This is a genomic window from Enterococcus sp. AZ020, assembly GCF_050499205.1.
In the GTDB taxonomy this organism is placed as follows: domain Bacteria; phylum Bacillota; class Bacilli; order Lactobacillales; family Enterococcaceae; genus Enterococcus_L; species Enterococcus_L dunnyi.
Window position 1 is genome coordinate 1,672,475 of sequence record NZ_JBIPAT010000001.1, and the last position, 815,026, is coordinate 2,487,500.

Annotated in this window: 735 protein-coding genes, 1 tRNA gene, 2 rRNA genes, 8 pseudogenes, 1 CRISPR repeat array and 1 other annotated feature (2 of these 748 cut by a window edge); of the genes and pseudogenes, 570 read left to right on the forward strand and 176 right to left on the reverse strand. The window is 36.8% G+C overall.

Going from position 1 to position 815,026, the window contains the following annotated elements; all coding sequences use genetic code 11:
* A protein-coding gene (locus IGI58_RS08130; RefSeq protein WP_429953860.1) for a prepilin peptidase crosses the window boundary here: on the reverse strand, positions 1-646 show its 5' portion. The gene continues 41 nt to the left of window position 1, outside the view; the window shows 646 of its 687 coding nt (coding positions 1-646); the start codon lies at positions 644-646; its stop codon lies off the left edge, out of view.
* A gap of 102 nt (positions 647-748) precedes the next feature.
* Here IGI58_RS08130 and IGI58_RS08135 point away from each other — a divergent pair, with 102 nt between their 5' ends.
* From IGI58_RS08135 to IGI58_RS08145, 3 genes are all read left to right on the forward strand, one after another.
* Positions 749-2,287 (forward strand): gluconokinase, encoded by a 1,539-nt coding sequence (locus IGI58_RS08135; RefSeq protein WP_429953859.1) that lies wholly within the window; start codon positions 749-751, stop codon positions 2,285-2,287.
* Positions 2,288-2,339: 52 nt separating this feature from the next.
* Complete coding sequence (locus tag IGI58_RS08140) at positions 2,340-3,077, forward strand: DUF5105 domain-containing protein (protein ID WP_087640473.1); 738 nt, start codon at positions 2,340-2,342, stop codon at positions 3,075-3,077.
* Between the two features lie 123 nt (positions 3,078-3,200).
* Positions 3,201-3,689, forward strand: coding sequence for a Dps family protein (locus IGI58_RS08145; RefSeq protein WP_087640474.1), 489 nt, complete (start codon positions 3,201-3,203; stop codon positions 3,687-3,689).
* Between the two features lie 32 nt (positions 3,690-3,721).
* Here the strand turns inward: IGI58_RS08145 and argH are convergent, their stop codons facing one another.
* On the reverse strand, positions 3,722-5,122 hold the full coding sequence (gene argH / locus IGI58_RS08150) for an argininosuccinate lyase (RefSeq protein ID WP_429953858.1): 1,401 nt from the start codon (positions 5,120-5,122) through the stop codon (positions 3,722-3,724).
* 220 nt (positions 5,123-5,342) lie between these two features.
* Positions 5,343-6,551: an argininosuccinate synthase gene (locus tag IGI58_RS08155; protein WP_429953857.1), complete on the reverse strand. Its 1,209-nt coding sequence runs from the start codon at positions 6,549-6,551 to the stop codon at positions 5,343-5,345.
* Positions 6,552-6,934: 383 nt separating this feature from the next.
* Here IGI58_RS08155 and rplM point away from each other — a divergent pair, with 383 nt between their 5' ends.
* On the forward strand, positions 6,935-7,363 hold the full coding sequence (gene rplM, locus IGI58_RS08160; RefSeq protein WP_303393937.1) for a 50S ribosomal protein L13: 429 nt from the start codon (positions 6,935-6,937) through the stop codon (positions 7,361-7,363).
* Between the two features lie 13 nt (positions 7,364-7,376).
* Positions 7,377-7,769 carry a 30S ribosomal protein S9 gene (rpsI, locus tag IGI58_RS08165; RefSeq protein WP_069662643.1) on the forward strand — a complete coding sequence of 131 codons (393 nt, stop codon included), beginning with the start codon at positions 7,377-7,379 and terminating at the stop codon, positions 7,767-7,769.
* Positions 7,770-7,863: 94 nt separating this feature from the next.
* Here rpsI and IGI58_RS08170 read toward each other — a convergent pair whose 3' ends face one another.
* The 11 genes from IGI58_RS08170 to IGI58_RS08220 all read right to left on the reverse strand — a co-directional run bounded on the left by IGI58_RS08170 (position 7,864) and on the right by IGI58_RS08220 (position 17,548).
* Entirely contained in the window at positions 7,864-9,099 is a 1,236-nt protein-coding gene (locus tag IGI58_RS08170; protein ID WP_429953856.1) for a tyrosine-type recombinase/integrase, read from the reverse strand.
* 1 nt (position 9,100) lies between these two features.
* Positions 9,101-9,394 carry a helix-turn-helix domain-containing protein gene (locus IGI58_RS08175; protein ID WP_429953855.1) on the reverse strand — a complete coding sequence of 98 codons (294 nt, stop codon included), beginning with the start codon at positions 9,392-9,394 and terminating at the stop codon, positions 9,101-9,103.
* A 46-nt stretch (positions 9,395-9,440) separates the two neighbouring features.
* The gene (locus IGI58_RS08180; RefSeq protein ID WP_429953854.1) at positions 9,441-10,823 is read right to left on the reverse strand and encodes a Rep family protein; all 1,383 of its coding nucleotides are present in this window, start codon (positions 10,821-10,823) and stop codon (positions 9,441-9,443) included.
* A 224-nt stretch (positions 10,824-11,047) separates the two neighbouring features.
* A complete protein-coding gene (locus IGI58_RS08185; protein ID WP_429953853.1) occupies positions 11,048-12,394 on the reverse strand; it encodes a cell division protein FtsK in 1,347 nt (448 codons plus the stop codon).
* A complete protein-coding gene (locus IGI58_RS08190) occupies positions 12,387-12,731 on the reverse strand; it encodes a hypothetical protein (RefSeq protein WP_429953852.1) in 345 nt (114 codons plus the stop codon). Before IGI58_RS08190 ends, IGI58_RS08185 begins: the two co-directional genes overlap by 8 nt.
* A gap of 101 nt (positions 12,732-12,832) precedes the next feature.
* Positions 12,833-13,273: a hypothetical protein gene (locus IGI58_RS08195; protein ID WP_429953851.1), complete on the reverse strand. Its 441-nt coding sequence runs from the start codon at positions 13,271-13,273 to the stop codon at positions 12,833-12,835.
* 819 nt (positions 13,274-14,092) lie between these two features.
* On the reverse strand, positions 14,093-14,257 hold the full coding sequence (locus tag IGI58_RS08200; RefSeq protein WP_429953850.1) for a hypothetical protein: 165 nt from the start codon (positions 14,255-14,257) through the stop codon (positions 14,093-14,095).
* Between the two features lie 95 nt (positions 14,258-14,352).
* On the reverse strand, positions 14,353-15,339 hold the full coding sequence (locus tag IGI58_RS08205; RefSeq protein ID WP_429953849.1) for a hypothetical protein: 987 nt from the start codon (positions 15,337-15,339) through the stop codon (positions 14,353-14,355).
* Between the two features lie 40 nt (positions 15,340-15,379).
* Positions 15,380-16,324, reverse strand: a complete 945-nt coding sequence (locus tag IGI58_RS08210) for a hypothetical protein (RefSeq protein WP_429953848.1) — start codon at positions 16,322-16,324, stop codon at positions 15,380-15,382.
* 19 nt (positions 16,325-16,343) lie between these two features.
* Positions 16,344-17,084: a hypothetical protein gene (locus tag IGI58_RS08215; protein WP_429953847.1), complete on the reverse strand. Its 741-nt coding sequence runs from the start codon at positions 17,082-17,084 to the stop codon at positions 16,344-16,346.
* 101 nt (positions 17,085-17,185) lie between these two features.
* Positions 17,186-17,548: a hypothetical protein gene (locus tag IGI58_RS08220; RefSeq protein ID WP_429953846.1), complete on the reverse strand. Its 363-nt coding sequence runs from the start codon at positions 17,546-17,548 to the stop codon at positions 17,186-17,188.
* Positions 17,549-17,719: 171 nt separating this feature from the next.
* Between IGI58_RS08220 and IGI58_RS08225 the strand changes: the two genes are divergently transcribed.
* The 49 genes and pseudogenes from IGI58_RS08225 (at position 17,720) to IGI58_RS08465 (ending at position 63,905) form a co-directional block, all read left to right on the forward strand.
* Entirely contained in the window at positions 17,720-18,028 is a 309-nt protein-coding gene (locus tag IGI58_RS08225) for a helix-turn-helix domain-containing protein (protein ID WP_429953845.1), read from the forward strand.
* A 393-nt stretch (positions 18,029-18,421) separates the two neighbouring features.
* A complete protein-coding gene (locus IGI58_RS08230; RefSeq protein WP_429953844.1) occupies positions 18,422-18,991 on the forward strand; it encodes an antirestriction protein ArdA in 570 nt (189 codons plus the stop codon).
* Between the two features lie 158 nt (positions 18,992-19,149).
* Positions 19,150-19,884 carry a DUF5986 family protein gene (locus tag IGI58_RS08235; protein ID WP_429953843.1) on the forward strand — a complete coding sequence of 245 codons (735 nt, stop codon included), beginning with the start codon at positions 19,150-19,152 and terminating at the stop codon, positions 19,882-19,884.
* Positions 19,885-19,910: 26 nt separating this feature from the next.
* Positions 19,911-21,068 (forward strand): helix-turn-helix domain-containing protein, encoded by a 1,158-nt coding sequence (locus tag IGI58_RS08240; RefSeq protein WP_429953842.1) that lies wholly within the window; start codon positions 19,911-19,913, stop codon positions 21,066-21,068.
* Positions 21,069-22,204: 1,136 nt separating this feature from the next.
* Positions 22,205-22,541, forward strand: a pseudogene (tnpA, locus tag IGI58_RS08245) (IS200/IS605 family transposase).
* 311 nt (positions 22,542-22,852) lie between these two features.
* On the forward strand, positions 22,853-23,890 hold the full coding sequence (locus tag IGI58_RS08250; protein ID WP_429953841.1) for a hypothetical protein: 1,038 nt from the start codon (positions 22,853-22,855) through the stop codon (positions 23,888-23,890).
* A gap of 134 nt (positions 23,891-24,024) precedes the next feature.
* The gene (locus IGI58_RS08255; RefSeq protein ID WP_429956343.1) at positions 24,025-25,464 is read left to right on the forward strand and encodes an ANL family adenylate-forming protein; all 1,440 of its coding nucleotides are present in this window, start codon (positions 24,025-24,027) and stop codon (positions 25,462-25,464) included.
* On the forward strand, positions 25,461-25,988 hold the full coding sequence (locus IGI58_RS08260) for a hypothetical protein (RefSeq protein ID WP_429953840.1): 528 nt from the start codon (positions 25,461-25,463) through the stop codon (positions 25,986-25,988). The genes IGI58_RS08255 and IGI58_RS08260 overlap by 4 nt, the downstream gene beginning before the upstream one ends.
* Positions 25,989-26,007: 19 nt before the next feature.
* Positions 26,008-26,940 (forward strand): hypothetical protein, encoded by a 933-nt coding sequence (locus tag IGI58_RS08265; RefSeq protein WP_429953839.1) that lies wholly within the window; start codon positions 26,008-26,010, stop codon positions 26,938-26,940.
* Positions 26,930-28,138, forward strand: coding sequence for a hypothetical protein (locus IGI58_RS08270; protein ID WP_429953838.1), 1,209 nt, complete (start codon positions 26,930-26,932; stop codon positions 28,136-28,138). The genes IGI58_RS08265 and IGI58_RS08270 overlap by 11 nt, the downstream gene beginning before the upstream one ends.
* 583 nt (positions 28,139-28,721) lie before the next feature.
* On the forward strand, positions 28,722-29,042 hold the full coding sequence (locus tag IGI58_RS08275; RefSeq protein WP_429953837.1) for a phosphopantetheine-binding protein: 321 nt from the start codon (positions 28,722-28,724) through the stop codon (positions 29,040-29,042).
* Positions 29,043-29,069: 27 nt separating this feature from the next.
* Positions 29,070-29,900: an HAD hydrolase family protein gene (locus IGI58_RS08280; protein ID WP_429953836.1), complete on the forward strand. Its 831-nt coding sequence runs from the start codon at positions 29,070-29,072 to the stop codon at positions 29,898-29,900.
* Positions 29,897-31,015 carry a nucleotidyltransferase family protein gene (locus IGI58_RS08285; protein ID WP_429953835.1) on the forward strand — a complete coding sequence of 373 codons (1,119 nt, stop codon included), beginning with the start codon at positions 29,897-29,899 and terminating at the stop codon, positions 31,013-31,015. The genes IGI58_RS08280 and IGI58_RS08285 overlap by 4 nt, the downstream gene beginning before the upstream one ends.
* 21 nt (positions 31,016-31,036) lie before the next feature.
* Positions 31,037-32,188, forward strand: a complete 1,152-nt coding sequence (locus IGI58_RS08290) for an iron-containing alcohol dehydrogenase family protein (protein ID WP_429953834.1) — start codon at positions 31,037-31,039, stop codon at positions 32,186-32,188.
* 25 nt (positions 32,189-32,213) lie between these two features.
* Positions 32,214-33,833 (forward strand): carbamoyltransferase family protein, encoded by a 1,620-nt coding sequence (locus IGI58_RS08295; RefSeq protein ID WP_429953833.1) that lies wholly within the window; start codon positions 32,214-32,216, stop codon positions 33,831-33,833.
* A complete protein-coding gene (locus IGI58_RS08300; protein ID WP_429953832.1) occupies positions 33,821-34,789 on the forward strand; it encodes a radical SAM/SPASM domain-containing protein in 969 nt (322 codons plus the stop codon). Before IGI58_RS08295 ends, IGI58_RS08300 begins: the two co-directional genes overlap by 13 nt.
* A complete protein-coding gene (locus IGI58_RS08305; protein ID WP_429953831.1) occupies positions 34,786-35,400 on the forward strand; it encodes a hypothetical protein in 615 nt (204 codons plus the stop codon). Before IGI58_RS08300 ends, IGI58_RS08305 begins: the two co-directional genes overlap by 4 nt.
* Before the next feature lie 4 nt (positions 35,401-35,404).
* Positions 35,405-35,995 (forward strand): ATP-binding protein, encoded by a 591-nt coding sequence (locus IGI58_RS08310; RefSeq protein ID WP_429953830.1) that lies wholly within the window; start codon positions 35,405-35,407, stop codon positions 35,993-35,995.
* Positions 35,996-36,041: 46 nt separating this feature from the next.
* A complete protein-coding gene (locus tag IGI58_RS08315) occupies positions 36,042-37,199 on the forward strand; it encodes a hypothetical protein (protein WP_429953829.1) in 1,158 nt (385 codons plus the stop codon).
* Positions 37,199-38,224, forward strand: a complete 1,026-nt coding sequence (locus IGI58_RS08320; protein WP_429956320.1) for a nucleotidyltransferase family protein — start codon at positions 37,199-37,201, stop codon at positions 38,222-38,224. The genes IGI58_RS08315 and IGI58_RS08320 overlap by 1 nt, the downstream gene beginning before the upstream one ends.
* Positions 38,215-39,699, forward strand: coding sequence for a hypothetical protein (locus IGI58_RS08325; RefSeq protein WP_429953827.1), 1,485 nt, complete (start codon positions 38,215-38,217; stop codon positions 39,697-39,699). The genes IGI58_RS08320 and IGI58_RS08325 overlap by 10 nt, the downstream gene beginning before the upstream one ends.
* A gap of 31 nt (positions 39,700-39,730) precedes the next feature.
* Positions 39,731-40,747, forward strand: a complete 1,017-nt coding sequence (locus IGI58_RS08330) for an aminotransferase class III-fold pyridoxal phosphate-dependent enzyme (RefSeq protein ID WP_429953826.1) — start codon at positions 39,731-39,733, stop codon at positions 40,745-40,747.
* Between the two features lie 224 nt (positions 40,748-40,971).
* Positions 40,972-41,934 carry a phosphotransferase gene (locus tag IGI58_RS08335; protein ID WP_429953825.1) on the forward strand — a complete coding sequence of 321 codons (963 nt, stop codon included), beginning with the start codon at positions 40,972-40,974 and terminating at the stop codon, positions 41,932-41,934.
* 58 nt (positions 41,935-41,992) lie between these two features.
* The gene (locus IGI58_RS08340) at positions 41,993-42,382 is read left to right on the forward strand and encodes a hypothetical protein (RefSeq protein WP_429953824.1); all 390 of its coding nucleotides are present in this window, start codon (positions 41,993-41,995) and stop codon (positions 42,380-42,382) included.
* Positions 42,375-44,117, forward strand: coding sequence for an ABC transporter ATP-binding protein (locus IGI58_RS08345; protein WP_429953823.1), 1,743 nt, complete (start codon positions 42,375-42,377; stop codon positions 44,115-44,117). Before IGI58_RS08340 ends, IGI58_RS08345 begins: the two co-directional genes overlap by 8 nt.
* Positions 44,110-45,831 carry an ABC transporter ATP-binding protein gene (locus tag IGI58_RS08350; protein WP_429953822.1) on the forward strand — a complete coding sequence of 574 codons (1,722 nt, stop codon included), beginning with the start codon at positions 44,110-44,112 and terminating at the stop codon, positions 45,829-45,831. Before IGI58_RS08345 ends, IGI58_RS08350 begins: the two co-directional genes overlap by 8 nt.
* A complete protein-coding gene (locus tag IGI58_RS08355; RefSeq protein ID WP_429953821.1) occupies positions 45,824-46,510 on the forward strand; it encodes an HD domain-containing protein in 687 nt (228 codons plus the stop codon). The genes IGI58_RS08350 and IGI58_RS08355 overlap by 8 nt, the downstream gene beginning before the upstream one ends.
* Positions 46,511-46,926: 416 nt before the next feature.
* Positions 46,927-47,454 (forward strand): hypothetical protein, encoded by a 528-nt coding sequence (locus IGI58_RS08360; RefSeq protein WP_429953820.1) that lies wholly within the window; start codon positions 46,927-46,929, stop codon positions 47,452-47,454.
* 26 nt (positions 47,455-47,480) lie between these two features.
* Positions 47,481-48,407, forward strand: coding sequence for a hypothetical protein (locus IGI58_RS08365; protein WP_429953819.1), 927 nt, complete (start codon positions 47,481-47,483; stop codon positions 48,405-48,407).
* Between the two features lie 680 nt (positions 48,408-49,087).
* Positions 49,088-50,020, forward strand: a complete 933-nt coding sequence (locus tag IGI58_RS08370) for a hypothetical protein (protein ID WP_429953818.1) — start codon at positions 49,088-49,090, stop codon at positions 50,018-50,020.
* A 409-nt stretch (positions 50,021-50,429) separates the two neighbouring features.
* Positions 50,430-50,852: a hypothetical protein gene (locus IGI58_RS08375; protein ID WP_429953817.1), complete on the forward strand. Its 423-nt coding sequence runs from the start codon at positions 50,430-50,432 to the stop codon at positions 50,850-50,852.
* A gap of 23 nt (positions 50,853-50,875) precedes the next feature.
* Positions 50,876-51,178 (forward strand): hypothetical protein, encoded by a 303-nt coding sequence (locus IGI58_RS08380; protein WP_087640484.1) that lies wholly within the window; start codon positions 50,876-50,878, stop codon positions 51,176-51,178.
* Between the two features lie 9 nt (positions 51,179-51,187).
* Complete coding sequence (locus IGI58_RS08385) at positions 51,188-51,862, forward strand: DUF5081 family protein (RefSeq protein WP_429953816.1); 675 nt, start codon at positions 51,188-51,190, stop codon at positions 51,860-51,862.
* A complete protein-coding gene (locus IGI58_RS08390; protein WP_429953815.1) occupies positions 51,852-52,148 on the forward strand; it encodes a hypothetical protein in 297 nt (98 codons plus the stop codon). The genes IGI58_RS08385 and IGI58_RS08390 overlap by 11 nt, the downstream gene beginning before the upstream one ends.
* A gap of 35 nt (positions 52,149-52,183) precedes the next feature.
* Positions 52,184-53,389, forward strand: coding sequence for a pre-toxin TG domain-containing protein (locus IGI58_RS08395; protein WP_225535195.1), 1,206 nt, complete (start codon positions 52,184-52,186; stop codon positions 53,387-53,389).
* A gap of 29 nt (positions 53,390-53,418) precedes the next feature.
* The gene (locus tag IGI58_RS08400; protein ID WP_225535197.1) at positions 53,419-53,826 is read left to right on the forward strand and encodes a hypothetical protein; all 408 of its coding nucleotides are present in this window, start codon (positions 53,419-53,421) and stop codon (positions 53,824-53,826) included.
* A 210-nt stretch (positions 53,827-54,036) separates the two neighbouring features.
* A pseudogene (locus IGI58_RS08405) lies at positions 54,037-54,123 on the forward strand (pre-toxin TG domain-containing protein); the annotation flags it as partial.
* A 27-nt stretch (positions 54,124-54,150) separates the two neighbouring features.
* A complete protein-coding gene (locus tag IGI58_RS08410) occupies positions 54,151-54,651 on the forward strand; it encodes a deaminase domain-containing protein (protein WP_429956344.1) in 501 nt (166 codons plus the stop codon).
* Between the two features lie 15 nt (positions 54,652-54,666).
* Positions 54,667-55,008, forward strand: coding sequence for a hypothetical protein (locus tag IGI58_RS08415; RefSeq protein ID WP_225535213.1), 342 nt, complete (start codon positions 54,667-54,669; stop codon positions 55,006-55,008).
* A 104-nt stretch (positions 55,009-55,112) separates the two neighbouring features.
* On the forward strand, positions 55,113-55,322 hold the full coding sequence (locus IGI58_RS08420) for a hypothetical protein (RefSeq protein WP_429953814.1): 210 nt from the start codon (positions 55,113-55,115) through the stop codon (positions 55,320-55,322).
* A 486-nt stretch (positions 55,323-55,808) separates the two neighbouring features.
* Positions 55,809-57,650, forward strand: coding sequence for a beta-glucoside-specific PTS transporter subunit IIABC (locus tag IGI58_RS08425; RefSeq protein ID WP_429953813.1), 1,842 nt, complete (start codon positions 55,809-55,811; stop codon positions 57,648-57,650).
* Entirely contained in the window at positions 57,637-59,091 is a 1,455-nt protein-coding gene (locus tag IGI58_RS08430) for a glycoside hydrolase family 1 protein (RefSeq protein WP_429953812.1), read from the forward strand. The genes IGI58_RS08425 and IGI58_RS08430 overlap by 14 nt, the downstream gene beginning before the upstream one ends.
* Before the next feature lie 11 nt (positions 59,092-59,102).
* Positions 59,103-59,954 (forward strand): PRD domain-containing protein, encoded by an 852-nt coding sequence (locus tag IGI58_RS08435; protein ID WP_429953811.1) that lies wholly within the window; start codon positions 59,103-59,105, stop codon positions 59,952-59,954.
* 230 nt (positions 59,955-60,184) lie between these two features.
* Positions 60,185-60,958, forward strand: a complete 774-nt coding sequence (locus tag IGI58_RS08440; protein ID WP_429953810.1) for an SDR family NAD(P)-dependent oxidoreductase — start codon at positions 60,185-60,187, stop codon at positions 60,956-60,958.
* 5 nt (positions 60,959-60,963) lie between these two features.
* Positions 60,964-61,425: a MarR family winged helix-turn-helix transcriptional regulator gene (locus IGI58_RS08445; protein ID WP_429953809.1), complete on the forward strand. Its 462-nt coding sequence runs from the start codon at positions 60,964-60,966 to the stop codon at positions 61,423-61,425.
* Between the two features lie 324 nt (positions 61,426-61,749).
* Positions 61,750-62,166, forward strand: a complete 417-nt coding sequence (locus IGI58_RS08450; RefSeq protein ID WP_429953808.1) for a hypothetical protein — start codon at positions 61,750-61,752, stop codon at positions 62,164-62,166.
* Between the two features lie 3 nt (positions 62,167-62,169).
* Positions 62,170-62,388 carry a helix-turn-helix transcriptional regulator gene (locus IGI58_RS08455; RefSeq protein WP_087640508.1) on the forward strand — a complete coding sequence of 73 codons (219 nt, stop codon included), beginning with the start codon at positions 62,170-62,172 and terminating at the stop codon, positions 62,386-62,388.
* Between the two features lie 4 nt (positions 62,389-62,392).
* On the forward strand, positions 62,393-63,286 hold the full coding sequence (locus IGI58_RS08460) for an NAD(P)-dependent alcohol dehydrogenase (RefSeq protein WP_429953807.1): 894 nt from the start codon (positions 62,393-62,395) through the stop codon (positions 63,284-63,286).
* 97 nt (positions 63,287-63,383) lie between these two features.
* Positions 63,384-63,905 carry a hypothetical protein gene (locus IGI58_RS08465; protein ID WP_429953806.1) on the forward strand — a complete coding sequence of 174 codons (522 nt, stop codon included), beginning with the start codon at positions 63,384-63,386 and terminating at the stop codon, positions 63,903-63,905.
* 45 nt (positions 63,906-63,950) lie between these two features.
* On the opposite strand, the gene IGI58_RS08470 is transcribed toward IGI58_RS08465, so the two are convergent.
* Positions 63,951-64,589, reverse strand: a complete 639-nt coding sequence (locus IGI58_RS08470; protein ID WP_429953805.1) for a Crp/Fnr family transcriptional regulator — start codon at positions 64,587-64,589, stop codon at positions 63,951-63,953.
* A 150-nt stretch (positions 64,590-64,739) separates the two neighbouring features.
* Positions 64,740-65,714 (reverse strand): tRNA dihydrouridine synthase, encoded by a 975-nt coding sequence (locus IGI58_RS08475; RefSeq protein ID WP_429953804.1) that lies wholly within the window; start codon positions 65,712-65,714, stop codon positions 64,740-64,742.
* Positions 65,715-65,941: 227 nt separating this feature from the next.
* On the opposite strand from IGI58_RS08475, the gene IGI58_RS08480 reads away from it, so the two are divergent.
* From IGI58_RS08480 to IGI58_RS08495, 4 genes are all read left to right on the forward strand, one after another.
* On the forward strand, positions 65,942-66,226 hold the full coding sequence (locus IGI58_RS08480) for an ArsR/SmtB family transcription factor (protein ID WP_429953803.1): 285 nt from the start codon (positions 65,942-65,944) through the stop codon (positions 66,224-66,226).
* A gap of 48 nt (positions 66,227-66,274) precedes the next feature.
* A complete protein-coding gene (locus IGI58_RS08485; RefSeq protein ID WP_225535241.1) occupies positions 66,275-67,210 on the forward strand; it encodes an ABC transporter ATP-binding protein in 936 nt (311 codons plus the stop codon).
* Positions 67,203-67,973, forward strand: a complete 771-nt coding sequence (locus tag IGI58_RS08490; protein WP_087640515.1) for an ABC transporter permease — start codon at positions 67,203-67,205, stop codon at positions 67,971-67,973. Before IGI58_RS08485 ends, IGI58_RS08490 begins: the two co-directional genes overlap by 8 nt.
* 542 nt (positions 67,974-68,515) lie before the next feature.
* Positions 68,516-68,737: a hypothetical protein gene (locus tag IGI58_RS08495; RefSeq protein WP_429953802.1), complete on the forward strand. Its 222-nt coding sequence runs from the start codon at positions 68,516-68,518 to the stop codon at positions 68,735-68,737.
* 73 nt (positions 68,738-68,810) lie between these two features.
* Here the strand turns inward: IGI58_RS08495 and IGI58_RS08500 are convergent, their stop codons facing one another.
* The 5 genes from IGI58_RS08500 to IGI58_RS08520 all read right to left on the reverse strand — a co-directional run bounded on the left by IGI58_RS08500 (position 68,811) and on the right by IGI58_RS08520 (position 72,279).
* Entirely contained in the window at positions 68,811-70,004 is a 1,194-nt protein-coding gene (locus IGI58_RS08500; protein WP_429953801.1) for an MFS transporter, read from the reverse strand.
* 98 nt (positions 70,005-70,102) lie between these two features.
* Positions 70,103-70,549 carry a MarR family transcriptional regulator gene (locus tag IGI58_RS08505; protein ID WP_087640518.1) on the reverse strand — a complete coding sequence of 149 codons (447 nt, stop codon included), beginning with the start codon at positions 70,547-70,549 and terminating at the stop codon, positions 70,103-70,105.
* A gap of 68 nt (positions 70,550-70,617) precedes the next feature.
* Positions 70,618-70,950 (reverse strand): YbjQ family protein, encoded by a 333-nt coding sequence (locus IGI58_RS08510; protein WP_429953800.1) that lies wholly within the window; start codon positions 70,948-70,950, stop codon positions 70,618-70,620.
* A complete protein-coding gene (locus IGI58_RS08515; RefSeq protein ID WP_429953799.1) occupies positions 70,919-71,554 on the reverse strand; it encodes a GNAT family N-acetyltransferase in 636 nt (211 codons plus the stop codon). Before IGI58_RS08515 ends, IGI58_RS08510 begins: the two co-directional genes overlap by 32 nt.
* Positions 71,551-72,279 (reverse strand): MerR family transcriptional regulator, encoded by a 729-nt coding sequence (locus tag IGI58_RS08520; RefSeq protein WP_429953798.1) that lies wholly within the window; start codon positions 72,277-72,279, stop codon positions 71,551-71,553. Before IGI58_RS08520 ends, IGI58_RS08515 begins: the two co-directional genes overlap by 4 nt.
* 185 nt (positions 72,280-72,464) lie before the next feature.
* Between IGI58_RS08520 and IGI58_RS08525 the strand changes: the two genes are divergently transcribed.
* The 3 genes from IGI58_RS08525 (at position 72,465) to IGI58_RS08535 (ending at position 77,978) form a co-directional block, all read left to right on the forward strand.
* Positions 72,465-73,916 (forward strand): sensor histidine kinase, encoded by a 1,452-nt coding sequence (locus IGI58_RS08525; RefSeq protein WP_429953797.1) that lies wholly within the window; start codon positions 72,465-72,467, stop codon positions 73,914-73,916.
* Position 73,917: 1 nt separating this feature from the next.
* Entirely contained in the window at positions 73,918-74,655 is a 738-nt protein-coding gene (locus IGI58_RS08530) for a LytR/AlgR family response regulator transcription factor (protein ID WP_429953796.1), read from the forward strand.
* 296 nt (positions 74,656-74,951) lie between these two features.
* Positions 74,952-77,978 (forward strand): GDSL-type esterase/lipase family protein, encoded by a 3,027-nt coding sequence (locus IGI58_RS08535; protein WP_429953795.1) that lies wholly within the window; start codon positions 74,952-74,954, stop codon positions 77,976-77,978.
* Positions 77,979-78,036: 58 nt separating this feature from the next.
* Here IGI58_RS08535 and IGI58_RS08540 read toward each other — a convergent pair whose 3' ends face one another.
* Positions 78,037-78,846 carry a hypothetical protein gene (locus IGI58_RS08540; RefSeq protein WP_429953794.1) on the reverse strand — a complete coding sequence of 270 codons (810 nt, stop codon included), beginning with the start codon at positions 78,844-78,846 and terminating at the stop codon, positions 78,037-78,039.
* 387 nt (positions 78,847-79,233) lie between these two features.
* Between IGI58_RS08540 and IGI58_RS08545 the strand changes: the two genes are divergently transcribed.
* The 7 genes from IGI58_RS08545 (at position 79,234) to IGI58_RS08575 (ending at position 87,769) form a co-directional block, all read left to right on the forward strand.
* The gene (locus IGI58_RS08545) at positions 79,234-80,985 is read left to right on the forward strand and encodes a DUF2264 domain-containing protein (RefSeq protein WP_429953793.1); all 1,752 of its coding nucleotides are present in this window, start codon (positions 79,234-79,236) and stop codon (positions 80,983-80,985) included.
* Positions 80,972-81,802: a hypothetical protein gene (locus tag IGI58_RS08550; protein WP_429953792.1), complete on the forward strand. Its 831-nt coding sequence runs from the start codon at positions 80,972-80,974 to the stop codon at positions 81,800-81,802. Before IGI58_RS08545 ends, IGI58_RS08550 begins: the two co-directional genes overlap by 14 nt.
* Before the next feature lie 388 nt (positions 81,803-82,190).
* Positions 82,191-83,354, forward strand: coding sequence for a glycoside hydrolase family 88 protein (locus tag IGI58_RS08555; protein ID WP_429953791.1), 1,164 nt, complete (start codon positions 82,191-82,193; stop codon positions 83,352-83,354).
* A 12-nt stretch (positions 83,355-83,366) separates the two neighbouring features.
* Positions 83,367-85,145, forward strand: coding sequence for a glycoside hydrolase family 35 protein (locus IGI58_RS08560; RefSeq protein WP_429953790.1), 1,779 nt, complete (start codon positions 83,367-83,369; stop codon positions 85,143-85,145).
* 424 nt (positions 85,146-85,569) lie between these two features.
* On the forward strand, positions 85,570-86,052 hold the full coding sequence (locus tag IGI58_RS08565; RefSeq protein ID WP_429953789.1) for a hypothetical protein: 483 nt from the start codon (positions 85,570-85,572) through the stop codon (positions 86,050-86,052).
* Between the two features lie 34 nt (positions 86,053-86,086).
* Positions 86,087-86,740: a hypothetical protein gene (locus IGI58_RS08570; RefSeq protein WP_429953788.1), complete on the forward strand. Its 654-nt coding sequence runs from the start codon at positions 86,087-86,089 to the stop codon at positions 86,738-86,740.
* A gap of 564 nt (positions 86,741-87,304) precedes the next feature.
* Positions 87,305-87,769, forward strand: coding sequence for a hypothetical protein (locus tag IGI58_RS08575; RefSeq protein ID WP_429956321.1), 465 nt, complete (start codon positions 87,305-87,307; stop codon positions 87,767-87,769).
* Positions 87,770-88,023: 254 nt separating this feature from the next.
* On the opposite strand, the gene IGI58_RS08580 is transcribed toward IGI58_RS08575, so the two are convergent.
* Positions 88,024-88,701: a hypothetical protein gene (locus tag IGI58_RS08580; protein WP_429953786.1), complete on the reverse strand. Its 678-nt coding sequence runs from the start codon at positions 88,699-88,701 to the stop codon at positions 88,024-88,026.
* A gap of 445 nt (positions 88,702-89,146) precedes the next feature.
* Here IGI58_RS08580 and IGI58_RS08585 point away from each other — a divergent pair, with 445 nt between their 5' ends.
* Together IGI58_RS08585 and IGI58_RS08590 are read left to right on the forward strand one after the other, a co-directional pair.
* Entirely contained in the window at positions 89,147-91,384 is a 2,238-nt protein-coding gene (locus IGI58_RS08585) for a glycoside hydrolase domain-containing protein (protein WP_429953785.1), read from the forward strand.
* A gap of 142 nt (positions 91,385-91,526) precedes the next feature.
* Positions 91,527-92,135 carry a hypothetical protein gene (locus IGI58_RS08590; RefSeq protein ID WP_429953784.1) on the forward strand — a complete coding sequence of 203 codons (609 nt, stop codon included), beginning with the start codon at positions 91,527-91,529 and terminating at the stop codon, positions 92,133-92,135.
* A 404-nt stretch (positions 92,136-92,539) separates the two neighbouring features.
* Here IGI58_RS08590 and IGI58_RS08595 read toward each other — a convergent pair whose 3' ends face one another.
* On the reverse strand, positions 92,540-93,247 hold the full coding sequence (locus tag IGI58_RS08595) for a GntR family transcriptional regulator (protein ID WP_429953783.1): 708 nt from the start codon (positions 93,245-93,247) through the stop codon (positions 92,540-92,542).
* A 266-nt stretch (positions 93,248-93,513) separates the two neighbouring features.
* Here IGI58_RS08595 and IGI58_RS08600 point away from each other — a divergent pair, with 266 nt between their 5' ends.
* The 8 genes from IGI58_RS08600 (at position 93,514) to IGI58_RS08635 (ending at position 102,981) form a co-directional block, all read left to right on the forward strand.
* Positions 93,514-94,407 (forward strand): PTS mannose/fructose/sorbose transporter subunit IIAB, encoded by an 894-nt coding sequence (locus IGI58_RS08600; protein WP_429955334.1) that lies wholly within the window; start codon positions 93,514-93,516, stop codon positions 94,405-94,407.
* A gap of 451 nt (positions 94,408-94,858) precedes the next feature.
* Entirely contained in the window at positions 94,859-95,647 is a 789-nt protein-coding gene (locus tag IGI58_RS08605) for a PTS mannose/fructose/sorbose/N-acetylgalactosamine transporter subunit IIC (RefSeq protein WP_087640526.1), read from the forward strand.
* Positions 95,631-96,440 (forward strand): PTS system mannose/fructose/sorbose family transporter subunit IID, encoded by an 810-nt coding sequence (locus tag IGI58_RS08610; protein WP_225535296.1) that lies wholly within the window; start codon positions 95,631-95,633, stop codon positions 96,438-96,440. Before IGI58_RS08605 ends, IGI58_RS08610 begins: the two co-directional genes overlap by 17 nt.
* Before the next feature lie 25 nt (positions 96,441-96,465).
* On the forward strand, positions 96,466-97,110 hold the full coding sequence (locus IGI58_RS08615) for a bifunctional 4-hydroxy-2-oxoglutarate aldolase/2-dehydro-3-deoxy-phosphogluconate aldolase (protein ID WP_429953782.1): 645 nt from the start codon (positions 96,466-96,468) through the stop codon (positions 97,108-97,110).
* A gap of 4 nt (positions 97,111-97,114) precedes the next feature.
* The gene (locus IGI58_RS08620; RefSeq protein ID WP_429953781.1) at positions 97,115-98,122 is read left to right on the forward strand and encodes a PfkB family carbohydrate kinase; all 1,008 of its coding nucleotides are present in this window, start codon (positions 97,115-97,117) and stop codon (positions 98,120-98,122) included.
* Between the two features lie 13 nt (positions 98,123-98,135).
* Positions 98,136-98,978 carry a 5-dehydro-4-deoxy-D-glucuronate isomerase gene (kduI, locus tag IGI58_RS08625; protein WP_087640530.1) on the forward strand — a complete coding sequence of 281 codons (843 nt, stop codon included), beginning with the start codon at positions 98,136-98,138 and terminating at the stop codon, positions 98,976-98,978.
* Positions 98,979-98,993: 15 nt separating this feature from the next.
* Positions 98,994-99,797 carry a gluconate 5-dehydrogenase gene (locus IGI58_RS08630; protein WP_087640531.1) on the forward strand — a complete coding sequence of 268 codons (804 nt, stop codon included), beginning with the start codon at positions 98,994-98,996 and terminating at the stop codon, positions 99,795-99,797.
* A gap of 166 nt (positions 99,798-99,963) precedes the next feature.
* Positions 99,964-102,981, forward strand: coding sequence for a polysaccharide lyase 8 family protein (locus IGI58_RS08635; protein WP_429953780.1), 3,018 nt, complete (start codon positions 99,964-99,966; stop codon positions 102,979-102,981).
* Between the two features lie 69 nt (positions 102,982-103,050).
* Here the strand turns inward: IGI58_RS08635 and IGI58_RS08640 are convergent, their stop codons facing one another.
* Positions 103,051-104,229: an MFS transporter gene (locus IGI58_RS08640; protein ID WP_429953779.1), complete on the reverse strand. Its 1,179-nt coding sequence runs from the start codon at positions 104,227-104,229 to the stop codon at positions 103,051-103,053.
* A gap of 89 nt (positions 104,230-104,318) precedes the next feature.
* Here IGI58_RS08640 and IGI58_RS08645 point away from each other — a divergent pair, with 89 nt between their 5' ends.
* The 3 genes from IGI58_RS08645 (at position 104,319) to IGI58_RS08655 (ending at position 106,362) form a co-directional block, all read left to right on the forward strand.
* Positions 104,319-105,158, forward strand: a complete 840-nt coding sequence (locus tag IGI58_RS08645) for a helix-turn-helix domain-containing protein (RefSeq protein WP_429953778.1) — start codon at positions 104,319-104,321, stop codon at positions 105,156-105,158.
* A 90-nt stretch (positions 105,159-105,248) separates the two neighbouring features.
* Positions 105,249-105,662, forward strand: coding sequence for an Rrf2 family transcriptional regulator (locus IGI58_RS08650; protein ID WP_429953776.1), 414 nt, complete (start codon positions 105,249-105,251; stop codon positions 105,660-105,662).
* 76 nt (positions 105,663-105,738) lie between these two features.
* Positions 105,739-106,362: an NAD(P)-dependent oxidoreductase gene (locus IGI58_RS08655; RefSeq protein ID WP_225535313.1), complete on the forward strand. Its 624-nt coding sequence runs from the start codon at positions 105,739-105,741 to the stop codon at positions 106,360-106,362.
* A 273-nt stretch (positions 106,363-106,635) separates the two neighbouring features.
* Here IGI58_RS08655 and IGI58_RS08660 read toward each other — a convergent pair whose 3' ends face one another.
* A complete protein-coding gene (locus IGI58_RS08660; RefSeq protein WP_429953775.1) occupies positions 106,636-107,793 on the reverse strand; it encodes a hypothetical protein in 1,158 nt (385 codons plus the stop codon).
* Between the two features lie 175 nt (positions 107,794-107,968).
* Here IGI58_RS08660 and IGI58_RS08665 point away from each other — a divergent pair, with 175 nt between their 5' ends.
* From IGI58_RS08665 to IGI58_RS08680, 4 genes are all read left to right on the forward strand, one after another.
* The gene (locus IGI58_RS08665) at positions 107,969-109,210 is read left to right on the forward strand and encodes a competence/damage-inducible protein A (protein WP_429953774.1); all 1,242 of its coding nucleotides are present in this window, start codon (positions 107,969-107,971) and stop codon (positions 109,208-109,210) included.
* 114 nt (positions 109,211-109,324) lie between these two features.
* Entirely contained in the window at positions 109,325-110,374 is a 1,050-nt protein-coding gene (gene recA / locus IGI58_RS08670) for a recombinase RecA (RefSeq protein ID WP_087640540.1), read from the forward strand.
* Positions 110,375-110,634: 260 nt separating this feature from the next.
* Positions 110,635-112,191, forward strand: coding sequence for a ribonuclease Y (rny, locus tag IGI58_RS08675; RefSeq protein WP_087640541.1), 1,557 nt, complete (start codon positions 110,635-110,637; stop codon positions 112,189-112,191).
* Positions 112,192-112,428: 237 nt separating this feature from the next.
* Positions 112,429-114,081, forward strand: coding sequence for a peptide ABC transporter substrate-binding protein (locus IGI58_RS08680; protein WP_225535320.1), 1,653 nt, complete (start codon positions 112,429-112,431; stop codon positions 114,079-114,081).
* A gap of 116 nt (positions 114,082-114,197) precedes the next feature.
* Here IGI58_RS08680 and IGI58_RS08685 read toward each other — a convergent pair.
* Positions 114,198-114,317: pseudogene (locus tag IGI58_RS08685) on the reverse strand (DUF3788 family protein); the annotation flags it as partial.
* A gap of 242 nt (positions 114,318-114,559) precedes the next feature.
* On the opposite strand from IGI58_RS08685, the gene IGI58_RS08690 reads away from it, so the two are divergent.
* Positions 114,560-116,023, forward strand: coding sequence for a MucBP domain-containing protein (locus tag IGI58_RS08690; protein ID WP_429953773.1), 1,464 nt, complete (start codon positions 114,560-114,562; stop codon positions 116,021-116,023).
* 1,019 nt (positions 116,024-117,042) lie between these two features.
* On the opposite strand, the gene IGI58_RS08695 is transcribed toward IGI58_RS08690, so the two are convergent.
* Positions 117,043-117,936 (reverse strand): helix-turn-helix domain-containing protein, encoded by an 894-nt coding sequence (locus tag IGI58_RS08695; protein ID WP_429953772.1) that lies wholly within the window; start codon positions 117,934-117,936, stop codon positions 117,043-117,045.
* 90 nt (positions 117,937-118,026) lie between these two features.
* Between IGI58_RS08695 and IGI58_RS08700 the strand changes: the two genes are divergently transcribed.
* Complete coding sequence (locus IGI58_RS08700; RefSeq protein WP_429953771.1) at positions 118,027-118,254, forward strand: hypothetical protein; 228 nt, start codon at positions 118,027-118,029, stop codon at positions 118,252-118,254.
* Positions 118,255-118,630: 376 nt separating this feature from the next.
* Here the strand turns inward: IGI58_RS08700 and IGI58_RS08705 are convergent, their stop codons facing one another.
* Together IGI58_RS08705 and IGI58_RS08710 are read right to left on the reverse strand one after the other, a co-directional pair.
* Positions 118,631-119,026: a hypothetical protein gene (locus tag IGI58_RS08705; protein WP_429953770.1), complete on the reverse strand. Its 396-nt coding sequence runs from the start codon at positions 119,024-119,026 to the stop codon at positions 118,631-118,633.
* Between the two features lie 48 nt (positions 119,027-119,074).
* Positions 119,075-119,353: a DUF3892 domain-containing protein gene (locus IGI58_RS08710; protein ID WP_429953769.1), complete on the reverse strand. Its 279-nt coding sequence runs from the start codon at positions 119,351-119,353 to the stop codon at positions 119,075-119,077.
* 194 nt (positions 119,354-119,547) lie between these two features.
* On the opposite strand from IGI58_RS08710, the gene IGI58_RS08715 reads away from it, so the two are divergent.
* The gene (locus IGI58_RS08715) at positions 119,548-119,643 is read left to right on the forward strand and encodes a type I toxin-antitoxin system Fst family toxin (protein ID WP_429953768.1); all 96 of its coding nucleotides are present in this window, start codon (positions 119,548-119,550) and stop codon (positions 119,641-119,643) included.
* 441 nt (positions 119,644-120,084) lie between these two features.
* On the opposite strand, the gene IGI58_RS08720 is transcribed toward IGI58_RS08715, so the two are convergent.
* From IGI58_RS08720 to IGI58_RS08755, 8 genes are all read right to left on the reverse strand, one after another.
* Positions 120,085-120,612: a DUF2247 family protein gene (locus IGI58_RS08720; RefSeq protein WP_429953767.1), complete on the reverse strand. Its 528-nt coding sequence runs from the start codon at positions 120,610-120,612 to the stop codon at positions 120,085-120,087.
* A complete protein-coding gene (locus tag IGI58_RS08725) occupies positions 120,612-122,105 on the reverse strand; it encodes a hypothetical protein (protein ID WP_429953766.1) in 1,494 nt (497 codons plus the stop codon). Before IGI58_RS08725 ends, IGI58_RS08720 begins: the two co-directional genes overlap by 1 nt.
* The gene (locus IGI58_RS08730; protein WP_429953765.1) at positions 122,098-122,448 is read right to left on the reverse strand and encodes a hypothetical protein; all 351 of its coding nucleotides are present in this window, start codon (positions 122,446-122,448) and stop codon (positions 122,098-122,100) included. The genes IGI58_RS08725 and IGI58_RS08730 overlap by 8 nt, the downstream gene beginning before the upstream one ends.
* A gap of 12 nt (positions 122,449-122,460) precedes the next feature.
* Entirely contained in the window at positions 122,461-122,733 is a 273-nt protein-coding gene (locus IGI58_RS08735) for a TIGR04197 family type VII secretion effector (protein ID WP_429953764.1), read from the reverse strand.
* Between the two features lie 63 nt (positions 122,734-122,796).
* Positions 122,797-123,099, reverse strand: a complete 303-nt coding sequence (locus tag IGI58_RS08740; RefSeq protein ID WP_088271859.1) for a WXG100 family type VII secretion target — start codon at positions 123,097-123,099, stop codon at positions 122,797-122,799.
* 468 nt (positions 123,100-123,567) lie between these two features.
* Complete coding sequence (locus IGI58_RS08745) at positions 123,568-124,047, reverse strand: DUF536 domain-containing protein (RefSeq protein ID WP_429953763.1); 480 nt, start codon at positions 124,045-124,047, stop codon at positions 123,568-123,570.
* Positions 124,040-124,231 (reverse strand): hypothetical protein, encoded by a 192-nt coding sequence (locus tag IGI58_RS08750; protein WP_429953762.1) that lies wholly within the window; start codon positions 124,229-124,231, stop codon positions 124,040-124,042. The genes IGI58_RS08745 and IGI58_RS08750 overlap by 8 nt, the downstream gene beginning before the upstream one ends.
* Positions 124,228-125,052 carry a replication initiation protein gene (locus IGI58_RS08755; protein WP_429953761.1) on the reverse strand — a complete coding sequence of 275 codons (825 nt, stop codon included), beginning with the start codon at positions 125,050-125,052 and terminating at the stop codon, positions 124,228-124,230. Before IGI58_RS08755 ends, IGI58_RS08750 begins: the two co-directional genes overlap by 4 nt.
* A gap of 398 nt (positions 125,053-125,450) precedes the next feature.
* Here IGI58_RS08755 and IGI58_RS08760 point away from each other — a divergent pair, with 398 nt between their 5' ends.
* On the forward strand, positions 125,451-126,665 hold the full coding sequence (locus IGI58_RS08760; protein WP_429953760.1) for an IS110 family transposase: 1,215 nt from the start codon (positions 125,451-125,453) through the stop codon (positions 126,663-126,665).
* A 303-nt stretch (positions 126,666-126,968) separates the two neighbouring features.
* Here the strand turns inward: IGI58_RS08760 and IGI58_RS08765 are convergent, their stop codons facing one another.
* Genes IGI58_RS08765 through IGI58_RS08775 form a run of 3 tightly spaced genes read right to left on the reverse strand, consistent with a single transcriptional unit; the run spans position 126,969 to position 130,715 of the window.
* Positions 126,969-127,310 carry a hypothetical protein gene (locus IGI58_RS08765; RefSeq protein WP_087640544.1) on the reverse strand — a complete coding sequence of 114 codons (342 nt, stop codon included), beginning with the start codon at positions 127,308-127,310 and terminating at the stop codon, positions 126,969-126,971.
* Positions 127,288-128,733 carry a helix-turn-helix domain-containing protein gene (locus IGI58_RS08770; protein ID WP_429953759.1) on the reverse strand — a complete coding sequence of 482 codons (1,446 nt, stop codon included), beginning with the start codon at positions 128,731-128,733 and terminating at the stop codon, positions 127,288-127,290. Before IGI58_RS08770 ends, IGI58_RS08765 begins: the two co-directional genes overlap by 23 nt.
* A 56-nt stretch (positions 128,734-128,789) precedes the next feature.
* A complete protein-coding gene (locus IGI58_RS08775) occupies positions 128,790-130,715 on the reverse strand; it encodes a MucBP domain-containing protein (RefSeq protein WP_429953757.1) in 1,926 nt (641 codons plus the stop codon).
* A 410-nt stretch (positions 130,716-131,125) separates the two neighbouring features.
* Here IGI58_RS08775 and IGI58_RS08780 point away from each other — a divergent pair, with 410 nt between their 5' ends.
* The 7 genes from IGI58_RS08780 to IGI58_RS08810 all read left to right on the forward strand — a co-directional run bounded on the left by IGI58_RS08780 (position 131,126) and on the right by IGI58_RS08810 (position 139,754).
* The gene (locus IGI58_RS08780) at positions 131,126-131,815 is read left to right on the forward strand and encodes a response regulator transcription factor (protein WP_429953756.1); all 690 of its coding nucleotides are present in this window, start codon (positions 131,126-131,128) and stop codon (positions 131,813-131,815) included.
* Between the two features lie 191 nt (positions 131,816-132,006).
* Entirely contained in the window at positions 132,007-132,291 is a 285-nt protein-coding gene (locus IGI58_RS08785; RefSeq protein WP_429953755.1) for an LPXTG cell wall anchor domain-containing protein, read from the forward strand.
* A complete protein-coding gene (locus IGI58_RS08790) occupies positions 132,288-133,130 on the forward strand; it encodes a WxL domain-containing protein (protein WP_429953754.1) in 843 nt (280 codons plus the stop codon). The genes IGI58_RS08785 and IGI58_RS08790 overlap by 4 nt, the downstream gene beginning before the upstream one ends.
* A gap of 47 nt (positions 133,131-133,177) precedes the next feature.
* Positions 133,178-133,987, forward strand: coding sequence for a WxL domain-containing protein (locus tag IGI58_RS08795; protein ID WP_087640550.1), 810 nt, complete (start codon positions 133,178-133,180; stop codon positions 133,985-133,987).
* A 132-nt stretch (positions 133,988-134,119) separates the two neighbouring features.
* The gene (locus tag IGI58_RS08800; RefSeq protein WP_429953752.1) at positions 134,120-135,301 is read left to right on the forward strand and encodes a DUF916 and DUF3324 domain-containing protein; all 1,182 of its coding nucleotides are present in this window, start codon (positions 134,120-134,122) and stop codon (positions 135,299-135,301) included.
* Positions 135,213-135,845 (forward strand): hypothetical protein, encoded by a 633-nt coding sequence (locus IGI58_RS08805; protein WP_429953751.1) that lies wholly within the window; start codon positions 135,213-135,215, stop codon positions 135,843-135,845. Before IGI58_RS08800 ends, IGI58_RS08805 begins: the two co-directional genes overlap by 89 nt.
* Positions 135,846-135,980: 135 nt before the next feature.
* A complete protein-coding gene (locus IGI58_RS08810) occupies positions 135,981-139,754 on the forward strand; it encodes a prealbumin-like fold domain-containing protein (RefSeq protein WP_429953750.1) in 3,774 nt (1,257 codons plus the stop codon).
* Positions 139,755-139,844: 90 nt separating this feature from the next.
* Here IGI58_RS08810 and IGI58_RS08815 read toward each other — a convergent pair whose 3' ends face one another.
* Positions 139,845-140,009: a beta-class phenol-soluble modulin gene (locus tag IGI58_RS08815; RefSeq protein ID WP_176372814.1), complete on the reverse strand. Its 165-nt coding sequence runs from the start codon at positions 140,007-140,009 to the stop codon at positions 139,845-139,847.
* A 148-nt stretch (positions 140,010-140,157) separates the two neighbouring features.
* Positions 140,158-140,373 (reverse strand): helix-turn-helix transcriptional regulator, encoded by a 216-nt coding sequence (locus IGI58_RS08820; RefSeq protein ID WP_429953749.1) that lies wholly within the window; start codon positions 140,371-140,373, stop codon positions 140,158-140,160.
* 396 nt (positions 140,374-140,769) lie between these two features.
* Between IGI58_RS08820 and IGI58_RS08825 the strand changes: the two genes are divergently transcribed.
* From IGI58_RS08825 to IGI58_RS08850, 6 genes are all read left to right on the forward strand, one after another.
* On the forward strand, positions 140,770-141,567 hold the full coding sequence (locus IGI58_RS08825) for a TIGR00282 family metallophosphoesterase (RefSeq protein ID WP_225535339.1): 798 nt from the start codon (positions 140,770-140,772) through the stop codon (positions 141,565-141,567).
* Positions 141,568-141,733: 166 nt separating this feature from the next.
* Complete coding sequence (locus tag IGI58_RS08830) at positions 141,734-143,242, forward strand: helix-turn-helix domain-containing protein (protein ID WP_429953748.1); 1,509 nt, start codon at positions 141,734-141,736, stop codon at positions 143,240-143,242.
* 196 nt (positions 143,243-143,438) lie between these two features.
* Entirely contained in the window at positions 143,439-145,844 is a 2,406-nt protein-coding gene (locus IGI58_RS08835; protein WP_429953747.1) for a MucBP domain-containing protein, read from the forward strand.
* Between the two features lie 13 nt (positions 145,845-145,857).
* Positions 145,858-146,127 carry a hypothetical protein gene (locus IGI58_RS08840; protein WP_429953745.1) on the forward strand — a complete coding sequence of 90 codons (270 nt, stop codon included), beginning with the start codon at positions 145,858-145,860 and terminating at the stop codon, positions 146,125-146,127.
* Positions 146,128-146,712 (forward strand): WxL domain-containing protein, encoded by a 585-nt coding sequence (locus IGI58_RS08845; protein WP_429953744.1) that lies wholly within the window; start codon positions 146,128-146,130, stop codon positions 146,710-146,712.
* A 113-nt stretch (positions 146,713-146,825) separates the two neighbouring features.
* Positions 146,826-147,878 carry a DUF916 and DUF3324 domain-containing protein gene (locus IGI58_RS08850; protein ID WP_429953743.1) on the forward strand — a complete coding sequence of 351 codons (1,053 nt, stop codon included), beginning with the start codon at positions 146,826-146,828 and terminating at the stop codon, positions 147,876-147,878.
* Between the two features lie 85 nt (positions 147,879-147,963).
* On the opposite strand, the gene IGI58_RS08855 is transcribed toward IGI58_RS08850, so the two are convergent.
* On the reverse strand, positions 147,964-148,755 hold the full coding sequence (locus IGI58_RS08855; protein WP_429953742.1) for a sulfite exporter TauE/SafE family protein: 792 nt from the start codon (positions 148,753-148,755) through the stop codon (positions 147,964-147,966).
* Between the two features lie 152 nt (positions 148,756-148,907).
* On the opposite strand from IGI58_RS08855, the gene IGI58_RS08860 reads away from it, so the two are divergent.
* From IGI58_RS08860 to ruvB, 19 genes are all read left to right on the forward strand, one after another.
* Entirely contained in the window at positions 148,908-149,711 is an 804-nt protein-coding gene (locus tag IGI58_RS08860) for a PTS mannose/fructose/sorbose/N-acetylgalactosamine transporter subunit IIC (RefSeq protein WP_087640563.1), read from the forward strand.
* A complete protein-coding gene (locus IGI58_RS08865; RefSeq protein ID WP_412523585.1) occupies positions 149,704-150,522 on the forward strand; it encodes a PTS system mannose/fructose/sorbose family transporter subunit IID in 819 nt (272 codons plus the stop codon). Before IGI58_RS08860 ends, IGI58_RS08865 begins: the two co-directional genes overlap by 8 nt.
* Positions 150,523-150,552: 30 nt before the next feature.
* The gene (locus IGI58_RS08870) at positions 150,553-151,029 is read left to right on the forward strand and encodes a PTS system mannose/fructose/N-acetylgalactosamine-transporter subunit IIB (RefSeq protein ID WP_429953741.1); all 477 of its coding nucleotides are present in this window, start codon (positions 150,553-150,555) and stop codon (positions 151,027-151,029) included.
* A 16-nt stretch (positions 151,030-151,045) separates the two neighbouring features.
* On the forward strand, positions 151,046-151,897 hold the full coding sequence (locus IGI58_RS08875; RefSeq protein WP_429953740.1) for a MurR/RpiR family transcriptional regulator: 852 nt from the start codon (positions 151,046-151,048) through the stop codon (positions 151,895-151,897).
* An 11-nt stretch (positions 151,898-151,908) separates the two neighbouring features.
* A complete protein-coding gene (murQ, locus tag IGI58_RS08880; RefSeq protein ID WP_429953739.1) occupies positions 151,909-152,799 on the forward strand; it encodes an N-acetylmuramic acid 6-phosphate etherase in 891 nt (296 codons plus the stop codon).
* A 21-nt stretch (positions 152,800-152,820) separates the two neighbouring features.
* Positions 152,821-153,240: a PTS sugar transporter subunit IIA gene (locus tag IGI58_RS08885; protein ID WP_429953738.1), complete on the forward strand. Its 420-nt coding sequence runs from the start codon at positions 152,821-152,823 to the stop codon at positions 153,238-153,240.
* Between the two features lie 319 nt (positions 153,241-153,559).
* On the forward strand, positions 153,560-153,838 hold the full coding sequence (locus tag IGI58_RS08890; protein ID WP_429953737.1) for a TIGR04197 family type VII secretion effector: 279 nt from the start codon (positions 153,560-153,562) through the stop codon (positions 153,836-153,838).
* Positions 153,839-153,842: 4 nt separating this feature from the next.
* On the forward strand, positions 153,843-154,205 hold the full coding sequence (locus IGI58_RS08895) for a DUF3958 family protein (RefSeq protein ID WP_429953736.1): 363 nt from the start codon (positions 153,843-153,845) through the stop codon (positions 154,203-154,205).
* Positions 154,195-155,478: a hypothetical protein gene (locus IGI58_RS08900; protein ID WP_429953734.1), complete on the forward strand. Its 1,284-nt coding sequence runs from the start codon at positions 154,195-154,197 to the stop codon at positions 155,476-155,478. The genes IGI58_RS08895 and IGI58_RS08900 overlap by 11 nt, the downstream gene beginning before the upstream one ends.
* Before the next feature lies 1 nt (position 155,479).
* Positions 155,480-156,079: a hypothetical protein gene (locus tag IGI58_RS08905; protein WP_429953733.1), complete on the forward strand. Its 600-nt coding sequence runs from the start codon at positions 155,480-155,482 to the stop codon at positions 156,077-156,079.
* A gap of 387 nt (positions 156,080-156,466) precedes the next feature.
* The gene (locus tag IGI58_RS08910) at positions 156,467-156,835 is read left to right on the forward strand and encodes a RicAFT regulatory complex protein RicA family protein (RefSeq protein WP_225533233.1); all 369 of its coding nucleotides are present in this window, start codon (positions 156,467-156,469) and stop codon (positions 156,833-156,835) included.
* Positions 156,836-156,837: 2 nt separating this feature from the next.
* A complete protein-coding gene (gene mutS, locus IGI58_RS08915) occupies positions 156,838-159,405 on the forward strand; it encodes a DNA mismatch repair protein MutS (RefSeq protein ID WP_087640570.1) in 2,568 nt (855 codons plus the stop codon).
* A 30-nt stretch (positions 159,406-159,435) separates the two neighbouring features.
* Entirely contained in the window at positions 159,436-161,493 is a 2,058-nt protein-coding gene (gene mutL, locus IGI58_RS08920) for a DNA mismatch repair endonuclease MutL (protein WP_429953732.1), read from the forward strand.
* 21 nt (positions 161,494-161,514) lie between these two features.
* On the forward strand, positions 161,515-162,069 hold the full coding sequence (locus tag IGI58_RS08925; RefSeq protein WP_429953731.1) for a Maf family protein: 555 nt from the start codon (positions 161,515-161,517) through the stop codon (positions 162,067-162,069).
* 24 nt (positions 162,070-162,093) lie between these two features.
* Positions 162,094-162,588 (forward strand): acyl-CoA thioesterase, encoded by a 495-nt coding sequence (locus IGI58_RS08930; protein ID WP_429953730.1) that lies wholly within the window; start codon positions 162,094-162,096, stop codon positions 162,586-162,588.
* A 98-nt stretch (positions 162,589-162,686) separates the two neighbouring features.
* Positions 162,687-163,124, forward strand: a complete 438-nt coding sequence (gene msrB / locus IGI58_RS08935; RefSeq protein ID WP_087640574.1) for a peptide-methionine (R)-S-oxide reductase MsrB — start codon at positions 162,687-162,689, stop codon at positions 163,122-163,124.
* A 173-nt stretch (positions 163,125-163,297) separates the two neighbouring features.
* Positions 163,298-164,971 carry a peptide ABC transporter substrate-binding protein gene (locus IGI58_RS08940; RefSeq protein ID WP_429953729.1) on the forward strand — a complete coding sequence of 558 codons (1,674 nt, stop codon included), beginning with the start codon at positions 163,298-163,300 and terminating at the stop codon, positions 164,969-164,971.
* A gap of 183 nt (positions 164,972-165,154) precedes the next feature.
* A complete protein-coding gene (ruvA, locus tag IGI58_RS08945; RefSeq protein ID WP_429953728.1) occupies positions 165,155-165,766 on the forward strand; it encodes a Holliday junction branch migration protein RuvA in 612 nt (203 codons plus the stop codon).
* Between the two features lie 12 nt (positions 165,767-165,778).
* Positions 165,779-166,789, forward strand: a complete 1,011-nt coding sequence (gene ruvB / locus IGI58_RS08950) for a Holliday junction branch migration DNA helicase RuvB (protein WP_429953727.1) — start codon at positions 165,779-165,781, stop codon at positions 166,787-166,789.
* A gap of 70 nt (positions 166,790-166,859) precedes the next feature.
* Here ruvB and IGI58_RS08955 read toward each other — a convergent pair whose 3' ends face one another.
* The gene (locus IGI58_RS08955; RefSeq protein ID WP_429953726.1) at positions 166,860-168,164 is read right to left on the reverse strand and encodes a hypothetical protein; all 1,305 of its coding nucleotides are present in this window, start codon (positions 168,162-168,164) and stop codon (positions 166,860-166,862) included.
* Positions 168,165-168,451: 287 nt separating this feature from the next.
* Here IGI58_RS08955 and IGI58_RS08960 point away from each other — a divergent pair, with 287 nt between their 5' ends.
* From IGI58_RS08960 to IGI58_RS08975, 4 genes are all read left to right on the forward strand, one after another.
* Positions 168,452-169,027, forward strand: a complete 576-nt coding sequence (locus IGI58_RS08960; RefSeq protein WP_429953725.1) for a TetR/AcrR family transcriptional regulator — start codon at positions 168,452-168,454, stop codon at positions 169,025-169,027.
* A 108-nt stretch (positions 169,028-169,135) separates the two neighbouring features.
* On the forward strand, positions 169,136-170,830 hold the full coding sequence (locus tag IGI58_RS08965) for an oleate hydratase (protein ID WP_429953724.1): 1,695 nt from the start codon (positions 169,136-169,138) through the stop codon (positions 170,828-170,830).
* A 98-nt stretch (positions 170,831-170,928) separates the two neighbouring features.
* The gene (locus IGI58_RS08970; RefSeq protein ID WP_429953723.1) at positions 170,929-171,390 is read left to right on the forward strand and encodes a low molecular weight protein-tyrosine-phosphatase; all 462 of its coding nucleotides are present in this window, start codon (positions 170,929-170,931) and stop codon (positions 171,388-171,390) included.
* Between the two features lie 122 nt (positions 171,391-171,512).
* Positions 171,513-171,734, forward strand: a complete 222-nt coding sequence (locus tag IGI58_RS08975; RefSeq protein WP_225533243.1) for a hypothetical protein — start codon at positions 171,513-171,515, stop codon at positions 171,732-171,734.
* Between the two features lie 49 nt (positions 171,735-171,783).
* Here the strand turns inward: IGI58_RS08975 and IGI58_RS08980 are convergent, their stop codons facing one another.
* Positions 171,784-172,521, reverse strand: coding sequence for a class A sortase (locus IGI58_RS08980; protein WP_087640583.1), 738 nt, complete (start codon positions 172,519-172,521; stop codon positions 171,784-171,786).
* Between the two features lie 267 nt (positions 172,522-172,788).
* Between IGI58_RS08980 and IGI58_RS08985 the strand changes: the two genes are divergently transcribed.
* The gene (locus tag IGI58_RS08985; RefSeq protein WP_087640584.1) at positions 172,789-173,571 is read left to right on the forward strand and encodes a hypothetical protein; all 783 of its coding nucleotides are present in this window, start codon (positions 172,789-172,791) and stop codon (positions 173,569-173,571) included.
* 50 nt (positions 173,572-173,621) lie between these two features.
* On the opposite strand, the gene IGI58_RS08990 is transcribed toward IGI58_RS08985, so the two are convergent.
* On the reverse strand, positions 173,622-174,389 hold the full coding sequence (locus IGI58_RS08990) for a MurR/RpiR family transcriptional regulator (RefSeq protein WP_429953722.1): 768 nt from the start codon (positions 174,387-174,389) through the stop codon (positions 173,622-173,624).
* A gap of 198 nt (positions 174,390-174,587) precedes the next feature.
* Here IGI58_RS08990 and IGI58_RS08995 point away from each other — a divergent pair, with 198 nt between their 5' ends.
* From IGI58_RS08995 to IGI58_RS09005, 3 genes are read left to right on the forward strand one after another with little or no spacing between them, the layout of a single operon-like run.
* On the forward strand, positions 174,588-175,970 hold the full coding sequence (locus tag IGI58_RS08995) for a glycoside hydrolase family 1 protein (protein ID WP_429953721.1): 1,383 nt from the start codon (positions 174,588-174,590) through the stop codon (positions 175,968-175,970).
* 23 nt (positions 175,971-175,993) lie between these two features.
* On the forward strand, positions 175,994-177,307 hold the full coding sequence (locus IGI58_RS09000) for a PTS sugar transporter subunit IIC (protein WP_429955332.1): 1,314 nt from the start codon (positions 175,994-175,996) through the stop codon (positions 177,305-177,307).
* Between the two features lie 21 nt (positions 177,308-177,328).
* Positions 177,329-177,574 (forward strand): hypothetical protein, encoded by a 246-nt coding sequence (locus IGI58_RS09005; RefSeq protein ID WP_429953720.1) that lies wholly within the window; start codon positions 177,329-177,331, stop codon positions 177,572-177,574.
* A 52-nt stretch (positions 177,575-177,626) separates the two neighbouring features.
* Here the strand turns inward: IGI58_RS09005 and IGI58_RS09010 are convergent, their stop codons facing one another.
* The 5 genes from IGI58_RS09010 to IGI58_RS09030 form a co-directional block, all read right to left on the reverse strand.
* Positions 177,627-178,022, reverse strand: a complete 396-nt coding sequence (locus IGI58_RS09010; RefSeq protein ID WP_087640588.1) for a DUF1622 domain-containing protein — start codon at positions 178,020-178,022, stop codon at positions 177,627-177,629.
* 19 nt (positions 178,023-178,041) lie between these two features.
* Complete coding sequence (locus IGI58_RS09015; RefSeq protein WP_429953718.1) at positions 178,042-178,776, reverse strand: class I SAM-dependent methyltransferase; 735 nt, start codon at positions 178,774-178,776, stop codon at positions 178,042-178,044.
* 80 nt (positions 178,777-178,856) lie between these two features.
* The gene (locus IGI58_RS09020; RefSeq protein WP_429953717.1) at positions 178,857-179,240 is read right to left on the reverse strand and encodes an ACT domain-containing protein; all 384 of its coding nucleotides are present in this window, start codon (positions 179,238-179,240) and stop codon (positions 178,857-178,859) included.
* Between the two features lie 17 nt (positions 179,241-179,257).
* Complete coding sequence (locus IGI58_RS09025; RefSeq protein WP_087640591.1) at positions 179,258-179,704, reverse strand: GNAT family N-acetyltransferase; 447 nt, start codon at positions 179,702-179,704, stop codon at positions 179,258-179,260.
* Positions 179,705-179,864: 160 nt separating this feature from the next.
* Positions 179,865-180,230 (reverse strand): hypothetical protein, encoded by a 366-nt coding sequence (locus tag IGI58_RS09030; protein WP_087640592.1) that lies wholly within the window; start codon positions 180,228-180,230, stop codon positions 179,865-179,867.
* A gap of 244 nt (positions 180,231-180,474) precedes the next feature.
* Between IGI58_RS09030 and IGI58_RS09035 the strand changes: the two genes are divergently transcribed.
* The 6 genes from IGI58_RS09035 to IGI58_RS09060 all read left to right on the forward strand — a co-directional run bounded on the left by IGI58_RS09035 (position 180,475) and on the right by IGI58_RS09060 (position 185,832).
* Positions 180,475-181,233 carry a C39 family peptidase gene (locus IGI58_RS09035; protein ID WP_429953716.1) on the forward strand — a complete coding sequence of 253 codons (759 nt, stop codon included), beginning with the start codon at positions 180,475-180,477 and terminating at the stop codon, positions 181,231-181,233.
* A gap of 153 nt (positions 181,234-181,386) precedes the next feature.
* A complete protein-coding gene (locus tag IGI58_RS09040) occupies positions 181,387-182,085 on the forward strand; it encodes a glucosamine-6-phosphate deaminase (RefSeq protein WP_429953715.1) in 699 nt (232 codons plus the stop codon).
* A 248-nt stretch (positions 182,086-182,333) separates the two neighbouring features.
* Positions 182,334-182,897, forward strand: coding sequence for a DNA-3-methyladenine glycosylase I (locus IGI58_RS09045; RefSeq protein ID WP_429953714.1), 564 nt, complete (start codon positions 182,334-182,336; stop codon positions 182,895-182,897).
* Between the two features lie 210 nt (positions 182,898-183,107).
* Entirely contained in the window at positions 183,108-183,866 is a 759-nt protein-coding gene (locus IGI58_RS09050; protein ID WP_429953713.1) for a MurR/RpiR family transcriptional regulator, read from the forward strand.
* Positions 183,867-184,248: 382 nt separating this feature from the next.
* Positions 184,249-185,097 (forward strand): HipA domain-containing protein, encoded by an 849-nt coding sequence (locus IGI58_RS09055; protein ID WP_429953712.1) that lies wholly within the window; start codon positions 184,249-184,251, stop codon positions 185,095-185,097.
* A gap of 6 nt (positions 185,098-185,103) precedes the next feature.
* Positions 185,104-185,832 carry an HIRAN domain-containing protein gene (locus IGI58_RS09060; protein ID WP_429953711.1) on the forward strand — a complete coding sequence of 243 codons (729 nt, stop codon included), beginning with the start codon at positions 185,104-185,106 and terminating at the stop codon, positions 185,830-185,832.
* A 63-nt stretch (positions 185,833-185,895) separates the two neighbouring features.
* On the opposite strand, the gene IGI58_RS09065 is transcribed toward IGI58_RS09060, so the two are convergent.
* Together IGI58_RS09065 and IGI58_RS09070 are read right to left on the reverse strand one after the other, a co-directional pair.
* Complete coding sequence (locus tag IGI58_RS09065) at positions 185,896-188,889, reverse strand: sulfatase-like hydrolase/transferase (RefSeq protein ID WP_429953710.1); 2,994 nt, start codon at positions 188,887-188,889, stop codon at positions 185,896-185,898.
* 146 nt (positions 188,890-189,035) lie between these two features.
* The gene (locus IGI58_RS09070; RefSeq protein WP_429953709.1) at positions 189,036-190,499 is read right to left on the reverse strand and encodes a helix-turn-helix domain-containing protein; all 1,464 of its coding nucleotides are present in this window, start codon (positions 190,497-190,499) and stop codon (positions 189,036-189,038) included.
* A 375-nt stretch (positions 190,500-190,874) separates the two neighbouring features.
* Between IGI58_RS09070 and IGI58_RS09075 the strand changes: the two genes are divergently transcribed.
* Positions 190,875-192,347 (forward strand): lytic polysaccharide monooxygenase, encoded by a 1,473-nt coding sequence (locus IGI58_RS09075; RefSeq protein WP_429953708.1) that lies wholly within the window; start codon positions 190,875-190,877, stop codon positions 192,345-192,347.
* Between the two features lie 207 nt (positions 192,348-192,554).
* Here IGI58_RS09075 and IGI58_RS09080 read toward each other — a convergent pair whose 3' ends face one another.
* Positions 192,555-193,439: an AraC family transcriptional regulator gene (locus IGI58_RS09080; protein ID WP_429953707.1), complete on the reverse strand. Its 885-nt coding sequence runs from the start codon at positions 193,437-193,439 to the stop codon at positions 192,555-192,557.
* A gap of 153 nt (positions 193,440-193,592) precedes the next feature.
* Here IGI58_RS09080 and IGI58_RS09085 point away from each other — a divergent pair, with 153 nt between their 5' ends.
* Together IGI58_RS09085 and IGI58_RS09090 are read left to right on the forward strand one after the other, a co-directional pair.
* Positions 193,593-194,216: a GyrI-like domain-containing protein gene (locus IGI58_RS09085; RefSeq protein WP_429953706.1), complete on the forward strand. Its 624-nt coding sequence runs from the start codon at positions 193,593-193,595 to the stop codon at positions 194,214-194,216.
* Between the two features lie 112 nt (positions 194,217-194,328).
* A complete protein-coding gene (locus tag IGI58_RS09090; protein ID WP_429953705.1) occupies positions 194,329-194,868 on the forward strand; it encodes a hypothetical protein in 540 nt (179 codons plus the stop codon).
* Between the two features lie 93 nt (positions 194,869-194,961).
* Here the strand turns inward: IGI58_RS09090 and IGI58_RS09095 are convergent, their stop codons facing one another.
* Genes IGI58_RS09095 through IGI58_RS09105 form a run of 3 tightly spaced genes read right to left on the reverse strand, consistent with a single transcriptional unit; the run spans position 194,962 to position 200,060 of the window.
* Entirely contained in the window at positions 194,962-196,629 is a 1,668-nt protein-coding gene (locus IGI58_RS09095) for an alpha-glucosidase (protein ID WP_429953704.1), read from the reverse strand.
* Positions 196,622-198,274: a glycoside hydrolase family 13 protein gene (locus IGI58_RS09100; protein WP_429953703.1), complete on the reverse strand. Its 1,653-nt coding sequence runs from the start codon at positions 198,272-198,274 to the stop codon at positions 196,622-196,624. The genes IGI58_RS09095 and IGI58_RS09100 overlap by 8 nt, the downstream gene beginning before the upstream one ends.
* Positions 198,195-200,060 carry a glycoside hydrolase family 13 protein gene (locus IGI58_RS09105; RefSeq protein ID WP_225533264.1) on the reverse strand — a complete coding sequence of 622 codons (1,866 nt, stop codon included), beginning with the start codon at positions 200,058-200,060 and terminating at the stop codon, positions 198,195-198,197. The genes IGI58_RS09100 and IGI58_RS09105 overlap by 80 nt, the downstream gene beginning before the upstream one ends.
* 330 nt (positions 200,061-200,390) lie before the next feature.
* On the opposite strand from IGI58_RS09105, the gene IGI58_RS09110 reads away from it, so the two are divergent.
* From IGI58_RS09110 to IGI58_RS09120, 3 genes are all read left to right on the forward strand, one after another.
* Positions 200,391-201,626 carry an extracellular solute-binding protein gene (locus tag IGI58_RS09110; protein ID WP_429953702.1) on the forward strand — a complete coding sequence of 412 codons (1,236 nt, stop codon included), beginning with the start codon at positions 200,391-200,393 and terminating at the stop codon, positions 201,624-201,626.
* A 107-nt stretch (positions 201,627-201,733) separates the two neighbouring features.
* A complete protein-coding gene (locus IGI58_RS09115) occupies positions 201,734-203,089 on the forward strand; it encodes a carbohydrate ABC transporter permease (RefSeq protein WP_429953701.1) in 1,356 nt (451 codons plus the stop codon).
* Between the two features lie 5 nt (positions 203,090-203,094).
* The gene (locus IGI58_RS09120) at positions 203,095-203,934 is read left to right on the forward strand and encodes a sugar ABC transporter permease (RefSeq protein ID WP_087640611.1); all 840 of its coding nucleotides are present in this window, start codon (positions 203,095-203,097) and stop codon (positions 203,932-203,934) included.
* 217 nt (positions 203,935-204,151) lie between these two features.
* Here IGI58_RS09120 and IGI58_RS09125 read toward each other — a convergent pair whose 3' ends face one another.
* The 3 genes from IGI58_RS09125 to IGI58_RS09135 form a co-directional block, all read right to left on the reverse strand.
* Positions 204,152-204,784: an SDR family oxidoreductase gene (locus IGI58_RS09125; protein ID WP_429955330.1), complete on the reverse strand. Its 633-nt coding sequence runs from the start codon at positions 204,782-204,784 to the stop codon at positions 204,152-204,154.
* A gap of 125 nt (positions 204,785-204,909) precedes the next feature.
* Positions 204,910-205,740 (reverse strand): endonuclease/exonuclease/phosphatase family protein, encoded by an 831-nt coding sequence (locus tag IGI58_RS09130; RefSeq protein WP_429953700.1) that lies wholly within the window; start codon positions 205,738-205,740, stop codon positions 204,910-204,912.
* A gap of 146 nt (positions 205,741-205,886) precedes the next feature.
* Positions 205,887-208,073, reverse strand: a complete 2,187-nt coding sequence (locus tag IGI58_RS09135) for a PTS transporter subunit IIBC (RefSeq protein WP_429953699.1) — start codon at positions 208,071-208,073, stop codon at positions 205,887-205,889.
* Positions 208,074-208,318: 245 nt separating this feature from the next.
* Between IGI58_RS09135 and IGI58_RS09140 the strand changes: the two genes are divergently transcribed.
* The 7 genes from IGI58_RS09140 (at position 208,319) to IGI58_RS09170 (ending at position 218,429) form a co-directional block, all read left to right on the forward strand.
* On the forward strand, positions 208,319-210,598 hold the full coding sequence (locus tag IGI58_RS09140; RefSeq protein ID WP_429953698.1) for a glycoside hydrolase family 65 protein: 2,280 nt from the start codon (positions 208,319-208,321) through the stop codon (positions 210,596-210,598).
* A complete protein-coding gene (gene pgmB, locus IGI58_RS09145; protein WP_429953697.1) occupies positions 210,591-211,265 on the forward strand; it encodes a beta-phosphoglucomutase in 675 nt (224 codons plus the stop codon). The genes IGI58_RS09140 and pgmB overlap by 8 nt, the downstream gene beginning before the upstream one ends.
* A gap of 127 nt (positions 211,266-211,392) precedes the next feature.
* Positions 211,393-212,409: a LacI family DNA-binding transcriptional regulator gene (locus IGI58_RS09150; RefSeq protein WP_429953696.1), complete on the forward strand. Its 1,017-nt coding sequence runs from the start codon at positions 211,393-211,395 to the stop codon at positions 212,407-212,409.
* A gap of 234 nt (positions 212,410-212,643) precedes the next feature.
* Positions 212,644-213,441 (forward strand): ParB N-terminal domain-containing protein, encoded by a 798-nt coding sequence (locus tag IGI58_RS09155; RefSeq protein WP_429953695.1) that lies wholly within the window; start codon positions 212,644-212,646, stop codon positions 213,439-213,441.
* Between the two features lie 19 nt (positions 213,442-213,460).
* Entirely contained in the window at positions 213,461-214,255 is a 795-nt protein-coding gene (locus tag IGI58_RS09160) for a ParB N-terminal domain-containing protein (protein ID WP_429953694.1), read from the forward strand.
* Positions 214,256-214,445: 190 nt separating this feature from the next.
* Entirely contained in the window at positions 214,446-216,911 is a 2,466-nt protein-coding gene (locus IGI58_RS09165) for a heavy metal translocating P-type ATPase (protein ID WP_429953693.1), read from the forward strand.
* 318 nt (positions 216,912-217,229) lie between these two features.
* Positions 217,230-218,429: a multidrug effflux MFS transporter gene (locus IGI58_RS09170; protein WP_429953692.1), complete on the forward strand. Its 1,200-nt coding sequence runs from the start codon at positions 217,230-217,232 to the stop codon at positions 218,427-218,429.
* 56 nt (positions 218,430-218,485) lie between these two features.
* Here the strand turns inward: IGI58_RS09170 and IGI58_RS09175 are convergent, their stop codons facing one another.
* A complete protein-coding gene (locus IGI58_RS09175) occupies positions 218,486-218,902 on the reverse strand; it encodes a hypothetical protein (RefSeq protein ID WP_429953691.1) in 417 nt (138 codons plus the stop codon).
* Between the two features lie 138 nt (positions 218,903-219,040).
* On the opposite strand from IGI58_RS09175, the gene IGI58_RS09180 reads away from it, so the two are divergent.
* From IGI58_RS09180 to IGI58_RS09190, 3 genes are all read left to right on the forward strand, one after another.
* Positions 219,041-219,949 carry an AEC family transporter gene (locus IGI58_RS09180; protein WP_429953690.1) on the forward strand — a complete coding sequence of 303 codons (909 nt, stop codon included), beginning with the start codon at positions 219,041-219,043 and terminating at the stop codon, positions 219,947-219,949.
* Positions 219,950-220,025: 76 nt separating this feature from the next.
* The gene (locus IGI58_RS09185) at positions 220,026-220,556 is read left to right on the forward strand and encodes a GyrI-like domain-containing protein (protein WP_429953689.1); all 531 of its coding nucleotides are present in this window, start codon (positions 220,026-220,028) and stop codon (positions 220,554-220,556) included.
* 1 nt (position 220,557) lies between these two features.
* The gene (locus IGI58_RS09190; RefSeq protein WP_429953688.1) at positions 220,558-220,956 is read left to right on the forward strand and encodes a DUF1801 domain-containing protein; all 399 of its coding nucleotides are present in this window, start codon (positions 220,558-220,560) and stop codon (positions 220,954-220,956) included.
* A 130-nt stretch (positions 220,957-221,086) separates the two neighbouring features.
* Here the strand turns inward: IGI58_RS09190 and IGI58_RS09195 are convergent, their stop codons facing one another.
* On the reverse strand, positions 221,087-222,601 hold the full coding sequence (locus IGI58_RS09195; RefSeq protein WP_429953687.1) for a UDP-N-acetylmuramoyl-L-alanyl-D-glutamate--L-lysine ligase: 1,515 nt from the start codon (positions 222,599-222,601) through the stop codon (positions 221,087-221,089).
* Between the two features lie 445 nt (positions 222,602-223,046).
* Here IGI58_RS09195 and IGI58_RS09200 point away from each other — a divergent pair, with 445 nt between their 5' ends.
* From IGI58_RS09200 to IGI58_RS09220, 5 genes are all read left to right on the forward strand, one after another.
* Complete coding sequence (locus IGI58_RS09200; protein ID WP_087640623.1) at positions 223,047-224,696, forward strand: putative polysaccharide biosynthesis protein; 1,650 nt, start codon at positions 223,047-223,049, stop codon at positions 224,694-224,696.
* Positions 224,697-224,793: 97 nt separating this feature from the next.
* Positions 224,794-225,513, forward strand: a complete 720-nt coding sequence (locus IGI58_RS09205; RefSeq protein ID WP_429953686.1) for a pseudouridine synthase — start codon at positions 224,794-224,796, stop codon at positions 225,511-225,513.
* Between the two features lie 126 nt (positions 225,514-225,639).
* On the forward strand, positions 225,640-226,527 hold the full coding sequence (locus IGI58_RS09210) for an ABC transporter ATP-binding protein (protein ID WP_429953685.1): 888 nt from the start codon (positions 225,640-225,642) through the stop codon (positions 226,525-226,527).
* Positions 226,524-227,345, forward strand: coding sequence for an ABC transporter permease subunit (locus IGI58_RS09215; RefSeq protein WP_429953684.1), 822 nt, complete (start codon positions 226,524-226,526; stop codon positions 227,343-227,345). The genes IGI58_RS09210 and IGI58_RS09215 overlap by 4 nt, the downstream gene beginning before the upstream one ends.
* Positions 227,345-227,980, forward strand: a complete 636-nt coding sequence (locus IGI58_RS09220; protein ID WP_429953683.1) for a TetR/AcrR family transcriptional regulator — start codon at positions 227,345-227,347, stop codon at positions 227,978-227,980. The genes IGI58_RS09215 and IGI58_RS09220 overlap by 1 nt, the downstream gene beginning before the upstream one ends.
* Before the next feature lie 195 nt (positions 227,981-228,175).
* On the opposite strand, the gene IGI58_RS09225 is transcribed toward IGI58_RS09220, so the two are convergent.
* Positions 228,176-229,003 (reverse strand): NAD(P)H-hydrate dehydratase, encoded by an 828-nt coding sequence (locus tag IGI58_RS09225; protein ID WP_429953682.1) that lies wholly within the window; start codon positions 229,001-229,003, stop codon positions 228,176-228,178.
* 150 nt (positions 229,004-229,153) lie between these two features.
* On the opposite strand from IGI58_RS09225, the gene pepV reads away from it, so the two are divergent.
* From pepV to IGI58_RS09270, 9 genes are all read left to right on the forward strand, one after another.
* A complete protein-coding gene (gene pepV, locus IGI58_RS09230) occupies positions 229,154-230,575 on the forward strand; it encodes a dipeptidase PepV (RefSeq protein WP_429953681.1) in 1,422 nt (473 codons plus the stop codon).
* Between the two features lie 361 nt (positions 230,576-230,936).
* Positions 230,937-232,625: a hypothetical protein gene (locus IGI58_RS09235; RefSeq protein ID WP_429953680.1), complete on the forward strand. Its 1,689-nt coding sequence runs from the start codon at positions 230,937-230,939 to the stop codon at positions 232,623-232,625.
* Between the two features lie 356 nt (positions 232,626-232,981).
* Positions 232,982-233,257, forward strand: coding sequence for a TIGR04197 family type VII secretion effector (locus IGI58_RS09240; RefSeq protein ID WP_429953679.1), 276 nt, complete (start codon positions 232,982-232,984; stop codon positions 233,255-233,257).
* Positions 233,258-233,260: 3 nt separating this feature from the next.
* Positions 233,261-233,626: a DUF3958 family protein gene (locus IGI58_RS09245; RefSeq protein WP_429953678.1), complete on the forward strand. Its 366-nt coding sequence runs from the start codon at positions 233,261-233,263 to the stop codon at positions 233,624-233,626.
* A 15-nt stretch (positions 233,627-233,641) separates the two neighbouring features.
* Positions 233,642-233,944, forward strand: coding sequence for a T7SS effector LXG polymorphic toxin (locus IGI58_RS09250; protein ID WP_429953677.1), 303 nt, complete (start codon positions 233,642-233,644; stop codon positions 233,942-233,944).
* Positions 233,945-233,998: 54 nt separating this feature from the next.
* Complete coding sequence (locus IGI58_RS09255) at positions 233,999-234,940, forward strand: polymorphic toxin type 44 domain-containing protein (RefSeq protein WP_429953676.1); 942 nt, start codon at positions 233,999-234,001, stop codon at positions 234,938-234,940.
* Positions 234,915-235,316 (forward strand): hypothetical protein, encoded by a 402-nt coding sequence (locus IGI58_RS09260; RefSeq protein WP_429953675.1) that lies wholly within the window; start codon positions 234,915-234,917, stop codon positions 235,314-235,316. The genes IGI58_RS09255 and IGI58_RS09260 overlap by 26 nt, the downstream gene beginning before the upstream one ends.
* A 302-nt stretch (positions 235,317-235,618) precedes the next feature.
* Entirely contained in the window at positions 235,619-236,572 is a 954-nt protein-coding gene (locus IGI58_RS09265) for an ABC transporter ATP-binding protein (protein WP_429953674.1), read from the forward strand.
* Position 236,573: 1 nt separating this feature from the next.
* Positions 236,574-238,091, forward strand: coding sequence for an ABC transporter permease/substrate-binding protein (locus IGI58_RS09270; protein WP_429953673.1), 1,518 nt, complete (start codon positions 236,574-236,576; stop codon positions 238,089-238,091).
* 90 nt (positions 238,092-238,181) lie between these two features.
* On the opposite strand, the gene IGI58_RS09275 is transcribed toward IGI58_RS09270, so the two are convergent.
* A complete protein-coding gene (locus tag IGI58_RS09275; protein WP_429953672.1) occupies positions 238,182-238,601 on the reverse strand; it encodes a hypothetical protein in 420 nt (139 codons plus the stop codon).
* Positions 238,602-238,761: 160 nt separating this feature from the next.
* A complete protein-coding gene (locus IGI58_RS09280; protein WP_429953671.1) occupies positions 238,762-239,238 on the reverse strand; it encodes a helix-turn-helix domain-containing protein in 477 nt (158 codons plus the stop codon).
* Between the two features lie 267 nt (positions 239,239-239,505).
* Between IGI58_RS09280 and IGI58_RS09285 the strand changes: the two genes are divergently transcribed.
* The 3 genes from IGI58_RS09285 (at position 239,506) to IGI58_RS09295 (ending at position 242,821) form a co-directional block, all read left to right on the forward strand.
* Positions 239,506-239,865: a lactococcin 972 family bacteriocin gene (locus IGI58_RS09285; protein WP_429953670.1), complete on the forward strand. Its 360-nt coding sequence runs from the start codon at positions 239,506-239,508 to the stop codon at positions 239,863-239,865.
* Positions 239,866-240,039: 174 nt separating this feature from the next.
* A complete protein-coding gene (locus IGI58_RS09290) occupies positions 240,040-242,181 on the forward strand; it encodes a hypothetical protein (RefSeq protein ID WP_429953669.1) in 2,142 nt (713 codons plus the stop codon).
* Positions 242,171-242,821 carry an ATP-binding cassette domain-containing protein gene (locus IGI58_RS09295; RefSeq protein WP_429953666.1) on the forward strand — a complete coding sequence of 217 codons (651 nt, stop codon included), beginning with the start codon at positions 242,171-242,173 and terminating at the stop codon, positions 242,819-242,821. The genes IGI58_RS09290 and IGI58_RS09295 overlap by 11 nt, the downstream gene beginning before the upstream one ends.
* 324 nt (positions 242,822-243,145) lie before the next feature.
* On the opposite strand, the gene IGI58_RS09300 is transcribed toward IGI58_RS09295, so the two are convergent.
* The 8 genes from IGI58_RS09300 to IGI58_RS09335 form a co-directional block, all read right to left on the reverse strand.
* On the reverse strand, positions 243,146-244,477 hold the full coding sequence (locus IGI58_RS09300; protein WP_429952958.1) for an IS1182 family transposase: 1,332 nt from the start codon (positions 244,475-244,477) through the stop codon (positions 243,146-243,148).
* 98 nt (positions 244,478-244,575) lie between these two features.
* Positions 244,576-245,142 carry a DUF6434 domain-containing protein gene (locus IGI58_RS09305; protein ID WP_429953665.1) on the reverse strand — a complete coding sequence of 189 codons (567 nt, stop codon included), beginning with the start codon at positions 245,140-245,142 and terminating at the stop codon, positions 244,576-244,578.
* A gap of 54 nt (positions 245,143-245,196) precedes the next feature.
* A complete protein-coding gene (locus IGI58_RS09310) occupies positions 245,197-245,643 on the reverse strand; it encodes a hypothetical protein (protein WP_429953664.1) in 447 nt (148 codons plus the stop codon).
* A 559-nt stretch (positions 245,644-246,202) separates the two neighbouring features.
* Positions 246,203-247,927: an ATP-dependent nuclease gene (locus IGI58_RS09315; RefSeq protein WP_429953663.1), complete on the reverse strand. Its 1,725-nt coding sequence runs from the start codon at positions 247,925-247,927 to the stop codon at positions 246,203-246,205.
* Between the two features lie 189 nt (positions 247,928-248,116).
* Positions 248,117-248,509 carry a hypothetical protein gene (locus IGI58_RS09320; protein WP_429953662.1) on the reverse strand — a complete coding sequence of 131 codons (393 nt, stop codon included), beginning with the start codon at positions 248,507-248,509 and terminating at the stop codon, positions 248,117-248,119.
* On the reverse strand, positions 248,478-249,824 hold the full coding sequence (locus IGI58_RS09325) for a T7SS effector LXG polymorphic toxin (protein WP_429953660.1): 1,347 nt from the start codon (positions 249,822-249,824) through the stop codon (positions 248,478-248,480). The genes IGI58_RS09320 and IGI58_RS09325 overlap by 32 nt, the downstream gene beginning before the upstream one ends.
* A 15-nt stretch (positions 249,825-249,839) precedes the next feature.
* The gene (locus IGI58_RS09330) at positions 249,840-250,205 is read right to left on the reverse strand and encodes a DUF3958 family protein (RefSeq protein ID WP_429953659.1); all 366 of its coding nucleotides are present in this window, start codon (positions 250,203-250,205) and stop codon (positions 249,840-249,842) included.
* Between the two features lie 3 nt (positions 250,206-250,208).
* On the reverse strand, positions 250,209-250,484 hold the full coding sequence (locus IGI58_RS09335; RefSeq protein ID WP_429953658.1) for a TIGR04197 family type VII secretion effector: 276 nt from the start codon (positions 250,482-250,484) through the stop codon (positions 250,209-250,211).
* Positions 250,485-250,711: 227 nt separating this feature from the next.
* On the opposite strand from IGI58_RS09335, the gene IGI58_RS09340 reads away from it, so the two are divergent.
* The 7 genes from IGI58_RS09340 (at position 250,712) to IGI58_RS09370 (ending at position 255,576) form a co-directional block, all read left to right on the forward strand.
* Positions 250,712-251,770 (forward strand): hypothetical protein, encoded by a 1,059-nt coding sequence (locus IGI58_RS09340; protein WP_429953657.1) that lies wholly within the window; start codon positions 250,712-250,714, stop codon positions 251,768-251,770.
* A gap of 10 nt (positions 251,771-251,780) precedes the next feature.
* Positions 251,781-251,945 carry a hypothetical protein gene (locus tag IGI58_RS09345; RefSeq protein WP_429953656.1) on the forward strand — a complete coding sequence of 55 codons (165 nt, stop codon included), beginning with the start codon at positions 251,781-251,783 and terminating at the stop codon, positions 251,943-251,945.
* Positions 251,946-252,076: 131 nt separating this feature from the next.
* Positions 252,077-252,718 (forward strand): recombinase family protein, encoded by a 642-nt coding sequence (locus IGI58_RS09350; protein ID WP_429953655.1) that lies wholly within the window; start codon positions 252,077-252,079, stop codon positions 252,716-252,718.
* Between the two features lie 229 nt (positions 252,719-252,947).
* Positions 252,948-254,084: a hypothetical protein gene (locus tag IGI58_RS09355; protein WP_429953653.1), complete on the forward strand. Its 1,137-nt coding sequence runs from the start codon at positions 252,948-252,950 to the stop codon at positions 254,082-254,084.
* A 36-nt stretch (positions 254,085-254,120) separates the two neighbouring features.
* Positions 254,121-254,489: a hypothetical protein gene (locus tag IGI58_RS09360; protein WP_429953651.1), complete on the forward strand. Its 369-nt coding sequence runs from the start codon at positions 254,121-254,123 to the stop codon at positions 254,487-254,489.
* 213 nt (positions 254,490-254,702) lie between these two features.
* Complete coding sequence (locus IGI58_RS09365; RefSeq protein ID WP_429953650.1) at positions 254,703-255,083, forward strand: hypothetical protein; 381 nt, start codon at positions 254,703-254,705, stop codon at positions 255,081-255,083.
* Positions 255,084-255,114: 31 nt separating this feature from the next.
* Entirely contained in the window at positions 255,115-255,576 is a 462-nt protein-coding gene (locus tag IGI58_RS09370) for a hypothetical protein (RefSeq protein WP_429953649.1), read from the forward strand.
* A gap of 244 nt (positions 255,577-255,820) precedes the next feature.
* On the opposite strand, the gene IGI58_RS09375 is transcribed toward IGI58_RS09370, so the two are convergent.
* Positions 255,821-256,156 carry a hypothetical protein gene (locus IGI58_RS09375; protein ID WP_429953647.1) on the reverse strand — a complete coding sequence of 112 codons (336 nt, stop codon included), beginning with the start codon at positions 256,154-256,156 and terminating at the stop codon, positions 255,821-255,823.
* Between the two features lie 142 nt (positions 256,157-256,298).
* Entirely contained in the window at positions 256,299-256,838 is a 540-nt protein-coding gene (locus IGI58_RS09380; RefSeq protein WP_429953646.1) for a hypothetical protein, read from the reverse strand.
* Positions 256,839-257,055: 217 nt separating this feature from the next.
* Here IGI58_RS09380 and IGI58_RS09385 point away from each other — a divergent pair, with 217 nt between their 5' ends.
* The 9 genes from IGI58_RS09385 (at position 257,056) to IGI58_RS09425 (ending at position 268,013) form a co-directional block, all read left to right on the forward strand.
* Positions 257,056-258,606, forward strand: a complete 1,551-nt coding sequence (locus IGI58_RS09385) for a hypothetical protein (protein WP_429953645.1) — start codon at positions 257,056-257,058, stop codon at positions 258,604-258,606.
* Positions 258,607-258,786: 180 nt separating this feature from the next.
* On the forward strand, positions 258,787-259,095 hold the full coding sequence (locus IGI58_RS09390; RefSeq protein WP_429953644.1) for a hypothetical protein: 309 nt from the start codon (positions 258,787-258,789) through the stop codon (positions 259,093-259,095).
* A 1-nt stretch (position 259,096) separates the two neighbouring features.
* Complete coding sequence (locus IGI58_RS09395) at positions 259,097-259,342, forward strand: hypothetical protein (RefSeq protein ID WP_429953643.1); 246 nt, start codon at positions 259,097-259,099, stop codon at positions 259,340-259,342.
* 443 nt (positions 259,343-259,785) lie between these two features.
* Positions 259,786-262,014 (forward strand): type IV secretory system conjugative DNA transfer family protein, encoded by a 2,229-nt coding sequence (locus IGI58_RS09400; RefSeq protein WP_429953642.1) that lies wholly within the window; start codon positions 259,786-259,788, stop codon positions 262,012-262,014.
* A gap of 170 nt (positions 262,015-262,184) precedes the next feature.
* Positions 262,185-263,033, forward strand: a complete 849-nt coding sequence (locus IGI58_RS09405; RefSeq protein WP_429953641.1) for a replication-relaxation family protein — start codon at positions 262,185-262,187, stop codon at positions 263,031-263,033.
* A 1-nt stretch (position 263,034) separates the two neighbouring features.
* A complete protein-coding gene (locus IGI58_RS09410; protein WP_429953640.1) occupies positions 263,035-263,985 on the forward strand; it encodes a DNA-methyltransferase in 951 nt (316 codons plus the stop codon).
* Between the two features lie 262 nt (positions 263,986-264,247).
* Complete coding sequence (locus IGI58_RS09415; RefSeq protein ID WP_429953639.1) at positions 264,248-265,885, forward strand: recombinase family protein; 1,638 nt, start codon at positions 264,248-264,250, stop codon at positions 265,883-265,885.
* A 115-nt stretch (positions 265,886-266,000) separates the two neighbouring features.
* Complete coding sequence (gene argR, locus IGI58_RS09420; protein WP_429953638.1) at positions 266,001-266,456, forward strand: arginine repressor; 456 nt, start codon at positions 266,001-266,003, stop codon at positions 266,454-266,456.
* A 36-nt stretch (positions 266,457-266,492) separates the two neighbouring features.
* Positions 266,493-268,013 (forward strand): phosphomannomutase/phosphoglucomutase, encoded by a 1,521-nt coding sequence (locus IGI58_RS09425; protein ID WP_429953637.1) that lies wholly within the window; start codon positions 266,493-266,495, stop codon positions 268,011-268,013.
* Between the two features lie 227 nt (positions 268,014-268,240).
* Here the strand turns inward: IGI58_RS09425 and IGI58_RS09430 are convergent, their stop codons facing one another.
* Both IGI58_RS09430 and IGI58_RS09435 read right to left on the reverse strand, forming a co-directional pair.
* The gene (locus IGI58_RS09430; RefSeq protein WP_429953636.1) at positions 268,241-269,104 is read right to left on the reverse strand and encodes an RluA family pseudouridine synthase; all 864 of its coding nucleotides are present in this window, start codon (positions 269,102-269,104) and stop codon (positions 268,241-268,243) included.
* Positions 269,105-269,436: 332 nt separating this feature from the next.
* On the reverse strand, positions 269,437-270,384 hold the full coding sequence (locus IGI58_RS09435; protein WP_429953635.1) for an endo-beta-N-acetylglucosaminidase family protein: 948 nt from the start codon (positions 270,382-270,384) through the stop codon (positions 269,437-269,439).
* Positions 270,385-270,898: 514 nt separating this feature from the next.
* Here IGI58_RS09435 and IGI58_RS09440 point away from each other — a divergent pair.
* The 3 genes from IGI58_RS09440 to IGI58_RS09450 all read left to right on the forward strand — a co-directional run bounded on the left by IGI58_RS09440 (position 270,899) and on the right by IGI58_RS09450 (position 275,245).
* Positions 270,899-273,052, forward strand: coding sequence for a PBP1A family penicillin-binding protein (locus IGI58_RS09440; protein ID WP_429953634.1), 2,154 nt, complete (start codon positions 270,899-270,901; stop codon positions 273,050-273,052).
* 69 nt (positions 273,053-273,121) lie between these two features.
* Complete coding sequence (locus tag IGI58_RS09445) at positions 273,122-273,463, forward strand: YlbF family regulator (RefSeq protein ID WP_087640640.1); 342 nt, start codon at positions 273,122-273,124, stop codon at positions 273,461-273,463.
* Between the two features lie 288 nt (positions 273,464-273,751).
* A complete protein-coding gene (locus IGI58_RS09450; RefSeq protein WP_429953633.1) occupies positions 273,752-275,245 on the forward strand; it encodes a helix-turn-helix domain-containing protein in 1,494 nt (497 codons plus the stop codon).
* A 19-nt stretch (positions 275,246-275,264) separates the two neighbouring features.
* On the opposite strand, the gene IGI58_RS09455 is transcribed toward IGI58_RS09450, so the two are convergent.
* Positions 275,265-275,675 (reverse strand): hypothetical protein, encoded by a 411-nt coding sequence (locus IGI58_RS09455; protein ID WP_429953632.1) that lies wholly within the window; start codon positions 275,673-275,675, stop codon positions 275,265-275,267.
* Between the two features lie 136 nt (positions 275,676-275,811).
* Positions 275,812-276,765, reverse strand: coding sequence for a helix-turn-helix domain-containing protein (locus IGI58_RS09460; protein WP_429953631.1), 954 nt, complete (start codon positions 276,763-276,765; stop codon positions 275,812-275,814).
* Between the two features lie 136 nt (positions 276,766-276,901).
* Here IGI58_RS09460 and IGI58_RS09465 point away from each other — a divergent pair, with 136 nt between their 5' ends.
* The 6 genes from IGI58_RS09465 (at position 276,902) to IGI58_RS09490 (ending at position 284,106) form a co-directional block, all read left to right on the forward strand.
* Positions 276,902-277,621: a winged helix-turn-helix domain-containing protein gene (locus tag IGI58_RS09465; protein ID WP_429953630.1), complete on the forward strand. Its 720-nt coding sequence runs from the start codon at positions 276,902-276,904 to the stop codon at positions 277,619-277,621.
* A 223-nt stretch (positions 277,622-277,844) separates the two neighbouring features.
* Positions 277,845-279,077: a metallophosphoesterase family protein gene (locus IGI58_RS09470; protein WP_429953629.1), complete on the forward strand. Its 1,233-nt coding sequence runs from the start codon at positions 277,845-277,847 to the stop codon at positions 279,075-279,077.
* On the forward strand, positions 279,074-281,770 hold the full coding sequence (locus IGI58_RS09475) for an AAA family ATPase (protein WP_429953628.1): 2,697 nt from the start codon (positions 279,074-279,076) through the stop codon (positions 281,768-281,770). The genes IGI58_RS09470 and IGI58_RS09475 overlap by 4 nt, the downstream gene beginning before the upstream one ends.
* 2 nt (positions 281,771-281,772) lie before the next feature.
* Positions 281,773-282,717, forward strand: coding sequence for a 3'-5' exoribonuclease YhaM family protein (locus tag IGI58_RS09480; protein WP_087640643.1), 945 nt, complete (start codon positions 281,773-281,775; stop codon positions 282,715-282,717).
* Between the two features lie 18 nt (positions 282,718-282,735).
* Complete coding sequence (locus IGI58_RS09485; RefSeq protein WP_429953627.1) at positions 282,736-283,197, forward strand: ASCH domain-containing protein; 462 nt, start codon at positions 282,736-282,738, stop codon at positions 283,195-283,197.
* Between the two features lie 54 nt (positions 283,198-283,251).
* Positions 283,252-284,106 (forward strand): PhzF family phenazine biosynthesis protein, encoded by an 855-nt coding sequence (locus IGI58_RS09490; protein ID WP_429953626.1) that lies wholly within the window; start codon positions 283,252-283,254, stop codon positions 284,104-284,106.
* 44 nt (positions 284,107-284,150) lie between these two features.
* Here the strand turns inward: IGI58_RS09490 and IGI58_RS09495 are convergent, their stop codons facing one another.
* The 3 genes from IGI58_RS09495 to IGI58_RS09505 form a co-directional block, all read right to left on the reverse strand.
* Positions 284,151-285,188, reverse strand: a complete 1,038-nt coding sequence (locus IGI58_RS09495; RefSeq protein WP_087640646.1) for a peptidylprolyl isomerase — start codon at positions 285,186-285,188, stop codon at positions 284,151-284,153.
* A 323-nt stretch (positions 285,189-285,511) separates the two neighbouring features.
* Positions 285,512-285,847, reverse strand: coding sequence for a YtxH domain-containing protein (locus IGI58_RS09500; RefSeq protein ID WP_087640647.1), 336 nt, complete (start codon positions 285,845-285,847; stop codon positions 285,512-285,514).
* Positions 285,848-286,276 carry an HIT family protein gene (locus IGI58_RS09505; protein ID WP_429953625.1) on the reverse strand — a complete coding sequence of 143 codons (429 nt, stop codon included), beginning with the start codon at positions 286,274-286,276 and terminating at the stop codon, positions 285,848-285,850.
* 135 nt (positions 286,277-286,411) lie between these two features.
* Here IGI58_RS09505 and IGI58_RS09510 point away from each other — a divergent pair, with 135 nt between their 5' ends.
* The 14 genes from IGI58_RS09510 (at position 286,412) to IGI58_RS09575 (ending at position 302,690) form a co-directional block, all read left to right on the forward strand.
* Positions 286,412-287,149, forward strand: coding sequence for an ABC transporter ATP-binding protein (locus tag IGI58_RS09510; protein ID WP_429953623.1), 738 nt, complete (start codon positions 286,412-286,414; stop codon positions 287,147-287,149).
* A gap of 1 nt (position 287,150) precedes the next feature.
* Positions 287,151-288,368, forward strand: coding sequence for an ABC transporter permease (locus IGI58_RS09515; RefSeq protein ID WP_429953622.1), 1,218 nt, complete (start codon positions 287,151-287,153; stop codon positions 288,366-288,368).
* Between the two features lie 2 nt (positions 288,369-288,370).
* A complete protein-coding gene (gene dat, locus IGI58_RS09520; protein ID WP_429953621.1) occupies positions 288,371-289,231 on the forward strand; it encodes a D-amino-acid transaminase in 861 nt (286 codons plus the stop codon).
* Between the two features lie 693 nt (positions 289,232-289,924).
* On the forward strand, positions 289,925-290,704 hold the full coding sequence (locus IGI58_RS09525; RefSeq protein ID WP_429953620.1) for a phosphotransferase family protein: 780 nt from the start codon (positions 289,925-289,927) through the stop codon (positions 290,702-290,704).
* 126 nt (positions 290,705-290,830) lie between these two features.
* On the forward strand, positions 290,831-291,478 hold the full coding sequence (gene trmB, locus IGI58_RS09530; RefSeq protein ID WP_087640653.1) for a tRNA (guanosine(46)-N7)-methyltransferase TrmB: 648 nt from the start codon (positions 290,831-290,833) through the stop codon (positions 291,476-291,478).
* 262 nt (positions 291,479-291,740) lie between these two features.
* The gene (locus tag IGI58_RS09535) at positions 291,741-292,562 is read left to right on the forward strand and encodes a PRD domain-containing protein (protein WP_429955328.1); all 822 of its coding nucleotides are present in this window, start codon (positions 291,741-291,743) and stop codon (positions 292,560-292,562) included.
* Positions 292,563-292,682: 120 nt separating this feature from the next.
* Positions 292,683-293,453 carry a chitin disaccharide deacetylase gene (chbG, locus tag IGI58_RS09540; RefSeq protein ID WP_087640654.1) on the forward strand — a complete coding sequence of 257 codons (771 nt, stop codon included), beginning with the start codon at positions 292,683-292,685 and terminating at the stop codon, positions 293,451-293,453.
* Positions 293,454-293,982: 529 nt separating this feature from the next.
* Positions 293,983-295,407 (forward strand): PTS transporter subunit EIIC, encoded by a 1,425-nt coding sequence (locus IGI58_RS09545; RefSeq protein WP_087640655.1) that lies wholly within the window; start codon positions 293,983-293,985, stop codon positions 295,405-295,407.
* A gap of 9 nt (positions 295,408-295,416) precedes the next feature.
* The gene (locus IGI58_RS09550) at positions 295,417-296,745 is read left to right on the forward strand and encodes a maltose-6'-phosphate glucosidase (protein WP_429953619.1); all 1,329 of its coding nucleotides are present in this window, start codon (positions 295,417-295,419) and stop codon (positions 296,743-296,745) included.
* A 14-nt stretch (positions 296,746-296,759) separates the two neighbouring features.
* A complete protein-coding gene (locus tag IGI58_RS09555; RefSeq protein ID WP_429953618.1) occupies positions 296,760-297,218 on the forward strand; it encodes a PTS sugar transporter subunit IIA in 459 nt (152 codons plus the stop codon).
* 74 nt (positions 297,219-297,292) lie between these two features.
* Positions 297,293-298,150 (forward strand): GRP family sugar transporter, encoded by an 858-nt coding sequence (locus IGI58_RS09560; protein ID WP_429953617.1) that lies wholly within the window; start codon positions 297,293-297,295, stop codon positions 298,148-298,150.
* Positions 298,151-298,498: 348 nt separating this feature from the next.
* Positions 298,499-300,217: an ABC transporter ATP-binding protein gene (locus IGI58_RS09565; protein WP_429953616.1), complete on the forward strand. Its 1,719-nt coding sequence runs from the start codon at positions 298,499-298,501 to the stop codon at positions 300,215-300,217.
* A complete protein-coding gene (locus IGI58_RS09570) occupies positions 300,217-302,016 on the forward strand; it encodes an ABC transporter ATP-binding protein (protein WP_429953615.1) in 1,800 nt (599 codons plus the stop codon). The genes IGI58_RS09565 and IGI58_RS09570 overlap by 1 nt, the downstream gene beginning before the upstream one ends.
* Positions 302,017-302,042: 26 nt before the next feature.
* Entirely contained in the window at positions 302,043-302,690 is a 648-nt protein-coding gene (locus tag IGI58_RS09575) for a TMEM175 family protein (protein WP_429953614.1), read from the forward strand.
* Positions 302,691-302,707: 17 nt separating this feature from the next.
* Here IGI58_RS09575 and IGI58_RS09580 read toward each other — a convergent pair whose 3' ends face one another.
* Positions 302,708-303,049, reverse strand: a complete 342-nt coding sequence (locus tag IGI58_RS09580) for a peptidase (protein ID WP_087640663.1) — start codon at positions 303,047-303,049, stop codon at positions 302,708-302,710.
* A 243-nt stretch (positions 303,050-303,292) separates the two neighbouring features.
* Between IGI58_RS09580 and pepA the strand changes: the two genes are divergently transcribed.
* The 5 genes from pepA (at position 303,293) to IGI58_RS09605 (ending at position 307,281) form a co-directional block, all read left to right on the forward strand.
* Positions 303,293-304,369: a glutamyl aminopeptidase gene (gene pepA, locus IGI58_RS09585; RefSeq protein ID WP_225533705.1), complete on the forward strand. Its 1,077-nt coding sequence runs from the start codon at positions 303,293-303,295 to the stop codon at positions 304,367-304,369.
* Positions 304,370-304,378: 9 nt separating this feature from the next.
* Complete coding sequence (locus tag IGI58_RS09590; protein WP_429953612.1) at positions 304,379-304,693, forward strand: thioredoxin family protein; 315 nt, start codon at positions 304,379-304,381, stop codon at positions 304,691-304,693.
* A 60-nt stretch (positions 304,694-304,753) separates the two neighbouring features.
* Positions 304,754-305,215 (forward strand): universal stress protein, encoded by a 462-nt coding sequence (locus IGI58_RS09595; protein WP_225533354.1) that lies wholly within the window; start codon positions 304,754-304,756, stop codon positions 305,213-305,215.
* A 354-nt stretch (positions 305,216-305,569) separates the two neighbouring features.
* Positions 305,570-306,181, forward strand: a complete 612-nt coding sequence (gene ytpR / locus IGI58_RS09600) for a YtpR family tRNA-binding protein (RefSeq protein ID WP_225533355.1) — start codon at positions 305,570-305,572, stop codon at positions 306,179-306,181.
* Positions 306,182-306,474: 293 nt separating this feature from the next.
* Positions 306,475-307,281 carry a MurR/RpiR family transcriptional regulator gene (locus tag IGI58_RS09605; protein ID WP_429953611.1) on the forward strand — a complete coding sequence of 269 codons (807 nt, stop codon included), beginning with the start codon at positions 306,475-306,477 and terminating at the stop codon, positions 307,279-307,281.
* A 66-nt stretch (positions 307,282-307,347) separates the two neighbouring features.
* Here the strand turns inward: IGI58_RS09605 and IGI58_RS09610 are convergent, their stop codons facing one another.
* From IGI58_RS09610 to IGI58_RS09620, 3 genes are all read right to left on the reverse strand, one after another.
* Positions 307,348-308,766, reverse strand: a complete 1,419-nt coding sequence (locus IGI58_RS09610; RefSeq protein WP_429955326.1) for a 6-phospho-beta-glucosidase — start codon at positions 308,764-308,766, stop codon at positions 307,348-307,350.
* Positions 308,744-310,096: a PTS sugar transporter subunit IIC gene (locus IGI58_RS09615; protein ID WP_429953610.1), complete on the reverse strand. Its 1,353-nt coding sequence runs from the start codon at positions 310,094-310,096 to the stop codon at positions 308,744-308,746. The genes IGI58_RS09610 and IGI58_RS09615 overlap by 23 nt, the downstream gene beginning before the upstream one ends.
* A gap of 210 nt (positions 310,097-310,306) precedes the next feature.
* Positions 310,307-311,602, reverse strand: a complete 1,296-nt coding sequence (locus IGI58_RS09620) for a S1C family serine protease (protein WP_225533362.1) — start codon at positions 311,600-311,602, stop codon at positions 310,307-310,309.
* 425 nt (positions 311,603-312,027) lie between these two features.
* On the opposite strand from IGI58_RS09620, the gene rlmH reads away from it, so the two are divergent.
* The 65 genes from rlmH to IGI58_RS09945 all read left to right on the forward strand — a co-directional run bounded on the left by rlmH (position 312,028) and on the right by IGI58_RS09945 (position 376,814).
* Positions 312,028-312,507: a 23S rRNA (pseudouridine(1915)-N(3))-methyltransferase RlmH gene (gene rlmH / locus IGI58_RS09625; protein ID WP_429955324.1), complete on the forward strand. Its 480-nt coding sequence runs from the start codon at positions 312,028-312,030 to the stop codon at positions 312,505-312,507.
* A gap of 239 nt (positions 312,508-312,746) precedes the next feature.
* Entirely contained in the window at positions 312,747-313,115 is a 369-nt protein-coding gene (locus tag IGI58_RS09630) for a hypothetical protein (protein WP_429953609.1), read from the forward strand.
* A gap of 70 nt (positions 313,116-313,185) precedes the next feature.
* Positions 313,186-314,274, forward strand: coding sequence for a hypothetical protein (locus IGI58_RS09635; protein WP_429953608.1), 1,089 nt, complete (start codon positions 313,186-313,188; stop codon positions 314,272-314,274).
* Between the two features lie 419 nt (positions 314,275-314,693).
* A complete protein-coding gene (locus IGI58_RS09640) occupies positions 314,694-315,584 on the forward strand; it encodes a helix-turn-helix domain-containing protein (protein WP_429953607.1) in 891 nt (296 codons plus the stop codon).
* Between the two features lie 221 nt (positions 315,585-315,805).
* The gene (locus IGI58_RS09645) at positions 315,806-316,078 is read left to right on the forward strand and encodes a hypothetical protein (protein ID WP_429953606.1); all 273 of its coding nucleotides are present in this window, start codon (positions 315,806-315,808) and stop codon (positions 316,076-316,078) included.
* Positions 316,071-316,439, forward strand: coding sequence for a hypothetical protein (locus IGI58_RS09650; RefSeq protein ID WP_429953605.1), 369 nt, complete (start codon positions 316,071-316,073; stop codon positions 316,437-316,439). Before IGI58_RS09645 ends, IGI58_RS09650 begins: the two co-directional genes overlap by 8 nt.
* The gene (locus IGI58_RS09655) at positions 316,426-317,904 is read left to right on the forward strand and encodes a pre-toxin TG domain-containing protein (protein ID WP_429953604.1); all 1,479 of its coding nucleotides are present in this window, start codon (positions 316,426-316,428) and stop codon (positions 317,902-317,904) included. Before IGI58_RS09650 ends, IGI58_RS09655 begins: the two co-directional genes overlap by 14 nt.
* Positions 317,905-317,916: 12 nt before the next feature.
* Positions 317,917-318,285, forward strand: coding sequence for a hypothetical protein (locus IGI58_RS09660; RefSeq protein ID WP_429953603.1), 369 nt, complete (start codon positions 317,917-317,919; stop codon positions 318,283-318,285).
* 123 nt (positions 318,286-318,408) lie between these two features.
* Positions 318,409-319,620, forward strand: a complete 1,212-nt coding sequence (locus IGI58_RS09665) for a deaminase domain-containing protein (RefSeq protein ID WP_429953602.1) — start codon at positions 318,409-318,411, stop codon at positions 319,618-319,620.
* 9 nt (positions 319,621-319,629) lie between these two features.
* Positions 319,630-320,007 (forward strand): hypothetical protein, encoded by a 378-nt coding sequence (locus IGI58_RS09670; RefSeq protein ID WP_429953601.1) that lies wholly within the window; start codon positions 319,630-319,632, stop codon positions 320,005-320,007.
* A 298-nt stretch (positions 320,008-320,305) separates the two neighbouring features.
* Entirely contained in the window at positions 320,306-320,626 is a 321-nt protein-coding gene (locus tag IGI58_RS09675; RefSeq protein WP_429953600.1) for a DUF960 family protein, read from the forward strand.
* A gap of 47 nt (positions 320,627-320,673) precedes the next feature.
* Entirely contained in the window at positions 320,674-321,144 is a 471-nt protein-coding gene (locus IGI58_RS09680) for a JAB domain-containing protein (RefSeq protein WP_429953599.1), read from the forward strand.
* 59 nt (positions 321,145-321,203) lie between these two features.
* The gene (locus tag IGI58_RS09685) at positions 321,204-321,515 is read left to right on the forward strand and encodes a 4'-phosphopantetheinyl transferase (RefSeq protein ID WP_429953598.1); all 312 of its coding nucleotides are present in this window, start codon (positions 321,204-321,206) and stop codon (positions 321,513-321,515) included.
* Between the two features lie 170 nt (positions 321,516-321,685).
* Positions 321,686-322,249 carry a DUF1643 domain-containing protein gene (locus IGI58_RS09690; RefSeq protein ID WP_429953597.1) on the forward strand — a complete coding sequence of 188 codons (564 nt, stop codon included), beginning with the start codon at positions 321,686-321,688 and terminating at the stop codon, positions 322,247-322,249.
* 142 nt (positions 322,250-322,391) lie between these two features.
* The gene (locus IGI58_RS09695) at positions 322,392-322,715 is read left to right on the forward strand and encodes a Mor transcription activator family protein (RefSeq protein ID WP_429953596.1); all 324 of its coding nucleotides are present in this window, start codon (positions 322,392-322,394) and stop codon (positions 322,713-322,715) included.
* Positions 322,716-322,775: 60 nt separating this feature from the next.
* A complete protein-coding gene (locus IGI58_RS09700; protein WP_429953595.1) occupies positions 322,776-323,240 on the forward strand; it encodes a zinc ribbon domain-containing protein in 465 nt (154 codons plus the stop codon).
* Positions 323,241-323,306: 66 nt separating this feature from the next.
* Positions 323,307-324,215 (forward strand): hypothetical protein, encoded by a 909-nt coding sequence (locus IGI58_RS09705; RefSeq protein ID WP_429953594.1) that lies wholly within the window; start codon positions 323,307-323,309, stop codon positions 324,213-324,215.
* Positions 324,216-324,458: 243 nt separating this feature from the next.
* On the forward strand, positions 324,459-326,102 hold the full coding sequence (locus IGI58_RS09710) for a hypothetical protein (RefSeq protein ID WP_429953593.1): 1,644 nt from the start codon (positions 324,459-324,461) through the stop codon (positions 326,100-326,102).
* Between the two features lie 222 nt (positions 326,103-326,324).
* Positions 326,325-326,798: a hypothetical protein gene (locus tag IGI58_RS09715; protein WP_429953592.1), complete on the forward strand. Its 474-nt coding sequence runs from the start codon at positions 326,325-326,327 to the stop codon at positions 326,796-326,798.
* Positions 326,791-328,392, forward strand: a complete 1,602-nt coding sequence (locus IGI58_RS09720; RefSeq protein ID WP_429953591.1) for a DNA primase family protein — start codon at positions 326,791-326,793, stop codon at positions 328,390-328,392. The genes IGI58_RS09715 and IGI58_RS09720 overlap by 8 nt, the downstream gene beginning before the upstream one ends.
* Positions 328,393-328,425: 33 nt before the next feature.
* On the forward strand, positions 328,426-328,551 hold the full coding sequence (locus tag IGI58_RS09725) for a hypothetical protein (RefSeq protein ID WP_429953590.1): 126 nt from the start codon (positions 328,426-328,428) through the stop codon (positions 328,549-328,551).
* Positions 328,552-328,633: 82 nt separating this feature from the next.
* Positions 328,634-329,173 (forward strand): hypothetical protein, encoded by a 540-nt coding sequence (locus tag IGI58_RS09730; protein ID WP_429953589.1) that lies wholly within the window; start codon positions 328,634-328,636, stop codon positions 329,171-329,173.
* Positions 329,174-329,386: 213 nt separating this feature from the next.
* On the forward strand, positions 329,387-330,796 hold the full coding sequence (locus tag IGI58_RS09735; RefSeq protein WP_429953588.1) for a recombinase family protein: 1,410 nt from the start codon (positions 329,387-329,389) through the stop codon (positions 330,794-330,796).
* Entirely contained in the window at positions 330,780-332,420 is a 1,641-nt protein-coding gene (locus IGI58_RS09740; RefSeq protein WP_429953587.1) for a recombinase family protein, read from the forward strand. The genes IGI58_RS09735 and IGI58_RS09740 overlap by 17 nt, the downstream gene beginning before the upstream one ends.
* A 190-nt stretch (positions 332,421-332,610) precedes the next feature.
* The gene (locus IGI58_RS09745) at positions 332,611-334,782 is read left to right on the forward strand and encodes an HsdM family class I SAM-dependent methyltransferase (RefSeq protein WP_429953586.1); all 2,172 of its coding nucleotides are present in this window, start codon (positions 332,611-332,613) and stop codon (positions 334,780-334,782) included.
* A 4-nt stretch (positions 334,783-334,786) separates the two neighbouring features.
* Complete coding sequence (locus tag IGI58_RS09750; RefSeq protein ID WP_429953585.1) at positions 334,787-336,247, forward strand: restriction endonuclease subunit S; 1,461 nt, start codon at positions 334,787-334,789, stop codon at positions 336,245-336,247.
* A 103-nt stretch (positions 336,248-336,350) separates the two neighbouring features.
* The gene (locus IGI58_RS09755; RefSeq protein ID WP_429953584.1) at positions 336,351-336,617 is read left to right on the forward strand and encodes a hypothetical protein; all 267 of its coding nucleotides are present in this window, start codon (positions 336,351-336,353) and stop codon (positions 336,615-336,617) included.
* A 586-nt stretch (positions 336,618-337,203) separates the two neighbouring features.
* Positions 337,204-337,455, forward strand: a complete 252-nt coding sequence (locus IGI58_RS09760) for a hypothetical protein (RefSeq protein ID WP_429953557.1) — start codon at positions 337,204-337,206, stop codon at positions 337,453-337,455.
* Between the two features lie 11 nt (positions 337,456-337,466).
* Complete coding sequence (locus IGI58_RS09765; protein WP_429953556.1) at positions 337,467-337,826, forward strand: hypothetical protein; 360 nt, start codon at positions 337,467-337,469, stop codon at positions 337,824-337,826.
* Positions 337,817-339,364, forward strand: a complete 1,548-nt coding sequence (locus IGI58_RS09770; protein WP_429953583.1) for a GH-E family nuclease — start codon at positions 337,817-337,819, stop codon at positions 339,362-339,364. Before IGI58_RS09765 ends, IGI58_RS09770 begins: the two co-directional genes overlap by 10 nt.
* 15 nt (positions 339,365-339,379) lie before the next feature.
* Positions 339,380-339,922, forward strand: coding sequence for an ankyrin repeat domain-containing protein (locus tag IGI58_RS09775; protein ID WP_429953582.1), 543 nt, complete (start codon positions 339,380-339,382; stop codon positions 339,920-339,922).
* Positions 339,909-340,253, forward strand: coding sequence for an immunity protein Imm33 domain-containing protein (locus IGI58_RS09780; RefSeq protein WP_429953581.1), 345 nt, complete (start codon positions 339,909-339,911; stop codon positions 340,251-340,253). The genes IGI58_RS09775 and IGI58_RS09780 overlap by 14 nt, the downstream gene beginning before the upstream one ends.
* Before the next feature lie 270 nt (positions 340,254-340,523).
* Complete coding sequence (locus IGI58_RS09785; RefSeq protein WP_429953580.1) at positions 340,524-340,658, forward strand: DUF960 family protein; 135 nt, start codon at positions 340,524-340,526, stop codon at positions 340,656-340,658.
* Between the two features lie 233 nt (positions 340,659-340,891).
* Positions 340,892-341,017, forward strand: a complete 126-nt coding sequence (locus tag IGI58_RS09790) for a hypothetical protein (protein ID WP_429955419.1) — start codon at positions 340,892-340,894, stop codon at positions 341,015-341,017.
* Positions 340,965-341,126: an HAD hydrolase-like protein gene (locus tag IGI58_RS09795; protein ID WP_429953579.1), complete on the forward strand. Its 162-nt coding sequence runs from the start codon at positions 340,965-340,967 to the stop codon at positions 341,124-341,126. The genes IGI58_RS09790 and IGI58_RS09795 overlap by 53 nt, the downstream gene beginning before the upstream one ends.
* A 587-nt stretch (positions 341,127-341,713) precedes the next feature.
* A complete protein-coding gene (locus IGI58_RS09800) occupies positions 341,714-342,607 on the forward strand; it encodes a helix-turn-helix domain-containing protein (RefSeq protein ID WP_429953578.1) in 894 nt (297 codons plus the stop codon).
* Positions 342,608-342,703: 96 nt separating this feature from the next.
* The gene (locus tag IGI58_RS09805) at positions 342,704-343,024 is read left to right on the forward strand and encodes a DUF960 family protein (RefSeq protein WP_429953577.1); all 321 of its coding nucleotides are present in this window, start codon (positions 342,704-342,706) and stop codon (positions 343,022-343,024) included.
* A gap of 48 nt (positions 343,025-343,072) precedes the next feature.
* The gene (locus tag IGI58_RS09810; protein ID WP_429953576.1) at positions 343,073-343,543 is read left to right on the forward strand and encodes a JAB domain-containing protein; all 471 of its coding nucleotides are present in this window, start codon (positions 343,073-343,075) and stop codon (positions 343,541-343,543) included.
* 59 nt (positions 343,544-343,602) lie between these two features.
* Positions 343,603-343,914: a 4'-phosphopantetheinyl transferase gene (locus tag IGI58_RS09815; RefSeq protein WP_429953575.1), complete on the forward strand. Its 312-nt coding sequence runs from the start codon at positions 343,603-343,605 to the stop codon at positions 343,912-343,914.
* A 167-nt stretch (positions 343,915-344,081) separates the two neighbouring features.
* Positions 344,082-344,636, forward strand: coding sequence for a DUF1643 domain-containing protein (locus IGI58_RS09820; RefSeq protein ID WP_429953574.1), 555 nt, complete (start codon positions 344,082-344,084; stop codon positions 344,634-344,636).
* Between the two features lie 102 nt (positions 344,637-344,738).
* Positions 344,739-345,095: a hypothetical protein gene (locus IGI58_RS09825; RefSeq protein WP_429953573.1), complete on the forward strand. Its 357-nt coding sequence runs from the start codon at positions 344,739-344,741 to the stop codon at positions 345,093-345,095.
* On the forward strand, positions 345,085-345,552 hold the full coding sequence (locus IGI58_RS09830; protein ID WP_429953572.1) for a double zinc ribbon domain-containing protein: 468 nt from the start codon (positions 345,085-345,087) through the stop codon (positions 345,550-345,552). The genes IGI58_RS09825 and IGI58_RS09830 overlap by 11 nt, the downstream gene beginning before the upstream one ends.
* A gap of 66 nt (positions 345,553-345,618) precedes the next feature.
* The gene (locus IGI58_RS09835; protein ID WP_429953571.1) at positions 345,619-346,524 is read left to right on the forward strand and encodes a hypothetical protein; all 906 of its coding nucleotides are present in this window, start codon (positions 345,619-345,621) and stop codon (positions 346,522-346,524) included.
* 255 nt (positions 346,525-346,779) lie between these two features.
* Positions 346,780-347,925 (forward strand): hypothetical protein, encoded by a 1,146-nt coding sequence (locus IGI58_RS09840; RefSeq protein ID WP_429953570.1) that lies wholly within the window; start codon positions 346,780-346,782, stop codon positions 347,923-347,925.
* Between the two features lie 250 nt (positions 347,926-348,175).
* Positions 348,176-351,043, forward strand: a complete 2,868-nt coding sequence (locus tag IGI58_RS09845) for a DUF927 domain-containing protein (protein WP_429953569.1) — start codon at positions 348,176-348,178, stop codon at positions 351,041-351,043.
* A 333-nt stretch (positions 351,044-351,376) separates the two neighbouring features.
* Complete coding sequence (locus tag IGI58_RS09850) at positions 351,377-351,916, forward strand: hypothetical protein (protein ID WP_429953568.1); 540 nt, start codon at positions 351,377-351,379, stop codon at positions 351,914-351,916.
* Positions 351,917-352,129: 213 nt separating this feature from the next.
* The gene (locus tag IGI58_RS09855) at positions 352,130-353,539 is read left to right on the forward strand and encodes a recombinase family protein (protein ID WP_429953567.1); all 1,410 of its coding nucleotides are present in this window, start codon (positions 352,130-352,132) and stop codon (positions 353,537-353,539) included.
* Complete coding sequence (locus tag IGI58_RS09860; protein ID WP_429953566.1) at positions 353,523-355,163, forward strand: recombinase family protein; 1,641 nt, start codon at positions 353,523-353,525, stop codon at positions 355,161-355,163. Before IGI58_RS09855 ends, IGI58_RS09860 begins: the two co-directional genes overlap by 17 nt.
* 237 nt (positions 355,164-355,400) lie before the next feature.
* Positions 355,401-356,648, forward strand: a complete 1,248-nt coding sequence (locus IGI58_RS09865) for a hypothetical protein (protein ID WP_429953565.1) — start codon at positions 355,401-355,403, stop codon at positions 356,646-356,648.
* Positions 356,632-357,093 (forward strand): three component ABC system middle component, encoded by a 462-nt coding sequence (locus IGI58_RS09870; protein ID WP_429953564.1) that lies wholly within the window; start codon positions 356,632-356,634, stop codon positions 357,091-357,093. The genes IGI58_RS09865 and IGI58_RS09870 overlap by 17 nt, the downstream gene beginning before the upstream one ends.
* Positions 357,090-358,961 (forward strand): DUF3732 domain-containing protein, encoded by a 1,872-nt coding sequence (locus IGI58_RS09875; RefSeq protein WP_429953563.1) that lies wholly within the window; start codon positions 357,090-357,092, stop codon positions 358,959-358,961. The genes IGI58_RS09870 and IGI58_RS09875 overlap by 4 nt, the downstream gene beginning before the upstream one ends.
* A gap of 44 nt (positions 358,962-359,005) precedes the next feature.
* Positions 359,006-362,170 (forward strand): sacsin N-terminal ATP-binding-like domain-containing protein, encoded by a 3,165-nt coding sequence (locus tag IGI58_RS09880; protein WP_429953562.1) that lies wholly within the window; start codon positions 359,006-359,008, stop codon positions 362,168-362,170.
* 9 nt (positions 362,171-362,179) lie between these two features.
* Positions 362,180-363,019 carry a TIR domain-containing protein gene (locus IGI58_RS09885; protein ID WP_429953561.1) on the forward strand — a complete coding sequence of 280 codons (840 nt, stop codon included), beginning with the start codon at positions 362,180-362,182 and terminating at the stop codon, positions 363,017-363,019.
* Between the two features lie 474 nt (positions 363,020-363,493).
* Positions 363,494-363,727: a hypothetical protein gene (locus IGI58_RS09890; protein WP_429953560.1), complete on the forward strand. Its 234-nt coding sequence runs from the start codon at positions 363,494-363,496 to the stop codon at positions 363,725-363,727.
* Positions 363,728-363,963: 236 nt separating this feature from the next.
* The gene (locus tag IGI58_RS09895; protein ID WP_429953559.1) at positions 363,964-365,004 is read left to right on the forward strand and encodes a DGQHR domain-containing protein; all 1,041 of its coding nucleotides are present in this window, start codon (positions 363,964-363,966) and stop codon (positions 365,002-365,004) included.
* Complete coding sequence (locus tag IGI58_RS09900; RefSeq protein ID WP_429953558.1) at positions 364,994-365,773, forward strand: hypothetical protein; 780 nt, start codon at positions 364,994-364,996, stop codon at positions 365,771-365,773. The genes IGI58_RS09895 and IGI58_RS09900 overlap by 11 nt, the downstream gene beginning before the upstream one ends.
* 583 nt (positions 365,774-366,356) lie before the next feature.
* Positions 366,357-366,608, forward strand: coding sequence for a hypothetical protein (locus IGI58_RS09905; protein WP_429953557.1), 252 nt, complete (start codon positions 366,357-366,359; stop codon positions 366,606-366,608).
* Positions 366,609-366,619: 11 nt separating this feature from the next.
* On the forward strand, positions 366,620-366,979 hold the full coding sequence (locus IGI58_RS09910) for a hypothetical protein (protein WP_429953556.1): 360 nt from the start codon (positions 366,620-366,622) through the stop codon (positions 366,977-366,979).
* Complete coding sequence (locus IGI58_RS09915) at positions 366,970-368,442, forward strand: T7SS effector LXG polymorphic toxin (RefSeq protein ID WP_429953555.1); 1,473 nt, start codon at positions 366,970-366,972, stop codon at positions 368,440-368,442. Before IGI58_RS09910 ends, IGI58_RS09915 begins: the two co-directional genes overlap by 10 nt.
* Before the next feature lie 12 nt (positions 368,443-368,454).
* Positions 368,455-368,919, forward strand: coding sequence for a hypothetical protein (locus IGI58_RS09920; protein WP_429953554.1), 465 nt, complete (start codon positions 368,455-368,457; stop codon positions 368,917-368,919).
* A gap of 353 nt (positions 368,920-369,272) precedes the next feature.
* A complete protein-coding gene (locus tag IGI58_RS09925) occupies positions 369,273-370,064 on the forward strand; it encodes a hypothetical protein (protein ID WP_429953553.1) in 792 nt (263 codons plus the stop codon).
* Positions 370,065-370,369: 305 nt separating this feature from the next.
* The gene (locus IGI58_RS09930) at positions 370,370-370,873 is read left to right on the forward strand and encodes a hypothetical protein (RefSeq protein WP_429953552.1); all 504 of its coding nucleotides are present in this window, start codon (positions 370,370-370,372) and stop codon (positions 370,871-370,873) included.
* Positions 370,874-371,308: 435 nt separating this feature from the next.
* On the forward strand, positions 371,309-373,063 hold the full coding sequence (locus tag IGI58_RS09935; RefSeq protein ID WP_429953551.1) for a hypothetical protein: 1,755 nt from the start codon (positions 371,309-371,311) through the stop codon (positions 373,061-373,063).
* A gap of 348 nt (positions 373,064-373,411) precedes the next feature.
* Positions 373,412-374,965 (forward strand): hypothetical protein, encoded by a 1,554-nt coding sequence (locus IGI58_RS09940; RefSeq protein ID WP_429953550.1) that lies wholly within the window; start codon positions 373,412-373,414, stop codon positions 374,963-374,965.
* 661 nt (positions 374,966-375,626) lie between these two features.
* Complete coding sequence (locus IGI58_RS09945) at positions 375,627-376,814, forward strand: lytic polysaccharide monooxygenase (RefSeq protein WP_429953549.1); 1,188 nt, start codon at positions 375,627-375,629, stop codon at positions 376,812-376,814.
* A 110-nt stretch (positions 376,815-376,924) separates the two neighbouring features.
* Here the strand turns inward: IGI58_RS09945 and IGI58_RS09950 are convergent, their stop codons facing one another.
* Positions 376,925-377,785 (reverse strand): LysR family transcriptional regulator, encoded by an 861-nt coding sequence (locus IGI58_RS09950; protein ID WP_429953548.1) that lies wholly within the window; start codon positions 377,783-377,785, stop codon positions 376,925-376,927.
* 107 nt (positions 377,786-377,892) lie between these two features.
* On the opposite strand from IGI58_RS09950, the gene IGI58_RS09955 reads away from it, so the two are divergent.
* The 3 genes from IGI58_RS09955 (at position 377,893) to IGI58_RS09965 (ending at position 379,901) form a co-directional block, all read left to right on the forward strand.
* The gene (locus tag IGI58_RS09955; protein ID WP_429953547.1) at positions 377,893-378,324 is read left to right on the forward strand and encodes a rhodanese-like domain-containing protein; all 432 of its coding nucleotides are present in this window, start codon (positions 377,893-377,895) and stop codon (positions 378,322-378,324) included.
* Positions 378,325-378,507: 183 nt separating this feature from the next.
* Complete coding sequence (locus IGI58_RS09960; RefSeq protein ID WP_429953546.1) at positions 378,508-378,984, forward strand: RNA polymerase sigma factor; 477 nt, start codon at positions 378,508-378,510, stop codon at positions 378,982-378,984.
* Positions 378,975-379,901 (forward strand): anti sigma factor C-terminal domain-containing protein, encoded by a 927-nt coding sequence (locus IGI58_RS09965; RefSeq protein WP_429953545.1) that lies wholly within the window; start codon positions 378,975-378,977, stop codon positions 379,899-379,901. Before IGI58_RS09960 ends, IGI58_RS09965 begins: the two co-directional genes overlap by 10 nt.
* A gap of 84 nt (positions 379,902-379,985) precedes the next feature.
* On the opposite strand, the gene IGI58_RS09970 is transcribed toward IGI58_RS09965, so the two are convergent.
* Positions 379,986-380,807, reverse strand: a complete 822-nt coding sequence (locus IGI58_RS09970) for a hypothetical protein (RefSeq protein ID WP_429953544.1) — start codon at positions 380,805-380,807, stop codon at positions 379,986-379,988.
* Between the two features lie 250 nt (positions 380,808-381,057).
* Between IGI58_RS09970 and IGI58_RS09975 the strand changes: the two genes are divergently transcribed.
* The 4 genes from IGI58_RS09975 (at position 381,058) to IGI58_RS09990 (ending at position 385,826) form a co-directional block, all read left to right on the forward strand.
* Positions 381,058-381,987 carry an ROK family protein gene (locus IGI58_RS09975; RefSeq protein WP_429953543.1) on the forward strand — a complete coding sequence of 310 codons (930 nt, stop codon included), beginning with the start codon at positions 381,058-381,060 and terminating at the stop codon, positions 381,985-381,987.
* Between the two features lie 44 nt (positions 381,988-382,031).
* Positions 382,032-382,790, forward strand: a complete 759-nt coding sequence (locus IGI58_RS09980; RefSeq protein WP_429953542.1) for a MurR/RpiR family transcriptional regulator — start codon at positions 382,032-382,034, stop codon at positions 382,788-382,790.
* 257 nt (positions 382,791-383,047) lie between these two features.
* Positions 383,048-384,358, forward strand: a complete 1,311-nt coding sequence (locus IGI58_RS09985; protein ID WP_429953541.1) for a PTS sugar transporter subunit IIC — start codon at positions 383,048-383,050, stop codon at positions 384,356-384,358.
* A 28-nt stretch (positions 384,359-384,386) separates the two neighbouring features.
* A complete protein-coding gene (locus IGI58_RS09990) occupies positions 384,387-385,826 on the forward strand; it encodes a 6-phospho-beta-glucosidase (RefSeq protein WP_429953540.1) in 1,440 nt (479 codons plus the stop codon).
* A 336-nt stretch (positions 385,827-386,162) separates the two neighbouring features.
* On the opposite strand, the gene IGI58_RS09995 is transcribed toward IGI58_RS09990, so the two are convergent.
* Positions 386,163-387,698 (reverse strand): helix-turn-helix domain-containing protein, encoded by a 1,536-nt coding sequence (locus tag IGI58_RS09995; RefSeq protein ID WP_429953539.1) that lies wholly within the window; start codon positions 387,696-387,698, stop codon positions 386,163-386,165.
* A 435-nt stretch (positions 387,699-388,133) separates the two neighbouring features.
* Between IGI58_RS09995 and IGI58_RS10000 the strand changes: the two genes are divergently transcribed.
* The 6 genes from IGI58_RS10000 to IGI58_RS10025 all read left to right on the forward strand — a co-directional run bounded on the left by IGI58_RS10000 (position 388,134) and on the right by IGI58_RS10025 (position 394,748).
* On the forward strand, positions 388,134-388,919 hold the full coding sequence (locus tag IGI58_RS10000; RefSeq protein ID WP_225533388.1) for a WxL domain-containing protein: 786 nt from the start codon (positions 388,134-388,136) through the stop codon (positions 388,917-388,919).
* Between the two features lie 47 nt (positions 388,920-388,966).
* Positions 388,967-389,722 carry a WxL domain-containing protein gene (locus IGI58_RS10005; RefSeq protein WP_429955322.1) on the forward strand — a complete coding sequence of 252 codons (756 nt, stop codon included), beginning with the start codon at positions 388,967-388,969 and terminating at the stop codon, positions 389,720-389,722.
* A gap of 259 nt (positions 389,723-389,981) precedes the next feature.
* Complete coding sequence (locus IGI58_RS10010; RefSeq protein ID WP_429953538.1) at positions 389,982-391,151, forward strand: DUF916 and DUF3324 domain-containing protein; 1,170 nt, start codon at positions 389,982-389,984, stop codon at positions 391,149-391,151.
* Between the two features lie 55 nt (positions 391,152-391,206).
* Positions 391,207-393,663, forward strand: a complete 2,457-nt coding sequence (locus tag IGI58_RS10015; protein ID WP_429953537.1) for a hypothetical protein — start codon at positions 391,207-391,209, stop codon at positions 393,661-393,663.
* A gap of 13 nt (positions 393,664-393,676) precedes the next feature.
* Positions 393,677-394,048 (forward strand): LPXTG cell wall anchor domain-containing protein, encoded by a 372-nt coding sequence (locus IGI58_RS10020; protein WP_429953536.1) that lies wholly within the window; start codon positions 393,677-393,679, stop codon positions 394,046-394,048.
* Positions 394,038-394,748, forward strand: coding sequence for a WxL domain-containing protein (locus IGI58_RS10025; protein ID WP_225533396.1), 711 nt, complete (start codon positions 394,038-394,040; stop codon positions 394,746-394,748). The genes IGI58_RS10020 and IGI58_RS10025 overlap by 11 nt, the downstream gene beginning before the upstream one ends.
* Before the next feature lie 345 nt (positions 394,749-395,093).
* On the opposite strand, the gene IGI58_RS10030 is transcribed toward IGI58_RS10025, so the two are convergent.
* Positions 395,094-395,936 (reverse strand): ABC transporter permease, encoded by an 843-nt coding sequence (locus IGI58_RS10030; protein ID WP_429953535.1) that lies wholly within the window; start codon positions 395,934-395,936, stop codon positions 395,094-395,096.
* Complete coding sequence (locus IGI58_RS10035) at positions 395,917-396,672, reverse strand: ABC transporter ATP-binding protein (protein ID WP_429953534.1); 756 nt, start codon at positions 396,670-396,672, stop codon at positions 395,917-395,919. Before IGI58_RS10035 ends, IGI58_RS10030 begins: the two co-directional genes overlap by 20 nt.
* Positions 396,673-396,770: 98 nt before the next feature.
* Between IGI58_RS10035 and IGI58_RS10040 the strand changes: the two are divergent.
* Positions 396,771-396,884 (forward strand): annotated as a pseudogene (locus IGI58_RS10040) (DUF3788 family protein); the annotation flags it as partial.
* Between the two features lie 12 nt (positions 396,885-396,896).
* Here IGI58_RS10040 and IGI58_RS10045 read toward each other — a convergent pair.
* Both IGI58_RS10045 and IGI58_RS10050 read right to left on the reverse strand, forming a co-directional pair.
* Positions 396,897-397,307, reverse strand: coding sequence for a DUF3021 family protein (locus IGI58_RS10045; RefSeq protein WP_429953533.1), 411 nt, complete (start codon positions 397,305-397,307; stop codon positions 396,897-396,899).
* Position 397,308: 1 nt separating this feature from the next.
* Positions 397,309-397,752 (reverse strand): LytTR family DNA-binding domain-containing protein, encoded by a 444-nt coding sequence (locus IGI58_RS10050; protein ID WP_225533402.1) that lies wholly within the window; start codon positions 397,750-397,752, stop codon positions 397,309-397,311.
* Positions 397,753-397,885: 133 nt separating this feature from the next.
* Between IGI58_RS10050 and IGI58_RS10055 the strand changes: the two genes are divergently transcribed.
* The 10 genes from IGI58_RS10055 to IGI58_RS10100 all read left to right on the forward strand — a co-directional run bounded on the left by IGI58_RS10055 (position 397,886) and on the right by IGI58_RS10100 (position 412,285).
* On the forward strand, positions 397,886-398,395 hold the full coding sequence (locus IGI58_RS10055) for a DinB family protein (RefSeq protein ID WP_429953532.1): 510 nt from the start codon (positions 397,886-397,888) through the stop codon (positions 398,393-398,395).
* Between the two features lie 360 nt (positions 398,396-398,755).
* Positions 398,756-399,214: a MarR family winged helix-turn-helix transcriptional regulator gene (locus IGI58_RS10060; protein ID WP_429953531.1), complete on the forward strand. Its 459-nt coding sequence runs from the start codon at positions 398,756-398,758 to the stop codon at positions 399,212-399,214.
* Positions 399,215-399,218: 4 nt separating this feature from the next.
* Positions 399,219-400,955 (forward strand): ABC transporter ATP-binding protein, encoded by a 1,737-nt coding sequence (locus IGI58_RS10065; protein ID WP_429953530.1) that lies wholly within the window; start codon positions 399,219-399,221, stop codon positions 400,953-400,955.
* The gene (locus IGI58_RS10070; RefSeq protein ID WP_429953528.1) at positions 400,948-402,837 is read left to right on the forward strand and encodes an ABC transporter ATP-binding protein; all 1,890 of its coding nucleotides are present in this window, start codon (positions 400,948-400,950) and stop codon (positions 402,835-402,837) included. Before IGI58_RS10065 ends, IGI58_RS10070 begins: the two co-directional genes overlap by 8 nt.
* A gap of 263 nt (positions 402,838-403,100) precedes the next feature.
* The gene (locus IGI58_RS10075; protein WP_429953527.1) at positions 403,101-405,038 is read left to right on the forward strand and encodes a bifunctional metallophosphatase/5'-nucleotidase; all 1,938 of its coding nucleotides are present in this window, start codon (positions 403,101-403,103) and stop codon (positions 405,036-405,038) included.
* 232 nt (positions 405,039-405,270) lie between these two features.
* Complete coding sequence (truA, locus tag IGI58_RS10080) at positions 405,271-406,008, forward strand: tRNA pseudouridine(38-40) synthase TruA (RefSeq protein ID WP_429953526.1); 738 nt, start codon at positions 405,271-405,273, stop codon at positions 406,006-406,008.
* 718 nt (positions 406,009-406,726) lie between these two features.
* Positions 406,727-407,242, forward strand: a complete 516-nt coding sequence (locus IGI58_RS10085) for an RNA polymerase sigma factor (RefSeq protein ID WP_429953525.1) — start codon at positions 406,727-406,729, stop codon at positions 407,240-407,242.
* Positions 407,235-408,326 carry a hypothetical protein gene (locus IGI58_RS10090; protein WP_429953524.1) on the forward strand — a complete coding sequence of 364 codons (1,092 nt, stop codon included), beginning with the start codon at positions 407,235-407,237 and terminating at the stop codon, positions 408,324-408,326. Before IGI58_RS10085 ends, IGI58_RS10090 begins: the two co-directional genes overlap by 8 nt.
* 111 nt (positions 408,327-408,437) lie before the next feature.
* The gene (locus IGI58_RS10095) at positions 408,438-409,073 is read left to right on the forward strand and encodes a hypothetical protein (RefSeq protein WP_429953523.1); all 636 of its coding nucleotides are present in this window, start codon (positions 408,438-408,440) and stop codon (positions 409,071-409,073) included.
* A 659-nt stretch (positions 409,074-409,732) separates the two neighbouring features.
* On the forward strand, positions 409,733-412,285 hold the full coding sequence (locus IGI58_RS10100; RefSeq protein WP_429953522.1) for an HAD-IC family P-type ATPase: 2,553 nt from the start codon (positions 409,733-409,735) through the stop codon (positions 412,283-412,285).
* 8 nt (positions 412,286-412,293) lie between these two features.
* On the opposite strand, the gene IGI58_RS10105 is transcribed toward IGI58_RS10100, so the two are convergent.
* The 3 genes from IGI58_RS10105 to IGI58_RS10115 form a co-directional block, all read right to left on the reverse strand.
* Positions 412,294-413,733 carry a helix-turn-helix domain-containing protein gene (locus tag IGI58_RS10105; protein ID WP_429955320.1) on the reverse strand — a complete coding sequence of 480 codons (1,440 nt, stop codon included), beginning with the start codon at positions 413,731-413,733 and terminating at the stop codon, positions 412,294-412,296.
* Between the two features lie 76 nt (positions 413,734-413,809).
* Complete coding sequence (locus IGI58_RS10110; protein ID WP_429953521.1) at positions 413,810-414,619, reverse strand: alpha/beta hydrolase; 810 nt, start codon at positions 414,617-414,619, stop codon at positions 413,810-413,812.
* Positions 414,594-416,186: a PucR family transcriptional regulator gene (locus IGI58_RS10115; RefSeq protein ID WP_087640706.1), complete on the reverse strand. Its 1,593-nt coding sequence runs from the start codon at positions 416,184-416,186 to the stop codon at positions 414,594-414,596. The genes IGI58_RS10110 and IGI58_RS10115 overlap by 26 nt, the downstream gene beginning before the upstream one ends.
* A 122-nt stretch (positions 416,187-416,308) precedes the next feature.
* Here IGI58_RS10115 and fdrA (IGI58_RS10120) point away from each other — a divergent pair, with 122 nt between their 5' ends.
* The 5 genes from fdrA (IGI58_RS10120) (at position 416,309) to IGI58_RS10140 (ending at position 423,950) form a co-directional block, all read left to right on the forward strand.
* Positions 416,309-419,317 carry an acyl-CoA synthetase FdrA gene (gene fdrA, locus IGI58_RS10120; RefSeq protein ID WP_429953520.1) on the forward strand — a complete coding sequence of 1,003 codons (3,009 nt, stop codon included), beginning with the start codon at positions 416,309-416,311 and terminating at the stop codon, positions 419,315-419,317.
* A 15-nt stretch (positions 419,318-419,332) separates the two neighbouring features.
* Positions 419,333-420,265, forward strand: coding sequence for a carbamate kinase (gene arcC / locus IGI58_RS10125; RefSeq protein ID WP_429953519.1), 933 nt, complete (start codon positions 419,333-419,335; stop codon positions 420,263-420,265).
* A gap of 48 nt (positions 420,266-420,313) precedes the next feature.
* Positions 420,314-421,651 (forward strand): citrate transporter, encoded by a 1,338-nt coding sequence (locus tag IGI58_RS10130; RefSeq protein ID WP_422389715.1) that lies wholly within the window; start codon positions 420,314-420,316, stop codon positions 421,649-421,651.
* A gap of 21 nt (positions 421,652-421,672) precedes the next feature.
* On the forward strand, positions 421,673-422,896 hold the full coding sequence (locus IGI58_RS10135; protein ID WP_176372821.1) for an amidohydrolase family protein: 1,224 nt from the start codon (positions 421,673-421,675) through the stop codon (positions 422,894-422,896).
* A gap of 226 nt (positions 422,897-423,122) precedes the next feature.
* The gene (locus IGI58_RS10140) at positions 423,123-423,950 is read left to right on the forward strand and encodes a DUF2877 domain-containing protein (RefSeq protein ID WP_429953518.1); all 828 of its coding nucleotides are present in this window, start codon (positions 423,123-423,125) and stop codon (positions 423,948-423,950) included.
* 317 nt (positions 423,951-424,267) lie between these two features.
* Here the strand turns inward: IGI58_RS10140 and IGI58_RS10145 are convergent, their stop codons facing one another.
* Complete coding sequence (locus IGI58_RS10145; protein WP_225533415.1) at positions 424,268-425,158, reverse strand: MurR/RpiR family transcriptional regulator; 891 nt, start codon at positions 425,156-425,158, stop codon at positions 424,268-424,270.
* Between the two features lie 622 nt (positions 425,159-425,780).
* Here IGI58_RS10145 and IGI58_RS10150 point away from each other — a divergent pair.
* From IGI58_RS10150 to IGI58_RS10230, 17 genes are all read left to right on the forward strand, one after another.
* Positions 425,781-426,779, forward strand: coding sequence for a D-isomer specific 2-hydroxyacid dehydrogenase family protein (locus tag IGI58_RS10150; protein WP_429953517.1), 999 nt, complete (start codon positions 425,781-425,783; stop codon positions 426,777-426,779).
* Between the two features lie 18 nt (positions 426,780-426,797).
* Positions 426,798-427,904 (forward strand): iron-containing alcohol dehydrogenase family protein, encoded by a 1,107-nt coding sequence (locus tag IGI58_RS10155; RefSeq protein WP_429953516.1) that lies wholly within the window; start codon positions 426,798-426,800, stop codon positions 427,902-427,904.
* Between the two features lie 11 nt (positions 427,905-427,915).
* Positions 427,916-428,758 carry a PTS mannose/fructose/sorbose/N-acetylgalactosamine transporter subunit IIC gene (locus IGI58_RS10160; RefSeq protein WP_429953515.1) on the forward strand — a complete coding sequence of 281 codons (843 nt, stop codon included), beginning with the start codon at positions 427,916-427,918 and terminating at the stop codon, positions 428,756-428,758.
* A 20-nt stretch (positions 428,759-428,778) separates the two neighbouring features.
* Positions 428,779-429,636 carry a PTS system mannose/fructose/sorbose family transporter subunit IID gene (locus IGI58_RS10165; protein WP_087640722.1) on the forward strand — a complete coding sequence of 286 codons (858 nt, stop codon included), beginning with the start codon at positions 428,779-428,781 and terminating at the stop codon, positions 429,634-429,636.
* Positions 429,637-429,660: 24 nt separating this feature from the next.
* Positions 429,661-430,167 (forward strand): PTS system mannose/fructose/N-acetylgalactosamine-transporter subunit IIB, encoded by a 507-nt coding sequence (locus tag IGI58_RS10170; protein WP_429953514.1) that lies wholly within the window; start codon positions 429,661-429,663, stop codon positions 430,165-430,167.
* A 32-nt stretch (positions 430,168-430,199) separates the two neighbouring features.
* A complete protein-coding gene (locus IGI58_RS10175) occupies positions 430,200-431,093 on the forward strand; it encodes a hypothetical protein (RefSeq protein ID WP_429953513.1) in 894 nt (297 codons plus the stop codon).
* A gap of 33 nt (positions 431,094-431,126) precedes the next feature.
* Entirely contained in the window at positions 431,127-431,576 is a 450-nt protein-coding gene (locus IGI58_RS10180) for a PTS sugar transporter subunit IIA (RefSeq protein ID WP_429953512.1), read from the forward strand.
* A 37-nt stretch (positions 431,577-431,613) separates the two neighbouring features.
* On the forward strand, positions 431,614-432,684 hold the full coding sequence (uxuA, locus tag IGI58_RS10185; protein ID WP_225533421.1) for a mannonate dehydratase: 1,071 nt from the start codon (positions 431,614-431,616) through the stop codon (positions 432,682-432,684).
* A gap of 21 nt (positions 432,685-432,705) precedes the next feature.
* Positions 432,706-433,356: a bifunctional 4-hydroxy-2-oxoglutarate aldolase/2-dehydro-3-deoxy-phosphogluconate aldolase gene (locus tag IGI58_RS10190; RefSeq protein WP_429953511.1), complete on the forward strand. Its 651-nt coding sequence runs from the start codon at positions 432,706-432,708 to the stop codon at positions 433,354-433,356.
* Between the two features lie 225 nt (positions 433,357-433,581).
* Positions 433,582-434,508, forward strand: a complete 927-nt coding sequence (locus IGI58_RS10195) for a DUF4767 domain-containing protein (RefSeq protein ID WP_429953510.1) — start codon at positions 433,582-433,584, stop codon at positions 434,506-434,508.
* Between the two features lie 45 nt (positions 434,509-434,553).
* A complete protein-coding gene (locus IGI58_RS10200; protein WP_429953509.1) occupies positions 434,554-435,207 on the forward strand; it encodes a DUF998 domain-containing protein in 654 nt (217 codons plus the stop codon).
* 6 nt (positions 435,208-435,213) lie between these two features.
* Positions 435,214-435,846: a hypothetical protein gene (locus IGI58_RS10205; RefSeq protein WP_429953508.1), complete on the forward strand. Its 633-nt coding sequence runs from the start codon at positions 435,214-435,216 to the stop codon at positions 435,844-435,846.
* A gap of 115 nt (positions 435,847-435,961) precedes the next feature.
* A complete protein-coding gene (locus IGI58_RS10210; protein ID WP_429953507.1) occupies positions 435,962-436,351 on the forward strand; it encodes a hypothetical protein in 390 nt (129 codons plus the stop codon).
* A gap of 241 nt (positions 436,352-436,592) precedes the next feature.
* On the forward strand, positions 436,593-437,906 hold the full coding sequence (locus IGI58_RS10215; RefSeq protein WP_429953506.1) for an NCS2 family permease: 1,314 nt from the start codon (positions 436,593-436,595) through the stop codon (positions 437,904-437,906).
* Between the two features lie 148 nt (positions 437,907-438,054).
* On the forward strand, positions 438,055-438,423 hold the full coding sequence (locus IGI58_RS10220; RefSeq protein WP_087640733.1) for a MarR family winged helix-turn-helix transcriptional regulator: 369 nt from the start codon (positions 438,055-438,057) through the stop codon (positions 438,421-438,423).
* A gap of 86 nt (positions 438,424-438,509) precedes the next feature.
* Entirely contained in the window at positions 438,510-439,613 is a 1,104-nt protein-coding gene (locus IGI58_RS10225; protein WP_429953504.1) for an NADH-dependent flavin oxidoreductase, read from the forward strand.
* 267 nt (positions 439,614-439,880) lie between these two features.
* Complete coding sequence (locus IGI58_RS10230; protein ID WP_087640735.1) at positions 439,881-440,156, forward strand: hypothetical protein; 276 nt, start codon at positions 439,881-439,883, stop codon at positions 440,154-440,156.
* An 86-nt stretch (positions 440,157-440,242) separates the two neighbouring features.
* Here IGI58_RS10230 and IGI58_RS10235 read toward each other — a convergent pair whose 3' ends face one another.
* Positions 440,243-441,736: a helix-turn-helix domain-containing protein gene (locus IGI58_RS10235; protein WP_429953503.1), complete on the reverse strand. Its 1,494-nt coding sequence runs from the start codon at positions 441,734-441,736 to the stop codon at positions 440,243-440,245.
* Between the two features lie 185 nt (positions 441,737-441,921).
* Here IGI58_RS10235 and IGI58_RS10240 point away from each other — a divergent pair, with 185 nt between their 5' ends.
* The 5 genes from IGI58_RS10240 to IGI58_RS10260 all read left to right on the forward strand — a co-directional run bounded on the left by IGI58_RS10240 (position 441,922) and on the right by IGI58_RS10260 (position 450,146).
* Positions 441,922-445,005: a hypothetical protein gene (locus IGI58_RS10240; protein ID WP_429953502.1), complete on the forward strand. Its 3,084-nt coding sequence runs from the start codon at positions 441,922-441,924 to the stop codon at positions 445,003-445,005.
* A 188-nt stretch (positions 445,006-445,193) separates the two neighbouring features.
* Entirely contained in the window at positions 445,194-446,510 is a 1,317-nt protein-coding gene (locus IGI58_RS10245) for a glycosyltransferase family 2 protein (protein ID WP_225533431.1), read from the forward strand.
* 774 nt (positions 446,511-447,284) lie between these two features.
* The gene (locus tag IGI58_RS10250; protein WP_429953501.1) at positions 447,285-447,644 is read left to right on the forward strand and encodes a hypothetical protein; all 360 of its coding nucleotides are present in this window, start codon (positions 447,285-447,287) and stop codon (positions 447,642-447,644) included.
* Positions 447,645-447,700: 56 nt separating this feature from the next.
* Positions 447,701-448,813, forward strand: coding sequence for a non-hydrolyzing UDP-N-acetylglucosamine 2-epimerase (gene wecB, locus IGI58_RS10255; protein WP_429953500.1), 1,113 nt, complete (start codon positions 447,701-447,703; stop codon positions 448,811-448,813).
* Between the two features lie 130 nt (positions 448,814-448,943).
* Positions 448,944-450,146, forward strand: a complete 1,203-nt coding sequence (locus IGI58_RS10260) for an AbrB/MazE/SpoVT family DNA-binding domain-containing protein (RefSeq protein ID WP_429953499.1) — start codon at positions 448,944-448,946, stop codon at positions 450,144-450,146.
* A 179-nt stretch (positions 450,147-450,325) separates the two neighbouring features.
* On the opposite strand, the gene IGI58_RS10265 is transcribed toward IGI58_RS10260, so the two are convergent.
* The 3 genes from IGI58_RS10265 to IGI58_RS10275 all read right to left on the reverse strand — a co-directional run bounded on the left by IGI58_RS10265 (position 450,326) and on the right by IGI58_RS10275 (position 453,346).
* Positions 450,326-451,657: an IS1182 family transposase gene (locus IGI58_RS10265; RefSeq protein ID WP_429952958.1), complete on the reverse strand. Its 1,332-nt coding sequence runs from the start codon at positions 451,655-451,657 to the stop codon at positions 450,326-450,328.
* 157 nt (positions 451,658-451,814) lie between these two features.
* On the reverse strand, positions 451,815-452,675 hold the full coding sequence (locus IGI58_RS10270) for a sce7725 family protein (RefSeq protein ID WP_429953498.1): 861 nt from the start codon (positions 452,673-452,675) through the stop codon (positions 451,815-451,817).
* Positions 452,675-453,346, reverse strand: coding sequence for a hypothetical protein (locus IGI58_RS10275; RefSeq protein ID WP_429953497.1), 672 nt, complete (start codon positions 453,344-453,346; stop codon positions 452,675-452,677). Before IGI58_RS10275 ends, IGI58_RS10270 begins: the two co-directional genes overlap by 1 nt.
* Positions 453,347-453,652: 306 nt before the next feature.
* Between IGI58_RS10275 and IGI58_RS10280 the strand changes: the two genes are divergently transcribed.
* From IGI58_RS10280 to IGI58_RS10290, 3 genes are all read left to right on the forward strand, one after another.
* Positions 453,653-458,116, forward strand: coding sequence for a bacterial Ig-like domain-containing protein (locus IGI58_RS10280; protein WP_429953496.1), 4,464 nt, complete (start codon positions 453,653-453,655; stop codon positions 458,114-458,116).
* 89 nt (positions 458,117-458,205) lie between these two features.
* Entirely contained in the window at positions 458,206-458,805 is a 600-nt protein-coding gene (locus tag IGI58_RS10285; RefSeq protein ID WP_429953495.1) for a bacterial Ig-like domain-containing protein, read from the forward strand.
* Positions 458,806-460,236, forward strand: coding sequence for a helix-turn-helix domain-containing protein (locus IGI58_RS10290; RefSeq protein ID WP_429953494.1), 1,431 nt, complete (start codon positions 458,806-458,808; stop codon positions 460,234-460,236).
* Positions 460,237-460,804: 568 nt separating this feature from the next.
* On the opposite strand, the gene IGI58_RS10295 is transcribed toward IGI58_RS10290, so the two are convergent.
* Positions 460,805-461,389, reverse strand: a complete 585-nt coding sequence (locus IGI58_RS10295; protein ID WP_429953493.1) for a DNA-binding protein — start codon at positions 461,387-461,389, stop codon at positions 460,805-460,807.
* A gap of 424 nt (positions 461,390-461,813) precedes the next feature.
* On the opposite strand from IGI58_RS10295, the gene IGI58_RS10300 reads away from it, so the two are divergent.
* The 4 genes from IGI58_RS10300 (at position 461,814) to IGI58_RS10315 (ending at position 466,175) form a co-directional block, all read left to right on the forward strand.
* A complete protein-coding gene (locus IGI58_RS10300) occupies positions 461,814-463,361 on the forward strand; it encodes an ABC-F family ATP-binding cassette domain-containing protein (RefSeq protein WP_429953492.1) in 1,548 nt (515 codons plus the stop codon).
* 149 nt (positions 463,362-463,510) lie between these two features.
* Positions 463,511-464,323 carry a helix-turn-helix transcriptional regulator gene (locus IGI58_RS10305; protein WP_429953491.1) on the forward strand — a complete coding sequence of 271 codons (813 nt, stop codon included), beginning with the start codon at positions 463,511-463,513 and terminating at the stop codon, positions 464,321-464,323.
* A 14-nt stretch (positions 464,324-464,337) separates the two neighbouring features.
* Positions 464,338-464,931, forward strand: coding sequence for a GNAT family N-acetyltransferase (locus tag IGI58_RS10310; protein ID WP_429953490.1), 594 nt, complete (start codon positions 464,338-464,340; stop codon positions 464,929-464,931).
* Positions 464,932-465,092: 161 nt separating this feature from the next.
* On the forward strand, positions 465,093-466,175 hold the full coding sequence (locus IGI58_RS10315; RefSeq protein ID WP_429953489.1) for an acyltransferase family protein: 1,083 nt from the start codon (positions 465,093-465,095) through the stop codon (positions 466,173-466,175).
* An 82-nt stretch (positions 466,176-466,257) separates the two neighbouring features.
* On the opposite strand, the gene fabI is transcribed toward IGI58_RS10315, so the two are convergent.
* Positions 466,258-467,010 carry an enoyl-ACP reductase FabI gene (fabI, locus tag IGI58_RS10320; RefSeq protein WP_087640752.1) on the reverse strand — a complete coding sequence of 251 codons (753 nt, stop codon included), beginning with the start codon at positions 467,008-467,010 and terminating at the stop codon, positions 466,258-466,260.
* A gap of 300 nt (positions 467,011-467,310) precedes the next feature.
* Between fabI and fabF the strand changes: the two genes are divergently transcribed.
* The gene (gene fabF, locus IGI58_RS10325) at positions 467,311-468,555 is read left to right on the forward strand and encodes a beta-ketoacyl-ACP synthase II (protein ID WP_429953488.1); all 1,245 of its coding nucleotides are present in this window, start codon (positions 467,311-467,313) and stop codon (positions 468,553-468,555) included.
* Positions 468,552-468,986: a 3-hydroxyacyl-ACP dehydratase FabZ gene (gene fabZ, locus IGI58_RS10330; RefSeq protein ID WP_087640754.1), complete on the forward strand. Its 435-nt coding sequence runs from the start codon at positions 468,552-468,554 to the stop codon at positions 468,984-468,986. The genes fabF and fabZ overlap by 4 nt, the downstream gene beginning before the upstream one ends.
* Positions 468,987-469,065: 79 nt before the next feature.
* Here fabZ and IGI58_RS10335 read toward each other — a convergent pair whose 3' ends face one another.
* A complete protein-coding gene (locus tag IGI58_RS10335) occupies positions 469,066-470,742 on the reverse strand; it encodes a PucR family transcriptional regulator (protein WP_429953487.1) in 1,677 nt (558 codons plus the stop codon).
* Between the two features lie 168 nt (positions 470,743-470,910).
* Here IGI58_RS10335 and IGI58_RS10340 point away from each other — a divergent pair, with 168 nt between their 5' ends.
* A complete protein-coding gene (locus tag IGI58_RS10340; protein WP_429953486.1) occupies positions 470,911-471,801 on the forward strand; it encodes a DUF2877 domain-containing protein in 891 nt (296 codons plus the stop codon).
* A gap of 630 nt (positions 471,802-472,431) precedes the next feature.
* Here the strand turns inward: IGI58_RS10340 and IGI58_RS10345 are convergent.
* Entirely contained in the window at positions 472,432-473,637 is a 1,206-nt protein-coding gene (locus IGI58_RS10345; RefSeq protein WP_429952432.1) for an IS110 family transposase, read from the reverse strand.
* Between the two features lie 271 nt (positions 473,638-473,908).
* On the opposite strand from IGI58_RS10345, the gene fdrA (IGI58_RS10350) reads away from it, so the two are divergent.
* The 12 genes from fdrA (IGI58_RS10350) to IGI58_RS10405 all read left to right on the forward strand — a co-directional run bounded on the left by fdrA (IGI58_RS10350) (position 473,909) and on the right by IGI58_RS10405 (position 485,234).
* Positions 473,909-475,456 carry an acyl-CoA synthetase FdrA gene (gene fdrA, locus IGI58_RS10350; RefSeq protein WP_429953485.1) on the forward strand — a complete coding sequence of 516 codons (1,548 nt, stop codon included), beginning with the start codon at positions 473,909-473,911 and terminating at the stop codon, positions 475,454-475,456.
* A gap of 2 nt (positions 475,457-475,458) precedes the next feature.
* Entirely contained in the window at positions 475,459-476,883 is a 1,425-nt protein-coding gene (locus tag IGI58_RS10355) for a DUF1116 domain-containing protein (protein ID WP_429953484.1), read from the forward strand.
* Between the two features lie 20 nt (positions 476,884-476,903).
* Positions 476,904-478,043: an ankyrin repeat domain-containing protein gene (locus IGI58_RS10360; protein WP_429953483.1), complete on the forward strand. Its 1,140-nt coding sequence runs from the start codon at positions 476,904-476,906 to the stop codon at positions 478,041-478,043.
* Between the two features lie 24 nt (positions 478,044-478,067).
* Positions 478,068-479,507, forward strand: coding sequence for a cytosine permease (locus IGI58_RS10365; RefSeq protein ID WP_429953482.1), 1,440 nt, complete (start codon positions 478,068-478,070; stop codon positions 479,505-479,507).
* Positions 479,508-479,521: 14 nt separating this feature from the next.
* A complete protein-coding gene (locus tag IGI58_RS10370) occupies positions 479,522-479,983 on the forward strand; it encodes a nucleoside deaminase (protein ID WP_429953481.1) in 462 nt (153 codons plus the stop codon).
* Positions 479,984-480,150: 167 nt separating this feature from the next.
* A complete protein-coding gene (locus IGI58_RS10375; RefSeq protein ID WP_429953480.1) occupies positions 480,151-480,447 on the forward strand; it encodes a TIGR04197 family type VII secretion effector in 297 nt (98 codons plus the stop codon).
* Positions 480,444-480,812 carry a DUF3958 family protein gene (locus tag IGI58_RS10380; protein ID WP_429953479.1) on the forward strand — a complete coding sequence of 123 codons (369 nt, stop codon included), beginning with the start codon at positions 480,444-480,446 and terminating at the stop codon, positions 480,810-480,812. Before IGI58_RS10375 ends, IGI58_RS10380 begins: the two co-directional genes overlap by 4 nt.
* The gene (locus tag IGI58_RS10385; RefSeq protein ID WP_429953478.1) at positions 480,803-482,269 is read left to right on the forward strand and encodes a T7SS effector LXG polymorphic toxin; all 1,467 of its coding nucleotides are present in this window, start codon (positions 480,803-480,805) and stop codon (positions 482,267-482,269) included. Before IGI58_RS10380 ends, IGI58_RS10385 begins: the two co-directional genes overlap by 10 nt.
* A 16-nt stretch (positions 482,270-482,285) precedes the next feature.
* Positions 482,286-482,837, forward strand: coding sequence for a hypothetical protein (locus tag IGI58_RS10390; RefSeq protein WP_429953477.1), 552 nt, complete (start codon positions 482,286-482,288; stop codon positions 482,835-482,837).
* A gap of 81 nt (positions 482,838-482,918) precedes the next feature.
* The gene (locus IGI58_RS10395) at positions 482,919-483,092 is read left to right on the forward strand and encodes a hypothetical protein (protein ID WP_429953476.1); all 174 of its coding nucleotides are present in this window, start codon (positions 482,919-482,921) and stop codon (positions 483,090-483,092) included.
* Positions 483,093-483,327: 235 nt separating this feature from the next.
* The gene (gene efp, locus IGI58_RS10400) at positions 483,328-483,891 is read left to right on the forward strand and encodes an elongation factor P (protein ID WP_225533452.1); all 564 of its coding nucleotides are present in this window, start codon (positions 483,328-483,330) and stop codon (positions 483,889-483,891) included.
* 179 nt (positions 483,892-484,070) lie between these two features.
* Positions 484,071-485,234, forward strand: coding sequence for a cation:proton antiporter (locus tag IGI58_RS10405; RefSeq protein ID WP_429953475.1), 1,164 nt, complete (start codon positions 484,071-484,073; stop codon positions 485,232-485,234).
* A 172-nt stretch (positions 485,235-485,406) separates the two neighbouring features.
* Here the strand turns inward: IGI58_RS10405 and IGI58_RS10410 are convergent, their stop codons facing one another.
* On the reverse strand, positions 485,407-486,876 hold the full coding sequence (locus tag IGI58_RS10410) for a peptide MFS transporter (RefSeq protein WP_429953474.1): 1,470 nt from the start codon (positions 486,874-486,876) through the stop codon (positions 485,407-485,409).
* 196 nt (positions 486,877-487,072) lie between these two features.
* Between IGI58_RS10410 and IGI58_RS10415 the strand changes: the two genes are divergently transcribed.
* Entirely contained in the window at positions 487,073-487,471 is a 399-nt protein-coding gene (locus IGI58_RS10415) for a YbgA family protein (RefSeq protein WP_225533455.1), read from the forward strand.
* 206 nt (positions 487,472-487,677) lie between these two features.
* Here the strand turns inward: IGI58_RS10415 and IGI58_RS10420 are convergent, their stop codons facing one another.
* The 4 genes from IGI58_RS10420 to IGI58_RS10435 all read right to left on the reverse strand — a co-directional run bounded on the left by IGI58_RS10420 (position 487,678) and on the right by IGI58_RS10435 (position 493,035).
* A complete protein-coding gene (locus IGI58_RS10420) occupies positions 487,678-488,784 on the reverse strand; it encodes an NAD(P)/FAD-dependent oxidoreductase (RefSeq protein ID WP_429953473.1) in 1,107 nt (368 codons plus the stop codon).
* 81 nt (positions 488,785-488,865) lie between these two features.
* On the reverse strand, positions 488,866-491,025 hold the full coding sequence (locus tag IGI58_RS10425) for a DUF4129 domain-containing transglutaminase family protein (protein WP_429953472.1): 2,160 nt from the start codon (positions 491,023-491,025) through the stop codon (positions 488,866-488,868).
* Positions 491,015-492,091 carry a DUF58 domain-containing protein gene (locus tag IGI58_RS10430; RefSeq protein WP_429953471.1) on the reverse strand — a complete coding sequence of 359 codons (1,077 nt, stop codon included), beginning with the start codon at positions 492,089-492,091 and terminating at the stop codon, positions 491,015-491,017. The genes IGI58_RS10425 and IGI58_RS10430 overlap by 11 nt, the downstream gene beginning before the upstream one ends.
* Positions 492,091-493,035 carry an AAA family ATPase gene (locus tag IGI58_RS10435; RefSeq protein ID WP_429953470.1) on the reverse strand — a complete coding sequence of 315 codons (945 nt, stop codon included), beginning with the start codon at positions 493,033-493,035 and terminating at the stop codon, positions 492,091-492,093. The genes IGI58_RS10430 and IGI58_RS10435 overlap by 1 nt, the downstream gene beginning before the upstream one ends.
* A gap of 227 nt (positions 493,036-493,262) precedes the next feature.
* On the opposite strand from IGI58_RS10435, the gene IGI58_RS10440 reads away from it, so the two are divergent.
* Both IGI58_RS10440 and IGI58_RS10445 read left to right on the forward strand, forming a co-directional pair.
* A complete protein-coding gene (locus IGI58_RS10440; protein ID WP_429953469.1) occupies positions 493,263-494,303 on the forward strand; it encodes a zinc-binding alcohol dehydrogenase family protein in 1,041 nt (346 codons plus the stop codon).
* A gap of 42 nt (positions 494,304-494,345) precedes the next feature.
* Complete coding sequence (locus IGI58_RS10445) at positions 494,346-494,837, forward strand: LURP-one-related/scramblase family protein (protein WP_429953468.1); 492 nt, start codon at positions 494,346-494,348, stop codon at positions 494,835-494,837.
* 65 nt (positions 494,838-494,902) lie between these two features.
* On the opposite strand, the gene IGI58_RS10450 is transcribed toward IGI58_RS10445, so the two are convergent.
* Positions 494,903-496,864, reverse strand: a complete 1,962-nt coding sequence (locus IGI58_RS10450) for a MucBP domain-containing protein (protein ID WP_429953467.1) — start codon at positions 496,862-496,864, stop codon at positions 494,903-494,905.
* Between the two features lie 277 nt (positions 496,865-497,141).
* Here IGI58_RS10450 and queG point away from each other — a divergent pair, with 277 nt between their 5' ends.
* Positions 497,142-498,287: a tRNA epoxyqueuosine(34) reductase QueG gene (gene queG, locus IGI58_RS10455; RefSeq protein WP_429953466.1), complete on the forward strand. Its 1,146-nt coding sequence runs from the start codon at positions 497,142-497,144 to the stop codon at positions 498,285-498,287.
* A 25-nt stretch (positions 498,288-498,312) separates the two neighbouring features.
* Entirely contained in the window at positions 498,313-498,951 is a 639-nt protein-coding gene (locus tag IGI58_RS10460; protein WP_429953465.1) for a lactate utilization protein, read from the forward strand.
* Between the two features lie 75 nt (positions 498,952-499,026).
* On the opposite strand, the gene IGI58_RS10465 is transcribed toward IGI58_RS10460, so the two are convergent.
* Together IGI58_RS10465 and IGI58_RS10470 are read right to left on the reverse strand one after the other, a co-directional pair.
* A complete protein-coding gene (locus IGI58_RS10465) occupies positions 499,027-500,802 on the reverse strand; it encodes an ABC transporter ATP-binding protein (RefSeq protein WP_429955317.1) in 1,776 nt (591 codons plus the stop codon).
* A gap of 27 nt (positions 500,803-500,829) precedes the next feature.
* Positions 500,830-502,554: an ABC transporter ATP-binding protein gene (locus IGI58_RS10470; RefSeq protein WP_429953464.1), complete on the reverse strand. Its 1,725-nt coding sequence runs from the start codon at positions 502,552-502,554 to the stop codon at positions 500,830-500,832.
* 101 nt (positions 502,555-502,655) lie between these two features.
* Between IGI58_RS10470 and IGI58_RS10475 the strand changes: the two genes are divergently transcribed.
* The 26 genes from IGI58_RS10475 to IGI58_RS10600 all read left to right on the forward strand — a co-directional run bounded on the left by IGI58_RS10475 (position 502,656) and on the right by IGI58_RS10600 (position 535,606).
* Positions 502,656-503,420 carry a MerR family transcriptional regulator gene (locus IGI58_RS10475; protein WP_429953463.1) on the forward strand — a complete coding sequence of 255 codons (765 nt, stop codon included), beginning with the start codon at positions 502,656-502,658 and terminating at the stop codon, positions 503,418-503,420.
* 78 nt (positions 503,421-503,498) lie between these two features.
* Positions 503,499-503,831, forward strand: a complete 333-nt coding sequence (locus IGI58_RS10480) for a thioredoxin family protein (RefSeq protein ID WP_429953462.1) — start codon at positions 503,499-503,501, stop codon at positions 503,829-503,831.
* Between the two features lie 125 nt (positions 503,832-503,956).
* Positions 503,957-505,297: a metallophosphoesterase gene (locus tag IGI58_RS10485; protein ID WP_429953461.1), complete on the forward strand. Its 1,341-nt coding sequence runs from the start codon at positions 503,957-503,959 to the stop codon at positions 505,295-505,297.
* Positions 505,298-505,556: 259 nt separating this feature from the next.
* Positions 505,557-505,934, forward strand: coding sequence for an OsmC family protein (locus IGI58_RS10490; RefSeq protein WP_429953460.1), 378 nt, complete (start codon positions 505,557-505,559; stop codon positions 505,932-505,934).
* Positions 505,935-505,973: 39 nt separating this feature from the next.
* On the forward strand, positions 505,974-507,614 hold the full coding sequence (locus IGI58_RS10495) for a peptide ABC transporter substrate-binding protein (RefSeq protein WP_429953459.1): 1,641 nt from the start codon (positions 505,974-505,976) through the stop codon (positions 507,612-507,614).
* A 179-nt stretch (positions 507,615-507,793) separates the two neighbouring features.
* Positions 507,794-509,725: a heavy metal translocating P-type ATPase gene (locus IGI58_RS10500; protein WP_429953458.1), complete on the forward strand. Its 1,932-nt coding sequence runs from the start codon at positions 507,794-507,796 to the stop codon at positions 509,723-509,725.
* Between the two features lie 199 nt (positions 509,726-509,924).
* Complete coding sequence (locus tag IGI58_RS10505) at positions 509,925-511,415, forward strand: helix-turn-helix domain-containing protein (protein ID WP_429953457.1); 1,491 nt, start codon at positions 509,925-509,927, stop codon at positions 511,413-511,415.
* A 501-nt stretch (positions 511,416-511,916) separates the two neighbouring features.
* Positions 511,917-513,017, forward strand: coding sequence for a tyrosine-type recombinase/integrase (locus IGI58_RS10510; protein WP_429953456.1), 1,101 nt, complete (start codon positions 511,917-511,919; stop codon positions 513,015-513,017).
* Between the two features lie 297 nt (positions 513,018-513,314).
* Entirely contained in the window at positions 513,315-514,016 is a 702-nt protein-coding gene (locus IGI58_RS10515) for a DNA-binding response regulator (protein ID WP_429953455.1), read from the forward strand.
* A gap of 125 nt (positions 514,017-514,141) precedes the next feature.
* The gene (locus tag IGI58_RS10520; RefSeq protein ID WP_429953454.1) at positions 514,142-518,476 is read left to right on the forward strand and encodes a pectate lyase-like adhesive domain-containing protein; all 4,335 of its coding nucleotides are present in this window, start codon (positions 514,142-514,144) and stop codon (positions 518,474-518,476) included.
* 20 nt (positions 518,477-518,496) lie between these two features.
* Complete coding sequence (locus IGI58_RS10525) at positions 518,497-518,844, forward strand: LPXTG cell wall anchor domain-containing protein (RefSeq protein WP_429953453.1); 348 nt, start codon at positions 518,497-518,499, stop codon at positions 518,842-518,844.
* A gap of 3 nt (positions 518,845-518,847) precedes the next feature.
* Entirely contained in the window at positions 518,848-519,651 is an 804-nt protein-coding gene (locus IGI58_RS10530) for a WxL domain-containing protein (RefSeq protein WP_429953452.1), read from the forward strand.
* A gap of 34 nt (positions 519,652-519,685) precedes the next feature.
* Positions 519,686-520,456: a WxL domain-containing protein gene (locus IGI58_RS10535; RefSeq protein ID WP_429953451.1), complete on the forward strand. Its 771-nt coding sequence runs from the start codon at positions 519,686-519,688 to the stop codon at positions 520,454-520,456.
* Positions 520,457-520,555: 99 nt separating this feature from the next.
* Entirely contained in the window at positions 520,556-521,653 is a 1,098-nt protein-coding gene (locus IGI58_RS10540) for a DUF916 and DUF3324 domain-containing protein (RefSeq protein WP_429953450.1), read from the forward strand.
* A gap of 23 nt (positions 521,654-521,676) precedes the next feature.
* The gene (locus IGI58_RS10545) at positions 521,677-522,342 is read left to right on the forward strand and encodes a hypothetical protein (protein ID WP_429953449.1); all 666 of its coding nucleotides are present in this window, start codon (positions 521,677-521,679) and stop codon (positions 522,340-522,342) included.
* Positions 522,343-522,360: 18 nt separating this feature from the next.
* On the forward strand, positions 522,361-523,176 hold the full coding sequence (gene lepB, locus IGI58_RS10550; protein WP_429953448.1) for a signal peptidase I: 816 nt from the start codon (positions 522,361-522,363) through the stop codon (positions 523,174-523,176).
* 47 nt (positions 523,177-523,223) lie between these two features.
* Positions 523,224-523,865 (forward strand): signal peptidase I, encoded by a 642-nt coding sequence (gene lepB / locus IGI58_RS10555; protein WP_429953447.1) that lies wholly within the window; start codon positions 523,224-523,226, stop codon positions 523,863-523,865.
* Between the two features lie 23 nt (positions 523,866-523,888).
* On the forward strand, positions 523,889-526,498 hold the full coding sequence (locus IGI58_RS10560) for a YfhO family protein (protein WP_429953446.1): 2,610 nt from the start codon (positions 523,889-523,891) through the stop codon (positions 526,496-526,498).
* On the forward strand, positions 526,495-527,469 hold the full coding sequence (locus tag IGI58_RS10565; RefSeq protein ID WP_429953445.1) for a DUF5067 domain-containing protein: 975 nt from the start codon (positions 526,495-526,497) through the stop codon (positions 527,467-527,469). Before IGI58_RS10560 ends, IGI58_RS10565 begins: the two co-directional genes overlap by 4 nt.
* A gap of 30 nt (positions 527,470-527,499) precedes the next feature.
* Complete coding sequence (locus tag IGI58_RS10570) at positions 527,500-528,234, forward strand: hypothetical protein (protein WP_429953444.1); 735 nt, start codon at positions 527,500-527,502, stop codon at positions 528,232-528,234.
* A gap of 784 nt (positions 528,235-529,018) precedes the next feature.
* Complete coding sequence (locus IGI58_RS10575; RefSeq protein WP_429953443.1) at positions 529,019-530,203, forward strand: hypothetical protein; 1,185 nt, start codon at positions 529,019-529,021, stop codon at positions 530,201-530,203.
* Positions 530,204-530,221: 18 nt separating this feature from the next.
* A complete protein-coding gene (locus IGI58_RS10580; RefSeq protein ID WP_429953442.1) occupies positions 530,222-532,045 on the forward strand; it encodes a glucosaminidase domain-containing protein in 1,824 nt (607 codons plus the stop codon).
* A gap of 24 nt (positions 532,046-532,069) precedes the next feature.
* Positions 532,070-533,311, forward strand: a complete 1,242-nt coding sequence (locus tag IGI58_RS10585) for a hypothetical protein (protein ID WP_429953441.1) — start codon at positions 532,070-532,072, stop codon at positions 533,309-533,311.
* A 429-nt stretch (positions 533,312-533,740) separates the two neighbouring features.
* Positions 533,741-534,316 (forward strand): LysM peptidoglycan-binding domain-containing protein, encoded by a 576-nt coding sequence (locus IGI58_RS10590; RefSeq protein ID WP_429953440.1) that lies wholly within the window; start codon positions 533,741-533,743, stop codon positions 534,314-534,316.
* A gap of 259 nt (positions 534,317-534,575) precedes the next feature.
* A complete protein-coding gene (locus IGI58_RS10595; protein WP_429953439.1) occupies positions 534,576-534,788 on the forward strand; it encodes a hypothetical protein in 213 nt (70 codons plus the stop codon).
* 29 nt (positions 534,789-534,817) lie between these two features.
* The gene (locus IGI58_RS10600; RefSeq protein WP_429953438.1) at positions 534,818-535,606 is read left to right on the forward strand and encodes an LssY C-terminal domain-containing protein; all 789 of its coding nucleotides are present in this window, start codon (positions 534,818-534,820) and stop codon (positions 535,604-535,606) included.
* A gap of 53 nt (positions 535,607-535,659) precedes the next feature.
* Here IGI58_RS10600 and IGI58_RS10605 read toward each other — a convergent pair whose 3' ends face one another.
* The gene (locus IGI58_RS10605; RefSeq protein WP_429953437.1) at positions 535,660-536,286 is read right to left on the reverse strand and encodes a YczE/YyaS/YitT family protein; all 627 of its coding nucleotides are present in this window, start codon (positions 536,284-536,286) and stop codon (positions 535,660-535,662) included.
* A gap of 94 nt (positions 536,287-536,380) precedes the next feature.
* On the opposite strand from IGI58_RS10605, the gene yeiL reads away from it, so the two are divergent.
* Positions 536,381-537,052, forward strand: coding sequence for a transcriptional regulator YeiL (gene yeiL, locus IGI58_RS10610; protein WP_429953436.1), 672 nt, complete (start codon positions 536,381-536,383; stop codon positions 537,050-537,052).
* A 194-nt stretch (positions 537,053-537,246) separates the two neighbouring features.
* Positions 537,247-539,532 carry a glycosyl hydrolase family 18 protein gene (locus tag IGI58_RS10615; RefSeq protein ID WP_429953435.1) on the forward strand — a complete coding sequence of 762 codons (2,286 nt, stop codon included), beginning with the start codon at positions 537,247-537,249 and terminating at the stop codon, positions 539,530-539,532.
* 58 nt (positions 539,533-539,590) lie between these two features.
* On the opposite strand, the gene IGI58_RS10620 is transcribed toward IGI58_RS10615, so the two are convergent.
* Positions 539,591-540,193 carry a hypothetical protein gene (locus IGI58_RS10620; protein WP_429953434.1) on the reverse strand — a complete coding sequence of 201 codons (603 nt, stop codon included), beginning with the start codon at positions 540,191-540,193 and terminating at the stop codon, positions 539,591-539,593.
* A gap of 268 nt (positions 540,194-540,461) precedes the next feature.
* On the opposite strand from IGI58_RS10620, the gene IGI58_RS10625 reads away from it, so the two are divergent.
* Positions 540,462-541,667: an IS110 family transposase gene (locus tag IGI58_RS10625; protein WP_429952432.1), complete on the forward strand. Its 1,206-nt coding sequence runs from the start codon at positions 540,462-540,464 to the stop codon at positions 541,665-541,667.
* 477 nt (positions 541,668-542,144) lie between these two features.
* Here IGI58_RS10625 and IGI58_RS10630 read toward each other — a convergent pair whose 3' ends face one another.
* A complete protein-coding gene (locus tag IGI58_RS10630) occupies positions 542,145-542,936 on the reverse strand; it encodes a MurR/RpiR family transcriptional regulator (RefSeq protein WP_429953433.1) in 792 nt (263 codons plus the stop codon).
* A 164-nt stretch (positions 542,937-543,100) separates the two neighbouring features.
* Between IGI58_RS10630 and IGI58_RS10635 the strand changes: the two genes are divergently transcribed.
* From IGI58_RS10635 to IGI58_RS10680, 10 genes are all read left to right on the forward strand, one after another.
* The gene (locus IGI58_RS10635; RefSeq protein ID WP_429953432.1) at positions 543,101-544,549 is read left to right on the forward strand and encodes a glycoside hydrolase family 1 protein; all 1,449 of its coding nucleotides are present in this window, start codon (positions 543,101-543,103) and stop codon (positions 544,547-544,549) included.
* Between the two features lie 202 nt (positions 544,550-544,751).
* A complete protein-coding gene (locus IGI58_RS10640) occupies positions 544,752-545,603 on the forward strand; it encodes a PRD domain-containing protein (protein ID WP_087640809.1) in 852 nt (283 codons plus the stop codon).
* 1 nt (position 545,604) lies between these two features.
* Positions 545,605-547,461 carry a beta-glucoside-specific PTS transporter subunit IIABC gene (locus IGI58_RS10645; RefSeq protein ID WP_429953431.1) on the forward strand — a complete coding sequence of 619 codons (1,857 nt, stop codon included), beginning with the start codon at positions 545,605-545,607 and terminating at the stop codon, positions 547,459-547,461.
* A gap of 43 nt (positions 547,462-547,504) precedes the next feature.
* The gene (locus IGI58_RS10650; RefSeq protein ID WP_429953430.1) at positions 547,505-548,926 is read left to right on the forward strand and encodes a family 1 glycosylhydrolase; all 1,422 of its coding nucleotides are present in this window, start codon (positions 547,505-547,507) and stop codon (positions 548,924-548,926) included.
* 714 nt (positions 548,927-549,640) lie between these two features.
* Positions 549,641-550,732, forward strand: coding sequence for a tyrosine-type recombinase/integrase (locus tag IGI58_RS10655; RefSeq protein ID WP_429953429.1), 1,092 nt, complete (start codon positions 549,641-549,643; stop codon positions 550,730-550,732).
* A 303-nt stretch (positions 550,733-551,035) separates the two neighbouring features.
* On the forward strand, positions 551,036-554,332 hold the full coding sequence (locus tag IGI58_RS10660) for a KxYKxGKxW signal peptide domain-containing protein (protein ID WP_429953428.1): 3,297 nt from the start codon (positions 551,036-551,038) through the stop codon (positions 554,330-554,332).
* Between the two features lie 289 nt (positions 554,333-554,621).
* Positions 554,622-555,635, forward strand: coding sequence for a lipoate--protein ligase (locus IGI58_RS10665; RefSeq protein WP_429953427.1), 1,014 nt, complete (start codon positions 554,622-554,624; stop codon positions 555,633-555,635).
* Between the two features lie 15 nt (positions 555,636-555,650).
* Positions 555,651-556,382 (forward strand): methionine ABC transporter ATP-binding protein, encoded by a 732-nt coding sequence (locus IGI58_RS10670; protein ID WP_429953426.1) that lies wholly within the window; start codon positions 555,651-555,653, stop codon positions 556,380-556,382.
* Positions 556,379-557,053, forward strand: a complete 675-nt coding sequence (locus IGI58_RS10675) for a methionine ABC transporter permease (protein ID WP_429953425.1) — start codon at positions 556,379-556,381, stop codon at positions 557,051-557,053. The genes IGI58_RS10670 and IGI58_RS10675 overlap by 4 nt, the downstream gene beginning before the upstream one ends.
* Positions 557,054-557,069: 16 nt before the next feature.
* Positions 557,070-557,891, forward strand: coding sequence for a MetQ/NlpA family ABC transporter substrate-binding protein (locus tag IGI58_RS10680; protein ID WP_429953424.1), 822 nt, complete (start codon positions 557,070-557,072; stop codon positions 557,889-557,891).
* A 50-nt stretch (positions 557,892-557,941) separates the two neighbouring features.
* Here IGI58_RS10680 and IGI58_RS10685 read toward each other — a convergent pair whose 3' ends face one another.
* Together IGI58_RS10685 and IGI58_RS10690 are read right to left on the reverse strand one after the other, a co-directional pair.
* The gene (locus IGI58_RS10685; protein WP_087640818.1) at positions 557,942-558,124 is read right to left on the reverse strand and encodes a hypothetical protein; all 183 of its coding nucleotides are present in this window, start codon (positions 558,122-558,124) and stop codon (positions 557,942-557,944) included.
* 18 nt (positions 558,125-558,142) lie between these two features.
* Positions 558,143-559,363, reverse strand: coding sequence for an MFS transporter (locus IGI58_RS10690; protein ID WP_429953423.1), 1,221 nt, complete (start codon positions 559,361-559,363; stop codon positions 558,143-558,145).
* 235 nt (positions 559,364-559,598) lie between these two features.
* Here IGI58_RS10690 and IGI58_RS10695 point away from each other — a divergent pair, with 235 nt between their 5' ends.
* Positions 559,599-560,255, forward strand: coding sequence for a Crp/Fnr family transcriptional regulator (locus IGI58_RS10695; protein ID WP_429953422.1), 657 nt, complete (start codon positions 559,599-559,601; stop codon positions 560,253-560,255).
* 194 nt (positions 560,256-560,449) lie between these two features.
* Positions 560,450-561,526: an ATP-grasp domain-containing protein gene (locus IGI58_RS10700; protein WP_429953420.1), complete on the forward strand. Its 1,077-nt coding sequence runs from the start codon at positions 560,450-560,452 to the stop codon at positions 561,524-561,526.
* Between the two features lie 15 nt (positions 561,527-561,541).
* On the opposite strand, the gene IGI58_RS10705 is transcribed toward IGI58_RS10700, so the two are convergent.
* Positions 561,542-563,932, reverse strand: a complete 2,391-nt coding sequence (locus IGI58_RS10705; protein WP_429953421.1) for a hypothetical protein — start codon at positions 563,930-563,932, stop codon at positions 561,542-561,544.
* 25 nt (positions 563,933-563,957) lie between these two features.
* Complete coding sequence (locus IGI58_RS10710) at positions 563,958-564,887, reverse strand: tyrosine-type recombinase/integrase (protein ID WP_429953419.1); 930 nt, start codon at positions 564,885-564,887, stop codon at positions 563,958-563,960.
* 180 nt (positions 564,888-565,067) lie between these two features.
* Between IGI58_RS10710 and IGI58_RS10715 the strand changes: the two genes are divergently transcribed.
* The 26 genes from IGI58_RS10715 (at position 565,068) to IGI58_RS10840 (ending at position 595,529) form a co-directional block, all read left to right on the forward strand.
* Positions 565,068-565,658: a type 1 glutamine amidotransferase family protein gene (locus IGI58_RS10715; protein ID WP_429953417.1), complete on the forward strand. Its 591-nt coding sequence runs from the start codon at positions 565,068-565,070 to the stop codon at positions 565,656-565,658.
* Between the two features lie 81 nt (positions 565,659-565,739).
* A complete protein-coding gene (locus tag IGI58_RS10720; protein ID WP_429953416.1) occupies positions 565,740-566,216 on the forward strand; it encodes a hypothetical protein in 477 nt (158 codons plus the stop codon).
* Between the two features lie 372 nt (positions 566,217-566,588).
* Complete coding sequence (gene cas3 / locus IGI58_RS10725) at positions 566,589-569,006, forward strand: CRISPR-associated helicase Cas3' (protein ID WP_429953414.1); 2,418 nt, start codon at positions 566,589-566,591, stop codon at positions 569,004-569,006.
* Between the two features lie 14 nt (positions 569,007-569,020).
* On the forward strand, positions 569,021-569,740 hold the full coding sequence (gene cas5c, locus IGI58_RS10730) for a type I-C CRISPR-associated protein Cas5c (protein ID WP_429953413.1): 720 nt from the start codon (positions 569,021-569,023) through the stop codon (positions 569,738-569,740).
* Positions 569,741-569,744: 4 nt separating this feature from the next.
* Positions 569,745-571,559: a type I-C CRISPR-associated protein Cas8c/Csd1 gene (gene cas8c / locus IGI58_RS10735; protein ID WP_429953411.1), complete on the forward strand. Its 1,815-nt coding sequence runs from the start codon at positions 569,745-569,747 to the stop codon at positions 571,557-571,559.
* 15 nt (positions 571,560-571,574) lie between these two features.
* Positions 571,575-572,447 (forward strand): type I-C CRISPR-associated protein Cas7/Csd2, encoded by an 873-nt coding sequence (gene cas7c, locus IGI58_RS10740; protein WP_429953410.1) that lies wholly within the window; start codon positions 571,575-571,577, stop codon positions 572,445-572,447.
* A 1-nt stretch (position 572,448) separates the two neighbouring features.
* A complete protein-coding gene (gene cas4, locus IGI58_RS10745; protein WP_429953409.1) occupies positions 572,449-573,102 on the forward strand; it encodes a CRISPR-associated protein Cas4 in 654 nt (217 codons plus the stop codon).
* Positions 573,099-574,127 (forward strand): type I-C CRISPR-associated endonuclease Cas1c, encoded by a 1,029-nt coding sequence (cas1c, locus tag IGI58_RS10750; RefSeq protein ID WP_429953408.1) that lies wholly within the window; start codon positions 573,099-573,101, stop codon positions 574,125-574,127. Before cas4 ends, cas1c begins: the two co-directional genes overlap by 4 nt.
* 9 nt (positions 574,128-574,136) lie before the next feature.
* Complete coding sequence (gene cas2, locus IGI58_RS10755; RefSeq protein WP_429953407.1) at positions 574,137-574,427, forward strand: CRISPR-associated endonuclease Cas2; 291 nt, start codon at positions 574,137-574,139, stop codon at positions 574,425-574,427.
* Between the two features lie 181 nt (positions 574,428-574,608).
* Positions 574,609-576,600: a CRISPR direct-repeat array (repeat unit 33 nt; unit sequence GTCTAGCTCTGTTTAGAGCTAGTGGATTGAAAT).
* Between the two features lie 245 nt (positions 576,601-576,845).
* On the forward strand, positions 576,846-577,538 hold the full coding sequence (locus IGI58_RS10760; protein WP_429953406.1) for a response regulator transcription factor: 693 nt from the start codon (positions 576,846-576,848) through the stop codon (positions 577,536-577,538).
* Complete coding sequence (locus IGI58_RS10765; RefSeq protein ID WP_429953405.1) at positions 577,535-578,908, forward strand: sensor histidine kinase; 1,374 nt, start codon at positions 577,535-577,537, stop codon at positions 578,906-578,908. The genes IGI58_RS10760 and IGI58_RS10765 overlap by 4 nt, the downstream gene beginning before the upstream one ends.
* Before the next feature lie 111 nt (positions 578,909-579,019).
* Positions 579,020-579,679, forward strand: coding sequence for a PepSY domain-containing protein (locus tag IGI58_RS10770; RefSeq protein ID WP_429953404.1), 660 nt, complete (start codon positions 579,020-579,022; stop codon positions 579,677-579,679).
* A 233-nt stretch (positions 579,680-579,912) separates the two neighbouring features.
* On the forward strand, positions 579,913-580,452 hold the full coding sequence (locus tag IGI58_RS10775) for an HdeD family acid-resistance protein (RefSeq protein WP_087642121.1): 540 nt from the start codon (positions 579,913-579,915) through the stop codon (positions 580,450-580,452).
* A gap of 165 nt (positions 580,453-580,617) precedes the next feature.
* On the forward strand, positions 580,618-581,445 hold the full coding sequence (locus IGI58_RS10780; protein WP_429953403.1) for an AraC family transcriptional regulator: 828 nt from the start codon (positions 580,618-580,620) through the stop codon (positions 581,443-581,445).
* A 114-nt stretch (positions 581,446-581,559) separates the two neighbouring features.
* A complete protein-coding gene (locus IGI58_RS10785) occupies positions 581,560-582,828 on the forward strand; it encodes a PTS sugar transporter subunit IIC (protein ID WP_429953401.1) in 1,269 nt (422 codons plus the stop codon).
* Between the two features lie 2 nt (positions 582,829-582,830).
* Positions 582,831-585,047: a beta-glucosidase BglX gene (gene bglX, locus IGI58_RS10790; protein WP_429953400.1), complete on the forward strand. Its 2,217-nt coding sequence runs from the start codon at positions 582,831-582,833 to the stop codon at positions 585,045-585,047.
* A 178-nt stretch (positions 585,048-585,225) separates the two neighbouring features.
* Entirely contained in the window at positions 585,226-585,840 is a 615-nt protein-coding gene (locus IGI58_RS10795) for a nitroreductase family protein (protein ID WP_429953399.1), read from the forward strand.
* A gap of 36 nt (positions 585,841-585,876) precedes the next feature.
* Positions 585,877-586,968, forward strand: a complete 1,092-nt coding sequence (locus IGI58_RS10800) for a FecCD family ABC transporter permease (protein WP_429953398.1) — start codon at positions 585,877-585,879, stop codon at positions 586,966-586,968.
* Between the two features lie 3 nt (positions 586,969-586,971).
* Entirely contained in the window at positions 586,972-587,736 is a 765-nt protein-coding gene (locus IGI58_RS10805) for an ABC transporter ATP-binding protein (protein ID WP_429953397.1), read from the forward strand.
* 41 nt (positions 587,737-587,777) lie between these two features.
* On the forward strand, positions 587,778-588,785 hold the full coding sequence (locus tag IGI58_RS10810; RefSeq protein ID WP_429953396.1) for an ABC transporter substrate-binding protein: 1,008 nt from the start codon (positions 587,778-587,780) through the stop codon (positions 588,783-588,785).
* 517 nt (positions 588,786-589,302) lie between these two features.
* A complete protein-coding gene (locus IGI58_RS10815) occupies positions 589,303-590,232 on the forward strand; it encodes a phosphate/phosphite/phosphonate ABC transporter substrate-binding protein (RefSeq protein WP_429953395.1) in 930 nt (309 codons plus the stop codon).
* A gap of 200 nt (positions 590,233-590,432) precedes the next feature.
* Positions 590,433-591,200 carry a phosphonate ABC transporter ATP-binding protein gene (phnC, locus tag IGI58_RS10820; RefSeq protein WP_429953394.1) on the forward strand — a complete coding sequence of 256 codons (768 nt, stop codon included), beginning with the start codon at positions 590,433-590,435 and terminating at the stop codon, positions 591,198-591,200.
* Complete coding sequence (gene phnE, locus IGI58_RS10825) at positions 591,197-591,976, forward strand: phosphonate ABC transporter, permease protein PhnE (protein WP_087642130.1); 780 nt, start codon at positions 591,197-591,199, stop codon at positions 591,974-591,976. Before phnC ends, phnE (IGI58_RS10825) begins: the two co-directional genes overlap by 4 nt.
* A complete protein-coding gene (gene phnE / locus IGI58_RS10830; RefSeq protein WP_088271106.1) occupies positions 591,976-592,755 on the forward strand; it encodes a phosphonate ABC transporter, permease protein PhnE in 780 nt (259 codons plus the stop codon). The genes phnE (IGI58_RS10825) and phnE (IGI58_RS10830) overlap by 1 nt, the downstream gene beginning before the upstream one ends.
* Positions 592,756-592,771: 16 nt before the next feature.
* Positions 592,772-593,962, forward strand: a complete 1,191-nt coding sequence (locus tag IGI58_RS10835) for a bifunctional metallophosphatase/5'-nucleotidase (RefSeq protein ID WP_429953393.1) — start codon at positions 592,772-592,774, stop codon at positions 593,960-593,962.
* A 37-nt stretch (positions 593,963-593,999) separates the two neighbouring features.
* Positions 594,000-595,529 (forward strand): bifunctional metallophosphatase/5'-nucleotidase, encoded by a 1,530-nt coding sequence (locus IGI58_RS10840; protein ID WP_429953392.1) that lies wholly within the window; start codon positions 594,000-594,002, stop codon positions 595,527-595,529.
* A gap of 92 nt (positions 595,530-595,621) precedes the next feature.
* Here the strand turns inward: IGI58_RS10840 and IGI58_RS10845 are convergent, their stop codons facing one another.
* Both IGI58_RS10845 and IGI58_RS10850 read right to left on the reverse strand, forming a co-directional pair.
* A complete protein-coding gene (locus IGI58_RS10845) occupies positions 595,622-596,134 on the reverse strand; it encodes a LysM peptidoglycan-binding domain-containing protein (protein ID WP_429953391.1) in 513 nt (170 codons plus the stop codon).
* A 238-nt stretch (positions 596,135-596,372) separates the two neighbouring features.
* Positions 596,373-597,530, reverse strand: a complete 1,158-nt coding sequence (locus IGI58_RS10850) for an ROK family transcriptional regulator (protein WP_087642135.1) — start codon at positions 597,528-597,530, stop codon at positions 596,373-596,375.
* Positions 597,531-597,667: 137 nt separating this feature from the next.
* On the opposite strand from IGI58_RS10850, the gene xylA reads away from it, so the two are divergent.
* The 10 genes from xylA (at position 597,668) to cls (ending at position 611,670) form a co-directional block, all read left to right on the forward strand.
* Positions 597,668-598,975 carry a xylose isomerase gene (xylA, locus tag IGI58_RS10855; protein ID WP_429953390.1) on the forward strand — a complete coding sequence of 436 codons (1,308 nt, stop codon included), beginning with the start codon at positions 597,668-597,670 and terminating at the stop codon, positions 598,973-598,975.
* 20 nt (positions 598,976-598,995) lie between these two features.
* Positions 598,996-600,282: an ABC transporter substrate-binding protein gene (locus IGI58_RS10860; protein ID WP_429953389.1), complete on the forward strand. Its 1,287-nt coding sequence runs from the start codon at positions 598,996-598,998 to the stop codon at positions 600,280-600,282.
* A 79-nt stretch (positions 600,283-600,361) separates the two neighbouring features.
* The gene (locus IGI58_RS10865; RefSeq protein ID WP_087642138.1) at positions 600,362-601,225 is read left to right on the forward strand and encodes a carbohydrate ABC transporter permease; all 864 of its coding nucleotides are present in this window, start codon (positions 600,362-600,364) and stop codon (positions 601,223-601,225) included.
* The gene (locus IGI58_RS10870; RefSeq protein ID WP_429953387.1) at positions 601,222-602,046 is read left to right on the forward strand and encodes a carbohydrate ABC transporter permease; all 825 of its coding nucleotides are present in this window, start codon (positions 601,222-601,224) and stop codon (positions 602,044-602,046) included. The genes IGI58_RS10865 and IGI58_RS10870 overlap by 4 nt, the downstream gene beginning before the upstream one ends.
* 248 nt (positions 602,047-602,294) lie before the next feature.
* Entirely contained in the window at positions 602,295-604,580 is a 2,286-nt protein-coding gene (yicI, locus tag IGI58_RS10875) for an alpha-xylosidase (protein WP_429953386.1), read from the forward strand.
* A gap of 16 nt (positions 604,581-604,596) precedes the next feature.
* A complete protein-coding gene (locus tag IGI58_RS10880; protein WP_429953384.1) occupies positions 604,597-606,033 on the forward strand; it encodes a glycoside hydrolase family 1 protein in 1,437 nt (478 codons plus the stop codon).
* Positions 606,034-606,126: 93 nt separating this feature from the next.
* Positions 606,127-607,614 (forward strand): xylulokinase, encoded by a 1,488-nt coding sequence (xylB, locus tag IGI58_RS10885; RefSeq protein WP_429953383.1) that lies wholly within the window; start codon positions 606,127-606,129, stop codon positions 607,612-607,614.
* Positions 607,615-607,634: 20 nt separating this feature from the next.
* Positions 607,635-608,501 (forward strand): ROK family protein, encoded by an 867-nt coding sequence (locus IGI58_RS10890; RefSeq protein WP_429953380.1) that lies wholly within the window; start codon positions 607,635-607,637, stop codon positions 608,499-608,501.
* 142 nt (positions 608,502-608,643) lie between these two features.
* Positions 608,644-609,975: a dihydrolipoyl dehydrogenase family protein gene (locus IGI58_RS10895; RefSeq protein WP_429953379.1), complete on the forward strand. Its 1,332-nt coding sequence runs from the start codon at positions 608,644-608,646 to the stop codon at positions 609,973-609,975.
* A 198-nt stretch (positions 609,976-610,173) separates the two neighbouring features.
* Positions 610,174-611,670, forward strand: a complete 1,497-nt coding sequence (gene cls / locus IGI58_RS10900) for a cardiolipin synthase (RefSeq protein WP_429953378.1) — start codon at positions 610,174-610,176, stop codon at positions 611,668-611,670.
* A 100-nt stretch (positions 611,671-611,770) separates the two neighbouring features.
* Here the strand turns inward: cls and IGI58_RS10905 are convergent, their stop codons facing one another.
* The 3 genes from IGI58_RS10905 to IGI58_RS10915 are packed head-to-tail and all read right to left on the reverse strand — an operon-like array spanning position 611,771 to position 615,544.
* A complete protein-coding gene (locus IGI58_RS10905) occupies positions 611,771-612,916 on the reverse strand; it encodes an ArgE/DapE family deacylase (protein WP_429953376.1) in 1,146 nt (381 codons plus the stop codon).
* Between the two features lie 34 nt (positions 612,917-612,950).
* Entirely contained in the window at positions 612,951-614,348 is a 1,398-nt protein-coding gene (locus tag IGI58_RS10910; protein WP_429953375.1) for an MFS transporter, read from the reverse strand.
* A 2-nt stretch (positions 614,349-614,350) separates the two neighbouring features.
* Positions 614,351-615,544 carry a M20 family metallopeptidase gene (locus IGI58_RS10915; RefSeq protein ID WP_225534808.1) on the reverse strand — a complete coding sequence of 398 codons (1,194 nt, stop codon included), beginning with the start codon at positions 615,542-615,544 and terminating at the stop codon, positions 614,351-614,353.
* A 189-nt stretch (positions 615,545-615,733) separates the two neighbouring features.
* Between IGI58_RS10915 and IGI58_RS10920 the strand changes: the two genes are divergently transcribed.
* Positions 615,734-618,073, forward strand: a complete 2,340-nt coding sequence (locus IGI58_RS10920; protein ID WP_429953374.1) for a helix-turn-helix domain-containing protein — start codon at positions 615,734-615,736, stop codon at positions 618,071-618,073.
* A 71-nt stretch (positions 618,074-618,144) separates the two neighbouring features.
* Positions 618,145-618,618, forward strand: a complete 474-nt coding sequence (locus IGI58_RS10925) for a glutathione peroxidase (RefSeq protein ID WP_429953373.1) — start codon at positions 618,145-618,147, stop codon at positions 618,616-618,618.
* 125 nt (positions 618,619-618,743) lie between these two features.
* Here IGI58_RS10925 and IGI58_RS10930 read toward each other — a convergent pair whose 3' ends face one another.
* Positions 618,744-618,830 carry a type I toxin-antitoxin system Fst family toxin gene (locus IGI58_RS10930; RefSeq protein ID WP_140405355.1) on the reverse strand — a complete coding sequence of 29 codons (87 nt, stop codon included), beginning with the start codon at positions 618,828-618,830 and terminating at the stop codon, positions 618,744-618,746.
* A gap of 184 nt (positions 618,831-619,014) precedes the next feature.
* Here IGI58_RS10930 and kdpF point away from each other — a divergent pair, with 184 nt between their 5' ends.
* The 9 genes from kdpF (at position 619,015) to IGI58_RS10975 (ending at position 630,144) form a co-directional block, all read left to right on the forward strand.
* The gene (gene kdpF / locus IGI58_RS10935) at positions 619,015-619,095 is read left to right on the forward strand and encodes a K(+)-transporting ATPase subunit F (RefSeq protein ID WP_087642151.1); all 81 of its coding nucleotides are present in this window, start codon (positions 619,015-619,017) and stop codon (positions 619,093-619,095) included.
* Positions 619,092-620,774: a potassium-transporting ATPase subunit KdpA gene (gene kdpA, locus IGI58_RS10940; RefSeq protein WP_429953371.1), complete on the forward strand. Its 1,683-nt coding sequence runs from the start codon at positions 619,092-619,094 to the stop codon at positions 620,772-620,774. The genes kdpF and kdpA overlap by 4 nt, the downstream gene beginning before the upstream one ends.
* Before the next feature lie 19 nt (positions 620,775-620,793).
* A complete protein-coding gene (kdpB, locus tag IGI58_RS10945) occupies positions 620,794-622,854 on the forward strand; it encodes a potassium-transporting ATPase subunit KdpB (RefSeq protein ID WP_429953369.1) in 2,061 nt (686 codons plus the stop codon).
* Positions 622,855-622,887: 33 nt separating this feature from the next.
* Positions 622,888-623,418: a potassium-transporting ATPase subunit C gene (locus tag IGI58_RS10950; RefSeq protein WP_429953368.1), complete on the forward strand. Its 531-nt coding sequence runs from the start codon at positions 622,888-622,890 to the stop codon at positions 623,416-623,418.
* A 14-nt stretch (positions 623,419-623,432) separates the two neighbouring features.
* Positions 623,433-626,093, forward strand: a complete 2,661-nt coding sequence (locus tag IGI58_RS10955; RefSeq protein ID WP_429953367.1) for a DUF4118 domain-containing protein — start codon at positions 623,433-623,435, stop codon at positions 626,091-626,093.
* Positions 626,094-626,792, forward strand: coding sequence for a response regulator (locus tag IGI58_RS10960; protein WP_225534814.1), 699 nt, complete (start codon positions 626,094-626,096; stop codon positions 626,790-626,792). It begins immediately after the preceding gene.
* A gap of 294 nt (positions 626,793-627,086) precedes the next feature.
* Positions 627,087-627,767, forward strand: a complete 681-nt coding sequence (locus tag IGI58_RS10965) for an ABC transporter ATP-binding protein (RefSeq protein ID WP_225534815.1) — start codon at positions 627,087-627,089, stop codon at positions 627,765-627,767.
* The gene (locus IGI58_RS10970; RefSeq protein ID WP_087642158.1) at positions 627,768-629,051 is read left to right on the forward strand and encodes an ABC transporter permease; all 1,284 of its coding nucleotides are present in this window, start codon (positions 627,768-627,770) and stop codon (positions 629,049-629,051) included.
* Positions 629,052-629,202: 151 nt separating this feature from the next.
* Positions 629,203-630,144: an NADP-dependent oxidoreductase gene (locus IGI58_RS10975; protein WP_429953364.1), complete on the forward strand. Its 942-nt coding sequence runs from the start codon at positions 629,203-629,205 to the stop codon at positions 630,142-630,144.
* An 87-nt stretch (positions 630,145-630,231) separates the two neighbouring features.
* Here the strand turns inward: IGI58_RS10975 and IGI58_RS10980 are convergent, their stop codons facing one another.
* Positions 630,232-631,128 (reverse strand): LysR family transcriptional regulator, encoded by an 897-nt coding sequence (locus IGI58_RS10980; RefSeq protein ID WP_087642160.1) that lies wholly within the window; start codon positions 631,126-631,128, stop codon positions 630,232-630,234.
* Between the two features lie 167 nt (positions 631,129-631,295).
* Between IGI58_RS10980 and IGI58_RS10985 the strand changes: the two genes are divergently transcribed.
* Genes IGI58_RS10985 through IGI58_RS11010 form a run of 6 tightly spaced genes read left to right on the forward strand, consistent with a single transcriptional unit; the run spans position 631,296 to position 636,771 of the window.
* Positions 631,296-631,979, forward strand: a complete 684-nt coding sequence (locus IGI58_RS10985) for a CoA transferase subunit A (protein WP_087642161.1) — start codon at positions 631,296-631,298, stop codon at positions 631,977-631,979.
* Positions 631,963-632,604 (forward strand): 3-oxoacid CoA-transferase subunit B, encoded by a 642-nt coding sequence (locus IGI58_RS10990; RefSeq protein WP_225534820.1) that lies wholly within the window; start codon positions 631,963-631,965, stop codon positions 632,602-632,604. The genes IGI58_RS10985 and IGI58_RS10990 overlap by 17 nt, the downstream gene beginning before the upstream one ends.
* A gap of 13 nt (positions 632,605-632,617) precedes the next feature.
* Complete coding sequence (locus tag IGI58_RS10995) at positions 632,618-633,808, forward strand: acetyl-CoA C-acetyltransferase (RefSeq protein ID WP_429953362.1); 1,191 nt, start codon at positions 632,618-632,620, stop codon at positions 633,806-633,808.
* Positions 633,808-635,124: a GntP family permease gene (locus IGI58_RS11000; RefSeq protein ID WP_429953360.1), complete on the forward strand. Its 1,317-nt coding sequence runs from the start codon at positions 633,808-633,810 to the stop codon at positions 635,122-635,124. Before IGI58_RS10995 ends, IGI58_RS11000 begins: the two co-directional genes overlap by 1 nt.
* Positions 635,125-635,154: 30 nt before the next feature.
* Positions 635,155-635,925: a cyclase family protein gene (locus IGI58_RS11005; protein WP_429953359.1), complete on the forward strand. Its 771-nt coding sequence runs from the start codon at positions 635,155-635,157 to the stop codon at positions 635,923-635,925.
* A gap of 15 nt (positions 635,926-635,940) precedes the next feature.
* The gene (locus IGI58_RS11010; protein WP_429953357.1) at positions 635,941-636,771 is read left to right on the forward strand and encodes a 3-keto-5-aminohexanoate cleavage protein; all 831 of its coding nucleotides are present in this window, start codon (positions 635,941-635,943) and stop codon (positions 636,769-636,771) included.
* A gap of 386 nt (positions 636,772-637,157) precedes the next feature.
* On the opposite strand, the gene IGI58_RS11015 is transcribed toward IGI58_RS11010, so the two are convergent.
* Positions 637,158-637,469, reverse strand: a complete 312-nt coding sequence (locus IGI58_RS11015) for an ArsR/SmtB family transcription factor (RefSeq protein ID WP_429953356.1) — start codon at positions 637,467-637,469, stop codon at positions 637,158-637,160.
* Positions 637,470-637,572: 103 nt separating this feature from the next.
* Between IGI58_RS11015 and IGI58_RS11020 the strand changes: the two genes are divergently transcribed.
* The 6 genes from IGI58_RS11020 to IGI58_RS11045 all read left to right on the forward strand — a co-directional run bounded on the left by IGI58_RS11020 (position 637,573) and on the right by IGI58_RS11045 (position 641,815).
* A complete protein-coding gene (locus IGI58_RS11020; RefSeq protein WP_087642168.1) occupies positions 637,573-638,211 on the forward strand; it encodes a nitroreductase family protein in 639 nt (212 codons plus the stop codon).
* 12 nt (positions 638,212-638,223) lie between these two features.
* Positions 638,224-638,589: a DUF1304 domain-containing protein gene (locus tag IGI58_RS11025; protein ID WP_087642169.1), complete on the forward strand. Its 366-nt coding sequence runs from the start codon at positions 638,224-638,226 to the stop codon at positions 638,587-638,589.
* 165 nt (positions 638,590-638,754) lie between these two features.
* Positions 638,755-639,351 carry a nitroreductase family protein gene (locus IGI58_RS11030; protein WP_087642170.1) on the forward strand — a complete coding sequence of 199 codons (597 nt, stop codon included), beginning with the start codon at positions 638,755-638,757 and terminating at the stop codon, positions 639,349-639,351.
* Between the two features lie 34 nt (positions 639,352-639,385).
* The gene (locus tag IGI58_RS11035; protein ID WP_429953354.1) at positions 639,386-640,234 is read left to right on the forward strand and encodes a VOC family protein; all 849 of its coding nucleotides are present in this window, start codon (positions 639,386-639,388) and stop codon (positions 640,232-640,234) included.
* 179 nt (positions 640,235-640,413) lie between these two features.
* On the forward strand, positions 640,414-641,076 hold the full coding sequence (locus tag IGI58_RS11040) for an ABC transporter ATP-binding protein (RefSeq protein WP_429953353.1): 663 nt from the start codon (positions 640,414-640,416) through the stop codon (positions 641,074-641,076).
* On the forward strand, positions 641,057-641,815 hold the full coding sequence (locus tag IGI58_RS11045; RefSeq protein ID WP_225534828.1) for an ABC transporter permease: 759 nt from the start codon (positions 641,057-641,059) through the stop codon (positions 641,813-641,815). Before IGI58_RS11040 ends, IGI58_RS11045 begins: the two co-directional genes overlap by 20 nt.
* Before the next feature lie 54 nt (positions 641,816-641,869).
* Here the strand turns inward: IGI58_RS11045 and IGI58_RS11050 are convergent, their stop codons facing one another.
* Positions 641,870-642,559, reverse strand: a complete 690-nt coding sequence (locus IGI58_RS11050) for an HAD family hydrolase (protein ID WP_429953351.1) — start codon at positions 642,557-642,559, stop codon at positions 641,870-641,872.
* 17 nt (positions 642,560-642,576) lie between these two features.
* The gene (locus IGI58_RS11055; RefSeq protein WP_429953350.1) at positions 642,577-643,344 is read right to left on the reverse strand and encodes a DeoR/GlpR family DNA-binding transcription regulator; all 768 of its coding nucleotides are present in this window, start codon (positions 643,342-643,344) and stop codon (positions 642,577-642,579) included.
* A 239-nt stretch (positions 643,345-643,583) separates the two neighbouring features.
* Between IGI58_RS11055 and lacG the strand changes: the two genes are divergently transcribed.
* The 7 genes and pseudogenes from lacG to IGI58_RS11090 all read left to right on the forward strand — a co-directional run bounded on the left by lacG (position 643,584) and on the right by IGI58_RS11090 (position 651,829).
* Positions 643,584-644,987: a 6-phospho-beta-galactosidase gene (gene lacG / locus IGI58_RS11060; protein WP_429953349.1), complete on the forward strand. Its 1,404-nt coding sequence runs from the start codon at positions 643,584-643,586 to the stop codon at positions 644,985-644,987.
* A 34-nt stretch (positions 644,988-645,021) separates the two neighbouring features.
* On the forward strand, positions 645,022-645,339 hold the full coding sequence (locus tag IGI58_RS11065) for a PTS lactose/cellobiose transporter subunit IIA (protein ID WP_225534832.1): 318 nt from the start codon (positions 645,022-645,024) through the stop codon (positions 645,337-645,339).
* Between the two features lie 21 nt (positions 645,340-645,360).
* A pseudogene (locus IGI58_RS11070) lies at positions 645,361-646,630 on the forward strand (PTS transporter subunit EIIC); the annotation flags it as partial.
* On the forward strand, positions 646,621-647,073 hold the full coding sequence (locus IGI58_RS11075) for a lactose/cellobiose PTS transporter subunit IIB (RefSeq protein ID WP_412523580.1): 453 nt from the start codon (positions 646,621-646,623) through the stop codon (positions 647,071-647,073). The pseudogene IGI58_RS11070 and the gene IGI58_RS11075, both read left to right, overlap by 10 nt.
* An 86-nt stretch (positions 647,074-647,159) precedes the next feature.
* Positions 647,160-648,719, forward strand: a complete 1,560-nt coding sequence (locus IGI58_RS11080; RefSeq protein ID WP_429955313.1) for a glycoside hydrolase family 53 protein — start codon at positions 647,160-647,162, stop codon at positions 648,717-648,719.
* Between the two features lie 140 nt (positions 648,720-648,859).
* On the forward strand, positions 648,860-650,275 hold the full coding sequence (locus IGI58_RS11085; RefSeq protein ID WP_429953348.1) for a glycoside hydrolase family 1 protein: 1,416 nt from the start codon (positions 648,860-648,862) through the stop codon (positions 650,273-650,275).
* Positions 650,276-650,426: 151 nt separating this feature from the next.
* A pseudogene (locus IGI58_RS11090) lies at positions 650,427-651,829 on the forward strand (IS3 family transposase).
* Between the two features lie 82 nt (positions 651,830-651,911).
* On the opposite strand, the gene IGI58_RS11095 reads toward IGI58_RS11090, so the two are convergent.
* Positions 651,912-652,634 (reverse strand): GntR family transcriptional regulator, encoded by a 723-nt coding sequence (locus IGI58_RS11095; protein ID WP_429953346.1) that lies wholly within the window; start codon positions 652,632-652,634, stop codon positions 651,912-651,914.
* Between the two features lie 242 nt (positions 652,635-652,876).
* Here IGI58_RS11095 and IGI58_RS11100 point away from each other — a divergent pair, with 242 nt between their 5' ends.
* A complete protein-coding gene (locus tag IGI58_RS11100) occupies positions 652,877-654,394 on the forward strand; it encodes a zinc ABC transporter substrate-binding protein AdcA (RefSeq protein WP_429953345.1) in 1,518 nt (505 codons plus the stop codon).
* Positions 654,395-654,716: 322 nt separating this feature from the next.
* Here IGI58_RS11100 and celB read toward each other — a convergent pair whose 3' ends face one another.
* The 3 genes from celB to IGI58_RS11115 form a co-directional block, all read right to left on the reverse strand.
* Entirely contained in the window at positions 654,717-655,979 is a 1,263-nt protein-coding gene (celB, locus tag IGI58_RS11105) for a PTS cellobiose transporter subunit IIC (protein ID WP_429953343.1), read from the reverse strand.
* A gap of 176 nt (positions 655,980-656,155) precedes the next feature.
* Positions 656,156-656,974, reverse strand: a complete 819-nt coding sequence (locus tag IGI58_RS11110; RefSeq protein WP_429953342.1) for a TPM domain-containing protein — start codon at positions 656,972-656,974, stop codon at positions 656,156-656,158.
* A 6-nt stretch (positions 656,975-656,980) separates the two neighbouring features.
* Positions 656,981-657,580, reverse strand: coding sequence for a LemA family protein (locus IGI58_RS11115; protein WP_087642177.1), 600 nt, complete (start codon positions 657,578-657,580; stop codon positions 656,981-656,983).
* 333 nt (positions 657,581-657,913) lie between these two features.
* Here IGI58_RS11115 and IGI58_RS11120 point away from each other — a divergent pair, with 333 nt between their 5' ends.
* The 9 genes from IGI58_RS11120 to IGI58_RS11160 all read left to right on the forward strand — a co-directional run bounded on the left by IGI58_RS11120 (position 657,914) and on the right by IGI58_RS11160 (position 666,184).
* Positions 657,914-658,801 (forward strand): SDR family oxidoreductase, encoded by an 888-nt coding sequence (locus tag IGI58_RS11120; protein WP_429953341.1) that lies wholly within the window; start codon positions 657,914-657,916, stop codon positions 658,799-658,801.
* A 17-nt stretch (positions 658,802-658,818) separates the two neighbouring features.
* The gene (locus IGI58_RS11125) at positions 658,819-659,250 is read left to right on the forward strand and encodes a DUF2188 domain-containing protein (RefSeq protein ID WP_429953340.1); all 432 of its coding nucleotides are present in this window, start codon (positions 658,819-658,821) and stop codon (positions 659,248-659,250) included.
* 48 nt (positions 659,251-659,298) lie between these two features.
* Positions 659,299-659,742, forward strand: coding sequence for a hypothetical protein (locus tag IGI58_RS11130; protein WP_429953338.1), 444 nt, complete (start codon positions 659,299-659,301; stop codon positions 659,740-659,742).
* 293 nt (positions 659,743-660,035) lie between these two features.
* Positions 660,036-662,087: a BglG family transcription antiterminator gene (locus IGI58_RS11135; protein ID WP_429953337.1), complete on the forward strand. Its 2,052-nt coding sequence runs from the start codon at positions 660,036-660,038 to the stop codon at positions 662,085-662,087.
* Positions 662,084-662,365, forward strand: coding sequence for a PTS sugar transporter subunit IIB (locus IGI58_RS11140; RefSeq protein ID WP_429953335.1), 282 nt, complete (start codon positions 662,084-662,086; stop codon positions 662,363-662,365). Before IGI58_RS11135 ends, IGI58_RS11140 begins: the two co-directional genes overlap by 4 nt.
* Positions 662,366-662,419: 54 nt before the next feature.
* Positions 662,420-663,787, forward strand: coding sequence for a PTS ascorbate transporter subunit IIC (locus IGI58_RS11145; protein ID WP_429953333.1), 1,368 nt, complete (start codon positions 662,420-662,422; stop codon positions 663,785-663,787).
* Complete coding sequence (locus IGI58_RS11150; protein WP_429953332.1) at positions 663,787-664,617, forward strand: transketolase; 831 nt, start codon at positions 663,787-663,789, stop codon at positions 664,615-664,617. The genes IGI58_RS11145 and IGI58_RS11150 overlap by 1 nt, the downstream gene beginning before the upstream one ends.
* On the forward strand, positions 664,617-665,540 hold the full coding sequence (locus IGI58_RS11155) for a transketolase family protein (RefSeq protein WP_429953330.1): 924 nt from the start codon (positions 664,617-664,619) through the stop codon (positions 665,538-665,540). The genes IGI58_RS11150 and IGI58_RS11155 overlap by 1 nt, the downstream gene beginning before the upstream one ends.
* Before the next feature lie 116 nt (positions 665,541-665,656).
* On the forward strand, positions 665,657-666,184 hold the full coding sequence (locus IGI58_RS11160) for a DNA-3-methyladenine glycosylase I (protein WP_429953329.1): 528 nt from the start codon (positions 665,657-665,659) through the stop codon (positions 666,182-666,184).
* Between the two features lie 123 nt (positions 666,185-666,307).
* Here the strand turns inward: IGI58_RS11160 and IGI58_RS11165 are convergent, their stop codons facing one another.
* Both IGI58_RS11165 and IGI58_RS11170 read right to left on the reverse strand, forming a co-directional pair.
* The gene (locus IGI58_RS11165; protein WP_429953328.1) at positions 666,308-667,039 is read right to left on the reverse strand and encodes a MerR family transcriptional regulator; all 732 of its coding nucleotides are present in this window, start codon (positions 667,037-667,039) and stop codon (positions 666,308-666,310) included.
* Positions 667,040-667,692: 653 nt separating this feature from the next.
* A complete protein-coding gene (locus IGI58_RS11170) occupies positions 667,693-668,898 on the reverse strand; it encodes an IS110 family transposase (protein WP_429952432.1) in 1,206 nt (401 codons plus the stop codon).
* Positions 668,899-669,168: 270 nt separating this feature from the next.
* Here IGI58_RS11170 and IGI58_RS11175 point away from each other — a divergent pair, with 270 nt between their 5' ends.
* Complete coding sequence (locus tag IGI58_RS11175) at positions 669,169-671,394, forward strand: ATP-binding cassette domain-containing protein (RefSeq protein ID WP_429953327.1); 2,226 nt, start codon at positions 669,169-669,171, stop codon at positions 671,392-671,394.
* Between the two features lie 42 nt (positions 671,395-671,436).
* On the opposite strand, the gene IGI58_RS11180 is transcribed toward IGI58_RS11175, so the two are convergent.
* The 4 genes from IGI58_RS11180 to IGI58_RS11195 all read right to left on the reverse strand — a co-directional run bounded on the left by IGI58_RS11180 (position 671,437) and on the right by IGI58_RS11195 (position 677,066).
* Positions 671,437-672,867: a 6-phospho-beta-glucosidase gene (locus IGI58_RS11180; RefSeq protein WP_429953326.1), complete on the reverse strand. Its 1,431-nt coding sequence runs from the start codon at positions 672,865-672,867 to the stop codon at positions 671,437-671,439.
* A 120-nt stretch (positions 672,868-672,987) separates the two neighbouring features.
* A complete protein-coding gene (locus IGI58_RS11185) occupies positions 672,988-674,319 on the reverse strand; it encodes a PTS sugar transporter subunit IIC (protein ID WP_088271163.1) in 1,332 nt (443 codons plus the stop codon).
* Positions 674,320-674,595: 276 nt separating this feature from the next.
* Positions 674,596-675,366: a MurR/RpiR family transcriptional regulator gene (locus tag IGI58_RS11190; RefSeq protein WP_429953324.1), complete on the reverse strand. Its 771-nt coding sequence runs from the start codon at positions 675,364-675,366 to the stop codon at positions 674,596-674,598.
* 194 nt (positions 675,367-675,560) lie between these two features.
* Complete coding sequence (locus IGI58_RS11195) at positions 675,561-677,066, reverse strand: amino acid permease (protein WP_429953323.1); 1,506 nt, start codon at positions 677,064-677,066, stop codon at positions 675,561-675,563.
* Positions 677,067-677,168: 102 nt separating this feature from the next.
* Between IGI58_RS11195 and IGI58_RS11200 the strand changes: the two genes are divergently transcribed.
* Genes IGI58_RS11200 through IGI58_RS11220 form a run of 5 tightly spaced genes read left to right on the forward strand, consistent with a single transcriptional unit; the run spans position 677,169 to position 680,451 of the window.
* The gene (locus tag IGI58_RS11200; RefSeq protein WP_429953322.1) at positions 677,169-677,597 is read left to right on the forward strand and encodes a GAF domain-containing protein; all 429 of its coding nucleotides are present in this window, start codon (positions 677,169-677,171) and stop codon (positions 677,595-677,597) included.
* 9 nt (positions 677,598-677,606) lie between these two features.
* On the forward strand, positions 677,607-678,626 hold the full coding sequence (locus IGI58_RS11205; protein WP_429953321.1) for a sensor histidine kinase: 1,020 nt from the start codon (positions 677,607-677,609) through the stop codon (positions 678,624-678,626).
* Positions 678,623-679,270 carry a response regulator gene (locus IGI58_RS11210; protein WP_429953320.1) on the forward strand — a complete coding sequence of 216 codons (648 nt, stop codon included), beginning with the start codon at positions 678,623-678,625 and terminating at the stop codon, positions 679,268-679,270. The genes IGI58_RS11205 and IGI58_RS11210 overlap by 4 nt, the downstream gene beginning before the upstream one ends.
* 9 nt (positions 679,271-679,279) lie before the next feature.
* Positions 679,280-680,017, forward strand: a complete 738-nt coding sequence (locus IGI58_RS11215; protein ID WP_429953319.1) for a CbiX/SirB N-terminal domain-containing protein — start codon at positions 679,280-679,282, stop codon at positions 680,015-680,017.
* Positions 680,005-680,451 carry a precorrin-2 dehydrogenase/sirohydrochlorin ferrochelatase family protein gene (locus IGI58_RS11220; RefSeq protein ID WP_087642197.1) on the forward strand — a complete coding sequence of 149 codons (447 nt, stop codon included), beginning with the start codon at positions 680,005-680,007 and terminating at the stop codon, positions 680,449-680,451. The genes IGI58_RS11215 and IGI58_RS11220 overlap by 13 nt, the downstream gene beginning before the upstream one ends.
* 46 nt (positions 680,452-680,497) lie before the next feature.
* On the opposite strand, the gene IGI58_RS11225 is transcribed toward IGI58_RS11220, so the two are convergent.
* A complete protein-coding gene (locus tag IGI58_RS11225; RefSeq protein WP_429953318.1) occupies positions 680,498-680,917 on the reverse strand; it encodes a hypothetical protein in 420 nt (139 codons plus the stop codon).
* Positions 680,918-681,092: 175 nt separating this feature from the next.
* On the opposite strand from IGI58_RS11225, the gene nirB reads away from it, so the two are divergent.
* From nirB to IGI58_RS11260, 7 genes are all read left to right on the forward strand, one after another.
* Positions 681,093-683,495, forward strand: a complete 2,403-nt coding sequence (gene nirB, locus IGI58_RS11230) for a nitrite reductase large subunit NirB (RefSeq protein ID WP_225534960.1) — start codon at positions 681,093-681,095, stop codon at positions 683,493-683,495.
* A 1-nt stretch (position 683,496) separates the two neighbouring features.
* Entirely contained in the window at positions 683,497-683,802 is a 306-nt protein-coding gene (gene nirD / locus IGI58_RS11235; RefSeq protein ID WP_429953317.1) for a nitrite reductase small subunit NirD, read from the forward strand.
* Between the two features lie 2 nt (positions 683,803-683,804).
* Positions 683,805-684,788: a uroporphyrinogen-III C-methyltransferase gene (cobA, locus tag IGI58_RS11240; protein ID WP_429953316.1), complete on the forward strand. Its 984-nt coding sequence runs from the start codon at positions 683,805-683,807 to the stop codon at positions 684,786-684,788.
* Between the two features lie 182 nt (positions 684,789-684,970).
* Complete coding sequence (locus IGI58_RS11245; RefSeq protein ID WP_429953315.1) at positions 684,971-685,756, forward strand: formate/nitrite transporter family protein; 786 nt, start codon at positions 684,971-684,973, stop codon at positions 685,754-685,756.
* Positions 685,757-685,804: 48 nt separating this feature from the next.
* Entirely contained in the window at positions 685,805-686,713 is a 909-nt protein-coding gene (hemC, locus tag IGI58_RS11250; RefSeq protein WP_225534866.1) for a hydroxymethylbilane synthase, read from the forward strand.
* Entirely contained in the window at positions 686,710-687,390 is a 681-nt protein-coding gene (locus IGI58_RS11255; protein WP_429953313.1) for a uroporphyrinogen-III synthase, read from the forward strand. Before hemC ends, IGI58_RS11255 begins: the two co-directional genes overlap by 4 nt.
* Positions 687,391-687,491: 101 nt before the next feature.
* Positions 687,492-688,025, forward strand: coding sequence for a dihydrofolate reductase family protein (locus IGI58_RS11260; protein ID WP_429953312.1), 534 nt, complete (start codon positions 687,492-687,494; stop codon positions 688,023-688,025).
* A 62-nt stretch (positions 688,026-688,087) separates the two neighbouring features.
* Here the strand turns inward: IGI58_RS11260 and IGI58_RS11265 are convergent, their stop codons facing one another.
* Positions 688,088-688,702 (reverse strand): CPBP family glutamic-type intramembrane protease, encoded by a 615-nt coding sequence (locus IGI58_RS11265; RefSeq protein WP_429953311.1) that lies wholly within the window; start codon positions 688,700-688,702, stop codon positions 688,088-688,090.
* 332 nt (positions 688,703-689,034) lie between these two features.
* Here IGI58_RS11265 and IGI58_RS11270 point away from each other — a divergent pair, with 332 nt between their 5' ends.
* Positions 689,035-689,481, forward strand: a complete 447-nt coding sequence (locus tag IGI58_RS11270; protein ID WP_225534870.1) for a CopY/TcrY family copper transport repressor — start codon at positions 689,035-689,037, stop codon at positions 689,479-689,481.
* A 36-nt stretch (positions 689,482-689,517) separates the two neighbouring features.
* Positions 689,518-689,718, forward strand: a complete 201-nt coding sequence (locus IGI58_RS11275) for a heavy-metal-associated domain-containing protein (RefSeq protein WP_429953309.1) — start codon at positions 689,518-689,520, stop codon at positions 689,716-689,718.
* A 122-nt stretch (positions 689,719-689,840) separates the two neighbouring features.
* Here IGI58_RS11275 and IGI58_RS11280 read toward each other — a convergent pair whose 3' ends face one another.
* The 3 genes from IGI58_RS11280 to IGI58_RS11290 all read right to left on the reverse strand — a co-directional run bounded on the left by IGI58_RS11280 (position 689,841) and on the right by IGI58_RS11290 (position 692,627).
* A complete protein-coding gene (locus tag IGI58_RS11280) occupies positions 689,841-690,347 on the reverse strand; it encodes a GNAT family N-acetyltransferase (protein ID WP_225534872.1) in 507 nt (168 codons plus the stop codon).
* 509 nt (positions 690,348-690,856) lie between these two features.
* Entirely contained in the window at positions 690,857-692,239 is a 1,383-nt protein-coding gene (locus IGI58_RS11285; protein ID WP_429953308.1) for a PH domain-containing protein, read from the reverse strand.
* 13 nt (positions 692,240-692,252) lie between these two features.
* Positions 692,253-692,627 carry a GntR family transcriptional regulator gene (locus IGI58_RS11290; RefSeq protein WP_429953307.1) on the reverse strand — a complete coding sequence of 125 codons (375 nt, stop codon included), beginning with the start codon at positions 692,625-692,627 and terminating at the stop codon, positions 692,253-692,255.
* 145 nt (positions 692,628-692,772) lie between these two features.
* Between IGI58_RS11290 and IGI58_RS11295 the strand changes: the two genes are divergently transcribed.
* From IGI58_RS11295 to IGI58_RS11305, 3 genes are all read left to right on the forward strand, one after another.
* The gene (locus IGI58_RS11295) at positions 692,773-694,101 is read left to right on the forward strand and encodes an aminopeptidase C (protein WP_429955311.1); all 1,329 of its coding nucleotides are present in this window, start codon (positions 692,773-692,775) and stop codon (positions 694,099-694,101) included.
* A 634-nt stretch (positions 694,102-694,735) separates the two neighbouring features.
* Complete coding sequence (locus IGI58_RS11300) at positions 694,736-695,065, forward strand: DMT family transporter (RefSeq protein ID WP_087642213.1); 330 nt, start codon at positions 694,736-694,738, stop codon at positions 695,063-695,065.
* Position 695,066: 1 nt separating this feature from the next.
* Positions 695,067-695,381 carry a DMT family transporter gene (locus IGI58_RS11305; protein ID WP_087642214.1) on the forward strand — a complete coding sequence of 105 codons (315 nt, stop codon included), beginning with the start codon at positions 695,067-695,069 and terminating at the stop codon, positions 695,379-695,381.
* Between the two features lie 70 nt (positions 695,382-695,451).
* On the opposite strand, the gene IGI58_RS11310 is transcribed toward IGI58_RS11305, so the two are convergent.
* On the reverse strand, positions 695,452-696,021 hold the full coding sequence (locus IGI58_RS11310; protein ID WP_087642215.1) for a recombinase family protein: 570 nt from the start codon (positions 696,019-696,021) through the stop codon (positions 695,452-695,454).
* Between the two features lie 583 nt (positions 696,022-696,604).
* Here IGI58_RS11310 and IGI58_RS11315 point away from each other — a divergent pair.
* From IGI58_RS11315 to IGI58_RS11340, 6 genes are all read left to right on the forward strand, one after another.
* Positions 696,605-697,348: a signal peptidase I gene (locus tag IGI58_RS11315; protein WP_429953305.1), complete on the forward strand. Its 744-nt coding sequence runs from the start codon at positions 696,605-696,607 to the stop codon at positions 697,346-697,348.
* A gap of 96 nt (positions 697,349-697,444) precedes the next feature.
* Entirely contained in the window at positions 697,445-698,491 is a 1,047-nt protein-coding gene (locus IGI58_RS11320; protein WP_225534876.1) for a BsaA family SipW-dependent biofilm matrix protein, read from the forward strand.
* Between the two features lie 38 nt (positions 698,492-698,529).
* Positions 698,530-699,288, forward strand: coding sequence for a hypothetical protein (locus tag IGI58_RS11325; RefSeq protein WP_429953304.1), 759 nt, complete (start codon positions 698,530-698,532; stop codon positions 699,286-699,288).
* Positions 699,289-699,317: 29 nt separating this feature from the next.
* On the forward strand, positions 699,318-700,175 hold the full coding sequence (locus tag IGI58_RS11330) for a BsaA family SipW-dependent biofilm matrix protein (RefSeq protein WP_429953303.1): 858 nt from the start codon (positions 699,318-699,320) through the stop codon (positions 700,173-700,175).
* A gap of 17 nt (positions 700,176-700,192) precedes the next feature.
* Positions 700,193-700,852: a hypothetical protein gene (locus IGI58_RS11335; protein WP_176372907.1), complete on the forward strand. Its 660-nt coding sequence runs from the start codon at positions 700,193-700,195 to the stop codon at positions 700,850-700,852.
* Positions 700,853-700,883: 31 nt separating this feature from the next.
* Positions 700,884-703,130: a vWA domain-containing protein gene (locus IGI58_RS11340; RefSeq protein ID WP_429953302.1), complete on the forward strand. Its 2,247-nt coding sequence runs from the start codon at positions 700,884-700,886 to the stop codon at positions 703,128-703,130.
* Between the two features lie 22 nt (positions 703,131-703,152).
* Here IGI58_RS11340 and IGI58_RS11345 read toward each other — a convergent pair whose 3' ends face one another.
* On the reverse strand, positions 703,153-704,025 hold the full coding sequence (locus IGI58_RS11345; protein ID WP_087642222.1) for a helix-turn-helix domain-containing protein: 873 nt from the start codon (positions 704,023-704,025) through the stop codon (positions 703,153-703,155).
* Between the two features lie 231 nt (positions 704,026-704,256).
* Between IGI58_RS11345 and IGI58_RS11350 the strand changes: the two genes are divergently transcribed.
* The 5 genes from IGI58_RS11350 to IGI58_RS11370 all read left to right on the forward strand — a co-directional run bounded on the left by IGI58_RS11350 (position 704,257) and on the right by IGI58_RS11370 (position 713,107).
* A complete protein-coding gene (locus tag IGI58_RS11350) occupies positions 704,257-706,707 on the forward strand; it encodes a SpaA isopeptide-forming pilin-related protein (protein ID WP_429953301.1) in 2,451 nt (816 codons plus the stop codon).
* Between the two features lie 134 nt (positions 706,708-706,841).
* Entirely contained in the window at positions 706,842-707,030 is a 189-nt protein-coding gene (locus IGI58_RS11355) for a serine-rich class II lanthipeptide (protein ID WP_140405352.1), read from the forward strand.
* A 123-nt stretch (positions 707,031-707,153) separates the two neighbouring features.
* Positions 707,154-710,267 (forward strand): type 2 lanthipeptide synthetase LanM, encoded by a 3,114-nt coding sequence (gene lanM / locus IGI58_RS11360; RefSeq protein ID WP_429953299.1) that lies wholly within the window; start codon positions 707,154-707,156, stop codon positions 710,265-710,267.
* Positions 710,268-710,286: 19 nt separating this feature from the next.
* Positions 710,287-712,425: a peptidase domain-containing ABC transporter gene (locus IGI58_RS11365; RefSeq protein WP_429955309.1), complete on the forward strand. Its 2,139-nt coding sequence runs from the start codon at positions 710,287-710,289 to the stop codon at positions 712,423-712,425.
* A gap of 61 nt (positions 712,426-712,486) precedes the next feature.
* Complete coding sequence (locus tag IGI58_RS11370; protein WP_087642226.1) at positions 712,487-713,107, forward strand: recombinase family protein; 621 nt, start codon at positions 712,487-712,489, stop codon at positions 713,105-713,107.
* A gap of 139 nt (positions 713,108-713,246) precedes the next feature.
* Here the strand turns inward: IGI58_RS11370 and IGI58_RS11375 are convergent, their stop codons facing one another.
* The 3 genes from IGI58_RS11375 to IGI58_RS11385 form a co-directional block, all read right to left on the reverse strand.
* Positions 713,247-714,296, reverse strand: coding sequence for a glycosyl hydrolase family 18 protein (locus tag IGI58_RS11375; RefSeq protein WP_429953298.1), 1,050 nt, complete (start codon positions 714,294-714,296; stop codon positions 713,247-713,249).
* A gap of 31 nt (positions 714,297-714,327) precedes the next feature.
* Positions 714,328-714,912 (reverse strand): lytic polysaccharide monooxygenase, encoded by a 585-nt coding sequence (locus IGI58_RS11380; RefSeq protein WP_429953297.1) that lies wholly within the window; start codon positions 714,910-714,912, stop codon positions 714,328-714,330.
* A gap of 196 nt (positions 714,913-715,108) precedes the next feature.
* Positions 715,109-715,954 carry a helix-turn-helix domain-containing protein gene (locus tag IGI58_RS11385; RefSeq protein WP_225534886.1) on the reverse strand — a complete coding sequence of 282 codons (846 nt, stop codon included), beginning with the start codon at positions 715,952-715,954 and terminating at the stop codon, positions 715,109-715,111.
* Positions 715,955-716,353: 399 nt separating this feature from the next.
* On the opposite strand from IGI58_RS11385, the gene IGI58_RS11390 reads away from it, so the two are divergent.
* The 4 genes from IGI58_RS11390 to IGI58_RS11405 all read left to right on the forward strand — a co-directional run bounded on the left by IGI58_RS11390 (position 716,354) and on the right by IGI58_RS11405 (position 719,904).
* Positions 716,354-717,094: an acyl-ACP thioesterase domain-containing protein gene (locus IGI58_RS11390; protein ID WP_225534887.1), complete on the forward strand. Its 741-nt coding sequence runs from the start codon at positions 716,354-716,356 to the stop codon at positions 717,092-717,094.
* 134 nt (positions 717,095-717,228) lie between these two features.
* Positions 717,229-718,062, forward strand: coding sequence for a DUF72 domain-containing protein (locus IGI58_RS11395; protein ID WP_429953296.1), 834 nt, complete (start codon positions 717,229-717,231; stop codon positions 718,060-718,062).
* A 34-nt stretch (positions 718,063-718,096) separates the two neighbouring features.
* Positions 718,097-718,948: a Cof-type HAD-IIB family hydrolase gene (locus tag IGI58_RS11400; RefSeq protein ID WP_429953295.1), complete on the forward strand. Its 852-nt coding sequence runs from the start codon at positions 718,097-718,099 to the stop codon at positions 718,946-718,948.
* A gap of 437 nt (positions 718,949-719,385) precedes the next feature.
* Positions 719,386-719,904, forward strand: coding sequence for an HAD family hydrolase (locus IGI58_RS11405; protein WP_087642233.1), 519 nt, complete (start codon positions 719,386-719,388; stop codon positions 719,902-719,904).
* A gap of 174 nt (positions 719,905-720,078) precedes the next feature.
* Here the strand turns inward: IGI58_RS11405 and IGI58_RS11410 are convergent, their stop codons facing one another.
* From IGI58_RS11410 to IGI58_RS11420, 3 genes are all read right to left on the reverse strand, one after another.
* Positions 720,079-721,662, reverse strand: a complete 1,584-nt coding sequence (locus IGI58_RS11410) for an ABC transporter (protein WP_429953294.1) — start codon at positions 721,660-721,662, stop codon at positions 720,079-720,081.
* Positions 721,655-722,419 carry an ABC transporter ATP-binding protein gene (locus IGI58_RS11415; protein WP_429953293.1) on the reverse strand — a complete coding sequence of 255 codons (765 nt, stop codon included), beginning with the start codon at positions 722,417-722,419 and terminating at the stop codon, positions 721,655-721,657. Before IGI58_RS11415 ends, IGI58_RS11410 begins: the two co-directional genes overlap by 8 nt.
* Positions 722,420-722,562: 143 nt before the next feature.
* Complete coding sequence (locus IGI58_RS11420; RefSeq protein ID WP_087642237.1) at positions 722,563-723,924, reverse strand: aspartate kinase; 1,362 nt, start codon at positions 723,922-723,924, stop codon at positions 722,563-722,565.
* Between the two features lie 192 nt (positions 723,925-724,116).
* On the opposite strand from IGI58_RS11420, the gene IGI58_RS11425 reads away from it, so the two are divergent.
* The 8 genes and pseudogenes from IGI58_RS11425 to IGI58_RS11460 all read left to right on the forward strand — a co-directional run bounded on the left by IGI58_RS11425 (position 724,117) and on the right by IGI58_RS11460 (position 735,297).
* Positions 724,117-724,791 carry an HAD family hydrolase gene (locus IGI58_RS11425; protein WP_429953292.1) on the forward strand — a complete coding sequence of 225 codons (675 nt, stop codon included), beginning with the start codon at positions 724,117-724,119 and terminating at the stop codon, positions 724,789-724,791.
* Between the two features lie 224 nt (positions 724,792-725,015).
* Positions 725,016-726,737, forward strand: coding sequence for a septation ring formation regulator EzrA (gene ezrA / locus IGI58_RS11430; RefSeq protein ID WP_087642239.1), 1,722 nt, complete (start codon positions 725,016-725,018; stop codon positions 726,735-726,737).
* Positions 726,738-726,850: 113 nt separating this feature from the next.
* Positions 726,851-727,996 carry a cysteine desulfurase family protein gene (locus IGI58_RS11435; protein ID WP_429953291.1) on the forward strand — a complete coding sequence of 382 codons (1,146 nt, stop codon included), beginning with the start codon at positions 726,851-726,853 and terminating at the stop codon, positions 727,994-727,996.
* Between the two features lie 187 nt (positions 727,997-728,183).
* Positions 728,184-728,732, forward strand: a pseudogene (locus tag IGI58_RS11440) (hypothetical protein).
* A 314-nt stretch (positions 728,733-729,046) separates the two neighbouring features.
* Positions 729,047-730,252, forward strand: a complete 1,206-nt coding sequence (gene thiI, locus IGI58_RS11445) for a tRNA uracil 4-sulfurtransferase ThiI (protein ID WP_429953289.1) — start codon at positions 729,047-729,049, stop codon at positions 730,250-730,252.
* Between the two features lie 154 nt (positions 730,253-730,406).
* The gene (locus IGI58_RS11450) at positions 730,407-731,060 is read left to right on the forward strand and encodes a redox-sensing transcriptional repressor Rex (protein WP_225534911.1); all 654 of its coding nucleotides are present in this window, start codon (positions 730,407-730,409) and stop codon (positions 731,058-731,060) included.
* Positions 731,061-731,802: 742 nt separating this feature from the next.
* Entirely contained in the window at positions 731,803-732,294 is a 492-nt protein-coding gene (tpx, locus tag IGI58_RS11455; RefSeq protein WP_225534912.1) for a thiol peroxidase, read from the forward strand.
* Between the two features lie 44 nt (positions 732,295-732,338).
* Positions 732,339-732,561 (forward strand) — a binding site (T-box leader).
* 90 nt (positions 732,562-732,651) lie between these two features.
* Positions 732,652-735,297 carry a valine--tRNA ligase gene (locus IGI58_RS11460; protein ID WP_429953288.1) on the forward strand — a complete coding sequence of 882 codons (2,646 nt, stop codon included), beginning with the start codon at positions 732,652-732,654 and terminating at the stop codon, positions 735,295-735,297.
* Positions 735,298-735,333: 36 nt separating this feature from the next.
* Here the strand turns inward: IGI58_RS11460 and IGI58_RS11465 are convergent, their stop codons facing one another.
* Together IGI58_RS11465 and IGI58_RS11470 are read right to left on the reverse strand one after the other, a co-directional pair.
* Entirely contained in the window at positions 735,334-735,927 is a 594-nt protein-coding gene (locus tag IGI58_RS11465; RefSeq protein ID WP_088271220.1) for a TVP38/TMEM64 family protein, read from the reverse strand.
* A gap of 20 nt (positions 735,928-735,947) precedes the next feature.
* Positions 735,948-738,515, reverse strand: a complete 2,568-nt coding sequence (locus IGI58_RS11470; protein ID WP_429953287.1) for a YfhO family protein — start codon at positions 738,513-738,515, stop codon at positions 735,948-735,950.
* Positions 738,516-738,880: 365 nt separating this feature from the next.
* On the opposite strand from IGI58_RS11470, the gene IGI58_RS11475 reads away from it, so the two are divergent.
* From IGI58_RS11475 to IGI58_RS11490, 4 genes are all read left to right on the forward strand, one after another.
* Positions 738,881-740,182 carry a bifunctional folylpolyglutamate synthase/dihydrofolate synthase gene (locus IGI58_RS11475; RefSeq protein ID WP_429953286.1) on the forward strand — a complete coding sequence of 434 codons (1,302 nt, stop codon included), beginning with the start codon at positions 738,881-738,883 and terminating at the stop codon, positions 740,180-740,182.
* 55 nt (positions 740,183-740,237) lie between these two features.
* On the forward strand, positions 740,238-740,900 hold the full coding sequence (locus IGI58_RS11480; protein ID WP_176372908.1) for an HAD family hydrolase: 663 nt from the start codon (positions 740,238-740,240) through the stop codon (positions 740,898-740,900).
* Between the two features lie 87 nt (positions 740,901-740,987).
* Entirely contained in the window at positions 740,988-741,656 is a 669-nt protein-coding gene (gene radC / locus IGI58_RS11485) for a RadC family protein (protein ID WP_429955307.1), read from the forward strand.
* 146 nt (positions 741,657-741,802) lie between these two features.
* A complete protein-coding gene (locus IGI58_RS11490) occupies positions 741,803-742,003 on the forward strand; it encodes a cold-shock protein (protein ID WP_069636133.1) in 201 nt (66 codons plus the stop codon).
* A gap of 423 nt (positions 742,004-742,426) precedes the next feature.
* Here the strand turns inward: IGI58_RS11490 and IGI58_RS11495 are convergent, their stop codons facing one another.
* The gene (locus IGI58_RS11495) at positions 742,427-742,576 is read right to left on the reverse strand and encodes a hypothetical protein (protein ID WP_429953285.1); all 150 of its coding nucleotides are present in this window, start codon (positions 742,574-742,576) and stop codon (positions 742,427-742,429) included.
* A 168-nt stretch (positions 742,577-742,744) separates the two neighbouring features.
* Between IGI58_RS11495 and IGI58_RS11500 the strand changes: the two genes are divergently transcribed.
* Complete coding sequence (locus tag IGI58_RS11500) at positions 742,745-743,194, forward strand: universal stress protein (protein WP_087642252.1); 450 nt, start codon at positions 742,745-742,747, stop codon at positions 743,192-743,194.
* A 146-nt stretch (positions 743,195-743,340) separates the two neighbouring features.
* Here IGI58_RS11500 and rnjA read toward each other — a convergent pair whose 3' ends face one another.
* From rnjA to IGI58_RS11515, 3 genes are all read right to left on the reverse strand, one after another.
* Positions 743,341-745,011, reverse strand: coding sequence for a ribonuclease J1 (gene rnjA / locus IGI58_RS11505; protein ID WP_087642253.1), 1,671 nt, complete (start codon positions 745,009-745,011; stop codon positions 743,341-743,343).
* A 1-nt stretch (position 745,012) separates the two neighbouring features.
* Complete coding sequence (locus IGI58_RS11510) at positions 745,013-745,225, reverse strand: DNA-directed RNA polymerase subunit epsilon (RefSeq protein ID WP_010770914.1); 213 nt, start codon at positions 745,223-745,225, stop codon at positions 745,013-745,015.
* A 287-nt stretch (positions 745,226-745,512) separates the two neighbouring features.
* Positions 745,513-745,905, reverse strand: coding sequence for a YbaN family protein (locus tag IGI58_RS11515; RefSeq protein WP_429955305.1), 393 nt, complete (start codon positions 745,903-745,905; stop codon positions 745,513-745,515).
* Between the two features lie 190 nt (positions 745,906-746,095).
* Between IGI58_RS11515 and IGI58_RS11520 the strand changes: the two genes are divergently transcribed.
* From IGI58_RS11520 to IGI58_RS11545, 6 genes and pseudogenes are all read left to right on the forward strand, one after another.
* Entirely contained in the window at positions 746,096-747,826 is a 1,731-nt protein-coding gene (locus tag IGI58_RS11520) for an ABC transporter ATP-binding protein (protein WP_429953284.1), read from the forward strand.
* Entirely contained in the window at positions 747,823-749,589 is a 1,767-nt protein-coding gene (efrB, locus tag IGI58_RS11525) for a multidrug efflux ABC transporter subunit EfrB (protein WP_429953283.1), read from the forward strand. The genes IGI58_RS11520 and efrB overlap by 4 nt, the downstream gene beginning before the upstream one ends.
* Positions 749,590-749,705: 116 nt before the next feature.
* Entirely contained in the window at positions 749,706-750,197 is a 492-nt protein-coding gene (locus tag IGI58_RS11530) for a gamma carbonic anhydrase family protein (RefSeq protein ID WP_429953282.1), read from the forward strand.
* Between the two features lie 15 nt (positions 750,198-750,212).
* Positions 750,213-751,358, forward strand: a complete 1,146-nt coding sequence (gene wecB / locus IGI58_RS11535; RefSeq protein WP_429953281.1) for a non-hydrolyzing UDP-N-acetylglucosamine 2-epimerase — start codon at positions 750,213-750,215, stop codon at positions 751,356-751,358.
* 35 nt (positions 751,359-751,393) lie between these two features.
* Positions 751,394-751,747, forward strand: a complete 354-nt coding sequence (locus IGI58_RS11540) for an iron-sulfur cluster biosynthesis family protein (RefSeq protein ID WP_429953280.1) — start codon at positions 751,394-751,396, stop codon at positions 751,745-751,747.
* Positions 751,744-751,884: pseudogene (locus IGI58_RS11545) on the forward strand (DUF3788 family protein); the annotation flags it as partial. The gene IGI58_RS11540 and the pseudogene IGI58_RS11545, both read left to right, overlap by 4 nt.
* 121 nt (positions 751,885-752,005) lie before the next feature.
* Here the strand turns inward: IGI58_RS11545 and IGI58_RS11550 are convergent.
* Both IGI58_RS11550 and IGI58_RS11555 read right to left on the reverse strand, forming a co-directional pair.
* Positions 752,006-752,626 (reverse strand): flavin reductase family protein, encoded by a 621-nt coding sequence (locus IGI58_RS11550; protein ID WP_429953279.1) that lies wholly within the window; start codon positions 752,624-752,626, stop codon positions 752,006-752,008.
* A gap of 21 nt (positions 752,627-752,647) precedes the next feature.
* Positions 752,648-753,619 carry a ring-cleaving dioxygenase gene (locus IGI58_RS11555; protein ID WP_429953278.1) on the reverse strand — a complete coding sequence of 324 codons (972 nt, stop codon included), beginning with the start codon at positions 753,617-753,619 and terminating at the stop codon, positions 752,648-752,650.
* A 162-nt stretch (positions 753,620-753,781) separates the two neighbouring features.
* On the opposite strand from IGI58_RS11555, the gene IGI58_RS11560 reads away from it, so the two are divergent.
* Together IGI58_RS11560 and IGI58_RS11565 are read left to right on the forward strand one after the other, a co-directional pair.
* On the forward strand, positions 753,782-754,651 hold the full coding sequence (locus IGI58_RS11560) for an SPFH domain-containing protein (protein ID WP_225534922.1): 870 nt from the start codon (positions 753,782-753,784) through the stop codon (positions 754,649-754,651).
* Between the two features lie 17 nt (positions 754,652-754,668).
* The gene (locus IGI58_RS11565) at positions 754,669-755,322 is read left to right on the forward strand and encodes an HAD family hydrolase (RefSeq protein WP_429953277.1); all 654 of its coding nucleotides are present in this window, start codon (positions 754,669-754,671) and stop codon (positions 755,320-755,322) included.
* A 105-nt stretch (positions 755,323-755,427) separates the two neighbouring features.
* Here IGI58_RS11565 and IGI58_RS11570 read toward each other — a convergent pair whose 3' ends face one another.
* Positions 755,428-755,931 (reverse strand): cupin domain-containing protein, encoded by a 504-nt coding sequence (locus IGI58_RS11570; RefSeq protein WP_429953276.1) that lies wholly within the window; start codon positions 755,929-755,931, stop codon positions 755,428-755,430.
* A gap of 360 nt (positions 755,932-756,291) precedes the next feature.
* Between IGI58_RS11570 and nox the strand changes: the two genes are divergently transcribed.
* The 6 genes from nox to IGI58_RS11600 all read left to right on the forward strand — a co-directional run bounded on the left by nox (position 756,292) and on the right by IGI58_RS11600 (position 762,537).
* Positions 756,292-757,629 (forward strand): H2O-forming NADH oxidase, encoded by a 1,338-nt coding sequence (gene nox, locus IGI58_RS11575; RefSeq protein ID WP_429953275.1) that lies wholly within the window; start codon positions 756,292-756,294, stop codon positions 757,627-757,629.
* A 473-nt stretch (positions 757,630-758,102) separates the two neighbouring features.
* Positions 758,103-759,269: an endolytic transglycosylase MltG gene (gene mltG / locus IGI58_RS11580; RefSeq protein WP_422389718.1), complete on the forward strand. Its 1,167-nt coding sequence runs from the start codon at positions 758,103-758,105 to the stop codon at positions 759,267-759,269.
* 234 nt (positions 759,270-759,503) lie between these two features.
* Positions 759,504-759,977, forward strand: a complete 474-nt coding sequence (gene greA / locus IGI58_RS11585) for a transcription elongation factor GreA (RefSeq protein ID WP_087642267.1) — start codon at positions 759,504-759,506, stop codon at positions 759,975-759,977.
* A 296-nt stretch (positions 759,978-760,273) separates the two neighbouring features.
* Positions 760,274-761,005, forward strand: coding sequence for a cell wall-active antibiotics response protein LiaF (gene liaF / locus IGI58_RS11590; RefSeq protein ID WP_087642268.1), 732 nt, complete (start codon positions 760,274-760,276; stop codon positions 761,003-761,005).
* Positions 761,002-762,066, forward strand: a complete 1,065-nt coding sequence (locus tag IGI58_RS11595) for a sensor histidine kinase (protein ID WP_429953274.1) — start codon at positions 761,002-761,004, stop codon at positions 762,064-762,066. The genes liaF and IGI58_RS11595 overlap by 4 nt, the downstream gene beginning before the upstream one ends.
* Positions 762,067-762,207: 141 nt before the next feature.
* Positions 762,208-762,537 (forward strand): hypothetical protein, encoded by a 330-nt coding sequence (locus tag IGI58_RS11600; protein WP_429953273.1) that lies wholly within the window; start codon positions 762,208-762,210, stop codon positions 762,535-762,537.
* Positions 762,538-762,639: 102 nt separating this feature from the next.
* On the opposite strand, the gene IGI58_RS11605 is transcribed toward IGI58_RS11600, so the two are convergent.
* The gene (locus IGI58_RS11605; RefSeq protein ID WP_429952432.1) at positions 762,640-763,845 is read right to left on the reverse strand and encodes an IS110 family transposase; all 1,206 of its coding nucleotides are present in this window, start codon (positions 763,843-763,845) and stop codon (positions 762,640-762,642) included.
* 273 nt (positions 763,846-764,118) lie between these two features.
* Between IGI58_RS11605 and IGI58_RS11610 the strand changes: the two genes are divergently transcribed.
* The 3 genes from IGI58_RS11610 to IGI58_RS11620 all read left to right on the forward strand — a co-directional run bounded on the left by IGI58_RS11610 (position 764,119) and on the right by IGI58_RS11620 (position 765,957).
* Positions 764,119-764,751 carry a response regulator gene (locus IGI58_RS11610; RefSeq protein ID WP_429953272.1) on the forward strand — a complete coding sequence of 211 codons (633 nt, stop codon included), beginning with the start codon at positions 764,119-764,121 and terminating at the stop codon, positions 764,749-764,751.
* Between the two features lie 153 nt (positions 764,752-764,904).
* Positions 764,905-765,570: a potassium channel family protein gene (locus IGI58_RS11615; RefSeq protein WP_088271290.1), complete on the forward strand. Its 666-nt coding sequence runs from the start codon at positions 764,905-764,907 to the stop codon at positions 765,568-765,570.
* A gap of 75 nt (positions 765,571-765,645) precedes the next feature.
* Positions 765,646-765,957 (forward strand): HesB/YadR/YfhF family protein, encoded by a 312-nt coding sequence (locus IGI58_RS11620; protein ID WP_087642272.1) that lies wholly within the window; start codon positions 765,646-765,648, stop codon positions 765,955-765,957.
* A 57-nt stretch (positions 765,958-766,014) separates the two neighbouring features.
* On the opposite strand, the gene IGI58_RS11625 is transcribed toward IGI58_RS11620, so the two are convergent.
* The gene (locus IGI58_RS11625) at positions 766,015-767,502 is read right to left on the reverse strand and encodes a helix-turn-helix domain-containing protein (protein WP_429953271.1); all 1,488 of its coding nucleotides are present in this window, start codon (positions 767,500-767,502) and stop codon (positions 766,015-766,017) included.
* Positions 767,503-767,911: 409 nt separating this feature from the next.
* Here IGI58_RS11625 and IGI58_RS11630 point away from each other — a divergent pair, with 409 nt between their 5' ends.
* Complete coding sequence (locus tag IGI58_RS11630; RefSeq protein WP_225534928.1) at positions 767,912-768,850, forward strand: glycosyltransferase family 2 protein; 939 nt, start codon at positions 767,912-767,914, stop codon at positions 768,848-768,850.
* 73 nt (positions 768,851-768,923) lie between these two features.
* On the opposite strand, the gene IGI58_RS11635 is transcribed toward IGI58_RS11630, so the two are convergent.
* From IGI58_RS11635 to IGI58_RS11645, 3 genes are all read right to left on the reverse strand, one after another.
* Positions 768,924-769,886 carry a phosphoglycerate dehydrogenase gene (locus IGI58_RS11635; RefSeq protein WP_429953270.1) on the reverse strand — a complete coding sequence of 321 codons (963 nt, stop codon included), beginning with the start codon at positions 769,884-769,886 and terminating at the stop codon, positions 768,924-768,926.
* Between the two features lie 102 nt (positions 769,887-769,988).
* Complete coding sequence (ispG, locus tag IGI58_RS11640) at positions 769,989-771,080, reverse strand: flavodoxin-dependent (E)-4-hydroxy-3-methylbut-2-enyl-diphosphate synthase (RefSeq protein ID WP_087642276.1); 1,092 nt, start codon at positions 771,078-771,080, stop codon at positions 769,989-769,991.
* A 144-nt stretch (positions 771,081-771,224) separates the two neighbouring features.
* On the reverse strand, positions 771,225-772,037 hold the full coding sequence (locus tag IGI58_RS11645) for a DUF1189 domain-containing protein (protein WP_429953269.1): 813 nt from the start codon (positions 772,035-772,037) through the stop codon (positions 771,225-771,227).
* Between the two features lie 169 nt (positions 772,038-772,206).
* Between IGI58_RS11645 and IGI58_RS11650 the strand changes: the two genes are divergently transcribed.
* The 21 genes from IGI58_RS11650 (at position 772,207) to IGI58_RS11750 (ending at position 794,744) form a co-directional block, all read left to right on the forward strand.
* A complete protein-coding gene (locus tag IGI58_RS11650; RefSeq protein ID WP_429953268.1) occupies positions 772,207-772,815 on the forward strand; it encodes a superoxide dismutase in 609 nt (202 codons plus the stop codon).
* Positions 772,816-772,933: 118 nt separating this feature from the next.
* The gene (gene dapF, locus IGI58_RS11655) at positions 772,934-773,914 is read left to right on the forward strand and encodes a diaminopimelate epimerase (RefSeq protein ID WP_429953267.1); all 981 of its coding nucleotides are present in this window, start codon (positions 772,934-772,936) and stop codon (positions 773,912-773,914) included.
* A 65-nt stretch (positions 773,915-773,979) separates the two neighbouring features.
* Positions 773,980-774,798 (forward strand): hypothetical protein, encoded by an 819-nt coding sequence (locus IGI58_RS11660; protein WP_429953266.1) that lies wholly within the window; start codon positions 773,980-773,982, stop codon positions 774,796-774,798.
* 163 nt (positions 774,799-774,961) lie between these two features.
* Entirely contained in the window at positions 774,962-775,789 is an 828-nt protein-coding gene (locus IGI58_RS11665) for a YveK family protein (RefSeq protein WP_429953265.1), read from the forward strand.
* 11 nt (positions 775,790-775,800) lie between these two features.
* Positions 775,801-776,502, forward strand: coding sequence for a CpsD/CapB family tyrosine-protein kinase (locus IGI58_RS11670; protein WP_429953264.1), 702 nt, complete (start codon positions 775,801-775,803; stop codon positions 776,500-776,502).
* Between the two features lie 25 nt (positions 776,503-776,527).
* Positions 776,528-777,292: a tyrosine-protein phosphatase gene (locus tag IGI58_RS11675; RefSeq protein ID WP_429953263.1), complete on the forward strand. Its 765-nt coding sequence runs from the start codon at positions 776,528-776,530 to the stop codon at positions 777,290-777,292.
* A 288-nt stretch (positions 777,293-777,580) separates the two neighbouring features.
* Positions 777,581-778,216, forward strand: a complete 636-nt coding sequence (locus tag IGI58_RS11680) for a sugar transferase (RefSeq protein ID WP_225534964.1) — start codon at positions 777,581-777,583, stop codon at positions 778,214-778,216.
* Positions 778,216-779,409 (forward strand): beta 1-4 rhamnosyltransferase Cps2T, encoded by a 1,194-nt coding sequence (cps2T, locus tag IGI58_RS11685; protein WP_429953262.1) that lies wholly within the window; start codon positions 778,216-778,218, stop codon positions 779,407-779,409. Before IGI58_RS11680 ends, cps2T begins: the two co-directional genes overlap by 1 nt.
* Entirely contained in the window at positions 779,406-780,521 is a 1,116-nt protein-coding gene (locus tag IGI58_RS11690; protein WP_429953261.1) for a glycosyltransferase family 4 protein, read from the forward strand. Before cps2T ends, IGI58_RS11690 begins: the two co-directional genes overlap by 4 nt.
* Before the next feature lie 52 nt (positions 780,522-780,573).
* Positions 780,574-781,524, forward strand: a complete 951-nt coding sequence (locus IGI58_RS11695) for a glycosyltransferase family A protein (protein WP_429953260.1) — start codon at positions 780,574-780,576, stop codon at positions 781,522-781,524.
* Positions 781,525-781,579: 55 nt separating this feature from the next.
* Complete coding sequence (locus IGI58_RS11700; RefSeq protein WP_429953258.1) at positions 781,580-782,965, forward strand: O-antigen ligase family protein; 1,386 nt, start codon at positions 781,580-781,582, stop codon at positions 782,963-782,965.
* A 5-nt stretch (positions 782,966-782,970) separates the two neighbouring features.
* The gene (locus IGI58_RS11705; protein ID WP_429953256.1) at positions 782,971-783,987 is read left to right on the forward strand and encodes a glycosyltransferase; all 1,017 of its coding nucleotides are present in this window, start codon (positions 782,971-782,973) and stop codon (positions 783,985-783,987) included.
* A 43-nt stretch (positions 783,988-784,030) separates the two neighbouring features.
* Positions 784,031-785,125 carry a polysaccharide pyruvyl transferase family protein gene (locus tag IGI58_RS11710; protein ID WP_429953255.1) on the forward strand — a complete coding sequence of 365 codons (1,095 nt, stop codon included), beginning with the start codon at positions 784,031-784,033 and terminating at the stop codon, positions 785,123-785,125.
* 20 nt (positions 785,126-785,145) lie between these two features.
* Entirely contained in the window at positions 785,146-786,159 is a 1,014-nt protein-coding gene (locus tag IGI58_RS11715; protein ID WP_429953254.1) for a nitroreductase family protein, read from the forward strand.
* Positions 786,156-787,571, forward strand: a complete 1,416-nt coding sequence (locus IGI58_RS11720) for a lipopolysaccharide biosynthesis protein (RefSeq protein ID WP_429953253.1) — start codon at positions 786,156-786,158, stop codon at positions 787,569-787,571. Before IGI58_RS11715 ends, IGI58_RS11720 begins: the two co-directional genes overlap by 4 nt.
* 31 nt (positions 787,572-787,602) lie before the next feature.
* Complete coding sequence (locus IGI58_RS11725; RefSeq protein WP_429953252.1) at positions 787,603-788,862, forward strand: sugar phosphate nucleotidyltransferase; 1,260 nt, start codon at positions 787,603-787,605, stop codon at positions 788,860-788,862.
* Positions 788,863-788,888: 26 nt separating this feature from the next.
* Positions 788,889-790,568 (forward strand): phospho-sugar mutase, encoded by a 1,680-nt coding sequence (locus IGI58_RS11730; RefSeq protein ID WP_429953251.1) that lies wholly within the window; start codon positions 788,889-788,891, stop codon positions 790,566-790,568.
* A 2-nt stretch (positions 790,569-790,570) separates the two neighbouring features.
* Positions 790,571-791,737, forward strand: coding sequence for a nucleotide sugar dehydrogenase (locus tag IGI58_RS11735; protein ID WP_429953250.1), 1,167 nt, complete (start codon positions 790,571-790,573; stop codon positions 791,735-791,737).
* Between the two features lie 138 nt (positions 791,738-791,875).
* Positions 791,876-792,994: an LCP family protein gene (locus tag IGI58_RS11740; RefSeq protein WP_242585586.1), complete on the forward strand. Its 1,119-nt coding sequence runs from the start codon at positions 791,876-791,878 to the stop codon at positions 792,992-792,994.
* 128 nt (positions 792,995-793,122) lie between these two features.
* The gene (locus IGI58_RS11745; protein ID WP_429953249.1) at positions 793,123-793,824 is read left to right on the forward strand and encodes a glucosamine-6-phosphate deaminase; all 702 of its coding nucleotides are present in this window, start codon (positions 793,123-793,125) and stop codon (positions 793,822-793,824) included.
* Between the two features lie 215 nt (positions 793,825-794,039).
* The gene (locus IGI58_RS11750) at positions 794,040-794,744 is read left to right on the forward strand and encodes an MgtC/SapB family protein (protein WP_429953247.1); all 705 of its coding nucleotides are present in this window, start codon (positions 794,040-794,042) and stop codon (positions 794,742-794,744) included.
* Between the two features lie 94 nt (positions 794,745-794,838).
* Here the strand turns inward: IGI58_RS11750 and IGI58_RS11755 are convergent, their stop codons facing one another.
* A complete protein-coding gene (locus IGI58_RS11755; protein WP_429953246.1) occupies positions 794,839-795,648 on the reverse strand; it encodes a DUF92 domain-containing protein in 810 nt (269 codons plus the stop codon).
* Between the two features lie 161 nt (positions 795,649-795,809).
* Between IGI58_RS11755 and IGI58_RS11760 the strand changes: the two genes are divergently transcribed.
* The gene (locus IGI58_RS11760; protein WP_429953245.1) at positions 795,810-796,919 is read left to right on the forward strand and encodes an AI-2E family transporter; all 1,110 of its coding nucleotides are present in this window, start codon (positions 795,810-795,812) and stop codon (positions 796,917-796,919) included.
* Between the two features lie 53 nt (positions 796,920-796,972).
* On the opposite strand, the gene nrdF is transcribed toward IGI58_RS11760, so the two are convergent.
* From nrdF to nrdH, 4 genes are all read right to left on the reverse strand, one after another.
* A complete protein-coding gene (gene nrdF / locus IGI58_RS11765) occupies positions 796,973-797,935 on the reverse strand; it encodes a class 1b ribonucleoside-diphosphate reductase subunit beta (RefSeq protein WP_088271316.1) in 963 nt (320 codons plus the stop codon).
* A 243-nt stretch (positions 797,936-798,178) separates the two neighbouring features.
* The gene (gene nrdE, locus IGI58_RS11770; protein ID WP_422389702.1) at positions 798,179-800,344 is read right to left on the reverse strand and encodes a class 1b ribonucleoside-diphosphate reductase subunit alpha; all 2,166 of its coding nucleotides are present in this window, start codon (positions 800,342-800,344) and stop codon (positions 798,179-798,181) included.
* Positions 800,310-800,696 (reverse strand): class Ib ribonucleoside-diphosphate reductase assembly flavoprotein NrdI, encoded by a 387-nt coding sequence (gene nrdI, locus IGI58_RS11775; protein WP_087642294.1) that lies wholly within the window; start codon positions 800,694-800,696, stop codon positions 800,310-800,312. The genes nrdE and nrdI overlap by 35 nt, the downstream gene beginning before the upstream one ends.
* A gap of 1 nt (position 800,697) precedes the next feature.
* On the reverse strand, positions 800,698-800,922 hold the full coding sequence (nrdH, locus tag IGI58_RS11780) for a glutaredoxin-like protein NrdH (protein WP_069664941.1): 225 nt from the start codon (positions 800,920-800,922) through the stop codon (positions 800,698-800,700).
* Between the two features lie 578 nt (positions 800,923-801,500).
* On the opposite strand from nrdH, the gene IGI58_RS11785 reads away from it, so the two are divergent.
* The 5 genes from IGI58_RS11785 (at position 801,501) to IGI58_RS11805 (ending at position 805,514) form a co-directional block, all read left to right on the forward strand.
* Positions 801,501-801,968, forward strand: coding sequence for a FeoA family protein (locus tag IGI58_RS11785; RefSeq protein ID WP_225534949.1), 468 nt, complete (start codon positions 801,501-801,503; stop codon positions 801,966-801,968).
* 4 nt (positions 801,969-801,972) lie between these two features.
* Positions 801,973-804,126, forward strand: coding sequence for a ferrous iron transport protein B (feoB, locus tag IGI58_RS11790; protein ID WP_429953244.1), 2,154 nt, complete (start codon positions 801,973-801,975; stop codon positions 804,124-804,126).
* Between the two features lie 4 nt (positions 804,127-804,130).
* Positions 804,131-804,262: a FeoB-associated Cys-rich membrane protein gene (locus IGI58_RS11795; protein ID WP_087642297.1), complete on the forward strand. Its 132-nt coding sequence runs from the start codon at positions 804,131-804,133 to the stop codon at positions 804,260-804,262.
* A gap of 109 nt (positions 804,263-804,371) precedes the next feature.
* Positions 804,372-804,444: transfer RNA gene (locus tag IGI58_RS11800), tRNA-Lys, on the forward strand.
* Positions 804,445-804,635: 191 nt separating this feature from the next.
* Positions 804,636-805,514: a hypothetical protein gene (locus tag IGI58_RS11805; protein WP_429953243.1), complete on the forward strand. Its 879-nt coding sequence runs from the start codon at positions 804,636-804,638 to the stop codon at positions 805,512-805,514.
* Positions 805,515-806,204: 690 nt separating this feature from the next.
* Here the strand turns inward: IGI58_RS11805 and IGI58_RS11810 are convergent.
* The gene (locus IGI58_RS11810) at positions 806,205-806,711 is read right to left on the reverse strand and encodes a phosphatidylglycerophosphatase A family protein (RefSeq protein WP_087642299.1); all 507 of its coding nucleotides are present in this window, start codon (positions 806,709-806,711) and stop codon (positions 806,205-806,207) included.
* An 85-nt stretch (positions 806,712-806,796) separates the two neighbouring features.
* Between IGI58_RS11810 and IGI58_RS11815 the strand changes: the two genes are divergently transcribed.
* The gene (locus IGI58_RS11815) at positions 806,797-807,039 is read left to right on the forward strand and encodes a DUF1450 domain-containing protein (protein WP_429953242.1); all 243 of its coding nucleotides are present in this window, start codon (positions 806,797-806,799) and stop codon (positions 807,037-807,039) included.
* Between the two features lie 50 nt (positions 807,040-807,089).
* Here the strand turns inward: IGI58_RS11815 and IGI58_RS11820 are convergent, their stop codons facing one another.
* Positions 807,090-808,103 (reverse strand): NAD(P)/FAD-dependent oxidoreductase, encoded by a 1,014-nt coding sequence (locus tag IGI58_RS11820; protein ID WP_225534953.1) that lies wholly within the window; start codon positions 808,101-808,103, stop codon positions 807,090-807,092.
* A gap of 229 nt (positions 808,104-808,332) precedes the next feature.
* On the opposite strand from IGI58_RS11820, the gene IGI58_RS11825 reads away from it, so the two are divergent.
* A complete protein-coding gene (locus IGI58_RS11825) occupies positions 808,333-808,920 on the forward strand; it encodes a peptidylprolyl isomerase (RefSeq protein WP_088271325.1) in 588 nt (195 codons plus the stop codon).
* Positions 808,921-809,042: 122 nt separating this feature from the next.
* Here IGI58_RS11825 and IGI58_RS11830 read toward each other — a convergent pair whose 3' ends face one another.
* Positions 809,043-810,209, reverse strand: coding sequence for a MalY/PatB family protein (locus IGI58_RS11830; protein ID WP_429953241.1), 1,167 nt, complete (start codon positions 810,207-810,209; stop codon positions 809,043-809,045).
* A 201-nt stretch (positions 810,210-810,410) separates the two neighbouring features.
* Between IGI58_RS11830 and IGI58_RS11835 the strand changes: the two genes are divergently transcribed.
* The 5 genes from IGI58_RS11835 to IGI58_RS11855 all read left to right on the forward strand — a co-directional run.
* The gene (locus IGI58_RS11835) at positions 810,411-810,779 is read left to right on the forward strand and encodes a CvfD/Ygs/GSP13 family RNA-binding post-transcriptional regulator (RefSeq protein WP_225534955.1); all 369 of its coding nucleotides are present in this window, start codon (positions 810,411-810,413) and stop codon (positions 810,777-810,779) included.
* Between the two features lie 64 nt (positions 810,780-810,843).
* Positions 810,844-811,215, forward strand: a complete 372-nt coding sequence (locus IGI58_RS11840) for a hypothetical protein (RefSeq protein ID WP_176372910.1) — start codon at positions 810,844-810,846, stop codon at positions 811,213-811,215.
* 143 nt (positions 811,216-811,358) lie between these two features.
* Positions 811,359-811,871, forward strand: a complete 513-nt coding sequence (locus tag IGI58_RS11845) for a GNAT family N-acetyltransferase (RefSeq protein ID WP_429953240.1) — start codon at positions 811,359-811,361, stop codon at positions 811,869-811,871.
* 550 nt (positions 811,872-812,421) lie between these two features.
* A 16S ribosomal RNA gene (locus IGI58_RS11850) occupies positions 812,422-813,981 on the forward strand.
* A 230-nt stretch (positions 813,982-814,211) separates the two neighbouring features.
* A 23S ribosomal RNA gene (locus tag IGI58_RS11855) occupies positions 814,212-815,026 on the forward strand (it continues 2,097 nt past the right edge of the window).
* The 16S and 23S rRNA genes sit together here, the layout of an rRNA operon.

An 815,026-nucleotide genomic window follows, 5' to 3' on the forward strand; every position in this document is an offset into this window, starting at 1 on the left:
ATGGAACAAATGGAAGCTGTTCTATTTTTTGATTTAAAATGAGACGGCAAAATAATGAAACGAGTAATGCACAGCCACTGGCAATAAATAATAGTAAAATCAATGATTTATTGCCGAGCAACACTCCCCAAGAGGTGATCAAAAGGATATCTCCACCTCCAATAGCCTCTGTGAATACATAATTGAAGCTAGTCAGAATAATGAATAGGAAAGCACCGGTAGTTACATGAAAGGGTAATTCTAAAAAATAGTGAAAACCACATAGCAGCAATAAGAAGGGATAAAAAAGCTTAGGCTCCACAATCAAATAAAAAATATCCGTTAAAGTCAAAGTAAAAGCGGTAAGTGAAAAGAAGAAAATATACATGGAATAATTGTTACCAAAATCGGTCAATAGAAATAGAAAACCAACAATAAACTCACTAAACAAATAACTGACTGGCAATTTATGGTGACAGTAACGACAACGGAATTTTAATAAAATAATGGAGACAATTGGAATCAACTCAAAAAATCGTAACTTAGTCTGACAATCCGGACACTGTGATGCAGGAACCACAATAGACTTCCCGAGCGGTACCCGTTCAGCGACTAAACAAATAAATGAACCGACGACACTGCCAATAATAAACTGAAACAAGCACATAAAATCCCTCCTCTAAATAAAAATACGCAAATATTTCCTTTTTTAACTAGACAAATATTTTTTTATTAGGAATAATTGGAGTAAGAGAAAAGGAGCGAGGAAATGGAAAAAGTAGCGATCGGTGTAGATATCGGAACGACACAAACAAAAGCAGTTGGCTTTAACGAAGATGGAACTGTTCGAACATCAGCGTATGTTCGCTATCCGCTGATCCAGGAAACAGAGGGGATGGCAGAGCAGGATGTAGAGCAGATTTTTCAAGCGGTTGTCTCGTGCATTGGGCAAGTAGTGTCAGCCGTTCAGCCCTTAGAAATTTCTGTGATCTCATTTTCAACAGCGATGCATGGGCTGATTGCCGTAGGTGAAAACGGGCAGCCACTGACAAGAGTAATTACCTGGGCGGATAATCGCGCAGAAAAATATGCTGAAGCATTCAAAAATACGTTATTGGGACAAACGATTTATCAGAATACAGGGATGCCGATGCATCCGATGACACCTTTTCACAAAATACGTTGGTTGAAGGAGCAGCATGCAGAAATTTTTGACCGCGCAAAAAAATTTATTGGAATGAAAGAGTATATTTTTTATCGTTTTTTCAATCGATACATCACTGATTTTAGTACAGCTTCGGGTACGGGTTTTTTTAATATTCATACTCTTGACTGGGATCAGCAAGCACTGGAAGAAATGCAGATTACTCAAGAGCAATTACCACTATTAGCTTCACCTACCTATCAAATGTCTGGACTTGATAAGGAGTTGGCTGAACAAGTAGGATTGACTGAACAAACGATTTTTGTTTTGGGCGGAGCAGACGGTCCTTTGTCTAATTTAGGTCTTGGCGCGATAGCAAAAGGTACAGCAACATTAACTGTGGGAACTAGTGGCGCTTTGCGCTATATCGTTGATCAGCCTTATGTACATCCGCAAGCGGAAACCTTCTGTTGTGTGCTGGACGAAACACATTGGGTCATTGGCGGTGCAACAAGTAATGGCGCAGGCATTTTTGATTGGGCCTGCGAAAATCTACTTAAAGAAGTGCAGTCGGACGCACGAACTGCTGGGAAGAATTCCTATGATGCAGTGATGGAACAGGTGAAAGAAGTACCGGCGGGTGCGAAAGGGCTACTGTTTCATCCTTATTTACTAGGAGAGCGGGCACCATTATGGGATGCTGAAGCTGCAGGAAGTTTTGTTGGCTTAAAGCGAAATCATGATGATAAAGTAATGATGCGGGCAGTGATAGAAGGGATCTGCTTGAACTTTAAAAGAATCCTGATGGAGCTGGAAGAATTGGGCGGTCCTGTACAGGAAATACGTGCAACCGGTGGATTTGCAGATTCTGAGGTGTTTAAAGAAATCATGGCAGATGTTTTAGGCTATGGGTTATCATTGACAGAAAGCATTGAAGCATCAGCTTTAGGTGCTGTTTTGCTTGGTTGGCAGAGCGTAGGAAAAATCAATGATCTAGAACAGGCTTGTAAACATGTGCAGATTTATGAAACTGTGACCCCGACAACGGCTAGAAATCAGATCTATCAGCAACTATATCCGATATACTTGGCTACGCAGCAACAATTGTCGGCAAGTTATCATCAGTTGGCAAAACTGAGAGCTGATTTAGACGGACTTTTTTGATCGATAACAATAGACTTATTTTACTAATACATGAGAGAATGGAGGAAAGAGGATGAAGAAATTATGGTTTGTCCCGTTGATAGTCGTTGGATTTCTTCTGACAAGTTGCGGGACGAAGGGGATTTCGGCAGAAGATGCTGGTGAGCTGCTGATCGATCGTCTGATTTATCAAAAAGAAGGTAATAAATTTAAAAAAGAATTTCGAGATGGTGAACAAGCTAGCAAAGAATTGGATGAAAATAGTAAGAAATTTGAAGAAAATTTTGCTAACGGTCTATCTTCTGCTGGTGCAAAAGTGAAAGAAGAACAATCGAGCCAGTTAACAAAAGAACTATTACAGCAAGCGAGAGAGAAGACATCATATAAAGTTGTTCAAATCGATGAAAATAAAAAAGGCGCCACGATTTCTTATTATATTACAGGTTTAGATTTAGTCAGTGCCATGCAGGAAATGACACGAGAATTGGTCAAGAAAACAATGGAGAGCCCTGAGCTTGCTAATAATGATCAAAAAACGTTAGACGCAACTTTTTCAATTCTAGAAGAGCGTGTTCAAACGATCAAGATCAAAACAGATCCGGTCGAACTTAAGATTCGGCTAGAAAAAGAAAAAGGGAAATGGTTTGTTCCGGAAGATCAAAAAGATGCAGTCTTTAATCTTTTTCTGGCATTTATTGCTGGAGCTGAAAGTGTAGATGCGATGAATGAAGAGTTGGAAGTAGCCATGAATGAGGTCGCCAAAGAAATTATTGATTCGTTAGACTCGCAACCGATCGTAAATAATGATTAAGCATTAGATTATAATTATTATCAAATGATAAATAATATAAAAATGAAAGATTTTAGTGTACTTTTTTTCCGTTTCGTACTACAATGATACATGTAGATAAAATATTTAGGAGGATGATGTATAATGAAATTTGAACAAACAAAAGAAGTCTTGAACCAACTAGTTGCAGATTTAAGCCAGTTTTCAGTAGTGATCCACCAAACACATTGGTATATGCGTGGACCAGAATTCTTGACGCTACACCCAAAAATGGATGAGCTTATGGACGAAATCAATGACCAGTTAGACGTTATTTCTGAACGTTTGATCACATTAGACGGCGCTCCATATTCAACATTACAAGAATTTGCTGACCATACTGGAATTGAAGATGAAATTGGTACGTATGAACGTACGATTCCTGAACGTATGGAAAAATTAGTAGAAGGCTATCGTTACTTAGCTGATCTATATCAAAAAGGAATTGACGTTTCTGGCGATGAAGGCGACGATTCTACACAAGATATCTTTATTGCAAACAAAACAGATATTGAAAAAAATATTTGGATGTTGCAAGCAAAATTAGGTAAAGCACCTGGTATCGATGCAGATTCACGTACAAAAACTCGTTAATTAGATGATCAAAAACACTACAAAACAAATTTTTATTTTGTAGTGTTTTTTTTGTCTTCTTTTTTTAATGCTTCTTTTCCGCGTTCGACAGCCGCTCTTACTTGGTCGAAGCCAGTACCACCATAGGAATGACGGCGCTCAATGGCTGTTTTTGAAGCTAACGTTTGATAGATATCCGCTTCAATAAGTGGTGTTACTGCTTGATATTCCTCTAAAGGAATATCCTGTAAGTAGATCCCTTTTTTCGTACAATCGAGCACTAATTTCCCAACGATTTCATGCGCTTGGCGGAAAGGTAAGCCTTTATTAGCAAGGTAATCAGCAAGCTCAGTGGCGTTCGAAAAATCTTTTTCAGTCGATTTTTCCATGGTTTCTTTATTCAAGGACATTGTTTCGACCATGCCAGCCATGATCTCTAAGCTAATTAGAATCGTCTGTGCTGTGTCAAACATACCTTCTTTGTCTTCTTGAAGATCCTTGTTATAAGCTAAAGGCAACCCTTTTAAAACCGTTAAAAGGCTGAATAAATTGCCATATACGCGACCTGACTTTCCGCGTATCAATTCCGCCATGTCCGGATTCTTTTTCTGCGGCATGATCGAACTTCCTGTAGAGAAGGTATCTGTCAGTTCAATGAACTGAAATTCATGACTGCACCACAAAATGATTTCTTCGCAAAAACGAGAAAGATGCATCATCATGATCGAACTGTTACTAAGAAATTCTAAGATAAAATCTCGATCACTAACGCCATCCAGACTATTATCGTAAATAGAAGAGAACCCTAATAACTCAGCTGAATACGCTCGGTCGATCGGAAAAGTCGTGCCAGCTAAAGCAGCACAGCCTAAAGGTGAAATGTCGATTCGTTTTAGACTTTCAGAAAAACGCTCCTGATCGCGTGTCAGCATGCCGTAATAAGCCATCATATGATGCCCGAATGAAATAGGCTGAGCATGCTGCAAATGAGTATATCCTGGCATGATCGTCTCAATGTTTTCCTCAGCTTTTTGAACTAATACTTGGCGGAAAAGCTGAATTTTTTCAATAACCTCTTGAACCGTTTCTTTCAGATACAGGTGCATATCTGTTGCTACTTGATCATTTCGGCTACGTCCAGTGTGGAGTTTTCCCGCTACAGGACCGATTTCATCATGTAAATGCGTTTCGATATTAAGATGGATATCTTCATTTTCTATACTGAATTCCAGCTCGCCTGCAGCTAGTTTAACTTGAAGAGTCTTTAAACCATTCGTGATTTGTTCTGCTTCATCTTGGGTTAAAATCCCCGTTTTCGCCAACATTTTGACATGGGCCAAACTGCCAGTAATATCTTGTTGCGCTAATTGTTGATCGAAAGTGATCGAAGCACCAAATGCATCGATCCATGCCTCACTTTTACCTTCAAAACGACCGCCCCATAATTTCTTCATCGTACTCACCTCATTTATGTATGAATATGCATTATTAAAACGTCTATAAAATAGTTTAAATAAATGACTGTAGACGTATCGATTTCCTTATTTTGATCCGCAGATCAAAAGGAAATTCTCTTGAGATATGTCGTTAGTCTGGATAGATCAGGATACATTTATTTGCGTTGCCCGCAAATGGTACCTCACTATTTGATCTAACATATGAAAAGCAAAAATGCTAATCGCTGTTTTTATGCAAAGATGCTTGGACTTCAGCGTTGACTTTTGTTGGAAGCCCCCAAAGCTTGATGAAACCAACAGCAGCATCTTGGTCGAAGGTGTCAGCAGAAGTATAGGTCGCCAAATTTTCATTGTATAAGCTGTTAGCTGACTTACGTCCTTCAACGATTGCGTGGCCTTTGAAAAGCCTCACACGAACTACACCGTTGACGTATTTTTGTGTAGACTTCAAGAAAGCGATCAAGGCATCGGTCAGCGGGTTGAACCATAAACCATTATAAATGATTTGTGATAGCTGATTTTCAATGATCGGCTTAAAATGAGCGACTTCACGGACAAACGTTAAATCTTCCAGCTCTTTATGAGCAGCCATCAATGTGATTGCAGCAGGACATTCATAAACCTCACGGGATTTGATCCCAACTAAACGGTTTTCAACGTGGTCGATCCGACCGATACCGTGTTTTCCTGCTAGTTCATTCAATTCTAAAATCAAATCAGATAATAGCATTTCCTTGTCATTGATCGCTGTTGGCACACCTTCAACAAAAGTCAGCTCGATAATATCAGGCGTATTCGGAGCATCTTCCAAGCTGACAGTCAGTTCGTAAGCACCTTCTGGCGGAGTTGCCCAAGGATCTTCTAGGATACCGCATTCATTGGCACGTCCCCATAAGTTTTGATCGACAGAGTAAGGATTGTCTAAATCAGCAGGAACCGGCACACCTTTTTCTTTAGCATAGTTGATCTCTTCTTCCCGTGACCACTTCCATTCACGAACAGGTGCAATAACTTTCAGCTCAGGTGCAAGAGCATTGATCGCCACTTCAAAACGAACTTGATCATTCCCTTTTCCTGTACAGCCGTGAGCGATCGTTGTCGCACCAGTCTCGTGAGCAAGCTCGACTAATTTTTTAGCGATCAAAGGACGTGAAAGAGCAGAAACCAATGGGTAAGATTGTTCATAAAAGGTATGTCCCTGCAATGCGATCAATGCAAAATCTTGCGCGAATTCTTCTTTAGCATCGATTGTATAAGAAGCAGAAGCACCAACTTCCAATGCTTTTTTCTTGATGAAGTCTAAATCTTTCTTCTCGCCAACATCTAAACAATAAGCGATCACATCATAGCCTTCATCGACCAACCATTTAACAGCAACAGAGGTATCTAAACCTCCGGAATAAGCTAAAACAACTTTTTCTTTCATTCTGGAACACTCCTTCATTTTTGTTATCTTTTTTTGATTGTTCTCATCATAGCACCCAAAAATACAAAAATCAACACTTTTTATAAATAAATATACATAAAATTGTTTTAAAGAGGAAAAATATGCATAAAATGGCTAGGGAAGTGCGTAATAGATAATACGCTTATTTTTGAGTATTCTATTTCAAATCAGGAAATAATTATTTTTAGACGGAAAAAAATAGAAGAAAAATAGCGAGAAACCGCAGAAATCCATTGACTTTACTGGTGATAGAGGGTATTATGTTAAATGGTATTGTTTGCCCCACAATGAGCCCCGGAAACTCAAGTGTATGTCAAACATCGAATAGAAAATTGGAGGAAAAAAACGTGCGTACAACATATATGGCCAAAACTGGCGAAGTAGAACGTAAATGGTACGTAGTAGACGCAACTGATGTTCCTTTGGGACGCCTTTCAGCTGTGGTTGCTTCTATCCTACGTGGAAAAAATAAACCAACATTCACACCTCATGTGGATACTGGAGATTTCGTAATTGTAATCAATGCGGATCAAGTGAAATTAACTGGAAACAAAGCAACTGACAAAATTTACTACCGTCATAGCCAATACCCAGGTGGATTGAAATCTGTTACTGCTGGTGAATTGCGTGATAAAAATTCTCGTCGTTTGATCGAAAACTCAATCAAAGGCATGCTACCTAAAAACACTTTAGGCCGCAAACAATTGACTAAATTAAACGTGTACGGTGGCGCTGAGCATCCACATGCTGCACAACAACCAGAAGTATTAGATATCACTAACCTAATTTAAGGAGGGAAATTCATTGGCACAAGTACAATATAGCGGCACTGGCCGTCGTAAAAAATCTGTTGCCCGCGTACGTTTAGTACCAGGTACTGGTAAAATTACTGTAAACAAAAAAGACGTTGAAGAATATATTCCACACGCTGACTTGCGTGAAGTTATCAACCAACCATTTGGCGTAACTGAAACTAAAGGCGCTTATGATGTTATCGTAAACGTAAACGGTGGAGGCTACTCTGGTCAATCAGGTGCGATCCGTCACGGTATCGCTCGTGCATTGTTAGAAGTAGATCCTGACTTCCGCGGAGCTTTAAAACGCGCTGGACTTCTTACTCGTGATGCCCGTATGGTAGAACGTAAAAAACCAGGTCTTAAGAAAGCCCGTAAAGCTTCACAATTCTCTAAGCGTTAATATTGCTTATATATCAACGTTTCAAGACACTTTCCATTTTATTGGAAGGTGTCTTTTTTTGCTGATTTTTGAAAATCCCCACCAAAATCCCCACCTATTCCCCACCAATGCTTTTTGTGAGTTGGCTATAAATAAAGTCAGCAGGTGTCAATTCAATAATATTATTACCGTTAATATACGTTTTTGTTGTCTCTACTTCGGAATGCGTTAAGGCTTCTGAAATCTTTTCGAGTGACATACCGCCCTTTTTAGCAAGCGTTGCAGTTGTATGACGTAACTTATGAGGTGTACAGTGAGCTAAGTTAGGGTGACGTCGCTTAATGGATTTTATTCGATAATTAAGGTAATCGGTATGGACACGCTGATTAATATTTCCTTGTCGGTCAATGAAGGTAAATAAAAATTGGTCTCGATTTTGTTTAATCTTGACTTTGGCTAACTCTTTTTTTTGTGCTTCTTTCCAATTTACTAATATTTGTTTGAGTTGAACGGGTAGATTTAGTTCACTAGACTTATTTCCTTTTGTACTTTTCACATTACCGAATTTATCCAATGCTTGATTGAGATAAATCTTATTGTTGGTAAAGTCTATGTGTTTCCACTGTAAAGCATAGGTCTCAGATTTTCTATCAGATAGAAAGAAAGTTGTCCAAAATAAAACATAATCTTGTTGGGCTAGGTCTTCATTGTCATAATCTTCTTGAACAGCTTTAAACCAATCGAGTAATTGAGTTTCAGATAAGTATTTATCTTCCGCTCTCTTAGCTTCTTTGATATGATGTTTCTTTATGGCTTTGATTTTCTTCAAGCTTTTGTTTAATCGGTTAAGCTCAATGTATTCATATTCTTCTGCTAAATCAAACACTTGATTGACATAGCTTCGAATAACCTTGAAATTTGCATATTCTTTTGCTTTAGCACTCATTTTTTGAACGACAAGCTTTTTATGATGATTTAAGTAGTTCAGCGTGTAATCACCAAACATGGGAAGAATATGCAGCCGAAAAACATCTATTGTGTTACTGATAGTGACTTTGCTAGGCGGGGTAGGATAAGAGCTAGTAAATCCGTTTTTATAATCCTCTAACCATGTATCTTTGTAGAAATCTTTAAAGAGAACCTCGCCTCCTAGCTCGAAAGAGCTGATATTTTGTGTTTCAATTAGCTGTTGATTACTAATGTCAAAATCTAAATCAGCTTGTTTAGCTTCTTTACGTGTTTTGAAGATTCTATCATAGAACTCATTATCCAATCCCAACAGTTGAACAACTTCTACGGGGTATTTTTTACGTACCCTGTAGGTATTATTATTTGTTTTCTTGATACTCATATTAAAAACTCCTTTGTTTGCGAGTCAAAGGTGTGACTCGATTATACTTGGTTGATAACCAATTATCAATCTCTAAACTATCAAAACGCATAACACCGTTAATTCTTATGACAGGAAGCCCCTTTTTTATCCAATAATCAAGGGTATTATTTGATATTTGAAGGTAGCTACAAGTTTGTTTTTTATTCATGTAACGTGGTTTATTGTTATCTATTTTTGAAACTTCATTTAGAATTAGTTGGCTAATTTGCTGTTGAAGCATTTCGATTTGTTTTTCATCAAATTTTATTTCCATAGTTGGTATTTCCTTTCATTGAACGTATAATGAAAGTAGCAAGTTGTTAAAGCTTGCTACTCTTTTCAGATAGCTTGTCACCTTTGCTTTGCGGGCTTTGTGACGAGCTATTTTGTTGTACCCATTTCATATTCGTTTGCATGGTTTTAATAAATTTAACCATCATTTCACCACCGTCAAAGTCGCCTATCTTTTCGAACTTATATGAGTATAGGCAGTTTGTCGCTTTTCCATTCTGTGATGATGAAGAATCTTCATTTGGTGTGGGCTCGTATAAGAAGAAATTATTCTCAGTTTCTTTATCAATCTCAATCAGCAAATCAATTCTTCGAATAAATTGTCCGACATCTTCTGAATAATTAGCTTTCGCAGTCTCAAAAAAATCAGCAGGCTTCATTGTGCTAGTGATGATGATTACTTTTGCTGAACCTAATTTGTTGTGATACCTCGCAGAAATTGGACTGATTGAGTAAGGGTCAAGAAGTTTTAGCCAATCCGAAACGCTTAAACTATATCCACGAATATCATCCAAAAATAATATATCTTGTCCATTATATTCATCAAAAGCATTCGTTGAGGCAGTCATACAAAAATCCCAAATTTTGTTTTCGATATGTAATGCAAACTGCTTCAATGTTTCAATGATTTCTTTACTAATTCGAGTTTTTCCAGTACCACTTTTTCCATGAATGAAAATAATAGTTTTTTTGAATTTTCCTGCTTCTAAATCAGCGACGGTTTGATAGCTTTTATTTTCCCCAGCGGTTTCAAAGGCTTCATTAATTTTTCGTTTATGCTGCGCATAAACTTTGTATAACTCATCTGTCAAGATTACTTGCTCCTTTGATAAGTTACCTTTAACGATTTCAGAAACGACATAATCAACACTCTGATTAGTTTCTTTTGCTTCTTTAATTGCTCGACCTTTGACCCAAGTTTCCATTCTTCGACCATGAACACTTTCGTATTTTTCACCTTTTACAGTGACAACTTCTTCAGGTGAATATTGGAACTTTTCGGGGTCTTTGGCATGAACAAGATAAGCAGTCATATTGTCATAGCCATATCTTCCTGATTTGGCTTTTTCAAGGTACTGTGGTTCAATACTTGTCGCCATAGCCAAACAGTTAAGGGTATCTCCCTTATCAAATTTAATCAGCATATGAACATGTTTCGCTTTATTTTCTGTTACGTTTTCCATCTTTTCTTCATTCCAAATGGTGCGCTCATCTTTATCATGGATAATTCCGTAAGCTTCGCTGACCGTATAATCATTAGTTTCAAGTCGCCTCACTGTTTCTTCCAAAAGAGGGCGAACATTACCATTGTTGGCTTCATTTATGGGTTGTTTGTCTTCCCAATGTTCCCAATACTTTTCATCTAGTTGTTGTACAATCATCACGCAGCTTAATTTTGCATCTTTCTTCATAATAATTAGAATCCTTTCTGTTTTAACTATTCCTCTAACTATTCCATGGTTAGTGAGGGTGATAAAGTTAGCTGGGGTAAGGGTTTGTTACCGTTAAATCAACGTTTCGGGAATGTTTACGACACATCGACAAGCCCTGTGTCGTAGGCGTTAGAATAGTTAATAGTTAGTATTTAGAGCAGTGCAGTACAAGCACTGCACTGCCCGATATATTTAGCCACTAGTTATTCGAACCACGGCGCTTCATAGAAATGCGGTGTTTCCCATTGTTCCCCACTAGATAGAATTCTTGCGATACCTTCCCCTACACGATATGTACGTTTTGGCATGTCGGCAAATCCAGCCATCAAGTATTTACGTTCATCCGCAGAATCAGCAGCACCACCAAGCATAATGACTGCCTCGGAGCAATTGGTACGAGCTAGTGAGGGAAGGAAGCCTTCCTTAGTAGCGAATTGACTAATAGCGATAACATGGATACCAGTACTAGCACCAGTTGCAGTAAGCTGATTGATGGCAGACTCCCACCGCTTTTTGAGTGGCTTATCGAGCTCTAATGCAGCGTTCAGATTTCCGATTTCATCAAAGAAGATGGCAATATCATCCATGTTTTCCATTTCAAGATATTTTTCTTTCTCCGCATCATTGATTTCTTGGAGTCTAGCTTTCATTACCTCTATCCAGTATTCTGCACGTTCTACTATTTCAGTAGCTGTGCTTTTCCCGTTGAATTCTTTAACATATCGGTCATATTTAGCAGAATTATATTCCACTTTCCAACCTTGTAGTTGCATTAATCGAGCCATATATCGACCAGCTAGCACAGATTTTCCTGCCCTGGTACGAGCTATTATTGACAGGTGAGGGTTCACATCAGAGTACCAAATTAAATTTTTTGATAATTGAATGGCGTGTACATCTTTGCATACAAAATCTTGTAATGAATCCTTTGAGTCAGTCACATTAAAACGCTGGCTAGTTAGTGTATCTTCAAAATTGAAAATCACATAGCTGTCAGTTTTGGATAGCTTAGAAGAAACAACAGAATAGTGTTTATATTGATTGCTTAGTAATCCCGACACACGTTGTTCGTATTTGTCTTTTGCCATACGCTCATAATTGGCTATGTTTTCAATGGCTAAGTAACCATGAGAATAATCCTCTGAAATCCATACATAGACTAAGGGCATTTCTTCTCCGTAGCGAGTCATATTTGATAATTTTAAGACATCGGTAATTTGTTTATCATTGAATAATTGTGCTACTTTATTCGCTATTTTATGTGACTCACTAGACATGGGGTGAAGTTCGTCAAAGGTTGTCACTCGTTCCTGCTTTTTAAATAGTAGAATGACGCCAATCAAAGCTATAATGGTACAAAACAATGATAGCAGGGTGGCTAATTTGAAAAATTCTACAGCGAAAGCAAGTGGCTTAGTTCCTATACTAATGTAGTAGCAATATCCACTTAGACCGGCAGATAGTAAGGCAACTACCAAGGCTATCGAAAAATACTGATAGCCTTGACGTTTACTTTTTTCGTTACGGATAATACGTCTGTACTTAGCCATTACGTTTTAGCACTTCTACTGAATCTGCTGAATACCAACTACGCCCATTGTCGAGCGAACCACCAACCACATTTTTAAAGCTTAATGGAGTTCCGAGTTGTACATCAATTTTATTCTTGACTTTAATTTCATATTCCAACTGTTTTTGAATATCAACAACGGAATAACGGAAGTAACCATCATCTAATGGGCTAACAATCCCTGTTGATGAGATATTTAGGGTAGGAATAGCATCCGTTGTGTATTCGTTCCCAGTCCTAGGACTAACTTTTGTAATTTCTTGAGTCTGATAACCTAATACTTCTGATAGTTTCTTGTTCCATGATGGTGTTGCCATAATAATGTACTCCTTACGACCCAGCATACATTGCTTTTTAAGGTCTAGTTATTTTTGATAAACAAGTTTAACGACGTTATTACCATAGGTCAGGATTTATGTTAAAGGTCATTTAAGTTTGCTTTGAATGACTCGTATTTTAATTGACCTAGCTTATCTATAAGTTCCTTGTTGGTTGAATGAACAGCATTGAGAATCTGTCCGTATACCCTTGCGTGAAAGCTGATAGATTTTTTTAGTGAGGGGTTATTCTGAATCTTCATTACTAGTTCAGTGATAATCATCTCCACTTTTTCGGTCTTACTTCTCGTTGGTGCTTGGTTCACGTCTTTATCGCTGGTTGCTTCACTAATAAACGTGTTTTTAGTTCTGCTCAATTCGTCAATGAGTTCTCTAACATACTCATTGGTTGAGCTGAATACGTCTAAGATTTGAGTGTAAGTATCTAGATGTAACTGAATTGCTCCGTTTAATGCTGGATACATTTGTATTACAAGTAGTTGTTCGTGGATAATGAATTCGGTTAATTCTTTTTTATACATGGTTTTACCTCTTTTACTTTCCAACAGCATTCTATGCTGTTAATCTTTAGTGACATTTCAACAAGAAGAGTAGGTCTAGCACTGCTATCAAAACGGTTTAATATGAATTGTGGGAAATAAAAAAACCGCACCGCATCTATGATTTATAGATGCGGTGCGGTTGTCCGTTTTTACGGCTCTTGTGCTAAATTGTGCTCTTCTATAGGGCTATTCTATTGTTTTGACTAGATTACTTGTGCTCTTCTATACTATAAATATACCAAGTTATATGAAAAAGAGCTATTGTTTTGCTTCGTTTTTCCAATTAATTTCTGCTGTTTTTAAACAGTTAAATGAATTGTCCATTTGTTATTGAGATATGTGATTTTATAACCTAATTTCAATAGCCCTAGAAGATTATCAAATGTTAAACAATCGAACGTCACATTCTTATCTCCATTTTTAATATGATTATTAATCTCAATTTTAATTACAGTGAGATAAAGAGCTTCTGACTGCCTAGTTAATTCTTTGTACAGAGTAGTATTAGTTTCCATAGTTATCTCCCTATTTTTTAATGTAATGATAGTAAGCTGTTGTCGAAATTAAATTATATTTCAATTAGAGATAGGTATTTAACATTGACAGTTTCCATTTTTTTTACTAAGCTAATAATTGTAGCGAGAGCGAGCCAATAATGAGTTATTATTTATAATTACATGTACAAAAAGGGGATTGAAGCATAGCTTCAAATGGGGCGTAGCCCTAATTGAAAAGTCTGCGTATGCAGACACGTGTTTTTGATTTTCAATTTTAATTAAAATTATCAGAAAATTCTGACTATTTAGTGAATAGTACAACTGTATTACCGTACCGAACCACTGGGGCATAATTACCTAATGTGATGTCGTTTATAGAGGAGTCATGTTTCGCTTTATCAGTATCCTGTTGTTTAGCCTGAGCCTCAGGTGTTTTAACAAGAGTAACAGTTGCATCAAATTTCATACGATGTTGCTCCTTTTCGCTTATTTAATTCCATTGTACGCTATTTTGACATAAAAATAAAGCCGGTCCATGACCGACTCTATCTGTTACTGATATTAGAAGCTGTCACCAAGCTCCCAACCATTTGGACCATCATTACCAGTAGTATCTTGACCTTGACTAGCTCCCGGTGGTGCTGGTGGCACTGGTGTATTGCTAGCAGCATCTTGCGCTGCGTTGTTACTAGATGCGCCTCCACCACCATTATTAGCAGGAGGAGTAGATGCCCCTCCACCACTATTGTTAGCTGGAGGGGTATACCCACCATTATCGGCTGGCGGAGTATATCCACCACCATTATCGGTTGGAGGAGTGTAACCACCACCATTAGTTGCTTGTTCAGCTTGTGCAGCAGCTTGTCGTTCAGCCTCTGCTACTCTTGCAGACTCTGCAGCATCCGCAGCCGCTTTTGCTTCATCTGCTACTTTTTTATCAACTTCTGCTTTAGCTTTGTCAGCCGCTTCTTTATCAGCTTTCGCCTTAGCGTCTTCTTTAGCTTTTAATTGTTGAGGTGTTAGTGGTTTACTTTGCTTATCCACATCAGCTTTATTGATTGATTTCTCTCTAGACACAATTTCAATTAATTTATCTTCATATTCATCAAGCATGTGTTCAGATAATTCAGCATCTTCCATATTAGCCATTGCTGAGCGAGCCTTTTGAAGATTATCAATTGTTGGAGTCTTAGCCACATTAATCACATCTGTATATGAATCGTGAATTGATTTCAAGTCAGCATCTTTAACATCAATAATGGCAAGTGCCGCTTCGGCATCCTTAAGACCATCTAATGGTTTCGCATTAAGTTTCTCAGCGACAACTTTTGAAACAGCACCATCCAATCGCTCCACATTTTCAGCTTTGGCTTTAGATAAGTTTTTGTATGGGTCTTCTTGATTTTCTTGAACAGTATTCTTAACTTCTTTGTCCGTTTCTTGTTTAATTCGTTCAGCTTTTACATTTTGCTGATGTATGGTGCTAACTGAAATACCACCTACAAGAATAAGCCCAATTATAGATAGCATTATTTTCTTCTTTTTCAAATTTGATTCCGTCCTTTCATTTACTTAAGTTATTCCCAAATTACCAGCCACCTGGTTCCAATTCATTACCATTAATATCATTAGTACCAGTTGTATCAAGATCTTTAGATGGTGGTGCAGGCGTAGGTGTATTACTAGCAGCATCTTGAGCAGCATCATTACTGGATGCGCCCCCACCATTATTAGCCGGAGGCGTATAATCACCGCCACCACTATTATCAGCAACCGGAGGTGTGTAATTTCCGCCCCCACCATTATTGATTGCTTGAGATTGTTCTGCGCCATCTTGTGTTGCCGCTTGTCGTTCAGCCTCTGCTACTCTTGCGGCTTCTGCCTTGTCCGCAGCCGCTTTTGCTTCATCTGCTACTTTTTTATCAGCCTCAGCTTTAGCTTTGTCAGCCGCTTCTTTATCAGCTTTCGCCTTAGCGTCTTCTTTAGCTTTTAATTGTTGAGGTGTTAGTGGTTTACTTTGCTTATCCACATCAGCTTTATTGATTGATTTCTCTCTAGACACAATTTCAATTAATTTGTCTTCATATTCATCAAGCATATGGTCTGAGATATCCGCTTCTTCCATATTAGCCATTGCTGAACGAGCCTTTTGAAGTGTATCAATTGTTGGAGTCTTAACCACATTGACAACACCAGCATATGAGTCATGAATTGATTTTAAGTCAGCATCTTTAACATCTAATGTTTTAAGAGCTTCTTCGGTATCTTTCAAGCCATCAAGTGGTTTTGTGTTGAGTTTCTCAGTAATAATTTTAGAAACTGTTTTGTCTAATTTCGCAACATTTTCAGCTTTAGCTTTAGATAAGTTCTTGTATGGGTCTTCTTGATTTTCTTGGACAGTATTCTTAAGTTCATTTTTTTCTTCTTGTTTAACTCGTTCAGCTTTTACATTTTGCTGGTGTATGGCACCAACTGAAATGCCACCTACAAGAATAAGTCCGATGATAGACAGTGTTATTTTTTTATTTTTCAATTTTGATACCTTCCTCTCCCTATGGTTTTAAAATAGCATATGCTTTTCCTATAAAGTCTTCGACATTCGGTGTATCGTTAAGGACTAATGATACTTTTGGGTAAGTAATAAAATCAGTCATTACATCAAAATGCCATTCATAAATATTTTGAGTGTTTGAATGGGAGCTAGTTTGCGCACCGCCTATAGTAACTCCAGTATCTTTGAACGTATAGCCAATACCAGTTGTTCCAGAATTACCTGTTGTATTTGCTCCAACATGTAATCGTTCACGACTTACTTCTTTGATATTTTTTTTATCGTATGCAACAAGTAACCCTGTATCAGCTTCGTAATAGATAAATGTGTTGTTACTATATAAAATCCCTTTTTTTCCAGTTCGGAAACTATTCCATTGTTCATTATTCATTAGTTTGTCTGCCAAAGAGTGAATAAATATATCGGTATGGTTCCACCAAACATTCATGAAATCATCATGCGCTTGGTTAACTTTCTGATTTAGTTTGATAGCTTGTTTTCCATTTTTTCTTAAAATATAAGCAATAATAAAAAGAATTATGGCTAAAATGAATGAGGGTACCAGCATAAAAATACCTGCTACAATACAACCCCTCTTAATCCACTTAAATAATGTTTGTGACTCTGCTGTTTCTTTTTTCACACTTTCATAGCTATTAAAAGCTTCAATTCCTTGTTCCCAGTTTTCGAAAATAGGTTGTTCTGTAAAATCAAATAAATTCCATTTTTTTGGCAGTTCCATTGTATAAATCCTCCAACTTAATTTTTTATAGATATATGAGGTTCAAATTTCCCTTAATTGATGAATAGATGGTTTCAAAATAAATATCATTTGCCTTCATGCTATTTTTCCTCTTTGATAAATTTAATATTTTTAAGTAAAGACCCTCCGTTACTAGTTGAAGACTTAATAGTAAATGATTTTTTGTCTTCTGAAAGTTCGGCTAATGTAGTTGTTTCATCAGAATGAGTTATTTCTAATTCATTATCACTAATTTTATATGTCGCTTCATTCGTTTCATTTCCCTTATCATCAACCTCAGTTACTTTGTTTCCATTAAACCTTAAAGTTGCAGTTGATTCTGTAAAAAAAAGATTAATTTTCCCAGTATAATCTCCATTTAATTTATTTGTGCCACAAGCTGATAATACGATTGTTAAACTGAATAGTAATAAAATTATTGCTCCACTCTTTTTCATTTTCATTTCTTTCTTCCTCCCAATTTATTTCTGTTTGTGCAATACCCACTATTTATAATTATAACGTTTTAGGACTTTCGTGTCCATAATTCGTTTTGAAAAAGGATGTATAAATTCTAACTGGATGAAGCAAATACCTTTAAACTTGAGTAAGAGAATAAAGGAGTGTGATAATGAGTGAAGTTAGAACTGGAGATAGCTAATCGTATTAGAGAGCTTCGTATTGCTAAAAATATGACACAAGAACAATTAGCAGACAAAATAGGAGTTGATGTTTCCTTTTTAGGTAGAATTGAGAGAGGCAAATCAGCAAATATTCAAATAAACACGTTAGAGAAAATTATTCATGCTCTAGATGAAGGATACCTTAGCTTTTTTTCTTTTGATGATACAGCGAATAGGGAAATGGTTCTTCTTCGTGAATTATCATTGTCAAAAAACAAAGATGAGTTGCTAGATATTATTGAAAAAATGATTAAATTATAAAGGAAGCAACCGTATGAAGCCGTCAATTTTGACGGTTTTTTATTTGGGCAAACAACAGGCAAAGAGCATTATTTTTCCAAACTTAACTTCATTTAGTGAAAGGTTCATTTTGCTTTTTCGCTGGGTCTAAGCAATCTAGCAATAACCTTTTTTCACTGCAAGGGTCGGGCAAGCCACTCAAATTTAAAAATTTGCCCCTTTCCGTTACAAAAGAACATTGCTTTGTCAATTGCACCGACGCGAAAAAGCAAAATGAACCACCATTTCAAAATTGAAACGAGATTTTTGAAAACTAAATCAAAAAGCAAGTTCGTAAAGAATGCTTCTTTACAATCTGCACCTCGGCTCTAAACAAAATGGAATGGTTCAAAAAATAATAAGGAGTGGTCAAATATGACTCAACTAGTAACGGAACAAATGATGATGGCGCATGATGGAAAAAGAATGGGAGGTAAAAGTGATTATTGGATATATCTAACTAATTTAAAAGCGTATAATGAAGGGTATTTAGTCGGTGTATATCTTCACTTCCCATTTTCTGATGAAGATTTAGAACAGGCATATAAACAAATTTTAGTTGGAAACGAATTTATAGATGAGTTTGGTTGTTCATATGAAGAATATTTTATCAGTGATTATGATACGCCATTTCAAGTGAGTGAATATAGTTTCCCGCAAAAATTAGCAGAAAAGTATGAGGGCTTGGGAACTTATGAGGACTATCCAAGAAGTGTTATTGAGGTAATAGCAGAACATGAAGGGTGTAGACCTAGTATTTTTGAATTAGATGATAATGTAATGATGTCAAATGATGAGAAACTAGGCTATGTTTTAGTAGAGGAAGCCTTGATTACTGTTCCAGAACATCTAAGGAATTATCTTGATTATGAAGCCATGGGACGAGATTATCAGTTAAATACGGTAAGTACATTTATTGATAATTATTTCATTGAATTTTTATAAAGTTGAAAGACTGGCTCATGCGTGAGTCAGTTTTTTTGTTGTAATATAATAGGAAACGAATAATAAAATACTGTTTTAATAGTGAAATGACGTATAAGGTTGACTTTTTTGAGTATATATGCGAATATGGTTGATAGAAACAGGAAAGGTGGTTTAAAATGAATTTTTCAGAACAAGAGTTAGAATTTTTGGTTAAAGGGTTTACACAAAATAATAAAGATGAATTAGATAATAATGCAATTGAGAACTCATTCGTAACAAGAAATGGAGAATCAGCATATAGTTGGAATTATACATTTGGTGAAATATCAAATGCGGCACTTAAGCATGGGTTGCGATATATTATAGTTGAACGAACTAAAATATGGCAATTTGTAGCTGTAATTTCAAAAGATGGTTCTGAACTAGTTCTATTCTTTAGGGAAAAAAATTTGAATAAAATATTGTCTGAATTTCAAGATAAACCATTTCATTACCTAAATTGTTTGTTAGTAATTAATAAACATTTAGATGGGCAAGAAATTAATCATCAAATGAGTATGTTTGATATTGATGAAACTATTGATGAAACTAGACTATTTGAATCCAAAAAAATGTTACAAGAGGATTTTGAAAAAATAAAAACAGTTTATGTATGTTCTAAGGAAGAAATTTATGGTAATGTTGTTTCTGTATCTCTCAATTTATTAAATAGTATTGGCGAATTAGTTGAAAAAACTGATTTAACAGATTATGGAACCTTCGATTATGTAACTACAGCAGGAATTAATGAGGATAATAAGCCTTCATCTACAATTCCACAATTAAAACAAGGTATTATTGATGACCATAAGAAAGATATAGCAACGGATAAAGACAAAGATGATATTGCAGAAAATGACGAAAGCGATTGATACACATAAATATTGGAGGAAAAAAAATGTTACATTCAGAATTTAATGGTGAACGATTGAAGGAAGCGAGGCTATTTAATCAAAGGACTATTTCTGAAATTGCTGATTTATTAGGTGTAACTAAGCAAATGGTATCAAAGTATGAGAATGGACAATCTAGTCCTAGTCTCGATTCAATATTTCAATTGGTTCAAGAATTAAAATTTCCAAGAGAGTTTTATTTTACTAAAGATAAATATTCTTTGGATTCCAATGGAACATTCTTTAGAAGTAGGTATACTTCGACACAAAAAGAAAAAATACCATCAGAGTATAGTAAAAAATATACGGCAGTAATTAGAGATTATTTAAGTGAATTTTTAGATTTTCCAGAATTAGATTGGACATTGTCTAATAAAGACCTATCACCTACTGGGTATGCTGAATTCATTAGGAGAGAATGGGGGTTAGGGGAGAATCCTATTATAGATGTGATGAATTTGCTAGAAGAAAAGGGCTTCGTTGTTACAACTGTTTCGAATCAGAGTGATAAAGTAGATGCATTTAGTAGTTCGGTAATTATTGAAAATAATAAATATTTTGTTATTTTACTAGAAGGAAATAACTATTCGTTTTATAGACAGCAATTTAGTTTAGCTCACGAACTTGGACACTGGTTAATGCATGAAGGAGTGTACAATCCTCAAGAATTAGATAAGGAGTCATACAAAGAAATGGAAAATGAGGCTAATGAATTTGCGTCAGCATTTTTATTGCCAGAAAAATCATTTAGTAATAATTTGAAGAAAAATTTAAATCAAATTGAGCAATATTTAAATTTAAAAAGATATTGGAATGTTTCAATTTCTATGATGATAATGCGAGCAAAAAATATTGGTTTGATTTCAACAGAAGATTATGTAAAACTACAAAGACAGCTTAATTATAGAGGTTGGAGAAAAGAAGAACCGTTAGATAATATCAAGGCAAGCAAACCAATAGCATTGAAACAAGCAATTCAGCTATTAGTGGAGAATAATATAGTTGAAGGTTATGAAATTCCGCGAGAAATAATGAAAAAATATGGACTAGCATTACCAACTCGAATGATTGAGCAACTAACTGATGTTAAAAGAGGCTATTTAGAATACTCAGCTCCACAAATTGTTAGTTTGGCAGCATTGAAAGAAAAGAAAGCAAAATAACACCTATGACTCGCAGATTTTTAGTGTAAATCCCCACCTTTGGGGTGAAACTTATTCAAATTGTCTGAAATTCAGTGAACAGTGGAAGCAAGAAAAGCCCACGTATTACAGTGTTTTGAAACGTCATGAAACCAAGTATGACCAAACCAGGTCTTAAGAAAGCTCGTAAAGCTTCACAGTTCTCTAAACGTTAATCCTCACTATATCAAGGATTTAAGACACTTTCCATTTTTTTTGGAAGGTGTCTTTTTTTGATTTGGTTACGACTTTTTTGTACTTCGTAACTAATTACTCTTGATTAGCTTATCTATATTCTTCCAAACGTTTAATTGTTTCAATTTTAGTTTGATCATTTGTATGTCCGTAAACGTATCGAATCATATTAGAAGTTTCTGCATGACCGATAAGAGATTTAATAATTAAACCGTCTATTCCTTAATTGAGTAGATCTGAAATAAATTATGATGGATGATCGAAACTCATGTTTTTTCTCTAGCTGATTTAACTTATTATTGAACCAATCTGTATGAAGTGGTTGATTTCTACCGCTTTTTTGATTCACTTAGGTAAATAAACATGATTTGGAAAAGTATGTATCCAGGTCTAGGTATAGAAAATAAAAATTGTTAATAGCTTTCTAAAAAAATGTTTAAGTTTTAAATACTGATCCTTCATAATATATAATTCTATCTCCATTTGATATTTTAATTGTAATATCAAATTGTTAAAACAAAATGAATATTTTTAAAAGTGAGATAGTTCATAATAAAAGGAGTTTTTTTGAATCATATAGCTTGTATAGTTTATGCAAAATGAGCATGGTAAAATCTTTAGTGATACTGATTCATATCAAAATTAAAACAAAAGGAGGTAAACGTCATGAATTGTAAAGCACAATCATAAAAGACTACTTGATAAAAGTAGCATAGAAGTTTTAAGTTATTTTGTGAATTTAGAATAGAGGAGTGAGGCATAAGTGCCTTGCTCTTTTTGTTATATCTATTGAAAACCACCTGCTATACGGCTGGTTCCGAAGAACTTCTAGTGTGGTATTTAATATGAAGTTAGCTTCTCGGAAACAGTATCAACAAGTTTAGGAGATGCTTTTATGAAAAAGAACATAGAAAGTTTATCATATACAAAACCGTCGTCAAATTATCTATGGAAAGTATAAAGTGAGCATTGGTGAGATTATTCGAAAGTTGTGCGAAAGAGTATCGAAATTATAGAGGCGAATACTTATACCAATCATATCTACATGTTGCTAGACTAATTCCTCCAAGGTTAAGTGCTTCTCAGTTATTGGTTATTTGAAAGGAATGAGGAGCTCAATGATATTTGATAGATGTGCGGAAATAAAATATCGTTATGGGAATAAAAAATTTTGGTGTCAAGGCTATAATAGAACGAAGCATGAAACAGATAGAAGAATATATTTGCGATCTGCCTTGAGAAGATCACTTGGCTGACTAATTAACAGTATTTGAAGAAGTATATCCGTTTATTGGACAATAAATAGTAAGAAATAGGAGAAAAATTCTTAAAGTGGCAGTTCCGGCACCCGCTTTTTAAGTGGATAATTACTTGTATTTAACGAATCAGTTAAAATGGATCGAAAACAGTCGTATCTTTGGAGCAAAGATTTGTGGGATTGATTAGTGAAAAAAAGTATTTCTAGAATTTCTTAATAAACTATTAATAAAAAAAAAAATTTTGTGCTTAGCTTAAAGCATTAAAAAAAAGCTGATTTTTTATTAGAATTAGGTTAAAAAGGTGGGGGTAAAATGGACGAAAGGATAAGAATTTTTATTGTATTGTTTTTATGTAAGAAAAAAAAATTTTCTCAAAAAAGCTTATGTGAAGGGATTGTGAGTGAAAGCCATTTTTCAAATATGATATCAGGTAAATATCATCTTGATCAGCAAACATATTTTTTAATATTGGACAGAATGCAAGTATCTAATCATTTTAAAAATTTGAAAATAACTAATGAACTATTTAAATTTTTATTTATTGATAATATTTATGAGGCAATTGAATTATTCTTTAATTGTCAATTTGAGTCAGCAATGGCTAAATTAGAATGCATCAATTTTGATATTTTCTATTTTTTGATTAACAAAATACCTGAATTAATTTCTTCAGAAGATTCTAATGTTATAGAATTAGTTTTTTGTTTAAAAAATTTTTATGAGGGAACATTTACTTATAATGAATTGCTTATAAGAAAAAAAAAATGTGTAGATAGCTTGAAGGAGGAAATGAATCGGTATGTTGAACAAACTATAAGTATTATGGCAATTTTAAACAAAGGTGACAATGAAGTTGGAGATAGAGTATATGAACTAGGTGATAACCAAGAGCAAATTGTGTCATTTATCATGGATTCTATGTTAAAAGAAAATTTTGCTCATAGCATAGAACTGATTGATAAGAATGAGGAGAAATTGCCCAAAGACAATTTCTTAAAAATTATTAAGAGTTTTTGTTTGTTGGAGACTCAAGAAAAAGAACTTGCAAAAAAGGAATTAGATAAAATTAATGGAATCATCTACAATAAAACGTTAGAGCACATCTATATGTATTGTAATGTTAATTTAGAAAAAAATATTAATTTTTTACACTACGAAGAAACAATGCTTCTGTGTGGTAGTGTTTTTTGTAATAATCATGCATATGTGTATCAAAAAGCTGTTATTAGAAAATTAGCATATTTCTATTTTGAACATCGAAGATACAAAAAAGCAGCTGAATGCTTAATAAAATCAGAAAAGCTGACCACATATACAATTTATGACGAAAAATTATTCAGTGGTAAGTAAAATTTCTTGAAGTAAATAGGGCTATAAATTTTAATTCACTTGGAGCGGAAGGGCTAAAATAGATCCTATTTATTGATAAATAAAGTATTAAAGTAATTTAGAGAGGAGAAAACGATATTCTTTATAAAAGTGTAATTGAAAATGCAAAAAATGATCCTGAGAAAATTATTTTTCAGTCGGAGAAAAAGAAACTAACAAATAGAGATTTATATGAAAAAGTTCAAAGTTGTATGGATTATTTGAATGCTTGCAAGGTATTTAATCAAAAGATTCTAATTGAATTTTTTGATGAGATCGAAATAATTCCTATGTTGATAGCTACAATTACTTTAGGAATCAATATCTGTTTAGTAGATTTGAAAAGAGAAAACAAGTCGAAAAATCAACGTATAGCTATTTTTCGGCCAGATATAATTATCACAGACAGAGGAAAAGTATCAGTTCATAACGAGTTTCCAATTGAGTGGATTTATTCTTCAAAATATGTGACAAATAAAGCTGGAAGTAAATCCTGCACTGAAGATAGGCTAGTACTGACCATTTTTACTTCAGGTTCTACAGGAGTCCCCAAAGGGATTAAAATAATGAAGTCTAATATCTATTTTTGTATTGAATCTATTTTAAAGATACTGAAGCTAAGTTCAGAGGATAAGATTGGTCTATTTCTTCCGATTACATTTGATTATGGGTTGTATCATATTTTTTTTGCAGTAATTAAAAATTGCAGACTGGAATTTTTTTCCGAAGAGTATTCAGAGTTTGCTTTGCTGTCTTTTATTTTAGAGAGAAAAATAACTTTTCTGCCATCATTACCTAAAACGACAACCAATTTGATTTGGCTGGCAAAAAGAAATAAATGGTTAAATTTATTATCATTAAAAACGATAACGAACACAGGGGAATATTTATCTCCTTCAATACAGGAACTAATTTGGAAACAAAATCCAAATTTAAATATTTATTTTATGTACGGTATTACAGAGTGTAAGAGAGTTTCTATTTTAACTCCGGAAGAATTCAAATTCAAACCAAATTCTGTAGGAAAACCTTTGCCAGGAACAAAAGCTTATGTGTTAAATCATGAATCAAATAAATTAAGTGAACATGGGTATGGCGAATTAGTGATAGAAGGACCAAGTGTTACATCTGGGTATTTATCAGATGTAACAAAGGAAGAAACTACCCACTATTTTGAGGTTGAGAATACGCGATATTTTAGGACTGGAGACCAATTTTATATTGATCAGCAAGGTTACTTATTCTTTAAAGGCCGCAATTCGGGGTTTATCAAATATAACGGTTATCGTATTGATCCACTTGAAATAGAATCAATAGCAATGAAAACCCCTAAAGTGGTTTTCGCAAAAGTATTTACACTTGATGACCACTTTTTTTTGGTCTATCAAGGAGAATGTTCAGAAGAAATCCTAAGAGATGGATTAAAACTTAAGCTTGATAAGTACAAAATCCCTAAAGTGTTAAAAATAAAAAAAATGCCACTGACTTCTAACCGGAAAATAGATTTCTTAAAGCTTAAAAAATATTGTGCTGAATTGGAGAACCTTACTGAATGAAGAGTATAAATATATCAAAACATTTTAATAATAAAGCCTATCAGAAAAATGATCTTGATAATGAGGCTATGTTAACTTTATTGGGAACTGCTTTTCCTTATCCTAAAAATAGATTTAGCAATAGATCAGATTATAAAATTTGCTATGATGAAGAATTAGATAATTTTGAAGCGGTAAATAATATTATTAAAATTGAAGTAAAAGAAAAATTTAATTGCATGGGAATCATAGCTTTGGGTTTGTATGGTGATTATGTAGAAAAAGTCGTTGTTGGATCAGACAGGGGAGAGTATGAAGTAGAAGTGAATTTTCCGAATTTTAGCAGAACATCTGTCCAGTTTGAAAATACTTCTATTTTTTACACAACAAAATATGTTATTTCCCAATATCCAGAAGCAAGAAAAATCGATCAACAGGCTTCTGTTTTTGAGATGAAAGTACCTTTAGATTCAGAATGTAAAATAAACTATATAAAGTTACCAGATAATTTATGTGTTCGAATTTTTGCAATCACATTATTTTAAAAAAAGAGGGGTAGATTAAATGTTACAAGAGCCGCAGTTTAATTGTTTCGAAATGCTTTTAGCAGAAAAATTAAAGGCTATGAATTATGAATTTAAAAACTTTTTTTGGAGAGCTGGTTTGGAATACGGAAAACAAAGTCACTCTAGTTTATTCACAATTGCTACCCAAGATCATTATTATGATTACTATTTCTTGAACTATTTTGGCATACTTCTTGAAGAAAAAATTAATCCTACTATTGAAACGGAAATTGAGCAGAATGGGAGTTATATAATTAAACTGGATTATTTTTTTCTAAATTACTGTAATATGTATCAAAAAGAGCATCATATTCATGCATTCATAATAGATATCAATGAAGATCTAGTTTCTATTCAGGATAATTACTTTGGCTGTGAGAAAATCATTGAAAAGGAAACCTTGCGATCATGGTGGAATTATTCCCAAGAATTTGTCAAATGTAAATTCGTTCGAATGGAAGTAATAGATGAGACAGCACGAAAAGAGATTAGCACGTTAGAGGCATTACAACATAATATAAAATTGATGACGGACCAGAATATATATCAGTCCTATGGAGATTATCAGTTTAGTTATGGATTCGAGGCTTTAGAAAAAATTATAACAGATATTTTAAAAGCGATAGAGAACAAAGATTTTCACAGACTAGATAGCTTCTCAGAAGGAGTTGATACGATTCGAAGAAGTAGAAAACAGGCAGCAGATTTTTTTGAACTTAGAGGTGAAGCAAAAATTCGCTCTCTCTATCTTAAGATTTATACTAAATGGTCAAATGTATTTATGTCTATTTTAAAAATAATCGTATCAACTCATATTCAAGAAGAGATTTATGACACAATGGAGCGACTATTGAAAGAAATAACAGCAATGGAACACGACGCAGTGGATTTTTTTAAAGAAAGGGTCAAAGAGCTAACAAATGAATTTTGAAAAAGTGATCGAAAACTATGGTAGCCCTGTGTATATCTATAATTTGAATGCGATTTCAAAAGCATATACACAGTTGAAAAGAATTTTGCCAAAAGATAGTACTATTTTATATTCAGTGAAATGCAATAACAATCCCGGGGTAATTAGGCATTTAAATAAGTTAGGCAGTCACTTCGAAGTTGCAAATAAAGAAGAATTTATGCTGTTAATAAAAAATAGTGTAGAGCCTAGCAAAATTCTGTTTACTTCTCCGTCAAAAACTTATAAAGAAGTACATTATATGATTTGTCATGGACTTAGTCTGATTTCGTGCGAGTCTATTCTAGAATTTGAAATGCTCAATCATCTTTGTGTGTCATTAAATAAAAAGATTGGTATTTTTATTAGATTAAACATTTCTTCAAAAAATAGTCATTCATCGTTAAAAATGGGCGGCAGTTCGAGTCAATTTGGCATAGATCTCGAGTTTTTTTTAGAAAATATAGATAGGTTTAAATCGGAAAACGTTACGGTGAATGGTATACACAGTTTTTTTGGTAGTAATATTATAGATTTGAATGAAATAGTCTCAAATGTAGAAGCGATAGTGGAGACAGGAAATAAAATTGAGCGTATGGGGATTTCTTTACAGATGCTAGATTTAGGTGGTGGATTTCCAGCTCCGTATGCTAGTAATGATCATGCTTTTGAACTCACTCCTCTAAAAGAAAAGCTTGAAAAATGTTTTATGAAGATTGATAATCGAAAAAGTAAGAAATGTTTCTTTGAGTCTGGTAGATATTTAACTGCTGAATCCGGGACTATTTTAGGCAGCATTTTGTATAAAAAAGTGAGCAAAGGTATACCGTATTTGATTTCAGACATTGGAATACATTGTTTGAACGGTTTTTCTGGAAGTAGGAGAACACTTCCGCCTAAAAATGATATCAATTTTAGGAATAGTAGCTGGGGGGAACATTGTTATAGATTAGTCGGGCCGTCATGCTCTCCTTTGGATATCGTTAATTCTCGCGTTGAAACGTCAAGAGAAATTTACTCGGGAGACTTATTTTATATAAAAAATGTTGGAGCATACGGCTTATCTTCCAGTTTACTCAATTTTTTAAGTAGAGAAGTACCTAAAGAGATTTGCTTTTACAATAATCAAGTTGTTTCTGTTTCTCAGACTATCATTGAAAAAAGTGAGATTGAATTTTAATTAGGTATTTTATATTGTTTGGATGCTAATGATCTAAAGTATAGGTTGTTTCATGCTATCTTTAAAAGACAAAAGAGTTTAGTTAACAGCTCAAAAAATGTAATTATGTTAAATAAATTTTTGAAAACAAAGATAATCTAGTTTCCTTTTTTTTAATACTTTATAATAGAAGATGATATTAATCAGTATCAGTTTTTGAACAAGGAGGACGAAATTATGAGATTTAATTCAAAAAAAGAAATGAAACTTTGTATGTAAGAAGCTGAGTACAAGTATGTTATGTGATGAAATAGAAAACTGAAATATTTTTATGAACTATAGTAGCAAACGGTCATTAAATTATGATGGTTTGCTGCTATAGTTTTTTTACGAACAGAATATAAGATATTTTATGAAAAGTGTAAAACAAAATAGGTGTTTAAAATACGTTTTTATATGTATGATAAAAATAATCTTTTGACCTTTATCTAAACTATTAACTTCAGTATCTGTTTTTACTATAATCGTTAGTAATCAAATTCTTTCTTGGGTGGGAAAGGCTTTGGTAAAAAAATTAAATAATTAGTATAGTGAAATACCAAAAATGATATGGATACTTAAGGGAGATGATGCCAGACAAAAGATAAATATTATAGGTTTTGAAGCCAAAAATGTAGATTGGAGTTATAAAGTGGAAAAAAAATTGGAACATATCATAAATAATTATTTATATGAAGACATTAAAGAAATTCAAAAGAGTGAAAGTTTAAGAAGACTCGGGTTAGATTCCATGGCTTCAATTGAGCTTTTAATTTCAATTGAAACTGAATTTGATATTCAAATTCCTGATAGTTATTTAGTTCCTGGAACATTTGAAAATTTTGAGAAGCTTAAAGAGACGATTGAGAGCATACTACTGTCTTGACCAAAAGTTTTGAAAAGAGGAGAAGAGTTGAAGGAAATTGAAAAAATAAAATACTGTTTTTTTGATATTGATGGAACGATGATTACAAAAGCAAATAATAATGTACAGCCAGTTTTAAGAAGGATAGATCAGTTAAAAAAATTAGGGATTATCTCTATTATTATCAGTGGACGAGAATACGATAGTCTAGAAGAATTTGTCAAAAAGAATCAAACAGGTCAATATTTTTATGAGAAATCTTTGGGACAGTTTGGAAATATTATCTATTCAGAAAGTGGAAAAAATCAATTTATTCGCAGAATCAATTCGGAAAGTGTAGAAAAAATAATTACGTTTGTTACTAAAAAAGGATATGATTATGCAATTGTCTGTTCAGAACACATCTATATTGTAAATAAAAAAAGTAGAATAAAATATCAAATGGTTTTTCAAGTGGCTTCAAGTAGACTAGTCGAGGTATCAAGTGATTTACTTGAAAAAAAGCTAAGAGGAGAAGCTGTATTAAGTATTTATATATTTCCCAACACACCGCTTAATTTGGAATGTTTAGAGGTAGCAGGTGTGGGTATGAGACAGTATAGAAAACTTAACACTGTAAGGATTTTTCCTGAAATAACAAAAAAAGAAGGGGCATCAAAGTTTCTTTTTTCAGAATTTAAGGAATCTACATTTCAGAATACGATGTTCTTTGGGAATGATAAAGATGACGTTGAATTGTTAGAAGCAGCTAGTGTTGGAGTTAGTGTTAGAGAGTCAGAAGTTGAGGCAGTAGCAGCTTCTAATATTTCCTTAACAGGAGAATTAGTTTGTTTTTTAGATTCATTTATTGAAAAATTAATCAATTGGAGAAAAATATGAAAATCAATGAAATGAGAAAAGAATATAGATTAGTTACTTTGTTGGCTAAATATTATTTAGATGAGGAAGAAGAGTTTGAACTAATTCATTTGATGGAGAATGGATTGGATTGGTCTGTTGTTTTAGGCCAGTTAGCAATGCATCGAATTTTCGGTATTTCTTGGGCAACTGTAAAGAAATACTGTTTTAAAAAAGAAAACTTTTTGTGTTCATATGATCGATTTATAACGATTTTAGATCAGGAAAACAAATTATTGCAAAGTATCAACAGTGCACAAGAAGAACAAACGCTTAGGATTACCCAAAAAATGACTGAAGAAGCGATTGAATATGTTTTAGTCAAAGGTATTGCCCTAGCTGAATATGGGTATCCGGAAGATATATATAGAAGTTTTAATGATAATGATATTCTTGTTAAACAAAAAGATCTAGATGCTATTGTCAGAATTGCTAAAGATGAAGGATATGTTTTTGGGAAAAAGGACTATATTCATAATGGTATTAAGGAAGCTTCTAGAAAAGCAGTATTAATGAGGCCTCTGTCTTCTCATGAAATCTATCCCTTGATTAAGCAAGTGGATAATGAGTATCTGAATTATCATATTCTGGACTTTCAATTTTCGTTGGACTTATTTTCAACCAACAGAACAGATGAATATGTAAACAAGATGCATGACAGTCGATTTTTATATGTTGAAAAAAAAGATATGAAGTCTTTTTTTTCATTGAGTTTAATCGATTTACTTCTTTTCGTCTGTATCCATTTTTATAAAGAAGCTGTATCACTGGAAAAAGTTAAGACATACAAAGATTTGGCGTTGTATAAGCTTTGTGATGTTCACATTTTGATTCATAAAGTATTGAAAGAAAAAAAACTAGATTCTTTTCTCGCCAGAGTGAAAGAATTTCAAGTATCTGATGAAGTACTCTATGCCTTTTCAATTTGTAATGACTTCTTTGGTTTAAAGGACCCTTCAATTTTAGAGCTAATAAAAGAATATCCATCCGATAAGACACATGAATTGTATTCTTTTGATGGAAAAACAAAAATAATTGATTCCTTGCATATTGGAGAACGTATTTTTGACTTTAATCGTATGGAAAGATATCAATAATTCAGAAAGGAATGAGGCACTATGATACATGATTTTAAGTACCATTTACCTGTGGAGGTGCACTTTAAAAAAGGGATTTTGAAAGAGATTTTAGAATATACAAACAGGCTGGATATGTCTACTATTTTAATTCTGACAAATGAAGAAGTTAGCAAAAAAAAATGGTTTGAAGAGATGAGAGAAAAATTGTGTAAGTATAGCATCCGCGTAGATGTTTGTCCTAATGTAGTATGTGAACCTACAGATCAATCTATTAACGCAATTGCAGAATTATTTATGGATTGCTCTTATGATGGAATCATTGGCATAGGCGGTGGCAGTTGTTTGGATTCAGCAAAAGCAGTCAATATATTGTTGAGTGCTAAAGCCAATAATATTGAAGACTATCTCGTCCCCAACTCAACTTTGGCCGAGAAAAAAATTCCTATGATTTTGATTCCGACGACTGCAGGTACTGGCGCTGAAATTACCAGAGGAACTGTACTATATAATGAACAACATAAAATTAAGCGAGGATTTAGTAACGGAGGATGCTTTGCAGATATCGCATTAATTGATCCACTAGTAGCAAAAACGTTGAAGAAAGAACAGATCGCTGCCTCTGGAGTAGATGCTTTGTCTCATGCACTAGAATCTTATCTTGTTAATGATAAGCATGAAATTTGTCGTCTATTCTCAATCTCTGCACTAAAGCTTATTACTATGAATCTTGAAAAACTATATCAAAATAATCAGAATGAAGAAGCTGCAGAAAATATGTTTTTGGCAGGATTGCTAGCAACGATGTCTTTCGCAACTGGTGTGGGTTTGACCTTTTCACATCATATAAGTGATGTCTTGGGACCGACATATAAAATACCGCATGGTTTTGCGAGTGTATTCACTTTAGTAGAAACGATAAAGCAACTTCGTTCTAAGGATAAGCAGATCGATGAAAAAATGAAGAATCTTGAGATTGCAATCGGTAATAGTTGTATTGAACAGACTTTGATAGAAATGTTTGGGAATTTGCAGATTCCACATTTTACTGAGTATGCTAGTTCTATCAATCAAATAGAACTAGATAGTTTATATAACAAAATAAATTCAAGTGATTACAGAGGTGTAGCTTTGGAAAACAAAGAATTAAAGCTTGTCCTGAGAAAGTGTTTGCAGAAAGAAAAAGTCCAATAACGGTAAATTAAAAAAGGAGGGAACTATGAAAATAATTGGTTTTGGAGGATCAACTCATGATTTTTCAGTTTGTTTAGTTGAAAATGGAGAAGTTAAAATTGCGATTGAGGAAGAGCGATTGACGAAAAAAAAATATGGATATGGCTGTGATTTACGAGAGAATCTGGCTTATAAATATGTTCTTGAAAAAACGAATACTAAAGAAGACGAAATTGACTATTTTGTCAGTAATGATTTATTGAATAAGGACTATTTTGATTGTGTAAAAGGGAAGATAGATCAACTTTATAATCATCACTATACCCATGCAGCAAGTGCATTTTATGAATCTGAATTTGAAGATGCAGCTATTTTGGTGATTGATCACAGTGGCAGTCTCATAAAGGACCCAAAAGGGCTGTCAACTGAGACTATCTCATATTATAGAGGGACAAAAAATGGAATTACACTTATGGATAGAGTGAGTGGTGATGGTGAGATAAAAAATGGGGTTGTAAAAAAACCGAATAATTCAATAGGTTATTTTTATTCCATGATAGCAAAAATGCTCGGATGTCAAAGCATGGGTGGAGATAATAAGATTCACAGTGAATCAGGAAAATTGATGGGCCTATCTTCTTATGGGAAACCGGTATATAAAAAGGATTTTGAGCATTTTATTCATTTTGAACAAGGACAGGTAGAGATTGAAATTGAGAATATCAGGCAGTACGTAGCGAAAGTTTTAGCTGAAACTAAAAGTGAGCAGGAAACTAAAACGAACTTGGCTGCTACTGCTCAGAAGATCTTGGAAGATTTAGTAGTTAAATGTGCAGATTATTTATATGAAATTACTAAAAGTAAAAACATATGTATTGCTGGAGGTGTTGGGTTAAACGGATTAGCTAATCAGAAAATCTTAACGGACACAAAATTCGAAAATATCTTTATTTCCCCCGCAGCAAACGATGCTGGAACCTCAATAGGAGCCGCATTATCAATGTTTTACGAAAAAAATAATAGCTCAAAAAAAGGGCTGAAAAATAATTTTTATGGTTTCTCGTACAATCATGAAGAAATAGAGCAAAGCTTGGAAGAACAGCAAGATAAAATTTTTTACAGTAAATTAGCTAACTGTGAAAAACTTGCAGCAAAACTCATAAAGGAAAATAGGATTATTGCTTGGTATCAAGGAGGCTCTGAATTTGGACCCAGAAGTTTAGGCAATAGAAGTATATTGGCAAATCCTTGTAACCCAAAAATGAAGGATATTTTAAATAATAGAGTAAAGTTTAGAGAAAGCTATCGGCCATTTGCTCCAGCAGTGATGGCAGAACACGAAAAAGAATATTTTGGAATGATAAAAAACAATGAGTATATGCTACTAATTCCGGAGACAAACGAAGAAGTGATTTCTCGAATACCTTCTGTGGTTCATATTGACGGAACAGCGAGAGTACAATCTGTAACGAAAACGTTCAATCCACAATTTTATTCAATTATACAGGAATTTTATAAACTTTCTGGGATTCCTATTGTGTTAAATACATCATTTAACATTAAAGGGCGTCCTATTTGTGAAAGTCCGCAGGATGCAGTTGATTGTTTTTTAGAGTCAGATATTGATTATTTATTTATGGGGAATTATTTAGTATGGAAAATTTAAAGAAGCAAGAAAAAGCTATGTTGAGAAATGATGGAAAGCTTGAAAATAATAAAAAATTTACAGAATTTTCTGACTTTCCAGAATATATAGAGATTCAATTTTCTGGAAAGTGTAATGCTTTTTGTAAGGTATGTCCACATCCGCAAGTTAGAAAAGAAATACCTCTCGGGAAAATGGAAGTTCAACTGATTGATCAAATTTTAGAAGAATGTCAGCATTATCGACATAAAATTATCAATATTGAACCTTATTTGAATAATGAACCTTTTTTGGATAGAGATTTTTTAAAAACACTAAGAAAAATAAAAAAAATAGGTTGTAATGTAGAAGTTTCAAGTAATCTTTCGATTCTTACCTACGAAACAATCGATGCTATTGTAGAAGAAGAACTTATCAGCGAACTAAGGTGTAGTATTTTTGGCTTTTTTTATGAGACATATCAGTCAATTATGGGACTGGACTACATCAATACATGGAATAATTTCTTTTATCTTCTGAAAAAAGTAAAGCAGAAAAAATCACTAATGACTATTCAATTCACCATGATAGATAAAGCTGGCTTAATAAGCCAAGAAGAAATTACAGTTGCAAGAAAATACTTTAAAGAGTTGGGAGTAAAATTTAAAGTTTATCCATATTTAGATCGCGCTGAAAATAACGGTAGTAAAAATGAAAAGGTGTTTTTAGAAAATAAATATAAAGTTGTCGGTTGTAAATCGGATTATTTGAAAAATCGATTGGCAATTAATTACGATGGTACAGTATCGTTATGTTGTCAGGATTGGAGAAGGCAAGTGATTATTGGTGATTTGAAAACCCAAACTATAAAAGAAATATGGGATTCAAAAAAAGTTAATAGTATAAGAGAGCAAATGTATGGAGAAACAGATCCAGCGAAAGCCTTTTTTTGTCAAAAGTGTGAATTAGCTTTATTGGAACAGGTGAAGGTAAGATGAGAATTATTTTAGAAGGAGTAACAGGATCTGGAAAATCAAGTGTTTTCAAAGAATTAAAGTTGAAACTAATAAAACCAAATATACTGTTGCTATCAGAGTATTATACACTTAGAACATTTGAAACAATGGCCGATAAATCTGAGTATGTATTTGATCAGCTTTTAAGTTTCATAGAGCACCAAGATCAGCTTTTTTTTGAAGCGCAACTAGATAAAACATCGAATGGACAGCAACAGAAAATTAGTGTCTGTTTTGAAGGATTTCATCTAAATGCTTATTCACGAGGTTTAATTTCGGAAGAAGAATTTATAAGAATCGATCAACGAGTAAAGAAACTTGGATTTAAAACAGTGTTTTTTGAACTACCCGAAACATCGCTGGAAAAACGATGTATTGAGGAAACCTTAATGTATAGGAAGAGCGGATGGAAAAATTACATTGAAGCTTTAGGTGGAAATGAAAAGGCCCTAAAAATTTTTACAGAAAGACAGCTATTGATGCAGGAAAAACTACAAGGAAATGTGGGTGAAGGTTTGAGAATCGACACCAGTGGGAAAGATTGGAAAAACTATACAGAGATAATTCTTTCAATGTGTGACACAAGGAAGTGACTAAATGAAAATAATGATGTTATCAGGTATAACTGGTTCGGGAAAATCTACTTTATTTAAAAAAATGATGACAGAATGTAAAAAATTAAATTTTTCATCTGTATTTTTTTTATCCGCTTATCACTCTCAAAATGCATATAAGGACTTAGAAAAAAGTTTGCAGGAGTTTTATGAAACTATAGAGGAATTTCTTGCAATACTTGAACGGATGGAAGGAAAAAAAGAGATAGGTCTGCTTTTGGAAAATTCCATGAGTAACAGTTTTATAGAAAATGAGGTAACGAAAGAATTAGAAGAGCGGGTACTAGATAGTTTAAGAAAGCATGATACAAAACAAGTATTATTGCAGATGGACGAAGATTATATAGAAGAGAGATCTGTATTGTTAACAAAGAAGTACCGGGCCCCAGCATGGCATGCTTATCTAGATTCGTTACATCTTAATACCCAAGAATTAACTCAGATGTTTAAAGAAAAACAGAGTAAGTTAAAACAGGTGCATGCAGAAAATAACTTAGAGGGTTTTATACTGAACACTACCGCTATGGAATGGCAAGACTATGTAGATAAAATAATAGATTTTTGGCAGTCTTGATTTTACTATAGACAATGACTGTAAATCTAGAAGGAGTAGAGAAAGAATGAATGAGATAATATATGAGCTTTTTAATAGAAAAAAAGAGTTGAATAAGAGTAAAGGATATATATTTTATGATTCTCAATTTCATTTCTATTCACTGAACAGTAGAGATTTAGATAAAATTGATGAATTGATTGAAGAATATTCACATACAGGAGCTGACAAAAAAAATCATACAAGACAGTTTGAAATTGTTATGATCACTTCTCCTACTCTATTTGAAAACATGCTTAATAAATTAGAGCACATAAAATATAACTTGATAAAAACATTTAAAGACGGCATTTTCCATAAAGAATATGAAATTGGAGAAGAAAGAGCAGTCTATATCGAAGAAACGGAAACCCCGCACTATCTGATATTAAAAGTAGATTTATGTTACTTTATTATTCTAAAAAATGAGGCCGATTTTAATTTGGCATTTAGGGTGGTGAGAGAAGTTATTTTTAGAACGTCTGAAGATGATGGTTTCATAATGTTTCACGCTGGAGCAGTTGTCTTCAAAGAAAGTGGCATTATGGTTTGTGGAGATAAGGCTTCTGGAAAAACAACTATGCTACTTTCACTGATTTTAAATGGAGCAGATTATATTTCTAATGATAGATTGCTGGTTAAAGAAACAAAACAAGGATTTCTAATAAAGTATTTTCCTATTTCTATGAGAATTGGCCGTGGAACGATAGCTGCTATTCCACAACTAGCAAAGAAAGTGAATAACGATGGTCAAAAATGGAGTAGGCCACAAGTTGAAGAAATTAAAAATCAAGTGGCTCTAGATGAACATGCAGATTTTGGTTCAGCTGTGAAACTCGAAATTACTTCAAAAGAATTAAAAGAGCTGTTCGCCGTAAACTTGAAAGAACAGGCCTATCTGAAAACGGTTATTTTTCCGAAAATAAATCTGAATATATCCGATATACATGTTTCAGAAATGGACAGCAAGAAGGCGGCGATATTATTGCAGGAACAATGTATGAGTCCTTTGGATGAAAACTGGATTGAACCATGGCTAAAAAAAAGAAGAGAGACCGATCAATTCATTATAGAGTACTCTGAAAAATTGGTTGACCATATGATTGAACAAACAAAGGTTTATCAAATTGAATTTGGGAAAAATATTTTTAATGATAGTCAACAGTTATTAAATGATTTTGAATAATGAAAGGAATGCAGATGCAAAAGAATAGTCAGAAATTTATTGAGATCCTTACTGGACTGGCTACTGAAGGAAACCAGTTTTCTTTAGACAGAGGAACTAAGGAAATATCGACTTTTTTATACCAGCATAAATTAACACCGTTCTTTTTAAGTTATCCTAATGTATTGGTTGAAACCGATTTTAATGAGGAAGAAAAAAATAAAGTATGTTTAAAGCAATATGAAAAAAAATTACTTGGAAAGAGTGAGAAGCACTTAAAGTTGCTAGTTGAGCTGGCTAGTATATTTAAACAAGCCGAAATCAGTTGGCTTCCTTTAAAGGGAACTTTACTATCAAAACGTCTATACAATCATTACCATATGAGAATAGTTGGAGACATTGATCTGTTGATCAGAAAAAAAGATATCTATACTGTGGCAGATAGTCTAGAAAAAAATGGATTTTTTATTAACAGAGAAGAAATGGAAGATAGTTTAATCAATCACTATCACTATACTGCTTTTAAACAGAATGTTCCGATTGAGATACATTGGAATATTGATTATGGGGACTTGGATTATCCTGATATCTTTTTTAAGGAAGCCCAAACAAATTATCTGCTAAACGAAGAGATAGAAATAGTAAGTGATGAAAATCAAATTATTTTGGCACTTGTCAATATTAGTAAAGACTGGTATACCAGAACTTGTTTATCTAAATATTTGGATTTGATTTTTTTATTAAAAATCGGGAAGTATGATTACACTAGTTTGGTGAATAAGATTGAGCATTTTAAACTTGAAAATAGAATTTATCCAATAAAAATAATTCTTCAGCAATTATTTTCTTACTGGGGGATGGCGGAGATCACCTGTAAGCCTTCACAGCTTACAAAAATAGTTACAAAGTGTTTTGTTAGATGTGAAGATGTGCTGCAATTAAAACCACCTATGATTTTAATACGGAAATTAGGGGAACGAATTATGTGGAATACCGCAAGTTATTATTATAGTTCAAGAGGAGGCCCTATAAAAAAATGTTTTTAGTGCTATTTTTATTTATATTTTTTAGATATATAAGAATTAACTATAATATTTTACGGACATTGAACAAATTAAAAACCCCAGCATTGGTCGAGGAATCTGATAATGGTCTCTTTACATTGAATATTTGTATTCCTTGTTTAAGAGAACAGAATATTATCGAAAAAACAATAACAGACTTATTATCTTGCTTTAAGACTGTGAATGTTAGAATCTATATAGTAACCACTTCAAAAGAAAATAGTGAAAAAAAAGAAAATTATCGTTATTTAGAAGAATTGGCTTGGAGTATATGTGAGGGGGAAAAGAGTTTTTCAATCTGTGAAAAATATAATCATTTATTTGATAGGGAAGAACTTATACAGATTTGTGAAAAGCATCAGTCTGAAGAATTTAAAGAAGTTTTGACGTCCATTCAAGCAACCTACTTAGATAAAAAAACAACCTACGAATCAGTATTAGAACTAATAAAAATAAACAATTGGAAAAATGTTATTTTACTGGAAGAAAAAAATGATACCGGCTGTATGGCTTCTCAGGTTAATTATTGCTGGAAGTCTATCAATAATGAAAGAATAGAGAAATCTCCAAATGACTACTTTATGGTTTATAATGCTGATTGTAAACCATCAGCTGATTTAGAAGCTTCACTTGTCAAAGAGATAAAAGAAAATGAATTTCCTGATGTGTTACAGCTGATAAGGGTTTATACTTTAAATTATTCACAATATTCTGGAATGATTGGCTACTACTTAAAAGGAAGTGCACTGTATCAGTCTAGGTGGAGTCTGGGCTATGAATATCCTATGTTGAAAAGAACTTCCGATAGTTGGAAAAAAAAATCTTTTATGTTTAAGTTAAGAAGTAGGTACATGATTGGGCATGGAATGACTTTCCGAATGGATTTTTATGGGAAAATGGGAAAATTAAATGAAAAAACTAATTTGGAGGACTTATATACAGGTTACTTGTTGAGTTGTCTGAACATTCCGATAATACCTGTTTTAGCCATTGATAATACGTTGAATCCAAGTACTATCTATTCATTATTTAATCAAAAAATGACATGGTTTTCAGGTATGTTTGATGTATTCAATTATAAGAACTATTACAAAAAAAATCACAAGAAAAATTATTATCGTTTACGTTCATATTACTTTACTATCTGTTTTCTGATCAGAGATACCTTGTCATGGCTATTTGGGCCATCGATCTTGATGATCTGTTTGTTACTTTCATTTACTAAACTCCCCTATTTTTTGCTATTGAGTACTTTAATAGCAACAAATGTCTGTTTTTGTCTATTGCTCCAGCATCAGCTAATGAAAAGAAACTTAATCGATGAAAAAAGATACAATTGGCTGTTCACAGCAATAGGGGTTATATTATATTCTTTTACAAGAAATTTGCCTGCGCTAACATTTATTTTGAATAAAATAAAAATAAAAAATTACAAGAAATATAAAACAGACAGATAATGATTTTATATAAAGGAAGTGAAATCACTAAATGGAATTTACTAAATCAATAAAAGAGTATTATGTTGCACAATCATTGATTGTTGGTGGTGTAAAAAAAATGAATAAATTAGGACCAATAGAAAAATTTCCTATTTATTTTTCACGAGCAAAAGGTTCTGTTGTTTGGGATATCGATGGGAATGAATATGTAGATTTTATTTCTGGAAAAGGTGCGATAATTTTAGGATATGCAAATGATGAAGTGAACAGGCAGGTTGTCAATCAGATAAATATGTCTAATTTTATGCCATTGAGTAATCCTATACAAAATGAACTGGCAAAAATAATCAATGAAAAAATTCCATGCGCTGAAAGGGTCAGATTTTTTAGAACAGGATCTTGTGCGGCCTCTGCGTTAATAAGATTAGCCAGAGCATATACTAAAAAAGAGATCATTCTAACATCAGGTTACCATGGATGGCACGATACTTTTACTGGGGGACGAAATGGAGTTCTAACAGAAAACAGCAACTATACATTGGATTTTCAATATAACGTTGATCGTTTAGAAAAATTTTTAGTTAAATATTCGGGTTCTGTAGCAGCCATATTTATTACACCAGAGCCCTGTTTCTTTGGCAAAGAATTTTATGAAGAATGTTTTTACCTATCGAGAAAGTATCACACCTTGTTCCTATTTGATGAAATAAAAACAGGTTTTAGAACGAGTCTAGAAGGATTTCAGAGTAAAATCGGGATAATTCCAGATGCAGCTACTTTTAGTAAGGCTATGGGAAATGGATATGCGATTTCTGCAGTAGCAGGTTTTGAGAAGTTGATGTTTGCGGAAGAAGAAACTCATTTATCAGGGACATTCGATACAGAAGCCTCTTCCATAAGTGCATCTATAAGGACAATTGAACTGCTTGAAAAATATAATGTTGCTTCATATATAGAAAATTTAGGACGGTACTTTGCTGAGGAATTAGACAAATTATTTCTTAAAAAAAAAATTCCCGGCAAAATGTTTTTACAGAGATGCTTCGGCTTTTCATATCATATTTGAGACTGAAGATTTAGGGAATGAATTTTATGGTGCATCGATAAATAAGGGAATATTGTTTTATTGTTTTAATAATGTTAACATTAATTATTCACACAAAAAAGATCAAATTGATAACGTTTTGAACAGTATTAACAAGATTGTTGACGGCTTGACATTTGACAAGGGGCTTTTGTCAGATTCTGCTTATAAGAAGTATCTGATTAAAAATAGGCTTGTATCTGATTATGAATAATGAGTTGATTAAAGAATATTTATCTGCAACCTATGATAGTATGCCAGAAAAAATTGAACGAATTCAATCAAAATTTGGAACGAATAATCTATATTTTCTAAAGAATGGCAAACAGAGAAGAGTCTTAAAATTCTATAGATCTAAGCATTCATTTGTAACAGATACAAGCTGCTTAAAGTTGATTTATGGTGATTCATTTATTTTAAATAGGTTTATAGATAATGAAACATCAACAACCAACATTTATTCGGTGATAATGGAATATGTATCTGGGGAAATTGTACAATTTAGTGAAGAGCAGCCCTCGGATAAAGAATTCAAACTGGCCAGAAAAATTGGTGAAGCATTATGTTGTTTCCATAAAAATTCCAGACAACTGGTCAATCAGCAGACAAATATATTCTCGCCTGTAAACTGGAAGGTGTATGTCAATGATAGAGTTAAGCAGTTTGAATCAAAAATGAAAGACCAGCAACTTGTTCTTGCAATAAATTATTTGAAAGAAAAAAATATTTTTAACCAGACCCAACAAGAAATTACCTCCCAAATTCTCCATAACGATCTTCTTCCAGATAATATCATCTACAATCATGAAAAAGATCAAGTTTACTTAATTGATTTCGAACGAGCGATTGTTGGGCACTATGAGTATGATTTTGCTAAGTTATTTTGGCGAACCTTTCATTTTGATACTTCAACAATAAATCATTTTTTATACGGATATGGAATAGGTAGAATTGATGAGACGTTTAAAAAAAATCAAATTTTCTATCTTGTTTTCCACATACTCGAAATGATTAGTTATCTAAAGAATCAAAAAGAAACGATAGAAAATAAGAAAACCTACGAATCAGGATACAGTATTTTAACGTTTCTTATTCAAGCTGATTTTAATATTTATCCATCATCTGATTATTTATTGGATGATGGACGGCATAGTATGTTTCACAAATAATATTTTCTGAACAATGATTCAGCAACGGCTATCAAAATACAAATGAGGATAGAAATAGATGAAAAAAGCATATGGTATTATCCAATATTTTTTGATCGTTACGTTTTTCTGCACAATATCAACAGTTATTGCAATTAAGATACCTGTTGATATTAGAGCGGTAGAAACTGTTACGCTAGTAAAAAAAAGTGAATCAAAAAGTTATTGTTTTACAGGAAGTGACAATGTAATTGCAAATCGAGTATATATTTATAAAGAACGAAATCAAACTGTTCAGGTAGGGAATGTGGTTGATCAAGAGGGAACGTACCTTTATATTGATTTTCTCGCTAAAGAACCCACAGAGTTACACTTACGTTTAAAAGAAAAATATATTCTGGAATATACGACGAAACAACTCTCACTTTTAGAAGTATTATTTTGCAGAGGAGGGAAGACTTTTGAATAGAAAAGAAAATTTTTTCAGTACCTATAAATTTATTGATATTTTTTTGAAGGGGTATAAGGGAAATCTGCTACTTTTTTTTATTAGCTGTTTCTTTGATTATTTTTTATATATCATTACACCGATTATTTTTGGTTTAATGCTGGATCAAATTGTCTACTATAAAAATATCAGTTTATTTTTGTCAATAAGTAGTCTTATTGTCGTGTTTTTATTTTTCTATATTTTTCTCTATGTACATATGTATAAACAACACGATATTTTAACTACTGGTTTCATTATGAATGTCAAAAAGAAGGCCTACGAGCATTTGTTGGAGAGCAAATCAATCTATTTTATTAATAAAAAAGCAGGTGAAATTGTTACAATTGTTAATCAGTATAGTAATGATTGTTTGGCATTTTTGATAAAAGACATTATTTTTAATCTCAATAATCTTTTTAATGTCGTTTTTTGTCTAGCCTATATTTATATAATGAATGTTCAACTCGGAATACTTATTTCACTGCTGGTACCTATATCGGTATTTTTTTCTACGTTACTAAATAAGAAAATAAATAGCTTATTTAATAACAATAGAGTATTTAAAGAAAGATATGATGGTAGAATTTTTGACTTGTTGGCTAATTTTACTGAAATAAAATTATTAAGTGGTGAGAAAAATGCTATAAAAATATTTAGCTCTGAAAATAACAAACTTCTAGATAACAAGTTAAAAGTAGATACTTCGATAAATAATTTGAAAATTCTTTATGAAGGGATCAACCTTATTATACAGTTGATCATTTACAGCCTTTTAGCGATGTTTTCTTATAGAAATCAATTGACAATAGGAATGATTTCAGTTATTCTCATCTATTTTTTTGATATAGGAAAATGTCTATCTGCTATTGTTCATTCTAATTTGGTTGCACAAGAAAGAATAAACAATATCCATGAGCTGAAGCTGTTTCTTCATTCAGAAAGTGAAAAAGAATATGCGGATTATGATGATATCCAAATAACTGCTGGGCAGATTGACTTTTGTAAAGTCAATTTCAGTTATAAAAAGAAAGCAGCTATTTTAGAGGATGTGTCACTCTCAATTTCTCCAGGGGAAAGAGTTGCAATCATTGGTGAAAGTGGTAGTGGAAAGTCTACGCTAGCATTATTACTTTTAAGATTTATGGAGATACAGTCAGGTGGAATATATATCGATAATCAGGATATAACAAAATTTTCTGTAAAAAGTTTGAGAAGAAATATTGGGATTGTGCAGCAGCAGATATTGGTGTTTCCAGGAACATTAAGAGAAAACATCACTATGGGCAAAAAGGGTATTAGTGATGAAAAAATTCTTGAAGCCTGTGATCGAGCAGGTCTAAGTGATTTCCTTCAAACACAGCCAGAAAAATTGAATACTTTGATAAGTGATACAGAGAATGTTTTTTCTGGAGGACAACTGCAAATGTTAGGAATTGCCAGAATTTGCCTTGAGGATCCAGCTATTCTTATTTTTGATGAGGCAACGAGGGGATTAGATAAAATATCTGAGGCAAAAGTTTTAGCTTCGTGGGAGAATTTGACTCAGAATAAAACAGCTATTATGATAACCCACAAATTGAGTAATACCAATTATTGTGACAAAGTGATCATGCTAAAGAATGGTAAAATCATTGAAGCAGGCACACCGAATGAAGTGTTTACACGATCAATCGAGCTAAAGAAACTATTTAATACAGGAGGGGGATATGATTAAAGCGAATGGGTCAATTAAAACTAGGATCAGTTTATTTAAGACATTTAATTATAAGGGACTGATAAAAAGAAAACTTTTGTTATTCAGTGGATTCCTGTGTTTATTGCTGTCTGCTTCTCAGTTTTTATTTCCACTGCTATATAGAAGTTTCATTAATGAAGTAATTCTAGGAAAGAGAATAACGATATTGCCGCAGTTACTGTTACTTTACGTGGTTGCTTATATTGTTAAAAGTGCGATTAATATGATTTATTTTAAAGTGAGTAACAAAAATGCATTTGCTCTAGTTAGAGGAGTGAAGGAGCTGTTATGGAAAAAAGAGATTTCTAAAAGTTTATCTGCATTAAGTAAGCTGGATGTCGAGGATAAGTTTATAAATATCGAAACAGATACAAGGTCAGTATATACTTTTTTATCTGAGCAAATTGAAGGATACATTGTTCAGTTCTTTACAGCGATCACAGCAATCCTGCTATTGTTTTGGGTTAATCTGAAACTTGGCTTTTTAGCGTTCATAGTTTCAATGGTTTCAATTGTAGTAGACGGAATGATTTCAAAAGCGCAAGGTAAGATGAATTTAGAGAATCGGGAAAATGATCGGACGATTTCAAATTGGATTAAAAATTCTGTTTATGGTTGGAAAGACATTAAGGCTTTTGGAATGCAGAATTTTCAGATGGAAAAGTTTAGTCAGTTAGCACAAAATTATGCATCATATCACCGGAAATGGACGAATCTTTGGGTGATTAGTAACAGAATTATTCCAAGAGTAAAAAATGAATTTATTGCAAAATTTAGTTTATATTTTTTTGGTGGCTTACTAATTATACAAAATGAAATGACAGTAGGATCTCTATTGGTTTTTATATCCTACTTCAATTTTTTTCTCCAATCTATTAATCAATTGACGGCTATAAACAACCACCTGAACAACGACAAGCCATACTACGCTAACATCTCTGAAGAGTTGATTAATGTTCAAACAATACCAGAAACTCTTCAAAATGAAAGGATACTGGGAAATATAGATTCTATAAAATTTGAGAATATTTATTTTTCATACAATCATAAACCTGTGTTGAATAACTGTTCATTTGTTATTAATAGAGGTGATAAAGTAGCGATTATTGGAAACAGTGGTTCAGGAAAATCAACATTGATGAAATTGCTTGCAGGAATTATATCCCCTGATCAAGGTAGAATTCTTTTATCAGGAAATGCTATCAAAGAGATTGAAGAAAGTGCTATATTGAAGAGAATTGGTTTTGTTTTTCAAGATGCAAATCTTTTTTCAGGAACGATCGAGGAAAATCTTTTTTTTGGTCTAAATAAAAAGAACAGCCTACAATATCAAATGAACATGGAGAAAAACAGTTTACTGGATTTTGTGCAGAAATTTTCGGCAGGTTACAAGCACGATATTGGTGATAAGGGGATGAAGCTTTCGGGTGGGCAGAAGCAGAGAATAATGATTGCACGACAAGTGCTTAGAGAAATAGAAGTTCTTGTTCTTGACGAGGCTACTAATTCTTTGGATATAAGTAATGAAAGAAATATTTTATCTGAGTTTGATTTTCTTTGGACACATATAAACATCCTTATTATTATCTCTCATCGCAGATCTACCATAGAGAAGTGTAACCGATTCTTAAAAGTAGTAGATGGAAAAGTTATAGAACTTGATAAAGAGGAGGCATTGTTAAGTGTTGAGTAGTGTAAAATCAAAAATGCTTGCGAAAAATCATGACTCAAATTGTTCCAGTATGGATGACTATTTAAAGACCCATATTTTACCGATTTATTCAGAATTTGACCAAGGACACAATGCAGAACACATCATGGAGGTTTTGGAAAGATCCTTGAGTATAGCCAAGTTGTTCAAGTTTGTAGATTTTCAAATAGTGAAAATAGTAGCGTATTTTCATGATATTGGGCTAAGTAAAGGGAGGAGAAGTCATCATTATTATTCTGCACAGTTACTAGCGCAAGATCCAATTATTTCTCGTAAATATTCTGAAAAAGAAGTCATGTTAATGATGGAGGCTATTGAGGACCACCGTGCTTCTAATTCTGAGAAACCACGTAATTTATATGGCACTATATTATCACAGGCCGATAATATTACGGATGCCTCGAAAATAATTAGACGAACATTAGGCTACGGGAAAGATGTATACAGTCATTATGATGAAGAAAGCCAGATCATGCGCGCCTATTTCTATCTAGTAAATAAGTATTCTGAAGGTGGATATTATGAAATGCAACTCGATATCAAAGAGGATCGGGAACGTCTTTCGAATTTGAGAAAAATCTTAGAAACTTATACTGGGTTTAGGGTATATTGCGTAAAATTAATGAAAGAGGAAACTGAGATCACAAGTTTAAGAGGATGATTAGGATTACTATATTTAATTGTCTAGATAAAATAAAAAATGGTAATGAAGGCTGAATGATTTATCAGAGGAAACTTTGATCAATCGTTCAGTTTTTTAGTGAATTATATCCTTCGATGAGTAGTATTTAGCAATAAAATATTCGAAATATTATTGTCAAAACTTTATTATTAAAATGAACTTTACTACTAAAATCGAGCCTGTATTTTGAAAAATATCTTATATAAAGACAATGGAGTATTCATATGATTAACTATACTCAAGGTTAGCATAAAATAATCAAAACAAGGAGATGACTGAGGGAAAAAATTAAATTTACTGCTGACATCTAAGAAAAAAATCTTTAAATATTTTAAATACTCTACAAGCAAATGGGAATACGTTTCAATATATTCTCTAATAGGGGGAATGACAGAATGATCAAAGTAAATATTATAAATCAGTTTAACAATAAAGCTTTTCAGTGCGGTGAAGCCAGCAAAAAAGTAACTCTAACTCCATTAGGTTCAGGGTTTCCTGTACCACCAGCAAACACTTTTGAAAAAAGCAATTATGACATTCACTATGCGGATGATTTAGATAATTTTGAATGTACAGGAAATATTGTTGATATTCACTGCAGTGATTCTGTTTCAGTAGTGAAAATAATAGCATTAGGTCTTTACGGAGATTATCACGAATCGATTATTATAGGAGAAAATGATAAAACGACTGAATATAAAGTGATTTTCCCGTTTATGCATCGAACTTCTTTGTCGGAAAAGAAAGCAAAATTATTTTATACTTCTGAATATGTTGTATCACAAAGCTCTCTTTCTGGTATTGTGAAACAAGGAATATCACTTTTTGAAATTGAAATTAACTTGCATCAGCAAACTAATGTTAGTTTCGTAAAGTTTCCAAGGCACTTAGGGATACATGTTTTTGCGATAACATTATTCTAAAATAATGAAAAGGAGGGATTGGATAAATGTTACAGGAACCTCAACTAAACTGTTTTGAAGTACTCATTGCAGAAAAACTTATAGAATTAAATATTGATTACAAAAATTTTTTTTGGCGAGCAGGATTAAACTACTACAAAAGCCAGAATAATGAAAAGAACATAGTCAATGTTCAACCGCATTACTACGATTATTATCTTAATAAGTATTTTGGCATTCAATTTATTGAAACCATTAATCCACCTATAGAGGAGGTAATAAGAGAGCAGGGAGAATATTTAATAAAACTAGACTATTTCTATTTGAATTATTGTCATATGTTTCAGAAAAACCATCATGTCCATGCATTGATTATTAAAGTGAAAAAAAATAAGATCTTCGTTCAAGATAACTATTTTAACTATCAAGATGAAGTTGAACCTGAACTACTTATTTCATGGTGGAATCAATCTCAAAAACACTTAAATTGCAAACTGATTGATCTGCAAAAAGCAAGATATACCTCAAAAACAATCAGTACAGTTGATGCCATAGCAGACAATTTGAAAATAATGACAGAAGCAGTACAATATGAGGATTATGAGAATTATCGATCTTATTGTGGGTTATCTGGATTGAAAGAGATGGCTACGGATATCGTATGTGCACTCAGAGAAAAACACTTCATTACCGTTGATTTCCTGCTAGAAGAGATAAATAAGATTTGTAGAAGTAGAAAACAGGCAGCAGATTTCTTTAAATTAAGAAAAAGAGCCAATTTGGAAAATAAATATTTAAATTCGTATAGTAAATGGTCAAATTTATTTTTAATGTTAATGAAGGCAGTGATAGCTAAAAAAACCAATTTGAACTATATTGATAAGCAATTTAAGGAGATAGTTAATCTGGAAAGTGAGATTATTGACATGTTACAAAAGGAATTTGATCTGTTAAATAGTCAGGCAAGGAATTAATTTCAATATATGAAAACAAATTGTTATTATTTAAAGAAAATCGTGTGACTTATGTTGGCGTCAATCCAAATTTGAGAAAACGATTCAAAGTAAATACAGAATATGATCTAGATTGAAGTAGAAACATAGATTAATAGAACTATCTAAAGGTCTATTTCATTTCTTTAATATAGCTTGTTATATAGTTATTATAGTCGTGATCTGGTTCACGTATTTGTGGGAACATCATTAAGTACGAGAACGTTGAACTATATTGAAATTTGTGAAAACCGTATCTATCAGAATATTAATCAACTCATTGATATTTTTGAAAAACTCATAAAGCTAGTCAATTCTCAAAACGTTAATTGTTGGAGTCGTTGCGAATTTATTCGCTTACGAATACAATATGGGGCAGAGATTTCTACGGAAATCGAGTACCATTCAACTGCAACATTTCAAGACACTTTCCAAATTTTGGAGAGTGTCTTTTTCTGATTTAATTGCGATTTTGGTTACAAACCCATTTGAATATAAGAACTCGATCACTGAAACTAAAGATTCGTTAAATCTGATTATATAAGAGTGACAAAAAGGCATGTCATACCCAAATCGAATAAATGTAAAAATTCTTACAAGCAGTTTCAAAAAAATATAATTACTGATATAATGTTTTTTGAACATAACTCAAGGGTATAGATTTGTCTAAATATATTATATGTTTTGTTGTAGTTGTCAGCCTAGGATTGTCATTTTACGCCTATAGTAGAATAAAAAAAGGAGAAAAAGATAAAAAAGAAAAATGGGCATTACTTATTGGTCAACTAATACCTTTGTTTGCTTTGCTATTACCAATTATTCTTCCACAAGAAGGGACTAAAGTATTTTTCCCTGAAATGGAGAAAAAGATAATAGAGACGGAACAATTACAAGAGGAAATAAAGGAAAAAGATAAATTGATATCAGAGGCTAGTATGGCACAAAAAAAAGCCAATGAAAAAATTGATAACTTAAATAGTAAAAATTATGCTGATTTGAAGAAGGTCAATCTTGTAGAAGATGGGTTAAAAGTCGAAGATCAGATCTCTATTGCTTTGGTAAATGATTCTGTCTATATAAACGATCAAGCCTTACAAAAAATATTATCTCAAGATATTAACTATGATGAAGATAATAGCACTATCTATATCGGTAGCCAAGGAAATAAAGTATCTAAAGAACAACTATCCGATGACTATTCTTTATTATACAGTGGACAATCATATAAGAGCTTTGGTAACAAAGACCATGAAATTCCCGATGATTATACTGTAGCTGGAAAAGAGTTGGCCGATGGTTTTATTTTAGAATCTTCAAGTTGGCAAGATTCATTTGTGCTTATTAGACTAGATAATAAATATTCATCAATAGAATTCGATGTAAGTAAATCTGATATTTCAGAGGGTAGTAATATCAGAGATGGTAAATTGACAATAGATTTAGATGGTAAAGAAAAATATAAGGAAACTATTAATGCTCAAATAGCTTCTCAACATTATCAATTTGATACGACGGGTACAAAAACTTTAAAGATTAATATATCTGATAGTCCTTCTGAATTTTCTTTCTATAATGTTATCTTTAATAAAGCATAGTTCTTAATACTAAATAAATGCTATATTATTTGTGAATATTTAGGTGTTCCTATAAATGAATTTTTTAATGAAACAAAGACGAAAGATTATTATCTGAAAGAAATCAACAAAATGTTAGTGGGTTTTGAAAGTAGGCAGCTGGAAAGTATTTTAGCTATGTTGAAATCAATCAACTAGTAAAAAATTGAAATATTGGTTTTCGTATAGAATATTGAATCATTTTATGTAGAAAATACCTTAAGACACTTTCCAAAATCGGAAAGTGTCTTTTTCATTTGTGACAATTTCAACACAATGTTTTTAAAAATATTCATAAGGAATTTTATTATTACACAAGTGTTATTGTTATGAATCTCCATGTTTGGTAAATTTTTATATAGAACCAAACTTTATGTAAAGGAGTAAAGACATGTTTTTAACTAGCGAATATTTAGAAAAGAAGCAAAAGTATACTACCTTAAAAACTGAGCTATCCACTGCGTTAACAGAGCATTCATCTTATTTAGAACAATTGGAAACAGCGATCACATCTGCTGAAGGTAAGTTTAGTGGTGTTTCTACCAGCAATGGAATTCCTAATCAAGATACACTAGATAAAATAAGTGAGTTGGTAGAGAAATTGCAGTCACTAAGTAAAAAAATAAAAAGTCGCAACGATAGTATTTCAGATGGAGTTACAACAGCGGGGAACAAAGCGCAGCATTATGGCGATCTTTATACCGCAGAGAAACAGCGTGAAGAGGATCATTACAAAGAAGTTGCTAGACAAGCATTAGAAAAAATCAATCGACAGCAAGAAGCTCTTAAGAACCATGAGATCATTCCAAGATAACTAGAGAGAAAGGAGAGAATAGTATGGGAAATGTTGATATAAAATCAGGTGGACTTTCAGAAGTTATCAGCAGCGCAGCAGAAGCAGAAAGTGCGATGAGTGCTTCTTTAAATGTGGCTAAAAAACTTGTATCCAGCAGCAATGGGTATGATCAGACATGGACAGGAGAATCCAAAAACAGTTACCTGATGTATTTAGGCATTGTTAGTCAATATCATGAAGATTTGGCGAAGTGTGTCAAAAGTTATAAAAAAGCAGTCACGGAATTACAAAAGGATATTGATTCGTTTGATTCGTCTGAAATGGGCGAGATACGAGGAATTTAGGAGGAGCATATGGCGATTTTTTCTGAAGAGGAATTGTTGGTATTGACGGATATGGTCGGACAGGTGGAATTATTCGGTGTACCGCAATTAACAGCACATCGAATGAATCAGATAACGACTATTCCAAAAGGGATCGAAAGGTTAGAAGAAAAAGGATTGCTGGCAGCGGGAAAGCTTACCAAAAAAGGCTTTTTAGTCGCTTCTTTGATCGAACGATATGTTCAATCGGAAATGTATATCTGTTTAGATAAAACCTATTACGTAGCGACTGGCGAGCAGGCAATCGTGTTAAAAAGGGAAGAAGCAGGCTATCAGTTGACGATCGAAGAACCGGAAACACTTTTGGGACAAATCCTTGTGGAGTACAGTATTTTGCGTAGAGAAGGTACAGAAGAGGAAAAAGAATTTCGCTCAAGACGGGCGCGTTTGACTTTAGAAGAGTTGCAGAAACAAGGAATAGAGGCAGCGATTGTACTTGGAAGTGTTCATAAACGAGAGCAAGAATTGATGAAAAGTGAGTATGCTCTATTGCTGTCGCAAGGCGTTTTATATCGATTAGACAGTGAAGGATTAAAGCGAATCAGTCAATTCTGGGTCAATAAATGGCTCGTCGATCAGCTGCAGATTTCGTATGAGGTGCCAGAAGATAAAAGGAAAGAGCGGGTGAGTTGGTTTGACAGATAAAATCACGGTCGATCCTGGTGAATTATCAGGGATCACAGGTCAGCTTCAAACAGTGATCGATGAACTAGAGTCATCCTATAATGCATTACAAAATATCACAGGAAGTGAGTATTATGTGGAAGGCTTAGCGCAAGGCCAGGTCGGGCTTTTTAGGATCGTGACTGTACGTATGGAGGAATTGATTTCTCATTATTCACGATTGCAGGAGTATGTGACTTATGCAGGAGAAACCTTTGTGGAGTTAGATCGATCCGTCAGTAGTGATATAAAATCAAAAGGAAAATAGATATGAGCTATTCAGTATAGGAAAAGAGGGTAGGTATGAAAGATGTAAAGTTTAAAACTGGAGAATGGAGTTCAATAGTCAATGGCGTAAGTGAGCTAAAGGACGTTGATATCATCACTTTGGTTCAAGAGCTTGGAACGATCACGAATGACGCTAAGGATGCCTGTGATCGATATGACGTAGATAATGCGATCGATATCGAATCCATGGACAATGTGTTGATGGATGATCTAGATGAGCGGATCGCCAAATTGGCACAAAAAACTTTTAAGATACAAGACACACTTCCAGCGGACATCGATCAGCCATTTTATGATTCAATGGACTCACTGATAGAAAAGCTAAGCAACATGAACATCATGGGCTATGAAACGATGGCAAGAGGATCCTTTTCTAATGGAGTAAATAGTGCGGGTGTAGCAATGCCCAAAATGAAAGTAACGTTAGAAGATCTTTTAGGAAGCAGTTCTCCACTTACTGATTATCTTCGTGTAGAATATGATAAAATGAAACAAGAAATCGGTGATGTCAGCTTCGAAGATTATCAGAAAATGGCATTTGCAGATACGTCGTTTGACTATTATTCAAGAAATGAAAAAGTGAAGGATCTGGCTGTTACTGTAGTGATCAATGGTGCAGTGCTTGTCATTGGAGGCATGCTGCCGTGGCAGTTGATGGTGGCTTTGGGTTTGACCTCTGGGGCGAAAAATGTCAGTGATGCTTGGCGTGGAAAAGATTTGTTTACCGGGAAAGAATTGTCTACAGGCGATCGAATCTTACGGGGCTTGTCTGGGATAGCAGATTTAGCATTGGCAGGGTATGGAACGTATAAAGGACTTAAACCTTTGAAAGGGACGAACAAGGTTGTTGTTTCGGAGAAAAGCAGTACTACTAATAAACTATTAAAGCCTGATTTATTAGACGAACTTTCAAAAAGTGGTGTAAAGTACAATCCGGATGATGTGGTTATGGTAACAAAGAATATTGAAAAAGATTTATTGTGGTTAGAATATGGAAATAGTAAAGCTGGATTAAACCATGTTGAAATTCGTCATGCAGCTGATTTTTCTAAACGAGGTATTAAGAATATTCCAGAGTTTATCTATGATATGCTAAAAAATAAACCTGTGAGCATTGTAGAATCTTCAAGGGGGATGAATGCTACTTACTTAGTGAATGGGAAAAAATATCTAATTGCCTATGGAAAGAATGGATTTATTGTTTCTGTATATCCAATTTAATTTTATTTAGAAAGAGAAGTGAATAGATTATGTTTGAAGTAACCGCTATAGATGAACGGATAATGGACAGAGATGTTTATTTAAGAAATGTTGTGACTGAAAAAAAGGAAGAATGTTTTGATAACTCAATAGGTTATAGTGATGATAACAATTTCTTGTTTATGGAAATTGGATCAAAGTACGAGTGTAAAATTTTATTAATCGGTGATCAGAAAAAAGAAGAAAATGATGAAACATATAAATTGTTTTTTGCAGAAGATAGATTAACAAAGATTGGTAATTACAAATTTTTAAAAGTTTATTTAGATAAAGAAGAATATTATATTTTGGCGGATGAACTATTTTTAAGTGATGAAGATGAATATATTTTGTTTGATTTCTTTCGAAAAGATCTATTAGAAGTTGATGGACATATTTCTCCAATGTTTGTTAATTAGCAAAAACATAGTCTCAAGTCTTTTAATAAAAGCATTAATTTGCTCTAAACAAAACGGCACTTTATTATCTGATAACAATCAGATAATAAAGCTTTGAAGATAATACTAAAGCTAACTAATTAAGCGAATAATAGCTATAGCGGTATCAGTTTTTCGTCACTGATACTGCATTTTCGTATATGAAATAAAAACAGTGATGCTTGGCGTGGAAAAGATTTGTTTACAGGGAAAGAACTGTCTACAGGCGATCGAATCTTACGTGGCTTGTCTGGGATAGCAGATTTAGCATTGGCAGGATATGGAACGTATAAAGGACTTAAACCTTTGAAAGGGACGAATAAGGTTGTCGTTTCGGAGAAAACTAGTGGGCTTACTAAAACACAAAAAGTTGAGAGTTTCCAAAATAGAATTAATGATATTAGAAATAGAATGCCTAATAATCCGTTGAAAAAAAGAGGTAATATGGCAGCTGCTGATGTAAATATAAAAGGATTGCCAGAAGAGTTTGTAGCTCATAGTAAAATTAATTCGAAACTTGATAAAGGTGCCGATGTTGGAAATTTTTCTACATTAAAACTTGAAGGAGAAAGAATTTTTAAAAATTATGAACCTTCTGCATCAAGTATAGATGGAACTAAATTTGATAGGTTTCATGATACAGAAGCTAAAATTCTAGAAGACATTGCCTCTAAAATTAAAGACTCAAATGCTTCTGGGTCAATTGATTTATATACAGAGCTACCAGCTTGTCAAAGTTGTTCTAATATAATTTTAGAATTTCGTAAGAAATTCCCTAACATTGAATTAAACGTATTTACTAAATAGAAGGGGCGAAAATTTATGGAATTGAAGTATGAAGAAATAAAAGAAGATTCTGCTGATATTTATGAAAGTTTGCATATGAATGCTAAATATTCTCTAAAAGATACTTTCTATGCATTTCTAAATGATTATGAATTAAATGAAAATTATGATATAACGGAAGAAACTTCGCTATATGTAGCATTTTGTACATTATTGATTGATAAAGAACAAAATTTTGATTTTTTAAGAAATAAATTAGCTGAACTAATTTCTAATAAAAATTTAGAGAAAGTTACTGATGATTTGAAATCAGATGAACTCGTTCAATTTTGTAGCGATGTTGACATCATAAAAAAAGCAATTAACATTGAAAACTAACTAGTTAAGAATGGCTAGAAAAAATGCAAAGCTATTTGTAAAATGGTTATTTTGAGAATATTTTAGATAACTTATTAGATTGTGATGTAAAACAGGAGGGGGTTGTGAAAGAATACTTTAATCATGAGGGCTGGTATGATGACTCACCGTGGTTGATAAAGGATAACTCTCTCATCATTAGTCAATTAAAATGTTTTGATATTAACAAAATCCATCAGACTTCAATGAAAGATGATTTGGAAGAGGTAGTTAAAACAATTATTTCATTTTTGGAAAATAATCGTTTGAGCAAAATCTATATTGAATATGAATAATCAAAAAGTAAAAGTCAATTTGTTATCTGATTGGTGTTAGGGAGTAAAGTCTTGAATTATAATGCTAAAACTAACTAATCAAGTTGCTAAGAGCTACAACGATATCATTTTTTTCATCACTGATACCTTTTCGTACGTGAAATAAAAGCTATTTTCGAATATCACCAGAAAATAACATCTACAGATACATCCTTTAACTATTATCCAAAAAATAAAAAACTAAAGAAACTGGCTGCTATCATGGTAGTTAATCGCAGGCTTCGACTTAACTGCTGCTATGAAAAAGTCACCACTAACATAAATTTTCTTGTTTAGCAAAATGAATTTCTAAAAAAAATGTTGACGCTTTCTTTAAAGTGAGATATAATCGAACCAACTTAATACAAGGCGTGTTACTACGTAATAGTAGGCATAACCGAATTGAATCAGCTCTTTTTTGGGTTGGTTCAGTTCGGTTTTTTTTGTTAAAAAATGGAGGCGAAAAAAATGGATGAAAAAAATGTAGCAAAAGAAATTTTGGAAAATGTTGGGGGAGCGAACAATGTTTCACATTTAGAACATTGCTCTACAAGATTGAGATTTACGTTAGTTGATGATAGTAAAGTGGACGCAGAAGCGATCAAAAAAATCTCTGGTGTGCTAGGAATTACGCAAACAGCTCAAACACAAGTCATTATTGGTGGTGCAGTGGTGGAAGTTTATCGCGAGGTCGAAAAACTCCTTTCAGGAATTCAAGTAGATACAGAAAAGGGGTCTAAGAAAAAACAAAAATGGCAAGATGTCATTTTAGACTTCGTTATTAGTATTTTTCAACCCTTGATTCCAGCGATCGCTGGCGGAGGTATTTTAAAATCACTATTGATGCTACTAAATCTAATTGGGGTGTTAGATAAAACAACATCGACTTATCAGATTTTGACATTTGTAGGAGATGCACCTTTATACTTCCTGCCTTTATTGGTAGCGATCACAACAGCGAACAAGCTGAAGGTAAATAGTTTAGTCGCTGTCTCAGCTGTAGGTGGTTTGTTGATCCCTGGATTGACTGCATTGATCACTGAAGGAACGACTTTGGCTGGTTTGCCAATTCAAAACATCAATTATGCGTATCAAGTTTTTCCTGCAATTCTTTGTGTGATCAGTTATTCGTTTTTGGAAAAATTTTTTACCAAGATCAGTCCTAAGGTGATTAGAAGTTTCTTTGTTCCGATGATGTCATTATTGATTGTCGTGCCATTGACATTATTGGTGCTCGGTCCTATTGGATTTACGTTCGGTCAAGGGTTTGCAAGTGTGATCATGACAGTTTTTGCTCGGTTTGGCTGGATCGCAGTAGCTTTGCTGGCAGCTTTCTTACCTTTCATGGTAGTAACAGGGATGCATAAAGCAATGATTCCATATGTTATCACTTCTTTAGGTGAGACAGGAAAAGAACTAATTTATAATGCGGCCTCATTAGCTCATAATATCGCAGAAGCTGGAGCATGTTTTGCGGTAACGATTCGTTCGAAAGATAAAGGTTTGAAAGCAACAGCTGTTTCTGCTGGTATTTCTGCTCTTTTTGGAATCACTGAACCGGCTTTGTATGGTGTGACTATTTTGCATAAAAGAGTATTATACGGTGTGATGTTTGGTAGTTTGATCGGTGGAGCGACATTAGGCCTTCTAAGTGTGGAAGCATATGTTGCCGTTGGGCCTGGGATTGCTAGTTTATCAATGTTCATTTCTGAAACTCTGCCTAACAATCTGATGTACGCAGTGATCGGTTTAGTCGTATCTTTCGTAGCTTCATTTGCCGCAGTTTTTGTTTTATGGAAGGAACCAGCTACAGCTGGAGCACAAGAAAATGAAACAAATGAAATAGACTTTAATGCGCCGGTTGAAGGGCAAATGATCCCTCTATCAGAAGTGAAGGATGACGTCTTTGCTAGTAAAATGTTAGGAGATGGTGTTGCGATCATACCTACGAAAGGTGAATTATATGCACCAGCTAATGGAACGATCAAAATGATTTATAACACGAAACATGCACTAGGTATGCAGACAGACGAGGGCATTGAGATATTATTTCATATTGGTATAGATACAGTGAACCTGGGCGGAAAGTATTTTGAAAGCTTTGTTTCAGAAGGTCAGAAGGTTACGCAAGGGGATATGTTGATCAAATTTAATCTTTTAAAAATCAAAGAGGCTGGATTTGATCCAACAACGATCATCGTGATTACAGAGCCTAAGAATGTCAAGTTCAATCTAGTTTCTGAGGAACAAGTGACTAAAGAAGAAAAAATATTCGTTATTGAAGGGAAAGAAGAAAATGCCATTGCGTAAAGATTTTTTATGGGGCGGTGCGATTGCCGCAAATCAAGTGGAAGGTGCTTGGAATGTAGATCAAAAGGGGATGTCTGTAGCAGATGTAGCAACGTTTAAACCTACTATTGACGTAAAAGACTATAAAGCACATAATACTGTAACGAGTGATATGATCCAACAAGCGCGAAAGGATTTAGAGGTTGAATGGTATCCTAAACGTAGAGGTATCGATTTTTATCATCGGTATAAAGAAGATATTCAGCTTTTTGCAGAGATGGGCTTCAAAGCATTGAGAATCTCTATTGCCTGGACTCGTTTATTCCCTACGGGGGAGGAAACAGAGCCTAATGTTGCTGGAATTGACTTTTATAAGAATGTTTTCAAGGAATTGAAGAAGTATGGAATTGAACCGATCGTTACATTATCTCATTACGAAATGCCCTTAGCTTTATCGGAAAAGTACAACGGTTGGGTAGATCGTAAGTTGATCGATTTTTTTGTTCATTATGCGGAAGTTTGTTTTAAAGCGTTTGGTGAATATGTGACTTACTGGTTGACCTTTAACGAGATCGATAGTGTGGGACGACATCCATTTACAACGGCTGGGATCGTTGAAGACAAGTGTATCGGATATTCTTTAGAAGAGGCAGTCTATCAAGCGCTTCATCACCAATATGTTGCAGCAGCTATTGCCACTAAATTATGTCACGAGTTGATTCCTGGAAGCCAAATGGGATGTATGCTGACGAAATTGACGACGTATCCTAATACGTGTAAACCAGAAGATGTCTTGCTTTCTTTAGAGAGTAACTTAAACAATTATGCTCATGCAGATATTCAAATTTTTGGTGAATATCCAACATTGTACAAGAAGCAACTGGAAAACAAAGGAATCATCATTACAAAAGCGGCGGAGGATGATAAACTATTAAGAGAACACACCGCAGATTACTTAGCTTTTAGTTACTATATGTCACGAACTGAATCATCTGATCCATCTTTGGAGCAAACATCAGGGAACACGATCATGGGAGTAAAAAATCCATATCTTCCTTCGACGGAATGGGGATGGCAGATCGATCCAGTCGGGCTGAAAATATCGCTTCTTGAGTTGCAGGATCGTTATAATGTACCGTTGATCATTGTTGAAAATGGAATGGGAGCTAAAGATGAAGTTACTTCTGATGGGAAAATACACGATAGCTACCGTATCAGCTACTTAAGACAACATATCAATGAGATTCTTGAAGCAGTGGAAGCTGGGGTGGATCTGTTTGGCTATACTAGCTGGGCACCGATCGATTTGATTAGTGTTTCAACCTCTCAAATGAGTAAGCGTTATGGGTATATCTATGTTGATCAGGATGACTTAGGAGAAGGAACGTTGGAAAGGATAAAGAAAGATTCGTTTTTCTGGTATAAAAAAGTAATTGAAAGCAATGGCAGTATCTTAGATTAGGAGAGTGTCGGATGATCATCAAAAAAATACTAAATCCCAATACGATCTTAGCGGTGGACAGTGAACAGCAGGAGTATGTTTTCTTTGGCAAAGGCATCGGCTATAGTCGGAAAAGCGGGCAAACGGTCGATGATGAGGATGTAAACCGAGTATTCATACCTGTCGATAACCAGCAAATCCAAGAATATTTACGCTTATTCGATTCAATTCCAGCTGTTTATTTTGATATTACGCAACAAATCATCAAGAGAGCAGAAGAACTCCTAGGTACAAAATTAAATACAAGTATTTTCTTCACTTTAAGCGACCACTTAAATTTTTCGATCGAAAGACATAAAAAAGGATTGAATATCCTCAATCGTGTATATTGGGAAATCAAAAACTACTATCCGACAGAATTTTCGATAGGAGAATATGCCCTAAAGCTACTAAAAAAAGAATTAGGTCAAATACTACCGCAAGAGGAAGCGGCGAATATCGCTTTTCATATCATCAATGCACAAACTGTAGATTCTTCAACAAGTAAAGGGATGGAGTACGCAAAGCTGGTCGGTGGAATATCAGATATTGTCAAGTATGAGTTGAAAATTGATTTTGATCGAGAAGATGTTCATTATCAACGTTTCATTACTCATTTGAAATTTTTTGTTGAACGTTATTTTGAAGGGAAAATGATCACAGAGGATGATTCCGGATTATTTGAGCAGATAGCACAGCTATATCCAAAAGCGTTGACAGTTGCTTTCAATGTCAAAGATTATGTAGAAATATTGAACACAGATAAGGTCACGAAAGAAGAGATAGCTTATTTAACTGTTCATATCAATCGATTGATGAGTAATAAAAAGATAGATGAAGTATAAAGAATAGTAGGTATAAAGGAGATTTTCATTGATTAAGACTTCTGAGCCTGCCGTTTATTCGTTCTAAAAGGGATTGGATCGTAACTCTTAGAGTTATGTTCCAATCCTTTTTTCCATTCATTTATTGTAGTTTTAGGATTATTTACCCATAACTACTTGATTCTTTTGCAAGATATGCTATTATGTGTTCAGACATATGTGTCTGAACATGGAAAATGAGGAGAGAAATTATGGATAAATACACGTTGGTTACAGGTGCATCTTCAGGAATAGGAAAGGCTTTTGCGGAGTATTATGCAAAAGAGAAAAAGAATTTGATTTTGATCGCTAGGTCAGAAGAAAAATTATCTGATTTGAAGCAACAATTAGAAAAACAGTTTAAGGTAAAGGTACATACATTTTCTTTCGATTTATCTGAACAAAAAAGTCCACAAGAAATTTATCGTTTGGTTCAAAAACCGGATGTATTTGTTGAGACACTGATAAACTGCGCAGGATATGGGTTAAGTGGTGCTGTAAACGAGTTGAGTTATGAGAATCAACATAATCAAATAAATTTGAATGTCCTTTCGTTATTTGATTTGACAAAACTCTTTCTAGAGCCTATGTTAAAAAGGAATACGGGAACCATCATCAATGTCGCATCGACTTCCGGGTATCATCCTATACCGAATATGGCAGTATATGCTGCAAGTAAAGCTTTTGTCTTATCGTTCACTGAAGCCTTGGCGATCGAATGCTCTAAAACAAATGTAAAGATTCTCGCCATAAGTCCTGGGGCGACAGACACTAACTTCTTTTCATCTGGCGGCGGCGTGTCATACGGCAACTTACGCACACCGGAACATGTGGTACAAGTAACGATCGATGCGTTGAACAAAGGGAAGATTTCAAAAATCGATGGGTTCAACAATTATTTTACAAGCACCTTTTTGCCAAGATTGCTGCCTAGAAAAAAAATGGTAAAAGTAGTGTATAATATAATGCAAAAACAAATGGAGTGATTTTTTTGTACTATATCGAAGAATTGCGGTATCTCATTAAAGCCGTTGATAGAGAAGGTGAGCTAAACTACGCCCGTAGATTAAAAGCGATAAATATCACGCCCAGTCAATATGAAATACTAAAAATATTATCTTTAAAAAATGGCCTATCTATCTCTGAAATTGGTGAATTACTCATTTGTGGATCAGAGAATCCAAGTAGATTGATCGATCGGTTGGTCTTAAAAAATTTAGTAGAAAAAAAGAATAGTAAACAAGATAGTAGGATAGTCAATATTTGTATCACCTCAGAAGGCATGGCAGTCGTAAAGGAAGCAGCAATGATCGAAGAAGAATTTAATGAAGATATAAAGTCTGGCTTTAATAATGAGGTTACTGTAGAACAATTGATAGAGGTGCTAAAAAAACAGGTGGAAGGGACCAAAACGCTTGGTAAAATTGAAAAAAGGAAAAATATAGAACAATAAAGATCTTCTTTTAGAACTAGTTCTAAAAAAATGTCAAAAAGTGATATAAAGTATCGTATAGATAAAACTAAAAAACGGTATCGATGATGAAAAGATCGATACCGTTTTTCGTGTGTCAAGCTGGGTTACATAATAAGGATAGATGATTTGAATGAATCATCAAACGCTAAAAGTTTTGAGCAGGCTTCAATTTTAGTCACTATATTGTAAAAATCTTGAATTTAGAGAAAGGTAAATCAAAAAAAGACAATAACACTTGACATTGCTTTTTCTTATGATATGATGATTTTGTAAATAACACTTGACAAAATAGGAGAGAAGAATATGTCAAAAAAAGTTTATATAATCATAGAGGTCATCAAAATCTTTGTATTAAGCTGGTTTGTCGGATTGGTTTATCAAGCATCTGTTGCTAGCGATCATTTTGGTTCTGAACTAAAGGTGATTGGGTATACATTTTTAATTATGTTGGGAACATTAGTTATTAGTTCGATCGTTCTTGATATTGTTATTTCGTTTTTTACACCAAAAGAGAAACACTTTTTCGGTGAATGGGAGAAAATGATCAATAAAAATATCCTACAGAATTTTGCGTATGCACTATCGATTTTCTTTGTAGCAGTTATGGCTGCCTTTGCGTTAGAGCTGGCTTTTACTCAAATCATCCTGCTGTTTCATATGGGCTTTTTTGTACTGATCGCTACGAACAATATCACAAAAGCATACTATTATGAGGGCTGATCTATGAAAAAAGAGAAAGTGATCATCAAGCTGAAGTATTATCGAACAGAAGTAGAAAAGCTGACACAACAAGAACTGGCAGATCGAGTCGGTGTTTCTAGACAATCGATCAATGCGATAGAAAAAGAAAAATTTTTACCGAGTATTGAATTATCATTGAAGTTGGCTCGTTATTTTGGCGTAGCAGTAGAAGAATTATTTTATTTGGGAACGGAGGAATAATGAAGTGAAAGCTATCTTGTGTACACGATATGATTCCTTTGACGGGCTAAGGATCGAGGAAGTCAAGAAACCATCTATTAAGGAAAATGAACTGCTCATTCGAATAATGGCGAGTACCGTCGCAAGTGGTGATAGTGTTGTTCGAAGAGCATCCAATCCTTTTGTAAAGTTGGTGTTTGGTCTAAGCAAGCCTCGAAACCCTATACTAGGAACGGATTTAGCTGGCATTGTGGAAGCAGTCGGGGGAAAAGTTACGACATTCAAAGTTGGTGATCGAGTAGTTGCATCAACAGGTATGAAATTTGGCGGACACGCTGAATATATCGCTTTGGATCAAACAGTAGCTATTGCTAAAATACCAGAAGAGCAAGCATTTAAGGATGTGGTCACTCTCCCTTTTGGCGGGAATGCTGGACTTCATTATTTAAATAAAATGCAAAAAGGGAGTGGAAAAAAGCTGCTGCTCTATGGTGCATCTGGCGCAGTGGGCTCGTCCACTGTTCAATTAGCTAAAATTTACGGCTTTCATGTTACAGCAGTATGTGGTACCGGAAATATGGATTTAGTACGTTCTTTAGGTGCGGATATAGTGAGGGACTATACAGCTGTAAATTGGAAAGAAGAATTAGGTTGTTTTGATCATATCTTTGATGCAGTTGGTAAGACAAAAAAGAAACAGTGGCTGAATCATCTGAATACCAATGGTTCTTTTTATACAATTGCGAAAGGGTTTGTGAAAGAAAGCCCAGAAAATCTAAGATTACTGCTGTCATTGGCTCAAGAAAATGAATTAAAGCCAGTCATTGACAAGATTTATCCTATGGATCAAATCGTTGATGCCTATAAGCTTGTCGAATCAGGTCGTAAAAGAGGGAATGTCGTGCTAGATTTTCAATAATGGAAGGTAAAACCGAGGTCATTTATACCTGTGATATAAATGATACAACAAATTTTCTCTATACTGATAAAAAAGTTTCAGTATAGGAGGAATTGATATGTTGAAGAAAAAAAGCGTTCGAATCATTTTGCTGATTATTGTACTAGCAATCATTGGTGGAGGAGGATTTCTAGGCTACTATCGGCTGAGTAGAATTCAAGGAACAAAGCAAGAAGAGATCATAAATAAAGAGTTAAAAAATACTACAGCTGCGACAAAGGTCATTGTGTATACTCAAGATCGTGCCTTCAAAAATGACATAATGAACGAAGTAAAAAAAGAAGTAGCATCCCAAAAGATCTATATGGAAATACAACCGATAGAAGAAATGGACTCAGATTTTAGTAAGTGGGACAAAGTAGTGATTTTTGGGACGGTTCAATCAAGCGAGCCGCCTGGAAATTCCCGCGCTGTGATCGAGGAACATCTTGGCGATAAAAAAATGGGTATATTTTTAACTGCAGATTCAGGTGTGTGGTCTCATCAGCCTGAGAATGTTGATGTATTTGCAAGTGCTTCTAAAAACGAAAATAGTAAAGTGTTTAAAGAGAAGATCCTCGCGTTTATTGACAATAAATAAGCAAATGTTAGACAAATCTGTCCGTCAGTTTTGTCTAACATTTTTTTATTGTGCTAGTATAAATGGGCTTTTCTTTCTAATCAAGAATCCTTCACGATGCAGTTCTTTAAGACAAACTGAAATACGTGACTGAGAAGTCCGACAAAATTTAGCTAGAATCTCTTGTGTGAAAACAGCCGGTATTTCGAGTTGCTCCAAGTCGTTCAATTCTCCAACAAAATCGGCAAGATAGCTCAATAATGTTTGAACTCTGTCTTTTGGCGACAAAGAAAGCAAATCGAAAAAACGATAATGCCTTTGAAAAATATCAGCAAAATTTGTCAGAAGAAGCTCGTAGTAGGCAGGATGTGCATTAAGCGTCGCAAGTAAATAGTCTTTTTTGATTTTGATCACCGTTGCTTTTGCGCTGAGAACGCTGATCGCATGCCCTTTCGTTTGATAGCTTGAAAAGGTGTCTAAACCAAAAAAGTCATTGCTAAAAATAAACGAAGAAATAAAACTGTTTGCTTCAGTTATGACTTCTACTGAAAGAATGCCGTCTACCAAAAAAAATAAATGGTCGGATTTGTCAAATTCTGTTACGATCGAATGCCCTTTTTCAAGCGTTCGTTCTGTAATGCTGTGCATCGAATCTGTTGTCTTTAAATAATCGATCAGCTGTTGGTTGTTTTTAAATAATTCCATAGTATGCTCTTTTCTTTTTTCTGACTTTATTATAACTGTTTTTTTAGTGTAGTTGTATATAAAAAAGAGACAGGAACAAAAGGGTTTCTTCTGTTCCTGCCGTTTATTCGTTATAAAGAGCGATGTCTTACGTTCGAAAAATGAGTTTACTTAAGTTTCAGGTGTATCTTGTTTAGTAAATGAAGCTAAGATTTGTCTTACTTCATCGGTTGATTTTGTATTCATCAATTGAACTCGTAAGTCGCTTGCGCCTGGAAAGCCTTTGACATAGATTTTAAAGAAACGGTGCAATCCAACGATCGAGCGTGGTGCTAGCTCGGCGTAGTGATCTTGTAGATCAAGCTGCAGCTGCAATAAGCCCAGCAGTTCTTGCGTAGAATGTTTCTTTGGTTCTTTTTCAAAAGCGTAAGGATTTTTGAAAATTCCGCGGCCAATCATAATACCATCTACACCATATTGTTCAGCAAGTTCCAATCCTTTTTGACGATCGGGGATATCCCCGTTGATCGTGATCAATGTTTGCGGCGCGATACGATCGCGAATTGCCATGATTTGCGGGATGATTTCCCAATGAGCATCGACTTTACTCATTTCTTCCCGTGTCCGTAAATGGATGGAGAGGTTTGCGATATCTTGTTTCAGTAAATGAGTGATCCAAGCCTCCATCTCGTCGATTTTTTTATAGCCGATGCGTGTTTTGACACTCACAGGTAAATTGCCGGCTTTAGCTGCTTCGATCAATTCCGCGGCTACTTCCGGGCGCAAAATCAACCCACTGCCTTTGCCGCGTCCAGCGACATTTGGTACAGGACAGCCCATATTGATGTCGACACCTTTAAAGCCCATCTCAGCTAAACCAATACTCATTTCGCGAAAGAATGCTGGATTATCGCCCCAAATATGTGCAACCATCGGCTGTTCATCTTCTGTGAAAACTAAGCGTCCTTGCACACTTTCTTTGCCGTCAGGATGACAGTAGCTGTCTGAATTGGTGAATTCAGTAAAAAAGACGTCAGGTGCGCCGGCTTTTTGAACGACATGACGAAAAACGACATCCGTCACATCTTCCATGGGTGCTAAAATAAAAAAAGGTTTCGGTAATTCCGACCAAAAATTTGTTGTCATCTATATTCTCCGCTCTATTGCTTCATTATGATTTAGAAAAACAGTTTTATTATACAAGGAATCAAAGAAAGAAGCAAAAAACAGAAATCATTTTCTGTGTAGATTATTTCTTTAAGCAGCATGATTTTAGTACGAATCAGCTATCTTATAGTAGTCTTTCTTGACAATAAAAGAACATTAATTTATATTTAACATAGACAACCATCTATGTAAGGGAGTGACTGAAAATGAACTATGACAAAACGTCATCTGCACTCAAAGCCATGGCTGATCCGAAACGATTGAAAATCATCGATCTTCTTTCAAATGGTACGATGTGTGCATGTGATGTATTGGAGCATTTTGATTTCACGCAGCCGACGCTCTCCCATCATATGAAAGTATTAGAGAAAGCTGGAATTGTTTCTGTTAGTAAGCAAAGCCAGTGGCATCACTACACATTAAAAGAAGAATTTGTCAAAGAGTTTATGTTTTCTATGACACAATTACTTTCTACTAACGATCAGCAGTGAAAAATCAGATAGATCAAGAAGTATATGACAGAAGGAGATTTTTACTAAATGAGTTACGCATTAGAGATAAAAGACTTGAAAAAAGTGTATGCAACAGGAGTTGAAGCACTGCGTGGGATTGACCTAGCGGTAGAAGAAGGAGATTTTTATGCGTTATTAGGGCCAAATGGTGCTGGAAAATCAACAACGATCGGTATCATCACTTCCTTAGTGAACAAAACATCAGGAAAAGTGAAAGTGTTTGATTATGATCTTGATACGGATTTAGTTCGTGCAAAGCAGCAAATTGGTTTAGTGCCACAAGAATTCAACTTTAACCCGTTTGAAACAGTACAGCAAATCGTGGTCAATCAAGCGGGCTACTACGGAGTATCGCGTAAAGAAGCGTTGGAACGCAGTGAAAAATACCTAAAGCAGTCTGACTTATGGGAGAAACGGAATGTTCGTGCGCGGATGTTATCTGGCGGAATGAAGCGTCGATTGATGATTGCTCGTGCGCTGATGCATGAGCCGCGTTTATTGATTTTAGATGAGCCAACGGCCGGAGTGGATATTGAACTGCGCCGTGAAATGTGGGATTTTTTAAGAGAGTTGAATGAGAGCGGCACAACGATCATTTTGACTACGCATTATTTGGAAGAAGCCGAAATGCTTTGTCGAAATATTGGTATCATTCAGTCCGGAGAATTGATCGAAAACACAAGTATGAAAGCTCTATTGGCTAAATTACAGTTTGAAACATTTATCTTTGACTTAGCTCCGTCTGATAAGAAACCGGAAATTGTCGGCTATAAGAGCGCTCTTGTGGACGAACAGACGCTTGAGGTGGAAGTTGAACGTGATCAAGGGATCAATGAAGTATTCAAACAATTGAGTGATCAAGGAATCAAAGTTCTTTCAATGCGAAACAAATCGAATCGATTAGAAGAACTATTTTTAAAAATCACCGAAGAAGAACATCATGTGGAGGAAAAAAATGTCTAATCTTTATTTTACAGCTTTAAAAAGCTTAGCAGTGAAAGAAACGAATCGCTATATGCGGATCTGGGTTCAAACATTAGTACCACCTGTCATTACGACATCTTTGTATTTTATTATTTTCGGGAAAATGATCGGGGGACGAATCGGTGATATGGGCGGTTTTTCTTATATGGAATTTATCGTACCAGGATTGATCATGATGTCAGCGATCACGAGCTCTTATTCAAATGTATCTTCATCTTTCTTTTCGCAAAAATTCCAGAAAAATATTGAAGAATTATTAGTAGCGCCAGTACCGACGCATGTGATCATCTGGGGGTTTGTTTTTGGCGGACTAGGTAGAAGTATTCTTGTAGGAACACTGGTTACGATGATTTCGTTATTTTTTGTTCCGCTGCATGTGTATTCATGGTTTATGGTGATCGTGACACTTCTGATGACCGCAACTTTATTTTCTTTGGCAGGTTTATTAAATGGGATTTTCGCACAATCATTTGATGATGTTTCGATCGTGCCGACATTTGTTTTACAGCCATTGACGTATCTTGGCGGAGTTTTTTACGCAATTTCAATGCTGCCGCCATTTTGGCAAGCCGTATCAAAAATCAATCCGATCGTTTACATGATTTCAGGCTTTCGTTTCGGTTTCTTGGGAACAGAAGATGTACCAGTTGCCGTATCGTTGGCGATTTTGATTCTCTTTATCGTGGTGCTGTATTCGGTTTGTTGGTACTTGATCGATAAAGGTCGGGGATTGAGAAGTTAAAACAGTTCTTTTAGCTAAAAATGTTAAAGAGGCTGGTACAGAAGTCACTTTGGTGTGAGTAAATGGAGTGGAAAATAAGCAATGCGAAAAGCGTATGATTCGTTTTCATGAAGTTGCTGAATAAGCTGACTTTTGGGCACCGTTTCTTAAAAAGTAGAGTCCGAGGCAAAACTGTTTTTTTAGTTTTGTTTCGGACTCTTTTTGTCTTCATCTTTAAATGTGGTTGATTGATTATCCTGCGCACAAGAAAAGCTTAGTATAAAAAAGGTATTCATAATAGATAAAGAGATAGAAGTGTTTTTAAGAAATGAAAATCATCAAATCATGTATATAGCAGATGATGTACCAAAGTAAGTGGAACATTTACTATTTCGAAGTATGTTAAAACAAATTTTATTTTACTGGGAAGTATAGTCAAAATTGGGAATATCTCGTTAAATAATTTGATGAAAATATTTTTAAATAATTGTTTAAAATAGCAATAGAGTCGTTTAGATATCAAAGCTATATTAAATATTTTTATAAAGAAAAGAGGAATACCCTTGGAAGAAACAGCTATTATCGACTTGCTTCAGCAAGTTCCAACACATACATTGCCGATGGACCAAGTGATCAGCAGTGTTTGCGGAAAATCGGAAATTGAAATTACAAATAAGGAGCGTATTATTTTCTCATCCCGCTTAAAATACATGGACTCCGTTCAAAAAAAATATGAATCAGATTTAGGAAAAACAACAACGATCATCCAATTAAAAAAGAAATAGACAAGTGAAAAATATGGATAGATGAATGGAAATTCAGTGCTGGTTTTGTTTCCGCATCATAGAAAGCGCTTCATTAGATTGCAGATGCTTTCAGAACAAAAGCGGCGATTCCAATCAATAAAATACCCATAAAGGCTGGCATTGCATGACTGAATACAGCATACAACTGTCCGCCTAGCAATGGTCCAATCACGCGAGCTAGTGCCTGCATACTTTGCGCGCTGCCTTGGATTTGACCTTGCGCGCTTGCACTGACCGATTTTGACAACATCCCATTGAAAGAAGGACCAAAAACAGAATCACCTAAACCAAAGAAAATCATCCCTAAAATGAAGCACCAAGAGTACGCAGTAAACGCTGATAAGAGAATAAAAAAGTACCCAATGAGCTCACTGATCATTCCTACTAGAGCAATAGATTTATCCAGCATGATTTTCAATAGACGAGGCATAATGAATGCCTGAGAAAAGATATCAAGTATGCCGATGATCGAAAAAGTTAGTCCGATAAGAATGGGCTGCCAAGTGAATGTATCGATTGAAAATTGAGAAAAAATAGCTTGTAGTGAACCGTTTGGCAGCCAAACAAGAAAGCCTGTGAGCAATAACCATTTAACTGGCAGAAGAGAGAATGCACTGGACAATTGACCAAATGGGTGAAGCTGTTTTACCTTCAATTTAGGTGTACGTTTTGCTTGTACGAGACTTTCCGGCATGAAAAAATACCCGTAAGCTGCGTTTAATAAGGTAATAACAGCTCCAGCATATATCGGAACTTGATGGCCGAATGTAGCCAGAGAACCGCCGATGATCGGACCTAATGTAGTTCCGACGCCGACGAGCGCACTGATCCAGCCAAAGTATTTTGTTCGTTCCTTTTCAGAGGTGATATCTGCAAAATAAGCAAAAATCGCAGAGATTTCTCCGCCAGTCACGCCTTCGATGATTCGGCCTAGGAAAAGGACCCAAAGAGCACCGCCTATGCCAAAAATAATGTAACCCAATGCTGAACCTAACAAACTGAGGATCAGTACAGGTCGACGCCCGTAGCGATCGCTTAAAGAGCCTAAAATAGGTGCAGCTATAAAAACGGCTAAAGCATAAACCGACATTAGTGAGGTGACGATCGTTGCCTGTTTGCTAGGATCTTTTGTATAATCAGAAACTAAAAATGGCAATACTGGACTAACGATAGTCAAACCCAATCCAGTCAAAAAGACCGTAGTAAAGCCAAAAATCAACGCATGTTTATTGATAGAATGATTCATTAAATTTCTCCTTTAGTAATATTGTTTCTTGGGAAATAATATTACTTTAACCTTATTTTGTTTCCTTGTCAACAAAAAACGAAAATAAAAAATACCACTTATTTAGTGATATTTTTTAGATGATGTCTATATCGACCGATGAATCTGAAAATCGTATCAAATTCTTCTTTCGTCATATGTGCGAAAACATCCTGATCACGTATCAAAAATGCTTCATGCAATTGCTGATGAATCGTATTGATCTCTTGCCCCTTTTTTGTTAGTTCAAAATAGATTTCCTTTTTATTATCTTCGTTTTGATAGCGTTGAATGATATTTTTAGCGAGCAATTTTTTGGTCAATTTACTGATAGCACCACGAGTCATGTAGCTCGCCGCCGCAAGTTTTGTGACATTCGCTTCAGGAATAAGAGCAATATGTTCGATCAATTCGATTTCATTTAAGGTATAGCCAGCTAAAGCAGACTCTAATTCTGGCTTATTGAGCCAGATGATTTCATTACAGAGATCCATCAGTTCACTCATCAATTGTTGTCTATTATCCATGCGAACTCCTTTATACTTTTTCTTTAGTATAGGAGCTTTTTGTTTCTTTTGCAACAAAAATCAGGAGGTTAGTATATTGACTCGATCGTTACAGCTGTACCGTAAGCTGTAACAATGATCAATAAAATATCGGAGTTGATAAATTGTTCATAATTGACCTTCAAAGAAAGAATTGCATTGGCATCCAATGAGGAGCTTTTATTTTTTAATTCTGTTAGCGCAGTCTTACGAGCTTCAGCATATTCATTTGAATATGCTGAAGATTTTCCACCGAACAGACCTCTAATGCCGCTTAATGCATCTTTTACAATATTTACTGAGATAACCTGTTCGCTAAATACTGTTCCTTTTACATCAAGGATAGTTGTATTAGTAATTGTTTCGGTCGTGACGATTTTCATGATGATTCCTCCATTCCATAAAATACCATTGTTTATTTTTGACAATGAGCTGACTAAGTATACTAGTTGTTTTTTTGATAGAAAAGAACCCCTTGTTTTGGTAAAGCACAAGGGCCGGTGTATTGTTTTTTGCAACGTATAAACTTAAATACTTTTGTTGATGTTTAGCTATTTTTTGACAATGTGATAGTAGCAGGTGACCAACTTTTTGATTTCTATAACGGGGCAAAATAGAAATAAAATCGATATATAATTCTCCTTTTTTAGGTTTATAGGAGAGAAGTGTAAGCAGTAAAGAAATTTTTAATCGGTCTAGTAAAGTAAATTTCCCCTTCATCAAGTGTTTTAAATAGTAATAGGTATCTTCTTGTTCTGTTAAAAAGAGACAGCCGCATATTTCCTGATTTGATTCAGCGATCAGCAACTTATTTTCTTTTGTTGTGCAAAGAAAATAACTTAAGAGAGCAGTAATTTTTTTTGCTTGTTCTTTGGAGAACAATGTTGCAGTAAATTTTGTTTCAAATCCTTGGTAGATCAGTTCAGTGACTTTTTCAATCAGTCGTTCTAAAGGATAGTCTTTCGCTTTCTTTATCACGATGTTCATAATTTCACCTCAAGAGTATAAACAGTCACATCATTATAAGCTAAGGCACATAGGACATTCTCGTAAATCAGCAATTCAGAGGGGGTAGCTGTGATGTTTAAAAGTGGATCAGCTAAAAAGCGATCGATTTCTCTTTCAAGCGTTGATTCATCATGGACAATAAAACTTTTACATCCGTACGTACCCTTAGAAAATAAGTAATCATGTTCTGCTTTTGTCCCTTCGAAACTAGGAATCATGGATTGGCCGGAAGAAATATAAGACACATTATCCAATGAAGTGAAGCCTGCCTTAGTTGCTTTAAGTAAGTCGATTTCATTTCCAGTCAGGATTTCAACGGGCGCTTTCTTAAAGTAACGTGTTGTTTTTTTCAGAAAGATAAGCTCATCTAACTTATAAGTAATCTGGGCTTGAATAATATCTTGTACGGTTTTTTTGATAGCAGTTAGCTCATCGATTTGTTGTTGTAGCTGTAACTCAGCATTCTTGAGAGAATCCAAAATAGATGAACCGGCGAAAACTTGTTTTATTGAAGATAGTGAATAACCAATATTTCTAAGTACGATAATTTGATACAATTTGTAAATATCGGCTTCGTCAAAAAGATAATAGCCATTTTCTTGATTTCGTTCAGGTGTCAGTAACTGCTTATCAATATAATGTCTGATTTTATATTTCGAGATAGTAAATAGTTCGGCAAGTTCTCCAGTTGTTAATTTCTTCATAGCTAGCCTCCTCCTCGGTTGTTTCCATTATATATCGTGTGGTAACAACGCGGTCAAGGAAAGAGATAAAAATCTTTTAGTAAAAAAAACCGTACATTTATTTTCTTTTATGTGTATAATTAATGCAAGTCTTCTTTATTGAATCAGGGTAAAATCATATTAATTTGTTTTTGGAGGATATGTACGTGTTTTATACACATATTGAAAATGTATTTGGTTGGACATCACTTCTTTTTTATATTGAAAAAATAATTTTATTGTTGCTCATTTACTTGATACCAGTGAAGCTATTTATGAAAGATAGAATGACATCAAGGCTCTTATTTTTTATAAGTGGAGCCGTTGGGATCCTTTTTTTTCTTTTTTCTTTATTCACAAAACAGTATTATAACAGCCAAATTGTGATCGGATATGCTGTTTTTTTATGCTTATTTCTATTTTTTTCTATTTATAATTTTAGTGTTCTAGAAAGAGATATGGGCGTTCAGTTTTTTTTAATCGTTCTGACATTATTTTTGCACATTTGGCTATACGTGATACAGTTTCTGTTCCTTGTTGTGATTGCACATTTTGGTTCAAAGTTTGTAGCTGTTTTAGATATCGGACTGCTAAGTTCCCTGCTATTTTCTACTGCCCTAAGCAAAATAAAAGTCGATCTGGAACTGCAGCCTCTAATCAAAAAAGTGCTACTGCTGTTGGCTCTTTATTTTTTAGTATTTACTGCTACTATAGGAATCTTTATCATGATTTCCGGTTTAATTGATGGTCAACTGCGAATTGTTCTATATGACCATTTCCCGATGAAAGCTTTAATGGTAAAAATAATGCCGGAAGCAGTCTTTATATACGAGGATGTTTTTGGATTCGCTTATTTAGCGATTGTTTATCTCGTTATTATTTTATTGCCATTGTTATTTCTCCTTAGATTATTGATCAATGAAGAAAAATCAAAAAAGAAGCTTTTAGAACAAGAGATTATTAGAAAAGATCTATATTTTTATATTGATTATGTTGAAACATTCAATATGGACTTACGGAAAATCCAGCATGATTATTCGAATATTTTGCTCGGGTTTGGTGGTTTTATTTACAATGAACCAATGAAAATTGAAGCACTAAAATCCTATTATCAAAAAGTGATGAGCGAATTTGAAAACGTAACACCAAGTCTTATTCAAGTTTCTAATCTGAAAAATATTAAAAATGTTGAGATTGCTGGACTTTTGATCAGTAAGTTGATGCGGGCGCATGAAAGAAAAATAAAAATCAGTATTGAAATCAAAGAAACGATTGTAGTTGATCAGGTGAATACGCTTGATTTAGCAAGAATCTTCGGCATCATGATCGATAATGCGCTAGAAGGTGCGTTTGAATGTGAGGAGCCATACGTTCAGATCGCGTTGATCAATATGACACAGGGAACAGTTGTTTTTCATGTGACTAACAACACCATCGGGGAAGATCTTGTTCTCAAAATGAAGGAACGAAGCTTTTCTTCTAAAGGAGAAGGGCGCGGCTTGGGATTAGAGATCGTTCGGGAAATCGTTGAAAAAGATGCAGGATTATCTTTTGATTTTTCACAAGAGGGATCGTGTGTTTCTCAAGTATTGACAGTTATTCAGGATAGGAGAGATTGAAATGGTACGAGTCTATATTTGTGATGATCATGAGGGACAATTGAAACAAATCACACGTTACGTTGATTATTTTTGTTCATTTTCTAAATGGAATATGCATATTAGTGCAACGAGTACTTCTCCTGAGAAGCTATTTCAAGAAATCCAGATAGATGATGAAATCAATATCTATTTACTCGATTTAAATTTTGCGAAAGTTAGTGAGATGAATGGCTTGGATCTAGGGTTAAAAATCAGGCAAATTGATCCGTTAGGTTTTCTAATTTACATTACATCACATATAGAAATGTCTTTTTTGACGTTTCAATATAAAGTCAATGCGTTCGATTTTATTATCAAAAGTGGTGTCGATCAACTTCAAACTAAAATAAATGATAGCTTGAAAGCAGTAGAGCAGCGTTTAGCGACAATCAATGCAATAAAGATCAAGGAGACATTAGAAGTTGATTTAGGATACGGTATGGGCACCTTTTTTCTTGAAGAGATCATTGCGTTTGAAGCGGCTGGACATAAAATTTATTTGTATACTGAAAAACAGATGAAAATGCTGAAAAAAACAACTTTGGCAGAGCTTGAAATGAAGCTTCCCAAAACCTTTATTCGTTGTCATAGAGGATATATTATCAATTCGGATAAAATCTCAGTGACAGCTAAGGATGGTTCATTTGTCCAAATGGTCAATCAAATGGAGTTTCCCGTTTCTTCCCGTAAAAGAAAATTAGTACGTTCTTTTCTCTAAAAAAGTAAGCTGAAAAATGAAGCTGAGATGATATTGACTTAGCTTTGAGTGAGCGGCTGCTTTTTTTCTTCATTTGTTTTGAGACGTTCAATAAACGTAAGCGTCATATTTTCCTCTTTTGTGAAGCATTCACGTTTATACGCAGATTGTTTGTGTCAAAAAAGCATTTTGTTCATTTCTACTAAGTTAAACTGAATAAAAAGCTGGACTCATCGCTCGTATCTTGTGTATCGAAAAAGTAATGCAGTAGGATCGATGTGTCAGTTTTTAACTAAAGTAAGGAGGGATAAGAACAAATGGGGAAGAAACAAGTAAAAATGACTGTAAAGAGAGTCGTTTGGGGAGTGTTGTTGTGTATAGTCAGTGTGTTTTTTGCTGACATAGCTGTACATGCAGATTCAGGTAAGTATATTCCTACGACAAATTTAATTACGGTGGAAGGAATACCGATTACGTTACCTGGGGAAGTATTTTTCTCTAGTAATGACGATAGAGACTATGGCGAAATCGCTGTTACATGGGACGCTCTTCCAAATGGGCTGTTTAGCTCAGCAGGAAAGTATGAAGTGACGGGAAGAACGGCTGAAAATCAACCAGTCAAAGGAATCATCCATGTTTATAGCAAAAGCAGTAAGGTAAAAATTTCAGCGATCGGTGATAGTTTAACGGAAGGTGCTGGCTTAAATCGTGCACAAGCCTATCCAGCGCAGCTAAACAACCGTTTAGGAGAACGGTATGAGGTGTCTAATTTTGGACATTCTGGTGCGACACTTTCAAGTGGAGATGTTATGTCGTACAAAAACAAAAAAGAGTATACAGATAGTCGGGCAACTGCATTTGACGTGGCAGTGATTCAACTCGGCAGTAATGACAGCTGGGATAAATATTGGTGGAATCAAGGCATGCATGCGCGGTTTAAGGACGAGTATGTTTCTTTTATCAAAGAATATAAAGCCTTGAATCAAGATGCTGTTCTCTATGTTTGTTTACCATCGTATATGGGAACAGGTTTAAAGAATAATTTTCAATATATGCTGCCGGATGTTATTCGGGCAGCCAGAGAAGCGGATCTGGATGTAAGTATCATCGATAACTATACGATCTCTGAAGGATTACCGGACACAGGCTACTATTTAAATGATCGTTTACATCCAACTGCAAAAGGAATATCGGTTTCAACAAATAATATCTACAAGAGAATTCACGGAGAAGAGCAAAAAATTTTGGCAGGAGTTGTTTCTGCTCAAAGCTTCGATGAATCAAACAAAATCGTCAATGAAAAAGAAGCTGGAAGCGGTCAGTTTTACTTAGACGGCATCAGTAATGGAGACTGGGTATCATTTAAAAATGTTGATTTTGATCAAAATCTTGGTGAGATCCACTTCAACACACAGAGCTATGACCCGAATATTTCTGGAAATGTTCAAGTAGAGGTTCGATTAGATGCATTAGACGGTAAAATCATCGGTAAAGGTGCGATCAGAAAAGAAAATTCATGGACTGACAGTAAACTATACAATGAAGCTGCATCTGGTGTCCATGATGTATTTATCAAAGTGATCCATCCTAATAAAAATAGTTTTGATTATCTTTTCAAATTGAAAACCATCGACTTTTCTACTCAAACCTCTGCTCAAAATAGCTTAAGAAATGGTGATTTTGAAGAGGGAATGAATTATTGGAGCGGTGATAATACAACAGATTATGGTGTAGACGGCAATCAGCCATATGCTGGAAGAGGAAAACTTTGGTTATATAATAACAACAAGCTAGAAAGAACCGTAACACAAAAAGTTACAGGTCTTGCAGACGGAATTTATACGATTAATGCAATGGCTAAAAGAACTACACCAGCAGGAACAGCAAGAATGGTACTGACAACAGCTGGAAAATCAGTAGTTGAACCGATCGCAGTTAGTAATGAGTACAAAAAGATCAGTCGAGTAGTTGAAGTGAAAAATGGTGAGCTCTCTATTAGTTTCGGCTATAAGTCTTCAAGCGGTGAAAGTGGCTTAGTGATCGATAATGTTGAACTTGTTCAAGGTGGAACAAAGCCTGCTGAAAATTATCTTGAAGATGGTGATTTTGAAGCAGATGAAACAAAGTGGAAAGCAACAGGAAGCGGTAATTCCGGTGTTGACACGTATGAAGCGTATAGCGGTCAAAAACTATGGTTATATAGTGATAATGCCTTTGATCGAACGGTCTATCAAGAGCTGTCAGGTCTTGATGATGGCATCTACACGATCAAAGCGATGGTTAAAAGAACTACACCAGCAGGAACAGCAAGACTTGAAACAACAACTTCTGGAGAAGAAACAATCGTGAAACCAATTGGTGTAAGCCAAGAGTATAAAGAATTAACACAAATGGTTGAAGTAAAAAATGGTCAATTAAAAATTGCTTTCCGCTACAAGCTTTCTGAAAAGGCGGCAGGTGGTTTAGTTGTCGACAACGTCCAATTGTTGAAAGGCGGCACATTGCCTCCTAAAAATTATGTGAAGGATGGCGGCTTTGAAGCAGACGATAGCCCTTGGCGAGGAATGGGTACAGGAAATTATGGTGTTGATACGTATGAAGCATATAGTGGTCAAAAACTATGGATCTATCAGAGTGGTACCTTTGATCGCACGGTTTATCAAGATGTAAAAGATTTAGACAATGGGATATATACTGTTAAAGCAATGGTGAAAAGAACTACAGCAGTAGGTACTACTCAAATGGAAGTAACAGCGGATGAGACAGTCATAAAATCAATTCCTGTTAATCAAGATTACGAAAAAATCACGCAGGTCATTGAAGTGAAAAATCATCAAGTGAGAATTGCTTTCCGCTATCAATCTTCTGATCGAGGCGCCGGCGGACTAGTCGTTGATGATGTGGAATTAACGAAGGGCGGCGTTTTACCAGCTAAAAATTATTTGAAAAACAGTTCTTTTGAGTTAGATTTGCAGGACTGGAAGACAGAGGGAACGCCAAACAGCTTTGGTGTGGATACGTATGATGCATTGAGTGGTAAAAAGCTTTGGTTTTATAGTAACTCAACATATGAAAGTCGTGTTTATCAAGATATTACCGGCTTGGAGAATGGTTACTATACAGTGACGGCTATGGTCAAATTGTCTCAGGCGATGACCAAGAGCATGATGGAAGTCGAAACAAGTCAAAAAAATAGTATCACGATTCCGGCTACCAATAAATATGAAAAAATCAATTACACGGTTAAAGTGACAGATGGTAAATTACGGGTCGGTTTTTATGGAAAGGATACTGGCAGAAGAGGCTTCCAAGTTGACGATGTACGTGTTGAAAAAGAACCATAAAAATAGAGGTCAAAAAGCTGAGCGTTCTTGCGCTCAGTTTTTTTGACCTCTATTTTACTTAATCAATAACAGTCCATTCATTGATCGTTTTTCCATCTTTATCAGTCAACTCCAGCCAGCTGTTAGTGCCGCCGAAATAAAGAAATAGCCCAACTTCATTAACGCTTTTTAAGACGATATCTTCGGTAGTCACATTATTTTTGATCTTATCAACGTGATCTTCACGAATGCGTTGCCCCATTTTTGCAGAAAATCCTAGGGAACCATCCTTGTTTAAAGGGGCTGTGGCCATCAGTGTAGCCCCAGCTTTTAGCAACATTTCATTCCGTTTTTGCCAGAAAACGGTCGCTGTGCTCTCTCGGGTATCGACAGTAAATTCGATTTGGCTGACTTCTTTCGTCCACTTATGACGCGCTTTAGCAGGTTTTGGCTTGTCATTTTTGGTTTCTGGAGCTGGGCTGAAAGAATAGCCGAATGTTTTTAGAACAGCTAAAAGCTCTTCTTTGAATGCGGTCGTCGTTTTTTGAGCATTCTTAGGAATCATAATTTCCGTTTGTTGAGTTTGGATCAAGTCATGTCCACATTTTTTTGCCTCATTGATGAGTGATTGTTCTAAGTAATCTAGCTCAACATCCCATGGGACAGAGAGATGCATAATTTTATTAAATGCAGTTTTTTCGATTGTATCAGGAACTTCGGATTGGCCGATCGAAATAATCGTATGATCGTTTAGTAACATATAAAGCTCTGATAGAGCGAGTTTCATATTCGCTTTTGTTACAGGCAAAATAGTAAGGGTGCTTTGAGTAGGCTTTATTTTTATCGTTGTCTTTTTTGGGGTGATCGCCACATCTAGTTTGATTTCCATGGGAGGCTCCTTTGTTTTTTGATAGCTAAATTTTACCATAAAAATTGCTGGAAGTCTTTCACTCCTTTCATGTGAATGTCTATAACGTTTGAAGAAAAGCGTTATTTTAAACCCTAAAGGTAAAATAACTCCTAAAATTTAATTATGAAAATCGGATACTGCTTTTGCTAGAAAAACTCATTTTTTTCTCATGAATGTGAAGGTAACTAAATTTATGAAAGAGCTGTTTGAAAGGGTTAGTAAACTTGAGGGTTTAACATAATAGGTTAAGTGAAAGACTAGTGAAATAAATTTCTCATTTTTGAGTCTGCTAGTAAGAAAATAAGGCTTGAAAAATCTGAACTTGCTTGATATTCTGTTCAATAAATTGATGAAGGAGGAGCCACCGTGGGAATTTTGAGTGAAAATCCTTTTTTGACTCGGCAGGATTATCAGGAAGCTTTAGAAAAAATCATGCAGCCGTTAAGAGCGATCATACTAGAGAATGATCAGCCAGGAGTGAACTTAGGGAGCAGTGGTGCTGTCTATGATCGAAAACGAACGGAAATGGAAGCGCTTGTGCGTCCTTTGTGGGGAGTCGCCCCGTACTGGACTACTTGTCAGGATGATGAACTAAGAGACGCTTATGTCGCTAAATTGATAAAAGGAACTGATCCGAAGAACGCAGACTATTGGGAAGACATAGAAGATTATGATCAATACATCGTTGAAGCAGCAGCCTTAGCTTTGACGTTATTACTGCATAAAGAATATTTCTGGGAGCAACTACCTGAACAAAATCAACAATCTGTGGTGGAATGGCTGTCACAGGCTTTGACACGTAAGATCCCGAAAAACAACTGGACTTTTTTCAAGGTGTTGATCCGCCTTGCGCTTTATCATTGTGGAGAAGTACTAGAAAAAGAACAGTTAGAGCAGGAACTGGAATTGATCGATTCTATGTACATTGGTGAAGGCTGGTATGTAGATGGAAAAGCAACACAGCGGGATTATTATGTAGCATTTGCTTTTCATTATTATGGCTTGATTTATGCTACGTTTATGAAATCAGAAGATCCGAAGTGGTCAGAACGTTTTATTGAACGAGCAATGTTATTTGCACAGGATTTTATTTATTATTTCGATGAAGAGGGCGAAGCATTGCCTTATGGCAGAAGTCAGACGTACCGTTTCGCACAAGGTGCTTTTTTCTCTGCGTTAGTTTTCGCAGATGTAGAGGCGATTGCTTGGGGAAAAGTGAAAACGCTGTTGTCTACGCATTTAAAACGCTGGATGAATCATGACATATTTACCTTTGATGGACGATTGTCGATCGGCTATCATTATGAAAGTTTGGTGATGGCAGAAGGCTACAATGCACCTGGTTCTCCATACTGGGCACTCAAGACCTTTTTGTTATTGGCAGTGAAAGAAGAGCATCCATTTTGGTCGGCAGATCCTCTGCCTATTCAGAGAACAGAAAAAAGAGTGATCGAAAAAGGCAATATGCTATTCGTTCGTGAGGCATCAGGAAATCATTTGTTAGGTTATCCTGCTGGGATGATGATCGAGAATCAGGCACATGCACAGGCAAAGTATAGTAAGTTTGTTTATTCAACCAAATTCGGCTTTAGTGTACCTAAAGCTGGCGTTTCTTATGAGGAAGGTGCGTTTGATAATACCTTGGCTCTTTCGCGTGATGGTTTGTATTTTCGAACGAAAGGGAAGGTTACAGCGTACCAATTGACGGAAGACTGCGTTTCCTATGAGTGGATGCCATTTGAAGAAGTTCAGATCCAGACAGAAATCTACCCATTTGGACAATGGCATCTGCGTGTCCATGACATAGAAACAACGATTCCTTTGAAGATTCGAGAAGGCGGTTTTAGTGCTCCCTTGTCTGGACGTAAACCCAATGGAACTATCGACTCAACGTGGTGCAGTGTTTCAGAAGGGGAGTTGACATCACGGATGATCGCTATTTCAGGATACGATGAGGCGACCATTATTCAACCGGAAGTCAATACCTCATTGTTTTTCCAGAGAACTAGTTTGCCATGCTTACTAAAAGAGCTGCCAGCAGGCAATCATCGTTTGATTTGTTTAGTTGGCGGGATCGTTGCTGAGAAAGAAAGGACAGAAAAAGATGATAAAAATTGAATTGAAAAATAAACAGAATCAAACGATCGTTGGTCGTATCGATCATGAGAAGGAGGAGCACCCATTCGTTGCAGAAGGGAAAGAGCTTGCCGTATTGGCTATCAAAAATTATTCTTATGAAGCTGGGGATAAAATCACTGTAACAGTGGTCGGAGATCATCCTTATTTTGTAGCACAATTAGATGAAACACTAGCACCTTCGATCCTTTATTTACCACAAAAAACGTGGGAATATATCATTCCGCTAGAAGAATCTGCAAGGAAAGCATCTGTAGAAACTGCTTTTCGCTCAACACGTCATCATATCATGGTACGACAAGCGCATGCCTTTGAGATAGAAGCCTACCAAAATTTGACGTTCAATTCTCATGATCAAAAAGAATTTTCAGGTGCTTATCCACATGCACATGCCAATGTAGAAACCAGAGACGATGCCGTATTTTTTGCTAAAAATGCGATCGATGGCAAATTTGGAAACTTGTCTCATGGGTCATATCCGTTTGCTTCTTGGGGCATCAATCAACAGACTGATGCTGCACTGACCATCGATTTTGGACGAATGGTAGAAATTGATTGGGTTCGTTTGTTGTTTCGGGCCGATTACCCTCATGATAGCTATTGGACAGAAGTCACACTAGCATTTTCTGATGGTGAAGAGAGGATCGTAAAAACAACGAATGCAGTTGAATTTCAAGAGATTCATTTTCCAGTGAAGGAAACTAGCAGGCTGGTATTTAAACAATTGAAAAAAGCAGAAGATGCTTCTCCATTTCCTGCGTTGACACAAATCGAAGTTTTCGGGAGAAATAAGGGATAAAAGTGTTCAGCTCCGAAAAATAAGAAGGAGTTGCTTTTTTCTCGCTGCCTATTCAGATTTAGGGTCTGGGACAAAACTCTGTGAGTCAAATCCCAGACACCTGGAATCCGGATAAACGGTGAGAGCAGAAGCAATCCCACTACGTTGCACTCCGATCTCATCAAATGCTAAGGGCTAAAGCCCTAAGCTTTGAAGGTCGGAAATAAGCTAGAATTCACAAAAATTTGAAAAACAATTTTCGTGGATTCTTTCTTATTTCTCGGGATTAGACACTTCTGTCTCAACCTCATTCTTTTTCGATTATTTCAGGAAGAAAGGTCGCATTTTATTTTCTTTTACGTTATAATGATTTTAGTTAATATGTTAACAAGTTAAGGAGAGTTGTATAATGAGTCTTCAGGAAAATAAAAAAAGACTGGTCGAATTAGGGGGAAATGTAACAGAAACGTGGCTAAACGAGCAAATCGACTGGTGTGTCTCGCAAATCGAAAAGAATATGCAGCGCTTCGGTACACAGTTTCCATCAGCATGTGCGACAAATGGTCAGTATCGAATCAAAGCAAATGACGACTGGACGAATGGCTTTTGGACAGGCATGCTGTGGTTAGCATATGAATGGACGAAGAAAGATAAATTTTTAGCGTTGGCAATGGAAAATATCCAGAGTTTTCAAAAGCGCTTGGATGATCATTTCGTATTGGATCATCATGATATCGGTTTTTTGTATAGTCTATCCGCCGGAGCAGGATTTAAGATCACGGGAAACGATCAGTGTAAACAGGAAGTGTTGCAAGCGGCAGAAGTTCTGCTGGCAAGGTTTCAAGAGCAGGGTGAATTTATTCAGGCATGGGGACAATATGGTGATCCTAAAGAATACCGCTTGATCATCGATTCTTTGATCAACTTACCTCTTTTATTTGAAGCGACAGAAATTTCAGGTGATACACATTATTCTGAGGTGGCTGAAAAACATTATCAGACATTGATGAAAACAGTGATCAAAGCGGATGCAACGACCTTCCATACGTATTATTTTGATCCTGAAACAGGACAGCCAAGCCATGGTGCGACGCATCAGGGACATAGCGATTCTTCGATTTGGGCGCGTGGACAGAGCTGGGCGGTATTAGGGATTCCTTTGAATGAGAGTTATCTTCATTCGGTGCCTTTTCCAGAAAACTATGCACAAATCGTTGATGTATTTTTGGCCCATTTACCAGAAGATTTAATTCCTTATTGGGACTTTGATTTTACCGATCAGCATCCATCTGATAGAGATAGCTCGTCACTGGCAATTGCAGCCTGCGGACTTATGGAAGCAGAGAAATTGGCAGCTTTTCCAGAAGCTGAAATGCTCGCTAAAGGAATGGTCTATCAGTTAGGAGAGCATTACTCAGCGAAACATCTTCCTGAGAATGAAGGGCTGTTATTACATGGTGTATATGCACATGCGGAAGGGAAAGGAATCGACGAACCCAATTTATGGGGAGACTATTTTTACTTGGAAGCCTTGATCCGATTAGCAAATCCGCAATGGCAAAGATACTGGTAAAGGGGAATGGACATGCAGACGTTTGAAATAAAAGAAGATTTTTTACTAGATGGAAAACCTATAAAACTGATCAGTGGTGCGATCCACTATTTTCGAATGACACCAGAGCAGTGGGAAGATAGCTTATATAATTTAAAAGCCTTAGGGGCCAATACGGTCGAAACATATATCCCTTGGAATCTACATGAGCCGACAGAAGGGGTCTATGATTTTGAAGGACTGAAAAATATTGAGCGCTTTGTAATGTTGGCGCAAAAAATCGGGTTATTCGTGATTTTGCGTCCCTCGGCGTATATCTGTGCTGAATGGGAGTTTGGCGGTTTACCTGCGTGGCTGTTAAAAGAGAAAGGACTGCGTTTACGGTCAACAGATCCACGTTTTATGAACAAAGTCCACAATTATTTTAGTGTATTGATTCCTAAACTAGTGCCGCTGCAGATCACTCATGGCGGTCCAGTGATCATGATGCAGGTGGAAAACGAATATGGCTCTTACGGCATGGAAAAGGAGTATTTGCGGCAAACAAAACAACTGATGGAAAAGTTTGGTGTAGATGTTCCATTATTCACTTCGGATGGTGCCTGGGATGAGGTGCTGGATGCGGGAACGTTGATTGAAGAGGATGTTTTTGTAGCTGGAAATTTTGGCAGCCATTCTAAAGAAAATGCAGAAGTGATGCGTAAGTTTATGGCGCGTCATGGAAAAAAATGGCCGATCATGTGTATGGAATATTGGGATGGCTGGTTCAACCGCTGGGGGGAGCCGATCATCAAGCGGGATGGTAAGGATCTAGCCAAAGAAGTCAAAGATATGCTTGAGGTTGGATCACTGAATTTATATATGTTCCATGGCGGAACCAACTTTGGTTTTTATAATGGCTGTTCAGCCCGTGGAACGCTTGATCTGCCGCAAGTCACTAGCTATGATTATGATGCATTGCTGACAGAGGCCGGAGAGCCTACCGAAAAATATTATCATGTTCAAAAAGCGATCAAAGAAGTTTGTCCAGATGTTTGGCAAGCAGAACCACGCACAAAAAAAATGATCGACTTAGGACAGTATCCAGTAACGAATAGTGTGTCTTTGTTTTCGGTAAAAGATCAAATCATGAAACCACAGGAAACGGTGTATCCACTAAGTATGGAAGAAGCTGGAGAAGGTTATGGGTATCTTCTTTATTCCGTGGAGCTGAAAAATTACCACCGCGAAAACAAGTTGAAGATCATCGAAGCAAGTGATCGGGTTCAAGTTTATGTAGACGGAGAGTTTGAGGCGGTACAATATCAAGAAGATATCGGGGAAGAATTGGTGGTAAATGGAACTTCTGATAAAGAGACGATCGAGCTGGATGTTTTAGTAGAAAACTTAGGTCGAGTGAATTATGGCTTCAAATTGAATGGACCGACACAATCGAAAGGGATTCGTGGCGGTATCATGCAGGATATTCATTTTCATCAAGGATATAAGCAATATGCGTTGGCTTTATCTGAAGAACAGCTGCATGCGATCGATTATAACGCTGAGAAAAATCCGTCACAGCCTTCATTTTATCAAATCGAGTTTGAATTAGCTGATATAGCAGATACCTTTATTGATTGTAGTCAGTATGGAAAAGGAGTCGTGCTGGTAAATGGTGTCAATTTAGGTCGTTATTGGTCTATCGGGCCGATTCGTTCACTTTATTGTCCAAAAGCCTTCTTGAAAAAAGGGAAAAATGAAGTTGTGATTTTTGAAACAGAAGGTCGGGAAATCAAAGAGTTGGTGTTTTCTGAGCAGGCAATAATAGATTAAAAAGAGATAAGCATTGTCTGAATATGTAGTTTTGATATTTACGATAGCTTTTGCAAGGTAAACATTGAAAATCAGTAGCGCTAAATAACACTGTCATAATCCTTAGTAAGCTATACGGAGTTATTTAGCGCTATCGATAAAGTTTCTTCTTTAAATGGGCTACTTAAGAGGGATATGTTGACGCATATATCTGTTGTCGTTTAGCCTATGTAAAAAAACTAGAGCGTAGGAGTAAAAGTGATCATGTGCAGCTGCGCAGTGATCGCTTTTTTGTGTAAAATATTTGAGATATGACACAATTTCTTATTGTCGATTCGGTTATCACCAAAATGTATATTTTGATATACTTTTTGTATTTTAAAATAGCATATGGTATTATTTGTTATAATAAAAGTATCACAAACTATGTGAGGAGATGTTGAATATGAAACGCAAATCAATAGGTATTTTAGCAGTTTCTGTATCGATTGTCTTATTGGGATTAACTTTTGTATTTAGTAAAAATATTTCACAATCTAAAGGTATGGATAAAGTTTTGACTAGTGAGGAGAAATTAAACATAAATTCGGAAGTTGATTCTAGCACAATAAGTAGTACCGTGGAAGAAGAATCAATTGTTGATTTTAAAGGGATGAATGGTGAACAGATTTATAATATCTTCAAAGGTCATACAGCTAAAGAAACTGTAGATTTATTAGATGAATTTAATGAAGATTCGGATCGAATTGTTGTTACTTCGCTAGGAGAAGTCTTAAAGGGGGTAATTGATTTTAAAACTGAAAATTCTAATATTAGAAAAATTGATACGACTACTGATCCCCACGGGATAACAGTTCACGAGCTTAAAGCGTTGATTGAGGCTCATAAAGAGGAAATAAATGCATTGGCTAATAAACAGAGTCAATAAGTTTATGTATATATATTAAAAAGGGGAGTGTAAAATGAAAAAAATAATGTTTACTATTTTATTGGGTGGAGCAGTTTTAGGTTTCAATAAGCAAGTATGGGCTGCAGAGTATAAAGCCCCAGAAAAAGTAGCTGATGTACCAGTAGAAGATGTTGCTTTTATAGGATTAGAGGATACGGATAAGGTTGTGAAATTATCAGACGGTACTTTTTTACATGGAGAAGCTACTATAGGAAAGTTTGGACTAGGTGAGAATGATCTGACTGTTATTAATAGTGAGACAGCACCAAATGCTGTCACAGTCGAAGTTGCAAAAGAGATTTTAGAGAAAGATAAGGAATCTAATGCTACGAAACCTACACCGCGAGGTATTGTGTCGTCGTTTAATTATAAGGGCCTTGGGCATGGGGCTTCTGTATCAGGTCATTTTGCGAGAAATAAAGGTTGGAATTCTTTGAACACAGTTTATCAATCTACCGCGAATGGTCCATACTTGAGATATTATTCGGGCTATGATTCTGCAATGGTAGGTACTGCTCAACAAGCAACACAAACATTTTCAGGAAGACTGTCAGGAACATTGTTGCCAGCAAATTCATATAACTATTATCTTGGAACAAATACCATGTACACATATTATGGAAGTGCACCAAGTCAATGGCAAGCATATCAAATCATCAATATTTAATTTAAATAGTTTGACTATTTTAAAAGCTCTTTATATGGAGCTTCAGACTGTAGACAAAAAGGAGTGGCTTGATTGCCAACTTCTTTTTTTTACGTTACAAATTTTATAATAGGGTATAGCTAAAAGTGATCAGGGGTAGCTGCATAGTAATCTCTTTCTTTGAGTAAGTATACATGCGAAACATTTGAAATCTGACACAACCTTGTTTAGTCATATTTAATAAAAAAACACATTTGGAATGTTGGATGCTCCAGGCATTTCCTGACTGGACATTTTTTGCGGCTAAGTTTAAATAGTAGAGAAATTGCATTAGATATCTTAAAAAGAGGTCTAAATCATTATGATTGCGAATATGATCAAAAACAATGAAATAGTCAACTGTACAAATAGGCTGGAAATAGTGTAACAGTATTAGTTGTTTATGAAACTGCAATAAGAGTATAAAATGACCTATTGCTAATATTTTCTAAATAGATTGTATTTGCCAAAAGAAAATAATATGTTACAATTGAAATGAAAAATATGGGTTTTGAAATCAAAAAACACGAAGGAGGTTATACAATTATGAGAATAAATAAGAGAACCAAAATATTTTTTGGAAGTGCTGGGATATTGTTGACTTTAGCTACTTTATTTTTTAATGGTCTTATTATACAAGCTACAGTTAGTGGTAAAGAGACTGTGCATGTCGACAATCAATTATATAAACAAACTGAAAAGAGAGAACCGGTTATGATAGAGAAAATTTCGTCAATGGAGAACCCGACTGTCGTAGCAGCATTAGAAGATGCTGAAAAATTTGGAGTTGATATTTGGTTTAGTGGTGAATATTCTTATGGAAACTACGATGATACACACTCTCTACTTTCTATGTCAGGATCTTACTTACATGGTGAGATATACATAGACGACACTGGTGAGAAGTTAAATACTGATACGGATCCTGATGCAGCTAAGTTAGGAGATATTCGTGAAGCTGTTAGAAAATATGCTGAACAGAGAGGTATCAAAATTAAGCTTGATCAATAGATTAAAATATTACTATTTAAGGGATAAATGGAACTCTTGTGTATATTTAGACTATGATGAGTAGCTAGTAGTTTTGGAGTAAAGATATTTCATAATCAACTCTCTTCTTTAAAAAATTAAATAAATAGAAATTGTAAAACCAACAAGGGTAATTCCTTGTTGGTTTTACAATTTCTATTTATATTAGTTTTTATTAAAACAATTTGAAAAAATAAAATAATTGAGTGATATCTTATTTTAAATCTAAACAGTTACTATTTATTTATAACTTTCAAGAATTGCTTTCCAACTCCGTGAACATTGCTCATCACTCGATCAAAGTAAGTATATATTGTATTAGTGCCGGCAAAATATCGAGAGGTATCTTTTGCCAGAATAGTTCCAGCCATTCTACCATTGAAAGATGATGTAGCTTGCTGTGCTGAACCAACTAGTGCTGAATCATTCCCAGTTGAAAATAATAAATATGGCCCACCTGTATTTGGTGCAGCGTAATAAACAGCAGGTAGTGAATGCCAACCAGGAACCATGTCAACCCAACGTTGAGCATAGGCATTGGTGCCAAGTTTGATTACTTTGAATTCTGGTGTAACTCCTCTTGCTAATCGTGGATTCAGATTTTCAGTATAGCCTTCTTCTATAAGCTCTCTAGCCTCCTCAACGGTTATTGAATTTGGATTCGTTTCGCTATTTAGTTCAACTCCTGAGTCTAAATCATTTTCGTTATAATAGGCAGTGGCTTCGCCGTTAAGAAACGTGCCGTCAGGCAATTGAAGGACCTTATCATCAGAATTTAATTCGGCAAAAGGCTCATCGGATACCAAGGCTTCCTGTTCCTCAGAAGAAATAGCTCTATAAGCAGCAGCTTCTGCTTTCTGGCTGAATAAAAATAGTGTGGTTACTGACATGGCAAAAATTAATGATTTTTTCATTTTTAAAACTCCCCTTTTTCATTTTTTATTACTACATTGTTAATTGTATCATTAGTAAATAATAAACACAATAGCTTGTATTTTTAAAAAAATGTTAAATATAAGTATTTATTTGTCTTTTAAATATCTGAGATATTCAGTACTGCTTGGCAAGGAAAATAAATAATTTCAGTAAAATTGCTTTCGATAAATTTATGTAGTTATCATTATATTATAAATAGCACGTACCTTTATTATGGAGGTGGTCCAAGCTAATGGCAAGCTTATCAAATTATCAATATTTAAATTAAACAGTTTGACTGTTTTAAAAGCTCTTTATATGGAGCTTTTTTTTATGGGAGTCTTTTGAAAGGAATATGAAAATTTAAGACTGAATATCCTTGTTATACTAATTTCATATTATTACGTAATGATATAAAATTTAAAAAGGAAAGTAGGAATTCAGATGGATCAAATGGTTTTAGAAACACAAAAATGGTTGAACAAAACATATTCTTTTGAAACTGGTATGGTACCTCAAGATGGAAAGACTGGTTGGCGAACTATTTATGCTTTAAGAAGAGCGTTACAACAAGAAATGGGGATCACAGCTACTTCGGATAACTTTGGACCTACTACAGAAAGATATTTTAAAGAGAAGGTGGAACCAACATTTAAAGATGGGGGCACACCAAAAGTAAATATCGTAAAAATTTTACAAGGTGGATTTTGGTGTAAAGGAATTAATCCAGGGGTAAGCGGTGTTGACCCTTTAGATGGCAAATATACAAAATATACTAAAGAGGCAGTCTCAGAATTTCAAGAGATGGCAGGATTAAAACCTGACGGGTATTTAACCGCGATGTTGATGAAGGCTTTACTTGATATGAGTGCGTTTGCACTATTAGGTGATCCGAAGATCAGATTGATGCAACAAGAATTAAATAGAAACTACAATGAATATTTTGGCTTACTTCCATGTGATGGAATTTATCAAAGAGATACCAACCGAGCGATTATTTACGGTTTACAATGTGAAATGGGCATGTTTGTTGGTTATGCAAATGGTTATTTTGGCCCTGGCACAACAGTGAGTTGTCCTACGATTAACATTGGACATCCAAATAAAGCGAATATCAAGTTGTTACAGTATGCATTATACGTGAATGATGAATACAAAGGCCCTTTTGATGGAGTATTTACTCATCAGGTTGGAGATGCAGTTCGTAGCTTTAGAAAATTTATGAAGATTGGAGATGTGGAACGAGGAAGTGCAGATATGCCAGTTATTAAAGCATTATTAGCAACTACTGGAGATACTGAACGACCAACAAATGCATGTGATACTTCTATGCAAATTTTAAAACAGTCACATGTAGATATCCTAAAAAATGCGGGATATAACACGATTGGTAGATACTTAACAGGAACTGTTGGAGTTGGTGCGCAAGAGCGACCGAAAAATCTAACCGTGAATGAAATAAATCTATTAAAGAAAAATAATTTTAAAATTTTTCCAATTTATCAGGATGGCGGCTGGTATTTAGAGTACTTTAAAACAGCAGGTCAAGGCTGGACAGACGCTCGTTTAGCAGGGGCTGCAGCAAAATCATTAGGATTCAAAGACCATACAACTATTTATTTTGCCTGCGATTTTGATGTCTTAGGCGATGAAATTCCGTACATTATTGCTTATCTAAGGGATGTTGTTGATTCTATGCGTCAACACTATCCAGAATATAAGGTTTCTTTATACGCACCAAGAAATGTATGCGCACAAGCGACAGACCAGATCGTTCAAATCACTAATTGTTTTGTTTCGGATATGTCTTCGGGTTTTAGTGCAAATTTAGGTTATAAAATGCCAAGAAATTGGTCTTTTGATCAATATCATGAGTACGAGTTACAAGGAATTCCTGTAGATAAAGTTGCGATGTCAGGTCTATTTGATGTTGGACAGAGTACATTTAACGTCCCACAAAATGTCGATGAAAATAATGTATCACTAGAAATAAAAGCAGCGAAAGAAGCAGAAATTGCAAATGAAATTGCTAATCGACTAAAAGCTTTTCGTGAGGTTGTAGGGCTTGATTTTAAATCAGAGATTGAACATACTGTTTATTTTGGACAAATCAAAATGGTTTTAAAATTAGAAAATGAAATTTCAAGTAGTGGGGATGCAGATGCAAAATTTGTTATTAAAAATGGGAAACCAGATATTAAATTTGCTAAAGACTTAGAAGAACTTCAAAATGCATTGGATATTGTAGGTGCTGATGATTCATTAGTAGAAACAATTAATCAGTTGGCTGATATTGCAAACGAAGGAGAAATCAAAGTACGATTCAAAGCTGATTCGTTTACTGAAGTAGGAATGGAAATTTATTTCACAGGAACTTATGTAGTAGGAAATATTGATGGTCAAGACATACCATATGATTTCCAAGTTACTTTAGGAATCTTTGTCGATCCTGGGAAATTGCCACCTGGTATGAATGCAGATGTTGATCGGATTCAAGAGTCTATGAAACGAGTAGATGCACAATTAAGAGTTGCAGGTTTCGTTGGTTTAACAGGGTTAGCATTATGTGGTGGTTTTATTGTTGCGTCAGGTGTTAGCTTTGGAACAGCTGTAGCAACGACAGGTACGTCTATTATTCAATCAGTCGCTAGCTTTTTTGCCACACTGAAAGTAATAGGATGAAGTAAAGGAATATAGGAAAACAGTTGTAGTGTCCACAAAAAGCTATTTTTTGTGGACACTATGTTTTTATTTAGTCGCATTTTTCCTTACAAATTGATATTATTAAAAGAACAACTGTGCAATAGATGGAGGAATGGACAAATTGAAAACGCAAAAATATATTTTTGTAGTATGTAGCATACTTTTTTTTGTGATAACAGGTTGTAGTGATCAGAGGCAATTAGAAGAATATAGAACGAAGCTTTCCAGTGTAGAGAAAGAAATAAAAGAAAATCAACGGTTAGAAAACCACGATTTAGCTACTGAAAAAAAAGAGTATGGGATTAATGAGCGAGTTGTCATAACAAAATCAAATCAGCCATTAGTTGCATTTACAATTACAAAAGCAAGTAGCCGTTTGGATACACTTAGAAACGATGTTATATATTCTGATGAAGTTAAACATGTCATAACAATTAGCGTAACATATGAGAATATAAATTATCCAGACCCGTATGATATGAGATGGACTCTTGTAAGTAACTCGACAATAACAGACAATGAAAACGATATAGTAAATTTGGGTAGTAGACAAAACGATAAAGATATAAATAAAGGTGAAACGAATACTATGACTTTTTCAATCAAAACCAAACAGTTAGCAAGCAAAGTTGATTATCTTACATTTAAGTATTATTATCCTCAAAGTTTACTAAGAGGAACCTATTCGGAAAAGGATTTTTTGATAATCAAGGTGCCAGTTGAACATTGATTGAAAGATAGTTAGTTGGATTAAAAGTTTTTCTTTGTAATATTAGTTTTGGCAAATATAAATGGTTAATTGAATAAGTAAAATGCTCAATTAAGTATAATTTATAGATAAAATTCCGGATGCTTATAGGGTGGAGAATTTGGCTGTCCAATAAAGTGGCTCAAAATAGTTTAAGATAGAAAAAGTTTCTATCCTATTCGTTTCTAATATGCTGATAGCATTTGCTATTAATATATATCTATGTAAATTAAATTATGGATATATCAAAGTGTCTAGAACACTTACTAATAAAAAGATATTTTTATGATTGGAAAAATTTAAAGCTTCTATCATAATGTATCTTTTATTGGCGGTGTCGTATATTTAAAACCCGACTAATAAAAAAAGAAGTAGAGTTCCGAAGATCATTCGGCCTCTACTTCTATTTTTGTTTTGAAATATTTCCAGTGCTTGTAACTCACGATATATTCGGCCACACTGCCATCTGCTAAGTAAGAATGTTTGACCTGTTTGACAGCCGGTTCACGGAAACTCAAATGCAATAAATTCAGCAGCTCCGCATCATCTGGAAAGACGATTTCGTTTGTTTCTACCGAAGCAAGTGAAAATAGATCTACAGCGAAGTCCTTCCTCACCCGTTCATAGACACTGGCATAAGCACTCAAATCTTTAGCGATCGGTTCTTTCATTAATTTTTTAGGTAAATGAGTAATGTGTACTAAAAAAGGATCATCGCCGAAATAGCGGACACGTTTGATCTTATAGTATGAAGCATTTGCTGCTAAACCTAACTCTTTCAAGATTTCGGGTTGATTTTCTTCTTCTACTGAAATGACGTTGACTTTTTCAGAATCTAAAGAATGTAGTTCGATATCTGAAAATTTAACATTCTGAGAGACTTTAGCTTTCGAAACGAAAGTCCCTTTTCCTTGGATGCGGTATAGATAGCCGGCACTAGTCAATTCATTCAGGGCTTTGACCGCAGTGATCGAGCTGACAGAATAGATTCGTTTGATATCCGCTTCAGAATAAAATTTATCACCGGGAATAAATGTATGATTTTTGATTTCATGTAAAAGATCTTGCTTAATCTGTTCATATTTTGGGAGCATGCTTGCTGACCTCCGTTCATATCGTCTAATGTATCAAGCATAACATGTTAATTCATTTTTAGCAATTGCTTCAAAGGTGCATATGTTAACAAAAAACAACAATAAGTTGCTTTAAAAATAAAATTCAATATATTAAGATATTAGGTTTACGGATGACTTGCCATGTGTTATAGTATGTTTATAAGAGACATAACATGTTAAGTAGGGCGACCTGCATTTTAGGAGGGAAATGAGTGGAAAATATTGTATTGATCAGTCATGGCGGCATGGCAGAAGGGGTCAAAGTCAGTCTGGAAATGATCGTCGGGAAGCAAGAGAACGTGCATACCGTTTCATTAAGACCAGATGGGGATAATCTCCAATTTGAAAAAGAGTTAAATGATAAAATGAAAGCCCTTAACGGATCGACGTTGATCATTGCAGACCTATTGGGGGGAACACCGTGTAATGTTGCAGTAAAAAATTATTTGAATGTCGAAGGTGTTGAGATCATTGCTGGCATGACTCTTTCAATCGTGATCGAAGCAGCTGTCAATCAAAAAGCAACGATCAAAGAGTTAGTATGTTTGTCTAGAGAAAATATTGTTGATGTGAAAGCCGGTATGAATCAGGCTGAAAAAGAAATCACCGAAGATAGTAAGGAAAAAGAATTGAGCAACTTTAGTCAATATGCTGGAAAGGAAAATATCGTCAATACACGTATCGATGAACGATTGATCCATGGTCAAGTTGCAGGGATCTGGTCAACAAGCTTAAGCACTCAACGTATCATTGTCGCAAATGATGAAGCAGCTTCCGATCCACTACAAAAATCTTCTTTAAGAATGGCAGCACCAACATCGATGCGTCTATCGGTTCTTCCAGTTGAAGCTGCAGCTGAAAATATTCGTGCAGGGAAATATGGAAAGCAGCGTCTATTCCTATTATTTAAAAATCCGAAAGATGTTTTACGCTTTATTGAAGCAGATGGCCCGATCAAAACTGTCAATGTTGGGAACATGAGTTATAAAGAAGGCGCACGTGAAGTGACGAAGAGCATTCAAGTTTTACCAGAAGAAGAAACGATTTTTGAAACTATTGCTTCAAAAGGAGTAAATGTGACCGCTCAACTCGTGCCGAATGATCCATCGATCGATTTTATGAAGAAATTACGAGGGTAAATCTTAAGGAAGAATTAAGCGATGTGTTTCACTTTTGCTGAGAAACACAGTGAATAGAATGAACTGATGTTGATCATTTATTTATCTAGCTGCACAGGCTAACTTTTCGGAAAAAAGACAAAAATAGAGTGAGCCAAAAAGCGTCTCAATCGATTTTTTCTGTCAAAGCTAAACGAGCCTGTTCCGCTTTTAGAGTTATCTAGCTATACAAATCAATCCTTAGGAAAATAGATAAATTGCCAGTGAAACAAAAAGCGTTTCAATGCCAATTTCCTAATTTTCTACAGGATTAAGCGATTTGTTCCGCTTTTAGAGTTATCTAGTTTCGCGAAACAGTTCCCTCAACAATTAGATAAATCCTCTGAAAGACTAAAAGCGTCTTTAAGATGATTTCCTAAATTGTTCAGGAACTTATCGTTTCGCTACACTTTTAAAATTAGGAGGAATTTTCATGCATTTAGCAGCGTATCAAATTATTCTTATTACCGTTTATGCTTTTATTGCAATCAATGATTCACTTATTTCAAATACGTTGACACAGCCGGCGATTGCCGGAATGATTTCCGGGATGATCATGGGCGATCTAAAAACTGGTTTGATGGTCGGAGGAACGCTTCAATTGATGCGTTTAGGAATCGCCGCATTTGGCGGTGCTTCTGTTCCGGATTATTTTACAGGCGCCGTGTTAGGGACAGCTTTTGCAGTGATTTCCGGTAAAGGTGCTGAATATGGTATCGGTTTAGCGGTGCCAGTATCACTATTGATGCTTCAATTAGACGTTGTCGCTCGTTTCTGTAATGTGTTTCTTTTACATCGAGTGGACAAAGCTATCGACAATATGCAGGTCAAACGGATTCCGCGTTTAGTGTTATCTGGTTCATTTTTATGGGGATTATCTCGTGCGATTCCAATTTTACTGATGTTATTAGCCGGCGATGCAGTTGTGACAACGATCACTGAAAATATGCCGGAATGGTTGATGACAGGTTTGAAAACAGCTGGAGGTGTTCTTCCAGTCGTCGGTGTCGGTATCTTACTGCGTTATCTGCCAACCAAGCAATATATTCCTTATTTACTACTAGGCTTCTTTTTAGCTGCATATCTGCAAGTGCCAATGTTAGGTGTATCTATCGTAGGGATGGTCGCTGCGATGTTAGTCTTTAAACGTGATGGTGAAAAAGGAACAGCAGTAGCTTCTGGTACGAGTGATTTTGAAGGAGGATATGATGGCGATGAGTAATCAAAAACTGACAAAAAAAGAATTGAATGCAATCAGCTGGCGTTATATTTTAGCGAGTCAATTAAACTGGAACTATGAGCGGATGATGAGCTCAGGGTACCTATACGGGATCTTACCTGTATTGAAAAAATTCTACGGACACGATGAAACGCAATTACAAGATATGATGCGCACCCACAACCAATTTTTTAATACGAATGCTATTTTTGGGAATTTGATCATGGGGATCGATGTGGCGATCGAAGAACAAGATGGACATAAAGCCAAAGAAACGATCGTAGCGCTAAAAACAGCCTTGATGGGCTCGCTTGCCGGCGTGGGGGATTCATTATTCCATGTTATTTGGGGAACGATTTTTGGTTCGGTAGCAGGAACACTCGCTCAAAATGGTTCGGTGGTCGGCTGTGTGATCTGGATCATCGCAAACATTGCTCTTTTATTCGGTCGTGCGGCATTATTGCCGCTTGGTTATAAACAAGGGGTCAAATTAGTCACAACATTGAAAGATAAATTATCCGCTTTTACCAATGCTGCAACAGTTTTAGGGGTAACGGTGATTGGTGCCTTGATCCCATCTGTGATCAAAGCGACCGTTCCATTCGTCTATAAAAAAGATGGTGTGGAATTAGTGATCCAAGATACACTGGATGCAATTTTACCTTCGTTGGTGCCGATTTTGCTAGTGCTTTTGACGTACTGGATGTTAGGACAAAAGAAATTAAATTCTACTCGAGTGATCTGGATCATTTTGATCTTATCGATCGCATTGAGCGCACTAGGGATCTTAGGCTAAGAAATTGAGTGAAACAGGTGAGAAAATGAAACGCGTAGAGATTCTATCACGTTTAGAAAAAACAGGAGTTGTCGCAGTGGTCCGCGGAGCGACAAAAGAAGAAGCTATCAAAGCAAGTCATGCCATCGTAGCAGGTGGTCTGACCGGTATTGAATTGACTTTTACAGTTCCTCAGGCGGATGAAGCGCTCAAAGAATTAACGAGCTATTATCAGAATCGTTCTGAAATCGTGATCGGTGCGGGAACCGTCTTAGATGTAGTTACCGCCCGTTTAGCGATCATGGCAGGAGCGGAGTATATCGTCAGTCCAAGCTTCGATCGGGAAACGGCAGAATTATGTAATTTATACCAAGTTCCTTATTTACCTGGATGTATGACGATCACAGAAGTACAGGAAGCATTGAAAAGTGGCGCAGATATCGTCAAATTATTTCCTGGAAGTGCATATGGTCCAAGTATCATTTCTGCATTCAAAGCACCGATGCCTCAAGTCAGTCTTATGCCGACAGGCGGTGTGAGCTTGGCAAATATGGCTGATTGGTTTAAAGCTGGAGCCGTTACAGTTGGTGTGGGCGGCGACTTGCTTGCACCAGCAAGCTCAGGTGATTTTGACCAAGTGACAGCAATGGCGAAGCAATATGCTGCAAAATTAAAAGAAATTAAGGGATGATTAGATGGGAAAAGTCGTTACCTTAGGAGAGATCATGCTGCGTTTTTCGACGCAATCAGGGCACCGCTTGACTCAAAGTGAACAGCTGCAGGCACACTATGGCGGAGCGGAAGCGAATGTTGGGATCTCTTTGGCAAATTTTGGCCATGAGGTCGTATTTGCCAGTAAAGTACCTGACAACGTTTTAGGAGAGGCCGTCCGCAAACACCTGCAGCGTTACCGTGTAAATACAGATTTCTTACTGACTGGCGGTCATCGGCTTGGTACGTACTATCTGGAAACGGGAATCGGTGAGCGGGCAGCCGCGGTCATTTATGATCGGGCTGGTTCAAGCTTTGCTGAAATGGACACACTTGAGTGGGACATGTCTGAATTGTTTCATGAGGTAGATATTTTCCATCTTTCAGGGATCACTCCGGCATTGTCTCCCAAATGGCAGACACTTACGTTGGATTTGGTGAAGCAGGCAAGAAAAGCTGGGTGTAAAATCAGTTTTGATGTGAACTATCGCGGGAAATTATGGAGTCAAGCACAGGCTGGGCATTTTCTGAGACAGGTTTTACCTTATGTCGATTATTGTTCAGCTGGAATATTAGATGCCGTTCATTTACTGGGAATCAACGAAACTCCAACAGCGGATGAAAACAGTACTGCCTTTTATTATCAATGTATGAAACAAGCATTTCCAAACATCGAGGTGTTTTATTCTACAAAACGGACAGTACATTCAGCAAGCGTGAATGATCTGACGGGGACCTTATGGATAGATGGTCAGTATTATGAATCTGAGCTCCATGAACTCGATCCGATCATCGATCGGGTTGGCGGAGGAGATGCTTTTTCCGGCGGTGTCTTACATGGCCTGCTGAAAAAGATGAAGCCACAGGCGATCATTGATTTCGCCACAGCGGCAGCTGCCTTAAAGCATACGGTTCATGGGGACTGCAATCAATTTACTCAAGCAGAAGTCGAGCAGTTTTTAGCTGCCGGTTCAGGAAAAATAAATCGTTAAAGGGAGTCATGACATGCAACAAATGGAAAATAGATATACACATAGTCCGGAGGACATCCGTCACTATTCAACAGAAGAATTACGTAGAGAATTTTTAGTAGAGAAGGTCTTTGCGCCAGGAGAAATCAGCTTGACTTATACACACAATGACCGCATGATCTTTGGCGGAGTGACACCGACAGAAGAGCCTTTGGAAATTGTTTTAACAAAAGAATTAGGTGTAGATTATTTCTTAGAACGTAGAGAATTAGGTGTGATCAATATCGGCGGTCCTGGATCGATCACGATCGACGGACAGACAGAGCCGATGAAAAAACAAGATGGTTATTATATTGGGAAAGAAACGAAAGAAGTGATTTTCCGATCAGATGATCCGAAAAATCCAGCGAAGTTTTACGTAAATAGTGTTCCGGCGCATCATAAATACCCAAATGTAAAAATCAGTATCGATCAAATCAAACCGATGGAAACAGGTGAGTCGCTGTCGTTGAATAAACGCAGAATTTATCAATATATTCATCCAAACGTATGTGAAAGCTGTCAATTACAAATGGGCTATACGGTCTTAGAACCAGGCAGCTCTTGGAATACGATGCCTTGTCATACCCATGAACGCCGGATGGAAGCATATCTGTATTTTGACTATGCAACTGAAGATACACGCGTCTTCCATATGATGGGCAAACCAGATGAAACCAAGCATTTAGTCGTAGACAATGAACAAGCGATCATTTCACCAAGCTGGTCGATCCATTCAGGCGTCGGCACAGGAGATTATACATTTATTTGGTCGATGTGCGGTGAGAATATTACTTATACAGACATGGACATGGTTCCAATGGATCAATTAAAATAGAAAAGAGGCAATCAGATGACATTCACGATGGAACAATTTCAACTAAATGGAAAAGTTGCTCTAGTGACAGGTGCAGTGCATGGCATCGGCTTTGAAATCGCTAAATCATTAGCTACAGCCGGAGCAACCATTGTGTTCAATAATTTATCGCAAGAGTCTGTGGATCAGGCGATGAAACTTTATCAAGAAGCTGGGATCGAAGCGAAAGGGTATGCTTGTGATGTGACCGATGAAGCAGCTGTTCAAAAAACAGTGCAGAAAATCAAAGAAGAAGTTGGTTCGATCGATATATTGGTCAATAACGCCGGGATCATCAAACGGATTCCGATGATCGATATGTCTGCAGAAGAATTCAGACAAGTCGTTGATGTCGATTTGAATGCACCGTTTATTATGGCCAAAGCAGTTATTCCTGATATGATCGAAAAAGGTGGCGGTAAGATCATCAATATTTGTTCAATGATGAGTGAGCTTGGCCGTGAAACGGTTAGTGCCTATGCTGCGGCTAAGGGCGGATTGAAAATGCTGACGAAAAATATTGCGTCCGAATACGGGCAATACAACATCCAATGTAACGGGATCGGTCCGGGCTATATTGCAACACCACAAACGGCACCGCTGAGAGAAACACAGGAAAATGGGGAACGTCATCCTTTTGATCAGTTTATCGTTGGCCGAACTCCAGCAGCGCGTTGGGGTACGCCGGAAGACCTTGCTGGCCCAGCTGTATTCCTAGCATCTAGTGCTTCTGATTTTGTAAATGGCCATATTTTATACGTGGATGGCGGTATTTTAGCCTATATCGGAAAGCAACCATAAATAAAAATGAGTATTAGAGTGTAGAGACAGTTTGTTCTTCACTCTTTTTCTCCTGAAAAAATGAAAACGCTTGCTTTTTATCAATAAATTATTTTATTGTAAGGAATAACGGGTTGTTTGGTTATAATAAAGCAGACGTAATGTTTGCTAAGGAGGGTATAAAGTAATGAAAACAGGTAAGAAAGTTTTGTTTGCAGTTGGGTGCTCATTTGCTATTTTTAGTGGGCTCTATGGTTTTTCTAAGATTGGTTTGGCAGAGGAAGGAGCAAATGTAATTCAGGCGGAACCGCCGGCATACACATCAGATTTTCCTAATCAATTAGGAACATGGCAGGATATGGTAGGTAAAGCGGACAAAAGTAACAACAGCAGTGGATTAATGATTTCAAATACAAAGCAAGGCACCAGCTTAGAGTCCGTTTCACTAAACTTGAGTGCTGGTAAGCAAACGTCTGGGGATCTTGAGTATACCTTTTTATATGAAGGGCAGGCGAACTTCGGACTCGTATTTCGCGGAGATACACAGAATTCAAGTAAATGGCAGTCATTTGCCTATAATCGTGATGGACAATGGCAGCTAGGTCAACCAGGCGGAAAATGGATCGCTAATATTCCCGGACCTAAACTGAGTGCTGGTCAACAATATAAGCTGATTCTTCGTTATGAAGGGAAAAGTATAAAAGCTTTTTTAAATGATCAGCTCTTCTATGAGAATAATGACATCGTTTATCCAAATGGGTCTGCTATTGACGGTGACTGGGAAGGATATCCGGGGATTCGGATGTTCGGGAATTTATCAAAATTGACGGTTCTATCTATGCGAAGCGGCAAAGTAGGTAGTATTCCCGTAGTCGATCGTTCTGCCGAATATGCGCAGCTGAAAGAAAAATGGAGAAATCAGCTTGTCTCTGACCAGTATGATGAAACCAATCCGACGCTAGTCAAGTACGTTCAAACATTGTCTGAAGAGGCTGCTGAATTATATCAAACGATGAACAAATCAGCAGACCGCACGTATCTTTGGCCGTTGGAACAAGGAAATACAGCGTCAGCAGATCTAAGTACACAATTCATCAAACTGCAAAAGCTAGCGTTGGCATATGGTACAAAAGGCAGTCCGATGTACCAAGATAAGACAGTTGAAGCCGTGATCATCGATGGCTTGGATTTTATGGTCACTAAAAAGGGCTACGATGGGAAAAAATATCATGGCAATTGGTGGGATTGGCAAGTTGGTATCCCGCAAAAGTTTATCAGTACGTTGATGATTTTAGGGGATAATGTGCCAGAAGAAAAATTACAGCAATATACCGCTGCGATAAGCGGTTATGTACCAGATCCGTTCAAACAGCTGTACACTAAAACACAAGGAACATTTGTCGATCTGGCCTTTATTCCAAACTTCGTGACTTCTGGAGCGAATCGGACCGATCTGGCTCTAACTGTTTTAGGATTAGGGATCTTACAGAAAAATGAAGGCAAGATCACGCAAGCCTCCAGTAGCATCATCGATGTCTTTAAATTAGTTACAAAAGGGGACGGCTTTTATAAGGACGGCTCATTTATTCAGCATAGTAATATTCCATATACAGGCTCATATGGGAATGTTTTGATAAAAGGTGTCGGACAAATCTTAGCGATCACAAAAGAGTCCAGCTTTGAAATGGCACCAGAAATCGTAAACGAGTTTGTTGAAAACGTCGACAGAGCATTTCTTCCATTGATCTATAAAGGCGAGATGCTGCCAACTGTCAATGGCCGCTCAATCTCAAGAGCACCAGCAAAAACTAAAGTCGGCTATGGCTCCACTACGATTTACAATTTATTGATCGTCTCTAAATTTGCCCCAACAGAGTATCAGAAGAAATTTCAGGAAGCGGCTAAATACTGGATCAAGGAAAATCCGGACTATTATTTAACAAATGCGAGAGATTTTAATGACCTGCAAATGACGATGACATTGTTGGATAATTCTGGGATTATTGGAGATACATTACCATTTATTGGAACAAAAATGTATGCTTCGATGGATCGTTTTGTTCAAAGAACACCAGACTACATGATGGGCTTAGGATTATACTCTAGTCGAATCTCTTCTTTTGAAGCTGGAAATAAAGAAAATAAACGCGGCTGGCATACGGCTGACGGGATGATGTATTTATATAACGATGATGAGGTTCAATTTAATTCTGCCTACTGGCCGACAGTCGACCCTTATCGTTTACCGGGAACAACAGTAGATACAGTAGCACTGGCAGATGAAGTCTCTGCTTTTACAACTGTGACATCGAAAGAAAAATGGGTCGGCGGTGTGGATTTTGAAGGTCTAGCAACAGTTGGAATGGCACTGAACAAGACTGGTACCAAAAATAATGGCACCCTCCTACCGATGAACCTTCAAGCTAAAAAATCTTGGTTTATCGTTGACGGACAAATCGTTGCATTAGGTGCAGGAATCAAAGGCGATACCACTGCATCTATTGAAACGATCGTAGATAATCGTCTGTTGAATGATAATTACACGTACAAAGTAATTTCCAATAATAGCGCAATCGAACAAGCCAGCGAAGTAAGTAGTAAACAATGGCTCTTACTACAGTCGGACCATCAAAACGCCAGCATAGGCTATTATTTCCCGAAAGAAACAGCAGTCAATGTCATCAGTGAAACACGTACAGGTAGTTATGCACAAATCAATGAAGCATTTCCTAATAACGAGCAGTACACAGGGGATTATCGTAAATTTGTGATCGATCATGGGAAAAATCCCGTAGATGAAAGCTATGCCTACGTGACGTTGCCGGGAATAGATGAAGCAGGTCTAAAAGCTTATGCAGCAGAAAAACCAGTAAATATTTTAGCAAATACTGCAGAAGTCCAAGCAGTAGAATTACCACAGGAAAATTATTTGGGTGTCAATATCTGGCAAGAAACAGGCAGCAGCATTGCCGGGATCACTTCAGATAAAGCAGTCTCACTGTTGAAAAAAACGTCTGGCAATCAACAAACCTATGTATTCTCAGATCCGACTCAAACAACCAAAACAATGACCTTGAAACTGCCTAAAAATTACAGCAAAATCGTAAGTCAAAGTGAAGGAATCATTTATGATGCAGCAACTGATACCTTTACCGTAACCTTTGAACAGATGGATGGCAGCAAGAAGCAAATCGTGGTTGAATAAATCATCGAAAATAAGTGAGAACGTTCTGTCTCAACTCTTTAAACGCAGAGTGGACAGAGTGTTTTCACTTTATTTGGCCTTTCGTGCACTCATTTTAATAAAGAAACTACCACCTAAAGTAATCAATGCAAGAGTAAAAAATACTTTGTGCGGTTCAGTCATAGAGAAAGCTTGTATCAAATAAGCGCCAATGATTGGACCGAATGTATTTCCAAGCTTCGGTATTTCAGCTAATCCAAAATAGAATCCCTTTTTTCCTTTTGGAGCAAGCTGATCAACTAGATAATCAAATCTGACACCTAAAAATAATTCTCCTAAACTATAGGATAAGGCAACCATAAAAAATACTAGAAGATCAGTTGCCCTAGGGAGTAAAAAAAGACTGCAGGCAAACATCATATTGCTAATGATTATTGTAGCAAAAGAAGAAATACGTTTAGTACATCTAATGATCGGCACTTGCAATAATAAGATCAAAGCGGCATTGATCATTAGCATAGCGCTATATAAGGAAGCTCCTGATGGAAACAAAGAACGCGTATTGAAAAATTGAGGAACAGTCGAATTGAATTGTGCATAGCCAAAATAAGAAAATGTCACTCCTAGCAACAGGAAAATATAGGCATAAATAGAAAAGGGATCGTTCTTTTGAGTCCTTTTACAATCGCTGATTTTCCGTTTAAAAGCTGGCGGTTCTTTACGCATCGTAATGAATAGAAGAAGTCCATAAACAATGTAGCTTCCGCCAAGAACCAAATAAGAAAAAAGTGAAGAATCATCAGTGAATAGTGAATGCAATAAAGGACCTAAAAAAGCACCGATATTAATTGAAGCATATCTGAAATTGTAGATAGATAAGCGCTCTTCAGGCAGGGAAAAAAGAGATAATGTTCGCTTAGCTGTTGGTTCGAAAATAACATAGCAAAAGCCATTTAAAGCATTGAGAAATAAAAATTGAGGAACCGTTGAAGCAAAGAAAAATCCAATAAAAATAGTCCCCCAGAAAATCGCCGTATAAATCAGGAGCGTCTGAAAATTGACTTTATCCGATAAATAACCTCCGATCGGGCTGCACAAAACACTTATCAAGGGGCTGATGCTAAGGATATAGCCGATTTCAACAGCTGAAAATTGACAGTTATTAGACAAATAGATTGCTAAAAAAGGGGTGCTCATAAAAAAAGTGATACGAGTGAATAATGTTCCCAAAAGAATCGTTCGCACCTGAATCGTCATTTTTTTGATCATAAAGACCTCCGTATGATTTTTAAGTATGGTATCATAAGAAAAAATGAACCAGATTTTTTGTTGCGTATACGCACAAAAAGGAGGATATGATGATTCAATATGGCAAAACACTCAAAATGATAAGAAAATCGCGCGGTTTTAGTCAGGCTGCTTTGTGTAAAGGGATCATGAGCCGTTCAAATTTATCGAGGTTTGAAAATCAGCTGTATGTCCCTAGCTTTGATAAGGTCTTGCAATTGCTTGAGCGATTGACCGTGACGTTAGATGAGTTTGTCTATATTGATCGCGGATTTTTACCTAGCAAATATGACTATTTTTATAAAAAATTGATCCAAGCTGAAAATTATAGACAGAAAGAAGAATTAACCGAAGTTGCGAAACAAATCGCTGAACACAAGGAAGAAAGCATCCAATTTTATGAATTGTTTTTACTCTCTCAGTTCGCATTGCTCGAAAATGATCTACCGGCAATCCTGACAAAAGAAGATATTTCCAACTATATGCGGCCGGTGCTATTTGAAATAGAAAATTGGCTGTTTTATGATTTTAGACGACTGAACAATTTTATTCAGCTTTTTGAACTAGACGAAGCCATTTTCTTGTATGACCGAGCAATTACCGAGTTTGGTAAGTATGAAGGATTTCCCAAAGAAAACAATATCAAGGTCCATCTATCATTGAATCTGGGACAATTACTACTCGAGCAACAACAATTAGTAAAAGCAGAAACCTACTTCAATCGCGCCAAACAATATGCCCGTCAGCAAAACAAATTGTATCAAGAGTTGCTTAGTGATTTATTTATTGAGAAAATCATCCACCAAAAGAAGCAATTACCTCCAAAAGATCCACTTCCAACCATGCTGGCATATATGGAACAAATAGGCTATGATGCTGTTGTTCATTCACTGATGACATATACCGAATAAAAAATCGAATTTTATTATTGACTTTCAATGATAAACGCAGTAAACTTTAAATGTAACATAAATAGTTACTTTTAAATTGGAGTGATAGACATGGCCATGTCGACAAAATTAAGTGTTGCGATCCATATCCTAAGCCTGATCGAAATTGGACCACCAGATCAAGTGAACTCTGAACTGATCGCATCAAGCGTAAATACAAATCCGGTAGTTGTCAGACGCTTGATGAGTAAGCTGAAAAAAGCTGGGCTGATCCACACAAGCAGAGGCGCAACACAAACCTATTTATTGAAGAAACCGGAAGATATTTCTCTTTATGACATTTATGAAGCGGTGGAATTAGAGCATGAAGTATTCAATATCCATCAAAATCCAAACCCGAATTGTCTGGTAGGAGCGAATATTCAAGGAGCATTAGAAGAACAATACAGTAAAGTACAAGAATGTATGGAAAAAGAATTAAAAGAGATTCCTTTATCTGATGTCATCCATCAAATAAAGCAGTAAGAGACAAAAGGGTCTCTTCTCTTTTTACTATTAAATGTAACAAAAAAAGTTTCATTAAAAGAAAGGAAGAACAAACATGAAAGTAGCAATTTTAGGAGCAAACGGAAAAGCAGGTTCAGCCATTTTAGCAGAAGCGAAAAAAAGAGGGATAGAAGTAACTGCAATTGTTCGTGCTAAAGAAAAAATCACAGATGGAACGCCTGTGATCGAAAAAGACGTTTACCAATTAACAGCATCAGACATCAAGGAGTTTGATGTATTAGTCAGTGCATTAGGCTTTTGGGGCGATGTGAGTGAATTTACTGGCTCTACACAGCACTTGATCGACATTTTGAACGGTCTAAATACTCGTTTATTAGTCGTTGGCGGAGCTGGAAGCTTATACGTTGATCAAGCACATACGATGCGTCTAAGTGAAACACCAGACTTCCCAGAAGCATTTAAACCATTAGCTACAGCTATGGGCAAAGGGCTGGATCTGCTAAAAGAAGCTAAAAATATTCATTGGACTTATATCAGCCCAGCTGCTGAATTTGATGCAGAAGGACCGAAAACAGGAAAATATGTCGCTGCAGGTGAAGAACTAGAAACAGATGCCGCTGGTAAAAGCTATATTTCTTATGCAGATTATGCGATTGCGATGGTCGATGAAATTCAAAATAATGCGCATCCTGAACAACGATTTAGCGTGCATCAATAAAATAGATCGAACGAGGATGAGACAAAAGTGCTTAATTCCAAAGCACCTAACTTTTTACCGCCGTTTATTAAGAACTAAAGGGACTGGGACATAACTCTGCGAGTTACGACCCAGTCCCTTTAAAAAACGAATAAATGGTGAAAACAGAAGTAATCCCTTCGGAAAGAAGCTGATGTTGCACAGAACCTACTGGGTCACAAAAATTTGAAGATCGATTTCCGTGAATTCTTTCTTATTTCTCAGAGTTGAACACTTCTGTTTCAACCTCTCTTTTTAATAACATTTAGAGCAAGGGGTTAAACCACGTGCTGTGGCATTTTCTAATGTATCAGGAGTGTATGTGCCATTCCCGCATTTTCGTGCATGGTATTTTTCTCCAGTTGGTGTAACTAAAACCATTTGTTGAATACCTTGAGTGTCTGGTGCAGGTGCTTCTGGTGTTTGCGCTGCTGCAGCTGCTTGTTGTGCTTCAGCAGCGGCTTGCTCCTCTGCTTTTTTCTGCGCTTCAGCAACTTTTTTTGCTTCTTCTTTTTGTGCATCCAGTGTTCGTTTAACACCGCTAGCTCGATTACTTAGATCCTTATTCCCGCTAGGCAACTCGTTGATCCTAGCGATAGCCTGCTCATAATGTGCATCGGTCGGCTCTTGCTCAGCTTTTTCAACAGCAGTTCGTGCTGCCGCAATTAAGCTTTCAGTGCGCTCTTTTTCAGTGATTTTTTGTTGAACAGTATCTAAACGTTTTAATAAAGAATCCTTATTTAATGTAGCTTTGTCTACTAAAGCTGTGGCAGAATCAAGCTGTTCTTTGGTTTGTTTGGTTTCGGCAAGCTCAACAGCTGCATAAATAGGGACGTTTTCTTTAACGATCGCTAAGCGCTTTGTGAGATCCTCTCGTGTTAGAGAAGTGACTAATGTTGCTGCTTCATCATAGTTTTTTTGCGTTGGATTTTTCTCTGCTAAAACGAGAGCCGCTTCGGCTTGCTCTATCGTATCCTGTGCTTCTTTTTCTTTATTCAAAAATGCAACGAACTCTTTTGACGGCGTGACAGTGACAGCTTCTTCTGTTTCTTTATCTCCAAGCGTGGCTGTAAAGGTGATCTTTTGAGCTTCATCGCTCGTTAAGTTGACTTTGTAACTGAAAGAACCGTCTTTGGTAGCAATTTCTTCTCCATCTACACTAAGCTCGCTGTTTTTATTTGTTTTCCCTGTGACTGTAGCGATTCCTTTGTCATTTGTTTTAAGTGATGCTTCGTCAAATTCCAGAGTAGGTGAAGAGGGTGATAGAATGATTCCTACAATAAATAAAAGTAGACTAATACCAGTTAAAAGCAATGGTTTTTGCTTTTGTTTTCGCTGAATGACTGCTTTGATCGATAAAACGCTTCCTATAATAATCCCCAAAATACCTACTAAAACAATAATTGCACTCATAGTTTCATTATTCCTCCTTTTTATGTATAAACAAATTGTATCATATTTTAAAATATAAGACAGGAATCATATCACTATAAATAAAAAACAAAGACATTTAACGGCAATAAAAAAAATTCTTATGCTAAAATGAAAACAGAATGAATTGCGTATTTTAACAGAGAAGGGGAAAAAAATGAAAGCAGAGATCATTGCAGTTGGTACAGAGCTACTACTAGGACAAGTCGTGAATACGAATGCAACATTTTTATCAGAAGAATTAGCAGATTTAGGGATCGAAGTTTATTATCATACTGTCGTAGGTGATAATCCGGTACGATTAGATGAGTTGTTGACACAGGCACAAGATCGGAGTGATTTAATTGTTTTATGCGGTGGATTAGGACCGACCGATGATGACTTGACGAAGGATACTGTTGCAGCTCACATCCACCACTCGTTGATGCAAGACGAGCAAGCATTGGAGCAGTTGAACGACTATTTTAGTTTTTCGAAAAATAAGATGACAGAGAATAATCTACGGCAAACCTTAATGATCGAAGGTGGTAGAGCGATTCAAAATCCCGCTGGATTAGCTGTAGGAACGCTAGTAACAGAAAATGATACGACATATTTACTTTTACCGGGACCTCCGAATGAATTGAAGCCGATGTTTAAGAAAAACGCCCGTCCTCTATTAGAAGAACTTTTTCCGCAGAAGGAAGAGTTACTATCAAGGGTTCTTAGATTCTATGGTATCGGTGAATCTCAGCTAGTCACAGAATTGAAAGAGTTGATCGATCATCAAAGTAACCCGACTATTGCTCCATATGCTAAGCCGAATGAAGTGACTTTACGTTTGACAGCAAAAGTGGCGGATCATGGAGAAGGAGAACTGCTGCTGGATCAGCTTGAAGCTAAGATTCTATCGCAAGTAGGGGACTACTTTTACGGTTATGGGGATGAGAATAGCTTGGTAGAAGCAACAGTCGAACAGCTAAAAAAAGCTGGGAAAACTGTCTCCGCAGCTGAAAGTTTAACGGCTGGACTTTTTCAAAGTACGCTAGGAGATGTTCCGGGAGTCTCCGAAGTTTTTAAAGGAGGATTTGTGACCTATTCTGAGCAGACGAAAGAGGCTTTCTTAGGGATCGATCCGATTTTATTAGAGAAGGAAGGGGTAGTGAGTGAATTCTGTGCCATTGCGATGGCTGAGCAAGCACGAATATTAAGTGGAGCTGACTTTGCTGTTTCATTTACTGGAGTCGCAGGACCTGACGAATTGGAAGGACATCCAGCTGGAACCGTTTGGATTGGATTGGCGGAAAAGGGCAAACCAACGATTGCAGAGCTTCAGCATTTTACCAGAGACAGACGGTACATCCGTCGAAGTGCTGTAATGAAAGGTTTGGATATGATTCGTAGGGCTGTTGATAAGTAAAAATAAAAAAGGTGAACGTTTGTTCGTTTTTCTCTTGCTTTTTCTAAATAAACCAGTTATGATATATTTATTGAAAAGGAACTTAAATCGTTTATATATAAGGAGGATTATCGATTGGCAGATGATCGTAAAGTGGCCTTAGATGCCGCACTAAAAAAAATCGAAAAGAACTTTGGTAAAGGTTCAGTAATGAAATTAGGGGAGAAAGTAGACCAGCAGGTTTCTACGATTCCCAGCGGTTCATTAGCGTTAGACGTTGCATTAGGTGTCGGTGGCTATCCTCGCGGCCGGATCGTTGAAGTCTATGGACCAGAGAGCTCAGGTAAGACGACTGTAGCACTGCATGCGATTGCTTCTGTACAAAAACAAGGCGGCACAGCTGCTTTTATCGATGCTGAACATGCTTTAGATCCGCAATATGCACAAAAATTAGGCGTAAATATCGATGAATTATTACTTTCACAACCAGATACTGGAGAGCAGGGATTGGAAATCGCGGATGCTTTAGTTTCCAGTGGCGCGATCGATATTGTTGTTATCGACTCAGTAGCGGCTCTTGTTCCTCGTGCGGAAATCGACGGGGAAATGGGTGCAAGTCACGTTGGTTTGCAGGCACGTTTGATGTCACAAGCATTGCGTAAGCTTTCAGGCTCTATCAACAAGACGAAGACGATTGCTATTTTCATCAACCAAATCCGTGAAAAAGTCGGAGTGATGTTTGGTAATCCTGAAACGACTCCTGGCGGCCGTGCGTTGAAATTCTATGCGACTGTTCGTCTGGAAGTAAGACGTGCGGAACAATTGAAGCAAGGAACAGATATCGTTGGTAACCGTACGAAAATAAAAGTAGTCAAGAATAAAGTTGCACCACCATTCAAGGTGGCTGAAGTTGATATCATGTATGGTCAAGGGATTTCTCAAGAAGGTGAACTTCTTGATATGGCTGTTGAAAAAGATATCATAGACAAGAGCGGCGCATGGTACAGCTACAAAGAAGAACGTATCGGACAAGGCCGTGAGAATGTGAAAGTCTATATGCTTGAGCATCCAGAAATGGTTGAAGAAGTCTCTAAGCGTGTACGTGATGCTTATGGTATCGGCGACGGTACAGCCGTTGTTGAAGTAGAAGAAGGTCAAGAAGAATTACCGCTTGATGAAGAATAGAAACTAGAAAAAAACAAACTGTAAAAGAGCTGTGATTGCTTTTTTACAGTTTGTTTTTTCCCCTTAGCTAATTTCTTGATTGGAACAAAGCTCTTTCGATTAGGAAAGGGCTTTTTTAAGTTGACACACTGGTGCACAAACATTAGAATAAAGTTGTGTATAACTACACGTATGCAAGTAGGCATATTGATAATTGATTATAGTTTATCAGAAAACTACATGAATATTGAAAATTTGAAGATAGTACGGAGGTGGAAACAATGGGTTTACAAATTCTCCTCGCTATCGTCGGTTTAATTGTCGGTCTGGGTTTAGGGTTAGTCGTTGCAAAATCGCGTCATGAAAAGGCTATAGATGGTGCAAAGTCTTCTGCTGCAGGCATTATTGAAAGTGCCAATAAAGAAGCGGAAACTCTGAAAAAGGAAGCTTTATTAGAAGCTAAAGAAGAAAACCAGAAGTATCGGTCAGAAATTGAAAGTGAGTTGAAAGAAAGCAAATTAGAACTGAAATCTCAAGAAAATCGTTTATTACAAAGAGAGCAAAACTTAGATAGAAAAGATGACTCTCTTGAAAAACGTGAAAACTCACTGGAAGAAAAAGAAGAGAAACTTGGTGCTAGACAGCAATTAATTGATGAGCGAGAAAAAGATGTAGAAGAACTAGTTGAAAAGCAACACCAAGAAATAGAACGTATTGCTTCACTATCGAAAGATGAAGCAAAAGATATCATCATGAAATCTACCGAAGAAGAGCTAAGTCATGAATTAACTGTTATGGTTAAGGAATCAGAACAACGTGCGAAAGAAGAGTCTGATCGTAAAGCTAAAAATTTACTTTCATTAGCGATTCAACGTTGTGCAGCTGACTCGGTTTCTGAAACTACAGTTTCTGTGGTTAGTTTACCAAATGATGAGATGAAAGGTAGGATCATTGGTCGTGAAGGCCGTAATATTCGTACCTTAGAAACGTTGACAGGAATTGATTTGATTATCGATGATACGCCAGAAGCAGTGGTGCTGTCAGGGTTTGATCCAATCAGAAGAGAGATTGCTCGGATGACCTTGGAGAAATTGATTCAAGATGGACGAATTCACCCAGCTCGTATTGAAGAAATGGTTGAAAAGTCACGTAAAGAAATGGATGAACGAATTCGTGAATACGGAGAGCAGGCTGCCTTTGAAGTTGGGGCGCATACACTTCATCCGGACTTGATCAAAATTTTAGGTCGTTTACGTTTCCGTACAAGTTACGGACAAAACGTATTGAATCACTCGATCGAAGTGGCTAAATTAACTGGTGTATTGGCGGCAGAGATCGGCGAAGATGTCCAATTAGCGAAACGTGCAGGTTTGCTGCATGATATCGGTAAAGCGTTGGATCACGAAATCGAAGGATCTCACGTAGAGATCGGTGCAGAGTTAGCTGCTAAGTATAAAGAAAATGCGACGGTTATCAATGCGATTGCATCCCATCATGGTGATGTGGAAGCGACGTCAGTCATTTCTGTTTTAGTAGCGGCTGCAGATGCATTGTCAGCTGCTAGACCAGGAGCTCGTAGCGAATCTATGGAAAACTATATCCGACGCTTAGAAAACTTAGAAAATATTTCTAATGGATTTGAAGGTGTTGAATCTAGTTTTGCTGTACAAGCTGGTCGTGAAGTGCGAGTAATGGTCAAACCAGATGAAATCAACGATTTAGAAGCTGTGCGCTTAGTGCGGGATATTCGTAAGAAAATCGAAGATGATCTAGATTATCCGGGTCATATCAAAGTGACGGTCATCCGTGAAACGCGTGCAGTAGATTACGCAAAATAAAAAAAGAACAGAAACAGCCAGCGCTGATAAGCAGGCTGTTTCTTTTTGTGTCTTCCCCTAATTTTTTTCAAGTACATAAAATGGCTTTTTGGCTATATTTTTACCCTGTTTTTGTAAAATAAATGAGAAAAAATTCAGGATATTTTTACTAAACTAGCCGCAGTGTTTTAATTGCTATAAGCCTATTACTTTGCTATATTCTTTATAGAATTTTATTAAAACTGGGGGTTTTTTACTATGCAATTAAAGAAAAGCGCTTTTCTAGGTTTAGTTGCTTTATCAAGTATTACATTAGCTGCTTGCGGCGGAGGCTCAAAAAATGCCGATGGTGGTGCAAGCGGAGAAGAAAAGGTATTTCGCTTAGTTGAGAGACAAGAAATGCCTAGTGCAGATCCTTCATTAGCAACGGACGAAGTAAGTTTTGTCGCATTGAATAATGTGTATGAAGGGATTTACCGCTTAGATAAAGACAGCAAGCCACAACCAGCTGGGGCTGCTGAAAAAGCAGAAGTTAGTGAAGATGGACTAACATATAAGATCAAATTAAGAGAAGATGCGAAATGGACAGATGACAAACCTGTAAAAGCTGAAGACTATGTATATGGCTGGCAAAGAACGGTTGATCCAGCAACTGGTTCAGAATATGCTTACATGTTTAACTCTGTAAAAAATGCTGAAAAAATCTCCAAAGGCGAAATGAAAAAAGAAGAACTTGGAATCAAAGCAGTTGGTGATTATGAACTGGAAATCACATTAGAACAAGCTACTCCATTTTTTGACTATCTATTAGCATTCCCATCATTTTTACCGCAAAGACAAGATATCGTTGAAAAATATGGTAAAGATTATACAACTGATAGCGATAAAGCAGTGTATAACGGACCATTTACTTTGACTGATTTTGACGGGCCTGGAACAGATACAAATTGGTCTTATACAAAAAATGACAAATACTGGGATAAAGACACAGTCAAGTTAGACAAAGTAACGATCGATGTCGTAAAAGAAGCACCGACATCATTGAACTTATTCCAAGACGGTCAAGCAGATGATGTACCATTGTCAGGTGAATTAGCGCAACAAATGAAGAGTGATCCAAACTTCATTACCTTAAAAGCCGCATCGACATTCTATCTTGAACCGAACCAAATTGAAGAAAATTCACCATATCGCAATGCAAATCTGCGTAAGGCTTTATCTTATGCAATTGATCGTAAAGCATTAGTGGATCAAATTTTAGCAAACGGTTCTACTGTCCCAGAAGGTCTAGTACCTGCAGGCTTAGCTGCTGATCCAAAAACAGATGAAGACTTTGCCAAAGAATCTGGAAATGATATTGTCTACGATGTTGACAAAGCAAAAGAATCATGGAAAAAAGCCAAAGATGAATTAGGTATTTCTACATTATCTGTTGATTTATTGATCGATGATACTGATAATGCGAAGAAAATGGCTGAATATCTACAAGGTTCATTATCTGAAACCTTAGATGGCCTAAAAGTGTCTGTCAGCCCTGTACCATTTTCTGTACGATTAGATCGCTCAAACAAAGGAGACTTTGAAATTGCAGTGAGTGCTTGGGGAGCGGATTATGCAGATCCAAGCAGCTTCTTAGATTTATTTGTTACAGGAAATGCCTATAATAGAGGACATTATTCAAATCCTGAATATGATAAATTAGTGAATAGCGCTGCGACAACAAATGCAAACAATCCAGAAGCACGTTGGCAAGATCTGTTAAACGCTGAAAAAACGATCATGGATGATAAGGGCGTTATCCCATTGTATCAAAAAGCAGAAGCACGCTTACGTTCTGAAAAAATCAAAGATGTTGTGTACCATTCAACTGGAGCAAAATATGATTTCAAATGGGCATATATTGAAGAGTAATCACTTGAATTGAATGTTTGAGACAAGAGAATAAAACAAAAGTCGCTTAAGTTCGAGTGACTGGAGTAATGGGACTGGGACATGACTCTACGAGTCACGCCCCAGTCCTTTTTAAAACGAATAAACGGTGGAAGCAGAAGTAACTCCTTCGGAAATAAGCTGAAATTCACAAAAATTTGAAAAATAATTTTCGTGAATTCCCTCTTATTTCTTGGAGTTGGACACTTCTGTTTCATCCTCGTTGTAAAATTGACGAAAAATCTGACTTTTGGCTAGCATCTATTAAGAATTGGTGTTCTAGATTTTAGCTGCTGCATATCAATGAAGTCATGTGAAAGGATTTAGTTGTATTAGAGTCAGAAAATTAAAAAACGAATGATATTCATTAAATATTTATAAAAAAGATAAAAAAATAATATTTTTATGTTTGAATTATCTTATTATGAAAAAAGTGAAATTTATAATAGGGAGATCGATCATGAAAAAGACAATGCTTAGTTTATTTATTCTAATTTCAGCAATTTTTTTGTTACCTTCACACAGTGAGGCTGCACAACTCAATTTTTATGACATTGTGACGCTTGATCTGCAGGAACAGGCAAAGATTATCAAGGAAAAGCCAACTGTAAGCGATGGATACGCACAATACAATCTGATTTATGAAAAGAATGTCGATACGACTAATGTCAGTTCCAATGCTACAGGTACATCAAATAAAGCGAATGATCAAGGAACGACGACTAAAACAACAAAGCAAGCAAATTTGCCTAAAGCTGGGGAAAACAGACAATTTCAACTAGTGCTATTTGGGACGGGCTTCATTTTGATTAGCTTTTTTATTTTATATAAACATAGAAAATATTCAAAGTTATTATTGATTGTTATCATTCCGATGGCATTTGGTCCATCTCCTATGAAAGCTTTGGCTGCAGAAGCTTCGCTCATTCCATCTGAGAAGCTGGAATTGTCTGAGGGAGAAACTAAAATGATTGAGCCTAAGGCTATTGAAGGATATACATATGTCGGCTATTATCCATCAGAAAAAGTGGTTCTGCCAGCTGGGGAATCTAAAATAACTGTATTGTATGTGGATGAGAATAGTCAGGAGATCCATTCACCCCAAGTGCTTTTTGGGAAAATAGGAGAAAGCTATGATGTTTCAACAGAACAATACAAATTAGCGATACCTGGGTATGTACTGAATCAAATGAAATTGCCGCCGAATGCAGTTGGGACTATCAAGGAACAGGAACAAACGGTCGTTTATGAATATCAAAAGGAATTAGCTCAAAAAGGTCAAGTCACAGTTCACTACTTAGACATGAATGGTCAGGAGATTCAGCCGAAAGAGCATTTAAGTGGTGAAATAGGGCAGACATTTCAGATAGAAACGAAAGAGATTTCGGGATTTTTATTCGATCATGCTGTGGGTGATTTAGAAGGAACCTTTGGAGAAACTGAAAAGGACATCCAACTGTATTACACGGATGAAGTAACGGTCAATATACATTATATCGATAAATGGACGAAGCAGCCGTTGAAGCTGAATTCGATCACACCCTATGTAGATTATTTAAGACCGGATATTTCTGATATCGATGGCTACTATTATACTAACTCATATAATGGCAAAACATATGCACAAGGAGAAACAGCATCTGAAGACCAGCTGACAGTCAAAGTAGGGGCAAGTTATACTTTGCCGAAAGAAATCAGATTTTTGATAACTAAACCAACTGGGGAAACGATGAACACACTTAATTTTCCTAAGCCTATTGAGGATTTAGGCTGGGCCGTTGCCATCGATAGTTACTCGAACTTCTTGTATTTCCAAGAAAAACCAGAATATATACCTGCTAATTACACAGGAATAGCGGATCAAGCAACAATTGATGTTACGTATGAAGTAACATTTATTCCAACGGTAATTCCAGCACCTTGATCATGATAAAAGGAGTGGGAGAAAATCACTCCCACATTTTACTTGCAGCGGTCGCCCCAGACTCCCTTGCTAAAATCAAAAGAGAATTTAAAGAGGTTAGGGCGGCCCTCTGAGCGCTCGTTTAAGCTGTTCTGACTCTTGATCGTTTTTCTTGTTACGACGCCTTACAGGCGGTCAAGGCAAGCCCTAACAACCCTTTAGATTGAATCCTTCAAATTTTTGATTGAACTGTCTTTTTCCAAAATGAAAAGGGAGTCTTGCAATAGAATGCGTTGAAAACCTCTTAAATCGAGTTTTAAGAGGTTTTTCTTAGTGAAATGCATTTCTCTCTTAGGGTGGACACTAAAACTGCTTAAATCGAATATTAGAGCCGTTTTAAACAGTGTTGTTATTTATATAGCAAACTTGATGCTACAAAAGAAAATTAAATAACGATTTTTTATCCATTTTGCCTCTTGTATTACCTCTTGCGTTAGGTCATGCACTAGTCTTTTTTACTACAGGTACTAATGCATAAGGTAATGCAGGACTTAATGCAAGAGAGGGTAAAAGTTTAAAATGCTTGTGAGAGTAGATGTTACTTAATTGTTTGAAAATTCTGTAAATAACTTTTCGTTTTTATCGATACTTACCCTTGTGATACAAAATAATCCACCTTCTTTTTTGGTGGGTGTTTTATAACAGCTTGAGTACGTTCTCTTTCAGAGGATTCTCTAGGAGCGGGCGGAGACACAAAAAAGGACACTCACGAGAGCGTCCCAGGATGTCTTATGACCGAATCACCAGAAAAAAGACAATAGACTAACAAAAAAGCTTTCTTCAAGTGAACTATGGTAAAATAGCGTTGTAGTGAAAACTACAAAAAGGATATGCAAATCTCTTTTAAAGAAGCCCACTAACTCACTATCTTCCCCAAAGCGCACATAGTTAGTGGGCTTTTTTATTAATAGACTCATTGTACGTAATTGGAATAGGTTTGATAAGTTTTCAGTGGTCCATTTGCGAATATAGCAAGTTTCTTATAGATCAGCTTGAATAAAAATAGGCACAGTATCGTTATTTAAGAGAATTGATTCAACTTCAGTTTGAATGCTTACAGCTAAATTATGTTCGCCGACTTTAGTTAGATAGTCAATACTTTCAAAAATAGCTGATTTGTATTGTTTCTCACCTGTAGAGAGGTATTGTGTTAGATTTTTAAGGTAATCAAGGACAACCTTATAGCTAAGATCATGTATCTCATCAAGTTGTGACGTTGCTATCGTTAGGTAATATGAGCTAAGTTCATACTCTTTTTTTCTTAGCAACATAGTGATTAAATTGTTGACCATATTTTTTATAAATTCTTTGGTAGCTGTATTTCTTAAATTCATATTTTTTACAGGTAACGCTTTTTTAGCCAAATGATCTATTTTTGGTTGTTCAAATAGAAAAATGGTATGGGATAAAAGCGCATAATCATATTGGAAAAAATACTTTTTTGCATGCAACAAATGAAAAATAATGTCTAATTCACTCTGTTTCAAAGGGGAAATTTCTGCCCAACGTGAAGACAGCAGCGTTTTAATCACGACGTAATTAGACATACGTTCTATTGGCATGGCTTCAGAAAAGTTCAACGTGTGGTAATAGGCTAATAGCTCTTTTTTCATCTGTGGATCACGATCATTGACTTTATATTTTTGTAAAAGACTTCGGAAGTACTTTTGTTCTAGGTCGTCGTCTAAATACTCTGAAAATTCAACTAAGGGGACAGAAAAACGTTCGAGAATGTCTCGTAACTCTGAAAATCTTAACAGTTTTTTCCCATTTTCAATTCGAGAATAAACTGATGTATCAGTATATGTTAGGATCTCTTTTTGTTTTAAGTTCTTATTTTTCCTGAAAAAATACAACGCTTCTTCGACTTTCATAAAATCCCCCCTTGCTTTTCTCCTTCTGATTGTAGCATAATGTATTCAGAAAGTATAAAATATTCGTTTGGATATCGTGGAAGGTGGGAATTGAATGATTACAACAGCCGTTTTAGCAGCTATTTCTCTATTTGTTTGGGTGAATGGGTAAATAATTCTTGGAAAAGGAATACCAGAAATCGGAATTACCTTTCGATTCCTGGTATTTCTATTTTAAGTGGGTATCCGATTTTAAAAAAAGGCAAGCATCGGTTTTGGGCGCCTGAAGCTGTTCAACCAAATATTATTTTGGTCGCTGCACTCGATATAAAAGGTTAGTACATAGCCTCTATTTTTTGAAAAGTTCACTATGATTTATAGTACCCAATTACTCTTACATTTTGAAAAGGTGAGTTTTTTTCTTTTGCGAGCATAGTAACATGGGCCTGTGTTACGAAAGTTAAAAAGGAGTCTGGCAAAAAAATAAAAATGGATCAGCTGTAAAAAACTTATTTATAAAAATGAGGTTTGGGGAATTTCTCAAAAAACGAAAAAATGAACAAAGCCAAAAATGAAAATCAACAATTTTTATGTGAGCACTTCTTTCATTTTTTACGTAAGGTGTACCCACCTTGCTATGCTTGCAAGATACCTGAAAGAGCAAAGAAGTCAGCTGTTGTGAGCAGCTGACTTCTTGTGAATATTTTAGTTGATTCTAACGTTTTACATCACTAACATTTATCCAAACCTCTCTCCTTAATGGAAACTTGACCATTCCTTTTCGTACCCATTTTTCTTTTGGATAGTACATGTGATCGAAGGTCATACTGGCTAATATATAACATAATTTTTTTCGTTTTTTTCGTTGCCATACCCAATATCTTAAAAAATATTCTTGACCACCACCAATAGATTTGCTCCCAGATCTTTTCGTTATTTTCATTTTTAATTTTTCAGAATCATAATTTCTAAAGTAATCAATAATAATTAAGGTTATGAAAAGAAATAACAGAATAGCTAGGAAAAAAATTAAAATAAAGAGATACTCTTGTATATTTAATTTGCTGAAATCAAAAGTAGTGATTTTATTAAACCAATCAGTTGAAGACATAATTTTAACCCCATTCATATTTTTTACAAAGTAACTTATTAAAAAAAACTAAATTCTGGGTAATTTTAGTAAGTTATCATTAGGTGTATCATTTGGTTCAGAACGAACATATTTTTGAATTCCATTTGTTGCGGGAATTAGTTTTGGATAAGGAGAAATAGCGACTTCTATATGTGAGTTTGGATTCTTTTTAAGAAAGTCATATATAGATTCTTTTGAAAAAAAACCTTCTTCCTTTACTCCGATTAAATAAATTGATTTGATCTCTGTGACAGAATTTGAATTACTCATTCCATCGTACATTTGAATTTTTGTTGCTTGAATCATACAATCACTCCTTTTAATTTGAAAAAATAAATTGCCATTTAGTTTATTATAACAGATAAAATGGTTTTTCGGAAACTTGATTTTATAAGGTAAATTAAAAGTAAATAGAGCGAATGATCATATTGTATAAAAAATAATTATCAACTAATATGTTATACTCAAAAAGGCAGCTGCCCCCAAAGGGAGTGCTTGTTTTGGAAAACCTTCTTACATTAATCGTCGCACCACTTTTTGTGGCTCTAGTGACAATATTAGTCGATCACTGGTTATCTGGTCGAGATGACGATTGAAGCAGTTGCTGATAGCCGTGCGTTGGTAGTCGCAACTAACGAAAAAAAAGCCTCACTCCTGACCGAGTGAGGCTTTCGTGCTTGTTTTTGTCGAACTTCTTACATTTCGTAATTTCATTATAGCACAATATTATGATATTGTACTATAATGAAATTGCGAAATGTTGTTAATACTTATAAATATTAGATTATAAGTTATTTAATTACTTAGTTGACATAATAATTTATTATACCAAGTACCAGGCATACCAACCCTTTCAGCAACCCAAAACACTAAAATCAATTGGTCTACCTCTAAATTGAAACAGAAACCCTTATTTATCAAGGTTTCTGTTTTTTTATTTTTGTGGATCTCACTTCTCTTTATTTGGGAAGTTTGTTATTAAAACTTATCTAAACTATCACTTTATTTTTTTAATGTCTTTTTTATTTTGATACTTATTACTTCAAATTCTCTTTTTCATCTTCTAACCATTTTTTATGGTCTGAAATAACTTTGCATAAGTGTTCCTCCGTGTAAAATTCTTGAGGGGTTAACTTATTTTCTACACCTTGATATTGATAAGGCATATCTACTGGAGACTTTAAATCAAGCCAGAATTCACTAATTTCTAACAAAGCATTTACATAATCTTTATCTAAAATTTTCTTCAATAGATTATTAACTAAAATCCATCTCCATCTATAATAAGCCATCAAATCTTTTTCATTAGAATTATCAATTAAATCTAGCAGCGTATATATTTCGTTCTCATCATATGGCGAAAATAGACTTCCAAGATCCCAAACATATGAATTTTCCGCGTTTTCATTTTTAGATAGATAATCTAAAGTGTATTTCATTACAAACTCATCATCAAGTATACCTTGTAAATAAAATTTGTTGTCTGAATAACCAAATCTACCTACCTTAATCTCGTTCCAAGAAAATGGAATATTATTATTTTTAAATTCATCTATATAATTCATTATTTTATAGGCACTCCATTCAATTCTGGATTTCTGACAAACATTCTATGCGTAACCTTTCCGTCTTGAATTATCCACTCAAAACGTCCCATAACACCATTTTGTTTCCCCTGAATTTGATATAATTTAGCATTACCTAAATCTGTGACTTCTGCTAAACCAGCATAATTATCAATAATATCAGAAAAACCATGTGCTTTTGGAACATTAGGAAATTCATCTACAACAATTTGAGTTTGCTTTGTAGGAGGTTTTCCTGTTAAAGGGTCGATATCATAAATAGAACCTTTCCCTTTAACTGGTTTAATATCATCAACTTTCAATCCACTTCCAGATCTAGGAGCTTCTAAAACGGGATTAGTAATCTCCTCTAGCACTTTTTGATTAGCTCCACTGGATTTCTTAGGATAAGTTTGAGCATTTCTCACTGCAGCCACTGTCAACCCAGCTGCCCACGCCGCATCCCAAAATCCAGAATCTTTCAGATCGTTTACAATACCTTGCGCTCCAGCTAAGTAGTTAAACCCTGGCATATTGACAGTTGCACCACTGAAATAATCTTTTCCGCTTTTTTGAAATTCAGTTACTCGGCGATCCATTTCTGTTGGACTTAATTCTACCACGTCTAACCCATATTTTTTAACTAGTTTCCTTAAATTATCGGATAAATCTTGCTCACTTACCGGATAACGACGGCCATTTTTTTCAAACATGTACATATCCACACCACGATCACTATCGATGATATGAATAATCGTGCAGCCATCGAGTATTTTCTTGTCTTTGACTTCGATTGCTTTCGCACGTTCCGTCCAGTTTTGGTTTACATTGTTGATCCAGGTTCGATCTGATAGAGAAAAGCCTTTTCCGTTCCAAGCTCCAGGGCCAACATGTCCTTTTTCACTAACTCCTAACGCTTGCATACCTTTAGCTACCAATGATCCAGTATCATTTATCCCGGTAAAATAGCTAGTAGACTGGCCGCAAAAATCAAGGAACTTATCTAGTTTTTCTTGTATCTTTGCCTTTTTAGCCTGATTTCGTGCGATCCCGGCATCCATACTAGTGATCGCTGCTTGAAAGACAGCCCCTAATACTTTCTCTTTTTCTTCAGACAAGCTTCTTTTCTGTTGCGCATAGCTATCTTTTGAATGCTGAAAGCCTTGAATGAGCGCGTCAGCTTCATCGATCTGTGCTTGAAGCTCATCAGAATCGAGATCCTCGCTTCCACATTTTGAGAGATACCCTTGTACATACTGTTCATTTGCTTGTACAACTGCTTCACTGTGCATGATTGCGGCTTTACAAAGTGCCGGATAAACAGTGGAAAGGTAGCCTTTTATCGAATCCATTCCCGATCCATTCAATCCTACAGCTAATTGAATGCCTTGAGTCGCACTAGAAACTGCATCGAGTGCTTGGCTGTAGGCTTGACCGAATGCTTTTATTTCTTCAGTCTGTGTTTGGACTTCCCCAATTACCATTTTAACCATCCGCTTCAGCCTCCTCTTTTAACAGCTGCAGCTGTGCTTCGTAGAGAAGATCATTTTCTTTAGTTAGCCGGCGATTATCATTATTCAGCTGTTCTTGGCCGTCTGCCATATCATCAAAGAATCGTTGTTCGGATCTGCGAGCGTCTTCTATGATCTCATCAAAATAGTGCCCTTCTTCCTGGCGATGAAAATAAGAGATCACCCGTTCATTGTGCCGACGTTCCCATGCAAACAGCTGCTCTGTTTCGGCTATATTTCGTTCGAGTACAATCTTTAGTTCCTGATTTTCGTCTTGTTGCTCTTCATTTATTCGCTGTTGCTTCAGTAGTTCTGTGTGGTTCATGTCTCGTCTCCTTTAAGGCAAGTTTGTAAATAGCTGCTTGGCCTGTTGATCTGCTCGCTTGAACGCTGCCACGGCAGTTTGGATAGAAGCTACATCTCGGTTGAGTAGCTGTTGAATCGTTGCCGGTGTTTTCTTCAGCTGTTCAAACGTACTTTTGGCAACTGCATTTCCAGGAACCGTTGTGCCGGAAGAAAATGTCACTGATTTTGAAAGACTCAATCGATCATTTGCACTGCTGATTTGAGTGGCCTGTCTTTGCGCTTCAGCTTCATTTAGTTCAATCATGAAAATACCTCCATTCTATGAAAAAAGACCTGGAGACAATCGCTCCAGGTCTCTCTAAATTTTTTATAGTCCGCGACCGATCGCAGAAGAAATGTTTTGGTCTGTTTCTTCCATGATTTGAGCCACTTCGTTTAATTGCTTATTAATCTGTTCTAATAGTTCCGCAAACTCGCTCACTTTTGGTTTTAACGCAGCAAATTGATCATTAAAGCTGTCAAACCCTGAACCTTCCCAATTTCCTTGGATGGTGTCTTGTTCTGATTGAAGCTTTTGCAAAATGTCATTTACTTGATTAGATCCGTCTGTGTATTTTGTCGCAGACGTGCGTAGTTCTTGTGGTGATAATTTAATGCGATCTCCCGCCATAGTATTCTCTCCCTTACTTTTTGATTGAAACCATTTCTTTATTAGTCTACCACAATAAGCCCTCTATTTTTATCAAAATATTTAAAAAAGACCTATATTTCTGATAGAAAATAAGTCTTTTGGATTTATCTATTAATCATGTAAAAAACTAAAATAAATGCTGCAGAGGGCGTTCAACTTTAGATTACCTGGAACAGCAAGCAAAAGTTAAGAAGAGCATAAGGGAAATCTGTACCCAAAAAAGCGGGTATCTTAGCAGTGCTAGACGATTGGTGTGGGTACATAAAAAGTAAGCTAGGAACATAGTTGCGACCGTATATAGTCCATAGTTGGAACATAGGAAGTGCATCAAAAGAGCGTACTTTTTTCTACAACATGGCCACTAAAATTTATAGTGCCCATTTATACCCACCTTCTGAAAAGTTGGGATTTTGCGTGCAGCGGCTTCCCATCGATCAAACGCAAAAATCACGAATCTCTCCGGAGAAAATGCCACCACTTTTTGTCCGGCACTGGATCAGGATCTGTTTTTTCTTCAGCCGAAGGTTGTTTTTCTTCAGGGGTTTCAGATCCAATTTGTAATTGAGCTTCCAGCTGCTCGATTCTCTTGTTCGACTGAAGGGTGAGTTGTTGTTGTTGATCGAGTAATTTTTGCATGTTGGCTAACTGTTGATCCTTTTCAGTAATTTGAAGGTCTTTTGCTTTGAGATAATCTTCTTTTTTTTGTAATTCAGACAGTAGGTAATCGTTGGGTAAAAACTGGGTAATGTCTCCCGTTTTTTTCATGTCTAAATTATCATAAATTGCTGATATAGCAACGTTTTTAAGGTAGGTAATATTTCCCTTTTTATAGGTAAAATTACTAGGTAATTTTCTTACTTGGTATTTTATTTTATCTTTGCTGACACCTAGTTCATCAGCAAGTTCTTTTATAGTTTTATCAGCCAATATTCTCACCTTCAGACATCGAGTCGTTAAGAACTTGATTCCAATATTTTTCTAAATCAAAATTCATAAGAGTAGCTAAGGTATCTAAAAATTGTGTAGCATTAGGCATTCTGTAGGTATCAATTTCTCTAGCTTCAGAGAATAGTTCAGCTTGGGTATCAAAAGAAAGATCACGGAATTTCATTGCTTTCTGAAAAAACTCTTCTTGAAGTTTTTTCTTTCTTCATCTTCTTTTTCAGCGGCAAGTATATTTTTAGGAACTGATTCTGTACGAACGGTTTTCTTTTTAGTGCTGTTCTCTAATTTATCAAAGTCTCTCCATTCACTGGTTTTCTCTGCCTTCCATGAAAACTCATAGCCAGTTATAGGAGTTCCACGTGAAGAACTCTTTACTGGAGTAACCTTAAAGTCTTCAAAATAGGCTGGCAACTCTTGTTTAACATGCTTTAAGACTTTATTAGCAAAATTATTAGGACGCTGCATACTTTTAGGAACATCTAGTAGTTTGAATAGTTCATTTTTAGGGAACATTTTACGTCCAAGTGTTCGCCATTGCTTTAACAAGCGGTACATTGTTTTAGAATAAGTGGATTTCAGCTGAGCAAATTGAGCTAGTTCAAAGCTTGTAAACTGCCAATTTTCAAGTACTTCATTGATAATGTATTCAAATTTTTGAGACACTAAAATTCTTAGATATGTTCCTTTATTATCTATTTCAAACTCTTGAAAAATGGACATAATTTTCAATGTCTCTTCGTTCTGTTCGATATAGGCTAAGGAGTTCAATTTTAAAGCTAATGATTTCATGATATCTAAAAAACGTTTATTATTACGTTCTTCATAAGCTACAAGATCCTTGAGTTCTGATAAATCAAATACGATTTCAGAAGTTCCCTTCCCTCTTACTTTGGCAATTATTGCAAAGAAAAAGTTCATTTCCTCTTTTGTCCATCTGCGCATTACTGCAGTATTAAGATCATTATGATACTTAACTACCTCATTCATTTAAGAACCTCCATCATCGCTATCTATGGTGTTCATTTTACTAAAAGAAACAATTAAAAGTAACTCTTAATAAAAGGTAGCTTATAAACTCTTGAAAGCTTTGGGAGAGTAAGGGCTAAAAATTCCTAAATATATCTTTAAATATTTAGTAAACAGCTCAAGGGCAAAATCTCCCGCCCAAATACCCTCTCTATTTTCCTTTTTTAGGTTTATAGTAAGAAGTGAAAGGAAGATCGATCATGACCTCATGGACTTTGAGTCCCTATCAAAAAACGGTCTCCTTCACTGTCATTTTAAAATCTGGTTTAAGTATGTTGGGGCTTCGAGCTCGTGTTTAGGAAATTAGAAACGAAATGAAACAGTGAAGAACCTTTCAAAAAAAGAAAGAAGATGAACCTATGGCTTATGTACTTGCGTTGGATGTTTCAATGGGGAAAAGTTATCACGTGCTTTACGAAGATGAGCGTTGTCTCTCCGAGGGAGAGATTACTCATACCAAATTTGGCTTTGATTATTTGCTTCAAGAAATTCAACAGTTACCCGAACTGCCTAGTATCGTATTTGAATCGACCGGTATTTACTCAAGAGTGATTGAAACCTTTTGTCAAAATAATCACTTACTTTATTGTCTATTGAATCCTTTGGAAGCAAAAAAACAGCTGGATAGCGGTCTTCGTGTGCTTAAAACGGATAAACAAGACGCACATCGACTAGCACAAACTCACTGCCAGTATGAGCGGAAAATTAAGAAACTCCAACCTGATATTTATGAAGAATCCCATGATTTAGCTCGCTTTTATCAAGAGATAGAAGCAGAAATCAAGCGACTAAGAATGTACTTACACACGGCTCTTCAACTTAGTTTTCCGGAATTGGAACGCCTTTTTTCGAATCGATTGTCAAAATTATCATTGAATCTTATCGAGCTGTTCCCTCATCCAGAATGCTTAGCGGGATTTAGTCAAACTCAAATAAAAAATATTTTGAAAAAGAGCACAGACAAACGTCTTTCGGATAAAAAAGCCTTAGAAAAAGCGCAACAGCTCCTTTCATTGGCTTCTACTTCCTATCCAGCGACGACGAAAACGAGCATTCAAGTACAGAAAGTTCGTTATTACGCCCGCCAATTAAAAGAACTTCTTCACTCAAAAGAAACGGTGTCTAAGCAACTGATCGAACAAACAAGACCCTTACCAGAATTTGATCTTTACCGAAGTGTTCCGGGGATTGGTGAAGTATCTGCCGCATTAATTATTGGTGAAATTGGCGATATTCGCCGATTTGAAAATCATAAGAAAGTGAATGCGTTTGTTGGGATAGATACCCGTAGGTATCAATCTGGTAAATACCTAGCCCAAGACCATATCAATAAACGTGGCAACCCCAAGGCTCGAAAGCTCCTTTATTTTACCGTGAAAAATATGATTCGCCAGCAAGCTGCCGCGCCTAATCATATCGTGGATTACTATTATAAATTAAAAACGCAACCTTTATCCAAAAAGGATAAGGTTGCGACCGTAGCCTGCATGAACAAACTACTAAAGTGTCTCTATTCCATGATCAAGAATGAGACAAGGTACGACTATGCGCACACGGTCTCTATGGACCAATAAGACCAAGTCTTATATATTAATTATAGCACCCTGCTGGAAAAAAAACATACTCATCAGGGTTATTTATCGTGAACTTTTTTCTAAAATATTCCCTTCGTCTACAAACGATTAAAATATCTTTGATTATTTCTTTATTTTTCTCTTGACTAATCGTAGGAAAGAGAGCGGGAATAAATGGTGAGAAAAAACAGCTCCTTCGGAAAGAAACACGTTTATCTCAGTCTCTTTTGAACAAAGAAATGGAACGATTTTGCGTTACCTTGTCGAATAAGTCAAATATATAAAATAGTCATTCTTTCATTTTTATCGAGATCGAGCAGAACCAAATAGGAAAATACCCGAAAAACTTCGCAAAAGTTCGCCGTAGTGCGATTCTTGTTTATGCCCAGGCGAGATATTTGGCAATTTTGGCGGTACGTTGATAAGTTGTGAGGGAACGCCATTCTTCTTTTTTCGGTAAACGAATACGACTTCCTGCGGTTCATCTTTAAACTCACCTTCCTGTGAATGAGCAGGAGTTACTAGTTCCCAAAGTTGACGATCTGCGCCCTTGGCATAATAGACGATAGTTGTCGGCTGAATGACCAATAAAGAAATCAATAAGATAATTAGAAAGTAGATCCTAAAAGAGCGTATTTTTTTCATTTTCTTTCTCCCTCAATTCAATGACGATATCAGCAAATTGAGCCCAGTCAGATGGTGTCGGCGGCTGTTTCCAGACGATTTGCTGACAAGTTGCTTTTCTTAGGCGGTAGTCGGATAAAACGATCTGCGTATCATTATTAAACCTTGTTTGCACAGCAATATTTAAATCGCGGAAGCGTTGTAGGCTCTGACAAATATATTCTGTGTAAGCTGCGCCGTGAGAAAAATCAATATAAATATTGATCGGTTTTCCAAGCTGAACAGGTTCTAGTACAGAAAGCACAGTAAACATTATGTCGTAATAAAGCTTTGCTTGATCATTTTTAGATAGTTCTAGAGATGAAAGAAAATGCTCTTTACGAATAAATCGCAAAATCAATCTATGTAAGGAAGAATATACTTCAGCAAAATAGCGATAAGCTGCTGTATCAACAAAAGTCGTATAGCTTTGTCTAAAAATAGACAAACAAAGTAATTTTTTTAAGAACGAATCATACAATTCCTTTTTTTGAAGCTCTCTAACTGGAAAGTGTAACGTTAGGCTAGTCAACAGCTCTTGAGCTGCGCTTTGTGTCTGACTAAACAGTTCTTTATTGAATTGTAGATCGAGCTCAAGCATTTCTGAAACAAATAAGAAGGTCAACAAGTAATGACTTTCCTTGAAAACTTCGGATGCAAGATCGGCTGCAGGTGCTAAAGCTTGCTCGATCGTCCTCAGTTGACGATGATACATTTGTTGAGTCGTCTCACTAACTGCACAAAGATTTTCATTTATGATATGTCTATTTTTGATTCTAAGCTGTATGATGTGAATAAATAATGATAGCTTCTGTTTTTGAAAGAAAGTTAAGTCTAAGCTGAAATAAGAAATTAAAAGATTCAGTAATTGCTTTGCGTCACTTCTGCTTTCGGTGGAAAAAGGGTATCTTTCGCCAAAATAAAAATAAGAAATAATATCGAAAATGATCGATCGGACATGCATCTCTGGTCCGATCATTTTATTTTTTTTGATCACTATTTTTTCTTGCTTTAAACAATTCAATACTTTGGTTCGTATTTGATAAAGCGTTGTTTTGGCAATATGCTGTTCTTCCTGAAACTTGTTTAATGTTTTTTCTTCGATCAATACTTCAATAAAAAAACGGAATTTCAGTGAACGTTGGGCATAGATATGTTGTGTTTTTTGAATCGTATCATTTGAGATAGGATGATAAGTCAATTCATCGTAAAGCTCATCAGAAAGCTCTAATTCTGGACAATCCTGATTCAATTCCTTCAAATATTTTTCCAATAAAAATTTGGATAATCCTGTTAATTCTATCAATCGTTTCTGTGTCAGGTATTGGTCATTGTAAGACTGTAACGTCATAAGAACCTTGAGCCTGTCATGGTCTTCGTCCTCTAAAAAGTCTAAGTACTCCATATGTTTTCTCCTAGCGTATTATAACGATTATTCTGTTAGTGCAGCTAACGGCCATTCTATTTTGAATGGTGTATTTTTTTTGCAGTGACTTTATAGGTTTCTCCGATTTTTCCAGTCAGAGTGTTTGGTTTAGCTATTTCATTGCCATTCTCATCGACAAATTTGACGGTTACAGAACCTACACCGTCTCTAGACTTGTTCGTTTTACGTTCACTTTTTTTAGAAGGTACCGATTTTGGCTCTCTAAAACTTGCTAAAGTGTCTGGTAGGGAAGAGAGATTCTGAGAATCCATGGTCCGTTCATTTGTATTTTCTATGTGAGGAGAAGTGCTCCTTGAAACAACAACAGGAGAAGTAATCAAATCGATCAGTTCATTAGCTATAGAAGTTTGTGTCGGTGCTGCAGCAGTAGGTACATCGGCGTTATTGCTGTCTGGCAGATTGGACAACTCATTTTTTTTATAGATATATCGGATCGTTTGAGCATGTTTAGTGAATGTTCCTTCAGTAGGTCCAATTTGTTGTATCAATTGATAATGGTCTATTTGCTTAGGCTGCGTCTGATAGGAAGCTCCTATTTTTCCACTTAAGGTTTCAGAAGGTGCAATGGGTTGTTCATCTTCATCTGTGTATAAAACTGTGACGTCTGCACCAGATGCTTTTTCATAAACAAAGGTCATTTCCTGAGCGGCTTGGGTAAATGTTCCTTCTGTTGTTTCTGGGCTCGAAAATAAAATCCAGTCAGTCAATTCCTTAGGCTGTGCAGTGAAGGTTTCACCGACGTTTCCAGATAAAACGACCGGCTCAGCAAGTTCCACCCCTTTTTGGTCATGAAAATTGATCGTGACCAAGCCTCTAAGAATTGGATCGTCAATGATCGAAAAGGTCTGTAGATAGGTCCCAGAAGAAATCGAATAAAAATTAAAGTTCGCCGGTGTAGCATAGCTTCCAACGGGATTGTTGATCCGTGCATTATAGTACATGGTCGCTAGATTGTTGTACTCATCTTTTTGAACATTTAAAACAGTAATGCCATTTTCTGTAACCTGTAGGCGATTTGAAGGTAGTTGGATATCGTTCAATTTTAGGATCATTTCACTAGCGGAAGTTGAAAGTGAAAATGGCGGTAAATACCCATCAAAATTTTTTAGGCGGCTTGGCATCAAAGAAAAGGGAATAAAAATAGTTTCCTCTTCAGGTGTATAAACCAGTTCTGAACGTGTAAGAGTCATAACGGGATCCATTCTTCCGATATTTTGACCAAAGGCTGCCAAATCATTTAATGCAGGAAAATCATTGATGACGGTAAAATCTGTCACACCGCAAAATTGAATCGAGATCGATCGTAATTTAGGTAAGACTTTTAACGGTTCGATCGTCGTGATCCCCATATTTGAATCTAGATAAAGGCGTTCCAATTGTGCGAACTGTGTCAACTTAGGGAAAACATCATTGGTCAGTTGAGCAGAACTTGCAGATATGCGAATGATGCCGCTGCTTTTTTTTAGGTCTGGAAAATTAGCAGAAGTCAGGTTTTTACCACTTAAATCAACGAACTTAAGCGAAGATAGCTGCTCTAACGGACTAAAATCTACGACGTTACTTGATCCTAAGAAGAAGTCTGCTAAATTCACTGCATACTCTAACCCTGACAAGCTATTGATTTGAGCTGAGATATCTGCAGGAATGTATAAAGAGACCAGAGTCGCTAATTCCTGCTGTGTCAACGTACTTCCGGCAGGCTTGCCCAACGTGGCTAGAATGAATTCTTTTAAAGTCGGATCTGGAATAAGCTCTTGTGTCAAAGGAGCAGACTGAGTGATCGTTTGTAATAAGCTATCTGCTTTAGGAGAGTTATCAGTTGCTTGTTCTCTATTTTCAATAGCTGAATCAACTGCAATGACTTCAGTAGCACTATTGTTTAAAAGGTAGAGACTTAAGCATAATGCTGAAGGCAAAATTGCACGTTTAAAAGTATTCAATAGTAAAGCACCTCGATATAAATAATAAAATAATATGTTATGAAAAATAAAAAAATATGTAATTGAAAGAATTTCGAACATTAGAAAAGAAATATTCGTTTGAAATATCTTTTTAAACTGATAGAAGTATCTTTTATAAAAGAAATCCATTAATATAATACACTTTTTAATAAAAAGCATCTAGATGAATTCCTACTTTTTTTCTTTATTTTTTCAAAAGTTCAAAAAAATCGCGGAAAGTTCGGAAAAAAGAGGAAAAAAGCGAATGAGCTGTCATTGTTTTTTACTTGGATTTGAAAGAATATTAGTAAAGTGAAAGATAAATAAATATCATTTTTATTTGAAATCGAATAGAGATGAACAGATATATTTTTAATTTCACTAGAAAAAAATAAATAGGAGAAGAAATGATGAAGGTAGGAATATTGGATACTGAAAAAATAATCAGTAGAGAATTTATTACTGGTCTAACCTCTACACACCTCCTTGAAGGAAAAGAGATAGTAGAGGAAAAAGATTTGAAAGGGATCGATGCATTACTGATCTGTAAAAATCAACAGTTTGGCATCCGTGAAATCTGTGAATGGGTCATTAAAATCAAAACACATGAGAGTGTACCTATTTGGGTAGCGACTACCGAAAAACAATTAGGGGAGAAAAGCATCTATTTACAGCTAGGTGTCTGCGGCATATTTGAAAAAGATTATACAGTTGAAGAAATCGATCTGTCGATCGGTAATAGTTTACAGGCAATGAAGCAAAATAAAAATACGCAAGATGAAACATACTCAGGAAAGTCCTTTATATTAGACCCTTTAAGACTGAGCTTATCTATTGGGAAAAATAACGTCCCTTTAACTAGACTGGAATATTGTTTATTAGAGGTTCTTTATGAAAACAAAGGAGAAGTTTGTACATATAAAATGCTTGCGGAAGCTTTGTTAGGTAAAGAAATGATTGCTGATTTTGATTTGGCGCAGAGCAGGATAGCCAATATCGTGTGTAAAGTCCGAGCAAAAATTGCTCAGACGAATCGAGGAGAACAGGATTTGATCAAAACGATTCGATCAAGAGGGTATATGTTGACTCTATCCGCATAAAGAAAAAGGGTTCAACCATGGAGAGGGGGTGATACATGTAGTTTGGGGACCGATCATAAAAGATGAATTCCTACTCAAAGTAAACAGCAGTCGAATGGAAAAAGAATGTCAGTCAAAACAGTCGTTAAAAGTAGAGCATGCTCACTTCATATATGGAAGGTGTGCTCAGGAAATGTGGAGGGGAGGCAACGATGAAAAAATTGATTTGGTCTAGTATGTGTATGCTGTTCTTATTTATTCCATTTTTTGGAACGATTGCGCAAGCCTCTGGAAAGACACAAGCTGACGTTACTTTTACACAAGGAGAACAGTCTAAAAAACCGATCATTGATAAAATCATCAATTCGGATGACAAAGGAATACTGCCACACACTGGAGAACAACTAAGTTTATATTTATTAGTCATTGGGATTTGTCTTTTAAGTTGTATTATCTACTTAAAAATGAAAAACACACGAAAGAAGGAACAAGAATGAAAAACAAAGTAATCGCAAGCTTATTATTGAGCGGGCTCGTTTTGAGCTGTTCAGCCAAAGGCGTTTATGCAGAAGAAAGTACAGCAAAAACAAAAGCTGAAACAGAATTTACTGCAGGAGATCGTCCTGATCCATCAAAACCAGAGGAAGGGCCTAAAGACCCAAGTCCGCTGGATCCAGATCCGGATCCGGAAGATCCATCAAAGCCTAAACCACTGCCTGAAGTAAGCAATGTTTATGTGACTCATTTACCAGATATTTCATTTGGTTCAAATAAAACGAATTTAAAAACAACAGAATATGAAGCATTGACTGAAAAACGTACTAGAAACCAGGGAGCTGAAGCTTTTTATATGCCCCACTCAGTACAAGTTGCGGACTTATCTGGAAATAGCGCTACAAAATGGAAACTAAGTGTACACCAAGATGACATATTCAAAACAAAAGACAGTACACCTCAAAAATTAACGAATACCCGCATTCGTATCTATGGAAATACACTAACAAGTACTGCTTATGCAGCAAGTGATCTGACAGATAAAGTTGCAGGAGTAGCACTGGATACAACAGACGAATTTGGTTCATTCTCAACGATTCCTGTTGTAGGTGACACTCAAGGTGAATTGGTTGTTTTAGAAAATAAAACAGAAGGATTTACGTTGAATTCCTATACATCTTCTGTATTTGCTGACAGCTACGCAGAAGAAAATTACGATCCGGCAAAAACACCTTCTGCTGAACGTTATGAAGGGATCAAACTAAATGTACCAGCGAGTGATCAGTCACAGGCTAAAGCTTATTCAACAAACTTGACCTGGACATTGACAGTAGAACCATAAAAAAGCAACAAAGATCACTTATCATCAGAAGAAAAGGAGCAGAAAAAATGAAAACAACTAAAATTTTAGGTCTAAGTTTAATTGCGGTGGGAGTGTTGGGCTTTTCAGTATCAGCTTCTGCAGAAACTGGCGCAGTAAAAACAGATGGGAAAGCATCATTTGTTCCCCAATCAGGAGATATCAATACGATCAAACCGGGAACTGACGAAAAAATCGATATGGTTGATGGGAATAATGAACGTGTAACGGTAGAGAATGTTCAACTAATGCACGTACCAGATTTTGATTTTGGAAACAATGAAACAAGCGTCGATACAAAAAATTATGATGCGATTTATGAGCATTACCAAAAATCAGGAGATACTACTAAATATTCCATCCCGCATTTTGTTCAAGTCGGTGACGTTTCAGGGGTTCAAGGAACAGCATGGACAGTCACAGTAGAACAAGATTCATTGTTTAAAGAAACTGGAGGCCATTCCTTGAAAGCTTCTAGAATCAATGTTTATAACCAAACATTGACAAATAATGTCCAAACAAGTGTAGCGGATGTTGTGACAGGGTTGACGATTCCAAGTGATTCTGCAGTTCAAATTCCTGTAAAAGGGTCAGATACAACTGGAGCAATCGCGGTATTGACATCAAAAGCTGGTAAAACTGACCAAACCACAACAAATGGAACGATCAGTTCTGTCGTTTTCCAAAAAGAGTATGACGAGTCAAATTACGGCAAGACAGATTCGCCAGCGCTAACGGATAAAAATGCGGATGTCAAACTGAATGTTCCGCAAAGCGATGGGGTACAAGCGAAGTCTTACAGCGCTAAACTAAACTGGACATTAACAGTAGAACCATAAATGTAGTGTGTGATTGGGGTCGGATAGTTACCATCGGGTCTAAATGAATTGAAGCGAAATGAAACGGTGGGAAAAATCATTTAGAAACAATCGTATTTTACCGACCTCGATTTTGTTAGAAAGGATAAAATTATGAGAGTAAAAAACCAATCAGCGTACTTGTTTTTTCAAGTCATGTTTTTTTTAAGCTTGACTTTTCTAGTGTCGTTTTCTCCAGTATATGGAGCAGAAGTGCCGATTTCCGTTAAAGCGATTTTACCGGACAACCAGATCGCCAAAGATGCAGGTTACTATGATTTGAAAGTCAAACCAGGAGAAAAGCAAGAACTTTCTTTTCAACTGTATAACCAAGGAGAAAAAGATGCAACAGTCAACATAGAGATCAATCCTGCTTACACTGGAGATGGGGGTTCATTTGTTTACACAGAGGATGATACAAACAAAGATTCTTCCCTAAAATTTCCTCTATCCAGTATTGCTGCATCAGAGCAGACGGTCAGTATTCCGGCAAAGGGCACGACTGTGACAAAAGTGAAGCTGGAAATTCCTGAGGAGCCTTTTGAAGGGTTGATTCTTGGAGCGATTCGTGTCACCAGCGCAGATACGAAAGAACAGGAAACAGGCGAGTCAAAACAGGGGTTTAATATCTCGAATAATTTTGCCTATTCAGTCGCAATTCAGTTAAGGGAATCAGATGATCTGCCCAAATCAGAGCTGAAGATCAAGAAAGTATTTGCCTCTCAAGTTGCTGGACGTAATACAGTCAAAATCAATTTACAAAATCCAACAGCGACGATCATCGATAACGTATCTTATGAAGCCTCTGTCAGTAAAAAAGGCGACAGCACGCCACTTCATGAAACAAAAGTGAAAGGCTATCGTGTTGCGCCGAACACCAATTATAATATCCCGATAAGTTGGGAAAATCAGCCGTTTGCGGCTGGCACATATACCGCTAAGGTAAAAGCGAAATCAGAAGATACAGGACAAGAGTGGACATTTGATCAAGAATTTGTGATCAGTGCTAAAGAAGCAAGAGAGTTAAATGAGCAAGCAGTTGATTTAGAAAAAGACTATTTACTATATGTGATCATCGGTGCTGCAGCATTTGTTTTATTAGTGATCATTTTGATCATTGTCTTGGTCATCTTATCTAAGAAAAAGAAAAAACGTAAGGCAGCAGCAAAACGGGCACGACAAAAAAAGCGTAAAAAAGGAAAAGAACATGACAAACGACCAACCAATGACAAACGAAAACAACGACCAACAAATGGAGCCGCTTCTGGAAAATCAGGAAGAGCTAAACGAAAATAAGCACTATCCATTGGCTTTTTATGTGACGCTTTGTTTGCTTATTCTTGTAGTGATTGCTGGAGGTTTCGCAGGCTATCTCTGTTACCCGTTTACTGCAAAGATCGAGGGCCATTGGGTATCAACTGATGAAACACTGAAGTTGAGAAGTACAGGTCGGTCCTGGGAGCTGACGATTCCAAATTATCAGCAAAACAAATGCTTGTCTTTGCTATACGCAGGTACTTGGAAGGCTGCTGGTATCAACACGTATGAGGGTGACCAAGTGAAATTATTGATGAAAATAGACAAGGCTGATTTTTCTAAAGAGGAACTTGATGAGCTGGGAAAAAAATCAGATCTATATATAGTTTCTAAACAAACAGATAAAGAGCTCATATTACAATATACACAAAAGGGGATTCAAAAAATTCAATCACAGGCTGATTTAAATAAAGTTGTGCATGTGACATTGGAAAATATTCACTGGGATAAAAAACAAGAAAAACTATTTTTAAACAGTAGCTATTTTTCAAATGAACGGATTGAATTTGCATATGTAAAATGAAAATAAACAAGGGTTGTTGTTATTTATCGAACGAAATGAGAGGAGTGAACCATTGAAATAGCTATTATTTCAATACTTAACATGAAAAACAAAAAGTATATTCTCTCTTTGATGGTTTTAGGGGTTAGTTTAATAATGAGCTTTATTTTAATGACCTCCTTAAGTGCAAAAAATAAGCTTCAAGCACAAGAAATAAAAGCAACAAGAGCAATCACAGACAATATTTTTCAAAGTGTCAAAATCATCGTTCCAGCAGAAAAAAACCGAGTGATGAAACAAGAAGACTACCTGAAAAATAATTCAGAAGTAAAAGTAACAATGAATTTCAAGTTCACCAATAAGGATTATAAAGTCGGTGATACATTTGAAACCACATTACCGCAAGGTTTTACTTATTCAGCGGTAATTGAAGGTGAATTAAGTGATACGGCGGTATACAAGATCGATCCAACGACCAGAAAACTGACATTGACTATGGTCAAAGACGTACAGTCAGCTGAATATAATTTAGATTTAGTGACACGGATCAATTTTGATACCTCGCTAAATTCAAAACAAGAGATGCCATTTGCAACACAAACACCAACCAACTATATCTTTCATCTTTATGTGAAAGATACCAGCAACTACGTATATGGTAAGACATTCGATAAAGAAGACAACGAGGTCAGCCTGATGCCTGATTGGGGCGGTAAATTTCCTGAAATGAATGTCAATTATATGCACGTTGATCTATCTCAAAACATGCTTCAGGTAGACTGGGGTCAAAAATTGCTCCCAAGTTACTGGACAGATGGTTATGTCAACGCGACGCATGATCTTAATTCATATAAATTTTATACGTATGAAACAACGATCAATGGGGATCGAATCGGCGAAAAAAAGGAACTAAAGATCGGTGAAGACTTTACTGTTGTTCCTAAAACAGCTGGTTCTGCTCAGTTGAAGTTCAACGAACGCTTCCATGAAGCATTAGAAGTATCTGAAGGCGAAGTAACGTTTGACTATACTGGCTTCAACCCGATCTCAAACGGGAAAACAGGCTCTATTTCAACAGCGATCTCCTTTTGGGTCTATCAAGGGGCAACAACAGAAAGTTTTCTTTCGCTTAGTAGATTCTATTTGAATTTTAGAGTCGTTGAATTAGGCTATTTAGGCTTAGGAACGATCATCTATGACGCAAATGTCAAAGACAATGAACGAATCGTTAAGACACCGATCTATATCAATGGAACCAATCAATCGTTGAAAAAAGGGGACAGCTTTACCTTGACGAATGAAGGTGATCCGGCATTAGTGGCAATTGACACCAAGTTAGCTCAAGAGTATAAGGTAACATTCAATGCGAATGGGTCGATCGTTGAAGGGACTAAAAAAGGGATCAGTAACTGGGAAATCACTAGTGATGTCTTTGGGCAAATCACATTGACGTATTTGGGTGAAGATACAACAGACACATTTGGATTAGATATTTATGCGGGGATGGACGAAACAGTAAAGAATCCTTACAATAGTCGCTTTGTTCTTTCAGGAAATGGTTATCAAACTAGTGGAGGAACAACATTTAAAGGCCAAGACAATAATGTAAAAACAGGAACCTTCAATACAGATAAAAGTGTGATCAATTGGACTGCAACAGTCAATTCTCTGTATCAAGAAGTCACTAAAATCACAGATACTTTTGGAAATGGTGTTAAAGCTGGAACACTAAACAATCTGAAGATCACCTCTGTTCCCTTTGGAAAAAGTCTGATACAAAAAGAGCTAGTCGAAGGAACTGATTATGAGTTAGTAACTAAACCAGATTCTTTTGAGATCAAATTTTTGAAAACGGTCAAAGAGAAATTGACGATTACTTACAGTACGGAAGTCGATTTACTGACAGTGGATAAATTGTATTCACGTGCAATGAACACGATCACTCCAAAGCTTAAATTTGCTTCTTCAGATGAAAAAGAATTTCCTACAGTAGGTTATGCGTATGTACCAAGCTATCTTATTACAAATGCACCATTTTTGCTTAGTAAAAATAGCTCAAATTCAATAACAGAACTTTTAAAAGAACAACCAGTCAATCAAGTGAAACTATTGATCAATCCTGGTGGAGCTACAATGTCCAACAATGAGATAGTAGCCAATTTTAAAAGCTTAGATGTAAGTATTTTAGATGGGAAATTCTCGGTCAATACGGTGAAGCAATTTTCTACTACTGAATATAACAATTTGTTGCCGGGTGACGAGATTACTTCTGACAATGAAGAGTATCCTGAGCTAAAAATAGAGAACGGTCAACTAGTTATAAAAAATAAGAAATTGACGAAACCGATCATTGTTAGTTTTACTTTCGCCAAAAATAACTATTATAATGTTGCTAGTGACAATGTAAAACTTACCCAAACGAATGAAAATACGGATCCTGTCAATCAAACATCACGGCTGTATTTCAATAACCGACTGCCGGCTAGCTTCACATTCGCTACGAGTCAAACCTATGCAAATATTTCAGAGGCTACATTGACGATCAAAAAAAATAATGGCTTTGCTTTGATAAAAGGAACACAAGTCACGATCGCCTCGATGGTACCAGCAAACGAAATGAGGGAATTGCCAAGTCTAAGAGAGGTCACTGATGGAGATGGAAATCCTCTACCGACATCGGCAGTTTCTATCGGTATCAGTTATTCTACTTGGTATGTAAACATCAACGACGACCAACTCAAAAATGGCTTGATCGTAAAAACGACATGGAGTTTCAATACGAGTGGAACCAAAAACTATTCTGGTGGTGGGGCTACACATCCATTTACGAACTATAATAATAATGTTACGACACAAAGTTATATGTCAAACTACTGGTCAGGAAAATTCGATATCGATAACTCTGGTGCTGGCGGCGGTGGAAATCTGATTTTGAAGGATATGACGATCAATACAGTCGACTCTGTCACGAACAAGCCGGTCGCAGGTGCGACTTATGAAGTCATCGATAAGAATGGCAAGCTTGTAGATACGGTCACGACGAACGCTAATGGTCAAATCGTTTTAAAAGACTACGTCGTAACGAATTATACATTGAAAGAAATCAAAGCACCGGACGGTTATTTATCAAATGAAGAATACAGCGAGCCTGGAAAAGAGATCGTCCTGTCACCGACACAGGAAAACAAATTGACGATTCCCTACGTCAAAGAAGGTAAAATCGTGGTTCATTTTACGTATCAGGATGGGACGGATATCGAAACGGTCACGCCGATAACGATTACAGGCGGTAATGGTTCAACGATCGATCTAAAAGAACAAAAAGAAGTGAAAGAGCAGCTGGCAAAAATGAATACAGAAAGTGCAGATTATCGTTTCTTGAATTTTGATCAAGGAAAAGTCACAGGAACAGAAGAAGCAGCTGTATTTCCTTATGACAGTGAAGCGGTCTACTATAAATATGAAGGACTGCTGACTTTGACAGTTCCTGATTTATTGACCTTTGAAACAGGATTCGTTTCGCCGTTTGAACAGGTACTTGCCTATGATAGTACAGATGATTTTGAAGTAGCGTTAAGAGATAATCGTCAAATCACAAGTAGCGGGGCGACCAGTGCAGCTAAGACTAGAGGGAATATTCGGTTGAACGCGTTCTTATCAAAAGAATTTACGACAGCTGGAAATAAAGTGTTGAAAGATGCACGACTGATTTATCAAAACGGTACAAACAATATCACCTTGAACGGTACCGGTGGTGAACTGGTGAATAATAAGCAAGACACTAACGATAAAGCGAAAAAAGAATTCAATTTTATCTTAGATAAAGCTGAAAACAAGAATCAAGGATTTAAATTGGAGGTTCCGGCGAAAGGAACATTAGCTGAAGAATATACAGGTGAAGTGACCTGGGAAATCATCCAAGAACCATAACCTTGTTCTTAGATTGGACAGTATACAAAAATAGAGACGAAGCATCGGTAGATAACTTCGCCTCTATTTTTAGTATCTTACATGAAATGCTTAAGCCAATCCTAACATTCGTAGCAAGGTATAGGCTAATTCAAATGTAATACCAAGTGCATTTTGAACGATATCAACAATACTTAATCCCAAATGCATCCAATCTCCATACATCGCACTTTGAACAACTGCACGAATCGAGTCGAATAATCCCTGTAATGCCATTCTCTCTCCTCCCTTCATAAAACAGTATATAGATAGTACTTTTTGTTATACATCTGTTTTTTGTAAGAAGAGGGCTAAAAAGAGATAAAAAGTTGGCAAAACAGGGTCATAATCGGATAAATTCAGTAAACTGAAAAAATCATCTTTATTATCCTTGAGATTGCATAAAAATATCACTGACCTCTTTATTTAGAAAACTGGCGATACTAAACGCTAAAGAGTCAGAAGGTTTATATCTGCCCTTTTCAATACTTTGAATCGTTTGGATCGAAACATTGACTTGATCTGCAAGTTCTTCTTGTGTGATATCACAGGTACTGCGGACTTCTTGTAGCTTGTTTGGGTTTTTACTGTTTTTTCTCATGGACTCTCCCTCTTTTTAAAGTATAAAATAAGAAATGCATTACTTATGATCGTAATAGAAGAAGACATAACATTAAGAATTTTGATCAAAGTGATCCCTTGCTCCAAAAGATGATCGTTTCTTCATATACATATCAAAGTATACCAAATATCTTCCCTTTAGTAATAATATCAAATATCCAAAATATTATAAATAGTTTATCAATAGTTTTTATAGAAAAACAAAAAGTTTGTTTAGATTTAGTTTTAGTGTCTAGCTTCCATTGAAGAATTCTAATTTTTATAAAGAAAGTTGTCTGTGATACTGCTTAGATAGAAAATAGTGAATAAGTCCTTTTATTCCAATTTAAAAACCTCTATAATGAGACATAGAAATCAAAAGAGAAGAGGAAATTTTTTGCGTATATTATTTATAGGCGACGTTGTTGGTTCAATGGGGCGTGAGACGATCAGTACTTATTTACCTAAACTAAAGAAAAAATACCGTCCGCAAGTAACGATTGCGAACGGAGAAAATGCTGCATCTGGTCGAGGGATCACTGGGAAAATCTATAAAAAATTTTTACAAGATGGTGTAGATGTGGTGACTTTAGGCAATCATACGTGGGATAATAAGGATATTTTCGAGTTTATCGATGAGGCAAAAAAGATGATCCGTCCAGCCAATTTTCCAGAAGGTACCCCAGGACAAGGGATGGTTTTCGTGAAGGTCAATCAGCTTGAGTTAGCAGTGATCAATATGCAGGCTCGAGTGTTTATGGCAGATATCGATGATCCGTTCCGTAAAGCAGAAGAATTAGTCGCAGCAGCACGCAAAAGAACACCGTTGATCTTTGTTGATTTTCATGGAGAAACAACCAGTGAAAAACAAGCTATGAGCTGGTTTTTAGATGGAAAAGTCAGTGCTGTTATAGGCACACATACACATGTACAAACGAATGATGCACGTATTCTGCCGGCAGGAACCGCTTTTTTAAGTGATGTTGGTATGACAGGTCCCTATGATGGCATTTTAGGCATGAAGCGTGGACCGGTCATTGAAAAATTCTTAACAGCATTACCAAAACGATTTGAAGTTGTTGAAGAAGGACGCAGTATTTTATCAGCATGTATCATTGATATTGATGATCAAACAGGGCAAGCAAAAAAAATTGAGCCGATACAAATCAGCGAAGATCGTCCATTTGAAGAGTAATTGAATAAGTTGGAGTTGAGCGGCTGTTACTTGTACGTGACGAGGAGAGTCGTTCTTTTTTGTCTGTTTTTCCTTGAGCATTTTTACACAAGAGTAACGCAAAGTATTCTATAATAATAGAGAAATATTTGAACGGAAAAAAATAGCTGATCATAAGGAGACCACGATGCGAAATTCTTTCATGGGAAAAAAAGAGCGGATGAAGTTCGAGTTATTCAAGGCAATTGTTTTCGCAAAGAATGGACTAAGCTTCAATGAATTGCTGGAAACCTATCATCTGACCAAGAGTACCCTTAGCCGATATATACACGATTTAGCGACAGAAGTAGAGGAAGCTTTTGAGGATAATGTTCATTTGATCCAAAATAGTCATACGGGTACCTATCAGATTCAGACTGAAAAAACGTTTAGTATCGGTTATTTGATCGATTATATCCATCTATTTTACGTTCAAAAAAGCGGAATATTTTTCTTGTTGGATACCTTACTGAAAAAAAATTATCCATCGATCGATGCAATGGCACTGGATATGCATATGAGCAGCTCATCAGTGTATAAACAATTGCGGGTGTTAAAGGAAATGCTGATTCCCTTTGGCGGAAAAATTTCGTTTGAAGAGATATCCAGTCCGTTAATAGGAAATGAAATCGGTGTGCGACTATTTTGTTTTTATTCCTATTGGTCTGTTTTTAAATCTACATCGTTTGATAATAAAAATTATCCTGAAGCGTGGTTGGAGATCAAAGACTTTGAACACTATTTTGACCATGCAGATTCTTTATCAGATTCTCAGCAGGCAAAATTACGATTTATCCAACTGATCACCCTTAGAAGAGCACTTTGGCAAAAGAATTATGTCGCTCTTTCGGAAGATTTTTTAGCAGATATTGCTTACTTTGATAATAAAGAACTGGAGATATTGCCCATATTGAAACAGCATGTCTCAACAGAACAATACCAAAAAGAACGGGCATTATTGCTGTTTGCAACTAGAGGCTTGATCTACAATTTAGATTCGCCTGAGACAAGAAAGAAAATCGTGGAAGCCTACCAATGCTCATCACTTGAAATTGCTAAACATACCACGAAGTTGATTGAGGAAATAAGAATAGAATTTGACTTAAACTATTCAGAGGAAGGCTACACGATATTTTATTTTTATTTGCTTATATTGCTTATTTATATCAAGCATATCACGATTGATATTTCTGGTTATTATCGAAATGATCTTTCATTTCATTCTATGATCGACTATGATGAGAAAAATGTGGAGACATTTCAGAAAATCACCACGATCATTCAGCGTCAAGAGTTTTATCCAAAGATCAAAAAGCAAGCGCTCAGTGGTGTATTGTCTATTCTGACCTTGACGCTTTATTCAGGGATCTACCTAAACAAAAAGGCTGGCAGTTTATTGATCTGTGTGATTTTTAATAATAATTTGATTTTGGCTGAAGGAATCAAGAAGATTATTTTAGATGTTTATAATCACGAGCGGATCATATTTACCAGCGATGTACTAGCAGCAGATTTGGTCATTTCAGATTCTTATGAAAACATTGATCCAAAAACAGAGCACTTTTACTTTGACGAACAGCTAAACCCTGAGCAATGGGGAAAAATGATCGATATGATCAACCAAATTTTTTACAGGGAATTATTTCTAAGCCTATGATATACAAAAAACATACTAGAATCAGATGATCAGGCAGATAAAATTGCTTTTTCATCATGGTTCTAGTATTTTTTTTGAAATTGAAACAAACTGTTTCAAAAATATACAGCCACTTTCTGAAAAAGAATGTATTATTTCATATGTGAATAAATGCTTGTGTTTTTATGCACATTATTAGAGATAGTAGAGGTGTATGATGAAGAAAATTAGAGTACATATTTTCTTTTTGGCCTTCCTTATACTAGGTCATTTGATTTGGGCGGATCATGTTTTCGCTACAGCAGCGACACCGTCTGCGGGCTATCCTTTAGGTATCTCGACTAAGACGAATTTAACTGCTGGCGGAACATTGTATTTCAATACGGATCAACTTCAGGACAAGCAGATAGTGGGGCAGTTTTTAGCTAGAAATATCACTTCAACAGGTACATCAGGTCTAGCTAAGAGTGCTTTTGAAAACTATCAGAGCGCACAAAATGACTGGGCGTTAGATCAATTGGATCCATCAGTTGTTTCTGAGAAAATCAGCGGTGAGGATATGATTCGTTGGTATGCCAATGACAGCAGCTTTCGGTATACCAATAAAGAGCAATTACATTATTACATAGAGAATGCGCCAACAGAAAATGAATTGACGGAAGCATTAAACTATTATCCTGATCTGAAGCAAAACTTTTCTGAACGACTTTATCAAGATTCGGTGCAATCTTTTCCTTCCTTTGCGGATAATAATATATCCGACTTTTCTCAAATATCAGAAAATATCCAATCGATCAGTGACTATTATGCAGGACTGACAGACTCGAACCAAAAAATCATATTCAATTCAGCTGTTCAGACAGCAGAAATCAATACAGAGCAAAAAGTCGTCAATCCAAATGATTGGGGCGGCCAGTCTGCGATTCAAATCAACGTAGCTTTGAAAAAAGGGGCAACAAATCAAGCAGTGATCATTGTAGATGTAGATGGTCAAATCGATCATTTTGAACGTGCACAGGATATTTCGATCAACTATACGAATTATGATCCAGAAACGATGCCTACTCCATACTTGATTCTTAATTATAAACATTTTCCAACCTTCAATTTTAGCGGCAGTACCTTTTTTCATACGGCTGCTTACCCAAGCTTGCCTGGAGATGAAGAGTATAAATTTGAAGGAAACAAGGGCGTCTTTTTTGAAGGGAAATATGCAGATAAAGAAATACCATTAGTCAAATCAGACAGTCATACGATTCCATCAGAGTTAAAAGAAAGAACGTATAAAGTAGCAACGCATCTTGTTCATAATTTCAATGATGAAGAGCAGGAAATTCAATTTAGAAGCAACGCTTCTTTATTTATTGGCACTGTTTTCGCTCCAAAAGCTTCTGTCTTTCTTGACGATACGCAAGGGAAAGTTCTTGGGAGCGTGATTTCGGGACATGATATTCATACGAACATGTCGATCAGTGCGGAGGAGAGTGATGCTACGTTTGATTACAATGACTTTCCAGATTTGGGAGATATTGTTGGCGGAGAGGAGCTGGAAGCGCCGATCAAAACAGGTAGTCGTTTTGATTATATTGGCTCTGAGAAAACGCTATTGTACCGTATTTCGCAAAAACTTCCTGCCTATTCTCAACAAAAACCGATCCATAGTGTAGAAATCACAGATCAATTAGCACCAGAATTGGCAGTATCTGCCCAAGATATTGTGATGAAAGACGAGCTGGGGACTGAGGTGACCGATCGATTTACGATAACTAAAAGTGAGACGAATGAACTGAGGATTTCGGCCAATGCTGAGAGCTTAGAAGATAGTGGTTTTTACGGGAAGACATATACCATTGATCTAGTTGGCAGTATACAAGTTGCTCAAGAAATTTTAGCAGATGCTACTATCGATAAGCTTCTGATTCCGAATACGGCGGCTGTAGCTTTAAATGAAGAGGAAAAAACGAGTAACGAAGCGTTGCTGGAGGCAGATTTTATTGAAGGAAAACCGGTGACAGTAAAATATGTAAATGAGGACGGGCAGGAGATAGCACCCCAAAAAAATATAACAGGTCGAATCGGAATGAACTACCAGACAAAGGCAGAGACCATCTCGGGTTATACACTGATCAAGCAGCCGGAAAATGCTGCAGGAACTATTTCTAGTACAGGCCAAACAGTTATTTACCGTTACCAGGGACATCTTGCCTTTTTGTCTGTTCCAGAACAGCTTAGCTTTGGGACTCATGAGTTGTCTGTAGAAAATAAAGAATACGCGGTTGAATCGATGGATCAGGATATCGTCGTAAAGGATACACGAACGCTGGGTTCTAATTGGCAGTTACGTGCGACGTTAAATAAACCGTTGACAGGTGAGCATACTCAAGCCGTTTTACCAGATGCATTAGTTTACACGAATGGTAGCCAAACTCAGACATTGCAGTCAAATACGTCCACAGTTATCCATTCAGCGGTGACAACAACGCATGATGATTGTAATGTCAGTCAAGGATGGGAAACTTCTGAACAGGGCTTGAAGGTCAAGGTGAAGTCAGGCGAAGCACGAGCTGATCGATATTCAGGAGAAATTCGTTGGGAACTGTACGATGTTGTTGCAAATGAATGATAGGAGTACGGATGTGAACAGTAGAAAAAAAGGACTTGGCTATTTGCTTCTAATTGGTATTTGTCTTAGTCAAACAGTAACTACAGCTGATGTATATGCTGCAAATGGAAAAGCAACAGTGGGTTTTTATGAAGTAGAAAAAGAAGAACAAAAATGTCAGAACTTACCTCTTACAGGAGAAAAGCAATCGACAGGATCGGCAGTAAAAACAGGCATATCCATTCTAATGATAACAATTGGAATGTTTGCATATAGAAATTTAACATACGAGGAGCGAATTTAGATGAAAGCAAACAAAATTTTAGTAGGAATAGTAGCAGTTATGATGGTGTTAAGTACTAGTGTACTTGCTAATGCCGAAGAAGTTGACAATAAAGACTCAAAAAGCGATGTAGGCTTCACAACACCGACAGAGGGCGCATTGACTTTAGTCAATGTTGCGGATTTTGACTTTGGTTCTAACCCTATTTCAGCAAAAGACGAAGTCTATAGAAACAAAGCAGAAACAATAACTACGGTCCAAGATATTCGCGGAACAGAAGCTGGCTGGACTGTCCAAGTTGCACAAAACGGGCAGTTTAAAGCGGATGAAAAGGAATTGACGAATGCCCAAGTGACATTGAAAACACCGACGATTTCAGCAGATTCATCAAGCTCAGCAACTGTCAAAACAGATGTTGTATTGAATACAGATGGTTCAGGAACGACGATTTTAGCAGCAGCTGCGGAACAGGGAAATGGTGTGACGATCGAAAGTTTTGCTAAAGATGCGGTAACTTTGGAGGTTCCAGGTAAAACAACAAAAGTAGCGAAACAATATGAAACAACGCTGACTTGGACACTTTTAGATCAACCAGAAAATAGTTAATCATCGTTTATTCAGGTAAGATCGGCTGGGCTGTAACTCTGAGCGTTATGCCCGGCTATCTTTTTTTATGGAAGATAAATTTATACATAGGAACAAAAAATGGAGGAATCGATATGTTGAAAAAAGTACTTAGTATGGTGATGCTGGTAATGGGATTTATTTGCATCAGTTTTATAGGAACAATGTCGGGCTGGGCGCAAGAAGCAGAATATGAAGTCAAAGCTGTACCTTCTTCTGCACAAGTGGATACAACGAAAACATACTTTGATCTACGTTTGAAACCAGAGGAACAGCATACGGTCAAAGTTGCAGTGACGAATCGATCAAATGAAGCTTTGACGATCGATACAGCAGTCAAAACGGCAACAACGAATACAAATGGGGTTGTAGAATATATCAATAGTGAACAAAATAAGTCTGTGAAACTACCTTATGATTTAAGCCAGCTTGTTCAGACAACAACTAAAAAAATCACCTTAGCTCCACATGAGACACAAAATGTAGATTATACGATCACGATGCCAAAACAAGCGTTTTCTGGTATATTATCCGGCGGTTTGGTTTTTACAAGTGAAGATAATGAACATCCAAAAGACTCGAACGCAGATGTGACGATCAACAATCGATTCGGTTATGTTATTGCGTTGGTTTTACACGGTGAAAAGGAAGTTCCTTCTGATCTACAATTAGCAGATATTCGCTTAGGACAAGTCAATGATCGCAATGTTGTATTTGCCCAGTTAGAAAATCCTGAAGCTGCATATTTGAATCGTTTGAACTTAAGCGCAAAAATCAAAAAGAAACATACGAACACGGTTCTTTATGAAACAAGTCAAAACGATACACAGATGGCGCCAAATTCACAGTTCGATTATCCGATAAGTTTAGAAGAAACAGCCTTTAAGCCTGGTAAATATAGTTTAACTATCCACGCAGAATCTAAAGGCAGAACCTGGGATTTTGAGAAAGACTTTGAGATCAAGGCTGAAGAAGCAAAACAATTGAATGATCAAGCATATATCCATAAAAATAAAACAAATGATTGGTGGTACCTTCTTCTAGTGATTGCTCTGTTACTGCTTCTTTTCATTAGTTACATTTATAGAAAGAGACAACAAAAAATCAACGCACTCAAAGCGCAAGTAGAAGAATTGAAGAGAAAATAACGAATGCCTCACTTGTAGAACATATTTTTTATTCTGCAAGTAGAGGCTATCTTTGTTTTTTGAGGAAATAATCTCTGTTCCATTATCATAAGTATCCTTTTACGATCATCCACAAATTATAGGAATTCAGAAGAATGACTAAAAAAATAACGAAACTATACAACTGTGCAACACGTTGTTCAGACATTTTTTTACTGAATACTCCACCAACATATCCTCCTAATAGAGCCGCTGGGATTATTGCCCACAACATCGTCAAATCAAATCCTGCAAATCCTGTTGAAAAAGCAATCGTTCCTAATTTTGCTAGCTGTGAGAAGAAAATCGTGATGATGGAATAAACCGTAGCAGATTTAATTTCCATACCGAAAAAGAAAACCAAGCAGGCTACATTGATCGGTCCACCGCCAATACCTAAAAAAGTAGACAATATACCCAAAAAGAGCCCCACAAAAACAAAGACGCTGCTTCGTTTGAATTGAAAGTGCCAATCAAAGAACTGGTTATATAACAGTACGAGAATTAAAGTAACCAACATGATACTATACTGGATCATTTGAACTTGTTCTTGATTCGAAGTTGCTATCAACGCTCGATTAAGCAACAAATCACCGATCATTCCACCAATCAACGACCCCATAGAAACGCCTGCAGCTTTGTTCCATTGAATATGGATCCCATTTTGATACTGTTTGTAAGTAGATGAAATCGACATTGTAAAAACGGCTACGCTTGAATAAAAAGCAATGGTATTTAAAGAATGATATCCGAGAAAATCCAAAGCGGGTTTGATGATCACGCCACCACCCATGCCAGATAAAGCGCCAACTGTGTTAGACAGAAAAACAGTCACAAAATAAATCAGTAAAATCTTCATAAAACCACCGCCAAATCATTTTCTTATAGTGTATCATTAAAGAAATTTAGTTTCATTAAAAATATAAAATAAATTAATATTGAAATGTAATTTCTTTTGTGTTATTCTACAGATGCCAAAAGAAAGCGTATTCAAGAAAGGGGCAAAAAGCAATGACAGTATCGATCGGTATTATTTTAATTTTATGCTTGTACACAGTTGTCGGTGTTCTTGATCAAATTTCCATTCAAATTGGTCCATATACACCATTATTCGCTGCAACATTTACAGGGTTAGTTTTAGGGGATGTTCAAACAGGATTGATGATAGGAGCGACATTGCAATTAATGACTTTAGGAGTTGCAACTTATGGTGGAGCAACTGTGCCTGATTTTCTATCAGGAGCGATTATGGGAACAGCTTACGCAATTATTTCCGGTAAAGGTGCTGAATACGGAATTGGTGTTGCTGTACCGATCGGATTATTATTGACACAACTAGATATTGTAGGAAGAATGGCTAATACTTTCTTCCAGCATAAAGCAGACCGTTATGCTGAAGAGGGCAATTATAAAGGAGTAGAACGTTGTAACGTATTAGGTATTTTTCCATGGACGCTTTCTCGCGTGATTCCAGTTTTTATTGGGCTAGCTTTTGGAGAACACGTTGTAAATGCTATCAACAATTGGATTCCAGTGTGGGTGATGAGTGGATTGAAAGCTGCTGGAGCTATTTTACCAGCGATGGGGATCGCTATTTTGATGCGCTACTTGCCGATAAAAACCTATTGGCCGTACTTCATTATTGGTTTTGTCTTACTAGCTTATGGCGCACAATTCTTCTCTGTGTTAGGTGTTGCATTGGTTGGATTAGCGTTAGCAGCAATTTATGTGATGAATCAAAATAAAGGCGGTGCTGCTACAACGAGCGGAACAGTCATTTATGAGGACGATGAGGAGGTTGAAATCGATGACTAGCAAATTAACAAAGAATGATATCAACAAAGTATATGTCCGCAACCTTTTTGGCTATCAATGGGGCTGGAACTATGAAAAAATGCAAGGATTAGGTTATTCATGGGTGATGATGCCTGCCTTGAAGCGTTTGTATAGTGAAGATCCAGAAGCGATGAAAAAAGCATTGAAAACACATTTAGGGTTTATGAATACGACACCTGCGATGTCTCATTTGATCGTAGGCGCAGACCTGGCGTTGGAAGAAGAAATAGGAATGAAAGATGAAACAGCAATCACCGGATTGAAAACAGGTCTGATGGGTCCTTTTGCGGGTGTAGGAGATACGATTTTCATTGCGATTTATCGGGCGATCGTCTTTTCGATTGCAGCTTATATGGCGCAAGGAGGCCAGATCGTAGGTTTGCTGATTCCACTGATTGCAGGAGCTGTAGTGCTATGGGTACGTTATAAATTTACTTGGATCGGGTACCATCAAGGGAAGAAAATAGCGACAGAATTTGCTGACAAAATGAAACTATTTACCCAGGGAGCTGCTATTTTAGGGTTAACGGTCGTCGGTGGGCTGATTCCATCAGTTATTACCTATAAGCTAGATTTGACTTATAAAATGGGGGACGTTACTTTGTCTGTTCAAGAGATGCTGGATAAAGTGTTACCAGCATTGATTCCATTGGGGATCGTTCTTTTATCCTATTGGCTATTGGGGAAGAAGAAAATGAATTCTACACGTTTGATTTTTGTCTTGATTTTTATCGGTATGATTTTAGGTAATTTACAACCAATGTTAGCTTGGATCGGCAGTTTATTTTAAAAAAATAGTATATAATAGGAGAGATTTAGTATGACAATTGTACATGCAAGAGTGGACGAGCGTTTAATTCATGGACAAGTAGCTACAGTTTGGACCAACACTGTAGGGGCGCAAAGAATCATGGTCGTGAATGATTTAGCGGTCAAGGATCAATTACAGATTGGTGCTTTAAAAATGGCTAAACCAGCGGGGGTCAAGCTATCTATTTTATCAAAACGTAAAGCGATTGAAAAAATTTTAGCAGGAAATTATGAAGATGAGAAAGTATTCTTGATTACGAAAGATATTGCTGATATGGCGGCTTTGATCGATGGCGGCGTACTATTGAATACCTTTAATATCGGCAATATATCACAAAAAGAGGGTAGTAAAGCCATTAAAAAATCTGTTGCATTGACAGAAGAAGAGATACAAACGATTCATCGATTGATTAGTCAAGGCGTAACGATCACCGCACAGATGATCCCGTCTGAGCCGGATGAATCGGTTGTAACATTTATAAAATAGAAATGGAGATGAGAAGATGGACCCGATCCGTTTAATCAGACAAAAGTATAAGGATTTTTCCAAAGTAAATAAAAGAATAGCAGATTATATATTGAAGGATCCGACCCGTCTTCTCTCGCTAACGGCTAACGAAATTGCCAGCAATAGTGAAACCTCCCCAGCTTCTGTGACACGTTTTTCGAAACAGCTTGGTTTTGATAGTTGGGAAGAGTTGAAATTATCCATTGCGGCAAAACAGGCAGTCGGTAATGGTAAAAAAGATATCGATCCGATCATCGCAGCAGATGACTCGGTAGATACGATTTGTATGAAGGTAGAGTCGTTATTAAATGCAACGATCGAAGATTTATTTTATACCGTAGATAAACAAGCCTTGCAACGGGCTATTGCTCATGTGAAAAAAGCGGAAAAAATCCATTTGGTAGGAATCGGTGCGTCATCCTTGACGACGTATAATCTTTATCACAAGTTTAATCGAGCAGGCCGGCAAGCAATTTTTAATTATGATAGTCATATGATGTTAGAGTTTTTAAACTATGCGACTGACCGGGATATTTTGATCGCTGTCTCATATAGCGGATTGACAAAAGAAGCCTTACTTGCGTGTGAAATCGCAAAAAAAAGAGGCGCAATAGTCATTTTTATTACCAGTAATGATGGTGATAGCGTTCAATCATTAAGTGATGAAGTCTTGCTCGTTCCAAATAACGAACATCTGATTCGAGTGGGGGCGATCTCTTCGATTGCTTCGTCTATGGCAATAGGAGATGTCCTGTATCTAGGATCGATCCAAGATGATTTAGACACTGAAATTGAACGAAATATGATCGAAACGAGCAAACTTGTCAGCCGCCTGAAAGAAAAGTAGGGGTGTGCAGGATGAAATTAGAAGAATTGACGACAGAAGCTAGAAATGAAGCAACAAAAAAAATAGACCAAGTCTCGACGTTAGAAATGGTCACCTTGATCAATCAAGAAGATCAAAAGGTTGCTGAAGCGGTTCAAAAAGTTTTACCAAAAATCGCCGAAGCGATCGATAAAGCTGCAGAGCGATTCAAAAAGGGGGGGCGCTTGATCTATTGCGGCGCAGGAACTTCCGGTCGTTTAGGGGCTTTGGATGCAATTGAATTGACACCAACATACAGTGTTTCGCCTGAGCGTGCCTTTGGTCTTCTAGCTGGCGGGGAAAAAGCAATGTTTCAAGCGGTAGAAGGGGCAGAGGATTCAAAAGAGTTGGCGATTGAAGATTTGAGAAATCATCAGTTAACAGCACAGGATGTGGTGATTGCAATAGCTGCTAGCGGCCGAACCCCATATGCTATTTCTGCCATTGAATACGGGCAAGAAGTTGGCGCATTGACTATTTCTGTGACGTGTAATGATGTAAGTCCGATGAATCAAATAGCAGAGATCGGGATTGCACCGATCGTAGGTCCAGAAGTCGTTACAGGCTCAACTAGAATGAAGGCAGGCTCTGCCCAAAAGATGGTTTTAAACATGTTTTCAACAGGTATTATGATCAAAGTCGGCAATATTTATCAAAATTTGATGGTGAATGTACAACCAACCAATGAAAAATTGATGCAGCGTGCAGCTAATATTATCAAAGAAGCAGCAGAAATTGACGAAGGACAAGCGAAAGAATATTTAGAGAATGCTCACTTTGAAGTGGCACCAGCGATCGTTATGGCAAAAGCAAAGGTGGATTACTCTAAAGCTAAAGAATTATTAGCAGAGCATGGCGGCCGTATTTCAGAAGTTTTAGCATAAATGTGATGAAAAGAGGAAGTTATGAAACCAAAATTAATTTTAATGAGTCATGGAAATATGGCTAAGGAAACATTTGCTTCTACTCAAATGATTGTTGGCGATCTAGCGAATGCTGAAATCGTCTCAATGGAAGCAGAAGATGGTTTAAGCGGTACTCAAGCTAAACTACAAGCGATTTTACAAAAAAATGGAGATGTTCCTATGATTGTTATAGCAGATTTAAAAGGTGGAACACCCTGCAATGTTGCTATGATGGCGATGGGAACCTATCCTCAATTACGAGTTGTATCCGGACTTAATTTAGCAATGGTGATTGAAGCGGCCATTTCCTCATTAGAAAATGTAGATGAATTAGCTGCTTATCTAACAACTATTGGACAACAAGCGGTTGAAATGATTGAACTACCAGAATTAGATGAGGAAGAAGGATTTGAAGAATAGTTGTTTAAATAATGGTGTGCTGATAAGCTTGAAATCGAGAAAGCTAATAATTAAAAAGCTGAGTAATTTCTGATTCAGAACATTACTCAGTTTTTTTTGTTATATATGCAGTTGGTCGATAATATGGCGAAGAGAGTCAAAGTAATCAAGAAACAAATTAGAGATAGGAACACTATTAGGTATGATAAAAGTGAGTGTAAGAACGAAATGATTATCAAAAATAATCATCTATCGAGAAATTTCTGAAAAAATCCAAATAATTCTTATGGTAATCTATACTTATCATAATGACAATTTATTGAGAAAGAAGGTTGATTTGATGGAACCAATTAGTAGCAATAGTGCAGTTGCAGGAGAACTCGCAAGAGGGATTTTTTCTGCGATAGATGACCTGAACAGCCAGCAATCCATCGTTACAGATGAGCAATCAACGATTTCAGGAAATACGGCAGCAAAAAATGCGATAAAAGAGTTGCAGTCTATGGTACAGACGATCAGCGCAGCCATTGCAACAGATGCCAATAATATAAAGAGCGTAGCAGCGGAATTTGATGAAGCGGATGCAACGATTCGTAAAATGATGCGTGGGTTGAGGTGAATGTATGAATGAACACCAGTCAAGATGGGATGATTTATTAGTAGAGGAACGGAAAATCGAACATGAGCTAGACGAAATGATCCAAGTCCAACGGGATACACAAAGGATCGAAGAGAATTACCAAGAACTTTTCTTTCAAGGAAATCAGCTGATGGATCGTTTGGGTCATTTTGTTGTAGAAGATAGGGATGAAATAGAGGAGCTGCAGTGGCAAAGTAAGCAGAAGCAGCAAGGGATTTTTTATCATTTAGAGGATCAAAAAGAGCAATTACATAAAGAACAGAGAAAAATAGAAGATCGTCAAGATGAGCTATTTTATGAAAAAAAGAGAGTTTTAGCAGACAAGGAGGACAGCGATGAGTATTGATATGTACTTAGGTTCTTCTAAAGCACAAGGAAGTAGTGCCAGCGCGTTAAGCGAAAGCTATCAGGCCGGATTTCAGGCATTACAAGCGGCTGTTGGTCAGTTTACTCAAGATACCCTGTTGAGAAGCCAAGCCTACGATTCAGGCAAATCTTATTTTCAAGGTGTCTATATTCCACTGATCCAAGGAGCGATCCTTGTAGCAGAAGCAACGGGAAAAGCAGTCGAAAAACTACCCAATGACTATGTGTCACAAGTAGATAGCTGTGATTTGAAATCCTCTGAACTGGAAGCCGAGATCCAGCGATATGAAACACAGATCCAAGGAATGCAAAATCAAATGGATCAAATAAAACAGTTACTGCCTGTCTCTAGTGAACGAGTGCAGCATCTTAGAGAAGCAAGGGGACTGATCTCAGATTATACAAGTGCAAAACGCAAACTGGAAAAACAGTTACAAACACTCCTCGCTTTCCATGCCTTTTCTTCTACACTTTTTACAGAAGTCACAAGCTTACAAGCTGCCGTCAATCAAGGGTTAGCCCAAGTGTCAGGAGGCAAAGGCTTCGATCCAAAGACTGGTACGTTTTCTCCAAAGAACTTGAAAGATACTCGCTGGATGATTACAATAGGAAATGCATGGGATAAACGCCAGAGAGAAATCGCTGAGATCAATCGAAAAGCGAGAGTAGAAAGAGAAATGGCTGCATTGCAAGAAGCAGCGAAAATAGCTGGTGCTGATATAGCCATGAATTCTTTCATGATGAATGTTGGTCTAATGAACATGGGGCCATCTATTTATGGAAATTTGAAAGATTACGGCTCGCAGAAGGCGTTGACAGCGTCTTTGAGACCAACTGGAACGATTAGTAGGAGCAATACGAAAGTTAGTGGAGTTGGTATTCCCAAGAGTTCAAAAAGTAGTTTACATTATCAAAACTATAAAAATGATCTAATGAAAGAGGACATAATTGAAAAATCAAAACCTATCATATCTGGTTCTGATTTGAAAGATCCTAAAGTAATTTCTGAACTCACCAAAAATGGGAGCTCTATATTAGATTGGGCAAAAATGGAGTCGACATATAGTTATGAAACTTCAATGGGAAAAGGTAAGGTTCACTATTATAGAAATTTGAAAACTGGTGAAATTAGCTTTTATGATCTCAAAATGAAGGTTCCAATTCCTAAAGATTTGAAAGTTAGGGAGGGACTTACTGATGACTTTTGGATCATAGATTTAGATAATAATTTTAAACCAAAGGGGATTAGATAAAATGATTGTAAAAGCAATTTCTAATAAAGAAGATAGAGATATTACTATTAGTAAGCTATATCCAGTCCTTATAAAAAAAGAGAATGAAATTAGAATAGTTGATGATTTTGGAGGACTATCAATATACGAACTTAAAGATTTTCAAATTTTTACAGAAAATGTTAGTTCGTATATTAAAGATACAGATTCTTTAGTATATAAGCTAGTAGACTATTCAACTTTTTTAGAAGAATATTATAATGATGAAAAAAAAGCGAGGGAAAATGTAGTTAATAGCAAAAAAAACATATTTGATGAGGATTTAACTGCAGATGAATTGGTTGAATTGATTACATCAGAAAATTATTCAATTGATGAAAAGATTTCATTTATTGACGTTATAGGCAATGAAATGAGTGACAAGTTAGCTAGAGTGTTAAGTAAGTATTTTATGAATAGTTGCAATAGAGAATTAGAATTATTGTTACCCACATTTAAACTTTTGTCTAAATATCACAACCAAGAAGTTGATGATTTATTTTTGAAGTGGATTAGTGACGATACAATTGATAATACTTCTATGCAAAATATAATTATTGAGTATTTCAACGATTTTAATTAGAAGAAAAAGGAATGAAGCCAATTTTTGGTTTGAAAATTGTATTGTATTTAGTAAGCAGTATTTCAAAAGATTTGACCATTCTTTTGTGAAAAAAACAGTCGAATATAATACGAAATGATGAAACGGTATCAGTGAGTGAATAATCACTGATACTGTTTTTGTGTATAAAATATTGAACGGTTGAAGAAAATACTTCAGACAAAAAATAACTGATCAAAGAAATCAATCATTAAGACATTTACCATATCAAAGAGAAGTTGAGTGGTATTCTGAATCAGGATATACAGCTTTTTTCTCTACACAAACTGTTGATTCTGCTCGAATTATGTTAAAATAAATAGACTTGTTTTAGAATAAAATCCTACTCAAGAATAAAGGTGTGAAATCATGGAGCCATCCATTACAGATAAAAAAATCAACGAAGAATTAATGAAACTACTCGCCTTGATCGGTGAAGATGAATTGATTCAACGCTACAAAAAAATAGAAGAAAAAGTTCAAAATAACGAAAAACTGACAGAGCTGGTCGAACAAATCAAAGCTGCTCAAAAAGATGCTGTCCAGTTTGCACATTATGACAAACCTGAGGCAGAAAAAGCAGCTATCCAAAGAGCAGATGAGCTGACGAAAGAATTTGATGAGCACCCATTAGTAGTGGCATATCGTGAACAACTGATGGAAGCGAATGACTTATTACAGCATGTGACGGATATGATCCAATATAGAATCAATGAAGAACTAGAGAAAGAAGGGTAACAATGCCGCAAAAGACCAAAAATACGCCAATGATGGAACAATACTTAGCAATCAAAGACCAGTATCAGGATGCATTTCTTTTTTATCGCTTAGGTGATTTTTACGAAATGTTTTATGAAGATGCGATCAATGCGTCGCAATTATTAGAGCTAACATTGACGAGCCGTAACCGTAATGCAGATGAGCCGATCCCAATGTGCGGTATTCCTCATCATGCAGCGCAAGGTTATATCGATACGCTGATCGAAAAGGGATATAAAGTAGCTATTTGTGAGCAAGTAGAAGATCCAAAGACGACCAAAGGAATGGTCAAACGTGAAGTTGTTCAACTGATCACACCAGGAACAGTCATGAACAGCAAAGGCTTAGAAGCAAAAGATAACAACTACTTGACCGCCGTAGTCGAAGCAGCTGGACAATTTGGATTAGCCTATGTTGATTTAAGTACAGGAGAACTAAAAACAGCAATCTTAAGTGATGAGGATGGATTGATCAATGAAGCATCTGCCCTGCAAACGAAAGAAATGGTTTTGGGCAGCCCTTTATCAGAAACACTTCAGGAAACTCTTAAAAGTCGGCTGAATATCATTTTTTCAGAGCAAAAAGAAGCAGAAGAAAATGCTGAATTTAATTTCCTAACAAGTGAATTGACGGAACCCTTAGAAGTAGAAGTCACAGGAAAATTGCTGACTTATTTGACTACGACACAAAAACGCAGCCTAGCTCATATCCAAAAAGCAGTGGACTATCAACCAGATCATTTCTTAAAAATGGATCATTATTCAAAATTCAATTTGGAGCTGACGCAATCGATTCGAACCGGCTTGAAAAAAGGCACGTTGTTGTGGCTGCTGGATGAAACAAAAACGGCGATGGGCGGCCGTTTATTAAAACAATGGCTGGATCGTCCATTGATCCAAGAAAAACAAATTCGGACAAGGCAGGAAATGGTTCAGTCATTATTGAATGCTTATTTTGAACGTGTCGATTTACAAGCGACCTTGACCAAGGTCTATGATCTTGAACGTTTAGCTGGACGTGTCGCGTTTGGGAATGTGAATGGACGTGATTTGATTCAGCTGAAGACATCACTAGAGCAGGTACCGTTAGTCCGTGAATTGATCGTCGGCATCAATCAGGGAGAATGGAACGAATTACTTTTAGACTTGAATCCAGCAGAAGATATCGTTGAATTGATCAACAATGCGATCAATGAAGAGGCGCCATTAGCGATCACTGAAGGAAATGTCATCAAAGATCATTACAATGAAAAATTAGACGAATATCGTGATGCGATGCGACATGGAAAACAATGGCTGGCAGAATTGGAAGCAAAAGAACGTCAGGAAACAGGGATCAAAACCCTGAAAGTTGGCTTTAATCGTGTATTTGGCTACTACATTGAAGTAACCAAGTCGAACTTAGCTAATCTAGCAGAAGGCAAATACGAGCGCAAGCAAACATTGGCAAACGCTGAGCGTTTCATTACGCCGGAACTCAAAGAAATGGAGACTTTGATTTTAGAAGCAGAAGAAAAATCAGTCGATCTTGAATATCAGCTATTCTTAGAAGTTCGTGAAAAAGTCAAAGCAAATATCGAACGTCTACAAAAACTAGCCAAAACGATCAGTGCCGTGGATGTGTTGCAAGCTTTTGCCACAGTCAGTGAACGTTATCAATACGTCCGTCCAACACTCAAAAGCAATAGTAAAGAACTTCATATCGTTGAAGGGCGTCACCCCGTTGTTGAAAAGGTCTTAGGTCATCAAGAATATATCCCAAACAGTGTGCATATGGATAAAGAAAATATTATTCTTTTGATCACTGGTCCAAATATGTCCGGTAAAAGTACCTATATGCGTCAGCTTGCACTTACAGTAGTGATGGCGCAAATCGGCTGTTTTGTTCCTGCTGAATCAGCAGAATTACCGATATTCGATCAGATTTTTACTAGGATCGGTGCATCAGATGACTTGATTGCAGGACAAAGTACCTTCATGGTAGAAATGATGGAAGCCAATCAAGCACTTCGTCATGCGACACCGAATAGCTTGATTTTGTTTGATGAGCTTGGTCGTGGTACAGCTACATATGACGGTATGGCTTTGGCTCAGGCGATCATTGAGTATATCCACAGAGAGGTTAAAGCGAAAACCTTATTCTCTACCCACTATCATGAACTAACAGTGTTAGATGAAAATCTGAAGGGATTAAAAAATATTCATGTTGGCGCCGTGGAAAAAAATGGCGAAGTCGTTTTCCTTCATAAAATGATGGACGGTCCAGCTGATAAGAGCTACGGGATCCACGTAGCAAAAATTGCCGGTTTACCAAGTGATCTTTTGGAACGGGCAGCGACGATTCTATCTGCTCTGGAATCAGAAGAACAACCGGTGAAGACAGTCGAATATCAAGACGAAATCAATGAAGATACAGAACAGTTATCTTTATTTAAAGAAGTGTCGACAGATGAATTGAGCGTGATCGATACATTGAAAAAAATGAACCTATTAGAAATGACACCAATGGATGCATTAAATAAATTACATGAACTGCAAAAAAGAATCTAACGAACGTGAAGCAAGGAAAGGATGGGACAGATGGGGAAAATCCAAGAATTATCAGAACAACTTGCCAATCAGATCGCTGCTGGTGAAGTCGTCGAACGTCCTGCATCCGTTGTAAAAGAACTTGTCGAAAATGCAATTGATGCTGGCAGTTCTCAAATCGATATTTTCATCGAAGAGGCAGGGCTAAAAACGATCCAAGTGATCGATAATGGTGATGGAATCGCAAAAGATGATATCTTGAATGCCTTTAAGCGCCATGCAACAAGCAAAATCCATACGAGAGACGATTTATTCCGCATTCGTAGTTTAGGATTTCGTGGAGAAGCTCTTCCAAGTATTGCTTCTGTTTCGGAAATCATCGTAGAAACAGCTGTCTCAGAAGAAGGTGAAGGCAGTTTTATTCAAATGAAGGGCGGTAAAGTCGAAGAACATCGTCCAGCAGCCTTGAGAAAAGGTACGAAAATCACTGTTTCTAACCTGTTCTTCAATACGCCGGCACGCTTGAAATATGTCAAGACGATCCAGACTGAGCTAGCGAATATTGGGGATATCGTCAATCGTTTAGCCTTGAGCCACCCAAACATCGCTTTTCGTTTAGTCCATGATGGAAATAAAATGATGAATACGACAGGAAATGGTGATCTAAAACAGACGATCGCAGGCATTTACGGCATCAGTACCGCTAAAAAAATGTTGAAAATAGAAGCGGAAGATTTAGATTTCAAATTGACTGGGTATGTCTCTTTACCAGAAGTGACGAGAGCGAGCCGCAATTATTTATCTACGATCATCAATGGGCGTTATATCAAAAACTTTTCTTTGAATAAAGCAGTGGTTGAGGGGTATGGCTCAAAACTGATGGTCGGCCGTTTTCCGATCGCTGTTTTAGAAATCGAGATGGATCCTTTGTTGGTGGATGTCAATGTTCATCCAACGAAGCAGGAAGTTCGTTTGAGTAAGGAAAAAGAATTGATGGCACTCATCAGTGAAGCAATCCGTGAAGTCTTGAGTCAGGAACAGCTGATTCCAAATGCTGCAGATAATCTGCGTTTCAAAAAGAAGGTCGAGCAGCAGCCGAAAGTAGAGCAAATGGAAATCCCTTTGACAGAACAAGAGGAAACAGCAAAACCGATTCGAAAGCCGGGAAGTTTAGGTTACGATCCTACTAGCGGTAATTTCTTTGTCAAAGAAACAAAGGCAGACTTTTCAACACAACCATTACCTGAAAAGTCAAAAGTAGAAAGTTCTCCAACTGAACAAGAGAAAGAAGCATTGATGGCCCATGCATTTAGTTCGCCCTATGAAGAACGACCGATTGAAGAACTTACTGTTGAATCGACTGAGGTATCTATAGATTCAGAAAATGCAACAACAGTAGATGAACAAGTGTATGAAGAAGAATTGAGTCATCATCCAGAGTTTGATTTTTCAGCAAAGAATAATGAACGACAATTAGAGCAGGCACTTAATAAGTTATCATCTGAACGTCCGAAAGAACGTTTTCCAGAATTAGAATATTTTGGTCAAATGCATGGCACCTATCTTTTTGCCCAAAGTAAAGATGGACTATATATCATCGATCAACATGCTGCGCAAGAACGAATCAAATATGAATATTTTAGAGAAAAAATCGGTGAAGTTTCTGATGATCTTCAAGAGCTTTTAGTACCAATCGTGATCGACTATCCGAACAATGATGCGTTGAAAATCAAAGAAGCGAAAGATACTCTGGCTGAAGTGGGCATCCATCTAGAAGACTTTGGTCAAAACAGCTTTATTGTGCGTGCTCATCCTACTTGGTATCCAGCAGGTGAAGAAGAGAGTATCATTCGAGAAATGATCGATATGTTTTTAACAACTGGAAAAGTCAGTGTGAAAAAATTCCGTGAAGCAACAGCGATCATGATGAGCTGTAAACGCTCGATCAAAGCAAATCATTATTTAAATGAACAACAGGCTAGAGTGTTGTTAAAAGATCTTGAAACATGCGAGAATCCGTTTAACTGTCCTCATGGCCGCCCAGTATTGATCCATTTTACAAATTCCGATATGGAGAAAATGTTTAAACGAATTCAAGACCCACACTAAAAATTGAAAAAGGTGACAGAAATGGCAGTAATTCTAGCTTCACAATCTCCGCGCAGACGGGAGTTGCTTGGACGAATCGTCTCGGATTTTGAGATCGTCCCGGCAGATATCAACGAAGAGGTGAAAAGCTATTTTACCCCAATGGACTATGTCTTAGAGATGGCTAAACAAAAGGCAAAACACATTGCTAAGAAATACCCGAATGATTTAGTGATCGGTTGTGATACCATCGTTACGATCGATAATGAGATTTTAGGAAAACCGACATCACGAGAAGATGGTTTCCGCATGCTGAAGCAGCTTAGCGGTCGGACACATAAGGTTTATACAAGTGTGGTTTTGATGAAAGACGATCAAGAATCCTCAGCGACTGTTCCAGCAACTGTGGAATTCTATGAATTGAGTGATGAAGAAATCAATCGCTATTTAGATACTGATGAATATAAAGACAAAGCAGGAGCATATGGGATCCAAGAACAAGGAGCTTTGTTCATAAAAAATATTCAAGGTGATTACTATTCGATCATGGGACTTCCCATAGCCACGCTGTATCGCATGCTGCCGGCGTTTGATTAAGAATAATAGAAAGAAGGACTATCGATGAAATGCTCAGAAACAAGAGCGATTCAAACTCATATTATTACGTATCCTTATCTAAATTTTCATAAGACATTATTTGGCGGTCAGTTGATGGCTTGGCTGGATGAAACCGCTGGGATCGCAGCTGTGCGTGTGTCAAGATCAGCCATTGTGACGGCTTCTGTGGATCATCTAGATTTTTTAGCGCCATTAAAAGCTAATCATTCTGTTTGTATCGATGCGTATGTATCTGGTGTTGGTACACGCTCAATGGAAATTTTTGCTAAAGTGATCGGTGAAGACTTATTTACAGGTGAACGTTATCTGGCGGGAACGTGTTTCATGACATTTGTTGTGCCTAAAGGTGCGGAGTTGCCGGAAATGATCGAACCTCAAACAGAAGAAGAACGCTTTATCTGCCAAGGGTATGAAACAAGAAAAGCAGCTCGACAAGCCAAGCGTCAAGAAAGTATCGATCTTGCAAAAAATGTCGATTTGGATATTCCTTGGAATTAATAAACGCTTAAACACTTATTTTCTAAACAGGAAATAAGTGTTTTTTTCTGAATAATGCTATTATTAGGATAATAAAACTAGTAAGGATGTGATTTGTCGTGGAAAAACCTTCAAAAGAAGAGCTGAAACAAAAATTGACCGATATTGAATATGCAGTAACCCAAGAAAACGCAACAGAGCGTCCATTCTCAGGAAAGTATGATGATTTTTATCAAGATGGGATATACGTCGATATTGTCAGCGGTGAGCCACTCTTTAGTTCGACTGACAAATATGATGCGGGCTGCGGTTGGCCTTCATTTACTCACCCTATAGAAAAACGTGGTGTCAAAGAAAAAGCCGATTTTTCATTGGGAATGCATCGGGTCGAAGTGCGGAGTAAAGAAGCTGATTCGCATTTAGGTCACGTGTTCACAGACGGCCCCCAAGATCAAGGCGGTCTCCGCTATTGTATCAATGCAGCTGCTCTAAGATTTGTTCCAGTAGAAAAGTTAGAAGAAGAAGGATATGGAGAGTATAAATCCTTATTTGAATGATCAATAAAGCGTCTAGTGTTTTCTCACACTAGATGTTTTTTTTATTTTTTTATATCACTTGTTATTTTATGTGTGACTAAAACAGTTGCTATTCTGGATTCTTTTTAGTATTATAAGAATATTCAAAATATTAAAATTTGAAAAGAAAATTATTATTTATTAAGGAGAATAAAATGAAAAAATCGAAGATGACTAAATTGATCAGTGTTATGTTGTTGTCGACACTTGCTTTAGTAGCATGTGGAGGCGGAGGAAAAACCGATTCGACAGGTAGCAGTACTGGAGGAAAAAAAGCTAGTGGGGAACAGCTTTTTAGAGTAGTTGTGCAACAAGAAATGCCAAGTGCTGATTTATCAGTCGCAACGAATACAATTAGCTTTTCGGCGTTAAACAACGTTTATGAAGGGTTATATCGTCTAGATGAGAACAGCAAACCTCAGCCGGCTGGTGCTATTGAAATGGCTGAAAAAAGTGAGGACGGACTGACATATAAATTCAAACTTAGAGAAGATGCTAAATGGTCTAATGGAGATCCTGTCGTTGCTGCAGACTATGTATATGGCTGGCAACGTACAGCAGACCCTAAAACTGCAGCAGAATATGCCTACATGTTTGAATTAGTGAAGAACGGGGCAGATGTCTCAGCAGGCAAAAAAGGGCTTGATGAGCTTGGGATCAAAGCGAATGGCGATCATGAATTAGAAGTAACATTGGAGCAGACAACACCTTATTTCGATTACTTATTAGCATTTCCATCGTTCTTCCCGCAAAATAAAAAAGTAGTGGAAGAACAAGGGAAAGACTATGCAACGAAGAGTGAAGCATCTGTTTACAATGGTCCATTCACATTGACTGATTTTGATGGTCCGGGAACAGATACAGAATGGTCATATACAAAAAATGATCAATATTGGGATAAAGACACTGTACAATTAGATAAAATCGAAGTGAAAGTGGTCAAAGAAGCACCAACTTCTCTAAACTTATTCCAAGATGGTCAGACAGATGACGTTATTTTAAGTGGTGAACTGGCTCAGCAAATGGCAGATGATCCACAATTAGTCATCCAAAAAGAAGCCCGTACTTCTTACTTGGAATTTAACCAAAGAGATGCAGATTCTCCTTACCATAATGAGAACTTAAGAAAAGCAATTTCTTACTCTATCGATCGTGATGCTGTTGTTGACCGAATTTTAGGTGATGGGTCTATCGCTTCAACAGGATTAGTGCCGGAAGGAATGTCATTCTCGCCAAAAGACAATAAAGATTTCGCAGAAGAAAATAAAGGAATCTTGAAATCCGACAAAGAACAAGCGAAAAAATACTGGGAAGCAGCGAAAAAAGAACTGGGCATCGATTCATTCAAATTCGATATTGTCGGAGATGATACAGACTCGACGAAGAAAATCTTAGAATATATTCAGGGTGCTGTGAAAGAAAACCTTGACGGTGTAGATGTAACCGTGACCAATGTACCATTTACCGTTCGTTTAGATCGTGGTAAAAACGGTGATTTCGAAGTGATCATGGGCGGTTGGGGTGCTGATTATGCAGACCCAAGCAGTTTCACTGATTTATTTGTAACTGGTGGCGCGTATAATAGAGGCCGTTACTCAAATAAAGAATATGATACTTTAGTACAGGATTCTGGTAAAAAGAATGCCGCAGATCCTGAAAAACGTTGGGATGACATGGTTCAGGCTGAAAAGCTGATCCTTGATGAAATGGGTGTTGCTCCAGTTTATCAAAAAGCGGAAGCTCACCTACGGAACTCAAAAGTCAAAGGTGTCGTTGCACATGGTGCTGGCGCAACTTACGATTATAAATGGACGTATATTTCTGAATAATCATAGAAAAAATAGGCTAGCCTTAAGGTCAATCTTAAGGCTAGCCTATTTTGCTCAGAATAAGCCTGTTTTTGATGCTACTTCTTTTCTCTAAATTGTGTTAAAATGGAAACGTATGTGCGTGTTAGCACAAAAATATGCTGAATAAAATGTTGGAACAGCATCGCTTAGAAAGGTGAAATTATGTACGAATATATCCTTGGTAAAGTGACCTTTATCAGTCCTTATTATATTGTTGTAGAAACAAACGGTATCGGCTATCAAATCTCAGTAGGCAATCCTTACCGCTATTCAGGAAAGACAGAACAGGAGATCAAGATCTACGTTCATCAGGTCATTCGTGAAGATGCACATACATTATATGGCTTTAGTGATCTAGATGAGAAACAGCTCTTTTTGAAGTTGATCAGTGTTTCAGGGATCGGTCCTAAAAGTGCGTTGGCTATCATGGCTTCTGAAGACCATGGCGGCTTGATCAATGCGATCGAAAGTGAAGATGCGAAGTATTTGACGAAATTCCCGGGAGTAGGGAAAAAGACTGCTCAGCAAATGGTGCTGGATCTAAAAGGCAAACTCGGTGAATTAGAGACATCGGATGCAGCGGTTGAAGCAATGGCGCAGACATCACAAGCATCTTCGAATAATCAGGCATTGACAGAAGCATTAGAAGCGCTTAGTGCTTTAGGTTACAGTGAAAAAGAAATCAAACGAATCACACCAAGTTTAGAAGGTTTAGGCGTTCAGCCAACAGATGAATATTTACGTAATGCATTGAAATTGATGATGAAGCGTTAAGGAGGAAGAGCTATGACTGAAGATGAGAGACTACTTTCAGCGCAAAGCAGCGAAGGTGAAGAGTCACTGGAAAAATCACTACGTCCGCAGTTTCTCGAACAATATATCGGTCAGGATAAAGTAAAACAAGAGTTGACGATTTATATCGAAGCCGCTCGAACGCGTGAGGAAGCTTTGGATCATACCCTTTTATATGGCCCTCCTGGTTTGGGAAAGACAACAATGGCAATGGTCATCGCCAATGAAATGAATGTCAATATTCGTACGACTAGTGGGCCTGCGATCGAACGAGCAGGGGATTTAGTGGCTATCTTGAACGAGCTGGAGCCGGGAGATGTGTTATTTATTGATGAAATCCATCGACTGCCTCGTTTAGTAGAGGAAATGCTATATTCAGCGATGGAAGATTTTTATGTGGATATCATGGTTGGACAGGGAACGACTGCTCATCCCGTTCATTTTCCTTTACCACCGTTTACATTGATCGGCGCGACAACTCGACCAGGAATGCTCTCGGCACCACTTAGAGACCGTTTTGGGATCATTTCACATATGGAGTATTACGAGACGAAAGATTTGAAAGAAATCGTTCAACGTTCAGCCGACATTTTTCAGACAGAAATCGTTGAAGAAGGCGCCTTTGAAATTGCTCGACGTTCTCGCGGTACGCCTAGAATTGCTAACCGCTTGTTGAAACGTGTTCGTGATTTTGCTCAGGTGCAGTCTAATGGTGTGATCGATCGAATGATTGCCGATCAAGCGCTGACCCTTTTGCAGGTGGATCATGAAGGGTTGGATTATGTCGATCAAAAGTTGCTGAAAACAATGATTGAATTGTATGGCGGCGGACCAGTGGGATTAAGTACGATCGCAGTCAATATCAGTGAAGAAACTGAAACAGTCGAAGATATGTACGAACCCTATCTGATACAAAAAGGATTTATCAAAAGAACGCCAAGAGGGAGAATTGCCACACCACTGGCGTATGAACATTTTGGCTATGATTCTTATTACTCAGAATGATGAAGTAACAAAGAAACCCAGTAACTACCTTACGGCGATGCCGTTGACAGTTACTGGGCTTTTCAGTTAATTAAAACTCTGCAAAATATTTATAATTAATTTCTAAAGGAGTACCATCTTTTACTGCTATAAAATCTTCTTTATCGGCACCTTCGTAGGTACTTTCAGTCCAAGAAAAATCAAGTTGGAAATCATCAACTTTTACTAAAGAGCCAACCTCTACGTAATGTACAACTTCTTCATAAAAAGTAAACTCATCAGTACTATAATCATTTACGTAATGTCTAGTAACAACAGGAACGATATAATGTGAAGATGTCCCTGAGAATACGACTTCATGTGTACCATTTTTCTTCAATTGTGTTACTTCGTTTTTACCTACAGCAGTTGCAGCGTTTGTACGAGTCCCAATAACAGTACCGTCTTTAAATGGTTTTGTTACGTCACCTAATAGTCCGCCATTAGCTAAATAAACGCTTTCTGGTGTTGAAGACCAGTTGTAGTTAGCCATATTTGTCATGTTACGAGCCACTGTTGTATAGTTTTGAGTTAAATTCAGTGGATCTTCATCAGAAATTTTGAAATCTGGTTTTACGTATTCTTCACGAACTACAGCTCCATTATATGCGCGCAGCATTTGTTTGTCTGCATGTAAAGCAGATAAAGAACTATTGATATCGTGAGAAATACCTGTGATTGAGCTTCCTGCATCTTCTGCTTGAATATGTGCAATGATTGAACGAGCTCCGGCAACTTTCCCTTCACCGATAACTGTAGCACCTTTCCATGCATAGATATCACGGTACGCGTAAATTCCTGTACCATTGCTACTTACACCTTTAAGAACAGCATCATAGTAAGGTTTGATATCATTGTTACTGTAAACACCGTACTCTGAACCAGAGGCTTCAACAGAACCGCCTTCCATTTGGATTTCATTTTCTACTTTCAATCCAATTTTTGAAGCAGAGGCAGTAACTTTCCCTTTACCATATTTAGTTGTTTTGAAAGCTCTGAAATGCGTTCCTACATTGATAGCGACATCATCTGTCGTATCTACGTTCATTTCACCATTTCCGCGTAATTCTAATGTGTGTTTTGCATTGATTGAATTAACGTTTACGGGCTTTGTATTGTTTAAAGTAATGATGATTGATGATGAACTGTAAATTTTCGCATTTTCATTTAACACGTATTCCCCTTTTTTTGTCGTTAATACGTTTGTTCCATCATTTTGTGTAGTGATCGTTGCAGCGTATCCTTTTAAATCTGTACTTTCAGTCAAAATCGAAGCGGCATCAGCAGATTGACCAGCAAAAAGACCCAAACCTAAAGCGACAAGTGACCCACCTAATATTTTTTTGTAACTAATCATTTTACCCATCCTTATTATTTTTTTCTGCTAATTATATAAATAACACTAGCAGTACATTGAATATAACATGACGGAAGAGGTTATTTCTTCCTCTTATTTTCCAGTGGATAAAACTTTTTGATAAAAAAATGTCTTTTTGTTCTTTTAAAAATCATATATATTTTATAAATGGAATATATGTAGTGCTAAAGAACCATTAACAATTGTTAAAAGGGTACTGCAACTTTATATTTTTCTGTCATTCTTTGGTATGATGAGTATATCTAAAAAAAAGTGAGGACAAAACGATGAGCGAAGCACAGATTACCAAAAAAGCGATTTCGTCTGCATTGATCGACTTATGCGGTAGAAAATTATTTAGCAAGATCAGTGTACAGGACATTACGAAAGAAGTCGGCTTAAACCGCCAAACATTTTATTATCATTTTACAGATAAAAATGACCTACTACGCTGGATTTACACCCATGATGCGTTGATCTATTTGGATTCACCAGACACTAGTATCGACAATTGGGAAGAGCAAGCCTTAAAAATGCTTAAAGCGATCCAAGAAAAAAATGATTTTTACTATAATACAGTCAATTCTGATTCTGATATTTTAAGAACTTGTTTTTCTGAGATCACAAACAAATTATTTATTCATTTATTTGAACAGATGGATAAAGAAAAGCAGTTGCTTCCAGAAGATAAAGTCTTTTATGCCCGTTTCTTTTCATATGGCTGTAGCGGAGTACTGATCGACTGGATCTTAGGTGGTTATAAAGAGTCCCCGTTAGAGATTGCAACACAGCTCTTTCGATTAGCAAAAGATACAGAATTTTTCTCTTACCGTCTTTATGCACAAGAAAACGAACTATTATGACAAATCGACTAGAGTGTCTAAAAAGCTGACGGAATGGAAAGGCTATCACAAGACTTTTCTAATGAATCATTGTACGCTAGGTTCATAAAATGAATCGGAGGGATTTTCATGAAGAAAAGACATATTGGATTAGTTACTGCGGGTGTGTTAGGTGCAGCCGTTCTTGCCAAAAAAGCATCCGTCGATAAAAAAACAGCAAAGCTTTCAGAAGTGGAAGAAGAAATCAATAGCCGTTATTATGGTGATAAACAAGTCTATCTCATCGGTGGCGGTATTGCGACGATGGCAGCAGCAGCTTACTTACTTCGTGATGCAAATTTTAACGGTAAAAATATCCATGTGATCGAAGGAATGAAAATTCTTGGTGGTAGCAATGATGGTATAGGTACAAATGAAAAAGGGTTTGTTGCTCGTGGCGGTCGCATGCTGAATGAAGAAACCTATGAAAATTTCTGGGAGCTATTTAGCACTATTCCTTCATTGGATTGGCCTAACCACAGTGTGACAGAAGAAATATTGAATTTTGACCACTTACACCCAACACATGCACAAGCACGTTTGGTTACAAAAGAGCAAGAAATTCTTGATGCCCATACTATGGGCTTTGACAATGAAGACCGTTTGGCTATGTCTAAATTATTGGCAACTCCTGAAGAAAAGTTGGATGGTGTGACGATCGAAGAATGGTTTGGCCCTCATTTCTTTGAAACGAATTTCTGGTATATGTGGCAAACAACCTTTGCATTCCAAAAATGGAGCAGTGTCTTTGAGTTGCGCCGCTATATGAATCGAATGATCTTAGAATTTTCTCGAATCGATACGTTGGAAGGTGTTACTCGTACACCGCTCAACCAATATGATAGCGTGATCCTACCTTTGAAAGCTTATCTAGAAAAACATGGGGTTGACTTTACACTAAATGAGGATGTTGTGGATCTAGAATTTAAACCAGGTTCCGATATTACCGTGACTGCATTAAAACTGGGCAATGGTGAAACGATCGAATTAAATGAAGAAGATGTGGTCATCATGACCAACGGTACAATGACAGACAGCTCTACCGAAGGAGACTGGAGTCATCCGGCGCCGGAAGTGACAGAAGAGTCACGTTCAGCAAGACTTTGGCGTAATATTGCGAAGAAAAAAGCTGGATTAGGAAATCCTGAACCGTTTTTCGGTAATGAAAAAGAAACCAATTGGGAAAGCTTTACCGTGACGTGTAAAGGTGACCAGTTATTAAAACGTATTGAAGAATTTTCCGGTAATATTCCAGGTTCGGGTGCATTGATGACCTTAAAAGATTCAAGCTGGTTGTTAAGTACTGTTGTGGCAGCTCAGCCGCACTTCAAAAATCAAAATCCGGATACCACGATTTTCTGGGGCTACGGCATCTATACGGATAAGATCGGTGATTATGTGAAAAAACCAATGCGTGACTGTACAGGAGAAGAAATCTTGTGTGAATGGATCTGTCAAATGGGCTGGCAGTCAGATTGGGAAGAAATCAAAAAAGACATCGTCAATGTGATTCCAGCATATATGCCTTATATTGACGCCCAATTCCAACCACGAAAAATGAGTGATCGTCCAGCTGTCGTACCTGAAAACAGCACAAATTTTGCGATGGTCAGTCAATTTGTTGAGATACCAAAAGATATGGTCTTTACAGAAGAATACTCTGTTCGAGCAGCGCGAATTGCGGTATACACGCTGTTTGATATTGATAAAGAGATCGTACCAGTGACACCTTATAACCGTGATCCTAAGGTTTTGGCAAAAGCGGCACAAACAATGTTTAGATAGTAATGAAAGTGACTGGGATATAACGCGTAAAGTTATATCCCAGTTATTTTAATATAGAAGGCTAGCTATGTTACTATAATAAAATGAGGAGGGATAGAATGAAAAAAGTACTATTTGTCTGCTTAGGAAATATTTGCCGATCACCTATGGCAGAAGCTGTATTTAGAGAGAAAGTCAAAAAGCACAGGTTGGAAAATCAGGTGCAGGTTTCTTCAGCTGCGACTAGTCGCTGGGAAGTAGGCAACCTACCACATCAAGGTACACAAGAAATCTTAAAAAGGCAGGGGATTTCTTTTAGTGGAATAAAAGCAACACAAATCAAAGAACTGGATTTTTTTGAGTTTGACCTTCTTATTGGAATGGATGCAGAAAATGTAGCGGATTTAAAACGGGTCGCACCTTATGGAACAGAAGAGAAGATTCATTTATTTATGGAAGTTGTAGCTGGTAAAGAGAGGATGGATGTTCCAGATCCTTATTATACTGGTGATTTTGATCAAACCTATACATTAGTCGATCAAGGAACAGATGCTTGGTTAACTTATCTGGCTAAAGAATAAAAATAGAAAAGAAATCAAAATCTCAGACTAAAGGTGGATGTATCTTTTTTAAGAATATTTTACAATAGAAAAGTAGAGCAACAACGTAAAATGATCATTAAAAAGATTGGAGGAAATAGAAGATGAAAGGCTCATATAAAACAGTTGTATTTGAGACGAGCTTGTATTATATTTTATTGGCGATTGTACTGCCCTTGATTTACGCTGTTACGTATCATGTCGCTTTTTTATCTGTGTTTACTACAGAATGGCTGGCAGTGACACTATTTCTATATCCAATCGTTTTAGTTTTATCGACCATCCGCTATGGCTATATTCGAATCAGAAAGACAAGTCATTCATAAAAAAGACTGAAACAAAAAAGAAATCTCTTTGTTTCAGTCTTTTGCTATTTTATAGGGTCAGTTGTTCCATTTGGAAAGCATCCGTCATTTCTTTCGTCGCTTTATCGATCGGGGTAACTGATTCTAGTTCACCTTGAACTGCGATTCGAGTTGTCGCATACATGTCACCGCAAGTAATCAGCGTGATCATTTTCTTGCCGGGAACATCATCGATCAACTCCACGCGTGAAGGATCGATCTTTTCTACATAATTGATTTTATACGTATATACGTTATTCAAGTCCGTTGTGTAGATCAGCTCACCGGGTTTAGAATACTCTAATGGTGAAAATAGCGAAACCATATCTTGCACACGATGACTGGCAAGCGCATAGTTGCCTTTACCCATCTCCTGATCCGGTTTCATTGTACCAGCACCGGTCAATAGCACAACATTGTCCAGTCCTCTGAAAATCGGTAAGTTGATTTTCACATCAGGAAGCGCTACTGCTCCGATCACAGGTAAATTTCGGTTTCCAAACTGAGCTTTGATGACAGCTTCTGTACTAAGCGATTCAACAGCTTCAAAGTCAAAGGAAACATCTTTTTTATTATTTTTTTCGATATCTTCAGGCGTTAGTTTTTCTACAGCATACGCTTTTCCATTTTGCTGGATCAGCAGATTTCTAATTTGTGTGTTGAAGACTAAAGCTAAACCAACGATCAGCAATAGGAATAAAAATATATTGAGCAGCCAATTTCGTTTTCTGGATTTTTTCTTTTTAGGTACTTTTTTTCTTGAGGCCATAAGCTCCCTCCTTTTTTTATAAGTGTATCATAAGTTGATTTGAAACCCTAGCTTAAAAACTTTATTTTTTTCTAAAAGCTCATTTTTAAAAAGGGTCGTTAAAAAAACGAACGACTTTTAAGCAATGAGAAAAATAGCTTATATAGACTGCGCTAGATGGAACTTTTTTAACTCTTTGTAACTGAAACTTAAAATAAAAGACACAAGCTTTTATTACAGAAATATTGTAGAATGGAAGTAACGAAAAATGATAGGGGGATCGAACGAATGGTAGAATTGATTTATGTACATATCGACATGACCAGTAATGCAGTTTTATCAAAAGGAATCACGCATGCAGATTTTACGCATTCGATCGTTCATCACCCGAAAAATCTTCTTTTGCTGAATCCATCTGCAGAAGAAGGAGAGTATGATATGCATAGTGGTTTGAAGATCATTCGCGGTGAAGAGAATGTAAATCAGTATTTTTCAACCACTCACCGCAGAAAAATGAACGAGGAAATCAAGTGGATCGATTTTTCAGATGTCACGATGCTGAAAGAGCTAACACCATTAGAAATCTCAGAACTGCTCTATTTTGGTCATATGAAGACAAGTCTTCATTCACCATTTTTTTATAAATTACAAAATAATTTTGTGTTTTTTGAATTTGTTGATCATATGACACGTATTTATTATCGCTATATCGATGAGTTTTATCGAATCTTAGCGGATAAAATCACTCGAGTGATTTTAGAAAAAGTCAATGATCGTAAAACATTCTTTAAGAGAGGGATTCCAGTTGAGAAATTGGATGTCGATATCCTAAAAGAAATGAAGACGATTCTACAAGAAGGTGTGGTCTTTTGCTTCGATCAAATGGACATCAAAGGTAAGGAGTATCACATTCCCATCCATGTTGTAGAAGATTCATTGTGGAAAACGAAAAACTTTGCTTACCGCAATGAACCTGTGATCGCTATTTTGATTTATAATACAGCCAAACGCTCGTGGCGTTTGATTCATGAAGATGATTTTGAATTTTCTGGATTCCCAAAACAAGCATAATTTAGAAACACTGATAAGAAAGCCGTAGTTGCTCTCTTATCAGTGTTTTTTTAGATGTTTTTTTGTAATCTCAAGCGTTTAGCAATTTTTTCGATCAAGAAAAGGGCAGGTAATTGAGAAGTCAGCTCGATCGTTTTGTCATGGTTATCACTTGTTTTGTAGATCGTCTCCCGATTGATCGTATAAGGAATGTTCAAATCGGACATTCTACTGATCGTTGAGCTGTCGCTGTTGGTGATGGAAATGATCGGGCATTTTTTTGTATTCAGACGTTTGATGTAGTGGATGATTTCTTTCGTTTCACCTGTGACAGATAGGGCGATCACACATGTTCGTTCAAGGATATCATCAGGAAACCATTCAATTGGGGAGTTAGAAGGATCCTCGATTCGTAAGGCTGTTTGAGACAAATTAGTGAAATAAAGAGAACCATAAGCGGCAATCGGTTCAGATGAACCGGAACCGAGAAAAAGGACTAACCCTTTATCTGCTAAAAGTGTGACAGCTTGCTCAATTTTATGATCAAGGAAAGGCTCATTGACACGTTCTAAGAAGTGGATATGCTGAGTTTCATCGACATCAGCAATTTGAGCCTGATTGATCGATTCATAATATAAATGTAGCTTGACTTTGAATTCAGAGAAACCATTACACTCAAATTTATGACAAAAGCGTAAAATACTTGCAGTGCTGGTATGTGTTTCAGTAGCTAAATCTCTGATGCGCATGTAAGTGACAGTCTTTAAATTGTTGGCGATATAGTGGTAAATTTCATATTCTAAAGGATTCAAATCAGGGATGTAATCTAAAAAAAGCATAGTGTCCTCCTTGTAGTTACAGGCTGTGACAAAATTGTGAGAAGTGACAAAAGCCGTCAATTATCACAAAGGAATGAAAGCGTATAACAAACATTATAATCAATGCTATACTCCAATTATAGATTGTGAAAGCGCAATCTGCAAGCAGAATAAAAAGCGTTTTAGCTAACAAAAAATCAATATTGGAGGATAAGGTGGATGAACATAGAATTTCCAAAAAGCTTCTTTTGGGGAGCTGCATCGAGTGCAACACAAGCGGAAGGCAGACAAGCAGGAGATGGAAAAGGAGAAAATATTTGGGATTATGCTTCTAAAAAGTATAATCATCGATTTTATGAAGGTGTAACGACAGAAAATACCTCGTATTTTTATCGGGATTATCGAGAAGACATTCAAAGAATGCAGGATATTTCTTTTAACTCTTTCCGGACCTCGATTTCCTGGTCACGTTTGATCCCAGATGGCATTGGAGATGTGAATCCTAAAGCAGTGTCATTTTACAATGACATGATCGATACACTGATTGAAAAAGGCGTTGAACCATTTATCAATTTGTACCACTTTGATATGCCGATGGAATTACAGAAAATCGGCGGATTTGAAAATAGAGAAGTGATAACCGCATATAAAAACTATGCGAAAACTTGTTTTGAATTATTTGGGGATCGAGTGAAATACTGGTTTACGTTTAATGAGCCAATGATTCCGGCTGAAGCAGGGTATCTTCATGATCGACATTATCCGTATGTTGTTGATTTTAAACGTGCAGCAACGGTTTTACACCATATCATCGTGGCTCATTGTGAAGCAGTTAGCGCCTATCGTGAATCAAAACAGGAGGGAAAAATCGGTATCATCATGGATGTGATCCCAGTGTATCCAAGAAGCCAAAATCCGGCAGATCTGTATGCAGCAGAGATGGCAGACCTTTTCTATACGAAAAGTGTGAATGATGCGATTTTAAAAGGAAAGTACCCAGAGAAACTGAAAGAAGTGTTAGTAGAATATGATCAATTACCGGAAGTTACGGAGGAAGACATAGCGCTGATCAGTGAAACGAAAATCGACTTATTAGGCATCAATTACTATCGACCTCGTAGAGTCAAAGCCAAAGAATATTTACCGAATCCACAGGTTTTTTTTTCACCTGAATGGTTCTTTGACGAATATGTGATGCCGGGCAGACGGATGAATGCGTCACGAGGGATCGAGATTTATCCAAAAGGAATTTATGATATTGCTAAAAAAATTCAAACAGAATATGACAACATCGATTGGTTTGTTTCTGAAAATGGGATCGGGATCGAAGGAGAAGAAGCTTTCATCTCAGAAGGGATCGTTCAAGATCAATACCGTATCGATTTTTTGAAGGAACATTTGAGGTATTTGAACAAAGCAATGGAAGAAGGAAGCAACTGTCTTGGTTATCATATGTGGACGTTTGTGGATTGCTGGTCATGGGGCAATGCCTATAAAAATCGATATGGTTTTTATCGCTTGGATTTAGCGACAGGAGAAAAGACGGTGAAGAAATCTGGGTTGTGGTTTAAAGAAATGGTGAAGGAAAATGGGTTTGATTAAAGAAAGGAAGACAGATTCTTATGATGAAGACGTTTGATAGTTTAGCAATGAAGTTACTGCCGATCGCGAATGCGATCGGTAACCAGCGGCATCTACAGGCGATTCGAAATGGATTGATTTCGATTTTACCATTAACGATCGTTGGATCATTTTTTACAATACTGCTGAATTTACCGATTCCAGGCTATTCAGAATTGATCGCTCCGTATTTGGCAGCGCTGGATGTTCCATTTCGATTTACGGTTGGGTTGATGTCTTTGTATGCAGCGTTCACGATCGGCTCTTTTTTGGGCAATACGTACAATTTAGACAAGATCACTAGTGGATTTCTTTCCATGCTGGCTACATTACTGATGGTTGTGCCGATCAATCTTCAAGAAGGAGTAGATATTGCCGGCAATGCGGTTGCTGGCGGCCGTTATATTCCAATTACACCATTAGGTTCGCAGGGACTGTTTGGAGCGATCGTTGCCGCACTGATCTCTGTGGAGATTTATCGCTTTACTAAAGAAAAGAACTTGGAAATAAAAATGCCGGAGGGAGTTCCACCAGTCGTTGGAGAGTCTTTTGCAGCCTTATTGCCTACACTATTAGTGATTCTGATTTTTTGGATCCCTAGACATTTCTTTGATTTTAATTTGAATGATCTGCTCAGTCTAGCAATTTCACCCCTAAAGGTTTTCTTGACTGGAAATAATTTGTTTGGCGGGATCATCACTCAATTTATGATTTGTCTATTTTGGGTCTTAGGTATCCACGGGCATGCCGTTTTAGGACCAATTATCCGCCCATTTTGGGATCAGGCAATTTTAGAAAATGCTGAATTGTTTCAAAATGGGACCAGCGCCTTTCATCTACCTAATATTTTCACAGAGCAATTTTATCAATGGTACGCTCAAATGGGTGGAACAGGTGCAACACTAGCATTAGTATGTTTATTTCTATTTTCTAAATCAACCTATTTGAAGCAATTAGGCAAATTGTCGATTCTACCTGGAATCTTTAATATCAATGAACCAGTGATCTTCGGAACACCGATCGTGATGAATCCTTTGTTAGCGATCCCATTTATTTTAGTGCCGATCGTGAATACGATTTTAGTCTATATAGTGACCGCTTTAGGGTGGATGCCAAAAATGATGGTCAAGCCGCCATTTTCAATACCGGCCCCACTAGGAGCACTAATCACCTCTAACTGGAATTGGGTAGCTTGTGTAATGGTATTCGTTTGTTTTGCAGTATCGTTAGCGATTTACTATCCTTTCTTTAAAATGTTCGAAAAGATTCAAGTAGAACAAGAGTCGCAGGAAGCGGCAGCTGAAAGCGCTGATGCGTAAGCTAAAAAAGGAGTGGACAAGATGCTTTATATAATCTATGGTGGAATTATTTTTGCTACACATTATTGGCTAAAAGAAAATCAGTGGGTACTGCAAAAAAGATTACGCCATGTGATTTTTGTGACTCTTTTGACTATAGGTGCAGCGATAATAATCAGTACGTGGTTAGGTAGCTTGATTCCAGTTATTGTGATGACCTTAGTGGCAGCAACGATTTTACAAAGTAAGTACCTGAGTCAATTGGCTGTTCGAAAAATCAAAAAATAGTAAAAAAGTGAGTCGATCTTTTCGAACGATACTAGTCGTTCTACTCATTGACTCACTTTTTTGCTGATTCTATTTCTACTTCTTTATCTTTCAAGGCATCTTCGATTTCTTTATGCAGGAAGTAAGAAATCACTGTTCGAATCACGACTAAAATCGCCAATTTTAAAATATCTTGAAAGGTGGGCTTAATGATCGATTCGATGATATCTGCAGCAATCAGTATCTCCAAGCTTAATAAGATATAGCTGCCTAAAAAACTTTTGATGAAATTATTTTGGCGTGTCATGACGATTCGGTTTCTATTTGTGCGTTCACTTTTAACGAAGTCGATGCCGGCAACGATAACTCCCCACACTAAAATAGCGATCGAGAAGACATTCAACGCTAAAATAAACAGATCAAAAAAAGGGATCAAATCATTCATGATTGTTTGTGCTAAATCGTGCATTCAACGATCCTCCTTATTCTCACGTTATTTTTTGTGCAGAGACTAATAACATCATCGGTCTGCGTAGTTCATTTCTCATATCTGCACTGGCTTTCAGCATTTCAGGTGCCGGCATTGGCTCAACGACTCGAGTGATTCGAAAGCCATTTGTCAGTAAACCATCTAAATAGGTGGTCAATGTTTTATGGTATTTCATGACCGTTTCGCCTAAAAAAGTTGTTTCACGAATACTTTCATCAAAGTAACGGTCTACCGGCCAATAAATTGGCTGCCCATTTTGGTCATAGATCCAGTCCTCTGCTCCTTGAGCAGTAAATATTGGGTGTTCAGCAGAAAAAATAAAGTTTCCATCTGGATTTAAACACTGATTCACTTTTTTTGCGATGTCATCAAAAGATCGAACATAATGGAGTGCTAATGAACTAATGATAATATCAAAGTGTTCATTCAATCCTTCGATTTCTTCCATCCCCATCAGCTGATAAGTGATTTTTGGAGAAGTTGTCATTTCTTTCGCTTTATTGATCATTTTTTCAGAAAGGTCGATCCCAATGACTTTTTCTGCCCCTTGGTCAACAGCATAACGGCAGTGCCAACCATACCCGCAGCCCAGATCTAAAACGGTTTTTCCAGAAAAATCAGGCAATAATTTTTTTAGTTCGTGCCATTCTCCTGCACCTTCCAGACCTTTCCTCGATCGATCCATTTGACTGTAAGCTTCAAAAAAAGCCGGATTATCGTACTCATTTTTCATCATGAAGCCTCCTTTAGACCTGTGTTTTTACTATACATTTTATTCTATCAGATTTTTAGGTGAATACCCATTAAAGAGTGTTAGCTAAAAGTATGACCACAAGTGCTTAAGACTTTGATCGCTTGCTCTTTATCTTTATTTTTGATCAATAGATAATCTGTATTATAGGTTGATAAGGCGAAAATAGAGATGTTATTTTCTGCTAAAGGGTTGGCTAATTGTGTGAGAATACCCACTAAAGAAAAATCTAAAACGCCAGTGATTTGGATAATGAACCATCCGGGATCGACAGCTAATGCATTGGTTGTATCGATCAAATCCGTTGGTGCGATGATCGAGCATTCATCATCTGTATACGTGACGCTTTTAAAGGTTTTTAGCTCATGGAGAGATTTTGGGATATTATAAGTTACTGGAAATTGAATGATCGAAAAATCGACTGAGTCTATTAGTGTAAGGCGCATGTATTTTCTCCTTTGAACTAAATTGATGTTTGGAAAGAAACCTGGCCATCACCGATTGGTATTGAGGGGTTTCCTGTATCTTCAAAGCCCGCATATTTACATAGGGAGCGTGTAAAATTTTTATCTTCAGTTATTAGCAGTATTAAGTGAGTAACTTCTGGGAAATGCTCTTTAACAAATTCAGGAAGTAATTGAAGCGCTCTGGTTGCGTGTCCTTTTCGCAGATGGCGATAATCTGTTGAGATATCTTCTACGACCAAACAATTTGTATCGTATGGCTCATCAGAACAGCGGTGCAAAGTGAAAAAATTTACCAAAAGTCCATCTTCAAAGGCTAAAACAGAGAAGCGCTGCGAATCATTGACTGCTATTTGAGGTTCTCGGACATAGCGAAGTTTTCGTTCAGACAAACAGTAATTAGCAATGAGTGATTTGTGTGACTCATTATACAGGGTAAGGTACATGACTATTCCTCCTACTTCGTTAAGCGATAAGCGACAACTGATGAAAATGTATTCTATCTATAGTATAGCCTGTTTACTATTTTTTTGTAGTGATTTTCTGACGATTGTTTGAAAAAAATAAAACTGCTGGCAACGACTAGTGCTTTGCCAGCAGTTTACTTTATTTTATTTGGCGATTGTCATTTTTTGACAAGGTACTTACTTTTTTTATGTGGGCAACAGTGATCATCCGTATTTGCTGATTATCTTCTTGTAATCGTAACATGATTGAGTCTCCAATCGTTTTAGAGACGATCCATCCGGCAACTGTTTCGAATTTTTGAGAAGTCGGCACTTCTTTTAATTGTAAAACAACTAAGCTCTTTTGAGCAGAAGCAATTTGTAATTTCTTAAGAATTTCTTCACGCTCTTTGTTTTTATGTTGTTTATCTTTAGCGTCGTCTAAAAATGCCGAAAAGAAACTTTGGGAAGATTGGCTGATCAATTTTGAAATGCTTTTCATTGTTGATTTGTGGTCATTATCCATTCTTCTTCCTCCTTTACGAATTTACTGCGTTTATCAGACACTGATCGTTCAGATAGTACTATTCTACCTAATAAATGTAAAAATTTCAAGAAAATATGTTCGCTTTCATTTTTCTAAAAAGGATTGCTACTTGATTTTTTCGTTAGATTCAGTAATATAAGGAGTACAGATTACTCTTTCGTGATCTGCTTTTGAAAGTACTTAGAAATGAGAAAGACTTTCAGCTTAAAAGAGGGAGATATCCATGAAACCAACTAAGAAGTCAAACACCTATATAATAGCATTACTTACTGTGACCGCTTTTGCGGGAGCACTTTTAGCAAAGGTAGCACCGATGGAAGAAGGACATGGCTTTTCAGCGGTGTTTAATGAGAAGCCGAAAGAAGAAGTGAAACCGACCGAAACAAGTGAAAGTAAAAAAGAGCCAAAAAAAGAAAAAAAATTGACTTATGTAGAACAAGTCAATGAAAATCTAACCCAAGGGAAATATGCTAACCGTATGCCGATCAAGCTGTTACTGCAAACCGATGATCGCTGGAAAGCGACAACCTATGGAATAGGTAATCCAGATGGCGATACGTTAGAAATCAATGGCTGTGCAATCTTATCTTTAGCAATGGTGGCTACTTATCTAGATCAAAAGGACCAGACACCGCAAGACATCCTGAACTGGTCAAAAAATGATTATTATTTAGAAGGTGAAGGAACGGCTTGGGCAGCTTTTTCTGATTTTGCTATGGTCAAAGGCTACCAGTTTCAAGATTTGGAAACGGATATAACAGCCGTCGAAGAACATCTAAAACAAAACCATCCAGTGATCATTTCAGTCAAACCCGGCCTATTTACAGAAACAGGCCATATCATGGTGCTTAGCGGAACGAATAATGGTAAGTTTTGGGTCAATGATCCTAACGATACAGAGGAAAAAGGACACTCTACAAAAGAATTCACTGCAGATGAGCTATTGAATGAGGCGTTGAATTTTTGGGTGATTTACAAATAATTTATAGCAGAACAAGGAATGTGATTGAAGTAATTCCCTGTTCTGCTTATTTTCAATGAAAAGAAAGCGTTTTTTTATTTGTGGAAAATCATTGACATGGGATGGTTCCCACAAAGTACAATAAAGATATAAAAAGGAAACGGAGTGAACCGAATGAAAATTATTATCGAAAAAGACTTTGAAGCAATGAGTGAAACCACGAAAAATATTTTACTTGGTCATATGAGCCAGGATAAACGTGTCAATTTATCAATTACAGCAGGGAATACACCTGTTGGCGTATATAAAAGAATGGTGGAGATCGTGAAAGATTCACCAGATTATGCGAATGTTCATTACTATAATTTTGATGAAATTCCTGTACCTGATCAGGCGGAAGGAATCACTATTTCAGATTTGAGAAAATTATATTTCACGCCTGCAAATACCAGTGAAGAAAACATTCATCCTTTAACAGTAGAAAATTATGCAGAACAAGACAAGCGTTTAGCGTTAGCTGGCGGTTTAGATGCGATGATGATCGGTTTAGGCGCAGATGGGCATTTCTGTGGCAATATGCCTACGACTACAAGCTTTGAGAATTTAACCTACAAAGTAAAAGTGACAGGGGATGAGCCGTGGTTTGTTCCAGGTGAAATGATCAAAGGCATGGAATTTGTCACAATGGGTCCTGTCAGTGTATTAAAAGTGAAGCATTTGATTTTGATCGTCAATGGCACGAAAAAAGCAGAAATGGTCAAAAAAGTTCTTCAAGGGCCAGTAACAGAAGAATATCCGGCATCTGTATTACAGCTACATCCGAACTTGACAGTGATTCTTGATGAGGAAGCAGCAAGTCAATTAGATAAATAAATCCTAGAAAGAGAGCGAAAAGAACTAAGAACCAGTTTTATTTCGCTTTCTACACTTGAATAACTGGCGCGAAAAAAAGCAGTTACTACGCTACCATCCGATTACGTCGAATTCTAAGTGCTAAAGCACTAAGATTTGAGGGTTTTGGAAATAGGCTGAACACTTTTTTCACGCCTCTTTTTTTACGTCGTTTACAAACGTACGTTCCCGTGTTATTCTAGTATAAACGAAAAAAGGTGGGAAAGTCTATGGAAAAAAAGCGTTGTGACTGGGCAAATGGTAGTGAACTGGAAGAAAAATATCATGATGAAGAGTGGGGAACAGCAGAACATGACGATCGTAAGCTTTTTGAGATGTTAGTTTTAGAAAGTATGCAGGCAGGTTTGAGTTGGTCGACGATTTTGAAAAAGAGAGCGACGATGGCGCAAGCTTTCGATCAATTTGATTATGAAAAAATCGCTGAATACCAACAAGAGAAAATCGACTCCCTATTGCAGGATCCTGGGATCATCAGAAATAAGCTTAAAATTGCTGCGGCGATCAATAATGCACAAGCATTTATGCGCATTCAAAAAGACTATGGCAGCTTTGATCGATTTATTTGGTCATATGTGGAAAATCAACCGATTCGAAATAACTGGAAAGATATCAAGGATGTTCCGGCTACGACTGAATTGTCAGATAGAATCAGCAAAGATTTAAAGAAATTAGGATTCAAATTTTTAGGGACGACAACGGTCTATGCTTTTTTACAGGCTACAGGAATTGTAGATGATCATTTGCAGGGCTGTTTTAAGAATGTTAAACATTGATTTTATTTTCTGAAAATCGATTGGCGAGTTTCGATCCCATGTTTATAAAAACAATGCAAAAAATAGAAACGACCTCTTGTACTTTTTTTAAAATAAGATAAGCTTAAATGGATGGATTGTAGATAGTTATTATGTTAGGTCGCCTTTTTTGGTGTTGGTTGGTAGCATCACTTAAAGAGCATTGTTTGAATAAGGAGGGATTTGGACAAGGTGACAGACATATACAAAGAGATTAATGCCAACTATGAAAAACTATCAGAGGCTGAACAAGAGGTTATTGACTTTATCCTAAAATTTGAAGACATCGGAAATCTGAAGTTGAAAGATATTAAAGATAAACTGTATGTATCAAATGCAACAGTCATTCGGGCGTGTAAAAAGCTGAATTATGCGACTTTTAATGAATTAAAGTATGCATTTGTGCGTTCAATGAAGGAAGAAAAAGATAAGCTTCCTATAGAGGCTGATTTTCTTCAAATTTTGGAAGGAATAAAGAAAGATATGCTAACAACATTAGAACTTGTCGATGAAAAAGAACTAGATTTGATTTGTGATTGCCTGCTTCAATCACGTAGAATCTTTTGTGTCGGAACAGGTTCCAGTTCGCAAGTGGCTTCTGAGTTTAATCGTAAGTTAAAATTGATTGATTTGTGGACGAATGATTATTCAGATAAATTTTCAATTGAACGCATACCGCAAATTAGTACAGATCAGGATGTTGTTGTTGTTTTCTCACTGAGTGGAGAAGTAAGTGAGATCAATGAGATCATGATGCGAGCGGAAAGTAACGGAACTAAGGTTATTGCTGTGACCAATATATCCGCTAACCAGTTGAAATCATTAAGTACGTATTCAGTACCGATGTATAGCAGCCCTAACAACCGCAAGAAACTTCGATCTCGGTTGATGCTGTATGTAATGAGCACATTGATTTATGAAAAATTAGTCATAAAAATACCTATTGAATAAAAAATATTCAATAGGTATTTTTATTCGAGATGTTTTATTTAACAAGATTTTTCATCTTATAAGGCATATTATGGCCTTGATGATAGTAAAATCGGAAACGAGAGATGAAATTAAAAGTGGAATAGTTTAGGAGAAATTTGTTATTACATATATCGATTTTACTGAGTGTGAGACCATTTAGAGAATCGGTGTTACTTTTATGAACGTTACGATTCTGGAAATGTGTTCATCTTTACAAAGTTAATTTTGCTTCAATCTTTTATTTTTATTAGGTAACCATTTAATTCTTTCTGTTTTTTTTATCATTCTTAGAGTAGAAATATTAATTTTTTATTGATATGATTGTTAATAGAGTTGTAAAGTGATTAGGGGGAGAAAACCATTGGAGATAGTAGATGTTTCAAATTGGTTAGAGGATGACACCGATGCTTCTGGGTCTAGAAAGAAGCAGTGGCTTAAGAGTGAGAATCACCTATATCTATTTAAAGAACCAAAAGATCGTGGAGAACTTTATGCTGAACATTTAGCTTACAAAATAGGAATTGAACTTTTTGATCTAAACATACCGGAAACTAATGTAGCAATTCGTAATGGAGTGGAAGGAATCTTGTCTAAAAATTTTGTTGATAGCGACAAAGTTCAATTTTCTGAGATAAGTGATTATTTTGAAAAGAGGAATCCGGAGTTTGATCCAGAAAATCTTTTTCATTATCAATTAGATTCTTGTATTGAGATTGTAGAGGAATTGAATTTGATGGAAGATTTTTTTAATATGTGCTTGTTTGATAGTATCATTGCTAACCAAGATAGACATTGTGAAAATTGGGGAATATTACAAAGTAGTAGTCCTTTAGCGCCAGTTACTTTATTTGCACCTTTGTATGATAATAGTCCCTCTTTAGGTTGTTTACTACGGTACGATGAATTAGAAGAATATTTGAAGTTAGAAGAAAAATTTAAAAAATATACAACAAAAGCAAGAACGTTATTCTCCATTGGAACTAATAAAAAAGTGAAAATCAACGAGTTGATTTGTTATCTAAAGAAAATAGATGATTCTTTATTGAAGAAGAATTTTGACAGGTTTTCTGTAAAAAGTTATGATAAGATATATAATATAGTTGACTCTGTTGACGAAAACTATCTTTGCTCGAAGAGAAAAGAATTGGTTACACAATTAATTTTGCATAGAATAATTACTTTAGAAACCTGGATTTTAGAAAAGAGGTAGAAAAATATGAATAAAAAGTTATGTTTACTGTGGCAAAATACTTCTACTAGACAATGGTATCATGTGGGGAATTTAGAATTTACCGCAAATGATTATTTATTTTACTATGAAATAAGACAGCAAAGAAGAGGTGTGCAAGAGGCTTTAGATAATGGATATCAACTACACCCTGCTTTTCCTGATTTGAAAGAAAAATATCGAGCGAATCGTTTGTTTAATACATTTTCTAGAAGATTGCCTAATTTCAAAAGATCTGATATTAAAGAGAAATATAGTCGTTTAGGATTCGAAAATTCAGATGACGCTTATGAACTTTTTGTACTAACAGGTGGAAAGCTAGCTGGAGATAATTATGAGTTTGTCAAACCGGTCGAACGAAGCAAGGATGGCAAACATCTGGCATTTGATTTTTATGTTCGTGGGCTGAGACATTATACTAATACAGACTTTGAGTTGCCGAAAGGAGCACGATTAAATTTTAGGGTAGATAAAAAAAACGAGTATGACGGTTGTGCTGTGGAAGTTATTTGTAACGACAAGCGAATTGGTTATGTTCCAGCATTTTACTCGCCATTTATTAAACAAGCACTAGAAAATAACGAAGAAATTGTGCTTGGAAAAGTTACTTTTGATAGTCAAGAGGCTTCTAGATTTAGAATGCTAATGGAAGTAACAATTGAGTTGAGTGAAAGCAATCATAAAGTAAATGTAGAACATTGTTTTACATGTCTATAAAAACGATATCAATAAAAGTTAATAGGTCTAAGAGAAAACCAAAAGTTATCTCTTAGACCTATTTTATTTTTTGATTTTTTGTTGCGCCCATGTCGCTGAATATTGTTCACCAGCAGTTAGGTCATATTGGATATAATTATAATCAGCTAAAATCTCTTTCTGTGCTTTGGTCAATTCATTTTCAGAAATCATCTTATTTTTATCAGTGACAAAAATTTGTTTGCCGTTATAGCGATTTGAAACACTTGATACAGGATCGATCGTTGCTGCGGGAAGATCGTTTGCAACTTGTGTTAGTAACGCATAAAACGGTGTGACTTTGATATTTGCTTGTTCGAATGCTAAAGCAGAGAAGTTATTTGGAGAAACAACTTTTTTATTTAGCTTCTGCATCTGTTCACGACTATAAGCATTACTGTAGATAAAATAATCTGTTTCATGATGCTCCAAACCATATTTTTTCATATCATTTCCACTGTATAGAGGAGGTAAATGATCGCCATAAAAGACAAATGTGATTGGTTTTTGAATTTTATCTAGTTCCTCTATAAATTCTTTGACAGCTTTATCTGTGTAATTCAGACCCTGCATGAATGTTACTAATTCGTGTTTTTTACTGTCAATTACAGCAGTTCCCTCAAAGCTGAAGTCATTTTGATCGTAAAAATCACCATAAGGCATATGATTTTGCATTGTTGAAAGCTGAATAAACTGAGTGGTTTCAGTATTACTTTGTAATGCTTTGAGTGTTTCTTTATAAGCAGACTCATCTGAAATATATCTATTTCTAGCGATTTTATCTGTATAAGTCAATTTGTCAGGACTGTCAACGTAGTAAAATTGTTCAAAACCAAATTTTTCAAATACTTCTTTTCGTTTATATAAAGAAGCGGTAAAAGGGTGAATCGCGATTTTTTCATCGAATAGATTTGTGATATTTGGACTGATCTGTTGGCTATCGACAAGCTGAGTATAAGGTGTAACTAATGTTGGCGATAAACTGCTTATGTCCAAACCGGTCAAGCCTTGCCATTCGATATTTGCTGTACCGCCGCCGTAGCCAGACGACAGCATCAGGCCACTCGTAGTGTCCTTTTTGATCTGTGAAATTTCAGGAATCGGATTACCTGAAACAGTGACATTAGGTAATCGTGAAGGATCACTGAAGCTCTCGCTCAAATTCAAAATCAGTGTTTGGTTGTTCAACCAGTCATGCCTTGTTTTGTTGATATTTTCTGCTTCTGCATCATATTTCTTCATGATCTCTTCGATTTTTTCTTTAGAATACCCTTCTGGCTCTGGCATGATCTCAATATCTATATTGTTCAAAAACTGAATGATCGGTCCGTTTTCTCTTACAGCATCTCCTTGGTTAAAGAATGTCTTATTCACTCTAAACAGGTTGAAAAGAAGATAAGAAGGTGAATTTTTGTGATTAATAAAAAAGACACCAGAAAGTAAAACAAGCAACGTCAGAATTCCAACGACTCTTTTCTTCCAATTAAATTTAAGGGCATAGCGATGTTGTAATTTCCGTTGGATAATAATGCTGGAAATGGTTAAGAAAATCACGATAATAATTCCAGCTACTATCAATATTGGACTGACCATCGCCAATAATTCAGAAATACTATTCAGCATTTTTAAGTCAGAAGGAAAAACAGGTTCTTCTCTGAGTGTGACTTTTAGTACGCTGGAAACGGTGAGTAGTAAATCGATAACCAATGTAATCGAAAAAACATACCAAAAACGGTTTGTAAGTAATAACAATAATAAAAAGAAAGCCATAATAATAAATGTAGTCAAAACTAAAATAGACTGACGCTGAGCAAATACCTTAAGCGCAACTTGGATGGTTTGCTTCCAGCCCTCTTTTTTTTCTAGTAAGAAGATTTGTATGAAGGTAAAGAAGTAAAAGAAAATACCGACATAGAAAATTGCTCTTTTTTTATAGATCCATTCTTTTACAGCACGGAGCTTTTGAGATAGTTCAGACAAGGAATTAAAGGCTAAATAATTATTTATTTTTTTGAAAGGCCATGTTTTTTGCAGCAAGAGACATACTAAAGTAAATAGAATAGCTGCGAGTATATAGATTCCTGCAAACTCAAAAATATTCAAAAGCCAAGCTTTGCCGGAAGTTGGGAATGATTTCTTTTCGTAAGTGGTTACTCGATAGCTGATCAATGGCCAATAGGCAAGAACGATCGTAGTAATCAAACTTGTGGAAAGAATAGGTCCTTTTACTCGTAAAGCCATTTTTTGTGACAGCCATTGCAAGAAGATGAACAGGCTAAGCGTATAGTACATAGAAAATAAAGAATAGGGTACAGAAAAACGATTAGCAGTAGAGGCATCACCTCTGACGATCAAGGAAATTTGAGTCATCAGCAGAATCAACCCACCAAGGATTACTACACTAAAAGCAAGATGCAAAAAGCTGAATTTCAATTTATTGATCCAGTTGAACTGTTTGATTATATAACCTAAAAAGAATAGATAGAAAATCCATATAATGTTTTGCCCCTCTTGAAATCCCCATAAATCTTTACTGAATAAGGTTGGTAAGATGACAAACATCAGTGTCAAAGCAAAAAACAGTTTCTTCAACAATTTAGGTGAAGCTTGTTCCAGCCATTTGCTCAGCTGTGGGGTACTACAAAATAATAGTACACAGGAAACAGCATAAATAAAGTAATTTTGGCTGATCGGAAAGAATCCTAACCAATAATCGCGCGGATTCAATACAGAATAACGAACATAAAAAAAGACATTGCTGCATAATCCGATAAAGAGATAGAGTAGAAAGAATCGGCTTAAATAACTAAACACATTCTTTCTATAAATTTTTTGGTAATGATACCCCATATACAAAGGGATCAGATTTAAGCCTGCTCCTGCAATGACTTTCATAAATGAATAAATATAAAAACGTCCAGGATTTGTTGCATATTGAGGTATCTCAACTGCAGAGAGCAACACTCGCTGTAAGATAATCAAAAGACAAGCCGCTAAAATAGGTAAGACATCATAATTTCTAGATTTTGTTTCTGTCAAAATACACACCTGCCATATACATGTTTAATGATACAAGTTCCAAACGAAGAACTTGTATCATCGATCTCAATCTATAGTACCGTAGAATATGTGCTTTTACAATAAAATACACATATAAAAAGCATTGAAAAGATAGATAAAAGAGATTAGCTTTCTTTGAAATGTTCCTCATAAACCAGCATTAGTTTGTCAAAACTTTGGGCGTCAGGAATCAAAGGAATCATCACTATCGGTATGGTATCAGTTTGAATTTCAGGAATGTTTGTAATGACACAATCATAGTCGGATAAAGATTTTTCAACATCCGCAAGTGTCGTCACACGAATTGGTGTGCAGGAGAAACGGCCTCTTAAATAATAGGTGATTCGCTCGGACAGCATCTGCATATACTCCATACTGATATCAAATAAAAGGCAGGCATTTAATGTTGGTGTCGAGGCTTCTAGTCGATCTAACAAATTTGGCCAATAAGTAAATAGCATCGAAATAGATTCATAAACCATGTATTCTTTATAAGGATTTGAATAGAAGATCGCTTGCAGTGAATGGATAATTTCTGTCGGTAAATGTCCATATAGATTTTTAACGCCTAGAAAGAACTCTTTATTACGATCGTATAGGATATATGTCCGTCCATGAGTCATGCAATCCAAATTATAAAGTTGTAAAAAAATAGCTTCGAAATTATGACACTCACAGTCCATCCTGCGTTCGATTTCACGAATTAAATGGATGATTTTTTGATATTTAAGCCGTTCTTGATGATCGCTTTTGATCAACTTCTTTGCAGATTCAAGAGAATCCACATAGTCATTACTAAAGAACAAGAAGAAAAATGTGTTCAGAGTTTTAGGGGTCAGGGATAATTGAAACTGGGCAAAAAATTCATTACAGGCATGTGTATCCTCAAGGATCGAAAACACCTTTTTAGGAACATCATAGAACTGATTTTCGTTATTGTATTTTAAAAGATTGATTACTGTATATGTATAAAGCCGCAAACGATTCAACAAAGAGAAATACATCCTGTAAGATTTACGGCCGGGAAGAGCTTGTTTAACGATTTGTAAACCAACTTGGTCTAAAGAAGCAAGCTGAGCAGCTGTCAAAAGTTTTTCTGCTACACCGTATCGTTCTTGAAAGTAACAGTGCATAAAGTTACAAATACTATGTGGGTCGCCAATTAACTGCATTTTCTTCAAATTGATCGTAAAGCCTTCTAATTGAAGCTGCTGGTTGACTCGTTGAACAATTCGTTTGATCGTCGAAATACTGATGTACAGGTCGTCAGCCAAATCGATAATAGTAGAAAAATTATGTAAAAAGATTTTTTCGATCAGTTGAAATTCAATACTGTTTTTTAAGAATTTCTGATAAATGCTTGATATACAGAAGTCAAGATTTGTCGCTAGACGTAATCCGTATTTTTTTGAGGTTTCAATGGTTGTTGGTGTTAAGAGCGCTTCTAGTTCAATAATATCTGATTTGAGTGTTTTTACAGGAACATTCAAGATTTCGGAGGCTCTTGGAAAGGTGACCCAATCCGCATCTGCTAGGAGTTCTAATAGTTCTAATTGGCGTCTGGTTCGAGAGGAGAAAATAGCCTTCATGATATCATCACTTTCTTATTCTTTGTTTTTTTATAATTGTTCATCATGCTTTGAACTAAATTTCATTATAATATTATTTTAACTCTAAATATACCAATTTGTCTAGATAGTATTTGGGTTTAAACAACTTATTATTGAAATGGTTGTTAAAATATCGGTTCAATTTTTTATTTTGAAGAGAAAAATATGATCCTTTTTTTAAATAAAAAACGTTATTTAATTTCCAATCTGTGTGGAAAGCCTTACTTGGATATAAAAAACTAAAAAAAGGTCAAATCTGTCGTTTTTTTTCCCTTAAATGACCTTTTTGTTTGGCTCAGAGTCTTTACACTAGGAATGAGCCAATTGATGGCAAAAAATGAATGGAGGAAAATTATGAACAAGTTAACAGGATGGACAATGATAGCAACGGTTGCTTTAGGTGGGGCGAGTGTGTTGTTTGCTGCTGAGGCAGATGCACATGGATATGTTGAAAGCCCGGTAAGTCGAGGTTATCAGGGGGTATTAGATCGTAATACATTGGGATGGACTGAAGCGTTTAATAAGTACGGGAACGTGATCACTAATCCACAATCATTAGAAGCGCTTAAAGGATTTCCGCAACAAGGACCTGCTGATGGACGTATAGCATCAGCGGATGGAGGACTTGGTCAGATAGGAGATTATGTGCTAGATAGTACTGGTGTCGATCGTTGGAAAAAACAAGAAGCAAAAACAGGTGTAAATACATTTACTTGGAAATATACAGCACCACATTCTACATCAAAGTGGCATTACTATATCACTAAAAACGGTTGGAACCCAGAAAAACCATTAGCGAGAGAAAATATGGAGTTGATTGGTGAAATCAAGCATGACGGATCGACTGCAACCAATAACAGATCTCATCAAGTGACGATTCCAAGCGATCATACAGGATACCACGTTGTATTAGCTGTTTGGGATGTAGCGGATACTCCTAATGCATTTTATAATGTGATCGATTTAAACTTGAGCTCAGAGGGAACGACGCCGCCTATAGAAGAAGCACCTGCGAAGCCAACGAATATAAAAACATCAGAAGTGACAGTTTCCACTGTGAAGCTAACGTGGGATGCTGTATCCAATGTAAAAGAGTACAATGTTTACCGTGATGGTAAAAAAGTTGGTACAGTCGGCGGCACACAATTTAATGATTCAAATTTAGCGGAGAATACAACGTACTCGTATCAAGTGGAAGCTGTAGGCACAAATGGAAAAGTCTCTGAGAAAAGTGCAGCAGTGAAAGTAACTACGCAATCATCAGCAGTAGAAGATAAGGAAAAACCAACGGTACCGACAAATCTTCATTCAATGGGAACAACGGCAAATTCAGTCGATTTGATGTGGACAAAATCTGCACACTTTTTGGGTGTTAAAGAATATGATGTATATCGTGATGGCAAAAAAGTAGCGACAACAACAGCAACTCGTTTCAAAGATACAGGGTTGAAAGCTGAAACAACATACACATATACAGTTAAAGCAATCAGTCTTGGCGGGAATGTGTCAGAAGAAAGTGCAGCATTTTCTGTAACAACTAAAGAGGCTAGTGGTCAAATCACGACATGGGAAGTAGATAAAACCTATGATACTGGAGATCGCGTGTTTTATGAAGGCTTAGAATATGAAGCAAAATGGTGGACGAAAGGAAATCAGCCAGATCAATCAGATGTGTGGAAACTCCTTCCGAACCAAGTTGCAGAATGGAATGTAAATAAAGCTTATGATGGCGGTTTAAAAGTAACCTTCCAAGGGAAAACGTATCAAGCAAAACATTGGACAAAAGGTGACCAACCAGGAGCGTCTTCTGTGTGGGAACTTGTATAATCTAAATCATTGAGCATAATTAACTTAAAAGAGTCCAGAACAAAACTATTTTCTAGTTTTGTTCTGGACTCTATTTCTTAATAAACGGTGGCCAAAAGTCAGTTTCTTCGGCGATTTCGCAAAAGCCGAGTAGTACAAAAGCGTATTGTTTGGTTTTTGTATTCCCCGAATCTAAACGACTTTTGTCTCATCCTTATTTTCGTGCGGCTACTCTTTTTTCGTCACTGGAAGCCAGACCTCAAACGTTGCATTATTTGGATTTGCATCCAGATAAAGCTCGATATCAGGACCATTTGCATACTCATATCCAGAGCTTGGCAGCCAGTCAGTCACGATCCGTTTCTCCAACTCCTGAATGGCATGTGGCATAGCTCCTTGTCCAGTAAAAATCGCCCAAGTAAATGATGGGACAATGTATTCAACGAGCTTGCCGGAAATTGCCTGATCGCTCGCAACAGCAATGTAGTATGACATTCCTTTACTTCCTTTTAGATCACTGTCTACACTCATATCTCCATCAAAACCTGCACTGATTCCTAAAACCCCCTCAGGTTCTTGGTTCATCATAGGCAGCATTGAATTGAGTGTGCCATCCATACTGATTTGCTGCCAAAACTTCGGTACTTCAGCAAAATTTTCCTCTATGTTTGCAGATAATTCTTTTTGTGCGCCGATCACACGAAAGGCCTCTTTTGTTTCGATCCGATATTCCATCTCTACATCTCCTTTGATCGTAATCTGGAATTTGATTCTAGGAAAAGAAGTCAAGCGACTGCCTTCTTGCTGTGCCTCAGAAGGTGTGATGCCATGCTGTTTTTTGAAAGCTCGGGTAAATGAATTCGGTGACTCATAGCCATATTTAATGGCCACATCGATCACTTTTGCTCCTTGCTGCAATTCTACACCAGCCAATGATAATTTTCGCCGCCGAATATAGACTGCTAAAGGTACGCCTACCATGTAAGAAAATACGCGCTGGTAATGATAAGAAGAGCAATACGCGATTTTTCCTAACTCAGCCACATCTATTTCCTCTGTCAAATGATCTTCAATATACGTCAATGTTTGTTCCAGTCGAGTAACCCATTCCATATCTAATCAACTCCTACCTTTAGTCTAACGATTCTAGCTTTAGTTTACCTCACTTTCTCTGCCCAAAAAAGAGGGACTTCCTTTTTTACGATTGATTGGTTTATATAAGTCAAAACGTTTATACTATAATCAAAAGAACAAAGGAGAGAACCGATGAAATATGAATGGCGTAAACAAGAAAAAGAACTTTATTTACCAAAAGCAAAACCAACAGAAATCACAGTGCCAAAACAAAATTTTTATACGATCACAGGCAAAGGTGACCCAAACAGCGAGCAATTCAGTGAAGAAACAGCAGCGCTTTATGCAATGTCCTACGGTATCCGTATGATGCCGAAAAGAGGAGTCACACCGGAAGGTTATTTTGAATATACGGTGTACCCGTTGGAAGGGATTTGGACGATGTCGGATGAAGCGATCATGGAAGGTAGAGACTTTGACAAAGCGGATCTAGTCTATAAGATCATGATCCGTCAACCGGAATTTGTTACAGAAGAACTGGCATTAAAAAACCTTGCGGAAATCTCTGAGAAGAAACCGAATCCGAATAATCGACACGTGAAATTTGAAACGATCGAAGATGGCAGAGCCTTGCAAATGCTGCATGTCGGGCCTTACGATGATGAAGCAAAGACCTTTGAGATCATGACGAAGTATTGCGAGGAGCATCAGCTGAAAAAAAGAAGACTGGATCATCGGGAAATCTATTTATCTGATCCAAGAAAATCAGCACCAGAAAAAATGAAAACTGTTTTGCGGTATTTTTTAGAGGAATAAACGAATAGATATAATTGCAAATATAGGATCTTATAAGAAACTTAAGAAAATATCGTTACATAAATATTTCTTTTGTGTTACAATTTGGTTACAGAAAAAAGGAGTGTTTAGTATGAAAAAAACATGGATCGTTGGTTTATCAGTATTATTTTTAGTAGGTTGTTCTGAAGAAAAGCAAAAGGAAACAGAAGCTAGCTCTTCTAGCGTACAAAGTTCGCAAACTACACAACAAAAAAAGATAGAGGAAAAATCATCGAAATCATCGAGTATATCGTCACAAATGAATGAGGCCCTGCCTTTAGATCAGCATTCTGATTCAGCTGTGGCCAATGATTCAAGTGAAAGTGTTACTATTGATAGTTCTGAGGTAAATGAAAATGCGGATGTGAATGCGGTAACACCTGCACTGCTAAGAGGAACATGGGTGGGGAACAATGATGAAGTAGATATTGAATTCACGATAACAGAGAACACGATTATTTCAAATGGTCAAACGTATGCTGTCACTGATTTCTCTCAGAGTGGAAATACATATACCATTTATTGGGATATTGATAGTGTGGCAAACCCAGGTAATCCACAGCCCTTTATTTATACTTATTCACCAGAGACTGATGAATTAAGTAATAGCATCATTTTTCATCGTAAATAAACCTGATGTTCTTTGCTTGATAGACGATAAATTACAAGAATAAAAATAAACAGCTTGAGAGCTTCATTAGCTCTCAAGCTGTTTATTTTTATTTTATACTTTCCGGTAAACATGAGCTTCATAATCCGACAGAATCATCTTATGAGCGAGTGGTTTATACTCTGTATTCGTCAATACTTCCTCCCAACCAGCAGTTTCCCAAGAATCAGGAAATGCGACTGTTGTTTGGCCTCGGTCCAGTTGAACTAAAATCAACCAGTTTTCCGTTTCTGTCGTACGAGTATAGCTAAAAACAGTTGGGTGTTCAGGCAACAGTAAAGTAAATACGCCATAGATAAGTGCTTCTGTACTTTTCCGTAAACGGATCAATTGTTGATAATAATGGAACACACTGTTTGTTTCTACATCTTTTTGCGCTGCGTTGATTAGTTGGTGGTTTTGGTTTACCTTCAGCCAAGGTGTCACCGTAGAAAAGCCGCCAAATAGTGACTCATCCCACTGGAAAGGTGTGCGGCTATGATCTCTTGACCAATTGATTGCGATATTCAGTGCTTCTTTTGTAGTCTTTCCTTCCGCCAGCAACGTTTGATAAAAATGGATCGTATCAGCTGCATCGATTTCTTCGATAGAGCTGAAAGGGAAATTCGTCATTCCTAGTTCCTGTCCTTGGTAGATGAACGGTGTTCCCTTTAGCAGCAGTAAAACAGTCGCCAGTGCCTTCGCAGCTTCTGGTGAATCATCTCCATAAACGGAAACACTGCGCGGTGTGTCATGATTTTCTAAATACAAGGCATTCCAACCGTCATCTTCTAAACTTGTTTGCCATTGATCCAGCGAATGCTTCAAATGAAAAATCGAACCTTTTTGACTGCCCAATTCACCTACACGCTGACAGTGCTCCAATTCAAAAATCATATTGAAATAGCCGTGATCTCCTGTCCATTCTGAAGCTTCAGAATGGGGCACTCCGCTAGCTTCACCAACAGTCATCACGTTGTACTCATTGAAAATCGCTTTAAGCTCAGCTAAATAGTTTTCGATACCAGCAACATTCATAAATGGCGCCCACTGGTTATCGGTAATCTCAAAGTCCCAAGGTTCTTTTTGGATGTGGCTGATGGCATCGATTCTAAAGCCATCGATCCCAAGCTCCAACCACCAGCGAATCATTTGGTAGATTTCGTGACGAACTTTAGGATTTGTCCAGTTGAGATCAGGCTGTTCTTTCGCGAATACATGAAAGTATGCTTGTTTAGTTGTCTCATCATATGTCCAAGTCGAACCGCCAAAAAAGGATTGCCAGTCATTCGGCAGCTGTTCCGGCGTTGCATCGACCCAGTGGTAGTAATCGCGATACGGATTATCCAGTGATTTTTTTGATTCAAGAAACCATGGATGCTGATCACTCGTATGGTTGACAACGAGATCCATGATGATTTTTATGTCTAACCCATGTGCTTCTTTTACTAACGATTGAAAATCTTCCATAGTACCGAAATCTTTATGAATAGCTTGATAATCTGAAATATCATAGCCATTATCTGCATTTGGGGAAGCGTAGATTGGATTGATCCAGATAAAATCGATCCCAAGCTCTTTTAAATAAGGTAATTTTTGGCGAATACCGTTCAAATCACCGATCCCATCGTGATTACTGTCTTTGAAACTACGGGGATAAATTTGATAGCCGACGGCGTTTTTCCACCAAGTGCTTTTCTCAGTCAGTAGTTGACGCTGAATATCGATCGCTGTGTTAGGCATCTAGGTTTCCTCCGAGCGTGACGACAAATGCTTCATAAGGATCAAGCGTTCTGTTTAAAAGACTGCGATACTCTTTGTCTGTATTTGCGATAATGGTTTGTTCTGCATTTATATCCAGTGAAAATGGTTGCTCTTGATCAGAAAAATTGCAGACGATCAGCCAACTTTCTCCTTTGTAATGACGATAATAAGCAAAAATCTCTTCCGTTGTATCTGTGAGCAATTCAAATGTTCCCCACACGATCAACGGATATTTTTTTCTCAAAGTGATCAATTGCTGATAGGTATAAAAAAGAGAGTTCGCATCTTCTAAAGCCTGTGCTACATTGATTTCAGGATAATTTTGGTTGACTGCAAGCCAAGGAGTTCCAGTAGTGAAACCGGCATGTTTACTTGAATCCCACTGCATCGGAGTACGAGCATTATCTCGTCCCTTAGCATTGATGGATGATAGAATGTCTTCTTTTGCGTAGCCCTTTTCCAATCGATCCGCATACATATTTTTACTTTCGATATCTGCTGCTTCTGAAATGTCCGTGATCACACGATTGGTCATGCCGATTTCTTCTCCCTGATAAATATAAGGTGTCCCTTTCAGCATATGGAGTAGAATCGCCAGCATTTTGCCGCTTTGAACGCGATAGTCTCGATCATTGCCCCATCTGGAAACGATACGAGGTAGATCGTGGTTATTCCAAAACAAAGAGTTCCATCCCTGGTTGCCGAGCTCGGTTTGCCATTTGCTGAACACATTTTTTAATTCTGAGATGACAAGCGGACGTAAATCCCATTTGCTTTTGCCGGGCTGTTCATCTAAAGCGACATGCTCAAACTGGAAAACCATCGAGAGTTCATGTCGTTTAGGATCAGAATAAAGCTTAGCGATTTCGGGTGTTGCCCCCCAAGTTTCTCCGACAGTCAGCAAGTCTTTTCCGCCGAAGGTTGCGGCATTCATTTCTTGGAGGTAGTCATGTAGTTTAGGCCCATTTCCTGTGATTTTTTGATCAGGGATTTTTCCGACCAAATCGATGACATCCATGCGGAAACCACCGATTCCTTTGTCGATCCAAAAATTCATCATATCATAAACTGCTTTGCGGACAGCGGCGTTTTCCCAGTTTAGATCCGGCTGTTTTTTGCTGAAAAGGTGTAGATAATAGTCGCCAGTGTGTGTATCTAATTGCCAAGCGGAGCCTAAAAAAGTCGACTCCAGATCATTTGGCGCCTGTCCATCGATCCCTTCTCGCCAGATGTAAAAATCGCGGTAAGGATTGTCCTTAGAGGAACGAGATTCGATAAACCATGGATGTTCATCGCTCGTGTGGTTGACAACGAGATCCATAATGATTTTTATTCCTCGTTTGTCTGCTTCCTCGATCAGTTGCTCCATATCTGCCATTGTTCCAAACTCTGCCATGATTTGCTCATAATCACTGATGTCGTAGCCATTATCATCGTTTGGTGATTGGTATACTGGGCTAAGCCAGATAGCGCCGATCCCAAGCTTTTCTAAATAATCTAAACGTTGGATCAATCCTTGTAGATCACCGATTCCGTCACCGTTACTATCTTGGAAGCTGCGAGGATAAACCTGATAAACCACTGTTTCCTGCCACCAAGGAGCGTTTGTTTTGATGTATCCCATTTTTTTCATTCCTTTCTACTATTTCAAGTGATGAGGCAAAACCGAATGGTGCAAGTTCGATAGTATCTTGGTCTAGCCGTTGTGTTCGGTTGTAAAATAAAATATCTGATTTTTTTACATAAACAGGTTGTTCACCAGTATTGAAAATGCTGCGTAAACGTGTTCCTTCATATTCGTAAGCGAAGTCGATCGTTCCTGTTTGTTCGTCGACCTCAAACCAGCGAAGCTTGCCTTCGGATAGTAAAGTTTGGTGTTCCTTTCTAAATGCAATCAAATGTTTTACGAAGCTGTACATCTCCTGATCTTGTTGCTCTGGTTCCCACACCATGCATTTTCGACAATCGGGATCGGCTCCACCGTCCATTGCATATTCGTCTCCGTAATATAAACAAGGGACGCCTTTTTGTAGATAAGTGAATGCCATGACTTGTTTCATCAAGTTCTTATTGTGTTGAGCGATCGTCAATAAGCGGGGAGTGTCGTGTGAGTCTAATACGTTGAACATGATTTGATTTGTCTGTTCTCTGTATAGCATCAATTGATGATTCAACTCTGACACAAGTTTGCTTAGAGGGATCGTTTGGTAAACAAAATAAGAGAGAATAGCATCAGTAAAGGCATAATTCATCACAGCGTGGAATTCATCTCCTTGTAGCCAGCGCTGAGAGGAATGCCAAATTTCTCCTAAAATATAAATATCTTCCTTCGCTTCAGTACAAACATCGTGGAATTTTCTCCAGAAACGATGATCTACTTCGTTGGCGACATCTAAACGCCAGGCATCGATATCGAATTCTTCGATCCAGTAACGAGCGATTTTCAATAAATAGTCTTGTACATCTTTGTTTGCTGTATTTAATTTTGGCATATGTGGTGTGAAGGCGAATGTGTCGTAAGTGATATCATCCGAAAATTCAAAATCAGCAGTCGGTGTATATGTCACAGGGAACTTATGGATATGGAACCATTGTGCATAAGGTGAATCCTCGCCGTTTTTGATCACATCTTGCCATTGCGGTGAAAAATCGCCCATATGATTGAACACTGCATCCAGCATCACACGAATGCCTCTTTTATGGCATTCTTCTACTAGTGTTTTGAATAATTTTTTGTCACCAAAAGCGGAATCGATTTCAAAATAATCGATCGTATCGTATTTATGATTGCTGCTTGCTTGAAAAATCGGGCAAAAATAAAGTCCGTTGATCCCAAGATCAACAAAATGGTCTAAATGATCTAAAACACCTTGCAGATCTCCGCCAAAAAAATCATCTCTACTAGGAGAAATAGAACTATCCCATGGCAGTGTCCCCTGAGGATCATTGCTGAGATCGCCGTTAGCAAAACGCTCTGGAAAAATTTGATACCAAATGGTTTCCTTGACCCATTGAGGTGCTTTGAAACGATCGGCTTCATGAAAATAAGGTAGTTTAAAATAGTTATTTGCTGTTTTTAATGTTGCTTCTTGATAAGGGAAAAAACCATGATCGCCGTAAAATAGAATGCTTCCATCCATTCCCTCGATTTTAAATGCGTAGCTAAGTCTACGGTGTAAAGCAGATGTTTCGACGATCCAATAATCGTGTGTTGTTGTTGATAAGTATTTTTCCATCGGGATCGTTTGGTTGAACCACTCATGATGGTCCAACTGATAAGGATCTCCGTTGATCAAGGAGACGTGTTTAACATCTTCACGACCAGTTTTTAAACGGATGTGCATTTTATCTAAGGTATATAGATAGGCAAATTCACTTTCGGGTTGATGATGGATTGCGGCAGTATTCATTTTAGTTGTTCCCTCCTACAGTTAACAAAATACATTTTTCAAAAATCACCCATATTATGCCATATAAGAAAAACGTTTTCAATATATTTTTCGCAAACGATTGCATTTTATTCTTTTAAATTAGACTATCCAAAGAGAAGAGCCTGATTTCGGTGATTTTAGTTAGAAAAAGCATTTTAAACTGATTTTAAGCTAGCTTATGAAAAAGCATTTCGTATCTTATAAATTGTTTTTTCGAATTTTTGCACATTTATACTTGACTTTTTACGCAAACGATTGCATAATGCGGATAGATCAATCATTTAAATAATTCCTGGGAGGAACAAAAAGATGAAAAGAAATACGAAAAAGCTTTTAGCATTAGGTGTGACAATGGCAGCGGCTGCGGTGATGTTGGCAGCGTGTGGCGGAGGTTCGTCTGATAAAAAAACTTCTGCAGAAAATGAAAACGCTTCTATAAAGTTGTGGGTGGATGTAGCGTTTGTTGATACGTATAAACCTTTAGTTGAAGAATTTGAAAAAGAACATAAAGACTGGAAAGTGACGATCAAACCAAGCGAATCTGCATCGGCGCAAGAAAACTTGAAAAAAGATCCTAGTGCTGCAGCTGACGTATTTATGATGCCTCATGACCAACTCGGACAAATGGTAGACGCTGGAATTATTTATGCGAATACAAAATATGAGGATAGCGTGAAAGAAAATAGTACTGAAAGTGCAGTAGAAGCTGCAACCTATGATGGTAAATTATACGGTTATCCATATGGTGTAGAATCACAAATTTTATATTATAACAAAGCGAAATTGACTGAAGATGATGTGAAAAGCTGGGAAACGCTGACTTCTAAAGGGAAGTTAGGAACCAACTTTGGTGAAGCTGGAGCGAACTATATTTTCACACCGCTGTTTATGTCAAACGGAGATGAATTGTACGGTGCGAACGGTGAAGACATCAATGGAACGAATTTCAACAATGATAAAGGTGTGCAGGTCTTAAAATGGATTCGGGCACAAAAAGATAATCCGGGAGTTATTCAATCAAATGCGGATGCATTATCAAATATCGGTAATGGAAAAACAGATGCATTTTTGTCAGGTCCATGGTCTAAAAATGATGTAGAAAAAGCTTTAGGCGATAATTTTGCTGTTGCGCCTTACCCAACTGTTGATTTAGGGAATGGCGATGTGCAACAAAAAGCCTTCTTAGGTGTTAAATTATTCGGTGTGAATGCGTCAACTAAGAGCCCCGTTGCAGCAATGGCTTTAGCTGATTTCTTAACAAGTAAAGAAAATCAATTAACAGTATTTGAAAAAAATGGAACTGTGCCGGCGAATAAAGATGCACAGGAAGATGAAAAAGTAAAAGCAGATGATGTAGCAAACGCAGTTATGACGATGAGTGACGCTGATCATTCGGTTGTGATGCCTAAACTGCCTGCGATGGTTTCGTTCTGGGGACCAGTTGAAGCGGTCATCAATGATACGTATAATGACAAAATTTCTGAAGACCAATATTTACCTAAGTTAGACAAGCTTGTGAAAGATACAAGTAAATCAGATAAATAAAAACGATAATTGAGGTTTAGAGTATGGACCGAATATGCAAATGTTCGCTTCATACTCCTCCTCTTTTTAGCTCAAGTTTAGTGAAAAAGAACAGGATGTGAATCACGATGAAGTTAAAACCGAAAGCGGATGATCAGATTAGTTTTAGACAGTTGTTCAAAAAAGGAGATAAATCGATCAAACTCTCTTTTATTTTCATGGGAATGGCCAACTTGCTGAATGGTCAAATAGTCAAAGGGCTCCTTTTTTTAGCGTTACAGCTTGGTTTTATCGCTTGGTTGGTGCTGAATGGATTTCATGCGCTCTCAATGCTTCAAACCTTGGGGACAAAATCTCAAGGCTGGGTCATGGATGAGACGTTGGGGATCGAAGTGCAGCAACCAGGTGATAACTCGATGCTGCTTCTGTTATTTGGGATTGCAGCTATTATTCTTATTGTCCTTTTTATTTTTCTTTATTTTGTCAATCTTAGAAGTGCCCGTAAAATATTTGTGCTAAAAGAAGCAAATAGACCGTTGCCGACGTTAAAAGAAGATTTAAGTAGTTTGCTGAATGAAAAATTTTATGTGACATTGATGAGTATTCCATTGTTAGGTGTGTTGGCATTCACGATTTTACCCTTGCTTTATATGATTTCGATCGCATTTACAAGCTATGATCATAATCATTTGCCACCGAAAAACCTTTTTAGCTGGGTCGGCTTTGCGAACTTCGGAAATGTGATCACAGGAGATATTGCGAGTACCTTCTTCCCAGTTCTGAGCTGGACGTTGATTTGGGCGGTACTGGCTACAGCTACGACTTTTTTCTTTGGGATTTTGTTAGCTCTTTTGATCAATGCTAAAGGAGTTAAAGGGAAAAAAGTTTGGCGTACGATTTTTGTGATCACGATGGCTGTGCCTCAGTTTGTGAGTTTGTTACTGATGGCTAATCTATTCAACGGATCAGGACCGGTCAATGCGCTGTTGCAAAACTGGGGGTTGATCGATCAGCCGATTCCGTTTCTAACAGACGGGCTGTTAGCGAAAGTCACTGTCATTTTTGTAAATATGTGGGTTGGGATTCCAGTGACGATGCTAGTTGCGACAGGGATCATCACTAATTTGCCTGATGACCAAATCGAAGCTGCTGAAATTGATGGAGCTAATAAATTTCAGATTTTTAAAAACATTACGTTTCCTCAAATTTTATTTGTGATGGCACCAAGCTTGATCCAGCAGTTTATCGGAAATATCAATAATTTCAACGTGATTTTCCTGCTGACTGGCGGACAACCTGCTAATAGCAATTATCATTCAGCGGGGGAAACAGATTTGCTGGTTACGTGGTTGTATAAACTGACAGTCACTGCAGCGGATTACAATTTAGCTTCGGTTATTGGGATCATCATCTTCGTTCTATCAGCGGTCTTCTCCTTGATTGCTTATACACGAAGCAGCTCATTTAAAACAGAAGGGGCGTAACGCATATGAAATCGAAAAAAAGAAAAACGTTGATCGTTCACTACACATTGTTGACGATACTATCGATCGTCTGGATTTTTCCAATCGTTTGGATCGTGTTGACAAGCTTTCGTAGCGAAGGCGGGGCATTTGTAACGTACTTTATTCCAAAGCAATTTACCTTTGAAAATTATAAGATGCTTCTGACGAGCTCGACGTATCCATTTGTGCAATGGTTTTTAAATACATTGTTTGTTGCAGTTTGCAGTTGTATTTTGTCTACGCTGATCACGATTGCGATGGCTTATTCGCTTAGCCGTCTGAGATTTAAAGCGAGAAAACCGTTTTTGAAGCTAGCGCTTGTTTTGAATATGTTTCCAGGATTTATGAGTATGATCGCTGTCTACTATATTTTAAAAGCGATGAATTTGACTGGAAGTTTATTGGCGTTGATTTTAGTCTATTCCTCTGGTGCGGCATTGAGCTTTTATATAGCGAAAGGGTTCTTTGATACGATTCCAATGGCGTTGGATGAATCGGCGATGATCGATGGGGCGAGTAAGTTTGAGATTTTTACTAAGATCACACTTCCGTTAAGCAAACCGATCATTGTTTATACAGCGTTGATGGCGTTTATGGCACCGTGGATGGATTTCATTTTTGCAAAAATCATTTTGGGCGATAATGTTAATAAGTATACTGTTGCGATCGGCTTGTTTACGATGCAAACGAGAGACAAGATCGATCAGTACTTTATGACTTTTACTGCCGGCTGTGTGTTGATCGCTGTACCGATCACGTTACTGTTTATCTTTATGCAAAAATACTATGTAGAGGGAATAACAAGTGGTTCTGTCAAAGGGTAGTGAAAAAGAGGCTGGGACAGAAGTGTTCAACTCCGAGAACCAAGTAGGTACTATGCAACACTGTTTATCTACGACGAGTCTTTGACGAGAAAGAATCAACGCATTCTTCGTTGTGTTTTACAGCAATGAGAAGGAGTTACTACTGCTTCTACCATTTATTCATTTTAAAGAGGACTGGGTCGTAACTCGTAGAGTTATGTCCCGGTCCCTTTTTTTGCTAGCGTCGTTCTGTTAAAAAAGATCGTTTGCCTTCGACTAGATTGGTGATTTCCATCGCTAATTGTTCTCTAGTGATGGGATCATAGTCTCTTACGAAGTGCTTAAAGATAGGCAACTTCTTGAAGCATAAGATGGCTTTACCGCCAATGACAGAAGTTGGGCGTTGTTTATCCATGATCAGGCTAGGATAAACAATCGTATATGGAAAATGCTGCTCGTGAATCACCTGTTCTGCCTTACGTTTTGCTGACATATATTTTTTTAGTGGAAATGGTGCAGCATTGGCAGATAGGAATAAAAATTTCGCTGGTTGCAGTTGCGCAGTTAAAAAAGTTGACATTCGCTGAACGGGTTCAACGATAAAGCGCTCGTAAGTAATACCTTTATTTGGTTTTTCCGTAAGTATGCCGATAGCGTCGATCACCCAGTCTGCATTGATGATCGCTGATTGCCACGCAGTGTCGTTTAAAATATCGGAATGTACCCAATGTACATAATTCGCCCATTCCTCTGTAAGGGTATCGGGACGTCCGTGACGTGAAATGCTCGTTACAGTATGCTTGCGCTGGAGGAGTTCTTTGCATAAGGCAGTTCCGATGAAGCCGCTGCCGCCGAAAATAACGATATTCATTAAAATCACCGCTTTCTTCTTTTTACAAGTGTAACGTATGAACGCATTTTTATACAAAAAAAGAGATCAGCATAAAACGATATTTTTGTTTTATGCTAACCTCAAAATGCTGGATACAGATGTTTTTAATTCTTTTGATCGACTGTAACAGCTACGCCAAAGTGATCGCTGATGATCGGCGTTCGTTTACCATCGAATAAAATGTGATAATGGTCGATCGACAATTCTGGTGAAGTGAAAATGTAGTCGATCCTAAGTTTTTCTTGGTTTTCGCCCCAACCGTCGATTGCTTTTTCTACGGTAAATTCACCTGTTCTTTTTTTTGCGGATAAAAAACTATCCTGTAAGTGTAAACTACTATTGCAAACAAGTTCGTAACCAGTTTCTACTGCAGAAGCAGGATTGTTGAAGTCGCCCATGATTATCAATGGTGAAGGACAGTGCTTTAAAATGGCTTCTGTTTGCTGCCATTCATAAGCGAAGCCGTCTGTTTCTGTCCACCAAGAATAGTGGCAGCTTGCTGCGGTGATCGGCAGTTCGCCAACGAATGTCTGACCGAGCAGCACAACTCTTCTACGATAATCAGCTGGATTTTGTTCTTTTGAGACAAGTGCTGCTTCCGGTTTAATCGGCTGCTTTGATAATAGTGCAACACCTTCATGGTAGAGATCGTAACCGATATGGTTGTAAGCCCAGCTCCAATGATAAATGGCGTGTTGTTCTGCTAATTGTTGAACCAATAGATAAGCAAAATTATCTTCGTGGACAGCAAATTGATCATTCGTGGGGTGAAAATTAGGGGAATCGATAACCGGTTGGCTGTCGATCCGTTGGTTGACTTCTTGCAAAGCGATCAAATCATAGTCGTCTTCTAAAATTTGCTTTACGAGTTGTTGTAATTTTTCTAGAGGGTGTTCTTCCATCCAGCTGTGTGTGTTTAACGTCAATACTTTCATTGTCTACCTCTTTCTATAGAAAGAGACTGAGACATAACTCTACGAGTTACGATCCAGTCCCTTTAAAAACGAATAAACGGTGGAAACAGAAGTAACTCCTTCTTATTTCTCGGAGTTACTTCTGGTCCAACCTCTTGGTGATGTCATTAGATCTCTAATTTTCCAATGGTTGTTCCAGGTGCTTGTTTTCCTTTTTTATCTAATGTGAACTGTTTGACTTTTTCTCCGTTCGTGAAGACAACGATCATCGTCGTTTGTTTGCCGGCTGCTTCGATTTTGGCTAAATCAGCAGTAGCGATAACATCTCCTGCAGTTACTTTTTGTCCTTCTGTGACAGAAATCGTAAAGGCAGAATCCTTCATTTCCACTGTATCTAATCCCATGTGGACTAGAACTTCGATCCCTTCGTTTGTTTGGATCCCTAAAGCATGTTTTGATGGGAAAATACTGCTGATCACACCATCTATCGGTGCATAGATCGTGCTATTTTCCGGGATGACAGCAAAGCCGTCGCCCATCATTTTTTGTGAGAAAACAGGATCATCTACTTCGTCAATTGCGATCACCGTTCCGTCAGCGACTGGAACCAGTGTTTTAGTGATACCAAGATAATTTGTAGTATCTGCAGCATCCGTTGTTGTTTCGGTTTGTGTTTGTTGAATTGAAGGAATCACAGCACCAGAATCCAGTAAGTCTTGGATATCTGATTTTAGCACATCCGCTTTAGGTCCGTAAACTGCCTGTACGCCGTTATCTTTGACGATCAATCCCATAGCTCCCGCTTTTTTCCATGACTCTTCATTTCCGACCTTGTCTTTATCGTGTACGCTGACTCGTAAGCGAGTCATACAAGCATCGACATCGACGATGTTTTCTTTTCCGCCGAGTAGATGGATCACCTCGATGATTTGAGGGTCGATTCCATCGATCGTTGTTGCTCCGCTTGTAGCTGCTGAATCGCTTGAAGCATCGTTGCTATCATAGTTTCCGTTTCTACCAGGAGTAGCAAAATTGAATTTTTTGATCATAAAGTTTGCGATGAAATAGGTCAATACACCAAATCCGATCGTGCAAAGAACGAAATTAAGTAAATCCATTCCGAGGCCAGCTTTGAGTGCAAGTGGTGTTCGTGTCAATAGTTCGATATTTCCAAAAGAGTGAACACGTAGCGAAACAATATCTGCCATCGCGAAAGCAGCCCCTTGGATAACTGCGTATACAACATAAAGTGGTACGGCAGCGAACATAAACATAAATTCTAATGGCTCAGTTACGCCTGTTAAAAAGACAGCCAATGCTGCAGAAAGGTACATTGATTTGTAATTTGAGCGCTTGTCAGGATCGACATTACGATACATTGCGACAGTCATGCCCATTAAGATACCTGAAGCACCTATCATTTGTCCGACTTTGAAGCGGGCAGGAGTCCAGTTGTTTAGAACGAAATCATATTGAGACATATCGCCGGCGCCTTTCAAGTTGACCAAATCAGTTGCCCAAGCTAGCCATAATGGATCTTGTCCAAACACTTGCGTTCCTGCTTGTGCACCGGAAAGGATTTCATATGTTCCGCCTAATTGTGTATAGTTGATCGGGATCGTCAACATGTGATGAAGTCCAAATGGTAAAAGAAGACGCTCTAGTGTTCCGTATAAGAACGGTGCTAGGATCGGAGCGGTATCTTGTGATTGTGCGATCCATAAACCAAAGTTATTGATTCCAGCCTGGATAGATGGCCAAATAATTGCTAAAAGGATAGAAACGATCGTTGACCATAGGATAACAACGAATGGGACAAAGCGTTTTCCGTTGAAAAATGACAAAGCATCAGGTAATTTCCGGAAGTTGTAGTATTTATTAAAGGCCATAGCACCAACAAAACCAGCAATGATCCCGACGAACACTCCCATATTCAAAGCAGGAGCTTCTAAGACACTGGTGAAGAACCCTTTGACCATGATCTTAGTACCAAATAAAGTATGAGTGAATGCTTTATCGTCCGTTAGCATCTCACTTGTGACACCGAAAATCGAACCAGTGATCCGATTGATCAAGATGAACGAAAGCCCGGCAGCAAATGCTCCACCAGCCCGTTCTTTTGCCCAACTTCCGCCGATCGCTAATGCGAACAGTAAATGAAGATTGCCGATAACAGCCCAACCGATATTTTCGATCACGCCTCCTGTTGTTGCTAAAGCAGTCCAGTCAGGATTGATCAGCGGGATCGTTTTACCGATACTGATCATCAAACCGGCGGCAGGCATCACAGCAATAACGACCATCAACGCTTTCCCGAATTTTTGCCAAAACTCAAAACTTAGTAACTTTTTCATTCTTTTTCTCCCCTTTGCAATTTTTACGCAATCGTTTTCGTTGATATTAGTATAAAATAGTTTTTTAATTTTGTAAACCCCGAAGTGAAATCTAAATTTTATGAACAAGTTACAATCAGTATAAATCAATAAAATTGGTGTAGTAAGGAGAAAAGTAGATAAGTTTATGAATAAATAATTGACAATGCAATCGGTTGCGTTTATTATGGTGTTAAGAAATGAAACGAGTTTAGGAGGAAATCAAAATGAATCATCTATTTGAAATAGATCCATGGAAAATTTCAACACACCAATTAGAACGTGACGAACGCCGTTTGCAGGAGTCTCTTACATCTATAGGAAACGGTTATATGGGGATGCGTGGAAATTTTGAAGAGCGCTATACGGGTGATCATCATCAAGGAACCTATCTAGCTGGTGTTTGGTATCCAGATAAAACGAGAGTGGGCTGGTGGAAAAATGGCTATCCAGATTACTTTGGTAAAGTGATCAATGCAATGAATTTTATTGCACTGGATATTTTTGTAAATGGGGAAGCTATAGATTTAGGTGTACAAGAACCTAAGGATTTTTACCTAGAATTAGATATGCATAATGGTTTATTGACAAGAATATTTATTTTAGAGAGTGACAAGGCAACAGTGAAATTCCGTTTTGAGCGCTTTTTAAGTATCGTTCAACAAGAATTAGCAGTTATTCGAGTAACGGCTGAGGTTCTTAAAGGAAGTGCAGATATTCAAATCCTTTCAAAAATCGATGGTGATGTTCGTAATGAAGACAGCAACTATGATGAAATGTTTTGGGAAGCTCGTGGCACTGGATTCACTGATGAAGTCGGTTTTTTGACAACGCGCACGATTCCTAATGCTTTTGGCATTGAACAGTTTGCTGTGACAGGTGCTATGAAGCATAACACAACGATGAATACTGAGGGTTCAGAAGCAGAAGCGTTGAAAATACAACAAATTTTCCAAAAGCAGCTATCAGAAAGCGAATCACTTGTGCTGGAAAAACAAGTCATTGTCCTGACAAGTCGTGATATTCCAGAAGAACAACAACAAGAAAAAGCAGTTCAGTTATTACAAGAAAGTTCAAAACGATTTGAGGAGCTTCTTCAAGAACAAAATGAAGCGTGGCAAGAGCGTTGGGCTTTAGCGGATGTGACGATCGAAGGAGACGAGGCTGCACAACAAGGCATTCGGTTTAATTTATTCCAGTTATTTACGACATATTATGGTGAAGATGAACGCTTGAATATTGGACCAAAAGGCTTTACGGGAGAAAAATATGGCGGTGCTACTTATTGGGATACGGAAGCTTATGCTGTACCATTATACCTTGCATTGGCAAAACCAGAAGTAACAAAAAATCTGTTGAAATACCGCTATAATCAATTAGAACAAGCGAAGCATAATGCTCGCCAACAAGGATTGGCAGGTGCCTTATATCCAATGGTGACCTTTACCGGAGTAGAGTGTCATAACGAGTGGGAAATCACATTTGAAGAGATCCACAGAAATGGTGCGATCGCCTATGCTATTTACAATTATGTGAACTATACAGGTGATAGTGACTATCTAAAAAATGAAGGCTTACAAGTTTTAACAGAAATCGCACGTTTCTGGGCAGATCGTGTACATTACTCAAAACGTAAAGGGAAATACATGATTCATGGTGTCACAGGACCAAATGAATATGAAAATAACGTCAACAATAATTGGTATACAAATACTATCGCAACTTGGGTATTGCAGTATACTTTAGAAAATTATCTTAACTATCAAACAGAAACAACCGTAGAAATATCAGCTGAAGAACAAGCTTCGTGGCAGGATATCATTGAGCATATGTATTATCCGTTTGATGAAGAGTTGGGTGTTTTTGTCCAGCATGATACATTTTTAGATAAGGATTTGATGCCAAGCAGCGATCTTTCACCAGAAAATCTGCCGTTAAATCAAAAATGGTCTTGGGATCGAATTTTACGTTCTTGCTTCATTAAGCAAGCAGATGTATTGCAAGGCATCTATTTCTTTGGCGAACGCTTTACCCAAGCTGAGAAGGAACGTAATTTCTTATTCTATGAGCCGATGACTGTGCATGAATCATCATTGTCACCAAGTATTCATGCTGTTTTGGCAGCAGAGCTTGGGATGGAAGAAAAAGCGGTGGAAATGTATCAGCGAACAGCTCGCTTAGATTTAGATAATTATAATAATGATACAGAAGATGGTTTGCATATTACATCTATGACAGGCAGCTGGTTGGCGATCGTTCAAGGGTTTGCTCAAATGAAAACAGCGAATGAGGCATTGAGTTTCGCGCCGTTTTTACCACAGAGTTGGACAAGCTATGCGTTTCATGTAAATTATCGCGGACGCTTGTTATATGTAGCAGTTGATCAAAATGAGGTTCGTTTAACATTAGTTTCCGGAGATAAATTATCACTTAAACTATACGGAAACCAAGTAAGTTTAGAAGATGAAGTAGTTGTTAAGGTGGAAAAGGTGGCAGAACATGTTTAAAGGTGTGTTGTTTGATTTAGATGGAGTGTTGACGGATACAGCGGAGTATCATTATCAAGCTTGGAAACAGTTGGGCAAAGAGATCGGTATTACTATTGACCGCGCGTTCAATGAGGAGTTAAAAGGTGTCAGTCGAGAAGATTCTTTAACATTGATGCTGGCTCACGGCGGACAGAGTGATGGGTATACTCCAGAGCAGTTTGCTGAACTGGCGCAGCGGAAAAATGAATACTATGTAGAAATGATTCAAAATGTGAGTCCGACAGATGTTTATCCAGGCATTTTAGAGTTATTGAAACAATTGAAGGAGCAAAATTTTAAAATTTCTTTGGCTTCTGCTAGTAAAAATGGTCCCTTCTTGCTAGAAAAAATGGCATTACTTCCTTATTTTGATGGGATCGCTGATCCGGCTAAAGTTAAAAAAGGAAAGCCGGATCCCGAGATTTTTCAACTGGCTGCAAGTGAAGTTGGCTTAACTACACAAGAATGCCTTGGGATCGAAGATGCCAAAGCAGGGATCCAAGCGATTTTGGCAAGCGGTGCGGTACCTGTTGGGGTTGGTCGTAAAGAAGATTTAGGACAGGATATTGCATTAGTTTCTTCAACGGAAGGGTTGACGCTGGCGTATTTGACTAGTGTTTGGCAGACAGAAAGAAAAGAGAAGTAAGTCCTCAGGTCAAGGAATTTGTACAGTCGTAAAATGACGATAGCAACGAGCTGCTGATATGTGGTATTATTTTCTACGATGGCATGATTTGTTCTTAAAAACATGAACCTGGAAAGGAGTGAAGCCGATGACGATTACTGTGAAAGATGTTGCGAAGAAAGCTGGAGTAGCAACTTCCACTGTATCAAGGGTAATCAATGATCACCCCAGTATTTCTGACGCGACCAAGAAAAAGGTCTTTAAAGTGATGGAAGAAATGGGGTACGTTCCGAATATTGCTGCACGTAATCTTGGTAAAAGATCTTCAGGTGCAGTAGGTGTGATTTTGCCGCCCTTAGATTCGCGTGAACGGATGGGCAATCCATTTTATCTAGAAATCATTGAATCGATCAACGCTGAAGCCCGTAAACATGATATGACGACGGCGATTGCAACGGCTCAGTCTTTTGATACCTTGTTAGAAAATGTTCAGCTGATGCATCGTCAAAAGCAGGTAGACGGATTTATCTTGCTCTATTCAGATAAGGATGATCCAGTGATCGATTACTTAGTTGAAAATCACGTGCCATTCTCTTTGATCGGACAACCGTACACAAACGAGGAGAAAGTCATTTATGTAGATAATGATAATCAGCTTTTAGGAAAACATGCAACGGATTTTTTGATCGAAAATGGACATGAGAATATTCTGTTTATCACTAATACAACGCACGAAAATATTTATTATGAACGTTACTTTGGTTATCAAAAAGCAATGATGGTTGCAGGTTTGACAATGTTTCCTTCGGTGGATATGGAAAGTCCGGAAGCGTATGTTGCATTTGAGGACTTGCTAAAAGAAACGAAAGCAACAGCTGCAGTTGTGATCGATGATATTTTTGCAATGCGGATGATCCAGTTGGCTCAGATGTATGGATATCGCGTCCCGGATGACTTTTCCGTGATCAGTTTCAATAACTCGATTTATTCGACATTGGTCCATCCCTATCTGACGAGTATCGATATCGATATTGCTGAGCTAGGCAAAATGGGTATGCAAAAGCTGATCGATACACTACAGCAAAAAGAACCGACAGGAGTACGATTAGTGATCCCTCATCAGTTGATCAAGCGGGAGACGGTGCTTGATTTGAATGGGAGATAAATTAATTAAATAATTTTAAGGAAACATATACTTTTATCGATTATAAAGTGTATGTTTTCTTTTTTAATTTATATGTAAATAAATTGTAACATTTTAGAAATTAAATTCATCTAAGCTAAGCTTGAAAGAATAGAAATGGAGGGAAGATAATTGAATAGTAGTTAAACTAGGAAATGAAAGCGGTATATACTATGTATGCGGATGGAGATCTAATTAATAGAGAGGAGAGCTACAATGGGAAGAAATATAGGCAAAATTTATGAAACAGAGGAATATGATAAGTTTAACTATTTGAAAGGGAATCGGAAGGTAAAAAAGAATTCTAGTTTAGAAAGGTCCATTTTAAAAAATGGTATGTTAATACCTATCGCTGTGAACGAAAATTTTGAAATTTTAGATGGACAAAGTCGTTTTGAGATCGCAAAAAAATATGGGAAGAAAGTTTTTTATAGGATTAATAACGGCTTTGGAATGGATGAAGTTATTGATTTAAACAATACCAAAAAAGCTTGGAAGCTTGAAGACTACATAAATAAATATGTAGTGGACCAAAATCCGGAATATGAAAAATTACAAAAAGTCTTTCAAAAATATCCTAATATACCTTTATCCGCATTGACGGTTGCAGCTCAAGGGCTATTGGATTTGACATCTCAAGCCAGTGCTAATGTAAGAGAAGGAATGTTTGAGTTTTATAATTATCCGAATTTTTGTGTATTTTTAGAAGACTATTATGAATTTATTAAACATATCAATATTAAGGGAACTCTGTACACATTTTTAGCGTATTTCAATCTTTATACAATAAAAAAATTTGATAAAGAACGTTTAATGAAAAATATGATGGGAAAACAAGAGTTAGTGAATGAGATCATGAGTTTAGATATAGTCATTGAAGTTTTTTTAAAAGCACATAATTATCGTTTAAGAGGACAAGTTTATAGAGGTAATGCAATTAAATATGAATTATCTAAAAAAGAAAAACCAATAATAATGGAAGAAAGGAATTTTTTATTATATAGAATGGATTGAAGGAGATGTTAGATAAAAGATGGATAAGGTAATCAGTGATATTTATATAACTAATGAATATAACCAATTTAAATTGGTAAGTGGTAATAGGAAGATTAGGACAAATAGGAAGTTAGAAAAATCTATTTTAGAAAAAGGTATATTAACCCCTATAGCTGTCAACAGCACTCTTGAAATTTTAGATGGGCAACATCGTTTCTATATTGCTCGGAAAAATGGAATAGAGTTACCGTACTATGTAACTGTCTCTAAAAATATAGATGATATTATCGAGTTAAACAATACAGCTCATAACTGGGCTGTACAAGATTTTATTAACAAGTATGTTGATGAAGAAATAAGTGATTATATTGAATTGAATAACGTTATAAACAGATTTAAATCAATACCTTTAGGTGACATTATTTCAGCAGCATTAGGGAACTTAAATAAAAGTACGAAAGATATCGATATAGTGAAAGAAGGGAGCTTTGCTTTTGTGAATAAAGAAGGCTTTGAGTCGATATTAATAAATTTTACGGAATTTATATATAAAACTGGGATAAAACCTGTTTCAGGTTTATTTATTGCTTTTTTTAACATAAGCACTATAAGGAAATTTGAGTTGGGATCATTTATAGAAAAAATTAATGATCAAGATTTAAAAAATAAAATCCTTGGAATTAGAAGTGGTGAGAAACTTTTTAAAATGTTCATTCGAGCTTATAATTATGGCTTGCAGGAGACATCTCATAAATATATTGAGTACAAAGTTAGAAAAAATCGGACAATTATTATTCTAGAAGAACGAATTCCTAGTTTAATAAATCTATAATTTATACTGTATAATAACTGGAAACAACGAAAGTTGCATAAATAATAAAAAATGGCTTAATTTTTTAAGCTATTTTTTTATTGACATAGCGGTTTCTATGGATTACTATAAAGAAGAAATAACTTGACTACATTTATAGTCGTTTTTAAAAAATATAAAAAAGTACATACAGAAAGAAGGAGTGGGAAAAGTGGAAGCTAAAACATTTGATATAGAAGGGATGACGTGTGCGTCTTGTGCACAGACTGTTGAAAAGGCAACGGCCAAACTAGCGGGTGTATCAAAAGCGACGGTCAACTTGGCAACAGAAAAACTAAATGTGGAATATGACGAAACAGCATTATCGGAAAAAGATATTCAACAAGCAGTTGCTGATGCAGGCTATGAAGCATTGAGCAATACTCAGCAACGCACATTTGATATAGAAGGAATGACGTGTGCATCTTGTGCACAAGTGATCGAAAAGGCGGTCAATAAACTAAATGGTGTGCAGACCGCTGCCGTAAATCTAGCGACAGAAAAAATGACAGTCGATTTTGATCCAGCTGTTCTGAATGTGTCAGAGATCACGAAAACAGTTGTTGATGCAGGCTATGGAGCTGTTGAACAAATCGATTCAGCGGATACGGTAGATAAAGACCGTGAGAAAAAACAGAAACACATCAAAGAGATGTGGCAACGCTTTTGGTTGTCTGCTGTTTTCACGGTACCTCTATTTTACATTGCAATGGGACACATGGTTGGTTTGCCATTACCAGGATTCTTAGATCCGATGATGCATGCGACAACTTTTGCGACGGTCCAGCTGCTTTTGACGATTCCTGTGCTGTATTTTGGACGAAGCTTTTTCATCATTGGATTCAAAGCATTGTTCAAAGGTCATCCTAATATGGATTCTCTTGTAGCATTGGGAACGAGTGCGGCTGTCGCTTACAGCTTATATGGCACGATCATGATTTATACGGGTGACACTCATTTTGCAATGGCGCTTTACTATGAATCTGCTGGCGTGATTTTGACCTTGATCACACTAGGAAAATATTTTGAAGCTGTTTCAAAAGGAAAAACCTCAGAAGCGATCAAAAAATTGATGGGTTTAGCACCAAAAAATGCACGTGTTTTACGTAATGATGAGGAAATGGAAATTCCAGTAGATGCAGTACAATTGGATGATATCATTGTCGTTCGACCAGGAGAAAAAATTCCTGTTGACGGACTTGTTGTTGAAGGGTCAAGTGCAGTCGATGAATCGATGCTGACGGGTGAAAGTATACCAGTTGAGAAAAAAGCTGGTGATAATGTGATTGGTGCAAGTATCAACAAAAACGGAAGCTTCCGATTTAAAGCGACAAAGGTAGGAAAAGATACTGCTCTTTCACAAATCATTAAATTAGTCGAAGATGCGCAAGGATCAAAAGCACCGATCGCTAAAATGGCAGACAAAATTTCAGGTGTATTTGTACCGATCGTCATTGTTTTAGCAGTGTTATCTGGTTTGGCTTGGTATTTCTTAGGACAGGAATCTTGGATTTTTGCCTTGACGATCACGATCTCTGTTTTAGTGATTGCTTGTCCATGTGCTTTAGGGTTGGCGACACCTACTGCAATCATGGTCGGTACAGGAAAAGGTGCTGAAAATGGTGTGCTGATCAAAAGCGGTGACGCACTGGAAACAACGCATAAAATCCAAACGATCGTTTTTGATAAAACGGGTACGATAACAGAGGGAAAACCTAAAGTGACAGATATCGTTACAGCAAATGATTTAGCTGAAAATGACCTACTGCGTTTAGCAGCATCAGCTGAGAAAGGTTCTGAACACCCTCTAGGTGAAGCGATCGTCAATGATGCAGTGGAGAAGAATCTTACTTTTGCCCAAACAGAAAACTTTACAGCCATTCCTGGACATGGGATCGAAGTGACGATCGAAGGCAGCCGCTTTTTATTAGGAAACAAAAAATTGATGGATGATCGTCATATTTCTTTAGAGAATTTAGGTACGATCTCTGATCAATTAGCAGAACAAGGGAAAACACCGATGTATATTGCGAAAGATGATTTGATTGCAGGAATCATCGCTGTAGCAGACACGATCAAAGAAACCAGTATTCCGGCAATCAAAAAGCTGCATCAAATGGGCATCGAAGTAGCCATGATCACAGGGGATAACAAACGAACGGCACAAGCGATCGCGAAACAAGTTGGGATCGACCGTGTATTAAGTGAAGTTTTACCAGAAGATAAAGCGAATGAAGTCCAAAAGCTTCAAAAAGAAGGTAAGAAAGTTGCTATGGTCGGTGACGGAATCAATGATGCTCCTGCCTTAGCTCAAGCAGATATCGGCATTGCGATCGGTTCTGGTACAGACGTTGCGATGGAATCAGCAGATATCGTTTTGATGAGAAGTGATCTGATGGATGTACCAACAGCAGTAGAATTAAGCAAGGCAACGATCAAGAACATCAAAGAAAATCTATTTTGGGCGTTTGCCTATAATACGTTAGGGATTCCAGTGGCGATGGGTGTCTTGTATCTATTTGGCGGACCGTTATTGAATCCGATGATCGCAGGAGCTGCGATGAGTTTTAGCTCGGTTTCAGTGTTGCTGAATGCTTTACGTTTGAAAGGATTTAAACCATCGGCTTTGAAAAAATAGAAAATATAATAAGGGTGGAGGGGAAAATCATCGCTGAATGAGTTTCCCCTTTATTTTCCTTTTTCTGGGTTCGTAGTGTACATTGGAAAAAACAAGGATCTATGCTACTATGGTTGTGCAATCATTAAGTTGAATGAAAGATAGTAAAGGATGTGAGCGAGTAGATGGATACCTATAAATTAATATTGATCATGCTCCCGCCGCTTCCCGGAGAAAGATGTTTTTTTTCATCCCTTTAAACTAATTTTCTAGCTGAACAGGTCATTCTTGTAACAAGCTGGATCGACCTGTTCTGTTATAGATTCAGGAGGAATTTTTTTGAAAAAAAGCATCAAAACTCAAACACCATCTTTATTATTATTGATCGTTTTGGTAGGATTTCCGCAAATCAGTGAAACGATTTTCACCCCATCATTACCAGATATTGCGACGGACTTGCAAACGTCGATGGCGACAGTTCAGCTAACATTGAGCATCTATTTTCTGTCATTTGCGCTCGGAGTCTTTTTTTGGGGCTGGCTGTCAGATCTAAGTGGTCGTCGAAAAGCAATGCTTTACGGCTTGTTTGTCTATGGTATCGGCAGTTTTCTATGTTTCAGGGCTTACTCGATCAATGGTCTGCTCTTTGCCCGTTTTATTCAAGCGTTCGGTGCTAGTACAGGTTCTGTTGTGACACAAACGATTTTAAGAGAAAGTTATGCAGGCAATCATCGGCATGCGCTGTTTGCTCAAATTTCAGCAGCTTTGGCATTTACGCCGGCGATAGGACCTTTGATCGGCGGGCTTGTTGATCAGTATTTAGGCTTTAGAGCCGTTTTTCTTGTATTAGTTTGTATGAGTACCGTCATTTTCTGCTATGCATTTTTATGTCTACCTGAAACGTATCAAGTGGAAAAACGAGTGCAAGTAAAGCTGTTACCTTTGATCAAGCGATTATTGACTGATCCCAAGGTGATGACCTATGGCTTCTTGATCGGTGCGATCAATGGGATACTATTCAGTTATTATGCGGAAGCTCCGTTTATCTTTATCGAACATTTTCATTTGTCTACAGCAGTTTATGGTTTTTTAGGCATTGGAGTAGCAGGTGCTTCGATTTTAGGCTCGTTGTTGTCTAAACGCTTATTACCGATTTATTGCCCGGAAAAAATCATTTATATGGGTATTTGCTGTTTGCTGCTGGGTAGTTCCTGTCTTCTGTTGACAGTATTGTCTGTATTTTTGCCGAATACACTTCAGATGTGGCTTATTTTGCTCGGTGTTTTTGTTGTCTTGACGGGGACAGGAATGGCGCTGCCTAACTGCTTAAGTTTAGCTTTAGTTGAGTATCAAGAGGTGATAGGATCAGCAGGAGCGCTTTTTAGCCTAGGGTATTACTTATTGGTCAGCTTGTTTACCTATGGTATGAGCGTGATTCATAATGGGACACTGGTAGTGATGCCGATATATTTTCTTGTGATCGGACTGTCTATGTTGGTTTTTGTGCGTAGATTTTTGTATCAGAAGAATTTGCGTTAGAAGAGTATAAAAAAGGAATGCACACTGCTTATTTGAAGCAGTGTGCGATCCTTTTTTTAATGTTGAGTTGCTGAGAAAGGAAAAGGCAGCTGTCTTTGCTTGATGATGAGATATCCACCTAGAAATTGGAGTAATCCTAGGAGAAAGAAAATGAGATGAAGTGCAACGATAGACCATAGCATCAGACATTGGATCATGATCCAGATACATAGAACAAGACCAATCAAACACTCCAAGTAAGGAAATGTGTGTGTTTGTCTTAAGTTAGCCCAGCCGATAGCAAGGTTCCCGCAACCGATCATTACTAACAAAAATAATCCAGGAATCAAAAAAGTTGTAAACGGTGAGTATCGCAACATGTCTTCTGATAGCCCAAGACTGGAATGTGCATTGCTGGATAAAGCCATCACGCCACCTGCTATACCACCGAAACCGATAAATAAGTTACTGACCAACAAGAGTTTTTTTGTCATAAAGAAGAACCTTCCTCGTGATTTTCCCTAATTGTAGCACATATAAACAGGCAGACAATTGATTTAAGTGAGTTGCTCCTCCTTTTTTTTGTTATACTTTGTTTAAGATAGTCAAGCAAAGAGACGAGGGTGAAATGGTTGAAAGAGATTTTGTTACAGGCGGCTAGTTTTTGTTTTGTCATCATTTTGGGGTATTTGATGAAACGCTTTGGTTTATTGAGTAAAGCAGATGGCGGGACTTTATCTGTGATCATAGTCAATATTACATTACCAGCAACAGTTATTGTTAGTTTGGCAAATGTGGTTGTTTCAAGCACATTGTTCTTTTTATTAGCAATGGGGATTTTATTAAATTTGATCGTGATTTTAGCAGGAGGATTGTTGTCCAAAGAGCGTTCGACGTTGGAACGGACATTTCAAATGTATTCGATGTCAGGCTATAATATTGGCAACTTTACATTGCCGTTTATTCAAGGATTTTATCCGTTGGCGATTCCGTTTTTACTGATGTTTGATATAGGGAATAGTGTCATGCTGACAGGCGGCAGTACGCTGTTGATCGATAAAATAGTTGGTTCTAAAGAAGAAACGACGTTAAAAAAAATTCTATCGACATTGTTTAAGTCTGTTCCTTTTACGGCCTATATGATCATGCTGCTGTTGTGTGCAGTTCAAGTTGGACTGCCAGTGGAATTGATTCAAATACTAGAGCTAGTTGCAAAAGCAAATGGCTTTTTATCGATGTTCATGATTGGATTATATCTTGAATTACGTTTACCTAAACAAGCACTGAAGCTAGTGAGAGAAGTGCTGTTTTGGCGATACGTGTGCGGGCTAGTTTTTGCATTGATATTTGCCTTCATTATTCCGTTGGAGCCATTATTGAGAATCGTATTAGTGGTGTTGAGTTTAGCACCGATGCCGACATTTTCTGTGATCAATAGTGTGAAGGCTGGAGTAAAGGAAGAGACGGTTGGTTTTACTTCCTCTATGAGTATTTTGATCAGTTTATTACTGATGACGCTGGTGATGGTCTGGATGGTGTGATTTTTGGTAAAATATGACAAACTGTTGTCATCTATTGGATGCTAAAGTAATAGCAGACGATAGAGGAGATGATACGATGGATTTTCACATTCAAAAAAAGCCGAAATTTAATCTGGTCGGCTATCAAAAAACACTAGGTATGATTGATCACTTTGAGGATTATCAAGGAATATCAGCATTTTGGGCTGATTTAACAGAGGCCAAGATCGATCAGCTATTATCTGAAACTAAAGAAAAGACAGGAGGGTTCTATGGCGTTTCTGACAGCAATCGACAGGTGGCAGAAACGTTTGATTACATGATCAGCGTAAGTGCTCAGGGAGAAAAAGAAATCGCTGAAGAATTGACGAGTATCCAAGTGGTCGAAACGTCTTGGGCAGTCTTCACTTGTCAAGGAGCGATCGCAAATGCTGTTTCTACTTTTGACGCAAACAAACCGAATCATTTGATGCAATTAAAAAATCAATTGACTGCTCCATGGATAGCTGAGTCATTAGAAGAAAATCAGCAGTTGCCGCGGATAGAATATTATCCTATAGGGGACATGATGTCTGATGAGTATCGTTGTGAGCTGTGGATCCCGCTCAAAAAAAATGAGGTGAGTTAAAATGAAAGAAATCAAAAATAAACAGGTTGCCGCTGTTTTTGAACAATATCCCAAGGTTATTCGCTTATCATTGCTGGAGCTTAGGGCGTTGATCTTTGAGGTTGGCGAAGCAACTTCTGGAGTTGGTGAAATCGAAGAAAGCTTAAAATGGCATCAACCAACTTATTCTACTATTCAAACAAAATCTGGGACACCTATTCGACTTGATCGCTTTGGCGAAACCAAGATTGCCCTTTTTTTCCATTGTCAAACGACCGTGATCGAAGAATTTCGGGCGTTGTTTTCCAAGGAACTGGAATTCTCTAAGAATCGCGCCATTGTTCTTGATCCTGCAAAGGAATTACCTCTAGACGAATTAGCTTTTTGTATCCAACGAGCACTGACCTATCATCAAAAGTAAATATAGGCTGGGCTAGAAGTGTTTGATCCCAAGAAATAAGAGGACATTTGATCACCGTTTATTAAGAAGTAGAGTCCAGAACAAAACTGTTTTCTAGTTTTGTTCTGGACTCTTGTTTTAGTTGTATATTCTAACGGTCGATCAAACGCTCTGCAATAGCAAAGTCACCTTCATAGGGGGTATCTATCCCATGGATCTTTTGATATAAATCTGCTCCTTTACCTGCCAAAATAACAGCATCTTTTGGATTGCTCAAGGAGAGTGCTTTTTCTATAGCAGCACTGCGATCGATAATCGTTTCGACTTGGATCGGTGCAGTTATATATTCTGCGATCTCTTTACAAATGGCAGCAGGATCTTCATCAGCAGGGTCATCTGTGGTTAAAATCGCGATATCTGCAAGTTCAGTTAACACCCTGCCGAAATCTTTACGTCGGGAAATCGCTTTGTTGCCCGTGCTGCCGATCACTACAATCAAACGGCCTTCTGGGTGTTCTTCTTTTATAAAAGTCAGAAGGTTTTTCAAGCTATCATAATTATGAGCATAATCAACATAAACTTTTGCTCCATTTGTGTTTGTTAAAAGCTCCATTCGTCCAGGAACTGTTGCTTCTTGAATTCCTTGGACACATGAATCGTGAGTAGCACCGACCAAAGAAGCAGCAATCATTGCACTGAGTGCATTTCCTTTATTAAAGTCGCCGCCTAAGCGTAAATGATAGTCACCAGCAAGTCCAAGTGTGTCCTTTTTGGCTGTAACAGAAAAGGCTAAGGAATCTTCTGGATCGGTTTGGTAAGCATAATCTGTATCTGTCTGCTGACTGCCATAAATGATGTATGGTGTGTGATGAAGCTCTGCTGTTTCCTTCAATAATTGGAAATAGTCAGAGTCGTGGTTTAAAATAACTGTCTTAGAATGTGAGATCAATTGTCTTTTACAATAAAAATAATCATCGAATGTCGGATGCTCGATCGGACTGATGTGGTCAGGTGTGATATTTAGAAAAATCCCTACATCAAAGAATAAACCATATACTCGATTCGTCTTATAAGCTTGTGAAGAGACCTCCATGATAAAATGGGTCATCTGGTTATCGACTGCTTCTGCCATCATACGATAAAGATCTAATGATTCAGGTGTTGTCAGCTGTGATTTGAAAAAAGTTTGCCCATCCAATGTCGAGTTCATAGTAGACAACATCGCCGTTTTATTGTTTGTAGCATGATCTAAAATGAATTTTGTGAAATAAGCGGCAGTTGTCTTTCCTTTTGTACCTGTAAAGCCGACTAATTTCAGTTTATTCTGTGGATAATCATAGAACGCCATGCTCAAAACAGCCATCGCTTTTTTGATATCTGTGACGATGATTCCTAGAGCCGCTTCAACCTCATAAGGCTGTTCTGCCACATAAACTTCAAGTCCAGCTGTAATGGCCGTTGTTAAATAGTCTTCTTTGAAATTCAAGCCTTTACAGAAAAAAAGTGTGTCGCTTTTTACGGTGCGGGAATCATAAGAAAGAGCATCGAATTGTTTATTTTCTAATGAAATTGGTGATGTTAAGCTCCAGCCTTCAGCTGAAGTAAATTCTTTTAAAAGGTGTTCTTTAAGTAAACATTCCCGGATTTTTTCTAAAGAAATAGTCATTATTCGGCCTCCAAGCACCGGTTAAAATCTGAATGTCAGGTTTTATCGGTATAGCTATACTAGTTTAGGATTTCATCATACAATTTAAACAGTAAAACTTCAAGATGTGTGCTATTTTATTATATAAGCGGAATAAATAGTCGTGTGAATTTTTTTATAAATAGTATTAGGAAATTTGGTTGCAGGTAAGAAGAATAATTAATTAATTTTGGATAAAAAAACGATGTTTTTCTACTCTTTATTTCAGTTATTTTAGATTAATTTATATAAAAGTTGAAGAAGTGATAATTTGATCGATGATTATGAAAATAGCTTTTTAAGTGTTTTTCAATGATTTATGTAGGGAAACGATAAATAAGTGAAATTATTCGAGAAATTCGTTGCATATACTTGATTTAACAATTAAAATAAAGAAAGCATGTTTGAAGAAAGTTGGAGGAGTTAAATGATCAATCAATCAAATCCTGCTGATCAACCAGTCTTGACGAACCAGGAAAAAATGGTCAAAGGTTCGGCCTGGATGACAGCTAGTAATATAATTTCTCGGTTGTTGGGTGCAGTATATATCATTCCTTGGTATGCATGGATGGGTGAACACGCCAATGAAGCGAATAGTTTGTCTTCAATGGGTTATACTGTTTACGCACTTTTTTTATTAATCTCTACAGCAGGGATTCCTGCAGCGATCGCTAAACAAACCTCGTATTATAATTCTCTTAATGAGTATAAAGTGAGCAGACAGCTCTTTTATAAAGCTCTTCAGTTGATGGCTATTTTAGGGGCGATTTTTGCCATCGTCATGTATCTGGCTTCGCCTTTATTGGCTGAGTGGTCAGGCGGCGGTGAAGATTTGATCCCAACGATGCGGTCACTGAGCTTGGCAGTCTTGATCTTCCCTTGTATGAGTGTGGTTCGTGGCTACTTCCAAGGAAATCAGGATATGATGCCGTATGCCTTATCACAGATCGTTGAACAAGTTGCCCGTGTCTTCTATATGTTACTGACAGCGTTCATTATCATGAAAGTTTTCGATGGAAATTATGTAGATGCAGTGACACAATCTACCTTGGCAGCAGCGATCGGAATGTTAGCTAGCTTTGTTGTACTATTTTTCTATATTCGTAAACAAAAGCCGATGTTCGATTACTTGGAAGCACATAGTGCGAACGAGCACGAAGCGTCTACTCGTGATTTACTGACAGAAACGTTAAAAGAAGCAATTCCATTTATCATTGTAGGTTCAGGTGTTACTGTATTCAAATTGGTCGATCAATTTACATTCTCAAATTTCATGAATACTTTTACCACATATTCAGGTAGTCAGTTGCGCACATTTTTCGCTATTTTTAATGCGAATCCTGATAAATTGACGATGGTCGTCATTGCTTTAGCAACATCGATTTCTGCAACAGGGTTGCCATTGATTACAGAAGCGATCACCTTGAAAAATTACCGTGATCTTTCAAAGCTGATCAGCAATAACCTGCAGTTATTTATGTTTGTGATGCTGCCGGCCACATTCGGGATGATCGTATTAGCGAAGCCACTTTATACAATGTTTTATTCGCCGGATCATTTAGGTGTATCGGTTTTAGTTCAAGCGTGCTTTGCCGGGCTGTTCATGGGCCTATACATGTTGTCATCGACGATGTTGATGGGGATGTATGAAAATAAAGCAGCCATCAAGTACTTTGGTTTAGGACTTGCGCTGAAGCTGATCGTTCAATATCCAGCTATTCGATTATTTGAAGTCTATGGGCCAGCGATTGCTACGATGATCGGTTTTGCTTTTGCATGTACCTTGATTTTGAGAAAAATCAAAAAAGTCAGCCGTTTTAACTTTAGCTTGACCTTGCGTCGCGGATTATTGATCTTTTTGATCACGTTAGTGATGGTCGTTGCGACTGTTATCATGCGTCAGTTCTTATATTTATTCTTAGACCCAACACGTAAGTTCCAGTCATTTATCATCATTATGCTTGTTGCAGCTTTTGGCGGAGCCGTATATGGTTATATTACGTTGAAATTGAGACTGGCAGATAAATTATTAGGGAGTAGCGTGAATAAAATTCGCCGCAAATTAAAAATAAGATAAGAGCATTCGCTCATGATGGATTTAAATTTAGAGTGTGCAGCAGGAGTAGGGATACTTTTGCTCACACTTATTTTCTTATAAAAGGAGATTCGATTGAATGCGTTTAGATAAATTTCTTTCCGAAGCAGGTGTTGGCAGTAGAAAAGAAGTCAAACTGTTGCTGAAAAAAAATCTCGTAACGGTAAATGAACAGCCTGTAAAAGATGGTAAGCTGCATATCGATGAATATCAGGACATCGTTTTATTTGCAGGAGAACGAGTGATCTATCAAAAATTTTATTATTATCTATTACATAAACCGCAAGGAGTTGTATCCGCAACGGAAGATGCAAGGGATCAAACGGTGATCGATTTACTGAAAGAGGAAGATTATCGTACTGATTTGTTTCCTGTTGGTCGTTTGGACAAGGATACAGAAGGATTATTACTCTTAACGAATGATGGTCAATTGGCACATCGATTATTGTCACCTAAAAAGCATGTGGATAAAGAATACTTTGCTGAAATCGAAGGGCTAGTCACAGAAGAAGATGTGCAGATCTTCGCTTCTGGCTTTGCTCTAACGAACGGTGAACAGGTAAAGCAGAGCAAGCTGTTGATCGACGAGATAAATGAAGCCAATCAGACATCAAAGATCCGGTTAGTCATTCAAGAGGGAAAGTTTCATCAAGTGAAACGAATGTTTGAAGCGGTCGATAAAAGAGTTGTTTATCTAAAACGTTTACGCATGGGCAGTTTAGTATTGGATGAGCAGCTGCCTTTGGGAGCATACCGCCCGTTGACAGAGACGGAGCTTCAAGAGCTGCAAGATAGCTAGGATTACTATGTAGAGGATAAAACAACTATGCTTTGATCATAGCTGTTCTATTCTCTTTTTTTGACGAACTTTTGCCTTAGGTATATACTTCAATTGACTGATGAGTCAATAAGGAGGAATGGTGAAATGAAGGCCATTGAGCTAGAGGGATTAACCAAGCTGTATAAAAAGAAACCTGCGATCAATCAAGTAGATCTAACTGTAGAAAAAGGAGAGATTTATGGCTTTATTGGGCCAAATGGTTCTGGAAAATCAACGACGATCAAATCAATGCTGAATTTTATTTATCCAGATCACGGGACTGCGACGATTCTTGGCTTGGACAGTGTCAAAAATGCTAAGGAGATTCGTAAACGTACAGGGTATGTCTCAAGTGATGTGCGTTTTTATCCAGCCATGACAACATTAGATATTCTAAAATATGTAGCAGAGTTTCACCAACTTAAAAACAGTAAAGAACAAATCGATTATTTTATGGAGCGATTCGATATTGACGGAAAGAAAAAAATGTCTGAACTGTCGTTGGGAAATAAAAAGAAAATTGCGATCATCGCTGGAATTTTGCCAAATCCAGAATTGTTGATTTTAGATGAGCCTACGAATGGTTTAGACCCACTGATGCAGCATCGCTTATTTGAAGAACTGGAAAAATATAATAAAAATGGCATGACTATTTTTTTATCTAGCCATGATCTAAATGAAATCCAACAGCATGCACATCGAGCGGCATTTATTCGTCAAGGTGAGATTATTACGGTGCAGGATATTTCTAAAGAAAAATCATTAGGGAAAGTCATTACCTTGATCGGGGATCATATTCCGCTATCTTTATTTGAAAAAATCGGTGCAGCGATCTTAAAACATCAAGGAAATGAAACGCGTTTATTCTATGAAGGAAATTTGCAAGAAGTATTGCCATTATTGAGCGATCCATCGATCCAGGATTTTACCATCACAAATCCAGAACTTGAAGATCAATTTATGGCATTGTACGAAGGAGGGGAAACAAAATGATCACAGCAAAAATCGAAACGCGTTCATTGGTCAAAGGGATGCTGATCTGGATCATCTTATTTTCGGTCATCATTTTTGGATTCAGTGCTGTTTATCCGCAAATGCATAGCTCTGCAATGAAAGATCTGCTGGATGCCAAGTTGACAGGGCTTTCGCCTTCCCTACTCAAAACGTTCAATATCAGTGTAGAAGGACAAGCCAGCTTCTTAGTAGCAACAGGTTTTTTTGCTTACTATTTTCAGTATATGTTTTTAGCTTCCTCTATTTATGCGATGATGCTAGGCAGTCAGTCCTTGATCAAGGAAGAGACAGATGGGACAATAGAATTTCTTTATGCGCAACCAGTGACCCGCAAAGGAATCGTGACGAGTAAATTCGTAAGTAATATGCTTGTTTTGGGTATCTTTTGGTTGATTTCCTATGGTGTTTCTTTAGGATCGACAATGCTTTATCGTCAATCAACAGATTCAACAGTGACGATCGTAAAGGAAATCAGTAAGATTTTTATTCAAGAAAGTTTGATTCTTTTATTTTTCCTAATGCTGGGATTTTTGATCTCAACCTTTTTAAAATCAAGTAAACAAAGCACCAGTATATCTTTAGGTGTCGTATTTGCTTTCTATTTGATCGGTATTTTTGCTGATTTAAATGACTCGTTTAGTTGGGCAAAAAATATATCGCCGACTCATATGGGCATTCCAAGCAATTTATTAGATAAAGGATTATCAGCTAGTCACACAGGATTTCTAGTAGTGTTGATCATATTGTTTTTAGCTGGGACTTATGTGCTTTACCAACGAAAGGATCTGAAGATTTAGTGGCAGAAATCAACATCGATCCAAAAAAATATGAACGGATAATACAAGCTGCCTTGAAGCAATTTGCTAAACAGGGCTATCAACGCGCAAACACAGAAGATATTGCTATAGCAGCGGGTGTTTCAAAAGGATTGGTTTTTCATTATTTTGGAAATAAGCAAAAGTTGTATGAACGCACGATCAGCTATGTGATCGACTGTTTAAATGAACAGTCAAAAGAATTGTTTGAAAAAGAGTATGCTGATCTAGTTGAAGTAGTAGTTGCTTCGACACAGCATAAGTTAAATTTAGAGCGGACTTTTCCTGATCATATCCATTTGCTGATTGCCTCGTATGCACAGAAAAAAATGCTTCCTGATAAAGTACAAGTAAAATTGGATCACTATATGGCTGAAAATATGGTTATTGCACAGAAGCTTCTAACGAGGATCATCAACAAGCTTCCGCTCAAAAAAAACATCTCTAGAGAAGATGTGGTTCGTTTAGTACTAGGTGTTTTCAATCAGATTTATTTAGAGAGTTTGACTTTTTTAGAAGAAAACCAACAGGTAACAGAGATTCATCAAATGCAATTTTTAGTTGAACGTTCACAAAGCTATATGAACATTCTGCAGGCTGGTTTTTTAGAACAATGAATGAGGTTGGGACAGAAGTGCTTATTTCTGAAGGGATCACTTCTGCTCTCGCCGTTTATCCGGATTCCAGGTGTCAGGGATTTGACTCGTCTCGCTCTCATTTTAAAATGTAGTAAGCGATGGTCGAAAGTCAGATTTTTAAAAGGGGGAAAGACAAAAGCATTCGTTCGGGATTTTAAGTCTGAACCATCTCCCTCATTGTTCAAAACGTTTCATATAATAAGGAATTTGCTTGCTGATTTCTGTTGGTAAGACGATATAATGATCTTGTCCGAGAACATCGCCAATCAAGCTATGAAGGTAAACAGCAGCGCACAGGGCATCTTTTTTAGCATCAAATTGAGCTAAAAAACCAGTGATCATTCCAGCAAGTGTGTCTCCCATTCCGCCAGTTGCCATGGCTGGGTTTCCAAGGGGATTGACAAAATAGTCGTTCAAAGTATAAATAGTCGTACGATGGCTTTTCAACACTAAATTACTGCCTAATATCTTTTGAGCAGTTTGATTATTTTTTATTGTTTGGTTTGGGATGGTCAAACCGCTTAAACGCTGCCATTCCATTTGATGCGGGGTAAAAACAACTTGTTGAGGATAAGCTAGCTGATAGTGATGTTGAGCAAACAAAGTAATGCCTGAACCGTCAATAACTAGCCAGTGTTTTGCCTGCTGCTCCTGGATCACTAATTGTAATAACGTATGACTGTGTTCGCTCAAGCCAAGTCCGGGACCGATCAAAATAACATCAGCCTCTGCTAAAACAGCTTGAATATCTTGTATTTGAAGCCAGTCGATGACCATTACCTCAGGCAAGCGAGCATGCAGTGGGGCATGATTTTTTTCTGCTGTAACGACAGTGACTAACCCAGCGCCAGAGTTGACAGCAGCTTCAGCACTCATGATGATCGCTCCGCCGTATCTTTCATTGCCGCCAATCAATACGACTCGCCCGAAAGTTCCTTTGTGGGAAAGCTCAGGGCGTTTTTTGATCACGCTATGTAGTAGTTCTTCGGACAATTGGTTCATTTGAAGGAACTCCTTTCACTTCTACTATCAGTATAATGCTATTTAAGACGAAGGGCAAAATAGTACAGAAAAAACTTGTCCCGCCTTTTTCTTTTAGCCGAGTTAGTGGTATGATGAGAAGGTAGAATAATGAATTGGAGTGACTAAAAAATGACAATTGATTGGCAAAAAGAAGTAGATGCCCGCAAAGAGGCACTATTAGAAGATTTACAGAATTTATTACGCATCAATAGTGAGCGTGATGATGCAAAAGCAACACCAGAAGCGCCTTTTGGCCCAGGACCTGTGGCTGGTTTGAAACATATGCTTTCTTACGGTGAACGTGATGGCTTTGTCGTAAAGAATGTGGATAACTATGCAGGACATATCGAATATGGTGAAGGTGATGAAACATTAGGTATCTTCGGCCATATGGACGTAGTTCCTGCAGGTGATGGCTGGGACACTGATCCATATGAACCAGTGATCAAAGACGGGAAAATTTTCGCCCGCGGCTCAAGCGATGATAAAGGCCCAAGTATGGCCGCTTATTATGCATTGAAAATCATCAAAGATCTAGGTGTACCATTATCTAAGAAAGTTCGTTTTGTAGTCGGCAGTGACGAAGAAAGCGGCTGGGGCGATATGGAGTATTACTTCAAACATGAAGAAACACCTGATTTTGGTTTTTCTCCAGATGCTGAATTCCCGATCATCAATGGGGAGAAGGGGAATGTTTCATTATATGCACGCTTCCGCGGCTCAAGTGAAGGTGAATATGGCTTAGAGAGCTTCAATGCTGGTTTACGTGAAAATATGGTTCCCGGTACAGCAACAGCGGTGGTCACTGTCCCTTCTGAAGAAGCTGCTGAAAAAATGCAAGGTGCATTCAGTGTGTTTGTCGGTGAAGAACCAATTTCTGGTACTTTGGAGGCAAATGGAACAACTGTTACGATCAAAGTTGTCGGAAAAGGGGCTCACGGTGCTAGCCCGCAATCAGGGATTAATGCAGCGACATTCTTGGCTGTTTTCCTAAATAGCTATAGCTTTGGCGGCGCGGCAAAAGAATTTATCGAAGTGGCTGCAACATTAGTGCATGAAGATTTCTACGGCGAAAAATTAGGCGTAGCTTTTGAAGATGCTAAAATGGGCAAACTAACAATGAATGCGGGTCTGTTTGTATTCGAGAAAGGGCAAGAAGAAGGCAATTTTATGAGCTTGAACTTCCGCTACCCTAAAGGAACATCGGCAGAACAATTAGAAGCAGGTGTTAAAGCAACTGCTGGTAAGATCGGTGCAGAGATCGTTCAAGGCGGCCGCAATCAAGAACCGCATTATGTACCAGCAGATGATCCATTGGTAGAAACATTACTGCAAGTGTATGAAGATCACACCGGACAAAAAGGTCACGAACAAATCATCGGTGGCGGAACTTACGGACGTTTATTAAAACGCGGCGTAGCGTATGGCGCAATGTTCCCAGGCTATACAGATACAATGCATCAAGCAAACGAATTTATGGCATTGGATGATTTATTCCGTGCAACAGCTATTTATGCGGATGCGATTTATCGTTTGGCCGTCAAAGCATAGATGGCATTGTAAAAGGGCTTGCAAAAATAGGAGTGAGATATAAAAAAATGTAACTACTTGATTCAGTTGTTTTACTGATGTAGTAGTTGCATTTTTAGCTTATATATTTCATTAACCTTTTATTTATTTAGTTTGAAACAAAAGTCAGAGAACTTTATGTCTAGATTATTAACAATCAGTTGAACGTAAGTCTTTGAAAAATTCCGAAGGAGTATTTCAAGTAGATATAGAAATAGGGACAAACTTAATTAAATAATTGTATATTGATAAAAAATAAATTATAATTTAGCGGTGAAGTACATAACGTTTATTTTATGTTACAATATATTAAATAAGGTGTTTTGTACGGAGGATGATAATTATGATTAATGATACCGAATATGTCAATTTTTTTGAATTCATGAACTCTCTAAGAGGTTCAATTGATGAGGAGTATAGTAATAACATAGTTTTTCAGCTTAATCATAAAATTCCAATGATATTTGAAAAAAATAGAACAAATTTGACTTTGATGTCTCCAGAATTTGTTAAAGAAAATCTTAGCGAACATTATATATTTTGTGAATTAATAAAAAAAAATGATATTGAAGTGAAAGAATATAATGATAAAAGTGAAATATATGACTTGCTTAATTTTTTTTACAGTATACTAAAAGAAAAGTTAGATTGTTTGATTGAGCAGTCTATGCACGTATATCTATTTTCATTACAGCAAATGTTAGATTATAACATACATATGACTTTGAATTTGTCAAAATTATTTTCAGGAAAAGATATAGAATATGAAGAAATAGAGGAACAGGTATCAAGAGATATTTGTTACACGTTTTGGTATCATAAGCAGTATTTTAGACATAACGAAAAATATACCGATGAGGCTGTTTTATATTTAAGCAATTTATTAGCAAGAGATAAACAGGCAATACAAAAGTCAATAGGTTATATATTATCAAAAGAACAGTTTGTTGATGTTGATAGAATAAGTGATAGTGATTCTTTTGATTTTATAGAACTCTTAAATACTTCTAGAGCTATCATTTTAATTTTAGAATTATTGGATATTTTGAAAACTAATAAGAAAATAAAAATAAAAGTAACTGATGACTATTTATATCTAAAAAATGGGAATAGTAGAATTAGACCTAATCGTTTAGAAGAACATATAAAAAAAGTGAGTATTGGGAATAGTATAACTGATTATGAGGCATTTCAAGATGGTATTTCTCCAGCTTGCAAAAAATATTTAGGATTGGAAATTTCAGAACTAGATATATTGATATCTAGTTTACGAGAAAAAATGAATATATTCGGATATGTAATGGGTACTTCTAAAGATATAAGCAAACTACTTTCAGACATATCTAAGCTGGAATTAAGCAATGTTGAATTGTTAATTAGCCAACTATTGCATAGCCATGAATACATGGATAATTCAGGGTTTTCCAATTATCAGAGATATTTAAGAAAACCATTGATTCCTTATGGAAATAACCATTATTGCGTGCAAATTTATATTCTCATATTTGCTCTAATTGGATTGATTGAAGATATAAAATATGGTTATGTAGAAGATCCTAGATTTAAGAGGGAATTAGAAAGTCATGTTCAGAATATGCAAAATATATTTGAATCTGATGTAGCAAAAGTAATAGAAAATGAATTGCCAAAAAGTAAAATTATATGTGATGTACACCAAAATGACATAGCAGGTATACATTTATATGGTCAAATAGATGTTTTAGTATTTTATAAAAGGAATGTCTTTGTTATAGAATGCAAAGCACTGCCGATGAAATATGATTTGAAGTCACAGGTAAATGCTTCTGGTAAAATAAATAGAGAATTTCAAGATAAAATAAATAAAAAAGTTTTAGATTTAAGGGAAAGAAAAAATTATGTGGAAACTTTTTTTGAAAGTGAAAAAATCAACAAAATTAAAGGGTTAATAGTTTTAAAATATCCCGTAAATTCAATAAATAATATGGATAATCTAAAATTTCCTGTCATACATGTATCAGAGTTAATTGGATATTTAAAAGAAAATAGTTAAATTAAAAAAAGCCCGCCCGAGCTTTAAAAATGTGGTGGGATATTGGCGGGATATGTTTGAAATATCCCTGTCAAACCTTGATAAATAAAGGTTTATAAAATAGTACCATTTATCGTTTGGCCGTCAAAGCATAAATCGCATTAAAAAAATGCGTATAAAATTATATTGAAATAAAAAATGCAACTACTGGATTCTGTTATTTTAGGGATGTAGTAGTTGTATTTTTTTACTGAAATTTTTCCTCTTTTAGTTAAAATGAGAATATAAAATAAGAAAACATTTTAAAAGCTCAAGTTGTGACAATAAGTAAATAATGGTAAGATTATTGATAGAATAAATAATCTGAGGTGAACCAAATGTCAAATGGAACAATAAGTTCAGATGTAGGCGTAGCATCTAATTATATAAACCCAATTTCAAGCGCAAAAGATTCAGCACTTGAAACCAGTGTTAACTCATCTTCAATCAGTTTCTCTAATCTTTCGGTATGTGGAAAAGTAAAAAGTACAAATGGCAAATCACTAACAAATACTAGCCAATACGGTAGCGCGCTATCTAAAGATTTAGCGAACTTTACTTTAATTGCTACTACTTTTGCTGAAAAAGATGCACAAATTGCAAATGGAGGTTAGGAAATGCCAGAAGAAAATAAAGATAATTTAGATGAGATTATTGCGATTAATCGAGAATTGCAAAATCTGACAGATGATTTAGACGAAAATAAAAAGCAAACTGAAAAACTTACAGAAGCTGATGACATTACCCATCAAATCTATAAAGAAAATACCGATATTTTAGACGAATTAGCTTATTATTGGAAAGGCGACAAAGCAAATCGCTTTTTACATATGGCTCATGAAGACAATGAATATGAATACAAACAATCAATGAGAACTTTAGATGATGTCCATTCAAATTTAGAGAACGAACAAAAAGAATTAGTTAATAAAGAAGAAGCGTTACTTAATAAACAATTGAAACTAAAACAAGAAAGTCGCTAAAAGGAGGTTCTATTATTGGGGTTGAAAATTAGAGTAAGTGAGATAACTGGCTATTTAGATCAGATAAATACCTCTTTATCTACTAAAAATGATGGGTTAAATCAAATTATGCAAGGTATGCAAAGCTTTATTGGAGCGCCAGAGTTAACTGGTGATGCTTGGTCTGCTGCCAAAAGCTACGCCGAAACTGCCCACATTCCACTTTTAAGGGGGCAAATTCGAGCAAATGATGAAATTACAAATGATAATCTAACGTTTGCTAGTCGAATAGCTGAAAAGATTGAGAATGAAGAAATTGATGAAGACGCATTAAACTGAATTATTGAACGTTTAGAACAACAAAGACGATCAATATTATATAGAAATAGCTTAATGACTAATAGCCCGTCATTTGGTACAAGAAACGTTAATGCCGATGATGGTTCTAATTCAATCACTATTCAAATTCATCAACTTAGAGAAGAAATTCAGTCAATGTATGATTTAGAGAGTTCTTGTTCTGATTTATATACAACGGCAGATTCGTTGCTAGATAATGTCAGCCAAGGTTTATCTGCACTTTCTAGTACAAATTGCTTTGATGGTTCTAACGGTATGTACAGCACCTCTAAGCTAAAACTTGACTGGGCAAAGAGCATTAATAAGGAATGGAAAGATAATTTTGTTTTGCCGCTAGACTATGCAAAACTTGTTCAGGAGATTAAAGATGACAAGTCTCTTTCTCCAACTGAAAAAGCCAATAAAATCGCTCGTGTATATGAAGACTACCTTTATTCGTTGGCAAAACCTGCTTTTGATGAGTATGATAAAGTTAGGCTTAATCCTAGCTCTACTGAACAACAAATAAAAGACGCGGAAGATAGACTTGCTAAAATATTGCGTGGACTAGATATTGATATTAAGGCAGTAGTTAGAAGTCTGGGTGATGATGCAATAGCAATTTCTGATAAACATGTCCTTGAATTTGTTGATATGGTAAATACAGGTAAACCATTAGACTTAAAATTACGCATTTTTCATGAATCAGCTAATGATGAATCACTTAATTATTCAATTTGGTCAAGGGGTTGGAATAATGAAAAGCCTGATTATCTGGGTAATTATCTATTTGGCTATTATGGGCAAGGCGCGTTCATGTTAAAAAATGATGCATTAAAATATGGGGCTGGAATAGCTCAAGGGTTTATTTCAGATAAAGATATTCCAAAGTGGATTGAAAATATTAAAAATGGTAACTATGGGGACAATGATGGTGATGCTAAGATGATACAGGAAGGAATAGCAGACTTTGAAAAATACCATAAAAAGAATTAGTAAAGTTATTGTGTTTATTGTTTCAGTAATTTTGGCTATTTACCTTATTTTCAACGGCAGATTAGTATATAGATCACTATACTTCCCGAATCAACAGAAAGAACTTAGAGTTAAGATTGATGAAAGTAATATTGAACCACAAATCTCGATATATGTAAAAAAAGATAAAAAATCAATCTTTAGAATCGAGGTAATTGATTCTAAAGGAAAAATAGTAGAGCCAGATTTTATTGGAGAAGATCGTTTTACATCAAAAGATAAATTTTATTATAGCTACCGTTTGTATACAGGGAAAGGTAAGGAATACACTGTAAAAATAAAAAACAAAACAGATTCATTTGTTTATAGCTATGTTAGCGTAGAAAATAATAATTAATAAAAACCTAGACTATGAAGATATTAGATAAAAAGCCCGCCCGAGCTTTAAAAATGTGGTGGGATTTTGGTGGGATATTTTCAAAACACCCCTTTGAAATATTGATAAATCAAGGTTTGTAAAGTGATGCGATTTATCATTTGGCGAAATAAACATAAAAATAAATATCATCTCAATAAACCTGACAGACAGTTGTCAGGTTTTTTTCTGTATAATAAAAACAAGTCGTTAGAAACAAATGACAATTTCCAGTATACTTAATAACGTATCTTCCAAGCTTTAAATAAAAATGAGGTGAATACATGATTCGGTTTCAACAGGTTTCCAAAAAATATAATGATCAGGCAGTTTTAGAAGATTTTGATATAGCGATCGAAGATGGTGAGTTTTTTGTATTGGTCGGCCCCAGCGGCAGTGGAAAAACGACAACACTGAAAATGATCAATCGATTGATCGAGCCGACAGATGGAGATATCTATTTTAATGATCAACGCTTGATTGAATATGACTTAAAAGAACTTCGACTAACGATCGGTTATGTTCTACAACAAATTGCTCTCTTTCCTAATCTGACGGTGGCTGAAAATATCGAATTGATTCCAGAAATGAAACGCTGGAACAAAACGCAGCGAAGAGAAAGAACAGAAGAACTATTACGAAAAGTCAATTTACCGCCAGAGGAATACTTGCATCGTAAACCAGCAGAATTATCAGGTGGTGAACAGCAACGTATCGGTATTTTAAGAGCAATCGCAGCAAAACCAGATATCATTTTGATGGATGAGCCGTTTAGCGCACTGGATCCGATTTCGAGAGGACAGCTACAATTATTGATCAAAGAGTTGCATAAAGAAATGGCAAGTACAGTCGTTTTCGTCACTCATGATATGAACGAAGCATTACTTTTAGGTGATCGGATTTGTGTGATGAAAGAAGGAAAAATCGTACAAACAGATACTCCAGAAGAAATCCGAAGCCATCCAGCTAATGAGTTTGTAGCACAGTTTTTCCAACAAGATCATTCGAACTTGGAAAATTATTGTGCAGAAGATTTACTGAAAATAGACTCATTAACTCCTGCTAAAATAACAGGAGAAGTGAACGTAGCGCTGGATACGACATTACCAGTGATCATTCGTGCCCTTATAGAAGGAAAGCGTGTCACATTGGTCGAAGAAGAAATAGTTCATGGAGAAATCACAGATCGGGCAATCCTAAGATTCTTAGAGACGAAGATGGAAAAAGGTGATCATTAATATGGGAAAACTAATCGAAACACTAGCTGCACGAAAAGAAGAGTTTATTCAGGCAGTGGTTGAGCATATCCAATTATCATTGTTATCTTTGCTGATTGCGATTCTTTTGGCGATTCCACTGGCGATTTTACTTACAAATTATAAAAAAGCAGCAGAAGCAGTATTGCAAATCACAGGGATTTTTCAAACGATCCCTTCATTAGCTTTATTAGGTTTACTGATACCGATCATCGGAATCGGGACACCACCGGCAGTTGTAGCGTTAGTGATTTATGCGTTATTTCCGATCTTGCAAAATACGTATACTGGACTGACGGAAATCGACCCCTCATTAGAAGAGGCAGCTGAAGCTTTTGGAATGTCCAAAAGAGAAAAGCTGATCAAATTTGAGTTACAATTAGCGTTGCCATATATTATTTCTGGTATTCGTACGGCAACGGTAATGATCATCGGTACTGCAACCTTAGCTGCTTTGATCGGTGCAGGCGGATTGGGTTCATTTATCCTGCTTGGGATCGATCGAAATAATGTCTATTTGATTTTGATCGGTGCAATTTCCTCCGCTGTACTGGCTGTGCTGTTTAATTACGGTATTCATCTCTTGGAAAAAGCGACAGTCAAACGAATTGTTACAGCTTTTATGGTATTACTAGCATTATTGATTGGGTCATTTGTTTATACACATCAAGAAGCTGAGCAAAAAGAAATCACGATTGCGGGAAAATTAGGTGCTGAACCAGATATCATTATCAATATGTATAAGGAATTGATTGAAAACAACAGTGACATCCATGTAAATTTAAAAACAAATTTTGGGAAAACCAGCTTCTTATTTAATGCTTTAAAATCAGGTGAGATCGATGTTTATCCAGAATTTACAGGGACAGTTCTTGAAACATTCCTAAAAGATAATAAGAACACATCTAACGATCCGCGGGAAGTTTACGAATATGCGCGTGACCAAATCAAGCAACAGGAAAATATGGATTATTTAGAGCCGATGCGTTATCAAAATACCTATGCAGTAGCAGTCAAACGTTCCTTTGCAGAAGAAAATGGACTGAAAACCATCGAAGATTTGAAAGAAGTCGAAGGTCAGCTAAAAGCTGGATTCACACTTGAATTTATCGATCGTGATGATGGCTATAGAGGCTTACAAAAATTATATGGACTCAATGTAGAGGTCAAATCAATGGAACCGTCTTTACGCTACCAAGCAATCAATAACGGTGATGTGAATGTTGTAGATGCTTATTCTACAGATAGTGAGCTTAAGCAATATGATCTTGTTATTCTGAAAGACAATAAGCAACTATTCCCACCATATCAGGGTGCACCATTATTGAAAGCAGAAACACTGAAAAAATATCCGGAACTGAAAGACTTATTAGACCCTCTAGTAGGAAAAATCACTGAAGAAGAAATGAGTGATATGAATTATCAGGTCAATGTGGAACAAAAAGATCCGGCGACGGTGGCTCATGATTATTTAGTGAAGCATAAGCTGTTGGAAGAATAATAGTTTATAAGAAAAAGACACTCTATGAATGATATTTTATTATCATTCATAGAGTGTTTAATTTTTTGATAAGTTGTTATCTATACACATTCATTTAAGGTTATTCAAGACTTGTCTAATACTTTCTGTATATTCTTTTTTATTAAGTGGATAAACAGAATAATTAGTGCCATTATATGTTTGGTAAAGGAGGTAGTCCTTCATATTTATATTAACAAATATAGCGAAATCTCCATCAAATGATTCAATACCTACTGGTAATATAGAATTTTCAGGGAATGAAAAAAAGTTCTTTTTCATTAAATTCTCTATATTGTTGTATGTACAAATTATAGTGGGAGTCTTTTTTAGTTTCAATAATAATTCATCCAGGCTAAGCTTAAGAGTACCAGCTAAAATAAATTGTTCATAATCTCCAATAGATTCATTTCCTAAACTTAAATTAATCTGACAAAAGTCGTATTCACTGGCATTGTTTATCTTAAAATTAAATATTGTTATTCCCTCCATTATAAAGCTAAAATTGTTTTCAACAAGAAATGAAACCTAGGTGATTTTCTAAAAATGAGCTAAAAACCAATATACTAGAAAAGCCAAATCAATAACTCAAAATACAGAAACAAAACTTCGAGATCTTTCCTCGCAAAGAACTTGAAGTTTTTTGTCGCTCTCATACAATAACGTGAACAATAATGAGTATCAATACAGGGATAACAACATTAAATATATACATTTTATGATTAGTTGAAATAAAGAGGATGACCATATTAGATAATAGAATAATGCCCATCAAAAATAAAATAAACCATGTAAAAGTGCTATGTGTGTGCAGAAAAAAAGCACTTTGTACCAAATTAAACAAAAGAATCAATACAATAACTATGTTTATAGAAAGAGCCAAATACTTTATCAGCTTTTCATTGTGAAAGCTGTCTTTTTTTTCAGGATGATCTTCAGATAATAAAAGTGATAACTGAATATTATAGAAATCACAAATTCTATTCAATGTTTGAATATCTGGGGTAGTTTTCCCATTTTCCCATTTTGAAATAGTTTGTCTGGTTACAAATAGTTGTTTTGCCAATTCTTCTTGTGTGTAGTTGTTATTAGTTCTTAATGTTTTCAGTTTATAACCTAAAGAATCCATAGTTCCTCCTAACGTATATATAGATATGCATAATTTATTTTAGCATAGTTCACATTGAAGATTAAGAATAGTTTGCTTGAAGTATTGAAACTAAAGTGCTGAAAAAAGCGATATTTCGACATGGAACTAGAAGTTTACGTGAAGGAAACAGAAGCGTACATGCTTTTTTAGTCATGTAAATCGATAAGTTCTTTATAAAAACCTCCAGTTAATAGTAAGCTGAAGTTGTACCAGAGATGGTAACGAAAATATAACGGAGGAAAGAGTATGAAGAAGACAATTTTATTTTTAGGGATCTTAGCAACGACGGTTGTGGGTGGTTTATCTGTACAAGCAAGTGAAGATCCCGAGGCTTTATTTGGAGGCGGTATGGAAGCACATAATGGTGTAGCTCCAGATGATACTGCTCCTAAGACAAGATACGCAGCTGGTGGCGGAGACTTTACCTGTGGTGTTAATGGATTTAAAGTCTGGGCAAGATATGACCATTCAACTCGAACACATAGTGCAACAGCTAAAAATGGTTGGGGTGGTTCTGTCCGTGATAAGCAAGGTGCTGGTAGACGTGCTTATGCAACTGCAAATGCCACATTATCTGGCAATACAGGCTGGTGGAATGTTTACTAGGCAGTCGAATAAAAGAGTGTCGGGATAGAGGTATTCAACTCTTAGCATTCTAATTGTATCAAAGCGTAGAAGTTACTTTTGATTTCACCAGTTACTCATTGTTAAAAGGAACAGGTCATATTTCATAGAGCTATGTGTCCTGTCCCTTTATCCTTTTAGAAAGGTTGCAGATATATGATAAAAAAAATAAATTTTTGTCTATCCTCAATCATTTTTCTATTGTTGCTATTTTCTGCTACTAGTCTATTGAAAGGGTTAGATATAAAAAAAGCACTTTATGATGATACTGAGGAAGTGCATATTATTTATGAGCCAAAAACCAATTATCAACAGTTTATTCATGATATTTACAAGAATTCCATTGAGCAGGATGCAACAATATCTCAGTACAATTTTACAGCCAAAGATACCTTGAGCATTCTTTCAACAAATCCTCAAGCAAATCCACTTTTCCGTTTGAAATCAGGCGTGTTTCCTATTCATTCAGAAGATTTCTATGTAACAAATTATTCTGATCGAAATCAAAAAAATAGTGGTCTTATTGATTTGCCCAGTGATTTCTTAAAAATAAAAATATATTCATTTGAACAAGCAAAAAATATAGGATTAGGAAATGTTTTCTACATACAAGGAAAAAAAGGCCATAACAAACTTATTGATATATTCAAAAAATATGGAACTGTGAAGATAGTAAAACCAGTTATATCAGATACTTTTACGGTCAATATTTATCAAAATCTAATTACGTTGTATTTGATCGTCTTTTTCTTCATCTGCATCATTTCATTGTCATTTTCGCAAAGGAAAATTATTTCCTTGAAAAAAGTCTTAGGTTATTCTGTTCAGCAAATTGCATTTCAATCCATCAAGTCAACTTTTTCTATACTATATGGACTGTTATTAGCTTTGACTATATATATCATTTTAACTAAGAATATAACGCTGAATCTCGTATGGTCGTGTTTACTTTGTTTGTTTATTTATCTGTTGGCATTGATCGTCTATATTTCGATTGTAGTCTTTCTATATAAGGTTATAAACATAAAAAATAATGTAAAAGGAGCTGCGCCAAGTAAAATATTAATAATTAGCCTTGCTGGAGCACTATGCCTTTCACTGTTCTTATTTCTTGGTAAGTCACAAGAAATAAAACAGGAGTTCAAAATGTATGATCAGATAAAGCAATCAATACAATTATGGACAAAAACAGAAAATTTATATAAGACAAATATATCAAATCAGTTAGATCGAGATGACCCTTTAGAAGAAACAACCTATTTAAAAAATGCACAGTTATTTTATGAAAAGCTTTCTAAAAAATACCAAACATTTATTATAGCACCCTATAATTATACGATTTTAAACGATTCACATGATCAGTCCATACTTATTGGACAAGACCGAATACCAGATAAAGAAGAATACATTACTTCGCCGGGAGGAGCAGATATCACAATCGATACGAATTATTTAAAGGTAAATCCTATAGAATTTGTTATCCCTACTGAAAAAGAACAAATCAATGTGGATTCAAACACGCTTTCATTACTAGTACCTCAAAAATATAAAAAATACGAAGCAGAAATCAAGCAAAATTATTTGTCAGATTTAAAATTCAAACTAACGGAAGATCCTCCAATTGGAAATATTTCGTTGGATAAAGTAAACATTCAAGTGTTGTATGTCAAGAATCAACAAAAATATTTCACCTATAATACATTTTATGGAAAACTGACAGATGAAAATATGGTAGAAGACCCTATCGTAGTAGTCGTAAATCCTCAATTAATGGATGGACTCTTTTGGGGAAATATATTGACGATGAATGGAGGTCTATTCATTGATTTTGATAAGGAAGCGAAAGGAGAACCTTTTGATCTTATTAAACAGGATGTGAAAGACTCTGGTCTCAATGGCACTCTAAATTTTACGCTCTCTGTTTTTAAAGAACGAGGAGAAGAGACTGCTAGAAATGAAGCAAATATCCTTCACTTAATTGTTCAGTACAGTATTTTGACTCTCTTATTTATCACATTGAATGTTCAAATTATGTATATTTTATTCAAAGTGAATGCGAAAAAACGACTTATAAAAGAAATCTTGGGGTATTCGTCATTTGATCAAATGATGGATATTGTAATGATTCCTATATTTATAGAACTGATTACGATAGTACTGTTCAAATTTTTATATCCAAAATCCTCTTTTTTAGTAGTGTCACTAGTCCTTATAGTACTATTGAATAGCTTTATTTACAGTTCGATCCATTTAAATAATAGATCTATTACTTTGAAAGGAGATTTTTATGATATTTGAAGCAAATAATCTATCTATCGAAATCAATCAAAAAAAGATCATCACCGACTTTACATTATCAGTAAAAGCAGGTGATTTTGTTGGAATAACAGGCAAGAGTGGTACCGGGAAGACGACATTGATCAACAATTTAAGCTTATTAGAGAAGACGTATATAGGTAGATTAAACTATGAAAGGTTTGAAAATACGAAAAAAAATAGACAAATGATTAGGAAAAATGTGATCAGCTATATGTTTCAAAATTATGGACTGCTAGAAAATATGACTGTCTTAGAAAATCTCAAGTTGGCAATTAAATACAATAAATCGTTTAAAACAAGTGATCTTACAATTCTTCTCGAAAAGTTTTCATTAGCAGAATCTATTTTAACTAAAAAAGTATTTCTATTAAGCGGTGGAGAACAACAAAGAATTGCTTTGATTCGTTCATTGTTGAAGCCGTTTGAGGTGATTTTTGCCGATGAACCAACAGGGAATCTAGATGAGGAAAATGCAGCATTTATAATCGAATATTTTCATCATTTAGTAACAGAAAAACAGAAAGCAGTTGTAATGGTCACACATGACAACCAATTATTGAAATATGCTTCTGTAGTTGTCGATTTAGATTGCGAAAAAGTTTTTGAAAATACAATTTGACTTTTAAAGAGTATGGACTGCACGTAAATCTTCTGAAGAGCGTAGTTCATACTTTTTTCTTTTCTCATAATAAAGTACTTTCTACCAAAAAGAAATGCATTTTTTCCAGACTTTCGCTATAATAAGCATCTTTCGTAAAACAACTTTTATTAAAATAATAAATTCAAGTTCAGTGAAAAGATGACTTTTATAAATTAAAAGAAGACTTACAAAGTCCCAGACTGTAGACAAATACGTTTAGGTTTCTAGAAATAGAAATTCTGAACGTATTTTTTATTTATTTCTGAAAAAAGAGCAAAAAAAGAAAGGTTCTCGCCCTTTTCTTTAGCCCCATAGGGCTAACTTTTTCAAATTCATGGCAGCAAAAATCAGCCGCGTATGGACAGCGACTTTTTCTAAGGTTCGATACTTTGTCCAGCGCATTCCGTGTTTTTCTTTGGCATCCGCAAAAACTCGCTCAATTGTTTCTTTTCGTTTGCCATAAGTTTCTCGATTAAACGCGGTATGTCGAAGATGTTCCGCTTCTTCTAAGCCCTTTTTCCAAACATGACGTGTGATGACCTTTTGGTGGCTTTCACTCCGTGTGCATTGCGTTAATTGAGGACAGTTTTGGCAAATATAACTTTTGGATTTATACTCACGATATCCTTCTCGAGTAATGGTGGAAAAAGACAATACTCTATTTTCTGGGCATAAGTAACAGTCGTAGTATTCATCATAAACAAATTGTTTTTTAGGGAGTAGCGTTCGATCGCCACGAGGTCTTGTATAAGGGAGAACAGGGCGAAGATTTCTCCGTCGGAGAAATTCTACAAAAGTAGCTGTTTTATACCCAGCATCTGCCGCAACAGCACGTACTTTGGGAAATTTGTGACAAACGGTTTTCACTAAATTCGGAGCCACTTGACTGTCATGAAGGTTTCCGGGGGTAACAATAACATCTAGAATAAAGCCGTGTTCATCACAAGCTGTATGAGCAGAATAAGCAAATTGTTTCTCTCGTTCCCCTTTTACATAATAACCACTTTCAGGATCAACTTTACTTATTTTCCGTTCTTTCAACTCACTTTCTGTTGGGAAAATAAAAGGACGCTTTCCTGCCTTGATGCGTTCCTCGTTAATTTCTTTCTCTAATTCTGATTGATAGGCCTTAGCTTCAATATGGGTCATTTCTCTAGTAAAATGGTGCTTGTTTGCATTGGCTTTGATATGAGTAGAATCCATATAGAGAACATCTTCCGTAACCATCCGAGCTTTGACAGCTTGTTCCAGTATGTAGGCAAAGATATCTTCAAAGAGTGTGGTCTCTCGAAAGCGGCGAACATAGTTTTTTCCAAAGGTAGAGAAATGTGGAATGGTTTCATTGAAATCGTAGCCTAAAAACCAACGATAAGCGACATTCGTGTCTATTTCTTTTATGGTTTGACGCATGGAACGGATACCAAAGAGATATTGAATGAAGACGATTTTGACTAAAACCACAGGATCAATACTTGGTCGACCTAAGGTCGAATAAGTTGATTCAACAATTGGATAAATGAAGGTAAAATCGATTGCTTTATCTACTTTTCGAATCAAGTGATCTGTTGGGACAAGTTCTTCCAAGGAAATCATCATGTACTGATCTCTGCCATTCATTGGGTGTTTTGTCATCATTTTTCCCACTCTCCTTTAAAACGTTTTCATACGTTAAGTATAAAAGAAAAAACTGTAGACGTCATCCCTTTTTTAGGACTTTGTCTACAGTCTGAGACTTACAAAGTCCGTAAGTCTTCTTTTTCGTATCTATTGTGACCAGCTAAAGATTTTTTATATTTCCAGCATTTTATCGCATCCTTTAAAGATGCACCTTTATTGTCGTCAAAGAAATCTCGAATATACGTATTATACTCAAACTGTTTATCGATTGTGGTTTTATTTTGCTTTTTATCTTCAATAATTTTATAGTAAGCGTCAATAGCGTCTTTGTATGTTTTTCCTGAATTTTGCTTTAACCATTGCTGAAATTTCACGTTAAAAGAAAATGTATTTCCGATATTTTCTTTAAAGAAAGCTCTATGAACTTCTGAACAGACAAAATTTTCTTCAATTTTACCATCAAGAGATAGTGAGCTAATCTCGTTTTTTATTTTCCGTTTTCTATTTGCTTTTAATTTCTTACCAGTTTTTAAAAAATGTGCGATTCTGTTAGCTAGCTCTTCTTTGCTGCCAGTTGCCTGTATGCCTTCGTGTTTGCAGAATGCAACTAATTCTTCTTTGAGGTAATAAAAATCACGAAATATATCTTCGTCCAGATTTTTATCGAGTTGTGGTCTGTTCATTTATGTCTCCTTCTTTTGTTTCTGAGCTGTACTTTATTATACTACACTCAGAAGCTACATGAAATTTACGATTCCATGAATTAAATGTAATATAGTAAATAGAATTGCAGGAATTATAGCAAGCCGATTTTGTTTACCAATTTGATATGATACAAAAGCAAAGCTTGGAAATAGTGTAAGAGCCATAATAACGACAGGATTAGTAAAATTCATATAATAAAATATCCAACCAATGTAATAAGCTATGCAGCACGCTACTGCAGAGTAGTTCATAGCTTTAGTAAGTTTCGTACGCTCAATCTCTTTGCGTCTAAAAGAACACATCAGGATTACCATAATAACCTGAAATATCGAAGCTAGTATATCAATTTGTGGTGTTTTAGATTGAATACGCAGAATGTCATTTGCGGACGGCACAATTCCCCAAAAAAAAGTAGGGAGCATAAGTACAAAAAATAAAAATAGTCCTAATTTGTCTAATTTTAAATAATATTTTTTCATTGTATAGCTCTCCTTAAATTTATATATCTTAGCTAGAATGATAAGTTTTATTTATTAATTATAGCAGAAAACACTACATTTAATTATTGCCTTACTAAATATGTTATAATAAACAACTTTCATAAGACAACTTTTAAATAATGAAAATTTAAACTCAGTGAAGATGAGCTTTTACAAACTAAGATTAATTGAGCAATTATCTGATATGATTGGAAAAGAAAGAGTAATATTCATGTGCTTATATATTATATTGATAATAATCAAAGTGGGGTTAATTTAGACTGACTAGTTCTCAAAAAAATTATGCAAAACATAGAAACAAAAAATTAGTGGTGACTACTATAACTAGATTGAGTCGAAATTTCTTTGAGAAAGTTCGATTACGGCATCATAGTGAATTAAATCAAGCTAAACTAATCATTTAAAACAAGCCCAAATTAGATTTTCGACAGGCATAGATATTAAGATATAGAGATAAATAAAAAAAGTTTGCAACTATTCAAAGCGCAAACTTTTCTTGTAAGATTTTTTAAGAATAGTATTTTATAGTGTATTGATTTTAGGTTCTGCTTTGAACTAGAAATAAGTTCTCAATTGTATCATTATTATCGATTATATGAACTTTATCGCACAAATTATTATCTTCAAGATCATTAATACCTAGTTCAAATATATTATTAAATGTTGCGAGAATAGTTTGCCTTAAACTATAATCTTCTGAGTCCTCTGATGAATGCAGTATTTCATATATTCTTTTTGTTTTAGATGCAGAAGGCTCAGTATGACCATAGAAAGCATCTTCGAAATTGGCTTCACAAGCATAGATTTTTATATTGTCTTCTTTTAGATCAAGAATTTTTTGGCAATTTGTCCTTTGCGTTCTCAGTTTAGCATCAGTATCTTTGTCATTATCAATATCATGGAGTACATGATAATCGGTTTGGAATTGATTTAGTATCTTCATAAGAGTACATATTGTTGACTTTCCTCGAGCTTCGATTATATGAAAGGATACGTTATATGTCTTTTGTATGTACTTCAATACAATTTTTTCAGTGTTTCCCTCAACGATAACATTTTTGTTAGAAAAGAAAAACTCATTAACATATGAATCAACATAATTCAGTATCTTCATATTTGCAATGTCGTCGCAATCAAAGCTGTGTAAATTTGAGTTGAATAACGTAATTGCATCTGGCTTATCTTTGTCTATCTTAAATACATCAATTACCGTATGGCTATTTTCAAGGTTTATTAAAACTGGTGAGTGGGTCGTGATAATTATTGGCATAGAATCTCCAATTTTATACAGAGAAGCGCTAAGTCCTCGGACGGCTTCAGGATGTAGAAAAGCCTCAGGCTCATCTACTAACAACATTCTTCCTCCTAAATCTCCTAGGCCTTTTTCAATAATCTTTTGAATTGTATATATTAAACTCATTCGTTGCACTCCAGTACCTTGTTCCGAAAGCAACATTGCTTCTTTACGTGAATCGGATTTTACAGTAATCTTAGTGTCAGAATTTTTGATGAAATCTCTTATAGAAAAGCCTGTCACCTCACCTCCAGAAATCTTAAGCTCTAATCCTTGTTCTGTAAAAAGAGAATTAAGTACAACTGAAACCTCACTACTAATAGAGTCCAATAGGCTATCAGTTTGTTGTTTAAGTTCATTCATGGCAGTTTGAATATCTGTATTGATCTGTTTTAATTGTTCCTTTTTATTTTCACTGCTTTTGGCGATTGCGTCACTATATATGTCGCTAACTGTCTTATCTATTTCTTCTGTAGTCATATTTGGACGAATGTAGTATGGTTGTTGACTAGTAATGCTATTGGTAAAAGCTTTGAGTAGAGACTTGTTACTTTCAACCTCACCACCAATAAAGATTGAAAATACTCCATTTTTTCCGCTATCATATTTTTTAAGAACAGTAACTTCAAAATTACCCGATGTTTCATCTGTAACTTTCCCTGAATCTAGCAAAGCCTGCCAAATCTCTTGATCTGATGAATCAACAATTATCTTAGCTGTAAAAACAATAGGTAGTGAAGGATTATTGAAACAATCTTCGTCTATCTTATGAGCAGCCTTTAACTCTTTATAAAACTCATTAATGGCTTCTAAAAAAGTTGATTTCCCCATATTATTTTTGCCTGTGAGAATAGTGAAGAATGTGTCGCTTTTTAACGTGTCATCTTGCGGTTTGTCTTTGATCAATTCAACACCAAAAGGCTTCCCAAATACTTTGTAGTTTTGTACGGTAAATTTTTTTAGCTTCATAATGCCCTCCTAAGAAATGATATTTTCCACTAAGTTAATTATAACATATCAATAGTTTTTTTATACAGACTCCTAAGATGAAATATATTATTGTGCGTATTATGTAAAAAAATGATTTTACATAATCCATTTTTAAGTAATTAAATTAAACTTAGTAAAGAGATAGATATTTACAAGCTCTGTTTGTGTTTAATCATTATCCTCAACTCTAATATTAGAAATTATTACTGAATCAGTTTTATTTTTTATTATAGCAGTGTAGGCTCCACCTTTTTCTACAATATATACATAGTGAAGTTTTCCTTTAGGAGTGAATTTATCTTTACCTACACTATATGGAGCCAAGTTTTCTTTTAGTTGATTATCATATAACGTTATTTCAAAATCTTCTTTGTGCTTTTCGTCTAAATAAATATAAATTCGGGCTTCTATGTTATGATCTGCAATTTTCACTTTAATCTCTTTTTGCTGATTAGGGAAAAATATTGGTAATTGATCTTTTGAAATAAAAAATAGAAATGTTAATACAGCGATAATAGCAATTACAACACTACTTATTTTTATAATATTTCTTGAAATCATTTATACCCTCCTGAACCATATTACCATCTTCTGTATTATCTCCATACCCTGTTAGTACCCAGATACCAGTGCCTACTAATGGACTAACAGAGAAACCGAATAAATAGCTTAATAGTTTTTTGAAATCTCCTTTATTTGCATCACTTAGAATTTGAGCAACGCCAGCACCTATTTTCAGGGTTTCTCCATCTATAAGCAATGAACCTTGACCATAATAACCAAATAAATAATTCCCTAAATAGTCTGGATGCTCTTTGATGTAGTCTGACCATCCTCTTGCCCAAATTGAATAGTCTGAATCTCCAAAAGTTCTACTCTTCAAATCAAGTGGTTTTGCTGTGTTGACCATATCAATAAATTGTTTGTAATTTAACGTGTTTTTACCAGAGACATCAATAGCGTTATCGCCTAAATTTCTGGCTACTGCTTTAATATCAATATCAAGCCCTTGTAATATTCCCGCAAGTTTTTTCTCGGCTTCGATCGCTTCGGGGGAGTTAGCGCCAAATTTTGCTCGTATTTTATCATACTCATCAAAAGCAGGTTTAGCCAATGAATAAAGATAATCTTCATATACACGAGCGATTTTCTCGGCTTTTTCGGTAGGAGATAAACTTTTATCATCTTTAATCTCCTGAACGAGTTTCGCATAATCTAATGGCAAAACAAAGTTATCTTTCCATTCCTTATTAATACTCTTTGCCCAGTCAAGTTTTAGCTTAGAGGTGCTATACATGCCGTTAGAACCATCAAAGCAGTTCGTACTAGAGAGTGCAGATAGACCTTGGCTGACATTATCTAGTAACGAATCAGCCGTAGTATATAAATCAGAACAAGAACTCTCTAAATCATGTAAAGATTGTATTTCTTCTCTAAGTTGATGAATTTGAATAGTAATTGAATTAGAACCATCATCGGCATTAACGTTTCTTGTGCCAAATGAGGGACTATTAGTCATTAAGCTATTTCTGTATAAGATTGATCGTCTTTGTTGTTCTAGACGTTCAATAATTCGGTTTAATGCGTCTTCATCAATTTCCTCATTCTCAATCTTTTCAGCTATTCGACTAGCAAACGTTAGATTATCATTTGTAATTTCATCATTTGCCCGAACTTGACCTCGCAAAAGTGGAATGTGGGCAGTTTCGGCGTAGCTTTTGGCAGCCGACCACGCATCACCAGTTAACTCTGGCGCTCTAATAAAGCTTTGCATACCTTGCATGATTTGATTTAAGCCGTCATTTTTAGTAGATAAAGAGGTATTTATCTGATCTAAATAACTAGTTATTTCACTTACTCTAATTTTTAACCCCAATAATAGAACCTCCTTTTAGCGACTCTCTTGTTTTAGTTTCAACTGTTTATTTAGTAAATCTTCTTCTTTATTAACTAATGCTTTTTGCTCATTCTCTAAATTTGAATGGACACCATCTAAAGTTCTCACGGATTGCTTGTATTCATGTTCGTTGTCTTCATGAGCCATATGTAAAAAACGATTTGCTTTGTCGCCTTTCCAATAATAAGCGAGTTCGTCCAAGATATCGGTATTTTCTTTATAGATTTTATGGGTAATGTCGTCAGCTTCTGTAAGTTTTTCAATTTGCTTTTTATTTTCATCTAAATCATCTGTCAGGTTTTGCAATTCTCGATTAACCGCAATAATCTCATCTAAATTATCTTTCTTTTCTTCTGGCATTTTCTAACCCCCATTCGCAATTTGTGCATCTTTTTCAGCAAAAGTAGTAGCAATCAATGTAAAGTTCGATAAGTCTTTAGATAGCGCACTACCGTATTGGCTAGTACTTATTAATGATTTGCCGTTTGTACTTTTTACTTTTTCACATACCGAAAGATTAGAAAAGCTAATTGATGAAGAATTAACACTGGTTTCAAGTGCTGAATCTTTTGCACTTGAGATAGGGGTTATATAATTAGATGCTACGCCTACATCTGAACTTATTGTTCCATTTGACATTTGGTTCACCTCTGTTTATTTATTCTATATTAAGTTTACCATTGGTCGTATAGCGCGACAATATTTTTTTCATTAAGAAAAGTATTAATTATCTTTATGAACAATATTTTACATTTTTTTTAATAAAAACATTGCTTTATGATCGTGCGGGATGCTAAAATATGAGAAGTAACCATTTTTAATCATATATTATTTCCGCTATCTAATAGCAAAAGGGTGATGTTTAGTTGGATAAACTTATAGATTTACTAGAAGATATTAAAACCTATTCCAGTAGTATTAATTCGAAATCATTTTTCTTGAAGAATCGTAAAAAGGGCAGATATTTGGTATTATTATCTATTTTGGTAGGTATAACAGAGATATTATCGAATATGAATTCTATGATACCAGAGTCTTTCAAAAACTGGATAAAAGGTCTATGGGACTCCGTAATTTGGACGACCATAGTTAATAATATTCCGTATATTCTTTTATTAATTGTCCCATCAACACTTTTATTACAATCACTTCGATTCAGAAAGACTACAGATAATTTTATAGAAAATTTGTTAATATATCAAAAAGACTTGATGAAGCACAATATTATACATTTAGCCCATCTTGATAAAGTTTATGCTGAATTTTTTATGAAAATAAATTACATCAATCAAACGTTTGATTCATTAAATGAATTGAGTATTAAACTTTTAGATGTTGGAGAAAAGTTTGAGCCAAATGTGACAGAAACGGTAGAAGAAAATATAGTTGCACTCACAAATAGTACGGTGAACAACTTTCAGAAAAATCTTTGTAGAAGTTTTAAAGCTTTTCTTAAGGATATTTTTATAGACTTACAAGAATTAATCGAAGAAACTGTTACGTCAAGTAATGTTCATCAAACAGAGTTTTCAATTGTTCTTTTTAGTAATACTAATAAAATATTGAGAGTTTATGACGCATTCGTAGATGAAAAAACTTTTCTCATGGCTTGCTATGATAAAAATTATACTGATGACTCATATATTTATGATACAAAGGTAACCGAAAAAGGAATTAAAATTCCCTTAAGCAATAAAAGCATTAAAAATAGCTCTAATTGTGTCTATGGATTCCTTGAATATACCTATAAAGGAAAAAATGAGTATGAGTTAAATGATTTATTACAACACTTACTCATTGAAAATTCTGAAATAATAAGTTATTATATAAACCAGTTGTGTAAATATATAGAGGATTCTAACACAGCAAAAAATTCAAATGAAATTGACCCTATGGAGATAATCCATAAGCACTTTACGGAATGAGGTGAGTGGAATGACTGTAAAAGTTATTGAAAAAAGAAATATGGGACGAAGAATAGTGGAAACACCACTAGGCCCTCGTGTAGGTTCACCATTTACTCCACATATCGATGCTGCTTACGCTAAAGTAAAAAAAGCAAAAAAAGAAGCTTTTGACCTTTCTAAGAAGTACCTTTAAATTAATATTAGTACATTTAAATATTGATTTTGAGACTCGCTATTGTGAGTCTCTTTTTTGTTATTATTATTTTTTTTGTAAAAAATATACCATATAGTAGTAACACAAACTAATATATGGAGGTTTTTCAAATGGAAAAACAGCAAGAAAATAAGCAAATCAACTTAGAGAAAATGGATAAAGTAAAGATTGGATATGCAAGAGTTTCTAGTCAAGAAGACAAACAACGTCTTGGGATGGAGGTTCAGAAGGCTGCGTTAAGCGACTGTGATGTTCTATTTACAGAAAAAGAAAGTGGTGGGAAAGATAATCGGCTGGAACTCATGAGCGCTATTACATTAGCTAAGGAACTAGCAAGTAAAAAAGTAGATGTTTCAATATGTGTTTATCGACTAGACCGATTAACTAGAAGAATGTTTACTCTAATCTCTTTAATAGAAGAATTTAACGAACATAATATTCGGCTTATTAGCTTACAAGAAAACTTAGAAACGGATACTCTTGTTGGTAAAATGCTCTGTATCTCACTTGGTTTCGTCGCTGAAATGGAGCTAGACAATATTAGGTCAAGAACAAGAGATGGATTGCAACGAGCCAAACTAGAAGGAAAGAAATTAGGTAATAAAGGGTTACCTAAAAAAACAGAGGAAAAAATAATTGATCTATATATTCTTAATTCTATACCAATTAGAGATATTGCGAAAAGATGTAACGTGGCGGAATCTACGATATACAACGTAGCCCGTCGCAATAACCTTTCAAGAAGAAAATAGACAAAAATACCTTTAAATGTCTAACAAAATGTGTTAAGCTAACCCTACCAATACTCTACCTAACCAACGTTTCGTAGAGGTCTAAAAATACATAATTCATTAAATTTCAAACGCTGATTCTATAAGGTTACTGCCTTTTGGGATTGGCGTTTTTGCGCTTTCTTTTAGATATCTATTTATCCTTGGTTCGGTGGAGCTATTGGAAACAAAATAAAGGAGGTTCTTATCTTTGAAAAAGTTAAGAAAAATCGTTGCCGTTTTAGGGGTTGTTGCATGCATAACATTACTGGTAGCTTGCTCTACTAACAAGCAGACTGCCAATAGTAGTTACGAGGATTCGACCACGCCTACGCAAAATTCAACAACAGACATAGAGGAAAAAACTATTGAAAGTAGTATAGAGGAAGCTAAATATGATTATTCTGGAAAGATTATTACTTTTAAGCCTATCTCTAGGACACCAAAAAATGGTTCGGATTCAATATTAGAGTACAAATTTCTTTTGGAAGAAATAAACGCAAATTCTGGTGTATCTACGACGATTAAAGAGTTTGTAACTTATGAAGACCTAAGCCAAAGCTTAAATAAAAAGGGAGGAACCATCAGACCATATTTTGATGAAAACACTATAAGTAATCGAACATATTTTGATGCTGATTTTGACAGATTGGTTTATACAGAGTCATTTGCGGACGGTTCTGTTCACGTTGGATGGTATGATACCAATGGAAATAAAACAGACATAACAAACCAAATCAGCAATCAGGGCGGATTTTCTGATTCTGTACCTAAACACTATAACCCACGATTCGTAGGTGAAAACTTTTATTTCCTTAATGGGCTCGACACTGATAGTAAAGTAATGTATGTGCCTATAAACAATGTTTCTCTAGAAACCTTAGCCGAATTTGTAGCCCCTGAAATAGAATTTAAAGAAAAGGCCTATAGTGTTTACCCATCAATTAATGGTGGTTATACCAACTACGAAGTTTCCATTAATTCTCTAACAAATACAATAACCATTGAAGTACAATCAGAGAAGCTACTAAGCGGAGCTGAGGCAACTGGTGATTTTGTTTCTTGGCTTGATGAAACTCATTATTTAACTATTGGAGCCGAATCAAAAAATAGCGAAACTCAAGAAACAACAAGTCTATTACCAGATAACTCAAGGAAGAACGAGAGTTTAATAGCTTCCTCTGATGGTAAGGAAATCCTATTTAACTCTCGACTTGGTACAGATAAACCCGAAGCTTATATTGCTTCCATAAATGGTGGAGAGCCTCGTAGACTTGGTAGCTATCAAGATTCAAAATATGGAGATATTTCTGAAAAAAGACACTTCATTCAATGGACTGTCGAATAGCTTTAGTAGACTATGAGATAACAGGAGGAGATATTTTTGAAGAAAATGCAAAAAAGGCTGTTAGTAACAGTCTTGTTATTAGTTGGTGTTGTTTTAACTGTAGGGTGTACAAAATCATTTAGTATTGATAGTATGTGGAAAAGTTCAAACGGCACAGTGGTTTCATTCAATGAGGGCTCTGTCAGTGCTTCATTATTCGGCTTCAACGGTGGACCAGAAGGTACTTATTCTCTTTCAGAAAAAGCGGATAGTGATGGGAAATATACTTTGCATGGTTCACATATTACAGGTGGCGAAGTTGACTATCTAGTTGAAGTAAAAAGTAATAATGAAATTCTATTAACCTCAACCCCAGATTCAAGTGCTACTTTTGCTCCGAAGTCATTGTCATTAAAAAGACAATAATTTGGAGGTAAACCCTGATGGAGACTATAAAATTCATAAAAAAGACGTTTCTTATATTGATATGTGTTTATATTTTCTAACTATCTTTTTGCTAATTTTGACAACCCATACACAATGATATTAGCGATTCTGCTTTCATTTATTGGCTTAGGATATAAAGTCAAATAGACGCTTCAATTAGAAATTGAAAACTTTAAGAAATGGAGGTAACCGATGGAACAAACAACAAAATTCAGCAGACTAAAAACTAAAACCAAAATATACGTAATTATTGCTGTAACTTCTTGTCTGATTACCTTGTTTTCAGGGTTTAAGAATGCAGGGAGTATAAATTATCGGGGACACACCTATGAAGCTGGCAGTGTTTTTAGTCATGAAGAATATTCAATTTCAGGATTTGGTTCTGGGTTTGATAATAGGAATTATGGCGAAGTTGGAAAAGCTGTTTGGGGTGATCCTGAAATGCTGAATAAACAATTAAAAGATTTACGCCAACCTAATTTTATCTTTGTGGTTGTTTTCGGAGTAAGCACAGTACTATTTATGTATCTACTATGGAAAGATGAGGAAGTCTTTGATCTTTTTGTTAAATAGTTTTCAAAACAATTAAAGGAGGAATTTTTCAATGATAATTAAAATACTAATAATCTGTGTTGTTGGTGGAATTGCTATAGCTATAAATAATGCAAAGAAGAAAAAACTTACTGAATCTGGAGAAATAAAAGAACGCTCTAATCATTTTATGCGTCAGGAACACGTTTTTAATACTAATATTAAATCGTTTAAAGAACTTTATGACGTCTTAGATTTATCACCTGTCCATGCTAGAAATATAAAAATGGTTCTTCTAGAAGGTAAAGGAATCCAATTTAAATATGAGAAATTTAAAAGTGAGTTTACCGCCTATCTGATTTATGAGGATACGGGAGAGATAACTTTTTTCATTGATGAAACAAGAAATGAAATCAATCCACTTGACCCTAATGTCATATTAACGGCCGTAGAGAAAGCTGTTTTTGAACTAGATGAAAATGCGAGCATCAAGCGTGAATTAATTGATTACAAACACAAAACTAGTCTTTTTTAATTAACTAATAGAGGGTGATAATATGAAGGAAGTTTTAGTGATAGCTTTAATAATACTAATGGCACTTCTTCCAAGGATATTCGGTGTAATATCTAACAAAGGATATAACGCAGTACAAAAGAAAATGGACAAACGAGCGCAGCGGAAGGAAGATAAGAAAGGTTAAAATTTACGATTCCATTTTTTGTAAGAAGGAAAAACCCTCATTGAGCAAAAAGTTCAATGAGGGTAAAAGGTACTGGTTTCAAAATACACTATTTTTTTGACAAATGAATAATTTAACTTGCTCTACCGTTAATCCAAGAGAATAGGCTAATGATTCCTCACGGTCTAGTTTTTTCCACAAAGAATCATCTGATAGGACTTCTATACATAGCTCTTGAATCATCTCAAATTTTTCAGAGATGTCAATGACTAATTGCTCAACTTCTTCTTCGGTAAAGTTAAACAATTTTCCAATAACACCATAATCAAACCCTGAAAATGCCAATCTGCATGCGATATGTTCATTCGAGAACGGATCACTTCCAAAAGTTTCAAGTTCAACAAATTTTTTTAACGTACCGTCATTTTCAACCATTTAAATCATTCCTTCATTTTAAATTAGCCTACCCGTTGCGGAGTAGACTTCTATCCAGTCTACCTCACAACAGGTTTTAACTAACTATTAAACGTCTATGATTTACTTTTAGTAATATACCACAAAATACCATGGATGTCAACTATTCATTACATTTAGAGCTGCCATATTTTTCAATAAAAATTTTTGTTAGCTCTTTTACCCCGATATTTTCTATAGTTAGTAGACAGTCGTGACTTATGCTCAATTCTGAACAAACCTTTTTCCGTCGATCTGTTAATCGGGAGGTATCTTCATACCCTTCTCTTAAAGCATAAACAGACAACAGAACAGTTATTGTTTCATCATCTCCTAGAGCACTAATGCACTCTTTAAATAATAATTTTATTTTTGGAAATGAAGTTTCTTCACCGACTAGATTATAGAAGACATTTATCTCTTCTTTCATTCGACGCAATTTTATACCACCATCTTTTTTCAAATACTTTAAATCAGCTTCTAAATCCCAGTGAATATCTTGATACATATTCTTTCTTCTCCTTCTATCTTCTTTTTTATCATGTATTGCTATGGCACATAACTGGATTACTGAAAGAGCTGCTCCTTCAATCTCATAGCCAATTAACGGAATGATTATACATATGAAACTTATCAAAAAACTGATTATTTTAGCTTTGCTCACTTTAAACCAACCCCAAAGAATTTATTTCAATTCGGCGCCGAAGTTGATATACTTAATTTATATTATTCTTTATGTAAAATCTTTACCAAAATGGTTTTAAAAGTGTTTTGATATTTCAACGAAAGTAACAATAGAGTTTTAAATGACTTTAAGATTACTTTAATAATGATTATCAATAATGTTAATTCTAATTATGTAAAAAAGGAGAATGAAAAATATGGAAAAAAGGTTATGTTTAGGAACATTTGCAAATACAATGGAAGTGCATAGAGATAAGGAGAATCCCTGGGGCGGAAAGAAAAAGGTATACGAAATGTTAGGTAGGATGTGCGGACTAGGAGAAGATTTTGAAGTAGCTCAAACAGACGCAACACTTTACAGCCAACAGAAAAAAGAAAGAGATATTTATTTAGACGCCATCAATAGACTTTTAAGAGAAAAACAGCTAAATATTGAAAAAGAGAATGAAAAAAACGGCGTCTCAAAATTTGATAAAATACTAATAGAACAAGAAGCTAGAAAAAAAGTAATAGATGAGTTCAGTGAAATCTTTTCTGCTTCAAATAAAAATAAAGAGATTATTGTTACCTCCAAAGCCAAAAAAATATATGAAACATATATTGAAGAAAAAAAGGATTACTTAGAAATGTGTTTAGCAGATGAAGAAGTTGCTCTTCTAACTAATTACTATTCGAAAGAGGATCTCTTTGACGATACAGAAAAAGCAAGTACTTTTTTGGCAACTGTCCTTTTTGCCGTTATAAAATTTATCCCAAACCACTTAACAACCTTTAAAGGGAAGTATACGGAATACTCTTCAAAAAAAGAGAATAATAGTGAAAAAAAAGAGAGTCAAAACCAGTTTATGAATGATATGCGAGGTGAAAGAGAGCCGCAGGCCATTAGTAAAACGGGTGTCGCATTCTTAAAAAAAAATAAATTGTTAATTTTATCAACTACTTTAATTTTATGTATATTTTTACTCATCTTGATAATTTTAGTAAATATAAAAGTTCAAAATAACGCATTAGCGGATTCTATAACTTATGTCCAAAAAAAATATCAAGAAAATGAAAAAAAACAACAAGAATTAACTAAACGAAGTGAAAACAGAAATATATTGAGTGCTAGCTATTCCGTTGGTTCAGCTTATTTCATGTTAGAAAATAAAAACGCTCTTTTTTATAACGGATATTTATTCACTAAAGAAGATAAAAAAGAAAGTTTTTCTAAGTTTGGTTTCAAGCAAAACTTAGATTATTATCAAATTTTCGTTCATAAGAATAGCTCCAATGAAAACCAAGTAATACTTCTTCCTAATATATTGCAAAAAGATGCTAATGGTAATATATTAACTCCTCAACAAGGGTACTATTATTATGTGCAGAAAACGGAAGAAAAAATATACTTAACGAGCTATCGTTCTATTTATATTTTTAAGCAAACTGTCCCCGAAGCTTTTCAGACTGCATATTATACTGAAAATAATGACATTCGATTCTCAGGAATTACTTATACCAAATTTGATAATAGTAATAAAGATAACCCTTTTCGCTTTGGAAATATAGACGACTATAATGTTTATATTGAAAAAGATAGCACTTATGAAAAGCTGTGGACTAGCACTTCAGCAATTCCAGTTATTCTCACAATGAAAGGCGATTCTAGCCAAGGATGGAGATACTCCATGACTAAAAACGAAAAAGGAATATATGTAATTTCTGACCAGTCATTTTTTGAAAAGGTAGTTTTTAAAATAGCAAATTAATTACTTCTGTTATTTTTTAGTAGACACAATTGATAGATAATCGATTGTGTCTATTTTTGTATTATTCCCTAACTTTATCCATAGTTTCTCCTATATTTACATTTTCTCTTTTTTCTGTTTTATGATGATCTCAAGCAATTCGCGAATGCTTAAAATAAAAATTGAAATGAGGCTATAAAAATGAACAACCAAGAGCAAAATGATTTCTCAACTGCATTGTCACCAAGTAATTTTTCAACTGACCATATGCCAACCGCTGCGAAACGTCAAATTCACAAAGATTCATGTGAGGTGGTACGTGCCGTTGTCAGAAAGAATATGATTGAGAATGGCATGTCGCTTATCACGAATACAGCAATGAACAATATCGCTAATTTATCCATGTTAGAACAACAACTGTCTGATATAGCGCCAAATGCTGAACCGCGTCTCAAAATGATTGTAGATGAATACACGATTCGAGCCAATAATAGATTAGGAGGAAATTAACATGCACTTCGATATTATCAATGCCTTAATGTTTTTCTTTTTGACGGCTGGTGTGATTAGTACTGGAATAATTGGCTATTTGTTTATTTCCGATTTGTTCAAGAAAAATAAGCCAGTAGATGATGAACCCGAGTATACCGAAGAAGAACAATTCTATGCTTCACTACTGCAACAAAAATCTGACTTAGATGCAGACGCTTTTGCCACCCGAAGAGCTATGATGGATGAATTTTTACGTCATAAATAAAAAATGAAATATAAGCGCAACGCTCAAAGTTGCGCCTATATCCTTAAAAAGATAATTTCTACAACATGGTGTTTTAGATACCCTTAAATGGACTTTTCTCTTTAGTAGCCCTTGTCTTGTCGGTCGAAAAGTAGTCAAATTTTGCTATAGGAAAATCATTCACTCTATGGAAAAATAGGAAAGTTATTCACTAAAAAGAAAGGATTTGAAATGAATAATGACATACAAAAATCAAGGCCAAGAAAAGAAAGATGGAAAGGTCGAAAGCTTTATGAAGAAATTTTTTTCATATATTGTAATGTTCGCTGTTGGTTGTGCTTTAATCAATTACGGTATACGGCTACTGTCTGCCGTTTGGCTACCACTACTATTTTTAGGAATTTTCGTGGTTCTACTAACAGTTATCTGGCGAATCAGAAAAGCCCAGAAATGGAGAGAATAAGATGAAGCATAAGATTGATACGCTTGTTTGGCATGAGCTATTCTGGCGTCGTCCTTTTGAATTTGACGATGTTTTAGGTCTAGTCAATCATCTCGCGACAACTAAAAATCGCAAATCACTCATTTTTGAAGTTCGTGCTACTAGCGATAAAATAAGCTTTCTTTTAGGAACTGAAGCAACAGAATTTCCTAAAATTGCCAAGCTATTTCAAACACATGGAAAAATTGATTTTGGACAAGAATTAAAAGCGGGTACTTGTAAAAGAAAGCCTGTTACTGTCGCTAAGCGTCTTACTATGACTCGGCCGATACTTTCTCTCAAAACAGATAATGCCGAAGCTCTAGCGCGCACCACGCTTGCTACAATGGCACAAGTAGCTAGTGGAGATGAGATTGTTTTGCAGATTGTACTTGCTTCAAGTATTGTGCCAGAAAATCTACCGAAAAATCTGCCTGACCCTTCTGCTTCTTGGTGGCAAATCGTAGCTGGAAATGTACCCACTGCCACCAGTGAGATAAGAAGCTCCGTTAAAAATAAAGTTGGAAGTCATCGGATTAAAACAGTTATTCGACTAGGCGCATATTCTAAGGACACTACCAAAGCCCAAAGCTACATTTTAAGCTTGTTGTCTGCCCTTAAAATGCTGGAGTCTAGCGGGATAAATATGAGCATTCAACCAGAAGAACTACAAGCCATTAACCAAGCAAAAACACTTTGGCGTTACCTATTAAAGCTATCCGTTGCCGAACTTGCCAACCTTATGTTACTGCCAACTGGTGAAAGTGATTTTCAGGGAATCGAGCCACTTCATCCGAAAACTCTATTACCGCCGAAAAACTACCACAACCCGACAAAGAATATTCGAGCTTTTGGTGAAACTTTAAACGAGAATCCAGAAGACAAACGACTACTGAATATGTCTGTAGATAAGAGTTTACGCAATCTGCATACACTCATTACGGGACCTAGTGGCTCAGGCAAATCCGTAGTTTTAGAAAATTTGATTTTACAGGATTGCTCTTTGGGTGGGAGTAACGAAAAAAATAAAAAAGACAAACGTGGCGTAATCGTGATTGATCCAAAATTTAGCCTGATTGAATCAATCGTGCAGAAAATACCAGAAGACCGACTTAAAGATGTAGTTATTTGGGATATTAGTTCTAATCAACCACTAGGAATTAACGTTCTATCTTATATTGACGGAAAAAGTCCTGAACTAGTAGCGGAAACAGTATTGAGTAGCTTACGAGGAATTTTCCCTGACTTTGGCATCTTTACGGAAGAACTACTTACTTGTGGCTTGCTCACACTAGCCCGAAATAAGAATATGACATTGCTTCATTTGCCACTGATTTTTACAAATTCCGATTTTCGCCACAAATTAACTGCAAAATTAGATGATATATATTTAAAAAGCTTCTGGGCGAACTTTGAAGCACAATCCGAAAAAGACCGTAACCAACAGCTTGCCCCACTTTTAAGACGTTTAAACGTACTATTAATGCGTTCCGCGTTTCGTGGTGCTTTAGGGCAAGCGCAGCCAAAATTTAATTTAGAAGATGTATTCAAGGGGAAAATCTTACTCGTTCCACTCAACTCAGGAATGGTCGGAGATACAGTTGCAAAGCTTTGTGCTAGTTTGCTAATAAATTCAATTTGGAATATTGCTTTGCGTCGGGCCGAACTTCCAGAGGACAAGCGAGCCACTTCTCAAGTAATGCTCTATATTGACGAATTTCAACAATACATTGCGAAAAGTGGTTCAGATTTTGAAAATATGCTGGAAATGGCGAGGTCTTTAGGCTTAAACTTCATTTTCGCCCATCAGCACCTCGGACAATTAAACAAAGAATTAAGAGAATCCGTATTAAGTAATACGAAATCAAAAATAATCTTCTCACCAAGCAAAACGGACGCGAAAGTTTTTGCCGACCTCGCGCCCGAATTAACTGAGATAGATTTTATGAGCCTACCTCAATATCAAGTGTATACCACTTTAAATGAAAAGAAAATTGCTAATGTTTGGTTGAGTGGAAAAACTTTTCCACCAAAGCCAAGCATACGACTACCAGCCGAAGTTTTTGCCAGAAGTGCGGAAACTTATGGGCGAGATATTGATGAAATTGAAAAAGAATATGTGGACTTAATGAATTCAACAGAGTCACAAACTAATGAATTAAATAACGAAGAAATAGAGATGAATTTAGGTAAGAAAAAACGAAAAACTTAAGAATTACTAAGCTTTTTCGCTGACGATTCGCCCGACGACTCCCGTTAAGGAACGAGGGCTTATTAAAAGCGGAAAAACAACCAAAATACTAATTTAAGGGAGATGCCTCTATTATCTTGAATTTTCTTTAAAAATGTCAAAATAATATCTCTCCCGAGGGGGAAACCATTATGAATGAGGAAAATAAAAAAAGACGTTCTAAAAATGAACTGAAACTTATTGCAAAAAAACTGGACGAACGAGAAATGGAAATCTTAGAACATTTGCATAAAGTAAAATTTGCCACCAGTGACCAACTGCGTCGAGTGTTCTTTACTGAAAATAAAAATGAAACAGCTGGTTTACGAGCGTGTAACCGAACAACTAAACGAATGAAAGAATTAGGAATCATCGATCACCTAGCCCAACAAATCGGCGGAAAACGTGGTGGGTCATCTGGAAAAATTTGGACATTCTCTGCGAGTGGGTATAATCTGCTGAAATTAGGAAACACAAAACTAAAAGCCGGTCGTAAAAGACTGTATGAGCCTACCAGTATTTTATTTTTAGAACATATGTTGGCAATCAATGAAAGTTATACAAAATTACTAGAACTTGATCGTCAAAAGAAAATCGAATTGTTGGAAGTGCAACACGAACCGAGGTGTTGGCGAACATTCTCAGAAAGAGGTATTTCTTTTTACCTCAAACCTGATTTATTTGCCTCTCTAGTACCAGCTCATGAACGAGAATTTGAGACTGTCTATTTTCTGGAAATTGACCGAGCTACCGAAGCACCAATCAAAGTAATAAAGAAATGCAAACAATATATAAATTACTTCAATTCTGGAATTGAGCAACGACAAAATGGTGTCTTTCCGTTTGTGGTATGGATAACGCCAAACGAGAAACGATGTGAACAATTAACTCGCTATATTCATGAAAACTTACCAAAAGCAGAAATGTTATTTCGTGTAATACCAATAAAAGAATTTGACACGCTTATTCGCGGTATGAAAAAACAACAGGAGGACGAATAAAATGACCTATAAAATCATTCACAAAAATTGCTTGGATGCAATGAAAGACATGGAAAGTAAAAGCATTGATCTAATGGTAACATCGCCACCTTATTTTAACGCACGAGAATATAGTCAGTGGGAAAATTTAGAAGCGTATCTATTTGACATGAAACAGATTTTCTCAGAAGTGTTCCGAATAATAAAAGCAGATAAAAGCATTGTAGTGAATATCGGAGATGTTTTGGGAAGAACCAATAAAACTCCTGCTAGTCGGCGTCGAATCCCTCTTGGAGCGTATTTTATTACTATGTTAGAACAAATCGGCTTCACGCTTCAGGAAGATTTCATTTGGTATAAAGGCGAAGTTCATTCTAAACGACATTTAGCGGGCAAACCTTATCCATACCAAAAACACCCAATTAATTGCTATGAACATATTTTAGTATTTTCTAAACAACCGACAGAAGAAAAACAACGATTAGAATGTCCAAAATGCAAGAATCCCAAATCCTATCGAAAAGGTAAATCAAGTGGCGTTCAACTATATGAATGTCGCAATAAATCGTGTAAAAAGCCTAGCAATAAAGGGTACTATACATTTTCAAGAAAAAGCCAACTAAGAGAACGATACGAAAAACCAGAAAACAAAATTGATAAAGATACCTTAGCTCTATGGCGTAAAGATGTTGCACGTTTTCCAGCGACCATGGATTATCGTAAAAGCAAACACAATCAAAATGGACATACTGCTCCTTTTCCTGAAAAAATTCCAGAAATGGCGATTAAATTTTACTCTGGTGTTGGCGATATAGTTTTAGACATCTTTTCAGGTTCGGCAACAACAGGCGTTGTTGCTTTGAAACTGGACCGAAAATATATTGGTATGGAAATTCATAAAGAGTATGTGGAGCTATCCGAGGCGCGGTTAGAGGCAACTAAAAAGCAATTAATAGAAAGTGAAGGTGTTTAAAAACGAAAACCAAGAAAAGCAATATACGCCAGAAAGAACCTTAAAAATTGGTAATACTGTTTTCATCTTATCAACTAACTTTACTCCATCTGAAAGGAATAAACAAAATCTATTAAAAGCCATAAAACGCCTAATAGAAAACTATGAAATAAGACAGTAAAACCTTGAAATAATGGGCTTTTCTCCTCTGTTATTTCCTCATCCTCTGATATAATAGAAGATGTAAAAGCTCATCATTTCACTGAAGTTAGGAGTGATAGAGATGAAAACAGCAAATAGACCTTTGACATCAATAAATAGTTCTGAACTTTCAAGTAATTTAACGGATATTACAGTGCTTTATGCCAGACTTTCGCAAGATGATGGCAGTTTAGGCGATTCTAACAGTATTATCAATCAGAAAAATATGTTAGAAACATTCGCTCAAGATAGTGGCATGAAAAACCTTGTTTTCTTCGTGGATGATGGTATTTCTGGAACGACTTTCAAACGACCAGCTTTTGAACAAGCGATTGAGCTAGTCAATAAAGGACGAGTTAAAAACTTTATCGTGAAAGACTTATCCCGTTTTGGGCGTGATTATCTAAAAGTTGGTATGTTTACAGAGATGATGTTTCCTGAAAAAGACGTCCGTTTTATCGCCATCAATGATAATGTAGACAGCAATAATGAAGATGATAACACCCTCGCCCCGTTTCGCAATATGTTCAATGAGTGGTATGCTCGTGACTGTAGCAAGAAGATAAAAGCCGTCAAACATGCCAAAGGCAATGCAGGCGAAAAGATGTGCGCCAATCCTCCGTATGGATACTTCAAAGACCCAGAAAATAAGAAAAAATGGATTGTAGATGACACGGCCTCTAAAATTGTGAAGCGAATTTTTAGTGACTACAAAAAAGGTTTTAGTCTAACGCAAATAGCTAAACAATTGAGACAAGAGCAAATTTTAACACCGAGTTGTTACAAGAACAGCCTAGGGATTAAAGCTAGAAAAATTAGGCATGCTGATCCTTATTTTTGGAATGTAGACATAGTAGGAAAAATCTTAGCACGACAAGAATATTGCGGACATACAGTTAACTTCAAGACTTACAAGAAATCGTATAAAACCAAGAAACTGTTATTCAATTCAGATGAAAAACGGAAAGTTTTTTATGATACTCATGAGGCAATTATTGACCAAGAAACATTTGACCTTGTGCAAACAATGCGTAAAGCTGGACGAAGACGGCGAACAAAACATAATAAAGTCGGTTTGTTTTCTGGGATAGCTTATTGTGTAGATTGTGGCTCTCGTCATCTATTTAGCGCTGGTCAAGATTATTATGCCTGTGCAGGTTCAAAATCTAGACTCATTGATTGTAATAATGCTCATGGAATTAGCGAGAAGAAACTAACCCAGCTTGTCTTAAATGACTTTAATCACATTTCACAATTTGTGGTGAATCATGAGAAAAAGTTTGTGGAAAATATGAAAAAGCAATTTGAACTAAGTAATGCTAAAGCTATGCTGCAAGACAAACAAGCGCTAGAAAAAGCTAAAGTCCGTTTTTCTGAATTGGACAACATTATCCAGAAGCTTTACGAGGATAATTTAAACGGGAAAATTTCAGACGACCGCTTTATGAAGTTAAGTGAAAATTATGAGAAAGAACAAACAGAACTAAAATTGCTTATCGAAAAAGCTAACCAGCGACTCGATGAACAGACAAAACAAAGTAAAGATATTTCACAGTTTGTGGGTATCGTCAAGAAATATTTTGAACCAAAAGAACTCACACCAGAGATGATGCGAGAGCTGATTGGAAAAATCGAACTTGGACAACCTGAAAAGATTGACGGTGTGCGCAAACAAACTGTGAAAATTCGTTACAGATTTGTGGATGAACTAACAATTTAGATAAATGAAACAGCAACAAACCCTTTGTACATAGCGGGTCCAAGCTTGTAAGGGGTTTTGTTGCTTTACGGAAGATGCTATAATAAAGAAAACAATAAAAACAGGAAGTGTAAACATGAAAAAAGCAAATCGTCAACGCTTGATCAAACAATTGATCACTGAAAAAGAAATAGAAACTCAGGATGAGTTGATCGCACTTCTTGAACAATCAGGAGTTAAAGCAACTCAGGCGACCGTTTCAAGAGATGTTCGTGAAATGAGTATCGTAAAAACGCATGGCTCAGATGGTCGTGTGAAATATGCGATTTTTTCTCAAAGCCAACCATCCAGTAGCGAAGAAAAACTAAAGGAATCAGTCAAAGACTCTGTGATCCGTATGGAGCGTGTACAGTTTATGGTCATTGTTCACACGGACATGGGCGCGGCGGATGTTGTCACTAATTTTCTTGACGAAGTAAAGTATGATGAGATTGCAGGAACAGTCGCAGGTGTAGATACGATTATTATTATTGCACGTTCAGAAGCAGATGCTAAAGCAGTAGTTGAACGTTTTGAAAGCATGATGAATTAATATTGACCAATGAAAAATGAAGGGAGATTTGGTTACATGGGATTGAAAGCGTTACAAAATGGTTCGGACATTAGAGGGATTGCTGTCGATCATGAGGATAAGAAAGCGAATTTGACACCTGAACAGGTTGGGGAAATCGCTGTTGGAATCGTTCGATGGCTATGTGAAGAGAAGCAATTAGCTGAAAAGCATCAAGCAGGAGATTTAAAAATCGGGATCGGCCATGATAGTCGAATTTCAGCAGATAGCTTGAAGCAGGCACTGATCGATAGTTTTGTAAACCAGCAGGTGGATGTTTTGGACTTTGGTTTAGCGACGACACCAGCAATGTTTATGACGACACAATTTCCTCAGTATGATTGCGATGCTTCTATCATGATTACAGCAAGCCATCTACCTTATTATTTCAATGGATTAAAGTTGTTCACAAAATCAGGTGGAGCCGAAAAAACGGATATAGCGTATATCCTTTCACACACTGACCCTTTAGAGACGACCGGAAAAGGAAATGTGATGAGCGCGGACATCATCGATGATTATTCTGCAGATTTAACTGAGAAGATTCGTAAGGGAATGAAAACAGAGGCTGAGAAACCATTGACTGGTTTTCGTATCATTGTAGATGCTGGAAATGGAGCAGGAGGTTTCTTTGCGGAAAAAGTACTTCAAGTGCTGGGAGCGGATACGACAGGTTCACAATTTCTAGAACCGGATGGCATGTTTCCAAATCACATCCCAAATCCTGACAATAAAGAAGCAATGGCAAGTATTCAGCAAGCAGTACTTCAAAATAAAGCTGATCTAGGCGTGATTTTTGATACAGATGTCGATCGTTCAGCGCTAGTAGATGCCTCTGGTGAGGTGATCAATCGAAATAATTTGATTGCTGTTTTGGCAACCATTGTATTGGATGAATACCAAGGAAGCAGTATTGTCACTAATTCACCTACTTCTAGTCATTTAAAAGATTTTATTGAAGCAAAGGGCGGCAAGCAAGTTCGTTATATTTCAGGCTATCGAAATGTGATCAATAAAATGATTGAACTGAATAATAAAGGGATTGAAACACCATTGGCGATAGAGACGAGTGGTCATGCGGCGTTCAAGGAAAATTATTTTCTTGATGATGGAGCCTATGTCATTGCCAAAATCTTGATGCTTTTGCCGAAATTAAAAGCTCAAAATGAAACATTGGGTGAGTTGATCGAATCATTAAAACAGCCTCTTGAAACACAAGAGCTGCGTTTTGAAATAATGGCAAACGATGTAAAAGGATACGGGAATCAAGTGATTCAAGAGTTGGAGGCTTTTGTGACTAGTCATGAGGGAATGACCATAGACCCAGAAAATGAAGAAGGCATCCGTGTCAATGTATTTGATGATTATGGCTCAGGCTGGTTATTATTGCGAATGAGTCTACACGAGCCTTTATTAGTGCTTCAAGTCGAAAATGACGAAAAAGAAAAGAATCAAAAAGTACTAGAGACACTAAATGAATTCTTTAGAAAATATACTGAATTGGATTTAACAAAGCTTACTCAGTTTTTGGGAGAATAATAAATAGTCGGGAAAAGAGCAGCCTCTTTTTCCGACTATTTTTAAATAAACGTAGTTAAAAAAATTATTTTGTGTTCTCTTTTTTCTTCCTGTAAACATAACCTAAGCCAAGACCAACGACCGCTGCCAAAATAAATAAAAGATCGCTCATATTTCTACCCCTCTCCTTTTGCAACCTTTAGTGTAACACAAAGAAGAGAAGGGGGCAGGTAAAGCTTAAGTAAAGATTACTCGATACCAGGTTCAGCTGTAGCAACTATTGTTTCACCACTAAACGGATGGACAAGATGAAGCTCATAAGCATGAAGCATCAAGCGGCCTTTCGGTTTGGGATGATAGAGTGGATCGCCAATGATAGGATGCCCGATACTCTGTAAATGAACTCTGATTTGATGTGTTCGACCGGTTTCTAATACGCAATAAATCAACGTTTGATTTTTTTCTTTTGAGTAGGAAACAGCTTCTACATGAGTGATCGCTACATCTCCTTTATGTTCATCAATCACTCGTTTGCGTCGATCGTGTCGATTTCGCCCAATTTTTTTACGAATAGTGAAGGATGTTTCTTTAAGAGCACCAGAAACGATTGCTTGATAGCGACGGTAAATCTCTTTTTTTTCCAGTAGCCTTCCTAAGATAGGCAGTACAAATGGGTTTTTTGCAAAAAGAATTGCCCCGCTGGTTTCTTTATCTAAACGATGAACAACATATGGCACTTGATTTTTGGGCGCTAGATAAGCTGCTAAATGATTTAAAAGTGTCTCTTGTTCATTTGGCTGATTAGGATGAGTTTTCATACCGGCGGGCTTATTTAAAATAATCAGGTGCTCATCTTCAAAAAGGACATGTACGTTAGCCGGATTGCCGAGTCGTAATTTTGGCATGGGATAGTCATCTGCTTCGAAGTTCAGCGTGATTTTGTCACCTGCTTTGGCTGTAAAATGAAATAATGCCGGCTTGTCATTGATCGACACATTTTTTCTGATACGTAGAAAATGGCGCACCTTGCGAGGAACTAGCCATTCTTGTTCAAGTAGTTCTCTGATGGTCTGTTCTTTGAATGTTTCAGGTAATAGGATGGATAATTCCATAATTTTTCCGCCTTTTCACTAGAGTCAATCCTAGTTTAACAAATGCCGGCAGAAGTTCAAGCGATTCTTTTATTTTTGGGTGAATGGGCAAAGTTAACTTAACCCAGTAGGTAGCGAAAATTGGGACAGAATCGATCGGTAAGGAAATTTTAAGGAAAAAAAGAACCCGCCCTTTGGGGAAGGACGGGAAAGGAGTTAAAAATGAAAAAGTGTTTTGTTAGGGTTGTTTGTTGGTATGTGTATATAATACAAAGCAAATATGAATTTTTTGTGTGCTAAATTATTTAAAACTGTAAACTTTTTCTAAAGTAGTCTTTAAATGTTGAACAGAATTAGTTTTTCATCGTATTGATCAAACGTTTGGTCCAGCTAAAATCAGTTTTTGTGATAGTATCATCGCCGAATAGTTTGCCATCACGGTCGATAGCATACACAAACATTCCGCCTTTTTGACCATCCTTAGGGTTCCAAACAGCATAAGAATAAGCACGGCTCGTTTCATAAGGATCGATCGTATCATTCCAGCGGTTTCGGTCTTGTTCCTCTGGGAAAGAAACGCCAGGCAGAAATTGTTTTGTGTTGATGGATGTCTTATATGTATCCCAAGTACGGTCTAAAGAAGTAGTTGAACGACCATAGGCTTGAAGAAAGAGATAATCACAATAAGGAGCTACTTTTTTAAATAAAGAATGGTTATCTTTATTCGTATCATAAATCAATAGTTTTCCAGTGTTTGATAAGGGTCCTAATTTGTTTGAAAGAGCTTTGAATGTCCCAGCTGCCATTTCTTCTTGCACAGCGGTCAAAGTCGATTCCATATCAACATCCAATCCATCCAAATCCCAAGGCGTTAGATAGGTATCGATCAATTGCTGTGCATAAGAATCATATTCAGCGAGCGTTGGTTTGGTTCCTGTATGAGGAACATTCCATAACTCTCGAATATCGATCGTGCGTATGACGCGCGTCCCTCTAGCATGAAGTGTAGGGACATATGTGTCCTTTAGTGTGTCCCAAAATTTTTGCTGATCTGTTCCAGGATTGACATAATGAAAAATGGAAACAATATCGACACCTTCAGGAATGTCCGTCATGGCAGTGACATTTTCATCGGGTAAATTAGAATTTGCATCATGCGGCATAGTTACGTCTCGCCATGTGCGGTAATAAGCCATCATGATAGGATCAGGTTGTGCCTGTGCATTAGCTGAATTGGGAAGTAAATTAGACCATAATAAGAGCAACGTAGCAACAAATAAAACCTTGAATGATTTAGACATAAAGACATCTCCTCTTTTTTTCATTAGTAAGCGCTTTCTTTTTTGGCACTTTAATACAAAAAAATTGTAGCATAAACAGTAAAGATACCATAGCAGGATGGTTTAAAATAAGTGAACTAGTAAGTATTTTCATTTAGGATAGGACTTTTTTGAAAAAAATACAAAAAAGACCTGCCTTTGGGGAAGGCAGGAAAAGGAGTTAAAAATGAAAAAAGTGTTTGTTAGGGTTGTTTGTTGGTATACTTATATAATAGACAGGAAATATGAATTTTTATTGCCTCAAGTGTTCAAAAAGTGAGAACTTTTCATGATAAACGATAGAAAAATGCGTAAATGAAGCAAAATAGGGATTTCTTGAGGTATTCTTAAGCTTTTCTACATAAATTCAAAAGAAAAGCATGTTAAAATAGGCAGAACGAAATTTGTATGCCTTTATTCATGCTAAAGCCGTATGAATAAGTGTATCTTTCTATGTTAAAATGGCTTAGAAACTTTTATATAAAGAGGGAGTACTATGGATTTTAAAACAATTATGGCAAAAATTGCGGCAGGGTTCAAACGTTTCTGGATATGGATCAAACCGTACCTCAGTCGTTTTCATCATTGGCGTAAACGAATTTGGAAAAAATACCAGATCAATAAAATTATTTTATTGTTAGGTTTGGTCGTTGTATTAGTGACCAGTATTTATTTGTTTACTCTAGCCAAATCAGCGAATGTCGGAGCCTTAAAAAAGGGGTTAGAAGAGTCCACCGTTATTTATGATAAGAATAATGACGAAGCCGGTAAGCTTTTCGGTCAAAAAGGAACCTTTGTCACGATCGATCAAATTTCTCCTTACGTCAAAGACGCCTTGATCTCAACAGAGGACCGTAATTTTGAAACGCACCATGGCTATGACATCAAAGGACTTTTGCGGGCGGTCGTAGGAAAATTAAGCTTTGGGAAAATCGGCGGAGGTGGCGGAGGAAGTACCATCACCCAGCAATTAGCCAAAAATGCTTACCTGACCCAAGAGCAAACGATGACTCGTAAAGCAAGAGAACTATTCTTAGCGATCGAAATCGAGAAAAAATATGATAAACAGCAAATTTTAGAAATGTATCTGAACAATTCTTACTTCGGAAACGGGGTATGGGGGATCGAAGATGCTTCTCATCGATATTTTGGTGTCAGCGCCAGTGAATTGAGTGTTGGTCAAGCAGCAACACTTGTTGGGATGTTGAAAGGACCAGGGATCTACAATCCGATCGACTATATGGAAAATGCTGTCAATCGTCGTAACACTGTTTTACAATTGATGGTCGATAACGGCAAATTGTCCCAAGGTGAAGCAGATGCACAGGAAAATACAGAAATTGCATTGGCTGATAATTATTCTGATGTAAATTCAGACTATCGTTATCCGTACTATTTTGATGCGGTCATTGACGAAGCTGTTAATAAGTATGGACTAAAAGAAGAAGATCTGTTGAATAGGGGCTACCAAATCTACACAGCGTTGGATCAAAACTATCAAAAAGCGATGCAGCAAACGTATGAAAATGATGCATTATTTCCGCCAAATGCAGAGGATGGCGCAATGGTTCAAAGCGGATCAGTGGCATTAGATCCAAAAACAGGCGGCGTACAGGGTGTTGTTGGTGGACGCGGTGAGCATGTCTATCGCGGATTCAACTTTGCCACTCAAACAAAACGTTCACCAGGCTCTTCATTGAAACCTATTTCAGTGTATACACCAGCATTAGAGTCTGGAATGAAGCCGAATGCGATTTTAGAGGATAAGCCGCAAGATTATTATCCAGCAGAAAACTACAGCCGGACATTTAGCGGTGAAGTACCGATGTATCAGGCTTTAGGTGAGAGTTTGAACTTACCTGCTGTTTGGACACTGCATAAAATCGGGTTAGATAAAGGATATGAAAAAACAGAAAAATTTGGGATTCCTTTAGCTAAAGAAGATAAGTATTACGGATTAGCATTAGGTGGATTGAAAACAGGAGTATCACCACTGACGATGGCTAATGCGTATAGTGCTTTTGCAAGTGAAGGCGTTCAGCATGAAGCCCACTTGATTACAAAAATCATTGATTCTACGGGTGCAGTGATCGTAGACAACACAAGTACGAAATCAAAACAAATCATCACAAAAGATATCGCGAATCAAATGACGAGTATGCTTTTAGGTGTATTTAGCTCTGGAACAGGGATCAATGCCGATCCCGCAGGCTACGTAATGGCAGGAAAAACAGGAACGACTGAAACAAACTTCGATACGAATAAAACCAATGACCAATGGGTTGTCGGCTACACACCGGATGTTGTTCTTGCAACATGGCTAGGCTTTGAGCAAACGAGTGAAAATCACTATCTAGAAGGCAGCAGTGCCACTCACGCTTCGACAGTATTTAGTAGTCAGGCACAGGGCATCTTGCCTTATACAGCACAAACGCCGTTTACTATCGCGGATGCATATGCAACTGGCGGAGTCATGCAAGCAGCTGGAGAAGTCCCAGCTGTAAATCAAGACGATTGGCAGGATAGCATGAAAGAAATCGGCGGTCAGGTCAAAGAAGGAGCCAAAGATGTCGGCGGGAAAATCAAAGAAGGCTGGGAGAAAGCGAAGACTGGCTTAAAAGATTTATTTGGCGGTTTGACAGGAGAATAATCGGTTTCAAAACGAATCAAACAATGGTACAATCAAAGGGAAGAATTTTGTAGAAATGAGGGAACGTACATGAGCAATATTTATGATACAGCCAATCAAGTAGAACGCGAAATCCGTGAATTAGCAGAATTTAAAGCATTAGAAGGAGCCTATGATGCAGTAAAAGCAGATGAGGAAGCCTACAAGCTATTCAAAGAATTCCAAACTTTCCAACAAGGATTACAAGAAAAACAAATGCGTGGAGAAGAATTCACAGACGAAGATGCAGAAAAAGCACAAGCATTAGCAACAGAAGTACAAAAAGCTGAAGTGATCAATGAATTGATGCAAAAAGAACAAGCTTTCAGCTTGATCGTCAATGATTTGAACCGCATCATCATGACACCGATTCGCGATTTATATAACGATTAATAGAGAATAAAATGAAACTTCAAAGAAGTAGTTTGTTACTTTCTTTGAAGTTTTTTTGTTTGTAATGAAAATAGTTGTCAGAAAGAATCCTTTTAGTGAAAGGGATTCTTTTTTTTTGCAAAAATTAAGATAAATAAAAAATATTTGAAACAAATATAAAATATTATAATTAGTGAAGTTTTTCAATAATATCTTTTTGGAGTGAAAAACGAGAAATAAAAAAGAAACATAAAAGTATATCATTAGACTATAAATAAAAAGAAATGAGGTGAGGAAGTGAGATTGTTCTTGGACGAAATATATGATCGAAGATTAAAAGTGCTGAACGTCATCAATAACAGCGGAGAAATAAAAAGTATAAAAGAGATAGCAAAGGCTACGAATTTAGCAAATCGAACAGTCTCAATGATCATTAAGCAATTTGAACAAGAATTGGATGTTCCCGATACAGTATTTAAAGTCGAGTATGTAAATAAAACAATCAAAAGTGTCTCTGCAAACAATCTTGATTTAAGCAGCATTGGGAGGAGTTACTTGCTGCAATCAACGATGTATAAGGTGATCAAGCATATTTTTCTCTATGACAAACTGGATGTAAATAAATTTTGTGAAGCTGAATTTATTAGCGCCCCCACTTTTTCGAGACATAGGCAACGATTGAAAAAAATCTTACAAGAATGTGGATTAGATTTATCAAGAGAAAATCGGATCATTGGAGATGAATTTAGGATCAGAAACTTTTTTTTTCTCTTCTTTTCAAATGCGTCTAATGTTTGGGAGTTTGCAGCTCAAGATTACTTAGAAATCGAACATTATTTCTCCACACGTCTTCCTCAATGGAAAGACATGAATAGTTTAAAACGATTGAAGTTTATTTTGATCATCTACATAAGTGTCACCCGATCAAGAAAAAAGAATTTTGCTAAAAACAAAGTCTTGATCGATTCCTTAGTAAAACATGAACATCTAGAAAGTACATCTCTCATGCTGAATTATTTTTCATCTGGAAAAAGTAAGACAGCTGAGCAGGTGAAAGGAGAAGTTAGTGCAACGTTGTTCTTTTTATATAAGGAACAAATGATTCTTGAGAACATGGAGTTGAAAAGTTATGAAGATTATTTTTTAGAAGAGCATTTTCTTTTTGTATCAGAAAGCAATAAGTTGACAACGAAGCTTTTAGATGAGTTTTTTGAAGGAAATAAATGTGATGACTTATTTTTAAGTGTAAGAAGGGAGATAGATCTATTTTTTTTAGTGCTAGAGATTTGTTTTATCGATTATAAGATTTTCTATTATGTATATGATGCAAAAAGGTTTTATTATGCAGATTCTGTTGAACAGAAGATGAAGGAGAAGCTTACAATCATATTTAATGAAATGGCTCTTTTTTCGAATAAGAGATTAAAAGGGTTCAAACAAGAAGATCTATTAGATTATATGTATTTAGCGATTTATTCATTGCAAGCGCAATTCAAAGTGACCTCCTACGAACCAGTTACAGTATTTATTCAAAATACCAAGAACTTTGTTCGGGAGATCATTCAGGAAAAAATAAGTCCGCTTTTTGGAGATCGAATCAAGTGTGTAGATTTATTGACACCACAAGTAGATATCGTTGTAACGGATGTCAAACTGACGAATGAAGAGCATAAAGCGCATCAAGTCTATGTTATGACATTTTCAGATCATGATGATATTTCATTTTTGATTGAGCAAATCCAAAACAAAGTGCTGGAAAAATACAATAAAAGAAAAATGCATTTACAAAAATTAGAAGTCTAATGTTGCAAATGCATCAAATTCAAGACAGTTTAGAACAGATTTGTTGGTTGATGAATTTCGTTAAACTTTGCCAGACAGCTTCATCATAAGGATATTCAAAATAAAAAATCATGGGCCCATTTGATTCTATGAGTTCTAGTGATTCATAAGAATCAGAAATAATGATATCTGCTTTGTCGATATCAAATGTAAATTCAAGAACAGTTGAATTGAAAATAGTAGAAAGCTTATTTTTTATCAAATCATAGCCGTAAGTTGTTTTGGAGTATTGAATAAATAAGTTCAATTTTGTTTGATTTCTAGCACTGCTCAAGGCCAAATAGAGAATCCTTGCAAGGTACTCAACGAGACTAGATTCCTTTTTTAATGTTGGAAAGAGATGTTTACTAAGGTTGTCGTATACATAATCTGTCAGATCTTTTTTCTGCACATCAAACAGATCCGGAGTATCTTCTTTATAAGGAAAAACTTCATCAGTTACTTGTGTAAAAGGAACGTCCGTTCCAAAAAATTGCGTGTAAAGCAAATTGAAAATAATTTGATAATAGAGTAAATCGTAATTCTTTTCAGATAAATTGATCTAAAAATAGCATAGCAAAATCTGTGAGTGGCAATTTGGATCGTTTCAATTTTGCTACGATCAGTTGTTTATCTTCAGAAGAATCGATATTAGCAATGTAAAAGCGTGCAAGAAAGCCAAAATATCTTTCTTCATCGCGAATAACACTCTCTGGGACTTGATTTTTATAAAGTAAGTCTTGAATCGTCTCTGGAAAATGAACAGGAGAAACTTCCTCGAAAAAATCTAAATAGGCTGTAAATTCTGGTTGTAAAATGACGTAAGATTTTTTATAAATTATCTGCCAGTATGTAAATGTTTGAAAATAGATCAGTCTTTTTTTCTGAGAGGGAGAAAGTTGAGTGATCTTGATCGGTGCAGGTAATTCTGAAAAGTATTTAGGTGAGCGAAAAAAGGGCCATTCCAACCCTTTGTAGATCGCCCAATAGATATAAAACATCGTGATACGAATGCTTTTTTCATCACCCACCATGTTTTTATTGATGTCACCTTCTGAAAAAACAATGGAGATATTAAAAGGCTCAAAGGACTTGTTCATTCTTTTTAAAATTTTGTATGTATGAGAAAGACTAAGATTGACTTCTTGAGCTAGCGCTTCAGCACTTGGAAAATTTTTGTGTAAGAGAGCTCGTGAAAGGCCAAATTGCTGTGAAATTTGTATGTAGTATAACCCCATTGTGTCTATGACATAACTGATACTAAGTGATCTATCTATAAAAATTTTATAAATGTTATTTTCTTTGAATAATAAAACTTTATTTTCAGGAAAAGTTTGAGATAATCCGTCGGATAATTGTTTTTCATAACGATAAGCAGCATGCAGAGAAATATGTAAGTAATCAGTAATTTTCAATGCGGTCATACCTTCTGGCTTACGTATCAATTGTTTCAATAATTCAAATTGTTGGCGCTCTGTTTTCTTCATTAAAAATGTTTGCATGTCATGCTCCTAAGGATAATTAATGGATAAGATCGATGAAATAGTATTTCAATAATCTTATTATACGGAGAGTTTTTCGAAAATCAAATAAATGGCTTTGTGTATATAATAAAATTGTAATTGTGAGGAGAAAAAAATGTTTAATATTGGAATTTTTCAATTTAACGAGAATGAACTATCTAGAAAATATGTAAATGAACTGAGAGAAAACTACAAGCTTTCTCTACTGAATGAAGAAATGATCAAACAACAAACGATGAATGAATTACACGCAATTATTGCTTTTGAAAATGATTTAAAAGATATAACAAAATTGTGTGAATTGATTTTAGTAACGAAAGAATATCAAAACTGTTACTTGTTTGTCATTTCAATGAGTTCTTCCGATACAGGAAATATGGTTTATTTACGCTTAGGATGTGATTATGTTTTCAATTTAAAAGAACAAACATCAGAAGAAATTCATTTAGTGATTCAAAATGCATTGATGCGGTCAAAAAATGGACAGGGGAATGCTTCGAAAGATGAAAAAATAACCGATGTCCCTCTATACCTGATTCATAATAATTTTAGTGTATTGGTCAATGGAGAAAAAGAAGTTTCTTTAACAAAATTGGAATATAAAGCACTAGACCTTCTTGCGAAAAAACCAAATGTAGCTTTTTCGTATGAAGAAATCTATGAAGAACTATACAAAAATGGAGAAACAGAAGAAGGAAAGGTCAAAAATTATAGAGTGGCCAACATTATTTTCCATCTAAGAAAAAAAATAGAAGAGATCACGTCAAATCCTAAATATATCAAAACAGTACGCACTAAAGGGTATATGTTGGATATACAGGAAAGGACGCAGTAAGCAAAGTGATAAAAAGGAGTTGAAAGGTTCCAATGATGAAAAAAACATACTAAGATTAGAGGGTAAAGTCATCGACGGATGATTTTACCCTCTAATCTTAGTATGTTTTTGTTTATTGAAATGAAAAGTGAAAAACGAACAAATTTTCGTATGTTTTTACTGACCGAACCTTAATAAAATGATATGATGGAAGAAATGATTCTAGATGAAGGAGGAGGAACAAATGAAAGTCTTACATGCTGCAGATTTGCATCTGGATCGATCCTTTGAAGGTTTAAGAAATATCCCTAGAGTACTCGCAGAAAGCTTACAGCAGGCAAATCAGAAGGCTGTGACAGCGATCATCGATATAGCAATCAAAAATCAAGTCGATTTAGTGATTTTTGCTGGAGATACATTTCATCAAAGTCGGACATCGATTCGGACACAGGCTTTTTTTATAGACGAAATGAAGCGGTTGGAGCAGGCACAGATTCCTGTAGTTCTGTCATTCGGCAATCATGATCATTACGTTCCTGAACGCTACTGGTTTGATTTTCCAGAGAATATGTTTCTTTTTCAGAAAGAGCAAGTAGAGACTCATTATGTAATGACGAAACATCAAGAGAAAGTTGCGATTTCTGGTTTTAGTTATGAACACTCATGGATCAATGACCCAAAATTACCTGAATTTCCTATGAAAGATATAAATGCTGATCTTCATATCGGTATCTATCATGGCGATATACAAAGCAACGGACAACAGAATTATGCTCCCTTTTCATTTAGTGAAATGAAAGCCAAAGGGTATGATTACTGGGCATTAGGCCATATCCATCAACCGCAGGTAGTCAGTGCCGATCCGTTGATCGTCTACCCTGGAACACCACAAGGACATACGAAAAAAGAGCGGAACTTACAAGGAGTTGCGATCGTTTCGATTGCTTCAGGGCATGCGACCGTCCGTTTTGAACCTGTTGCACAAGTGATTTGGCAAGTAGAACCTTATTCCTTAAAGCAGGTATCAAGTCTACAGGAGGCGTTGAGTGTTCTCACCAATCACCTTATAAGCAGTAAAAAGGAACAAGGACAGCTACTTTTGAAGGAGCTTCGATTGACAGATATAGAGCATTTAGGAGATGAATTTCAGCGTTCTTACGAAACGGGTGAATTGCTCTCTTATCTTCAAACGACAGTAATGAGCCAAACCGATCAGGAAATATTTCTATTTCAAATCACGCTCGGTGCAAGTATTGGAGAGCAAAAAACATTGATCACAGCGGCTCCAGAGCTGTTGGAGCAACTTGAAAAAACATATTTCCAAGCGGATATATTTTCAAATACCCTACAAGAACTACTTCAAAATCCAGCCTTCACATCGGTTGTTGCAATTGATAGTGAATGGCGTGAACGTAGCGTTGAACAGGCCGATCAGCGGATTAAAGAAGACTTTGTCATTCAGGAGGATCAGTCATGAAACTCATTGCAATAGAAATAGTCGGCTTTGGCAAATGGCAGCAGCAAAAAATTGAGTTTTTACCCAATAATCAGTTGCTATTTGGTGCAAATGAAGCAGGCAAGTCAACGATCTATCAATTTATTCAAGCGATGCTGTTTGGTTTTCCGCCTAAAGGCAAGCGCAAAAAGGATTATCAGCCTAAAAATGGTGCAGCATATGGGGGTCGCTTATGGCTGTCTCATCCTGTTCATGGAGAAGTACAGGTTGAACGTTTTAAAGGGCAAAATAAAGGACAGGCGAAGGTCTACTTCAATGATCAAATCGGAGACGAAGCAACCTTAAAAAACATGCTCCACCCGCTGACGAAAGAATTATTCCAATCTGTTTTTTCTATTCAGCAAGAGCAGTTAGGTCAATTGGATAAACTGACAGAAGAAGAGCTGCAGACGTCATTGCTGTCTTTAGGCTTATCAGGTAGCCAGCAACTTCTCGTTCGCCGAGAAGAATATTTTAAAGCAGCTCAAACGATCTATAAAGGAAAAGGCAGCCAACCACCATTGAATCAAAAGCTTGCACAATATCAAGAGCTGCAGCAAAAAATCAATGATAAAGAACAGCAGGAACGACCGTTTCAAGAAATAGGCATATCATTAGCCAATACAGAAAAGCAAATTTCAGAACAGTATGCACTGATCCAGCAAATAAAAAATCAGCTGTCCCTAGTGGAAAAACAGGTCATGAACTTACCACTGTATGAAGAATTACAATCGATCGATCAGCTAAGTGAAGCGCCTGTTATTAAGAAAGAAGATCAAGACAAGCTGTTGTCACTTTATCAGCAACATCGTTTTTTTAATGAAGAATTGATTCGTTTAAATCAAAGCCTAGCAGTTCAAAGTGAACATGGGGATCGGCAGGAAGAGTATCAGTTTTATCTTGAAGAAGAAGAAAATATCAAGCAGTTATTGAATCAACGTTATGCCATTGATAAACTGCTTTCTGAAATCCAGTGGATGAGTCAAAATCTGGACCAAAACCAGAAAGAAATGCAGCCGTTAGAAAAGCAATGGGGCTGGTCTAAACAAAATCCCCCTCAGTTTGCGATGGATGAACAGGAAGTCAATGAATTGCGTGAATCCATCGTTGAGAGAACAGTCAAGCTGCAGACCGCTCAAACTGATCTACACTTATTAGAAGAAGAAATTGCTACGCGGGAAGAAAATCTAAGTACGTTTGAAGCAATCAATAAAGATATGTTCCGTAAAGGCGGGCAAAATAAAGAAAAAAGCGTTAATCTTGTTTTTTGTATTCTTGCGGCAGTCATTCTGATTCTCAGTTTCTTTTTCTCTGCACCAATTAGATATATAGGTGTAGGAATTAGCATCATAGCTGTACTTATTGGCGTATCACCTCTTTTTTATCAGGCGAAAGAGCCTTATGCGAATGAAAAGCGCCAATGGCAAGAGAAGCTTTCTCAACTAGATTATTTAAATGATCAGCTTTTAAAAATCAAAGCTGATATTAAAAAAATACATGATGAAGAACGAGAAGTAGCTCGTTTTGTCGCAGAAAAAGTTCAGGAAAACTATTTAGGCCGAATGGATCAGGTAGAATTTTGGCTGAATCATCGGGGAGATATTACTAGGTACTTGATTTTGATCAATACAAATCAAGAACTGGAACAACAATTATTGGATGATCAAAAGCGTATGGCAGAGATCAGCCAACAAACGGAACGATTTACGGCAAGGCTGCCGATTTCAGGTTTACCTTTAGCAGAGCGTATCCAAATCATCAGTCAATTTGTTGATCAAATGGAAAAAATCCGCTTTGAACAAGAGTATCAAGCAGATGCATATACAAGGCAGACCATCCGTGAGGTCAAAGAAAAACAGCATCAAGTTGATGAGCAGCTTTCACCACTAGTACATCGTTTTCAAATTGATTCGATCAATGAAATACCAAATAAGTTAAAGAGTTACCAACATACAACAGCAAGCAAAAAAAGAAAACAAGAGCTGCAATCAATGTTGGCAGGGATATACAATGACACAACGATGATAGAAGAACTTCCGGCAAAAAGACAACATTTAGCTGAAAAGTTAAAAGAAGCAGAAGAGCAACTTTTGCACTCACAAAAAACAGAACAAAAATTACTTTATCAACAAAAACAAATGCTGTCAGATGGTACGTTAGACGAATTGTATCAAGAACAAGCTGCTTTGAAAGCAGAAGTTGAAGAACTAGCATTAGAATGGTCAGGCTATCAATTAGCTGGTCAATTGTTGATGGATCTGCTCACGGAATTATCAGAGAAACAATTACCGAATTTACTGAAAAAAGCTACAGAGTATTTTCAGCTTTTGACGGAGCAGTCATACCAGTCGATTCAGTTAGAAGCTGAGCAGTTGATTGTGATTCGCCAAGATCATCAACGGTTTTTGCTCCATGAATTGTCGACAGGAACAAAGGATCAGGTGATCATGGCTGTTCGCTTTGCTTTCTTATACTTACAAAAGCATCGGAATTTGTGCCCGATCATGATCGATGACGGCTGGCTGCATTATGACAGTCAACGGAAAAAACAGTTGGCGGAACTTTTTGCACTTTTTTCTGAACAGCAGCAGGTCATCTGTTTTTCTTCCGATAAAGAAATGGTAAGCTATTACCAAGAGCTAAAACAACCGATTATTGAATTAAAAGGAGTGTAAGTATGAAAAAAATTCGCGAATTAACTGTAGATGAAACATTTGAATTATTTCTGCTGATCAAAAATGCAGATGTCCGTGTGGCTAAGAATGGTAAAAAATTTATTGCGTTTACCTTCCAAGATACCTCAGGTACGATCGATGGAAAATATTGGGATGCTTCTGAGGAAGAAATCAGTCGCTATACTGCTGGTCATGTTGTTCTTTTGAACGGTAAAAGAGAGGTTTATCAAGGCAATCCTCAAGTCAAAATTATTCATATGCGCTTAGCGCGTCCGGAAGAGCCAAATGAGCCGACTTTATATATGGAAAGAGCTCCTTTAAAACGTGAAGATATGGTAGAGGAGATCAATCAGACGATCTTTGAAATTACTAATGCCCATTGGCAGCGAATCGTTCGTTATTTGTTAACACAATATCAAAAAGAATTTTTTGATTTTCCAGCTGCCAAACGAAACCATCATGCATTTGCCAATGGTTTGGCTTATCACACAGTCTCTATGCTGCGATTAGGAAAAGCGATTTGTAAGGAGTATAACGAATTGAATGCCGCTTTACTTTATTCTGGGATCATCTTACATGATCTTGGTAAAGTAAAAGAATTATCTGGTGCGATGACGACTGAATACACGATTGCCGGCAATTTGATCGGGCATTTGGTTTTGGTTGATGAAGAAATCACAAAGGCATGTATTGCACTGAAGATCGATGAAAATGATGAAGATGTGATCGTGTTACGTCATATGGTTTTAGCACATCATGGCTTATTAGAGTATGGTTCACCAGTTAGACCGCGAATCATGGAAGCGGAAGTCCTGCATCAAATCGACAATATTGATGCATCGATTCAAATGATGTTAGGATCGATTCGTCAAACAGAACCTGGGGAATATACAGATCGTATTTTTGGTTTAGATAACCGTAGTTTCTATGTACCAAAAAATATATAGATAAAGTGAGTGAGAGGAATGAATCAATCGGTACTTGAGTTGTGGACACAATTTAAGCAAGATCAAGGGATTTCGCATGATCATTACGATGTTTGGGCATTTGGCAATTCTCCTCAGATGGCAGATGAATTGTTGGCACTTGTCGTTCAAGGAAAAAAGACCGGAACGTCTTCTTTGAAGTTATTATATGAATTGGAGCCAGAAGGAGAACAAATGCCGGAAATTGGTCATTACAGCGTGTTGCTTGATGGGAACGATCAAGCACAAGCGATCATTTGTACAAGAGTCGTTGATGTGCTTCCTTTTTCACAGATCACCGAGGTTCATGGGTATCTGGAAGGAGAAGGCGAACGAAACCTGAGCTATTGGCGCAAGGTTCATAGACCCTTTTTTGAGCAGGAACTAAATGAGCGTAATTTACCGTTTTCAGAAGACTTGTTGATTGTTTATGAGCTTTTTGAAGTTGTGTATAAGAGATAAAAATGAATAGTTTACCGCTGCTCTTGGATTATAGATTAGGAAGGTAGGTATCTCATGGAAATAACGGTTTATGTTGTAAATGGGTTTAGTAAGGATCATAAAGGCGGGAACAAGGCTGGAGTAGTCTTGATGGAAAAGCCGTTGACTACTTATCAAAAAATGGCTATAGCCAAACAGCTGGGATATGCGGAAACTGCCTTTATATCCAGCTCTGATCAGGCTGATTATAAATTTGAATATTTTACACCAAAAGAAGAAGTTGATTTATGCGGGCATGCCACGATCGGTTCTTTTGCGCTATTGAAACATCTAAATAAAATTTTCAAAAATCGTTATACGATTGAGACGAATAGTGGCGTTCTTACCGTAACTATAGAGGATGATACCATATTTATGGAGCAAACCAATCCGGTATTTTATGAGACTCTATCATCTGATGAACTCGCTGAGTGTTTTGATATCGAAAAAATAGATCAGGAGTATCCAATTCAAATTGTGTCTACGGGATTAAAAGATATTTTGATTCCTATCAGAAGTGAATCAGAATTGCATGCACTACAACCAAACTTTGAAAAAATCAAGGAACTTAGTGAGTCGTACCATGTTGTTGGGATGCATCTATATGCATTCAATGATGATCGAATAATATGTAGAAATTTTGCGCCATTATACGACATCAACGAAGAAGCTGCGACAGGAACTTCAAATGGAGCCTTGGCGTGCTATCTATACAAGCAACATGGTTTACGAAAAGAAGTTTATATATTTGAACAAGGTTATTCTTTACGTTTACCTTCTGAAATACTAGTTAAGTTAAAAACGAATAGTAACAATGAAATAGAAAAGGTGTATGTTGGCGGTAAAGGGGATTACTGCGAGACAAAGGTTTTAAGTATAGAAAATGACTAATGAAAAAAGGAGCGGGATGTTTATCCGCTCCTTTTCTATTTTGATTATTTAGAAGAGTCTTCAGTTTTGCTTGATGATTCTTCTGTTTTTGAAGAATCACTTGATTTAGAATCTTTTTCTTTAGAAGAAGATTCTTTTGCTTTAGACTCTTTTGTAGAAGATTCGCTTGATTTAGAAGAATCTTCAGTTTGGATCAAACCAGCTAAAATATCTTTGAATGCGTCATCTTTGATTTTAACGTTAGCTTCAGTTAAAACATCAGAAGTCACTTTTTGCACGAATTCTTGGTCGTTTTGTTTGTTTGTTTCAGCAATTTTCTTCAACTCTTTTTTGTAAGGAGCCATGTCGTTGCCTTTTTCTTTGTTTTTCACCATTTTAACAACATAATAAGTTGATTGGTAAGTTGTTGCATCTGTCGCTTGGATCGGTTCAGATACGGTACCATCTTTTAATTTGAAGGCAGCTTCTTTTACTTGTTCTGGAACAGTTGCTGATTGTGAATCAAATTTCACTTTTCCGCCGTCTTCTTTAGTTGTTGTATCTGTTGATTTTTCTTTAGCGATTTTAGCAAAGTCGCCGCCGTCATCTAATTGTTTTTTGATATCTTTTGCTTCATCTTCAGTAGCAACTTGGATCAATTGTGCTTCTACTTCTGGGTGGAAAGTTTCCCAAGCCGCTTTTAAATCTTCATCAGTGATTTTGATGTGTGCTTTGATCCCAGCTTGATAAGCTAAGTTTTGTTTGATTAATTGTTTATAGCTTTTTTCTGTGTAGCCAGCTTGTTTTAATTGATCTTCTAAGCTTGCGCCTTGATCTTTAGCGTTTTTCTTAGCTTCATCATATTTAGCTTGTACTTCTTTGTCAGAAACGTCTTTACCATATTTTTCTTCAAAGACTTTGAAAATGATCATGTTACGAACGTCTTGTTGACTTTGTTGGCTTGTTTTCACTTGGTTGTAGAAATCGTCAACAGTGATTGTAGCACCTTTCATTGTAGCGATTTCTTTTGATCCGCTTGAGCATGCTGCTAGTGCAAAAACACTGAATAAGCCCGCTGCGGCTAAAATTAATTTTTTCTTCATTCTTCTAGCACTCCTAAGTTTATTTTATTTTTTATTATGTAGAAATTAATTCTCACGCTTATTACTATACCACACTATGTTTCAGAAAAGAAATATTGAATTAGTAGTTTCAAGAAATTTTCGAATTTAAGACACATTTTCCTCTATAAATAGGTTTATTTCGGACATTTTAGTGATTTAAATACACGAAAAGAGTGATTGTAAAAAAGTGTTGAATTATATAAATAGAAAATGAATTTAATTTAAACGATGATTAAATCAAAAAAATAGAGGATGAAAAAACATGAATCTGACGTTTTTTCATCCCCGTATAAACATGTGATCTATTTAGCTATTTCAGGTAATTCATCCTGAATTTTTTCCACTTGCTCTTGAATTTGCTCGATTCGTGGTTCTGTTTGAAATTTAAAATTCTCGATGTCTTGATTGATGCCTTCAATGAACGGCTCGATATAAATTTCTGCTGTTGCCTGTAAGGCTTGCGCAGATTCTTTAAACTGATCAAGTTTGTCAGAAAAGTCTTCTCTTAGATCTGACCATTCATCTAATTCATCGACAAATTTTTGACGGGTCGCTTTTCCGCTTCGTGGCGCAAAAAGTAAACCGCTGGCAGCACCGACGATGGCGCCAAAGAACAATCCTTTAGAAAATTTACTCATTTATGCTTCCTCCTGTTGTCTGATCTTATCAGCGATTTCCTGCATTTCTTCGGCTGTATACTTTCCTTGATTATTACCAAAGTGGATCGAAAAGTCATCTGTTTCTTCATAACGTGGAATCAAGTGGATATGGGAATGGAAAACAGATTGATAGGCTAGTTCTTTATTATTATTGATGATGTTTAATCCCTGCATTTCAGGAAAAGCTTTTTCAAGCGCACGAGCAACTAGCGGCACTCGAGCAAAAACTTCTCCAGCAAGCGTGGGCTCATACTCGAAGATATCTGTCACATGCTCTTTAGGAACAAGTAAGGTATGTCCTTTAGTTACTTGGGTAATATCTAAAAAGGCATAGACTTTGTCATCCTCATATACTTTATAGCTAGGAATTTCCTGATCGATGATCTTGCAAAAAATACACTCTGTCATGATGTCCCTTCTTTCTTTAAACTCTTTCTTTTACTTTACCACATCTTGAATTTCAATTGGGAGTAAAAGTTCATGAAACCTTCAAAAAGTTCGTGGTATAATAGATTCACGATAAAATTTAGTTGGAGGTACCTCATGAGTTTAGTAATTGAACACTTAACAGGTGGATATGGACATATCCCTGTTTTAAAAGATATTAATTTTGAAGTAAAGTCTGGTGAGATGGTAGGTCTGATCGGTTTGAATGGTGCTGGTAAAAGTACAACGATCAAAAATGTGATCGGCTTACTAACGCCGCAGAAGGGAAAAATTTCGATCGATGGCGAAACGTTGAAACAACAGCCTGAAAGCTATCGTAAAAAAATTGGTTATATTCCAGAGACCCCTTCTTTATATGAAGAATTGACTTTAAGAGAACATATTGAAGTCACTGCGATGGCCTATGATATCCCAATCGAAGAAGCGTTTGAACGGGCAGATGGATTATTGAAAACTTTCCGACTTGAGAATAAGTTAGATTGGTTTCCAGCGAACTTTTCAAAAGGAATGAAGCAAAAAGTCATGGTATTATGTGCATTTTTGATTCAGCCCAGTCTATATATCATCGACGAACCATTTTTAGGACTTGACCCATTAGCCATTCATGCGTTGTTGGAGTTGATGGATAATATGCGTAAGCAAGGAGCAGGGATTTTGATGTCCACTCATATCCTTGCGACAGCTGAACGCTATTGTGATCGTTTTGTTGTGCTGCACGATGGTGAAGTCCGAGCAGTCGGCTCAATGGAAGAGTTACGAAAAGAGTTCGATTTACCTGATTCATCTTTGGATGATATTTATATTGCATTGACAAAAGAAGAAAAGGTGGGGTAGTATGTCTGGATTTTTTGGCATCCGTTTAGCGCGCCACTTGAAAAAAATGATGAAGTATATGCGTTATGTTTTTAATGATCACTTTATCTTGGTTTGTGTATTTTTGTTAGGCGGATTAGGCTTTTATTACTCTCAGGTGCTGAAAACTTTGCCGGTAAATTTTGTTTGGGGCAGACCGATCATCTTGATTCTTTGGCTGTCATTACTACAGATTGGTAGAATTGCTACGTTGGCTGAGGAGGCAGACAAAGTTTTTATATTACCTAAAGAGCCTGAAATGAACAGTTATTTGAATCGTGCGATGCGTTATTCTTTTTGGCTGCCGTTAGTCGTTTTAGGCTTGATGAGCGGTATGTCGATGCCGTTAGTCGTGGTATCAACAGGCTGGGCGTTTTCTACCTTCATCTATTTTTTTGTTATGTTAGGAATATTGAAGGCCAGTCACTTACGATTACAAAAATATGAATTGTATCAAATCTCTTCAAGTCAACACAACCAATGGTCTATGTTATGGTTGGCTACTTGTTTATTAGCCATTGGGCTTAGTCTTTATATAATGCCTTTGGTAGGGATACTTATCGCGCTTGTTCAATTTTTAAGTTTCTATTATATATTAGGTAAAAAAGAACAACAGGTATCATTAGACTGGGAGAAAATGATCAAATTAGAAAAAAATCGGATGCATCGGATTTATCAATTCATTCATCTGTTTACTGATGTACCGGAGATCTCCAGCAGCGTCAAACGTCGGAAATTCTTAGATCCACTTTTAGCTAAAATCAAGAAGACAACTCAAAATACCTATCTCTATTTATATGCTCGTAGTTTTTTAAGAGGCTCTGAGTATAGTGGTTTATTTATCCGACTGGTTTTAGTTTGTGGTGTGATTCTATTTTTCCTTAAAGAATTTTGGATTTCTATGGGTGTTTCTGTACTATTCATCTACTTGATCGGTTTTCAGCTGATTCCGATTTATACGCAATTCGATTATATGGTGATGACGCAGTTATACCCTGTGCCAAATGAACAGAAAAAACAAGCAGTCAGTCGTCTAGTGTCACTATTACTTTTTACTGCTGCGGTACTATTTAGCTTGTTTGTATTGATCGCACTGCCAGATGTGAAAGAAGGCTTAATGATTATTGCTGCCTTGGTATTGGAAGTTGTATTATTTGCTAAGTTCTATGTTCCGTATCGTCTGAAGAAAATGGAGGCTTAACCATGCATATTTTGTGGAATGATCAAATTGTTGAACGTGATGAAGTAAAAATCGATATCGAAGACCGTGGCTATCAATATGGTGATGGACTTTATGAAGTTGTTCGAGTGTACAACGGGCATTTATTTATGTTAGAAGAGCATTTAAACCGTTTGTGGGATGGAGCAGAAAAGATTCGTATGACTTTGCCATTTACGAAGGATGAACTGGCAGCAAACTTACAAAGGCTGGTGGCTCTTGAAGGAATTCCAGAAGGAAAGCTTTATTTTCAAGTGACTCGTGGAATTGATTCACCTAGAAACCATGCTTTGCCAGACCCTAAAAAGGTCACAGGTGTGTTGACAGCGAATATTACTGCTTGTGAACGTCCAGTGAAAAAAATGCAAGAAGGAATTACGGTAGCGGTCGTTCCGGATACACGCTGGCTGCACTGTGATATCAAATCATTAAGTTTGATGGGCAATATTTTATCCCTGGATGAAGCAAGACGACAAGGCTTTGACGATGCGGTGCTTGTTCGTGATGATAAAGTCACAGAAGCGTCAGCAGCGAATTTTTGGGCGGTCAAAGATGGAACAGTTTATACTCATCCAGATGGAAATTTGATTTTACCAGGAATCACTAAAAGGAAAATTTTGGAATTGGCCCGAGAGTTGAATATCCCTGTCAAAGAAGAGGCCATTTTCGAAGAAGAACTGTTCACGGCAGATGAATGCTTTGTTTCCGGATCAGTGACAGAAATCGTTCCAGTCGTAAAAATCAATGAGCATATCGTTGGTTCTGGAAAACCAGGGAAAATCACGCAACAACTGATAAACGCCTATATTGCTAGCGTAGACCAAGTTTGTGCTGTAGCAGAATAGAGAAAGAAGCTGAAAGAACAAGAGAGATGCTTGACGTGAGGTGCTATGGAAGCTAAAATGATAAGTACTGTAAACAATGAACGATAGATATAGGGCTTTCATATGAGTGTGGATCATTTTTCTAGTCGAGACTAAGTTGGCTCATTCTGCTTTTGCTGAGAAACACAGTGAATGAAGTGAGCTGATGTAGAACAGTACAAGACTTTCGAAGAAAGTGTTGATCATTTGTATTATCTAGCTGCACAAATCAATCCTTAGGAAAATAGATAAATTGCCAGTGAAACAAAAAGCATTTCAATGTCAATTTCCTAATTTTCTACAGGATTAAGCGATTTGTTCTGCTTTTATTGTTATCCAGCTACATGAGCCAGTCTCTCGAGAAAAAGATAAAACCTGAATGAGGCAAAAAGCACCTCAGTCATGTTCTCCTATTTTCTAGTCGAGACTAAGTTGGCTCATTCTGCTTTTGCTGAGAAACACAGTGAATGAAGTGAGCTGATGTAGAACAGTACAAGACTTTCGAAGAAAGTGTTGATCATTTGTATTATCTAGCTGCACAAATCAATCCTTAGGAAAATAGATAAATTGCCAGTGAAACAAAAAGCGTTTCAATGTCAATTTCCTAATTTTCTACAGGATTAAGCGATTTGTTCCGCTTTTATTTAAATCGTGTTAAGATAGGAGATAATTTCCATGGCATTTCAGTTGGATAAGGAGTGGCGCTTGCAGCCAATAAAAGGCGCAACCGGTCAAACTTTCATGGGCATACGTGCGGCTGAACGAGTATTCATCAAACGAAATACGTCTCCTCTTTTGGCCGCTTTATCTAAAGAAGGAATCGCACCGAAGCTAGTTTGGACTAAGCGGACAGTCACAGGAGATATTTTGACTGCACAAGAATGGTTAGATGGACAAGTGCTGCGTGCACAGGAGATCGGGCAAAGAAATGATGTGGTCGATGTGCTGTATCATTTGCATCATTCGCATATGCTGAAGAAAATGTTGGAAAAGATCGGCGGGAAAGTACAGACTCCAGCAATGCTGCTTCAAGCATATGAGGAAAAACTGCCGGCAGAACTTCGAAACAATTCGTATCTCGAACGTGTTTATAGCTATTTATTGCGTACGGTTCCTACTTACTCAGTTCATAACTATATGGTCGTTCATGGGGATGTGAATCATCGAAACTGGATCGTTTCTAAAAATTACTTATACTTAGTTGATTGGGATTCTGTGATGATTGCCGATCCAGCCTTAGATTTAGGTATGCTGCTGGGGCACTATGTGCATCAAGGAAGCTGGAATAAATGGCTTCTGTCATATGGTATGCATCCAACAGAAGAAAATTTGACCAGAATCAAGTGGTATGCACTGTTCAATTTCCTTCAAGAAATCCTGCGGCATTATCAGTCAGGGGAAAAGCGGGAAATGAATGCAGAGATTTTAAAATTGAAACAAGCTTTTGGCTATTAAGAAATTGAGGTTCCAGTCGTTGCTTCATGTAAACGAGTGACTTAAAAATAACAGAGGGCGGTACAAAATCGGCAGGTTTTGTCCTACCTTCTTAAAATTTGTGATAAAGAAAGGGAAACTAAAATTATGCGCATGAGAAAAAGAGCAGGGGCTGCTGAGTTGTTAGCAAGTCATCCTGAATTAGTTGTAGAAGGGCCAGAAAAATGGCAAGGACGCTGGCAGGAACGTTTTGGCAATGATCATCCAATCCATATCGAGATCGGTTCAGGCAAGGGCCAATTTATCGTAGGAATGGCAAAAGCTCATCCAGAAATCAATTATATCGGGATCGATATGCAGTTAAGTGTGTTGTCGATTGCTTTAGATAAGGCGTTGGAAGAAGCTCTCCCTAATCTCCAATTGCTACATGTCGATGGAAGTGCACTGACTGAGTATTTTGCTGAAAATGAAATCGATCAAATTTATTTGAATTTTTCTGATCCGTGGCCAAAAACGCGTCATGAAAAGCGTCGATTAACGTTTAAAACCTTTTTAGAAACAGATGAAACGATTTTGAAACCAAACGGAGAAATCCACTTTAAAACAGATAATCGGGGATTATTTGAATATTCTCTAAGCAGCTTCTCAAAATATGGCATGATTTTAGAACAAGTTTGGCTTGATTTGCATGCAAGCAATTACGAAGGAAACATCATGACCGAGTATGAGGAAAAATTCTCTGCTAAAGGACAGCCTATTTATCGTGTAGAAGCGAGATTTCAGTCTAATCAATAAAAAACGTAAAAATAGCGTTTGACACCGGTTTCACACTGTGGTATATTTTAACCATAAAACACAGGGTGTAACTATTAAATTAGGCACGACCTAAGAAAAGTCATTTTTCTTAGGTCGTTTTTGCGTAAAAAAAGTTACGTTATTTTGTCTGTTTTTAACTCGAGTTTGTTAGAAATAAACGAAAAGGAGTGATTGGAAAAGTCAACAAAAGTACGTAGTAAAAAGTCACTTAGCCTTTTTGGAGAAGGGATTGTTAATGAAAATGCTTATCGTGAAAAAGATCAATCACAATGTTGTTTTGGTGGATGATCATGGGGTAGAAAAAATTGCTATGGGGAAGGGCATTGGTTTTTCAGCGGTCGCAAACGAGGTATTTGATGAGTCGTCAGCTGATAAAATTTTTGTTTTAGATTCGAAGGAAAAAACGAAGATGTTCAGTGAGATGGCAGCACAAATTCCATTGGAATTTATTGAGTTTTCAGAAGAAATCATTCACTTTATTCAATCAAAGATCCAAGTGCCCTTAGATTCAAATATTTATATCGCTTTAACAGATCACATTTATTTTGCGATTCAGCGAAAAAGAGAAGACAGTCAGGTGACAGCGATCATGCTGCCGGAAATGAAGCTGCTTTATCCTGAAGAATATTCAACGGCTGTTGAAGTGGTAAAGCTGATCAATCAACGCTATGAGACAGAGTTAGGCGCAAATGAAGTTGGATTTATCACGATGCATATTATCAATGCGGAATTAGGGGAGCGAAATAGTTTAAACAGCTTAAAGATTTTAGAAATGACAGCAGCTATTTTGCAGATGCTGGAAAAAGAGTATTTTGGTGTATTAGATAAAGAGTCGCTTACGTATCATCGGCTGATGATCCATATAAAATTTTTAGTAAAACGTTTGATTTATCAAGAAAAGGTGTCTGATGAAGATTATTCATTCTTTAATCCGTCTTTTCAAGAAAGTCAGCCTTATAAAGTGGCGAAATTCATTACAACTAAGATCGAAGAAACATACCAAATGACTATTCAAGAAAATGAAACAGTGTATTTAGCAGTGCATTTGGCAAGAATTAAATAAAACAATGATTAGGGTGTTACTATTCGGTAGGCGTAACCTAATGAGAGAGTATTCAGTTTTATACTGGAGTTCTTTTATTAGGGTGCGCCTTTTTTTACTGTTTAGAAAGGAAGAGGAAAAATGGGAAAAGTAATTATCAACTCAGACGATTTTGGATACAGCCGCGGGGTGAATTATGGGATCATCGATGCTTATCGTGAAGGGATTTTGACTTCAACCACGCTAATGGCGAATATGCCGGGATTTGAACAGGCAGTCCAGTTGAAAAAAGAAAATCCAGATTTAGGTGTTGGCGTTCATTTGACATTGACTTGTGGACAACCACTTTTAAAAAATGTTGATACATTGATGGATGGAAAGGGTTCTTTTAAGAAATTAGCTTATTATGAACAACCTTTTGAAATCGATTTGGATGAGCTATACCAAGAATGGAATAGTCAAATTCAAAAGGTTTATCGTTCAGGGATCGTACCTACTCATTTAGACAGTCATCATCATGCACACACTTTTGGACAAAATCAGGAAGTAGTTGTTGCTCTAGCAAAGAAATATGATTTGCCGGTTCGCGGGAATTTTGAAGAAAAAGAGCAAGTGCGTCATGTTGATTACTTTGAGCGTTTCTTTGATGATGTAGGCGTAGATGAGCCGAAGGAACGTCAAATAGACAAAGGAATCGATGAATATTTAGCGGATCTACTGGAAAAATTAAGATCGGTAAAAACAACGGAGATCATGTGTCATACAGCTTATATCGATCAAGAGTTATACCAGGGATCAGGGTTTGTTTTTCCACGAATCAATCAGGTCGAATTTTTGATTCATTCAGAGTTTGCGAAAACAGTGAAACAGGATAAGGAGATCGAACTGGTCACGTATCGGGAGATTTGCTGAGAATTATAACGAAAGTATTGACCCTTTGTATTGTCCAGCTACACAGGCTAGCCTTTCGGGGAAAAGATAAAAATAGAGTGAGGCAGAAAGCACCTCAATCGATTTTTCCTATTTTTCTGTCAGAGCTGAACAAGCCTATTCCGCTTTTATCGTTATCCAGCTGCACAAATCAATCCTTAGGAAAATAGATAAATTGCCAGTGAGACAAAAAGCGTCTCAAAGTCAATTTCCTAATTTTCTACAGGATTAGACGATTTGTTCCGCTTTTATCGTTATCCAGCTGCACAGGCTAGCTCTTCGGAAAAAAGATAAATATGGAGTGAGACAAAGAGCGTCTCAATCAATATTTCCTATTTTTCTGTCAGAGCTGAATGAGCCTGTTCCGCTTTTATCGTTATCCAGCTGCACAAATCAATCCTTAGGAAAATAGATAAATTGCCAGTGAGACAAAAAGCGTCTCAAAGTCAATTTCCTAATTTTCTACAGGATTAGACGATTTGTTCCGCTTTTAATTTAAGGAGGAGTTATCATGTCGAGTTTTAAAGCGAATATTCAAAAATTGGGAAGAGCAATGTTGCTTCCTGTTGCTGCAATGCCGTTGGCGGGTTTGATCATGCGTTTATCTGCGGATGATATGCTGAATATTCCGGTGATCGGTGCTGCCGGGAATGCTGTTTTTGGGAATTTAGATATTCTGTTTGCGATTGGTGTAACGATCGGTTTTGCTAAGACGAAGGATAAAGGGATTCCAGCTTTGACTGGGTTTCTAGCAATTGCAACGTTGAAAAAAGGGTTGGAGATCATGAATCCGGCTGTAAGTATGGGGATTTTTGGCGGGATCATTTCTGGGTTGGTTGCTGCTTGGACCTATAATCGTTTCAAAAATCAAAAATTACCAATGGTATTTTCTTATTTTGCAGGCGAAAAATTTCCTCTGACGATGGTCATGATTTTACAAACGATCACAGCAGTTGTTTTTGGGGTTATTTGGCCGATCATCCAAACGGGGATCGATAGTTTCGCAAAATTATTAGTAGATATGGGTGCATTTGGAGTCGGTATTTTTATGTTCTTGAATCGATTGTTGATTCCATTTGGGCTGCATCATGTCTTGAATACCTATGTTTACTATGATCTAGGAAGCTATACTTCGCCAAGCGGAGAAGTTTTCCGTGGTGAGATGACTCGCTTTATCAATGGAGATCCACAAGCAGGATTATTCTTATCTGGATTTTTCGTGGTAATGATGTTTGGTATACCAGCGATTTGTTTAGCGATTTATCGTGCAGCGTTCAAAGAAAATAAAGAAATGGTCAAAGGGATCATGGGGAGTGGTGCGGCAACGTCATTTATCGCAAATATCACAGAACCTGTTGAATTTAGCTTTATGTTCATTTCGCCAATGCTTTATGTCGTTCATGCATTCTTCGCAGGTTTGGCAGGATTTGTCTGCTATCTATTCAATATTCGAATCGGGTTTACCTTCGGTGCTTGTATCGTAGATTATCTAATCAACTTTAGGATCGCAACGAATGCTATCTTGATTCTGCCGATCGGCTTAGTGTTCTTTGCTCTTTATTATTTCACATTCTATTATCTGATCAAAAAACGTAATATTCCAACTTTAGGAAGAGAAGTAGCAACAGAATTTGGAACAGAAACAATAGAAGAAGAGGAAAAAGAATTAACATTAGCAAGTAAAAACTATGAATATATGGCGAAAAAATTATTGGATGCTTTCGGCGGTGCAAAAAATATTGCGGACGCTTATAGCTGTAATACACGATTGAGAGTAGAGGTTTTGGACAGTTCTGTAGTGAATGAGCAACGAATCAAACAGTTAGGTGTTAGCGGAATCATCAAACCGACAGAGAAAAATTATCAAGTGATCGTTGGTTTGGAAGTAACGTATATCATGGCTGAATTTGATAAATTATTAGAAAATCAAGGATAGGTGAAAAAAATGACAAAAAAACAAATCATTACAATCGCAGGCGGCGGAAGCACATATACGCCAGGAATCATTCAAGCTGTTTTAAATAATGCGGATCGTTTACCAGTTGCGGAAATTCGTTTATACGATATCGATAAAAAAAGAAATGATGATATGTATCTAATCATTGATTTTATGCTGAAAAAAGATGGCTACGATGAGGTGAAACTATCATCAACAGAAGATCCTAAAACAGCATTTACGGGCTGTGATTTCATTTTCTCACAAATTCGTGTAGGCGGAATGAAAATGCGGGAGCAAGATGAAAAGATCGCTTTGAAGTATGATTTAGTTGGTCAAGAAACCTGTGGCTTAGGTGGCTTTGCTTATGGGATGCGTTCAATGGGCGGTTTGCTTGAAATCGTTGGGTATGTTCAAGAATTTGCTCCAGATGCTTGGATTTTGAATTATACGAATCCTGAATCGATCGTTTCAGAAGCCGTTCGCCGGACGTATCCGACAGCGAAAATGATCAATGCATGCGATATGACGATCTCAATTGAAGAAACGATCGCTATCAACTATGGCTATGATCGAAAGAACTGGATCCCTAGCTACTATGGGTTGAATCATTTTGGCTGGTATACTTCTATCTATGATAAATCTCTAGGTCGCGATGTGATGCCTGAAATCATCGAAAAACTGACGACTCAGGAAATGGCAGTAGCTGATTTCAACGCTGGAGATAAGACTTGGCAAGAGGCATTCAGTATGATGTCTGTGATCACTAAGAATTTCCCAACACACATTCCAAATAACTATTTAGAATATTACTTATATCCAGATATGGTCGTTGAGCATGCGGATAAGAATTATACACGAGCAAATATGGTCATGGATGGGCGAGAAAGAAATACACGGGAAATGGCGCAAAAAATTCGTGATGGTTTGACAGAAGACGTCTTAAATTTCAATTTTGGCGAGCACGGTCAATACATCGTTGATATGGCAACTTCATTGTTGAATGACGAACGTCGTCGTTTCATGCTGATCGTACCAAATCAAGGGGCGATCCCGAATCTTAGAGCAGATGCAGTAGTAGAAGTACCAGCTTATGTGGGTGCTACAGGTGTTGAACCGATTTCCTTGAGACAACCGATCAATGATTTCCATAAAGGCTTGATGGAAGCACAAGTTGCCGCAGAAAAATTATTAGTGGATGCATACTTTGAAGGATCTTATCAAAAAGCACTACAAGCCTTCACGTTAAATCAAACAGTACCAAATGCCAGAGTTGCGAAATTAGTCTTAGACGATATGATCGAGGCAAATAAAGAGTACTGGCCAACATTGGCATAAAGGTTAGGTGAAAAATGAGATTCTTTAAAAAGAAAAAGTCATTAAAAGCTGTAGCAGAAGGCCGATTGATCCCTTTAGAAGACGTGGATGACGCTGTTTTTTCCAAGAAAATGATGGGACCTGGCTTTGCGATCACCGAACATACAGGGCAAGTGTATGCACCAGTCTCTGGAAAAATCTTAAACATTTTTCCAACACTTCATGCGATCACGTTAGAAAGTCGATCGGGAGAAACGATCTTGATCCATATGGGATTAGATACAGTAGATCTAAAAGGAGCCCCTTTTTCATTACTTGTAGCAGAAAATGAAACAATTAGCTGTGGGCAAAAGCTAGCGGAAATGAATCTTGCACTGCTGAAGAACGAAGCAAAAGATCCGGTGATAATCGTTGTATTACCAGAGACTGACAAAGGGGAGTTCATCAAAGGAAAAGAGCATGTTTCTATCGAAGATGATGTGTTTAAACTTTGAGCAAATAAAATTCAGTAGAGAAAACAGCGGAACGCTCTGCTGTTTTCTCTCTTTGTAATTAGAAGGAGATATCGATGTATTTACTTTATTTTTTACCTGCGCTTGGCTGGGGCTTGATGCCAGTGATCGCTTCTTTAACAAAGGCCAAACCGATCAATCAGTTGATAGGAACTACGATGGTTGCTTTACTGTGCGGAATCGCTGTCTTATTTTGTTTGAAGCCGCAGTTGACTGTCTCGCTGTTTATTGTCACCTTTTTGTCAGGTTGTCTGTGGGCGATAGGACAGTATTTACAGTTTCACTCATTTCAGTTGATGCCCGTTTCTGAGGCAATGCCGATTTCTAACGGGACCCAATTGATAGGAACAACGTTAGTTGCGGTATTCTTTTTTCGAGAGTGGCAAGGTATCCAAGCGTTTATCATTGGAGGGACAGGTATTTTGTTGGTCATTTTTGGAATCGTTTGTACGTCATTTTCTAAAGAGCAGGAGCAACAGAAGCTTACAGCAGATTTTAAGCAGGGACTTCTTTTTTTACTGTTTTCTTCAAGTGCCTTAGTATTATATGTGACATTGCCGCAATTTTTTTCGATCTCTGGAACAGCTGTTATTTTTCCTCAATCAGTAGGGATGTTCATGAGTTCATTATTACTTGCTTGGGCTGAAAAATCAAAAGTCGATCCTGTAGCAATCATGAAAAATTGGACGACGGGTTTGGCATGGAGTGTTGCTAATCTAAGCTTATTTTTAATTATTCCATTGATCGGTGTTGCGAAAAGCTTTACCTTTTCACAGCTAGCAGTACTAGTTTCAATTTTTGGTGGACTTTGCTTTTTAAGAGTTCAAAAAACAAAGAAAGAATTAAGGCAAATTATTTTAGGAGCCTTTTTGATCACAGCGGGAATTTTACTCGTTGGACTAATCAAGCAATAAGAAGAGAGAAAATGGGATAAAAGTGTTTATTCCCGAAGCTTCCACCGTTTATTGGTTTTAAAGAGGACTAGGTCGTAACTCGTAGAGTTATGTCCCGGTTCCTCTTTTTTTGTAGGTACCTACATATTTTTGTTGACATTTAAAACAGGTACCTTTATAATTCTTTTTTGTAAGGTGCCTGTTTTAAATTTGTATAATCGATTAAATGAATAAAAGCATAGGAGATGATGAGATGATTGCTTGTTTATTTTTATTTTATGATTTTTGTAAGACACATCGATTGAGAATCGAAAGAGATATGCCTGTATATGCATAAATAATAAGTAATAGATGAAAGAAGGGAAATACATGAAAAAAATAATCAAACGTCTTCCAAAGGCGACAACAGCAATTGCAGTTTTATTTTTATTAGTACAAACATTTAGTGATTTGTATTTACCCACGTTGACAGCTCAATTGATCAATCAAGGAGTTGTTCCAAATGATCAAACGATTATTTGGCAAAAAGGATTTTTAATGTTAGGGTTTGCGATTATTAGTTTTGGTGGAGCATTGATCAACATTTATTTTGCGGCTAAGGTATCGTATGGCTTAGGCGGTGAATTAAGAGAAGCATTGTTCAAAAAAGTTACTTCATTTTCGCAAAAAGAAATGGACCGATTTGGCTCCTCTTCATTGATCACCAGAAATACAAACGATGTGACTCAAGTACAAAATCTAGTTGAAATGGGCTTGAAATTTTTGATTTTAGCACCTCTTTATCTAGTCGGCGGGATCTATTTTGCCTATCGGTTAAGTCCATCATTAACAATGGCATTTGTTTCTGTAACACCGATTATTTTGATCGTCTGCTTGTTGATTTTCCGTTATACCAATCCTTTATTTGATAAAATGCAGCGAAAGATCGATCAGCTGAACCTAATTTTTAAAGAAGGATTGACAGGGATAAAAGTGATCCATGCGTTCAATAAAGAACAGGAAGAGTATCAACGTTATCAAAAAGAAAATGAATCGTATACCAAATTAGCGATTCGCTCAAATACAGCCTTTAGTTTCTTGATGCCGTTTATTACGTTGATGATGAGCTTAGCAACGATCGCAATCACTTGGTTAGGTGCAGGACTGATCGATACAGGGCAGATGGAGATTGGAACGATGATGGGTGTTGTGTCTTATGCAGCACAAATTTTAATGGGTGTCGCTATTTTAACAATGGTTCTTTCTTCGATTCCGCGTGGACAAATTTCTGCGAAACGAATCAATAATGTGTTGGAGACAGAAAATGTGATTCAAGATGGTTCAAATGTTTTTGCTGAGCATGAATCTAAAACCAATAGTTTGATCCTAGACCAAGTTTCGTTCAGCTATGATGGTGCGGAGGAAGACGCCTTAGAAAGAATCTCTCTTTCTGTTCGATCAGGAGAAACCTTGGCAATTATCGGAAGTACAGGTTCAGGGAAAACGACGTTAGTCAATTTACTAGACCGCTTGTATGATCCACGTAAAGGGTCGATTTGTTTTAATGAACAGGAAATCAGTCAGATATCTCAAAGCAATTGGCATGAACAAGTTAGTTTAGTACCTCAAGTAAATCAGTTATTTTTTGGAACGATCCGTGAAAATTTATTGGTTGGAAATCAACGGGCGACAGATGATGAGCTTTGGGATGCTCTAGCATTAGCACAGGCCGCAGATTTCGTCCAGGCACAAGGTGGTTTAGATGGCGCAGTAGAAAAAAATGGCGGCAATTTTTCCGGCGGTCAAAAACAACGACTCTGTTTGGCGAGAGCATTTGTAAAAAATGCTGCGATCTATCTTTTTGATGATTCATTTTCGGCACTTGATTTCAAAACAGATGCAACGATCCAAAAAAAGATGAAGGCTCATTTAAATCAAGCAATCAAAATTATTGTGGCACAAAGAATCACCACTGTGAAAAATGCTACAAAAATTCTTGTATTGAATGAAGGTCAAATGGTTGGTTGGGGAACACACGAGGAATTGGCCGAAACAAACGCGGTCTATCAAGAAATCATTCTTTCACAAGAAGACAAGGAGGCAGCCTGATGAGTAAAGGAACACCGATGAATAGAGGCGTCAAAGCGACACCAAAAGATTTAAGCGGAACACTTAAACGATTGATGAGCTACATGAAAGAAAGTCTTTGGCTGATCGTGTTAGTCGCAGTCATTGCAATCATAGGTACACTGCTTCAAGTGCTAAGTCCTAAATTATTAGGATCAGCAACGACATTGATTTTTGCAGGAGTCAAAGCAAAAACAGGAATTGATTTCACAAAGCTGGCCATGATATTGGGGATCGTCGGAGCAATGTATGTTGGTAAAGCAATCGCGGACTTTGTACAACAGTGGTTGATGACAGTTGTTTCACAAAATACAACCAAAACCTTACGAAACGAGTTAAAGGCAAAGATCAATGAATTACCAAGTGATTACTTTGACAAGCATTCAAATGGAAACCTGATGTCGATCGCGATCAATGATATGGACAATATCGCAACGATGCTGCAGCAAAGTTTGACTCAATTACTTTCTAGCGTGATTTTAGTCATCGGTGTGATCTGGTTGATGCTGACGATCAGTTGGAAATTGACTTTGGTCGCTGCATTGATTTTACCCTGCAGTTTTTTGATAACGAAACTGTTTACACCAAAAGCACAGGGAAATTTCAAGAAATATTTACACGTGCAAGGCAGCTTAAATGGTCAGATCGAAGAGGCTTTCAATGGTCATACGGTAATCAAAAGCTTTAATTATGAAGAAAAATCTGAGCAGCAATTTGAAGCGTTCAATAAAGAAATGTATGAAGCTGGTTGGAAATCAAAATTTTTCGGCGGTTCAATGATGCCGGCGATGATTTTATTGAAAAATCTAGTTTATGTCGTGATTTGTACTGTCGGTGCTGTTGAAGTGGCTGCAGGCGCGATCTTGATCGGAAATTTACAGGCATTCCTTCAATATTCTACACAATTTTCTCAACCAATTAGTCAATTCTCTCAAATATGGAGCGGGATTTTATCGATTGTTGCTTCTGCGGAACGGGTCTTTGAAGTATTGGATGAAGAAGAAAGAAAACATTATGAACAGACATTTCCTAATCAGTTGGATGACTCGGCTAAAGTTCGTTTCGATCATGTTCAATTTGGCTACGGAGAAGAATTATTGATGAAGGACTTTTCTTTAGCGGTTGCACCCAAAGAAACGATTGCGATTGTCGGACACACAGGTGCAGGTAAGACAACCTTAGTTCATTTATTACAACGGTTTTATGAAATTTCTGGCGGTAGTATTAAAATCGATGGAATCGATAGCCGAAACTTTACACATGAACAGCTACATCAAAAGATCGGTATGGTCTTACAGGATACTTGGCTTTTTTCAGGAACGATTTACGACAATATCAAGTACGGCAATCCTGATGCAACGAAAGAGCAGGTCTATGCTGCAGCTAAAGCGGCTTTTGTGGATGAGTTTGTTCGAAAATTACCGGAAGGTTATGAAACGGTTTTGAATGAAGAAACAAATAATATCTCACAAGGACAAAGACAGCTGATTACGATCGCCCGAGCCTTTTTAGCGAATCCGGAAATCTTGATTTTAGACGAAGCAACATCGAATGTCGATACCAGGACAGAGATGCTGATCCAAAAAGCAATGAAACAATTGTTGGTTGGTCGTACAAGTTTTGTTGTAGCTCATCGTTTGTCTACGATTTATGATGCCGATAAAATCATCGTGATGGACCAAGGAGATGTTGTAGAATCAGGGAATCATCAAGAATTATTAGAAGCTGAAGGTGTTTATTCGGATATCTATAATAGTCAATTCTTAAGTGATGTTGCCTGAGTGCAGTGACAACAGGAGGAATGATGATGGAAATAGCGGAAAAAAAATTAAGGATCGAGCTATTCAGTGATGCAGTGATCGCTATTGTGATCACGATTGCAGCACTTGAAATACCAATTCCCAACAGTGGTGACTATACTGGATTTCTTGAAAGCTTGCTGACATTTGCAATCAGTTTTTTCATCGTAGCGGGCTATTGGAATGATCATCGGAAATTGTTTGAGCAGATCAAAAAAATCAATGAACCATTCGTTATTAGAAATACATGTTTTCTTTTCTCTTTAGTTTTGATTCCATTTTTTACGAGCTGGTCTATGGAAGCTGCGGATAAACAGCTGCCTACACTTGCTCATGGTTTATTACTGATTGCTGTCAATGGAACATTTAGTAGTTTGTTTAAAGCAGGGATTCCGTTGGCAGTGGAAGAAGAGAGCAGACAAAAACAGTTGAAACAATTATATGCAGCAAGAGATCGTTTATACTATGGAGCCATCTTATCAGTCATGCTCATTGGCTGGTATGTGCCTTCATTAGCGCTGGTATTGTTTATTGGTGTTCCGATCGTTAGTTATTTTTTGAAAACAAATGTGGAAGAATCTTTTGGGCGTAATGGGAAACGCACGCGAGGAAGATTTGACCAAAATAGAAAGAATCAGAGAAAAACGAGTCATTAGTTTTTCTCTGATTCTTTCTATTCTTTGATTCTCTTGACATCGATCACTGTACCAGTGAGCGCATCTGCTGTGAATTCATATTGGACCATAACGCCGTCTTCTAAACGAGAAATACCGCCATTATAGGTTTTTGAATGAATCGCAAATTTCCGAAGTGGCTTTTTCTCAAATTCGATCCATGATCCTTCTATCGGGCCTTCTTTTAAAAATGCTTCTTTGACATTTTCTAAAACTAGGTCAGCATCTACGGTTCGTTGTTTTTGATACCATAATGTAGAAGCAATCCCACTTATGATACCCAGACTCACACCGATCGCTAAGCCGCCTTTGAAATAGCTTAATTCATTTTCTTCATTCATGGGAATAACCTCCGAGTATAGTCAATGTTTGCCGAAAAAATCGACCTTTCTTTTATTTTACCATACATGAAGGAAATATCGAAAAACAAAAAACGTGGGCAATTAAAAAAATTTGCGTTATAATAAATGATGAAATTAGATGAAAGGAGTATCTGCCGTTTCTGTTTGAATGACGTGTTATTTTTACAGAAAAGAAAGGTTCATCCTTGAAACTTAAAAGGGTAGCTGGCAGATAATATAATGATGGAAGAAAAAACATTTCAACGCATCAAAGAATTGACTGAATTACAAGGAACCAGCGGATTTGAAGACGATATTCGTGCGTATATGAAAAAACATATGACGCCATTAGTGGATGAGATCCAATATGATGGTTTAGGCGGTATCTTTGGTCTTAAAAGAGCAAAAGAACAAGATGCACCACGTGTGATGGTTGCGGCTCACATGGATGAGGTCGGTTTTATGTTGACTCAAATCAAAGATAATGGTCTATTTCAAGTCGTACCTTTAGGTGGCTGGAATCCATATGTTGTTTCAGCACAACGCTTTACTTTAAAAACAAGCAAAGGAAATTATCCTTGTATTTCTTCTTCCGTTCCTCCGCATTTATTGCGTGGAACAAGTGGCCAAAAGCAGCTTGAAGTAACCGATGTGTTATTTGATGCAGGCTTTGAATCAAAAGAAGAAGCGGAAAGCTACGGCGTACGTCCAGGAGATTCGATCGTACCTCAAACTGAAACGATCAAAACGGCGAATGGTAAAAATATCATCAGTAAAGCTTGGGATAACCGTTACGGCTGTACTTTAGTTTTAGAAGCATTGGAAGAATTGCAAAATGAACAATTAGGTCATACGTTGATCGCTGGTGCGAATGTTCAGGAAGAAGTTGGTTTACGTGGTTCTAAACCATCTGTTCACAAGTTTAAACCAGATTTATTCTTTGCAGTAGACTGTTCAGCTGCCGATGATCTACAAACGAAAAAAGGGACATATGGACATTTAGGTGAAGGAACACTATTACGTATTTATGATCCTGGTTTGATCACGTTACCTCGTGTTCGTGAATATTTACTGGATACTGCAGCGACGCACAATATTCCATATCAATACTTTGTTTCTAAAGGTGGTACAGATGCAGGTGCGGCTCATACAACGAATAACGGGGTCCCAAGTACAGTGATCGGTGTTTGCGGACGTTACATTCATACGCATCAAACGATGTTCAATATCAAAGACTATGAAGCAGCTCGCGAAATGCTGATCCAAGTCTTAAAAGGCTTAGACAAGACAACAGTCAATACGATCATTTACGGAAAGTAGAGGGGCAATATGATTATTCCAACATCTTATGAAGAATTAGCGGATTATGTAGGAAAAGATAAGAGTGTCTTTTTCTTCACTGCAGATTGGTGCGGCGATTGCCGATATATCAAGCCGGTCATGCCTGAGATCGAAGCCGAATTCTCAGATTTTCAGTTTATTGAAGTTGATCGGGATAAATTTATCGATCTGGCCTCTGAGTGGAATATTTTCGGGATCCCAAGTTTTGTCGTAACAGATAATGGCAAAGAGCTGGGCCGTTTAGTCAATAAAGATCGTAAGACCAAAGAAGAAATCACCACCTTTTTAAACGGTCTTCGTTAGTAGTAGTCAGTAAAAGATCCAGTGTCAGAATCAAATGAATTTGATTGGGAGATGGGTATCATGTTAACACAAACGTATAAAAATATTTTAGTCGGTGTCGATGGCAGTGAGCAAGGGAATTTAGCTTTTGAACAGGCAGTTGAGGTGGCTAGAAGAAATAATGGTCGTGTGATCGTCGTTCATGTCATAGAAAATCAGGTGTACACTATGATGGGCTATTCATCCTTGAATGATAATCTGTTGGATCAAGAAACAGAAACAGCAAAAGAATTACTGGCAGATTGTGAAACGTATGCTAAGAGTGTTGATTTTACTCAAGTAGAAACCGTTGTAACCTATGGGTCTGCTAAAGATGTGATGTGTAATGATCTACCGAAAAAATACGAGATCGATTTGATCATGGTGGGACAATCGGGTCTAAATGCAGTCGAACGTTTTATGATCGGCAGCGTCAGCAGTTACATTATTCGAAATGCGCCTTGTGATGTGCTGATTGTTCGTCCAGATAAAAAGAAGAAATAAATGTCGGTATAGATAAAAAACGGGTGAAGCAAAGCGCAATCGTTTTGTTTCACTTATTTTTGTTTTGCCGATCAAAAGTGGCATCATTCGTCATTTTTTGTTAAGATAGGACGGTAGTAAAAGAGCACACTTCTCAGAAAAAAACTCGTGATAAGTAGCATCACGCTCAATTTTCTCTATTTTTCATTCGAGACAAATCAGCTCTTTCAGCTTTTAAAACTATCTAGCTATACAGACTAGCCTTTCGTGAAAAAGATAAAATAGGATTGAGTCAAAAAGCAACTCATTCATATTTTCCTATTTTCAAGATAAGGCTGACCAGTCCGATCAGCTTTTAATATTAGGAGGAAAAAAATGATTTTTGCATATAATAAAGAACATGTTGGTGACGTATTGTTCGTTATCGCAGCGGATGATAAAGGACAAGAAAATCACGTTGAACGTAAAGGAAATATTGCCCGTGTTAGCGCCGATGAGCAAGTCGTTGCGTGGAATATTTTCGAAGCATCGACGATTTTGGGGACGATCGATGGCTCAGGTCAAGTTGAATTGACTGATGAACAATTGGCTAAACTAAATCAGGAACTGACAGCAGCTGGTTTTTCAGAAACGCTAGCTGTAGATCATGAACCAAAAATCGTTGTTGGTTTTGTCAAATCATGCAAGAAACATCCTGATTCAGATCATTTATCGATCACACAAACAGAAGTAGATAATGGAGAAGTTCTTCAAATCGTTTGTGGAGCACCAAATATCAAAGCTGGTCAAAAAGTCGTTGTTGCTAAACCTGGTGCAATGATGCCGGATGGTTTGATGATTTGGCCAGGTGTGTTACGTGGTGTGGAAAGCTTTGGTATGATCTGTTCAGCAAGTGAACTGCGTTTACCAGATGCACCGGCGAAAAAAGGAATTTTAGAATTACCATTTGATGCAGTAGTTGGCGAAAAATTTGCTGTAGGAAAATAAGTAGCATTTTGAATCGTAAACTGACATAGAATTTTTAAAGTTAAAACGAGTGAGCAAGATTTCTTTGTGACTTGTTTTAACTTTATTTGTTCCTTACATATAAATAAATTTAGGCGCTAAATACTAAAAGTTGAAGGCTGAAAAAATCAGAAGGAGGCGTTCTCACTAAAGACACGTTAGAGATAAACAATAATGCATACTGTATGTCTGGTTCCCAGCGTTCAGCCCTTCTGTCCCAACCTTGATTCTGTTATACTAAGACTAAATATATATTTATTTTGGAGGGCGATAGCGTGGAGAAAGCGAGTATTGTAGGCAGACTTCAGGATCTTGTGATCTCAACAACAGAAGGAAATATCAACACAACGATTGCACGTACCTTGTTGAAAAAAGTTGGGCATGATGCTGCTGATATTTCGATCGAATCTTTAGCAGAAGAATGTTATACCTCTACAGCCAGTATCAGCCGTTTCTCTAAAAAGCTAGGGTATTCAAAATTCTCTGATATGCAGCAAGCCTTCATTGAATACCAATCTGATACAAAAAGATTTATCAATAAAAACAATTTTGAATTAACAATCAATCAACTCAACAGCAGTCATTCTTTAAACGAATACATCAAACAAATAACACAATCATTTCAATCATTAGAAAAGAATCTCGATTTAGAGCAAGTGGATCTTTTATGTGAGCGTATACATAGTACCGAAGATGTGTATTTTTTTGGCACGCACAGTTCGGGCTTATTATTAGAGCAGTTGCAGTATTTACTTTTTTCATGTGGGAAATACGTTACTTATTTTAAGGGACGAATGAGTCAGCGAAAAGCATTTCAGCAAATTTCTAAGAATAGCTTAGTCATTGTCCTGTCTACTGAGGGCAATTATTTTTTAAAATTCAGTGATCTATTATTTGATATGTCTTCTAATGATAATTACACTGTATTGATCACTCAAAATGATCAAATGAAAATTGCAAATATTTTTGATGAAGTCTTTTTTTTAGGAAATAGTGCAATCAAAAAAGCCGCACCTTATCAGGCACAGCTTTTTATCGATATTTTGTATTCTCGTTATTATCAATTGTACTCACAAGACTAAAAAAGCTATTGATGGACTAAACGATGCTACAATGACATTCTTTGTTTCTAAGTATAGCTGATTCGTTTATAAGCTTTCGCCATTTGTTTCGATGACTTTTTGGTACCAACTAAAGCTATACTTTTTATACCGTTTTCTTGTCCCTTTTCCTTCGTCGTCTAAGTCTACGTATATAAATCCATATCGTTTACTCATTTCACCAGTTCCTGCACTGATCAGATCGATGCAGCCCCATGTCGTATAGCCAATTAAGTCTACTCCGTCTTTTACAGCTTCTGACATTTGTTCGATATGACTACGAAAATAATCGATCCGGTATTTATCATGGATATGTTCACCAGTTCGCTCATCTTTTGCACCTAAGCCATTTTCTACAACGAATAAGGGACGCTGATAGCGCTGATAGATCTCGTTGATGGTGATCCTAAACCCTAAGGGATCGATTTGTCTGCCCCAGCCTGCATCTTTCAAATAGGGATTTCGAACGCTGGCCATTGCATTTCCTTCAATAATATTCTTTCTTAACTCTTCATTGACGGTTTCTAAACGACTTGTATAATAACTAAAAGCAATAAAATCAACAGTATATTCTGCCAGCAGCGCCAGTTCATCCTTTGAACGATTCAGTTTTATGCTATGATCTTCAAAATATCGTTGGGCAAAATAAGGATAAGTACCATTTACTTGAACATCGATAAAGAAATATTGGTCGCGGCTGCGTTCTACAGCTGCCTGAATATCTTTTGGATTACAGGTATATGGATAGACACTTCCAGCTGCTAGCATACAGCCGATTTGGATCGTAGGATCAATATGTTTTGCCAGTTTTGTCACTTCTGCTGAAGCAACGAGCTGATGGTGGGCCGCCTGGAAAACCACGCTTTTTTCATTGGTGACGAGTCCGCCAGCTAAAAAGGGATTTCTTAAAATCATATTGATTTCATTAAAGGTGATCCAATAGGTTACTTTTTTATGGTACCGTTTAAATAAAGTTTTACAATATCTTTTATAAAAGGTGATCAACTGTTGATTTTCCCAGCCTCTATATTTTTGTGAAAGGTAGAGTGGGGTATCAAAATGATTGATGGTCACGATCGGTTCAATATTGTATTTTAGCAACTCATCAAACAAGGCATCGTAAAATTTGAGCCCTGCTTCATTAGGTTCAAGCTCGTCTCCTTTTGGAAATATTCTAGACCAGCTGATGGAGGTTCGTAAACATTTTATTCCTAACTCAGCTAGTAACTTGATATCTTCTTTATACCGATGATAAAAATCGATTGATTGATGGCTTGGATAGTAATCAAAGGTCTGTTCAAAGGCATAGTTTGGATCTTTTAAGCTGTGTTTGCGTTTTTCTCCCACAGGTAAAATATCGATGATCGACTGACCTTTTCCGTCTTCTAGATAAGCACCTTCAGACTGATTAGCTGCCAGGGCTCCTCCCCATAAAAAACCTTCTTTAAATGTGCTCAACGGATTCACCTGCTTCATTCTTTTCTTTACGAATCTCTTCAGCTAGCTGTGCTTCTTCTAAAATGGCTTGCCGATCTGCTGCTTTAAAAAATGGCAACCAGATAACAACTTGGATCACGATCAAGACCGCTTGAACGATCAGCACAGGAGTTCCACCTTCTAACCAACCATAAACTAAGGCAGGTGTCCCTAAAGGTAGTTGAATGCCTCTTAGGGTCTCAATGATATGAAATACTTGTAGCAAATAAGGGATGACAAACATTAAAATCGGACCGATTAGAAAAGGAATAAAGAATATTGTATTTAAAACCATTGGGACTCCAAAAATAACCGGTTCATTGATTCCAAAGAAAGTAGCTGGCAGGGCCATTCTCCCCAATTTTTTATAACGATCACTTTTAGCTGTAAAAGACATTAAAAGTGCCAACCCCAACAAAGCACCAGAACCACCTAAATTGGCATATGTTCCGTAATGTTGGTACGTAATGGCATTCGGTAATTGCTCTCCAGCTTCAAAAGCCGCTAAGTTCATCAAGCTTAATGGAATGAAAACAGTCTGTAGAATTGGACGAATAATCATATAGCCGTGTATTCCGAAGAACCAAAGCAGCTGAGCAAAAACAATCAAAATGATAAATGAAATTGGGCTATTCCCTAAGTTTTGTAGCGGGCCGCCTAAAATAGTATAAATGAAATTATTGGCATCTCCGTAAGAAGTCATTTCAAAACCAAACCGAATAAGAGAAAAGATACCGGTTAAAATAAACGCAGGTGCAATAGCTGCAAATGATTTTGCAATAGTTGGAGGAACACTTGCCGGCATTTTGATCACGATTCCTCGTTTAATAATTGCACAATAGATGATGGGGATGATCATTCCTAAAATAATTCCCATAAACATGCCTTTTGCACCTAGATACTCTGTTGATAACGCATTTGGAATCGTAATGACTTCACCTGATTCCAATTGATGCTCCATCCCGCTAGGCAACAACATAAAGAACAGTACTAAGGAGAGCAGTGCAGAAAAAAAAGCATCCTTTTCAAATCCTAATTTTATCGTTAAATTATAGGCAATGGCGCAAACGACATATAAAGCGATCATATCGGTCGTTACTTTAGAGGCATAGCTTAAAATAGTAGCTAAATGAGTGATTTTTAAAAAATTCTGATAAAGTTCAAATTGCATACTGGATAACAATGTAAAAATTGCCCCCAACATTGTGATAGGCAAAATCATGGAAAAACCATCTGAAATGGCACTCATATATTTATTGTTCTGAAATTTTATAGCGATAGGCATCAACTGAGTATTGATTATTTCCTCAATTTTATTCATTCATTTTTTCTCCTAATTTTATTGTAATCGATTACAATAAAATCATATCACAAGGCGTTTAGAGAAAGGATGCCAAGATTTGTAAGACTTACAAAATCTGTATTTTTTACAAATTTTGTAAATGTTGAAGATTCTTCTGGCGAAAAATTTGCTTTAGGAAAATAAAAAATAGCGGGATATCATCAAAAATGATGTCCCGCTATTTTTATGCTATTCATTTGTTTGAGCGTTTGTTTTTAAAGCAGATTGATCGATCGTCAATTCTACATCGACACTTTGTTCTTTCCCATCGCGGTAGAATGTAACTTTCATTTTATCTCCGACTTTTTTCTTGTACAGTGCACTTTGTAATTCGGTCACTGAGCTGATATCTTCATCATCGATTTTTGTGATAACATCGTATCGTTCAAGCCCAGCTTTATCTGCTGGAGTGGCAGTTTGGACAGTACGGACAAGGACACCTGTTTGAACATCTTCAGGTAAGTTCAGAATTTCTTTTCTTTGTTGTGTTGAGACATTCGTCAATTCTTCCATTGAGATCCCTAATGCTGGACGAGTCACTTTGCCATCTTTTTCTAGTTGATTGATGATATTGACTACATCGTTACTAGGAATCGCAAAGCCCATACCTTCAACACTTACTTGGCTTTCAGATTGAACGATCTTAACGGAGTTGATTCCGATGACTTGACCTTCGATGTTGACTAAAGGACCGCCGGAATTCCCTGGATTGATCGCTGCATCTGTTTGGATCGCATTGATGTTGATTGCTTGTCCATTGTTTTCATTTTGAATATTTCTATTAACAGAAGAGATGATCCCTTGTGTTACAGAGTTAGCATAAGCAGAACCTAATGGAGAACCGATCGCTAAGGCTGGTTCACCGATTTTTAATTTATCTGAATTTCCGAATTCTGCAATTGAATCAACTTTATCAGAAGAAATCTTGATCACTGCAAGGTCAGTATATGAATCTGTACCGACTAATTCACCTTGTACTTTTGTCCCGTCATGCATGACAACTTCAAGCCCTTTTGCTTGGTCTACTACGTGATTATTCGTAACGACATATGCTGTTTTGCCATCTTTTTTATAGATGACGCCGCTCCCTTCGCTTGCTGCTTCAAGGTCACTGCCATTTGATTCATCACCGTTTGCTTCATTCCCATTTTGACCGCCAAATAGGCTGCCAAAGTCAGAATTTTGACTAGTACTTTGTAAATTGATTACAGAGACAACAGAGTTTTGGACCTTTTCTACAGCCTTAGTGACATCACTGTTGACATCCAAGCTGACATTAGTGACTTTGGTATCTCCTTTTGTATCTTTTACAGTTGTGTTTGTCGTTGTATTATTATTTGAAGAATTATTTTGCCCCGTAATTGCGTATGCACCACCAAAAGCCAAAGCCCCACCAAGTAATCCTCCGACTAAACCGATCCCAAATTTTTTGAATACGCCATTTTGTTTTTTATCTGAATCAGGTGTAACATCTTTTCTTTGCATATAAGCAACCTCCTAATTATCTATCATTATTTATTATATTTAGTATAGTCTTTCAAGACAACTTTAGTCTACCGAACAGCTTTGAATTTTTTATGAACAAGTTAGGGAGAAAAACAGATATAAACAATGAAAAAAAGTTTGCGGTGCCACACTTATACACATGAATTTGTGAAAAACTATTAAAAAAGTGAGGAAAAATCCAGTGCAAAAGTTATCCACAAAATGTGGATAATGTGGAAAAGTAAACGGGAATATGTGTTTGTATCTAAAAATACCATGAAATAAAGGATAAATGACCTTGGTTCTGTGGATAAGTCTGTGCATATGTGCATAACTTTGTGGGAAAGTATGTGGAAGAGAAAAATCATTCATGATAAAATTGTTAACAACTGAAAGAATCAAACATAGGAAGAGACGTGAATCTGTTGAAAATAAAAATCATTACCGTAGGAAAGCTAAAAGAGAAATATTTGGTTCAAGGTATCAATGAATATTTAAAACGACTGAAAAGCTATGCGAAGGTTGAAATCATCGAAGTCGCAGACGAGAAAGCACCAGAGAATCTAAGTGAAGCAGAAATGCTGCAGGTCAAAGGCAAAGAAGGCGAACGGATCTTGGCGAAAATTTCTGATCAGGATCATGTATTTGTTTTAGCGATCAATGGCAAGCAGTATAGCAGTGAGGACTTTTCAAAAGAAATTGAACAGTTAGGGATCGATGGAAAAAGTCAATTAGCCTTTGTGATCGGCGGATCACTTGGCTTGAGTGATGAGGTGATGAAGAGAAGCCAAAAGCAGATGTCGTTTGGCAAGCTGACTTATCCACATCAGCTGATGCGGTTGGTATTGGTGGAGCAGATTTATCGCGGGTTCCGGATTATGCGGGGGGAACCGTATCATAAGTAGGGATATTTTTTGAAAAATGTTAATTAACGGGATTTTGATTTTATATAGAGAAATACAGCATTAATTAGACAGGGGTTGGTGGTAATGTGGAATTATAAAAGTAATTCAAAAAGCACTAAAAAAGTTGAAATAATTAGCATTAATCTTTGAATTTTGAAATATAAATTATGTTAATAACAAGAGCTGGTTTAACACAGAATCAATTAAATTAGAAAAATATGAAAAATGGAGGATTAATTATGGGAAATTTGGGATGGTATCAAGGGTTTACAACAGTTGCTAAAAAGGTTGGAGGGCCCAAAAATTTACTAAGCCTAGTTGCGGTAGGTGGATACGTTGTTATACGTATTGTTGGTGAAGGGGGAGTAAAAAAAGCATATAAGCTAGTCAAAAAAAGATCTAAAAAACCGAACGCTAAAGTAAAACAATTCTTGTTTTTGATTGATGGCGAAAATGAAGGTGGGTTAAAGTTCACTAAGGAAGATACTTTTATTGTTGCTGCAAAACATGGAAATGTTATGTTGATTGAGAAAAATGGAGATATGAATAATCCATATTTTGTTGATCTATCGTGGCTTAAATCTGTAAGTAATTATGAAACTAATTAAACGAACCATATCATTTATAGCTTGAAAAAACAGAAATTTGATAAGATTTAGGAAGGCGGTAAATAAGTCTATGACTAAGGAAATATCTTTAAATGCAGATGATATTCTTATTCTTAACAAAATAGTAGAGAGGCATCCATTAAAAAATAATGTTGATAGGGTAGTTACAGGTGGTCAATTTTTTACTTTACTTTCTTCGCAAGATATTAATTTTCGAAAAAGTATACCCAAACTATTAAGTTTAAGTTTGATAAGAGAGAACACTCCACAGGAATATATACCATATTTATATGTGGACGATTTAAAATTATTGCTGAAAAATTATGATATTAAAGGTGCTGTACGAAAAGATAGACTTGTGGAAGAAGCAAATATTCATCTTTCAAATGAAGAAATACTTTCATATTCCTCCTATAAAACTTTTTATGTTGTCTCTGAGGAAGGACAAGAATCACTTGAAAAATACAAAAATGTGATTTGGTTTTCAGAGCATGAGAGAGATATTTTTGGATATGGTGATCATAATGCAGTTTTTAATTCCCAATATTTTTTTAAGAATTACAATAAAGATCCATTAACCGAAATGATTCAATATTTTAAAGGGAAAAATCCAGAAATAACAGGAAAACTCTATGCATTCAATGAGGACTATAATGTAGCAATTGTATATGCGATTCAATTATATACAAATAAACTATCAGAAGTAATCAATTCAGCTATTGATAATATTTACCGTCGTAATAATCTTTCATTTGCTCAAATTGCACGCTTTAATGATTGGGTAGTGAATAGTTATATTCATGTTTGTGATAGTGAAAATCAGAAAATATTATCGGATATTGAAATAAACTATAACGATAATTTCAAATATAAAGAAATCGTACCAAGCAGTTTATTTCAAGAGACTTTGATTGCCCTATTACGAAATGAAGCAGAAATGTTCGATATGTTAATTAACCAGTTTGTTACTATTATTGAAGAAAATTATCCAGAGGAAGAGGAAGATTTAGATCGTTATCAAAAATATATGGAACAAAAGATTGATAATGAAGTTGCTCTTTTAGATTTGCTAATTAAACATTTAGACTTAGAAATACTAGAAGAACTTAAAGAGAGAATTGAATTAAGGATATCCGAATATAAAAAAATAAACCACTAGTTGATGAATAAAGGAGAACAAAGATTTACTGGTTAAGCAATTAAGAGACTATATAGTATCTTAGTATGGATTAAATGCAAATTTTGGAATTTAATTGAGATGTTGGGTGTTAAAAAATTATCATGACGAGCCAATCAAAAAAAATTACTTGGATTCCATACTGAAAAGCTATCTTAACATTAATCACTTAAACACCCCTTGTATCAAAAGAGATACAAGGGGTGTTTAGTAAAATAACTAAACAGCTATCTCAGATAATTGCGGTTTAATCAAATTAAACATTAACCCAAATAAAAACTGAAATAGCAACCGCAGTAGCAACTGTAATCATGGCAATCCCTCCTTTCAATAATAGAATATTTCAAACATTTTATATGTAATAATGTGCTATACTTAGACAAAAAGGGAGTGGAATTATAATGAATGTAGAAGAAGCACTTTATTTTTTTAGAAAAAATAAAAATTTAAAGCAAAAAGATATTCTTACCTATACTGATACCTCCGTCTATTCCAAAATCGAGACAGGAAAAAAAGTGTTAAGATTTTCTGAACTAAGAGATATTTTAGAACGCTTCTCTGTTCCACTAGAAGAATTTTCAGAATATTTAGAAGATAGTATGGAACAAAAAAAGTTTCGTAAATTGTTTAGACAATGTGCGAATAGTCCTATAGATGAATCCAATAAAAAGAAGCTACTTAACTACTACAACCAATTAACCTTTTCTAAGGATATGCATCTTAGAGAAATGGCAAATTTTATCGGGATAAAAACATTGTTCTCCAATTTTTGGAAAGAGATTTCTCCAGTAAGCCAAGAAGAGTTAAATCAAATCTATGAACTTCTCATGGAAAAAGAATATTTTTTTCAGTATGATTACGCCGTATTATCCAATACAATTTTTCTATTTAATGACAATCAAATCAAGCACCTAGCTAAAAAAGCGTTGCCTGTTAAAGATATTGAAGTCAGAAATGTGGAGACAACAGAATTTATAAAAAACATGATTAACAATTTAATCACAACGTTACTACGCAAAAAAGAATATGAGGCAAGTCGTTATTATTTAAGATTAGCCGCTACAAAAGAAGGCAATCTTACGTTTGATTACAAATTAGTTATTCAGTACTTGGATAATTTAACAAGCTATTTAATTACTGGTGACGATTGTTATAAAGAAAATATTTACGACTATATCCACTTATTAACGAAGCTCGGAGAGCAGAATTTTGCGAAAAGTATTGAGCGAGAAGTTCACTCGATTCTTTCAGAAAGCAAAGATATTCCGATCTTTATTCAAGCGGATATGTAACCTACGTACTGCTATAGTAACTATAAACTACTATTAGCATACCACATTATTTGCAGTTGTTTTACTCAAATTGTAAATAATACTAATTTTATAATCATACGCTGTTTTATTTCTCACGAGAGATTACTTTTTACTAAATGGTCTGTATTCTTACTCTTTATTTTGTTAAACTATACTTATTGGAAATAATAAGAGAGTAAACTAATAGGAGGAGTTCTTCAATGTCAGAAACAAAAAATGATCCGCAACAAGCTAGTATATTTGCTAGTGGGCTTGTGATGCCATTCATGAATGCTTATTCTGGTAGCAGTGAAGCATTATCTATATCGGATGGTGCTGCATCAAAAGATATTAATACTATTCTTACACAAACAAAAGCAATCATGAGTACGTTCGAGAGTAGTTTAAAAGCCGATGCAGACAATCTTTTATCTATTAGTAACACATATGAGGCTGCCAATCAGGCGATGGTGGATGTGGTGACGCATGGATAAGAAGAAAAGTGTGATAGAAGTATCTAATCAGTTATCTGCATTAGAAGATGAAAAACTTTCCATTCATAAAAAGAAAAATCTGTGGGAAGAATACCAAGAACATTGGGCCTACTTACAAAAAGAAGAACAATCTATATTAGAGGAAGTGGCCTATCTCAGTCAGGGAACAGAATCGCTGAACCATGCCACGCAACAATTAATCTATTTTGAAGAAGAACAACGAGCTGTTGCCCAAGCATTTGATTCAATTGAAGAAGGATTTGAACAAAAAGAAAAAGAATTTTACAACAGAGAAGATCATCTTAACACTGCTTATTATGAAGCAAAGAAGCAGGAGGAATTAAGCGATGACGAAATTTAATTATTCCGAAGTTCAAGGTGTTTTTACTAGTTCTCAATCCGATCGGGTCGCGTGTTTATCTAGTTTTTCTACAGTTGAAACAAACATTGCGCAATTTACAGCGTCAAGTGCATTAACAGGTCCTGGTTGGGATTCTGCTAAGCAAGCATTATCGCCCTATTCCGTTGTCACAAAAGCCTTATATAACTACCATTGTGATTTCGGTGAAACCTACACAGCCTTTTTAGCGAGTTTTGAAGGAGAAGTAGGGGAAACAGGTAAAACACTAGACACAGAAGAATTACGAGAACTTCAAGAGAAGTTAAATCGAATTCAACGAGAAAAACAAGATCTTCTAAACAAAATAGCTGGAAATATCGCCTTAGAAATTATCGGTGGTTATGGTGTGATGGCAAAGGATTTTCAGCTTGGTGAGACGCAAAAGAAAATTGATTTACTAGAGAAATATGAAACATTTGAAAATGGTCATGCAGGTGATTTTTCAGCGATTGTTTCAACTGGCGGTGATTTGACCTTGGCGTTGAGCGATCTTGGGAAAAGTAAATCCTTTGACGCAAAAACAGGAACCTATGCGTATTCAGATTTAAAAGCCAAAAACTGGTATACTAATTTAAAGAAGTACAATGATACTTGCCCAACGCAACGAATTGAAATCGTAAAAACCGACAAATATGGCTATGGTTTGAAAGTATATATTAATGGAAAGTATAGCGAAGTAGCTTCAAACAATTTGATGTATGCCCAATCGAAAGAAGGCATGAAAGAATTAGGGCTTACAATGAGAGATATGGCTGGAGAGATGACCGGGCTATACAGTTTGTATCGTCTGTTTAATGGAAAAGATCCAGTGACAGGGGAACAATCCAGCCGATTAGAAGCTGGTCTTTGGACAGCATTGTTATTGTTACCACAGGCGAAAATGGTCAGTGCGGCAAGAGAGCTACGAGCAGGGAATCGTTTATTAACAGGTGTTAATTTGACCGCAAGGGACCTACAAATTTTAAATAAAGCTGGATATTTTGATGATGTTGGTAAAATAAATAGACTTGAACAAGCCAGTAGAGCTGGGAAATTGAAAGTTCCGCAAGGATTAACTGATAAGCAGTTTGCTGAAATGAGTGATTTATTGAAAAGTAGACTAGGTCAGATTGGTGATGATATTTTTGTTCAAGGAAGTAGGGCTGGTGGAACTGCAAAGGCCACTTCGGATATTGATATTGGTGTGAGGGTAACTAAAAAACAATTTGATGAATTGATTAAAAAAAGTTTTGGAACACCCAACCCTGGCTCAGCTAGAGAGAGAACTATGCTCCATGCTATTGAAACTGGGAAAATTCAAGCTGGAGAAGCCAAATTAAGAGGATTACGAAAAGAGCTAGAGAATCTTTTAGGTATTGAAGCAGATGTATCGATTATTTTAGAAGGTGGTAAATTTGATAACCCACCGTACTTGCCAATTAAATAATGAGGAGGTGAAATGAAAATGGGAGACTTGTATTGTAAACTATTCATTAACAGTTCCATGTCTATTGGGGAGTTAGCGAAGGACATAAGTGAGTTTTTTGACTTGAGTTTGGATAAATTTTTATCAATAGAGAGTGAATATTTTACTGTTGACATCTTGAAAAACAAAGAATTTGATGAAGAAAAATCGAAAGACATTCCAAATGGCTTTCTCTATTTTCCATACTTTTTAGATATAGATAGTACTGAGAAAACTGAAAAAGAAAAATATATAAAAATGATTGGAGATTTAATGCTTCATTTGTGGGATAACAAATGTCAATTAGTTGCATCTAGTGATTTTGAAGAGTTATTACCCAATAAAGGTGGATATATTCAATAAATTATTAACATGATAAATTTTTAGAAAGTAAGTTATGAATATCAATGATGGTCTATGAATAGAATTTAAAAAAAAAACCTCAATTTAATATGAGGTTTTTTTGGTAGGCAATATAAAGAAGAATTGCGAGCGCTTCAAGAGAAGTTAAATCGAATTCAACGAGAAAAACAAGATCTTTTAAACAAAATTGCTGGAAATATTGCTCTAGAAATTATCGGCGGTTATGGCGTGATGGCAAAAGATTTTCAACTTGGTGAGACACAAAAGAAAATTGATTTACTAGAGAAATACGAAACATTTGAAAATGGTCATGCAGGTGATTTTTCAACGATTGTTTCAACTGGAGGTGATTTGACCTCTGCATTGAGCGATCTAGGGAAAAGTAAATCCTTTAACGCCGCAACAGGAACCTATACGTATTCAGATTTAAAAACAAAAAACTGGTATACTAATTTAAAGACTTATAATGACTCTTGTCCATCGCAACGAATAGAAATTGTGAAAACCGATAAATATGGGTATGGTTTGAAAGTATACATTAATGGAAAGTATAGTGAAGTAGCGTCAACTAATTTGATGTATGCCCAATCGAAAGAAGGCATGAAAGAATTAGGAATTACAATGAAAGATATGGCTGGGGAAATGACAGGGCTATATAGTTTGTATCGTCTGTTTAATGGGAAAGACCCAGTGACAGGGGAACAAGCCAGCCGATTAGAAGCAGGTCTTTGGGCAGCATTGTTATTATTGCCACAGGCAAAAATGATCAGTGCGGCAAGAGAACTGCGAGCAGGGAATCGTTTATTAACAGGTGCTAATTTGACCGCAAAGGACTTACAAATTTTAAATAAAGCTGGGTATTTTGATGATGTTGGCAAGATAGGTAAACTTGAGAAAACTGGTGGACTTACTAAAGCGCAAAAAGTTGAGAACTTCCAAAATAGAATTGATAATATTAGGAATAGAATGCCAAATTCGAAGCTGAAAAATCAAGGAAATATGGCTGTCGCTGATGTTAAAATAAAAGGTTTGCCAGACGAGTTTATGGCACATAGTAAAATTCACGGACCAAGTAGCAAAGGTGCAGATTTAGGCAATTTCTCACCTGCATCAGAAAATAGGATTTTCGAATCATATACAATAGATAAGTTCCCAAGGTATAATGATACTGAGGTTAAAATTCTGGAGGATATAGCATCTAAAATTAAAGATCCAAAACTTTCTGGTAAGATAGATTTATATACAGAACTACCAGCTTGCCAAAGCTGTACAAATGTTATACTAGAGTTTAGAAAAAAATTTCCAAATATAGAACTTAATATATTTACGAAGTAGGTGGAAAAAATGAGTGAAATTAGTTATTTAGAAGCAAAAGAATTAACTTTAGAAGACTATGAAGATTTTATTGAAGATGAAGGGTTTAGCCCCAATCAAGCAGTAGCCGCAACTTTTGAAGATTCTGTATTAATGATGAAAAAAAGTCATAAAGTTTATGTATCAGTTATGGTAAATCTCTCGATTTTGAGTTTAAAACAAGATTTTTTACCAGATTATCTATTAGAGAAGCAAGAAAGTTTGAAAATGGTTAATGGTTTAAATGAAGAAGAACAGTCTGTTTATGATTCAGATATAAGTACTTTGAATCAGTTGTTAAGCAATCAAAAATTTGAGATAGATAAAGATGAAGAATATAAGCTAAGAGTTAACATGTTATTAGAGTAGTACTGATTATAGAATAATAAAAAGGTGCACTATTCTATAATGGTAACCGGATAGTAAAAATTTGATTAGTAAGCTAAACTTACTATTTAAGTTGCCAATGAGGCTAGTGTAGTCTGAGGTAAGTCATGTTTTAATTGCATAAAAAAAAGGGACCAATTATTTCATCCATTAGATATTTTATCTAGAATACACGCTATTAAGACGTACTAGGAGAAAAAATAATTATATATTATATCTATGAAGATCAATCATCTCAATCGATGATTGGTCTATTTTTGTGTTTCAAGGAGGGAATAAAATGTTTGATAGCAAAGAAAATCGTTACATCACGAAGGGAGTGAACGAACAAGTACCAAAAGAAATCCAACTCTATTGCTGGAATTTGATTGACAAAAAAAGAAGTAAAGCTGAAACAGAATTAGACTATTTACAAATCTTTGAATTTAATCCAGATAATCAACGCCAAGCAATTGAGGTGATTCATCGACAAGAAGAACCATTTTTCATTGATTATCATACCTACACAGTAAATGAAGTAATGCCAGATGTCCAAATTGAAAAATTATGGGTGATTGACGATCGTAGTCATCAAACCATGTTATTACCAGAAGATTATTAACTGCATTTTTCTAAGAATCAACCACAACAATTATAAAGGAGAAAAACATGAAAACAAACCAACCAAGAAAACGTGTAGCTATTGTCAGTCTTGAATTAGTCAAAGAAGCCTCCACTTTTTATGCCGCTAGAACTTGTACTAGCCCTCAAGCTGTTTACGAGTTATTCGCCCCGTTTATTGAAACGAAAGATCGAGAACATTTGGTGGTCGCTGGTTTAAACGTAAAAAATGAACCAACGGCTATTCAAGTTGTTCATATAGGAACCATCAATCAATCACTCGCTTTTCCTAGAGATATCTTAAAGATGGCGCTCTTATCAAATAGTGTGTCTATTTGTGTTGGGCATAATCATCCTTCAGGTAGCGTGACCGCTTCATTAGCGGATATCGAATTTACTGCGAAGTTAGAAAAAGCCTGTCGATTGCTTCAAATTAATTTACAGGATCATTTGATAATTGGTAGTGGTGGAAAATATCTGTCTATGAAAGCAGAAGGTTATATAACCGATAGTAAGTAAAGAAGCCTTATGAGGGAAGCTCATAAGGTTATTTTTATTCCATAGAAAGGAAAAAAGCCATGTTAAATGAAGCAAAGAACATTTTACAAAAACAAACTCAACTTGTAACAGTAAAAGAGGAATGGAGCTATGAATCTGTCACATTGGAAAGGGAAGAACTAGACGAAGCTACTCTTCCTGAAGGAGCCAAAAAACAATTACCAAAACTAGTAATGACCCACTTGTATTTATATGTAGATAATCAAGACAATGAATATGTTGTGTATTTTCTTACTGATGTTACGAGCCAAACCACGTATATCAAAGGTTTATTAAAGAATAATACACGACTCTATTCCAAACTTTTACCAATGAAGGATGGAGCTGAATGACCAAAGAGGTATTTTTAGAATTGATTTGTCACTGTATGATGCAAATAGTAGAAGCAATAAGAGAGGGGCGAGAGTAAATGGGTTTATGGATTCGTTTAATTTGTTTAGTTGCTACCACAATCATTACGGAATGTTTTAAATGGTCAGCAGCATAGAAAGGGAGAAAAGGAATGATAAACAAACAATTGATAACCATAAAGAGTGAGGCTTGGACAAACGAGAGAAATACGCACCGCTATGTGCTAAGAAGAGAATGGTTAGAAGGTATCGAAGATAAAAAGGGAGATTTAGCGGCAGTTATTACGATTCGTCCTAGTAGTACAAGTCCCTACACAGAAGATTTGACCATGATGTTAATTGAGAAGCATGTCCGTCAGTTAGGTTTTTCTGGTTTTATTGCAGTAAATCTTTTCTCTTCTATTGAGGCAAAAGATAGAGCTTCTTTTTTAAAAGGTGTTGATGATCAAACATTAGAAGTATTTACTACTGTTTTGGCAGAGAAGCGAATTAGTCAAATTGTATTTGCCGTAGGTTCGATTGTGACGACTAGCTCAGTAGCTATGGATCAAGCAGAAAAATGTTATGACTTATTGACCCCTAAACAAAAGAAAATGACACAAGTGTTGGTTAATTCAAAAGGAGCTATTGCCCACCCCTTAAGTGTGCAGGTAAGAAAAGTGTGGAAATTGGAGAATGCAAAACTGCTATTTTCAAAAAAGAAGATGGAAAAATGAAAAAATAAATGTTTCTCAGATCGTTAGTTATTTCTAAAATTGCTAGTAGCGACAAAAAAATAACTTTGTCGATGAAAATGACGCAAGATAAGTCTAAAGGGAATCGTTATTATTGTAGTAGAAATTGAAAGGAGGAGAAAGAGTGAATGAACCAGAGGTGCAAGGGTGGAATAAAGTGTATCGTGATTTGGAACGAGTAGTAGGCAAACAAAGCACTCTGGCTATCTATCAGGAGTTTCGAGGACTGCAGGTGAATTTTCCTATTCGATTAATCAGTCGTGCTTACATGAAAGATTTATTAAGAACGGAGTACACGGGAAAAAATAAACAAAAGATAGCGACCCACTATGGGTATAGTCAACGTTCAATTGAAAGAATGTTGAAGGAATTAGAAAGGGAAAATCCAAACCAAGTGAAAGAAGCGACATACCCTTATATTGCACAATGGAAGAATCGAGCACATTGAAGAACAAACATGTCCTTATATATCCAAATAGCTATAGGTACAGAAAATGGAGGGAAAAAGATGGAGAATAGTTGTTATTGTACGAATTGCGGGAAAGAGATAAATAAAGAAGCAGAGATATGTACATCCTGTGGCGTGCGTCAAGGGAAAGTGATTCATTATTGTTATAACTGTGGAGATGAGATTCAACCCAATCAAGAATTATGTCTGGGATGTGGCGTTAATCCTCGAAAAATAAAGCGACCATCCGTAGGAAAAAGCCTAGGTAGTACAGGGACAGGTTCAGTGAATGTCGTATTAGCAACTATTTTAGGATTCTTTATTCCAGGATTGCCGTCCTTGTTATGGTATAACCAGAAAACAAAAGGTATTGTGATGATTGTGGCTGCGATACTAGTGACCATACTTCTTCCTTTACTTGGGTTGATTGTTGTAATTGTTGGTGCCGTAGATGCCTATCAACTAGGACAACGTGTAAATAATGGGGAAACACTAGATGAATGGACATTTTTCTGGTCTAAGTAAACAAAATAAAAGGACGAGCAGACATTCAAATGTTTCTCGTCTTTCACTTTATTAGGAGGGATACATATGAAAAATTGGGTTAAGGGATTCATCATTTTAGGCTGTATGGTTAGCTTAGCCGCTTGTTCTACACAATCAAAAGAAGAAAAAAAAGTAAATGAAACGCAAGCTTCTTCTTCAATATCGAGTCAAGAAAAACAACGAAAGGAAGATGCTCCAGAAGTAAATCAATCAAAAGATGCTTCTTATTTTGAGGTGGATAGTAGTCGCCAATCCGCATTAGAAGATCGAATAGAGCGGAAATATAAAAAAGCATACGGACTTGGTTATGAAGGAAATCCCACAACAAAGCAAGTAACAGAGCTGAAAACGTTAGAAGATATTCAACAATTTTTACAAGAAAAGTACGAAATGACCTTTCCGAATGATCAAACAAAAACAGGGGAGTACTATTTTGCGTTTAATCTAGATTATTTATATGGGTTAGTTATGGACGATGATTATTTTAGTTTGTATACAGAGGTCTATGAAAAAGGGGAAGTAGAAGGCTACCAAGAACAAGTCATTGCGTTAAATCAGGCAGCGTTTCGTTTATTGAACGAGTTAGACATAGATCATTATTTCCGTTTAGTGGTAGAAGCAGGTGAGCAAAGCGAGTCATTTACTGAACAACAGATAACAGATACCTTAAAAACAATAAAACAAAAACTGGTGGATAGAGAGGAGGTTGTAAAAGAGGACGCTCGTTATTTAGGTATTGCGTATGATACAAGTAGTCTTCCTTATAAAGAACAAAATCCAGCTCAATCTATTTATGACCGAGAGAAAATGGGAAGTGATCCGTATTCACAAGTGTTTAGTGATTTAGGTGGTTGGTATCAAATTATGTATGTACTAACTGATGACGAGATTACTGAAAAAGGAACAAAGTTAGGTCAAGGTAAAAATCTGTATGAGGGATTCTTGAAAAATTGAATCATCTGAATAAATCTAAATAATGGTAGGTTGACTATATGAGGGATGCTCGTCTTGGATTTTAACTACCATTGTTTCTCATTAGAATAAAAAGTTACATTAGTTCCAGTAGTTCCAAAGAAATAAAATAGTAAGAATAAATGATGAGAGAGTTATATTAAAGTGTCTTGCTTGGAACTGCTGGAACTATTGCCATTTGTTTGTTAGAATTAATGCTAATAAACGAATGGGGAGCGAATATTATTGAGTGAAAAATATTATAATCAAAAAGATTTGTTCAACAAAATTCCAACTATGAAAAGAACAGCATTAATGAATAAATTTGAAAATATTTTGAGGAGCTATTCGTTAAAATATGATGAAGACGAGTATGATGAAGCAAAAAAGAATGATAAAAATACTAGCTACATTTATATAAAAGATGTTGATCAAAAAGAATTTGAATTTACCAAAGAGGAACTAGAACTATTCGCTATATTATTAAAAGTATCGAATGATTTCCCCTTTAAAATCACAAAATCTTGGGAAAATGAAGCAGATTTTAGCAAAAAGACATTGAAAGAGTATCTTGATTATTATTCTGGATTGATAACGGAGATTGAGTTAGTAGATGATCTTGAGTTAAAGTACCTTATAATGAGCTCGCTTCCATACAGTGTGACAAAATTAGAAGTAGAAAATTTAACCCTTTTTAATGAGAGCATCAGCAATTATTTAAATAAGGTGTCAACATTAACAAGTGAGTCAAGAAATAGAATGTACACAATTCAGCGCAGGCTGTTTCAGTATTTAGATGCGGAAATGTTTTTAGAAAAAGAAAAAGTACAATTACGCGTAGCTAATGACAAAAAGAAGTATGAAGAAGAACTAACGGGTTTTAATAATCAATCTGAAAATTATGCACAAGAAAAAATAGAACAACTTTCTTTGGATTATTTTAGTAGTTATGAAAATACACAAGTGGACCAATACATAATTGAGTTAATTTCTTATTTTAATTATAGAAAAAGAATCAAGGAGTTAGATACCTTAAGAAAGTCTGGAGTACCAATAACAAAACTTAGTAAACGTTTAGAAATGTATCCCAATAAAAAAAATGAGCCACTTGCAAAGTATTTAAAGCATTTTCAACAAACCAAAAAAAATATGAGAGAGGATACCCCGATAGTTCAACATATGTCAACAATGTTTGCGAACGGAGAAGATTTGTATACACATTCTCTTAAGGAACGATTGATATTACTGGAAAATAGATTTGAACACTACAAGTTGAAGGAAGTACCATTAATACCAACAGATATAGACGATGTTCTTTACCAGCTCGAATCGTTGCAAATGGCTTTACATTTTTTAATTCGCTTGGTTAAGAAAAAAATCTTTCCTTCGATAGCAGACAATAACGAAAAGGAAGTACAATGGGTTCCGTATTTAAGAGATAAAATGGAAGAGCTTAATCATTATGTGTATGAAATAGCTAATTGGGGGGATCGATACTTTGAGTTAAGGCATGGTTATTCAATAGAAATCCAGTATATAATAACAGATATTCGTTATTTTACTAGTTCGTCATCTGGTTATTTAAACTATATGATGTTTAAAATAGATGAATTGGCTATTCTATTAAATAAATCAATGCCTACTGAAGTTGAAGAAGTTGAACAAGTATTAAACGGCGGTAATGATTTGTTAAACGAATCAGTGTTAGTTAAAGCTGAAGAAGCATTAAAAGAAATAGATAATAATTTGAGGAATATTAATTTTAGTGCTAGAGCAATTATAATAAATATATGGGGACAAGAGTTCCCAAGTCAAAAAAATGAAAACCACGTCAATGATTTATCTGGTGAATTTTTGATTCAGCCAATTAATAAGCAAAGAAAAAAATAATTTTTTATTTAGAGACAGTTCATTATGAACTGTCTTTTTGTTATTTTTTAATTGCTAAATACTACTAAAAAAGCGTCATTTATGATTTTTTGTCCTTTTGTTCGTTATTATGTCTAAACTTAAAAACATTTTAGACACAAAATGCAGTCCCAAAACTAATGGTTTAAACTAAGGTTATCGATAAATAAATTTATGCAGCGCTGCGTAAGAAAGAGGAATACAATGGAATTTGACTTAAACTTTAAAGATTTTTATGAAGAAGGTTTTGCTACAAAGTGGATAATAGCTACGCTAACTAATTTTTCAACTCGTGAAGTTAATTTCGGACCAGAGCCGATAGGAACTGATTTTCTGCTAACGTTTAACGTTGAAAAATATATTGGTTTTAAAAAATCAGAATTTTTTGAGGATCATCAATACATTCATGGTTTTCAACTGAAATATGGTACACAGGTTAATCGTAGTTATTTTGCAAAAATCATGAGAAACACAGGATTTTATTTCCAAAAAGGGCGTCAATCTATGAACACGAAAGAGATGGAAGGAAAAATATTTATCATTGGATTACAAGACAATCAGTCAGAAAAGACACAGAGGGTATTTCGTAATATAGATACAATGTTCCCCATCTCTGAAGACTTTTTACAAACATTACAAGAATTTGAAGTGACAAATGAAGAGATGCATGATGAATAAGTTACTTCAAAAAATGAAACCTCATCAGTTTTTAGATCAATATGTATTCACATTAAATCAAGAAAACAGTTTATTAAAATTAACAAGGAGACAGATCGATAGCTTTCAGGAGCTATCGATCGGAGAAGTTAAAGCAATCGCTTTGTCTGAAACATGGATAGCTACTGAGGAGTTTATCACTTTTGTACTTGAAGAAACGAACATTTCAAAAAGTCGAACACGTATTAAGCGAAGGATTCCTGAACACTTAAAACAACTGGTTTTTGAAACGTATTCTGTGTTTATATTAGCACTGTTTGAATTTGATAATAGGAACTATAAGCAACCTGAATTGATCTCTAAGGTAGCAGTATTCTTCCATAAAGCTTCAAAATTAGTAATAGTGAAAGAGATTAACGAGATGCGTATCTATAACAAAGTAACAGGCGTTTATGAATCTGCGGAAAAAGTGTTACCACAAATAATTGCTATTTTCTTGGAAAATTTTTTAACTGTTTCTTGGAATAGCAATACAATTAATGAGATAATCCTACGAATTAAAGCGAAAACAGCTATAGTGAATTGGAATGAATTTGATGTACAAGGCTTTGCGTTTGCAAATAAAACGCTGCTATTGAATACTATGGAACCATACTTCGTTAATCACTCGCCAAATTTTTATCTAACAAAAAAATCAACTGTTCATGTGGATGAAACAGCCAACTGTCCAATGTTTTATCATTTTTTAGAAGAAATCATTCCAGATGAGATTAAATTTATTCAAGAGTATGGCGGTTATATGTTGGATCAAACAAATCGAGCGCAAAAACTATTGATTGCTTTCGGTGGTGGACGAAATGGAAAAAGCGTGTTGTTTGATGTGTTTACCCAAATTATAGGGGTTGAAAATTCAGCTTCAGCAAGTATGGACGAGTTATCTTCACGCTTCGGGAAGGAAGTAATGTTGAATAAAAAAGTGAATATCTCCAATGAGGGAGCAACTTTTTCATATAATCCAGATACGTTAAAAGCTCTTGTATCAGGTGACCCGTTGAATGTAGACAGAAAAAATAAACCAGCTATAACCACCTCTTTGTACGCAAAACATGTATTCATCACAAATAAACTACCTCCAATTTACGACCAATCATTTGGGTATAAACGGCGACTGTTGTTACTGGAATTTTTGAAACAAGTGTCTGAAACAAAGGTGGACCCTTTTTTAACAGAAAAATTGTTACAAGAGTCTTCAGGCATACTAAATTTTTTATTAAAAGGATTAACACGTTTGCGTCAGAACGAGTATCATTTTTCTGAATCAGAAGGAATGCTTCAAGCAAAGCGAAACTATTTTAATTCAGCCAATCCATTGTCAAGCTTTATATCAAATGAAATAGAGATCCGTGTTGGCAAACGATTATACAGAAATGACGTGATTAACAGTTATCAAGAATGGTTAGTTAGCAATGGCTTTTATGACAGCGTTGCAACAAATACCCAATTGTTTTGGAAGAAATTTGAAGCTGACTATTACGATCAATTTGACCATTTACCGATTATAAAAAAGAATAAACAGGGACGTTTTATAGAAAATATAATGTTCAAAACTAGCTAAGAAAAAGTGGAAAATCACGAAGGAGATTCGCAAATGATGAATGATAATTTTATTGATGATACGGAAGAGTACTGGAGATCTTTGTTTGAACATGAACCATTTGATCACTTTTCAAAAATTGGAAAATTGATTGTTAAACCTGAAAATATTGATTTTTAAATAAGGGTCAAATCCTGTACGACTTCACAAAAAAGTATGGAATAAAAATAACAAATAAACGAATAGAAAGCAGGAATTTTAAATGAAGAATAGAAATGAAGAAGCAGTATTTTATAATCGAGATATATTTATTGATATACAAGGAACTAGTGGAATCAATCATTTCGCATATTACAGTGAAATCAAAAATGTCGAGCTTGTTAAAGGTAGAAATAGAATTGGGCAAATCGTGTCCTTGATCGTTCTTACATTAGAAGTAACAGACCCTTCAGGTGCTCCGGGTGAGTATCAGATTGATCATGTGATTGAAGTCAATCACAAAGAAGATGGAGCATTTTGGGGCTTGATAGAGGCATTAAATGTATCATATGTTCCTGCGCTGAATCGTTTAGGGGAATTGTTACCTGAGAAGATATACCAAACTTGGCAACAGTATGTGAGCTCTTCAGAAAATGGTTTTGACTACTTTGAAGATGAGCAGTTAAGGCCATTATTCAACCAGCTAAAGAAAGTTTTATTGCATAAACAAGCGTTAATTAGTGCTCGATCAGTCTATGACAGCATTTCACATCAACAAGTATTTTTCGTAGAAGAACTGAAATTTCACAAGTGGTACAGTTAAAAAAAGCTGACCATTAAATCAGAAGAAAAACAAGGAGGCAAGAAGCATGAATGATAATCTGACCATTTTTTCCAAGCAATTAGCTTGTTCTTTACTACCCTATATTTTTCACCATGAGCCCACATTAGATGAAACAGATACGAACCAATAAATTTTTAACTATGAGAAAGCATACCTGCAAAATACGGTATGTTTTCTTATTAAGGAGTGATTATGGTGAACGTTTATTCGTATGCTCGAACTTCTGTAGATGATGGAAGGAAAGTAAGCATTGATGCGCAATTAACAAAAATTGAAACGTATGCATCTAAACAGGAAGATAGTATCCCCTTTGTCTACGTCGATAAAGGATTTTCAGGTGGGACAGAAAACAGACCTGATTTCCAGCGATTAAAAGAAACGATTGTACAAAATAATTCAGTAGGAATTCTTTATGTTTGGCGGTATGATCGAATCGCAAGAAATACAAAAAATCTTTTAGAGTTTCTTGAATTTTGTGAGCATCATCATGTTCAAGTTCATTCAGTTACAGAACCTTTGCCAAATGGCGTAGGAACGAGTATTGCCACACAAAAAATGTTTGTACAAGTCTTAGGGATTTTAGGGGAAATGCAGCGGAACGTGACCATTGAGAATATAAATGCAACGTTAGCTTATAAAAAAACAAAGAAGCAATACTTAGGTTCGTCTGTTCCAATAGGTTACTTATTAGAAAATGGAAACGTCAGTAAAAATCCAGAAACAGCGCCAATGATCAAGCGGATATTTGAGTTATACGCGACTGAAAAATATGGCTATAAGAGTCTTGTGAAACAGTTAAGCAAAGAAGGCTATCTGTACAAAGGGAAGCCGTTAGCTATCCATCGTATTCCTATAATTTTAGGGAACACACTTTATTATGGATGGATAAAAGGAGGAGAATTAGGCGGTTACTATGGAAATTTCCAACCGATTATTTCTGAATCATTGTTTCATAAAGTACAAGAAATACGAGAACAACGACATTGTAAGAAAAAGAATGGACGAGTGTATCCTTTACGACAGAAAATTAGTTGTCCATATTGTGGTTGGTTTCTTAGTCCAAAAAGGATAAGCCATAAACAAACAGGTAAAGAACACCATTATTATCATTGTGCGAATCGGCAATGTGAAGGAGTAACTGTTTCTGCGTCTAAGATAGAATCTCAAGTCATGAAGCATATAAAAGTGTTTTTAAGCAAGAAAGAATTGTTAGATGGGCTAACAACAGCGGTTCAAGAAGAGTTAATGAGCATTCAACGCAACAACCAACAATACAAGAAAAAAATTGACCAACAGCGAACGAACTTATTCGAAGCTTTTGAGAAAGATCAACTATCTACCAATGAGTTTAAAAAGCAACTAGAACAATTGAATAAGAATAACGCACGAAATCCACATCCAAAGCTATCAGAAGCTGTTTGCCAACAGAAGCTAACTGCTTTATTACAGCTAACTCAACAGCCAATAAAAGACGTGTTATGGGCTCAACTGAAAGAAATTCGACTAACAAAGAAGAGAGACATCACTGAAATTTACTTAAAAAATATCAATCAAAATATTTTACAGTGGGAAGGAAGAAATCAGAATGGAAAAACCAATTAAGAAAAACCGTCTGGCTTTGTATTTGCGTGTCAGCACGAACGAACAAGCGCAAGAGGGGTATAGTATTCAAGCACAGGAACAAAATGGACGGGATTATGCTAAACGAATAGGCTATGAGGTAACAGAGGTTTATGCGGATGAAGGGGAAAGTGGTAAAAGCACAAAGAACCGTTTGGCGTATCAACGAATGATGGCGGATGTACAAGCAGAAAAATTTGATCTGTTAGTCATTTGGAAACTAAGCCGACTTGGACGAAATATGTTGGATATTTTAAAAACAGTAGACGTGCTTTTAGAACACAATGCCGGTTTGTACTCTATCTCAGAACAATTTGACGTAACGACCTCTAGTGGGAAGTTGATGTTGCAGCTTCTTGGCAGCTTTAGTGAATTTGAACGAAATCAAATTTCAGAAAATGTTCAAATGGCCATGACCTCATTGGTACGAGATCAAAAGCGCTATGCAGGGGGACGAAGGCTTGGTTATGTTAGTGGTGTTGATAATGATGGAAAAAAACAATTACTCATTGAACCCAAAGAAGCGGAACTAGTTCAGTTGATTTATTCAAAATACTTGAGTGGGCAAGGGTATCGTTCAATTGCGAATGAATTAAATAAAAGAGGCTATCAAACAGTGAAAGGCAATTCTTTTTCAACCACTGCCATTAAAGATATTTTGCATAATAAAATCTATGCTGGGTACTTAGAATATGCCCGTTACGTTGATTGGGATACGAAACGAAGAAAGGGGAAAAATCTCCACCCGATTATTGTAAAAGGAGACCATGAACCAATTATTGATGAACATACCTATCAGGCGGTTCAGGAGCGTTTAGACTTGGAGAGCAGACACCCCAATTGGAATCATGCAGGTGAAAATGTATTGACAGGATTGCTTCGATGTCCAGAATGTGGAGCACCAATGGCAGCAAGTAATGTGACCAATACACTAAAGGATGGGACCAAAAAACGTATTCGGTATTATTCCTGTTCTCAATTTCGAAATAAAGGAGCAAGTGTATGTCATGCGAACTCAATCCGAGCAGACCAAGCGGAACAGTTTGTGGCTGCAAGGCTGAAGGAAATCGTTCAACATCCACAAATCATAAAAGAAGTCATTCAAGCACTTAATCAGGAAATGGAGGAGCAGCGCCTCCCATTGTCGCAAGAACTAAAGGTTATACAGACCGAAAAAAAAGAAATAACTGCCAAAATTGAGAAATTGACGTTATTGTTAGAAGAAGACCCAGAATTGTTAGACTCATTAAAAGAACGTTTAGAAAAAAAGCATACATTACGACGAGAAAAACAGATTCGAGAAAATGAACTCTTAAGCATTTTAAGTTATCAAGGCAAGAAAATAGAGGTAGGTAACGTGACTGACATTGTTATTGGCATTGATAAACTAGTAAGCAATCAAGAAAAACAGCAGATAAAACAGCTATACAGAACGTTTATTCAAAAGATTACCTTTACGCCAGATACTAAAGACCACTTACAATTGACGATGTATTTTGACCAATCCATCATTGATCAACTTAACAAGCACTATAGAGAAACCGTATCCCATTCAGAGGATACGGTTCTTTTTGTCTTAACAACACCGTTCCGATTCACTGTATAGGAGCAATGAAGAATCGCATCAAATGTGATCGTCCACGTAACAATTCCCTAGCGGTTAATGATCGCTAGGGGAACTGTTATGGAGGTGCGTAACAACTATGATGGATGTTTAATAGGCTGTATTATTAATTGTTGACAGAACTGTAGAAAATGATGTATTGTATAGGCAGAATAGTAGAGAAGGTGGATTCGTGATAATAACAAATTTATTTAACGTATTTGATGAAAAGTTTAGAGAGATTACTTTAATTGATAGTGAGTGGTATAGAAATAATTGCGGAGTTTTTGCAAACATTACGAAAAAGAAAGTTTTCAATAAAGAAGGGTTACGATCAGAAGAATGGTACAGGGCTAGGATGGTCTGGGCAATGGTAGAGTTTGGATACCCTTCTGAAAATATATGTGTGGAGTTCACTATTCCAAAAGGCAGTGAAGGTGCTAGGTCACTTAAACCAGATATTATAGTTTTTAAGACAAAAAAGTGGCGAGTTATCTATGATAACTGGGATAAGAAAACATCTCTCCCCGATGAATTAAGAGAAAATATGCTTTTAGTCATGGAAGCAAAGGATAATTCTCAAAAAGTTGAAAATGCTGTTTTCAAGCAAATAGCAGAAGCAATGTCTAGCTACATTGGAGAAGAAGTTTATGGTATATATTTTGATAATGAAGATGATGTGTTAGTTTTTTCTAAAGAAGGAACTCACCCAATTAATCGATATTATTTGGATAAAACTATAATGGGTGAGGGACGGGAGAAACTAAATTTAACTAATCGAGATGACCTAAGTAGATTTCCAACATTCAGCAATCTTGTCGGTCGAATTAAATCAACCGAGGATGTAAAAAAATTAAATTTTAAATCAAATCAACCGATTACTGAAGATAACTTTGCTGATATTCTAAAAGAAGTGAACCGTATGCAAGATAGTCTAAATATCTCTCATGCACAAGATCTTATAGTTGAATTTCTTATGTTAAAGGTTGCTGATGAAAAAGCTGTCCAGAGCGGAAAAAAAGATTTCTTTGAATTCTATATCACAGAATCTGAAAAACAGATGAGTGGTGAATCTGTACAGAGCTTTCGAAAAAGGATAAAAGGATTATACGAAGAAGCTAGATTACATTTCTCTGTGCTAAGTGATACAGAATTTTTTTACAAAGAGAGGAAGTTTAAAAACAAAAGCATTTCTCTACAACCTTCCAAAAAAGATGATGAAAAATTTCTCATAGGCATCATTGAAAGGATACAGAAAAAGATTATTTTATCTGATAATCGAGGTAGTTATAATCAAATTATTTTCAATAACTTTGGTAATGATTTAAACAAAGCTAAAGAAAAACAATTCTTTACACCTTTGGATGTAGTTGAAATGATAGTGAAAATAATTAATCCATCAAATGACGAAACTATTTGCGATCCTTGTTCAGGTATATGTGATTTCTTAACAGTTACACATAATTTTTTAAATAAGAAATATGAGAAACATTTTAATAAACTATTTGCGTTTGATAAGGATGAAAAGATATTAAAATTAGCTCAACTAAATTTAATCTTAAATGGAGAAGGAAACACAACTATTAGAAATGTAAATTCGATTAATCAAAAAATGTTAACCGATGGCTCAATTTGCTTTGACGATTTTGATAAATCTAACTATGATATTTATGATTGGGAACATCTGGATGATGAATCAAAGGATATTCTGAAATATGATGTAATTTTAACTAACCCTCCTTTCGGAAAAGGGAGAGATTTGCAAACAGGTAAAAAGTCAAGGTGGGATATTAAAGAAAGCACAATGGAACTTTATGAAACATGGTTGGTTTCAAGAAAGCCACAGGCGATAGATATGGGTATAGTCTTCTTAGAGAATGCATATAAGAGTCTAAAACCTGGTGGAAGAATGGGTATAATACTATCTAATTCCATTGCTGGTATTGCCCAATGGAGTGAGGTACGAGCGTGGTTAATGAAAAGACTTCGAATCGTAGGAATCATTGATTTACCACAAGATACGTTTGGAGAGACTGGGGTGTCTACCACTGTAATAATAGGTTACAAACCAACTGATGATGAACAATTTCTTTTAAGTGATGACTATGAAGTATATGTTAACACCGTTAAAAATGTAGGATATACGGTAAAGACAACTGACCGGATTGTTGTTATGAAACCAGTTTTTGAGGTAGATCCGATAACATTGGAAAGACTTAAAGACTCTAAGGGAAATGAAAAACGTCTTACAGATATTCCTAATGTTGTCAATGATTTTGCAGAATGGTTAGTTGATAATAAGCATAGGTATAAAGAAATTTACTCTTCTTTCGATGGAGATAACATCCAGAGATGGGAGGTATAATAAAGTGAGTAATCAAAGTTTAACCATATCTATTAAAGAGATTATTAAAAACCATTATTCCTTAAGTGCATTAGACTATAGAGCAATGTCAAATAGTAGTGAATCTGAAGGTATTGCTATGATTGATTTGATCACTACCATGGAAAAAGGTTTTGAACCTGGAAGTGAGAATTATGTAGAAGAATCATCATATAAATTTCTCCGAATCTCTGACTTGGATGATGATTCAGCAGTGATATTTCTAACAAATGAAGTTAAAAATATTAAGAGTGTCAATTTGGATAAGCAAGTAAGAAAAGGTGATATACTATACCAGACTGCTAGCAATGTAGGGAATGTATGCTTCTATTATGATGAAAAGCCTGCCTTTTATAATAGTCATCTATTGAAACTAGATTTAAAAATGGAAGATAAGTTTTATGTATTTGCTTTTTTGAAATCATCTTTTTCAAAAACTGCGTTAAACGTTTCAGGTTCAATTAAGGGTGTTGATAATTTCAGAAAAGATATCATTGAGAATCAAAAAATAGTATTTCCAAATAAAGAGAATTATAAAGATCCAAATTTAATAAAGCAATATGTTGAGCTACTCATGGAAAGTATTATTCAAAAGGAAATTGAGATTAAGGAAAAAAATGAACAAATTGATGCTTTTTTTAGTGAAGAGCTTAATAAGGATTCTGATCAATTCAAACTGAATTACTCATATCCGACTAAAACACAATTTCTAATTGATAATCGTTTAGACTCACATGTCTTTTCAAGAGACTATAAGTTGATTGAACATAACATTAAACAATATTCAGATGGATTTTTCTATCTTGATTCTGAAAATATATCTCCTGGAAGGACACCAAAGGATAGGATTTTCAGTGAAGAAAGTCTACCAGGAAATTATTTATGGCTAACTCCTAAAAATATGAAAGGAAGATTGTTGCATTATCAAACTTATATTCATACAAACGACGGTGTTTCTTTAAAAAAAGATGATGTTGTTATTTCAGGGATTAGATATGTGGATAATGGTGTGTTCATTAGTGATGCGGGGAAAAAAGTTTATACCAATCAGAATACTTTGATAATTAGACATTCTGAAGATAGGGAGACTCAAATATTTATATTGCTTTTTTTAACTAGCTCTGTTGCAAAAGAATTGGTATATTCAAGAAGAATAATGGGGACTGTGCCAATTCTGTATGCTAGTCAGCTCTGTAAAATTCCAATACCTAATTTCTCTAAAGTCAAGAGAGAAAAAGTTGTAGAACTCTTTTTTAATGAGATGCCTCTATTAAAGGATACAGATAATTTTAAAGAGTACTTGAATGAAGCAAATAAGAGAAATAAAGCGATGGGAATATATCAGTTAAATGAGGAGCTTCTTTACCTCAGAGATATATTGAATGAGACAATCGGTAATATTGTTAATAGAAAGAAAATAGTGGTTTCATTACCATTTACCTGTTAAACACAAAAATTAGAAAACAAGAAGACCATACCAGATTTTGGTAGGGTCTTTTTTGATGTGAAACTCAAATATTGATTGTTAAAATGAAGGGGAGGTCGGTACTATGAAAAAGGTTTTTACTATAATAATAGGGAAAAACAAGATAGAAATAAAAAGATTTAATACTGTAAGCAAAAAGATTGAAAATACTGAACAAACAGAAAAAGACCTAAAAGAAATCATCCAAATATATCAATCTGAACTGCAAATAATTCAAAAAAGAGATGATATGATTTACAAATTAGTGAGAAAAGAATATAAAACATGGTTAGTAAAAATGTATATACCTCTTATTGAAGGATTACAGGGTTATATTAAACTCTTTAAATGAGTTTAATGATGGAATAATCTTAATGTGAGAAAAATATTGTGGAGTGCAATTTTAATGTGGCTTGAAAAGTAACTATGTTATAGTAAGTTGAAAAAAGTGATATATTATCATTGTCTATATTCGTAGAGCTCTTTGTTATCCTAAAGTTCACCAAATATCATTCACTTCCGATACGCAGAACCGTATCATAAATGATGGTATTTTTATTGTAATAAAGAAGTATCTAAGGGTGATACTATATGAACGATAAACTCATTGCTAAAGCAAAAGAGCCATTTTCTACGAGTAGAACATTTCTATTATCTATAAATGATGCCAACTGAATAAAGTGAATTGAGATTTTGGCTGACACCATTGTTATTGTAAGTAAAAACAAAGCACTTAAATAAAAAAATCAAACGTATTATCAGTTAAAACAAGATAATACGTTTGATTTTTTTACGTAACAGGCACTTAACATTACCTATACACAGCCGACTTTTAAAAATAATCAAGGGGAAATCATTTATTTTTACTAAATGACCTGTAATGTTTATCTTTATTTTGTTAAACTATACTTATTGGAAAAGAAGGGGTTGATTCTTTTATGAGTCATATAGCTTCAGATATAGGTGCTGCTACAGGTGCAGTATCTGGTATTAAATCCGTATCTGTCAATAAAGGTACACAAGTAACACTAGGGAAAAGTAACGTTTCCAGTATGAAACAGGGAACGGAAGTCAATAATCAATTATTGTCAGATTTAGCTCAGTTAATCGATTGCGTGAAAGAACAAAGTCAAAAGTTCCCTAAAATTGCTGAGATTATGGCAATTGAAGACAGCAAAATTAAATTTTAAGGAGCTAATTCATGGAGAATAAAAATGATGTAGAACGAGCCAAGTATGGACGTTTCATTACAGAAAAAGAAACAAGCATGGATGAGTTGAAACAAGATCAGAAGAAGATCGAAATGAGCCTCTTAGATTTACAAGAAGAATTACATCGTGGTTATCGTACGTTAGCTATGTTAAATGAAGAGGTTGTTCATGAAGGGAATATTGAAGGAATTCGTATTCAACGAAGAAATGAAGAACAAGAAGTTTTTTTCGCCCGTCAATTGCGTGAAGCAGAAGAAAATTTGACTAATTGTTATTCTGAACAACGAAAAATACTTGATAAAGAAACCGAAGAATTGTATAAAAAGAGAGGTGAAATTCCTTGGGATTAATTTATTCTAGCTCAGATTCTTCACAATTAATTTCTGCCTTACAGAAAAACCTTCAAAGTGGGAAGGAAGCTTCCGAACAATTAAAATCCGGGAGTCAAAAGGTGATAGCTGCCGTAGACGGTAAAACATTATCTGGTGCAGCTTACACGGCTGGTAAAGGTTTATTTAGCGATTTAATTGTACCCACCATTAGTAAAGTAACTTCTGCAATAGATAGTATTGAAAGTGAATTACAGACTTACAGCTCCGCCGATGCGTTGGTTTCAGGTGAAGGGACATTGGACGAAGACAAATTAATGCAACAAATAGCTACGAAAAAAGCGATGAAAGCGTCTGCTGATGCGTCGGCAGCATTAGCTAGAGCACTGTCCCGAAATAATCCTGTAGCAAAAGTATTGGATGCTTTATTAAACGTTCAATCCAATTTGGCTCGTATGTCGAATGATTTTGAAGATGATATACGAGAACTCGAAAAGAAATTAGAGAAACTGCATACCTTTTCTTCCCAAACAAACGGCTTGTTCAGTAATAGTTTGAATGACATGAAAGTGGCCATGCAAAATTGTTTGATTTTAGAGAATACAATTGTGAATAGTGACGGATCATACTCTTTGCCAGAAGGAGTCGATAAAAGTTGGTTCAATCAATTGAAAAAAGCAAGTGATTTAAATGGGATCGCTGGAGAGAAGCAACCCGATGTAGGAAATCGAGAATATAAATTAATTGATTTAGGGTATGGAAAAATATGGCTATGGGTAGAAAAAGGGAAAACAACAGCCACGGCAGAAGACATCACTGTAAGTTTGGCGTATAATGAATGGTTAAGTCGAATGATTGCAAAACATGGTCTAGGATTTGTTCAAGGGGATCGTGGAAAAGGAATGGACGAGTTATTCTATGAACAAAATGCGACATTGATAAAAGAACTTTCAACAGGGATTGATAGTGTGACGGGGAAAAAATTAACAACAGCCGAAAAATTAAGGAAAGCTTCGTTATTAGCAAATGGGTTAATCACAATGGGTGTGATGGTCAAAGGGGTTGTGAAGATATCTACTCCCAAAAATAACCTACCTAATAAGAATACAGTTATTCAAGGAAGTAAGAACGGAAAGAATTATACGCTAGATAAAAATAAGAGTAATGGAAATAAATCTTATCAGAAAGCCAGTGGGGCTGAAAAGATTAAACAGCCTATTGAGAACGGTCCATACATCAAAAATGGAAAACCAAACGGACGCCCACAACTTTCAGGGGAGAAAAAAATACAATTCGAAAAAGATGTATATAATAATCAAGTAGATCCAGATGGTATTTTAAGAGATCCTAATACAGGTGAAACTATTGATTGGAAACCAGGGGATACTAGAAAAAATAAAGTAGATTTTGGACATACAGAAGGAAATTCTTATAAAAATATGTTTGAAAAATACAAAAATGGAGAAATTACTTTAGACGAATTGAAAGAATTTCAATTTAATTCAGATAATTTTAGGTTAGAGACGCCCTCTGCAAATAGAAGCCATCAGTATGAATAAAAAGGAGCCGATAAGATGAAAATGACAACAATATTTGATGCTGTCAGAGATGGTAGTTTAGATGATGTAAAAAAAATGTACAAGGGAGATATTAACGAAGTCAACAATGAGTTAGATTTGAATTTACTGTGTATGGCAATGACTAACATGAATAATGAATCAGAAAAAATTAAGATAATTCAGTTCTTAATTGATGAAGGCATAAATATTAATTATACAACAAGTAAATATCAACGAAACGCATTGCACATGCTTTATTTTTGCAATTTGAGACCAAGTATTGATTATATGGTTGAAATTAGTAAGGTACTAATAGATAATGGAATTGATATTAATGGATTAGACAAATACAAAGCAATACCATTAAAATATTCAATTACGATTAATAAATTGTCAACAGATGAAAATAAACCTCTATACTGGATGTTGTTAGAGGCAGGCTCTAATTTTGAGTTAAAGGATAGCTTTGGGAAATCTTGTTTGGATTATGCTCAAGAGTATTCATGGAGAAATGATTTTGTAAAAATTGTGGAGGAATTTGAAAGTGAAAATAAATAATTCTGATTTCGGTGGGTTTGTGGTATCCAATAATATCTGTAAGGGAAATCCAATAAAATATTCTTTTAGAGAAAAATCCGAAATTAATAGTTTAAATGGTTGGACACTATATTCAACTATGGATGACGAGGCTTATGTTAATGAATCTCATAATTTTACGATTTTAAATGCAGATTCTATATTTAAGATATCCTCAGCAATGCTAGAAATTTTTAGTGCCCCGTATGGTACTGATTTGTGTTGGTTATATGAGAATGATGTTCATATTGGATTTTATGATTTAAAAACCGATCAAGAAGTAACTATTGACGAGATAATAACAACAAAATAAAAAAAGGCACTCTACCACTCGACGGGAATCGAGAAAATAGAGCCTTGACTAGTAAGAAATAAGCTCACTAATCAGGTTGCCAATAACGAATAAAGAGTAGCCTGTGCTAGTTATACAAAGTACTAAATCTGAATTTATCTATTAAATAAGCTAGTAATAATGCAAGTAGTTACTGGGTAGTAAAGAGATAGATAACTATATATTATATTTATGAAGATCAATCATCTTAATCGGTGGTTGGTCTATTTTGTGTTCCAAGGAGGAAAGGAAATGTTTGATAACAAAGAAAATCGATACATCACGAAGGGAGTGAACGATCACGTACCAAAAGAAATCCAACTCTATTGCTGGAATTTGATCGATAAAAAAAGAAGTAAAGCTGAAACAGAATTAGACTACTCATAAATCTTTGAGTTCAATCCAGATAAGCAACGCCAAGCAATTGAAGTGATTCATCGACAAGAGCAACCATTTTTCATTGATTATCATACTTACACCATAAAGGGAAAGATAGTTGATTTCCAAATTAAAAATTATGGGTGATCGATGATCGTAGTCATCAAATTATGTTATTACCAGAATACTATTAATTGGCATTTTTCTAAGAACCAACTACAACAATCAAAAAGGAGAAAAACATGAAAACAAATCAACCGAGAAAACGTGTAGCTATCGTCAGTCTTGAACTGGTGAAAGAAGTCTCCCCTTTTTATGCCGCTAGAACCTGTACTAGCCCTCAAGCTGTTTACGAGTTATTCGCCTAAAAAAGAAATTTTAAACTCTTTAGATGCAATTGGGATTATTCAGTATTTTGATGTGGTAGTTAGCGGAGAAGAAGTCGCCCATTCAAAACCTGCGCCAGATGTTTTTTAGAAGCAGCTAGACAATTAAAAGTTCCTTCACAAAGATGTTTGGCTTTTGAAGATACCAAAAATGGTGCTTTATCAGCAAGTAGGGCAGAGATGACAGTTATCGGTTTTCAAAATCCTGATTATCCGCCTCAAGATTTATCTGTGACAGATAAGGTGATAACCTCTTTTGGAGATTTAAGTGTAAAATAGTTGATCTTTTATTGAGTAGTTGTTTCTGTTTTAATAATTTGTGATGGCTCCTATAATGGAAATGTGGACAAATTGTAATAGAAGAAAACTTACAGAAAGTTGATTTTATTTAGGTGAATAGTATCCTATTGTAAAGTACAAAACGTGAAGTAATCCTATGTAGCAATATAGGTGTTTCTTCACGTTTCTATTGTTTTAATCATCTATCTATGGTGCTACGATGATAACAAATGGAACTACTACAGCCAATAATAAAATAGACATACTGATCTCTCCTATCTTAAATTCTGTTACTACCTTTATCATAACAGAATTTAATTTGATTATAAACGGTATTTAAACTTTAAGTATAAAATAGATTGATATGTGGTATAATTTTACAAAAAAGGAGTATATCTTATGAATGTAAATGAAACATTGCTCTTTTTTAGACAAAATATGAAGTTTACACAAAAAGAAGTATTACCTTATCATGATACTTCCGCTTATTCTAGAATTGAAAGCGGTAAACGAGAAATAAAGATGTCTGAACTAACAGCAATTCTTAATAAGCTTTCTATTTCACCAGAAGAGTTTATCTGTCATTCTTCATTGGACGATGATCAAAAAAAGTTTAGACAATTATTTGAATATTGCGCTACTCATCTTACGAATCAAAGTAAAAAGAAAGAATTACTTCACTACTATAATCAATTGAAAAATATAGAAAATCAATCATTAAAGGAACGTTCCAATTTTATTGCGATTAAGGTGTTCTTTTCAAATCACTGGTCAGAAGTTGAGCAAGTGACAAAAGAAGGATTAAATGATAGTTTTACTTATTTAAGCAAAAAATCATACTATGTTCAATATGATTATACATTGATGTCAAATATTATTTTTCTTTTAGAAGAGCAACAAGCTGAACTATTAATAAGAAGAGCGATTCCAATAAAAGATGAAGAAAATCGAAATACAGTAACGAAACAATTTGCATATAATTTAATTACTAATCTGATTACCTCCAAACTATATAGTAAGGAATATGGGAAAGTGCAAGACTATTTAGTGCTTGCTAAAAAGCAAAACCCAAAAAATAAGAATTATAAGTATCACATGACCATTAGTTATTTAGAAAATTTATATTTATATCTAACTAAAGGAGATTATACGTACATCAAGAGTGTCTATGATTACATTCATATCCTTCATACTATTGGAGAAGAACAACTTTCTATAATGACTGAGAAAGAAGTTGAGCAGTTGACACTTGCTAGGACAGATTCACCTATTAATACGATGAAGGTGAATTAGTGTATCTAGCTCAAAAATAATTATATATTATATCTATGAAGATCAATCATCTTAAATGGTGGTTGGTCTATTTTTGTGTTTTAAGGAGGGAATAAAATGTTTGATAACAAAGAAAATCGTTACATCACGAAGGGAGTGAACGAACAAGTACCAAAAGAAATCCAACTCTATTGCTGGAATTTGATCGATAAAAAAAGAAGTGAAACTGAAACAGAATTAGACTACTTACAAATTTTTGAGTTCAATTCAGATGATCAACGCCAAGCAATTGAGGTGATTCATCGACAAGAAGAACCATTTTTCATTGATTATCATACCTACACCATAAAGGGAAAGATGCCTGATTTCCAAATTAAAAAGTTATGGGTGATCGATGATCGTAGTCATCAAACCATGTTATTACCAGAAGACTATTAGTTGGCATTTCTCTATGAACCAACCACAATAATCAAAAAGGAGAAAGACATGAAAACAAACCAACCGAGAAAACGTGTAGCTATTGTCAGTCTTGAACTGGTAAAAGAAGCCTCAACTTTTTACGCCGCTAGAACCTGTACTAGTCCTCAAGCTGTTTATGAGTTATTCGCTCCGTTTATTGAAACAAAAGATCGAGAACATTTGGTGGTCGCTGGTTTAAACGTAAAAAATGAGCCAACGGCTATTCAAGTTGTTCATATAGGAACCATCAATCAATCACTTGCTTTTCCTAGAGATATCTTAAAGATGGCGCTCCTATCAAATAGTGTGTCTATTTGTGTCGGGCATAATCATCCTTCAGGTAGTGTGACCGCTTCATTATCGGATATTGAATTTACTGCGAAGTTAGAAAAAGCCTGTCGATTACTTCAAATCAATTTACAGGATCATCTGATAATTGGTAGTGGAGGAAAATATCTGTCTATGAAAGCAGAAGGCTATATAACCGATAGTAAGTAATGAAGCCTTATGAGGGAAGCTCGTAAGGTTATTTTTATACCATAGAAAGGAAAAAAGCCATGTTAAATGAAGCAATGAACATTTTACAAAAACAAACGCATCTTGTAACAGTAAAAGAGGAATGGAGCTATGAATCTGTCACATTGGAAAGGGAAGAACTAGACGAAGTTACTCTTCCAGAAGGAGCCAAAAAACAATTACCAAAACTAGTTATGACCCATTTGTATTTATATGTAGATAATCAAGACAATGAATATGTTGTGTATTTTCTTACTGATGTTACGAGCCAAACCATGTATATCAAAGGTTTGTTAAAGAATAATACACGACTCTATTCCAAACTTTTACCAATGAAGGATGGAGCTGAATGACCAAAGAGGAATTTTTAGAATTGATTTGTCACTGTATGATGCAAATAGTAGAAGCAATAAGAGAGGGGCGAGAGTAAATGGGTTTATGGATTCGTTTAGCGTGTGTAGTCATTACGACAGTTATCACTGAATTAATTAACTATCATGGATAGAAAAAGGAGAAGGAAATGATTCAAAAACGAAAGATAACGATTCAATCTGAATCATGGTCGAATACAGAAGGGGATCATCGCTACTTATTAAAAAAAGTGTGGGGTGATGGATCACTTGCAATGATCGTGACGATTCATCCGACGATGATTGACCCACTTGCATTAGATATGACCACGATGTTGATCCAAGAACAACTACGTAAGCATGAATTTTCAGGATTTTTAGCGGTTAATTTATTTTCCTCCACAAAAATTAAAGGAACAGCACAATCTTTAACTGGAGGTAGTGACGATCAAACCTTTGCGGTGATTGAAACGTGTCTAGCAGAGAAGCAATTAACGGAGATTATTATTGGCGTGGGTTCACTATTACGTACCAATGAGTTAGCTAAGAAGCAATTAGATATATTCTATGGTCTACTTTCAACGAAGCAGAAAAAACAAGTAAAGGTGTTAGTTGACGCTGAAGAACACCCAGCACATCCATTAGCGCCAAAAATTCGGCATGAATGGCGTTATATTAGCTATGCCCAGTATCGGAAGAAAAATTTAATGACAAAAGAAGTGTAAATGTCATTGTCAAAGATAGTGACAGGTGTACAGGCAATGTCAAAAAAGAATCGGTACACTAAGAATAGATTAAGTTATGAAGAAAGGGTGGAAGTGTGACATGTGGAAAAAGAGATTGAAGGCCTAAATGGGATTTATAAAACCATTGCGCAACTGACTTCTTTAGAGGATTGCTTGGTATTGTATCAACATTTGAAGGGATTAACCATCAATTTTCCCACAAAGCTAATTGATGGTGCTTATGTGAAGCGATACGTAGAAAAAGAAGTACACAAAGGAAAAGTATTTTCAAAAGAAGAAATCCAGCAATTAGCGATTTCTTTTGATTATTCAGAACGTCAAATCAGACGGTTTCTGAGTGAAGCAGTTAATGAAAATAAATTAGAGGACGAATCATTGCCTTATATAGCGCAGTGGTTACACTCACAAACAAATGGAGGAAATGAACATGGAAAGTAAGCAGATGCATTGTACGAATTGTGGGAAGGAAATGAGCCAAGAAGCGGAAATCTGTACGTCTTGTGGTGTGCGTCAAGGGAAAGTGATTCATTATTGTTATAACTGTGGAAATGAGATCCAACCCAATCAGGAATTATGTCTGGGATGTGGTGTTAATCCTCGAAAAATAAAGCGACAATCCGTAGGAAAAAGTTTAGAGAGTACAGGGACAGGTTCAGTGAATGTTATATTAGCAGCTATTTTAGGATTCTTTATTCCAGGATTGCCGTCCCTATTATGGTATAACCAGAAAACAAAAGGCATTGTGATGATTGTGGCTGCGATACTAGTGACCATACTTCTTCCTTTACTTGGGTTGATTGTTATAATTGTTGGTGCCGTAGATGCCTATCAACTAGGACAACGTGTAAATAATGGTGAAACACTAGATGAATGGACGTTTTTCTGGTCTAAGTAAACAAAATAAAAGGACGAGCAGACATTCAAATGTTTCTCGTCTTTCACTTTATTAGGAGGGATACATATGAAAAATTGGGTTAAGGGATTCATCATTTTAGGCTGTATGGTTAGCTTAGCCGCTTGTTCTACACAATCAAAAGAAGAAAAAAAAGTAAATGAAACGCAAGCTTCTTCTTCAATATCGAGTCAAGAAAAACAACGAAAGGAAGATGCTCCAGAAGTAAATCAATCAAAAGATGCTTCTTATTTTGAGGTGGATAGTAGTCGCCAATCCGCATTAGAAGATCGAATAGAGCGGAAATATAAAAAAGCATACGGACTTGGTTATGAAGGAAATCCCACAACAAAGCAAGTAACAGAGCTGAAAACGTTAGAAGATATTCAACAATTTTTACAAGAAAAGTACGAAATGAGCTTTCCGAATAATCAAACAAAAACAGGGGAGTATTATTTTGCGTTTAACCTAGATTATTTATATGGGTTAGTAATGGATGATGATTATTTTAGTTTGTACACAGAGGTATATGAAAAAGGGGAAGTAGAAGGCTACCAAGAACAAGTCATTGCGTTAAATCAGGCAGCGTTTCGTTTATTGAACCAGCTAGACATAGACCATTATTTCCGTTTAGTGATAGAAGCAGATGAGCAATGCGAGTCATTTACGGAACAACAAATTACAGATACCTTAAAAACAATAAAACAAAAACTGGTGGATAGAGAAGAGGTTGTAAAAGAGGACGCTCGTTATTTAGGTATTGCGTATGATACAAGCAGTCTTCCCTATAAAGAACAAAATCCAGCTCAATCTATTTATGACCGAGAGAAAATGGGAAGTGATCCGTATTCACAAGTGTTTAGTGATTTAGGTGGTTGGTATCAAATTATGTGTGTCTTAACGGATAAAGAGATTACTCAAAGAGGAACAAAGGTAGGGCAAGGTAAAAATCTGTATGAGGGCTTCTTAAAGTAACAGTGTAGTGTTGTTCGAAAAACTTGGGATTTTTGGGAATAGAACTAAAGCATTGAATAGACAAGAAAAATGAACAGCTTCTAAATCCCATATTCCCAAAAATAAATTGGGAATGTGGGATTCTTTTTGTCGTAAAATTACTTGAAAAAACTACATAGCAAAAGGATATTTTGGGTATTCCCAAATTTCCCAACAAATAAAATTAACTACTAAAGACAATTGAAATATATTATTATAGTAGTGAGGTGATAAAAAATGAACATCTATGATTATGAAAACAGAACATTAAACCCATTGTTTTTAGAAGGAACATACGAGCAAAAAATTAAACAAAAAAAACCAAAAGAAACGTATGTACAAAGCATTAATTTACTGTTACTTAGTATAAACAGACTGAAAGAAGACTATGGAAAAGCAATTAACAGCCTGTTACCAAATTTCCAAAAAATCACTGAGAATGTTGAATGTGATGAAGAATTGGGATATCAAAAATGGATAAAAAAGAAACTGGCGGTAAAAACGAAATTTGATAGTGAGGGGATCTCTATAGCCCACAAAGAAAATGACCTAAATCCGCTAGAGAACTTACTAATCATTTTCATTTTTCAAAACTTTCCAAAAGGTCCGAAGCGTTATAAAAAGCAATTGAAAAAATTTTCTCTCTCATCTATGGAGAGTGCCAAAGAATTGGTTTCAGGCATAAGAACGAAAACCAAACAAATTAATTCAGAATATACATCACTTGTTACACAATACGGAGTGAACTACATATACTGCTATATGGGCATGCAGGTACTTTTCCTCAGTGCATATAATGAAGAATTTTATAAGTTAATGGTAGAACTATTTCAAAATAATCTTAACGAACGACTTGAGTTATACAAAAAACAAGAGAAACTAGACAAGTGTACGGATGAAGAGGTATTGAAAAAATTTATGAAGGATACTTATACAAATGGTTCTTCTTTCTATGAATTTGAGGTGTACAAGCCTTTTATTGATGCAATAAGAAGTACTGATGCTGAAAAGTTTACCCCGAGGAATCCATATTTTACGGATGAAACAGGTAAAGCAGTCCCTGAAACCTATACTGTTTTATTTAATAGAGATACAAAGTGGTGGCTACGTGACTATCTAATTATAAAAGAGTTCATTACAGACGAAAAAATAAGTCTTCAATCAATTGACCAGTATGAGTTATTTGTTCTGTTGGATACTATAGTTGCAGAAGTATTTTTCCCTGGGATGGAAATATTGTCTGAGCGCTACTTTACTGAACAACATGAATTTAGACAAACTATTTATGGCGTAAATCACTATTTAACATCTGGTTATGGGCGACTCTCGCTTTTATTAACTTGTTCGGATAATAGTAAATATGGAGAGGACTATTGGTTTTAAAAATTATTAAATAGAGAAGAGACAGAATTTTACTGTCTCTTTTTTTGTTGCCTTTATCATAAAATTCAGAGAATGAATACTCATAGTACAGTTTTTTTAGTAGAAAAGGGGTAATTTTTAGCGAAAGTTGCTGCTTTTTTACCACGTTTTTTCTTTCTCGAAATCATCGTAAGATAAGAATGTAATTACAACAAACAAAACAAAAGGATTTACCGGTGAATCCAATATTAACTTATTGGAGGAAAAAACAATGCTAAAAAAAGAAAAAATTGTATTAACAAACGCAAACGAAGAAGTTACAAAAGAAGTATTTGACGAAAGACTTTGGCCAGAGATGAAAAAGACTGCGAACTACTTTCGTGAGAAGGGCGTTACACATTTGAATTTGCGCTGTTTTAGTGTGAAACCAACGAAAACAATCGTTCTACCTATTGAAGAAAGTGATCAGCAAAAAATGTATGACTGGATAGTAAGCAATAAACTTTGGAATCAAACGATTCACACAACAATGAATCCAATCAAAGAGGAGTCTGTTATAAAGTCATCGGTTGGTGCAAACGATATCGAAATTTTTCAACATCTGCTTATAGACGTTGACACCGAGCGTCCAAAGGGGACGAGCGCAGACAAGCAAATGCTAGTTGCTGCCGATGAGGTAATGAAGAACATTGTTAAACTTTTACAGAGCTTCGGTATTAAAAACTACCTCCGTGCATATTCTGGTAATGGCAAGCATTTGGTTCTTGAAGGAGATTTCGACAGCTATCCTAAAGAATTTCCTAAACAGCTACTAGAAGTTTTTGGATTTACCTACAATACCAAACTAGCTAAAGTGGACCAAGTCACTTTTGACCCTCCAAGGGTAACAAAGGTGTATGGCTGTATGGCGACAAAAGGAGAAGCTTCTGAAGTGACGCCTCACCGTCAAAGTTACATTGAGGAAATTTGCGAAAGCGAGCAACCAAATGATCTTTCACAATTGTATAAATGGGTAACTTCTGTTTTAGCAAAGAAAGACACTATTTCCACAAAAAAGGAATCCAAAAACATAGCGGAAACAAAAGGTGGATGGATAAAAGGAGATGGCAAACTTTGGGCGGATTCTCATCATCTTTCCTACAAAGTAAAGGCGGGTGATACACCTAATACAGAATTGTTGATTTTCGATAAATGTCCAATGAAAGACCATACTAATAATTCAAACGGCTTTTCTATTATCCAATCCGGTGACTTCTTTAGACAAAATTGTCTTCATGAAAGCCATGCTGAACTGACTAAGGAGGAACTTTTAAGTAAATATCCTTTACCAGAAACAGCAAAAATTACCCCTAAAGCCGTGGATCATAATGCATTAATAAAAGGCCGACAATATGACTTTTTTCCATTTCTATTAAGCAATAATGGACTGACTTGGAAGCAAGATGGTAAAAAAATAGAGATCGCTTCAGCTATTTATATTAGTGGTATCTATAAATCGTTAGAGACAGGATTGGTTCGATACGTACTCAAGTTCAAGAGCAATGGGTACTGGGAAGAACAGGAAGTGGAAGGCGATTTTCTTCAAGTTGGCATGCTGAAGAAATTGGCTCGATTTGGCTTAGAAGCAAAATCAAATTTTGAGCCACAGGTCATAGATTTTCTTATAGCACAAAAACAAACAGTTCTAGTCAACTATTTGCATAGTACAATGGGCTGGAAGTTTCGCTCGGACTCTGAACCCGTGTTTTATTTATATGAGGCATACGGCAATGATGAAAAAAAGAGTCTCCTGTCAGAAGATGCAGATGTTCCCTTTAAACTAAAACCAGTGGGTTCTTATGATGCATGGCTGAAGATGGTGGAAACAGCAGTGTTAGGTACCTATATGGAAATGATGATAGCTGTAGGGTTCGCTAGTGTGATATTTGCCTATTTAAAAGGCACTAAATACCCGGATTTGACAGCTCCAATCATTAACCTTTCAAATAAAACGTCTACTGGAAAATCTACAGCTCAACTTTTTGGAGTATCGATGTTCGCTTCACCATCAAGTGCAATGGATTCAATGAACGCAACCTTGAATAGTATTATTGCAACGCTATCGGACAATCATGGAGTCCCTTATGCACTAGATGAATTAGCTGCCAATACTACTATGGATATTACTCAGCTTGTTTATATTGTTAGTACAGGAAAGGATAGAAAACGCATGACTCAGAAGGGAAAGTTACGTGCTCAAAAAACATTTTCAACGATAGTGATCCTAAGTTCGGAAAACCCGCTTTCGGTTTTTATGAAAAATGAAACAGGCATTCGGCCTAGACTAATAGACTTTCATGGAAAAATTTGGACCAAAAACGCCACATCAGCCGAACGGATCAAAGAAGTATCAACGTACAATCATGGTCAAGCCGCCAATAAATTTATTGAACAGCTATTTAGAGAAGGGCATGAGCTTATTATTGATGTATTTGAACAAGAGAAAGCGCTGATATTACAAGAACTACCCGAAAGTGCAGTCAAAGGGAGAGTAGCCAATAACTATGCCTTAATTACCACAGCAGCTCAGATGGTTATTAAGTTGCTCGACATCCCATTACGTTATGATTTTATCAAAGATGAATTAATAGCTATCGAAAAAAGTGCTATCGAGAACCAAGAACTTGAAGAGCAAAGTATTGAAGAAAAAGTGTTGGAATGGGCTGTATCTAATGGACATCATTTTGTACAATTTTCGAATACAAAAAAGACAACCCTAAACCCATATGGCTATACCCAACTGAAGTCAGAATTTGTCCAAGTAAATATCTTGAAAAATAAATTTGAAGAAATTGTAAAAGTGTTGGCAAAAGTCGAAAACCCAAAACGGGTGATTAAAGAGTTGATTGAAAAAAAAGTCGTTTTTAAAGAAGGGGATAGAAGTCAAAAAAGGATTAGCGTGAAAAATAAACGGCTTTCAACCTATGAATTACACTTAGATTTAGAGTATAGTCCTTATTTTAGCTATTCTTTACCGAGAGGAGCGACACAAGCACCAGAGACTCATTGTGAGGAGGAGCAAGTAGAAACGCCTAATCAGACTGTTGAACAACCGATGACTGACCGACTGGAAGTTGATGACGTTGATTTAGAATTTTAGTAAGACTAAAGCCATAAAAAAGAATCTGGAGCTACTCGTTTTACTAGTAAGCTCCAGTCTAAGAAAAGGAGATAACTGACCAATGAAAAAACTATAAAAAACGCAACAACTATACAATTTTTGTGTATGGAATTATGGCACGCAAATTTTTACTACAAGAGACCTACTCAAAGCAGTAGAATTACCGCTAACAGATGATGAATTGAATTTTTAAGAATACAAACGGTTTCGAAAAGAAATCAGAGTTAGAAATAAGGGGCAAATTCTGTACGACCTCACAAATTAGCATGGAATAAAAATAACAATTAAAAGAAGAGAAAGAAGGAATTTTAGATGAAGAATAGAAATGAAGAAGCAGTATTTTATAATCGAGATATATTTATTGATATACAAGGAACTAGTGGAATCAATCATTTCGCATATTACAGTGAAATTACAAATGTAGATTTTGTTAAAGGGAGAAATAGAATTGGGCAAATCGTGTCCTTGATCGTTCTTACATTAGCAGTAACAGACCCTTCAGGTGCTCCAGGTGATTATCTTATTGATCATGTAATTGAAGTTAATCACAAAGAAGACGGAGTATTTGGGTGTTTCAAAGAGGCCTTGAATGCCTCAAAGGTTCCTGCGCTGAATCGTTTAGGGGAATTGTTACCAAAGAAAATCTACCAAACGTGGCAACAGTATGCGAGTTCTTCAGAAAATGGTTTTGACTACTTTGAAGATGAGAAGTTAAGGCAATTGTTTAACCAGCTAAAGAAAGTTTTATTGCATAAACAAGCGTTAATTAGTGCTCGATCAGTCTACGACAGCATTTCACATCAACAAGTATTTTTCGTAGAAGAACTGAAATTTCACAAGTGGTACAGTTAAAAAAAGCTGACCATTAAATCAGAAGAAAAACAAGGAGGCAAGAAGCATGAATGATAATCTGACCATTTTTTCCAAGCAATTAGCTTGTTCTTTATTACCCTATATTTATCACCATGAGCCCACATTAGACGAAACAGATACGAACCAATAAATTTTTAACTATGAGAAGGCATGCCTTCAAAATCCGGTATGCTTTCTTATTAAGGAGTGATTATGGTGAACGTTTATTCGTATGCTCGAACTTCTGTTGATGATGGAAAAAAGATCAGTGTTGATGCGCAATTAACAAAAATTGAAACGTATGCGTCTAAACAGGAAGATAGTATCCCCTTTGCCTACGTCGATAAAGGATTTTCAGGTGGGACAGAAAACAGACCAGATTTTCTGCGATTAAAAGAAACGATTGTACAAAATAATTCAGTAGGAATTCTCTATGTTTGGCGGTACGATCGAATCGCAAGAAATACAAAAAATCTTTTAGAGTTTCTTGAATTTTGTGAGCATCATCATGTTCAAGTTCATTCAGTTACAGAACCTTTGCCAAATGGCGTAGGAACGAGTATTGCCACACAAAAAATGTTTGTACAAGTATTAGGGATTTTAGGGGAAATGCAGCGGAACGTGACCATTGAGAATGTAAATGCAACATTAGCTTATAAAAAGACAAAGAAGCAATATTTAGGTTCGTCTGTTCCAATAGGTTACGTATTAGAAAATGGAGACGTCAGTAAAAATCCAGAGACAGCGCCAATGATCAAACGGATATTTGAGTTATACGCGACTGAAAAATATGGCTATAAGAGTCTTGTGAAACAGTTAAGCAAAGAAGGCTATCTGTACAAAGGGAAGCCGTTAGCTATCCATCGTATTCCTGTTATTTTAGGGAATTCTCTTTATTATGGGTGGATCAAAGGCGGTAATTTAGGCGGTTATTATGGAAATTTCCAACCGATTATTTCTGAATCATTGTTTCATAAAGTACAAGAAATACGGGAACAACGACATTGTAAGAAAAAGAATGGACGAGTGTATCCTTTACGACAGAAAATTAGTTGTCCTTATTGTGGTTGGTTTCTTAGTCCGAAAAAGGTAAGCAATAAACAAACAGGCAAAGAACACCATTATTATCATTGTGCGAATCGGCAATGTGAAGGAGTAACTGTTTCTGCGTCTAAGATAGAATCTCAAGTCATGAAGCATATAAAAGTGTTTTTAAGCAAGAAAGAATTGTTAGATGGGCTAACAACAGCGGTTCAAGAAGAGTTAATGAGCATTCAACGTAACAACCAACAATACAAGAAAAAAATTGACCAACAACGAACGAACTTATTCGAAGCTTTTGAGAAAGATCAACTATCTACCAATGAGTTTAAAAAGCAACTGAAACAATTGAATAAGAATAACGCACAAGATCCACATCCAAAGCTATCCGAAGTCATTTGCCAACAGAGATTGGCAGTATTACTACAGCTAACGCAACAGCCCATAAAAGACGTATTATGGGTTCAACTAAAAGAAATTCGATTAACAAAGAAGAAAAACATCACTGAAATTTACTTAAAAAATATCAATCAAAATATTTTACAGTGGGAAGGAAGAAATCAGAATGGAAAAACCAATTAAGAAAAACCGTCTGGCCTTGTATTTGCGTGTCAGTACGACCGAACAAGCGCAAGAGGGGTATAGTATTCAAGCACAGGAACAAAATGGACGGGATTATGCTAAACGAATAGGCTATGAGGTAACAGAGGTTTATGCGGATGAAGGGGAAAGTGGTAAAAGCACAAAGAACCGTTTGGCGTATCAACGAATGATGGCGGATGTACAAGCAGAAAAATTTGATCTGTTAGTCATTTGGAAACTAAGCCGACTTGGACGAAATATGTTGGATATTTTAAAAACAGTAGACGTGCTTTTAGAACACAATGCCGGTTTGTACTCTATCTCAGAACAATTTGACGTAACGACCTCTAGTGGGAAGTTGATGTTGCAGCTTCTTGGCAGCTTTAGTGAATTTGAACGAAATCAGATTTCAGAAAATGTTCAAATGGCCATGACCTCATTGGTACGAGATCAAAAGCGCTATGCAGGGGGACGAAGGCTTGGTTATGTTAGTGGTGTTGATAATGATGGAAAAAAACAATTACTCATTGAACCCAAAGAAGCGGAACTAGTTCAGTTGATTTATTCAAAATACTTGAGTGGGCAAGGGTATCGTTCAATTGCGAATGAATTAAATAAAAGAGGCTATCAAACAGTGAAAGGCAATTCTTTTTCAACCACTGCCATTAAAGATATTTTGCATAATAAAATCTATGCTGGGTACTTAGAATATGCCCGTTACGTTGATTGGGATACGAAACGAAGAAAGGGGAAAAATCTCCACCCGATTATTGTAAAAGGAGACCATGAACCAATTATTGATGAACATACCTATCAGGCGGTTCAGGAGCGTTTAGACTTGGAGAGCAGACACCCCAATTGGAATCATGCAGGTGAAAATGTATTGACAGGATTGCTTCGATGTCCAGAATGTGGAGCACCAATGGCAGCAAGTAATGTGACCAATACACTAAAGGATGGGACCAAAAAACGTATTCGGTATTATTCCTGTTCTCAATTTCGAAATAAAGGAGCAAGTGTATGTCATGCGAACTCAATCCGAGCAGACCAAGCGGAACAGTTTGTGGCTGCAAGGCTGAAGGAAATCGTTCAACATCCACAAATCATAAAAGAAGTCATTCAAGCACTTAATCAGGAAATGGAGGAGCAGCGCCTCCCATTGTCGCAAGAGCTAAAGGTTATACAGACCGAAAAAAAAGAAATAACTGCCAAAATTGAGAAATTGACGTTATTGTTAGAAGAAGACCCGGAATTGTTAGACTCATTAAAAGAACGTTTAGAAAAAAAGCATACATTACGACGAGAAAAACAGATTCGAGAAAATGAACTCTTAAGCATTTTAAGTTATCAAGGCAAGAAAATAGAGGTAGGTAACGTGACTGACATTGTTATTGGCATTGATAAACTAGTAAGCAATCAAGAAAAACAGCAGATAAAACAGCTATACAGAACGTTTATTCAAAAGATTACCTTTACGCCAGATACTAAAGACCACTTACAATTGACGATGTATTTTGACCAATCCATCATTGATCAACTTAACAAGCACTATAGAGAAACCGTATCCCATTCAGAGGATACGGTTCTTTTTGTCTTAACAACACCGTTCCGATTCACTGTATAGGAGCAATGAAGAATCGCATCAAATGTGATCGTCCACGTAACAATTCCCTAGCGGTTAATGATCGCTAGGAGAACTGTTATGGAGGTGCGTAACGATAGTGCACATTCAATAAATAATTCTAATTTTATTAATAATTATCTGTTAGAGTGATATTTAATAGTGAATATAGATAAAATGGCATCAAATAGTAAAAAATGTTATAATTTTAGTAAACATATATTATTTGGAGATGAATAGATGCCTAATAAGTCTAAGCAAGCAAGACAAGAAAAAATGTCTGCTGATGATAAAATTGTAGCATTTGATTTTCAGTTTGAATATTTTTTACTACAACTATTTTGTATGAAAATTGGTGAAAAAGTTGGATTTGAATATGAAGAAGATGTCCATATTGAACATGCAAATGGAAAAATCAGTTACATACAAGTGAAGCATACTGTTGAAAAAGATAAAAATATAACGCAAAAAGATTCGGATATGTGGAAAACTTTATGGTCTTGGATAAAAATTATTACAGATGAAGAGCTGAGAGTAAATCAGACAGAACAGTGTGAGTTCGTTAAGAATACTTTATTCATTCTTTTGACAAATAAAGTTGAGAAAAATGAAAATAAAATAATCAAAGCATTTGATGATTTTAGAAGAGAAAAAATAAATTTAGATTCACTTAGAGCAATCTTAAGTGGTGTTATAACTAAAAGAAAAGTAAAATCCGTAACTGATATAAGAATTCAAGAGATACTTGATGTTAACATAGAGATACTTAATATTTTTTTTAAAAATATTAAGTTTGAAACGGATTTTCTAGATATTGAAGATAAGCTAACTGATAAACTGACGGAACTTCATATTCCAATGAAAAAGCATGAAATGATATTAGGTTTAATTTATAAAGCTGTTAAGAATGATTTAAAAAGAGTTGTACTAAATAAAGGGCATCTTTCGTATACTCAAGAGCAATTTTCGCTAATTTTTCAAAAATATACTTATGGGTATAACAAAAAGATAAATCTATATAAAAACTTTGATTTAGATTTGGAGGAGAGACCTTCAAGAAAGATGACTTTTCTTAAACAATTAGATGATATAGATATCATTAACTTTGATGGTTCCAATTTGAGTAGTCAAAAGTATCTATTAATGAAGTATGAGAATAAACTCCTATATGAAAAGAGCAAACTAAAATGGATACAAGATTCTGAATTACCAGAGGTAGAGATTGAACAAATCGAAGAGAATGCCAAAAGAGATTGGTTAAGGAAATATCATAGGCATTACAGAATGCCACCAAATGATGAGCTGGAGGGAAATGAAAAAGCTAGGAAGTTATATTATGAGATAGAAGATGCATATTTGGAGTTTGCAATTGATGTTGAATCTCCTAAGGACCTAGGAGAAGGTGTGTATCTCTATTTATCTGATATACCACAAATTGGTTGGATTTATGAATGGGAGGAAAAATATTCTTATGCAGATTTACAATAATGAGTTCTTTTCAGCAACCGCGATATACTCTATTTTGAAAAATAATAGTACGTGGTCATTAGGTGAAATTATGTTAATATTACCAATAGTGACTCATGCGGATTTAGTAAAAACAATCAAGAATAAGAAATCATATATATCTTTTTTAGATATCGTTATAGATAAGCCAAATTTATTTTACAATTTTAATCAAATGTTTCATTCTTATAAAACAACAACAATAAATAGTTTAACTCTTTTATTGTCAATTAATGCTATTCTGGTAGACAAAGCTTCTGGAATAATTGAGTTAAATGAAAGGTTTTCTATTTCAAAGTTGGAAGCGGTCATAAATGAGAATAAGCGCTTACGAGATATCGATATTATCTCGGAAAAAATGACAACGATGTTAACTAAAAAAACTGAATTATCAGAAATATATTCTCAGTTAGGAGTTAAATTATGAGATTTTGTATCAACAATTTATTTTTGTGGCAAAAAGATGGTTACTTAAGAAAATTAGATTTTTTGGAAAATAAAATAAATGTCATCACAGGAGGTAGTGGAACTGGTAAGTCTGAAATAATTTCAATTATTGAATACTGTTTTTTATCTTCGGATATAGATATTACTGAAGTAAAAATAAATGAGAATGTAAATTGGTATGGAATAAATTTTGATATAAATGAAAAAAATTATACTATTGCTAGGTATCGTATTGAAAATTCAGAGAACTCAGATAGATACTATTTTTCTTCAATGGGGAAAATCCCCTCCATAGATGAAATTGAATCTAATATAACCGAAGAGGCATTGAGACAGATTGTTGAAACTGAGTTTGGGATATCTGAAAAAACAGTTTTTCCCTTTGGGGGGAAAAAAATCAAATTGGGAAGTAAAATTTCTTTCAGATACTTCTTTATGTTCAATATTGTTTCTGACGATATTATAGCAAATAAAAACCAATTTTTTGATACGAGGAATAATTCTAAATATATAGAAGCTTTAGAACGTATTTTTGATCTAGTCACAGGAATTATTAACGAAGATGACTTGCTTTTAAGAGAAGAAGTACAAAGACTTCAGCAAAAATTAAATTCATTTAAAAGAAAAAAGGAACGTATAGAAAATGTCATTTCTGATGCTCAAAAAGATATCCGATTGCTTGCAAGGAAAGCTTCAAATCTAGGTTTGTTAAATATTTCTGATGATTCTGATATTTTTTTGAAAAAAGAATTACAACGGGTAAGTTCTAATTCAGGAAAATTAGTACAGCCGGATAATTCGATATCTATTGAGATAAATAAGTTAACAAAGAAAAGAAACAGTCGAATAAGACACTCTAGAAAACTTAAAATTTTTATTAAGGAGTACGATAATTATTTAAGATTAGTACAAAACGAAAAAGAAAGCATTATTACTGCGAATAATTTTGCAATTGCAAATGAGGAGATTTTTGATTTACCAGATGCTCATTTTCTATTAAAAGTGATGGCTAACGAATTAGAAAATATTAAGCAAAATATTGGGGAAGGACCAAAAGTAAAGAGAGAAATAAATAGAAAAATTAAGAGTATTGATAAAGAAGTAATTGATTTGGATATGCGAATAAAGCTATTAAATGAGGACTTAAGTGCAAGTGATAATATACTGAAGGAACAATGGATATTTGTTGGTGAGTTGCAAGCAAAACTGTCTCTTATGAAACCACCTAAGGAGATTGTTGAGTATAGTGACGAAATAGAGGCTCTTGAACAAGAACTTGATAAATACAATCAAAAGTTGAATGGATATCCTGAAGACAGAATTCGAGTTATATCTGCATTGAATGAAATGATCCAAGAATACTTGAGTATGGCGAAAGAGTCGTTGGCTGATTATGCTGAATATTTAGCTGATTTTAATTACAAAGATAAAACTTTACAATTGAGAAAACCTAAGTCAGATTATTCAGTTAAAGTCGGAAGTAGTTCCAATCACATGTTTTTGCATCTATGTCTTTTCTTAGGTTTTCAAGAATATTTTATCACTAGAGTAAATAAATATATCCCTTCTTGGTTAATTTTTGACCAACCTAGTAGACCATATTTTGGTGATGATGATAAAGATGCTATAAAAGATCCCAAAACAGATTCAGCTAGAATAAAGAATATGTTAGAGATTTTTTCTAATTTTGCAAAACGAATTGTTAATATAGAAAATAAAAACTTTCAGATAATTATGTTAGAGCATATTCCAAAGGAGATGTGGTTGGAAGATGAATCTTTGAAAGATGTATTTCACCTAGTTGAAGAATTTAGGAATGGAAATGCCCTGATAAAAATTCAAGAGTAGCCATGTAAGCAGTACTATATTTATATAAACATAAAGGTTTTTGTATGAACAAAGAAGGTGTGATACAACGAATGGCATATCTAAATAATTTTCAAAATGTTAGGCAAGAAGCTTATGAACGACAGGTGGCTACAAAAATTCTCGATATGATAGAAAAACTTACACTCAGTAATAGTGAAAGTAATAAAAGTCGCTGGGTGTGGGAACTTCTACAAAATGCGAAAGATGTATCGTATTTTGATAAACCAGTAGATATTCAAATAAATTTTGATTTTGAAAATAAAAAAATTGAATTCAGCCATAATGGGCGTCCTTTTAGATCGAAAGATATTACATTCTTGATTGAGCAAGTTTCTACTAAAGAAAGAAATCAAAATGGAGATGAATTAGTCAGAACTACAGGTAAATTTGGTACAGGCTTTTTAACTACACATCTTTTGTCGAAGGTTGTTCAAGTTGAAGGCATTGTAAAAGACAGCAATGAACCTCATAAAAAATTTAATGTTACAATTGACCGCTCAGGTAAAACGATTGAAGAAATCTGTGCCAGTGTTAATCAGTCAATGCGTGAATTAGAATTAATTGACTACGAACCAGATTACAACTTTTTTAGTGAAAGTGATTTTAATACGAAGTTTACTTATCAATTAAATGACGAAGGTTTAACAATTGCTAAAAAAGGTTTAGAGGATTTAGAGAGGTCATTACCATATACAATGGTTTTTGTACCCGAAATTAACTCTGTTTCAATTATTTCCTCAAATGTAAAATATTATAGAAAATATGGACAAAAGACTGAAAATATTTGTTTAGAAACCATTATATGTATGAACAATAATCAAGAAATAGAAAAAAACATTTTAGTATCAAAAAGAGGAGATATAACATTTGCTTGTCCTGTGGAAATTGAGAATAAACTAATTTCAATTAAAGAGATTGATACCTCAATACCTAAACTATTTTGTGATTTTCCATTGGGGGATACAAAAGACTTCGTATTTCCAGGAGTCGTTAATAATCCATTCTTTTATCCAGATGAACCTAGAGAAAAAATATATTTAACAAATAAAGATAATGAGAATGTGTTGGCAAACAAGAATTCTATCATTACGGCTCTACATTTATTTATTCAATTCTTAAATTATGCTTCCGACAACAATTTTAAAAGACTTGTTTTACTTGCAGAACATAATGCTATGACTAAAAGTGATTGGATTGATCAAGAGTGGCTAAAAAATGAAGTGGTTATACCGCTGAGGAAGGAACTCAGCAAAGTTAAACTTGTTCATACTTATACTGGAGAAAAAATGTCTATATTAAATGATAAGGATGAACTTAATGTGCAATTTCCCTCGAATAGAGATAAATCTATAAGGAACGAAATATGGAAGTTGAGTATATGGATTTCGGGGATTAAGCTGCCGAAAGAAGAAGAGATAGATTTATGGGCCAAGATAATTTGGTTTGATAAACCCAAATTAACGTTGGCTACATTAGCAAGTAAAATTATTTTATGTACAAATATTCAAAATTTTACTTCAATTTTGATTCAAAGCCCTGATACCATGGATCCTATGGTATGGTTAAATTGGTATTATCGTATTGCATTGAGAAATGAAGATTTTGTAGCCCAGTTTTCCAAAGAAAAACTTACTATTTTCCCAAACCAGAATAGCATTTTCACCTCTCTTTCTTGTCTAAAAAAAGATGTAAATATTAGTGAAGAGATAAAAGACATTGCGGATATAGTAAATGTCGATTGTCGAAATGAACTGTTACATAAATCGGTAATATTAGAAGATACAATGAACCTTGAAGTACAGTATCAAGAAAATATTGTTCTTCAAATTAATCAAATTTTATCTAGTGAGTTTTTTATTGCTATTGAAATAGAAGATGTGGAAAAAGTATGTTTTGATCTAATTTCACTTTTCCCAATGAATGACGAGAATTTTTATAATAAAGATATGATTTTATTACATTCATTCTGTAAGACGATATTTCCTCATTTAAACTTAGATATTCGATATTTGGAAAATTGGACAGGACAATTATGGGAAATATCTGAAAAAAGAGTTTTGAGTATGATTCTTACTAAAATTGGTGAATGTAAAAACATTGTTGAATTGAAACAGGCTATAGCATTTAACTCTGATGAAGATGTAATCTCTTTTATTGATTCATTGGTATCTTTCTTTTTAAAGCGTGAAGATAAAGAAGCATATCTAAACAATAGTAAGTTCCCAATTTTTCCTAATCAAAATGGTCATTTTCTTACAAAAGATGAACTATATCTTGATAGTGGGAATATTGATGGGAAATTAAAAGATATATCAAGAGAATTAGGCACTGATTTTAGAGAAACTTTATTAGAAATAAATATTTTTTTAGACTTACCAGAAAGTAGATGCAAGACAAAACAAGATGTTGCTAGCGAAATATATAGACTTGTTATGGAGAAGTTTGAAGAATCAGGACCTTTAGACGAACAAACCAAAGAAAGCTTTAGAAGTCTTGTAGTCTGGTTTAAAGACAACAAAGAAGAAGCGAAACATCTTTTTACTGATCTATATAAGAATAAGCATAGATTGTATGATGAGGATGTAATTGTTGAGAATCTTGATAAAGCTGAGAAATTCGATGCTTTTCTAAATAAGTATGGTGTAACCATTAAAGATCTTGAAATTTTATTATCGGAATCAAAATCAGTAGGAACTTATTCAGATTCATTTGTAATGAGTAATAATGAAATAGAAATAACTACTGAAAATTTAATACAATCAGGTATCTCTTCTCAAGACGAATTAGATATTGTATTAGGGAATAGTCTGTTTGGAAAACAGTTTATTCATTCATCAAATAGCGATCAGCTTAAATTTGATTATGTACAAAAACTATTAAATCGTTCTAAAGAAAACGTTCTTAATTTTTTGAAGAAAAAAGGTGAGTATGATTTCAGTAATTACATGGAGATCAGTAACACTATTATTTTGGCTAGGAAAAATGAAGAAGATATTTTTGTCATTATTCGTCCATCTGATTATGATCAAGTTATAATATATTATGATACAGAAAAAGACATCCTTGATTTTGAAAAAGACTGGGAACTATGGGTAGAGAACGGTAAAACTGAACCACAGAAAATTTCTTTTGGGAAAATATTAAAAATGACTGGAATTAATAGAATACCTTTATACCAAATTGAGTAGGTGAAACTAGTGTTTTCTAAAGTGCTTGAACAAATGATACTAGGAAAAATAGATAGACCAGTTATATGTCAGAAGTTTCAAATGACGCCATCTTTTTATTCTAAAGCTATTTGTGCGTTAACTAATAGTGGGGGAGGCTATATTATAATAGGAATTGAGAAGGAAGTGATTGGGTTTACAACTATTGGATTTAGTAAAAATTTTAATTATGACTCCGTTATTAATAAATCATTAGAAGAACTTTCATCTAGACCAAATATATATTCAGAAATTGTTCATTTTAAATCTAAGAATATCTTAATTATAGAAGTATCTAAAACAAAAAGGACAACATTTTTTCGTGATGTTAAATATATAGTTAGTAACTCAGAGATTGTTAAGTGTGAAGGAGAAATAAGAATGGATATGAATAAAGTATTTATTGTACATGGGCATGATAATGAGGCTAAGGTTACTGTAGCAAGATTTATAGAGAGAGTGGGACTAGAATCTGTAATATTACATGAGCAAGCAAGCCAAGGTAAAACTATCATTGAAAAAATAGAGGCAAATTCAAATGTGGGATTTGCTATAGTCTTGTATACACCTTGTGATGAGGGGAAATCAAAAGGGCAAGAACTTTTTCAATATAGAGCAAGGCAAAATGTTGTATTTGAACACGGATATCTAATTGGTAAATTGGGTAGAACAAGAGTTTGTGCACTTGTCAAAGGAGAAGTTGAGAAACCTAATGATATATCAGGAGTTGTTTATATTCCTTTTGATGAAGCAGGGGCTTGGAAAATTGATTTAATAAAGGAAATGCAGAGCTTAGGATATGAATTAGATATGCAAAAAGTATTTTTGTGATTGTAATTAAATATTTTATAAAAGAAAAATGTGAATTTTGATATCAGTTCTAAAATTTATTCAAAATCTGATATTGATACTACGAGTGAACAGTTCAATTTATATACACAATAGGATGTACTGATGGACATTAAATAATATTTCTGTTGTTCTAATATTTCAATAAAAAATGGGTAATGAGTTCTAAGTAGTAGGAGCTGAGCCTAATTTTGATAAATCAGTTCCAATTTTTCAAATTTCATAGAAAAAATCACCTTGTTGGTATAGATGATGCAATCACTTTTGAATTTTATTGACTATCGATTTATAAAGGTTCAAAGAATGTTAGGACGTAAAATATAAATATTATAATATGGAAAATATTATTTGAAAGGTAGATGAATGCATATTTTTTTGTAAAAAAGCATGCAAGAAAACAACTAGCGCTAAGTACCAAGCATAACTTTTCAGCTATGACTAGAAATTACCCTAGTATTGATGCTTAGGCATCATGTTTCTTGTATGTTGATTAGTCAAAAAGAAATCAATGTAGCTGTTAAACCTCTTGCAGAGAAGATACCGTTAGATGTTATTATTTCTAGAGTAAATGAACAATTCTCAGATGATTTTACTGATACTGACAAAGTCTTATTAGAAGAGTTATATTATTCATTCATAAACGATCCAGATCAAAAGCTTGTAAATATGGCTAAGAATAATGACATGTAAATGTTTGAGAAAAAGCTTATTCAAGGATGTTTTCTAAGATAGAACTATGAAAAAATATATGTCTGATCAAAGTGAATATGAGAAGTTATTTAGCAAAGAACATGATAAGTGTTTTAATTTGGTATATACATTGGTTGCTAAGAATTTGTATAAGATACTGAGGGCAGATTAAAATTTAGTTTAACTCAAGTTTAAGAATATTGCTATAATAAAAAAGAAAAGGGAGATGACAAGAGATGATACAACTTGAAAAGAACTTTATTAAATTTGAGGTAAAAAATGTAGAATTCTATAATTGTGTTTTCAAAGTGAATGAAATAATTGATATATTTTATGTTGCAGTTAGAGGTGTTGATGAAGAAGCGGGTGCTGTTCAAAGAGTTCTGAATAAAAGTAGAATTAAAGAAATTAAGAAATTCATATTGAATGGTAATATGTTTTTAAATTCTTTTATACTAAATTGGACAGATATTGATAATCCTCCACGAATTATTGGTGACAAAATAGTTTTAAATACTTCATCTGGAGCAGCCCAGGTTATTGACGGCCAACATAGGCTAGAAGGTTTAAAGGAGGCTGTTCAAGAAAATCAAGATATCGGAAATAAAGAAATATTAGTTTCTTTAGGGGTAAATATGTCAACTGAAGAAGCTGCATATTTTTTCCTTAATATAAATAGCGAGCAAAAACCTGTTCCAAAATCATTAATTTATGATTTGTATGGCATAGGTTATAGAGATACAAAAGAATTCGCTATTGAGAGATCTAGTGAAATTGCGAGATTACTGAATAAAAATGAAGACTCTCCTTACTACAGTTTAATAAAATTTCCGGGAACTCCGAGAGGTAAAGGTGTAATTGACCTATCAACAGTAGTTTCAAGTTTAAAAAAATATGTTGAACCTGACAGAGGGTTTTATACACTCAACCTTGATACTTTAGAGCTTCAAACAATGGCAATTTTAAACTTCTATAAAGTTCTTGAAAAGGCATATGGGGAAGAATGGTATAAAAAAACGAAAAATCCATTTATGAAAAGTGCAGGTTTTTATTCTGCTACTGACTTTTTTTGCAGTAAAGTAATGGAGAAATGCGCTGAGAAAAGATCTTTTAAAGTTGAAACTATCGAAAGCTTGCTGAAACTTGATTCTGAAGAGCTACTTTATCAAAAAGATATTAGTAAATTAGATGGTAAAACTGCAAGAATAAAAATTAAGGAATTTTTAGAAACCAATATGCTAGATATTGCTCAAACAGGAGAGGAATATGAATTTTAACAAAAAAGAAACGCAAGAATTCTTTAAGGATTTATTTTCACCATTAGACTGGAGCAAGACGGATAAAAAATTCTATAATGAGCATATACACGATAAAATATTATTATCAGATTCGGAAAAAGTCACTTTCCATAATATTATGATTGAAGAAAGTCAAGAATATTATTTTAAAGGCTTATTAAGTTACTTGGAAGCTATAACTGGAATAAAGAATAAACTGTATTCATGGTCAGTAGTAAAATTATATTATTCATTATTTTATTTAGCACGTGCAGAAATGGCAAACAATAAAAAAGTTTTTGTGAGACATATGAGGCAGCTTTATTTTTACGATGAAGGGAAATTTGAAAAATGTAAAAATAGTAATGACCATGAAATGACATTTGAAGAGATACCTAATAATGATTATTTGAGAAGTAATGCTATAGTTGTGGATGGAGATGAAGTATCTGTATTTAATTTAATAAAGAATTTACGAGAATGTGCTAACTATCAATCAAAGAGCTTTTTTGAACCAGAAATACCAGCAGATATTAGTAATTATTTTTGTGATGTTACAGATATCAGAGGAGAATTAAATTTTGTTGTTAATAACTTTGAAGAAACAGTTTTTCAACAAGAATATACTGCTATAGCGGTTCCGTTATATAAAATACACTTGTTAAAAAATGAGGGATGTAGTAATTTACCAAGTGAAAAGAGAAAATTTTTAGAAGATAATTTTGATTTGTTTGAATATGTTATATGTGATTCCTCATTTTTATATTAACTATTTTTAATCAGTTGTCTTATATACTAATAATTAAAAACACTGCATTATTTATGATAGGGGCATGCATATCACAAATGATGCGGTTTTTTGAGTGGTGGGAGTTCAGGAAAGAAATCGAAGAAATGATGGCTACTATGGGTTTCCGCAAATATCATTCACTTACGATACGCAGAACCGTATCATAAATGATGGTATTTTTATTGTAATAAAGAAGTATCTAAGGGTGATACTATATGAACGATAAACTCATTGCTAAAGCAAAAGAGCCATTTTCTACGAGTAGAACATTTCTATTATCTATAAATGATGCCAACTGAATAAAGTGAATTGAGATTTTGGCTGACACCATTGTTATTGTAAGTAAAAACAAAGCACTTAAATAAAAAAATCAAACGTATTATCAGTTAAAACAAGATAATACGTTTGATTTTTTTACGTAACAGGCACTTAACATTACCTATACACAGCCGACTTTTAAAAATAATCAAGGGGAAATCATTTATTTTTACTAAATGACCTGTAATGTTTATCTTTATTTTGTTAAACTATACTTATTGGAAAAGAAGGGGTTGATTCTTTTATGAGTCATATAGCTTCAGATATAGGTGCTGCTACAGGTGCAGTATCTGGTATTAAATCCGTATCTGTCAATAAAGGTACACAAGTAACACTAGGGAAAAGTAACGTTTCCAGTATGAAACAGGGAACGGAAGTCAATAATCAATTATTGTCAGATTTAGCTCAGTTAATCGATTGCGTGAAAGAACAAAGTCAAAAGTTCCCTAAAATTGCTGAGATTATGGCAATTGAAGACAGCAAAATTAAATTTTAAGGAGCTAATTCATGGAGAATAAAAATGATGTAGAACGAGCCAAGTATGGACGTTTCATTACAGAAAAAGAAACAAGCATGGATGAGTTGAAACAAGATCAGAAGAAGATCGAAATGAGCCTCTTAGATTTACAAGAAGAATTACATCGTGGTTATCGTACGTTAGCTATGTTAAATGAAGAGGTTGTTCATGAAGGGAATATTGAAGGAATTCGTATTCAACGAAGAAATGAAGAACAAGAAGTTTTTTTCGCCCGTCAATTGCGTGAAGCAGAAGAAAATTTGACTAATTGTTATTCTGAACAACGAAAAATACTTGATAAAGAAACCGAAGAATTGTATAAAAAGAGAGGTGAAATTCCTTGGGATTAATTTATTCTAGCTCAGATTCTTCACAATTAATTTCTGCCTTACAGAAAAACCTTCAAAGTGGGAAGGAAGCTTCCGAACAATTAAAATCCGGGAGTCAAAAGGTGATAGCTGCCGTAGACGGTAAAACATTATCTGGTGCAGCTTACACGGCTGGTAAAGGTTTATTTAGCGATTTAATTGTACCCACCATTAGTAAAGTAACTTCTGCAATAGATAGTATTGAAAGTGAATTACAGACTTACAGCTCCGCCGATGCGTTGGTTTCAGGTGAAGGGACATTGGACGAAGACAAATTAATGCAACAAATAGCTACGAAAAAAGCGATGAAAGCGTCTGCTGATGCGTCGGCAGCATTAGCTAGAGCACTGTCCCGAAATAATCCTGTAGCAAAAGTATTGGATGCTTTATTAAACGTTCAATCCAATTTGGCTCGTATGTCGAATGATTTTGAAGATGATATACGAGAACTCGAAAAGAAATTAGAGAAACTGCATACCTTTTCTTCCCAAACAAACGGCTTGTTCAGTAATAGTTTGAATGACATGAAAGTGGCCATGCAAAATTGTTTGATTTTAGAGAATACAATTGTGAATAGTGACGGATCATACTCTTTGCCAGAAGGAGTCGATAAAAGTTGGTTCAATCAATTGAAAAAAGCAAGTGATTTAAATGGGATCGCTGGAGAGAAGCAACCCGATGTAGGAAATCGAGAATATAAATTAATTGATTTAGGGTATGGAAAAATATGGCTATGGGTAGAAAAAGGGAAAACAACAGCCACGGCAGAAGACATCACTGTAAGTTTGGCGTATAATGAATGGTTAAGTCGAATGATTGCAAAACATGGTCTAGGATTTGTTCAAGGGGATCGTGGAAAAGGAATGGACGAGTTATTCTATGAACAAAATGCGACATTGATAAAAGAACTTTCAACAGGGATTGATAGTGTGACGGGGAAAAAATTAACAACAGCCGAAAAATTAAGGAAAGCTTCGTTATTAGCAAATGGGTTAATCACAATGGGTGTGATGGTCAAAGGGGTTGTGAACATATCAACGCCCAAAAATAACCTACCTAATAAGAAACCAGTTCTTCAAGGAAGTAAGAACGGAAATAAGCCATATAAGAAAGCCAGTGGAGCTAATGTTCCTAAGGTAGATGTTTCAAAATTAAAAGAGAGTGCAAGTTTACCAAAAAAAGGTGGAGAAACTGTAGTTGGGCATGCTTTACAGAAGCATGCAGGCAGAAATCCAGATATATGGGGGAAAATAAAAGGGAATGCACAAGAAATAAATAAAACTGCTATGAGACATGTAGAAGAAATTTTGAATGCATCTGGAGATTTTAAAGTTGTCAAAACTAAAAATGGTGTATCATTTTTAGAAAAACAATTACCAGATGGACGTGGAATTCGTTTGAATATGGACGGATCTTTTAAAGGATTTATTGATCAAATAAGGTAGGTGAAATTTTATATGGAATATTTAGAATTAATTTTTGAAAATATAAAAGTGAATGATATAGAGAAAATACTTAATGAATTTAAGTTTAAGCCAGAAAATATAGAAAGTTCACATTTTTTTATAGATAATGAAGATAAAGAATACAGAGATATAACTAGTTTTTCTCAGTATTTCAAGAATAAAGGTACATGTAATTTATTGGTTAGAGATATTGACTTAGGAACTGTAATAAAAAAATCTATTATAATAATATCTTTTGATGAAACATATGGTGATATAACATTTACTTTTTCAGAAAATGATTGGGAGAAAGATAATATATCCGATGATGAAAAAGCGAATATACTATTTCAAAAATTATCTATGATAAAGAATAATATTAACTATAGTTCGATATTATTTGGTTATGATCCTGTAGATGAGGAAGACATGCAATTGTTTCGCATAGATAATAATAGTAATGAGAAATTAGAATAAAAAAAGGCACTCTATCATGAGACTGGTAATCAAATGATAGAGTCTTGATAGTAAGGACTAAACTCACTAATCAAGTTGCCAATAGCTAACACAAGCTAGCTGTATTTATTGTACAAAAATCCAAGGGACTTTTCTAGTCTTTTCGAATGTTTCTTAAGTGTACAATCATTTCAGTTAGAAAATGTAAAAGTTATTGAAACGGTATTAGTGAGAAAACAATCACTGATACCGTTTTTTCGTGTATCAAAAAATTAAAGGAGTGAAGAGATTCAAATAGAAAATAAGCAACAAATCGCCAGAAAATACCATGTCTGCTCTCAAATATTTACGTTGTTTTATGTAGATTTCAACCAATGTCAAATGATTTTGAAGACGATATTCGAGAACTCGAAAAGAAATTAGAGAAACTGCATACCTTTTCTTCCCAAACAAACGGCTTGTTCAGTAATAGTTTGAATGACATGAAAGTGGCCATGCAAAATTGTTTGATTTTAGAGAATACAATTGTGAATAGTGACGGATCATACTCTTTGCCAGAAGGAGTCGATAAAAGTTGGTTCAATCAATTGAAAAAAGCAAGTGATTTAAATGGGATCGCTGGAGAGAAGCAACCCGATGTAGGAAATCGAGAATATAAATTAATTGATTTAGGGTATGGAAAAATATGGCTATGGGTAGAAAAAGGGAAAACAACAGCCACGGCAGAAGACATCACTGTAAGTTTGGCGTATAATGAATGGTTAAGTCGAATGATTGCAAAACATGGTCTAGGATTTGTTCAAGGGGATCGTGGAAAAGGAATGGACGAGTTATTCTATGAACAAAATGCGACGTTGATAAAAGAACTTTCAACAGGGATCGATAGTGTGACAGGAAAAAAATTAACAACAGCCGAAAAATTAAGGAAAGCTTCGTTATTGGCCAATGGGTTAATCACAATGGGTGTGATGGTCAAAGGAGTTGTGAACGTATCAACGCCCAAAAATAACCTACCTAATAAGAAACCAGTTATTCAAGGAAGTAAGAATGGAAAGAATTATACGCTAGATAAAAATAAGAGTAATGGAAATAAATCGTATAAGAATGGCAATGGAGCTAAAGTTGCAATCAAAAATCCATTAAGCAAAAAAATCAATCACATATAAATAAACATAATATAGATTCCCTTAAGAATCAATCACAGTATCTATCTGAAAGTCAATTAGCTGAGAAGTTAGATGGAAATAGCTTTTTTAATCCTAATTGGACTAAGGATCAGATAAATAAATATACTGAAATTGCTTATAATGATTTGCTATCTCAAGGAAAGAAAGGAGATACTTTCCTTTACAAGATAAATGGGGAAGAGATTAGTGTCTATATACAACCTGATGGAGAGTTTGGAACAGCTTATGGTAAGTATCAATATACTTTAGACCAATTTAAAAAATTTATGAAATAAGGTGAAAAAATGTTTGAAATAAAGTTTAAGATATTTGAAAATGATGAATCAGAGAAGTTTACTGGAGAATATGGATATTTTAGCTTTAATATTGATAATGAAAGCTATGGAATTATTCTTGAAGAAGAAATAGATAATTTTTCAGTATCCGTGTATGATTGGTTCACTAGTTTTCTAAAATGCTTAGAGATTTTAGAAACAGAAAGCTATGTTTTAATCAATGATATTGAATCTTTTAATACATGGATTGAAATATGTAAAGATAAAGATACTGTATCTATTAGTAAAATTTCGGGAGATAAAATTGGACAAGGTGGGTTGGTACGTACAGAAAAGCTTCCTGATGCAGATTATAAATTTTGGAAAGACAAAAAAGTCTCGTTTTCGGATTTTAAAACAGAAATTTTAGGAAAATCAGAAGAATATCTGGCGGACCTAATCAAATTAAATCATTTACAGAATAATTATGTTCACGAATTAGATGATTTCATCAAGCAAGTGAAATCACGTTAAATATTTAAAGTACTTTACTATTTGATTGTCATCGGATAGCGAAGCTTTTAACAAGCATTACAGAGAAATCGTATCCTATTCAGAGGATACGGTTCTTTTTGTCTTAATACCACCGTTTCTATTGACTGTATAGAAGCAATGGCACATCGCATTAAGTGTGATCGACCTCGTAACAATCCCCTAGCGGTTCATAATCGCTAGGGGAACTGTTCGGGAGGTACGTATCATTAGAGTGTGCAACTTGTTAATAAAATAATTGCTTTTTACCTGTAATACAGAGTGATTTTAATGATATAATTGAAAAGACTAATTTGGTTTATACATTGGTTGTGAAGAATTAGTATAATGAGTTGAGAAATGACTAAAAAAATAAAACAATATAGTAATAAATAAAAATTTACAATCCGTAAAGCAAATTGAAGAAGGGGTGCTGAAGTGGAAAAGAGACTTAATTATTTAATAAAAGAGGATAATTTTAAATCTAAAATGAATGAAGCGTTTGTAATGACTAACAGTGATACTGATGTTATTGATATAGGGACAATGGGAAATCTAGAAAAATTAGATGAATTATATGTTGATATAGATGGTCATTTAGAAAGTTTAGAAAAAAAAAGTATGAGTTCTAGTGGAGTGGTATCTGGGTTACGTGGAACCGGAAAAACCCATCTACTTTTATTAGCAAGGGAGAGAATAAATCGTAATAACGAAAAAAATTTTTGTTTTTATATTAACTTAAAGCAACTAAATTTTCCTGAACAATCAGATTTAGATGCAACTAATAAAATTTTTAGTATGAAGATTTATGAAGAGATTTCCAAACAATTACTTCATACCTTTAATGAAACAGAATATCCTTTTTTTTCTTTTATTAAAAAAAATAAAGGGAAACTTAAAATACAAGAGGCTATAATTTTTTTAGCAAAATGTCGATTTATAGCGTCAATTGGCAATATAACCATCAACTCTGATGAAAAAATGGAGGTAGAAAAAGAACAAACACTTGAATATATTACCGAATCAATGAAAAAAATAAATATGAAATTATCAATGACTGGTAACGGAACTATTAACACTGAATTAAATGAAACAGAAGTTTTAAAAGACTTAGATAGAATTATGACGAAATCCAATATGACAAGGTATTTTGATGTATCAACATTTAATGAAAATATGAAAGAGTTATTAATTATTTTAGAAAAAGATACATTTACATTTTATTTTGACGATTGGGAAAAATTAAAAAATAAGAATGGGAATTTGCAAGAAAAATTATCAAAATTCATAGATATAATTAATATTAATCCGATTTTTATTTGGATAGGAGTAGTTCCTGGTAGAGGTGATTTACATAGTTTAATACACGGCTCAGATCTTCCTCATAGAATTGATTTGGATGATAATTTGATTTTTGAAAAATCAGTAGAAGAAGGTAAAAAATGTAAAAAGTACTTTATGGAATTAATTGAAAAGCGTTTAAATTATTATGTGCCAAGTAATCACCTTAAAGCAACAGATTTATTAACTACTTCAAATTTATTGTTATTAATACATGCATCTATGGGAAACTCAAGAGACTTTTTAAATATGCTATCTAATTCTTGGGATTCGTACTTTTCTATCAATAAAGCATCTAAAGGGCGGACTTATCAAAAAATAAGTAATTCTATGGTTATTTCTTCTATTGAAAAAATTGGAAAACAAAAGAATGAAAACATTACTACAAAGCCTGAGGTAATGGATATTTGGAATGATATAAAGGAATTTTGTTTAGAAAAAGAATATAGTCATTTTGCTATTGAAACAAATTATACAAATAATAATTTAGTAAGACATGAATGGTTTGAAGAATTGATTTATCAAAGAATTATTCATAAAAGAAGAGCCGGTCTGTCACAAAAAGTTACATCTTCCCATGATATTGATATATATGCAATTAACTACAGTATGATATACGATAGGGTTACTGGAAGAAATAAAAAGATTGATTTTGTATTTGATTCAGAAATTATACATAATAAAATTAGAAGATATATTTATTCACCAGAAATTATTTTTTCTACAATAGAGTCTAGACTTAACCAAATTACCAAATGTAAAAATTGCGGTAAAGAAGTTAATAAGAATGATAATGAGTATATGTGGAAACAAAAAGTATGTCCTAGTTGTGGTAGTGAATTGGATATTTAATATATTTGTTTCTGAAATATTCATTCAAAAAAACTTGAAATATAAATATTAACTAAAGCTCATCAGTTGATGATAAGGACACCCTAAAATGATTCCCAAAAATCTCATTCATGATATGGAGAACTATGCGCATCATCTATGATATGCTAATCGTATCATAGATGACTGCGTTTTTTATCTAGAATAATCTCATCAACTCATGATACGCAGAGCCGTATCATAAGTAAGGGGATTTTTAAGACATATAATAGCAGGAGCCAAACGAAAGAATGTCCTGCAAAGGGGAGCAAACTTTTGTTAAAATAAATGTATTGCATATTTTATTAATGATGTAAATGGAGGAGAAAGATGAAGAAAAAAGGTTTGGTTATAGGTATAGTTCTTTTTTTAAGTATTTTTGTTAGTGGTTGTACGAATGAGGAAGAAGCAGAACAGCCTACAAATAAAGAAAAACTGATCAAAAAAGCGGAAAAATCAATAGCTGAGCGTCCAATTATTTATATGTCCAACAATTTTATGGGATTAATGGATGCTGATGGAGCTATTTTAATGGATGGAGAAAAAGAACGAATAAAAGAAATTGATGCATTTTCTAATAGTACATTATTACAATATACTACAACTATGCACGATGTGTTTTATTTTAATACAGAGAGTTATCAAATTTTTCCTGAAAATCCAGAACTTAGAATTCACAATCGGACATTTGAAAATAGTAAGTATGGTAGGTATGAAGATCCGAACCTGAAAAAATATGGTCTTATTTTGAGTGATGGAACACTTGTAAAAGAAGCTAAAGATATGCCAGATGATATATCAGAGTTTATTTTTAGAAATGATAATTTCGCTCATGTTCATTTCAAAGATGATACCGAGGGGTTGATGAATAATGAAGGTAAGGTGCTATTAAAAGGTATTGAAAGCTTTGATTATCTGGAAGAAGAAGGAATAGACACGGCATTAGCTGTTGTTAAAATCGATGGAGATTATGGCGTTGTTCATGATAAAAAAGGATTGATTTTTTCGCCAGAAGAAGCAAAGAAAATGGAAATAACGGAGATTTTTCCTTATGAACAACGTTCAGCAGCTATTTATAAAACAGAAGAAGGTAAGTATGGTTTAATCAATCAAGAGGGTAAAGTAATCTATGAGGATGAGGAACCGTTATTGTTTAAACATATTTCATCTTTTTCTGAAAAAGGTCTTGCTCTAGCTACATCATATGGGGATGATCTTGTCATTAATGAAACTGGTGAAGTTGTGACCGAAGTTGCTGATGAAGCAGAAGAGGGAATTTCTGTTGTTGACGGCTTTTTGAAAGATGATACTATTTTAGTTAGAATTGGTAAACTACATGATGAAAAATACGGATTGATGAATGAGAAATTCGAAGTGATCAAAAAGTTTCCAGATAGTTACGAAAGAGCTCCTTTTTATCTTGGTAAGGGGTTGTTTTCTATTCAAAGACTGGGAGAAGATGCTTTCCCAGCCATTATAAATAGCTCTGGAAAGAAAGTTTTTTCTGAAACAGAAAGTCAGGCAAAAGAGATTTATACGTTTAGTAAATTTACAGATTCTGGATTGTCTATTTTCAACACAAAGAATCACGATCAAGGTTTAGTGAATCAAAAGGGGAAGATTCTTATTGAAGCAAACAACGGTTCTGAAATTGAAATAGAGAAGATGCAAAATGTCTATCAAGTATCTAAAAGTTTACCCAGTAAAATGCCCACGAAGTATTACTATGATAAAGATGGAGAGTTATTTTACCAATTAAAAGAAAACGAGCAGTTATTTTTATCCAAAGGGTTAATTATGATTGTAAAACCAGATGGAAAGACTAGTGTCTATGATGAAAATGGCTATTTAATTGAAACAATCGAGGTCAAAAAAGAAAAATGATAGGAAATTCAAAGTAAATTGTTAATTGAGTGTACTATACGCAAAAAGTGGTTGATTCCTGGGATAGGAAGTACGAGAATACGCCCGAAAAAAGAAGAACGGAATTTCATGTCATTAAGGAAACCGATGTAAATCAGTTGTAAGGAATGTATCTAGCTCAAAAATAATTACATATTACATCTATAAAGATCAATTATCTTAAATGGTGGTTGGTCTATTTTTGTGTTTTAAGGGGGAATAAAATATTTAATAACAAAGAAAATCGTAACATCACGAGAGGAGTGAACGAAAAAGTACCAAAAGAAATACAACTCTATTGCTGGCAATTTGATCTCTTTACACTAAAAAACCATTTTTTTCTTTTTCCGAGAAAAAAATGGTTTTTCTTTGCCTATAATTCTATTCTGAAAGTTATAATCAAAAACATCCTCAATGATTATAATGTTTCAGCTTGTGAAAAAAGAATTCAAAAACCAAATGCGTCCTAGACGATTCCTTTTTTGACTCATTTCTATCATTTAAAAAATATAAAATAAACACATAGAAAATTGTTTGTCTGCTAGTTGAAAAACAGCTATTTGTTTTTGCACGAACATCAGCTGATTGTCAGAAAAAAGATAAGCAATTTCTATGAATAAAATATAGAAGGGAAAGAAAGTAAATGAAAAAAAGTTTTAGTCGTTTAGCCGTAGGATCAGCAGTATTATTTGTAGGCGCAGGATTGTTAGGAAGTCAAAAAGTTGATGCACATGGGTATATCAAGGAACCGATCAGTCGTGCCTATCAAGGCTCCCTTGAGGCTAGCCAAAACCACAGCCAAGCGTTAAGTAAGTACGGTCCAATCATTTATGAACCACAATCATTGGAAGCACCAAAAGGCTTCCCAGCTAGAGGTCCGCAAGATGGGAAATTAGCATCAGCTAATGGTGTCAGAGGTTTCCAGTTGGATGCGACAGGAGCGGATACGTGGAAAAAGCAGCCAATTGAAACTGGTGTGAATAATTTTGAATGGTATTACACACAGAATCACAGAACAACGAAATGGCATTATTACATGACAAAACAAGGCTGGAATCCTGATGAGCCGCTAAAAAGAGCCAACCTTGAGCTGATCACAGAGATCCCTCATGATGGTTCGCAATCAAAAAATGGTGTGATCCACAAAGTAAATATCCCAGCAAATCGTTCAGGCTATCATGTGATCTATGCTGCATGGGATGTGGCAGATACAGGAAATGCTTTTTACCAAGCAGTCGATGTAGATGTGTCTGGCGGATCGATCGTTAATCCGCCGATCGAAGTAGCTCCATCTGCTCCAACTGAAGTAAAAGCAACCGAAGTAACAAATTCTTCGGCTAAGTTAAGCTGGAAAACAGACAGTAGAGTAAAAGAATACAACGTTTATCGAAACAATCAAAAAATAGCAACAGTAGACGGCAGCCAATTTGTGGATACAAAATTAGCAGAAAACACAACATACTCGTATCAAATCGAAGCAGTTGGAACGAATGGAAAAGTCTCTGAAAAGAGTCAGGTGATTCGTGTCACAACGCAAAAGACAGATGATGCCAACAATCAATTGCCGACAGCACCTAAATACTTGCATACAATGGGCGTAACTTCTACAACTGCGAGTTTGATGTGGGCAGATTCTACACATGCTTCTGGTATCAGAGGTTATGAGATCTATCGTAACGATCGTCGGATTGGGGTTTCTTTAAATAATGAATTTGAAGATATCTTCATTCAACCAGGGACGACCTATACGTATAAAGTAAAAGCATTGGCTAATAACAATACTTTATCTGAGTTTAGTCAACCATTAAATGTAACAACTCCAAATAAATAAACATAAAAATAACCTCTATTTTATCTTCTAATATAATAAGGTGCAGAATATAGCTTTATAGCTGAATTCTGCACCTTTTTTAGCCACCTTCTCATCTATGAATGGACGATTTATCTTTTTATTTTTACTTCATAATGAGGATCTTCAAGAAGGAGTGAGATGAGTTTATCGAGTTGGCTGTTCTTCTTTTCATCTGCGAATAGCCATTGTAAATAGAAAGGTCTATTTAAAGGTAAGGGAGAATGTATAAAATCTTGTGAACTCAGATCTTTCGTGGCATATTTCGGAAGAAAGGCAGTCTCGTTTCCAGAGGATAGTAACTTTTTTATATCCTCAGGATTCGCTAATTCCAACGCAATCGAAATGTTCATAGCAGAACGATATTGTTCAAGAAAGGCTTTGCGATAGCTGCATTTGTTATCGGTCAAAATCATTTCGTAAGATTCTGGATGATCGACCATATTCTTTTTATGTGTGACCAATTCAAAGGTTTCTTCAGCATATAAATGAACGTAATTCATCGTATTCGTTGTCATCTCATCAAATATAAAAATCAAGTCCAGTTCATCTTTTGCTAGCAAGTCAAAAAGTGTTTGCTCGTCTTCTACACTCACTCGAAATTTCATTTCAGGATAAAGTTTCCGAAGTTTTGACAAATAGGTGAGCATCAGGCTGGAAGAAAGACTTTCGATCGTTCCGATTCTAAGAACTTCGTTTTCTTGTTCTAGTTGGTTGAGAAGTTTATGGTGTTCTTTCATCAATGATTGAGCAAATGTGAAGACTAATTCGCCAGCTTTCGTCAGAACAATTTTTTCTTTTCTCTTGAATAATAATTCCCGTCCATATTGCTCTTCTAGTTTATGGATATGATAGCTGATATTACTTTGAGAATAGCCCAGCTGATTGGCGGTTTTTGAGTAGGAATTCGTTGATACGACATGGTAAAAAGATTGAAGATAGATGAAATTCATAAGCTCCTCCTATCAATAATTTTGATCAAAAGTATCTATTTTTTAAGCAACTATTTTAGCTTTTTATCGATTATACTAAATCTTAACAGAAAGGGAAGGTGAAGAAAATGAAAAAGTATATTTCTCAAGTATTTAATGATAATGTAAAATCGATCGAAGGGAATCATTTTTCTGAAAAATTGATGTATGAAACAGATATTGCCGATTTGGCGTTTGATTTTTACCACCAGCTGGTTGATTACACGATTTTAGATGTTCGCAGCCAAAAAGATTTTCAGGAGTGTCATATACCAGGGGCTATTTCCTGTCCAGGAGGAAATTTGCCTCAGGATACGCTGGAAGTAGGCGCTAAAATCGTTGTCTATTGCTGGGGCCCTTCCTGTAATGGTGCAACTAAAGCCGCTATGAAGTTAATGACGAGAGGGTATCAGGTGAAAGAATTATTGGGAGGAATCGAATACTGGGCAAAAGAAAACTGTCCGTTAGAGGGGAAAGATACGTCTGGAACACTTTTTTGGGATTATGCTTCATTGGGCTAGACGTTTATTTTTATGCTGATGCACAATCTATCTATCATTTATAATAGAAGCTAAAGTGAAGAATGATTCGCTTTAGCTTCTATTTACTTTAAAATCAAAAATATAAAAATTTAGATAATACAATTATTCTTGTCCACTTTTTTAGGAGTTCAAACGTTGTATAAATGAAAGGAGAAACTAAAAATGAAGAAGGATGTGACAGTTGAAGAAGCGCTACTTTCATTAGGACAAGAAGTGATCCAAGTACTAATAAAAAAGGGGAGTACATTAGAAGATGCAGAGGACGCAGTTTCTAAAACCTATGATACGCTATTTTCTACGTTTATTACTCTCAAACAGGAAAATTTGCGGCCCTGGTTTTTTAGAGTCTCGTTCAATAATTATATTGATCTGTTTAGAAAAAGGAAACGTGAGATGGAGTATACCGCTCAATATAGTGAGTTTCGATCGAATCTGATACATGAGCCACAAGATTTTTGGTTGATTGTTGATTCTTTAAAAAATGAAGAACAAGAACTATTATGGCTTAAATATTACTATCAGCTCTCTTATGAGGAGATTGCGGTTATCTTGGATACGAAAGTAGAAACGGTAAAAAAACGCTTATATAGAACTCGAAAAAAATTAAAAGCAGATTGGGAGGAAGAAGGATGGATTTAAATAAAAGTATCAAAAAAGCAAAACGAAAGCAGCTAGTGATGTTTAGTTGTATCTCAATGATCATTTTTTTGATTATGTCGATTTTGTTGGTCATTACTGTAGATAAAGTCTCAACAAGGAATTATCATAAATTAGATAAAGCACTGTTTGCCTATCAAACGATCGCTTCTCCGAATACACAAATAGATTCACAAGTGATTTCCAACAGCTCGATTTTTGGCGGAGAGGTCGTTACGAATCAATCGAAAAATATAGATGGTTATATTGTACCTTGGAGTAGTCTACGTAGTAAGTATAGTTTGTTCAAACGATCGATCGACTACAATGAACTGATGCCTTCTTGGTACCATTCATCAAAAAATTCATATGAGTACAATCGTCAAACAAAACAAAAAGTTGCTACGTTTTATAATCCAAAGATCGAAGATTATTATGATGGCGTAAAAAATGAATTGGATGACATTCAGGCTATAGAAGATTCTGTCGCCGAGGTAGCGATCTCTTTTGATCAGCCATATACCTATAATGAAGTGAAGAAAATGTTTCCAAGCGATGTCAATGTTGTATGGTTATACCTGTTTTCTGAAGAAAGAGATGAGAGCGAAGGACCTTCTGGTATGCCTGTATATGGTTTTCAATTAAATGTAGATGAAAAAAATCGCGTGGTTGATGTGGAAGCAGATAAAGCTGATTTTTTCCATTCATTTAAAACCTATTCTGCTGCAATGAACAACCAAGAAATAACAACATTTATTCATGATAATCAAGAGAAAGACATGGCGGATATCGAGGTTTTAGGTGTGATGGTCACAGGAGAAGTAAAACATTTGGCAGGATTAAAAGATCAATCATTTGTTAGAGGAAGTTCTATGGGGGTAACGGTGCCGATCGTTCCGTACATTACACCAGAAAAATAAACAGAAATTTTTTTATATAATCGAAAAGACAAGGCTAAAATTCAGAATTTTTCCCTTGTCTTATTTTTCCCAAACGATCTGTACTTAGCGATTCTGTCTGTTTTTCTGCAATTTTGTCTGATGTTCTAGTGTCATCGCTGAAATATTTTGCATATGTTGATAAATGTCTGCCAAAAGTGCTTGTGAGAGTTGAGATAGTTTCTCGTATTCCTCAGAAGTTAGCGTGTTCTTTTTTTGTTTTTCGATCAGATCTTGTTTGGTTTGAAGTAAATAAGCATTGTCACTAAATAAAAGACTGATTTCGATCGATTTATAAATACCGTGAAGTTCTTTGAAGATATCTAACGGGATAAACTTTAAATAAATGGCATAAAAATCAGTGATTTCGGTTCTCATATAGTTCCCGATTTCGGTAGAAAGCTCAAGCGCAGAAAGTTGGGCAGTATCTTTTCCTCTAAATACTGGATTGTATTTTTGGGTAGAAGGTGCCAAATGTTCGGCAAGCAAGGTGGTTTCCCAAAATTCAGCAGAAAGGGCATGTGCTCGTTGAGTGTATAAGTTGTAGAAGGCTGCATCAACATCTTCGTGAGCTTCTGTGGAAAAATTTTCCAGCAAGCAATATTTGATCGTCCAAATCAACTGTAGTTGGTCTTCTTTGGCAATCGAAAAATAGTCTGTATCTTCCCTTAATTCCTCGATCCTTGCTTCTCGTTTTCGTAAAAAATTCTCCAGAAAAAAGACAGTAGCATAGACCTCTACAGGGGTAAAAGCTAGACCAGAAATTAGATTTAGTAAGATTCCGCGAGGGGATTCACCTAAAATAAGTAGTAAACAATTGGTCAATGCAAATAAAGCAAACAATAAAAAGATAAAGAATAGTTGTTGGCGGTCTCTCTTCAAAAGCATTCATCTCCCTTCGATTTATGCACGGAAAACAGTACATTGTTAGGAATTTTATATTCTATATCTTAAGTGTACCATGGCTAGAGTAGAAGGTCTGTTTAGAGCGTTTACGAAAAATGTGCATCTATTTTTTTCAACGAACTCACCGTTCCTTTTTATACTAAAAAGGAAAAAAATCCTTAAACACGTGTGATACAATGTGCTTAAGCAACGAACTTTTGCATCTAAAATAAATAATAAAGGATGTTATGTGATGTATGTAGGATTTGATATAGGTGGAACAACGGTCAAATATGGTGTGCTAGATGAAAATGGGGCGATTTTAGAAAAAGGAAGTATCAAGACGGAATATGAACCTGATTCTTTTTATGCCAGTCTTTTAGCGATTGTCAAGGATGCACAGACACGGTTTCAAATTAAAGGAATCGGTATGAGTGCGCCGGGAATCGTACAGCAAGATGGACTTATGTTGACAGCTGGGGCAATCAGACCGTTGTATGGAGAAAATTTTAAAGAAAAATTGACAGCGCTGACAGGTCTGCCGGTAACGGTCGAAAATGATGCAAACGCAGTAGCGATCGCAGAAAAATGGATCGGAAATGCTATTGGCATGGAGAATTATTTATGTTTAGTGTTGGGAACGGGTGTTGGTGGAGGAATTGTGATCAATGGAAAGGTTTATCGCGGAGCACATGGTATGGCTGGTGAATTTGGCTGGATGATGATCGATAAGTTGCCGGAAAAAGGTGATCTTGAAGCGGTTTCGATCAATAAACGAAGTGCGATCGTCGGCGGATTGATCCCACTTTATAATGAAGCACAGAAACAAAGACAAAAAAATGTTAGTCAAATCAGTGATGCGAGAGAAATTTTTGCTTTAGCTGAAGAAGGAGATGCTCTTGCTATAGAGATCACTAAGCAATTTTATGTCGACTTGTCTGTTGGATTAGTCAATCTAATTAGCTGCTTTGATCCGGAAGCTATTTTAATTGGCGGGGGTGTCAGTGCAAACAAAACGTTCCATAGAGAACTTCAGAAAACACTAGTAGAAGTCGAAACAAGACATGCGTCGATCAATTATTTGAGAGGAAAAACGATCGCACCCGTGATTCCTGCAAAATTAGAAAATGATGCTGGACTGATTGGTGCAGTCTATCAGATCCATCAAGCGGTCACTAAATAATTTATGGTATAATCTTTTTATCGAACTAAAGGAGATTGACCGAAATGGCGATATTTGATTACCTAAAATTAAATGACCTATCCTCTGTAGAACAAGAAATTTACCGATTTATTGTGAATAATCTAGAGAAAATCCCTTATATGCGTGTTCGTGACATTGCAGATGGCGCACATGTTTCCTCAACATCTGTTTTTCGCTTTGTTCAAAAAATTGGCTTTCATTCTTTTCCGGAGTTTCGCTTTTATATCGGCACTCATTTAGAGAATGTCCGTCAAGATGAAACTAAAAAGCACATTGGGATCGAAGAACGAGTGGAATCTTTGAATATGGGCATCTTTCATCCTGATGTTGAGTATCAAATAAAAAATATGGCATATGCCTTGCGTGATAGTGACTGCATTTTATTCATGGGAATGGGGGCATCAGGGGCCATTGCCCAGTATAGCGCAAGAAAACTCGCAAGTTTAGGCTATTTATCGATTGCTTTGGATGATTTGACCTATCCTATTCGAAGTTTTTTACGCAGAGATCAAAAAAATGTGATTATTTTTCTAAGTGTTTCTGGTGAAACGAAAGAATTGATCGAAGTGATCGCAGGATTAGAAGATAAGAATATCGTAAAAAAATATTGTATTACCTTAAATAAAAAAAGTACGTTGGCTCAACAATGTGACTACTCTATTGAGTATGAAATTAAAGAAGAGCGCAAGGATATCTACCTAGATCTGACGAGTCAGTTACCTTCGATCGCTATTTTGGAAACGCTTATCAGTTATTTGAAGGATTTTCGTAAGGATCAATGAGCAACAAAAACTAAAAAAGAATAAAGCACTGAAAAACAGGTTGTAGCAACGTGTTTTTCAGTGCTTTATTCTTTTTACAGAGGATCATAAGGAGTAGTGCTGAAGTTTCAACAAGTCTTTCTTCTCGCTGGAACAGGTTGTTTCATGCATGGAATTTATTTTGTTTTCTCGGAATTTTTTTCTAAAGGGAGGCGCTTACTTATTTAGTGATTGAGGATATGTCATAATGGATTCATAAAATGAAAGGGGTTTTATCTATGCAAAAATTTAATGAGATCATCGATCGCTCACTAGTGCCGATTGCGACGAAGCTAAATAATCAACGGCATATTGCAGCAGTCAGAGATGCCTTTATGCTGATTTTTCCATTGACGATTTCGGCTTCGCTCGTTATTTTAGTCAACAATATTTTATTTTCAAACGACAGCTTTATTGTGCAATTATTACGATTATCGAGTATTTTTCCAAATTTAGAAAGTGCTCAGCAAGTGCTATCTTCTGTAGCTAATGGAACGATCAACATCATGAGTATTTTTATTACGTACTTGGTTGCTCAAATTTTGGCGAAGCATTTCGAAGCAGATTCGACTTTGGTTGGTCTAACAAGTATTGCTTGTTTTATGATCTTGTACCCAAAACCTTTTAACTCTGACGACTTGAATGTGATCAGCACACAATATTTAGGGGCGCAAGGTTTATTTGTTGCAATGATCGTTGGCTGTTTGGTCGGAGAATTTTTACCAAAACTTTTTAAAGTTAAACGCATGCAAATCAAGATGCCGGAAATGGTTCCACCGGCTGTATCTCGTTCTTTCTCAAGTATGATCCCGATTGTGATCGTTGTGGGAGTAGCTGCGATTATCAACTTTTTAGTTCTGATGATTGCACCAGAAGGAATCAATGAATTGATTTATAAAGGAATCCAAAGTCCGTTGCGTGATCTTGGCGGAAATGTAGTAGGTGTTTTATTACTGGCTTTTATCCAAACCTTGCTATTTTCAATCGGGATTCATGGGCCAAATACCTTGAATGCGGTTCGTTCTGCTATTTTTACGGAACAAGATTTAGCGAACCTTGATTTTGTCAATCAAGGAGGATCACTTTGGGATGTACCGTATAAAGAAACTTGGGGCATTTTAAATGATATGTTCGCAAATATGGGCGGAACTGGTATGACAATGGGACTGATCATTGCGATTTTTATTGCTTCAAAACGTCCGGAACAAAGAGAAATTGCCAAAATGTCGTTAGTTCCCGGTATATTCCAAATCAATGAGCCAATCATTTTTGGTCTGCCGATCGTTTTAAATCCATTATTGATCATTCCGTTTATCTTAGTTCCGATGGTCAACATTTTGATCGGTTACTTTGCAACAGTCGTTTGGCAGATCATGCCTTCGCCGGCAATAGGCGTGCCGTGGACGACGCCTGGGATCATCAATCTGTTCTTAGGAACCGGTGGGAATATCGTTGCAGTAATAGTAGGAATCGTCTGTTTGGCTGTATCTACAGTCATTTACCTTCCTTTCGTCATTGCATCGAACCGGGCGCAAAAAATCGAGTTATAAGAGATACTTTCATTAAAGGAGCGTAATCATGACGAATAAAATAGGAGAAAATTTTTTATGGGGCGGCGCGATTGCAGCTCATCAAGCCGAAGGTGCTTGGAATGTAGAGGGGAAAGGGCTGAGCATCGCTGATGTAATGACTGCTGGTGGAAATGGGATTCCCCGAAAAATAACGCAAGGAATCATTGAGGGAGAATATTACCCCAACCATGAAGCAATTGACTTTTATCATCATTACAAAGAGGATATTCAATTGTTTAAAGAATTAGGTTTAAAATGTTTTCGAACCTCTATCGCATGGAGTCGGATTTTTCCTAAAGGAGTAGAAGAGGAGCCTAATGAGGCTGGATTATTATATTATGATCGTTTATTTGATACATTGATCGAACATGGGATCGAGCCAGTGATCACGTTGTCTCATTTTGAAATGCCGTACTATATTTACGAGAAGTTTGGTGGCTTTTCAAACAAAGAAGTCATTCCTTTATTCGTAAAATTTGCTACTTGTGTTTTCGAACGCTACAAAGACAAAGTAACCTATTGGATGACATTCAATGAAATCAATAATCAAGCCGATGGACAAGATCCACTACACGTTTGGACAAATTCAGCGATGATTATAGAAGATGAGACGAAAAAAGAAGAGTTTGTTTTTCAGGCAGGGATCAATGAACTGATCGCCAGTGCAACGGCTGTGATTGAAGGGAAAAAAATTAATCCTGATTTTCAAATCGGTTGTATGATGGCGTATGTTCCTGTGTATCCGTACTCATGTAATCCTGAGGATATGATGGCTTCAATCAAAGCAAATGAACGCAGATTTTTCTATAATGACATTCATGCCCGTGGAAAAGTACCGACCTATGCACTAAAATATTGGGCGGAAAAAAACTATCAGATAGATATTAGTAAAGAAGAGTTAGCTATTTTGAAAGAAGGAACCGTTGATTATATCGGATTTAGCTATTATATGTCTGGTACGATATCAACGCTTGAAGAGATCGAAGGACAGGCGACCGAAGATATTCAACGGGCAAAAATAGTCAAAAACCCGTATATCGAGGTCTCTGACTGGGGCTGGCCTATCGATGAAGTTGGATTGCGTTATGTGTTGAATACTGTATATCAACGCTATGATTTGCCGATGTTTATTGTGGAAAATGGATTTGGTGCTTATGATCAACTGACTGAAGACAATACCGTTCATGATGATTACCGTGTGGAATATTTAAAAAAGCACATCGAGCAAATGAAAAAAGCAATCGTAGAAGATGGTGTACCAGTCATTGGCTACACTCCTTGGGGTGTGATCGACATCGTAAGTTTCGGCAGCGGTGAGATGGAAAAACGCTATGGGATGATCTACGTGGATAAGGATAATGAAGGCAATGGAACACTTCAACGCTTAAAGAAAGACTCCTTTTCTTGGTATCAAAAAGTGATTGAAACGAATGGCGAGAAACTCTAAGTAGAAGAAAAAGAAATGTGTAACGATTTATTTTATTAACCACGAATGAATATTGTTTTCTATAAATATGTAGAATATAAAAAGGCTGCTATAGTATTCCGTCAAGGAGCATTATAGCACCTTTTTTTGTTTGGAAGGTAATCGATCAGTCAAATGAAAGTTATTCATAGCTTTTATAAGCATTTGGATCAAAGCTTTAATGCTTTGGCTGTTTCTTTGCCAATTTTTTTGATATATCGTTTCAACTGGTAAATCATCAATAAACGCTTAAAAAAATAGACCTGATTTTGAACGTACACTTCAAAATCAGGTCTATTTTCTTGTATCGTCAGCGATTTAAAGCTGCTCTGTTTGTTGCATTTTTTTCCACGTCAATTCAGATAATCTTTTTGCAATCACTCTATAATCGGAGACGGAAACAGTCGGTTGAACGTAAATGGTCGGTTGTGTAGCTCCAATAGTAGAAAGCGTTTGGGCCGACAATATCATATCACTTATGATCAAGTCGACTTGCGAAGTCAATTCATAAGTGGAGTCGAAATTGTATAAAGCTTTAAAGCTGCTGGTGACCATATTTTCTAATTTATTGCTGCTGTATTTTGAAAGAAATAGCACGCGAATGTTTGGCTTATGTTTATCCCAATCTAATGTGTGCAATAAAATGTTGTGATATTCAAAAAGTAAATAGCTTTTATAATCTGCGAATCTGGACATGATCGGACGTGTAAGCTCTTGCCCTAGGGCTTGAGTAAACAAAGCTGTACGTTGTCTATTGTATGTTAAGAGATCGTCGTTAGGATCTACCCAAACAGGTAAATTCACAAAAGATTTATTGCCAAACAATAAAACACGATAATGTGTCAAACAAAGTTTATTGAAGATGTTATTGTATTCGTCATTTGTAATGGGAGAAATCGCATAACTTTCCAGCTGATTCATCAAATAAATCACGCTATTTAAAAAGTTTTGCTCCTGCAGTTCTTTATTTAGATAAAAGAAATTGGACGCTCTAGATATGCCAGGATAACTGCCAAAGGCTAAGACACAACTCAACAATGTCCGAATTTCAATCAATCGCTGATCTTCATTTACTAGAGGAAGCATTTTCTTGAAAATCAAACTTAATTCATCAACTGACTGCTGATAAGACTCATGCTGAGAATCAAATAAGGGAACATCGATCGTTGTTGGATCGATTACATGCCCATTTTTGGCCCTAACAAGTGAATTAGCTGTAAAAATACTAAGTAAGATTTTTTTTGAGGCAACCGCAGGATTATAAATTTCTGATGGAAACAGAGTGCAGATGTGATTGATCTCATGCTGATGAATATAAGGGAAAGGCCAAGATTGCCCTCCGTAAGAATCTAAGTGCAGCACGGTATAAAACAAACGAATATGCAGTTCATTCCCTTGAATTTTAATTCTTTTTTTCGTATCGATCGTTAATCCATACTTTGTAAGTTCCTTTTTTAAGTATAAAAGTTCTCTCCTCAATGAAGAATATGTCAAATAGAACTGGTCTGCAACTTCAGACATGTCCCCTAAAGTATCCGAGAACATCCCTTCAATCAATTTAAAGCGAATAGACTCCTTCAAATAAAATAGAAGAACAAACTGCAATGAAAAATCTTCAACGATGTTTAAATAATAGGTTTTATTATTCTCATTGTAGGTCAACTGAATTTTATCCTCACATTCAAACGCTCTGAAATCCTCTTCGATCAATTTTATAGAGCGTTTCAGAGTTCCTAGTGAGATATCCAATTCTTCCAAAATTTTGTCTTGTGCAGCGCAATAATCCGCGGAGCTGTTGAGTAACTCAAGAATACGATATTTTTTTTGTAATGCATTATCGAGAAATTGATTCATAAATACACACGTAAATCCTTTCTTTATTAGTATATTAGTTATAACTGATAAAAGTATAGATTTTTTCTAAAAAATAACTCAAGCAACGCAAAAAACGAAAAAAAGTGATTGTGTAAGTGATAATATTTAATTTTAAAAAAATAATAAACTGTTTTTTTAAGGTGAAATTATTAAAAATAATATTTATTTATAGAAAATGGTACTGTTTTAAATACTATATTACCGCTGTTTTTCCAAAAAAACAAATGTTGTTTATATAAAAATGAAAAAATATACCCTTGAAAGTCGCTATACTAGTTTTTGTAGCAAGTTGGAAGTTCTTGCTGCAGATACTTTTCTAAAGTTTAAAGAGAACAGCATCTGACATGTTGTTCTCTGCTTTTCAAAAGTAATTGATAAAACTTTCAAATAAAATCTCAAAGGAGCAACAAAGAAATGAAATTAAACAAACTACACCTAGTTAGCGGTGTCGCTTTAGCTGCGATCGCAGTATCAGCCGTAACACCAGCATTTGCAGCAGAAGAAGTAGGCGGACAAACAAATTCTCAAGGAACGATCACTTTCAGCGAAGATGGCGATGGTGGAGAAGAAGGCGGCGGCGGTGGAATCATTGACCCGGTTGATCCAGAAAATCCAGACATTGAAGAGCCAGGCGGCGGCGGAAATGGTGGAGGAGACATGGAAGGCCCTCTAACGATCGATTTTGTATCAGGTATTGATTTTGGTAACCGTAAAATCTCAGGTAGTACTCAAAAGTACTATGCAAAATACAATGGATCAGTAAACTCTGATGGAGACACTGTCTACCTACCAACATTTGTTCAAGTAACAGATAACCGTGGTAAAAATGACGGATGGAAATTAGAAGTTTCAAATACACAATTTGTAGATGCTGACACAAACGAAGAATTAGCAGGAGCTGTTTTGACTCTTGGATCAGATAACCAAGTATTTACACAAAACGACAATGGCGCTTCTTCAAAAGTAGCTGCAAAAGGGAACATCAAATTAGATGGTCAAGGACAAGATCAAACGATCGTAACACCAGCAACAGATAAAGGTATGGGTGTGAACAGTATTGCATTCGGTACTGAAGAATATGGTACAGCTACTGACACAAACAGCGCTGTAACATTAGAAGTTCCTGGTAAAGCTAAGAAAAATGAAGATGCAACATATGTATCAGAATTAACTTGGACATTATCTCAAACAGAAGTATAAAAATAAAAAACATAATTTAATAGTAGAAAGAGGCAATCAAATTGAAAATGACTAAACAAAAATTAATCAGCAGCCTAGCACTAAGTGCATTAGTATTAGGTATTGCAACTCCTGCATTAGCAGATGAAGCTACATCAAACGCAACTGTAACATTCGTTGAAGATGAAGGTCCAACAGATCCAGGTAATCCAGGTGAACCAGATCCGGATCCAGATCCAGGTGAACCAGATCCAGAACCAGGTGGAGGTGGCGGTGAAAACGGCCCGTTGAGAATCGACTATGTTTCTCACATGCAATTCGGAGAACAAAAAATTTCAGGTAGCACAAAAGCTTACCACCCACTATTAGCAAAATGGAACTACGAAGAAGGATCTGTATACATCCCTCAATTTATCCAAATCACTGATAACCGTGGAACAAATGACGGTTGGGATCTACAAGTAGAACGTACTGAATTCCATACAGCTGATGACGATATCCTAGCAGGAGCAGAACTTAAAATCACAAATGGTGAAGTCGTAAATATGGGCGATGCGCCATCATCTGCAACACCAGCAACAGTGAATAAAACAGTAACAATTCCAGTAGGTAGTGCAGCGAAAGTAATGGCTGCAAAAGAAGATCAAGGGATGGCTACATGGTCATATTCTTTTGGTGAACCTAAAGATAGAAACGAAGCTTCAACAAATCCAAAAGACGAAAACCAAGATGTTACTTTATCAGTACCAGGAACATCTAAGAAAATTGCAAATGCAGAGTACTCTTCTGAGTTAACGTGGACTTTAGTAGCCAGCGAAGCTTAATTGTCATATTTGCGAAGATATGGCAGAGTGGGAAACTTTGAACGGTATTTACTTGAAGGTCTCATATTGAAGAAAACGTTAAGTAATCTGATATAACCAAGTAAGCACTTGATACTGTGACAGCTCTTTCAGTGGTAGACAGAATGAATGCTATATTCATAGTATTCATTCTGTGTTTATCACGTATTCAAAATTTTAGAAAAAAGAGACACGACTGTCATAACCTTATGCAAATACAAGAAAAGAGGAAAGAAACAAAATGAAAAGTATCATGATCAAACAAAAACTGCTTAAATTAATAACAGTAACTTCCATTATAATTGTAGTCAGCTGCCAATTTTTATTTGGCGCAACTAGTGCTTTAGCAGAAAATATGAGTTTTGCTGTCACACCTGAAATTCCCCAAAATCAGAAAGATAGAAGTAAAACATATTTCGACTTAGAGATGAAACCAGATCAAAAACAAACGCTCGATGTCACCTTAAAAAACAATACAGATAAAGAACTGACCGTTGAAGTCAATGCAAATACAGCTTTTACAAACGACAACGGTGTAGCAGACTATAGTCAGTCTGATCGGACAGATTATGATAGTACATTGAAAACACCATTTTCTACTATTGTAAAACCGCAGCAAAAAGAGATCAAATTGCCTGCGAATGGACAAGCGGTTTCTAAAATCGATATCACTATGCCTAAAGAAGAATATGATGGATTGATCTTAGGTGGATTACATTTTAGCGAAAAACAAGAAGAAACAGAAGACACCAGCGAAGGCGGTGTCCAAATTAAAAATAAATTTGCGTATGTCGTCGGTGTATCTTTACGAGAAACAAGTAATGAAGTAAAGACACATTTAGAATTGAATGACATTGAACCAACTCAAGTAAACTATCGTAATTTTGTACAGGCTAATTTGCAAAATACAGAAGCAGAAATCGTAAAAGATTTAAACGTGGATGCTCGTGTATATACTGAAAAAGGCAAAGAAGTACTGCATGAAACGAAAAAAGAAGATATGAGAATGGTCCCTAACTCTAATTTTAATTTTCCTATTTCATGGGACAATAAAGAATTCAAAGCAGGAACCTATCGACTTGAAATGGATGCAACAGGTGATGGAGAAGACTATCACTGGGTGAAATATTTTACTATTGATAATAAAGAAGCGAAAAAACTAAACGAAGCTGCAGTTGAATTGGATAAAGAGTCTAAACTTTGGTTGTACATTCTTATAGCTGCGATCGTTATTATTCTTCTTTTGATACTTTTGATTATATTTGTTTTACATAAAAAGAAAAAAGAAGAAAAAGAGCCAAGCAAAAAGGGAAATGGAACAAAAAACAAAAGCAAGAAAACCAATAAAAAAAGCGCAACACCTAACAAGAAAAAAAGCAAATCCCAAAAAGGATCTAACGATACTAAATAATGAGGAAATAAGTAAATAGTCTGATGGACTATTGGAAAAGCGAGGCGGCGGATAAATGAAGAAAAGACTTTTAGTAAAAGTTAGCTGTGCAGTATTAGTTTCAGCGGCTTTAATGCCAATGTCACAGGTGTTAGCAAAAACTGACACGTTCACATCCGATGAAATAACTGAACACTATAAAAGTAAAAATCTTACAACCTCCGAAGAACAAGAAGATGATGTACTTGAATCCTCAGAAACAGAAAATGAAGAAACACAAGCAACGACAGATGCTGAATTAGATGAGGAAACAAATTTAGATGATAATTCTACACGACTGTTAACAGATTTTGGTGAAGAATATACACGAGATAAATTTAATATAGATAGTTCATTTGAAACATTGACACCAGGAACAACCAAAGATGGGTTTATTACAGCAGAAAGCGGTGTTATGTTTGGATTCCGTGGGATGATGGACCGTGCAAGAGCTGGGGTAAATACTTCAGGTACCTATTCACATGGTTATTTAGAGCCGATCATCTTAAAAAAAGGCTCTTCAGCAACTGCTGATAGATCTTATGTATATAATAATAGCTATTACTTTACTGCTCAGAGTATCAACCCCTATGTGAATGGTACGCGGATCAATAAAGGCTCAAATAATTCGATCATTGGTTTAGGAAATAGTGGGATCACTCGTTATTCTTATCAAAAAGATAAAGAAATCCACTTTTTCAAAAAAGATAGCGAAGACAGTAATGTCGGTGAGCTGAGAGCTGTTATGTATACGGAAGATGGTTTTGATATCGAGTTTTCTTTGGTATTGGATAAAGCAAAAGGTGTATCTAGTCAAAGATGGAATTTCATCAACAATCGTGATGAAGATATCGATTTTGCTGTAATGGAGTATGTGGATACCTTTGTAGATAGTGACTCTGTACCAATCTATTCATTAGGTGGGGACAAAGGGTTCTATATGCAGGTTAAAGGGAAAGAACAATTCAATGTTATCCTGCAAGATAAAAACAAGCAATGGATCAGTGACTACACGCACTACATTCCAGGGATGATCACGGGGTCTACTTCTGGTGGTTACACAAGTGTTCGTCACAATAACGCATTTGGAGATGATTTTTCAATACCTGGATATGAAGGTAGAGATTGGACCAGAAATCAACAAATGATTCCTGGTCGAGATTCAGGGTATCAGTTAGGAACAGATGTTAAGACCTTAAAACCTGGGGAGTCTATGACAACAGGTGCTGACTATTATTATGGTGATGCGAAAACTGAACCAGAGCTTGATGCAGATACGGATGAGCATATCTTCTATGATACAGCTAGTACTGTGGCTGATATCCACTATGAATTAGACGATATTGAAGGCGATCATGACAAGCTTTATATCAAATACAATGATGAGGAAGCTGAATTGGTTGAAGAAGTCGATTTAGATGAGACGCATCATACCTCAGGCAATATTAAATTAGATCAGTCTCGTCTACATTTGGGAGACAATACTGTAGAGTTATATTCTGAAAATAACCTAGAAGTTAAGTCAAATGTAGTCTCCTTAGATGAAGAGATTCGTCACTTAGAAGCAACACCGGAAATTACGAAAGTAAAACAGAATGAAGCACTTGATTTGACGTCGTTTGGTGAAATCATCAAAGAGCATAATACGATCCATGATCCTGTATTAAGTCATGGTGCTGATGGTCCTGCAGATACATCAAACATTGGCTTTAAATGGTCGGATGTCATTCTAGCAGATTCTAAAACCCCAGATATCGACAAGATCGATTTAAAAGTTCCAACGAATATCTATAACAAGAATACAGAGTTTTTCGATCTTGAACTGGTTGCGATCGATGCAATCGATGTAGAATTGACTGCAACAGAAGTAAGAGCTTGTGAAAACGAAGCAGCGTTATTGAAGCTGATCCAAGAAAAAGCAGAATTAAAAGCTTGGAATATGGATGATGGAACAGATCCTTCAGCTGCTGTAACGAGTACAACAACAAAAGCAGAAGAAGGCACTTATAAAGCTGTCATTACAGCAAAAAGTAAAGAAAATAAAGAAGTGAAACGTGAAATAAATGTTCATGTGACTGAGGATGTAGTACAGGAACTTGCTATCGTAGATGTACCTGAAAACATCGTATTTGAAAAGAGTGCGATCAATTCTTCTACTATGTATGTAAATAAAGAAGATAATGTAGACATTTTACTGAATACTTCTTTAGAAGTTGACTGGCTATTGACTGTAAATGCAGAGAATTTCAAAAATTCTGATGGTGAAGAAGTAAAAGATATCTTGATCAATAAACGAAACGGATTAGAAGAAATTGTTTCTCCAACAAACAGCTCGATCGTTATGGAGGGCTCAGCGGCAGATGCATCCTCAAACTATGAAATAATGATGTCTAAAGATGACGGGTTATTATTAAAAGTCAGACCTGGGCAAGTAAAATCAAAAAATTATACATCTGTTGTAACGTGGACATTGACAAGTGATCCTACAAGATAAGGAGGAAGTTTAAATGTATAAGTACAAAAAAAGAGTTATTTCGTTTTTGTTGTGTTTAGGCATGATTGCTTGTTTCAACAACTTTAATCAGCCCGTTTATGCTTCCAACTATACAACGAACGGTGTGGTAGAATTCACGAAGACAACGGAAACGACAGATACAACAGACACAACAGATATAAGTGAAAATGAAAATGGCCAAAAGCCTTCTGAAAGCAAAGAATCAGAAGCTGACGGAACTTCTTCCAGTAAAAAGCCAGTAGGTAAACTACCTTCAACAGGTGAAATCATTTCTAAGCTGTCTACCGTAGGAATCGGTCTGCTTATCGTTCTATTTTGTTTATTCCTTCTAGGACAAACAAGGAGGAAAAAGCATGAAAAATAAACAACGAATTATTTTAGGAGCAGCATTGATTGCTGTCGCTACATTGATCAGTAGCAATGTTTGGGCTGAAGACGGAGGCCAAACCAATTCGGATGCATTTTTACGCTATGAAAAAAATCTTTCTGTCGTTGAACCAGTAGATCCTATTGATCCCCCCAATGTCATAGATCCAGGTGAAGAAAAACCAGGGACAGAAGGACCTCTAAGCATCGATTATGCATCTGATTGGAATTTTTCTAGTCATGAGTCAAGCGATAAAAGTGAACATTATTACGCAATGAAAGATAACGTCCGTCTGGTTGATGGAGAAGAAAAAGAAGTACCGAACTTTTTCCAAGTAACTGATAACAGCGGTAAAAATGCGGGCTGGACATTATACATTCAGCAAAACGGTCAATTTAAAACAGAAAATAGCTCTTTAAAAGGTGCTCAAATCGTTTTACAAACGCCGGAAATTTTTACGATCGGTGATGGAGAAGAGCCTGCAACAAAAGGAACGATTCAATTGGATCCTAGCGGTCAGTTAAGTCCATTACTTGTGGCATCGGAAAATGAGGGGACCGGCACGTGGATCGGCATGTTTGGCAATGAAGAAACTGCTGATACTGCGATCCAACTAAAAGTTCCTGGAAAAGCAGCCAAAGAAGAAGGAAAATATACGACCTCTTTTACATGGACACTAGCAACTGGTGAAATATAAAAAATATTAAATTTTATAAAATAGTAATAACAACAGGTTAGCAAAGTCAAAGAAAAATATTGTTCATTCTTTTAGAAAAAGACTCGTTTCAAGCATCCTATTCGTCGTATGAAGTGTTAAGATAGCAAGTATTTTCTTTGATCATAAGCTTCAACCAGAAGGATTACTATTTGTACTGAAATTGCAGAGGTCAACTTTTGATCTGATCAAGTATCTTGATAAAAAAGGAGATAGTTACCTCTGCCTTTACCACTGATTCGTTTTTAAAGGGACCTGCACCTAACAACGTATATGTTAGGTGCAGGTCCCTTTAAAAATTACTGAAATGGCTTATTTTTTCCCAAGCTAACGCTTCATTTCAATTCTTTTGACATTCCAAAGCGCTATACTCAAGAAAAAAATACTTGATAGAAGTAAAATACTGATCGGAACCAACACCTCGTGAGAATAGTTCATGATGATTCCTAACTCCTCTTTAACAGCTTGTGTGACTTCAGAAGAATCAGCTGCAAAGGCATTTTCAGTCAAAATACGTCGAATCAAAACGATTCCGCTGGTCAAAGGAAAATATTGAATCACCGTTCTTGTTGCTTCCGGCAGACTTCCGATCGGGACATAACAACCCGTTAAAAAGCCGAGCAAGGGACCTATTATTGAGGTCATCGTGGAAAAGGTATCGATTCGTTTGAAAAAGCTGGCAACAAAAAACATAAATGCAGATGAACATAAAACAGTTAAAAAACCAGCTAAGATCAGCAAGATAAATTGTGGTAGAGACAACCAAGTGCCCTTTGAAACAAAAACGATATAACACTCAGCTACGATGATCACTGCCAGTGTAATGATCGTAGAGATCAAGAAGGTGCTAAGGAAATAGCCGAGCATGATTTTACTTTTAGCGATTGGCGAGATCATGAAGTCGGTATAAACATTTCGTTCTTTATCTCGAATCAGCTGACTGACAGAGCCCAATGTAGAGCTAGCAGAAGCAATTCCGATCACACCAGCTAACATCCAGGTATCGATCACTAATTGCGGGTCAGATAACATAGATAATTGTTTGACAATACTGTCACCAAGCAAAAAGACATATAAACCGATCATGATCAAGGCGCCGATAAATGATCCTACCACTGCTTGTTTATTTTTAAAAAATAAGGCTAATCCTCTATACACTAATGCGTTCATAAATCTTTCGCTCCTTTTTGATGATCGATAGAAAAACATCTTCCAATGTATTGCATCGATAGGTCATTTTCAAATTTTCTGGTGTGTCATAGGCCACGGACTGTCCTTCTGCCAGCATTAAAATCATATTTGAATCTCTGGCTTCTTCCATATAATGTGTGGTCAATACAACGGTCATTTGGTATTTTTCTTTCAACTGATGGATCAATGTCCACATATCTGCGCGTGAGATGATATCTAATCCGGTTGTCGGTTCATCTAGAAACAATAACTTCGGAGTGTTTAGCAACGCTCTGGCAATATCCACTTTCCGTCGTTCTCCTCCTGATAATACCCCGTAGCGTTTACTTAACAAGTGGGTGCCTTGGACATCCTGAAGTTTTTCTTCTGCTAATTTTTTTGCTTCCTTCCAATTTTGAGTATAAAAATAAGCTCTCATCACCAAATTTTTTTTTACAGATAATTCTGCATCTAAGATGCTATTTTGAAAAACAACAGAAATCAGCGATTTATGTTCGAGTGAGTCTGTCGTTAGCGCTTTTCCATCAAGAGTTATTTCTCCAGTATCTGCTTTTATCAGACCTAAAATCAATGAGATCAATGTTGATTTTCCAGCCCCGTTTGGTCCAAGGATTGAAAATAATTCCCCTTTTTTAATAGAAAACGAGAGAGATTTCAATACTTCATGCTGCTCATATTTTTTTCCGAGGTTTGTTACTTTAACTAAGTCATCCATTGTTTCGCTCCTTTTTACTTTTGTTGATAAATCAACTATAACGATTTATTTTTAGGAGAACAATCGTATTTGACTAAGTGGTCTGAAATCGAAACTAAGTGGTAAAAAAGAGGCTGAGACAAAAGTGTTTAGCTCCGAGAAATAAGAAGGAATTCACGAAAATTACTCTACAAATTTTTGTGAATTTCGGCTTATTTCCGAAGGGGCTACTTTTTTCTCGCCGTTTATTTCGCTCTCTTCCGTTTTTGGATAAATTGATTGATCTCATCTGCCTGTTTCCGATCATTGCTATACATAATAAAACGCATAAAGAAATAGATCAGAAAAACGATCATGAAATTCAATAACAAACCAACTGTTCCAAGTTGCCAATGTAATAGCATATTTGCGAGCGCTATTTGCAGACAGATGATCAGTAAGTATAGACTTTGATGGAAAAGAATACGACGACTGGAATATTTTTCATTATCTTCAATTAGAAAGTGTAATAAACCTGAAATTGCTGAAATCAGCAGCATATATGCAAGGGAATGAGTTAAAGCCTCTGTCTGAAGAAATAAATTGATGATCACCAAGGTCGTAAAAATCAATGAAGTCAAGCGAAAACTTTCTTTTAAATATTCTTTTATACGCATCTCAACGCTCCATTCCTAAGCCTTTTTTTAATTCGGGGACATATTTTCTTGATATAGCGACTTTTTCACCATTTACCAATAACGCTTCAAAACGTCCGCTGAGTAGTGGGGCGATCGCTTTGATCGATTCAATATTCAAAAGCATCGATTTAGAAACGCGAATAAAATCAAAGTAAGTCAGCTTCTCCTCAAGCTGATACAGCTTATCTGCGTTTTGATAGACTTGTTTTTCAGTATAAAGAAAACTTTTTTTGTCGACGACTTCAATATAAAAAATATCTGCAAAAGGAATTTTATAGATCGTATTTTCAACTTCACCGATCAAAAATTGTTCGTCTTCTTTTAATATACCAATGACTTTTTCTATAGTGGGAGATAATTGGTGTATTTTAAATGCAGCCTGTTCCTCGGTGTGTAGTTCAATGATTTCGATGGTCGTTTTCACACTAATATCCTTTCCTACATATTATTTAGGACTATTATAGCATAGGAATCAAGAGGTGCTAAAAAGAGAAAGAGATCATTTGATACAGTACAAATGCCGTAGTAAACTATAAGTAGAAAGAAGGGATCAATGTATGAAGATCACACAATTATCTATCGACACGTTAGAACGAGCGCAGGAAAGGTTTGAAGAAACCTTGGATCAAATGAATGTAAATGAAGCCAATACGATGCCTCGACCATTGATCAAATCAGTCACTTGGCTTATCTGGCATACCGCACGTGAGCTGGATTATCAGATTTCTGAGTTAAATAAAACAGACCCTTTATGGCTGAGCGCTGGCTGGAGTGAACGGTTTGCTCTAGATTTACCTGATGATACAGAAGATTGGTGCCATACCCCTGAGGAGGCAGCGAAAGTAGTCGTAAAAGATAAACAGCTGTTGATCGACTATTTGCATGCAAGTATTTCTTTGACCAATAAATATTTAGAAACGTTGGAAGAAGATAAGCTGAGTGAGATCATTGATGAAAACTGGACTCCGCCAGTAACACGTCAAGTACGAATAGTTTCTGCAATCGACGATGCGGTCATGCACTCAGGTCAAGCTGTCTACACAAGAAGATTAGTGATTGGAAAATAGAGAAAAGCGAAGCATTAAGAAATATGCTCGTTTTTGATCGATAGTCAAATTTAGAAGAGGTTGAGACAGAAGTGCTTATTTCCGACCTTCAAAGCTTAGGGCTTTAGCCCTTAGCATTTGATGAGATCGGAGTGCAACGTAGTTGGATTGCTTCTGCTCTCACCGTTTATCCGGAGTACAGGTTTCCGGGATTTGACTCGCAGAGTTTTGTCCCAGTCACCCTCTTTTTTGTGGAGAATAACATAAAGCTTTGTTAGTAGAATCAAGTTTTACATAGATTTTCAGAAAATCAGCTTGACCTTCACTAGGAGTTTATCGTAGAATAGTTAGGCAGCGAACTATTAAGGCGGTGAAGAAATCATGAGCAGGAAAACGGCGCTTAAAGTAAAAATCGTATCAAATGAGTTGAACAGAAAAGTGGCTGAAATTCTGAAAGAAGACGGTGAGCCTTCATCCGGGATCCAAATGCGGATTCTGAATTTTATTCATCGGAAAAATTGTAAATCAGCAGCAGTCTATCAAAAAGATGTTGAGCAGGAATTCGATATTCGCAGATCGACAGTGAGCGGGATCTTACAAAGATTGGAAAAACGAGGAATGATCGAACGTCAATCCTGTAAAGAAGATAATCGTTTGAAGGCGATTTTTCTGACAACGGCTGGTGAGCAGAAAGTCAGGGAGAATATTGATAAATTGGAAAATTTTGATGCTCGCTTGATCAACGATATTCCAACAGAAGAATTGGATGTATTTTTTCATGTATTGGAAAAACTGTCAGAAAACAGTAAAAATATCAAAATAGATAAGGGAGGCAATTGACTGTATGATAAAAAAATTACTTGCTAATGTTGGTGAGTACAAAAAAGAAAGTATCATCACGCCGATCTATGTGACTGGAGAAGTTGCATTAGATATTATTATTCCATTGATCATGGCAATGATGATCGATAATGGCATCGAAAAAGGCGACACAAAAGCTATTTTGATGTATGGTGGATTATTATTTATTTGTGCGATCATTGCGTTATTCTTTGGTGCAATGTCCGGTCGCTATGCGGCGGTCGCTTCTGCTGGGTTTGCAAAAAATTTGCGGGATAATTTATTCTCTAAAGTTCAGGCATTTTCATTCTCAAATATTGATCGTTTTTCAACGTCAAGTTTGATCACACGAATGACGACAGATGTGACTAATATTCAAAATGCCTATCAAATGATCATTCGTTTGCTTGTGCGCAGCCCACTGATTTTCTTTTTCTCTTTATTGATGGCATTTAAAATCAATGGTGATTTGTCAGTGATCTATTTGGCAGTCGTACCATTTTTAATGATCGGGTTAGGACTTGTGATTTATTTTGCCCATCCGATTTTTGAAAAAGTTTTTCGGATCTATGATCGGTTAAATAATGTTGTACAAGAAAATCTTCAAGGGATCAGAGTAGTCAAGTCCTATGTTAGAGAAGATTTTGAAGATGAAAAATTTAAAACAGTTTCAAAAGATATTTATAAAAATTTCTCACATGCACAAAGTATCGTGGCATTCAATAATCCGATATTGCAGTCAGCAGTCTATACGTGTATGCTGCTTATTTCTTGGCTGGGCGCAAAGTTTGTTGTTGGCGGAACATTGACGACGGGTGAATTAGTTAGTATGTTTACCTATACGATGCAGATTTTGATGAGCTTAAACATGCTTTCTATGGTTTTTGTCATGGTCATCATTGCGCGAACATCCGCAGAGCGTGTCACTGAAGTTCTATCTGAGGAAAGCGATCTGAAAAATAACGAGCATCCATTATACGACGTGCCAAACGGAAGTGTGACCTTTAAGGATGTTTGTTTTAGTTATGCCAATGATCCTGAAAAGCTTGCATTGAAGCATGCAGATATGTCGATCAAATCAGGCGAGGTGATTGGTATTGTCGGTGGAACAGGAAGCTCTAAATCAACCTTGGTCCAGCTGATCCCAAGACTTTATGATGTGACAGAAGGTCTAGTCGAAGTCGGCGGTCATGACGTTCGCGATTATGATTTGAAGACACTTCGAGATCAGGTTAGTATGGTGCTGCAAAATAATGTGTTGTTTACAGGGACTATCAAGGAAAATCTGCGTTGGGGGAATGAAGACGCAACGGATGAAGATTTGATCCGTGTGTGTAAGATTGCTCAGGCGGATAGTTTCATTCAAGAATTTCCCGATAAATACGATACGATGATTTCTCAAGGCGGAAATAACGTTTCTGGCGGTCAAAAACAACGGCTGTGTATTGCAAGAGCGCTGCTGAAGCAGCCTAAAATTTTGATCATGGACGATTCTACTAGTGCAGTCGATACCAAAACGGATCGTTTGATTCGTGAAGGGATGAGACAGGAGATTCCTGGAACAACGACCTTTATTATTGGTCAAAGAGTTTCTTCCGTTCAAGATTCAGACCGGATCATCGTGATGGATAAAGGTCTTATCGATGCAATCGGTACACATGAAGAGTTGCTAGAATCGAATCCGATCTATCAGGAAGTCTATGAATCGCAACAGAAAGGATTTGGTGAAGACGATGAGTAATGAGCCTAAAAAAGGTGCCCGCGGGCCCCAAAATCCTTTGAAAACCTTGAATCGTTTATTTTCTTATATGCTACAGAAATATAAAGGGTTATTAGTTTTAGTTATCTTCTTTATTTTGTTGAGTACGTATGCGAATGTTCGCGGCTCGCTCTTCCTTCAAGTCGTGATCGATGATCATATTACGCCGTTGTTAGGACAAAGCGATCCTAATTTTTCAGGACTATTGAAAGCAATCACAACGATGGCTTTGATTTATGGCATGGGGATTTTAAGTAATCTGTTTTACAATTTGATCATGGTGCGGATTAGCGAAGGGACACAAAAAGAAATTCGTGACCAAATGTTTACCCATATGGAAACCTTGCCGATCGGTTATTTTGATTCAAATTCTGATGGTGATATCATGAGTCATTATACAAATGATACAGATACACTGCGTCAAATGATTTCTCAAAGTATCCCTAATTTGTTAGCAGCAGCAGTCAGCTTTATCAGTGTATTTATTGCTATGTTTACGATCAGTGTGCCATTGACGTTGATCGTGATTGTTTCTGTAGGCATCATGATTTTTACGATTCGGATGATTGCAGGGAAAAGCGGGAAGTATTTTGGCAAGCAGCAAAAAGATTTAGGATCAGTCAACGGTTACATCGAAGAAATGATGCATGGACAAAAAGTGGTTAAAATTTTTAATCATGAACCAAAAGTGATCGAAGAATTTACAGCACTGAACGAATCACTTCGCCAAAGTGCAACACAAGCGAATAAATACGCCAACAGCTTGATGCCGATCATGATGAACCTGTTGAACATCCAGTATGTGTTGTTAGCGATCATCGGTGGATTATTTTCTGTTTATGGCATTTCAGGGCTAACGATCGGTATGATCGCTTCTTTCTTGCAATTGAGCCGTTCGCTAAATATGCCGATCAGTCAGGTGTCGCAGCAAATCAACTTTGTGATCATGGCATTAGCGGGTGCGGATCGGATTTTCCGATTGATCGATGAGAAACCAGAAGTAGACGAAGGGTATGTCACGTTAGTCAATGTGACGAAAGAAAATGGTCAGCTAGTAGAAAATGAGCAACGGACAGGGATCTGGGCTTGGAAACATCCGCACGAAGATGGTTCTGTGACTTATACTGAGCTAACAGGTGATGTTCGTTTTGAAGATGTTTCGTTTGGCTATACCGAAAATAAGAAGGTACTAAAAGATATCCAATTATATGCTGAACCTGGCCAAAAAGTTGCTTTTGTTGGTGCAACAGGAGCTGGTAAAACAACCATCACAAATTTGATCAATCGTTTTTATGATATTCAAGAAGGTAAGATTCGCTATGATGGTATCAATGTGAAGAAAATCAAAAAACATTCGTTAAGAAGATCATTGGGCATTGTGTTACAGGATACGCATCTATTTACAGGGACGATCATGGAAAATATTCGTTATGGTAATTTAGGTGCATCGGATGAAGAAGTCATTCAAGCAGCACAGTTAGCGAATGCAGAAGCGTTTATCAATAATTTGCCGGATAAATACAATACAGTGATCACAGGAGACGGAGAAGGGTTATCTCAAGGGCAACGACAGCTGTTAGCAATCGCCAGAGTCGCCATTGCTGATCCGCCGGTCATGATCATGGATGAAGCGACATCTAGTATCGATACGAGAACGGAAAAGCATGTTCAAGCGGGGATGGATCGATTGATGGAAGGCAGAACAGTTTTCGTCATCGCTCACAGATTATCAACGATTCAAAACTCAGATGTGATCATGGTCATGGATCATGGACGAATCATTGAAAGAGGAAATCATGAGGATCTCTTAGCTGAAAAAGGTGTTTATTATCAGTTGTATACAGGCAAAGTTGAATTAGATTAATAGTAAGAAGAGGCTGAGACAAAAGTGTTTAGCTCCGAGAAATAAGAAGGAGCTGCTTTTTTCTCGCCGTTTATTCGGGTTTAGAGAGCGAAACAAAACTACTTTTTAGTTTTGTCCCGCTCTCGTTCTTTTTTTGAAATATACGACTAGCTGTTGTTTTCCAAAATAGACTATGCTACCGTAATGAAAGGGTATTCATTACGAAATTTACTCTAATAAAGAAAAAGGGGGAGTCGTTTGGTACAGTACTGAACGCATAAAAAATGAAAAAGTATTTAAGCATGGGGATAACTATTTTACTTGGGATGGGGTTTTTAGCTGGCTGTTCTTCAGAAACTAAGGATACTGCAAGTAGTGGAGAAAAACAGGAGACCAATGAAAAAACAGTAACGATTTTAGGAACGTCTGATATCCATGGGCGCTATATGGCTTGGGATTATGCGACAGACGTTGAAAATAAAATCGGAAGTTTTGCCCAAATTGGAACGATCGTAAAGGAAATCAGAGCGAAAAACGACAATGTATTATTAGTTGATGCTGGTGACTTGATCCAGGATAATTCAGCAGAGCTATATAAAGACGATGAGCCGCATCCAGCAACAGAGGTCTTGAAGGCATTGGATTATGATGTTTGGACAATGGGCAATCATGAGTTTGACTACGGGTTTGGTGTATTGGATAAGATCACTGATCAATTCGAAGGTGGTGTCTTAGCTGGGAATGTCGCATTAGAGGATGGAACGCCGTATTATGATGCATATAAAATCGTGGAACAAGACGGTGTCAAGATCGGATTTATCGGTATGACAACTCCGATGGTCGCAGAATTTAAAAAAGATACGGATATTTTTGACGGGAAAAAATTGACAGATCCAGTAGAAGAAACGAAAAAAGCTGTAAAAGATCTGAAAAAGAAGGTCGATGTTCTTGTCGGTGTTGTTCATATGGGTATCGATAATGAAAATGATGTGCACAATACAGGAGTTGCTGATATGGCAGAAGCGGTACCAGAATTGGACGTTGTTTTTGCAGGACATATGCACACGTTAGTTGAAGAAGAGTTTATCAATGATGTTTTGATCGTTGAACCGGATAAATACGGACGCTATGTTTCTCGGGTGGATATCGACTTAGTAAAAAAAGGTGACAGCTATGAAGTGAAGAAAAAAGCTGGTTCAGCGATCGAAGTAGCCAGCTATGAAGAAGATCAGGAGATCAATGATCTTTTACAAGCTTCTCATGAAAAAGCCAGAAAAGATGCTAATACAGTGCTAGGTGAACTAACCGGAATGGATTTAGTGCCAAAAGATGAGATCAAAGGTATTTCTTCTGCACAAATTCAAGAAACGCCATTGGTCAATTTCTTTGGCGAAGTCATGCTTCATTATAGTCAAAATGCGGATGTTGTTGCATTTCAGATCGATACAGATACGCCTTCTCTAGATATGGGGGAGATCAAGAAAAAAGATATTGCCCGAAATTATCAATTTACAGATGGTGAAGTGACTGTCTACGATATTACAGGGAAAGATTTAAAGGATTATATGGAGTGGGGTGCAGATTATTACAATCAAACAAAACCAGGAGATGTAACGGTCAGCTATAATATTGAACGCCGTTCCAGCAAATATAATACAAATGATCGTTTCTACAATGTAAAATACGATATCGATCTATCCAAAAAAGCGGGCGAACGTATTACTAATTTGCGAAGACTCGATGAAACACCGATCACAGATGGAGAAAACTTAAAAATTGGCATGAATCAATACCGAATGAACTTTTTAGTGTCAGAGGATGGACCTTTGGCTGGACGTAAATTCAAAGAAGGCTACTCCACGTTTTCGCAAGAGGCATTTGGTGAAAAAGAAGGACGAATTCGTGAATTGGCTGCTCGTTACATCAAAGAAGAAAAAAATGGCGTGTATGAAGGTAAACTTTTAAATAATTGGCGCATTGTTGGTGTGGATACAGAAGCGCCTGAAAGAAAAGCAGTCGTAGAGTTGATCAATGCTGAAATAGTAGAATTGCCTAGCGAAGAGGGTGTGACGAATATTGCGTCGATCAATATATCTGAGCCGGTGACTGACGAACTGATTCAAGACTTAGCTAAAAAAGCTGATTTAAAAGCTAAAGATATTGGTAATGTGAAAACGACGGGCGAGTTATACCAAAAGATCAGTGAACAACGAAAAAAATAAATAGTACCAGAAAAAGTGTGGTTGGGGCAGAAAGGTTTATTTTCAAGGAATTGCCCCTGCTCCCGCCATTTATTTAGTTATGAAGAGCTTGGAATATAACTTGAAGAGTTATGTTTCAAGCTCGCTTTTTTTATTGAATATAACTTCAAATTGTTTTCAGTATTCGTTCTGTGATAGTATAAATTGACACTTTTAATAGAAATAAAAGGATAATGAGGAGCGAAATAAGCGAATGCGAAATATCAAATTGACGATTGAATATGATGGTGCCAGATATCTTGGTTGGCAACGACTTGGAGATTCTGATAAAACGATTCAGGGGAAAATCGAAAAAGTCTTAAAGCAAATGACAGGAAATGAGATAGAAATCATCGGTTCCGGTCGAACTGATGCTGGAACACATGCTCGTGGACAAGTAGCAAATTTTAAGACCGATACTGAGATGAAGACAAGCGAGATACTCGAGTTTTTAAATCGCTATTTACCAAGAGATATTGTAGTGAAAAAGGTAGAAGACATGCCTGAACGTTTCCACGCGCGTTATAATGCAGTTGGGAAAAAGTACAGCTACTATATCTGGAATGATTCTATTCCAACAGCGTTTGAGAGGAATTATAGCTTTCAATTTTCGCAAGAATTGAACCTTGAGTTAATGAATGAAGCCTGTCAGAAATTGATCGGAAAACATGATTTCATCGGTTTTTCTGCATTGAAAAAGACAAAAAAATCGACCGTTCGAACAATCGATGAGCTCTCGATCCATCGCGATGGAAGCTTGCTGCGGATCACCTTTGTTGGAGATGGTTTTTTATATAAAATGGTTCGGATCATCATGGGCACACTGCTAGAAATCGGCAGCGGCAAAAGAGCTATTGCAACGATCGATGACATATTTGAGCAAAAAGTCCGAAGTGAAGCGGGCGAAACGGTGCCGGCACAAGGACTTTTTCTTGATGAAGTGTATTATTAAGAGAATCATGTATTTAGTTTGAGTAGGTAGTATGGACCTAAGCTCTAAATAATACCAAAATTGAAAGTTGGACAAATATGGGTTATTTAGTCTTTTTTATACGCGGCTTTTAGAGGATATGGGATGGCTAATGATTCTATTATTAAAAACAAAGCTACAAAAGTTCAGTAGGGCTAATGTTTAGCGATATTCTGATAAAAAAAACAAAGAGGTTTACCCTTTTTAGAAAAAAATGACAATGTTTATTTAAGAATAAGGATTAATAAGAACAGAATGGAAAGGCTGAATAAAGTCGATCAATATCTCTTTGAAAGTGAAATTGAAGAGCTAGAAGAAGAGAATAAACTTTTACAATCGGAACTAGAATTTTTTTATAGTAATTTCTAAAAAGATTAATAACTGGAGAATGAAATATTACGGATAAAATTATATATATGATTATGATAATTAAGTAAAGTATATATATTAAAATGTAACTTAATTTGGAAATAGAAATATCTTTTGTTATTCAGAAGGTGTTTTTATTTCCATTTTTTATACTAAAGACGATACCTACTGATTCCGCGTTATTAACAGGCATTTGGTAAATTTAAATTATCTTAGTAAAATAAAAATCAACCATAAATTTTTTTAATGAAACTTTTACTCAAATTTTGAAGTCTAATAAGTGAAGGGCAAATATTTAGTCTATGTTTTCTTAGAAATGGAAGGTGTATAAATGAAGAATAATGATTCAAGAATTTTTTTAATTAAGCGAGCTAAAAATGGTGATGCTGAGTCATTTATCCAATTGTGTAAATTATATCAGGATGTTTTATATAATTCAGCATACAGAATACTCTTAAATAATGAAGATGTTGCTGATTGTCTGCAAGAAACAGAGATTAGAGCATGGGCAAACATTAAGAAGCTAAAAAATGAATCAGCTTTTAATACGTGGATATTTCAAATAATGATTAATGTTGCAAAAACTATGTTAAAAAAAAGAGAGGACATCGTCCCACTAGAACATGAAAATATTATAGACACAGGGAATTTACCTTTTGAACTAAGAAATGAATTGAGTACTCTACCAGAGATTTATAGAATCCCGATTGTATTATATTATTATGCAGGATTTAGCATAGAAGAAATTTCTAAAGAATTAAAAGTACCAAAAAATACTATAAAAACAAGGTTAGCACGTGGAAGAAAACAATTAAAAAAGATATTAGGAGGAAGCTTTAATGAGTAAAAAGGATATTGATTTGATAAAAAAAGAAATGAAAATTCCATCAGAAGTACTGGCGAAATTAGAAAAAAACAGACAAAATATTTTAGATGGAAAAATTCATCAAAAAAAGAATCTAACCAAAGAAATAATAATTTTTACAAGTGTCATTGCTTCAATAATAGCTATTGTATCATTTAATCCTCAAGTAAATACAGCAATAAAAAGTTTGTTAGGAATTAGTCAAGATCAAGGAATTGAAACTGTAGAAAATGAAGGGATCTCTACAAAGACACAATTATCTAGTACCAAAAATGATTTAGAAATTACACTTACTAAATTTGTTGCTACGGAAAAAAAATATGCTTTTGATTATCAATTTGAAATCAAGGATGATAAGTTAACAGAATTACTGGAGAAAGAAATTAAGAGTGGAAATAACAGACAACTTATTCGATTTCAATTGTTTGGTAATGGTAATCAAGAAGAATTAGATGGTGATCAAGGAGGTATATCCACTTTTCGTAAAGAAGGAAATATGTTTTATGGGTCTGTAATTTCTACTAATAAGATACCCAAAGATGCTAAATTAACTTTAGTTATTAATAGTTTAGAATGGCAAGATCGAGATGTTTTGGAGGCAGCCAAAAAAGAAGCGCAAGCGGATCCAGAACGTAAATCCTTTACTGTAGATACAGCTTTAAAGTATTTGGGAGATTGGCGTTTTGAAGTTAATACAAAACCTTTAACTCAAACTGCTATCCCTAAAATAAGCAATAGCAATAACATTACTAATATCATTGCTTCTAGTGATGCCTTACAAACAACGGTTACTTTTGTCGCTAAAGAAGCTCAATTTGAAGACTATTATTCAGAAATTGAAAGATTCTATGATGAGAGGTATGCTACTACTATTTATAAAAATGGTATCGAAAGGAATGATCAAGTTTTAATGGAAGTTTGGGACCCTACTACTGGTGAGTTTGAGATAGTGTTTAATTTTAGTGCGTTAGATAAACAATCTAGCTATAAAATCGAAGTGAATCAAATCGACGATACAGGAAAGGCTATTAGGACAGTTGGATCATTTGAAATAGATAATAAATGAATTTAAGTTTTTTTGAGTGTCTAAAAGTGAATTATAAATATCTTTAAGGTTGTTGACAATGATAATTATTTTGTTATTCTTACTTTAAGATATGTATAAAGGGGTGTTTGTGTGAAAAAAATATTTTTAGGAATCGGAGTATGTTTGTTTTGCAGTATTATTTTAAGTGAAAATGCATCAGCTGCTTCATTTGAATCAATGAAAGAGAACGTAAACAACGGAGAAGGGCTAGTATATAATCCGATTTCAGAAGGCTTTATGACTGAAGAAAGCTCTAAGGAGTATGTAGAGATTATTGAAAGAAAATTGCTTGAAAACCAGGAAGAAGCAAAAGAAGATATCCTGCCAGAGGTAATGGAAGAGACTTATGTAGAGACTCAAGATTTAGAAGTAATAGATTCAGAAACGTTACCTGAACCACCTGCTATTACGAGTAGAGGAGCTAACATACCAACGGCTACAAGATATTTAGACGAAAAACCTATGAATACAGGCTCAAATATTTTTTCAGGAAGCGGATGGAGATATAGTGGGTATCGTTTCACATTTAAGAATATAAGGGCAAATCCTTATTTTGCAGTTGCTGTTTCTGGAGATTCATTCTACTTTCATAACATTTATGGAGGAAAAGAGCCAGTTTATCCTGGACACACTTATTATTTTGATTCGGTAAAACCTGGAGCAGCTTTCCTTACTTATTTTTCAACATACAATCCTGTATATGGTAGTAAATACTACATATGGTAATATTCATTAAACCATATTTAGATTATTATTTTGTGGATTTGTAAATATTTTTTTAAATCGTTTTTTGTATCAAATTGATCTTTTTTAATAGTTATATTGAATTATTTCAAAATAAATAATTGATTAAATAGATTAGAAAAGAACAAATCAAGAAATTGATTTGTTCTTTTTACGTTTAACTGTTCTATGCTTTGATGACGAATGGGGTCTTACCTTCAACGACAGATCCGCATGCGAGCATATCAAATAACTACAAAGGACAAAATTTTTTTCTGTCACAAAAAAATGCTGCCATAAGAGAGTATTTCAAGTAAACATAAAGAACTGTTGAATGAATATTGTTTGATTCAATATGATTTAACAGTGGGGAAGAGTACGTCTATGAAAGGGCGATTCAATCTATTGTAAAATAAAAGTAGTATCCGAGTGTTGCAATCTATATAAATAATACTATTGTACAGAGTTATACTAGAGATAAAAGTAGAGCCGAGATTCTTTTGAATGTTGGTTCTATTTTTGTTATAGATATTCGTAGTTGATTTTTTATTTTACCGACAATCAAAGACTCATTTTTTTCAGCCAGCCCTGAAATTATCGACCGTTATAGGTCTCTCCGCTACGTATAATAAAGGTATCAAGAATAACAGGAGGATCAATTTATGAGCTGGTATAAACAAACAACAGAGCAAATCATGACGCAAACAAAAACGAACCCTAGCGGACTTTCACAAGCAGAACGGAAAAATCGTCTTGAAGCCGATGGCTATAATAAAATAGAAGAAACACAAAAAGTAAAACCGTGGCAAAAATTTTTAAAGCACTATACGGATCTATTGATGCTCGTGTTAACGGCAGCGGCAATCTTAAAATTTGTTACTGGGGATTTCGTTGAAGGAGCAATTATTTTCTTAGTCGTTGTGATCAATGGCTTCGTTAGCTATTGGCAAGAGCGCAAGGCAGAAGAGTCGCTGGATGGGCTTAAGCAAATGATGGGACAAGAGGCGATCATTCTTTCAGAAGGCACGAAAACACTCGTATCTGCAGAAGAACTGGTGCAAGGAGATATCGTCGCATTAAAGGCTGGTGATGTGGTACCGGCAGATATAAGACTATTTGAAGTGCATGATTTTTTGATCGAAGAATCGATTTTGACAGGTGAATCAGAAGCAGCAGAGAAGAACACAGAAGTTTTAGCAAAAGAAGCACCAGCAGGAGATCAAAAAAATATGGCTTTTTCCGGAACGTTGGTTCAATCCGGTTCAGCCTTAGGAAGCGTTGTCGCAACTGGCGATGCAACTGAAATTGGTAAAATCAACCATGCGCTGCAATCAGTCAAGCAGCAAACAACACCCTTAGTGAAAAAAATGCACCAGCTAAACAAGCAGATTTTTAAAGGAATCATGCTCCTGATCGTTTTCCTTCTATTCTTCACGACCTTCCGTCATGGAATGGAGTGGAATCTGATATTTTCAGCAATGATCGCTTTGATCGTTGCGATGATTCCAGAAGGATTGCCAGCAGTTTTGACAATGATCTTATCAATGGGCGTAAAAGAAATGGCTGATGAAAATGCTATTATCAAAAATATGCCCTCTGTTGAAACACTAGGTGCGATGACTGTCATCTGTTCTGATAAAACAGGAACGTTGACAGAAAATAAAATGACCGTTGTAGACTTAGCAACAGATGAGCCGCAAATGATCGAAGAAATCATGAACAACTGTCAGGAATTAAAATTAAAAGATCATCAGTCTGCAAGCGAGCTGCAGGGGAATCCAACTGAATTAGCGCTGCTTCATTACGTGGAAGATGCTGATTTAAAACTAAAACCAGTTATTGGGAAAATTCCATTTAGTTCCAGCTATAAATATATGGCAACTTTACATCCGGAAGCACAAGGAGCAGTTATCTTTGTAAAGGGAGCTCCGGAAGTTCTGATGGCAAAATCAAATTTATCTGAAACACAGCAAATCAGTTGGCAAAGACAAGCTTCCGCACTGGCCAAAAAAGGTCAAAGAGTGCTTGGGTTTGCTTATAAGCAAGTAGCGTCACAACAGGAACTGACACATGAGATGCTGTCAGAGTTGACGTTTGCAGGCTTAGCCGGCATCATCGATCCACCGAAAAAGAGCGCGATTCAAGCAGTCAAAGAATCACAAGAAGCAGGGATCGCGGTAAAAATGATCACAGGAGATCATAAAGAAACAGCTAAAGCGATCGGCGAGCAAATTGGCTTGAAGCACACTGCAAAGGTATTAGAAGGTGTCGATATCGACCAGTTGACAGAGGAAGAGCTAGCAGTTCAAGTACAACAAGTCGATGTCTTTGCCAGAACAACCCCAGAGCACAAATTAAGAATCGTAACAGCTTTACAAAATAATGGAGAAATTGTCGGGATGACAGGAGATGGTGTCAATGATGCTCCTGCATTGAAAAAAGCGGATATCGGTATTGCCATGGGAATCAAAGGCAGTGAAGTGAGTAAGCAAGCGGCAGATATGGTTTTAGCAGATGATAATTTCCATACGATCGCTAAGGCAGTAAAAGAAGGTAGACGGATTTTTGATAATCTAAAGAAAACGATCAATTTCTTTTTACCTACAGCGTTGGCGCAAGGCTTGATCGTTGTATGGGCACTTATGGCGAATCAGCCATTGCCATTGACTCCTGTTCAAATTTTATGGGTCAACATGGTAACGACGATCACTTTGTCTTATGCTCTAGGCTTTGAAAAGGCAAGTGCAGATACAATGAAAAGACCGCCAAGAGAGACGAATGAGGGGATTTTATCCGGCTATAGTATGTTTAGGATCGTCTATGTTTCATTGCTCATCATGATCCCTGCGTACTTGTTAGCAATGAGCTTTGATGGACAAGCGTTACAGCAAACAATGCTTTTACAAAACATTGTCTTAGCGCAAGCAGCATATATGATCAATTGTAGAGAGTTGGTAAATCCATCGTTAAACAAGGGATTACTGCAAAATAGAGCGTTATTTGTATCATTAGGGATTTTACTTTTACTACAAACAGCAGTCGTCTTTTTTCCTGTCTCACAACAATTGATCGGAACAGTTGGACTTAGTATGGCGCAACAAATCGTTATTTTAGGAAATGTGTTCTTGTTGTTCTTAGCAGTAGAGGTTGAAAAAAGAATCACTAGACATTTAAGAAGTAAAAAAGAAAAAGCAACCAGCGACATTTGCCGCTAGTCACTACTTTAAAGGTACGGATCTAAAGTGAGCTCCTTCAATTGATGGAGCTCATTTTTTGTTGGGATCGAAGAGATATAGAAAACAGGATGAGCGACCTGTTCCAACGGGAAATTAGAAACAAGAAGATCCGTCTCATTTAATTGGATTTGCGCTAACTCAGTCCATTCAATTGCCTTTAATATTACGCGGTTACCAAGATAATCGGCCAATTCCTGCTGTAAAAAAGCTTTCCAGGCTGGCTCGCCTTGGTAAATAAAATAAATAGTCAGCATATGAGGCTGCAAAGAAAAAATCGCTTGCTGCTCCAGTAAACTTGCTAAATTGAAAAAATAATCTGAGTAATGGATCGCCGCTTCTGAACCTAGAATGGCTAACAATTGTTGATTTCTCGTATTAAAATCCAGCCATTGATTCTGTCTGCTCATAATCAATTCTTGATATTCCAGTTGAAACATTTCAGACAGAACAGGAGATTCAATATATTTGATCAGTAACAAAACTAAATTAGATGCTAATGGTGTGGCAGTTAATCTTGGCAGCTCGATTTCTTCAGCTAAATGGGCAACAAATGATTGTACAGCTGTTTCGAGTGAACCATACTGTTGATTAAAAACGTTCTTTAATTGCGTACCGTAGTGATTATCATAGTTCCAGCTTTCTAAAAAGCAGAAAAAGGCAAAAAATATTTCTTCTCCTTGTAAATAGATCCCTTCTTTAGCATACAAATCCTCTAAGTGGGGGGCATACAAAGCGAACAGTGTATCTGATTGCTCAAATGGAAATGTTTCGATACGGCAATTCGCTTTGATACGAATCGTATTGATAAAAAACCAGCAGGCACCAAAAATTTGTTCAGTATCGACAGAAACCGACGAGCGGTTGATTTTTTTTAGAAACAGGAAATAATGCTCTTCATGGATCGCATAATCTGTGAAAAAATAATTATTGTGGGTAAAAGGAACGAGCAGCCGATGATAAAAAATCCGTATGGCACTTTCTTCACCCAATAGCTGGGCGCTGGAAGCAGTCAATTTGATTTCGATATGATAGGATTTTAGCTGCTTGTTGATTTTTTTTGTATGGCGTTTCAAGGTTTCCAACGAAACACCATTATTTTGCAGAAACACAGGAGTCACCAATTCTTTAGTGAAAAATAGTTCTTTGACTAGTTGGACACTGACAGACTGGTCTAAAAATAGTTCCCATATATCATTCGTCAGTGCATTGCTGGCGTTCACCAAACGAATACCAGAGCTGTCCGTTTCGATCGACCAACCCAATGGAAGCTGCTCACGGATCAATTGTAAATCTGAAAAAATCGTTCGTTCTGTTGTGCCTATAGTAGCTGACAGATTTTTTGCGGTAATGGTTTGCTGATTCAACAACTGCTCCAATAATAGGATCTGCCGTTGAATATCTTTTTCTGTAATAATTTTTTTTAGCATTGAATACATAGTGAGACCCTCCAGAATTCAAGTATCTTTGATCCGAGGTGACATCAAATCAACGACCAATACGTTATTATAATACGGAAGTTAACCAGTTGTCTAAATGTTTAAGCACCTTTTGTACCTGACTGTCCTGTGAAAGCTTAAGAAAATCATGCTCCAGATAGTAAACAGGTTCAAATCTGCTATTAGGAATCGTTTTTCCAAGTAGTTTGCTGTAGCGAAACGGGATTTCTTCATCAGAACTACTGGCGCTGCTGAAACAAGGAGGAAATGTCTGCAGCATTTCTTTTGTGATGGCGAACTCATGGATAGTTTCCTCATTTATGCCATAAAATTTACTGATCATTTGTTGTTGAACAGCATAGTGATAAAGAAGGTATCTATTCAAAAAAGGATCATCCCAGACATTCTCCTTTTGCTCCACTTGTTGGATTTCTTTTTCAGAAATGGTTTGCTCGATTAAATGACGTGGTGTATCAATAAATGATAGGTCTGTATATCCGTAAAAATTGACCAAAAAATCAGGTCTAGGTAATAGTCCCCGCTTAACTAATTGCAACATCAAAAAACTGCCTGCCGAACGTCCGCAAAAACCAAAGGGACGAGACTGGATCACTTCGTCTTTCAATAGTCCAATGGCTTCTTCAAGTGCAGTCAAGATATTTGGTAAGCTTGTATTTGGTGCAAGTAAATAATCAACGGCGATCACTTGAAAGCCGTTTTTTAAAAAGACTTGTTTTAACTCTTCTGTTAGATCAGCTTTCGTACCGTAGATGAGGCCACCGCCGTGAAAGTAAATGATCGCTTTTTTTGGTTCGATGCTTTCTGGCAGATAAATGTCTACAGCTGCGCCATTAGCTAATTGGCGTGTTTTTTTCATGGGCTTTTCTCCTCATTTTGATAATATATGTGCCGATCTCATAATTCAATAGCTGCAAGGGATTAGAAAAATCGATCGCCAGCAGTTGCTCGGCTTTATTTAACCGGTAACGGATCGTTTTCGAATGTAAAAACATCGCTTCGGCTGTTTGTTTGTAGTTACGTTCATTTCTTAGAAATTGGTAAAAGGTCTCAAAAAGGTCGTAATTGCTATTCGCTAGCTGCTGCAAGGATTCAGGAACAAAGGTATCCATTTCATTTAGCTGTTCATTTTGGATAAAGTAACGGAAAATGCCGATATCCGCTAAACTAACGATCGCATCGCTGTAAAATTCTTCGTTGAACCGTAAAATATCTAAGCATTCCATCAAAATTTCTTTGATTTCATGTTTGGGTTTTACATTACTGATCGCCAAAGAAAGATCAGGATTTGACTCTAGTGTTTTCGCTAAAAGATGTTCGACTTGTTCCTTAGTGATGCTGCCGTTTGCTCCATCAAAATTAAAAAGAACGACGGAATAACTATGCTGATCGAAAAAAATAGAGCGGACTTTCAGAGAACGTAATAAAGAAAGGACTTTTTCTTTGATCAGCTGGATCGTTGTTGAGCGAGTTGAAAAAGCAACAGCCTGATAGGAGGGAAATAAACTCATATTGGCTTCCAACAGCAAGCTTTCCAATTCATCCGGGTTAGCAGGTGTATTTTGTAGAATCGCATCCGCTAAATTATTTAAACGAGTATACCGTTCTTTTTTCAATAAACGTTCTGTATTGAATTTTTCCTGCAGCACATCGATCGTATTTTCGATAATTACAAGGTCAGTTTCTTTGATCTCAGGTTCATTTAAATAAACCAATAATAAACAATTGGATGAATAGCTGTTAAAAATACTGACTTCAAGTGCTTGCTGTGTTTTGACACTTGATTGCGAATAAAGCTGTAAAAGAGAGTAATCATTTTTAGTGAACTCACCATTTGTGACAGCTTCACGCGATAAGACGATCCCGTCTTTTGCTTGTTCCCCGAAATTGATTTCGATATGCTTATCGATCAATTTCAAGCTGCAGGGACTACCGATGATCTGATAAAATTCCTGCATGATCGCTTCAAGTGAGGGAAAGCTTTTTTCCAGCTTCGTGAACCGCTGTCGTACTTCGTAATACGTGCGCAAGATATGCGTCTGATGATTAAGTAAAGGTTCATAAATGGTCAATAAGATTTTTTCATAACTAACTTCCTGAGAGATCTTGATCAATGGGATTTGATATTTGAAACATAAATCAATAAACCAAACAGGGATCATTGTAATGAAACGATCCATTTTGACGACTAAACCACTCACACCTATGACTTGCATCTTTGAAAAAAATTCTTCTAATAATTCATTTGATTGTCCGTTGAATGCGTAAAAAGAAGTTAGGATCAGCTGATTTTTCTTACTCCACTGCTCGATATCGATAGCTTCAAGAACCATCGCTGACTCCACTTCATTTTCCAGGCCGATCTCTTTCGTTAAAATTTTACTCGTTTTTAAGTCTCCGATCGACAAAAGTTCCTTCAATTTCATTAAAATCACCTTTTTCCCCTATATGGATAAAAATTATATCATTTTTTTAGAATATTGTCCGATGAAAACACATTCATTTTTGGATTACAATAAAAATGTATTAAGGAGATAGGAGGATACATATGTTAAACACAGTAATTTTAAAAAATAATTACCAAGATTCCATTAACTTGATGTTGTTGACCAACCAAATTAATGCGCTTTCTGCTGTCAAAATGAGTCAACTGATGATGGGGACAGATGCCAATAAAGACATTTTACTAAACACAGCACTTCTGACAGATGAAGCAAAGGCTGCTTCACCAAATGATCTGATGATCGTTGTCGATAGTGATGAACCGACGATCATGGATCAAGTATTGCCTGAGGTCGATAAATTTTTAAGTGATCTATCCTCAAAGGGTGCAGATGAAAAAGACCGTGCATCAACCTCATGGAAAGAAGCACTGGAAGAATTACCGGATGCTAATATGGCATTATTCAGTATTCCAGGAGAATATGGTGCCGCTGAGATGGAAACCGCTCTAAAGAATGGACTGCATGTCTTTTCATTTACGGACAACATCCCAGTTGAAGATGAAGTGAAATTAAAAAAATTAGCACATGAAAAAGGCCTGTTGATGATGGGACCAGATTGTGGCACTGGAATCATTTCAAGTATTCCGATCGCGTTCACAAATGTTATCACGCCAGGAAATATTGGTGTAGTTGGCGCTTCCGGAACAGGAATCCAAGAAGTAACAACGATCATCGATCGTTTAGGCGGCGGTGTTGTACATGCTATCGGTACTGGCGGACGTGATCTGAGCGATAAAGTCGGGGCAGTGACAATGAAAGATGGCATTGTTGCATTAGAAAATCACGAACCAACAGATGTGATCTGTGTTATCTCTAAACCACCTGCAAAAGAAGTACGTGACGAAGTTGTTCAACTATTACAAAGCATATCAAAACCAGTTGTAGCGATCTTCTTAGGTGAAAAACCAACAGCTCATGAAGGCAAAGTTTATTTAGCTCATACATTAGAAGAAACAGCCCAAATCGCTGTTGATCTAGCTAATGATACAGCGATCAAAGCCAATTACTTTGAAGAAATCGAAATGCCGAAAGTTCGTGCATTAAGTGAAGAAAAAGTCATCACTGGTTTGTATTCTGGCGGTACCTTAGCGGCTGAAGCTGGTATGTTGATCTCAGAAGCATTAGGGTTAGACGGCTTAGTGAAAAAAGAAGGCTATGTCTTAAAATCACATGGCTACGATGTGATCGATCTAGGCGATGATATTTATACACAAGGCAAACCACATCCAATGATCGACCCGGAAGTCCGCATCAAAAAAATCCGTGAGTATGCAGAAGACCAAAAAACTGGCGTGATCTTACTTGATTTCGTTCTTGGCTATGGCGCTCACGAAGATATGGTCGGCGCTTTACTTCCTGTCATCAAAGAAGAGCAAGCAAAAGCTGCTGCGAATGGACGTGAACTGTATTTTGTTGCAACTGTTGTAGGCACAAACAATGATCCTCAAAACTATGCACAAGCAGTGAATCAACTAAAAGAAAACAACGTGTTAGTTGCACCAAGTAACGCTAAAGCTGTTCGTCTTGCTTTAGGCTTAAAAGGCATCTCATTGTCAGAAGCAGACAAAGCAGTTGTTTCTTATCAAGGTGAAACGATCACTGTTCCAGCTGCGAGTGAAAAAGTCATGGAACTATTGAATACAAAACCTAGAATCATCAACGTTGGCTTACAAAGTTTCAATGAATCGATTCAAAAATTCGACGGTAAATCTGAACAATTCAACTGGAAACCAAGAGCTAACGGCAATAAGAAAATGATCAAAATTCTAAATGCTTTAGAAGATCATGCAGAAGAAATCGATCGCGAAAACCAAAAAGTGATCGAAAAAATCAAAAATGCTCAACCATTCCTGACAGATGTTGTGTTAGCGAAAACAGTGATTCCAGAACTGAATGAATCACAAAAAACGATCTTACATGCTGGGCCTCCGATCGAGTGGCAAGCAATGACGGGTCCTATGAAAGGTGCTGTGGTCGGTGCAGCAATTTTTGAAGGCTGGGCAGCGAATGAAGCCGAAGTTAGTCAAATGATCAAAAACAATGAGATCCGCTTTATCCCTTGTCATCATGTGAATGCCGTAGGACCAATGGGCGGGATCACATCAGCAAATATGCCGGTCTTTGTCGTGGAAAACCGCTTAGATGGCACACGCGGCTACTGTACAATGAATGAAGGTATCGGAAAAGTCTTGCGTTTTGGCGCCTTCTCAGAAGAAGTGATCACACGATTGAACTGGCTGCGTGATGTTTTAGGACCAACACTTTCAAAAGCGTTGAATAAAAGTGAAGATGGCATCAACCTAAGCGTATTGATCGCTCGTTCGATCACGATGGGAGATGAATTCCATCAACGGAACTTTGCAGCATCATTGAATTTCTTACGTGAAATCGCTCCTTATATCATTTTGGTCGATATGGATGTTCAAGACCGCTTTGATGTCATGAAATTCTTGGCAGATACAGATCAGTTCTTCTTGAATATCATGATGGCAGCAGGTAAAACGATCGTTGATACAGCAAGAAAAGAAGCTAAAGGTACGATCGTAACGACACTTGCTAGAAATGGTGTGGATTTTGGAGTTCGTATTGCTGAAACAAATGATGAATGGTTTACTGCACCAGTGAATTTACCTAAAGGTTTATATTTCACTGGCTTTACAGAAGAAGACGGCAACCCTGATATGGGTGACAGTGCGATCACAGAAACAGTCGGAGTTGGTGGTATGGCAATGGTTGCAGCGCCTGGTGTTACTCGTTTCGTTGGTGCGGGCGGTTTCCAAGATGCGCTTGAGACATCAAATGAAATGGCAAAAATCAGCGATACACACAATCCAACCTGGACGATTCCAACCTGGGATTTCCAAGGAACTTGCTTAGGGATCGATATTCGTAAAGTCGTTGAAACAGGGATCACACCAGTGATCAATACAGGGATCGCACATAAAGATGCCGGTGTTGGCCAAATCGGTGCAGGAACTGTCCGCGCACCTCTCGCTTGTTTTGAAAAAGCATTAGAAGCGTATGCAAAAGAGTTAGGTATCACAGTCGACTGATAGGAGGAAGAAAACGTGCTGAACGTGATTGCATTAGGCGGAAACGCCATTTTAGATAAAATTCCGACAGATGAAGGACAACGTGAGGTTGTTAGAAACGTAGCGGCTGAGATCGCTTCATTCATCAAACAAGGAGAAAAAGTTGTCTTGTGTCACGGAAATGGACCGCAAGTGGGGAACTTGCTGATCCAGCAAAAAATGGGTGATTCTGAAAAAACACCGATGATGAAACTAGATACAAATGTTGCGATGACCGAAGGCAGTATTGGCTATTGGATCCAACAAGAGCTTCAAAATGAATTAAAGAAACAAGGGGTAGAAAAAAGTGTTGTCAGTGTTGTGACGCAAGTAGAAGTGGATAAAAACGACCCGTCATTTACGACACCAACAAAACCGATCGGGCCTTTTTATACAAAAGAGGAAGCAGATGAAAAAGTGAAGAAAGGAGAAGGCATTTACGCAGAAGATTCTGGGCGCGGCTACCGTAAGGTGATCGCGTCTCCAGAACCAAAACGAATCATCGAAAAAGAAGCGATCCAGTCATTGATCGCAGCAGATGTTATTACCGTTTGTGTCGGCGGCGGCGGTGTTCCCGTTGTTTCTGATGAAAAAGGAATGTTGGCTGGAGCAGAGGCCGTGATCGACAAAGATTTGTCTGCTCAAAAATTAGCTGAGGAAATTGGAGCAGAGCGTTTGATTGTTTTGACAGGTGTTGATAACATCTATGTGAACTTCAATCAACCAAATCAAAAGAAATTGGAAACACTGACGGTTTCAGAAGCACAGCAGTACATTTCAGAAGGCCAGTTTCCAGCTGGAAGTATGTTGCCGAAAGTAGAGTCAGCGATTGGCTTTGTCAAAGATCGAAAAGACAGAGAAGTCGTCATCACCTCTATCGAAAACCTTGGGAACATTCCAAAAGGCTACGGAACAAAAATCGTTTGTTAACTAAAAAGAACAAGAAGGAGTAGAACGATGAACATACGAAAGAAAATGATGTTTCTTTTATTCTCGATTTTTATTGGGGGATTATCGGGAATCAGTGCGTACGCGGCAGAAATGGATAAAGTCGTAGCACCAACTGGATTTAAAGCTATTTTAGTATTGATACCATTGATTTTAGTGCTAGTATTATTGTTCAAAAAAGTGGATATGATCATTGCCGGTTTAGTTGCTGGGATTTTAGCCATGATCATTGGCGGGATCAGTCTGGCAGACGCCAATACTCAATTGCTGGAGACGATTCCATCTATGTTGAGTATCACTGTACCGATCATCAACTCAGCTGTTGCGATGGCTGTATTTAAAGCCGGTAGTTATTCAGCGGCCTTGACCTTAGCAAAACGCGGAACAAAAGGAAAAGTAGAATATGTTTCAGCGTTTATCGTTATTCTATTAGCAGCAGCAACCTATATGTCAGGGATCGGCGGCGGAAGTGCAATGGTCATTGCGCCGTTAGCCTTTGCAGCTGTGGGTGTTGTACCTGAGCTGATTGCAGCGATGTCATTAGCTGCCGCAGTATCGTTTACAACGTCGCCGGCTTCTCTAGAATCAAGTATTGTGTCAAAATTAGGGGATGTCAGCGTGGCTTCTTATGTGTCACAAATGCGTCCATTCTGGTTATTATTTGTTGTTTTAGCGATCGTTTTAGCCTTTTGGGGTACGAAACATCGTAATATCGGCTTTAAAGAGTCAGAAGATGATGAGTATGAACAAAAAAGTAATGGTGAGTTATTCAAAATCACCTTACCGGCTATTTTCTTATTATTCGCTGTGATTTTTGGCCCTGTTGTGAATGACTTGATCGGCTTTGCTTTCTTTACACCGCTTGTCTATATGGTGTTGACATTGGCCTTGGTTTACTTATGTACAAACTTTACGATGAATCAATCTGTCGAAGCCATGGTTGATGGTTCAACGTATATTTTGACTCGTTTATTCCAAGTTGGGATTTTCTTAGCCTTCATCAATGTGATCGCTCAAACAGGAACCTTTGCTGTCATTGCAGGAGTTGCTCAAAATGCACCTGAGTTTATCGTAGTGCCAGTAGCGATCTTAACAGGTATCTTAATCGGAATTCCGGCAGGAGCTTATGTTGGTTCGGTATTGACATTAGTCTTACCAGTTGCTGTGTCATTAGGCTTCCCGCCATTGGCGCTAGGTTTTGTGACGGTAGGTGTCGGTTTAGGCAGTCAAATGAGTTTCGTAAACATTACGATGCAGGCATTGTCTTCTGGTTTCCAAATCCCGATTTTAGATGTGGTAAAAGGAAATGTGAAATGGTTGAGTCTTGCATCAGTTATTCTATTAGTTATTGGTTTTATTTTTGGATAAACAAAATAAGGAGTGGAAAAAATGGATTTATTGATCAAACAAGCACGTATTAAAGATGGCGAAGCGTTACAAGATGTAGCGATCGACAATGGAAAAATCGTTGAAATTGCCCCTGAAATCACTGGAGATGCCAAAGAAGTGATCGAAGCAGATGGTCGAGTGTTGATTCCTGGTTTAGTGGAAAGTCATATACATTTGGACAAAGCTTTGATCGCAGATAGAGAGCCAAACAAATCTGGTACCTTACAGGAAGCTATTCAAGTAACGGCTAAATTGAAACCGACCTTTACAGAAGAAGATATTTACAGCCGTGCCAAACAAGCATTAGAAATGATCATCAGCCATGGGGCAACAGCTGTTAGAACCCATGCAGAATTTGATCCGGCACAAGGTTTTACAGGTTTTAATACGATCATGAAATTGAAAGAAGAATACAAAGACTTGATCGATATGCAAGTAGTCGCATTCCCGCAAGAAGGGATTTTCAAAGCACCAGGAACTGAAAAAATGATGTATGAAGCAATGGAAATGGGCGCAGACGTTGTTGGAGGAATCCCTTATAACGATGCACCAGCGAATGAACATATCGACTTGATTTTTGAGATCGCTAAGAAGTATGATAAAGATATCGATCTACACCAAGATTTTGCGGATGAAGCAGATAATACGTCAATCGAATATCTATGCGAAAAAACCATCAAAGAGGGCTACGAAGGTCGTGTATCAGTTGGACATTTGACTGCGCTTCATGCGATGGAGCCAGAACAATTAGCTAAAGTGATCGATCTAATGGTCAAAGCGCAAATCAACGTGATGCCATTACCTGCTACAGATCTGCACTTAGGTGCACGAAATGATCAATACAATGTTCGTCGTGCAGTCACACCGATTCGTAAATTACGTGATGCAGGTGTGAATGTAGCTTTAGCAACCAACAATATCCGCAACGGCTTTACACCATACGGCAATGGCGACTTGATCCAAATCGCTATGTTGGCTGTTCCAGTGGGACACCTTGGCGGAGCAGATGACCTGCCAACCGTTTTACCGATGATCACTGAAAACCCTGCAAAAGCATTAGGCTTGAAAGATTATGGTTTAGCTGTCGGCAAAAAAGCAGATTTAGTATTATTAGATACAAAAGCAGTGGCAACTGCCTTGATCGATTTCCCAGAACGTTCTTACGTGATCAAAAACGGTAAGGTGACAGTGAAAGTCGATAAAAAAGTCAATATTTTAAGATAAAAGTTGAAAGAAAGAGGCTAAGAGTAAGACAAAACTAAAAATCAGTTTTGTTTCGCTCTCTAAACCCGAATCAACGGCGAGAAAAAAGTAGCTCCCTCGGAAATAAGCTGGAATTCACAAAAATTTGTAGAACAATTTTCGTGAATTCCTTCTTATTTCTCGGAGCTAAACACTTTTGTCTCAGCCTCTAGGCTCACTCTTTCTTTTTTTAAAGAAGGTGAAGTAAATGCAAGAACAAACAAGTATCAGTACATATTTAGCTACATTGAATGTATTTGGAAAAATGGGCAAGATCCATAGTGTTTTTGACCGTTCATTCAATATAGCTGTAAATGATCGTTTGATCAATGTCACAGCGACAGAAAATTTTTTATCCAGCTTTGGCTTGAAATTATCGACGACTAATTTTGACCAGCTTCAACCGTATTGTCAAAAAGGAAACCTAGTCAAATTGACGCGTGATTCGTTGACTGTATACAGCAAGTATGGGATTCAAACGATTCAGTTGGCACCATATAATCAAGTAGAGTTGAAAATCCAGTCGATTCCTTACCAGATCGAGGAACTTCAAAAGTTACAGGAACTACTTGAAATAAAGAATCTAGAGGCAACTATTGGCTTGTCGATAGGAGTCAAAGAAGTAGGCTATTTTTCACAACTAGCGTCCAATCAAGTAACAGACTGGGCGCAGATCGTTACCTATTTGACTGGACGAGGTAAAGGCTTGACGCCTAGTGGCGATGATATTTTATTAGGGTATTTATTTATGCTGAAAACCTATGAACACCCTGATGCTTCGATAGTTGCAGAGCAGATAAAGAGACATATAAAAGCTACAACGAGCATTAGTGAAAACTATTTTTACGCATTGCTTGCTAACTATGTGAGTTCAGTCGTGATGGATGTCTGGAGAGCATTAGATAGAAACGAATCAATGGAGCAATTGGCAGCAAAAATCGACCGACTGTTAGAAGTCGGTCATACATCGGGACATGATATGTGCTATGGTATTTTGTTGGGGATAAAAGCAGTAATAAAAGAACGATCTCAGTAAGAAAGGATAATCTTTTGTTTATTGGGTTGTTTTTTTGGTGATGAAGATAGTTTGGCTACGTTCAAAAAGTTAAATAATATAACTGTTGATGAATAGAAACCCAAAAAATCTCCAGAGAACGGTGTAAACACATAGGGGATATATTGCTTGGAACTTATGTCAGAAAATATAATAATGAAAAAAATGTGTGGATAAAAAATCCTGAATCAAACCAGATTCAGGATTTTTTTGATTTGTCTAGAAGAACTAGTAGTTCTTAAAATCAGGATATGCTACTAAATGCAGCAGCTAGATCTGATTCGATTACTTCCATCTCATCAAGGCGTAAAATTATAAGGATTCGTCTTCGTCGTACTGATATTATCTCTGATTTTTTTGATCGATTCAATATTCTGATCGTAATTATGATGCATAACATTGGTATATAAAATATCCATCACTGTCAAATAGCTGATCCGCGAGGCGAGTGATTCTGTTCTAAATAAGGTTTCCTCAGTTAAAACAATGATTGCTTGATTTGCTAAAGTAACTAGCTCGGAACCGCTATTCCCTGTTAAAACAATGATCTTTGCTGAGGTCTTTTTGATTTGTCGAGCGAGATTGACGGATTCTTTGGTTTGGCCGGAATGAGAAAAAATAAACACACAATCTTCACTGGTTAGCTTAGTAACGAAACTGAGCTGCATGTGGTAGTCGAAAATATAATTACAGCGGTATTTTGTTCGGATAAATTTGTGGAAGCTGTCAAAGGCGACGATCGATGAGCCTCCCAGACCAAAAAAATGTAAGGTTTTAGCGGAATAAATAATCGTCAATACACGGTCTAAAAGCTCTTCTGTCAAAAAATGAGTAGAATTGCTTAATGAGTAGATATTAGACTGAACAACTTTTTTTGCGATATCGATGCTGGAATCTTCAGGCAAGATATCATCTGCACCGGTATTGATATTTAAATTTTGAAAAGCAGGCTGGTAATTCGAATTGCGGGCAATATCGATTTTAAAATCTTGAAAGCCATTGTAGCCGATTTTTTTTACGAATTGATAAATAGATGACTGTGAAACTTCAATATCATTTGCCATATCTTCTAATGTTTTCCTTGAAAGCATTTCGTCAGAATGGACAAAATAGTGAGCAATTTTCTGTTCCGTTTCACTTAGATTGCCTTTTTTTAACCGTATTCTCTGATCTAGATAATGATTTTTCATAATAACCTCCATCTATAGTTCGATCTAATGATATATAATAATCAAGTTTGAGCAAAAGAAATGACCAATTAAGCGTTTTCTGTCTATTTTAGCTCATTTCGACGAAAAAAGCGTGACTAATTCTTAGACATCATTATAGAGAATAAAAATGTAAAAAACAATTTTTATTTTTTTAGAAAATTATTATAGAAAAACGCGATGTTATCTGGATTCTTTGGCGCTTCTTTTCTGATAATGAAGAAGAGAAATTTCCAATATTTATTTTAGTTCAGAGAATCAAATGTGATATCTAATGTGCTTTGAATGAAGAGAAAAATCATTCATTAACTAGAATGAAGATTCATTTTCATAAGGTTTACACAAATGGATGAATACGCTTTCAAACTCGTTTAGATGAAAGGTTTTATCATTAAAATAAAAAATATTTTTTATTTGTTGCAAACCTTTACATAATTTTTTTTAAGAAGTACTATTTAGGTGTTCAGTACGGAAAATAAAAACGTTTAACTGAATACGCTTTGTTTCAAAAACTATCGATAGTAAAAAGCGTGCTTATTTTTCCAAAAGAAAGCAGTTGATACAGTACAGTGAATACTGTAGAAGCCGTAAAAGGAGTGAGAGCATGTCAAAGTTTACGATTGCAATTGTTAATTCCAGTAGTTTTGGAAAAGTTTTTCCAGATCATATCAAGCGTTTAGAAGCAATTGGCAAGGTTGAATATGTAACAGTCGATTCTGAAATTTCTGGTCGTGAATTAGCAAAGGTTCTTCAAGGATTCAACGTTATTATTGCTAGTGTTACCCCGTTTTTTACAGAGGAATTTTTTGAACATAAAGATGAGCTATTATTGATTTCCAGACATGGCATCGGCTATAACAACATAGATATTGTTGCGGCAGAAAAGCATCATACGATTGTTTCGATCATTCCTGCATTAGTCGAACGTGATGCAGTAGCCGAAAATAATGTGACGAATTTGATGACGATTTTACGACGAACGGTGGAAGCGGATCTAAGCGTTAGGGAAGATCTATGGGAGAATCGGGCACGATTTGTCGGACGGACATTGTTTAACAAAACGGTCGGTGTGATCGGAGTTGGGAATACGGGCAGTGCAGTGGTTGAAATCGTCAGGAATGGTTTTCGTTGTGAAGTGCTAGCATATGATCCATACAAATCAGAGCGACATATTCAAAGCTATGGCGCTAAAAAAGTTGAACTTGAAGAGCTTTTGACATCTGCAGATATCATTTGTTTATGCGCGAACCTCACGGAGGATAATTATCATATGATTTCGTATAAAGAAATCGAAAAAATGAAAGACAATGTATATATATCAAATAGCGCAAGAGGAGCTTTAGTTGATGAAGATGCGATTGTAAACGGTTTAAAAAGCGGGAAGATCGCCGGCTTTGCCACAGATGTTTTAGAAGAAGAACCAGGGCGTAAAGATCATCCCTATTTAATGTTGGAAAATGTTGTCATGACGCCGCATACCTCTGCGTATACGATGGAATGTCTTGAAGCGATGGGCGAAAAATGTGTACGGGATGTTGAAGATGTTGTAGCAGGCAGATTACCGGAACGAACTGTTCAAGCACACAGCCATGTGACTGTTTAATGAATAGGAGTGAATAAGATGTTAAATGATCTAAAGGTAAAAGTTGGTCCGCAGTTTTACGAATATCATGAAGATGCGCTTGAAAAAGTACCAGATGTGTTGGAAGAATATGAGGCTAAAAAGATTTTGATCGTTCACGGAACGGTGTCATGGGAAAAAGCGAAAACCTATCTGAGCTTTGTTGAGCGTGCGAAGTATGCGTTTACCTATCATCGATATTCAGGAGAATGCAGTTATTATAGCGCCGATAGGATCGTAGAGTTGTCGAAAGCTGCTGATATTGATTTTATCATTGGAGTAGGCGGGGGAAAGTTGGCGGATTTAGTAGGGTATGCAGCACATTTGCTCGATCTTGATTTTGGCTTGATCCCTACGTTGGCAAGTAATTGCGCGCCGTGGACACCGTTATCTGTTATGTATAAAGAATCTGGAGAAGCAGAGGGAAAAACAGAACACTATTTAAGACAAGCGGCATTTTTGATTACTGATCCAAGACTAGTGATCGATGCTCCTGTCGATTATTTTATCGCAGGATTAGCAGATACGTTAGCCAAGTGGTATGAATCAGACGCGATTTTACAACAGGAGCATTTGAAAAATGAGCCTTTTTTACAGCTTGCGGCTTTCACAGCAAAATTGTGTAAAGAGGCTATCATGCAGGATTCGGTCAAGGCAATCGAAGATATGAAGGAAGGCGTTCTTTCAGAAGAATTTGTTCACTTATCAGAAATCATTTTTGCAGTAGCTGGAATGGTTGGCGGGTTAGGGGATAAATATGCTAGAAATGCAGCGGCGCATGCAATGCATGACGGTATGAGCAAATATATTCCTGAAAGTCATCCGTTTTTACATGGTGAAAAAGTCGCATATGGGATCTTTTATCAATTGGCATTAGAAGAGAAATGGCACCTGATCGATCAACTGCTGCCGTTTTATCAAGCGTTGAAACTACCAGTATCTTTACAGCAAATGGGCATTTATCCTGAGGAAAGTGTGATCGATGAGATTATTGAATTTATTGATTCTAAGGAAAAGGTTCATCTGATTCCTGTAACGACCACTCGATCTTCATTGAAAAATGCATTGCTGTCGCTGGAAGAATATATAAAAGAAAAAAGGGAATAGAAGGAGGACATATGGAAACATTAAGTGTGATGCAAAGTTTCTTGATCGCATTGTGGACAGCGGCGGTCATGTCAAGATGGTTAGGGGGAGGAGCGACTCTTACCTTACGATTCTCGCCTTTGATGACAGGGCTGATCGTTGGGTTAGTGATGGGAGATGTTGCGCAGGCAATGATCGTAACAGCGGCTTTGCAAATGATTTATATGGGTGTTTTCTCACCAGGAGGGTCAATGCCGGCAGAGCCTTCTATTGCAGCGGCAATCGCTGTTCCAGTCGCATTGTTAGGAAATTTAACACCTGAAGCAGCGATCGCTGTGGCAGTTCCTGTTGGTTTGTTGGGCAGTTATTTGTATCAATTTAGATTCTTTATTAATACATTTTTAGGGAAATATACGGATAAAGCAGTAGAAGACTTAAATCCTAAAGCCATTTCCCGCTCAGTGATCATGTATCCGACGATTGCGTCATTTACTCTATTTGTACCATTAGTTTTTGTTGCACTTTACTTTGGCGCTCCTGTGATCGCTGATGTGATCACTGCACTTGAAGGTACTGTCGTGATCCACGTATTAGAAGTTGTCGGCGGCGGTTTAGCGGCCATTGGTATTGCGACGACGATTTATGTCATTGGACGCAAAGATTATATGGTCTTTTTCTTTCTGGCTTATTTCATCAGCATCGTATTCAAATCCTTGGAAGTTACAATGGTGACTTATGCGATTTTCGGCGTATTGATCGCACTGATTTTTGTTCAATCTCAAAAAGGTAAGAATGCACCAGTTGCTCAAAGCAGTAATGGAGAAGCAGCAACTTTTTCAGATGACGATGATGACGATTACGATGATGGATTCTAATGGAAATAGGAGGGAATAAAATGACAGAGATCAACAAAAGTACAAATCTTGCGCCTGAGGAAATCACGAAAAAGGATGTAACGAAAGCGTATCTTAGATGGCACTTTGCCAACGAAATTCCCCATTCTTTTGAACGCTATCTGGCACCTTCGCTGCTTTATGCGATGATGCCGATTTTACGAAAGCTTTATAAAGATGAGGATAAATTAAAAGCAGCCTATAAAAGACAACTGCTCTTTTTCAATACACAATTAAGCTGGGGCGGTGGTGTCATTACTGGACTGATGTCTTCCATGGAGCAACAGCGTGCACAAGAAGAACATGAGGGCACGGAAATTTTGATGCAGGACGATTTGATGTATAACACGAAAGCTGGGCTGATGGGGGCACTTGCTGGGATCGGGGATGCCATTGATTCAGGAACAGTGCAATACATTTTTATTGCTATAGCGGTACCGTGGGCTGAACAAGGGAGTGCGCTTGGCGCATTGTTCCCATTTGTAGCATTTGCTTTGTATCAAGCGATCCTAGGTGTTTTCTTTGCACGTCAGGCCTTCAGTATGGGACGTAATGCAACAGGTTTGATGCAAAGTTCAGGCGTTCAAAATGCGATCGAAACCTTATCAGTACTGGGACTATTTATGATGGGAATCTTAGCTGGAAATTATGTCAAAGTATCCTCTGCACTGCAATTTAAGATTTCAGGACGAGAATTTGTCATACAGGATATCTTAGATCAGATCGTTCCGGGAATCTTGCCGCTTGCAGTGGTGATGGGCGTTTACTGGTTCTACACGAAAAAAGGATTAAAAGTGACACAAGCCCTGCTGTGGCTGACAGGAATCCTGATCGTGTTGGCTGCTATTGGGATCTTATAAAACAAGAAGAGGATGTGAATAGAGATGGGTGTTATCAATTTAGCTCGTGTAGATGAGCGCTTGATCCATGGACAAGTCATGATGACGTTATCACAAAAGAGCGGTGTAAATTCGATTTTTGTGGTGGATGATGTGGTTGCGAAAGATAAATTTATGCGTGAATTATATAAAAGTGCTGGGGGACGAACTGGACAAAAAACGATCGTCATTACACCAGATAAAGCCAAATTTTATTGGGATGAGTATAATTTTAAAGAATATAACTGCATTTTGATCACGAAAACGATCAGTGTGATTTATGATCTAGTCACACATGGCGTACCGATGAAGGAACTGAATATCGGCGGGATTGCTCAAAAAGATCCAGAGAAAGATTTATTAGTCACCAAATCCGTGTATTTGAATCGATCGGATGCAGAAAAATTAAAAGACTTAAATGAAAATTACGGTGTGGAAGATATCTATTTTCAAGCTACACCTGCAGCACCTAAATCAATGCTGAAGGAAGTTTTGGCAAAATTTAATTTATAAAAAAAGATCAACGAGTCAAGATAGGATGGGAAGTGAATCATAAGATGGAACGAAACGATCAGCTGGAAGACTGGATTTTTCACTATCAGCACCTTAATAAAGTTAGACGGACAAAAAAGCAAAAGCAACGTTTTTTAGCTACATTAGTCACAGATATCGCTAAGCTGCGTGAAGATATTCAGGTGATCGAATATCAGCAAAAAAAACAGTATATTTCCAGCAATGTTTACGTCGGAAATATTGAAACAGCCGATCGGATCATTTGTACCTATTATGATACCCCTCTCAGAAGTTTTGGCTCTTATCAGCTATTTGATCGAACCAAGCAAAGACAGGCAACCGTTCGTTTCATTCTAGTCAGCTTGTCTTTGTTTTTACTACTGGGGCTGGTTACGACAGTCGTTTATATGAATAGCATGACAGAAGCGTTTCATTTAGGAAAACTTTCTACATGGGTGGCGATCCTGTGTTATGGCCTTTACTTTTTTCTGTTCAGTAAACTTGCCAAAGGACTCTCTAGTCGAAAAAACGCGGTTCGAAATACATCTTCTATTTTGGCATTAATAAGTCTGATTGCCGCACACACGAATTCTAAAACGGCATTTGCCTTTTTAGATGAAGGTTGTTTTGGTGATCAAGGATTAAATTTGCTGAAAGAAACGTGTCGATCGTCAGCGCAGATTTATTATTTAGATTGTGTCGGCAGTCAGGAAGAGCTTCATTTTATTGGTCAGCGAGTCACTGAAAAAGCAGAGCAGTCATTTATCACTCACCAAGGCAGTGATCCTAAAATCAGTTACATTTTCGGAGCCAAAGTAAGTGAAACGGGGCACGGAAAAAGATATTTTCTTGAGAAAGCTACATTGAATCAAAAGGAAATCGATCGAAATAAACTAAAACAACTCAAGGATTTTTTTACGAACTAAAGCAAAAAATCCTTTTTGAAAGGAGCCAAAAGAATGCTTGGAATCGTTATTGCGACACATGGTGCGCTAAGCACTGGTTTAAAAGATGCGGCTGAAGTAATCATGGGAGCTACTGAAAATATTGCTACAGTCAGCTTGAACCAAGGGGAAGACATTCAAAAACTTGGAGAAAAAATCAAACAGGCGATACAGCTTGTTGATCAAGGAAATGGCGTTGTTGTCTTCGTTGATTTAGTGAGTGCGAGCCCATACAATCAGGCACTGCTTACGATCAGAGAATTAGAAAAGGAAATGCAGGAAAAAGTCTATATCGTCAGCGGGGCTAATTTGCCGATGCTGCTTGAAACCATCAATCATCAGTTACTAGAGACGCCGATCGAACAGATTCCAGAAACAGTCATTGCACAAGGTGAAAATGGCTTAGGGATTTGGCATGTTTCGATGATTGAAACAAAAGCCGATGATGATGACGATGAGTTTTGATCAAATAAAAAGTCAAAAGAGTGGGAGATGAGGCACCATGAAGTGGGGATTTAGATGGTATGGTGAAAAAAAAGACACGATACCACTGCAGCATGTAACACAAATTCCAGGAATCAACGGAATTGTAGGGACACTGTTAAATAAACTGCCGGGAGATGTGTGGGCAGTCGATGAGATTCAGGAGTTGAAAAATTCTGTAGAAACAGGCGGATTAGAGTTACTAGGCATCGAAAGTGTTGCGATCCATGATTCGATCAAGGCTGGCACGGCTGATCGAGATCAATATATCGAAAATTATATCGAGACGATTCGTAATCTTTCTAAATGCGGCATAAAAATGGTTTGCTACAGTTTTAAACCGATTTTTGGCTGGGCAAAAACCTCTTTAGCCTATGAAAATAGCGATGGCAGTTTTTCTCTTGTTTATGATCAGGCTGTGGTCGATGGAATGGAGCCAAGTGAGATGTATAAGCTCATCCATAGCCAGTCAAAGGGCTTTAGTTTACCTGGCTGGGAAGAAGAACGGCTAAAGAAATTTGATGGACTGGTCAAAATTTATGAGGGTGTGACAGAAGAAGATTTATTTGAAAATCTAAAATACTTCCTGTTGAAAGTGATCCCTGTTTGTGAAGAGGCAGATGTCAGGTTAGCGATCCATCCGGACGATCCACCTTGGGAGATTTTCGGGTTTCCGCGTATTACCAAGAATTTATCAGATCTAAAAAGAATTATGGATATCATAGATTCTCCGTACAATGGAATCACGTTTTGCACGGGTTCTTTAGGCGCGGATCCAAACAATGATTTGGTTGAGATGATCCGTCAAGTTGGGCATCGAATCAATTTTGTTCATTTTCGTAATGTTGGCTTTATGGGTGAAAAGAAATTCAAAGAAACCGCACATTTAAGTACAGAAGGATCGCTGGATATGTATGCAATCATGAAGGCACTAGTAGAGGTTGGTTTTGATGGTGTCATTCGACCGGATCATGGACGAACCATATGGGGTGAAATTGCAATGCCGGGATATGGCTTATATGATCGGGCATTAGGGATCAGCTATTTACAAGGATTGCATGAGGCGATCATCAAAAATGAGCGTAATTAAGACAATGAAAGGGGCGGGCAAGTGGATAAAAGCATAACACAAGAGGTGTATCAGCAATTAACGAAAACGAAACTGCTGCCGCTGTATACGGCAACAGACAGTTGTTATTTGACAAAACTGGAAGAGATTTTACTTCAAAATGATATTCGTCTGATTGAAGTTACATTTCGAAGTCAGCTGGCATCAGAAGCAATCCAAACTTTAGCAGCATCTGGAAAGTTGATTGTGGGAGCGGGAACCGTTCGAACGCTCGAGCAAGCCAAAATAGCAGTTGCAAGCGGAGCAAAGTTCATTGTTTCACCCGCTATCGTTCCAGAGGTGATCGAGTATTGTTTACAAGAAGATATTCCCGTATTTCCGGGAACGGCTACTCCAGGAGATATTCAAAAAGCTTCAGAGTATGGTCTTAAGACCGTTAAATTTTTCCCAGCGGATGTTTATGGCGGTCTTCATGCGATCAAGGCGTTGAGTGGTCCGTTTTATGATATGACCTTTTTACCAACCGGCGGTATCGACAAGCACAATGTTCTTGAATACATCGCAAATGAGCATATCGTGGCTGTGGGTGGTTCATTCATTATCTCTGAACAATGCATAAAACAAGATGATGGTGTGACAGCGAATAATGAACTAAAGGCTCTAGTACAGAAAATAGCTGCAACTAAAAAATAAAAACCTGATTAAAATAAGACATAGAAAAGAGTTTGGGAGCAAAGTGTTTATCTCCTTTTGAAATAAGCTAGTCGTTAATTCTTAGAGTGCGAAACAAAACTGATTTTTAGGTTTGTCCGCACTCTTTTTTTGTCTGTGATTAAGCGTTACTTTCATTGGAAGTTTGGGTATAATTGTCAGTAAGATCAGACAGAAATATGGGGTAAAGGAAAAGGAGTAGAGCAAATGAAAAAGATTGCTTTGGGAGTTGTACTGCTGTTATTGGTTACGGGCTGTTCCGGCGGTAATGAGTCAAGTAAAGGAAAAACAAACGAAACAACGAGCAGCGTGAAAGCGTCAGCCTACGATTCAGCACTTGCGAAAGGAAAAGAAGCCTTGATCGAAAAGGATATGTCCAAGGCGCAAGCATCATTTCAATTAGCGCTGGAGTATAAAAAGGAAAAGGAAGCACAAGCCTTACTGAAACAGGTGAGTCTCTATAAAGAAGCAACTGAATCAAAAGAGGAAAAAGAATACGCAGCATCCTTAGAAAAATTAGCAGAGTTAAGTGAGATAAAAGGCGGATCAACGCTGTTCAAATCTTATATTCAGGAAATGATCAAAGAGCTAGCTAAAGAAAATACATACCCGATCGAATACAAGAAAAAAGAAGAAACAAAAGAAACCACTGAAAAAGTACAGGAGTCATCAAGCATAGAAGAGGCACAGAAAGTAGAGGCAAAGTCTGAACCCAATGTACCTTGGAATCAAGAGAAGCGGACAGAATTAGTTCAGTTCATGGCTAGTTGGGGTCAAAGTATGGATCAGTCTTATATAGAATATTCACCTAATATGCAGGTAAATTGGTATGGAATCAATTTTCCAAGTACATTTGCCAACAACAATATTGCGGTCAATGGCAGTCGAGCAGCTGTTCAATGGTCGGATAGCGGTCTCACAGATAATGTATACAATGTTGTAGCGATATACTCAGATATGGGAACAACAGGAGCGACGATGAATAACCATCTGTATCTATTTACGATTTTCAACGGTCAGCCAATAGTCTTGATTACACAACAAAATCAAGGGAATGCTGAGAATCTAGTTTATTTTACCACGACCCAAAACGCAGACTTGAATAGTGGGTTTGCTCAGATCGTCGGTGGATGAGCGTCTTTTAACAGGTGAGTGACAAAAGGAAGATGGAGGATAATAATGAGTCTTTTAAAAAAATTTGGCTGGTATTTTCTGCTATTGGGCGTAATCAGTGATTTCTTAACTCCCTATATTTTAGGTTTATTTTATCCAAAAATGAATCAGCTAACGATGGTGATCAGTGTTTTTGGCGATGTGAATAGTCCAGTTCGCCAAGCGTTTTTAGTTTGGTCAGTGATTTCCGGGATGTTTTTTGTTTTGGCATTGCCAGCAATCTATCAGAGATTTTCTGAGATCTCTAAGCCATTAGCACTTATAGTGACTGGTGCAGTAGGATTTTATGGAGTAGGCGATTGTATTTTTACTGGGTTGTTTAGTATAGATACGGAAAAAAGCGCTTGGACGTTTTCAACGTGGGTTCATAATATAGGTTCTGGGTTGGGGTATGCTGGGTTCTTATTGTTTCCTCTTTTTTTGATTCTTGTTTATAGAAAGCAAGGCAACAAAAAGCTTGTTCATTATTATTCATTTTTACTTGTACTCAGTTTAGTCAGTGCAGGGATCTACGGCCTTGCACGAATACCTGCTACCAATGAATTACCATTGTTGAATAAAATTGGTTTGTGCCAGCGAATTAGTTTCATTTTCAATTATCTACCATTAGCTATTTTGTCTATTCAGCAAATAAGAGACACTAAAGAAAAAGGAGAGTAAGAAAAGATGTCAGAGCGTCAATTAAAGAACACATGGAACAAGCGTTGGGGATTTATTAGCGTACTCAGTATCGCTATACTTGGGATAGCTGCTGGGTGTCAGAATCAAAAAGTGGATCAAGTAACGAAAGAAACAGCAAGTAGTGAAAATAGTACAGTTAGCTCTCAAAGCACTGCTCAAACATCCAGCAGTTTATCTAGTACCTCTGCGGAATCTACCACTACATTTGAAAGCTCAGAGCAGACAAGTGAAACAACGATGGCCGCTTCTGAAACGTCTGCACCAGTAGAGGAGCGGGCAAGTCAACCAGAGATCATAGAGAATCCTGTTACAGAAGAAGAGGTGACTGCATTTTATTCGAAATACAATCGATCAGATTATGCCCGCGCATTAGAGTTGGTTACAAGACTTTATGGATTCGATCCGGAAAGTGTGGAGGATCAACAATATATCCATGGAAATCTAATGACAATAGGACAACCAGTGCCAAACGGAGAATTTCCAGAAACTTCGACGGGAAGCGTGATGGGCGGAATGGCAGGAAGCTTAGTCTATAAAGGAAGTCCAGAATATGACGACCAGATGGGGACTAATTTTAGCGGTCAATATCCAAAAAATATTTTTGCAAAGGCGTATTAAAAGTACAAGTAGCTACTTTTTAAATCTATTAATTATCTTTTTTTTATAATTATGTTTTATTTTAAGATACGGTTTGATATAATGAAGTCTGGAATTAAAATTTAAGGAGGAACAAATGAAAAAAATTCTAGGGGTTATATCAGTATTTGTAATGTTGTTGGTTTTAGTAGCATGTGGAGGAAAAGCGGAAACGACGACGTTTACGCAATCACCTGTAGCTGGAACAGAAGTATCGATCATTGTTGAGCACAAAGGCGACAAGATCACTGGAGCATCAGCAAAAGCTGTCTTTGACAATGAAAAGCTGATGATCACAGATGAAGCCGCTTCTGAACAAGTAGTAGAAGCGTTTAAATCTTCTTCAAACTTAGAAGATGTGAAAGTGAAATACTCTAAAAAAGAGACAGTGATCACCTACGATGCACCTGCTGGCAGCGTAAAATCAGGAACTAGCTTCAAAGCTGGTGAAAAAGAATTAAAAGACATGGGCTTTGAGAAAAAATAGTCCTAAAATTGGTCAAAATATCAAAGAATCAGAGAGCTATTTAGGCTCTCTGGTTCTTTTTTTGAGGATGATATCGAAAAAAACAAATCCTATACTATTGTTCTAATGTTCGTCTTTCTTTTATTCTATACTTTTATATTTACTTATTCTTTCGTTTATTATATGATTAAACACGTTGTGTAATTCATAAAATGCATTTTTTACGAACATTTTATTGTTCAGATTTTTTAGGAGGATACGAATGAAAGAGAAAATTGTTTCCTATTTTGAGATTGAAAAATTAAATACAAGTATTAAGCGTGAAGTATTGGCTGGGTTTACGACATTTATTTCAATGGCTTATATCTTGTTCGTCAATCCGACCGTTTTAGGCGCTTCTGGTATGGATGAAGGAGCAGTATTTACTGCAACAGCTTTAGCTAGTGCTTTGGGGTGTATCTTGATGGGGATAGTAGCACGTTATCCAATAGCAACAGCTCCAGCACTTGGGATCAATGCGTTCTTTTCTTATTCTGTTTGTGTAGGAATGGGGATTCCTTGGGAAACAGCTTTAGCTGGTGTTTTTGTGGCATCACTGATTTTTATTTTGATTACAGTATTTAAATTACGCGAGCTGATCATTGATGCGATACCAGCAGATTTAAAATATGCCATTTCTGGTGGTATCGGCTTATTCATTGCGTTTCTTGGACTAAGTGAAGGCGGGATCATCGTGTCGAATGAATCGACGCTAGTTGCGTTAGGACCATTGAATATAGGAACGACTTGGCTGACGATTTTTGGTTTAGTTGTAACGGCGGTATTATTAGTTCGCCGTGTACCTGGCGGTATTTTTATCGGAATGGCAGCAACAACGATTTTAGGACTAATAACAGGTTTGATCCAAATGCCTGATAAACTGGTTTCAGGCGCACCTAGCTTAAAACCAACATTTTTAGTAGCTTTAAAGCATGTAGGTGATATTAATTCGATTCAATTGTGGGTCGTTGTTTTGACGTTTTTACTGGTTACTTTTTTTGATACAGCAGGTACACTTGTTGGATTGGCTAATCAGGCTGGTTTTATGAAAGACAACAAAATGCCTAGAGTAGGGAAAGCCTTAGCTGCAGATTCTACTGCGATGCTGGCAGGTTCGCTTTTGGGGACTTCTCCAGTTGGTGCTTATGTTGAGTCCTCTGCTGGTATTGCTGTAGGCGGTCGTTCAGGACTGACAGCCGTAACAACAGGGCTATTATTTATCGTTGGGTTATTTTTCTCACCATTGCTTTCAGTCGTGACCTCACAAGTAACTGCTCCGGCGCTGATCGTAGTGGGTGTTTTGATGGCTCAATCACTAAGTCAAATCAAATGGAAAGAAATGGAAATAGCGATTCCTTCCTTCTTGATCTTGTTGGGAATGCCCCTGACTTATAGCATTTCAGACGGGATCGCATTAGGGTTCATTTTTTACCCGATCACAATGATAGCTGCAAAACGCGGGAAAGAAGTTTCTCCGATCATGTATGCGTTGTTCTTTGTTTTTATTGGATTTATGTGGATTTTGAATGTGAAATAATAGTAAAAAGTCTGAGGCGAGACTGGGACCTAACTCTACGAGTTACTCCCAGTCTCTTTCAACCTTACTCTGACTTTTAATCTTTGACTTTTTAGACAAAAACAAGCAGAATAGGTTGTATTGAAAACTTTGAGTAAGGAGGGAGTACATGGAGACATCATTGATTTCTCAATGGTTGGATGAACGTGAGAAACAGTCTATAGCTGAAAAGCAGTTAGAGGAATTGTTAAAAAGGACCAATCATCTAACGCTTAGTGAATATTACGCGTTATATCAGCTAAATCGACATGGTAGTCGTATGCGCCAAAATGATTTAGGGAATTATTTATGTTTAAGTCAAAGTGCCTTGTCTCGTCTGATCGATCGGCTGGAGCAAAAAGAACCACAATTGATTGGAAAGAAGACCTGTACAGATGATAAACGTGGGGTATACATAGGAATAACAACTGCTGGAAAAAAACTTCTAACGTCGATCGAAAAGGATGTAGATGTTATTTTGAAGGAGTATTTCAGTTAGGAGACAAAACACTTGCATTTTAGTCTCCGTTCTTTTATTATAAATACATGCATGTGCATACAACTTTTTTAAGAGGAGAGAGAACAATGAATCATTTAGACGAAAAATTAACATTTAAACGAGGATTAACTTTAAAAAATAGAATCGTTATCGCCCCTATGACAACGAAAATGTCTTTTTTCGATGGAGTCGTTACAAATGATGAAATCGACTATTATGCATTACGTTCGGGTGAAGCCGGTGCGTTTATAACAGCGGCAGCTAATGTTCATGAAGGTGGTAAAGGCTGGGATGGTGAATTAGGTGTATATGATGATCGCTTTATTCCTGGTTTATCAAAATTAGCGGCAGCAATCAAAAAGAATGGAACCAAAGCTATTTTACAAATTTTTCACGGCGGTCGCATGACCGATTCTAAAGTACTACAAGGTGTTCAACCGGTGGCGCCAAGTGCAATCCCAGCAGAAAGACCAAATGCTGAAACACCAAGAGCTTTGGAAGAAGCGGAAATCTATGACATTTTAGAAGGATTTAAAAAAGCAACTGAGCGGGCTATCAAAGCAGGCTTTGATGGCGTGGAGATCCATGGAGCGAATACCTATTTGATTCAACAATTCTTTTCTCCTCATTCTAATCGACGGACAGATGATTGGGGCGGTTCATTAGAAAAACGGTTCAAATTTATCAATGAATTAGTCGATGGTGTGACTTCTGTTGTGGATCGATCAGGTGTCAAGGACTTTATTGTCGGCTATCGTTTTTCACCGGAAGAATATGAAGAGCCTGGCATTCGTTTAAGTGATACACTTTATTTAGTCGATCGATTAGCTGATAAACCGCTAGATTATTTGCATATGTCAAGCAATGATTATAAAAAAGTTTCTGTTAGTGAAGAGTTCAAGGAAAAGACGATTCTGACTTATATCAAAGAAACAGTCGGAGACCGAGTACCATTGATCGTAGCAGGTGATATTCGGACAAGAAAAGATGTTGAAACGGTATTAGAAACAACAGACTTAGTTGCTGTTGGTCGTGCTATTTTGATCGATCCGCATTGGACGCAAAAAATATTGGACGACAAAGAATCATTGATTCGAACAGAATTATCTCACTATGATCGAGAAGAATTAAGAATCAGCAATGGTGTCTGGGGCTTTTTACAAATGATGATGCCAGAACGATTGAAATAACAAGAAGATAAGACAAAGACGTTTAGGCTTGAGCGATCAGAATAAAGCAATTGCCGAAGAACCTGATTTTATGCCAACATTTATTAAGAGCCAGTGTCCGAACAAAACTGTTTTCTAGTTTTGTTCGGACACTTTTTTATAGAAAAAATAGATGAATCCATCAAGTTGAAGCAAAAATCAGTTGAGTATTTAAGCGTTTTCTAGTACAATTTATATATAAAGAAAAATATTTTTGTTGGCTAAAAAAATATTAGGAGGTACGGTGAAATGAGCAAAAACTATTTAAATTATGTCGGTGAAATCATTACAGATGTTGAATATCATGGCTTAGGAGAGCCAAAAGACTTTTTGGAAGTTCATATGGATGTTGAATTACCCTTTAGATTGTACTGTAGAACAGACGAGAAAGATTGGGAAGAAGTGACAGAAGCGCAGCGGCTTGAGTTGATCAGCCAATTAGAGGATACGAAATCCAAGTATTCTAAAAGTGATTATCGTTACTATACAATGGATTTTTATTTAGCAAGTTTAGGCGGATTGTGATAGGATTTGAATGAAAGCGTTTTATAATTTGTCTATAATAAGAAAAACTGTGTCGTTGATTCATGGAATCAGCTGCGCAGTTTTTTTTACTTCGTAAGGGATTTTTTTATCCGTAATTTTTTTAGTACTTGATTGAGCGTGAAAAAATCGTCAACAGAAAGGGTTGAATCAATATAGAGCACTTCTTTTTCCTCTAAGTCGATATTTTGAATCCTTGGCATCGAGCTGGTAATAATAACTAAATCACTTGGTTGATCACTTTGTGTATTAAATGAAATATTATACCAATTCGTAAACATGTTACTGATCGTATCTTTTATGATCTTTTCTGAAAAATCAGGTAGATCACTTTCGAAGTAAATACGAATCACGGGTTCAAAAACAGTCAAAGATGCAAAGGTTGAAAAGAGCAGTATATACCGCATATGCAATGTATCTTTTTCTTGGAACAAGGGCAGGTCAGTTGTTTTAGCCAGCTCCTCAATGAATGCGTAAAGTTTTTTGGAAAGTGTTGGAAAGCTTTCTTTAGCCTCTTGATTGATATCGACACCGCTAATCCCTAATTTAAAACTCTTGAATATATCTGCAAATAGATGACTGGACAAAAGAAAGCCATACGTTTTTTGTTTTGTACGTTCATCTAATGTAAAACCAAAGTATTCTTGCATTCTAGAGAAAAAAAGCTCCGTGGCTAAAAATGCTTGAGTCTGATTGTTTTGATGTGCGGTGATGATTTGTGAACCGATCTCATTGAAATCGTAGGTTTTCACGAAAGTTTGAAGAATCAAATAAAAGAAATTGAGCTCATCCTTCGGCAAAAAATAATCTTGTAGAACTTTTCCTGAATCAAAAGGAGCATTCGTTGGAATATAAGGATCCCAACTTTCTTGCCAAGTTATCGAGTTTCCCAAGTGATAACGGATGATTGTGATCGTAAAAATATAGGTCAGCAGTCGTTTATCTGTTTCATTGATCGAAGCTCCGCTTATTCCGTGATGCGTCAAAAAAGCATCGATCGTCTTTACGATCTTCTTTTCATCAATAGTTGGAAATGGCCAAGTATTTCCTTTGTACGTGATCCAAAAAGCCATCAGTGAATACATCCGTATTTGAGCTTCATCACCTGTCAGTACATAGTTATTATTCTTATAGGCAATCGAAATATCGTGCTCAGCGACAATAGATTTAAAGGTTCGAATTTTTCTGCGGATCGTTGATTCGCTAATAAAAAGCTCTTGTTCTAATTGGGCCAAACTACAAGGCTGATTAAAAAATAGGCGTTTCATCAATTTGACCGCCAAAGTGTTTTCTATAATAAATAATTTGAATTTCACTAAAGAAAGTTCATCTTTCTTTTCCAAAAAAATGCCTTTGCTTTTATTGATATGGATAGTGATGCCGTCATTAAAGCTGGTTGCATCTGAATCAAGTTCTTTACAATATTTTAAAATGGTTTTTTTTTCGATCGAAATCATCATAGAGAGATTTTCAGAACTAAACCAGGTCGAGGCGTTACCGATAATTGTTAAAAGTTCCAGTTTGATTCGTGTTCCGTTATCAAAAATAGGTGAATGATTCAAAGGTATTTCCTCTTTTCAGTTAATTATGTTTGGTAATGCTACAGTATAATGAAATTTTTTATTTTAGCAAGTAAAACAGGTTAAGATCAAAATGTTCGTTTAATCAACTGTCATTTTTGACCTCCATTGTACGATGCTATCTCCTATAATGAGTTTGTGAAAATGAGAGAAGTGGAGGAGCAGAAATGAGTAAAAAAAGACGTTTCTATACAAAAGTATTTACCAAACAAACATGCTTGATGATTGCAGTTATAGGTTCTTTATTTTATAGTACGCATCATTTAGCAAAAGAAATGGAAAATTCACAAACAAACGAAAAAAAATTAAATGAGACAGCAAAAGAGCAAAACGATTTTCAACCAATAGCTACATCTATTCTAGAAAAACAAGATGATTCGATTCCTTATGCAAATTTGAATACAGGTTTCAGAGATTCATTTCAAGAATTGAGTGCTAATGAAGATGTATTACATATTCAAACAAAAGGAAAATCTTCATTCAGTGCAGGTGTCAGCGCGCAATACAAGCAAGAGATCTTTTTGGACAAAGAAATCACCGCTGAGTTTTTTAGCACGCCCGGATTTGAAAAATATATTCGTGGAACGGTCACGCGTCCCAGTGGTTTAGGAAGTGCAAAAAAATCTATCGAAAAGGATGTCTGGGGGAAAAAAGTATCATTATTTAATTCTGAGACGATGAATTACGAAGAAGACGGAAAGAAAATCGTGTATAAAACACCGAATTATACAACAAGCTTAAGCTCTGTAACGATCGAAACAGATCTATTCATCGATTTAGGAAAATGGCGTAAAGAGACAGGCCGTCTAGTAGAAAGAGAAAATGATTATGTCATTCGCTCACGTACCAGCTCTGCTGACTGGTTGACGATTGGCGGCAAAGGCTCGATCGTTTCTGTAGTCAACGGAGAAAGTATTCTTGATTCATGGATCGAAAATCCTGTCGAAGAGACAACTTTATATCGATTGGAAGAAGAGCCTGCCTATTTTTATGGGAATGGACTACAAGATGAGCGCAATGAGCATCCTACAACCTATTCTGTCGAATTGCTAGTAAATGGCGAAGTATATAAAGAGTTAGCGATGAAAGAAGATGGCAGCTGGGAATTCGATTTTGGCGACTATCTAGCAGATAACGATGTGGTTTCTGCTAAAGTCAAAGGAGTAGAAAAAAATACGAATGGCAATGGCATCATCAATGTAAAATACTCAGATGAGCGATTTGCTGTGAATGAAACAGACATCATTTCATGGGAAGATTGGGAAGTGGCTGCACCGGTAATCAATCAAGCGCATGAAGATGAGTTTATTATTCAAGGCTCAACACCAAACCAAAATCATCAATTGAATCGGTCGTACAAATTGCTTGTAACACTTAATGGAAAAACAATTTACGAAAAAGAAAATCTCAAAGATGACACAGATATTTTGATTCCTTATATAAAAGGATTATCGAAAGGAGACAAGGTCGAAGCAACGATCATCGGCTTTGAAGACGGGAAAGCAGATAAAACTAGTACTGTAACAGAAATGATCGTAGGGTCAGAAAATGAGGACGACTATGATGAGTGGGAAGTTTTTGCTCCAGTGCTAGCAAACGCAACACTTCATGAAAATGCAACGAAGATCAAAGGGCAGGTGCCGGTACAAAATCGTACAGCTCAGCGTTATTATGATTTATTGATCTATGTGAATGATGAACTAGTTTCTGAACAGTCCGCAATCGATGTTTCTTTAAAACCATATGTATTTGAGACAAGTGTACGATCATTGAATGTAGATGACAAAGTAATCGCTAAAGTGGTTGGACATCAAGATGATAAAGACGACAAATCAGCCGAAACAGAGGCAGTTATAGTTGATAGTACAGATTACCAAAAATGGCAGGTCAATGCACCGATTTTAAATGAAGTAACAGATACTGACCGTGTGCTGACAGGCGAAATCGGCGAACAAGATAGAAGCTATGAACGTACCTATAAAATTGAAACCAAGATCAATGGTGAAAGGTTATCCGAAATCGACGTCGAGCCTGGACAAAAGTTTGAAGTAGAATTACCAGCAGATGTAAAGCTTGCAGCCGGGGATAAAATTACAGCTACCGTGATAGGTAAACAGCCACAAAGAGCGGATAAGTCTAGTGATACAACTACTCAGATCGTTGAAGATGCGACACATTATGAGGAATGGATCGTAAATGAAGCCACGCTTGAAACGATATATGAACATGAGCATCAATTAAAAGGCCATATTTCTCTGCAAGACACAGAATTTGGTCGGACCTATGATTTACTAGCAAGAGTCAATGGAATAGAAGTAGCATCAAGTACTGTCTTTTCTGATACGGATTATTCATTGACACTGGCAGACGAGGTCGATCTAAAAGAAAATGATGTTGTGACGGTTCAAATCATCGGGCATCAAAAAGATATGGCAGATAAGACAAGTGAGCAGACAGAGTTGACTGTAGCAAAAAAAGAGTATCCGACAACATCAAAATTTGAACGAGGATATTGGGAAGATTATGGACTAGTCTACGAAGGACTTGTTGAAAATGACGGGTGGGATCTATCGGATTCTACACGTATCACTAAGACTGTCAGCTTAGTCGAAGCTGATTCAGGAAATAGAATCGAAGGCATTACTGCCCAAAATACAGATTGGTATCAATCTGGTAGATACAATGGGTATCAATTCATTATCGATAACGATATTCTTGGCCAAATGTCACAAGGTAGATATACCCTTTATATGACAGTAATGTTGGACGGTATAACACTTGATGAAACAGAATTAACGTTAGACCAAAAGATTTCCCGGATGGGTGCGATTCATGATGATTATGCTGAGTTGGAACAAGTTGTGATCAAAGGAAATATCGTAAAACCGGAAGTTTGGAATCAGCGACCAAGTATTTCGATCATCAAAAATGAGAACACAGATATCGAACTACTCAATAAGTATTGGAATAAACAAAATCAGCTGGTATTTGAAGGGTATTTCAAAACGGAGCTGGATTTCAGTAAGACTGAAAAACAGCTAGAAATCATGGATAAATCTGGAACAGTCGTGTATAAAAAAGAAGCACTTTCCGCAGCTCCGACTTCTTGGGGCTTACCAACAGGAGTTTCCGATGATGTGTCATTTCAAGCGATCATCCCTCAGGAATTCACTGATCAAGCAAGTTATTCTTATCGAGTGATCGTTGAGGATCAAGAAGGCAACCGATTACTTCATTCAGCGATCGATTAAAAGAACAAAGCTCATGTTGTTAGTACTGGTTTATTCAATTGAACGTGAATCAGGTCAGCTTTTTCAAAGACATTGCACTGATGCAGTGAAAAAAGCTGTCCTAATTCACGTTCATAGTGATCAGTAAACAATCGAACCATCGATTGTTAGTAAGCTGTCAAACGAGTTTAAAACAGAAAGGAGCAACCATGTTTACTTTACCCAATTACCTATTTTTACCGTTAAAATGGGTGTGTCTCGTTTTAGTGTTCATTGTTTTTATGAACTTGATTTACTTTACCTGCTTGTCCTTTTTTGGATTAAGAAAACCTAAAAGAGATTATCCGATCGTATCAGATCAGAAAAAATTTGTTTTTGTTGTTCCGGCCCATAATGAAGAAGCTGTGATCGCGCAAACGATCGAAAGTATGCTGCAGCAAAATTACGCCAAAGAATTATTTGATATTGTGATCATCGCTGACAATTGTACAGATCAAACGGCGGACATCGTCAAAGCTTACGGTAATGTAGGACTTCTCGAAAACCAATCCGCAGCAGATGAGCCGAGAGGGAAGCCGCATGCAATTGCAAAATACATTGAGACAGGTCATTGGAGAAAGTATGATCATATGGCTTTCATCGATGCAGACAATATTGTCAGTAGAAATTTTTTAAGAGAAATGAACAGCCAATTAACGGCACATCCAGAGTTTTCCGTGATCCAAGGATATCTTGGCATCAAAAATGTAGCCACTTCATTGACTGCATCGGGCTATGCTGCTGTTTACTTTATAACCAATCGAGCAGTGCAGTATGCGAATTATCGTTTAGGCTGGAATGCAGCGATCGGCGGGACTGGTTTTGTTTTGGACACAGACTATCTAGCAGAAAGAGGCTGGAATCCTCGAAGTTATACAGAAGATTTTGAATTACAGGTAGAATTGTCGATGGCTGGCAGACGCAGCGGTTGGAATCACTTTGCCGTTGTTTATGATGAAAAACCTAATTCGTTTAAGGCAAGCCACACTCAGCGTACACGTTGGGCGCAAGGTCATTGGTTTGTAGCTTTTTCGACAACACTGAAGCAACTTGGAACGATCGTAAAATCGGCTTCCCTGACAGAGTTATTGAGCAAAATAGAAACACTGTTTTATTCATATTCTATGGTTCGGCCAGTTGCCTTCTTATTTATAGGATTAGCAGTCTGTATCGATCACCGTTTGATCGGCTATCTTCCCCATTTATTATCGCTGCTTTATTTTTGGTTGACGATCGAATGTTTTAATTTTTTGATCATTCCATGTACCTATTTTTTTCAAGAAGCTAAACCTTATTTCAAACAGAAAAAGACGTTACTGGCTAAATGTCAGCTTCTTTTCAGATTAGTTGTCGGTTTCATTTGGAATTCTGTAACCTATATGCTTGCACAAGTTGTCGGCTTTTGTACATGGTTCAGACCACAGAATAATTGGAAAAAAACAGTGCACACAATGAATGTAGATGAGTCATTAGAAAAGGAGTGGTAATTATGAGAGCTATTTCTTCCCCAAAGAATAAGTTGAACGTACTTTTTATCGGTACGATCACAGTCGTTTTAGTTTTTTTCTTTTTGACGGTATGAAGGTAAAGTAACTAGTATTTTTGAATGATGTACAAAGCGTTTTGAATAGAGAGAGGAAAAATGAGTGCTTTTACTATTTATGGTCGTTGGATTAAGTATATTATTCTATAAAAATAAATCAATTTTTTATAGAATCCTCAAAGATATCATATTCGCAACAATTTTGAGTCTACTATTCATTTGTTTACTTGACTATCAAGCAGATTTACTTCATTTTTCAAAGAATGGCGACTCTTTATCTGCTGTCATTGATTCTTTACAAGCACAGCATGTGATTGATGAAAGAATAAGCCTTGATCATTTTTTCAGATCAGTCAAGCTATGAAAGCTATAGAGAAAAAATTATTTCTAATAAACATAAAAGATGGATATAATTATAATAAAAAAAGACAGCCGTTTTCTGATCGGCTGTCTTTTTTTATCTAAGATCTAGTATGAAAGCAACATGTGCTTACCATGCTAAGGTGATTATAACGAATATAATGCACTTATTTTTACCATTTTTGATGAATGTGACTGGGCTGAATTTGATAGAATTTAAGTGATAATTACTTTGCTGATTTAGAATTTTTCTTTTTATAGACGATATCCAGTCTACTTGTTTTGTGCTAAACAGAAAATGCTGTAGGAACGTCGATAGTCATTCATGTAAAAACATTCAAAAGGAGAATGATAATAGATGATTTTAATGAAGCGGATTCTACGTTCTATCATCACTTTTTTCAAAAGAAACCGATTTGTTGATCAGATGGTGAAAAGTCTAGTATTTACTGCTTTATTAATGATTTTATTGGGTGGGCTAATGTATTTTCAAATAAGTCTGTTTATTCAACCCTGCAAGTTTAATAAACAGACTGAAGAGGAAAATATTCTATTCCAATCGCTTGATTTTACTTTAGTTGACCGACAATTGTTATTTGAGGCGAAGGAAGTTCAGGGTGGAAAAGCGAAGCTAAGCAAATCTTTGAAGCAGGTAGAAAAATGTATCAATAACATGGAAGTTTTTTTCCACGGTCATGCTCCGCCAAATAAAAAGTGAAAAAGTAATGCATTTCTGTTTCTTTGTAGAATAGAAAGTCTAGAGGAGAGAGTAGGATGGTAAAATTAAAAGTAATGGTTGCTTTCAGTACAAAAGCAGAAGCACTAAAACTGCTGCCTGTAGTCAGCGAGATGAAAAAATACCCAGAAGACTTTTTATCTGTTGTTATTACAGCTAGTTCGCCAAAAGAAGAGTTGAAACAGATAATGGACTATTTTTCTGTAGTTCCTAAGTATGAGCTATTGATCGAAGATGATGAAACACGTATGCAAAATGTTTCAACTGTTTTGTCCAAGTTCGCGCCGATTTTGATAAAAGAGCAACCGGATGTCCTGTTGATCAACGGTGAAACGACAACAACGATGGCCATGAGTTTAGCAGCTTTCTATCATAAGATCAGAGTAGGACATGTTGGCGCTGGCCTTAGAACTTGGCAGAAGTATATGCCGTTTCCAGAGGAGATCAATCGCCAGGTGACAGATGTTTTGACCGATTTTTATTTTGTGTCAACGGACATGAATCGCTACAATTTACTTTTAGAAAATCATGAAGACTCAGCGATTTTTATTACGGGCAATACTGCCGCTGCTTTAGCAGAACAACAGAGTCCAACTGACTTTCATCATCCGATCGTAGAAAATATAAAAATCAAGGGGAAAAAAATTCTTCTATTCACAATGGATGAAAAAGAAAATTTAGGAAAGCCTATGGAACGGACATTTAAAGGAATCAGACAGATTGCAGAACAATATAGTGAACTGCTGGAAGTCATTTTTCCACTGCCTCTTGATTCCTTTGCACAAGAAAGAGCCAAGTATTATTTTGCAACTATAGACAATGTTCATTTATTTACTCCGCTGGAAGTTAAGTTTCATTATTATTTGATGGCCAATGCGTATATCATTATCACAGATTCCGGTACCATTCAGGAGGTTGCCCCTACACTTGGCGTACCAGTTCTTGTTTTACGAGATATAACAGAACGGCCGGAAGGTATTAAATTGGGTGCTTCAAAACTGATTGGAACAAGTACTGCAGATGTCAGAAGGGAATTACAATTTTTGCTTGATCATCCGTTTGAATATCAAAAAATGGCGGAAGTGCTCAATCCTTATGGGGATAAACGGGGAGCAGAGAGGATCATCAATATTTTAAAGCGTAAAATTTAGCTCAGATAAAAAATGGAATGAGAGCAGTATAAAACTTTCCCAGTCTAGCATTCATTTTGATTGCTTTTATCCTTGAGGACACTATAATAATGATGAAACCTATTATAGTGTGATTGATGGAGGGAACAGCATGGAAGAAGAACGATTTAGTATTACTTTACCTGAAAAAGTAGTCAAAGAATTTCAATTACAAGAAGAATCAGATGTAACATTGAGAATCGACGAACAAAAAATCTTGATCGAGCCGACGGTAAAAGCGGCAGGGGATCAAACGATTTCGCTTCGCTGGTTTTTGATCCCAACGCTAATTACAAGTCTGCTCTTTTTTATTTATTTCTTTATTTCAAATACGACTCAAATTGCATTAGTTGGCCCTTATTCTATTGCAAACTTTATTCTTTCCCTAGGTGTAGCAAGTGGTGTGATCAGCTTTTTAGTATTTTTTATAAAAGGTAAACGGAATCAGGTAGCGACAAAATCTAAGAATATCTATTGGCGTAATTTTCCAGCAATTTTATTATCTTTTATTGTTATTCTAGTATTTTCATTATTGGTTTTTTTCAAAGTGATCGGACTGGTTTTTATTGGTGCTACCTTTGATAAATATACGGCAACGATGATTTTTCTTGTTTTTGTCGGGATGGTCAACTATTTTATGATTTATTCTGCTTTGTCTATTACTCTTTCTAAATTAACCAATCTGCTGATTTTTGTAATTGTTGGCGGGGTGCTGCTTGCGATGATCACGAATCGTGATCATCAATGGTGGCAGTATAATTTTAGCTTTTTAGGAACAATGGAAGCAACAAAGCGTTGGCAGTTTAATGTTACCTTGATGTTTTCAGCGCTATTGATGGTCGCTTTGATCGATACATTATTTGTTGAACTACAAAAAGCGATTCCCCACAGCAAGCGTCTAACTATTTTACGAATTCTTTTGACATTGACTGCGTTAGATCTTGGCGCCGTAGGATTATTTCCGTATACTGAAACAGGTCCTTTCCAAGGGGTTCATAATCAAGTAGCTGGCTATCTTGTGTATTTGATCATCATTTTGATTATCGGTATCAAGTGGCTGCTGCCAAGTGTCTCAAAAGAATTTCTTACATTTTCTTATTTGATCGTAGCTGTCTTAGTAGTTGTCTGTGTATTGTTTCAAGGGATGCATTATCTATCACTTACGGCTTTTGAGTTATTAGCATTTATGATCGCATTCAGTTGGATCGTATTGCTCCTTCAAAATCTACAGAAAATGGTCAGAAATAGCAACAATATCTTTACTATCAAAATCAAGCGGCAAACAGAAAAGTTATCTGAAGATTCTAATTCTTAATAAGCGGTGCCCAAAAGTCAGAGCCTTCAATAATTTAGCCAAAAAAAGAACTATACAAAAAAGTGTATGGTTCAGACTGTAGACAAATACGTTTAGGTTTCTAGAAATAGAAATTCTGAACGTATTTTTTATTTATTTCTGAAAAAAGAGCAAAAAAAGAAAGGTTCTCGCCCTTTTCTTTAGCCCCATAGGGCTAACTTTTTCAAATTCATGGCAGCAAAAATCAGCCGCGTATGGACAGCGACTTTTTCTAAGGTTCGATACTTTGTCCAGCGCATTCCGTGTTTTTCTTTGGCATCCGCAAAAACTCGCTCAATTGTTTCTTTTCGTTTGCCATAAGTTTCTCGATTAAACGCGGTATGTCGAAGATGTTCCGCTTCTTCTAAGCCCTTTTTCCAAACATGACGTGTGATGACCTTTTGGTGGCTTTCACTCCGTGTGCATTGCGTTAATTGAGGACAGTTTTGGCAAATATAACTTTTGGATTTATACTCACGATATCCTTCTCGAGTAATGGTGGAAAAAGACAATACTCTATTTTCTGGGCATAAGTAACAGTCGTAGTATTCATCATAAACAAATTGTTTTTTAGGGAGTAGCGTTCGATCGCCACGAGGTCTTGTATAAGGGAGAACAGGGCGAAGATTTCTCCGTCGGAGAAATTCTACAAAAGTAGCTGTTTTATACCCAGCATCTGCCGCAACAGCACGTACTTTGGGAAATTTGTGACAAACGGTTTTCACTAAATTCGGAGCCACTTGACTGTCATGAAGGTTTCCGGGGGTAACAATAACATCTAGAATAAAGCCGTGTTCATCACAAGCTGTATGAGCAGAATAAGCAAATTGTTTCTCTCGTTCCCCTTTTACATAATAACCACTTTCAGGATCAACTTTACTTATTTTCCGTTCTTTCAACTCACTTTCTGTTGGGAAAATAAAAGGACGCTTTCCTGCCTTGATGCGTTCCTCGTTAATTTCTTTCTCTAATTCTGATTGATAGGCCTTAGCTTCAATATGGGTCATTTCTCTAGTAAAATGGTGCTTGTTTGCATTGGCTTTGATATGAGTAGAATCCATATAGAGAACATCTTCCGTAACCATCCGAGCTTTGACAGCTTGTTCCAGTATGTAGGCAAAGATATCTTCAAAGAGTGTGGTCTCTCGAAAGCGGCGAACATAGTTTTTTCCAAAGGTAGAGAAATGTGGAATGGTTTCATTGAAATCGTAGCCTAAAAACCAACGATAAGCGACATTCGTGTCTATTTCTTTTATGGTTTGACGCATGGAACGGATACCAAAGAGATATTGAATGAAGACGATTTTGACTAAAACCACAGGATCAATACTTGGTCGACCTAAGGTCGAATAAGTTGATTCAACAATTGGATAAATGAAGGTAAAATCGATTGCTTTATCTACTTTTCGAATCAAGTGATCTGTTGGGACAAGTTCTTCCAAGGAAATCATCATGTACTGATCTCTGCCATTCATTGGGTGTTTTGTCATCATTTTTCCCACTCTCCTTTAAAACGTTTTCATACGTTAAGTATAAAAGAAAAAACTGTAGACGTCATCCCTTTTTTAGGACTTTGTCTACAGTCTGAACCATACAAAAAAGTGTATGGTTCTTTTTTTGTTAATCGCTCATTTTTAAGCATCTTTTATCTCAGCCTCTTTCCAAGTAGCGGGACATCAGCTCCATATGGTGCATCACCGCTGCTTTTCGCATAACGCCCATTCCAGGAAATTTTTCTGCAGAAAAAGCGTCAAGAAGTAGTGTGAATCCCAACGTTGTCTCTCCGCCGCATAATTGCTCTTTCAAGCAAAGCAGTTGCTCCATGAGGTCAAAAAATTGTTCTTTTTGAGAAAGCTCTTCATTAGTCGATAGAAAGTGGTGAATCCTCAGCACTTCTTTTTCAAAATAAACCAAATGCAAACTTAAATACTTTGACGGATAACTTTGTTCATAGTAAATTCGACTGTCGATTGAAAAGTCACTAAAGCCGTCAAATCCTCTTTTACGGAAGGTCAAGTGAGTGGTCGAAAATAATTCATCTGGGCATTCTTGGTAAAATTCTGATCGAGGTAGACGGGTATAAACATCTTGAGAAAGAATCTTGGGTCCTTGAATTTTTTGCAGCAGCCGGAATTCTTCTGGAATCAAGATGGGAATCTGATTATTTTGCCAGTCACTTTCAAGGATAGGCGTCGCTCGCTCGGCGATGAACAACTCAGCACTATGTTGAAATGTCTCGATTGGCTGGTCGATAATTGAAGCTTTAGGTGCAGAAAGGGTATCCAAATACTCCGCACCTGTTAGTGTTAAAAAATCACCAGCTTGAGGATTCTGAACGATAAAAAACGGATGCTTCCTTTTTTGGATTTCTACCAAAAATTTTTTTAAAGTTGCCGAATTTTTGACTGGATCGATGATCGGCACAATTTTTTTTGAGAGTCGTTGATCGATCAAAAGAGTTGTCAGAGCGAGTAGATCAAATTGTTTGCCACGAAAATAAGGATAATACATCATCGTTCCTCCAATAGACGCTGCTCTAATTGAAAATAAGCTGTTCGAGTTGCCTCTAATTCTTCTTTTAATGCTTCAATTGCCTGATTAGAAATATCCTCTGAAAAACGATCATAAAAATTTATTCTCCCGCCAAAAAGATCATAGTCGGGTTGCCTTTTTTTCAGCTCTTTGTATAATTGATCAGTTGAGAAAACGCGAAGCCCTCTAGCGGTCTGTTTCGCTTTGCCGACTTCTCTCGCCTGTGCTGTGATCAGACGGAAGAGTAGTTCTTGTTCGGTCACAAGAAGTTCTTGTCTTTGCGGCTTTTTTTCAATTGTAAAATATCCTGGAAGTACCTGTTCTTCAGCGGAACTATATGGATGATAAACCATTGCTCCGATCGATTTTGGAATCTCTGTTTTGACTTTTTCAAAAAGTGTTTCTGGCAAGACGAAATAGTTGTAGTGACCGATAAAGGACAGCTTTGCTTTTGAACGAAAGTCTGCCTTGCTCGCTTTTAACTCGTAGCAACGCCATTCGAATTGTTTGTCTGATGAAAGGCGGCAGCTAAGGGTATCGACGATTCCTTGATCATCGGGCATAGTCACCTCTTCTACGACGACATCACCGTTTTCCCGGCAATAATAATATAAGGTTTCTTCCATTTGAATGGTTAAAGATGTTTTCATAGGTGCTCCTTTGGTGCTTTTCTACTACTATAAAACATACGTTCGTTTATTTAAAGTGTTTTATTCACTTTTTTGAAAATCAAGATTGATTTTTATTTTTGATATTTTAAATAAAATAACGATTTTTTTTATATAAAAATAAGAGGGGTATAATTTGTAGCTATGTTTTATCGCTTGTACACTAGTTTTTTGCTATAAATGTGATTTTATGTGTTTTTTATTTTCGTTAAAATATAAAAAAATCATAAAAAAGATAGGAGAGGATATGATAAGTATATATCCATTTAAGAGAAGGAGTATTTATCAATGAAAAAACGTACACTGCACCTATTTATGCTTGTTCTATTATTCACACAAAGTGTTGGACCTGCACTGCCGGTTTTAGCCGTAACAAAAGAGCAAACAGAAATATCTGTTCAAAACGATCAGTCAGATGATACAACTGAGTCTAGTGATCTCGATGGACTTACTGAGAAAAACACAGAACAGTCTTTAACAGAGACTGTAGATGGTACAAATCCTGTTGAACCGAAACCGATATTACCAGAAGAGAAGCTTTCGGCAACAACTCTAGAAACAGAACAGCCAGAAGATATCGTAAATAAAAGTAGAGCTGCTGAAACTTATGAAGCAAAACAAATTGAAGATGAGATTTTGACTGGAATGACTGTGACAGATATGGATGGGAATGAATATAGCCAAACTCAGCCAAATCGAGTATTGAATACAACTCCTGTCACTGCCAAATTGAATTTTGTCGTTGAAGATAAAGATTACGCACCAGGATCTATTTATAAAGTCGGCTTGCCGGAAGGACTAGGATATTCGGATGTTAGTGGTGAAGTCGCAAATGTAGGGGCTAAATGGTCAGTAGACGCGCAAAATAAAACGTTATCGATCACATTTGAACAAAGAGTTACGGATACACAATTCAATTTAGAGTTGAAAAGCTATGTTTTCTCAGCACAAAATCCGTTAGTCACAGTAGAAACACCTGGACAGATAAAGAATCATTATGTTTTTGACTTATATGAAAACGTTTCGCCGATTAGTTATGAACAAAGTCATAACAACTATGGATTAGCTGGGACTGTCTATTATAACTTAGACCGAACGCTATCCGGCAGTCAAACACTAGAATTATCAATGACAGATACACCGGGCGCTGTTTTTACAAATTCTTCACAAGAACCGCTGCAGGTTTATTCTTATGATGTAGCAGTCGACGGAACGGTCCTTCCGGAAACGAAACAACTACTGCAAAAAGATATAGAGTATACAGTTGGGGTAGATGATCTATACCAAACGAGCGTTACGATCTCGAATATGGATCAGCAAAAAGCGTATGCTTTAGTTATTGTACGTGACCTAGCATTGGAAAGTGTGTCGAATTACAGTTATAGTTTTTACAACCAGTATCCAACCACCAAATTAGGCTCCGTTCGCTTACAGCAAACGAATGCAGTCAGAGGTGGCTTTGAATTTACTGCAAAATCAAGTACAAGCCAAAAGATGGTCAAAGAAGGCACTTTAGGTCAGCTACAGGGAGCTAATTTTTATGCGAAAGAAGATTACTATGTTTATATCTACAACTTACCTACGAAAACAAAGGTAGGTCAACAAATCGTCTTAGAAAGTAAAAATGGGCAAAATATTGGGGAGTACAAGATTTCAGCCAGAACAGCTGATTATCAGCCGGTATCGATCAATGATTTTTTTGATGTACGCAAAGAAAACAATCGCTTAGTTTTGACCGCAACCAAGGAAAGTGTTTTGACGATTGAGGCAAGCACACTAAAAATTCCTTTTGAACAAAAGGATATCGACTTAGCGATCAGTACGCCTGTTGTAGCAGCGAATAAAGAAATCATGCTGATGTCAGATCAGTTTGTTCAACCCTTATCGATTATCAATCCTAATAATGCTGAAACAGCTTGGGGAAATTTTGATGGAAATGGCGCCTATATGAGTGGTACGACTGTGGGCATTCAAGGCAGTCAAAGTGAACCGATCGAAAATTTAGTTATCGATGTTGAACATCCGGAGTATTTGCAATTAAGAGCACCTAAGGAAATCTTTCCTTATTATCATTTAAATATCGATTATACAGTGGAGAAAACAGCAACTGGTTCAGTAGTCAAATTTACAACACCGATCACGCGTGTCCTCAATTTTGATTTGGGTTTTAATTATGTTCCAGACAGCTTAGCCAAAAATGTTGCGATCCCGATAGATACGATTCCAGTGAGTTTAAGTGCAACGGGGCTTGAAACAGTACACACGACAGTTAAGACCAATCGGAAAATCTATTCAGAGCGAACGCTTCAAGCAAGTAAAAATCAATTTTTGGTCAATGCTAGAAATGATTCCTTTGACTCTTTGGTCGTCACAACTAAAGTTCCTGTTGGGGCAGATGTTGTCTATTCCATTTATGATGTATCGAATGATCAAGTAGAGTCGATCTATCCACAGTATTGGGATCGCGGGCAATATTCAGATCGACCTTTATCTGCGAAGGATGAGGCTTATCCAGAAATCGAATTTGATGAAAGCAATAACACGTATACATTTGATTTCGGTAAGACCTCCAAACGCTATATCATCGACTATCAATATGCGAATGGCTGGATCGACACAAACACGATCAATGTGACGGGCAGCACAATTGAGCCTTTATACAATAATCAACTTATGTCTGCGACAGTGTCTGTGAAAAATGAAGGAACAGAAATTTTATCCGCAACGCAAACAAGTCATGATACACTGAAAAATGTTACAAAAAATGAAGTGAAAACAAAAAATATTGATGACCAGACAAGGAAAGTCAAAAACCCAACCTTTGATATTACCACCAAAGGAACAACAAATGCAGCGATCGATCTACATTCGATTTCGGTAGAGGGTGTACCGAGCGATGCATACAAGGTTGAATCAACAAATACTGGTGTCCAACTTATTTTTACTGATTATACTTTGACGAAAGATATCACGATCACATTCAATACGATCTCGAAAAACGCTGGACAAATCTCTACTCAAACAATCATAAAATCGGATAACTTACAGCAAATGGCTGAAACACGCAGAACCGTTGAGACTGCTCCTGTAGTGTTGAAATTTTCTGATGGTGATGCAGAAGGCGTTGTCTTTTTAACGAAAGCAAGTTTTCATACATTCAAAGAAACGCAGCCGGATGAAAATGTTCCTGATGTTCAATTTGAATTAACAGACAATGTTACTGGCAATCAATCAGAGTTTCGTACTGATGAAAATGCCATGTACACTTTTGATGGTATTATGTCAGGCGACTATACACTAAAAGCGACAAAGGTTCCAGAAGGTTATACGATCGCTGAAGAGTACCTTGATGGGAAAACGATCAAATTATTAAAAGAGTCGAACCGATTTGATATTCCGCTAAAAGAGAAAATCGATCAAACAGACATAGAAGTCAAAGACTCAACGATTTCAGTAGGAGCTTCGTGGGAGCCGATCGATAATTTTGTTAGTGCGGTAGATAGTAATGGCTCACCCGTCGACTTTGAACAAATTGTCGTTACAGGAACAGTTGATACTAGTACAGTTAGAAAGTATGAAGTAACGTATAAAAATCAAGGGAAAGAAGCAGTCGCTATTATTTCAGTGATTGCAGAACAAGCAACATTAAAGGTGAAAGATTCAACGATCTATGTGGGGGATTCATGGCAGGCAGCCGATAACTTCATCTCAGCAACAGATGAAGCAGGGAAAGAAATACCATTTCAAGAAATAGAGGTATCCGGAATGGTGGATACGAATAAAGCAGGTGTCTATGATGTTACTTACAGCACACCAAGCTTAACCCAAACGGCTAAAATCACTGTTTTAGCAGATCAAACAAGTATTGATGCTAAAAACTCAACGATTTATGTCGGTACGTCTTGGCAAGCTGCTGATAACTTTTTAAGTGCTACCGATCGGACAGGAAAAGCCCTAAGCATCGATCAAATAACGACTAAAGGAACGGTTGATACGACAACACCAGGTGCCTATGATGTGACATATCAAAATGGTGCAAAGGAAACAACTATTACCGTTTTTGTGGTAACAGATCAGATGACATTAGCAGTGAAAGATTCGATGATTTATGTAGGTGATTCATGGCAGGCAGCCGATAACTTTATCTCAGCGACAAATGGAAAAGGCGTGACGATTCCGTTGCAGGAGATTGATGTTCTTGGAGCCGTTGATACAACAAAAGCGGGTATTTACGAAGTGACATATAGCTTTGAAACACAAAAAGCAATCGCAAAAATCACTGTGAAAGAAGACCTGTCTACTTTAGTTGTGAAAGATTCAACGATTTATGTAGGAGATTCGTGGCAGGCAAGTGATAATTTTGTATCAGCAACAGATAGAGAAGGTAGAGCGATTTCCTTTGATAAAGTCAACGTTATTGGAACAGTCGATACCAAAAAGAAAGGTGAAACAACCGTAACGTACACAACAAAGGCCGATTCAAAAACAGAAACGCAAACGAGTGAAAGGTCAGTTTCAAATGCTGATGACGCAACTGATAAACAGTTGATAGCAAAAGCAAAAATCACCGTACGAGAAAAAACGACGGTCAAACAAGAAAAATCAAAACAAAATCAAACGCAAAATCGTCAAAACACCTATCCTAAAACAGGTGAAACACTTAATCGATCATTCTATCCATTAGGACTCAGTATCATTCTTTTTGCTGGTATATGGAGAACGATCGTCTTCAAAAGAAAAAGACCAGATTGACTGTAAAGCGTGAACTAAAAGAGGAATCAAGTTTTTTTCACGCAATTGATAATTAGCGTATAGTAAGTTTTAAGGAGGCTGTGCCGTAAGTGAAAAATAGAACACTCATACTTGGAACAGCCTTACTTGTTTCGGCAGCACTATTAGCGAAGGTTGAGACTTTTTACGGTGCTGAAGCCTCCACTTCAGGCAAATATAAAATAAGCTATGAAGTGGATGGACAAATTAAAACAGTAACGATCGAAGTCAAGCCAAATCAAACAGAACTAAACGTAAAAGATGTTGTTGTGAAACTAGGTGGTAAATGGTCGCCTGAAGATAATATCGTTTTTCTGAAAGATAAAGCGGGTGAACCTTTAGCGCTTGAAAAAGTTACGATCAAAAATAACGTGGATCTGCAGCGTGCTGGTGTTTATTTTGTAAAATTCTCATACGGCACGTATCATTCGATAGCAAAGGTAGTTGTCCAAGAGCTGCCTGACTTTTCACACCAAGAGAAAATGATGATCGATCATTCCCCAAATGATGATAAAGTAAAAATAATGCTCAACGATGAGCTGTTAAAAAAAGAATCGTCCCCGAAAAAGGTTAGTATTTCAGGTGGAGCAGACTTGTCAGTCTTTACAAATTTTGGAAGCATGCTAAGCTTTTTATCGGGTACACTTTTGTATGGAACAAGGAGAGAGTAAATGGATTTCTTGTTATTAGATGATCGCGCAAATTTAAAGCTGGCAATTCTTCGCCTGTTAGAACAACAATATTCCTTTTCAGAACGAAAGGATCGTTTATGTGAACGACTGGGTATTTCTCAGTATCTTCTAGAACGCAGCATGCTGGAGATCAATGAAGATCTGAAAAGATTTGGATTAATAGAAGCGATGGAAGTCATCGAGCAAAACAATGAAATCATACTTTTCCAAAGTGTCAAAATATCGTCAAGTATTGTTGAAGAATACTATTTGAAACATTCGCTAGAGTTTACACTTTTAAAAACGATTTTTTTTCACCAGTTCACTTCTATCAAAAAATACGGTGAAGAGCACGGGATGAGCCGAACGCTCGTCTATAAGATCGTGGATCGTATTAGAAAAGAACTTGAGCAATATGATATAAAGCTATCAAAAAATTTTCAGCTAGTTGGAAATGAACTGCACATACGTCAGTATTTTACGATGCTTTATTATAGAATTTATAAGGATTCAGACGAGTTATATAGTCAGTTGGATATCTTAGCTGTCAATGATCTTTTTGCAAAGCTTAAAACGACCTGCGAGGAAATCAATTCATTTTATTTGTTTCGTCATTATTTATTGATCATGTTAGAACGGATCAAGAGAAAGCAGCGTTATTTTTTATCAGCGAATGATTTGGAACCGCTAGCTAGTCAAAAAAATCAGAGTTGCCAAATCATCGATCATTGGACAAAGCAAACGATCAGTGGAACGAAAAAAGAACTTGAGATCGAAGTGACGGGCATCTTGAGCAACTTGTCTATTTATCGAAAAGAATTTTGTGACTTAGATCAGCCCGCGGTAAAAACATATCTCATCCAGTTGAAAAAAGTATTTCAAGGGTTTCCGATGTTGAAGGGTTTAGAGCCAGACTTCTGTACAGAACTGAACCGTATTCTTTATCGACATCTGCTGATCACTCCTTTGATCGATATTACTTTACGTGTAATGGATCTTGATTTTTTTCATGAGCGTTACCCAGTGATTTTTGAACGATGTCGCCAGTTTATTTGCCAACTACCTGAAAAGGAATTTCGATTCAGCAAAAAATCTTTGTTCTTCAATTTGCTGCTTGTGGTTTCTCAGCAATACGATAAAGAAAATGAAAAACATCCAATCAATGTACATGTGAATTTTACGCAAGGAGAAAAATACAACCAGTTTATCAAAGAGCAAATCAAAATATTCGATTCATTCAACATTCAATTCCATTCAACAGTCCGTCCTGATACAGATTTGATCGTTTCTGATTATTTGCTTAATACAGCTTTTTCGGCAAGAAAACTGATTTGGCTGGCTCCACCAAGAGCTAGTGACTGGCGGAATTTTGGCAATGAGATCGTAGCGATCAATAAGAACTTGCAAGTAATGAAACGAAGGAATGAATAAGCGGAAATAAGAGACTGGGACGTAACTCGTAGAGTTATGTCCCAGTCCTTTTTAAAATGAATAAACGGTAGAGCAGAAGCAACTACTACTCTACACTTCGTTTCGATCTCATTAACTTCTACGCATGAAACATGCTAGAGTTAAAGGCCTTCGCTTCAATCACATCAGCTAACGCATACAGTTTCACTATTGTTCAAAGAACAAAGTGAAGCTAGCAAAATTCTAAATGCTAAAGCACTAAGAGTTGAAGGCTTCGGAAATAAGCTGAAATTGCTGTAAAACACAACTAGGAACGAGTTGATATCGCACAGTACCTACTTGGTTCTCGGAGTTGAATACTTCTGTCCCTTTTAGCTCTGCATTTTATATGTGCTTGAATATGTGTTAATTGATCTTACCACTGAAATATCTGTAAAAGGTATCTATCTTTTTTGCGAAGAGCTGTTCATTATGAGTAGGCTTTTAATGATAGTATAAGCATCGATACATAGACGGTTCCTGATGTGTTGGGAAGTAGGCACTACTTTTCAACAGATGGCTTCGTTGTATATGATTATTTTTGAAAAAATTATCTGATAAAGTAGGCAGTGGTTTGAGTGATAAGCGCATTTTTTTGATTACTGCTAAAGAGAACCATTACAGCAAAATAAATTTTTTTGTTATTTTTTGTCGAGAGTACACCATGAACAGCGCCTTCTTTTCCGTGAGTTACGATGGATTGGATTTCAAGTGTGCGAATGTGCTCATGTCTTTTTTGAGTGTAGTCAATAAAGGACTCAAAGCCAGTCAACGTTATACTCCCAGGTAAAACAAAGCAAAACTGTTGATCGAGGAGTAAAGAGAGAACATTTGGTTTCTTAGCAACAGCAGCGATCAAGAAATCTCGGATCATCCGCCTTTTTGGTGAATTATCACAATTTAGCTGGCACAGTACGGTAATATCTTTCGGCTGAGCTGTATCGACTGTTATTGGCGCAAATGCTAATCCATGTTCAGCTAAGGCTTCTTCTAAAAGTGTGATGGCTTTAGGTCCGACACCATGCATGCTTAAAAGCGACTTTTTATCGAATTGACTAAGTTGTTCTAAACGGGTGATGCCGGCAGAAGAAAGTGCATTCGTGGCTGGTTTTCCGATTTTTGGCAATGTTGTCAAAGTTATGACCTCCCTTTTTCTTTAGTTTAGATTGATTGCTTGTGAAATGCAATCGTATCAAATCAAACAGCGCCCAACGCCAGTTGACTATTTTTTTTCAAAATGGTAGAGTATCTTCTGAGGAAGGTGTTACACATGTACGTTTTATATATATCAACTCTTTGCTCCCTACAACTTATTTTGATGAAGTGTTGTATGGAGCTTAATCGAAAAGCAAGCAGTGCTTTTCATATTCATCAGTAAATTTTGTATAACTACAAGTTGATTGGCGCTGCCGTTTTTTGAAAAAATGGTTCAGTTGTCATTCTATTTTTAGTGTACACATTTACTGAAGAATATATAGATTAAAAGACCCAGGACATTTCTGTCTTTGGGTCTTTTTTGTATGTTCTTTAGTAAAAATGACAAGAAAGAGGAAAAAATAATGGAATTATTACAAGTAACAGATTTAACCTATGCTGTACCAGATAAACAATTATATGAAAATAGCTCATTTACCTTGCAAAGCGGTGAACATATGGGAATCGTTGGAAAAAATGGTGCTGGGAAAAGTACCTTATTGAAGATTCTTTTGGGTAGTGTTTTACCTGACGAAGGGTCCATTGTATGGAATCCCAATGCGACTCTAGGCTATCTCGATCAATATGCGAATATGGACGAAACCTTGACGATCCACGAATTTTTAAGTTCTGCCTATCAGGAGCTTTATAAAACGGAAAAAGAAATGCTTAAATTATATGAGACATACGGAGAAACTGGAGAAGATCAATTACTGGAACGCGCGGCAACTTATCAGGAAAGACTGGAAACAAGCGGTTTTTACGAAGTTGAAAATGAGATCAGTAAAGCGATCACAGGACTTGGAATCAGTAACGGAGAAGCTACAAAGCAGTTAGCTGCATTAAGTCGCGGAGATAAAATCAAAGTAATACTTGCTAAACTTCTTTTGGAAAAACCATCTGTTTTGATTTTAGATGAACCGACTAACTATTTGGATCAGGAGCACATCGATTGGCTGACAGACTATATGAAAGCTTTTGAAAATGCGTTTATCATCGTTTCTCATGATACAGAATTTCTTAGCAAAATAGCTACATGCATTTGTGATATCGATTTTGGAGAAATCAAAAAATATCATAGTGATTATGCTAATTTTTTAAAACAAAAAGCTCATTTTACAGAAGCCTATCAAAGTCAATTTGATGCCCAACAAAGAAAAATCAAGGAGACGGAAGCCTTCATCCAAAAAAATATTGCTGGGATCAAAACTAAAATGGCTCAGGGCAGAAGAAAGCATTTAGAGCGGATGGATCGATTGAAAGAGCCCGAAAAAGCAATACCAGCTAATTTCACCTTTAAAAGTGCACCGCAAAGTTCTCCGAATGCTTTAACTATTGAAGGACTAGCTATCGGATACGATAAACAATTGCTTTCAGCGTTTGACCTACAGGTGAAAAAAGGAGAAAAACTTGTGATCACAGGGGCTGATGGATTAGGGAAAACAGCGTTGCTTAAAACTCTATTAGGTCAACTCCCTGCACTAGCTGGTCAAAGTCATTTTTCTCCTCAAGTAAAAGTTGGGTATCATTCACAGGAAATCGAATGGGAAAATACGGAATGGACACCGATCGAAACGTTGGCGAATAAATATACTAGACTCACTTATGAGGATGTCCGCAGAGAACTTGCAAAGTGCGGGATCAAACGCGAGCTTGCGGATAAAAATCTTTACATGTTGAGCGGTGGTGAACAGTCTAAAGTAAAACTGTGTGATCTAACAATGCAGCCAAGCAATTTTCTGATACTGGATGAACCAACAAATCATTTAGATGTGGATTCAAGAAAAGCACTTCAAACAGCACTGAAGAATTTTAAAGGCAGCGTTCTACTCGTTTCAAATGATGAACAATTCTATACACCGATCGTTGATAAGATTTTTGTATTGGAGGATCAAAAACTGCTGCAGCAATAACTCATATACAAGAATCAAGACTAAACGAAGTAAAACCAGCATGAAACCCGTGTGCAATGTTCCGTTGCACACGGGTTTATTATATACTGGAAACAAGCAACGAAAGGGTGCATCAGATTTTATAGACAAAAGAAAGGATGGCGCTTATAGTGAGCTTAGCCGTAGGCAAACAAATAAAAAAATTTCGTCAAGAACGTCATTTATCTCAACAAGATTTAGCCGATCATTTAATGATTTCACGTCAGACGATTTCAAAATGGGAGTTAGGGAAAAGTTTACCTGACTTAGAAAATGTGATTCGATTAGCTGAATATTTTGACGTAAGCGTAGATGTTTTGATCGGCTATAAAAAATCGGGATTCTTAACGTCATGGTTTCAAGGACGAAAAGGAAAGGAACTGACCAAAATGGCAAAAGATATCGAACAAAACAAAACTGCTTTTTACAGTGCATATGCTAAGGAAATCGATTCTTTATTCACAGAAGGAAAACGCGTCAACACCTTCCTAAAATTGGATGAAGCGATGTATCCTGAGGTAACCTTTTCAAGATGGATGGGGAATGCTAATTGTCTATGCAGTGTGAGCAAAGGCGAAGTTACGATCGATCAAATCGGACGCTTTAAAGGACTAGTCAATCTGCCTATTGAAAAACGAATCGCTGAGTTTCCTATAACGGACATTAAAGAAATCACTATCCACTTTGCGAAATATTATCGCCATCTCGGCGGTGACTTCATGACATTGATCGATTTAGTAACAGAGGAAAACGTTTATTTTTTCTGGGTAAATTCATTGAAAGCAGCGCATGCTATCTATCATTACCCACCATTTTCTTCAACAAAGATTCAAGTGATGGAGGACTTTGAAGCGGCTCTAGCACTTGCAGATGAACAAGCAGCGTTTGAAGCATTACGTGAACAAGAAGCACTCATTCCACTATTTTACGGACAACAGCAGTGAAAGGCTATTATCAGATGAAAAAAAATACACCTACCATACAAACAGAGCGTTTGATTTTAAGAAAATTTACGGAAGCAGATGTAGCTGATCTGTTTGCAATTTATAGCGATCAAGCAGTCAATACGTACTTGCCGTGGTTTCCATTAGCTACGTTGGAAGAAGCAAACACCTTTTATGATACGAATTATCGTCAGGCGTACCAAAAGCAGCAAGGCTATCGCTATGCAATTTGTTTAAAGGAGTATGATCAGCCAATCGGTTATGTAAATGTGAGCCTGGATGACAGTTATGATTTTGGCTATGGGTTGCGAAAAGAGTTTTGGCATAAAGGGATTGTGACAGAAGCAGGCCAAGCAGTGATCGAACAACTTAGAAAAGATGGAATTCCTTATATAACCGCAACTCATGACGTTGATAATCCCCGCAGTGGTGAAGTGATGAAACGGTTGGGAATGATCTATCAGTATTCCTATGAAGAACAATGGCAGCCAAAGAATCGACTAGTAATATTCAAAATGTATCAGCTTAATCTTGATGAAAATCAGGAACGTGTATACCAAAAGTACTGGAATTGCTCATCTGTCCATTTTGTTGAGGAAAATCTGTAAAACGGAAAAAATCAAAAAAACGTAGAAATGCTTTATACGCATCTCTACGCTTTTTTCTAATATAGGACTTTTTATACAGAGAAAATTCAGACTTTGTACTGATAAAATGTAAATAATGCTTTGCTATACTTAAGGAAAGAAGTGAAAAAAAGGATGTGGGGGTGAAAAAGATCGAACAGACAATCAAAAAAACACGGGAAATGACTGCTGGAATCGACGTGATCAAATATGCTGCGGCGGTCTTAGTGATTTGTTTTCATTGTGAACGTGTATTTCAAGAGCCAGAACTGAATTTTTTATTCAAGAATGTGTTATGTCGAATTGCTGTTCCTTTCTTTTTGATCTCTACCAGCTACTTTGTGCGTAGAGGACAAACAAGCTCAAAGGGATATACGAAGCATTATGTGAGGTCCCTGATAAAATCTTATTTATTTTGGAGCTTGATTTATTTGCCGATCGGCTTTATATGGATTCAGCAAAGCTATTCTCTGAGCCCTAGTTTATATCCAGTCGCTTTGATCGTTGGACTTTTTTATACAGGAACATACTACCATCTCTGGTATATTCCAGCAGCTATTTTTGCCATTATTATGGTTCAATGGTTAGTGAAACGAGTAGGTTATCCATTTTTGTTGGGTTTAGCAGGGTTATTATATAGTTTTGGTTCATTGGAAACGTATTATGGCTATATTGGAAACGGGCAGCTTAAAGCCTTTTTTGATCGGTATTTACAACTATTTATCACAACAAGAAATGGCTTGTTCTTCGCATTGATTTTTGTTACGATCGGCTTTTTTATCTGGGATTATAAAGAGAAGCTTGCGAAGTATGAGAAGTTTAGTGATCGCTTACTTTTGATTGCTGCTTGTCTTTTACTGACAGAAGGAGTAGTCGTTTATCAAAATGTTGGGATCGATAAGAACTTTTTGTTTAGCCTGATACCATTTACTGGACTGCTTTTTTGGAAGAGTTTATCCATTGAAGTGAGCAAGCAGTTAAATGTCAGACGCTTGCGGGAGTTGGGAAAATTTTATTTCTTTATCCATCCTCTATGTATTTTATGGGCGGGAAGTCTTGTAAAGAATCATGAATTTTTTAACAATAATTGGGCGCAGTTGATCACTGTGCTTGTGATGACGCATATTTTAAGTTCTTTGATCATTTCGATGATCGAATATCCGCCGATGGCTTATGTTGAATTATGGCGCAGAATAAAATTAACACACTTTACTCTAGTAGCATAAAAGAAAGAGAGCAGAGAAATCACTTGTTGAGTGGTATTCTGTGCTCTTTTTCCATGTAAGAGCGAAGAAGCGGTGAGAAAAATTAAGTGAGGTGAACGCCTTTATCGACGTAAATAATATCGCCTACGATACCAGCGGCAAGTTCACTGACTAGAAAAGCACACGTATTTCCTACTTCTTCGATCGTTACGCCAGCTTTATCAGGTGTGCGGTCTTCTGATAGCTTGATCAACTGATCGTAATCTTTGACACCTGTTACAGCTAGCGTCTTGATTGCTCCAGCGGAAATCCCATTGACACGAATTTTATCTGCGGCAAATTCATAAGCTAAATATTTTACAGCAGTCTCTAAAGAAGCTTTAGCGATACCCATCATATTATAATTTGGGATCGCTCTTTCAGAGCCTAAATAAGTCATTGTTACGATGCCAGAGCCTGGATTTAGCATAGGTTTTGCATAGTGAGCCACCGCTAATAATGAATAGCTGCTGATATCTTGTGCCAATAAATACCCGGAACGACTGATGTCACTGACGTTTCCGTCTAGTTCTTCTTTGTTGGCAAAAGCGATAGCATGAACTAAACCGTCGATTTTATCGTATTTTTCTTGGATCGTTTTGAATGCTTGCGCAATCGATTCGTCAGAAGCAACATCACATTCTACAAGTAAATCAGTTGGTTCTGCTAATTTTAGTAGTTGTTTTTTCATGCGCTCGTTTTGATAAGTATAGATAACGTCGGCGCCTTGCTCTTTTAATGCTTTCGCACAGCCCCAAGCAATACTTTTTTTGTTTGCGACACCCATTACGACGACTTTCTTATCTTTTAGAAACATATTGTTTTTCCCCTTTAATAATTATTTTAGTGTGTGAAAAATAGTTTAACAACTTAATAAAATCTCAACATCTGATTTTATTTAGGTTGACGGATAAAAATGCAACTGGTATTATCTGTGTGAGAATGATAATATAATTCTCTAATTGATAATCACAACCAAACAGACATTTTATCGATGTCTGAATTATTAACTAAAATACTTTGAAAGTCAAACTATTTTACTTAATTTTAAACAAAAAAGTATTGGTTAAGCAAGTTTTTTTTAATTTGAACATCAAAATATCGATGGAGGTGCAAGATGAAGCGCGTAGTTATAACAGGGATGGGAGCAGTGACTCCTTTAGGAAATACGGTCAAAGAATATTGGCAAAATCTAGTCAACGGCAAGTTAGGGATCGGAAAAATCACTAAATTTGATTCAGAGGATACCGGTGTTGCTTTAGCTGGAGAAGTGAAAGAGTTTGATCCAAGTAACGTGCTCGATCGCAAGGAGCAAAAACGAATGGACCTATTCTCTCAATATGGATTGGTTGCAGCTTTGGAAGCATGGGAAATGAGTGGCTTGACTTACGATTCAATCGATCCTAAGCGGTTTGGCGTAATCGTCGGCAGCGGGATCGGCGGGATGACGACCTTGCAGGATCAGGTTCGGGTAATGGACAAAAAAGGAGCAAAGAGAGTAACACCGTTTTTCGTTCCAATGGTCATCGCTAATATGGCTTCAGGAAATATTTCGATCAAATTAGGGGCAAAAGGCCCCTCACAAACGATCGTAACGGCTTGTGCATCTGCAACAAATGCAATCGGTGAAGCATTCCGTACGATCAAATATGGCTTAGCTGATGTCATGATCACAGGTGGAACTGAAGCGACGATTTGTGAAATCGGTATTGCTGGTTTTGCGGCGTTGAGTGCGTTGAATACAACAGATGATCCAGCGCGGGCTTCGATCCCGTTTGATAAAGAAAGACATGGTTTTGTCATGGGTGAAGGTGCAGGTATGTTGATGCTGGAAGAGCTGGAGCATGCAAAAAAACGGGGAGCAGTGATTTTAGGTGAAGTTGTCGGCTATGGCAGTAATTGTGATGCCAGCCATATGACAGCACCATTGAAAGATGGTAGTGGCGCTGCTGATGCTATTGAACTAGCACTGGCAGAAGCTCAAATCGATGCGTCCTCTGTAGGTTATATCAACGCACATGGAACATCGACACCGGCAAATGATGCAGCAGAAACGGCTGCTATCAAACGTGTCTTTGGCGATAAAGCGTATCATATTCCAATTTCCAGCACAAAAAGTATGACAGGACACTTATTAGGAGCTGCTGGCGGAATCGAAGCAATCGCTTGTGCGAAAACTTTGCAGGAAGGCATCGCTCATCCGACAACAGGATACAAAACAGCTGATCCGGAATGTGATTTAGATTACCTAACAGATGGTTCACGCGCTGTTCAAGCAGAATATGCTATCAGTAATTCATTTGGCTTTGGTGGACATAATGGTGTTATTTGTATGAAGAAATGGGAGGAAGACGAACAATGACAAGAATCATGAATGCAACTGAAATTATGGAAATGATCCCAAATCGCTACCCGATTTGTTTTATCGATTATGTGGATGAAATTATTCCAGAGAAAAAAATCATCGCAACGAAAAATGTGACGATCAATGAAGAATTTTTCCAAGGACATTTCCCTGGTAACCCAACAATGCCAGGTGTTTTGATCATCGAAGCATTAGCACAAGTAGGATCGATCTTGATTTTAAAAATGGAACAATTCCAAGGTGAAACAGCGTACATCGGTGGAATCAATAAAGCAAAATTCCGTCAAAAAGTTGTGCCGGGCGATGTGTTGAAGCTGCACTTTGAAATCGTGAAAATCAGAGATTATGTAGGGATCGGAAAAGCGACCGCATATGTAGAGGACAAAAAAGTTTGTGAATGTGAATTGACATTCATCGTAGGTAGATAATTAGCGAAGTAGTAGAAAAAGATACTCGTTTTTAAAAGGACTGAGTCGTAACTCTTAGAGTTATGTCTCAGTCCTTTTTTCAGCGATGAAGCTCGTATAATTTTAAAGCTAGCTGTAAAGCAAAGGTATTTTTTTCTTGCTCCAAATCGACAGGTAAAAGACTTTTGATCTTATCGATTCGATATAAGAGTGTATTTCGATGGATAAACAATGCTCTAGAAGTCGTTGCGATATTTAAATGATGAGCCAAATAAGCTTTTAGAGTTGGCGTGAAGCTTGTATTATTTTTTTGATCATAAGCTAATAAAGGCTGCAGATAATGGGTATAGAATTTTTTTCCCTGTTCTTTTGAAATAGAATCCACTAAAAAAGAATCAAAATAGAAATCGTTGAAAAAATAGATTTTCTCTTCTTTTTCGTCATCCTCAAGTAAGTGGATGACTTTTTTTGCTTCCTCAAAACTTTGAGAAAGTTCTAAAATCGGCAAAGTTGAACCGATAGTACAAAAAATGGTTTGCTCTGTTTTGCCCAGTTGCTCCAAATATATTCGAATTCTTTCAGCTGTATCAGAGACTTCATTATGCGTTTTGACAGTGCTAAGGGTCGGTTCTGTTCCTAAAAGCATGACAAGCTGATTTTTTCGGCTGAAAACATGCAGGTTTGGAAAACGATTGGCTATATAAGTGGTCAGAGAAGAAAGCACGCTTTTCATTAGTCGATCTTCTGTCTGCTTTTTCTGGATCAATGAGGTTCCTTGATTCTCGATCGTTTGGATCGAAAAGATCAAAACAGTGTAGTTTAAAGCTGGATCAAGCGTTGAATCGTAGGCTGCTAATGTATCCAAATCTTTGATTTGACCAGATAATAGCTGATCGAAAAAGTCCCGTCGAATTCTATTTTCTGTCCGTTCGATTTCAAATAGCCGCATTTGCTCTAATGCAAAAGCCATCGACCCATTTTCTAAAGCAACATAATCAAGATCGGTCAGTGCTTCATCAATTTGACAAACAAGAATAAATCCATAGTGGATCGTATCAAAATAGACAGGCATGATCACCCAAGCGTATTCTGTCTCGTTAAACAGTGTTGATCTTGTAAAGGGTTTTTGAATTCGTTCAAAATTAGTTGGTAAATCGGAGAAGATCGTGATAGGAAAGCTAAAGCTGTCACCTGTTTTTCTAAGCGTTTCTTTGATAATGGGTACTTTTTGATTGCTGACAGCTATAACAGTCCAATCTATATCGACCAAAACGGTTGGGTTATGAACCATTTGAGCCAGTCCAGCAGCAATTTTTTTCATCCCTCCGCCATGCAAAGAAATTTCAAAAAACTGTGAGTGAATATCCAGAGAAGCTTGATTTAATTCGTTCACGCGTCCGGAAATTTCTGCCATGACGATGTTCATGATTTTTGAAAACGCGATCCCATAAGGAATTTCAATAAGAGGCAAAGATAATTCATCAGCAAGCGCTCGCATTGATTCAGGGATTCCTTTTAAGTAAATATGGGGTTTAATACAAATTGCCGAACAGTTGATTTCCTTGAAGCGCTGAATAAATCTATGCTGTGTCTCTATATTTTCACTAAAAAAGTAACCAGAGGTAATCAAGAGTTCGCCAGCAGATAACCAGTCAGAAGCATCTGGATTGTCTAAAATGTTGACACCAGTGATTTTATTTTCAAGTCCTTTTTCTCCAGCAACTAAATTGAATGTCTTGAATTGAGGTAATGCTAAGAAATTTTTGACGGTTAACACGAAGACACCTACTTTCATTATCTAAGAATGACTAGTTTAACTATACGGTACTTAGTTAAAGTATACAACTTTAAGCGATGATATTCAGATGATTTGCCTGTTTTTGAAAAGGCTTACTTCGTGTAAATTTAATCATGTAAAGAAGAGTTATTCAAGGAGGTGGAAAAGATGCGAACGTATAAAAGTCTTTCTATTGCTCAATACTTTCTATCAGAGCTTCAAGAAAAGCAATGGACCGGAACGATCCATAGTACATTTACACGGACAATAAATATTATTGATGGTTCTGGTACATTATATACGATTGCCACAGCTGAATTGGATAATGCACCAAATACGATACGTGTCGCTGATTTTTTTTACGACCAGCTACAAATACCTTTGAATACACCTGTTTTTGTACAGCATGACCAATTGATCATTGAGGATGTTGCTGCGATAGAGATAGACGAGGTAGAGAAGTGGAAATACCCAGAAATTTTCTTTCCTTCAAAAAAGGCTTACCAAGAGCTAGAGCGCCGCATTCAAAAGGTCGATCAGTGGTTAGGGCAAATCGATAGTAAGGGTGGCTATTTATTGAATCATACCCAAACTACAGCTTATGAAAAAATGATGCATACGATGCTTCGGAAGGAAACGGGTCATCTGCTTAACTATTTAAAAGAGAAACAGCTGTTTCAAGCAATGAAGCAATTAAACCGAGTAATTGGGTTAGGACCAGGACTGACACCTTCAGGCGATGACTTTTTAGTTGGACTGGCACTTATTTTTACCACAACTGATTATCCATATCATTCATTGAAACAATGGCTGATCAATTGTCGTCAAGAGTTGAAAAAGCGAACGAATGTCATTAGTTTTTCTACACTTGATTGGGCAATCAAAGGTGAGGCACGCGAGCGCTTGGGTGTTTTCTTAAATGAATTATTTTATGGTGAGGATGAAATGTTGCTCAAAGAAAAAATGCTGCAAGTTTTAGCTATCGGCTCGACTTCTGGTGGAGATATCCTTTCAGGAATGTTGGCAGGAGTGGAGTTTACGTTGGAAAAACAGAGATAGACAAGGGGGGATTTTGCTGAGAATCACAACGAGAGTATTTGAGTCGATGAATAGTGCAAGGTTTTTGTGAGAAAGTATTGATCATTTGTGTTATTTAGCTACACAAATCAATCCTTAGGAAAATAAATAAATTGTCAGTGAGACAAAAAGTGTCTCAATGCCAATTTCCTAATTTTCTATAGGATTAAATGATTTGTTCCGCATCTATTGTTATCCAGCTGCATGAGCCAGTCTCTCGAGAAAAAGATAAAACCTGAATGAGGAAAAGAGCGCCTCATCCATGTTTTCCTATTTTCTAGTCGAGACTAAGCGGGCTCATTCCGATTTTGTTGAGAAACACAGTGAATAAAATGAACTGATGTTGAACAGTACAAGACTTTCGAAGAAAGTGTTGATCATTTGTATTATCCAGCTGCACAGGTCAGCCTTTCGGGAAAAAGATAAAAATGAATTGTGGCAAAAAGCACCACATTTCATTTTTCCTATTTTCCAGTCAAGGCTAAACGACCTGTTCCGCTTTTAAATTAAGCCAGCTATGAAAAGGTCAAGTAAAAACGAGTATTTTTTTTAGTTATTTGTTGTGCAACTGTAGTGCACGACAAATAAGCCTAGCATATAGTTTAAAATTTTCTAGGCTTCAGTTTCAGAAGTTAAACGAACTTCATAAGGTTTATCCGTTGTCCAAATAGCGAAAATAATGTTCACAAGCTTACGACAAACGGCTCCAATAGCTGTTCCGTGGGATTTCCCCCGAGTTCTAAGACCTTGGTAATAAGCGGATAAAGCAGGATCTTTTTGAGAAGCAATAAAAGCTGCTTGCCAAATAGCTCGGCGTAAATAGGGGGAGCCTCGTTTTGACAGATGATTTTGGGTACCTGTAAAATCACCAGACTGATGGACAGAGGCATCTAGTCCTGCGAAAGCAAGCAATTGATTTGGGCGTTCAAATCGATGAATATCGCCCACTTCCCCTATGATAACTGCGGCAGTTATTGGACCAATTCCTGTAATAGTCGTGAGGAAATTTTCTTGTTTTTCAACAATCCGAACCATTTCATCTTCAAGCTGATGAATTTGTTTTTCAAATAATTGAATCTGTTCTAAAAGTAATTGAATTTGAAGCTTGAAAACATCTGTCGCAATGCTAATACCGAAAGAAGACTCTGCGATACCTTTTAGCTGATTCACTTTTTGTTCCGCTTTGGATCGCCCTAGGCGACCATTACTCGCTTGATTCAGCAGTTGGATTAATTTATCGGAGTCAATTTCTACCAAATCCTCTGGCAAAGGAGATTGAAGTAATAACTGTGTAGAAGATTTTCCGAACATATCGGAAAAAAGCTGATTATATTCTGGAAACACTTGATCCAAACAAGCAATAACTTTCCGTTTCAAGTCCGACATATTATCAACAACGCTGTAACGAAACCGTTCCAACTGTTTTAATTGAAAAATTTCTTCTTTAGGCAGTTGGGTTGGGTCAGGTAAGTCCATACGCATTACTTGTGCAATTAAGACTGAATCCACGGTATCCGTTTTGGTTTTACGGATATAGAAATTTCGAAGAGAATCGGATTGAATCGGATTAAAAGCTGTTACATGAAATCCCAATCGATGTAGAAATGAATAAATCGATAACCAATAATGACCAGTTGCTTCCATTCCAATCATAGTAGTATCAGGCAATAGTTCATACTGATTAATAAATTGTAGGAGCTGTTCACTCCCGCGTTTAGAATTGGCAAAGCGAAGTGTTTTTCCAAGTAGTTTCCCTTGTTCATCAAGTAGAGCTGCTTCGTGGTTTCGTTTTCCAATATCAATACCGATAAAGAACATACAATCAACACCTTTCAACAAGAGTTTACAGATAAGGTTTTCCTCAAACTCTAGGGACGATATAGCCTCGTGAGAGATTCAGAAACACGGTTCTATCCAGCTCATTCATATACAGTCCGTAGAGAAGAGGCATCAGTCTTAATTAGGAAGACAAAGCTTCAAGGAGGAAAAACTATGCCCTCTATCTGTACGAAATAATCATACCCCAACGGGGATGAAAACAAAATATCAGAATAAATCTGATAACTTTATTATACGAGGAGGAATTTTTATGTCAATCAGTATCAAGATTCAACCGAATACCTATATTGATTCTGTTTCGTTGATGGCTTTGTCTACTAGAGCGAATCAATTGACCGGTGTAGATCAGGCAATCATTGCAATGGCTACAGAGATGAATAAAGAAGTGATGAAAAATGTTGGTTTGTTTACAACGGAGATTGAACAGGCACAGACGAGCGATTTGGTGATTGCTGTTGAAGCAGATAATTCGATGGATTCAGAAGAGCTGTTCAAAGAAATCGAACAGTTGATGACAGAGAAAAAGGAAAAAGGTACTAGTAAATCTGCTGAGCAGTATACAACGATTGAGACAGCAAAAAAGGCAATACCTGAAGCTAATTTAGCCGTGATTTCAGTTAATGGTCAGTATGCAGCTAGAGAAGCTAGAAAAGCATTGGCGAATGATCTACACGTTATGATGTTTAGTGATAACGTAAGTGTGCAAGAGGAAATTCAATTGAAAGATTTAGCTCATGAAAAAGGCTTGCTGATGATGGGACCTGATTGTGGGACAGCGATCATCAATAATGTAGGACTCTGCTTTGCGAATAAAGTGCGTAAGGGCAGTATTGGTATCGTTGGGGCGTCCGGCACTGGAAGTCAGGAAATCAGCGTCCGCATCCACGAGTTTGGCGAAGGTGTTTCACAATTGATCGGAACCGGTGGACGAGATTTAAGTGAGGTAGTCGGTGGGCGAATGATGCTGGATGCGATCGATGCGTTAGAGGCAGATCCAGATACAAAGGTGATCGTATTGATTTCTAAGCCGCCTGCAAAAATAGTCGAAGAAAAAATTTTGGCACGAGTTAGACAATCAACAAAGCCAGTGGTCATTTGGTTTATTGGCAGTGAGCCACGTCCGAATGAAGAAGGGATTTATTTTGAGAAAATGTCTAAAGCTGCAGCGTTAAGAGCGGTTACCCTTGCTGGGATCGATGAAAATAGTCTAGATGTTCATCCATTGAATCTCCCATTGATCGATGAGGTTCGGGCAAAATTAAATCCAGAGCAACGCTACATTCGCGGTTTATTTACTGGCGGAACCCTTTGTGATGAAGCCATGTTTACCGCAAAAGAACGATTTTCAGATGTTTACAGCAATATCGCAACGGACGATGAGCACCTGCTTCATTTTGGTGAACCTAGTCAGGCCCATACATTTATCGATTTTGGCGCAGATGAGTTTACAAACGGCAAACCGCATCCAATGATCGATCCATCCAACCGAATCGCTCGTTTTGTTGAAGAAGCGGCCGATCCAGCAGTTGGTGTTATCTTGATGGACTTTGTTCTAGGATATGGCTCACATGCTGATCCAGTCGGTGTAATGGTGCCTTATATGAAAGAAGCAAAAGAAAAAGCAGCAGCAGAAGGCCGTCATTTAGAAATCATTGGTTATGTGCTGGGAACAGATTTAGATAAACAGGATATCAATGAACAAGTCGAAAAATTGACAGCAATTGGTGCAACATATGCCAGCAGCAGTCAAAATGCCGGATTGTTGGCAAGAGAATTTGTCGTGAAAGGGGCAGAATGACCATGAGTAAAATTACTGAGCTATTTCAAGAAGAGCCTGTGATCATTGATTTAGGGATCGAAGCATTTCAAGAGGAGTTGACTGAGCAGCACGTAGAGGCTAACTATCTAAATTGGGCACCTCCTGGTCAAGGAAAAGCCACTATCTTGGCGGCGCTAGAAAAAATCGAAACACCTGAAAATCTCGAAAAAATCAAAAGAGCCAATGAAGAAGCTGTGAATCGAATCATTTCTTCACAAATTTCATTGATAGGGTATGATCAAGCAATCAATGTTGTACCAGGAATGACGAAAAATACGATTTTACATGCTGGACCGCCCATTACTTGGGAAAAAATGAATGGTCCGATGAAAGGTGCTGTCAAAGGTGCGCTAGTCTTTGAAGGTTTGGCAAAAGATTTAGACGATGCCGAACGTGTGGCAGCTTCTGGTGAAATCATTTTTTCTCCTTGTCATGAGCACCAATGTGTAGGCTCGATGGCCGGCGTGACTTCTGCTTCTATGTACATGCACATTGTTGAAAATAAAACGTATGGAAATTTGGCGTTCACTAATTTAAGTGAACAAATGTCTAAAATTTTACGGATGGGTGCGAATGACGAAAGTGTGATCGAACGTCTGATTTGGATGAGAGATACATTTGGTCCGATCTTAAGAGATGCGATGAAGTTATGTAAGGAAGGAATCGATTTGAAATTGATGCTGGCACAAGCATTGCATATGGGCGATGAATGCCATAATCGTAATAATGCTGGAACAACCTTGTTGATTCAAGCATTGACGCCTTATATTATTCAAACAGATCATACGATCGAAGAAATGAAGGAAGTGTTCGATTTTGTTGCCAGCAGTGATTATTTCTCAGGTCCAACGTGGATGGCGATGTGTAAAGCTGCCTTGGATTCTGCTGTCGGTATTCCTTACAGCACAGTAGTAACGACGATGGCTCGAAATGGAACAGAATTTGGGATTCATATTAGCGGAATCAAAGGGAATCCATGGTTTGTAGGTCCTTCTCAAAAAGTGATCGGTCCGATGTTTGCCGGCTATAAACCAGAAGATGCTGGGTTGGATATTGGCGATAGTGCTATTACAGAAACTTATGGTATCGGTGGCTTTGCGATGGCGGCAGCTCCAGCGATCGTAGCCTTAGTTGGTGGAACGATCGAAGATGCATTACGTTTTTCTGTTGAGATGCAGGGAATCACAACCGCTGAAAATCCTAACATTACGATTCCAACACTTGATTTTATGGGCGTTCCTTCCGGCATCGACAGCCTAAAAGTGATCCAAACCAACACTTTGCCGATCATCAATACAGCAATTGCTCATAAAGAAGCAGGAATCGGGATGATCGGTGCGGGTATCACACATCCGCCAATGGAAGCATTTGAAAAAGCGATCATCGCGTTTAGTGAACAATTATAAAACCGAAAGGAGTGAGCAAAATGGATGTAGTAAAAACAGACCGTTCTTTACTTGAAGCGATCTCCGCTGCTGAAATTGAACGTGTGCATGAATTGCTTCAAGCAGGAGCAGAAGTCTCTATGACGGATGAAGCAGGACGATCACCTTTGATGATGGCTGTTCAGCAAAATAATCTAGCGCTAGTAAAGGAATTACTTCGTTTCCATGCGGATGTGAATCAAAAAGATAATACCAGCCTTTCGCCGTTCATTTGTGCAGCAGCGAATGGATTTGATGACATTGTTTATGAATTGCTTCATGTAGGAGCAGATTTACCATCAGTGAATCGTTTTGGCGGGACAGCCTTGCTTCCTTCTAGTGAAAAAGGTTATCTGAAAACTGTTCAGCTCTGTCTAGCAGCAGGAGTACCAGTCGATCATGTCAATCGATTGAGTTGGTCAGCGTTATTAGAAGCGACGATTTTAGGAGATGGTGGACGTTTATATCGCGATGTTATTCGAGAGTTAGTTCAGCATCAGGCGGATGTGAGCCAAACAGATGATTCAGGAAAAAATGCCCTTGACTACGCAAGGGAGTCAGGAAACGAGCAACTAATTGCGATTCTCGAAAAAAAAGAAGTCGAAGCACCGTTTTTCCAAAGAGTTCGCAGTCTTTTAAGAGAAGATGCCGTTATACAAGTTTTAGATTTACTTGAAAAACAAAATCAGACGAATATAGATGTGCTCTATTATTTAGGGTACACTCATCAACGGTCAAAAGATTACCAGAAAGCGATCGGATATTATAAAAAAGGCTGGCAGCAAGAGGCGGAATTTGCTTTTTATCTAGCCAATACATTCCGTATGATGGGAGAAATAGAACAAGCGTTAAAAGTATACGATCAAGCAATCAAAACGGATCAAGGATTCTTTTATCGCTACCACAAATCAAATTTTTTAAGAGAATTAGGACGTCATGAAGCAGCGGTCGAATTGATGGATGATTTATTAAAAGACTATCCAGATCGAGTGGATTTTTATTTTCACAAAGCAAACAGCTTGCGCAGTCTAAATCGCCATCAAGAAGCGATCGAAGCGATGGACAAAGCTATTCAGTTAAACCCAGACAACCCATTATTTTCAGAGCACAAAGCACAGTCACTTCAATTTCTAAAAAACTAAAGAAACGTATTGGAGGAAAAGACAATGGAATCAGTAGAGAAACAAACGATCGACACTGCACCTACCTATTCTGCAGAATTACTGCCAAAAACAGGAGCCGACAAAAACTGGGGCATTTTTAATTATGTCACATTATGGATGGGTGCCGTTCACAATATACTTTCTTATATGACAGTCGCGGGATTTTTCCTACTTGGATTAAATACGAAGCAAGTCTTAGCTGCCGTAATGTTATCTGCTGTGATCGTTTCCGTATTTTATGTGTTGAATGGTGTTGCCTCTGCTAAATATGGATTGCCGTTTCCTATGCTGCTGCGTTCTGTATTTGGCGTAAAAGGTGCGATCATCCCATCCTTATGTAGAGGTTTGATTGCGGGTGTTGTCTTCTTTGGCACGCAAAGTGTGGTAAGTGCCCAATCGCTGGATGTCTTGTTTAGTCGAATCATTCCTAATTATATGAATATTGGTGGCGGGATGACGATTTTAGGGATGCCGACGCCAACGATGCTGAGCTATCTGATCATTTGGTGTGTAACTGTTGCTTTATTTTTAGGAGGAACAAAAGTTTTGGATAAATTTGGCAATTGGTCTTCACCGATCGTCTATGTCTTTATTGTTGGAGCAGCGATTTGGACGATTCAAATTGCCGGCGGTTTTGGTCCGATTTTAGCTTACACACCAGCTAACGCGACGAATAGTCCGATCGTCTTTATTACCTGTGTGAGTGCTTTAGTGTCAAATTGGGCTGGTCCGATCGTAAATATTGGTGACTTTACTCAAAAAGCAAAAACACCCAAAGCGATGATCATCGGTTTACCATTAGGCTTTATCTTGTCTTATATATTATTTGCGATCACATGTGTGGGTCTGATCGCAGGAACGCAAATCGCATTTGGTGAACCGATTTTCAATATCGTAAATGCCTTTGATAAAATCAATAATACGTTTGCTGTTTTCGTTTTGATTCTAGCACTGAATATGGGCGCGTTGGCATTCGTTGTATTCGGGAATTTATTTCCAGCGGGGCTGCAGATGTCATCATTGTTTCCAAAAGTCTTAGATGTCAAAAAGGCTGGTGTATTGACGGCGATTATTGGTACAATGATCTTACCTTGGAAGTTGGTAGAAAATGCATCGACGTTATTCTATTTCTACAGTTTCATCGGCTCTATGTTTGGTCCAATTGCAGGGATCATGCTCGCTAGCTTTTATATTGAGCATAAACAAGTGATCGATCTAGAGAATATCTATGTAGAAGACGGCGATATGGGTGAGTTCAAATCAGGATATAATAAGAAAGCGATGATGACTTTAGGGATCAGTTTTGTCATAACGATGTCCGGCGCTTTTTTGCAATCGGTTCCATTTTTAAAGACGATCAATGACTTTGCTTTCTTCTCAGGATTGATCTTTTCATTTGTCGTCTATAGCGTGTTAAGTAAAGTCATGAAACAAACGAATTAGTATTGGAGGAGAAAATGATGGATTTTATGAAGCTGGCAGCAGAAGCTACTGTTTCAGGGATGGAAAAGAAATATGGTGGGCCGTTTGGTGCTACATTAGTTCGACATGGAGAAGTGATCGTATCAGTCAGTAATACGATGATGAAAGATACAGATCCATCTGCACACGCGGAAATGATTGCTGTGCGGGAAGCTTGTAAAAAGCTGGATACGATGGATTTATCTGATTGTGAAATCTACGCAACCTGTGAACCTTGCCCTATGTGTGTAGGTGCGATCATGTGGGCGGGAATCAAAACAGTCTACTATTCAAATACAAGAGAAGATGCTGCAAAACATGGTTTTTCAGATATGCATTTACGCCATTATTTAGATGGATCAGATCAAACACCACTTTCAATGATCCATACAGGCAGCTGTCCTGAATGTGATGAATTGTGGCAAACTTTTGATCAAATTTCTAAAAAATCAGAATAAATATGGTCATTTGAAAGAGCTGGTTGCTAAGAGACGATCGGCTCTTTTGTGTTGAATGAGAAAATAGGCAGATTTTTTCTATATTTAAAATGTAATCCTGTTATTAATGGAAAAAATACCCCTCTTTTTGTGTTAAACTAGTGGTAACTAATAAAAAGGAGAAAATTATGGGGATCAATAGTAGTTTATCGATCGCTGGTGGTGTATCTGCACAAATGAGTAAAGCAGCAAGCGGATTGTCTTCAGTCAATGCGGTAATGTCTATGGCAGAGCGCACGTCTGTCAGTGGCAACACGAACGCAAAGAATAGCTTAACAAGCGTACATAGTAGAGGGCAACGGTTATCGAATGCAATCGCTCGTGATGGAAATAATATTCATTCCGTGGCTAAAGAATTTGCGGCAATCGATCAAAAGATAAATGCCAGTATGATAAACCTCTTTAACGGAGTAACGTTCAAATGAAACAGGTAGATAGAGAAGCGATGATCCAACTGGAACTCGCACAACTGGATTTAGAACAAGAAAGCAATCAAAGAGAACTGAGAAAGCTGGCTGAAGCTGAATATGACTATGGCGAGATTCAAAACTTGGAACAGCGCTTTTACCAGGAATTGATGGAAGCGAATCAAGGAGCAGAAAAGCAACATTACTTTGTTGAGTTAGAAGCTGAAGCACGCTCACTACAACAAAAACAACGCCTGCAAGTCGAGGAACGATCAGAAGAACTTTTGGCAGAGAAGAAGAACCTTATGGACCAAGAAGATCAACTGTATCTGGAAAGAAAGCAGCTGCTTGATCAGGAAGTGGGTGCGGACGAATGGGAGTAGATTTTTTTGTTGGCGAAGTCAACAGTCAAAGTGCTGCTGCGAAACAGATGGCCGCTCAGTATGTCCAGTTTAGTGGTGTTCTAAAAGATAGTGTCAGTCATTTTATGAGTGCGCCTTTATCCGGTAAAACGTATGATTCTGCGAAGCAGTATTTTTCTGCGGTTTATCCAACTTTAGCCAGTGGATTTATCCTGGTATGTGAAGCATTGATTGAAGCACACAGTAAGTTTCCAGAAGAGTTTCAATCACAAGTCGATACCTGCGATGTGATCGAGGACCAACTGAAGGCAGTGATCGCACAAGGCAATTTGACCTTACAAAGTATGACTCAACGGATGGATAAAGAGAAAGAACCCAATCAAGGACTAGAACAACGTTACATGCATGTACAGGCAGCTATCAGAGAAAGTGAAGAAAAGCTTCAGAAGCTCTATGCTTTTCATGCCAGTTCTCCAGATCTTTTCGCTGATTTTGAAGCACAGTTGGCCAACTTTGATGCTGGACTAGCCGAAGTCGAAAAAGGTGCTGCATGGAATGCTTCTTCCGGAACATTTGATTTAGGAAGAATGAATATGTCTTGGGTAAAGCCGATCAGCCGTGCTTGGGACAAGAGGCAGAAAAAGATTGAAGCAAAAACTAAGGACATTGAACTTGAAAATGAGAAAATCGGGTACCAGTTTGATGAAGCTGGCAACTTGATCGGTGTCTTCGTTAACGGCGAGTTTGATTCAAAGCGCACACGGGAAATACAAGGTATGATCCAGTTACAAGATATACAAGGGGTAAGAGGTCTTGGATCAGGCTTTCTTGATCAATGGGCAAATAACAATGGTAAATCGATTTTTAATAAACTGTTTGGCGAGCGACAGGTAAATTCTCATTTATCTAACACAAGCGGCTATGCCAACGGCCAGATGCTAGCAGATGTTTTATCACTTGCTCAAGGTGGTGCGGAGTTTGTAGGTGGATTTCTATGGATGTTTGGCGGAACGGCAGGCAGCATAGCCACTTTTCCGGTGACTGGAGGAGCTAGTGCGGCAGCTATACCAGCAATTAATACAAGCGGTTTGGCTATATCTGGGCATGGCGCTGGAGTATTACGAAGTGCTTGGGGTAGCTTAGGAGAGGGTTATGGTTCTGAAAATTATCCTAATGGGAAATATGAGCCTAGTCCAAAGCATGATCCAAAAAGTGGCTGGGGAAGTCCTAATTCAATACCTACGCAAGAAGTTGGACAGAAACTTTTAGATACAGCCTACACTTCAAAAGATAAGAAGCAATTATATAATTTTTGGGACGGTAAATTGGTAAAATTTCAGCCTGATACTACTGGAAGTTGGCATGCTTATGATGTAGTGAAAAATGTGCAGAGAGACGTTCCAGCAGATGTACTCCGAGCTATGCAAAAAGATGGATTGATAACGAATGCCCAATACAGAAAATTGATAAAACAATAAGAATAGGAGTAATAATATGATTATTGGAGATGCAGAGAGATTTGCTTTCGAGTTTAATATTCAAGAAGATGGTTATGGAGAATTCGATCTAATTATAAATGATAAGAGGATTACTAGGTTTAGCCAAAATAAAACTATATATCCATTTAAGGGAAGTATCATTGAATTAGCAGAATGGTTTGAAGAAAGTAAAAGTATGTTCTTTGATACAACTCCTCCTCCGTTTCCGCTTCCGATAAAAGGCAATACCATTGCTGAAAAAGACAGATTTTATAGAGCTGCTGACTTCATTTTTACTTTAGAAGATGAAGAATTTGATGCATTAGAAAATATAGCTGATTGGTTATTTAAACATTCTTGGCAATCTGCTAGAGGTGGTGGCTTTTTACTTCCTGCTAACTTTTATAGTGAAGATGGTAAATGGTTAGAGATTTCGTGGGATGCTAAGGACACATATTCTCAGTATGGAGCTGAGTTTGTATACAAAGAAGGCGTTGCGTATATTGAAAAAGATATATTTGAAGAAATAATCAACGAATTTATAACTGAAGTAAATAAATTCAAGTAAATAAAAGGTAATTTTTTAACAAATCTCCCTTTCTGCTTGTAGAATGAGGATCAGTTATTCTACAGACAGGAGGGTTTTCGTATGTGCGGAAGGTTTTTTTTAGATCCAACAGATTCCAAAGAGATCGAGGAGATTATCAGTAAAATAGAAGCAAAAACCAAGGCAATCAAAACCGAAGAAATATTTCCAATACGTCCAGTTCCTGTATGGATTCGCACATCTGATCACGATATCGATGTTGAAGCAGTGGCTTAGGGTTTTCATGGATTCAAAAAGTCTCAATTATTTTAGAAAAAATACAAGCGATAGCGAAAGTTGATTCTATAACAAAAAATTTACTTATACTAAATACCCAAAGTATTTTCTGATAGCAGAACTGCCTATTCTAGTAGAATAACTGCGTTGAATCTGCTACAATAGTCTAGGAGTATAGTCGAGTCTCTAGTTTAATAGAGATAATCAATCTTAACAAAAGAAGGAGAACTATAAAATGATAGCAGTAAGTGATCTTAAAGCAGGTATGACATTCGAACAAGACGGAAAATTGATCCGTGTAATGGAAGCTAGCCACCACAAACCAGGTAAAGGAAATACCGTTATGCGTATGAAGCTAAAAGACGTTCGTACAGGCGCAACGACTGATACAACAATGCGTCCAGATGATAAAGTCAAAAAAGCCTTTATCGAAAGTAAACCTGTACAATACTTATACAGCCAAGATGACACAGCGAACTTTATGGATTTAGAAACATATGAACAATATGAAATCCCAACAACTGTGATCGAAGATGAATTGAAATATCTTCTTGAAAACATGGAAGTAAAAATCCAATTCTACGGTACAGAAGTTATCGGTGTGACATTGCCAACAACTGTTGTTCTACGTGTGCAAGAAACACAACCATCGATCAAAGGTGCAACTGTTTCAGGTTCTGGTAAACCAGCCGTAATGGAAACAGGTTTAGTAGTCAACGTTCCTGATTTTATCGAAGCTGATGAATTATTAGAAATCAACACACAAGAAGGTACGTATTTGAAACGTGCGTCTAAATAAATTTGATTTTAGTGGATCAAAAACGATCATCCTCTAATTTGATTTTTTAAGCCTGGAAATAACGTAATGTTATGTTTCAGGTTTTTTTGTTCATGTTCGTGATCTTGACGATAAGGTGAAATGATGTAAACATGCTATAATAAAAAAAAGGAAGTTTATTTTTAGAAAGGGAGAAACTTATGTTCTTTTTATTAACCTTGTGTTTGGTGTTATTATTTACCAAACTAGCTGGTCATTTTTGTAATCGAATCGGCATACCTTCTGTTATCGGTGAATTGTTGGTCGGTATTTTGATTGGACCAGCTATTTTAGGATGGGTCAAACCAGATGAATTCATGCATTATTTTTCTGAGATAGGTGTTATTATTTTGATGTTTATTGCAGGCTTGGAAAGTGATTTGGAGCTTTTAAAAAAATATTGGCGGCCTGCTTTGGCTGTAGCGTTGATGGGTATCATTTTTCCAGCAGCAATGGGGTTTGGTGTAGGAGAGTTGTTTCAGTTTTCCGTTCAAAATGCAATTTTTCTAGGTGTACTTTTTAGTGCGACGTCTGTTAGTATTTCAGTTCAAGTGCTGAAGGATCTGAAAAAGATCGATACAGAAGAAGGTGCGACGATCCTTGGTGCAGCGGTGGTTGATGATATTGTCGTTGTTTTGATTTTAGGTATCATGTTGAGCTTGATGAATCGTTCAACACCTGATAGTAGCTTACCGTTATGGGAAGTCTTACTGTTGAAAGTATTCTTTTTCATCGTTATTTTCGCGGCAAGTAAATGGCTAGTTCCTTGGTTGTTGAATTTAAGTGAAAAATTAGTTGCGATCGAAGCCGTATCAGCAATTTCATTAGTTGTTTGTCTAGGGTTTGCCTATTTTGCTGAAATGCTTGATATGGGTGCGATCATCGGTGCATTTTTTGCGGGAGTTGCGATTGCCCAAACAGATTATCGTAAACGGGTAGACGAAAAGCTGGAAACGATTGGGTATGCGGTATTCATTCCGATGTTTTTTGTGTCGATCGGGTTGAATATGACGTTTGCCGGCATGTCTAAACATTTCTTATTTATCGTTATTTTGACCATTGCAGCTGTACTGTCAAAATTATTAGGTGGCGCTTTGGGTGCAAGAGTAACTGGCTTTAAAGGGATTTCGACATTGATCATTGGTTCGGGGATGGTTTCTAGAGGAGAGATGGCATTGATAATAGCCCAAGTTGGTTTAACATCGAGCTTTCTTTCGGAAGAGTATTATTCATCCGTAATCATTGTGGTGATTGCCACTACGATCATCGCTCCGTTGCTGTTAAAAGCAACGATCATGAAACAAAATAAACAAATGATCGCTTAAACAAATGAGATGAAGGCTGTTTAGATTTGAGCAATCGGAATAAAAAATCGGCTAGTGCGCTGTTCATGTCGTGTGGTTGTTGCGATATTGACGGATTTGACTTTGTCAGTATCTATCAAAAATTAGAGCCCGAACCAAAACTGTTTTAGTTTTGGTCCGGACTCTTTTCGTTTTAATGGACAGAGCCCATCAACTTTTTGATCGGTTTTTTACAAAGAATCAGAATGACTCCTGCAATCACAGCGACAATTCCGACGATCCCAAAATAAGCAGACTCGGTTTGTGGTGTATAAAAGCGTGCAATTTGTGCATTGATTGCCTGTGAGGCTGCATCAGCTAAAAGCCAAATGGCAACCGTTTGTGACTCGAAGGCTTTCGGCGCTAATTTTGTCGTGATCGATAGCCCTACAGGTGAAATACACATTTCTCCTACGATCATAATAAAGAAGCTGAAGAATAACCATAAGGGACTGACACGCCCTTCTGTTCCGTATAATAGCCCGGGAAGCATCAATAGTACAAATGAAAGACCCGCGAAGACTAAGCCTAATGAGAATTTTACTACGGTCGAAGGCTGTCTTTTTCCTAAACGTGTCCACAAAGCGACGAAAATAGGAGTCAAAACAACAACGAAAATTGGATTCAATGATTGGAACCAGCTTGGAGCGATCGAAAAACCAAATAATGTATCATGTGTTCGTTCGTTAGCGAATAAAGCTAAGATAGAAGAGCCTTGTTCTTCTAGTGACCAGAAAACGATCCCCGCTAAAAATAGTGGAATGTAGCCTAAAACACGTGGTTTTTCCTCATCGGTCACATCTTTTGATGTCAGCATTTTGATAAAGTAATATGCTGGAAGCAAAATACCGATGATACTAACGATATTGATGAAAAAAGCGATCGTTAAACGACCTAAGACAAAAGCGCCGCCGAAGATCAAAACAGCTACAACTAAAGCAATCAGTAAAGAACGCATGAATTTTTTACGTTCATCAGCATCCATCGGATTTGTTGGTGCTAAGCCGATGTTCGATAAAGATTTTTTTCCTTGGAAGTGATATTGCAGCAAACCGAAGAACATCCCGAAAGCTGCTACAGAGAAACCAATATGATAATTATACGTTTGACCTAATGTTCCAACGATAAATGGTGCAATCAACGCACCGATATTGATGCCCATATAAAAAATAGAAAAACCAGCATCTCGTCTTGTGTCTGTTGTTGAGTAAAGATGACCGACCATACCGGAAACATTTGGTTTTAACATCCCCGTACCGATCACGATCAAAAGGATAGATAGAAATAATGCGGCAACCCCAAAAGGTGTCGCTAATACAATGTGACCGACCATAATAAATAATCCGCCGAAGAAAACTGTTTTTCTAGCTCCTAATACACGGTCAGAAATCCATCCGCCAACGATACTTGACATAAACACAAGTGAGCCATAAATCGACATGATCGCTAAGGCCGTTTCTTTTGGTAAGCCGAGCCCGCCGTTTGCGACTGTATCATAAATATAGTAGAGTAAAATTGCCCGCATGCCATAATAACTAAATCTTTCCCACATCTCTGTAAAGAAAAGTGTCGATAGTCCTTTAGGTTGTCCTAGAAAAGATTTGTCTAGCTGCTGTTCATTCATAGAAAATAACCTCAATTCTTTTTAATATTCAGAAAATTTATGTAAGTTAGATTTTCTGAAAACTATCCATTCTACATTGTAAACCGTTACTCTTTTAATTTTCATAGATTTTCATGATTAAGCTATAAAAAAAAAGTGTTTTTATATCATTTTATTTTCATAATATAGATTAAAAGATAGCGAATAAGTTAAATTAATGCAAAAGAAAGAACGTGATCAATTGAAAGAAATGACAAAAAAACAGCAAGAGTGGGCATCTTTAAAATATTTGATTCTATCAAAGTCACAAAATGATTATAATGCGATTCGAAAATTAGTGTCTGGAAAAGAGTGGAATGAAGAAAAAGAAGCCTTGTTTCAATCGTACCTTCAGCATGCACTGACGCTGCCTGATGATAAAGGAAGTAAATTGAATGCTTATCAGCACGTTTGGGGCTATTTTAAAAAACTGGCGACAGCTGAGGAACGAAAGACATACAGTAAGTTGCTGGATGATTTTTCTTTAGAGAATGATCAGCTTTGGCTATTTTTGAAAGAGTTGATTCTAACCTATGATGAACCTTATTTACGGAACTCAAAACTATTTTTCCCGTAGAAAAAAGTGAGGATGAAGAGGATGGGACAGAAGTGTCAAGCTCCGAGAAATAAGAGGAAATTCACGAAAATTGCTCTTCAAATTTTTGTGAATTTCAGCTTATTTCCGAAGGAGTTGCTTCTGTTTCCACCGTTTATTAAGATTTAGAGTGCGAAACAAAACTGATTTTTAGTTTTGTCCCGCACTCATCCATCCTCACTTTTTTACTATTCTTTTGAAATATAAGTACTGATCGGTTTTTGATAATCCAACCAATCCTGTGCATCATTATTAAAATACTGAGCCAAGAGAAACCCTATATAAGGTCCTGTTGTCAAACCGGAGGAACCTAAACCGCTGGCAACGACGGCAGTCGGATCATCTGGCAGACAATTGAAAAATGGCGCGAAATCTGAGGTGTAAGCTCTGGTACCAACACGATAAGAAGAAGCATGCTCTTCAAAAAAAGTTGGAGAAGATAAAAAGGGTACTGATTTTTGTTTTAGCTGAATGAAAGCTTCTTTTGTTGGTGTCAAATCAAAGCCAGCGGTATTTTCATGTGTTGCACCGATCAAGATTTTTCCATTTTCAAAAGGAATCAAGTCACTCTCACCATCCAACATAGCAACAGGCCAGTTTCCGCTATCTTTATACGGCGTTTCAAAGGACAGTAATTGTCCTTTCTGTGCTCGAATATCTGCTTTATAACCTAGTGGGGCTAATAAAGCAGATAAGCCGGGACCTGCGCAAATCGCAATTGCATCAAAGGCTTCTGGCTGATCTGTTTTGTAAATCAGCCAGTGATCTTTCTTACGATCTATTTTGACTGAGCCGGTGTGTAAGGTGATGTTTTTGCGTGCGGCGTGTTGCCGCATGATAGCTAAATAATTTGCTCCGTCCAATTTGCCACCGCCTGAAATCGAAAGAGCGGGAAGCGCCTTTAACAAAGGCAATTTGGCAGTGACTTCTGCAGCGTCCAGTAATTGAATCTCACCGATTTCTGGAGCCTCTTGTTTGCGTTCTTCTGCTAATATCCTTAAGGGCTCCAATTCTCCATCTTTACGTAGGATCAATGTTCCAGATTGTTGATAAACCGAGAGAGGTAAAGAAAAGTCTTGAATCAATTTAGGATAAAAGGCAGCCCCGTTTTTAGCTAAATGATACCATTTTTTGTTGCGCCGTTTTGATAACCAGGGAGAAATGATCCCTGCACTGGCTCTCGTTGCTTGGCCTGTTGGATCATCAAAAAGTGTTACATCATACTTTGTTAAATCAAGGTAATTGGCAAGGGTCAAACCGATGATCCCGCCGCCCACAATAGCTAATTTTTTCATAGTAGAACTCCTTCATAACAAGAATAGACTATCTACTATTTTTATCTAAATACAGCTAAAATGCAAGACAAGTGAAAGAGGTTATCTCTTTTTAAACGACGCTAACAAGTTTGCCGTATGAAGCAAAAGGCTTGTATAATCCGATTTTATCGCCTCACGTCCGCCGTACAGCTCTTTTTCATAGAGTTCTGTTAATCGATAGAAGCTTCCATGGCATTGAGGATAATTATTTTCTAATCGTTCAGCGAAATGAATCAAGGCTTCATTTTCTGATCGAGGTACAAGCTGTTCTGCTTTTTTTAATAACTTCAGATAGGCGCTGGTAAATTGTTTTGGATAAACAGCAAGGTAGATTCTGAAAGAAAGAACAAAAAAATACTTCCTCAAAAAATAACCTGTAATAAAAAGAATGATCAAGACGAGACCGACCAAGCTCTTCTTTAGTAGAGAGGGCGAGATGCCAGCATTGTTTTTATTTTTTTCTACTGCTGTAGCAGTTGTTGCGCTGTTTTCAGTAGCCCGATTTTCTTCATTACTACTTAAAGGTGTGGCGTCCTTTTCAACACTGCTAGATTCAACAGGAAGGGTTGAATTTTCTGTAAGTGTCGTTGAACGAACATTATTGGTAAATCCGGGAGTAGGTTCAAATGGGACCCAACCGTAGCCTTCAAAATAAACCTCCGGCCATGAATGTGCATCGCTGTTTCTGATCGTATAAACAGCCTTTTTTCCTGCAGTGTTTGTCGTCAATTCACCAGCACTAAACCCTTTTGCCCAGCGACTGGGAATATCGATTGAGCGAAGTAAAATAGTCATCGCACTGGAAAAATTATCGCAATAGCCGACTTTTGATTCAAAAAGAAAGGTATCCACATAATCCTTATCTTCTGGTGTATAGGAAGCATCCACTTTAGAGTAGCGATAACCGCCATTTGTTTTTAAGTAATCTTCGATTGCTTTCACTTTTCCATATAATGTTTCTTGATCTTCTGTTAAGGAAAGAGCCAATGTTTTTATTCGTTCCGGCAGCCTAACAGGCAGTTGTGTTGTTTGTAAATCCAGAGTATCGGAGAAAGCTGCTTGCTGTAAATGCTCGACTGAAAAATCTATTTCTTCCCAAGTTAAATGAATACTCGCTGGCTGCTCTGAGAGCACAAAACGATTTTTTTGTTCGATTTGCTCTGTTTGCCCGATTTCCTCGAAAGCGATTGAACTCTTGCCGTATGGGTAAGGGAGGTAGTCTTTGGCTGTATCGAACGATAAGGTGATCGTCTCAGGCTTATTGAAAGTACCTTGATACTCAGGATTTGAAGAGATGATCAATGGTTGTCCCGAGGGAGAAGGTGTTGTTTGGGCAAGATTGTTCCAGCCTTTACCCGTGTAATTATTTTTCGTCTCTACTCGCCAATAGTGCTTTGTCGATTGTTCTGCTGTAAAAAGTATTGTTCGATCATCAGACATTGGACCACCAAGCTGAGTATCATCATCGCTAAATCCCGTTGTTGAAGCAGCGTTCAATCCATATTGTTCGATCTTCTGATAAACTCCTTGCCGATTCAAAAAAGTTCGAATATCTGTTGTTTGCGTGAAAAGAATCGTTTTAGATTTTGGAAAAATGATCGGAAACGTATAAGCGCTGATAGCGGTCAGACCCAATAACAGACTACTCAGAAGGATAAAGGGCGTTCTTTTTTTTGATCGATCTTTAAAGGACTGCTTTGTGCTATAGAATAAAACGGCAGCGCTTGTTGTGATGATGACATGAATGCCTAAGTTTAATCGATTGAAAGCAGCCAGCATCAATAAATAGCCAGTCAATAGCAAATAACTTAGTGCCCAACGCTCATAATGAATGAGTAAAATCGCTAAAAGAACCAGCAAAAACAAAATCAATACCAATGCTACGATATCAGGTAAATAATTGAATTCTCCTGACAACATTTTCAGATAGGTTTGATCAAAGCGTTCAAAAAAATGGAGTAACCATTTGAAACCGAACAGCTCGTCCAAAGGGAAATAACGGTACAAGGTAAAGAAATAGAAAATAAAATACAAGGGTATTTTTATTAATAGCTTTTTGATGATCAAAGTAATCATACAAATCACTGCAATCATGCTGATCAGAAAAGGTGTCTGTGCCTGGTTTAGATGATAGACTTTCAAAAAAGGGAGTGCAGTTGTTGTAAGCATTAAAAAGCTTAAGAGCGCAAAAAGCCACTTTTCTTTGATTCTACTTTGCAATAAAATCGCCCCCTTTATTAATTGGAATGATCTGATCTTGCCAAATCAAGTGTAAGGTGTCACCCTCAAAAGTAACTAAAAAAGTTTCGTTAGTCCGATCCCAGTTTTTTAACTGCTGGTCTAAGCGAGGGGTTGATGTAGGACTGAAAACTACCAATTTTTTATTTGTAAAAGCAGGTAAATCAGGTTCTTCTGATAACGGCTCAATAGAGCTCATGAGATAAGCTTGTGGTGCTTCAGCAGGAGTATTTGCTAGAATTACTTGCTCAAAAGCTTGTTTATTGTTGAGTAGCTGGATCAACGAATAATAGAGTGAAAGAATCTCTTCGAATTGCTGATGAGCGATGCCGTAAAATAAAAAGTAAGTGTCTACATCTAATTCATGTTCATATTCTTTGATGATCAGTTCGTTGCGCTTCCCCGTTTGCTTCCAGTCGATCGAATGCAGTGGATCACCTGTCTGATAAGGGCGGAAATTTCGGATCATAAACGTTTGTGTACCAAAAGTCACAGCAAAATTAGGCTGGATCATGAGCAATTGCTCAGATAACTGTTCGGCGGCCTCTTTTTGAAACACCGGCTGAACGATCAAAGGACCCGCTACATCGATGGTGATTTGTTTTGTGAAAAGCCCAAGCCAGTCAGAGCTGATCAAAATAAAAGACAATTGCTGATCAAAGCCTCTTTGCATAGGTGTCCAGCGAAAAGATAACTCCTTTTTTTGTCCAGAATAGAGATAGAATCGTTGTCGCTCAATACGGCCTTTTAGAACCGGAAATAATTCTAGAAAGAAGAGTGGAACTAAGACTGGACGATAGCGAAAAAGTTCGCCTGTGATCGTGTTTTGTTCAGACATTGTAAAAACAGTCGTTCCTGTAAGACGAAGCTCGATTTTCTTTAAAGATGGAAGCAATGTTAGCAAATCAAACAAGAGTAAAAAGATCAAAAAGAAAAAAAGCCACCAACCTGTCGAATTATTGAAAGTCACTACATATAAAAAAATCACAAATGAAAAAAGTAAAATGCTGATGATCTTTGTGAATTTCGTGAATCTGTTATGCTTCATTAGGATTTCCTAACTGGCACAGGAACACGACGGACAACTTGTATCAGTAATTCCTCCAAGTAATCCGCAGAAGGTGTCTGACCGCCTTTCAGCAGTATACGATGCCCAAATGTTGCTGGTAAAATTTGTTGTAGATCATTAGGTGTAACATAGCTCCGTCCTTCTGTTAAAGCAAATGCTTTCGCCGCACGAATAAATGCCAATGCACCTCGCGGACTAACGCCAAGTGCGATCCCATCGTGGTTTCTGGTACTATGGACAAGCTGTAATGCGTATCGTGCAATTTGGGGATCGACATAAACGTCGTCGACTATTTTTTTTAATTGAGTGATATCAGCAGTATCCATGACTTGCTGAATCTGATCTAAATCATTTCCGGTTGGGTGCATCAATAACTTTAATTCGTCTGGAAATTCAGGATACCCCACATGGAGTTTAAATAAGAAACGATCTAATTGAGCTTCTGGTAATGGATAAGTTCCTTCGTATTCCAAAGGATTTTGTGTGGCCAACACAAAAAAATGCTCATCTAGAGTATGCGTATGATTATCGATCGTTACATGATTTTCAGACATCGCTTCTAATAGAGCGGCCTGTGTTTTCGGTGTGGTTCGATTGATTTCATCAGCCAATAAGACCGTAGTAAAAATAGGACCTTTATGAAACTCAAAGGTTTGAGACACCGTATTGTAAATAGAGACGCCTAAGATATCATTAGGCAATAGATCGGGTGTGAACTGGACTCTTTTAAAGTGTCCGTGAGTAGCTTTAGCCAACGTTTTGACCATCATTGTTTTGCCGACACCAGGAACGTCTTCTAGTAAAACATGACCGCCAGCTAAAAATGCTGTAACAGTCAATTGAAGAACATCTCGTTTGCCTAAGATGACTTTTTCCATTTCGTTGATCAGTAAGGTTATTTTTTTATGAGCGGATTCAAGCATGCCGTCTTTTTCCTCCTTTATTAAAAATCCATGAGGTATTATTTGTAGTTATAATAGATTTCTTTTATTGTATAGTTAACGTTATGTCAGTTCAAGCCACCCTAAGAATTTCTTAAGAAAGCGTTTGTATCTTTTTTTGTAAGGTAAATGAGCAGATGTGTATAAATTCGGTGTGAATAGGTTCATACTGAAAGAGGACAGAATGGACTAAAGGGAGGAAACACAAGATGAAAGAGAATGATCTGATGAAGGCAGTGGGCTTTTTTGAGGGGCTTCCGATCGACGCTGCGGATAGCTTTGTCGATAGTGAGATACCGATTCAGCCTCTTGAACCACATGATCTTCTAGTGCAGGTTAAAGCAGTTTCTGTAAACCCAGTGGATATGAAATTACGACAAAAGAGTAAAAAGACAGAGCATCTAACTATATTAGGCTTCGATGCTATTGGAGAGGTTGTGGATATTGGTAGTGAAGTGACAGCATTTAAAGTTAGTGATCGAGTGTTTTATGCAGGTACGACGAAACGAGCAGGCAGCAATCAGGAATACCAACGTGTAGATGAGCGAATCGCAGCATCAGCACCAGCTTCATTGAGTGATGCCGAGGCTGCGGCTTTACCTTTGACTTCATTAACAGCCTATGAATTACTCTTTGAAAAATTTGGGCTGCTCCCAAAAGAAAATGGCAATCAAGGGAAAACCATTCTAGTGATCAATGGGGCAGGCGGTGTAGGATCGATTTTGACTCAGTTGGCAAAATGGTCTGGTATGACAGTCTATGCAACAGCAAGTCAGGCGAAATTTGACTGGTTAAAAGACCACAGAGTGGATCATCCTTTAAATTATCATGAGGATCTTAAAGTAGAGTTAAACAAGCTTGGAGTCGAAACGATCGATTATGCAGCTGTCCTTTTTGATGTTCAGCCCTATTTTGAACTGTTGACAGAACTAATTACTCCATTTGGGCATCTCGGAACGATTGTTGAATTCGAAGGATCGGTAGATATCAAACAATTAAAAAATAAATCGATCAGCTTCGACTGGGAATACATGTTTGCAAAAACAGATAACGATTACCAGATTGAAAGTCAGGGAAAGATTCTAGCTAAGATTGCAGAGTTGATCGATCAAGGGAAGCTGACAACGACACTTTGGCAAAACTATGATACTGGGATCAACGCAGACAATCTAAGAAAAGCAACAGCTGAAGTGGAATCGGGGCATACTCAAGGAAAAATAGTGATCAGCGGAGCGTTTAATGGGAATTAAAAGAAAATAAATGTAAGAGCACATAAAAAAGGAGAGCGTTTAATGAAGAAGCTCTATATTAAACAAAAAGTATTTAGTCTAGGCGGGCATTTTTCGGTAAAAGATGAGCATCAGGAAGATCGATATATGGTCGAAGGAAGTTTCCTGTCGATCCCTAAAGTGTTTACGATCAAGGATCTGAATAATCAGGTGATTGGCACGATTACCAAAAAGGTCTTTAGTTTCTTACCTAAATTTTTTATAGCAGTCGATGGAAAGGAAGAAATGGTGATTGAAAAGCAGCTGACACTTTTCAAAGCAAAATATCGAATAGAGTCTGAAAGTCTGGCGATTCAAGGTGATTGGTGGGGGAAGCATTTTGAAATTTCACAAAATGGAGAGGCGGTCGCAGCGGTCAATGAAAAGTGGTTTACGTGGGGCGATATTTACGAAGTTGAAATTTATGAGCAGTCTCTTGAACATACGATTATTTTAGTTGTCATCGCAATCGATTTTGTTAAACAGGAAGAAGCAGCAAGTTCCAGCTCCTCCTGAAAAAAGAAAAACACTGAAGGGGATCGTGATAAGAATCCCTTTCAGTGTTTTTGGCTAAACAAACATTATTTTTCTTGTCGTACCTTTGTTAACATAGCTAGCGTATTAACAATAACCAGCAGCGTTAAACCTAACCATAACCAGCCAGAGTTGCTTTGTTCTCCTGTTGCCGGGAATTTTTTGCCAGTTATAGTATTGTTTAGGACGTTACTTGTTTTTTTGAATGTTACTGGATTCGTTCCCTCTTCATTTGGCGATTTTGTTGGTGTTTTTTTAGTTGGACTGACGGGTTCCTTTGGCTCAGAAGGAGTCGTAGGAACAATGGGCTCAAGTTTGCCATCTTTTATTGTGTAAACATAAGTAACGACCTGATCTTCTTTAGTAAATAGCCCTGTTTCATTTCCTTTGACCTCTTTAAACACGTAGCCCTCAATTGCTATTTTTTCTGTAGAAAAGCTGTCGCCTACAGTTCCCGATAAGATAAAATCATCTTTTAGTGTCTGATTATCATTATCGACATAATGAACGATGACACGCCCAGTTTTTTCAATGATCGGATCAGGTATCTTTTTATAAATGAAAGTGACGACTTGTTCTTGATCAGAGAAAACACCTGATTTCTTCCCAATCGTATCGATCAACTCATATCCAGAAATTTCTTTGCTAGGAATATCAAAGGATTCACTAACTAAACCGTTCAAAGTTTCACTTGGCAATAATTCTTTTCCAGTGTCGTCTTGATAGTTGATAGTGACAGGCTTACCGTCTTCAACTACATTGAATTGGTGAAGATATGTTCCCGAAGAAATCGCATAAAAACTGTATCCATCTGGTTTTGCATAAGAGCCTGCAGGATTATTCAAACGAGCATTATATTCAAAACTATGGATTCCAGTAAACTCTTCTGTGCTTATCCCTGAAATCGTAATGCCCAGATCCGTAATTTGCAAACGAGATGCTGGTAGTTGCTCGCCGTTCAAATCAAAGTAAGTATTACTTGCAGAGTTTGATGTAGTAAATGGCGGAACAATACCATCGAAATTCGTCATTCGATTTGGCATCATTGAAAAAGGAATAAATAGTGTTTCATTTTCTGCATCATAATCTAATGTTGAACGACCGATCATTGTCGGTGGATCATTTCTTCCTGTATTTTGACCGAAAGCAGCTAGGTCAGAAAGTACAGGGAAATCATTGATGACCGTAAAATCAGTGATACCACAAAACTGAACGGAAAGAGATGTTAAATTTGGTAGAGCTTTTAATGGTTCAATTGTTGTGATGGCCATATTTGAATCAAGATAGATTCGTTTTAAATTCGTCAATTGGGCGATTTTTGGTAAGACATCATTATCGATACTTGTACTTCCTAAAGAAAGGTTTGTAATACCTGGGCTATTACGCAAATCTGGAAAATTTGTGCTGTTTAAGCTGGTTGTTTGAAGTGTCACATAAGTTAATGCTGTCAATTGTTCTAGCGGACTAAAATCTGTGATCGCGTTATTAGTATTGATATAGATCGTTGCTAGATTAACAGCAGTTTCTAACCCAGAAAGACTGCTGATTTGAGCAGAGCTTAAGGAAAGATAAGTCAATTTTTCCATATCTGTTTGTGTCAGCTCACTGTCAGCTGGCAATCCCAGAGATTTTAGGATATCTTGTTTTAAAAATGGATCAGCAATCGTTATCGTGTCAGCACTAAATGCTGCCGCTTTAGGCATAAGTTCATCTGAAGAAATAGTTGACTCTAACGTGGAAGAGCTAGTTGCTTCCTCCGTAGCAGGTGTTGGCTCAACGGGTTCTTCAGTGCTTAAAGTTTCTGTAGAATCAATCGTGGTTTCACTAGTAGATTCGATCGTTTCTTCACTTTCCTGTGTTTGCATAGTTGTCTCTTGATCAGATTCAACGGTAAAATCTTCCGCAAAAACAACAGTCGGCGCTAGGAGAATCGGGGCTAGAAGTGAAAGTAGCAAAAAGCTGTGTATTACTTTTTGCTTATGTTTTGCTGATAAATTTGTTCTTTTCATATGTATTTCCTCCATGATTCATGATAAAGTGTGTGTGAATGGCAAAAATGCCATCAAATCATTTTATCATATTTATATAATTAAATTCATTTTTTATTTTAAAATTATATTATTTTTTTGTTTTAATGTAATTATAAGTCGTTCTGACCCTTGTTTTATAAGTTTTTCAGAACATTAAAAAAAGATAAAATTATTGATTTAAAAAAATAAAATGGTGAGGATTTCTATTTAGAGTTTGTTATTTCTTTCAATAAGTATGTTAGGGAAGAGGAGAACTATGTCACTAAAACAGAAGATTATTGCGGAAAGTCAACGCTTAGGTATTGATAAAATCGGTTTTGCTTCTGCTGAGCCATTTTATGAGTTGGAAGATTCACTAAACGAACAGCGAGCCCTTGGGTTTAATTCTGGCTTTGAGCATCAAGTAATAGAAGAACGAATCTACCCTGAGAAAACGTTCGAGAATCCTAAAACGATTATTTCAATTGCCTTAGCCTATCCCACAAAAATCAGCGGAAAGGTTCCTCGTGATGAGAAGCGGGGGATGTTTGCCAGAGCTTCGTGGGGCATCGATTATCATGATGTATTGAAGGATCGTTTAGCTAAATTGATCGATTTTATTCAGTCTCAAGCTGAAGGTCTGGAAGAAGCAGAAAATTGGCGTTTTGCTCCTCAGGTCGATACAGGGGAATTAGTTGATGTAGCTGTTGCACAAAGAGCCGGACTTGGTTTTATTGGGCGAAATGGATTATTGATCACAGAAGAATTTGGTTCTTTTGTTTATTTAGGCGAAATCGTGACGAATATTGATTTTGAAGTCGATGAGCCGGTCCCGTTTGGTTGTGGTGATTGTATGCGTTGTATCACAGCTTGTCCGACACAAGCTCTTTTAGGAAATGGCAGCATGAACGCTAAAAAATGTTTGTCCTATCAGACCCAAACGAAGGATATGATGCCTGAAGAATATCGTAAGAAGATGCACAATGTCATTTACGGCTGTGATATTTGTCAGTTGGTTTGTCCTTATAATAGAGGGAAAGATTTCCATTTTCATGAAGAGATGGAGCCGGAAGTTGACATCGTTTATCCTAAGTTAAAACCTATGCTGAGTCTATCAAACAAAGAATTCAAAGAAACCTTTGGACATCTTTCTGGATCGTGGCGTGGGAAAAAACCGCTACAGCGTAATGCATTGATCGCCTTAGCTAATTTGGGAGATCGTAGTGCTTTACCTGAAATTTTATTATGTGCAAAAGAAGATGTTCGGCCGGTTATTCGAGGGACTGCTGCTTGGGCTATCGGAAAATTAGGGAATAAAGAAACCGAAAAATGGTTGACCGTTCTACAGGAGTTGCTTGAAAAAGAGACTGATGATAGCGTCATCAGTGAAATAAACAAGGCGATCGGATACTTGAAGCGATAAACTGAACATAAGGAAGGAGAGTAAGATGAACTACCAAGAAACATATCAAGAGATACGAGCAAAATCCATTAGCAAAAAATTAACTCGTAGAAATTTCAATGTGTTGATTTGTCGTACTTTAACTGAGGCTAAAGAACAAGCGTTAAGCTTGATCGAAGGGGATAAAACAGTCGCTTTTGGAGGATCTCAAACCTTAGGACAAGTTGGGATCATCGATGCCCTTTACGAAAGAGAACAGCCGATCATCGATCGTGATTTAGCTGAAAATCTCGAAGAACGTCATCGATTGATGAAGCAGTCCCTTTTAGCGGACTATTATCTCACAAGCGTCAATGGAATCAGTGAAGATGGTGTATTAGTAAATATCGATAATGTTGGTAATCGAGTGGCAGCATTGACTTACGGGCCTGACAAGGTGATTGCTTTTGTAGGGGTCAATAAGGTTTACGGCAGTTTAGAAACGACCATTGAAATGGTGAGAAAAAGAACAGCACCACTAAATTCATTTCGCTTAGAATTACAGACGACGCCTTGTGTCAAAACAGGAAATTGTGGAGATTGCTTAAAAGAAGAATGTATTTGTAATATCATTTCGTTGACTCGTCGTTCAGCACTCGCTGATCGTATTCATATTTTTTTGATTCTAGAAGAAGCAGGATTTTAAGAAAATAAAAGACTGGAATAAAAAGGCTAGCTCCAATGCATAAGAGCTAGCCTTTTATTCCAGTTTTTTTGAGTACTAAGTTTCTTGAAATTGGCTATTATATAAAGAAGCGTAAAGTGAAGGTTGTGCAAGTAATTCCATATGTGTTCCTTTCTCCACGATGTCGCCGTCTTTCATTACTAAGATCAAATCTGCATTTTCGATTGTGGACAAGCGATGTGCGATCACAAAACTAGTTCTATTGTTCGTTACTTCGTCCATCGCTTTTTGGATATGAGCTTCAGTTCGTGTATCTACACTGGAGGTTGCCTCATCTAAAATAACCACTGGCGGGTTCGCTAAAATGATTCTGGCAATCGTCAACAGTTGTTGCTGTCCTTGTGACAAAGAGCCGTTTTCACTAGAAATAATTGAGTCGTAACCATTAGGCATAGTACGGATAAAATGATCACATTGAGCAATTTTAGCAGCTTCGATGATTTCTTCTCGAGTTGCATCCATTTTTCCATAGGCAATATTATCAGCGATCGTTCCTTCAAATAGCCAAGTATTTTGCAGAACCATCCCGAACATCCCACGTAAATTACTTCTTGAAAGGTCTGTGATATCCACACCATCAAATGTAATGCGGCCACTATTCAACTCATAAAAACGCATCAGTAAATTCACTAAAGTTGTTTTGCCTGCCCCAGTCGGACCGACGATCGCGACCATTTGTTTTGGTTTGACAGCAAAATCAACTTGGTTCATCAAGATTTTTTCTTTCGTATAACCAAATTTTACCTGTTCAAAAGTGATCTTACCAAGAGGCTGCTCGATCCTTTTTGGCACTGGATTTTCGGGAACCTCTTCTTTTTCATCTAGAATCTCAAAGATTCGATCAACTGCGGCTAAGGCTGCTTGGATCGAATTGATCACATAAGAAGCGGTTGAAATTGGTTCGGATATTTGATTGATATACTGTAAGTAGGCTTGAAGCAAACCGATAGTGATCGTTCCTTGTAAGACTAAAAATGCTCCAAAAATCCCGCTGATGATGAAGGCCAGCTGGTTGATCAAGCGAATCGCAGGATAAATCGCAAAATTCATAAATTGAGCATTTAAAAACGCCTGATAGTGCTTTTGATTTGTCTCAAAAATGACCTGTTTAGCCTGATTTTGCTGGTTGAATGTTTTGGTCACTAAATTCCCTGATAAAAATTCTTCAGTTTTATTATTTAGGTTCCCTAGCTCCGCTTGACTTTTTTCCGCTAAAACTTTGTTTTTATTGGCAATTTTTCCGGTCAAGTAAGAACTGCCCGCAATCAGTACAACGACGATCAACGTCAATTTTACATCAATATAAAACAGCATGACTCCAGCAAAAACAATGGTTGAAATTGAGGTGAAAAACTGGTTGATCCCAGTCAGCAATACTTGTGAAAGCTGATTTAAGCTGGTCGTTGTTCTGCTTAAAATATCACCGACCTGATGCTGATCAAAAAATGACATCGGTAAAGCTTTGAATTTCTTAGCGACTTCTTTTCTCACACGCAAGGTGATCTTTTCGCTTAAAGAAGCCATCACACGTTCTTGGATAAAGGATGTGAGACTGCTGAAGAGCGAAAAGACGATCAAGATCAAAACGGGTACCAGCAAGGCTTCTTTTACCTGAGCAAAGGTGATTTGACCGATTCCGTATGTGCTGATCAATTTGAGTAAATCATCGATTGCGATCCCCATGATGAAGGGCATCGCGATCACTAAAGCATTTCCGATCAAGCTGCAGATGATCAATCCAAAAAATATCGGGCGCTCTTTACTGATCAACTGAAAGAATCGTTTAAATGTTTGTTTATTTACTTTTTCCATAGTTTCCATAAAAAGGACTCCTTTCCTTTATAGTCCCTGTGAGTGGGCGAACTCTTGATAGGTTTGATTGTTTTTCAATAATTCTGTATGTGTTCCTTGACCAACGATTTTTCCTTCATCTAAAACGATGATCGTATCTGCCTGCTGGATCGTACTTAAGCGTTGCGCTACGATCAGTAATGTTTTATCTGACATTTCTTCTTTTAAGGCTTTTCTTAAGGCAGCATCCGTTTTGTAGTCCAGTGCTGAGAAGCTGTCGTCAAAAATATAAATATCAGCAGGTTTGATCAATGCCCGAGCAATGCACAAACGCTGCCGTTGTCCGCCGGAAAAGTTCGTCCCACCTTGAGCAACAAATGAATCATAGCCATCATTTAGACCTGAAACATAATCGTAAAGTTGAGCTATTTTTGACGCATGATCCATTTCCTGAACGGTTGCATCAGGATATCCCATCGCTAAATTACTCTTGATCGTTCCGCTGAATAAGAAAGCCTTTTGAGGAACATAGCTGATTCTAGAGCGCAGTTCTTCTTGAGATAATGAGCGAATATCGATCCCATCGAATAAAATTTTTCCCTGCGTCACATCACTTAGCCTCAATAATAATTTAGCTACAGTACTTTTCCCAGAGCCGGTACCACCAACGATCGCCGTTGTTTTTCCTCTAGGGATAGTGAAATGGATATCTTCTAAAACAGGTTCATCTGCTTGCTCGTAGTTGAATGTCACATGTTCCACCTTGATCAGATCTGTACCTGTATGTTCTTTTTCTTCGATGATTTGTGGTTGCTTTGAATCACGAATCTCTTCTTTGGTGTTCAAAATTTCTTCAATTCTTTTGACAGATGCAAAAGAACGAGGCATCATGACTAAAACCATGGCAGCGATCATCAAGTAAGCAAGTGTTAATAAAGCATATTCGACGACAGCTGAGACCGTTCCTATTTGAAGCGTTCCGACTGCGACTAAATGTCCGCCGAACCAAAGGATCGAAGAAAAAACGACGCCCATCAATAAAAAGGCGATCGGCGTGATAAAAGAAAAAATCTGGTTGACTCGAATCATGCCCTCTGCATACTCTGAAAAACGTTTATTTGTCCGTTCTTCTTCATAGTCTTGATTATTGAACGCTCGAATCATGTTGATACCTGTAAAAAATTCCCGTAAAGTAACGATCACCTGGTCCATCTTTGGCTGAATAGCTAAAGAAAGCGGCGTTCCTTTTTTCATCAATAAGTAGACGATCAAAGCGAATACCAAAATCGCGACTAACGGTACAAGCGCTAAAGTTTCTGAATAAGTGAATGTCATGTACAAAGAAAAGACAGCAATGATCGGTGCAGGTAAGATCAATTGTAAAAACAATACGATCATTTGCTGGATATTATCTATATCGTTTGTCATTCTTGTCAGTAAGGAGCCAGTTCCCACTTTGTCCGCATCTTTTATTGAAAAAGCCTGAACCTTATCAAAAAATAACGTCCGAATTTCAAAGCCGAACTTTGCTGCAACTTTAGCGGAAAGGTAACTCCCTAAAATAGCAGCAAATGCACCAAAAATAGCCATGACCAGCATTTGGATACCGATCGATTTGATGGTTTGTTCACTTCCGCTGGCGATACCGACATCGATCAAACGAGCGACTAATAACGGTACACCTAATGTCCCGATGATTTGCAGACACAAGAAAAATACGGTCGCAGCAATCAATTTGACATTTTTCTTCATAAAAAATTGAATGATGTTCATTGTAATTTCCTCCTTTTCATCAATCCTAAACGATTCTACACCTTCAAGTTGCTTGAATGTCAATGTTTTTTAGTTATAATTAAAAGAAAGAAGGTGAAGCAATGGATAAGGAAAAATTACTGACAGTTGGACAAGTCGCTGAAATCATGAAAATACCTAAATCAAAGATCCGTTATTGGGACGATATGAACCTTTTGACCTCTTCCAGAAATACAGAAAATGGGTATCGGATGTTTGATATGGAAGACTTATTGACGATCAGTGATATTGATTTTTACCGCAGATTAGATATCCCTATTAGCAAAATGACCAACCTTTATCGTAAATCGCCTGAAGAATTATGGTCTATCTTGGATGAAACGCAACATCGAATAGCCTCTGAATTAGCTGAATTGGAGAAAAGGTATCAAGGAATCAAACGTAGAAAAAATCAGTTAGTTCAATTGCTTGAATTAAAGGAAGAATTATTAAGTGATGGCGAACTTGATGTAAAGCGGATCATTGCATTTGATTTAAAAGATCCAAATGAATTACAAACATATATCGAAAACCCTTCAAGCTTAGTTGTTTATATCGATCCTCAACATGAAGCAGACATTATTTATGGTTTTGCTGCTGATGACGGTGAATTTATGGATGAACCGAAAATTTGGCAGAGCGAATCCAAACAAACGGAGACTTATAAACAGTTTTTATTGACCATCCGTTCTGAAGAGCCAACAGTCAATAATTTTTACCCGATCAAAGAAAAATTGATCGAACAAGGGTTTCAAACGGGCAGAGTGATCGGACGGTATATCATGACTGCAGAAGATGAAGAAGGTTTTTACACGGATCATTACAAAGCTTGGGTTGAAGTGATGTAAGTAGGCTAAGGCAGAAAAGTCGATAAAGAGAAGCCAAGGTGTTATGATGTAGCCAAATAAAAAAAGGGTGAAACGAAAATGGAAAAACTACAAACGATTCAAGAAGTAACAGCATTTATCAATGAAAACCATCTCGCATTTTTATATGTTTCACAAGATAATTGTTCTGTATGTCACGCACTTAGACCTAAACTGAGTGAGCTGTTAAAGAACTATCCTGCAATTGAATTACGTGAAGTAGAAGCGGATAAAGTAAAGGAAATATCAGCTGAATATTTAGTTTTTTCAGCACCGACGTTGCTCTTTTTTGTAGATGGCAAAGAATACTTGCGTGATGGCAGGTTTGTTCAGTTTAAAAAACTGGAAGCTGCATTAGAAAAAGTTTATTCATTTGAAGAAAGTTTACTTTAAGCGGAACCAACAAATAGAGTATTAGCGCTCAATTGATTTCAATAAACTGAGATCAAGAGGCGCTTTTTTTTATAAAAAAGGATAAAATGGAACAGAACATAGTTGAAAGAATGGAGAAGCAGTGAATGAAAAAGACGATGGTTGCTCTAATAGCATGCATTTTAGTAATAGTAGGAGCAGTCATCTATTCAAATGCAGGACAAAAAGAGCAAGAAGAGACATTATACAACAAATCTGAAGTCGAATTTTGGGTGTTGAGTGACCCACACTATTTAGATAAGAGCTTAACAGATTCAGGTTCAGCTTTTGAAAAAATCAAACAAACAGCTGCCGGTAAAGAGCTGGATTATCAAAAAGAAAGCTGGCAGGCATTTGTAGCAACTGCCATCCAGAAAAAGCCAGATATGATCATTATTACAGGGGATCTGACCTTAAATGGTGAAAAAATCAGCGCAGAAAAATTAGCCGATTTTCTAACACAATTAAAAGCAGCAGGAATCGATGTGTATGTGATTCCGGGAAATCATGATATCAATGATGGCTGGGCTAGAAAATTTGTTGGAGAAAAGCAAGAAAGAACAAAATCGATCACAACGGCTGATTTTAAAGAAATCTTTGCCGATTTTGGCTATCAAAATGCGACAGATCATGATAAACAGTCACTTAGTTATTCTGTTGCGGTCAATCAAAATTATGATTTTCTTTTTCTAGATTCAAATATTTATCCAGAAGACACTGAACCGCAAACAAGACCAGCAACGGGTGGTACGATCAAAGGAACAACAATGGTATGGACTAAAGAACAATTGGAAAAATCAAAAAAAGCACAGAAAAAGACGTTCGTTTTCATGCATCATAATATCTATGCTCATAATGATTTGCTGTCCAACGGTTTTGTGATCAACAATGCAGACGAATTTAAACAAGTATTAGCTGACTATCAGGTTCCTGTTGTGTTTTCAGGTCATATTCACGGACAAGATATCATGACAAGGACAATCAACGATCATGAATTAACAGAAATTGCCTCAAGTTCATTTTCGATCACCCCTCAAGGATATGGTGTTGTGAAGCTAAAGGGAGATCATTTAGACTATCAAAAAGCCAGCAATGATGTAGATGTTTGGGCAAAAGAAACGAAAAATAAGATCCCGGAAGTTCAGAATTACTCAGCGTATCTAGAAACGCTTTTTACCGAAGATGGTAAAAAATTGGGCTATAGCCAATTATTGAATGCCGGATTGACCGATGATCAAGAACTTGATACGGCCGCAGAATTTATTGGGCGTATGAATGTCCGCTTTTTCTCGGGCAATGATTTTTGTACAGATGAAGAAGCAGCAAAAATCAAAGAGGAACCAGGCTACCAAATCATCGAAAAGCACAGTAAATTTCTAAAAGAATATATTGATTCGATCATACAAGATAAAAATCAAGAGGATAACCATTACACGAATACTAAATGAATCTATTATGAGAAGCTGAGATAAAAGTATTTATTTCCTAATGGACAGCTTTTTCGTCCTCGTTTATTCAGGTTTAGAGTGCAAAAAAAAGCTGATTTTTAGCTTTATTTGCACTCTTTTAAGTATAGAAAATTAAGAAAGTCATGATAGCCTTTCCTTATCATACCTCGAGATTAACTATTATCAGTTTCTCCATTTTTGTACTATCATAGTAAGATAAAGCGTAAAAAGTAAGTGAACAAGAAAGGGAGCGGGAAAAATGCAATTAGTATCAGGAGAAAAAGGGTTTGAGCTAGTACATGAAAGTGGTAACTGGTTGATGAAAAAAGATCTTGGTTTTTCACCAGTTGAAATGTTGGTTGCATCGATCGGTGGATGCGGTGCGTATGTCTACGAAAAAATTTTAACAAACTCTACCATAGATTTTACGATCAAGTCAGTAGATATTTCCTATGAACGTGCGGAAGATAAACCTGCTAAGCCATTGAGCCAAGTAACGATCCTCTTTACGATCCAAGTACCAGAAGAAGCACAAGGAAAAGCTGAACGTGCGTTAAAATTAATTGGGAAAAACTGTCCTGTGATGCAGTCTCTAGATCCAGCAATCGAAGTTATAGAGGAAGTTCAATTCATTTAATCAAATAAACTTTTTTGAGAAAGAGAAAGTAGGAAGCAAATGAAAAAGTTTTTTATTATCAGTTCGATCATCACGGGAATTTTTTTGACAGGCTGTTCAACGACAGATCAATCAGCAAACAATGAAAAAGAGAAAGCAATCGTTCGTTTTACTGAACCAGCTGAGCTTTTGACTCTTGATACGACACAAGAAGAAGATTTCACTAGCTTCAATGCACAGAATCAAGTATTGGAAGGGCTGTATCAATTAAATGATAAAGATGAAGTGATTCCAGCAGTTGCTGAAAAGCTTCCAGAAATCAGTGAAGACAAACAAACCTATAGGATCAAATTAAGAAAAGATGCGAAATGGTCAAATGGCGAGGCAGTAACATCACAAGATTTTTTATATGCATGGAGACGGGCAGTGACACCCGAAACGGCACCATCCTATGCCAGTTTGTTTGTTTCAACGATCAAAAATGCTGATGACATTTATCAAGGGAAAGTAAAACCCGAAGAATTAGGCGTAGAAGCGCCAGATGACTATACATTAGTTATTCATCTGATCAAGCCGATACCATACTTTACTTCGTTATTGACCTTTGAAACATTTTTCCCGATCAATCAAGTCTTTGCTGAAAAACAAGGGAGTAATTATGGAACATCTAGTCAAACGACATTATATAATGGACCATTTACTTTAGAAGGCTGGGAGCAAAATTCTGATACATGGCAGTACGTCAAAAATCCGAAATACTGGGATAAAAAGAATGTTCAAGTCGATGAAATCCAGACAACAGTAGTAAAGTCAACCAGTACAGCAGTCAATTTATATCAAACAGATGAACTGGATCGTGTAGTTTTAGATGGGGAGTTTTCAAAGCAATATAAGAATGATCCTGACTTCCAAAATCAAAATGATACAAAAATGGGCTACCTTCGTTTTAACCAAGGAAAAGACAAGCCGCTTAACAATGCTCAGCTGAGAAAAGCCATCTCATTAGCGATTGATCGTAAAACATTTGTTGAGAATGTTTTAGGAGACGGCTCGATCGCAGCAACTGGATTTGTTCCGCAAAATTTTGTCCAAAATCCTACAACAGGTGAAGATTTCCGTGAAGAAAGCGGCATACAGCAGACATTTGATAAAGAAGCTGCACGGGAGGCGCTTGATCTTGCTAAAAAAGAGTTGAACCAATCAGAATTTACGCTAGTTTATTTAGCGAAAGATACTGACATTGAGAAAAAAACAGCAGAATATTTAGCAGGTCAGGTCGCTGAAGTTTTACCTGAAGTTAAATTTGAAATTGCGACTTTACCAAGCAATAATTTGCAGGAGCGCTATTTATCTGGTGATTATGATATCGCCTTTGGCCAGTGGATGCCAGATTTTAAAGATGCGATCACTTTTTTAGATATGTTTACATCAACGTCCGGTCTAAATCATGTGAATTATAAGAGTTCAGAATATGATCGATTGATTGAAGCCGCGGTAGCGACCGATGCTGCAGATGAGGAAAAGAGATGGTCTGATTTGTTAGAAGCGGAGCATGTATTATTAGGAAAAGATTACGTCGTTGCACCAATTTATCAGCAACAAACAGCTTTGTTACAAAAGAAAACGATCAGTGGTGTTGTAAAACATAGCTTTGGATCACCCTATAGTTTTAAATATATCCGCGTCAATAAAGCAGAATAATATACTAGAAAAAATATAGAAGAAAGCATGAAACATGTTTTCTTCTATATTTTTTATTTTTTTCTTGACATATGATTGATCGTTCATGTATTATATGTATATGATATATGAACGACTATTCATATGAAAAGCTAAAGTGAATTTTTTCAGAAAATAATCAATTAAGGAGGCTGGTTACAATGGAAACAACTCATACACAAAAATGCTCAGGAGAACAAGGACACACACATGATCATGGACATAATCATAGCCATGGAAAATCACCCGTCATTTTATTCTTTACAGGTTTGGCATTATTCATCGTTGCTCTTTTTATAAATGAAGGTTCTTTGATCCAAAATATTCTTTTTATCAGTGCTACATTCCTATCTGGATACCACATTATTTTGGAAGGAATCGTTGAGACGATAGAACAGTCTAAAGCAAAAAGAAAATTTGCGCCGAATGTCCACATCTTGATGACGTTAGCAGCTTTTGGTGCGATCATCATCGGAAGTTATGAAGAAGCAGCACTGTTGATTTTGATTTTTGCGGCTGCTCATTTTCTTGAAGAATATGCTGAAGGACGTAGTAAAAGAGAGATCACTAATCTATTAAAAATGAATCCAACAGAAGCTCGCTTGATCCAAGCTGATGGCAGTGTCAAAACAGTGGACGTTTCCCAATTAAAAATCGGTGACAAGCTTCAAGTTTTAAATGGCGATCAAATCCCAACAGATGGCCGTATTTTAACTGGAGCTACCTCTATCGATGAATCATCGATCAATGGAGAAAGTATCCCTAGAGAAAAATCAGTCGGAGATGAAGTGTTCGGCAGCACGATCAATGGTAATGGAACGTTTACGATGGAAGTCACAAAAGACAGCAGTGACACAGTCTTTGCTAAAATCGTTCAATTAGTGAATCAATCTCAATCAAACCTATCTAAAACAGCAACAAAGATCCAGCAGCTGGAACCCTATTATGTGACGATCGTATTGATTTTAGTGCCACTTTTTATTGCAGCTGGACCATTTATTTTCAACTGGTCATGGAATGATAGCTTTTATCGCGGCATGGTTTTTCTAATTTCTGCTTCTCCATGTGCTTTGGCAGCAAGTGCAGTACCTGCAACTTTGTCAGGAATCTCAAACTTAGCTAAAAGAGGCGTTTTATTTAAAGGCGGTTCATACCTAGCTAACCTTGCAACGATCAAATCTGTCGCATTCGATAAAACTGGAACATTGACACAAGGAAAACCTGTTGTGACTGATTTTTACTTTTTAACTGAAACAAATGAACAAGACTATATCGATATCATCGTTGCCATGGAAAAAACAGCCAATCATCCTTTAGCCAATGCAATATTAGCTAAATTTACTCCTGCTGAAAAAGTAGAGTTAACTGTTGAAAATGAGCTTGGAAAAGGCTTGGTTACTGTCTTTGACGGAGCAACTTATCAGCTTGGAAAGCCCGAGATCTTTGTGAATACGAACAAACAAATCACGGAACACAATGAACAATATGCAAAAGAAGGGAAAACGGTTGTCTATTTTGCGAAAAATCAAGAAGTCATCGGTTTGATTGCGATGATGGATGTCCCAAATGAACATGCTAAACCAGTCATCAGTTATTTGAAAGCACAAGGAATTCATACCACAATGATTACAGGTGATGCAGAACTGACAGGACAAGCAGTTGGGCGCCAAATCGGGATCGACGAAGTTGTGGGAAATGTCTTACCTGAAAATAAAGCAGCGATCGTTCAAGAGCAACAAGCACGTTACGGCAGTGTTGCGATGCTTGGAGATGGTGTAAATGATGCCCCTGCTTTAGTGACGGCAGATATTGGTGTTGCAATGGGAGATGGAACGGATATTGCAATCGATGTTGCTGATGCTGTATTGATGCAAAATGACTTAACAAAATTTAGTTATGCTCATGTCACAGCTAAACGCTTAGATCGTGTCGTTTGGCAGAATATTATCTTTTCTATGTTCATCGTCATTTTGTTGATCACATTGAATATACTTGGAAAAATGGATATTACGATCGGAGTGATCGCCCATGAAGGGAGCACGTTACTAGTAATACTGAATGGGTTACGTTTATTGATCCCGACAAAAATATAAAAGTTTTAGCTAAAAATTGAAATAGAAGTGTTTATCTATTTATAAAGAGACTGAATTGTAACTTTTTAAGTTATAATTCAGTCTTATTTTTTTGATGCCCTAATAACAAAATCGAGAAAAGCAAGATATGAGATAGAAAAGAGAAAGGTAGCTACAATAGAAGGTGATGGAAATAAATTAAGGATAGGAGTACTTTTTTATGGAACGGAATTTGATCAGTGTGTTAGAAGAAAATACAGAATTGAAATTGAAGTTGCTCGCTATCATGAGAGATGAAAATACGTGGATGATCGGTGATGAGTTGGCAGAAAAATTAGAGGTGCCTACTAAACGTGTTCATACACTTATAAGTAGCCTCTTGCAAGATCTAATAGATTTTAATTCAGATGCCATTCAGCTTACGACGTTGAAAGGAAGGGGGAGTTATTTACAAATAGATGATCCGGAGCAATATGTGAAGCTTCGCCAATCCATTATAGAAAATTCTATTATTTTTCAAATTATTTTAGCGATCGCCATTAATAAAGAAGTGACCTTAGGCCAATTGTCTATGAATAATTTTGTAAGCGAATCTTCTATTAGGAACCGAATCAAAGCTGCCAATGAGTTAACTAAATCAATCGGGGTAAAAATAGTAAGTCGTAAAAATCATTACCAATTCCAAGGAGAGGAAGCACAAATAAGGGTGATGCTCAATACAATCTTTTGGCGTCTCTATAGAGGAGCAGAATGGCCTTTTAGAAATGTGAATCAAAAGCATTTGTTTAAACTATTGGCAACTATTAGCGATGCCATTGATTTACCGATAAAATCGCTTACGCTATATCAAGTGGGCTACCTGTTTGCAATCAATTATAGCCGAGCACGTCAAGGGCACGACATAACAATAAAACAAAACTGGCAACCGTATCTATATGTATGTGAACAAGTTGATCATGAGACAAATATTTACCAGATATTTTTAGATAATTATGGCTTATCTAAATCAGAAACCGATTTCTTTTTGCTTGAAGTACTTTCTAGAAGTAAAATCTATACGCACTCAGATAAACGAAAAATACTTAACCTGGTTAATTTAAGAAACACTCCAGCTTATACTGCTTGTGAACAATTATTGAAAAAATATGAAGAAAAATTTGGCATGTTATCAGAGACAGAAGAACAGCTTTTTTTTGAATATACGTATCCTTGTCATATATATGCTGAATTGTTTTCAAATATTGTTTATGCTAGTTCAGGTTATCGAATGTACCGACAGACTGGGTATTATTTTCCGATTCTAAAAAGCAAAATGAAAGAGATTCTATTTGAATTATATGAAAAGACAGAATTAAAATTATTTTTGAATGAACAATATCTAATGGATAAATACATTCTAATTTTCTCGTTCTTCAAGCCGGCAGTATGCTTTGAAAAAGAATTTATTATTTATGTAGAAACAGATTTATCAGAAATGATGGAACAAAAGTTGATTAACCAAATTGAAGCTAATTTCAAAATGTTTTTCAATATAAAAATCTATACAACATTGAATAAATTGAAAAAAGTTCGATATCATTATTTCAACAAGCGTTTCTCCAACCTTCAGAGTTTTTACAGATCAAGCGCAGTATTTTTTGGTCCATCCGATATTAACGAGAAGAGATATTCGGATGATATCGGATTACTTGCATATGTCTCTGACGAATAAAATGAATGATTAGACTTCAACTGGAAAGAGTGGCTTGATAGATAACGAATGTAATTATTTTTTAATTATGGTTTTCTTTTGAAAAAAGAGATTAATCCTAACTAGAAGAATAGTTTTTATCATTTTTTTATCAAAAATGTTTAAAAAAGGGGGATGATATCTCCTTTTTTTAATCCCAAATTATTTTAATGATAGTATAAGATAATGATAGTAAAAGAAAAACACTTCTCGTTCTATGGAGGAACGGGAAATGTTATTGGTAAAAATTAAAATAATATATTTTTTCGAAGATTCTCTTTTTATTTATAATAGCAATCCTGGTTTTATAATCATAAATATCTCAAAAAAGATAAAATTTTGGTAGCAAAATCATTATAACTCATTTATAAAAGGAAAACTTATCAATTTTTTTGATTATATTTAAAAAAATTGAGAAAAAATTGTTTAATTTTAGCCGTCAATATAGCCGTCAATAATTTTATGTAGAGAGGAAGATCAGCTATGGCTAGAAAGGGAGAAAATATATATAAAAGAAAGGATGGACGATGGGAGGGTCGATACATCAAAGGTCGTCGAGCAGACGGGTCAATCTATTATGGTTACGTCTATGACAATAACTACAAAGAAGTTAAAAAGAAGTTGGTCATCAAGAAAGCTAGTATCTTTTCAAGCACCAATACCACAGAACGCTTTTATGGAACGGTCAACAATTGGCTGGATTACTGGTTGGAATCAGTAGCTGTCTTCAACGTAAAACCTAGTACCTTTGATAGCTATAAGAGTAAAATCAACTGCCACATCCGCCCGTTTCTTGGAGATATTTATTTAAGCGAACTAACCTCCAGTAAAATAGAAAGCTTCATTAATAGTACAAAAGAAAAAATCTCAATCAATTCACTACACGCTGTCTTCAGAGTGTTAAAAACAGCACTGAAATATGCTGAAAAGCTTAACTTTGTACAAAGATCATTATACGAGAATATCCAGTTGCCTAAAGGTAAAAAGCCGAAGATCGTTACTATTACAAGGTCTGAACATAAACGCTTAGTAAAGGAAGCAAAAAAATCACCAGAGGGATTATCTGTCCTTCTTTCATTAGAAACAGGAATGAGAATCGGAGAAATTTCGGGATTAAAATGGAAAGATATCGATTTTGAGAATCAAACAATTTCAGTTCACAGGACACTGCAGCGAGTGGGAAATTTTTCAGAAGGAAAATTTAGAACGCATATTATAGAAGAAAAGCCAAAATCAGAAACATCAGAACGAATTATTCCACTTTCCACAGCGCTAGTTAAACGTCTACAAAGAGCAAAAAAACAAAGTAAAAGCGCTTATGTAATATCAAAGGGAGAAAAATTTGTTGAGCCGCGTACAATTCGTTATCAATTTAATCGTTTACTGGAATCATTAAAATTGCCAAAATGTTCTTTCCACGCATTACGACATTCATTCGCGACTCGTTGTTTAGAAAAAGGCGTAAATATAGCAGTTATCAGTTCCTTGATGGGGCATGCTTCTACAAAAATGACATTGGATATTTACACAAATTCAAATCTGAATGAGGAACGTTTAGCAGTTGAATCGATCACCTGTGTATAGTTTGGAAATTTCAAATTCGCCGTCACAATCGCCGTCACTTAACCCAACAAGCCTTGATGTATCAATCTTTTTCTGACGATCTCTTGTTCCTCCATAGAACGAGAATGGAAAATAAAATTAAGATAAGAAAAAAATGTAACTTTAGCTTGAGTTAAATTTTACAATAAAAAAGAAAAAATCACTATTTTATTGCTTGTTTTATTGAGGTTCAGAAAACAAAAGAGTTGTCAGGAACAAACATAAAGGCACTTCTTTTAAAATTATTGATTGAAATGTCGAAAATCAAGGAGGAAAAAAATGTTTAACATAGCACTAGTCAATCATAAAAAGATTGGTGATTCGCGATACATAGAGGCTTTGAAGGAAAAACAATGTGATGTGCATTATTTAGAGTCTGACGAACTAGATCAAAGAATAAATAATATGGACGCTGTGATCATCAAGGAGTCTTCTCTAGAAGAAATTGGCGAAACATGCGAGCTGATTATTAAAATTAGAAGCTTAACAGACCGTTTTATTTGGATTCTTTCAGAAGCTTCTACAAAAATCAATCGAATTGTCTATTTACAATTAGGCTCTGATGGAACGTTTGATGATCAAGTCGATCCTGATGAATTTGGTATCTACGTAGGAACAACGTTGGAGAGAAGAACAAAGAAGGTTGAGCCTGTAAAAGAAGTAGAGCCACAAAAGGACAAAATCGAAGAATTGACACCTATTGAACTTGTTCCTAATAACTTTTCTGTCAATGTGGAAAAGAAAGGTGAAGTCAGCTTGACCAAATTGGAATTTCAGGCGATGGAGATTTTAGTTAGACGCCAAGGAGATGCTGTTTCTTATGAAGAAATGTATCAGGCTATCTGGGGGGATGAAAAAGGTGATCGTAAGTATCGCATTTCTAATCTAGTCTTCCATCTTAGAAAAAAACTTGGGGACGATCCATTTAAACCTAAATATATTCGGACAGTCCGCTCAAGAGGGTACATGTTGTCTATGTAAGGGATCCTCTCAATTGAATCAGTTTTCTCTTTTTTGATCAAATGGCTAGCGTAGCATTAGGTCAGGAAATTGAAATATATTGTGTGTTTCTTAGCACAACGATTTTTGAGGAAAGGAGGAAAATAATGAAAATAAAACACAAAGGTTTCTATGTTGGATTACTTGTACTGCTTGTTACGGTGGTAGGGTATGTGTCGTTTAGAGGCGTGAGTCCATTGCGTGCAGCATCTGACAATTATTCATTAGAGCATGGGGATATTTCCAGTGATAACGAAAAACTACTTCCTGTCAAATTAACGATCAATAATCCGAAGGACGAGGAGCTGACATTCAAGGCGACCGATTTAGATATTATCTCATACGAGGACTTCGTAGAAGGTCAAACAAAAAACGATTTATCTACTATTGAATTAGTTAAGTTTTCAGATGATTCTTTCACAATCAAAACAAAAGCATCTAAAGAACCGCTGATCGTTCAATTCTTTGTTCGAACATTTGCAGGAAATAAAGCAAAAACTGGACAAGTTTCGCTAGCAAATGAATCTGGAGAAGTAGCGAAACTTTCGCTAGATTTACCAAGTATTCCAGAAGAAAAAGTAGTGGAACAAAACTATGTTGCTCCAAGGGCACTTTCAGCATTGGATGTCTCAACATTTGCAGCACCAGTGAATGAAAAGGTTGTTACCCTTTGGTCTGAATTTCTTTCAGCGTTAACTGATCCTACTGTTGATAAGATTACGTTAGCAGCCGACCTAACTGCTTCAAGTAGCGCATCCATGGTTGCTCGCCCTTCATTGGAAATTGATGGACAAGGGCATGAAATCAACTTTGCAAATACAACTAGTTATTCTGTCACAATACCTCAAGCAAGTGCAGAGGGCAGTATACTAAGTGTGAAAAATTTAAAGTATACAGGGAGTAATACGACGTCTATCTTTAATGCTAGTGCAGCAAACAGTAATAACTGGACATTCAATTTTGAAAATATCACAACTTTGACTGGCGCTTCTAGAGGTCTACTAACTGCCGCAAACAGTATAGTGACAATCAGTGGAACAAATGTGCTTAACATTGCTCGTTCTGAGACTATGGTTGAAGCTAAAGAGGTTTATATTCAAGGAACAGAAACTGAGAGAGCTTCAATTTCTATCAATGATGGTTCCAATTTTGTCAGCTCGTCTGTTGCTAATGGTAAATTCCTAATTGAAAATGCTGATATCACAGTTGAAAAAGTTTCAAGTCTATTTAATGTTACTGGAACAAATACACAATTTGATATCAAAAATTCAACAGTTACCGCAGATACAATTGCCAGCTTTATTTACGGAACGTCTATAAACACAACGATCAGTAATTCTAAAGTAGACATCCCAACAAATATTTCTGGCAATTTTCATAGAAATAATGCAGCGAACTCTTCATTAGTAATCAATGAGAAATCAGATATCAATTTGGTGAGTACAACTACGAGTGACATTATCGATGCATCTGGTGCAATGAGCTTTATCGTAGATGATTCAACAATTAATGCAAGTAGTGTTGGTCAGATTTTTAGTAATTCAGCAGCTGGTACGGATATGATTGTTCAAAATAAAGCACATTTTATTGGATACAGTCAGTCAAATAATGTTTTAAAATCAACGGCTCAAATCGATATTACTGCAAAAGGCGAAGGCACTATACTAGAAGCATCAGGACATTCATCGCAGATAGCAGAGAGTGGTGGAATTATTTCCATTGATGCAGCTGCATCCACATTGAATGTAGAGGATAAAGCCTATTTTGATATACATTCTTTATCAACGGGCTCGTCAAGTTCTACAGGTGCAACTCCAGCGGTAATGATTCAAAGTGCTGGTGGGAGTTTTAATGCTAGTGGTCAATCTGTTCTCAATATGACTTCAGAAGGACAAAGTAATACTTTAGCTGCTACAGTTCGATTCCGTCTTCGAGGAGAAATGGCATTCAATGTCTCAGGTGAGTCTCAAATCAATATCAAAAAGAATCGTCATGGAGCTCCAGGTATTCGTATGTTCGGGAAAAATAACAATATTGCAGTATCGGGAAATTCTGATTTTACAGTGCATAATGCGGGGACAGGTACAGCCAATTCACCTGGATCAGACAATAGTAATCAAGGTATCATCTTCTATGAAAGTGGCACTGCTCTTTCAGAGGCGCATAGTTTTACCTTAACAGATCCAGGAAGCCGTGTGAAAATTTTTGCTGACTACGGTGCAGGAATTGATTCTTGGCGTCCAATTACAGTTTCCGCTACAGAGGGTACGTATTTCGAGGTGATTGGAAATACTTCAAGTGGAGCGATTTTCAATACGTTTAGCTCTAATGGTAGACAATTGAACTTTATCTTGGATAAGCCAATGTATTATGACTTTAAAAATAACGGGCCAGGAAAAGAATTGATGTCAGCTAGTTCTGCATCGACACTTCAATCAACTCATTCTGATGTTTCTTTATGGATACCTAAGTCTGGAGAAGTGAATAATGGAAATGATGGGAACCCATTCAGATCATGGACCTTAGTAGATTATAGTTTGTCTGGTAACAAAATGACATTTAATTCATCAAGTGATCCGACCTTTAATACAGGAACAGATTCATTCGGTACTGATGGTATCAATCGCTTCTCACGGATGTCAGGAAACAATGCGAATCCAATCGTGGATGAAATCCGCACGCCGACGAACGCAGACAAATTTATTTTTGGGCATGTAAGTATCCCAGAAGGTAAAGATGGGTTCCGTGATGCTTGGACAGATGAAGTACATGTTGAGTTAGAAGTACAACTTCCTAATGAAACGACTAAGCATAAAATTTATGGAACAACCGTTCAAGATGGCGATACGGGTAAATACAGTATTCATGGTGAAGAAGCGCGAGCAGGTATCTTTAAGGCGGATATGTCTTCATTGCTTCCAGCTGGCGAAACATTTATTCCAACTGGAACTAAGGTGAATGTGGTTCGGGCTTGGCGTGGTTCCAGTGATGTACCAGCAGCTGATGATACCACTGTGCATATTGGTACACCAGCCGATGTCGTTCATGGAAATTTATGGTTTACAGATACAGTGACTAGTTTAGATGTTACACCGCCAACTCAAGCAGTTGTTTCATCTGCTGTCAACAATGCAGCGAAACAAATCAAAGGAACCAGCGATGAAAATGGTGCGAAAGTTTTTGTAAAAGTCAATGGTGAATGGTTGAAAGATTCAGCTGGAAATGCAGTGACAACCACTGTAGCCGGCGGTAACTGGACAATTGATTTACCAAGCTATATCGATAAAACGGCCCAAGTGGAAGTTTATCTAAAAGACACAACAGAAATTACACCATTACCATCTTTTGTACTTCCGCGTACCTATACAATAGAGCCGGATGGCGTTGCTGGCAACTTGAATGAAGTTGCGACAACTTATGATAGTTATACAGGATATCATGATGCTGTCAAAGGAACAACTGATGATCGTTTTGATCCAGCAACCTTGGATACAGTAGCTGATGTTATTCCGGATGCACCCGATTTGGTCAAAGGAGTAGACTCTAGTGGCGGAAGCACAACTTCTGTTGGTGATGTTCTAACATATTCACTACTGGTATCAAATAAAAAAGCAGATTCTTATGATTGGACTAATGTCGAAATATCTGATGTCTTGGCTGAAGGTTTAGAATTTGATCCTGCTAAGCACAAAGTAACGATCGATAATGTCGAAGTAGGTACTGATAAGTATAACTACAACGAAACAACACGTACATTGACGATTAAAGTAGGGGATCTAAGTAAACCAGAACCAAAATCAGAATCAGATCCAACATTGGTTCCAAAAGAAGTAAGAGTGACATTCCAAGTAACTGTCGAACAAAGTGCTGTGGATAAAGATCTAAAAAATAAAGCAACGGCAGTCGGTTATTCACCACAAGAAGATCCATTTACTGTTGGACCTAATGATCCAAATGCAACACTTGTTCCAATTGATGTTACATCAAATGAAGTAGGTTTGCCTGGTGGGCCAGCTTTTGGTATTTTGTCCTTTGTTTCAGCACCAACAGCACTAGATTTTGGTGTTAAAACTGAAAGTTTAAATGGCAATACTGTAGCAGTCGATCCAGACGTCATTGGAGATCAACTAGTAGTTTCTGATAACCGCGGAAACTTACAAAAATGGACAATGACAGCCACTTTGCTTACACCATTATCAAATGGTGATGCCATTTTCCCAGATGCTATTCACTATGTAAACGGTGAATCGGATGAAGTCATCACTGGCTTGGCAAAACCAATCTTTGTTCATACAAATGCAAATGTTGGTGAATACAATATCAGTGAAGAAGAATGGGTGAAAAAGAACAACGGGTTTAAAATTGAATTAGCACCTGGTGCAGTCAATAAACTTGGTAAATATCAAGCGACGATTCAATTCTCATTGGAAGATACACCATAAAAATGGAGGAATAACAATTGATGAAAAATTTAAAATCTTTGGTTTTGTTCTCCATTGCATGTGTATCGATTTTTACCATTCATCCAATCAGCGTACAAGCTGAAGGCGAAGGCAATGGCGGAGGGATTCAGACAAATGGAGAAATCGGGTTCTATGAAGAAACAAAACCAACAACAGAGCCAACGACAGAACCAACGACATCTGATTCAACACCAACAGTAAAAAAACCAGTCGGCAGATATCCTTCAACTGGGGAGCTAGTCAAGAAAAGTTTATCGATCAGTGGTGCAGCTTTAGTTGTTATTGCAGCGATTGCCTTTTTCTGGAAACGGAAGAAAGACGACGATGAACAGAAAGAAGGGAGTTAGGGAATGAAAAAGAAACGAATCCATTCAGCCTTGCTACTTCTTTCTCTAGGACTCACAGCCATGTTATTACCAAACTACTCATATGCAGTAGAAGATAACAAAGAAGGAAATGCAGCGATTGAATTAACTGAAATTCCAGATGAGAAAGGTGTTCGCGATCCGGAAAATCCCGGAACGATCGTAGATCCTGGGCCTAGTCCGAGTACTGAAGGTCGTTTGCGAATCGACTTTGTTCCTAAATTGAATTTTGGTCAATATGCAATCACAGACAAAGATATGACGTATCCAGTTAACGCTCAGCTCTTTAAAGATGGCACGAAAGCAAGAGGAAATTTTGTACAAGTTTCTGATTACCGAGGTGGTCAGCAAGGCTGGACCTTACAAGTACGTCAAGAAACACAATTTAAAAATGAAACAGCAACAAATCCAGAATTAAACGGTGCGGTGATTTCCTTTGATAAGTCTTGGGTCAATTCGACACAAGATCAAAACAAAGCGCCGATCGTCTCTAAAGAGATCATCCGCTTGAGCAATATCGGGGAAACCTATAATTTAGCAGAGGCTAAACAAGGCACCGGTTTTGGAACTTGGAGTATTTCATTCGGCGCATCCGCTGATAATAAAAACAGCATTGCGTCAACGTTAAGTCCGCGTTTACTAAAGGACGAACCTGTACTGGATCCAGCATTTGATAATCAACAAGTGTATGAAAACAGTGCAGTCACATTAAGTATACCGGGAGCAACTAAACGTGATCCGGTACCCTATTCAACGGTGTTAACTTGGATTATAGCCGAGTTACCATAGATGTAACACAAACAAAACCTAGGAGGAAACACACATGAAATTAACACACAAATTATGCGGAGCTGTATTAGTAGCGGCAGCAGGCGTAGCAATCGCTGCTCCAAGTGCAACACAAGCCTTAGAAGGAACTAGAAACGGAACTGCAGACATCGAGTTCACAAAAAATACTTCTGAAGACACAACGATGACTGACCCAACTGGTACTCGTAAACCTGATACTGGTAGCGAAATCGATCCAACTCACGTTGATGAGTTTGGGATCATTGCGGTAACTCCATTAGACTTCTCATCACATGCAGCAGTAGCAGCAGGTCAATCTGGATCTTTCTACGCTAAAGCGCACGTAGCAAACAGAGGAAATGCGGATGAATATGAAGTTGAAAACTATGTAGCGATCAAAGATGTTCGTTCTACAACAGATCACACATACACATTAACTGCAAAATTAGAAAAACAATTTACTGCTATGGTTGATAGTCAAGAAGTAACGTTAAATGGCGCAACATTAACATATAGTAATATTGATGTTGCTGATACGTTGAATCCAGGGTTATCACCTGCTGACGACAAAAAAGTATTTGGTGAAGCAGGAAGCGGATCACAAACAATTGCTTTAGGTGAAACAAAACCAATTTACCAAAATACTGATCCAAATGGTGGTAAAGGACGTTATGAAGTAACATTTGGTGACGATGCTAAAGGAACAGAAGCAAACTCTGTACTTTTAGAATTCGGCGATAATGTTGACGTTCGTACTGCACAATACAATGCAACTGTTTTATGGACATTAACAGACGGTAAATAAGAACCGTTCAAAATCTGCAAAAAAGATGTAAAAACAGGTTCACCGGCTTTTAAGCCGGTGACTTGTTTTCACATTTAAAAGAAGGGATTTATAACATTCATGAAAAAAAGAATCGTCACTTACTTAGTACTACTCACATACATAGTTTTTGGAGCTGGTTTTTCTGAAAAAGCTTTTGCTGATGAAACAACTAGTCAAAATGCAGAGCAGCAAGCGGCTGACCTTGGATTAGGCTTCACTTATAAGGTAGTGAAACCGGAAAATCAACGTTCAAGCGTTGGGTATTACGATTTACGAATGAATGCTGGTCAGAAACAAACGGTCACTATTGAACTAGCAAACGGCTCAGACGAAGAAATCACGATCGGTGTTTCATTAAATGGTGCAAAAACAAATGGTAACGGAGTTATTGAATATGGTCCTTCTGCAATCGAAAAGGACAAATCATTGAAATATGATTTTGTGGATGTTGTAAAGGGACCAAAAGAAGTTGTGATTCCAGCTAAAAAAATGGTGCCTTTAGAGTTAGAGATCACCATGCCGGAATCTGATTTTGATGGCTTTATTGCTGGCGGTATCCAATTGAAACAACAGGTCAAAGAAGATAAAAATGCCAAGAAGCAAGGCGGCGTTACAAACGAATATGCTTATATCGTAGGAGTACTATTAAGCGAAAATGATACTAAGATCGAGCCAGATTTAACATTGAACAAAGTCTATGCAGGATTAGCAAATTATCGTAATGCAGTCTTTGTGAATTTTTCTAACGTTAAACCTGAATATCTTGAAAATATGACTGTTGATGCACAAGTCATGAAAAAAGGCTCAGAAGAAGTTTTGTATGATACGAAAAAAGCTGCTATGCGGATGGCGCCAAACAGTTTAATCGATTTTCCTATCGAAATGAATGGTGACCGCATGGAATCCGGCGATTATACTGCGCATATTTTAGTAACGGCTGATGATAAAAAGTGGGAATGGACTGAAGATTTCACGATTACAGACGAGGAAGCAGATAAGTTTAATGGGCAAGATGTCACCTTAACACAGGAACGCGGGATTGACTGGAAACTGATTGCGATGATCGTCGGCGGTGTGATTGCAGTTGTGGTCGTTATCTTCTTCATTGTACGCACTGTTCAAAAGAAAAAAACAAAGAAGAAAAAAGGAAAAAAAAGAAAGCCAACCGCAAAATAGATGATGAAAGGGGATAGAAATCTATGAGCATATTGGATATGTCATTTATCGGTTTATTATCCAGCGCTATCCTCTTTTTACTTTTTGGTGTGGCGTTGCTTTTCTTTAGCATTTCTACCAGAAAACAGTGGAAAAAGATAAAGGCGCGCCGAGTTAAAAATAAAAAGAAGCGAAAAAAACTTCAGCGCATGCGTAAGCAATTGGAGAAAAAAAAGAAACGTCAGCTGATGTGGGCAATCATCTGTTTTGTTCTATTCTTTGTAACAGTTGGCGGTGCAGGTTATTCAAGATACTATCAATTAACTAATTTGACTGCAGCAGATGCTGAAGCAGTATCAAAATCTTATTATCTTGTAGGAGAACTGAAGAAGCAGATCGAGTCTACGGAAAATGGTGCTAGTTCGGAAAAGACAATGAATAATATTCGCAGTTTAAGTTCACAATTAGCTAGTGCAAGTGTAGGAAAAGCATCTCAAGGGATGTCTGCCGAAGGGCAGAAGTTATTGAATCGACACCGGACACTTACGCGTCAGTTGGCAATTAATATCAGTAGTTTGAACCAGGAGACATTATCTGATGCCAGTGTAAGAGAAAACTATTTAAAAGACATAGAAAAAGTAACAGCAAGCGAGAAAAAAGTATTCAAGCATTTCAAAGTAAACGAATCCGCTTTGCAGCAGAAGAAATAATTGTTGAGGGGTGAGAGTATGACTGCAACAAAAAAGGTTGTCAAAACGCCGAAAAAAAGAAACTCTTCCTCTCAATCTAAAAAGAATAAACAATACATAAAAAGAGATACTGAAGAGACTAAAATAAGAAATACCAAAAAAAGAACAAAGCAAAAAAATTCCAGTAAAGTAATTAGTGAACCAAGCAAGAGGAAGAAAAATAAAAAAGTAAAGCAAACTCTGACTTCTACCAAAATAGCAAAAAACAGAAAAAGACCAACACCTAAAGTCAGGCGGAAAAAATGTAAGAGAAATAAGTTGAGGGCTTTATTGATTCAACTCCTTTTAACAGTTGTTATCAGCATCAGCGTATTTTCAACGATCATCTATTTTACGATACGAACACCTAGGATGGAAGGCTATGCAATGACAACGGCTTTGACCGACAATGATCGTATATTAGTCAGTAAAATGGGTGAAGTGAAAAGATTTAAAATGATTTATTTTAAACATCCACGAACAAAAGAGAAAACAGTAAGAAGGGTGATCGCACTTCCTGGGGATGAGCTGTTTTATAAAAATGATGAATTGTTTATCAATAATAAGCTGACACCGGAACGGTTTCTTGAAAAATCTATTGCAGATGCGAAGCAGTCTGGCTTTTTGTTGACTCAGGATTTTACATTGAGGCAAACCACGAATGAAACTAGAGTACCGGAAAATAAGTATTTTGTAATGGGTGATAATCGGCAATTTTCTACAGATAGTCGTGATTACGGTTTTGTTGATCAAAAAGATATCATCGGTGTCGTTGAAATGCGGATTTTTCCGCTGGATGCTGCGGCACAATTTTAAATGAGCCAATGTGTTTACGAAATGAGAGAAAGAAAAGAGCAAACTGAATGGACAATATAAATGTAAAAAAGAAATCGAAACAAAAAAAACGGGCGAATCATAAAGTTCAGACAGCAGAATACCTAAAAATGAAGCATACGCTGACTATTTTGAAACGTGTAGCAGTGACTATTTTGATCTTATGCTGTTTGCTTTTTTTGATTCGAGTGAAAACGCATAGAGTGAGTGGTGTATCTATGTCCCCGACTTTTGAAAATAATGACCGGATATTTGTGGCTAAAGGAAAAGTTCCCTCACGTTTGGATATTGTTACTTTTTCACCAAAAGACAAGCCAAAGGATTCATATGTAAAAAGAGTTGTTGGAATGCCGGGAGATACCATTTGGCTTGAGGAAAATAAATTGTTTATCAATCATCAATTAAAAGAAGGGGCACAAACACCAATAAGTAATACAGATAAACGAGCCATCGATTTGCCGGATGGTACGATCAAGGTCAATGTTTCTGTTGATGTAATGAACCAGTTAAGCGGATTAAGCAAAATTCCAAAGGATCAGTACTTTTTACTTGGCGATAATCGCAATCACTCGACAGATAGTCGTATGATGGGCTTTATTGACGCAAAACAAATTGAAGGTGTTGTCTCCTATCGATATTATCCGTTAAGCAAGATCGGATTTGTACGATAAAACATACTGAAGGCGAGGAACGTATGAAAAATACAGTAAGAAAATGGCTACAGGAAAATAGTTTTTATTTATTATTGAGTATTTTGTTACCGATGGCAATTATGGCATTAGCATATTACTTTATAGGTATTTATCCAGGAAGTGAGCGTACTGTCATGGCCAGTGATAGTTTTAGTCAATATTCAAACTTTCATGCAAGTTTCAATAATGTATTGCATGGAAAACAGAATATATTTTATACATGGTTTGGCTCTTTAGGGTTGAATTATTGGGCATTTTCAGCCTACTATCTAAATGGTATTTTTACCCCCCTCGTTTTCTTTTTCGATAACCAGGCTATGCCAGATGCGTTATATGTGATCACGTTGATCAAGTTTGGTGCAATGGGTGCTGCCTTTTGGTTCTTCTCAACACAAACATTTAAATTACCGAAATGGCTTCATGTTTCTTTTAGTACGACCTATGCATTGATGGCATATACGACTGCATATTCAGAAGTCATCATGTGGCTGGATGCATTCGTCTATTTGCCATTGATCATTTTAGGTATTCATCGTGTTATGGATAAAAGAAAACCAACATTACTGTTTATCAGCTATTTATTATTGTTTTTATCTAATTTTTACATGGCCTTCATGATCGGTGTATTTAGTTTTATGTACTACTGTGTGCGTCTTTTAACGGATTATCAGCGATATAAAAAGAGTATTGTTCCATATTTGATTCCGTCGTTCTTGGCTGGCGGAGCATCCATGGTGACCATTTTGCCAACAGTGATCGATCTAAAGAACAACGGTGAAAGTCTAAGTGATTTTAGTAGTTTTTGGCAACCGGATACAGGTCCATGGGATTTGATCACTAAATCGATGGCAGGTGTCTATGACACAAGTAAATTTGGAAGTGCGCCGTTTATCTATATTGGCTTACTGCCGTTGATTTTTTGTCTATTTTATTTTATCGATAAAAAGGTCGCATTACGGAATAAACTTCTATATGGAAGCCTATTTCTTATTTTGATCGCAAGTGTCTATGTAGCGAATTTAAACTTATTTTGGCATGGTCTACATGCACCAAATATGTTTTTATATCGGTTTAGCTTCCTATTCTCTTTTCTGACTATCCTTCTTGCTGGTCATAGCATTGAAAAGTTCGAAAGAACGGATGTAGAAAAAATAGTCAATGTCATTCTTCTGCTTTTAGTAGTCTTTCTATCTGCCTATTTTTTCGCAAACAAACAGAGATATGACTATATTCAGCCGATGGCATTCATAATCACGCTTGTTTTGCTGGTGTGCTATCTTATTTTATTGTTGATCTATAAAGGGAATAAACTTAAAAGAATACTCCCAGTTTTATTTGCAATGCTGATGATTTTTGAGGCAGGCTTCAATACAAAACTAATGATCGAGGGAATCAAAGAAGAGTGGGGCTACGCAGGCCGTAAGGTTTATGATGCACACTATGAAGACATCAAAACGCTAGTTGAAAAAACTAAGAGTGAAAATGATGGATTTTATCGTCTAGAGAATCTAGATCCGATTTCAAGGAATGATAGTTTTAATTATGGATATAGTAGTGTAACTATGTTTTCTTCGATTCGTAATAGACATTCTTCCAGCTATTTGAATAGTTTAGGCTTCCGTTCTACGGGAAGTAATTTAAATATTTCTTATAGCAACAACACATTGGTCATGGATTCTCTATTAGGAGTTAAATATAACTTATCGAAACAAAAAGGTGTTGAAAAATACGGATTTAAAAAAATAGCGAGTAAAGGAGAATATCGTTTATACGAAAACTCAAATACGCTTCCTTTAGGAATACTCACTGATAAAAAAATCTATAAGGAAAATGCTGTCGGGGATCAAACAGAATTGATCAAACATCTTTCAGGTATGAAAGAGGATTTATTTAGCTTTGGTAGTGTCAAAGTAGATAAACTGGAAAATCTTGTTTTAGAATCAAGTGGTGAGAGCCTTGTGTATGCGAAAGAAAATGTTACAGAACTTTCTTCTATAACGTGGACTGTCGAAGTACCGGCAAAAACGCAGGCGTATTTAAGTTTAGTAGCTGCTGATCAAAGTATGATGGCCAAAGCTGATGTTATTCTTGAGGTCAATGGTACGACTAGAAGAAGTAGTATTGTTGAATCTGGACAATACTACGATCTTGGGTATTATGAAACAGCTAAAACAGTTAAAGTCAAAACGAGTTTTGACTCTCCAAATGCAAAAATCGCGCTTTATCAACCAGATACTGCATTGCTGAATGTCGATCGTTTTGAGACTTCACTCGACAGAATCAAAGAAAAAGGTGTAGATTTTGATGTGAGCGGACGAAAAGCAAGTGCAGAAGTAGATCTAGCAGAAGACCAAGTAGTCTGGACGACTATTCCGTATGACAAAGGCTGGAAAGCGTATATCGATGGAAAACGAGTTGATATTCCAACATTTAAAGAAGCCTTTTTGACATTACCAGTCTCAAAAGGTGTACACACGATAGAATTTGTCTTTTTACCTCAAGGATTTGTTATAGGAGTTAGTCTATTTGGTATATGCATACTGCTGTTTTTACTATATTTGTTCTGGTTAAAAAGAGAAGCTAACAAGATGGATTGGAGTATAAAAGAATGAAATATAAAATAGTCGCTCTCCTTAGTTTACTGCTGATTTTTACTGGCTGTTCGGCAAAGTTATCGGAGAAAAAACAAACATTTTCAGATCAGGGAATCTCGTATTCGATCCAACTGCCTTCATCGTGGGAAAAGGAAAAAGATCCTAAAGAAGGATATGGTCAAAATGCGATCTTTGCAGCAAAAGATAAAAAAAGTAATTCTACGATGTTTGTTAGTACGACGAGAAAAGAAACAGTAGATTTAAAAGATTTTGGCAAGAAAACTCGGGAGCAATTAGCTAAAACTTATAACTATGAGAATGCAGAAGATATCTATATGAAGGAATTTAAGCTAAAGGATTATCAGGCGTATAAATATACTGCCTTTACTAAGTTTAAAGACAAAGACGTATGGGCTCATCTCTATTATATAGAAACTAAGACTGGTTTTGTACAATTAGCTTACTACTCAGCAGATGATAATGATTATGAAGCACGTTCAAAAATTATCGATCAATCAGCGCGTTCGTTGCAAGAAACGAAAGTAGATACAGCCTATAAAGCTGAGGAAGAAGACAATGATACAGAGTTAGAAAATGATAGTGTTATAGTAAAAAACAATGATGTGTCTTTTGATATAAGAGGGTTTAGAAAAATAGCAGGGCAAGAAAACCAGACACTTTTGATTGTCGGCTATGAAACAAAAAATTTAACAGATCAAAAAGTTACTGCTGACTTATTAAAAGAGGTTGTAACCGTGACACAAAAAGGACAACTGCTGAAGGAAATGGAATTACCAAAAAGTGAAGAAAACTCAGCACTTGATGTACTAGTAAAACACCAAAAAGATCTGCTAGAAAAAGATCAATCTGTAGAAACCGCAGCAATCTACGAATTGAATCAAATCACTGGAGAAGTCGTATTGAATTTTGATTCAGAGAAATTCCCTGAACAAGACCCTGTTATTTTAGACCTGAGTTTACTGAAATAACTGAATACTCGATCGAAGGGAGAGAGAGAAATGAATAAAAAAATTGTTACCCTGCTTTTGGGATGTTTAGCGTTGCTAGTAGGTTGTAAAAAAGAAGAGGCAGTCACGCTAAGTAAAGAAGATCAAGCAATGGTCTGGCAAGAATCTCAAGAAAAAACTTTTGGGAAATTTGATTATCTTGATGTCAGTGAAAAAGAAGCGCAAGAAATAATGAAAGAAAAATTTGAGATAGCATTACCAAAAATGTATACATCATCGCTTCCTATTCTAGAAGAAACGTTGCAAACGAATGAAAATACAAAAGAAGACCCAGTCTATTCCGTAGTAGCTGCAGGCGATTCGCTTACGATGAAAGGTGTATACTCCTATAGAAACAAGCCGGATGGAAAGTACTATTCTTATGCAATCGTTGAGCTGATCTATCAATATGATAAGCAGAAAAAAATAGCTTGGCTCAATTCTCAAAGTATCATGATCTATAATTATCCGGAAGATGGAAAAATTTATTTAAATGAACCTGAAGAAGCTCTTGAAAAATTGTCTGCACTGACTAAAGTGGATAAGCTGGAAGATAAAATGACGACATTTAAAAAGCAAATAGATATGCCGGCTGAAGAGCTGCAAGGACAAGAAATTCCATTAGAAAATTCGTTGAAACAAGCGGAAAAAGATAAAGAGGTTGCTAGAAATCTAGGTATGACTTTTGGAGATAACGGCACATTGAGCGCGATTCGAGTTTTTGTGAAGGATTATACTGAAAAGTAGTCTGTAAATATGATTTTTTTGTGAAAAAACAAAGTAGAAATATTGTTTTACGATTCCTCATATTTCTGTCAGATTTCAAATTAATAACAAATAAAAATGTTCCTTTTTTATATGCATGAGACGTGTTAAAAAAAGTAGCGCTCAAAAGGAATGGTTTCTTTATTATCTGAGAGACCATTCCTTTTTTTGATCATCCTTTTGTTTAAGAGTGAAAACGTTGATAAATAAAACATTTTTGATGTGCTGAGAGTTGTTCAGGCAATTGCAAATAGACAAAATGATTGTCTTTTTTGATAATCGCTGATAATTTGATTTATTTTTTTTGTGAGTATTTAATTGAATGTGAAAATGATAAAAAAACAACAATTTGACCCGTTATTATATTTCATTTTTTTCGATGGTATTATTTGTGAAAAATAGTAATAGAAAAATAAGAATAAAGCCTCAATTCGGTTTGTTTGTTTGGGAGTTATCTGATAAAATAGAGAAAGGTAGGTAGAATTTTTATGGGTAAAATAGCGAATAGCCTAATTATTTATAAGAGGAGAATAGACATGAAATATTCAAGTATTATGTTTAGTTAGTAGAGCTATGAGGAGAATAAGTGAAGAGCGCACATATGATTTGAATCAAAAGTGAATTTGGTTATTTTTATAAAATTGAAAACTACCGTACTGTCGTTATATTACATATATAGACAACCACATAATTTACTTAGACGTTTGACTTTAGAAAATAAAAATAATCAAAAGAATAGTCCCAATTTTTAGGAGGAAGTGAGCATATGCTAAAGATTTTTGGTAAAGGTAAAAAAAGAAAAAAATATGAAGATTACGATGAATATGATGACGAAGATTATGATGATGATGACTACGATGATGACGAAGATTACGATGACGACGAAGATTATGACGATGATGATGACGACGACTACGATGATGATGAAGATTATGATGATGACGACTACGATGACGACGAAGATTATGATGATGATGATGACTACGATGATGATGAAGATTATGACGATGATGACTACGATGACGATGAAGATTATGATGATGATGACTACGATGACGATGAAGATTATGATGATGACGAAGATGAACCACGTTCATTATTCTCTTTAAAAAAGAAAAAAGCAGCACCAGTAGCATCAGCGCCTAGAAAAGCTAAGCCAACGAAAAAAAGACCACCTGTTAATGAAGTGATCGACGATGAAGAGTTGGAAGAGCTTCAAGAAGAAAATCTGCAGCTTCAAAATGAGCTTCGTGAATTGAAAGCTGAGTTGCGTAAGAGTAAGAGAGAAAATACGCAATTACAAAGTGAAGTTGAATCTGCTCAGCAAGTAAATGAGTCATTAGAAAATGAATTATCAATGGTTCAAGCTGTGCCGAAAGATTACGATGCGCGTATGGCTGAATTGGAGCAAGTAAAAAGTAAATACAACAGCTTGTTACGTGAAAGCAACCGCCAAATTGATGAGAATGACCTAAATCGTAAAAAGGCAGAGCGTTTTGCAAATAAAGTTCGTCAGTATGAGCAAGAATTATTAGCGAAACAAGAAGAAATCGATAAGCTTTCAGAAGATCGGATCGTGATCATGGCTTCTGATACACCAACTGATTCAGCTACCTATGAAGAGCTAGCGAAAGTTCGTCAGGAACTGGAAGCGACGAAACGTCAATTAGCTCAAAAAACGATCGATGTTGATAACCAACTATCGAAAGAAGACATTGGCGAAGTGTTACTTGAAGCGAAAAAACAAGCCAAAGAAATTATTAATCAGGCAAATCAAAGAGCACAAATGATCAATGAAGAAACTAAGCGAAAAGCTGGAGTTTTAAAACGTTTGGAACGTGCAGAGCAAGAATACCAAAACTACTACAAACGTATTAAAGATGTGAAGGAAGAATCTGAGCAAGCCTTCAATCAAATCATCAATTTAGTAAAAGAAGATCCATACCAATAAGAAAAGAGAGGACACAAAATGAAAAAAAGAAATCTAAACAGTAAAAAAATGCGCGTATTAAGTGTTGGGTTGCTTACTTCAACTGCTGTCCTTTCTGTTAATGATGTTCAACCAATTGTTGCTAAAGAATCAGAAGATCATGTAACTGCAGGATCGGAAGAACAAGAAGACGTAGCAATTTTATCTTCAACGAGTGAATATGAACCAACAGAAAGTACAGTGGAAGGAATCGCAACAAGTTCTTCTACGCAAGAAAGCAGCAGTGAGTCAACGGAGGAAACTGTAGAAGAAAGTACAACAGACTCGTCTACAACTGACGAAACAAGCTCAAGTTCAACACAAGAGACAACGGACTCTACAAGTACAACAGATTCATCGACAAGTGATTCAACTTCGAGTAGCGATAGCTCAACATCAAGTACAGGTTCGACTTCAAGTACTAGTTCAAGCACAGGTACAACAAGCTCAACTACAACTCCGTCGAAACCAAAGCCAAAACCAAAACCGCAGCCAAGTAAACCAAAACCGGCTCCGAAACCAAGTACACCAGCACCAACACCTGTGCAGCCGCAGCAGCCGATCCAAGGACCGCAGCAGCCAATTACTACGCCGCCAACGAATAATGTTTCAATAGGCAGTACAACCTCAGGTGCAAGTCCAGCTGGATCAGATCAGGTATTCCATATTAGTCCTAATTTGACAACTAAGAGTTTTGTCGAAGTGATCGGTGAGGATGCTCGTCAGATTGCTGGTGAAAACAATGTGTATGCCTCAGTCATGATCGCACAGGCCATTTTGGAAAGTGCATCTGGGAACAGTGCATTGGCTTCAGCTCCGAATTATAACTTATTTGGGATCAAAGGTAGTTATAAAGGGCAAAGTGCAAACTTTCTGACAAGTGAAGATGACGGTTCTGGTAGTATGTTTACGATTCGTTCAGACTTCAGAAAGTACCCATCGTACAAAGAATCATTAGAAGATTACGTGAAGCTGATCAGAGGCGGCACTGATTTTAATAACTCTTTTTATAGTGGTACTTGGAAAACGAATACGAAATCGTATAAAGACGCAACGAAATTTCTGACAGGTCGTTATGCAACAGATACAAGCTATAATGCAAAACTAAATGGTTTGATCGATGCGTATAATTTGACCCAATACGATACATTAAAAGATAACAAGAAAACGAAAAAAGCGAAGAAGATTTCATTAAATACTTCTTTTGATAAATTGGAAAAACAAAATGATAAAGCTGATCAAAATATCGAGTACATAACGCATATCGTAGAAAAAGGAGAGTCTCTGAAGTCAATCAGTGAACTTTACAATATTTCTACCTTAGCGATCCTTGATAAAAATCAATTGGATCGACGTATGTTGTTTATCGGCCAAAAGTTAAGTATTCCAAAACAAGAAGAAAAAACAACTGTTGTAGTCAAAGAGGATGCTGTAGACCGTTCATTAGATATGGTACAAAAGTTATCTACTGCTTTTGCAGGTAAAGAGACGACACAATCATCAGAGAAACAAGTAGCCAAATCAACGAAAACAACGACTACTAAAGAGACAACAACAAAAGAAACTGCTAAAAAAGAAAAAAATGCAACAAAAGAAACAACAGATACTTCAGCGAAAAAAGATACGAAAGATTATCAAGTAAGTGCAACACGTAAGAAGACGAAGGAAACCTATGAAGTGAAAAAAGGAGACACACTAGCAAGTATCTCTAAAAAAACAGGTGTTTCTGTCTGGTCATTAAAAGAGTGGAATGACCTAGACCAATACTTCTTGACGGAAGGCCAACAACTTATTTTGACCCCTATCTATGATCTTCAATCGTAAAAATTAAGAAAGGAGAATGGCTCAATGAATGATTTTTTTGATGTTTTTTTCCATCAACAGGCAATCCCATTCACTACTGGGACCGTTCTCTATCAAAAAGATAGTACGGAAGAAATAGTTGATGCATGTGAAGCGTTTTATGAAGACCGCACAGGAGAATTATTTACTTTTCGAGAAAATGACGAGATTTCTCGGAAAGTTCTTTCTCTGCCGCTTAAAAAGCATGTGGAGATCCAATTTTTTCAAGCAGAATTGAATTGGGATGTTTTATTAGAAGAGCTGGAAGAACTATTCCCGCAGTTTGTTTGGACAAAACTCGTAGAAGAAGTTGAGGGTGCATTTAGTACATATTATTGTGAATTTATTCCGGTATCTTTAGAAACACAAGAGGAAGATCCTGTATCATTCAGTGTATCGACTAGTTTAGAGCAGATGGGCTTTACCAAAAGTCAGTCTGTCAGCAGTATTTTAGAGGCAAAGTTTCTTTCTATTTTTCAAGAAGAAGAAGGCGAACCTATTTCGGGAGAACCCTTGAGTTTTCCAGTAGAAGTGACGATAACTGAGTCAACAAAGGAAAAAGAGGAGCGTTCATCATCTGAGGAAGAACCAATACTTGAAAGTATTGAAGACAGCGAAACATTTTTTGATATAGCTCCTGTGGAAGAAACGGATTCGTCGGTTCCTGTTCGTTCTGATGAAAGTGAAGTTTTATATCTAAAAGAAAGTCTGAAACGAGAAAAAGCGTCAAAGGAACGCGTGCGGGTAGCAAAAGAAAAATTGGAGTACGAGCTGCTCGCCATAGAAAACAGTTTACTCGTTAGTGGATTAAAACGATTTAAAAAGCATCAAAAGTCATCGATCGATGAAGAAGACTGGTATAAACCGGTTCGCATCGATTTGATTCAATACGACGATCTTTATAAAAAGGCGAAATTTATTGAGCAGTCTTGGCGTTTGAATCGTCAATTAGTAACGATCACCGAAAAAATGACAGTGACGAAAGACCAATGGATCTATGAGCGTGCTCGAATCGAGAAGATCAAAAATAGTGTCTCTGAAATGGATTTACAATCTATGATGGAGCAATGCCACTTGATCAACGAACGAGTAAAAATCAGACCTGGATTTTTATTTTTTAAACCAAGAGTAAAATTATATCAAATTGATTATGAACAACTAGAAAAAATCAGTGCTTTTTTTGATATTATCCAAACTGAGAACCGTTTATTAGAATCTGTCATTGAACAAAAAGAATTCGAAGCATAAATAACCAAACTTTTAAATACCGTTTATTAAGAATTAGAGACCTCGACAAAACTATTTTTAGTTTTGTCGAGGTCTTTTTGAGTGATAAATAAACACGTCTCCCGATTAAAAAATGAAAAAAGCATCAAAAAAGAGCTGGAATTCAAGAGGAAATTTTGTAATATTTCCAAATTTTTGTAATATAAGCCAATAATTTGAAAAGAAAAACGATAAAATTTCAGAAAAAATCATGATCATTTTCATTATAAAACTGAATCAAAAACCCAGTACGAACAGGTGTTTTTCTCCGTTTTTTTTACAAACTGTTACGCAAAGCCAATACTCGTAACGAATTGTCATTGCTTTTTCACCTATGAAATATTTTTAGATGTTAAAGTATGCAAAGTCGATAAACAAACGACAAAATATTTTTCACAAAGGAGAAACAACATGAAATCACTTAAAACGATTTTATTAGCAACAACTTTGACTGCAGGATTTGGCTTTTTTATGGGAACGACTGACGCACACGCTGATAGCTTATATAAAGTAAAAACAGGAGATACATTATCTACGATCTCTCAACAATTCAGTGGTGACAATAGCTTAATTGATTTGATTGCAAAAGATAATAAAATTACAAACATAAATATGATTTTTGAAGGAGAAGAATTGGTGATCCGTACAGCTGAAGAAGCTGGCAAAGATGCAACGCCAGTTCAAGCAGAAGCAGCACCAGTACAAGAAGCAGCTGTGCAAGCTGAGCCAGCAGCACCAGCTCAAGAAGCAGCGACAGCACCAGCAACGACTTCTTCTGCGAAAGAATGGATCGCACAAAAAGAATCAAGTGGTTCGTATGCTGCGACAAACGGTAGATATATCGGTAGATATCAATTAGATGCTTCATATTTAAATGGTGATTATTCCGAAGCAAACCAAGAACGTGTTGCTGACAGCTATGTTGCTGGACGTTATGGTTCATGGGAAGCTGCACAGGCTTTCTGGATGGCTAACGGTTGGTATTAAGCGGATCAAAGGTAAAGTATAGAGAAAGGGAACAGAATTAGTTCATTCATTGAGAATAACAGAGCTTACTTCTATTCCAACTATATATCAAGATTTAAGGTGTAAAACGAAGGTATAAAGATACTTTTGTTTTACCCTTTTTTTTGTACAGAGAAGTTCATAAGCGACTTTTTTTATAGTTATCAGTATAATTTAATTAGATTGAGTTCCTCCTTTTCCGATAAAAGTCATTTGATTATGAATGAGAGGATGTAGTAAAATGCCAAAATTTTATAAAAATGTAAAGACAGGTGCTGTGATCACAGCGGAAGAATATCAAGAAAAGATCATGACCAATATGACTGAAACCAGCTCAGATCTAGGTACAATGGGGATGGGTTCTTACAGTAATTTTGTGAATGACGTATTTGAAGGAGAATTGGATAATTATAGTGAGTATGTTCCTTATGATCCAGAAGAAGAAAAGGAATAAAAAGTTGAAATCGGGAAAGGAGAGGACTTATGAAAAAACAAACTCTTTTCAATAGTGTATTTAGATTGATTCGTTTCATTTTTATTGTGATTAGCGGTAGTTTGATCTATCAAGTATTGTTTTCTGAAATTTTAACAAAAAAGATCCATATTTTTGCGTATATTCTTTTATGGCTATTCAGTTCCTATTTGATTTTGCCTTTTATCAATAAGTTGATGACAGGACGTTACTTACCAGATTACTTTATCGGTCGTTCGCAGACGAGTGATGGGTTATTAGGGGATCCGATCAATCTGGCTTTTATTGGAAGTAAAGCGGAATTAGAGCAATTATTTATAAACAGCGGCTGGACTATTGCCGAAAAATTATCATTACGATCAAGTATAAAAATGATCATTGCAAGTGTGTTAGCAAAGTCTTACCCAAGCGCACCTGTCAGTTCTTTATTTTTATTTGGTAAACGGCAGGATATTGCATTTGAAAAGCAAATCGAAAATAATCCGCGTAGAAGGCATCATGTACGTTTTTGGCAAACACCAGAAAACTGGTATTTACCTGGAGGTAGACAAGCGGATTGGTTAGGTGCTGCAACGTATGATAAAAAAGTGGGCTTTTCTTTTTTTACTGGACAGGTCACTCATAAAATAAACTCAGATGTCGATAAGGAACGTGATTTTGTCTTGGAGACGTTTGAAGAATCGAAACAATCTGTTTCGATTGAACTTGTCGAACATTTCACCACAAGCTATCATGGAAGAAATGGCGGTGGTGATGAAATATTCACAGATGGTGCATTACCTTTTATCAAAATGAAATAGTGGTGACAGAGGCGGACTTTTTTCTAAGTTCCACTTCTATCACCACTGTTTTTTTAGGCTTCCTGTTTAGTAAAGTTCATTTCATAAGCTTTTTTGGTAAATGAGATGACTCCAGATAATAAGAACAGGCTAATGATCGTTCCTTCTCTAACAAAAATCGGTAAATGATAAAATAGAGAGATCGCTAGAGAAATGGAGACGGATATAACATCGACGCCATATCTAAATCTAGAGAATGGGGCACCTGACATCTCAGATAGACGAATACAGACACTTTCGATTGGAAATGGCAGAATATTTAAAGAAATGACCATTCCTGTAGCGGAACCAGCAATCACAGTTCCAAGGACAAAGACTAATAGCTTCAAGAAATAATTGTCAAGCTGCAGTCCTCCGAAAACAGTGTAAGAAAAGAAATTGATGATATTTCCTAAACATAAAATGGAAACAAACATTAAAGCATATTTCAAGGGTTCCTTCTTTTTAGCTAATAAAATATACGCTAGTAAAAATAGACTGTTGAATAAAAATGTGACCGTTCCAACTTTGATATCGCTGATAGAAGATACAGCTACATTAAGTGAGTTGAAACTGCTGACCCCAATATCTGCTTTTAAAGTCAAGCTGATCCCAACACCGCTAAGTGCATAAAATAAAATAGATGCTATAATTTTTTTCATGATACGCCTCCAATAATTATTGAACTTTATAATAGTAATTTAATCGATAATGCTTCATAATAATAGGAGATATCTCACATTTTTAGGAGGACTTATGAAAATATATCCGTTACATGACTTAAAAAAATTGACCAAAGAAACTTCTCAAGCCATCTTCGAAAAATTTCCAGAGCAAAGCTTAAAAGCAGCGAGTCTTTTTGTCTATGAGAAGAATGACTATATCGTTCGTTTTGATAAACCTGTTGAGCATCTTTTTTTTATGATCGAAGGGCGAGCAAAAATCTACAAGATCCACGAAAATGGGAAACGTTCATTACTTCAATTTTTGACAACAGGTGATTTTATTGGAGAGTTGTCTTTGTTAGAAGTGGAGGATCAAGTCAAAGATGTTCAAACGATCGATCGCTGTATTTGTTTAGCGTTACCGTATCGTAGAGTCAAACAAGATCTGTTGGCTGATAATCACTTTCTGAAAACGATCGCTAAATACTTGGGGAAAAAGGTTTTATTACGGGTGGAACATTTTTCGAATAATCAAAACTATGAATTGAAGCATCGTTTGGCAGCGTACATGCTGCAAACAGAAGTGGCAGGGATTTATCAGGAAAAACATACAGAGACGGCTGAATTTTTAGGGGTCAGCTATCGTCATTTAATCTATACCTTCAATGAGTTTCAACAATTAGGTTTGATAAAAAAACAAGGAAAAGGATATGAGTTAAACATTGCTGGATTAAAAGATTTAGCACTGAATTTACATATTTGATCCACTGAATAATATATAGATTATAAAAATATATGATTTGAAAGTATATTATTCGCATTTATTTGCAATTTGATTTATTCTTTTAGTGACTGAATAGTAAAGGAGATGGATAGCTGGCTACGGGATGGACGCAGGGATGAGAACTTCATAGAGAGTATTACCAGGTATGAAAAACATTAAAAGAGGTGGAAAGTTTGAAAAAGGTGTTTAGAAAAAATGTAAACGTTTTATCGGTGCTTGTTCTTATTGCTTCTAGTTTGGTGTTATCTTTATCAGGAATTGCTTCAATAAAGGTCGTACAGGCGGCAGAATCTCCAAAATATCGTAATGTCATGTATTATGGTGATTGGTCGATTTGGGGAGGCGAAGAGAATTTTTATCCTAAAGACATTCCAGCAGATCAATTGACTCATTTGAACTTTGCGTTTTTAGATTTTGATGGAAATGGGAATTTGAAATTTACCGATAAGGATGCTGCTGTTGGAGCGCCAGTTGGACAAGATGGCGTGCAGTGGAATAGTGCAAGCTCGGGAATTTTGAATGCTATACAAGATGTTCGTGCAAAAAATCCGAACTTAAAAATCGGTGTATCGATTGGCGGTTGGTCTAAATCAGGAGACTTTTCTGATGTAGCAGCAAATCCAACGATTCGTGCAAATTTTGTAAATAATATTGCCAAATTTATCAAATATACGAATATGGACTTTGTTGATTTGGACTGGGAATATCCTGCTTCAGTTCGTGAACCAGATAAAGTAGATAATACAAATGATGAGGGAACACCTCATGCGAAACCGGCAGACAAGCAAAACTTCATCACATTACTACAAGAAATTCGTACAGCGATCGATAAACAAGGAAAAGACTTAGGAAAAACCTATGAATTATCCGTTGCTTTACCAGCTGCTCAAAGTACGCTAAAAAATGGGGTTGATGTAGCGCAATTATTCAATGTAGTCGATTTTGCGAATGTAATGACGTATGATATGAATGGTGCTTGGACGCCAAATAGTGCCCATCATACTGCTTTATACGGCAATCCGGCTGATCCTAATTATGCTAGTGGTTTTTCTGTAGACCAAACAGTAAAATACCTTCAGGCAAATGGTGCTCCTTCAAGCAAAATCGTTATCGGAGCAGCCTTTTATACACGCGGCTGGAATAAAGTGGCAGCAGGAACGGATACACAGCATCCTGGGTTGTTCCAAGCAGCAGAAAAAAATAATAAAGACGCAGATTTATCACCAACGTATGGAGCAAATAATAAAAACCCATTAAAATCTGGTGACGGTGGACGCGCTGGTGGAGTTTGGCCATATCGAAACATTGCTGATTTGAAAGTCAAATCTCCAGACCTGAAAGAATACTGGGATGATGTCGCTAAAGCGCCTTATATGTATAGCCAAACAACAGGAGAGTTTTATACTTACGATAATACTCGTTCTATTGGCTATAAAGCTGAATATGTTAAAAATAACCAGCTGGGCGGTGTGATTTCATGGATGCAATCACAAGATAAAACAACTGATACAACAAAACGTGATGAGCTGACAAAAGCAATCAAGGCAGGATTATTTGGTGCAACAGCGTTACCTGCAAACAAAACAGTTTATGCTGATTTGAATGTGAAAGCAACGATTGCTCCATATAGTGAAAATGGTGTTGGTTACGAAATAACGATCAAAAACAATGAAAGCGCAGGAGAAACAGGAGATGTGTTAACTGCTGTGGAAGCGGCATTTGAAACAGTAAAATTGCCTAAACTGTATATTCCAGTCAATGCAGCAGAAACGTTGACTGCTGGCGACTATAAAGCTGGTACAGTGACAACTGCCAATGGTTTTGTAGTCGTTGATCTATCTTCTGTTTATGATGCGCAGCAAATACCGCAAGGTGCCAGCTACACATTCCGATTAAAATCAAGTGCAGCAGCAACGGATGTAAATCGTATCAGCAGTATTGAATTATCACAACGAATCGCTAAAAATGGTGCTGAATTAAGTCGTCAAACAATCTATGGCGGCGGTACAGTGATCCCGGATCCATCAGATACGACACCGCCAACTGTTCCGGGAAATCTTACAGCTGGAACGATCACAGAGACAGCGGCAACATTGACATGGACAGCATCAACAGATAATGTGAAATTGGCAGGATATAAAATTTATCGTGATGGTGTATTAGTCGGAACAGTTTCTGGTACAACATATACTGATACAACATTAAAAGCAAATACAACTTATTCATATACAGTGAAAGCCTACGATGCTGCTGGAAACCTTTCAGCAGATAGTAATGCAGTTAGTGTGAAAACCAAAGAAAGTACGACTCCTCCAGTATCAAATGCTTGGGATGCATCAAAAGCCTACAATGGTGGAGAAATCGTGACGTATCAAGGAAAGACTTACAAAGCAAAATGGTGGACACAAGGAAACGTTCCTGGAACAGAAGAATGGGGACCTTGGGAATTGATTGGATAAAATAAAAAGCATGCTAAAACTGATTGTTCGTTTTAGCATGCTCTCTTTTTATTATTGTTTACTCAGGCGGAGTATCTAGATACTCATGGATAAAATCGGTGTATTTTTCTACAATTTTTTGTCCTTTTTCCATCAGTACATAGATTCCTGGGTCGATCATATTTGTAATATAATCTTTAGAAAATTCTTTTTTTATTTTGGTTATGGCTTGTTCCTGATCTGAACAGGTTGTTAAGCCATTTTCCTCTAGCACTTCATTTAGTTGAGTGAGTGACCAAAATTCAAGAACAGAAGGCTCATTCAAAATATCTAGATAATCCGAAAATAGTAATTGGTTGGTTGCCTCTACAGGATCGATCCCAAATTCCATTTCAAAAAAATCTGGAAAATCGGTAAACGTAGAATCCTTCTCATTGACCCAATCCAGTAATAAGACCTCGCCAGGCAACAACCCATCTTCATTACGGGTCATATGTTCTTTAGGAACGATCGTTACGGAACCATTTGCAATTGCCTGTAACCAAATATCCACATCCCGATCTGCAGACATTACTGGAAATTCTGGATATGTTTCATAAATGGCAGCGATTCTTGCCGCTTCTTTGTCTAAATCAATTGTTTCCTTCGGTGTTTCACGTTTAAAAAAATCAAATAAAGCCATAGATCCTCCTCGTATAATAAAGTTATCAGATTTATTCTGATATTTTGTTTTCATCCCCGTTGGGGTATGATTATTTCGTACAGATAGAGGGCATAGTTTTTCCTCCTTGAAGCTTTGTCTTCCTAATTAAGACTGATGCCTCTTCTCTACGGACTGTATATGAATGAGCTGGATAGAACCGTGTTTCTGAATCTCTCACGAGGCTATATCGTCCCTAGAGTTTGAGGAAAACCTTATCTGTAAACTCTTGTTGAAAGGTGTTGATTGTATGTTCTTTATCGGTATTGATATTGGAAAACGAAACCACGAAGCAGCTCTACTTGATGAACAAGGGAAACTACTTGGAAAAACACTTCGCTTTGCCAATTCTAAACGCGGGAGTGAACAGCTCCTACAATTTATTAATCAGTATGAACTATTGCCTGATACTACTATGATTGGAATGGAAGCAACTGGTCATTATTGGTTATCGATTTATTCATTTCTACATCGATTGGGATTTCATGTAACAGCTTTTAATCCGATTCAATCCGATTCTCTTCGAAATTTCTATATCCGTAAAACCAAAACGGATACCGTGGATTCAGTCTTAATTGCACAAGTAATGCGTATGGACTTACCTGACCCAACCCAACTGCCTAAAGAAGAAATTTTTCAATTAAAACAGTTGGAACGGTTTCGTTACAGCGTTGTTGATAATATGTCGGACTTGAAACGGAAAGTTATTGCTTGTTTGGATCAAGTGTTTCCAGAATATAATCAGCTTTTTTCCGATATGTTCGGAAAATCTTCTACACAGTTATTACTTCAATCTCCTTTGCCAGAGGATTTGGTAGAAATTGACTCCGATAAATTAATCCAACTGCTGAATCAAGCGAGTAATGGTCGCCTAGGGCGATCCAAAGCGGAACAAAAAGTGAATCAGCTAAAAGGTATCGCAGAGTCTTCTTTCGGTATTAGCATTGCGACAGATGTTTTCAAGCTTCAAATTCAATTACTTTTAGAACAGATTCAATTATTTGAAAAACAAATTCATCAGCTTGAAGATGAAATGGTTCGGATTGTTGAAAAACAAGAAAATTTCCTCACGACTATTACAGGAATTGGTCCAATAACTGCCGCAGTTATCATAGGGGAAGTGGGCGATATTCATCGATTTGAACGCCCAAATCAATTGCTTGCTTTCGCAGGACTAGATGCCTCTGTCCATCAGTCTGGTGATTTTACAGGTACCCAAAATCATCTGTCAAAACGAGGCTCCCCCTATTTACGCCGAGCTATTTGGCAAGCAGCTTTTATTGCTTCTCAAAAAGATCCTGCTTTATCCGCTTATTACCAAGGTCTTAGAACTCGGGGGAAATCCCACGGAACAGCTATTGGAGCCGTTTGTCGTAAGCTTGTGAACATTATTTTCGCTATTTGGACAACGGATAAACCTTATGAAGTTCGTTTAACTTCTGAAACTGAAGCCTAGAAAATTTTAAACTATATGCTAGGCTTATTTGTCGTGCACTACAGTTGCACAACAAATAACTAAAAAAAATACTCGTTTTTACTTGACCTTTTCATAGCTGGCTTAATTTAAAAGCGGAACAAATCGTCCAATCCTGTAGAAAATTAGGAAATTGCCATTGAGACGCGTTCTGTCTCACTGGTAATTTGTCTATTTTCCTAAGGATTGATTTTGTGCAGCTAGATAACATAAATGATCAACACTTTCTTCGAAAGTCTTGTACTGTTCAACATCAGTTCATTTCATTCACTGTGTTTCTCAGCAAAAGCGGAACAGGCTCGTCAAGCTCTGACAGAAAAATAGGAAAAATCGATTGAGACGCTTTTTGTCTCACTCTATTTTTATCTTTTTTCCGAAGAGCTAGCCTGTGCAGCTGGATAACATAAATGATCAACACTTTTCTTTCGCAAGAAAGTCTTGCAAGGTTCGTATCGTTTTTCACTGATACAAGCTAGCATACCGCCGAACCAGATAATCCAAGTAAAACATCAAAGGGTAGTTTCCGATCCGAACATAGTTTGTTGTGGTCACATTGACAGATAAATCAAATAGATAGGTCAATGTATTTTGTGTATGTTGTGTTAAGAGAATCGATTTTGCTGGACTGTCACTGATTCTTCTCATAAGATCACTGCTTTTATTTAGCAAAGAGCCGTAAGAAGAAATCACGATCACCACAGAAGTTTCTTTTAAGTCCGCGACAAGTGACTGCTGTGTTTCTTCTGTTTCGCCTACAAAGACCAGCTTTTGACTAAGTAAAAACGAAGTTTGTAATTCTTTGGCTAACTCTAGTGTTGAGCTATAGCCGATCAGTACAACTTCTTCGGCCTGTTGAATATCATCTAAAATGTGATCGACTTCCTCGATATCTATTGTTTGAAGAACATCGTTGATTGCTGTATTGATTTCTTTTCCATAAGAAATCAGATACTCTTTAGGATCATTTTTTAGATCGATCAACTCTTGTTCTTTCATTCTTAGTCCGTTATGCTTTTTCATCATGCTCAATGAGGCTAATGAGTCACGTAATACAGCAAAATTGGCAATACCAAAATGGCGGCAAAACCGTGTCAGTGTTGCCGGTGAAACGAAGCAGCGTTCAGCGATTTCAGTGATCGTCAATGTCTGGATTTCTTTTGAATGGTTCAGTAGATAGATGATGATTCGGGCATAAGTTGTATCACGTTTATTTGTATTTAAAAAAAGCAGGAAATCAAGTAGATCGAGCATCAACGAAAACTCCTTTTCTATAACTCATTTTCACGATCATGAAAATGAATCGAAATAATGAAAATAGTCAGTGCAACAAAAAAATAATATTGTCTGTTCACATGCTAAGATAAGTTTGTTACAACTATTATACACTAAATCAATGACCGAGAGGATGGGAACGAATGAGCGGATTTCCACAGAATTTTTTATGGGGCGGTGCGACAGCGGCCAATCAATTTGAAGGTGCGTTTTTAGAAGATTGTAAAGGATGGTCAACGGCAGATACTGCCCGTTATGTAAAAGAAAATGGCATTAGTATGTCGGAATTGCTGAAACCAACAACTAAAGCGGATGTTGAGTTTGCGATGAATGACAAAGAAGGAATTTATCCTAAAAGACATGGGATCGACTTTTATCATAAATACAAAGAAGATATCGCATTATTTGCTGAAATGGGATTTAAGACCTTTCGTTTATCGATTTCATGGCCGCGGATTTTTCCGAATGGCGATGAAGCAGAACCGAATGAAGCGGGGTTAGCATTTTATGACGCGGTTTTTGATGAATGCTTGCGTTATGGGATCGAGCCGCTTGTCACGATTTCTCACTATGAATTTCCTTTAGGTTTAGCTTTCAAGCAAAATGGCTGGGAGAGTCGTGAAACGATTGCTGATTTTGAACGTTATGCCCGTGTTTTATTTAATCGCTATAAAGATAAAGTGAAGTACTGGTTGACATTTAATGAAATCAACATTATCGGAATGACGGGTTATCTAAGTGGCGGAATCTTAGCTGACGGACATGAAAACTTATTACAGGCTCAATATCAAGCAGCACATCATCAATTTATTGCGAGTGCTCTAGCAGTCAAAGCGTGTCATGAAATCATACCAGATGCAAAAATCGGGTGTATGTTAGCAAGAATGGAAGCTTATCCTGAAACATGTAATCCTTTGGATGTCATGGAAAGTATCGATAGCGACCACAATAATCTATTTTATTCTGATGTTCAAATTCGCGGTTATTATCCAAGTTATATGAATAAATTTTTCCGTGATCATAATATTACGATCGAAAAAGAAGCAAAAGATGATGAAATCCTTAGAGAAGGAACCGTTGATTTTATGTCCTTTAGCTACTATATGAGTAGCATTGCTTCTCACGAAGATGATGGAGATACAACGGGTGGAAACTTACTAGGCTCTAAGAAAAATCCTTATTTAAAAGCTAGCGATTGGGGTTGGCAGATCGATCCAGTTGGTCTGCGTGTGACATTGCATAAGCTTTATGATCGCTATCAAGTACCATTATTCATTGTAGAAAATGGGTTAGGTGCCAAAGATGTCGTTGAAGCAGATGGCAGTATCCATGATAGCTATCGTATCGATTATTTAAGAAGTCATATCGAACAGATGGAACAAGCGATCGATGAAGGCGTTGATTTGATGGGCTACACGCCATGGGGCTGTATTGATTTAGTCAGTGCCAGCACGAGTGAAATGTCTAAACGCTATGGCTTTATCTATGTTGATTTAGATGATGAAGGAAACGGATCACTTGCACGTTCAAGAAAAGATTCATTTTATTGGTATAAAAAAGTCATCGAAACAAATGGTGCAGATTTAGCTTAGTTAAACTAGACTCGAATTGATTCCATGAAAGCGTTGCAAATTCTATGAAGATGCATTATACTAGAGGCAAGAAAAAAAACTGATAATGACGAGGCAGTCATTTTATAGAGTATGTTACTGAATAATGCAGGCAGAACTCAAATTACCTAGGAATGTCCTTTCCCGGGTAATTTGAGTTTTTTTTCTGGAAAGGAGTAAGAAAGTGAAAGTAAGTCAAATTCTAAACAACAATGTTGCGATCGTAAGCAGAGGAGATAATGAGGTCATTGTTTATGCTAAAGGATTAGCGTTTCGAAAAAAAGTCGGACAAGTCATTCATGAAAACGAAATTGAAAAAACCTACGTATTGGATTCTAATGATATGCTTGAGCATTTCAGCTATTTATTAGCTCATTCGGACGCTAGTCATATTACCTTAGTGAATCAAATCATTGCTTATGGCGAAGAAAAATTAAATGAAAAGTCAAATGACTATCTAAGTTTGACCTTACTGGATCATATTGAATTTGCATTGAAGCGTGCAGCAAAAGGACAATTTATTCGCAGCCCATTGACTTGGGAAGTAAAGAAATTTTATCCGCAGCATTTTGAGATCGGAATGTATGCTCTTGATTTGATCAATGAACAATTTCAAGTGGCATTTCCAGAAGACGAAGCCGTATCGATCGCTCTTCATTTCGTTAATCTGCAGGAGGATAAGAATAATTTGGACGAAACGATTCGTTCGATGGAAAGTTTAAGAGATATTCTATCGATCATTCAATATCATTTTCAGATCAAATTAGATGAAGGCTCGCTGAACTATATGAGACTAATGACTCATTTGCAATACTTTATTCAACGGCTTCTTACGAAAAGCAATCATGAAGAAAGTGACACGATTTTAAATGAACAAATCAAATCATTATATAAAGAATCGTTTGAATGTGTGCAAAAAATCAGAGTCTATGTTCAACAAAAATATGCCTGTGATCTGACGATCGATGAAGAAACCTATCTCATGCTGCATATCCATCGCGTAACGCATCGGAGTCAAAGAGAGAGGAAAGAATAAAATGAACTATCAAACATTTAATGAAGACATTATCAGACTTGTAGGTGGCAAAGACAATATTCAAGCAGTCGTACATTGTATGACTCGACTAAGATTTACATTGAAAGACCGTTCAAAAGCACAAACAGAGGAGCTAAAAGCCTTAGATGGTGTCATCGATGTTGTATCGAACAATGTCGCTTATCAAATAATCATCGGGACTCATGTCAACGAAGTACACGCTGAGCTGATCAGTATGCTGGGCTTATCCTCTGTTACAGATGACGAAAAAGGTAGCGATGCTAAGAAAAATCCTTTAAAAGCTATCATGGATCTTTTATCAGAAACGATGACTCCTGTGATCGAGCCGATCATTGCATCGGGACTATTAGCCGGTTTTCTATCATTGTTTTCAATCACGGGATTGATTTCAGCAGATAGCCCGACCTATCAATTGTTAGATTCGATCCGTTCTGCAGTATTTTTCTTTTTACCGATTTTTATCGCTATGTCTTGTGCAAAACGTTTAAAAGCAAGTCCGTACTTAGCTGTGGCACTAGCTGCAGTACTTGTTTCAAGTTCGATCAATGATGTGGAAGGGTTGAGTATTTTTGGAATCAAGTTGCCGCAAATGGTCTATGCGAACTCGTTCATCCCGATTATTTTAGCGGTTTGGTTTATGGGACAATTGACAGTTCTTTTAAATAAATATGTACCTAAATTTTTACAATATTTTTTAAACCCGTTATTGATCATGGTGATCTGTTTACCTGTCACGCTGTTGATTTTTGGGCCGATCGGGATTTGGATCGGTGATGGTATCGGCTGGTTCTTTGAAGTATTGCACAATACTTTCGGCAGTTGGATCGTTGTGATGTTGTACGCTGCATTACAACCATTTTTGATCATGCTAGGCGCAGGCAATTTCATGATGCCGCTTGCATTGAATTTTGTAAATAAAATGGGCTATGATCCAATTTTCTTAGCAGCAGCTACGATTTCTGATATTGCTGTTTCTGGTGCTATGTTAGGCTATTTCTTAAGAGCCAAAGATGCCAAACAAAAACAATTATTCGGTACAGTTAGTTTTAGTGCTCTTATGGGTGTTACAGAACCGGCAATTTACGGGGCCTTCATCAAGTTCAGAAGACCTTTCATCGCTGTGATGATCGGTGGTGGTTTAGGTGGTCTGTTTGCTGGACTGATGAAAGTAAAAACATATTCGATCGTTTGGGGCTTGATGGGTCTACCTTCATATGCGGATAATCAAGATATATCAAACCTAGTTTTTATGATCATTAGTGTCGTGATCGGTTTTGTGGGTGCTGCGATCGCTGCGTTTGTTTTAGGAATTCCGCAAGAAGACAAAGAAGCAGAGAAAGTTTCAGAGATGACCGATGTTGTAGAGAATGGAACTAGCTTAAAGAAAGTGCCATTGGGAAGTGTAGTTGAGGGAAAAATCGTTCCTTTAGCTGAGGTCAATGACCAAGCATTTTCTACGGGAGCTTTAGGTAAAGGATTAGGGATCATTCCCGCGAATGATCAAATCGTAGCGCCAAGTGATGGCGAAATTTCAGTTGTTTTCCCAACAAAGCATGCGATCGGATTGAAAACAGAGCAAGGGATCGAAGTGTTGATCCATATTGGGATCGATACGGTGGAACTTGACGGACAATTTTTTGATACGATCGTGAAGCAAGGTGATAAAGTAAAGGCAGGCCAACAAATAGCGACAGTTGATTTTGCTGGTATCAAAGAAGCAGGTTATGATCCAACTGTGATTGTAGTCATCACAAATACAGTAGACTATTTAGATGTGATTCCGGCAGCAGAGGACAATGAATTAGAAGATGCTGCTTGTTTGACAGTAGTTCTATAGAAGCCAGATACAAGTGATGAAATGAAGATAAGGAGTTTATGAAATGAGAAGAGCTGAGTTTTTATGGGGCGGCAGTATTGCCGCTCATCAATGTGAAGGTGCGTGGGATCAAGATGGCAAAGGAATCGGCATCATGGACCTAGTGACTCAAGGAACGTATGAGGTGCCGCGTGAAATCTGTCAAACAATAGAACCAAGTAAACGATACCCATCGCATGAAGGAATCGATTTTTATCATCGATATAAAGAAGACATTGCGCTATTTGCGGAAATGGGCTTCAAGGCATTACGTATTTCGATCGATTGGTCAAGGATTTATCCAAAAGGGGATGAACAAGAACCAAATCTATTAGGGATTCAGTTTTATCAAAATGTTGTCGATGAATTATTAAAGCATGGTATTGAGCCGATTGTGACGTTGTATCATTTTGAGATGCCTGTTCATTTAGTGAGAGAATATGGCTCATGGGTCAATCCTAAAGTAGTCGATTTCTATTTGAACTATTGCCAAACGATGTTTGAAGCATTGAAAGGCAAGGTGCGTTATTGGGTGACCTTCAATGAGATGAATCATATCGATCCGCAGACAGAGGCTTCTGACATTTTTACCTATATCATTGCTGGCTTGAAGTATACAGAGATGGACAATAAAAAACAAACACTGGCAACGATCAGTTATAATATGACCTTAGCAAGTGTTAAAGCGGTTAAACTTGCTCGTATAGTTGATCCTGAAAATCAGATAGGGTGTGTTTTTGGTTTGACGCCTGCATATCCATTGAACTGTGATCCGCAAAATGTGATGAATTCATTTAAGGAAACAGATCGAGAATTTTATCAGATCGATGCAATGTGCATGGGAAGTTTTCCGGAATATAAATTAAAGGAATACCAAGCACAAGGAATCGAATTGGTTATTTCAGAAGAAGATGCAGTAGCCTTTGCGGAAGGAAAGCTTGATTTTATCGGACTGAATTATTATTCTTCAAGTGTTGCGCATTACGAAGGTGATGATAAAAACGAAGAGACACTATTTGGTGGTACTCAAAATCCTTATTTAGAGCAAAGCAAATGGGGCTGGGCGATTGATCCTACTGGATTGCGGTACTTATTGAATTACATTTATCGCCGTTACAGTTTACCGATCATCATTACTGAAAATGGCTTGGGAGCAGTTGATCAGCTTGAAGCAGATGGAACGATCCAAGATGATTATCGAATCGAATATGTCCAAAAGCATTTAGAGCAAATGGAAAAAGCAATCGTAGAAGACTATGTTGACTGTTTTGGCTATTTGATGTGGGGACCGATCGATTTGGTTAGTGCGACTACTGGAGAAATGAAAAAACGTTATGGATTTATCTATGTGGATAAAAATGATGACCAAACGGGTAGTTTGGCAAGAATGAAGAAAAAATCATTTACATGGTATCAAGAAATGATTGCAGCTAAACCGAAATTTTAAGATAGAGGATGAAAAAAGACACTTTTACTGAGTAGATCAGCGGAAGTGTTTTTTTGTGAAAAATAAAATAGAAAAGTGGTTTAGAATGCGATACCATAAAAGTGATACACAAAAAATAGGAAAGTAATAAAATTGCGTATTTATAAAATAGGGAGAGTGATAGTAAAACATCAATTGAATAAACAAGGTATATTGTGAGTATGGTATGGAAAGATGGAATAAATTTAATTAGGGGGAGTAATTTACTAATCTGCTAAGAAATGAAAAATGCATAAAAGAAGAAATGGTTTAACGTAGGTAGAATTTTAATATAAAAAATTTCTTGTTCTTTGTAGGAACAAGAAATGAGAATTAAATTTTGATGAATAAAAAATGTTGGTTTTATAAACAGATTTATTCATTCAACACCTAGTATTGTACTATTTAAGTATGGATACTGTCAATAGGTATTGCTGCAATTGGTTTTATAAAAATAGTCTTGATCTTTTATGTTATTAAAGAACGTTCATAATGTTATTCTGCAACTCGTATAGAATAATGAAAAAATGCATCTATTTTGTATTTTGACGATTTATGAATGAAAAATTCTCCCCTGAAAAATTGAGAATGGGTATAGATAGCTTTATGAATACTACTAAATCAAGGTTTAGTTGATTTTTTTCAAAGCCGTCAAATACGCCGTCACAAATTGAAAAATGAAAGAGGGATTTTATAATGGCTAAAAGAGGGGAAAACATATATAAACGAAAAGACGGACGCTGGGAAGGAAGATATATAAAAGAACGAAACATCGATGGGAAAATCCGCTATGGATATATTTATTCTAGAAAATACGTAGATGTTAAAAAAAAGTTAATGCTTGTAAAAGCTGAAACGTTGAAATCCGATGTCTTACAGATCACGTACGATGGTACATTAGGTGATTGGTTAAAACTTTGGTTAGAAACTATTGTAAAGCCTAGAGTTAAGCTGAGTACTTACAATGGCTATAAAAGCAAAGTTCAATTACACATATTGCCTCATATAGGAACTATTCTCCTAAAAGAATTGTTACCCACTGATATTGATCAATGGTTATTACAACTAAATAAACAACTTTCTTCGAGTTCTGTGCATGCAGTTCACAGAGTATTAAAAAATGCTCTATCTCAAGCATTGAAACAGGAATTAATAAGTAAAAATCCAACACTCATGATTGAGTTACCCAAATTAGAAAAGCAGAGAGTCAAAGCTTTTTCAAAGCAACAACAGAAAATGATTAAAGTAGCAACTATAAAAGAAGAAAAATATTTACCTATTCTAATTGCTCTAGAAACAGGAATGCGTATTGGCGAAATTAGTGCATTGAGATGGACTGATATTGATTTCTCTGAAAAGACCATTCATATTCAACGAACTTTGCAACGATTGCAAGTTGGCTTAGGAAAAACGGCTCTAATTGAAGGAACACCCAAAACCTTTCAATCAAAAAGAGTCTTACCGTTATCAAATCAACTAAAAGAATATTTAACAGAAGTAAAAAAGACATCACATAGTCCATATGTTGTTGGCATAAAAGATTCATGTACTGAACCAAGGACGATTACTTATCGCTTCAAAAAGTTACAAGAAGAGCTTAAAATCACTCCATTGCCTTTCCACTCTCTGCGTCATACTTTTGCTACCCGTTGTTTAGAGTTGGGTGTAAATATCGCCACGATAAGTTCAATACTTGGGCATACCTCTACAAAAATGACCTTAGATGTTTATACGAGTTCATTTATGCAAGATGAGCGTAAAGCAATGGAAAAAATAGCAGCAATTTAATAGATAATAAATGTTGAGAACATCTTTAATTTAGATGTATGCTCAGCATTTTTTTATGTTATACGTTATTTAATACCCGTCAGCTTAGCCGTCATAAAGTTTTTAGAACTTGAAGGACAAGCTAAAAAAACTTCTTTCTTGTTCCTACAAAAAAGAAGAAATGAAAAACGAACTGGATACGTCCTGATCTATTTATGTTCTGTACTTTATTATATGGATTTTTTTGGTCGTGTCCATTATTTTACTTTGAATGGATACTAATTGATTTTGGTATTTAAAAAAATATTTTGGAGGTATTGATTAATGAAGAGCAACAAAAATTTCAGAAAAGACGATTTAAGTCCTGAAAGCAACACAAAAAAAATCTACAAGATGTACAAGAGAAAGAAACAATGGGTAGTAGCACCAGTCGTATTAGGATTGTTACTTAATGCATTGAGCCCAGTTGCAGTTTTGGCTGTGTCTGATGCTGAACAAACAGATGCTATAGCAGCGCAAGCAAGAGCTGTAGATAATGAGCTTTTAGAGCTGATTGAACAAGCAACGACAAATATCAATGCATTAGTTTCATTGACACCAGAAGCAAAAGCAACATATGTGGCAGCTGTGCAGGAATCAGATACAAAAGAAAAAGTTGAAGAAGAGTTATTAAAAGCATATAGAGAAGATATTGCAGAAGCTGTAAAAGTCGTAGATGCTCTGTATGTTAGTAAAATCGATGAGTTAACCTCATTATCGACAGTTCAAAAAGAAGCTGCTAAAAATACTATTAGTACAGCATTAGCACTTGACTCATTAAAAAGTACTTTCAATGCAATTGCTGATTCGACAACATATAGTACTTTTAAAGAAGCATTTGATAAACAGCTAGCTAAAAATAAAGAAGCAGCTGATATTTTAGTAAAAGAAAATGTCGAGCTGAATGCTGCACTTGCAGATCTTCCAAAATATAAAGCAGAGCAAAAGAATGTGATCAGCAGCTTGAGCCAATTACAAGAAATTGAAAAACAAAATTTTTATACAGAGATTGATAAGGCTGAAGATAAGGGTGCGATCGATGGGATCGTAACTGGCGCAAAAGCTGAAAATGAAGCAAGATTAGCAACTGCAGTGACAACTAAGGTTGCAGAATTAAAAGTAGAAACAGCAAAATTAGCCTTGTTGAATCCGTCAAAACAAACAGAACTTGATGCGAAAATCGATGCTGCAGCAGCAGAATCGGGTGATGCAGCATTAGCAAAATTAAATGCTCTAACTAGCGAGATCGAAAAAGCAATAGCAGATGCTACAGCGAATGATCAATCAGCAAAATTAAATGCAGCAAAATCTGAACTTAAAGCTGAAATTGCGAATGAGAAAAAAACAAATCAGCAAATTACTGATGCAGATGTAAGTGCATTTAATAGCAGAATCGATTCTGCCAAAACACTTGAGGCTGTTGCAGTAGTAAAAGCAGACTGGCTATCATTTGTTGCTGCAGCTTCAATTAAAGGAAAAGAGCTTGCAGAAGCTAAAAATGCAGCGACTTCATTGATTGGAGGACTAATGACGATCGATGCAACTTTAAAAGCGAACTATCTAAAAGATGTAGAATTAGCTCAAACATCGGAAGAAGTTGCTGCTATCGTTACATCAGCACAAGCCGAAGAACGTAAAGCTGTAGAAAAGAATGCAGCTGAATTAAAAGCTATCAAAGATCAAGCTATCAAAGAAATCAATGCACTTACTAACTTAACAAAAGTTGAGAAGAAGGCGAAGACAGATGCTGTAGAAGCAACAGATGACAAAGCAGAAATTGCTGAGTTAGTGAAAACAGCTAAAGAAGCAGACGCGGCTAGAGCATTGACTGCAGAAAAAGAGGCTGCAAAAGTAAAAGTAAATACGTTAGGTTATCTGTCTGACGCAGCTAAAGCTAGCGCCAAAACAGCTATTGATGCAGCGGCAGATTCAGCAGCAATCACAGCATTATTGAATAAAGCCATTTACGACGATTATAAAGCAGGCGTTGCTAATGCAGAGGTTGAATTAGAAGAAGCTAAAACGATCGCTAAAGAGGCAATCAATAAATTGGAAAACTTAACAGCAGCACAAAGAGATGCTGCACTTAAAGATATTGCTAAAGCAACAAATAAAGATGCAGTGACAAATGTATTAGATTTAGCGAAAACAATGGACCAAGAGAACGCAGATGCTAACGAAGAGGCTAAAATTCTTGAAAAAACAAAATCAGATGCAAAAGCAGAAATTGATGCTTTGACTTATTTAACACAAGAAATGAAAAATGGCTACAAAGCAGAAGTAACAAATGCTAAAGATGCAGCTGCTGTTGCTGAGGTATTGAATAGAGCAAATACTGAAAATACTAATCTGGAAACAGAAAAAACAGAATTTGAAAATGCAAAAAAAGAGCTAGTGGATCAAATCAATAACTCAACTGAACTAACAGCTGAAGATAAAAAATCCTTGATCTCCGAAGCAATTGACTGTAAAACAAAAGCTGAAGTAGCTGATCTTACAACAAAAGTGAAGCAATTGATTGCTGATCGTGCAGTAGAAAATGCTAATGAGGCATCAGCTAAAGCAACTATTAAAGCTCAGATCGATTTATTAGATGAATTGTCTGCTGCTCAGAAGTTAGCATATAAAAACCGTGTAGATGCGCTTGAGAAAAAAGCAGATATGGTTGCTGTTTACAACGAAGCTAAAGCTGAAAATAATAGAGTAGCTGATAAAGCAACAGTTAATAATATCACCAAATTGATTGCTTCTGGTTCTTTTGTGGAAGCACAAAAAGAGATCAACAAATTAAGAACAGACAGCATTCGTAAAGAATATCAAGCAAAATTAGATGAAAGTATTGCCTTAGCAACAGCGAAAGCTGAAGCAAACAAGCAAATCGATGCTTTAGAAAACTTAAGTGCAGAAGAGAAGATTGCAGCTAAAGAAAAGGTTTCTAAACTGACAACAAAATCAGCAGTAGAAAAAGCTGTAGCTGAACTAGTTAAAGCAGACAATCTTGCGCATGACAAAGATTTGATCGATATTGTTACACTTCAAATCAAAGCAAAGGAATTTGAAGCAGCGGCAAAAACGATTGAAAGAATCCGTGATGCGGAAACAAAAGCTAAGCTACAAAAGCAATTAGAAGATGCACAAAAAGTAGCACCAACTATCAAAGGGACTGGTCATGTAAGTAAGATTGGTTGGCAAAAGACAGTTGATATGAATGAAATCATTGGGACAACTGGTAGAAAGCTTGCGCTTGAGGCAGTAAAAATCAACTTGGCAGACGTTGATATGCCTGAGGGTGCGAAGAAGCTTGAAGGTGGCATCGAATACCGTGCTCATGTTCGCAATATCGGCTGGCAAAAATATGTTTCAAACGGAGCAATAGCTGGAACAACAGGAAAGTCATTACAAATGGAAGCTATCCAAATCAAATTAACAGGCGAATTAGCTGAGAAATATAATGTTGAGTACCGTGCTCATGTGAAAGATATCGGCTGGCAAAAATATGTTTCAAATGGAACAATAGCTGGAACAACAGGAAAATCACTACGAATGGAAGCTGTCCAAATCCGTTTAGTAGAGAAAAAATAGACCTTAATAATCCAAAATCTACCTTTTAAAGCCCTTGCTTAAATACAATAGTTAAGACAATAAATGACACAACAATTAGATTCATTTCTGGTTGTTGTGTCATTTTATAGTTTAATAGGTATAAAATATGTGTTTTTGTGTGTTATAAACTGTTTCAAACTCATTTATCTGTTATATAAAATATGGTTTTTCACTATAAAATATGGATTTCATAAGCAAATATATGTAATTTTATAATTGAGAGTGATAGACTATTTTTGAAAGCACTTAAATAGAAAAGGGGAAGAAAATGTATTATGTAGTTATGTCTTCACATGATATTCGTCGAAACCTAGCGACAGAGCAATACATATTGAACCAAAAAGACTTTGACGAAGCAGTGATTTTATTTTATATTCAAAAACCATGTGTGATTGTCGGTCGTAATCAAAATGTTCGAGCAGAAGTTGATTTATCATACGCTGAAGCAAATAATATTACGATCACACGTAGACTATCTGGTGGTGGTGCTGTGTATGACGATTTAGGTAATCTTAGTTTTAGCTTTGTTGTAAATGCAGATCATGAAGCATTTGGTGATTTTAAACGGTTTACAGAGCCCTTGATTGCTGCTTTACACGAAATGGGAGCTGTTGGAGCTGAAATCAGTGGACGCAATGACTTGTTGATCGATGGTAAGAAGTTTTCTGGGAACGCGATGTACACAAAAAATAAAAAGATGTATTCTCATGGAACGTTGATGTTTGATGTAAATCTTGATGAAGTTAGTCGTGTATTGACTGTATCTGAAAAGAAGCTTACATCAAAAGGGACAAAATCTGTAAGAAGCCGTGTGACGAATCTCAAACCATTTTTATCTAAGGAATACCAAACACTTACTACAGAAGAGTTTCGTGATCAATTACTGGTGCGTCTATTCAAAGTAGATACCTTGGATGCAATCAAAGAGCAGGAATATTTATTGACACAAGAAGATGAAGCTGCAATTGATCAGCTTGTTGCAGAGATTTATGCAAATGACGAATGGATTTTTGGAGAAGAACCTAAATTTACGATCAAACGAGAAGAAAAATTCAAGGGCGGTCTTATAGAAGCTAATATCTCTGTAGAAAAAGGACGTATAGCAGCTATTACAATTTATGGTGATTATTTTAGCCAAAAGGATACTAAGGATATAGAAGTACTGTTGGTTGATTGCGAATATAAGAGTGGCGCAATCGAGCAGAGACTAAAGCCGATTTCAATCAATGAATATTTTAATAATATAACGAAAGCGGAATTTATCCAGCTCTTGGTAGATTAAACCGGAGGAAGTAAAATGATAACATTTGAACGTGTATCAAAAAATTATCATCATAAAAATATGGTGATACCTGCCTTAAAAGATATTACTCTAAAGATCAATGATCATGAAATATTCGGTGTCATTGGCGAAAGCGGTTCGGGGAAATCAACGTTACTGCGGATGATTAACACATTAGAACTACCCGATCAAGGGGAAATAAAGATCGCTGGTCAAGATATCGCGATGCTGAGTGAAGCGAAAAAACGAAAAAGTCGTAAGAAAGTTGGAATGATTTTTCAGCAGTTCAATTTACTCTACAATCAAACGGTCAAGGAAAATGTGGGCTTGCCTTTACGATTAAATAAGACATATGACGCACATAAAATTCAGAAAGTTCTTGAATTTGTTGGTTTGGAAGATAAAATAAACCATTATCCGAAACAACTAAGTGGTGGTGAAAAACAACGTGTTGGTATCGCGCGTGCGCTGATCACTGATCCGGAGATTTTGCTTTGTGATGAACCGACTTCCGCTTTAGATGGTCAAAATGCTTCTGACATTATGGAACTGCTAAGAGAAATCAATCAAACATTCGGGACAACGATGGTCGTTGTCAGTCATGAATTAAATTTGATCAAGTATCTATGTGACCGAGTTGCTATATTGGATATAGGGCAAATGCAGGAGATAATCACTCTGCCAAAAAAAGAGCAGCAGCCAACCTTTGAAAACTATTATGAACGTATTCGGGAGAGTTTGATATGATGACAGAATATTTAGAGAAAATCAGCTACTATCTTCCTGAATTGTCAAAAGCATTATCAGAGAGCGGAGTCATGCTTGTGATTTCCATTGCCGCAGCAATTATTGTAGGTTTGCCGTTAGGGACGTCTGTCTATTTAGTGAAGCAACAGCCAACGAGCTCGAATCGAGTTCTTGGGATATTCTTAAATGGCTATATCAACATTGTTCGTTCATTTCCATTTTTATTATTTGTTGTAGCGTTGATTCCTGTGACACGCTTCGTATTAGGAACAGCTTTTGGAACTTATGCGGCCGCTTTTCCTTTAAGTTTTGTAGCGGTAGCGATTTATGCAAGATTAGTGGAACAAGTGCTGCTGGACGTGTCTACGGATATTTTAGAACTAGCTCAGGCATTAGGTAGTACCAGATCTCAGTTGATTTTCCGTTTTTTATATGTAGAAGCGCGCTCGGGGTTAGTTTTGGCTTTGACATCAGTTGTGATCAGCATGGTTTCCTATTCTACAGTGATGGGTGTGATCGGCGGTGGCGGAATTGGTGATTTCGCTTTGAGATATGGGTATCAGCGTTATGAATACGCTGTGATGTATACAGCAATCGTTATAATGATTGTATTTGTTAGCTTGATTCAAATTAGCGGCAGTTGGGTCGCGAAAAGAATAAATAAAAAATAAGTGTTAGGAGAAAATCATGAAGAAAAAGTTATGGTTCAGTTTGTTAGTTGTTGCAGGAATAGCAATGGTTGGATGTAGTGGACAGAAGGAAAAAGCGGATACAGCAAAAAAAGAAGATAAAGTCATCAAAGTAGCATCACACATCCCTTCTACTGTTGAAGTGGTTGAATTAGCAGGGAAAAATATTGAAGATGGTTATAAGGTAGAATTGGTGCAAATAAATGACAATATTCAATATAATGAGCTATTGAATGCGAAAGAAATCGATGCCAATTTTGCCCAGCATGAACCATTTATGCAAAAATTTAATGAAGAAAAAGACGGAAATCTAGTCGTTGTTCAAAAAATCTATAATGCGAAAGTTGGTTTTTACTCTAAAGAATATCAAGATGTTGCTGATTTGCCGGAAGGAGCTAAAGTTGCTTTACCAAGTGATGTGTCCAACGAAGGTCGCGCATTAGCAATTTTGGATGATGCTGGTTTGATCGAATTGAAAGACGGTGTTGGGTTCAATGGAACGATCAAAGATGTTGTAGAAAATCCTAAAAAGTTTGAATGGGTTTCAGTTGATTTATTGAATTTAGCAGAAGCCTATAATGAAAAAGATATCGCCATGGTTTATAATTACCCAACATATATTGCTAAGGTCGGTTTAACACCAAAAGATGCGATTTTGTTAGAGGAAAAAGTCGATGAGCGTTTTGCAATCAGTTTAGTTGCACGTACAGATAATCAAGAATCAGATAAAATCAAAGCGCTGAAAAAGGCAATGACAAGTGACGAAGTCAAAGAGCTGTTAGAAACTAAATATAGTGAGACATTGACACCGGCATTTTAGAAGAAAATAGGTTGTAATATCACTCTTTGAGCGATGCTACAACCTATTTTTTATCCCATGATGTTATTGTTTTCTGCTGCTAATTCGATTTCTTTTGCATAATAGCTCATGTTCGTTTGATAATTGTCCATAGATGTTAAATCGTGTTCAATGTGACTCAATCGAGTGTTTAACTCATTGATTTTTATTAGCGTTTGTTCTAAAACCTCAAGCATGCGTTCGTCAGTACTCATGATCATTCCTCCAAAATATTAGTGTTCTTCTAGTTTTTCAATCGGGTTCATCGTGTAATCAACTGCTTTTGAGCGATAAAAAAGTGCGTAAAGGATCGTACAGGCAACTGGAATCATCGCTGCTACAAAATACATTTCCTGAAATGTTAAAAAGCTTCGCAATTCTCCCAAAATATAAGGACCAACACCCAATCCCAGATCCAAGCCAATAAAATAAGTTGATAAAGCAATGCCGATTCGATGGCTATTTGGGCTGGCTTTTAAACAAATTGCTTGACCATTTGACATGAATGTCCCGTAACCCAGACCGATCAATCCTCCAGCAACAAAAAGTATCCAGCTGCTGGTAGTAATACTCAAAAAGAGTAGACCTGCTGTTAAGAAAATAAAGCTAGGATACATTACAGCATTTTCTCCACGAGCATCAAAGATTCGTCCGGATAAGGGGCGGGTGGCAGTAATCACTAAGGCGTAGACAACGAAAAAGAAAGAACTGGCACTCACAAGATCGATCGCTTTTGCATAAGAGGAAAGAAAAGAAAGGACACTGGAGTAGGATAAGCCCATCAGAAAAGCAATAGATGAAATAAACAGTACCTTTTTTTCAATAAAACTATCTAAGTTCCAACGTGACAAGCTAGCTCGATGCTCTGGCGTCAACTGAATATTTTTTACTGGGAAAATAAAACAGGCGATCGTAGTCAGTAAAATCAGAACGATTGAAAATAGAATGATGAAATAGAAGTTCATCGTATTTAGCAAAACCATCCCGATAAATGGTCCGATAGCAGCGGCTAAACTTGTGCTTAAACCGTAATAATTGATGCCTTCTCCATGTCTGGATTTAGGAATATAAGCCGTAACGATCGCGTTCGTCGCTGTAGAAACAGCGCCATAGCCAAAACCGTTAAGCAGGCGAACCAGATAAAGGATTCCTATATTTGGAATATATAAGTAAGCGATGGTCGTTAGAAGATAAAATAAAGCGCCGTAGCGTAATATTGCTTTTCTACCGATCAATTCTAAAGTTTTCCCCATAAATAGTCGGGCAATCAACGTTCCAATAATATAAATCCCGGATGCGAGGCCTGCTTGCCCCAATGTAGCATGCAAAGTATCTTGTGCGATAACTGCAATGATCACCATCAATAAGTAGTAGACTAAATAGACGATAAAGTTGATCAAGGTGATACTAATAAATCCTTTGTTGAATAATTTTTCTTTTACCTGTTCCGACATTTTTCGTTATTCCTTCTTTCTTCAATAAATAAAAATGAAATTACAATTGATTTTCTGAAATTCCTTTGTAGGTGATACTATACAAAAAAAATAAAAGAAAAAAATGCGGGTTTGTAGTTTAAAAAGGTTAAATACAAAAAAATACAACAAAAGTCATTAACATTTGTTATTGTTTTTTGATGTGATATCCTTTTAAATAAGAATGACAATAAAATGGATAGGGAGCGCAACACTCATGGACAGTCATGTGTTACAAGAATATTTAGATGATCACGCATTTCGAATCGTTGTGAAAAAACGTAAAAATTACCTCACATACGAAGGATTGCAAGATCGCTATGCTTACGTGCTGAAAAGCGGTATTATCAAAACCAGTGTCATCTCACCGGACGGCCGTGAGTTCAATTTAAGGTACATTAATAGCTTGGAAATCGTTTCGCTGTTACGAGATGAATATTCACAGTTTATCGATGCGCCGTTCAATATACGTGTAGAATCAGAGCAGGCGGAGTTGTACCAAATCGATCGGGTACAGTTTTGGAAGGATATCAATAAAAGTAAAGACCTGCAGATGTATGTGAAAGATTATTATCGTGTACGTCTGATGTATTCGATGAAAAAAATGCAGCAGATGCTGATGAATGGAAAATTTGGTGCAGTCTGTACACAGATTTATGAGTTGTATGATACGTTTGGTGTGGAAACAGCTGAAGGCTTGTTGATCGATTTTGTGGTTACAAATGAAGAAATCGCTCATTTTTGTGGAATTACATCCGCTAGCAGTGTGAATCGCATGATGCAGCAGTTAAGAGAATTAGGAGCGATCAAGATACAGGATCGGAAGATTTTGATCACGGATTTGGAGATGTTGAAGGATAATATTATTTTGTGAGAAGAGATAATTTTTAGAAGGAGAAGGGATTGTAATTGAGACGATTGCAGTTCTTTTTTTTAATTATGGAGATAATTTTTATAGTTAACTTTAATTTATTTATATGTGCGTTAATAATAAATATATGTATCATTGTGTCGGTTTTTAGCGTATAATAATAGCCAAATAACTATAAATTATTTGGAGGTTTTTTTATGGATGAAAAAATAGAAAAAACGATTACTTACGCAAAATCAATAGCTGAGCAATATAAAATATTATTTATTGCAAACGTAGCAGGTGAAACAAATAAAATAGATTATGAGAATACGCAGGATTCTATCATTACAGAATATTTCACAAAAGTAGAATATAATAACTTGTTTAATGCCATTAAACATAACGGTTTTTCTATTCGCACTTTTTTTAATGAAGAAGAATTTATACGCTTTATTTTAGACAATGACATAAAAAGTAGCGATAAAAATATTGTATTTAATCTTGCACGAAATGGGAGAGGATTGAACAAAAAATCCTTAATCCCCTCGTTTTGTCAATTTCGTGAATTAGTTTTTACAGGTTCTTCTGCATATGCTACATGTTTAGGAAGACATAAATTTCATTATAGTCAAATTTTAGAAAACCTTGGTATTCCAATAGCTAAAACTTGGATTTTTTCTTCCAAAGGTTGGTTATTAAACCGAAAACCGCCTATTGGATTGAAAGTTATTGTAAAACCAATGTTTGAATCTGCATCTCGAGGAGTAAGAACTAATGGTATTTTCATTTTCAAAAATACTGATACTCAATTAAAATATATTACAGATTTATGTAATGAATTTTCGCAAGATGTCATTATACAACAGTTTATAGATGGCGAAGAAATTGAAGTCCCCGTGGTAGTAGCAGATTCTCCAATAGCACTTGGCGCAGCCAAAATTACTTTGGATGAATCTGTTTCTTCAATTCATGGAATTATTGATTATGAAATTGCTTTTAATGAAAGTTATGATTTTGCCATTCTTGACAACAATGAGAGTACACAGCAAATTATGAAAACATCTGAAAAAATCGTTTCTTGCTTAGGATTTAGCTCCTATTCCCGGGTAGATTTTAGAAGAGACTTAGCTGGAAACTTATATGTGATTGATATCTCTACTCATCCTTATATTATTGGTCATAGTTCTTTCGCATTTATATTTCAAAATCTAGGTTACACATACAATGAACTATTTGCCTTCATTATTGGTCGATCTCTTGTTGATGATACTTTTTACTCTGGTATGAAATAAAAAACTATTTTCTAACTAACTCCAATATTGAAAATCAGTAACTAGCAAACTTTTTTTCCAATATCTGCTAATATTTTTAGATAGTTGCTCTTTAAAAAATTCTTCTACTTGATCTAAACTCACCTGCCTATCTGATAATAAAAGTTGATTTATGCCAGCATATCTTTGTTCTATTTCGTACTTTTCATAATTAGAAATTGCTGGCACAATTCCATTTATATTTTCAAAAATCTCAGTTGCTAACTCAATATTGTTATTGACTATTGCTAAAACAACTACATTTGATCCTAACAAAAATGAATAGTATTCATCTCTCTTCTCTTCTCTATACAAATCTAACAATTCAACAAATGAATTTGAAACATCCCCTGAGAGTGCTTTCAATACAATGTAATTATTTTTAAATAGTGCATTACTACTTCTATTGGCTGCAGGCACAATTATTTCGTACTCTTTTAATACTTCATTTATATATAATTGGTCACTATATAAGCCACATAATAAAAAATTACTTATGATTCTTTCTTTTTTTTCAAACTCAAAAGATGAGTCTTCTATCAATTCCAGAGCTTCACTACTTTTTAAAAAGCCTTCTTTATATTCTGAACTATAGAGGTAGACTCCAGATAAATTTGTTAGTCCTCTAATATATTCATTTCTATACCGTGGAAATTGTTGTTTAAAATACTCTAAGGCTTTTATTAATTCTATTTTAGATAATTCTAGAGTATCTAGAGCAGGTGAGAGTAATTTTAAGTAATATTGGTAATATCTAACCGAACGATCTTTACTATTTTTAACAAAATAAATAGTAATCTTTGTATACAATTCTTTTGCTCTATCAAACATATCCAAGCGATTAATATATAATAGTAATAATAATATGGACAACCTAAACCATTGATCAGCATCTATTTCTAAACCACTTTGTAAAATATTAGTTATAAGAGAATCGCATTTATGAAAGTCCTCTTGGTCTCCCAGTTTATATAAAAGATAACAAAAGACATAAGTATGCTCCACCATTAATAAAGAAGAGTCTATTAGAACATTTTCTTTACATCTTGAAAAAACTTTTTCCTTAGGTTCATTCAACTTATACAAGTTCAATGCTTCAATTAAAGGGAGATACACTTCTTTGTAATAGAGACTGTCACAAATATCCTTTTCCAGCTTAGGATTCGGTTTAAGATCGTAGTGAATATAATTTGTAAGCATATAGACAATTAGAGCTTCTACACTATCTTCTCTTTTTTTAGCTAATTTTAAATGGTGGTACCTACTAAAGTAATCTCTTGATTTTAATTTTTTAAGCGCATTTGCCATCTCATAGTTATATTCTGTTTGGTATTCATCTACTATTGAAGAAAAAAAGCGGAAAATATATTCAGATGTAAAATACCCTTTGTGCTCTAAATTACTAATAAAAGCCTCTTTTTCAGCTTTTTTAAGTGTTCTTTTTAATTGAAATTCCTCTTGTTTACAAATTTCAATTAAGTACAGATATGAAAATGTGTCGCCTATAACAGAAGCTCTTTTTAATACGTCCTCAATTTCAATCTGATCTTCAATAACATTATTTAAACGTTTGCGCAAAGTTTTAAATATTGTGTCTGTATAATTTAACATATCCTCTTTTAAAATTTCTGATAATTCGTCTTTATTGACTTCATTTAATATATCTTGTGTTAAACCAATCCTTCCATTTGTAATTTTATAAAGTTCATAGATAATAGATTCCTCTATAAATTTAAACGTTTCAAAATAATCACTTCTATTCAGTTTAGCATTAATTATAACTTCTTTAGAATCTACACTATCTATCTGTAAATTATATATTGATTTAGTCGTAGCGATAATCGTTATATCTTCTAAAAATTTGAATGCTAACTTAGCTTTTTTTGAAGAAATAAAATGTAAAATTTTTTTAGAACTATCATCTAGTAAATCGAAATTATCAATGAAAATTAAAAGTTGTGATTTCTTCTTTAGTAGCTTTATTCTATAAATAATTTCTTTTTCGATATCATTTAAGTGAAATACGTTGTAATTTATTCTGTTTTTATGTATTTTCATCAAAAAAGAGGCTAACTGAGCTGGTAATTTAAATTTTTCTATTTCAATATTTTTTATTAATTCCGATCCTAAATTTCTTTTACTCCCAATATTTTTTAATGCAGTATAAAAACAATCATAATCTCGCTGGTTATTTTTTCCGATCAGTAACAACGAAGAATATTTATCTTTTGCCTGAAAATAACTGTTTAGCTTATTTAAAATTGTAGTTTTACCACTTCGATTATCACCAACAATATAAATATTTTGCTCATTTTTTTCAACTAATTGAATAACAGAAAAATAAGTACATTTTAAAGTATCAAAAAAAGGAATATCCTGATTTCGCATTATATTTCCTCCAAATAATTTATAGTTATTTGGAGGTTTTCACCTTCATTTCATTTCGATAATTAAAGCTGTTCAACACGTGTTTTTTCCTCTCAATCGATACTTCTGTATAAATTTGTGTCGTTACAATACTAGAATGCCCCAAAAGCTCTTGAACCTCTCGAATATTTGCACCATTATTCAACAATTCCGTCGCAAATGTATGTCGCAAATAATGCGGTGTCGCTTTTGTTTCGATATTAGCTAACTGAAGATATTTCGCAAAGATATTCTCAATGCCATAGATCGATAAACGCTTTCCATATTTATTCAGAAAAAAGCTTTGATCATTAGGAGAAAACTGTTCTCTAATCGCTAAATACGTCAATAGTGCTTGACGAGTCTCGGGACTGGAAAGGTAAATCATTCGTTCTTTCCGATTTTTTCCATAAATCAATAGAGAATTTTCAAGTTGATCATAGTCCGATAAATTGATCAAACTGGCTTCGCTGATCCGAATTCCTGTAGAAATCAATAATTCTAGTAAGGCGATATCTCGAATACAATTTCTTTTTTGATAAAGACTTGTCATAGGATGTGAAAGGCGTTGATACATATAATTCAGCAATTGATTGATATCTCTGATTTTCAAGGTTCTGGGCATTTTTTTTGGAATAATATAGTTTGCACGATAATGCTCAAATTCGCTATCAGGTTCAATTTTCTTTTTTGTAACAAGAAATTTGTAAAACATCCGGTACGTAATCATTTTTCGTTTTAGGCTGGTGGGCTTTAACGCATTTGTTTGATTTAAGTTTTCCATGTGTTGCAGGATTCCTTGCGTTAGAGGAAGTTGATAATGGGAACAAAACTCCTGTAAAGCTGTTAAATCGGATTGATAAGCTTTGATCGTACGCTCAGATAAGTTATGATAATTTTTTTTATAGGCTAAAAATTGTTGAATTTCTGTATTCATTTGCTCGCTCCTTTTTCTATTAGCTAAAAGTATAACTTTTTTATAAGCAAATGTATTTAGATTTTGAATGAACAATTTCTCAGGATATGTTTTATCGGATGAATGTTTTTATAAATGCTGACAAACAGCTGTCATTCTTTTAGGGTAGGATAAATTTAGTTTGTAAAGGAGGAATAGAACATGAAAGAGATTTTATTCGTACTACTAGAGGAATATGCAGATTGGGAAGCAGCATCTTTAGCAGCGGCTCTCAACCAATTAGAAAACTTTACGGTCAAAACGGTTTCTACTGCAAAACGGCCAGTCCGTTCGATGGGTGGTTTTACCACTATGCCAGATTACACGCTTGCTGAAGCGGAGAAAATTAATTTTGAAGCACTCATTTTAATCGGTGGTAAATCTTGGCGAACGAGTGCAGCGGAGGAAGTAGCTAGTCTAGTGAAAAAAGCAGAGCAAAAAGAAACGATCATCGCTGCTATTTGTGATGCTACGGTTTATGCTGGAACATTAGGAATATTAAATAAAGTGAAGCATACAAGTAATCAATTGCCGGATTTAAAAGCATATGCTGGGCAAATGTATACAGGTGAAAATCATTATCTTGAAGTTCAAGCGGTAAGAGATAAAAATATCATCACAGCAAACGGAACAGGTCATTTAGAATTTGCTCGAGAGGTCTTGTATGCACTTCAAGCAATGCCAGAAGCAGAGATCGAGCAATGGTATGATTTTTATAAGCTAGGTTACTATGAAGCGGTGAAAAAAGTTTGAAAAGATAAGTTAGGTTGTCATAGAAGACATCTAGATTTATAATCAGGAGAGAGGAAGATGTATTGAAAAGGAGAGCAAAAATTGAAAAAGGGTAAAATAGTGCTAATTACTTTAGTGTTGATCGGCTGTATTGGTGCGACTATATATCTAAATTCAGCTAGTAAACAAGAAGTTCCGAAAGAGGACGTCAAACAGCAAGCAGAATCTACAGAACAGGAAAAAATCAAACCCCGAGCAGAATATAAAAAGGCATCAGGACTTCTAACCGTATCAATGTATGAAATGAGCGATGAGGAACTGTATCAGCGCTTTGGGTATCCCAATGAAGAAGGAATCGAAGAATTATTTTTTGACAGTGAAGATACTGATAAAATTGTTGCATTAAAAGATGGATCAATACTTTCAGGAGAAATGGTCGACAACGATAGTTTGGTTGAGGTAAGTTCTGAAACAGACCCAAATGCTCTTACAGTGAGAGAAGCAAAAGAGCTATTGAAGAGCCGGCAAGCAGCACTTTATCAACTACATGAAGCTGAAATCAAGAATACATCTGAATAAGGAAACAACTTCTCATTAGAGTAACGATGCTCAGTTTAATGAGAAGTTGTTTTACTTAGATGATTTATTGATTTTCTGAAAATTTCAGTGCTTGTTGTTTCGTCATATTTTCCACCGAACCATTTGCCTGTTCAAGTAATCCTTGATAGGTAGAGCAATCTTAAAGGTGATCATTTCAAATTTTTCACTAAAAAGCAAATAGCATAGTCAAAGAAGCAAGTTTCTCTTTTCTTGCTTCTTTTGCATTTATTTTGGAAATTATACCTTACTTTAAGTTTTGGCGAGTGATATAATTAAGATAATTGTGATTATTAAATAAGGAGTAAGTCTATGTTCATCGCTCATGTGAGAAAAAAAGATGGAGAAAATCAATTGCTAAAAGATCATCTAAAACAAAGTGCTGAATTAAGCAGTCAATGGGGCAAAAAGCTACAGCTAGAGAAAATATGCTATTTAGCTGGCTTACTCCACGACTTAGGTAAATATTCAGATGAGTTCCAAGAATACCTCAAGCAAGCAGTGATTGATCCTAAGAGTGTGGTTCGTGGTAGTGTGGATCATTCAACTGCGGGGGGCCAACTATTATATGAATATTGCCATCAGCCAAACAATAATGGTTTTCAATTTTTATTAGCTGAAATTGTTGGAAATGCAATTATCTCTCATCATAGTAGCAAAGGTTTAAAAGATTATTTATCTGCCGAAGGAGCACTTCGTTCGGTGTATCTTGAACGGGTTGCTGACAAAAATCTTAAAGAGTATGAAATACTGAAAGATAATTTTTTCGAAGATTGCTGTTCAGAAACGAAGTTTCAGAAATTATTAGTGGATGCGGAAAAAGAATTACAGAAGTTTTATATGAAAGATAGTTTAGCACAAGTCACGCCACACGAAACGTTTTTTATTGTAAAGTTTGTTTACAGTTGCTTGCTAGATGCAGACCGAACAAATACGATGCTTTTTGAAGAAGAAAAATCTTATGAAAGAAAAGACCATCTGCAGTTATTTGAACAATACATCGAGCGTTTAGAAGAAAAAATAGCTACGTTTCAAAATGCTACAACTAAAATTAATCAGTTAAGACAAGAAATGTCAAATCAATGTAAAGAATTTTCAAAAAAAGCAACAGGAATTTATAGCTTATCTATACCAACTGGTGGAGGGAAAACGTTAGCGTCTCTTCGTTTCGCCTTAAATCATGCAAGGAAGTATAAAAAGGATCGGATTATTTATGTCGTTCCATTTACAACCATCATTGAACAAAATTCGTCAGAAGTTCGTAAAGTTTTAAGAGATAACGTAAATGTATTGGAACATCATTCCAATGTTTTTACTGATTCAGAAGAAGCAATGGTTGAAACGGAAATGACGGAAAAAGAACGAGAAGAAATAGAATACAAGCAAGCATTAATGCGAGACAATTGGGATTCTACTGTGATTTTTACAACGATGGTTCAGTTTTTAGAAACGATTTATAGTAGAGGAACAAGAAAGCCAAGACGATTTCATAACTTGGCAAATGCTGTAATTATTTTTGATGAGGCACAAGGTGTACCAACAAAATGCACATATATGTTTAATGAAGTATTGAATTTTCTAAAAAAATATGGGGGAACAACAAGTGTTTTATGTACAGCAACGCAACCTTCATTAGATTATGTAAAAAGGGCGTTAGAAAAAGAGTCAGATGGAGAGATGATTTCAAATCTTAATGAAGTTGAAGCAGCTTTTCGAAGAGTAGAATTGGTGGATGTGAACAGTAATAAACCATATTCCTTAGAAGAGTTAGGGGTGTTTTGTCAAAAAGTACTAAGAGAAAAAGAGAATCTGCTTGTAATTTTGAATACAAAATCAGCCGTGTTGAAATTGTATCAGTACATTGAGGAACAAGGGCTTAATGGAGTTGAATTGTTTCATCTTAGTACAGCTATGTGCCCGCAGCATAGAAAGGATACACTGAAAAAAATTAGGCAGTATTTGGATGAAGGAAAAAGGATTTTATGTTTAACAACACAGTTAATTGAAGCGGGTGTTGATATAAGCTTTCAGTCAGTTATTCGCTCAGTAGCTGGTCTTGATTCAATCGCTCAAGCTGCAGGTCGTTGTAACCGACATGGTGAACAAGAACTTGGTACGGTCTATTTACTCAATGTATCTCCTGAATTAGAAAAGTTAGATCGTTTAAAGGAAATAGAAAAGGGCAAAGAAATTTCGTTAATGCTGCTAAAGAACGTTAAGTCTAACTCAAAAACAGCTGAAAAAAGTTTGTTGTCTAATGAGGTCCAACGCGATTATTTTGTAAGATACTATACCGCTTTTGAAAATGTTTTAAAATACCCTGCCGGTGAGTCTGATCAGAAAAACTCGAAACAAGGAACAAATTTACACTTGTGGGATTTATTGGGAAAGAATCAAGATGCACAAGAAATATATATACAGAATGAAAACAATCCTCCATTAATTTGTTCTTGTAGTCCAGAAACAGTCGCTAAATATTTTAATGTTATTCATAGCCCAACAACCTCTGTCTTAGTTCCTTACAAAAAAGGTGAAGAAATAATTGGTGATTTGAATGGACAATTAAAACCAGAAGAAGTTTATCCAATACTCAAAATGGCACAACAATACACCGTTAATTTATTTGATTATGAATTGGACCTGCTACAAAAAAATGGCACGATTTCTCCTTTATTAAATGGAGAAATCTATGCAGTAACAGACAATTCATATGATGATAATTTTGGCATTGACTTTATGTCACTTGCACCAAGCGACGCATTATTATTTTAAAAGGAGGAGATAAGATGAAAAATCAAATTGCGTTTAAGGTATATGGAGATTATGCACTCTTTACAGATCCCACGACAAAAATGGGCGCTGAAAAAATGACGTATCAAATCCCAACTTATCAAGCGCTAAAAGGGATTACAGAATCGATTTACTGGAAGCCCACGCTTATTTATTACATTGACGAAGTTCGTGTAATGAATCCAATTCAAATGGAGTCAAAAGGGATTTTACCTTTAAAATACAATGATATGAGCAGTAGCGATTTAGCGTATTATACGTATTTGAAGAAACCTTGTTATGAAGTCAAGGTTCACTTTGAATTCAATAAACAACGACCAGATTTGAAGAGTGACTACAACGAGGACAAGCATTACCAAATTTTGAAACGTTCCATTAAAGCTGGTGGACGTAGAGATATATTTTTAGGGACAAGAGAATGTCAAGGGTACGTAGAGCCTGTAGAATTTGGGAAAGAAAGTGGACATTACGACAATCAAGGTGAACTACACTTTGGAACGATGGTTCATGGTTTTTCTTATCCTGATGAAACTGGAAATGAAGAATTACTTGTTCGATTGTGTCAGCCTAAAATGAAGCAAGGAATCATTACATTCGAGCGACCAGAAAATTGCTTGTTTACTCGTTCATTAGGTGAGATGCAAATGAAGCCATTTGCTTCAACGAATATTGAGTCAGTTGAATCGCTTTTTACACAGTTGACAAAGGAGGAGTGAACTTGTGACTTGGTTGTATAAATTATATCAAACCTATGAACAGAATAAAGAAAAAATGGGAGAAGTTGAGCAGTCAATAGCAGGGAAAAAAGTGTTGTTTTTGCCTGAGGCTCATACGTATCAAAATGCTCAATTTGAAATTTCCGTTTCACCTGAGGGAGAATTTGTTCGAGCCGAAGCAGTAGATAAAAATGATCAAGCAACGGTTATTCCTGTTACGTTAGATTCTGCGAATCGAACCAATAAACCTGTTCCTCATGCTCTACATGATAAATTACAGTACGTAGCAGGAGATTATAAAAAATTTGGTGGAACATATAAAGGTGAAAATAATGATTATTCTAATTATATCCAACAATTAAAATCATGGTGTTCTTCTGAATATACGAGTCCCAGAATAGCCAGTATCTTAAAATATGTTGAAAAAGGAATTGTGATTTCTGATTTGATTCAAAGCGCAGTGATAGAGGAGAAAAAAGTTCCTCTAAAAGCTTTTATTCGTTTCAATGTATTAGATGGTTTGGTTCCTATTTGGGAAGATAAACAGATCTTTGAAAAGTACATTGCGTTTTATGAGCCAGAAGTAACAGAAGTAGGTTTGGATTATGTTACTGGAGAAACGACTGAACTATATGATAAGCATAGCTCAGTTATGGGAAGCGCGAAGCTACTGTCGGGAAACCAGACACAACCATTTGCTTTTTTAGGAAGATTTTCAGATATTTCACAAGTTGTATCGGTAAGCTATGAGGTATCAACTAAAGGGCATAATGCACTGAAATGGTTGATAAAAAAACAAGGACGAATGATTGATGGACGTATTTTTTTAACATGGGGGCATAAAGAAAGTGATGTTCCGTCACCAGAAGAATCTACGTATAGTATTTTTGCCCGTGATCATCAGGCTGAAAAATTAGTTTCTCGTGATCTTACAAATCAACGTTTTGCTAAGCTGGTATCAAATGTTATGAATGGTTTAACAGCAGATTTGGGAATGAACAAATACATTCTTGTTTTAATTTTAGATGCAGCGACGACAGGACGTATGGCTATTTTATATTATCAAGAAATTGAAACAAAACGTTATTTTGAACAGTTAATGGAATGGCAGACATCTTGTATTTGGCATCATAAATATGGTGTTGAGAAAGAGAATGAATGGATTGGAAGTCCTTCTTTAAGAGATATTGCAAGAGCTGCGTGTGGAGAAAAGGCAAATGATGTGCTAATTAAGAGTACGTTAAGTGAATTATATCCATGTGTGTTGGAAGGAAAAAAAATCCCGCTCAATATTGTTCGACAACTATATCAACGAGCTTCTAATCCAGAAGCAATCAAAGAGGATTATGAATGGGAAAAAGTATTAAGTATTGCCTGTGCTGTAATAATTCGTCATCGCTATGATGGAATACCAACCGAGCAGAAAGAGAAATTCAAGGAGGAAATTCAATTGGAATTAAATCAAGAAGAGAATGACAGAAGCTATCTATTTGGTCGATTACTAGCAATTGCAGATCACTTAGAATCAAGAAAATTAAAACAGTTAAGAGAAAATCGACCTACCAATGCAAAAAAATATATGCAAAAATTTAGTATTAAGCCTAAATTTACGTGGAAAATAATCCGAGAAAGTTTGCTGCCTTATGAAGCAAGAATGTTCGATCAAGGTAGAAAGTACATCGATATTATTGACCAAGAGATTATGCCGCTTTTCCTTGAAGGAGAATTTAATGATATTGCTTTAGATGGAAGATATTTAGAAGGTTATTCTAATCAAAAAGCAGCTTTAGTGAAAATGGATGCAGAAAATAAACAGTAAATGGAGGAGTTCGTAATGTCAGTATTATCTAAAAAAATTGATTTTAAAGTAGTTGTTTCCGTAAAAAATGCCAATCCAAATGGTGATCCGTTAAATGGAAATCGTCCACGTCAAAACTTTGATGGATACGGTGAAATTTCAGATGTTGCTATCAAGCGTAAAATTAGAAATAGGCTGCAAGATATGGGAGAAAAGATTTTTGTTCAATCGGATGATCGGGCAGATGACGGCTTGAGAAGTTTGAAGGAACGTGCTAGTGCTAATGAAGATTTGAAAAAGATTGCAGAAAATAAAAAAAATCCTGATAGAGAATTATATAGTCAAAAAGCCTGTGAGACATGGATTGATACACGCAGTTTTGGTCAAGTTTTTGCATTTAAAGGTAAAGGCAAAGATGCAGGAGTGTCAGTTGGCGTTAGAGGACCAGTTTCAATTCAATTAGCAACAAGCATTGATCCAATTGATATTACATCCATGCAAATTACTAAGAGTGTTAATTCAGAACCAGAAGACAAAAAAGGTTCAGATACGATGGGAATGAAACATTTTGTAGACTTTGGTATTTATGTCTTTAACGGTAGTATCAATGTACAACTAGCAGAAAAAACAGGTTTTACTGAAGAGGACGCAGAAAAAATCAAAGAAGCTTTACGAACGCTTTTTGAAAATGATTCTTCTTCTGCACGTCCAGAAGGAACGATGGTAGTAGAACAAATTTATTGGTGGGAACACCCAAACAAGATGGGGAAACATTCTTCTGCTAAGGTTCATCGTTCTGTTAGTATTAAAAGAAATGATGAAGTAAAAGTTGCTAGTTCATATGATAATTACATTAAGCAAATAGATGAATTAGATGGGATCGAATTAACCGTTATTGAAGGTCTATAGCATGTACGATGAACAAGATTACCTAATGATCTCAGGCATCCAACACTTTCTTTTTTGTCGTCGTCAATGGGCATTGATCCACATTGAACAGCAATGGCAGGAAAATGTGCTGACACTTGAAGGGCAGTATCTTCATGAAAAAGCAGATCAGCCTATGATTCGGGAAAAGCGAAAGGATCGCTTGATCGTTCGCGGGTTGCCTATCCATTCACCTACGTATGGACTATCTGGAATCTGTGATGTCGTTGAATTTATTCAAGATGAAAATGGTGTTGCTTTAACTGGAGAAACAGGAACTTTTTTACCTGTCCCGGTGGAATATAAACATGGAAAGCCCAAACAAGAACTCAGCGATATATTACAACTAACCGCACAAGCTGTCTGTCTTGAAGAAATGCTTGTCTGCGATGTACCGAAAGGTTATTTATATTACCATGAAACAAAACGGCGAGAAGAAGTGGAAATCACGGCTACCTTACGCGAAGAATTAAAAATAAAAGTTGCCGAAATGCATCAATATTGGGCTAAACGATACACGCCTAAGGTCAAAACAGGAAACTTTTGTAAAAAATGTTCACTTCAAAATATTTGTTTGCCTAAATTAATGAATGTTCAGACCGTTAAAAGCTATTTAGATCGGAGGTTAAGTGAATGAAAAAGCTGCTGAATACGTTATTTATAACCTCTCCAGATGCATATATGGCTTTAGATGGTGAAAATATCGTTGTAAAGATCGAGGAGCAGAAAAAACGGGTGCCGCTTCATAATATAGAAGCCATTGTCACTTCTGGGTATTTAGGTACTAGTCCAGCGTTAATGAGAAAATGTGCTGAGAAAAATATCGGAATCACATTTTTAACTAGTACAGGCAAATTTGGTAGTCGTGTCACAGGCGGCACCACAGGAAATGTGACGTTGCGAAAAAAACAGTATCGAATTTCTGATGAGGAGTCGGAGAGTGTAGCGATAGCTCGTCATTTTATTATTGGTAAGCTGTACAATCAACGTTGGATATTGGAACGAATGACAAGAGATAATCCAATGCGTGTTGATATTGAGCGTTTTAAACAAATTTCTGGAGAATTGAAAAACTATATTGAGGATGTTCGTCAAGTAGGAGATTTAGAAACGCTAAGAGGAATCGAAGGGCAAGCTGCTAATCGCTATTTTCTTTTATTTGACCAGATGATTTTACAGCAAAAGGCAGATTTTGGTTTTTATGGACGGAACCGCAGACCACCGTTAGACAATGTCAATGCCTTATTATCTTTAGCCTATACTTTGTTAGCGCAGGAATGTGCAGCAGCACTTGAAACGGTGGGGCTGGATCCATATGTTGGTTTTTTACATCAAGATCGACCAGGAAGAATCTCATTAGCGCTTGATTTAATGGAAGAATTACGAGGAATTTATGCAGATCGATTTGTATTGACGTTGATTAATAAAAAGATGGTCACGGCTAAAGATTTTGTGAAAAAGGAAAGTGGTGCTGTTCTCCTAACTGATGATGGTCGAAGAACATTTTTCCAACAATGGCAAGCGAAAAAAACAGAACAAATTCAGCATCCATTTTTAGGTGAAAAAATTAACTGGGGGTTGGTTCCGTATGCCCAAGCACTTTTGCTTAGCCGATTCTTACGTGATGATTTAGATGGTTACCCGCCATTTTTATGGAAGTAGGTGAAAAGAATGTTAGTATTGATCACTTATGATGTAGCTACAAGTTCAAAAAATGGTCCTAAACGGTTGCGTAAAGTAGCGAAAAAATGCCAAGATTATGGACAACGTGTACAAAACTCTGTTTTTGAATGTGTCGTTGATGCGACAGAGTTGACTAGGTTGAAAAAGGAATTGATTGATCTGATTGATGAGGAAGTAGATAGTTTACGGATTTATCGTTTAGGGAATAATTATCAGACCAAGATAGAGCATGTTGGTGCAAAAGAAAGTTTTGATGTAGAAGCACCGCTGATTTTTTAATACAGAATTTCGGTGCGAACCCTAAGTGCACATAAAAATACTAAGAGATTCGCACCAAGATTCAGGTTGTTTAAGTGTAGAAAAGAGAAGTTTTCTAATTTAAATTTAATGTTAGTTTGGATTAGATACCTTTTTTAGTGAATTAGTTGATAAAATCCTACTTATTTTAACTAAATTCACAGTCTAGCTCTGTTTAGAGCTAGTGGATTGAAATAGGAGTAAAAACACCGTTGGTTGTTGCAAGTACTCGTCTAGCTCTGTTTAGAGCTAGTGGATTGAAATGTTCCTGCAGTCGAGGATCTACAGCGAAAAATGATGTCTAGCTCTGTTTAGAGCTAGTGGATTGAAATTCGTTGGATCCAGTGGTTGCGCACGCCGAAACAGTCTAGCTCTGTTTAGAGCTAGTGGATTGAAATCCTACGACATCGAGCAATGCAAGTCATGCGGTGGGTCTAGCTCTGTTTAGAGCTAGTGGATTGAAATTACTGTATATAAGAAGTTACGAGGAGATTCTGAATTGTCTAGCTCTGTTTAGAGCTAGTGGATTGAAATATCAATGCAAATCGTACAGGTGGATCCAATGATTTGTCTAGCTCTGTTTAGAGCTAGTGGATTGAAATTTCACGTAAAATATTCTTACTGATTTTATTTTCTGTCTAGCTCTGTTTAGAGCTAGTGGATTGAAATACCCAATAAAACAAACCGTCAATATTATCTTTAGGTCTAGCTCTGTTTAGAGCTAGTGGATTGAAATATGTACTGATAAATTGAAGGCGTTGCTTATTTGAGTCTAGCTCTGTTTAGAGCTAGTGGATTGAAATCAAGCTGATCCAAAGCGATTAAGCCTCGTGATCAACGTCTAGCTCTGTTTAGAGCTAGTGGATTGAAATCAGTTTTTTGACAAAGCGTTTTATGATTTCAAAGTCTAGCTCTGTTTAGAGCTAGTGGATTGAAATCTTTCAAAAAACTCCCAAAAAAGAATTTTTTTAAAGTCTAGCTCTGTTTAGAGCTAGTGGATTGAAATATAGCATTCTTGAAAAGTCTTGTCAGCGAACTATCGTCTAGCTCTGTTTAGAGCTAGTGGATTGAAATCATACACACCCTTCTTTCTGCAGTAAATAGATTAGGTCTAGCTCTGTTTAGAGCTAGTGGATTGAAATTTTTAGGCAAATTTATTTACAGGAGTTGCTTACTGTCTAGCTCTGTTTAGAGCTAGTGGATTGAAATTGTTTCATCATCGCCGTAACTCGTGTTTGGTGGGTCTAGCTCTGTTTAGAGCTAGTGGATTGAAATCGGAACTAATGGCAGTGTAGCAATAGGATCAAGCGTCTAGCTCTGTTTAGAGCTAGTGGATTGAAATAAAAACTTGTACAGACTGACATCGATCAAGGAATTGTCTAGCTCTGTTTAGAGCTAGTGGATTGAAATTGCATCCATGATGTTTGAGGTTCCAGTTGAGGAAGTCTAGCTCTGTTTAGAGCTAGTGGATTGAAATTAACCATTCTTGCCATTTATTAAAATTCGGCATATGTCTAGCTCTGTTTAGAGCTAGTGGATTGAAATGTCTCTCGTCTGCGGAACAGTTGAGGAAGCTTGATGTCTAGCTCTGTTTAGAGCTAGTGGATTGAAATTATATTAAATTTTATAAATTAAGCCTTGCGGCGTAGTCTAGCTCTGTTTAGAGCTAGTGGATTGAAATTAATACTCTTGAGGTAGCCTAAGCTTTCGCTCAAAGTCTAGCTCTGTTTAGAGCTAGTGGATTGAAATTCAAAAGTCATTGTTAACGGGAACGCTGACGGAGGTCTAGCTCTGTTTAGAGCTAGTGGATTGAAATGTTCATAAATTTCGGCTGATTGTATTTAGAAAGCTGTCTAGCTCTGTTTAGAGCTAGTGGATTGAAATTTTAAAGGTGATTACTATTTTACTCTGACCTATGAGTCTAGCTCTGTTTAGAGCTAGTGGATTGAAATAGACCTTTCAGAATTGCCAAGTATTTTTTATCAGTCTAGCTCTGTTTAGAGCTAGTGGATTGAAATTTTAATTATCTTTTCCATGTGCTGTGCCCTCCTAAAGTCTAGCTCTGTTTAGAGCTAGTGGATTGAAATACTTTGAAGAAGGGAAAGAAGCATATCCGGATTGCGTCTAGCTCTGTTTAGAGCTAGTGGATTGAAATTTTAAAATAGTAGCGAATGCCTTTCGGGTCTTTTGTCTAAGCTAGTATGCGGTTTAGTAAGTCTAAAAAGCTTTACAGAGAAAAGAAATACAAATGAAAGTGATAAGTAGGGATGAAACATAACATAATACGTTATGCTTCATCCTCTTTCATATAGTTCAACTGCTAAAATGAAGATTTTTTCATCATGATTTGATTGACCTTGCCTAAAATACTAGGTACTCTATAAAAAAGGCGGTGGAAAAATGAATGATGTAGTCATTTTATTAGTTGAAGATGAGGCAAGCTTGGCGAATTTTATTTCGGAAGAGCTTCGTTTTGAAGGTTATGAAGTGCTGTATGCTGCAGATGGTGAACAAGCATTGACCTTATATGAAGAAAACCAAGAGCGAATCACGATGCTTTTACTGGACTGGATGCTGCCGAAATATGATGGAATCACAGTTGCTAGAAGAATCAGAAGGAACAGTCAAGTTCCTATTATTATGATGACCGCACGAGATCAATTGACGGATAAAGTTGTGGGTCTCGATGCTGGGACAGATGATTACATAACGAAACCGTTTGAAATAGAAGAATTACTAGCGCGGATTCGTGTGATTATCCGTCGAACAGCGCAAGCACAAGTTCAGTCGTTGATTTATAGTTATAATGATTTGACGTTGGATTTAACAAAACGAGTGGTTGAACGTTTCGGAGAAAGTATCCAACTGACACAAAAAGAATTTGAGCTCTTAGCAGAATTGATCAAGCGCCCGGAAGAAGTTTTGACCAGAGATGAATTGCTTAATGCAGTTTGGGGCTATGATTATTTTGGGCAAACGAATGTCGTGGATGTTTATATCCGTTCTCTTAGGAATAAAATGGATTACGAAGTAGACCAGCGATTGATTCAGACTGTTCGTGGTGTGGGCTATGTCTTGAGGAAGAAATCATGAAAAAGAGTAGCGCTTTATTTCAAGAGAAAAAAAATACGACCCAATTTCAGTTGACTGCTCGATTTATTGGTTTATTGGTTTCGACAGTTTTAATTTTAAGCGTATTGATCATGGGGATCACTATCGCTGAGCTGTACGACTCTGTAGAAAAACAAGCAGTTTTATTAGAGGATTCTCTCAAACGCAGTGGAGCAGAAGATGAAAAAGAATGGACTGACGTACTGACAAGCTATCGATCACAGGATAAATCTTCTTATTTGATTCGCGTAGGGTTAAATTCTGGCGAAGTAATCTATTCTTCAGAGGATGCACAAGAAATTTACGGGGAATTTTCTCGTTTAAAACAATTGTTCTTTTTAGATCGGATTTTATGGACCGACGACATGGAGCCTTTTTATTATAACAGTTTTGAAGACCAAACAGGTAAGGTGACGATGCTAGTCGAAATGGAAGATCAATTCGAAGTGATCGGCAGGATTTTTTCGTTGACGATATTACTCACGGTCATCGTGATTGCCGTAGGTTCATTTGTTACCTATCGCTTTTCTAAAAAACTTAGCGGTTCATTAGTTGTGATGAATGAAGAGATCACACAGTTGGAGGGTTCCATGGATGAAAAAAATTTGACTGTGCCTAAAACGCCGCAAGAAGTTCAGAACATCTCGAAATCTTTCAATCAATTACTGGACAGACAGCGATCATCCTTGAAGCGTGAGCAACAGTTTGTGACGGATGCTTCTCATGAATTAAGAACACCGTTAGCTGCGATTCGCGGACATGTAAATTTGATCAAGCGTCGTGGGGAAAAGCATCCTGAAGTGATTCCAACTTCTTTAGAATATATCGATAAAGAGTCTAAACGGATGGAGATTTTAGTGAATCAGCTGTTGACATTAGGACGTTTGGAAAATACTGGGGAGGGAGATACTCTCGATTTATCTCAATTGATCAAACAGACGATCGATGAACTCCGTATGATGATGACGCAAGAGTTGACTGTTCAAATCGAACCCGGGATCATGATCGTTGGACAAAAAGAACATTTTTATCAAATTACTCGTAATTTAGTAGAAAATGCGATGAAGTATACAGAAAAAGAAGGCCAAATCCATATTCAGTTAGTAACTGCAGCAAGTCAAATTCAATTGATCGTTGAAGATTCTGGTATCGGAATTCCAGATGAAGATAAGGACAAGGTGTTCGAACGTTTTTATCGTGTAGATCAGTCACGGTCTAGTGAAATTGCAGGAACAGGAATTGGACTTGCGATCGTTAAAGGGCTGGTAGAACATTACCACGGGAAGATCACTATTTCAGATGTGCAGCCTAAGGGCACCCGTTTTACGGTTACTTTTTTACCTGAAACTTAAAAATGAAGATTTCTTCATTTAGCTTTCACGTTGGTTTATTTTTTTAGACACAACAGCCTGTTATGATACTTGTATAAAGAAAAACAACAACAACTCAGGAGGAATAATAGTATGAATAAAAAGGTTATTGTAGCAACAGTCGGTTTAGGTGTTCTTTTGGCAGGATGTACCAGCAATAATAAGTCATTGGAAACAAATGGTCAAAGTAAAGCGAGTACAGAGGTCAGCCAAACGATCACATTCGATTCAAGTACCAGTGAATCAAGTAATACAAAAACTACCGCATCATCTAACAAGACAACAAATACAACTAAAAATCAAGTTCAGGTGAAAGTGTCATTGGAAGAAGCTGTTAAAGCATACCAGGAAGCATATCCAAACACAGCGATCACCTCGTTAGATTTAGATCCGTCTTTTGGCACCTATTATTATGAAATAAAAGGAGTAGATGATTCTAAAGAATATGAAGTGAAAATCAATGCTGAAACTGGCGAACTGAAAAAAGAGCGTGAGGAAACATTAGATCGTGAAGATCAAAATGGTGTGGAAAAAGCGAATGAAGCGCTAGATTTAAACAACTTGAAATCAATGGATGATATCTCAAAAATCGCTGTTGACAGTTTTGGTGAAGGTCAAGCAATCGAATGGTCGTTAGAAAGAGAATTATCAACAACCTATTGGGAAGTCAAAGTTCAATCGGGGAATCAGGAAATGTCTGTGAAAATCAACGCTCAAACGGGCGATGTCTTAGAAAAAGAATTGGATGACTAGTATATAAAATTGAAAATGAGGTTGGGACAGAAGTATTTGATTCCGAAGGGATTACTTCTGCCCTCGCCGTTATCTAGATTTCAGGTGTCCGGGATTTGACTCGCAGAGTTTTGTCCCAGACCTCTTTTTTGTTATAAAATATTTGCTGATCGAGACCTTATCACTCGTCTTATTTAGAGAAATTCTATACAATTAAGAGGAACATAAGTAAATGAAACAATGGAGGGATCAGAATGAATAATGTTATGGAACAATTAAGAAAATATGCTCTTTTAAGAGGAATCGTCTACATTCTTTTTGGCCTATTGATCGTAGTTAATCCAAGAAGTGTTTTTCAAGCGGCAGTTTACTTTATTTCTGCGTACATTGCTATTATGGGAATTCTTAATTTGTATGACGGGTTTAAAGTAAAAAAAGCAACAGGTACTTACGGGATGAGCTTCCTTGGCGGAATCGTGCTGTTAGTCATTGCAGGGATCGTACTAGTTTTTGCGAAAGGCATCGTCAGTATTTTACCGATTTTCTTAGGTTTAGCCATCGTTATTGTTGGTGTTAGCCGTGGGATGCAGGCGGTCAATCTACGAAACTATGTCAATGTGAATTGGTTACCGATGTTAATTTATAGTGCAATTTTGATCATTGCAGGTTTAGTATTGACGTTTAATCCATTCAGCAGTGTGTTAGTACTGTTCCAATTATTTGGCGGGATTTTGATTTTTATGGGAATTGGTGAAGTTGTGGCCTTTTTCCAATTACGTAATATTGATCGATAGTTAAAGCTTAGGATAGACTGACAATACGTTTGTTGGTCTGTCCTTTTTATTATGTCTTTTATGATTTTTGTTTTAGTAAAAAAGGATGAAGAGCCACTTTATTTTGTTAAGAGTGAAAATAGCTTATAATTTGCTTACTATTGTATAAAAGAAAGAGGTATCGGAATGAAACATGAGATGATTTCTCCAAATGAACATTATCCCTTTAAGCTATTCTCATTTACTTCAAGAAATCCAGATCGACTGATCAGCACGCATTGGCACGAAAGTGCTGAACTTTTATATTGCTTGAAAGGAAATTTAGAAGTTCGTTTTCCTCAGGTGACTTATCTTTTAGAACCAGGTGATACATTATTCATCAACTCAAATATCATTCATTCTTCAAGAAGTCCACTGCCTAACGAGGTTTTTGTCATGCAGTTTCCATTGCATTTTTTACAAGAGATGACACAAAACCAATACAATGAGCAGTTTTTATTTAATTTGAATCCGTCTAAAGGACAAGATTCACGCATACAGTTGCTATTGGATCAGATTTTTCATGAGTATCAAACTCAGGAGCTTGCAGTCAACCTCTTGGTCAAAAGTCAAACATTAGCGTTACTTGCTTTACTAGTCAAAAACTATCGCATTCCTTTAGCTTCTCAGCAGTCCATAAAAAGCTTGAAGCATCTAGATCGACTAAAACAAATCAATGATTATGTACAGGAGAATTACTATCAATCATTGAAGTTAGAACACGTAGCTGAGGTATTTAATTATGATCCAGCTTACTTCTCACGCTTTTTCAAAAAATATATGGGAATTTCCTTTTCTGAATATGTTAATACTGTCCGTTTAGAAAAAGCTTATTATCAATTGAGAGATACTGATATGACTGTAATGGCGATTGCTATGGCAAATGGCTTTTTCTCTGTGAAGTCCTTTTACAATGTGTTTAAAAAGAATTACAACCTTTCACCTCAGCAATATCGGAAAAAATATTTCTCTTAGAAAAAGTCATTATTTTTCCGATTTTATGACGAATTGGGCAAAGAATTAAAGGATGATTGTCAGTATACTAAGTGTAAGTAAAGCGCTTACTGTATTTTGAGAGGAGCAAGCAACATGAAGAAGAAGTTAGTGGATTTTTTTGATAAAGTTAGTCCATTTTTTGATAGAATGGGGAACAATCCGTACCTCCAAGCTATTTCTGGTGCAATGATGTCGACTTTGGGACCTGTTTTTATCGGATCGATCGCTGTATTACTTGTCGTGTTTATGAATATGTCCAAAACCTTACAAGGATTTACACAAGTCATTGATTTATTAGGAAAAGTCAATACATTTACCATTGGTTCATTGGCCTTATATATTTCTGTTTTGATGGCGATCAACTTAGTTCGAAAACTGGATGAAAAAGAGGACTATGTCGCTGCTGGTATTATTTCGTTGATGAGTTTCTTATTGATCACACCATTAGATAAAACTGCTGATGAAGTTGCCGCATTACCAACGACATGGTTAAGTGCACAAGGCGTTTTTTCTGCGATGATCGTCGGTTTAGTCGTTGGCCGATTGTTTCTGACAATCAAACGTAAAGGCTGGACGATCAAAATGCCGAAAGGGGTTCCGCCAATGGTCACGCGGCTATTTGAATCCTTGATCCCAACCGTGTTGATCGGTGTTTTATTTATTCTGGTTGATTTTGGGTTTAGCTTAACACCTTTTGAAAATATGCATCAATTTGTATATACGATCATCCAAGAGCCGCTAAAAGGAATCGGTGGTTCAATTGGCGCTATGATCATTTTAAGTTTATTGCAACAAATATTATGGTTTTTTGGTATTCATGGAACCAATGTGATATTGCCTTTAGTAACGCCTTTATGGATGGCGATGGATGTGGAAAATATGAATGCTGTAACGGCTGGACAAACACCACCAAATATTGTTGGATTAGCCTTTTTCAATATCATTACGTTTGGGGGAATGGCACTGGGGTTAGTTTTATTGATGCTTAGAGCGAAAAGTAAACAGTATCGTGAAGTCGGAAAAATTTCGATCGTGCCTGCTTTATTTGGGATCACTGAACCAGTGATTTTTGGTTCACCATTGGTTTTGAACTTTGATTTAGCAGTACCGTTTATCTTTAATAATAGTATTGCGTTGATTTTAGCGTACGTCTTAACCAAAATCGGTCTAGTTTCAAGGTTTGTCGGTGTTCAGGCGATCTTTGGGTTGCCGATTGGTTTTCATGCGGCGGTTCAAGGCAGCATTTCAGTTATTATTTTACAACTGGTGATCCAGTTAGTCTTATCACCGTTGCTTTGGTATCCGTGGTTCAAACGCTTAGACAACAAAACTTATTTGCAAGAGCAAAGTGAAGAGGTGTAGAAATGAAAGAGCAAGCACTAAAAGAATTATTGAACTCTTTGACTTGGGAAGAAAAAATCGGACAGTTGGTTCAATTATCAGGTGACTTTTTCCACGCAGATCAGTTAGCTGTTGGCCCGCAAAAAAAATTAGGTATCGATCAACGCATCGTTGATCAGGTTGGTTCAGTGCTAAATGTGACAGGAGCAGAAAAAACAAAAGAGATCCAAGATCGTCATATGGCAAAAAGCAGGCACAAAATTCCACTGTTGTTTATGGCCGATATCATTTATGGCTACCGAACAATTTTTCCGATCCCTTTAGGCTTAGGAGCAACGTGGAATCCAGATCTGATCGAGTCAGCGTATCAGCAAACGGCAGAAGAAGCTAAAGCAGCAGGCGCGCATGTCACATTTGCACCAATGGTCGATTTAGTCCGCGATGCTCGTTGGGGCAGAACATTGGAATCAACGGGAGAGGATCCTGTGCTGAATGCAGCTTTTGCTAAAGCGATGGTCACTGGACTGCAAAAAGATCTTTTAAACGGTGGTGGGATCGCTTCTTGTGTGAAGCATTTTGCAGCCTATGGTGCAGCAGAAGGCGGTCGTGAGTATAATACAGTAGATATGTCTGAACGAAGGCTGCGTCAAGAATATCTGCCAGCGTATAAGGCAGCGGTCGATGCTGGTTGTCAATTAGTGATGACATCGTTTAATACCTATGACGGAATGCCTGTTACTGGCAATCAGTTCTTATTGAAAGAGATTTTACGTAAAGAATGGGGCTTTGATGGAGTGATCATTTCCGATTATGCTGCGATTCAAGAATTGATTGCTCATGGTGTGGCAGCCGATGATCGTGAAGCTGCAAAATTAGCGATCGAAGCCACAACTGATATCGATATGAAAACCCCTTGTTATGCAAAAGAGTTAGAACCGTTGATCGAAAATGGAGAAATCAGTACTGAACTGGTCGATCGATCTGTTTATCGTGTATTGAAGTTGAAAAATGATTTAGGGTTGTTTGAAGATCCTTACAGAGGTGCAAGCCAAGCATTAGAAGAACAAGCTTTTCTGACGGAAGAAAAACGTCGCTTAGCGAAAAAGGTCTCTGCTGAATCGGTTGTTCTACTGCAAAATAGAAATCAAGTGTTGCCGCTTGCGCCCAATAAAGAAAAAGTGTTGCTGGTTGGTCCATACGGTGATAATCAAGAATTGATCGGACTGTGGGCGGTCCATGGTCAAAGAGAAGATGTAGTGACAATCAAAAAAGGCTTTGAAAACTATCTTGATCCGGAGCATCTTCTTTATACTCAAGGCTGTGATATGTTGGAAGACTATGCCTTTTTAGGAGAATTTGGGGCAACAAAAGACCAAATCGAACAATTGGGGCTTGATGAACAAATGAAAGCAACTGAACTAGAAACGGCATTAGCATTGGCGCAACAGGCGGATACGATCGTTTTTGCTTTAGGTGAACATACGATGCAAAGCGGTGAAGCAGGAAGCCGTACAGATATCACTTTGCCTAAAATCCAGCAGGTCTTTTTGCAAAAAATGGTCGAGTTGAAAAAGAAAACAGTTTTGATCGTTATTAGCGGTAGACCGCTTGTGCTGACAAAAGAAATTAAGCAAGTCGATGCGATTCTTCAAGCGTGGTTCCCAGGAACAGAAGGCGGAAATGCTTTAGCAGATATCGTTTTTGGTCAAACCAATCCTTCTGGCCGTTTAAGCATGAGTTTTCCTTATTCTGTCGGTCAGCTACCTCTTTATTATAGTGAATTCAAAACAGGTAGACCGTTGACAAGCCCAACACATAAAGGGCGTTTTGTTTCAAAATATTTAGATAGCCCTAATGAACCGCTATTCTCCTTTGGATTTGGTTTATCTTATAGTAAAGTCGAGTATTCTGAGTTGACACTTAACAGTGAGTATATGAATGAGTCATTGACTATTTCAGTAACAGTAAAAAATCGTTCTGATCGGTCAGCACAGGAAACGGTGCAGCTATATATTCAAGATGTGACTGGCTCAGTTGTTCGCCCGATCAAGGAACTAAAAGCTTTTCAAAAAGTTGATTTACGTGCCGACGAAGAGAAAAAAGTAACGTTTCATTTAACTAGAGCGGACTTGAAATTCTACACGAAGGAAATGCTGTTTGAGGAAGAACCTGGTAAATTCATCGTGTTTGTTGGACCTAATGTGAAAGAAACCTTGGAAGCTACTTTTGGCCTTAAGTAAATGAAACATCATAATTAAAAACGAAGAAAAGCTGATTTGGTTTTTCTTCGTTTTTTTTATCTGAATGAAACTTGCAAAAATAGAAGTTGAATGGTACTCTTAATTTCTAATTGAGAATGATTTTCATTCGCATTTGATTGTGAATGTTTGTTTAAGTAGAAAAGAATGGAGGAAAAAAATGTTTAGTGCGTCTATCGAACAGGTGATCAAAGAGCGGCGAACGATTCGAACGATATCGAAGCAGCCTGTTTCTATTGAAGATATTAAAGCGTTATTGGAAGTGGCAAGTTATGCACCATTTCATTCTAAAGAGGAACCTTGGGCAGTCATTATGGTCATGTCACCAGAAGAGCGCAGTTTATTCGTGGAAAAAATCATGGATAGCTATGAGCGGATGAACATTTGGGCAAGGTATGACCAAGAACACTTAGCAGCGTCAAAGAAAAGAACGGAAGATTATTACCTTAGTGTTCCTGTAACATTGATTGTAACAGCACCGATTCATGAAAAGAAAAAAGCAAATTTTGAAGCCGTTGGTGCTGTTTCTGCATTTATCCAAAATTTCCAGTTAGCCGCATGGTCTCGAAACATTGGTGTTACTTGGCGCACAGTACCGATCATTTTTGATGATGTCTTTAAACAAGAGGTTGGTGTTGGATCAGATCGTCAGATCATTGGTTTATTAGATATAAGTATGATCGATGAAGCAGTCAAGTTACCAAGAGCCAAGAGAAAAACAGTTGATCAGTGGGCATTTCCTTTATCAGAAAAATTATCAGAAAATAAAGAATAATAGAGCTATGTTCAGTTATTTAGGAGGCGCATTTTTTTGCAGGCAATCAAAGCAACAGAAGACAATCTAAAAGTGAAAACACAGCGGTATTATCCGCTCATTTTGCTCGGCTTGATCATAGCTATTTTCATTTCGATCATTTATTCTTTGCTCAACGGTCAGGCGGATATTTCAGTGGATGACATTATTCAAATCTTATTATCAAAGCTATCGGGTGGAAGAGTTGGTTCATTAGATGGCGTTTCAAGCAATTCTGCGGTCAACATCATCTGGTTTGTGCGAACCCCCCGTGTGATCTTGGCTGTCTTTGTGGGAATGGGGTTAGCTGTAACAGGGACTGTGATGCAGGCAGTGGTGCAAAATCCTTTAGCTGACCCTTATATTCTAGGGATTTCATCTGGTGCCTCTCTTGGAGCAACCTTTGCGATTTTGATCGGTTTTGGTACTGCCAGTGTATTTTCACAATTTGGCTTAGCTTTTGGAGCGTTTGTCGGTGCAATGGCAGCAGCCTTTGGTGTCTTGATCTTATCTGGTATCGGCGGGCGGATGACTTCTGTAAAATTGGTTTTATCGGGTTCTGTCATCGGTGCGCTTTGCAGCTCTATCTCAAGTTTTATTGTATACCTGGCCAATAATGCAGAAGGAATGAAAACGGTCACGTTTTGGGCGATGGGAAGTCTGGCTTCTGCAAGTTGGAATAAGTTGAGCGTCCTTTCAGTGACTGTCGTTTTGATCACTCTCTTTTTTTTATTTCAGTATCGTATTTTGAATGTGATGCTATTAGGAGATGAAGCGGCAATCACATTGGGGGTTCCATTAAGTAGATATCGTAAGCTATATTTGATGCTTGCAGCCTTATTAACAGGTGTGATCGTTGCCAACTCAGGTATGATCGGCTTTGTTGGATTGATCATTCCGCATATCGTACGTGGTTTGACAGGTTCTGATCATAAGCGTTTATTGCCTGTGTCAGCATTGACAGGTTCTCTTTTTATGATCTGGGCGGATGTCCTTTCTAGAACGCTGATCGCTACCGTAGAGCTTCCCATTGGGATCATTACTTCGGTCATCGGCGCGCCATTGTTCATCTATATTATCGTTAAAAAAGGATACAATTTCGGAGGCTAAGCTATGGAATTAAATGTGAAAGATCTGGCTATTACGATTGGGCAAGAGCAAATTGTTAAGAGTGTTTCTTTGCAAACTCAAAAAGACCAATTTGTCGGCATCATTGGAGCAAACGGTTGTGGGAAATCAACGATGCTGAAAGGAATTTATAAAGGGATCAAACCTCAAGCAGGCACAGTTTTTCTAGACGATCTAGATCTTTTAGCAGCTTCTGAAAAGAAAGTAGCGCAGCGGTTAGGTGTGGTCAATCAGTTTAATGAATTAAATTTTGATTTAACCGTTTTTCAGATGGTTCTCTTAGGTCGAACGCCGCATAAAAAATTACTTGAATCAGATACACAAGAAGATACTGAGATCGTGAATGATGCGTTAGCAAAAACCAATTTGACGAACTATGTCGATCGTAGCTTTCTATCATTATCCGGTGGAGAAAAGCAACGAGTGATTTTAGCTCGTACGATTGCGCAGCAACCGAAATATATGATTTTAGATGAGCCGACCAATCATTTGGACATCCGTTATCAGTTGGAGATCTTAACGTGTGTGAAAAACTTAGGGATCGGCGTTTTGGCTGCGCTTCATGACCTAGAGTTGGCAGCTCATTACTGTGACTATATCTATGCGATGAAGGCAGGCAAAATCATTGCGGAAGGGAAACCAGAAGAATTATTTACAGCAGCATTGATCGAAGAAATCTATGAAGTAAAATGTACGATCTACACAAATCCAATCACAAAGCGTTTGGGATTCAATTATTCGCTGGACTAATGTGTAGAATTAAAATATATAGCAAATGAGGAAGCGTAAAAATGAAAAAAATAATGATGATCACTCTATTGAGTTTAGCGATTTTTACAGGCTGTGCAACGAAAGAACAATCAGCTAGTGATAAAGAAACAAGCACGGATTATCCAGTAACTATCAAGAATTTTACCCGAGCGGAAGGCGCAGAAAGCTGGCAATCAAAGGAGCAAACATTTGAGAAAGCACCAGAAAAAGTTTTAGCCAATACACGACCGGCAGCAGAATTATTATTGCATTTAGGGTTGAAAGACAAAATCGCTGGAGTTGGAGCAGTTTTTGGAGCACCAGACACCACGGTCGAAAAAGATTTTGATCAGCTGAATCAGCTATCAGAGGATTATATCGGTAAAGAAATGGCGTTGAGCGTAGATCCAGATCTTATCTATGGTCGCGGAGGTCTATTTGATAATCAAGACTGGGGCGTTGGCACAGTTGATAGCCTCAATGAAATGGGGATCAAAACATTTGTTTTACATTCCTCAGTAACAGGAGGGACATTTGATTCTATTTATGATGATATCGACAATTTAGGAAAAGTCTTTCATGTTAAAGATAAAGCAGAGTCATTTAAACGTGAACTGAAAGAACGTCAATCAGCGCTTGAAACGAAGCTGAAAAGGATAAAAGAAAAACGTACATTTGCTTATATCCATACCACTGATCCGAACGAACTTTATATCTATCCTGCTCATAATGAGACCTTTTTCAATGATATTTTTACAATGGTCAAACTAGAGAATGTTTTTAAGGATGAAAAGGGAGAAGTAAGTGTTGAAAAATTGATCGAAACAGACCCGGAAGTTCTGATTTTAGCTGACTGGAGCTCGACTAAAGGCGGGATCTCCGGTGAGAAAATGCTTGAAGGGATCATGAATAATCCTAAGCTTTCAAGCATGCAGGCAATCAAAAATAAACAAGTTTATACTGTCGATTATAACTATATGTTTGGTTATGGCTATCAATCTTTAGATGGGATCGAAAAATTGGCTGATGAAATGTACCCAGAAAAGTAAGAAGCGAAAACTCATGGTAAAAACAAAAAAAGGAAGCGGCTATCTTTCCAATCAAAGATGCAATCAACTTAAAGTTTCTCTTATTTGGAAATTGATCTATTTCAAGTAAGTTTTTATTGATAAAGATAAAAGTACTGGACAATATCAGAGCAACTCTGATATTGTCCTTTTTTTCTTTATTGCCTTTTAATTTTGGAGAATGTTCGTGTTTTTCAGAAAAAAAGATGAGAAGTAAAAAAACAAAAATTGAAAAAGAAGGCTAGAATATTATCGGATTTATGCTATACTAAATTTAGTTTTGGACGATCATATTATGAGAGAAACAGTGAAAATTACTGAAAAGAAGATTTGCTGCAGTCCATGACGATTTAGTGATGATTACGAAGTGAAAATTGAAAATTTACACAATCTTTACGTCGTTATTATCAGAAGTTTACACCATTAAACTAGAATGAATATAGCTAAAATAGAAAAAACATTCGTTTTAGCTATGCCAAGATGCGAAAGGATGGAAAGAGTGAAAAAGAAAACGAAATTGTTAGGGTTATTATCAGTGATTGGTTTAAGTATCGGTTTACTTACAGGATGCGGTTCATCGGGCGATAAAAAGGCTGCTGATAATACTAAACCATTAGAACTACAATTTGTACCGACAAATAACGATGGCTCAATGGAGGCTAAAGCGAAACCTTTCGCAAAATATTTATCAGACAAATTAGGTCGAGATGTCAATGTTACGTTAGCGACTGACTACTCTACGATCGTTGAAGCGATGGCTTCAGGTAAAGTCGATATCGGGATCATGCCGCCGTCAGCATATGTTCAGGCGCGTAATCAAAAAGCAGCAACAGCGATTTTATCTTCTGAATTAGGTGCGTATAACCGTGAAACAGGTAAGCTGGAAGATGGCAAATTATCCGGTACGTTCAAGGGAGAAATTTTAGTTAGAGCGGATAGTGGTATTGATTCATTGAAAGATTTGAAAGGTAAAAAAATCGCTACCTTGAGTCCAAACTCAGCAAGCGGCTATATTTACCCTGTTGTTGAGATGAAAGAAGCTGGGATCGATCCAACGAAAGACGTTACTTTGACAACAGTCAATGATATCCCAAGTGAAATCACAGCTGTTTTGAACGGCCAGCAGGATGCTTGTTTTGTGTTTGAAGGAGCTCGTAATGTATTTGCTTCAAAATTTGAAAAAGATGATCTATTCAAAGAGTTGAAAGTCCTTTACTTAACTGAAGGGGATATTCCGAATGATGCGATCGCTGTTCAGCCAAACATGGATAAAGATCTTCAGGCAAAAGTCAAAGAAACGTTCTTGGCAATATCAGAAGACGAAGAAGGCTCTGAAGCGATGGCAATGTGGGGACATAAAGGCTATGTAGAAGCAGATGACAAAAACTATGATACCGTTGAAGAATATACGGAAAAAGCAGCGGAGTAAATTGAGTGTACATGAAAGAGTAAAGATCAAGTGGATGAGATAAAAGCTATAGAAGTCAGGCGCTCTGTTATCATTTATTGTATGATAGGACCGCGGCTTCTGCTTTTTCTTGCTATTTTTTGAGTTTGGAGCGTGCACAAAAGTTTGTATGTACTTTTGGACGACGCTCTTTTCTATTTTTTATATCAAAAGGAGAAATCATGATTCAGTTTGAAAATGTTACAAAAACCTATAGCAACGGTGTTAAAGGATTGAAAAATATCAATTTAACGATCAAAGATGGCGAGTTTGTTTCTGTTATTGGCTTAAGTGGAGCTGGAAAGAGTACATTACTGCGTTCGATCAATCGTTTGAATGAAATCACAGAAGGAAATATCCTGATCGATGGAACATCGATCACAAAGGCCAATAAGCGAAATCTACGAAAAATAAGAAGAAATATTGGCATGATCTTTCAGCATTTTAACTTAGTTAAGAAAAGTTCTGTACAAAAAAACGTTATTTCTGGACGTTTAGGTTATTATTCGACATTCAAGAGTATTTTCGGGATCTTTTCAGCAGATGATTATGCGCTGGTAGAAGATGCTTTAGGACGTGTTGGCTTAGCCGATAAGTTACATTCAAGAAGTGATGAGCTTAGTGGTGGACAACAACAGCGAGTGTCGATCGCTCGGACATTGGTACAGCAAGCATCGATCATTTTAGCCGATGAGCCTGTGGCATCTCTTGATCCGATCACTACCAAAAAAATCATGAAAGATTTGAAGAAAATCAATCAGGAATTGAATCATACAGTTGTGATCAATCTTCACTCAGTTGATTTGGCGCGTGAATTTTCAAGCCGGATCATTGGATTGCGGGATGGTGAGGTCGTGTTTGATGGAACAGCTGCTGAGGCAACAGATGAAGTACTCACGAGCATTTATGGGGCAGATATTTTGAAACAAACTGAAGGTGTACAAGAATGAAGCTGAAAGATACGATCCATCGAAATTTATATAAGCACTTATTTATTTTAGCTTTAGTTTTGATTTGTGTGTATTCTAGTGCTCGTGTCACAGGGGCTCAAATGGCTGATGTCTTCAATAATCTGGATCAAATGGGGCTTTTCCTACAGCGTTTTCTTCGTCCAGACTGGAGCTATCTTCCAAAGCTTGTTGAACCTATGCTGAAAACGATCAAAATGTCTGTTGTAGGAACGACGATCGGTGTGATTTTTGCTGTTCCGTTTGCTTTTCTAGCGACAACAGTTGTTACTAGAAATTTCTTTTTTACAACGATTATCCGTTTTTTGATGAGTATTGTTCGGACGATCCCCAATCTTTTACTGGCGGCGCTATTTGTTGCAATGTTTGGGATCGGAGAGTTTACAGGTGTGCTGACGATAGCAGTCTTTACTTTTGGGATGGTTTCCCAATTAGTCTATGAGGCGATCGAGACGATCGATCATGGTCCGATCGAAGCGGCTGAATCAGTTGGTGCAACTAAAACGCAGGTTGCTTTTTGGTCGATTGCACCGCAGATCACACACCAGATCGCCAGCTATTCATTGTATGCTTTTGAAGTGAATATTCGTGCGTCAACGATCCTTGGTTATGTTGGTGCTGGGGGAATTGGTGTGATTTTGAATTCTTCATTAAGTTTGATGCGTTATGACCGTGTGTCGATCATTATTTTATCTATTTTAGTCGTTGTGATCACGATCGACTGGATTAGTGAAATCATCAGAAAGAGGTTGGTGTAATGAGCATAAATAGAAAAGTAAAACGCTATATGCCGATCCTGATTGTTTTGGCGATCATTCTTTATTCTGCGGCAGGCATTGACTATTCAGAAGCAGGAAACATGTCATTTGATATGGTGAAATCAGTTTTAACGGGATTGTTTCAGCCAGATTGGGCATATGTGTATGATGGCAGCGGTGAAGATTTAGTGAGCTTGATGCTTTTGACGATCGGGATCGCCTTTTTAGGAACGGTGATCGCTACGATTTTAGCTTTACCATTGACATTTATCAGTGCACATAACCTATGGAAATCGAATACGATCATTTCTAAAATCGGGAAGTTTATCTGTAATGTTCTTCGAGCATTTCCAGAACTGGTTTATGCGATCATTTTCGTGAAAATGGTGGGACCAGGTCCTTTTGCGGGTGTTTTAGCGATCGGTGTGCACCAAATTGGGATGTTGGGTAAATTGTATACAGAAGAAATCGAATCGATGGATGAAGCGCCTGTAGAATCGATGACAGCGGTTGGCGCCAATTTCTGGCAAACCATGTTTTATGCACGCTTGCCGCAATTGATTCCGACGTTTCTATCATTAGCGTTGAATCATTTTGAAATAGCTGTACGTAGTGCTGCGACCCTTGGACTGGTTGGTGCAGGAGGGATCGGTGCGCCAATGATTTTTGCGATTCAATCAAGAGCGTGGGATAAAGTTGGGATCATTTTGTTCGGTATCATTATTACAGTCTTTCTGATCGATGCAGTGACTGGTTATTTACGCAAAAAATTACAATGATTCGTGAGGATAGAAAATGACTGAATTAACAATTTTAGGTACGACAGACATCCACGGTTTTCTGACAGAGGCTGAAAGTGAGAGCGGAATTTGCTCTCTTTCAGCAATTGCTGAAAATTTTGACGCCCCCATTTTGATCGATAATGGGGATTTTTTAGTAGGGAGTCCGCAAACGACCTTTTTTAATACTACAAAAATGATTTCTCCATTGATCGAGTTGGCTAATAAAGTTGGCTTTGATGTAATGGTGCCGGGAAATCATGATTTTGATTATGGACTTGACTTTTTGATCCGTCAGGCAGCAGCTTTTAAAGGAAAGTATGTGTGTGCAAATGCACTGGATTTAGACGACCATTTGATTTTTGATCCATATACAATTTTGGAACGCGGCCAGTTAAAAATTGGTGTGATCGGTGTGATAACAAGCGCTATGCCTCAAATTTCAGACTATGATCGAATAAAGGAAGTAAAATTCCTCGATGTCATCGAAACGTTAAACAAATGGGTGCCGATCGTACGAGAAAAAGTTGATGTGCTCGTCGTTAGCTATCATGGCGGAATCGAACGTGATATGATGACTGGTGCATCGACACAGTATGATACTGGTGAGGATCAGACATATCGTATCATTGATGAGGTCAATGGGATCGACGGCCTGATATGCGGGCATCAGCATCGAACAAACGCAGGGATCACGAATGATACAGCGTTTGTTCAGCCAGGCTATCGTGGCAATTATGTTGGAGAATTGTCATTCTCTGTTCAACATCGTCAAATTATCAACAAACAGGCACAGCTGATCGCTACTAGAGAATATCCGCTAGCAGAGTACCAAGTATACGATGAAAAAGCCTATCAGCTCTGGCTGCAGCAAAAATTAAATCTAGATGAATTAGATCGCTATTTAAGAAAAAAGGTACCGAATACCTTTTATTCTATTAAACTTCAGGATGAAACAATTGGCGGATTTTTACAGAGCTTTAAACCACCGTATACACTATCTACTTATCATATCTCAAAAGAAGAGCTGAAAGAATATTTGCAGCATGAAGACATTTGCGGTATAGACGATCATGAAGGACAAATTGATCCGGAACAACAGGACTATCGCATCACAGCTAATACAGCAATATTTCCAAAGTATCGTTTAGAAACAAATTATATTTACAATGTTTTCGACGAGTATCTTTCATTTATCAGTCAATAATCGAAAGAACCAAAAGCTACTAGAAAGGAGAAGGTATGTGAAACAACAAATGAAGATTTATTATACATCTGACGTCCATGGTTATTTGTTTCCTACAAATTACGCGGATACAGAAGATCGCCCGATGGGGTTATTAAAATGTATTCCTGACTTTCAAAAGGATGAAAATGCCTTGATCATTGATGGCGGAGATATGCTGCAAGGATCAGCACTAGCGTCCTATTGTCAAGCACATCCCGAAGAAGGATTTCCGCAAGCAACTGTTTTAAATCAGGCAGGGTATGATTTTGTGACGTTAGGAAACCATGACGTCAACTTTGGGACAGATTATTTATATCACTATTTAGAACAATTGAATGCCGCTTGTATCTGCGAAAATATACTTGACCGAAAAACACAAAGTAAAAAATACCCGTGGACAGTTAAAACATTAGCAAACGGCATGAAAATTGGCATCGTAGGTGTGGTTACGGATTATATCAATATCTGGGAAAAAGAAGAGAATATCGAGGATATTTCGATCACTGATCCTTTTGAAGCGGCCAAAAATGCATTAGCTGAAATGAAAGAACAAGCACTCGATTTGACGATTTGCGTCTACCATGGCGGCTTTGAGCGTGATGTAAAGTCAGGGAAACAATTGTCTATAACGACTGAGAACATCGGCTATAAAATCTGTGAACAGCTCGATTTTGATCTTTTATTGACTGGACATCAGCATCTGTTGATCGAAGGCCAGTTTTTACATGGAACCTATATTGTTCAGCCTTCTGCTAATGCATTGAATTATGCAGCGATCACTGTTGAAAAAAAAGAGGGTGTTTTACAAATAGCATCGATTGTCGGGAAACCAAGTGAACAGCCGCAAGCAGAGATTTTTGAACTGTTACGGCCTGTGGAACAAAAAGTTCAACAATGGCTGGATGAATCGATCGGGTCACTGGATAAAGAAGCTTTAGCAGATGAAAAACTAGCGATAGCACTTCACGGCAGTCCTGTTGTTGAGCTGATCGGTGCTGTTCAACTTCAAGCTAGTCAAGCACAGATCACGGTTGTTTCTTTAGCAAATACATCACCAGGATTTCACCAAGAAGTGACGATGAGAGATGTTATTGCTACGTATCCTTACACGAATCATCTAATCACATTAAAGATCACAGGTGCACAATTAAAGCAGGTGATAGAGAAAAATGCCGATTACTTTGCTTTAGATGAACAAAATAACATCAATATTTCTCCAAGATATCTATATCCCAAAATTGAACATTACCACTATGATTTTTTTATTGGAGTAGAATATGAAATCGACCTTTGTCAAAAAGCGGGAGAGCGCTTAGCTGCTTTAACGTATCAGGGAACCCCTGTTAAAGATCAGGAGGAGTTTACGATTTCATTGAGTGATTATCGAGCAAGCGGAGGCGGTGGTTTTTCGACGTACCAAGACTGTCCGGTTGTTGATGAGGGAGCAAAAGAAATCGTTGAATCGATCGTGGAATACATTCGTTCTTCAGAAAAAATAGTAGTACCCAATCGATTGAAGTATAAAATTAGTAGCTCCTGTGAATGAGCAAGATTTCAAAAAAGAACAAGCAAACTAAAAAAAACGCAAAAGGTTTTGGCCTTTTGCGTTTTTTATTGTCACAGAGTTATGTAGGAAAATTATTGTAATGAGAGTACCTGCCCAATGTAGACAGTTGCGTCAGTTAGATTATTTTTAGCCATCAAATCTTGAAGAGAAATGTTATTTTTCTCAGCGATCACAGAAAGTGTATCACCTGATTGAACGGTATACGTCGTTGCAGCAGGTTCAGCAACATGAGTAGTCGTTTCAGATGATGGTGTTGTCTGATCTGCAGTGTGTGTGGAATCTACTGTAGTCGAACTTGATTGCTCTGATTGACTTTCTTGAGTTGAGCTTGGTCGTGTCAAAACATTTTGTTCTGTCTCTTCAGAGACAGGTGTCCGTTTGTTTGTTTCTTGATCAAGCTGGCTGACTTTCTTTTCAATGTTATTGAATCGTTCTTCATTTTTGGTATTTTCCTGCGTATTCATAAACAACAAACTACCCAGTGCCAGCGTATTGATAAATAATAATAAAATAACAATGATCATCCACGATTTTGGTGTAGAAGCTGGTCGTGTTTGTTTGCGTCGAGAGTATTCTTCTTCCAAGTTATTTTCATTCCTTTCGTCATTGATTTAATTGAAAAGCCTAAAATAAAGCAATAATAGTATATCATACAATTAGGGCAGGCTCAAAGTAGATTTTTTAGACGAATGAAATAGCGGATAAAAGAGAGTTGATCAATAAAATAAAAAAACAACTTATTGTGAAAAAATACAAATTATTTTGAAATATAGTTTTGTATTATGCTGGTTTATTTATTTTTATTGTATATTCTTCTTTTAATCAGTAACTATTTTGCAAATGGAATTTTAATTCTCTAATATTTAAGAAATTTTGACAGCATAAAGCAATACCGCCATAAAGAGTTGCTTGACTGCCTAGTGCACTATTTTGGATCAATACTTTACGGGCGATCCGACTGGTTAGGTGATGTTCAACAACAGAAAGCAAGGCAGGATTGCTGCGGTAAATAGAGCTATTGATCACAACTACCTCTGGATCGTAAATAGCGATGATATTATTGATACCGACACTTAGTAGAAAAGCGTTTTTATTTAACTCTTGCAAAGTTTCTGTATCAGCATGATCGATCAATTCTTTGACCACAGAAGAATCAACATAATCCAACTGTTTAACTTTAGCAAGTGTTTCATACAAAACAGAATTTGATGCATATTGCTCTAGACAGCCGTGATTACCGCAAGGGCATTTTTTTCCATTGGGATATAAGATAGAATGACCGATCTCACCAGCTTCTCCATATTGTCCTTTGCGTAAAATTCCATGATCGACGATACCTGCGCCAATACCACTATGGATGCTCAAGCTGACAAGTGTTTTAGAGTCCAAAGAAAAAACATATTCACCAAGTGAAGCAAGATTCGCTTCATTTTCTATAAAAATCGGGTAATCATAACGGGACGTTAATTCTTGGTATAGATCGATCGTATCTAAATCATAATATGGCGTAAAAACAATCGAATTTTCGTTGACGATTCCATGAACTGCTGTACATAAACCAACGATCTCTACGTTTGCTTTTATAGATAGCTCCTCGATAGCTTGCTCTAGTAACGACATGACCGTTTTGGCATCAACGGTGATTCGCTTTTTTTGTATAGATAGGATTTCGGTGCCATCAAGATAGGCAAGTGAGCCTTTTAAATAATCGATACCGATATCAAAGGATAAAATCGCAGCTGCCTTTGGATTGAATTGGAGCATAATCGGTTTACGCCCGCCTTGTATACTGGCAGAGCCAATACCTGTTTCAAAGATCAATCCATCATCTAAAAGAGTTTTAGTGATAGAAGAGACTGATGCTTTGTTTAAACCAGTCAGAGTAGATAGCTCTGCTCTGGAGATATTTTCATGATCGATGATGCTTTTTAAGATAAGTGATTCGTTTTGTTCTCTGATTTTGTATTTATTTACAACCATATGTCCACCTCTTTAATGACTATCATAATTTTTTTGAAAGCGCTTGACAACTAATTTCGAATGTTTTATATTCTTTATGTAAGTTAGTTTAACTTACTAACTAACTAGAAGCAAGTCATTTATTGGGAGGAATTTGAATGAATTATTTTCCACAGGTAGAAAAAGTTGTGTATGAAGGTCCTAAAACAGAGAATATGTTTGCTTTCCGTCATTATAATGCGGATGAAGTGGTTCTTGGGAAAACAATGAAAGAACAGTTACGCTTTGCTGTTGCTTACTGGCATACGATGACACAAGATGGGGCTGATCCATTCGGTAAGCCAGTCAATATTCGAACATGGGAAACAAGTGATCCAATGGAAACAGCGAAAAATAGAGTCGAGGCATTTTTTGAACTCTTGGTTAAGCTGGATGTAGAGTATTTTTGCTTTCATGATGTCGACATTGCGCCTGAAGGAAATTCATTAGAAGAATTTTTCGCTAATATTGATGAAATTACTGATTTGATTCAAGTAAAAATGAATGAAACCGGTATCAAATTATTATGGAATACAGCGAATATGTTTTCTGATCCTCGTTATACGAATGGTGCGGCTTCTTCAAATAATGCTGAGGTATTTGCTTATGCTGCAGCACAAGTGAAAAAAGGCTTGGACATCAGTAAAAAACTTGGTGGTGAAAATTATGTATTCTGGGGCGGACGTGAAGGCTACGAGTCGCTATTAAATACAGATATGAAGCTGGAACAAGATAATATTGCCCGTCTATTCAAGATGGCAGTTGCTTACACCAAAGAAATAGACCATCAAGTTCAATTCTTGATCGAGCCAAAACCAAAAGAGCCAACGAAGCATCAATACGATTTTGATGCTGCAACAGCGATGGCTTTTTTACAAAAATATGATCTGACAAATGATTTTAAATTGAACCTGGAAGCCAACCATGCGACGTTGGCTGGACATACCTTTGAACATGAATTGACGGTTGCCCGTTGTTATGAAGCGCTTGGTTCGATCGATGCCAATCAGGGAGACATGTTGTTAGGTTGGGATACTGATGAATTTCCAACGAATATCTATGATACGACTTTAGCGATGTACGAAATTTTAGAAAATGGCGGTATTGCACCTGGCGGAATCAATTTTGATTCGAAGGTCCGTCGTTCATCGTTTGAAATGGAAGACTTATTATTAGCTCATATCGCAGGGATGGATACTTTTGCCCGCGGCTTGAAAGCAGCAGCGAAATTGAAAGAAGATCGATTCTTCGATGAACTGAAAGGTCAACGATATGCATCTTATCGATCAGGGATCGGCGCAAAAATCCTTGAGGATCAGGAAACACTGGAAAGTTTAACAGAATATGCACTGACACATGATGATGTTCGTTTAGAGTCTAGTCACTTGGAGTATGTAAAATCGCGTTTGAACGACTATTTAGTCTAAAAAAGAAGGAGCGAGATAAAATGAAACGTAGTAAACTTATTCTTTCAGCAACAGTTGTAGCAGCAGTAGGTTTATTGTTAGGTGCATGTGGAAATGGCGGCGGTAGTGCAAGTTCCAAAGATACGACAACAGTGGATGTTTTCAATATCAAAGTCGAAACAAAAGATCAATTGGATGAACTGGCTAAAAAATATGAAGAAACTCATGACGGCGTCAAGATCAATGTAACAACTGTGGGCGGCGGACAGGATGCGAATGCTGCGCTGCAATCTAAGTTTTCTTCTGGTGATGAACCAAGCGTCTTTCTTTTAGGCGGTTTAGCAGATGTGGAAAAATGGGGCGATAGTTTAGCAGATTTAAGTGATACAAAATTAGCTGAAACGGCCATTGAAGGAACCTTGGATGGCGCGACAAAAGATGGAAAAGTCTATGGTTTACCAATGAATATCGAAGGCTTCGGCTTATTGATCAATAAAGAGTTGTTTAAAAAAGCAGGCATCAATGTTGAAGATATCAAATCATACCAAGATTTTGAAAAGGCTGTAAAAACGTTAGACAGTAAAAAAGAGGACTTAGGAATGAAAGCGGTTTTCGGCTTTAGTGCGAAGGAGTTCTGGGTAGTCAGCCAATACAGCGCTCATTTTACGTCACCAGAGTTCGATGACAACTTGCAAAAAATCTACGATGCGAAAACGATCGATTTTAAATATGGGGATCAATTCAAAAAATACACAGATTTGATCAATAAATACAACGTACAACCGATTTTATCCTTAGACTACAGCACATCAGTTGAAGAAGATTTTGCTAATGATCAAGTAGCGATCGTGCATCAAGGAAACTGGATCGTGCCAACGTTGAACAGTTTAGATCCAGAATTTACCCAAGATAAATTAGGAATTTTGCCATTGTACGTAAAAGATGATACCGATGGAAAAATCGCAGCTGGCGCCCCTTGGTACTGGGGTGTGAATAAAAACAAAGATGAGAAAGTCGTAGAAGCAAGTAAGGATTTCTTGGAATGGCTGTATACCGATAAAGATGCAATGAAAGTTGTAACGGATGAAATGGAATTTATTCCGGCATACACAAACTTCTCATCTGATGCGATCAATGATCCGACCTCAAAACAAATTTTTGATTATCTATCTGATGGAAAAGTTGTTCCTTGGGCGCATAATCAATACCCTGATGGCTTTTCTCAAACACAGTTTTATCCTGAGTTCCAAAAATATTTGAATGGAGATATCAGCTGGGACGAAGTGCTGACGAAAGGAAAAGAAGCTTGGGCGTCTGATCGTAAATAATCGATGTTTCGATAGGAGGTGACAGAAACGGTGAGAAAAGTTTCTGTCAAACTCTTATCATTTAAGGAGGGAAATCGTTGTGAGCAATAAATCAAAATCCTTTTGGTTCTTTTTGGCGCCTAGTCTGATTGGGATGGCTGTTGTTTTATTTATACCTTTGATCACAGGTGCCTACTATTCAATGACTGACTGGAATGGGATCAAAGTGGATCAGTTTCTAGGCTTGGATAATTATATTCGGGCGTTTCAGGATGAACGTTTTCTTAGCAGTATTTGGTTTACGACGAAGTTTTCTGTCGTTGCTATTCTATTGGTCAATGTGATTGGACTTGGCTTGGCACTATTAGTGACGCAAAAAGCCGATAAATTGAATAACCTGTTTCGAACGGTTTTCTTTATGCCTAATTTGATCGGCGGGATCATATTAGGGTTCATCTGGCAGTTTATTTTTATCAAAGCATTTTCTGCTATTGGTGATGCGACAGGAATCGAATTTTTCAAAGGCTGGCTGTCGACGACGAATACAGGTTTTTGGGGGCTGGTCATTTTATTTGTTTGGCAAATGAGTGGCTATATTATGATCATCTACATTTCATTCATCAATAATATTCCAGATGAAATGATCGAAGCAGCAGAAATCGATGGGGCAACAGCGTGGCAAACATTTTGGAAAATCAAGTTTCCGATGCTGGCACCGGCCTTCACCGTTAGCTTGTTTTTGACATTGTCAAACGCGTTCAAAATATACGATCAAAACTTAGCGCTAACAGCTGGTGGTCCATTTGATTCTACGCAAATGGTGGCAATGAATATCGTCAATGAAGCGTTTGCGGTGAGAAATATGGGCTATGCGCAAGCGAAAGCTGTGATTTTCTTGGTGATCATCGCTGTGATTTCAGTCGTTCAAATCAGTATTACCAGAAAGCGGGAGGTTGACCTATGAGAAAGCAAAAACAAAGAAAAGCATTCTGGGTCAAGCTTCTTGGTATTGGTTTGACGCTTTTATGGCTATATCCATTCTATTTGATCGTTGTAAATTCATTTAAAACAAAATCTGAGATTTTTAAGAATACATTGAGTGTGCCGCAGAATTTTACAACAGAAAATTATCCAGTCGCTTTTGAAAAGCTGGATTTCTTTAGAAGTGCATTCAATTCAATTTTGATCACAGGTATTTCATTGTTTGTGATCGTCGTTTGTACCTCTATGGCTGCCTATGCATTGTCTCGAAATAAGAGTAAGTTGAGTAATACCTTGTATTTTGTGATTGCGATTGGGTTATTGATTCCCTTTCAAGCAATCATGATCCCTTTGGTTTCTTTCTTTGGAAAGGCCAATATGCTGAACCGTCCGGGGCTTGTGATCATGTATCTTGGATTAGCCAGTAGTATGGCGATTTTTCTGTACTTTGGGGCTTTAAGAAGCATACCGCAGTCATTGGATGAAGCAGCAACGATCGACGGCGCTTCAAAATTTCAAATTTATTGGTATATCATCTTGCCATTATTAAAGCCAACAACTGTGACGGTCATTGTTTTGAATGCAATTTGGTTCTGGAATGATTACTTACTTCCTTCTCTGGTGATCAATAAAGAAGGCATGTACACGATCCCGCTGAAGATGTTTTATTTCTTCGGGCAATATTCAAAACAATGGCATTTAGCTTTGGCGGCGCTGTTTATTGCGATTATTCCGATCATCATTCTTTATGTGTTCTTGCAAAAGTATATCATCAAAGGAATTTCGGATGGTGCAGTGAAGTAAAAGGTGGAGTGAAAGAAAAAGCATCATGATCAGTGGAATTATCCAGCTGCACAGGCTAGCTCTTCGGAAAAAAGATAACTATTGAGTGAGATAAAAAGCATCTCAATCAATAGTTCCTATTTGCTGAGAATCACAGCGAAAGAAATTGAGTTGATGATGAACAGTACAAGACTTTCGTAAGAAAGTGTTGATCATTTTTTACTCAGAGCAGGACGAGCCTGTTCCGCTTTTATAGTCAGGAGGAAATTATGAAGTTTACAGATGGTTATTGGATGACAAAAGAGGGGTTTACGATTCAGTCCCCTAAAGAAGTTTTTTCTTATCAGAAAAATCAGGATTCGGTTGTTTTATATGCACCTTATAAGAAAATTGAACGGCGTGGTGATACGCTCAATTTAGGAATGAGCACGATCACATTATCAAGTCTTCAAACAGATATGATTTCAGTGAAAATTGTTCATCATGATAAAAATGATCTAGGGCCAAATTTTGAACTAACGAAGACAGAGGCTCAGCCGGTCATTGAAGAAACAGCGGAACAGTTATCTTTTACTTCAGGAAATTTAAAAGCAACTGTTGCTTTAGAGGGGAAATTCCGACTTCGTTTTTTTGGTGATGAACAATTACTAACAGAGTCAAAATTTGGTGCTCAAGGGGAAATCACTCATACAAGTGGAAAGCATTTTATGAGAGAGCAGTTGTCTTTAGGGATCGATGAACAGCTTTATGGGCTGGGTGAACGTTTTACACCATTTATCAAAAATGGGCAAACAGTTGATATCTGGAATGAAGATGGTGGGACAGGCAGTGAGCAGGCCTATAAAAATATTCCTTTTTATCTAAGCAGCAATGGTTATGGTGTGTTCGTCAATCATCCCGAAAAAGTTTCATTTGAAATAGCTTCTGAGAATGTTTCAAGAGCACAATTCAGTGTGGAAGGTGAAGCGCTGGAGTATATCATTATTTATGGGCCGACGCCAAAAGAGATCCTGGAAAAATATACCAACTTGACGGGGAAACCGGCATTGCCGCCAGCATGGTCCTTTGGTCTATGGTTATCCACTTCATTTACAACAGATTATAGTGAAGAAACAGTCATGACATTCATTGATGGCATGTTGGAAAGAGATATTCCGCTGGAAGTATTCCATTTTGATTGTTTTTGGATGAAGGCTTTTGAATGGTGCAATTTTAAGTGGGATGAAGACTTATTTCCGGACCCTAAAGGCATGCTTCAGCGTATCCATGACAAAGGGATCAAAGTGTGTGTGTGGATCAATCCATATATTGGGCAAAAATCGCCGTTGTTTGAAGAAGGCAGGAAAAATGGGTATTTCTTAAAACAAGCAGATGGCAACGTTTGGCAATGGGATATGTGGCAGGCTGGTCAAGGAATCGTTGATTTTACTAATCCAGAAGCAGTGAAGTGGTATCAAGGTTATTTAGCTGACTTGCTGGATATGGGTGTAGATAGTTTCAAAACGGATTTTGGTGAACGGATTCCGACAGACGCTGTCTATTTTGATGGCTCGGATCCAAACAAAGCACACAATTATTACAGTTATTTATACAACGAAGCTGTCTTCTCGCTTTTAGAAGAAAAGCGTGGGAAAAATGAAGCTGTACTATTTGCCCGTTCTGGAACAGTCGGGTCCCAAAAGTTCCCGGTCCATTGGGGCGGCGATAATTTATCCGAATATGTATCGATGACAGAAACCTTAAGAGGCGGGTTGTCCTTCTTATTATCAGGGTTTGGTTTTTGGAGCCATGATATTGGCGGATTCGAAGAAAATGCTTCTGCCGATATCTACAAACGCTGGACACAATTCGGTCTACTTTCAACTCACAGTCGTTATCACGGCAATATCGAGTACAGGGTTCCTTGGAATTATGATGAAGAAGCGGTAGCTGTCACGAGAAAATTCACGAAGCTTAAGGTTCAATTGATGCCATATCTTTACCAACAAGCAGTTTACACGGCAACAACTGGCGTGCCGATGATGCGTCCTGTTTTTATGGAGTACCCAAAAGACCGCAACAGCTACTTTGTGGATAAACAATATTTCTTAGGCGATAACTTGTTGGTAGCACCTGTCTTCACAGAAACAGGTGAAGTTTCGTATTATTTACCGGAAGGCAGATGGACTCAGCTGTTAGATCATTCATTCAAGGCAGTCGACCGCAACGGTCAATGGCAAACTGAACAGCATGATTATTTAAGTCTACCTGTTTGGGTCAAAGAAAATACAATTTTAGTCATGGCAAAAAATGAGCATCCAAGTGTGGTTTATGACTACAATCAAGAACTGGCTATTCATTGTTATCAATTATCAAACGGCGTACATGAACAACTTATTGTAAATAGTAGTGGAAATCCTCTTGCTAAGATTATAATAGAGAAGGATAATGAACATGTGGTGATTCGTACCGAAGGCTTGGTCGGAGAAAATGACGTGTACATCCACGAAAATGAGCGTGTGATCACAGATCGATTAACAGAAACTAAACAAACGATCGAGATCAGCGCAAACTAAAACTGGAGGCAATAAGATGGAACATAAACAACTGGATCAGTTTCCAACGAATTTTTTATGGGGATCAGCTTCTGCTGCTTATCAAGTAGAGGGGGCTTGGCAAGAAGATGGCAAAGGTGTTTCTGTCTGGGACGAGTTTGTTCGGATTCCTGAAAAAACGTTTAAAGGAACCAATGGTGATGTGGCTGTCGATCATTATCATCGTTACAAAGAAGATGTTGCTTTGATGAAAGAACAAGGCTTAAAAGCCTATCGTTTTTCAGTTGCTTGGACACGGATTTTTCCGAACGGACGCGGTGAGATCAACCAGAAAGGGCTGCAGTTTTATATTGATTTAGTCGATGAACTGCTCAACAATCAAATCGAACCGGTATTGACTTTGTATCATTGGGACTTGCCTCAAGCACTTCAAGATGAGTATCAGGGGTGGGAATCAAGAAAAATCATAGAGGACTTCACGAATTATGCTGCGACTTTATTTGAAGCATTACGCGGGAAAGTAAAATATTGGGTCAGTTTAAATGAGCAGAATATTTTTATCAGCCATGGCTATTTAATGGCGTCACATCCGCCAGCAGTCAGTGATCCAAAACGGATGTATCAAGCAAACCACTATGCGAACCTTGCCAATGCTGCGGTCATCAAAAAGTTCCACGAGATGGATATGCCAGGACAAATCGGTCCAAGTTTTGCTTATGGTCCAAACTATGCTCTAGATAGCGATCCTAAAAACGTATTAGCAGCTGAAGATGCAGAAGATTTGAATGCTCATTTTTGGATGGATGTTTACTTATTCGGAAAATATCCGATCGCTGCAATGAAAATGTTGAAGAAACAAGGTCTGGCGCCAACGATGGAAGCCGGAGACGAAGAATTGTTAGCAGCAGGGAAACCAGACTTTTTAGGAATCAATTACTATCAAACGAATACAGTTGTGTTTAATCCTCTTGATGGTGTCGGCATGGGCAAAATGAATACGACAGGAGAGAAAGGCTCTACGGAAGAATCTGGGTTGCCGGGTGTTTTCAAACGTGTTGAAAACCCATTTGTAGAACGGACGAACTGGGATTGGGAGATCGATCCAGAAGGGTTGCGGATCGGCCTTAGAAGAATCGCCAGCCGCTATCGGATTCCTGTATTGATCACTGAAAATGGTCTAGGTGAATATGATAAGCTGACAGAAGAAAAAGAGATCCATGATGATTATCGTATCGATTATTTGAGCAGCCATGTACATGCGATCAAAGAAGCGATCACCGACGGCGTTGAAGTTTTAGGCTATTGCACGTGGTCCTATACAGATCTTTTGAGCTGGTTGAATGGCTACCAAAAACGTTACGGTTTTGTGTATGTTGAACAAGATGAAAACCAAAATGGCACACTGAATCGTTATAAAAAAGACAGCTTTTACTGGTATCAAAAAGTGATCAGTGAAAATGGTGCCAATGTTTAAAGTGTACGTAAGAAAGGCTGGAGCAATTTTTTCATTTGTTCCAGCCATTTTTAAAATGAAAATGTAACCGTTATTATAAAATGAGGTGAAAAAATGTCCTATGTTATTGGTATCGATTTAGGAACTGGCTCAGTCAAGGGACTGGTGGTAAATCAAGCAGGTAAGGTGGTTTTAGAAGCTGCCGAAAATTATCCGTTATATCATCCAGAAAAAGGCTATAGTGAACAAGATCCAGCAGATTGGCTCAATGGAACCAAACAAGTATTGAAACGCTTGATCGAAAAAATGCCAGAACTAAAAGAACAGTTGGAAGGTATCAGCTTTTCCGGTCAAATGCATAGTTTGGTGTTGCTGGACGATAACGACCAGCCTTTGAGAAACGCTATTTTATGGAATGATGTGCGTACGACAAAGCAATGTGAAGAAATCACTGAAAACTTGGGAGAACAATTGCTTATAAAAACGAAAAATTTAGCCTTGGAAGGTTTTACCTTACCTAAATTGCTTTGGGTCAAAGAGCATGAACCTGATCTTTGGTCGCGGGCAGCGCATTTCCTTTTGCCGAAAGATTACGTAGCTTTTTGGCTGACGGGTAAGAAGCAGATGGAACTTTCTGATGCAGCGGGGACTTTATTATTGAATGTGATGGATCAAAAATGGGATCTTGAGATAGCGGATGCTTTTGGAATTGCTCATGAATTGCTGCCGACACTCGTTTCTTCAATCGATAAAGTAGGCACGATAAACAAATCTTTATGTGAAGAGTTAGGAATCAAAAACAGTGTCGAGGTCTTTGCTGGTGGAGCCGATAATGCATGCGCGGCTCTCGGTGCGGGAATCATCAATCAAGAGCGGGGATTATGCAGTATTGGTACTTCTGGTGTTTTTTTAGCATACGAGGGAATAGAGGAACAACAATATCAGGGCAAACTGCATTTCTTCAATCACGTGATCCCAAAGGCTTATTATTCAATGGGCGTCACTCTGGCTGCTGGTCAAAGCTTGACTTGGTTTAAAGAAACCTTTGCAAAAGAAAAGTCGTTTGACGATCTGCTTCACGGAGCAAGAAAAAGTCCTATTGGTGCAAATGGCTTATTATTTACACCTTATATCATGGGAGAACGTACGCCTCATGTAGATAGTCAAATCAGAGGGAGCTTTATCGGGATCGATGCGAGCCAAGAAATCACCGATTTTACCAGAGCGGTTTTAGAAGGAATTACTTTTTCTCTAAGAGATGCCCAAGTGTTGATGGAAACCATTGCAGGGAAGCGATTTAAAGAAATTGTTTCGGTTGGCGGTGGGGCTAAAAGTGATCTTTGGCTGCAAATACAAGCTGATATTTTTAATACGAAGATCGTGACATTAAAAACAGAGCAAGGTCCAGGTTTGGGCGCAGCTATGCTTGCTGCTGTGGGATGCGGCTGGTTCAAAACAGTGGAAGAATGTGCAGCAACTTTTGTTGATTATGCCAGAGAATATTTCCCAGATGAAAAAGCAGCAAAGCAATACGAAAAAATCTACCACTTATATGCGCAAGTCTATCCGCAAACGAGAGAGTTGTGTCATCAATTAAAATAAATCGGTTTGGAGTTGAAACGATGAATCTATTAGCTTTTGATATTGGGGGAAGTTCAGTTAAATACGGACTGTGGAAAAATGAAAAGCTCGCCGAACAGGATAGCTTTCCTTTACCTAAAGACTGGATCGAAATGAAACAGATCTTAAAACAAATTTTTGACCAAAAGAGCCAAGTAGGAACCCTTGCAGGCGTCGCTTTCAGTGCACCTGGTGTCGTTGATGATAAAAAGGGGGAGATTCGTGGAGTGAGCGCCGTATCATATATTCATCATTTTCCAATTAGGGAAGAGTTAGAAACGTTATTTGGAGTGCCGGTTTCAATGGAAAATGACGCCAATTGTGCCGCGTTGGCAGAAGTATGGCAGGGAGCAGCTAAAGATGTGTCTGATTCTATTTTCTTTGTGATCGGTACCGGGATCGGCGGGGCAGTGATCATTGATCGAAAACTGTTTAAAGGCAGAAATTTGTTTGGCGGTGAGTTTGGTTATATGGCATTGAATGAATCTTCTTCTTTAAGTGACTTAGGCAGTTCAGTCAAAATCGTCAAAAAGTACAATTTGATCAATGGAACCCAAATCGACGGTAAAGAGCTTTTTGAACGAGCGGAAAAAGAAGATCTATTAGCCATCCAATTAGTCGAGCAGTTTTATGCAGCGATCGCAAGAGGCATCTATAATCTGCTGGTTTGCTTTGACTCGGGAAGAGTCGTTTTAGGTGGCGGAGTCTCTAAAAATGAACGGCTACTGCCAAATATCCAAAGACATTTAACGCGTATTTTATTGGAACATGCAGTGACAGATATGGACTACGAATTGGTTACCTGTAAATTTGGAAATGATGCAAATTTGATTGGTGCGGTCTATCATTTTATGGAAAATAATGCATAGTGAATGGAAACGTTTGAACAGTGTTCGCACTGCTCAAACGTTTTTTTGTTAAAGAGTCTTTACTGTGCGGTCGTTTCCTCCTTTGATATAATTGAATTGTGAAGTCCTTAGAGATATAGAATGGATCAAAGGAGGAATCAGTATGGCAAAATTTGACATAATCATCATCGGTAGTGGGCCTGGCGGAATGGCAGCGGCGTACGATCTAGCGGCTAGTGGTAAAAAAATTGCTGTTGTTGAAGCGGATCTTTGGGGTGGCACATGTCCTAACCGAGGATGTGATCCGAAGAAAGTATTGTATGGGGCAATAGAAGCGCAAGATGCCGTTCAGCAGCTTGAACATCATGGTTTTTCTACCGTACCTAAAATCAATTGGCGTGAATTGATGGCTTACAAAGAAACCTTCACTCAGCACGTTCCAACTGAACAAAAAGCTGGCTTGGATAGCGCAGGTATTCAAACGATTTACGGACAGGCTGTGTTTAAAGATGAGCACACCATTACTGTGGCAGAACAGGAATATCAAGCAGATAGATTCATCATAGCAACAGGTCAAAGACCAGCCATTCTCACTATTCCCGGCAAGGAATATTTTGAGACAAGTACTGAATTTCTCAGCATGCAAGAATTACCAGAAACAATGATTTTTGTCGGCGGCGGTTATATTTCACTGGAATTGGCAAATATCGCGAACAGCTGTGGAGCAGAGGTTCATTTGCTGCATCATAATGATCGTCCATTGAAAGGCTTTGATGCAGAGTTGACCAAGGAAATGATCCAACAGTTGAGCGCTCGGGGAATTCACTTTCATCTGAATGAATCTGCTGAAAAGATCGTCAAGCAGGAGAAAAAATACAATGTAACTTTGACAAGCGGTGGAGAATTACTTGTTGATCGTGTCTTTTGCGCAGCTGGAAGAATACCCAATGTAGAAAATTTAGGATTAGAAAAAATCGGAGTAAACTATAGTCGAAAGGGAATTATCGTAAATGACTATTTGCAGACGAGTGTTGAAAACATTTATGCATTAGGAGACTGTTTAGAAAAATCATTCCCTAAATTGACACCCGTTTCAAGTTTTGAAGGCAGTTATTTAGCGGATTTGATTGGAAAAAATAAACAAGAGCCTATCAACTATCCGACTATACCAACCATTATTTTCAGCTCGCCTAAACTTGCTCAAGTTGGTTTGACAAATGTAGAAAAACTAGATGCTGAAAACTATGAGGTACAAAAATTAGATCTGTCACAATGGTTTACATACAAACGCATCAATGAGCCGCTGGTCAAAGCTACGATCGTAACCGAAAAAGCGACAGGAATATTAGTAGGAGCCTCTATTTTAGGTAATGAGGCCGATCAATTGATCAATCTTTTCACTATCATGATCAATCAAAAGTTACGATCAGAACAAATCGATCGATTGATTATGCTTTATCCAACGGTTGGCAGTGATTTAGGGTATTTATATTAATAGTAAAAAGAGTCCAGAACAAAAACTAGAAAACCGTTTTGTTCTGGACTCTACTTCTTGATAGACAACTTTTGTTTTAGCGCTTTTTTAGATAGAAAATCAACTGTCTATGAATTATCGTTATGCTTTATTTTTAGTGTTTACTACCTTTATAATATATAGGGATCGTAAAAAATGTTGAAAAGTAGAGGAAATGATATGAATCAAACGATACGGCAATTTGGTGTTTTATTAGCAGTACTAGTTATTGGAATAGGAATACTGTTTCTTCTTTTTCCTCAAGTGATGCTTGTTTTTCTTATGTTCTTTGAATTTATTGCTATTATATTGAGTATTTATATTTTATTTAAACGGACAGATGTGACGAGTATTAAGGTTGCTTGGATACTTACACTGTATTGCCTACCGATAGTTGGTATATTTTTGTATCTTTTTTTTGGTCGAAGCCAGTTGAAAAGCACAGCGATCCAAAAAAAAGAACAGCAATATCTACATGAATATGTTCAAACCCTTCAGACAAATCATACTAGTCCGACAAGCATGCTAAAGATCAAAAATGAACGCTTAGCTGAGAAAAAAGTGCTCGGAGGCAATCGTTTTGATATCCTAACAGATGGTGAGGCGACATTTGATGCTATTTTTACCGCTATCGAAGAAGCAAAAGAGCATATCCATTTGTTTTATTTCATCATCAAAGAAGATGAGTTGGCTGAAAAATTGAAGAAATCTTTGATCAAAAAAGCGCAAGAAGGTGTCAAGGTACGTTTTGCTGTAGATGGCTTAGGGTCATTGAAATTGTCTGATGCCTATTTAAACGCATTACGAGAAGCGAATGTAGAGGTTTGTATTTTTAATCCGATCCGTACCTTCTATCACCTATTTAGAGCCAATTGGCGCAATCACCGGAAAGTGATCGTGATCGATGGACGTATAGGTTTCGCTGGTGGCTTGAATATTGGCAATGAATACTTAGGTCTGACTGAAAAATTTTCATCTTGGCGAGATACACATATGAGGCTACAAGGGCCAGTAGTCACACAACTACAGGAAACGTTTCTTTATGACTGGCTGTATATGAAAAATACAACTGGGAGTGCCAGTGAATTTTTATCAGAACAGTATTTTCCGATCGATTATGCGGGTGATGATGAGGGACAGGTCATTTATGGCGGTCCCTATGATCAGGAACGGGTGATCCGTGATGTATTTTTTAATATGATCGATTCAGCAATCGCAAAGATATCGATCGCCAGCCCGTATTTTGTTCCAGATGATGAAATGTTGGCTTTGTTAAGAAGAGTTGCCCGGAATGGGATCGAGGTAGAAATCTTGATTCCGGGAAAAGGAGACCGGAAGCTTTCGTATTATGGAAATGACTTTTATTTAGAAACACTGATCAGTGCAGGGATCAAGGTATATAAGTATGACAATACAGCCTTTTTACATTGTAAAGTGATGATTATCGATGAAAAGATCGCGACTGTTGGTTCTACGAATTTTGATATTCGCAGCTTTGATATCAATCATGAGGTTTCTGTTATTTTATACAATGGAAAAGGGGTAAAAAAATTGGCGGAGGATTATCGGAGGGATGTGCAGAAAGCTACTGAGATCACTGACGTAGATCTTACTGAAAGAAGCCGTTGGAAAAAAATAAAAGGTCGGGTGTGTGGTCTTTTTGCACCGCTTTTATGAGAGCGACATATAAGAGGTTATCAATGAGTGATGTAAAACAGGACTACAAGTTAATGAAAAAAAGCCGAGATGAATTCTTCCATCTCGGCTTTTTTTCACTCTATTTCAAATACTCTTTAGCAATCGATTCATTGATCGTGATCATTTGGTAAAAGTCATCGATATTTACAAATTCATTTGGCTGGTGAGCGTATTTTGTTTCACCAGGACCTAAGATCAAAATAGGAAAATCTTTTTCTACTCGTCCAAATTGTGAACCATCTGTATAGCCTGTCATGCCGAAGGTCTTCGCAGGTTTACCTGTTACTTTAGAGACGACCTCTTGTGTCAAGACGGTAAATGGATCATCAAGCTCTGTTCTCATTGAAGGTAAATCGTTAATAAACTCGATTTCTGCTTTAAATCCCGGAACAGTTTCAGTCAGTTTGGCCAGCATATCGTTGAATTGTTGTTTTAGCTCAGCGTGATTTTGTGCTTTGATCGTGCGGATATCGATTTCTACTGTACATTTATCGGGAACAACATTGGTGCCGTTACCACCGTTGATAATGTCCAGACTAGAAGTAGATGCGCCCACTAATTCATCGACAGATTTAGAGAAATCAAAGGTTTCTTTAAATGCATTTAATACCAAAAGCATATGTTCGATTGCGTTGACACCTTGATCAGGCATAGAACCGTGCGCTGTTTTTCCGTAAGTTGTGATTCGAGGCCATAAAGCACCTTTATGAGCCACACCGATTTCTACATTTGTTGGTTCACCAATGACTAAGGCATCAAGATCGTCAGCATAGCCTTCATCGACTAATTGTCCTGATCCGATCGCGCTTGTTTCTTCCCCAACCGTCGCTAAGAGTTTGATACTACCTTTAAACTGACTGCCCGCTTCTTTTAAACGGATCATAGCTACAACTGCTGCTATCAGCCCTGACTTCATATCGCAAGTGCCTCGGCCGTAGAGCAAGCCATCTTTTTCAACTGCTGCAAATGGATCTTCATCCCAAGGGATTTCTCCGACAGGCACAACATCCATATGACCAGAAAAACCTAAAACAGGACCAGATGCAGTGCCTTTCAACGTAGCGACCAGCTGGCTTCGTCCGTCACTGTAAGTCACTTGCTCACAAGGAATATCATAGGAGTTGAATAGCGCTTCAAGCTTGTCAGCCACTTGCTTTTCTTCTCCTAAAATACTTTTGATTTGAACGACTTCTTTTAATAATTGTAATGCTTCTTGATTGTTCATCCGTATTTCCTCCAATTTATGAAATAAGACTAATTTAATTACGTTTTTCTTTTGGAATGATAAAAAGAATAGAGCCTAATGCTAATACACAAAACAGGATATTCGTTAGTAATCCGCCTGTGGCACCTAATGTGTAATTCCCTGATGCACTCAAGCCGTTATAAACAGCTGCAGAAATTGCTACGCCGAGTGCGCCGCCTAGAGAGCTGGCCATTTTGTAAATACCGGATGCAACCCCTGCTTTTTCATTCGGTACACTTGAAATCGCTGTATCGGTAGACGGTGTTGCATACATACCAAGTCCCATACCAAACAAGCTATAGCCGATAAAAACAAGGACAAAATAAGCTGTACCTGTGATCATGGTCAACGCCATCAGACCAACACCTAAACCTGAGAGGATGGTTCCCCAAAGCATCGGTTTTTTAGCACCGATCGTTTGCAATAATTTTTCCCCAATACGGATCGTGATCAACACTAAGCAAAGGTAACCAATAGAAAGCATTCCTGTTTTAGCTGATGAAAGGCCGCGTCCTTGTTGGACATACGTATTAATAACGATCAATGTTCCAGCGACAGCGTTTAATAAGAAGTTTGAGATCGTCGCACCGAGATAGCCGCGGTTTTCAAAGAGTGAAAATTCTACGAAACTGTTGTCGATCGCTTGTTCAACTTTGTAAAAGGCGATCAATCCAGCTATTATGATGACAGCTAAAATCAAGACGATCGGACTGGTCCAGCCTAATTCAGAACCTTTAGAAACAACGATATTCAAAGCGACCATTGAAATAATAAAGAGAAGTAAACCAACTGTATCGAATTTGCTGTTGCTGTTTGTTTCGACTTTGCTTTCAGGAGTACCGAAGATCAATAGTGCGCTGATAATAGAAATAATGATTGAAAAAACAAATACATAGCGCCAACCTAAAGAACTAGCGATCGCTCCGCCGAAGAAAGAACAAAAGCCTGAACCGCCCCAAGAACCGATCGACCAGTAGCTTAGTGCCCGTTGGCGGTCTTTTCCTTCATAATATGTTTTTACTAAAGCCATTGTCGCCGGCATGATACAAGCAGCGGATAAACCTTGTAAAATACGACCACCGATAAATAACGCTGGACCATGGGCCACGACTAATGCACCTGATCCGATCACACTTAAAATCAGACCGATATAAGTCAATTTCATTCTGCCTAATTTATCGGCTAAACCGCCGGCAACGACGATAAAGATACCGGAGAATAACCCCGTCATAGAAATACCAATGCTTAAAATACCTGATGAAACCCCTAAGTCACGCTGAACATCCGGAGCCATATTGAGTAACGATTGAGCGAATAACCAATAGGTCAATACGCTCAAAACGATCCCAACTAATAATTTATTTGTTCCTTTATATGTTGCAGTTTCTGCTGTGTGTGTTGTTGCTTTCATGATTAAACTCCTTCAGATAAGTAATGTAAAACGGCTGCTCCCATTGATTTTGCTGCGATCAGCAAGCAGTCTTCATCGATATAAAATTTTGGATGGTGATGTGGATACATCGGCGTGCCTTCTTTGTGTGCGCCAACGAAAAAGAAACAACTTGGACGTTCTTTAGCATAATAAGCGAAGTCTTCAGAAGGTGTTTGCGGACCGCATTCTACTAAATGTTTGATTTCGGGAATTTGCGCTTCTGTAAGTGCTGCTGCGACCATTTCAGTTGTTTGTTCATCATTGACACAAACAGGATAATCATTGGCATAATCAAGATCGTACTCAATACCAAACGCCTTGCAGACACCATCTAAAATTTGTTTAAATTCTTTTTCCACGATTCCACGTGTTTCTTCCTTCATGATCCGTACATCGCCTTCAAGAGTAACGGAATCTTTGATTACATTCGCTGACCCTTTGCCATCAAATGAACCGATCGTTACAGTGGCTGTATCGAAAGGATCGATGCGGCGGCTGACGATCGTTTGGACAGCAGTCACGAATTGTGAAGCAGCAACGATCGTATCGTTTGCATCCTGAGGTGTTGAACCATGCCCGCCTTTTCCTTGTAAAACGACTTTAAAGGTTGCACGGCCGGTATGAACAGAGCCTTTGTGATAAAGGACATCCCCTAAAGGCATCATACTCATGACATGGATACCTAAAACGTGATCCACACCGTCTAAACAACCGGCTTCGATCATTCCTTTGGCTCCGCCTGGCGGAACTTCTTCAGCAGGTTGATGAATGATTCGGATCGTACCAGGCAACTGATCTTTCAGCTCGATCAAAGAATCTGCTAGAATCATCATGTAAGCGGTATGGCCATCATGACCACAGGCATGCATCACGCCATCAGTCTTAGAGGAAAAATCCAGACCTGTATCTTCTTGGATCGGCAAAGCATCAAAATCTGCTCGAATCGCCAAAACAGGTCCTTTTTTACCGCCATGAATATCGACTAAAAGACCATTTCCGCCGCCGATATGTGTTTTTACTTCACAATCTTTGCCCGCATAAAAGTCAGCAATATATTGTGCAGTCTTGGTTTCATGAAATGATAATTCTGGATTCTCGTGAAAATGTCTGCGAATCTTGATCATTTCAGCTTCTTTTTGTTGAAGCAACGTAAATAATTGGGTTTTAATATCCATTCTTTGTGAATCTCCTTTCAAATACACTCCATAGTTTATACCTATTTTTGACTAAGACAATGCGGATATTTTCTTAAATTCAGGATAATTTTTATTAAACAAAATATGAGAAAATAAACAACTTGTTAAAGAACGATATTTTCTGAAATGTGCTACAATATTAGAGAAATCTGATAAAGGAGCAAACAAATGATTGCAAATGAAAATTATCACGTTCGTTATCATCAATTGACTGATGAAAGACAAGAATTAGCCAAAGAAACAACGATTCTGCTCGTTTTAAAAGGGAAATTGTTGATTACGATAGAAGAAAAAAGCGAAACGATCCAAGCTGGAGAACTGTTTGTGATCAATGCCAGTGATTATTTTGTCTTGAGTAGACAGACACATGAATCCTGTTTTTATATTGAATTGACTATCAATAGTCTGTTCTTTGCTTCCCAGTTTCCAGCTTTTTTCTACACGTACTTTGATTGTCGACCTAAGCAAAAAGAATATGGGAAATTGCATGCAGTTTTATCCTTAAGAAGACAGATCGCTGAGTTATGTTTAGTCAAATTCAGTGAGGAATCCGCTAAGCAATTAAAAGCTTCGTTATACTTGACCCAAATTATTTTGTCTTTGGTACACAATTTTCAAAGGGAAGAAGAGAGTACGGCGCTACATTCAGAAAATCAGACATTGAGAGATATCTTGGAATATATTGAAAATAATTATCAGAGAGGAGTGTCTTTAGCAGAGACGGCAGAGCACTTTTTTATGTCAGAACCGACATTATCCAAATTTTTTAAAAAGGAAACAGGTGATTATTTTTCCCATTATGTTCGATCACTTGCGGTCAAGCATAGCTTAACAGAGCTGCTTTATACGAAAAAAAGTATTGAACAAATTGCTCTTGATGTAGGGTTTCATAGTAGTAAGACCTATCGGGAACAGTTCAAGAAGCTTTTTCAGGTGTCGCCAACAGACTATCGTTTCGCCCATTTATCTAAAAAAGAAGTCAGCCCAACGCTGCATTTGAAAGCATCTACTGCTGATTTAACGATCAAAGAAATTTTGCCCCCATTATATAGCTATCTTCAGACGACGTTAGAAGAAGCTCAGAGCTCTGAGCTTTCATTAAAAACTAAGCAATTACAGATTACTTGTGAAAAAACAGTGACAGATTATCAAAAGAAAGAAGTGATCATCAAGGTCGGTACTCTGGAAAATTTAGCGTTGAAAAAGGTGCAAGAAGAACTTATTGAATTGAATGAACAAATAGGAATCGATTACATCAGTGTGCATTCCTTATATGCTCAGTTGCCGCTGACCGTTCAGATTCATCAAGAAGCTGGAATGAACTCTTTTCCAGCCTTTGAAAAGCTGGATTGTATATTGGCATTTTTGAATGAACATCGATTCCGCCTATTTTTTCAACTATCATTGCCAAAGTTCAGGGCAATGGGTGCCTATGAACGAGAAAATTATCGTAAATTTTTCAGACATGTTCAAAGTACGTTCGGTAAACAGATGTTGACACACTGGAAAATCAATTGCCGGTTTGAAGAGCAGCAGACAGACAATTATCATTCTGAATTTTTGGAGCTGAAGAAAATCATAGATAGCCAATTCCCAGAAATCGAAATAGGTGCAGAATTGTCTTTAGATGATCCATTCTTTGAATATGATGAGTTGAGCTCATTCCGATTTTTCTTTAAAGAAATTGCTCCTTTTTGTAAATTTGTTTCGTTTTCGGCGGAACCGAATTATGTGTTTAGGAATTTAGACAGCACGTTTCCCGATTTAAAGAATTATCATCAATATGTGCTGAATAAAACATTCTATATCAAGCATCTCATGAAAGAGTTTGACGTGAAATTACCCTTATATTTAACGGAGTGGAATACATTGACAGGAATGACGCGTATCAGTAACGGTACATTCTTTAGAGGAGCGATCATTCTAAAAGATTTGTTGATGTTGACGCCATTACTACAGGGCTATGGTTTTTGGCTGAATATCGATCTATATGAGGTCAACACTCAAAATCGTCCGCTGAAAAATGATGGATTGGAACTTTTTCATTATCATAGCGGCAAACGTCCAGTGTATTTTTGCTTATGGCTAGCACGTCGACTGGGTGGAACTGTTGTAGCGGCAGGAGAAGAGTATATAATGACGGATAACAATGGGAAATATCAGCTATTGCTGTTCAATACTAATTATTTTGATCCGCACCTTTCTACGGAGGAAGCTTTCTTAAAAAGCCATTCGGTAAATATCGAACTGGATCTATCGAAAATCAAGCCAGCACAGTATCAGGTCAAGCAAATTGAGTTTAATCGCTACAATGGCGCATTGTTTTATACTTATGAAGAATTTAAAAATGCGGCGTCACTTGATCTGGAAGCACAGGAATATATTATGAATAAAAGTCGGCCTAAGATGAGAGTATTTGATGTACACATTCAAGAAACCTTTCATTACTTTGTAACATTAGATACGAACGGCATTGTTTTGTTGGAAATGACTCCGATTTATTATTGAAGCGTGTATTCTTGACGAATCCCTTTTGACTAGCTAGTATTTAGAAAAGAGTATAGAGAGGATGATAGAGGATGAGTATTTATGACTATCAAGTAAAGACGACTGACAACGATACAGTTTCGCTAGAGAAATACAAAGGGAAAGTCCTGTTGATCGTCAATACGGCGACCGGCTGCGGTTTTACTCCACAATATGAGGGATTAGAAAAATTATATAAAGAGTATAAAGAGCAAGGATTTGAAATTCTGGATTTTCCTTGTAATCAGTTTGGGCATCAAGCGCCAGGAACGAATCAGGAAATCAGCGATTTTTGTCAATTGACGTATCAAACGACCTTTGAAACATTTGGAAAAATCGATGTGAATGGTGAAGATGTTGACCCATTATATGCTTTTTTAAAAGGCGAAAAAGGCGGACTTTTAGGTGGAGCGATCAAATGGAACTTCACGAAGTTTTTAGTTGATCGTGAAGGCAAGGTCGTGAAGCGTTTTGCACCAACAGTAGAACCAGAGAAAATCGCTGGAGATATTGAGAAATTAATGTAAAATATAACATTCTTCTTGATGTTTAAATGCTGATCATGGTATACTACCTTTGAAAGCCAAAAACATCAAGTACACAAACCCCCTAGAGCTTGGGACTCTAGGGGGTCTTTTTTTGTCGCCTATTTTCACTTCTTCTTTCTGTTATTTAACCAATACTCGAATAGAGCTAGCAAAATCCCGACAAGAAGTGGACAAAGAAATGCCAATAACATCAAGCACACCTCCTTTCAGTCGCAAAACTGTAAGAAAAGGCGACAAAATAAAATACGCATAAATACGGATAAATAGGTTCTTCTTCACGTATAAAGATTCTATAAAGAAAATCCCTCCACTTTAACACTATCTTTATATAAAAACTGATATCATTTTTTTATCAAATGAAGGAGAGGAATTTTGATGACGATTATTTCTGGAATTATCGCAGCGTTATTGCTTATTTATTTATTTTACCAACTACTTTGGGGGGATCAACAGTGAGTACTATTTTGATACAGCAGTTCTTCTTTTTTATTGTGCTGATAGGGTTAGCGATTCCATTAGGTGTTTATATGAATAAGGTCATGACTGGACAGAAAACATTTATGACAAGGATACTTGCGCCAGTTGAGACAAAAATATATCAGTTTTTAGGCAGTCCGGCACAAAAAGCGATGACCGCAAAACAATACGGTGCAAGTGTCCTGTTTTTCAGTTTGTTCTCGTTTTTACTACTGATGGGTATGCTTGTGACACAGGGGTTTTTACCGCTAAATCCAGAGAAGATGCCAGGAATGAACGTATCCCTTGCTTTTAATACAGCGGCAAGCTTTGTAACAAATACGAACTGGCAGGCGTATGCAGGAGAAGAATCATTGTCGATTTTTAGTCAGGCATTTGGCTTAACCGTTCAGAATTTTGTTTCTGCTGGTGTAGGAATTGCCGTTTTATTTGTTTTACTTCGTGGTTTTGTGAATCGGACAACGAAGCAGATTGGAAACTTCTGGCAAGATTTAACGAGAATCATTTTATATGTATTATTACCACTCTCTTTTATCGTATCGCTCCTTTTGATCTCTCAAGGTGTTGTTCAAACCTTTGCTGGATCGGTTGAAACAACGAGTTTAGAGCTTGGAGAAAAAATCTTTTTACCGTTGGGAACTGTAGCCAGTCAAGTGGCGATCAAACAATTAGGAACAAATGGTGGCGGCTACTATGGTGGAAACTCTGCTTATCCTTTTGAAAACCCTAATTTGATCAGTAATTTTATTGAAAATATTTCTATTTTACTGATACCAGCTGCTTTGATCGTTGCTTTTGGATTATTCGTCAAGGACTGGAAGCAAGGCAGAACGATCATGATCGTGTCTCTTGGTTTTTTGATCGCAGCTTTGATCGGTGTGACCTTGAGTGAATATTACGGACCACAGTTTCAGCAAGTGATCGGTCAAATGAACCTTGAAGGAAAAGAAACACGTTTTGGTATTGGCTGGTCAAGTTTATGGGCTGTTAGTACGACTGCTGCGTCAAATGGTTCGGTCAATGCGATGCTAGACAGTTTCACACCGCTGGGCGGTTTGCTGCCGATGTTCTTGATGCAGCTTGGTGAAATCATCTTTGGCGGAGCTGGCAGTGGACTTTATGGCATGATCGTCTTTATTTTACTAGCCATTTTTATTGCAGGTTTATTGGTTGGACGAACACCCGAATATTTAGGGAAAAAAATCGAGCCTTTTGATATGAAAATGGTTTGCTTAGTGATTTTGACTCCGCTGTTATTGACCTTGATCGGAACAATGTTGTTTATTTTGAATCCTCAGGCAATGAGCTGGTTAGGCAATCAGGGCCCTCACGGATTTTCAGAGATCCTCTATGCCTTTTCTTCATTAGCAAATAATAACGGAAGTGCATTTGCCGGATTGACTGTAGATACGCCATTTATGAATTTGCTTGGTGGTGTGATCATGATCCTATCTCGTTTTATTCCTATGTTGGCAGTGATTTATTTGGCCTCTAATTTAGGGAAAAAGAAAATCGTTGCCACAGGATCAGGCTCATTATCAACAACGAATGCGACCTTTGTGACGATGCTGATCATCGTGATTTTAGTCGTAGGAGCACTAAGCTTTTTACCAGCAATGGCATTAGGCCCGATCGCTGAACATTTCATAACTAAATAAAGCAAAGAAGGGGAAAAAATTGAAAAAAACACAAAGTAAACGCACCGTTTATTTAGACGCTTTGCGGTCTTCCTTTAAAAAATTAGCTCCCGCTGTTCAAATAAAAAATCCTGTCATGTTGGTTGTTTACCTCGGCGCAATGCTAACGACCGTTCTTTATATTTTGACTTTTACAGGATACACAGACACAGAACCATTCTTTATTCTAGCGATCGCATTGATTTTATGGTTGACGATTTTATTTGCAAATTTTGCTGAAGCGATCGCAGAAGGAAGAGGCAAGGCTCAGGCAGAAAGTTTAAAGCAGGCAAAAAAAGATGTCATTGCGCATAAAGTTGCTTCAGTAGAAGACGCTGAGCTGAAAAAATTCAGCGAGGTCAAATCATCAGAGCTGAAAAAAGGCGACCTCGTTTACGTTTGCGCAAATGAACAAATTCCTATGGATGGCGATGTGATCGATGGAGCTGCCTCTGTTGATGAAAGTGCGATCACAGGAGAATCAGCACCAGTGATCAGAGAATCAGGAGGTGACCGAAGTGCAGTAACAGGAGGGACAACGGTCGTTTCTGACTATTTGGTGATCAAAGTAACAGCTGAAAATGGCGAATCTTTTTTAGATAAAATGATTTCTATGGTGGAAGGAACTGAACGTAAAAAGACACCAAATGAAATTGGTTTACAAATCATTTTGATCATGTTGACGATTATTTTTCTTTTTGTTTCGGCTACTTTACTGCCATTTACTAAATTTTCCAGTGAATTGGTTGGAAATGGCTCTGCATTAGCATTGACTGTGATCACCGCGTTATTGGTATGCTTGGCGCCGACAACGATCGGTGCATTAGTTTCTTCGATCGGGATCGCGGGCATGAGCCGTTTGAATAAAGAAAATGTGATCGCCATGAGCGGACGGGCAATCGAAGCGGCTGGAGATGTGGATATTTTATTACTAGATAAAACAGGAACGATCACCTTAGGGAATCGTCGCGCTAGTGAATTTATCCCTGTGGCAGGGGTGTCTGAATATGAATTGGCGGATGCAGCACAGCTTTCTTCTTTAGCAGATGAAACAGCCGAAGGGCGAAGCATCGTCATTTTAGCAAAGGAAAAATTTGATATCCGCGGACGTGAGCTTAATCATGTAGACGTTGAATTTATTGAATTTACCGCTAAGACTAGAATGAGCGGCATCGATTATCAAGGGGATGAAATCCGTAAAGGTGCGGCTGATACAATGAAAAATTATGTGGAAGAAAAAGGCAATCAATACCCTGAAGAATGTGATCAGATCGTCCAACGTGTAGCCAACGAAGGTGGAACACCGTTAGTTGTTGTTAAAAACAATCAAGTATTTGGCGTGATTTATTTGAAAGATATCGTCAAAAACGGAGTAAAAGAAAAATTTGATGATCTACGTAAAATGGGGATCAAAACGATCATGATCACAGGGGACAATCCGATGACTGCTGCAGCAATTGCTGCAGAAGCTGGTGTAGATGACTTTCTGGCAGAAGCAACACCGGAAAATAAGATGAGCTTGATCCGTGATTACCAAGAAAAAGGACACTTGGTTGCCATGACTGGAGATGGGACAAATGATGCACCGGCGCTTGCTCAAGCAGATGTTGCTGTTGCGATGAATACAGGGACGCAAGCGGCTAAAGAAGCCGGTAATATGATCGATCTGGATTCCAGTCCAACGAAATTGATCAGTATTGTTAAGATCGGTAAACAGCTGTTGATGACACGCGGTGCATTGACGACCTTTAGCATCGCCAATGATATCGCAAAATATTTCGCGATCATCCCTGTTTTATTTTTCAGTATTTATCCTTCTTTAGAAGCACTGAATATCATGAAACTGACAAATCCGACAACGGCTATTTTATCAGCGATCATCTATAATGCGTTTATCATTGTAGCGTTGATCCCTCTTGCATTGAAAGGTGTTCCGTATAAAGAAAAACCAGCCAGTCAAATACTGCGTCACAACTTGCTGGTATATGGTTTAGGCGGAGTAGTCGCGCCGTTTATTGCGATCAAATTGATCGACCTTTGTCTCACATTTTTATTGTATTAGTTCGTAGTTTATATAAAGAGGAGAGAAAAAACAGTGAAAAAAACAATGATTGCCTCATTAAAGAGTCTCGTAGTATTCACCTTATTGTGCGGTGTGTTTTATACAGCAGCTGTCACTGCGGTCGGTCAAGTGCTTTTTTCATCTCAAGCTAACGGCAGTTTAGTAAAAACAGAAAAAGCAGGGAAAAAGCAGATCATCGGCTCCAAATTGATTGGACAAGAGTTTTCAGCGGATAAATATTTACATGGACGACCAACGACAGTCAGTCAGCTTTCGCCAGTATCAAAAGAACAACAAAAATTGATTGATGAAAGAATCGAACAAGCAGATTCAAAAGAAGTTCCGATCGAATTGGTCACCGCTTCAGCCAGTGGTGTTGATCCAGAAATCTCGCTCGATGCTGCAATGCTTCAGGTTTCACGAATCGCCTCAGCGAGAACGATGAAAAAAGAAGAGGTCCGTGATATAATCAAACAAAATATCACGGGGCTCAAAATCGGACCAGCAGACTCAAGACGGATCAATGTGTTAGGCGTCAATCAAATGCTGGATGAGGCTAAATAAAGGATGGTATCAACGTGACTGAGGAACGGTTAGATCCAGAATACTTATTAGAGAAATGGAAGAAAAACGAACAAAGCCTGAGGTCTGGTAGACTGAAGGTTTTCTTCGGTTATGCTGCAGGGGTAGGAAAGACTTATGCTATGCTGAAAGAAGCGCATGAGCAACAAGCAGAAGGAAAGACAGTCGTCGTGGGGTATGTAGAACCTCATGCTAGACCTGAGACAGAAGCCTTGGTCAAAGGGCTTCCCATTATGCCGACTAAAAAGTACACCTACAAAGGAATCACGATCCGAGAGTTTGATGTAGATGCTGCTCTAAAAGAAAAGCCGGATCTTATTTTAGTGGATGAATTGGCTCATACAAATGCTGTGGGCGCCCGCAACAAAAAAAGATATCAGGATATCGAAGAATTATTGAAAGCTGGAATCGATGTTTATACGACAGTGAATGTTCAGCATATCGAAAGCTTGAATGATATCGTTGAACAAGTAACAGGTGTTCATATTTCCGAAACAGTTCCAGATACTTTTTTTGAAGCAAGTGCTTTAAAAGTCGTTGATATTGAAACAGAAGAGCTTTTAGAGCGTCTAAAACAAGGGAAGATCTATCATTCAGAAAACGCCAAAAAAGCGATGGCGAACTTTTTTACCTCGGACAATCTCACACTGTTAAGAGGACTTGCCATACGTAAAGCCTCCGATCATATCAATACGACAAATCAACAGGAAACGCAAAAGAGTACAGGAATCCATTCTAAATTACTAACAGTTATTGATGAGAAAAATCCTGAAATGACTAAAAAATGTTTACGTTGGACCGCTCGATTAGCACAAGCATTGGGAACTGAGTGGATCGCATTGGAAATTTTAGAAGATCTGTCTGAGCATTCCGAGTCAGAAAACGCAAAATTAGCAACGAAATTAGGCGGTGAAGTGATCACTTTAGAAAGTGATAATCAAAGAGCTACGATCATCCAGTATGTCAAAATGCGCGGTGTCACGGATCTTGTGATGGGGAAAGTCATCAATCGCTCTCGTTTCATTCGCTTATATCGGCCGGATCTAGAAGATGAGCTTGTTTCCTTCATCCCGGATGTGGACATCCATTTAGTGCCTTATCAGTCAAATAAGTATCTTTTGAATAAATATGCTGCAAAGAAAAAAAATCTGAATACCGTTTTCACTTGGAAAGATTTTTATATGACACTGGGGTTGTTGGCGATGGCGACTATTTTATCAGAATTAGGTTCGTACTTTCATATTGGCGACCAAAATCTGATTCTGATCTACATCTTATTTGTATTATTGGTAGCTAGAGCCACAACGGGTTATTTATGGACAGCGCTAGCATCGATTGCTAGTGTGCTGATGTTCAATTGGTTTTTTGTAGCGCCGCTTTATTCATTGACAGTCTATAAACAAGGCTACCCATTGACCCTCTTTTTTATGCTTTTGGTTGCTTTGTTAGTCAGTAATTTGATGATGCAGATCAAAAAACAGGCTTTTTATGCGATGAAACGTGAACATCAGTTGGAAATTTTATATGAGCTAAATAAAAAATACTTAGTAACTCATGATCAAAAAGAAATTCTAGCAACAACTGCCGACTATCTATCGAACATGCTGGATCGTGAAGTCGTGCTTTATGATGAACAGGAAGTCAAAGAACCAAATGGCGCACCGATCAAAGGGCCGTTAAGAAGTTTGGAAGAATTGGCAGTCGCAAATTGGGTCTTTGTCAATCAAAAGCAGGCTGGTTATGGAACAGATACATTGATGGGGGCTAAAGCACTCTATCTACCAGTACTATCAAATGGTGCAACCTTAGCTGTGATCGGTATTGAAAAAAGTAAAGAGAACCCGATCACGGATGAAATCATTAGCTTCCTAGAGCTGATCTCGACACAGTTGGCACTTGCCCTCGAACAAAATATACTCACCTCAGAGCGTCAGCAAATCTTATTTGAAAGTGAAAAAGAACGAATGCGCGGGAATTTATTGCGGGCGATCTCACATGATCTGCGTACACCGCTCACAGGGATTTCGGGCTCAGTTGAAGCTATTCTTGCAGAAGATAAAAGTACTTTACTGCCTACAGAAACGAAACAAAAACTACTGGTTGGGATCAAAGAGGATGCAGACTGGTTGATTCGTATGGTAGAAAATCTATTATCGATCACTCGGATCAATGAGGAAACTATGAAAGTCGCAAAACGTAAAGAAGCGGTTGAAGAAGTTGTTGCTTCGGCGATTCAGCGAATTAGAAAAAGCTATCCAACAAGTGAAATCAAGGTTTCTTTACCAGAAGAATTTGTTTTAGTACCGATGGATTCTATTTTGATCGAACAAGTGCTTTTTAATTTGATGGAAAATGCTATTCGTCATTCCAATTGCCGATCAGCGATTTTTGTGACGGTCTCACTAGCTGAAAATGATGCTGTATTCGAAGTGGCAGATCAAGGACAGGGCTTAACTTCAGAACAGCTGAAAGGTCTATTCAGCGGAATGAACCAGCAAAGTACACCCGTCGATTCAAAAAATGGCATGGGCATCGGATTATCCATTGTAAAAACGATCATCTTAGCACACGATGGGGCACTAAACGCCGGCAATCGACCACAAGGGGGCGCATTCTTTACCTTTACACTCCCGCTGGAAAGAAAGGAGCAACTATAAATGGCAACGATTTTAATCATAGAAGATGATGATGTAATTGCAGAGTTTATGGGCGCCGTTTTAGAAAAAGAAAAACACACGATCTATATCGCACGCTCGGCTCTTGAAGGCTTGTCGACGTATCGAATGTGGCCTGTCGATTTGATTTTGCTGGACCTTGGCTTACCAGATCAAGATGGGATGGATGTATTGAAAAGTATTCGGGCAGCCTCCTCTATACCGATCATCATTATTTCAGCTCGGGATCATGAGGATCATAAGGTAGAAGCCTTAGATCTTGGAGCTGATGACTATATCACCAAGCCGTTTGGCACTCCTGAGCTTTTGGCTAGGATCAGAACAGCCTTACGTCATGCGGCGGCTCATTCGAATACACAAGAAGTTAAACAAATCATAAATGGAGATTTGTGTATCGATATTGAACATCATCAAGTGACAAAACGAGGACAAATCATTCACTTGACGCCAAACGAATACAAGATCATCCAAGTCTTAGGTGAAAATATGGGAAAGGTTTTGACACACACCTATATTTCTCAAAAAGTCTGGGGACCATACAGCAATGAAAGCCAGACACTAAGAGTCAATATGTCGAATATTCGTAAAAAGATCGAAGAAAATCCAGTAGAACCGGAATATATTTTAACTGAGATAGGAATCGGCTACAGAATGTTGGAGACAAAAAAAGCGGTCGACTAAAAGAATATAAAAATCTAAGCCTTCAAAAAAGGTTGATGACCTGAAATGAGAATCGAAACACCATGTTATAAAATATTGAAAAAAGCAACGCAGAGCAGTCTCTTGACTTGTTTTGTGTTGTTTTTTCAATATCCACCTAAAGTCTATCTGTTTATAGGTCTAAGGTACCATGACAAGAAAAGTAACTTAGTTCAAAATAGTAAGGGTAGCAGGAGGTTGTATGTGGAAAAAGGGAAAACTGGAAGAGTCATCACTTACTAAATCAAGCAGTAAGTCAAAAAATGGAGGGATAAAATGTCTGTAATCGAAGCTAAAAACATAAAAAAAAGCTATGGACGAAACGAATCAAGATTCGATGCCTTAAAAGGTGTGGATCTATCAGTTGAAGAAGGCGAATCTGTAGCGATCATCGGGAAAAGTGGATCAGGAAAATCAACATTTATGCATATTCTTGCATTGTTGGATAAACCAACATCCGGTGAAATTTTATTAAATAATCAAAATGTTACCAGCATCAGTAAAAAACAATTAGATAAAACAAGGAATGAACAATTCGGTTTTGTCTTCCAGCAATTCTTTATGAACCCTAAAGATACCGTTTTAAACAATGTGATGCTGCCGTTAAAAATCGGTGGGATCTCTAGTGGTAAGCGCAAGAAAATGGCGCTTGAAGCACTTAAAGCTGTTGATTTAGAAGATAAAATCAATAACAAAGCCAATAACTTATCTGGTGGACAAAAGCAACGTGTTTGTATTGCGCGTGCGTTAGTCAATAATCCGAAAATCATTTTTGCTGATGAACCAACGGGGAATCTGGATTCGGCAACAGGAGATAAAATCGAACAGCTTTTATTTGATTTGAATAAGAAAAAAGGCATCACGCTGATCATTGTAACGCATGACCCAGAACTTGCGGCCCGCTGTGATCGTCAGATCCATGTTCGTGACGGCTTGATCATAGGAGGAGATGAGTAGATGAAATTCAGCGATATTTTAAAATCAGCAAGTTCAAACTTAATGCGTAACAAAGGTCGGACGATTCTGACGATTGTTGCAATTTTTATTGGTGCTTTTACTATCTCATTGACGACAGGGGTCAATATTGGTGTGAATGACTATATCGATAAGCAAGTTGGCAGTGTCGGCGGAGAAAATCAGATTTTTGTTCAGCCGAAAATGGAGATGAACATGGGCAATAGCGATGAGCCTACAAAATATGATCCAGATAAAAAGACCAGCACAATGTCACAAATACAGGCAATGACAGAGAAAGATGTCGAAAAAATAAAAGAACTTAAAGGGATCGATTCTGTTGAACCGATGAAATCTGCAACGATCGATTATATCGAAGGTACAAACGGTGAAAAATATGTATTTTCTGCAAGTTCGACGATGGAAGATATGAATATCGATCTGGAAACGGGCAAAACTGTTTCTCAAGACAGCACAGCATTTGAAATCAATTTAGCACCTGAATATGTGAAATCACTTGGCTTCAAATCAAGTAAGGACGCAGTTGGTAAAACCGTGAAACTAGGAACAGCTCCAACGCTTGGCGGAGAAGAAAAAGTGGTTGAAGCAAAAATCGTTGGCGTTCGTAATACCAGCTTGATTCAAGGTGGTATGTCATTGATGAACCGCTCATTAGTAGATAAACTGGTTGAAATCAATGAAGAAGGTCTGCCGGAAAACATGCAAAACCAATATGGAATGGTCATTGCAGCTGCGGACAAAAATAGTACAAAAGAAGACATTACGGCAATTAAAGATCGTTTGGACAAAGCAGGTTATACTGGATCGACCGTGGAAGATGAAATCGGTATGATCAGAAATATCATCAATGCAATTACAGGAGTCTTAACAATGTTTGGGGCGATTGCATTATTAGCAGCAAGCTTTGGGATCATCAATACGTTGTACATGTCCGTTCAAGAGCGCACAAGAGAGATCGGCTTAATGAAAGCAATGGGATTAAGTAGTGGTAAAGTCTTTACGATTTTTAGTGTAGAAGCAGCGTTGATTGGATTCTTAGGCTCAGTATTAGGAATTTTAGGAGCAGTCGGTGTTGGCGCACTAGTGAACCAAATCGCGGCAGATTCATTCTTAGAAGCATTGACTGGATTTACACTGATCCAATTTTCAGCAGGGTCTTCACTCGTGATTATCTTAGTGATCATGGCAATTGCTTTCTTAGCAGGAACATTACCAGCAAGAAGAGCGGCCAAATTAGATCCAATCGAATCTTTACGTTATGAATAAAAATAAATAGAAAATCGATTGACAAAGCAAAGACAACAGCTCATTTTGCTTTGTCTTTTTTTTACTTTCTTTTAGTAAGCATATTAGTTACCTAAATAAACAAAAAGGAGTATACTAAGTTTACATTTTGTTGAAAAACGGAGGAACGATCATGAGAGCAGTAGTCATCAATCAATATGGCAGTAAGGATGTCTTAGAAGAACAAGAGGTTACCTTACCTGAATTAAAAGAACATCAAGTATTAGTAAAGGAATATGCAACGTCGATCAATCCGATCGACTGGAAACTTAGAGAAGGCTATTTGAAGCAAATGTTCGACTGGGAATTTCCAATTATTTTAGGCTGGGATGTTGCCGGTGTGATCACTGAGGTTGGAAGCCTTGTAACAGAGTGGAAAGTCGGCGATAAAGTTTTCGCTCGTCCTGAAACCACTCGTTTTGGCACTTATGCAGAAGAAACGATCGTCGATGATCATTTATTAGCAGCGATCCCTGAAAATATTAGCTTTGAAGAAGCTGCCGCTGTGCCATTAGCAGGGCTGACTGCTTGGCAAGCATTGTTCGATCATGGCGACCTTAAAAAAGGTGAAAAAGTCTTGATCCATGCGGGTGCAGGCGGCGTGGGAACTTATGCGATCCAATTAGCAAAAGAAGCAGGTGCCTATGTGATTACAACAGCTAGTGAAAAAAATCATGAGTTATTGAACAAATTAGGTGCAGATGAAGTGATCGATTATCATACAACAGATTTTACAGATGTTTTATCGGATATCGATTTAGTGTTTGATACGATGGGCGGCGACGTTCAAAAAAATAGTTTCAAGGTCCTAAAAGCTGACACTGGACGCTTGATTTCGATCGTTGGGATCGTAGACGAAGAACTTGCCAAAGAAAAAAATATTCGAGCGGAAGGTATTTGGCTACAGCCAGATGGTGAGCAGTTGAGTAAAATCGCTGATTTAATGGCAAAAGGGAAAGTTACTTCTGTTGTTGGAGAGGTTTTCCCATTCTCAAGACAAGGTGTTTATGATGCACATGCTTTGAGCGAAACTCATCATGCGGTCGGAAAAATCGTAATAAAAATGGGTGAATAAAAAAGAAGAGACTGAGATTTCTGTCTATAATGATCAATAGAAGGTACCTTCTACTGATCATTATAGGATAGAGTTCGGTCTCTTTTTTTAATTATTCGGTTTAGAAAAATGTTCTAAGATACTTTTTAAAACAAATTTTTCGACATTTAAGTAATTTTTCTTTTTTGGACGACAGACAGTGACTTTCCAAGATAATGGATGTTGGATTCGAACAGCTTTGTAATCCCGTTCTTGAATGAAATCTTTGACAGGAGCTGGCAGAATAGTCAAAAACGCTGTATTAAAGGTCATTTTCAGCAGTAAATCCCACGCACCAGATTGGATTTTTATCATTGGCTTTAAATTTAGCTTGTCAAAATAACTCATGACCAAATGATGGATCATGAAGGTATCGTTGAATAATGCCAACGGCTCCTTTGCCAGTTGTTCCCAAGTGATCCATTCCTTTTCAGCATAGGCATTGTTGATACTCATAAATGCATACAGCTCATCTTCTACCAACGTATGTTCCTCGATATTCGCTAATTCTGTCGGCTGCAGTAAAATAGCTAGATCGATTTCATTGACCAGCAGCATTTTTTTTAGCTCATACGCACCTTCTTCGACAATGTTTATTCTTATCTCAGGATGTTCTAGAATAAACTGAGATAAAAAATTCGCAAAAACCAGAGAAAGAATCAATGGCGGGATCCCGATCGTGATACTACCAGTCAAAAACTGATTTTTTTCTTCGAGCTGTTTCATCATTTCTTCATAAGAAGCAATGACTTCGATGGCTTGCTCGTAAAACGTTTCCCCAACAGCGGTTAAAGCGGAAAGTTTTCCTTGTTTGCGTATAAACAACTCGACATTTTCTTCTTCTTCAAACGTTTTGATCATCTTACTCAATGCAGGTTGGGAAAGGTGCATTTTTTTTGCCGCGGCAGATAAATTATTATCGGAATCGACGATCGTCACAAAATATTTTAATTGCTTGATATCCAAATGATTCTCCTCCTTTAGTAAATATTTCTTCCTATAAACTATTCTATACCTATAACTTTAACATATAGGTGTTATGAAAATAAAGTCTTAGACGTGAAAAAAAAGCATTGATATTATTAGTGTATAAGGAAATGCAACCGTTTTAATCAAAGGCGATGGAGGAAGTTATGAAAAGGATAAATCAAAAAGATCTAATAAATTTAATTCATACAGGAGAGACGATCATGATCGGCGGTTTCATGTCAGTGGGAACTCCGGATACAGCGATTCGAGCGATTGCTGAAAGTGAGCTGGAAGATTTAACGATCATTAGTAATGATACTGGTGTTTCTTCCGATGATCAAGATAGATTGGGGATTGGTCATTTATTGTTGCAGCATAAAGTTCGTAAAGTTATTGCCTCACATATTGGGATGAACGCTGAAACAGGTCGACAAATGATCAACAAAGAAATAGAGGTAGAATTGGTGCCGCAAGGAACATTAGCCGAAAAGATCCATGCTGGCGGTTCGGGGCTTGGCGGTTTTCTGACACCAACTGGACTAGGGACCATTGTAGAAGAAGGCAAAGAAATTATTTCTGTTGATGGGGAAAAATATCTTTTGGAAGCCCCATTGACTGCCGATGTTGCGTTGATCAAAGCATATAAAGCAGATTCTTTAGGAAATCTTGTTTACCAAAAAGCAGCACGTAATTTTAATCCAGTAATGGCATTAGCGGCAAAAACAGTGATCGTTGAAGTTGATGAACTGGTAGAAGTGGGGGAGCTTGATCCAGAAGAAATCGTGACACCATTTGTGGTTGTCGATAAAATCTTGGTGAAGGAGAAGAACAATGCGGGTAAAAGATAAAATTACAAAGCGGGTAGCGAAAGAACTAAGAGATGGTGATGTGGTCAATTTAGGTATCGGAATGCCGACATTAGTCGCAAATTACATCGATCCAAGCATTACTGTATTTTTACAATCTGAAAATGGGGTCGTTGGTATTGACAAACCTTTGGAAAATCAAATTGAGCCAACTTTAGTGAATGCCGGTGGTGCACCAGCAGGAATTATCAAAGGCGGAACATTTATTGATAGCCTAACTTCCTTTTCTCTTATTCGGGGAGGGCATATCGATATCACCGTTTTAGGTGGGCTGCAAGTGGATCAAAATGGAAATTTAGCAAACTGGATGATTCCTGGTAAGCTGATTCCGGGAATGGGTGGAGCTATGGATCTTGTAGCGGGAGCCAAAAAAGTTATTATTGCGATGGAGCATATGACTAAAAATAAGGAACCAAAAATTTTAAAAGCTTGTACATTACCGCTCACAGCCAGCGGTGCGGTTTCAATGATCGTCACAGAGCTGGCTGTCTTCAAATTTATTGAAAATCGCTTAACGCTTATTGAAATTTGTGAAGGAAGTAATTTAGAAGAAATCAAGGCTTCGACTGAAGCAGAGTTTGATATTCTTCCAGAACTATTGAATTAAAGGAGAGAGTAATATGAGAGAAGTAGTGGTTGTATCAGCGATGAGAACGCCGATCGGTACCTTTGGCGGTACACTAGCATCGTTTTCAGCCGTTGATTTAGGTGTGAAAGCTGTGGAAGGCTTGATCGTCAGAGCTGGCGTATCTAAAGAAATGATCGAAGAAGTCATCATCGGAAATGTCTTATCTGCTGGTAAAGGTCAAAATGTGGCTCGACAAGTTGCTGTACACGCTGGATTACCATTTTCAGTACCAGCTTCCACTGTTGGGAATGTTTGCGGCTCAGGAATGAAGGCTGTTATCAATGGTGTTCAGGCAATTTTATCTGGGGATCGAGAGGTTGTTTTAGTTGGCGGAACAGAAAGTATGAGTCAGGCTGGATATGTTTCATCTGATAGTCGTTGGGGGATGAGAATGGGGCATAGTCAATTAACGGATACGATATTATCTGATGGATTAACAGATGCATTTTCCGGCATCCATATGGGAATCACAGCTGAGAATTTAGCAGAACGTTTTCATATCAGCCGTGAAGAACAGGATGCTTTTGCGTTGAACAGTCAGGAAAAGGCATTGAGAGCAATTGAAAATCATCAATTTGAAGAAGAAATCGTACCGATCACTATACAGCAAAAGAAAAAAGCTCCCTTTGATATGACAACAGATGAAGGTCCTCGCGCAGGCCTATCACTTGAAAAATTAGGCAATCTAAAAGCTGTCTTTAAGGCAGATGGCACTGTAACAGCCGGCAATGCTTCCGGTATCAATGATGGTGCAGCAATGCTGCTTTTGATGAGCAAAGAAAAAGCTGAGACGCTTGGCATTTCTTATATGGCAACAATCAAAAGCTATGCTTTTGAAGGAGTGGAACCTGATATTATGGGCTATGGTCCTGTTGTTTCAACGAGGAAAGCTCTTGATAAAATCGGCATGTGCATCAAGGAAATTGATTTAGTAGAATCGAATGAAGCTTTTGCGGCACAATCACTTACAGTTGCAGCAGAACTTGGTTTAGATTTAGAAAAAACAAATATCTATGGTGGAGCAATTGCATTAGGTCATCCTATTGGAGCCTCAGGTGCTCGGATTTTAACCACGCTGTTACATGGCTTGGAAGCGAATAAAGCGAAAACAGGTCTAGCCACATTATGTGTTGGCGGCGGCATGGGCGTATCGATGATCGTTGAACGAAAGGAGTCCAACTAATGGAAATTTTAGCGATTGCAGGGGTCGTTTTTGCGACAGGTCTAATTATTTACTTGTCATTGAAAGGCATTAATATTTTAGTTATTTCTCCGCTTTGTGCCTTACTTGTTATGCTGACGAATCAAATGCCGATCTTGGATAGCCTATTAAAAGGACCAAACTCATATATGGGTGGATTATCAGGATTTGTTTCCTCATTCTTTATTATTTTTCTACTAGGCTCTGTGTTAGCGAAATATATTGAAGAAAGCGGTGCAGCTAATTCAATTGCAAATGGTATTTTGAAATTGACTGGGACGGAAAAACCTTATTCTGTTTTAGTGGCGATTTTTCTAATGAGCCTATTATTGACCTATGGCGGTGTGAGCTTATTCGTTGTTCTATTTGCGGTCGTTCCTTTGGCAAGAAATCTATTTGAAAAATTGAATATTCCTTGGCGTCTGATCATCACACCTTATTTTTTAGGGGTTGCAACTGTAACGATGACGATGATGCCGGGAACACCTGCTATTCAAAATGTCATCCCAACGATGACTTTAGGTACTACTTTGACAGCAGCTCCTATCCTTGGCATTGTTGCCTCGATCGTAGTGACGATCTGGGGATTATGGTGTATGAAAAGAGAACTTAAAACAGCATTGAATAATGGTGAGACCTTCGATCAAAAGTATGCGAAAAAAGAAGACGTAAAAACAGAAGGAAAACAACCGAGCTTGATTATAAGTCTTTTGCCGTTGGTAACATTGATCATTATTATTTTTGTCGGCAGCTTTTTTAAAGTCAGCAACATTATCATTCCAGCACTTACGGTATCGATCATTCTTTCAGCTGCTGTATTCCATCCCTACATTGAAAGCCATAAACAAGTTCTAAATCTGGGGGCAACAGGAGCGATTTCACCAACGATTTTTTCTGCTTCGGCTGTTGGTTTTGGTTCTGTAGTAGCATCAGCAGCAGGGTTTCAAACGATTTTAGCGGGCATTCAAAGCATTCCTGGAAATCCGTTGATCAGTTTATCGATTTTGACAGGCGCCATGGCAGGTGTAACTGGTTCATCTTCTGGTGCGCTAGGGATCGTAATGAACAATTTTGTCCAGCCTTATGTCGATATGGGGATCGACCCAGCCATCATTCATCGAATGTCAGCGATTGCTTCAGGTGTATTGACTTGTCTGCCTCAATGCGGCGCTTTACTGTCGATGTATGCATTGACGGGATTGACACATAAAGAAACGTACAAAAATTTGTTTATATCTGTTGTAGTAGGAAGTTTCATCGCGTTTATCGCAGCATTACTTTTAGCTGTTTTATTTTAAAGAGAATAACTTATTTAGGAGGAAAGAAATATGAAATTTGTCGACTTGAGTACAACGATTGAAAGTGGTTTGCCGTCTGATCCTGTGGGAATGATTCCAGAGATCAAATATAAGGATCATAAAGACAGCATCGAGTACATGTTGAGTTTTTTTGGAACGGCTACACCTGAAGATTTGCCGGATGGCTTGGCTTGGGCTTTGGAAGATGTGACATTGACTACTCATGCAGGCACACATTTAGATGCACCTTATCATTACCATCCAACAATGAATAATGGTGAACGTGCATGGACGATCGATGAAGTACCGCTTGAATGGTGCTATGGTGATGGTGTAGTCGTTGATTTTACACATAAACCAGATGGTTCTGCTGCAACGATCGAAGATTTTGAAAAAGAATTTGAACGCTTAAACTATACCTTGAAGCCAGGCGATATCGTCTTGGTAAATACTGGAGCCTCTAAAAAATGGGGATCGATCGAGTATCTTTCAGCCGGTTGCGGAATGGGCAGAGAGGTTACGTTATGGTTGATCGAACAAGGCATCCATGTGATGGGAATAGATGCATGGAGCTGGGATCGCCCGCTTAAAATCGTCGGCAAAGAATTTGATGAAACTGGCGACAAAAGTATCATTTGGGAAGGTCATTTTGCCGGAATCGAAAAAGCATACTGCCATATCGAAAAATTAGCGAATCTGGATCAAGTGCCTGCAACAGGATTTAAATTCAGTTGTTTTCCTGTAAAATTAAAAGCAGCAAGCGGCGGCTGGATCAGAGCTGTTGCTATGATCGACGAATAGAAAGGTCTGATAAAATTGAAAAATAAAGTAATCATCACCGTTGCGACAACAGGCGGTTATACGACGAAGGAACATAATCCGAATGTCCCTCTAACACCAGTTGAGATCGCTGATGAGGTGTACAAATGCTATCAAGCAGGTGCGGCGATCGCCCACATCCATGTAAGAGATGAAGCTGGAAATCCAACGATGGATTTTGAGAAATTTAAAGAAACAGTGGAATTGATTCGATCAAAATGTGATATCGTCATCAACATTACTACATCTGGTGGAACTGGCTTCAATGATGATGAGCGAATGAAACCATTTGTAGAGCTGCTCCCGGAAATCGCTAGTTATGACTGCGGTACGATGAACTGGCAGCATACGACAGTATTTGAAAATAATCCTCTGTTTTTAGAAAAATTAGGGAAGAAAATGCAGGAAGTCAATGTGAAACCAGAGATTGAAGTTTTTGATCCAGGGATGTTGTACAACGCGCTGTATTATGCTAAAAAAGGCATTTTAAAAGAGCCGCTGCATTTTCAGTTTGTATTAGGTGCACCAGGCGGTATTGCGGCAACAGTTGAAAATTTAGTTTATCTAAAAAGCTTACTTCCTGAAAATGCGACATGGAGTGCTTTTGGGATCGGTAAAGAAAGTACACCTATCCTGATGACGACATTGGCGCTCGGCGGTCATGTTCGAGTTGGAATGGAAGACAATAGCTACTTGTTTAAAGGTCAGTTAGCTGAATCGAATGTTGACTTTGTGGAACGTTCAAAAACCTTGATCAAAGAATTAGGGAAAGAACCGGCAACGCCGGAAGAAGCGAGAGCTATCCTAGGGCTTACGAAAAAAGTATAGCCAGAAGAGGCTGAGACAAAAGTGTTTAGCTCTAAGAACCAAGTCCTTCAATTCTTAGGATCTTTGATCCTTAGAGATTGATGAGATCGAAACGAAGTGTAGTAGGTACTGTGCAACACTGTTTATCTGCGACGAGTCTTTGACGAGAAAGCATCAACTCATTCTTCGTTGTGTTTACAGCAATTTCGGCTTATTTACAAAGCCTTAAACTCTTAATGCTTTAGCACTTAGAATGTTGCTGGCTTCACTTTGTTCTTTGAACAATAGTGGAACTGTATGCGTTAGCTGATGTGATCGAAGCGTAGCGTAGTAGTTACTTTTTTCTCGCCGTTTATTCGAATTTAGAGAGCGAAACAAAACTGATTTTTAGTTTTGTTTCGCTCTCTTTAACCGTTCTGTTTTTTTGCTCTGTGGCGAATAAGTTCAATCAGACCAGGTAATTCTCGTTCGATATACGTCTGATTCAGTGCATATTTTTTAGTGGTGCCTACTTTGTTTTCACGGATCAACTGGGCATCTTTTAACAACTTTACATGATGGGAAAGTGTGGATTTAACAATATTGTAGGTTTCTGAGGTGATTCGTTTCTCGCCATCTATCAGTAAACAAGTCAAAATATTCAAGCGGATCGGATCACTAACGGCCTGAAGAGCGAGTAAAACAGGGTCATTTTTATTGGAATCATATTTATTATTCATAGGATGAGTATACCACAAACCTTCTACTTTACATATTACTTAGACAATGCTATATTTTAATAGTTCGAATATTTTCGAACAAAAAAAGGAAATGAGGGATATTATGCAAAACACATATAAAGAAAACGACTTTTCAAAAATATTAAAAGGCCGGAGATCTGTTCGTAACTATGATCCAGCGGTTAAAATTTCTAAAGAAGAAATGGAACAAATCATCAATGATACTGTTACAGCACCATCATCGATCAACATGCAGCCGTGGCGTTTTGTTGTAGTGAGCAGTGATGAAGGGAAAGAAACCTTGGCTCCTTTAGTTCATTTCAATAAATTGCAAAATGAAACATCAGCGGCAATGGTCGTGATTTTTGGTGACCTGGATAATTTTGCACAGGCAGAAAAAATTTATGGTACGGCGGTCGAACAAAACCTGATGCCTCAAGATGTAAAAGAACGACAACTGGAAATGTTTAGTCCGTTGATGGAAAAAATGCCTTTGGACGTGAAAAAAGAAACGGTTTTGATCGATGGTTCATTAGCTGCTATGAATTTGATGCTTGTGGCGCGCGCGTATGGCTATGATACGAATCCGATCGGCGGCTTTGACCGTGAAAAAATCACTGAAGCATTACAGTTGGACCCAGAACAATACTATCCTATAATGATCGTATCGATCGGAAAAGCCAAAGAAGCAGGCTATCCTTCTTATCGTTTACCAGCAGAAGATATTACTTTTTGGAGATAGGAGAAACCTACAATGCAGATGATTCCTTTAGTTTTAGCAGTGATTGTTGCACTTGAACATTATTACATTTTATATTTAGAGATGTTTCAGACAACGTCAACGAAAGCGCAACAGGCCTTCGGTTTAGATAAAGAATTTTTATCAGATGAACGCGTACAGACCTTATTTAAGAATCAAGGATTGTATAATGGATTTTTAGCGACGGGTATTTTATGGGGCGCATTTTTCGCGTCCAATTCTTGGGCAGTCGTAACCTTTTTTATTAGCTGTGTGGTGGTGGCAGCCGTATATGGCGGACTCACCTCGTCAAAATCGATTCTCTTAAAACAAGGTGTGCCGGCAATTATTACGTTAGTGACATTGATTATATTTAGATAGAAAAGACAAAAAGCTTGCAACAAAGATCTTATGGTTGCAGGCTTTTCTTTTCATTTTCAAAAAAACTTATAAAAAGTAAGTCAAAACTCTTTACTTACTTTTAGTAAGAGTATATACTGTGTAAGTAATCTAAAAACTATTTGAAATCGAAAAGGAGAAATACCCATGACAGAATTTATTCAAGCATTAAAAAAACGCCGCTCAATCTACGCTTTAGGAACAAACGTAACGAAATCAAATGAAGAGATCGAAGCGTTAGTTAAAGAAGTTGTAAGAGAAAGCCCATCTTCATTCAACTCACAAACTCAACGTGTTGTTTTCTTATTTGGAGACGCACATAAAAAATTATGGTCAATCACTGAAGAAGCATTGAAACCTCTAACACCAGCAGAAGCTTTCCCGAATACTCAAGCAAAATTACAAAGCTTTGCAGCAGGTAAAGGAACGATTTTATTCTTCGAAGATCAAGACGTAGTGAAATCTTTACAAGAACAATTTGAATTATATGCAGAAAACTTCCCAATCTGGTCAGAACAAGCAAGTGGTTTGACACAAGCAAACGTTTGGACTGCATTAGCTCAAGAAAATATTGGTGCAAACCTACAACACTACAATCCAGTGATCGATGAAGCTGTTGCTAAAGAATGGTCGATTCCAAGTAACTGGAAATTAAGAGGACAATTAGTCTTTGGTTCGATCGAAGAAGCAGCCGGTTCAAAAGAATACATGGAAGACAGCGCTCGCTTTAAAACATTCGGTTAAAAAAAGTTCAAGCTGGGAGAAAGAAGGGATCACGATGTTTCAATTATCTGCTGAGACACATCCAAGTCAAGTTGTTTTAAAAGTAAAAAATCTAGAGAAAATGGTTGCGTTTTACACTGAAATCGTTGGACTGATGCTTGTTAAGTCAGAAGTACAAACGGCTTATCTAAGTGCTCAAGGAACTCCTGAAAAAATTATTTTAGTAGTAAAACAACTACCAGAACCTCAAGAAACGATAAAGACGGCAGGATTGTATCACATCGCCTTTTTACTTCCAACAAGAAAAGACTTAGGCAATACACTGTTATGGTTATTGCAAAACAATATCGAAATCGGTGCTGGCGAGCATGGCTATAGTGAAGCACTCTATTTCTCAGATCCAGAAGGAAATGGGATCGAAATTTATCGTGATCGTCCAATGGAAGACTGGGATATCCGAGAAAACGGTGAAATCGTCGGCGTCACAGAAGAACTTGATGCAGACGGGATTATTGCTGAGGCTGATAGAACTTGGCGTGGAATGCCTTTGGGATCAAAAATTGGGCATATTCATTTGAGTGTTTCTGACATAGAAAAGTCAGGGGCGTTTATGGAGAAAATCGGCTTTTCGCTAAAATACAATTTTGGGCGTCAGGCGAAGTTTTTTGCGGCTGGTAATTACCATCATCATATTGGTATGAATGTTTGGGAAAGCCGTGATCTGCCGAAAATGCAGCCGGAACAATTTGGCTTAGAATCCTATACATTTTCATTGCCAAATAAAGAAGCTTATGAGCAATTACAAAAGCATTTGCAGGAACAAGCAATTGCTCATGAAAAAAATGATAATGCGTTGATCGTGCCAGATCTAAATGGAACAGCACTGATTTTTACGTATGATTAACATCATTTCAAAAAAACTAAGTAAAGACGAAGCAACGAGTAAAACTCTACGAGCGATCAAAGAGGATTATTGGTTGTTTCGTTTTTTTTTGTTTGATCAAATTAACTATTGAGTCAAAATGCACTGGACGGTAAGATAGAAGATGATATTAGTAAAAATAGGATAGGAGTAGATAAAACGTGGAGCCGATCTTAACAACAGAATCTCTTTTTTATGAATCTGATCAGCAGATGATCCTTCAGGATATTTCGATCATGATTGAATCAGGCAGTCATGTGACGATCACAGGACCCTCTGGCAGTGGGAAAAGTACCTTATTAAAACTTTTGGCATCACTGCTGACGCCGACGAAAGGAAAAATCATTTTTGAAGGAGCGGACAGTTCGACTTTGCCGATCGAAGAATATCGTATGGCAGTCTCTTATTGTTTTCAACAACCATCATTGTTTGGTGATACGGTAAAGGATAATTTTTTATTTCCTTATCAAATTCGTAAGAAGTCATTTGATGAGCGGCATGCGATAGAGCTTTTGGATGATATGCAGTTGAAACCAGATTATTTGAATAAGCCGATCAAAGAACTATCAGGTGGAGAGAAACAACGCGTGGCATTGATTCGAAATGTGCTTTTTTTACCAAAGGTTTTATTACTCGATGAAGTGACAGCGGGGTTGGATCAACAGAGCAAAGAAATCGTCAATCAGTGGCTGACGGCACTGAACCGTGAACGAAAAGTGACGTTGATCCGGGTCACTCATGATAATCAGGAAATAGCAAATGCGCAAAAGCTGATCCAAATCAAAGAGGGGCAGGTAGTGGAAAATGAATCTAGCAGTAAATAATTTGTCGTTGACATTAGCGGCAGTTCTTGTGCTTGTTTCGATCGTTATTAGCTATAAAGAAAAACTTGGATTTACGAAGGATATTTTGATCAGTGTATTTCGAGCGATCATTCAATTAGTGATCGTTGGTTATTTACTTAAATATATTTTTCAAGTCAACAATGTCTTTTTGACGTTGGCAATGACCGCAATTATTATCATCAATGCTTCTTTGAATGCTAAAAAACGTAATGGGCATTTAAAAAAAGGTTTTTGGATTTCATTGATTGCCATTGCTTCGAGTACGATCGTAACGATCGGTGTTTTGATTTTATCAGGTGCGATTCGCTTTATCCCTTCCCAAATCGTACCGATCAGCGGAATGATCGCCAGTAACTCGATGATTGCGATAGGTTTGTGCTATAGAAGCTTGGATCGTCTATTTCATGATCAAAGACAGGCCGTTCTAGAAAAACTTGCGTTAGGTGCTTCGATCAAATTAGCATCTATTACGATCGTCAAAGAAAGTATCCGTACGGGGATGGCACCGACCATCGATTCAGCTAAAACAGTGGGGATCGTTAGTCTGCCGGGAATGATGTCTGGGTTGATTTTTGCTGGTGTCGATCCAGTACATGCGATTAAATATCAAATCATGGTGACCTTTATGTTGCTGTCTGCAACAAGTATTGGTTCAGTGATTGCAACTTATCTGGCGTATAAAGAATATTATAATGAGCGAAAACAATTGATCGTTTAAAAAAGAGGAACACTGTTGGGGCAGCTTCCCCACAGTGTTCCTCTTTTTCATGAATCAAACTATTGTTTCTCTAGCGATGAAAGTCTCGAAAAAGTTTTCAAAATTTTTGATCAGACCGTTCGTACCTAGTCCTGCTTCTTTGAATAACAGGCCATTTTTCTCGAAAGGATCAATGGCAATGATAGTTCCGATCCCTGCGTTTTTTGCAGCAGTCAAACCAGAGAAGGCATCTTCGATCACAAGGCATTGTGTTGGAGGAAGTGCTAATTTTTTTGCGGCAAGGATAAAAATATCTGGTGCAGGTTTTCCAGGAAATGTTCCATTATCATAAACCACAGTTGTAGGATCGAACCATTTCTCTAAATGAAAAATATCAAAGTAAAAATCTAGATTTTCCTTTGTTGTTGCTGTAGCTATGGTCATTGGAACAGCAGCTTTTTTCAATCGATCAAGTGTTGTGGTCAAACCTGCTGTCAATTCTAGTTGTTCAGGATTTTTTAAACACATTTCTCGATAAAGTGCTTCTTTCTCGTAAGAAAGCTGCTCGATTTGCTCTTGATTTAGCTTGTTTGAAATGAAATGAGTCAAGATTTCATTGTTTGTACGTCCATGAATATTCAGTAAGATATCATCTTCTGTAAGATCTGCTGAGGAATATTTTTTGATCATGTGAAGCCAAGCCTCCTCATGAAGATGAGAATCTAAAAACATTGTTCCATTAAAGTCAAAAATAATTCCATTCACCTTGATCACTCCTTTTATCACTCTGTTTTTTTAGCGATTTTTACTGCTACATACTGTTCATAGTGCTGCTGTACATCTTCAATGACGGCATCATCAGTAATCAAATAATCCATATCATGCAGATTATAGAAAACATAAAAATCATCACGGTTCAGCTTTTGATGGTCGGCTAAAATGAATTTTGTCCGTGAGTTGTTCAAAGCGATTTTCTGGGCCTCTCCTTCTTCGATGTTATAGGTGGAGATTGCTTCATTATGAATACCGTTTGCACTAATAAATGCTTTAGTAAACTTCAATTTTTTTAATGTATCATTTACGATCGGTCCAACAAAAGCCCCTGTATTTTGACGATAATCGCCACCAACTAAAAGAATGTCTGAAATTTCATGTTGCGCTAGAATATCAAAAACAGGGTAATTATTTGTGATGATCCGTATTCGTTTTGTTGATAGCAATGAAGCTAAAAGCTCCATTGTTGTTCCGGGTCCTAAGAAAACTGTATCTCCATCTTGAATAAAAGATGCTGCTAGTTGGGCAATCTGCTTTTTTTCTTCTATCTGAACAGCTTTTTTTTCATTATGAGAAAGCTCTTTATCGATAGAATAGGATAAGCTTTGGGCACCGCCATGGATCCTTAGTATTTTTCCTGCTTTATCCAGCTCATCAAGATCTCTTCTGACTGTCATATCTGATACAGACAACGCCTGAATAATTTCATTGACAGTAATGATCCCTTGGGCATTTGCCATTTCGATGATTTTGAGTAAACGCTCTCTTTTTAACATCTTGATTGTTCCTTTCACTTATTTTACAAACAATTTAACATAAAAAAACACACAAGTCAAAATAAAACGAACAAAAACAAACAATTATGGGTTGAAGAAAAAAGATAAGATATCGTTTTTATGTGTTTTATTTGTTGACAATTCGAAAATATGAAAGTAATATTAGAATATGAAACGAACAAAAACGAACTTTAAATCAACAAAAATAAACTTTCGTTCATTAAGAGGAGGAAGAAATAATGGTCTGGACATTACCAGAGGATTTTATTTTCGGTGGGGCGACAGCAGCTTATCAGGCAGAAGGTGCAACAAAAGAAGGCGGTAAAGGCGCGGTAGCTTGGGATGAGTTTTTAGAAAAGCAAGGACGCTTTAGTCCTGATCCGGCGAGTGATTTTTATCATCAGTATCCTGAAGATATTCGCTTATGTGAACAATTTGGTGTCAACGGAATTCGTTTATCCATCGCATGGACTAGAATTTTTCCGAGTGGAAACGGTACAGTGAATCAAGAAGGAGTAGATTTTTATCACAATGTGTTTGCTGAATGTAAAAAGAGAAATGTAACCCCTTTCGTAACGCTGCATCATTTCGATACACCGAAACCACTATTTGATAAGGGAGATTTTTTAAATAGAGAAACAATGGAAGCGTTTGTAAAATATGCCGAATTTTGCTTTGAGGAATTTAGTGAAGTCAAACATTGGAGTACATTCAATGAGATTTATCCTGTAGCGACAAATCAATATCTTTTAGGAGTTTTTCCTCCATCGATCAAATTTGATTTTACGAAAGTCATTCAATGCCTGCATAACATGATGGTCACACATGCAAAAACAGTGAACTTATTTAAAGAAAAAGGCTACGCTGGCCAAATTGGTGTCGTTCATTCATTGGAAACGAAATATCCTGCAACAGATTCATTAGAAGATCAGCATGCTGCATTTTTAGATGATGCTTTATCTGTTCGCTTTTTATTAGATGCGACTTACCTAGGATATTATTCTGAAGAAACATTAAAAGCTTTAGATGAAATTTGTGAAGCAAATCAGGCAAGCTATTCTTTTTCAGAGGAAGATTTTGAGGTCATGAAGAAAGCCTCTACACGCAATGACTATTTAGGGATCAATCACTACCAGTGTCATTTTGTAAAAGCCTATAATGGAGAAAGTGAAATCTATCATAACGGTACGGGTGATAAAGGCACTTCAGTATATCGAGTAAAAGGAATAGGCGAACGAATTTATAAAGAAGGGCTGTCAAGAACGGATTGGGACTGGTTGATTTATCCAGAAGGTATGTATGATATGTTGATGCGGATCAAAAAAGATTACCCATCGTATAAGCAAATTTATATCACTGAAAATGGAATGGGTTATAAAGATGATTTTGAAGATGGGGTTATTATGGATGGACCGCGAATTGAGTATTTGAAAGTCTACTTGGAAGCAATCAGCCGTTCGATCCAAGAGGGTGTGAATGTAAAAGGATATTTTCTGTGGTCACTGATGGATCTTTTCTCATGGACCAATGGCTACAATAAACGGTATGGTCTTTTTTATGTTGATTTTGATACACAAAAACGCTATCCGAAAGAATCAGCTTACTGGTATAAATTTGTCAGTCAGACGAAGACGATTATCTAATAAGGCTAAACTAAACAAAGTGAGGAGTAAAAAAATGAGTACAAAAGAAGAATTGCAGATGCTGGGTTTCGAGATCGTTGCTTATTCTGGAGATGCAAGAAGTACGATCTTGAATTTATTGAAAGAAGTTCGCGGTGGTAATTTTGAGCATGTAAACGAAGCACTGAAAGAGGCCGATGAAAACTTAACACTTGCCCACAATGCACAAACAAAGATTTTGGCTGAAGAAGCTTCGGGGAGTGATCTTGATTTGGGATTTATATTTATTCATGGACAAGATCATTTGATGACGACACTTTTACTAAGAGAACTTGTACAGGATTTTATCGAATTATATAAAAAAAATCAGTGATCTGACTAGGAGGAGTACAGAATGAATGCAATCATCAAGCAGATTGAAAAAGGAAAACCATTTTTTGAGAAAATCTCCCGAAATATCTATTTAGGCGCTATTCGAGATGGTTTTTTAACAGCTATGCCCGTCATTTTATTTTCTAGTATTTTTATTTTGATCGCAGCTGTCCCGGAAGTATTAGGTTACGCCTGGCCTGAAGCTGTATCAGCTTGGCTTTGGAAAGTTTATGGGTATTCAATGGGACTTGTGGGACTTTTGGTTGCTGCAACAACAGCTAGGTGTTTAGCAGAATCGATGAATCGAAAAATGCCGAAAAATACCACAATCAATGCAACATCCACTATGCTTGCAGCAATTGTTGGTTTTGTTTTATTGAGTGTCAATCAAATTGAAGGCGGTTTCTCTGTTGAGTATATGGGAACAAAAGGGTTGATCGCTGCCTTTGTATCAGCATTCGTTACTGTTAATGTATACAAGTTTTGTGTTAAACGAAATATCACGATCAAAATGCCGAAAGAAGTTCCAGGAACCATTTCACAAACGTTTAAGGATATTTTTCCTTTCGCTTTTTCAGTATTTTGTATGGTGATCATCGATTTAGTGATGCGTAATTTCTTCAAAGTTTCTTTTGCAGAAGGCATCATTACTTTATTACAGCCATTATTTTCAGCAGCAGATGGTTACCTTGGAATTGCACTTATTTGGGGAGCGATGGCGCTCTTTTGGTTTGTTGGCGTTCACGGACCTTCGATCGTGGAGCCGGCAATCGCAGCAATCATTTATGCCAATGTGGAAACGAATCTGGAGTTGTTTAATTCTGGAGAACAGGCATCTAAAGTGTTGACTGTAGGATTAGGCAATTTTGTTGGTACGATGGGCGGGACTGGAGCAACACTTGTTGTCCCATTCATTTTTCTCTTATTTGCAAAATCCAAACAGCTGAAAGCAGTCGGCAAAGCATCTGTTGTTCCAGTCTGTTTTGCAGTGAATGAGCCGTTATTATTTGCAGCACCAATGATTTTGAATCCATATTTCTTTATTCCATTTTTGATTACACCCATGGTCAATGTTTGTTTATTCAAATTTTTTGTCGACGTGATCGGTATGAACAGTTTTATGTATGTTCTTCCATGGGCAACACCTGCGCCAATCGGATTGATTTTAGGGACAGGCATGGGGGTTTGGGCTGTTGTGCTTGCAGTTGTTTTGATCGCAGTCGACGTGATCATCTATTTGCCTTTCTGTAAAGCGTACGATGCAGAGCTAGTGGAACAAGAAATGCAGAATGTGGAAGAAAATGTAATCGAAGAGCTGTTGGAGCCGGCTTTCGGATCAGTCATTGCCAGTGCAGCTGTGTTGACTGACAAGGAATCAAGTGGTGATTTACCTACAGAGAAAGAACAACCATCAAAAGAAATCAATGTTTTAGTATTATGTGCTGGTGCTGGTACAAGTGCTATGTTAGCGAATGCATTAAAAGATGGTGCCGAAGAATATGAAGTTGCGATCACTGCTGAAGCGGGTGCATATGGTTCTCATTATGAAATAATGGAAAATTTTGACATGATCGTACTAGCACCGCAAGTAAACTCCCACTATGAAGATATCAAAGAGGATGCTGATCGTTTAGGTATCAAGCTGATCGGTACAAAAGGAGCAGAATACATTCAACTGACAAGAGATTCTAAAAAGGCGGTTGATTTTGTCTTAGGGCAATTTAACAATAATTGAAAATGGAGGTTCAAGAAATGAAGAAGAAAATGGTCTCGTGGCTTTTTTCGGTGTTCCTGTTGGTTCTGACATTTACGTTTGGTTCGATGGTTGTTAAGGCAGAGTTTATTAGTGGTGCAGATATTTCGATCTTGGCTGATATGGAGAAGTCAGGTGGGAAATATTATGAAAATGGCACACAAAAAGATGCGTTGCAAATTTTAAAAAATAATGGTGTCAATTATGTCCGACTACGTTTATGGAATAACCCATATGATAGTGCCGGTAATTCTTATGGCGCCGGAACGAATGATCTCGCAACAACGATTTCCTTAGCGAAAAGAGCAAAGGCACTCAATCTTAAAGTTTTATTGGATTTTCACTACAGCGATTTTTGGGTAGATCCAGGAAAACAAAATGTACCTAAAGCATGGGCTTCTTACTCTTTTGATCAAATGAATACCGCAGTTTATGATTATACCAAAACGGTCTTGACCCAAATGAAATCAGCAGGGGCTTTTCCAGATATGGTTCAAATAGGGAATGAGCTCAATAGCGGCATGCTGTGGCCCTATGGAAAAAGCTGGGGACAAGGCGGTGGTGAGTTCGATCGATTGGCAACATTTTTAAATTCTGGTATTAAAGCGGTCAAAGATACTCAAACGTCTTATACACCGATCATGCTGCATGTTGCTGATGGTGGTGATACGAGTTTGTTCCAGTGGTGGTTTGATGAAATTACTGCTCGAAAGGTCAATTATGATTTGATCGGGATTTCTTATTATCCCTATTGGCATGGGTCGATGGCAAATCTACAACATACGATGGATACGATCAGTCAGCGGTATGCTAAAGATGTCGTTGTCGTAGAAACAGCTTATGGTCACACAACAAATAATGCAGATAATAAAACAAATGCGTTTACTTCAGTAGAAGCTGCAACAGCAGGATATGAAGCAAGTTCAAATGGACAATATCGCTATTTGACAGACTTGATCACAGCAATCAAAGAAGTACCGAATAATAAGGGAACGGGATTCTTTTATTGGGAACCGCTTTGGTATAATGGTGCTGTTTCCTGGGCGACGCAAGCGGGGATGAACTACCTAGGGGTCACAGATGAAACAGGGAATGAATGGGACAATCAGGCAATGTTTGATTTCAATGGCAATGCATTACCTAGTTTGAAAGCTTTTAGTGTAGGAAACTCAGCTGCTTCAGTAAATTATATTGATAATCCAAGCTTTGAATTAAATGGTTATACCAATACACCTGCTAATTGGACGAACTGGTACGGAACAGGCGCTGTAGTTGGAACGATAAAAACAGAAGATACTGATTTTGCAGGCAAGTACAAACTAAGCTTTTGGTCCAGCAATGCCTATGAAGCATCTACCTATCAAAAACGAACTGGGCTGCAAAATGGCACTTATACGCTATCAGCATATGTGATGTCAGGTGGAAGTTTCACAACAAGTCAAATGTATATCAAAAACTATGGTGGGACAGAACTCACAGTGCCGACCGCAGGTAAAAGCACTTGGACTCGAATAGAGATAGGCAATATCAAAGTGACAAACGGTACGGCTGAGATTGGTTTTTATACAAAAGCATCAGCAAATGCTTGGGTGAATATCGATCGCGTTATTTTAACGAAAAATCCTTAGCAAATCAAAGAGTCAGGACGAATGTATGGTTCTGGCTCTTTTTTTGTAGCTGAATACAAATGCATTCTTTTTATTTAAAAGTATAGACATTAAAACGTTTTCCTATTATAATAATACATGAAAGAATAATTGATTATTAAATGAAAGCAGGTAATTTCATAGTGAAAACATTTAAAGAAGATTTTTGGTGGGGTGCAGCAACATCAGGCCCGCAAAGTGAAGGAAGATTTAATAAAAAACATGCCAACATGTTTGATCATTGGTATGAGATCGAACCACAAGATTTTTATGATCAAGTGGGTCCGGATGTAACCTCAAATTTCTATAATAGTTTTAAAGAAGATATCGCAATGATGAAAAAAATTGGATTGAATAGTGTGAGAACATCGATCCAATGGACCCGTTTGATCGATGATTTTGAGACAGGAACAGTCGATGAAGACGGTGTTCGTTTCTATAATGAAGTGATCGATGCGTTTCTTGAAGCAGGAATTCGTCCAGTGATGAATCTGCATCACTTTGATTTACCTGTGGAGCTTTATCACAAATACGGTGGTTGGGAATCAAAACATGTGGTTGATCTGTATGTAAAATTTGCGGAAAAATGTTTTGAATTATTCGGTGATCGAGTGAAGGACTGGTTCACACATAATGAGCCGATCGTTGTAGTGGAAGGTGAATATTTACATCAATTCCATTATCCTAAAATCGTTGATGGCAAAAAAGCCGTACAAGTTGCCTATAATTTGAATTTAGCTTCTGCAAAAGCAGTTCAAGCTTTCAGAAGATTAGGCCTACAAAATGAAGGTGGAAGAATCGGGATCATTCTTAATTTGACACCGACTTATCCAAGATCAGAAAATGCTGAAGATTTAGCCGCTGCTAATATTGCAGAGTTATTTAACAATCGGATGTTTTTAGATACAGCTGTTCTCGGAGAATTTCCTAAAGAATTTGTGGAACTACTGCAAAAGGATGGCGTTCTTTGGGAAAGTACACCAGAAGAGTTAGCACTCATCAAAGAAAATACGATCGATGTGCTAGGGGTTAATTTCTATCATCCAAATCGTGTCAAAGCGCCAGACGTTGCACCAAATAGTGTGGGTGCCTGGTTGCCAAATCGTTATTTTGACGAATACAATATGCCGGGACGTCGTATGAATATCGACCGCGGCTGGGAAATTTATCCTAAAGCATTATATGATATCGCGATCAATATTCGTGATAACTACAATAATATTCCTTGGTTTGTCTCTGAAAATGGGATGGGGATTTCAGGCGAAGAACGTTTCATGGATGAATCAGGCGTTGTCCAAGATGATTATCGGATCGATTTTATCCGTGAGCATTTAGAGTGGGTGCATCAAGGGATCGAAGAAGGATCAAATTGTTTTGGCTATCACTTATGGACACCGATCGACTGCTGGTCATGGGCAAATGCCTATAAAAATCGTTATGGTTTTATTTCAACAAATATCCATACACAAATCAAAACCATCAAAAAATCAGGTCATTGGTTTAAACAAGTTGCTGAAACAAACAGCTTAAGCGATTAGAGAATAAAAGAGAGCGAAACAAAACTGATTGTTAGTTTTGTTTCGCTTTTTAAATATGAATAAACGGCGAGAAAAAAGCAGCTCCTTCGGAAATAATGAGCCGACCCCCAAAAGTTAGACCTAGAAATCTAACTTTTGGGGGTTTTTTTGTATGGCAAAATACAGTTTTGAATTTAAACTTAAACTTGTTCATGACTACTTATCTGGTCAAGGAGGTCTAAGGTTTCTCGCAAAGAAATATGGGTTTAAAAATAATTCTCAAATAGGCAAATGGATTAATGCCTATAAAGAACTTGGTGAAGAAGGACTATTTCGTAGTCGGAAAAGTAAGAATTACTCTGTTCAATTTAAGCTAGATGCGTTAGAGTTGTATTTAACGACAGAGTTGTCCTATCAAGAAGTAGCCAATCTTCTAAAAATGAACAATCCATCATTGATTGCGAATTGGCTTAACACGTATCGGAAGCTTGGTATAGATGGACTCTCTAAACAGAAAGGACGTCCACCTACCATGTCTAAGAAGAAACGAAATAAACCGCAACCATTACCAAGTGAACAATCACAAGTAGAGAAACTAGAAAAAGAAAATAGAATGTTAAAAATTGAGAACGCCTATTTAAAAGAATTGAGGAGACTGCGTTTAGAGGACGAACAAAAAATGAACGAATCGCGCGAATCATTCACAGCCTCCGAGGATACTTTCGATTAAAAGATATTCTGGAAACCCTAAGGTTTCCAAAAGCCACTTACATGTACTGGCAAAAACGCCTCGACAGAACAACATCAACACAAACAATTGAAGAAGAAATTCAAGCGATTCGTAAGGAACATCAACATTATGGCTATAGAAGAATGACACAGGAATTGAAACGACGTGGCTATCAAGTAAATAAAAAGAAAGTGCAGCGATTGATTCAAAAGTTAAAGTTACAAGTCAAAGCATTTACCAAGAAATCTAGGAAGTACAATTCTTATAAAGGAACCGTTGGGAAAGTAGCTAAAAATTTGATTCATCGCCGATTCAACACCTCTGTCCCTCATCAAAAAATCACGACGGATACAACTGAATTTAAATACTATGAAACAGATGGCTCGGGCATTCTTCGACAGAAAAAACTATATTTAGATCCGTTCATGGATATGTATAACAGTGAAATTCTAAGCTACAGCCTTTCTAATCAACCAAATGGTAAAACCGTTATAGCAGGGCTAGAAGAAGCAATTTCTCAAACAAATGATTGTCCCTATCGTCGCACCTTCCACTCTGATCAAGGATGGGCTTATCAAATGAATGCCTATATACAAACATTAAAGGACAACAACATCTTTCAAAGTATGTCTCGAAAAGGAACCTGTTTAGATAATTCTCCTATGGAGAATTTCTTCAGCATCCTAAAACAAGAAGTGTACTATGGAAAAATCTATCAAAGTCAAAATGAATTAAGAGAAGCAATTGAGAACTACATTTATTATTATAACCATCACCGAATCAAAGAAAAACTTAACTGGAAAAGCCCAGTAGAATTTCGACACTACAATCAAAAAACTGCATAAAAATAGAGTGGAAAAATCCACTCTATAAAAAGTCTAACTTTTTGGGGTCACTACATAAGCCACTTTTTGTCTTGTCCTCTTTTTAATTATAATCTACATTTAAAATAGAATACCCGCGCTGATCATACCGATTCCGGCTGCACGAGAACTCGATCGGTCGTCCATTTTTCAGATAAACGACTTGCTGTACTTCAAGAACAGGATCATCTATTTTACAATTCAAATAATTTTGGTCATACTCATCAGATTTACTGGCCTGAATATTTCGATAAGCACCGGCAAAGTTTAAGGATAATTCCTCCTTAACGTACGTGTAGATCGATTTTTTCAATATATCTGTTGTTAAGCCCGGCACTAGATCACAGGGCATATAAGTATGCTCTAGAATGAATGGTTCATTTTCAAGAATACGTAAACGGATGATCTTATAAACAGGTTGTTCCTCTGAAATTGCCAGACGTTCTTGGACTTCCTGAGTTGGAAACTCGACTTCAAATAAGATCACCTGGCTTTTAAGATCCTTGTGGCGCTCATCCATTTGTTTACTAAGTCCGCCATATTCATTTGCTGGAGAAGTGTCTTTGTCCCAAAATGAGCGATTCAATACTTTCGTTCCAGAACCTCTTTGAGAGTATAGCAGACCTTCCATTACTAAAATGCCGATGGCTTTTTTGACAGTCATACGACTGACATCAAATTCCTTTACTAGATCTGTTTGATTTGGTAAAAGAGTGTCTGCTTTATAGACATTATTTTTGATTCTTTCGCGTATCGTATCTGCAATTTCTTCGTATTTTGGCTTCATTATTTCACTACCTCCTACTCTGTATTGTACCTGATTATGAATGTATAGACAATTGTAATAAAATGAAACTAAATCGATTTGTTTGAATGATGTGCAAAAAAAATTATATAAATCCTTGACAATAAAAAAATGAATTGCTATAGTATCGAATGTCTAAATCGTAATTATTACGTTTTGGTTTGCGCAAATCGAAATAAGACAAAGAAGCGAAAGCATTCATTCTAGAATCAAGGGGAAAATAAATGAAAAAAAATCTAAAAACAATCATTTGGAGCGTCCTTTTTTTAGTAGGGATTTTAACGGCATGCACGACTCCTAGCGTTCAGGATAAAACTGATAGCAAAGATAAGGAGCTTACGATCGTAACCTCTTTTTATCCTATGTATGAATTTACAAGAAATATCGTTGGCGATGCTGGAGACGTTTCGCTGATGATTCCAGCAGGAACAGAGGCACATGATTATGAACCTTCCGCCAAAGAAATTGCTAAGCTACAAGATGCCAATGCGTTTATTTATCTTAGTGAGTACATGGAAACCTGGGTTCCAAAAACAGAGAAATCTTTAAAAAATGTCAATAGTATCAAAGCTACTGAAGGAATGCTCTTACTTCCAGGGACAGAAGATCATGATCATGGATCACAAGAAAGCCATGACGGACATTCTCACGATTACGATCCTCATATTTGGCTGAGCCCATATCGCGCAATCCAGGCAGTAGAAAAAATCAGAGATGGTTTGATTGAACAGTTTCCAGAACAAACGACTGTTTTTAATAAGAATGCTGCTGCTTACATTTCAGAACTAACAACCCTTCATCAAGACTTTGAAGAAAAGCTATCAGCAGCGAAACAAAAAAATTTTATTACTCAACATACAGCTTTTTCATATTTGGCATTGGATTATGGATTAAAACAATTACCGATTGCAGGGATTTCGCCAGACCAAGAACCACAGCCTTCAAGGCTGGCAGAATTAAAAAAAATAGTCGATGAAACAGGTATCCAATATATTTATTTTGAAGAAAATGCTAATGACCGTGTCGCAAAAACATTGGCGAGTGAAGCAAATGTAGACCTTCTCGTACTCAATCCGCTTGAGGGGTTGACGCAAAAAGATATGGATACGGGCAAAACCTATATCAGTGTAATGCAGGAAAATTTAAGTGCATTAACAAAGTCAACTGACACAACGCCTAAAAAGGAACTGACTGTTTCTGCTACAGAGAAAACGGTCTATAATGGTTATTTTGAAGATGAACAAGTGAAAGACCGTGAACTGTCAGACTATGCTGGGAACTGGCAATCTGTTTATCCCTATTTAGAAGAAGGAACCTTTGATCAAGTTTTTGATTATAAAGCAAAATTGACTCAAAAAATGTCTGCCTCAGAATACAAAGAGTATTATCGCCGTGGCTACCAAACAGATGTAGATCAAATCGATATTACTGAAAATACAATGACGTTTGTGGTAGGCAAGAAAGAATATAAAGCGAATTATACTTATGCTGGAAAGCAAATTTTGACCTATGAAGCAGGGAATCGCGGGGTACGCTTTCTATTTGAAACCACTGAAGATACACCTTACAAATATGTCCAATTTTCTGATCATGGAATAGCACCTAACAAAGCGGCACATTTCCATATCTATTTTGGCAATGACAGTCAAGAAAATCTGCTGAAGCAAATGGACAATTGGCCGACCTACTATCCTGAGACGATGACAGGATTTGAAATAGCACAAGAAATGCTAGCTCATTGAGCTTAACTATAAAATAGAAAAGTGAGAGCGAGACAAAACTAAAAATCAGTTTTGTTTCGCTCTCTAAATAGGAATGAACGCCGAGACAAAAAGCAACTGCTTCGATCACATCAGCCAACGCATACAGCTTTACTATTGTTCCAAGAACAAAGTGAAACTAGCAACATTCTAAGTGCTAAAGTACTAAGAGTTGAAGGCTTCGGAAATAAGCCGAAATTGCTGTAAAACACAACGAGGAACGAGTTGATGTCGTACAGTACCTACTTGGTTCTCGGAGCTAAACATTTTTGTCTAAGCTTCACTTTGTGATCATAGGAATAAATTAACGTAGTTTCTCTTTATCTAAAATACGTAGGAATGGATACCAGATGAAGCCAACGATCAGCATGTCTACAAGCTGCAGTAAACCGCCTAAAATAGAGTTTGTAGCTAACATACCGCTAAAGAAGATCGGTACAGTCCAAGGGACAGAAACCCCCGTTGGCGGTGGTACGATACCTGCTGCCATGATCAGATAGTTAAAGACTGTGACGATCAAAGGCGCAATGACCCATGGAATTAGAATCGTTGCATTCAATACGATCGGTAAACCAAAAATAGCAGGTTCGTTTACGTTAAAAATACCAGGTGCTAAACTTAAACGGCCGATATCACGATATTGTTTTTTCTTCATGATAAATGCCATGATCAACACAACGGCTAAGGTCATACCAGAACCGCCAAGTCCCACAGTAAAAGTTTCCATAAAAGGTTTGGTAATGATATGAGGCAGATCTTGCCCTGCTTTATATGCTTCTAAGTTATCCAGCATCAATGTATTCCAAATTGGGTCCATCACAGAGTTGACGATGATTTGACCATGTAAACCAAAGAACCATAAAAATTGTACAAAGAACAATGCAATCAGTGTTGCTGGCAAGCTGCTGCCTAGACCAACAAGTGGTTTTTGGATGATTTCATACACGACATCATGAAGATTCGTATTAAATAGACCAGTCACAGCGGCATTTAAGAATAAGAAAACAGAAAGAGTCAAAATAGCTGGAATCAATGCGGCAAAAGATTTTGCAACTGCTGGCGGAACCCCATCAGGCATTTTTATTTGCCAGCCTTTTTTTGTGATCCGGCAATAGATTTCAGCAGCTAAAAATGCTGCGATCATCCCAATAAACATACCTTTAGCGCCTAAACGGTCTAAAGATAAAACACCAGAAACTTCTACACCTTCAGCTGTTGTCATCATAAAAGGCGTCAATAATAGGAAACTTGCGAAGGAAACAGCACCTCCGAAAATACCTTCAACATCGTAAGATTTTGATAAATAATAGCCAATACCGAATGTGACAAACACGGACATAATACTCATTGTGGCATTTTGTCCATTACCGAATAATGAAGATAATGTGCCTTTCGTTGCATCGCTGAAAAACGGTAAATTATTGATCACAACGATGATCGAACCAAACATTGTTAAAGGGAAAGACAGCATAAACGCATCTCTAAGTACAGACAGGTAACGGTTTTGCCCAAGCTTGTTAGCCAAAGGCATAATTTTTTCAGCAAGAGAATCCATAAAACCATTCACGAAAATCACGATCCTTTATCATAAATTTGTAATCGATTACAAAAATAATATACCATCTTTAATTATAAATGTCTATACTTTTATATTTTTAAATCTGGTTTTATTTTGAGAGTAAAAAAAATAGAGCAAACATTCAAATGTCTGCTCTCTCTTTTATTCATTTTATACTCAACAGTCTAAATACTAGCACCGCCGCCGCCGGATGAACCACCACCGCCAGAGAAACCTCCTCCGCCGAAGCCGCCACCGCCTCTTGATGAACCGCCACCAAAGCCGCCGCCATAACCGCCACCGCCCCAATACCAAGGACCGCCGCGTCTACCGCGACCACCACGTCCGCCGGAACCGAAGATTGCTATCAAGATGATGATCACTACGATCCCAAAAGAGAAAAAGTCGGGAATACCAGAATCAGCCGCAGTTACTTGATCCAGCTCATCTTCTGACAGAGCATTTTCGTCTGCTGGATAATCATAATGCTTATCGATCAAAGTCGTAACAGCATTGAATGTATATTGTAATCCTTTGTTGATCGCAGCTGGATCGTTCGATTTTAAATCATCTTTTGCCTGCTGCAGAATATTTCCCGCAAGGCTATCTGTTATCACATCTTCTAACCCATATCCCACCTCGATGCGGACATTTCGTTCGCCATCATTAACAGCGTAAAGAATCAAAATCCCATTGTTTTCTTTTTGATTACCGATTTTCCATTTTTGGAAAAGATCAGGTGCATAGCTATCGATGCTATCACCATCCGTTGAATCGATAACAGCTAAAACAACTTGGGGAGCCTCAGCTTTGTCCCTGTACACTGCTCCTTTTCGATCAACTAAGTTTTTTGTTGTTTCATCAAGAATACCCGGCTGATCTAAATAGAAATGACTAGGAGCTGCTGGCAGCTCTTCTGCAAAAGCCGGCAATTGAAAGCCGGCAAAAATGGTGACAAGGAAAAGAATAACACTGATGAAAAGGCCTCGTCTATTTGTAGTCATTTAGTTTCACTTCCCGCTGGATGTGCTGGTTGAATCATCAAAATTGACAGAAGGGACACTACTAGCTGTCGGATCTGCTTTAAAGTAATCTTTTTTACCTAAGCCCATCATATTTGCAAAGATATTTTTAGGGAATGAAACGACTTGTTCATTGTATTCCTTCACAACATCATTGTAACGTTTACGCTCAACTGAGATTCTATTCTCAGTTCCTTCAAGTTGTGTCATCAATGTTTGGACATTATCATTTGATTTTAATTCCGGATAACTTTCGTTGATGACATTGATCAATGTACCAACCGATTGATCTAACTCCTGACTGGCTTTGATTTTATCTGAGTCATTGTTTGCTGAGCCGTATGCTTCACGTGCTTTAGCGATATCGCCAAAGACTTTTTGCTCTTGCTGCATGCTGCCCTTAACACTATTGACTAAGTTAGGGACTAGGTCGGCCCGACGCTGCATTACATTTTCTACTTGACTCCACTGTGATTCTACTGATTGTTCTTTTTTAGCTAAGCCGTTATATTGACTGACACCGAATACCCCTAATAAAATGACACCAATCAAAACGATCAAGCCAATTTTCGATTTACTGTTCTTCATAAAAATTCCTCCTCAAATTTAAAAATCATCAATACTTTTTTTGTAAAAAGACTATACGATTCATTCATCAAATAGTCATCGGATGGCCAACGAAACGATCCCTATTAAAGTATAGTGTAATGTTATTGTAATATTTATGAAATGTTTTGACATCCATCTTAAGACCTATTTTTATTGTAACATCTCTAACCTTCATTATACGTAGTTCTTTTATATAAACCAAAGAATGTGATTTTTTATTAGAATCATATGATTTGTGAAGCTGGCTTTTTTGTATTAGGGTAAATAGATAGGAAAATATTAATCTACACAAAAAAATTAGGAGGAATCAGTATGACGAAGAAAATTGAAAATCCGCTCACGAAATTCTATGATGGGAAATTTGAGAAGCAAGTTCAAGAAGCACCGGCATTACAGCAAAAAATGACTCCTATTCCTGATTGTGGGGAAGAATCTTATCACGGGTCTGGGAAACTTACAGGCCGTAAAGCATTGATCACAGGCGGGGATTCCGGTATCGGTCGTGCAGCAGCAATTGCTTACGCGAGAGAAGGTGCGGATGTTGCTATCAACTATCTGCCTTTTGAAGAAGAAGACGCGCAGCAAGTAAAACAATTGATCGAAGCAGAAGGACGCAAAGCAGTGCTGCTTCCTGGAGATTTAAAAGAAGAAGACTTTACCCGAAAATTGATTCATGATGCTGCTAAGGAATTGGATGGTTTAGATATTTTAGTTTTGAATGCCGGGATGCAGCAAGCAGTTGAATCGATCAAGGATCTATCGACACAACAAATCGTCGATACCTATACAACGAATATCATTTCAATGTATTGGGCTGTTCAGGAAGCATTGGATTATCTGCCAAAGGGAGCGAGTATCATCACCACTACCTCTATCCAAAGTGCAGAACCTAGTGCACATTTACTTGATTATGCAGCGACGAAAGGCGCGATCACTTCGTTCAGTAAAGGACTATCTGCGCAGTTGGCCGCATCTGGCATTCGTGTCAATACTGTGGCGCCAGGTCCGATTTGGACGGCTTTGCAGATTTGCGGAGGACAGCCGCAAGAGAAGATTCCGGAATTTGGTCAAAATGAGTTGCTTCAAAGAGCAGGCCAGCCGGCTGAATTAGCTGCTGTATATGTCTTTTTAGCCTCTGACGAAGCCAGCTATGTCACCGGACAAGTGTATGCCATTACTGGTGGAAGCTTTTTTGCATAAGAAAGGGGAGCTGACTTATGCCTTGGGATCTAAATGATTATCCAGCGTCATTCAAACATTTTGAACCGCTTCTTAAGAAAAAGGCTATCGATATTGTCAATGCGCTTGTGAGTGAAGGGTATCCCGAAGGTGATGCCATTCCGATTGCTATTTCTCAAGCAAAAAAATGGTATGCTGAAGCGTCTGACTCGGAGAAAACAGCATTTAAGCACGCAGCTGATCCACAAAAAAACGATAGACACCCAAACAAAATCAATACAGATCTTTTGGACAATGACGTGTTGGTTTATTATGAAGACGATCGCTGGTATGTTCAAACGAAAAACGCTAAAAAAGCAGCAGATTCCTTTGACACGAAAGAGCAGGCGGTAAATAGAGCGAAAGAAATTGCAGAAAATAAAAACGCTCACGTTATAACCTATAAGAAAGATGAGACACCAGATAAATAATCAGCTCTTTGCTTGTTGAAAGGCGTCAATAGGAAAGGTGGTTGAGACGTGGAAAAGAAAGCTGAAGCATTGTCAGGAAACTGGTTGATAAAAGGAACGACCTTTCCTTTGTGGCTGTCAGGAAAACGTCGGCAGCCAATGATTTCTTACAAGCTTTTATCCGTCGATCCGCTCGTTTTTTTAGATACAGTCTGCTATAAAAATCAGCAGGGAAAAAGCAAAACGATTATTGGAAAAGATACTTGGAAGCAGAATACATTTGTCTGGCGAGGTGCAGGAATCTTAAAAGTATTGAGCAGCCGCTGGTCGATCTTAGCCTTGACAGAAACGATTTTGGTGATCAAATTCGAACGGTCATTTCTGACACCCGCAGGAATCGATGTGCTGGTAAAAGAACCGGCTCAAATAAACGAGATTAAACAAGTGATCGCTGATTCACCGCAACGCTATGGTCTTGATCTGGATGAGGTTGAGCGTTTAGCTTGGCTTTAACAGCGTAATAATCGAGGCTGAGACAAAAGTGTTTAGCTCCTTATTTCCAAAGGAACTGCTTTTTTCTCGCCGTTTATTTGAGTTTAAAGAGCGAAACAAAACTGATTTTTAGTTTTGTTCCGCTCTCTTTGCAAACAAAATAGCTATGGAATCAATTCTTCGTTGACTTCCATAGCTATTTTGTTATTTTTTTAGTTAAGTCCAATTCTTTTGGAAAATAAAAAATAGATTAGACCCAAGACTTCTTTCGTTTGTAGCGTTTACATTATATAGTGGAAACAGGAGGAACACATATGATTGATTATCGAATGAGTTATCTTATCGCAATGCCGGCCGGAGTGGGTTACTCCATTCAAGAAATCAATGAGAAAACAGGTTTGACAACAGAAGTAGTGATCGATCAGCTAGGCAAGATCAATGAATTTTTACAGGAGAATTCTTATCAACCAATGATTTGGCAAAAGGATCGTGTCTATTTTTCGGATCAGCTGACAGAGCTGTGGTTGGAAATACAATTTGGCAAACACGAATGGGACATTTGTTATTCTGAACAGGAACGACAGGCGCTATTATATCTTTTGACATTTTTAGAAAAAGAAGATTTATCTGTTTTCCATTATCAAGATTTTTTTCAAGTAAGTAAAAATACGATCTTATCAGACATCAAAAAACTGCGTGATGCTCTTTCAGAAGACTGTATCACATTGGACTATTCAAGGAAACTTGGGTTTCATTTGGCTGGTCAGGAAAATCAGCTGCGCCTTAAAGCACATGAGATGATCACAAAAATCATTGGAACACAAGCAGGAAAATGGGGCTTGAAAAAAGCTTTACTAACACAATCGAAAACAGTTGAAGCAGATGTTCGCTTTCATTTGTTTGAAACGATCAAAAAATATGACTGGTCGATCGTACCTAGTCGAATCGAAGAAACAGTTTATTTTTTAGCCTATATATTATACCGACATTCAAAACAGTCTGTCTTAATAGATGAGGAAAGTAAAAAATGGCTGAGTCAATTGACTGTATTTCAAGGCAGTCAGGATTTTTTAGCTCAGTTTCCGACACTTGAATATTCTAGTGATGAGGCGTTTTACTGTTCACTGATCTTTATGACGATCATTCAAGGTGAGGTTAGAGAAACGGCTTTAGAGTTCTTATTGGAATGCGCTAGTCAGATCATTCATGAAATGGAGCGTTTAGCGGCGATCGAATTTAAAGCGTACCGCAAGTTGTTATTGGATCTTTTTTACCATCTAGTCCCTGCTTTTTTTCGGATCAAGTATCATTTTTCGTTATCTAATGTGTTGATCGAGGAGATCAAGGAACAATATGGTGAAATATTTGCTTTGACTAAGCGCGCGCTGCATCCTTTAGAAGTACTGACCGGAGAAAAAATTCCAGATGAAGAAATTGGCTATTTTACTATTTTGTTTGGTGGAGAAATCGGCAATCAGCGGGAATTGAACCGGGTGATTCGATACAAAGCGCTTGTTTTATGTCCCAGCGGAATCAGTTCATCATTGATCATGCAGTCTGAATTGAAAGAATTGTTTCCGACGATCGATTTTAGTTTAACGACAACTGTTGACCAGCTGGAAAATATCTCTGAGACAGAGTATGACGTGATCTTTTCAAGTGTTCCGCTGACGATTCCTAAGAATGTATATCTCGTCAAACCGATCATGTCGCAATTAGAGAAAAACAATTTGATGCGGTGTGTGCAGGAGGATTTATTGATTCCAGGAATTGTCGTTCCTTCTGTGGATGAGATCATCGAAACACTCTTGCCGTATGTGGAACTGAAAAAAGGCGTTACAAAAGAAAAAATCTATCGAATTTTAAATCGCAAAATGATAAAAAAATTGAAAGTGAAAGAAGATGAGAAACCAATGTTATCTGAGTTGCTGACCGAAGAGATGATCCAATTGACGGATAAAAAAATGAATTGGGAAGAAGCCATTACTTATGCGGCAGCCCCATTATTAAAACAAGAAAAAATAACCGATCATTATATAGAAGCAATGATCCAAAAGGTCAAAGACTATGGTGCCTTCATTCACATTGGCAAAGGGATTGCTTTGCCGCATGCTAGACCAGAAGATGGTGTCAAACAATTAGGGATGTCGTTGTTAAAAGTGAGTGAACCGATCGAGCTTTTAGACGATCCCAAACATGAAATCACGATTTTTATCTGTTTGGCAGCCATCGATAATGAGATGCATTTAAAAGCTTTAGCTAGTTTGACCAAGATACTTTCAAATAAAGACAATTTAGAAAAATTATTGGCAGCGACAGATCAACAAACGATCATGGCGCTATTAAAGGAAGGAGAATTATTATGAGAATGGCAGCGGTGTGCGGATCAGGATTAGGATCTAGTTTTATGGTGGAAATGAATATCAACAGTGTGTTGAATGAACTGGGAGTAACAGACGTTGAGGTCGCTCATTATGATATGGGAAGTGCTACACCTGATTTGGCAGATGTCTTCTTTGTAGCAGGAGATCTTGCAGATAGTGCCCAGCATTTGGGCAATGTCGTGGTACTGGACAGCATTATCGATATGGATGAATTGCGGGAAAAGGTTAGAGCTGTTTGCGTTGAAAATGAACTGTTATAACGATGATTAAAAAACAGAGGCGCGTTTTAAGGAAAAGAAAGTGAGGGAAAATCAATGAATGGGGTATTAAATATACTGATCGATATCGCAAGTACACCAGCAATTTTGGTCGCTTTGATTGCAGTACTGGGGTTAGGGTTACAGAAAAAGCCGATTTCTGATGTTGTACGTGGAGGGATCAAAACGTTTGTTGGCTTTTTAGTCGTCACTGCAGGAGCAGGAGTCATTGAAGGCTCATTAGCTCCGTTTGGAGAAATGTTTCAGCATGCATTCAATATGCAAGGCGTTGTACCGAACAACGAAGCGATCGTAGCATTAGCTTTGACGAAATACGGCACTTATACAGCATTGATCATGTTAGTTGGTATGGCCTTCAATATTTTGATCGCCCGCATCACTAAATTTAAATACATTTATTTAACTGGCCATGCAACGCTTTACATGGCGTGTATGATCGCAGTCATCATGAGTGTGACAAAAATGAGCGCTGTGCCATTAGTTTTGGTTGGCGGTTTGGCTTTAGGCTTGGCAAATACGATTTTTCCAGCAATTGCCCAACCATTTACCAAACAGATCACTAAGAATGATTCTGTGGCTTTAGGGCATACAGGAAACTTTGGTTATGCGCTTAGTGGGTTTATTGGAAAATATGTTGGAAATAAAGAAAAATCAACAGAGGATATCAATTTTCCTAAAGGGCTCGCGTTTTTACGAGATTCCACAGTTAGTATTACGTTAACGATGGGGATCGTATATACGATTGTCGCATTATTTGCAGGAAACACGTTTATCTCAGAAAACCTTAGTGATGGCACAAATTACATTATTTATGCTTTACAGCAAGCAGGAATGTTTGCAGCAGGCGTGTTTGTGATCCTTGCAGGTGTTCGGTTGATCTTAGCGGAAATCGTTCCGGCATTCAAAGGAATCTCAGAAAAACTAGTGCCAAATTCGATACCAGCATTGGATTGCCCAATCGTCTTTCCATATGCACCAAATGCTGTGTTGATCGGCTTTTTAACTAGTTTTGTAGGTGGAATCGTGAGTTTGTTCATCATGGTGGCAACAGGTACGACCGTGATCATTCCAGGTGTGGTGCCGCATTTCTTCTGTGGTGCAACGGCAGGTGTTTTTGGCAATGCCACAGGCGGTTTACGCGGAGCAGTGGTAGGTTCATTTATCCATGGGGTGATCATCAGTTTTATGCCGATTCTATTGATGCCGGTCATGGGCGATCTTGGCTTCCAAGGATCGACATTCTCTGATACCGATTATGGAGTAACAGGGATTTTCCTTGGGAAATTAGCAGATATGGGTGGACAAATTGCAGTTGTCGCTGGCGTATTAGCAGTACTAGTGTTATTGATCGGATTAACGGTCTTCGGCAAGAAACAAGGGACTAAAGCGAAGGAGGCAGCATAATGGATATCCAAAAGTTTGCGGATCAGATTCGTTATTATACGATGCGGGAGTTGGATCATCTAGGCTTTGGTCATTTTGGCGGCAGCTTGTCTATCGTTGAAACATTGGCTGTCTTGTATGGAAAAGTCATGAATGTTTCAGCAGAAAAACAAGATGATCCAGACCGTGACTATTTTGTTTTGTCAAAAGGACATGCTGGGCCCGCGCTCTATGCTACGTTGTTTTTGAAAGGATATTTTGATGAAGCATTTCTTTTTAGCCTCAATCAAAATGGCACTAATTTACCTTCGCACCCAGACCGAATCAAAACGCCTGGGGTAGATATGACCACTGGATCACTTGGACAAGGGATCTCAGCTGCAACAGGAATAGCAAAAGGCAACCAGCTGTTAGGCAAAGAAAATTATACTTTTGCAGTTGTGGGTGACGGAGAATTAAACGAAGGGCAATGCTGGGAAGCTTTTCAATTTGCCGCACATCAAAAATTGGATCATCTGATCGTGTTGATCGACGATAATAAAAAACAGTTGGACGGTTATACCACAGACATTTGTGATCCTTTTGATTTTGTTGAGAAAATGCGGGCGTTTGGCTTTAATAGTTGGCGGGTGAATGGGAGAGATGTGTCTGCTATTGAGTCAGCGATCGATCAAGCAAAAAAGGAAAAAGGAGCTCCCACAGCGATCGTTTTAGATACAGTAAAAGGACAAGGCGTTCCTTATTTTGAAGAGCTGACGGATAACCATCATATTCGTCCAGATGAAGCAACTAAAATCGCGATCAAAGAATCGATTGAAAGCTTAGCTAAAAAGATCGAGGTGAATCAGTAATGAAAGACTTAGAAATGCGTCAAGTTTATACCCAAACAATACAAGAGCTAGCAGAAAAAGATCAAAAAATTTTAGCTTTAGAAGCTGATTTGGCAAGTTCGATGGGAACCAGCAAATTAAAAGAAAAGCTAGGCGATCGTTATATCAATGTAGGCATCATGGAAGCCCAGGAAATGAGTGCTGCTGCTGGATTAGCTGTAACGGGATTTATTCCATTTATCCATACCTTTGCGCCCTTTGCAACGAGACGCTCATTCGATCAAGTATTTCTTTCCCTTGGGTATGCCAAAAATCATGCAGTCATCGTTGGAACAGACCCGGGTGTTACAGCTGAAATGAATGGCGGTACGCACATGCCGTTTGAAGATGTAGCATTAATGCGGGTGATTCCAGAAAACAATATCTATGAAGTATCAGATCCGTATCAATTTAAAGCCATTTTGACCTATGCTCATACGGCAAAAGGATTATTTTATATTCGTACGATACGCAAGCAGGCAAAGTCACTGTATAATGAAAAAGAAGACTTTTCAAAAGGCTACTGTAGATTGAAAAAAGGAACACATGGGACCATTTTTGCTAGTGGGATCATGGTGGAAGAAGCGCTTCAGGCAGCGGATGATTTAGAAGAAAAAGGGATTTCCGTTCAAGTGATCGATTTATTTAGAATCAAGCCGATGAATGAAGAAGTCGTAATCGAAGCTGCCAAATTAGGCCCGATCATAACCGCAGAAAATCATAACGTGATCGGTGGACTAGGGAGTGCTGTGGCAGAAATCATTGCTGAAAATCATCCAACAAAAATGAAACGGATCGGTGTAAAAGAGCAATTCGGTCAAGTAGGTAAATTGGATTATTTGAAAGAAGTCTACGGCTTAAAGGCTAATGATATTTCAAAAGCGATGATAAATTTATTAAAATAAAGCTACACATTTAGAGTTTGACTGATAGTCAAACTCTTTTTTATGGAGAACCATGAGCGCATACTACTATTTTTTTATGTTATGATAAGAGAAATAGTGATTTGTAGGAGAGAAGAATGAGGAAGAACCAACCATCAAAATTTGATTGGTACCACAACCAATGGGGGAAGCCTACCCACGATGACCGCTTGCTTTTTATTTTATTAACGGTAGGTACCTTTCAAGCAGGATTGAGCTGGAAGGCTGCAGCTGGTAAATTAGATGCTTTTTTAAGAAATTTCCACAATATGGATATTCAAAAAGTGGCCGCAATGATGCCGGATGATGTGGAAAAAATCATGCAGGATCCTGAAATGATTCGCAACCCAAGAAAAATCAATGCGACGATTCAAAATGCTCAAGCGATTTTAGCAGTACAAAAAGAATATGGCAGCTTTGCTGAGTATATGTGGGATTTTGTTGGCGGTGTTCCCCATTTGAATGTTTATGAAGAAGCATATGAGGTACCTAATATCACCCCGCTATCGAAACATGTAGCCAAAGATATGAAAAAGCAAGGTTTTACCTTTGTGGGACCAGTTGTGACGTATATGTTCATGAAAGCTAGTGGACTAATTCAAGATGAAGTGTTGAATCAAGAGTAGAAGAAAATCGGACTGAAGAATTCAGTTCCTATTACTCATGGAGCCGCTTTTGTTGCTGTTTATCAAGAGCTAAATAGAGTCCTGAACAAAACTAGAAAAGAGTTTTGTTCAGGACTCTATTTTTTAATAAAAATCAGAGCTGGGAAAATCTTCAAAAAAATCCGGCTCTAAGAACTGAATCAGTGCATAAATATATTTGGTAGAAATCATTTGACGTTTAAGTAATTCATTGAGCGCTCGTAAGGATTGTTCTGCAAGCTCAATCATTCGCTTAGGTGAATCTGCCTGAAACTGAGTAAGGATTTCCCGAACCTCATCCAGTGACCAAGTAGAGGCACGGATCATACGAATAAATAATAACTGTTGAATTGCGTGCTCATCAAACATTCGATAATTACTCTCTGGATCACGAGGAACGTCAAGGAGTTGCTCTTTTGTCCAGTGACGAATGGAGGTTTCCGTAATTGCCAAACGTTCAGCTGCTTCTCCGATCGTTAACCATCCTCTATTTGGCATTTGGTTTATTTCCTGCCACTCCTCTTCATGAAGCAATGCTAAGGTTTGATCAGAAATCTTTTTGCGCTGATTCAATTTTACTTGTTCTTCATTCAATAGCCAAAAAGCTTCTGTAAATTTCTCTTTTTGAAGAGCACTCATGATTTTTTTTGTTGCATGATAACCATATGTGATCGTTGTTGTTCGGATCGCTCGAAAGTAGTGGAGACTTTCTTCTGTATAAAGACGATAACCGCTCTTACTTCTCTTAGGTAAGGGAAGTAGTTGATTCTTTTCGTAATGGCGTAATAAGCTGGTACTGATATTTAATTCTCGTGCAATATCGATTGGGCGAATCATCAACTATTCCTCCGGATAACAAAGTTTTGTGTCTATTATAACTGATAAAAATAACTTTGTAATTCATAACCTTAGAACTTGCACGAATGTGCTACGATAAGGTTAGTCTAGTGGTATCTAGCTGCACAAATCAATCCTTAGGAAAATAGATAAATTGTCAGTGAGGCAAGAAGCACCTCAAAGTCAATTTCCTAATTTTCTACAGGATTAAGCGATTTGTTCCGCTGCTATAGTTATCTAGCTGCACAAATCAATCCTTAGGAAAATAGATAAATTGCCAGTGAGGCAACAAACACCTCAATGTCAATTTCCTAATTTTCTATAGGATTAGGCGATTTGTTCCGCTTTTGCTGAGAATCACAACGAAAGAAATTGAGCTGATGATGAACAGTACAAGACTTTCGTAAGAAAGTGTTGATCATTGATGCTATCTAGCTGCACAAATCAATCTTTAGGAAAATAGATAAATTGTCAGTGAGGCAATAAGCACTTCAAAGTCAATTTCCTAATTTTCTACAGGATTAAACGATTTGTTTCACTTTTACATTTAAGCCAGCTATGAAAAGGTCAAGTAAAAACGAGTATTTTTTTTAGTTATTTGTTGTGCAACTGTAGTGCACGACAAATAAGCCTAGCATATAGTTTAAAATTTTCTAGGCTTCAGTTTCAGAAGTTAAACGAACTTCATAAGGTTTATCCGTTGTCCAAATAGCGAAAATAATGTTCACAAGCTTACGACAAACGGCTCCAATAGCTGTTCCGTGGGATTTCCCCCGAGTTCTAAGACCTTGGTAATAAGCGGATAAAGCAGGATCTTTTTGAGAAGCAATAAAAGCTGCTTGCCAAATAGCTCGGCGTAAATAGGGGGAGCCTCGTTTTGACAGATGATTTTGGGTACCTGTAAAATCACCAGACTGATGGACAGAGGCATCTAGTCCTGCGAAAGCAAGCAATTGATTTGGGCGTTCAAATCGATGAATATCGCCCACTTCCCCTATGATAACTGCGGCAGTTATTGGACCAATTCCTGTAATAGTCGTGAGGAAATTTTCTTGTTTTTCAACAATCCGAACCATTTCATCTTCAAGCTGATGAATTTGTTTTTCAAATAATTGAATCTGTTCTAAAAGTAATTGAATTTGAAGCTTGAAAACATCTGTCGCAATGCTAATACCGAAAGAAGACTCTGCGATACCTTTTAGCTGATTCACTTTTTGTTCCGCTTTGGATCGCCCTAGGCGACCATTACTCGCTTGATTCAGCAGTTGGATTAATTTATCGGAGTCAATTTCTACCAAATCCTCTGGCAAAGGAGATTGAAGTAATAACTGTGTAGAAGATTTTCCGAACATATCGGAAAAAAGCTGATTATATTCTGGAAACACTTGATCCAAACAAGCAATAACTTTCCGTTTCAAGTCCGACATATTATCAACAACGCTGTAACGAAACCGTTCCAACTGTTTTAATTGAAAAATTTCTTCTTTAGGCAGTTGGGTTGGGTCAGGTAAGTCCATACGCATTACTTGTGCAATTAAGACTGAATCCACGGTATCCGTTTTGGTTTTACGGATATAGAAATTTCGAAGAGAATCGGATTGAATCGGATTAAAAGCTGTTACATGAAATCCCAATCGATGTAGAAATGAATAAATCGATAACCAATAATGACCAGTTGCTTCCATTCCAATCATAGTAGTATCAGGCAATAGTTCATACTGATTAATAAATTGTAGGAGCTGTTCACTCCCGCGTTTAGAATTGGCAAAGCGAAGTGTTTTTCCAAGTAGTTTCCCTTGTTCATCAAGTAGAGCTGCTTCGTGGTTTCGTTTTCCAATATCAATACCGATAAAGAACATACAATCAACACCTTTCAACAAGAGTTTACAGATAAGGTTTTCCTCAAACTCTAGGGACGATATAGCCTCGTGAGAGATTCAGAAACACGGTTCTATCCAGCTCATTCATATACAGTCCGTAGAGAAGAGGCATCAGTCTTAATTAGGAAGACAAAGCTTCAAGGAGGAAAAACTATGCCCTCTATCTGTACGAAATAATCATACCCCAACGGGGATGAAAACAAAATATCAGAATAAATCTGATAACTTTATTATACGAGGAGGAATAGTATGACAGAATATGTAGTGATCAATGGGGCAAGAGAAAATAATTTGAAGAATGTTTCTGTTTCGATCCCTAAGCGAAAAATCACTGTTTTTACAGGAGTATCCGGATCAGGAAAGTCCTCAATTGTTTTTGAAACGATCGCAAACGAATCACAAAGACAGTTGAATGAAACATTTAGTGCTTTTATCCAAAATTTTCTGCCGAAATATCAGCAGCCGGATGTAGACAGTATTGAAAATTTAGCGACATCAGTGGTCATCAATCAAAAACGATTGGGAGGAAATTCTCGCTCTACACTTGGAACGATCACAGATATCAATCCATTGTTGCGGGTTTTGTTTTCAAGGTTTGGTCAGCCAAGTATCGGTACCGCTAATTACTTTTCATTTAACGATCAAGCTGGGATGTGCCCAAAATGTCAAGGAATTGGAAAAACAGTTCAGATCAATGAAGAAAAATTTTTAGATCGTTCTAGATCATTGAACGATGGAGCTGTTCAATTTTCTGTTTTTAAAAATACAGAATGGTATATGAAAGGCTATTTAGACTCTGGACTTTTCGACAATGATAAAAAAATTGAAGCGTATACAGAAGAAGAACTGGAGAATTTGCTTTACGCTAAAGATTTCAAGATCCAGGTGGATGGCTACAATTTGAGCTATGAAGGGCTTTTTACTAAGTTCAATCGATTGTATTTACAAAAAGAAGGAGAATTGACTGCGCGAACACAAAAACTGATCGAAGAATATACAGTTGAAGCGTGCTGTCCATTATGTAAAGGCAAACGTTTGTCTCAGGAGTCTCTGGCAGTAAAGGTCGCAGGTTATTCTATTGCTGACCTTATGGCAATGGAAGTAACAAAGCTCATGGAAACATTAAAGATGATCCAATTGCGGGAAGCTCAGCCAATATTGAATAATCTACAAGAAAAAATTGGACATCTTGTTGAAATTGGTTTAGGGTATTTAAGTTTGGACAGAGCAACGACAACGTTATCTGGAGGAGAATCTCAGCGTGTCAAGATGGTCAAACATTTAAATAATAGCTTAGTCGATTTGATCTACATATTCGATGAGCCTAGCATTGGGCTGCATCCGCGTGATGTCCATCGTTTAAATGAGCTTTTGTTTAAATTAAGAGATAAGGGAAATACAGTTATTGTGATCGAACATGATCCTGATGTGATAAAGATCGCCGATCATGTGATCGAAGTAGGACCCCATGCAGGAAAGCATGGTGGAGAAATCATGTTTGAAGGTAGTTATACAGCTTTGCTTGAATCAGATACCTTGACTGGTAAATACTTAAAAAATCAAACAAAACTTAAACAGGCAGTTCGACCGGCAGAAGAGTTCTATCAAGGGCGTCCTTCTAGTCTGCATAATTTGAAAGAGACAGCTTTGCGTGTACCTAAAAAGACCTTGACGATGATCACTGGTGTGGCTGGTTCAGGAAAGAGTACCTTAGTCAAAGATTCGTTTTTAGCTTCATATCCTGAAACGATCATTATTGATCAAGCAGCTGCACAAACCAACTCTCGTTCCAATCCAGCGACCTATATTGGAATTATGGATACGATTAGAAAGGGCTTTGGTAAAGCTAATAACGTGTCAGCTTCTTTATTTAGCTACAATTCAAAAGGCGGCTGTGAGAAATGTAAAGGGCAGGGGTATATTGAAATGAATCTGGCTTTTATGGATGCAGTGAAAACAGAATGCGATGTTTGCCAGGGCAAACGCTTTAAACAGGAAGTTCTTGATTATCGTTTTCAGGAGAAATCTATTACAGAGGTGCTGAATTTAACAGTTGAAGAGGCTTTGGATTTCTTTAAGGAGCCAGTTGTCTTGAAAAAGCTTCGTGCGATGGAGCAAGTTGGTTTGGGCTATTTGACATTAGGCCAGCCGACAAGTACTTTATCAGGTGGAGAGTGTCAACGGATGAAATTAGCCAGTGAGTTTTATAAAAAAGGAAGTATTTATGTGCTGGATGAGCCTTCAACGGGTCTTCATTTATCAGATATCGATCATTTAATGGAGATCATGGATCATTTGGTAGATCAAGGAAATACCGTTGTGGTCATTGAACATCATATCGATTTGATCAAGCAAGGAGATTGGATCGTGGATATTGGACCTGATGGCGGGAATCAAGGTGGGCAGATCATGTTTGAAGGTCGACCAGCTGATATTCAATTTAGTGAATCGATCACAGGACGATTTATTAGATAGAAAAAGAGGTGAAGCAGATCCTCTGCTTCACCTCTTTTTAATTTATAATTCTTCACCGTTGCTTTTGATCACTTGTTGATACCAGTCAAATGATTTTTTCTTAGAACGTGCTAAGGTTCCTTGGCCTTCATTATCTTTATCCACATAGATAAAGCCGTAACGTTTTTTCATCTCACCTGTTCCCGCCGAAACTAAATCGATAAAGCCCCAAGGTGTATAGCCGATCAGTGGAATTCCATCGTATTCAACAGCTTCTTTCATCATTTCGATATGCGCTTTCAAATAATCGATTCGATACTGATCGTTGATCGTGCCGTCGGGTTCGATTTCATCGATGGCACCAAAACCATTTTCCACGATAAACTGCGGCAATTCATAACGTTCATTAAACCAGTTCATTGCATAACGCATACCTAAAGGATCGATTTGCCAGCCCCAGTCAGATGCTTCTACATAAGGATTTTTGACTAGATCTTTTGATTCATCATAGTCAAAGGCGGGTCCTTTCTCCTGATCTTTGATCGCAAAAGACATGTAGTAGCTGAAACCAATATAGTCTACACAGCCTTGTGTCAAATCAGCTAAGTCTTGTTCAGAAATATCTAAATCAAAACTTTTACGGGCAAGATATTTTTCGATAAAACTCGGATAATGTCCGCGGACATGAACATCTGTAAACCAATAACGTTTTTGCATGGCACTGACTGAAGCCATCATATCTTTTGGATCACAAGAATAAGGATAAATTGGGCACATGGCGATCATACAACCGATTTGAAAATCAGGATTGATCTCATGACCGATCTTGACTGCCTGAGCACTGGCTACTAATTCATAATGAGCCGCTTGGTACATGATTTTCTCACGGTTTTCTCCATCTTGATACTTGATCCCAGAGTTAGTAAAGGGCGCGAAATCTTCCGCATAATTCGCTTGATTGTTGATTTCATTGAAGGTCATCCAATACGTGACTTTATCTTTATAACGCTCAAAACAAACTCGGGAAAATTTAGCAAAAAAGTCGATCATTTTTCGATTACGCCAGCCGCCGTACTCTGTTACTAGATGATAAGGCATTTCAAAGTGAGATAAAGTAATGACAGGTTCGATCCCATATTTTAAACATTCATCAAACAAATCATCGTAGAACTGAAGGCCTGCTTCATTTGGCTCAGCTTCATCTCCGTTAGGAAAAATCCGCGTCCAGGCAATCGACGTTCTGAAACAATTCAATCCAAGATCGGCAAATAATTTTACGTCTTCTTTATAATGATGATAAAAATCGATTGCTTCATGGTTTGGGTAATTTTCTCCAGCTAAAACGCCATCTGTGATTCTCCTAGGAACACCATTTGCTCCGACAGTCATTACATCAGCTACGCTGATTCCTTTACCGTCTTGATCCCAACCACCTTCTAATTGATGAGCAGCAACAGCGCCGCCCCAAAGGAAATTTTCTCTTAATATCGACATCTAATCTACTCCTTGCAGCATTTACTATTTTTATAAAAAAAGATCTCTGCACAACTGGGAGGAAACATTTGAACGGATCAGTTGTGCGAGAGAACTAGTCGGTAACTTAGCTTAAAAAGGTTACGCTTGTGCTTCGATTTCTTCCAATGTTTCTTCTGTGATCGGTTGATTTGTTTCTTGAGCATAGTTGATTGCATCCATTTTTCTAGCGAACGGTAAGTAGATAAAGAATCCAACTGTTAAAACAAATGCTTGTAACAAGGCTGCTTGCCAACCGCCTACTAATAATCCAGAAATGATCGGAGGGGTTGTCCAAGGAACTTGAACGGCTGTAAATAATGGAACTAAACCTGTATACAAAGCAAAATACGTAATGATCGAAGAAACGACCGGTGTCAAAATAAATGGAATCGCCATGATAGGATTCATTACGATCGGTGTGGCAAAAGTGATCGGTTCATTGATATTGAAGACTGCAGGTCCGATAGATAAACGACCTAATTGTTTAAATTGCGCTGATTTTGCAAAGAATACCATGTAAACCACTAAACCAAGGGTCATTCCAGCACCTGTAACAGTCAAAAATTGATCTAAAAATTGTTGGGTAACAATGTGACCACCGTTAGCAACTGTCAATTCTTTTCCAGCGTTTAAAATATCTGTATTTTCTAATGAGTTTGCTTGTAAAATAGGTCCCATGATTCCACCAACGATCGTTGATCCGTGAACGCCGAAGAACCAGAACAAAGGAACTAAGAAGCCAAGAACTAATGCGCCGCCTAATGAATCAGTAACTCCTTGAAGTGGAGATTGCAGTACTTCGTAAATAAAATCAAAGAACGTTGTTTTAAAGACTTTGTCAAAGAAGATATAGACAAACATCGCACCAGTGATCAAAGCCGCAGCTGGGATCAAGGCTGTAAATGAGTTTGCTACGTTTTCTGGTACAGCTTCAGGCAATTTGATGCGGATATCATGACGCAAGAACCAGCTGTAGACCCAACCGACGATCAAACCAACGATGATTGCTGTGATCATCCCTTTTCCGGCTGTCCAGTCTTTATTGATAATATTACCGATCGTTACGCCGCTTTCTGCATCTGTGATTTCAGCAGACATGAATAAGATAAACACAACAAGAGAAATCATCCCAGCTGGCAATCCTTCAAACCCTTCTGTTTTAACATAGGAATAGGCGATCCCTATAACCGCGAAAACAGACATAATAGCAAATGAAGCTCCATAAGCCTGATTGAAATAAACGACAAGACCACTTTCTGTGATCCAATTGGCAACAGATTCGATCGGTAGGTTTGCTAATAAAAGGAAAATCGAACCGACGATCGTAAATGGCATAGTATAAAGCATCCCATTTCTTAGTGCGGTGATCGCTTTCGTATTTACAAATTTTAAAACAGGGGGTAGGACTTTCTCATTGATCCATTCGTTCATTAAAAATCTCTCCTTTGTTCTGAGTTTAGGTAAATAAAAATAAGTGCATGTAGTGTATTCAAAAAAAGCGGCCGTCTTTTTCGAATGAATGAATACGTTTACATACATACTATAAGGGAGTTTTTCTTTTTTTAAAATAGTTTTGCTGTTTTGAGAAACATGTTCCAGCTGAAAAAACAAAAAAGGTCTGAACAAAAACTGTTTTATAGTTTTTGCTCAGACTTTAATTCTTCATAAACGATAGCTAACAGTCGCTTAGCGAACATTAGCTCGTTTTTATGGTCTTTTTTGAGAACTTCTTTCTGAATATTCCTTACTTGCTTGATGCGCAAGCAGTTCGATTAAAGCGACAACTGGAATTTGAGTTGTAATATTGATAAAAGGATCGGCAAATGATGAGCGTTCGTCCGGCATATAATAGGAGATGTTGTAATCAGCTAAACGAGCAATCGTTGAGTGTTCATCGTTTGTGATACTCAAGACTTTTGCCCCAGAACGTTTAAAATCAGTCACTTGCTTGATCACTTCGGAAGTTTCACCAGAGACTGAAAGAATGATAGCCAAAGTATTTTCAAACCCTCTTTGAGGAATAGGTGTGAAGGGATCATCAATACTATAGGCATTGATCCCCATATTTGCAAAATAACGACTGCCGTAACTCCCTAAAATGCCGCTGGTCCCAATCCCTGTAAATACGACATGACGATTTTCAATGATCATAGTAATTGCTGGTTTTAAGGTTTCGTAATAAGTTTGTTGATTGATCCGTTTTAAAAAAGAATCAACATGAATCGTTGCTGTATAATATTGCTCGAAAGATTGTTGTTTTTTTTGTTCAGCCTCTTTTTTGAGTGCATATTTTAATTCTGAAAAACCATCAAAACCCATCTTTGAACAAAAGCGCAAAATGGTTGAAGTTGAAACATGACAATCAGCAGATAATTGCCGGATCGTTAATTTTGGGATCGTTGTCATGTGCTCTAGTATATAATGATAAACTAGCATTTCCAGCTCATTTAGTGATTGAACTTTCTCTAGATCAAACAAAAAAATTCCTCCTACATGCAAATTAGATAGTTTAGCCTAAAAATAGGGAAGTCTTCACTTTGTATTGTACAGGAAAGTGAGTATTTTCGCTTGTTTATCTACTTTTCATGAATAAAAAGAGAGTGAGCCGAAAAGTTTTCTCATTTTGCCTCACTCTTTAAAAACAAATAAATATTTTTTTCTCAAAAAATCCGTTACTTTAATGTATATTGTTCCTGTTTCAACTGGAAATTGTTATAGAGCAGGTAAGCGATCAAAGTAAATAGTAAAGGGCCGATCAATAAAGAAACACTTTTCATCACTTCCCCTTGAGAAATCGGCTGATATAATTGAAAGCCAATTGCTAAAACAATGCTGAAAACGACACTGCGGCTGATGATTTGACTTGACTTTTTTGACTGAATAAAGCCGAATGAACCAGCTGTTGAAAGCTGTTTCTTTTTAAAAGCGGGATAGGCAAGAGCGACCAGTAAATAAGGGATCGCTCTAGAAATATTCGTCATCAATGTTAGTTGATTATACAAAAATACGACATACTGGCTTCCGAAGCTGATCCCTAAAATAAATAAACTGACTAGTACACCTTGAACCAATAAAGCATTTGTTGGCATATTATATTTATTTTTTCGTTTAAGCCATGGATGCCAATAGTGATTCGGTGTGCCTTCTACCAGTGTTCGAATCGGCAGATAAGAAATTGTCGATAGTAAACTGATATATGATAGTAATAGCGTTAAGGCTGTGAAACGAGTAAACAGTTGGGCCAATAATCGACAAGAAGTATCATTGAAAGAAAATGATTGACCTAAGGAATAACCTAGATTTTTCATCATTTCATACATCAGATTGCCCAAGTGTATCGTGTTATTTGCTTTTAAATGAGTTAAATTATTACCGCCACTCCATAATAAGATACCTAGGAAATAGCTAAGAACTACTAAAATACTGCTGAAAATCAACAATTTTGGAAAGTGTTTTTTTTGTTCACCAGTTTTATCTACTAGGCTGGCGATTGTGTCTAAACCACCAAAAGCAGTGATTGCAAAAATTAAGAAGGACCATTGTTCGATCATCGGTTGTTTGATACCGGAAGAAGGGGTTCCACCAGCAAAACTCGCTGAGAGATTAGGTAAAATATCTGAACTATTTGTAAGCCACAGCCATAAATTGCCACTCAGACTGAGACCGATCAAAATGGTCATCATGATCCCGCTCATGTACAAAGCGGAAGCAATTCCTTTGAATCCCCGACTGACAAAATAAAAGGTCACACAAACAGCAAACAAAGACAATAGCCCAATCAAAACAGAAGTTGATAAGAATGGTAAGGGGCTGTTCTTTTTTGTTAGATCTTCACCAAACGCTAGGATAGATAAAGGAATCCATAGCTTCATAAATAAACTGATCATCCAGATAAAATAGCTGCAATACCACAAGAAAGAGGCAATAAAAGCCACCTTTTCTGAAAGATGGCCTGCCAGCCATTGATACAAGCCGCCAATATGATTTTTATATACACCTGTAAATTCTGATATAATGATGGCGTAGGGAATAAAATAAAAGAGTGCTGCACCGATAAAATACGGTATAGCTTTGATTCCCATCAAGAAAAACGCGGTAGTCATGCTAGAGAAAGAAAACACGGTCATCGTAATGATCATGATCAAGCGTTTAGAACTAAATACAGTAGTTGTTTTCATAAAAAAATCCTTTTTTTATATAATTGATATAGGCTTAAGGATAAGAGAATGTGAGAAGGAATACAAGCTTTTTATTAAAAATTAGGGAATAGGAGTAGGAAGATGGGAGATCAGATTCAAAGAAAAATCGATCAAATCAAAGCAGAGCTTCACGTTGATTTTACGGCATTAGCGTTGTCTACCATCAGTGATCAAACCAATTTACGAGTGATTCGCTGGCAGTATGTTTCGGGTAATATCAATCAGCATTATCGTCGTATTCGTCTTCAAGTGGGGAAAGGAATCGGAGGAATTGTTTGGCGGACTGGCCGTAGCTATCAGGCGACACATTTACAAAGTCAGCCGGAGCAATTGATCGAATTGCCAATCACACGAATGGAAAAACTGGAGACCGTAGTAGCTTATCCTGTGATGGATATAGGTGAGGTCAAAGGTGTTTTACTTGTTGGATATCGTGAGGTAAAAGAAGTATCAAATGAATTTATAACTGCCGCACAAGATAAAGCAAATGAACTAAAGGTTTATTTATAGGAGTTAAGAATGAGAAAAAACACATTAGAACAGACTTTTGATGCTGCAAATGATGCATTATTCTTATTTGAAAATGATCGATGTATCAAATACAATAAAGCAGCGAATGAACTGAATAAAGCTTTTCAAATTCATTTACCAAAGATTTTAGAAATTGCCAAAGGTGAAGGCTGTATGCTGCATTCAACAATGGATAAATGTTTGGACTGCGAAGTCAGAGCGGATTGGGATCAAGGTGCTTTTCCACTTATTTTAATGACGGTGACTGGTCGTCAGGAACAATTTAGCGGCAGTTATACTGAGGTAAATGAGACCACTTCTTTATTGAGTCTGCGTCGTATTGCAGTAGAAGAACGAATGCAGCAGATGATCCAAAACAAGCGTTTGATCGAATATGTGAATCAAGCACATGAAAATGAACGCCGAGCTTTGTCTCAGGAGCTTCATGATGGATTAGCACAAAGCATTTATAGTTTGATGCTTGAAACACGGCAGCTGAAATGGATGGATCGATTAGATGGACTTACGGAGAAGCTGCAAAAAATCGATGATGATTTTGTTTCATTGCTTAGTGAAGTGAAACAATTGGCAGTCGATCTGCGTCCAGCGGCTTTGGACGATTTAGGTTTGATTCCGGCAATCGAAGTCTTACTTCATCGATACAAGGAGACGACAGGCCTTCATATTCATTTTATTCCGGTAGTACCCAGCAAACGATTTGCAGAGAACTTGGAAACGATTACGTATCGTGTACTGCAGGAAAGCGTGATGAATAGCGTGAAATACGCAGATGTGGATGAATTATGGGTAACCTTGAGTGAGCGGAATGCTCATTTGGTGTTGACTGTACGGGATCATGGAAAAGGATTTGATGTTCATTTGGTCAATGAAAATAGTCAGGGATTAGGGCTTTTACACATGCAGGAAAGAGCTGAATCGATTGGTGGACATCTAGACATTCATTCTGAAAAAGGTGAAGGAACGACGATCGTTTTGCGTTTACCGATTGAACGGGAGGAAGTAAAATGAACATTATTATAGCAGACGATCATGCAGTTGTCCGAAGCGGATTACGTTTATTGCTGGAAGGACATGAAAATATAACTGTCGTAGGCGATGCAGCTGATGGAACGGAAGCTTTTATGTTGCTGGAAAAATTTCCAGTGGATATAGTATTGATGGATCTGCGAATGCCACCAGGGGAAAATGGGTTACAAACAACCCGCAGAATCAAAGAAAATTTTCCAAAAGTCAAGACGATTATTTTAAGTATGCATGATGAAGAAGAATATGTTCGTAAAGCTTTGGAGTATGGCGCCAAGGGGTATATCCTAAAAAGTTCACCGGATACTGTATTACTAAGAGCAATCGAACAAGTTGCAGTTGGCAAGACTACTATCGATCCTTTTTTTGGACAATACAGCAAAGAAAAGTGGTGCAATGAGCGGAAAACTATTGAAAAAGATAATAAATATGAGCGTCTTTCAAAACGTGAACGGGAAGTATTACCATTGGTGGCACTGGGGTACAGCAATAAAGAAATTGCTGAGCGGCTTTTCATTTCGGTAAAAACGGTTGAGGTCCATAAATCCCATGTGATGAAAAAGCTGGAATTTGAAACCTTTACTGAACTTTTGCAATATAGTATGAAACATCAACTAATCGATTTATGAGGTGAAAAAATGATAGGGATTCTTTATGTCTTTCACGGCAGTCAAAAAAATGAAAAAAATCAGGCAGCAATGACATTTATTCAACAGTTGCAAGAAAAATTACCAACCAACCTTGTACAAAAAACAGCATTTCTAGAGAATCATCCCGATACTATTGCAGTTATCGCAGAACGATTGATTGAATCTGGTGTTGAAAAAATAATCGTTGTGCCAGTATTACTATTTGCTGCCAAGCATGCATTGGTTGATATTCCAGCAGAATTAGCGCATGTTAAAAAAGCAGATCCAACAGTTCAATTTATTCAAACTGAAACATTTGGCAGTAAAAAAGGCAGCCGAGCTGTTTTACTCGAGCGCTTTAAGGCAGTTTGTGAAGAACAGCCGAATGATGAAATGATCGGCTTTTTGGTGGCTCATGGCACAAAAAAAACAGAAGAACCTCAGCAAATATTAGTAGAAATTGCTTCAGAAATTGAACAGCAGGTCGGCTATCCAATAACAGCAGTCAGCTTAAAAGGGCAAGAAAATTATTTAGAGATCATTGGTGAGCAGCTGGATAAAGAGCGCAAACCAGTCATCGTTCCTTTCTTTTTATTTGACGGGCACTTGATCACGATCATGAAGAATAAACTAGCAGAAGTGTTTCCAACAACTAGCTTTATTATTACACCAACGTTAGAGTTTGATTTTCGAATTTTGAGTGATTTAGAAGAAATCGTTCGTGAGGCACTAGCATGTATCCAGTAATGCTTGACTTGACAGAAAAGAAAATCGTGATTATTGGTGGCGGTAAAATTGCTTTAAGAAAAGCAAAAGCAGTTTTAGAGGCGAACGGTACAGCTACGATCATCGCACCAAACATCTTACCGGAATTTTTTAAGCTTAGTGATGTTCAATTGATTGAGGCTCTCTATGAACGTAAGTATATCGAAACAGCACACTTGATTTTTGCTTGCACAGATTCTTTCACGATCAATCAGCAAATTGTAAAGGATGCCGTTGACTGGCAGTGGGTCAATGACTGTAGTCACAAAGAAAATAGCAATTTTTACAACATGAGTACAATCGAACAAGAAGATTATTTGATTGCTTTATCTTCTTATGGAAAGGATCCAGCTAAACTAAAAGAGAAGCGAAAAAAATTGGAAAATCTATTGAATTTAAACCATTCAACAAATTAAGTAAAAAACGACCATGACCTATTTGACGATAGGACATGGTTATTTTTTATAAATAGGATTTAATAATTTTTTCAAAGTCTTTATTAATAAGGTTGTTAAAAGCAATGTTGATAAAAACTTCCTGACCATTATTCAAAAGCAAAACAGGATAATAACTAGTTATAGGGTTTTTATGCGGGGTTAATTCTTTATAAGTAATCTCTTTGATGTCAGCCCTTTTTATAACTATTTGTTTTTTTACATTCAATAAAATCGCATGTTCATGAATGGCGATGTGATCGGCTCTTTTGAATATAAGGAAAAAGAGCCCAATCAAAATAAAAATAGATCCAATAATATATCCAAATAATTTGGCATATATAAAATTGGCTCCGACAGCAATTACGATTCCTAAAACAGTGAAAACCAGTCCGTTTTTCAAACTATCTGTTTTGGATTTGTATAATAATTTTCCAAGCTCGTTCATTTTTTCTTTCACTCCTTTCCCTTAGTATATCATAATGCTTTTCTATAGATGATCGCATACTTGTAGTTAATTAGGTAATTCCCTAATAGGCAGTATTCATACTTATTGTTATGCTGAAAACAGCAAATTATTGACTAGATTGCTCAATCAATCACAAAAGGGGATCATGAATAAAATGAAAGAAAAGCTTGTCTTAATTGGAAATGGAATGGCCGGAGTTCGTACGATTGAAGAAATTCTTGATCGTGATGCAAAACGTTATCAAATCACGATCATTGGTGAAGAAAAGTATCCGAATTATAACCGTATTATGTTGTCGAATGTACTGCAAAAGAAAATGACAGTTCCTGAAATCGTTACAAATCCGTTGGAGTGGTATGAAGAAAATCAGATCGAACTGATCAATCATGATCCAGTTGTAAAGATGGACACCGCAGCAAAACAAGTTATTACACAATCAGGTAAAGAAATTTCTTATGATAAATGTATTGTAGCAACAGGCTCTAGAGCATTTATTTTACCAGTAGAAGGAGCAAACCTGCCGGGTGTGGTTGGTTTTAGAACGATCGATGATACAGAAAATATGCTGGAAGCAGCTCAAAAATACCAAAAGGCAGTCGTGATCGGTGGCGGTTTACTTGGTTTAGAGGCGGCTAAGGGTCTTTTGGATCAAGGGATGGACGTCACAGTTGTTCACTTAGAAAAATGGTTGATGGAAACGCAACTGGACGAAAAAGCTGGCAAAATGCTGCAAGCTGATTTGGAAAAACAAGGACTAAAATTTTTGATGGAAAAAATGACTCAAAAAATTCTAGGAGAAGATCGTGTCACAGGCTTGGCTTTTAGTGATGGCACATCGATCGAAACAGACATAGTTGTAATGTCGATTGGGATTCGGTCAGAGACAACGGTTGCTAAAGCAGCGAATATTGAAGTCAACAGAGGAATTGTCGTAGATGATTTTATGCATACCAGTATTGAAGATGTTTATGCAGTGGGGGAATGTGCTGAGCATAACGGTAACGTCTACGGCTTAGTTGCGCCATTATTTGAGCAAGGCAAAATTTTAGCAGATGTTTTGACCGGACGTGAAGCAAAACCTTATAAAGGAAGTACGACATTTACTTCGCTAAAAGTATCTGGCTGCGATTTATATTCTGCTGGCAATATCAAGCAGCAAGAAGGTGTAAATAGTATTGAAGCTTTTGATGGTATCAACTACACTTATAAGAAAATTTTTGTCAAAGAGGATCGAGTGGTCGGTGTTGTTTTATACGGAGATACGAGTGAAGGAAATCGCTACTACAATATTTTAAAGAAGAACGAAAGTATCGAAGACTATACACCTGTTTCATTACTGCATATGGTGGGCGAAGAAGCGAGTGCCGATGTTAGTGAATGGCCGGATGATGAGGTGATCTGCGGCTGTAACGGGATCGATAAAGGAACGATCATGACGGCTATAAGAGAAAAAGAATTAACATCTGTTGTAGAGGTCACGAAGCACACTAAAGCTGGCGGCTCTTGCGGAAAATGTAAATCAGTCATCAGTGACGTGTTGGCACATGCGTTAGGCGGAGAAGTGGTTTCAGCTCCAACAGGAATTTGTGGCTGTACAGACTTAACAAGAGATCAGATCGTTACACAAATTTATGCGAAAAAATTAACGTCTTCAGAAGAAGTATATCGTGAATTAAACTTTATTAACCCAGAAGGATGTCCCAAATGTCGTCCGGCAATCAATTTTTATTTGAATGTTGCTTGGCCAAAAGAACATGACGATGAAAAAGAATCTCGCTATGTCAACGAACGCTTATATGCCAATATTCAAAATGACGGAACGTTTTCGGTGATCCCAAGAATGCGTGGCGGAAAAACGAATCCCCAACAATTATTGCTGATTGCAAAAGTTGCTGAAAAATATGATGTCCCAATGGTAAAGGTGACAGGAAGCCAACGAATCGGTTTGTATGGTATCAAAAAAGAAGATCTGCCAAAAATTTGGGAAGAATTGGATATGAAAGCGGCGGGTGCTTATGCTAAAGCTGTTCGCTCTGTGAAAACATGTGTTGGAGCAAACTTTTGTCGCTTTGGCACTCAGGATTCTATGGGACTGGGAATTAAATTAGAACAACGGTATGAATTTATTGATACACCACATAAATTTAAAATGGGGGTTTCTGCTTGTCCAAGAAGTTGTGTGGAAAGTGGCGTGAAAGACTTCGGAGTCATCGGCGTTGAAAATGGGTACCAAATCTATATTGGCGGAAACGGCGGGACAGAAGTGAAAGAAGCGCAACTACTAACAACGGCTGAGACAGAAAAAGAAGTCATCGATATTTGTGGAGCAATGCTTCAATATTACCGGGAAACAGGAATTTATGCAGAGCGTACAGCGCCGTGGATCGAACGGATGGGCTTTGAAGTTGTGAAAGAAGTATTGCTAAATCCTAAAAAACGACAAGAATTATTAGCCACATTAGATCAAGCGGTTGAGGGGCGTCGCGGTAATCCGTGGGATGAAGTTATTGAAGATAAACAAATACGGGAAGAATTGTACACAGTAGGGAGAGTCTAAAATGAAAAAAGTTTTTGTTGCCCGCCTAGATGAATTAGCATCAAGAATGGGAAAAGAAGTCATTGTTGGAGAACAGAAAATTGCCGTTTATCGTTTAAGCGATGATCGTGTGAAAGCGATCGAAAATATTTGTCCTCATAAGCAAGGACCTTTAGCTGAAGGAACGGTCTCTGGTGAATATGTCTTTTGCCCACTACATGATTACAAGATCAATCTGAATGATGGGCAAGTCCAAGAACCAGACGAAGGCTGTGTTCGTGCCTATGAAACGCTTATTGAAGAAAATCTTGTCTACGTTATGGTGTAGTTATGAAAAAAGTTTATTTTGTCGGAGCAGGTTCGGGAGATCCGGAACTATTGACATTAAAAGGGAAACGAGTGTTGGAAGAAGCTGATGTGATCATCTATGACCGTTTAGTTCATCCTGTGCTATTGTACTTAGCTAAAGATTCGGCCCGTTTTATTTATAGCGGTAAATACCCTAAGAATCACGTGTTAAAGCAAAAAAATATTAATGATCTATTGTTGGAAGAAGGAAGAAAACAGCAGTGTGTAGTGCGTTTAAAGGGCGGCGATCCTGGTATTTTTGGCCGCGTCGGTGAGGAGATCGCAACGTTAAAAAGTGAAAACATCAGCTATGAAATTGTTCCAGGTGTTACTGCTGCATCAGCTGCAAGCAGTTATAGCGGCATCCCTTTAACTCACCGAGAATGCAGCAGTAAAGTAACTTTAGCAACCGCTCATCGTCAAGCTGGTGAAATGGTTGATTTTAAAGGTTTGACAGAAAATGGAACGATGTGTTTATACATGGGCATAGAACGAGCGAAAAGCACGCAGAAAAAACTTCTAGAGCAAGGTGTCTCGAATAATTTACCAGTAGCTATCATTGAATGGGCGAGCCTTGGTCGTCAGCGTACTGTAACAACGACGCTTCAAAAGTTGATTCAAACCATTGAGGACAATCACATTCAAAATCCGTCATTGATCATTCTAGGAGAAGTAGTAGCTTACCGCAAAGATACAGACTGGTTTGAGGAAATGCCATTATTTGGACATAAAATTTTATTGATCGATACGCAAAAAATCAAGTTTGAAACAATTCTCTCGTATACGCAAGAAGGTGCAGACGTTTACGCCATTCAAGTTGGTGAAACTCGAGATCGTAGATATGATGAGGTCCACCAACAATATTTGAAGGATCATTCGTTCAATGAAGTTGTTTATTTGGATCAGGGAATAGAAACGAGATATAACAAACAATGGGATGCTTTGAAAAAAGAAATAACTTTTTGATATTTTAAATGTTTTATTTTGAAGACCTAAGTTGGTCAGTTATGTTATCTAGCTACATGAGCCGGTCTCTCGAAAAAAGATAAAAGTTGACTGAGGACCAAAATGCCTCGGTCATGTTTTACTATTTTATAGTCAAGACTAAGATGGCTCATTTCGCTTTTAAATTAAGGAGATGAAATTTTATGGGGTCACTTCAACCGCCAGAAATAGTTGATGTTACAATTGAAAAAGGAGTCCAAAAAGCTCGAGCAAGTGTGTTGACATTGGCTGCTTTGGGTTTTTTAGCTGGGATGTTTATTGCTGTTGCAGGAGTCGCGATGATTCGTGCAATGGGAACGATGCCGAAGGAGTGGGGTAGTCTAGTTAATGTGATTGGTGCTGCTGTTTTTCCATTTGGTTTGATTTGTTTGCTATTAGCTGGAGGTGAACTAGTGACAGGTAATATGATGGTTGTTACTATGGCTTTGTTTGCTAAAAAAATCAGTGGAAAAGATTGGCTGCGAAATATTGTGATCGTCACGATTTTTAATTTACTTGGTTCTCTATTTGTTGCCTATTTTTTTGGTTATCTAAGTGGCGCACTACTAGGAGACTTTTCAGAGCGCGCGATTCAGGTTTCTTTGGGACGAACAAAAGATACGTTCATACAAGGGTTTCTTTCAGGAATCGCCTGTAACTTTTTGGTCAGTACCGCTGTTTATCTAAATTTTGCAGCGAAAGATTTTATTGGGAAAATTGTAGGAATCTTCTTGCCGATCATGGGTTTTGTGATTTGTGGATATCAACACGTAGTAGCAAATATGTTTTTGATCCCTATGGGAATACTTTTGGACGGAAATACATGGGGTGCTTTCGGAAAAAATATGGTTAGTGTTTATTTAGGAAATATCATTGGCGGTGGATTTTTTGTAGCTGGTTTATACTTTTTGGCCTATAAAGTAGGTACGCGTCGGTTGTCAAACAAGTAAAATCTAGTATGATTATAGGATAAGAAAACATAAAGGAAGTAAAAAGAGATGAAAACTGTCCGTGTCGGTACTAGGAATAGTCCACTGGCTATGAAACAAACGATGATTGTTTTAGAATTATTAAAAGCAGTGCAAAAAGATATTACTTTTGAAATTGTACCTATGACTACTAAAGGAGATCAGTTACTTTCTGTTAGTCTATCTAAAATCGGCGGTAAGGGATTATTTGTCAATGAAGTAGAGCAAGCTTTGCTATTAGGCAAGATCGATTTTGCTGTGCATAGTTTAAAAGATATGCCGGCAAATATGGTCGATGGATTAACGTTGGCAGCATTACCCAAAAGGAGTGATCCAAGTGATTGTCTGATTTTTCGTGAAGTTGATACAGTAGCTCAGCTACCTTCTGGGGCAAAAATCGGTACAAGTAGCTTACGACGTGAATTTCAAATGAAGGAACTCAGAGAAGACATACAAGTAGAATCGATTCGTGGCAATGTAGGTACTCGTTTGAAGCGGATGGAAGAAGAAAAACTTGATGCCATTGTTTTAGCAACTGCTGGATTAAAACGACTAAACTGGTTTGAAGAACCTAGCTATCCATATATTCATTTGACATGTGAGCAGTGTATACCAGCGGTTGGTCAGGGAGCATTAGCGGTAGAATGTCGTAGTGATGATCTAGAGATGATCGCATTTTTAAGTCAGGTCGATGATTCTTTAACAAGAAAATTGGTTATGGAAGAACGTGCTTTCTTAGCTGAATTGAATGGAAATTGTGATATCCCTATCGGTGCATATGCAGCCAAGTTGAGTAAGGGCTATCGATTTTCAGGATTTTTAGGAGATAAAGAACTACAAAGGTCTTTTAGTGAGACAGTTACTGTACAAGATATAAGGGGTGTAGGTCAAATGATGGCTAAGCGGTTATTAGGAAAGATCGATCAGGAGAAAAAATGAAAAAGATACTTTTGACACGAATGATTGAAGATAATAGAGATGATCGAGTTTATTTTCAAGAGCAAGGATTTGAGACTGTCGAAATACCCTTGATTGCTTTAAAGCAGCATAGTCATCCTACATTTGGTGACGAGTTAAAAAAATGCGAATGGATTTTCTTAACGAGTCAACATGCAGCTAAATTTTTTTTAGAACAAGTGAGAGAAGAGGGAATGATGCAACAGCTGCACTCAAAAAAATTTGCTGTTATTGGGACTAAAACAGCAAAAATATTGTTGAACAATCACTTAGAAATTTTTCTTGTAGCACCAGAACCGACTAAAAAGAGCCTATTTCATTTTTGGCTAGAGCATCAGACAGAATCTACGTCGATTTTTTATCCTAAAAGTAATTTAGCAGACTCAGCTTGGGAAGATATTTTGTTGAATCAAGGGCATACACTTTATGCACCTGTTATTTATATCAACTTTTTTCCAGATGAAAGTAAAAAAAAATTACGGAGATACTTGAATGAAGAGGAGTTCGCAGCTGTTTATTTTGCTAGCCCATCGTTGTGGGTTCGTTTCTTAACTCTGTATTCAGAGTTAAGACTAGAAAAGATGCCCGTACTCTATTGTCTGGGAGAAACGACCAAAAAAGCAATCAAAAAGATGTGCTATGATGCAATCGTAAAATAGGAATCTATTTCAAATCCAATGAAGTAGACAAACTGATTGACTAGAAAAACAAATCTAGTACAATGAGTAGACTAGCATGAATACTTTAAAGGAGGAGCATAATGAGTAGAGAAATTATTTTATATATTGCGGCAAGTTTAGATGGATATATCGCTGAGATGGATGGTAGCATTGATTTTTTGGGTGGCGGAGCGGAATTGCTTGAAGATGAAACAGGCTACCAAGAACTGATGGCAAAAATCGATACAGTAGTAATGGGGCGGACGACCTATGACCAAGTGGTAAATGAATTAGCCCCTGATCAGTATCCATACGAGGAGCAAACTTCTTACATTATCACAAGTCGTACGAAAGATGATTCAGAAAACCTTATCTTTACAAATCAAGAACCAGTTGATCTGGTCAAAACATTAGCAAAAGAACAAGGAAAAGCAATCTGGATCGTTGGAGGCGGCAGTATTATTGCACCTTTAGTTGAAGCAAATTTGATTGATACCTACATTATTACAACAATACCAGTAATATTAGGTAAAGGAATTCCTTTGTTCAACGAATTTAACGGTCCAATCAATCTCACAGTCGAAAATGTTTATGTAAAAAACAATATGGTTTATACAACTTACTCGAAACAATAAAAATAAGATCGGTCTGTCATGGGGAGTTTGACAGACCGATCTTATTTTTTTAACAAATGATTTTAACCTATAGATAAAGCAATCAAATCGATCAATAAATGGGTGATCCAAGAAGCCCAGATGCTTTTTCCAGCTTTTAGATAGATCAAGTTTAAAATCAAACGAGCAACACTTTGTAATAATAATACATGCATGACTGTTGAAAACAATGAGCCGTCCCAATAAGAAGGAATGTGCAGAAGACCAAAAATAAGGGCACTCAACAAAGTACTGCTTCTTAAAGATAAACCTGAACTCAACGAACCTTCCAAGACACCAATACCAAGTAATTCCTCACCCATCAGCATAAAAGGGATCATAAAAATGATTGAGCCTAGATTGCCTGATTCAGGGTTGGCTGCCCAATTGAATCCGATTGCTTGCGCGATCACTCCTACCGAAAGGGCGACAATAAAATAGCTGATAACACCAACTGGGATCAACCATAATCTATGAGGCATTTTAAAGGCTTGTTTGCTGCTTTTTCCAAATGCTAAAATCCATGCCAAAATACCTCCAACAAAAAGCCCACTCCAAGCCCATGAAATAGTTGTTAGACTTAAAAAGCCAAGTAATAAAAGGAAAGCAGCGCCGATAAGTCTAGGGGTAGAGCTGTGCATCGTTTCGTTTGTTTTCATAAAAATACCTCTTTCTAAAAAGTAATGGTTGTGCAAAGAAATGATTGTTAAAGATACCATGCTAACTCTAATGTTTAGTTAAGTATAATGGCTTTCGCCTAATAAAAAAAACAAGTTGCTTTCACAAATCAGGGAATGATATGAGTATACATTGATCAAAGCGATTCATCGAAAAAGGTCCTATATTTAATACCATGATTTATTTTCAAATCAGATAAATCAGAAGAAAAAAGAATCATCTGTTGACAAAGATGCAAGAAACGACTATTATTAGAATATAAAAAGACTACGTGTGTAGTTGTTTTTTGGAATACGAGTAAAGGAGACTTCCTATGTCTGATAAGAAAAAGACTTCAGCGATCACCGATGCAGAGTGGGAGATCATGCGCGTTGTTTGGACTAAAGAAGAAACAACTAGTAAAGAAGTCACTGAGATTTTGAATGAAAAGACTGAGTGGAAAAGCACGACTGTGAAGACGTTGCTTAGTCGACTAGTAGAAAAAGAAATGCTTGGAACAAAGCGCAATGGGAATAAATTTACCTATTTTCCGTTAGTCGAAGAGCGTAGAAGTATCGAAGTTCTCTCAGAAGATCTATTGAGAAAGATCTGCAGTAAAAAAGTGGGAAAGGTATTAGAATCGATCATCGATAATAGTACTTTAAGTTTCTCAGATATCGACCAGCTGGAAAGTCTTTTGCAAGAGAAAAGAAAGACAGCTGTTGAAGTTGTTCCTTGTAACTGTATTCCTGGTCAATGTCAGTGTCATCATGTTCATTAATCAAATAAAACTAAAATAATTAAGGAGTGTTTATACATGGAAAAAACAGTAACGATCAATGGAATGAAGTGTGACGGCTGTGTAAATATCGTCAAAGAAAATTTTGAATCGATTGCAGGTGTTCAACAAGCCACAGTTGATCTTGAAAAAAAATCTGCTTCTATCACAAGTGATCGAGAAATTTCAAATACAGAGCTGCAGAAAGCTCTGTCAGAAACAAAATTCACGGTTGCTTAATGGAAAAACGGCTGAGAAAAAGCAGCTCCTTTGGAAAAAAGAAGGAGCTGCTTTTTTTCTCGCCGTTTTCGGAATTAGAGCCTTAGACAAAACTGTTTTTTAGTTTTGTCTGAGACTCCTTTTTACATAAAAGGAAAGAACTTTGTAGTAGGCGTGCTTTCTTTAGCATAGACCATCAAATAATTTAGCAAGAGCACACCATTACGATAATTGTTGTTTTGTTTCACTACCTTGAAGCCAAGTGATTCAAAGAATGATTTCGCTGTGATCGAAGAGTGGACAGTAATTTCCTTCGCTCCTGCTTTAAATGCATAGTCGATCAAATCATTTGCTAATAATTTTCCTGCGCCGTAACCGATCCATTCTTTGCTTACATATAAATAATCAAGTTTGCCTGATTTTGATATATTTCCAAAGCCGACGATTTTCATACCAACTAGTACAACACGTGTGTAAGTAGAAGTTAAGACAGCATCCCATTTTTCATAGTCAGGTGTGGGCTGCACCCATTGTTCGATTTGTTGTTCTGTATAATCTTTTTTATTGATCGCTTGAACGGTTGAATTAAATAACGCCACCAATTCTTCTAAGTCAGAACGTTGATAGTCTCTTAAACTGAATACAGTCATTTGCTCATCACTCCTATTCGTTAAGACCAGTTTAATCATACAAAAGGAATATGTCAAAATATAATTAGAAAAAAGTGCAATTTTTTACTTATTTTTGGTTATTGAACGATCACTTATAATAATGTTTCGTGAGAGTAGAAATGAAGTGAAAAGGCATGCAGCATATAGAAAATAAGGATATAATCTTTTTTAAGAAAATGTAAAGAGCATTCCTAAACGAACAAAATGCAAAGAGTAAGTGAACGTTAAATCAGTGAAATCGTATCTTTAGCTAGAAATACTAGTAGGGAAGAGTTGAATGGGTTATTCGGTAGTTAAGCTACAATCAAAGTCAAAAGTCATCCAGTAATGCCTTTTTCAGAAAATAACGAGAGAATGAGGTCAAAGCTCCTTAGGTTCGAGCGATTGGCGTAAAAATCCGAGAATCTAACTTTTGTCACTGTCTATTAAAAAATAGAGTCCAGAACAAAATTGTCTTCCGATTTTGCTCTGGACGTGCTGCTTATTTCCTATTTGTCACGAATAGATTGAATATCTTTATAATATTTTTTAGTCAATTGACTATCTTTATTTGTATAGTAATAACGCTTATCCTTCGTTTCTATTTCTAGGATCGGTTGTTCTTTTCGATAGACGAGAAGATACGCAGGGTGATCATCTACTTGAAATTCTCCAGTTAGGTAATTTTCAGTAGCCGTTCCATAGACGCGAATCGTATCTTTTGGCAGTTCATTGACTAACTGTACTGACTTGATCTCCTCCCACTCGATTTCTCTATCCTTAGAAAATGGCGCAGATAAATGGATGCCGTTATGAGAAGTTGATAGTTCAAATGGATTTGCTGAAAAATCACTGATCAGCATCGGGATGCTAACGGCAATGAGTGCACCGAAAACAAAAAGTCCGACGATACTCATAATGATTTTTCCAGCCGGGCGCCCTAGATTTGTTGTAATATTCATACCGATGCGGTCAGGAACAAGAATTCTTTTATCATTAGGATTGATATAAATCGCATATTTCCAGTATTGGTCTTCATCACTATAGCGATATTCTTCTGCTAAAGAAATCAATTGATCCTGTTTCTTACGAGAAGAAAATAGATAATAGAAGGTGAATACAATAAATAGTAAGATTGCTAAAACAAAACCAAAAGTCAAAAGTATCATTTGTTCATAAGGTAAAATGACGGATAAACCAGCTATAAAAGGTAATGGACTCAAAACCAAAGCTGAAACAGCCATCAAGACAGACCAGTGGTGCCGCATTAGATCGTTGACCTGTTGATTGATCGCTTCATCGCTTGTCAAAGGTTTAACAGGTAAACGTCCGATAAAATAATAGAAAAGCAAGAAAAAGCCAAATAAGAATAGACTGATAAAGAAAAGCAGCCAAGAACCATTATCTTTACCGACTGCTATCAATGAATAAATAGCTCCAGCAACAGTGAGTACAAAGCTTGGTAAAAACCACCAAACACTGATCAATTTGCGGTTCTTATTGGCAACAAGCTTAGTATCTACCAAGATCGGCTGAGTAGGTAAAAACCATTTATTTTGAACTTTGACGGCAGTCATTTTACGAATATAGATCACTTCCAAGTAGAAAAAAGTCCCGATAAAGCCAAATAGAACAGTTAAAAAATAGATCATGGTCAATGAATCATAAGGAATGAAGATCACAGGTAAAGCAATAAATAAAAAAGCGATAGCCCATTGCAGTAACCGTTTTTTATACAACTTACTAACAGCTAAAACTTGCGGATCTTGAAGTTTTTCTTTTGGTAACGTTGTTTCTAAAACGATGTTTTTGTGTGGATTGGCAGGGATCCTTCCTGAAAAAGCCATTAAAAAACCAACACCTACAAGAACGACATATAATAAAAAATTCATTTTTAACACACCTTTATTGGTCAAATTTTTGATAAATCTGTTTCACATTTTTTTGGATAGTTTCTTCGGTTACTTGATGGATAACAGCTTCAGCTAACAATAAATCCAATCGTTCAGAAAAGTATTCTTGAAATTGTGATGTCGGTGATTGCCGATCAGCGACTATCGTCCCATTGCGTCGATCAGTTAAAATATAGCCGTCTGCCTTTAATGATGTATAAGCTTTTGACACAGTCATCATATTGACACCTATTTCATCTGCCATTTGACGAACAGATGGTAATTGTTCTCCTGCCAGCAACTGATTTTTAGCGATTCCGATGATCAATTGATTACAGATCTGTTGATAAATAGGCGTTTGACTTTGCGTATCTATTTCCAATAACATGATTTCACCTCTTTTGTATCGTTTGTATTATATATATTAATACAGATGATATTAAAAAGCAATGACTTTTTACAAAAACTTGTGAGAATGAATCATCAGGCATATAATAAAAAAGAACGATGAAAAAGTGGAAGGATGAATGAATATGTCAATAATCGAACCAACAATGACACAAAAATTTCGCGCTGCTTTTGCAGAAAACAATAAGCAAAATGCGTTGCAAAGAAGTGTCGTAAAAAATGGAATCAGCGCTTCAGCTCAGAATCAAGCAGCAGAGGTGAATAACGTTCCTGTCTTTTCTGTAGATCTTGCGACTGGGAAAGTAGCAAACCAAAAACAAAGTGGACGTTGCTGGATGTTTGCAGCACTGAATACGTTTAGACACAAAATGATCAACAGCTTTAACTTGAAAGATTTTGAACTTTCTCAAAATTATACTTTTTTCTGGGATAAATATGAGAAATCCAACTATTTTTATGAAAATATCATTGCGACTGCTGATCAAGAATTAGACAGCCGCAAAGTAGCTTTCCTTTTAGCAACACCACAACAAGATGGCGGACAGTGGGATATGATCGTCTCTATTTTTCAAAAATATGGTGTTGTACCAAAAACTGCGATGCCGGAAAGCAGCAACAGTTCTAATTCTCGTGATTTAAATAATTATCTAAATAAAAAGTTAAGAAAAGATGCAGTCACTCTTCGTGAGCTGATCCACAATGGTAAAACAATAGAAGAAGTGCAGGCAGCAAAAGAAAGAATGCTGGGAGAAATTTATAATTTCTTGGCGATCTCACTGGGAACACCGCCAGAAACCTTTGATTTTGAATACCGCGATGAGGAAAAAAATTATCATTTGGATCAAGGATTGACTCCGCAGTCCTTCTATGAAAAATATGTTGGTGTTGATCTGGACGACTATGTCAGCGTGATCAATGCACCGACAGCAGATAAGCCTTACAACAAGACCTATACTGTTGAAATGCTTGGTAACGTGGTCGGCAGTAAAGCGGTGAAATATATCAATGTAGATATGACAACCTTTAAAAAACTAGCAGCGGCTCAATTAGAACAAGGAGAGTCTGTTTGGTTTGGGTGTGATGTGGGCCAATCTTCTACTAGAGATAGCGGAATCATGTCGTTAGATGCTTATGAGATGAATGATCTTTTTGATATCGATTTTACAATGACGAAGGCAGAGCGTTTGGATTTTGGTGAAAGTCTAATGACACATGCAATGGTCTTGACAGGTGTTGATTTAATCGATGGTGTGTCTACAAAATGGAAAGTTGAAAATAGCTGGGGAGAAAAAGTTGGTGATAAAGGCTTCTTCGTGATGAGTGATGCTTGGATGGATGAATATACGTACCAAATCGTAGTGCGTAAAGAGTTGCTGTCTAAAGAATTACAAGAGGTTTGGAAACAAGAGCCTATCATGTTAGCACCTTGGGATCCAATGGGTGCATTAGCATAATAATGCACACTTTTAGGTAACAAAAAAATCCCGATAAATCGATTTCAGGATTTTTTTGTTACCAAAGGTCTATGTATATTTTCAAAAAGCTTTTTGTGTGTTATAATTTGTAGAGATAAAGAAAGACGTTGATATTACTACCGCCTAAAGTAAGTAATATCAACGTTAACCGATTCACTTAGAATCTTTTTTTGATAACGTAAGTGTATCATATGTTGTTTGGATTTACAAAATCCTGAACGTTATATTTTAAGAAATTCTTAGATTGAAATGAACTTTTTGACAGAACGAAAAGATTTTCATAATAATAGTAAAATAGGTATTATCAAGAGCTTTTTTGAGATTTTTAGTTTGAGAATTTCAGCCTGTGAAAATAGTTTCACAGAAATAGACTGATTCTATTCATTAGAAATTAATAGAAAAAATACTCTCTCTATTGCTATCTGGATTATTGTGGCGTAGAATGAGAATCAGTTTGAACGAACAAATTAAATAAAGACTTTTGACAGGTTGCGCCGGCAACTTGTCACTCAAAGTGTGAATCAACAATTCTTAGGCCGTAGATGGAATTGTTGGTTGACGCTTTTTTTAGTTGATCGGACAGGCTGTTTATTTAAAGTCAGGAGGATGTGTAATGAATAAAGATTGGATAAAGTTGATCGTGGGTGCTTTTTTTGAAGTGCTGTGGGTGATTGGAATGAAGCATAGTTCTAACTGGTGGCAATTGTTGCTGACAGGTATATTCATCTTTATCAGCTTCTATGCGTTGATAAAGGCGGGTGAAACACTGCCGGTCGGAACAGCTTATGCTGTGTTTGTCGGTTTAGGGACAGCTGGAACGGTTATTTCAGGCATCCTATTTTTCGGTGAAGAATTCAAAATCAGCAAGATCTTACTGATCATTGTTTTATTAGCTGGTGTCATGGGATTGAAATTTGTGACAGGTGAAAAAGGAGAGGAATAAAATGAGTTGGTTCTTTTTAGTCATTGCTGGAATTTTTGAAATGTTAGGTGTTGCTTCGATCAATCGGTTTAATCAAAAAAAAGATAGTAGATCACTGCTTTTATTGGTTTTAGCTTTTGCCAGCAGTTTTATTTTTCTATATTTGGCAATGAAACAGTTACCGATGGGTGTCTCTTATGCAATATGGACGGGGATCGGTGCGGCAGGTGGAGCAATTTTAGGTATGATCCTTTATGGGGAATCAAAAGATTGGCGGAGAATTTTATTCATTGGAGTCATTCTATCGTCAGTCATTGGATTAAAATTGATTGCTTAGTCTAAAAAATAGAAAAATCAGCTTAGACTGCTTGGATCATCGGCCGAGTGAGTCTAAGCTGACTTTTTGTTTAATGAACTTTTCTATGTAGATTTTGCTTCTTTATATGATGGTAGACAGTTGGAATAGAGATGTCACACTTTTCTGCGATTTCAGGAACGGATAACTCAGATTCGGTATAAAGCTTCAGAGCCTGTTGGACTTCTTTCGTACGCGGCGGTCGTCCCAGTTGTTTTCCATTTTCTCTCGCAGCATCTAAACCTGCAATCACCCTTTCTCTGATCAATTCTGCCTCCATCTCAGCAAAGGCCCCCATGATCGTGAAAAAGAAGCGTCCCATCGGTGTAGAGGTATCGATATTATTTTGGATGCTTACAAAGTGAATGTTTTTCCGGTCAAACTCTTCTAATAAACTTAACAGTTGCTTTGTCCCTCTGGATAAACGATCTAGCTTGAAAATGACTAACGTATCTCCCGATTTTAATTGAGCAAGAGCCTTATTCAATTCACTTCTAGATGTTTTTCGTCCGCTTTCTCTTTCTTTGTAGATCACGTCCACGCCATACTTTTCAAGCGCTTTTCTTTGGGAATCAAATTTCTGCTGCTGTGTACTGACGCGCATATAGCCGATAACTGTCATTTCTAAACACCCCTGTTTGATTATAATGAAATATACTATAAATCTGTTTTTTTGAAATCGAAGGTCGAGGAATTATTCTATATAAAACGATAAAAGATAAAATTTTTTGCTCTATGCATGTAATTAGAACGCTGATTTTATATGTATAATAGTTCAATCTGACTTAATAATGTATGTGAATCACCTACTTTTTTCCGCTATTTTCGATTATATAAAAAATGAAAAATAAAATGTAAAAAAAGTTTTAAAATGATATTGACTTTCGATTTTCTCTATAATAAACTAATGTTTTTTATAGAAATGAAATACCAGTTTTTACTTTCAGAGGAAACACATGAGAAATACGGTTTGATGGGCTTTATGCTGATCGCTGTATTTCTTTTTTGCGTTTTAGTTGATTTTCTCAATATCATTAGTTTTTTGGAAGCTTTGATCAGATAAGAATGTTGAGGAATAGATAATCTCAAGTAGATTAAATGATGATATCAGCAATAAGTTGGTTTTCTTAAGCTAACAGTGTGTGGTTCTAATAAACATGAATGAATAAAACAAGGTGATTGTGGACGAAATGAGGGTTTGATAAATGGTAGAAGAGCAACAGAAAAAAAGGAAGAAAAAAAAAGGCAATGCGCAAATAAAATCATCAAAACAATCCGTAAATAAAATAAATTCAGAAAATAAAAAATCAAACCCAAAAAAGAAAGCGAGAAAATCACCTCCTAGTTCTAAAAAGAGTAAAAATAAGGGACATTTAGAAAGAAGAAAACCGATTCCAAAGCAAAAAAGAAATCCCTTGTATACATTTATTTTTAATGTTTTCTTTTATAGTTTTATTTCATTCATGGTTATTGGATCGATATTGTTTGCAACAAGCAAGAGTTCAGACAGAAGTGTTCTTGGTTATCGTTTCTTTGGTGTTTTAACTGATTCAATGGTGCCAAGAGATCCTAAAACTCAAAAAGGCGGCTTTCATTCTGGAGACATTATTATCGTGAAGAATATTGAAGGTGACTCAGCAAAGGTGGGAGACATCATTACCTTTAAGCCTAGCATCAACAGTACTGCTTTTTTGACACATAGAGTAAAAAAGAAAATGGATCATTTAGGTGATACCAAAGGGACCTACTATATCACACAAGGAGATGCAAATAAAGCGGAGGACGTCCCTATAAGTGAAAAACAAGTAGTTGGTAAAAAAGTTTTTGCGATACCTAAAGTAGGTGGCATTTTGAACTTTGTCAGTGAAAATCTACTGGTGTCTATCATTTTCTTAGTTTCAGTCTTTGGTTTTATCACGATCATTCGCTATTACATTTTAAACAAATAACGGTAATTTCTTTTTGCTCAAGAAGAAAAGAGTATCTCGACTTCAACTTGATCAAAAGGTGAATTATATAAAAAAATTGGGGAAGGAAGTAAAAAGATGCAAAAAAACAAGAAGAAAAAAATATTGGCCTTAGCAAGCGGATTTGCGCTTGTTGCTGTAATGGCAGCGACATTTGCCTGGTTCACGAGTGAGGACCAAAAAACCAACCACTTTGAAGGTCAGATCGCAACAGGAAAAGATATCGAGGTAGTGGAAACATTTGAACCGCCGACCGAATGGGAACCAGGGTCAGAAGTAAACAAAGATGTGGCAATTGCCAATATCGGTAAATATGACACATTGATCCGTGTATCTTTAAGTGAGTCATTACAATTATTGAAAGATCATAACGCAAAACAAACAACAGGTGCAGAGCTTGAAAATCAAACAAGCAAAACTGTTTATGTATTACCAGGAACAGACGCACCAGCAGGATTTACAGATTCTGTCTTTGATGGAGCTGCACCAACATTAACCGTTGCTGCAGGTGAATTCAGTGGAACTTACACATTAAAAGTAAAAGAAAAAGCTGAAACTGTCGGTACAAAAACAACTTATACGTACCGTTATGCCTTTGAAAAAGGCGGCGTACTTTACCACGCTAGCGGAGTTGACGGATTTGAACGTAATGCGTCTAATCAAATCAAAGTAAAATCAGGCACACCATCATTAAGCTATGTTTCATTAGAATATAATGCTGCAGACGAAAGAACTTGGACAGATGCACCGATCTACACACCAACATTCACTGCAGACGGTACTCTAATTTGGAATGCACCAGCTGCTACAGGTTCTGGAAATATTCAAGTATCATTCAACAATATTACAACAGATCCTACAGTTGCTGACAAATGGTATTTCAATGCTGCTGATGGTTACTTCTACTACACAAGTGTTGTTGCACCAGGCGTAAATACATCACAATTGATGGACGCTGTTAAATTGCTTGGAACTGCTGGTAATGAATACAGCAAACTAATCTACGATTTAACTGTTAAAGGTCAAGGAATCTCAGCGTACAAAGATGCTGTAGATCAATGGTTGCCAGCAGGCGTCAATGACCCATTAGCAACTGCACTAAAAGCTTTAGTACCAGCTAAATAATAAAAAGAAACAACTATCTATTTTAAGGAGGAAGAAGGATGAAGAATCAGCACAGGGAGAAAGGAAAGCTTTTGATCGGGCTTATATTGATGTTTAGCCTATTGATTGCTTTTAAACCTGTTGAAGCTAGAGGTGAGTCCGCTCTTCCTTCTGGGATGGTAGTTGGCGATGACCAAGGAATTAAAGTCAATAGTGATGGGAAATACTTGATCGATATTCGTGATGTCGCACCTGGTAAAAAATGGTCTACTAAAATTACGATCATCAATGTGGAGAAAGATATTCCGTATCAATTAACCATGACTAGCAGTAAACCGACATTGATCGAAGGAAATCTTGATTTATCCAAAGCTATTCAAATGAGTTTATTTCTTGATGGAAAAGAAGTGTATCAAGGACCTTTGTCAGGTGTCAGTAAAGCAAGAAATTTACAAGATAAAGCAAATCCCTTAAATTTAGGCATCTATAAGGGAGGCGATACTCATTTATTAGAAGCCAAATTTGAGTTGGATGGTAAGTCCTACACAAATCGGGATTTTTTCAAAAAGAACGTAGTCGAAAATATTTGGAACTTTAAAGCAGTTAAAACAGAATTACCCGATACAAAAGGACCAGACAAGCCTAAAAATATCATTGACACAGTAAAAGATCGACTGTCATTTCCAAAAACAGGTGAACAATGGCGTGAAGCTTTGTTGTTCATGTGTATTGGCCTATTTTTGATCTTGATCGTCCTATTGATATTGAAGCATAAAAAAAATGAGCAAGGAAAGAAAAATAAAAAATGGATTTCTTAGAACGATCAAAAGACAGGAGGAAATAGCGTGTGAAAAAGAAGTTAGCGAAAAAGAAAAAAAATACTCGCAGAAAAAAGTTTAAACTCCATGCCAAACTAATCATTGCAGTCTGCGCGTTTCTTTTTTCTGGTTTGATGGTTCTAGGAAGTACATATGCCTGGTTCGTTTCAGAAGACGAAGAAAACAACCATTTTGTGGGAGCGAGGTTATCAGCTGAAATCGTTGAAGATTTCGTCCCGGATTTCGAATGGCAGTCAGGAATGACAGTAAAAAAAGTAGTTCGTGTCAAAAACACTGGAAACATGCCTGCCTTTGTTCGGATCAGTTTATATGAATATTTACTGATGTTCAAAATAGATGTGGCAGATCAGACAGGGAATGGGAATTTAGCTCTTTCGCCCAATGCCGTAAAGCCGATTGCAGAAATAGAGCAGCCAAAAAACTGGGCAAATGCAGCAGCAGGAGGCGGGACATATCTTTATGATGGGCATTATTATATTGCTAAAAATGCAGTGATCCCAGCTAATGCAGCAGACCGATACAAGTTCAAAGATGCTGCTCGCAACGGAACAGATTTGAAATGGTTCAAAGTGAACTTTCCAACGAATATCTACGAAAGTTTGCCAGCAAGTGGGACACAAAACTACTGGCTATATCAAGATGGTTATTTTTATTACTCAGAATTATTAGAGCCAAATGACTTAACAACACCGATTGTTGAGAGTGTTTCACTGGATCAAAGTGCACCAAACAAATTTAAGGGAGCTCTTTATAAGTTAGAACCAATAATGGACGCTCACGATGCCACGCAAATTTTGTTGAGTAATTGGGAGATCGTACCGTCAAGCCCAGCAGCCAATTTATATAAAGATCGGCTAAGTGACTAAAAAGAGGAGGAGCCATTTTGAAAACAAAAAAATCAAAAAAGAAAATTAAAATAGCGAAATCCCTCTTTTTACTTACGAGCGCAGCGATCATTTTGGTGATGGTGTCATTGGGATTGCATCGAACGTATGCAGCTTTAACAGATAGTGATCAAAAAGAAAATGATTTTAGAGTAGGAAATGTTCAGACAGAGATCAAAGAAGAATTTGATCCGCCAAGTATATTTGAGCCAGATAAAGAATATTCAAAAAAAGTCCAGATAACAAATACTGGTGAACAGGATATCTTTATTCGAGTGTTAGCTTTACCAAGTATCACCAAACAACAATCGAATGGTTCAACGCTCTTATTGCCAGCTACGACAGAAGGAAGCAACCCGGTTTTGACGATCGATTACAATCTGACAGATTGGATCAACGGACAGGATGGTTATTTCTATTATAAAAAGAAACTAGCGAAAAATGAACAGACAGCAGTTCTTTTTACGAAAGTAAAAATGAATCAGGCGGCAATTACAGAGGAATATGAAAATGTTTCATTGACCATTGAAATCAAAGCAGAAGGCATCGGAACAACGAAATATTCTTATCGAGATGCTTGGTGGAACGCTGAGACACCGACCACCGGCCCGCTTTTAGATGTTGATAATGCATTGAAAGGACAAACAAGCGGTCAATAAGAGTAAAAATCTAGAGAAAGAAGGTGCACTCATGAAAAAGGGAAGAAGAAAGAAATTACGTTTTTTTCGTTGGATGATGATTGTTGCAAGTTTGATTGGATTAGTTTATTTTGCACAGTCGGCACTCTTATATACGAATGCGCCTATCAAAGCTGCTTTGAAGACTGATCTTCAACCTGGGGAAGTGAAGTTGAGTAAGACCGCTAAACCGGTAGAGGGTATGGTCAACCAGTGGGATATCACCGTTCGGATCGAAGGACGTAACCAATTTCCACCGCCGCCAACGGATATTGTTTTAATCATTGATACTTCAGGAAGTATGGAAGAAAATGATCGAATGATCAAAGCTAAGAGCGCCGCAGAAAAATTTGTAAACATGGTGCTCCACAAAGATTATGTCAATCGAATCGCTTTAGTTACTTATAATTCCACTGTGACGAATTATACATTCAATCAGGCTGGATGGAGTGATCAATTTGTTGATTACGCCCATAAAAGTCTATTGATCGATAAAATCAAAGAATTAGAACCCGTTGTCAACGGAGGAACCTTTACACAAGCTGGAATCAAATCTGCAACAGAAGTCATGGCAAAAGCTACTGGAGAAAAGAGAAACATCGTACTTATTTCTGATGGAGTACCAACCTATAGCTATCCGCCTACTGCACCTTATAACCAATTAAGCGGGATGGAGCTTTTTGATTATCCTAGTGGTGCTGCAGGATATAACTATTATGAAAGTGTCAAAACGATTCCGGAAGCCAATTTTGACTACAGTAAACCTTACGGAAATGGTGCTAAATATCGCATTGGTGCATTTGCACCAGAATATGAGCAAATGCCCACAGGCTCTAAAAATCGTTTGATGGCCAATCATGCACATAGCGCGATTGCTCAAGCAACTATTACTAAAAATGAAAAAATGTCGAATGGTGACTTTTTAGTAACAGATTTCTATACGATCGGTGTGGATTTAGATTCTGCTTCTCAAGATGATGAAATCAAAACGGGGAATCAGACCTTGAAAGAAATTGCCTCATCAGAAGATAAATGTTTTGCTGCAACTGCAGATAATTTAGATGACATTTTAAGTGGCATTGCCGGTGAAATCGTCGGTGCCATCAAATCAGCCCATGTCGTAGATCCGATGGGAACAGGTTTTGTTATGAATGGCAGTGAATCTGTCACTCAAGGAAATTCTGAAGCGAAGGATGTTTTAGGTGTAAAAACGATCAATTGGGATGTAGGAACACTCAAAACGCCTGTTTCAAATGATCCAGATGAAGATGTGATGTATGCGGAAATGACCTATCGAGTAGATGCGACAAATGATGTCTTAAAACCTAATGTGATCGATACAAATGGATTAGCTAAAACAAATGGCAAAACAACGATCGTTTACAAAAGATACGATGATACGGTCATACCGTCAGAATTTGAGGTTCCTAGTGTCAAACCAATTATTGTAAGCCTGCAAAAGAAACTCCTTGATGAAGACGGTAAGGAAGTGACAGAGAAGTCCGATTCGTTTGATTTTAAATACGGGAATGATCAATATACAGGGAATGATACATTTACACTTTTCCCGACTGAAGTGAAAAAAATCGTCCATCCATGGAAAGCTAGTCAAGAATACACGATTGAAGAACTACTAAAGTCGACACAAGACTATGAGACGCAAATAGAGATCAACGGACAAGTAACAGCAGGGACCAAAGATGTCTTCAAATTCGATTCGGTAAATGGACAATACACCGATCAACAAATCATTGTCACAAATACAAGAATCGCTCAAATAAGAAAAGTGTATCTAAATATTCGACAAGCTGTAAACGGCCCAAATGAAGAGCTGGTGATCCCTTCAAAAGGATATTTTACATCTGATATTGAAAACACTGATCAAACGAGCAATATAATTTCTAAAAGCACAACAAAAGATACGCCAGCCGAAGTATCTGAATCCTTATTTATGAAATATGAACTTATGTTGAAAAAAGGAGAAACAAAAGTATCTATTAGCGATATCATTCCAGAATACTATCAATTTGCAGGATATATTGTTTCTTCAACGAATCAGAATTTGAACACAACACATATTTCAAGTAATACGAGTGGATTAATGAAAACGAATAAGGCAGAACTAGATTATCAAACGAACGAAGAATACTGGCTGACGATGTTTATTACACCAAAATTGGGAACAACTAACGATGGTGAAAAAGAAACGTCACCTAGACCCTATAGTTGGGCATACAAAGTAAATCAATTTGGTCAGTAATAATATAAAAAACAAATATAAATCAATTAATTTGATTTGATTGCAAAATACTTTGATAGTCCTCAACGATTTTACAATAATCTAAGGTCTCTAGGATATCTAAGTATTTTGCGATTTCAGGTGTCAATTGTTTAGATGTATCAGCTGAATGGGCAATCGCATGATTTAAGCGGGCAATAAGCATTTCAAATAGCCGATAATCTGATTGTGCATTAGCGATGGCAAGTTTAGAAAAATCCATGGCATGTTGATAGTCTTTATAATTTAAACATAACGAGGAGAGATTTAAATAAATTCTCAGTTTTGTATCTTGCAAAGTTTCAATTTGATTCAAAGGATCGATTTTATCGGTCACTAATGTTCCTAAAGCGATCGCCTCTGAGGGCGAAAAACAATAAAGAGAATTGTTCAAAAGTTTTAGCTCATACAGGTACCATTTATCTACACCGATCAAATAGTTTTTGATCGGGCTCATAAGTTGCTGTAAAGAAGGATTTTGCGGTGTTTCTTCGTTTGTAAAATTTATTTGAAGCATCGCCTGCGTAATCAAAAAAAGATGATAATACTTTTCATTTTTTGTTGTTTGATAGCGTTGATCAGCAAGCTGTTTCAACGTCTCAAGGTAAGCTTTATCTTTTTTAAAAACAGCATGACTTAATTCGTAGTATAACTGGTTTTCAGCGGGAAAATACTCTGGGTCAAGTAAGTTAAGAAACTCTTCAACAGACAGAAATAGTTTCTCCAAGATCAATAAGAATTTATCGAATGAGGGCATGCTGACATTTGATTCAATTAAGTAGTAAGTTTGTCTAGTCATTATTCCTGAATAAACATTTTTTTGGCTGAGACCTTTTTCAATTCTGATTTTTTTTATTAATGATCCATAATTATTCAAAAAAAAATCTCCTTTCTGGGTATAAAATACTTTACCGACTGAAAAAATTTACTTCCTGTGTGTTATTATAACAAAAAAATAAATAACTAATTAAAAAAGTTAATATTTAGATTAATTTTTTTAGATTAGGAAGGAGCTGAATAAATATGGTTCTGTTACTTGTATGGTTTATTACATTTTAATTGTCTGTAGAGTTCAAATTAATTAATAGTTAGGGGCGTTTATTAAAGTATGAAACAAAAACTTAGTTATGTACTTATTCCATTTATCATGGTTTTCATTGCGTTGGGGTTGCTTAATGGACCAACAGCAGAAGCAACAAGTACGAATGCAACATGGTCAACAGCAACAAATTCAACAACAGTTGGTCTTCCCAACTTGGATGATGTCCAAAATAATGTTTTACAGACTCAACAGCCGACAGCTAGATTTTTAGGCGTAACTTGTTATGCAGGTGTTCAAGTAATCAAATATAATTCAAAAACGAATGCAAGATTAGCTGGAGCAGAATTTACGATCTATGATTCATGGGGGCGTGCTGTTCAAGTCATCCAGTCAAATGCAAACGGGATTGCTCAAACAACTACCTTACCTTTAGGGAACTATTCGATCCGAGAAACAAAAGCACCGAGCGGTTATCAGCTTGAATCTAGTCGTATGTATTTTTCTCTAATGAGAAGTGGTCAACTACTTTGCTTGACGAAATGTAATGTTCCGCTACCAGAGCAAAAAGGCGGACTGCAAGTAGTCAAAACGAATGAGTCAAATCAAGTGTTGGCTGGTGCTGTTTTCGATGTATATAATTCCAACAATCAGCTTGTAGGAAGAATTACCACTGGTGCAAATGGAGTAGCTGCGTTAAGCAATTTACCTTTTGGCACATATAAACTAGTTGAAGTTCAAGCACCAAACGGTTATGAAGTAGATTCAACGCCGAAATATGTGACGATTTCTTCAACAAATAAAACTGTAACGATTTATGTCACTAATAAAAAAGCTACAGGTAAGATCTTGATCGTTAAACAAAGTGTGGAAGGCAGATTACTATCAGGTGCTACTTTCCAAGTATACAATGCAAACAATCAGTTAGTTGGAACGGTCACTACAAGTGATAGTGGGTTCGCTACGTTGAACGATCTACCTTATGGCACTTACAAATTAGTTGAAACAAAAGCGCCGGACGGCTATGAACTAGATCCAACACCGCATTATGTCACTATCTCAAAAGATACACCAAATGGGGTTGCAAGTATTGCCATTGTCAATAAGAAAAAAGTCACAACAGGTAACCTTGAAGTCATCAAAAAAGATGAAGAAGGAAAATTACTTGCAGGAGCAGAATTCAATGTATTCAACGCAAATAACCAATTAGTCGGAACGGTTACAACAGATGCGAATGGTGTAGCGACATTAAATGATCTACCTTTTGGCACCTATAAATTGATTGAAACAAAAGCACCGGCAGGCTATGAGTTAGATGCGACACCGCATTATGTGACGGTATCTGAAAATGATCCGAACGGAAAAGTCAGCATTACAGTGGTGAATAAAAAAGAACAAACAACAGGCAACCTTGAAGTCATCAAAAAAGATGAAGAAGGGAAGCTCTTAGCAGGAGCAGAATTCGAAGTATACGATAGTAATGATCAGTTAGTAGGGAAAGTTACAACAGATGCCAACGGAGTCGCTACTTTATCAGATTTACCATATGGTACGTACAAATTGATTGAAACAAAAGCACCGGACGGTTATGAAATGGATGCGACACCAAAATATGTCACACTTTCTAAAACAGATCCAAACGGCAAAGCAACGATCGAAGTCTTGAATAAAAAAGAAGTCGTACCTGAGACTGGTTCATTGAAAATCATCAAATATGTTCAAGGATCAGATCCAATCGAATATTTAGCAGATGCAGTCTTTGAAGTCTATGATACAGATACACAATTATTAGGCACATATACAACAGATCAAAATGGAGAAATTCTCCTAAATGATTTGGCGCCTGGTAAATATTATGTAATAGAAGTACAAGCACCTCCTGGTTTTGAAGAAGATACAACCTTCTATGAAATCACGGTAGAAGCTGGAAAAGTTGCTGAAATCAGACATGCCAATGTGAAAAAGGAAAACTTAGGTAGTCTAAAAATCACAAAATATGCATTGGATGAAGATGGGTATGAGACAGAAAATGTTTTACCTAACGCTGAATTTTCAGTAACAGATTCAAATGGGAATGTTCATACAGGAACAACGGATGCTAATGGAGAAGTCTTCTTCTCTAACTTGCCGGTAGGTGAGGTTGTCATCGCAGAAACGAAAGCACCGGACGGCTATGAACTAGATGCTCCACAACAAACCAATACCATTGAAGTCGGTAAAATTGCAGAAAATGTTTTCTACAATAAACCGAAGCAAATTCAAGGGCGTGCTTTAGTCTATGTCTCAAGTACAGATGCTAAGCAAGTTTTAAGTGGTTTAGAATATCAAATTACTTGTACGAAAGGTAATGCCTTAGAAACAACTGCTATTACCAATAGTTTTGGCCAAATCAGTATTTACTTACCGCCTGGTGAGTATGAAATTGCGCCATTGATCAAAGCAAAAACAACATCCGTTGTTAAACCAACAAGCTTTAAAATCGAACCAAACAAATTTACGATCATTAGATTATCTATTTAATCTGTGGGTGTAAATACTAAATTTTGTTTTAAGCTGGACGATTGGTGTTCAAAGCAAACGTCCAGTTTAAATAGATAAATAATAAATGTGCACACTTTATTATTAGGAAAAAACATAATGGGAGGAAAAAAACTATGAACAAAACTGCTGAAAAAAAAGTTGGAAAATCTTTTGAAGAATTAACACCAGAAGAAATGAATAAAGTACAAGGGAGCTTCTTCGGATGGAGCTGGTCTTCATCTTCATCATCTTCATCATCAAGTAGCTGTTACTCTACAAGATGTAGCTATAGCTGCTGCTCTTCAAGATGTTGCGGTTGGTAATCTAAAATAACTCGATGCTAGATAAGTTGCCTTTAAAAAAGGCAATTTATCTAGCACTTATTTTTAATATGGAACTAATTCAGGAGAATTTACATAAATAAATTGATTTAAAGGAGACTAGCTATGAGTCTTAATAATTTAGCTAAAGCAACCTCGATCCGTCAACGATATGATCTATTAAAAAAATACTATGTTGGGAAAACAGAATCACCGAATACCTCATCACTTGAAAACTATACAAAATGGCGAAGCCGACCGACTACGGTAACGGATGAACGATTTGAAGAAATCCTCCAGTTTGCAAGATTGACAAAAGAAGAGTTTGATCTGGCCATCAAAGAATTGACAGAAGAAGAAAAAGACTATATTTTTTCAGAAATTCAAACAGAAGATTGGCTTCAAATGACTCAAGAGATTTTGGAACAGGATGATCATCTCGTCAATGACGTGTTTGACGAAAGCAAAGCTAATTTTACCTATGCCTTACGTCTGCATATCGATTATTTTGAACGGAAGCTCAAAGAAATCTTGAAAGAGTTTTCAGAAGTAGAGGTGCAAGCGAGTGCAATGATGGATTATGTCGGTGAAGTCATCAATCGATTCATGGATATCGGGCTTAGAACCTTTGTATATGATTTACACGTAACGAAAGAAAAGCTGGAAATAGAGCCGGAACTTGATGAGAAAAAGGCGTTTCAAAAGTACCTCATCTCTCGTTTTGATTCAAAAGAAAAAGTAGCAGACTTTTTTGCTCACTATCCAGTATTAGCAAGGCTATATGCAGAAACTATCAGCTTTCAGCTTGTTAATTTTAAAGAGCTGATGGAAGCACTTGATGAAAGTCAGGATGAGTTGAATGACATTTTCAAACTAAGACTCCCTCTTAGTTTGACTGGGTTAAAAATGGGTGCTGGAGATTCACATGATCGTGGGAAATCAGTGGCAATTTTAACGTTTCATGGAGAATCAGAACTTGTGTATAAACCCAAAAATTTAGCTATTAGTGAGCGTTTTGATCGATTTGTGGCAGAGGTACAAAAATTAGATGCGTCATTTGATTTTTATTTAACAACTAAAATAGTGAAAGAAAACTATTCGTTTGAAGAACGTTTGCTTTATCTGGAATGTGCAACAGAAGCAGACGTGCATCACTATTATCGTCAATTTGGTCAAACGATTGCTTTAGTATATTTGCTTAACGGTAATGATTTTCATTTAGAAAACGTCCTGGCTTTTGAAAAGTATCCTGTATTGATCGATTTGGAAACGATCATTCAAAATCATTTTCCAATGCCGGACAGCCAAAATGCGATCGTTAAAGTAATGCAGGAGAATGGTGAATCCGTAGTGATGAGCGGTTTAGTGCCGATTTATCTTTTTGAAGAACGTGCGGAAGAAGATGTCGAAGGGGCATCAAAAGGAATTCAACTGAGTGCTTTGAGTGGGGGAGAACAAAAATTACCGTATAAGGTTTTGAAGCTTGTCAATTTTGATTCTGTGAATATGCAGTTTTTATATCAAGAGCATATCACCGATGCTGCTGAAAATATTCCAATGTATCATGGAGAAAAAGTTGATTTTGTTCCGTATATTGACACCATTGTGAAAGGCTTTAAGGAGTTTTCTGCTTTTGCACTGAATAATCAAGAAACATTGGCGGAAATCGTAGAAAATATTTTTTCAGATTGTCTTGTTCGTAATGTGATCAAAACAACGCAAAGCTATGGAGATCTCCTTGATTATTCCACACATCCGACATGTATGGTCGACTACATCGAAAGAGAAAAATTATTCGAAAATCTTTGGATGCATGGATATTCCAATGCTCAGCCTGTGCCGTTTGAAGTAAGAGATATGCTTCAGCATGACGTGCCGATTTTCTTCAATCCTACTAGCAGTCGTGATCTTGTTGCTAGTCAAGGAGAAGTGATCAAGGATATGTATCTTGATAGAGCAATCGATTTAGAGGTAGCAAAAGTCAAAGGTTACTCCAAACAAGAAGAAACAGAACAGCTGGATTATTTAAAAACATCCTTTGGTCTGTATCACTCAACAGATCTCCAAGAAAAACGAGTTCCGTTAAAAGATATCACTGGACAAACGATTTTTGAAAAGGGTGCCTATGCAATTGGCGAAGCGATCCTTGAAGCTGCCTTTTTGGGAGAAGATTCGATCGCTTGGAAAGATATTGAAGAATCTTCGCCTGACAATTATGTGGTCAATGTGATGAACGAGAATTTTTATGATGGCATTACAGGAATGTATTTGTATTTCAGTGAACTCTATCATGCACTAAAAGAGCCGCAATTTAAAGAAGCCTATCGATTAGCCGAAAAGCTAGTGCTGAAACTTGAAGAAGATTATGTAGACAGTGTTTCTGCATTCTACGGTTCTTTTGCAGCAGTCTATCCTTTACTTTATACCTATAGAATGACCAAAGAAGAGCAATTGCTGCAGGCTGCGGAATCGATTGCTGAAAAATATATGACCAACTATGATCCGGAAACGATTGAAAGCTATGACTGGAATGGCGGGACAGCCTCGATCATTAAAGTGTTTGTGCTTTTATATCAAGAAACGGGGCAGCGGCGCTATTATGATTTTGCGAAACGATTATTATTCGATTTGGACTTAAGCAAGGTAACGCAAGGTGGATTTGCTCATGGTTATTCAGGAGTGATCCATGCGGCCAATAGTTTGCTGACAGTTACAGATGATCCAGAAGTTGAATTGATCATAAAAAAATGTTTGATCAAAGAACGTACGACCTTTGATCCTAAGCAAAAAGGTTGGCTGGATCTCAGACCTGTACCGCCGATGGTCAATGACTTGTGGTGTTATGGTTCTACGGGGATTGGTTTAGCTTATTTGGATCTTTTGAATACTGGCTTTACGGATTCAAAATTGCAGTCAGAGGTTCAACTTGCAGCAGATCGTCTGCTTGCACAGGATAAAAGAGATGACTGTCTCTGTCATGGAAATTTAGGGGACCTAGCCTTTTTGAATGCTTTCGGAGAAACAACTTTTGCAACTGCTGAACAGAAAGCAAAAATCAAGGAGAAACAAGAGAAAATAAAGACGAAAATCATGAACCAAGCCTATACCTTCGAAGGGCTGCCGACAATTCCTAAATACGGCTTATTTACTGGTTTATCTGGAATCGGCCATCAAATTTTACGAATGCATACCCCAGAAACAACAGCAGATGTATTAACACTGACTTTACCAAAAAAATAAGAAAGGGGGCGTTGTTTTGGTGAAAAAAGTTCCATTTATTGAGCAAAGTGAACATAGTGAATGTGGTCTTGCTTGTACCGCTATGGTATTGAATTATTATGATGATCATGTGACCTTGAGCCACTTGCGCGATGTCTATGGCGTACCCAAAGGTGGGAATACCTTAACCAATCTTTACCAAATTTTACTGGATAGAGGAATTGAAACGAAAGCGATCCGAGTACTGGAATTAGATGTTTTAGAAGAACAAACAGCACCAACGATTTGCTTTTGGGAAGAGCGACATTACGTTGTTTTAGAAAAGCTAACAGCGAAAGAGGCCATCATCCTTGATCCATCTACAGGGAGAAAAAAAATCAGACGAGAAGAATTCATCGCTGGTTTTTCAAATATTGCACTGATTTTAGTCGATATCGATGTCACTGTGTCACAAAGAAAAAAAGCAAAAAATGCGACATGGGTCATATTGAAAGATATTTTAAAGAGTAAAAAAGCGCGTGTAGCAGTTTTTATTTTATTAACGCTGCTTATACAAGGTGTGACGATCATCGTTCCACGAATCACCCAAATGATCATCGATGGTGCAGATTCTGTGGTCAGCAACGGGCTTCAGATCGGCTTAACTATTTTGGCATTATTTATCGCCTATTATTTTTTACAGGTGGCCAGAGGTTTAGTATTGATTTTATTGGAAAACTTATTCGATTTAACATTGATGAAAGAATTTATGCAAAAAATCATTCATCTGCCCTTGCGCTTTTTCATTAATCGTTCGACGGGTGATTTGATTTTTAGAGCGAATTTAAGTGTGATCATCCAGCAAATCATGAGCCAGCGAATGTTAACGATTTTTGTCGATTTCCTTTTCGTGTTTATTTACTTGATTTTGATGATCAGCATGTCTGTTAAATTGACATTGATTGCAATTTTCGGTGCATTACTTATGGGGTTGATTTCCGTAGTCAACTCGAGAAGAGTTCAAAGCATCACTAATAAAGAATTGATTGCCCAATCAAAAGTGCAGCGTATTTTAGTTGAATTGTTTGAAGGAATGGAGACTGTGAAGTCGTCAGGATCTGAAAACGAGTTTTATACAAAGTGGCGGAATGAGTTCAAAAATCAAATTGGTTTACGGGCTGAGAAGAGTCGCTTTTCAACTTGGGTCAGAACGATTCAAACCTCGATTCAGTTTATTTTACCGATCACATTGATTTATATCGGATTGATGCAGGTCGTAGCCGGTCAAGTGACTTTAGGGGAACTGATCAGTTTTAATGCATTGGCAGGAGCTTTTATCACACCGATCGTTACAGTGTTTGATTCTTATACGGAGTTACTTTTATTGCGCTCTTATTTTGGTAAGCTGAATGAGATTTTAGAAGCCAAAGAGAGTCCTCGTTTAACACAGGCAGATGAAAAGATCACTCGTATTGATGAAATTGCAGCAAATGATATTTCATTCAAATACAGTCATTTTGAAGAAGAAATTTTGACGTCTGTCAGCTTCAAGATCGCAGCAGGAGAAAAAGTTGCGATCGTTGGGAAAAGCGGATCTGGGAAAAGTACGTTATTGAAGCTGTTGGCAGGCTTATATGATGTTAGTGCTGGAGACATTCGTTTTAATGATATCGATATAAGTAAAATTGATGAAACGTCTATAAAAAGCTGTGTGAGTATCGTGAATCAAAAGCCAACGATTTTTAATGCATCACTTTATGAAAATATCGTGTTGAATCAAAATGATGTCGCGCAAGATCGGGTGGAACAGGCGATTTTTGATTCTAAAGTAGACGAAATCATAATGAACTTACCGTTAGGTTTGGAAACACAAATTTCAGAAGGCGGTATGAATTTGTCTGGCGGTCAGATGCAGCGGATTTCGATTGCTCGTGCGTTAGTCAAAGAAACAAGTTTATTATTGATGGATGAACCGACAAGCTCATTAGATAATATTTCGGAGAACTTCATTATGAATAGACTAAAAATGTATGACTTTACTTGTATCATCGTTGCCCACCGTTTAAATACGATCAAGCATTTCGATCGGATTTTGGTAATGGATCAAGGCAGAATCGTTGAAGAAGGAACACATGACGAACTATTGGCGTTAAAAGGACACTATTATTCCATTTATGTTGATCCGCAAAGTATTAGTTAAGAGATGATAGGGATTTTAAAAATAGGAGAAAACTCTTGGTTATCAAAGGGGGAGAAAAGCTATGGCAGTTATTGGGTATATGCGTGTTAGTACACATCTTCAAAAATTTGATTCACAACAACAGGCACTGGATGATTACGGTGTAGATATGATTTTTAAAGAGTATGAAAGTGGACGGAAAAGCTTTCGAAATGAGCTGAACAAGGCATTAGATATTCTTGAACCGGGCGATACATTTGTGATTTTCAAATTAGATCGGTTAGCAAGGGGAACAAAGCAGTTGCTTGTTTTACTGGAGCGGTTCAATGAACTGAATATCAATTTTGTCAGTATTGAAAATAACATCGATACCTCAACACCAATGGGCCGATTCTTCTTTACGATCATGGGTGCTTTTGCTGAGATGGAAGCAGAATTGATTCGGGAACGTGTTTTAGCAGGACTGAATGCTGCAAAGCAAAAAGGAGTGGTTTTAGGTCGACCGCCTTTAGTTGATCAGGTCAATGAAGCGCTTGAGTTATACCATAATACGAAGCTTCCCGCTGAACAAATTTCAAAACGCTGCGGGATTTCGATTTCTACCTTGTATCATCATTTAAGAAAAGAAGGCGTTTATCGAACAAAAACGACGAATGACCTAATCGATATGGGCGAATTTATGGTTAGAGGTACTAAAAATTAACGTCAGTTAAATAAAAAAGGCTGAGACAAAAGCGGTTAGTTCCCAGGAAATAAGCTGCTTTTGTCTCACCATTTATTCGAAAAAAGAGAGGAAAACTAAACATCCGTTTAGTTTTCCTCTTTTTTTCTTTTATGACCTGTTACTGTAAAATTTGCGCATATCTTGTTGCAAATTCATTATTGTATGATACACCATTGACATTTGTGCCGACATCCCAATTTGCTGACCAAGTCATCAAACCTTTGATTGGGTTGCCATCTTTTTTCAATTGATCTAATGCTTTGTAGACAGCCGTTGGATCGATAACATAACCGCTTCCAGCAGCATCTACATTTGCTGGTAAACCTAAGACCAATTTATCGTTAGGGATTTTTAAGAATGTTCTTGTTCCGTGGATCATTGAATCAGACATGTAATAAAGGAATTCATACTTAAGTGTATCGTCACTTTGTGGGATCCACTTCATGATTTCATCTACCCAGACACCATCGCCACCTTGATTATATAATTGTGGCGCAATATAGTCATAGTAGCCATCCAAAGAGGTAATATATTTTTCATAAGCAGCACCTGGTTTTAAATAGGGGAATTCAGGTGCCATTGTGATAATGAAGTTTTTACCTTGTGCTTTATAGTGATTTTTTACAATTTTTAGTGCTGCTGGAATAACAGTCTGATTATCACCTGCCGTAATAGCAGATTGTTCTAAATCAATATCAAGTCCGTCAAACCCGTAAGTTTCTACTTGGCGGATGATTTCATTGGCAAATGCCTGCTCATCACCAGCTTGTAATTGAATGTGAGCATCAGCTCCACCTAAAGCAAGTAATACAGCACGACCTTGACTGTTCAGCGTTGCTACATCCTGACGAAATGCCGCATCTGTTTTGTTGTAAGGGGCGAATGTCGGGATTCGACTGACACCGTCACTTTTCATAAAGGAAACAGGGACTACATTATAAGCTTTGTTGATGTCTGTTAAAGAGATATTTGCCGATGTTCCTTGTTTGTAGCCATCTCTTCCTTTAGACGCCCAGTTATGCCAATAGCCAACTAAGACCTTTTTATTTGCTACGCTGACCATATCACTGGCAGCATCAGCTGCTTCTACAGGTGTGCTGGTGAAAAGACCGCCGGCAAGGATACCGGAAACGATTAAAGCCGCTGGAATAAGTTGTTTGATTTTCATTCTAAATTCTCCTTTTGATCGATAAGTTGGATTATTTTACGTTCACGTCGATTGCTTGGTAAAATGCGTTTGTTGTATCATAGACGTTCCAAACTGCGTAAATAACATGATAGCCTTTACGATCAGCAGGGACAGTTACAGTGTGTTTAACACTTGCTTCAGGAATCGTCCCATTATCATCTACGGTACCGATCAAATCAAAATTTTTGATGTCTAAAGGTTGATTAGGGTTCCAACCTTGTTTTGTCATATAGTAGTTCCAAGTCGAAGTTCTGTGGCGTGCTGTCAGTGTCCAGGTGAGGCTAAGTGGACCTGCTGTAATATCTGATTTTACCCAGCGATCAGCAGTCTGCTCATCCAAAGGTTCGAATCCGGTCACACCAGCACTTGCTAACTTTCCAGTAATAAAGGTATTTTTAGTAGCTTCAATACTTTGAGGCTCCCATTCAGCACGACCAACATTTTTGTTGACTTTTCCACCAGCAGCACTACCGAAGTATGCACGGCTTCCAGGTGAAGAAACATATCCGTGGGCATCAGCAACTGCGGTTGTAACGAATAAACCTCCGGCTAATAAACTAAGTGACAGAACAGCTTTTAACAATGTCTTTTTCACTCTAATTCCTCCTAAAAAATGTTTTTGTAGCGCTTACAAAAAGATTATAACATTCTTATATATATTATTCAAATAATATATATAATATAAAATGAATAATTTATAAACGTATGATTTATAACTAAAAAAAAGAGAACAAATAACGTGGTATATCGCTATCTGTTCTCTTTTTCTAAGACGTATATTGTGGGGCGTTTTAGCGTTTCAATTCTTTTTCATCGTTTTTGATCACGTTCAAAAGACTTTGATTGTCATTAAAAGCAGCAAAAGCTTTCGCACTACTGTAGTCTGGGACAATCAAATCATCCGACAACATAAACGCATTGAATGCAGCTTCATAAGCTAGAAGATCCAGCATATAAAGTGATTGATAGGTCTTATTCAGCGCCATTCCTTTTGAAGCAAGCTCAAAGGCAGCTTCGTAGTTTTTGATCAAAGAATAGAATTTAGCTGTATTAAAGTAAACTTTTGTCGCCTTGATCGGCATTTTGACCGTCATTTTATTCAGCATTTCAATTGATTTTTCATAATAAACTTGTGCTTTATCTAATTCATCTGCCATTTCATAGACGATTCCTAAGCTATTGACAGAAAGGATCGCATAAATCGAATTTGCATCTCCAAGTTCATCCGCGCGATAAAAGTAAAATAGGCTGTCAGTTGTATTATTGTAGCCTAAGAGATTTGTGATCCCCATATAATAGAACCAGCGAATTTCCAATTCTCTATTTTGAAAATCAGAAACGTTGATCGTGGATTCTTTCAAAAGAGCTTGTGCTTCCTTATGCTTAAAGGTATTACATAACTCTTCTACTGTATTCAATAAATTTGTCAATTTTTTTTCGTCGTTATCATCTAGAACACTTTCTAGACTAAGGTTCAATCTTTTGCAGATCGCATCAAGGATTTCAAGACTGTCACAGATATTTTTATTTTCGATATTACTGATTGTTCCTTGGGTACAAATACCTGCAGCAAGAGTGACTTGTGATAGTTTTTTTTGTTTTCTTACGGAACGGATGATGTCTCCTTTGATTCTCATATAATTCCCCTCTATGTTTATGCATTATATTTATAGTTTTATATAATAGTATGGTATTATTCCTATAGAAGCAACTAATTTTTTGGAGGTATGGAGATGGAAACACTTTTAGAGTTACTGACTTTAGTGTCCCCTTACGGCAATACTGGACACGTATAGTTTGAAAAAATTAGTTCCTGGGAGTTTTTATGTGACAAATAGATAAGGGTGAAAGCTTTTCAAGATGGGAGATATTTTTTCTCTATTTTGGAAAGTTTTTTTATTTGATTTCAAAAATATCTTTTTTATATTTTAAACTTTTGTTTTCTCAATACGTTGATCAAGCCACGATCAGCGTTCTCACTTTAAAAGTCTTATGTTATAATTTAACTGGTTATGTTGAAAAAAGGAGGAGATCCAGTGGGAAAAAAATTTACAACACCATATGAAGTTGCATACTATGATGGAGATATTACAAGAAAGATGACAATTCCATCTATGCTGGCAGTGGTGATCAAAACCTCAGAGGAACAAAGTGATGCCTTAGAGCGTGGAGCGGATTACGTCGCGTCATTTGGTCTTGGCTGGGTCATTACGAATTATGAAATCCACATTACTCGTTTACCTATAGTAGGGGAAAAGCTGACAATAACGACGCAGGCAATGTCGTATAATAAATACTTTTGCTATAGAAATTTTTGGATCCATGATGAAGAAGGCAATGAATGTGTCTTGATCAAGTCAACGTTTGTTTTAATGGATAAAGAGAATCGAAAAATGAGTAGTGTATTACCGGAAATTATCGAGCCGTACGAAAGTGAAAAAATCACAAAAATTTACCGTGGTGAGAAAATTGAAAAAATAGAAGCAGGAGAGTTTCTTCCATATCGCGTCCGCTATTTTGATATTGATGGAAATCAACATGTAAATAATGCCATTTACTTTAATTGGTTACTAGACGTTTTAGGCTACGACTTTTTAACGACTTACGAGCCAACCTTCATCAATGTCAAGTTTGATAAGGAAGTAGAGTATGGTCAGGAGATAGAAAGTCACTTTGAAATACTCGATGAAGAAAGCGGCAAACAAACTCGTCATGAAATTCGGATCGCAGGTCAACTCTATTGCGAAGCAAACATGACTTGGAAAAAGAGCCAATAACTAGTACACGAAATTTAAAAAAAGATTGAGACAATTTTTTGTTTTGTCTCAGTCTTTTTTAGTATAAAATAAGAGAATGATCCTTTGAACGATTTGTTGGTAATAATTTAAAAATAGGAAGGATAGATGTTCTTTTGATTCGATTAGGTTTGACTTCTTTTAATGAGCATGATACGTTGACCGGAAAAAAACGTTCAACACTTTATGAATATGCGGGCTATCTACCATTCGTTGAGATGGACACGGTTTATTACGGTATTCCTAGACAAGAGTCGGTCACAGAGTGGACAAAATCTGTTCCTGATAACTTTCGTTTTGTCATGAAAGTATACAGCGGAATCAGCTGTCAGGGAGAGTGGCAGCAATATTATCAAAATGAGCAGGAAATGGTGACGGCATTTCTAACGAGCATGCAGCCAATGATCGAAAGCGGCAAATTGTATGCTTTTCTGGTTCAATTTTCAGGGACATTTAGCTGCACAAAAGAGAATGTTCAGTATTTGGAAAAAATCCGTCATTGGTTTGCCGGTTATCCGCTAGCGATCGAATTGCGAAATGGGTCATGGTATGCAGAGAAGTATCTCAAGCAGACATTGTCTTTCATGAAGAAAAATGACTTTTCGCTAGTGATCGTTGATGAACCGCAGATCCCAACCAATCCAGTCCCTTTTTTCCCATTTGTTACAAATGAACAGTTTGTTTTATTTCGACTGCATGGACGTAACGCAGCTGGTTGGATGGCCAACGACAAGGACTGGCGTAAAAAGAGAACCTTATATCGCTATAATGCTGATGAAATTGCAGATTTGAGTGAAGCGGTGGAAAAGATTGCTGGGTCAGCTAAAGAAGTCGGGGTGATTTTTAATAATAATTCCGGCGGCGATGCAGCAGGAAATCTGCTTGAGATGAAAGCGGCACTTGGAATAGAGTATGACCAGCTGAATCCAAAGCAGATCGATTTGTTTTAGTGTGAATATGAGTAATTTAAAGAAAGGACAGCGGATGATAAAAGCCATTTTTTTTGATATTGACGGAACATTGGTGAACAAACATGGCAAAGCGCTGGAATCGACTAAACAGGGAATCGCCATAGCCCAACAGCAGGGGATCATTTGCGGGATAGCAACAGGAAGAGGACCGATCCATCTTAGTCAGAAAATCGATGCTTTGAATTTAGATGTGTTTGTTACTTATAATGGACAGCTAGTTTACAATGATGAAAAGACGATTCGTTCTGCTCATTTTCCTGATGAAACGCTTAAAAGAATTGTTCAATTTTCTGACCGTTACCATCGTCAGATCATGTTTGGTAGCCGAAGGAGTATGGAGGGCAGTTCCTTGATGCGTTTTGGTCAGAATAAATGGGCTAAAAAGCTATCGCGCTTCATCCCTAAACGATTACCAATGACCTTTACAAAAAATTTGATAAGCCGACTTTCGATCCATCGGAAAGATCAACGTTATGCTGAACTAAGTATTTTGAAAGAGCCGATCTATCAATGTGTATTGTTGAGTCCGCCAAAAGAATTGGATAGGTTAAAAGAACAACTGCCTGATTGTCATCTGACCCGTTCCAATCCCTATACAGTAGATATCATTCCAGCAGGTGGTTCTAAGTTGATCGGTATTCAGCAGTGCGCTGAAGCACTTGGCATACAAATGGATGAGATCATGGCTTTCGGTGATAGCTGGAATGATTTAGAGATGTTATTAGGAGTAGGCATAGGTGTTGCAATGGGAAATGCGGAAGAGGCAGTGAAAGAAGCAGCTGATTTTGTTACACGATCGAATGAAGAAGACGGGATTTATCAAGCGTTACTGCATTATGGGATTATTTCTGATAATAATTTCTAGAAGCAAGACGAAGAAAATAAGTGAAGGTGTTGAGCATGAACGAGCTCATTCCGCTATTATTGTTATCTAGCTGCACAGGCTAGCCTTTCGGGAAAAAGATAAAAATAGAGTGAGGCAGAAAGCGCCTCAATCGATTTTTCCTATTTTCCTGTCAAGGCTGAGCGAGCCTGTTCCGCTTTTATCTTTATCTAGCTGCATGAGCCAGTCTCTTGGAAAAAGATAAAATATAAATGAGGCAAAAAGCACCTCAGTTATATTTTCCTATTTTTCAGTCGAGACAGAACGGCTCATTCCGCTTTTATCGTTATCCAGCTGCACAAATCAATCCTTAGGAAAATAGATAAATTGACGGTGAGACAAAGAGCGTCTCACTGTCAATTTCCTAATTTTCTACAGGATTAGACGATTTGTTCCGCTTTTAATTTAGGAGGTATGTTATGAAGATCGATGATCCATTTGAAAAAACTGAGGCATTTCACGAGAGGTTTGATAATAGACGGCCGGATGTACCAACGGAGTTTTCTCCTGAGCGTGCGGTAGCACGAGCGGGTTTTAAGATAGAAGAATTAGTCGAGTTTTTATATGGATCGGCGAATAATGATCCAGAAAAATTTGAACAAATGATCGAACAGCTGAAAGAGTCTGTCGATCAGGCTGTAGAGAAAGTATTGAGTAAAGAAAAAATCGTCACAGATCCTTTAGTTGAACAAGTAGATGCACTAGTTGATTTGCTTTATTTTACTTATGGTTCCTTTTCACTTTTAGGTGTGAATCCGACAGAAATTTTTTCGATCGTTCATGAAGCGAACATGGGCAAATTATTTCCAGACGGGAAGCCTCACTACCATCCCGTCACACACAAAGTGCTTAAACCAGATAATTGGGAAAAAGACTTTGCTCCTGAACCCAAGATCAAAGCTGAGCTTGAACGACAACGGGAATCAAAAAGAGGTTGAGAAAGAAGTGTTTAATCCCGAGAAATAAGAAAGAATTCACGAAAATTGTTTTCCAAATTTTTGTGAATTCTTTCTTATTTCCGAAGGGATTGCTTCTGCTCTCACCGTTTATCCAGATTCCAGGTGTCCTTGATTTGACTCGCAGAGTTTTGTCCCAGACACTTTTTTCAATGATCAATCAAATCGTTGCCAAAAGTTCTTTTGATAGTAAAGAATCAAGAGAAATGAAATGAATACAACTGCAGCCAATACCGCTAAATTCAAAGGCCAAAATGGGAAGTAAGCCGCAGCAAAACCATAACCTGCTAAAACGATCAAGCTTCCGAATATTGAAACAAGCAGAGTCAAAACTAACCCCACGTTTCCGCTGCCTCGACTGAATAATTGGTTTAGATTAGTCCAATCTAATAAAAGCAAGCGATGATCTCTAGCAAAAAATCTCAAACAAAGCAGATAACTACCTAAAAGTGCACCGACTATCAGACTAATAAGAAATAAGATCGGAAGTCGGAAAAGTAAGCCGCCAGCCAGAGCGATCCCACCAGTCAAAATCGATTGAACCACCAGCCCAACTTTGAATTTTTGTTTTAGATAATGACGCATTGAAATCGGTAATGAACGTACAAAATGAAAATTTTCTTGATCCAATGAAATAAGATTACTGATAAAAGAGGTCTGATTCGTTGTCATAAAGGCTAGTGCAACACCAGTTAAAAAGACAACACCAATAAAACGCGTTTCTAAATGGCTCAAATTTAGCGAACCGCTAAAAGCAAAAGAAACAATGAAAATCACAGGCATCAACAAAGAGCTGGAAAGCACCTGCATGATCAGATTTGGTTCCTTCAGTAATTGTTTGTTATAGTTAATGAATAGCTGATTTAGTGATTGATCAGATTTATGCTTACGTCGGCGAGTTTCAGTAGCAGACGAAGCATCTGCAAGTTGTTCATATAGTTTCGGTAAAATAAATAGTTTTATGGCACCTAATAATAAAATAAACACGAGCAAAAGTCCTGCAAAACTTGTCATTCCAGCAACCGAAAATGGAGTGGAAGCAATATGAAAAATAGGCATCAAAAAGCTGATCGGTTGCCTATCAAGTTGGCTTGTTTCGATCGACGAACTTTGAGCATTCATCGATAAGATCCCGATAATGGCGATGGCCATAGAAATACCTAACAAAAGACTAGTGACGATTTTCTTGTGTTTTTTAAAAACAGCCGTTCTAGTCAAACCAAAAACGATCAAACAGCAGATGGAAAAAACCAGAGCAATTATCAAAACAAATAGAACAATGGACAGCAGTAGAGTTAGGGGGATAAATATCCCAGAACGCCAGCCAGTTAATAAAAAGACGACAAACATAGGAAAGACAAATGGGACAACGGTTAAGGCCACAACAAGAATTTTAGCTGAAAAAATCGTACGTTGACGAAATGGCAAGGGTAGATAAGCAGCTAAATCCTGACTCTCAAAAAAGACATTATAAATAACTGAAATGCCTTGAGAGAACGCTAAAATTCCAAATAGGGCAACATAATACGTAAAATAACCAGGCATTTTGCTAAAATCGATGATGAACATCGTCAAGCCGTAAATAAATAGAAATAGAATACCAGAAAGTAAATATTGGCCGATCAAAGAACGAGTTAAAGCTTTTCCGCTTTTTCCTTTTTTTCTAGCCCGATCCGTTACCTGAGGATTGGCATAGCGCAGGTTGACACGTGTTAATTCAAGTAACTGACTTTTATTCATACTGTTCACCTTCAAGCGTTTGCGCTAGTTGTGCATCCGACTGACGACCAGCCATTTTTAAGTAGATCTCCTCTAAAGACTCATTAGGAGATTGATCAAGTAAATCATCCACAGAGCCATTGTAAATCAGTTCGCCTTTTTTCAAAATGGCTAGCTCGTCGCACAATTGTTGGGCAGTATCTAGGGCATGCGTTGAAAAAATGACGGTTTTTCCTTTAGCAGCATGTGCTTTCATCATTTGTTTCAAATCAAATGCAGCTTGCGGATCTAGCCCTTGTAACGGTTCGTCTAAGATCCATATATCAGGGTCTGGCAGCAAGGCGCCAATAATAATTGTTTTTTGCCGCATACCATGTGAAAAGCCGGCTAAGGTTTCATCTCGATGACTTTGCATGTCAAATAAAGTGGCAAGCTCGTCCAAACGCTGTTGTTTTTTTGATGCATCAAGTTCATAAGCTGCACCGATCAAATCCCAATATTCGTCAGCAGTCAATTGTAAAAAAATATCTGGTGTATCGGGAACAAAGGCAATTTTTTTCTTGATTGTTTCACGATGTTCAGATAATGATAATCCGTCGACTGCGATAGAACCGCTTGAAGGCTGGATAATACTTACTAAACTTTTGATCGTTGTGGATTTGCCGGCACCATTATGTCCTAAAAAGCCAAAAATTTCTCCCTGTTTGATGTTCAAATTCAATTCTTTTAATGCTTGTTTTGTACCATAATTCTTCGTTACATTGACCAATTCAATCATATACATTCCCACCTTTTTTCAAATTCAGTTATAAATCTATTGTACTCCAGCTAGAGTATTAAAAACATACAGCATATAAAAAAACAGACCAGAAAACGTTCAATCTGGTATGTTTTTAATATATTTGTGTAATAGACCGTTGATCAACTATTCTGGTCGGCAAAAAATGTTTGATAAAGTGCTTGTATTGCTCGTTTTTCCTGATCTTCACGAATACCAAACATGATACTGACCTCAGAAGACCCTTGGTTGATCATTTCCAAGTTGATTCTATTTTCTGCCAGCGCAGCTGTACTGTCAGCCATCACCCCGATCCGCTGACGCATTCCTTCACCTACGATCATCAGCATAGATAAACCGTGAGTGATACGTAATTCATCTGGTTCAAGTTCTTCTTCTAAGCGGTTCATCAATTCTTCTTCGATTTCAACTGTCAGTTGACGTTCTCTTAAAATAATCGAAATATCATCGATTCCAGAAGGCATATGTTCATAGCTTAAGCCTAATTCTTCTAAAATCTGTAGTAAACGTCGTCCAAATCCTAACTCTCTATTCATCAAGTATTTACTAATGTAAATGCTGGCAAAACCTTGGTCGCTTGCGATCCCAACTACTGGATCATGTTTGACCATCCGAGAAGTTGTGATCAATGTACCTGGATGAGAAGGATTATTCGTATTCTTGATCACTACTGGAATATTTGCACGGTAAGCAGGCATCAACGCTTCATCGTGAAGGACAGCAAAACCAGCATACGCTAGTTCACGCATTTCACGATAGGTCAATTCAGTGATAGTTTTTGGTTCACGTACGATGCCCGGATGAGCAACAAAAATACCATCGACATCGGTAAAGTTTTCATAAATATCCGCTTCCACACCAGCTGCAACGATCGATCCTGTAATGTCAGACCCGCCTCTTGAAAATGTACAAATCTCTCCAGATTCTGTAAAACCAAAGAAACCAGGAATGACTAAAATCTCTTCAGTTGCTTTAAAGGCATTGATCTTACTTAATGAGGATGGCAAAATACGGGCATTTCCCGGTTCATCTGTAACGATCAAGCCTAAATCAAGCGGGCTTTTGTAACAAGCGTTCAATCCGCGCTGCTGGAAAAATGCTGCCACCAATTTAGCATTATTGTCTTCACCGCTAGCTAAAAATGCATCGAGAAGATGCGGATTATTTTCTTTTGGTAATGTAGCTAATCGTTGGATCGCTTGCGTAATATCTGCTAAAATTTCCTTGCTCATGTTGAGTTCATCAAGAATTGCTTCATAACGAGCAACGATTTTTTCAATAGCAGCTGTCGTTTTTTCATTATTTAAATATGCATTGTAATAGGCTATCAGCAAATCAGTTACTTTGATATCATCTGAAGAACGCTTACCAGGAGCTGAAACAACGACAAACTTTCGTGAAGTGTCTTCTTTTACGATTGTTAAAACTTTTTCTAATTGAGCAGCAGAAGCGAGAGAGCTGCCTCCGAATTTTATGACTTTCACTTTTTTCACTCCTAATTTTAATAAATTTTTCATTAATAGTAAAAGGATACCGAAATATCTATAGAAAATCAACTACCAAAAGGTTATTTGTTTGTTATTTTCAGTTATTTTTCAACAAATTTCTTCATTTTTTTTCAAACTTTTGTTAGACTAGTAAAGTTGGACAAGAATTGAAGCAGAGGGAGCACAAAAATGAGACAAAAATACGAAGGGATCATTTTCGATATGGATGGGGTCTTAGTGGATAGTGAATCATTTTACTACCAGCGTCGAAAAGCCTTTCTTAAAGAATATGGGTTATCCATCGAAAAGTTACCGATCGCATCGTTTGTTGGGGCAGACATGCGCAGTTTATGGCAATTGATCCTTGAAGAAAATGATACAGAGTATGATGAAGTCTTTTTAACTGAGAAATACCATCAGTATAAAATTAACCATCCGATCGACTATAGTGAGTTGATCGAGCCGGATGCTAAAAGAGTTTTACAATTTTTAAAAAGAAAAGGCTACAAAATCGGGTTGGCATCATCATCAAAAATGGATGTTATTCAGGAAGTATTGAAGATCGGGCAGCTAACAAGTTTTTTTGATGTAGTCATAACGGGATCTCTGTTTGAGAAAAGTAAGCCTGATCCTAAAATCTATGAGCATACAGCAAAAGAGTTAGGTATAGCAGTAGAAGATTGTCTGGCTATCGAAGATTCTGAAAAAGGCATCCTTTCGGCTCATAGTGCTGGATTGACTGTTTGGGCATTGAAAGACACTCAGTTCGGTATGGATCAATCATTGGCAGATGATGATTTGGAGACATTAAGCGATGTGTGTAAAAAGTTGCAAGAGTTGGACAAAATAGGTTACACTGGCTAATGGTTGCCCTAAAAAATGAGCCAATATTACAAACTCAAAACATTTCTTAAAAAAATACAATTAGTTAGTGCTTGAAAGAACGGTTTGTGATATAATTTTCTGTAGGTGTTTTTAAGGACTATTTAAAGTAGATAAGAGAATCATACGATCCAATCCATTCAGAAGAGTTGCTTCTGAGAGAAGGTCGTATAGCATAGATGGACTAATAAACGGAGGTTCCCTGAATGAAGAATAATCTGATCATTATCGTAGTTTTAGCTATAATAATCATCGCAGCTGTTTTGTATTTAGTTGGATTTTTTATGAGAAAGAAAAATCAAATGAAACTCGATAATCTGGAAAAGAGGAAAGAAGAGCTGTTTGACTTACCAGTGATCGAAGAAGTCGACGATGTCAAAAAGATGCATATGGTTGGTCAAAGCCAAAACACATTTAGAGAATGGAATCAACGTTGGACGGAAATTTCGACTCGTTCTTTTGCAGAACTAGAAAGTCAGATATTTGAAGTTGAAGAGTTGAATGAATCTTTTCGTTTTATGAAAGCAAAAAAAGCCGTTGCTGCAGCTGAAGATACGATGGACGAGATGGAATCAGAAGTCGAGATCATCCGTAACGGATTAAGAGAACTGCGTGAAAGTGAAGAACGTAATTCACTTGAAGTTCAAAAAGCGCTGGATGTTTATGAAGAACTTAGCAAGTTGCTTCATGATGAAAAAGCTGAATTCGGTTCAGCCTATCCAGAATTGCAAAAACAAATCAAAAATATCGAACTTGAGTTTACTCAATTCGTTACATTGAATACATCGGGTGATCCGATCGAAGCTCGTGAAGTCTTGGAGAATGCAGAACGTCATACCTATGAATTAGATGATGTCATGAAACGTATTCCACCGCTTTATGATGAGCTGACTAGAACTTTCCCGGATCAATTGAAAGAAATCGAAGAAGGATACAAACGTCTGCTTGCAGATCACTATGTATTCCCTGAAAAGAATTTTACTGAAGAATTGAGACGCGTGCAAAAACGCGTGAAAAATTCAACAGTTGATCTAGAAAAAACAGAAGTTGATGCAGTAGAAGTAGCGAACCGTGATACTGCCAATGCCATCGATGCGTTGTATGAAATCATGGAACGTGAGATGAACGCGAAGAAATACGTAGTTACAAATCACAAAGTCGTTGGAGACTACATTGCACATACGCTAAAAAATAATCGTCAATTGATGATCGAATTGGATCACACATCACAAAGCTATACGTTGAATCATAATGAGCTAGGACGCTCAAGAGGCTTCCAGTCTGAGATCGAAGAATTGATTCGCCGTTATGAAGATTTCGAGCCGAAATTAAAAGAACATACAATTCCTTATTCAGAAGTTCAAGCATTCTTCAAGGATTGCTACAAGATTCTTGATGACATCGAAAATCAACAAGTTGAAATCGATGACTCATTAAAAGAATTGCGTAAAGGCGAAAAAGCAGCACAAGAAAAAGTCGATCAATATGATTTCCGTTTGCGTAATATCAAACGTTATGTTGAAAAACAACGTTTACCAGGATTACCAGCTGACTACTTGGAATTTTTCTTTGTGGCAACTGACCGCATCGAAGAATTAAGCAAGGCACTGAATAGAATTCGAATCAATATGGAAGAAATCAAAAAGCTTTCTGATTTATGTAACGAAGATTTGGAACTATTAGATAAAAAGACCAATGACTTGGTTAATTCAGCTGCATTAACAGAACAAATGATGCAGTATGCAAATCGTTATCGCCATACACATGAAGCAATTCGTGTAGCAATGGAAAATAGTTTAGAACTGTTCTCAAAAGAATATAGATACCAAGATGCATTAGATGAAATTGGCACAGCACTGGAACGAGTTGAGCCGGGAGCATTCAGAAGAATCGAAGATTTCTATTTCAATAATCTTGATGCAATTTAAAAATAAAGGGTGAGACGCTGGTCGTCTCACCCTTTTCTATTAAACTGCCTGTTGAACTGGTAATTCGAAAAGTATATAATAAGAAAGAATTTCAAAGAGAAGAAGGTAATGTAATGATTTATTTTGATAATAGCGCAACTACAGCTATTTATCCTCAGGTTTTGGATACTTATGTAAAAACAAGTCAACGAATCATCGGTAATCCCTCAAGTCTTCATGATTTAGGAACACAGGCAGGTCGCTTACTGGAAAAAGCTCGAGAACAAATTGCAGAGCTGATGCACGTCAAAACAAGTGAAATCTTTTTTACCAGTGGTGGAACAGAAGGCGACAACTGGGTATTAAAAGGAACTGCACTGGAGAAAAAACAGTTCGGACGTCATATCATTATTTCAAATGTGGAACACCCAGCAGTTTCAGAAACGGCCGAACAATTAGCAGAAAATGGCTTTGAACTTTCGATCGCACCAGTAGACGAAAATGGTCGTGTCAAGGTAGATGAGTTGGCAAAATTGATTCGTAAGGACACGATCCTTGTATCTGTTATGGCTGTTAACAATGAAGTTGGTACGATCCAGCCGATTCAGGAAATTAGCGAATGTTTAGAAGCTTATCCAACGATTCATTTTCATGTTGATGCAGTACAGGCGATTGGCAAAGTAAATCAAGAACAATGGCTGACAGATCGAGTTGATTTTGCGACCTTTTCAGCACATAAATTTCATGGTCCCAGAGGTGTCGGTTTTATTTACTGGAAACACGGGCGAAAATTAGAGCCGCTACTAAATGGTGGCGGTCAAGAAATGAATCACCGTAGTGGAACTGAGAATGTGGCTGGGATCGTTTCAATGGCGAAAGCATTACGTTTATATATGGATAAAAGAAATGAGAAACCAGAACATACAGCAATTATACGTCGTTATCTTCTTGAAGCCTTACAGGAGTATAGCAATGTAGCAATTTTTTCAAAAGATACGACAGAGTTTGCTCCGCATATTTTGTGTTTTGCACTAAAAGGCGTGCGTGGAGAAGTTTTAGTTCATGCATTAGAGGAAAAACAAATCTATACATCGACCACTAGCGCCTGCTCTAGTAGAAAAAAAATTGCCAGCAGTACTTTACACGCAATGAAGGTCCCTGATTCCTTAGCAACTTCCGCGCTTCGTTTGAGTTTAGATGAAAGTAATACGATTGCAGAAGCAGAACAGTTTATGATTATTTTTAATCAGTTATATAAGAAGTTTTCGATATTGAATTAAATAGTAAAGTGAGAAGCAACGGCTGTCCTAACGGATCGTAGTTGCTTTTTTTGATCAAAAACCAGAGAAGGACCGTATAATAAAAACGAGTAAATCACCAGATAAAGTTGATTTGACTGAAACCTATCTTTTGTATTTATTAAATAAGGATGGTACCCTCAATTTATCATAGCAAGGAGGGAATAAAATGAAGAACGGACATGAAATTTTGAACGATCCATTTCTGAATAAAGGAACAGCTTTTACCAAAGAAGAGCGTGAAAAATACGGGTTGAGTGGCTTGCTGCCGCCTTTTGTTCAAACGATCGAAGAACAAGCGGAACAGGCTTACCAACAATATCAAAAAAAGGCGTCTGCACTTGAAAAACGCCATTTTTTAATGGAAATTTTCAATACGAATCGGACATTATTTTATTTTTTATTTAGCTAGCATGTCGTGGAGTTCATGCCGATTGTATACGATCCCACCATTGCTGCACTCTTTGGAAGATTTGTTTTATCTCCTGTAGTAATGGCTGCCCTGATCATTTTTGGCGGCAGTATGCTGGGAAGTCTGCCTATGTTGGAGATAAAAACGTTAGTTGTTCAAGCATCTGCGCCTGCTCTTGCTGTTTTACCGATTCTAGCAAATGAGGCTCATGGAGACGTAAAATATGCGACTAATGTAGTGACAACGAGCACGATTCTTTTTGTAGTGGTTGTTCCGATCGTTGTCAGTCTTTTGCAGTTTTTATAGAATCTAATCTATCGATGCAAAATGATTCATTGTAATAAATGAAAAAAATTGTAGGTTATAGTCTCTTTTTAGAGTCCGGAATAAAACTGTTTTCTAGTTTTGTTCTGGACTCTTTTTTAGATGGGAATACGGTCTATCTTCATTGTTAAGCTGAAAAAAGGCGAAGTAAGTTGTCTGAATTAGGTGTTTAAATTTGGATGCCCCTGTGTTATAGTAGTTCAAGCAAATATTTATGTTGGCATTTCAAAAAAGGTAAAAGTACTTATAGCAGAAATGCTGATAAATCAAGCTTTATAAAGAAGGATTGAAGAAAATTGAACTATACAGAAATCATGGTTCGCTACGGCGAACTTTCAACAAAAGGGAAAAATAAAAAGAGCTTTATTTCTCAACTTGCGTACAATGTAAAACGGAATCTAGGTGATTTTCCCGCAGTTAAGATTCATGCTGATCGTGATCGCATGCATTTGTTGCTCAATGGAGAAGACAGTACGCAGATCATTCCGAAATTAGAAAAAATCTTTGGCATTCAAAATTTTTCTCCTAGTATTCAAGTAGAAAAAGAAATGCCTGTCATTCGCGAAATGGTGCAAACGATTATCAAAACAATCTATCAGCCAGGTCAAACTTTTAAAATCACGTCAAAACGTTCTGATCATAATTTTGAATTGGATTCTAATGAGTTGAATCGTGAGCTGGGTGGTGCAGTGTTTGAAGTTTGTCCAGGAATCACTGTACAAATGAAAAAGCCCGATATTGAAATTCGAGTTGAAATACGAAACGAAGGTGCGTACCTTTCTTATGAAACGATCAAAGGTGCTGGCGGCTTACCTGTTGGAACGGGAGGTCGTGGTATGTTGATGCTTTCCGGTGGAATCGATTCACCTGTAGCTGGATATTTAGCTATGAAACGTGGCGTGGAAGTAGAAGCAATCCATTTTGCCAGTCCACCATATACTAGCGAACAAGCATTACAAAAAGCCAAAGATTTAGCGGCAAAAATCGCACCTTATGGCGGCAGTATGCAATTTATAGAAGTCCCATTTACGGAAATTCAAGAAGAAATCAAACGAGTTGTTCCAGAAGGCTATTTGATGACTGTTACTCGTCGCATGATGTTACGTTTGACAGATGCTATACGTGAAGAAAGAAAAGGGCTAGTGATCATCAATGGTGAATCTTTAGGTCAGGTTGCTTCTCAGACGTTGCAAAGTATGGTGGCAATCAATGAAGTAACAAATACACCGATCATTCGTCCTGTTGTTTCTATGGATAAAGGTGAAATCATTGAAATTGCTGAGAAAATCGATACCTTTGAACTTGCGATCCAGCCGTTTGAAGATTGCTGTACGATTTTTGCTCCGCCGCAACCAAAAACGAGACCAAGACTGGATAAGGCACAAGCGTATGAAGCACGTCTAGATGTAGAAGGCTTGATGAAACGTGCTATGGCTGGTCTAAAAGTTAGTGAAATAACTGAAACGAGTGAACAATCAGAAGAATTTGCTGATTTACTATAAAAGTTGAAAGAATAGACTTGATAACGCTATCGAGTCTGTTCTTTTTATTTATTAGGTTTTTCTCATACCTGCTCTCTTTTTCACAAACAAGTTGCCTCATCTCAAGAAGCATGCTAAACTAGTTATGTGAAATGAGTAACAAGGAGAGCTGAAAATGAAAGAATTACATAAAGAAAAAAAGATGCCAAAAGCAACTGCGAAACGACTGCCTCTATATTTACGCTATTTAAAAATGTTGGGAGATTCTGGTGTCACAAGAATTAAATCAAAAGAATTCAGCGATGTGATTCAAGTGCCTCCGGCCACGATTCGTCGTGATTTTTCTCACTTAGGAGAATTAGGTCGCAGCGGTTATGGCTATGATGTACCATATTTAATTGATGTATTCAGCCATATTTTGAATACGCAAGAAGAAAAGAGAATTGCGTTGATCGGTTGTGGAAATCTAGGAAAAGCATTAGTGAAAAATAATTTTCGCCGTAACGAAAACCTGAATATCGTTTGCGCTTTTGATTCGTCAGAAGCAATCGTTGGTTTGTCGATCGATGATATTGTGATCCAACCGATGGAAAAATTGAAGGAAGAAGTTGAAAAAACAGGTGTGACTGTTGCGATTTCAACAGTTCCAAGTCAGTATGCGCAAGAGGCCATCGACAAGATTGTTGATGCAGGAATCACTGCTATTTTGAATTTTGCGCCAGACCGCGTGACTGTACCTAACAATGTGAATGTCCAATATATTGATTTGACGACAGAATTACAGACATTGATCTACTTTGACGAGACCTTTACTAGTAACAGAGCTTAAGAAGCAAGAACATTGTTATCTGGGTGAGCTTCTACTATACTTGATATAGATGCGGATGAATGAAAGGATTTTAGTGGTAATAAAATGTATTGCGCTTTTGCTGGGAAACACAGTGAATAAATTGAACTGATGTTGAAAGTACAAAACTTTCGCAAGAAAGTGTTGATCATTCGTATTATCTAGCTGTACATGCTAGCTCCTCGGAAAAAAAGATAAATATTGAGTGAGACAAAGAGCGTCTCACTCAATATTTCCTATTTTTCTGTCAGAGCTGAACGAGCCTGTTCCACATTTATCATTATCCAGCTGCATGAGCCAATCTCTCGGAAAAAAGATAAAATATAAATGAGGCAAAAAGCACCTCAGTTATATTTTCCTATTTTTCAGTCGAGATTGAGCGGCTCATTCCGCTTTTGCTGAGAAACACAGTGAATAAAATGAACTGATGTTGAACAGTACAAGACTTTCGAAAGAAAGTGTTGATCATTCGTGTTATCCAGCTGCATGAGCCAGTCTCTCAAGAAAAAGATAAAACCTGAATGAGGCAAAGAGCGCCTCAGTCATGTTTTCCTATTTTCTAGTCGAGACTAAACGGGCTCATTCCGCTTTTATCGTTATCCAGCTGCACAAACCGATCCTTAGGAAAATAGATAAATCGCCTGTGAGACAAAAAGCGTCTCAAAGCCAATTTTCTACAGGATCAAGCGGCTTATTCCGCTTTTAAATTAAGGAGGAGAAGTTAATGTTCGTAACTAAAAAAGGTGAGCAAGTTGAAATCATTGGTGAACAGCCTAAGGTGGGCATGAAAGCACCAGCATTTTCGTTGCCAAATCTTGATGATGAAATCGTGAGTCTTAAGGATCTTGCTGGTAAAACAGTGTTGATCAGCGTGGTTCCGGATATTGATACGCGCGTTTGTTCTTTACAGACAAAACGATTTAATCAAGAAGCTGCTAAAGTGGAAGAGGTTGTATTTATAACAATTTCAAATAATACTAAAGAAGAGCAAGCTAATTGGTGTGCTGCTGAGGGTGTAGATATGGAACTGCTTCACGATACAAAAGGAACATTTGGTGAAGCTTACGGTCTATTTATCCCGGCAATGGGTCGATTGGCTCGAGCTATTTTTGTCATCGATCAAGAAGGGACACTTGTCTACGAAGCTGTCTCAACTGAAATTGCTGAAGAGCCGGATTATGATTTGGCCTTAGAAAAAGCAAAAGCTGCTCGATGATTTTTTTGAAATTGACTTCTGTTCACTTTCAATGGTAGAATGTAGCAAAGACGTTGAACAAGAGGAGTATTACTGGCATCGTTTTAGAGAGAAGATCGATTGGTGGGAGATTTTCACATAACCAGTAAGAAGGTAGCTTGGGAGTCGATGATTTGAATTTAGTAGAATGATTCGAGTCGTGATCGTTACCTCACGAATGAAGTGGTGTTTGTAGTTGCAGACACAATTTAGGTGGTACCACGTATAAAAAGATTATGCGCCCTAGAATACGCAAGTATTTTAGGGCTTATTTTTATGTGTTTCATTGAATCAGTACTCACTAAAATAGTCGATAAAAAACAGGAAGAAGGATTTTGTATGACAGAAGAAAAAAATCTACCAACCAAATACCAGCCGACTGAGATCGAACAAGGTCGCTATCAAAAATGGTTGGATCAGGATTTGTTCAAACCAAATGGCAATAAAGAAGCTAAGCCCTATTCGATCGTGATTCCCCCGCCAAATGTAACAGGTAAGCTACACTTGGGACATGCCTGGGATACAACATTGCAAGATATGATCATTCGTCAAAAAAGAATGCAGGGATTTGACACATTGTGGTTACCTGGAATGGATCATGCTGGAATTGCTACTCAAGCAAAAGTTGAAGAAAAGTTAGCCGAAGAAGGAATTTCTCGTTATGATTTAGGGCGTGAAAAGTTTGTCGAACAAGTATGGGACTGGAAAGAAGAATATGCTTCCCATATTCGTGAACAGTGGGCAAAAATGGGTTTGTCTTTAGATTATAGCCGTGAACGTTTTACCTTAGATGAAGGATTGTCTCAAGCTGTCCGCAAAGTGTTTGTTTCGTTATATGAAAAAGATCTGATTTATCGTGGGGAATACATCATCAACTGGGACCCCAAAGCGAAGACCGCTTTATCAGATATCGAAGTGATCCACAAAGATATCGAAGGTGCGTTTTACCATATGAGTTATCCACTGACTGACGGAACTGGAGTGGTAGAAATTGCGACAACTCGACCTGAAACAATGTTAGGAGATACTGCAATCGCCGTTCATCCGGAAGACGAACGCTATCAAGCTTTAATTGGTAAAACAGTAACATTGCCTTTGGTAAATAAAGAAATCCCGATCATTGCAGATGAATATGTCGATATGGAATTTGGAACAGGCGTTGTAAAAATCACGCCAGCTCATGATCCAAATGACTTTGAAGTTGGTAACCGTCATGATCTTCCTCGTGTCAATGTCATGAATGAAGATGGTTCTATGAATGAGCTTGCTGGTAAATATGAAGGTATGGACCGTTTTGCTGCAAGAAAAATGATCGTTTCTGATTTAAAAGAAATGGGTCGTTTGATCAAAATTGAAACAATGAACCATAGTGTCGGTCATTCAGAACGGACAGGTGTTGTTGTCGAGCCAAGACTATCTACACAGTGGTTCGTTAAAATGGCGCCATTAGCTGAAAAGGCGATCGAAAATCAAAAGACAGACAATGCAGTTGAATTTTTCCCGCCGCGTTTTGACCAAACGTTCTTGCGCTGGATGGACAATGTCCACGATTGGGTTATTTCCCGTCAATTATGGTGGGGGCATCAAATCCCGGCTTGGTACCATAAAGAAACAGGCGAAATGTATGTTGGTATGGAAGCGCCGGAAGATGCAGAAAATTGGATTCAGGATGCCGATGTTTTAGATACATGGTTCAGTTCAGCACTTTGGCCATTTTCAACAATGGGCTGGCCGGACACGAATACTGAAGATTACCAACGTTATTTCCCAACAAGTACGCTGATTACAGGATATGACATCATTTTCTTCTGGGTAAGCCGGATGATTTTCCAAAGTTTAGAATTTACAGAACAGCGGCCATTTAAAAATGTCTTGATGCATGGGTTGATCCGTGCAGAAGATGGGCGCAAGATGAGTAAGTCTTTAGGTAACGGGATCGATCCGATGGAAGTTATCGAAAAATATGGTGCAGATGCATTAAGATGGTTCTTGTCAAACGGTTCAGCACCAGGTCAGGATATGCGCTTTAGCTATGAAAAAATGGATGCTGCTTGGAACTTTATCAACAAAATTTGGAACGCCAGCCGTTTTGTGATCATGAACGTTGAAGGGATGACTTTTGAAGACATCGACTTTAGCGGTGAGAAGACAGTTGCTGATCGTTGGATCTTGACACGCCTGAATGAAACAGTTGAAAAAGTAACTGACTTCTTTGAACGGTTTGAGTTTGGTGAAGCCGGCCGCCAATTGTATAATTTCATCTGGGATGATTTCTGTGACTGGTATATTGAAATGAGTAAGGAAATCTTATATGGTGAAAATGAAACGGCTAAACAAACAACACGTAGCATTTTAGTGTATACACTAGATCAGATTTTACGTTTGTTACACCCGATCATGCCGTTTGTAACCGAAGAAATCTGGGAAAACATCCCGCATCAAGGAGAATCTCTAGTCATTGCAGAGTACCCGGTCGTACATGAAGAGTTTTCTGACGAAACGGCTGCTCGCGGAATGGAAGTTCTAAAAGAATTGATTCGTGCAGTCCGAAACATTCGAGCAGAAGTGAATACACCATTATCTAAACCAATCACACTATTGATCAAAACAAATGATGCAGCTGTCGACAAGTTTTTGGTCGAAAACACAAGTTATATTGAACGCTTCTGTAACCCGGAAGAGTTGACGATTTCAAGTGATATTACAGCACCGGAATTAGCTATGTCTGCTGTTCTAACAGGAGCAGAACTTTATTTGCCGCTTGCAGGACTGATCAATATTGAAGAAGAAATTGCTCGTTTAGAGAAAGAATTAGAAAAGTGGACGCAAGAAGTAAAACGCGTGCAAGGAAAATTAGCGAATGAACGCTTTGTAGCGAATGCGCCGGATGAAGTGGTTCAGGCAGAAAAAGAAAAAGAAAAAGATTATCTAGAAAAACAAGTAGTTGTGAAAGAACGAATTGCCCAATTACGTACCGTTGAATAAATGAAAAAGGGGATGGCTTAAAATGCCATTCCCTTTTTAGCGTATCAAGAATCGATTGAATAAAAATAATATAGCATACCCATAAGTGGCTACAGACCAAAATTTGAAAATCAACAGAATTTTCATATACTCTTTAAATGGCAACTCAGTTAGTCCAGCAACTAAACAGACTAAATCATCTGGTGCAAAAGGAACTAACAACGTTAAGATCATAAGTTTTTTGATTCCTTTTTGAGGACGGTCGACCATTCGTTCAAACTTGAGGTAACGTTTTTTTGATAAAATCAATCGTACAAAGGATTTGCCGTAATAGCGAGCAAGCCAATAAACAATGATTTCTCCAATGATCAAACCAATATAGCTATAAAACAATCCTTGAAGATTACCAAACATCAACATACCGACAACTGTGGAAATTCCACCAGGAAGAATTGGGACAATGACTTGAAGGATTTGTAAAAAAATGAAAATAAACACAGCATATTCACCAAACTGATCGATAAACGTTTGAAGTGACTGAACAGAACGAAAAATTCCTATAGAATAGCCATAAATTACTAAAGCTGTAAAGCATAGAACTCCTAGAATCGGCAATACATAAATGATTCGCTTTAAAAACGTTCTCTCCATACTGGAAATTCCTCTCTTACTCAAGCTGATTTTTTCTTTGAAATTCTTTTGAACAGTTGATAAAAGAATACGCCTAAAAGTACAGAAATGCTAATGAAAGTACCTATGATCAAATTCTTCTGATAATAACGCATACTGATTTTGTGTGTACCTGATGGTAGTTCTATTCCAGTGAAATTGCCTAAGATACGGTGACTGTCCACTTTTTTTCCGTCAACTGTTATTTTCCAATCTTTATCGTAAGGAATGGATAGATAAAGTAATGATGAATCATCTTTTTCAACAGTTATCGTGCCAGTTAAAATACCAGAAGTATGTCTGGTAAGCTGAAGTGCTTGTTCTTTTTGTTGTGCCACTAAAGAATCAAATTGTGACTGAGACAATGTTTTCAGGTCGATCGTATCTTTTTTTAGTGTTTTTTCCGTTTCTAATTGCAATTGTACGATCTCATTTTTCTTATAATAACCTAAATTGAAAATTTGATTCGTTGCAATATAGATAGAGGGCTCGATTTTTTTCCCATTTACCTTGAAAGAGGTGATTTTCTTCCAATTGATATCAGGAATATAAAGGTATAATTCACCATTAGCAGTTGTTTTTACTGTCAACGTATAATTATTCTCAGATTGAACGGACCAAAATGTTTTTTCGGCTGATTGAAAGTAATTAGACTGTTTTTTTCTGATACTTTGTAAAATTGTTTCTTGGTTTTTTAACGGTTGATTCTTGGTAAGTTTGATAGAGTCAAATTCGTTTGGTACTAGAAAGCCCATGCCGATCGCTTCAGCATTTTGATAAACATGAGTCGAAGAATCTCTGGAGATATCTTCTTGATTCGCTTTTTTATCGGGTGTCACTTGATAGCCAACGTTCAATAATAGGTTGATCACATTTGATTCATCGACATAAGCGATTCTTCGATCATTTTTTTGATAGAGTCCTAGTTCCTGCAATGTTTTTTGAGTCTTAGCTTCTAAAGTCGATGTATAACTTGAAACACCAGCGTAGCCGTAAAAAAGTGGGTTGTTGTAGCCGTTATTTTTTTCTTGATACCCAGCATCTTTAGAATTGATCGTTTGTTTGATACGAGATAAACCAGACTGCTTATTTTCTAAATCTGAAATGATTTCATTTTGAATTTTTGCTGTTTTACTAAACGTTTCTTGGTTTCCAAAAGGAATATCCTTGAAGCTGATCCAAAAATTGAAACTCAATTCAAAACTGACAACTAGGCACATTATAATAAATGCACTTGTTTTCTTTCTACCATTATTTCGCTGAATGAATGTGATCAATCCATAAATGATCCAAATGCTGAACAAACTAAAAAGATAGTAGTGATCTTCAAGTAAAAAATCTCTGTGATTTGAAAACTTCAAAGAGATATATCCGATAATCAATAAAGCTGAAAAAACACTAGGAACGATGATCTTTAATTTCTCTCCTTTTTTTAATTCCAGAAAGGCTTCATAAGCAAATTTGATGATCAAAAAGCTAAAGATAAATGTATTTCGATATGGAAAACCTGCTGGACTTTGGAACATATGCCAAATGGTATTGACCAACTCCAGCCAAAAACTAAGGAAAATGAACCCTACCAAAGCTGTAGCTCCAAGCTTTTCCTTTTTAGAGATCGTACTAAGCTGGAAATAAGCAAGAAAAAGCAAGACCATCAATATGCCTGAGAAGACAGTTGGTAAGTGATCTAAACGTGTATCAAAATTAACATTGCCTAAACCAAATTGTGAAAGAACATCGGGACCAAATTTGGGCTTAGGTAAAAAAGTTTGCCACTCAAAGTTTGTTTTATTCGTCGAAAGCATTCCTTCCACCGCGGGAATCAGGATGAAACTAGTGCTGATCCCGGCAAAGAAAGAAGTCACAAAGAATAAACGACCTTCTTTGATGAAATGCCAAAGTGATTTTTTCTCAGAAACAGATGATTTTTGATAGTACCAATAAAGGCTATAACAAACAGCGAAAATGCAAAGCATATAGCCCATATAATAATTGGTGACAATGGAGAAAAAGAGAACGCTGGCATACAACCAATATTTCTTCTTGTCCCATAATCGCTGAATACCTAATACAAGAAGTGGCAGCAGGATCAAAGCATCCAGCCACATGAAATTCAAACTATAAACAGTCACAAAGCCGCATAAGCTATAAGAAGTTGAAAATAATAGGGTAGCTGTGGACGCTTGTGAATATGTTTTATTAAGGTAATAGAACATTGAAGTTCCCATGAAAGAAATCTTCAATGTGATGATCAATAAAATCACGATCGGCAGTTGATCATAAGGAAATAATAACACCAGAAAATTGAAAGGACTTAACAAATAATAAGCAGTCAACGGTAGAATAGTTCCGCCAAGAGCATCTGAAAATGAATAGAGAGAATAGGAATCTCCTTGGAAAAATTGTTTGAAAGCACTTAAAAAAGGCATATATTGTGTGCCTAAATCGCTGACTAATAAATTATTATTTCCAAAAGGCGCTAGATTTAAGCAAGACCAAAGAATGATCAGCAGGAAAAATGGAAATAGAAAGCTTCCGCTTAGTAAAAAATACTTTTTTCTTTTCGACATGGTTCATAATACTCCTTTATACTAATGATTTATCGCTGTTTTAGGATAAAGGTTCAATCAATCTAAAAAATCAAACGAACTACCTGCAACAAAGCTATGAAATAAAAAAAGATTGGATAAGACCTAAAAAATAAGTCTAGCATGAAACATAATAATGAGGCAAAATATTGCATCTCACTTTATACATATAGTCTTGTTTATTTTATCATAGCAGCCCACGATTTGACGTTGCCCCTCATTTTTTTACTCTTTTTTTAAAAAATGTCCAAGTTTTTGGACAAATTTGACTGTTTTCAGAATTAAAAACATTAATTAGTGAAAAGAAGGTAGCCTTTCGCTATAATGGAGAATGAGGAGTTGATATGATGACACTAACGATAGAAGAAGCAATTGAATGGATCCATAGTAGACTGCCATTTGGCTCAAGACCAGGACTTGATCGTGTCGAAGCTTTATTGACACGTGTCGGAAATCCAGAAGAAAAAGTCCCCACGATTCATATTGCCGGAACGAATGGAAAGGGATCGACTGTTACATATCTACGTTGTATGTTAGAAGAGCTGGGCTTAAAGGTAGGTACATTTACCTCTCCTTACATTGAACATTTTAACGAACGGATAGCGATCAATGGGCAAGGGATACCTGATCATCAAATCATAAAGTACGTAGAAAAATATCAGCCGCTGATCAAGGAAATGGATCAGGATACTTCCGTATCAGGTATTACAGAATTCGAAACATTGACAGTAATGGCGCTGGATTATTTTTTAGATAAGCAAGTAGATATTGCGATTGTCGAAGTTGGATTAGGTGGATTATTAGATAGCACTAATATAGTAAAGCCGATCTTGACAGCAATTACGACGATCGGGAAAGATCACACTGAAATTTTAGGTGACACACTGGAAAAAATCGCCTTCCAAAAAGCAGGTATCATCAAAGAAAATATACCAGTCGTCACAGGTAACATTGAAGAAAATGCCTTAGCCGTTATTGAAGCAGAGGCTCACAAAAGACATAGTCGAATGTACCGTTATAATCAAGACTATAAGGTCGATTACCTACATCCTGATAAAAGTTGGGGCGAAACATTTCATTTTTATGGAGACACTGGCAAATTACCAAATATAAAAATTCCTTTACTGGGACGCCATCAAATAGAAAATGCTGCAGTTGCGATCCAATTGTTCTATTTATATTGTCAGTTGCGTCAGATCAATTTTAGAGATCGAGATGTATATCAAGGACTTGCTAAGGCCCAATGGCCCGCTCGCATGGAAAAAATCAGCGATGAGCCGTTGATTATTTTAGATGGTGCTCATAATGATCATGCTGTTCGTCGTTTGGCGGACAATCTTAAAAAGGAATTTTCTGGTCGTGAGATCCATATTCTTTTTTCCGCTCTTTCTACAAAGAATGTCGATCAGATGATCAGTATACTAAAACAAGTTCCGAATGTTCATCTGTATTTGACGACTTTTGAATATCCAAAAGCCATTGATTTGACGAAAATGGAGCATCTTGAAGATCATAAGACCGAGATTGTTTCTTTATGGCAGTTTGGTTTAGGTGAAATTTTAGAAAAAATGTCTTCGGATGATGTTATGCTAGTGACAGGTTCACTTTACTTTGTTTCTCAGGTTCGTGAGTTATTACTAAACTTATAATTTAGCCAAAGGGGAATCTTACAAAGATGACCTGATGCTTTTAATTTAGGAGGAAATGATGAGAAAGACAGATGGGATTATTTTTGATATGGATGGTTTGTTGTTTGACACAGAATTGATTTACTATCAATCAACGCAAAAAATTGCCGATGTGATGGAATTTCCGTATAGCAAAGAACTCTATTTAAAATTTTTAGGCGTATCAGATGAAGAGGTACAGGCAAATTATCATGAAATTTATAAAGAATTTGGTGAAGAGCGAGTAGCTGAGTTTATCGAACGTTCTTATGCAGATACGATCAAAGTATTTGAATCTGGTGAAGTCCCACTAAAAGAAGGTGTTATAGAGTTACTGGATTATCTTGATGAACAAAAAATTCCAAGAATGGTTGCTTCAAGCAATGTCCGTCCAGCTATTGAGCTTTTATTAGATGGAGCAGGAATCAAAGAACGTTTTTCAGGAATTGTTTCTGCTGAAGATGTGACTCGTGCAAAACCAGATCCGGAAATCTTCCAAAAGGCATTAGCTTTTCTAGGAACAGAGGCTGAACATACGTTGATTTTTGAAGATTCATTCCATGGCGTAACAGCAGCTGCTGCAGCTGGGATACCTGTGATCATGGTACCAGATCTTTTACCGCCAACAGAAGAAATCAGAGAAAAAACGATTGAAATCTTTGAAAGCTTGACCCAAGCTCCTGACTTTTTGAAAAAATAATTTCTTCACTTCTTTGCGTATCTTATAGAGAGAGACGTATGAAGGAGTGATTTTTTGATTAAAGAAGAAAAGCTGTTTATCAGAGAGATGCCGGAAGACTGCCTTCCAAGAGAAAGATTAGAGGTTGTGGGAGAAAAGGCTTTATCAAATCAAGAACTATTAGCGATTTTATTGAGAACAGGTTCGAAAAGTACAAATGTCATGGAAGTTGCATCAAAGTTTTTGAATTATTTTCATCATCTTTATGAACTGAAAAATGCGACGATCACTGAAATGATGGAAATTAAAGGGATCGGCAAAATAAAGGCGATTGAATTAAGAGCGGCAATCGAATTTGGTTATCGCATCCAACAGAGCACGCAAATGAAGCTGGGAAAAGTTTCATCAAGCTATCAGATTGCCCAAAATCTGATGTATGAATTACAAGATTTTCAGCAGGAGCATCTCGTCTGTTTATATTTGAATACAAAGAATGAAGTCATAAAACAAGAAACTGTTTTTAAAGGATCATTGAATCAAAGTGTGGCTCATCCAAGAGAAATCTTTCGTAGTGCTGTGAAATGTTCTGCCGCGCGTCTGATTCTTGCACATAATCACCCAAGTGGTAATCCAGTTCCTTCTGAAAGTGATGTTCATTTTACGCAAAGAATACAGGAGTGTGGGAAAATGATGGGAATTGAAGTTCTTGATCATATCATCATTGGTGAGCAATCTTACATCAGTATGAGAGAAGAAAATTTTTTCAGTTCAGACTAATTAGATTTCTTGCAAAAATAAGGCTTCGCATGTACAATGGATGTGTAATCTTGTTTGGGGCATATAGAAGTTTTTATTAAAAAACCCTCTATCGTACACGGGCAATGTTACAATATTTAGTGCTTAAGCACGAGGAGGAACAAAGAATGGAACAAGGAACAGTAAAATGGTTTAATGCAGAAAAAGGGTTTGGATTTATCTCTCGCGAAGACGGAAGCGATGTATTCGTACACTTCTCAGCTATCCAAGGAGACGGATTTAAAACTTTAGAAGAAGGTCAATCAGTAAGCTTCGACGTTGAAGATTCAGATCGTGGACCTCAAGCAGTTAACGTAGAAAAAAACTAATTCATCCATTCCAAAACATCTGACGAAAGTCGGATGTTTTTTTTGCTGTGAAACACTGCGACTGCTGCGCAGAGAGCGTAGTTTCCCTACTAGTGAAACACGACCTAAAGCTACGCACAAAACTGCGAACAGTACTAAGAAATCGAAAAGGACATCGTTACCGAACTAGTGAAACACCTGGAGAAATTCAATCAAAAAGAGGATATGAGAAGATAAGTACACCTAAGCATAAGGAAGTAGTTCAAAGCAGATGTTGAATTAATAGCCTGCCATCGATAAGATAAAAAAGCCAATACTTTTCAACATAAACAAAAACAGAGAAATCAATTTTTGGACAAACAAAAAAGGCATCCGTGATTATTTATCCACTAGATGCCTTTAAATCGTATTAGAACTTGAATCGCTCATTTAGGTTGTAACTCCTTAAATAGATTTTTTCAATTTCTTTACTGCTTGTGTAATCGTGATACCATAAGCAACATTTGCTTGGTTATCTGCATCGATAGCCATAAACAAATTTTTCTCTGTATCAAGCGCTACACGGTATTTTAATACTTTATTACCAAATGTCATAGTTGATTCTCCTTTCGTAGTTCTTTGAAAGGCAACGATATCTGATAACGAAATTCCACGGTTACTATATCATGATTTATTAAAGCTGTAAAGAGAAAAGTTTCAATTCTTTTGTTGAAAGCGTTTTTTCGTTGTATAATAGAGATACAACCAAAGGAGGTTTTTATCATGAGCGAATCGTACAAAAATATTTTAGTTGCTGTGGATGGTTCAGAACAAGCTGAGAAAGCATTTGAAGAAGCGATCAAAATAGCCAAACGAAACAATGCTGCACTACATGTTTTATATGTGATTGAAGAAATGGGAAACTATTTTGGCGAGTTAACGATGTCGATGGGCACAATGATGGAAGAACTTCGAGTAAAAGAAGAAGAAGAAATGAAAAAAAGAAAAGAGAAAGCTCTAGATGCTGGTGTGTTCAATGTATTGACTTATGTGATGTACGGGTATCCTAAAACATTGATTGCTGATTTTTCAGAATCTGAAGAACCGATTGACTTAATTGTCATCGGTCGAACTGGTTTGAACGGCTTCCAAAGAATGATGGTAGGATCAACAACGTCTTATGTTGTCAATCACACGAAAGCAAATGTACTGGTGGTCAATCATACAATGTAAATAACCTAGAAAAAGATGAACAATCGGCAAGTTATCTACTTTCTTACAAATATTTGAAGATACAGTAAGAACTGAAAATTAAATAAGAATAATAAAAAAAGTCCGTTTGGAATTATTCCAAACGGACGTTTTTGTTGTCATATTGATTATGATGTCATGATCATCGGTAAAATCATTGGGTGTCGTTCTGTTTTTTCAAATAAGAATGGCTGTAAGGCTGCTGAAATTGCATCACACAATTTTGCTTCTGTACAATTCTCATCACGAAGCGCTTCACGAATTGCATTAAACAATAAGCGCTGACCTTCATGGATCATTTCCCCAGATTCTCTCATGTAGACAAAACCACGTGATAGGATGTCTGGACCAGCTAATATTTCTTTATTTTTGATATCAACTGTAGCAACAGCTAAAACAAGCCCTTCTTCGGAAAGGATACGGCGGTCACGCAATACGACGTTTCCGATATCTCCTACGCCATTCCCGTCGACATAAACATCATTGGCATTAAAGTGACCAGCAATACGCGCATTATCAGCTGTCAAAGCCAAGACATCTCCATTTTCCATGATAAAGCAATTCTCCGATGGAACGCCTACATCTTGAGCAAGTGATGCATGGATTTTTAGCATTCTAAATTCACCATGAACGGGAACAAAATACTTAGGCTTCATCAAACGCAGCATCAATTTTTGCTCTTCTTGTCCACCATGACCAGAAGTATGGATATTATTGATTTTTCCATGGATCACTTCAGCACCAGCTTCTGAAAGCAGATTGATCAAGCGGTTGACACTTGTTGTATTTCCTGGAATTGGAGAGCTTGAAAAAATAACTGTATCTCCAGGTTGAATAGAAATTTGACGGTGAGTACCATTAGCAATACGACTTAGTGCAGCCATCGGTTCACCTTGAGAACCTGTACATAAAATCATCGTCTCTCCAGCAGGAAGCTGATTCAGCTCAGAGGCATCGACAAATGTCCCTTTAGGCACATTGATATAACCCAGCTGTTCGCCATTAACGATTGCATTTTCCATGCTTCGACCAAAGACGGCAATTTTACGTCCGGTCTTGACAGCTGCATCTGCAGCTTGTTGAAGACGAAAAATATTTGAAGCAAAACTGGCAAAAATGATTCGACCTTCTATTTTTTCAAATATTTTCAAAATAGAAGAGCCGATGGTTTTTTCTGATTTTGTAAAGGTTGGAATTTCAGCATTGGTACTATCCGATAATAGACACAATACGCCTTCTTCTCCTAATTTGGCCATACGATGAAGATTTGCAGGCTCACCGACAGGCGTGAAGTCAAACTTGAAATCTCCTGTAGCAACGACATTGCCCGAAGGTGTTTTAACGACAACACCTAAAGCGTCTGGGATACTGTGCGTCGTACGGAAAAAACTGATAGACGTTTTACGAAAACGGATTACTGTATCTTCATTGATTTCGTGTAGATCAGCATCTCGTAATAACCCGTGCTCATCCAATTTATTAGTGATCAAAGCTAACGCTAATGGACCAGCATAAATTGGAATGTTTGCCTGGCGTAAAAGAAACGGTACGCCTCCAATATGATCTTCGTGTCCATGCGTGATGATCAGCGCTTTAACTTTGTGCAGGTTTTGGACGATATAGCTGTAATCTGGAATAACATAATCGATCCCTAAAAGATCATCTTCCGGAAATTTGATTCCGGCATCAATAATAATGATCTCATCTTGGAATTGAACCCCATAAGTGTTCTTTCCGATTTCGCCCAAACCACCGATTGCAAAAACGCCGGTTTCATTATTTTTAATATTTACTTTCATATTAAAACTCCGTTAATGAGAATTCCGCATGCTCTTGTTCATAAGCTAAATGATTTTCATCAAGTGCTTGGATGTACTCAATATTGTATGGGGTATTTTCTTCTACTTGCTGACGCACGATAACGTCATTTTCAGCTTCAACGTAGATTGATTTTGTATCTTCTCTTTTTGGATTGCGTGTTTTTGTTTCTTGATAATAAACTTTATAGATCATAAGTATCTTCTCCTTTATCTGCCTCAGCAGTTGATTATGTATGTCTTATTTTTTACAGTAATTTTGAACACAACAAAACGAGGTGGCTGACCACCTTAAAAAAACAATTGCCACCAAAAACATTCGTTGATGATGTAATGAAGCCTCGACTTTGCTTCATTGTTCTTATTATGGAAATTATCTTTCTTTCAACCGTCCGTTGTGTTGTACTGAACAACAATTAATAAGTATTTTATCACAGAATAATAAATAAGTATAGAAACAGACTTACGACTTTAAAGAAAAACTTACGATCGTTCGGGCTTTTCTGTTTCTTTTCCGTTCTTTTTATTAAAGTATAGATTCAGTACGATCAAGTGGACTACATAGACAAAGCTCAAAGTCATAGTCATAAAAGGATTGCGCACGATCAAGCAGGGAATCGCGAAAATAATGAATAAAGTTGTGAATAATTTTACTCGTCCTAGAGGAGTGATTTTCTTTTCCACGATCGATTCTTGAATATATTTTTGATAATAGCTGGAATTGATGAATCTTGTATATAATTTTTCTGAGCTGCGCATCCAGAAAAAGGCTGTTAGAAGGTAAAAGACGGTTGTCGGTAAAATGGGTAAAAAGATTCCTAGAGTACCTAAACCAAAAGTAAAACTGCCTAAAGAAATATAAAGAAATTTTTTCATTCGGATATGTCCATCGCTTTCATTAAATAATGTAAAAATCAAGGAATTATCATTATACCATAGCTGAGGCTGTTCTGTTTTTCCTACATATAATTCCATAAAAAATTTCACCTAAATATAATTTACCTACCCCTCATGTTTATGCTATAGTGGGAGTACTGGATCAAAAAATGAAAGAGGAGATGATTGATTGAAATTGATGTGGCGTTACACGATGAGATACAAGAAATTATTGTTTTTAGATTTCATTTGTGTGTTTGGATTTATTTTGATAGAGCTAGGCTTACCAACGATTTTAGCACGTATGATCGATGTTGGTATTAAAAATAACGACTATGATTATGTAAAGCAGCAAGGATTATTGATGATCGTGATCACCGTTATTGGGGTAGCGATGAATATCATGCTGGGATATTTCGGCGCTCGGATAACGACGAATATCGTTCGGGATATTCGCGATGATTTATTTGAAAAGGTACAGACTTTTTCCCATCGTGAATATGAAACGATCGGTGTTTCTTCTTTGATCACAAGAACAACGAATGATGCTTATCAAATCATGTTGTTTATGGGGAATATTTTACGTATCGGTTTTATGACGCCGATGATGTTTTTTGTCAGTTTGTTTATGGTCGTACGCACGAGCCCATCTTTAGGTTGGTTTGTATTGGGTGCTTTGCCATTTCTTTTGATCGCGGTTGTTTTGATTGCTAAAGTCTCTGAACCATTGTCTAATAAGCAGCAAAAGAATCTTGATGGAATCAATGGTATTTTAAGAGAAAATCTTTCGGGCTTGCGGGTGATTCGGGCTTTTGTCAATGAGAAATTTGAGGAAAGCCGATTTAGTAAGGTCAATGAAGAGTATACAAAAAGCTCAAAAAGTCTGTTCCGTTTGATGGCAGCAGCGCAACCTGGCTTCTTTTTCTTATTCAATATCGTGATGGTATTGATCATTTGGAATGGTGCGCTTCAAATCGATCACGGCAGCTTACTAGTAGGAGATTTAATTGCTTTTATCGAGTACATTTTCCATGCGTTGTTCTCATTTATGTTATTTGCAAGTGTGTTTATGATGTATCCGAGAGCTGCTGTATCTGCCCGTCGGATACAAGAAGCTTTTGATATGGAGCCTGTGATTCGTGAAAACGAAGCAGGTATCACAGAAACAGAAACAAAGGGCTACTTAGAATTTAAGAATGTAACATTTGCTTATCCAGGTCATTCTGAAAGTCCGGTGATCCGCAATGTGAGTTTTAAAGCTTCACCAGGTGAAACAGTTGCCTTTATTGGAAGTACCGGAAGCGGCAAATCAACATTGATCCAACTAATCCCACGCTTTTACGATGTATCAGAAGGCCAAGTGTTGCTTGATGGTATTGATGTACGTGAGTATAAGCTAAGTGCTTTAAGAAACAAGATCGGCTATATTCCGCAAAAAGCATTGCTGTTTACTGGAACGATCGCAGAAAATCTGCGGTACGGAAAAGAAGATGCGACGCTGGAAGAAATGGAACAGGCGGCAGATATTGCGCAAGCTTCAGAATTTATTTCGCAAAAACCAGAAGGATATGATGAACTGCTTTCAGAAGGTGGAACAAACTTTTCTGGAGGACAAAAACAACGTTTAGCGATTGCTAGGGCAGTGATCCGTCGTCCAGAAGTTTATATTTTTGATGATAGTTTTTCTGCTTTAGATTATCAAACAGATGCTAATTTGAGAGCTCGCTTGAAAAAGGAAACGAAAGAATCAACGGTCTTGATCGTTGCTCAGCGTGTGGGTACGATCATGCATGCCGATAAGATCATCGTTTTAAATGAAGGCGATGTTGTCGGTATCGGTACGCACCGTGAATTACTTGAGAATTGCCCAATCTATTATGATATTGCGGCTTCTCAATTGTCAGAGGAGGAATTAGCATGAAAAACGCATTCTCTTCTATAAAACGTTTAGGAAGATACGTTAATCCTTACAAAGGAACGTTTATCTTAGTGATTATTTTTACGATCCTGACAGTTGCTTTTAATGCGGCGATGCCATATGTCTCTGGTTTGCCGATCACAGAAATCAGTAAAAACATAGCAGCCGGTGAAGGGTTGAATTATCCATACATCATCCAATGCCTGATTTGGATTTTGATTGTTGGGATCGGTTATTGTGCAGCACAGTTTTTATCAGGGTATTTGATGGCATCCGTGGTTCAGCATTCGATGCGTGATCTGCGTACGGATATCGACGAAAAAATCAATCGTTTGCCTGTATCTTATTTTGATAAGAATCAACAAGGGAATATTTTATCTCGTGTAACAAATGACGTAGATGCAGTAAGTAACGCGATGCAACAAAGCTTTATCAATATTGTCTCTGCAGTATTGGGCATCGTAATGGCGATCGCAATGATGTTTTATATCAACTGGCTGATGGCATTGATCTCTCTTGTGATGATTCCGTTATCACTGTTTATTTCAAAAACGATCGTTGGGTTTTCACAAAAATACTTCCAAGGGATGCAAAATGCCCTTGGTGATTTGAACGGATATGTTCAAGAAAATATGACTGGTTTTAGCGTATTGAAATTGTATGGTCGTGAAAAGGAAACATTGAATGGATTTAAAAAAGTCAACCACAATTTAAATAATTTTGGGTTTAAAGCATCGTTTATTTCTGGATTGATGTTGCCGCTTGTGCAAATGACTGCTTATGGAACATATATCGGTATGGCTGTTTTAGGAAGTTACTACGTTATTACTGGTGTGATCGTTGTGGGTCAGTTACAAGCCTTTATTCAATATATTTGGCAAGTAAGTCAGCCCATGGGGAACATTACCCAATTATCAGCAGCTTTGCAAAGCGCTTCGGCAGCAACGACACGAGTTTTTGAAATTTTAGATGAGCCGGAAGAAGAATTGAATGAACAAGATGTTCCTTTACCAGCGGAGCTACATGGTTCTGTTCAGTTTGAAAATGTCAGCTTTAGCTATGATCCTGAAAAACCATTGATCAGAAATCTGAATTTTGAAGTAAAAGCTGGTCAAACAGTGGCGATTGTCGGACCTACAGGAGCAGGTAAAACAACCTTGATCAATTTATTGATGCGTTTTTACGATGTAAATGAAGGAGCCATCAAAGTTGATGGGATCGATACGAAAACCATGAATCGAAGTGATGTTCGCTCTGTTTTCGGCATGGTTTTACAAGATGCTTGGCTATACGAAGGAACGATCGCGGCTAATATTCGTTTTGGTAAATTGGATGCAACAGATTATGAAATCGTCGATGCAGCCAAAACGGCGAATGTAGATCATTTTATCCGTACGATGCCGGATGGTTATGATATGGAAATCAATTCTGAAGGCGATAATGTTTCACTCGGTCAAAAACAATTATTGACGATTGCCAGAGCTGTGATTTCTGATCCAAAAATTTTGATTTTAGATGAAGCAACGAGTTCTGTCGATACTCGATTGGAAGCTTTGATCCAAAAGGCAATGGATCGAGTAATGGAAGGACGGACGAGCTTTGTGATCGCCCATCGTTTATCAACGATCAGAGAAGCTGATTTGATTCTTGTGATGAATCAAGGAGAAATCATTGAAAAAGGCACACACAATGAACTGCTGCAGCAGGGCGGTTTTTATGAAAAACTTTATAACAGTCAGTTCGCTGAAGACGGCGATTACGATTAGTATCTGCAAAAGGACATCGATTTCGGTGTCCTTTTTTTTCTTGATTTGAAGGAACGTATTGATCTTACTATTTCACAAAATTTGTTATACTAAAGATAATAAAAGAGGTGGATCAGATGACAAAAGAGTATTTTATTGCACCAAGTGCTGATGTATATGGAAACGTGGAATTAGCCAAAGATGTTAGTATTTGGTTTCAAGCGATACTAAGAGGAGATAATAATACGATTAAGATCGATACAGGAAGTAACGTTCAGGATGGTACGATCATCCATGTCGATGCGGATGCAGCGGTCACAATAGGCAAAAATGTAACGATCGGACATCAATGTATGCTCCATGGCTGTACAATTGAAGACGGTGCGTTGATCGGTATGGGTTCAACGATCTTAAATCATGCAAAAATAGGAAAAAATAGTTTGATTGGAGCAGGTTCTCTCGTCACGGAAGAAGTTGAAATTCCAGAGAATGTGCTGGCCTTTGGGCGTCCAGCCAGAGTGATTCGACCGTTGACGAGAGAAGAGATTCGCAAAAATAAAGAAAATGCTCAACAGTATGTCGCACGCTCAAAAGAATTTCTTGAAGAAAAATATCCCCGTTTAACGTGAAAGGATGAATCGCTGATGAAAAAAATCAAAGTAATGACCGTATTTGGTACTAGACCAGAGGCTATTAAAATGGCTCCGCTGATTAAAGAATTAGAACAGCATCCAGAACAATTTGAATCCGTAGTGACTGTTTCTGCGCAACATCGGCAAATGCTGGATCAAGTACTGGCTGATTTTCAGATCACACCCGATCATGATTTGGATATCATGAAAGCTGGACAAACACTCGCTGATATCACAAGCCAGGTTCTGACTAATTTGACCGATGTATTACAGACGGAAAAACCAGATATTGTATTGGTTCATGGGGATACAACGACATCATTTGCTGCTGCTTTATCTGCTTTTTATCATCAGATCATGATCGGACATGTTGAAGCAGGATTACGTACGTGGGAAAAATATTCTCCGTTCCCAGAAGAATTGAATCGTCAGCTTGTAGATGATTTGACTGATATCTATTTTGCACCGACAATGGAAAGTAAAGAGAACTTATTGAAAGAGAATCATCCAGAAAAGCATATTTATGTCACAGGAAATACGGCGATCGATGCCATGGATTATACGATCACTGATGATTATCAGAATGAGGTTTTGGAAGCAATTGGGGAAAGCCAACGTTTGATTTTAATGACGATGCACAGACGTGAGAATTTAGGCATACCGATGGAACAAGTATTTAAGGCTGTTCACCAAATCGTTGAAGAAAATCCTGATATCGATGTGGTTTTTCCAATGCACAAAAATCCAAAAGTTCGTGAGGTTGCTGAAACTTACTTAGCCGGGCTAGACCGTGTTCACTTGATTGAACCACTGGATGTCGTTGATTTTCAAAATTTTGCAGCACGTAGCTATTTGATATTGACAGATTCTGGCGGTGTTCAAGAAGAAGCGCCATCTTTAGGGGTTCCTGTATTGGTTTTAAGAGATACAACAGAACGCCCGGAAGGTGTCAAAGCAGGGACGTTGAAACTAGTTGGAACAGACCAACAAATCGTTTATGAAGCAGTCACTGAGTTATTGACGAATGAATCGGCTTATAAAGAAATGGCTCATGCTGAAAATCCATACGGTGATGGTAAAGCAAGTCAGCGGATTCTTGAAGCGATCGCTTATGAGTTCCAACAAACAGAAAAGGCACCATCTGCCTTTCAAGCTTAAAAATCGTTAAATAAAATAGAGTAGGAGTGATCTATATGTACTTGAATATTAGTGAAGAAGCGAAACAAAAGTTGATGCCGTATGCGAAAAATGATGCAGTGATCGTTTTGGATTTAGATGATGGTGTTGGAAGATATTCAAAAATGGGTGTTTGTTCGTTGGATACAAGTTTTCGGATTTTATTACTGGATCAAGCGCAGGATCGCTCAGATTTTAACGCTACGGTAGAATCAGATTTGGGAACAATTTACATCAAAGATTATTCTCATCGTTATTTGTATAAGGAAATGACCTTAGCAGTGGACCCTCGTTTGCAGGTTCTAAAGCTAAATAGCTCCAGTGGGGTTTTAGATGGAAATGTTCCAATCGTAGATTTAAGAGGAAAGTGAAAAAGTATGAGAGGTTGAGACAGAAGTGTTTAATCCCGAGAAATAAGAAAGAATTCACGAAAATTGCTTTCCAAATTTTTGTGAATTCTTTCTTATTTCCGAAGGGATTGCTTCTGCTCTCACCGTTTATCCGGATTACAGGTGTACGGGATTTGACTCGCAGAGTTTTGTCCCAGACACTCTAAAATTTAATAAACGGGGATCAAAAGTCAGGTTATTCGCTAAGTTCCTAAAAATCGACTTTTGTCTCAGCTTCTTTTAATTCGGTCTTTTTAAATCAAACAGTCTATCGATATGAGCAAAAGTTGCACCTGCTAATCGTGCAAGCGGGTTGAATTTTTCAGTTAAAATATATTCATTTTCTTGATCGAAAATTTCTTCATCGAAATAAAAGTCAGTGATTTCAACGATGAACAAATCTGTAATGATCTGCTCTTGTTGATTTTTGATCGGAACATATTGATGCAGCCGAGCCTCCATTCGAAGTGGTGCTCCTTTGATACCTGGAACCTTAACAGAACGACTTTGAACAGTTTCGATCTGATTCAGGCTGATTTCACTTTGTTCAGGTGGCACTGGAGCAGAGGTTTGATTCATTTGTTCCACATGTGCGTCATTGATTAAATGGATAACTAACTCTTTCGTATCCAGAATATTTCGAGCAGTATCCTTCATCTCAGTATTTTGTCTAAGAATGGATAGCGTTGCTAAGGGAATCTCAGAAGCTGCAGCATTGAAAAAACTGAAAGGCGCAGCATTGATCACCTGTGATTCATGATTCATAGATGTTACCCACGCGATCGGACGAGGGATGATACTGCCCGATAAAAATTTGTAACTCTGCTTTTTTGATAAATTTTTTGTTGAATAATGTAGCATTCTTTTTCTCCCATTCTTTTTTTAGCGCTGAATATTAGCCGAAGAAGTATCAAAAGGTCGAACATCTGCTTCGATTTCTTGTCGTTTACCTTCTAGAAAGGGTGGTAAAGATAGTTTTTCACCAGCAGATTCATAGGTTTCATCTTCTAAAAATCCTGGACCGTCAGTAGCTAATTCAAACAAGACCTGTGGAGCAGCTCTAAAGTAGTCAGATTTAAAATAGAAGCGTTCGACAAAGCCGGAGTTAGGGAAGCGCAGTTTAGCGATTTTATCGATCCAAAAACGTAATGCATCTTCATCTTCAACACGCAATGCTAAATGATGCACATTTCCGAAGCCTTCTTGTGCTTCTGGAAGATCCTCACGATGTTCAACAATAATGCTGGCACCATTTCCGCCTTCGCCTACTTCAAATAAGTGAAAACTTCCTTCAGCATCGACTAATTTAAATCCTAATACTTCAGCTAATACCAACTGCATATGCTCAAAATTCGTTACTGTCACAAAAACTGGACCTAAGCCGATCAAAGCATGTTCAGCAGGGACATCTGTTTTCTTCCAAGGAACACCAGCAGCCACGCCATGGTTTTGCTCATCTGAAATCAGTTGATAACGTTGATTGTCAAAATCCTCAAATTCTATATATTTTTTTCCAAAACGTTCTTGGATTGGACCATGATCTATGTCGTGTTCATTAAAGCGATCGATCCAGTAGTCTAATGAAGCATCATTTTTTACACGAAAAGAAGTACGGGAAATAGTATTCGTTCCTTTTGTTCCTTTAGGTAGACCAGGAAAATCAAAAAAAGTCATGTCTGTACCAGCAGAGCCTAAATCATCTGCAAAAAATAAATGGTAGGTTTGAATGTCGTCTTGATTGACTGTTTTTTTGATCAAACGTAACCCTAAGATATCCGTAAAGAACTGATAGATTTTTTCTGCACTAGATGTCATTGCAGTAACGTGATGAATGCCTTTGATAGTTGTATTCATGATAGAAACCTCCAAATGTTTTAAATAGTAAACTTACTAAAAGTAAGTTTACATTAAAATAGTTGATTTATCAACTATTTTGACTTTCTCTAACTATTGATAGAACCTTGAAAGAAGAGTAAGATGAGAATAATAATTCTATGAAAGAAAGTAGGGACAAAAATGGAAGAGAAAAAAACGTTTCATGTCAATGGATACATTGCTTTAGTTGTTTTGATCATCTTGATTGTGATCGGCGGTTATTGTTTTTATTTTGGGGTAACAGATGAAAGTATTGCAATGATCACAGTCAGTATTGTTTTGTGGGTGATTTCCGGATTATTCTTAAGCTCATTGACGATCGTTAGCCCGAATCAAGCCAAAGCTATTTTATTTTTTGGGCAGTATTTAGGAACGATCAAGGAAAATGGTCTATTTGTGACGACTCCTTTAACTCAAAAAATCAATGTTTCATTGAAGGTCAGAAATTTTAATAGTTCTTTGCTGAAAGTAAACGATTCAGATGGTAATCCAGTTGAGATTTCTGCAGTCATTGTTTTCAAAGTCGTCGATACAGCAAGAGCATTGTTTGATGTAGATCGTTATCAGGATTTTGTGGAAATTCAAAGTGAAACTGCGATTCGTCACATTGCGACACAATATCCATATGATACATTTAATGACGATGATTTGACCTTGAGAGGAAATACTAATGAGGTTTCAGAAGAACTAGCGAAAGAATTGCAAGAGCGTTTAGCAGTTGCTGGAGTTGAGGTGATTGAAACACGTTTGAATCATCTGGCGTATGCGACTGAAATTGCTAGTGCGATGCTGCAAAGACAACAAGCGAAAGCTATTTTATCAGCACGCCAAACAATCGTTGAAGGCGCAGTGTCCATGACTCAGATGGCTTTAGAGCAAATTGAAGAGGGACAGGAAATCAATTTTACCGACGATCGTAAGATTCAATTGATCAATAATTTATTAGTCTCAATCATTACCGACAAAGGCACTCAGCCTGTCATTAATACAGGCGATGTGACTGAGCGCTAAAGAAAGTGAGTTTTGCTATGAAGTACACGACGATTTTATTTGATTTAGATGGAACGATCACAGATTCAGGTGAAGGAATCATTAATTCTGTGAGTTATGCATTAGAAAAAATGAACTTACCTGTTCCAGATAAGGAGCAGCTCTATTCATTTATTGGACCACCACTGAATGATACATTTCGTAAACTGTATCAATTGAATGGATCAGCTATTGATCAGGCAGTGAACTACTATCGTGAAAATTATCAAGACAAGGGAATGTATGAAAACCATGTATATGAGGATATAACAGCATTACTAGATGACTTGAAGACAGCCAGTTGTCAGTTGTATATTGCTACATCCAAACCAGAAGTGTATGCAAAACAAATTTTAGCTCATTTCGATTTGGATACCTATTTTGAGGGTATCTATGGCGCAAGCTTAGATGGCGATCGTTCCAAAAAAGGGGACGTGATACGTTACGCCTTGTCATCTGCAAAGGTTACTTCATTAGAAAAAGCACTGATGATCGGTGATCGAAGTCACGATATCATTGGAGCGAAGGAAAATCAATTGGCTAGCGTAGGCGTCTTATACGGTTTTGGAGATCAGGACGAGCTAACAACTGCAGGAGCAGATTACCTTGCAGCAACTCCGAAAGAAATAGCAAACATTATTTTAGAAAAATAGAAAAAGAAGAGGCCGGGACAGAAGTGATCACTTCTGTCCCGGCCGTTTATTCGATTATGAAGAGCTTGGGACGTAACTAGGAAAGTTATGTCCCAAGCTCTTTTTTTAATCAGGTAAACGATCATAAGCTAGACGGTCAATAACGTTTTCGTGTTCCGGATATAAAGATAAAAGCTGTTTTTTTGTAAACAATTCAAAGTCCTGATAATCAAATCCAGGTGAAACCATACAACTAACTAAAGCAAATGCTTGATCAGTGTCAACAGTCGAACCAAAAATCACATTTTTAGGAACAACAGCTTGTAATACCTCTCCAGCTTCCAAATCATTTCCTAATCGAATGACTTCATAGTGACCATCGGGGTAAAGCAAATGGATACTAAGGGGTGAACCCGCGTGATAGTACCAGACTTCATCAGATTTCAACCGATGAAAATGCGACGGATTTTCACTCGTTAAAAGAAAATAAATACTTGTATAATAGGGTCTAACTACTTTTTCAGATGTTTGAAGCGATTGATCACTACTTAATACTTGTTTGAAATAGCCTCCTTCTGAATGAGGTTCTAATTGTAGTTGTTCGATCCAATACTGTTGATCTTTTTTCATAAAATACTTCCAGCTTTCTTTTTTGATCAAATTTTATAGTATGATTGATGATTTAATCTTATCATGAAACATCATCGTATGGTTGCTTGAAAGTGGTGCCTCGTTTCCTTTTTTATGAATAATGTAAATATTTAGTGGTAAGGAAATCGACATAGTCTTCACACGAATAGTCATTTTTTGTATTCCATCTACTTCTATTATAACGATATTTATTTATAAATCAGTCTTAAATTCTGAGTTTTTGATGAAAAAAATTAAATATTCTCAAATATTTTAGCCAAACGCTGATAAATTGAAAAAAAGAAAGCCTTTTCTTCGGTTATAATTAAGTTCAATAAATCACATTTAAAGGAGAGTCTTATGAGCAAAATAAAAACAGTTATCGTCGGTGCAAATCACGCAGGTATCGCTGCAGCAAACACGTTGTTGGATAATTACCCAGACCAAGAAGTTGTTATGATCGATCGAAATACGAATCTTAGCTACCTAGGGTGTGGGACAGCACTTTGGGTCGGACGTCAAATTGAATCATACGAAAATCTTTTTTATACGAATAAAGAAGCTTTTGAAGCAAAAGGCGCTAAAATCTATATGGAGACAACAGTTGAGCGGATCGATTTTGACAAAAAAATCGTTTATTGCAAAAAACACGATGGAACAGAACTAACAGAATCCTATGACAAATTGATTTTAGCAACAGGTTCAGCACCGATCAATCCGGATATTCCTGGAAGAAATCTAAAAAATGTAGAATTTCTCAAACTTTTCCAAGATGGACAAACCGTTGATGCGGCAATGGCTAAAGCAGAAGTCAAAACAGTGGCAGTGATCGGTGCAGGCTATATCGGAGTTGAGATCGCCGAAGCAGCAAAACGCCGTGGGAAAAATGTCTTATTATTTGATGCAGCTGAAAGATGTTTGCCAAATTACTATGATAAATGGTTCACAGAAGACATGGATAAAGTGTTGGCAGATAATGGGATCGACCTTCATTATAATGAGTTAGCGAAAGAATATAAAGGCAGTGATCACGTCGAAACACTTGTCACAGATAAAGGAGAATATGCTGTTGATTTAGTGATCAATGCAATTGGTTTTAGACCAAATAATGGATTAGGCAAAGACCACTTAGAATTGTTTACTAATGGTGCATATCTAGTAGACCTTCACCAACAAACAAGTGATCCTGATGTTTATGCCGTAGGTGATTGTTCAACGATCTTCTCTAATGCAGTTCAACAAACGACCTATATCGCGCTTGCAACAAATGCTGTCCGTTCAGGTATCGTTGCTGCGCATAATGTCGGAGGAACAGCGCTGGAATCGATCGGTGTTCAGGGCTCAAATGGTATTTCTATTTTTGGCTATCATATGGTTTCGACTGGTTTGACTGTACAGGAATCAGAAAAACTAGGATTGAAAGTCAAACATACAGAATTTGAAGATTTACAAAAACCAGGCTTCATGAAAGAAAACAACTCTGTGAAAATCAGAATCGTTTATGAAGAAGAGTCTCGTAGGATCATTGGCGCTCAAATGGCCTCTTACGAAGACATCTCGATGGGAATTCATATGTTCTCATTGGCGATCGAAGAAAAAGTGACTATCGACAAATTAAAACTCTTAGATATCTTTTTCTTACCGCATTTTAATCAACCATATAACTACATTACGATGGCGGCTCTTAGCGCTGAGTAGTTATTTGATCAGAAAGCTTTGAACCGAATGTTTACAGGCATTTAAAGAGACTAAGGACGACTCACAGAGTTGTACCTTAGTCTCATTTTTTGAATGAAAAAAGTACAAGCAAATCTTACAAGTTGGTGACTTTTCTCTAAAAAAGTTTAAATTTAAAAAGCTTTCATGTATAATGGTAAAAGTTAAAGACGATACATAGAAAGTAAGGAGGATTTGTTTTGGCAGAAGATAACCAAAATAATCAAGATCATTCCAACTCTTCATTCAAAGATCAAGTGCTACGTTCTTTACGCGGCGAAGAGATCGGCAATGATGATTCAGCTTCCTTTGATCCTAACGCTAATCAACCACAGCATAATGAAGCAGAATATCATAAGACTGAACATACAGAGCAACATAATCATACAGAGGAGCCAACTGGCGTACCAGAGGTCGAACCTGTCGGCTCAAGAAGTTCGGAACAACCAAAGCGAATCGATCAATCGAAATCAACAGATTCAGCACAATCTCAGGATGAAAAATCAAAAAAACGTACAAGGAAAAAAGAAGATCGAATCGTAGGGCGGATCGTGTTGATCGTAGCCTCAGTCTTGCTTTTAGTGATTGCGATTTTCGGTTTTACGTTTTATAAATATGTCACAACAGGCTTGGAGCCATTGAACAAAAAGGATTCCAAACTTGTGCAGGTTCACATCCCTGAAGACTCTTCTAATAAGAAGATCGCGAATATACTCGAAGAAAGCAAAGTCATCAAAAGTGGCATGGTATTCAATTATTATGCAAAATTCAAAAATCTGACTGACTTTCAAGCTGGTTACTATCAAATGTCGCCGGATATGACACTTGATGAAATCGGAGCACTTTTAAGAGAAGGTGGCACCGCAGAACCAACACAACTGGCAGATGGCAAGGTGACGATCCCGGAAGGTTTTGATATCGACAAGATCGGAGATGCCATCGAGAAAAATACAGACTTCAAAAAGGATCAGTTTATCGAATTGATGAAGAAGCAAGAATTTTTCGATGCGATGAACCAGAAGTATCCAGAATTACTAGGAAGTGCTGGAGAAGCAGCAGATGTTCGCTACCGTTTGGAAGGCTATTTGTTCCCAGCAACGTATGATTACTATAAAGATTCGAAGATCGAAGATTTTGTAGAGCAAATGATTGCAAAAACCAACAGTGTGATGGAAGGGTATCTTCCGATGGTGCATGCAAAAGGAATGACGATCCAGCAAGTCTTGACATTAGCATCTTTGGTTGAAAAAGAGGGTGTCAAAGAAGACGACCGCAAAAAAATTGCGCAGGTTTTCTTCAATAGAATTTCAGCAAATATGCCGCTGCAGTCCGATATCTCTATTTTATATGCTCTAGGAGAACATAAAGAATTAGTGACATATCAAGACTTAGAAGTCGATTCACCATATAACTTATACAAAAATACTGGTTATGGACCAGGACCATTAGACAGTCCAAGTGAGCAGGCAATCAATGCTGTATTGAATCCAACACCGAATAATTATCTGTATTTTGTGGCAGATATTTCAACAGGAAATGTATATTTTGCTGAGACATATGAAGAGCATCAGGAATATGTAGAAAAATATGTAAACAATACTGACACTGAAAAAAGTGAATAATAGTTAAACGTGCGTATCTTAATTACGAGCCAACCTAGAACATAGGCGGGGCTCGTTTCGCTTTCCCATCAAGCTGCAAAAGAGAACTGGAAGATTGGATCGAATTACCATAAAAAAATAAGCGAATATTATTTACAATTTGCTTAAAGCGTGGTACTCTTTTGTGGATTGAATACGGAATTTCAAAAAAGACTAAAATAAACCATAGTAGTAGATTAAGAAGGAGAATTCAACATGGCAGAAAAAGTATTTCCTATGACACTTGAAGGAAAAGAAAAATTAGAACAAGAATTAGAAGAATTAAAAACAGTTAAACGAAAAGAAATCGTTGAACGTATAAAGATCGCAAGAAGCTTTGGAGATCTATCTGAAAACTCAGAATATGAATCAGCTAAAGATGAACAAGCCTTTGTAGAAGGGCGCATCACAACTTTAGAAAACATGATCCGTTTTGCTCAAATCATCGATAATGATGGCGTTGATTCTGACGAAGTTTCTATCGGAAAAACGGTGACGTTTATTGAGTTGCCGGATGGTGAAGAAGAAGAATATACGATCGTTGGAAGTGCAGAAGCAGATCCGTTTTCTGGGAAAATTTCCAATGATTCACCGATTGCTCAAGCATTGATCGGTAAACGATTAGAAGATCAAGTAGCGATCGCTACTCCTGGCGGAGATATGCAGGTAAAAATTATCAAAGTCAGCTAAATTTGACCCTTTGAAAGAGTGCGAAACAAAACGAAAAATTAGTTTTGTTTCGCACTCTAAAACTTAATAAACGGTGGAGAAGAGTCAAGATTTTCAACAATTTCCTGAAAATCGAGCAATACGAAAAGCGTATTGTTCGATTTTTACACCAATTATTCGAACCTGATTGACTTTTTGGCTCAACCTCTCGTTTTCTTCAAAAATTAGGGCTAAAGTCCTATAGCCAAATGGGGCTTTAGCAACTAACATTAATACGGGAATTAAGCTATACTAGTTCCATAGAAGGGGGGATCTTCATGAATAATCCATGGCGCTTTTTTATCGTCGTTGAATCATTACTTTTCATTTTTGCTTTGTGGCAAATTATACATAACCCTGGCCTGGCAGTTTTGATGGTCTTAGGTATTTTAAGTGTTGTCTATGCGATGAAGAAAGTTCATCGTACTAATTTTAATAATTTTCAACTTGTTTTAGGAATCATTTTGATTTTGATCGGTGTAATGAATAGTCCGGCATTTTGGCTAATGTTAGTTATTGGTGTTTTATTCATCGGGCTAAAAGGTGTCGAAATCGCAGGAGTGGATATCACACAACGGGCACCATGGCGTAAGAAACAAATGATCATGGTCGAAACGGCCAATGTCGAACCTAAAGGCGGCCGTCGTTTTAAGCGTCCTTGGTTTGCCAATGAACGTATCGGCAGCAATGTCTATGAATGGGATGATATCAATATTGATATTATTTCCGGTGATACGATCGTTGACTTAGGGAATACTTTACTTCCGAAAGATGACAGTATTATCATTATTCGCAAAGGCTTTGGCCGTACGAGGATTTTAGTTCCTCTAGGAGTGGCGGTAACCTTGGAGCATTCTACTTTTTATGGCAGTGTTAATTTTGAAGAAGAAAAATATCATTTGAAAAATGAATCGTTGAAAGTCTACAGTAACGATTTCGATTCTAATAATCGTCGTCTGAAAATCATAACAAATACGCTGGTCGGAGATGTCGAGGTGATTCGTGTATGAGTGGTAGGATGTCTCGACAAATGCTATCTCTTTATGCAGCCTGCAGCACATTTATTGTTGTGCTGCTTACGCTGTTTTCATACTTTTATTCGATCAAACAAAAAAACTGGATGCTGGAGTTGATTCAGCGAAAAGTCTTTTACATTCCATTGATCTTCCATATGCTTTTGATTTCACTGCTGGTCGGTTTGTCGACTTTTTTACTCGTATCTATTGTTCAGAAAGCTCAGTATGGTAGAATTGAAGAAAAACTACGGTTACTTGCCAGAGGCAGCTATGAAAATCCGGTGATTGAAAAAAAGGTTCCCCATGCCGATAATGATCAATATATCGGTGAGGTGGATCAGGACATTTTAAGTATCAGAAAAAAATTAGTTGAAATGTCAAAAGAATTGCAATTATTGAATAGTCGACCACAAATGGTAGATGGAGAAACAAAAGAAGAAATTCTGGAAGAAGAACGTCATCGTTTGGCGCGGGAATTGCATGATTCTGTGAGCCAACAGCTGTTTGCTGCAATGATGATGTTATCGGCTTTAAACGAGCAGGCCCAACGCAGTGAAACACCAGAAATGTTTCGAAAGCAGTTAGTGATAGTAACAGACGTCATCAATGCTTCACAATCTGAAATGCGAGCATTATTACTTCACTTACGTCCAGTAAGTTTAGAAGGAAAGAGCCTACGTAAGGGGATTGAGCAATTATTAATAGAATTACAAACAAAAATAAAAATTGAACTGACTTGGGATGTAGAAGATGTGCATCTCAACAGTAGTATTGAAGATCATTTGTTCAGAATCGTCCAAGAACTGTTGTCTAACACATTGCGACACGCTAAGGCAAAAGAGTTAGAAGTTTATCTGCATCAGGTAGATAAGAACGTTTTACTTAGATTAGTTGACGATGGTGTTGGATTTGATATGACTGAAAATGGAAATAAAGCTGGAAGTTACGGCTTGAAAAATATTCGTGAACGAGTTGCTGGAATGGGTGGTACTGTTAAAATCATAAGCTTTAAAGGGCAGGGAACGAGTGTGGAGATCAAAGTGCCTGTGATTTAGGTGTTGAGATAAGTCACTCTTAGAAGAATAATGCTTGTTGCGAGGGTCTTAAAGCGTCTCTTCTAATTGAGACTAATAGAGCTTGTTCCGCTATTATCGTTATCCAGCTGCACAAGCCAGCCTTTCGGAAAAAAGATAAAAATGAATTGTGGCAAAAAAGCACCACATTTTACTTTTTCCTATTTTTCTGTCAAGGCTAAGCGGCTTGTTCCGCTATTATCGTTATCCAGCTGCACAAGCCAGCCTTTCGGAAAAAAGATAAAAATAAATTGTGGCAAAAAAGCACCACATTTTACTTTTTCCTATTTTTCTGTCAAGGCTAAGCGGCTTGTTCCGCTATTATCGTTATCCAGCTGCACAAGCCAGCCTTTCGGAAAAAAGATAAAAATAAATTGTGGCAAAAAAGCACCACATTTTACTTTTTCCTATTTTTCTGTCAAGGCTAAGCGGCTTGTTCCGCTTTTAAATTAAGCCAGCTATGAAAAGGTCAAGTAAAAACGAGTATTTTTTTTAGTTATTTGTTGTGCAACTGTAGTGCACGACAAATAAGCCTAGCATATAGTTTAAAATTTTCTAGGCTTCAGTTTCAGAAGTTAAACGAACTTCATAAGGTTTATCCGTTGTCCAAATAGCGAAAATAATGTTCACAAGCTTACGACAAACGGCTCCAATAGCTGTTCCGTGGGATTTCCCCCGAGTTCTAAGACCTTGGTAATAAGCGGATAAAGCAGGATCTTTTTGAGAAGCAATAAAAGCTGCTTGCCAAATAGCTCGGCGTAAATAGGGGGAGCCTCGTTTTGACAGATGATTTTGGGTACCTGTAAAATCACCAGACTGATGGACAGAGGCATCTAGTCCTGCGAAAGCAAGCAATTGATTTGGGCGTTCAAATCGATGAATATCGCCCACTTCCCCTATGATAACTGCGGCAGTTATTGGACCAATTCCTGTAATAGTCGTGAGGAAATTTTCTTGTTTTTCAACAATCCGAACCATTTCATCTTCAAGCTGATGAATTTGTTTTTCAAATAATTGAATCTGTTCTAAAAGTAATTGAATTTGAAGCTTGAAAACATCTGTCGCAATGCTAATACCGAAAGAAGACTCTGCGATACCTTTTAGCTGATTCACTTTTTGTTCCGCTTTGGATCGCCCTAGGCGACCATTACTCGCTTGATTCAGCAGTTGGATTAATTTATCGGAGTCAATTTCTACCAAATCCTCTGGCAAAGGAGATTGAAGTAATAACTGTGTAGAAGATTTTCCGAACATATCGGAAAAAAGCTGATTATATTCTGGAAACACTTGATCCAAACAAGCAATAACTTTCCGTTTCAAGTCCGACATATTATCAACAACGCTGTAACGAAACCGTTCCAACTGTTTTAATTGAAAAATTTCTTCTTTAGGCAGTTGGGTTGGGTCAGGTAAGTCCATACGCATTACTTGTGCAATTAAGACTGAATCCACGGTATCCGTTTTGGTTTTACGGATATAGAAATTTCGAAGAGAATCGGATTGAATCGGATTAAAAGCTGTTACATGAAATCCCAATCGATGTAGAAATGAATAAATCGATAACCAATAATGACCAGTTGCTTCCATTCCAATCATAGTAGTATCAGGCAATAGTTCATACTGATTAATAAATTGTAGGAGCTGTTCACTCCCGCGTTTAGAATTGGCAAAGCGAAGTGTTTTTCCAAGTAGTTTCCCTTGTTCATCAAGTAGAGCTGCTTCGTGGTTTCGTTTTCCAATATCAATACCGATAAAGAACATACAATCAACACCTTTCAACAAGAGTTTACAGATAAGGTTTTCCTCAAACTCTAGGGACGATATAGCCTCGTGAGAGATTCAGAAACACGGTTCTATCCAGCTCATTCATATACAGTCCGTAGAGAAGAGGCATCAGTCTTAATTAGGAAGACAAAGCTTCAAGGAGGAAAAACTATGCCCTCTATCTGTACGAAATAATCATACCCCAACGGGGATGAAAACAAAATATCAGAATAAATCTGATAACTTTATTATACGAGGAGGTATGTATAAGTGATCAAAGTAATGTTAGTGGATGACCATGAAATGGTACGTTTAGGTGTATCCTCTTATTTATCGATTCAAGATGATATCGAGGTCGTCGGTGAAGCTGAAAACGGACGGATCGGTTATGAGAAAGCGTTAGAGTTAAGACCAGATGTGATCCTGATGGACTTAGTTATGGATGACATGGATGGTATTGAATCCACGAAAGCGATTCTAAAAGACTGGCCTGAAGCTCGGATCATTATTGTAACCAGTTTTATTGATGATGAAAAGGTTTATCCTGCAATTGAAGCTGGGGCTGCTGGCTATCTACTAAAAACATCGACAGCGCATGAAATTGCTGATGCGATTCGTAAAATTTTTAGAGGTGAACGTGTTTTAGAGCCGGAAGTGACGACGAAGATGATGGAGCGTTTAACGAAAAAGCAAGAACCTGTTTTACATGAAGACTTGACGAATCGTGAGCATGAAATTTTGATGTTGATTGCTAAAGGACGCAGTAATCAAGAAATTGCAGATGAATTATTTATTACCCTTAAAACAGTAAAAACGCATGTGTCGAATATATTAGCAAAATTAGATGTCGAAGATCGTACACAAGCAGCGATTTACGCGTTTCAACACGGATTGGCAAAATAGAATAAGACCGAAAGTGGATAAAATCGCCTCATAGTGGTTGCTTTATTCGCTTTTTTTGTAGATATAGAGAAGGATCAGATTGATTGGTGTTCCTGTTCAATTACCTATTGGTTTGATATACTTAGATTAAATTTGAAACTAGGAGAAGTAAGGATGAAACAGAATTTTGCAATTATCGGACTTGGGAGATTTGGCGGGAGTATATGTCAGACGCTGATCGAATCTGGTCAAGAAGTTTTAGCTATTGATAGCAATGAAGATCGTGTAAATGAATATATGAATATTGCAACACATGCAGTTGTAGCAAATGCCCAAGATGAAACGACACTGCGATCTTTAGGTATTCGTAACTTTGATCATGTAGTTGTAGCAATTGGTGAAGATATTCAAGCCAGTATTTTAGTCACATTAATGGTTAAAGAAATGGGTGTCCCTAATGTATTGGCGAAAGCAGTCAATGAATATCATGCAAGAGTATTGGATAAAATCGGTGCCGATTTAGTCGTTCATCCAGAACGTGATATGGGAATCAGAGTTGCTCATAAACTAGTATCCAGAAATATTTTGGACTATATCGAATTATCGAATGATGTTTCCTTGGCAGAAGTACGTGTGTCGAATCCGAAATTTTATGGGAAAACGCTAGGTGATCTAAACTTTCGTCAGCGTTTTGGTTTGACCGTTGTTGCAATCAGACGTTCTAAATCAGAAGTGATCGCTTCACCAGCAGCGGAAGAAATTGTTCGGGAAAATGATAATTTATTAGTAGTAGGCGAAACAGATGACGTTGATTTATTGGATGAAAAGATGAATCAATAAAACGTAAGCACTTTATTCTATGAACCTTAAACTTTATGCTAGAATAACAAGTGAGAGCAAAGGGGAGAGATAGAGATGAAATTAACGATTACACCAGAAGCACAAGAATGGTTTAAAAATGAAGTAGGCGTTACTTCTGATAGTGGTATTCGCTTTTTCGGTAAAATTTATGGGAAAACAGATGTCCATGATGGATTTTCCATTGCGATGTCTGTTGAGGCACCAGATCAACCGATGGTGAAAGAGGTTATTGATGATATCACTTATTTCATTGAGGAAACGGATGACTGGTTTTTTAAAGGATATGATCTCTTAGTTGATTACGATCATGAAAAAGACGAGCCTAAATATGTATTTGCTGAAAATAAAGAAGATTTACAGCAGTAAAATCAACATAAAAAGGAAAGAGTTATGGTCCATGCAACTCTTTCCTTTTTAGTTTACTTAAGCAATCAAAGCAGTAGATTTTTCAGTATATTTTTGGTGTAGATTATCAATCAGATTTACTTGATAATCCAGTAATGGAGACAAAGGAATGATTTGGTAATTTTCTTCTTGCTTCGCCTTATCCGGCAGTAAAAGTTTCGATGTTGCGATGTAAAAGTCATAGTTGTCGTCAGAAGTTGAAGTAACAAATGAAACGGAGATAAATGATAGTTTTTCAAGGAAGTCAAAAAGTGACTGCAGAAAAATAGCATTCGGTGATAGAATGATTCCAACTTTTAAACGATATTTAGTGTTACTTCTTTGATAAAAAGGAAGTAGGAAAAAAGAACAGATATAGACTAAATCATTCAGATTATTTTTGATCCAGGCAAATTCCGGCTCAGATGTAAGAGACGTTAAAAATGTTCTGACTTTTTTTGAAAGATGAACAAATAAAGGTTGTTGATCTTTGATGAAATCTTCCATAAAATTGATAGCTAATGGCAAAGATCCTTTTACTACAGAATGATTGAGGCAAGTATTGAAAAAATTGATATTTAGTATTTCTTGTTCATTGGGTGATAACTTTTTTTCTGAACATAGTGGAAGATAAAATTCTTCAAATCGTTCGATCAGGTTTCCAAAGGGCTGATGATCGCTGTTCATGTATTCTTTCACATAATGCATTCTAGGGTCATCTGCATAAAAATAAATACTCCAGTAGAACATCATGAAAGATAAAAAGGTTTTTTCTCTTTCTATGTAATGTGAAGGTACGTTCATTTGCTGTAACTCTCTGACAAATGAAGCATTTACTTCGGGAAAAATCAATTCTTTAAATGGCGGTTCTATTATGTAATGTTTTTTCTTGATCCGTAATTTTGAGATGGTTTTTAATAAGTACCATTCTCTAGGTTCGGTATAGGTCATCCATTGATGGTCTTCTGAGTCAAATAAGTCCATTCCGCGTTTAGGCTCTTCCAAAGCTATAAAAAGATCTTCTCCATAAGACGCGATCCAGAAGAGGTTTAGATAGACGATACGGATCAAATTCTCTTCTCCGCTTAATTGAAGTTGGGAGCAGTTTAGTTGGACGTTAAAGCTTTTTAGGTAGCGGATAAGTGGTTGAAGTTTTCTGATGATGGACGCTCGGCTGATATAATGATCTTTACAGAAATTATCAATAGTGTAGTTACGTTCTAAGATGGTTGCAAGTAAAAATTGGTAAGACAAGCTCTTCCTGAATAAAAACTGATGATAGGGAATATCCCGTAAAGCAGCATTATCGATCTGGACTTTGCCTTGTTTGTTCAACAATTCGATATTTTGCTTTTCTAAAAGATCGTCGTGGATATCAGCAAAAATCGAATTTAAACGTGCATAAGAAAAATCAGTGAATTGTTCAAAATAATGAACACTATATGTACCGTCTGCAGTTGCTATGAGCTGATTGAAAACGATGAGCTTGCGCTGAGCAGAATCATCTAATAAAATTTCTTCTAACATATTTAGTCTCCCTACTATTTAAAATATTCTGAAAAAAAGATCATATAAAAATTCATAACTTATAAATTCAATGTATAAAAATTAATCTATGGTATTATAATAACCACTTTTTGACCAAATTTCAATTATATAATTAAATAGAAATGAAAATGTAATGATTGTTTAAAATTAGGTTAATCCTTTAATTATTCGGGAAATCAGGTGTTATCCTAATATTAATGGCTATATTTTTTTGTTTTAATTAAAAAATATTGGTTATTTATTTCGATAATATTTCTTTTAATGATTGGTGATTTTTCTTTAGAAAAAATTGGAGGCAGAAGGAAACAAAAATCTCTGTCCATTTTTTTGTAACTCACCGTTAGATGTATGTTATAATCAAAAAAGAATGTTTTTTGGAGGAAAGCTTATGTTGTCGATTGTTGTTCCTTGTTATAATGAAGAGGAATCCATTCCATTATTCTTTGAAGAAGTGGAAAAAATCAGCGTGCAGATCAAATATGACATTGAATATATTTTTATTAACGATGGGTCAAAAGATGGGACGTTGGAATCATTAAGAAAATTGTATAAAGCTCATCCTGATAAAGTCCGCTATCTTTCTTTTTCTCGCAACTTTGGGAAAGAAGCAGGGTTGTACGCAGGGCTCAAGGAAGCTCGCGGCAGTCTAGTTACTGTGATGGATGTTGATTTACAGGATCCGCCTGAACTATTACCGCAAATGATTCAAATGTTGGAAGCAAATAAAGAATTGGACTGTATTGGTACTAGACGTGGTGATCGCGAAGGTGAACCGCCAATTCGTAGTTTTTTTGCTCGAATGTTCTACCGCTTAGTCAATAAAATCGGTGAAACAGAGATGGTCGATGGTGCCAGAGATTTTCGTTTGATGACGCGTCAAATGGTAGATGGGATTCTAGAATTGACAGAATATAATCGCTTTTCAAAAGGGATTTTTAGCTGGGTCGGATTTAATACAGAATACTTATCTTATGAAAATCGTGAACGTGTAGCTGGATCTACTTCTTGGTCATTTTGGAGTTTATTGAGTTATTCCATCGACGGTATCGTTAACTTTTCGGAAATGCCTTTGAACCTAGCTTCTTATGTAGGCGCTCTTTCTTGTGCTGGATCAGTCATTGCGATGCTGGTGATTTTCTTTAGAACGATCATTATTGGTGACCCAACTAGCGGATGGCCGTCTATGGTTTGTATCATTTTGTTTGTAGGCGGGCTGCAACTTCTTTGTCTTGGGATCATTGGTAAATATATTGGAAAGATCTTTTTGGAAACGAAAAAACGCCCGATTTATCTTGTGAAGGAAACAGAACAAGATAATAAAGAATAACAGAATTAGAAAGTAATCAGAAAAGACCAGCTTTGATCTCATTGAGAATCTAAGGCTGGTCTTTTTGACGTGCTCAGTAGCCTTGGCTCAGAGCAATTTCATTTTTAGCTAGTGTGCCATCTGATAAGAATTGGATCAGATTTTGTTTGAAGATAGCTAACAGCTTTGTTTTAAATTGAGGGGTGAGTCCAGAAATATGAGGTGTTACTAGCATGTTTTCCATAGTCCATAAAGGGCTGTCTGACGGCAAAGGTTCTTCTTCAAAAACATCTAAAGCAGCAAAACTCAGCTGACCGTTTTTTAGTGCTTCGATCAGGTCAGTTGTGTTGACAGATGGTCCACGGCCCACATTGACAAACACCGTTCCTGGTTTCATCGCGAGAAACATTGATTCATTGTACATTTGGTAGGTTTCATCGGTTAACGGTAAAATATTTACAACGATATCCATTTCTTTGATGATCCGCTGCATGTTTTTTTGTGAGTAGCATTCAATAAAACCAGGAGTGACATGTCCTGATGTGTTGATACCGTATGGCTGGATATTTAGACCTTGAGCAAATAAGGCCAGCTGTTGACCGATATTTCCAGTGCCGACGATCAATATCTTTTGCATAGATAATTGCTTATAGGAAATATTTTCTCGGCTCCATATCCGATTTGTCTGATTGATGATGCTTGTACGAATCCCACGGAAAGCCGCGAATAAAACACCTAATACGTGTTCTGAAATCGAAACACTGTGAATACCGCTTGCGTTTGACAAAAGAATGCCTTTTTCCGCAAAGCGGTCTAAATCATAGGAATCAACACCTGCTGAAATCGATTGTACCCATTTTAAACGACTAGTTTCAGAGTCCAGAAGATATTGGCCTAACTCTTTATCCCAGCCTAACATGATTTCAATATCATCCTTGATTATTTGGGGTGTTTCTCTGTGAGCATCAACAACGATATGATCAACAGCTGTCTTTCGAATATCCTCCACTTGTTCTTCCTTCATTTTTTCAAAAAGATAAATAATTGGTTGTCCCATTTTGATTCCTCCCTGCATCATCATTGTAACAAAAAACGAAGTCAAACTAAAAAGGATTGAACTATGAGTCGTTCAATCCTTTCAAATATAGTATGGTTCAAATTAGATTTCTTCACCGCGGGCATAAGCGGCTGCTAGAAGATCTACTTCTTTTTTCAACTCTTCAACCATGATCTCTTCTGGAACTGTACGGATGATTTTCCCTTTTTTAAACAACATTCCTTTACCGTTTCCACCAGCGATACCGATATCTGCTTCTCTAGCTTCACCAGGACCATTCACGGCACAACCTAAAACAGCTACTTTGATCGGTGCTTTGATCTTTTCGATATATTCTTCGATTTCATTAGCAATCGGAATCAAGTCGATTTCAATACGTCCACAAGTAGGACAAGAAATCAATGTCGCAGCATTACTTGCTAAACCAAATGCTTTTAGAACTTCTTTAGCTACTTTGATTTCTTCGACAGGATCTGCAGATAGTGAAACTCGGCAAGTATTTCCAATGCCGCGGGAAAGCAAAGCCCCAAGTCCAGCAGCAGATTTCATTCCGCCGGAAAATTTCGTTCCAGCTTCAGTGATTCCCAAGTGTAAAGGATAATCAAATGTTTGAGCAGCCAAAGTATATGCTTCAATCGCCAGATTCACATCACTAGCTTTTAATGAAACGATAATGTCATAAAAGTCTAGATCTTCAAGAATTTTGATATGTTCTACAGCACTAGCAACCATTGCTTCGGCAGTTGGATAGCCGTACTGCTGTAAGAATTTCTTTTCTAAAGAACCAGCATTTACACCGATTCTAATAGGGATTCCTTTGGCTTTGCAAGCAGTAACTACTTTTTCTACGCGGTCTTTTCTACCGATGTTTCCTGGATTGATCCGAATTTTATCTACGCCTTGCTCGATTGCTTTCAGTGCTAAACGATAATCAAAATGAATATCTGCGACTAATGGAATCGAGATTTGACTTTTGATGGCACCTAAAGCATTCGCTGCTGCTTCATCAGGAACAGCCACACGCACGATCTGGCAACCTGCTTCTTCCAATTGTTTGATTTGCGCAACTGTTGCTTCAATGTCATGTGTTTTTGTTGTACACATACTTTGGATAAATAATTCATCACTTCCGCCGATCGTTAAGTCGCCGATTTTAACCGGACGTGTATTTTTACGATGGGTCAATTCTCCCATAATAGATTCTCTCCTTATTTTGTCGTACAGTTTTTTTATTGTTAATTCCTCAATAAGTATAATTCAACGTCTATCTTAACACATAATGATAAATCTGAGAATGTAAGAAAAGTTTAAGATTTCTTCTTAACATCATCAAAAAGATTAGATCGTCGGTGGTTCTTGCCGCGCTTCTTTTCGGGTAGCAAAGAAAAAGAGCATCAGCGAAACGAGAATGATCAAAAAGCTATCATCAAAAGGTCTGACCAATAGTTGGAGTAAGCTGCTGACGATCACTGGTAAGGTTGAGCAGTAGACAACTATCTTTAAGCAATCAAGAAAGCGCAGTTTGTATAAACGAACCTTACTATAAAGATTGGCACCGATCGTGATCAGCAATAGATTGATGATCAAATTAATAAATGCTGGATACAATGTAACTACAAAAACAATGAGTTTGAGCCAAAATGGCACATTCGATTCATCTAGTGCTTGTTTCAAATCTTGACTGTTCAAGCCATCTAGAGTACCTTGTGAATAAGGCGCTTCAAACTGACTTGTGCCAAATAGGGCATCTGCCGTCCCAGAACTTGGTAAGGAAACAACAAACTCGTCATCTAAAAAACCGACACTGACTGCATTTCCCACAGAATCAGCGGTAATATCACTGAGTGAACGTTTTCCTTCCGGATCGAAGGTGAAGATGATCGAATTTGTTTGATAAATAAAACCTTTGGTAGAAGGATCTGTTTTTAATCGACCATCGGCAATTGTAAAATCAGGTAATTTTTCAGCGATTTTTTGACCATCATTTTTGATATCCTGAACCATAGAAAATATTTGTTTTGTTAATGGAAAAGCAAGAATCACACTTAAAAAAAGGATGTACAAAATGACTTTCCAAAAGGGCGTGTTCTTTGCTTTATGAAGTTCGGAAAATTGAAAAAAAGCGTGTTTAAATAATGTGAATGTATTCATAGATTTTCTCCTGACTTGATTTTACGTACAGTCGTCATTTTAAAGGAGTTAACCTGTAAAAACAAGTGTCGTGCAAATTTTTGTAAGCAATTACTTTGAAGGTTAGCATAAAATCTGTTATGCTATAAATGTATGAAAATTTATACTTACTTAAATGGAGGGATTTTTTATGACTTACACTTTACCAGAATTACCTTATGCTTATGATGCGTTGGCACCTTACATCGACGAAGAAACAATGCATTTACACCATGACAAACACCATAACACTTATGTGACGAACTTAAATGCTGCAATTGAGAAACACCCTGAACTTGGTTCAAAATCTATAGAAGAATTGATTTCTGACATGGATGCGATCCCAGAAGATATTCGTACTGCTGTACGTAACAATGGTGGCGGACATGCGAACCATGCATTTTTCTGGAACATCATGGCACCTAATGCAGGCGGCGCACCAACTGGAGATATCAAAGATGCGATCGATTCAGCTTTTGGTAGCTTTGACAAACTAAAAGAAGAATTTAAAGCTGCTGCAACAGGACGTTTCGGTTCTGGTTGGGCATGGTTAGTTTTAAATAACGGCAAATTAGAAGTAACATCAACTGCTAACCAAGATTCTCCTTTAATGGAAGGCAAAACACCAGTTTTAGGTTTAGACGTTTGGGAACATGCGTATTACTTAAACTATAAAAATGTTCGTCCAGAATACATTGACGCATTTTGGAACATTGTGAACTGGGATGAAGTAAACAAACATTTTGCTGCAGCAAAATAAGTAGAGAATAATAGAAATTCTATCTTTTCAGAGGAAAACAGTAAAATGTACTGTTTTCCTCTTTTTATTTGTGGCATACTAATAGTAGGAAAAAGATAGTTGAAGGAGCTTGATGAGAATGAATCTAAAAATACAGAAGGTCCACGGGTCAGAAAATGACTTTTTTTTGATTGATCAATTACAGTTAGAGCGTCCTTTTACGAAAAAAGAACTTGAAGACCTACGTATTCGCTTATGCGATCGTAAAAACGGATTGCTTGGAGGCGCGGACGGATTATTGCTTGTTGAAGCATCGAAACAAGGTGAAGCATTAGCAAAGATGCGTGTCATTAATTCAGACGGCAGTGAAGCGAGTATGTGCGGAAACGGCTTGCGAACAGTTGCTAGATATTTATCTGAAAAGCATGATAAGCAGTCGTTTATAGTAGAAACGATGTTTGCGGATCTTAAAGTCCGCAGAGCCGAAGAATTAGGCAAAGGTGTAGCTACCTATCAAGTGGAGATCTCACCTGTTCGTTTTGAAGCAGAGGCAATACCGATGGTGACGAATAAAAATAGAATTATTGATGAAGTGATACCAGAACTATCTGATGAAATAAAATTTTCTGTAGTAGCAGTTCCAAATCCTCATCTTATTGCATTTGTAGACCATCAAATGTTGGTTAGTCCGGAGTTTGAACGGATTGCAGCTTATGTCAATGGAGAGAATCCGCTTTTCCCAGATGGAATCAATGTCAGCTTTGTTGAGATTTTGGGAGAAAATCAATTATTTGTTCGGACCTATGAACGTGGAGTAGGCTTCACAAGCGCATGTGGAACAGCAATGTGTGCGAGCAGTTTGATGTATGCATTGTTGAATGAGCGAACATTTGGAGAAACAGTCACAGTTAAAAATGTGGGAGGAATTGTAAAAACAGTTGTTCATGAAGACGATGCTGAAGGGTATTGGATGGAATTGATCGGTAATGCAAGTGTGACACACGTCCTGTCAGGTGATTTAGTTGATTTTACGGATGGAAAGTTCAATAGAATACAGATCGATGAAACGGGTGAACAGGCAGCTTATATAGCATTTTTAGAATCGATCAAAATAGACTAGTATGCAGGGAGAGCTTGTCTGGTCGAAACAAAAGGATCGCTTTGGAGAACTAAGGGAGTGTCAAAATGAATAATTTTGGTTGGGTAAATATGAATCTGATAAAAAGGGTTAGTTGCATAGCAGTTATTGGTAGTTCGTTGTTGATTTGTTTTTTAGGAGTAAGTATGAATGCTGAGCAACGACGACAACAAAAAATCGATTATGCAGAAATAACGATAAGAAATGAAACAGAAAAAATCACGTTTTTGGATAAACAGCTCAGTAAGCTATACAAAGATGAAACGGAAGAGTTTTTGGCTGAATCAATAGAAGAAGTACAAATCAAACAACTAGAAAGTAAAATCAATCAATTAAAGACAGAAGCTTCTGACTTTGGACTCAAGTCTGAACAATTGCCTTTGGATACCTCACAATTATCAAAAGATAAACAAGTATTGCTTTCTAAGGTAGCAGATATTAAAACTAAATATACGATTCAGCAGCAATTACAGGAAATGTTGGTTCAAGCACCAGAAAATTGGGAATCCACTAGTGACGCTGTGATAATCAATGAAAATGCCACTGTAGAGAATTTGCTTAAATTACATAATGATGTCGTTCAATTTAATAGCTTGTGGTCAAATAGTATCAGTGCATTTTTAAATGAGATGAATGTTCAAGTGAAGCTGTATAACGAAATCGAACAAGGAATCGATAAAATGATCGATGGACAAGCTTTAACGAGTGAAGCGACGCTTGAAACGTTTATCCACCACTTCAACCTAGTCACACAGGTGAAGAATACAACGCTGAGAAAAGGGTTGTCAGAACGGTTAGAACAAATCGATCAGCTTATGAATGCCCAAATTGTTGGTGAGGAAAATTCGTTGGAAGACCCAATTTAGTTAATATTTATTAAATAATAATGCGATATATCGATTGCTTTTTAAATAAATTATCAATTATTTTAAAAAATATCGAAAAAGTTGATAACATTTTATTAGTCGAATACCCTTGTACTTGCTTAAGCTTAAAATTATAATTAATTGTGTAGTAATGGAGGAAAAAATGGAAGAAACAATAAGTTTACAAGAACTCATCGGAGTTTTAAGAAAACGTATAGGTCTAATTATCGTTAGTATGTTTTTAGGGTTAGGGGGTGCTGGAGTTTTAACCTATTTTGTTATTACGCCAAAATACAGTTCTCAAGCCCAATTGATTGTTCGTCTGCCGCAAAATGAAACGACGAATGTGAATGATATCAATGGAAATCTTCAGATGATCAATACGTATAAAGATTTGATCAAAAGTGATACGGTCATGACGGAAGTTCAGCAAAGGATGAAAGTGGACCATCAAAGTGATTTGTCTGTTGAGGCACTTAAGGCAAGTGTATCAGTCAATCAGTCTCAAAATTCTCAAATGTTCTCGATCGTTTCTAAAGTAACAGATCCATTGGTTGCTCAAAATATTGCCAATCAGACAGCTTTGGTTTTCCAAGAGCAAGCAAAAGACATGCTGAATGTTGATAAGATTACGATCATTTCAGAAGCGACGGCCAATTTAAATCCAGTGTCACCTAATGATAAAATCAATCTATTGATAGGACTAGCATTAGGGCTCTTATTTGGAATCATGGCTTCCTTCATTTTAGAATTATTTGATAAGACAATCAAAGATGACAGCTTTGTGGAAGAAGAATTAGGATTTACGATATTAGGTGTTGTTCCAAACATGACTGCTAAAGAGCTAAATGCCAAGGTTGTTCGCTCTTCACCTTCAACGGTTTCCAAGCCAAATAGCGGTTTTGCCAAAGAGGGAGCAAGAGTCATTCAAAAAGAAGATCTTAACTCAGATACTTCTACCCCAGCGCGTAGAAGTCGTCCACGAGTTTAAAGGAGTATAGAATGTCAAATAAAATAAGAAATCAAAAAAAACAAAAAACAAAAGCAGTCAGTCTAATAACTTTAGCAGATAAATCATCACCGATATCTGAACAGTATCGAACGATCAGAACGAACATACAATATGCAATGATCGATAGAGACTTAAAAACATTAGTCGTTACTTCTTCAGGTCCAAGTGAAGGGAAATCAACGACCTCTGCCAATTTAGCGATCGTGTTTGCTAATTCTGGGAAGCGCGTTTTATTAGTAGATGCAGATATGCGCAAACCAACGGTAGCAAAAACATTTTCGCTAGACAATGTTCGAGGATTGAGTACCCTTTTGGGTAGCAGAGAAGTTATGCTGCATCAGGTCGTTCAGTCATCCGGCATTGATAATTTATTCCTTATGACAAGCGGACCTAAACCGCCTAACCCATCTGAGTTACTGGATTCTAGGAGAATGGAAGAGCTTATCCAAGATTTGAAACAACAATATGATTTGGTCATCTTTGACATGCCTCCTGTTGTGGCAGTGACAGACGCACAAATCGTATCCTCAAAATCAGACGGGACGATCTTGGTCGTCCGTGAAAATGTCTCAAAAAGAGATTCTCTATTAAAAGCTAAAAACTTATTAGAACTTGTAGATGCTAATATTTTAGGAGTTGTTTATAACGGCTCTAAAAGTATAACAGATCAAGGCTACTATTATGGTTCATGAGAATAGGCAGAAAGGATAAAGACCAATGATTGATTTGCATTGTCATATATTACCTGGTATTGATGATGGGGCCAAAACGATCGATGACTCGCTTGATATGGCTAGAATGGCTGTGAAACAAGGCATTACTCACATTTTGTGCACGCCGCATCATAATAATGGCAGATATGACAATCCAGCAGGTCAGGTCATATCCTGTGTTTCAGCGTTACAAGCAGAACTGGACAGGCGCAATATACCTCTTACCTTATTTGAAGGTCAAGAGGTTCGAATTACTGGAAATATCAGAGAGCAGATCAAAGAAAATAAAATCTTATTTGCAGACTTGAATAATCGTTATATTTTGATCGAATTTCCAACAAACGATGTTCCAGCATATGCAGAGCCTCTTTTTATTGAGCTACTTGATGAAAACCATATCCCAATCATTGTGCATCCAGAGCGAAACAATAAATTTATTGAAGATCCTAATCGGTTGTTGCCATTTTTGGAGATGGGTGCCCTTGCTCAATTAACAGCGCCTAGCTACGTTGGTGTTTTTGGAAAACAAATCGAGCGAACAGCTAAGCAAATGGTTGCCCATAATATGGTTTCTACGATGGCTTCAGATGCTCATAATGTAAAAAAACGAGGATTTTTTATGAAGAAAGCGTACGATGCGATTGCTAAAGATATGGGAACTGCGCATGTTGAAGCGATGCAGCAGGTTGCGAAAGATATTTTAAATGGTGATTCTGTCCAGACATTGGAATTTGAAGAGCTACAAAAGAAAAGATTTCGACTGTTTTAAACGAAATAGGAAAATGTGAGCGTAAGAGTTTTATATAATTTTTGTACATATTATTAGGTGTTGGTATATGTGATTTTTGATATTGGTTGTATCTTAAATTAACTGAAATATTAGGGAATGCTGGGATCAGCAGCTGTTGAGGTTCGAAAAAAACTGAAAAGCTAATAGCATCAGTAAATAGTTTGTTCCTGCCCTATCATAAAAGGAGTGTTGAAATTGGAGGAAAAAATAGTAAGTGTTGGAGGTAATATTCAGAAAAAAGAGCAGACATCACAGCCTGACAAGCAGATTTCTGTATCGATAGTTGAATCACAATCTATTCGTTTTCGCGTACTCAAACGAACGATCGATATTGTTGGTAGTCTTTGCGGCTTGATTTTATTAAGCCCTGTATTTCTTATTGTCGCATTTTTGATCAGAAAAGAAGATCCTAATGGACCAGTTGTTTTTTCTCAGGAAAGGGTCGGAAAAAAAGGTAGTCACTTCACAATGTATAAATTTCGTTCGATGTGCACAGATGCAGAAGAAAAATTTCATGATCTAGTTGAGCAAAATGAAATCGAAGGGGCTATGTTCAAAATCAAGAACGATCCAAGAGTAACAAAAATAGGAAAAAAAATACGCAAAACAAGCATTGATGAGCTACCCCAATTAGTGAATGTTTTAAAAGGTGACATGTCACTCGTTGGGCCACGACCTCCGTTAGAAAGAGAAGTCTCTCAGTATACACAACGTGATCTACAACGATTGAATGTGAAACCTGGCTGTACAGGATTATGGCAGGTCAGAGGTAGAAACGATGTTCATTTTGATGAAATGGTCGAGTTTGATTTGGAGTACATTGAGAATCAATCTATTTGGAATGATCTGAAAATCATGTTTCAAACTGTGATCGTGATGTTTTTTTCTAGAGGAGCTTATTAATGAAAAAAAAGATTCAGCATGTATATATTATTGGCTCTAAGGGGATTCCAGCTAAGTATGGAGGTTTTGAAACTTTTGTTGAGAAGTTGACAGAGTACAAGCAGTCTAGAAGTATTCAGTATCATGTCGCTTGTATGAATGTAGGAGACGATCTATACGGAGATGGAGAACAGCATTTTGAATATAATCAAGCAGACTGTTTTAATATAGCGGTGCCAAATATCGGTCCAGCTAGAGCCATTTATTATGATGTAAAAGCATTAGATTATGCCATCGAGCTAGCTAAAAAAAATAGTGATATAGAACCGATTTTTTATATATTAGCATGTCGAATAGGTCCGTTTCTCAATCATTATAAAAAAAAGATCAAGAAAATTAAGGGAAAACTTTATGTAAATCCCGATGGTCATGAATGGTTAAGAGCCAAATGGAGTTATCCTGTTCGTAGATACTGGAAATTTTCAGAAAAGTTAATGGTAAAGCATGCAGACTTGATGATTTGTGATAGCTTGAATATAGAAAAATATATTAAGACCGATTATGAAAAATATACGCCTAAAACAACTTATATTGCTTATGGAACGGAACAAAGCAAATCAACACTTTCGGCAACTGATGCACGGGTGAAGGATTGGTTCAAAGAAAAAAATATTGGGGGCGAAGGCTATTATCTGGTTGTTGGAAGGTTTGTCCCTGAAAATAATTATGAGACAATGATCAAAGAGTTTATGAAATCTGACACAAAAAAAGACTTTGTTTTGGTAACAAATATTGAAGAAAATAAATTTTACAACAAGTTGAAAAAAGAGACAGGTTTTGATAAGGACCCGCGTATAAAATTTGTAGGAACAGTCTACGATCAAGAGCTACTGAAATACATACGTGAAAATGCATTTGCCTATTTGCATGGTCACGAAGTTGGCGGGACGAATCCATCGCTTTTAGAGGCTTTGGCATCAACAAAAGTGAATTTACTATTGGATGTTAGTTTTAATAAAGAAGTTGCAGAAAATGGAGCTATCTATTGGGAAAAAAATGACTTATCTGAAGTTATTGATAATTCTGAGAGGATGACCAAACCAGTAATTGAAAATATAGGTAATTTAGCTAAAGGAAGAGTCTATGAATATTTTAGCTGGGAGAAAATTGTTTTAGATTATGAATACATCTTTAAGGAGAGTGTAGATAAATGACAAAATCTATTTTATTTATACACTCTAGTGCAGAATTGTATGGTTCGGACCGCTCACTGTTAAATATGATAAAACATTTGGATAAAAAAAAGTATTCGTGTTTTGTTGTACTGCCAACTGATGGGAAATTAAGAGAAGAACTCGAAAAAATTGAGGGTTGTTCAGTTAGTATATACTCATATGCAGTTTTGAGAAGAAAAAATCTTTCTTTTTTTGGCATGTTAAGCTATCTGAAACATACGATATCCTCACTTTATTTTTTTATGAAGTATATAAATAAATCAAAAATAGATATTGTATACACAAATACTTCTGTTGTCTTTTCTGGAGCAATTACTGCGAAACTAAAGAGAAAAAAATCAATTTGGCATATTAGAGAAATAATCTCAAATCCAGTTGAACGAAAAATTATCTCCACTATAGTTAACTTATTTTCTGATAAGATCATTTGTAATAGTAATGCTACACTAAACTCCATTACTGATAAAAAAAAGGGGACAGTGATACATAACGTTATTGATACAGATAATATTCAAATACCATCTTTAAAAACTAGTAATAAAATTACTATTGGTATGGCTGGCAGAATAAATAGATGGAAAGGTCAAAAATTATTTATAGATGCAGCAAATCAAATTTTAGTTGATTATCCTGATGTAAAGTTTGTAATAGCGGGAGATACTTTTTCGGGAGAAGAATATATCAAAGAAGAGTTATTGGAGTATGTGAGAAAAATAAATCGAACAGAACAAATTTTATTTTTAGGCCTAGTGAATAATATGAATGATTTTTACGGTTCAATAGATATTTTTGTTTTGCCATCAATTAAACCAGAACCATTCGGTTTAGTTATTTTGGAAGCTATGGCAAGAAAAATTCCTGTAATAGCTACGAAACATGGTGGACCACTAGAAATCATTCAGGATGATGAAAATGGTTTTTTAGTAGACTATGAAAATAGTGAGGAATTGGTTAGCAAAATGAACGAATTGATAACTGATGAAGTAAGAAGAAAATCTCTAGGTGAACAAGGATATTTGAATCAACAAACTAAATTTTCACTAAAACATTATATAGAATGTCTAGAAAAAGTACTGGATGAAATTAAGTAGCAAGAAAAAATTTTGAAAGTGTAAACTAAGCTATTTTTTAAGGAGAAGATGAATGAAAAGAGTGACGATAATTATTCCCCATTACAATTCAAGTAAAAAACTTGATCGGTTACTTAAGAGCATCTTCTACCAAAATTACATGGAAAATGTTGAAGTCATTGTTATAGATGATGACAGTTCAGATGAAGAAAAAAAATTGCTTTTGAACATAGTCAAAGTTTATCAGAGTCATTTCAAATTGCATTATTTTGAGAATCTGTCTGGAAAAAAAGGTGCAGGTGTGTGTAGAAATATTGGTATTGCTAATTCAACTACGGAATGGCTTCTTTTTGCTGATGCTGATGATTACTTTTTAGAGGATTCGTTAAAAAGTATTGATAAATATATTGATAAAGAATTTGAAGTTATTTTTTTTAAACCAACTAGTATGTATGAATCAACACAGGAACTATCTGATAGGCATACTATTTATTCAGAGCTTGTTGATTCAGTCATAAAAAAAGATACTTATTCAAATAGATTAAAACTTAAAGCTCATTTTTTAGTTCCCTGGTCAAAATTGATAAGTAGTAAGTTTATTAAAGAGCATAATATTTTATTTGAAGAAGTGATGTATTCAAATGATATTATGTTCTCATCTCAAATTGCAGCTAAACTAAAAAAATTTACTGTTTCTTCTGAGTGTGTTTACTGTGTAACTAGTGATAAAAATTCTTTGACTACTACTATGAGTAAGGAGATATTGTTATCTAGATTAGAAGTTTCTTTACGTCAAGATCGATTTTATAAAGAAAATTTTTCTAAACGGGATTATAAGCTAATTCAATTTCAGTTTATTTCTTGGCTTAGAAAGGCAATAAAATACAATTTTGGTTTTAATTATACACTAAGCATCTTGAATAAAATATTAAAAAATGGAAGTAAAATAATTATTTTTGATCGCATTAAAAAAAAGAGAACCAAGAAAAAACACGATTCTCTAATTGATATAAAGATAGAATGATTTGACTTTCATTAGCTACAGTAAATATAGAGTAGTTTACTTTAAAGGAGAAAGTATGAGAATAAACAAAGGGATTTTATTATCTTATTTGGTAATAATATTTATATTTGCAGGTGATCTATTTGATAGTAGAAGTGTCATTAAAGCAGGCGTAGTATCTGTTATCTGTTTTAGTATGCTTCAAATAGCATTTATTGTGTGTAAAGGTAACTTTAAACATACACTTTTTTATTTATTGGCATTCAATATACCTTTACAGTTATATATTTGGATTCCGCAAACCTCACTATATTCAGTAGAGACAGCTGACTCATTTTCTCTTACCTTTTTGGATATTGTCATCTTGATGATCGTTGTCTATAGTATTTTTACAAAAAAGACAATTAAAGTACCTAGATATTTTTCTTTGATTAGCTTTTTTATATTATTGGTATATGTATGTGCTACACTTGTTTCCATTAATAAAGGAGCTTCTATATATGCGGTCATAAGATTGTTTAAAGCCATTTTATTGAGTTTTTCACTTATCAACACTTATGAAGATGAGGCCTTTGATTTTTTCATAAAGGGCTTGAAGGCAACTGTGCTGTTTCAAATGCTAATAGGAACTTTACAGATTATAAAAGGTGACGTCCTAGGGCTATCCTTTTTAGGTGAGGGAGTTTTGAGAAGCGCGAATGGTTATGAAAAAGGGATGAGTGGAACTGTAGGTCATCCTGGAGATTTTTCACTTTTCCTATTATTTTGTTTGGTGATGTTTCTATTTAACTCCCAAAAGAATTCACTGTATATCATATTATGCATCTTGGGACTGGTTCTCGGTCAGTCAAGAACTGCATTAGTCATTATGCTTGTTGTATTCATCTTATATTGGTTCTCTTCCAAAGGAAAACGCATCTCCTACAAAAGTATGGGTGTACTTTTTTTGATGATACTATCAACACCATTCATAGTTAATTTATTTGGTATGATTATGAGCCGTTTTTTCAATTCTGATTTAAGCACTCAGGAAGAAAATAGAAGAATTCATTATGAACTTGCATTAAAATTATTTTCTTTAAAAGAGCACTTTGCTTTAGGTCCTAATGCTTCATTAACAGCTACATCCATATATTTTCCATATGAGTTTCAACGAGGAGTATTTTATTATGTTCATCCGATACACAATGCTTTTTTAGTCTATTTCATTGAGACAGGGATTCTGGGTGGGGGATTATATATTTTATTGAATTGTGTTTGTTTATGGAATGCAGCCTTAGTTTTCAGAGAGAAACCAAGTATTAAAAGAAGTAGAATCATTTCCTTTGGCATCTGGATTCTTGTTATTAGTGCCTACAGTATGACAGGTTGGGCGGGAATAAAAGATAAATTTTTCTATCTTTTATGGATGTCTGTAGCTTTTAGTATAGCTAATTATAAAAAAGATAGAAAACAGGGGTGATGAGTTTGCGCTTAAGTATACTACCATTTGAAATTGAAAGTAACAAGTACATCGAGTTGATGAAAACAAGTTATGAAATCTGTAATGTATCAGTAGTAGAAGATATTCAAGAAAGTGACATAATATCATTGAATTGGTTTGAAAATATAGATTCTAAATATTTTATCAAAAAACTATTTATTTATTTAAAAAAGACTGGGTTGTTATTTTTGTGGCGGAAAAAGAAGATTGTTTGGACCATGCATAACAAACAGCCGCATAATAGCAAAAAAAATTTTTTTTCTGATCATCTAATAAGAAACATAATAAAAAAATCAGACAAAATTATTATACATTCTAAAGATTCTATTGATCAGTTAACTGGAATCTATAATTTAACTGAATTAGAAAAAGTAGTTTATGTGCCGCATCCTAACTATATAGATCAATATGGAGAACTAACTTTAAAAAAAAACTTAGATAACAAAAAATTGAAGCTTTTGTTTGTTGGAGCAATAAAGGAGTATAAAAATATAGAATTATTGGTAGGAGTGTTTAATGAGCTGAATTTCAAACATATGGAGTTATCGATTTGTGGACGACCTTCAAGCGATAATTACAAAAAAAAACTTGAAAAACTGATAAGTAATAACCAAAAGATAAAAACAGAATTTAAGTTTATAGATGATGAGGAATTGCCATTATTGTTGGAAGAATGCCATATATTGGTAACTCCATATGAGTTAAAAAGCAGCTTAAACTCCGGAACGATAATATTATCATTTTCGTATGCTAGAACGGTTTTGTCACCAACTATCGGCACGCTAAAAGATATCAAAGATAGATCAATATTTTTTACGTATGAATATGACAGTGAACAAGAACATTATGAGTGTTTAAAGGAAAAAATCACTTTTATTTATGAAGAATATTCAGGAAGATATGATGATCTTCTTATGCTTGGAGAAAAATGCAGAGAATATGTGCAAGAAAGTAATAGCTTAGATAATACGGCAAAAGAACTAATGAGAATCATATACTAAGTAAAAATTGGGTTAAACACAAGTTTAAGAAGGGACTCTGAGAATGAAAAAAGTTGGTATATTAACTATGAATGGGAATCATAATTATGGCAATAGATTACAAAATTATGCATTACAAGATATTCTCAAAAAGAGAGGGTATCAGGCTGAGACCATTGTTATTCCAAGACTAAAACATGTCAACGAAAGAAAGTTATACAAAAGGATCTTTCGTATTGCCAAAAATCCTATTAGCTATATAAAAAGAAATGCAGTAAGTACTCAATCAGTAAAGTCACTGAAAGAAGAAAAAATTAGACCTTTCACAGATAGATATCTGAATACCAGAGCTATTAAAATTTCACAAAAAAAACAACTGAATTCTGAATTTGATTTTTTTGTCGTTGGTAGTGATCAAGTGTGGAACCCTAACTTTTTTGGAAAAGATAGTACCAATTTTTTGGATTTTGCTGAAAAAGGAAAGCGAATTTCCTATGCCGCAAGTTTTGGCGTCTCTTTAATTAATGATGAATTTAAAGATTTTTATAGAAGCAATTTATTGAAAATGGATAACATTTCTGTCAGAGAAACTTCTGGAAAAAAAATTGTCGAAGAATTATTAGGAGAAAGTGTACCTGTGGTTTTAGATCCGACAATGCTGTTAAGTAAAGAAGAATGGTTAAATCTTGCCCATAATGAAGTAAAACAAATCAAAATTGAAGAAGCATATATTTTAATTTATACATTAAGAGGTGTTTCAGAAGAGGTCAGCGAAAAGATCAAAAAGTACGCACAAATAAAAAATCTTAAAGTAGTGTTTATTATGGGAGACCTTTATCAAGAAAATGCGTTAGTTCCAACTGTTACGGAGTTTATTGAATTAATCAATAAAGCACATATATTCTTTACAGATTCATTTCACGGTACTGTTTTTTCAATTTTATTGGAGACAGCCTTTGTTACTCTAGAAAGAGATGGAGGAAATATGGAATCAAGGTTATTGACGCTATTGAATAAATTTGAATTTACTAGCAACTATTTCTACAGTGAGATGGATATTGAAAATGTTTGTAGTCAGATGAGCTTTGAGCATGTGCCTCCTATATTGCATCAAGAAAAAGAGCTAGCATTTCAATTTTTGGATGACAGTTTGAGCTAGTAAGTGAGAGAAGGTTTGTAATGAATTATTTAAAAAATATTATAAAAAAGTTTGTTCCTCAAAAAATGAAGATTAGGTATAGAACAATACAAGAAAAAAGAGTGCTGAAAAATTCATATAGATATGACTATCAAAAATTTTTTGGAGCCATTTCTAGCAATACAGAAACTCAAATAGAGTCTCAGTTGATGTTTGCATCTCATTCAATAGAAAAAGGATTAAGTCATGAGAATTTTCGGTCAAACTTTGGTGAAAACGCACTTATAAAACTGTCTAATTCGCTGGAAAACTATAATAGGCTTGGTTTTTCTAAATCAAGCACTCGTTATAAGATTGCACTCTCATCATTAAAAAATTATAAATTGTATCATGAAGAGCAAGGGATAGAACCAATCCATCTAAAGGATATTTTTTCAGATGATATTCTAAATGAAGTTGAACAGTCAAATGAAAACTTATCAGGGACGGTTGTTTTAGAAAAGATAGATAAGAAAGAGTCTAGGAAAAAAAATTTTTATGAAATAAGCCAAGAAAGAACCAGTATTAGAGAATTTTCTGATGCGGAAATTGATATGAGAACTATTGAAAGTGCATTAAGCATTTCGATGAAGACACCAACAGTGTGTAATCGACAACCTAACCGAGTCTATGTTGTAAAAAATAAAAAGGTTATGGAAAAAGTTCTTGAAATACAAGGAGGATATAAGGGCTATAAACTTCCAGCTATCTTGATACTAGTCAGCACAGACAACAGAGCATTTGTTTCGATAAATGAACGAAATGAAGGGTTTATAGATGGTGGTCTTTTTTCAATGAGTCTACTCTATGCTTTAGAGTATGAAGGTTTAGGTGCGTGTGCATTGAATGCCATGATGAATCATGATAAAGAACAGGAAATCAAAAGAATACTGAATGTCTCGGAGTTTGAGAATTTGATAATGTTTATTGCAGTTGGTCAGATTCCGGATAAAGGTGTCAAATGTCCTAAATCACAAAGAGATACCTATCAAAAGATAATGAGAGTGATAGAATGAGTCAGAATGGAAAGTATAAAAAACTGTTGGGCAATTCAGTGATTTTCGCTATCGGAAATCTTGGAAGTAAGCTGATTTCTTTTATCATGTTACCGTTATATACGTACAAATTATCAACAGAACAGTATGGAACTGCTGATTTAATAAGTACAACGGTGACGTTATTATTACCCGTGGTTACACTAAGTATTTTTGAAAGTGTGCTTCGTTTTGCAATGGACTCTGAGAGTGATAAACGGAAAATTTTTTCTAATTCACTTGCGGTTACTTTTTTTGGTAATTTATTCGTATTCATATTTGTATTAGTAAGTATATCCATAGGCAATCGTAATTTATTTTTCCTTCTACTCCTTTTAATGTTACAGTCCATACAATCACTACTTGCGCAATATGCTAAAGCGATAGGCTTATTAAAAGAATATGCATTTAATGGTATTTTGATGACTGTTGTAACGTCTCTAATGAATATCTTATTATTAATCATCTTTGATTATGGAATAACTGGCTACTTAATATCAATTGTACTTACATATATAGTAAGCATCTTGTTTTTTTCATTTAAACTTGATTTAAAAAATACATTTAACAGAAGTTCCATAGATTATTTTTATGTAAAAAAGATGTTATCATATAGCATTCCACTCATTCCAAATTCTATAGCAATTTGGTTTACGAACATGGTAAGCCGATATTTCATCTTATTTTTCTTAGGTGCATCGGCAAATGGTATATTTGCAGTTGCTAATAAAATTCCTGTGTTGTTAACTACGTTGCACTCACTGTTTTATCAATCTTGGCAATTATCTGCTATAGAAGAGTACGAACATGAAGGAAAGTCTCAATTTTATACAAACGTGTTTAGTTTATACTCTCAATTACTATTTTTAGGGATTACATCTATCTTAGTAATTGTAAAACCAATGATAGAATTTACTATGAGTGGCGACTTTTCAAGTGCTTGGAAATATGTTCCTTTTTTACTACTTACGGTTGCGTATTCTAGTTTTTCCAGTTTCTTAGGTACAAATTATATTGCAGCTAAAGCTACGAAAGGGGCATTATATACAACGAGCATTGGGGCTACACTGAATATAGGGTTGAACTTATTATTCATTCCAACCCTGGGGTTATATGGAGCTGGCATGAGTTCTTCAATTAGTTTTTTTGTCTTATGGTTGATAAGAGTCAAACATACTAAAAAATATATCCATATCCAGTTAAATATATCCAATTTAATTTTGAATAATTTAGTGATCTTAATCCAAATTATTTTGTTGTTTGTATTGAACGGCTGGATATTGTTGTTTGGAGAGATTTTAATGCTCACTTTATCGCTCTTTGTTAATAAAGGCTTGATCCAATCTATTTTTGATTTAGTGAAAAAAATGGCTTTAAAAAAACGAGTAAAATAGCGTTACCATTTAAGGAATTAGGAGTTGGAAAATGAAGTTAATACTGCTTTCAGGCGGCTCAGGTAAGCGTCTATGGCCGCTATCAAACGATCAAAGATCAAAACAATTTATCAAACTACTACAAAACGAAACAGATTATGAATCAATGGTGCAAAGAGTCTGGGGGCAAATCGAAAGTATTGGACTTCGTGAAGATACATTGATTGCAACAAGTAGCAATCAAGAAGCCATTTTAAAAAAGCAACTTGAAATTGAAGCAAACCAAATAATCGTTGAACCATCTAAAAGGGACACTTTTGCTGCAATTGCTTTGGCAAGTTCTTATTTATATAGTAAATTAGGTGTTTCAAAAAATGAAATAGTGATTATTTCACCTGTAGATCCTTATGCAGCTGAAACTTTTTTTAGTACATTTTTTGAGTTGGAACAATTATTGTTGAATTCTGATTTCACCATTGGATTAATTGGTATTGAACCAACGTTACCGTCAGAAAAGTATGGCTATATTGTACCGGTTAAGGATGATTCTCATGAAGTTGCTGAGTTTGTAGAAAAACCTAACCGAAAATGTGCTGAAAAGTTAATTGATAATGACGCTATGTGGAATGCTGGTGTGTTTGCCTTTAGGTTATCTACAATTTTAAATATTTTAGATGAGAAAAATATTACATCAGATTTTGATGAGTTATTGTTGAATTATGAACAACTACCCAAAAATAGTTTCGACTATGAAGTAGTAGAAAAGCAAGAAAATATTGGGTATTTAAGATATAGCGAATATTGGAAAGATCTGGGAACTTGGAATACGTTAACTGATGAAATGAGTGTCAACAAGGTCGGGAATATGATCGAAATAATCGATAGTCCCAATACTCATGTCCTAAATGAATTAAATATACCTGTGGCAGTTTTAGATATTCCAGATGCGATTGTGTCAGTCAGTGCCGATGGTATACTGGTTTCATCAAAAGAAGAGAGTCCAAGAGTTAAGGAAATACCTAAAAGTTTTTTTGAAAAAAAAGCATTTTCAGAAGAATCGTGGGGGACTAAAAAAAGATTAACTTTTTCAGAAGATGTAGAGGTTGTTCTCTACGAAATGGCCGGCGAAAAAGAGCTTGAACTGACAGTTTTTGCATCGAGTAGATTGCTAAAATTAAGCGGGTGTGGGACGATTTCCTACAAGGATTCTAAGGAATTAATCGATGAACTGCTAATTGTTGGTGAAGAAAATAGAAAAGTACTGATTCAATCAGAAAGCAAGTTCAAATTTTTGATTGTTACTGAAAAGTAATGGGAGAATAAAAGGGGGTGGAGCGAATGGGTACATATACAAGTAGATATAATGAATGGTTGTCCTCACCCTATTTTGATGACCAAACTAAGGACGAGTTAGCATCAATTCAATCTAGTTTGAAAGAAATAGAGGAGCGATTCTGTAAGGACTTGGTATTTGGCACAGGGGGATTAAGAGCAATCATTGGTGCAGGAACAAATAGATTGAACAAGTATACTGTCCGCAGAATCACTCAAGGGTATGCCAGCTTCTTACTAAAAAACTATGGGAACCAAGCAAAAGAAAAAGGCGTAGTGATTGCTTACGATACTCGATATCTATCAGATGTATTTAGCCGTGAAATAGCTCAAACACTTGCTTTTAATGGAATCAAAGCGTATCTGTTTAAAAAAGTAACAACAACGCCAGAGTTATCTTTTGCAGTTCCCTACTTAAACGCGATTGGTGGAATTGTTGTTACTGCAAGCCATAATCCTCCAAGCTATAATGGTTATAAAATTTATGATGAAAGCGGCTGTCAAGCAGTTCCTAAACTTGCTGAGAAGATTATAAATGAAATAGAGCAGATCACAGATTATTCGAAAATTGGTATAGCAGATTTAGACGATGCTCTGATTGAGTGGCTTGATGAATCAGTCGATACAGCATTTATAGAAGCCGAAAAAAGATTAGTGCGGTTTCCAGAGTTAATAAAAAGAATGGGGGAACAATTCCAAATTTTGTATACTCCGTTACATGGTACTGGAAAATATGCTATATTTCGCTTGCTTAAAGAAGTAGGCTTTAAGAAAATTTATACTGTTGAAGAGCAATTGGAAGAAGATGTGAAGTTTTCTACTGTTGACTCGCCTAATCCAGAAGAACAAAGTGCGTTTGAAATGTCTATAAATGTTGGAAAAAAGCATGATGTTGATCTAATCATGGGAACTGATCCCGATTGTGATCGAGTTGGAGTCCTTGTAAAAATAGCATCTGGTCACTATAAGGCGTTGAATGGAAATCAAATTGGTGCGCTACTAGTTTACTACTTACTTTCAACAGATGAAAAATTGTCTAATAAAAAGAACCCTTTTATAGCTAAAACGATAGTTACAAGCGAGTTAGGCACTAAAATTGCAGAAAAATTTTCAGTTGAGACGATAAATACATTAACGGGGTTTAAATATATTGGAGAGAAAATTAATGTTAAAACCCCGGACGCTTCTTTTATCACTGGTTATGAAGAAAGTTATGGCTACTTGGTGGGAGAAATTGCTAGGGATAAGGACGGAGTAGGCTCGACATTGGTGATAGCTGAGATGGCAGCATACTATGCGAATGAGGGATTAACTTTATACGATGTTTTGGTCAATCTTTATAAAGAATTTGGTTACTATAAAGAAAAGCAGTTGTCCATTCACTTGACTGGACAAGCAGGATTGGCTAAAACTCAGCAATTAATGAGCCAATTTCGTCATCTAACTGAACGATTCAAAATAGAGAACGATGTTAAAGGGATTTTAGATTATTCCACTGGAATAGATGGGTTACCTCAAGCTGATGTTATTAAAATCCTGTTTAAAGATGAATCTTGGATTGCGGTAAGACCATCTGGAACGGAGCCTAAAATCAAGTTTTATTTAGGCGTTGTTGGTGTGTCAGAAAAAGAATCAAATGAAAAATTAAATATTTTAGAAGAAATAATTGGGAAGGTTGGGAAATAAACGTGAAGATATCAGTATTCGGATTAGGCTATGTTGGTTTAGCAAATGCTCTATTATTATCACAAAATGAACATGTTTTAGCGTATGATATTATAGAAGAAAAAATTGATACCCTAAATCAAGGAATATCACCAATTGAGGATAAAGAGATCAGTGATTTTTTGACACAAAAGAAGTTAAATATTACCTTTACAAAAGAGTTTGAAAAAGCTGTTCTTTTTGGTGATTACTTGATTATTGCAACCCCAACAGATTATGATGAAAAGAAAAATTATTTCAATACATCCACAGTTGAATCAGTGATAGAAAAAGCTTTAGCTATAAAATCAGACGCATGCCTTCTCATAAAGTCCACTGTGCCAGTTGGCTTTACTGAAGAAATGAGACTCAAATACAACACTAAAAACATTATTTTTTCTCCAGAATTTCTTCGAGAAGGGAAAGCACTATATGATAATCTTCATCCTTCACGAATCATCATTGGAGAATGTTCTGAACGGGCAAAAGAGATTGCTCAGTTATTTGCTGATAATTCCTCTAAAGAAAACTGCGAAATTCTTTTCACTAATTCTTCTGAAGCAGAAGCTATCAAGTTATTTTCAAACACATATCTCGCTTTGAGAGTGGCTTATTTCAATGAGCTGGACACCTACGCGGAAGTTCGTGGTTTAGATACAAAACAAATCATTGAAGGTGTAGGTTTGGACCCAAGAATTGGGTCTCATTATAATAATCCTTCGTTTGGCTATGGCGGCTATTGTCTACCAAAAGATACGAAACAGTTGCGAGCAAATTACGATCAAGTACCTAATAATATTATCGGCGCTATTGTTGAAGCGAATACGACAAGAAAAGATTTTATTGCAGAACAAATTTTAGCTAAGCAACCGAACGTTGTCGGAATATACAGATTGACGATGAAAGCAAATTCTGATAACTTCAGATATTCTTCGATACAAGGAATCATGAAACGCTTGAAGGCAAAGGGGATCGAAGTGATTGTTTTTGAACCTACATTAGAAGAGGAAAGCTTCTATCATTCAAAAGTTGTTAAAGATTTTGATGAGTTCAAGGAAACTTCTGATATCATTGTTTCCAACCGATTTGAAGATGAATTAGAGGATGTCAAAAGTAAAGTTTATACAAGAGATCTATTCAGAAGAGATTGAATTTTCTTTTTGTTAGAATCCTTATCTTACATTTACATTAAGTTCTCATGCCAAATCTTCAAAAATGTTGCGACAGGATTGAAATTGTGAGAAAATAGATTTCATGAATTATTCTTGCAAAAAATGAGGAAGTGTCTTATGAACCTATGGAAAAAAGTAATACTAACTGCTTTAGGATTAGTACTTGTTTCAGTTGCCGGTATTTGTGCTTATGGAATTAAAATGTATTCTGATGCCAGCGGTACAGTTGAAGGCGTGTATGAATCGATCGATCGAACATCAAAACGCAGAGAAACAGCCGTGAACATTGATGCACAAGAACCTTTCTCCGTTTTATTGATGGGAATCGATACAGGAGATCTAGGACGAACAGAACAAGGTCGTTCTGATACGACAATGGTAGTTACTATTAATCCAAAAGAAAAAAAATCAACAATGATCAGTTTGGACAGAGATATTTTAACTGAGATTGTTGGCTATGGTACAGAAGATAAACTGAACCATGCTTATGCATTTGGCGGTGCGAAGATGGCGATTGATACAGTAGAAAACTTACTGGATATTCCAATCGATAACTATGTATCGATCAATATGAAAGGCTTAAAAGATCTGATTGATGCTGTAGGTGGTATCGAAGTGGATAATCCGTTTGAGTTTACATTAGATGGTATTACGGTTCCAAAAGGTCATATTAAGCTTGATAGCGAAACTGGTTTAGCTTATGCTCGAATGCGTGAAGAAGACCCTGAAGGAGACATTGGACGTCAACGTCGTCAGCGTGAAGTTGTTGAAAAAATCGTGAACAAGATAATCAGTATAGACGGTTTGACTAAATACAGACAGATTTTGAATGCAGTACAAGATAATGTAAAAACAGATCTAACTTGGGACAATATGGTAGACATTCAGAAAAAATATATGCCTGCCTTCAAAAATATTGACTCTTTACAATTAGAAGGTGAAGGACAAGAAATTGGCGGTATCTATTACCAAATCCTTGATCCGGAAAAATTATATAAAACACAAACAAATTTACGTGCTCAGCTAGGACTACCAGAAAATACGGAGATGCAGGCAAAAGATACTGCAAACTACAATAATTATGTTGGTGGTACGGGATACGGTTCAAGCTCAACGGATGCAGCTGCAGGTACTTATGGTTATGGACAAGATGTAGTAGCCAACGATGTGACTGGTGGCGGAACTTATACTGATCCAAATGCTGAAGGAACTGAACAGTATACTGGAAATTACTAATTAGAAAACTTCTATCCTGATAAAGGCTAGAAGTTTTTTTTATTTTTATACATTTCTACTAGAAATCCTTTTTAGAGGGTGTTATAATTGGACTATACCAAATAAACGAAGACGAGGGAGCAATTTCGATGGAAATCATTAAAGTAGCAAACGCCGAAGAAGGCGGAAAAAAAGCATTTGACTTGATTAAAGCAGGTATGGACAATGGAGCAAAGGTTTTAGGTCTTGCGACAGGAAGCACACCGGAAACATTATATAAAGAGATGACTTCAAGTGACTTAGATTTTTCAGATATGGTTTCTGTAAATTTAGATGAATATGTTGGTTTAGGTGGAGACGATGATCAAAGTTACCGTTACTTCATGAATGATCAGCTATTTAACAAAAAACCATTTAAAGAAACATATGTACCGAACGGTAAAGCAGCAAATTTAGAAGCTGAGTGTGTTCATTATGAAAGTATCATTGACAGTCATCCGATTGATATTCAAATTTTAGGAATTGGTCAAAATGGACATATTGGTTTTAACGAACCAGGAACACCATTAGATAGTTTAACTCATGTAGTTGAATTGACAGAATCAACGATCAATGCGAACAAACGCAATTTTGAAAAAGTTGAAGATGTACCTACACGTGCTGTATCAATGGGAATTGGTTCAATTATGAAAGGTAAAAAAATGATTTTGATTGCTTACGGTGAAGCAAAAGCAGATGCGATCAAAGGAATGATCGACGGACCTGTTTCAGTAGATTTACCAGCAAGTGCGTTACAAAACCATCCAGATGTTGTTGTTATCGTAGACGAAGCAGCAGCAAGTAAATTATAATCGCAGCAGATGATGGAAAAACCAAAGCTGATCAGGCTCGATTTTGGTAAATTTACCGAAGAACCTGACTTGGGATTTCCCTTAATTACATTTTAGAGTGCGAAACAAAACTGATTTGTCGTTTTGTTTCGTACTCTTTTTTTGTTGTAGTATGAAAAAAATGACATAGATTTAGTGTTATAATAGAAGGGAGAATAATAGGAGGAATGAGCGGAATGGATGTACATTTAACGATTCAAGAGATCATTGTGCGCTTGAGCTTAGCGATGCTGATCGGTGGTGTGATTGGCTTTGAGCGGCAGTATAAAAATCGTCCGGCGGGAATGCGCACACATATTTTAGTTTGTATGGGAGCGGCAATTATCGCTTTGATTCAAGTAGAGATTGCAGCAAGTGCGCTGGAAGATGCGATGAATCATCCAGAATTAAGTGGTGTGATTCGTTCGGATCAAGCACGTTTGATTGCTCAAGTCGTCAGTGGTATCGGCTTCTTAGGTGCAGGAACGATCATTGTAACGAAACAATCGGTAACAGGTTTAACGACAGCAGCTTCCCTTTGGGCGGTTGCAGGATTAGGTATTTCCATTGGTATGGGGTATTACGCGATTGCGATCACTAGCTGTATTGGAATTTTTGTTGCTTTGACATTAGTTAGAAAAGTGATTCATGTGCCGACAACAAAAAAATTAGAGATTCGATATCTTCATAAGCAAGAAACGAAGGAGTTTATCAATCGTTATTTCGAAGAGCATAAAATTGAGATCGAAGACGTGAATTTTAGTGTTTTATTAGTTGGTGATGACCAAATTTATACCAATATTTATACGATCGATCTACCTAAAGGAATGACCTATGCTGAGGTGATCGAGGATTTATCGATTCATAAAAATATAACTAAATTGCGTTTGGTAAGTATCTAATTTATTTTTGTCTTTAATAGAACTCCCCCAGAAAAACTGAGTTCTTAGCTTCAGTTTTTCTGGGGGAAAATCATTGTCAGGTTATTTACAGGTATCAAAGAGACATAAGCAACCAACTTAAAAGAACAGTGAAACATCCACTGATAAAATTGACCCAATCGTTGTTCAGCCAAAAAATTCCACTAATTTTAGTTGTTGGCTGCTGATGATGTACATTACGTTCTGTCACCTGATCGCAAATAGAACATCTGTATTTTACCTGAAACGCTGCACCTAAAAAACTGTCGATCAATGAATGGGCAAAGCCGCAAACAACAGGAACGAATACAAGATTTGTAGTAAAAGTGATGTTAGGATCATGAAGAAACCAAAAAGTAATCGAAATCATAAGACTACCAAGAATAGAAGCAAAGGTTCCAAGTAATGAAACGCCTCCAGATAGGCCAGAAGGAATCGGCTTAAATGTGAGAATGGAAAGTGGAGGAGACGTACTTAAAATACCGATCTCAGATGCCCAAGTATCTGCTGTAGCACCTGCTATGGCACTAACATAGCCGATCATGAATAAAAGGTTATCTGTATAGTAATAAAGAATCAATGAAACAACAGCTGGAAGGCCGTTTGCCAGTATTTGCCAACCGTCTCTTTGTGCGTCTTTTTTACTTATAGTATCTTTACCATCAAGTGCAGCTACTTTTTTTAAAAAAGAAATACAACTAGAACTGCCAAAAAGAAGGATCAAAAGTATCCAAGTTGGCCAGCTGCCAAAACCACAAACTAGGGTTCCAATCATGATCAAAGCAAAAACACCCGATTTTGTGAGTAATTGATAGACATAAGAAAAAAAGGCAATGAAGCTGCTGCCGAAAATACCAAGTAGTAATTTATACGCCAAAATAGTCATATGCTGCCTCCTAAAACAAAACAAGTATATCATGAAAGTACAAGATAGATTAGATAAATACACAATAATCTATGATCACGAAATAATAGTTATAAAAAAAATATTTTTTATACTTGAAAAGAATGATAAAATAGAAATAGCTAGATTATTGGAGGTTGGATATGGGTTCTCTTTTTAAGCAGTCAAAGTTACTATTTTGGACAACAGAAGTGGTTTTGACTATTATTGGTATTTACTTTTTATTAAGGATGCCAAATGTTTTTAGTCCGATATTGGGAATGATTTCCGCTGTTTTTATGCCGTTGCTGATTGCAGGCTTTTTGTATTATATGTTTGATCCAGTTGTTGTATTTCTTGAAAAACATAAAGTACCTAGACTTGTTGGCTTTATGCTTTCTTTTTTAGTCTTAGCGGTTTTGATTGCTCTTGTAATCATGAATGTCGTTCCTCAATTGGTCAAACAGTTTGTTGACTTGACGCAGTCACTTCCAGGATATGCGGAGGAAATGAATCGTTGGTTGACTGAGCTAGGCAACTTAGAAGAAATCAAAGGATTCAATATTCAGGATCAATTAGATAAAGCGAATATCACGATTACAAATATTTTGAATTTCGCGATCGTAGGAGTGACGAGTAGTTTATCGAAAATCGTTGGAATATTAATGAAATTCTTTATTTTACTTTTTACAGTACCGTTTATTTTATTTTTTATGTTTAAAGACGGACATAAGTTTTTAGACGCATTATCTCATTTTTTTCCTGCAAGTATTAGAACAGAGCTTCGTCAAACAGTAAGAGAAATGAATCAAACGTTGTCAGCCTATATCAGCAGTACTGTTTTGGATGCTTTGATCATTGGAGGTTTAAGCTTTATCGCAATGACGATCTTTAAACAACCGTATAGCTTGCTGCTAGCTGTTTTTTGTGGAGTGACTAATATCATTCCTTATGTAGGGCCATTTATTGGTGCTGTACCTGCCGTTCTTGTTGGCTTTTTCATCTCACCTTGGCAAGCACTATATATGATGTTGTCGATTCTTGTCATTCAGCAGTTAGATGGTAATTTGATCAAACCCTTATTGATGGGCAAGTCGATGAATATCCATCCATTGACGATCATTCTTGTATTGATTGCAGCTGGAAGTGTCGGTGGAATCATTGGAATGCTGATTTGTATTCCTGTTTATGCTGTGATTAAAACTTTAGTGGTCAATATCGTTAAAATTTACAAAATTCGCAAAGAAGAGAGTATTCAGCTTTCGGATGAATGATAGAAAAAAAGGATTAGCGATAACATTTTAGGTTATCGCTGATCCTTTTTCAGTTATTCCATGCCAATCAAATAATCGTCATCTTTCATCGCTTCAACAGTTCCTAATAAATAGCCGTTACCAACTTGTGAGAAGAAGTCATGGTTACTTGTTCCTGTAGAAATACCATTCATGACGATTGGGTTTACATCGTTTGCTGTATCAGCAAATAATGGGTCCATGCCAAGGTTCATCAGTGCTTTATTAGCATTATAACGCAAGAAGGTTTTTACTTCTTCTGTCCAGCCTAATTCATCATAAAGCTCTTCTGTATAACGTTCTTCATTTTCGTATAGTTCATAAAGTAGGTTATACATCCAATCTTTTAATTCGTTTTGTTCTTCTTCAGACAGTTCATTAAAACCTAATTGGAATTTATAGCCGATATATGTGCCGTGGACAGATTCATCACGAATGATCAATTTAATGATTTCAGCAACATTAGCTAATTTGTTATTGCCTAGATAATAAAGAGGAGTATAAAAACCAGAATAGAATAAGAAGGTTTCTAAGAACACACTTGCAACTTTCTTTTCTAATGGTGTGCCGTTTTTATAGATTTCATTGATCTTTTCAGCTTTTGTTTGTAAGTAAACATTTGTATTAGTCCATTCAAAAATGTCATCGATCTCTTTTTTAGTATTCAACGTACTAAAAATTGAAGAATAACTTTTCGCATGAACAGATTCCATAAATTGGATGTTGTTAAGCACCGCTTCTTCATGAGGCGTACGGATATCTTTTCTTAGTTGATCCATGCCGCTTTCAGATTGAACTGTATCAAGTAAAGTTAAGCCGCCGAAAACATATCCGACAGTTGTTTTTTCTAAGTCTGAAAGTGTTCTCCAGTCATCTAGATCGTTTGATAGTGGGATACGTGTATCAAGCCAAAATTGTTCTGTTAGTTTTTCCCAAGTTGATTTATCGATCACATCTTCGATCGCATTCCAGTTGATCGCTTCATAATATGTTGCCATTTATTTTCCTCCTAATTACCGAATGACTGTTTAACCTAAGATCATCAAAAGCGGGTCAAAACTAAAAGTTCGTTTTGATTCGCTCTCTAAACCAGAATAAACGGCGAGAAAAGAGCAGCTCTTTCAGAAATAAGCCGAAATTCACGAAAATTTGAAGAACACCATGTTTCTTATCATTTTCGTGGATTCCTTCTTATTTCTCGGAGCCAAAGACTTTTGTCTCAGCCTCTAGACCAATTTAAGTTAGATCACACAACTTTCACATTGATTGCTGCCGATTTCTTCCGCATCATCAGTAAATGTTCGTACGTAATAGATTGATTTTACACCCTTATGGAAAGCATAGTGACGTAAAATATTCAGATCGCGTGTTGTTTGTTTTGGAGTATCTTTCCATTCATAAAGCCCCTCAGGAATTTCAGAACGCATAAACAGAGTTAAGCTCATTCCTTGATCTACGTGTTGCTGTGCTGTTGCATAAACATCGATCACTTTGCGCATATCCATGTCGTATGCAGACGTATAATATGGAATGGTATCATTTGCCAAATAAGGAGCAGGATAATAAATTTTCCCGATTTTCTTTTCTTGGCGTTCTTCGATCATTCGAGTGATTGGATGAATACTGGCGCTTGTATCGTTGATATAAGAGATTGAACCATTTGGTGCAACAGCTAAACGATTTTGATGATACAAACCATCTTGTTTGACTGCATCGCGTAATGCTGCCCAGTCAGCTGCTGTCGGTACAAAAATATCTTTGAAGATCTCTTTGACTTTATCTGATTGAGGTGTAAAATCACCTTCGATATATTTGTCAAAATAAGAACCATTTGCATAATCTGATTTTTCAAAATTATGGAAGGATTGTTTTTGTTCTTTAGCGATAGTATTACTCTCAACTAATGTCCAGTAGTTCAATAACATGAAATAAACGTTCGTAAAGTCTAAAGAGTCTTGAGAACCATATTCCATATGATTTTTTGCAAAGAAAGTGTGTAATCCCATGGCACCAAGTCCAATGGTATGACTCAATCGATTCCCGTTTTGGATAGAAGGAACGACGTCGATATCTGAAGCATCTGTTACAAAAGTTAAGGCACGAGTCATCGCGCGAACAGATTTCCCGAAATCAGGACTGTCCATCAAATTAACGATATTTGTAGAACCTAAGTTACAGCTTATATCTGTACCAAGTTGTTCGTATTCTTGTTTGCCATTTAAAATAGACGGCGTTTGAACTTGTAGAATTTCTGAACATAGATTACTCATGATGATTTTTCCATAAGCAGGATTACTTCTATTAGCTGTATCGATATTGATGATATAAGGATATCCTGATTCTTGTTGCAGTTTAGAAATTTCATTTTCTAAATCACGCGCTTTGATTTTACGTTTACGAATGTTAGGATTCGCTACTAAGTTATCATACTCTTTTGTAATATCAACGTATGAGAAGGGAACACCGTATTCTTTTTCGACACTATAAGGGCTGAATAAATACATATCTTCATTTTTACGTGCAAGTTCATAAAATTTATCTGGAACGACAACGCCTAAAGATAATGTTTTAACACGGACTTTTTCATCTGCATTTTCTTTCTTTGTAGAAAGGAACATTTCGATATCTGGGTGGAAGACGTTTAAGTAAACAACACCTGCACCTTGACGTTGTCCTAATTGATTGGAGTAGCTGAAGCTATCTTCGAACAATTTCATTACAGGAACGACCCCGCTAGCTGCTCCTTCATAACCTTTGATTGGAGCGCCTGCTTCACGAAGATTGGCTAATGTGATTCCCACACCTCCGCCGATTCTTGATAGTTGTAAAGCTGAGTTGATCGAACGACCAATGCTGTTCATATCATCTGTCACTTGAATCAAGAAACAAGAAACCAATTCCCCACGGCGTTTACGCCCAGCGTTTAAGAAAGAAGGAGTCGCTGGTTGATAACGTTGGTGGATCATTTCATCTGCTAAGACCATGGCTAACTCTTCATTACCGTCAGCAAAGTACAAGGCGTTGAAAGCAACACGATCTTCATAGCTTTCTAAATACTCTGTTCCAGCATTGTTTTTAAGTGCATATTGTGAATAGAACTTGTAAGCGGCCATAAATGATTTAAATTCAAACTTTTGTTCATCAAGAAATGTATATAATTTTTCAATAAAAGCCATTGAATATTTTTGAATAAAGGCAGTTTCTAAATAATCATTATCGATCAAGTAGTTGATCTTTTCTTCTACTGTATTGAAGGTTCTTGTGTTTGGTTCAACATTTTCTTTAAAAAATGCTTCCAAAGCTTCTTTGTCCTTATGTAAAGGAATTTGTCCATTCACCGGACGGTTGATTTCATTGTTTAGTTTAAAGTAACTAACCTCTTTGATTTCTTTTAGACTCAAGTTCATTCACTACTTTCTTAAAGGATTCTACGTCTTCATTGGTACCGCTAAATTCAAAAGATAAAAGTAACGGAACGTTATAATCACGTGCTATATCTTTGGCTGTATAAACAAATAATTCTGCAAAGTTACGATTGCCGCTGCCGGCAACCCCTATCAAATGTTCTTTGTTCTCCTGATGATCGAGAAAATCATTGATGACATCAGTAATATCAGCATCATAAGTTGGAACAACCAGAATAAAAGGTTCATTTATCTCAAAAAAAGGATTCGCAGGCTCAATTTCATAAGCTGGCAAATCCAATTTTTTAATAAATCGTCTGGTTTGTCCGGTAACAGTAAAATAAACGAGTTTCATTCTAGCTGGCCAAGTTTTTTAATTGATCTGGACGGAATCCCACAACTGTAGCAGCGTCAGAAGTGATAACCGGAACACTTTGGAAGCCTTGTTCTTTTAACCAGTCGATCGCATCTGGTTGGATATCGATATTTACTTCTTCAAATGCTATATTATTTTCGCTCAAAAAGCGTTTTGCCATCTTACATTGGATACAATTATTTTTAGAAAAGATTTTTACGTTCATTTTTATTTCCCCCTCAATTAGTTTACATTCACTAGTATAAATCTCTCTGGGAAAAAGTCAACACTTAGGCACTATATATTGTGGTTGTTTTTTAGATGAATACCATGTTTTGTGTTTTTGAAAAGAATATGAAAGCTCGTATTCTCTCGTTTTATGCGACATTCATGCCGATTTTCGTGTTCAAAAAAGAAATTTATTAAATTTTTCGGCGGGATTTTTAAGGAGAGAAACACAAGATATAGGGGGTGACTAAAAGGAAGCACACTAGAAATATTTTGGCGAATATAAGGATCAATTATTTTCTTACTATAGGTAGAAAGAACATTGATTTAAACCTCACAAACAGGTATACTTAATGAGAACGATTATCAATATCATTAGAGAAAGAAATGAAACTTTTTCACAAATAATATATATCGTGAGTGATATTGGTGAATGTATGTTATCCAGCTACACAAATCAATCCATCGGGAAATAAATAAATTGCCAGTGAGAACAAAAACGTCTCAATATCAATTTCCTAATTTTCTACAGGATCAAACGATTTGTTCCGCTTTTAAATTAAAGGAGGCTACACAATGTTGACATTGGCACAGGCAAAATTGAACAGGGTTTATATGATCGACGAGATCCAGGCAGAAGGATTTGCAAAGAAGCACTTGAACAATCTTGGCCTTGTGCCGGGGGGCAAAGTAGTGCTGCTGAACTTTTCTGCTGATAATGGGATCGTTCTTTTGCACAACAGCCGGATCGCGATCAATGTATCTGTATTAAAACAAATTACAATAGTAGAAAAAAATACAGAAGAAGAAAATTGGGTATCATTAGATCAGTTGTCTGTTGGTGAAAAAGCACGTGTTGTAGGTATTCACGGTCAAGGAGCGGTCAAGCGACGTTTGATGGATATGGGACTGACTAAAGGCGTGGATCTATTAGTTAGAAAAATGGCGCCATTAGGGGATCCGATCGAAATCAATCTTCGCGGTTATGAGCTGACGTTGAGGAAAAATGAAGCAGAATTAGTCTTAGTACAGAAAGTGGGGTAAGGAGATGAAAGAACAGCATATTGCTCTGACAGGAAATCCTAATAGCGGGAAAACAACTGCTTTTAATGCATTGACTGGGGCAAATCAATATGTAGGGAATTGGCCGGGAGTCACAGTTGAAAGAAAAGAAGGTAAATTGAAGAAAGACAAAGCGATCACGATTCAGGATCTGCCTGGTATTTACTCTCTTTCACCTTATACGCCAGAAGAAGTTGTTGCTAGAGATTATCTACTTAGCGGTTCTCCTGATGTGATCGTTAATATTGTCGATGCAACAAATTTAGAACGAAATCTTTATCTGACGACCCAATTGATGGAAACAGGGATTCCGGTTGTTGTCGGATTAAATATGATGGATATTTTGGACAAAACTGGTAAAAAGATCAATATCGAAAAATTAGCGTATGGCTTAGGGATCGATGTCATTGGAATCAGTGCTTTGAAAAATCGTGGACTCGATGAATTAATAAAAAAGGCAAGTAAAGTTCAAGAAGTTTTTCCGCCTGAATTTAATTATCCAACATACGATAATCGGCTAGAAGCAGCCTTGAATGAAATCGTGGATGTTCTAGGGGATAGCGTGATGGAAAAGCAGGCTCGCTGGTACAGTGTTAAATTATTTGAACGGGATACTAGAGTGGCTGCTCAATTGACGCTGAGCGACTTGCAGAAAAAAGAAATCGAAGATATCATCAAGATTACAGAACAAATTTTTGGTGATGATAGTGAATCGATCGTGATCAATGAACGCTATGAATTTATTACGCGCTTAACTGCACTTTGTGCGATCGAAAAAAATGAAGTTTCATTCAGTATGAGTGATAAAATCGACCAGATCGTAACGAATCGCTGGTTAGCGTTACCGATTTTTGCAGTCATCATGTGGTTTGTTTATTATCTAGCGATTCAAACAGTAGGGACGATGGGAACAGACTGGATCAACGATGAGTTGTTTGGAAATATCGTACCAACGAATGTAGCAAACTGGCTAGAGAGCTTACAGGTAGCGCCTTGGATGCAAAGTTTGATTTTAGATGGGATCATTGCAGGAGTAGGAGCTGTTTTAGGTTTTCTGCCGCAATTGATCGTCTTGTTCTTATGTTTGGGCTTTTTAGAAGATTGCGGATATATGGCACGTATCGCATTTGTGATGGATCGTTTGTTTAGAAAATTCGGCTTATCAGGGAAATCATTTATTCCCATGCTGATCGCTACAGGCTGTGGTGTTCCAGGAGTTATGGCCAGCCGAACGATCGAAAATGAAAAAGATCGTAAGATGACGATCATGGTAACGACCTTTATGCCTTGTTCAGCGAAATTGCCGATCATTGCTTTGATTGCGGGGGCATTTTTCCCAAAAAGCAGCTGGGTATCGCCTTCTGCCTACTTCATTGGAATCGCAGCAATCGTATTGTCTGGTATCGCTTTGAAAAAAACTCGTTCATTCTCAGGGGATCCGGCCCCGTTTATCATGGAACTTCCTGCGTATCATATGCCCCAAATAAGAGGCGTTTTAAGACATGCATATGATCGTAGCAAATCGTTCGTCAAAAAAGCTGGAACGATCATTTTTGTGATGAGCATTATTATTTGGTTTACATCAACTTATACATTTACTTTGCAGGAAGCCGCAGAAGATCAAAGTATTTTAGCAAACTTAGGAAAAGTCATTGCACCGTTGTTTGCACCGCTTGGCTGGGGTACTTGGCAAGGAGCTGTTGCAACAATCACTGGATTAGTAGCGAAGGAAAATGTGATTGGAACGTTTGGTATTCTTTTTGGTCATTTGAGTGAAGTATCGGAAAATGGCGTTGAAGTTTGGTCTGCTCTTCAGGCGGCATTTACGCCAGTTGCAGCCTATTCATTTTTAGTTTTCAACTTATTGTGTGCGCCTTGTTTTGCCGCGATCGGTGCGATCCGTCGGGAAATGGGCGATTGGAAATGGACATGGGGAGCCATTGGTTATCAGTGTGGTTTGGCTTATGTTGTCAGCTTTATTATCTACCAAGTTGGCCATGTCATTTTTGAAAAGGGTCCGATAGGTGCAGGATTCTTTAGTGCCATTTTATTGGTGTTCATCATGGGTTATTATCTATTTAGAAAACCGAAAGTCAAAGAAGAACCTGTTATTACGATGGCAACATTAGAAAGAGGGTAGGAACATGGCAACGTTTATTTTAGCAGTACTGATTTTTGGTGGTGCGGGGTATATCATCTATTCTCGTATAAGAACTGGAAAGAGTTGCGATGATTGTCATACGACTTGTCCAGTGAAAAAAGAACAGGAAAATTGATCGAACGACACGATGAAAGAAAAGTAACGGTCATTTCTTTTATTGTGTCGTATTTTTTCACTTGAACAAACAACAAGCAAGTGCTACAATATTTAAGTACTAAACATTTGGGTCGTTAGCTCAGTTGGTAGAGCAGCTGACTCTTAATCAGCGGGTCATGGGTTCGAGCCCCTTACGACCCATCGGGTGCCAAACCCACGAGAATGGTATTCTGTCGGCGTCTTCGGACGTTTCGAAGACGGAATATGCATTCTTTTTTTTGTTTATTTGACTATCCTTTAACTAAAAATCTATTTTAAAAATCGTATAAAGTGAGTATTCTCTGATTTGGTGATACACTAAAATTGAAGAATAGGAATGGGAGGGAAAAGTCATGAAAAAGATCATTAGTTATTCATTGATATTACTAGCAACTATCTCGCTAGCTGCATGTGGAGGGAAAACGAAGTCATCTGAAAATTCAACACCGCCAAAGCAAACGGAGAAAAGTAGTCAAGCATCAACTACAACAAAAGAAAGCTCAACTAAATCAAGTACCTCAGCTTCTAGTTCGACAAAAGCTTCATCATCTTCTGAAACAAAAACAAGCGAAACACAAACTGCTGCTCAGCCGCAAAGCAATACACCAGAAAAACAGGCAAAAGCAGTACTTGATGAGCTGAATAGTCTATTTCCAAATAATACGTTGCCGCAAAGCCTATTAACAAGTAGAACAGCTGAATATTTAACAGCAGCAACGACCAGTACAGCGGATCAAACGAATTTCAGAATACTATATTATGCAGAAGATCATCCGATCGCAGTCAATGATCTTGCAGTAAATAATTTACAGCCGATTGCTTCTTTTGAAAAGAAAAGCTATGGTTCGGCTGAAGAAGCTGCAGGAGCAGTAGGACAAATTATTGATACTGGCGGGAATAAGGTAGATTTGGGCTATGGTATTACGGGATATGAACAAGGAGCAGCCGGTTCGACCTATTTATCTTGGCAGGAAGGAAATTGGAGTTTGGTTGTACGTGCTTCTAATATTGGTGGAGAAGTAGCAGAACCTTTAGCAAAAGAAGTAGTTACTTATCTAGAAAAAGCAATGCTGCCGGCTCCTCAAAATCTAGGCCAAATTTCTTTAACAGCGAGTACAAGCGACAGCTACCAAATCAATACAGTTGTTTGGCAAAAAGGAACGACCGTATATACGATCAAGCATTTTGATCCCCTTCAAGCAGTTAAGATGGCTGTCTCAACAAACGGTTAAAAACGTGCAAGAGCATTTATTTACCTCTGTAAGTAGAAAGCGAACGATGGTGTTTCAAAAGGAAAATAAAACAGAATCATCATTGACGAAACATTCACTCATCTTGTACAATAAGTACAGGATAGAAGCGAAAATAATTAAATAAAAAAAGGCACTTCACAATTTGGTGGCAGCCAAACTATGAAGCCCTGAAAAGTCAGCAGACACTGACCAATCAAGTTGCCCTCGTCGATGCAAAAAGCACTGACATGATTTATTGTACTCAATTTTTAGGAAAATATCTACCCCTAAAATGTATGAGAGCACAGACATGCCAGCCTTTATTTATTGAACGAAACAGCAGTGTTGGAGAAGATTCTGACACTGCTTTTATTTTCGCTTCTATTCTTTTTTCATTTTTTGTTATCTTTATTCAGTGGAAGGCTTCTGTCGTAGGTAGAAAAACAGAAGTCAGTGCATAAAGATACAAAAAAATAAAGCTCATCACTATAGGTAGTTGATTTATCTATTGGGGAAGAAAATCAATGACTGAAAACAGTGTCCGCTTACACGTCACAAAGAACTTTTGAAACCTATAGTGGTGGCTTTAAATGGAAGTATAAAACATCATATACTTTATAGTTATTATAATGGAAGAATTACTATCAACGCAATCAAAACGACGTTAAATATAGTAGATAGAGATACATTTTACTGCGTGATTCTACTTTTATCCGGTTGTGAGTGCGCTAAACGGCTAGCTGCTGCAGCTGCGATCGCTCCAACGATATCATCCAAGAAAGTATGAACTTCTGGTCCCTCATGAGAATTTAGTTTTGCTAAGATTCCAGGCTTCACTTTATCGATATAACCATAGTTAGTAAAACCGATCGAGCCATAAACATTCACGATGGAAAGAGCCAAAATTTCATCAATACCATACAAACCTTCATCATCTTCAATAATTTCCTGAAGTGGGTGAAGCAATTTTTTTTGTTCAGCTAAAATATCTAACTGAATACCTGTAATGATGGTATTATGAACTTCACGTTTTGAAAGTACACTATCGATATTTTCAATACAAGTGTTTAGATCAAGATTTTCAATATAAGGCTTTTGTAGATATAATACTAACTCAGCTAGATCTTCCATTTCAACACCGCGTTCTTTCAATAGCTGACGTGCTTTTTTCTCTAACGTTTCACCTTTTATGACCAAAATAAAAACCTCCAATTCGTCTTTTTTAAATTTAGAATACATCAATGGTATACTATCTAAAGAGTAAAATGCAAGGAGAAGATCGATGAATCCCTTAATCGAATGTTGTGAGCAAAATTTAGCGAATGGTGGAGAGTTGATACTAAGCGATCCATTTATCGAAGAAAATAGTGATATTGTCACCTATTCCTGTATGAATGAATGTGTCCTTTGTGCCCAAACGTTATTCGTTTTATTTGAAGGAGAGAGAATTGTTGGTGAAACACCTGGATCGTTAGTGGAAAATATAAAGAAAGCTCTAGTCGCTTGGCAAGAAGAAATGGGCTAAATACAAAAAGGAACCGAACAGGTTTTATCTGTTCGGTTCCTTTTTCTATACTAAAGCATTGTTGCTTCTTTGCCTTCAAATAGACTAGTACTGTGCATGGGTTGAGTTCTAGCATCAGGTTTGATGAAGTGCAAAGCGTTATTTACGGCAGTTGGAGCTTCTCCAAAACCTGTAGCAATTAGTTTTACTTTTCCATCGTAGTTACAAATATCACCTACAGCGTAAACGCCAGGAATATTTGTTGACATATCAGAATTGACTTCGATTGCATTACGGCTGACTTCCAAGCCCCAGTCTTTTAGATGGCTCAATGAAGAAGTGAAGCCGTAATTGATGATCAAAGAATCTAAATCAAGCTTCTCAAAATTATCAGCCTTCGTTTCTTTTAATTGAATCCCTTTAAAAGAGCTGTCTTCCATCAAAAGCTGATCGATCACATAAGGTGTGTAAATAGAAACATCTGATTTTTTTAGATTATCTACACTATGCTCATGGCCACGGAATTCAGGTCGACGATGAATAATCGATACGCGTTCAGCAATGGGTTCCAACATTAATGCCCAGTCGATCGCAGAATCACCGCCACCTGCTATGGCAACTTTCTTTCCAGAAAATTTATTCATGTCAGTAACATAGTAATGAACATGATTCCCCTCAAGCTCTGCTGCACCATCAAGAGTTAAACGTCTTGGTTGAAATGATCCGTTTCCGATCGCAAAAATAACTGCTTTAGAATAGTGGATCCCTTTAGACGTTTCGATACGCAAATGTCCATCTTCCTGCACTAAATTACGTACTTCTTCTTCCAAACAAATATCATGAGAAAAAGGAGTGATTTGTTTTTCTAAGTTTTCAATCAGTTCACTTGCTTTCACGGCTGGAAAACCAGGAACATCATAAATATATTTTTCAGGATAAAGCGTTGATAATTGTCCGCCTACTTGGGGTAAACTATCAATGATTTTCGTTTTTGCTTTACGAATTCCTGCATAAAAAGCGGCGAAAAGACCAACAGGCCCCGCGCCAACAATCGTTAGATCATAAATATCTTTTGCGTCAGACATTAAAAATTCCTCCTGTTTCGGTTTATAAAAAGTTCCTATCTATTTTAAAGATAAAACGAAAATGCAAAGTATATCGTTTTTCACAAAATATCACTTGTAACGGAAAAAAGCAAGTGGAAGTTTGTGAAAGAAAGGAACTCTTAAAAGATTGGGATGAGAGAATAGAATGTTCAAGTGTCATTGATTATGATAAAATGAGGAAGTAAAAACTACACTAGGAGGAAATAAAATGTCAGAATTTCCACAATTAGATTTAGCAAATGTCAAAGGACCAAAAGCGGTGATCAAAACAAATAGAGGAGATATCACAGTTCAACTATTCCCAGAGCAAGCGCCTAAAACCGTTGAAAATTTTGTCCAATTAGCGAAAAAAGGCTACTATGATGGAGTGATCTTCCATCGTGTCATTCCTGATTTTATGATCCAAGGTGGAGATCCTACTGGAACAGGCATGGGCGGCGAAAGTATTTATGGCGAAAAATTTGAAGATGAATTTTCTAAAGATGTCTTTAACCTAAGAGGCGCTTTATCAATGGCGAATGCTGGACCGAACACGAACGGCAGCCAATTTTTCATTGTCAACAATCAAAATGTACCAGCTAATATGATGGGACAACTAGAAGGAGCCGGCTTCCCAACAGAAGTGATTGAGGCTTATAAAGCAGGCGGAACACCATGGCTAGATTTCCGTCATACTGTTTTTGGTCATGTTGTTGAGGGAATGGATGTTGTTGATGAAATCGGTGGCGTTCAAAGAGATTCTCAAGATCGCCCAACATTTGACGTTGTGATCGATAAAGTAGAAATTAGTGAATAGAATACAAAAAATAGAACAGAAGTGCTTGATCTTAAGGAAGGATCAGGCGCTTCTGTTCTTATATTTAAATGTTAAGTGATAAGCATATAACTCGTTGAGCTACCTCTTGATCCGTTTTGATTTTATTCGAATGCATATTTTATTCTACGTAATCCTTCTAACAGCGTTTCTTTTGGACAAGCAACGTTTAAACGCATGTGCTGTGAACCATGAGGCCCAAAAGTGATCCCAGCGTTTAGAACGACCTTACCCTTGTGGACCAATTGTTCTTGAAGTTTTGCATCAGATAGATCAAAAGCTGAAAAATCAAGCCAAATCAGATACGTTCCCTCTGGACGCATCATTTTTACTTGAGGTAGTTCATGCTTTAAAAAGTCAGCTACGGTATCAATATTTTCTTTTAGATATGCGAGTAACTCTTTAAGCCAGTCATCGCCGTGTTCATAAGCTGCTTCTGTTCCAACGTACCCGAAAATGTTGATTTCATCTTGGGCATTCTGTTGCTGGATCGTAACGAATTTCTTTCGTAAGTCAGAATTTTCGATAAAGACCATTGAATTTTTGATACCAGCTAAATTAAATGTTTTTGTGGCTGCTGTTAAAGTAATAGAAAAATCCTTGAAGCTAGAATGAACATTGGCAAAAGTTGTAAAATGATGAGGAGCAAAAATCAAATCTTGATGAATTTCATCACTTACGACAAGGACATCGTATTTCGCACATAATTTCCCAACAGCTTCTAATTCAGCAGCAGTCCAAACTCGTCCTCCTGGATTATGAGGATTACATAAAATGAATAGTCGGACGTTTTCATTCAGAATTTGCTTTTCCATGTCATCTAAATTCATAACAAAATGTCCATCGGCCACGTCTAAGGTACTACGAACAAGTTTGCGATTATTTTGCTCAACGACTTTAGCGAATGGTGGATAAACAGGATCATGAATTAAAACAGCTTCACCAGGTTGAGTAAACGCCTGAACAGCTAATGCTAAACTTGGAACGACCCCACTGTTAAAAAGAATCGCTTCCTTGCTGATCGAGTAATCATGATGGCGCTGCTGCCAACTTTGAATTGCTTGATACAATGAATCTGGTGCTGGAGAATATCCTAGAATTCCTTGATCTATCGTTTTCTTTAAGGCATCTAAAACAGGCTTATTCGCTTTAAAATCCATATCAGCTACCCAAAGTGGAAGTAATCCATCTTCTCCATAAGTATCCTTGATGGAATCCCATTTTGCACAATTTGTATTTCGACGGTCATATACTTTATCAAATTCTACCATTCGCTTCATCCTTTCATTTATCAATTATTTAGTATATTACTTGATTGATAACTCTAGTATAATAGACTTTCAAGAAAATATGAACAAAAAGAACGAATATTATAATAGTAGAAAGAAATCTATGCACATTTCTACGGAACATGCTATTATTTTAAATGAGGAAAATACTTTAGTGTGAAAATTGAAAAGAGGCTAATAATTATGAACTACAAAATAGGCATGGTCGTTGATGGAACCATTACAGGATTGCAACCCTACGGAGCATTTGTTTCACTGAGCGAGACGGTTCAGGGACTGATCCATGTGTCTGAAGTCCAAGCAGGATATACAAAAAATATACACAATTTACTGGAGGTTGGGCAAAAAGTAAAAGTTCAAATCATTGATATCGATGAATATACCAAAAAAATCAGTTTGTCTTTGAGAACACTAGAAAGTCAAACTCAGCAGCCAAACTATCGACGAAAAAAATACTTCACGAATAAAAACAAAAAAATTGGTTTTCAAACACTGGAAAAAGAGCTTCCTATTTGGCGAGATGAAGCAATGGAGAAACTCTTGTCGAAATAATTCTGTTTTTTTTCAGAAAATATGGTACAATTTTCCTAGTTTATGAAAACAAAAATTAATTGAGGTGGATGTTTTGTCTAACAAAAAAGTCGCTGGTACTATTATATTGCATTTAAATGATGGTTCTAAAAAATTTCTTGTTCATCCAGTTGATGGATCGATGCAGTTTGTTACAACAAAAGTTTCAGAAGAGATGACCGCTTTGGCTAGTATGTTGCAGATTATAAAAGAAGAAGTTCTTTTAGATGTTACTTCAATTAATTTAGTCGAATTGACCAATGCCCATACTGAGGTTGAAAATATGCCGCTATTTGTATTTGAAATGAATGAAGATTCAGGAATACCAACAATCGGTAGTACGTATGTTTGGGAAAAACCGTCCGAATTAAAAAATTTACTCTCTTCTTTTGAAATCGAAGGAGTACCGATGTTTTAAAAATTAGATACATAAAGAATATGAGAAGCTGTCATGGATGCTTTTGATATTCAACATTGTGTAGACGGAGTGAACCAAATGCTGGTTTGCCCGTCTTTTTTTATAAAATATATATAGTAGGGAAGCGCAAGGAGGAAAAGTTAATGGAGCTCAGAAAAGCAACTACTAAAGATGGACAAACTGCATTAGAACTATTAAAAGAAACTGCAGAATGGTTAAAATCGATTGGCAGTGATCAATGGTCTGATGTATTAAAAGGAGAAGATAAGCACGGATTAATTGCTGCTGTAAAAAGAGGCGAAGTGTTTTTCTTCTATAATAATGAAAAACAATTGGCAGGAATGGTTGCTGCTTGGCAGAAACCTACTGAATGGGATCGCCTGCTTTGGGAGAACATTGAATCAAGCCAGAAATCATGCTATCTCCATCGTGTGATAATACGTCCCAGATACCGAAAGGCTGGTTATGGGAAAGAATTGCTGAATGCTGTAAAAGTTGAATTCGAAAATCAGGTCGATGAACTACGTTTGGATTGTCTAGCAAGTAATCAGCGCTTATCAAGGTTCTATATTGAAAATGACTTTAAGCATATTGGGCGTTCAAAAGATAATACAGGAGTAGAATTCGAACTATTTTCATATAAACTGAAAAAATGATCGGAAATATAAGTGATTTAATCTAAAAATAAGAGCCAAATGTATATAATCTATCAAAAAGCGAAAAGGTACTTGGGACAGAGAATCATGATGAAAAAAATATTCAATTTTTTTTAAAATAAAGGTTGACCAATTAAGAAAAACTTGTTATATTATTACATGTCGCAAGGCGAGCAACAAAAACGCTGAAACGACTGAAATAGAATAACAAATCAAGTTTTAAAAAAACTTGAAAAATCAGGAAGAAAGTTGTTGACAAATAACAAACAACCTGGTAAACTAATGAAGCTGTCGCTGAAACAAACGACAACGCCAAGCAGAAAAAACTTTGAAACTTTTAAAAAAAGTGTTGACATCAAATTAGAGATTTGATATGATATAAAAGTTGCTGCGAGGTAACAACGTAGACCTTTGAAAACTGAACAAAGTAAGACAAACCAAATGTGTAGGTTGTTTTCACAACGGTGAAAACAAACAACAATTTTTAACAAGCGAAGCAATATGCTAGCAAACAAATGAGCTTAACGATCGCAAGATCGTGTTCAACTTTTATTATGAGAGTTTGATCCTGGCTCAGGACGAACGCTGGCGGCGTGCCTAATACATGCAAGTCGAACGCTTCTTTTCTACCGAGTGCTTGCACTCACTTGAAAAGAGGAGTGGCGGACGGGTGAGTAACACGTGGGTAACCTGCCCATCAGAGGGGGATAACACTTGGAAACAGGTGCTAATACCGCATAACAGTCGACACCGCATGGTGTTGATTTGAAAGACGCTTTCGGGTGTCACTGATGGATGGACCCGCGGTGCATTAGCTAGTTGGTGAGGTAACGGCTCACCAAGGCCATGATGCATAGCCGACCTGAGAGGGTGATCGGCCACACTGGGACTGAGACACGGCCCAGACTCCTACGGGAGGCAGCAGTAGGGAATCTTCGGCAATGGACGAAAGTCTGACCGAGCAACGCCGCGTGAGTGAAGAAGGTTTTCGGATCGTAAAACTCTGTTGTTAGAGAAGAACAAGTAGGAGAGTAACTGCTCTTACCTTGACGGTATCTAACCAGAAAGCCACGGCTAACTACGTGCCAGCAGCCGCGGTAATACGTAGGTGGCAAGCGTTGTCCGGATTTATTGGGCGTAAAGCGAGCGCAGGCGGTTTCTTAAGTCTGATGTGAAAGCCCCCGGCTCAACCGGGGAGGGTCATTGGAAACTGGGAGACTTGAGTGCAGAAGAGGAGAGTGGAATTCCATGTGTAGCGGTGAAATGCGTAGATATATGGAGGAACACCAGTGGCGAAGGCGACTCTCTGGTCTGTAACTGACGCTGAGGCTCGAAAGCGTGGGGAGCAAACAGGATTAGATACCCTGGTAGTCCACGCCGTAAACGATGAGTGCTAAGTGTTGGAGGGTTTCCGCCCTTCAGTGCTGCAGCAAACGCATTAAGCACTCCGCCTGGGGAGTACGACCGCAAGGTTGAAACTCAAAGGAATTGACGGGGGCCCGCACAAGCGGTGGAGCATGTGGTTTAATTCGAAGCAACGCGAAGAACCTTACCAGGTCTTGACATCCTTTGACCACTCTAGAGATAGAGCTTTCCCTTCGGGGACAAAGTGACAGGTGGTGCATGGTTGTCGTCAGCTCGTGTCGTGAGATGTTGGGTTAAGTCCCGCAACGAGCGCAACCCTTATTGTTAGTTGCCATCATTCAGTTGGGCACTCTAGCGAGACTGCCGGTGACAAACCGGAGGAAGGTGGGGATGACGTCAAATCATCATGCCCCTTATGACCTGGGCTACACACGTGCTACAATGGGAAGTACAACGAGTCGCTAGGCCGCGAGGTCATGCAAATCTCTTAAAGCTTCTCTCAGTTCGGATTGTAGGCTGCAACTCGCCTACATGAAGCCGGAATCGCTAGTAATCGCGGATCAGCACGCCGCGGTGAATACGTTCCCGGGCCTTGTACACACCGCCCGTCACACCACGAAAGTTTGTAACACCCGAAGTCGGTGAGGTAACCTTTTGGAGCCAGCCGCCTAAGGTGGGATAGATGATTGGGGTGAAGTCGTAACAAGGTAGCCGTATCGGAAGGTGCGGCTGGATCACCTCCTTTCTAAGGAATATTACGGAACTACACGGTTCGTCAACACTTTGTTCAGTTTTGAGAGGTCTACTCTCAAACGATTGTTCATTGAAAACTGGATATTGAAGTAAAAAAAGTAATCAAAACAAACCGAGAACACCGCGTTGAAGAGTTAATTAATTAATTGTTCGAAGCTTATTTTATTGACCAACCTTCTATCGCTAGAAGAAGTAGTCAAGACCCAACCGCAAGGTTGACAAGGTTAAGTGAATAAGGGCGCACGGTGGATGCCTTGGCATTAGGAGCCGATGAAGGACGGGACTAACACCGATATGCTTTGGGGAGCTGTAAGTGAGCTATGATCCAGAGATTTCCGAATGGGGGAACCCAGCATCTTTTATAGGATGTTACTTTCCAGTGAATACATAGCTGGTTAGAGGTAGACGCAGAGAACTGAAACATCTAAGTACCTGCAGGAAGAGAAAGAAAATTCGATTCCCTGAGTAGCGGCGAGCGAAACGGGAAGAGCCCAAACCAACAAGCTTGCTTGTTGGGGTTGTAGGACTCCGATATGGTAGTCTGTCAGGATAGTCGAAGGACTTGGAAAGGTCCGCCAAAGTGGGTAATAGCCCCGTAGACGAAATTGTGACAGCACCTAGGAGGATCCTGAGTACGGCGGAACACGAGAAATTCCGTCGGAATCCGCGGGGACCATCCCGTAAGGCTAAATACTCCCTAATGACCGATAGTGAACCAGTACCGTGAGGGAAAGGTGAAAAGCACCCCGGAAGGGGAGTGAAATAGATCCTGAAACCGTGTGCCTACAACAAGTTCGAGCCCGTTAATGGGTGAGAGCGTGCCTTTTGTAGAATGAACCGGCGAGTTACGATTGCATGCGAGGTTAAGGTGAAGAGCCGGAGCCGCAGCGAAAGCGAGTCTGAATAGGGCGAATGAGTATGTAGTCGTAGACCCGAAACCATGTGATCTACCCATGGCCAGGTTGAAGGTGTGGTAAAACGCACTGGAGGACCGAACCCACGTACGTTGAAAAGTGCGGGGATGAGCTGTGGGTAGC

Coding starts and splice junctions, on each gene's coding strand:
- cobA (WP_429953316.1), top strand. CDS start 683,805: ATGAAAAAAGTTTATTTTGTCGGAGCAGGTTCGGGAGATCCGGAACTA.
- truA (WP_429953526.1), top strand. CDS start 405,271: ATGCGAAATATCAAATTGACGATTGAATATGATGGTGCCAGATATCTT.
- IGI58_RS09950 (WP_429953548.1), bottom strand. CDS start 377,785: ATGAATTTCATCTATCTTCAATCTTTTTACCATGTCGTATCAACGAAT.
- IGI58_RS10710 (WP_429953419.1), bottom strand. CDS start 564,887: ATGAATACAGAAATTCAACAATTTTTAGCCTATAAAAAAAATTATCAT.
- IGI58_RS10035 (WP_429953534.1), bottom strand. CDS start 396,672: ATGGATGACTTAGTTAAAGTAACAAACCTCGGAAAAAAATATGAGCAG.
- IGI58_RS08600 (WP_429955334.1), top strand. CDS start 93,514: ATGGCAGAAGGGGTCAAAGTCAGTCTGGAAATGATCGTCGGGAAGCAA.
- IGI58_RS11150 (WP_429953332.1), top strand. CDS start 663,787: ATGGATATCCAAAAGTTTGCGGATCAGATTCGTTATTATACGATGCGG.
- IGI58_RS10275 (WP_429953497.1), bottom strand. CDS start 453,346: ATGAAAACATCTTTAACCATTCAAATGGAAGAAACCTTATATTATTAT.
- IGI58_RS11755 (WP_429953246.1), bottom strand. CDS start 795,648: ATGACTATTTTGGCGTATAAATTACTACTTGGTATTTTCGGCAGCAGC.
- IGI58_RS09130 (WP_429953700.1), bottom strand. CDS start 205,740: ATGAAAGTATTGACGTTAAACACACACAGCTGGATGGAAGAACACCCT.
- fdrA (WP_429953520.1), top strand. CDS start 416,309: ATGTTAAACACAGTAATTTTAAAAAATAATTACCAAGATTCCATTAAC.
- IGI58_RS08930 (WP_429953730.1), top strand. CDS start 162,094: ATGAAATGCTCAGAAACAAGAGCGATTCAAACTCATATTATTACGTAT.
- IGI58_RS10575 (WP_429953443.1), top strand. CDS start 529,019: ATGCTAAAGATTTTTGGTAAAGGTAAAAAAAGAAAAAAATATGAAGAT.
- IGI58_RS11715 (WP_429953254.1), top strand. CDS start 785,146: ATGAATTATTTAAAAAATATTATAAAAAAGTTTGTTCCTCAAAAAATG.
- IGI58_RS11015 (WP_429953356.1), bottom strand. CDS start 637,469: ATGAATAATAAATATGATTCCAATAAAAATGACCCTGTTTTACTCGCT.
- IGI58_RS09670 (WP_429953601.1), top strand. CDS start 319,630: ATGAGTGAAATTAGTTATTTAGAAGCAAAAGAATTAACTTTAGAAGAC.
- IGI58_RS11490 (WP_069636133.1), top strand. CDS start 741,803: ATGGAACAAGGAACAGTAAAATGGTTTAATGCAGAAAAAGGGTTTGGA.
- liaF (WP_087642268.1), top strand. CDS start 760,274: ATGAATAATCCATGGCGCTTTTTTATCGTCGTTGAATCATTACTTTTC.
- fdrA (WP_429953485.1), top strand. CDS start 473,909: ATGTCAATCAGTATCAAGATTCAACCGAATACCTATATTGATTCTGTT.
- IGI58_RS08845 (WP_429953744.1), top strand. CDS start 146,128: ATGAAAGCAAACAAAATTTTAGTAGGAATAGTAGCAGTTATGATGGTG.
- IGI58_RS11650 (WP_429953268.1), top strand. CDS start 772,207: ATGACTTACACTTTACCAGAATTACCTTATGCTTATGATGCGTTGGCA.
- IGI58_RS09995 (WP_429953539.1), bottom strand. CDS start 387,698: ATGAATCAATTTCTCGATAATGCATTACAAAAAAAATATCGTATTCTT.
- IGI58_RS10105 (WP_429955320.1), bottom strand. CDS start 413,733: ATGCTAAAAAAAATTATTACAGAAAAAGATATTCAACGGCAGATCCTA.
- IGI58_RS10960 (WP_225534814.1), top strand. CDS start 626,094: ATGGCAACGATTTTAATCATAGAAGATGATGATGTAATTGCAGAGTTT.
- IGI58_RS11195 (WP_429953323.1), bottom strand. CDS start 677,066: ATGAAAACAACTACTGTATTTAGTTCTAAACGCTTGATCATGATCATT.
- IGI58_RS08940 (WP_429953729.1), top strand. CDS start 163,298: ATGAAAAAATCGAAGATGACTAAATTGATCAGTGTTATGTTGTTGTCG.
- IGI58_RS10920 (WP_429953374.1), top strand. CDS start 615,734: ATGATTGCAAATGAAAATTATCACGTTCGTTATCATCAATTGACTGAT.
- IGI58_RS10435 (WP_429953470.1), bottom strand. CDS start 493,035: ATGCTTGAATCCGCTCATAAAAAAATAACCTTACTGATCAACGAAATG.
- IGI58_RS09140 (WP_429953698.1), top strand. CDS start 208,319: ATGAATCATCTATTTGAAATAGATCCATGGAAAATTTCAACACACCAA.
- IGI58_RS10660 (WP_429953428.1), top strand. CDS start 551,036: ATGAAGAGCAACAAAAATTTCAGAAAAGACGATTTAAGTCCTGAAAGC.
- IGI58_RS08795 (WP_087640550.1), top strand. CDS start 133,178: ATGAAAACAACTAAAATTTTAGGTCTAAGTTTAATTGCGGTGGGAGTG.
- IGI58_RS08565 (WP_429953789.1), top strand. CDS start 85,570: ATGAAACGCAAATCAATAGGTATTTTAGCAGTTTCTGTATCGATTGTC.
- IGI58_RS11215 (WP_429953319.1), top strand. CDS start 679,280: ATGATAGGGATTCTTTATGTCTTTCACGGCAGTCAAAAAAATGAAAAA.
- IGI58_RS08875 (WP_429953740.1), top strand. CDS start 151,046: ATGGACCCGATCCGTTTAATCAGACAAAAGTATAAGGATTTTTCCAAA.
- IGI58_RS11205 (WP_429953321.1), top strand. CDS start 677,607: ATGAGAAAAAACACATTAGAACAGACTTTTGATGCTGCAAATGATGCA.
- IGI58_RS08955 (WP_429953726.1), bottom strand. CDS start 168,164: ATGATTAGTTACAAAAAAATATTAGGTGGGTCACTTGTCGCTTTAGGT.
- IGI58_RS10460 (WP_429953465.1), top strand. CDS start 498,313: ATGAACTACCAAGAAACATATCAAGAGATACGAGCAAAATCCATTAGC.
- IGI58_RS11310 (WP_087642215.1), bottom strand. CDS start 696,021: ATGACAGTTATCGGCTATATGCGCGTCAGTACACAGCAGCAGAAATTT.
- IGI58_RS09285 (WP_429953670.1), top strand. CDS start 239,506: ATGAAGAAGACAATTTTATTTTTAGGGATCTTAGCAACGACGGTTGTG.
- IGI58_RS10850 (WP_087642135.1), bottom strand. CDS start 597,530: ATGGTTGTAAATAAATACAAAATCAGAGAACAAAACGAATCACTTATC.
- IGI58_RS11425 (WP_429953292.1), top strand. CDS start 724,117: ATGAGACAAAAATACGAAGGGATCATTTTCGATATGGATGGGGTCTTA.
- IGI58_RS08270 (WP_429953838.1), top strand. CDS start 26,930: ATGAATTTTGAAAAAGTGATCGAAAACTATGGTAGCCCTGTGTATATC.
- IGI58_RS09940 (WP_429953550.1), top strand. CDS start 373,412: ATGAAGAAAAAAGGTTTGGTTATAGGTATAGTTCTTTTTTTAAGTATT.
- IGI58_RS09860 (WP_429953566.1), top strand. CDS start 353,523: ATGGAAAAACCAATTAAGAAAAACCGTCTGGCCTTGTATTTGCGTGTC.
- IGI58_RS09580 (WP_087640663.1), bottom strand. CDS start 303,049: ATGAATGAAGAAAATGAATTAAGCTATTTCAAAGGCGGCTTAGCGATC.
- IGI58_RS10360 (WP_429953483.1), top strand. CDS start 476,904: ATGGATGTAGTAAAAACAGACCGTTCTTTACTTGAAGCGATCTCCGCT.
- IGI58_RS11115 (WP_087642177.1), bottom strand. CDS start 657,580: ATGAAGAACAGTAAATCGAAAATTGGCTTGATCGTTTTGATTGGTGTC.
- IGI58_RS11700 (WP_429953258.1), top strand. CDS start 781,580: ATGAGAATAAACAAAGGGATTTTATTATCTTATTTGGTAATAATATTT.
- IGI58_RS09365 (WP_429953650.1), top strand. CDS start 254,703: ATGGAACAAACAACAAAATTCAGCAGACTAAAAACTAAAACCAAAATA.
- IGI58_RS09295 (WP_429953666.1), top strand. CDS start 242,171: ATGATATTTGAAGCAAATAATCTATCTATCGAAATCAATCAAAAAAAG.
- IGI58_RS11255 (WP_429953313.1), top strand. CDS start 686,710: ATGAAAAAGATACTTTTGACACGAATGATTGAAGATAATAGAGATGAT.
- IGI58_RS08140 (WP_087640473.1), top strand. CDS start 2,340: ATGAAGAAATTATGGTTTGTCCCGTTGATAGTCGTTGGATTTCTTCTG.
- IGI58_RS08790 (WP_429953754.1), top strand. CDS start 132,288: ATGAAAAACAAAGTAATCGCAAGCTTATTATTGAGCGGGCTCGTTTTG.
- IGI58_RS09415 (WP_429953639.1), top strand. CDS start 264,248: ATGAAAACAGCAAATAGACCTTTGACATCAATAAATAGTTCTGAACTT.
- IGI58_RS10590 (WP_429953440.1), top strand. CDS start 533,741: ATGAAATCACTTAAAACGATTTTATTAGCAACAACTTTGACTGCAGGA.
- IGI58_RS08750 (WP_429953762.1), bottom strand. CDS start 124,231: ATGAAATTCCGTGATCTTTCTTTTGATACCCAAGCTGAACTATTCTCT.
- argH (WP_429953858.1), bottom strand. CDS start 5,122: ATGAAGAAATTATGGGGCGGTCGTTTTGAAGGTAAAAGTGAGGCATGG.
- IGI58_RS10470 (WP_429953464.1), bottom strand. CDS start 502,554: ATGAACATCATTCAATTTTTTATGAAGAAAAATGTCAAATTGATTGCT.
- IGI58_RS11110 (WP_429953342.1), bottom strand. CDS start 656,974: ATGACTACAAATAGACGAGGCCTTTTCATCAGTGTTATTCTTTTCCTT.
- tpx (WP_225534912.1), top strand. CDS start 731,803: ATGTTCGTAACTAAAAAAGGTGAGCAAGTTGAAATCATTGGTGAACAG.
- IGI58_RS10265 (WP_429952958.1), bottom strand. CDS start 451,657: ATGATGACAAAACACCCAATGAATGGCAGAGATCAGTACATGATGATT.
- IGI58_RS09795 (WP_429953579.1), top strand. CDS start 340,965: ATGCCGCTAGAACCTGTACTAGCCCTCAAGCTGTTTACGAGTTATTCG.
- IGI58_RS11210 (WP_429953320.1), top strand. CDS start 678,623: ATGAACATTATTATAGCAGACGATCATGCAGTTGTCCGAAGCGGATTA.
- IGI58_RS10505 (WP_429953457.1), top strand. CDS start 509,925: ATGGAACGGAATTTGATCAGTGTGTTAGAAGAAAATACAGAATTGAAA.
- IGI58_RS11825 (WP_088271325.1), top strand. CDS start 808,333: ATGTCAGAATTTCCACAATTAGATTTAGCAAATGTCAAAGGACCAAAA.
- pepV (WP_429953681.1), top strand. CDS start 229,154: ATGACAATTGATTGGCAAAAAGAAGTAGATGCCCGCAAAGAGGCACTA.
- IGI58_RS09505 (WP_429953625.1), bottom strand. CDS start 286,276: ATGACAGAGTGTATTTTTTGCAAGATCATCGATCAGGAAATTCCTAGC.
- IGI58_RS10975 (WP_429953364.1), top strand. CDS start 629,203: ATGAGAGCAGTAGTCATCAATCAATATGGCAGTAAGGATGTCTTAGAA.
- IGI58_RS11400 (WP_429953295.1), top strand. CDS start 718,097: ATGATAAAAGCCATTTTTTTTGATATTGACGGAACATTGGTGAACAAA.
- IGI58_RS08360 (WP_429953820.1), top strand. CDS start 46,927: ATGATCAAAGTAAATATTATAAATCAGTTTAACAATAAAGCTTTTCAG.
- IGI58_RS10540 (WP_429953450.1), top strand. CDS start 520,556: ATGAAAAAAAGAATCGTCACTTACTTAGTACTACTCACATACATAGTT.
- kduI (WP_087640530.1), top strand. CDS start 98,136: ATGCAACAAATGGAAAATAGATATACACATAGTCCGGAGGACATCCGT.
- IGI58_RS09475 (WP_429953628.1), top strand. CDS start 279,074: ATGAAACTCATTGCAATAGAAATAGTCGGCTTTGGCAAATGGCAGCAG.
- IGI58_RS11570 (WP_429953276.1), bottom strand. CDS start 755,931: ATGAAAAAAGATCAACAGTATTGGATCGAACAACTACAATTAGAACCT.
- IGI58_RS10880 (WP_429953384.1), top strand. CDS start 604,597: ATGGAACATAAACAACTGGATCAGTTTCCAACGAATTTTTTATGGGGA.
- IGI58_RS09310 (WP_429953664.1), bottom strand. CDS start 245,643: ATGAAAAAATATTATTTAAAATTAGACAAATTAGGACTATTTTTATTT.
- IGI58_RS09465 (WP_429953630.1), top strand. CDS start 276,902: ATGTTTAATATTGGAATTTTTCAATTTAACGAGAATGAACTATCTAGA.
- IGI58_RS09895 (WP_429953559.1), top strand. CDS start 363,964: ATGATACAACTTGAAAAGAACTTTATTAAATTTGAGGTAAAAAATGTA.
- IGI58_RS08870 (WP_429953741.1), top strand. CDS start 150,553: ATGACAATTGTACATGCAAGAGTGGACGAGCGTTTAATTCATGGACAA.
- IGI58_RS09700 (WP_429953595.1), top strand. CDS start 322,776: ATGGAGAATAGTTGTTATTGTACGAATTGCGGGAAAGAGATAAATAAA.
- IGI58_RS10390 (WP_429953477.1), top strand. CDS start 482,286: ATGATTATTGGAGATGCAGAGAGATTTGCTTTCGAGTTTAATATTCAA.
- IGI58_RS09495 (WP_087640646.1), bottom strand. CDS start 285,188: ATGAAGAAAAAATTAATTTTAGCCGCAGCGGGCTTATTCAGTGTTTTT.
- IGI58_RS10805 (WP_429953397.1), top strand. CDS start 586,972: ATGGAATTAAATGTGAAAGATCTGGCTATTACGATTGGGCAAGAGCAA.
- IGI58_RS09030 (WP_087640592.1), bottom strand. CDS start 180,230: ATGGATAATGACCACAAATCAACAATGAAAAGCATTTCAAAATTGATC.
- IGI58_RS11815 (WP_429953242.1), top strand. CDS start 806,797: ATGAATCCCTTAATCGAATGTTGTGAGCAAAATTTAGCGAATGGTGGA.
- IGI58_RS09975 (WP_429953543.1), top strand. CDS start 381,058: ATGTATGTAGGATTTGATATAGGTGGAACAACGGTCAAATATGGTGTG.
- IGI58_RS10500 (WP_429953458.1), top strand. CDS start 507,794: ATGGAAACAACTCATACACAAAAATGCTCAGGAGAACAAGGACACACA.
- IGI58_RS10395 (WP_429953476.1), top strand. CDS start 482,919: ATGTGCGGAAGGTTTTTTTTAGATCCAACAGATTCCAAAGAGATCGAG.
- murQ (WP_429953739.1), top strand. CDS start 151,909: ATGAAATTAGAAGAATTGACGACAGAAGCTAGAAATGAAGCAACAAAA.
- IGI58_RS10445 (WP_429953468.1), top strand. CDS start 494,346: ATGAAGAAGCTCTATATTAAACAAAAAGTATTTAGTCTAGGCGGGCAT.
- hemC (WP_225534866.1), top strand. CDS start 685,805: ATGAAAACTGTCCGTGTCGGTACTAGGAATAGTCCACTGGCTATGAAA.
- IGI58_RS11180 (WP_429953326.1), bottom strand. CDS start 672,867: ATGTCGATATTAAGAGAAAATTTCCTTTGGGGCGGCGCTGTTGCTGCT.
- IGI58_RS08375 (WP_429953817.1), top strand. CDS start 50,430: ATGTTTTTAACTAGCGAATATTTAGAAAAGAAGCAAAAGTATACTACC.
- IGI58_RS08310 (WP_429953830.1), top strand. CDS start 35,405: ATGAAAATAATGATGTTATCAGGTATAACTGGTTCGGGAAAATCTACT.
- IGI58_RS08470 (WP_429953805.1), bottom strand. CDS start 64,589: ATGGAATTATTTAAAAACAACCAACAGCTGATCGATTATTTAAAGACA.
- IGI58_RS08145 (WP_087640474.1), top strand. CDS start 3,201: ATGAAATTTGAACAAACAAAAGAAGTCTTGAACCAACTAGTTGCAGAT.
- IGI58_RS10440 (WP_429953469.1), top strand. CDS start 493,263: ATGAAAGAGAATGATCTGATGAAGGCAGTGGGCTTTTTTGAGGGGCTT.
- IGI58_RS09635 (WP_429953608.1), top strand. CDS start 313,186: ATGACTAAGGAAATATCTTTAAATGCAGATGATATTCTTATTCTTAAC.
- IGI58_RS09040 (WP_429953715.1), top strand. CDS start 181,387: ATGAAAATTATTATCGAAAAAGACTTTGAAGCAATGAGTGAAACCACG.
- dapF (WP_429953267.1), top strand. CDS start 772,934: ATGAATCTAAAAATACAGAAGGTCCACGGGTCAGAAAATGACTTTTTT.
- IGI58_RS09740 (WP_429953587.1), top strand. CDS start 330,780: ATGGAAAAACCAATTAAGAAAAACCGTCTGGCTTTGTATTTGCGTGTC.
- IGI58_RS10605 (WP_429953437.1), bottom strand. CDS start 536,286: ATGAAAAAAATTATAGCATCTATTTTATTTTATGCACTTAGCGGTGTT.
- nrdH (WP_069664941.1), bottom strand. CDS start 800,922: ATGAACGTAAAAATCTTTTCTAAAAATAATTGTATCCAATGTAAGATG.
- IGI58_RS08645 (WP_429953778.1), top strand. CDS start 104,319: ATGATTCAATATGGCAAAACACTCAAAATGATAAGAAAATCGCGCGGT.
- IGI58_RS08735 (WP_429953764.1), bottom strand. CDS start 122,733: ATGATTGAACTAAATGAAGCTGAAGCGCAAAGACAGGCCACTCAAATC.
- IGI58_RS11565 (WP_429953277.1), top strand. CDS start 754,669: ATGAAGTACACGACGATTTTATTTGATTTAGATGGAACGATCACAGAT.
- IGI58_RS08385 (WP_429953816.1), top strand. CDS start 51,188: ATGGCGATTTTTTCTGAAGAGGAATTGTTGGTATTGACGGATATGGTC.
- phnE (WP_087642130.1), top strand. CDS start 591,197: ATGAAGCTGAAAGATACGATCCATCGAAATTTATATAAGCACTTATTT.
- IGI58_RS10415 (WP_225533455.1), top strand. CDS start 487,073: ATGCAAAAGAAAGAACGTGATCAATTGAAAGAAATGACAAAAAAACAG.
- IGI58_RS09375 (WP_429953647.1), bottom strand. CDS start 256,156: ATGGTTGAAAATGACGGTACGTTAAAAAAATTTGTTGAACTTGAAACT.
- IGI58_RS08985 (WP_087640584.1), top strand. CDS start 172,789: ATGGTAGAATTGATTTATGTACATATCGACATGACCAGTAATGCAGTT.
- IGI58_RS08830 (WP_429953748.1), top strand. CDS start 141,734: ATGCGAAATTCTTTCATGGGAAAAAAAGAGCGGATGAAGTTCGAGTTA.
- IGI58_RS09960 (WP_429953546.1), top strand. CDS start 378,508: ATGAAGAAGGATGTGACAGTTGAAGAAGCGCTACTTTCATTAGGACAA.
- IGI58_RS10260 (WP_429953499.1), top strand. CDS start 448,944: ATGGAAGAAGAACGATTTAGTATTACTTTACCTGAAAAAGTAGTCAAA.
- IGI58_RS10085 (WP_429953525.1), top strand. CDS start 406,727: ATGAAGAATAATGATTCAAGAATTTTTTTAATTAAGCGAGCTAAAAAT.
- IGI58_RS11495 (WP_429953285.1), bottom strand. CDS start 742,576: ATGACATTTGGTAATAAAGTATTAAAATACCGTGTAGCGCTTGATACA.
- IGI58_RS11120 (WP_429953341.1), top strand. CDS start 657,914: ATGACGAAGAAAATTGAAAATCCGCTCACGAAATTCTATGATGGGAAA.
- IGI58_RS08740 (WP_088271859.1), bottom strand. CDS start 123,099: ATGGCGGGAGATCGCATTAAATTATCACCACAAGAACTACGCACGTCT.
- IGI58_RS10645 (WP_429953431.1), top strand. CDS start 545,605: ATGAACTATCAAACATTTAATGAAGACATTATCAGACTTGTAGGTGGC.
- IGI58_RS09270 (WP_429953673.1), top strand. CDS start 236,574: ATGGGAAAACTAATCGAAACACTAGCTGCACGAAAAGAAGAGTTTATT.
- IGI58_RS11140 (WP_429953335.1), top strand. CDS start 662,084: ATGAGAATGGCAGCGGTGTGCGGATCAGGATTAGGATCTAGTTTTATG.
- IGI58_RS09640 (WP_429953607.1), top strand. CDS start 314,694: ATGAATGTAGAAGAAGCACTTTATTTTTTTAGAAAAAATAAAAATTTA.
- IGI58_RS11355 (WP_140405352.1), top strand. CDS start 706,842: ATGAACAAAACTGCTGAAAAAAAAGTTGGAAAATCTTTTGAAGAATTA.
- IGI58_RS11460 (WP_429953288.1), top strand. CDS start 732,652: ATGACAGAAGAAAAAAATCTACCAACCAAATACCAGCCGACTGAGATC.
- IGI58_RS09400 (WP_429953642.1), top strand. CDS start 259,786: ATGAAGCATAAGATTGATACGCTTGTTTGGCATGAGCTATTCTGGCGT.
- IGI58_RS08220 (WP_429953846.1), bottom strand. CDS start 17,548: ATGAAAATGAAAAAGAGTGGAGCAATAATTTTATTACTATTCAGTTTA.
- IGI58_RS09590 (WP_429953612.1), top strand. CDS start 304,379: ATGATTATTCCAACATCTTATGAAGAATTAGCGGATTATGTAGGAAAA.
- IGI58_RS11645 (WP_429953269.1), bottom strand. CDS start 772,037: ATGAATACATTCACATTATTTAAACACGCTTTTTTTCAATTTTCCGAA.
- IGI58_RS10070 (WP_429953528.1), top strand. CDS start 400,948: ATGAGTAATGAGCCTAAAAAAGGTGCCCGCGGGCCCCAAAATCCTTTG.
- IGI58_RS09955 (WP_429953547.1), top strand. CDS start 377,893: ATGAAAAAGTATATTTCTCAAGTATTTAATGATAATGTAAAATCGATC.
- IGI58_RS11625 (WP_429953271.1), bottom strand. CDS start 767,502: ATGTTAGAAGAAATTTTATTAGATGATTCTGCTCAGCGCAAGCTCATC.
- IGI58_RS10375 (WP_429953480.1), top strand. CDS start 480,151: ATGGGGATCAATAGTAGTTTATCGATCGCTGGTGGTGTATCTGCACAA.
- IGI58_RS09175 (WP_429953691.1), bottom strand. CDS start 218,902: ATGACAAAAAAACTCTTGTTGGTCAGTAACTTATTTATCGGTTTCGGT.
- IGI58_RS09595 (WP_225533354.1), top strand. CDS start 304,754: ATGTTAACACAAACGTATAAAAATATTTTAGTCGGTGTCGATGGCAGT.
- IGI58_RS09970 (WP_429953544.1), bottom strand. CDS start 380,807: ATGCTTTTGAAGAGAGACCGCCAACAACTATTCTTTATCTTTTTATTG.
- IGI58_RS11100 (WP_429953345.1), top strand. CDS start 652,877: ATGAAAAAAAATCTAAAAACAATCATTTGGAGCGTCCTTTTTTTAGTA.
- yeiL (WP_429953436.1), top strand. CDS start 536,381: ATGAAAATATATCCGTTACATGACTTAAAAAAATTGACCAAAGAAACT.
- IGI58_RS08760 (WP_429953760.1), top strand. CDS start 125,451: ATGGCTTATGTACTTGCGTTGGATGTTTCAATGGGGAAAAGTTATCAC.
- IGI58_RS11450 (WP_225534911.1), top strand. CDS start 730,407: ATGAAAGAATTACATAAAGAAAAAAAGATGCCAAAAGCAACTGCGAAA.
- IGI58_RS10665 (WP_429953427.1), top strand. CDS start 554,622: ATGTATTATGTAGTTATGTCTTCACATGATATTCGTCGAAACCTAGCG.
- IGI58_RS09925 (WP_429953553.1), top strand. CDS start 369,273: ATGTCAAATGATTTTGAAGACGATATTCGAGAACTCGAAAAGAAATTA.
- IGI58_RS09480 (WP_087640643.1), top strand. CDS start 281,773: ATGAAAAAAATTCGCGAATTAACTGTAGATGAAACATTTGAATTATTT.
- IGI58_RS09805 (WP_429953577.1), top strand. CDS start 342,704: ATGTTTGATAACAAAGAAAATCGTTACATCACGAAGGGAGTGAACGAA.
- IGI58_RS08895 (WP_429953736.1), top strand. CDS start 153,843: ATGAATGAACACCAGTCAAGATGGGATGATTTATTAGTAGAGGAACGG.
- IGI58_RS11405 (WP_087642233.1), top strand. CDS start 719,386: ATGAAGATCGATGATCCATTTGAAAAAACTGAGGCATTTCACGAGAGG.
- IGI58_RS11550 (WP_429953279.1), bottom strand. CDS start 752,626: ATGCTACATTATTCAACAAAAAATTTATCAAAAAAGCAGAGTTACAAA.
- IGI58_RS09725 (WP_429953590.1), top strand. CDS start 328,426: ATGATGAATGATAATTTTATTGATGATACGGAAGAGTACTGGAGATCT.
- IGI58_RS10585 (WP_429953441.1), top strand. CDS start 532,070: ATGAATGATTTTTTTGATGTTTTTTTCCATCAACAGGCAATCCCATTC.
- pepA (WP_225533705.1), top strand. CDS start 303,293: ATGGAAGAAAAAACATTTCAACGCATCAAAGAATTGACTGAATTACAA.
- IGI58_RS09395 (WP_429953643.1), top strand. CDS start 259,097: ATGCACTTCGATATTATCAATGCCTTAATGTTTTTCTTTTTGACGGCT.
- IGI58_RS09765 (WP_429953556.1), top strand. CDS start 337,467: ATGGAGAATAAAAATGATGTAGAACGAGCCAAGTATGGACGTTTCATT.
- IGI58_RS08485 (WP_225535241.1), top strand. CDS start 66,275: ATGAGTTACGCATTAGAGATAAAAGACTTGAAAAAAGTGTATGCAACA.
- IGI58_RS10625 (WP_429952432.1), top strand. CDS start 540,462: ATGTTCTTTATCGGTATTGATATTGGAAAACGAAACCACGAAGCAGCT.
- IGI58_RS10535 (WP_429953451.1), top strand. CDS start 519,686: ATGAAATTAACACACAAATTATGCGGAGCTGTATTAGTAGCGGCAGCA.
- IGI58_RS09570 (WP_429953615.1), top strand. CDS start 300,217: ATGAGTAAAGGAACACCGATGAATAGAGGCGTCAAAGCGACACCAAAA.
- IGI58_RS08540 (WP_429953794.1), bottom strand. CDS start 78,846: ATGGAAATCAAACTAGATGTGGCGATCACCCCAAAAAAGACAACGATA.
- IGI58_RS09815 (WP_429953575.1), top strand. CDS start 343,603: ATGTTAAATGAAGCAATGAACATTTTACAAAAACAAACGCATCTTGTA.
- IGI58_RS09715 (WP_429953592.1), top strand. CDS start 326,325: ATGGAATTTGACTTAAACTTTAAAGATTTTTATGAAGAAGGTTTTGCT.
- IGI58_RS08660 (WP_429953775.1), bottom strand. CDS start 107,793: ATGAGTGCAATTATTGTTTTAGTAGGTATTTTGGGGATTATTATAGGA.
- IGI58_RS11165 (WP_429953328.1), bottom strand. CDS start 667,039: ATGATTCGCCCAATCGATATTGCACGAGAATTAAATATCAGTACCAGC.
- IGI58_RS09920 (WP_429953554.1), top strand. CDS start 368,455: ATGGAATATTTAGAATTAATTTTTGAAAATATAAAAGTGAATGATATA.
- lanM (WP_429953299.1), top strand. CDS start 707,154: ATGAGTCTTAATAATTTAGCTAAAGCAACCTCGATCCGTCAACGATAT.
- IGI58_RS10405 (WP_429953475.1), top strand. CDS start 484,071: ATGTTCTTTTTATTAACCTTGTGTTTGGTGTTATTATTTACCAAACTA.
- IGI58_RS11830 (WP_429953241.1), bottom strand. CDS start 810,209: ATGGTAGAATTTGATAAAGTATATGACCGTCGAAATACAAATTGTGCA.
- ruvA (WP_429953728.1), top strand. CDS start 165,155: ATGTACGAATATATCCTTGGTAAAGTGACCTTTATCAGTCCTTATTAT.
- IGI58_RS10525 (WP_429953453.1), top strand. CDS start 518,497: ATGAAAAATTTAAAATCTTTGGTTTTGTTCTCCATTGCATGTGTATCG.
- IGI58_RS11225 (WP_429953318.1), bottom strand. CDS start 680,917: ATGAACGAGCTTGGAAAATTATTATACAAATCCAAAACAGATAGTTTG.
- IGI58_RS09460 (WP_429953631.1), bottom strand. CDS start 276,765: ATGCAAACATTTTTAATGAAGAAAACAGAGCGCCAACAATTTGAATTA.
- IGI58_RS09965 (WP_429953545.1), top strand. CDS start 378,975: ATGGATTTAAATAAAAGTATCAAAAAAGCAAAACGAAAGCAGCTAGTG.
- IGI58_RS11540 (WP_429953280.1), top strand. CDS start 751,394: ATGTACTTGAATATTAGTGAAGAAGCGAAACAAAAGTTGATGCCGTAT.
- IGI58_RS11270 (WP_225534870.1), top strand. CDS start 689,035: ATGTCTGATAAGAAAAAGACTTCAGCGATCACCGATGCAGAGTGGGAG.
- nrdE (WP_422389702.1), bottom strand. CDS start 800,344: ATGAACTTGAGTCTAAAAGAAATCAAAGAGGTTAGTTACTTTAAACTA.
- IGI58_RS08910 (WP_225533233.1), top strand. CDS start 156,467: ATGGAGCCATCCATTACAGATAAAAAAATCAACGAAGAATTAATGAAA.
- IGI58_RS09760 (WP_429953557.1), top strand. CDS start 337,204: ATGAGTCATATAGCTTCAGATATAGGTGCTGCTACAGGTGCAGTATCT.
- lepB (WP_429953447.1), top strand. CDS start 523,224: ATGGACAATATAAATGTAAAAAAGAAATCGAAACAAAAAAAACGGGCG.
- IGI58_RS08865 (WP_412523585.1), top strand. CDS start 149,704: ATGACTAGCAAATTAACAAAGAATGATATCAACAAAGTATATGTCCGC.
- IGI58_RS09490 (WP_429953626.1), top strand. CDS start 283,252: ATGGAAATAACGGTTTATGTTGTAAATGGGTTTAGTAAGGATCATAAA.
- IGI58_RS11660 (WP_429953266.1), top strand. CDS start 773,980: ATGAATAATTTTGGTTGGGTAAATATGAATCTGATAAAAAGGGTTAGT.
- IGI58_RS08710 (WP_429953769.1), bottom strand. CDS start 119,353: ATGATTCAAGCAACAAAAATTCAAATGTACGATGGAATGAGTAATTCA.
- IGI58_RS10905 (WP_429953376.1), bottom strand. CDS start 612,916: ATGAACAATCAAGAAGCATTACAATTATTAAAAGAAGTCGTTCAAATC.
- IGI58_RS10340 (WP_429953486.1), top strand. CDS start 470,911: ATGCGAACGTATAAAAGTCTTTCTATTGCTCAATACTTTCTATCAGAG.
- IGI58_RS09160 (WP_429953694.1), top strand. CDS start 213,461: ATGGATAAGGTAATCAGTGATATTTATATAACTAATGAATATAACCAA.
- IGI58_RS08250 (WP_429953841.1), top strand. CDS start 22,853: ATGGACGAAAGGATAAGAATTTTTATTGTATTGTTTTTATGTAAGAAA.
- IGI58_RS11605 (WP_429952432.1), bottom strand. CDS start 763,845: ATGTTCTTTATCGGTATTGATATTGGAAAACGAAACCACGAAGCAGCT.
- IGI58_RS10965 (WP_225534815.1), top strand. CDS start 627,087: ATGTCTGTAATCGAAGCTAAAAACATAAAAAAAAGCTATGGACGAAAC.
- IGI58_RS08990 (WP_429953722.1), bottom strand. CDS start 174,389: ATGCTTTTTTTAGATTACATCCCTGATTTGAATCCTTTAGAATATGAA.
- IGI58_RS10180 (WP_429953512.1), top strand. CDS start 431,127: ATGCTTGGAATCGTTATTGCGACACATGGTGCGCTAAGCACTGGTTTA.
- IGI58_RS10385 (WP_429953478.1), top strand. CDS start 480,803: ATGGGAGTAGATTTTTTTGTTGGCGAAGTCAACAGTCAAAGTGCTGCT.
- IGI58_RS08435 (WP_429953811.1), top strand. CDS start 59,103: ATGATCATCAAAAAAATACTAAATCCCAATACGATCTTAGCGGTGGAC.
- IGI58_RS09550 (WP_429953619.1), top strand. CDS start 295,417: ATGACAAAAAAACAAATCATTACAATCGCAGGCGGCGGAAGCACATAT.
- IGI58_RS08315 (WP_429953829.1), top strand. CDS start 36,042: ATGAATGAGATAATATATGAGCTTTTTAATAGAAAAAAAGAGTTGAAT.
- IGI58_RS10785 (WP_429953401.1), top strand. CDS start 581,560: ATGAAGAAGAAGTTAGTGGATTTTTTTGATAAAGTTAGTCCATTTTTT.
- IGI58_RS09345 (WP_429953656.1), top strand. CDS start 251,781: ATGACTGTAAAAGTTATTGAAAAAAGAAATATGGGACGAAGAATAGTG.
- IGI58_RS09070 (WP_429953709.1), bottom strand. CDS start 190,499: ATGAAGGCTATTTTCTCCTCTCGAACCAGACGCCAATTAGAACTATTA.
- IGI58_RS11155 (WP_429953330.1), top strand. CDS start 664,617: ATGAAAGACTTAGAAATGCGTCAAGTTTATACCCAAACAATACAAGAG.
- IGI58_RS08665 (WP_429953774.1), top strand. CDS start 107,969: ATGAAAGCAGAGATCATTGCAGTTGGTACAGAGCTACTACTAGGACAA.
- IGI58_RS09445 (WP_087640640.1), top strand. CDS start 273,122: ATGAGCAATATTTATGATACAGCCAATCAAGTAGAACGCGAAATCCGT.
- IGI58_RS08570 (WP_429953788.1), top strand. CDS start 86,087: ATGAAAAAAATAATGTTTACTATTTTATTGGGTGGAGCAGTTTTAGGT.
- IGI58_RS09240 (WP_429953679.1), top strand. CDS start 232,982: ATGTCAAATGGAACAATAAGTTCAGATGTAGGCGTAGCATCTAATTAT.
- IGI58_RS11045 (WP_225534828.1), top strand. CDS start 641,057: ATGAATCTAGCAGTAAATAATTTGTCGTTGACATTAGCGGCAGTTCTT.
- rny (WP_087640541.1), top strand. CDS start 110,635: ATGGGTTTACAAATTCTCCTCGCTATCGTCGGTTTAATTGTCGGTCTG.
- IGI58_RS08585 (WP_429953785.1), top strand. CDS start 89,147: ATGGATCAAATGGTTTTAGAAACACAAAAATGGTTGAACAAAACATAT.
- IGI58_RS10690 (WP_429953423.1), bottom strand. CDS start 559,363: ATGTCGGAACAGGTAAAAGAAAAATTATTCAACAAAGGATTTATTAGT.
- IGI58_RS10210 (WP_429953507.1), top strand. CDS start 435,962: ATGAAAAAAATTCTAGGGGTTATATCAGTATTTGTAATGTTGTTGGTT.
- IGI58_RS10420 (WP_429953473.1), bottom strand. CDS start 488,784: ATGAAAAAATTAGCTATTGTGGGCGGCGGGATCATCGGTTTGACCCTT.
- IGI58_RS08350 (WP_429953822.1), top strand. CDS start 44,110: ATGATTAAAGCGAATGGGTCAATTAAAACTAGGATCAGTTTATTTAAG.
- IGI58_RS09005 (WP_429953720.1), top strand. CDS start 177,329: ATGCTTTATATAATCTATGGTGGAATTATTTTTGCTACACATTATTGG.
- IGI58_RS08970 (WP_429953723.1), top strand. CDS start 170,929: ATGAAAAAAGTACTATTTGTCTGCTTAGGAAATATTTGCCGATCACCT.
- IGI58_RS09215 (WP_429953684.1), top strand. CDS start 226,524: ATGATCACAGCAAAAATCGAAACGCGTTCATTGGTCAAAGGGATGCTG.
- IGI58_RS10230 (WP_087640735.1), top strand. CDS start 439,881: ATGAGCAAAAACTATTTAAATTATGTCGGTGAAATCATTACAGATGTT.
- IGI58_RS08575 (WP_429956321.1), top strand. CDS start 87,305: ATGAGAATAAATAAGAGAACCAAAATATTTTTTGGAAGTGCTGGGATA.
- IGI58_RS10510 (WP_429953456.1), top strand. CDS start 511,917: ATGGCTAGAAAGGGAGAAAATATATATAAAAGAAAGGATGGACGATGG.
- IGI58_RS10695 (WP_429953422.1), top strand. CDS start 559,599: ATGGACAGTCATGTGTTACAAGAATATTTAGATGATCACGCATTTCGA.
- IGI58_RS10030 (WP_429953535.1), bottom strand. CDS start 395,936: ATGAACGCATTAGTGTATAGAGGATTAGCCTTATTTTTTAAAAATAAA.
- IGI58_RS10430 (WP_429953471.1), bottom strand. CDS start 492,091: ATGAAGCATAACAGATTCACGAAATTCACAAAGATCATCAGCATTTTA.
- IGI58_RS10045 (WP_429953533.1), bottom strand. CDS start 397,307: ATGCGTATAAAAGAATATTTAAAAGAAAGTTTTCGCTTGACTTCATTG.
- IGI58_RS10140 (WP_429953518.1), top strand. CDS start 423,123: ATGCAAGAACAAACAAGTATCAGTACATATTTAGCTACATTGAATGTA.
- IGI58_RS10060 (WP_429953531.1), top strand. CDS start 398,756: ATGAGCAGGAAAACGGCGCTTAAAGTAAAAATCGTATCAAATGAGTTG.
- IGI58_RS09790 (WP_429955419.1), top strand. CDS start 340,892: ATGAAAACAAATCAACCGAGAAAACGTGTAGCTATCGTCAGTCTTGAA.
- cas7c (WP_429953410.1), top strand. CDS start 571,575: ATGTCAGTATTATCTAAAAAAATTGATTTTAAAGTAGTTGTTTCCGTA.
- IGI58_RS10990 (WP_225534820.1), top strand. CDS start 631,963: ATGCGGGTAAAAGATAAAATTACAAAGCGGGTAGCGAAAGAACTAAGA.
- IGI58_RS11740 (WP_242585586.1), top strand. CDS start 791,876: ATGAACCTATGGAAAAAAGTAATACTAACTGCTTTAGGATTAGTACTT.
- IGI58_RS09680 (WP_429953599.1), top strand. CDS start 320,674: ATGAAAACAAACCAACCAAGAAAACGTGTAGCTATTGTCAGTCTTGAA.
- IGI58_RS09535 (WP_429955328.1), top strand. CDS start 291,741: ATGCTTATCGTGAAAAAGATCAATCACAATGTTGTTTTGGTGGATGAT.
- IGI58_RS10380 (WP_429953479.1), top strand. CDS start 480,444: ATGAAACAGGTAGATAGAGAAGCGATGATCCAACTGGAACTCGCACAA.
- IGI58_RS09630 (WP_429953609.1), top strand. CDS start 312,747: ATGGGAAATTTGGGATGGTATCAAGGGTTTACAACAGTTGCTAAAAAG.
- IGI58_RS08705 (WP_429953770.1), bottom strand. CDS start 119,026: ATGTCTTCAACTGATTGGTTTAATAAAATCACTACTTTTGATTTCAGC.
- IGI58_RS08135 (WP_429953859.1), top strand. CDS start 749: ATGGAAAAAGTAGCGATCGGTGTAGATATCGGAACGACACAAACAAAA.
- IGI58_RS10165 (WP_087640722.1), top strand. CDS start 428,779: ATGACAGAGATCAACAAAAGTACAAATCTTGCGCCTGAGGAAATCACG.
- IGI58_RS10570 (WP_429953444.1), top strand. CDS start 527,500: ATGAATAAAAAAATTGTTACCCTGCTTTTGGGATGTTTAGCGTTGCTA.
- IGI58_RS09810 (WP_429953576.1), top strand. CDS start 343,073: ATGAAAACAAACCAACCGAGAAAACGTGTAGCTATTGTCAGTCTTGAA.
- IGI58_RS09100 (WP_429953703.1), bottom strand. CDS start 198,274: ATGGGATACATCAAAACAAACGCTCCTTGGTGGCAGGAAACAGTGGTT.
- IGI58_RS11835 (WP_225534955.1), top strand. CDS start 810,411: ATGAACTACAAAATAGGCATGGTCGTTGATGGAACCATTACAGGATTG.
- IGI58_RS08580 (WP_429953786.1), bottom strand. CDS start 88,701: ATGAAAAAATCATTAATTTTTGCCATGTCAGTAACCACACTATTTTTA.
- IGI58_RS10770 (WP_429953404.1), top strand. CDS start 579,020: ATGAATAAAAAGGTTATTGTAGCAACAGTCGGTTTAGGTGTTCTTTTG.
- IGI58_RS09865 (WP_429953565.1), top strand. CDS start 355,401: ATGCCTAATAAGTCTAAGCAAGCAAGACAAGAAAAAATGTCTGCTGAT.
- IGI58_RS09435 (WP_429953635.1), bottom strand. CDS start 270,384: ATGTCTAAATCATTCAAGGTTTTATTTGTTGCTACGTTGCTCTTATTA.
- IGI58_RS08325 (WP_429953827.1), top strand. CDS start 38,215: ATGTTTTTAGTGCTATTTTTATTTATATTTTTTAGATATATAAGAATT.
- IGI58_RS11375 (WP_429953298.1), bottom strand. CDS start 714,296: ATGAAAATCAAACAACTTATTCCAGCGGCTTTAATCGTTTCCGGTATC.
- IGI58_RS10520 (WP_429953454.1), top strand. CDS start 514,142: ATGAAAATAAAACACAAAGGTTTCTATGTTGGATTACTTGTACTGCTT.
- cps2T (WP_429953262.1), top strand. CDS start 778,216: ATGAAAAAAAAGATTCAGCATGTATATATTATTGGCTCTAAGGGGATT.
- IGI58_RS09410 (WP_429953640.1), top strand. CDS start 263,035: ATGACCTATAAAATCATTCACAAAAATTGCTTGGATGCAATGAAAGAC.
- IGI58_RS10810 (WP_429953396.1), top strand. CDS start 587,778: ATGAAAAAAATAATGATGATCACTCTATTGAGTTTAGCGATTTTTACA.
- trmB (WP_087640653.1), top strand. CDS start 290,831: ATGCGCATGAGAAAAAGAGCAGGGGCTGCTGAGTTGTTAGCAAGTCAT.
- IGI58_RS08630 (WP_087640531.1), top strand. CDS start 98,994: ATGACATTCACGATGGAACAATTTCAACTAAATGGAAAAGTTGCTCTA.
- nirB (WP_225534960.1), top strand. CDS start 681,093: ATGAAAGAAAAGCTTGTCTTAATTGGAAATGGAATGGCCGGAGTTCGT.
- IGI58_RS08595 (WP_429953783.1), bottom strand. CDS start 93,247: ATGCTCCCAAAATATGAACAGATTAAGCAAGATCTTTTACATGAAATC.
- IGI58_RS09910 (WP_429953556.1), top strand. CDS start 366,620: ATGGAGAATAAAAATGATGTAGAACGAGCCAAGTATGGACGTTTCATT.
- lepB (WP_429953448.1), top strand. CDS start 522,361: ATGACTGCAACAAAAAAGGTTGTCAAAACGCCGAAAAAAAGAAACTCT.
- IGI58_RS09425 (WP_429953637.1), top strand. CDS start 266,493: ATGGGATTGAAAGCGTTACAAAATGGTTCGGACATTAGAGGGATTGCT.
- IGI58_RS10895 (WP_429953379.1), top strand. CDS start 608,644: ATGGCAAAATTTGACATAATCATCATCGGTAGTGGGCCTGGCGGAATG.
- IGI58_RS10290 (WP_429953494.1), top strand. CDS start 458,806: ATGGATTTCTTGTTATTAGATGATCGCGCAAATTTAAAGCTGGCAATT.
- IGI58_RS11285 (WP_429953308.1), bottom strand. CDS start 692,239: ATGAATTTTTTATTATATGTCGTTCTTGTAGGTGTTGGTTTTTTAATG.
- nirD (WP_429953317.1), top strand. CDS start 683,497: ATGAAAAAAGTTTTTGTTGCCCGCCTAGATGAATTAGCATCAAGAATG.
- IGI58_RS09010 (WP_087640588.1), bottom strand. CDS start 178,022: ATGCACGATTTAGCACAAACAATCATGAATGATTTGATCCCTTTTTTT.
- IGI58_RS10890 (WP_429953380.1), top strand. CDS start 607,635: ATGAATCTATTAGCTTTTGATATTGGGGGAAGTTCAGTTAAATACGGA.
- IGI58_RS10135 (WP_176372821.1), top strand. CDS start 421,673: ATGGATTTATTGATCAAACAAGCACGTATTAAAGATGGCGAAGCGTTA.
- IGI58_RS10450 (WP_429953467.1), bottom strand. CDS start 496,864: ATGAAAAGAACAAATTTATCAGCAAAACATAAGCAAAAAGTAATACAC.
- IGI58_RS10680 (WP_429953424.1), top strand. CDS start 557,070: ATGAAGAAAAAGTTATGGTTCAGTTTGTTAGTTGTTGCAGGAATAGCA.
- IGI58_RS11065 (WP_225534832.1), top strand. CDS start 645,022: ATGAGTACAAAAGAAGAATTGCAGATGCTGGGTTTCGAGATCGTTGCT.
- IGI58_RS11295 (WP_429955311.1), top strand. CDS start 692,773: ATGTCAATAATCGAACCAACAATGACACAAAAATTTCGCGCTGCTTTT.
- IGI58_RS11340 (WP_429953302.1), top strand. CDS start 700,884: ATGAAAAAGGGAAGAAGAAAGAAATTACGTTTTTTTCGTTGGATGATG.
- IGI58_RS10835 (WP_429953393.1), top strand. CDS start 592,772: ATGACTGAATTAACAATTTTAGGTACGACAGACATCCACGGTTTTCTG.
- IGI58_RS09555 (WP_429953618.1), top strand. CDS start 296,760: ATGAGATTCTTTAAAAAGAAAAAGTCATTAAAAGCTGTAGCAGAAGGC.
- IGI58_RS09370 (WP_429953649.1), top strand. CDS start 255,115: ATGATAATTAAAATACTAATAATCTGTGTTGTTGGTGGAATTGCTATA.
- IGI58_RS11275 (WP_429953309.1), top strand. CDS start 689,518: ATGGAAAAAACAGTAACGATCAATGGAATGAAGTGTGACGGCTGTGTA.
- IGI58_RS11695 (WP_429953260.1), top strand. CDS start 780,574: ATGAAAAGAGTGACGATAATTATTCCCCATTACAATTCAAGTAAAAAA.
- IGI58_RS11085 (WP_429953348.1), top strand. CDS start 648,860: ATGAAAGCAGGTAATTTCATAGTGAAAACATTTAAAGAAGATTTTTGG.
- IGI58_RS10240 (WP_429953502.1), top strand. CDS start 441,922: ATGAGTAAAAAAAGACGTTTCTATACAAAAGTATTTACCAAACAAACA.
- IGI58_RS11500 (WP_087642252.1), top strand. CDS start 742,745: ATGAGCGAATCGTACAAAAATATTTTAGTTGCTGTGGATGGTTCAGAA.
- rnjA (WP_087642253.1), bottom strand. CDS start 745,011: ATGAAAGTAAATATTAAAAATAATGAAACCGGCGTTTTTGCAATCGGT.
- IGI58_RS08635 (WP_429953780.1), top strand. CDS start 99,964: ATGAAAACAGGTAAGAAAGTTTTGTTTGCAGTTGGGTGCTCATTTGCT.
- IGI58_RS09565 (WP_429953616.1), top strand. CDS start 298,499: ATGAAAAAAATAATCAAACGTCTTCCAAAGGCGACAACAGCAATTGCA.
- IGI58_RS10925 (WP_429953373.1), top strand. CDS start 618,145: ATGAGTATTTATGACTATCAAGTAAAGACGACTGACAACGATACAGTT.
- IGI58_RS09850 (WP_429953568.1), top strand. CDS start 351,377: ATGAAGAATAGAAATGAAGAAGCAGTATTTTATAATCGAGATATATTT.
- IGI58_RS11095 (WP_429953346.1), bottom strand. CDS start 652,634: ATGAAGCCAAAATACGAAGAAATTGCAGATACGATACGCGAAAGAATC.
- IGI58_RS10475 (WP_429953463.1), top strand. CDS start 502,656: ATGGATAAGGAAAAATTACTGACAGTTGGACAAGTCGCTGAAATCATG.
- IGI58_RS09945 (WP_429953549.1), top strand. CDS start 375,627: ATGAAAAAAAGTTTTAGTCGTTTAGCCGTAGGATCAGCAGTATTATTT.
- IGI58_RS11415 (WP_429953293.1), bottom strand. CDS start 722,419: ATGATTGAATTGGTCAATGTAACGAAGAATTATGGTACAAAACAAGCA.
- IGI58_RS11820 (WP_225534953.1), bottom strand. CDS start 808,103: ATGTCTGACGCAAAAGATATTTATGATCTAACGATTGTTGGCGCGGGG.
- IGI58_RS11480 (WP_176372908.1), top strand. CDS start 740,238: ATGATGAGAAAGACAGATGGGATTATTTTTGATATGGATGGTTTGTTG.
- IGI58_RS10780 (WP_429953403.1), top strand. CDS start 580,618: ATGAAACATGAGATGATTTCTCCAAATGAACATTATCCCTTTAAGCTA.
- IGI58_RS10705 (WP_429953421.1), bottom strand. CDS start 563,932: ATGCGAAATCAGGATATTCCTTTTTTTGATACTTTAAAATGTACTTAT.
- IGI58_RS10355 (WP_429953484.1), top strand. CDS start 475,459: ATGAGTAAAATTACTGAGCTATTTCAAGAAGAGCCTGTGATCATTGAT.
- IGI58_RS09430 (WP_429953636.1), bottom strand. CDS start 269,104: ATGGAATTATCCATCCTATTACCTGAAACATTCAAAGAACAGACCATC.
- IGI58_RS10100 (WP_429953522.1), top strand. CDS start 409,733: ATGAGCTGGTATAAACAAACAACAGAGCAAATCATGACGCAAACAAAA.
- IGI58_RS09830 (WP_429953572.1), top strand. CDS start 345,085: ATGGAAAGTAAGCAGATGCATTGTACGAATTGTGGGAAGGAAATGAGC.
- IGI58_RS09080 (WP_429953707.1), bottom strand. CDS start 193,439: ATGGAATGGGTTACTCGACTGGAACAAACATTGACGTATATTGAAGAT.
- efrB (WP_429953283.1), top strand. CDS start 747,823: ATGAAAAACGCATTCTCTTCTATAAAACGTTTAGGAAGATACGTTAAT.
- IGI58_RS08475 (WP_429953804.1), bottom strand. CDS start 65,714: ATGACAACAAATTTTTGGTCGGAATTACCGAAACCTTTTTTTATTTTA.
- IGI58_RS10995 (WP_429953362.1), top strand. CDS start 632,618: ATGAGAGAAGTAGTGGTTGTATCAGCGATGAGAACGCCGATCGGTACC.
- IGI58_RS08510 (WP_429953800.1), bottom strand. CDS start 70,950: ATGAAAATCGTCACGACCGAAACAATTACTAATACAACTATCCTTGAT.
- uxuA (WP_225533421.1), top strand. CDS start 431,614: ATGAAGTGGGGATTTAGATGGTATGGTGAAAAAAAAGACACGATACCA.
- IGI58_RS10160 (WP_429953515.1), top strand. CDS start 427,916: ATGGAAACATTAAGTGTGATGCAAAGTTTCTTGATCGCATTGTGGACA.
- IGI58_RS11030 (WP_087642170.1), top strand. CDS start 638,755: ATGACAGAATTTATTCAAGCATTAAAAAAACGCCGCTCAATCTACGCT.
- IGI58_RS08960 (WP_429953725.1), top strand. CDS start 168,452: ATGAGCGAAGCACAGATTACCAAAAAAGCGATTTCGTCTGCATTGATC.
- IGI58_RS10310 (WP_429953490.1), top strand. CDS start 464,338: ATGAAAAAAAATACACCTACCATACAAACAGAGCGTTTGATTTTAAGA.
- IGI58_RS08730 (WP_429953765.1), bottom strand. CDS start 122,448: ATGAACCACACAGAACTACTGAAGCAACAGCGAATAAATGAAGAGCAA.
- IGI58_RS10860 (WP_429953389.1), top strand. CDS start 598,996: ATGAAACGTAGTAAACTTATTCTTTCAGCAACAGTTGTAGCAGCAGTA.
- IGI58_RS11135 (WP_429953337.1), top strand. CDS start 660,036: ATGATTGATTATCGAATGAGTTATCTTATCGCAATGCCGGCCGGAGTG.
- fabI (WP_087640752.1), bottom strand. CDS start 467,010: ATGTTTCTAAAAGATAAGAAAGTCGTCGTAATGGGTGTCGCAAACAAA.
- IGI58_RS10410 (WP_429953474.1), bottom strand. CDS start 486,876: ATGAATGAACAGCAGCTAGACAAATCTTTTCTAGGACAACCTAAAGGA.
- IGI58_RS09105 (WP_225533264.1), bottom strand. CDS start 200,060: ATGAATACTGCCGCAATCCATCATCAACCCGAAAGTGAATTTGCCTAT.
- IGI58_RS10545 (WP_429953449.1), top strand. CDS start 521,677: ATGAGCATATTGGATATGTCATTTATCGGTTTATTATCCAGCGCTATC.
- IGI58_RS09405 (WP_429953641.1), top strand. CDS start 262,185: ATGAATGAGGAAAATAAAAAAAGACGTTCTAAAAATGAACTGAAACTT.
- IGI58_RS09840 (WP_429953570.1), top strand. CDS start 346,780: ATGAACATCTATGATTATGAAAACAGAACATTAAACCCATTGTTTTTA.
- IGI58_RS11435 (WP_429953291.1), top strand. CDS start 726,851: ATGATTTATTTTGATAATAGCGCAACTACAGCTATTTATCCTCAGGTT.
- IGI58_RS09735 (WP_429953588.1), top strand. CDS start 329,387: ATGGTGAACGTTTATTCGTATGCTCGAACTTCTGTAGATGATGGAAGG.
- IGI58_RS08400 (WP_225535197.1), top strand. CDS start 53,419: ATGTTTGAAGTAACCGCTATAGATGAACGGATAATGGACAGAGATGTT.
- IGI58_RS08290 (WP_429953834.1), top strand. CDS start 31,037: ATGATACATGATTTTAAGTACCATTTACCTGTGGAGGTGCACTTTAAA.
- IGI58_RS10635 (WP_429953432.1), top strand. CDS start 543,101: ATGAGCGGATTTCCACAGAATTTTTTATGGGGCGGTGCGACAGCGGCC.
- IGI58_RS09265 (WP_429953674.1), top strand. CDS start 235,619: ATGATTCGGTTTCAACAGGTTTCCAAAAAATATAATGATCAGGCAGTT.
- IGI58_RS08465 (WP_429953806.1), top strand. CDS start 63,384: ATGTTGAAGAAAAAAAGCGTTCGAATCATTTTGCTGATTATTGTACTA.
- IGI58_RS08835 (WP_429953747.1), top strand. CDS start 143,439: ATGAAGAAAATTAGAGTACATATTTTCTTTTTGGCCTTCCTTATACTA.
- IGI58_RS09190 (WP_429953688.1), top strand. CDS start 220,558: ATGAAAGAAATCAAAAATAAACAGGTTGCCGCTGTTTTTGAACAATAT.
- IGI58_RS08185 (WP_429953853.1), bottom strand. CDS start 12,394: ATGGCTAAGTACAGACGTATTATCCGTAACGAAAAAAGTAAACGTCAA.
- cas2 (WP_429953407.1), top strand. CDS start 574,137: ATGTTAGTATTGATCACTTATGATGTAGCTACAAGTTCAAAAAATGGT.
- IGI58_RS08605 (WP_087640526.1), top strand. CDS start 94,859: ATGCATTTAGCAGCGTATCAAATTATTCTTATTACCGTTTATGCTTTT.
- IGI58_RS10795 (WP_429953399.1), top strand. CDS start 585,226: ATGTTTAGTGCGTCTATCGAACAGGTGATCAAAGAGCGGCGAACGATT.
- IGI58_RS10150 (WP_429953517.1), top strand. CDS start 425,781: ATGTCAAAGTTTACGATTGCAATTGTTAATTCCAGTAGTTTTGGAAAA.
- IGI58_RS09290 (WP_429953669.1), top strand. CDS start 240,040: ATGATAAAAAAAATAAATTTTTGTCTATCCTCAATCATTTTTCTATTG.
- IGI58_RS09025 (WP_087640591.1), bottom strand. CDS start 179,704: ATGTACCTTACCCTGTATAATGAGTCACACAAATCACTCATTGCTAAT.
- IGI58_RS10195 (WP_429953510.1), top strand. CDS start 433,582: ATGAAAAAGATTGCTTTGGGAGTTGTACTGCTGTTATTGGTTACGGGC.
- IGI58_RS10765 (WP_429953405.1), top strand. CDS start 577,535: ATGAAAAAGAGTAGCGCTTTATTTCAAGAGAAAAAAAATACGACCCAA.
- IGI58_RS09615 (WP_429953610.1), bottom strand. CDS start 310,096: ATGAATAAAATTGAGGAAATAATCAATACTCAGTTGATGCCTATCGCT.
- IGI58_RS10530 (WP_429953452.1), top strand. CDS start 518,848: ATGAAAAAGAAACGAATCCATTCAGCCTTGCTACTTCTTTCTCTAGGA.
- IGI58_RS09300 (WP_429952958.1), bottom strand. CDS start 244,477: ATGATGACAAAACACCCAATGAATGGCAGAGATCAGTACATGATGATT.
- IGI58_RS11560 (WP_225534922.1), top strand. CDS start 753,782: ATGGAAGAGAAAAAAACGTTTCATGTCAATGGATACATTGCTTTAGTT.
- rplM (WP_303393937.1), top strand. CDS start 6,935: ATGGCCAAAACTGGCGAAGTAGAACGTAAATGGTACGTAGTAGACGCA.
- IGI58_RS09085 (WP_429953706.1), top strand. CDS start 193,593: ATGAAATATGAATGGCGTAAACAAGAAAAAGAACTTTATTTACCAAAA.
- phnE (WP_088271106.1), top strand. CDS start 591,976: ATGAGCATAAATAGAAAAGTAAAACGCTATATGCCGATCCTGATTGTT.
- IGI58_RS11290 (WP_429953307.1), bottom strand. CDS start 692,627: ATGTTATTGGAAATAGATACGCAAAGTCAAACGCCTATTTATCAACAG.
- IGI58_RS08285 (WP_429953835.1), top strand. CDS start 29,897: ATGAAAATCAATGAAATGAGAAAAGAATATAGATTAGTTACTTTGTTG.
- IGI58_RS09685 (WP_429953598.1), top strand. CDS start 321,204: ATGTTAAATGAAGCAAAGAACATTTTACAAAAACAAACTCAACTTGTA.
- IGI58_RS11025 (WP_087642169.1), top strand. CDS start 638,224: ATGCAGATGATTCCTTTAGTTTTAGCAGTGATTGTTGCACTTGAACAT.
- IGI58_RS10600 (WP_429953438.1), top strand. CDS start 534,818: ATGAAAAAACAAACTCTTTTCAATAGTGTATTTAGATTGATTCGTTTC.
- IGI58_RS11170 (WP_429952432.1), bottom strand. CDS start 668,898: ATGTTCTTTATCGGTATTGATATTGGAAAACGAAACCACGAAGCAGCT.
- IGI58_RS08965 (WP_429953724.1), top strand. CDS start 169,136: ATGAAGAAAAGACATATTGGATTAGTTACTGCGGGTGTGTTAGGTGCA.
- radC (WP_429955307.1), top strand. CDS start 740,988: ATGCCGGAAGACTGCCTTCCAAGAGAAAGATTAGAGGTTGTGGGAGAA.
- IGI58_RS11615 (WP_088271290.1), top strand. CDS start 764,905: ATGAAACAGAATTTTGCAATTATCGGACTTGGGAGATTTGGCGGGAGT.
- IGI58_RS08690 (WP_429953773.1), top strand. CDS start 114,560: ATGAAAAAGACAATGCTTAGTTTATTTATTCTAATTTCAGCAATTTTT.
- IGI58_RS10515 (WP_429953455.1), top strand. CDS start 513,315: ATGTTTAACATAGCACTAGTCAATCATAAAAAGATTGGTGATTCGCGA.
- IGI58_RS08900 (WP_429953734.1), top strand. CDS start 154,195: ATGAGTATTGATATGTACTTAGGTTCTTCTAAAGCACAAGGAAGTAGT.
- ispG (WP_087642276.1), bottom strand. CDS start 771,080: ATGGGAGAATTGACCCATCGTAAAAATACACGTCCGGTTAAAATCGGC.
- IGI58_RS10215 (WP_429953506.1), top strand. CDS start 436,593: ATGAAAGAGAAAATTGTTTCCTATTTTGAGATTGAAAAATTAAATACA.
- IGI58_RS08440 (WP_429953810.1), top strand. CDS start 60,185: ATGGATAAATACACGTTGGTTACAGGTGCATCTTCAGGAATAGGAAAG.
- IGI58_RS08320 (WP_429956320.1), top strand. CDS start 37,199: ATGAAAGGAATGCAGATGCAAAAGAATAGTCAGAAATTTATTGAGATC.
- IGI58_RS08330 (WP_429953826.1), top strand. CDS start 39,731: ATGGAATTTACTAAATCAATAAAAGAGTATTATGTTGCACAATCATTG.
- cas1c (WP_429953408.1), top strand. CDS start 573,099: ATGAAAAAGCTGCTGAATACGTTATTTATAACCTCTCCAGATGCATAT.
- IGI58_RS09075 (WP_429953708.1), top strand. CDS start 190,875: ATGAACAAGTTAACAGGATGGACAATGATAGCAACGGTTGCTTTAGGT.
- IGI58_RS08265 (WP_429953839.1), top strand. CDS start 26,008: ATGTTACAAGAGCCGCAGTTTAATTGTTTCGAAATGCTTTTAGCAGAA.
- IGI58_RS09900 (WP_429953558.1), top strand. CDS start 364,994: ATGAATTTTAACAAAAAAGAAACGCAAGAATTCTTTAAGGATTTATTT.
- IGI58_RS10170 (WP_429953514.1), top strand. CDS start 429,661: ATGGGTGTTATCAATTTAGCTCGTGTAGATGAGCGCTTGATCCATGGA.
- IGI58_RS08365 (WP_429953819.1), top strand. CDS start 47,481: ATGTTACAGGAACCTCAACTAAACTGTTTTGAAGTACTCATTGCAGAA.
- IGI58_RS11000 (WP_429953360.1), top strand. CDS start 633,808: ATGGAAATTTTAGCGATTGCAGGGGTCGTTTTTGCGACAGGTCTAATT.
- efp (WP_225533452.1), top strand. CDS start 483,328: ATGATAGCAGTAAGTGATCTTAAAGCAGGTATGACATTCGAACAAGAC.
- IGI58_RS10715 (WP_429953417.1), top strand. CDS start 565,068: ATGAAAGAGATTTTATTCGTACTACTAGAGGAATATGCAGATTGGGAA.
- IGI58_RS09645 (WP_429953606.1), top strand. CDS start 315,806: ATGTCAGAAACAAAAAATGATCCGCAACAAGCTAGTATATTTGCTAGT.
- IGI58_RS09510 (WP_429953623.1), top strand. CDS start 286,412: ATGAGTTTAGTAATTGAACACTTAACAGGTGGATATGGACATATCCCT.
- IGI58_RS08695 (WP_429953772.1), bottom strand. CDS start 117,936: ATGAAAGTCGAAGAAGCGTTGTATTTTTTCAGGAAAAATAAGAACTTA.
- IGI58_RS09775 (WP_429953582.1), top strand. CDS start 339,380: ATGAAAATGACAACAATATTTGATGCTGTCAGAGATGGTAGTTTAGAT.
- IGI58_RS08195 (WP_429953851.1), bottom strand. CDS start 13,273: ATGTATAAAAAAGAATTAACCGAATTCATTATCCACGAACAACTACTT.
- IGI58_RS08905 (WP_429953733.1), top strand. CDS start 155,480: ATGATTGTAAAAGCAATTTCTAATAAAGAAGATAGAGATATTACTATT.
- IGI58_RS10930 (WP_140405355.1), bottom strand. CDS start 618,830: ATGTTATTGGCATTTCTTTGTCCACTTCTTGTCGGGATTTTGCTAGCT.
- IGI58_RS09110 (WP_429953702.1), top strand. CDS start 200,391: ATGAAAAGAAATACGAAAAAGCTTTTAGCATTAGGTGTGACAATGGCA.
- IGI58_RS08500 (WP_429953801.1), bottom strand. CDS start 70,004: ATGAATCATTCTATCAATAAACATGCGTTGATTTTTGGCTTTACTACG.
- IGI58_RS10300 (WP_429953492.1), top strand. CDS start 461,814: ATGGAATTATTACAAGTAACAGATTTAACCTATGCTGTACCAGATAAA.
- IGI58_RS10010 (WP_429953538.1), top strand. CDS start 389,982: ATGAAAAGTATCATGATCAAACAAAAACTGCTTAAATTAATAACAGTA.
- IGI58_RS10565 (WP_429953445.1), top strand. CDS start 526,495: ATGAAATATAAAATAGTCGCTCTCCTTAGTTTACTGCTGATTTTTACT.
- chbG (WP_087640654.1), top strand. CDS start 292,683: ATGGGAAAAGTAATTATCAACTCAGACGATTTTGGATACAGCCGCGGG.
- IGI58_RS09545 (WP_087640655.1), top strand. CDS start 293,983: ATGTCGAGTTTTAAAGCGAATATTCAAAAATTGGGAAGAGCAATGTTG.
- IGI58_RS11760 (WP_429953245.1), top strand. CDS start 795,810: ATGGGTTCTCTTTTTAAGCAGTCAAAGTTACTATTTTGGACAACAGAA.
- IGI58_RS08535 (WP_429953795.1), top strand. CDS start 74,952: ATGGGGAAGAAACAAGTAAAAATGACTGTAAAGAGAGTCGTTTGGGGA.
- IGI58_RS10145 (WP_225533415.1), bottom strand. CDS start 425,158: ATGAAAAATCATTATCTAGATCAGAGAATACGGTTAAAAAAAGGCAAT.
- IGI58_RS09275 (WP_429953672.1), bottom strand. CDS start 238,601: ATGGAGGGAATAACAATATTTAATTTTAAGATAAACAATGCCAGTGAA.
- IGI58_RS10620 (WP_429953434.1), bottom strand. CDS start 540,193: ATGGCTTTATTTGATTTTTTTAAACGTGAAACACCGAAGGAAACAATT.
- IGI58_RS10280 (WP_429953496.1), top strand. CDS start 453,653: ATGAAAAAACGTACACTGCACCTATTTATGCTTGTTCTATTATTCACA.
- IGI58_RS08425 (WP_429953813.1), top strand. CDS start 55,809: ATGGATGAAAAAAATGTAGCAAAAGAAATTTTGGAAAATGTTGGGGGA.
- IGI58_RS11260 (WP_429953312.1), top strand. CDS start 687,492: ATGAGTAGAGAAATTATTTTATATATTGCGGCAAGTTTAGATGGATAT.
- IGI58_RS09210 (WP_429953685.1), top strand. CDS start 225,640: ATGAAGGCCATTGAGCTAGAGGGATTAACCAAGCTGTATAAAAAGAAA.
- IGI58_RS10365 (WP_429953482.1), top strand. CDS start 478,068: ATGGAATCAGTAGAGAAACAAACGATCGACACTGCACCTACCTATTCT.
- IGI58_RS11720 (WP_429953253.1), top strand. CDS start 786,156: ATGAGTCAGAATGGAAAGTATAAAAAACTGTTGGGCAATTCAGTGATT.
- IGI58_RS09820 (WP_429953574.1), top strand. CDS start 344,082: ATGATTCAAAAACGAAAGATAACGATTCAATCTGAATCATGGTCGAAT.
- IGI58_RS10345 (WP_429952432.1), bottom strand. CDS start 473,637: ATGTTCTTTATCGGTATTGATATTGGAAAACGAAACCACGAAGCAGCT.
- IGI58_RS08530 (WP_429953796.1), top strand. CDS start 73,918: ATGGTACGAGTCTATATTTGTGATGATCATGAGGGACAATTGAAACAA.
- IGI58_RS09095 (WP_429953704.1), bottom strand. CDS start 196,629: ATGCCTAACACAGCGATCGATATTCAGCGTCAACTACTGACTGAGAAA.
- IGI58_RS08505 (WP_087640518.1), bottom strand. CDS start 70,549: ATGGATAATAGACAACAATTGATGAGTGAACTGATGGATCTCTGTAAT.
- IGI58_RS11220 (WP_087642197.1), top strand. CDS start 680,005: ATGTATCCAGTAATGCTTGACTTGACAGAAAAGAAAATCGTGATTATT.
- IGI58_RS09880 (WP_429953562.1), top strand. CDS start 359,006: ATGAACAAAGAAGGTGTGATACAACGAATGGCATATCTAAATAATTTT.
- IGI58_RS09015 (WP_429953718.1), bottom strand. CDS start 178,776: ATGAAAAATGAGTACGATAATCCGGCTTTTTTTGAAGCTTACAGTCAA.
- IGI58_RS09650 (WP_429953605.1), top strand. CDS start 316,071: ATGGATAAGAAGAAAAGTGTGATAGAAGTATCTAATCAGTTATCTGCA.
- IGI58_RS09905 (WP_429953557.1), top strand. CDS start 366,357: ATGAGTCATATAGCTTCAGATATAGGTGCTGCTACAGGTGCAGTATCT.
- IGI58_RS09305 (WP_429953665.1), bottom strand. CDS start 245,142: ATGAACAGACCACAACTCGATAAAAATCTGGACGAAGATATATTTCGT.
- dat (WP_429953621.1), top strand. CDS start 288,371: ATGCATATTTTGTGGAATGATCAAATTGTTGAACGTGATGAAGTAAAA.
- IGI58_RS11315 (WP_429953305.1), top strand. CDS start 696,605: ATGGTAGAAGAGCAACAGAAAAAAAGGAAGAAAAAAAAAGGCAATGCG.
- IGI58_RS10110 (WP_429953521.1), bottom strand. CDS start 414,619: ATGAAAAAAACACGCCAATTAGCTAATGGCGCAGCTGTAGACATTTAT.
- fabZ (WP_087640754.1), top strand. CDS start 468,552: ATGACAAGAATCATGAATGCAACTGAAATTATGGAAATGATCCCAAAT.
- IGI58_RS11600 (WP_429953273.1), top strand. CDS start 762,208: ATGAATTGTGGCAAAAAAGCACCACATTTTACTTTTTCCTATTTTTCT.
- IGI58_RS10130 (WP_422389715.1), top strand. CDS start 420,314: ATGTTTCTTTTATTCTCGATTTTTATTGGGGGATTATCGGGAATCAGT.
- IGI58_RS08395 (WP_225535195.1), top strand. CDS start 52,184: ATGAAAGATGTAAAGTTTAAAACTGGAGAATGGAGTTCAATAGTCAAT.
- queG (WP_429953466.1), top strand. CDS start 497,142: ATGTCACTAAAACAGAAGATTATTGCGGAAAGTCAACGCTTAGGTATT.
- IGI58_RS10655 (WP_429953429.1), top strand. CDS start 549,641: ATGGCTAAAAGAGGGGAAAACATATATAAACGAAAAGACGGACGCTGG.
- IGI58_RS11125 (WP_429953340.1), top strand. CDS start 658,819: ATGCCTTGGGATCTAAATGATTATCCAGCGTCATTCAAACATTTTGAA.
- IGI58_RS08855 (WP_429953742.1), bottom strand. CDS start 148,755: ATGAAGATTTTACTGATTTATTTTGTGACTGTTTTTCTGTCTAACACA.
- IGI58_RS09125 (WP_429955330.1), bottom strand. CDS start 204,784: ATGAATATCGTTATTTTCGGCGGCAGCGGCTTCATCGGAACTGCCTTA.
- cas4 (WP_429953409.1), top strand. CDS start 572,449: ATGTACGATGAACAAGATTACCTAATGATCTCAGGCATCCAACACTTT.
- IGI58_RS10910 (WP_429953375.1), bottom strand. CDS start 614,348: ATGAAAGCAACAACACACACAGCAGAAACTGCAACATATAAAGGAACA.
- IGI58_RS08980 (WP_087640583.1), bottom strand. CDS start 172,521: ATGGCCTCAAGAAAAAAAGTACCTAAAAAGAAAAAATCCAGAAAACGA.
- phnC (WP_429953394.1), top strand. CDS start 590,433: ATGATTCAGTTTGAAAATGTTACAAAAACCTATAGCAACGGTGTTAAA.
- IGI58_RS11145 (WP_429953333.1), top strand. CDS start 662,420: ATGAATGGGGTATTAAATATACTGATCGATATCGCAAGTACACCAGCA.
- IGI58_RS11410 (WP_429953294.1), bottom strand. CDS start 721,662: ATGAATAAAAGTCAGTTACTTGAATTAACACGTGTCAACCTGCGCTAT.
- IGI58_RS09705 (WP_429953594.1), top strand. CDS start 323,307: ATGAAAAATTGGGTTAAGGGATTCATCATTTTAGGCTGTATGGTTAGC.
- IGI58_RS09155 (WP_429953695.1), top strand. CDS start 212,644: ATGGGAAGAAATATAGGCAAAATTTATGAAACAGAGGAATATGATAAG.
- IGI58_RS11385 (WP_225534886.1), bottom strand. CDS start 715,954: ATGAGAATCAAAGGAGACATCATCCGTTCCGTAAGAAAACAAAAAAAA.
- xylB (WP_429953383.1), top strand. CDS start 606,127: ATGTCCTATGTTATTGGTATCGATTTAGGAACTGGCTCAGTCAAGGGA.
- IGI58_RS09485 (WP_429953627.1), top strand. CDS start 282,736: ATGAATCAATCGGTACTTGAGTTGTGGACACAATTTAAGCAAGATCAA.
- IGI58_RS09655 (WP_429953604.1), top strand. CDS start 316,426: ATGACGAAATTTAATTATTCCGAAGTTCAAGGTGTTTTTACTAGTTCT.
- IGI58_RS11620 (WP_087642272.1), top strand. CDS start 765,646: ATGAAATTAACGATTACACCAGAAGCACAAGAATGGTTTAAAAATGAA.
- IGI58_RS09930 (WP_429953552.1), top strand. CDS start 370,370: ATGTTTGAAATAAAGTTTAAGATATTTGAAAATGATGAATCAGAGAAG.
- IGI58_RS10595 (WP_429953439.1), top strand. CDS start 534,576: ATGCCAAAATTTTATAAAAATGTAAAGACAGGTGCTGTGATCACAGCG.
- IGI58_RS08620 (WP_429953781.1), top strand. CDS start 97,115: ATGGGAAAAGTCGTTACCTTAGGAGAGATCATGCTGCGTTTTTCGACG.
- IGI58_RS10915 (WP_225534808.1), bottom strand. CDS start 615,544: ATGGATATTAAAACCCAATTATTTACGTTGCTTCAACAAAAAGAAGCT.
- IGI58_RS10005 (WP_429955322.1), top strand. CDS start 388,967: ATGACTAAACAAAAATTAATCAGCAGCCTAGCACTAAGTGCATTAGTA.
- IGI58_RS11690 (WP_429953261.1), top strand. CDS start 779,406: ATGACAAAATCTATTTTATTTATACACTCTAGTGCAGAATTGTATGGT.
- IGI58_RS10020 (WP_429953536.1), top strand. CDS start 393,677: ATGTATAAGTACAAAAAAAGAGTTATTTCGTTTTTGTTGTGTTTAGGC.
- IGI58_RS09800 (WP_429953578.1), top strand. CDS start 341,714: ATGAATGTAAATGAAACATTGCTCTTTTTTAGACAAAATATGAAGTTT.
- IGI58_RS11200 (WP_429953322.1), top strand. CDS start 677,169: ATGGGAGATCAGATTCAAAGAAAAATCGATCAAATCAAAGCAGAGCTT.
- IGI58_RS08890 (WP_429953737.1), top strand. CDS start 153,560: ATGGAACCAATTAGTAGCAATAGTGCAGTTGCAGGAGAACTCGCAAGA.
- IGI58_RS08770 (WP_429953759.1), bottom strand. CDS start 128,733: ATGGAGTACTTAGACTTTTTAGAGGACGAAGACCATGACAGGCTCAAG.
- yicI (WP_429953386.1), top strand. CDS start 602,295: ATGAAGTTTACAGATGGTTATTGGATGACAAAAGAGGGGTTTACGATT.
- IGI58_RS08655 (WP_225535313.1), top strand. CDS start 105,739: ATGAAAGTAGCAATTTTAGGAGCAAACGGAAAAGCAGGTTCAGCCATT.
- xylA (WP_429953390.1), top strand. CDS start 597,668: ATGAATTATTTTCCACAGGTAGAAAAAGTTGTGTATGAAGGTCCTAAA.
- IGI58_RS08755 (WP_429953761.1), bottom strand. CDS start 125,052: ATGAATGAGGTAGTTAAGTATCATAATGATCTTAATACTGCAGTAATG.
- IGI58_RS10205 (WP_429953508.1), top strand. CDS start 435,214: ATGTCAGAGCGTCAATTAAAGAACACATGGAACAAGCGTTGGGGATTT.
- IGI58_RS09560 (WP_429953617.1), top strand. CDS start 297,293: ATGTATTTACTTTATTTTTTACCTGCGCTTGGCTGGGGCTTGATGCCA.
- IGI58_RS08300 (WP_429953832.1), top strand. CDS start 33,821: ATGGAAAATTTAAAGAAGCAAGAAAAAGCTATGTTGAGAAATGATGGA.
- IGI58_RS08235 (WP_429953843.1), top strand. CDS start 19,150: ATGAATTTTTCAGAACAAGAGTTAGAATTTTTGGTTAAAGGGTTTACA.
- IGI58_RS08515 (WP_429953799.1), bottom strand. CDS start 71,554: ATGAACATCGTGATAAAGAAAGCGAAAGACTATCCTTTAGAACGACTG.
- IGI58_RS09335 (WP_429953658.1), bottom strand. CDS start 250,484: ATGTCAAATGGAACAATAAGTTCAGATGTAGGCGTAGCATCTAATTAT.
- IGI58_RS08720 (WP_429953767.1), bottom strand. CDS start 120,612: ATGAATTATATAGATGAATTTAAAAATAATAATATTCCATTTTCTTGG.
- IGI58_RS08650 (WP_429953776.1), top strand. CDS start 105,249: ATGGCCATGTCGACAAAATTAAGTGTTGCGATCCATATCCTAAGCCTG.
- IGI58_RS10075 (WP_429953527.1), top strand. CDS start 403,101: ATGAAAAAGTATTTAAGCATGGGGATAACTATTTTACTTGGGATGGGG.
- IGI58_RS08805 (WP_429953751.1), top strand. CDS start 135,213: ATGACAAACGACCAACCAATGACAAACGAAAACAACGACCAACAAATG.
- IGI58_RS10630 (WP_429953433.1), bottom strand. CDS start 542,936: ATGCTCGATCTACTTGATTTCCTGCTTTTTTTAAATACAAATAAACGT.
- IGI58_RS11710 (WP_429953255.1), top strand. CDS start 784,031: ATGAAAAAAGTTGGTATATTAACTATGAATGGGAATCATAATTATGGC.
- pgmB (WP_429953697.1), top strand. CDS start 210,591: ATGTTTAAAGGTGTGTTGTTTGATTTAGATGGAGTGTTGACGGATACA.
- IGI58_RS09135 (WP_429953699.1), bottom strand. CDS start 208,073: ATGAAAAAGTTACTAAGTTTTGAGTTTTGGCAAAAATTCGGGAAAGCG.
- IGI58_RS10760 (WP_429953406.1), top strand. CDS start 576,846: ATGAATGATGTAGTCATTTTATTAGTTGAAGATGAGGCAAGCTTGGCG.
- IGI58_RS08490 (WP_087640515.1), top strand. CDS start 67,203: ATGTCTAATCTTTATTTTACAGCTTTAAAAAGCTTAGCAGTGAAAGAA.
- IGI58_RS09390 (WP_429953644.1), top strand. CDS start 258,787: ATGAACAACCAAGAGCAAAATGATTTCTCAACTGCATTGTCACCAAGT.
- IGI58_RS08815 (WP_176372814.1), bottom strand. CDS start 140,009: ATGGCATTACAGGGATTATTCGACTCGATTCGTGCAGTTGTTCAAAGT.
- IGI58_RS08275 (WP_429953837.1), top strand. CDS start 28,722: ATGATATGGATACTTAAGGGAGATGATGCCAGACAAAAGATAAATATT.
- IGI58_RS10650 (WP_429953430.1), top strand. CDS start 547,505: ATGAGAAGAGCTGAGTTTTTATGGGGCGGCAGTATTGCCGCTCATCAA.
- ezrA (WP_087642239.1), top strand. CDS start 725,016: ATGAAGAATAATCTGATCATTATCGTAGTTTTAGCTATAATAATCATC.
- IGI58_RS10250 (WP_429953501.1), top strand. CDS start 447,285: ATGATTTTAATGAAGCGGATTCTACGTTCTATCATCACTTTTTTCAAA.
- cls (WP_429953378.1), top strand. CDS start 610,174: ATGAATCAAACGATACGGCAATTTGGTGTTTTATTAGCAGTACTAGTT.
- IGI58_RS11080 (WP_429955313.1), top strand. CDS start 647,160: ATGGTTGTTAAGGCAGAGTTTATTAGTGGTGCAGATATTTCGATCTTG.
- IGI58_RS08170 (WP_429953856.1), bottom strand. CDS start 9,099: ATGAGTATCAAGAAAACAAATAATAATACCTACAGGGTACGTAAAAAA.
- IGI58_RS09245 (WP_429953678.1), top strand. CDS start 233,261: ATGCCAGAAGAAAATAAAGATAATTTAGATGAGATTATTGCGATTAAT.
- IGI58_RS09330 (WP_429953659.1), bottom strand. CDS start 250,205: ATGCCAGAAGAAAAGAAAGATAATTTAGATGAGATTATTGCGGTTAAT.
- IGI58_RS08995 (WP_429953721.1), top strand. CDS start 174,588: ATGAACATAGAATTTCCAAAAAGCTTCTTTTGGGGAGCTGCATCGAGT.
- IGI58_RS11300 (WP_087642213.1), top strand. CDS start 694,736: ATGAATAAAGATTGGATAAAGTTGATCGTGGGTGCTTTTTTTGAAGTG.
- IGI58_RS09875 (WP_429953563.1), top strand. CDS start 357,090: ATGAGATTTTGTATCAACAATTTATTTTTGTGGCAAAAAGATGGTTAC.
- nrdI (WP_087642294.1), bottom strand. CDS start 800,696: ATGAAACTCGTTTATTTTACTGTTACCGGACAAACCAGACGATTTATT.
- IGI58_RS08610 (WP_225535296.1), top strand. CDS start 95,631: ATGATGGCGATGAGTAATCAAAAACTGACAAAAAAAGAATTGAATGCA.
- wecB (WP_429953500.1), top strand. CDS start 447,701: ATGGTAAAATTAAAAGTAATGGTTGCTTTCAGTACAAAAGCAGAAGCA.
- cas5c (WP_429953413.1), top strand. CDS start 569,021: ATGAAAAATCAAATTGCGTTTAAGGTATATGGAGATTATGCACTCTTT.
- IGI58_RS08725 (WP_429953766.1), bottom strand. CDS start 122,105: ATGGTTAAAATGGTAATTGGGGAAGTCCAAACACAGACTGAAGAAATA.
- IGI58_RS10685 (WP_087640818.1), bottom strand. CDS start 558,124: ATGAGTACTGACGAACGCATGCTTGAGGTTTTAGAACAAACGCTAATA.
- ruvB (WP_429953727.1), top strand. CDS start 165,779: ATGACTGAAGATGAGAGACTACTTTCAGCGCAAAGCAGCGAAGGTGAA.
- IGI58_RS09255 (WP_429953676.1), top strand. CDS start 233,999: ATGACTAATAGCCCGTCATTTGGTACAAGAAACGTTAATGCCGATGAT.
- IGI58_RS10270 (WP_429953498.1), bottom strand. CDS start 452,675: ATGTATTATCCTTATTTTCGTGGCAAACAATTTGATCTACTCGCTCTG.
- IGI58_RS08765 (WP_087640544.1), bottom strand. CDS start 127,310: ATGAAAAAAATACGCTCTTTTAGGATCTACTTTCTAATTATCTTATTG.
- IGI58_RS11350 (WP_429953301.1), top strand. CDS start 704,257: ATGAAACAAAAACTTAGTTATGTACTTATTCCATTTATCATGGTTTTC.
- IGI58_RS09205 (WP_429953686.1), top strand. CDS start 224,794: ATGCGTTTAGATAAATTTCTTTCCGAAGCAGGTGTTGGCAGTAGAAAA.
- IGI58_RS11265 (WP_429953311.1), bottom strand. CDS start 688,702: ATGAAAACAAACGAAACGATGCACAGCTCTACCCCTAGACTTATCGGC.
- IGI58_RS08215 (WP_429953847.1), bottom strand. CDS start 17,084: ATGGAACTGCCAAAAAAATGGAATTTATTTGATTTTACAGAACAACCT.
- IGI58_RS10015 (WP_429953537.1), top strand. CDS start 391,207: ATGAAGAAAAGACTTTTAGTAAAAGTTAGCTGTGCAGTATTAGTTTCA.
- IGI58_RS10115 (WP_087640706.1), bottom strand. CDS start 416,186: ATGAAATTGAAGGAACTTTTGTCGATCGGAGACTTAAAAACGAGTAAA.
- IGI58_RS09985 (WP_429953541.1), top strand. CDS start 383,048: ATGCAAAAATTTAATGAGATCATCGATCGCTCACTAGTGCCGATTGCG.
- IGI58_RS09785 (WP_429953580.1), top strand. CDS start 340,524: ATGTTTGATAACAAAGAAAATCGATACATCACGAAGGGAGTGAACGAT.
- IGI58_RS08885 (WP_429953738.1), top strand. CDS start 152,821: ATGAAACCAAAATTAATTTTAATGAGTCATGGAAATATGGCTAAGGAA.
- IGI58_RS11670 (WP_429953264.1), top strand. CDS start 775,801: ATGTCAAATAAAATAAGAAATCAAAAAAAACAAAAAACAAAAGCAGTC.
- IGI58_RS08155 (WP_429953857.1), bottom strand. CDS start 6,551: ATGAAAGAAAAAGTTGTTTTAGCTTATTCCGGAGGTTTAGATACCTCT.
- IGI58_RS10225 (WP_429953504.1), top strand. CDS start 438,510: ATGAATCATTTAGACGAAAAATTAACATTTAAACGAGGATTAACTTTA.
- IGI58_RS10970 (WP_087642158.1), top strand. CDS start 627,768: ATGAAATTCAGCGATATTTTAAAATCAGCAAGTTCAAACTTAATGCGT.
- IGI58_RS09660 (WP_429953603.1), top strand. CDS start 317,917: ATGAAAATGGGAGACTTGTATTGTAAACTATTCATTAACAGTTCCATG.
- IGI58_RS09720 (WP_429953591.1), top strand. CDS start 326,791: ATGAATAAGTTACTTCAAAAAATGAAACCTCATCAGTTTTTAGATCAA.
- lacG (WP_429953349.1), top strand. CDS start 643,584: ATGGTCTGGACATTACCAGAGGATTTTATTTTCGGTGGGGCGACAGCA.
- IGI58_RS09500 (WP_087640647.1), bottom strand. CDS start 285,847: ATGAGTAAATTTTCTAAAGGATTGTTCTTTGGCGCCATCGTCGGTGCT.
- IGI58_RS10675 (WP_429953425.1), top strand. CDS start 556,379: ATGATGACAGAATATTTAGAGAAAATCAGCTACTATCTTCCTGAATTG.
- IGI58_RS11725 (WP_429953252.1), top strand. CDS start 787,603: ATGAAGTTAATACTGCTTTCAGGCGGCTCAGGTAAGCGTCTATGGCCG.
- IGI58_RS09090 (WP_429953705.1), top strand. CDS start 194,329: ATGAAAAAAACATGGATCGTTGGTTTATCAGTATTATTTTTAGTAGGT.
- IGI58_RS09235 (WP_429953680.1), top strand. CDS start 230,937: ATGATTAATGATACCGAATATGTCAATTTTTTTGAATTCATGAACTCT.
- IGI58_RS09835 (WP_429953571.1), top strand. CDS start 345,619: ATGAAAAATTGGGTTAAGGGATTCATCATTTTAGGCTGTATGGTTAGC.
- IGI58_RS11160 (WP_429953329.1), top strand. CDS start 665,657: ATGAGGAAGAACCAACCATCAAAATTTGATTGGTACCACAACCAATGG.
- IGI58_RS11470 (WP_429953287.1), bottom strand. CDS start 738,515: ATGTCGAAAAGAAAAAAGTATTTTTTACTAAGCGGAAGCTTTCTATTT.
- IGI58_RS11845 (WP_429953240.1), top strand. CDS start 811,359: ATGGAGCTCAGAAAAGCAACTACTAAAGATGGACAAACTGCATTAGAA.
- IGI58_RS11635 (WP_429953270.1), bottom strand. CDS start 769,886: ATGGGACAACCAATTATTTATCTTTTTGAAAAAATGAAGGAAGAACAA.
- IGI58_RS09315 (WP_429953663.1), bottom strand. CDS start 247,927: ATGAAGCTAAAAAAATTTACCGTACAAAACTACAAAGTATTTGGGAAG.
- IGI58_RS08780 (WP_429953756.1), top strand. CDS start 131,126: ATGAAGGTAGGAATATTGGATACTGAAAAAATAATCAGTAGAGAATTT.
- IGI58_RS09385 (WP_429953645.1), top strand. CDS start 257,056: ATGGAAAAAAGGTTATGTTTAGGAACATTTGCAAATACAATGGAAGTG.
- IGI58_RS11750 (WP_429953247.1), top strand. CDS start 794,040: ATGGATGTACATTTAACGATTCAAGAGATCATTGTGCGCTTGAGCTTA.
- IGI58_RS11555 (WP_429953278.1), bottom strand. CDS start 753,619: ATGAATACAACTATCAAAGGCATTCATCACGTTACTGCAATGACATCT.
- IGI58_RS11665 (WP_429953265.1), top strand. CDS start 774,962: ATGGAAGAAACAATAAGTTTACAAGAACTCATCGGAGTTTTAAGAAAA.
- IGI58_RS08450 (WP_429953808.1), top strand. CDS start 61,750: ATGTCAAAAAAAGTTTATATAATCATAGAGGTCATCAAAATCTTTGTA.
- IGI58_RS08295 (WP_429953833.1), top strand. CDS start 32,214: ATGAAAATAATTGGTTTTGGAGGATCAACTCATGATTTTTCAGTTTGT.
- IGI58_RS09320 (WP_429953662.1), bottom strand. CDS start 248,509: ATGATTTCAAGAAATATTATAAAAATAAGTAGTGTTGTAATTGCTATT.
- IGI58_RS08555 (WP_429953791.1), top strand. CDS start 82,191: ATGAGTCTTCAGGAAAATAAAAAAAGACTGGTCGAATTAGGGGGAAAT.
- IGI58_RS08615 (WP_429953782.1), top strand. CDS start 96,466: ATGAAACGCGTAGAGATTCTATCACGTTTAGAAAAAACAGGAGTTGTC.
- IGI58_RS09525 (WP_429953620.1), top strand. CDS start 289,925: ATGGCATTTCAGTTGGATAAGGAGTGGCGCTTGCAGCCAATAAAAGGC.
- IGI58_RS08520 (WP_429953798.1), bottom strand. CDS start 72,279: ATGAAGAAATTAACAACTGGAGAACTTGCCGAACTATTTACTATCTCG.
- IGI58_RS10465 (WP_429955317.1), bottom strand. CDS start 500,802: ATGGAAAAAGTAAATAAACAAACATTTAAACGATTCTTTCAGTTGATC.
- IGI58_RS11175 (WP_429953327.1), top strand. CDS start 669,169: ATGACAGAATATGTAGTGATCAATGGGGCAAGAGAAAATAATTTGAAG.
- greA (WP_087642267.1), top strand. CDS start 759,504: ATGGCAGAAAAAGTATTTCCTATGACACTTGAAGGAAAAGAAAAATTA.
- IGI58_RS08925 (WP_429953731.1), top strand. CDS start 161,515: ATGGCAGTAATTCTAGCTTCACAATCTCCGCGCAGACGGGAGTTGCTT.
- IGI58_RS08260 (WP_429953840.1), top strand. CDS start 25,461: ATGAAGAGTATAAATATATCAAAACATTTTAATAATAAAGCCTATCAG.
- IGI58_RS09120 (WP_087640611.1), top strand. CDS start 203,095: ATGAAATCGAAAAAAAGAAAAACGTTGATCGTTCACTACACATTGTTG.
- IGI58_RS11515 (WP_429955305.1), bottom strand. CDS start 745,905: ATGAAAAAATTTCTTTATATTTCTTTAGGCAGTTTTACTTTTGGTTTA.
- IGI58_RS10155 (WP_429953516.1), top strand. CDS start 426,798: ATGTTAAATGATCTAAAGGTAAAAGTTGGTCCGCAGTTTTACGAATAT.
- IGI58_RS08340 (WP_429953824.1), top strand. CDS start 41,993: ATGAAAAAAGCATATGGTATTATCCAATATTTTTTGATCGTTACGTTT.
- IGI58_RS10560 (WP_429953446.1), top strand. CDS start 523,889: ATGAAAAATACAGTAAGAAAATGGCTACAGGAAAATAGTTTTTATTTA.
- IGI58_RS11005 (WP_429953359.1), top strand. CDS start 635,155: ATGAAATTTGTCGACTTGAGTACAACGATTGAAAGTGGTTTGCCGTCT.
- IGI58_RS08230 (WP_429953844.1), top strand. CDS start 18,422: ATGACTCAACTAGTAACGGAACAAATGATGATGGCGCATGATGGAAAA.
- IGI58_RS09045 (WP_429953714.1), top strand. CDS start 182,334: ATGGAAAAAAAGCGTTGTGACTGGGCAAATGGTAGTGAACTGGAAGAA.
- IGI58_RS08430 (WP_429953812.1), top strand. CDS start 57,637: ATGCCATTGCGTAAAGATTTTTTATGGGGCGGTGCGATTGCCGCAAAT.
- IGI58_RS09185 (WP_429953689.1), top strand. CDS start 220,026: ATGGATTTTCACATTCAAAAAAAGCCGAAATTTAATCTGGTCGGCTAT.
- IGI58_RS08175 (WP_429953855.1), bottom strand. CDS start 9,394: ATGGAAATAAAATTTGATGAAAAACAAATCGAAATGCTTCAACAGCAA.
- IGI58_RS10090 (WP_429953524.1), top strand. CDS start 407,235: ATGAGTAAAAAGGATATTGATTTGATAAAAAAAGAAATGAAAATTCCA.
- IGI58_RS10870 (WP_429953387.1), top strand. CDS start 601,222: ATGAGAAAGCAAAAACAAAGAAAAGCATTCTGGGTCAAGCTTCTTGGT.
- IGI58_RS10025 (WP_225533396.1), top strand. CDS start 394,038: ATGAAAAATAAACAACGAATTATTTTAGGAGCAGCATTGATTGCTGTC.
- IGI58_RS10700 (WP_429953420.1), top strand. CDS start 560,450: ATGGATGAAAAAATAGAAAAAACGATTACTTACGCAAAATCAATAGCT.
- IGI58_RS11530 (WP_429953282.1), top strand. CDS start 749,706: ATGACAAAAGAGTATTTTATTGCACCAAGTGCTGATGTATATGGAAAC.
- fabF (WP_429953488.1), top strand. CDS start 467,311: ATGAAGCGCGTAGTTATAACAGGGATGGGAGCAGTGACTCCTTTAGGA.
- IGI58_RS08180 (WP_429953854.1), bottom strand. CDS start 10,823: ATGAAGAAAGATGCAAAATTAAGCTGCGTGATGATTGTACAACAACTA.
- IGI58_RS11785 (WP_225534949.1), top strand. CDS start 801,501: ATGTTGACATTGGCACAGGCAAAATTGAACAGGGTTTATATGATCGAC.
- IGI58_RS09870 (WP_429953564.1), top strand. CDS start 356,632: ATGCAGATTTACAATAATGAGTTCTTTTCAGCAACCGCGATATACTCT.
- IGI58_RS11185 (WP_088271163.1), bottom strand. CDS start 674,319: ATGAACGAATGGATCAATGAGAAAGTCCTACCCCCTGTTTTAAAATTT.
- kdpF (WP_087642151.1), top strand. CDS start 619,015: ATGACGATTATTTCTGGAATTATCGCAGCGTTATTGCTTATTTATTTA.
- IGI58_RS10985 (WP_087642161.1), top strand. CDS start 631,296: ATGAAAAGGATAAATCAAAAAGATCTAATAAATTTAATTCATACAGGA.
- IGI58_RS11730 (WP_429953251.1), top strand. CDS start 788,889: ATGGGTACATATACAAGTAGATATAATGAATGGTTGTCCTCACCCTAT.
- IGI58_RS09755 (WP_429953584.1), top strand. CDS start 336,351: ATGAAAAAGGTTTTTACTATAATAATAGGGAAAAACAAGATAGAAATA.
- IGI58_RS09115 (WP_429953701.1), top strand. CDS start 201,734: ATGAAGTTAAAACCGAAAGCGGATGATCAGATTAGTTTTAGACAGTTG.
- nrdF (WP_088271316.1), bottom strand. CDS start 797,935: ATGGCAACATATTATGAAGCGATCAACTGGAATGCGATCGAAGATGTG.
- IGI58_RS08200 (WP_429953850.1), bottom strand. CDS start 14,257: ATGAAATTTGATGCAACTGTTACTCTTGTTAAAACACCTGAGGCTCAG.
- IGI58_RS08975 (WP_225533243.1), top strand. CDS start 171,513: ATGAAAGGCTCATATAAAACAGTTGTATTTGAGACGAGCTTGTATTAT.
- IGI58_RS08415 (WP_225535213.1), top strand. CDS start 54,667: ATGGAATTGAAGTATGAAGAAATAAAAGAAGATTCTGCTGATATTTAT.
- IGI58_RS09690 (WP_429953597.1), top strand. CDS start 321,686: ATGATAAACAAACAATTGATAACCATAAAGAGTGAGGCTTGGACAAAC.
- IGI58_RS11510 (WP_010770914.1), bottom strand. CDS start 745,225: ATGATCTATAAAGTTTATTATCAAGAAACAAAAACACGCAATCCAAAA.
- IGI58_RS11305 (WP_087642214.1), top strand. CDS start 695,067: ATGAGTTGGTTCTTTTTAGTCATTGCTGGAATTTTTGAAATGTTAGGT.
- IGI58_RS10200 (WP_429953509.1), top strand. CDS start 434,554: ATGAGTCTTTTAAAAAAATTTGGCTGGTATTTTCTGCTATTGGGCGTA.
- IGI58_RS09620 (WP_225533362.1), bottom strand. CDS start 311,602: ATGCAAAGAAAAGATGTTACACCTGATTCAGATAAAAAACAAAATGGC.
- IGI58_RS10000 (WP_225533388.1), top strand. CDS start 388,134: ATGAAATTAAACAAACTACACCTAGTTAGCGGTGTCGCTTTAGCTGCG.
- IGI58_RS08810 (WP_429953750.1), top strand. CDS start 135,981: ATGAGCTTTATTTTAATGACCTCCTTAAGTGCAAAAAATAAGCTTCAA.
- IGI58_RS09575 (WP_429953614.1), top strand. CDS start 302,043: ATGGAAATAGCGGAAAAAAAATTAAGGATCGAGCTATTCAGTGATGCA.
- IGI58_RS10670 (WP_429953426.1), top strand. CDS start 555,651: ATGATAACATTTGAACGTGTATCAAAAAATTATCATCATAAAAATATG.
- IGI58_RS11075 (WP_412523580.1), top strand. CDS start 646,621: ATGCAGAATGTGGAAGAAAATGTAATCGAAGAGCTGTTGGAGCCGGCT.
- IGI58_RS11795 (WP_087642297.1), top strand. CDS start 804,131: ATGGCAACGTTTATTTTAGCAGTACTGATTTTTGGTGGTGCGGGGTAT.
- IGI58_RS08850 (WP_429953743.1), top strand. CDS start 146,826: ATGTTGAAAAAAGTACTTAGTATGGTGATGCTGGTAATGGGATTTATT.
- IGI58_RS09440 (WP_429953634.1), top strand. CDS start 270,899: ATGGATTTTAAAACAATTATGGCAAAAATTGCGGCAGGGTTCAAACGT.
- IGI58_RS11805 (WP_429953243.1), top strand. CDS start 804,636: ATGAAAAAGATCATTAGTTATTCATTGATATTACTAGCAACTATCTCG.
- wecB (WP_429953281.1), top strand. CDS start 750,213: ATGAAAAAAATCAAAGTAATGACCGTATTTGGTACTAGACCAGAGGCT.
- IGI58_RS10055 (WP_429953532.1), top strand. CDS start 397,886: ATGAAGATCACACAATTATCTATCGACACGTTAGAACGAGCGCAGGAA.
- mutS (WP_087640570.1), top strand. CDS start 156,838: ATGCCGCAAAAGACCAAAAATACGCCAATGATGGAACAATACTTAGCA.
- IGI58_RS09000 (WP_429955332.1), top strand. CDS start 175,994: ATGAAGACGTTTGATAGTTTAGCAATGAAGTTACTGCCGATCGCGAAT.
- mutL (WP_429953732.1), top strand. CDS start 159,436: ATGGGGAAAATCCAAGAATTATCAGAACAACTTGCCAATCAGATCGCT.
- IGI58_RS08785 (WP_429953755.1), top strand. CDS start 132,007: ATGAAAAAATTGATTTGGTCTAGTATGTGTATGCTGTTCTTATTTATT.
- IGI58_RS11465 (WP_088271220.1), bottom strand. CDS start 735,927: ATGGAGAGAACGTTTTTAAAGCGAATCATTTATGTATTGCCGATTCTA.
- IGI58_RS09470 (WP_429953629.1), top strand. CDS start 277,845: ATGAAAGTCTTACATGCTGCAGATTTGCATCTGGATCGATCCTTTGAA.
- IGI58_RS09035 (WP_429953716.1), top strand. CDS start 180,475: ATGAAACCAACTAAGAAGTCAAACACCTATATAATAGCATTACTTACT.
- IGI58_RS08800 (WP_429953752.1), top strand. CDS start 134,120: ATGAGAGTAAAAAACCAATCAGCGTACTTGTTTTTTCAAGTCATGTTT.
- IGI58_RS09855 (WP_429953567.1), top strand. CDS start 352,130: ATGGTGAACGTTTATTCGTATGCTCGAACTTCTGTTGATGATGGAAAA.
- IGI58_RS08820 (WP_429953749.1), bottom strand. CDS start 140,373: ATGAGAAAAAACAGTAAAAACCCAAACAAGCTACAAGAAGTCCGCAGT.
- IGI58_RS08680 (WP_225535320.1), top strand. CDS start 112,429: ATGCAATTAAAGAAAAGCGCTTTTCTAGGTTTAGTTGCTTTATCAAGT.
- IGI58_RS10490 (WP_429953460.1), top strand. CDS start 505,557: ATGCAATTAGTATCAGGAGAAAAAGGGTTTGAGCTAGTACATGAAAGT.
- nox (WP_429953275.1), top strand. CDS start 756,292: ATGAGCAAAATAAAAACAGTTATCGTCGGTGCAAATCACGCAGGTATC.
- IGI58_RS10220 (WP_087640733.1), top strand. CDS start 438,055: ATGGAGACATCATTGATTTCTCAATGGTTGGATGAACGTGAGAAACAG.
- IGI58_RS08240 (WP_429953842.1), top strand. CDS start 19,911: ATGTTACATTCAGAATTTAATGGTGAACGATTGAAGGAAGCGAGGCTA.
- IGI58_RS11325 (WP_429953304.1), top strand. CDS start 698,530: ATGAAGAATCAGCACAGGGAGAAAGGAAAGCTTTTGATCGGGCTTATA.
- IGI58_RS10370 (WP_429953481.1), top strand. CDS start 479,522: ATGATGGATTTTATGAAGCTGGCAGCAGAAGCTACTGTTTCAGGGATG.
- IGI58_RS10485 (WP_429953461.1), top strand. CDS start 503,957: ATGAAAAAGACGATGGTTGCTCTAATAGCATGCATTTTAGTAATAGTA.
- IGI58_RS11370 (WP_087642226.1), top strand. CDS start 712,487: ATGGCAGTTATTGGGTATATGCGTGTTAGTACACATCTTCAAAAATTT.
- IGI58_RS08560 (WP_429953790.1), top strand. CDS start 83,367: ATGCAGACGTTTGAAATAAAAGAAGATTTTTTACTAGATGGAAAACCT.
- IGI58_RS09020 (WP_429953717.1), bottom strand. CDS start 179,240: ATGCGCCTTACACTAATAGACTCAGTCGATTTTTCGATCATTCAATTT.
- IGI58_RS08640 (WP_429953779.1), bottom strand. CDS start 104,229: ATGATCAAAAAAATGACGATTCAGGTGCGAACGATTCTTTTGGGAACA.
- IGI58_RS10245 (WP_225533431.1), top strand. CDS start 445,194: ATGTTTACTTTACCCAATTACCTATTTTTACCGTTAAAATGGGTGTGT.
- IGI58_RS09675 (WP_429953600.1), top strand. CDS start 320,306: ATGTTTGATAGCAAAGAAAATCGTTACATCACGAAGGGAGTGAACGAA.
- IGI58_RS10480 (WP_429953462.1), top strand. CDS start 503,499: ATGGAAAAACTACAAACGATTCAAGAAGTAACAGCATTTATCAATGAA.
- IGI58_RS09200 (WP_087640623.1), top strand. CDS start 223,047: ATGATCAATCAATCAAATCCTGCTGATCAACCAGTCTTGACGAACCAG.
- IGI58_RS11020 (WP_087642168.1), top strand. CDS start 637,573: ATGCAAAACACATATAAAGAAAACGACTTTTCAAAAATATTAAAAGGC.
- IGI58_RS09845 (WP_429953569.1), top strand. CDS start 348,176: ATGCTAAAAAAAGAAAAAATTGTATTAACAAACGCAAACGAAGAAGTT.
- IGI58_RS11280 (WP_225534872.1), bottom strand. CDS start 690,347: ATGACTGTATTCAGTTTAAGAGACTATCAACGTTCTGACTTAGAAGAA.
- IGI58_RS08380 (WP_087640484.1), top strand. CDS start 50,876: ATGGGAAATGTTGATATAAAATCAGGTGGACTTTCAGAAGTTATCAGC.
- IGI58_RS09195 (WP_429953687.1), bottom strand. CDS start 222,601: ATGACTATTTCTTTAGAAAAAATCCGGGAATGTTTACTTAAAGAACAC.
- IGI58_RS09225 (WP_429953682.1), bottom strand. CDS start 229,003: ATGAACCAATTGTCCGAAGAACTACTACATAGCGTGATCAAAAAACGC.
- IGI58_RS09280 (WP_429953671.1), bottom strand. CDS start 239,238: ATGGATTCTTTAGGTTATAAACTGAAAACATTAAGAACTAATAACAAC.
- ytpR (WP_225533355.1), top strand. CDS start 305,570: ATGATTTTTGCATATAATAAAGAACATGTTGGTGACGTATTGTTCGTT.
- IGI58_RS09150 (WP_429953696.1), top strand. CDS start 211,393: ATGACGATTACTGTGAAAGATGTTGCGAAGAAAGCTGGAGTAGCAACT.
- IGI58_RS11055 (WP_429953350.1), bottom strand. CDS start 643,344: ATGTTAAAAAGAGAGCGTTTACTCAAAATCATCGAAATGGCAAATGCC.
- IGI58_RS09515 (WP_429953622.1), top strand. CDS start 287,151: ATGTCTGGATTTTTTGGCATCCGTTTAGCGCGCCACTTGAAAAAAATG.
- IGI58_RS10775 (WP_087642121.1), top strand. CDS start 579,913: ATGAATAATGTTATGGAACAATTAAGAAAATATGCTCTTTTAAGAGGA.
- IGI58_RS11630 (WP_225534928.1), top strand. CDS start 767,912: ATGTTGTCGATTGTTGTTCCTTGTTATAATGAAGAGGAATCCATTCCA.
- IGI58_RS10495 (WP_429953459.1), top strand. CDS start 505,974: ATGAAAAAGTTTTTTATTATCAGTTCGATCATCACGGGAATTTTTTTG.
- IGI58_RS08860 (WP_087640563.1), top strand. CDS start 148,908: ATGACAGTATCGATCGGTATTATTTTAATTTTATGCTTGTACACAGTT.
- IGI58_RS09990 (WP_429953540.1), top strand. CDS start 384,387: ATGACGAATAAAATAGGAGAAAATTTTTTATGGGGCGGCGCGATTGCA.
- IGI58_RS09730 (WP_429953589.1), top strand. CDS start 328,634: ATGAAGAATAGAAATGAAGAAGCAGTATTTTATAATCGAGATATATTT.
- IGI58_RS08480 (WP_429953803.1), top strand. CDS start 65,942: ATGAACTATGACAAAACGTCATCTGCACTCAAAGCCATGGCTGATCCG.
- IGI58_RS10065 (WP_429953530.1), top strand. CDS start 399,219: ATGATAAAAAAATTACTTGCTAATGTTGGTGAGTACAAAAAAGAAAGT.
- IGI58_RS09060 (WP_429953711.1), top strand. CDS start 185,104: ATGAATAAAAAGTTATGTTTACTGTGGCAAAATACTTCTACTAGACAA.
- IGI58_RS09980 (WP_429953542.1), top strand. CDS start 382,032: ATGGCGATATTTGATTACCTAAAATTAAATGACCTATCCTCTGTAGAA.
- IGI58_RS11675 (WP_429953263.1), top strand. CDS start 776,528: ATGATTGATTTGCATTGTCATATATTACCTGGTATTGATGATGGGGCC.
- IGI58_RS08455 (WP_087640508.1), top strand. CDS start 62,170: ATGAAAAAAGAGAAAGTGATCATCAAGCTGAAGTATTATCGAACAGAA.
- IGI58_RS08335 (WP_429953825.1), top strand. CDS start 40,972: ATGAATAATGAGTTGATTAAAGAATATTTATCTGCAACCTATGATAGT.
- IGI58_RS09350 (WP_429953655.1), top strand. CDS start 252,077: ATGGAAAAACAGCAAGAAAATAAGCAAATCAACTTAGAGAAAATGGAT.
- IGI58_RS08190 (WP_429953852.1), bottom strand. CDS start 12,731: ATGGCAACACCATCATGGAACAAGAAACTATCAGAAGTATTAGGTTAT.
- IGI58_RS11245 (WP_429953315.1), top strand. CDS start 684,971: ATGGGGTCACTTCAACCGCCAGAAATAGTTGATGTTACAATTGAAAAA.
- IGI58_RS08305 (WP_429953831.1), top strand. CDS start 34,786: ATGAGAATTATTTTAGAAGGAGTAACAGGATCTGGAAAATCAAGTGTT.
- IGI58_RS08550 (WP_429953792.1), top strand. CDS start 80,972: ATGATAAAAATTGAATTGAAAAATAAACAGAATCAAACGATCGTTGGT.
- IGI58_RS11320 (WP_225534876.1), top strand. CDS start 697,445: ATGCAAAAAAACAAGAAGAAAAAAATATTGGCCTTAGCAAGCGGATTT.
- IGI58_RS11745 (WP_429953249.1), top strand. CDS start 793,123: ATGGAAATCATTAAAGTAGCAAACGCCGAAGAAGGCGGAAAAAAAGCA.
- bglX (WP_429953400.1), top strand. CDS start 582,831: ATGAAAGAGCAAGCACTAAAAGAATTATTGAACTCTTTGACTTGGGAA.
- feoB (WP_429953244.1), top strand. CDS start 801,973: ATGAAAGAACAGCATATTGCTCTGACAGGAAATCCTAATAGCGGGAAA.
- IGI58_RS10580 (WP_429953442.1), top strand. CDS start 530,222: ATGAAAAAAAGAAATCTAAACAGTAAAAAAATGCGCGTATTAAGTGTT.
- IGI58_RS11035 (WP_429953354.1), top strand. CDS start 639,386: ATGTTTCAATTATCTGCTGAGACACATCCAAGTCAAGTTGTTTTAAAA.
- argR (WP_429953638.1), top strand. CDS start 266,001: ATGAAAAAAGCAAATCGTCAACGCTTGATCAAACAATTGATCACTGAA.
- IGI58_RS11595 (WP_429953274.1), top strand. CDS start 761,002: ATGAGTGGTAGGATGTCTCGACAAATGCTATCTCTTTATGCAGCCTGC.
- IGI58_RS11475 (WP_429953286.1), top strand. CDS start 738,881: ATGACACTAACGATAGAAGAAGCAATTGAATGGATCCATAGTAGACTG.